Below are 922,746 nucleotides of genomic sequence, written 5' to 3' on the forward strand. Positions count from 1 at the left end.
TGACACTCATCAATCAGAACACAGTGGCGCTTTTCTTCTTCGTTCAGTGCCATGATAGCTTGGAATAGATCCGTATCCGCTTTGAACAGTTGCGCTTCCGATTGTAGCCCGATACGTGAGCTCACTTTTCCAACACCATAACGGTCATCTAACGCCGCAGTGAAGATTACGGGAGTCATTCCACGCTCTTGGTAATTAAAAGAAGACTGTAAGAGCGTTGTTGATTTACCCGCGTTCATCGCAGAGTAATAAAAATACATCTGAGCCACAGAAATATTCCTGTTTAATAAAGTTGAATATAGAAAAGATGAAATTAGAGAATTTTTGCTAGAAAAAAGGGCTGAAAATCAGCCCTTTTTATAAGATTACTTACGACGCCAAGTTGTGCCTTCTGGGCCGTCTTCTAAGATAATACCTAATTCGTTTAATTTATCACGAGCAAGGTCGGCATTAGCCCAATCTTTCGAAGCACGAGAATCGTTACGCAGTTTAATCAGAGCTTCGATTTCAGCAACTTCGTCATCATCGCCAGTACCACCTTGAAGGAAAGACTCAGGCTCTTGGTGAAGGATACCGATCACATCAGCCAGTTCGCGCATCAGCGCACCAAGCTCGCTTGCTTTCTCTAGGTTTTCTGTCTTCAGGCGGTTAACTTCACGTGCCATGTCGAACAGTACTGAGTAAGCTTCTGGCGTATTGAAGTCGTCGTTCATCGCGGTTGTAAAGCGAGTCACATACTCTTCACCACCTGCAGGCGCAACGGTTAGGTCAAGACCACGCAGAGACGTGTATAAACGCTCTAGTGCTGAACGTGCTTGGTTAAGGTTATCTTCACTGTAGTTTAGCTGGCTGCGGTAGTGACCAGACATTAGGAAGTAACGTACTGTTTCTGCATCGTAGTGACCTAGAACGTCACGAATCGTAAAGAAGTTACCTAGAGATTTAGACATCTTCTCTTTGTCGACCATTACCATACCACTGTGCATCCATGTGTTTACATAGTCGGTGCCGTGTGCACAGCAAGATTGCGCAATTTCGTTCTCGTGGTGTGGGAACTGTAGATCCGAGCCACCACCGTGAATGTCGAAGTGATTGCCTAGAATGGAAGAGTTCATTGCAGAACACTCAATGTGCCAACCTGGTCGGCCTGGGCCCCATGGTGATTCCCATGTTGGTTCACCCGGCTTAGACATCTTCCAAAGAACAAAGTCTAGTGGGCTGCGTTTTGCTGACTCAATATCAACACGAGCACCCGCTTGCAGCTGATCAAGGTCTTGCTTAGATAGTTTGCCGTATTCGTCAAACTTCTTAACCTCAAACATTACGTCACCGTTGCTCGCTACGTACGCGAAACCACGAGCAATCAAGGTTTCAACCAACTCGATGATTTCAGTGATGAACTCTGTCGCACGAGGCTCAACATCAGGACGCTTCATATTTAGCGCATCAAAGTCTGCGTGCATTTCGCCGATTAGACGTTCTGTTAGCGAGTCACAAGATTCGCCATTTTCGTTTGCACGCTTGATGATTTTGTCATCGATATCTGTGATATTACGAACAAATGTTAGGTCATAACCAAGGTAACGTAAGTAACGAGACACAACGTCAAAAGAGACGAAGGTACGGCCATGACCGATGTGACAGAGATCGTAAATGGTTACCCCACAGACATACATGCCGACTTTGCCAGCTGTAATTGGTTTGAATTCCTCTTTCTGTCTTGTGAGTGTGTTATATATCTTCAACATGATCTCTATCTATATTGTGGATGAATCGAAATAAGACTCGCAGTATAACAAGTCATTAGTTATTAGGTAATACCTTTCACCGTCGAATCAACTAAACTCCTTGTTATCCATTGATGATTTCGTGTTTTGAAACTCAATCAAACTAGGCTAGAATCGCTTTTCATATTAAAAAAGACAGTAAGGTAACAATCATGATCATCCTTCACACAAATTTTGGTGACATCAAAGTTCAACTAAACGAAGAAAAAGCACCAGAAACAAGCGCAAACTTCCTACAGTATTGCCGTGACGGTTTCTACGACAACACACTATTCCACCGTGTTATCGATGGTTTCATGATTCAAGGCGGCGGCATGACTTCTGGCCTTAAAGAGAAAGCAACTCGCGCGACAATCAAGAACGAAGCAAATAACGGCCTAAGCAACAAAGTCGGTACGTTAGCAATGGCTCGTACAATGGAACCGCACTCTGCAAGCTCTCAGTTCTTCATCAACGTTAACGACAACAAATTCCTAGATTTCCGTAGCGAAAGCCTAGATGGTTGGGGTTACTGTGTATTCGCTGAAGTAGTTGAAGGCATGGACGTAGTAAACCAAATTAAAGGTGTTAGCACTGGCTCTATGGGTATGCACCAAGACGTACCACTAGAAGAAGTGATCATCACTGGTACAACAATCGAAGCTTAATTTAGCCTTCGATTCGTATTCACCATTGATACATCAATAATTAGGACAAGGGAGCACTCGCTCCCTTTTTTTAAAACTGTATGAAAACATATTTTATTTCAGACCTGCACCTTACCCCTTCTCGACCAGACATAACCGAGTGTTTTTTAACGTTCATGAAGAATGAAGCTGTAGAAGCCGATGCACTCTATGTGTTGGGAGACCTGTTTGAGTTTTGGATTGGAGATGATGATACCAGCGACTTTGCACAATCGATTCGTCAGGCGTTTGTCGACTTGGTTGCTCACGGTGTACCTTGCTACTTTACTCAGGGTAATCGCGACTTTTTAGTCGGCAAGCGTTTCGCCAAGCAAACAGGTGTACAACTTCTCGAAGAAGTCGAAGTGATAGATATTTATGGTCAAAAAGCGGTGGTTCTCCACGGCGACACACTTTGCACTGAGGATGTTAAATACCTCGCATTCAGAGAAAAAGTCCACCAGCCTTGGTTACAATGGATATTCAACCGAATTCCCTTCTTCATTAAAAAGAAGATTGTTGCCAAAGTGCAGTCAGATATCAAAGACGACAAACAGACGAAGTCACTCGATATCATGGATGTCACCCAATCCGAAGTCGAGAAAGTAATGAAAGATAATCAGGTAGACCTGATGATTCATGGCCACACTCACCGCCCGAATGTACATCGCTTTGAAAACGCTGATAATCAAGTTCAGACTCGAGTTGTGCTAGGTGATTGGTATACGCAAGGTTCTGTTTTGGTAATGAAACCAGATGGATTTGAGCTGCAATCGAGACAGTTTAGCAACCGATTTCATACATAATCTTATTATTTCATAAGCTTTACCATGATGGGTTGTACTTTCTATGATTGTGTATGGTAATTTCCTCAGAATTAGATATCATCACACTATCAAAACTAAACCGAACGCAATACTAAGTGAAATATTCATACGTAGCACGCCAGCCAATACTTGATATTGATAAAAAAACCTTAGGTTACGAGTTACTTTTTAGAGACGGCCCTAAGAATACCTTTCCAGAGGTCGAGCCTGAGCTTGCTACCAGTCGCTTACTGTCAGACCATTTTTTGTCTACCCACTACAATACGTTAGGGGATAAATTAGGTTTTGTTAATTTCCCATATACCAGCTTAATCAACCTTGTACCAACACTCTTTCCAAAAGAGAGTTTGGTCGTTGAGGTTCTTGAAGACTGTGAGCCGACAGATGAGCTGTTAGAAGCAATCAAAACCATCTATGACGCGGGCTATACCATCGCTTTGGATGACTTCGTACCGACCAAAGCGTGGAAGCGTTTTCTCCCTTACGTCTCAATCATTAAGTTTGATATCCGACTTGTCCCTATTGAGAAAGCTTCGATGTTCATGAGCACAATGCGCGATCTTGACATTAAATTTCTCGCTGAAAAAGTCGAAACACACGAAGAGTACGAACAAGCGAAAGCGGCCGGTTTCAGTTACTTCCAAGGTTACTTTTTTAGTAAACCTGAGATGATTCAAACGCGCGCATTGAACCCTGCATTTTTAACCACAATTCAATTGTGCAAAGAGATCGCTAATGAGCCGATCGATTTCAATGAGGTCGAACGTCTGATTACTTTAGATGTTACCTTGTCTTATAAGTTATTGACTTACGTTAACTCTGCCGGCAGTGCTGCGACAACCATTCGCTCCTTCCGACAAGCGCTGGTGTATCTAGGTGAACAAAAGCTGCGTAAGTTCGTCTCTTTAGTCGCGATAGCATCAGCTAAAGAAGATAAACCTGATTCGCTATACGGCTTGGCTGTCATTCGAGCTCGACAATGTGAGTTACTGATCGATAAGATGCGTGTTAAAGAAGAGCCTGGACAAGCTTTTCTAACCGGAATGTTTTCTCTTCTCGATTCCCTGCTCGACCAGCCTCTACAAGAAGTGCTGAATGCAGTTCCGATTGATGAGGAGATCAAGCAGGCGCTGATAAATCGCAAAGGCGTGCTTGGCGCGGTACTCGCTATGGTTGTTGCCTATGAACAAGCTCGCTGGGATGAAGCGACCCGCATTTGTAAATTATTAAAGCTAACAGAAGATCAACTAGGTCAAACTTATGACGAAGCAACTCAATGGGCACAAGAGCTGCTATCGCCAGCAACGACATAAGGGTATATCACCTCATTGAGTTTTGTTAAACTAACAACAATGTTCATGTAGACAAGATTAATGGCCTCTTCGTAGAGGCCATTTTTATAGGATAAGATAAATGTCTCAATGCCCTTGCGGTAGCAAACAGAGCTACGCTATGTGCTGTGAAGTAGCGCATAAAGACCATCACAATGTTGTAACCCCAGAACAGCTGATGCGTTCGCGATACAGCGCTCATGTACTCGGCTTAGTCGATTATGTAGTCCAAACCTACCACCCTAGTTGTAATGCTGAAGCACAACGTGAAGGCATTGCCGAATCTATTAACAGCGATTGGGCTGGACTTGAAGTGGTTAATGCGCAGCCGGGCGCTAATAGTGAGGAAGGTTTCGTTGAGTTTAAAGCTTATTTCAATGAGGAAGGTGCGCAGTATTGCATGCATGAACGCTCGCGCTTCGTTCGAGAAAATGGCCTTTGGTTCTATATCGATGGTGAGTTTCCAGAACAGAAGCAATCTGAGCCGGCGATTGACTCTCGCCTCAACCAAACCGTAGAAAGCTTTAAGATTGGCCGTAACGACCCGTGTATTTGCGGCAGTGGTAAGAAGTACAAGAAGTGCTGTGGCTAATACCTAGAAAAAGTGATTAGATTGCTGAAAGAGATTCCTGATGTCGCTTAGGCTCCTCGGAATAAAAAGATTTAACCACTTATAAAGCTAAGTAATAGACTAGAAACTTAAAAGCCCCGTAAACATTATGTTTAAGGGGCTTTTGTTTAGTTCGATATGTCAAACCATCGATTATTTATGACGTTCTTTTAGCTTGTTGACTACGTCATTCATCGATAGACCTTGATCTTGAAGCAGAACCATTAGGTGGTAAATCAAATCCGCCGATTCACAAACTAACTCCGCCTTATCGCCCGACGTCGCCGCAAGCGCGACTTCAACGCCCTCTTCGCCCACTTTTTGCGAAATACGCTTGGTGCCACGGGCATATAGGCTGGCAGTATAAGAAGATTCAGGGTCTGCGTCCTTGCGGGCAGCCAATAGCTGCTCAAGTTGATGAAGCCACACCATCTGTGTCTCTTCTTGCGGGTCCACATCCCAACAAGTGGTATTTCCAAGGTGGCAAGTTGGACCGATTGGGTTCACTTTGACTAACAAGGTATCGTTGTCGCAATCCAGTGACATGTTCACCAGTTGTAGAACATTGCCTGACGTCTCACCTTTAGTCCACAGACGCTCTTTCGTACGTGAGAAGAAGGTCACCTGACCCGTTTCACCCGTTTTAGCCAGAGCGTCTTGGTTCATGTAACCCATCATTAGCACTTGGCTTGACTGAAAATCTTGTACGATTGCAGGAACGAGACCGTCCACCTTATCCCAATTGATACGTTCAGCCAGCGTATTTACTTCCGTCGCTGCGAAACTCATAGACGCACCTCTACACCTTGTTGTTTTAGATATTGCTTCAGTTCACCAATATTGATGACTTGCTTGTGGAATACAGAAGCGGCAAGCGCTCCATCCACGTTGGTTCTGTTGTACGCTTCTGCAAAGTGCTCCATGGCACCAGCGCCACCCGACGCAATCAGCGGTACCTTACACACTTCACGAACCATATTCAGCTGCTCTAAATCGTAACCGTTGCGCACGCCGTCTTGGTTCATCATGTTAAGTACGATTTCACCTGCGCCACGCTTCTGCACTTCCTGCACCCAATCTTTGGTTTCCCACTGAGTTGCTTTAGTACGTGCTTCGTCGCCCGTGAATTGATAAACCTGGTACTTACCGGTTTCTTTATCGTAGTAAGAATCGATACCCACGACGATACATTGAACACCAAACTTATCGGCTAAGTCGGTAATCAGTTGTGGGTTCGCCAATGCAGGAGAGTTAATCGATACTTTGTCTGCACCAAACTCAAGAATGCGTGCTGCATCTTCTGCTGATTTGATCCCACCAGCAACACAGAAAGGAATATCAATCACTTCTGCTACACGCTTTACCCAACTTTTGTCGACGACACGCCCATCACTCGATGCAGTAATATCGTAAAAAACCAGTTCATCTGCACCCTCTTCCGCATAACGCTGTGCTAGAGGAACAATGTCTCCAATGATCTCGTGGTTACGGAATTGAACGCCTTTTACTACTTGTCCATCACGAACGTCTAAACAAGGGATTATTCGCTTTGCCAGCATGCAAACGCCTCCTCTGCAGTGAACTTGCCATCAAGAAGTGCGCGGCCAACAATGACGCCAGCGACTCCACTGCCTTTAAGAGCTTCGATATCAGCTAGACTGCCAATACCACCTGATGATTGGAACTGAACTTGTGGGTACTGTTTACAAAGATCAACATAAAGCTCAACGTTAGAACCTTCCAGCGTACCGTCACGTGATATATCAGTGCACAGAACGTGTTTCAAACCGACCGTCAGGTAGTCTTCAATCAGTGCTTCAATCGTTACACCTGAATCTTCTTGCCAGCCCGAAATCGCGACTTTACGAGTGCCGTTTTCATCAATGTTGATATCCAAAGCAAGTACGATTTTTTCGGCACCATACTTTTCCATCCAACCTTTAACAAGTTCAGGCTGTTTTACTGCTGTTGAGCCAACAACCACGCGTTGAGCACCAGCTTCCAGTAGATCGACAACGTCTTGTTCATTACGTACACCACCGCCAATCTGGATGTTGGCCGGTGTGCTAGCCAACAACTTAGCAATCAGGTCAAGTTGGCGTGCGGTTGTGTCTTTAGCGCCTGTAAGATCAACAAGGTGAAGCCAGTTAGCACCCGCTTGGTGATACAGATTGAACTGTTCTGCTGGATCAACTTTGTATTCTGTTACTTGGCCGTAGTCGCCTTGGAATAAGCGAACAACTTGGCCTTCAATTAAATCTAATGCGGGAATAATCATTTACATTCCTTTTATGGCAGCGTTAGACACTGCCTAATCCTTTATTACAATTCCAAGAAATTCTGAATCAGTTTAGAGCCTGCTTTTGAAGAACGCTCTGGGTGGAACTGAACACCGTAATAGTTACCGCTTTGAACCGCTGCGGTAAATGGGTTTCCATATTCGCACTGTGCGATGGTGTAATCACCAACCGGCATTGCAAAGCTGTGTACGAAGTAGAAGTACTCACCCTCTTCGATGCCTTTAAACAGTGGATGTTCCGGCGTTGATTTCACTGTATTCCAGCCCATGTGGGGAAGCGGTAAATCACCAGTATTCATTAGGCGAACTTCACCGTCACATAGACCTAGACACTCGACTAGCTCATCGGCTTTTTGGCCTTTCTCTTGCGAAAGTTTACCTAGCAACTGCATACCCAAACAGATACCAAGCAGTGGCTTTTCAACCTGTTTAACCAGAGAAATTAGATCGCGCTCAGCAAGGTTTTTCATCGCTTCACTTGCGGTGCCCACGCCCGGCAAAAACAGTTTATCTGCAGCCAGAACGACAGCAGGATCTTTCGAGATCTCTACGGCATAACCAAGGCGTTCAATGGCAAACTTTACCGACGAAACATTGGCACAACCAGTATCGATGATGACAACTTTCTGCTCTTTCATGTTCATTCCTTACAGTACGCCTTTGCTGCTCGGTAACTCGTTGCCTTCAACTTTAATCGCTTGGCGTAGAGTACGACCGAATGCTTTAAACAAGCTTTCAATGATGTGGTGATCGTTATCACCTGCTGAAGATAGGTGAAGCGTACACGCTAATGTATCGGTTAGTGAGCGGAAAAAGTGAACCACCATCTCAGTCGAAAGATCGCCTACTTGCTCACGGCTGAACTTCGCATCGAACTTTAGGTACGGACGACCGGATAGGTCTAACGCACACTGTGCCAGACACTCATCCATTGGTAGGCTAAAGCCAAATCGACCAATGCCACGCTTGTCACCCAGTGCATCTTTTAGAGCCTGACCAAGAGCCAGTGCTGTGTCTTCGACTGTGTGGTGATCATCAATGTGCAGGTCACCTTTCACCGAAAGGTTCATTTGGAAACCGCCGTGTGTCGCGATTTGATCCAGCATGTGGTCGAAGAAACCCATCCCTGTATCAATCTTATTACCGCCTGTCTCATCGAGATTTACAGCAACCTTAATGTCCGTCTCTTTGGTTGTACGAACCACTTCTGCAACACGCGCTTTTACCGTTAAATCTTTTAGGATTTGTGGCCAGTTCATCATACCTTCGGCATTAGGATCTGGATTGTACTGAATGCCACGAATAGCCATGTTTTCAGCTAACTGCAGGTCAGTCACACGGTCACCAATCACAACAGAATTTTGAAAATCGACTTTGCCCGCTTGTAGGTACTCTTTTACCAAACCTAGTTTTGGCTTGCGGCAAGAGCAGTTGTCTTCATCAAAGTGAGGGCAAATCAATACATCGTCAAACTTCACACCTTGAGATTCGAAAAACTCCATCATCATGTTGTGTGGCGCATCGAAGTCTTCTTGAGGGTAACTGTCCGTGCCAAGCCCATCTTGGTTAGTCACCATCACTAAGCGATAACCAGCATCTTGCAGCGCAAGTAAACTAGGAATCACTAACGGTTCAAACTTAAGTTTGTCTAAACGGTCGACTTGAAAATCGACAGGCGGCTCTACGATCAGAGTACCGTCACGGTCGATAAATAGAATTTTCTGTTGTTTACTCACTGGAACTTCCTTTTAATTTTAAATCTTGTCGCTTAGACAATAACATCTAAGCCAAATCAATCTGTTTACTTCGCGTAATCAATCGCTGTTTCTATTGGTAAAAGTTTCGAATAAAACCAAGTGTCTTTTCGCACTCTTCTCGATTACCAACGCTGATACGAACACAATCTTCGATCGGCGAATTACGTAAAATGATGCCGTTGTCCCACGCCGCTTTAAACAGTGCATCACCGTCAGGGAATTTAACGAGCAAGTAGTTACCCCAACCATCGAACACCGTCAGTTGTGGCATCCCCATTAAGCCAGCCTGTAGGTAAGCACGGTTTGCATTAAGGTCAAGCACTTGGAACTTCGCACGAGCTAGCCCTTCTTGAGAAAGCGCTTGAGTGGCAATCTCTGCTACTGGAACTGGTACTGGGTAAGGTGCGATAACTTTAAGAAGCACATCAATCAACTCTTTATTCGCTAGCGTGAAGCCGCAGCGCAAACCAGCCAGAGCAAACGCCTTAGAGAGCGTTCTTAAGATCGCAAGGTTTGGATACTGATCCAAAAGATCCACCGTCGAGGCTTCTGGGCAAAAGTCGATGTATGCTTCATCCATCACTACAATCGCTTTGTCTTGCGTCATTTCCAGCAGCTTAATGATGTCTTTACGATTAACCAGATTACCTGTTGGATTGTTTGGACTACATACAAATACAACTTTAACGTTATCAAGCTGCGCTTCGATCGCTGGGAGATCGAGTTGCCAATCGGTGGTTAACGGAACAACCTTTCGCTCAACACCGATAGTTTCCGCGCTAATCGCGTACATTCCATAGGTTGGTGGACAGTAAAGGATTGCATCTTCACCCGGCTCACAGAAAGCGCGAATCAGTAGCTCAATACCTTCGTCCGCACCACGAGTTGTGATGGTCTGTTCAGCGTTAACACCCGCGTATTGAGCGTACGCCTCAATCATCTCTTTTGGTTGACACTCACTATAACGATTTAGACGCGCAAGATTCAGCGTATATTCGTTATCAAATGGAGACTCATTGGCATTAAGCCACACATCGCCAGAACCACCGATTCGTCGTGCTGACAAATAAGGCGTTAGGGCTTGAACTTGTTTTCTTGCTAGCTTTTCCATGAACAACTTACTCTTTTTAATTCTATGCTTCAGCACGATTGAGTTTTTCAACTCGGATGGTTACGGCACGTTTGTGTGCATCAAGTCCTTCTGCTTCAGCCATGGTAACAACCGTTGGCGCGAGACCTTTCAAGCCATCTGCTGATAGCTCTTGAACGGTCATTCTCTTGGAGAAATCTGCCAAACCTAAGCTAGAGTAGGTTTTGGTATAACCATAAGTTGGAAGAACGTGGTTGGTACCCGATGCATAATCACCCGCTGATTCTGGTGACCAATCACCTAAGAAAATTGAACCTGCATTATCAAGCAGAGGCAGAAGTTCGCGCGGGCTCTTAGTCTGTACAATTAAGTGCTCAGGGCCGTAGAAGTTAGAAATTGCGACCGCTTGCGTAATCGATTCTGCAATAATGATTAGGCTCGATGCCAACGCCTGTTGCGCGATGTCCGCACGAGACAATTCTTTGAGTTGCTTCTGAACCGCTTCCGTTACTTGGTCTGCAATCACTGGTGATGGCGTTACTAATACCACTTGAGAGTCGGGGCCGTGTTCAGCTTGGCTCAACAAGTCCGCAGCAATGAAGTCGGCATCTGCTGTTTCGTCTGCGATAACAAGTACTTCAGAAGGACCTGCAGGCATATCAATCGCTGCACCACGGAAATCGTTACTCACTTGACGCTTCGCCTCGGTAACGTAAGCATTGCCAGGGCCAAATATTTTATCGACTTTGGACACGGTTTCAGTACCGTAAGCCATCGCGGCAACAGCCTGGCCGCCACCCACATTGTACACTTCATCAATTTTACAAAGCTTCGCTACGTACAGAATCTCGTCGGCAATCGGTGGTGGTGAACAAAGCACCACTTTACGACAACCTGCGATCTGAGCCGGAACACCAAGCATTAGAACCGTTGAGGGAAGCGGAGCACTACCACCCGGAATGTAAAGACCAACCGTATTGATAGCGCGAGTCACCTGCTCACATACAACGCCAGGTTGAGTCTCGACCTTAATAGGTTGCGGTTTTTGCGCTTCGTGAAACTTGGCAATGTTGCTGTAAGCTTGCTCTAGCGCTTGCTTCATTTCTGCTGTTAGACGAGCACTCGCTTGTTCAATCTCATCCGCTGAAACGCGGATCGATTTTGGCGTTACTCGATCAAACTTTTCAGTCAGTTCAGTCAGAGCAGCATCGCCCTCACTTCGCACTTTAGCGATAACTTCAGAAACAGCCGCGGTGATGTTTGCGCCCTCACTAATCGCAGGACGCTCTAGTACAGAATCTTGCTGAGATTCACTTAAAGATTGCCAAACAACGGTTCTCATGCGAATTACCCCATCATTTTTTCGATTGGTAATACTAGGATTGAACTCGCACCTAGCTCTTTTAGTTGTTCCATCGTTTCCCAGAATAAGTTTTCTGTACTTACTAGGTGAACTGCAACTTTATCTTTGTCCGTTGAAAGAGGCAGAACCGTTGGATCTTCAGCACCTGGTAGCAGCGCTTTGATTTGCTCAAGTTGAGAAGTTGGAGCGTGTAGCATGATGTACTTTGACTCTTTCGCTTGTTGAACACCCTGCATACGCGTCAGTAGCTTTTCAATCAGTGCTGTTTTGTCTGCGTCGAATTCACCAGTACGTTGAATCAGAGTCGCTTTAGATTGGAAAATGATTTCGGCTTCTTTTAGACCGTTCGCTTCTAGTGTTGCGCCTGTCGAAACTAGGTCAGCAATCGCATCGGCTAGTCCAGCACGAGGAGCCACTTCCACAGAGCCAGTCAGCATACAAGTGCTGAAATCAACACCTTGCTCGTCCATGTAAGCTTTTAGAAGCTGAGGGTAAGTTGTCGCGATACGCTTGCCCGCTAAGTCTTGCGGCCCGTTGTACTTTTCGTCTTTATTGATTGCGATAGATAAACGGCAGCCACCGAAATCAAGACGACGCAATGTTTGGAACTCCGCAGGCTCTTTAAGAGCGAGGCGATCGAGACGAACTTCTTCCAGTTCATTTTCACCGATGAAGCCAAGGTCAACAACACCGTCCATGATCAAACCTGGGATGTCATCATCACGAACCAATAATAGGTCGATTGGCATATTTAGTGAGTGTACAACTAGGCGCTCACCCATGATGTTGAATTTAACACCACATTTTTTTAGTAGGTCTTGGCACTCTTTACTTAGGCGACCTTTCTTTTGAATTGCGATTCTTAGGCGTTGTGTCTGCATTGCTGTATCCCTGTGCAAATATTTGAATTTATTAAATAATTTAAAGTGCTAAAACGAAAAAACCCTCGGAAGACTCTGTCATCCCGAGGGTTTAAATCTAAATTCTTTATGACTTAACCTCCGGGAGTAAACTTGCTCCCGGGTACGCGTATATCTCCCCGAAAGACTAGATAGGGTGATGATGGTGATGAATGTTCATTACTAATTTACGCATACTTATCAGCTCTTATGTTGTTTGCTGTCTTGTATCCACACTAACTAAGCTGGTGGTCTTTTTCAACCATTAATTCGAACTTTTTTCACTATTTTTAAAATTAATTTAACGCCAATTAAAAAGGGAAGCCGTGGCTTCCCTCTTAAGTGTTGTTATTTCACTGATTAGCTCTTACACGTTGCCATTTTACAACGCGAGAAGTAACCCAGTGCGAAGCACACACCAACGAATGTCAATGCTGCTGCTGAGAATGAGAGTGCTACAGAAGCCGTCATACCCAAAACGATGAAGCCTACACACGATACTAGAGCCACAGACAGTGCGTAAGGAAGCTGTGTTGCTACGTGGTCGATGTGGTTACAACGCGCACCAGTTGAAGAGAGAATCGTTGTGTCAGAGATCGGAGAACAGTGGTCACCAAATACTGAACCTGCCAGTACCGCACTTAACATTGGCAGCATAAGTGCAAGATCTGTCGCGCCAGCCATATCACCTGCAATTGGTAGCATAATACCGAAAGTACCCCATGATGTACCAGTAGAGAACGCCATTAGACCAGCAAGTAGGAATAGAATAACCGGTAGCCAATGGTAATCAATGTTGCCCGTCGCTAGTGAAGATAGGTAGGTACCTGTTTTCATGTCGCCAATAACAGAACCGATTGTCCATGCGAATACAAGGATCAGGATTGCGCCAAACATTGAGCGAGCACCAATCCACATAGTACGAACAATTTCCGCCACAGGCAGTTTTTGCTTAACCACAGTTGCTAAGGCAACAATTAGACCTAAGATACCACCGTAGACAAGAGACTTACCGACATCTGTGTTTTCAAACGCACCCAGTAGGTTGAACGCTTGGCCGTCAGCTGCCAGTGCTGCGCCGCCGGTGTATAGCATCGCTGCTACTGTCGCCACGATAAGAGATACGATAGGCATGATCAGATCAGACACAGAACCGTTTTGGCTCTCTTCAATGTCTAGCTCTTCATTTAGATCGTGAGCTTGTTGGCTGTCGTTGTCGCCTTCAAAGCCACGGCCTTGAGATGCTTCAATTTCGTGGTCACGCATTTTGCCTACGTCAAGACCAAACCACGCCACTGCAAATACCATAAGTAGTGCAAACACAGCGTAGAAGTTCATTGGGATAAGACGGATGTATGCGCCCAGTGCCGAGTACTCGGTCATACCATGAGTCACTAGAATGCCACCGATGATAGTCATGATGTATGCACCCCAGCTAGATGCCGGCATGATCACACACATTGGAGCAGCTGTTGAATCTAGAATATAAGCAAGCTTAGCGCGAGATACATAGAAACGGTCTGTTACAGGACGAGAGATCGCACCAACGGCTAGGCTGTTGAAGTAATCATCAACAAAGATGAATACACCCAAGAATGCAGCTAATAGTTTAGAACCACGTTTGCTTTTAACACGAGACTGTGCCCATTCAGCAAACGCACGAGTACCACCAGATAGCGTTAGCAACGCCGTCATCATACCTAATAAAAGAAGGAACCCGACAATACTCATGTTCCATGTGTTGATACCGCCGTCTTCAATGAAAACACCCGATACCTTAGTAACAACATAGTTCGCGGCATTACCAACTGAATAATCAGCCAGTAAAATAGCCCCCATTACAATACCGATACCAAGAGAAACTAAAACGCGACGAGTCACAATAGCGAGACTCAATGCCACAAGCGGCGGCAGCAATGATAAAGGTGATGTTGCAAAATCTATTAAATTCATGATCTTCAAAAACCAGTTTATTTTTATTTGGCTAGAGATCTACTGCAGACAAACTCGGTACAGACGACCAAGTTCATGTTGAACTAAGCGAAAGGGAAGTGAACACTTCACCCAACCCTACAGTAGCGCTCCATAGTTTAAAATTAAGACTATGGCAGTGTTGTACCTATTTAGCACAACCCCAGCAAATTGCTTAGATATACAATTTACTTCGGCAATTACACCTTTCGCTCTCATTCATTGGCATCACCCCAATGAGAGTTACTTTTTGCAATTGCGCCTCTACGTGCGATAACACTTTTAACTATTGTTCGTTTGATTTAACAACAATTTAACCAGCACATCGCATCAGGTAGCCGCAATTGTACTCAACAAAAGAGACAATGCAACATATCACTCCGATAAAACTAACTTTTTTGTTAGTAAAGTAATCAAGATGCTCACAACATCGCCACACCTACTCCACTAGTCACATATCACATTTATAGACTACCACTAGACATATTATATCTTAAACTTGGGACTTCATCGGTTTTTCTGAAAGTTCCCCTATTTTTTAATATTTAAATTAATTCTGAACAGAAATACTGTTTGTGTTCTTTAATACCTCTGTTTATTATTAAGAGGATTAATTAATTTATCTTGATGGGAAATATCATGTCTGAATTAACAAAAACTCTATTAAATATCCGTAGCCTTCGTGCATTCTCACGTGAATTAACTCTTGAGCAACTAGAAGAAGCACTAGACAAACTGACTATCGTTGTGCAAGAGCGTCAAGAAGCTGAAGCTGAAGAACGTGCTGCTCGTGCAGAACAAGAAGCAAAACTAGCGGCTATCGCTGATCAAATCGCTAAAGATGGCATCGACGTTGCAGATCTAATCGCGGCTCTTTCTGGTGAGTCAAAAGCTAAAGGCGCTAAATCTAAACGTGCACCACGTCCTGCTAAATACAAATATGTTGATGCAAACGGTCAAGAGAAAACTTGGACTGGTCAAGGTCGTACACCTTCAGCGATCCAACAACAACTTGATGCTGGTAAATCTCTAGAAGATTTCGCTATCTAATTATTAGCATTCAAACTCATATAATAAAGGCCTACTTAGATAGGCCTTTATTTTTATCTGTACTAACTATCAATCACACACTAGTCCAAAAAAACAGTAGCAACAATCCCCCCAACTCTTGCTACTCGCGCCTGAGCTCAGAATAAACAGAGTGACAACAACCAATTTCACTGGCTCAAATTCAGGCATTTATAGAATCTAATACCAAAGTATATACCTGTGAATGTTATTCCATTCAGAAACATTGAATAATAAGATCGTCAATAGCAATCGCTGCTGTGTAATAGTCTCATTATTTTTATGTATATACACGCACATGATAATCATCGCGGCTTTATGCATATAGTATATTGAAGTGTTCTTGTTAAGACCTGTATGACAGTGTCTACATAAATAATCACTATCAGCTGCTATTGCTATTAATCAATTGGGTTCCAACGTTTCGAAATCTTAATCTAACGTGCCATGATTAATAGAATAAAAAAACCTCAAACTGGATTTGAGGTTTTTAGAAAATTTGTTGTTCAACCGTGAGAGGTTAACGCTCCCAGTATGCTTCTTCTAAACTGTCTTCACGTTCAGGAAGACCGCGAGATAAACGTGGAGAGTGCTGAACTAACACCTCATAACTCGCACGGTTTGAATATTTACATACCTGTGAGAATGAAGAGTAAGTCAAAAATGAGTGCTGATGCTTACTTGAATTTGGTACGTTCTCTTTATGGTACTTATTTGCAGCCATATCGTGTAGCAACGCAGATAACGCAGCATCACCCGCACCATTGGTGTTCTTAATTTTCTCAGGACCACCCATGTAAGGGGCGATATGCGAGTAAACTTTAATAGGAGATTCACACAACGCTTTATGCGCAGGGCGACTGAATTCAAAACGGTTGAATTCAGCAATAGAACCCGGTAGCAACGGTAAGGTCGTTTCGCGCTTCGCAGACTCTTCTGTATAACCAGCCATAAACAGACCTACTGGACCTGCGGTACATAGAACCAAATCTACCCAATCCAAAGTTTTATCTGAAGCAGCGAGAGGATCGCTTTCACCTGTTAGGGCTTCGGCTTCATCTTCATTCATTGCAACAACCGTTACATGTTGCTCTAAGAAGTCTTTCCAAAACTCAGGGTCATCTTGAATAACGAACTTAGTACCTAGCGTCAGTACCACTGGCACATCGTATTTCTTCGCGTACTCAATCGCTTTCATTGTCGCTTCAGGCATAGGGTCGCCTGGCTTACAACGAACGAGGTATGCGGTAAGAACTAACGCAGAAGCACTTTTAAAAATCTTCTCTGGAATGCTGTCTGGATTTAACTGGTTCATTTGACCTTCGCTGATTGCAAAGGTGCGTTCCCCATCTTCAGTGATCAAAGCAAAGCAACGACCGATTGCGCCATCTACCCCTTGTAAATGGTTCAGATCCATTCTGCTTGATGTATTACATAGGTAACGGTAACCGTAGCTGCCGATTTTGATATCTTGGCTCATTACACCCAATAGCGTTGAGCGGTCATCCGCTAACACTGAGTAGTTGTGTAGCGTGTTACCAATGGTGCCACCAGCGTATTCATTAGTAATCAGACACTGCTCTTTTAGCTCTTGGTATAGAGACTCTGCTGCTTCGTCATTGATAACGAGAGAATGACCTTTACTTAAACCATACTTTTCAATTAATTCTGAACTCACTTTCGCTTCGATATCCACCAAAGTTTGGTCAATACCAATAATATGAGTGCGAGACATCTTCTTGCTGTTTTGAGATTGGCTCACTAATGGGTCACGAGCATGAACCGGAAAATAGTGCTTTGATTTACGTTGTCCAGGAAATTTCATAAGGCTAGTCTAAGTCAAGGGGAAATAGGGGGCGGATTCTACCGCGCTATATTTAGCGCGGCAATCACTCAAACTATAGCAAACGTTTGCATGAGTATTTTTTTATTCGCCTTCCATAAAGCTTAGATCTGGCAGCATATCCAGATGTTCTGCGTAACGCTTTTGGTTAAATTCAGCGTTGTTCTTCATGACATCAAATACTTCGATGGCAAGTGCACATGCCATCGCTGCAATCGCATCTTCACGAGAGTGCCCGGTCATCATCAAACGCATTAAAGTCTCTTTCACCTTAATCGGTTGTCCGTCTTCTAGCTGATTTTCAATAATCTCAATCAACTGCTCTTCTTGCATAAATTCATCTTGTTCAGACATTTTTTCATCTCAGGTCTTGGATTTTCAGCGACTATGCCACATATAGGTCTGACATCCTAGCGACTCGCTTCGCTTTCATCAGGTTCCTAACGAAATACAAGCGCACTTCTTGTACAAAAGAAACTGTGATTCCGGTCTCGGATCTGTCACGTTGTTTCTCTTTCTGTTAGAATCTGCGACCAAGTAATAGTAACGGTGTTTAGACATGTCAGATATCAGCTCTGGAAACAGCCAAAAGAAAGTAATTGTCGGTATGTCCGGCGGTGTAGATTCGTCAGTTTCGGCGTATCTTCTCCAGCAACAAGGCTATCAGGTAGAAGGCCTTTTCATGAAAAACTGGGAAGAAGACGATAACGAAGAGTACTGTACGGCAGCTGAAGATCTTGCGGATGCGCAAGCGGTTTGTGACAAGCTAGGTATCCACCTTCACACCATTAACTTTGCTGCAGAGTACTGGGACAACGTATTCGAATACTTCCTTGCAGAATACAAAGCAGGTCGTACGCCAAACCCAGACATTCTTTGTAACAAAGAGATCAAATTCAAAGCCTTCCTTGAATTTGCGGATGAAGTACTAGACGCAGACTACATCGCAATGGGTCACTATGTTCGTCGTACTTTCCCAACTCAAGAAGAGCTAGATGCAGGTAAAAAGCCTGAAATGCTTCGTGGTCTAGACAGCAACAAGGACCAAAGCTACTTCCTATATACGCTTAGCTCAGACCAAGTTGCGCGCAGCCTATTTCCTGTAGGTGAGTTAGAAAAGCCAGAAGTACGTAAGATCGCAGAAGAGCAAGGTCTTATTACTGCGAAGAAGAAAGATTCAACAGGTATCTGCTTCATCGGTGAACGTAAATTCACTGAGTTTCTAGGTAAATACCTACCAGCACAGCCAGGTGACATTGAAACACCAGAAGGCAAAGTGATTGGTAAGCACAACGGTCTGATGTACCACACACTAGGTCAGCGTAAAGGCCTGCATATCGGTGGCACTAAAGGCGGCGGCGGCAACGAAGCTCCATGGTTTGTTGGTGAGAAAGACCTTAAACGCAACGTATTGATTGCAGTACAAGGTAAAGACCACCCTCTTCTAAAATCGGAAGGTTTAATTGCGTCGCAACTGCACTGGGTAGACCGCGCACCAATTACTGATGTTTTGAAGTGCACAGTAAAAACTCGTTACCGCCAAACAGATATTCCTTGTACAATCATTCCAATTGACGATGAGAACATCAAGGTTATCTTCGACGAGCCTCAAATTGCAGTGACTCCAGGTCAGTCAGCAGTATTCTACCAAGGCGAAGTTTGTCTTGGTGGCGGCATCATCGAAAAACGCATCTAATAAAAAGAACTAGGAGTTACTACGTGGCCAACACACTTTATGACCGTACAATCGCTTTCGCTGGAATCTGCCAAGCAGTCGCTTTGGTTCAACAGGTAGCAAAAGACGGCTATTGTGATAAAGATGCCTTTGAAGCTTCACTCAGTGCGATTTTAAATACTAATCCAGCGAATACTGTGGGCGTATTTGGTCGCGAATCCAACTTAAAGCTTGGTCTAGAGTGCCTAGTAAAAGGTATCGATAGTACTCCTGCAGGCAGCGACATCACGCGTTACATCATTAGTTTGATGGCACTAGAGCGTAAGCTGTCAGGTCGCAATGACGCAATGTCTCAACTGGGTGACCGCATTCAAACCGCGGAACGCCAAGCTGAGCACTTTGATCTTTTTGATGATCAGATGATAAGCAACCTAGCGAGTATCTATCTTGATGTGGTGAGCCCTATTGGTCCACGCATTCAGGTTTCAGGTACACCTTCAGTCCTTCAACAGACATCAAATCAACACAAAGTACGTGCCCTGCTTCTTTCTGGGATCCGCAGTGCCGTTCTTTGGCGTCAAGTAGGAGGCAAGCGTCGCCACCTAATCTTCGGACGCAAGAAGATGGTTGAGCAAGCTCAAATCCTCTTAGCAAGAATGTAATACACCAGCTCGCGCACTGTCGCGAGCTTATTCTTTGTACCAAAACAATTCTCACGCAAACGTTTGCGCAATGTGCGTGACAAACTGCAAAGTTACTGGTATAAAGCTCACAAAATTTAGAAACTCAATTCAGGAGAACACCATGGAACTGTCAGCATTGACTGCTGTTTCACCAGTAGACGGCCGTTACGGAAGCAAGACAACTGCACTTCGCAGCATCTTTAGTGAGTTTGGTCTACTAAAGTACCGCTCTATCGTTGAAATTCGTTGGCTACAAAAGCTTGCGGCAACAGACGCAATCGCAGAAGTACCGGCATTCAGTGCAGAAGCAAACAAGTTTCTAGATGAACTAGCAGCAAACTTCTCTGAAGAAGATGCAGCTCGCATCAAAGAGATCGAGCGTACAACTAACCACGACGTTAAAGCGGTTGAGTACTTCCTTAAAGAGAAAGTAGCTGGTGTTCCTGAGCTTCACGCTGTAAACGAGTTCATCCACTTCGCTTGTACTTCAGAAGACATCAACAACACGTCTCATGCTCTAATGCTAAAAGAAGCTCGTGATGAAGTGATTCTTCCTGAAATCCAAAACATCATCGATGCTATCAAAGCACTTGCTGTTGAATACCGCGACATCCCTCTTCTATCTCGTACACACGGCCAACCAGCTTCTCCATCAACAATGGGTAAAGAGATGGCAAACGTGGCGTACCGTATGGAGCGTCAATACAAGCAAATCGCGAACGTTGAAATCCTTGGTAAGATCAACGGTGCTGTAGGTAACTACAACGCTCACCTTTCTGCTTACCCAGAAGTTGATTGGCACCAGTTCTCTGAAGAGTTCATCACTGAGTCTCTAGGCGTAACTTGGAACCCATACACAACTCAAATCGAACCACACGATTACATCGCTGAGCTATTCGATGCAGTTGCACGTTTCAACACAATCCTAATCGACTTCGATCGTGACGTTTGGGGCTACATCGCTCTAGGTCACTTCAAGCAGAAGACAATTGCTGGTGAGATCGGTTCTTCAACTATGCCTCACAAAGTTAACCCAATCGACTTTGAAAACTCTGAAGGTAACCTAGGTCTAGCTAACGCTGTATTCGGCCACCTAGCACAAAAACTGCCTATCTCTCGCTGGCAGCGTGACCTAACTGACTCTACGGTTCTTCGTAACCTAGGTGTGGGTGTTGGCTACGCGATCATCGCATACACTTCTACTCTGAAAGGTATCAGCAAACTAGAAGTTAACCGTGAAGCACTACTTGCAGAGCTAGACCAAAACTGGGAAGTTCTTGCAGAACCAGTACAAACAGTAATGCGTCGCTACGGTATCGAGAAGCCATACGAGAAGCTAAAAGAGCTAACTCGTGGTAAGCGTGTAGATGGCGAAGCAATGCGTAACTTCATCGACGGTCTTGAGCTTCCAGAGCACGAGAAAGCACGTCTGAAAGAGATGACGCCAGCGAACTACATCGGTCAAGCAATCGAGCTGACTGACAAGCTGTAATTCGAGATTCGAATAAGATGATATGAGAAGGCTTCCCTAGTGGAAGCCTTTTTTGTATCTGTTAGCAGTTGCTAACGACGTGAGTGGCAAACCTAAACTGAATTAATCTATTAATACAGACGTAAGCCTAAACAACCATCAACCGGGCACGTTAAAGCAGTAGATTCATCAATGAAAAGCTATTACTTCCGTAATAAAAAGGCTTCCCGAAGGAAGCCTTTCAATCTTGAATCCAATTAAGATTACATGTTACGCAGAGACGCGATACGCTTGTCTAGCGGTGGGTGGCTCATTAGCAGCTCACTCAGAGACTTCTTACCATTGATACCAAACGCCATCATCGAACCTTCAAGCTGTGGTTCATGACTTACTTTTAGACGCTCTAGAGCAGCGATCATCTTCTCTTTACCCACTAGGCGCGCTGCGCCTGCATCTGCGTGGAACTCACGGTGACGGCTGTACCACATTGTGATGAAGCTCGCTAGGAAACCAAAGATTAGCTCAAGAACAATAGACACACCGAAGTACACCATCATGTTGCTGCCACCCTCTTCTTCGTTGTCATTAGAAGCAACGATGTTCGCGATGAAGCGAGACAGGAAGATAACGAATGTGTTCACAACGCCTTGCATCAAAGTCATTGTTACCATATCACCGTTTGCGATGTGGCTAACTTCGTGAGCAAGTACCGCTTCAGCTTCGTCACGAGTCATGCTGTGCAGTAGACCCGTTGAAACTGCAACCAATGAATCATCGCGTTTAGCGCCTGTAGCAAATGCGTTGATATCTGGTGAATCATAGATAGCGACGGTTGGCATACCGATACCTACTTGTTGAGCTTGGCGGCTTACCGTTTCCATCAGCCAATGTTCTGTTTCATTGCGAGGGCTTTCAATCACCATACCGCCAACAGAACGTAGAGCCATCCCTTTTGACATCATCAAAGAAATAAAAGAACCACCGAAACCGAATACGGCAGCCATTACGAGCAATCCAGACAGGCTGCCAGGCTGCATCCCCGTTACAGCGTATACAATATTAAGAACAACACTTAGTACCAATACAACCGCTAAGTTGGTTGCAAGGAACAACATTACTCGCTTCATTACTTATCTCCGCATGAAAGCTGCTTTATAAAAACTTATCATTATAGACAAAGCGAACAGGATGAATGTCGCGCTTTGAACACTTCTATTTACTTATACATATAGTCTAAGAATTAGAAAACAAGGTTAAGCATTAAATTGCAACATTTAATTACTAGACCGTGTTCGACTTAGACTTGGGCATTAGACCTAAGTCGTATAGAGAACATCGACTGATCCGTTTACAGTGTGCCTAGATAATTTATTGGCTAGTCCGAGTAACAAAAGGAAAGGATCATGGTTGAAGGTACTAACACTCAAATGGCTATTGATTTACTGTGTTGTCACTTAGGTATCACTGAGGAAGAAGCAAAAAAACAGATTGGTATCGTGACGCCAGAGGCTGCACATAATAATATTACAGAAACACAACAAGCATTGATGGGTCTTACAAAAGACCACTAATACTGCTTGGCGGTCTTCTGGCTTAAGAGATCGACAGATAAAGGAAAGGGCTGCATATTTGCAGCCCTTTGTAATTTTTAATTGGTCACTAATTGCTCGTTACAGCATCATTAGAGGTTGTACATCAATATACTTACCAATGTTCTTAGATTTTGCTTTCGGTACATAAGGGATCTCACCCAATTTCGGAGCACCTAGCTTATCTTCTAACATTGCGATGATGTCTGCGTAATGCTCAGTACCTGGATTGATTCGGTTTGCAACCCAACCCACCAGATTAAGACCATCTGCACGAATGGCTTCTGCTGTTAACAGAGCATGGCTTAAACACCCCAGTTTGATCCCCACCGTCAATACAACGGGAAGCTGCTCTTTCTTCACCCAGTTAGACAAGCACACATCATCCGATACGGGTACGCGCCAGCCACCAGCACCCTCAACCAACACAAAGTCAGAATTCTGCTTATGTTGCTCCAGTTTTTGAGAAAGCACCGCTTCATCGATGACGACACCATCACGCTTAGCTGCAATGTGCGGAGAAGCCGGAAGCATTAACGCGTATGGATTAACATCATCGTATTCGATGTCTTGAGTTGCCGCTTCTTGAAGGTGAAGAGCGTCGCTATTACGCGCACCTTCTGGGTACTGTTCACAACCCGCAGCGACAGGCTTATAGCCAATCGTTGTTAGCTCTTTCGCGGCAAAAGCTTGTAAGATCGCTTTTGACACGACGGTTTTGCCCACTTCGGTATCCGTACCTGCAATAAATAATGCATCAATCATAATTGAATAACCCCTAAACAAACTTGATATGTTGCTGGTAAGAAACCTTGATGGTTTTGAAATGTTCGATACTCTTGCTCGACAAGCTGCAGCATTCTTCTACTGGTCAGACCTTGTGAGCGCCCACTTACGTGGTTGGCACCAATCCCCTTAAGGTCGCGCATTAATTCAAACGCTGAATCGTACCATACTGTGATGGAGGGCAAGTCTAGTAGATGGTGGACACAGCTAGATTGCGCTAACGCAATTTTTACCTGATTGGCGGTAATAAAGTGGTTGACGTGTTGATGTGAGTCAATTTTACTCCATGCCTTTTTCAACTCGATCAGAGAGCCATCTAACAAGGTAGAAAAAGCAATAGAGCCACCTTGGCGTGTCACTCTCTTCATTTCTCGCAACGGCATGGAGAGATCATCACACCACTGTAGAGCCAAGCTAGAGAACACCAAATCAAAACGGTCATCCTCAAACGGTAAGGCTTCAGCATCCGCTTGCTGATAAACAGCTACGCCATCTCCACATCTCTGTTTGGCTTGTTCTAACATTCCTAATGACAAATCTGCGCAAACAACCTTAGCTCCTCGCTCAATAAGTCGTTTGGAGAAATAGCCTGTCCCACACCCTAGATCTAATACCTGGTAACCAGTTAGATCGTTAGGTAACTTATCGAGAAGGCGCTGACCTACGTCACGCTGAAATTCAGCATGTTTATCGTAATTTTTAGCAGCTTTTCCGAAGGCATCTGCAATCGCCTTTTTATCTTGGACAGTGTAATTCTCTACAACGGCTTGCTGTGACATTTACTCTACCTCTCGTTGCGTTTCTAGCGCACTTTTTAACGAATGAGTCAGCTGGGACATTTGCTCTGGACTATGATTGGCCGTCAATGTAATTCTGAGACGAGCAGTCCCTGCGGGCACTGTCGGCGGACGAATTGCGGTCATCCAGATACCACTCTCTTTCATTCGATTTGCAATACTAATAGCATGCTCTGACTGGCCGACCATAAATGGCTTTATTGGTGTATTGGTTTCGATGTAGCCCGTTAGCCCTTTTACACCTTCATGATAAATCGCCTGCAGCTCATTCAATTTATCTCTGCGCCATTGCTGGGTCTGTATCATTTGACATGCGGTGCTTAACGCAAAAGCTTGAGCCGGTGGAATCGCCGTTGAGTAAACGTGATGCCTTGCGAACTGGGTCAAGTAATTCCCGACCTCTTTACTACAAAGAATCGCTGCACCAGACAAACCAAAAGCCTTACCAAATGTCACTACGAGTAACTCCGGTTTTACTCCTGCAGCTGCACAGCTCCCTGCACCGTATTCGCCCAATATGCCAATACCATGAGCATCATCGACGGCTAACCAAGCGTCGTTCTGCTTAGTCACTCTAGATATTTGATTCAATGGCGCTTGGTCACCATCCATACTAAAAACGCCTTCAGTGACCACTAATGCATTTTCTGAACCAGAAAGCTGCGACGCCAAATGAGCCACATCATTATGCTTGAAGCGCTTCATTTTCGCAGGAGATAACACCCCTGCTTCCATAAGCGACGCGTGATTCAAGCGGTCTTGAATGAGAGTGTCGTTTTTATCGAGAAGGGAAAACAACAACGCTTGATTTGCGCTAAAGCCCGAGCTGAACAGAATTGCACGCTCATAGCCTAACCATTCGCACAGCTGGGACTCTAGATTTTGGTGCGCTGCGCTAAAGCCTGTCACCAATGGTGAAGCACCACTACCAGCCCCATATCGACTCAACCCATCCTGCCAAGCAGAAACCAGCTCCGGATCATTCGCCAAGCCTAAATAATCGTTGCTAGAAAAGTTGCTGTATATCTTAGAGTCCAACTCAACTTCTGAGTGGCTCACCGGATTAAGGACATTAAGCTGGCGATTAAGCCCTTGCTGAACACGATCAGTAAGGGCTTTTTGAATACGAGAGTTAAACGCTGGCATCGTAGAACATGTCATCTTTCGTTGGACGAGCCGCAACGCGCTCAACCACTCGATCTAACAGTTCGTTTTCTTGAATTTCGTCTGGCTTTTGAGCCACTTCTTGGCTATTGATACCCAGTTTCTTGAATAGCTGCATATCGGTGTCTTCATCTGGGTTTGGTGTAGTCAGTAGCTTACAACCGTAGAAGATAGAGTTGGCTCCCGCCATAAAGCACATCGCTTGCATCTGTTCATTCATGTTTTCACGACCTGCAGACAGGCGAACCGCCGATTTCGGCATCATGATACGAGCAATTGCAATAAGCTTGATAAAGTCGAAAGGTTCTACGTCATCGACGTTTTCCATCGGCGTACCTTTCACTTTTACTAGCATGTTGATTGGCACACTTTCTGGATGAACAGGGAGGTTTGCAAGTTCAACAAGTAAGCCGGCACGGTCATTGGTGCTTTCACCCATACCGATGATACCGCCAGAACAGATCTTCATGCCTGCATCACGAACGTGAGATAAGGTATCTAGACGGTCTTGGTAAGTACGAGTCGTAATGATGCTACCGTAGAACTCAGGAGAGGTATCCAGGTTGTGGTTGTAGTAATCCAAGCCTGCGTCCGCTAATTCACCCGCCTGCTCCGGCGTTAACATGCCCAGCGTCATACAAGTTTCTAGACCCATACCTTTTACGCCTTTGATCATTTCTGTTAGATGAGGCATATCACGCTCTTTCGGATTCTTCCACGCAGCACCCATACAGAAACGCGTAGAGCCTGCGTTTTTCGCTTTTTGAGCCGCATCGAGCACGCGTTCAACTTCCATCAAACGCTCTTTATCAACATCAGTGCGGTAGTGAGCACTTTGTGGACAGTATTTACAGTCTTCTGGACAAGCACCAGTTTTAATAGAAAGAAGTGTACTCACCTGCACGTGGTTGTGCAGTTGGTACTGTCTATGAACAAGTTGAGCTTCAAACATCAAATCCATAAACGGTTTTTCAAGCAGAGCCTTTACTTCAGCTACTGTCCAGTTATGACGAACTTCCACGTGTCGATCCTTTTCTTTTATCTTATTTTTGCGCAAATCCAGTTTGAGGTTTTGCATTTATGCTTGGCTAGTCTACCGACAAGCTTTAGACTGTCAACACATTGATAAAAACAAAAGTTTACAACTGGTTAATATTTAATCAAACCAAATATGGAAATCGCTATGGATCTCGCCTTTGATCGCCAGCACATCTGGCATCCCTACACTTCGACCCTCACACCTCTGACCTGCTATCCGGTTGTGGGAGCCAAAGGGGTTTTACTCGAAATGGAAGATGGGAAGCGAGTCATTGATGGTATGTCTTCTTGGTGGTCCACCATTCATGGATACAACCACCCGGTGTTAAATGACGCTGCGCACAGTCAAATCGATAAAGTCTCACATGTTATGTTCGGTGGTATTACTCACCAGCCGGCAATCGACCTATGTAAGAAGCTGCTAAAGCTCGCACCTAGTAATTTGGAACATGTATTTTTGGCAGACTCGGGCTCAGTCGCTGTTGAGGTGAGTTTAAAGATGGCGTTGCAGTACTGGCATGCAAAAGGACAACCGCGCTCCAAATTCTTAACACTAAGAGATGGCTACCATGGTGACACCTTCGCTGCGATGTCCGTGACAGACCCAGAAAATTCCATGCATAGCCTGTACAAAGGGTTCCTGCCGGAACATCTCTTTGCAGCTTCTCCAACAACGGGCTTCTGGGATGAGTGGAACCCGGACGACATCAGCAACTTCAGAGAAAAACTCAGCACCCATCATCAAGAAATTGCAGCAGTGATCTTGGAGCCCATCGTGCAGGGCGCCGGCGGGATGCGTATCTATCATCCAGAGTTTCTAAAACAGGTGAGAGGACTGTGTGATGAATTCGGTGTGCTGTTAATTCTTGACGAAATTGCCACAGGCTTTGGCCGCACGGGTAAGCTGTTTGCCTGTGAGCATGCCGATATTCAACCGGACATTCTATGTGTCGGCAAAGCACTGACTGGGGGGTATATGACCCTTTCCGCAACGCTTGCAAGCAAAGAGGTTGCTGATACTGTGTGTGGCGGTGAAGCCGGATGTTTTATGCACGGTCCTACCTTCATGGGCAACCCACTCGCGTGTGCCGTTGGTGCCGCAAGTCTTGGGTTAATCGAACAAGGTGATTGGCAGTTACAGACGAAACAGATCGAATCACTTTTCTCAGAGCTGCTTCCAAAACTCAAACAACATGAGTTGGTCAAAGACGTTCGTTGGTTGGGCGCGATCGGTGTCGTGGAGACTCACACACCCGTTGATATGGAAGCAATACAAGCCCACTTTGTTGAACAAGGGGTGTGGATCCGACCTTTCGGGAAACTGATTTATATGATGCCTCCATTTATCAGCGAATCGCATCATATCGAGAAATTAGTCACCGCCATTGATAGTGCACTCCAACGACCAGAGTGTTTTCAATAACCTAACAACTTTTAACAATGGTTAGATTCAGGCAATAAAAAACCCAGCGCGCAGGCTGGGTTTCAATTCAAAGGTTAAATCATTAACCGATATGCGTTACGCCGCCCATGTACTTCTGAAGCACTGTTGGGATTGCGATACGGCCATCTGCTTCTTGGTTGTTCTCTAGAATCGCAACCATTGTACGACCTACAGCAAGACCAGAACCGTTTAGTGTGTGTACAAGCTCAGGTTTCTTCTCGCCTTTACGACGGAAACGTGCCTGCATACGGCGAGCTTGGAAGTCCCACATGTTTGAACAAGATGAGATTTCACGGTAAGTCTCTTGAGCTGGAACCCAAACTTCTAAGTCGTAAGTTTTCGCAGCGCCGAAGCCCATGTCACCGGTACATAGAACCACTTTGCGGTAAGGAAGCTCTAGAAGTTGTAGAACTTTCTCAGCGTGACCTGTTAGTTCTTCTAGTGCAGCCATTGAATCTTCAGGCTTAGTGATCTGTACAAGTTCAACTTTGTCGAACTGGTGCATACGGATAAGACCACGAGTATCACGACCGTAAGAACCTGCTTCAGAACGGAAACAAGGCGTGTGAGCTGTCATCTTAAGTGGCAGTTCAGCTTCTTCCGTAATGGTATCGCGCACTAGGTTCGTTACTGGAACTTCTGCAGTAGGGATAAGCGATAGTTTCTTAAGAGGAACGTCACTTACTTGCTCAGTTAGCGGGCTTGTGTGGAACAGGTCTTCACCGAACTTAGGTAGCTGACCAGTGCCGTATAGGCTGTCGTGGTTCACTAGGTACGGTACGTACATCTCTGTATAGCCGTGCTCATCAGTGTGAAGGTCTAGCATGAACTGAGCAATTGCACGGTGTAGACGCGCAAATTTACCCTTCATTACGATGAAGCGAGAACCAGAAATCTTAACCGCGCTTGCGAAATCAAGACCACCAGAAAGCTCACCAAGATCAACGTGATCTTTTACTTCAAAGTCGTAAGTCTTTGGCTCACCCCAACGAGAGATCTCTACGTTGTCGTCTTCGTCTTTACCTGCTGGTACTGAATCGTCTGGCAGGTTAGGAATTGCCATTGTGATCGCTTCAAGCTCACCTTGAAGATCGGCTAGTGCAACTTTAGCTGCGTCTAGTTCAGAACCTAGGTTACCTACTTCTGCAAGGATGCGCTCAGCTTCTTCGTGATCGCCTTTCGCTTTTGCTTGGCCAATGGACTTCGAGCGAGAGTTACGTAACGCTTGCAGTTCTTCAGTTTTCATTTGAAGGGACTTACGTTTTTCTTCAAGTTCACGAATTGTCTCTACATCAAGGTCAAAGCCTCGACGTGCTAATTTTGCCGCTGTTTCATCCAGCTCAGCTCGAAGTAATTTAGAATCCAGCATTGCTAATCCTATGCTTTAGTTATTTGAATATTCAGTAGCTTGACCACTGAAACACCACTAAACCGCCAAAACTGATGATTATTTCATCATTTTTTAACGATTTAATCTGAATTTTATGACTAGGTTAAGATATCCAAAAAAGGCTACTTTTCATAGCGTTTTTGTGGGCTTTTTGCGTCCAAATCCGCCAGATAATCTAGCTTCTCACCAATCTTGGTCTCTAAGCCTCGTTTTGTTGGGAAATAGTACTGACGCTCACCCATTTCTGGTGGCAGATACTTTTCCCCTGCTGCGTAGGCCCCAGGTTCGTCATGAGCATAACGGTATTCTTGCCCATAGCCCATGTCCTTCATCAAACTTGTTGGCGCATTTCTTAAGTGATGAGGCACTTCGTACTCAGGTAAGTTATGTGCATCGGTAAGTGCTTGCTTCCAGGCAGTGTAGACAGCGTTACTCTTTGGTGCACAAGCAAGGTAGACAACCGCTTGAGCAATCGCTCGTTCGCCTTCTGCAGGACCAATACGAGTAAAGCAATCCCAAGCCGAGATCGCAACCTGCATGGCTCTTGGGTCAGCGTTACCGATATCTTCAGATGCAATCGCCAACAGACGTCTCACGATGTACAAAGGGTCACAGCCAGCAGCAATCATACGAGCCGACCAATACAACGCAGCATCTGGGTTTGAACCACGAATGGACTTATGCACTGCTGAAATCAAGTCGTACCAAATGTCGCCTTTGTTATCAAAGCGAGCCACCTTCTCACCAGCGACTTCTGCTAGCAATTGAAGCGTAATTGACTTGCGGCCTTGCTCATCATCCTCAGCCATATCGTAAAGTAGCTCAAGATAGTTGAGTGACATGCGCGCATCGCCATTCACTAACTCAGCTAAACGATCTAATACGTTGTCTGCAAAGTGGGCACTTACATCACCTAGACCACGCTGTTTATCTTCAATGGCTTGGCGAATGACAAGAGAGATATCATCAGTATTGAGAGAAGTCAGTTTGTAGACACGCGCACGTGATAACAGTGCATTGTTGAGCTCAAAAGACGGGTTTTCGGTTGTCGCTCCAATAAAGGTAACGGTGCCATCTTCGATATGTGGTAAAAACGCATCTTGTTGGCTTTTGTTGAACCTGTGCACCTCATCCACAAACAAAATAGTTCGACGACCCGCTTGCTTGTTCTCACGAGCTTTATCAATCGCTACGCGAATGTCTTTCACACCCGAAGTCACCGCTGACACTCGCTCGACTTCAGCATTGGCATAATTCGCCGCCACCTCAGCTAACGTCGTCTTTCCGGTACCCGGTGGCCCCCATAAGATCATGGAGTGAATATGCCCAGCTTCGAGCGCTCGACGCAGAGGTTTACCGGGTCCCAGAATATGCTGTTGACCGATGTATTGCTCGACGGTTTCTGGTCTCATACGAGCAGCAAGGGGACGAAAATCTTCGTCCCCCGAAAAGTCTAAACTGTAGTTACTCAATGGCTATCTCTTGATTCGCGATTAAATGGACGACACTAAAGAATCAGTTTCTTTGGTCGTCAACTTCGACACCCTCTGGGGCGACGAAAGTAAAACGATCACTGCTTGGCTTACCAAGTTCAACATTACTGAATGTGAACTCACCTTTTTGACCGTCCTGCTCAATGACATTAAAGCCTTGAACGATGCCTTTGTCGTTGATCTGAATTTGGAAATCTCCTTGATTCGAATCAACAGCCGTTGGCTTGAGTGTAAATTGGTTACCTGATTGGGTTACATCGTAGTTATCCCAATCGCTCTGCTGGTTACGAGTCAGCAATACAAATGGCGTTTGCGCGGTTGCTTGTTCTTGCCAATAGATACTGACTTGCTCAATAAATGGGCTGTAGTACCAAAGGCTTTGACCATCAGAGACCAATAGGTTTTCATCTGGGAAGGTGGTTTCCCAGCGGAATAGGCTTGGGCGTGCAATTTCTACTGTACCCTCTCCTTCCATGACAACATCGCCATCAGGGCTTGTGACAACCTGTTTGAAATCGGCACTAAAACCTGCGTTTAGCGCGAGTCGGTTGCTCAGTTCTTCCTTCGGTGAAGCGAAAACGGAAAAACTCATAAATAGAAGTGCGAGTGCTTTTTTCATTAATTATCCTGTTACAAGGTAAATCGGCCATAAAGCTATGACCGATCATTAAGGGTTGAGTTCCTATCTACGCAATTAAGCGATTACTCTTTCGGCGGCGCTGGCGCTAATACTTCACGGTTACCATTGTGCCCTGGTGGGCTCACAATACCTTGAGCTTCTAACTGCTCAACAATACGAGCGGCACGGTTATAACCGATCTTAAATCGACGCTGAACACCCGACACCGAACCACGACGTGACTGAACCACATGCTCAACAACCTGATCAAACAGCGAGTCAACGTCTTCATCACCTTCCATCTTCTCGCCCGGAAGCAGAGTTTCTGGGGTCTGTTCGCCGTTGGTAATCTCATCGATGTAGTTTGGCTTACCACGCGCTTTCCAGTCGTTAACGACAGCATGTACATCATCATCCGATGCGAATGCACCGTGGACACGAATGGTATGACTTGAACCAGGTGGTAAGTAAAGCATATCACCCATACCCAGTAGTGATTCCGCACCACCTTGATCCAAGATAGTACGAGAGTCCGTTTTCGTCGATACGGTGAACGCAACACGAGTTGGGATATTCGCTTTAATCAAACCGGTGATTACATCAACCGAAGGGCGCTGTGTTGCAAGAATCAAGTGAATACCCGCTGCACGCGCTTTTTGTGCGAGACGTGCAATCAATTCTTCAACTTTCTTACCCACGACCATCATTAAGTCGGCAAATTCGTCAACAACGACAACGATATAAGGCAGTTTTTCAAGTAATGGAGGCTCAGGGTCCATACTATCGCCAGCTTGCCACAATGGATCATGAATTGGGTGCCCTGCTTCCGCCGCCATTTTCAGCTTATCGTTGTAGCCTTTAATGTTGCGTACGCCTAACGCTGACATTAGCTTATAACGTCGCTCCATCTCTCCCACACACCAGCGCAGTGCATTAGACGCATCTTTCATGTCGGTAACCACTTCTGACAATAGATGTGGGATACCTTCATAGATAGATAGCTCAAGCATTTTCGGGTCGATCATAATGAAGCGCAGATCTTCAGGCGTTGCCTTATACAACATACTCAAAATCATTACGTTTACACCCACAGACTTACCAGAACCAGTCGTACCTGCCACCAGCACGTGAGGCATTTTGGCGATATCAGCAATAACCGCTTCACCCGCGATGTCTTGACCCATCACGACCGTTGTTGGTGATTTAGCATCAATAAACTGCTGGCTACCCACCACGTCAGAGAAGAAGACGGTTTGGCGACTCATATTTGGCAGCTCCAGACCTACATAGGGTTTACCCGGAATAACTTCTACGACACGGACAGCCATCGCAGACAATGAACGTGCCAAGTCCATCGATAGACTTGAGATTCGACTCACTTTCACACCCGGTGCAAGGTCAAGCTCGAATCGAGTAATCACAGGGCCTGGGAAGATATCCACCACTTCAGCTTTGATTTTATAGTCAGCGAGCTTTGACTCAACCAGACGAGCAATATCTTCTAGAGCATCGCGATCAATAAAGTTGTCACGCTTTTCAGGGTGGTAAAGTAGCTCTAAAGTCGGCATCGGAGACGTTGGTTTAGGAAGATTCGGCTCTTTTTGAACCAAGAATGGATTCTGCGCTGCCGCCATATTCGCTTGCGCTTCAGAAACAATATTCTGGAACGCGGCGACATCTTGGTCTGGATGTGCAGGCTCTTCTTCCGTTACTTCTTCCCAAGGCAGGTCAATCGCCTGCTCTTCAACTTTCTCTACTTCAGTATCCGTTTCGTTCCAATGACTTTCGTCAATACTAGATTCTTGACGAGGTGTCTCTTCAAAAGCCGTTTCTTCAGCCATCTCATGATCAACAGCGGGTTGTTCAATGAACATAGGTTCTGGCACAACCTCTGGCTCTGGGTCCGAAGTAAATGAGACTGGTTCATTGTTCTGAACGGGCTCTACATCAAATCTTGATTCTTGTTCAACAACAGGCTCTGGCGCAACCTGAGGCTCCACTGGCTGCTCTTGCATATATTCTTGATAAGCCGCTTGTGAATGATGAGCTTCTGTTTGCACTTGCTCGGCTAGATCGTCTTCATCCATCGCTGCATGTTCTAGCTGCTCAATAGTCGCATTCAATTGCTTAGAACGTTCTACACCTTCTTCCAATGGTTCTTCCGGTGCGTGATAAGTTGGCTGAGGCTTTTCAGCAGGTTTTACAGCAGATGACTTAACCGCAGCTTCAGGTTCTTTTTCAGGCATATGGATATTGAAGTGGCGCTTAGGCTCTTCTGCCACTGGCATTTCAACTTCTGGCTCAGCGGTTGCCGAGAAGTGTAGACTCGGATCGCTCGTCAGTGGGTCATTGGTTTCTTCAATCTCTTCAGCAACACCCTCAACTGGCGAATTCGACGGCGCAGTGTGCAACTCATCGTGCTGTTCGGTTTCCTTAAGTTCTGGCTCCATCACCTCTTGGTCATGACCGCGCATTTTATTCACAAGAGCTGTAAATAGATGAATCGCAGTATTTCCGAGCCACTCAACAATACTGAGCCATGAGATCCCTGTAAGGAGGGTAAAACCAGCGCCCCACAGGAATAGCAGAACAAGCGTTGACCCTAGAATATTCAGAGTAGGTAACGCTAGACTGGTCATCACGTCACCAATCACACCACCTGATGAAAAGTACCAGATATCGTCAAAGTTGATATCTGCCAAGCCACAGCTGGTTAATAGAAGAATCGTGAGGCCAAGTAAACGCGTGCCCCACAACATAAAGTCGATGGTTTCATCTTCATCACGCTTACGGAACAGCACCCACGCCGCTAACGTAACAAGAATAGGCAAAGGATAAGCTAGAGAACCAAAGATAAAAAACAGTGTATCTGCCAACCAAGCACCAACATAGCCGCCTGCGTTTTGTATCTCTCCACCCCAAGCCGTTTGAGACCAAGATGGATCTGCAGGATTAAAAGTCAGCAGTGCGACGGCAAGGAGAATTGAAAACAGCACACCCAGAATCAGGCTGCACTCTTTTAAACGTTGGGTACCCGTCAAACGAGAAGACTGAGGCTCTTCACTCGTTTTGATGATTGTTTCGACTTTGTTGCCGCTCTCTTTGAACATAAACCAGCTTTATAAATATGTTTGATAAAAACTACTGTTGATTTAACCATATCAAACGGAAAAACCCAATTCCAGAAAGCAAGAAAGCGGAAACTAAGTTCCGCTTTCTTGCTGTTCGACCATTGATGACTAACGAGTTTTAATCACCAGCTGGTTGGTTTGTTTCACTTCTTCCATTACCACGTAGGTACGAGTGTCGTTCACGCCAGGTAAACGCAGCAGCGTATCACCTAGAAGTTTACGGTAAGCACCCATATCCGATACACGTGTTTTTAGAAGATAGTCAAAGTCACCCGACACTAAATGACACTCTTGGATGTCGTCTAGCTTTTGAACGGCAGTGTTAAATTGTTCAAATACATCTGGCGCACCCGCGGTTCAATGTAATTTCAACAAACACCAATAGTGATGCATCTAAGTACTGAGGATTAAGCAGCGCTGTATACCCTGTAATGTACCCTTGACGCTCCAAACGACGAACACGTTCCAAACACGGAGTCGGAGAAAGACCCACACGTTTTGAAAGTTCAACGTTCGAAATTCGACCGTCTTTTTGCAACTCATTAAGAATGTTGCGGTCGATACGGTCTAGTTCCTTGGACGGCTTCTTATAGTTGTCTGCCATTTTTTATTCCACCTTATTACTTCCTTGCAAAAAAATATACTACAACTTTTTAATATTCAGTATCAAATTTTATTTAAACATAACTATACTAGATATTAATTCGACAGAATTACCCTACAAACAGTTAATACAACTACTATAGATTATACAACCAAAATAAAATGAGGATTCAGGATGATTATTGGCGTACCTAAGGAAATCAAAAACCACGAGTACCGCGTTGGTATGATCCCAGCTAGCGTGAGAGAACTAATCTCACATGGTCACCAAGTTTTTGTTGAAACCAATGCCGGTAATGGTATCGGTTTTTCAGACGATGATTACATCGCTGTAGGCGCATCCATTCTTCCTACTGCTGCTGACGTATTCGCGAAAGCAGATATGATTGTAAAGGTTAAAGAACCTCAAGCTGTCGAGCGAGCTATGCTTCGCGAAGGGCAAATATTATTTACTTATTTACACCTTGCACCAGATTTTCCACAAACTGAAGAGCTTATCAAGAGCAAAGCTGTCTGCGTAGCCTATGAGACTGTAACAGATAATATGGGTCGCTTGCCACTATTAGCACCAATGTCTGAAGTTGCAGGTCGCATGTCTATTCAAGCGGGTGCACAAACTCTTGAGAAATCTCACGGCGGTCGTGGTCTTCTACTTGGCGGTGTTCCGGGTGTTGAGCCAGCAAAAGTTGTTGTTGTCGGCGGCGGCGTAGTGGGCGCTAACGCAGCTCGTATGGCTGTTGGCCTACGTGCAGACGTCACTATCCTAGACCGTAACGTTGATACACTTCGTCGCCTAGATGAAGAGTTCCAAGGTCGCGCTAAAGTGGTTTACTCTACTGAAGACGCTATCGAGAAGCACGTTCTAGAAGCTGACCTAGTTATCGGTGCCGTACTAATTCCAGGCGCAGCTGCTCCTAAACTAGTGACTAAAGAGCACATCGCTAAGATGAAGCCAGGCGCAGCAGTGGTAGACGTAGCAATCGACCAGGGCGGCTGTTTCGAGACTTCTCACGCAACAACACACGCAGAACCAACTTACATCGTTGACGACGTTGTTCACTACTGTGTTGCTAACATGCCAGGTGCCGTTGCTCGCACTTCAACATTCGCGCTAAACAATGCAACACTTCCTTACATTGTTAAACTAGCGAACAAAGGTTACCGTGAAGCACTTCTAGCGGACAAAGGTTTCCTAGAAGGTCTAAACGTTATCCACGGTAAAGTAACTTGCAAAGAAGTTGCAGAAAGCTTTGACCTAGAATACGTAGACCCAGCTGAAGCTATCGCAATGTTCAATTAAGAACCTGTATAGACAGTTTTGACTGACTAGCAATGTAAAAGCCAGCTTGATTCTTTTCAAGCTGGCTTTTTTATATCTTATAGCTTGCAGCGCTAGTTGGCGCCTACTTTACCTATCAGACTTCCAACCTCGAATCAGAATGTTACGTGGTGTGATGTGTCTTTCGCAAAACTGTTCAACCGACGTTTGGTAGCCCTGCTCTTCTAGGTAAAGCGCCCTATCCAAAGTTAACCACATCTCCAGTGGTCTTCTAAACACTTGCTGTACCAAGCTGAGTCGCTCCATATTACAGAAAAGCTGCTCACCTAACCTCCCATACAACTCAAAATCTAGCTCACTAGGTAAAGTGAGTTCTTTCTGCTTCGCTGCCCACCAGCAAAACGCTTCAAAGCCCTGAGACAACTCTGATTTTTTGATACTCGGAACTGGTAAATACTCTAGAACCCCAAGCTCACGCTTAATCAACTGGCTAAAGCCCAATCGAAAGCTCATCTCCAATTGACGATGCCTCTTAACACGTTCTCCGCCAGTGACGGTTTCCTGCAATGGTATTCGCAGGTCGGATTTTGATAGAGAAAGTGGTGAAGACTGTGCCACTTTTGACATGGCTTGATAGCGATCCGACTGAATCAGGTGGTAACAACACGGTGAGATCGTAACTGCAGGAAGCGAGTGGCTAACCACCTTATTGAGCAAAGTAACGTGAAGATCACCACAAGCGTGAAGCGCTACGGCATGTTGATTGTGGTTAAATACCTTATCGGAGTCCTCAGAGAAGGCGTTTCCTTGCACGAATTGCATCGGCAGCTGCTGCGCATCCGCAATCGCTTGGCCACTGTCACACAGCGATTGCTGCCATTCAAAGCTAGTCACTTGTTGCTTCGATTGTTGCGACAAAATCCGACCAAGGAACCCCTTACCAGAACACCACTCAAGCCACTCTTTTCCTTTGTGATGATTCAATACCGCTTCACTCATTAACAAGATCTGCTCAAGCTTTCGGCCTGGAATTCCAGTGTCTGCTCCTTTAGGGAGATCTAACCCTTTTCTCTTCAATGTCGATAACTCCACAGTCTCAACGATTTGAAGTAACTCAGGAAAAAATGCGTTCAACTCTTCAATTAGAGATGCTGGCTGTTCTTTAAACGCCAAGATCTGATCATGGTTAAGCGATTGTAGCCATGCAAATAAAGGTTGATTGTGGCTACGCCAAGGAAGCTCATCTTGTTGGCAAAGATGGAACGGCTCAGATCGCCAATAAACTTGGTGTTGATGAAGAAAGGAATCAAGAATTTGGAATTTGGATTGCATGCGGCCCCCTATAGTGGAGGGATTGTAGGTGGAAGCCATGCAAATAGAAAGTATTGGTGGACATCTGATAGTAATCAGGCCTACTCAAAAGCAGGCCTGAACAACATAGTATCTATCTTACCGGAAGCTCGATGTCTTTAAACATCTCTTCAATTTCTTCATTTGACTTCAATGAAATCGCTTGTTCAACGACAGGGCGTGTTAAGTGCGGTGCAAAACGCTCCATGAAGTCAAACATGTAAGAGCGTAAAAAAGTACCGCGGCGGAAGCCAATACTGGTTGTACTCGCTCCAAATAGATGGCTCGCATCGATCGCGACTAGGTCTTTGTCCTGCTCTGCATCAATCGCCATGCTCGCGATGACACCAACACCAATCCCCATGCGCACATAAGTCTTAATCACGTCGGCATCGGTTGCAGTAAATACAACACGTGGTGTTAAACCCACCTTATTAAACGCAGTATCAAGCTCTGAACGCCCAGTAAAACCAAATACATAAGTCACCAGCGAGTATGCCGCTAAGTCTTCGATGGTTACCTTCTGCTTTTGTGCCAACGGATGGTCTTTCGTCACCACAATTGAACGATTCCAGTGATAGCACGGCAACATAATGGCATCTTGATAGAGATGAAGCGCTTCAGTTGCAATTGCGAAGTTCGCCGTACCTTTAGCTACCGCTTCTGACATCTGGCTTGGTGTACCTTGGTGCATATGAAGCGATACTTTTGGATAACGAGCGGTAAAACCTTTAATCACATCAGGCAACGCATAGCGGGCTTGTGTATGAGTCGTAGAGATATTCAATGTCCCCATCTCAGGATGAGTGTGTTCACCCGCCACCGCTTTGATACTCTCTACGCGAGCAAGGATTTCCTGCGAGATTCGAACAATGTCTTCACCCGCTTGCGTAACTTGGGTCAAGTGTTTACCGCTACGCTCAAAAATCTGGATACCTAACTCATCTTCTAACAGACGAACTTGCTTACTGATACCCGGTTGAGACGTATAGAGGCTCTCGGCTGTCGCAGAGACATTCAGGTTGTGGTTGACTACTTCAACAATGTACTTCAGTTGTTGTAACTTCATCGGTGACCTCGTAATCCTTTACTCATTTCGGTGCTAACTTATTAAGAAAGTAAGCGAGTTAAACTTAGTGAATATAATTAATAGTTATAACGCCTTACTGAAGAAAATGATAGAAAAATTGAGTTTTTATCGAGTTCGATATGAAACGGTCGTCACTCGTTTGTAATCAACCCCTCATTCTCGGTAATTACTTTTCACTTTTTGATTACCTAACAACATGAACAGGAGATAATGAAAAATCAAAATTTACAAGGCAGATAAGCGATTTACGGGTGTAGATGCTCTATGGAATCGTGTATCCTCTGAAGTTAGCGATAGAACACAACAAGCAGACGCAATTATATGAATATTGGTTTAATTATTGCCTTAGTAGCCATTCTTTTGGTGTTGGTATTGGGCTACAACATCATGCTTCAGTACAAAGTTAAGGTCGAAACAGCGAAGAAACAGGAATCTTCTCGTTATTTAACCATTATCGATGGAACGGAAGAACTGATTGGTAACGCGCATCACATGCCGTTTAGCCAAGACCTATTAGTGTGCTTAAACACACGCATCCTAGATTCGCTTGAAAACATGTATGAGTTGGATCCTAAAAACAAGCAACTAGCCCAACGCATCGAGAGCGTGAAACAGCAGATCACTCAGCTTAAAGAGAACTATCAGGGTGGTGAAAGTACCGCTTTCCGCGTCCCAAGCAGCGACAAGCAAGCCATCATGATGCTTAAATTAGTCAAGCGTCTACGCGACACAATTCGCAGCGAACACAACAAGGGGCGTTTTGAAACTCAAGCGTACGTCGCAGAGAATGCTCGCCTCGAAACAATTCAAATTCGCATCAACATCGAAAACGTCATTAAACGTGCTAACGACTCCATTGCTCGCGGCCAACCTGGTACAGCAATTCAACTGCTGCGCAAAGGTATCGACGCACTGACCACGAAAAATGACCCATATTCAAATCAGGCTCGTGAGAAGTTACAAGAGATGCTGAATGAACTTGATCAGAAACGCCAAGATCGCAACGCTCAAGAACTTCAACAGATGGAGTCCAAAGAACGCGAAGACGATATGGATGCGCTATTTGGACAAAAGAAGAAGTGGTAATCCATCTCATCTAATACTGCTTCCCCTAAGGCTGCTTCACCGCGGCCTTTTTTACACCAAGAAAGCCTCTCCTAACCTTAATGTTCCTGTGGTAATATCTCGTTTTTCCAAAACTACTCAAGCTCTAGCATGTATCAAGAACTATTAGCTCCTATTCATTCCTTTCTAAAAGCCGAAACGCCAGACTCTTGGATTGATGAAGCCAAGAAACCAGAAAACCTGCATATCATTTTGCGTGATCACATGCTGTGTGAGCTGAAAGCCGCTCAGAGTGCCCTATTTCTGATTCGTAAGTATGCGGTTGATAAAGAGAGTGCTATCCAGCTAAATGAGTGGATTAAACCATATGAAGAGTTTGCTTATCGTCGTAAGGGAGATTTGGAATCGCTGCGTGGTAAGAGTAATGCATCAAAGCAGATCACAGCTAAAGAAGGGTGTGTTTATGGCGACGATCTTATCGACAAAATGGTACTACTTATCAAGGAGGAACTGCACCACTTTTATCAAGTGATGGAGCTCATGGAGAAGAAAGGCGTCACATATCAACCGATCGAAGCTGGCCGTTATGCCAAAGGGTTAATTAAGCATGTGAAAACCTATGAGCCCGATGCGTTGGTCGATAAGTTGATTATCGGTGCGTTTATTGAAGCGCGTTCGTGTGAACGATTCGCCAAGCTTGCGCCTTACCTAGAAGAAGATATGGAAAAGTTCTATGTTTCTCTACTTCGCTCAGAGGCTCGTCACTATCAAGATTATCTAGAACTTGCAGAACAAATTGCAGGTAAGGATATTTCCGAGCGTGTGGCTCATTTCGCACGTGTCGAAGCCGATCTCATTACATCAGAAGACAGCGACTTTAAATTCCATAGTGGTGCTCCAGCTATCGCTGCATAGTGTCCCTAACTGGCTGATATAGAAAAGGCTCGCAGATGCGAGCCTTTTGTTAACGATTCTCTATAGAGTTCCTTTTTTCCTAGCTTTGATATCAGCTACATCTGGTAACCTATCGAGTAATTCATAGTACTTACCCGCAACACTACTAATATCACCATCAACATAAGCTTTAATAAGATCAACATCTTTCAGCCATAGCTCTTTATCAGCATCAGATGCCGCAACATATCCCGCGTGAACGTTGTCTACAGCGAACATCATTGAATCATTAAAGTTATTTATAATCAGCAACATAGCGTCAACATAAGTACCGTATACTTTTACTACGTCGTGTACAGTTCCACCTTTATACTGAACAGTTCCAGCCTCCGAATCATAAACAAGATCACCTGAACTGATGTTTGCGTTAAGGAAGTTATTGAACGATCTCTCGAAAGTATCCACATTTGACGCCAAGTCTGCATCAATCGTTACTTTCATAGAGTGAATCAATGGAGCATCCAACAACAGAACTGGGCTGTGATAAGAAGCTGGTAGATCCGTTCTAAAACTTCCCCAAGCCGTGTCAATGTTATTCGCGACTTTCGCTAATTCAACGCGGTCATAGCCATCAAGGTATACTTTCAACGCATAACCATCTGTTGTTACAAGTTGACTCGCGTATTGATAAGCCAATTTGTTCGACTTAGTCGCCACATAAGTTTCGCCATCAATAACAAATTCAACTTTATCCCCGGCAATCAAACCATAACGATCCTGCTGCTTAGTGAACACATCTAACTGTGCTTTTCCAAGAGACTTCACCGTATAATCATCAGACTGCATTTGGCTAACACCCATATTAAGTATCAAATCACCAATACGTTGTCTGCTTCTGCTTGATATATCAAAGAACTCCTCAATGCCTCGCGGTAATGGTGACAATGACTCCATTCGCTCGGTTACATGCAATTGCACTTCAACGCCTTTCAGATTGTTATAAGCATCACCTTTGGCATCGACTAATGCGACAGGTGTGTTTAAGCCTTCGTTAGAAATAATGTTAGAAATGATATTCTCATACTGCTCCTGTACACCAGGAAGGTCTAATAGCGAAGCAAAACTCACTTCGTCAGTATCTCGAGTTGAGAAACGACGCGCCAAGAAGTAACTTGCAAGCGCTTTATCAGGCCAACTACCAAGTACTGAAACCGCATTAGACCAAGGGTAATCCGGATTAAAGCTACCAATAGAGTTCAAGAAGCGGCCGTGTTTGGTTTCGGCTACGGCTGAATAACCTTTATTCGAATCTTCGATAAACTCAGCCGTTTTTTCATCAAAACAGCTCGCGTCAATCAGATCGAAATTGGCAGGCAATAAGTGAGAATTATTGTTAAGTAGCTGACCAAATGAGATGACTTTTTGCGCACCGGTTTTGTTTTCAATAACACATTGATGCTCTGGAGTTGCTAATACATCCAAAAAGTAAGCTGCTGCTTTCATCCCGCCATCGGCATAATCGCAGAACCAATAGTTTCCTTCGGCACCCGGTTCTTTACAGTAGGTATCATTGGAAGCTATTCGCATTAAGAAGTCGCCCGGCTTATCCGTAGAAGAGGTTAAACCCAAGTTATTGTATAGATCATCAATGCGTTCTAGATCTTCCATCTTGTCACGAATTGATGTCATTTCGCGATAGCGACGGATAATGTAACTTGAATAATCCGACGTGAATAAACCGTTGGTGCTGTATTCTGCAAGGTTACGACGGTCATAGCTATCTAAGTAGCTCTGCCACTCGTATGCTACGATCTCATTAAGGCTAGTACCTTCATCAAAACGGTTACAGTCACTGTTAAGAGAGACGTTACCATCGGTACAGAAGCCGTAGCTCTTACGCTCGATATTATGAACATTATCTAAGTAATAAAGTACGCCATATCGAGTTTTTTCATAATCTTCAGGATCATCACTTAACGCAGCAATATCGAAGCGGCTAAAGTCACAGTTGTAAAGAGACTTACCGGCTTGATCACCTGATAACGTCATAATTTCACTACACACCATCAATGAGTCATTATCCACATTGTTGCCAAAACGGTTGGCAAAGCTTTGCTGATACGCCTGTAGTTCAGTTAGGTATTGTTGATAAGCGGCTTTCTCTTCATCAGTGCCTTCGTCACCTGGGTTTGCAACCGCTGCAGGCATTGGAGATGAAGAATCTTGAATGGTCTCCACTTTACGCCCATAGCCAAATTTGAACGCGGCAATATCATATAGACCCCATGTTGGCGTTTCATCCAACATACTTGGGGCGTAGTCCATCGTAGAGCTATATGCTGGAATGTTATTTAACCCAAGGGCGTGAGCCTGTTCCAAGGTGTAGTAATTTTCCTTGTCGTTAGAACCCTTAAAGTTATGACGTAGGCCAACGTTATGACCTAGTTCATGAACAAGTGTATTGCTGTAAGTCGCAACAGTTATTGCATCAGCAGCTTCTTGTTGAAGATCTTTTGGTAAGTATTTCCAGCGTCTAAGTTCGCGTGACGTTTCTATACCATTATCATCTACTTTAATGTTGAAATAACGATCATCATCGAACTTAAGATTATCAAGCATCGCTTTGCTCGTTGAAGAGACCCAAGATGCTTCAATTGGGTATACATTATTTTCAGACCAGAATGCCAAACGATTCTCTTCAGCGGCTACGACATCTTCAAAGTCCATATTGTCACTGAAGTTCTTAGTAAGAATGGTCGGCCCTTGTGACGGAGTTCGGTCACCGGTGAGTTCTTCTTTTGTTAAAGCTGGCGCAACATCATCAACTTGAGGTAGCTTCGACATTGCTGCCATGGTCGATAGCTGTTGAATACGGCTTTCTACTTCAGTAACCGCTGGCGCTGCACCCTCTTCAGTAGGCAATGCAGGTAAGCCGTTCATCGACAACTGGTTTCGGTTGTAAAAGCGCGCTAGATTATCCCAGTAATAAGGCACACCTGTTCTGGCCACACCTGCATATTGGTTAACATGTGCTTTAATGATTTCACCTGTCACTGGGTTAGCCACTGAAGGGCCATAGCCAAGAAGACCATTCGCTAGGGGCTCATCAACCAAGTTAATGATGTTATAGCGCAGATCGCCTGGGTGGATGCCTGCAGGTGCCGTTGAGTTGACGATTTCAATCGCTGGTTTACCGGCATCATTACCAAACAAAGACAGCGCCTTGTTCATTTTATTGATGGTTTGTATGGTCGAATCTAAGAAGAGCTTATTTTTTTCTTCGAAGAAGTTATCCGTCAGATAGTATTTGATGGTGCCGTTGTCTGGGTTAAATCGATTCAAATAAACGACGTCACGATCATACTTGTTGGTGATCGGGTTGAGCTTTTTCGTTTGTGTGGTAAAGAAACCAATATCATTTTCATCGCCAACCGGGTACATCACAGGTTGGTAGTTGTCTGAAGCAACAACGCTTTCATGAACCAGTGAATAGTAAAAACGCGCTTTGAATGCACCGTCAACTAAGGCTTCTTCTAAGCTAGATTTGGTTGAAAAATTAATGTAATCAGAAAGGTTCTCCAAATCAATTTGGAAAGTGCGTTCTAACTCAAAATTGAGAATACCATTCTCAGGATCGAAATCCCAAGAAGTGACCTTTGCGGTTCCTTGCTCGGTAATTCCATCCTTTAAACCATAAAGGTCTTCCCAGTTGAACTCAGATACAATCAACTCTTCCGGTTTCGGAGTGAAGTGAGTTTTCTTACGATAGTCTAAACTTTTATCTTCGTTGATCTCTTCTGTGTTAGTACAATCGTCATACGCATCTTCCTTACAGCGATAAGCCGCAAAATCACCCGGAATTTCTAGCACTTGAGCGAAGTTAACAAGATCATCACTGCCGACAATATCTTGCTCTGTACAGTAGTTGTTTTCATCTTTTGGTAATGAAGACTCGGGATAATTCTTATCAAACGCACGAACCTCTAAACCAGTCTTAGTGAAACAGAGCTCTACATAGCGTCCCATACCTTGTAGGAACGGAAATTGGTTTAAAGCGAATCGTGGAGCGGCACCTGTCGTAGGGACATAAAACCATCGACCATCCTTAAGGTCTTTTACTGCTATTTCCTTGGCATCTCGCTCTTGCAGCTCGTATGCTTGATCATCAGCACCACACCCAGCCAAAATAGCCGTGATTGCGGAACTTAATGCAATTTTTTTAAAGTCCATATTGAATCCTTTTATTATTTTTCTTTCCTTAGAAGGAGAATGTTATATCTGCTGTGTAAGAGGCTTTGTCTGCATCGAATAGATCGATATTGCCCAAAGTACCTCGCTCTGCATCTGCATATGCGCCTGACGTTGCGGCTGTAAGCGTAAATGACCAATTGTCGTTAAAGTCATACGCTCCATAGATAGAACCTCCATAATCAACCGAGTCACGTCTAGTCCCTTGGTAACTGATGGTATTTCCGCCTAAGGCGTCAACTCCCAAAGTTAATTGTTCCCAGCTATAACTCGCACCCGTAAATAGTGAGTACGTCCATTCAGTCAGAGACTTCCCACCATAAGTTTCATATCGATGAAAATTCTTTCTCAGGCGAGGTGATATATTGAAACTCACTCCCCAATGTTCGAAGCTGACTGGAATAGCTATTCTGAATGCAGTTTGTAATTTATCCTTACGCGACGCTTCAGAGGTGGGAATAGTAAATTGCCCACTTGCACCTATCTTTCCACTTTCCCCAAACTCATATAACTTCGAATGGCTTAGCCCTATTACCGAATCCGTAGCGTAGGTCCCTACTTCATCGTCTAGTGCTCGATATCCACCTGAAGATATATATGCTTTTGTGTTTTCGGAGAGTGTATATTTCAGTGTGCCATCCCATGAAAAGCTTCGTGCTGCACGATAGTCATCTTTGTTGTATATATTCGTTGAATAACCAGCGGTAACGGAGCCGCTAATATTACAAGTTATACAAGATGCATCGTTTTCATTTTGTGTTGATTCAGCTTTATCGTTAATATTATCAACACTATTAACTTCTTCTGCGTAAACAGATAAAGTAAACATTGTGCCTAACAATATTGCGATCGGCTTCACCTTCCACTTAATTGTGTTATGCATGCTTTTTAACTTCCATGAATGTTAAGTTCAATCATTGAACTTTTTAAAATAATCCATCAAATTTTAGGTGAATAAATACCTCAATATTTATCACTAAATATCGATAGACTTTTTAGCAACAGAAATCTTGCTGCCAAATTACTTTACAATTGAATTACAAATTTTCTTTGTATTATTTTGTACAGAATTGTATTAATGCTATTTTCCCTTTATGCGCTTCCTGCGACTAGGGTGTGTTATTGGTATGGCTGACAGTAGTTTCTTCGTATACTCATTTTTAGGATTGCTATACAGTTCGATAGCAGAACCATATTCCACAATTTTTCCGAAATACATAACAGCAACTTCATCAGATACCTGTTTAACCACAGAGAGATCATGGGAAATAAAGATAATTGCAAGGTTCATCTCTTTTTGTAAGCTCAAAAGCAAATTAATAATTTGTGCTTGAACCGACACATCGAGTGCTGAGACAGACTCATCACAAATAAGTAACTTTGGTTTTAATGCGATCGCCCTAGCGATTCCGATACGTTGACGCTGCCCGCCAGAAAACTCATGAGGGTAACGGTCGACCGATTCTCTGGCTAATCCGACTTTATCCAACAATTCTAATACCCACTGCTTACGCTCGTTGTGAGTACCTACATTATGGATAATATAGGGCTCCTCCAAAATCATCCCTATCGTATGCCGTTGATTAAGCGACTCCATTGGATCTTGAAAGACAATCTGCATCTCTTTACGAAGTGATCTCATCTGTTTGGTGTTCCAACGCGTGATATCCTTCCCTTCAAAAAAAATGCGCCCGGATGTTGGCTCAAACAATTTTAATATTGTTCGTCCCAATGTACTTTTTCCGCACCCAGATTCCCCAACCAGTCCCAAAGTTTGCCCTTGGTGCAAAGAAAAAGAGACACCATCTACAGCTTTGATCACATAACCTTTTGAGAACAGCCTTTTTCCGGAGATAAAGTGCTGCGTGAGATTCTCAATTCGTAATACTTCTGACATTTAGCTACCCCTTAAACTCTGGGAACAACGAAGCATCAATAGGTTTGATCTCTATTTGTTGTTTGGGTGGATGATCTAAGCTTGGCATCAAGCCCAGCAAGCGCTTTGTATAAGGGTGTTTCGGGTAGTCAAACAGGTCGAATACATCTGCATACTCAACAATTCGTCCACCGTACATGACTGCCACGTCATCACATACCTCTGCAACAACACCTAAATCGTGAGTTATAAACAGCATTGCCATGCCAGTTTCTTGTTGCAGCTCTCTCATCAACTCCAAAATAGAGGCTTGAACCGTTACGTCTAAAGCGGTAGTTGGTTCATCACAAATCAACACGTCTGGCTTACATGCGAGAGCCATGGCTATCATTACGCGCTGTCTCATACCTCCAGATAGGTTATGAGGGTATTCATCAATACGTTTCTCCGGCATTGGAATCTTGACCTTTTCCAACATCTTGATCGCATATTCTCGTCTATCCGCTTTTTTCAACTCAGGCCGATGAAGTGACAACACCTCCATTAGCTGTTTACCGATACTATGTACCGGATTCAGTGCCGTCATAGGATCTTGAAAAATAATAGAGATCGAGTTACCACGCATTTCATACATAGAGTCTGGTGGTAAGGTGACGAGGTTCTGATTGTTATAAAGGATCTCTCCACCAACAACCTGACCATAAGGCTTAGGAAGCAGTCCCATAATCGACATCGATGTAACACTTTTACCACAACCAGACTCCCCAACCAGGCCTAGAGTTTTGCCTTTTTTTACTTTAAAGCTAACACCATGAAGTACCTGTACCACTCCTGAGTCAGTATCGAAAGTGACTTCTAGATCTTTGACTTCCAACACGACATCGCAATTGGGGGCTTGTTTATATTCCTGATTCATAGAAACTTCCGTCACAATTTAAAACGGTCATCAACAAATGAAACCGGAGTATAGGTTTTATCTGACTTCATCGACGCTTGCGTCTCTTTCTTCAGTGAAGGATCAATCCAGAAGCTACCAATATCCATTGGGTGGAATATAGACTCTGTCTGCTTAGTCATTGGATTTTCCGGATATTGGACCCAACGCCAATGCGCAGCGCGTGAGTACGGCACCATATAACCCGGAACAATGATATTTGCTTGCGTAACGTAATCTTGGATCTGATGAGAGAGTTGATAACGTTTGTCTTGGTCGAACTCAGCATCATAAGCTTCTATCAATTTATCCAACTCAGGGCTGCTGTAGTTAGTATGTGCATTGGTCTGCGGTTTGTTGGCATTGTCTGAGTGTAAATACTCCCAGTAAGACGGGATTTCACCCGAGCCCATATTTTGGAAAGCCAATTGATGTTTTTTCTCTAGGATGTATTTAAACGCCGATGATCCATCGACCAAATTAAGCGTAAAGTCCAGACCTGCTAACTTGGCTTGCTCTCGAAGAAAGGCAATTCTTGGTGTCCATGCGTTGTACCCATAAGTGATGGCAAATGAAAGTCTCTGCCCCTGTTTATTAATACGGATACCATCAGGACCTAGGGTATCAAAGCCCGCTTTTGCAAAGTGCTCAGCCGCTAACTGAGGGTCAAACTCAGGCGCTTTATTAGTCGGCTTATCGTATTGCCCATGCCCGAATCCCAGCCCGTGTGGTTTACGAGAGTAGTCACCGCGCATGATATTTTTAATCATTCCATCATAATCGGTAGCATGCATAATGCCCTTGCGAACATTAATGTCATCAAGTAATGGCTGCGCAGTGTTGATCCACAAGCCACCGGCTCCTTGCGGCACTTGATTGAATCCCCAAAACTTTTGAATATAACCGTCTTTAAAAGCTTGTGAATCAGATTTTCCATGCCAATACTCTGGGAGGACTAAGTCAAAATAATCTAATTTACCTTTTTCAAAATGCTTCAGAGCGATATCAAAATCACGAATAACCGTAATACGCACCTTATCGACATTGTAGCGATTCTGATAATAACGATTTGAGTAGCCCCACCACTTTTCGCCGACGTGTTTGAAGGTAACGCTCTTACCTTTTTTAACTTTATCTAGGTAATACGGTCCCGCTGTTGGTTCGCTCTTGAAGTTATATTTGCGAACAAAATTGTCGACCATACCGTCATTGTTTGTATCTTTTTCACCCGCAAAGTAGTGTTGTGGTCTTGGTTGAAATCCATTACTTGGCATGTTGATCAACACCATTAGAGCGTCTTGGCTCTGCTCTACAGCGGTTTCTACGGCAATGGTATATTCATCTACTTTGATCACATCAACAATGGATGTTGAGAAAAAATCGTTGTACCAAGGGTCGACGATATCTTTAGAGCGATAATAAGTAAGCATGAAAAGATAGTCGTCTGCCGTTATTTTCTCTCCATCAGACCATGTAGCATTAGGGTCAAGTTTAAAATAGACCGTTTTGTTATCTTCAGAAAATGCCCAATCAGTCGCCAACTGCGGGATCCACTTGCCCGTATTTGGGTGTCTCTGGGCGAGCTTTGGCACGCCGTCCATAAAGTAATGACGTAACCCTGAATTTGCGTCAGGTCCAACACTGCGCAAAGTTTGGGGGAAACTGGCCATGAATGTACGTAAGGTGCCGCCACGTATCGCGTCTTGTGAGGCGAAAAGTGGTTCGTTGTTATTGGACAACCACTCCAAACCCTGTGGCAGAGAAGTGGTTTGTGATAGAGCCGACGTTGATAAAGCCGCCATCAAAGTCGAAATACATATTGAGACTGTTCTATTCATAATTACATCCTGTTAATTGGATACTTCCTGTAAATATCTGAATTATGCTTATACGTAGCGCGTGAACTTTTTGGGGTCAAATGCCGAGCGTATCGCTTCACCTATAAATGTCACCATGACCAGAACCGCAACGATGGCCCCAACAACTGAAGTCACAATCCAAGGGGCGTCTAAGTTTGATTTCCCCTGCTGTAGCAATTCTCCCCAACTCGGTGTAGGTGGCATTAAGCCAAGCCCCAGGTAGTCAAGCGCCGTTAATGCGGTAATGTTAGCGGCAATCGTAAATGGCGCTAAAGTCACTATCATAACCATAGTATTGGGTAAGATATGATGCACTAGAATACGTGTTGTAGAAGCGCCTAGTGCTCGTGCTGCCATCACATATTCACGAGCAGACTCTTTATAAGTCATTGTTCTCATATACCAAGTGATGCCCATCCAGCCGAACAAAACATTAATTGCGACAAACAAGGTAAACGTTGGCTGGGTTATCGAGACTAAAATCATAATTACGTACAGAAACGGTATCATTGACCAAATCTCTATAAGTCTTTGAACAAACAAATCAAACTTGCCACCAAAGAAGCCCATACAACAACCTACCACAGTACCAATCGCATAAGAGATAGCCATGGTCATCAAGGCAAATCCCATCGCTATACGAAAGCCATAAACTAAACGCGCCAGAATATCTCGCCCTATCGCGTCAGTACCTAAATAATGTTGGCTATCAATACTTGGAGCTAATGGTGGGAAGTCCCCAGAAAAGTCCTGCTCATATGGGTTCCAAGGTACGATAGGCATGATGACAAAGTTACCCTCTCCTTCATCCGCAAAAACCTGTTTTAGATCTCTATAATTTACCTCACTCGTATAACTCAACCCGAAATCTGTCCCTAGTCGTACATCTGAAACAACCGGGAACGACCACTCACCTTTGTAGTGAACGAATAGTGCTTTGCTGTTAATAAAAAACTCAGCGAAGATAGAAAAAACAAGTAGTAAACTCAAAATCAATAGAGACCAATAACCACGCTTTATCTCTTTAAAATGTTTAATTTTTTTCTGTGTCAGTGGGGTTAGCCTAATCATGCTCCAAACCTCACTCTTGGGTCGACTACGGCAACACAAAGATCAGATACAATATTGCCAATCATTAACATCGCAGCATTTATAGCGACGATACCCATTACAACAGGATAATCACGTTCCATTATGGATTCGTAGCCTAGCAAACCGATACCATCGATATTAAAAATAACTTCAATCAAGAAAGAGCCTGACATAAAGAACAACAATGAGTTACCAAAATGACTCGCTATCGGAATTAAGCTGTTTTGTAATGCATGTTTTTTAACCGCTTGCTTGAATGGTAAACCCTTCGCTATAGCTGTTCTAATATAGTCAGCAGATAGATTTTCCATAAGGTTATTTTTCATTGTCATCGTGAGAGTTGCAAAGTCACCAATCAAATAACAAATAAGCGGTAGTACAGCATGCCACATGATGTCTTTAACTTGATCTAGCCAACTTTCATAGTCCTCAAAATCGTCCCCGACGAATCCTCCCATTGGAAACCAATCAAGGTTATAGGCGAACAGTGTAATTAGAAAAACGCCAACAACATACCCGGGTAAAGCGTAACCAATAAATATTAAAATCGAAGACGTAGAATCAAATACTGAGCCATGTTTGATCGCTTTATAATAGCCAAGCGGAATTGATATAAAGTAACTAATAAAGAATGTCATGCCTCCATAAAACAACGAGATTGGTAAACGTTCAGCAATCATGTCACTCACAGGTTCGTAATATCGAGTTGATTCACCAAAATCTAATACGACTATCTTAGATAGCCAATCAACATAAGACTCTAATATAGGCTTGTCTAATCCATAGAACGCATTGAGTTCTGCAATCTGGTCATCTGATAATGATGAATTATTACCCGCAACACTGACCGCCGCACTGTCTGTTCCTGAATGCATCTTTGACAACATTCTTTCCACCGGACCACCTGGGACGAATCGAGTGATGGCAAATATTAAGATTGTTATTCCTATAAATGTTGGAATAATAAGTAAAAAACGCCTCAATATATAAGTTAACAATTGGAAATACTCCGTACCAATTTTTTACATTTAAACCGCATCTTGTAAGTCTTTACCAACTCATACACTGATCCGATGAGATTTCAGTTCCGTAAACTCTAATCCATAAGAATATTGAATTGAACAGTGACATCCAATTAACGTTAAAAATAATCGACTCAAATCATATTATTATAGTTAATTTAAGAAAATAGTTGTGTAAAACCCAAATATGTGCCGGTTTACTTGTTCAACAATGAGGCTAAGTGAATATAAAATAGAAGGGGAGTGCTAATAACTATATATTTTAAAAGGAGATTTATAGATTGGAGTTTTTTAGTGATTACTACTAACAGGTACACAGTTTAAACGTTTGCTAATTTAATTAAACAAGAAAACTGTGTACCTACAAAATAATTAGTTGTTCTTCAAATGTAACAATTCATTATTAATGTTCTTTAACACTTCAGCAGGATCAGCAGCTTGTGTGATTGGACGACCAATAACTAAGTAGTCAGAACCTGATTGAATTGCTTTAGTCGGCGTCATAATACGTTTTTGATCACCAACTTCTGCGCCTACAGGACGAATACCAGGAGTAACGAGTTTAAACTCCTGACCTAATTCACTCTTCAGTAAAGACGCTTCTTGTGCAGAACAAACAACGCCGTCTAAACCTGCATTTTTAGTTAAGTTAGCCAGTCGCCTAACCTGCATCTGAGGCTCAATATCAAGACCAATACCCGCTAGATCTTGCTGTTCCATGCTTGTCAGTACAGTGACTCCAATCAGCAATGGACGGTCTTTACCATAGGGCTCAAGGATCTCGCGTGATGCCGTCATCATTCGCTCGCCACCACCAGCATGAACGTTCACCATCCAAACTCCCATTTCCGCAGCTGCTCGTACAGCCTTAGAACATGTGTTTGGAATGTCGTGGAATTTCAAATCTAAGAAAACCGAAAAACCGCGCTTGTGCAGCTCACGTACAAACTCTGGTCCAAATAGAGTAAACATCTCTTTACCTACTTTTAGGCAACAAGATGCCGGATCAATTCGGTCGACGAAGGCCAAAGCATCAGCTTGGTTGTCGTAATCCAGGGCTACAATGATTTTTTGATCGTTCATTTCATCTCCTAACGCAGTTTATTGTTTTAAATTTTTCTCGTAAAAATGCAGCCCGAAAGCTGCACTATATAATTTGGTCTAACATTGACCATTAATTTACTCACCATCAAGGCCACGGATCGGCTTGATCGTCCCCCATCCCTTACACGAAGGGCAATGCCAATATAGAGAGTGGGTAGAAAAGCCACACTTCCTACAACGATAATGAGGCTTCATTTTTAGTTGTTCACCAACCATAGACTGTAAAGTGGTCAAGCTATTTTTAGCCCGGCCCTCTTCTGCTTCTGCAATATGATAATCAATCAATCGATGGAAGCCCTTCATCGTTGGGTTTTTAAGAAGTTGTTTGGTCAAAAGCTCTTGTGCTGAGCCGATATCTTCATGTTGTGCAACTAACTGTGCCAACATTAACTCCGCAGACACGCCTGCTTTTTTCTGTATACAAACTTTAAGGAATTCGACAAGCTGAGCTTCCTGTCCCAAGTGGTGATAACAGTCAGCTAAAGTTGGTAATACTTCGCTGATAAAGTCGATATCCTGGTCAATAACAGACTCAAGGTACTCTATTGCTTTATTGTACTCTTCGCTTGCGAGATGAATTTTCGACAGCGCAATACTGGCTCTGACGCATTTCGGGTCTTCAGTGAGTGCTTTCTTAAAATGTTGTATCGCTTTGGATTGATTGCCTTCCGCTTGCTCTTGCATTGCTAGCTCACACCAAAAATGAGCAACTGTTGCACGCATCTTAAGCTTCTTGCTGCTGATTTTGATTAGCACATTACCGTGTTGAATGGCTTTGTTCCATTCGCGGGTTTGTTGATAGATAGAAACCAGTTGTTGAAGTGCACTCTCTTTATGGTCTGGCTCATCGACGAGTTGCTCAAAGATTTTTTCTGCTCGGTCTAAAAAGCCCGATACCATATAGTCTTTTGCGAGTTGCTGAAGTGCGAGATTTTTTTGGTCGATTGTAAGACCAGAACGAGAGATAAGATTTTGGTGGATACGAATAGCGCGATCCACTTCGCCTCGAGAACGAAACAGATTGCCTAACGCGAGATGTGTATCAATCGTTTCGTTATCAACTTGAAGCAGTTCAATAAAGTGGTCAACCGCTTTATCCGACTGATCTGACAAAAGTAGGTTCAGACCTGTCACATACTGACGAGATATCTGATGAGATTGCTTTTGCTTTTCTTGCTGAGCATTACGATTACCCATGTACCAGCCGTAAGCGGCGGCAATGGGTAACAGTAAGAACAGTAACTCTAACATTAAGTATTAGCCTTTCTCAGCTATCAAGCTTTTGATTCTACAGCGACTTGCTTTGATTGCTTGTTTAGCTTTTTCTTTAAACGGTGGATCTGTAGCTGAGATTTCATGTGCATGCTACCAAACACAATCCATGCTAGAACAAAACCCGATACAAACACTACACCAAGTAATGTTGATAGGTGGAAGTCACCTTGGGCAAGCAGGTAATTGAAATTCACGATAGTTTGGTTTTGAGAGCCTAAAGCCAGTGCAATTAGGAAAAGTGCAATAACAGCGACTATTTTTATAATTTTCATATTCATCACTCATTGGTTAATTAGCAGTACGATTATGCAGGAAAATTACTTATCAGACCACCATATTATGGTCATAAAAAAGCGGCATACATTGTAGTATGCCGCTTTTTAAAATTCCGATAAGTAATCTACATTCCTGTATTTACTCGTTCGCGTAGCTCTTTACCAGGTTTGAAGTGAGGAACGTATTTGCCGTCTAACTCAACTTTATCACCGGTTTTTGGATTACGGCCAACGCGAGGCTCACGGTAGTGTAGCGAAAAGCTACCAAAACCACGAATTTCGATTCGATCACCACTTTCCAATGTTGAAGCCATGTGCTCTAAAATGTCTTTTACAGCGTCTTCAATTTCTTTTGCAGAAAGATGCGTTTGCTCAGCGCATAGTCTTTCAATTAATTCAGACTTAGTCATAGTTTCCCTCGTTGGTTTTCTTTTTAGAAATTATAGACCTATCGGAAAAATAAGCAAAAAAAAAGGGACCCTAAGGCCCCTTTCTTAGCGAAAAATTAAATTATTCGCCTTTAGCAGCTTTGAATGCATCTGCCATTGCGTTACCGAACGCGCCTTCGTCAGACTTGTTCAGTGAAGCCATTGCTTCTTGCTCTTCAGCTTCATCTTTAGCTTTGATAGATAGGTTGATTACGCGGTTCTTACGGTCAACACCTGTGAACTTCGCTTCAACGCTGTCACCAACGCTTAGGATTAGAGACGCATCTTCAACGCGGTCACGAGAAACTTCAGAAGCACGGATGTAACCTTCTACGCCTTCAACAAGCTCGATAGTTGCACCTTTCGCGTCTACTGCAGTTACAGTACCGTTTACTAGAACGCCTTTCTTGTTGTCAGCAACGTATGCGTTGAACGGGTCGTTTTCCATTTGCTTAACGCCAAGAGAAATACGCTCACGCTCTGCATCTACTGCAAGAACAACTGCTGAGATTTCGTCGCCTTTCTTGTACTCACGTACAGCTTCTTCACCAGCAACATTCCAAGAAATGTCAGATAGGTGTACTAGACCGTCGATACCGCCTTCAAGACCGATGAAGATACCAAAGTCAGTGATAGACTTGATCTTACCAGTAACTTTGTCGCCCTTAGCTTGCATTTCTGCAAATGACTGCCATGGGTTAGCTTTACACTGTTTCAGACCTAGAGAGATACGACGACGTTCTTCGTCGATATCAAGAACCATAACCTCAACTTCGTCGCCAACATTAACAACTTTAGATGGGTGGATGTTCTTGTTAGTCCAATCCATTTCAGAAACGTGTACTAGACCTTCAACGCCTTCTTCGATTTCAACGAAGCAGCCGTAGTCAGTTAGGTTAGTAACACGACCAGAAAGCTTGTGACCTTCTGGGTAACGCTTAGCGATTGCTACCCATGGATCTTCGCCTAGTTGCTTAAGACCTAGTGATACGCGAGTACGCTCACGGTCGAACTTAAGAACTTTAACTAGGATTTCGTCACCAACGTTAACGATCTCAGATGGGTGCTTAACGCGCTTCCAAGCCATATCTGTGATATGTAGAAGACCGTCAACACCGCCAAGGTCAACGAATGCACCGTAGTCAGTAAGGTTCTTAACGATACCTTTAACTTCAGTACCTTCTTGTAGAGTTTCAAGAAGTTCGTCACGCTCAACGCTGTTCTCAGATTCGATAACAGCACGACGAGAAACAACAACGTTGTTACGCTTCTGGTCTAGCTTGATTACTTTGAACTCTAGCTCTTTGTTTTCTAGGTGAGCAGTGTCACGGATAGGACGTACGTCTACTAGAGAACCTGGAAGGAAAGCACGGATACCGTTTAGTTCAACAGTGAAACCGCCTTTAACTTTACCGTTGATGATACCAACAACAGTTTCAGCTTCTTCGCAAGCTTTCTCAAGAACGATCCAAGCTTCGTGACGCTTAGCTTTCTCACGAGAAAGTTGAGTCTCACCGAAACCGTCTTCAACAGCGTCTAGAGCTACGTCTACTTCAGCGCCAACTTCAACTTCAAGTTCGCCAGCAGCGTTCTTGAACTGTTCAGCAGGGATAGCAGATTCAGACTTAAGACCAGCGTCAACAAGAACGAAACCGTTCTCGATAGCTACTACAGTACCTTTAACGATGCTGCCTTGTTGGAATTCTGTTTCGTTTAGAAACTCTTCAAAGAGTTGAGCAAAAGATTCAGTCATTATTTAATCTTCAATAATTAAACGTCCATGGGTATCCTACCGCATGGGGTTGATAAATTCGCCGGTTATCATCCTTGCAACCAACGTTCTTGCCGGCTCGGTAAAAACTACCCAGCCAGTTTCGATTCAATATAGTGTAGTGCTTTTTCTACGACCTGCTCAATGTTCATTGAGGTGGAGTCAAGCACAAGCGCATCCTCAGCAGGGCGCAGTGGCGCTACTGGGCGATTACGATCTCGGTCGTCTCGCTCTTGGATCTCGCTCAAAAGGTCGTCAAATTTAACATCTAAGCCCTTGCCTTGCAACTGTTTAAGACGGCGATTCGCACGCTCTTCAGCACTCGCATCAAGGAAAATTTTCGCTTCAGCATTTGGGAATACAACAGTCCCCATATCACGACCGTCCGCAACAAGCCCCGGCGCTGCACTGAATGCACGTTGACGACGCAGCAGTGCTTCTCGTACGCGAGGCAGTGCTGCAACTTTTGAAGCCGCCATGCCTGTCTCCTCTTTACGCAGTTCGCCAGACACATCTTCGCCTTCAAGAATCACTTTTACCAATTCACCCTCAGCAACAAACTGAACGTCTAAATGCGTTGCTAGAGGAACTAAAGCGTCTTCAGACTCTGTGTCCACACCGTGATGGATTGCAGCTAATGCAAGCACGCGATAGATAGCACCCGAGTCTAGTAAGTGAAAACCTAACTTTTCAGCTAGTAACATACATAGGGTACCTTTACCTGCACCGCTTGGTCCATCAACTGTAATCACTGGGCTTTGAGAAGGCATGTTTTACTCCACGTTTCTTCGTAAGTTTTATTCCGCACTCGCATAATACAACTGCGTTAACAGGCGGCATATTATAGAGAAAAATCAGTTTAGGAGCGAGGTAAATCTCACATTAATCCCAGTGCTACCGATATGAAGAAGTATTTATGAGTTTCTTTGATTTGTAGGTAGGTTTGTGGCTATAAAAATGAAAAAGCCTCGCGAATCTGCGAGGCGATAATAAGGCTTAGAGTTGCGTTTTAGAGAGAATACGTTATCCGATGATCGCTCTGACTGTCTCGAGGTCCTCAGGCGTGTCTACACCGGCAGCAGGTGCTTCTGCTGCAATATCTACATGGATTTTCTCTCCATACCACAGCACACGTAGTTGTTCTAGACACTCTATGCGCTCAAGTGTGCTTGGCGCCCAGTTTATGTAGGTGTTAATAAACCCTGCGCGGTATGCATAAATGCCTATGTGCCTTAACAATGGAGATTCTGCACTTGTTCCATTATTAGCGTACGCATCGCGATCCCAAGGAATAGTGGCACGGCTAAAGTAGAGTGCATAACCCTCTTTATCCGTTACCACTTTTACAGCATTAGGATTAAACACTTCATCAACGTGAGTGATCTCTACCCCTAACGTTGCCATTGGCGCTTCACTACCCGCAAGGTTGTTTGCCACTTGGTTGATAATACTCGGTGGGATAAGAGGTTCATCGCCCTGCACGTTGACAATGATGTGATCATCCGGGATGTTCATCACTTCAATTACTTCAGCCAAGCGCTCTGTTCCAGACTCGTGTTTAGGAGAAGTCATACAAACATCTGCACCAAATGCTTTCGCGGCCTTTTCAACTCGAACATCGTCAGTCGCAATAATGACTTTATCTGCACCAGCTTTCACTGATTGTTCATAAACCCATTGAATCATTGGTTTGCCGCCTATATCAGCTAACGGCTTTCCGGGTAATCGGCTCGATTGATAACGAGCTGGGATGACAACCGTAAATGACATTATTTGCCCTCGTCCATTGAGATTGTGCGAGCCTCAGGCTCAAGAAGCACAGGAATACCCTCTTTAATTGGGTATGCAAGGCGATCAAGTTTACAAATCAGTTCTTGCTTATCTTTATCAAAAGTTAATTTACCTTTACACACAGGGCAAGCAACGATTTCAAGTAGACGGTGATCCATAGTATTCCATAACCTCTTTAATTTTTTGCATAACTTTGTTTTGTGATGCTTGGTCAAATTGCGCAGAAACAGGCAGATACCACCAATTATCTTGCGCGTAACCTTCACATTTCACTGCATCTTTTTCTGTCATTATGATGTTCTCGCCCTTTTCAGCAAGGGCGAACAGCTCATCTCTGTCGAAATCTTTATGATCGGCGAAACCTTGAGTATGAATCACGTCAGCACCAAGATCTTCTAACGTTTTGAAAAAGCGTGGTGGATGGCCAATTCCTGCAAATGCGACCAGTTTTGTCAGCACTTCTAGTGAAGCCCTTTGTCCCGTCTTCAGATTAACAGCTTGGCTAGGCACCAAAGACATCGCCATTTCATTACATTCCGGCTGCCCACCATTGGTCACTATAAAATCGACTTCGCTTAAACGCGATACGGGTTCGCGTAATGGCCCTAGTGGAATCGCTTGTTCGCTACCAAAGCGACGAACACCATCAACCACTACAAATTCGATATCTCTTTCCAAAGCGTAATGCTGAAGACCATCATCTGTGACAATAACGTCGACCTGAGATTCTAACAATGCTTTAACCGCATTGGCTCGAATTGGGTCGACAGCGACAGGTGCACCCGTTCTTTTCATAATCAAACGAGGTTCATCGCCACAATAAGCTGCAGGTGTATCTTTAGATAACACCAGTGGGTAACTCGGCGCTTTTGCGCCATAACCGCGTGAAACAACACCCGGTTTATGCCCTTGAGATTGCAGCATCTCAACGAGCCAAACAACCACTGGCGTTTTGCCATTACCACCCGCTGTAATGTTTCCTACAACAATCACTGGTACAGGCGCTCGATAACTCGCTTTCGAGCCTTGTTGATACGCTTGACGACGTCTTTTGCTGATAAGACTAAAGATCAGACTCAATGGCCACAGCAGCGGCCACAGCAGATATTTTAAAGGATGATTCTCAAACCAAATCTTTTCGATCACGGTCAACTCGTCCCTTATTCACCAAATTGAATGCGGTGAAGTTGAGCATAGGCGCCGTCATGTTCAATCAGCTCAGCATGAGCACCACGCTCGACGATATGACCATCGTCTATAACCAGAATCTCATCTGCTTGCTCAATGGTTGATAGTCGGTGCGCAATCACAAGAACAGTTTTATTTTTCTGGAGCTCATCTAGAGCAGATTGAATTGCACGCTCAGACTCTGTATCTAGAGCAGAAGTTGCTTCATCTAAGATAAGTACAGGCGCATCTCTCAACAGTGCTCGAGCAATAGCTAAACGCTGGCGCTGACCACCTGACAAGCTTGCGCCGTTTTCACCAATAACAGTATCGAAACCATTTTCCATACCTTCGATAAATTCAGTCGCATGAGCCAGTTTTGCCGCATGTTCGACCTGTTCACGGGTGTATTCTTCTTCTGCAGCATAAGCGATGTTGTTCGCCACTGTATCATTGAACAAATGAACATTTTGCGAAACCAATGCAAAGTGCTGACGAAGGTTTTTCAGTTCGTAGTCACGAATGTCATGACCATCAAGCTCGATAGTACCGGAGTCGACATCGTAGAAACGGGTAAAAAGGTTAGCAATGGTACTTTTACCCGAGCCAGAGCGCCCAACAAGCGCAACCGTGTTACCTCTAGGTATGGTAAAGCTGACATTTTCAAGGGCTGCCTTTTCTGCGCCTTGGTAAGTAAAGGTAATGTCTTTGACTTCAACATCCCCTTTCACAGATTGAGGCTTCAGAGTGCCTGTGTTCTTCTCTGTTTCCAAATCAATCAAACTGAACAATGTTTGACTCGCTGCCATACCGCGTTGGAATTCTGCTGTCACACCTGTAAGTGCCTTTAAAGGGCGCATTAGACCAAACATTGCCGAGAATACAACGGTAAAAGTACCAGGGGTAAGCTCCGCTTTAATTGAGTCAACACTTGCCAAGAATAGAACAACTACAATCGCTACCGATGCAATCATTTGAATAATTGGGTTAGCCGCAGCTTGTGCTGTTACCAACTTCATCGTTTGTTGACGCATTTGGTTGCTCACTTTGTCAAAACGCTCTTTTTCCACGTTTTGACCACCGTAAGTTAAAACAACTTTGTGACCTTTAAGCATCTGTTCAGAAGATGATGCGACATGCCCCATACTGGTCTGCATGTTTTTCGATATTTTTCTAAATCGCTTAGAAACAATACTGATCGCCCATGCGACCACAGGAGCGACAGCAAATAACACTAATGAAAGCTGCCAACTGTTCCAGAACATCAACACTAATAAGCCAATAATACTCGCACCCTCACGTACGATACTAACTAGAGCTCTACTGGTTGCAGCAGAGACTTGTTCCGAATCATAAGTAATGCGCGACAACAGCGACCCCGTTTGCTCTTTATCAAAAAAAGAGACGGGCATGTGCATAAAGTGATTGAATATCTTGCGTCGAATTTGCATCACTACATTGCCCGAAACCCAACTCAAACAATAAGTAGAGACAAACCCACTCGTACCACGAATGAACATCATGGCGAAAATAATAAACGGAAGAGTTCGTAAAAAGTCTGATTCTGCGCTGCCGAAACCTTCATCAAGCAAAGGCTTCAATAGAGAGATCATGTATGTGTCAGAAACCGCGTTAATAATTAGAGCAACAACCGCAACCGCTAACCCTGATTTGTATAATCGAATATAAGTCCAAAGTCGCTTGAAGGTAGCCCAAGTATTTTCATCTTTTTCTATAGACATGGAATCGCTTAATTTTTCTCACAATAATCTTACTATTCTACTCCCTTCCTGAGCATCTGCCTATACCACGGCTGTGCTCTATCTTGTCTAATCGAATGATAATTCCAGCCTTCAGTGTCAATCATGATGGTAATTTGACCACTTTCACCAGTATCTAACCATTTCGCATTGATCGACTGATATCTTTCAACAACATCTTTATTGGGCATTCCCCATCGATTACCTTTTGATAATGACGCCAACGCCAGTGTCGGTGAAACAGTCTCAACAAAACGACGACTCGATGAGGTTTTGCTTCCATGATGAGGGACAAGCATAACGTCACTTTTTAAGGCTAGACCTTTTCTCGACAACATCCATTCGCTAACCAATTCGATATCACCTGTCAGTAGCATTGAAAATTGACTACGCGGGTCGAACAAACGTACAACACAAGAGTGTGGGTTATATGCGCGTTTTGTCATTTTTGGAGGCCAAAGAACCTCAAACTTCAAACCTTGCCAATGCCAAACGTCTCCCTCGATACAGGTATATATTTGAGACCCAGTTTGTTGCGCAATACCTTGGCTACTTCGCACCCAAAATTTCGATCTCGATGCCATGAGATCATCTAAGCCTCCTGCATGATCTGAGTCTAAGTGGCTAAGAATGACACCATCGATAGTTGGGTTCGCTCTTTGGTGTAGTATTGGCAATAACGTTGAAGTAACAACAGAGCCCTCTTGCCAATGGTTACCCAAATCATAGAGCAGTGTTCGCCCCTCTTTTTCGATAATAACAGCAAGACCATGCCCAACATCCAGTACATCTACTCTCCACGCTTGCGCGATATTTTGTGGTGCTGTTTCACGAATACTTATTAGTACAAGCAACAATATACTCACCCAAGGTCTAAAATAGCGATAAATGAACAAACTGATAAGTACAGCTAAACTCAACCATTGAGCTACCTGTACGTCGAACGCCCACCAAAAAGGTTCCGCCCAAGAAGACGATATAGAGATAACCTCGAGTAGAACATCAACGCATTTCCATAGAATCTGCATACGCTCTGATACAAAAATATGGACAAATAACGCTAGAAAAAGCATCGGCATGACTAAAAAAGTGACCCAAGGCAACATCAGTAAGTTATAGAAAATTGAAACAGCACTTAAGCCTTGGTAGTAATAAAGAGTCATGGGCAGTAACAAGAGTGTGAGCACACACTGAACTTTGACGGCCAAGACTAGCTTTCTGACAAAGCGAGTATGAGAGTGTTCAGAACTCGATATCGCAACTGCATATAAAACGGCTGCTAATGAGCCAAAAGAGAGCCAAAAACTCCCAGTCAGTATCGAATATGGCCAGATAACGAGAACAATACAGATGCTCAACAGAATAAAGTTTAGACTACTGATGCTTCTCCCCTGCCAAACAAAGTAACTCCCCAAACAACACATCACTAACGCCCTAACGGTTGGTAATGTGAAACCTGAAAACCAACTGTAGATCAGCGCCGTTGTTAAGCCTGCGATAAAAGGAGCCCAAATCATTGTCGGTGTGATACATCGTATGCAACGCCCTAGCTGATAACCGATGCCAAAAGCCATACCAATGTGTAAGCCTGAAATCGCGACCAGATGAATCAAGCCGCTGCTTTTAAGCTCTAACCACCTTTGTTGTGGGATGAAGTCACGATAGCCAAAGGTTAACGCGACAATGAGATCTCGGTTCGATAATGAACTCAGGTTTCGAGTAATTTGATCAAACCAAATCGCGCGCCAAGAGGAAGTTGATTGAATACGATAGCGCGTGCCTGGTAGATAAGAGGCATGAGCCACTATTTTTTGACTAAAAGAGTAGGTCTCTAGATCGAAGCCCGCTTCGTTGAGCTTACCTAAAATAGGTTTCATCCTAACGCTCAACTCAATTTTTTCGCCCTGAGTGACCCGAAACGGCGTAAACAACCTAACCTTTACCTGTTGCCACCTGTCTAATTTATCACCGTTAATTGATCTAACTACAATAACGCTTTCATAACTCCGGCTATTTTCACTAAAAAGGCTAACAACCGATGCATTTATGGTAATATCCGCTCCGGAATTAAAGAGTACAGTTGTTTGCTGTTTTACCAAACCACTGACGATTAAAACCACCATCACCCCACAGAGAACACCTCTTAAAGGTCGGGAAGCGCTATACTTGGTTGAAGCTAGTAAAAGTAGCAATATCACCCAAGCCCAGTTCCAACGGGGCATAACAGGCCATAGGCTTGCTGACATTAATGTCAAAGAAAAAGACAATAAAAACCAAGTATTCAACAAAAGAGTTACTTCCCATATGCCAAGAAAGTTTATTAAGCGTTTTATGCCTGACCATGAACTCATCAAGCGTCAGAAAGCATTAAAAGTTTTTGGCAACGTGCTATATAACCCAAATTTATGGTGCTTAAATCGACGCTCTGCCGCAGGTGCATTTGCCGTGGGTCTATTTATGGCTTTTGTTCCACTACCAAGCCAGATGATCATGTCCGCAGGTCTTGCTGTTATGTGTGGTGTTAACTTGCCATTGGCGGTTGCTTTAGTTTGGGTAAGTAACCCAGTAACCATGCCGGTTCTGTTTTATTTCGCCTATAAAGTTGGTGCATTCGTTATGCATGTCCCGCCTCAACCGTTCCACTTTGAGCTTTCTTGGGACTTCATTCTTGCCCAAATGAGCACTATTGGCCCTCCATTCCTACTTGGTTGCTTAATCTGTGGCATCGTTTCTGCGATTATCGGCTACTTCGGAATTCGTGGGTTGTGGCGATATTCTGTAGTAAGAAGCTGGAAGAAAAGACAAGTAAGATAGAGATAAGGTTGTCACAACATCTTCAACTTCGCGGTTAGTAAAACAGTGAAAACCGAGCTGCAAAGCAAGAATTAAAACTCTGTTGCATGTGATTTTCAGTCATAGCGCTAGACTGCAAGGGCAAGAAAACCAAAAAAGGATCCCAATTGGGATCCTTTTTTAATACCGTCAGTAGATTGTTATTTTGAGCTTAATACTGCCGCAGGATTTAATTTTGCAGCGCGAGAGGCCGGATACAATGTCGCCAGTAAGCTTAAGACTATCGCGGTACCAGACACCACCAGCACATCCATCATATCTAGTTGCGAAGGTAAGAAGTCCACAAAGTAGATATTTCCAGACAAGAACTGGTGATCAATTAACGACTCTAACCCTTTTATCAAGTGAGTGAGATTGAGAGCCACTAATATACCAACCACACTACCAACTAGACTACCCAACACACCAGAAAACGCACCCTGCCATACAAAAATACGCTTCACTAACCCATCAGAAGCGCCCATTGTTCTTAAAATGGCGATCTCGGAGGCTCTGTCTTTCACAGCCATCATCAGTGTTGATACGATATTGAAACAAGCCACACCAATAACCAAGACCATAACCAAATACATGATGGTACGTACTAGCTGTATATCTCGGTACAGGAAACCATATTTTTGCTGCCAACTTCTTAGATATACATACACATCCAACTGGTTACCGACTTCGCGCACAATGTTATTCGCGTTGAGAACGTCATTCACCTTAAGTGAAACGCCAGTCACAGCATTGCCTAACTTGGCGTAGCTTTGGGCATCCTTTAACGGTACAAGCGCTAAGTTATGGTCTATCTGCCCATTCAGGGTCAATAACCCCGCTACTTTTACCCGTACACGCTTTGGCGCTTGAACCTTAACGGAACCGTTCGCCGTTGGAATCATCAAGGTTAAGTAGTCCCCTACTTTAGCGTCAATAGAGTCCGCTACACCTGAACCAAGAATGACTTTTTGTTCACCACTGTGAAATGATTGCCAAACCGATTCGTCGATATAATTGCCCAGGCTCGATACCTGCGATTCAAGCTCTGGATCAATACCACGCACTTCGATCGCCTTAAGTTCTTTACCACGTTCTGCTAGAGCCGTAATTTTTACATAAGGTGCTGCAGCCAACACTTTTTCATGACTCACGGATTCGTCAATCACATGTTGCCAACGCTCAATCGGTTCATTGACGCCCTCAAATTCACCGTGCGAGATAACCGAAAGCACTCGAGATTCTAGCTCACGCTCAAAGCCATTCATCGCCGATAAACCAATAATGATCACCGCGACCCCAACCGCAATTCCCACAGTTGAAGAGAGTGAAATAAAGGAGACCATTTTGTCGCGCTGTTTAGCACGGCTAAATCGTCCACCAATCAAAAGGGATAAAGAGGCAAACACTAATTCACCTCCTCATTTACATCCACCAGCAGTCCATCTTGCATATGTAGCTGACGATCCATTTTTGCTGCTAGTTCACCATCGTGAGTGACAACCAAAAAAGCCGTATTGTATTCACGATTTAGCTCGCGCATTAGATCGTAGATAGAGAGTGCCGTCGCATGATCGAGGTTACCGGTAGGTTCATCTGCCAATACCAGCGAAGGTTTGTTTACTAAAGCTCGAGCAATCGCAACACGCTGTCTTTCACCACCAGACAGCTCCGACGGGCGATGATCGACTCGATGACTCAGCCCCACCTTATCCAACAAGGCTGCCGCCTCTTTTTTGGCTTGGCTCGGTTTTACACCACCGATTAGAAGAGGCATAGCGACGTTTTCTAGAGCAGAGAAATCCGCAAGCAAGTGGTGAAATTGATAAACGAAACCTAGATGCTGATTACGTAACTTCGCTTGCTTATTCGAGCTCAGCGCCGCGAGATCTTGGTCTAGAAAGTGGACACTTCCCGATGACGCATCATCCAGTGCACCCAAAATGTGTAGCAAGGTACTTTTACCCGAGCCCGACGTCCCGATAATTGACACCAGTTCACCCTGCTCAATATCAAAGCTCACGCCTTTTAGCACTTCCGTATCCAGTGAACCTTCACGATATGTTTTACGGATGTCACGACATTTAAGGAAATTACTCATAACGAAGAGCCTCAGCAGGTTTAACAGAAGATGCGCGATAAGAAGGGAATACCGTCGCTATTAGACTAAGTGCAATCGCTAAAACAACGACCACGACAATTTGAATAGGGTTAATCAAGATTGGCAAACTGCCACCAAACGAAAACAGGGCTACACCCATAACTTCTAGAACCGTATTAAGATTCATCGCCAATATAACGCCCAAGATACCACCAGAGAGAGCACCAATCACGCCACTGCTCGCCCCTTGAACCATGAATATCCCCATCACTTGTCCATCAGACATACCCTGTGTTTTCAGAATCGCCACTTCAGACTGCTTCTCCATGACCACCATAATCAAAGCGGAGATAATGTTGAAAGCCGCCACTCCGATGATCAAGCCAAGCATCAGGCCCATCATATTTTTTTCCATGCGCACAGCTTGGAACAACTCACCACGCTGGTCACGCCAGTCACTCCACTCCCAACCTTGAGGTAGCGGCTGTTCAGCCAAATCTGCGACGACAAATGGGTCTTCGAAAAACAGTCTCCAGCCCGAGATGGTATCCGATTTAAAGCGCATTAAGCGGCCAGCATCCTCAATATGAGTCACCATTAATTGAGCATCGATATCCGAGCCTGTATTAAAAATACCAGCGACGGTAAAATTGCGTTGACTTGGAATTCGACCTAATGGCGTATATTGACTGGCAGAGGTCACCATTAGCCGCACTTTGTCACCCAGTGAGACTTTGAGGTTTCGCGCTAATGTATGCCCTAGGAATAACTGATACTCACCCGCCTTCAATGAGGACAAACGCCCGGCAATAAGATGGTTTTGTAATGGGTCGTCAGAAGCAGGTTCAATACCAATCAGCAAACCCGCCGCCAATTGAGCTGGACTTTGAATCACAGCCTCGCTTCGGACTAAAGGTTCAACATGCCCGTTTAGTGACATTTGTTGAGCGAAGGCTGGGGGCGTGTCTGTAAGCTGTGTCTTCGCATCACTTTCATAGACGACCGCTTGAGGTAAAACACCAAGGATACGGTCTTTAAGCTGCGCTTCGAATCCATTCATTACTGATAAAACAGTAACTAACGACAACACACCTATGGTGATTCCTGCCGTTGACATATAAGAGACAAAACGGCTAAAGCGATCCCCAGAACGGCCTTTTAGGTAACGCAGGCCGATAAACATTGAAATAGGATGAAACATACTTTGAACCATCGAGTAGAGTTGCGGGTTAATGTAACGGGAATTACTTTCAGTGTGTAGGGGTCAACTGCAAATATAGAGTGAATTCACCGAATTAGTCGGCCATGACGCACGGCAGAGCACCATTTTCGCTTCAAAAACAAACTATTTGCTACTTTGCCAATACCAACCTTGATTACTGTAGCCACATAGCGATAATCAATAGATCACTTCAAGGAACTAAAGCATGACAGAGCAAGAATTTTTCACCGTCCACCATAGCCTTAACGCCAACATAGAGCCGATGGCTGAAGATTTTGTTCTCCCATCGCAAATCCAGTTCGAATCAGAGATTCCGGCTCCGTTTGTGGTCGCGAGTGAATTTAGTCAACTTGATCTCATGGCAGACAGTGCGCGTAAAGAGTTGAAAAGCAGCGACCTCAAAAACGTCATCAGCTTGCTTGATGCGCAAAATTCTAAGCTTAACTTACTGCTCAGTTTTATGCTCTCTCAACAAGACCAAGCAGAATATCGCACTCATACATACAGTTTTGGTGCAAGTCAGTTCTCTTGCTTCACTCAGTTGGATATAGCTCAAGGAAGGTATGTAAAAGCGAAGTTGTTCCTTGAACACCCAGCCGCAGCGGTATATTGCTATGCTCAAGTAAGCAATTCAGTACCAAGAGACGGCGGGTTTGAAGTTTTATTTAAATATGCGCACCTGCGCGACACAGACCAAGATCTATTGATCAAAGCAGCCTTACATCAGCAACAGAAACTGCTTCGTCAACGCTCACTCGATCGAGATAACAAGTAAATCCCATGACCGATACATCTATTTTTACGTTACCGACGCCAAATGGCGCAGGGGACAAAAAACATTTAGGTAATTTAATTGGCTCTTCACTGGCAGCTTCCATCGCAGGACTCGCTGAGCAACATAACAGCCACACCTTACTCGCGGTGCCCGACCCACAAATTGCTCTCAAATTACAGTCAGAAATCGAGCAATTTACCCAGCATTCGGTGAACCTATTCCCTGATTGGGAAACGCTACCGTACGATAGCTTCTCTCCGCACCAGGAGATCATTTCTGACCGTATTGCTCACCTGTATGCGTTGCCGACTCTAAAAACCGGAATCACGATTGTACCGATCAGCACATTATTGCAACGCCAGTCACCAAGAGAGTTCCTTCTTCAACACACTCTAATGGTTAAAACGGGCGATCTTTACTCTCTAGAGAAACTGCGTCTGCAACTTGAAAAGTCTGGCTATCGTTATGTTGATCAGGTATTTGGTCCAGGTGAATACGCCAGTCGCGGCTCGATCTTAGATCTGTTCCCAATGGGCAGCAAAGACCCATATCGTATCGACTTTTTTGATGATGAGATCGATACCATTCGCACCTTTGATCCGGAAAATCAGCGGTCAATCGACGATATTGATGAGATTCGTCTTCTTCCTGCTCACGAATTTCCAACATCAGATTCGGCTATCGAAGACTTTCGCATTCGCTGGCGTCAACAATTCGAAGCGCGCCGCGAACCTGAATCTGTTTATATGCAGGTCTCCAAAGGTACATGGCCTGCGGGTATTGAATATTGGCAGCCGCTTTTCTTTGATCAAACCGAAACCTTGTTTGACTATGTCGCCGACGACACACAAATCTTGGCACTGGGTGATATCGAACAGGCCGTCGACACCTTCCTATCTGATGTAGAACACCGCTACGAGCAGCACGGTGTCGATCCATTGCGCCCATTGCTGTCGCCAGAACAACTTTGGCTGAAAAAAGATGAGTTGTTCAGTCACTTTAAGCAAAAAGCGCAAGTAGTACTTAGCATTGAGAGCTTAGAAGAGAAAGCAGGACGCACTAACCTGCCCGTTTCAGCCCTGCCAGATCTTAGTGTTCAGCATCAGAACAAAGAACCACTTGCTAACCTACGTAAATTCACAGAATCATTCTCTGGCAAGATCGTATTCTCGGTAGAGTCTCAAGGTCGACGCGAGGCTTTATGTGAATTATTGCAAGGCATCAAGATTCGCCCTGTAGAAGTCGAAACTCTCCTACAATCATTGTCAGAGAAAAATAAGTTTAACCTCGTTCTCGGTGCTGCTGAGCATGGTTTTATCGACAACCAACGTGAACTGGCCTTCATTTGCGAAAGTGACCTCCTAGGTGACCGAGTAATCCAGCGTCGCAAGAAAGACAAAAAGAGCGTTAACAGCGACACCGTTATTCGCCACCTTGCAGAGCTAAAACCTGGGCAACCTGTGGTTCACATCGACCACGGTATTGGCCGCTATATTGGCTTACAAACTCTCGAAGCCGGTGGCATGAAAACCGAATATGTCACACTTGAGTATCAAAACGATGCCAAACTTTACGTACCGGTTGCTTCGCTCAATCTCATTGGCCGCTACTCAGGTGGCGCTGAAGAGACTGCCCCTCTACACAAACTCGGGGGCGAAGCGTGGCAGAAAGCGCGTAAACGTGCCGCAGAGAAAGTGCGAGATGTGGCTGCAGAGCTTCTTGATGTATACGCTAAACGTGAGCTAAAACCGGGCTATAAATTTGTATTAGACCGCGGTCAATACGCCACCTTTAAAGCGGGTTTCCCATTCGAAGAGACCGATGACCAAGCAATGGCTATTAATGCCGTGATGTCTGACATGTGCCAACCAAAGGCTATGGATAGACTGGTGTGTGGTGATGTGGGCTTTGGTAAAACAGAAGTAGCAATGCGCGCCGCATTTGTCTGTACTGATAACGAAAAGCAAGTTGCCGTACTGGTACCCACTACCCTGCTGGCGCAGCAGCATTTCGAGAACTTTAGAGATCGCTTCGCTAACCTGCCGATTCGTGTCGAAGTACTGTCGCGCTTCAAATCAGCGAAAGAGCAGAAACAAATCTTGGCCGACGTTGCAGAAGGTAAAGTCGATATTGTGGTTGGTACGCACAAACTGCTTTCAAGTGATATCAAATTCCACGACCTTGGCTTGCTGATTGTCGACGAAGAACACCGTTTCGGCGTTCGACAAAAAGAGAAAGTTAAAGCGATGCGTGCTGATGTAGATATCCTCACCCTAACTGCAACGCCAATTCCAAGAACATTGAATATGGCGATGAGTGGCATGCGTGACCTTTCGATCATCGCGACGCCACCGGCTCGACGATTGGCTATTAAAACCTTTGTCCGTCAAAGTGATGATGCAGTGATAAGGGAAGCGGTACTGCGTGAAATCATGCGTGGTGGTCAGGTCTACTTCTTACATAATCAAGTCGACACCATAGAAAAGACCGCAGAGTCGCTACAAAAACTGATTCCAGAAGCCCGCGTCACGGTCGCTCATGGTCAGATGCGTGAACGCGAGCTAGAACGTATCATGAATGATTTCTACCACCAGCGCTTTAATCTACTGGTGTGTACGACCATCATTGAAACGGGCATCGACGTACCAACGGCTAACACCATTCTCATGGATAGAGCGGACAATCTCGGTTTGGCGCAACTGCACCAACTGCGTGGCCGTGTAGGTCGTTCACACCACCAAGCGTATGCATACCTACTCACGCCGCATCCAAAAGCGATGACCAAAGATGCGATTAAGCGACTCGATGCCATTGCTTCACTCGAAGATCTTGGCGCTGGTTTCACGCTAGCGACTCATGATTTAGAGATCCGTGGTGCCGGTGAACTACTTGGTGATGAGCAGAGTGGTCAAATCCAATCGGTTGGCTTTAGCTTGTACATGGAGATGTTAGAGCAAGCGGTTGAAGCACTTAAGGAAGGTAAAGAGCCGTCGCTTGATGATCTGCTTCGTGAGCAAACAGAGATTGAGATGCGTCTCCCTGCACTTCTGCCAGACGACTACATCCCAGACATCAACACTCGCTTGTCGACATACAAACGCATCGCTAGTGTGACCAACAATGATGAATTGGCGGAACTGAAGGTAGAGCTTATCGATCGCTTTGGTGTACTGCCTGATGCGACCAAGAACTTACTGTCAGTCTCTGAACTGAAACTGGCGGCGGCGGCAATCAAAGCTAAAAAGATTGAAGCTCACGATAAAGGCGGTTTCTTAGAATTCTACCCAGACGCTGACATAAACCCAGCGTACCTTGTTAAACTGTTGCAATCTCAACCGCAAAAGTTTTCAATGGAAGGGCCAACTAAGTTCAAGTTTACGGTACCATTGGTAGACAGACGGAAGCGAATTCAATTTGTCGGTGATCTTTTGAGCGAATTTAGACAAAACTTGCTACCAGCAAGCTAACTTCACTCTTTTTCACTGAGCATTTAATTTATCCAGCCGGAGATCCGGCTGGGATACGGAGTAAAAATGAAACGACTGATCCCACTACTACTATTGTTAGTCTCTATGCCGAGTTTGGCACAAAGACAATTTGATATAGAAGTGATCATTTTCAAGCGTGCTGTTGATGCTGAACAGGTCAATGAATCATGGCCAAACAGCCTTCCTGAAATCTCTCTTGAGCGTGCCGGCTCTTTCCAGAACTCTCAGTTTCGTGCAAAAAAAGGCGTACAGATGCTGCCTTACTCTGAATATGAGCTGAATGGTGAGAAAGAAAAGCTGCGCAAGCACGCAGGCTTTGAAGTCTTAATGCATACCGCTTGGCGCCAGGGCGATGAAGGTCGTAATGCTGCACCGGTGTTCCATATTCAAGCAGGTAAAGATTACTCTCAATCTTTTAACGCTGATGGATCAGAAAAGAGTGCCGTTGTTACAACCAGTGCAGAAGGTATTAAAGAAGAGACTATCGATAAGCCTCTTTATGAGCTAGATGGTAAGCTGCAAATCTACGTTCAACACTATCTATACGCAGAGGCAACTCTAGATCTGAAAGCGCCAAGTGTTCGTGAAGTCACGCTCCAAGAGCAGCAAATCGAGCTAGACTCGCCAGTCAGTGGTGGCGACAGCACTGTCCAGGTAGGTAATTTGACTGAGATCTCTCCAACTGTAAAAGTTGAAGAGTTTCTAAAGAGCTACCGTATGGATCAAAAACGTCGTATGCGCAGTACTGAAACACACTACCTCGATCACCCTCTACTGGGCATGATCATTCAGGTTCGCCGTGTTGCACAGTAGCCAAAGCTGTCAATAAGCTATACTTTATACGTTATCGATACGCCCTCCTAGTGAGGGCGTTTTGTTATTAGGAGGGCAATATGAGTCCAGATTTTCACATAGTGACCCGCAACTTAGTCCTCAGAATCATAGAAGCATCTGATGCGCCAGAGTTTGCTCAATGTATTCAACAATCTCCGAGTCTATCTCGCTGGATTGATTGGTGCCATGCTGAGTACTCACAACAAGAAGCAGAAAAATTCATCCTTGCCACTCGACTCAACTGGGTCAAAGCAGACGCGTTCGGTTTTGGAATATTTGACCGAGAGAGTGACAAATTAATGGGGATGGTGGCAATCAACGAGCTTTATCACACCTTCAATATGGCAAGCTTAGGGTACTGGGTCGCAGATCAATACCAAAAACGCGGCATCGCAAAAGAGGCCATGTTAGCACTGTTTGAGTTTTGTTTTGCCCAACTCAAACTCACACGTCTAGAAATTGTATGTGATCTCGACAATTTGCCAAGCCAACATCTGATTGAAGCATGTGGTGCAAAGCGAGAAACCATTGCCCGAAACCGGTTTATTTTTAATGGTGAGCCCAAAGACGGTGTGGTGTACGCCGTGCTACCTCCTGGGTACTAGAGTTTCCCCACCAAGTCTCTTTCTAATCAAGTCGCATTAAATGCGGCTTTTTTTATTTTGAAAACAACCAACTAAGAGCGAGCTTTCCTTCTTTTGCTCATTTTTCTTTTCATAATTCTCAGAGTTAAATATACTGTATGTATATACAGGTATTTAGCTATGCATGAACTGATCAAAAATCTACAAGACCGCCAACTTATCTGGAAAGGTCTGCAGCCTAGTACACAAGGGCAAACTCACTCTACAGGATACCCTGAGCTCGACAATCAGCTTAATGGGGGCTTTCCTACGCACGGCGTCATAGAAGTCGAATCTCAATCAGGTTTAGGAGAGATCCGTTTACTGACACCTTACCTAGTGCAACAGAGCGCTCAGCGTCTTGCTGTGTTTATTAACCCTCCAGGTCATGTCTGTGGTGAGTTCTTTGATGCTCAAGGAGTGCCTCTTCATAACATTCTTGTGATCACACCAAGTAGCGATATCGAAGCGTTATGGGCCGCTGAGCAGTGTCTGAAAAGTGGGGCTTGTCACTCCGTGCTTTTATGGGGAACGGAACTTGAGATTCATCAAACCAAGCGCTTACAAGCAGCGAGCGAAACGGGTCGCTGCCTGCAATTTCACTTCAAGAGCAGCAGTCATAATCAACTCTCTTTGCCCGTGTCACTGAGCATGAAATTATCACCGCACCAACTTGGTTTAAGGGTGGAAGTTATCAAACGCAAAGGCAGTTGGTCGTACGGCAGCTTGGTTATAAACATGCAGCAACATTGGCCGCTTTTAATAGAACCAACATCTGCAGAACTGCACGACGATTCAACTATTATCCCCTTCCCAATTGCGAAACAAGGGTGATCTATGTTGTGGCTCTATCTGCATTTTCCATCATTACAACTGGATAGCTTATTCAGTGGTGATAAGCAAAACCAACACCCGCTGATTATTGTTGATGAAAAGACGCATAAGGTAATTCAAGCCAATAGCTTGGCTTTGGATTCTGGAATAACACTGGGTATGGGGATTGGTTCAGCTGCCGCTCTCAATCATGAGCTCCAAGTGCTGCCTTATCGCGCAGAACTTGAAGAGAATCGCCTCAAGGAGATCGCACATTGGGCCTATCTAGTCACTTCTGATATGGCCCTACTGCCACCGAATGGGCTTTTAATTAAAACTTCAAACATGTTGTCGCTCTATGATGGGCTCGACAATTACTGGAGCACATTAAAACAGCATCTTTCTACATTAAATGTCCAATTCCATTTCGCCACTGGCTACTCACCACTAGCAGCTATTTTGCTCGGGAAAAAGTCACTTAACTTAATCACGAGTGACACCGAGACAATGAAACACCGTGTTCAGCAACAGTGCTTAACCAGCACCGAACTACCATGTAAACAAGTCGAGCGTTTACAGCGTGTCGGTATGGATACGGTTGGGGACTTATTAAAACTGCCGATTCAAGATGTTGCACGCCGATTTGATATTGATCTGGTGAACTATGTTGGACGCCTAAACGGGCAATTTAAGCACCCTATTGATTTTTATCATCCACCTGAAAAGTTCGAACAGTATCTAGAGTTATTGTTTGATATCGAGAACCTGCAGTTTATTGAGAAACCACTGACCAAATTACTCACACAGCTCGAAGCCTTTTTGACACTCCGTGACCGTGTCGCTTTTGAAATCAAACTCACTTTGCATCTGCGAGACTGTGAGGATCACAGCGTGCCTTTTTTCTCCGCACAGGGAGACTACCTTGCCACTAAATGGGCACAGCTTACTCACCTTAGCCTAGAGTCTGTCACGATTAATGCTCCAGTTCAGGGGTTAACCTTAACCTTAGTTCGTCATGGAGAGCCTCAGGCGGCTTACCACGATCTGTTTGATGGCGACACAGGAACCCTAGCATCACTAGACTTGCTTTCACTCCTGCAAGCTAAGCTGGGGCAAGCAGCGATTCACTCACCTTTCACGCACCAGGACCCAAGGCCAGAGAAAGCCAATCAATACTCATTGCCTAAGTTAGCGTCTCAGGCTCAGAGTCGAAAACCTTCAGCAATGAATCGTGTTTCTTCATCACCACACAAGCGTTTAAGGCCAAGTATCTTATTACCAACACCAGAGCCATTAACGACACCTGTTACGCTATCTCAAGGCCCTGAGCGTATTGTTTCTGGCTGGTGGGATGGCGAGAAAGTGATTCGAGACTATTTCATTGCTCGTTGCGAAACCGGACGTTGGCTATGGGTGTTCCGCACCCCAAACAAAGCGTGGTTTATCCATGGGTTATTTAGTTAAGCAGATTCAGCAATCGAATCCGTTTCAGTAGCACCGACTATTAATTATCGAAGCTGACCAACGACTGTTTACACATTTTCATTAGGATCTTAATACGCTATGGCACAGCACTACTCTGAACTCTTTTGTCAAAGCAATTACTCTTTCCTAGAAGGAGCATCTCATGCTGAAGAGCTGGTTCTCCAAGCGGATTTTCTGCGTTACTACGCTTTAGCTGTCACTGACGAGTGCTCTGTTGCCGGTATCGTGAAAGTACATGCTGCAATAAAACAGCACCAGTTAGCGCTCAAGCAGATTGTTGGCAGTATGTTTTGGCTTAATGAAGAGTGCCAGCTCTTGTTGCTATGCCCGGATCGACAAGCTTATGCGGAGCTATGCCGAATCATTACCAACGCTCGTAGACGCAGTGAAAAAGGGCATTACCAACTCTCTGAGTGGGATATCATGTCGGCCAAACACTGTTTAGTGATATGGCTCCCTCAACAAACTACTCAAGATAATCATTGGGGAAGCTGGCTCAATCAGCATCACTCAGGCCGACTTTGGATAGGGGTTCAGCGTCATCTTAAGCAGGATGATAAAGAGTATGTATCTCATTGTTCAACACTTTCTCAGCACCTCCAGCTTCCGATCACGGCCTGTGGTGGCGTACTGATGCATAATGCTAATCGCCTACCATTACAACACTCTCTTACGGCAGTAAAGCATCAATGCTCCGTGCCCGAAGTGGGCAGTCACTTACTGGCTAATACAGAACGGTGTTTACGTAGCATCAATAAGCTCAGTCATATATTCCAAAAATCGTGGTTGGATGAGAGCAACCACATCGCAAGCTTATGCCAGTTTGACCTTGATAGCTTACGTTACGAGTACCCAAGCGAGCTGATTCCTGCGGGGCAAACGCCAAACCAATACCTCAGAAACTTGGTCGAACAAGGCAAGAAAAGCCGCTTCCCTGACGGGATACCCCTTGATATTGAGCAGATCATTGAGAAGGAGCTGAACTTAATTGAAGAGCTCGATTACCCTTTCTTCTTCTTAACCATTCACGACATCGTAATGTTTGCCAAACAACAAGGCATTCTTTACCAAGGCAGAGGCTCTGCAGCCAACTCTGTTGTATGCTACTGCCTTGAGATAACGTCAGTCGACCCACGTCAGATATCAGTACTCTTTGAACGCTTCATCAGTAAAGAGCGCAATGAGCCACCTGATATCGATGTGGATTTTGAGCATGAGCGTCGCGAAGAGGTTATCCAGTATATCTACCAAAAGTACGGTCGAGAGCGTGCAGCATTAGCGGCTACTGTTATCTCCTATCGCTTTAAGAGTGCGGTACGAGATGTAGGGAAAGCGCTAGGGCTGCAAGAGACACAGCTGGATTACTTCATTAAAAACACCAACCGCCGAGATAAGCATCAAGGTTGGCAGACGCAACTGACACTGCTTGGATTACAGCCAGACTCTCTCAAAGGGAAACAGTTTATCCATCTGGTCGATGAGATCATCGGATTTCCACGCCACTTATCTCAACATGTGGGCGGTTTTGTGATCTCTTCAGGCCCGCTTTATGAGCTCGTTCCTGTAGAAAATGCCGCCATGCAGGAACGCACGATCATTCAATGGGATAAGGATGATTTAGAAGCACTTGGCCTACTCAAAGTCGATGTATTAGCACTTGGTATGCTATCTGCAATCCGTAAGTGCTTCACCATGATCCAGCAGCATTATGGGCGATCACTGTCGATTGCAGAGATCACTCGTTTACAAGACGATCCCAATGTCTATGGCATGATTCAGAGAGCCGATACGGTAGGCATTTTCCAGATCGAATCTCGGGCACAAATGAGTATGCTGCCACGTCTAAAGCCAAGGAGCTATTACGACTTAGTGATTCAAATCGCCATCGTACGACCGGGACCAATCCAAGGTGACATGGTACACCCCTTTTTGAAGCGAAGAGATGGACAAGAGCCCATCGACTACCCCTCCTCTGAGGTTGAATCCGTACTCTCTCGCACATTGGGCGTCCCTATTTTTCAAGAACAGGTCATTAAGCTCGCCATGGTTGCTGCTGGCTTTACGGGAGGTGAAGCCGACCAGTTACGACGAGCAATGGCAGCTTGGAAAAAGAATGGCAACGTATTTAAGTTTAAATCTAAGCTCATCGATGGGATGCAAAGCCGCGGCTACGATATCGCCTTTGCCGAGCAAATCTTTAAACAGATTTGTGGCTTTGGTGAGTATGGATTTCCCGAGAGCCACTCCGCTTCTTTTGCTGTGCTAGCGTACTGCTCTGCATGGCTAAAATACTATTATCCTGAATGCTTCTATGCATCGTTACTGAATAGCCAACCTATGGGTTTCTACAGCCCATCACAACTGGTGCAAGATGCGCAGAGGCACGGTGTGAAAGTCCTGCCAGTGTGTGTTAATGCTTCACAGCGAGACCACATCGTCGTTAACCAAGAACAGAAATTGGCTATTCGACTTGGCTTAAGGCAAGTGAAAGGCTTGAGTGAACAAGCAATGGAGAGTTTAGTCGCCAACCGCCCTTACCACGGCTATCGCCATCCGAATCAAATCACTCAACTCTCCATCAATCGTAGGGATATTGAGCTATTGGCTTCAGCGAATGCGATGCACAGTGTATCCGGTGATCGATTTCAAACTCGCTGGGTCTTAATGGATTCAGCCTCTGAACTGCCACTGTTTAGAGACATACACGAATCGCCTCAGCCACTTCGTCAACCCAATGCGACACAAGATTTATTAGAAGACTTTACCAGTACGGGGATCTCTCTCAATCAGCATCCAATAAGCCTGCTTGAGCAAGCAAACAAGCTCGGGCGTTTTACTCACATGCAAGATCTTAAGCATCGAAGAGATAAGTCTATGGTCACCGTTGTGGGTGTCGTGACGGGGAAACAGTCTCCGGGAACAGCAGCGGGCGTGACCTTTTTTACCTTAGAAGACAATACCGGCAATATTAATGTGGTGGTATGGAAGGCAACTGCTCGCTGTCAGCAACAAGCCTACCTCACTGCGAAAATTTTAAAAGTGAAGGGAATCATAGAGAAAGAAGGTGATGTCGTTCATGTGATTGCAGGTCAACTTATCGATCTAACAGATGAGTTAACCGGGCTAAAAACTCAATCGCGAGAGTTTCATTAGTGTGAGTGACAATCCAGAAGATAATGAATGGTTTAAATGTCATTATCATAGAAATCCCCCTCCAATACAGAAAAGGGAGGCATCTCGCCTCCCTCAAATCTCATACGTAAAATCAAACGTCAACATCCGTTTCCGCACATCTGTGCTTATAAAATCTGGCGCATTCTCTCTTGAGTCACTTCCACCAGCAAATCTGGCTGGAACTTAGAAATGAAGCGGTTACAACCGACTTTCTCAACCATTGCTTCATTAAAGCTACCACTAAGCGAAGTGTTGAGTGTGATAAACAGGTCTTGCATACGAGGGTCGCTACGCACTTCATGAGTAAGTTTGTAACCATCCATCTCTGGCATTTCTGCATCCGTTATCATCAACAGCAGCTCTTCATTAATATCCTTACCTGCATCACACCAAGACTTCAATAAGTTAAGTGCCTCAAGGCCATCGCAGCATTCAATAATGTTCAAACCAAGTTGCGATAACGTCCCTTTAATTTGGTTACGCGCTGTAGACGAGTCATCAACAATAAGTACATTACGTCCAACCAATTGAGTGGCTAACTCTGCATCGAGTACGCCTTCAGAGATCGAGACGTCGTAGTCAATGATCTCAGCAAGCACTTTTTCTACATCAATGATCTCTACAATCTTCTGTTGTTTATCTTCTTCAATGTGGGTAATTGCTGTCAGGTAGTTTGCTCTGCCTGTTGTCTTTGGTGGCGGCTGAATTTCAGTCCACATCGTATTCACGATATTACGAACCTGCCCCACTAAGAAGCCTTGAACGGTACGATTATACTCGGTAATGATAAGGTTACTTTCTTGAGATTCTTGACGAGATGGCGGGAAACCAATCGCACTGCGTAGATCAATCACAGGTACTGACTCACCACGCAAGGAAGCAACACCAGTGATATTGTGATGCGAACCCGGCAGTTTAGTTAACGCAGGTACTTTGAGCACCTCTTTTACTTTGAATACGTTAATCGCGAATAATTGGCGGCTATTCAAACTGAAAAGCAACAGCTCTAAACGGTTTTCACCGACTAACTTGGTTCTTTGATCAACCGAATTCAAAACGCCAGACATACAACACCTTAGTGATAAAAATAACTGCAGATACAATAGCCTAAATCAATAAGCTACTGTAAAACTACATAGGAAGGTTCTTAAACGAATGGCTTATTGTAAGCAATATACCATTGAAGTAAATGGGCGGTGTCCAGATATGAGTGGCAGATAAGTTAATTTGACCAATTAGCCCTCAATCACTCTCATTAGCAATTGACCGTCGTACAGCGCCTGTTTGATCAGCGCTGCACCTGGCATGGTTGCTTGTTTGTAGAAACGAGACTCCATCAATTCAAGGTCTTGATGATAAACTTTTAAGCTTTGTTCCTCGATGCACTTTTGAATGGCTGGATAAAGAACACTTTTCGCTTGGTTGACGACACCACCAATCAAGATCTTTTCAGGATTGAAAAGGTTAATCACGATAGAAATCGCCGAACCTAGATAGTGCCCTAGCTGCTCAATGACCTCCACAGCCATAGGATCGCCTTCGGCAGCGGCGGCACAAATTTGCTCAATGGTAACGTCTTCAATCCCTTCCAGAGACGAACGTTCACCTTGAGCGAGACGTTCTTTTACTTGTTCACGAATGGCTTGAGAACTAGCAACCGTTTCCAAGCATCCTCGATTACCACAGTGACAAAGTTTACCCTGTTTATCGATCTGAATATGTCCGAGCTCGCCGATGTTTCCGTGACGACCTTGTAAGACACGACCATCGAGGATAATACCCGCCCCTAAACCGTGGTGAATAGAGATAAGTACAGAGTTATCATTATCTTGAGAGTTACCAAACAATTTTTCCGCTAGGGCCCACGCACGCGTGTCATTGGCAATAAAAACGGGCAGCCCTGTCTCTTTGTGGATCTCAGGTCCTAGAGCAAGGTTTTCGACATTATAGTGCGGCATCTGAAGAACAATGCCCTGCTCCGAATTCACCAGACCCGGTAGCGTTACAGCAATACTAGTAACCCTATCAAGTTGCTCGGCGTAAGTTTGAAAAAATTCATCGATTTCATGGAGTAGGCGGGCCAACACATCCTCTTGGTCGCGTTCGTGAATATCAATCTTAGTATCGATAAGCACATCACCACCCAACTCGTGCAAAGCGATGGTGAGATAACCACGACCCAGTCGCATCGAAAGAAACTGCCAGCCTTCATTATTCGTTTGCAAGCCAACAGCAGGACGCCCACGAGTAGTGGCTTCTTGTACCGTCGTTTCATGAATAAGGTGAGCTTCCATGAGTTCACGAGTAATTTTGGTAATACTCGCCGGAGCCAACTCACTTTGTTTGGACAGATCGATACGAGAAATAGGACCTTTAAGGTCAATTAGTTTATATACACGACCAGCATTGACCTGTTTGATATGATCAATATGGCCCGGTTGAGCCATGTACATTTTACGCTCCAGAAATCATCAACGGGGTAATTTTTTTACTTTGCGAAGTAATTGTGAAGTCCCTTGGTATATTGCCGTGACAAGCATCACGTATATACATGAATCTTTGTGTTTCGAGTCAAATACTTTGACAGAAATTCATACATCTCCCTTTACAGTTTGGCTTATTAAAGCCGGCCTTAATTTTCATCAAAAAATATTATATTTGCGTCTGAACACGGATCATTTTATGTAATTGGAAAAATATCTCGTTGGCTCCCAATAAATTGTCAGTTAATGCATATACTTAATTTTATCTTACACAAGTTACTTGGTCTCACAGTAGGAGCATTCATGACAGCACAAGTAAGAAAAACAAAAATCGTTACCACCTTGGGCCCATCCACAGACAAAGACAACATTCTCGAAGAGATCATCAAAGCCGGGGCTAACGTCGTTCGCATGAACTTTTCTCATGGTAGCAGCGAAGATCATATTCAACGAGCTGCCAATGTTCGCGCTATTGCCAAAAAGCTCGGTACTCAAATCGCTATTCTCGGAGACCTTCAAGGGCCAAAGATTCGAGTCTCCACCTTTAGAGAAGGAAAGATTCAACTCGCCGTTGGTGACAGATTTACGCTCGATAGTAGCCTAGGGTTAGGTGAAGGTAATCAAGAATCAGTGGGACTGGATTACAAAGAACTCCCCAATGATGTCGATACAGGCGATATCCTGTTGCTTGATGACGGTCGTGTTCAGCTCAAAGTCACTTCAGTAGAGGGTTGCCGAGTACATACCGAAGTCATCATCGGTGGCCCTTTATCTAACAATAAAGGGATCAATAAAAAAGGCGGTGGTCTCTCTGCAGAAGCGCTAACGGAAAAAGATAAACGCGACATTATTACTGCTGCAGAGATCCAAGTTGACTACCTTGCAGTTTCATTCCCTCGCAACGGTGAAGACATAAGCTACGCCAGACAACTCGCCCGAGACGCAGGCTTAGAGGCGCATTTAGTCGCTAAAGTAGAACGAGCTGAGACAGTGTCTAGCATTGAGAACATGGATGACATCATCTTAGCTTCAGATGTAGTCATGGTAGCCCGTGGAGACCTCGGAGTTGAAATTGGTGACCCTGAACTCGTTGGTGTACAAAAACAGCTTATACGTCGAGCTAGAGCGCTTAACCGTACCATCATCACTGCGACTCAGATGATGGAGTCGATGATATCAGCACCAATGCCAACACGTGCTGAGGTGATGGATGTCGCCAACGCCGTTCTTGATGGTACTGATGCAGTGATGCTATCTGGAGAAACAGCAGCGGGCGCTTACCCTGTCGAGACAGTTAAATCGATGGCTGAAGTGTGCATCGGTGCTGAGAAGATGGCCGATGTAAACCAATCTAACTACCGCATAGACCGTACTTTCTCGACGGCAGAAGAGACCATCTCGATGGCCACTATCTACTCGGCAAACCACTTGGAAGGCATTAAAGGCGTTGTCGCTCTGACCGAGTCTGGTCGCACGGCATTAATGATGTCTCGCCTCAGTGCAGACATGCCGATTTTCGCTTTGTCACGCAATGAGGGAACGCTCAACCGTTGTTCCTTGTATCGAGGTGTTACGCCTATCTATTTTGAAACGGATAAAGAGGACAGCTTTGATATCGCCCTTTCTACACTGACCTGTTTAAAAGAAAAAGGAATGCTCAAGCCTGGCGACCTGGTAATCACAACGCAAGGTGACATTATGGATGTCGCGGGCTCAACAAACTGCATGCGTGTTCTCCCTGTTACCTAATTATTAGCTATTGCATCATTCATAATCATGGCTGTGAGGTTAAACTTCGCAGCCATTTAGTGACTGAAAAAGGAAGTGAGTAGGTTGAAATGAAGCTAAGTGTTACGCAAACTGAATGACGTGAGAATCTTTGGCGTTTTGTATTGAGCAATACAACTCGACAAACTTAAATCCAGCTTCCATCCCAAGCTGATAATCATGCAAAAGATCTTCTTTATTGCTCATCAATGAGCTCGATCTAAGAGGCTCGCTCGGTGCAATTTGAATGACAAAGGTATCGTCAGGTGGTGACTGCAAGAAATCCAGAGTCAATGAGTAGGTTTGGTAGTGTACCATCAACATATCCGCTAAACCTGAATCAAACTTATCACCAACTAAGTGGCTAAGGCGATAGATATCATCAGCGCCAAACAGCCAACGTCCACCATTAAGTAAGTTTAAATGCCGTCTCTCAAGCTTCTGTTGCTTAGATCTAAAGATCTGTTGTTGGAAAAACGTTCTCCAGTCAATCTTCCATTGTGCTACTTTCTGCTGCCAATGCTCCTGTACACTCGTGAAAGAGTTGCGAAACCACTCTAGCTCTTCCGCAGAAATAGGTTTCGGAGGCTGAGGTCCTTGCACCAACTCACTCTCTAAATGCCACCCGGAAGCCGGCTCAGTACGTATTACAACGATCGAGCGTGCATGCCTTCTCCAAGCCTCCTGAACCGGAATCGAAGCCGATACCCCACCATCAACATAATGCTCACCAGCAATCTCAATTTCACCGTTATAAAGGCGCGGAATCGCACAGGTCGCGAGCATCACCTTGTACCAATCTTCAGTGAATAGCGGGAAGTAGTGATCTTTAAGATCTTTCACATCGGTTACTGCCGCATAGATATTACGGCCGCCTAAAACTTGTCGCCCTAAATCGAGGTCGAGTTTGTAAGGATAAGCCAGAACTTTTTCAAGCGCCCACTCCATTCCCAGACCTTTGCGGTGTCGAATATAAGAGAACAGGTTAAAAAATTCAGGGTCCGTAGTGAGTTCCATAATAAAAGACTTACCCAGGCCTTTGTCTCGACAAGCAAAAGCACACAGATTCAACGCACCAGCAGAGGTGCCAAAGAAGTCATCGAATGGATCAAAATTAGAAAGGAGGAAGGCGTCTAACACGCCAGATGTAAATACACCTCTTTGGCCACCCCCCTGAGCAACCAAAGCTGTTTTACCCGCAATAAACTTGTCGTAGTGATCCAAGTCTATTGCGATATCGATATTGGTTATTACGCCACTGTTCATTGTTAGCCAAAGCGAACTGAGTAACTTCGCTTTTCTACTGTAGTTAGTTGGTTATTGCAATAAAACCGAACGTAAGCAGTACAATGAAGATAAAAGCGGTAATTTGTAGAGCGTTTTTCAGATCATGTTCCATAGACACCTCTGGTTATTATAAATTTACGTTACCTTATTTAAGTGATATCAGGTGTGTGAAGTATGTTCAAGATTCGTCGAAATTAGTCGCACAATATTGACGTAAGCATCACAATTAGTGGGTGTATGGATAAGGATAGGCTCATGAATAACAAAGTAAATACTCTCGCACTTGTTGCACTCCTGAGCTATTCAGGAGTATCTCTATCTGCAGAGATTCAAATCACGCCCATGATAGGCTTCACTGGCGGTGGTGCTGTCGAAGATGAAAATGGCAACACCTATGATATGGAAAATTCAGCAAGCTACGCTCTTGCGATTGAAACACCACTCGAAAAAGGCCGAGTTGGACTGTTCTACTCAAACCAAAAATCCGAACTAGAATCCCTAAAACTAGACTCTTCAATTCAATATTTGCACTTCCAGAGTAGCATCTACTACCCTGCAACCAATCAATTTTCTGGTTACTTAGGGTTGGGATTAGGCGCTTCCTATGTTGATGTTGATTGGGTAAAAGATAAGTATGGGTTCTCGGCATCCTTGTTTGGGGGCGTGGAGTATAAGCTCTCTGATAACCTCGCATTAACCACTCAACTGCGCTGGTTAGGTACGGTTGTTGACAACGATACCAGCGGAGCCTGTACCGTCCCTACGACTGGGCAAAACTGCGTGATCCGCTTTGACACTGATTGGATGAACCAATTTCAAGCTAATGTCGGCCTGACATTTACTTTCTAGTGATAGACAGCCAGATACATGAGATGACCCGAAACGGCACAAATGTTATCTAATGAAAAAAGGCGCGAATAGAGTCGCGCCTGTTTCTGATCTTAAAACTTGTAAGTGATACCCACTGCGCCACCAAGCTGTAATTCGGGTCCCGCATACAGGTCTAATTCAGGATGAACTTGCGCGTAAGCGTTCCACCCATCATAGAAGTTCACTTTCACACCCAGCGGTACTCGTACACCGAAATCGTCTTCCCATTCAGCCCATGCACCGACACCTACATACCAGTCTAATGGTGTTTCTGAATCAAACTTGCCACGTTTAAGCACGTAATCGAAAGCTGCGCCGTCATTACCAACTGTCACGCGGTAAGTGTTGTCCATTTCAATTACAGCACTCAAACCTTGGTCTAACGCTAAGCCCACTTCAAGGTCTGTATTGTCTGCCGCATATACACTAAAAGCACTGCTCGCAATCAGAAAGCCAAATAATCCATATTGTTTCATAATCACACCTTATTAATACATCTGCGATGAAGCATAGTTATCTATTAAAGATAGATGTCATCGTAGAGTTAGGGAAAGATGGATATTCGGTCAACTTGACCACATTGGTGAAGAGACTACACAAATGAAAAAAGGAGGCTTAAAGCCTCCTTCTGTTCGATTGAATCAGTGATTAACCGTTGTTACGGATCCACTCATCCATGTCTGTTTTCAGGTTGTCAGACTTAGTACCGAAGATAGCTTGAACACCACCAGCTACTACTACTACACCAGCAGCACCTAGTTTCTTCAGTTTATCTTGGTCGACAACTTCAGTATCAGCAACCGCTACACGTAGACGAGTGATACAAGCGTCAAGACCTGTGATGTTAGTCTTACCGCCGAATGCAGCAACAAGTTCGCCAGCTAGCTCAGAGCCAGTCGCTACAGCTTGGTCTTCAGACTCGTCTTCACGACCAGGAGTCTTAAGGTCTAGGGCTTTGATTACTGTGCGGAATACGAAGTAGTAAAGCGCTGCGTAACCTAGGCCACAAACAATCATTAGACCCATCTTAGACGCGTTGCCAGATAGAACTAGGAAGTCGATTAGACCGTGAGAGAAAGATGTACCGTGTACAAAACCCAGAGTGTTCGATAGTACGTATGCAGAACCCGCTAGTAGAGCGTGGATTGCGTACAGCACTGGAGCAACGAATAGGAATGAGAATTCGATTGGCTCAGTAATACCTGTTAGGAATGAAGTCAGAGCAGCAGATGCCATGATACCCATTACTTTAACGCGGTTTTCAGGCTTAGCAGAGTGTGCAATTGCGATTGCAGCAGCTGGTAGACCGAACATCTTGAACATGTAACCACCCGCTAGCTGACCGAAGCCGTTGCCCGCAGCACGAGATGCTTCATCAGCAACTAGGTAACAAGTAAGAACACCGTTTTGAGTTTCGCCAGCAGCGTTTACACAAGTACCAGCTTCAAAGAAGAAAGGTACGTTCCAAACGTGGTGAAGACCGAATGGGATCAGAGAACGCTCAATGATGCCGTAGATACCAAACGCCACTTGTGGGTTTTGGTGTGCAGCCCAATCAGAGAATGCAGCGATTGCGCCGCCAACTGGTGGCCATACGATTGACAGTACGATTGCAAGGCCGATCGCAGAGAAACCAGTGATGATTGGCACAGCGCGCTTACCAGCGAAGAAGCCAAGGTACTCTGGAAGTTGGATACGGAAGAAACGGTTGAATGCCCAAGCAGCAACACCACCGACTAGGATACCACCTAGTACACCAGTGTCGATTTTCTCGACGCCCATAACACCAGCCATTACGCCAAGTGTTGCTGTCATGATACCGTAACCAACGATTGCAGCTAGACCCGCTACACCGTCATTGTTTGTAAAGCCAAGTGCCACACCTACAGCAAATAGCAGCGCCATTTGACCAAATACAGAGCCGCCCGCTTGTTCCATTAGGTTAGAAACGATTTCTGGAATGAAAGGAAGGTCCGCGGCACCAACACCAAGCAAAATACCCGCAACTGGTAAAACTGATACTGGTAGCATCAGAGACTTACCAACTTTTTGCAGGCTAGCAAAAAGGTTCTTAAACATGTTTATGCTCCTGATAAAGATAAAAATAATTATATGGGTTCTAACGGCACACCCCCGTAGCCTAAATGTTAGCACCCAGTGAAAATGTAACCATGTATTGCATTATATTTTCTGCCGCTAAATATATATTGATGGGTAACAAACTTTCTAGTGACTTACGAAATTTAGTTTCAAAACACGTCTTGGATCACATGTCAAACCCCAAAATGCAATGGTTTACAATGGTGTAAATCATTGTTTTTTATTGAGTTTTATTTTTCACCCTATTATTTTACGGGGTAAATAAAATAATAGGTAATGTTATTTTTAGTAACAAAATTACAGGTGTTATATTTTTTGCTCTCAAGTTCAACAGAATTAGTAAACATCAAAAAAGTTGAGCGTTTTGGTGATCTAATACACAAAAAAGGGAGCTTACGCTCCCTTTTGTTTATCAATTTAATTTTTTAACGCAAAAAAAGTTTTCGGTAATTTTCCGTTGTTTTTTGTGCAACTTCTCTCATTGAAACTCCCTTGAGCTGGGCGATGTACGCAGCCACTTCAACGACATATGCAGGCTGATTCTGTTTACCGCGATATGGCACCGGAGCAAGATATGGAGAGTCAGTTTCGATCAGTAGCCTGTCGAGTGGAATATTTTTAACCACTTCTTTTAACTCTGTCGCTTGCCTAAAGGTCACGATGCCAGAAATGGATATGTAAAAACCCAACTCCATAGCTGCATCAGCAAACGCCTGATCCTCAGTAAAACAGTGAATAACACCACCGCATTTCTCAGCGCCACCATCACGCAAAATAGCGAGGGTATCTTCACGTGCATTGCGTGTATGAATGATCAAAGGCTTGTTAAGCTCAACGGCAAGTTCAACATGCTGCTTAAAACGTTCTTGTTGCAGCTCCGCTGTCTCCGGCTGATAGTGATAATCCAACCCTGTCTCACCAATAGCAACAACCTTATCGTCGCTGGCGTAACGACGCATACGTTCAAAATCGAAGTCACTCTCAACATCAAGTGGATGAACACCACACGATGCATGAACATTATCGAAAGGCGATATCATTTCGAGCATATTTTCGAAAGAATCTAATGTCACACCAACGGAAAGTAGCTGCTCAACGTTAGCCTCTTTAGCCTTATTGATGACATCTTCTACGCCAGTATGTAAATCTTGATAGTCCAATTTGTCTAAATGACAGTGGGAATCTACGAACATGTTTCCTCACAAGTGGCAATAAGCCAATTCATTATCAGAAGCTCTGTATTGAGCCCTGGGTGTTGCTTTAATTGTTCAAGAAGAACCAGCAGCTGACTCGACGATTTATGAGCCGCTTGATACGACAGAGTGATCGATAAAGCTTGTGCATTCGGCAGAATAGATTGACTTTGAATACCAAAATGTACCTTCTGCACGTCTGAGAGCAGATGCCACAACCAACTTAGCTGAACAATTGAATCTTTCGCTATTTCAGATGCCAATTGCATCAAATTGAAGTCTTTGCGCTGAACAATCTTCAAAAAACGGTCGAACAGTTGCTGAGAACTCTCTAAGCCGCCCTCTTCGACCATAGCCTTTGCCAGTAGCGGTGCATTGTCATTCAGAGCAAGCACGTAATCTGGAACATCTTTGCCTAGCTCTTGCTTCAACCATTGACCACCGACTTCTAAGCTTGGAGTAGTGACGCTGAATTGCTGACAACGACTCACAATCGTCGGCATTAAACGATGGCTGTTCTGGCTAACTAGTACAAAAATACAGTCGCTGGAGGGTTCTTCTAAGGTTTTAAGCAGTGCATTCGATGCCGATTCATTCATCGCCTCGGCTGGACTAATCACGATAACACGCAAGCCGTTCAACTGAGATGACTCTTGCGCCCAACGATTGCTCGAACGTATCTGGTCAACCGTAATTGCTTTGCCCTCTTTCTCTGGAGAGATAATATGAAAGTCTGGATGACTGCCTGATTTCATTAGTTCACAGCTGTGGCAAAAGCCACACGCCTCACTCTCGTAGTTGATACACATCAACGACGCGGTGAGTTGATCCACGACTTTATCAACCCCCAAACCCAAGGGTGCATTCACAATTGATGAATTAGGAAATCGCCCGGCTTCTAAGCTCTTTTTCCACTCGTTCCAAAGTGGTGATAGCCAAGGGTATAACTCGGTCATATTTAACCTACTGCTGCTCAAGCCAAGTTGTTAGTGCTTGTTTGATATCTGCCGCCACTTGCTCGATCTCTTGCTCAGCATTAATGACCAATACAGAGTCATCTTGCTCGGCGATCTCTAAGTAACGTTCTCGTGTACGATCGAAAAATGAGATATCCATTTTTTCAATACGATCTAGCTCACCACGACCACGCGCACGCTCTAACCCGACACGCGGGTCCAAATCTAAATATAGGGTTAAATCGGGTTTAAAGTCGCCCAAAGTCGTCTCTTTCAAAGAGGTCATGACCTTACGGTCAATCTGACGACCACCACCTTGATAAGCTTGTGACGACATATCATGACGGTCACCTAAAACCCATTTACCTTCAGCAAGCGCTGGTTTAATCACATTCTCAACCAACTGCACACGTGCCGCATACATCAATAACAGCTCGGTCATATCTTGCAGCTTTTCGCCTTCATGCTCTTCTTTGACTAAAGAGCGCATCTTTTCGGCAAGAACAGTGCCACCGGGTTCACGAGTATTCACAACCTCAGCAACGCCTGACTCTTTGAGTGTCGCTAAGATTGCATTAATCGCAGTGCTTTTACCTGCACCTTCTAGACCTTCTACCGTAATAAACTTCGACTGATTCATAGCTTTGTTCTTTATTTGTTCTTTCTTAATTGCTTTAAGTAAGCTCGTACTGCACGGTTGTGCTCAGCCAAACTCTTTGAAAATACGTGACCACCTGTGCCGCTTGCCACAAAGTAAAGGTAATTACTCTGCTCTGGATTCAAAGCTGCATTGATCGACGCTCTACCAGCCATTGCAATCGGCGTAGGTGGTAGACCATTGATTGTGTAAGTGTTGTATGGTGTTGGCGTTCTTAAATCTTTCTTACGAATGTTGCCATCATAGCTGTCACCCATTCCGTAGATAACCGTTGGGTCAGTTTGTAGACGCATACGCTTATTTAGGCGATTGACAAATACCGATGAAACACGTTCACGCTCAGAAGCAACGGCGGTCTCTTTTTCGATGATAGACGCAAGGATAAGCGCTTCGTAAGGTGATTTTAGAGGTAGCTTATCGGCGCGACTCTCCCACTCTTGATTCACCACATCCATGAGATCTTTATGAGCACGTTTCAATAAGTCTAAATCGCTAGTGCCATAAGTGTAGTGATAAGTTTCAGCGAGGAACAAGCCTTCGAGCTTCTTATGCTCTATGCCCAGCAGCTCTGCGATCTCTTCTTCAGAGACGCCTTGTAGTGTCTGCTCAATAAATTCGTTCTGTTCTAACTGCTGACGCCACTCATCAAAGCGGCTACCTTCAACAAACGTTATCGTAAACTGATGCTCTTTACCTTCAACCAATACTTGAAGCGCTTGGTTAAGTGTTAGTTCCGGCTCAAGCAAGAAAGTACCCGCTTTCACATCGACCAATTCGGGATGAAGCTTACGAATTAGTTTGCTGTATGGCGACGCCGTAAACAAACCTTCATCAACCAGTTGATTCAATACCCGATGAAAACTCGCACCAGGAGCGACAGTGATCACCAGTGGCTCTTCGAGCTGAATCACTTGTTTTAGGTGCGCTTCAGCTTGATTGTAAATATAGAATGCTGCTGATGCTGCGATCACCAGGCATAAGACGACAAAAATAGATAACTTCTTAATCACGAGTTTAATAGTCCTTGAAGGGTACGTGTGACATGTCCAATTTCGAATTGTGTTTCTTTAATCTTGGTAACAGGCGCAACACCAAGGAGCGAGTTAGTCATAAAGACCTCATCGCTAGAGAGCAGGTGTTTTAGATCGAAGCCGCCGACGACGACCTCTGTTTGTTTTCCTAATTCATGCAATACCTGTTTACGCATCACCCCAGCAACACCGCTCGCATTCAGCTCAGGAGTGTAAAGCGTTGAACCTTTACGCCAAAACAGGTTTGCCATGGTAGTTTCAACCACCTGATCATTGATATCTAATGCAATACCATCAATCAAGCCTAATTCATCTAACTCTGCTTTCATGAGAATCTGTTCAAGGCGATTGTTATGTTTGTGGCCCGCTAAGAATGGAGATAGCCCCAGTTTTTGCTCACAAACACCAAGTCTAACGCCAGATTGCTGCCATTGATGGTAATGCGCTGGATAAGCGAACGTGCTAATAGTCACGACAGGTGAACACGCACCGGATGGGCTGTAACCTCGACCACCGGAACCACGACTCACATGCAGCTTGACGCCTCCTAGCCCTTTTTCAGGCATAGAGCAAAGCGCTTTCTCCAACCATAAGTTGACTTGCTCCCAATCGAGAGGCGTAATACGCAAAGCAACGAGGCAAGCATCTACTCGCTGTTGGTGATCACTGTAATATTGAATTTCACCATCGAGTGTCAGCATCGTGGTAAAACAACCATCGCCATACTGAAACGAACGATCGGTTAAGGCGACCGTTTGCTGGCTTTCTCCATCAACCCAAAACATGCTTTTCTCCAAAAAAGAAACGGCTCAATGCTAAGCATCAAGCCGTTTAAAAACAAGTCTAATTACTGACTATCTACGATGTTTGAGTCTTTTATAAGATGATTAAATCTTTTTGAAGATCAAACAGCCGTTTGTACCACCAAAGCCGAATGAGTTACACGCAGCATATTCCATGCCGCTAACTTCACGCGCTGTGTGTGGAACCAGATCAATGTCTAGACCCTCTTCAGGATCGTCTAGGTTGATTGTTGGTGGAACAACTTGGTCAACCAGAGACATTGCTGTAATGATAGCTTCAGCAGAACCCGCAGCACCGAGTAAGTGACCAGTCATCGACTTAGTCGAAGAAACCAGTACTTGCTTGTAACCAGCTTCGCCAAGTGCACGCTTGATGCCTTTGATCTCTGCTACGTCACCAGCTGGAGTCGATGTACCGTGCGCATTGACATAACCAATTTGTTCACCAGTAATGCCAGCATCACGCATCGCCGCTTCCATCGCTAGTGCGCCACCTGAACCATCTTCACTTGGTGAAGTCATGTGGTAAGCGTCACCCGACATACCGAAGCCAACGAGCTCACAGTAGATCTTAGCGCCACGAGATTTAGCGTGCTCATACTCTTCAAGAACCATCATGCCAGCACCATCGCCAAGAACGAAACCATCACGGCCTTTGTCCCATGGGCGAGAAGCTTTCTGAGGCTCGTCGTTGCGTGTTGATAGTGCTTTAGCGGCACCGAAACCACCCATACCTAGCGGTGTCGATGCTTTCTCAGCACCACCCGCTAGCATCGCATCAGCATCACCGTATGCAATCATACGAGCCGCGTGACCGATGTTGTGTAGGCCGGTCGTACATGCGGTAGAAATAGCGATGTTAGGACCGCGTAGACCACGCATGATAGACATGTGACCAGCAATCATGTTCACAATTGTTGACGGAACAAAGAATGGGCTAATTTTACGAGGGCCTTTTTCAGTAAGCGCTTGGTGACCAGCTTCGATCAAACCAAGGCCGCCGATACCAGAACCGATAGCCACACCGATACGTGGTGCGTTCTCATCAGTTACGGTTAGACCAGAATCATCAAGTGCCTGAACACCTGCTGCGACGCCGTATTGGATGAATAGATCCATTTTACGAGCATCTTTTTTAGACATGTACTCTTCGCAGTTAAAGTCTTTAACTAGACCTGCAAAACGAGTTGAGAAATTGGTTGCATCAAAGTGCTCGATATTCACGATACCACTTTGACCAGCTAGCAGGGCTTTCCAAGAAGATTCTACAGTGTTGCCTACCGGTGACAACATACCCATGCCAGTGACAACTACACGACGCTTGGACACGATTTTACACTCCGGGGATTGAAATGATTTAGGATGAGGATAGATGAGTTAGATAAAACACAGGCGGTCGAGGTGACCGCCTGGGAGAGATTATTACTGAGCGCTAGTTACGTAATCGATAGCAGCTTGAACAGTAGTAATTTTCTCAGCTTCTTCATCTGGGATTTCAGTGTCGAATTCTTCTTCTAGAGCCATTACTAGCTCAACTGTGTCCAGAGAATCAGCACCTAGGTCATCAACGAAAGAAGCTTCGTTTTTAACTTCTGCTTCGTCTACACCTAGTTGTTCAACAATGATTTTCTTTACGCGTTCTTCGAGGTTGCTCATTTTTTCTTTTCCTTTACAGAGTTCGCTTTATGCGATGTTTTCCGTAGTTTATTCAATCTATTAAAAGTTGCAAGGCCAACTTTTCTGGTCAAACCACAATTTTAGCGATTTTAACCGAAATTACGTATGATTTTGACTTAAATCATGCACAAATGTTGCACACAATTTACACCATGTACATACCGCCATTGACGTGAAGTGTTTCACCTGTGATATAAGCTGCCGCAGGTGACGCCAAAAATACCACAGCTTCAGCGATTTCGCGAGGGTCACCTAGACGACCTGCTGGTACATTCGCCAAAGTTGCTGCACGTTGGTCATCATTTAGCGCTTTTGTCATGTCTGTTTCAATAAAACCAGGTGCAACTGTGTTCACTGTCACACCACGAGAAGCTACTTCACGTGCCATAGACTTAGTGAAACCGATAACACCAGCTTTAGCTGCAGCGTAGTTTGCTTGGCCAGCGTTACCCATAGTACCCACAACAGAACCTACGTTGATGATACGGCCTTCACGCTTCTTCATCATGCCACGCAGTACAGCTTTAGACATACGGTAGATAGGTGTTAGGTTAGTATCGATGATATCGTTCCACTCGTCATCTTTCATACGCATAAGTAGGTTATCGCGTGTGATACCAGCATTGTTCACTAGGATATCAATCGCACCAAACTCATCGTTGATCGTTTTTAGTGTTGCAGCTATAGAATCAACATCTGTTACGTTCAGAGCAAGACCTTTACCGTTCTCACCAAGATACTCGCTGATCGCAGCAGCACCGTTTTCTGACGTTGCAGTACCGATAACTTTAGCACCGCGCTCAACTAAAAGTTCAGCGATAGCACGACCGATACCACGGCTTGCACCTGTAACTAGTGCAACTTTGCCTTCTAAATTCATCATAACTTCTCTTTATGTCGTTATTTAGCAGCTTCTAGTGATGCAGCATCGTTTACTGCAGCAGCTGTCATTGTTTTAACAATACGCTTAGTTAGACCTGTTAGTACTTTACCTGGGCCTAATTCTAGTAGTTTTTCTACACCTTGCTCATTCATAGCCTGAACACCCTCAGTCCAACGTACTGGGCTGTAAAGTTGACGAACAAGCGCATCTTTAATCTTCGCAGGGTCTGTTTCAGCAGCCACATCAACGTTGTTGATTACAGGCAGTGCTGGCGCGTTGAACTCTAGTGCGTCCAGAGCAACTGCTAGCTTCTCAGCAGCTGGCTTCATTAGTGCACAGTGAGACGGTACAGATACTGGTAGAGGAAGTGCACGCTTAGCGCCCGCTTCTTTACATAGTGCACCAGCACGCTCTACCGCTGCTTTATTACCCGCGATAACAACTTGGCCTGGAGAGTTGAAGTTCACTGGGGATACCACTTCATCTTGCGCCGCTTCTTCACACGCTTTAGCGATTGATTCGTCATCTAGACCAATGATTGCGTACATTGCACCAACGCCGGCAGGAACCGCTTCTTGCATCAATTGACCACGTAGTTCAACTAGCTTAATCGCTTCTTTAAAGTCGATAACACCAGCACATACTAATGCAGAGTACTCACCTAGGCTGTGGCCTGCTAGGTTTGCAGGCTGCTCTAGGCCAAGCTCTTGCCATACACGCCAGATAGCAACAGATGCTGCAAGTAGAGCTGGTTGAGTACGGAAAGTTTCGTTTAAGTTTTCTACTGGACCTTCTTGAACTAGGGCCCATAGGTCGTAACCAAGCGCTTCAGAAGCTTCAGCGAATGTTTGTTTTACAACATCATACTGCTCGCCTAGTTCAGCAAGCATACCAACAGCTTGAGAGCCTTGGCCTGGGAATACGATAGCAAACTTGCTCATTGTGATTATCCTTTAAGCAATGCAAAAAATTGAATAAGGCACATAATTATGTGCCTTGATTGTTCTATCGACTTAGGGTTAGAACTTGACCAGTGCTGAGCCCCAAGTGAAACCGCCACCAAACGCTTCAAGAAGAAGAGTTTGACCACGTTTAATTCGTCCATCACGAACCGCTTCGTCTAACGCAGTCGGAACCGTTGCTGCCGACGTGTTGCCGTGCTTATCAAGTGTAATCACCACCTGATCAAGTGACATGGTTAGCTTTTTAGCCGTTGCAGAGATAATGCGGTAGTTAGCTTGGTGTGGTACCAACCAATCTAGTTCCGACTTATCCATGTTGTTAGCGGCCAGTGTGTCTTTTACTAGCTTAGAAAGCTGAGTCACTGCCACCTTGAAAACTTCGTTGCCTGCCATGTGAAGCCATTTGTCAGCGTCGCCGCCGCGCTCTGGAACTTCAAGGCTAAGTAGTTCACCGTATTTACCGTCAGAGTAAATGTGAGTAGACAAAATACCTGGCTCTTCACTCGCGCCCACAACAACCGCACCTGCACCATCACCAAATAGGATGATAGTAGAACGATCAGTTGGGTCACAAGTTTTAGACAGTGCATCAGCACCGATAACCAAAACGTTCTTACACATGCCTGATTTGATGTGTTGGTCAGCCACTGATAGTGCGTAAACAAAACCAGAACATGCCGCCGCTAAGTCGAACGATGGGCAACCTTTAATACCGAGCTTACCTTGTACCTGACATGCAGAAGAAGGGAACGTATGGCTACTGCTCGTCGTTGCAACAATGATCAAGTCGATATCATGCTTATCGATACCCGCCATATCAATTGCGTTTTCAGCAGCGTAAAACGCCATATCCGCTACAGTTTCATTTTCTGCAGCAATACGACGCTCTTTAATTCCTGTTCTAGCAACAATCCACTCATCGCTAGTCTCTACCATTTTCTCTAGATCTGCGTTAGTACGCACCTGAGATGGCAAGTAGCTGCCAGTACCTAATATTTTGCTATACATGAAGACTAATAATGCCTCTCGAGTAAAACCGCTTCCAAACGATCGCTAATGCGGCTAGGGACTTGTCGTTTGACCTCGTGTACTGCCTCGCCAATCGCGTTGACAACCGCAGTTACATCAGCACTTCCATGACTTTTAATGACAATGCCGCGCAATCCTAACAAACTTGCGCCGTTATACTGGTCGGGGTTCAAGGTTTTTAATTCAGTAAATAGCTCAGAAAACAATATTCTGGCGATCCAACCCTTTATTGTTGACGCCATGATGCGCGTTTTTAGCTTATCAATAAAGAGTTGTGCAGTGCCTTCGCACGTTTTTAGGCACACATTGCCTACAAAACCATCACAAACAACCACATCTGCTGCATCTTGCAGCAATTGATTTCCTTCAATATAGCCGATGAAGTTCACAGACTGGGTGTTGGACAACATTTCCGCGCATCGTTTTACAAGGTCATTGCCTTTTATTTCTTCTGCGCCGATATTCAAAATCGCGACACGTGGTGGGCGGTTTAAATGTTGTTCTGCAAGTGCGCTTCCCATAACAGCAAATTGAAAAAGAGAGTCTGCATCACTGGATACATTGGCACCTAGGTCCAGCATCCACGTTCGACCACCGGATGCTGTTGGCAACGCTGAGACGAGAGCTGGTCTATCAATGACGGGAAGAAGTTTCAAACGAAAACGAGACAAAGCCATTAATGCACCGGTATTTCCACCGCTGACACATGCGTCTGCTTGAGATTCCGCAACCAGATCGATTGCTTCACGCATAGAGCTGCCCTGACTGTTTCGTAAGGCAAGAGAAGGCTTTTCTGAGTTTGAAATAACTCGGTCACAGTGCTGAATACTCAAACGAGAATCAGGCTGTCGACCTAATGAGGATAGTTGAGATGTGATCGCATTTCGATCACCTATGAGAATGACTTTTAGCTCTGGGAAATACGACAGTGCCTGCACGGCGGCAGGCACTGTTACACGAGGACCGAAATCCCCGCCCATTGCATCAAGCGCAACGGTTATATTTTGCAAAAGGTCAACCTTACTTGTTGATAACCTTTTTGCCGCGGTAGTAACCTTCCGCAGTCACGTTGTGACGTAGGTGAGTTTCACCTGAAGTTGCGTCTACAGAAAGTGCAGCTGTAGTTAGCGCATCGTGTGAACGACGCATGCCACGCATTGAACGTGATTTCTTGCTCTTTTGTACGGCCATTGACCCTACTCCTATGTAAATTCTTAAAGAAGCAGTTACTTCTTTAAGCTTTTTAAAACATCAAATGGATTCGGCTTCTTGTCTTCCTCAATTTCTTCAGGAAGTTCACCAAACACCAAGTTATTTGAGTTAACGCTACAGTCCGCTTCGTCGTGCATTGCTACTTGAGGCAATCCAAGGATGAACTCGTCTTCAACTAATTGAATCAGGTCTAATTCACCGTACTCGTTCAGATCTACCAAATCGTACTCTTCCGGTGCTTCTTCTTCACTTTTCTCATTGTAGTAAGGAGTATAAGTGAATTCGACATCGCACTCATGTGCGAAAACCTCATTACAACGTTGACACTCTAAATCGACTTCGACGTTAGCTTTACCAGAGATAACGACTAATCGTTGTTCATCAAGCCCAAATGACAATGAGACTTGCGCGTCACGTTTTACGCCTTCAGTTGCTTCGCTTAAGCGCTTGAAAAGACTAGTTTGGATGATGCCATCTAAATCAAGTCGTTTTTGAGCGGTTCTAGCCGGATCAACTGTACGCGGTATTTTTACCTTTTGCATAGGGCGCGAATATTATCTTCCAAATCGAGTTTAGTCAAAGGAAATGGCAAAAAAAGTACACTTTTTTCCCTTTCCCATACAGAGCATTATGAATATCAAGATAAGTTACTATATCCTGCATTAAATGCTTCTATGAATTGTAAATTAAAATGAAAAATTACCAACTAGTTTTGGCCTCTACTTCACCATTTAGGCAAGAGATCCTTAAAAAACTGCATTTAGACTTTGTGACTGCTAAGCCTGACTGCGACGAAACACCAATTACCGGAGAGTCGCCGCAGCAACTGGTCATGCGTTTAGCAGAAGAGAAAGCCAAGTCTTGTCAGGTAACCTCACCAAGCTTAATCATAGGTTCAGACCAAGTGTGTGTGATTGATGGGGAAATCATCGGTAAACCACACACCCGCGAAAAAGCCATTGAACAGTTATCACGTCAAAGCAGCAAAAGCATTACCTTTTACACCGGCCTGTCCGTTTGGAACTCTGTTACTCAAAAAGCTGACACACGTCTCGACACCTTCGTGGTTCATTTTCGCGACTTAACCAGGACACAAATCGAAAGCTATGTCGACAAAGAGCAGCCTCTCTATTGTGCAGGCAGTTTTAAGAGTGAAGGACTGGGTATTGCTCTCTTTGAACGCCTTGAAGGTAAAGACCCGAATACGCTGATTGGACTACCGCTTATCGACCTGATTGATATGTTGGAAGCGCAAGGTTTGGATGTGCTTTAGGTTGGTCTCGATCACCTCATAGAGATTCCCTACTCCTTCCTTCGTCAGTCTAGGGAATGGCTAGGTCTATCACTAAAAACCAAAGTTCGTCATCCCCAAAAGTGAGGGACGAGCGAGTTTGGGGGCCTCTGATAACGAGCACAAACAAAAAAGGTTGACGAAATTCGTCAACCTTTCTCGTTTATGGATACTGAAGAACAAATTGAGGGAACACTCTATACCTTCGTATCTCGTATCTCGTATCTCGTATCTTAAAGAATTAAAGCTTACGCAGACCTGCGATTGCCTTCTCTAGCTTAGCTTCCATTGGAGCCGAGATATCCATCTTCTCTTCACTGCCTGGGTGTGTGAACTTGATATTCGCGGCATGCAGGAACAGACGGTCTAAACCAACTTTACTGGTGTAAGCATCAAAACGGCGATCGCCATAGCGATCATCCCATGCAATCGGGTGACCTGTGTACTGTGTGTGCACGCGGATTTGGTGAGTACGACCAGTAATCGGGCTTGCTTGAATCAAGGTCGCATCTTTGAACTTCTCGAGCACCTTGAAGCGGGTTTCAGAAGCCTTACCGTTTGGGTTGACTCGAACAATACTGTTGACTTCATTTTTAAGCAGCGGTGCATTCACCACTTTGCAGCTGTTTTTCCATTCACCCATAACAAGAGCGAAATAATACTTCTGGACTGTCTTTTCTCGGAACTGAGCTTGCAAGTGGCGCAGCGCCGAACGCTTTTTTGCGACCAAAAGGATGCCGGAAGTATCTCTATCAATTCGGTGCACTAACTCCAAGAAGCGCGCTTCTGGTCGCAATGCGCGTAGAGCTTCAATCGCGCCGAACTTAAGGCCACTACCACCGTGCACGGCTGTACCTGAAGGCTTATTCAAGATAAGCATGTGATCATCTTCATAAATGATGCAATGCTCTAGCTCGGACACCTTATTCAACTTAGTGCTTGGTACGTTCTCTTCAACTTTCTCTTCCACGGTCACAGGTGGAATACGCACGAGGTCACCGGCTTTCAACTTGTATTCGGCTTTGATGCGCTTTTTGTTCACACGCACTTCGCCCTTACGTACGATTCGATAAATCATACTTTTCGGGATGTTTTTTAATTGGTTACGTAAGAAGTTATCAATACGTTGACCAGCCATATCTTCATCGATGTCGATAAATTGGACTTTGGTTCTAATTTCGCTCATGCGGTTAGTGTATCACTGTCAAATTTGATAATTGAGAGTTAATTGCATTTTTCGGCGCGATTATACCTAAAAGGAGGAGCGAAACTTCTATATTTGTTTGATTCTTCGAACAAAAAACGACCAAGATTGCCGCAAAATTAAATATCATTTGATAAATTATTGATAGACAGTGAGTTAGAGCTATCAAAACCCAAACAAAAACCGTTTTTTTTCGCGCATTCTGATAAAGCAGATTGCTGTGATTAGCGACCACTGCTATAGTTCACAGCTGCTATCTATGGTTTGGTTACTATTTAAACAATCAACCATTCACCAGCAAGTAAATGAGTAGATGACTCAGTCAAAACCGTGCTGCATTGGCGTAAGACACCGTTAACTGAGTTCCTTGTCGCTCTACTCACGTACGCTCATGTTGAGTATTCACCGCCACATCGCGGATCATAGTTCACTATCTATGATGACTGACGTGCCCCAAGAGCATCCCTTCCAGCCGGGAGGCTGCACCGATAAAGCCATGGGATCAGGCACCATGAGAAACGAAATCAAGCGACAAGAACAATGATGAAAATAAGAAAAGACAATGAGTATTTCTAAATGAAAAGAATGTTAATTAACGCAACTCAAAAAGAAGAGTTGCGTGTCGCTTTGGTTGATGGCCAGCGACTTTTCGATCTTGATATCGAAAGTCCCGGTCACGAATCAAAAAAAGCGAATATCTACAAAGGACGTATCACTCGTATTGAACCAAGCCTAGAAGCGGCATTTGTTGACTACGGCGCAGAACGTCACGGTTTCCTCCCTCTTAAAGAAATAGCCCGCGAATACTTCCCTGAAGGTTACACATACCAAGGTCGTCCAAGCATCAAAGAAGTGCTAAAGGAAGGCCAGGAAGTTATCGTACAAGTTGAGAAAGAAGAACGTGGTAGCAAAGGTGCTGCACTGACTACTTTCATCTCTTTGGCGGGTAGCTACTTAGTTCTTATGCCAAACAACCCTCGTGCAGGCGGTATCTCTCGCCGTATCGAAGGTGACGAGCGTACTCAACTAAAAGCCGCTTTAAGCACGCTTGAGCTTCCTCAAGGCATGGGTTTAATCGTTCGTACTGCTGGCGTTGGCAAAAGCGCAGAAGAGCTTGAGTGGGACTTAAACGTACTACTTAATCACTGGGCTGCTATCAAGCAGGCTTCGGATTCAAACGCAGCACCTTTCCTTATCCACCAAGAAAGTAACGTAATTGTTCGTGCAATTCGCGACTACTTGCGTCGTGATATTGGTGAAATTCTTATCGACAGCAACACTATTTTTGAGCGTGCACAAGCGCACATTCAACTAGTGCGCCCAGACTTTATCAGTCGCGTTAAGAAGTACGACGGTGAAGTTCCTCTATTTAGCCACTACCAGATCGAGAGCCAAATTGAATCTGCTTTCCAACGTGAAGTTCGCCTTCCGTCAGGTGGTTCAATCGTTATCGACCCAACAGAAGCGCTAACTTCTATCGATATCAACTCTGCTCGTGCAACGAAAGGCGGTGATATTGAAGAGACCGCTCTGAACACCAACCTAGAAGCTGCAGATGAAATTGCTCGTCAACTTCGTCTACGTGACCTAGGTGGTCTAGTCGTTATCGACTTCATCGATATGACGCCTGTTCGTCATCAACGCGAAGTAGAGAGCCGTCTACGTGATGCAGTTCGTCTAGATCGTGCACGTGTTCAAATCGGTCGTATTTCTCGATTCGGTCTTCTTGAGATGTCTCGTCAGCGTCTAAGCCCTTCTCTAGCAGAAGCAAGCCACCACATCTGTCCTCGCTGTACAGGTACTGGTGTTGTACGTGATAACGAATCTCTAGCACTTTCTGTTCTTCGTTTAATCGAAGAGGAAGCGCTAAAAGACAACACAGCACAAGTGCTTGCCGTTGTACCAGTGCCAATCGCTTCTTACCTACTGAACGAGAAGCGTCGCTCTGTAAACCACATTGAGCGTACTCAAGAAGTTAAGATCACTGTTGTTCCTAACTCTGACATGGAAACTCCGCACTTCGAAGTTATCCGTGTTCGTGAAGGTGAAGAGTTCGATCTACTTTCTTACCTACTGCCTAAGAAGCTAGACGCTCTGAAAGAAGCAGAAAGCAAAGAACCAGCAGAACAGACGATTCGTCCTAAGAAGATTGAAGAACCTGCACTGAAAGGTTTTGCTGCTCCAGCTCAATCTGCACCAGCTCCAGCGCCAAAAGCGGCAGCTGCAAAAGTAGAAGAGAAGAAAGAAGAGCCTAAAGCACAAGAATCAGGCCTAATCAGCCGCTTCTTCAAAGCTATTGGCAGCTTCCTATTCGGTGGATCTTCATCTCAAGAAGAGAAACAGGAAGAGAAGCAAGAAGAGAAACCTAAGAACAATCGCAACAATCGCAACAATGGCAACCGTCAACGTCGCGATCGCAATGACAATCGTCGTCGCAACCAGCGTGGTGACCGTAACGAAAACCGCGACAACAAGCGCCGTCGTAAGCCAGCTCGTGATGAGAAGCCTGAAGAGCAAAAAGAAAATGCCACTCAGCAGCCTCGTCAAAACCGTAAGCCGAAGCAAGATCGCCGTAATAAGCAGCGTGACGAGCAGAAGCAACAACGCGAAGAGCAAGTACCATCTAAGGTTGCAGAACAAGGTCAACAGCTAGCAGCTGATGCTCAAACTTCTAAACCAGAAGGTCAAAAGCAGAAGTCTGAAGCGAAAGCTGCAAAAGTTAAAGAGCGTCGTCAACGTCGTAAACTGAACAAGCAGATCCGCGTTAAAGACCAGCAAGCTCAAGCAGAAAACAACTCTGCGAAAGAGCAGGTTGCAGCTAAAGATAAGTCTGTTGCTCAAGAGCAAAAGGTAGCGGAACAAGTAGAAGCTAACCAAGCGAATGCTGAACAAACAGAACAGGAAGAGCCGAAGCAACGTCGTAACCGTCGTTCTCCACGTCACCTACGTGCAAGTGGTCAACGTCGTCGTCGCGGTCGTGATCGTCGCCCTAACCCATTCCGTCTACGTAAAGGTGGTGTAGCCTCTCCTGAGATGGCGATGGGTAAAGTGATGCCTCGTTTCGTGCCTAAGCCGCACCACAAACAAGCTAAGCCTGAAGCTGCGAAAGCAGAAGCGCAAGCACAACAATCAACTGAACTAGAAGCTGTTCAAAACAATGTTGTGATTGCTGGTGGTTTTGCATGTCCTGAAATGGCAATGGGTAAAGTAATTATCCGCCGTGAAGAGCCTGTGGTTGAAGCTGTTGTAGAAGCGAAAGCTGAAGAAGCTGTGGCACAGCCCGCAGTTGAAGCTCCTGTTGTTGAGAAATCTGTAGCTGAGGCGCCTGCAGCAGCACCCGTTGCTGAAGAAGCACCAGTCGCAGACACGCCTGCAATTGAGGAATCAGTTGAAGTTGAAGAAACGGTTGAAGCAAAAACTGAAGAGACTGTCACTGAAGATCCAGTTGTTGAAGCTCCAATTGCTGCGGCTAAGCCAGTTGAAGCTGCACCTGTGACTGAAGAGAAACCTTCAGTAGAAGCGAAGAAACAAGCTAGCTCGCCAATGACGAAAGCTCCAGGTCCTCAAGAGATCAAAGAGATTGAAGTTGTGGCAGCACCATTCCGTAGCGAACGTTACGTATCGAAAGGTGCAGGCAGTCAAGTTGCTTCGAACCAAGCAGGTTCTGGTATGACGAAACCAAACTACTAAGCATTTACTGTTGTAAATTCTCGAGTAAATAGACTCAAAGGCTGCTTTCATAAGCAGCCTTTTTTACATGCGTCAACGGAATAACGATTAACATATATATTACTCAAAGTTAGGTTCAACCTTGAACTTAATCACATTTTTGGGTAGGATTCGCGCACTTATCTTTTTCGACACTTAGCTATTGCCGCTCTTTCTTACACCTGTTTAGCTCCGCAATATGTTCGTGTCGGTAAATCCATTTAAAGCATAGCTGAGCACACATGTTCGAATTTCCACAATTTTCAAAGCACTCTGTAAAGAATGACGTTCTTTCAGGTCTTACTGTAGCACTTGCTCTAGTACCTGAAGCCGTTGCATTCGCCTTTGTTGCTGGTGTTGACCCAATGGTCGGCCTATATGCAGCATTCATCGTCGGCCTTATCACATCTATCTTCGGCGGTCGCCCAGGTATGATCTCTGGTGCAACGGGCGCAATGGCCGTTGTAATGGTTAGTCTTGTTGCGACTCACGGCGTTCAATACCTGTTTGCCGCAATCATGCTAGCAGGCCTTCTGCAGATCGCAGCAGGTATCTTTAAGCTTGGTAAATTTATTCGAATCGTTCCACATCCAGTAATGATCGGCTTTGTGAACGGTTTGGCGATTGTTATCTTCCTTGCTCAGCTTGGTCAATTTAAAGCTCCAGACCTCACTGGCGCACTCACTTGGCTTCCAACAGACCAAATGACACTTATGCTTGGTCTGGTAGCACTGACTATGGCAATCATCCACTTCCTGCCTAAGTTTACAACTGCAGTGCCTTCTTCACTGGTTGCTATTGTGACGGTGACAGCGCTAGTGGTTGGTTTAGATCTAGAAACTCGTACAGTAGTTGACTTCCTACGTACTATGTCTGGTGACGATGCAGCAACGCTTGCAGGCTCTCTACCAACATTCTCGATTCCAGCAGTGCCATTTAACCTAGAAACGCTCTACATCATCTTGCCTTACGCAGTCATTCTTGCGGCAATTGGTTTGATTGAATCGCTACTGACTTTGACTGTGCTTGATGAAATGACAAACACTCGTGGCCAATCAAACCGTGAATGTGTAGGTCAAGGCATGGCGAACGTAACGTGTTCAGTATTTGGCGCGATGGGTGGTTGTGCGATGATTGGTCAATCGATGATCAACGTAAACTCTGGTGGCCGTGGTCGTCTATCAGGTATCGTTGCTGCGGTTGCACTATTGATGTTCATTCTATTTGCATCGTCGCTAATTGAAATGATTCCTCTAGCAGCACTTGTGGGCGTAATGTTCATGGTTGTTATCGGTACATTCGAATGGGCAACGTTCAAGCTTGCGCGCCGCGTACCAAAACAAGACTTCTTTGTTATCGTTCTAGTAACAGTTGTTACTGTAATGACTGACCTTGCAGTCGCCGTATTTGTGGGTGTTATCGCATCTGCGCTAATGTTCGCTTGGCAGCACGCTAAACACATCTACGCAGATACTTGCATCAATGAAGAAGGCTCAAAAGAGTACAAAGTTAACGGCCCGATCTTCTTCGGCTCGACAGCAAACTTCCTTGAGCTATTTGATGCTAAAGAAGATCCACAAGATGTAATCGTCGATTTCGCAAACTCTCGTGTAACTGACCACTCAGCAATCGAAGCGATCGATACTATTGCCGAACGTTACGCAGCACAAGGTAAAACACTGCACCTACGTCACCTGAGCCAAGACTGTGTCGCTATGCTGCACAAAGCCGGTAGCTTAGTTGAAGCTAACGTTGCAGAAGATCCTATCTACAAGGTTATGTCTAAGTAATAGCTAATGGCTTTACATAGATAAGAATAGAAAATGCCGACGATAAACGTCGGCATTTTTGTATCGGCTTACTAAACTGGAATGTCCAATTTTTACAGTGATTTCAATATCGCTTCACTCGACTCTTCAATTAAATCGAGCACCAATTCGAAGCCATCTCCCTCTCCATAGTAAGGATCAGGAATTTCCTCATAACTCGATTCACCAAAGCTTAGAAATAGAGCCAATTTATGCTGTAAGTGATCTAGACATTGAGATTCTAAGTCAGCTAAGTTCGCTCTATCTGCAGCTAAAATTAGGTCGAACTCATCAAAGTCTTGTGCCACCACTTTACGAGAACGAATTCCTTTAAAGCTGTAGCCCCTAGCCTCACCAGCCGCTTTAGAACGGGGATCTGGTGGGTTTCCTTGGTGGAAACCGATTGTACCAGCGGAGTCTACCTCAACCTCGATCCCCATAGACTTGGCTTTAGCACGCAATATCGCTTCCCCTGTTGGTGAGCGACAGATATTCCCCATACAGACTACCAGTATCTTTTTCATCCCTAATCACCTGTTCTTTCGATGGTTTTTGATAGTGTTAACTTAAGCTATGATAGTGCTAATCACAAATTATAAGGAAGAGTTATGTCGACTGAAGACAACAAAGAACAGCGCCATAAGGCCCGCCAACAGAAAGTGAAAGAACAAGTTGATGCTCGTGTTGCCGCTGCTCAGGAAGTTAAAGGCCTACTGCTTGTCATTACAGGTAATGGTAAAGGCAAGTCAACTTCTGGCTTTGGTACCATTACTCGTGCTGTTGGTCACGGCAAGAAATGTGCTGTAGCTCAATTCGTCAAAGGAACATGGGACAACGGCGAAAAGAATGTGCTTGAGAAGCTCGATGTTGAATTTCAAGTGATGGGCACAGGCTTCACTTGGGAAACGCAAAACAAAGCCAAAGATATTGAAGCAGCACAACGTGTTTGGACAGAGTGTAAGCGCATGCTCGCTGACGAGTCATTGGATGTGATTCTATTTGATGAGCTAACCTACATGGTTAGTTACGGTTACATTCAACTTGATGAAGTTGTTGAAGCACTAAACAATCGACCGAAGATGCAATCAGTGATCATTACAGGTCGTGGCGCTCACCGCACACTTACTGAGATGGCAGACACTGTTTCAGAGGTGCGCAATGTTAAACACGCTTTCGAATCAGGGGTTAAAGCGCTACAAGGCGTCGATTGGTAATAACCTTCGAACTGAAATCCTCGACTCGGGAAGATGACGGCTTTGTCCGTGTTACTTCCTATAACAAAGGCGATGTCTTAGAAAACCTCTGTTTTTGACGTTCAAATAAAAAAGCGCCACTCTTCATTAAAGAGTGGCGCTTCATTTGTATCAGACTTAAAGCAGATTAATTAAACAGACCTTTCAACAATCCATCTACCGCTTCCTTGGTTTTCTCATCTTTGATCTTATCCGTGAGTTTCTCTACACCACGATCGATCTCTTTCTGTGCTTTCTGTTTCAATACATCATCGAACACTAAGCTAAACTTAGGGTCTGCCCAAGCACCCGTAACCTTAATTGGAATAGTCACATCTTTAAGGTCATCGATACTCTTACCACCCTGTCCTTCCAATGAGCCCACAATTGAGGTACGAACTAGGAAGTCGACAGTCTCATTGATGAAATTAGCTTTACCAGAACCCGTTACACGTAGCAGAGGCGATTGTGCTGAAAGATCATTAGTCGATACCCAACCTTTGTCGACTTTTAGTGTCGCCTTCATCGCACTGAAGTCAGTTTTTTGAACACCTTCAGCCTTATCATACTTCTCGCCTTTGATCTTGGCGTAATTTTCGCGAATCAGTTGTGCTACGTTAATACCGTTCACGGCACCATCGGCAAAGTTGATAGCAATAGTACCCACGAGATTCTGCTTGATACCCGTTGGAGTTAGGCTCTTACCAGAAACATTTACGTTAATGTTGCCAGTACCTTCGAGCATATCGTTATCCGCAACATCCATCAGCAATGGTTGAACCTTTACGCCCTTGATTGCTTTCTTAGCTGTAAATGACGCAGGTGACTTACGAGCATCCAGAGTCGCTGTCGCTGAGATTGAGCCTTCATAGAGATTAGACGTGAATGACTCAAGTTTCGCCACACCGCGGTTAACCGAAAATGCCGCTTTTACGTTCTGCATGTGAGCATTGTTGGCTTTAAACTTATCAATCGTAATATCGCCTTTAACATCAAGTGTCTTCAAAGCCGTGAGGTCAGGTTCAACCTCTTCCGTGGGCGCTGAAGATTCAGCTTCTTTAGCCGGCTGTGAAGCGGCTGACGAATCAGAAGCGCTCCCCAAGCCTAAGAATTCATCCAAATCGATGTTAGGGCTATGTAGAGAGAAGCGCACCTTGGGAATTTCAGATAACGTCACATCCGCCTTACCGTCGAGTGCGATACTGTCCGCTTGAAGCTTTTTCAATACAAAGCTCAAGTGGCTCTTAGTGAGGTCGAAGCTAAGATCAGAGAGCATATCGACTTTCATTGGCGATTGAGGAAGCGCATCACCTTCAAGCGTAGAATCCAAAGTTAGCTTATTAAGAATGACTTTTGAAATCGCGCTATCAACCGTCAGTTCACCTGCACCTTTGAGATCAAGCGTCATATCTGCAGCATTACCTACAACGCTGTATGTTAAGTTATTGACTTTGTCGAACTCGAACGTATCTAGACCAATCTTAGCCGACTCGATTTGAGTACTCGGATCGCTGAAGGTCGCATTCAAGTCGATATTACGCAGTGCGTAACTTGTGAAGCCTTTTGCAAGCTTTAATTCCGCACGGCCTTGCGCAGAGAACTTCTGCTGATTGTTCTCACCCGATGCCGAAAAAGTAGCCGTAGTCCACGTATCAGCCGCGAATTCAGATAGGTTAAACGCCACATCGTATAGCTTGATAAACGAACCAGCTTGTTTGTCATCCATCTCGAACAATGCATTCGATACAGTCACACCAGCGAGGTTAATCGTCCAGTTTGAGGCCGCACTTTCTTGTGGTGAAGTGGACGCTTCTTCTGGTTGAGTCGTTGCCTCTTCTGCTGGCGTAGCAGTAGTTTGAGCCTGTGTTAGCGTATCAATATTCTTACTGCCATCTTTTAGAGTTTCTAAATAAAATTGAGCACCATCCAGCGTAACATTACCGATCTCTAGTTGATTGCTAAAAAGAGGCATCACGGAGATATCAACGCCGACAGTTTCGACTTTGAATAAGTTAGGTTGGGTAAAGCCCTGCGGATTACGCAGCTCTGTCTTTCCTAATTCAAAACCAATCGATGGGAAAAATTGCCAACTGATATCCCCTTCAATCACAAGCTCTAAGCCTGTGTGTTTTTGGGCTTGTTCAACGATCAGTGGTTTAAATTGATTGGGATTGACTAACAGTACTAGCGCCAGAATCGCCGCGATAACGACAACAACTGGGATAGCTATGAAAATGAGTAGTTTCTTCATCCGCATATTCCTTGCTTAGATTCCAAAAGAAAGTGGCACTACAAAAGTGCCACTTATTCGATAAAAAATAAAGCTAAGTTAAGAACTTATAACTAAATTCTTACTTTTGTCAGATGGTACCGACTACGCCTTTAACAGCTTAGCGATATGAGCTTTCAAAACATCGATTGCGATACGGTTCTTGCCGCCACGAGGAACGATAATATCGGCATGTTGCTTTGATGGCTCAATAAACTGCATAAACATAGGACGCACTGTCTTTTGATATTGCTTCAGTACAGATTCCATCGTACGGCCACGCTCTTCAACATCACGCTTAACACGACGTAGTAGACAGATGTCTAGTGGTGTATCCATGAAAACACTCGCGTGCATCAGTTCACGTAGACGTGGGTCTGTTAGCAGTAGGATACCTTCTAAAATGATCACTTTCTTTGGAGTAAGTGTAGTCGTTTCAGAAGTACGTGTGTGCTCAGAGTAGCTGTATTCTGGAACTTCAACTGCGTTGCCGTTCATTAACTCTTTCAAGTGCTCACACAGTAGGTCATGATCTAGTGCGTTTGGGTGGTCGTAGTTTGTTTTAACACGCTCTTCCATACTCAAGTGGCTTTGGTCGCTGTAGTAGCAATCTTCCGTGATAACACCAATTTGATGGTCGCCTACTTTTTCGCGCAACTCATTATAAATAGTACTAGCAATCAGACTTTTTCCTGAAGCCGAAGCGCCAGCGATACCTACGATGACACATTGATTATTATCAGACATTATTTTGCACCCGATATGGTTTTGGTGATGGGAATAGATAAACCGCCTGATTATAGGGGCTAAGCTCTGTAGATTCTAGTCGCCATTTCAGCAAAATACCGTCAAATTGATGATCGAAATGGATTAAATCAAGATAAACGTTTGCTTAATGTCCAGAGCCCATCAACCACTTGCACACTCTGTATGAATTATAAACTACTCAACCATTGAAAAGTTAATTGCCTCTGGTTTGACTTTACCTGTCCAGTACATCTTACAGGCCACATTTTCAGCCAAATCGAGATAATGACGCGTGTGCTCACTGTCTGGTCGACGCACTACGGTTGGCATTCCCGCATCAATATCTTCGCGAACATCGATGTGCAGAGGGATCTGAGCAAGAATATCGAGGCTAAACTCAACAGCCATCGCTTCAGCGCCGCCAGAGCCAAAGATATGCTCTTTTTCACCACAATGGCTACAAATATGATAGCTCATGTTCTCTACCAGCCCCGCCACTGGCACGCCTACCTTGTCAAACATCGCCACACCTTTGCGTGCGTCCGCTAAAGCGAGATCTTGTGGTGTAGTTACAACAATCGCACCTGTCACAGGGATTTGCTGAGACAAAGTCAGTTGGATGTCACCTGTACCCGGCGGCATATCAATGACCAGATAGTCAAGATCCGGCCATACCGTTTCATTCATGATCTGGCCAAGCGCTTTCGCTGCCATTGGACCACGCCAGATAGCGGCATCGTCTTTTGAAACCAAGTAACCGATTGAGTGAGTGAAGATCCCATGCGCTTCAATTGGAATCATCCATTTGTTGTCACGCACTTCCGGTTTCGCTTGCATTTGCCCGAGCATCATAGGCACAGAAGGACCATAAATATCGGCATCCAATAGACCAACTTTGGCACCCGATTTGGATAGTGCCAATGCTAAGTTAACTGAAGTCGTGGATTTACCAACTCCCCCTTTTGCAGAGGTCACTGCGATGATATTTTTCACGCCTTTGACCGGGCTTGAGACGGTTGTTTCGAGTGCAGCAGGCTTAATTCGAACTTCAAAGTCGAATCCAGCCACTTTTTGTTCCGCGATTTGATGTGATATCCAGTGTGATAGCTCTTCTACTAAGCTATTGGCCGCAAATGGAAGCGTAATGATGAATGAACCCTTTGGATCAACCGTCACCATATTTGGTTGAGATGCCCATTCTGGGATTAGAAGTACAGATTCAAACTCATTCAGCCAAGAACAAAAATCTTGCTTTGATGTGAAGTTACGCATTGGGGCTCCTTTTTTTAATTAATGCTATCACCCGCTGACGAAAGACTGAACCCTTAAAAAACTAAGGGATTCGTCAATTTGATACCTTGGCGTGACACACGTTATAAAGTAGTATTACACATCAAATTTATACCCATCAAAAAGAAGCGAAATTTAAGTATGGCAAACGATCCAAGAACTCTTGATTCAAGGAAACTACTGGTCACTTGTGCCCTTCCGTATGCTAATGGTTCGATTCACCTAGGTCACATGCTTGAGCACATTCAAGCTGACATTTGGGTGCGCTACCAACGCCTACGCGGCAACACTGTAAACTTCATCTGTGCTGACGATGCTCACGGCACGCCAATCATGCTAAAAGCACAACAGATGGGTATTACACCAGAAGAGATGATCGCTGCTGTAAGTGAAGAGCACCAAAAGGACTTCGCTGGCTTCGATATTAGCTTTGATAACTACCACAGCACACACTCAGAAGAGAACCGTGAGCTGGCTTCACACATCTACCTAGAGCTTAAGAAGAACGGCTTTATCTCTAGCCGCACTATCTCTCAGCTATTCGACCCTGAGAAAGAGATGTTCCTACCGGATCGTTTCGTAAAGGGTACATGTCCTAAGTGTAAGTCAGAAGACCAATACGGTGACAACTGTGATAACTGTGGCGAAACATACAGTCCAACAGAACTGATTGATCCTAAGTCAGCCGTATCTGGCGCAACACCAGTGATGAAAGACTCTGAGCACTTCTTCTTCGACCTACCTCAGTTCGAAAGCATGCTACAAGAGTGGACTCGCTCTGGTTCTCTTCAAGCTGAAACAGCGAACAAAATGCAAGAGTGGTTTGAGTCTGGCCTACAACAGTGGGATATCTCACGTGACGCGCCATACTTCGGCTTTGAAATCCCAGGCGAGAAAGACAAGTTCTTCTACGTATGGCTAGACGCTCCTATCGGTTACATGGGTTCATTCAAAAACCTGTGTGACAAGCGTGATGACCTAGATTTCGATGAGTATTGGAAGAAAGACAGCTCAACAGAACTTTACCACTTCATCGGTAAAGACATTGTTTACTTCCACTCTCTATTCTGGCCAGCAATGCTAGAAGGCAGCGGTTTCCGTAAACCAGACAACGTGTTTGTCCACGGCTACGTCACCGTAAACGGTGCCAAGATGTCTAAGTCAAAAGGCACCTTCATCAAAGCAGCGACTTACCTAGATCATTTAGATCCAGAATGTCTACGCTACTACTACGCAGCGAAACTAAACAGCCGTATTGACGACCTAGACCTTAACCTTGAAGACTTCACGCAGCGCGTTAACGCTGATGTAGTAAACAAGATTGTTAACCTAGCATCTCGTAACGCAGGCTTCATCACTAAGCGTTTTGAAGGCAAGCTATCTGACCACTTCGCAGAGCCAGAGCTGTACAACGAATTCGTTGCAGCTGCTGATCGTATTGCTGAGCTTTACGAAACTCGCGAATTTGGTCGTGCAATCCGTGAAATCACAGCACTAGCAGACAAAGCAAACCAATACGTTGACGAAAAAGCACCGTGGGTTGTAGCGAAAGAAGAAGGTAAAGACCAAGAACTGCAAGACATCTGTTCTGTTGGTATTAACCTATTCCGCGTTCTGATCACGTACCTAAAACCTGTGATGCCTGAGCTAGCAGCACGCACTGAAGCATTCCTAAACCAAGAACTGACTTGGGAAGGTATGGCTGCACCACTGACAGGTCACGAGATCACTAAATTCAAGGCGCTATTCAGCCGTATCGACCCTAAGAAGGTTGAAGCGATGATTGAAGCTTCTAAAGAAGACGCAGCAGCAGAAGTTGCAGCGAAAGAAGCGGCAGAAGCAGCTAAGAACAAAGCAAGCCAAACCGAGCTTGACAAAGATCCAATCGCAGAAGAGATTGAATTTGACGCTTTCGCAGCAGTAGACATGCGTATTGCTCGCATCATCTCTTGTGAAGAAGTGCCAAAAGCAAACAAACTGCTTAAGTTCCAATTGGACATCGGTGGCGAAACTCGTCAGGTATTCTCTGGCATCAAGTCAGCATACAAACCTGAAGAGCTAGAAGGCAAGCTAACAGTCATGGTAGCAAACCTTAAGCCGCGTAAGATGAAGTTTGGTATGTCTGAAGGCATGATCCTAGCAGCAGGCCCGGGGGGTAGCGACCTATGGATCCTTGAGCCGCACGAAGGTGCACAGCCAGGTATGCGCGTAATGTAACGCCAACCACTGAATTGAAAATCCCCATCGCAGTAATGCATGGGGATTTTTTATTTCTGTTGATATCCCACATTCTCTGATACATTCCCTCCTCAACTTTTCAGTCGATAATACGCTTAATACTCGCGACACTCGACTCACTGCCGAATTAGGATTCCTGTGACTAACAATGAAATCTTGCGCCGTATCCAACACGCGCTAAACCTGAAGAACGCCCAAATCATCAAAGCCTTTGAGCAAGCAGACTCTACCGTTGCGCATGACCAAGTAAACAACTGGCTAAAAGCTGAAAGTGAAAAGTCATTCTCGAAAATGAAAGATAAAGAGCTGGCAATCTTCCTAAATGGTTTCATCAATCTTAAGCGCGGCAAGAAAGAGGGTGAACAGCCAAAGCCAGAAGTATCACTGACTAACAACATGATTTTCATGAAACTGCGTATTGCATTAAACATGAAGGCTGAAGATGTACTGGATGCATTAGAAGTGATGGGAATTAGCCTAAGTAAGTACGAAATTGGCGCCTACTTCCGCAAACCAAACAACAAGAACTACAAGACTTGTGAAGACCAACTATTGTGCGACTTCTTAAGCGGTGTTCAGTTCTCTCACCGTCCAGATTCAGAAGAATTTGCTGGGTAGGCTTGCCTCTGTATCAAAACGCTAAACAAGAATAAAAAACGGCGAGCTATCAGATAGCTCGCCGTTTTTGTTTGTTCGCTGAACTCACTTATTAGCTGTCGTCTTCAGTAAAGTTCGTTGGCAGCGTCGTTTTCATTTCGTTCCAAACCTGTCCACTTGCAACACCGTAGTTACGGATCAGTAATGGCAAGTTTTCACGTTCGCCGCTCTCACAAATGGCTAACAGCTCTTTATAGAAATCCATCGCTAGGCGACGTGCTTCGGGGTTAGAGAAGTAGTAACTGCCGATGCGATCGTAAAGCTTACGAACACCATTAAAGATCAAACCATAGATTTGGTTGCCTGAATGAAACGCAAGGCGTTGGAACAGCATGTAGTCATAAAAGTTGAAAGTTTTAGCAACAAGAATCGCTTGGCGTTTCTCTTCATCTTTTTCGTTGTCTTCTTTTACTGCATGCTTAATTTTTTCTGCGTATGGAGAAGACTCGACAAACTCATCCCACGTTTTAGACGCGAGCAGTGCTTCACACGATTCAATCACATTGATAATCGTGCGCTCTGAACTCTCTTTGTTCACCTTAAATGCGTAACGCATAAAGATAGGGCTGATGTTTGTACGTGCTGCAAGCAAGTCTTCTACGATATTTGTCGCGTTATCTACGTCTAATGTCATTAGCGTATCAAGAATGTGCAGACCCGATGTCTCCATGAACTGGTTCACCTTAGTTGGCTTACCATGTTGAATTGTCAGCCAACCGTCGCGGGCTAGACGTTGCAATACTTCACGTAGTGTGGTTCGAGTAACACCAATTAATTCAGACAGCTCACGCTCAGCTGGTAGGATTGAGCCAGGGGGGAAACGGCCGTTCCAAATACTTTCAATAATATACTTCTCTGCAAATCCTGCCGGGCTCTTCGCCTTAATGACCATCTACACTTCAATCCAATTTAATTATTTTGCTTTAATTGACTCATCATACCACTAGTTAGCGCCTCTCGGAAACACCTCGAAAAGTTTACAGACGCCAAACTCACAATAGAGCTAAAACTCTAAATTGCAGCACACGTTTGCACCTTTAGTCTAATATCGCTGCATGGTATAACATCAATTTAAACAAATTTTTAACACAACATTTTTTCATTTAAATCAGAGAGATAGGTCATAATTTTAGATCTATTAAAATGCAATATTAAGTTGTAATAATCGCACATAAGCTTAGATTATTATGTAAATTTCAATCATTTCACGCAAATATTGATTCTAGTCGATTTTTCTCACAATTTTGGTGTTATGCTTGCGCTACTTTGATCGCGTTTTTCAACAAAAAAGTGGTATTTTTAGGGCAACAGAGCATTTCCTGTTGACTAAATGTTATCTAAGAGTAGAGTTGCGCTCAAAAATGAGCAGTGCACGAGTTTCTAAGGGAGTGACTTGGCAAGGCCACAGAACATTACATGGAATGTAGTTTTTCTAAGTCACTGTTAGTTATGATTTTAAAAGAATTTTTATAGCTCGAAACTCAAATGTTGTATTGCTTGCCAATTCATAATCAACATAAAAGAGTATTAACATGCCGATGTCTCTCGGAAACGCTTTTATCAAGAACTTTCTTGGTAAGGCTCCTGATTGGTATAAAGTTGCCATCATTTCGTTTTTAATCATCAACCCATTTGTTTTTTTCCTCGTTGATCCATTTGTTGCGGGCTGGCTATTAGTCGTAGAATTTATTTTTACGTTGGCAATGGCGCTTAAATGTTACCCTCTTCAACCGGGTGGTCTGTTAGCGATTCAAGCTATCGCAATCGGTATGACCAAACCGGAAATGGTTTACCACGAAATCCAAGCTAACCTACCAGTGCTGCTCTTACTGGTGTTCATGGTTGCTGGTATCTATTTTATGAAAGAGCTACTGCTCTTTATCTTCACTAAAATACTGCTTGGCATCCGCTCTAAAATCCTACTTTCTGTTGCATTCTGTGTTGCAGCGGCATTCTTATCAGCATTCCTAGACGCACTAACGGTTATCGCGGTAGTGATCAGTGTGGCTGTCGGCTTCTACTCTATCTACCATAAAGTAGCGTCAGGCAAAGGCTCGAACTCAGCACACGACCACACTCATGATGAAGAAATTTCAGAACTGACTCGCGAAGATCTTGAAGACTACCGTGCGTTCCTTCGCTCACTGCTTATGCACGCAGGTGTAGGTACAGCCCTAGGTGGTGTAATGACCATGGTAGGCGAGCCGCAAAACTTGGTTATCGCTAAACAAGCGGGTTGGGAGTTCGGTGAATTCATCATTCGTATGCTGCCAGTAACATTGCCTGTATTCATCTGCGGTATCATCACTTGTGCCCTTGTGGAAAAACTAAAAATCTTTGGCTACGGTGCAAAACTGCCTGCTAACGTTCGTCAAATCCTTGTTGAGTTTGATAACACGCAGAAAGCAAGCCGCACTAAACAAGACATCGCAAAGCTTTGGGTTCAAGGTGCAATTGCGGTATGGCTAATCGTCGGCCTTGCGCTACACGTTGCTGAAGTAGGATTGATTGGTCTTTCTGTTATCATCCTAGCGACAGCCTTCACCGGTGTCATCGAAGAACACTCGATGGGTAAGGCGTTTGAAGAGGCTCTACCCTTTACCGCGCTACTTGCCGTATTCTTCTCGATTGTCGCGGTAATCATCGACCAAGGTCTGTTCAAGCCTGTAATCGATGCTGTACTTCACGTAGAAGACAAAGGTGCGCAACTTGCACTGTTCTACGTCGCGAATGGTATCTTGTCCATGGTATCGGATAACGTATTCGTGGGTACGGTTTACATCAACGAAGTGAAAACTGCACTCGTTGAAGGCATCATCAACCGCGACCAGTTCGACTTACTCGCTGTAGCAATCAACACAGGTACTAACCTACCTTCAGTTGCAACTCCAAATGGTCAAGCAGCCTTCCTATTCCTACTGACTTCGGCTCTAGCACCACTCATCCGCCTCTCTTATGGCCGTATGGTGCTGATGGCGCTGCCGTACACTATCGTACTGGCTCTTGTTGGTCTGGCTGGTATCGTGTTCTTTGTTGAGCCTATGACAGCCTGGTTCTACGATGCAGGTTGGATTGTACAACGCACTGGCGAAGTAACATCTGTGATTTCAAGTGGTCACTAATTCCCATAACGCGTCGTAAAGTGAATAAGTGAATCTAAGTAATGAAAAATAATCATTGATTAAGAAACTTATCCAAGATAAAAAGCTCTGAGTAATCAGGGCTTTTTTAATTTTATTGAAGGACTAAATTCGTGAACTTTCTTTTATTGCTCAAAGATTTCTCTAAAGGCCGACTCTCGTGGCTATTATTACTTGGTTTCGTAATCTTCTTTGAAGCATGTGCGTTGTTCTTCCAACACGTTATGATGCTTGGCCCATGCGTAATGTGCATCTATGAGCGAATCGCGATGCTCGCTATAGGTATTGCTGCAATGATTGGTGCGATTGCACCTAACAATCCTGTCGGACGTTGGCTTGGTTTAGCTGGCTGGGGGTTCGGTGCTTACAAAGGTTTAATGCTATCGCTGGAGCACGTTAATTACCAATTCAACCCCTCTCCTTTCGCAACTTGTGACCTATTTGTCACCTTTCCAAGTTGGGCACCATTGAACGAATGGGCGCCTTGGATGTTTGAGGCTTACGGCGATTGCGCTAAGGTTGTTTGGCAGTTTATCGGTTTATCAATGCCACAATGGCTGGTGGTGATTTTCGCAGGCAACCTGATTGCATTGGGTCTTATTGTGATTTCTCAGTTCGCGAAATCTAAATAAGCGAACCTTAAATACCAATAAAAAAGTCGACCGAGGAGGTCGACTTTTTAGTTTTTCTGTTTAGCGAGCCGTCAGTTTAAAACTAAGCTTGCGCTCGACCGCAGCACTGCTTGAACTTCTTGCCGCTTTCACATGGGCAAGGATCATTTCGGCCAATATTTTTAAACGGGTTTACGCTTTGAGCTTTGTTACCTAACATGGCTTCATCGGCAGCTAATGCTACTTCGTTGACCATTAAATCCACTTGACCAACAAGTTCCGCAAGCGCTGGAGGGTTTTCCAAACCCGCAGCCACCATCTGTTGCTGAGTCTGCTCTTCGTCAATTGCCAACATCAGCGTTGTGAGGAGTGCTTGAAGCATTCTCAGTGTGCCGTCAGCCATATTCGCTTGTTGCCACTGCTCTTCTACCGTCGGCCAAACCATCATGAAACCTTCGGCGAAATCCGCGAATTGCTCATTGAAATCGCCCTCAGCAAGAACCTCTGTAGGCATGTATTCACTGCGCTGAATGAGGTTATGTTGACGGTTAATCTGTTCCGTCACCAAGCCGATGAAACGCTCTTCTGCTTCTGGTGAGATCACAGCCAGCCACTCTTGAGGATCTAGCGGCTTGGTCGCAAGGTTAGATGCTAAAATCGCTCCCTCAATAAATTGTGGCGTACACTCTTGAGGCAAGCCGTCTTGATTTAATAGTTGATATGTCATTAATACTTCATTGTTCATATGAGATTTGCGCTAAGTATACTCGTTATCGTCCATCTGCGCAGTTTGCCTTTGGCTGAATTTACCTACATGAGATAAATTTCCCTTAAACGTACCAATAGTGACAATCAGCAAGGGACACCGTACAATCACGCCTCTTTATTTTCAGGACAGAGATGTTTCGGTAGTTCGATATGCGAGTAATACTAGGCCCGATGGAAGGTGTGTTAGACCACCTTATGCGAGAGATCCTTACAGAGATCAATGACTACGATCTTTGTGTGACTGAATTCGTTCGCGTCACCGATCAGCTATTGCCACCGCATGTCTTCCATCGACTGTGTCCGGAGCTGCACCAAGGCTCTCAAACTTTGGCAGGAGTTCCTGTTCACGTCCAACTGCTTGGTCAACATCCAGAATGGATGGCACAAAATGCCATTCAGGCAGCAAACCTTGGTGCGAAAGGTATTGACCTTAACTTCGGCTGTCCAGCTAAAGCAGTGAATAAAAGCAATGGCGGAGCTTCCCTACTCAAAGAGCCCGAACTTATCTATAAGGTAGTGAAAGCATGTCGTGAGGCAGTGCCTAAACACATTCCGGTTTCAGCCAAAATTCGGCTTGGTTGGGAAGATCCTGAAGAGTGTTTTGAGATTGTGGATGCCATTGAGCAAGCCAAAGCTGATGAGCTCACAGTCCATGCTCGTACCAAAACCGGTGGCTACAAAGCCTCTGAGATTAAGTGGGATTATATCAACCAGATCCGTCAGAAGACGACGCTACCACTCATTGCTAATGGTGAGATTTGGAACTACCAAGATGGTCAAAACTGCATAAAAGCGACAGGCATTGACTCCCTCATGGTATGCCGTGGCGCGTTTAACGTTCCCAATCTAGGAAACGTGGTAAAACACAACCACCAGCCGATGCCTTGGAAAGAGGTGCTAGCGCTACTATTACGCTACTCTGAGTTTGAGATTGAGGGTGACAAAGGGCTTTACTACCCTAATCGTGTGAAACAGTGGTTTGTTTATCTGCGTAAAGAGTACCCAGAAGCGGAAGAGATCTTCCGTGAGATCCGTACTTTCAAAAAGGCAGCGCCAATCGTAGAGCACATTCAGCGCTACCAAGATAAGCTATTAGCAACTCCGATAGCCTAGCTCCTCAAAACAATGTATTCGTCGACAGAGCGACATTCAACGTCGCTCTGAACATTAGAATACAATCTTGTTCTTACCCGTCGTTTTCGCAATATAAAGCTTCTCGTCCGCACACTTAAACACTTCATCAAAGCTCAACTGAGTGCTCTCAGACTCAACAATGCAAGCACCACCTGAAACTGTAAAGCCTCCCTCGATAACATTGGTCGACTGTTCACAAATCGCAGTCTTAACGCGATGGAGAATGTTCTTTAGGGTTTGACGCTCTTCCCCTCTTAGATAGACAACAAACTCTTCTCCCCCAAAGCGTGCACCAACATCACTGCTACGAACGCCATTGTGGATCTGACGCGCCATATAGCGAATCACTTCGTCGCCTTTATCGTGGCCGAAAGTATCGTTAATGCTTTTAAAATTATCGATATCAAACACCACTAACACGAACAGATCGTCATGTTGAACATTACGCCAAAATACCTCTAATCCACGTCGATTGAGTAACCCCGTCATCGGATCTTTGGCCGCAAGTTCTTTAAAGTAGCCCTTTTCAATTGTGCTGTTGATGTAGAAAAAAATCGTGACCATAAACAGGTACACTATGAGTGCAACAAAGAGACTGTGCGTTTCTGTTTTAACAAAAGCTTTCAGCTCTTTCATCACGTCGAGTTGATAAAAGATCCTATGATGGGCTGCAACACCATTTAACTCTAAAGGCTGTATCCATACAGCGTCATCCGGCAACAATTGATGGGTCAGGTCGACAATATTTATTTGACCAGCGAGTAAGGGACTTTGTGATGTCAGTAACTTTGCTGAGTCGATATCCACCGACAACATTCCTTGATGACTGCCCCGATAAAACACGGGTATCGCCATACTAATCACCCTGTCTAGTGTATCAGTGCGATAAGTTGGACCAGCTAACGTCAGCTTCTCTGGATTATTTGCCGTTCTTTGCCAGTAAGGGCGGCTCTTAATTGTTGACAAGAGTTCTTTCCCTAGACCTTTGGCAAAGTCCTCCGGTGAAGAGATCACATACCCCTTAGCATCAATAAAATGAACACCAAAATAGTAGTCATCCAGTTGTGCCAAGAAAGAGAGAATAGGAGCAAGTGCTACTTTTTCACTAGCACTTCGATAAGCATCAGTCGATTCAGAGCACAAGGACTCATTGCCAACCAACATATAGTTAATATCAACGGAAGGAATATCCACCGTCTTACCGTCGGCGAGCAGCATTCCATCAATCGGCCATATACGACACACGCCATCCACCACAGTCTTATTGTGATCTAAGAAGAGCGGGTTACTCGATTTGTAGTAATTTGAGAAGCTGTAGTCTAAAGCCGTAACCACGGTTGTCGTACGTTCAAAAGCATCAATGATTCTTTGATATTCGTATGTGACTTCTTTCTCTACCGCATCTAAGTGATTTTTGGCAATAAGCGCAAGTAACATACTGATAATAATGGCAGGGAAACCAAAAACAAAGGTTAGGCTAAAGTGCCTATTAAGTTTCATAAACTGGATGCTCTTTCGCTTATCTATTTCTCGTCAATATTATTACATCAGCAACGGCATTCAACCCGATAAAATTATGTAATTTGTTATTTCACAAATAGAAATGACTCAAAAACTTAGCCCCTCGTCGCAAATAAGTCGAACAAGGGGCTACTTAATGGTAAGGAGTGAGTAAGCAATAATGATTAGTTCACAAGCACTAAAGAAGAGATAGGATCTATTGATAACTGCAACTGTCCATCATTCATATTCAACACCGAGTTTTCGCAAAATGGAACGCTCAAATCACCAGATTCAAGACCCAGTTTCCATACTGGAAGTGTCACCTCAGAGGCATATGTGCCAAGGTTTATGGCAACTAACGTGTGTTCTTGATCCAAGCTTCGAGCATAAACCAACACGTTGTCGTCACAGTAAAGCTCTTGGTAAGCACCTGTTTGCAAACTTTGGCGATCATGTCTCAACTGAATGAGTCTCTGAGTAAAGGCAAACCAGTTCGACGTCTGTTCTTCTCCCCACGGGAAACAACGTCGGTTATCTGGGTCTTGACCACCTTCTAGTCCCACTTCAGTACCGTAGTAAAGGCAAGGTGTTCCGACGTAGGTCATCAGTAACGTCAGAGCAATAGCTTGTTTCTGTGCATCACCGTCAAGCAATGAGATAAAACGCGCAGTATCATGACTGTCTAGTTGATTCAATTGAGACAGTTGATTCTGCCAAGGCACTTTTGCACGAGCTTCAGCTAACCAATCAGAGAAATCTCGCATACTGATATCAATTGGATCATAAGCAATGTCTTGCTTAGCCAAAAGAGCGCGAACGGGATGAGCAAAGCCGTAGTAGTTCATCGAGCCATCTTCTTGGTCTCCCTGTAGCCACGAGGTCGCTTCAAAGAAATGCTCTCCGAGTATGTAGGCATCAGGGTTTTGGCTTTTTGCCGCGTTACGAAACTCTCTCACGTAGTGAGCATTGTTGTATGCACCCTCGCCTTCGCCAAGCATATGGATCACATCAAAACGCCATCCATCAATGCCATAGGGTGCTTTAAGCCAGTGTTTAATCACCGAATCTTCTGATTGATAGATGTAGTCTCGAACCGAATCATTGGAGAAGTTCAATACGGGCAGAGAGTTGATACCTTTCCAACCGACGTAACTTTTTGCGTCATCGCCATTGAAAAAGTAATAGTCACGATATTCAGAGTTCGGCTGCCCAAAAGCCCCGGCACCACTTTTGCCTGATTTATCAAACCATGGATGCTCTACCGACGTGTGGTTAAACACCGCATCTAATACCACTCTCATTCCTCGTGAATGCAAATCAGCTGACAGAGCCGCAAACTCTTGATTGGTGCCAAAATGAGAATCGACTTTGTAATAATCGGTAGTGTCGTATTTATGATTGCTCGGCGATTCGAAGATTGGATTCAAGTACAGTGCCGTAATACCTAAGTCTTGCAAGTAGTTGAGTTTGCTATGTATACCTGCTAAATCTCCACCGAAGAACTCCGCAGCACCTGTGCCATTGTGACCTTCGACCTCGGTACCCCATTCTTTTACTACTACATCAAGAGTGCCCTCTTTTAATCGGTACTCGCCAGGCTGAACACTAATCTCGGAGTTCCCGTTACAAAAACGTTCTGGGAAAATCTGGTAAAACACTTGCTCAGCAACCCAGCTTGGCGGTTGATGATCAGCATTGTACTTAAAGTGATGCGCACGGCTTGGCATCCGCAAGTGAACGCCTTGTGAGTCCAACCAAAATTGGCCTGTGTTACTCAATAGCTTAAAAGTATAGTGAGTAATAGACTGATCAGAGTTAAGTGGGATCTTCGCTTCCCAGACAAAGAGCCGTCCTTGTTTCCCGACCAATAACATATCCACCAAGTACTCTTCATTATCTGGCTCATGACGCACTTGCACTTTAGTCCAGTCTTCACGATCGGTGTGGAGTTTTAAAGTAAGCACTCTTTGATCAAGTCGAACATAGTCGCAAGTTTGAGCATGGAATAGATAAGGATGCATAACGAATCTCGAACGTTGATTGATTCGCTAAAGATATGAAAAATCGTCTAGATCACAATGTGAAAACTATCAGCACTCAGAGCGGATCACGCTTTGTAGCCCTACAATGTTCAAATAAAGTTCACTGCTTTGTATTTTGTAGGGCTTAGTTTATTGCACGACTGTCGCTTGGCCTAAAATTGACGAAGGCAGAGTGATTTGGAACTTTTTCAAGGCTTCCAAATTCACTTTCAACGCCGCTCGATTCGGAGTTTTGACGTCCAAATTACCTGGCTCTTCCCCTTCAAGAATTGCAGCAACATACTCCGCAGTTTCCAGACCAATTTGGTAGTAATCAAGACCAGCGCCGATGACGGCACCATTTTTGACATACGCGGTAGTCCCAGCAACAACTGGTGTGTTCTGACTGTCGGATGCTCGGATCAAGTCATCAATGGCGCTCGCTACTGTGTTATCCGTCATCGCATAGACCACATCAGATTTAGCGGCCACGATACGCGTTTTCTCTTCTACTTCGTCAACGGTAAATACTGGCTCGATATGCAGTACTAAACCGTGCTGTTTAGCAGCCGCTTTCAATATAGAGATCAAAGCAACCGCGTTAGACTCCCCAGGATTATAAACAACACCGATAGAGTCAACATCAGGCATCAGCTGCTTAATAAGATTGATATGTTGATGTACAGGGGAGAGATCGGACAACCCCGTTACATTACGACCCGGATTTTCCAAACGTCTCACTAATCGAGCACCAACCGGGTCTGTTACCGCAGTAAACACAACGGGGATAGTGCGCGTTGCTGAAACCAGCGCTTGAGAAGATGGCGTCGCAATCCCGACTAACACGTGTGGGTTTTTACTCACTAACTCTCTGGCAATTTTAGCCGCTTGTGCTGGCCTGCCGTCTGCGACTTGTGATGTCAGCTCTAAATTTTTTCCATTTTCATAGCCATGTACCTTTAGGCCATCAATCAGACCTTTATGTGCGGCATTCAGATCAGGGTGATCAATAATCTGAGAGATAGAAACTTTCGCACTACTAGCCAGTGAGACACTAGAATAGATAAGCACAGCCATACTCAATAAGACGACACTCGACCAATTCGACCCTGTTTTCATCGACACTCCTTGTGATGTGCTCTCTTTCCTACTGCCATATATCCTCTGTTTCATATATGGGATGGCGTATTATTTCGTTATTGATATTACTACCAGTAAGAGTGAAATAACAGAAGTTAAAAACGGCAAAAGTGCAACAAGTGTCTAATTTCAGTTCTCGCTTAAAAAAGTAAGCGTGAACAGACTGAAAAAACGATGAAACCGTGCTCACTGCACCTAAGAGATGAGAACTAAGGAGATGAAAAACGCCCCAAAAAAATTTTAGGGCGCAGTGTTTTAGAAAGGGGTTAAGACCAGATATGGCCAGATAAGAGCTAGAACCAACGTTCCATAGAAGACTTGTCCAGTTGTCGGAAAGCGCGATTCAAAATAATGGCTAACTCTTTGTAGCGCGGACGTGATTTCATAGGCTCTAGCGCAAAGCCAGTTTCTATAATCTTTTCGTGCAGTTCACGATACCAAGATACGAGTGCCGGTGGCAGTTGAGTGTTGGAGCGGTTGCCTAACCACCACATACCTTGAAGTGGCAAACTAATCGCGAATAACGCCATAACGACAGCTTGCGGCATCGCTTGATAATTGTTGAAGACCATCTGTGTTAAAATGCTGATCGCAGCGATCGCTGGCATTACTTTAATGCCAAAACGAGTTGCCTTAATGATACGTTGCTCGGGAAAGATCGCATTTAACTCTTTTCTGACAGGCCAGAGATCCATGTACTTTTGGCCATCTTTTAGACTACTGGCTAACCCAACTCTATTGCTCATATGAGTCTCCCGTTAAAAAAAAGTTGAAACCATCAACTAAAAACGCAAAAAATTGACAAAAAATAATATTCTTTCAAATTTTTTTGTTATATTTGCACAATATCGCTATTATTTGCAGACCTCAATCTCATTGTTGCCCTTATTTACAATTTAAGCAACTTTGAGAAGACTTCTGCAAGGAATGCACAAGCCTCTTTTGGTTAAAAAGTGCGCTTTCACTTTAATACGGAAATTAACGTTTTTTTGACCAAGGTTAGTACGCAAGCCACCGTGCTTCGTCTATTCTTGAGATTAATTTTCATCTTTAACTGATTTCGATCAGAAAAATTAACAGGTAGTCATTAATGTCTAAGCTAGTTTTAGTTTTAAACTGTGGTAGTTCTTCTCTTAAATTCGCAGTTGTTGATGCAGAAACAGGTGCAGAGCATCTAACTGGTCTTGCTGAGTGTCTAGGTCTTCCAGAAGCTCGTATGAAGTGGAAACTTGACGGCAAACACGAAGCACAACTAGGCGCGGGCGCAGCTCACGTAGAAGCACTATCTTTCATGGTAGAAACTATTCTTGCTTCTAAGCCAGAGCTTAAAGCTAACCTTGGCGCTATTGGTCACCGTATCGTACACGGTGGCGAGCAGTTCACTCAATCTGCACTGATCACAGATGACGTTCTTAAGGGTATTGAAGACGCTGCGACTTTTGCACCTCTTCACAACCCAGCTCACCTAATCGGTATCGAAGCGGCTAAACAGAACTTCCCAGGCCTTAAAAACGTTGCTGTATTTGACACAGCGTTCCACCAAACAATGCCTTCTGAGTCTTACCTATACGCTCTACCGTACAACCTATACAAAGAGCACGGCATCCGTCGTTACGGCATGCACGGTACTTCTCACCTATTCATCACTCGCGAAGTTGCAAGCCTATTAAACAAGCCAGTTGAAGAAGTTAACATCATCAACTGCCACCTAGGTAACGGCGCTTCTGTATGTGCAATCAAGAACGGTAAATCTGTAGACACTTCTATGGGTCTTACTCCTCTTGAAGGCCTTGTAATGGGTACTCGTTGTGGTGACCTAGACCCTGCAATCATCTTCCACCTGCACGACGCACTAGGTTACTCTGTTGAAGAAATCAACAACATGCTAACTAAAGAGTCTGGTCTTGCTGGTCTAACTGAAGTGACTTCTGACTGTCGTTTCGTTGAAGACAACTACGGTGAGAAAGAAGAAGCAACTCGTGCAATGGACGTGTTCTGTCACCGTCTAGCTAAGTACGTAGCTGGTTACACTGCAACTCTAGAGGGTCGTCTAGACGCAATCACTTTCACTGGCGGCATCGGCGAAAACTCTGGCCCAATCCGTGAAATGGTTCTAAACCGCCTAGGCATCTTCGGCATCGAAGTTGACGGTGAAGCTAACCTTAAAGCTCGTTTCGGCGGCGAAGGTACTATCACTACAGCTAACAGCCGTATCCCTGCAATGGTTATCTCTACTAACGAAGAGCTAGTGATTGCTGAAGACACTGCACGTCTAGCAGGTCTTTAATCGGAATTTGTACCGCTGGCTTTAACGAGCCGGCGGTCTTTTGATGAAAATGGGGCTCAGCTTCTATTCCTATTCCTACCTTTAAATAGGAATATGAAGTTGAGCTTTTTTAATCCAATAGCAAAAGGTACTCATACGAATGTCTCGTACTATTATGCTTATCCCTACTAGTGCTGGTGTTGGTCTAACTAGCGCAAGCATGGGTGTTCTTCGCGCAATGGAGCGCAAGGGCGTTAAGGTTTCTTTCTACAAACCAATCTCTCAACCACGTTCTGGTGGTGACCAACCTGATCTAACTTCAACTATCGTTGGTAAAAACAGCGATGTTAAGATCGGTCAACCTCTAGCGATGTCTGTTGCTGAAAACCTAATCGGTAACGACAACATGGACGAACTGCTAGAAACTGTTGTTGAGCGTTACAATCAGATCAACAACGATGCTGACGTAACACTTATCGAAGGTCTAGTACCAACGCGTAAGCACCCATTCGCTAACCAAGTGAACGCAGAAATTGCTGCAACACTTGGCGCAGAGATTGTACTTGTTGCAACTCCGGGTACTGACAACCCAGCGCAACTTAAAGAGCGTATCGAAGTAGCATGTTCTAACTTCGGCGGCACTAAGAACAAAAACATCTCTGGTGTTATCATCAACAAGCTTAACGCTCCAGTTGATGAAGCAGGCCGTACTCGCCCTGACCTATCTGAAATCTTCGACGATTCAGACAGCGCAAAACAGAGCGAATTAAAAGTGATGGAGATCTTCAACACTTCTCCTATTCGTGTTCTTGGTTGTGTGCCTTGGAGCATCGAACTAATTGCAACTCGTGCTGCAGATATGGCTTCTCACCTAAACGCAGAAATCGTTAACGAAGGTGAACTGAATACTCGTCGTATCAAGAGCATCACGTTCTGTGCGCGTTCACTGCCTCACATGATTGAGCACTTCAAGCCAGGTTCACTACTAGTAACTTCGGCTGACCGTCCTGACGTAATCGTTGCAGCAGCGCTTGCAGCAATGAACGGCGTTGAGATCGGTGCAGTACTTCTAACTGGCGGTTACGATATCCCTGCGGAAATCCAAGACCTAATCAAACCAGCTCTAGAAAGCGGCCTACCAATCTTCAAAGCACAAGGTAACACTTGGCAGACTTCTCTGAACCTACAAAGCTTCAGCCTAGAAGTTCCAGCTGACGATAAAGAGCGTATCGAGTTCATCAATGAACACGTTGCAGGCCACATCGACGGCAACTGGATCGAGTCTATGACTGAAGGTACTCAGAAGTCTCGTCGTCTAAGCCCACCTGCATTCCGTTACCAGCTAACTGAATTTGCTCGTAAAGCGGCTAAGCGTATCGTTCTTCCTGAAGGTGACGAACCACGTACAGTGAAAGCTGCGGCTATCTGTGCTGAGCGCGGTATCGCGGAATGTGTACTTCTAGGTAACCCTGAAGAGATCAAACGTGTTGCTGCACAGCAAGGCGTTGAGCTAGGTGCTGGCGTTAAGATCATCAACTCTGACGAAGTACGTGAAAACTACGTTGCTCGTCTAGTTGAACTACGTGGCGCGAAAGGTATGACTGAAGTTGTTGCTCGTGAGAAGCTACAAGATTCAGTATTCCTAGGCACAATGATGCTTGAGAACGACGAAGTTGACGGCCTAGTTTCTGGTGCTGTTCACACGACGGCGAACACTATCGTTCCTCCGTTCCAAATCATCAAGACTGCCCCTGATGCGTCTATCGTATCTTCTGTATTCTTCATGCTCCTACCTGACCAAGTACTGGTTTACGGTGACTGTGCGATCAACCCAGATCCAACAGCTGAGCAGCTTGCTGAAATCGCTATCCAATCTGCTGACTCTGCAGCGGCATTTGGTATCGAACCACGCGTTGCTATGATCTCTTACTCTACTGGTGAATCTGGTAAGGGTGCAGACGTAGATAAAGTACGTGAAGCGACGAAACTGGCTAAAGAGAAGCGTCCAGATCTAATCATCGACGGTCCTCTACAGTACGACGCAGCTATCATGGAAAACGTTGCCGCTTCTAAAGCGCCAAACTCTCCAGTAGCAGGTAAAGCGACAGTATTCGTATTCCCTGACCTAAACACGGGTAACACAACTTACAAAGCGGTACAACGTTCAGCAGACCTAGTATCTATCGGTCCAATGCTTCAAGGTATGCGCAAGCCAGTAAATGACCTGTCTCGCGGTGCTCTAGTTGACGATATCGTGTACACAGTTGCTCTAACGGCTATCCAAGCTGCCCAAGCAGATCAAGCTAAAGAAAAAGTGGTTAACTAATTTTCTTTTATAGAAAGCAAAAACCCTAGATGTTTATCTAGGGTTTTTTTATGTCTGGACTAAAGGGAATAATAGGTAATCCTAGCCTCGGCCATGTGGCGAATCTAAATCTAGCGCGGGTCCTTTGGGAACAACTTGAGTAGGATTGATACCGGTGTGACTGTAATAGTAGTGACGCTTGATATGGTAAAAATCCGTCGTCTCTTTGATGCCTTCGATCTGATACAACTCTTTTAGGTAACCCTGAATATTTTCGTAGTCCGCTATTCGCTGCTTATTACACTTGAAGTGACCCACATACACGGCATCAAATCGAATCAAAGTCGTGAACAGACGCCAATCCGCTTCCGTAATGGTATCCCCAGCCAAATAACGACTTTTTGATAGGTGTGCATCCACTTTATCTAGTGCGCTAAATAGCCCTTCATACGCTTCTTCATAAGCCTCTTGGGTCGTTGCAAAACCACAACGATAAACACCATTATTGATGTTAGGATAAATAAAATCGTTCCACTCATCGATCGCATGGCGAAGCGCAGGTGAGTAGTAATCATCGTTATTGCCTGTTAAGTCATTAAACGCAGAGTTGAACATGCGAATGATCTCAGATGATTCGTTGCTAACGATGGTATTGGTTTTTTTATCCCACAAAACTGGCACTGTAACGCGACCAGTATAATCCGGCTTAGCTTGTGTGTAGATTTGATGCATTCGAGTATGGCCAAACAATGGTTCAGGCAACCCCATTTGCCACCCTTCGCTCATCATGTCAGGGCACACAACGGTGACATCGATGTGTTCAGATAAGCCTTTAAGCTCACGGAAAATAAGCGTTCTATGTGCCCAAGGGCAAGCCAGTGAAACATACAGATGATAACGTCCACTTTCAGGTTGAAACGGCGCGTCTGTACGGTTCTCTACCCAGTGACGAAAACCTGCATCTTCACGAACGAACTTTCCATTGCTTGACTTAGTGTCATACCAGACATCGTGCCAAACACCTTCAACTAATTTGCCCATATCCAAACCTCTTTCATCCAAACTTTTATATACCAATCACAGTAAGTAAATGTTCAGAAATAGCGCAGAAAAAATGCTTGAGAACAAGGAAGAATTTTTCTGTTAGTGGTTATTCTACAATCAAAAATTCTAACGCCGTTATCGAGCACTTTAGCAAGCTAGAATGAGCAGTTATCTACTACGATTGGTATTAGTATAAAAAAAGCCAACGTCTTCAAAACTAGAAGAAGTTGGCTTAGTTGTTCGAATTATTTGAATAAGCGTGAGATACAAAAAAGCGTGACCGATTGAGCGGCCACGCTGAAGCCTGTCACAGGCTGAATTACGATTTGTTAAACCTGAACATGAAGACAAGATACCGCGTGAACGTCGTTACCTTGAATCTTAGGTTTTGTTTCTGCACACGCCTCTGTTGCTTGAGGGCAACGAGTACGGAACACACAACCAGATGGTGGGTTGATAGGCGATGGTAGATCACCTTCCAGCATCTGGATAGTTTTGCTGCGTTCAATTCGCGGATCTGGGATTGGAACCGCAGACATCAGAGCTTTGGTGTATGGGTGTTTAGGATCAGAAAACAGTGCATCTGATTCACCCAACTCAACCGCATTACCTAAGTACATTACCAATACTCGGTCAGAGATGTGCTTAACCACTGATAAGTCGTGCGCGATAAATACCAACGAAAGACCTAGCTCTTTTTGTAGCTCTTTCAGAAGGTTAACAACTTGCGCTTGAATAGATACGTCAAGTGCCGAAACCGGTTCGTCACAGATGATCATCTTAGGCTTCAAGATAAGCGCACGCGCGATACCGATACGCTGACACTGACCGCCTGAGAACTCGTGTGGGTAACGGTTGATTACGTTTGGTAGTAGACCTACTTTCGCCATCATCTCTTTAACACGGTCTTTGACTTCCTGCTTAGAAAGCTCTGGGTAGAACGTCTCTAGCGGCTCAGCAATGATGTCACCAACCGACATACGCGGGTTAAGCGATGCAAGTGGATCTTGGAAAATCATCTGAATCTCTTTACGAGTTTCGCGACGTTGAATCTCTTCCATTTTCGTTAGGTCTTGACCTAACCACATCACTTCACCGTCCGTTGCTTCAACCAAACCTATGATTGCACGAGCAAATGTTGACTTACCACAACCTGACTCACCTACTACGCCCAGCGTCTCACCTTCGTAAAGGTGGATATCAACGCCATCAACCGCTTTCAGATTAGCAGGTTTAGCCCAAGGCCATGCAGATTTAGCAGCAATGCTAAAGTGAACCTTAAGATCTTTAATGTCTAACAGTAATTGCTTATCTACACTCATTTTTTCCAAGCCTCCCAATCAGAAAAACAGGCACGTTGACGGTCATTTCCAAATGGCGTCAAAATCGGCGCTTCTTGCTTACAACGGTCCATCACACGGTGACAGCGGTCTTGGTAAGGACAGCCTGGTGGTAGACGAAGTAAGTTTGGCGGGTTGCCTGGGATGGTAGGAAGAATCTCACCTTCAGTATCAAGACGAGGGATCGCTTTCAACAGACCTTCCGCGTATGGGTGGCTTGGGTTGTAGAAGATTTCATCTACTGTGCCGTATTCCATTGTACGACCTGCGTACATAACAAGTACTTTGTCACAAGAACCCGCAACAACACCCAAGTCGTGGGTAATCATGATGATTGCCGTGTTGAACTCATCCTTCAGCTCGTTCAGCAGCTCCATGATTTGTGCTTGAATGGTTACGTCTAATGCTGTTGTCGGTTCATCGGCGATCAGCAGCTTAGGACGACAAAGTAGCGCCATTGCGATCATTACACGCTGACGCATACCGCCAGAAAACTCGTGCGGATACATGGTGATACGCTTACGCGCTTCTGGAATTTTAACAGCTTCAAGCATTCGTACAGATTCTTCAAACGCTTCTGCTTTGCCCATGCCTTTATGCAGCATCAGCACTTCCATCAACTGATCGCTCACCTTCATATAAGGGTTAAGCGACGTCATTGGATCTTGGAAGATCATCGCGATCTGTTCAGCTCGAACCTTATTTAGCTCTTTTTCTGGAAGGTTAAGAATCTCTTTACCTTCGAATTTTGCACTACCAGAGATGATGCCGTTTTTTGCCAGCAACCCCATGATAGAGAATACAGTCTGTGATTTACCTGAACCTGACTCACCCACAATACCCAGCGTTTCGCCTTGGTTAAGTGAGAAGTTCAAGTCATTTACTGCGGTTACGATACCATCTTGAGTGGTAAATTCGACGCGCAGGTCTTTGACATCTAATAAGCTCATCATTGCTTCCTTAATCTTTTATAGCTTTTATATTTTTATTTGCTATTTAGTTTATCTGTCTTTTGGATCAAGCGCGTCGCGCAGGCCGTCACCTACATAGTTAAAGCAGAACAGCGTGACTACCATGAATGCTGCAGGGAATGCCAGTTGCCAGATAGCAACTTCCATCGTCTGCGAACCTTCTTGAAGTAGTGCGCCCCAGCTTGTCATAGGCTCTTGAACACCAAGACCAAGGAAAGATAGGGATGATTCCGTCAGGATCATGCTTGGGATAAGTAGAGTTGAGTAAACCGCTACGATACCCAGTACGTTTGGAACAATGTGACGTGTAATGATCTTCCATTTGCTTACACCACATACGTGTGCAGCTTCAATGAACTCTTTACTGCGTAGGCTCAACGTTTGACCACGTACAATACGCGCCATATCTAGCCAAGCAATAGCACCGATTGCAACGAAGATAAGTACAATATTACGACCAAAGAAGGTTACTAGTACGATAACTAGGAACATGAATGGAACCGCGTACAAGATCTCAAGGATACGCATCATCACTCGGTCAGTACGACCGCCAATGAAGCCTGAAGCAGCACCGTAAAGCGTACCAATCAATACCGCTACGAAGGCACCCATCACACCAACCATCAACGAGATACGTCCGCCAATGAGAGTACGTACGTAAAGGTCACGACCTAAGCTATCGGTACCAAACCAGTGATCAGCATTAGGACCAACATGCATTGCGTACCAGTCAGTATCGTCATAAGTGTATTGAGCCAGCATTGGTAGGAAGATAACCGCCAATACCATCAGTGTTAGGATAAACAGGCTCACCATCGCAGCTTTGTTACGCATAAAACGAATACGCGCATCTTGCCACAAACTACGACCTTCAATTTCTAAGTTCTCAGAGAACTTTTCGATCGCTTCTAAATTTTCTTTTTTCTTCAACATAACCATGCGTCCCTGTTAGTAGCGAATTTTCGGGTCAATAACCGCTAGCAAAATATCAACAATTGCGTTGAATAAGATGAATAGAAAACCAATCAAGATGGTTACACCCATTACTAACGAGTAGTCACGGTTAAACGCAGCGTTCACGAACAGCTTACCGATACCTGGTAGGCCGAAGATGGTTTCAACAACCACCGAACCTGTGATGATACCTACGAATGCCGGGCCCATGTACGAAACAACAGGCAGCATCGCTGGCTTAAGCGCATGTTTAAGAATGATGTAACGGTAACTTAGACCCTTAGCACGAGCTGTACGGATAAAGTTACTGTTAAGAGTTTCAATCATGCTACCACGAGTAATACGAGCGAACGTTGCAACGTATAGAAGCGACATTGCGATTACAGGCAGAACGAGGTAAATAAAGGTACCACCATGCCAGCCACCTGCTGGGAAGATGTTCCAGTGAAGCGAGAATAGGTAAATCAGAGCGGGTGCCAATACAAAGGATGGCATTACAACCCCGAGCATGGCGGTCGACATTATGGTGTAGTCGATCCAGGTATTATGCTTCAAGGCGGCAATGGTTCCGACCGATACCCCCATAATCAACGTAAAGATGAAGGCAATAAAGCCAACTTTAGCCGACACAGGTAGTGCTACTGCGATCAGCTCATTTACTGTGTAATCTTGGTACTTAAACGAAGGACCGAAGTCGCCTTGCAGAATGTTCGTTAAGTAGGTTGTGTATTGCTCAAATACTGGTTTATCTAAACCGTATTTAGCTTCGATATTCGCCATAACTTCTGGCGGTAATGGTCGCTCGCTTGAAAACGGGTTACCCGGTGCGAAACGCATAAGAAAGAAAGATATAGTGATCAACACCAACATGGTTGGGATCGCTTCAAATATCCTTTTCATAATGAATTTAAGCATAAACTCACTCTTTCAGTCTGTGACAATTAAAATTAGAGCGACGCTACATGCGCGCCCTGCGCATGTAGTGTCTATATCGTTATATTTTTATATTAACTTTCTAGAATCGAAGCGCAGATTACTGAGCTTTGATGTAGAGGTCTTTCGAGAAGATCTTGTCTTCCGCGTTGTTCAGTGGGAAGCCACCAACGTGCGGGTTAAGCAGACGTGATTTCACGTATTGATAGATAGGAGCGATTGGCATATCTTTTGCCATTAACGCCTCAGCTTCTAGGTAAAGAGCTTCACGCTCTTTTTCTGAAGTTGAGTTAAGTGCTTTGTCGATGATTTGGTCGTAAGCTTTGCTATCGTAGTGAACACCACCGGTAGTGTTGTTACTCTTCATCAGTGTTAGGAACGAAGACGCTTCGTTATAGTCACCACACCAACCTGCACGTGCTACTTCAAAATCACCAGAATCTTTAGAAGATAGGTAAGTTTTCCACTCTTGGTTTTCAAGCGTTACAGAAAGACCTAGTGTTTTCTTCCACATAGAGCCTAGTGCTACAGCAATCTTCTTGTGGTTTTCAGAAGTGTTGTAAAGAAGGTTGAAGTTCAGTGGATTGTCTTTACCGTAACCCGCTTCTTCAAGAAGACGCGCCGCTTCTGCGTTACGCTCTTTTTGAGTCATCTTACCGTAAGCAGGAAGCTCAGGATTGAAGCCAGCAGTGATTTCAGGCGTTAGGAAGTATGCAGGTTTTTGACCTTGCGCTAGGATAGCGCCTGTTACGATATCACGGTCAATTGCATAAGAGATTGCCTTACGAACACGAACATCATCAAATGGTGCTTTCTTGGTGTTGAAGATGTAGTAGTAAGTACATAGGTTACCCGCTACAGATACATCTTCCGCGTGCTCTTTCTTAAGACGCTTGAAGTGCTCAGTTGGTAGTTCGTTTGTGAAGTCAATTTCACCAGATAGGAAACGGTTCATTTCCGCTACTTGGTTTTCGATTGGTAGGAACGTTACTTTGTTCAGAACCGTTTTATCGTTGTCCCAGTATTGTTCGTTACGCTTAAGCACTAGGCGCTCGTTAACAATCCATTTATCAACAGAGAACGCGCCATTACCAACAAAGTGCTCTGGCTTAGTCCACTGGTCACCGTACTTTTCAACCGTAGCCTGGTGAACTGGTTTCATTGTTGTGTGGCCCATCATCATTACGAAGTATGGCACTGCTGTTTCCAACTCAACAACAAGCGTGTTTGCGTCTACCGCTTTAACACCTAGCTCACTCTTATCCTTTTTACCCGCGACGATATCCTTTGCATTCGCCATCTTGGTGTATTCCATGTACCAAGCGTATGGAGAAGCCGTTGCAGGATCAACTGCACGTTGCCAGCTGTATACGAAATCTTGAGCTGTTACCGGATCGCCGTTAGACCATTTTGCATCTTTACGTAGGTGGAAAGTGAAAGTTTTGTTGTCTGTTGTTTCCCAGCTTTCTGCAACACCAGGGATAGTATTACCGTCGCCGTCTTGGTTCACTAGACCTTCTAGAAGATCACGAATTACGTGAGACTCTGGTACACCTTGAGATTTGTGTGGGTCAATAGTTGCAACTTCAGTACCGTTACCACGAACAAGTTCCTGAACCTTTGCCAATTTTGTACCCGCTGGAACGTCCGCAGCGATTGATGTAGTAGAAGTGGCAGCCACTGCCAAACCAGCACCTAGAAGAAGGGCCTGAGTGATTTTATTCTTGTACATTTAATAAACTCCAAGTTTTATGTATTGCATCCATGACTTCTTTGCTTGGTTCACTGAACGGCAGTGATTTAGATTTATTTAGCTCAATTTTTGAGCATAAAAATCTAAAACCTTACAAAGATTGCGGCACACACTATCAATCATTGAATTAATTTGCCATAAAGAACTGGCAAAAAATCGGATAATTCTCCGAAATACTCTATGATTCAGCGATAAACTCTAATAAAAACGTAATTTCTAGCTATTTAAATACGATGTATTATTAAAATTTAGCCGTAAATGTTGATATATCTGTTTTGATACTTATTTTTAGCATCTTATGCTAGAACAACCCTGACAAATTAACATTATTGCCACATGAAAGCTAATCCGGCATCACATATCCCCTAATTTGCTTACGTTAATTGTGAGGATTATCACTCTATAAAAAGCAGAACAAATAGCTGTTTAGTGAAATATATTGGTGTAACAAATTGTTTTAGTCGCTTTATATGCGTATTTATTCACACAAACCCTGTTCACTTTTTTGGTTAATTATTCTTCGGTCGAAAAAAAACCGACTCAAAGAGTCGGTTTTAGAATATCAAAATAGGTGTTTACTTCTGCCAACGTTCGGCGGCTTTCGCGTCTGAATCACGAGATTCTACCCAACGGGTTGCTTCAGTTGTGCGCTCTTTTTTCCAGAACGGTGCTTTTGTTTTCAGGTAGTCCATCACAAACTCGCACGCTTCAAACGCCGCACCTCGGTGAGCACTAGACACACCGACGTAAACAATCTGGTCGCCAATATCAAGGTCACCCACTCGATGGATAACACGCATCTTTTGAATTGGCCAACGCGCTTCAGCTTGATCACAAATCTCGCTTAGCGACTTTTCCGTCATTCCTGGGTAGTGCTCCAGAGATAAGCCAATAACGTTATCCCCTAAATTCATGTCGCGCACCTTACCCACGAAAGTAACCACTGCGCCTGCTGAAGTACCTTGAGCCAAAAAGTTGTATTCATCTGCAACTGAAAAGTCTTCAGCTGTCACCAATACTCTTGAGTCCATCTCTAGCCTCCAGTCACTGGCGGGAAGAATGCTACTTCATCCCCCTCTTTCACTTCAGTGCTCAATGGAACAATCGACTGGTTTAGAGCTGCCAAAAGCTTGCCCTCTTCCAAAGCGATGTCCCATTTACCTTCTTGCTGAGCAAGGTGGCTGCGAATCGCTTCGATAGTGTTAAAGCTTGCATCGACTTCTACGCTATCTACACCAACCAATTCACGTGTTTGTGCAAAAAAGAGAACTGTAATCATGATTCCGCCTTAAAGTGACCTGATTTGCCACCCGTTTTTTCTAGCAAGCGTACCTGATCAATCACCATATCTTTCTGTACAGCTTTGCACATATCGTAAATGGTTAGAGCTGCGACAGAGGCAGCTGTTAGAGCTTCCATTTCAACACCGGTTTTACCCGCCAGTTTACAAACTGACTCGATACGTACCTTGTTTTCTTCAACAATAGGTTCCAGTTGAACTTCAACCTTTGACAGCAGCAACGGATGACAAAGTGGAATCAAGTCCCAAGTTTTCTTTGCGGCTTGGATACCTGCAATACGTGCAGTCGCGAACACATCACCTTTATGATGGCTACCCGACATGATCAGCTCAAGCGTCTCTGGCGCCATATGAACAAAAGCTTCTGCACGTGCTTCTCGCACGGTTTCTGCTTTTGCCGATACATCAACCATGTTCGCTTCGCCAGATGCGTTAATGTGTGTAAATTGGCTCATGAATACCTACCTTAAACAGAAAGGTGTGGCATGAAATTACATGGGCGGTGACTAGCATCAAGTTGTTGTTTGATGATCTTTGTCCAACCCGTGCGACATGCACCGGTTGAGCCAGGCATTGCAAAAATAACGGTGTGGTTAGCAAAACCCGCGATCGCACGTGATTGAATGGTCGATGTTCCGATCTCTTCGTATGACACCTGACGGAATAGCTCGCCAAAGCCTTCAACTTCTTTATCGAAAAGCGGTTTCAGTGCTTCTGGAGTACTATCTCGAGAAGTAAAACCAGTACCGCCAGTGATCATAATGGCTTGTACCGTTTCGTCTGCAATCCACTTAGATACGATTGCACGGATCTTGTACATGTCATCAATTACGATCTGCTTGTCGACAACGTTATGACCTGCTTCTTGAGCATTTTCAGCCAAGTAACGACCTGACGTGTCGTTCTCTTCTGTACGAGTATCTGAAACGGTTAGGACTGCAATATTTGCAGGTTGGAATTTACTCTCTGCGTGACCCATTTGTTCACCTATTCTATCTATTTCAATGATTATACTGACTCACCCAGCTTATCTAAGCTAGGTGATTAAATGTTTGTTGATTTGGGAGCCTAGCCGCCAATGGAAGCAAGGTGCGGCGTCATACCGCTGTTGCCGTCGTGGAGAAAGTGACTCACTGACTTGGTTTGAAGCTCAGACTGAATGCGTGCGATAAGCGCATCTTCCTGCTCATCCTCTTGGAGAAGATCACGTAGCTCAACACCATGATCGCCAAAAAGACACAGATGAAGTTTACCTGTTGCAGATACACGCAGGCGGTTACAGCTTTCGCAGAAATCTTTCTCATAAGGCATGATCAAACCAATCTCACCTTTGTAGTCAGGATGAACAAATACCTGTGCAGGGCCATCATTCACCGCTTTGACTTTCAAAAGCCAACCGTTAGCGATCAGATGGTTTCTGATCGCTACGCCTGATACATGGTGTTTATCAAACAGATCGTCCATTTCACCGGTTTGCATCAGCTCAATAAACCGCAGTTGGATAGGTTTGTCTTTGATCCAGTTAAGGAATGAAGGCAGCTCTTGGCTATTAAGATCTTTCATCAACACAACGTTGACTTTGATCTGCTCATATCCGACTTCGAACGCTTTATCGATACCGCGCATCACCTCAGTGAACTTATTCTCACCTGTGATTTGGTGAAACATGCGCGAATCTAAACTATCAACGCTGACGTTGATGTTCGTTAGACCAGCTTCGCGCCACTGCGCTACCTGCTTCTCCATGCGATAACCGTTAGTGGTGGTTGCCACTTTTTGGATACCCGGAGTGCTGGCTACTGTATTAATAATTTCAGTAAAATCTTTACGTAGGCTTGGCTCGCCACCAGTAATACGAATCTTGGAGGTACCACAATCAGCAAACGCTCTCACGATGCGTTTGATCTCGGGAACACTGAGAAAAGACGAGTTTTTTTGCCCCGAAGGCTTGTAGCCATCAGGTAAGCAATACGTACATTTAAAGTTACAAACGTCTGTAACTGACAAGCGCAAGTAATAAAACTTGCGATGGAATCTATCTTCGAATTGTTGCGCCACGGAACACCTTTCCAAACACGGGAGGCATAATCATTTCCAATTAAGCCCTTGTGACAACATGTCACTGGCTCTCAACGCTTATCAATACAGCAAAACACCACTGTGCGACTTAGCATGTAAGAGCTCGGAGTTATGGCAACTACGGTACACTGAGGCACGCGTAGCAGCTGCGTATAAAATACTTAATAATTGTGTGTGAATCTAGTTCTGTTGCCAAAAAAACGAACCTTAACAGCAAAAAAACCGCACCAGACCCTCAAAATAACTCTTGTTGAGTATCTGCCTATAAGCATTTACCCTAAATTATAGTTGGTAATAATCTAATAAGAACTAAAAAATGAATTTGTACTCTTCAAAGAAAGTCGTCGCGATCGGCGGCGGCCACGGCTTAGGTCGCATGTTAGCGGCACTGAAACAATTCGGCAGTAATGCGACGGGAATTGTCGCCACTACCGATAATGGCGGCTCAACAGGCCGAATTCGAGATTGCCAAGGTGGTATCGCATGGGGCGATACTCGCAACTGTATCAACCAGTTGATTACCGAGCCTTCTATCAGTTCGATGATGTTTGAGTATCGTTTCCGAGGTCAAGGTGAACTCGATGGTCATAATCTTGGTAACTTGATGCTCACTGCTTTAGATAACCTTTCTGTTCGACCATTAGAAGCGATCAACCTAATCCGCAGTATGCTTAAAGTCGATGTCAACATTGTTCCGATGACTGAGCACCCCTCTGACCTAACGGCACTTTCGATGGAGGGTCGCTGGGTAACAGGGGAAACCAATGTCGATGACATGAACGAGCGTCTGCGCCGCCTTGATCTTTCGCCAGAAGTACCGGCAACCAAAGAAGCGGTACACGCAATTGCAGCCGCTGATTGTATCGTATTGGGACCGGGCAGTTTCTTAACCAGTATTATGCCGCCCTTATTGTTACCGGAAATTGGTAAAGCGATTGCTGATAATAGCAAGGCTAAGGTGATTTTAGTCGAAAACCTCTCGCCTGAGGCTGGTCCTGCGGGGATGATGACGCTAAGAGAGAAAATAGAATGGTGTGAACGCGCATGTAAAGCGCGTAAAATTGATGTGATTATCGGTGATACAGCGCACCCAGAGCTTGATGGTCTTTGGCATTGCGTTACAACTGACCTCGCCTCTACGAACCGCGATTGGCGCCATGACAGACTCAAACTTCAGCAAGCAATTGAGGCTCAATTGGCTTAAGCGGGTAACTTGCCTCTCCGAAGTGACAAAAAGGAGCATTGCGCTCCTTTTTATTAACTCATCAATTGTTGGTATTCAGTGTGTGTGGTTACCAGCAATGCTTTCATGTCTAGATAATCTTCGTCAGTAATTGATTTATTTTGTTTTACTTTAGCGTCCAAACCTATCGCAAAATCACACAATGAGTCAGCACCAAAGCTCGCAGCACTGCTCTTAAGTGCATGGCTAATATCAGCCAAATATTTGGCTGAGTCCACGGCATTACTTTGTTCTAAATGTTCGTGATACCCCTTGAGCTCACCTAAGAAAATCTCCAATAAAACGGGGACATTTTCCTGGCCAATTTCCATAGCAAGTTCATCAATTTTTTCTTGGTTTAGTATTTTCATCGTTATTCTTGTGCACTAATTATTCTGAGGACGACTGTTTTGCGTTCCATGCCTGCAGTTTTCGATAAATGGTCGATGGGCTAACATCTAAGAAGCCTGCTGCCCTTGGGATATTACCATCGCATGCTTTAATTGCCTGTTCTATCGCTGTTTTTTCGGTCAACCACAGTGGGAAAATGTCCTTAACCGAGATGTCTTCGCTCTGTTTCTCTTTCAATCGCAGGCTATTTTCTAACGGTTGGTTAAGAGGGGGTGGCAACATATTCAAGGTGATCTCTTTGCCGTTATTTAGTACTACGACATTTCGTAAAACGTTTTGCAATTGACGTACATTCCCGGGCCACTCGTACTGGTTGAATCGATCGATCACTTCCTGAGAGAAACGAACAAACGCTTTGCCCTCTTCCACCGACATATAGCCCAACAACGAATAAGCAATCTCAATAACGTCTTCACCGCGTTCGCGCAAGGGTGGAAGATGCAATGGGATAACGTACAAGCGATAATACAAATCTTCGCGGAAACGACCTTCTTGAACCTCTTTCCAAGGGTCTCGGTTGGTCGCACAAACAAAACGCACATCCACACTCTTCATTTTTGAAGAGCCTACTTTTTGGAAAGTACCTGTTTGGATAAAACGAAGCAATTTGGTTTGTAGCTCAAGATCCATTTCACACAACTCATCAAGGAACAAAGTTCCTCCATCGGCTAGCTCGGCTGCACCTTGTCGATCGGTAGCTGCGCCCGTGAACGCACCTTTAACGTGACCAAACAACTCACTCTCAATCAAATCTTTTGGAATAGCAGCACAGTTAATGGCAATAAACGGTTTGTCCCCACGTTTACTTGCAGCATGAATAGCTTCAGCACACACTTCTTTACCTGTACCACTCTCACCGGTGATAAAAATGCTCGCCTTACTCGAAGCCGCGGAGTCGATCGTGCGATACACCTGCTGCATGGTTAAGCTACTGCCGATGAAACCTTGATAGTTCTGGCTGCCCGGGTGTTCAGCGCTATTCTTCAGCTTAGTTGCTTTACGAATGGCATTGTTGACTGTAATTCGTAGACGATCTGCCTCACATGGCTTGATCAAAAAGTCTTGAGATCCGTGACGCATCGCTTCAACGGCGGTATCAATCGAGCCGTGGGCTGTCATGAAAATGACCGGAACTTCAGGGAAGTTTTGCTTTACCGCAAATAGAACATCCATCCCCGTCATATCTGGAAGACGAAGATCAAGGAGAATGAGGTCCGGGATTCTATGGTTAAGGCTCTCTATTGCCTCTTTGCCTGTACCCACAATATTGATATCTATCTCTAAAGGGGTCAGGTAAGATCGATACAACGCCGCTACGGACGCCGTATCCTCTACCATTAACAAATATTTCGATTTATTATCAAATGTTTTTGATTGCATATCCTAGCCGATATTATTTTGCATTTATTGTAATAATCGCATTCCGCTTTGCATTATGCAAATTACTAAGCTGTTTTTGTCGTATCATTTTCTATAAAGACTAAAGATCATACAGTTAAACATTTGGCATGAAGGATGCAGTCAAATAATTGACCTTCGGGTCACCTAGCCAACTGACGTTGTTAGTGGATGACATTTCCACAAATGTGAGCCAGTAGATGAGTTACTACTGGCTTTTTTTTGTTCAGAAGAATATTTTTTTGTAGAAAATAGTAGTTGCTACAGATTAGCTATTGGTTATGAATTGCTGCCTCATCTGTTCAATTTCATCACGCTTCTGCGCGGCAAGCTCAAACTCCAAGTTTTGGGCATGTTGATACATTTCCGCTTCTAGTTTGCTGATCGCTTTATCAAGTTCTTGTGGACTCAACGTGGCGTAGTTGGCCGCCTCTTCAGCCACTTTCGAGAGTGGAACTTGTTTAGACTGGCGCTGTTTCTTGGACTTGGTGATATCTCCAAGCTCCATAATATCTTTAACATTGCGCTTCAATGCTTGCGGGGTAATCCCCTGCTCCTCATTGTATTGCATCTGTTTGATTCGTCGACGCTCTGTCTCATCAATCGCTTTTTTCATCGACTTGGTGATCGAGTCGCCGTACAAAATCGCCTTACCATGTAGGTTACGCGCAGCACGACCAATCGTCTGAATCAAGGAACGCTCAGAGCGTAAAAAGCCCTCTTTATCCGCATCCAAGATCGCCACCAGCGAAACCTCGGGCATATCTAACCCCTCTCGCAACAAGTTGATACCAACTAACACATCAAATTCACCCAGCCTCAAATCTCGGATGATCTCTACACGTTCCACTGTATCGATATCTGAGTGTAAGTAACGAACTTTCACACCATGTTCTGTAAGGTACTCAGTGAGATCTTCCGCCATGCGTTTCGTTAATGTTGTCACGAGAACCCGCTCCTCTTTTTGTGAACGGATACGAATCTCAGAAAGAAGGTCATCGACTTGAGTAGCAACAGGACGAACTTCAATTTCAGGATCGAGAAGCCCCGTCGGGCGAACCACTTGATCAGCGATATCACCATCAGACTTCTCGAGTTCATAGTTGCCCGGCGTCGCAGAGACAAAGATAGTCTGCGGCGCAATCGCCTCAAACTCATCAAACTTCATTGGTCTATTGTCTAGTGCTGAAGGCAGACGGAAACCAAACTCCACCAGCGTCTCTTTACGCGAGCGGTCACCTTTATACATAGCACCAATTTGCGGCACCGTTACGTGTGACTCATCAATAACCAAAAGCCCATCAGCAGGTAAGTAATCAAATAAAGTCGGTGGCGCTTCACCTTCCGCACGTCCACTTAAATATCGAGAGTAGTTCTCGATGCCCGAACAAAAGCCAAGCTCCGTCATCATCTCAATATCAAACTGTGTACGTTGAGAAATACGTTGCTCTTCCAAGAGTTTATTATTGTCTTTTAGGTATTGTGCTCGCTCACGCAATTCCTCTTTGATGTTCTCAATCGCATCTAATATCGTTTCTCGCGGCGTCACATAGTGCGTTTTCGGGTAGACAGTAAAACGGGGCAAATCTCGCTGCTTCACCACACCAGTTAATGGGTCGAAAATACTGATACAGTCGACTTCGTCATCAAACATCTCGATTCGAACGGCATCTTGATCTGATTCAGCAGGGAAAATGTCTATAACTTCCCCACGCACACGGAACTGACCCCGTTCAAAAGCAACGTCGTTTCTTGAGTATTGCAGTTCAGCAAGACGGCGCAGAATATCTCGCTGGTCAATAACATCCCCGCGACAGACATGCAGCATCATTTTTAGGTAAGACTTGGGATCACCCAGACCATATATCGCGGAGACTGACGCGACGATAATGGCATCCTTGCGTTCAAGCAGCGCCTTGGTTGCGGAGAGACGCATTTGTTCAATATGTGCGTTAACCGACGCGTCTTTCTCAATGAAGGTATCAGTGGTTGGTACGTAAGCTTCCGGCTGATAGTAGTCATAGTAAGAAACGAAATACTCAACTGCATTGTTCGGGAAGAAGGCTTTCATCTCTCCGTACAGTTGCGCGGCCAGGGTTTTGTTTGGTGCCAATAAAATAGCTGGTCGCTGAGCTTCAGAAATGACATTGGCCAAGGTAAAGGTCTTTCCTGACCCTGTCACACCTAGCAGCGTCTGGTGCGCTAAGCCAGAATCCAAACCGTCTAACAGTTTCGCAATAGCGGTAGGTTGGTCACCTGAAGGTTTATAGTCAGAAACCAAGTCAAAGAGCTTACTCATAGGTTGTCATTTCCATACTGTTTATTTAATCAGGGTATTGTCTCCTTAGGTTGACCGTAGATGCAACCTTTATCAAGATAATCGCCTCATATTATTGTTATTAAGTTATAGCTTTTATTCAGATTAATTGATATTATCCGTCGCCCTGCCCAAGCTTATCAGCTTAATTTCGATTTTTTTTCATCCACGACTTTTCCCCAAAAATTCGAAAATAACCACGTTTTATGCTGTTCACGTAATAACCTTCAAAAGTTATACACGCATCATAATCAAGATAAAACCAATACTTTACATACACTTAAAGTAAAACCTTGTTTCTTCGTTAAACTGACAAGTCACTTTGTCAAAGTTTCACTCACATACTTATCCACAATTTTGGTGGATAACTAAAGCAAAGCCAAATTCTACAAGGGATACAGAAAAGTAAAGTAATTTATCTATTTTTTTGTCGCCATTTTCTGTTGACAGGTATCGACGGTATTATTAATATTCGCGTCGCTGACAAGCAATTCCCCCTTAGTTCAGTTGGTAGAACGGCGGACTGTTAATCCGTATGTCGCAGGTTCGAGTCCCGCAGGGGGAGCCAAATTTAAAGAAGCCGCATCACTCGATGCGGCTTTTTGCGTTTTAAAGCGACTGGTTTGTACCAAACCAATGTCTCAGAACTGGCCGTCCGCGTTCGAGACCCGACATGGAAAGTCCAAACTCTAGAAAAAAGCTCAATCGAAGGATTGAGCTTTTTTCGTTTTTAACTGCGACTAACTTGTTCCAAGTTAATGTCTCAGCCGAAACGTCGGACCGCCCTAGCCGCCCGCGTTCTAGTCCCGCAGGGGGAGCCAAATCTAGAGAAGCCGCATCACTCGATGCGGCTTTTTGCGTTTTTATTGACCTGAAATCCTCGAAACGTCGTATCACTCTACTCTTAATATCTGCATTCTTAGTCTTACATTTTGCAACGATCCTTGGGATTGAGAGCGTCTATACTTGCTACAACCAAGTGAATCAAACGATTAGGCGTAGATTTTTTCATCAACTGCCTAAATCCCTAACGATCCTCGGTTGTTATTAGGTGAGCAAAGCAGGATAATATTGGGATCGGAATTTCAAGAATTAATCCATTATGACCGAATACCTTTTGTTGTTGGTTGGCACAGTGCTGGTCAACAACTTTGTGCTAGTTAAATTTTTAGGGCTGTGTCCTTTCATGGGCGTTTCCAAAAAACTGGAGACGGCTATCGGCATGGGCCTTGCCACGACGTTTGTGTTAACACTGGCGTCCGTTTGCTCGTACCTTGTAGAAAACTACATCCTTGCACCACTGGGCATTGAATATCTGAGAACTATGAGCTTCATTTTAGTGATTGCAGTTGTGGTTCAATTTACTGAGATGGTCGTGCACAAAACCAGCCCGACGCTCTATCGGCTTCTGGGGATCTTCCTACCGTTGATCACAACCAACTGTGCGGTGTTAGGTGTGGCACTTCTTAACATCAATGAGAACCACAACTTTATTCAATCGATCGTTTACGGTTTCGGTGCATCCATTGGTTTCTCTTTGGTACTGATCCTATTTGCCGCTATGCGTGAGCGTATTACCGTGGCTGATGTGCCAATGCCATTTAAAGGTGCATCTATTGCGATGATCACTGCCGGACTAATGTCTCTCGCATTCATGGGCTTTACAGGATTGGTGAAGTAACCATGAGTACCATTTTAATTGCAATCATCGCCTTAGCTGTATTGGCCGCTGTATTCGGCGCCATTCTTGGTTTTGCATCTATTCGATTTAAAGTAGAGGCAGATCCGATCGTCGATCAGATCGACACTATTTTGCCTCAAACACAATGTGGTCAATGTGGTTACCCTGGCTGTAGACCGTATGCGGAAGCTATTGCCAATGGAGACAGCATCAATAAATGTCCTCCTGGCGGTCAGGCAACAATAGAAAAGCTTGCCGATTTAATGGGCGTAGAAGTTGAAGAGTCAGCGCATGACCTCGACGACAAAGTTAAGACCGTCGCCTTTATTCACGAAGATATGTGTATCGGCTGTACCAAATGCATTCAGGCGTGTCCGGTCGATGCAATTGTTGGCGGAACCAAAGCCCTACACACAGTTATCAAAGATGAATGTACTGGATGTGATCTTTGTGTGGCTCCATGCCCTACAGACTGTATTGAGATGATTCCAGTAGCAACAACAACTGAAAATTGGAAATGGCAGATGAACATGATTCCGGTTACTGATATTACTAACCAAGCTGCAGACGCAGACAAACAGGCGTAGGGTTAGTATGAACTCATTAATTGAACAAATTCGTACCGGCTCTGTTTGGACATTTCCAGGCGGTGTTCACCCTGCTGAAAACAAAAAGCAATCTAACGGCTTAGCTATCGCGCATGCGTCGATCCCGCAAGAAATTGTCCTGCCTGTAAAGCAGCACATAGGTAAGGCAGGTAACCTTCTGGTCGCCATTGGCGATGATGTATTGAAAGGCCAGCAGCTGACGGCTCTCGACACAGGTTTCACGCTTCCTGTTCATGCTCCAACCTCAGGTACGGTTGTCGCAATCGAACCAAGAACGACAGCTCACCCTTCTGGCTTGTCTGAACTTAGCATCGTGATCAAACCAGATGGCAAAGATCAATGGATTGAGCGCCGAGGTACTCAAAATTACACCGAAAAAACCTCAGACGAGCTACTTGATATCATTCGTCAGGCTGGTATTTCGGGTATGGGTGGCGCTGGCTTCCCGACTGCAAAAAAACTGCAATCAGGCTTAGGTCGCACAGATATTCTGATCGTTAATGCAGCCGAGTGTGAACCTTACATCACCTCAGATGACAAATTACTTCAAGAGCACGCTGACGAAGTGCTCAAAGGCATTGAAGTGGTCGAGCACCTGCTGCAACCAAAGCTGACTGTCATTGGTATCGAAGATAACAAGCCAGAGGCGATCAAAGCTCTTGAACTTGCGGCGAAAGACAAAGATATTGTCATCCGCGTTATTCCTACCAAATACCCATCTGGTGGTGAAAAGCAGCTGATTAAGATCCTGACCAACAAAGAAGTACCTGCCGGCGGCATTCCAGCCGATATCGGGGTCTTAGTCCAAAACGTTGGCTCACTGTACTCAATCAAGCGTGCTGTTATTGATGGCGAGCCTGTTGTGAATCGCGTAGTCACACTGACCGGTAAAACCTTTAAGCAACCACGTAACGTGTGGGCGCTACTGGGTACTCCGGTTAGCGCACTGCTTGCTGAGTTTGGTTACAAAGCCGATAAAAAGCTACCAAGACTTATCTTAGGTGGGCCTATGATGGGCTTTACCCTGCCACATGAAAATGTGCCAATCACTAAAACGTCGAACTGTATTCTAGCACCGACACGTCGCGAGATTTCTCCAAATAGCTATGAAATGGAGTGTATCCGTTGTAGTCAATGTGCAGAGGCCTGCCCAGCTTCTCTATTGCCGCAACAACTGCAATGGCATGCTAAGGCGAATGAGCTCGACAAGTGTGAAGAGCTGAACATTAAAGATTGTATTGAATGTGGAGCTTGTGCGTTTGTCTGCCCGAGTGAGATCCCATTGGTTCAGTATTACCGCCAAGCGAAAGCTGAGATCAAAACTCGCCGCGATGAATCTGCCGCAGCCGAGCGAGCCAAACAGCGTTTTGAAGAGAAAAACGCTCGTATGGAGCGCGATAAAGCAGAACGCGAAAACCGCTTTAAGAAAGCGGCAGATAACCGTCGTAAAGAGATGAAGACATCTGATGGTGATGATGCCATCGCTGCAGCTATCGCACGAGTAAAAGCACAGAAAGCGGCTGCGGACACAACTAATAAAGAGCCGGCTGTGAAGCCAGCGGTTGCCGCTGCCATTGCGAAAGCAAAGGCGAAACAAGCTGCAGCTCAACAAAGCAACAGTGCAGAGCCAGATAATTCTGAAATGTCCAAACTGCGTGAGGAACGTAAAAAACTAGCAAGAGAGCGTAAAGCTCAACAAGCTAATGCGGAAAGCCAAACGCCAGGCGAAGACAAAAAAGATGCGGTCGCTGCTGCTATTGCGCGTGCCAAGGCGAAAAAAGCCCAACAAGCTGAAACAAACTCAGAAGCAAGCAGTGACAGCAAGAAAGATGCCGTAGCTGCCGCAATAGCTCGAGCTAAAGCCAAAAAAGCCCAGCAATCAGAGACAGACCCTGATACCAGCTCGGACAGGAAAAAAGACGCCGTAGCCGCTGCCATTGCACGCGCCAAAGCTAAAAAGGCGCAGCAATCTCAACCACAAGTTGAAGAGGTCGAAGCTGAATCTGCAGACGAAGCGGTTGACCCGAAGAAAGCTGCCGTAGCAGCTGCTATTGCACGCGCCAAAGCGAAAAAGGCGCAGCAAGCTCAACCGCAAGTTGAAGAGGTCGAAGCGGAGTCAGCAGACGAAGCGATTGATCCGAAGAAAGCTGCCGTAGCTGCTGCTATCGCACGTGCGAAAGCGAAAAAGGCGCAGCAAGCTCAACCGCAAGTTGAAGAGGTCGAAGCGGAGTCAGCAGACGAAGCGATTGATCCGAAGAAAGCTGCCGTAGCTGCTGCTATCGCACGTGCGAAAGCGAAAAAGGTGCAACAAGCTCAACCGCAAGTTGAAGAGGTCGAAGCGGAGTCAGCAGACGAAGCGATTGATCCGAAGAAAGCTGCCGTAGCTGCTGCTATCGCACGTGCGAAAGCGAAAAAGGCGCAACAAGCTCAACCGCAAGTTGAACAGGTCGAAGCGGAATCAGCAGACGAAGCGGTTGACCCGAAGAAAGCTGCCGTTGCTGCTGCCATTGCACGCGCTAAAGCGAAAAAAGCTCAGCAAGAGCAAAATAAAAAGAATATTGAGGAGAAAGAGTAGTGGCCTTTTTTATTGCCAGCTCACCGCACGCGCATAGCCGCAGAAGTACACCAGATCTAATGAAATGGGTGGCGATTGCGGCATTACCTGGATTACTAGCTCAAACCTACTTCTTTGGGTGGGGCACAATTATCCAGCTCGTTTTGGCTATCTTGCTCGCCGTTACTTTTGAAGCTGGAGTTATGCTGCTTCGCAAGCGTCCACCAGTTATGGCTCTGCGTGATTACAGTGCTATTGTCACAGCTTGGTTGCTAAGTGTCGCTATCCCGCCACATTCCCAATGGTGGATGATGGTTATCGGTCTATTCTTTGCGATTGTTATTGCTAAGCACCTCTATGGGGGATTAGGACAAAACCCATTCAACCCAGCTATGGTCGCTTATGTGGTATTGCTGATTTCATTCCCAGTGCAAATGACTAGCTGGAATGCTCCTATCAGTCTCAGTGCTGAACCTACAAGCTTTGTTGATTCATTCTTAATGATCTTTACTGGCTTCAACAATGAAGGTCTATCATTGCAGCAAGCTCGTATCGGTATTGATGGCACCACAATGGCAACACCACTGGACGCCTTTAAGACAGCATTAGCTGCAGGTAACACAGCGTCCGAGGCGCTTTCACAGCCACAATTTAGTTGGTTAGCGGGTATTGGTTGGGAGTGGGTAAACATCGCTTACCTACTCGGGGGTTTAGTACTGATCAAGCAACGAGTGATTCAATGGTATATCCCGGTTTCGTTCTTAGCGAGTTTGACGCTATTTAGTCTGGTATTCAGTGTGTTTACTCCTGGAGAGACAGCGTCACCAATGGTCCACCTACTCTCGGGTGCAACGATGTTAGGCGCATTTTTCATTGCGACCGACCCCGTTTCAGCCTCAACTACGGTTAAAGGACGACTCGTGTTCGGTGCCATGATTGGTGGTTTAGTCTTTATTATTCGTAGCTGGGGTGGTTTCCCAGATGGTGTCGCATTTGCAGTATTGTTGGCAAACATGTGCGTTCCTTTGATTGACTACTACACCAAACCACGTACATACGGCCATTAAGGAAACATAAACAATGCTAAATGCGATTAGAAAAAATGGTCTAACTCTTGCGATTTTTGCCTGTGCGTCTACTGGTTTGGTGGCTGTAACCCACTACCTAACCAAAGATCAGATCAAGCTTCAAGAACAAGCTCAACTGCTGTCGGTTTTGAATCAAGTGATTCCTCACGAGAAGCACGACAATGAACTCTTTTCCTCCTGTACCTTGGTTGAATCTGAGGCACTTGGTAGCAAACAGGCGATGCCCGCTTATATCGCAACTCTCAATGGTGAGCCGAGCGCAATTGCTATTGAGGCTATTGCTCCCGACGGCTATAACGGCGCGATTAAAGTGATCGTAGGGCTAGATGTCGAAGGTACTGTATTGGGTACTCGAGTACTTGCACATCAAGAAACCCCGGGGCTGGGAGATAAAATCGATCTTCGCGTCACCGACTGGATCACTTCATTTACCGGTAAGCAAGTAACTGAATCGAATCAAGACAAATGGAAAGTGCGTAAAGATGGCGGTGACTTTGACCAATTCACAGGCGCGACGATCACACCTCGAGCTGTTGTTAAAGCAGTCAAAAACGCCGTTGTTTTCGTTAACGAAAATCAACAAACACTATTGTCTCAGCCTAAAAATTGCGGAGGAGCGTAATGAGTGAACATAAAACGCTAATCAAGAATGGCATGTGGGCGAATAACCCTGCCCTTGTCCAACTGCTTGGTCTTTGTCCTTTACTGGCGGTGTCATCGACAGTGACTAACGCGCTAGGCTTAGGCATTGCCACCCTGTTAGTGCTAGTTGGCTCGAATGTTTGCGTATCTCTGGTTCGTAACCATGTTCCAAAAGAGGTGCGTATTCCGGTATTTGTCATGATCATCGCGTCATTAGTAACTTGTGTTCAGCTATTAATGAATGCTTACGCTTATGGCCTATACCTGTCTCTAGGTATCTTTATTCCACTTATCGTTACCAACTGTATCATCATCGGTCGCGCAGAGGCATTCGCTTCAAAAAACACCCTACTCCCAGCAGCACAAGACGGCTTCTGGATGGGCATGGGCATGACCGCTGTATTGGTTGTACTGGGCGCGATGCGTGAAATCATTGGCAACGGCACTCTATTTGATGGTGCAGATCTTCTGCTCGGTGATTGGGCATCAGCCCTAAGAATCGAAATCTTCCATTTCGACAATAGCTTCTTGCTGGCGCTACTGCCGCCAGGCGCATTTATTGGGGTCGGTTTCTTGATTGCATTGAAAAACCTAATCGACCATCAAGCGAGAGCAAGACAGCCAAAACAAGAAAAACCAACCATCGAACGTGCCCGTGTGACTAACGCATAGTTCAAACTATTCAAAGGGGCTAATTTTGCCCCTTTCGCAAATATAACTAGAGACACTCATAAGAGTGCAAAAATGAGCAAGCTTGACGCTTGAGCGACTCCAAGCTTTAAAACTGGAAAGTAATGTCACTATGAATAATGTCAAACGCGTTCAGATCTTAGAGCGTTTACGGGAGAACAACCCGAATCCTCAAACCGAACTTAATTGGAGTTCACCGTTTGAGCTGTTAATCGCAGTTTTACTATCAGCCCAAGCGACTGATGTGAGTGTGAATAAAGCAACCGACAAGCTTTACCCTGTTGCTAACACTCCTCAAGCAATCTACGACCTAGGTGTTGAAGGACTGAAAGAGTACATCAAGACGATCGGCCTGTTTAACTCTAAAGCCGAGAACACCATCAAAACCTGTCGCATGCTGCTCGACCTGCACAACGGCGAAGTGCCTGAAGACCGTGCCGCTCTTGAAGCTTTGCCTGGTGTGGGCCGAAAAACAGCAAATGTGGTGCTCAACACTGCATTTGGCTGGCCGACCATTGCCGTCGATACTCACATTTATCGCGTCTCGAATCGCAGTAAGTTTGCGATGGGTAAAACCGTCGATGACGTTGAGCAAAAACTGCTTAAAGTCGTACCAAAAGAGTTTAAGCTAGATGTACACCATTGGCTGATTTTGCACGGCCGCTATACTTGTGTCGCGCGCAAACCACGCTGTGGTAACTGCATCATTGAAGACTTATGCGAATTCAAAGAGAAGACCGAAGTCTAAACACTTATCGGTTTTCTATAAAAACATCTAAGCTAGGAGCAAAACACTATGTCAAATGGCCGTATTTTACACACCATGCTGCGCGTTGGTGATCTGGACCGTTCAATCGAGTTCTATACAAACGTTATGGGCATGAATGTACTTCGTCGTAACGAAAACAAAGAGTACGAGTACACATTAGTATTCGTGGGCTATGGTGATGAATCACAAGGGTCTGTCATCGAGCTCACTTACAACTGGGGAACTTCTGAATACGACCTTGGTAACGCGTTTGGACACGTTGCTATTGGCGTTGACGACATCTATAGCACTTGTGACGCTATCAAAGCGGCAGGTGGTAACGTCACTCGAGAGCCAGGCCCAGTGAAAGGTGGTTCAACTCACATTGCCTTTGTCAAAGACCCTGACGGCTACATGATCGAGCTGATTCAAAACAAACAAGCAAGTGCAGGTCTAGAAGGTTAATCCCTGTTCTAGACATGGCGAAATACCTTCAATCACAAAGCGAGCACCATGCTCGCTTTTTGTTTGCCTCTATTTTGTAGCAGCGCGTCTCAGAAAACACTATATCTTGCCTACTTCTCAATTATCAGGCTTTACTTGATAATAATTATCGTTTAGATTAATGCCAGTTTTAATTAGGGAGCTATCATCATGATAAACGAATGGGAAAAACACACATTACTTGCCGATACTGCACTGCAACTCGACGATCCTATTCGAAGTATCCTTCACTATCAGCAAGCTTTGACTCTCAGTGAACGAATCACTGAGCGCACTGATATTGAAGCTGACGAGCGATTGCTGATTTCAGTGATCTCTTGCCACAATTTGGCGCAGTTCTGGCGTTGGGCTGGCGATACCGATTATGAATTGAAGTATCTTCAACTGGCTTCTGAAAAGGTATTGACCCTGATTCCCCAGTGCCCTAACACTCAGTGTTCAAGCTTCATTGATTCTATTGGCTGCTGCAAAAAAGCATTGATTGATTTCATGAAGCGCCACCCAAATCCACAGATAGCTTCAATGGTTGAGAAAATTGATACAGCGACCAATTGTGAAATTATTGCTAAGTTCCGCTTGAATTAATTCCTGTCCAGAAACAAAAAAATGCCAGTCTCGACAGACTGGCATTTTTTATCGTTTAACTCATTAAAACTGCAAAATCTAGACCTGAGTTCGTCCGAGCGAAATCACCACACGTCGGTTTTTGTCTTTGCCGATTGGAGACGCATTATCAGCTATCGGACGGCGCTTACCATAGCCTTGTACTTGGATTCGCTCTTCTGAAAGGCCAAGCGATTTAAAGTACTCACGCAGCGACTCTGCTCGGCGATCAGACAGGTTTTGGCTGACACGTTTGCTGTCGGCTGAATCTGTGTATGTTGCCACCAATACAAGATCGATATCTTGGTTATGGCGAATGTATTCGGCAATCTGACTCAAGCGCTTTTGCGATGCTTTGCTCAGTTGATCGCTATTTCGGTCATAGTGCAGAATCGTAAATGAGATATCTTCAAAGCTGTAAGGTAATAAATTCGCTATGCAGTCGCTAAACACATTGTATTTCTGTTGGAACAATACCGAAGAGAGTGCCACTTCAATTCGTTGATCTCGGCTTTGCCACTCTTGGTAACTAAACGTTGGATAGCGCCCCTTCTCTAACTCGCTCAGAATACCCCAAGCAGTTTGACCACCAACATACCCGTCAAACTGTTGGAAAAATTTGATGGTTGTCATTCGGTCTGCACTTTCACCAGGACGCCATGGAGGCGGCATAGAGATCAAACTAACATTACGTGTTGCTCCCATCGGGCGACGCATTTTAAGTTCGAAATCCAATATGATCTTTTTGCTAGCTCTGGATGAAAACTCCGCATCACCAAAGTTTGGAATCGGGTGAACCAATCGACATTCCAATGGGGTATTTGCCACCATTTCCCAAGTCGACTGTTGAGGAGATGCCCCATATCGCTTCTGTTGCGCAAGCGCCGTCGACGACATCAGTAACGAAAACAGAATTGAACCTGTAATTAGTCGTTTATTCATAAAGGGGAGTATCTCTTAAGCAATTCGTTTAACAATGCAGCCGATTGCCGCATATTCTCTCTAATCAAGTTGATGCAAATATCGCGCCGAATATGGGTGGCTAATTTATCAATTAATCACTTTCCGGAGTTTTTATCACTGCTATTATCTGCAATAATGCAGGCTCAATCACACTTATTTGGGCTAACATGACTGTAGAAAACGAAGCTCTGACCCTCAAAAAACGTTTCCGTGGCTATTTTCCAGTAGTCATTGACGTGGAAACCGCAGGGTTCAACGCGAAAACCGATGCATTATTAGAAATCTGTGCCATTACCCTAAAAATGGATGAAAATGGAGATCTCCATCCAGCATCGACGCTTCATTTTCATATCGAGCCCTTTGAAGGTGCCAACATCGAGCAAGAAGCTCTAGATTTCAACGGTATCAAAGACCCGTTTAGCCCCTTGCGTGGCGCGGTCTCTGAGCAAGAAGCGCTCAAAGAGATCTACAAGCTTGTGAGAAAAGAACAAAAAGCTTCCAATTGCAGCCGTGCCATCATGGTGGCGCACAACGCAACATTCGACTTAAACTTTGTCAATGCAGCCAGTGAACGTTGTAAGCTTAAACGCGTCCCTTTCCATCCTTTTGCAACTTTTGATACTGCTGCCTTAAGTGGACTTGCCTACGGCCAAACCGTTCTGGCTAAAGCTTGCCGTACTGCAGGAATGGAATTCGACAACAAAGAAGCACACTCTGCTTTATACGATACTCAGAAAACGGCTGAACTGTTTTGCGGTATCGTCAACAAATGGAAAGCGCTTGGCGGCTGGCCACTTGTTGAACCAGAATAAAAATAAATCGACACGCGACTTTGCGTAATGTCATCAATTGAAAACAATTAAACACAACACTCCGAGAAAATTATGAACCCTGTTGTTATATCAGTTTGCATCATGCTAGTACTAGCCTTGATGCGTGTTAACGTTGTCGTTGCTCTCACGTTCAGTGCGATCATCGGTGGCGTTGTGTCGGGCATGACTCTTAACGATGCCGTTGCTGCTTTTGAAAGTGGCTTAGGTGGCGGTGCGACTATCGCTCTAAGCTATGCCATGTTAGGTACCTTTGCCGTTGCTATCTCACGTTCAGGTATTACTGACCTGCTTGCTCAAAGCGTTATCAAGCGCATTCACGGCAAAGAGAACAGCACAGCTTCGACTGGTTTGAAATACGGCATTCTTGCATCTCTTATTCTTGTAACGATGTCTTCTCAAAACGTTATCCCTGTGCATATCGCCTTCATCCCAATTTTGATTCCACCTCTACTAGGCGTGTTTGCAAAAATGAACCTTGATCGTCGTTTGATCGCGTGTGTGCTGACTTTCGGTCTGATCACACCATATATGGTTCTTCCAATCGGTTTCGGTGGTATCTTCCTAAACAACATCCTGCTCAAGAATCTTCATGACAACGGTCTTGAAAATGTTGTGGCTAGCCAAGTTCCGGTGGCGATGCTACTGCCAGCAGCAGGTATGATCTTTGGTCTACTGACTGCCGTATTTTTTACTTACCGCAAACCTCGTCAATACAAAGAAACTGAGCTTACAACGGTTTCTACAGAAACGAAGCAGATCAACAAGAAGCACATCATTGTTGCAGCGGTTGGTATTGTTGCGGCACTGACTGTACAGCTTTCTACCGGCTCTATGATCATTGGTGCTTTGGCTGGTTTCATGGTGTTCACGTTTGGTGGCGTGATTGCATGGAAAGAGACACAAGATGTGTTCACGAAAGGCGTTCATATGATGGCGATGATCGGCTTCATCATGATCGCTGCAGCAGGTTTTGCGGCGGTAATGAAACAAACTGGTGGCGTTGAGTCTCTGGTTGAAGCGCTATCAACATCAATCGGCGACAACAAACCGCTTGCTGCACTGCTAATGCTGGTTGTAGGCCTACTGGTCACTATGGGTATTGGTTCTTCGTTCTCGACAATTCCAATTCTTGCAACGATTTACGTTCCACTGGCGGCAGCGTTTGGTTTCTCTCCAATGGCGACTATCGCACTAGTGGGTACTGCTGCTGCATTGGGTGACGCAGGTTCACCAGCATCTGACTCTACGTTAGGTCCAACATCTGGTCTTAACGCAGACGGTCAACACGAGCACGTTTGGGAGACGGTGGTACCTACTTTCATTCACTACAATATCCCACTGATCGTATTCGGTTGGATTGCAGCAATGGTTCTATAAATTGAAACTGTAATATGTCTCCTTTAAAGAAGCCATGTTGAGAACCTAAAACGACCGCCTAGTGCGGTCGTTTTCGTATCAAAAATTTCTTTCGTCTTATCGCTGACATCAATTAAGTAGCAGTGCGATTGACTAGAATTTCTCGAATTGATTTAAGTGTCGTTTCTGATGAGTGATAGTCGAGCTCAACTTCAGTGAAGATGCCATCCACTTCAAGCATTAAGGTTGGGTAAGAGTAAACACCCATCGCCTCTTTGAAGCCCAATTGGTCGTCTAACTCACCTTCTAACAGCTTGCCCGATAGATCGTTTTCGAACTGTTGAACGTTCATACCTAACTCTTCCGCTAACTGGAGATGTGTTTCCACGCTGTGTGGCAGCATTGCTCGTAAGTAATAAGCATGTTGAATCGCTTGTAGCATCTCTTCGTAATGATCTTGGAACCCTGCGGCAATGACGGCACGGCAAGCTGGGTAAGTACTACGTACGGGTTCGCACTCGCTCCAAAATTCATGGTTAAACTCAGTTCCGAGTTTCGCTTCAATCTGCTTCCAAATCGCTTGCAACTTTTGTTTCATCTCATCAGACATCGGCTCATCAGAATCAGGGGCGAGGCCACCCACCACATAATTAAACTCGATGCTCGCAGGCAATTGCTGCTTAAGAAGTTTTAATACTGGCTTGTATCCCCAACACCAACTGCACATTGGATCGTGGACATAGTGAAGTTTTACATTCATTGCATTTCCCTTATACCAATAAAAAAGGAGCCCAACGGCCCCTTTTCTCATTGAGTGTCGCTAAAAAGCTCAGCTCTTACTCTTCGTCGCCCGCAACTTTCGCCGCTGCTTCTTTGATAAGCGGCTGAAGTTCGCCTTTTTGGAACATCTCAAGGATGATATCACAACCACCGATCAACTCACCTTCAACCCAAAGTTGTGGGAATGTTGGCCACTGTGCGTAAGCTGGTAGCTCAGCACGAATATCAGGGTTTTGTAGGATGTCTACGTAAGCAAACTTTTCACCACATGCCATTAGCGCTTGAGATGCTTGAGAAGAAAAACCACAGCTTGGTAGTTTAGGAGAACCTTTCATGTAAAGTAGAATGGTATTTTCTTCAATTTGCTGCTTGATTTTATCGATAGTTTCCATTGCTTCCTCGTTAATGGATTACGGCTTTATTGCCTTTATTCTACCCCAAACCCCAAGAATAAAAACCATATAAAAAAAATGGTTAAAGAGTTAGAGTAAGATTTCATAGAAAATCACACAAATGTGCTTTTAATAAAGTAAAAACTTGCTAAACTATATCGCAAGTCAGCAAATTGACCGTAGCCTGCAAAATGTAAGCTATGAATAATAAATATCACTGGAAGCAATCGAAAGAGGTAACTCTTTCATATCAATGGAGAATTGAGTAATGGCATTTGAACTACCAGCTCTACCTTACGCGAAAGACGCACTAGAACCACACATCTCTGCAGAGACTCTAGATTTCCACCACGGTAAGCACCACAACACTTACGTTGTTAAGCTAAACGGTCTTATCCCTGGTACTGAGTTCGAAGGTAAAACACTAGAAGAGATCATCAAGACTTCAACTGGTGGCGTATTCAACAACGCAGCTCAAATCTGGAACCACACTTTCTACTGGCACTGTCTAGCTCCTAAAGCTGGCGGAGAACCAACAGGTGCAGTTGCAGACGCAATCAACGCTTCATTTGGCTCTTTCGAAGAGTTCAAAGCAAAATTCACTGATTCAGCAATCAACAACTTCGGTTCTTCTTGGACTTGGCTTGTGAAGAACGCTGACGGTTCTCTAGAGATCGTTAACACGTCTAACGCTGCGACTCCTCTAACAGAAGAAGGTGTGACTCCACTTCTAACTGTTGACCTATGGGAACACGCATACTACATCGATTTCCGTAACGTACGTCCAGACTACATGAACGCTTTCTGGGCTCTAGTTAACTGGGAATTCGTTGCAGCGAACCTAGCTAAATAATTAGCATTTCGCTGATTCCGACAAAGCTCACGCATGCGTGAGCTTTTTTGTTTTTGGCTCTTCCTACCCCTCTTGATTAAAATAAAACCAATCAATCAGTTAATCGATCTAAACACTAAAGTTTGAACCAAGCTTGCCGTTAAAGGTGTATCCAAAGAGAGGCACCATGCAAGTAAACACACTCGACAGCAACGTCATTATTAACGAACTCAAGTTCGGGACTGGAATCAACCAAGCGGTTGAGCAAGGTCGCCGTGCCGATTTCGCGTTGCTGATGTCTATGTTTTCCGATGACGTTCGAGACAACACACCTTTGGATATCCTGCCCGTCGAAGAGACAACCGAGAGTAAACTGCGCCAACAGTTTGGTGTCGCGGAGCCGCAGCCTTTACGTTCAAACCAATCTTCATACGAAATCTCGGCAAAACAGTCACAAGGTTTTCACCAAGCGGGGCTTTCAAGCGCAAAGTTGAATCACTATCTAACCCCTGAAGCCTTGACTTTCATGCCTGAAAGGACGCATGATTTTCCGGAAGAGGTTTACCATAACCTTTCTACGCATGAACGCCGTAAGCTCGCTAAACAACCACCAGCAGAGTTGCCAAATGCAACTTTATACAACGAGCTCACCACAGCTCAGCGTCAATTCCATATTCAGGCGCAAGCTTAATCACTCAAACCCATAAATAAAGGTGATACATTTCACACGTGTACCTACAAAGTGTGAGCTGTCGCCAAGTTCATATAAAGTTCTGTTTTTTCGCTGCTTACTTTGAACTAATTCACACCGATTGCACACTTTTTAACCCATTCTTAGCTAACCACTACTACTCATTTAGGTCTAGGAATGGAAATTAAAAGCTCTATCATATTGGTGACATCTGCTGGGTCACAACTTGGAGGCACCATCGCAAACCATCTTGTGAATTTGGGTGCGACTGTGATTCTTTGCGATATTGACAGCGCTAGCCTAGATGAAACCTACCAAGTTTGTTCTCGCTATTCGACATCTGTTTACAGCTATCCGATAGAACGCTACGACAGCCAAACCATCGTTAAAGTTTTTGACTTCATTCAGCTTACATTTGGTACGACTCCAGATGTATTAGTCAACAACTGGGTCAGCACCCCAATGCCAACGCTCACCGGAACACAACCCGTTAGCTGCTTTATCGATAACTTGTCAGCTATGGCCTCTACCCTTTTTTCATTTGGGCAAGCGAGTGTCGATAGACTGCGCCAAGCGAACAAACAAGGAGTGATTGTGAATGTAATATCTCACGATGACTTTAAAGACATGTCAGGCTTAGAGAGCGCCAACTCAATGATCACAGGCTTCACCCATAGTTGGGCCAAAGAACTGACTCCTTTCAACATTCGTGTTGGTGGTGTGATTCCTGCCATCCATAATGCCGACGGCAAACTCAACAAGTGTCACTGGGCTCAACTTCAAGATGAACTGACCCGAACAGCGGAATACATCATATCCAACGATTACTTTAGCGGTCGAGTAGTCGCGGCTGAGGTCTAAGAGGTCAATCGCTGTTGTGTTTAAATGCAGCGGTTCGAAATACGGTATTTTGAGCTATTGTTTATATAAACACATTTGGGTTGTATGTGATTAACTTTGCTTGAGAGTACGTTTAGAAAACCTGTGTACAACAACTAAGGAAAGTTACATATCCCGTTAAGAAACAGACTTATTTAGCGTAAGAAAACCCCTACAAATCCAGAATTATACTTTATATTCATATAGTTAAAAACAAATTCGGTAAGTGCGTGGTTTTACACACTCCTACATATTTTTTATCTTTGCTACGACATTATTTACCACAGCCAAAGATTTGATCTTATGTTCAACCGTATAAAAAAAATATCCCATAAGTTTTTACTTTTAATCGCTATTAACTCCCTTGCTGCCATTACTATCGCTATTGTTTCGTTCAATTCGATGGATGATATACAAGAGAGCTTCTATTCATTTAATGACCTCAACCATCACGCTATTAACGCATCTGAGATCCAAGAAACCCTTTTGACAGCACGAGTCAATGCTCTTACCTACAGAGTGTCACAAGAAGATACTCATATTGATAAGGCAATCTTACTCATCAATTCGACTCAATTAGAGATGACCAATGCACTTGGACAAATGACAGATCCTAAGGAGAGTGCGCAATCACTAGCTATCATTGAGAACCTTGACCAATACAAACAGTTACTGATGCGCGCCAATGAGCTCTCCGAAATACAAGGGGAATTAGCCGACAATTTAACGATGATTGATCGTGAAACTCGCCAAGTGATTAATGTATTGAAGAAAAATTCTGAACATGACTTAGAATTGTTCAAAGCAACCACTCGCATAGAAAGCCATTACAGAGAAACCATTCAACAATCGACCGAATATTTATTGAGCCACGATTTAGAAGATTACGACAGCTACAAGAATTCCCATTCAAACCTACTAGACGAACTTGACGATTTTAATAAAAACTTTCCAGACATCGAGATGCCTCGTTTAGCGGCATTGTATGGCAGCATGTTTGAGAAGATGACCGAAGTCAAAGATATTCAACGTGAAAACAATGATGTTTGGAATAAAGGGCTTAACGTTACTGGAGCGAAAATAGCTGAACAACTCGAGTTGATCAGCTCTCATGCTTTCTCTTTGCAAAAGAACCATGCTTTGCAAATTCAAGATGAAATTGACAACGCGATTTTATGGTTAGTTGCCATTATCAGTGTCTCAATGCCAGTGGTATTTGTATTAGCTCACTTCATCTCCAAGAGCATCACCCGCCCGGTTGAGTTTGCACGAAATCATACGCATAGAATGGCGTCTGGCGAACTTATCCAATGGTATGAAATTGAAGGTTCAGATGAAATATCGCAAATGAGTGCCTCTTTGCGCGACATGGAAGCTAAGTTTTACAACATCGTACGTGAAATAACTCAGTGTTCTGAATTATTAGCATCAGCTTCCGAAGAACTTTCATCAATCAATCAACAAGTTTTAATCGGCTCACAAGAGCAGCAATTAGAAACTGAGCAAGTTGCTACTGCAATTAATGAAATGTCTGCCGCAATCAATGAAGTCGCTAGTGGTGCAAGTATGGCTTCTACAGAAGCAGAATCAGCAACACAACAAGCTGATATTGGTCACGATATAATGGTCAATGCCATGAGTAAAATTTCTAGTCTTGTCCTTCAAATGGGTGAGCTTAGCCATGAAGTCAGTACACTTCGTGTCGGGACAGAAGAAGTCAGTGACGTAATGGAAGTCATTCAAACCATTGCCGAACAAACCAACTTGCTCGCGCTAAATGCGGCGATTGAAGCGGCAAGAGCTGGTGATCAAGGCAGAGGGTTTGCAGTCGTAGCTGATGAAGTCAGACAATTGGCTCAACAGACTCAAAAAGCGGTTGAGAAAATCGGAGAGCAAATCTCAACATTGCAGAAGAACACACATCAAGTCGTGAGTTCCATTGATGAGAATCAAGCAATGCTGGCTGATACTGTCACTCAAGCTGAATTAGCCAATGATGCATTCTCTACAATCAAAGACCAGATTAGCCAAACCAACAACCTAAATACACAGATTGCAACGGCAACCGAAGAACAGAGTACGACGGCAGAGATGATTAACCAAAGCATTATTATGGTTAAAGACCGCGTAGAACAAACTGTATCTATGACCAATGATAATAACCAAGCTTCCAGTGAACTGGCTAAAATGTCTGTCACTTTAGCGGACAATATCAGCTTCTTTAAACTCAAGTAGTTCTTTAATGTCAGTTCTAGTCGTTACCAATCCGATAGGTTTTCAATAGACAAAAGCATATGGAGATAGAGTGAGTGAGCCACCCACTTTCACTCTATCTTTATCTCTAGAAAAACGGTCACTCGTGATCTTTCCATTTCGTCAAGTGAGGTCTTCCAAACATTCCTTTATAAATTCGATATATTCACCATTTCCTGCATCCACAGAGATTAAAAATGTTAAACACTCAACCTAAACGTTGCTTAGTTATTGACAGTTTTCCACTCATAAGAGAGACACTAACCCAACAATTACTTAGCCTAGAAAATGTCGCTGAAGTGAAAGAATCTAGCTCCATTGCAGACTCTTTATCGCTACTTAAAAAGGAACGCTTCGACCTGTTAACAGTGGATGTGGAATTAGGTCAAGACAGTGGATTTGAGTTGATGAAAAGGGCAAAACAAACAGGCTACCAAGGTAAGATTCTGTTTATCTCAAAGTTTGATTACAACCTACATTCCGCTTTAGCGAAAAAGAATGGGGCTAATGGCTATGTGAGTAAAACAGAGCCAACCTTTATTGTTCGCGATGCAATGTTACATGTTTTACGTGGCTATAATTTATTCAAGCAAAGCGAATCAGATTTCAACATCAGCCCTGATGATCTTTCAAGTAGGGAACTGACCGTTTTTCAGTACCTCGTCAAAGGTTACAGCAATAAGCAGATAGCTGAAATACTCTTCTTAAGTGAAAAAACCATCAGCACATATAAGTCTCGCGTGCTCGCGAAGTTTTCAGCTTCAACGGTAGTTGAACTCATCAAAATTAATGAGATTATCTCACTGAATAGTACCCACTAAACGATAACTTCCTTGATAATACGAATCAAAGCATCGTGTAATGGGTTAGTTCGGTTTACTAAACGACAGCAAGTAACAATAGGAACCTCAAATGCAAATTTACTGGGAACCTCAATACGCTTAAAGTCAGAATTTTCCATGACGCTTTCTAGGCTCATCACGGCCATGCCATTTTGATTCACTAACTGACACGCCACCGCGATATCATCGGTTTTTGCTTGATAATCAAAGAAAATCCCTTTTTTTGCACACTCATCGGTAAATCGGTGATGCTCGTCATTCCAACCAGGGACACGAAAAAAAATAAACGGAAGTTTGACTGCTTCTTCCCATGAATTCACATCGCTAGTCGCGGAAACAACGACAATGGCTTTTGTTGCAACGACACGAGCTTGATAAAGAGACTTTCTACGCGCTTCATTGAAAAAGTTAATACCTACTTGTACACGGTTATCCAAAATGTCATTTTCAGTTTGAGATGACCAAGTTTCAATAGAGATCATGGGGTTGGGAAACTTTGCTCTTATCGCATTGTAGATCTCTAAGCCATACCGCTCCATAGTTAAAGAGTGAATGGCGATACGGATAGTTTCGTTATGCTCAGTAGTAACAAATGATTTCGTCTGGTTTAGTGATTGATTAAGTAACTCTAAGCCTTGATTCACCCCAGGCATAATACTATCGAGAAAATGGGTTGGTTCTAGTACCCCCGCAACTCTCACAAATAATGGGTCGTCAAAATGAGCTCTTAAATGAGCTAAGCGCTTACTTACAGCACTTTCGGTTACCCCCAGTGTATTCGCGACGGCTTTCATACTTCTGTATCGGTAAAGTAAAGAAAGTTCTCGTAGAAAGTTGTAATTCAAGTCGTTGATCATTATTAATTCCAATAACGAAATCGATTACGTATAGCTTAACTTAACTGAGTACTCTTCTCCATAGGTGCGTCGTTCTCTTCATAGTTGTTTTTTTCCTTATATAACTCTGAATCTGCTCGGCTAATTGCAGACTCCAATGATTCACCAATATGCTGCTCTACAACACCTATGCTAATACTGATGTTAATGTGACGAAAAGCTACCTGTGAAGAAGCGACCGAATTATTGAGTTTTTCCGCAAGAATATAGGCCATATCCACATTACAGTTGGGCAACAGAGCCAAAAACTCATCTCCTCCGGTTCGAATAAGGTAGTCACTTTCCCTAAAAATGCGTTTCATACATGAAGATATATGCTTGATCGCCTCATCACCTACAGCATGACCATAGGTGTCATTGATTTTTTTTATTCTGTTTCCATCAATAGCAAGTATAGATAGAGAATATTTATCGGTCAGCTGCTTAAAAGATTCATCTCTGAAAATAGCTCTATTATATAAACCTGTTAACTCATCCCTAGTTGCTACCCTTTCTGCATCTTTCAATTTCTCTCGTTTTATTCCAAGTTCACTCACTTTCCAAAGTAAAGTAAAGACAAAGCAGAAAATTATGCCATTAATCCAAAGTGTATCAACAACCAGTTTTGTGAAGGGGATTTTGTAGATTAACAGAGAGCGATTATCTGTAACGAACTCCAATACATAAGAAAAATCAGAGAATGGGTAATCGCGCTCTTCAATAACTGTCGCATTATAAATTCCTTTTTCAAGAGTTGAGATCTCTTTACCTTCTAAAATTTCTTTACCGTCTACGTATATATCAACCAGATACTCACCAATAATTTCTCCAGAATAGTATACTGGCGTTGTAATACTCAGCGTCGCACGGTTTGATAGCAAGTCTCGATAAATAGGCGAGACAATCACGCGGTCAATGAGTTGATTCTCAGTCGCATTCAGCGTGCAAGTTCCGGTGACTTCGCATCTTTCGAGCGAAAAAGCGTCCTCTTTTACAACTAAATCATCGAAGGATCGGGTAGAAAAGAGCTTTCTGGTCTTAAAAGAGCGATAGAGTATCGTTATGTTCGATTCAATGCTCTGAGGATCAAGGTTTACCATGTGATTCATGGTGTCATAAATAATGGCTTCTTGCGCTGATAATTCAGAGTTAGTTGCACCATATTGATATATAGCAGATGAACCTTTTATCGATATTCCGCTTTGTTCTTTTTGAGTATTCGAGGAACTTATTGCCTCCTCAGTCAACATCCCTAAAAGTATAAGTTTTGATTTGTTGCCAATGAATGAATTTTTGATTGATTGAAACTTTACTGATTCCTTTTCAATAAAATCATTTACTGTATAAAAATTCACAAATACAGATATGAATAGTGATAGCAAAAGAGAGTTAACTAAGTTATCCCTCAGTCTTTTCAACAAGGGCCTCATTTAACATTCGCTCGCTTTGATCAATTCAACAATACTATTTACTTTATATTTATCCAATATTCTTCGTTTATAGGTACTAACCGTTTTAGCACTCAATGACAATACATCCGCTATATATTTGTTTGATTTACCTTGAACTAAGTAGTTAAATACTACTATCTCCCTTTTCGAAAGTTCGGCCTTACCTGAATTATTGTTATTATTTCTAAACTTAAAAATAGAATATCCTTTTGCAATACTATCTATTGCATCCGCGATTAGGTGAAAGTTTTCTGATTTACATAGGTAGCCATCGGCACCCATTTTAAATGCAGTGTTGATGTGAATGGCGTTATCGCTCGACGAGATAAACAATACTTTACCCTTATAGCCATGAGCTTTGGCTCTTCTCAAGAAGTCGAAACCATCAGAATCACCTAAATTCACATCTAAAATTAACAAGTTAATGGGTTTGTTTTTTAATATTTTATGTGCTGTTATTCCATCGTTAACACTTGTTACGGACTCAATATAATCAATACTGTTTAATAATGTTTCAATGGCCACACATACTAATGGATGGTCGTCTACCACCAAGCAGTTCACTAACTCTTTATGTATCACAACTTTCATTCCCCGATTACTGAACATAAAGGTGTTAATTCCTCTATCGGAACAGGTTTACCCGTGAAATACCCTTGACAAATGTCTACACCGAACTGGTGAACCAGATTCCAAGTGTTTTGATCTTCTATACCTTCGGCAACAGTCTGAATATGTAATTTTCTTGCTAGATTGGCGGTTGCTTCTATTATGGTTTTTTTAGTTTCATCATTAATACAATCAGTAACAAAACCTCTATCAATTTTCATCTCAGTAAAAGGCAAATGTGCCAGTTTAATGAGCGATGAATAACCCGTGCCAAAGTCGTCAATCGATACCCCTACTCGATGTAACCGTAGCCTAGCTAAGTTTTTGAGTATATTAATACTATCGTTGTAAACGTCTGTTTCAGTTAATTCAATGATTAAGCTTGCAGGATCTACATTGAATTTCTTACAAGAGCCGAGTAAATGGTCAGAAAAGTGACAGCTGTCTATGTTGGCTTGTCCAACATTGATGGATACAGAACAAGTTATGTAGCCTAAAGAAATATCCGTAAGGGCTTTAGTTAGCACGACATCAAACAATTCATTATCCATTCCAAATTTTTCTATTTGCGTAAGAAACACATACGGAGGAATTAAACCTTTCTGTGGATGGTCCCAACGAACTAAGGCTTCTACACCAACAAGTTTCTTACTATTGAAATCAAATTGAGGTTGATAGTAGTTAATCAATTGTCCTTCACTAATTGCCTCTTTCAACTCCAACTGACTAGGTAAATATAAGTCTTCCATACTCCCTTTCTTTGGTCGGCTATTGACAAAGTCATTGAGTAACTTCTCCAAATCATCACTTTGGCAAGGCTTGCTTAGCTCTCGAACAAAGTCAAATTTCAATTGTTGGCAAAGGTAACCAACCGTATTTAAAACCGAAGCATCAACCGCACTTAATACGACTATCCCTCCGCTATATCCAATTTCACTTAATTCAACAAGCAGTTCAACTCCGTCAATATCTGGCATGTTAAGATCAACAAATATCAAGTCGTACTTATTTTTCTTACCAAGTTGAATCGCTTCTCTCCCTGATAAGCAACTATTGACATCAGTTATTCCTACATCACGTAAAACCCACTCCAAAACATGAAGTTGCAATGGCTGGTCGTCGACTATGAGTATTTTTATGTTATCCATTTTTCTTACACCACGATTTAACTCTAGTAATTTCAATATTCATTTGTCTCTTTAATTCTTGCCTGCGAGTACCGATTTCTGAGGTAACCGCTGTTTCTAATTCGCTAGCGCATTTTCCCAAGTCCTCAACACCAACAGCGAAACAGCCACCTTTAATTCTATGAGCGATTGAGCGTATTTCTTTTTCTGATTCGGCCAAGGTTAACGCCTTAAGATCTTCTTCCATGGAGGCCTCAAATATGTTGGCGATGGTGATCGCTTTCTGCTTGGAGAACGAGTCCAGCCATCCAGTCTCCTGTCGCAATCCTTTCAATTTTTGGTTTTTTATGTTTTGTACATGACTCAAAGGCTGATATAGCTCATCAACTCCATAAGGTTTATGAAGAAGGATATCGAAGGAATTCTGTCCATTTTTCTTTTCAGTTAATCTCGGGTCTTCCGCCGTACAACCGATAATGAAGAGATCAGCTAACTTTTCATTTGAACGAATAATAAACGCCAATTCATATCCATTAAGTATTGGCATATGGCAATCCGTAATCAGTGCATCAAAGTTATTTTCAGGCTGAGTCAATAGCGCGTATGCTTCTTGCCCATTGACACAAACAACAGGAGTAATACCCATTTCTTGCAACTGAATTTTCATTAAATGACGATTGATCGCGTTGTCTTCCGCAACCAGAACCTTCAAATTCAGTGCTTTGAACTCTAGCTGCTCGGCTGTTGGCGTAACTGGTTTTACATTAGAAGCTTCATCTGATTCACGCTTAGTTACGACTGTAATAGGTATTGTTACTTTGATGGAAGTACCGTGGTTTAACGCGCTCTCAGCCATTATTTTTCCTCCCATATTAGTGACAAGTTGTTCGACAATACTTAAACCCAGCCCTGTTCCTCCATAGCTGCGTTCAATTGAATTATCGGCCTGTGTGAATGGCTTAAATGCATCATTGAGTTGAGATGTAGACATGCCGATCCCAGTATCTTTGACAATGAGGTGCAACGCGCTTTCGGAAATGTAACTGCGTACATTGATACTTCCCACTTGAGTAAACTTAATAGCATTCGAAAGTAAGTTGTTTACGATTTGCGTTAACCTAACACCATCAATCATGATGAGATCTGAATCATTCGAAGACACATCGACATCAAACTGCAGGTCTTTTTCCAAGGCCCGAGATTCAAATGGCTTAGTCGTTTCATTCATCAGTTGAACAAAATTCAGCTCTGTAGGCTCAATTGAAAGCTCATTGGCATTAAGCTTTGAGAAATCCAGTATTTCATCGACCAAGCGGTTCAAGTGCACACAGGATTGCTTTGCCAGCGGGGTGACAAGCGCGATGCTCTCATCTTGGTTATAACGCTCAATCATCTCTAGAGAACTACTTAAGGCAGCGATTGGGGTTCTTAACTCATGGCTCATTGTTGCGAGAAATTGCTCTCGCATTTGCGTTGCAAGCTCTGAAGCTTTTTTAGCTTCTATCAATTGCTCTTCATACTGCTTTTGTTCTGTCACATCATTAAGAATAGAAAGCACATAACCTTTACCACTCACCGGAGAGCTAAGGTTTTTCCTCGTCCTTTCAAACTGTTCGATACCAATTGCACAACTCTGGGCTTGGCAACTGTCTGTTACTGACCCACTACTTTCGATGAGTTGTTGAGTACTACACACAGCATGATTGTCATTACTTTTTTGAGATAATAACGAGCAGCCTAAACACTCGTTATCTAAGTATGATTTACAGTTACTTTGCGCAATTTCATCCTGTTCATCTTGAATGAAAATCGTGCTTGGTAGCTCTTCTATGATGCTTCTCAACCACTCTTTTTCTGATTCAGCTGATTCTGCCAGTTGTTGTGTGACTCGCATTTTCAACTTCAAGTTTGCGATTGCAAAATAGATTAACGTGCCCACAAAAAGAATAAACGACAACACGCCACCAGCGATGATATAAACATCATGCTTATCAAACCCGTGCACAACTTTAAATTGGCGATACCCATGCTTTAGTTTCTCTACTTCATTATTATCAATAGTATTGAGTACACTGTTTATTAACGCTTGTAGTAATACGTCGTTTTTCTTCATAGCAAAAACAAGATCAAGCTCAATCGCATTCTCTGGCTCAAGCAAGAATTGATCGTTTCTATCTTGTACTACTAATGATTGCGTTATGTCCTGTGGTAAGTAGGCAATATCTATCTTGTTGTCAGTGAGATCTTTCATAAGATCTTGCACGTCGTTATAGGGAACGACTTCACCCTTCACAACCATTTTTATATATGAAAATTTCTTGGAACTTGAGTTAGTTAATACCCCAGCTTTTGACTTGTTATTTTTCGGTTCAAGCATCCTAGCCACGAACCCAGGGTTTTTAATAACAGGCCAATATACTTGAGTAAAAAAAGGCTCTGACGTAATGTATTTTCCATTATCAATCTTCATACCTTTCACGATAGGAGCAACTTTGATATCTCCCCTCTCTAGCATTTGTAATGCGGTGTAATGATCTGATTGCTTGAATGAAAACTGTATGCCTGATCTTGCTTGTAATAATTCCATAAAATCATGGAAATAGCCGTCTACCTCACCTTTTGAGTTTTTAAATGACAGTGGGTATAGATCAAACTGCATTGAATATTCAATATCGCTCTTGTGGACTTGCTTATAAGTACGTGCTAATTGCTCACTCAAGTGATAAGGGTTCAATGAACGTATAGAAGGTTGATTTAGGCCTTTACTTTCTTTTTTAAGCACTCTATCTATCAATGCAATCAGCTGTTTTTGATTTTTATTTCCAATGGCATGAAGTGTATCTGTCTCTAACCAGTCTAGAGTTTCGACAACGCCTCGAATAACATCATGATTATTGAGGTAGGAGTTGATAGAGACAAAATTGGCAGCAATTGCATCAACAGCTCCGCTATTTACTAATGTGATAGCTTGGTCAAAATTCTGGACTGATATAATGTTCGGTATTTTTTTCTCTTCGAGAATTTCACAATAAAAAGAGCCTTTAACACAGCTCCAATTCAATAACTGTGGAGAGATGAACTGTGCTTTTTTATTGCGGTACCAGATTGCTACGCTGCCATTAAAAAAAGGTTCTGAAAATAGGAACACATTGCTCCTTTCATTTGTATATCGAACACCTAATGCAATATCTACATTGCCTGCTTCTACCGCATCCAATAAAGCATCGACTGATGGGTAAGGCTGATATTCAAGCTCAAAACCTAGTATTTGAGCGATATTCTTCATATAGTCATTGTTGATCCCAAAAGAAGTGCCTGATTCGTAACTTGTGGAATATGGCGCCCATGTATTTGGTAGCAAACCAACAGATATAACACGGTGCTCTGCAATAAACTCACGCTCTTGAGAGTTGAAGGTTAGATTTTCTGTTTGAGAATAAGAAAAAAAAGAGACAACAATAAGGGATGCTAAGAGAATTAACGAACGCATAAAAATACCAAACTTAACTAAGAAAGGTAGATTACCGCCTAGCCAAAGCAAGTCAATTTGGCCGCATTGAAGCGGGATTTATAAGATGTTGATTTTTATTAATTTTATTGAGTTGTGTAGGGGGATTCCTACAACCAAACCATCCTCTCCCTACAACGATTACACACTCAAAACCTCAAACTTGTACATTAAAAAAAAGCCCCAGTCTCTCGACTGGGGCTTTGCTCTTTTCCCGATTGTAGATTAACGTGCTAGCGAAAATCTATCTCAAAACTGAATCTAATTAAGCGTCAGCTTTTTCTTTTTTAGCTTTTGGCGCTTTAGCTTCTGCTGGTTTTTGGTCAGCTTTCTTAAGGATTACAGTAGTACCTTCGAAAGTTTCGCCTTCAACGTAAGCTTGGCCGTGGTAAGACGCTAGTAGTACGTCTTTAAGCTCAGTGATTAGTGGGTAACGTGGGTTCGCACCAGTACATTGGTCATCGAACGCTTCTACCGCTAGCTCATCAAGCTTAGCGACGAAGTCAGCTTCAGAAACACCCGCTTCTTTGATTGACTTAGGAATGTCTAGGTCGCCTTTCAGCTCGTCTAGCCATGCTAGTAGACGTTCAATCTTCTGAGCAGTACGGTCACCAGCTTGGCTTAGGCCTAGGTGGTCAGCAACTTCAGCGTAACGACGACGTGCTTGTGGACGGTCGTACTGAGAGAATGCAGTCTGCTTAGTTGGGTTATCGTTCGCGTTGTAACGTACCACGTTTGAGATTAGTAGTGCGTTCGCCAGACCGTGTGGTAGGTGGAACTCAGCACCAATCTTGTGCGCCATAGAGTGACAAACACCTAGGAATGCGTTCGCAAATGCGATACCAGCGATAGTTGCCGCGTTGTGTACTTTCTCACGAGCGATTGGGTCGTTTGCACCGTTCGCGTAGCTTGAAGGTAGGTACTCTTTAAGCATCTTAAGTGCTTGTAGAGCTTGACCGTCTGAGTACTCGTTCGCAAGAACAGATACGTAAGCTTCCAGAGCGTGAGTTACTGCATCGTAACCACCGAATGCTGTTAGAGACTTAGGCATGTTCATTACTAGGTTAGCATCAACGATAGCCATGTTTGGCGTGATTTCGTAGTCAGCTAGTGGGTACTTCGCACCAGTCTTGTCGTCTGTAACAACCGCGAATGGCGTAACTTCTGAACCCGTACCTGAAGTTGTAGTGATACATACAAGCTCAGCTTTCTTACCCATTTTAGGGAACTTGTAGATACGTTTACGGATGTCCATAAAGCGCATTGCTAGTTCTTCGAAGTGAGTTTCTGGGTGCTCGTACATTACCCACATGATCTTCGCAGCATCCATTGGTGAACCACCACCTAGAGCTAGGATTACGTCAGGTTGGAAGCTCTTCATTGCTTCTGCACCTTTCTCAACAACAGATAGTGTTGGATCCGCTTCTACGTCGAAGAATGTTTGAACTTCGATACCTTGCTCTTTAAGCAGTTTAACTACTTCGTCAGCGTAACCGTTGTTGAATAGGAAACGGTCAGTTACTAGGAATGCGCGTTTCTTACCTTCTAGGTCGCTCATTGCGATTGGAAGGCTACCACGACGGAAGTAGATAGACTTAGGTAGTTTGTGCCACAACATGTTTTCAGCTCGCTTAGCTACAGTTTTCTTGTTGATAAGGTGCTTAGGACCTACGTTCTCAGAGATAGAGTTACCACCCCAAGAACCACAACCAAGAGTTAGAGACGGTGCTACGTTAAAGTTGTAAAGATCACCGATACCACCGTGAGTAGTTGGGATATTTACAAGGATACGTGCAGTCTTCATCTTGTCACCGAAGTAACGGATGCGGTCTGCGTTAACGTCTTGGTTAGTGTAAAGACCAGATGTGTGACCGATACCACCGATTTCAACCATTGTTTCCGCTTGGGCAACTGCGTCTTCGAAGTTGTCAGCACGGAATAGACCTAGAGTTGGAGACAGTTTCTCGTGAGCGAATTCGTCATCGTAAGAAACTTTACCTAGACCTTCACCTACAAGAACTTTAGTGTCAGCAGGAACTTTAACACCAGCCATTTCAGCGATTGCTGGAGCAGGTTGGCCTACGATTTTCGCGTTCAGGTTACCGTCGATTAGAAGTACTTTACGTACTTTGTCAGCGTCAGCTTTAGATAGAACGTGAGCTTTGTGAGAAGCGAAACGCTCTTTTACTTCGTCGTATACTTCGCTAACTACGATAGCAGCTTGCTCAGAAGCACATACTACGCCGTTATCGAAAGTCTTAGACATAAGGATTGAAGCAACAGCACGTTTGATGTCAGCTGTTTCATCGATAACTACAGGAACGTTACCTGCACCTACACCGATAGCTGGCTTACCAGAAGAGTATGCGGCTTTAACCATGCCTGGACCACCAGTTGCAAGGATAAGTGCGATACCGTCGTGCTTCATAAGAGCGTTAGAAAGCTCTACAGATGGTTGGTCGATCCAACCGATGATGTCTTTTGGAGCACCTGCTGCTACTGCTGCGTCTAGTACAAGTTTCGCTGCATCGTTTGTAGAGTTCTTCGCACGTGGGTGTGGCGAGAAGATGATGCCGTTACGAGTTTTAAGTGAGATAAGAGACTTAAAGATCGCAGTAGAAGTTGGGTTAGTGGTTGGTACGATACCACAGATGATACCTACAGGTTCTGCGATAGTCATTGTACCTAGGTTGTCATCTTCTTCTAAGATGCCACACGTTTTTTCGTCTTTGTATTTGTTGTAGATGAATTCTGACGCGAAGTGGTTTTTGATTACCTTATCTTCAACAATACCCATTCCAGATTCTGCTACCGCTTGTTGAGCTAGCGGGATACGAGCATGGTTAGCTGCAAGAGAAGCTGCGCGGAAGATAGCATCTACTTTTTCTTGAGAGAAAGTTGCGAACTCTTCTTGTGCTGCTTTAACGCGTGCTACTAGAGCATCTAGTTCAGCTAAGTTAGTTACAGGCATGGTGGATCTCCTAAAATAATAAATATTAAAAACTTTTTATTAATTTCACTGTGTCGTCACTCGGTTGCCAACAGCGTTCTTAGTAAATTGCTTTCGGAACTGAGTATATTATTTCAGTGTGTGAAAAAAATTGACCCAGATCAGTTACCCAAAAAGAATTAACCAATAAGTGGTAAGGCAATCGCAAAAATATCCATAAACTCATGATTTATATAGACTAATATCACAATTCACACTCGTATAAAAAACAAGCACATAGATATTTTTTTTCTAATTAATGTCATATTCTGTAAAAAAGTTTCATTTTTAATCAGCTCAATTACATGTACACGGCAAAAATTGTGCTACTGAGAGTATATCCATCCCATTGCAACGGATGACAAACTGTCATAATTTTTATTAAAAGCGTGCGCGAGCTAACATTTGGTTCAAATCAAATTACAATACGAAACACCAAATACCACCTTGCAACATTCAAACTACAGATCTATCACTCAATTAGTTTTTCTAAAAACCAGCCCCCTTTTCAGGTTAGTTTTTTTCATTCGCACTCTTTGAATTTGTCCCTTACATTACGCACTCTGATATAAGTCAGATCAACGTCACTTTACTATTCACGCTAACTGGAGATCGCTCTCATGCAAGGTTTAGAACTCGCAATCTTTCTGCAATTCTTCCTTGGGCTTGTCGCTGCTGTAAACCCTATCGGTATCATGCCTGTTTTCGTTTCTCTCACGGCTCATATGCCACCTGAAGAGAAAAATCGAACAGCGCTACAGGCTAACGTCGCAGTAGCGGTTATATTGATTGTGTCATTAATAGCAGGACAAATGCTGTTGGACATGTTCAGCATATCTTTGGACTCGTTCCGAGTTGCCGGTGGTTTACTGCTTCTTAGCATTGCGTTTTCAATGATGAGCGGCAAGTTGGGTGAAGATAAGCAGAACAAGCAAGAAAAATCGGAATACGTTAGCCGCGAGCAAATCGGTGTTGTCCCTCTTGCAATGCCTCTGATGGCAGGGCCAGGTGCGATCAGTTCAACTATTGTTTACGGTTCTCGCTACCCAGCAGCCATTGACACCATAGGTATCGGTATCAGTATCGTCGCTTTTGCAATTTGCTCATGGTTACTGTTCCGCTCCGCACCCGTGATTGTAAGGTTCCTAGGTCAAACTGGAATCAACGTGATCACACGTATCATGGGTCTGATCCTTGGTGCTCTGGGTATTGAGTTCATCGCCAATGGCCTTCGTAACCTATTCCCTGGTTTAGCGTAATCAAGAATACGTTTAACCAGCGCTGATACCCATATCGAGGCGAGTAAAGTATAGGCTTTCACTCGCCTCATTTATGTCAACCAAGTATGATATTGAGTAGGTCATTATAAAAAGTACTCTTTACCATCATGTCTCGACACTCTCTTAAACATCACCTATATATCATCATTTTTGGTACACACACCCGAGCAGGGCGTATCTTTGATATCTCATTGCTCGTAGCGATCATTGCTTCTTTAGTAGTTTTGATTCTTGAATCACTGCCTATGATGAAAAATTGGTCACAAGAACTGCGTTATATTGAATACACATTTACCGCGCTGTTTACCATTGAGTATCTATTGAGACTGTATTGCTCACCCAATCCTAAATCTTATGCCACTAGCTTCTATGGCGTTGTTGACCTCCTTGCGATTTTGCCCACCTATTTAGCGATACTCATCCCTAGTGCATCGTTCATGGGCGTGGTCAGGCTGCTGCGGGTAATGCGTATATTCCGCATCCTAAAGCTCGTTCGCTACCTGCAAGACTCCAACATCCTTTTGCGTTCGCTGCTGATGGCTAGGCGTAAAATCCTGATATTCTTCAGTACAGTTGGAATTTTGGTTACCATTTTTGGGTCGCTCATCTTTGTTATCGAAGGGCCTGAGAATGGATTTACTAGCATTCCCCAAAGTATTTATTGGGCCATTGTTACAATTACAACGGTTGGATACGGCGATATCATTCCACAAACCGTGCTCGGCAAAGCCATTGCATCGCTAACCATGCTATTAGGTTACTCAATCCTAGCTGTACCGACTGGTATTATTACCGCTGAATTGAGCAATGAAATGAATGCACATAAGCAGCTAGTGAAATGTCCCAACTGCAGTCGCTCAGGTCACGACTCAGATGCCCTTTATTGCAAATATTGCGGTGGTGAATTGGCTGATCCAGATAAACGAGTTGTGGTTGAGGATTGAGTAGGAGCGGATTCGGGATTCGAACGGCGAGATGCGAAAAGATTTAGAAGCAGATACGAGATTCGGGTAGCGAGATCCGAATAACGAGATTCCCGACTACGCTCCTTCGTCGCTATCGGGAATGACGTAGGTTTGGAGGTAATCTCTCGTCATCCTCAAGAGTGAGGAACGAACGAGTTGGGGATCTTTGTTCTTTTTAGTGTGAAGGACAAGTTTCAATATCTAAACAGATTGAGCCTTAGATAAACTGGCCTCCAGTGGTCAAAAAAGCCGATGTATAAACACCGGCTTTAGACTTTCATTAAGCGACGAGTTTAAAAAGGGCAACGCCCCTCTCACCTCAAAACAGAGAACTCTTTATACTACGCCTTCTCAGCAAGGATGATGCGTAGAGTACGACGTAGAGGTTCTGCAGCACCCCATAGTAGTTGGTCACCGACTGTGAATGCGTTTAGGAAGTCGTTACCCATAGACATCTTACGTAGACGGCCTACTGGTACAGACATAGTACCTGTTACTTTCGCTGGTGTTAGCTCTTGAGCCGTAATATCACGCTCGTTTGGAATCACTTTAACCCAGTCATTGTGCGTTGCGATGATCTCTTCGATCTCGTCCATTGGAACGTCTTGCTTAAGCTTGATGGTCAGCGCTTGTGCGTGACAACGCATCGCACCGATACGTACACAAGTCCCATCGATTGGAATCGGTTGACCGTCTAGACCGAGGATCTTATTCGCCTCAACGCCCGCTTTCCACTCTTCTTTGCTCTGGCCATTTTCGCGCTTCACATCAATCCAAGGGATTAATGAACCTGCAAGAGGCGCACCAAATTGATCTGTCGGGAAAGATTCTGAGCGGATGGTGTCTGCAACCTTCTTATCGATATCAAGAATAGAACTCGCAGGGTTCGCAAGCTCAGAGCTTACGCTGTCGTTGATAACACCCATTTGTGAGATCAGCTCACGCATGTTCTTAGCACCCGCGCCAGAAGCTGCCTGGTACGTCATTGCGCTCATCCACTCAACCATGCCTTTTTCGTAAAGACCACCTAGCGCCATAAGCATTAAGCTGACCGTACAGTTGCCGCCAACAAACGTATTGGTGCCACTGTGAATGCCTTGTTGGATTTGCGCCAAGTTCACTGGGTCAAGAGTAATAATAGAATCGGCATCCATACGTAAAGTAGATGCTGCGTCGATCCAGTAACCTTTCCAACCTGCTTGTCGCAATGCCGGGTAAACTTTTGATGTGTAGTCACCGCCTTGACATGTAATCACAGCATCAAGTTGCTTTAGGCTATCAATATCGAATGCATCTTGCAGTAGACCCGCATCTTTACCACCAAGAACAGGGGCTGGGATACCGATTTGAGATGTACTGTAATAAACAGGTTCAATCAGGTCGAAGTCTCGTTCTTCCACCATACGTTGCATTAGTACAGAACCAACCATACCACGCCAACCAACTAGACCTACTCTCATCTCGAACTCTCCATGTTTAAAAATTAATTTACTCCCCCATCTTTAGTTTTTCAGTAACAGAACTCAAGTGCTTTTTGTCAAAAAGTGTAACTTTTTCGTTTCTTTTCGGTGAACGTAATGAATATACGAGTTATCTAGGATCAGATTCACTCAGCTAAAGTACAGAAAGCACACACCAAATGTCTTTTCTCAGGTTTTCGAACGACCATTTAGCTCAAACTAAAATCAATACGCACAAATTCCAGTCAGAAGTTATCTCTACAAAAAGCCAAAACACGAAATAATCGTTCACATGACGAAAATAACGTGCAACAAAAATCAACATTATTAAATCATTAATTTAACAAATAACCAGTTTTTGATACTAAAAACGAGATATTAATTAGTTAAATATCACAACTTTAATGTTATTTTTCGATATAATCATCTTATTAATGTAGTGTCCAATTCGTACCCCCACACTATAACGAAGCACTATAATGCTCGAAATAATAAGAGGCTTTTATGCAGCAGAGTAAAACTCGCCTACCGAACTTGATGCAGGTTTTCATTTCGTTAGGGCTATTTTTATCCCTCGCGTTTTCTTTTACAGCGAAGCTTGATCTTCCTATCCAACTCGCGCTGTACATCGGTTGGTTTATCATCATGGTTTTAGGTATTCGACTAGGCCATCAATACAAAGACTTAGAAAAAGCCGCACTCAATGGGATCTCTAATGGCTTAGGCGCTGTTTTAATACTTTTAGCGGTAGGTGCGTTAGTGGGTACATGGATCTCTGGCGGTATTGTTCCGACCATTATCTACTACGGTTTGAAAGCAATTCACCCGTCAATTTTCCTACTCGCGACAATGATCATCTGTTCATTGACAGCACTCGCGACGGGCACTTCGTGGGGCGCTGCAGGTACAGCAGGTATTGCGATGATGGGTATTGGACAAGGTTTAGGTGTTCCAGCCCCAATAACTGCAGGTGCTGTACTTTCGGGTTGTTACTTTGGTGACAAGATGTCTCCACTGTCTGACTCAGTCATCCTTGCTTCTTCAATGTCTAACGTAGAAGTGGTCGAGCATATTAAAGGTATGCTGCCAGTTGCGCTCATCAGTTACATCATCACTGGCGTTATGTTTACAGCGTTTGGCTTCCACTACGCAGGCAACGTTGACATGAGCCAAGTTGAGTCTGTGATCAAGGCGATGGAAGTACAATTTTACATCACCCCTTACTCTTTCGTTCCTGTTCTAATTGTATTGGGGCTGCTTGCATTCCGTATGCCTTCATTCCCAGTGATTAGCTTCGGTTCTCTGCTTGGTATTATTTGGGCAGTGATGATTCAAGAGATCGACTTCCTGACGGCATTTAATACAGCTTGGGCTCCGTTCTCTATCTCTTCCGGTGTCGAATTTATCGATTCAATCTTGAACCGCGGTGGCATGTCTTCAATGCTAGGTTCAGTAGCCGTGATTGTGTTTGGTTTAGGCTTTGGTGGTTTGCTCGATAAAGTGGGCGTACTAGAGACAATTGCAAAAGTGTTCGAGCGCCGCGTAAAAAGCGCAGGCTCATTAGCCACCAGCACCATTGGTACGGCTTTTATGGGTAATGTATTTGGTTCTGCAATGTACGTATCTCTAATTCTTACTCCAAAAATCTGTGCGAAGAACTACGACCGTTTAGGTTACCAACGTAAGAACCTATCACGTAACGCAGAGTTTGGTGGCACCCTTACCTCTGGTATGGTTCCTTGGAGTGATAACGGTATCTACATGGCGAGTATTCTGGGCGTTGCCACTCTGTCTTACGCTCCGTTCATGTGGTTGAGTTTCATCTGTATTATCGTAACTATCGTGACCTCTTACATGGGCTGGTTTGTAGATAAATGTGAACCTACAGCATCCACAGTGGAAACTGAAGAAACGCTAGAGTTGAACAAACAACAAGCTTAACCTCGCTCTCCCTCAAATGAAAAAAGAGCAACCACACTTGGTTTATTCCTTAAAAAGAAACCAGTGTCGTTGCTCTTTTATTTGCGCGGTTCTTTATGCGTGTTGGGATATATGATCTTTAGCCGCTTCTACCGTCGCATCAATGGCGAACTCCAATTCTTGCAATTCGCTTTCCTCTATCGGCTCAGACTTTTTCATCTTAGCTTCAACACGGGTCGAAACTTTAGCCAATCTTGATGCTTTGATACTACCAGCGACACCTTTTAAGCTATGCACAACACGGGCTGCTGCCACTGTATCGTCGGTTTTTAGCTCCATGAACTTGTTGAAATCATTGGCATGGTCTTCCACAAACACGCTCAAAAGTAATATCACCGATTCATGATCACCATCTAGAGTCTCAAGCATCTCCTCTATTTCAATCACTGGATTGTCATTGTCTGTATCAATAAATACAGCGCTCTGTTCTTTCTGTTGCAGTGGAATCACGTTTTCCAACGCTACTGAATCAGCAGCCGGTGTCGATATTGGATGATTAGACACTGACCCACCCGCCTCAACCACAGTACGCTCACTTGTCCTTTCTTCAAAAGTTGAGGTCTCAATCGTCGGCTTGTGCTCACTTTCAGCGGAGGTTGAATCACTTTCCACATAGCCTTTGAGTTCTTGCGGTTCTGAATTCTGTGTGGATGAGGTATCAATCGACTGGTTGTCATCAGACAGTGGTTGTTTATACTCATATGCTGTAGATGTGACCGATGTAAGGCGCACAAAAGCCAAACAGCCGAAGGCAAGAACACTTAAAACAGCCAGTGAGGTCAATATATAAAATTGACCTGAGTAGTATTGATTTTCCAGTACGATAATCTGCTCATTGACAGAGTTCTTTTTGATTCTATCAACCAAGTAATTGAGTTGAGCGTAATTTCCCAATAGTGAAGCAGCATCCGCGAGCAGTTGTTGCATCGCGTCTTGTTCCCCCTCACCCAACTGATAGGAGCGGTCTAAGATTGAATCGAATGCGCGGTAGATAGAAGAAGAGGTATGATTTTCTGAATACATGGCTTGGAACACGACAGTACCGAACTGATTCAACAGTGACTGCATTTGCTCAGAAGTATTTGAATCACTTCTCAACGCCTTAATATCTTCGACCAGATACTGAACCTGACTCTCTATCGGTATAAATTCATTAAACTTTTCTAAGAACTGGTCAACAACGTAAAGCAGTTGGTTTACATCTGGGCGAAGCCACGCGTTTTTGTAATCGGATTCAACTTGTAATCTTAGTGAATAAACGAGTTGAGCATCAAGTGCCATGTCGTTGATTCTTGAGACACGAAGTGGCTCTGAAAAATAGAGTGACTGCCTAAGTTCAGTCACACGGATGCCTAGCTCTTCAATCTGTTCGAGTGACTGGTTATAGGCACGACTTAAGTTCAGTAGCATCAGGGCTGGGATAAGCCAAGCAATAAAAACAACCGCGATGATTTTTGTTGTTCTTTTCACTGCAGACTGTGGTCTCATAGATAATTCCATCGACATTCCTTGTTGTGGTTCAATGATTCGACGAGACAGGCATCGACAGGGGCAACAGAGCCCCAAAACAAGTGAAGTAGCAGCGTCCTGCTGCCACTCATGTTTAACTTAACTCTATGACTTATTTCTAGTCAACTGATCACGTAAGTTCGGTGGTGTGCCTTTAATCGTCAGTGTATCTGTTTCCGGATCGTAAAAAATACGCTCTCCAAGCAGCAAACTATCAAAACTTACGTTCAAACCACCACCTGCGCCAACAAACTTGGTCAGCTTGCGCATTGTGGCGCGGTCAGCAGGGAAACTCTCTTCAAGCTCATAACCCTGTTCACTGGTGTAATCTAAAAAGCTAGTACCGTCTGTGCTTGGAGGAAGCTCTCCAGAAAGCTCACGTACCTGAACCTCATCACCCGCTTTTAGTTGTTCATTGCAGTAATCAGCTACCTGTTTTTTGTAGCTGATCGCTTCTTCTTTCTCTAATTTAGAGTCAGAAACGAAATCTTCTACTGCCTGCATCAGCACTTGGTTCTGTTGCTTAGCATCCAAACCGACTTCAGCTTGCAAAAAGTCGAGGAAGAAGTCTGCCACTTTACGGCCAACACGACCTTTAATGTAGGCAAGGTAGCGGTTCGACTCTTTATCCGTTTCATACGTCGACAGATCAAGGCGAGCCGCAATGTCCATTTTTGAGATATCTAGGTAGTCTGTCGCGCTGATATCAAGGCCTTCGGTCACTTTGAGGCTCTGGTTTGATGGCAGTAGGCCGATGAATAGGTAGTCTGTCGCAAGCGACTGATATTCTGCTAAAACCAGTGTCCCTTCATCAGCAAATGGGTATTTTGAGAGCTCTTCTTTCAGGCGTTGAGCACTTTTTTGTGAGAAATCGTAGAAATTTGTCTCGCCCTTACGAAGTTCATGCAACCACTGTTGAAATTCGCTGTCGGACTTAAATGAACCAAACCCTTTACCAGGTTTAGAGTTGAAAACGCGATGCAGTTCAGCCACTAAGCTTTCAGATGAAGCGTCGTTGTCGAGAGACTCAGCACGGAAGTTAACAATCAGTTCATCCTGATCGTTCTTGCTCAGCTGGTGTAAAATTACGTTGGAAAGATGAAGGCTCATAATGAAAATATTATCGTTCAGGTTTCAGTTGTCGTGAATTGTAGGTTATCATAAGCCGCTTTTACTATCATTATTAGAGTCCTTATGCCGATTATATCTAAATACACAGATGAACAAGTTGAAAACATCCTAGCTGAAGTAGGTGCTGTACTGTCTAAGCACAAAGCTTCACCAGAACTTTCACTGATGATCGCCGGAAATATCGCAACCAATGTCTTAAATCAGAACGTTGCTGCTTCACAACGCAAAGGAATTGCTGAAAAATTTGCCGAGGCACTAATCTCTTCGCTTGACGAAAAGAAGTCTCACTAAGATAGACTGACGGATAAAAGAATAATAAATGGTAGACAGCGCAAACTCATATAGCGATCGTGTATCTCGACTGGTTGGTTGGGGTCATTGGTTTGCATTTTTCAACATCATTGCTGCGATGTTGATCGGTACTCGTTATATCACTCAATCAGCTTGGCCAGAAACTCTACTGGGACAGTTCTATCTCGCCGTTTCTTGGGTTGGTCATTTCGGTTTTTTGGTGTTCGCGCTCTACCTATTGGTGCTGTTTCCCCTCACCTTTATATTGCCGTCAAGAAAGTTACTCCGACTTGTTGCCGTCTGCTTCGCAACAATCGGATTAACTGTCCTATTAATAGATACGCAAACCTATCAAAGCATTAACCTTCACCTGACACCTGTTGTTTGGGAGGTGCTATTTAGCGAAGAAGAGACTGCATTTAGCTCAGACTTACAGCACCTTTTCATCGTTATGCCGCTGATATTCATGCTTCAACTTGCTCTCTCTGAGTGGGTATGGCGTAAACAGCGCAAACTGTCACACAAACATGTCGGCCGTCCTATCGCCGCTGTGTTTTTCTTAAGCTTTATCAGTAGCCATCTGACCTACATCTGGGCGGATGCATACTTCTATAACCCGATTACCAGTCAAAAGGCCAACTTTCCGCTCTCCTACCCTATGACAGCCAAGAGCTTCATGGAGAAGCATGGACTTCTTGATCGTGAAGAGTACCTAGAGCGACGTGAAGCAAGTGCAGACAATGTCGATCTTGTTAGCTACCCACTGGAAAAAATTCAATACAACCGCCGCAGTGCTGACCTTAATATTCTGTTAGTCAGCGTCAACAACTTGCGTGCCGATGCCTTGAACAGCGAAGTGATGCCAAACAGCTTTGCATATGCCCAAGAAGGGATTAACTTCACCAATCATTACAGTTCAAGTAATGATATGTTCGGTATTTTTGGCTTGTTCTATGGGCTACCAAGCAGCTACTCAAGCAGTATTAAGTCACAAGGCTCTAACGCAGTCTTGCTCGATGTTCTAGAGCACCACAACTACAGCATTTCTGCCTTTAGTGGTGATCATTTCGAAGATGCGATGTTCTCAGAAATCATCTTCCGAGGTAGAAATGTCGAAGAGGGTAAAGCGACCCACGATGATCAAAGTGCCATCAACGCATGGGCGGAATGGGTGCAATCCCCTGAAGCTAACGCACCTTGGTTTAGCTTTATTGAACTGACGACACTCGACTATTTCACTAACTACGAGAGTGACAGCAATGAAACGCTGAGTGCTGTTGAGCGCTTCAGAGCAGACTATCAAAAGTCCGCAATGGCAGCCGACAATGAGCTACAAACGATTTACCAAACACTGGAAGAGTTATCACTGACTGAAAATACTGTTGTGATCATCACTTCCAACCACGGTACTGAGTTTAACGAGACGAAAACGAACAGTTGGGGTGCAAACTCAAACTACAGTCGTTATCAACTTCAAGTACCAATGTTTATGCACTGGCCAGGAAAATCAGCATCAGAGTATACTCACCGTTCTAGCCATTTAGACTTATCAGTGACTCTATTGCAGGATTTATTGGGCGTTTCGTCGAATCCAAACGATTTCAGTAGTGGTCGCAACCTATTTGACGAGAGAAAGCGTAAGTGGATTTTAGCTGGTGATTCTCGTGAACTTGCACTCATTACGACACAACAAACTACGGTTATCGACAAATTTGGTAACTACAAGCTTTACGACAAAGATTACAAGCGCCTGAAAGACGCTAGTCCTCGCTTGCCTGTGTTGATGCAAGGTTTGACTGAGCTACAACGTTTCTACACCAAGAACGACTAAAATGCCGTCAAATATAGGTTGACCAATGAAAGGGAAGCGAGCGCTTCCTTTTTTATTATCATTAACGTTTATAAAACGAGCATTCAAACAAAATAATGAAAATTAAGGGTTTACAAGCCCAAGGATGCCTTATATTATTCACCGCACTGGAGAGATGGCTGAGTGGTCGAAAGCACCGGTCTTGAAAACCGGCAACCGTTAATAGCGGTTCTAGGGTTCAAATCCCTATCTCTCCACCACATTCTAGAAGCCGCTGAGAAATCAGCGGCTTTTTTCGTTTCTACGCTATGAAACTCTCTTATCTATGACTCCCTACCCTCTTTCTACATTTAGAGACTCAGTGAGCTCGTGGAAAAAAATATTCACTCACCATTCACCACTCTTCAAGCCGACAAACTCATTTGGCCACGTTTTCAACAGTCAAACAAAAAAACAAGTATAAACGCTCATAAAGAAAGCAAACGCTCTTTGTAGGGGTTTACAACCGTCAATGTGCTTTATATTATACGCGCCATCGGAGGGATGGCTGAGTGGTCGAAAGCACCGGTCTTGAAAACCGGCAACCGTTAATAGCGGTTCTAGGGTTCAAATCCCTATCCCTCCACCACATTTGAATAAGCCGCTGAGAAATCAGCGGCTTTTTTCGTTTCTTTTGCAAGAGAATCTAGCTCATAACCTTGTATGCGGCGTTCAGCAGCTGCATGTGAATCGGCACTAAGTCTTGGTGCTGTGAACGATACCCGCCCCCGACAACACACGCGATAGGAATATCGTTACTTTTCGCCATTTCAAACATCAAACAATCGCGTTGATAGATACCGTCAGTCGATACGTTAAGATAGCCAAGTTCGTCATCGATATGAATATCAACGCCCGCATCGTAAATAATCAAATCTGGCTGATAGTGCATCAAAGCCATTTGCGTCACTTGTTCAAAACTTGCTAAAAACTCTGCGTCTTCGGTTTCGCGCGATAGAGGGACGTCAAAATCAGAGGATGGCTTGCGCGCTGGGAAGTTCTTATCGCAGTGAAAAGAGAGTGTCGCGATATCGGGCTCATTCTGACATAGAGTTGCAGTACCATCACCATGATGGACATCGCTGTCAACGATCAAAACTGTTTCGATATGTTCAAAGCTCAGCGCATGTTTCGCCGCTAAGACCAAATCGTTAAACAGACAAAAACCACTCCCAAAATCATGATGAGCATGATGATAACCACCGCTTAAATGAATGGCTATTCCGTGCTCAATCGCCATTTCCGCAGATAGAGATGTTCCACCAGCAGAACAGAGCGTTCGCTCAATAAGCTGCTCACTCCAAGGAAAACCTATACGACGCATCTTAGGAGCGGCTAGCTGACCACTAGTGAGCAAATCAACATACTCTGCACTATGAACGTGTTTTACCTGCTCTATTGATACAGGTTGCGGTTCAAACAGCTCAAAGGCTTGATGCCAATTAGAAAATTCTGCTCGTTTGGCCTCGACAGCCTGATAGAGAAGTCGATATTTATTAATTGGATAGCGATGCCCTTCAGGCAAAGGGAGCTGTGAATAGATTGGATGATAAATTAACGGGATCATAAAACGCTTCATTTTGATGGAGTCTCAAGATCATAACAGCCTCAGTCTTGGCGACAACCTCAATAAATGATACAACCGCAACAAATGATAATGGTTATCATTAATTTAATGAGGTGCTATTTTGAAAAACTTAATGTTATTAAGTGGAGTGATCTGTGGCTCTCTGGTCGCAGTAATGATATTCGCGACTATGTTGCTAACGAGTTGGTGGGTCGTTGATTTTCTACTGGGAAGCCATCAAACTTAATTTAACCTCTCTACAAGGACTTCTCATGAGCACCATCTTCATCACTAGCGCAAACCGCGACATCAAACTCAGCCTAACGAAACAATATTTATACCCTTTACACGACTTGTCGCTTGGTAAGCCGTTCTAGGAGCTAAGATGAGATTTCCTTCAACCCTCTATAAATCCGCTCTTTTAGGATCTTTGTGCCTGTTTCTCAGTGGGTGTTGGGATGAACAAGGCGATTTGTTTGACGAGTACCATAGTCGTGTCGCACGGGTTCAAGATGAAGACCGACTCTCAGAAGAGTGGGAATTTGAAGCTCTTCCAAGAAAACGCGAGCTGAATATCGACATTGAGCCGATTTCGATGGGGCTCTTGGATAGCTATCAACTCAGAGAGTGCGGGCTATTCAACTTGATCGCAGAACGTAACTCTGTACTAGGTAAAGTCGCTGACCAGTTTCGTAACTTTGACTATCAAGTTGCATTTCTCGACGGGCTATCCGAGTGCTTGAATCATCAAGGTATCTCGTCTGACGTCCACCAGCAGCTTGTCAAAATTGAGCAACAAAAGCGTGACCAACTCGCACTGCATCAATGGAATCTTCTCTATGCCAGTGATGCAATGCAGTCACAACTGCGTGGGAGCCAGTGGCTTAGCGAAGATGTTGGCCTAAAAGTTCAACGAGTCAGTGACGCGTTGGACTACCTCGACCAATTCTTCAATACGAGACTCACTTTAGGGTCAGTAACCGAAGTGCAAGAGACATTAGAGAAACAAGTTGTACTTGGCGATCTTCACTACTCTTTGAGCGCCGCGACATTCGAGCTCAATCAGATCACTCAACAACTCAAGGCATACGATCACAAAATCATATGTGGAAAGCAGCGAGATACTACCAAGTTTCGCCATCTCAATAACGTTTTCGAGCAGCAATTCATTGGGCTGGTTCAGCCCTACATGGCGCAGTTAGACGGTTACTACCAACAACTAAACCCGCATCTTTCATTGTTCGAGGCGCAACCACAGTTGCACTCTTACATATTTCCGTTAGTAGAAACTCACCGAGCATTCAGAGCCGCCACCCGTGAGCACGTAGATTACTGGAAAGCTCTGTTTGAGCGCTGCGGCCGCAAAGTAGGACGCTAGCTCGATGATCGCTTCTTGGTAAACTTCTTACGCCCACTAGCCTTACGCTTTTTGTAGGCCGGTCTTTCGACTTTCGGCAGGTGGCGCAGTGATTCTGGTACTTCAGATGTTTTCACATGATGCATAAGCCCAGATATTTTGTTTTCAAGATCAGACATGAAAGGCTGATACGCTTGATTTCGTTCCGCCATCCCTTGCAGTTGGTGTTCCCAGTGTGCGGTCATATCAGGGAAAGTCGACTCTTCCGGCAGAGCATGAATCAAACCTCGACCAGCAGCGCTGCTATGAATGCTCTTACCCTGGCGCGTCAATAATTGTCTTTTGAATAGCGTATCAAGGATGCCTGCGCGAGTTGCTTCAGTGCCCAGTCCATCGGTCTCTTTTAAGATCGATTTCAGATCTTTATTGGCAACGAAACGCGCAATACCTGTCATCGCCTGGAGAAGTGTTGCTTCTGTGAAGTGTTTGGGTGGTTCTGTTTTCTTGTCCCCAATCACGCCCTCTCGACAGGTCAATACGGTTCCTTCAGGCAACGGAGGTACGGTATCCGCAGTGTCACTCTTATCAGCCGAATCTGTTTTACCCATCAGTACTTTCCAGCCAGGGGTCACAAGCTGTCGACCTTTCGCGATAAACACGCCTCCGGCGATATCAAACACCAGCTTAGCCTCTGCATAAACGGCGTGTGGGTAAAACTGCATTAGATATTGACGAGCAATCTGTTGGTAGATCTTCATCTCATTACCAGAAAGGCCATTCACTGAAGATTTTTTCGGCGTTGGAATAATCGCATGGTGCGCATCAACCTTGCTGTCATTCCACGCTTTAGAACGCAGTGACAAATCAGCCCCCTGAGCACCTTGCTCAAGCTCTTTAGCGTTATTGGCGATTGCATCGACGACTGACTGCCTTTGTGAGTAGTGATCTTTTGGCAAATAGCGGCTATCTGAGCGCGGGTACGTGATCAGCTTGTGTTTCTCATACAGAGACTGACAAGTATCCAACACTTGTTGCGCACTCATGCCAAAACGTTTCGCAGCGTCAATCTGCAGTGCAGAGAGCGAATATGGAAGCGGGGCGGCTTGTTTGGTCTGTTTCTGCTCAGACTCCACCACTTTAGCGGGTTGATTCTGAATGCGACTGGCGACGTTCTCCACCAGTTTGCGATTGAGTACGCGCCCCTCTTCATCCTGCCAAGGTTTGCACGCTTCGCTCGGCTTCCAGCGAGCACGAATATCGAAGCTATCGCCGCCATTTTGATAAGGAATCAAGGCGTGCAGCGTGAAATAGTCTTTAGGGACGAAATTTTCAATCTCTTCATCGCGTCTTACCACCAATCCAAGTACCGGTGTCTGCACTCGCCCTACCGATAACACACCTTGGTATCCCGCTTTTTGTCCAAGTAACGTATAGGCACGAGTCATGTTCATGCCATATAGCCAGTCTGCTCGTGAACGTGCCAAAGCAGACACAGATAGAGGGATAAACTCTTTATTACTGCGCATCTGCCCTAACGCACGTTTGACAGCTGGCAAATTTAAGTCACTGATTAACAATCGCTGAATCGACTCTTTACGAGTTTTTGAAACTTTACAGTGGTCGATCACCTCATCGACTAGCAGCTGCCCTTCTCTATCAGGGTCTCCTGCGTGAACAATCTGTTTGGCATCTTTAAGTAGCTTGCGGATGACAGTTAACTGCTTGCTGGCGCTCTTTCTTGGTCTAAGTTGCCACTGTTCAGGCACGATCGGTAGGTCGACTAAGCTCCATTTCTTATATCGCTCTTCATAAGCATCAGGCTCAACTTGCTCCAAGAGGTGGCCTATACACCATGTCACTACATCGCCATTTCCACATTGAATGAAACCCTCACCTTTTTTTTGTGGGTTAGGCAAAGCAGCGGCGATAGCACGACCTAAGCTAGGTTTTTCAGCAATGATTAAGCGAGACATGATTTTCCAGAGATGACAAACAATTAGAGCCACATTATCTAATGTGGCTCTAATAAATCAAGATAAACTGTTTTTTTATACAGTAAAGAGTGGTTATAGATACTCAATAAATTGAGATAGGTTACGCTCTGGCACTTTCATTGGCGTGCAGCCTGGCGTGCCTAGATACAAGAAGCCAACAATTTCGTCTTCTCCTTCGAGGCCAAACGCCTGATGTACCTCAGGGTGGAACATCCATTTACCTGAGCGCCAGAAACCTTGAAAACCCTGCGCAACCGCAGCCATTTGCATCGCTTGAACAGCACAACCTGCAGAGAGATGCTGCTCTAATGCCGGTACTTTTTCGTGCTCAGTCACTTTTGCGATAACGGTAATCACCATAGGTGCACGAAAAGGGGCTTTTTTCACTTTTTCTATCACAGCTTCTTCGCTGTTATCGGCTTCTGCAGCTCGTACTAAAATATCAGAGAGCTTCTTCAGTCCTGATCCTTGAGCGATCACAAAGCGCCACGGGGTTAAAGCAGCATGGTCCGGTGCACGCAATCCCGCTTTAATGATGTTTTCTAGAGCAACACCTTCCGGGGCTGGCTCAGATAGCTTGGCGATAGAGCGTCTATTGAGCAACAGTTCCAAAGCATCCATTTGAAGTCCTTACTATTTTCTTATTTGTATCTTTGAACTGTAGCATAGATTACAAACGATAATAAGTCGCAACATCTGTAATAGAAAAGCCCTTAGAAGAACGCTCTAAGGGCTTTAAAAATTATTTAAGCGAGTCGACGAGTGCAACTTTGATGTTATACCAATCACAGTAAGTAAGTGATCAAAAATTCTAACGCAGTTATCGAGCGTTTTAACAAGCTAGGGTGAGCAATTATTTGCTACGATTGGTATTAAAGCTTAGTTGCGAGCTCAACACCTTGACGAATCGCTCGAACCGCATCCAATTCACCGGCGTAATCCGCACCACCAATCACATGTAATTTGTTGCCAAACTCTTGCCACATGTCTTCAAATGGTCGCACAGACACTTGACCCGCACAGATCACGACGGAATCTGCATCCAGTACTTTCGGCTCTTTGTTGACGGTAATATGCAGACCTTGGTCATCAATTTTTTCGTAGCTTACGCCGCCCAATAGATTCACACCACGCTTCTCAAGGGTACGCTTATGAATCCAACCGGTTGTCTTACCCGGACCTTTACCCACACGGCCTGCTTTACGCTGCATAACCCAAACGGTTTTCTCACTCATTGCATCTGGGTACGGGAATAAGCCTCCTGGGTGTTCCATGTTTTTATCAATGCCCCATTCATGTAGCCAATCATCTAAGCTGTGTGAAGCGGGTTCAGTGAGCATGGTCGCGACATCGACACCAATCCCACCAGCCCCAACGATCGCAACCTTTTCGCCTACCGGTGTCTTGTCACGAATCAAGGTCTGATAATCGACAACATTCTCGTGATCAATACCCTCAAGGTTCAGCTTTCTCGGCTCTACACCTGCCGCCATAACAACTTCATCGTACTTAAGCAGCATCTCGAACGTCGCTTCGGTGTCGAGTTTAAGGTTTACACCAGATGCGTCAACTTGATTGGCAAAGTAACGAATCGTCTCTCTAAACTCCTCTTTGCCTGGGATCTGCATCGCCAATCTGAACTGACCACCAATTCGGTCATTCTTCTCAATCAAATCAACTTTATGACCGCGCTGAGCCAGCGTCGTCGCACACGCCAAACCAGCAGGGCCGGCTCCTACTACGGCGATAGTTTTACTCACTTCAGTCGGTTGAACGACAAGCTCTGTCTCGTAACAGGCTCTCGGGTTGACCAGACAACTTGCTCGTTTACCCTTAAACACATTGTCCAAACACGCTTGGTTACAACCGATACAGGTATTAATGAACTGCGCTTGGTCTTGAGCAGCTTTATTGACAAAGTCTGGATCGGCTAAGAATGGTCGCGCCATCGACACCATATCCGCTTGTCCAGAACTTAAAATACGCTCTGCTTCTTCAGGCGTGTTGATGCGGTTACAAGTCACAACAGGGATAGAGACATAAGGTTTTACTTTTTCTGTTACCCAAGAGAACGCGCCGCGTGGTACTTGAGTTGCGATGGTTGGTACACGCGCTTCGTGCCAGCCGATCCCCGTGTTAATGATGGTGACGCCCGCCTCTTCAAGTTTTTGAGCCAATAGCACAACATCTTCGAAGGTACTGCCCTGCTCGACCAGATCCAGCATTGATAGGCGGAAGATAATGATGAATTCTTTGCCAACAGCTTCACGAATCGATTTCACAATCTCAAGCGGGAAACGCATGCGTTTTTCGTACGATCCCCCCCATTCGTCGTAACGCATGTTGGTGCGCTTACAGATAAATTGGTTAATCAAGTAGCCTTCAGATCCCATAATTTCAATGCCATCGTAGCCTGCTACTTGCGCAAGCTCCGCGCTATTAGCAAAGGCATTAATCGTCTTCTTGATTTGACGAGGGCTCATTTCGCTCGGTGCGAACTTAGAGATAGGCGCCTTGATTCCTGAAGCACTTTGCGCGAATGGGTGCATAGCGTAACGACCCGCGTGCAGAAGTTGCAGAGCAATCTTACCGCCGTGTTTGTGTACGGCTTGCGTGACGACTTGGTGTGCCTTCGCATGTTTTACTTTGCTGAATTCAGCACTGAAGGGATGCAGTCTGCCACGCAAATTTGGAGAAAAGCCGCCCGTGACGATAAGACCGACGCCGCCTCGCGCTCGCTCTTCATAAAACGCAGCCAACTTGTGCAGCCCTTCTTTATTTTCTTCAAGGCCTGTATGCATTGATCCCATCAATACACGATTTCGTAACTGAGTAAATCCAAGATCTAGAGGTTCTAATAAATGTGGGTACATGGCAGACATCACTTCTGTTATTTATCCTTGTGGTCTGACCACAGTATAGTGCACAAACCAAAATTTCAAACAACCGTTTACATTTTTGTAACACCGATCATAGTGCAGAGTGTATTAATCACTCAACAGTTCCTAATATGACTACACTTAATGAGAATATGTATCGATTAACAAATAGTTCATCTAGTTTGGAACTTTGAATTAACGTAGGATACTAACCAGTTAATATTATTGAGATAAATAGTCCTACTGCTTATTTAAGTGTGGTGTTCTCGCCGTGGAGAAATAATGAAAAAAATAGCCAAATTTATCGGTATGATCTTTAAAGGGGTATGGAAGCTGATCACCTTTGTACGTGTTGCAGTGATCAATCTGTTCTTTTTATTGAGTATCGCCCTCATCTACTTTGTGTATTTCCAGACGGACAACACACAGCCTACGGTTCCACAACAATCGGCACTAGTGCTTAACCTATCTGGTCCGATTGTCGAACAGAGCCGTTACATCAATCCAATGGACTCAGTGACTGGCTCTTTGCTGGGTAAAGATTTGCCAAAAGAGAACGTGCTTTTTGATATCGTTGATACCATTCGTTATGCAAAAGATGACGAGAACATTACCGGAATCGTATTAGCACTGGGTGAGTTACCGGAAACCAATCTCACTAAGCTTCGCTACATTGCAAAAGCGCTGAATGAGTTTAAAGCGACTGGAAAGCCCATCTACGCCATTGGTGATTTCTACAATCAAAGTCAATACTACCTAGCAAGCTACGCCAATAAGATCTTCATGTCACCGGACGGTGGCGTGTTACTGAAAGGCTATAGCGCGTACTCGCTGTACTACAAAACACTATTAGAAAAACTCGATGTGAACACACATGTCTTCCGAGTGGGCACTTATAAATCGGCAATTGAGCCGTTTATACGTGACGATATGTCCAAAGAAGCAAAACAGTCAGTGTCTCGTTGGTTGGGGCAACTTTGGGGAGCTTATGTCGATGATGTTTCAAATAATCGCCAGATTGAGTCTGCAACTCTAAATCCGAGCATGGAAACTTTCTTGTCCGAGCTTGAGTCTGTAGACGGTGACATCGCTCAGCTTGCGAAAAAACTCGGTTTAGTTGACCAATTATCGACTCGTCAAGAGGTTCGCTTGGAACTAGCCGACACCTTCGGTAGCGATGGTAAAGACAGCTACAATGCGCTGAGCTACTATGATTACCGAGCAACCATGCAACCAGATTTACCAACCTCAACGGATGACATTGCTGTTGTTATCGCAAGTGGCGCGATCATGGATGGTAAGCAACCTCGCGGCACAGTCGGTGGGGACACTACTGCCGCACTACTTCGCCAAGCTCGTAACGATGACCAAGTCAAAGCGGTTGTTCTGCGTGTGGATAGCCCAGGTGGCAGTGCGTTCGCTTCTGAAGTGATTCGCAATGAAATCGTTGCTTTGAAAGAAGTAGGCAAGCCTGTAGTAGTGTCGATGTCTAGCCTAGCAGCCTCTGGCGGTTACTGGATCTCGATGAGTGCCGACAAAATCATGGCACAACCCACAACTCTCACGGGTTCTATCGGAATTTTCAGCGTGATCACGACCTTTGAAAAAGGCTTGAATGACATGGGTGTTTACACCGATGGTGTCGGTACTACTCCCTTCTCTGGTCTAGGCATAACCACCGGGCTAACGGAGGGTGCCAAAGATGCGTTTCAAATGGGCATCGAACACGGTTATCAACGCTTTATAGGCTTGGTTGGCTCAAACCGTGGCATGGATATAGAGAGCGTAGATAAGGTTGCTCAAGGTCGAGTGTGGACTGGCCAAGATGCTCTACAGTACGGTTTGATCGATGAAATCGGTGATTTCGACGACGCTATCGCCGCCGCTGGAACACTTGCAGAACTTGAAGAGTACAACGTTTACTGGGTTGAAGAGCCGCTTTCAGCAACTGAGCAGTTTATTCAGGAGTTCATGAACCAAGTTCAGATCTCTTTAGGACTTGATATCCAGAGTCTTATCCCAAGTGGTTTAAAGCCAGTTACTCAACAATTGGCGCAAGATAGCCAACTTTTAAGTCACTTTAATGATCCTCAAGGCCGCTATGCATTCTGCTTGAATTGCCAAGTACAGTAAGCGTCTCTTCTTGCTTTGACCCGTCCTGATATGGGTTGACACTTTTCTGTAAAGAGGCACCTCTGTGTGGGGTGCCTCTTTTTATTGCCAGATTATCCGCTATAATCGCGTCCCTGTTCCCTACAAACAAAAAGTAACAATCGCTATGGAAAGAAAACATATCTATATTGCGTACACTGGTGGCACCATCGGTATGCAGAAATCGCATGACCACGGCTATGTTCCAGTGGCGGGTTTTATGGACAAGCAGCTAGCAAGCATGCCTGAGTTCCACCGCCCAGAGATGCCTGAGTATACGATTCATGAATACTCTCCGCTGATGGACTCTTCAGACATGACGCCACTAGATTGGCAGACCATTGCTGATGACATCCGCGCTAACTACGATAAGTACGACGGCTTTGTTATTTTGCACGGCACAGACACCATGGCTTACACGGCCTCGGCACTCTCTTTCATGCTAGAGAACCTTGGCAAGCCCGTGATTGTCACAGGCTCGCAGATTCCTCTTGCCGAGCTACGTTCAGATGGTCAAGCAAACCTACTGAACGCACTGCACATTGCGGCTAACTATCCGATCAATGAAGTGACACTGTTCTTCAATAACAAATTGATGCGTGGTAACCGTAGTACCAAATCACACGCTGATGGTTTCAATGCATTTACCTCACCAAACCTAAATCCACTGCTTGAAGCGGGTATCAATATCCAACTAAGCAACAATGTAGTGGTTGATCAGAAGCCAAAGGGCGAATTCAAGGTACACAACATTACACCTCAACCAATTGGTGTGATTACTATGTACCCAGGAATTTCTCACGAAGTGATTCGAAACACCCTGCTTCAACCTGTAAATGCGATGATCTTGCTGACATTTGGTGTCGGTAATGCGCCACAAAACCCAGAACTGCTGCAACATCTCAAAGATGCCTCTGAACGTGGTGTCATTGTCGTTAACCTGACTCAATGTCTTGCAGGTAAAGTGAACATGGGTGGTTACGCAACTGGCTGCGCCCTTGCAGATGCCGGTGTAGTGAGTGGTTACGACATGACCCCTGAAGCAGCGTTAGCGAAACTGCACTTTTTACTCAGCCAAGACCTAAGCTACGAGCAAGTAAAAGAAAAAATGCAGCAAATTCTGCGTGGTGAAATGAGTCTGTAACCGAAGATGTCTTTGGATAGATAACACGCTGAAAATCAAAATGAGGACAACAAAAAGGGGCGGCTCAATACCACCCCTTTTTTTACTTTAGATGACCCGTCCTAAATAAGGTTGACACTCCCCAAGCAGAAAATTGGAGAGTGTTATGAAATCAATAACTAGACGAACTCAATGTGATTACTCCCTCGCTTTTAAATTGGATGTTGTTGATCAAGTCGAGCGAGGTGAACTGACTTACAAACAAGCACAAGACAAGTACGGCATACAAGGTTGTTCTACAGTATTAGTGTGGCTCCGAAAGCACGGTCGACTTGATTGGTCTGGGGGCACACCTCGATTCATGAAGAAAGGTTTACCTATGTCTGAATTCAATTCACCACCTACACCAGAGCAACGTATCAAAGAGTTAGAAAAGAAACTCGAGGATACCAAACTGAGGGCCGACTTCTTTGAAGAAGTAGTAAAAGTTATGGAACGAGACCATGGTGTCCGCGTCGTAAAAAAGCACAAAGGTGCGTCGTCCAAGAGCAAAACATAGCTCAGCTCACGGTGACTAGATTTTGCCAAATCATCAATATATCTAGGCAAGCATATTATAAACAGTGTCTTATTGACGATCGTAACAGGCAGCGTGACAAAGCTCTTCTGAGCTTTGTTCGTGAAACTCGCATCAAACAGGCTCGAATAGGAACGAGAAAGCTTAAGTACATGATGGAAAAAGCTGGAATGAAAGTAGGTCGGGATTATCTATTTTCTCTGCTTAAACATCATCGGCTGCTTGTGAAGGTTAAACGTGCTTACCATCGAACAACGGATAGCCATCATAGGTTTTACTGCCACCCAAATAAAATAAAGGATGGCTTTAAGCCCGAAAGACCGGAACAGTTGTGGGTTGCTGATATTACTTACCTTCCAACCTATGAGGGAAACAGTTACGTCAGTCTTATCACTGATGCCTATTCCAGAAAGATCGTCGGATACAGCGTGGATGACAACATGCAGACGAAGGCCGTAAAACAAGCTTTTATAAGAGCTTTGAGAGAACGTCGAAATCAGGAAAGCTTAATCCATCACTCAGATAGAGGCTCACAGTACTGTTCAAAGGAGTACCAAGACTTACACTCTAGGCACAAGATCGTGTGTTCCATGACTGATGGATATGACTGCTATCAAAATGCCTTGGCAGAGAGAGTAAATGGTATTTTGAAAATGGAATACTTGTTGAAGAAACCTAAAGATGTTGCTCAGGCGAGAAAAATGGTCGCCGAGTCAGTAGAAATCTATAATCAGATGAGGCCACATACGGCCTTAAAATACAAAACGCCCGATGAAGTACATCGAGCGTTTTGACTAAAAAGTGTCAACCCATATCAGGACGGGTCAAGATCTTGAACTATGTGATATTGTCACAACAATGGCTTAGTGATTAGGATTTACCCTAACAATATCTTCTTGATCTGAAGTAAATTGTTTCTTAAGTTCCGCTTTCGACTTAAAGCTAATGTCACCACCAGCAGCAACTGTCATATGCTGGGCGTCAACATTATGCTTTGACTGGTAAAGCATAACAGCTTGCATACAAGAATCACGCTGCTCTTGCGTTAATGCCGTACCCTCGGGCCACTTTCCCGTCTCTACTGCATACGTTAGGCGCTCATAGACCTCTGGGGTCATTGCGTTAAGAAGTTGTTCTGCATCCATGATAAAGCCTTAGTATTAACAATTTTCACCAGAAAATAACCTGTCGTGAAATGGAGTCAAGCGGAGCACTGAAAATAAGTGTATTCGATCACAAGTGAAGGTATATGAGAATTTTTAAATGGCTACTCGCCACTGCCCCTCTGGCCCTAACGGGGTGCTTCGAGGGAAACAAAAATACAGAGCAGCTATGTGAAGCTCACTCAGAACTGCGTTGCGCTGACCTGAATATGAACGACGGCCAGTGCAGAGTGGCACGTACCGACCTCATCTGGCACCGCTTCGAAATATTGAAACAACCTACCGAGCACAATAAGATCACAGAGTATGGTCTGGTTGCCGAGTACAAGAAGTGTCTTGAACTGGCTTCTCAAATTGAAACCATAGATCAAACCTTACTCAAGCAGCGACGCTTCTCAGCACTGATGCACAGCATCGAAGAAGAAGAGCGAATCCTTGGGGAGCTTTTGGGCTCCAATGAACCTGAAACTCTCTACTTCCTATGGTCACAAACTGGCAATATCAACGCACGTCGTAGCTTCCTGCAGTTAGAAGGCAGTGACGCACTCAACACAGCGGAAATGCAATACGCATTAGCAACCTTCTACACTACACGTGATCACAAGAAAACCATCAAACTACTCAATAACGCACTCACACTCTCAAACGGTGCAACCGTCAATACCGAAATATTTAAATCCCTAGCGAGTATCAATCACAGCTTAGGTAATATGGAAAAAGCGTATCTATGGGCGATGGTTGCCAAACAATTCGATGTTCCAATTGCCTCGGAGCCAGAGTTGAGAGTCCTGTATCCCTTCTCAAATGATGTTTACAACAAGCTACAAGATGATGCTGACTATATCGTAGAGGCCATTGAAGATGGACGATACCAAGCGTCACTCGTCTCTCACCGATAGCGATACTTTTAAAATAGCCAAACAAAAACAGCTACCCTTTTCGGTAGCTGTTTTTTATTCCTTTGAGAGAAGCAACTCGCAATTCGTTACTTTACTTTGTCGCGGCATCACTACATATGAAAGCTTTTGACAATAGATGTCGATTATTCTGTAGTTTTGTCATTTTTGTTGAAAATTAACGACACAGAATTTACACAAAAACGTTCTCCAGTGGTTTTAGGACCATCCGGAAAAACGTGACCTAGGTGGCTATCACAAGCCGCACAACGAATCTCAATACGTTTCATTCCGTGACTTAGATCTTCTAAATAACGGATTACCTTATCATTAATAGGGGCATCGAAACTTGGCCAACCACAGCCAGAATCATATTTGTTCTCAGACACAAACAGTGGGGCTTCACAACAAGTACAACTGTAAACCCCAGTATCATGATTGTGTAACAGCTTACCGGTAAAAGGAGGCTCTGTTCCACGTAGACGACACACCTGGTACTCTTCATCAGTTAGGTGTTCACGCCAGTATTCATCGGGCTTCGTCATATTTTCTCCCCCTTCATTCACGTTAATATCTCTCCACATTCTCTTTTATTATATTTACTTTTTTCCATAAATACTTGCATCTAGCAGGATTTGTAGCACATACTTTCTCACCGAGATACATTGTACATATACACTCATAAGTGAATCGTCATTTAGAGGTATTTTACCCAACTGGAAGGGTACAGAACCACTAGCAATGGTCAAATTTCAACCACTTACACCCAATTGTTAAGAAAAGCGTCGCTTTTTTTTGACATTAAACAAGTTAAGTCGGATTATCTATTGCAGATTTAGACTGGATTCTGTAATTTTACTACCAGTTATCTTTAATCAGAAATTAAGTTGTGGAGCAACTACAATGACTATCAAAGTAGGTATTAACGGTTTTGGCCGTATCGGTCGTTTCGTATTTCGTGCATCTGTTGAGCGCGCTGACATCGAAGTAGTAGGTATTAACGACCTTATCGACGTAGAGTACATGGCATACATGCTTAAGTACGACTCAACTCACGGTCGTTTCAACGGTACTGTTGAAGTTAAAGACGGTAACCTAATCGTTAACGGTAAAACAGTTCGCGTAACTGCTGAGCGTAACCCAGCTGACCTTAAGTGGGACGAAATCGGTGTTGACGTTGTAGCTGAAGCAACTGGTATCTTCCTAACTGACGAAACTGCTCGTCAGCACATCACTGCTGGTGCGAAGAAAGTTGTTCTAACTGGTCCTTCTAAAGACGCAACTCCAATGTTCGTTATGGGCGTTAACCAAGACACTTACGCTGGTCAAGACATCGTTTCTAACGCTTCTTGTACTACTAACTGTCTTGCTCCAATCGCTAAAGTTCTTAACGACAAGTGGGGCATCGAGTCTGGTCTAATGACTACAGTTCACGCTACTACAGCAACTCAAAAAACTGTAGATGGTCCTTCTGCTAAAGACTGGCGCGGTGGCCGTGGTGCTTCTCAAAACATCATCCCATCTTCAACTGGTGCTGCTAAAGCTGTAGGCGTTGTTCTTCCAGAACTAAACGGCCTTCTAACTGGTATGGCTTTCCGTGTACCAACTGCTAACGTTTCTGTAGTTGACCTAACTGTTAACCTAAAAGAAGCTGCATCTTACGAAGCAATCTGTGCTGCGATGAAAGAAGCTTCTGAAGGCGAAATGGCTGGCGTTCTAGGTTACACTGAAGACCAAGTTGTTTCTCAAGACTTCATCGGTGAAGTTAACACTTCAGTATTCGACGCTAAAGCTGGTGTTGCTCTAACTGACAAATTCGTTAAAGTTGTATCTTGGTACGACAACGAAATCGGTTACTCAAACAAAGTTCTAGACCTAATCGCTCACATCTCTAAGTAATTATTACTTAGATAGCGTTTAGCTAGACTGTCTTTGAGAAAAGACTGAAAAGAAAAGGCGGCTCTAGAGTCGCCTTTTTTGTACCCGCGATTTATCAAACGCCGCAGCCCCGATAAAATGAAAGGTAACAAGCGGCACGAGATTCAATTCAAATACGTGAGCTCCCCAACCCTCTGTTTCATGCTCATCTCGAATTTGAATTCAATTATCCCTTAAGAAGGATTATGTAATGGATTTATCAACTCTCCCTGCTTTAGCCGTGCTTTCAGACAACGTAACAATTGTTGAATATCAAGACGTAAAACTGGTGCGCGTTATTCACGAGAAAGCGAACGCTGCGATCTCTCTGTTTGGTGGGCATGTTGTTTCTTATCAACCACAAGGGCAACAAGATCTCATTTGGATGAGTCAACAGGCGAAATTTGATGGTAAAACGGCTCTGCGTGGCGGCATTCCAGTATGTTGGCCTTGGTTTGGTCGTATTGCCGCACCTGCACATGGTTTCGCTCGCAACAGTGAATGGCAACTCATTGAGCACCGTGAAAGCGAAGTAGGTGTTATCGTAAGCCTAGGCTTGAGCGCTAATGACGACACGCTTGCCGTATGGCCACACCGCTTTGATGCACGCCTTAATGTCGAGATCGGTGATGAGTTGAAAGTAACACTAGAGGTGACAAACACTGATTCTCAGCCTTGGAAGTGCTCTGGTGCGCTACATACATACCTTAACATTGGCGATATTCACCAAGCTAAAACAACCGGGATGGGCTCTGAGTACATTGATAGCCTACAAGATGGCAAAGTATGCCAAGGTGGTGATGAGCTTGTACTCACTGATACTATTGACCGTGTTTACACGCAGCCAGAAACCGTTATTTCTGTCGCTGATGCGAAACTTGCGCGCACACTGACTGTTGAAAACCAAGGCCATAACTCTGCGGTATTATGGAACCCGTGGGCAGAAGGCGCTGCAGCTATGGGCGACATGCAAGACGACGGCTATCTAACCATGCTATGTGTTGAGTCGACCCTACATGCTCCGAGCATCGAACAAGGCAAAGAGCTTCAGCCCGGTGAGAGCCACCAATTGATGACAATTATCGCAGCAAAATAATTCCCCTATATGGGCTTACTGGCTATCTCTCTGTTATACACAGCTCACGAGCTAAATAGTAGCTCGACTTATTCCATAAGCCCTATCAAGAGCCGTACTGCACGGCTCTTTTTATTTCGCCTAATGCGACATTTTTGATAAACTCGCTGCCCACTTTACTAGCCGCACAGAGAGCGTCATGAACTACCAGTGCCCTTTATGTCACCAATCTCTCACTCAAGTTGATCGAACTTTCAAGTGTGAGAACAACCACCAATTTGATCTTGCCAAAGAGGGTTACGTCAACTTGATGCCAGCCCACCACAAGCGCTCAAAAGATCCAGGTGACAATAAAGAGATGATGCAAGCTCGTCGCCGATTCTTAGAAGGTGACCACTACAACCCAATGCGCCAAGCTGTGGTTGCTCTGTGTGAAAATGTATTACCAGTGGAAAACCCAAATCTATTGGATATTGGCTGTGGTGAAGGCTACTACACCAATGAAATCGCTCTTAAACTCGCGCAGCGTGATCCAAGCATTTACGGCTTAGACATCTCTAAGATTGCTATCCGTTATGCCGCTAAGCGCTACCCAGCGGTTAACTTTTCAGTAGCATCGAGCCATAGACTACCTTTCGCTAACAACTGCTTAGACGCCGTTCTACGCATCTATGCGCCTTGCAAGGCAGAAGAGTTACAACGAACATTGAAAGAGCAAGGTGTGGTAATTACAGTGACGCCTGCTGGCCGCCACCTGTATCAACTGCGTGATGCGATCTATGATGGCGTACGACTGCATGACGAAACACCAGAAATCATCGAAGGATTTACCCTAGAGAGCCAACAGCACCTAAACTACATGATGGAGCTTTCAGGTTCGGATGCCTTTGACCTGCTTCAAATGACCCCGTTCGCTTGGAAGGCAACAGAATCATTTAAGCAAGAGTTGATGCAAAGTGATAGCTACCTGTGCGAGGCCGATTTCATGCTAAGAGTTTATCGTAAACAGAGCTAGTTGATATTAATTATCGTTTGCATTGAATTCTCTGTGAGCCTCATTTAGTATGCTTACTCTTCAAGGAGTTATTCAATGCAACGTATTTTTCTTATTGGCCTAACCGCCCTTCTCACCGCTTGTGCAAATCCGCCTTCCGAGCAGGCTCAAGGCGACAACAAAGCCGTTTTATCCCCAGTGACTACCTATTACGACTACCAATTCGCTTCTGCAGAAGGGGAGCCGATTGCACTTAACCAACTCCCGAGTGCATTGATTGATGCCGATGTGGTTCTAATTGGTGAATGGCATACACACTCTGCTGTACACAGATTCCAGACCGACTTTCTTAAGGCACGTTTAGCTGACAGCAAAGACGTTGCACTATCCATGGAACAGTTCACACGACAGCACCAAAATGTTATCGACGACTATCTTGCGGGAGAGATCGGTGAACAAGTTCTCATGTCAGACGCCGCGGCATGGCCAAATTATCAAAGTGACTACCGCCCATTGGTGGAACTTGCGAAGTCGCAAGGTATCGATATCATCGCCGCCAATGCTCCAAAGCCAGTTGTTCAGTGTATCGGACGTAACGGAATTGATTACCTAGAAAAATTGACTCCTGAAGAACGCCAATGGATAGCTGACGACGTCAATACTAGTGACAGCCCTTATAAAGAAAAATTCATGGCTTCTATGCACCACGGCACACCTGAACAAACCGAAAAACAATTTGCCGCTCAAGTGACCTGGGATGAAACCATGGCAGATTCGATTGTAAAATACCTAAATGAAAATCCAGATAAACAAGTCATTCACGTCGCGGGCAAATTTCATATAGAACAAGGCTTAGGTACTGCCGCCTCTATTTTACGTCGCAATGCCGATCTGAATGTGGTGGTCATAACTCCGGTCGAATCATTGAGTGATGCTAGCGAAGACTACCAACTGCAAGTTTTGTCTCCACCAACGCGCTACGTTAAACAAGAAAATCGTATGAAAGCGTACAAGAAACTTTCTCATCGAGGCAAAGGCTTAGAGTGCAAATAGCCCACGAATAACACGGCCACGTAGTTCAACCTAACTGAGTATCGGCACAACTATTGCTTATTAATTGGGCAAGCCTAGGTAGAGTAGTAAAACATCACCTCGGTGATTAATTACACAAGTTTTTCACTGCTCGGCCGATACTCTATATAAGGTGCAACTACGGAGAGTGTTATGACGCCTGTTACCAACAATGCCGCTCAAGCTTATAGTCCGGTGAAGAATCAGCCCACAAAAGGTACGCCCGTATCTTCAGAGCCCGCGCCACTTAAGGTTGAGCACAATACCGTTAATCTGTCTGATGAAGGAAAAGCGCTTCTGGTCGCCCTACAACAGATAGATAAAGAAGCCAAGAAAATCGAAGCTGAAAACGAAACCGTTGGCGACAAAGTTGAATCTTTTGCGCATGGCGCACTGGGTATGGATCATCCAGACAAAATTGAAGAAGAGGAAGATGGTTCATACTCGGCGGGGCAATATCTGTCCGCAGCGGTAACCATTGGCGGCATACTGCTGGCCTTGGTCTAGCGCTCTCACCGAACTACCAGCTTTTACTAGAATCACTTTACAGATTTGTCGTTACGACAACATTCCTGATTTGCTCTGAAAAACGACTTCACACCATAATTCTGACCTCATTATTATGGAATAAGTCTCGTGAAAAACGCCTTTTCGCTTATTGATAAGCCTACTTTTTTCGGTGCCATTGCACTACTACTTACGATAGTGTTTCCTTTGATAATGTTCCCTGCACAAGGGGCAGAATGGATTGCTATCGCGAAAACCTTCATGACCGACAAACTCGGTTTCCTCTATCTAACACTTGGCTTAACGGCCTGTGCTTTCATGGTTTATGTTGTATTCAGTGACATGGGCCAGATCAAGCTAGGTGAAGCCGATGAAGAGCCCGAGTTTGCCACAGCTTCTTGGGCTGCGATGCTATTTTGTGGTGGCATCGGTGCCAGTATTCTTTACTGGGGCTGTATCGAATGGGCCTATTACTACCAATCACCACCTTTTCAACTTGAACCTGGCAGTGAAGAGGCGGTTCGCTGGGCTGCGACCTATGGACTGTTCCACTGGGGACCAATCGCGTGGTCTATTTACTTGATCCCAGCTTTGCCAATCGCTTACTTTTTCTATGTGCGTAAACAGCCTGTACTAAAAATTTCCAGTGCGCTAATGCCAGTACTTGGAGAGCACCGCAGTAAAGGTACTCCAGGCAAGATTGTTGATGTGCTATTCATCTTTGGTCTTTTAGGTGGCGCGGCAACCACACTTGGTCTAGCCGCTCCTCTTATCACCGAAGGTTTGAATCACCTATTCGGTTTGCCAAAGAACACCCTAACTCAAGCAGGCGTATTACTGATCTGTACCGCAATTTTTGCCTACTCTTCCTACGCTGGCCTTGAAAAAGGCATCAAGATCCTCAGCAACATCAACTTCTGGGGTGCAATGGGTCTATTGGCATTTGTGCTTGTTGCAGGTCCAACCATCTTTATGTTGGAAACTGGGTTGGATTCGATTGGTCGCTTGCTCTCTAACTTCTTCGTTATGGCGACTTGGGCTGAACCTTTTGGTGGCTACGGCACATTTGAAAATACCCATTTTCCACAAGATTGGACCATCTTCTACTGGGCATGGTGGTTAGTATTCGCCCCGAGCATGGGTTTGTTCGTTGCGCGTATCTCTCGTGGTCGCACAATTAAACAGATGGTAACCGGTTCGATCTTTTTTGGATCTTTGGGCTGTTTCTTGTTCTTCATGATTTTGGGTAACTACGGCCTGTCATTACAACTGTCTGGAGACTTAGACGTGGTCGCGGTACTCAACGAGCATGGCGCAACCAAAGCGATATTCTCGATGCTTGACCAACTGCCAATGAGCACACTGGTTATCGCGGTATTTACGCTGTTGTGCATTATCTTCACGGCAACGACTTTTGACTCGATCTCATACATCTTGGCGTCGGTAGTACAAAACAACTTAACAGAAGAGCCTATGCGTTGGAACCGTCTGTTTTGGGCATTTACACTATCATTCCTGCCAACGATTTTAATGTTCTTAGGTGGACTAAGTACCTTACAGACCGCGGCTATCGTGGGTGGCCTACCGCTACTAGGGATTTCAGTGATGTTGATGGTTTCTGCCGTTCGTGCGACCAGTCTTGACCTACGCCATCAAGATGACTACATCGAGCCAACAATCAACATCGAAGAGCTGCCCGATATCGACCCTTGGTCTGCAGAGGGGATGGCACTGGCTCAGTTTGAGAAAGTGAAAGATGCTGCTCAAGACGCGGCTGAGCTAGAACGCTCCGCCTACAAAGCGCTGGCAGATGTGAAGAAAAAGATTCGAGCATATGTTCTTGAACAAGGCTCTCAGATGGAAACGCATGAATTGCCAGAAGAGTTGCAGCAAGCACTGGAGCTTGCTGAGAGCAACCTAACTGCCGCACAAGCGAAGAAACTTGAGTTGTCCGAACAAGCACAGAAAGCTCGTAGTGCGTTCAATCAAGTGGTTGCAGAACTACCACTTAATTGACCTTAGCCATGACGATGTCCACTTGCTTGGACCCTCCTAACTAAGCAAAAGGCTCACAGAGATGTGAGCCTTTTTTTCATTCTTTTTCGCGAGTAATCAAGACTAAGCGCGATTTGGGTGGTTGATGATGTGGTCTTCCCAATCAACAACATCAATCTCATACACTACTTTATTACGTACACTTTCACCCGCAGCGTGCATTGCAGATTTAGAGCCAGTGATCAGTGGGTGCCATTCTGGAAGCGACTTCTCTTCTGATAATAGGCGATACGCACATGTGTCAGGAAGCCAGTGAAACTCATCAATCTTGTCACGAGTTAACTTCAAACACTCTTCACCCGAGCTAAAGCGATTTGGGTAATCTTTACAAGAACACGTCTTACTGTTTAACCAACTACACGCGACGTTGGTGTAGTACACTTCGTCGCTATCTTCATCCATTAGTTTGTGCAGGCAACATTTGCCGCAGCCATCACAAAGCGATTCCCACTCTTGTTCGGTCATCTGTTCTAGTGATTTTTCTTGCCAAAATGGACTGGTCATAATAGGACTTCTTACTCTTTTACTGGGGTGCGTGTTATACCGCTAGCCCACAAAAAGTTCAAGGATAAAAAGTGTTCAGGGGTTAATCACAGACAAAAGCTGTCACAAGCGATAATTTTTGCTACTATCGCGCCCCCTGTTTTGACTGAGTATAAATTGATGGAATGTCGTCTAGGTTGTGGTGCCTGCTGTATTGCACCCAGTATTACATCTGCTATTCCTGGTATGCCAAATGGCAAGCCTGCTGGCGTTCGTTGTATTCAGCTCAATGAACAGAATCTCTGCAAACTATTCGGGCAACCTGAACGCCCAAAAGTGTGTCACCAATTTAAGGCGTGCCCAATCATTTGTGGCAAAACAAATCAAGAAGCGCTCGACAATATCACCGAACTCGAAGCCATCACATAGCCTCTGTCTCAATAAAATTGTTAGCTCATGAACAAAAAAGCCGCTGACTTTCTAGATAAGAGAGCAAGCGGCTGAGATTAGATTTTGTGTCGACCTAATAGTGAGTGAGACAGTGTGGTGCCATCCACCAACTCTAACTCACCACCGACGGGAACACCGTGAGCAATTCGACTAGCGTTCACTTCATGAGCGCTACACAACTCAGCGATATAGTGGGCGGTTGCCTCACCTTCTACTGTTGGGTTAGTCGCAAGAATCACTTCTGCAATATCGCCACGGCGCAGACGGTAGTCCAAAACATCGAGACCGATATCGCTAGGGCCAATACCATCAAGCGGCGATAAGTGCCCCATCAACACGAAGTAACGACCAGAGTACTGACCTGTCGCCTCGATTGCTGCGATGTCTGCAGGGCTTTCAACCACACATATTTGACCATTTTCTTGACGCTTAGGGTTGGTACAAATATGACAAACATCTTCTTCTGTAAAAGTACGACACTCACTACAGTGGCCAATTTCTGTCATCGCTTGACCAAGCGCCTCAGCCAATTGCAGGCCGCCTTTTCTATCGCGCTGTAACAAATGAAAGGCCATACGCTGCGCCGACTTGGGACCAACCCCAGGTAGACAACGTAAGGCCTCCATCAAATGCTCCAGCATATGACTGGTACGCATTATTCAACCATTTCAGTTTTTAATTCACGATGCACCTAGCACATCACTGAGAAAAACGAATTAGAAAGGCATCTTCATACCTGGTGGAAGTTGCATACCACCAGTTACGCCAGCCATTTTCTCTTTTTGAGTCTCTTCAACACGACGAGCTGCATCGTTGAATGCCGCAGCGATGAGATCTTCAAGCATCTCTTTATCGTCTTCCATTAGGCTTTCATCGATATCAACGCGACGTACACTGTGGCTACCAGTGATCGTTACTTTTACTAGGCCAGCACCAGATTCACCGGTTACTTCCATATTTGCGATTTCTTCTTGAAGCTTTTGCATGCGATCTTGCATTTGCTGGGCTTGCTTCATTAGGTTGCCCATACCACCTTTACCAAACATGATAATCTCTCTGGTCTAATTGGTTATAAAATACATTAAGCAATAACTGACTTAATGGGGGCTGAACCGTTCTGATTCAACCCTATGATACTGTTAATGTGACAAAGGACATATCGCCAATTTTCACACTCGTGATGACTAAATTGGACGAACACTGTCTCTGTCCAGTTCAGCGGCAAAGCGCTTTTCAATGAACTGAACATTGGGATCATTCTCAAGGCTAGTGAACGCATCTTTCAGCTTACCTTGATACAGCCTCTCACGTAATTCTAGTGGCGTTTCGCCTGATTCGCCGATCTCGACACTTAAATGGCACTCTTCACCGAATACGCTGTTCAGAGCTTGCAATAATTCACTCTGCGCTTTATCAGTATTCAAGTGTGCTTGTGTTGGTCGTAGCATCAGACTGATTGAAGTGCCGTTTTTACTGAACACGGAGTTCAGTGCCAACTGCTCGACAAGTTTCGCCGTTTCAAGCTTCTGTATGGTTGCCGACCATTCATCTTGAGCGATCGACTCATGCAATAGCTTTTCAGTCATTTCCGGCGTTTTAACGTGCTCTAAAGCGCGTCTTATCTGAGTAGGTGTTAACTCTTTCGAGACCTCTTTCACTGCAGGTTTAGACGGTTTCCAACGATAAGGTTCATTATCATCGGTTATATTTTGTGTCGATGCTGCAGGGAGAGAAGTTGGCGACACCCGCTCAGAACCACCGTGTTGCTGAGCAACTCGGTCGAGCACTGAAGTTTTAGCTGGTGTCGCTTTAGCCTTTTTTGGAGCACTGCCTCTTGCGTCTGGCGTTGCTCCTCTACGCTGAGAACGTAACTGGTGACGTAATCCACTCACAGGTGATGCAGGGCGCTCAGAAGCCGGTACAGACTGATTTTGTGCCGCTGGTTGGCTTGGAGCAGGTGCCACAGGCTTTTGCTTCGCTGGCGCAGCAGGCGCGCCATACGGCCCATGATCATCATACGCCGGAGGCATATCCTGTGGGCCGCCCATATAACCAGAGTCAGGATACCCTTGAGGCTCTGAATATTGTGGCGCGTTCGGTTGCACGTAACCTTGCTGGGGCGGCACAGAGTTTGGCGCTGGCTGAGCCTGATTCATAGGCTGCACCGAGTTAACTGATTGCGTACCTTGTGTAGGTGTGACTGTTGGGGGCTTTGTTGCTTTAGACTCCGCAGGTGCGGTGGATATAGTGCTTGACGACAGCTCTGCAGCAGGACGGAATGCCAACATTCTCAGCACAACCATCTCAATACCAACGCGAGCCGTTGGCGAAAGAGGTAGGTCTTCACGCCCTTTAAGCACAATCTGATAATAGAGTTGTACGTCTTGCGGGCTGAGTGCTTGTGAAAGAAGCTCTATTTTCTCAGCGTCTGGCTGAGCTTGATCTAACGAAGCTGGGAGAGCCTGATACATAGCGAGTCGATGCAGTTGAGTCGCCAACTGATTCAGCAAGCCATCCCACTCGACACCATTCTCCGCTAGTGCTTGGATGCACGCCATCGCAGTTTGTGGCTGCTTGCTACTGATAGCCTCAAGCAAGTGAATAGCTTGGTCAGTATCTAGCGTACCCAGCATATGGGAGACAATGTCAGTGGCTACATTACCGTTGCCCAATGCAATCGCTTGATCGGTTAAGCTCAACGCATCACGCATACTGCCGTCAGCAGCGTGCGCTATCATTCCCAGAGCGCGAGACTCAGACGTCACCTTCTCTTCTGCAAGAATATGGTCGAGCTGCTCGTGGATGTTATCAACACTGATAGGCTTCAAATGGAACTGCAGACAGCGAGACAAAATGGTCACAGGCAGTTTCTGAGGATCCGTTGTTGCCAATAAGAATTTCACATACTCAGGCGGCTCTTCTAACGTTTTTAGAAGAGCATTGAAACTGTGCCTAGAAAGCATGTGAACTTCATCGATAAGGTAAACCTTAAAGCGACCACGAGCTGGCTTGTATTGAACGTTGTCCAATAGCTCACGAGTGTCTTCAACCTTGGTTCGAGACGCCGCATCTATTTCTAGGAGATCAACAAAACGACCTTCGTCGATCTCTTTACAGGTTGCACACTCACCGCAAGGTGTAGAAGTAATGCCTGTTTCACAGTTTAGGCCTTTAGCAAACAAGCGGCCAATGGTCGTTTTACCGACACCTCGAGTACCGCTAAACAGGTACGCATGGTGCAACCTGTTTTGGCTAAGTGCATTCTCTAAAGCTGTTAAAACATGGGCTTGACCAACGACTTCTTTGAACTTCGTTGGTCGCCATTTTCGCGCTAACGCTAGATAGCTCATGAATAATTCCGAAAGGATTAATGACCGTCAAATTCGCAGATACTAAACACTTCAAGGCCTAGGCCCTCTAAGCGCTTGTCACCGCCAATTTCAGGAAGATTAATAACAAAGGCTGCGTGGTCTACAACACCACCAAGCTGACGAATCAGTTTAGTTGTCGCTTCAATAGTACCACCTGTTGCCAATAGGTCATCGACCATCAGCACTTTATCGCCTTCAGAGATCGCGTCAGTGTGGATCTCAAGCGTATCTGTACCGTACTCAAGCTCGTACGACTGTGCCACAGTTTGACGTGGTAGCTTGCCCGGCTTACGAACAGGAACAAAACCAACACCCAACTCAAGCGCTAGTGGCGCACCAAATAGGAAGCCGCGCGCTTCCGTACCAACAACTTTAGTGAAGCCCATGTCTTTGTAAGTATCCACTAGCAGTTCGATCGTCGCTTTGTACGCTGCCGGATCTTCCATAAGGCTAGTTACGTCGCGAAATAGAATGCCCGCTTTTGGGTAATCAGGAATGCTTTTGATGCTTGATTTGATCAGAGCGATTTTTTCTGTGTTCATAATAGTGATGCACTTCATTAGGCCGCTTTCCCAACATCAATCAACGCCATCGTCGTTACTATTTTTGCTTGAGAAAGGCTTGGTTGGCTTTCATTGCAATCAGAGTCATAACTCTGATGCTGAAAAAATAAACGCCCGCTATAAGTTAGCAGGCACACTGGCTTAATGTTAGTGATTTTCTTTGCTGTCAGCAACTAACTCGTGGGTGGGAAGGCGAATAAACCATGTGAGAAGAATAACAAGTACGGCAATTAGGAACACTTTTACCCATACAATAGGTGCAAAGTAGATAGAGAGTGAAAAGCTAAGAAGAATAAACAGTACACCACGACTTTTCACGCGTTTTGTGACCGCACCATGTTCATACCAGTTGGTAAGCAGAGGGCCTAATGTTGGGTGTTGGTGCATCCAACGATGCAAGCGCGGGCTACTGCGCATGAAACAAGCACTTGCTAGTAGCAAAAAAGGTGTTGTTGGTAGTAAAGGTAAAACAATGCCTAGAAAAGCGAGGATAATGCAGAGGCCACCAGCGAGGTTCAGGCTAAGAACTTTAATGCTAATAGTGACCTCCGGAAGTCTTTAAAATGTCGCGTAACCATTGAAAACACGGTAAAGCGTTAGAGTTGCAGGTAGTAGCGGAATCGCTGCAAATGCTAATAAAAATCCTAAAAAGTAGAATACATTAAACGGGTCTTTAAAATCTTGATTATCTGCCATGATTATTTCTTTCTTACAATATTAACGCTAACCCACATAGTTTCTGTTAAATGACACTCAACAAAAAAGGTATAGCCACACAATTTTGCAACTATACCTTAATAAAACATCTACAAATACCGAGCAACTGTAGGGTTAATCGCCACCGCCTTGATGCAGGTCGAGACTAAAACTGGCTGAACCTAAAAGACTCAAAGAGAGCTGACAACCTGTCTCAATCGGAAGCCTGTCAGTAATGAAATTCTTCTTGCAGTTTTCACCTAACCTCTGCCCTGCGGCAATGTGTTGATTGACTAGGCCATTTGACCACTGACCATCCAAACCCGCTGGTAATATAGAAACTGTACCCTCAGCTAGGTTGGCAACACCAAACAGTGCATTCACCGGAGTCGCGCACTGTGAGCATTGAATGCCCTTCTCTAAAATCTCCGCCATATCTTTCAGATCTGCACTGAAACTTTGTAGATTTCTAACGTAATCGTGGAACAAGGCTCGCACTAACAAGGTGGTGGCCGCCCCGCCCTCAGATGACGACGAAGAGTCCACAAGATAAAACACAAACTGCCCATTCATCAGCCAGGCATAATCAAACACCAAAGGCATCATCTCTGTCGACTGCAGCAAACGATAACTGCTGCGCCAAGTACCTTGGCTGGTATCTTTATCGGGTAACAGTGCGTGCAGTAAATCTCTTGCAGCGCTTGGGTTATTCTGAAGATAATTCAAATGCCAATGCAGCTCTTGGTCTTCCGGTATCTCACCACCATCGTCGACACTGAACCATTGGCTCGAAAAGTCCCTTTGGCTATTCATGTTATCAAAGGAATCTTTCAAAGTGTTTTCTATAGCACTACCTAAGTGGTTTGGATCTTCCAGTGGCTTAGGTAGGAAGTCCTTAATACCAAAACGCAGCGCTTTAGCAACGTCTGACATTTCATCAGTGGCAGAAACCACAATCATAGGCAGTGATGGGTATTCGAGACTTAACTCTTCTACGAGCTCGATACCATCGAGTATCGGCATAGAGAGATCACACACGATGAGATCGGGTGCTGCGTCGCGTAATTTTTGAAGTGCGTCTAAGCCGTTTTCAGCTTCAACCACACGATAACCGACAGCATCCAGGTATGCTGACGTTATGCGGCGAAAGATGGGGTCATCATCAACCAACATTATGCATTTTTGGTTGAGCGCTTCCTGTGCCGAGGTAGTAACGGGCTGACTGTGAGTTTTATACATACTCATTAACCTCACAAAAAAGTCGATTTATTATTGTTATCTATTCTAAGAACTCTCTATCAAACTTAGTAATAAATTGGTGAATACACAAATTTGCTAACTTTACTGGTAATTACCATCAGGGATTGGAATACTTGTAAATAGTGCAACAAGTTGACGTGACGCAAACTTTGTTCTCGGTGTTACGTATAAATTAAGTAAGTTTGTAAATAAATGTATCTGGATTTATGAAATTAGATGATTTAAACCTGTTTCGATTAGTCGTCGAAAATGGGAGCTACACCGCAACCTCGCGCAAAACTATGATTCCGGTTGCGACGATCACACGACGTATTCAAGCTTTGGAAGACTCTCTAAATCTGAGGCTCCTAAACAGACATGCGCGTAAACTTTCATTGACAGAGGCTGGCGAGCGTTTTTTCAATGAGTGCTCACCGTTACTACAGCGTTTGGCATCAACGGCTGAAGAATTAACTGATGTCTGCAAGGGCGCATCAGGTAAGATCCGTATTTCCGCACCATCAAACCTAACCAAGCGTATGATGATGCCAATGTTCAGCGACTTCATGAGCCAATACCCAGATATCAACATTGAGCTTATGATGAACAACCAAGCTGACCAACTCGACCCGACCGAATGGGACGTTATTTTTCGTGTTGGCCCACAGCGAGACTCTAGCCTTATTGCTCGCAAGATCAGCGAAGTTAAGGACATACTCGTAGCAAGCCCTGATTATTTAGCGAAAAACCCAGCCCCTACCCATGCAGAAGAGCTGGCTAATCACTCACTTCTCAAAGGTTACCCTTTAATCAAATGGCAGCTAAGCAACTCCAACGACGAAAGTGTGGTAAACACAGAAAAAGGTCGTTTCAATGCTAATGCGTTAAACGTGGTAAGACAGGCATGTTCAGAAGGCTTAGGCATCACTCTAATGCCAGATGTTATGATCCGTGAGTACATTGAAGATGGCAGTTTAGTGCGGGTGTTAGATGATTGGAGTGCTAACCCGAGAGACATCTACATGCTCTACAATCACAAAGATCACCTGCCAGAAAAAGTGCGCCTATTTATCGATTTTGTGATCGCGTACCACATTCACTAAGCAAGACATTCTGCTTACCCCATAAAAAACCAGAGCCTCAGTGCTCTGGTTTTCGTCTTTGGTTTGTAGAGAAAGCGATAAATCAGCTAACTAAGCGGTAAATAAAGGTTAAGCACCTTCGTTGTGTAGCTCGAGGTTGGCTAAATCCTGCTGAATCTCACGCTGAATCTTTGAATCATCGTTACGCAGTGCATCTAGGAAATCTAGGTACTTCTGGTCGATGTCACCTGTCACGTACTCACCGTTGAATACCGAGGTATCAAACTGAGTAATGTCTTGGTTGCCTTGACCTACCGCTTCAATCAGATCATCCAGTTTTTGGAAGATAAGCGCGTCTGCACCGATTTGGTCACAGATGGTTTGATTGTCACGACCGTGAGCAATCAACTCGTTTGCACTTGGCATATCGATGCCGTAAACATTCGGGAAACGAACTTCTGGTGCAGCTGAAACCATGTAAACTTTATTAGCACCTGAGTCTCGAGCCATCTCAATGATCTGCTCTGAAGTTGTACCACGAACAATAGAGTCATCTACTAGAAGTACGTTCTTGCCTTTGAACTCAGAACGAATCGCATTGAGTTTACGACGAACAGACTTCTTACGCTGTTGTTGACCCGGCATGATGAAAGTACGACCTACGTAACGGTTCTTCACGAAGCCTTGGCGGTATGGCTTATCGATCGCCTGAGCAATGCGTAGAGCAATGTCATTCGATGTTTCAGGGATCGGGATAACCACGTCGATATCAAGATCTGAGTATTCGTCTTTGATACGACGACCCAGTGCTTCACCCATCTCAACACGCGCACTGTAGACAGAGATCTTGTCGATAAAAGAGTCTGGGCGTGCAAAGTAAACAAATTCGAAAATACAAGGGTTCAGTTTTGGATTGTCAGCACACTGCTTAGTAAACAGCTCACCTTCAAACGTAGCGTAGATAGCCTCGCCCGGCGCAACGTCACGCACAAAATCGAAACCAACCGCATCTAGCGCGACCGACTCAGACGCGACCATGTACTCAGTGCGACCATTGACTTCACGCTTACCAAGACACAGTGGGCGAATACCGTTTGGATCGCGGAACGCAATCATACCGTGGCCGATGATCATGGCTGTTACTGCGTAAGCGCCACGAATGGTGCGGTGTACATTAGCCACTGCGCGGAATACATCGTCAGACGTTACGTTGCCTTTCACAGTATCGATCTCGTGAGCCAGTACGTTTAGTAGTACTTCAGAATCTGATGTTGTGTTTACGTGACGACGGTCTTTTTCAAACAGCTTCTCACGAACTTCGTTTGCGTTCGTTAGGTTACCGTTGTGAGCTAGGGTAATGCCAAATGGCGAGTTTACGTAGAAAGGTTGAGCTTCAGAAGCGCTAGAGCTACCTGCTGTTGGGTAACGAACATGACCGATACCAACATCACCTTGGAGGCGTTGCATGTGTTTAGCTTCGAAAACATCTTTAACTAAACCGTTCGCCTTACGCAGACGAAAACGATTGCTTTCTATGGTACAAATACCAGCGGCATCTTGGCCACGATGCTGCAATACCGTTAAAGCGTCATAAATTGACTGGTTTACAGGTGTTGAACCCACGATTCCAACAATACCACACATGTCCTAATCCTCGATTTTCGACATTAACTGGCGCTAAAGCGCGCCAGATAAGAAACTTGATGTTGCTTGTAAATGCTCGAAGAACGGTGCAATGATTCGACTAAATTCAGGAACCAACTGCGAGTTCTTCCACCACTCAGAACTTGGGAATGCAGTAAAAGCATCCATAAAAAACAGCACTGCTGACACAATCAGAACACCTCGTAAACCGCCGAAGACGATACCCAGGATTCTATCTGTACCAGACAAGCCCGTTTTCTGTACTAGCTGCCCAATCACGTAATTGATTAACGCACCGACAACCAGAGTCGAAACAAACAGTGCTGCTATCGCGGCGCCATTTCGAAACATGTCATCTTCGATATTTGTAAAGTAAACCGCCAATTTGGCGTAATACTGGCTGGCGATAAAAAACGCACCAAACCAAATAACGAGTGACAGTGCTTCCTTAGCAAAACCACGAACTAAACTGATCAAAGCTGAAAAGCCGATCACCCCTAAAATGATAAAATCTAACCAATTCATGAATTCTTCATCTTAAGTTGGCGCGCATTTTAACAGAAAAAATGCTGACGCAAACGTTTTCTTATGGATTTAACGGTTTAAATTTGAGCAACTGGCCTTTTGAACCAGTAATTTTTTCTAATTCCTTAATTTGACGCTCAAGTTTGGATTTAGAGATATCTGGGCCAATGATGACTCGCGTAAATGTGTTTTCTTGCTTGGTATGCGCTTGATAACCACGCTTTTGCAGATCCTTCACAACGTTCTTAGCGTTGTCTGCATTCTTCAATGCCATCAGTTGGATGATCCAAGCGCTATCTTGATACTCATTCTTTTCAGTCACCGGCTTGATCGCAATCTCGACATTATCATCGACATCACTCTCTTTGGTAGCTGTGACAGATTCTGGTTGCGATGACTCTTGAACAACCGCTTCTACCGGTGAATCTGGCAGTGCAATTTGGTCTTCGACAGGATCGAGTACCTCGAACACTTCAACATCACCTTCTAATTCAGGCTTAATTGGAATGCTTGCAAACTCCTCTTTATAGTGAAGCTTTTTGCCATCCAGTACGTCCGGAAGAACAATAACGCCAACGGCCACCAAAATAATAGTGCCCACCAAGCGGCTTTGGAATTTACTTGCCATTTAGTTTCCTTTTGTTTGCCAGTGCTCCAGTACTTCACCCACGGTATGGAATGAACCTACAACAAGAATCACTTCGTCTTCGCGTACAGTAGATAGCGCCGCCTCAAATGCCTCTACAGGCGAAGAATACTCTGTTGTGCCACTTGGTAAGCTTTCACACAACTCTGCCGCTTTCGCTGCTCTCGGGCCTTGTAGCGACGCTGGATACCAATGCTGAGCGATTGGAGTTAGCACCTCTAACGTGGCAGGAATGTCTTTATCGTGCAGCATAGCGACCACCACATGCAGTGTTTTACCTGCATACTGTTGGCCAACTTGCTTAACAAAGTATTCAGCCGAATGTGGATTGTGTGCCACATCTAGGACGATTGTTGGTTTGTCACTGATCTTCTGCATACGACCTGGAAGCTGAGCATTCTTAAGACCATTGACAACATTAACGTCACTGATGTTGAGTTCTGAGGTCCCAAGAGCCATTAACGCTGTTGCAGCATTCGGTAGTGGTAGGCTTGGAATAGGTAGCTGTTCAAGGTGGAATGCACCACTGTGCCAGTCCCAAGTATCACCCGTCACTTCATAAGTGTATTGAATGCCAACTTGATAGAAGTCCGCTCGAATATCGTCTGCATGTGCTGCGACCGTTGCTGGCGGCTTAGGTTGACCACAAATTGCAGGTTTACCACTGCGGTAGATGCCCGCTTTCTCAAAGCCAATTACGTTAATATCATCGCCTAGCCAGTCAACATGGTCGACCGCTAAACTGGTGATAACAGAAACGTCATGGTCAACGACATTAGTTGCATCGAGACGCCCACCGAGACCCACTTCTAGAAGCACCACATCGACATTTTCAACTTGGAAAGCGCGCAGGGCGGCTAAAGTGCCGTACTCGAAAAAGCTTAGACTAATTTCGCCTCGTTCTTTCTCAATAAAATCGAAAGAGTCGACCAATTGTTGGTCTGAGAGATCTTGGCCATTTATACGAACACGTTCGTTGTAACGAATCAGGTGTGGAGAGCTGTATACGCCAACTGAGTAGCCAGCATCGAGAAGGATCGCTTCCATCAACGCACATGTTGAGCCTTTGCCGTTCGTCCCGGCAACCGTGATCACATGCTTAGCAGGTTTAGTAAGGTTGGATTTCTGTGCGACAGCTTGAACACGGTCTAATCCGAGGTCGATCGCACTGGTGTGAATGTTTGTTAAATAATCAAGCCACATCTCGAGAGAGGATGTGGCTTGAGGAATAGGTTGTTGACTCATCTAACTCATAACCATATGTAAGTAGGTTTGTTAGATGGTACTTTACCCTTTTTCTGGCGCTTCTGGTACTTCATAAGTAGCTTCATTCGGTGAATCATTCACAGAAACTACTAATGGTGAAGGCTGGTTAGTCATTTTCGCGATTAGGCTACCTACACGCTGACGCATGTCACGACGATCTACGATCATATCGATAGCACCATGCTCTAGTAGGAACTCACTGCGTTGGAAACCTTCAGGTAGATCTTCACGTACCGTTTGCTCGATAACACGACGACCAGCAAAACCGATAAGTGCTTTCGGCTCACCGATGTTCACATCACCTAGCATCGCTAGACTTGCTGAAACACCACCCATTGTTGGGTCAGTCATCACAGAGATAAATGGTAGACCTTTCGCAGAAAGACGCTCTAGAGCCGCACTGGTTTTTGCCATCTGCATAAGAGACATCAGTGCTTCTTGCATACGAGCACCGCCACTAGCAGAGAAACATACAAGACCGCAGTTGTTCTCGATAGCTGCGTCAACCGCACGAACGAAACGAGCACCCACAACCGAACCCATTGATCCGCCCATGAATGAGAATTCAAATGCGCAAGCAACGATAGGTAGACCTAAAAGTTCACCTTTCATTGCAACAAGTGCGTCTGTTTCGCCACTGCTCTTTTGAGCAGAAGAGATACGCTCTTTATAGCGCTTTGAATCTTTGAATTTTAGTTTATCTTGTGGCTCTAAGTCAGAACCTAGCTCGACGCGCTCACCTTCATCTAAGAAAGTTTCTAAACGGCGACGCGCTTTCATGCGCATGTGATGGTCACATTTTGGACATACTTCTAAGTTACGCTCTAGCTCAGCATGGTAAAGAACCTGCTCACAAGAGGTACATTTAGTCCAAACACCCTCAGGGATAGACGCTTTACGAGAAGTTACGATGTTGCTTTTTTCTAAAATCTTTTCAAGCCAACTCATGGAAGACCTTTTCTTTCGATTCTTCCGCCTAATTGCGAAAGAAATAAATTTGGGAATTATGCGAGGAGATTAAAACACATAAAACAGCAAGTGTAGATAAAAAACTGGTTGTACCTATTTTTACGAGCTATTTTACGCACGATTTCGTAATATTTTTTGAACCTAAGTCCCACATTTAGTTCAAATTATCAGGCAAAAATAGTGGGCCGATCGGCTCTCTTGGAAGCTCAAAGTGTGCAGGATAATCCACATCAATCAAATAGAGCCCCTCCGCCTTAGCCGTCGCACCAGCCAACTTTCTATCTTTAGCTTCAAGTAACCACTTAATCCATTGCGGTTCTTGCTCTCCTTTACCGACAGCGATCAAGCTACCCGTGATATTACGCACCATGTGATGCACAAAGGCATTGGCTTTAATATCAATCACAATATAGTGACCATGACGGGTAACGTTTAAGTGCATCAGGTTACGCCAAGGGCTATGAGACTGACAATGCGTCGCTCGGAACGAGGTGAAATCATTCTCGCCCAGTAAGTACTGCCCTGCTTCATGCATTTTCTTCTCATCAAGCTGACCATGATAATGACTCACACCTGAGTTCAAAATCCCCGGGCGAAGTGCATGATTGAATATCACGTAACGGTAGCGACGCGCCGTTGCTGAGAAACGAGCGTGAAAATCTTCAGGCACCTCTTTTGCCCAACGAACCGCAATATCTTTGGGCATGTTTGCATTGGCACCCATTGTCCATGCCACCATTTTGCGGTTTACATTGGTTTCAAAGTGAACAACCTGCCCTGTACCATGTACTCCAGCGTCTGTTCGACCTGCACATTGCACTTCAACTGGGTGGTTTGCGACAACCGAAAGCGCCTTTTCCAAAGATTCTTGGACACTCTTTACGTCACGTTGGCGCTGCCAACCAAAATAGTGGGTACCGTCATATTCAATACCTAAAGCAATTTTCATGTTTTTGATCTCTTTGAAAATGGGGCTCGAAGTATATACGTAAAAGGAGCGTATCCCAAACCGCTTAGCAGAAAACTACCGATAAAAAAAGAGAGCCATATATCTGGCTCTCTTTTGACTTTCTTGGCTTAGCGCCCGTTTAATGTATCTATTAAGTTCTTCGCTTCTCGGCGAATGTCATCCGAACCATCAACAATGGCCTCTTCCAACAACTTAATTGCGCCTTGCGGATCGCTCATTTCGATGTAGATCTTAGCAAGGTCTAGCTTACCCGCTGCTTCAGCATTGCTATCGACATCATAATTACCGATATCGCCAATTACGTCAGGGAACTCATTCAGACCAACGTCTAGCTTCAGTTCTTCTTCATCGGGATTCACCGCCTCACCATTTTCTTGCTCCACCTGCGCCATCAGTTCATCAATCGTCATAAACTGTTGCTCTTTTTCAGCCGTGGCTTCGAGCAGTTGGTCTTGCGCCCCCCAGTTCTCCTCTTGAATTTGAGGTTCTACTTGACGCTGCGCAGATTCCCAGATCTCTTGCTGATCATCCGGTACATCATGAGATAAGCTCGATTGCTGTTCAGGCTCTAAGCTGAAACCTTTCCAATCTTCGCCACCCACTTCCAACATGGCATCAATATCAAGACCAGCACTGTCAATGGCGGTGTCGTCCATTGGTTGCTCGAACATCGAGTCAACCGAGTCTTGTACATCTTCAGATAGCAGCTCTGCTAATGCTGACTCATCGAATTCGTCAAAACCCTCTAATGGTTCATCTTGTGTAACTGGCGATGATGGTTGTTCGGCTTCAGGCTGATGCGACGTAATCTCATCACTCACAAAGCTATTCGCACCGGAGAAAAGGTCATGCAGTGCATCTTGCTCTTCCGCTTGCGCGCCGTATGTATTGAGTGGCTCGCCAATTTCAGAGAAGGCGTCGCTCAGCGCCTCATCTTCGCCATACTCAGGTAGCTTACTTTCATCAAGCTCTACCCCCGGCTCAAGAGGGACTGGTTCAGGCTGCTGCAATTCGATGTCATCTAACACCGCATCGGCTTTTGCACTCTCTTCGTCGTATTCAGGTAACTCACTCTCTTCAAGCTCAAGCGCATTATCATCAATCGTAAGATCTTGCTCCAATTGGGCATCATCTTCACCACTTAGAATCTCAGCTAAAGCGTCCTCTTCTTCAAAGTCTGGTAGTTCTAAATCGTCAAACGAGAGTTCGTCTTCAGCAGTTTGTTCAGGGGCTGACGACTCTGTTTCTGACTGTGGCTCATTTTGAACGGCATCGAGTGCATCGTCTTCATCAAACTCTGGCAGCTCTAAATCATCGAACGAGAACTCTTCCTCTGCTGTTTGCTCTTGAACAGGGGCTTCTGATTCTATTTGCGGCTCATTTTGAACGGCATCGAATGCGTCGTCTTCATCAAACTCCGGCAGCTCTAGATCATCGAACGAGAACTCTTCCTCTGCTGTTTGCTCTTGAACAGGGGTTTCTGATTCTATTTGCGGCTCATTTTGAACGGCGTCGAGTGCATCGTCTTCATCAAACTCTGGTAGCTCTAAATCATCGAACGAAAACACTTCATCAGCGACTTGCTCTGGAGATGGTGCTTCTGGAGCTACTGGCTCTTGAATTGGAGCTTCTGTTTCGAATTCAGGTGCTTCTTGAGCTGGTAATTCAGACGCTGGTGATTCATCAACCTGCGCCTCTTCCGTTAAAGGCTCAGAACTCGCATCATCTTCGAACAACCAATCATCATCTTCTGGAACGCCAAACTCATTTGGAATGATCTCAGGCATATTCGCAGCACGAACTGGCTCTGGCTCTGGCTCTGGCTCTGGCTCTGGCTCTGGCTCTGGCTCTGGCTCTGGCTCTGGCTCTGGCTCTGGCTCTGGCTCTGGCTCTGGCTCTGGCTCTGGCTCTGGCAAGGAGTCTTCCATATCTAGCTGAGGCTCGCTAGCTTCAATTTTCGGCGCGAAATCGAAATCCGACTCTACAGCTTGCGGTGACTCAACATCATCGATTGCTGCAGAGAGCCAATCATCTTCAAGCTCCGTCGAATCTTCTAGCGCTTGTTCATCTGTCAGTTGAGTGGGTGTCTGTTGCTCTACATCCGCAGCCAAGACATCCTCGAGATCATTTGGAGTCGATTTCACTTCTGGCTCAGGTTGAGACAGTAACTCTTCGACACTCTCTTGCAAATCTTCAGATGGTAACGATTCATCAAACGCTTCTAGCTCAGGCTCTGACGCTTGTGACTGAGACTCTTCAACCGATGCGATATCCTGCTCTAAGTTGTCAACGTTTGGAGAAGCCTGCTTATCCTCATCAATAATTGCGCTTTCGTCCGTCTCTTCAGTAACTGAGGCGGTTTCTAGAGTCGCATCATCAGACGCAGCAGTGTCTGAGTGCTGAGTAGACTCATCAAACAAGGCGTCTGCTTGAGGTGCAATATCGTGCATGTCACCGATGAAATCGTTGCGGTTGAAATCTTTGCTTTCTTGTTCAAACGGAACTGTTGGCTCATCATTCACTTCGGCATCATCAAGTGAGCTCTCCGTTTCTAACGCTTCAGATTGACGTTCCGCCGCACTCTCTTGATCAGCATCTTCTTTCCGCTCAGGTACTTCTGTCGTTTCGGAGTGCTCAAGTTCACCTAAGCTCGCTTCTGAAGTTTCAGCCGTCTCTTCAAGCGCTGAAGAGAGTGATTGCTCAAAACTTGATTCTTCAGGCTGGACATCTTGTCCAAGATCTAAATCGTCAATACCGCTGGTTAATAGTTCATCAAACGGGTCGAGTGATTCCGACGTTTCTTCCGCCTCTGGCTCTAACAGTGATGACTCAGATAAATCATTACCCAGCAGCTCATCGAGTGTTTCATCCTCTTCAAGTGTTAACGGTGTATCATCGTCATCTAAAAAGTCATCGAGTAGATCCGTGCTGCTTTCATCTAGTTTAAAGTCATCTTCACTTTCTTCAGATAATCCAGACAGCTCTTCAAGTTCCGTAAGTGGATCTAAGTCTAGATGCTCTTGTTGGTCGGTATCATCGTCATCTCCGATCATCTCATCAAGAAGATCGGTTGAATTGCTAAGATCTACATCGTCACCATCTAGCAACTCATCGAGCAAATCCGTGCTTTCGTTAGGAGCCAATTCTGGGCTATTGGAGAGTAGATCGTCTCCAATCAGCGCTTCCTCTTCAGGTTCTGGCTGATCAAATTGAGAAAGGATATTCTCGATATCATCATCAGAAGCGAGTTCACTTGTGAACTGAGATGTCAGGTCTTCTTGTTCATCAAGATTGAAATCATTATCAGAACCCGCTGGCGACTGCTCCGCAACTTGAGCGAAAATATCGTCAATATCATCGTTGCTTGCAGGCTCAGCTGGCGATTGTTGCTCTGAGATAAGAGCATCAATATCGAATTCGTCACCTAAGTCAGGCGTTTCGGTAGAAGCTGACGACTCATCCGAAGACGGCTGCTGCTCTGAAATAAGCGCATCGATGTCAAAGTCATCACTCACACCCGGCGTCGTTGAACTATCGTCTTCTGACATCAAGGTATCAAGATCGAAGCTATCATCGTCATCACTTGATGCAAACAGATCATCCAACATCGACTGATCTAACTCATTAGAGCCAAGATCTTCAGTTTGTGCATCCTGAGACAACAGTGCTTCAATATCATCGGCAGACATTGGGTTATCATCTGAGAGGTCGAAGTCACTTTCATCAGAATCAAGTGCACTCTCTACTGTTTCGTCGAGGGCGCGCTCCATCTCTTCTAAACCAAGGGCTTTTTCTTCGCCGTTAACACTGATGCCGTTATTGCTATCAAGCTCATTACTATCTAGATCGATATCTTCGAAGTTACCATCTAGGTCACCGTCGTCCCCGATACCGGCAAATGGGTCGTCATCTTCACCGTCAAGGTTAAAGTCTAGGTCAGCGTCGTCCAGCCCAGCAAAGACATCTTCTTGCGCACTGCTACCTTCGTCTTCAAACAGCTTCTCTGTGTCATTATCTGTACCGAACAGCTCATCATCTAGGGAAAGCTCGGTGTCAAGATCCGCCAGCTCTTCATCGAGAGGCATTGGAACCATATTACTTTGTTCAGGTAAATTGTTTGTTCCTTGCTCAGCTTGTTGGGGCTCGTCTTGTTTCGACTTTCTACCCAAAAGCATAATAATGAAAAGACCAATCAGAAGACCTGGAATAATAGCCAAAGCTGCAACGAGCCAACCGTTAGATAGCAGTTGATCTAAGGTGCTCGGAGCCATTTTTTCAATGTCTGCGTTCTTCTGACGCTCTTCCTCGAGCAGCTTCTCTACTTCGTTACGAATACGGTCTTCATCGCTCAGCTCACTTTTAAGTAATTCGACTTCAGACTGAACATTCGACAGCATCAAACGTAACTGATGGTTTTTCTCTTCAAGAGACAACAGTTCAGATTCTGACATCTCCAACTGCTTCTCGAGTTGGTTCACTTCATGTTCTTGAGATGAAGTCAGCGGCTTTGATGGCGCTGCAGGTTTAATCTCAACTTCTGACTTAGGTTCAACCGTTTCTGGTTTTACGACTGGAGCAGGTTTTGCTGTCGCAGGTCTCGTTACTTCTGGTTTAGCAGGAGCGATGGGCTGACGAGACGGTGCATTCAGCTTAGCTTGGTGCGAGTCCATAATTTGGATAGCTTGCTGCGTTGAGCTTGCTCGAGCCTGCTCTAAAGATGGTACACGTAGGTAGCTCGATGGCACTAAACTGTGGATGTTTTGATTTTCAAAAGCCTGAGGGTTTAATCGATAGATCGCCAAAAGCGTTTGTTGCACGGAAACTGAGTTATCAGGGCGCAGTCGAGACGCAATAGACCACAAGGTTTCATTGCCATTGGTTGGCCCATAAAATCGAGAAGGCTCACTCGCTTGATTGAGTGATTGAGCGCGAACGGGCTCTGAGAATGTTGGCGAGGATTTAATCTGTCCATCAGGGCCAACGACTCGAATAGTATCTGCACGAACTACGGAAATCTGAGTCGCAATGATAAACGCTAAAGGCATCCACCACTGCTTGAAAATTTGAAACATAAAAGGCTCAGTTAGGTGCTTAAATTCGGAAAAATAATGATCTACTAAATATATCGGATATCAGGAGCAAAACTATAGGGATGAAAACAAAAAATGTGTTACGACGACAATATTCGCAGCAATTTCACACAATTTATGAGGATGTATTTTTGATTGATTAAAAAAGCCCCACTAATGAGTGAGGCTTCAGTAAACAGTGAGGGGGTTCGATTATAGGTAATCGCGAATCAATACTTCACCGATTTGTACTGCGTTGGTCGCTGCGCCTTTACGAACGTTATCCGCAACAACCCACATGTTCACGCCACTGTAGTGACTGATATCACCGCGGATACGACCAACCATGACATGGTCTTTACCGCCCGCATCACGAACCTGAGTTGGGAACTCTGCACCGTGGAACACTTCAATACCTTCTGTGTTCTCTAGCAGTTGAACAACATGCTCAGCTCCGATTGGAGAGCGTGTTTCAATGTGTAGAGATTCAGCGTGGCCGTAAAATACTGGTACACGAACACAGGTTGGGTTTACTGTGATTGAAGAGTCAGCGAAGATTTTTTGAGTTTCCCAAACCATCTTCATTTCTTCACGGGTATAGCCATTTTCTGTGAACTCATCAATCTGTGGGATACAGTTGAACGCGATCTGTTGAGGGAACGCTGAGTTCTCTGCTGGCATACCGTTGAGCAGTTTCGCTGTTTGGCCTGCTAACTCATCAATACCCGGCTTACCTGCACCAGAAACCGATTGATAGGTAGAAACGTTAATACGCTCTAGACCCACTTCATCGTGAATCGGTTTTAGTGCCACAACCATTTGGATAGTTGAGCAGTTCGGGTTTGCAATGATGTTACGGTTACGGAACTCTGCGATCGCTTCTGGGTTCACTTCTGGAACAACCAGAGGAACATCGTACTCGTAACGGAACTTAGAGGTGTTGTCGATAACAACGACGCCTTCGTCTGCTGCAATCGGAGCCCACTTCTTAGATAGGTCACCACCAGCAGAGAAAAATGCGATGTGTACTTGAGACCAATCAAAGTCTTCTACATTCTGCACTTTTACCGTTTTACCATTGAAACGGTAGGTTTTGCCTTCACTACGTTCACTTGCTAGTAAGTGCAGTTCACCGACAGGGAATTTACGCTCTTCTAGTACTTCGATAATGGTTTCGCCAACCGCACCCGTCGCACCTAAAATAGCAATATTAAATTCTTGGCTCATTGTTTCTCTCTTTTATAAAGTTGGCTTTACCATAAAACCGAGTTTCGCTAACGGTGCTAAGTTACAAGTCTCATCACCCGTTAGTTCGACTGCACTGTATTCTCTGCGGTCCCAATATTCTTTACGCATGCGGTCAAAAGAACCTGGCGTAGCGATATTGCGACGGAATAAGGCGTCGTCTTTGCGCACATCATAGATCAACTGAGTCAAATTGTGCAGTGTTGCTTCGTCCCATGCTCTATCTAATTTCATTTGCGGCACTGGTGCCGTCGGCAATAAGTCACTGGCATAAGCACGCTGCTCTTTACCTAAGAACTCACAATAACTATTGAAAATCATGGTTGTACCGCGCGCCTTGCCCTCTAAACCATAACCAGCAACATGCGGTGTTGCGAAGGCAAGCAGTGGCAATAGCTCCATGTCCACTTCTGGTTCGAATTCAAATACATCCAATACCGCTGTGAAACCATCCGCTTTTTGTAGGCGAGCCTTCAGTGCTTGGTTGTCCACCACAGGACCGCGAGCTGCGTTAATCAAGATTTGATCAGCACGGAAGTTGTTCAGTACCGTTTCGTTGATCAAGTGATGCGTTGGGTAGTCACCCGTTTTGGTGATCGGCGTGTGCGTGGTGATAATGTCCGCTTGCTCTAGGAGAGTGTCAAGCTCAGTGAACTCACGCGCGTCTCCCTCTTGCTGTTTTAGAGGATCATTCAAAAGCACGTTTATGCCGATACCTTCCAAACATTTTGCTAGGTAGCTGCCCACTTGACCACAACCGATAATGCCGACCGTTTTGTCGAATACTGAAAAGCCTTGCTGCTGAGCCAGCACCATCATTGCGCTAAACACGTACTCAGCGACACCGACTTTGTTGCAACCCGGAGCGGCTGTGAAAAAAATCCCACGCTCTTTCATCAAGTCTTGATCAACATGATCCATACCTGCGGTTGCTGTACCAACGAATTTCAATTTGTTCGCTTTGCTGATCAGTGACTCATTCACTTTAGTTACAGAGCGAATCATTAGAGCATCAACATCTACAAGGTTGTCAGCTGTTAGGGTTCGACCTGACTTTAAAATCACTTCGCCCAGTTGACTGAATAGTTCTTCAGCATAAGGCATATTTTCATCGATTAAGATTTTCATTACGCGGGTACTTTAGTTATGGTCCATCGACCTAAAATGAGGATTGAAATGATTGTGCAAAATTAGACAGCAACTGTCGAGGGCAAATAGAAAAACGCCTCACTTTGGTGTATTTACTTGGTGATAAAAAGAAAAATGCCCGATTGAATAAACAATCGGGCAAATACCCAGAACAAAAGGATCCTGTCTCGCTCTCCAGGAGACAGAGTCTGCGTCTGTTCGATCAGTGACTAACCAAAGCCAGTACTGATCAAGCTCTGGAAACCTATAAATCTAATAATCTATATGCCTGTCGTCAGACTTATTCTGTTTATTGGTGACGAAAGTACAGACTTAGTCTTGGTACTTTTTGATCACTAGTGTTGCGTTAGTACCGCCGAAGCCGAAGCTGTTCGACATAACTGTTGTTAGCTCTTGCTCGCGAGCTTCAGTTACGATGTCTAGACCCGCTGCTGCCTCGTCTAGATTTGCAACGTTGATGCTTGGCGCAATGAATCCATTGTCTAGCATTAGCGTTGAGTAAATCGCTTCATGTACACCTGCAGCACCTAGAGCGTGACCTGTCATCGCTTTAGTTGCAGAGATAGCTGGGCTGTTGCCGCCGAAGACTTCTTGGATAGCACCAAGTTCTTTAACGTCACCAACTGGCGTTGAAGTACCGTGAGTGTTCACGTAATCAACACCTTCAACGTTTTGCATTGCCATCTTCATACAGCGAACTGCGCCTTCACCAGACGGAGCTACCATGTCGTAACCGTCGGATGTTGCACCGTAGCCTACGATCTCACCGTAAATTTTCGCGCCACGTGCTTTCGCGTGCTCAAGCTCTTCGATAACAAGCATGCCGCCGCCACCAGAGATTACGAAACCGTCACGGTCTGCATCGTATGTACGAGATGCTTGTTCTGGAGTGTCGTTGTACTTAGTCGATAGTGCGCCCATCGCGTCGAACATCATAGTCAGAGACCAATCTAGTTCTTCACCGCCACCAGCAAATACTACGTCTTGTTTACCCAGTTGGATAAGTTCCATTGCGTGACCAATACAGTGTGCAGATGTCGCACACGCAGAGCTCATTGAGTAGTTCACACCACGGATTTTGAAAGGAGTCGCTAGACAAGCAGAAACCGTTGACGCCATTGTACGTGGAACCATGTATGGACCAACGCGCTTAACGCCTTTTTCACGCAGGATATCAACCGCGTTAACTTGGTTTAGAGATGAAGCACCACCAGAACCCGCAACAATACCTGTGCGATCGTTTGATACTTGCTCTTCTGTTAGACCAGAGTCAGCGATTGCTTGCTCCATTGAAAGGTATGCAAATGCCGCTGCATCACCCATAAAGCGCATTTTTTTGCGATCGATATGGTCAGCTGGGTTCATTTTTAGGTTACCCCAAACTTGCGAGCGGAGGCCTTGTTCCTTGAACTGTTCTGAAGCGGTAATACCTGATTTACCCGCTTTTAATGATGCTAAAACTTCTTCGACGTTGTTACCGATACTTGAAACAATACCCATACCGGTGATTACGACTCGTTTCATGTGACATTCCTATAATTCAAAATTCAGCTAGATGATAACTAAGAAGACCAACAAAAGTGGTCAGCTTTCCTAGAAATTCGTACAATCCCTCCAAACATATCGCTTCAAATCACAAAATGATAGATTTTATGACTTCAATTACTAATGCTGAACTGGATTGGAACGAGTCTGGTACGCCAGTTTCCGACCAATTCGACGACGTTTACTTCTCAAACGTGAATGGTTTGGAAGAGACTCGTTACGTGTTCTTAAAACAAAACCACCTTCCAGAGCGCTGGCTAGAACATGAACAACGCCGCTTTGTAATTGCAGAAACGGGCTTCGGAACGGGCCTAAACTTCCTTGCCGTCTGGCAGTGGTTTGATGCGTTTCTAAAAGATAACCCACAAGCTGTGACCAAAGCGTTACATTTCATCAGTTTTGAGAAATACCCGTTAAACAAAGACGACCTCATCAAAGCACACGAGGCATGGCCAGAACTTGCTGAGTATGCAGCTCAGCTCCAAGAGCACTACCCGATTGCGCTGCCTGAATGTCATCGTATTGTACTAGGCGATGGCAAAATCACCCTAGATCTGTGGTTTGGTGATATCAAAGACTGCATGCCACTTGTCCCTAATCCAGAACAAGGGCTAGTCGACGCTTGGTTCCTCGATGGTTTCGCACCGAGTAAAAACCCTGAGATGTGGAATCAGAACCTGTTCAACGGTATGGCTAAACTGGCTAAGCAAAACTGTAGCTGCGCGACCTTCACGGCTGCAGGCTTTGTGCGCCGCGGTCTGATTGAAGCCGGCTTTGAGATGAAAAAGGTTAAAGGCTTTGGTACGAAACGTGAAATGATTGCGGGACGCCTGAATCACAAACAAGCCGATTCCAACATCAAGCCTTGGTTTGGTTTAGCGCCTCATAGTGACACTGATGATATCGCGGTCATTGGAGGCGGTGTGGCGAGCGCAGCTCTGGCCAAAACGCTCACCCGTCGCGGTAAACACGTATCACTCTACTGCGAGCACACACAGCCAGCAGAAAATGCATCTGGTAACAACCAAGGAGCGATCTATCCGTTACTGAGCGAAACCCGTTCAAACGTATCGCGTATATTTGGTCCGGGGTTACTCTTTGCGCGCCAGTTCCTTGAGCAAGCCTCTCAATCTGTCGAGTTTGATCACGACTGGTGCGGCGTAAATATTCTGATGTGGGATGAAGGCTCGACCAAAAAGCTCAATCGTATGCTTGAAGGTAACTTCCATCCTGATTTGATTCAACGCCTGTCTCCAGAGCAGGCTAATGAAAAGATCGGCCTGCCTGTCGATAAAGAGAGTGTCTACTTCCCATTAGGAGGATGGTTGAGCCCCCGCCAGCTCACTCAAGGCTTGATATCTCAACTTGAGGCATCTGGGTTACTGCAAGCTCACTACCAGAACCAAGTGACCAATCTGGAGTGGCTTGATACCGACCAGAAGTGGAAGCTCACCATCGATACTCCGCAAGGCGAAATCACCAAGTTACATAAACAAGTGGTGGTTGCTAACGGGCACAAATTTACTCAGTTTGAGCAAACCGCTCCAGTACCACTAACTCCGGTAAAAGGTCAGGTTAGTCATATCCCAACCACTGAGAATCTGAGCAAGCTTAAAACCGTGCTCTGCTTCGATGGCTACATGACACCGCAAAACCCGAACAATGGTCACCACTGTATTGGGGCAAACTACGACAAGAGTAATATCAACCAAGAGTTTGATGCTGAGGTTCAAAAGCACAATGGTGAGCGCCTACATGGTTCGCTGCCAAACCAAACTTGGACTCAAGATATCGACACCACTGGCAACCTATCACGCCAAGGCATCCGCAGTGTTAGCCGTGATCACTTGCCATTTGTTGGTAATGTCGGCGATTTTGAAACGATTAAAACTCAGTATCAAAACCTGCATAACTTCAACCCGCAGCGTGATGAAGCTAGCAGCATTCAGACAGTTGCCAGCTACCCTAACCTCTACTGCTTTATTGGTTTAGGCTCGCGCGGGCTAAGCTCAGCGCCCTTGCTGGCAGAGGTGTTAGCCTCACAGATCTGCGGCGACCCAATACCACTGCCGGTTGATGTATTGGAGGCGATTCACCCAAGTCGCATGTGGGTAAGACGATTACGTAAAGGCAAAGCGCTCACCGCTGGCTGGGTGGCAGACAAACAGGCAGGACGTAATCAATAACCTCAAACTGTTATCTTGTGAGTTAGGCAGACGCTCTAATTTCTAAAACAGACATCGCAAAAAGCCCAAGCTTGATTAAAAGCTTGGGCTTTTTTAATTTTGGGTAAGTATGACTTACAGCTTGGCTACCGCATCCTTAATTTGAGTTGCGATATCTTCATTGCTAATCGAACCCGTCTCAAAATCGAAGTTATCGTAGAAGCTTGGTACCGACACCGACGCTTTTACATTGCCACCAAAATAAGGTGCCGAACCGGTTGCTGCACCTAGGACACTCTGTGCTCCACCTGGGCCGGGAGAGGTTGCTAAGTACACCGCTGGTTTGTCGCCATACACTGAACGCTCAATTCGTGTCGTCCAGTCAAACAGATTCTTAAATGCTGCTGGGTGGTGACCGTTGTGCTCAGCGAAAGAGATAACAAAGGCGTCGGCTTCAGCTAAGTCGCGTAAGAACGCTTTCGCCCCTTCTGCTTGACCAATCTCTTTTTCAGTATCTTCACTGAACATTGGAACATGGTAATCGTTTATGTCTAAAACTTTCACTTCGGCCCCTTCAATCAAGTTAGCCGCGTAAGTTGCTAGAGCTTTATTGATAGAAGTAGAGCTGGTGCTTGCGCCAAATGCGATAACTTTCATGATGATGTCCTTTCGTTTATCTCGGTAAGTGGTATTAGATTAACCCAAGTACGAAATGGAACCATCACAAGATTTGTACAAACTCATTCAAATTTTTCGAATAAACGGTAAGAGGAGGAGAGACGCGCCACGAGGAGGGCAAAATCAGCGCGCCATAAACGAACACGTTAAGATAAATAAGTTAAGCGAGATTTTGTAGCTCAACCCAAAGGTCATTAACGATAGTACGGTCTGCTGGGGTCAGTTCGGAACGAGCTTCTTCTAGGCTCTGCTCAATACGAACTTTTACTTCAGCAATATCTTCGATGCCTTCTTCTTCACATGCAGCAACAGACAGTGAAATATGACCACGCAGATAGCCACCCGCAAACAGCTCATCATCAGAAGCATTCTCAATACGAGCGTCAATTACTTCAAGTAGCTTTTCTTCAAATTCGATAATCATAGTTTTCTCTTATTTCACAATAAATTGGTTGGCCGTCAATGGAGCAATATTATAGAAATCTCGCAACGCCTCTGACAGCATTTTTACACGAGGTGGTAAACCCGCTTCTAAAATCCCCATGACTTCGTTGTGCACTTTTTGCATAAAGGCCAAACGATCTGGCTCAAAATCGCCGTGTAGATTGTCACAGCTGACATTAAAAGGAAAGCCCGCGCTCAATGCTAAGATCCATTCGTATGCTTGAGGTCGAATTTCTACTTTCTCAAACTCTGCTTGTACAGCCTCAGTACGACCATCAGGTTCGTACCAGTAACCAAAGTCTTCCAATAAACGACGCTCTGGGCCAGCCACACACCAGTGGGCAATCTCGTGTAAAGCTGATGCGTAAAACCCACGAGCAAAGATGATGCGATGGTAAGCAACTTGCTCATCCGCTGGAAGATAAATCGGCTCATCTTCTCCTAGCTCTAGCTTGGTATTGAAGCTCTCGAAAAAGGTTTGATTGAAGATATTGATGATGTCTGGATATTGATGCGTCATAAGATTAAAACTAAATAAGAACAACGAGGGCATTCTGCGTTTTTTTAAGCGCTTGGTAAAGCCCTATTCCATGTAATGTCATTGAGTTATTGTGCTTATAAGGCCATGATAATCGATTGCTCACCCCAGGTTAACCCAGCTGAAGTTGCATGATTAGTTTAGCTAATCTGAAACGCTAATTCACGGTACAAATATTCATTCGTAAAATGTGACTTTTCGCACTAAACTCGCGCTTCTTTTTTACATCGCACGGCTCATAAATCACGGTTTTATAGGGCGAAATTATAGAGTTACAGCAATGCTACTAAGTGTTTTATATATCATTGGTATCACGGCAGAAGCCATGACTGGCGCACTCAGCGCTGGTAAACAAAAAATGGATTGGTTTGGGGTAATGCTGGTTGCCAGCGCAACGGCAATTGGTGGTGGTACAGTTCGAGATATTTTGCTCGGTCACTACCCGCTAGGCTGGGTGGAAAACCCAGAGTTTCTGGCGATTACGTGCATTGCGGGCGTCATCACGACCGGCCTAGCCAAGTGGGTGATTAAGCTTAAAGGCTTATTTATCCGCTTAGATGCTCTAGGTTTGATTGTATTTAGCATCATTGGTACAAAAGTGGCGATGAACATGGGTCTACACCCAATGATCTGTATGGTGTCGGCACTGGTCACTGGTGTCTTTGGTGGCCTGCTGCGCGATCTAATCTGTCGTCAAACACCGCTAGTACTGCATGAGGAGCTTTACGCATCGATCGCACTTATCGCATCAGGCCTATACCTTGCCCTGCTAGAGTTTGGTATTAACGATGTAACCGCAACTATCACAACCTTGGTTGTTGGCTACCTATTGCGAATGGCAGCCGTGCGCTTTAAGTGGCGTCTTCCATCATTCCACTTAGATCCAGAAAGCTCAGTGCATTAATCTTTGGGCTAATCAGAGACACTGCATTCACTAGAAAACAAAAAGGGTTGCTCCCACAGGAAGCAACCCTTTTTTAATCCATTACCCTATACACTCAGTCGTTAGATTTGAGGTGTATTGGTTGTCACGCCGTGGTTTTGACCACGATGACGTAATAGGTGATCCAGAAGAACAATCGCCAGCATCGCTTCTGCAATTGGCACAGCACGAATACCCACACATGGGTCGTGACGACCTTTAGTGATCAGCTGTGTAGGCTCGCCATCTTTAGTAATGGTATCGCCCGGCACTGTGATGCTTGAAGTTGGCTTAAGCGCGATGCTTGCTACGATATCCTGCCCCGTTGAAATACCACCCAAGATGCCACCAGCGTGGTTACTTGTAAAACCTTCCGGTGTTAGTGGGTCACGGTGCTCGCTGCCCTTTTGATTAACAACATCAAAGCCGTCACCAATCTCAACACCTTTAACCGCATTAATGCTCATGAGTGCGTGTGCGATGTCAGCATCTAGGCGATCAAAGATTGGCTCACCAAGACCGACTGGCACTTGTTTTGCCACAACTTGGATCTTAGCACCGATAGAGTTACCTTCTTTAAGTAGATCACGAATCATCTGATCGAACTCTGGCACTTTATCTGCGTCAGGGCAGAAGAATGCGTTGTTCTCGATTTCGTTCCAATCTACTTTCTCGATAGCGATATCGCCCATCTGAGATAGGTATGCCTGAATCTCAACACCGAACTCTTGCTTCAGGTATTTCTTCGCAATGGCACCGGCTGCGACACGCATTGCTGTTTCACGAGCTGAAGAGCGACCGCCGCCACGGTAATCACGTACACCATATTTCTGATGGTATGTGTAATCGGCGTGACCCGGACGGAACTTGTCTTTAATTTCTGAATAGTCTTTAGAGCGTTGGTCTGTGTTTTCAATCAGTAGACCAATAGACGTACCCGTAGTTTGACCTTCAAAAACACCCGATAAAATCTTGACTGCGTCCGCTTCACGACGTGCCGTGGTATAGCGAGAAGTACCCGGACGACGACGGTCCAGATCTTTCTGCAGATCTTCTTCGGTGATTTGTAATCCTGGTGGGCACCCGTCTACGATACATCCTAGTGCGATACCGTGACTCTCTCCGAATGTGGTCACTCGAAAGTGTTGTCCGATACTGTTTCCTGCCATTGCTTCCTCTAAATTAGCAGCTAGTGAGGCGGTTTGAATAAGTAAACCTTCTTCCTAGCGGCTTTACTTGTCTATTCTTCGTGGATTCATAGTGGCTTTATTACCAAATGATGTAAAGCCCCAATAGAGAACAATTGTTAGATTATCGAGAAATAAAAAAGGAAACCTATCGCTAGGCTTCCTTGTTTCAATTATTAAAGTCACTTGTCATTCAGTGCATGTCTGAATAACAAGTTTTCTATTAGTCGTCGTTCGACGAACCATCCCACACCATATTGAAGTTCACATCAGTGATGTACTCGCTCCAGTCATCACTGATTTGGCCAATGATGCTGTAAGTCTCGTCTAACTCAAGTGAGTAGCTGTTATCTAATCCAAACAGGAATGAAAGCACCGCATTTGGCGTGTCGCCTTCGAATACATCGTCACAGAATTGTGGATGTAAGCTATTACCATTGCTTGCCGAAATGGTTTCAGACGTCACAGTGAATCGTTCAAAAATAGCCGCATCGCCATTGTGCGACGCCAACAATCCATCACAGCTAATACCATTCATCCACACCTTGATGTAGTCGTATGAATTATCCGAAGAAGGTTCTGCTGTATTCATCTGTAATGAAGTCGAAATCAACTGGTATTGGTGTGCTTGTTCGCCAGGCCAGTACAAATAAGCATCACGCAACTCTGGACCATCACTGGATTTCACTTGAATACGCTTTTCTGCATCCGCTTGGCTGCTAAATCCAACGTAACGACTCGAACGCCCCTCTTCAGTCCAAAGCATGGTCACGGCACCTGGTGAGATTACGTTGCTATCGTAGTCATTAGTGATGTCGTAGCGCATGGTCATTGTCTCATCGTCTTCCGTGTATGAGCCAACTAGGGTGTCACCCTCAATAACATAGGTTCCCACTTTCATGGTCGCTTCAGTGGTACATTCAGATTTGTTGCTTTGCTCACGCTCGTTGTAGAAGATCTCACCATTTTCAAAACGCACTGTGTCACACCATACTTGAGCGTAACTCGTTCCGTTAGAGCCTCGCTCCAAGAAATACCAAGTGTTCTCTTCAAGCGGATGTGTATCGCCAGGTGGTAACGGTGCTTCTTCAATGATTGGGAAACTCAAGGTTGCCGAAACCCAATCACTGTTCACGCCATCATTCACTGAAACCGTCACTGTTTCAGTATCTGCCGCAGCTGAACGCGGAATCAGACCAGTGAAGCTCACTATGCCGTCATCACTCACTAAAGCATTAAAGCCTGTGCGAGTGACTGTTGATAATGTTGTTTCTACTTTGTAGTCAAGGTCGTCACCGTCGCTGTCTGTGAACAATGCACTGACATCTAACGTATCGTCTAACGTCTCACCTTCTGTCATCACCCATGCATTCATTGTCGACTGTAGGTTTGCCAGTTCGCCTTCATCCAAAACAGGTGGCTTGTTTTCCGTTAACACGGTTACTTCAAACGTCAGTGGGTATGAACGAGCATTGTGCTCATCAGTAGCGAAAATATGATAAGTGAAACCGCCAGCACTCTCAGGTTCACCCGTGATCAAGCCCGTTTGCTCATCGATAGACAGGCCATTACTGCCTTCACCATTAACAACAACCATAGTGAAGGTCATGTCATTACCTTCAGCATCTTGGAATTTGTCGCTTACATCGTACGGAAGCCAAGCATCACCTAGCGTCAATTCAACAGGGTTAGTCGTACCAACAACTTTTGGTCGAGTGTTCGGCGTCAAGGTGATATCGCCACCGCCTGGTGGAATATTAATAATTGGCGAGTAGCCATCAAGAGACTTGCCAGTTTCAATGATCTCTTGCGTTGCCTCTGCCATCGCCTGTGCTAGTTTTAGCTTGGTTTCAATATTTTCATCAGAATAGTCCACCAGCTTTTCACCAATCAGGTTCAGTGCTTCTGCTTGCTCTGAAGTATCGGCAATGTAGTCACCAAAGATAAGAGCTTGTGACACCTCAAGACCTGCGTCACCCGTGATAGCAGCGACCACTTGCTCTTCTGCCTCTGCCAAAGTAAGTTCGGTGTCTGCGGCCAGCAGTTTTTGCACCATGTTAGTCATCGGGTTGATGATTGTGCCACTGCCCGCATTTGCTAAAGTAAAGTCGTGTTGTACAAGACCACGGTTGCTGTCGATTGTTTGACCTGCAACTGCATCTACACAGACTGTGGAATTTCGATACTCTACGCTGAGATTTGCTTGACCTTTATTATCCGTTTTACCCTGAGACAGATCACAAACACCATCTTGAGTACTATCTACCGAAACATTGGCATTAGCTAAGTAGCCATCAATTGCGGTAATAGAAAATGTTGTTGGGGCGCTGGATTCGTTGTCCGAACCACACCCGACTAAAGCCACTGCAATTGACGCTGCCAGTAAACCTTGCTTTTTCATTGATATTCCCTTTATAAGCCTTTTATTGTTTGAGCCATGACTGAATACTGAGAATCAGTGGCTTCAAGTCGACGTTATTTTTAGAGATATCAGTACTGCTTAACAAGACACAGGGAATACAGGAAAAAGCGTAAATTTTTTTATGAATTCATCAAAAAATTGAGACATTTTCATTAACTTAGGCCGCCAACCTGTTGTGGAGCCAGCTCTTAGCAAATTTAAGATCTTTTTCGACCAGACTAGAGCTGCACTCTAGAAGTTGGCAGATCTCGGTATGCTTCAGCCCAATGTAGTACTTTAGCTTCAATACATTAGATTGACGTGGATAGTGTCGGGTAAACTCAACCAAAGATTGTTCTAATGCAATCCTGCGTTCTAAAGGCAGGCCTTCAATCGACAATGTCTGTTCTATGACAAGCGATTGATCAGGTTGACGCTTATCCGCTTGTGCTGCCCACGCTTGATTGATCAGAATGTGTTGCATTGCTTTGGCAGCCATCAAATAAAAATCTCGAGTTTTCCCTATTGCTCCTTTATCCAATGCAGTTACCTTCAAATATGACTCATGAATCAGAGCGGTAGTGTTAGTGGACTCTTTGTTAAAACGAGCGCCCGACTTTTGACGACGCTGTTGAGCCAACTCTTTTAGCCTACGGTAGGCAAAATGAAATATCTGTTCCTCAGACTTCTTACAACCAATCTGCCACTGTGAAATCAACGCTGTCAGGTGATCGCTATCGACCCTAGCGTCCTCAGTTTCAATCATTATTGATCACCCCAAAGATTCTTTTGAAGCAAGAGCCTCATCGGTTGGTTGAATCTCATCATGCTCTTCATCTCCTATAGGCACAAACTGTATATTCATAAGCTCAATAGAGCTGTGTTCAACCTCATCAGCCGCTCGACTACGGACAACTCGAATTGGATCATTCAATTCCTCCCGACTTTGCGGCCAATAGGGGGCTGAAGGACTATCCAATAAAAGTTTAGGTCGGTTTTCTCGACTCTCGATACCCACTTCCCAATCCGTCAAATTGTTATTCATGGGGTAGACGCTGGCCGTGACATCATTAAGCACCGAATCCAGTGTCAATTTTTGACGATTAAGGTCTTGAGTCGCTGTCGACAAAGCCATAATGACAACAACCATGATCAACATCAGAGCTGTACTGCACAGAGTAAAAACTGGAGAGCGAACAATTGACTTTTTTATCACTTCGACCCTTACTGTCGACTCTTGAGTTAAAGGGAAACAGCAGCGAACGTTTTCGATATCTTTGGCAAGATCTATCGCTCTGGCATATCTATGGTTAAGTGAACAGTGAGTCGCTAACGCCACAACCTTAGTCATGTCACCTCTCGGCTGAGCCCTAAGGATGTCCAAATACAGAATCCGACCTAAGGCATAAACATCCGTGCGACAATCTATCGTATCTCCATCAAGCTGTTCTGGACTTGCATAGCTTCGAGTGAGTGCGACTACACTTGAGATGTGGACGCCCCTGTCTCCAATATTGAGCGGTTGTACTTTTAGGGCAATATTAAAGTCGATGATTTTCGGCGTACCATCGCTACAAATCAGTATGTTTTGTGGCTTGAGATCTCCATGCACCACTTGATGTTGATGAGCATGCTCGACGGCCAAACAAATATCTCGGAACATCATCAATTTCTGTCCAAAACTCAACTTTTGCGAGCTTAGATACGTTTTTAAGTTCACCCCATCCACGAACTCCATCACGATATACACCACTCCGTTATAGACACCTGCATCGTAAACTTTGGCAATATTGGAGTGGCTAACATCAGCAAGAAGCTGTGCTTCTGAAAAGAGCGCCTCTTGACCTAACAGTCCTAAAATCTCGGGATGAAAAAACTTGATTGCGTACTGCTGATGAAAAAGCGAATCGCAGCGAGTCGCGTAGTAAACCGAAGCAAAGCCCCCTCTGCCCAACTCATGACCAATAACATATCGATCAATGTGAAGGTTTTCGTAGCAGATAGTTGCTTGACTGGTTGTCGATAAGTGCGCCTCTAGTGCTTCAATCACAGAATCATTATTGGCTTGTTTCAATAAGGCATCGACTTCATGAGCAAGTTGGGGCGAGCTTCGACGAACGTCAGAGAGGATAAGATCGCGTTCGCTGGATTCCTTATCAATCAGATGATAAAAAAGTTGAGTGCTACTGAGGCTAAAGTCCATTTTACGTATCAGTTATTATAGCTACTGGTTTTATATCCCAGAACTTTCACCCCTATCAATTGCGAAGAAATGAATTGATACATTTTGTAAGCTATTGAAAAGAAATGCTGTTTTTATCATTGATCAAAAAAATGATTGTCCAAAAATCACTATTCAAGAACAATCACTTCAACGTCATACCTTATGTTCGAAGACTAGATCTAAAGATGGATTATTGGATAAATTCATTGCTCGCAATGTTATTTTTTACCCAAATTAACGCCTGTAATCGATTTTTCACTTTGATTTTTTTAAAGGTATTGTGAAGATGCGCTTTAACCGTGTTTTCACTTACGTAAAGTGCATCCGCAATTTGTGTGTTAGACGCACCATCGCCAAGGAGCTTGATGATCTGCTGCTCACGTTTGGTGAGTTTCAGGTAGTAAGGGCTGGTTTTCGCACACTGTCTCTCTCTGTAAAAGCGAATGTACTGGGAGATGAGCTTTCTACTCATCCACATTTCATCTTGCATAATACACTTAAAGCCCGTCACGAGCTTATCAAGTGTGTCAGATGCATAAAAAATGCCAACCAAATACTGCCATTTGAGCATCTCATGGTGAGGGAAATCGTTAGGGGTATTTAACAATACTTCATGAACATCACTCTTGATATCATCCCTAATCTCTTGATATTTTTCGATGTACTGGTTACTCATCGTTGGGTAATCAATAATCACCAGATCTAAGTTAGGTACTTGCAATGATTTAGTGGATAGCTTTTCTGGTGATACTAACTTAATGTCTAATTTCACCTTTTGTTCTATGGATTCTTTGAGCAGCGTTGATTGCAAATTATTCTCTGCTATTAAAATGGCCTGATGAACTTCCGGAATAGCCATATGTAAACTCCTTTTTACGGATTTACCACTCATTAATTAGAATGTTAAGTTTATAGCACGGACCACTATAGTGCTAATCCGATCATTAAATATTTGAGCCATTTCCCTTCTGATTAATAGAACAGGTGAAGGTATATCTTATTATTTATTGGAAGTGCATGTTTATACTGAATTTGTTTTGGTTATTTTACAATATCTAAAAATTTTCCATACTTCGCTATTATCATGAATTTCTAATATTGCAGGTAATTGTTCTAATCCTAATATAATCGTTGTCCTCCCGCTATTAACTCTCTGATTGTACTCCGAATTGGTACGTGTTTTTAACGTTAATGAGAATGGTGAACTGTTTTCAATTATCAATATGGTATCTTGTTTTTTTATTAAACATTGAACTGTACTTGACGTTCCAGAGTAAGTAGTTAAAGAAGTAAGGTAAAATAAAGCGGCGATGAACGCCGCCTTATAATATGTAAAATGTTTCATATTAATTTTGATAAATCAGACCGACATTTCCGTTTGCACCATTACCTAACACAGCAGCATTATCGTGAGAAGTTTGCTCAATCATAAATTGGTTCATATTACTGCTAACTAGGTCAACTGTTACATTTGAATGAGAACCTGTTTGAAGAGTGAACACGCGGTTATCGTTACTGTTCATTAAGTCGATATCAACATCGTTCCAATCACCACCACCAACATCAGTGTTCACAATTGTTTCTACGTAGTTTCCATCACCCAAGACATCGATAGCCACATCGTTTCTGTCTACACTGCCGTTACTAAACTCAGTGTAAGTCGTATTTGAGTTACCGTTAATGTATACGTCCGCTTCATTTCGGTCAGCACCACCTTTAGCTTTTACTACCGAAATGTTCTCGTCACCCATTTGAGTGACGCGTAGATCATTAAGACGGCCAGATCCATTCACTTTTACTCTAGCTTGGTTATGTAAACCGTCTTGATCTATCAGAGCGTTGTTTCTTCTGTAGCGCAGTTTCACGTGGGCTTCGTTGAGGTTACCTGATTGTTCAACAACAACATCCGATTTGTAACTAGCATGTGTATCAACAAGAGCTACATGCCCATCCGTAGTACCTGATGTGTTTTGGTTGATAGTCACATTCGCCATGTCACCACTACCCATTTGCCATACAGCTGTGTTGTCCATCGCCAACGGCTCGATAGCTGCTACTTTCCCTTTAATGCCGAGGTCCGTTGTGCCTTCTTTAACACCAATTGCTGGCTCTGGTGCTGGATAAGGTGCAGGAAGTGGATCTGCTTGAGCTGCGTTAAAGCCAATAACGGCACCGACTATCATTCCAATTTGTGTAAGTTTCATAGGTTGTATCCTTCTGCTTTTCCATGTCGACTATGTATCACTTCATGTGAAGTGGCTGTGAATCAAGCTTTCTATACTGCGCACTAATTTGCTTGATTGATAAAGATCCTCATCGAGCTCGATGCGTTAACGATCGCTAAATCGTGCCCATCTTGAGAAATTCCTAAGTTGTCACCTCCCGAACCAGCCATAAACGCGACATTATGATTACCTTTTTGGTCGATGCTTAATTGGCTTCTTTGTCCAGAGAAGTTTGCTTGTCCTAGTACTGCCAAATTGTGGTTTCCATCTTGGGAAATCAGCGCTTCACTATTCCCACCGATCTGCCCAACTACAGCGGTATTACCTGTGCCTTCTTGATTTATATATGCGACATTATTCCTCCCTACTTGAGAAATATCAGCGGAATTAGAATATCCGCTCTGTTTTATTTTCGCTCTATTATTTGCTTTAATTCCTGGGCTATATTGAACAATGGTAGCATTTGAATCAGAGCTATTAGTTATGTCGATCTCTGAATAGTTGTCTAAGTCTGTAGAGTACATATTATAAAGTTCTCTGTACTCATTAACTATGTCTCGATCCACATTGTATAAAAAGTCTCCTTCAACATCAGAAGCCATTGAAACATTGACATTACCTATTGATAAATATAAACAAGCCACGCTTGCAAGAGACGCTATCTTACTTATCATCATGTCTACCTTAAAATATCTAATGTTCACCTGATCAACAAAGAATACATATTAACGACGAGCTTATATTTGAGGAAAACTCTCTACTCGCGATCATCTATATATTCCTGCTGAACGCCATGTAACTCACTAGCATGAGGGAATAATAGGTTTGCAGATGAATATCATCTATAAACTTAGAGGTAAAAATATTTAATTGCATATGATAAATTTAATTAGTAATTGTTGCGCCTACCTCTACATTAGTTAACTAAATCCTATTTAAAATTAACCCGAAAGTTTATATATGCCACTGTGAGCATCAGTTAGGCTTAATTGTGTTTCGATGAATCATATTTTTATTTCGTAAATGGAAGCCCATATGACAATGAAACTGTATATCGTTGCGTTGCTGTCTTGCACTGTTAGTGCAGGAGAAAAGAGTCACAGACTTGAAAATGGTGCGCCTTTAGAAAATGGGACAAACTTTGAGGATTCGACAAAAAGCTTGAAGGAACAATTTAACGACTTTAGTGAAGTGAATGGGATAATAGTTGACAGAACAATTACGCGCTTAGGTGATGATTTTTATTTCTTCTTCTCGCAATCGATCAATGAAAATTATCCCAACCTGAAGGAAAATTTGACGGTAAAAGAGAGACCAACAGCATTGTCTGGAAGCATCATAGAGGTTCAGCACTCTAGAAAACCCATCTTCCGCACAGCATTGTCTCCCGGTCGTCGACAAGCAAAAGAGCGAGCTGCTGATGCAACGCGAGTTGTTGGGAATTACATCATAAGATGGCAAGCGGAAAGGCTCTTTCAGGACACTTACGATCTCGATCATGATGAATTTTAAGGAGCCAAGGATGTCGACAATTTTAAGAAAAATCACGCTTATTGCACTGCTAACTTCCCCTACTATTTGCGCGAGCGAATTGGTCTATACGCCCGTAAACCCAAGTTTTGGTGGAAATGCTTTAAATAGCTCTCATCTGTTTAACCATGCTAATGCAATCAATGATTTTGAAGACCCAAATGCTAGGGACTTTTTCGGAGAACAAGAATCCGCACTAGATCGCCTAGCATCCAGCTTAGAGTCTCGTTTGATAAGTCAGTTGCTTGCTGATGTGGGGAACGGTAACACTGGACAATTAGAAACGGACGACTTTTTCCTCAATATTGTTGATGATTCTGGATCTTTACTCGTTCAGATAGTGGATAAAGCGACCGGCGAATCAACAGAAATTAGCGTATCGGGACTAAACCCAGACCTCTAATCACAAGGGTTATGTTATGAAATCGATGATTATCGTCTTCCTAACCTTTGTGTTAGGAGGATGCTCTTACTCTATGCAAATCCCAGAGACTTCTGAATCACCTAAGCTGATGCCGAGGGGAACAACGTATGTCGACCTCATTTCGTTGCCACTACCACGCGGTAAAATTTTGGTCTCAGTGTATGATTTCAGAGATCAAACCGGGCAATACAAACCTCAACCCAACAGTAACTTCTCAACAGCGGTGCCACAGGGAGGAACATCACTGCTCACAACGGCACTGATTGATTCACGATGGTTTATCCCACTTGAGCGTGAAGGGCTTCAGAATTTATTAACGGAACGTAAGATCATTCGAGCAGCTCAGAAAAAAGATAAGGTTGTGAATAATCATGGCGCAGACTTATCGTCTTTGAGCTCCGCAAACATTGTTATCGAAGGCGGGATCGTCGCTTACGATTCGAACATTGTTACCGGAGGCGCAGGTGCAAAGTATTTAGGTATTGGTGGCTCAGGGCAATACAGAACGGATCAAGTCACGGTTAACCTAAGAGCAGTTGATGTTCGAACTGGACAGGTTCTTTTGAGCGTAACCACAACCAAAACCATTTCTTCACATGAGATCGGCTTCGGGGCTTTTCGCTTTGTTGACTACAAAGAGTTACTAGAAGTTGAGATGGGCTATAGTCAAAATGAACCCGTGAATATTGCTGTGATGTCAGCAATAGATGCAGCCGTGATCCACTTAATCGTTCAAGGAATGAAACGTGGTATGTGGTCGCCTGGTGACCCTAGTGCAATGCAGAACCCAATCATCTCTCGTTATTCTGACGCAAGCACAGACATACTTTAAGTAATCCATATTACTGTTTTATACCGCCCCTAAAACGACAAAGGCCTGACAACTTAATAAGCTGTCAGGCCTTTTAAAATAATGGCACGCCCTGTAGGATTCGAACCTACGACCACATCCTTAGAAGGGACGTGCTCTATCCAGCTGAGCTAAGGGCGCGCTACAGGAAAGAATTATACGAATTCGAATCAGTAAAGCAACGGCTTTATCTAACATTCTGATCTAAGTGGGTAAAAAAAGGGCAAAGACATTATAAGTGTTGAAAATTAGAGCAAAGCAAACGTTTGCTTGATGGAAATCAAAAACGTTTTCTGGAATAATGCGCCAAAACATCAGCCACTAACTTGAATATCACTACTAAGGAAATTCATGACTGCTCAAAATATTGATGGAAAGCTAATATCTCAAACCGTTCGTTCTGAAGTTGCTGCACGTGTAAAAGCACGTACTGAAGCAGGCTTGCGAGCTCCGGGCCTAGCGGTAGTTTTAGTGGGTGAAGACCCAGCTTCTCAGGTTTATGTGGGAAGCAAGCGCAAAGCGTGTGAAGAAGTCGGTTTTGTATCAAAGTCTTTTGACTTACCAGCAACAGCAACCGAAGAAGAGCTACTCACTCTAGTTGACCAACTGAACGAAGATCCAGAGATCGACGGTATTCTTGTTCAGTTACCTCTTCCTGCCGGTATCGATAGCACACACGTGCTAGAGCGTATAACGCCAGAAAAAGACGTTGATGGTTTCCACCCATACAATGTTGGCCGTCTGGCACAACGTATCCCTAAGCTACGTTCTTGTACGCCAAAAGGCATCATCACTCTGCTTGATCGCTACAACATCGACCTACGTGGTAAGCACGCGGTTGTTGTCGGCGCATCAAACATCGTGGGTCGCCCTATGACTCTAGAGCTACTTCTAGCGGGTTGTACGACCACGACTTGTCACCGTTTCACCAAAGACTTGGAAGGTCACGTTCGTCAAGCAGACGTTGTTGTGGTTGCGGTAGGTAAACCTAACTTCATTCCGGGAGCGTGGATCAAGAAGGGTGCCGTGGTGGTCGATGTGGGTATCAATCGCCTAGAGTCAGGCAAATTGGTGGGTGACGTGGAATATGATGTCGCAAAAGAGAGCGCAAGCTTTATCACTCCAGTTCCGGGTGGTGTTGGCCCGATGACGGTTGCAAGCCTTATCGAGAACACAATGATCGCTTGCGAGCAGTTCCACTCTAACAAGTAACCACTGCCTCAAATCGCTATTATCTCATGTAGCCATTGCTTCAAATAATGAAAAGCCGCGATAATCCGTCGCGGCTTTTTTTGTTAGCTATTCACTCAAGTCCCCATCACTTGGAAGTGATTATAACGACAGTGCTACACCTGCAATCGAAGCACTCATCAAGTTCGCTAACACACCTGCACAAATCGCGCGGAAGCCGTACTTAGAGATGAATGAGCGACGCTCTGGTACTAGGCTACCCAAACCACCGATCAGAATCGCCATGGTTGAGATGTTAGCAAAACCACACAACGCAAAAGTAACGATAGCTTGAGAGTGTTCGCTCAACACTTCCTTCGCTTCCATCAGCTGGATGAAGGCTACAAACTCATTCACAACAATCTTGTTACCGATCAGTGAGCCCGCAACAATCGCTTCGTTCCATGGCACACCAATCAGCCATGCAACGGGTGCAAACACATAACCTAGGATAAGCTCGAAGCTTAGGTCCACGCCGAACCAACCTCCAACTGCACCTAGCATGCCGTTCAGCATTGCAATCACACTGACAAAGGCAAGAAGTGTTGCACCCACTGCGACTGCAATACGAAGTCCAGACATAGCCCCATCTGCCATTGCCTCAACTACGTTGGTTGCTCGTGGAATTTCTACATCTGACTCAATGCTCTCTTGAATCTCATTGGCACTACCTGGAACCAAAATCTTCGCCATCAGTAAGCCTGCAGGCGCAGACATGAATGCCGCTGCAATTAGGTAGTTCAGATCTACGCCCAGAGACGCATAGCCTACTAATGTACCGCCAGCTACCGATGCCAAGCCACAAGTCATTACCGCAAACAGCTGAGAATCAGTCATATGCTTCAGGTAAGGCTTAACCACCAGTGGTGCCTCAATCATGCCAACGAAGATGTTCGCCGTAGCAGAAAGAGACTCCGCTCGGCCTGTACCCAGCAGCTTCTGCAATGCGCCGCCAATTAGGTTGATCACTTTTGGCATGAAACCAATATGGTACAGACCCGAAATCAAAGCTGAGAAGAAGATAATGATACCAAGAACATTGATAGCAAATACAAAACCACTATTGGTTAGGCCACCAAATAGGAAGCCGATACCTTCTTGACCATAATTGATTAAGCTCGACACTGCTCCTGTAACACCATTAAGCACTTCTTTGCCCATAGGCACGTAAAGTACAAGCAGTGCAAAAGAAACTTGTAGTAGGAAAGCAAGAGACACCGTTCTCAGCTGAATATTTTTTCTGTCCGTAGATAGTAACCAAGCGATTACTAAAAGAGTAATGATTCCAATTAGGGATGCCATGTGCGTCAAACCTGAAAAAGTTGTAGTAGGAAAGGCGACGCATTGTATAGAGGAAATCGTTTGCGGCAAGTTGCGGTTGTTACATGGATGTTGGTTCAACAGGCGATTTTAACCCGAAATATCTAACCTATTGAATTAATTGAAACTATATTGATTGTTTTTAATACTTTTTCCATATGGAAATTATATTTTCAAAAACAGCGACAGTTAGCGGTGTAATTCAACACAAGTTTTCAGATTTTGATCCCAATAAGTTGGAGAGCCAATATGCTGTTTAAGAAACTCAATCACGGTCGATAGTTTTTTCGGCATGTTCTTGCGGCTCGGATACACGGCAAAAAATGGCATGATTTGGCTCGCTTTCCATTCCGGCAAGACTTGAATCAATTGCCCACTACGAAACTCCTCTTTGACGAGGTAAGTCGCAAGATAAGCAATTCCCCACCCTGCCACAGCCGCGTCTCTTACCGCCTCTGCGAGATCGACAGAGTAATCACCACTTACGGTGACACATAAACTTTCTTGTCCGTTATCGAACGCCCAAGAGGTGTAATCACGCTCACGGCTACGATAGATAAGACAGTTGTGGTCGCTCAGCTCCGAAGGGCAACTTGGTGTGCCGGCTTTGATCAAATAATCCGGTGATGCCGCCACCACAAACTGGCTGTCTGCTAATCGCTGGGCAATATACCCTTCTGGCAATTCTTCATTATTGGTGATCCACAGATCCAAACGCTCTTCAATCATATCCACTTTATAATCGAACAGGTGAATCTCGACTTTGAGCTGTGGATAGAGCTGACGCAACTGATCGATAGCGGGAATGACATGCAAAGTACCAAACGATTGAGAGATCCCAACTCGCAACTTACCGGAGACATCATCGCGCTGACTCTCCATATCCATTTGCGCAGCTTTAAGCGTGCCAAATAACTGCTCACAGTGCTGATAAAACACTTCGCCTGCTCCGGTCAGCGTTAGGCTACGTGTCGTACGCTGAACCAGTTTAATCCCAATGTTGTCTTCCAACAGTGCAATCTGCTTACTGATGTGTGATACCGATACATTGAGACTCTTCGCTGCATTAGTGAAACCACCGTGTTTGATCAAGGCGTGAAAGATCACCATTTGCGCCGCTCTGTCTGTTAACACTCCGCTTGCCCTCTATCTATCTTTAAGAAACGGCCTATTCTAAAAAGACCATTTATCTGAAAACACCAAAACAAAAGGACTCCGAAGAGTCCTTTTTAATCTGTTGGCTTGCGCCACTTTGCCTTGGCCAATGTGTTTAAACTTGAGCTATTTAAACTTAATTCGATCAGCGAGGTGACTCACTGCCAGTGCAAAGTAGTACGAACGATTCCACTTCATCAGTACATTGTAGTTGTTGTAAACCAAATAAGAGCGCCCGGTTTGGTCGTCTGGCATGATCAGCCAAGCTTTAATATCTTCATCAAGCTTGGGCAGTGGGCTGCCATCAAAGCGCGTAATACCCAGTTTTGACCACTCTTGAAGGTACTTACCTTTCTCTTCCGAGCGGCCCTGTATATCTAAAGAGATATTCGCAGGCACTTTAACCTGCCTTCCCCATGTGTACTTATCATCCCAACCAGACTGGCTCAGATAATTCGCTGCTGAAGCAAAAACATCGGCTTCGGTATTCCAGATATCTTTCTTACCGTCACCATTACCATCCGCCGCATAAGCTAGAAAAGAGCTTGGCATAAACTGAGGTTGCCCCATCGCTCCAGCCCATGACCCTTTCATGTCTTGAGGCTCAATATGTCCCTCTTCAAGAATGGTCAGTGCTGCCATCGCTTCTTTGGTAAAGAACGCCTCGCGACGACCTTCGTAAGCCAGGGTTGTTAGCGCGTCAATAACACGATAATTGCCCGTAAAAGTACCAAAGTTACTCTCGACGCCCCATAATGCAACGATAAAGCGAGGTTGAACACCATACTCGTCACCGATGCGTTTCAACTCCGTATAGTGCTTATCGTAAAGCGACTGCGCTTGTTTCACCTTCCAAGCAGGAACCGCTCTTGGGATGTACTCGTCGAGCGTCAGTTTTTTCTCTGGCTGATTTTTATCCGCCTTCACTGCACGCGGTTTAAATGTCACGCCATCAAAAGCTTGGTCGATGATCGATTGAGAGATGCCTTGCTCTGAGCCCTGCTGTTTTAGCTTTTCAACAAACTGCTCAAAACTCAACTCGTTAGCGTGTAACGGAGCCACTGCACTGCCAGCCAACAACGCCGACACGGTAATTAGGGTTTGCGATAATTTACTCAACGATCATTCCTCCCTGAATAAGGTGAGTACGACTACTCTTCATCTTGAGTGTTTTGTTGAGCTTTACGCTCCTTGTACAACTCAAGTTCATTCACTGGTGGTGGCGGCAATTGTAAAAAGAAGCCGTCGGTTTCTAAAGACTCACGAACTTTATCGATGTTCACTTGCGCCAGTTTACGACCATCCATCTTGATGACCATTACGAAGGTAGGTTTACCAAACATTTCCATCAATGCGTCAGGAACTTGTGAAAAATCATCCTTTTTAGGGATATAAAGGTATGTTCCTTCTTTTTTTGAGCTTTTATATATAGAACACAGCATGACAAACCTTTTTTAACTGTTTATGACTACAAAACTCTCACATGCGAGATCAATAGTTTATGTTGGTGAAATATTGGGAACAAAACGTCCATTTGACAACAAGATCACTTGCTGTGCTTGGTCTGGGAATATAACATGATAAACCTAGTTTCAGGCAATGCCCTTTATCGTAAAGATGAAAGAAATTGTAGCCAACCGTTATTGAGGTCCTGTAGTTTTCGATGTCTAGTAACCCAGATTTAAAAGGTAGCAGCTTTACGCTATCTGTTTTGCACTTATCCGATGATAACGTCGAAAATGCAGCGTCATTCCTTCAAGAAAAAGTCGACCAAGCACCAAACTTTTTTGCTGCAGCTCCTGTGGTCATTAACATCAGTCAAGTTGCTAGTGATATAGACTTCCTTCAACTTAAAAACGGCATCTCTCAAGCAGGTATGATCCCTGTCGGCGTGACGGGTTGTTCTGATAAGCGCATGCAAAACCTAGCAAAAGAAGCTGGTTTCGCTGTGATGACGGCGAGCAAGTCCCCTTCACAGGCTCCAGCTAAGATGGCGCCCACAAAAGTGGTAAGAACTCCGATTCGTTCTGGACAACAGGTCTATGCTAAAGATGGTGACCTATTAATTTTGAGTCACGTCAGTGCTGGAGCGGAAGTGATTGCGGATGGCAGTATTCATATTCATGGCACATTACGCGGCCGCGCAATTGCAGGCGCAAGCGGTCAAACTGAAGCAAAGATTATCTGTAACGATTTACAAGCCGAGCTGGTTTCCATTGCAGGCAACTACTGGCTCAGCGATCAAATTGAAAGCGAGTACTGGCAGAAGAAGACCATGTTCAGCATGGACAACGACGTACTACGTGTTGACGTACTCGCACTATAAAGAAATAAAAGGAAAAAATAATGGCACGCATTATCGTTGTAACGTCAGGTAAAGGCGGTGTAGGTAAAACGACCTCCAGTGCAGCTATTGCCTCAGGTTTAGCGTTGAAAGGAAAGAAAACAGCGGTTATCGACTTTGATATTGGTCTGCGTAACCTCGATCTTATCATGGGCTGTGAGCGTCGTGTCGTTTACGATTTCGTCAACGTTATCAATGGTGAAGCGACTCTGAATCAAGCGATGATCAAAGACAAGCGCACCGACAATCTATACATTCTTCCAGCCTCTCAAACTCGCGATAAAGATGCGCTCACTAAAGACGGTGTTCGTCGTGTATTTGATGAGCTAGATGACATGGGCTTCGACTTCATCATCTGTGACTCTCCAGCAGGTATTGAGCAAGGCGCTCTGATGGCACTTTACTTTGCAGATGAAGCGATTGTGACGACTAACCCAGAGGTTTCTTCGGTACGAGATTCAGACCGTATTCTAGGTATTTTGGATTCCAAGTCTCGCCGCTCTGAAGAAGGCTTAGAGCCAGTAAAAACTCACCTACTTCTTACTCGTTACAACCCAGCACGCGTTACCCAAGGTGAAATGCTGAGTGTGGAAGATGTGGAAGAGATCCTGCACATTTCTCTGCTGGGTGTTATTCCAGAGAGCCAAGCAGTACTTAACGCATCCAACAAAGGTGTACCTGTTATCTTTGATGAAGCGACCGACGCAGGCATGGCTTACAGCGATACTGTAGACCGTCTACTCGGCAGCCAAGTGGACTTCCGCTTCTTGACGGAAGAAAAGAAAGGCATCTTCAAACGACTATTCGGAGGCTAATCAACTATGTCATTACTGGAGTTTTTTCGACCACAGAAGAAAACCACAGCCAACCTAGCGAAAGAGCGTTTGCAGATCATTGTTGCAGAACGTCGTAGCCATGACGATCCTGCGCCTTCGTACCTTCCGCAGCTTAAAGAAGACATCTTAAAGTGCATTGCCAAATACGTTGAGGTTGATCCATCAATGGTTGACCTTACGTTCGAACACAAAGATGACGACATCTCTGTATTGGAACTGAACGTGAAACTGCCAGAAGACGATAAGTAATCATCGCTATCTGCAAAAAAGGTGGAATAAAAAAGAGAACCGAAGTTCTCTTTTTTTACGTCTGTGTGTTCAATAGTCGTGCTATTTAATAGCTTTGTTCAACTTCTCGCCAACCACATCTAAGCGCCAGCCTTGCATCACATCTGGCAATTTTTCTGGGTTGCGATCGTGCTTCCAAACCCAGCTTAATACTTGATTAAGCTGTTTTTTAGACGCGATAAACTCAGTCGCCAAACCACTGTGTTGAGATGCTTTCTTCACTTCATCTTTGAGGACTTTAAACATCTGCTTGTAACCAGGGAAGTCCATCAAACGTTCGACAACCGCTGGATACTCTTCTTCTGGTGTGTGTTCTGCCAGCTTTACGATAGAGCTAATTTTCGCGCCGTGGCGACGCACCGAGCGGAAATCAAAACCTTCCTCTTCCATGCGCTTTGGATTCTTAATAGCAAAACGTGCTACCGCCCAAAGATCTTGCTCTTTGAAAATGAAATTTAACGCTAGGTCGCGCTTAATCGCCTCTTTGAGTCGCCAAGTTGCCAAAGGTTTCAAAATAGCCAGTTGCTTAGGTTTTAACTGCCAAGCCCCTTTAATGTCTAGGTAAGCGTTCTCTGGTTCAATTGAACGAATACGCTTACTAACTTGCAGCTCAGACTCTTGCTGCGCAGCGTCCCACCAGCCAGCTTGCATCACTTTTTCTAGCAGCTTGTTGTACATTGGCAACAAGTAGTAAACATCCGCTGCTGCATAATCAAGCTGCTTTTGAGATAGCGGGCGCGCTAACCAATCGGTGCGTGATTCGCTCTTATCAAGGTCAATGCCAACAAATTCGGACACCAGGGCTGCAAACCCCGTCGATAAACCGTGCCCCAAGAAAGCAGCCATGATTTGCGTATCCACCATTGGTGTTGGCGTACAACCAAACGCATTTTGGAACACTTCTAGATCTTCACCACAAGCATGTAACACCTTCATTACCGAAGCATCTTTCAGTAATGATACAAACGGAGTCATCTCATCCAAGGCGATTGGGTCAATCAAAGACAGAGTTTCACCATCAAATAATTGAATCAAACCTAACTGCGGGTAGTAAGTTCTGGTGCGGACAAACTCGGTGTCAAGCATCACAACATCGGCTTCACGGGCTTGCTGACATACACGTTCAAGGTCTTTCAATTGGGTAATGATTTGATAGTTCACAAAAACTCTCACTGATTTAATTATTCCGCCGGATACAAAAATGCCGACATTCACTGTCGGCATTCTATCACTAATTTACATTAACCGCTTAGATTAAGCGGTAAGACCATCAGTTATGCACTTGCACGTTTAGCAAGCTCCGCATCGTTCTCTTCGCGCAGCACGCGGCGCAAGATCTTACCTACGTTGGTCTTTGGTAGATCATCACGGAACTCAACCAGTTTTGGCACTTTGTAGCCTGTTAGGTGTTCACGACAGTGCGCAATCACATCTTCCTTAGTCAGGCTTGGATCACGCTTAACCACGTAAACCTTCACAAGCTCACCGGAAACTTCGTGTGGTTGACCAATTGCCGCGACTTCCAGCACCTTACCGTGCAGAGCAACGACGTCTTCAATTTCGTTAGGGTAAACGTTAAAGCCAGATACCAGAATCATATCTTTCTTACGATCAACGATGTGCAGTAAACCTTCATCATCAAACTTAACGATATCACCTGTCGACAACCAGCCATCATGATCGATCACTTCTTTGGTCGCTTCAGGACGCTGCCAGTAGCCTTGCATCACTTGAGGGCCACGTACTTGCAGCTCACCCACTTGATCATTCGCAACAACATTACCTTCGTCATCAATGATGCGAACATCTGTCGACGGCACAGGTAGGCCAATAGCGCCGGTGTAATCTTTAAGATCGTAAGGGTTACCCGTAACCAGTGGAGAACATTCCGTTAGACCGTAACCTTCCAGTAGGTGAATACCTGTTACCTTTTTCCATTGCTCAGCCACAGCGCGTTGAACAGCCATGCCGCCCCCTACAGATAGACGTAAGTTGCTGAAGTCCAGTTCATGGAAATCTTCGTTATTCACAAGCGCATTAAACAGTGTGTTTACACCGGTAATCGCCGTGAATGGTACTTTCTGTAGCTCTTTGATGAAGCCCGGGATATCACGAGGGTTAGTAATTAGTAGGTTACGACCACCCATTTCAACGAACAGTAAACAGTTTACTGTCAGTGCAAACACGTGGTAAAGAGGCAGTGCCGTTACCACCAACTCACGCCCTTCATTCAATACAGGGCCGTATGCGCCTTTCGCCTGCAGAACATTCGCGATCATATTGCGATGCGTCAGGATTGCGCCTTTCGCGACACCCGTAGTACCACCGGTGTACTGCAAGAACGCGATGTCATCACCAGACATGAATGGTTTTACGTATTGTAGGCGGCGACCTTTATGCAGTGCCTTACGGAATGAGATTGCACCCGGAAGATCGTATTTAGGAACCATGCCTTTTACGTACTTCACTACGAAATCGACAACTGTACCCTTCGCGCGCGGTAGCATTTGACCAAGACTAGTCAGTACTACGTGCTTCACAGGAGTGTTATCGACCACTTTCTCGAGCGTACTCGCGAAGTTCGAAACGATAACAATCGCTTTTGCGCCCGAGTCGTTTAGCTGATGCTCAAGTTCACGTGGTGTGTACAAAGGGTTTACGTTAACGGCAATCATACCAGCACGCAGTACACCAAATAGTGCAATTGGGTATTGCAGTAGGTTTGGCATCATTAGAGCGACGCGATCGCCCTTTTGCAGTTTCAGATCGTTCTGTAAGTAAGCGGCGAAAGCACGGCTACGCTCTTCGAGCTTACGGAATGTCATGACCGAGCCCATGTTTTCGAATGCAGGTTGATCGGCGTACTTCTGTACAGACTGCTCAAACATCTCAACTAAAGATTGGTACTGATCTGGGTTGATCTGCTCTGGTACGTCACTTGGATAACGTGAAAGCCAAGGTTTATCCACGATGTTACTCCTCGTTTATCAGCTGACGACTGTTTCGCCGCTATTTATCATGGCGATATTACAGCACAGCTTTAGTGCATGAGCACTAAAAGGCTCAAACACTTGTTTAAATTTTGTTAACTACACCAAGAATTAGCTCTGAAACTGACTCTGGGTTCTCTAAATGACAGTGGTGTCCGCCTGAAATCATCTCGATAATTGGGGGATTTTGAGTGGATTTGTAGCGATTATGCTGTAAATCCTTAAATCCTTCATTTCCCAAAATTATCAGTTGAGGGCATTCTATCGCCTCGTTAATCGCATCAGCGTGTGCTTGAGACATTCGATAGACAGAATCACACTTCAATTTTGGATCGCTACGCCACTGCCAAACGCCCTCAATTTGGGCAATGCCTCGAACAACGACGGGAGCGATCAAATCTGGTGCAATTTGATTAGCATGAGATCTCAGCTTAATGACGTCCTCTAGACTGACTAATGGACGTGAAGGCTTTCTTCGCTGTCGTTGACGACTGAGTACCCCATCTCGCAACCGAGAGACCGCTGCTTGGGGAGCTTCAGAAAGAGGTCCGTGACCTTCAATTTGGATTAATCCAGACACCATTTCAGGAAAGGCGGCACTATAACAACTTGCGATCAATGCACCAAGCGAATGTCCTACTAGTACCAGTCTGTTTGGCGATAATTTACCCACCAACTGATGTAAATCATCGATATAGTCATGAAAAGGGTAATAACTGCCGGGTTTGTGCGAGGAGTGTCCGTGCCCAAACAGATCGATCGCCACCATGTGATAGTGGTTCGACTGGGTATGCATTGCCTGCATCACAGAGGTAAAACTGGCCGAATTATCTAACCAGCCATGAACAAAAACGACCGTCAAAGCGGCCGTTTCTGGATTTCCAAGCTCTTGGCACACCATGGTGCCACTTGGGAGTGAATAGGATTTTTCAATCATCCGTTATGATCATTCCTTAATCTTGTCTATTCAAGCGAGAGACATAGTCGCTCACTCCAATGACTACTCTAAGTCTTGTACCACTCGACCTTGTCTAGGCATGGTGTGGAAACTACGGCAATGTAGGCTACGACACGAGTAGTACGTTGGAGCAAAGTCATTCACAATTACACGCTCGGTGATTTGCCATAGGCGCTGGTTATCAACATTCATCACTGGGAATGTATACGGGAACTCGCCAATTTTACCATTTTCCGAACCTGCCGATTGACCCACAAATGTCACCAAGCGACCTTCTGCAAAGCTTAGAGGCTCAATATAACCATCAACATAAGCGACGAAGCGACCACTTGGTTCAGCATCAAGATCTGGCTTACCACTGCTTGAAATAGGCATATTTACCACTTCAACGCGTGATTTATCTTTAAGATTAGTGACTTTAGCTATCACACCGCCTAGACGGACATCCTTAGCATCAGGCAGTTGATTTACCCACTCTTGGTAGTCAGTAATCACGGTTTCAGATGAGGTTTCAAGTTCTGTAGGTAGGGATGAACACCCGACCATCAACACAGAGAATAAGCCAAGGGCAAAGAGGCGCAACTTTGCAGGGGAAATCGACATGGTTTTAACCCTTAAAGTAGAAGATAAATTGATGTTTTTATATATAAATATCGACACCGATGAGTCTTGTAAGTTCCTCTTTTTTCGCCTGATTCATAACATCCATATACTCTTCCATCGCTTTTCGTCCTCGCCCTTCAGGAAGGTCGTACTGAACTTGAGCTCGATGAATATCTGATTCTTGAACATGACGAATAGAGTGCGAGACAGCATTGGCTACCTTAGTGGGTTGTGCCACTGAGGTCTTTGCATCGGTTTTCTTTACCTGATTCTTCTTATTGGTACGATTGGCTTTAGATGTATTGCCTATCGAAGAAGGAGGTAAACCATTAATTGATACCATTCACTCAATCTCTGCCTCGGTATGACTCTAAATATGCGCTATCTAGAGTCATGGGTTATCAGAACCTTGTAAAAGTTATGACGTTTTTATTTGTTCGTGACTCAGTCGCTTATTTGCGACCAAGAAACTGTTCGCACCCAAGAAGTTACTTTCAACCCAGAAGCTATTTTCAGCCTAGAAGCTAATCACAAACAGAAAGCTAATCACGAACAGAAAGCTATTCACGACCAGGAAGTTTTTTCCACGCCACCTTGTCACGTAGATAAACAGGCTCAGACTCTTCAACTGGAACCGCTTTACCCGCCACAAATGCAAACTGTGCGATAAACGCCATGTCTTGCGCCTCTGGGTAAAGAACATCACTTGGCTTCGTCGTTAATGATAGCGTATCCATGTACTCTGCGTACGCAGCCCAACCTGTACCAACCTTTGCCCAAGTGTTTTGGTCTGCTTCAATTTGGTTCACAAGCTCTTGCGGTGGGATAACGCACTCTTCATCAACCAGAGACCAACGACCGTCTTGTTCACGACTGTAACGAGCCCAGTAAACTTCGCTCATACGTGCGTCAATGGCACTTGCAACATGGGTATCACCAAACTGACGGTAGCTTGATTGCGCCATAGCTTCCAGTGTCGATACACCAATCATTGGCAGGTCAGCACCAAATGCTAAACCTTGTGCGATACCAATACCAATACGCACGCCAGTAAAGCTACCAGGGCCTTGACCAAATGCAATCGCATCAAGCTCAGCTAAAGTCAATCCGGCTTCTTTCAGTACTTCATCAACCATAGGCAGTACTTTCTTGGTATGGTCACGTGGTGCTACTTCACTGCGGGCGAACACTTGCTCTCCCACCATCAATGCTACTGAACAGTTTTCCGTTGCTGTATCTACTGCAAGAATTTTTGCGCTCATTTATGTCTCAAATATTCGTTATCTAAATCTAAAAACAGTGGCCAAAGCGTCACTTATGATTCGTCGGCTTTGGCTAGAAATTCTTTAATTACCCCTAAATCTCGGGTACGTGGAATAGGAGGTAAACTCCCCAGGAAAATGCCGCCATAATCCCGAGTCACTAAACGATTATCGCAAATGATCAGTGCGCCACTGTCGCTCTTATCACGGATCAATCGCCCGACACCTTGCTTAAGGGTGATCACCGCATCAGGCAGTTGAACCTGAGCAAATGGATCGCCTCCTTTAAGCTTACAATCTTCCATCCGCGCTTTGAGCAAGGGATCATCCGGTGCCGTAAAGGGTAATTTGTCGATGATAACACAGCTTAACGCATCGCCCCTAACATCTATCCCCTCCCAAAATGCGCCAGTCGCCACCAGCAACGCGTTACCTAACTCCATAAACTCAGCCAAGGTTTTTTGCTTACTGGTTTCCCCTTGTAGCAATACTGGGACGCTCAACGTTTCTCTAAAGCGTTCGCCAAGTTCGCGCATCATGCTGTGTGAGGTACAAAGAAAAAAGCAGCGTCCTTGGTTCTGTTCAATCACAGGGGAAAGCATACGCACCAGTTTATCCGCCAGCCCCGGACTGTTTGGTTCCGGCAAATAGCGAGGTACGCATAAACGCGCCTGTTTCGGGTATTCAAACGGGCTTGGTAGCGAGAACTGCTGGCTCGGTTTTAAGCCAAGACGAGAGGTAAAATGGTCAAAATCATCCGATACCGCGAGCGTTGCCGATGTAAAGATCCATGCTCCCGGTTTGAGCTCGATCTGTTCATGGAACTTATCCGCCACAGACAGCGGCGTAATATGCAGAGCAAAATGACGTGGCGTGGTGTCATACCAATACGAATAACCAGTAATTGAGACATCGCAAACGCGCTCAATGCGAGCCTTAATCATAGTGGCACGCTCAAACGCGGTGTCTAATAATTGGCTTCGCCCAAGAGCAAGCTTCAAAACATCAACCGCCAACTCAAGCGCATCTTGCATACGCACCAATTCACGGGCAATCGACTCAGATTTCAGTGCTTCACGCCAGTTGCCCCGAAAACCGGTATCACCCAGTACAATTCTGAGATCTGCGGCAGACTGAACCAGCCTATCACCCACTTTTTGTAGCTGGCGCATATCCTTGGCTTCGGTGCGATAGCCAATCTCAATGTCTTTCGCGAGTTCATGTATCTGGCGGCTCGACACCGATTGACCAAAATACTCACTCGCAATATCTGGCAGTTGATGGGCTTCATCGAAGATAAAGACATCCGCATCGGGGATCAGCTCACCAAAGCCGGTTTCTCTGATCGCCAAATCCGCCAAGAATAGATGGTGGTTCACCACAACCACATCCGAATCCATCGCTTTCTTTCGAGCCTTAAGAACAAAGCAATCTGTATAGCTTGGACACTCTTTACCTAAACAATTGTCATTCGTGGAGGTAATTGTCGGGATAATTGGGCTATCTTCCGCGATATCGTCACAGTCACCAAGGTCGCCCGTTTGCGTCGATGACGACCAGCTGCGCACCTTGACTAACTGTGCAAGCAGTGTTGGGTCTGTGTGTGTACCGTGGCTCTCAACCATCTGACGACTGAGTCTATCCAAGCACAAATAGTTAGAACGCCCTTTTAGCAGTGCCGCTTGTCCATAAAAGCCGAGCGCGTCGGTCATTAGCGGAAGGTCGCGGTGGAAAAGCTGCTCTTGAAGGTTTTTGGAACCCGTACTTATGATGGTCTTCTTACCACTCAACAAAGCGGGAACTAAGTAAGCAAAAGTTTTACCTGTACCAGTCCCAGCTTCAACCACCAACTGACTTGAATCTTTGATTGCATTAGAAACCGCTTCGGCCATATCAAGCTGAGCTTGTCGCGGCTGAAAACCGGGAATTGCTTTACCTAGCGCGCCATCAGCAGAAAACGTTTTGGATATCATAATTTACGAACTTGGAGAAAACCGTGTACAGGTTGAGGAATCTGACCGTGAAGTATGGCAGGTTTGAGGAGACAGTGGAATGCCGAGTGCATCTGTATGATAGAAAGATTAAGCACATGAATAAGTGGTAAAACAGACACCTCTAGTCGATTCCTATTAGGATATCCATGAAAGCAAACCATCTTCCAACTATTTTGTTGAAAGTCGTCAGATAATAGATTAATTATAACGGTCATATTACAGCAAAGTTCACCGTTCGACTGACTGTATAAATTTTTAAAGAATAAAAATATTTCATGGAAGTAAGATGGAAATGGAAAAGAAAACACTGCTGACGCATTGTACCGATGCGCCGGGACTAATCTCTAAAATCACCAACATTTGTTACAAGCATCAACTCAACATCATCCACAACAACGAGTTTGTAGATAACACCAGCGGCCACTTCTTTATGCGCACTGAGCTTGAAGGGTATTTCAATGACGAGACCTTTCTTGCCGATTTAGATCAAGCGCTACCAGACAATGCTAAGCGCAAGCTAGTGGGCTCCTCACGCAAACGTATTGTAGTGCTAGTGACCAAAGAAGCGCACTGTCTAGGTGACATTCTGATGAAGACTTTCGATGGTAGCCTTGACGTTGAAATTGCCGCTGTTGTTGGCAACTACGATATTCTACAGAGCCTGACTGAGCGCTTCGACATCCCTTATCACCACGTTTCTCATGAAGGGCTCAACCGTGAAGAGCACGAGCAAAAAATGCTAGAAGTGATTGACCAATACGAAGCTGATTACCTTGTTTTGGCTAAATATATGCGTGTATTAACTCCGGGCTTTGTCGAGAAATATAACCACAAGATCATTAACATCCACCACAGCTTCCTACCTGCGTTTATTGGTGCTAAGCCATATCAGCAAGCGTATGAGCGCGGTGTGAAGATCATTGGTGCTACGGCTCACTTTGTAACCAATGACTTGGATGAAGGTCCAATCATCAAGCAAGACGTGATCCCTGTTGATCACAACTTCAGTGCCAAAGATATGGCTCAGGCTGGTCGTGACGTAGAGAAGAACGTATTGAGTAAGGCGCTAAACAAGGTGATCAACGATCATGTATTTGTTTACGGCAATAAGACTGTGATTCTGTAACTCGCAACCTTCGTTTCAAGTACAAATAAAAAACGCGTAATAGATTTCTCTAGTACGCGTTTTTTGTATCTATTTTCCGAACTCGTCGTTACAGATTCCCGACTACGCTCCTTCGTCGCTATCGGGAATGACGAGCCACCTACTCCTAGCCGTCATTCCGACGAGCCTAAGCGAGATCAGGAATCTCTATCTTCGAAAACTAAATTTAATCCTGCTCTGATTCCACAATCGTCTTCAATGAGTGTGGGTGCAGTTTAATGCAAACTCCTTGATGCTTAAACGCAACGGTTGGGTTATTCAAACGCTCGCCTTCACCTTTCGGACTAGAGAGTTTGATCTTAACGCCTTGCTCTGCCAACGTTGCAAAGTTAGCAGCGAACTGCGGGTAAGTGTCTTTAAGGTCCGCTAAGTACTCATCAGCCGTTTGTGCATGAGATGGAATAACAAACTCAACATGTTCCCAATCTTGGCTTGGGTAAATCTTACCTTCTGCCGGATATGGCAATTCTAGACACTCAATCGACCAACCTCGGCTCTTTAATGGTTCGTCAAAAGCAATCACAACAATTGGGCGACCATTGATTATCGCCTGAGAAATGGTTTCACCATAACCCGACCACGCCTCATGCGCTGCTTTTGCTAAAGCGGTCTCGTTAACCCTCATTGCAATATGGTCTGCTTGAGCAAAGCTTAGATCTAACCCTAGCTTACTACCAAACTCTTCGATTCTGCCCATAAAATCATCTAGGCGTTCAATCATCTGTCGCGGTTCTAATTGTGCTTGCGTGAGCGTCATAATCTACTTTCTCCAAATCTGATGCGCGCATGGTAGCAGCTCTATTTTTTGCAACAAGCCTTCTATTGAGCGTTGTTTTGAAATCTCTACGGTAATTGCGTTTATTGGGTTAAAGGAAATGTAAATTTTCTATCAATCCGCCCTATAAGAAGGCCAACAAAATTGGTATCATTACCGCCATTTTTGTGAACTCAAACAGAGTCTGTTGTTCATTTCGTCACTAAAGCGTTAAGTAAATTGCACCTTAACCTTAGCTGACTCCGAAGTAACGACCACTCTTATCATCCTTGAATTGAAGGAAACGCGTGTGAATATCCAAGCACTGATTAATGACAAAGTATCTCAGGCTCTAGAAGCCGCTGGCGCACCTGCAGGCTCTCCTGCGGCTGTTCGCCAATCTGCAAAACCACAATTTGGTGACTACCAAGCAAACGGCGTAATGGGCGTTGCAAAGCGACTAGGCACTAACCCACGAGAATTTGCTCAGAAAGTATTGGACGTTCTAAACCTAGACGGTATCGCTTCTAAAGTTGAAATCGCAGGCCCTGGTTTCCTAAACATCTTTCTAGATGAAGCTTTCCTTGCACAACAAGCAGACGCAGCCTTGGCTGATTCTCGTCTAGGCGTTGCAGCGGCTGAAGCTCAAACTATCGTTGCTGACTACTCTGCACCAAACGTTGCTAAAGAGATGCACGTTGGTCACCTACGTTCTACCATCATCGGTGATGCCGTTGTTCGTACTCTAGAATTCCTAGGCCACAACGTTATCCGTGCAAACCACATTGGTGACTGGGGTACTCAGTTCGGTATGCTTATCGCAAACCTTGAGCGTGTACAACAAGAGTCTGGCGAAGTTTCTATGGAGCTTTCTGACCTTGAAGCTTTCTACCGTGAGTCTAAGAAGCTATACGACGAAGACGAAGAGTTTGCAGTTAAAGCACGTAATTACGTAGTGAAACTACAAAGCGGCGACGAGTTCTGCGCAGAGATGTGGAAGAAACTGGTTGATATCACAATGATTCAAAACCAGCGTAACTACGACCGTCTAAACGTATCTCTAACTCGTGATGATGTGATGGGTGAAAGTAAGTACAACGACATGCTTCCTGCAATCGTTGAAGACCTGAAAGCTCAAGGTATTGCTCAAGAAGATGATGGCGCACAAGTTGTTTTCCTAGATGAGTACAAGAACAAAGATGGCGACCCAATGGGCGTTATTATCCAGAAACGCGACGGCGGTTTCCTATACACGACAACCGATATCGCATGTGCTAAGTACCGTTACGAAGAGCTAGGTGCAGACCGTGTTCTTTACTTCATCGACTCTCGTCAACACCAGCATCTAATGCAAGCTTGGACTATCGTTCGTAAAGCGGGCTACATCCCTGAGTCTGTATCTCTTGAGCACCACGCATTCGGCATGATGCTAGGTAAAGATGGTAAGCCATTCAAGACTCGTGCAGGTGGTACGGTTCGTCTTGCTGATCTTCTTGATGAAGCAGAAGTTCGTGCAGCACAACTGATCGAATCTAAGAACCCTGAGCTAGCGGAAGACGAAAAGAAAACTATCGCAAACACAGTTGCTATGGCAGCGGTTAAATACGCGGATCTTTCTAAGCACCGTACTACTGACTACGTGTTCGACTGGGACAACATGCTTGCGTTTGAAGGTAACACTGCACCATACATGCAGTACGCTTACACTCGTGTTGCTTCTGTATTCGCAAAAGCCGGCATTTCTATGGACTCGCTTGAAGGTGAAATCAAGATCACTGAAGAGAAAGAGAAAGCACTTATCGCAAAACTTCTACAATTTGAAGAAGCGGTTCAGTCTGTTGCTCGTGAAGGTCAGCCGCACATCATGTGTACTTACCTATTCGAACTTGCTGGTCAATTCTCTAGCTTCTACGAAGCGTGCCCTATCCTAGTTGCTGAAGACGAAGCTATTAAACAAAGCCGTCTTAAGCTTGCTGCACTGACAGCGAAGACAATCAAGCAAGGTCTGTCTCTACTGGGTATCGATACTCTAGAGCGTATGTAAGCGATTCGAGATTCGAGATTCGAGATTCAAGATTCGAGATTCGAGATTCGAGATTCGAGATAATTAGAAAGGTTGGCGTGAAAGCGTCAACCTTTTGTTTTATTTGGAGGTCTGGTTTCTGCCCAAGCGCTGGTACACACTGGCGTTCATAGTAAGAGATCTCCTACTACGCTCCTTCGTCGCTTTAGGAGATGACAGGAATAAGAGCGGTGATTCCAAAGCGGCACCAATGATGCGCCATCACTCTCCCTAATCGTCATTCCCTACAGTGAGGAACGAACGTGATAGGGAATCTGCTTATTAAGAACGTAAGCGCTAGCCACATTCTCATTCCAACTTTATACTCAACTAAAACAATTAATTGGAAAGATCATGAGCTTCGAACTTCATCCTCAATTAGCAAAAGACACCACTGTTATTGGTGAGTTTCCACTAAGCCTTGCCTTGCTACATAAAGACAATGCCGTGCCTTGGGTTATCCTTGTACCAAAACGTGCCAACCTAAAAGAACTTCATCACCTGCCGATGAAAGAGCAACAACAATTCTTGCATGAGTCACAAGCGGTAAGCCAAGCTCTAGAAGCGACTTTTCAGCCAGACAAACTTAACTTAGGTGCACTAGGTAATATGGTGCCGCAGCTACACATCCATCATATTGCTCGTTTTAAGGACGACATCGCTTGGCCGGGCCCAGTATGGGGCAACACCAAGGGTGAACAGCGCAGTGAAGAATTACAAGCTGCACTGCTGACACGTATCCAGAATGTTCTATCTTTGAGCTCTATATTTCAAAAGCTATAAAAACAAAAACCGCAGTCATTTCATTCTATGACTGCGGTTTTTTCATTTTCATCTTAAGAACTACATCATCACGTTGAGTGATAAACCGTTTTGTTGATTAATGGTGTACCGAATGCGGGTGGTGTGGCCATGTTGATTAGTATCCACCAGTCGACTCACTTTCCCTTTTTTTATCCAGACATGGAGCATCGCATCAACGCCATCTTCACTCATGCCAAACTTAGCCGCAAGCTCCTTACGAGCCGCACTACCTTGCTCGGTAATGTATTGATGTAACTCTCTTAAAATCATGCGAATTGAACCTCTAGTGCGCGCTGTTTTTTACCCAGCTTTTTAAAGCCGATGTAAGTGACAACAAAGCCAACCACAATCACTACCATCCAAACTGCACTTGAGATTGGGTGAGCAGCGAAATTAGCTGCTTGGTAATAGAAAGCCGCACCAAAGTAGCCTAGCGCCATTGTCCAAACAGCAATAAAGCGAGCAAACATTTGGCCAAACTCTCTTACGTATGCGCCCATCGCAGCCACACAAGGAGTGTATAGTAAGATAAGAATTAGGTACGCAAATGCTGCGTGGCTAGAGGCAAACTTCTCTTTCAAGTTGCCGAAGATAGATGTATTAACTTCTTGCTCTTCGGCTACAGCGCTTGAATCTGAAAGATCACCGACTTCGATACCTAGAGGATCTGAATAGCTTAGACCTGCTAGGTTATCTGGAATTGTCATTACCGCCTCATACAGGCTGCCCGCTAAATCAAACTCCGCAACTTCTTCATCTGAAGGGGTTGTGTACAAACTGTTCAATGTACCCACTACCGCCTCTTTAGCGAAGATACCTGTAATGATACCTACCGTCGCTGGCCAGTTCTCTTCTTGAATACCGATTGGCGCAAACACAGGCGTGACCACTTGAGCCGCTTTTGAAAGAACTGAGTTTTCGCTGTCTTCGTTACCGAATGAGCCATCAGTACCCAGAGAGTTAAGGAAGCTTAGTACTGCAACGACCATAACAATGGTTTTACCTGCACCCAGAACAAAACGCTTCAGCTTTTGCCATGTTTTCAGCATTACGTTTTGCATGGTTGGCAATTCGTAGTCTGGCATCTCCATAACTAGACTGTCGCTGCTGCCTGGGTAAAGCGTATTCTTCAGGAATAAGCCAGTAAAGATAGACGCTACAATACCCAGTAAGTAGAGAGCAAATACGATGTTCTGACCCGCACCCGGAAAGAACGCTGCTGCAAATAGAGCGTACACAGGTAGACGTGCACCACATGACATAAATGGAGCCATTGCAGCGGCAAGTTTACGCTCGCGTTCTTGGTCAAGAGTACGTGTCGCCATAATAGAAGGAACGTTACAACCGAAACCCAACACTAGAGGTACAAAAGCTTTCCCCGGCAGACCAATTTTCTGCATCACTTTATCAAGAACAAACGCGGCGCGAGCCATGTAACCTGAACTCTCTAAAACAGCAAGGAACAAGTACAAGCAAGCAATCACAGGGATAAAGGTGGCGACCGTTTGAATACCACCACCGATACCATCCGCTAAGATAGTCACTAGCCAAACCGGTACATGATCATCCAATAAGTAGTGACCACCATCGACCAACAGTGCACCAACGCCAATGTCAAAGAAGTCGATGAATGCACTACCGATGTTAATGGAGAACATGAACATCAGATACATCACTAAGAAGAAGAACGGAATGCCTACCCACTTATTCAGAATCAGTTGGTCAGCTTTTTCTGTGAAATTTCGGCTCAACTTACCTTCGCTACGGCGCACGCGCTTACAAAGCTCATGCAGCATAGTGTATTTTGCATCTGCCACTGCTAAGTCGATATCGAGAAGGGTACCGGCTCTTATGGCATCAATCTGCTGACGGTCATTTGGCGCTAAGCTATTCAAAACTAGGTAATCATTTTCAAGGGCACGAATAGCAAGCGCACGATGCGATACATCTGTATCATCAAATTTTGTTTCGACTTGTGGTATTAACGCTTCAAACGCTTCTTCATAGTCAATCGTGATAGGCTCTAGGCTGACACCTTGAACCAACAATCTATGCAACTTCTCTTTGAAGCGAGCAACTTGTGATTTGTCGTTTGCTGATAGGCTTAAAACAGGGCAACCTAATGCTTTTTCTAGAGCTTTCTGATCGAGAACCTGACGCTCACGCTTAAGCACATCCATCTTGTTGAGTACAACAATCATTGGACGTCCCATCTCACGCAATTGGAGTGTCATGTATAAGCTGCGCTCTAAGCTACTCGCATCGACAACATTGATGATCACATCAGCAGGATGAGTAAGTACAGCACGAGAAGCGATAGATTCATCAATACTGTTACTGTCATTACCACTATCTAAAGCGTAGATACCTGGAAGATCAGTCAGTTTAAACTGATCGCCTGCATGACTGTATGTACCTGTCTTTTTCTCTACAGTCACACCAGCCCAGTTACCCACATGCTGCTTAGCACCGGTTAAAGCATTAAACAGTGTTGTTTTACCACTGTTCGGGTTACCAACCGTCAATACTTGATAACTCATTGGCTCACCTCGATCTGCTGGGCAATGTTTTGACGAATAGCAATAGAGACACCTCTAACTTCAACCTGCAATGGGTCCCCCATTGGTGCACGACGAACCAGAGTGACTTGGGTTTTCGGAAGAACCCCCATGACCATAAGTTTTTTTCTGACATCGGGAGATAATCCAGTGAGCGCTACAACAGTAGCCGCTTTACCTTGCTCAAGCTGTGACAGTTTCATAAGCATCCAGTAGAGATATTGATAATGAGAAATATTGTTATTAACGCGATAATACACATCAATAACCATAATAATAATGTGTGAAATCAAAGTTTTCGAAAATAGACACTCGTAAATTTCGTCAAAACACGCTACGTCAATTCCGTTATTTTCAACACTCACAGAAAACTACCGTAAGAGTATGAAATCAACCAAACACAAATAAATAATCAAAAATCAATAACTTAAGAATATGTCGGATTTGTTACATCATGATGTCGTTAATTTTATAAGGAAAATAAGTGCTACCCCGTATAGTTAATTCCAACGAAGAGAAACTCCTTCTCTTTAACTTTATTCCAGAGGTGATATAGCTTTCGCTGTATCACTCCGGCAGCAAGCGAAGGTGTCTTTGACACCCGTGGTATAGTCCCCCCGGCTATACCACGATATTTTTTTTCTTATCTTCTCTACCTCTCTCCTCGTTAATCAATCGTCTATTCTTTCGTATCTCGTATCTCGTATCTCGTATCTCAGAAGCATAAAAAAGCCCCGATATATATCGAGGCTCATTAGTATTTCTATTAGTCGTCACTATTTTCAGCAAACTTCGAAGGTGACATACCAAAGTGGTGTTTAAATCTCTGGCTGAAATACGACGGGTCATTGAATCCGGAATTGAAAGCCACGTCAGACACTTTCTCACCAGCTAACAGTCTTTCACAAGCATGCTCCAAACGTACTTGGTTCAAGTGCTCTTTAAACGTCTTGTCGAAAGCAGACTTAAAGCGACGCTGTAAACTGCGCTCGGACATGTATAGCAAGCGTGCAGCAGAAGCCGTGCCAAACTCTGCATCAGAGTAATGCTCACCAACTAATAGAGTGACACGGTTCTTCCACTCTTGTTCAGCGCTCATTTTCTGCTGCTCTTGCGTAAGCACAGGATGTTTAATCGTTTCTATCTGCTCTAAAGTGCTTTCGGTGACTTTCTGAGAGGCTTGGTACTCAATTGGCCAAAGCAGCTGCACAACATTTTGCGAATCCGATATGAATGCCTTCAGCTCACCACCACTCTGTTGTACAAGGATTGGTAGTTTCTCAATGTTTAGATCTGTCGACTGAGTTACACCGGTATCAGGATTGGCTACTGCCCACTTAGGGAACGGCATCCCAAAATCACGCAATGTGACCACAAGTTGCTGTTGAACCTCCTCAACTAAAATAAGCATACGTTGAGACTTAAAATTCCGTTTGATTGCACTGGCCACCAAGCTATTAAAGACAATATCGAGATTGAAGTAATTCAGTGTGATATATCGCTGCTTAGTGTTTAAGCTGACCTCGAGCTCAATACCTGCCTTGGCAAGATCATCTTTCCATGCGGTTAACACTGACTCTAAAACGAGAACCAAATCGTAATATGTCGCTTGGCTATTCTCATGACCCTGAGCAAGTTGCTCTAGCCCTTGACGAAGCTCTACGATGGGCGATATTTCATCACTCTCTTGCCAATTAGGGATCAGTGCAGCGGCGCGATTTACCTCTTCAACTAACCCGCTAGCTGTATGGGTTACGAGAACATTTTTTACCGCCAGCTGCTTTTTAAGTTGTTGGTTAGTTGCCAATAAAATTCGACTTTGATGCCGCAACTGATCGGTCTTCAATGCCACTTGAGCCTTAAGCTTGCGGTTGGCGAAAGTAACAAAACGGGAACGCCAAAATACCAACGCAATCACAAACCCTGCCAACAAGACAATAAAGCTTGCTGCAGCCCAATTACTCAAATACCAAGGCTCTAGAATAGAAAACGGCTGCTTAGTCGAGACGAAACGATAATGTGAGTCTTTAACTGGCTTCACTTCGAGTACATAGTCACCGGGCAAAATGTGCTCAAGAGTCAGTAAGCCGCCTTCGAACTCTATCCAGGGCTCATCTTCACTCAACCGATACTCCATTGCTTGGACAAAACCAAACGGCAAAACTCCAAACTTAAAACTCAATGAGCTGCCATAAGGTACTTCCAATGAATCTATATACTTTCCGCCCAAAGCAACTGTGTCTTGATCGACCGTGACTTTGCTTACTAACGCACGCCTTTGCGGTGTCACAGACACCAAAAGCTCATTAGACATCGCCCCCACGAGACCATACTTAGATCCCATAACAAGCAAACCCGATTGCAATGGTTCAGCGACTGCTAAACTGCACGCTCCAGGTGAGAACTCGTTAAGAATCAAACCGAATGGTGAGCCAATATGTTTATTGAGATTGCCACTAAGCCCATAAAAGCTAATCCCTTTTGAAGACCCCAGCCAAACTCCATGTTTATCACTGACCAAACACACCGGACTGATGTTGTCTTCAACCAGCTCGACATCTTCAATGAATTCACTGCCTTTCGCCATTCGATAAATGCCATAGCGCCCAGCAAACCAGTGAGAGCCATCACTAGAGTGGGTAATATCAACGACCTTACCAAACCTCAAGCTGTCTTTTTTAAAGCCAATTTTGCCATTCACCAATGAGTAGTAACCATGGTCCGTACCAATGTAGACCTCACCTTGTTCGTCTACCGAAAGATCGGTAATCTTTGCAGGTAAGTACTTACTGACTAGCCAATCCGCACCATAGGAGACCGCTTTATTTGTGGTTATATCGAGTGAATAAAGGCTTTGTTCAGATGTCAGCCAAAGCAGTCCTTCTTTACTCAGAGCAAGAGTATCGACTTGCCGTTGAAGTAAGCTTCTAGGTAAATTCAACGATTTGAGCTGACGAGTATACTGATCAACAGCGACTAAGCCGGTTGGCGTCGCAAGGTAAACTAAACCTTGATACGCAACAATATCGCTCGTTGGTTCAGAGTAGATTCGCTTGGGAAGTACTCTAGAATCTGTTCTGGCTACATATAACCCTTCCGACGTCGCTACCCAAAATTCGGATTCACTGATAGACAGTATTTTATTGACGGAAAAGCTCACCGAATGCATACCTAATCCAGAGATTGAGGTTCTTTGAAAGGTGCTGCTGTACAAAGAAAAGTAGCGTATACCATTGTTAGTCGCGACCCACAAACCGCCAGCAGAGTCGTTGACTAAAGAGTATATTTTTTCACCCGGGAGCGAAAAATCTTGGTTATCAGCCCCTTGGAAACGCGTAATCTTACCTGTGATAAAGTTATAGCTCATCAGGCCATGTTCGGTTCCAATCCAGTATTGGTCTGAGGTCTCAGCAAGCGACAAGACGTGAGAACCAGGAATTCTATTCACCACATCCGGTGATGATAAGTTAATGATCGCTAACCCATTCCTTGAGCCGACAAGTAACTCACGTCGAGCATCAGAAAAGTAGACCTCTTCGATATAGAATTTACCTGAAGCAGTTATGTGCTCAAACTCCCTCTCTTCTGAGCGATATACCCCAGCCGATGTTGCGAGTACCCACTTCGACAGTACACGTTCAGCATCATTTATTTGGATATCGCCTCGTTTATTATGGCGATAGAGCTTAAGTAATGAGTAAGTCTCAAACTCGCTGGTGAGAGTGTTGAAGGTATAGAAGTTGTTTCGATCGGTCACCCAGATATAGTCGCCTGAAGCGCCGATATTAAGAATGTCTGATCCAGGGCTTAAACTGAACGCGAGAAAGCTCTCTATACCAGGAACATGACGATAGACCTCATTATCAAAGTAAGTCCAAAACTCATCGTTTAAGAAAGCCACTTCGTCGAAAGAAAACTCAAGTAGGCTACCCTTTCTTGGTAAGAGGGTTCCACCGTCATAAAACATGACTTTACCGTGCACATCATGGATCCATAAGCCTCCGCCTTCACCTAAGTAAAGGTTTTTAGCCGCAAGAAAGTTCCCTTGCCCTTGAACAGGTAAAGGATAGAAAACCGATGATGCGACACTCAGTGTAGAAACACTCAGCGAAAGACTCATGAAGATGAGTAATCTAAGGAGCACTGAATACAAGCTTTTTCCTAACAACAGCAAATAGTACCGGCCCATACAACTTTGAGAGTGCAACAGCCGTCGATGAGTTATTTTGTGATTATAATTATCTCACTATTTTAGCGGAAATTAGCTTGGGAAAAAGGCAGATTGCAAATTTGAGGTAGGATTTATCTTGTAGATCACGAAAATGCCGCAAAACGCGGCATTATTCATAAGCGTCTGATTACTAACTCTATAGAAACTATACTCAGATGCGATTTATTGTGCAGATAAACAACTTGAGTAACTATCAGTCAATTGCTGGAGGAACTCGAAGTAACTCCCTTTACCGACTTCAATTGTTGAACCGATTGGATCTAATTGACCTTTCTGAGTAGAGCTACCGCGAACGACTGATTCAATCACCGCTGGCGTAAATTGAGGCTCAGAGAAAACACATTGTACATCTTGTTTCGCCAATGTCTTTTTAATCGAGATCAGTGTCTTAGCACCAGGCTTACGCTCAGGACTTACTGTAAAGTGACCAAGCTTGTTGAGGCCGAATTCATCTTCATAGTAGCTGTATGCATCATGGAATACGTAGTAACCCTTGTCTTTTACCGGTGCTAGTTGTGCTTCAATCGAGCTCTTTTTCTCAGCAAGCTGTTTCAAGAAGTTCTCAAGGTTTTTGTTGTATGCATTCGCATTCTGAGGGTCAACTTCAATCAGCTTGCCAGTGATATAAGTTGAAGCGACTTTCACCTGATCAATACCTAACCAGAAATGCGGATCATGACTACCGTGATCATGTCCATCATGATGGTGGTCATGTGAATCGTCACCAAACTCTTTTAGGTTTATGTTGGGGATTTCACTAATAGTCACCACGTTATCATTCGATTTAACGACTTTGGTTAGAAAGGCTTCTAGGTCTGGACCAAACCAAATTACCATGTCAGCCTGCTGAACTTTCTTTACATCAGACGGTTTTAAAGCGTAGTCATGAGGTGAGGCATTACTGTTCATTATCGCATCTGGTTCACTGACACCTTGCGTTAATTCCGTAACAATCATTTGAATAGGTTTAAAACTTGTTAGAATAGTGCTGGCACTGGCAACGCTTGGGATCAATAGCAAGCTTGTCAGTATAAAAGATGAACGTAACATATTACCTCTATAATAGAAAAGTAGCTTAGGCCTGCTGTAGATGTTACATTATAACATTAGCTAATTGCAAATGAGTTCTATTCATGGATAACTTAATCCAATTGGATTCCGTCAGTGTTGAGTTCGACGGTAGAAAAGTTTTAGATAATATCTCTCTAAATATAGAGCGCGGCCAAATCACAACTCTAATAGGCCCAAATGGTGCAGGTAAATCGACCCTAGTCAAAGTGCTACTTGGGCTTCAAAACCGATACTCTGGCACCATTACCAAAAACAAAAAACTAAAAATTGGCTATGTTCCTCAAAAACTGAAGCTTAACGACTCTCTACCTCTAAATGTAGAACGTTTTCTCAAGCTTACCGGTAAGTTCAGCCAACAAGAGATTCTTGAATCATTAAAACTGGTTGGCGCAGAGCACCTTATTAAGAACAATATGCATCAGCTATCTGGTGGTGAGAACCAACGTGTACTTATCGCTCGTTCGCTGCTCCGTCGCCCAGATTTACTGGTACTCGACGAGCCAGCACAAGGTGTTGATGTTCAAGGTCAAATTGATCTTTACGAACTTATCGACTCAATCCGGCACCGTTTCAGGTGCGCAGTATTCATGGTATCTCATGATTTGCACCTCGTGATGGCGAAAACCGATGATGTGATTTGTCTTAATCACCATGTTTGCTGTTCAGGTGCACCGGCTGATATCAAGCATCACCCTTCTTACATCGCCTTATTCGGTACTGCGGTTCAAGAGAGCTTGGCTTTCTACCATCATCAACATGATCATCACCACCATGATTTAGCAGGTCAACCTGTATCAGGTGAAGCTCATAGTTGTAAAAATCACAATCACGGACACCACTAATGCTTGAGTTCCTTTTACCTTCTATTCTTGCTGGCCTTGGCATTGCTTTGATTGCTGGCCCACTCGGCTCTTTTGTTGTGTGGCGTAAAATGGCCTACTTTGGTGATACGTTAGCGCACGCGTCATTGATGGGGCTGGCGCTTGGCTTCCTATTAGAGATTAACCTCTACTTAGCGCTGCTAATCTGCTGTTTAATGCTCGCGGTACTGCTAGTTACCTTACAGAAACAGAAATTGGTTGCGACCGATACATTGCTGGGCATCCTTGCACACAGCGCCCTTTCGCTTGGCTTAGTGGCCGTTAGCTTTCTCGATAACGTTCGTGTTGACTTAATGAGCTACCTATTCGGTGATCTGCTTGCTGTATCGCCGACCGACCTCGTATTTATTTATAGTGGTGCTGCCGCTGTAGCACTCGTTTTGGCTATTTTCTGGCGCCCTTTACTATCGACAACGGTTAATGAAGACCTCGCCGCGGTAGAGGGTATCAACATAGACCTGATGCGTTTGGTATTGATGTTAATGGTCGGTATCGTTATTGCGGTAGGTATGAAGTTTGTTGGTGCTCTGATCATGACATCATTACTGATTATCCCCGCCGCGACAGCACGCAAGTTTGCTCAAACCCCTGAACAGATGGCCTTCATTGCATCTGGTATTGGTTCTCTGGCGGTGCTTGGTGGACTGAGTCTTTCTTGGTTCTACGATACCCCAGCGGGTCCTTCTGTCGTCATCACTGCAACCGCAATGTTTATGTTGTCACAGATGGTAAAAAATAGAGCTTAGAGTTACTTTTTGTATCTCGTATCTTAGAAAACATACAAAAAAGGCTTGGTCATCGACCAAGCCTTTTTATTATCTATCACTGTAAAGCGCTGATTACCAACCAGTAATCTCGCGTAGACCTTTACCGATGTCAGCAAGAGACTTAACTGTCTTAACGCCTGCTGCTTCAAGTGCTGCGAATTTGTCTTCAGCAGTACCTTTACCGCCAGAGATGATTGCGCCAGCGTGGCCCATACGTTTACCTGGAGGAGCAGTAACACCTGCGATGTAAGAAACAACTGGCTTAGTTACGTTCTCTTTAATGAACGCTGCTGCTTCTTCTTCCGCTGTACCACCGATTTCACCAATCATTACGATTGCTTCTGTTTCAGGGTCTTCTTGGAACAGTTTTAGGATATCAATGAAGTTTGAACCTGGGATTGGGTCACCACCGATACCAACACACGTAGACTGGCCGAAGCCTTCGTCTGTTGTTTGTTTAACAGCTTCGTAAGTAAGAGTACCTGAACGAGATACGATACCTACTTTACCTTTCTTGTGGATGTGACCAGGCATGATACCAATCTTGCACTCGTCTGGAGTGATAAGACCTGGACAGTTAGGACCGATCATGCGAACGCCAGTTTCTTCTAGCTTAACTTTAACGTCGATCATATCTGTCGTTGGGATACCTTCAGTGATCGTTACGATCAGTTCGATACCTGCGTCGATCGCTTCAAGAATTGCATCTTTACAGAAAGGAGCTGGTACGTAGATAACTGTTGCTGTTGCGCCAGTTACTTCTACTGCTTCACGGACAGTGTTGAATACAGGAAGACCAAGGTGAGTTTGACCACCTTTACCTGGAGATACACCACCAACCATTTGCGTACCGTATGCGATAGCTTGCTCTGAGTGGAATGTACCTTGACCGCCAGTGAAACCCTGACAGATTACTTTAGTGTCTTTGTTAATTAGTACAGACATTATTTCGCCTCCGCAGCAGCAACAACTTTCTGAGCAGCATCTGTTAGAGATTCAGCTGCAATGATATCAACATCAGAATTAGCAAGTACTTCACGACCTAGGTCTGCGTTTGTACCTTCTAGACGAACAACAACTGGTACTGTTACGCCTACTTCTTTAACCGCACCGATAATACCTTCAGCGATCATGTCACAACGAACGATACCACCGAAGATGTTTACTAGTACTGCACTAACATTGTCATCAGAAAGGATGATCTTGAATGCTTCAGCTACACGCTCTTTTGTTGCGCCGCCGCCTACATCTAGGAAGTTTGCTGGTTTGCCGCCGTGTAGGTTAACGATATCCATCGTACCCATTGCTAGACCTGCACCGTTAACCATACAACCAACGTTACCGTCTAGTGCTACGTAGTTCAGTTCCCACTGTGCTGCGTGTGCTTCGCGCTCATCTTCTTGAGATGGATCGTGCATTTCACGTAGTTTTGGCTGACGGTACATCGCGTTTGAGTCGATGTTGATCTTGCCGTCTAGACAAAGAAGGTTGCCTTCGCCAGTGATAACAAGTGGGTTAATCTCTAGTAGAGCTAGGTCGTACTGAGAGAACATTTGGCCAAGACCCATGAAGATCTTAACGAACTGTTTGATTTGGTCGCCAACTAGACCAAGTTTGAACGCAAGTTCACGGCCTTGGTAAGCTTGAGGGCCTACTAGAGGATCAATCGCAGATTGGTGAATCAACTCAGGAGTCTCTTCAGCGATTTTCTCAATGTCCACACCGCCTTCAGTAGACGCCATGAATACAATTTTACGAGTTGCACGATCGACAACTGCGCCTAGGTAAAGTTCGTTAGCGATGTTAGACGCTTCTTCAACTAGGATTTTAGTTACAGGCTGACCATTTGCATCTGTTTGGTAAGTCACTAGGTGTTTACCTAGCCACTTTTGAGCAAACTCTTTCACGCCTTCTTTTGTGTCATGTAGTTCTACACCGCCCGCTTTACCGCGACCGCCAGCGTGTACTTGACACTTAACAACTTTCTTTTCAGTAGAGATACGACCCGCAGCTTCGAAAGCTTCTTGAGCTGTATCACATGCGAAACCTTCTGGTACAGGCAAACCGAATTCTGCAAACAGCTGTTTGGCTTGGTATTCATGCAAATTCATTTTGATATTCCGTTTATTTTCCCTTAAGGGATTATTATTTCCATAACGACACAGTTATCTGTGTTACGTCTGTAGGGTCTTCTCAAATCAGCCAAGACAACTCAAGATAAATAGCTAATATTTAACAAGTAATCCTTAGCTCAAGTGAAGGCCAGACGTTGAGCTAGCCTAGCCTTTGAAACTATCAACGTCTAGCTGTTGAGCACAACTAGACGTTTTAGCGATATTAAACGTCTAATAGGAGACGTGCTGGATCTTCTAGTAGCTCTTTAATGGTTACTAGGAAACCAACTGACTCACGACCATCGATTAGACGGTGGTCGTAAGATAGCGCTAGGTACATCATCGGTAGGATTTCAACCTTACCGTCAACCGCCATTGGACGCTCTTGGATCTTATGCATACCCAAGATAGCCGCTTGTGGTGGGTTGATGATTGGCGTTGACATCAGTGAACCAAATACACCACCGTTTGTGATAGTGAAGTTACCACCCATCAGCTCATCAACCGTTAGCTTGCCGTCACGGCCTTTGATCGCTAGCTCTTTGATGCCTTTTTCGATATCAGCGAAACCTAGAGTGTCACAGTCTTTAAGTACTGGAGTGACTAGACCACGTGGCGTAGATACCGCCATGCTAATGTCGAAGTAGTTGTGGTAAACGATATCATCACCGTCGATAGACGCGTTGACTTCTGGGTAACGCTTCAATGCTTCAGTTACTGCTTTCACGTAGAAAGACATAAAGCCTAGACGCGTGTCGTGGCGCTTCTCGAACTGGTCTTTGTACTGCTTACGAAGGTCCATGATTGGCTTCATGTTTACTTCGTTGAACGTCGTTAGCATTGCAGTGCTGTTCTTCGCTTCAAGAAGACGGTTAGCAACTGTCTTACGTAGACGAGTCATAGGTACACGCTTCTGGCTACGAGCTGCTGCTGGTGCTTCTACCGCTGCAGGAGCTTCTGCTTTAGGTGCAGATTTCGCTGCCGCTAGGTGTGCATCGATGTCTTCACGAGTGATACGACCGCCTACGCCAGTGCCTTTAACATCAGCTGGTTGTAGGTTGTGTTCAGCAAGAAGACGACGAACTGCTGGGCTTAGCGCGTCGTTGCTCTCTTCAGAAAGCGTCGCTTTGTGGCGCTTGTCTGGAGATGCTTCAGTATCTTCCGTTGTATCAGTCGTTGGTTCACCAGCAACCGCGCCAGGCTTAAGCTTAGCGATAAGTTGCTTAGAAAGTACTGTTGCACCTTCTTCTTCGATGATAGCCTCTAGAACACCGGCTTCTGGAGCTGGTACTTCTAGAACCACTTTGTCAGTTTCAATATCTACGATGACTTCATCGCGCTCAACCGCTTCGCCCGGTTGTTTGTGCCAAGTTGCGACTGTTGCGTCAGCCACCGATTCAGGTAAATCTGGAACCAGAATTTCAATTGTCATATCTGTGTTTTCCTTTTACTTCTAGTTCGAAAGTAGGGTCAGAGCGTCTTCAATTAACGCTTTTTGTTGTTTCAAGTGTACTGACATGTAGCCAACCGCTGGTGATGCTGAAGCAGGACGGCCTGCATATTTAAGATCAGCACCCGCTGGAATCGCAGCACGGAAGTTGTGTTGACTGCTGTACCAAGCACCTTGGTTTTGTGGCTCTTCTTGACACCAAACGTAATCTTCAACATTTGTGTACTGTGCAATTGCAGCTTGAACTTCCTCAAGAGGGAATGGGTATAGCTGCTCGATACGCACAATAGCAACATCGTCTTGTTCGTTCTTACGGCGCTGCTCTAGTAGGTCAAAGTAAACCTTACCTGAACAGAACACTACGCGTTTCACGTTCTCTGGTTTGATGTCATCAATCTCAGCGATTGCTGGCTGGAATGTACCCTCTGCGAGTTCTTCAAGTGAAGAGGTACACAGTGGGTGACGCAGCAATGACTTAGGAGACATTACAATCAGAGGACGACGCATTGGACGCACAACCTGACGACGAATCATGTGGTAAACCTGAGCGGGTGTTGATGGCACAACAACCTGCATGTTCTGTTCAGCACATAGCTGTAGGTAACGCTCAAGACGTGCCGAAGAGTGCTCTGGACCTTGACCTTCGTAACCGTGTGGAAGCAGCATTGTTAGACCACATAGACGTGCCCATTTTTGCTCACCCGACGAGATGAATTGGTCAATAACCACTTGAGCACCGTTAGCAAAGTCACCGAACTGCGCTTCCCAAAGGGTTAAACCGCTAGGCTCGGCTGTTGCATAGCCGTATTCAAATGCCAAAACTGCTTCTTCAGATAGCACTGAGTCAAACACTTGGAAAGGACCCTGCTTATCATGAATGTTCGCAAGTGGAACGTAAGTGCTCGCATCTGTTTGGTTATGTAGAACAGAGTGACGGTGGAAGAAAGTACCACGGCCGGAATCTTGGCCAGAAATACGGATACGTTTACCATCATCTACCAGAGTCGCATACGCAAGTGTCTCCGCCATACCCCAATCGACTTGTTTCTCACCATTAATCATGGCAGTACGATCGTTGTACAGTTTGTTTACTCGGCTTTGTAGCTTGTGGCTATCTGGGTATTGGCACAGCTTAGTACCAAGCTCTTTTAGACGCTCGATATCAACTTGGCTGTTCCAATCGATGTTCCAATCGTGACCAATGTATGGGCTCCAGTCTACAGAGTGTAGTGCCATTGGGCGCCACTCTTTAACAACAACTTCACCATGGTCTAGAGCATCACGGTATTCGTTCACCAGCTGAGTTGCTGTGTCGATACCAAACTCACCGCGCTCCATTAGGATGTCAGCGTATAGCTTACGTGGTGTTGGATGCTTTTTGATTTTTTGGTACATCAGCGGTTGAGTTGCATTCGGCTCATCGGCTTCGTTGTGACCGTGACGACGGTAACAAACAAGGTCGATAACCACATCGCGCTTGAACGTATTACGGTAATCCAGTGCCAGACGCGCAACAAAAGCTACTGCTTCTGGGTCATCTGCATTAACGTGGAAAATCGGTGCCTGTACCATCTTAGCGATATCAGTACAGTACATAGTAGAACGCGTGTCACGTGGGTTTGATGTTGTGAAGCCAACTTGGTTGTTAACAACGATACGAACGGTACCGCCAACACAGAAGCCACGTGCTTGAGACATGTTGAATGTCTCTTGAACGACACCTTGACCTGCAATTGCAGAGTCACCGTGAATAGTAATAGGGAGCACGCTGCTACCATCTTTATCGTCTAGACGATCTTGACGAGCACGAACTGAACCAATAACTACTGGGTTCACAATCTCAAGGTGAGACGGGTTAAATGCCAACGCTAGGTGAACATCGCCACCTGGAGTTGCGAAGTCAGCAGAGAAACCTTGGTGATATTTCACATCACCTGTACCCCATGTTTCGTCGTGTTTGCCAGCAAACTCGTCGAATAGGTCTTGTGGTTTCTTACCAAGTACGTTCACCAACATGTTCAAACGACCACGGTGAGCCATACCAATAACAACTTCACGCATACCTTGACCACCAGCATGACGAATGATCTCTTTCGTCATTGGGATCAAAGCATCACCACCCTCCAGAGAGAAACGCTTCGCACCAGGGAACTTAGCACCAAGATAGCGCTCAAGACCTTCAGCAGCCGTTAGCTCTTCTAGGAAAGCTCGCTTCTCTTCTTTGTTGAATGATGGTTGACCAGAAACAGACTCTAGACGCTGTTGAATCCAACGTTTTTGTTCTGTGTTAGTCATGTGCATGTATTCTGCACCGATAGAGCCACAATACGTCTGCTTCAAAGATTTGTAGAGATCTTTAAGAACCATCGTCTCTTGACCAATCGCGTAAGAGCCGACGTTAAACGTCTCGTTGAGGTCTTCTTCGGTGAGAGTGTGGAAAGAGGGATCCAGTTCAGCGACTGTATCTCTTTTCCATAAACCTAGTGGATCTAGGTTTGCTGCTTGATGCCCACGGAATCGATAAGCATTAATAAGTTGCAGAACCTTTACTTGTTTCGCATCGACATCTGGATCACTAACTTGGACACTGTAATGCTTTGTTTCTTGAGCGAGTCGTCGGAAGTATTCGCGAACACGAGAGTGTGGTTGTTCCACCGTTTCTGAAGCTTGCACAGGCAACTCTTCAAAAACACTTCTCCATTCGTCACTTACCGAGTCGGGGTCACTTAGATACAGTTCGTAGAGTTCCTCTACGTATGTTGCATTGGCGCCAGCCAAGTGTGAAGACTCGAGCCATGCCTTCATCACGCCGTTGTGCATATTTTCCCTTAACCAGTAGTTTTCACGTTTGCTGCGGTCTATGCCGAGCTATTAAAAGGCCGCCCAAAACAGCTAGGGCGGCAATTTTTATCCATTTCTAAACCGAACGATTTACGAGCATGGTCTTGATGTGACCAATCGCTTTCGTCGGATTTAATCCCTTAGGACAAACACTTACACAATTCATGATGCCGTGGCAACGAAAAACGCTAAATGCATCATCAAGATCAGACAAACGTTCATCTGTCGCTGTATCTCGGCTATCAATTAACCAACGGTAAGCAGCTAGTAGGCCTGCAGGACCGATGAACTTGTCTGGGTTCCACCAGAAAGAAGGACAAGACGTTGTACAACATGCACACATGATACATTCATACAACCCATCCAAATGTGCTCGTTCATCAGGGGTTTGTAGGTTTTCGCGTGACGGTGGCACATTGCCATCAGACACTAAGAATGGCTTCACTTTTTCGTAGTTATTGTAGAACTGAGTCATGTCCACAATAAGGTCACGAACAACCGGTAGACCCGGTAGTGGGCGAATCACAATCTTGTCTTGGCCTGATAGCGCAGACAATGGAGTGATACATGCCAGTCCATTTTTACCATTCATATTAAGACCGTCGGAACCACATACACCTTCACGGCATGAACGACGGAATGAAATTGTTGGATCTTGCTCTTTTAATAGAATAAGAGCGTCCAAAAGCATCATGTCTGACCCTTCGTCTACTTCAAGGACGTAGTCCTTCATGTAAGGTTTTTGGTCAACATCTGGATTGTAGCGGTATAAAGAGAAATTCAGTTTCATGGTTAGATCTCCTTAGTACGTACGTGCTTTTGGTGGGAACGCTTCACGGTGGATAGGTTCCATGTTTACGTTACGCTTAGACATCTCTTCCGTATCTGGATTGTAAAGCGTGTGGCATAGCCATTGCTCATCATCACGATCAGGGAAGTCAAAACGAGCGTGTGCACCACGGCTTTCTGTACGGTAATTAGCCGCTACAGCAGTCGCGTAAGCTGTTTCCATTAGGTTTTCAAGCTCTAGACATTCAATACGCTGCGTATTGAACTCTGTAGACTTGTCAGAAAGGTGTGCATTCTTCAGACGCTCACGAATCGCTTTAAGCTCTTCTAGACCCTCTGCCATTGCTTTACCTTCACGGAATACAGAGAAGTTGTTCTGCATACATTGCTGTAGATCTTTACGGATCTGCGCTGGATCTTCACCGTCTGTACTGTTTTCCCAACGGTTGTAGCGCTCCAGTGAACGGGCAATGTCTTCTTCAGTTGCTGGCTTCGCATCCGCTTGCTTCTTCAGTGTCTCACCTAGGTGTAGACCGGTCGCACGACCAAATACCACCAAATCAAGTAGCGAGTTACCACCCAAGCGGTTTGCGCCGTGTACAGATACAGAAGCAATCTCACCACAAGCGAATAGACCTTGTACTTCGACATCGCTACCATCGGCAGCTTGCTTGATCGCTTGACCAGAAACTTGCGTCGGCACACCACCCATCATGTAGTGACATGTTGGAATTACTGGAATTGGCTCTTTTACTGGGTCAACGTGTGCGAAAGTACGAGACAGTTCACAAACGCCAGGTAGACGAGATTCAAGCGTCTCTTTACCTAGGTGATCCAGTTTCAGTTTGATGTGTGGACCCCAAGGGCCGTCACAACCACGGCCTTCACGGATTTCAACCATCATTGAACGAGCAACAACGTCACGACCCGCTAAGTCTTTCGCGTTTGGTGCGTAACGTTCCATGAAGCGCTCACCGTCTTTATTTAGAAGGTAACCACCTTCACCACGACAACCTTCCGTTACCAAAACACCTGCACCAGCGATACCCGTTGGGTGGAACTGCCACATTTCGATGTCTTGCATTGGAACGCCAGCACGGATCGCCATACCAACACCGTCACCAGTATTGATGTGCGCGTTTGTAGTTGACGCGTAAATACGACCAGCACCACCCGTCGCTAGGATAGTTGCTTTTGCTTTGAAGTAGCATACTTCGCCTGTTTCCATGCAAAGAGCTGTTGTACCAAGGATGGCACCGTCTTCATTCTTCACAAGATCAAGCGCATACCACTCAGAGAATACGGTTGTTTTGTGCTTGATGTTTTGTTGGTAAAGCGTGTGTAGCAATGCGTGACCAGTACGGTCAGCTGCTGCTGCAGTACGAGCTGCTTGCTCACCACCAAAGTTTTTCGATTGACCACCAAAAGGACGTTGGTAGATAGTACCGTTGTCAAAACGAGAGAATGGAAGACCCATCTTCTCTAGTTCGATAACGGATTCTGGGCCATTTTTACACATGTATTCGATAGCGTCTTGGTCACCGATGTAATCAGAACCTTTAACCGTATCGTACATGTGTTGTTCCCAGTGGTCCTCATGCGCATTACCTAGCGCAACCGTAATACCACCTTGAGCAGAAACGGTATGAGAACGAGTTGGAAATACTTTAGAAAGCAATGCACATGAAAGGCCTTGCTCTGAAATTTGTAGTGCGGCACGCATACCAGCACCACCAGCGCCGATTACTACGGCATCAAACTCACGAACAGGAATAGTCACTTACGCACCCCACAAAACAAACAGACCAGAGAAGAAATATCCTAGAAGAACCGCAACTACACCTACTTGAAGACCAACACGCAGTTTAGCGCATTTGATGTAGTCGGTTAGCACTTGCCATAGACCGATCCAAGCGTGAACAAGAACCGAGGTAAGCGCTAACATGGTAAAGACTTTAGTGAAAGTTCCACCAAAGAACTGAGTCCATGATACGTAAGAGATGTCGGTGAAGGCACAAAAGCTCACCAAATAAATTGTGTAAAGCGTCATAATGATTGCAGTTGCACGAATCAGTAGGAAATCGTGAACGCCATTACGACCAAATGTAGAAACGTTGTTTACCATACTAAGATCCCCGCTAGTAGAGACAATACCGCTGTCGCTGCGAATGCAACCTTAGCGCTCTTAGCGCCAGATTCCAGCTCTTCAAAGTGACCTAGGTCCATAAGAAGGTGACGAATACCACCAGCAATGTGGTATGCCAGAGCGGTTAAAATGCCCCACAGAATAAACTTAACGAAAAAGCCATCGACGATGTCGCTTGCTTCCGCGAAGCCTTCCGGGGAAGAGAGGGAAATATTTAATAGATAAAGTAAAATTCCAATCGCAACAAAAGTAATCACCCCAGACACGCGGTGTAGGATGGAAGCTATTGCTGTGATAGGAAAGTGGATAGTCTGCAAATCTAAATTAACAGGTCTTGTCTTTCTTTCTTTCACGGGCTTGCTCACTCAGCTCCATTGAGCATTACGGTCATTAAATAACCTTTGATATTGTTATGGACAAAATTTGGTCGCAAACCTGCAAAATTTAACATTAACTTAACAAATAACTGAAGTTGAGCCTGAGTTAATTGTAAAATATTTGTTAACAACAAGATTAACGAAGACACCTCACATTTCTTCTTAGCCTTGCATTTATAAGGTTTTAACCAAACTTTTCAGCGCCACTATACGGACGGCAACATTCTAATACAATTGATGTAACAAATAATGCTACACAGCACAGATTTTTAACGAATTTAATGTAAAAAACACTAACAAGTGCACACAAAGCTGCAGAAAAATTGACTTTCCCACGTAAGACCAGTAAAAAAATGGCACATAAACATCCTGGACGGATTAAATAATAAACAAAGGAGATTGTTATGGCGGATAAGAAAGCTACCCTTCATATTGAAGGTCAAGCGCCAATCGAGCTGCCGATTACGGAAGGTGTACTTGGTACGCCAGTGATCGATGTTCGTACACTAGGTTCTAATGGTTTTTTCACTTTTGACCCTGGTTTTCTTGCCACTGCATCCTGTGAGTCTCAAATCACTTTTATTGACGGCGGCAAAGGTATCCTTTTGCACCGTGGATACCCAATTGACCAACTAGCCAATAACGCTGATTACTTGGAAGTATGTTACATCCTTCTCTATGGTGAAGCCCCATCTCGCGACGAATACGAGAAATTCAAAACGACCGTTACTCGTCACACCATGGTTCATGAACAAATCGCAAGCTTCTTCCACGGCTTCCGTCGTGACGCCCACCCAATGGCTGTTATGTGTGGCGTGGTTGGTGCTCTTGCTGCGTTTTATCATGACTCACTTGATATCAATAACGACACGCACCGTGAGATCGCGGCTTACCGCCTGATCTCGAAAATGCCAACGTTAGCCGCAATGTGTTACAAGTACTCGATCGGCCAACCGTTCATCTACCCTCGTAACGACCTGAACTACGCAGAAAACTTCCTTCACATGATGTTCGCAAACCCATGTGAAGAGTACGAAGTGAACCCTATCGTTGCTCGTGCAATGGATAAGATCTTCACTCTGCACGCAGACCATGAGCAAAATGCTTCTACTTCAACTGTACGTCTATCTGGTTCTTCAGGTGCTAACCCGTTCGCGTGTATCGCGGCAGGTATCGCGTCTCTTTGGGGTCCAGCTCACGGTGGTGCAAACGAAGCGTGTCTACGTATGCTGGAAGAAATCGGCAGCGTTGATAACATCGAAGAGTATGTTGCAAAAGCGAAAGACAAAGACGACCCATTCCGTCTAATGGGCTTCGGTCACCGCGTTTACAAAAACTACGACCCACGCGCGACAGTAATGCGTGAAGCATGTCACGAAGTACTGAAAGAGCTGAACATCAAAGATCCACTGCTAGACGTTGCTATGGAACTTGAGCGTATCGCCCTTTCTGACGAGTACTTCGTATCTAAGAAACTGTACCCGAACGTAGACTTCTACTCAGGTATCATCCTGAAAGCGATCGGTATCCCTGTTTCAATGTTCACAGTAATCTTCGCGATGTCTCGTACTATCGGTTGGATTGCACACTGGAACGAAATGCACAGCGACCCAACGAACCGTATCGGTCGTCCACGTCAACTTTACACGGGTAAAGAGCAGCGTGACTTTAAAGCACTTCACGAACGTGAATAATCGTTTTTAAAGTATGATTGTTAAAAAGGGTTGATGCGAAAGCACCAACCCTTTTCTTTTTATACGAGATACGAGATACGAGATACGAGATACGAGATACGAGATACGAGATACGAGATACGAGATATTTTGAATATCCGTGACGGCCTGTCAAAGAGATTCCCTACTCCTTCCTTCGTCAGTCTAGGGAATGACAGATTCAGATATAACCCTTTAGCGTTCTGACTGGCGCATCACATCGGCGGATACAAATTTATAGTTGCCCGTCATCCCCAAGAGCAAGGGACGAGCGAGTTGGGGATCTCATGAAGCGTATAGCGAACCTTACGAAGTTCCTCAAAGGTTTAAGGGATACTCTCTACTCATACCCCTCATCCCGTACTTGCTCTTATACCGGATTATCGATATCGATAAACTCAACATCCAAACCATGCTCTTTTGCAAGCCATTCACCGAGCGCTTTAATACCGTAGCGCTCTGTTGCATGGTGACCTGCAGCAAAATAATGGATGTCTTGCTCACGCGCTGAATACGTTGTGCGTTCTGAGATCTCACCCGAGATAAATGCATCTAAGCCGTTTGACGCAGCAAGCTCAATGTAGTCTTGACCACCACCCGTACACCAACCGACTGTTTCAATCATTTTATCGGCGTTTTCCGGAGCAATATGCAAAGGAGCACGATTCAACACCTGATTGATCTTCTGCGCAAATTCAGCACCTGTCATTGGCTTGCTCAACTTACCAAACATAGCGACTGATTGCGGGTGCCCTTCTAAACCACCTTCTACCTCGATTTCAAGCAGTCGAGCCAGCTCTGCGTTGTTACCTAATTCCGGATGAATATCCAAAGGCAGGTGATAACCCATCAGGTTGATGTCATTCTTAATCAAAGTGCGGATGCGTTTACCTTTCATTCCGCGAATCGGTTCAGGCTCACCTTTCCAGAAGTAACCATGATGAACAAGCAGTGCATCTGCGTTTAGCTCAACCGCCTTATCAATCAAAGCTTGTGAAGCAGTAACTCCTGTTACAACGCGTTTGACTTCAGGCGTACCCTCGACTTGTAGACCATTCGGACTGTAATCTTTAATCTGTTGAGGTTGCAGCTTCTCATTAAGAATTTTTTCTAACTGTAGGTTATTCATTGCTTGTTCCAGCTTACATTTTTGATAACGTGGTTATATCAATTTACGGGTAGAATGTCGAAAGCATACTTGGGTCGGACGACCTTGACCAATCAGTGAGGAAGAGATGGCGTCATTACAACGATTTTTTCAATGGATCATAGATTCACCGCCAATATTAGAGTGCAAGGACCCCGTCAGTGATTTAACACTATTTGCATCGTCACAATCACTTCCAAATGACCACCAATATCAAGGCAATCCAAGATTAGGCTTTGTTTATCAGCATTTGTGCCAGACTCTGTTCGAAAACTCACCAAATTACGTCATTGCTCATGATGAGATCCAAATCAATGTAAATGGTCGAACATTGGGTGCCATAGACTTTATTCTAGAAGATAAGCGCAACGCTCAATTGGAGCATTGGGAAGTGGCCATTAAGTTTTATCTGCTTCATGAAGATACTTGGTATGGCCCAAATGCGCATGACCAACTCGACAAGAAGCTTGATCGTATGCTTAGCCACCAATTGCAAATGTCTTGTTCTGAAGCATTTCGCGCTCAATACCCAGACCTCGATATTCAATCGCAACATCTGTTAATGCAAGGCCGCTTGTATACTAACCCATTTCTTGAACAAAAAGTTCCAACTCATTGTTTAGGTTATAAAATTAATTCCACGCAAGTAAACGGCTACTGGTGTTATCAAAATCAAGCTCACCTTATTGAAGAAGCGCTGTACCCACTTACCAAGAATCAATGGGCGTCAGGTACTGAAGATTTCGAGCAGTCACCCATTACAGAGTTTGGCGATCGCTTTATACATGGCCAAACAAAGTCTGGGCAGTTCTGGTTCGTGATGCCAGAACGTTGGCCACATGGATAGGGCTATTTTCAAAGTGGCACAAAAAAGGGTTGATGCTTTCACATCAACCCTTCTTATTATCTAGCTAAAATCGATTACCGATTATAAACCTGCCGCAGCAAACACTTGGTTAACGATCTCTTGAGCTTCTTCTTCGATTTGCTTCAGGTGCTCTTCGCCTTTAAAGCTTTCGCAGTAGATCTTGTAGATATCTTCAGTGCCTGACGGACGAGCTGCAAACCAACCGTTTTCAGTTGTTACTTTAAGACCACCGATAGCTGCGCCATTACCTGGAGCGTGCGTTAGACGAGCAGTGATTGCATCACCCGCCAATGTTTCCGCTGCAACCATCTCTGGTGATAGCTTTTTAAGTACGTCTTTTTGCTGGCCGTTAGCAACGGCTTGAATACGGTTGTATTTAGACTCTCCGTGTTTTGCCGCTAGCTCTTCGTAGTAGTCTTGTGGGTTCTTGCCCGTTACCGCGGTAATCTCAGCAGCAAGAAGACACAGAATGATGCCATCTTTATCTGTTGACCATGGTGTACCGTCTTTACGTAGGAATGATGCACCCGCAGACTCTTCACCACCAAAGCCGAACGTACCCTTGTATAGACCATCTACAAACCACTTAAAGCCTACCGGAACTTCACATAGTTCACGACCAAGGTCTGCAACTACGCGGTCAATCAATGCACTTGATACCAGTGTCTTACCAACCGCGACATCTTTGCCCCAACCTTCACGATGACGGTATAGGTAATCGATACATACCGCTAGGAAGTGGTTCGGGTTCATTAGACCTTTTGGCGTTACGATACCGTGGCGGTCGTAATCGGGGTCATTACCAAATGCTAGGTCGTATTCGTCTTTAAGCGCTAGCAGACCTGCCATTGCGTAAGGAGAAGAACAGTCCATACGAACCACGCCGTCTTTATCTAGAGACATAAACTGGAACGATGGATCAATCGCTTCACTTACCAGTGTTAGGTCAAGGTTGTATGCCTTACCGATTTGACGCCAGTAGTCGATGCCGCTACCACCAAGTGGATCAACACCAATTTTTAGGTTTGCTTTTTGGATTGCTTCCATATCGATCACATTCACTAGGTCATCGATGTATGGCTTAACAAGATCCATCTCTACAAACAGCTCAGATGCTTTCGCTTCTACAAGAGACATGCGTTTCACACCTTGCAAGCCTTCTGCGATCAGAACGTTTGCACGATCTTCGATAGCTTGAGTCAACTCAGCTTCCGCAGGGCCACCGTGTACTGGATTGTACTTGATACCGCCATCTTGTGGTGGGTTGTGAGATGGCGTAATAACGATACCGTCAGCCTTATCTTCGTGCTTAAGGTTGTACGTTAGAATCGCGTGAGAAACGCCAGGTGTTGGAGTATAGCCATTGTCTTGTTGAGTGATAACTTGAACGCCATTGGCAACAAGTACTTCAACAACACTGGAAAATGCTGGTTCCGAAAGCGCGTGTGTATCTTTACCTACAAACAGAGGACCAGTCGTGCCCTGCTCTGCACGCACTTCAGCTACTGCTTGAGCAATAGCGAGAATGTGGTTTTCATTAAATGTTGATTTGTCTGCTGTACCGCGATGACCTGAAGTACCAAACTGTACTTTGTGGTCTGGGTTTGAAGCATCCGGTTGCTGTAAGAAGTAGTTTGCAACTAAAGCCGGGATATTATGAAGATCTTCCTGCTGAGCTTTCTGCCCAGCACGAGGGTGCATAGCCATTTTGACATCCTTATATACAAAATTAAAAAACAAAAAAACCTCATAATATCTTCTTTAGCATGGATATTATGAGGTTTAAATCAGATTTCCTTAGATTGAACCTGTTACTTTTTCTATTAGTTCAGCTTGGAAATTCATGCGACTCATCAACTGTTCAACCATCTGTCTTTTGCGACTGGTGTTGTTATTGGTGATTACCCAAAACGGGCTGTTTGGAATCGCTTTTGGCTTAGTCGTATTACCGTTAGCCAGCAGTGTCGCTTCATTGTCTGCGAAGTAGACACGTTTGCGACCTTTTACTTGAGTCGCTTCTGAAAAGCTCGCTGGGTCAATTTTATGCAGTGTTGATAGCACCAGCATGAAACGATCAATGGCTTTCTTTAAAGAGGCAAATTCATCTGAAATAAGCAGCGAGCGCATCTCTTTAACGCCATCTAGCTTCTCTGGAGTAAAGCCTACTTCCTTACTCACAACGATACCTTTCGGCTCCACGATCTCTTCAGCCGGAGCCAAGCCTTGATTATCCACCTGCAATAAGCGGCGCAGAATATCTGAAGCACTTTCGCCGATACGTTCTGTCTGACCCGCGATATAACGGTACAGGTCCTCATCAACCTCAATTGTTTTCATTCGCTTTTCACAATCTCAATGTTTAAACTCTGGGGGATTATAGCGAGATCCGCGCGGATACTCTACGTCAAACCCACCATGAATAAGATAAAAATGTCAGTACAGCTCAACTATAAATTGGAAGGTGAGGGTCACACCATCGTTTTGATCCACGGATTATTCGGCAACTTGGATAATTTAGGCCTACTTGCTCGTGATCTTAAAACCGATCATCAAGTACTCAGTATTGATCTACGTAACCATGGTATTTCCCCGCACAGCGATATACACGATTACCACTCGATGGCTGGTGATGTGGCGCAGCTTTTGACGTCACTCAATATCTCTAAACCAACCGTTATTGGTCACTCAATGGGTGGTAAGGTTGCGATGGCGCTGACTGAATTAGTGAGCATCGAGAAACTTATTGTACTCGACATGGCACCTGTCGCTTATACGCAAAACCGCCACGACAATGTTTTTGCAGGTTTAAACGCCGTCATCGAAAAGCAACCAACTTCTCGTTCAGAAGCGCTCAAGGTATTAGCCCGCCATATTGAAATTGACGGCGTACGCCAGTTTTTAACCAAGTCACTGTACAAAAACGAAAGCGGGATAATGGTGTGGCGATTTAATGTTGCATCGTTAGAAGCAAATTACGCCAATATTATTGGTTGGGAACCAATCGAAAAAACCAGCGTCAAAACACTACTGATTAAGGGTGGCGACTCTGACTACTTGATGCCAGAACATCAACCTCTGGTTCAGCAGCAGTTTTCTAATGTGAAAGCGCATGTCATTGCCAATACTGGGCACTGGCTACATGCAGAGAAACCCAAGGAAGTTCTCAGAGCTATTCGCAAGTTTTTGAGCTAACAGCCTCGTTTTTTAAAGCATAATCTCGATATCAATAGATAAATGAGAAGTCAGCGATTTCTGCCGATTAACTTTATCTCACAACAGTGATATAGTGCGCCCAAGCAAAATTGGTATATAAGGTTCCCATGCTTTACGACTACATGAACATCATTGAATCTATTGGTTTAGATCTTCTATTTGCATCGATTTTCTTTCTAATCGGTATGGCAATTAAAGACGTTCTGAAACAGGGTAATGTTCCGGCGTTTGGTCGTCGCATTGTGTGGTTAGTGTTGTTCCTTGGCTGCGCGGGTTTTATCGCCAAGGGAATTATTCAAGTGAGCTGGGAAGGTTCAGGAATCGGTTGATTCTCGTCCAAACTTATTACACCGACAACAGACAAAATGAAAGGTAATGATTCTATGGCAAGTGTAGGTCTCTTCTTCGGTAGCGATACAGGTAACACTGAAGCTGTTGCAAAGATGATTCAAAAACAATTGAGCAAGCAGCTCGTTCATGTTCAAGACATTGCAAAAAGCAGCAAAGAAGATATCGATAACTTCGACCTGCTTCTTCTAGGTATCCCAACTTGGTACTACGGCGAAGCACAATGTGATTGGGACGACTTTTTCCCAGAGCTAGAAGCCATCGACTTCTCAACTAAGCTAGTGGCTATCTTTGGTTGTGGTGACCAAGAAGACTACGCTGAATACTTCTGTGATGCTATGGGTACAATCCGCGACATCGTTGAAGCGAAAGGCGGGACTATTCTAGGTTACACTTCAACTGAAGGTTACGAATTCGAAGCGTCTAAAGCCCTTGTTGAAGGCGACGACAGTCAATTTGTGGGTCTATGTATCGATGAAGATCGTCAACCAGAGCTAACTGACGAGCGCGTATCTAACTGGGTTAAGCAAATCCACGAAGAGATGTGCCTAGCAGAGCTAGAAGACTAATCATCTCTCTGCTCGTTGAAGATATTGAAAAACCTCCACGCGGAGGTTTTTTTGTATCTATTACTTGCCAATTTCAGCTAATCAAGCCTCTACAGGCTCATCGTCTTCTCTAAATTGTGGTTTCTTCCTTACATAGAGCGTGCGTTGGATTTCAGACACCACCTGCCCTTCTTTGTCTTTGACATAAATAATAAACTCCGGAAAGCACTTTTCACCCAGTTGGGTTTGACGATAAATGTCATCCAATTGATTTTGAGTAATTTCAAACTCGGCATACAGATCCGACTGACCAGGTTTGATAAAATTAATGCTCGCTTCTTTATCCCAAACATAATAACGCTCACCAAGAATACCCATTAACATCAGTGAGTAAACTGGATCAGTGAGAGAAAAGATACTGCCTCCGTATTGGGTACGATTGGCATTTTTATTCCACCAGCGTAACTTCAACACCGTCTTTACAACTCGAAAATCATGGCTAATGTGGTCGATTTTGATACCTGCTCCCCAAAAAGGCGGCCAGATGTTGAGCGCAAATTTAACGATACCGGGTTTGTAGATTCTAGCGAGTTGCTTGTTCATTACGATCTTCCATGTTCTGCTTCTATTCAGCACCATAATAACTGGTCTAACCTCTAATATAAGAGAGATATTTAGATTTTACAAAACAGATTGTGATACAAGTGATTAACCCTTTGAAGTTCGTGGTTTATTGTTGTGGTCGAGTATCCTATAATAACGGGAATATTGAATTCTGTTAATTGCTGCAGATCATCAACAGGAAAGTATATGTCAGACAACAATCAAGCGCTAAAAGATGCTGGTCTTAAAGTGACCCTCCCAAGGCTCAAAATTCTAGAAGTATTACAACAGCCAGACTGCCAACACATTAGTGCTGAAGACTTGTATAAAAAGCTAATCGACTTAGGTGAAGAGATTGGCCTTGCGACCGTTTATCGAGTTCTTAACCAATTCGATGACGCTGGCATTGTAACTCGTCACCACTTCGAAGGCGGCAAGTCTGTATTCGAACTATCAACGCAGCATCATCACGATCACCTTGTATGTTTAGACTGTGGTGAAGTGATTGAATTCTCAGACGACATCATCGAAGAGAGACAAAAAGAGATCGCTAAGCGTTATAACGTTCAGCTAACGAACCATAGCTTGTACCTTTACGGTAAGAGCATATCGGGTGACTGCAAAGGCAACCCGGACGCGCATAAAGCGAAGAAATAAAACAAACGCTGACCTCGGTCAGCGTTTTTTATTTGGAAGGCAACGAAACGTACCGAAGCAGACATTTAAGAACACAGTTAAACTCAAGATACAAAAAAGCCAGCTTCTGAAGCGGCTCCCAGTCATCGGGAGCCCATTCAAATCGCTGGCTTTTTCCTTTATCTAACCGAAGAGGTTATTAAGCTTCTGTTTTACCCCAAGTATCACGTAGACCAACCGTACGGTTGAATACTAGCGCGTCTGCTTTCGAGTCTTTTGAATCAACACAGAAGTAACCTGTACGCTCGAACTGGAAGCCTTGCTCTGGAGCTGCTTCAGCTAAGCTAGGTTCAACAAAGCCGTTCAGTTTAACCAGAGAGTCTGGGTTGATTGTTGCAGCGAAGTCATCCGCAGCCGCTGGGTTAGCGACTGTGAAAAGGCGATCGTACAGACGAATCTCTGCTGGTAGTGCTTTATCAGCCGATACCCAGTGGATAACACCTTTTACTTTACGACCATCAGCTGGATTCTTACCTAGCGTTTCATCATCGTAAGAACAGAAAATCGTTGTAATGTTACCTTCTGCATCTTTCTCAATGCGCTCAGCTTTAATCACGTAAGCACCACGTAGACGAACTTCTTTACCTAGAACCAAACGCTTGTACTTCTTGTTTGCTTCTTCACGGAAGTCATCACGCTCAATCCAAACTTCACGAGTAAATGGTACTTCACGAGTGCCCATTTCAGGTTTGTTCGGGTGGTTGGCTACCGTAAGTGTTTCCACTTTATCTGCATCGTAGTTTTCGATCACGATCTTAACTGGATCCAGAACTGCCATTGCACGCGGTGCGTTCTCGTTCAGGTCATCACGAATACAAGACTCAAGCGAACCGAATTCAATCATATTCTCTTGCTTCGTTACACCGATACGCTTACAGAACTCACGAATAGACGCAGGCGTGAAACCACGACGACGCAGACCAGAGATTGTTGGCATACGTGGGTCATCCCAACCGTTAACTAGGTTTTCAGTCACCAGTGTATTCAGCTTACGCTTAGACATCACCGTGTACTCTAGATTAAGACGGCTGAATTCATACTGACGTGGCTGACAATCAATTGTGATGTTATCGAGTACCCAATCGTACAGACGACGGTTATCTTGGAATTCTAGTGTGCAGATAGAGTGCGTAATGCCCTCTAGCGCATCAGAAATACAGTGCGTGAAGTCGTACATTGGGTAAATGCACCACTTGTCACCCGTTTGGTGGTGATGAGCAAAACGCACACGGTAAATAACGGGATCGCGCATTACCATGAACGACGAGCTCATGTCGATCTTAGCACGCAGACACGCTTTACCTTCTTCAAAGCCACCGTCACGCATCTTTTCAAATAGCGCTAGGTTCTCTTCAGGGCTACGATCGCGGTATGGACTCGCTTTACCAGGCTCTTTTAGCGTGCCACGGTATTCACGGATCTGCTCAGGACTTAGCTCGTCAACGTACGCTAAGCCTTTATTAATTAATTCGACAGCGTAAGCGTAAAGCGTATCGAAGTAGTTTGATGAGTAACAGATGTCACCAGACCACTCGAAGCCTAACCAGCTTACATCATTCTTAATTGACTCAACGTATTCAACGTCTTCTTTTTCAGGGTTTGTATCATCAAAACGAAGATTACATTGTCCCTGGTAGTCCTGAGCAATACCAAAGTTCAAGCAGATAGATTTAGCGTGACCGATATGCAGGTAACCATTCGGCTCCGGCGGGAAACGAGTATGCACGCTAGTGTGTGTACCATCCGCTAAATCTTTATCAATAATTTGGCGAATGAAATTCGATGGACGAGCCTCAGCTTCACTCATCTATAGCACCTCTATGTATTTAGTATTGTCAGAGAAAAATTCTTCTTTCCATTCCAGAAATAGCGCTTTTAACTTAAGCCTAGGATAGAAAGATCATTGTTGCTAATCATCCACAATTCTAAGGCTTTACACAATAAGAACCATCAGTTTATTGCGAATATTTCTGCTATTCGATGAAGAATAGAACGCTGAATGATTCAAGCGCCAAAGCCAGATACGAAAAAGCCTCCCATAGGGAGGCTTCAATTTCGACTTACTCAGCTCTTTAGGCTGTTGCGTGAGTGATTTGCTCTACGCGAAAGCGACTAAGGAAGTTTAACATCTGATAGGTCTTCACCTGCACCGATTGCTTTCATTTCGCCAGCAACGATTTCAGCTAGTGGGCCTAGGATAACCTGTAGGTTGTTTTCACCTAGTTTAACCACACCTTTCGCACCTAGTTTCTTAAGAACAGCTTCGTCAGCTACTGAGCGGTCTTTAAGAGTTAGACGTAGACGAGTAATACAAGCGTCGATTGAAGTTAGGTTCTCGTGACCACCTAGAGCTTTCAGGTATTGACGAGCTAGGTCACCTTTTGGCGCTTCACCGTCAGTTGCTGCAGCACCTTCTTCGTCATCTTCACGACCTGGCGACTTCAGGTTGAAAGCGCGGATTGCGAAGCTGAATGTGAAGAAGTATAGAGCACCGAAGCCTAGACCGATGAATAGTAGCGTCATTGGCTTAGTCGCTAGACCGAAGTTCAATACGAAGTCGATTAGACCAGCAGAGAAACCGAAGCCGTGAAGCGTACCGAACATGTTAGCGATAACTAGAGATAGACCAGTAAATACAGCGTGCATTGCGTATAGAGCAGGAGCTAGGAATACGAACATGAATTCTAGTGGCTCTGTGATACCTGTTAGGAATGAACAGAATGCTACTGAGAATAGTGCGCCACCAACTTGACCGCGTTTTTCAGCTGGAGCTGCTAGGTACATTGCTAGTGCTGCACCTGGTAGACCAAACATCATTACAGGGAAGAAGCCGTTCATGAATACGCCAGCGCCTTTGTCGCCGCCGAAGAAGCGGTGTAGGTCACCAGACTTAACTGTTTCAGTTACTTCTTTAACAACTGCAGTGATTTCTGGGTTTACAGAGTTCGCGAAGTTGAATGTGTACTCTTGACCAACAACTAGAGTTTTCGCTAGAGCTGGGTCAACACAAAGTTGTTTGAAGCTTTCGAAGCCAGCAGAACCAGCTACTACGATCTCTTGACAAGTACCCATACCGAACCAGAAGTAAGAGTTCAATACGTGGTGTAGACCTACAGGGATAAGTGCACGGTTAAGAGTACCGTATACAAACTGACCGATAGCACCAGACGTTGATACTGCGTGAGCTAATGCATCTAGACCAGATTGAACACCAGGCCATACCACACCAGAGATTGCACCAGCAACTAATGCAAATAGACCGGCCATGATTGGCACAAGACGTTTACCTGCGAAGAATGCTAGCCACTCAGGAAGGCGTGTTGCATGGAAAGCGTTGTATGAGTGACCTGCAATAATACCTGCGAAGATACCGCCAAAGAAAGACATGTTTACGTCAGCATTAATTGTTGTTGCTGTCGCTGTAAGTACGAAGTAAGCAACCGCACCAGCAAGACCTGCTGCACCATTGCCGTCTTTAGAAAGACCAATTGCGATACCTAGACCAAATAACAGCGGTAGGTTACCGAAGATAGCACCACCAGCTTGCGCCATAAATGGAATATCAAGTAGATCGCCTTGACCTAAACGTAGTAGAAGCGCCGCAATCGGAAGCGTTGCGATAGGAAGCATTAACGCTTTACCTAGCTTCTGTGCATATCCTAGAATATTCACCTGTTGTTTCCCCCTATAGGATTTTGAGTATTCGTTTGAGAAACTTATTTTAGTCACTCAATTTAGTCCTAATCAGTGTATTCAATTAATTTTGCCCCGCAAATTAAAACCTTACCATTTGTGATCATAATCACCAGTTTTTGCCAAATCACAAGGTTTTTGCTAGCGAGATCATAAAACTTATTTTATCATTCAAAAAAATGAAGATTTACAGATAAAATTCAAGAGTAATTATTAGGCCAATACATGGGGGCAACCTGCTTTCTTTACCCCACTAATAATCAATAATCAGGCCACGTAATGAAAGACCAAAACGTATTTGTTTACTGTATTTTCAAAAACTTAATTCGCACTTCACCTTGAAGTTTGCCAGTTTCAAAAAGTTAAATCGTTACGTAAATGATGTTCGCAAAGTAAGTCGAAATTTTAGGTAACGAACAAAATTTAAAGTTCTCACGAAATAAGGATTAGCTGACTATGTACGCGCTAAGTAACTGTAAAATCTACACTGGTAGTGATGTTTTGACCGATCACGCAGTTGTTATTGAAAACGGACTGATTAAGCAAGTCTGCCCTGTTGCTGAACTGCCAAACGGCATTGAAGTTCGTGACCTAGAAGGTGCTAACCTGAGTCCGGGCTTTATTGACCTACAGCTTAATGGTTGCGGCGGTGTTATGCTTAACGATGAAATCACTGCTGATACGATGCAGATTATGCATCGAGCTAACTTAAAGTCTGGTTGCACGAGCTTCCTACCAACGCTGATCACCTCTTCAGACGAAGACATGCGCGCAGTGATCACAGCAGCTCGTGAATACCACAACCAATATCAAAACCAATCTCTTGGTTTGCATCTGGAAGGCCCATACCTTAACGTCGCGAAAAAAGGGATTCACAGCGTCGACCATATTCGTAAATCAGACAACGACATGATCGACCTCATCTGTGAGAACAGCGATTTGGTCGCTAAAGTTACTTTGGCTCCTGAACTAAATGACCCTGAGCATATCGAACGTCTACACAAAGCTGGCGTCGTTGTTTCTATCGGTCATACCAATGCGACTTATGCTGAAGCGCGCAAAGGCTTTGAGTCTGGTATCACCTTCGCAACACACCTTTTCAATGCGATGACACCAATGGTTGGCCGTGAACCAGGTGTTGTAGGCGCAATCTACGATACACCTGAAGTCTATGCGGGTATCATCGCTGACGGCTTCCACGTTGATTACGCAAACATCCGTATTGCGCATAAAATCAAGGGAGAAAAGCTTGTATTAGTGACGGATGCCACAGCTCCTGCAGGTGCTGACATGGAATACTTTATTTTTGTCGGTAAGAAAGTATATTACCGAGATGGTAAGTGTGTTGATGAGAACGGCACACTGGGCGGCTCAGCTCTGACTATGATTGAAGCAGTACAGAACACAGTTGAGCACGCTGGAATCGCTTTAGACGAAGCTCTACGCATGGCGACTCTGTACCCAGCAACTGCGATGGGTGTAGAAAGTAAACTAGGTCGAATTAAGAAAGGCATGGTAGCTAACCTGGCTGTGTTCGATAGAGACTTCAATGTAAAAGCGACTGTTGTTAACGGACAATACGAGCACAATTAAGTATGAATGGCGGACAAATAGGTAACGTAGACTTAGTTAAACAACTAAACAGTGCGGCGGTATACAGGCTCATAGACCAACAAGGTCCTATCAGTCGCATACAAGTGGCTGACGTAAGCCAACTCGCACCAGCAAGTGTTACAAAGATTACCCGCCAATTATTAGAGCGCGGCCTCATCAAAGAGGTGGCTCAGCAAGCGTCTACTGGCGGTAGACGCGCTATCTCCCTAACGACAGAGGTGGAGCCTTTTCACTCCATCGCTGTTCGTTTGGGGCGAGATTATATTCAACTTAGCCTTCATGACCTCGGTGGTCGTGAGCTGGCTTTCGTTCAAGAAGACCTAAACTACTCAGATCAATCCGATTTGATGGAAGGTTTATTGACCACCCTTAAATCATTTGTTGCTGAACAGCAGTATCAAATCGACCAATTGATTGCGATCGGCATTACCTTACCTGGCCTTGTAAACCCGACAACAGGTGTGGTCGAGTACATGCCAAATACGGATATCGATAATTTAGCCCTCAGTGACATTATTCGCGACACATTCCACGTGGCTTGTTTCGTCGGAAATGACGTTCGCGGTATGGCTTTAGCAGAGCATTACTTCGGCGCAAGCCAAGACAGCCAAGACTCAATCCTAGTCAGCGTTCATCGTGGTACAGGTGCGGGTATCATAGTAAACGGCCAAGTGTTCTTAGGGCATAACCGTAACGTTGGAGAGATCGGGCATATTCAAATTGATCCACTAGGTGAACAGTGCCAATGCGGTAACTTTGGTTGCTTAGAAACCGTTGCTGCAAACCCAGCTATTATCGACCGTGTTCAAAAGCTAATTAAGCAAGGTTACGAATCTTCTCTAACTGAGCTTGAGTGCATCACAATTCAAGATGTTTGTGACCACGCAATGAATGGTGATGAGCTGGCAAAACAGAGCTTGGTTCGCGTTGGTAACCAATTAGGTAAAGCCATAGCAATGACGATCAACTTGTTTAACCCACAAAAAGTGATCATTGCTGGTGACATTACCAAGGCTCAAGACATTGTTTTCCCGGCAATTAAGCGTAATGTAGAGAATCAATCGTTAACGACTTTCCATAGCGGCTTGCCTATTGTAGCATCTGAGATCGACAAACATCCGACAATGGGTGCCTTCGCGATGATCAAACGTGCCATGCTCAACGGCGTGTTATTGCAGAAGCTACTCGAAGACTAAAGAAAAGCAATATTGATTTTCAGCGGGCCGTGTTTGGATAAAACACGGCCCGTTTTTATAAGCTAGGGAACAACAACTACAAGTTATGGAACTTATATTATTATCCGCTGCATTTATTGCAGGCTTTATCTCTTTGAAGTGTCAATTACCCCCACTCGTTGGCTTTCTCATTGCAGGCTTTGCGCTTAACGCGTTTGGCTTTGAAAGCAATGACACCATCGTTACTCTTGCCGATCTCGGCGTCACTCTACTGTTATTTACGATAGGTCTTAAGCTGGATATCAAAACCTTGTTATCCAAGGAAATCTGGGCCGGCGCAACCGTACATAACCTGATCTCTACCCTCTTTTTTGCAGTGGCTCTGTTTGGCTTTAAATTGCTTGGGATCTCCTCCCTTGCTGCAATGTCAAATGAACAGCTCATCTTACTAGGCTTTGCTCTTTCCTTTTCAAGTACGGTTTTTGCGGTCAAAACGCTACAAGAGAAAGGTGAGATGAATGCCACCTACGGCACCCTAGCGATCGGTATTTTGGTAATGCAAGATATCTTCGCAGTCGTGTTTCTAACCGCTTCTACCGGTAAGCTCCCTGAATGGTATGCTATTGCCTTGTTCGCACTCCCTCTTCTAAGGCCACTCTTCTACAAAATACTTGATTGGGTAGGACACGGCGAAATGTTGGTGTTGTTTGGTATCTTCTTTGCTCTCGTTGTCGGTGCCGGTCTGTTTGAGTTTGTTGGGGTAAAACCAGACCTTGGCGCACTGATTTTAGGTATGTTGCTGGCAGGTCACGCTAAAGCATCGGAACTGTCAAAATCACTCTTTAACCTAAAAGAGTTGTTCCTTGTGTGCTTCTTCTTAAATATTGGCTTGTCTGAACAGCCGACTATTCAGGGCTTTATGCTGGCAATCTTGTTCTTACTGTTATTGCCAGTCAAAGGCTTCCTCTACTTCTGGGTGCTTAATTTCTTCAAATTCCGAGTTCGTACCTCGCTGCTAGCATCACTTTCTCTATTCAACTTCAGTGAGTTTGGTCTGATTGTTGGTGGCCTTGCATTTAAAATGGGATGGATGTCTGGCGATATCTTGGTTGCCGTCGCGATTGCTGTCTCATTATCTTTCTTGATTGCCGCTCCACTCAATCGCGCTGGGCACAAACTGTATCAACACTCCGGTAGATGGCTAAAAGAGCACGCAGCAGAAAAGCTCAACCAGCGTGATAAACGGATTGATCCAGGCCATGCTCAAGTATTGATCCTTGGTATGGGCAGAATTGGTACTGGTGCTTATGACGAACTTCTCACTCGCTATGGAAAAGTCTGCTTAGGCGTCGAAGTACGAGAGGATGCCGCAGACAGCCATCGCAGTCATGGACGTAACGTTATCTCTGGCGACGCAACCGACCCGGATTTTTGGGAGCGTATTTTAGATACGGCTAATGTTAAGCTCGTTATTCTTGCGATGCCTCACCACCAAGGTAACCAGACCGCGCTTGACCAGCTCAAAGCTCGTAACTTTAAAGGTCAAATTGCTGCTATCGCAGAGTATTCGGATCAACTAGAGACACTGAAAGAAAACGGCGTTGACGCTGCATTCAACATTTACAGTGAAGCGGGTAGCGGTTTTGCACGCCACGTGTGCGAACAACTTAGCCCTAACATTATGAAAATGTAGTATTTCACCCTAGCCACTCCCCCTTGTTTTCGTTCAAATATTGTCGGCAATGAGGGATGAGTGGCTAAAAATCACACCGCATTTAAATAAAATCAATCAAAAATACACTTTAAATAGAAAATCTCTAATAGAACCCTCTTTATATAATTTTTTTCATCATACCCAGTTGCATTTTTTAACCAAAATGGCAAATTGAATACAGTTGATTTGGAAATGATTTGAAAGGAAGTTCTATGTGTTCAGTATTTGGCATTCTTGATATTAAAAGTGATGCTGCAGCACTTCGCCCTGTTGCCCTAGAAATGTCTAAAAAACTCCGCCACCGTGGTCCAGACTGGTCTGGTATTTACGCAAGCGACAAAGCTATTCTTGCTCACGAACGTCTTGCTATTGTTGGCCTAAATAGTGGTGCACAGCCTCTTTACAGCCAAGATAAAAAACACATTCTGGCGGTAAACGGCGAAATTTATAACCACAAAGAACTTCGCGCTCGTTACCAAGATAAATACGAGTTTCAGACGGATTCTGACTGTGAAGTTATCCTTGCCCTATATCAAGAGCTTGGTGCGGATCTGCTTGAAGAGCTAAACGGTATTTTTGCATTCGTACTGTACGATGAAGAGAAAGACGAATACCTAGTTGGCCGCGACCACATTGGTATTATCCCTCTATACCAAGGTTACGATGAACACGGTAACTACTACGTCGCGTCAGAAATGAAAGCACTAGTACCAGTATGTAAAACAGTGAGCGAATTCCCTCCTGGCTGTTCATACGGTTCAAAAGATTCAGAGCCTCAGCGCTACTACATTCGTGACTGGAACGAATACGCAGCTGTACAAGGTAACTCAACCAGCAAAGAAGAGCTGACAGAAGCGTTAGAAGCTGCGGTTAAACGCCAGCTCATGACTGACGTTCCTTACGGTGTACTTCTATCAGGTGGTTTGGATTCATCCATCACATCTGCAGTAGCAAAACGCTTTGCGGCAATGCGTATCGAAGACGACGAACAGTCTGAAGCATGGTGGCCACAACTGCACTCTTTCGCTGTTGGTCTTGAAGGCGCGCCTGACTTAGTCGCTGCTCGTGAAGTGGCTGACAAGATTGGTACTGTTCACCACGAAATGACCTACACAATCCAAGAAGGTTTGGATGCGATTCGCGATGTTATCTACCACATTGAAACTTACGATGTGACCACCATACGTGCATCGACTCCGATGTACCTGCTTGCTCGTAAGATCAAAGCGATGGGTATCAAGATGGTACTCTCTGGTGAAGGTGCAGATGAAATCTTCGGTGGCTACCTGTACTTCCACAAAGCGCCAAATGCGAAAGAGTTCCATGAAGAAACGGTGCGTAAACTTCTAGCGTTGAACATGTTTGACTGTGCTCGTGCTAACAAATCTCTGGCAGCCTGGGGCGTTGAAGGTCGCGTACCTTTCTTAGACAAAGAGTTTATTGATGTGGCAATGCGTCTAAACCCTGAAGATAAGATGTGTGGTAACGGTAAAATGGAAAAACACATCCTACGTGAGTGTTTCGAGCACTACCTGCCAGACTCTATCGCATGGCGTCAAAAAGAACAGTTCTCAGACGGTGTGGGCTATGACTGGATCGATACACTGAAGGCAACTGCAGAAGCGAAAGTAACCGACCAGCAAATGGAAACAGCGAAATTTCGCTTCCCATACAACACGCCTACAACCAAAGAAGGTTACGCTTACCGTGAGATCTTTGAAGAGTTGTTCCCACTAGAGTCTGCAGCAGAGTGTGTACCAGGTGGTCCTTCTGTAGCATGTTCATCTGCGAAAGCGATTGAGTGGGATGAGTCATTCAAGAACAACGCCGATCCTTCAGGCCGCGCTGTTAAAGCGGTTCACAACGACGCATACTAGAACCTGACTCTTCTAGAAAATCAGATCAAAAAAGGCGCTCTTAGCGCCTTTTTTATTATCCAAAGATCCGAAAGTCAGATTAAATGCGTGCTGCCAGAGCTGCGTTCTCAATGCTTACCGGAACCACCTGGCTAATCATCTGTACCAGCATAATCGATCGCGCTTCACCATCTTTTTCATGATAAACCGCTTTAATGCCTGCAAACTGGCCGCTACAGATCTCAACGACATCGCCCGCTTGATAGTCTGAACATAACTGCGGACAATCATCCACGGGATACCCCTGACACTCGTGTTCAATCTGCTTCAGTTCGTAAATCAGATCACCTTGCACTTCATGTGGCATCGCACCAAACTTAATGAAGTCCACCACACCTCTTGTTGACCGCAACGTAGTAAAACTCGGGCCTTGTTCATAATCAAATCGAACAAAAATGTAAGAAGGAAACAACGGCTCTTTGACACGCTTCTTTTTTCCTCTGACGATTTTTTCGACTTCAAGTTGAGGATAGAAACACTCTACCCCCTGATTTTCCATATGCTGTTTCGCTCGGATTTGCTCTCCTCGCTTACAGTAAAGTAGATACCAACGTTTCATTTTCCTAGCCATTTTGTATTTTTTTTACATCTTAACATAGCCAAATTCGGATTAATTCAGGTTGATGAGATGAATTAACCCTCGTTAGCCAATATTGCGGAACAGACCAATTATTCAACAAAAACAATTTCATCAAAAGCCACACCCGAACTATACAGTGGAGCACCTCAAAAATGAGAACAAAATACATACGCTTACAAACCGCAAATGCTACTTACAAGCCAATAAACCATTAATAAGCGCTTATTCAATAATGGAAAATTAGTTTGCAGCACACAAACCCCACTCCACATTAGCAATAAAAACAAATCAAATCATAGGTTTAACAAAACATTGTCATCGTCACTATAAAAAGACCCTATTGCAGTTTTTTATCTGGGTATGTATACATGATTGACTATAAAATCTTTTAATATTTAAAATTAGTAAAACTTATGCCAAAAACACACAACATCTTCGGCCACCCACGAGGGCTGTTTCTACTCTTTAGTACCGAGTTGTGGGAGCGATTCTCCTACTACGCAATGCGCGCCATTCTCGTTCTATTTTTAACAGATACCACCATCAATGGCGGCCTTGGTTGGTCAACCAAAGACGCGCTCGACCTTTACGGTATCTACACAGGTCTTGTTTACATCACCCCTCTTATCGGCGGTTGGATTGCGGATAACTACCTAGGTCAACGTAAATCCATTCTGATTGGTGGCCTGTTAATGGCTCTGGGTCAGTTCACTTTAGCATTACCTAACGGCTTTATGGGATTAGACCAGGTGAGCGCTTTATATCTAGGTTTAGCTCTACTGATCAGTGGTAACGGTATGTTCAAGCCAAACATCTCTACTATGGTGGGTGACCTTTACCAAGAAGGTGACAACCGTCGTGATGGTGCATTTACTATTTTCTACATGGGCATCAACCTGGGCGCACTGCTGGGTGGTCTTATTTCCGGTGCAGCTGTGGATTCATACGGCTGGAAAGCCGGTTTCCTTGCAGCTGGTATCGGTATGGTCATCAGCCTTGTGATGCAAATGACAATGGCTCAATCTTGGCTAGGTGATATCGGCTCAGTGCCAGCGGCTGCTCGTGCAAAGGCGCTAAGCAAATCGAAAGAGAAAGCACCATTAACCAAAGAAGAGTACGATCGACTCAAAGTTATCCTTATTATGGGTCTATTCGTTATCGTATTTTGGGCGGGCTTTGAACAAGCAGGTGGCCTAATGAACATCTACACTCAGCAGTACACTGACCGTATGATTGGCGATTTTGAAGTACCAGCAGCTTGGTTCCAATCTCTAAACCCATTCTTCATTATTACGCTAGCACCAATTATCGCGGCATTTTGGGTGAAGTTAGGCAAACGTGAACCAAATTCTCCGGTCAAATTTGCTATGGCTCTATTCTTTTTGGCTCTTGGTTTCGTTTGTATGATCGGTGCGGTTATGGAACAAGGTGGCGACCTAAGCGTGAAGACTTCTATGCTATGGTTAGTTGGCGCATTCTTCTTCCATACTCTTGGTGAGTTGTGCCTATCGCCGATTGGTCTATCACTGGTAACGAAACTGGCTCCTCTTCGCCTAGCTTCTTTGATGATGGGTGCATGGTTCGGTTTCAATGCGATCGCAAACTATGTTGCTGGTCTGGTGGGTTCTCATGTCGGTGAGCTAGGTGCAATGGCTATCTTTAGTGGTATTGCTATCTCAGCAACGATTAGTGGTGTGATTCTACTCCTTTGCGCAAACAAGCTAGTTGCTTGGATGCATGGTGTCGAAGGCAACCCTGTGAATACCGAGTCAGAAGAGACTAGCGCACAAACTTCGCTAGCTTAATACCAATCACAGTAAATAGGTGATCAAAAATAGCGCAGGAAAAAGGCTTGAGAACAAGGCAGCATTTTTCGGTAAGTAGTTATTCTACAATCAAAAATTCTAACGCAGTTATCGAGCCTTTTAACAAGCTAGGATGAGCAATTATTTACTACGATTGGTATAATACTAGACTCAACAAACAGTAGATAAATAAAAAGGAGTGGCTCTGTGAGTCACTCCTTTTCTGTTTTCTATGACGCTCTTTAACTAGCGATGCATCTCGACGAGTTCTGCCATCATTTGGATGTGTTCATCATTGTCGTTGAGGCACTTAATATAACTGAAGGCTTCGCCACCCGCTTCAATGAAGGTCTCTTTACATTGATCAGAGATCTCTTCCAGTGTTTCTAAGCAGTCTACAGAGAACGCTGGGGCCATGATATCGAGCTTCTTAATGCCTTGCTTTGGCAACTCTTCTAACGTTTCGTCCGTATATGGCTTAAGCCACTCTTCACGACCAAAGCGCGACTGATACGTCATGGTAATCTTGTCTGCAGACAAACCAAGCTCTTGAGCTAACAACTCGGTCGTTTGCTCACAATGTTGAGGATAAATGTCACCTTGGTCAGCCAAACGCTTCGGAATACCGTGGAAAGAACAAACAAGATGGTCACCTTGCCCATTTTCACGCCAATGCTTTCTCACACTCTCAGCCAGAGCTTTAACGTAGCTTGGGTGGCTATAGTAATCACGGATAAAGCGGTAGCCCGGTATCACCGGCAGCTGTTTGAACGCTTTGGTGAGTCCGTCAGATACCGCAGCGGTCGTAGTTCCAGAATATTGAGGGTAAAGTGGCAGTACAATAATCTCTTCGACACCTTGTGCCATCAGGGCTTCAATACCTGATTTGAGACTTGGATTGCCATAAGTCATACCAAGCGCAACAGGCATCTGCAACTTATCTTGTAGCTTAGCGACCTGACGCTGAGAGTAAACCAACAGAGGCGAACCTTGGTCCATCCACACAGATTGGTAGAGCTTTGCAACTTTAGGTGAGCGGATTGGTAAGATCACGCCATGAAGAATCGGACACCAAAGCCAACGAGTGAGACTCACCACTCGTTTGTCATGCAGAAATTCGCTTAAAAAACGGCGCACAGCTGCAGGAGTTGCTGCATCAGGTGTCCCTAAGTTCACCAACAACACACCCTGCTTTTTTTTATTTTCCATAGATACCTGAGACCATTAATGAAATTTGGAAAGCTTTATACTCAGCCAGTTACTCTAGGGATCACCTTGATATACCTATTCAAATTCTCAGCTCGTTTTGTGTAATCTAACAACCACTTTAGCGATTACATAATCGAACCTGACTGAGCATCAATATAAAAAAAGCGACCTAACCGGTCGCTTCCAATATATCAAATTATAAAACTGGCTGTTAGCCAATTATGCTAGTGCTTTCTCAAGTTCTGCACTAACTTCAGCAACTTGCTTAGTACCGTCGAATTTAAGGTACTTAGTGTTACCCGCTTCAGCTTCTTTACCGTAGTAAGCGATAAGTGGTGCTGTTTGCTCATGGTAAACACCTAGACGAGCACGAACTGTTTCTTCTTTGTCGTCATCACGTACAACTAGCTCTTCACCAGTTACGTCATCTTTACCTTCTTCTTTAGGCGGGTTGTACACAACGTGGTATGTACGGCCAGAAGGAAGGTGAGCACGACGACCAGCCATACGCTCAACAATCACATCATCAGCTACGTCAAATTCAATAACGTAATCTACAGCGATACCCATCTCTTTTAGGCCATCAGCTTGTGGGATTGTGCGTGGAAAACCGTCAAGTAGGAAACCTTTTTCGCAGTCATCTTGAGCGATACGCTCTTTGATTAGACCAAGGATAATTTCATCAGAAACTAGCTGACCAGCGTCGATTACTGATTTAGCTTGCTTACCAAGCTCAGTACCCGCTTTGATAGCAGCACGTAGCATGTCACCAGTTGAAATTTGAGGAATACCAAATTTGTTCATGATGAAGTTTGCTTGAGTGCCTTTACCCGCGCCAGGAGCACCTAGAAGAATGATGCGCATGTTTAATCCTCTTATAAAATTATGATTTATACCGAAGCTCACTATTTGATTGATTCCGCATTTGACGAATAGAGTTCGAAAACTGCAAAAATAAGCACAACGGTAAGTTTCGGTATAACGTTTAAAAATCATACAGGTAGAGACCAATTTAACGATTGCTACCCGATTAGGTCGAGCATTCTACCACATTAATATTCATTGTGGCTGAATTTAAGACTAAAGAATGTAAGGTTGAAGAACAGTGCTACACTCCTTGCCATTTTTCAACCAAATTACAGAAGTTCAACGACATTCATAAAAAAAGCCCGCATTTGCGAGCTTTTTAAAGAAATTAGGCTTTTAGCCCAAAGTCGAAAGCTTAGCGTTTCGACAGCAGTTCATTGATTGCACCCAAGAACTGTGATGGATCTTCCATTGAACCTTTCTCGGCCAACATTGCTTGACCTAATAGAAGTTCAACCCAGCGACCAAACGCTTGCTCGTCCGCTTCGTCGGCCATTTGCTTAACAAGTGCATGTTCTGGGTTAATCTCAAAGATGTATTTCACTTCAGGAGCCGCCTGACCAGCAGCTTCAAGAAGCTTCGCCATTTGCGTACCCATCTCGAAATCATCGGTAACAACAACTGCAGGAGTGTTTGCCAACTTGAATGTTGTACGAACCTCTTTAACACGATCACCTAGGTAAGACTGAGTGCGTTCAATAACAGACTTGAATTCCTCTTCTGTCTCTTTCTGCTTCTCTTTCTCTTCTTCACCTTCAAACTGACTTAAATCTAGGCCAGCTTTAGTAATAGATTGGAACTGCTTACCATCAAACTCAGTTAAGTAGTTCATCAAGAATTCGTCGATACGATCAAACATCAATACAACCTCAATCCCTTTCGCTCTAAATTGCTCGAGGTGAGGGCTGTTTTTAGCGGCTGTGTAGCTGTCTGCTGTCAAGTAGTAGATCTTATCTTGACCTTCTTTCATGCGCTCTACATAAGAAGCAAGGCTGATTGTCTGTTCAGAAGAGTCCACTTCCGTTGAAGCAAAACGCAGTAGACCGGCAATCTTCTCTTTGTTTGCCATATCTTCTGCTGGGCCTTCCTTCATCACTAAGCCAAACTCTTTCCAGAACTCTAGGTACTTGTCGTTATCGTTGTTCGCCATACGCTCTAGCATCGTCAGTACGCGCTTCGTACATGCGCCACGTAGCGATTGAGTCACCTTATTGTCTTGCAGAATTTCACGAGAGACATTCAAAGGTAGATCATTCGAATCAATCAAGCCACGTACAAAACGCATGTAAGATGGCATGAACTGTTCTGCATCATCCATGATGAACACACGCTGTACGTATAGCTTTAAGCCACTCTTATGGTCGCGGTTCATCATATCCCAAGGAGCTTTAGACGGGATGTAAAGCAAGCTTGTGTAGTCGTTCTTACCTTCAACTTTGTTATGGCTCCAAGTTAGAGCGTCTGCAAAGTCGTGAGAAACGTGCTTGTAGAATTCTTGGTACTCTTCTTTAGTAATGTCAGACTTGTTGCGAGTCCAAAGAGCTTGAGCTTTGTTGATTTGCTCCCATTTCTTCTCTTCGGTGTCTTTCCCTTCGTCATCTTTTACTGCCGTAAGAATAGAAACTGGAATGCCAATGTGGTCTGAGTATTTACTGATAACATCGCGCAGACGCCACTCGTCCAGGAACTCTTTACCTTCGTCACGCATGTGAAGAATGATGTCAGTACCACGAGACTCTTTTGAAATCGTCTCAATCGTGTACTCACCTTCACCAGCAGAGTGCCATTGAACCGCTTCGTCGCTTGCTAGACCAGCAGCGCGAGTACGGACAGTTACAGCGTCCGCAACAATGAATGCTGAGTAAAAGCCAACACCGAATTGACCAATCAGTTGAGAATCTTTGCTTTGGTCTTCAGAGAGCTTAGAGAAGAAGTCAGCCGTGCCCGATTTTGCGATCGTACCTAAGTGCTCGATCACATCATCACGACTCATACCAATACCATTGTCTGAAATGGTTAGGGTGTTTGCGTCGGCGTCAAAAGAGAGTTTAACGCCAAGGTCAGCGTCACCTTGGTATAAATCACCGTTTGATAATGCTTGGAAACGCAGCTTATCAGCAGCGTCAGATGCATTTGAGATCAATTCACGAAGGAAGATCTCTTTATTTGAATATAGTGAGTGAATCATCAAGTGAAGCAACTGCTTAACTTCTGATTGAAAGCCACGAGTCTCTTTATTTTGCGTTGCTGTTTCGCTCATTTTTACTCCAAAACATCTATACTTGAAACGTCAAAATCGGAAGGATGTTCTGTTTCTCCCCCCTAGTATGTTCAATAACATGAGGATGACAATTGTAAATTCAAGGTCAAAAATCATAAAAACACTGTTTTTTTTATCTGTTTTTATTATGCTAAGGCTCATAAATATAAAAGAACATAAAAGAATCATGATTTAGATGGAATTGAAGCTGAATTCCTTCGCAATTTGTCTATTTCGCATCCAAAAACAATTAAAAACATAGAAGAGTTCAATGAGCAATATCGGCACAAAGTTTATTCTCGCGCAGCGATTTGTATTTGACCCTAATAGTAACTCCCTTGTTGATCAGGCCAACGAAGGTGAAATCGTCCGTTTGGGCAGTAATGAAAGCCGCATTCTCCTCATGCTTTCAGAAAGACCAAATGAAGTGATTACCCGAAATGAACTGCATGAATACGTATGGCGAGACCAAGGCTTTGAAGTCGATGACTCAAGCTTAACGCAAGCGATCTCTACGTTACGTAAAATGCTTAAAGACTCAACTAAATCTCCCGAGTTCGTTAAGACCGTGCCAAAGCGCGGTTATCAGTTTATTGCAACGGTTGAGCGTTCAGCACCATTTTCATCAAGCGATCAAACCACTTCAATTGAAAAACAAGAGGTGACTCTAGAAGCGGTAAACTCAGCACCAGTTACCACTGAGGAAAGTATTGAAACCTCAACTTTTGAGCCAGTGGTATCTACAACACCAGTGGCGAAGCCTGAGCTTTCGAGCCAGAGCACTGGCACTACATCACCTCAAGAAAACAAATGGCTATATCGCGCTATTGGTTTGCTGGCGATTTTAATACCTATATTGGTTGTGACTTTCACGAACCCTGCCGAGTCTGAGTTCAGAACGTTAGCGGAAGTGGATGGCGTCCAAATCCTATCTCCGAAGAATCACCCTGATTTATCAGGCTGGATTCCTGCAATTGAAAAGTGTGTCACACACTACATTGCTGAGCATGATGGGCAACTTAAGCCAACACAAATTATTGCGACTGGCGGCCAAACTAATAACTTGGCACTCAACTACATCCATGCACAAGAGTACTCAAGTGAGAACATCACATTGAGGCTATACGCTAACCAAACCGACCTAAGTGAAATTTGTAAGGGTGGCCAGTAATATGAAATTAAAAATCTCACTCGCGTTACTCGTCGCTTCTGCACTGTTCAGCGGCTGGCTATACTGGGGCAGCGATGCCAAGGTTGCGCGCCTACTAACAGCACATGAATGGCAGTCAAAGATGGTCACGCTAATTACAGAAAGTAAGCAAGAAGACACAATTGGACCACTGCGTAAGGTAGAGTTATCTTCAAATGCCAAGTACCTGCCAAATGGCACTTATCTGAGAATGTCGATTGTTCGGCTATACGGAACAGAAACTGCACCAGCCAATGTGATCAACATTTCAGAGACGGGTCAGTGGGACATCAACGACAACTATTTGTTAGTGTCACCTACGGAGTTTAAAGACGTGACGTCAGCACAGACCCAAGACTTCTCCCAACAACAGTTGGATTTGATCACTCAAGTAATCAAAATGGATGCGGAACAAAGCAGAAGAATCGATATCGTAAACCCAAAGGCACTGCTGCTAACTAGCTTGAATCACGGTTCTACAGTATTGTTTTCTAACTAAGTCACTCAATATTTGCGATAGAAAAGGGGCATGATGCCCCTTTTTTGTTGTCAATAACTCATAATACCAACTTATACGATGAGAGAATACGACATGGAGCAACCCACTCTTAATCAAGCTGCTGATAGACCAACGGTCACTATTTATTACTGTCGCCAGTGCAATTGGATGTTACGCGCTAGCTGGTTATCTCAAGAGCTTCTGCACACTTTTAGTGAAGAGCTTAGTGCTGTCACACTCTGTCCAGACACGGGAGGTCGATTCGAGATTTTTTGTAACGGAGTACAAATTTGGGAAAGAAAAGCCGAAGGTGGGTTCCCTGAAGCAAAAATACTCAAACAGAGAGTTCGTAATATTATTGCTCCAGAGCGCGATTTGGGCCACGTCGATTCAAAATAAACTCAGACCCTATGTTTCAAACAGGTTTGTAAAGTAGTTTAAGAGCGGTTTCTGTTATAGAGCACCGCTCTTCAAAACTTCCCCATCGAAACTCACGACTGATAACAGTCCATCTTCATAGAGACCATAACTGGCCGGGTAACCATCGCGAGGAAAGGTGACAGAGCTTGGATTAAAGATAAAAATTTCATCTTGATACTCTGCAACTGGAATATGAGTATGACCGTGAGCAATCACGTCACCTGGGTTCAATGGTGGGCGCTTATTGGTGTTATATAGATGGCCATGAGTCAAAAATATGCGCTGTCCCGTCGGCAACAGTACCCATGAATAATCCATCATCATAGGGAACGAAAGCAGCATCTGATCCACTTCGCTATCACAGTTACCTCTCACCGCAATAATCTGCGAAGCAAACTCATTCAATTTATCCGCTACAACTGGAGGGTTGTAACCTTCAGGGATCGGATTTCTTGGCCCATGATTTAGAGTATCACCCAGCAGCACCAAATACTGAGCTCCGGATGCCTTGTATAGCTCTAGCACTTTTTCAGTCGCAGGTAGCGATCCATGTAAGTCTGAAGCAAAAAATAATTTCACGCGTACATCTCCATAAAAACTATGGGCCTATTGTACGGTTACACTCACTTTACGTCATCCTTTGCCATACCATTTATCACAATATTATTGTAACTGACCATGCCGATAATCTTTCCCTCTTGAATCACCGGCGCTCTACTCACACCGAAACGTTCAAACAACCGAGCGCAGTACTTAACGTTCATGTCCGCTGAGACACTCAATGCTGGCTTGGTCATAATTTCATAGATGTTAGTCCGTTGTGGAGCCCTATTTTTCGCCAAAACCTGTTTAGCAATATCATTCATCAACACAATACCGTACTCATCACCATCATGACGTTTATCAACGATAAGTGCCTTCACTTGATGTTGCCTAGCCAATCTGATTGCCTCATCAACGGTGATCAATCCATCCACAATAATGTAAGTATTCGCCATCACGTCCGCGACGCACATGGTTTGTTGTTTGCTCATAGTTTCTCCTCAACAACCTTGGTTAATGTTTCAACTTGGTGTGCGACACCGACGGCATCTTCGACGTCGATTTGTACTGCAATCCCCTGTCCCGACTCTTGATCGAATTCCCCCACCTCACTGATGGTTTCTAGAATATGGCGGGATAGGTGCTCCTCGACAACAAACAAGAGGACATCCTTTTGAACCTCTAACGTTAACCCAAAAAATGTCCGCTTTTGATTAAGGCCTTCTCCACGAGCGTTGCTGATCACTGTTGCGCCTGTTGCCCCAGCACCGCGCGCCGCATCAAGAACGATGTCCGTTTTGCTGTCTTCAACAAAAGCTAGAATGAGTTTGAAACGCATCTACTGCTCCTTATATTCTTGTGATTGAACTTCTTGTGGCTGAGCTTTCTGTGGTTCTGGCTGCTGTAACTGATTGAGCCATTGAGTGACTTGTGCGTAACTCATGACAGAAATAATGGGAAAGAGGCTGGCAAAGGCGATCAAGCCAAAACCATCAATAACTGGGTTTCGACCAGGGACTGTCGAAGCCAGACCGAGCCCTAATGCAGTGACCAAAGGCACCGTAACCGTCGATGTCGTCACTCCGCCTGAGTCGTATGCCAATGGTATGATCAATTTCGGGGCATAAAATGTCTGAACGACCACCACCACATAACCACAAATAATGTAGTAATGAATAGGGTCGCCCGCGACAATCCGATAGCTCCCTAAAGAGATACCAATAGCGACCCCTAGCGCGACAGCAATTCGTAATCCATTAACGCTAATGCTGCCACCCGAAACCTGATTCGCCTTGAGAGCAACGGCGATAAGTGAAGGCTCGGCAATCGTGGTACTAAAGCCGATAAAGAAAGCGAACAGATAGACCCAATAATAGTCGAACCAGCCAAGCTGATGACCATGACTGAATTTAAAGTTACTCAAAAAATCTGGAGCCGTCAGCTGCATCGCCATCGTCTCCCCCAATGGAAACAGAGCGAGTTCTAGCCCCATCAAGAAGAGAGTTAAACCCAGTATGACGTAGAAAAAACCAAGAATGACTCTCATCAGATTAGTAACAGGCTTACGAAGAACGGCCAGTTGGAAGCCAAAAATGATGGCAGCAATCGGGATCACATCTGTCACTGTGCCTAAAAAGGTATCGAAAAATAGATTCAGGCTCATCATGCAATCACCATCCCGTATACCATCACAAACATCATGGGCAATAAGGAAGCAAAGGCAATCAAACCAAAGCCATCAATCATAGGGTTGCGGCCCTTTATTGACGAAGCCAGCCCAACCCCTAAAGCGGTGACAAGAGGAACAGTAATGGTCGATGTCGTTACCCCACCCGAGTCATAAGCAATACCGATAATGTTTTCTGGAGCAAATGCCGTCAGAATAACAACACCCACATAGCCGCCAATGATCATGAAATGAATAGGCCAACCTTTAAGGATACGCAGCACGCCAAGCACTATCGCTAACCCAACAGAGAGCGCTACTGTGACACGAAGGCCGTTAGCGTACTCTTCCATCTCTTGCTCAGAGTTAGGAATCACACCACCTTCTGCGGCGACTTCTGCGGCTTCATCGGCGACGGCGGTCAGTGCCGGTTCAGCTATGGTTGTACCAAAGCCCAAACAGAACGCAAAGATCAATAGCCACATGATGCTACCTTTACGAGCAAAAGCCTGCGCCATCGACTCACCTATGGGGAAAAGTCCCATTTCCAGCCCAAAGATAAAAAAGGTCAACCCCAGTACAACGAGCAACAGACCACTTAAGATTGAAAATAGGTTTGGGAGTGGCTCTTGCAGTACCACCAGCTGAAAAAACGCGATAACAACGACAATAGGCAGCAAATCTCTTAGGCTACCGAGCATGGCTTTCATCAAAGCAAGTATCGCTGTCATCAAATCTCCTTAGCTATCGAGTTAGGGCGGGCAAATTAACCACACAGTGAGTGTCACTTCTCAAATAAGCATGACAAATTATCCTTCGCTGTTATGTGACTCTCATTGAGCACTCAGTAACATATTGAAACATTTTCGCTAAACTGTGAGCACAACCACTAACCAGAGTGAACGCGTTATCACATGAATGAAACCTTATGATCGTTATATAGTTTTCTGCGTAATGGTTGGCAGACTAAAACAAGCCGGGTCTATAATTAACAAATTAAGAGGAGGTAGGTATGAAGATTCTATTGACGGGTGGCACTGGGTTTATTGGCTCAGAATTAATCAAAAGCTGGCAAACAGATGAAGTAACACTGCTGACACGGGATCCGTCAAAAGCGAAGATGACACTTAACCACCTCAATCAAAACAATCTTCACTACATCAAATCGTTGGATGACCTTTCTGATCTCAACCGCTTTGACGCTGTTATCAATTTAGCGGGTGAGCCTATCGCCGATAAGCGTTGGAGCGCAAAACAGAAAGAACGTATCTGTCAAAGCCGCTGGCACATTACCGAGAAAATCGTTGAGCTGATTCACGCAAGCACTAACCCACCAAGCGTGTTTATTAGCGGCTCCGCCGTCGGTTACTATGGTGATCAACAAGCTCACCCTTTTGATGAAGCGCTGCACGTTTCAGACGAGAGCTTTGCGCATAAAGTTTGTGCACACTGGGAAGAGATAGCTAAACGAGCACAATCCGAAAACACCAGAGTCGTGCTGCTTAGAACTGGCATTGTCTTAGGAGAGCATGGTGGCGCACTCAGAAAGATGCTTTTACCCTATAAGCTAGGCTTGGGTGGACCACTAGGTTCAGGTGATCAGTACATGCCATGGATCCACCTCCTCGATATGATCCGAGCAATCAATCACCTACTCAATACTCCCCATGCGCAAGGGGAGTTCAATATGTGCGCCCCTCACCCTGCGACCAATAAACAGTTCAGTCGCACCTTAGCCAAACAGCTTGGGCGTCCCCATATACTGTTCACGCCCAAATGGGCGATGTCGCTGATGATGGGTGAATCCTCCTGTCTACTATTTGATAGCATTCGCGCTAAACCAAAGAAACTGACAGAAACGGGCTTTATATTCAGTTACTCAAGAATTGAACCGGCATTGAAAAACTTGTTACAACATCGAGACTAATTCCTTTAACCTAGGGAAAGGTAACAGCCCCTAGGAAAGGAACCCCCGTGACGAAATCAATATTGATTACTGGATGCTCAACCGGCATTGGTTACACCTGTGCTCATGCTCTCAAACAACGAGGCTTTCATGTGATTGCGTCGTGCCGCAACGAGCACGATGTGAAGAAACTCCGACAAGAAGGGTTAGATTGCGTTCAACTCGACCTCAATAATGAGCAGAGTATTGAACGAGGTGTAGAACAAGCATTTACATTAGCTCCAAATGGCCTTTATGCGGTATTTAATAATGGCGCTTATGGCCAACCGGGCGCGTTAGAAGATCTACCAACGCAAGGGTTACGCGACCAATTCCAAACCAATTTTTTCGGCTGGCATCATCTGATTCGCTTAGTGCTTCCTAGTATGCGTGAACGTGGTGAAGGACGAATCATTCAAAACAGCTCAGTACTTGGTTTCGCAGCGATGAAATATCGGGGTGCTTACAATGCTTCTAAGTTTGCGATTGAGGGGTGGACAGATACCCTAAGGCTTGAGCTGCATGGTAGCGGTATCCACATTTCCCTGCTTCAACCAGGTCCGATTGAGACGGAGTTTCGACGCAACGCTCTGGTCGCATTCAATCGTTGGATTAATCCAACCAGTAGTGTTCACAGTCAGTACTATCAACAGCAACAGCAGCGACTAGAAAACGAAGCCTCCGGCAACCGTTTCGTACTTCCTCCAGAAAGCTGTATTGAGCCCGTCTATCATGCACTCACTGCCGAAAAGCCTAGATTGCGTTATCGAGTGACAACACCAACAAAGATCTTTGCGATCCTAAAACGCCTGCTACCCAACCGCTGGCTGGATCCGATTTTACGTAAAGCAGCCTAACAACAAATAATCGAATAAATCGCAAAAATAATGTAACGATGTAATTTGTTCGTAACAATAAGATGTCATGATTCACATCGTAGCATCAAGCGCTCCTGCTTGGTGTATCAATTGAAGGTACATTCATGACTCTTAACACCTTAAACTGGGTTGGTGTGAGTGTTGCCATCACCCTGTTTTTACTGTTTTGAGTACTAACCGGGATTGCACCTCCAACCTAATTGGTAAATGACGCTATGCTTTCACGCCCTGACAATCGGCGCAGAAATCGTAGCGTTTTTTTATGGCCTAATCCCCTATCTTGCTCTCTCTTCACTGTAACCTTGAAGTTACGTTAGCTGCCCCCATATCACTGTTAGCACTCAACTAAACTCAAGGAACGCTGATGCAATCGCCGCATATTGTTGAACTCAATGAACAGAACTTTCGTCAGGTATTAGAAGGTTCAATGCAGACTCCTGTTCTGATCCATTTTTGGGCACCGATGAGCCAAGAGAGCGCTCAGATCATCCCTGATCTTCAAACGCTTACCCAGCAGTACAATGGTGCATTTACCTTGGCACTATTAAACTGCGAGCAAGAACAAGCGATTGCGAGCCAATTTGGTGTACAAGCACTACCGACCATTGCTCTATTCGTTAATGGGCAGCCTGTAGACGGCCTAGGTGGTCCACAAACTATCGAAGCAATTGTTGACATGCTAAGCAAGCATCTTCCTAGCCAAGATGAATTAGCGCTTCGTCAAGCTCTAGAGCAAATGCAAGCTGGAGAACATCTACAAGCGCTTACTGCAATGCAGCAGTTACCAGAAGAACTCACCAATAAAGGTGAAGTGAAACTCGCCATTGCAGAGTGTCTTCTAGAAACGCAACAGTTTGAGTTGGCGGAAGCACAACTCGCTGCTATCCCACTAGAGTATCAAGACAACTATTTCAAAGGCTTAGTGGCAAAACTCGAACTGCATAAGCAAGCTGCTGATAGCCCTGAGATTCAAGCATTAGAAGCAAACCTGCAAGCCAATCCTAGCGATGCGAAAATCGCTGCGGAGCTCGCACTGCAGTATCACCAAGTCAACCGAAGTGAAGAGGCGCTTGAATTGCTGTGGTCATTTCTAGTGAAAGACCTAAACGCACTAGACGGCGACATGAAGAAAAGCTTCATGGATATTCTAAGTGCACTGGGACAAGGCAACGCCAATGCGAGCAAGTACCGTCGACAACTCTACTCGCTGCTCTACTAGTCTCAGCTACTGTGTAAGCACCCAATAAGCTCGCTCTTCCCCAGATAATAGAAATTAAAAATGGGCTATAAAATCAATATTTTATAGCCCATTTCTCATTTATAAATTTGCTCAGAGTACAAAATTAAGCCACTATCTTTAAAGTAAAATCGAAGACTCGTTTAAACAAGGATTTTGTATGGCTATTGATACTCTAATTACTATCGGCGGTTTTACCGTTGTTGCCCTTCTATTTATTTTCGCAGGTGTAAAAACCGTCCCTCAGGGGAACAACTGGACCGTTGAACGTTTCGGTCGCTACACCCATACCCTCAAACCGGGTTTGAATTTGATCATTCCGTTTATTGATAGCATTGGTCAAAAAATCAACATGATGGAGCGTGTATTAGATATTCCAGCACAAGAAGTTATCTCTAAAGATAACGCGAATGTTGTTATCGATGCAGTCTGTTTCGTGCAGGTGATCGATGCAGCAAGAGCGGCCTATGAGGTTAACGATCTTGAGCACGCAATTCGCAATCTAACGCTCACCAACATTCGTACTGTCCTTGGCTCTATGGAACTGGATGAGATGCTAAGTCAGCGTGACATGATCAACAGCAAGTTGTTAAATATTGTTGATGAAGCCACCAACCCTTGGGGCGTCAAAGTCACTCGTATCGAAATTAAAGACGTGCAACCACCCGCTGACCTTACCGCTGCAATGAACGCACAAATGAAAGCTGAGCGTAACAAACGTGCTGACATCCTAGAAGCAGAAGGTGTGCGACAAGCTGAGATCCTAAAGGCTGAAGGCCACAAGCAGTCAGAAATCTTAAAAGCAGAAGGTGAAAAGCAAGCGGCTATCCTTCAAGCAGAGGCGCGCGAGCGTGCTGCAGAAGCAGAAGCGAAAGCAACGGAAATGGTATCTACAGCGATAGCTCAAGGTGACATGCAAGCAGTAAACTACTTCATCGCTCAAGGTTATACCGATGCGCTTAAATCGATTGGTCAAGCGGAAAATGGTAAGATCATCATGCTGCCACTAGAAGCATCGGGGCTCATGGGCTCAGTTGCGGGTATTGCAGAGATGTTTTCTCACAAAGGAACAAATAACAAGGAGTAGCTGATGATTGAACTATTGGATCAGGTAAACCACTGGCACTGGCTTGCTTTTGGGTTACTCCTACTTGGATTAGAGCTATTGGGCACTGCAGGGTACTTTCTCTGGATTGGCATTTCAGCAATGATTGTCGGTGCGCTGCTTGGCATTTTACCACTGAGCTGGCAAATGCAATGGCTCTCGTTCGCCAGTTTTTCGCTAATCACAACTTGGTTATGGTGGCGCAGACAACTAAAAAGTGATCGTAAGTCAGATAAAGCTCGAGTACTCAATCAGCGCGATAAGCAGTTGATAGGAAAAACCACTCGATTGGAAGACGCTATCCAGAAAGGTCAATGTCGTATCCGACTCGGTGACACCACTTGGTCAGCCATTGCCGAGACTGACATCGCCGCAGGCTCCGAAGTCGTAGTAACAGCGGTTGATGGTATTGTTCTCACGATCGCACCAGTCAACAAATAATCACAAGGCCATTAGGTTATGCGTTAACACTTCGTACTATGCTAATGGCCTGATCGATTACTCATCGACAAGATCATTAATGATCGGACAATGACTATTGGTATCGCCCGGGCACTTTTCAACCCAACCCTCTAATGTTGTCTTTATCGCCATCAAATCCGCAATTTTTCGATTCACTTCATCAAGCTTGCTCTGAGCTTTTGCTTTAACATCGGCGCTTTCTCGGCAAGGATTGTCCGCTAAAGCAACCAACTCCTTACACTCTTCTAAAGAAAAACCAGCGCTTCTTGCCTTAGCAACCACACTTAACTCTTTTAATTGCTTCTGAGTGTAGGTTCGATAACCATTTTCTGAGCGCATCGGCTCAGAAATCACGCCTTTGTCTTCATAGAGACGAATCGATTTCGTAGATAAATTCGTTAGCTTGGCGACTTCACTTATATTCATGATATTACTCAAATCATTAGCAGAACAAGGTTTCCAACCTCACTCATAAACCATCACATTACGTCCAAATCATACACTCAAATACGCTTAATGCGTAGCAAAGATAATAAGAGAAAATAAAGCTCGCGAATTATGCTCAGTTTCACTGACTTTTTAAATAAACGAACAAGTTTCAACAAATTCACATTACGTAATTTCAATAAGTTACTGATTAAAATATTGAAATATTCCACTGTTATTTTTTATTTAAAATTTATATATTATTTTGATCTTTTATTGACCATGTACATACTGTGATATTAAGCATGACGTTTGAATGCTATTTATTTCATTTTTGGTAAGTAACAAAGGATCGCGATCATGAAACCTACAATGCTGTTAATTGTTCTGTGTGCTTCTTTTGCATCAGTTCCCGTAGCTGCAAACTACACAAATGGAGGTGCTAGTGGAGGTCAAACCCTTGGCCCTGAAATTAAATGTCTTTTACCTAATGGTAACACTCAGCAACTTCCACCTTTGTACTGTGAGATTTTTGATGGGAAAGAGCAGTAAATCAAAAACGCCCAATAATGACATTGGGCGTTTGAACTTAGGATTTCGCTTGTAGATTAGTGGAAGCTATATGGAATGATAACTTGGAAACGTAGATCTGTTTCGTCAGCATCACTAGCCCCTTCGAACTCATCACGCTCTAGAATAGTACCGTGTAAGCGTACAGTTGTACCTTTCAAAGAACCTTGTTGTACTGTGTAAGCAACCGTTGCGTTAACTGCCATTTCGCTTTCGTAATCCCAGTCACCAGATGCACCGCTTGCTGCAGAATCAGCACCAGTACCGTAACCAAAGCCTAGGTAGTAGTTCCAGCCATTACCTTGAGCATAAGACAGGCGGTTGTACCAAGCTAGTTCACCAGCTTTGTTCCAATCCGATAGAGCATCCCACCATTGTGACCAAGTACCATTGTTCATACCGTAAGTATGGATTGTACGAGGAACAAAGTCAGACTTGTTGTCTGTATCTGTATAGCGTAGCTCAGACATCCATGAAATTTTGCCAAATGATTGATTAAGCGACAAGCCAGCATGGTAACCAAGGCCATCGTACTTAACGTCATCATTAACACCATAGAAATCAAATGCTAAAGTTGTAGACTCTGATGCCGTATACTTTAAGTAAGCTTTATACGACGTGTTATCAGTTTTATCGTGGTAACTAGTTACTACACCTTGACCCCAGTCGATCCCGTTAGCGTATTTAACGCCTGTAGCTTGACCTAGACCAAGTTGGAAGAAAAGATTATCTGAAAGGTTTCCGTTTAACCCTAAAGAGTGCAAGTAGCTCCAAGAAGTATCAGACCAAAGCGCTGGTGCGTAATCATCTTCATGTAGTAACCAAGGTGCTGTAAATTGGTCTGCACCAAAGTAGCTCAGGTTAAAGTCACCGATTTTACCATTTAGTTCGAAACCACGGTAAGTACCTGGAACAAAGCTCCAAACGTTACCAATTGTACCGTTACCACCTGCTTGTAACATACCAAAACGGCCGTTAAAGTTCTCGTTAGCTTTAAACTTTAATGCAGCTTTGTAGATCTTTAGTTGCTCGCCGTCGCCAGCACCCCAGTCTAAGTTAGAACATGTTGAAATCTCATTACAAAGATATCCGTCTGCACCCTTTAAACTATCATTGTACAGATCACCAGAATAGTAACCTGCAATATCTGCACCCAACCAATCGTCATGGTAACCTGAGCTGAAGTCCAAGATAGCATTGTAAGAAGAGTAGTTTAGACGACTCCAACGATCGCCATTTTCTCCACCAGGTTTACCTGTTGTTCTCGTGCGAGAACGAGTGTCAACAACAAACATTGCGTTCAACGTTGAATCTTGCATGAATTCATTAACGGCTTCTACATATTGATCGCCAGCTGAACTCTCCGTCGAAGCAAATGCAGGCGCAGCAACTACTGCTCCAAACATCGCTGCTGTTAGCGCAGATATTTTGAAAAATTTGTCCATGGAATAAAACTCCTAAAAATGGATATAGCTGTTTGATTATTTCTCACCTAAAGTTGGCCGCCGTAGAGAGAAATACCTTTTCTTGTTTAGAACCTCTAACCACATGAGGCTCTTTTCCTTACTGGGTATACACTGCGTGCATCCATGACAATAAGACTAACTTCGCCTCTAAAAAGATCAATGAGAACTTAATTCTCATCTAAAAAAATATGAGTTGGTGCAAATTTATCTATGACTTAGTGATCCCGATCGACAAATATTATAGCAATCTCAATAAGACCAACAAAACAAAATAAAAACAACAACTTAAAATTAAAACAACTTTATAAATAGTGATATCACTCGCAAATAAAAGAGTGACAGAACGGTATTTCATTATTGTTGAGCAAGCTCACAGTCCTAAATTTAGACTTAATATAACAACAAATTTTTCCAAAAATAAAAAGAGTGATACTTAATGCTCACATACAAAAAAGGCACTCCAACATGGGAGTGCCTTTTTGCTTTTTTTAGAGCGGCTTATTTATGAAATAAGATCTATTAGGTCTTGCTCATTTCTTATTTCGATACCCAAATCTTGCGCCTTAGTCAGTTTAGAACCCGCGGCTTCACCAGCAAATAGGATATCTGTTTTCTTGGAAACACTGCCCGTTACTTTTGCACCTAGTGCTTGCAGAGCGGCTTTGGCTTCGCTGCGCCCTAATTGAGAGAGAGAACCGGTCAAAACCACAGTCTTGCCTTCAAGTGGTAGTGACTGCCCTTCTACAGGTGCTTCTATCGCAGGCCAAGTTACTCCAAGCTCTAGTAGCTTCTCAACCACTTCACGGTTATTCTCTTGGGAGAAGAAGCTGGTAATATGACTCGCGACAATATCACCAATATCTTGTACTTCTACAAGTTGTTCGTGCGTTGCAGCCTGAACCAAATCGAGCGACTTAAAGTGCTGAGCAAGGTTCATAGCTGTCGCTTCACCCACTTCTCGAATGCCCAAAGAGTATAAAAAGCGAGCGAGTGTCGTTTCTTTGGCTTTGTTCAGCGCATTCACCACGTTCTGAGCGGATTTAGGTCCCATGCGGTCCAGCACTGTTAAGACACCAGCACTTAGCTTAAACAGATCAGCAGGGGTCTCAACCATTTCACGGTCAACCAATTGCTCAATCACTTTCACACCTAAACCATCAACATCCAGTGCTTTACGCGAGACAAAATGCTTGAGCGCTTCTTTACGTTGCGCCTGACATACTAGGCCTCCGGTGCAACGCGCTACCGCTTCGCCTTCAACACGTTCGACATCAGAGCCACATACAGGACAAGCTTCAGGGAAAACTATCTCTTTTGCAGTATCAGGGCGACGCTCCATTACCACAGCAACGATCTGTGGGATAACATCACCCGCACGACGGATTATCACGCTATCCCCAACCATAACGCCCAAACGTTCTATTTCATCTGCATTATGTAGAGTCGCATTACTTACCGTTACTCCTCCAACAAACACCGGCTCTAACTTCGCTACCGGTGTAATGGCACCCGTTCGGCCAACTTGGAACTCGACATCGTTGAGTAAGGTGATCTCTTCCTGCGCTGGGAATTTATACGCTATCGCCCAACGTGGAGCGCGAGCAACAAAGCCTAGAACCTCTTGCGCTGCGATATTGTCGACTTTGATCACCACGCCATCGATCTCATAGGCCAATGCATCCCGACGAGCCATGATGTCTTGGTAGTACGCTTTAACGTCACCCAATGAACTTAGCTGTTTGGTCTCTGGACACATTGGCAAGCCCCAACTCTTCAACTGAAGAAAACGTTGGTAATGACTGCCTGAAAGCTCTGCACCTTCAACAACGCCAACACTGTAAGCATAAAACGCTAATGGACGCTTAGCCGTAATACGAGAGTCTAACTGACGCAAGCTACCAGCTGCCGCATTACGCGGATTCACAAACACTTTCTCGCCTTTCTTTAGTGCTTGTTCGTTAAGTTTTTCGAAACCCGCCTTAGGCATGAAGACTTCGCCACGCACTTCAATACGTGTCGGCCAACCTTGACCTTGAAGCTTGAGTGGAATTGAACTGATAGTACGCACATTTTCAGTGATGTTCTCACCGGTTGTACCATCACCTCGAGTCGCAGCTTGAACAAGCATGCCGTTTTCGTAAAGCAGACTCACCGCTAATCCATCCAGCTTGGGTTCACAACAAAATGTGCTTAAGTCAGCCAATGGAGCACGATCAGACATACGCTTGTTAAATGCGTCTAAATCTTCATCAGAGAAAGCATTGTCTAAAGAGAGCATTGGAATTTCATGTGTCACTTGTGTAAAGCCATCTAATGGCGCACCGCCGACACGTTGACTTGGTGAGTCTACTGTGACCAAATCTGGATTTTCTTGCTCAATCTTCAGCAGTTGCTGCATTAATCGGTCATATTCTGCGTCAGGGATCTCTGGGCTATCCTCAACGTAATAGCGAACGGCATGATAGTGCAGAGTCTCTTTTAACTGCTCTAAAGTACTTTGAATGGATTCTTTCATATCATTCTCTGTCAGATTGAAGTATCAAAAAGGGCCCCATCAGGAGCCCTTTCTATCATTATAGATTAACTGTAAGGCTTACATTGTCTACTAAGCGCTTTGATTAGCCATAAAGTCTCGAATTTGTTTGCGGTATTCAGACAAGCGATTTGGTGTCATCAGGTTTCGTGACTCATCCAATACGTTACCACCTAGATCATCGGCAATTTGTTGCGCAGCATTCAGCATCACATTGAAGTTTTGATCGGCTTGACCACAACAAGGTAAGGTCATGAAAAATGAAATACCTTTAGTTGTAAAGTCTGCTGGGTTGTCATGCTCTAACGTTCCCGGCTGCATCATATTAGCGACACTAAAAATCACTTTCGGAGTTTCTGCTGCTTCTGCGAAACAGTGATAGATAGACATCTCACCATAGGTTAAACCATTGTTTTCCATGCTACGGAAAAGTTCAGTGCCGACAAATGGTGTCTCACCTGCACAGTGTACATTCAGTACAATCACTTCCAAGCCCAAATCGTCGTCTTGTGTCTCTTCAGGCGCTTCTACGATGGGTGAGGTGTCTTGCTGCTGCAAATTCTGTTGCACAGGTTGTGTGTCAAACTCAGACTCTTGTGGCATAGCACCGTAGTGCTCTTTAAAGTCAGCGTGGCTCTCTTTTTGTGCTTCGGTTAATTCAAAACTTGGAACAGCGAGATCAGCAGGTGACTCAGTTTGTAACTCTGACTCTTCTTTAACCGATGCCTCAACGCTAAAAGATGGCAGATCGTTTAATTCAAGATCTTCTTGCTCATTCTTGCTCGATGGGCTTGAAGTCAGTGGATCAGAATCAATCAATGGGTCTGCATTTGTCGGTGATACAGCAAAATCCGGCTCTTTGCGCTCTTTACGAATGATTTCAAAGTCGTCTTCTGGCGCAAAAGAGCGCTCTGGCGTCGAGCTCACGTCATCTAAGCTGTCGTTGTCGAGCTTACCAAGTGGTTTATCACCAAATTTGGCTTTCCCTTCTTTTTTACTCGTCCACAATCCGTGGAACAATAATGCGGCGATCGCTAACGCGCCAACAATAATGAGTACAAATCGCAATTCCTGCATTTTTCGCTCTCAGCTTTCATAGTCACCCTGAATTTTCAGGTCGCTATATCAGTTAGGTTAATTTGACCAATCTCACTACTGTATCAAAAGTAGCTACTGTTTTAGAACAACTTAATACAATAAGTTCCTCAGTTGATGTGATTTTCACCACGCTTTTTTTCTTAATATCGGTCGAGTACACTATAGGTGTTTGCTATTTAACCAACTCCCCCTTATGTGAGCTGATATTCCAATATGACTAATTTATCGATTCCTCGCTCTGGCTTCGGCTATTTCATTTTCGGCGCTAAAATCGCTCTTTCTCCAAGCATCCGTAAATTCGTACTCATGCCTTTGTTGGCAAATGTTTTGCTGGTTGGTGGTGCGCTGTTTTACATCTTTTCTAACCTCAACACTTGGATTGATGGATGGTTAGAAGGTCTTCCTAGTTTTCTCACTTGGTTGAGCTATGTTTTGTGGCCGTTGTTGGCGTTAACCATCCTCGCAACCTTCTCATACTTCTTTAGTACATTAGCAAATTTCATCGCGGCTCCGTTCAACGGTTTACTTTCAGAAAAAGTAGAAGAGCTGTTAACGGGTAAAAAAGTAAATGACGATGGCTTAATGGACGTGCTTAAAGATACGCCACGTATTTTAGCTCGTGAATGGCGAAAGCTGGTTTACACGTTACCAAAAGCGATTGGGCTTTTCTTACTGCTGCTCATTCCCGCTCTTGGCCAAACTGTCGCACCGTTTTTATGGTTCATTTTTACAGCGTGGATGTTAGCTATTCAATACGCAGATTACCCGTTTGATAACCATAAAATCAGCTTTGATGATATGAGAAGCTCATTGAAACAAAAGCAAGGTAAAAGCTATGGATTCGGAGCACTGGTGTCTATTTTTACGACCATTCCAATCCTTAACCTAATTGTTGTACCTGTAGCAGTATGTGGCGCAACGGCCATGTGGGTATCAGAGCACAAAGGACAATTTACTCACCTTCGCTAACCTCTTTTATTATTCATAAAACGCACGCCCATTTTGTTGAATCACTGATTTCTATCAAAATGGGCGTGCATTCTGCTACATATCTATATGATATAACTTTTTAATCCTTTTACCTTTTTTTCAACTTGTTTAATCTAAATTCAACTTAAACAAACATTGAAATAAACGGGATGACTAAGTCATTGATATGCCGCGTTTAGTTCTGTCATCAAATGAAGGAATATTCCATGAGCAAGATTTACGAAGATAACTCCCTTACGATCGGTAATACACCACTGGTTCGTTTGAACAAAGTAAGTAAAGGCAATGTACTAGCGAAAGTGGAGGCTCGTAACCCTAGCTTCAGCGTTAAGTGTCGTATCGGCGCGAACATGATCTGGGAAGCTGAAAAAGCTGGCACTCTTAAGCCTGGCGTAGAGCTTGTAGAGCCAACAAGTGGTAACACTGGTGTAGCACTTGCCTTCGTTGCAGCAGCTCGTGGTTACAAACTAACGCTAACTATGCCTGAGTCAATGAGCCTGGAGCGTCGTAAGCTACTTAAAGCGCTCGGCGCTAACCTTGAGCTAACAGAAGCGGCGAAAGGTATGAAAGGCGCGATCGCAAAAGCAGAAGAAATTGTTGCAAGCGATCCTGAGAAGTACCTACTTCTTCAACAATTCAACAACCCTGCAAACCCAGAAATCCACGAGAAGACAACAGGTCCTGAAATCTGGGAAGCAACTGACGGTGAGATTGATGTATTCGTAGCCGGTGTGGGTACGGGTGGTACAATTACGGGTACAAGCCGTTACATTAAAGGTGAAAAAGGCAAAGCAATCACTTCTGTAGCGGTTGAACCAGCAGAGTCTCCAGTAATTGCACAAGCACTTGCTGGCGATGAAATTCAACCAGCACCACACAAAATCCAAGGTATCGGCGCAGGATTTATCCCAGGTAACCTTGATTTAGAGCTTGTAGACCGTGTTGAATCGGTGACTTCAGAAGAAGCCATTGAAATGGCACAACGCCTAATGGCCGAAGAAGGTATCCTAGCTGGTATCTCTTCTGGTGCAGCCGTCGTTGCAGCAAACCGCATCGCGGAACTACCTGAATTTGCTGGGAAAACAATTGTTACAGTTTTACCAAGCTCAGGTGAACGTTACCTCAGCACAGCCCTATTTGCCGGTATTTTTACCGACAAAGAGAACCAACAGTAATATGTGGTCAAATCAATATTTGGTCTAAAAAAGCCCCTAAATGGGGCTTTTTTGTTGATCCCTGCCCCACCTTTGGTAATATCACCCTTGTTTTATTTTTCGCTTCAAAATAAAAGAAGCAATAAAACAGATTCTGAAAGTCGTGAGTTCTCACAAAAGAGCACCAAGGCTGGATAAAATTTTAACCAAACTGTTCAAACACGAACATAGCGCACTACACTCTGGCGAATGCATGTCAGAGAAGTTAAGCTAAACTTGGTTATAATCTTTACAAATAATAAATTAATTGGGGTATATAAAATGTACGAGAAGCAAGTAGAAATCACAGCAGAAAACGGTCTTCACACTCGTCCAGCTGCACAGTTCGTTAAAGAAGCAAAATCTTTCGACGCAGACATCACTGTGACTTCTAACGGTAAAAGCGCTAGCGCTAAGAGCCTATTCAAACTACAAACTCTAGGCCTAGTTAAAGGCACTGTAGTTTCTATTTCTGCTGAAGGCCCACAAGCTCAGCAAGCTGTAGACCACCTAGTTGCTCTAATGGACCAACTACACTAATTCGGTCTTCTTCTTTCAAAGCCATTTTGCCCCGCAAAGTGGCTTTGTTCGAAATAGAACAGAATAAGCTCGGCATAACGCCAAGCGGTAAAAGTCACACACTCTCCCGTTTACAGTTGACCAACTTAAGGTAAAGCTATGATTTCAGGTATCCTAGCATCTCCTGGTATTGCTATCGGTAAAGCACTACTACTTCAAGAAGATGAAATCGTTCTAAACACTAACACTATCACTGATGACCAAGTTGAAGCAGAAGTTCAGCGTTTCTTTGACGCACGTAACAAATCTGCAGCTCAACTGGAAGTTGTTAAGCAAAAAGCGCTTGAAACTTTCGGTGAAGAAAAAGAGGCGATCTTTGAAGGTCATATCATGCTTCTTGAAGATGAAGAGCTAGAGGAAGAAATCCTAGCACTCATCAAGAACGACAAGATGCACGCTGATAACGCAATCCACACGGTTATCGAAGAGCAAGCATCTGCGCTTGAGTCACTAGACGACGAATACCTAAAAGAACGTGCAACTGATATCCGTGATATCGGTACTCGTTTTGTTAAAAATGCACTAGGCATCAATATCGTATCTCTAAGCGATATCAATGAAGAAGTTATCCTAGCAGCATACGACCTAACGCCATCTGAAACTGCACAAATCAACCTAGACTACGTACTAGGCTTCGCTTGTGACATCGGCGGTCGTACATCTCACACATCTATCATGGCGCGTTCACTAGAACTTCCAGCTATCGTTGGTACGAACGATATCACTAAGAAAGTGAAGAACGGCGACATGCTTATTCTTGATGCGATGAACAACAAGATTGTTATCAACCCATCAGAAGCTGAGCTTGAAGAAGCAAAAGCAGTGAAAGCTGCGTTCCTAGCGGAAAAAGAAGAGCTAGCAAAACTTAAAGATCTACACGCAGAAACGCTAGACGGTCACCGTGTAGAAGTTTGCGGTAACATCGGTACGGTTAAAGACTGTGACGGTATCATCCGTAACGGTGGTGAAGGCGTTGGTCTGTACCGTACTGAATTCCTATTCATGGACCGTGATGCACTTCCTACTGAAGAAGAGCAGTACCAAGCTTACAAAGAAGTTGCAGAAGCAATGAACGGTGAGTCAGTGATCATCCGTACTATGGATATCGGTGGCGACAAAGATCTACCATACATGGATCTTCCAGAAGAGATGAACCCGTTCCTAGGATGGCGTGCAGTACGTATCAGCTTAGATCGTCGCGAAATCCTACGCGACCAACTACGTGGCATCCTTCGTGCGTCTGCGCACGGTAAGCTTCGCATCATGTTCCCAATGATCATCTCTGTTGAAGAGATCCGTGAACTGAAGAAAGCTATCGAAGAATACAAAGCTGAGCTTCGCGCTGAAGGCCTAGCATTCGACGAAGAGATCGAGATCGGTGTAATGGTTGAGACGCCGGCTGCTGCCGCTATCGCACACCACCTAGCGAAGGAAGTTGCTTTCTTCTCTATCGGTACCAACGACCTTACTCAGTACACACTTGCGGTAGACCGTGGTAACGAGATGATTTCTCACCTTTACAACCCACTATCTCCTGCTGTGCTAACTGTAATCAAGCAGGTTATCGATGCGTCTCACGCTGAAGGTAAATGGACAGGTATGTGTGGTGAGCTTGCAGGCGATGAGCGTGCAACACTGCTTCTACTAGGTATGGGTCTAGATGAGTTCTCTATGAGCGGTATCTCTATCCCTAAAGTGAAGAAAGTTATTCGTAACTCTAACTTCGCAGAAGTTAAAGCAATGGCTGACGAAGCACTTTCTCTACCAACAGCTGAAGAAATCCAAGCAGTAGTAGAAAAGTTCATCGCAGAGAAAACTCAGTAATCACCAATGGCTTAATATGATTAGACGACTTAAAAAAAGTCGTCTAATTTGCTAGATTGGTATAGTATATTCTACAGAATAAAACTAAACGTTAGGAGCATGACACAATGGGTCTGTTTGACAAACTTAAGAAGCTAGTATCTGATGACAGTGCTGACGCAGGTGCAATCGAAATCATCGCACCTCTATCTGGTGAAATCGTAAATATCGAAGACGTGCCAGATGTTGTTTTCGCTGAAAAAATCGTTGGTGACGGCATCGCGATCAAACCAGCTGGCGACAAAATGGTAGCTCCAGTTAACGGTACTATCGGTAAGATCTTCGAAACGAACCACGCATTCTCTATCGAGTCTGACGACGGTGTTGAGCTATTCGTTCACTTCGGTATCGATACTGTTGAACTTAAAGGCGAAGGCTTCACTCGCGTAGCAGAAGAAGGCCAAACTGTTAAAGCTGGTGACACTATCATCACTTTCGACCTAGCGCTTCTAGAAGAAAAAGCAAAATCAACTCTTACTCCAGTTGTTATCTCTAACATGGACGAAATCAAAGAGCTGAACAAACTTGCTGGTTCTGTAACTGTAGGTGAAACTCCAGTTCTGAAAGTGACTAAGTAATCTCTACTTAGCATTTCAAAAGTTCAAAAAGCGCAGCCTCAGGGCTGCGTTTTTTGTTGTCTAGAAAAACTACCCTAACAAAGACAGAGCAGTGCTAGTATTTTGATTTGCCTGTGCAAACAGTGTTGACGTAGCACGTTCAAGCATCTGAGATTTGGTTAGCTCTGTAGTAAGCTTGGCGTAATCGGTATCTTTGATTTGCCCTTCTGAATCCGCAATACGATGAAAAGTGTTGTTAAGACTATTCATCGTACGGCTAACCCCGTTCTGAAAACCACCGATTTCACTACGATGCCCGTCTACATAATTCAATGAGGCATCAATTACCGCTACACCAACTTGTGCCCCACCTACGGTCGTCATGTCCACATCATCTAACGATATCGCTTCAGTATCACCAAAATTAAAGGTGTTCGCTGCGCTTCCCGAAATGCCAAAACCTTGAGGTGCATCAGCATGAGCCGTAAACAACTGCAACTGATGATCTTCGTTTACCGAGGCTCTGACCACATCCTGTTGCCCATTAATGTACGTAGCAACCTGATAGATATCATCCCCTTCTTTAAGCCGAACATCGAGCGCCTGAGCCTCGTCATTGCTATCTTGATAGCGAATAGTTAACCCTTGATTATGAGAAGAGACTCGCCAATTCTTGTCGACGTCACTGTTTGCTTCTGCAAACTGCCCGCCCATCTGTGGAATGTTGGTGTACATACTCTTAAGCGTGAGCGAGACTGCGTTCGAATCAGGGCCAAGGTTGAAATTACGCTTTCCAAAAGAGCCATCAAATAACTCATCCCCTGCAAACGTCGTTGACGATGCGATACGATCGAGGTCGTTAATCAGCATTTTTGATTCAATCTGAATACTTTCGCGTTCGTCTCGACTCAACGCACCATTGGAAGCCTGTAATCCAAGGTCGCGGAGTTTTTGAAGCATATTCGTGCTTTCATGCAAAGCACCTTCAGCCGTTTGTGCAATAGAATCCGCATTGGTCGCATTCGACAAAGCAGCATCAATCCCTCGGGTTTGAGCTTTAAGTCGATTGGCTATTTGCAGGCCCGCTGCATCATCGCTACCTGCATTGATACGAGAACCCGATTGCAATTTTGATTGCGCCTCAACGGATTGGCTTTGAGCATCACCAAGATGCCGTTGAGCGATTGAGGAAGATATGTTTGTGTGTATCGAAACCATTTAGTTGTATTCCGTTTAACTAGGTTCACCCCAGCTCACCGCTTGTGTCGTTCTTTCAACATCCATTGCATACAGCTGAATGATACAACTCATAACATCAATACAATTTATCATTCGGTAAGTTTTACTCATAAAAAGAAAGCTAGGTGTTTTACCACCTAGCTTTCAGTCTTAACTTTATTTTGTATTAGCCAAGTAGACTCAGTGCTGCGTTCGGTGCTTGCTTCGCTTGCGCAAGAATCGAGCTAGACGCTTGAGAAAGAATTTGCGACTTAGTCATTTGCGTCGTCTCTTTCGCGAAGTCTGTGTCTTTAATTCGGCTCTTAGATGCATTTACGTTTTCGTTGATGTTATCTAAGTTGTTGATAGCGTGGTCGAAGCGGTTTTGGAATGCACCCAATTCTGCACGGTGGCTATCTACGTATTTTAGTGCTGCATCAATGATAGCTACTGATTCTTGAGCGCCACCTACCGATGTTACGTCGATGGTATCAACCGTTACTTCTTTACCACCTTGAATACCAAGCTCACCCGCAAGACCACCAGAGAAGTCTACCTTGCCTTCTACTTTGTTGTTACCTGCGAACATTTGTAGCTTGCCATCTTCCATTACAGACGCTTTCACAGAGTCTTGTTGACCGTTGATGTAAGTCGCTAGCTCTTCGATGTCATCACCCGCTTTTGCATTGATGTTGATCTCTTGAGCTTGACCAAAGTTATCTGTGAACGTCATTTTCAGGTCGTTAGAGCCCTCTTGAACGTTCCAGTTTTTGTCTTTTGCGTTCTCAGTTTGGTAGCTCTGACCACCCATTTGGTCGTTGTCTGAACGCATGTCTTTCAACTCAAGCATCACGGCTTCACCGTTGTCTGCGCCGATTTGGAAAGACTGAGTACCGTATGTACCGTTCAGAAGTTTGTTACCACCGAAAGAGGTCGTTTCTGCGATACGGTTCAGCTCGTCGTTCAGTGCTGTTACTTCTTCTTGAATTGCTACACGCTCAGCTTTGGAGTTTGAGCCATTCGCCGATTGTAGAGAAAGATCACGCATACGTTGCAGGATGTTTGTCGTCTCGTTCATTGCACCTTCAGCGGTTTGAGCAATCGAGATACCGTCATTCGCGTTACGTACCGCTACGTCTAGACCGCGGCTTTGTACGTTCAAACGGTTAGAAATTTGTAGACCTGCTGCGTCATCTTTTGCACTGTTGATTTTAGAGCCAGAAGATAGACGCTCCATAGAGGTCTGCTGAGCGCTGTTTGCGTTGTTTAGGTAACGTTGCGCAGTCATCGCTGAAACGTTGGTATTTACATTCACTGCCATGGTGATTTCTCCAATTGATTTTCCGGTGTTGCGGTTTCCGACGTCTCGGAAAACCAAGTAGTTCTCTCAAAGTTACTTTTAATAACGGCGCTTAGTCTGAAACCTTTAGAGAAAAAACGAGAAAATTCAGAAATAAATTCGGTTGAATGAAGAAACGTGACCAGAGGTGTAAATATAAGAAAAAACAGAAAAAAATACTAAAGTTGTAAAATGTGTGGCCGATGAGCGTAACAATTTATCCCAATAGCGTTAACGCTAAATTGGGCGCCTGTTTAGCTTGAGCCAAAATAGTGGTACTTACCTGCTGCAAGATTTGCTGCTTGATCATCTGCGTAGTCTCTTTGGCATAATCGGTATCTTTAATACGACTGTTTGAGGTCGCCAAGTTCTCGTGTACATTTTGTAGATTATTAATCGCGTGATCAAAGCGGTTTTGCATCGCCCCCAACTCAGAGCGATGACTGTCTACGTACTTCATCGCTGTATCAAGAATAGATACTGCTCGCTGAGCACCACCAGCACTGGTTACATCAATATCATTGACCGACTCATAGCGACCTGAAGACATGGATAACTCATCCGCTAAAGCACCCGAAAAGGAGATTGTTCCTGACGTTTGCTCGCCCGCCATGTAGATTTGTAGCTGCCCATCTTCATTGACCGATGCAGACACTTGGTCTGTTTGGCCGTTGATGTAAGTCGCAAGCTGCTCAATATCATCTCCCGCCTTGGCATTGATCGAGATGGATTGAGATTGCCCAAAGCGATCGGTAAACGACATATTGAACTCAGTATTACCTGAACTCACCGCCCAACGCTTATCAGCCATACCATTGGCAACATAGCTAAATCCGCCCATGTCGATACCATCTGTTCGCATACTTTTTAGGCCAACTTGTACCGCCTCACCAGAACTACCGCCTATTTGGAAGGCGGTGTTACCAAAACTGCCATTCAACAGCTTCTTACCACCAAATGAGGTGGTTTCGGCAATTCGGTTCAGCTCGTCATTAAGAGCAGTAATCTCTTCCTGGATAGCAATTCGTTCCGATTTACTGTTCGAACCATTCGCTGACTGCAAAGAAAGATCACGCATGCGTTGCATGATATTGGTGGTCTCATTCATCGCACCCTCTGCGGTCTGCATAATAGAGATACCGTCGTTAGCGTTTCTAACCGCAACGTCAATACCGCTCATTTGCGCTTCAAGTCGATTTGATATTTGTAGACCAGCGGCATCATCCTTGGCGCTATTAATACGGTTACCAGAAGCCAATCTCTCCAAAGATTGGTTCAACATGTTGCTGGCATTAGAGAGATTTCTCTGTGCCACCAGTGCTGAAACATTGGTATTTACCGTAATCGCCATAGATATTCGCTCAACCGTTGGGAGGTAATAAAGTCAATCGTTGCTTCTGTATCGACCAAGTATGCTAACTCTTTAATCAAAAAAGAGGCTGAACGCCCCTTTTTGTATTTATTTAATTGTCGCTACGGCTATCGCTACTTAATCGACAGTTCAGCCAACATCTGCTGTGACGGTGCGAAGTAGTAAGCGCCAGTCACTGCACGGGTGAAACGCAGCAGTTGGTCTGTCTTCCCGTCAGTCACGCCGTACATGCTTTCAAGCATCGCATCAAAGTTATGGCGAACATTACAGTAAGCGATGAAAAGTAAGCCATGATCGCCTGTCGCGCTGCCATAAGGCAGGCTGTGACGAACAATTTTCAGACCTTTGCCTTCTTCTTTGATATCGACACGGCCAACGTGCGATGCCGCAGGCACATCGTCTAGTTCAATCGAATCAGGCTTGGTACGACCGACTACTTTCTCTTGCGCCTTAATATTTAATCGATTCCAAGCAGGTAGGTTATGGATAAAACGTTGCACCATTACGTAACTGCCGCCTGCAAATTCACCTTCAGGAATTAATGCAACTTCAGCGCGCTGTGCATCTTTCGGGTTTTCGGTGCCATCCACAAAATCCGTCATGTCACGAGAATCTAAGTAGCGGTAGCCGTAGGTTTCATCAACCACTTCGACATCTTCCGAAACCTGCTCTAGCAACTTACGAATGACGTAAAAATGCAAATCGTGACGGTTCGAGTGGCAGTGAAGTAGCACGTCTGAATCTGTGCTTGGCGCAGTAATATCACCCTTGCCAAGTTCTGGAAATGCGATCAAGTCAGCTGGCGCTACTTGTTCAAACTTGTCCCAGAATGTCTTAGAAAAAGCCAATGAAAGAGTCAGGTTTGACTCTGGTTGCGACTCGTTCAGTTCCGCAACTAGAGAAGGCAACTGCTTTAATTGTTCTAAAACTTGTGGGGCATTGTCCACGACTTTTAGCTGCACATACAGAGCGAAAGGCCCAGCTTCAGGTAAAATAGCACCTTGTGCTTGAGGCAGCTCATTTGAAGAGTTAAGCATAGTTCGATCCTTTCAATTTTTAGCTTCTAGTATAAATATGACTATATTAATTATTTTTGACTATTATCAGTTTCAACGCTGGTAAAACAATCTCGTACCGCGTTGCTCTTAATGAGGTAGATCAAAAGCCACAACAACAGCGTTAGTGTGACGCCATGTAACCAATGAAACACACCGCGATCGAGATAGACAAGATAAACGGTATGTACAAACTGACTTAAAACAGCGAAAAGGGTAACCCATCGTCCCCAAGAGACAATCGTATTAATATAGGGGCGTTCAGGCGATCTCAGACCAAACAACCACATCAATAAAACGCTCGGCACACTTAGAGTAATCCCCACATAAAACATTTGATGGTCAGGGTAAACTATCTCTAGTATTTTAGCGCCTGATTCTCGGCTGGCACCGGCCACAACAAACACGACCAAAGCCTTGGCTAAAAATAGCCAGCCAAGCCACAGTAAAGCTGGTGCTTTAAGAAAGCCATGTTTGTCATATTGTTCTAAAGAATACCGCACAACGTTCACTTCGACATATTAAAAAAACGGACACTTTAACGCAAATCATTCATACTTCTCTAGGTTTACGTTATCTTATTTACATATTGGAATTAACGATTATCTCGACATGAAAAAGAAGACACTAACACCTTCTATTGAATCCCAACAAGAAGCACTCAAAATAGCCAGAGCAACTCAAAAGCCTGGACAAACCAAAGAGCAGACTAAACTGATCGCTCAAGGTATCGAAAAAGGCATCGCGCAATACAAGAAACAGCAAAAAGAGCGAAACCGTCAGGCCGATAAAGCGAAAAAGAAGCAACAAAAAGAGAAGCAACAAAACCTTAATCAAACCAATGAGGTTGTCTCTGATCACGCTGCAGTACCAACACAAAAGCCAAGCATGCTGCCGTGGGCACTATTGATTGCCAGCTGGCTTGGTTTCGCTGCCTACATTACTCAACTGTGAGATGATGAAATGAAACGACTACCATTGGCGCTAATAGCTCTTAGCCTGCTAGCAGGATGTACGAGCCCAACAAAAGCGCCGCATGAAAACGCACATCGAGTAAAGATGGATTATCATGGCATTGTTGATATCAGTGATTGCCAATACAAAGGTGAAATAACCGGGAGCGAAGGGCATTGGTATAGCTACCTATTCTTTCCGAATGACACCATGGTTCAAGGAGCGATGAACGAACTCAAGTCCAATGCTATCGCACTAGGTGCAAACACCGTCGTTTTCTCACTACCACAAGATTTCGCCACCTCAGTAACCATGCTTGGCACTGCCTATCAATGCCCATAACCTTATCGCGCTTTCGATAATACACCTTGGAAAACAGGGCAACAAAAAAAGAAAAGCCAGCTTTCGCTGGCTTATGCACTAAATCCAAGACTGGACGCTATATCACTCTTACGTTCCAGAACCCATTGGCTGTCGAATGGTCCCCAATCAGACAACTGATAGTAACCATCATTATGACGCCGCCCATCTTGAATAAACATGAGTTCGATACCGATCCCCGGTAACGCCTTAAGTACATCTTGAATCGTACGACGAGGCCAACCCGTTTTTTCGATGAGTTTAGGCACATTCGGCCTTTCAAGGCTTTCGACGAGTAACGCTAAATATAGCCGCCTTGCAAAAACAGGACTCAACTCCATTGACACCTCCTATATCTGTGCCTGTTAATTATTTCTTTTTTCTCATCCGACATGTTGAGGTTGATCAATAAGTCTCCATTCGTGACATTTTCTTACCGTTTTTTTTCGTTCTTTGAAATATTCCTCACTCTGTTTTGTCTGAATTCCGAGTTCCTGATAGGATTCCATACATAACAATGAAAGAAGATCACCAAAAGGAAGAATAATGACTATCACAATGTTTGGTATCCCGAACTGCGACACAATCAAAAAAGCTAAGAAGTGGCTACAAGCTGAAGAGATCGGCTTCGAATTTCACGATTATCGTAAACAAGGCGTCGATGAAGCGCTAGTTCGCGGTTTCTGTGAAGAACTCGGTTGGGAACAGGTGCTGAACAAGCGTGGCACGACTTATCGCCAGCTCACTCAAGAACAAAAAGATGGCCTAAATGAAGAAAATGCTATCGCTCTTTTGGTTGAACAACCTGCAATGATTAAGCGCCCAATCCTAAAAGTTGAAGATAGGCTGCATATTGGCTTCAAAGCTGATCAATATTCCGCTATTTTTGCGTAATCCCCATTTGCACTAGCACTAAACAAGCACAACTTCAGAAATGTGGTACCCAAGTGCCACGTTTCTCACAAAATAAACGACAAGTAGAACAAGGAACTCAAGGATGACAGACAGCCCAACTTTGGCTCTGGCAAAAGATCTCATTAGCCGTCAATCAGTCACGCCAGAAGACGCTGGCTGCCAAGAAGTAATGATCGATCGCCTCAAAGCTCTCGGCTTTGAAATTGAGGTGATGGTATTCGAAGACACAACTAACTTTTGGGCCCGCCGTGGCACAGAAGCACCACTGTTCGCTTTCGCAGGCCACACAGATGTCGTTCCTTCTGGCCCAGCGGAGCTTTGGGATACGCCACCATTCGAACCAACGATTGTTGATGGTTATCTTCACGGTCGTGGTGCAGCAGACATGAAAGGTTCACTGGCTTCAATGATTGTGGCGGTTGAACAGTTCATCGCTGAAAATCCGGATCACAAAGGTTCAATCGGATTTTTGATCACTTCAGATGAAGAAGGGCCGTTCATTAACGGTACTGTACGCGTTGTGGAAACACTGATGGCTCGTGGCGAGAATATCGATATGTGCATCGTGGGTGAACCTTCAAGTACAGAGTTCGTCGGAGATGTGGTGAAAAATGGTCGCCGAGGCTCAATCACGGGCGACCTTACTGTAAAAGGGACACAAGGCCACGTGGCCTACCCTCACCTGGCGAATAACCCTGTACACAGCTCTCTGCTTGCAATTCATGAGCTTGCAACAACGGAATGGGACAAAGGGAATGATTACTTCCCACCAACCAGCTTCCAAATTCCAAACGTCAGTGCGGGCACAGGTGCATCAAACGTTATTCCTGGCGAGTTCAATGTTCAGTTTAACCTCCGTTTTAGTACTGAACTGAGCAACGACATTATCGTAGAGCGCATCACTAGCACCCTAGATAAGTACGACTTTGAGTACGACCTAAAGTGGACATTCAATGGCGACCCGTTCCTAACAGACACTGGCGCTCTTCTGGATGCAATCGTTGATGCCGTTGACCACGTAAACGATGTAAAACCAGCACTGCTAACCACAGGTGGAACATCTGACGGTCGCTTCATTGCACGTATGGGTGGACAAGTTGTAGAGCTAGGCCCTGTCAATGCCACCATTCATAAAGTGAACGAGTGTGTGAAAGTCGCTGATCTAGAAAAACTGACCGACATGTACCAACGTACGTTGGTGAATCTACTCGCAAACTCATAGTCTTTAAAAACACATAGTCTTTGAGAACGAAAAGACAGCAAAAAAATTGGGCAACCTCATGACACCAAAAGAGTTAACCGGACAAGTAGAGTCTCATTTAATTGAGACATTAATTGGAAGCAAAACCTTTCTTGTGCACCATGAAGTTGCCCAAGATCTTCAACGTTTAATCGCTTCTGCTGAACAAGCAGGCTACAAAATGGAGATCGCCAGTGGTTTTCGTAGCTATCAGCGTCAGTCGTTGATTTGGAATCGAAAATTCGCAGGGGAAACTGCAATTTTAGACAGTGATAGTCAGCCTTTAGACACCGCTCAGTTAACTGACACTGAGAAGCTGTGGGCTATCTTGCGCTGGTCTGCCCTACCCGGGGCTAGTCGACATCACTGGGGCACTGATTTTGATGTCTTTGCACGTAATCACCTTCCGGAAGACACCCAACTTCAGTTAGAGCCTTGGGAATATTTCACAGGCCACCAGCATAGCTTTTACCAATGGCTAGAGGCCAACGCTGATGAATGTGGTTTTTTCTTCCCATATCGCAAAGACTTAGGAGGCGTGGCTGTTGAGCCGTGGCATATTAGTCATAAACGCACAGCGCAGCTTTGTCTATCACAGTTATCGTGTCCCCGACTTGGCAATCAACTTCAGTCTGAGCCAATATTAGGGTATGAGATCGTTATGGAGCACCTTGAATCCATTTATGATCGTTTCATAACGAATATCAGTAACTAGGAGCTTATATGCTTGAATGGCTAACCAACCCTTGGGTGATCATTATTATCGTGGTTAGTGTTGTCGTAGGTAACATTGCAGCACTCAAGTACACGGCAAACATGAACGTCGGCAAGGCAGATAAACAGAAAAAAGAGAGTGATCTCGATAAGCTCAACCGTTTAGACAAACTCAATCGAGAAAACCTCGACGATAAATAACAGCTAAGTGACTAGGCGCTATCGAGCCATCATTCTCAAGCCAATAGACACAAAAAAGAGGACATCGCGTCCTCTTTTTTCATTGATGTCATTGACCCGTCCTAAATAAGGTTGACACTCCCCAAGCAGAAAATTGGAGAGTGTTATGAAATCAATAACTAGACGAACTCAATGTGATTACTCCCTCGCTTTTAAATTGGATGTTGTTGATCAAGTCGAGCGAGGTGAACTGACTTACAAACAAGCACAAGACAAGTACGGCATACAAGGTTGTTCTACAGTATTAGTGTGGCTCCGAAAGCACGGTCGACTTGATTGGTCTGGGGGCACACCTCGATTCATGAAGAAAGGTTTACCTATGTCTGAATTCAATTCACCACCTACACCAGAGCAACGTATCAAAGAGTTAGAAAAGAAACTCGAGGATACCAAACTGAGGGCCGACTTCTTTGAAGAAGTAGTAAAAGTTATGGAACGAGACCATGGTGTCCGCGTCGTAAAAAAGCACAAAGGTGCGTCGTCCAAGAGCAAAACATAGCTCAGCTCACGGTGACTAGATTTTGCCAAATCATCAATATATCTAGGCAAGCATATTATAAACAGTGTCTTATTGACGATCGTAACAGGCAGCGTGACAAAGCTCTTCTGAGCTTTGTTCGTGAAACTCGCATCAAACAGGCTCGAATAGGAACGAGAAAGCTTAAGTACATGATGGAAAAAGCTGGAATGAAAGTAGGTCGGGATTATCTATTTTCTCTGCTTAAACATCATCGGCTGCTTGTGAAGGTTAAACGTGCTTACCATCGAACAACGGATAGCCATCATAGGTTTTACTGCCACCCAAATAAAATAAAGGATGGCTTTAAGCCCGAAAGACCGGAACAGTTGTGGGTTGCTGATATTACTTACCTTCCAACCTATGAGGGAAACAGTTACGTCAGTCTTATCACTGATGCCTATTCCAGAAAGATCGTCGGATACAGCGTGGATGACAACATGCAGACGAAGGCCGTAAAACAAGCTTTTATAAGAGCTTTGAGAGAACGTCGAAATCAGGAAAGCTTAATCCATCACTCAGATAGAGGCTCACAGTACTGTTCAAAGGAGTACCAAGACTTACACTCTAGGCACAAGATCGTGTGTTCCATGACTGATGGATATGACTGCTATCAAAATGCCTTGGCAGAGAGAGTAAATGGTATTTTGAAAATGGAATACTTGTTGAAGAAACCTAAAGATGTTGCTCAGGCGAGAAAAATGGTCGCCGAGTCAGTAGAAATCTATAATCAGATGAGGCCACATACGGCCTTAAAATACAAAACGCCCGATGAAGTACATCGAGCGTTTTGACTAAAAAGTGTCAACCCATATCAGGACGGGTCACATTGAGACAGTAACCTACCTACTGAGTTACTTCTCTTTGGTTTCTTTTGTCTGGTCTGCAACGTGCGCCAAGATAGGAACCAGAGACTTTAATAGCTCTTCTTCCACTGGCTTACCTGAAGCATCAGTTACATTGATAGAGGTACGGTTACCCAAATCACCAAATAGGAAGGTGTAAGTACCTGGACTTAGGTCGATCGGCTTAAGGCCAACCTCATCCCAAAACTCATCATCTGGAGAGGCATATTTCGCTTTCACTGTACCTTGTGACTGGTTACGCTCTTCTAGATCAAAGCCCATTTGAGGCAGAAGCTTAGGCAGACGCTGCCACAATACGTTGTAAGGTGTACGCGCGATGATCACCGGGAATCCGCTGCGGTCTGACCCCATTGAAATAGGGATCTTCTTAACCAGCTCTTGCGCTTTCAACGCCGCTTCCGCACGCAAGTTCTCATCGTACTTCGCCATAACCAAGTTGGTCATGAAGGCGTTGTAACGCTCTTTATTGGTCGCTGAAACAGGCTTCTCTTCAGAACCCTCACGCCAATCAATCAAGTTAAGCTTGAAGCCGTGTCGATTATTCGCCTCAAAGCGAGAGATAGTGTAACGACTGCCAATCTCAACTTCTTCGTCTTCAGAGACCCAAGTAACCCAATCAGTCTCAATCTCTTTATCAGACTGCTCACGAATACCGATGTTACGCTCTGTCAGCATGTCCACGGCGGTTTGCCATACACGATCAGCTTCTTCAGCACGCAATAACCAAAGAGTGACTTCACCGTTTTGACGTTCAGCACGCGCACCTGGAATAAGCTCCAACACCTGCTGTGGTGGACGAATATCAACATCGCGGCCAATACCACCAGCAAACTCTCCCTTAGGGATATCGTAGTTTGGGTAGAATTGAGGGGTAGCGTCTTCAGGCAGTTGCCATTGAGTCAACGCTGGGGTTTCTAAGTATTCGAAGTCATCCTTGGCTTGACGACGTTGAGTCGGGCTGCCAGAGCATGCTGTAAGAACGAAAACAGCCAGTGAGCCGATCACTAGCTGGTGAGAATACTTCATTTATACTCCTAAATGCCGAAGACAAGCTTCGGCACTGTTTCAAACATTTAGTAAATACACGCTTCTGTCATTGCTTGAGCAACGATAGGTTGAGCCGGCTCTGACAGTTCTGTCAGTGGAAGTCGAAGACTGCCCTCAGCGATCAAACCCATTTTATGAACCGCCCATTTTACTGGAATTGGATTAGATTCAATGAACAAATGTTTGTGAAGTGGCATTAAACGTTCGTTGATCGCCTCTGCCTCTTCGAATTTGCCCTCTTTCGCCAGCTTAAACATGGTCGCCATGTCAGCTGCTGCAACGTTATTCGTTACTGAGATAACACCGTCACCGCCACGTTTTACGAATTCTAGGCCTGTGAGGTCATCACCACTTAGTAAGATAAAATCTTCGCCACAAAGTTCACGATGAATTGCAATTCTGTCTAGATCACCCGTCGCATCTTTAAGTGCAACGATGTTATCAATCTTTGAAAGACGAGCCACAGTCTCTGGCAATAGGTCTACTGCCGTACGACCAGGTACGTTGTACAAGATTTGAGGAACGTCGCTCACTTCCGCGATCGCTTTATAGTGCTGGTACAAACCTTCTTGTGTTGGTTTGTTGTAATAAGGTGTCACACTTAGACAACCTGCAATACCAGAACCATTGAGCAGACGACTGAACAGTACCGACTCATGAGTTGCATTTGCACCCGTACCCGCAATCACAGGAATACGGCCATCAGCAAACTCAACCATCTTGGTAACGACTTTGACATGCTCTTCAATAGTCAATGTAGAAGATTCACCCGTAGTGCCTACTGCTACTAGACCATCACTACCTGCAGTAATGTGGTGCTCGACCAGTTTTTTAAGGCTTTCGAAATCCACTTCACCGTCAGAATTGAATGGTGTAACCAGCGCAACGATACTTCCTGAAAACATGTCTATCTCCCTTAATTTGTTCTTTCTGCATGTTACTGTAAGCCGATTAATAAACACAAGCGATTAAAGTCGCTTCGCGGCCACAACTGTATGAAATATTGTCGTATGTTAGAGGTCAGACGACTTATAAGCAGGTTCAATACCAGAAATGATTTGCTTACACCCAATGTAACCGATTTAGCTCCTCACGTGTCAGCGCTCGGTTAGTGGTAAGCTTTTATCACTGTGCTCGTAAACTGAAATGTCATACTAAACTCAAACTCCGCTCATTGAGTACCCACTTAAGTCTAAGTGACGCATAAAAACGCCCCGACCTTCACTCATTAGTCCCTGTATATGTGCTAACATGCTCTCATCAATGGAATATAAAGAGACGTGATTTATGACTCAACATCTAGTAATCACTGCAGTGGGCACAGATCGCCCGGGTATTTGTAACCAAGTGGTTCAGTTAGTCACCCAATCAGGCTGTAACATTATCGACAGCCGCATCGCGATGTTTGGTGAAGAGTTTACTCTCATCATGCTGTTATCAGGCAAAGCCAACAACATTACGCGCGTGGAGACAACCCTACCTTTGCTTGGTCAGGAGCATGACCTGATTACTATCATGAAACGAACGTCCCCGCATGATCATATCGAGAACTCCTATACGCTCGAAGTATTTATCGAATCTGACGATAGACTGGGTCTTACCGAAAAGTTCACCCAATTCTTCGCCGATAGAGAGATTGGTTTGGACTCGCTCAGCGCGCAGACCATTAACAAGTCGAAGGTACAACTCGATAACGATCAATTCCATATTTCAATTACTGCTTCTGTTCAATCAGAATGTAACCTGATGCAGCTACAAGAAGAATTTAACGCGCTGTGTCAGAGCCTATCAGTCCAAGGCTCGCTCAACTTTATCAAAAACAGTCTTTAAAAAGGAAATGTCATGAATACGCTGACAGCTGGCACTCCAGCACCTGCATTCTCTCTTCCAGATCAAGATGGCAACATCGTGTCTCTTGATGACTTCAAAGGCAAGAAAGTCCTTTTCTACTTCTACCCTAAAGCGATGACGCCGGGTTGTATTGTACAAGCAGAAGGCCTGCGCGACATCAAAGCTGAGCTAGATGCACTAAACGTTGTGGTGCTTGGTGTTAGTATCGACCCAGTGAAACGTCTACCAAACTTCATTACCAAGAAATCACTGAACTTCTCACTGCTTTCTGATGAAGACCACGCCGTTGCTGAACAGTTTGGTGTTTGGGGTGAGAAAAAATTTACCCTTACAAATTTTTTATGACAGAAAATCTTGATGTTTTTTTATGACAAATCTATCTTTGATATGTGGGTAACATATCGAGGATTGTTTTGTGATAGAAACGCATGAAGAAAAATGTTCCGATGTTTATGATGACTACCGACTGCTGTCCATAGAGGTCGATACATTAGCAAAGCTACGAATTTCTACGAATATAAATACTGAATCTGGAGAGGTGACATACTCTCCCTACCTTTCCCCTTCCTATCTGGAATCCCGCCTAAAGAAAACCGATATCATTATTGCGCCTGATGGGACGGTTGTTTACCCACAATCCCTATACCTCGTATCTAAATTACGTGGTGAAGAGAAAGTCAAAGACACCGGGCCTATAGCAAAAGGCTTATTGGCTTTTACTCGTTACTTGGATTCCACTCACCATTACCAAGTTGATGAAAATGGTGTGGAAATACCACCTGAATACCTAACCTATAAAACGTTGTCCAAGTATGAAGAAGAAGGGGCACCTTGGCGGTTTGCTGAGTTTCTGCTTGCGAACTGCAATAATATTGAAGGAGCTAATGGCAATGAAGCTTTTAGTTTATCTACCGCTAGAAGTTATATGAGTGCCGTGATTGGATTCTATAAGTGGATGCAAAAATACGGCTACATCAAAAATAACGATCAGAATGTTGTTACCCACTACACAACTGGAACTGTGCATCAGGAGTTAAACCAACACGATATGTTGGCTCACACAAAATCAGGCTCTAAACGTACTTATGAAACCTCCAATATCATGAGGATGTTTCCTAAAAAAGAGAACACACCCGCCCATAAAAAGCTCAAGCCCATTCCCCCTGAGCACAAGGCTTTATTTAATGAACATGCAACGTCACTCCCAAAGTCGACAGAATTAATCTATCGGCTATGCACCGACGCGGGGCTTAGAATTGATGAAGCCATCCACTTCCCTGCTCACGACATAGGAAAGGCTGACTACAGTGATTTGGACACAGTTCCAATCAAAATCACTCGCACAAAAGGCAGTAAGGAACGCACCGTCGACATTCCTATTACACTGTACGAAGAGCTAGAGATATACAAAGAAAGTTACGCACGACTTAAAAACCTAAACAAACGCAATGAGCTTGTTCCGTCAGGAGAGAAGTTAGATACCGTAGATTACCTATTTCTTTCAAATAAAGGGACGCCTTACTCGGTCAATACTTTAGAAACGCACTTTTCCAACCTTCGAAAACAGATACGCGAAGTGAACTCTTCTTGGTATTACCGTATTCATGATTTTCGTTCTACCTTTGCCACTCATTGGCTTTGGAAGGAGTCAAAAGAGCGTGATGTTGGCTATGACTACCTTATGGGTGAATTGGCTCAATTAATGGGACACGCCAGCACGTCAACCACTGAAAAGTACATTAAGTACATGAATAAGCTGGACGACCAGATCAGCATGGCTAAGTCCAAAAACCGCAAAATAAACGGAGGTTGGTCGTAATGGCGAAAAGTAAAATAGCAAGACAGTCCGAAGCTATTAAGCATGTGCGCAACAATCAAAATGTCATTCCTTTGAACCTGACGATCCCTTATAAAGATGCGCAATCAAGCAAACCAAAGCAGTTCGATGTTTCTCATTTATTGCACTTAGGGTGCAACAAAGAAAGCGAAAAAGTAGACAGCCGAACCGTATTTATCAGGTACTTTTGCGAGAAAGCTAACCAATATGTCAGTAATGGTAACTCAGCAAGAACCATTAAAGGACTCTACGAAAGGTTACGCGCCTATCTTACTTTTTGTGATGCGGTAAATGTTAACCCATTTACGGAAAGTGGGTACTTAAAGTATGCAGGCAACGATGGCGAATTAAGACATCGTATCAAGATGTTTAGACCTTCAAAACGCCTTTGGGAGTACACTCATGGTGAGGAGTTAGGCGTTAAAGAATCGACGGCTACATCTACGCTGTCACTTCTTCGTAATGCGCTCGATTGGTGTGGTTTGCCTGTTTCCAGTTGGGTATTGCTTCACCGAGTGTTTGCAAGAGAAAATACGCCATATAAGGGGTACTCCGATGAGGAAGAAAAGCTCCTTGTGACACGGTTAGAGGCGTTATTCTTCACTCTTGCAGCACAGCTTATTGCTGCAAAAGAAAACAACACCCCCTTACCAGAAACGCTTCCGATTATCATTGGTCTTGGTTCACATGAGGAAATAATTCAAATCCCGACATCATTGGAAACGCAATTTACACAGCTAAGTAAAACTGGCACCGCTGTTAATGCTGGCGCAGCCTTTAACCTTACAATGGGCGCTGCCTATCATTTGATGTGCTTTTTCACTTCACTCAATGACAGCAACATTCGAGATATTGCTCACCCAATTAAGGTTCATACAGAAGAAAGAGATAAGAGCCTACAAGTGGTAAAAGTCTCAAGCCATAAGCCTCGCGCAAACAAAGAGGTCGATGCCCTATTGGTGGGTGAGCAATTTGACGTTGATAAGCGTGGTGGGGTGAAGTTTATCAAGTTACTAGAGCGACTATCCAAATTGTACGGCAATGATGAAGATGGCTCTGTGTTAACTTTCACCCTCAATAGCCACGCTGAGGTGAGTGATACCTTTAATTTGAATGAAATTAATAAGAAGCTCGTTAACCAACTACACCTGTTATCTCCGTATCGGACTGGCAGCCTACCTTGGTTCAAAGAGCTGTTTTACACCTACAGAAACCAACAAACCATCACGTTAAAGAAAGCCATTAGTCATCTGGGTCGCTCTGTTGTTCATAAAGAAGTCAAGGCAACGTCCAAATGCAGAGCAGGAGAAGGGGCGACCAATAGCGCCTACTGTATTTTATCTTGCTACACCGACTTACCGCTAAAAGGGATTTTGCTTCCGCTCACATACTCCGACAAAGACAGCAATGGCAATATTACCGTTTCTTTTAACTATAGAAATGGCATCGGTGGCTTCTTTAAAGTCCCCGCTTCTGATTTGGCTGTAATCAGAGATATTGAGCAATACGCTAATGAGAAGGCAGACAAGCAGCCCAAGAAACATGAGCGGCTACTGTTGACGAGAAGTAGCAGGTACGTCCCTAGAGATTGGGAGGGCTTCAGCCCTCTTTCAGGAGAGCTAATGAAAACTTGGTCTGTTGAAACAAACCATTACTACCTCTCTCTTCAATCGAGTCGCTGGCGAGAAATGACCAGTAACCAAGCCTACGCCGAAGGGGGGATTCAAGCGGCTCAAAGCTTACTCCAAAACGCAAAGGAAACGTTAGACAGAAGTTATCTGAACGGGCTTTCATCACTGAATAAGGTCATCATATCTCAGGGTGTGGAGGTCATAGAAAACCTCGATGATGATACAAGCCTAGAGCAAGCAAAAGACATAGTAGCTAAAAGGCGTGGGATTCCGATGTTGTCACACGATGAAGCGAAGAAAAAGCGTGAAGAAGGCAATATTAAAACTAATCCCAACGGGCTGACTTGTAATGGGCAGCAAGTCATTAATGATGGTAAGAATACGCAACGTGAAACGAACTATGCGATAGGCATAAACTTACCTTGTGCCGAATTTGATATGTGTCATAAGTGTCAATCGGCCAAAGCGGTAGATGACGTTGAGGCAATTTATAAACTCGTGTCATACATCGATGTTCTTAAAGAGGCCCTTGATATGTACCCTGATTCGAAAGGGGATATTCATGAAAAAATTGAACAGTATGAGTATACGCTAGATGGGGCGAGTGATGGTGTATTCGATGAGGCTATGACGCGATTTAATACCCAAGGTCGTCACCCAAGAATTTCCATCGACCACGCGCTTTTATCCCTATAGTTACGGAGGCTCACATGATAAAGCTCACTGACCTAGAACATCAAAACAAGCTTCTTAAAGCACAAGAAAATGTCGGCGCTCATGCAAATTACTTAATGGATGTATTAAAGCCAGCTATTGAGCGTGGCGATTGGAATGAACTCGAAAGCCTTGACATTGGCTTTACTGTTACGGGTGAATCATTAGGCAAAATTGGCGACGATGACACTTGGAGAAAACTACAGCCTTATTTTGAGCCAAGAGCAAAGAAAACACTTACCATTGATTTTACACTCGATGGCAAAGTCATTGAGCGCAATCTAAAGAACCAGCTTAAAATCCTCCTGCTTAAAATGATGTGGCTATCACCTCATGACCATTCATTTGGCACTCTTAGGGATTCATTAAATGACCTAAAAAAAGTCATCGCCCCACTGTTAAATGAAGGGGTTAACACGCTGTCCGCTTTAGACTTTGACCGACTCGAAGTCTGGGCTCTAACCGGCTTTACCGATATTGATTTTGAAAGAGCGTCAATTTACAACGGGTTAAATCGCCTTTACAAAGAGGCGAGAGGTTTACCGTTTGAGGTTAACTTAATCAAAAAGCTCAACGCGTCTGATTTTGGTTTAACAATCAAAGAAGCTGAGCAGTATGCCGTTATTCCACAGAGGCTTTACTATCTGGGCCTTCAACAGTCAGAAACTCTGATTAATGAAGCTTATGCCCTTCGTGATGAGCTAGAGCAACTGGCAGAATACATCGCCACCTACTTTGATAAGGCATATGAAGGTTATGCTAAGTATCTGGTCAGTGATGAAGCCCGATTTAAAAACGGTAAGATTCAATGGTATTTAGGTAAACAGAAATCAAGTGAAAAGCGCACCCTGGCTTTTCAAGACACCTTTGCAGCCCTTCATTCTCCAAGTGAAGAAGAGACTCTGGATCTCATACGCCTTCTTAAACCAGAAATAAGGAGCGACTACATTGATAAGTTACACACAGAACGTAACCTAACGATTGGACAGTGGACAATCACCAAACTAATGGAGGCTCAATCGCTTTTCAAAACGCTCAATGGTGGCTGCCTATGGGGCTTAATGGCTCGAACAGGAATGAGAGCCGATGAAATGTATGATCTAAACACCGCTCAGGGCTGCACAACTGAAACAATAGACCGCCAGAAGATACACATTATCCACGCCAACCTATCAAAGACTGCCAAAGGCTCTCAATCAAAACAAGATGAGTTTGTCACAACCGAAATCGGCATGAAAGCGTATGAGGTGCTTCAAGCACTGCACACGCCACTCAGAAAGCGACACCCTAGCTCACAATCGTTTTTCCATAAAATAAAAGAGGATTTCAGAGAAATAAGAAAAAAACAATTAGGAATACATTCTCAAGCTTGGTTTGAAAATGCGATGGGTGAAGAGCTTGCGCTTACCAATGAAGACGTTGTTGACCTAAAAACATCGGACCCCAACTTATCGTTTGAAGTGGGTAAGAATTATGAATTTACAGGCCATCAACTTCGCCGCTCTTTTGCTTACTACCTTATTGGATATGAACTTTGCAGTTTTCCGCAACTCAAACAGCAGTTTAGTCATGTCTCTATGGCAATGACGCGGCACTACGCTAAAAACGCCAGTAAATTCCAAAAAATCCGACAAAAGAAAAAGACGCTAGCACACGAAATTGATGAGGAAAGAATCGACCAGAAAGCCCGCATCTACTTGAATATCTATCAGAAACTGGCAAACAAAGAGCGAGTTGCCGGAGGAAAAGGCAAAGAGTTTGCTAAGAACATGATGAAAACAGACCGAAATTTATTCAAGGATAAAGTAGATAACGAGATGTTATCTCTAAACTATTGGAAAAAGCAAATTCGAACTCAAAGTCGCCACATTCATGCCGTTGCGCCAGGGATATACTGTACTTCGACGACTTGTGGTTTAAGAACGCTAGTTAACCTAATGGAATGTGTGGACTGCAAGAATGATTACATCGTTGATGCCGTATTTGCTGAAGCAAAGCGTAAAGAAGCCGAAATTCACATGCTTTATGATATTGAAAACAACGAGCTCACTCCTCAAACCGCCTCTGAATCTTACATAAAAGTTCAAGCTGCTGAGCGCATTATGGATGATTTAGGTATCGACTTTGAGCCTGTGATTTTTCCTGATGAAGTTAAGAACTTACTCATCCCATACGGAGCGATTTCATAATGTCACAGATAACCAAAAATAAGCTAATCAAAGCATTGGAAAGGCTGCTGGATGGTGATGTAGCCAAGTTAACATCGAAAGAGCTGCGTAATAAAGCACGAAAGGGCAAACTTAAAATCAACAATAGCAATGTTGAAAAAGAAGCGGGCCTTTCCGCTGGCGCACTCAGAAGGCATAACGACGTCGTTTTAATGATAAAAAATAAATCATTAGAAGTACAAGTTGCTCAGGATGAAACCGCTGACTCCCCTATTGCAGTGCTTCAAAAAGAAATAAAGTCACTTAAAGGTGAAAGAGCACAAGCGAATAAAAAGAAAAAAGAATATTACGACGAAGCGAAAAGCCACAAAGAAGCGTTAGCTGTTCAAGCTGCCACTCACATAAAAGTAGTTCAAGAACTGATGGGCATGTTGCATGAGAGTCAGCGAGAAAAGGCAATGGATAAAATCGTATCGGCTCGTTCAGATAATATTATTACTCCCCTATTTAGAAAACCAAAGTAGCTTTTAGCACTATAACCCCAAAGGTCGTCCTGTTTAGTGTAATCACTAGACAGGACACTTAGTTATCGATAAAAATGTACACTCTAACGTAATAAAAGTGCTCTAAAAAGGACGTAACGAATAACGCTACGCCACACTCCACTAATTGAGAAAGTAAGGATTAAACCGATGGCAATAGAAGTTGGACAAACTGCACCAGATTTTACCCTGAACGACCAAAACAATAACCCAGTGACGCTATCTGAGCTTCAAGGAAAGAAGGTGCTGTTGTACTTCTACCCACGAGCTTCAACACCCGGCTGTACCGTTCAGGCTCAAGGTCTGCGTGATACGAAAGCTGAACTAGATGCTCACAATGTTGTTGTGCTTGGTATTAGCCCTGACACCCCAAAAAAGCTGACGAACTTTATCAACAAGCAAGAGCTTAACTTCACTCTACTAGCTGATGAAGAACACGAAGTTTGTGAGAAGTACGGTGTTTGGCAACTCAAGAAGTTCATGGGCCGTGAAAATATGGGCGTTGTAAGAACAAGCTTCCTGATTGATGAGTCTGGTAACCTCGAACATGTATTCAACAAGTTCAAGACCAAAGATCATCATGAAGTTGTATTGGACTACCTAAAAAACAAATAATCGTCTAGGAACAATTAACTCTTCAACTTGGGGGCAGGCGTGATTGGTTACATTCGAGTATCAGATTCACAGAGAGCCGATGGTGAATCTCAAAGAGAAGCTATCAAGGCGTACGCCACTAAACATGGTATCCAAATATCAGATTGGATCGAAGAACATGTGCCTGCCACCAAGACAGAACTGAGTGAGCGGAAGTTATATTCCCTCATCTCCTCTCAACAAAGCATCATTGTATCGGATATAACTCGTCTGGGTCGCCACAAGGTTATGGAGTTAGTAGGTGCTATAGGCCAAATCGCCTCATATGGTGAGCTACACTTAGCATATAACGACACCATCATAAGTTCAAAAAACGTTGATAACGCTGAGATCATTTTTACCGTGATTGGGCAGTCGTTTGCCAGCGCAGTAGAGGCTCAGAAACGCTCTGAGCGAACTAAAGCGGGTCATGCCAAACGCAAGGCCAAAGGCCTATCATCTGGCCGCCAAAAGGGGCAGAAGGTTAAATCCAAGCTTGATGAGCATACAGCGTTCATATTGAATATGCTTGATTCTGACAAGTCAAAAACTGAGGTTTTAAGAAAGCTTAGTGACAAAGGGGTACAAGTGTCTCGAAGTCGTTTCTACTCTTGGCTGGAAGACCGTGGCCTGCATAACAAGAAAGCAGAGTTTCAGGCGGACATGTTCACTAAGCAGCCGACTCAGTGCTGATTATCCCTTAATCATAATCACCCTTAATCATAATTGGCTAGCTTATTTATGCCCCATTCTTTGCCAGCGGCCCTCAGCGTCACAATTCACAGTGAGGTTGTTTGGCCTACTTTTGCTAATGTCATCACGTCTGCTTGATTGGCCTATGTGTATAATAACCAACGGGAATGAACATGTAAGTTCTCCCGTTATTTAGAAGTGCCCACCTTTAAGCGAGAGTGTCTATTGATTTGTAATCGTATCGGGTGTTTTAGTCTGTCAATTCTTTCGGGGGGACTGTTAAGAAAATGAGGTTAGATACTTTACGCATATGATGCGTTGCTTCTGATAATTAAGCTTTGGTATGCTCAATGCCAGTAATTATGTCTGAGTGATATTAAGTTTTTGAGTTGTCATGTTTTTGGGTGTTTAAGGTCGATGGATTAGAGTTGATAGATGAAACAGAATTTTTTATTAAATGTAGTTATCGACAAAGTAAATAAAGGTCTACCGATTGGATTCACTGGGTTAGGTATTGTATTAATAGATGAAGAAATAGGGTCGCTGCCAGTTTCGCCTCTCTTAAGTGAAATTGGCTTCCAAAGCAAACTATTAGATGCTACAAAAATCGTGGATTTTTTATTTTCAATATCCAATGTTACTGATGAAAGACATGATGGGTTTCATATCGTTAGTCAAAAGAAGGGGTTATCAAAAATATCTCAGTACTTTAGTCCAATAATCCCCCAAGACTTCAATGGGACTGTGTTTGATGTAGGAGCAAGGTATAGAACTGCTCAATATGGGTCGCTATATGAAAGCGTTGTATCTGTTATTGTTGTTAGTCAAAAGGGGCAGATTTCGGTTGCTAAAGATGGGGTTGTGGAGTTGATAGTCGAATGAATCAAACAGAAGTGAAAGTATTTTCGGCGGGTTCAATTTTTATAGGTGCTACTTTTTGGGTTGTTCCTTTTTTTTTAAACGGGTTTGAAGTTTTATCCCTTGATAGCCTTAAGTATCTCAATCTGGGAGTTACTATGGCAGGATTGTTTTGGTTTTTCTATTTTAAATGGGCTTGGAAGTGGAACTTCCTTAGAAAGATTTTATATCGTCCCAATCTAAATGGAACATGGCTTGGTGAGTTTGAGTCTGATTGGACAAATGAGCTAGGAGAAGTAAATCCACCAAAAAGATTTGTTCTCGTCATTCGGCAGCATTGGTTTACGATATCTGTACGAGCATTTACGTCATTACAAAAAACAGAGTCATATGTTGAAACCCTAATGATTGATGATAATAAAGGAGCAAAGCTTCTTGCTTATCTTTTCTCTGAAAAGCGTGCTGGAGTAGGAGAGCATGGCCCGAGGCAAGGGGCTGCAGAGTTGGATTTAGTGGAAGCTTCAGCTAAGAAAATATTGGAAGGACACTTTTGGACTCAAGCTGGTACGCGTGGTTACATACGCGTAAAACAAATCTCTGATAGTGTTCATATGGATTCTTTCGAGCAAGCAGAAAGTAAATGGTCAGATAACGATCACTGGAAATCGGTCCAATAGCGTAGGGACAAGCTTTGTTCTTGGCTAGCTCTATATAAAGCGGATACAGTGGGCTGTTTTTCTATAGTGATATAGAAACTAACTTGTTAGATCGCCAGAGGGCTAACCAGTCACTCTGTATACCCAGTATTACAACAAGCATTGGAGAGCCAGTTAGCACCCGTTGCCACTCAATTATATCCAACCCTGAAGGCTGTGGTGTATGTTGAGCGTGCGTGTGCCAATCACCAATATATGACTGAGATCCAGATGACCGCTTCCAGTAGTTCATAGCGAAGTCTTGATGACTATGGTCACGGCGACCAAAGAAGCACCTACGTTGAATGTCTTTATTCCCAGGCGTAGATACATCAACAATTCTAAGATCATTCCCTCGGTACTCACCAATGATTATTCCCCCTGATTCAACAGAATCTGACATACATTGACGGTAAGGGGCTAACTTACTGAAAACACCTGCTTCAATTAAGATCCGAGTTCCATCTTCTGCAAGCAGCACCTGTTCTATATCCCACATGCAGGACAATCCTCTCTCTTTTTTATCCGCTTATCTTTAATGTTAGTTGCTTTGTCAGTGATCCTTCGTATTAGGAGCTTGGGAGATCGTTCACTTCGGTTGTTGAGTAATTCTAGGGCTAATCCAGCTGCGCTCATACTCGCCTCATTGCCAAACGGCAATACGTTCTCACCACAGGCCTTACGGAAGCTTTGAGTGGCTTCCTCTATATCAGATGATTTAAGACCAGGGTATATCTCCGTTTTACTTCCATTGCTTCCATAAACGAACTGACAGGCATAGCAAGCGGAGTTTGAGTTATCATTCAGAAGGGCTTTGGCTACATGTCCAAAGGCGCTTATCCAGCTATGTACTAGAGATATTCGGTTTCCATTTGAGCGATGCTGATTCACAGCTTTCGCCAACTGAAGAGAAAAGGCATGATCACCTGTGGCATCTATTAGTATATCAAATTCATTTAAATTCTCGTTAGCAAAGAAGCGTCGACGAGGAATAGCTTTGAGTTGAGGAAAACTCTTTTTTAATTGATGACAAAGTGCTTCGGCTTTATTCTCGCCATAGTAAGGTATTCCTAGTATATGTCTCGTGGTGTTTCCCGGCTTGAAGGTATCATCATCGAACAAGCTAAATTGAAACTTGCTCCCTGCCCCTAGGCTTGCTAATGATTTGGTGAGATGCCCGCCAATTGTCCCACAACCTATAAGAGCTACTCGTTTTGAGCTAAGTGGTAGTGTAGGTGTTCGTGAATTCCTAGCTGTTAAAAAATCGTGGTATGCCGGAATTGCTTTAATTCGGCTCACTTTGCTTCTAGAGTTGAGCAAACGTTCTTTTAACTTATCCCTAGATTGTTTGCCTCTAGCTCGTTTTTGCTTGGGCCCGTAGTACTTTCGGATACACTTTTGATCTTCGAGTAGTAGCTGATATTCAAAACCAAAAGCATAGTCTTCAAACCCCAAGGTTATTACTACTTTTCTGCTTGTGCTACCCTTGGCCAAGGGTAACTGAGAAATTTTCTCAAATAGCTGCTCCAGCAAAACCTCTCCTTCCGTACCTTCAAAGATCCACCTTTTAAACTCTGCTGTTGACTCTGGGGGCCAAGAACGAGTGAATGGAACAAAAGGAGCGTGTGTCATTTCTAGGTAAACCACATCACCGACATAATCAATGTCCCCCTTTGTGTTGCGTAGCTTGCTCCATTGCTCTGCAACTTCATCAGAGTGACAAATAAGGTATTCAGCAACAGTGTCTCCACTAATAGGACTTATCCTGTTATATCGGTACAGTGTAAGGTCATTATGCTGACGCGGATCCGAAATTAAGTAGTACTCCTTACCTGTCCAGTACACAAAGAACTCATTGTAGAAGTCTTTGTTAAAGTCACCAGACTCCCACAGTTCGATGATTTCTTCGAGTTTAGTAATCCATGCTGCAACTAGTGAACGAGGATTCATTGGATCGAGTACAGAAGTATCAGAGAACAAACAGCAACGATACCCGTTAAACCACAGTAAATGAGGAAGCTTCCTCCCTTGAAGCTGCTTAGGGAGCTCTAATAAGTAAGGAAATTGAACATGGTGCAGATAGTTGGGGTACACTTTAAACTGCACCACGTAGCGGCCAAGAGGCTTATTATAAGTCTTGGTAAAGCTGCGTGCTTCTTGATCGAAAGAGGGGGTAAAGGTATACCCCCGGAAGTTAAATTCTTCATAGACCTCTAGCACTAAGTATTACCCCGCATCTTGATTGGCAACATTCGGTTGAGGCTGAGCGATTGCCGGTTGACTTCGGATAGCTTCAGCGACCGTGATAGTAACTACTAGGCCAGGAATATTTGGGATGCGATCACCAAAGACGGCTTGTAAGTTTGTTATAGCTTCAGAAGCGGTAGAAGCATTTAGTCCTGCTGTAACATGGCTATTAAGCAACTCAGCTTTTTGATAAATATCTTCTAACTCTTGTTCCAACATGTTTGATTTAGGGAACAGTTTTTCATTTTTATTAGGTTCAGCATCATTCGGTACACCGTTACGTAACTGTGATGCTAGCCTCTTAACACACTCATCAAGAGCAACAGAATCAGTTAGCTTACGTAAACGGTCTTGCGCTGCAAGCTCCTGAAAAGTTAAGACAACACAGGTCATCAGAGCTACTGATGATGGCCCCCCTGTTTTGAACGCTTTGTCTCGCCAAGCTTTCAAATAACGGCACACACGGCGACAAACATGCGTACCACTCATGTCTTTGTAGTAAGAGAAGTTCTGACTAAAGTACTCATTCAAAAGCTTAGGGTCACTTACCGTCCATGATTCAGTATTTCTTAGAGCCAGATTAACTTCATTTGGTTCTAAGCGCACATATTCAGGAGCTGCGTCCATAGACGCATTAGCTGATTCGAGTGCGAGTGACTCCGTTTTCATAGATAAGTAGCGCTTTCTTGGAATTGCATATAGTGGAACATCCACATGGAGGTCTGTGCCAAGAATTACACGTGAACATGTATTTTTTTTATCAGAGAACTTCCAGCCCTTTCTTCTCGCGAGATCATTCAAAGTACCATCAACAAACTTAAAGAATAAGTCCTTGTTCAGCACAGGTTTGTCCTCAAACATATCGATCGGCAGGTAAATACCATCATCAAGATCCATTTGTTGAGGAGGCTGGCAGGGTTTATTCATCGTTTTGTAAACAATCGAGCCTTGTGGTGCAAATTTGGGAGTAAGGTTGGCTAACACTTCATAAGCATCCTGATCTAAGGCTCGCAGCTTGGTTTCTATAAAACTGACATTCGGCTTTATATCTAGCACCCATTTATCCCCATTTTTACGAAAGCTATTGGATAGATCCTGAAAGCGTATCCGTAACTCTTTTCTAACTTCTCTCCTTGCTTCGTAAAGCAGCTCCATTTTTGATTGATGAGGCTCGATGTTACCCATGAAGCCATGTTTAGAATCATTTAGTAGACGACTTACATCCTGCCTCATACTCATCTCCTCTTGCAGTGTAGAATGTCACTTTTTGTCGTTGGTGTTCGAAGAAAGCTCGAACATTTTCCTTACCTAGTGCGTACTGGGCGCTATTGGCAGCCTGAAATTGCATATACTCTGCTGACTTGTCGTTTGAATCATCAAGCTCAATGTTGTGGGCACCACGGTCATCGAGTTGAACAAATCTGTCACCAAGATTATGTTGGGTCATAAAGGTTTGCCAGCGCTCAGTGGTATCCATCATCATTGCTGTTAGCTTTTTTCCTAGTCCCCAGCTACCAATGTAACCGAAGGAACCTGAAGATTTAGCCGGTATAGCTACATCTGTTCCCATTGTGCCAACAGCTAACATGTGAACCTCTTGAGGATCCACATTAAGGAATCGGTCATTGCATAGTTCGTGGTAGATACTGAAAGCTGGTAGGTTGGCCCAAAGCCCACCATCAAGCATTAGCCCATCTTCCATTTTATGAGGGGGAAAGTAAGTCGGGGCAGCACTGGTGGCAAGTGCAACATCAATAACATTGCGCTCACCATCTAGCGTAAACTTTGGGTGGTGAGGAGTCTTGAATGTTTTTGGGGCACCAGTTGAACCGTTAAGCGCTGGTATAAGTACCCGAGTATGAAGATCCTTGACTTTTAAGTCGCCTACAGCAGAATAGATGCATTTTTTCAATGGCTTAGGTGAGAACTTGCTTCCAAAAAGTTGCCTAAATAAACGATAAGCAGAACCCAACAGCCACAGGTTTTGAGGGAAAATATCTTTACGGTTTTTGTCGAGCACTTTCTTGAGTGCTCTGGCGTTAACCCCGCTTGCTAACCCTAGAGCTAGAATGCCTCCAATAGATGTTCCACCGATGATGTCAAAGTGATCCGCGATATTGTAATCTGGATCTCCATTAGAGTAATTATTTTCAAGTGTGGCCAACAAAGATATTGTGTAGAGTCCACGAGTGCCACCACCACTTAAAACTAGAGCCTGGACACGGCCACTTAGTTGATTCACCGTTATTACCTATGAATAGATATACATATGACCATTATTCAAGGTAACAGGCAGTTTACGCAAGGAAAACGATGAAGAAATAGCGTATTGGACAAGTAAAAGTGGCGGACAGCCTGCAATAGTGGTATTTCGCTAGTTTAAGCTTTGTGTAGTTAATTCGTCGACATGCCGAGTAATTTAAGCAGCTCAATTTCTATATCTTTAGCCCAAATGTAGTGGCATAGTGAATCTGGCCACTACATTAGAGGTTTTGCCATACCTCAAGTAATCCGCTAAATGCTAATTTAGCAGTGCATATAACACGGAAATGTCCAAAGGTGTTCTGACGCCGAACGCTGCAAAACACATTTTTGCCCCAAAACGTGTTTCGTTGTTCTTTAGCTACCATTAGATGATCTTATGACCGGCAAAGTTATTTTGCACAAACAATGGCAATGAAGCACAGAACAAACGAGTATGATTTGACATGAACCACCTCAATTCAACATCAATAGACCATCTCCCAATCCCTACTTAGATACTCAAATTATTTCTTTGTAATGCAAGCATGGACATAGCCTAATGAAAACCTAGAAGGTAGACTATGGCGTATTATAACTCTCTGTTTTATAAACTTTTTGGGAGGCATTTAATATCTGTAGGTTCCAAGTGGTATAAATTCGATTTCCATAATCACACTCCTGCTTCAAATGATTATCAAGATTCTGCGCTATCCGATCGAGATTGGTTGTTTGCTTACATGAAGCAGGAAGTAGATGCTGTAGTAATCAGTGACCATAACACTGGGGCACGAATTGACAGCTTAAAAACAGAACTGCTTCAGATGAAAGTCGAAGCTGATAGTGGAGGCTTAGACGGTTTTAGGCCACTCACATTGTTTCCTGGTGTAGAGTTAACGGCTACAGGGAATGTGCATGTTTTAGCTATCTTTGATGAACTAAGTACAGGCGCTGATATTGAGCGTTTGATTGGACAGTGCAACGGAAATGCTCCTGTTCCTAGAGAGCCTAATCATCAATTAGTACTTCGAGATGGAGTTGCAAGTATAGTTAGCTCAATCAAACAGTATGAAAATGCGGTTTCTGTTCTGGCGCATATTGATGCAGCTAAAGGTGTTTTAAGTGTTACTAACCAAACTGAACTTACAGATGCTTTTGAAGCAAAACCAGATGCTTTAGAAATTCGTTTTGATCTCACCGATATAACGGATGGTACCCACAAACGCTTGATCGAAGATTTACCTAAACTGAGAGGCTCTGATGCCCATCACCCAGACAATGCAGGCTTACGCACTTGTTGGTTAAAAATGTCAGATTTAAACTTTGATGGATTAAAAAGCGCACTACTAGACCATAAGAACTGTGTTCTGCTTGACTCATCACCTCCTTCAGAGCCAAGTTTGCAACTTAGAAAGCTAAAATTAAAAACTAGAATTTGTAGCTCAGAAGATGGTCAGCCTGCGGAGTTAGAGTTCAATCCTTTCTACAATGCGATCATTGGTTCTCGTGGTAGCGGTAAGTCTACAATTATCGAAAGTATTCGTCTTGGAATGCGAAAGGTTAACGAACTGTCTCCGAAATTAGATAAAACTCTTGAAAGGTTTAAGTCTATTGGAAAAGGTATGAGTGAAGACTATGAGATAGAGTGCATATATCGTAAAGATGGTAGTGACTTCAAACTAACTTGGAAACCGGACAATACTACGACGCTTCATTCAATTATTGATGGAGAGTTGGTTGAAGACTTGAATTGGTCTACTGAACGATTTGGAATTTCAATATACAGCCAAAAAATGCTATTTGAATTAGCATCTGACAACGATGCTTTTTTAAAAGTATGTGATGAAAGCAAATTTGTAAACAAGCGTCAATGGAAGGAAAAGAAAGAAGAGCTTGAACGTAACTTCAAAAATGAACAGATTAATTTAAGGGATTTACTAGCAAAACAAAGTACTAGCTCAGCATTAAGTGGACAGCTTTCAGATGTGTCTCGTTCAATAGAAAAGTTGAGTGAAAGCCCTTACTACACAGTAAAAACAAATCTTAGTCGACTGGAGTCAGAACATTTTCTAATTCATGAAGTTCTTGATTCTGAAATGGCTTTTCTAGATGACATCGATAGTAAGGTGCCGGCACAAACGTTACACACAGAGCCAACAGACCGCTCAGAGCAGTATCATAAAGTGGTACAACAATTCCAAGTTATTCAAGCTCAAGGTAATCGGAACATCAGATCTGCGTTAGAGAGTGCCAGACAACAATATGCTGCTTTGTATAGAAGTGCTCAAATAACAGAACTAGCTGACCTGATTGCTGCTGAAAAAGAAAATGTGGATCGCGAGGCAAACTCCTTGAGAGCTCAAGGCTTGGATCCGGATAAGTTAGACAGCTTAGTCGAACAGCAGACGAATTTATCGGTTGAGCTGCGAGAGTACAATGATTTAGATGTAAAAATAACTCAAGCAAAACAGAACATTACACAGATACTTACCGAAATAAAAGAGCATAGAAAGGTCTTAACAGAGAGGAGAAAAGAATTTATTGCCTCTTTGAACTTAGATGGTCTTGAAATCAAAGTCTTGCCTTTAAATGCACCACCTAAATCAATAGTAGAGAGCTATCAAGAGGTTACAGGTATTCAAGCCTTCTCTGATCGCATATATGACCAAGAATCAGGCTCGGGTTTTATAAAGCAGTTCATTGAACATCAAACATATGCCCCCATCGATCGTATGATTGAACAAAAATACGCATACCTAGAGGCGCTGAAGGAGCGTCATCTGAAAATTGTTGATGGCACTCTAACTGAACAAATCGATATTCATGGTTCGTATAGAAATCGTATTGCTTCTCTCTCAGATGACTCACTTGATAATCTCATGTGTTGGTTTCCAGATGATGGGATACACATTCGCTATCGAGCATTGAATAGTAGGATGGAAGACATTGAATCAGCGTCACCAGGACAGAAAGCCGCTAGTATGCTGCAATTCCTGTTGTCTTACGGTACGGACCCTCTGTTGTTGGATCAACCAGAAGATGACTTAGATTGCATGATGTTGAGTCAAAGTGTAATTCCAGCTATTGCTGCAAATAAGCAAAGAAGGCAACTAATCATTGTCTCTCACTCCGCACCTATTGTTGTCAATGGTGATGCAGAGTATGTGATAAGCATGATTCATGACAAAAATGGTCTAAGGCCTAATATCTGTGGGGCACTGCAAACACAAAATGTCAAAGAATTGATTTGTAATCAGATGGAAGGTGGTGAAAAAGCATTCCGTTCACGGTTTAGTCGTATCTTGAGTTAGGCTAACTATACGCAGAACTTACTTACAATTATTTATCCGAAGCAACCAAGTTGAGTATCTCGCCTAACTTGGTTTTGTCCAGAGGTGTGCTAAAGCTAATCGTGGCAAACACACCTTTGCCCCATTCCAAGCTAGCGATGTTAAACCTCACAACTCATAGTAACGTGGTTTGACCTACTTTTTCTTACCTGAATGATGTCCAGTAAGCTGGGGGCGTACCACATAGCCTTGAGCTAAAAGGTAACAATGAATTCTTTCTTGATATCAAAGCTGCGTGTCGAGAGAACGGAAAATACGATTACACAAAAGTGGCGACCAAGCTTGAGCAATAGTTCAACAAGATCTTAGGTGAAGATAGAAACGGAAAGTTTAAAGAGATTAACGATGTTTTCTATTAAGAGATGGAAAGTGAGAACTGTTTCAGCCGTTTTAAAATCTATATTTCTGAGTTGGTTAAACAACTTGATTATAGAGTGGAAATGCGAGAAGAGCTCAGTGAGCTAAAGAAGATTCGCAAGAACATCGGTTCTGCAATCACAACCAACTATGACAAGCACAATAACGAGACTAGAACAAAATAGCTAATGATTACTGCTAATTACATCTCACGGCCGAACACAACTGATTGAATATGAAGTATAGTATCCTCACGTTTGTTACGGACAATGACATGAGGTAATTAATTTGCACGACTATGCAATCTTTGGTCACAGCAGAACGACTATTGGTCGATGGCTTGGTGTGGCATCCATTACTTTGAGTGGAGGTGCATCAAGCCTTTTTGCTTGGGCACAAACCGCAAGCGGGTGGACGGTGTTTGCTGGTGCATCATTGACGGCAGCATTCATTTATTTTGTTCTCCATTTGCTGTTTGATAAATACGCTTGGAAATTGCCGTTTTTTAAAATCCCAGATTTAAATGGCGTTTGGGAGGTTCGGGGTGAGACCCTCGAGGAAGATGGGAAAGTTCGTTTTCCTTGGACTGCCCAGATAGATATTGAGCAAACATGGGAAAAAATAGCGATTTGCCTTAAAACGTCGCAGAGCTCAAGCGAAAGTTACACTGCCACTATAAGCAAAAAGGCGGGAACAAACGGCGGCTGGGTACTTCATTATAGTTATGCGAACACTCCAGAGGCAGGACAGTACCATGAGCTTAATGCTCACAAAGGATATTGCGAGGTGATTATCGACAAAGCACTAACGAGTGGAGAGGCGAATTACTTCAATAGCAATGGACGCCGTACTTTCGGCAAAATGTATCTAACGAGAGAGGGATTGAATGATTAACTTTGAGAATAGATTAACAAAGCTGAAAGACCGACGCCAAGGAACACGAGAATTAGACCTTATTGAGAAAGGTTATGCGACAAACGCGACCTTTGACTCACGTCCGATTGAATACTACGAAAGCCTCACAGAGAGTGCAGGTGTCAAGTATGTTATAGGAGCTATGGCTGCGGTGAGTCCTGAATCTACAGCGGTCTCGATTAATGAGGGAGAGCGAGTAGCTGATACGCTAATTTCGATGTTAGGAACGGATAACATTCATACTGTTAAGAGAATGCAAGGTTCTGTTGCTTTGGATATTCACATTGAAGGTCATTCGGACGTAGACATGCTCATAATCTATCGTGATTTGGTTACCGTCCAAGTCCCCAAATTGGATGGGCAGCCTCTAGCTCCATGTGATGACACACGCCCCATGAAAGATATCATTCGTGAGGTAAGAACAGAATCTGAGGATAAGCTGACCACTAGGTATTACGCTGCTAATGTTGATTGCACTGGGAACAAATCAATCGCGTTGAGCGGAGGAAGTCTTAAACGAAAAGTCGATATAGTTCCCGCATGTTGGCACAATTGTCACGACTATCAACGTTCTTATCTTGAACACGACAGAACCATAAAAGTGTACCACAAAGGTGATCACGAACTTATAGCAAACAAACCATTTCTGCATATCAAGAATGTTAATGATCGTGATTCAATCTATGATGGCAACCTCAAGAAGGTTGTACGTTTGATGAAGAATATAGTTGCTGATTTACCAGCGAATAAACATAGAGTAGCTAAAAGGCTTTCGAGTTATGACATAACAGGTATTGCCTTTAACATGGATAGTAGGTTACGGGTACCAAGTTTTTTTCCGCTAGCACTTTTGCAAGAACTGAATGGTTATCTTTGGGAATTATCTCTAGATGCTAATGCCCGCAGTTCAATCGAAGTCCCAGATAAAACACGCAAGGTTTTTGATAGTGAAGAAAAAGAAGAAGCCCTAGAGTTGCTAAGGGAGGAAGTGAGCGCGTTATGTTACGCTGTACATAAAGAAATCGCTCCTTTCGCAACAGAGTACTCTCCTCAAAATCTTAAGGATAAAATAATTGCTGTTTAGAACAGACATTCTCGTCTGTGGTCAAAATGTGGATCTTTGTGAGAAGCTCAACTCTGTTATTGTATTAAGGTTCTGATTTTTATTGTTTTTTTATTCGCTATTGAAATCAAAAAAACCACCTTTGGGTGGTTTTTTCTGACTTGTTGAGCTGATAGAACTTCTAACTTGTTGTCGTTGCATAGAGAAATTCGCTACCTTGACGCCTGCACAGCACATGGTTGCAATACCTCAAGTAATCCGAATAGTCCGAGTATGTTTGCACTATTACCTCGTTTTTGCCCAAAGGTGTGCTGACGGGACATGAAACATGAAAATGGCGTATTCCCTCTCAGCGCGAAAGTCTCTAGTCACAATCTGTAGTTGTACGTCTGTCTTACTAGTAAAAAGCCGTATAGAGACCGCTATATCAATGAGTCTGGGGTATCATTAAGATGTTAGTCAGAGAAAACTATAAATATAATCAGCTAAAGTGGCTCTATTCTGCGTTGAGTGGGTTTTGTGCAGCATATTTCTTAGCACTTTTTAGTGGGTCAAGTAGCATTGATGACTCGACATGCTTATTTATATCAACACTACTTTTTTCGATATGTTTTCCTGTGTTTACTGCTTTTGCAATAGTACATGTGCATATAGCGGAGATTGACCTGTCAGTTGAGCAGTGTGAAAAGGTATTAGGAGCTAGGATCGTAAGTACAATCGCAACTTCGAGCTTTTTTCTTCTTTTCTTTGCTGTAGCTTTCTTGATGGCTTTCTTCTCACCATGGTTCATGTTTATGTTCGTTATTACTGCAATATTTTGCTTTGTCGCATTTGGAGTCTTGATTTTAAAACTACGTAAAGCATAAGCGCATAATCATTGATATAACAAACTCTTTAAGAGTGATTCGCAACGCTTGGCAGTTTCGCTTCGCTCAAGTATAGCCAAGCGCCGCTCACCTTGATGCGGCATTATAAATATTGGAAAGTTTACCGTATGAATCCTGATTTAAAAAATGTGGCTTCACATATGTTCCACCTTGGAACTGGTGCGTTACAGCATGCTAATTGGCACTCACATTATGGAAGCTATGAAAATCCGTTTTGGCCTGAGTTGTCAGTTCTACAAGCTGCACATTCTGCTGAAATTTTGATCAAGGCACGAATCGCCGAAGAACATCCATTATTGATCTTTGATCAAATCCCCAAATCAACACAAATTAATGATGATTTGCTCGACTTTGAACATCTCTTATCAAAAGCGAAGACAATTCAATATAGCGAACTTCCTGAAAGGCTTTGGGCGGCAACGGGAATAAAAATAAAGAATCTCGATACTTTCAAGAAGTTTGGTAATTTAAGAAATAATGTTCAGCATTTTGCAGCGCCTAAAGGCATAGACTGCAGTTTGGAAACGGTAAAGTTTATATTTGAGGTTATAGACCCATTTATCAACGAATGTTGGAACTTATTTGCAATTGATTTTAACGAAGACAGTGAACCCTATGAGTACCTGTTTAGCTACTTAGTTAGGAATAAAGTTCTCTTTATCGTTTCCCCTCAATGCCTTGAGGATTTTGAAAATATCGACTGTTGGGGTGACAACAGTGCTTACAATAATGAAATGAAAAGGCGTTTTGTAAAAGCTAAAGAAAAATATTTATAACAAGCGCTAAAAGACAGGTTCGCAACGCGTAGCATTTTTACCATGCTTTGATTTTAGTGCTTATGGTGGTGTGCAGAAACATTGCATTGCGTTGACCACAACTTAATCGGTCGTTAATGCAGTCAGTAGGTAGGTTTATGTTAGAGAAAAAATGGTCACAAGTAGACAAGGCGTATACATTCTTCCTTGAGAGTTTTAAGTCTGGACAAGAGTTTACGTTAGATGAGTTGGCTGAAAAGACAGGTTGGAGTGTATCTACAGTAAAAACGTATTTACGTAAAAAATGGGCCTCATTGCTGGAGCGAACGAACAATGGTTATAAGGTCACAGAAGTTATCACAACTTTTAACTCAACTACTTTTCGCCAACACCAAAGCCAAAAAGACGAGGTAGACAAGTACCTTCACCAGATCATGTTAGAAAAGGCTATCTCGGCGTGTATCTCAGCGATAGAAATATATAACAAACCTAATTTCCAGCATCGAGAAGAGACTTTTTCAATTCTAATGACAAATGCATGGGAACTTCTTCTAAAGTCTAAGTTGGTAAAGGATGGTGGTGACAATCCTGAGTCCATTCATATTTTTAATAAGGGGCAAGCAGTAATATCCCCAAGCGGTAACCCGAAAACGATTTCCTTGGGCGCAGCCCTGAATCGTTTACTAGCTAATGGTGCTATCCCAAAGGTGGTCGGAGATAACATTCGATTGTTAATGAATATCCGAGATGATTCGGTGCATTTTGTCTGTGGTGACCTTGAGTTGAGCACTAGTATCCAAGAAATTGGCACAGCATCACTTAAAAACTTCATGACTCTCGCGATGAACTGGTTCCACCATGACTTTAGTCGTTACAACTTCTACCTCATGCCAGTATCATTTTTCCATCTTTCAGATGTTGCTAGTTTTAGCGTGGATAGTGAGGTTAAGTCAAATCTCTTGAAGTATCTGAAAGACATTGAGAAAGACCATGAGCACGCCAAAGATGCGAACTATGCAATATCGTTGAAACTTCATACTAAGTTGGTAAAAACGACAAATGATGAAGCCTTACAAGTACGTCTAACTAATGATCCTGATGCGCCGGAAATTGTTCTTTCCGAAGAAGATGCTCTGAAAAACTATCCACACGATTACTACGAGCTGCTAGAAATACTCAAGACACGCTATACGAACTTTAAGCAAAATAAAGTCTTTCATGACCAAATGAGAACGTTAAAAACTGAAGGTGAGAGATACTGTAAACTGCGTCGATTAGATCCTGACAATCCTAAAAGTATTAGTAAAACTTTCTATCACAACAGGGTCATCGACCAGTTTGACCAGTGGTACGAAAGGGTTCGGGTGAAATAAGCACATATAAGATAAGAGACTCTGGCGTCAATAGCTAATTTTTGACGCCACCTTCAGTCCACATCACACCGTCCCTTAGCATCGAATTAAGTATCATAACCATTCAAGGTTTCAAGATACTTTTTCTAATCTAGAAGGGCTGTGTTAGTGCAATAGCGCTAAAACATTTATGTCCAGTTTCGTGCTGACGGGGCAGATAATCGTTAGGGCAGATAATCGTTACGCAGATTTGCGGCCTTTCCTTGTCAAAGGGGGCCAGTAAACCAAAAAACGCCTATTAAACTACGGTAGCTGGAAAAACTCCGCTTAAGAACTATCAGTGGCCATATACTGCCTAGTTGGAACTGGAATGCCCTAAGATTAAGTATTTAAAGGGCTAGGGCTGCTCTGATGGCCTTCAAATTATCATTATTTTCGGTTTAAAGCGCCCCTTCAAAGTCCATCGAAGGCTAGCAAGTTGCCAATCAATCATGGTTCAACCTTGTTCGTTTCCTAATGGTAGGTAAATTGGGATTTGAGGCGTTTTTTGAACGGTTCGTCAGGTTATAGTAGGGAAAATCCATTTAATGGCGGTTTTATAGTTATGTCGATTGCAATATGGTAGGGAAAACTCGATTCACTGCGGTTTTTGCAAGGTCTGTCATTATCTGGTCAGGAATCTCGGTTTTTAGGTTCGGTATTGATATTGAGTTTAAACAGGTAGTCCTATGACTTGTAAAAAGGGGCCGGCCCAAAGTTATGTTGATGCTCAGAGAAAATCGAAAACGTAAATACTATAAGAATAATGAAGTCTGACTATTCGTAACCTCCCTCAATCTTCATATCAATGTACTGCAGTAATGCTGAAGCACCATATTTGTTGATAATGTCTTGAGGTGTTATATGTCCATAGCTGGCCACCAAGTAGGAGGTATACCAACTTACATAATCTTCACCTAGAAGATCCAACCTATCCATAATTAACTCAGTATCAACGCTAGAAACAACCTGTCTAATGTTTTCCAATGGGTTTTCAATGTTCTGCCCTTTAGATTCATTACATTTCATAGTAAAAGACCTTCTTTAGTGATTTGGTGGGTGTCACCCTAATTCATCTATACTCAACTTCGAGTTTGCGTAGCAATACTATGAAAAGTCAAATCTAAAAATGTCCAACTAACCATCTAATTTAATGTCTCGGATTTTTTGAACATCTCGGAATGACTGCTTCTGTGATATCAGACACTCTCGTTAGCAACTTTTGTTATCCTTTAATAATTCACGCTTCGCCAAATCAGCGATCACCAAATCAGCGATCTTTCTAAAACGGAATTGTCCAAAAGTGAGTTGGGTGACGAGTGTATATGTGATCAGCAAGCGTCCTCTTCGTAATGCTATCAACTTATAGCAACGCCTTAGTTTTTATGACAAATTTGCGCTTGGAAAAGCGTCAAAATTAGCCCGATTTACAAAAAATTATGACAACTGCTATAATTGAGGTTCAAACAGAGAAATTACTAACCTAACTCACTGTTAAAAATAGAGTTTATTAGAAGTCGTCAGAAGTTGAGTCTGAAAAGTTTTCCAAGGGTAATATGCCATGGGTAAAGTTTACGATGGCCTGCACCGCATCAGCTTCTTAATCAACGAAGAAGGTGTCATTGAACATGTATTCAACAAGTTCAAGACAAAGACGCACCATGAAGTGGTTCTAGATTACTTCAAGCAGCAAGACTAAACCGCGCTCTGAACAACTTAAACCCAATAAATTGAAAGGCCGAATATCTTAAATATTCGGCCTTTCTTTCTTATCATGTTTTGAATCAAGCAAGCTACGCTTCTTCTATATCATCTTCCAATGCATGGCTTGGTAATGCGTTCCACACAGCCTTCACAAGTGTGGCGAGAGGAATCGCAAAGAAGACCCCCCAGAAGCCCCATAGACCACCAAAGACCAATACCGCGACAATGATAGCAACTGGATGCAAGTTTACCGCCTCTGAGAACAACACTGGAACTAACACATTACCGTCGAGCGCTTGAATAATACCGTACGCTAAAAGCAGCCAGTAAAACGGTGGCGCAAGTCCCCACTGGAACAAACCAACGATAGCAACCGGTACGGTGACCGCAGCAGCACCGATGTACGGGATCAACACCGAGAAGCCAACCGCGACAGCCAGCAGTGCAGAATAACGCAAGTCCAAGATAGCGAAGGTCACATAACTGACACCGCCCACAATCAAGATCTCAAGTACCTTACCGCGAATGTAGTTTGAGATTTGCTGGTTCATCTCAACCCATACTTTAGTTGCCAAACGACGATTCTGAGGCAGCAGTCCGCTTGCCATTCTGATCATCTCTTCTTTGTCTTTCAGTAAGAAGAAAATAAGCAGTGGCACCAGAATTAAGTAGACCGCAAGTGTGGCAATACTCACCAATGAGGCAAAAGAGCCTTTTACAACGCTCTCGCCCATACCTAAGACTTTGTTTTTCGCATTCGACATCACTGACTCTACAATTTGCAGATTAGCCAGTTCTGGGTAACGTTCAGGAATTGTCGAGATGAATTTTTGCAGCCCGATATACATATTCGGGATATCATTAAGCAAATTACCCACTTGATTCCAAATGGTTGGGACCAAACCAAATAGAGCTATTAGCATCACACTAAAGAACATCAAGATGACCAGCATCACTGAAGGCGTTCTCGGTAAACCAAGACGCTGTAATTGTGTTACAGGCCACTCTAGTAGGTAGGCAAGCACAATCGCCACCAGCAATGGTGCGATCAAATGACCGAAAAAATAAATGGTAATAAAACCAAATAAAATGATGGCCACCAAACTGACTGCATGTGGATCAGAAAAACGTCGTCTGTACCAGCGATTCATCATTTCAAGCATTTGATTGCAATTCCTTTTTTGTAACTTGGATTTGGTGATGACCAGAGCAAGCTTCAACTTCTACATCAAAAGCATGCTTGGATAAAAAGCTTACAATATCGGTCATTGAGCTCTGATCAGCAATATGTATCAGCAAAGACTGACCGTTTTCTAATTTAACACTGTGACGCTTGGCTAATAATAACGCCATTGGGCAGCGCTCTTGGCGTAAATCTAGAATATTAGGTTTCATTATCTAGCTCGATGCTTATTATAAGGGTCGTATTGTAATCTGTTTTTAAAAACGTGCCATCTTTCATTCTACAACCTTTAGTTTGACGCACGTAACGAAACAAAGGTGAGAACAGATAAAGAACCATTTCGTGTTGTCCTTGTCTTACTGTCAGAAGAAACGGAGTATTACTGACTAATATGTTTAAACGCGCTCGCTCAATAGCTTGCTTATGCATCGCTACAACACTCGGCACCCCATTACTGGCTCAAGCCAACAGCTTGGATCTTCCCGATATAGGCACAGCTGCCGGCGGCACCCTGACCATAGACCAAGAGTTGATCTATGGTGATGCTTACATGCGCATCATTCGTAGTAGTCAGCCTGTAATCAATGACCCGGTACTCAATCAATACATTGACAGCTTGGGTCACCAACTCGTTGCCAACGCCAACGATGTAAAAACGCCGTTCAACTTTTTCATGATTCGCGACAGGAATATCAATGCATTCGCCTTCTTTGGTGGCTATGTCGCATTACACTCTGGACTGTTTCTACACGCTCAATCAGAGAGTGAACTGGCTTCAGTACTGGCTCACGAGATTGCACACGTAACTCAACGCCACTTAGCGCGAAGCATGGAAGACCAAGCGCGCCGCTCTCCTGCAACCATTGCTGCACTCGCTGCATCAGTGTTATTGGCAATCGCAGCGCCAGAAGCGGGTATCGCAGCGCTAACCGCAACAACGGCTGGCAACATGCAGAGCCAAATTAACTACACGCGCAGCAATGAGAAAGAAGCAGACCGCTTTGGTATCAGCACTATGGCTAAGGCTGGATTTGATGTGAATGCGATGCCACGCTTCTTTGGTCGTCTTGCCGACGAGTACCGCTATGCAAGTACACCTCCACCTATGTTGCTGACTCACCCATTGCCAGAAGATCGTATTACCGATTCGCGCGCACGTGCCCGCAGCTATCCACCTCTAAAGCTCGCGCCATCACTTGATTACCACTTAGCAAGAGCGCGTATTGTGGCTCGTTATGCGGGGATTGATGGTGATGCGGCATTGGACTGGTTTGAACGTAAATTGAAGAAAGCACCAGCATCGATAATACCGTCTCTAGAATATGGGCAGGCGCTAGTGTACCTAGATACCAAGAAGCTCGATAAGGCCGAACCGATTCTAAACAAGCTGATCACCAATGACCCAACCAACCTTTTCTATCTCGATGCGATCTCGGATCTGCACATCGAACAGAAGAAACCTCAAATGGCGATCAAAGAGCTCAAAGCGGCATTGGTACGTCAACCCAACAACCCCGTACTGACCATCAATTACGCTAATGCGCTACTTGAGAACGAAGAGCTGCAAGAAGCGATTCGAGTGCTACAACGTTACACTCACGATAACCCAAATGACACCAATGGTTGGCACTTACTGTCAAAGGCGAATATCGATTTGGGGAACAGTGACGAAGACTTAGCGGCACGAGCAGAAATTTTAGCTCTACAAGCGAACTGGAACAAAGCCATTCAGTACTACACTCAAGCCAGCCAGATAGCCGAGCTAGGAAGTCTAAAACAAGCGCGTTACGACGCACGTATTGACCAATTAATGATTCAACGTGAACGCTTCTTAGCACTACAATAGCGATTATCTAAAACAAGACTCAACCTGTGAGAGTAGCAACTACGTGGCTCTCACAGCAATAAACCAAAAAATAATACCGAGGAAGCACCATGTCTGTCGTAATTTATCATAACCCTCGCTGCTCAAAGAGCCGTCAAACTCTAGCGATTCTTGAAGAAAATGGGGTTCAACCTGAAATCATCAAATACCTAGAGACACCACTGTCTGTTGAGCAGATCAAGGTTCTGTTTTCTCAATTAGGTTTTGAAAGCGTTCGTGAGATGATGAGAACGAAAGAAGCGGATTACAAAGAAGCGAACCTAGGCGATAGTTCAGTAACCGATGAGCAGCTGTTCGCGGCGATGGCGGATAACCCAAAACTATTTGAACGCCCTGTTGTTGTTGCTAATAACCGCGCAAAAATCGGCCGTCCACCAGAGCAAGTACTAGAGATCCTATAAAGCTTTATGAGCGTTTCAATACTGGTCTTATATTACAGTCGCCACGGCAACACACTCGCGTTGGCTCGACAAATCGCACGTGGCGTTGAGTCCGTCTCTGGCTGTGAAGCTGTGTTACGAACAGTGCAAGAGATCCACACCAACGATACTTCGCCACGTGATGACATTACAACGAGCGACCCATGCGCTAGCCTTGACGATTTAAAAAAATGCGATGGTTTAGCGCTAGGCAGCCCGGTATGGTTTGGCAATATGGCAGGGGCGATGAAGCACTTCTGGGATAGCACGACCCCGTTATGGGTCAATGGTGACCTCATCGATAAGCCCGCCAGTGTCTTTACCTCTTCTTCCTCTTTGCATGGTGGTCAAGAGACCACTCTACAAACGATGATGCTGCCCTTGCTGCATCATGGCATGCTTGTGATGGGTATCCCTTACTCTGAGCCGGCTCTGCACACCACTCAAACGGGTGGCACACCTTACGGAGCAAGCAGTGCCGGTGAAAACAGCACGTTGAGCAAAGAAGAGATTGAACTGGCAAAAAACCTTGGAAAACGCTTGGCGAGAACGGCAATAAACCAGAAAGGAATATCTTGATTATGTATATGTCTGAGAAAGCGATGTCTCCCAAGACTAAGCTATTTCGTTACTTTGCTTTGGTGGGGAACTTATTGCTTTTGGGCTGGGTAGTTGCATGGCAGATGACCCTTTCCCCACACCCTCATTTAGACAACGTCACACTGGCGATTGTATGGGCGGTACCGCTGCTTTTGCCACTACCGGGTATTTTGTCGGCTAAGCCATACACCCATGCGTGGGCGAATTTCATTTTAATGCTCTACTTTCTTCATGCATTAACGATTTTGTATGTCGATGGTGGGGAGCGCATGCTCGCGGCAGTTGAGCTTCTGCTCACGACCTTAGGTTTCGCAGGCAACATTCTGTTTGCTCGTTTCCGAGCGAGAGAACTGGGCATTAAGCTTAAACGCCTATCTGAAGTCGAAAAGAGAGAGAAAGCCAAGTTTGAACAGTAATACCAATCGTAGTAAATAACTGATTATCCTAGCTTGTTAAAACGCTTGATAACTGCGTTAGAATTTTTGATTGTAGAATAACTACTTACCAAAAAATTCTGCCTTGTTCTTAAGCCTTTTCCCGGCGCTATTTTTGACCACCTATTTACTGTGATTGGTATAATTGGTAGGAGCGCTCTTCGTTAGCACCGCTATCGATTACAACACCCAACAGCTATAAAAAAGCCCTGCATTGCAGGGCTTTCCTCATTTTAAAGCTCGATTATCGAATCCACTCGTAAACCAGGCTTGGCTTTAGCTGTTTTGGAGCTCTGGTCGTCTCAACAACTTCACTGCCTGCCACTTCTCCGGCTGCTTCTTCACTGACATTCGTTTCTGACTTGACGTCCGATGCTTTGACTTCCGCAGATAAGTTACTTGGAGTGACCACTTGAGGCGCATTCTCAGCTTCCGGTTGTGGTTCAACGCCACCCACCGACAAGGTGTTGTCTTGTGCTTCAAATTCAGGCGCTTGCTCTGGCTCTAAGTAAGAAGCTTCAATCTTCGCCACTGAGCGTAGTCTCTCAACCTCATTCTCAAATTCATCTTGAGTCGATAGCAGATGGATTCTGAACGTCACTCCATGATTCTGAATTTTAAGAATATCTAGGCTTGCTACCGAGTTGAGCGCTTTTAACGCATTCTCTAGCTCGAAGAAGTCTTGCGCACTATTCAAGCTAATGAACTGTGCCAGAATTGACTCCGACGACTCGCTTGCGACCGTGACCGCACTTTTCGCTGCATAGTAGTTACTGATCTCGTTAACCAATGATTGAGACGCCGAAGCACCACTGCCTGAAATAGAGCCTGTGACCGGTGACTTCGGTGAACTGGTTATTTGGTTGGGTTGTTGATCGTAAAGCGTCCAGCGTAGACCTGAAGGCTGAGCACGCACAACCAACACCGCATCCACGGGGTAACGCTGGCTTGCTTGACTGATAGGTGAAACAAAGCCGCCCCACAGATCAGAGGTTGCAATGCCTGTAATGTCGTCGAAGTCACCCACTGGTAACGTAATCGGTAGGCCACGCAATTTTGCATTCTGTTGAATGCCTGCCGCTAATTCAGAATTCGAGTGCTCCCAAACGATATTCTTGTCGTAGTTCTGCTCTTCAACTAGCCACACTAAGACGTTGGAACGTGTTTCAGGCCAGTATGGTAATTGCGCTTGAGTCAGTAGGTTGCGAATCTGAGCGCCATTAAAGCGCATGCGCAGCGTAGTTTGCTCGCTTTCTTCCCCAAAACCCATTTGTGACAGGTACTGAGCGCTTTGGCGCATCGCCTTCTGTACTGTCTTGTTCTCGGCAACGTCTGTTTGACCAGTTGCCCGAACCAGCACCTGTTGCATACCTTCATTTCTAGCCGCTCTTTCTGGCTCGTTCTGTTCTGAGTTGATAGCAACTTCGGCACTAAAAATATCCACCTGAGTCAGTGCATAACTCGGTGCAACCAAAAGCCCCATCAACAATGCTAAATAACGCATATCGATCCTAGTCTTTAAATCTTGTGCTCTGATGATAAGCAACTATAAGTAACTGGGCAAGGAAGATAGCGGATACTCGATTGAATATCCGAGAATTGGTAGGGTGTTAGATAGCTTTCAAAGAAAAATAGCGAACACTTAAGTGATAATGCACATATTTCCGGCAAATGAGAGAGAAATTTGACATAACCTATACAGCAATCGATTGCTAAGTGATAGAATCCCGCGAATTTGTTTTTTACTTCACGATTAGCTCAAGGACTTATCATGAAAAATGCTTTACAAGGCGCGCAGATGCTCTTTGTCGCCTTTGGTGCACTGGTATTAGTTCCCCTACTTACCGGTCTAGATCCCAATGTCGCGCTTTTCGGTGCTGGTATTGGTACCCTTCTCTTCCAAGTCATTACTCGCCGTTCGGTTCCAATTTTTTTAGCCTCCTCTTTCGCGTTTATCGCACCGATCATGTTTGGCGTACAAACTTGGGGCATAGGTGCCACAATGGGCGGCCTAATGGCAGCGGGTGTGGTTTATGTGCTAATGGGTGGCTTAATTAAAGTTCGCGGCGTTGGTTTTATCCATAAGCTATTACCACCAGTGGTAGTGGGCCCGGTTATCATGGTTATCGGTCTTGGCCTAGCACCGGTAGCCGTTAACATGGCACTAGGTAAAACTGGAGACGGCGCAGTACAGTTGGTGGATGCCGATGCCGCTCTTTGGATCTCAGCAATCTCACTGGTTGTGACTATCATTATTAGCGTATTCGCTAAAGGCTTTTTGAAACTACTGCCAATCTTTGGTGGTATCGTCGCAGGTTACATCACAAGCTTGGTGTACGGTGCGGTCGACTTTACTCCGGTAGCTCAAGCCTCTTGGTTGGCTATGCCTAACTTTGTTGCGCCTGAATTTAACATCAATGCCATCTTCTTCATGGTGTTTGTTGCGATCGCACCTGCCGTTGAGCACGTTGGCGACATGCTTGCCATTTCGAACGTAACGGGTAAAGACTACCTTAAAAAGCCAGGCCTGCACCGCACCATCACAGGTGACGGTGTGGCAACGATTGCGGCTTCGATGCTGGGCGCGCCACCAAACACAACTTACAGCGAAGTAACGGGGGCAGTAATGCTAACCAAAGCGTTCAACCCAGTGATCATGACTTGGGCTGCAGTCACAGCTATCGTGCTTGCGCTTGTTGGTAAGCTAGGTGCATTACTGCAAACCATCCCGGTTCCAGTAATGGGCGGTATTATGATTCTACTGTTTGGTTCTATTGCAACAGTTGGCCTAAATACGCTCATCAAAAACCAAGTTGACCTACACAAATCACGTAACCTAGTGATCGTTGGTGTAACACTGGTATTTGGTATCGGCGGCATGGCTTTTGGTATCGGTGATTTCAGTCTTCAGGGTGTGAGCTTGTGTGGTATCGTCGCAATCCTACTAAACCTTGTACTGCCGGAAGAGCTAGGTGAGAACCAGTCGGTAGACACTGCACAGATCAAGTAGTCGAACAAATCGAGAACAAATAAAAAGGGAGCGTATCAAATGATACGCTCCCTTTTTTACTGTAGGCCGTAACAAATATCGCTACGACCAACCGAATTACTTAGTACCGAAGATCTTATCGCCAGCATCACCTAGACCAGGAACAATGTAGCCCTTGTCGTTTAGCTTCTCATCGATTGCCGCAGTGTAAAGCTCTACATCTGGGTGTGCTTTCTCAAGCGCTGCAATGCCTTCTGGAGCAGCAACAAGAACAAGAATCTTAAAGTGCTTACAACCTTTCTCTTTCATAAGGTCGATAGTTGCGATCATTGAGCCACCCGTTGCTAGCATTGGGTCAACAACAAGAGCAATACGCTCCTCGATATTAGACGCTAGCTTGTTGAAGTATGGTACAGGCTCAAGTGTTTCTTCATCACGGTAGATACCTACCACACTGATACGTGCACTTGGAATATGCTCTAAAACGCCATCCATCATACCAAGACCAGCACGTAGGATTGGCACAACGGTTACTTTCTTACCTTTAATTTGGTCAACTTCTACTGGACCATTCCAGCCGTTGATCTCTACACGCTCAGTTTCGAAATCTGCTGTCGCTTCATATGTTAGAAGGCTACCCACCTCTGTTGCTAGTTCACGAAAACGCTTCGTGCTGATTTCGCCTTCACGCATCAGGCCAATCTTGTGCTTAACTAGCGGGTGTTTTACTTCAACAACTTTCATTTCCAACTCCGGCAATATTTAAATAAACCCACAGATTATACATCGTTTTTATCACATTTTCAGTATGTTTATTTGGCAAAAAATTCACGCAAACGTTTGCTCTTGTTTGGTAAGCCCTGTTAGAATAGCGCCGTTTTCACATCCAACTTAAGACCGAGGACTATCCCGTGAGCGGTAATAATTCTTCTCTAAGCTACAAAGACGCTGGTGTTGATATCGATGCAGGTAACGCACTAGTAGATCGTATTAAAGGTGCTGTAAAACGCACTCGTCGCCCAGAAGTAATGGGTGGCATTGGTGGCTTTGGCGCCCTATGTGAACTACCAACTAAATACAAAGAGCCTGTACTGGTTTCAGGTACAGATGGTGTAGGTACTAAGCTTCGCCTTGCTTTGGATATGAAAAAACACGACACCATAGGTATCGACCTAGTGGCAATGTGTGTGAACGACCTAATCGTTCAAGGTGCAGAACCTCTATTCTTCCTAGACTACTACGCGACAGGCAAGCTAGATGTTGATACAGCAGCAGATGTTGTATCTGGTATCGCTGAAGGTTGTGTTCAATCAGGCTGTGCACTGATTGGCGGTGAGACCGCTGAAATGCCGGGCATGTATGAAGGCGAAGACTACGACGTAGCTGGCTTCTGTGTTGGTGTTGTTGAAAAAGCAGACATCATCGACGGCACTAAAGTAGCAGCGGGCGATGCACTTATCGCTGTTGGCTCAAGCGGCCCACACTCAAATGGCTACTCACTGATTCGTAAAGTACTAGAAGTATCTGGTGCAGATAAGAACGAAGAGCTAGAAGGTCGCACCATTGGTGAACACCTACTAGAACCAACTAAGATTTACATCAAGTCAGCACTTAAGATGATTGCAGAGCATGATATTCATGCTATCTCGCACATCACTGGTGGTGGCTTCTGGGAGAACATCCCACGCGTACTTCCTGAAGGTACAAAAGCTGTCATCGATGGCAACAGCTGGGAATGGCCTGCTATCTTCAACTGGCTACAAGAGAAAGGTAACGTGGAGACATTTGAAATGTACCGCACTTTCAACTGTGGTGTTGGCCTAGTCGTTGCGCTTCCAAAAGAGCAAGCTGAAGCGGCTGTTGAACTACTAAAAGCTGAAGGCGAAAACGCTTGGGTGATTGGTGAAATCGCACAAGCCGCTGAAGGTGAAGAGCAAGTTGAAATCAACTAAGCTAAATTGCTAGCTCGCACGATTAAGAATGAGGACTTTAGGTCCTCATTCTGCTATTCACGCCCCAGAAAACCTTAAAATATGTAGGTAAATTGTTATTTACTTTCACTTATCGCGTTTTGATATCTCTATGAAAAATAATGCTCCTCAGAAAAACATCGTTGTTTTGATCTCCGGCAGCGGAAGCAACCTCCAAGCAATCCTAGATGCTTGCCAGAACCAGTACATTAATGCTTCTGTTAAAGCGGTTTTCTCAAATAAAGCAGAGGCATATGGCCTAGAGCGTGCTCGTATCACAGAAGTCCCGGCGCACTCTCTTGACCCAAAATCATTTGAATCACGAGAAGCTTTCGATCGCGAGTTAATGCAACAGATCGATGCCTATCAACCAGACTTAATTGTTCTTGCTGGTTACATGCGTATTCTGAGTGCTGACTTTGTTCGTCATTACTTGGGGAGAATGATTAATATCCACCCTTCACTACTGCCGAAATACCCAGGTCTACATACACACCAAAGAGCCATTGATGCCAAAGACAAAGAGCACGGAACCAGTGTCCACTTTGTCACGGAAGAGCTAGACGGTGGACCAGTGATCTTACAAGCTAAGGTGCCTGTTTTTGCAGAGGACGATGCAGACGAATTAGCAAGCCGAGTATTAACACAAGAGCACCAAATCTATCCATTGGTGTGTCAATGGTTCTGTGATGATAGATTAGTGATGAAAGAGGGTTGTGCCAAGCTCGATGGGAACACGCTTGGCAAGCATGGCTACGCACAAGACTAGACGAAGAAAACATATCAGTTCGAACAATAAAGGCCGCATTGCGGCCTTTTTAATGTTTTGAGCTTGGTGTTACTCTAAAGGTTCGGTTGGAGCTTGGCTTGCCACCTTTTTAGGAGCGTACGCCACATCAGCTAAAGCTTGATGATTAGACTCAATCAATTCACCGAAATGGAACAGCGCAAACTCGCCAGGCTTCATGCGCGCCCACTCTTCATTATCCGTTAATGGTTGTGTAGCAACGACACTCACCACATCATTCGGCGTGGTCTCTTCCTGAAAATTGATCTCAACATCTTCATCAATCAGGCTCGCTTTACCAAACGGAGCGCGTCGCGTAATCCAGTAAAGATGGTTAGTGCAATATGTCATCACGTACTCGCCATCGCTCAACAGCATATTAAATACACCTTTTTCTCGCAGTTTGTCACAACACTCAGCAACAAAGCGGAACATCCCCATCATATCTTGAGGAGGCTCTGGAAAACGGTCTTCTAACTGCTTAATAAGCCAGCAAAACGACAACTCACTGTCTGTTTGACCAACTGGACGAAAGCGGCCGCTTTCAAGGTCATCATAGCCGGTTAACTGACCATTGTGAGCAAAGGTCCAATACTGACCCCATAACTCGCGCGTAAAAGGATGAGTATTTTCTAGGTTAACACCACCACGATTTGCTTGACGGATATGACTGACTACAGCACAGCTTTTAATTGGATAGTTTTGAACCAACTCTGCGATCTTGGACTCACAGCTTGGAGTCGGGTCCTTAAAAGTGCGAAAGCCTTTTCCTTCATAGAAGGTAATACCCCAACCATCTCGGTGCGGGCCAGTCTTACCACCACGTTGCATCAGGCCAGTAAAACTGAAACAAATATCCGTTGGCACATTAGCGCTCATGCCGAGCAATTCACACATGGTTAAGCCTACTCCCTCTTCAACCAAACATGGAGCTCAAATCAAAGAGCTCCAATCTGCTACTACGTTTTTATTCCATCTCTTTTTCAACAAGTTGAATGATGATGTGAATGATCTTGATATGAATTTCTTGGATACGATCGGCGTAACCGAAATGCGGAACACGGATTTCAATATCCGCACAACCAGCCATTTTACCACCATCCTTACCCGTCAAAGCGATGGTCTTCATACCTTTCGCCTGAGCGGATTCAATCGCCTTCAGGATGTTACCTGAATTACCAGACGTTGATAGGCCGAACAACACATCACCCTTGCGGCCAACCGCTTCAACGTAACGAGAGAAAACGTAGTCGTAGCCAAAGTCGTTACTCACACAAGAAAGGTGGCTCGGATCAGAAATAGCGATACCGGCATAACCAGGGCGGTTTTCACGGTAGCGACCAGTTAGCTCTTCCGCAAAGTGCATCGCGTCACAGTGTGAGCCACCGTTACCACAAGAAAGTACTTTACCCTCTTGTTTAAAAGAATCAGCAATCATCTTAGCTGCTGCTTCAATTTGCGCGATGTTGTGATCATCACTTAAAAACTTGTTCAGAACCTCAGCAGCTTCGTTTAATTCACTTTTGATTAGGTCTTGGTACATAAGGCTTATCTCTTATATGTATGTGCGTCACTTAAGCATACGCGAAATGAGAATGGAGGTTGTTTCCCCCTTTTACTTGAGTTTACCCACAAACATTTAAGAGTGTCGACAGTTAAGCCAAAAGATTGCCACCTTTATTGTTGTTCTGGTTTCAATTCGCACATTTATTCACCACACACCTCTCACAATTAGAACTTTAACTCTACAGAGATCACTTTTTACTCAAATTAGAGTTTTACAAATATTTAATACTTTGTTTACACTTGACTGGTTAGACCTCTTAAATAAACCAAAACAATAAGTGATCTCTGAAAAGGAAATCGATCATGAACATACTGCTCTCTCTACTGTGCATGACCATCGTACTAAGTGTCTGCCTGTACCATCGAGTCACCCTCACTCGCGCACTCGTGGCATTAACGGCCACTATGTTTGCTCTGACCTTCGCCGCGGATGTCGGCATGACGGGTTGGCTGAGCTACCTACTTGCTGTCGCTATTTTTGCTATCCCAGCAATTAGACAAACACTGATTAGCCAAAAAGCACTAACCGTCTTTAAGAAAGTGCTGCCTGCGATGTCTCAAACAGAAAAAGAGGCACTGGAAGCAGGTACAGTTTGGTGGGAAGCAGAGCTGTTTAAAGGCAAGCCAGATTGGAAGAAGCTGCAGAATATCGCAGACCCTAAACTGTCTAAAGAAGAGCAAGCTTTCTTAGACGGCCCAGTCAATACTGTGTGCGAGATGGTGAGTGATTATCAAGTTACTCATGAGCTTGCAGATCTGCCACCGGAAGTTTGGCAGTATCTGAAAGATGAAAAATTCTTCGCGATGATCATTAAGAAGAAATACGGCGGTCTTGAGTTTTCTGCTTACGCACAATCACTGGTACTACAAAAACTGACTGGTGTTTCTAGCGTTCTGTCATCAACCGTAGGTGTACCTAACTCTTTAGGTCCGGGTGAATTGCTACAGCACTACGGTACTGAAGAGCAAAAGAATCACTACTTACCTCGCCTCGCGGAAGGTAAAGAGATCCCTTGTTTCGCCCTAACTAGTCCAGAGGCAGGCTCAGACGCTGGCTCAATTCCTGACTACGGCATCGTATGTAAAGGGGAATGGCAAGGTGAAGAAGTGCTGGGTATGCGCCTTACATGGAACAAGCGCTACATCACTCTAGCACCTGTGGCGACAGTGCTTGGCTTAGCATTCAAACTGCGTGACCCTGACGGCTTGCTCGGCGACACACAAGACCTTGGCATTACCTGTGCACTTATCCCAACCGACCTTCCGGGTGTTGAGATTGGTAATCGTCACTTCCCACTAAATGTCCCATTCCAAAATGGTCCAACTCAAGCTAAAGACCTGTTCGTTCCAATGGATTTCATCATTGGTGGACAAAAAATGGCGGGGCAAGGTTGGCGCATGCTAGTTGAGTGCCTTTCAGTAGGACGTGGTATCACATTGCCATCAAACTCAACCGGTGGCCTGAAAACGGCAGCTCTCGCAACCGGCGCTTACGCACGTATCCGTCGCCAATTCAAACAGCCGATCGGTCGAATGGAAGGTGTCGAAGAGCCATTAGCGCGTTTGGCGGGTAACGCCTACGTCATGGATGCGGCAAGCAACCTCACTGTTGCTGGTATCGACCTAGGTGAAAAGCCTTCAGTAATTTCAGCTATCGTGAAGTACCACTGTACTCACCGTGGCCAGCGCAGCATCATTGATGCGATGGACATTGTAGGCGGTAAAGGCATCTGCTTAGGCCCATCAAACTTCCTCGCGCGTGGCTACCAAGGTTCACCAATTGCCATCACAGTAGAAGGTGCCAACATCCTAACTCGTTCAATGATCATCTATGGTCAAGGTGCTATCCGTTGTCATCCTTATGTACTGGAAGAGATGAATGCGGCCTACTCTGAAAGCAGTGATGCACTTGAAAAGTTCGATAACGCTCTCGCAGGGCACGTTAGCTTCACCATGAGCAACCTAGTACGTAGCTTATGGTTCGGTTTGACTGACGGTCGTGGTTCAAGCACTCCTTCAGATAAAGAGACTAAGCGCTACTACCAACAACTGAATCGCTACAGTGCGAACTTAGCGCTACTGTCTGATATCTCGATGGCGGTACTGGGTGGTTCTCTGAAACGTAGAGAGCGTTTATCTGCTCGCCTAGGTGATATCTTGAGTCAGCTATACCTTGGTTCAGCGACTCTAAAACGCTTTGAGAGCGAAGGAAGCCATAAAGAGGATTTAGTTTTGGTTCACTGGGGGATGCAAGACAGCCTTCGTCAAACAGAAGTTGCGATTGATGAGTTCCTAGCAAACTTCCCTAACCCAGTTGTCGGTCGTCTACTGCGCGTTATCTTGTTGCCATTTGGCCGTATTCGCCGCGCACCAAGTGACAAGCTAGATAGCCAAGTGGCGCAAATCATCCAAACGCCAAGCGCAACCCGCTCTCGCCTTGGCCGCGGACAGTTCTTGGCACCAACGGAACACAACGCAGTCGGTAAGATTGAACGTGCGCTAGAGGTGATTCTAGAGGCAGAGCCGCTATTTGATAAGGTGTGTAAAGAGACGAGTCAGCGACGTCCTTTCCTACGCTTAGATCTAGTGGCTGAGATTGGTTTGGATAAAGGCATCTTAACCAACGAAGAGGCGGCACTGCTGAAGAGTGCTGAAGAGCATCGTCTATACACCATTAACGTTGATGACTTCGCACCAGAGGAACTGGCAGCAAAGCCACAGTACCCAGAGACATCGATTGATAATGTTGCATAGGGTTAAGAACCGTTAATATTAGAAGCAAAACGGGACTCAGTGAGTCCCGTTTTTTTATACTTCATCTTAGCCGTTCAAACATCAAGGTAAAGCTGTTTAATCGCTTCTTCACCCCCACTACGCCTTACTAGCAAGTAGCAATCACCCTATAGCCAATATCAACAATTCACATCATGGCCTTACTGCCGTCACACCAAAAAACAATGTTAAGTGTTAATCGACTAAGACTTAGGTACAGATAGCTGCATCTCTGGTTGCGCTTGCTTCTTGGCTCTGATTTTACGAACAACAAACCAAATCAACAGACCTAAAAGAATCGCCACAACATTCCCAACACCAATAATGATCATGCTGCGTTGTCGCTCTTCTTCACGCTGCTTCAGCAGCAACTGCTCAGCGGCAATACGTTTTTGCTCAGCTAAAGCCTCTTCCTGTAGGCGACGAGACTCGGCCAAGTCAATATCTTGAACCACGCTGTAGGTCTGCTGTTTAATTGGAAACATCAGTGGACGTTGATTCGAAGCGTCCGTTGCAAATACCTTTCCAGACCAAGAATAGATCCCCACCTCACCAGTGTAAGGGATCTCCATCGAGACCTTCATACCATCCGTCGCTGCTTGTCCTTGCTGATAAGAGACGTATTCATCTGGCGCTGTATGCTCGACATGAGTGGCCAACGAGCTTGGCGCAATCATGCCCTGCTCACCCGATACAATAATTGTATGTGGAGAACCCTCTTTGCGAGACTGGATAAAGGTGGTTGATATCGGTGACGGATAAACAAGGACTTGCTGCTCTTGGGCACGTAGGAAAACCCCGTTTCCAGATGTGATTCGAGCACGATACTTACCCGGCTCAATATCAATCGGTAACGCAACCGTGAACACGCCATCACCCGCTTTCTCATCAAGATCTTCACCGTTATCGGCAAATTCACCCATGATAACAGGTACAGGGCGAGCTTCTCGAACCAAGGCATCTTCGTTTTCTATGTATTTAGTAAAGGTCACCTTGAGGTTAACCCTATCCAGAAAATCTCGAAGTACCAGAGGTTTACCATCGGAAGTCAAACGCGCCGTGAATTTCAAAACTTCTGTTTGATAAAGTTTGTCTGGGAACTGCTTTGCATCAAGCACCAAGTGAGAAAGCAGCTTGATCTTGTTCTTAGGAGAGACCTTCCCTACCGCCTGCCAAGGCCCCGGCATCGGGTGTTCAATCGAGACAATGTCCATCGATGACTCTTGATACCAACGAACATTGTCTGCGTTACGCCACGAATAGTATTTTTTACCATCCGGGCGAACCAGTACTACAGGTTGAGAGTTGTCGGCTCGGTAGATAACAAATGTAATCTGTTCAATACTTGGATCCACTCTAAAGCGGTTATCCAAGAGTCGAATTGAAGACTCTGTTGCCGCCTGAACACCGATGCTGATAAGTAACAAGCAACTCCAAGCCAATGCCTTAAACATACTCTCTCCCTACTGACGCCAAAGGCAGCTTCCACTCTCCTCGACGAGATCTAAACGATTTTGATGCGCTTCTAATTCATCGGCCGTTGCACGCAAAACCTTTAGCGATTTTCGTCCACTTTCGACACGACGGATCCCTTCAACTGCACCTTCTTGCTGACCCGCATTGAACTGCAGTGAGGTTTGTCCACCCGTCATTAGTAGGTAAACGTCGGCTAGGATCTCGGCATCGAGCAAAGCCCCGTGGAGCGTTCGGTGAGAGTTATCAATACCGTATCGCTCACAGAGAATATCGAGGTTGTTGCGCTTGCCTGGGAAGATCTTCTTCGCCATAGCTAGGGTGTCGGTGACCTTACAGTAATCGTCGGTCTTACCTATACTTGGGTCGAGTCTCTCAAACTCGTAGTCCATAAAGCCGGTATCGAAGGGGGCATTGTGCGCGACAAGTTCCGCGCCTTTGATGAATTCGAGAAACTCTTTATGAACATCTTGGTATTCAGGTTTATCCACCAAGAACTCATCGGTAATACCGTGAACGCCAATCGCCTCTTCTTGAATCGCACGATCGGGCTTGATGTAAACGTGGAAGTGACGCCCCGTTAGTTTTCGGTTAATGATCTCTACAGCACCGATCTCGACAATGCGGTGCCCTAGGTAGTGCGGTCCACCCTCGGTATTCATACCCGTGGTTTCGGTATCGAGTACAACTATACGCCTGTTTTCAGCGTTTGAGTGGTGTTCAGAATTGTTACTGGTATTCATAAGGATAACTGTGTCAGACTATGCCGATAATGTGCTTGAGGTAATAATATCAAATCATGACGAAACAAGTTGAAATTTTCACTGATGGTTCGTGTCTTGGAAATCCAGGGCCTGGTGGCTATGGGATTGTACTCCGTTATAAACAGACTGAAAAAACTCTGGCAAAGGGCTACTCGTTAACGACGAATAACCGTATGGAGATGATGGCTGCAGTAGTCGCTCTGCAAACCTTGAAAGAGCCTTGTGCTGTTATCCTGACAACCGATAGCCAATACGTTCGCCAAGGCATCACTCAGTGGATCCACAACTGGAAAAAACGCGGCTGGAAAACAGCTGACAAAAAACCAGTAAAAAATGCCGACCTCTGGCAGTTACTGGATAAAGAGACGGCACGTCATCAAGTAGAGTGGCGTTGGGTAAAAGGCCATGCGGGTCATCGCGAAAATGAGATGTGTGATGAGTTAGCGCGCACCGCTGCAGAGAATCCGACTGAAGAAGATACAGGTTACCAAGCGAGCTAAGCTTTTCTAAACAAGCTCGTTAACTTGATCAGTAGTGCATTCTGAAACACAGACTGACAACAACAAGAGCCAATAAAACATCAACGTGACGAGCCGACCATCAGTCGGCTTTTTTATTGCGGTTGGATAGTGAAGAGGGCTCAAGAGCAGTACTGCGAACACCAGCCCTGAAGCTTGCACCAACCGGAGAAAAACGTCGTTTAAGATGCCAGTGAGGTTTAATCGGCTTAAGTGGGTATGTGCGTTTGCGCGCCACAATAAAGTACTGGCTACCCGCGACCGAAGCGCAACTGCCGAGGCTGTTTTCAAGCCATGTCCAAAATGCGCGATAGCGACTCATTGGGAATAACGCATAGGTATCACAATGAATCACCTGATAGTTAAGTACACCCAACCAATCTTTAACTCGGTTCGGTGTGTACATTCTGCCACTCCAAGGTAGACTGTTCTTACGCCAAGGCAATAAGCTGGCGAGCCCAGTGAAACTGAACGGATTGAACCCCGTGACGATCAGATAACCGTCGTCCATCATCACTCTATCGACCTCTCGCAATATCCTGTGAGGGTCATTGCTATAATCTAATTGATGACTGAGGACGACAACATCGAAGCTCTTCTCTAAAAAGGGCAAATTATAGTCATCTGCAATCACATTGTGTAAAGGGTTCTGGATATCTAGATTTACTTGATGTTGAATATTGCATGTGCAGCTGGATATCTCGCAACTGAGACCACCGAGCTTGAGCATATGATAGCCAAACAGCTTAGGGCACCATTCATCCAGACGAGTTTGAATAGATTCGCGGAGCCAAGGGCCATTGTGTAATTGTTCCCAAGTATAAGGTCGCTCAAACTTCTTGCGGCTGCGTGCTGGCTTCATCAATAATCTGTCTCACTTATTCTGTCGCACTAAAAGTGACTGGAGAACCAATAATGTTACATATCAAAAGCATACCTGCATTCAATGACAATTACATCTGGCTGATTGAAAATAGCGATCGTCGTTGTGCTGTTGTCGATCCTGGTGATGCGGCTCCAGTACTTGAGTACCTAGAGCGTCATGAGCTAACTTTAGATGCAATCTTGATTACGCACCACCACAACGATCACATTGGTGGCGTTCCGGAGTTAGTAAGACAATTTCCAACCATTGATGTTGTCGGTCCTAAAAACGAGCCTATTCCAACCCTAACTCACCCTGTTAATGATGGTGATCAGTTAGAACTGTTCGATGAAGTATTCTTAGTGCTTGGTTTGAGCGGCCATACCGCAGGTCACATCGGTTACGTTGGCGACGGTAAGTTATTCTGCGGAGATGTGCTGTTCTCTGCTGGCTGTGGCCGTATCATGGAGGGCACCCCGCAACAGATGTTTGATGCCCTCAATAAAATCACCGCTCTGCCGCAAGAAACTGAGGTCTACTGCGCCCACGAATATACAGCTGCCAATATTGCGTTTGCCCTTGCTGTTGAACCTGATAATATGCAACTTCAACAATATAGAGACGACGTAAACCGTTTACGAGCACAAAATAAGTCGACCATTCCAACAAATTTACGTTTAGAGAAGTGGATCAACCCATTTCTTCGCTACAGCGAACCAAGTGTAATTAAATCAGTATCTAACCGAACTGAGCACACAGACCCCCTTTCAGTGTTTACAGCGCTTCGTGCGTGGAAGAACGAATTTTAACAATTAGAGACTTGTCACTCATAGGGAGTGGCAAGTATTATCAGCAGCCGTTTAAAAAAAAGGCTGTAACATGCGAGTTAAGTACAGCTGGGCTTTGGTATTACTACTTTCTGGTTGCCAATTAACTCAGCCAGATAATCAAGACCAAGCTTCCGAGCAAACCAACATTTCCCCTGCGAAAGAGATTTCTCAACCAGAAGTTTCAATATCAAAAGCAGAAAAAGAACAACCTAAAGTTGAAGCACCCGTCGTTACCCCACAAACACAACAAGATGTTTGGAAACGTATTGCAATGCAACTTGAAATGGATGTACCCAATCACAAAAAAGTCGACTATTACCGCACTTGGTATTTGAAGCATCCTAACCATCTAAAAACCGTATCAAAACGAGCAGAACCTTTCCTTTATTTGATCACTGAGAAGATCGAAGAGAAGGGTCTACCGCTTGAGCTCGCTTTACTCCCTGTCGTAGAGAGCTCATTTGATGCGTTTGCCTACTCCCATGGTAGTGCTGCAGGTTTGTGGCAATTCATCCCAGGTACTGGCAAATACTATGGTCTTGAACAGAACTTCTGGTACGACGGACGTCGTGATGTTGCAGCGTCAACCGATGCTGCTCTTGAGTACCTTGAGTCACTAAATAAGCGCTTTGACGGTGATTGGAGTCACGCTATCGCGGCTTACAATAGTGGTGGTGGCCGCGTAAACAGCGCGATTCGTAAGAACAAAAAGTTGGGTAAGCCGATAGACTTTTTCTCTCTTGACCTCCCAAAAGAGACCAGCAGCTATGTCCCAAAACTGCTGGCTCTAGCGGACGTGATCGCTAACCAAGAAAAGTACGGCATCGAGATTCCGCCTATTGCCAACAAACCCGTTCTTAAACTGGTGAACCCTGAAGAGCAGCTTGACCTAGCGATTGCGGCTAATTACGCAGGTATCCCAGTAAAAGAGCTACAAAGCTACAACCCAGCTTACAACCAGTGGGCCACTGCGCCAGAGAAGCACCAACAGCTCCTTCTTCCAATCCATTCGGTTGAACAGTTCAATAAAAAAGTGGCTGCGAACAAAGGCAAAGGCATGAAGCTGGTGCGCTATAAGGTGAAATCTGGTGATAGCATCAGCGTACTTGCTCAGCGTTACAACACCACCAGCAAAGTCATTCGCAACGCTAATGGTATGTCCAACAACAACATTCGCGTTGGTCAGCATCTGATGATTCCTTCATCAACTAAAGATGATAAAGCGTACGCTCTGAGTGCCTCTAACCGTTTAGCGAGCACACAGTCGAAAAGTCGCGGTCAGTATAAGCTGACCCACACAGTAAAAAGTGGCGAAAGTCTATGGACAATTGCACGTGCCAATAAGGTCTCTCATCAGTCTCTTGCTAAATGGAACGGCATGGGGCCTCGAGACACGCTGCGAGTTGGTCAAAATCTGGTCGTTTGGAAAAACAGCGCCGATGGTGCAATCATCCGAGCCGTCTACTACAATGTAAAATCAGGTGACACAGTCAGCGGTATTGCATCAAAGTTCAAAGTAAAAACTTCGGATGTTGTAAAATGGAACACTTTACAAAACAAGAAGTACTTACAGCCAGGTCAGAAGCTTAAGCTGTATGTTGATGTAACTAAGGTAAGTGTATGAACCCGTCAAGTAACCCACTCGTAATGCTGTTGGATATTTTCCGTTCTCCAACCGCGTGTTTCCTCGCACTGTATCAGCGAGGAGCCTGGGGGTGGCAACCCTACGTTGTCTTAATGCTCAGCCCATTTCTATTTTGGGGTGCCTATTTTTCTAACGTAGATTTCACCTGGTTGAGTGCAGAGTTGACTCGCCAACTTGCTCAAACCAACCCAGCTCAATTGGAGTTACTTGATAGCAACACACTGCTCGCCAGTGAAATCATCAGCGATGTCTTTGGCCGTACGCTAACAATAGCGATGCTGGCATTCTGGTTCAACCTTGCAACCAAACCGAGCCAACACCAACATGGCTACTGGAAATGGTTTGCTGCGTCTGCGGTGATTACCTTCCCAGCCGTGATAGGCGATATTGCGAGCTACGCAAGCCTGCTGCTTAAGCATGGTCAGGTCATGAACTACGCCGCTGATCTGAACAGTATTAATGGTCTTATTAAGCTGCCACTAACCAATGATTGGTCGCAATTTGCTAGTTCATTCCCACTGTTACTGCCTTGGTACATCGTACTCGGTTACGCAGCAGTGCTCACTTGGACCGAGTTTGAACGTGGTCAAGCACTGGTAATCTCGGCACTGCCATGGGTTGGGTACTACCTAATCTGGGCACTGTATATTTTGGTGTCTTAATCTAGCCAGACTACTGAACATCAAACGTAACCTGCATAGGGTTATGATCAGAAGCGTCCGATTCGGGCGCTTTTGCGTTTCTCACAATCAGTCCGCGATAGAAGATATGATCCAGCACTAACCCAGTCACGAACTGAGTTCGATGATCTGGTGAAAAGGTAACCTCAACTAAACCAATCTCACTCAAAGCTTTCTGCAGCGCCCCAAAGCGAGCTTCACTCCAACTGTTAAAGTCTCCAGCAAAGATAATTGGACCACGGTACTCTCTCAGTACTGATGTCAGTGCAGACAGCTGTTGTACATAGTCTTCGGTGCCCAAAGTAAAGTTGACCGCATGAATGTTCACCACAGCAAGCTGCTCACCATTACTCAATTGGTAACGCGACCACAACGCCGATTTCGGTAACTGTATCCAAGGCTCTTCGTGAGTATAAGCACAGGCCTCAATAGGAAGATGAGATGCAAGATTCAGCACCCCAGCACTTTTATTAAACGCTTCAAAAGCATTAACACGACTACTCCCCCACAAACCACTGGTGATCCATGATTGCATCTCTTCAGTCATACTCGCCTCTTGAAGCAGCACCAACTGGCTTTCATTGGTCAATGCGTTAAGGGCTGTGCGCCAGTTATCACGATTCTGTTTGTAGATATTCCACACCGTCACATTCAACCCATTAGTGACATCTAGCGCTTTGGGTTCTGAGTTTTGATAGCAGCTATAAACGTCATTACTGATAGTGGGAGAGTGAGTAACAAGATGAGGTTGAGTAGGAATTTTGAAAATCAGTTTAAAGCTTCCAAAAACAAGCGCAGAGCCAACAACAAAACCAAACAGCACTTTCTTCAACATACACCACGCCCTAGAAAATAAAAAAGGAGCGATAATCGCTCCTTTTAGGGTAAATGTTTTTTTAAACCGCGTCTTCGTCTTCTTCACCTGTGCGGATACGAACCACACGTTCAACGTCGGTAATGAATATTTTACCATCGCCGATTTTACCCGTTTGCGCTGTTTCGATGATGGTATCAACACATTGATCCGCCACTTCATCAGTCACAACGATTTCTAGTTTCACTTTTGGAAGAAAATCAACCATGTACTCTGCACCACGGTAAAGCTCAGTGTGACCTTTTTGACGTCCAAAGCCTTTTACTTCAGATACCGTCATGCCCGTAATACCTACTTCAGCCAGTGCTTCACGTACATCATCAAGTTTGAACGGCTTGATAATGGCTTCAATCTTTTTCATGTTCATCCCTTAAACTCTACGAATAGCCCATTATCGAATAGCTATCATAAACATTCAATGAAAAAAGCCAGCGCTAACAAGCACTGGCTTAGAAATCACGTTCGGATGTAAAACTATTTTAGGCTTGCATAGTAAGCCGCAAGGTTCGCGATATCTGCATCGCTTAACATTGCAGCCTGAGCCTGCATTACAGCAGCAAGACCGCCATTACGCTGCTTGTTTTTGTAAGCATTAATTGATGTAACAAGGTACTGCTCGTTTTGACCTTTCAGGTTTGGGTAACCTGGGATCACCGCGATACCGTCAGCACCGTGACAAGCTGCACACACTGCTGCTTTAGCCTGACCTGCTGCAACATCACCCGCTAGAGCATTGCCACTCAATAGTCCCAGTCCAAGGACAAATCCTACTGCTATCTTCTTCATTGCTTATTCCATTGATTATTATTGATATAAGTGCCTTTAAATTGTGCCACAAAGTTCTATTACTTGCTCCAGACAGCTTCACAATCTTGGCCTTGGTAGCGCCTATCAACAAAAAGTCCCATTACGGCAACAACATGATCCCCATCGATAAGTATCGGTGTTCTTCGACGTAACCAACTCGGAACCTTATACTCTTGGAATAACTTTTTCATTTTTCGGCTATGCCCGCGCCCCACAGGGTGAGCAGTTAATCCTTCCGGGTTAAACATCACTGTTATTGGACCTGAAGCATTAGATAATGAGAATTTGACCATACTCTGAGCCTCTTGGGATACTGCACTACCATTGATATTTAGAGAGAGAGAACCCAGATTATCGGGTAATTCCAAAGATTGCCCTACTTTTAACTCAGCTTGCCAAGATTCTAATGAAGGTCGAGACTCGACGATAAACAGCTTGTTGTCAAAGCGTCGCACTTCGGTGTCGCCTAACACCAAGACCGGATTCGCATCTTGCTGTGCACAAGCGACCTCACTCCACAACAGTTCTAATTGCTTCTGGCTTGGCATAACTAGACCATTTTCAGCCAACCACATTCTTAATAACCGAGCGCGCATCACATTTGAACAATCTAACAAGCTCTCTATTTTCAAGCTTTGGTACAGCCCAAGAGCTTGGTTCAACTTAGGAACCAACAGTTCATCAAGTAGTAACTCTTGCTCTGCGCACAATTGGGCACTGCGAGCCACTGAGTCCGGAAAAGAGGGCCAGCGCGCGACCAGCTTAGGTGTCACTTCGTGACGAATAAAGTTTCTGTCAAAGCGCTGGTCTTGGTTACTTTCATCTTCAACCCATTCAAGTCCGCTTTGGTCAGCAAACGCTTCTATCTCTTGGCGAGAAACCCCGAGTAAAGGACGCACTAAAACCGCTTCACCAAACGACATCACTTTTGCCATTGAAGACAAACCTTTAGGTCCGCTGCCTCGCTTCAAGGCAAGCAAAAACGTCTCTAGCTGATCATCTTGATGTTGCCCGGTAAGCAGAATGTCTCCTTTGCTCAGGTGTGCTTTTAAAGCGCCATAACGCGCATCTCGAGCAAGCTTTTCTAGGCTTTCACTGCTTGAGGTATCCAAAGAGACTCGTTCGACATATAGCTTAACAGCTGACTCCAAACACCATTGTTGGCATTTTTTTACCCAAACATCGGCGTTGGTGCTCAAGCCATGATGAATATGAACGGCAATGCACTCAATGCCTTGCGCTTTACCATAACGAGCAGCCAACTCTAGCAACACTCGTGAATCAACACCGCCACTGAATGCGATAACAATCCGATTGATGGAAGGTGAATAAGGTTCGAGTACAGATGAGAACACTTGATATAGCTGGGACATTAGAATTTGGCAGTTAAGAGGAATGTCATAATAATAAAAAAGGGTTGGCACTGAGTCCAACCCTTTCATTGTCGCTTATCCAATCTAAAAAGATTGTCGTCGCCAAATTAGCAGTAACCGTAGCTCATTAGGCGCTGGTAACGACGCTCTAATAGCGTATCGTTATCAAATTGCTCTAGCTCTTCTAGTTGTTTAACGAGTGTTGCTTTCATGTTCTCAGCCATTTGGATCGGATCACGGTGAGCGCCGCCTAGTGGCTCAGGAATGATCTCATCAATCAGCTCAAGCTCTTTTAGGCGAGGAGCAATAAGACCCATCGCTTCTGCAGCTTGTGGAGCTTTGTCTGAGTCGCGCCATAGGATTGATGCACAACCTTCTGGAGAGATAACTGAGTACGTAGAGTACTGAAGCATGTTCACGTAATCGCCAACACCGATAGCCAGAGCACCGCCTGAACCACCTTCACCAACAACGTTACAGATAACAGGAACCGTTAGACCCGCCATTACCTTTAGGTTCTTTGCGATCGCTTCAGATTGACCACGCTCTTCTGCACCAACACCTGGGTATGCACCAGCAGTATCGATGAAGGTAATGATTGGCATGTTGAAACGCTCAGCCGTTTCCATTAGACGAAGCGCCTTACGGTAACCTTCTGGCTTTGGCATACCAAAGTTACGGATTACTTTTTCTTTCGTCTCACGACCTTTTTGGTGACCAATAACCATAACTGGACGACCGTTTAGACGAGCCATACCACCAACGATCGCTTTGTCGTCAGCGTAAGCACGGTCACCCGCTAGCTCTTCAAATTCAGTGAATACGTTCTCTAGGTAATCTAGCGTGTAAGGACGCTGTGGGTGACGAGCAAGTTGAGCCACTTGCCATGCACCTAAGTCACTAAAGATTTTCTGTTTAAGCTCTAAGCTCTTTTTCTCTAGTTGTTCAATTTCTTTGTCTAGATCTACCGCAGCATCACCACCGTGACGAGAAACGTCACGTAATGCTTCAATTTTTGCTTCAAGTTCAGCGATAGGCTTTTCAAATTCTAGAAAGTTCAGGCTCATCTATGAATCCTTGTTGACTCAGCTCCCATTAGCAAGAGCTGAATTTTAGTTAAATTCGAGTTCTACTTGGCTATTTCCAAGTAGCTGTTTTAATTCATCTAGTAATGTATCACTTGGCGTTACGCGCCATTCTGTGCCCAATGTTAACCGCGCTCTAGCGTCGGCACGCTGGTAGTATACATTGACTGGGACCGTTCCGGCTCTATATGGTTCTAAGATTTGGCTAAAACGCTCAAAAAATTGACCATTAATTTGTGATTGATCGATAGAAATCGATAATCCGCGAGCATATTTTTCTCGGGCACTTCCTAAGTCCATGACCTCGCGCGCGGACATTTTAAGTCCACCATTGAAGTCATCAAAGCTGACCTGTCCGGAAACGACCACAATTTTGTCTTTTTCGAGCAATTCTGCATAGCGTTCGAGCGCATCTGAGAACAACATCACTTCCATTCGACCCGATCGATCGTCGATCGTCATCAAACCGATTCGTGTACCGCGTTTAGTGGTCATCACTCGAGCTGCAATCACTAAGCCCGCAATCGTCAGTGACTGATCACGACGAGTCGGCGTCGCATCTTTTAAACGGCAACTGGTGTATTTCGCAAGCTCTTTAATATACGCATTAACCGGGTGACCTGTTAGGTATAGGCCTAGAGTTTCTCTTTCCCCTTCTAGCCATACCTTCTCAGGCCACTTAGGTACTTGAGTATACTTCTGTTCAACCTCTTCTGGCGCATCAGTCAACACACCAAACATATCCGATTGACCAAACGATTCTGCATGGTGATGTTGGCTCGCCGCTTTCACCGCATCGTTAAGTGAAGCCATCATTGCTGCACGGTGTGGACCTAAGCGATCGAGTGCACCCGACATGATGAGCTTTTCAATCACACGCTTATTGACCTTTTTAAGGTCGATACGAGCACAGAAATCAAATAGGTCTTTAAAATACCCGCCCTTGTTTCTGGCTTCGATGATCGCTTCAATCGGGCCTTCACCGACCCCTTTAATCGCACCGATGCCGTAAACAATCGCACCATCTTCATCCACATTAAAGCGGTATAAGCCGGAGTTGATATCTGGCGGCAACAGCTTCAGCTTCATACGGAAACACTCATCCACCAAGCCGATGACCTTTTCAGTGTTATCCATATCCGCCGTCATTACCGCAGCCATAAACTCCGCCGGATAGTGCGTTTTCAGCCATAGAGTTTGATAAGAAACCAGAGCGTAGGCAGCAGAGTGAGATTTGTTAAAGCCGTAACCCGCAAACTTCTCTACCAAGTCGAAGATTTTCATGGCCAGTTCGCCATCCACTCCGTTGGCTTCTGCACCCTCTTTAAAAATACTACGCTGCTTTGCCATCTCTTCTGGCTTTTTCTTACCCATTGCACGACGCAGCATATCTGCGCCACCGAGCGTGTAACCCGCTAGGATTTGGGCAATCTGCATTACTTGCTCTTGGTACAAGATAATGCCGTAAGTCGGCTCAAGCGTCTCTTTTAACGATTCGTGTTGCCATGTTTCATCTGGGTATGAGATCGCTTCTCGGCCATGCTTACGGTCGATAAAGTTATCTACCATGCCCGATTGCAGTGGACCAGGACGGAATAGAGCTACCAATGCGATGATATCTTCAAAACAGTCCGGTTGAAGACGTTTGATGAGATCTTTCATACCACGCGATTCCAGCTGGAATACCGCAGTAGTTTCTGAGTTTTGTAACAGGTTGAACGACGCTTGATCATCTAACGGAATCGATTCGATACGTACTGGATCTTTGCCTTCACGCTCAAGTCTTGGGTTGACGAGCCCCAATGCCCAGTCAATGATCGTCAGAGTACGCAAGCCCAAGAAGTCAAACTTAACCAGACCCGCGGTTTCTACGTCGTTCTTATCAAACTGAGTTACTGGGAAGTTACCCTCGGCATCAGCATAGATAGGTGCAAAATCCGTGATGGTGGTTGGTGAGATTACAACACCACCCGCGTGCTTACCGGCGTTACGAGTACAACCTTCGAGGATACGACATTTGTCGATCAGCTCACGTACCTCTTCATCACCATCATACAATTCTGGTAATGCAGGCTCAGCTTTGAAGGCTTTTTCGAGGGTCATCCCTGGATCAGGCGGGACGAGTTTTGAGATTCGATCAACGAAACCAAATGGGTGACCAAGTACACGACCTACATCGCGGATAACCGCTTTTGCCGCCATAGTACCGAATGTGATGATCTGAGATACCGCATCACGACCATACATTTCTGCTACGTGATCAATAACTTGGTCACGCTTATCCATGCAGAAGTCGATATCGAAATCAGGCATGGAGACACGTTCTGGGTTCAAGAAACGTTCAAAGAGCAAATCATATTCAAGCGGATCAAGATCGGTGATATCTAACGCATAGGCTACCAATGAACCCGCACCTGAACCACGTCCTGGACCAACCGGTACGTCGTTATCTTTAGACCACTGGATGAACTCCATTACGATCAAGAAGTAACCTGGAAAACCCATGTTGTTGATTACTTCAAGTTCAACTTTCAAACGCTCATCATACTCTGGTCTGCGCTCGGCACGTACTTGTTCATCAGGGAAAAGAAACGCAAGACGGCGCTCTAAGCCCTCTTCAGACTTCTTAATCAAGAAGTCTTCAATCGCCAGACCTTCTGTCGGAAAGTTTGGCAGGAAGTACTCACCTAAACGAACCGTAACGTTACAACGCTTAGCGATCTCAACACTGTTTTCTAGAGCTTCTGGAATGTCAGCAAAGAGCTCGCACATCTCTTCTTCACTACGAAGGTATTGCTGCTCACTGTAGTTTTTAGGGCGTCGAGGGTCTTCTAAAGTGTAACCATCATGAATCGCGACTCGAATCTCATGCGCTTCAAACAAGTCTTCTGAGATGAAGACTACTTCGTTGGTCGCAACCACCGGCAATTCTACTCGTTCTGCAAGATCCAGAGCAAAGTGCAGGTATGACTCTTCGTCAGGACGACCAGTACGAATCAATTCAAGATAAAAGCGATCGGAAAAGTGTTCTTTGTAAAAAGCAACACAGCTATCGACAAGAGCTTGATTGCCCTTCAATAGTGCTTTACCAATCTCGCCGTCTTTCGCACCGGACAGAATGATTAAGCCTTCCGCATTCTCAATCAGCCACTCCTTATCAATAACAGGGTGGTGTTGAACATGCCCACGAAGATAGGCCTTCGATATCAACAGAGTTAGGTTGTTGTAACCCTTGTTGTCCGTCGCTAGCACGGTTAAACGCGTAAGCTCTTCACCAAACTCTGGAGACTGCATCAGGAAGTCTGCACCAATGATAGGCTTCACACCACAACCATGAGCTGTGCCATAAAACTTCACCAGACCACATAAGTTGGTAAAGTCGGTGAGCGCCATCGCAGGCATGCCCATCTCAGCAACTTTTTTCACCAACGGCGGTACTTTGGAGAGTCCATCGACCATTGAAAAGTCACTATGAACACGAAGGTGGACGAATTTAGGATCTGACATTCTTCTTCCTGATTTCTAGGCGAAGCCTAGGGGGGTAACAACGTTTTGTTAATTCTATGAGTTTCTGTTGGCCAACGCGACTGCTAATCAAGCCCTAAAATGCGTTTTACAGGCTTAAAGCTCTTACGATAATGCTCAGTCACACCATATTTTTCAATAGCTTCAAAGTGTGCTTTGGTTGGATAGCCCTTGTGTTTTGCAAAACCAAATTCTGGATGCAGCTTATCCAGCTCTTCCATCTCTTGGTCTCTCACCACCTTGGCAATGATCGAAGCCGCACTGATCTCTGCAACTCGAAGATCCCCTTTGACAACGGCTTGACCTGCCATTGGTAAATCAGGTACTCGGTTACCATCAATCAATGCCATATCAGGTTGTACATCTAACCCGGCAATCGCACGCTGCATCGCTACCATGGTCGCTTGAAGGATATTTAACTCATCGATTTCTTGAGGTGAGCAGCGTCCTACAGACCATGCTAGCGCTTTCTCTTTTATCTCAGGCAATAGAGCTAGGCGCTTCTTTTCTGATAGCTTCTTTGAATCATTAAGCCCTTCAATTGGGTTATTGGGGTCAAGAATCACCGCGGCGGTCACTACATCGCCGACCAAAGGCCCACGGCCCACTTCATCAACGCCAGCAAACAACTGGTAACCTGCTGGGTACTCGAAAGGAGGAAGTTCTTTTTTATCTTTTACTGCCATAGTGTTCTCTGGGCATTTAGTAATCTGTTATTAGTCTTGCGTTGGCCAGCCAATCAGCTTCAGCACTTGGTTGGCAGCTTGTTTATCCGCATCTTTACGAATCCAGTGGTGCATCTCGGTAAAGCGCTCGATTAAAGCGGTGTTATCACGAGAAAGCATGGCATCTACCGACGGGAATAAAAAGTCAGGGTGGCACTCTTCAAGGATGTGCTCTTTGACGATCTCTTCGCCAGCAAGAATGTTTGGCAAAGAAACAAACTCGGTAATCGCTAGCTTTTTAACAATGTAGCCCGTCAGTTTATTCACCTTATAACCAACCACCATAGGGCGTTTCAGTAGCATACATTCCAGTGCAACGGTGCCAGAAGCGAGCAGGACTGAATCGGAAGCCGTAATGACATTGCGCGCAGTATCTTGCACTATCACAAAATCGAGCTCAGGTGCCGTTGCCTTCCAGATCTCGGTAAACTGCTGTTTTCGGGTCTCATTCACCGCTGCGACAACAAAGCCGATATCCGGGTACTTTTGATGAATGCGTTGACAGGTCTCAATAAATGGTTGAGCAATCAGCTTCATCTCACCACCACGGCTGCCAGGAAGAACCGCTAACCACCTCTTGTCTTGCTCTAAACCGAGCAATTCACGCGCTTGTGCTTGATTTGGCTCTAATGGAATCGCATCCGCTAATGTATGCCCAACGAACTCACAGGCAACGTTATACTTATCGTAAAACGCCTTTTCGAATGGAAGGAATGCCAATACCAAGTCGGTCGCTTTATCGATTTTAAAAATGCGTTTAGGACGCCATGCCCACACAGATGGACTCACATAGTGAACCGTTTTAATCCCAGCATTTTTTAGGTCTAACTCAAGGCGTAAATTGAAATCTGGCGCATCAATACCAATAAAAACGTCAGGTGGGTTACTGGTGAAATACTTCACCAACTCCGCCTTAACCTTCAGCAATCGTGGCAGTCTTCCAAGCACTTCCACCAACCCCATTACAGCAAGCTCTTCCATTTCGAACAGAGACTCACAACCCAAGGCTTTCATTTTTGGACCACCAATACCAACAAACTCCGCATTAGGATACTGCGCTTGAATCGCTTTCATGAAGCCTTCACCCAGGGTATCACCAGAGAGTTCACCAACCACAATCCCCACTCTTAATGGGCGTTCAGAAGGTGCTTGATTATGGTTTGATTGCATCGTTTCTACTGACATAAACCTTTCCTGATTCCTTACGGCTTAAAACAAAAAAGATCGCTAATGTGAGAGCGATCTTTTTGTTAATGGGTAAATGAAACTATGAATACACATAGACGACATCTACCCTGTCATTTTCTATCGGATAATTCCGCGCTCTGAGCGTTCAAGCATCTCAAGCATTGGATTAATTGATGGGAATTCATTCGCCATCTCTACCAATGTCTCTTTGGCTTCGTCCAGTGTTTTTCCTGAACGGTAGATTTCTTTATACGCTTTTTGTAGCGCACGAATCTCAGGCTTCTCGAAACCATTTCGCTTCAGACCTACAAGGTTGAGGCCAAATGGTGCTGCATGGTTACCTTGTGCAAGGACGTACGGAAGTACATCTTGAACAACAGCGGAGCAACCACCAATGTATGCGTAAGCACCGATTGAACAGAACGGGTGAATTGCAGAAAGCGCCATAACACCGGCGTAATCGCCAACCGTTACGTGACCACCCAAGATAGCATTGTTACCAATGTGAGTGTGGTTACCAACAATAACGTCGTGCGCTACGTGGGCGTTAACACACAGTAGGTTATCATCACCAATCACTGTGGTTGCTTTATCTTGAACCGTACCACGGTGGATTTGAACCGCTTCACGAATCACATTGCGATCACCGATAACTACTGTTGTGTCTTCACCACCGTACTTTTTATCTTGGTTCTCTTCACCAATCACAGCATGCGGGAAGATTCGGTTATCTTTACCGATTGTCGTGTGACCTTTAATCACAACATGCGACATAACTTCAGTGCCTTCACCAATAGTTACGTTGCCAGAAATGTAAGTGAATGGCCCCACAGATACATTTGCACCAATGGTCACCTCACCTTCTATTACCGCTGCTGGGTGAATGTTTGCTGTTTCATGGATCATATTAAAACTCTCTACGAGCACATTTTAGTTCAGCTGAACATACTACTTCACCGTCCACTTTTGCTACACCATTGAATGATGCGATGCCACGGCGTTCTTTAAGGAATTCCACTTCAATAACAAGCTGATCACCAGGGACTACTGGCTTGCGGAACTTCGCTTTATCAACACTTGCAAAGTAGTACAACTCATTCTCTGATGGCGCACCAAAAGATTTAAATGCAAGCAGACCGGTCGCTTGAGCCATTGCTTCAAGAATCAACACACCTGGGAATACAGGAAGTTGTGGGAAGTGGCCAGTAAACTGAGGCTCGTTCACAGAGACATTCTTGATCGCTGTCAGTGTTTTCTCTTCTTCAAAATGAGTAACACGGTCGATCATTAGGAATGGGTAGCGATGAGGTAGTAGTTCCTGAATTTCAGTAATGTTCATCGTTTTCTGTTCAGTAGTCAAAGTCGTATTCCTATTTGTGTTCTTTAGTCAATTAAAGGGATTATAAACGAAAAAGACCCGCATGACGCGAGCCTTTTAATTAGAAATGCCGGAATTATGATTCCGAGCCCTTCTCGATAAGTTTTTCAACAGTTTTCAGACGTTTGTTCATCTCATCAATACGGTGAACACGCGCTGCCGTTTTACGCCACTCTCTATTTGGCTGTAAAGGAATACCTGAAGAGTACATGCCTTTCTCAGTGATGCTACGCATAACCATCGACATACCGGTGATTGTCACGCCGTCTACGATCTCAATATGACCATTGATAACGCTACCACCACCAATAATACAGTACTTACCTATCGTTGTGCTGCCGGCTACGATAGTACCACCCGCCAATGCCGAACCATATCCGATGTGAACGTTATGAGCGATTTGCAACTGGTTATCAATGATTACGTTATCTTCGATAACCGTGTCATCAAGAGCGCCACGATCAATTGTGGTACATGCACCGATCTCAACACGGTTGCCAATGCGAACCGTTCCGACTTGAGGAATCTTGATCCACTCACCTTTGTCATTCGCATAACCAAAGCCATCAGAACCAATTACTGTACCGGATTGAACCAAACAAGCTTCACCTAGCACAACTTCATGGTAGATGCTCACATTCGCCCACAGCTTCGTGCCTGAGCCAATCTTCGCATTTTTACCGATGAAACAACCGGCACCAATAACAACGTTATCACCTAGCTCAGCGCCAGACTCAATCACTGCATTAGCACCGATAGATACATTCGTTCCTAAAACCGCTGACTCAGCAATTACTGCAGAATCTGCAATAGCCGAAGCCGGTTCAGGAGTAGTATCAAGAGCTTGTGCGACTTTCGCAAACGCAATATAGGGGTCATCAACCACGATTACGTGAGTTGTACACAGTTCGCGTTCACTCTCTTTTACCATCACAGCAGACGCTTTACATTCAGCTAAGTGCTTGCTGTACTTTGCATTTGAAAGGAATGTCACGTCCCCTTCTTGTGCCTTGTCCATTGGAGCTACTGCAGTGACAACAACGCTGCCTTCGCCATGTAACTCGCCCCCGGTAATTTCTGCCAATTCGGCTAAAGTCAGATTCTTCATAGAGCTCTTATTTTAGTGATTTGATTACTTTCTCAGAGATATTGTATTCAGGTTTCGCGTATTGAAGCGTAGAGATATCGACAATCATGTCGTAGCCTTCTTTCTCAGCTACTTTTTCTACTGCTTCTTGAATCACTTTAAATAGCTTCTGTTTCTCTTGAGCTTCGCGACGTTGGCTCGCTTTCTCAAGAGCTTGTGCTTTAATCTTGTATTTGCTGTCTAGTTGACCCACTTCAATACGTAGTTTTTCTACTTCTTCAGGGCCAAGAAGCTCGCCATCACGCTTTAGCTTTTCGATCTTGGTTTGAGCTTCCGCTTGAATGCTCTGCAGTTCAGCGGCTTTATCTTTAAACTCTTCCTGCATTTTTTGAAGAACAACTTCACGCTGAGGCAGAGCTTGGAATACTTGTGCAGTGTTCACGTAGCCGATTTTCTGTGCCGCTTCTGCAGCTGTTGCAAAGAAAGAAGAGCTAAGAACGATTAGGCCTAGGCCTGCTGCTTTCATCATTTTTTTCAAAATATTGTCCTTTAAGTATTAGAAAGTTCTACCAATGGTAAATGTGAAGAACTCTTCATCATCACCTTCGTAAATTTTAATTGGTTTCGCTAGAGAGAAAACCAGTGGTCCCATTGGCGACATCCACTGTAGGGCTGCACCATATGAAGATCGGTAATGTGTTGGGTCAGAGTAGTCATAGTAGTACTGAGAGCCGTTGCTTGGTGCGCCACGGTCTACGAACTCTGTATCCCATACACTTGCCATATCAAAGAACACACTGGTTCGGATCTGGCTACGCGCTTCGTCAGAGGCAAATGGTGTCGGAACAATCAACTCTAGGCTTGCGAGTGCGATTGCGTTACCACCAATTGAGTCGTCCGTTGCTGTGTCGTAAGTTGGGTTGTTACCCGTGCTATTTGAGTAAACGGCCTTTGGACCTGCTGAGTTAGAGCCAAAGCCACGCAATGTGGTGAAACCACCAGCGTAGTAGTTCTCATAAAATGGGAACAAGTTATCATTACCATCGGTCTGACCATAACCATTACCATAGCCCAAACGACCGCGCATCAGTAGCGTAAACTCATGCTTTTTAGTCAGTGGAATGTAATGTTTTACGTCGTACTGCATTTTGAAATACTTAACATCAGAACCCGGTACTGTCATTTTAGCGAAAGCACGTTGGTGGTTACCTTCTGTTGGGAAGAAACCTCGGTTCAGATTGTTACGCGTCCAAGAGATATTGATATCAAAATCATCGGTAAGGATATTTTCATCACCATACTGGTTGATACTGCGAGCAAACTGTTCAACCTGAATATAAGTTGGGACATTACCGATCTTGTTGTGAGTGTAACCTACACCAAACTCAAGACGGTTCAGTTCATCCATTGGGAAACCCCATGTCAGACTAGTACCATAACTTTGGTTGGTATAGTCAACAATACCCGCTTCAGACGCTTCAAATTCGTTGTAGAAGATCTTGCCACCCAAACTCACACCATCAAGGTTCCAGTATGGGTCACGGTAGTCCAAGCTAACGTTCTTTTGGTAATCGTTCATCATGGCGCTTACACCAACACGGTTACCTGAACCTGCGAAGTTATCTTGCTGTAGACCAACTTGGAAACTCACCCCAGATTCAGTACCGTAACCGACACCGAAGTTGATGCTACCCGAGTTTGCTTCTTTCACGTTGTATACCAAATCGACTTGGTCTTCGGTTCCCGGAACACGTACCGTCTGAACATCAACGGTTTCGAAGAAGCCCAAACGATTCAAGCGGCTCTTACCCGTATCGATAGATTTCGAGTTGAGCCAACTGCCTTCCATTTGACGCATTTCACGACGTAATACTTCGTCTTTAGTTGAATTGTTACCCGTAAAACGGATATCACGTACGTAGATACGACTGCCCGCTTCTACATTAATCACCAAAGAAACTTCTTGAGTCTCATCGTCAAACTCAGGAATAGTACGCACTTGTGGGTACGCATAGCCCGACTCACCTAGGATACGCTTAACGCCCTCTTCTAGAGAGGTCACAGCCGAACCGTTATAAGTCTCACCCTCTTCAAACGGGACTAACGCTTCAAAGTCAGCTTCGCGACCAATAAGTTCACCACGGAACTTAACGTCTTTCACCTTGTATGGTTTACCTTCATCGAGGCCAAGCGTAATGTACACGCCCTTCTTGTCTGGTGAGATAGAGACTTGAGTAGAATCAACCTGGAATTTTAAGTAACCACGATCAAGATAGTATGATTTCAAGGCTTCAATATCGCCCGCTAAAACTTGCTTCTGATACTTTTCGTCAGCTAAGAAGTTCCACCATGCAACATCGACATTTAGATTGAAGCGGCTTAGCAGCTCTTCATCACTGTATACTTCGTTCCCGATAAAGTTGATCTGTTGGATCTTCGCAGATACACCTTCGGTGAATACAAACTTAAGATCTGAACGGTTACGAGGAAGAGGGGTTACCACCGCTTTTACGGTCGCATTGTATTTACCCACGCTGTAGTAAAAGTCTTCTAGACCTTTCTCAATATTGCTCAAGGTCGTACGATCTAGCGCTTCACCTTCACGTACACCTGATGCATCTAGGTTCTGCTGAAGCTGTTCTTCCTTGATCGCTTTGTTGCCAGAAAAAGAGATACTAGCGATGGTTGGACGCTCTTTAACTTGAACAATCAAGACACCTTCATCACGTAATACTTTCACGTTCTCAAAGTTGCCTGATGCGTAAAGCGCACGAATGATCTCAGATACATCGCTTTCGTCTACTTGGTCGCCAATACGCACTGGCATTTTCAAGAGAGCCGCACCTAAGGCGACGCGTTGTAAGCCTTCAATATTAATATCTTGAACTACGAAGTTTTCTGCTCCATTCGCAGCCACGCTGGTGGCTAATAGACTTGCGAATAGAATTTGCTTAATCGCCATACTTATTCTAATTATTCCTTGCTACTACCAAAGCCTGTGAGGAACCATTCACAGACGAGTAAAGTCGTTAAATATTGCTAGGGCCATCAGTGAGAAGATAATCGCACTGCCCACTCGGTAACCCATCTCTTGTACCTTTTCTGGTACAGGTTTACGAGTAATTGCCTCAATAGCGAAAAAGAGCAAATGACCGCCATCTAACATCGGCAGCGGTACTAAATTAATGATGCCTAAGTTCACACTAATTAGAGCTAAGAAACCTAAAAAGTAAACCAAACCATAATCTGCGGTGGTGCCTGCACCTTTTGCGATCGAGATTGGTCCACTAAGGTTGTTTAGTCCTACATCACCCACGATAAGCTTCTTAAGCATCGTCAGCGTTAGGTCGATGATTTGACCCGTTTTATCAATCGCCTTCCCTACTGCTTCAAATACACCAAATTGCAGTTCAAAGCGATAATCTTCCGGCCATTCTGCGACTTCTGGAGCAATACCAGCATAACCAATTGAACTACCGTCAGACAGATCACGGGATTTCGGTGTTAAAGTCAGCTCAGTTTGATAGCCATTACGTTCAATACCGACACTCAGCGCTTGTTCAGGATTAGAACGAATAGCTTCGACCACACTCGGCCAGCCATTAATCGCTACGCCGTCAATACTGACAATCTGATCACCAACTTCAAAACCTGCGGAGTACGCCGCACCATCTTCCATAACCTGAGCAAGCGTTGTTGAGATCTCAGGAGAAAATGGTTTAAAGCCCAAAGTGGACATCGCCGATTCTGTTTCTGGGTCAAAAGACCACTGCGTCAGATCAAGAGTCAACTTCTGTTCTAAACCAATATTGTCTTGAGAAGCTACGGTCACCGTCATACTGTCGTCACCAATATGTGAGATCAGACCAATGTTCACAGATTCCCAATCAGCGGTTTTGATTCCTGAAATAGATTTAAGTTCCATTCCAGATTCAATTCCCGCTTGAGCAGCGATAGATTGTGGAGCCACCTCACCAATTACAGGCTTAACAGCAGGCACACCAATCAAAAAAACTAACCAATAAGCAAAGATGGCGAACAGAAAGTTAAATGCGGGGCCAGCACCCACAATCGCAGTTCGTTTCCATAGAGGTTTCTTGTCAAAAGCATACTGTTGCTGCTCTTCAGTAACGTCATCAACTCGACCGTCGAGCATTTTAACGTAGCCACCAAGAGGAATGATCGACAAGCTGTATTCAGTGCCATCTTTTCCTACTTTACTCCAGATTGATTTACCAAAACCAATCGAGAACTTTTCAACTTTTACACCACAACGACGAGCAACCCAGAAATGGCCAAACTCGTGAACGGCGACCAGTATCCCTAATGCGACGATGAAGGATACAAAGTTCCATAAAATTCCACTCATAACAACTGCTCTTCAATAAACTGAACGGCAAGATCTCGTGACATAGTATCTAGCTCTAGCAAGCTTTCCAAGCTATCTAGACTTTCAGACGTATGCTGTTCACAGACTTTGTTCATAACGTGTTCGTTAATCAAGGCAATGTCGGTAAATTTCACTTTTTCATTTAGGAATGCGTCCACCGCCACTTCATTGGCCGCATTAATTGCCGTTGTCGCGTGCTGCCCAAGGTAACAAGCCTCGATAGCTAATTTTAAGCATGGGTAGCGTGCGTAATCGGGCTCTAAGAAAGTCAGTTCACCGACTCGGGTAAAGTCGAGAGGCTTGACACCAGCATCGATACGCTCTGGATAAGACATCGTCAGTGCAATGGGTGTGGCCATATCAGGTTCGCCCATTTGCGCTAACACCGAGCCATCTTTATATTGCACCATAGAGTGAATCACGGACTGTGGATGAATAATCACTTTCAGCTGATCTTGAGATGCATTAAAAAGCCACTTTGCTTCAATGTACTCAAGACCTTTATTCATCATAGTCGCGGAGTCGACTGAAATCTTAGGCCCCATAGACCAGTTAGGATGCGCTATCGCTTTCTGAGGAGTCACCGATTCCAGCTCAGATACGTCTGTGTAACGGAATGGACCGCCAGAACCCGTTAAAAGGATATGGTTGATGCCACTTTCGGCAAGATCGCAACGCCCGAGCTGCGTTTGAACTTGCTCAGGCAGACATTGAAAAATCGCGTTATGCTCACTATCGACCGGAAGCAGCTCCGCGCCGTACTTTTCAACAGCATCGATAAACAACTGCCCTGACATAACCAAGGCTTCTTTGTTGGCAAGCAAAATGCGTTTACCGGCCTTTACCGCAGACATCGTCGGCAACAAACCTGCTGCACCAACGATAGCAGCCATCACTGTATCGACATGCTCCAATGACGCAACCTGACACATGCCATCATTGCCACTTAGCACTAATGTTGAAACAGAGTCTTGTTGAAGCTGACGCTCTAGCTCTTTAGCCGCTTGAGAACAAGCCATTGCTACGTATTCTGGCTGCCACTTATTTACTAGCGCTCGCATTTTTTCTACATTAGAACCCGCCGCTAGCGCCACAATATTGTATTGAGTAGGATTCTGTTCAACGACTCTTAGGGTACTCGCACCGATTGAGCCTGTTGCGCCAAGGATAGTTAGATTTCGCATCTCAGTAAGACCGTAGGAATAAAACAAAGGGCAGATGGTCTGCCCTTATAATTTAGAATGCTAAGTAAAGCAGAGCAAAGACAGGGAAGGCAGCAGTTAAGCTATCAATTCGGTCCAGTATTCCACCGTGACCAGGAATCAAGTTGCTGCTGTCTTTAATGCCAGAAACTCGCTTGAACATACTTTCAACGAGGTCACCCAATACAGAGATCACGACCGTAATTAGGGTAATCGCTATCATTTGAATCGAGCTTGCAAATTGAATATCAAATAGTCCCGCGAAAATCCACGCGACAATCAGAGCAGTAATGATACCGCCAATCAAACCTTCAATGGTTTTATTTGGACTCACTGCCGGCGCCATTTTACGTTTTCCAAAACTCTTTCCAGCAAAGTAAGCACCGCTGTCCGCTGCCCATACAAGCAAGCAAACAAACATCACCAACTTAGCTCCATGATAAGGATCTTGGTCAATACCATTGGCTCTTAAAATCACTACGCTCCAAAAAAACGGGAGTAGTGTCAAAATACCGAAACAATGTCTCAGTAGACTGGAACCTTGCCACGCAGGTGTAGACTTGGGATAAGTTACCGCTAAACCACTTGCAATAACCCACCATACCGAACCGATCGCTAACACCGCGAAGTGCGCGCTTGAAAGGTGGTTTAAACTAAACGCATCAAATGGAATCAAAGCGAAGCTGGCAACACTGATCGCCACCGTCGGCACAAGAGCCAAGTAGCGCGATTTACTCTCTACAAACTGAGTCCACTCCCAGTAACCTAAAAGGGTAATCACGAATAGTGATAAAATGAAGGTTGCTAGTGATAACTCGAAGATGCCCAGAATAACTAGAGGAGCTAAGATCAGCGCAGTTATAATTCGTTGTTTCAAACTAAAAAATCCTTATTAACTGTCCATCATTGCTTTGATTTGCTCACCAGTACAGCCAAATCGACGCTCTCGATTTACAAACCAAGTTACCGCTTCAACCAAGCTATCTTCGTTAAAGTCAGGCCAGTACTGTTCTGTGAAATACATTTCTGCATAAGCAAGTTGCCACAACATGAAATTGCTGATTCGGCATTCACCGCTAGTGCGAATAAGCAGATCGACTTCTGGAATATCAGACATAGTAAGATGCGAAGTGATCAGTGGCTCATCGATCTCATCAATGCTGAGTTCGCCCTCTTTCACTTGAGCCGCAATTGACTTCACTGCCTGTTGAATATCCCATTTACCACCATAGTTGGCAGCAATGTTAACCACCATACCCGTGTTATTGCTGGTTAAAGCTTCCGCTTCTTCGATTTTCTTTTGTAATCGCTCGTTAAAACGACTTTTGTCACCAATAACACGTAACTGTAGATTGTTCTTATGCAGCTTTTTAACCTCGCTAGCGAGAACGGTAATAAAAAGCTCCATAAGGACACCCACCTCTTCTTCTGGGCGGCGCCAATTTTCACTACTGAACGCAAACAAGGTGACGGCTTTGATACCGAGTCTTGCAGAAGATGATATGGTTTTACGAACCGCTTGAACGCCATTTTTATGGCCAAATACGCGAGGTTTACCCTGAGCCTTAGCCCAGCGGCCATTACCATCCATGATGATAGCAATGTGCTTTGGGAGAGAGTCTGTGAACGCTTGAGAATTATGCATAAAAGAGTGAATCAAATTCTAATAGTCGGACAGAGTAGCATAAAAAAACGCTGAACGGTGAGAACAGCGTTTTTCCAACAGAGAAGAATGTGGAAAATTAAACTTCCATCAACTCTTTTTCTTTAGCAGCTAGAACTTCGTCTACGTTCTTAACCGCAGCGTCAGTTAGCTTTTGAATTTCGTCTTGAGCTTTGCGATCTTCGTCTTCAGAGATTTCTTTGTCTTTAAGAAGCGCTTTTAGGTCGCTGTTTGCGTCACGACGGATGTTACGGATAGCAACACGGCCACCTTCAGCTTCGCCACGAACGATTTTAACTAGGTCTTTACGACGCTCTTCCGTTAGCGGAGGAAGTGGAACACGGATAACCGTACCTGCAGACATCGGGTTTAGACCTAGGTCAGATGTCATGATCGCTTTTTCAACAAGCGGTGTCAGTGTTTTATCAAACACTGTGATTGCTAGAGTACGAGCGTCTTCAGCAATAACGTTAGCAACTTGAGTTAGAGGCGTTGGTGCACCGTAGTACTCTACAGAGATACCAGATAGTAGGCTTGGGTGCGCACGACCTGTACGGATTTTTTGCAGGCTATTTCTTAGTGCTTCAACACTTTTTTCCATGCGCTCTTGAGCGTCTTTTTTGATTTCGTTAATCACAATTTCACCTTGATTATGTTCTTTCTTCAAGAAAGCTTTTAGGAGTGATGAAAATAAACTCGCCAAGGCGATACCTTGGCGAGAGGGTCATTATTCAGTTTCGCTGATTAATGTACCTTCAGTCTCACCCATAACCACGCGACGTAGTGCGCCTGGCTTGTTCATGTTAAATACGCGGATTGGCATCTTGTGATCACGTGCTAGCGTAAATGCAGCCAAGTCCATTACTTTTAGCTCTTTCTCAAGAACTGTGTTGTAAGACAAAGTATCATACAGCTCTGCGTCTGGGTTTGCTACTGGGTCAGCCGTAAATACACCATCTACTTTAGTTGCTTTTAACACAACATCAGCTTCAATCTCGATACCACGTAGACATGCAGCAGAATCTGTAGTGAAGAATGGGTTACCTGTACCCGCAGAGAAGATCACAACACGACCCTGACGAAGTTGAGAAATCGCATCAGCCCAGTTGTAATCGTCACATACACCTTTAAGAGGGATTGCAGACATTACACGTGCATTTACGTAAGCACGGTGTAGAGCGTCACGCATAGCAAGGCCGTTCATTACTGTTGCAAGCATACCCATGTGGTCACCCACAACGCGGTTCATACCAGCTTCAGCAAGACCTGCGCCACGGAAAAGGTTACCGCCACCAATTACAACACCTACTTGAACACCTAGTTCAACCAATTCTTTTACTTCTTGAGCCATACGATCAAGGATCGTTGGGTCAATACCAAAACCTTCTTCGCCTTGTAGCGCTTCACCGCTAAGTTTTAACAGAATACGTTGATACGCTGGTTTAGGGTTCGTAGTCATGGAGTTTACCTTCCAAAGAGTTGATGATTAACAGTCATGAATAGACAAAAATGTGTCGAGATTTTTATCCATTCATCACGGCTAATTTTCCATATGCTATTCATAAAAAGACCGTAGCATGGGCCACGGTCTTTTTTCGAACAATACGCTAAGGATTAACCTTTTTGTACCGCTGCAACTTCTTCAGCGAAGCTCATTTCTGCAGCTTTCTCGATACCTTCACCAACTTCTAGACGTACGAAGTTAGTTACTGCAGCGCCTTTTTCTTTAAGGATTTCGCCAACAGTTTTCTTAGGTTCCATGATGAAAGCTTGACCTGTTAGAGAGATTTCGCCCGTGAATTTCTTCATACGGCCGATAACCATTTTCTCAGCGATCTCTTGAGGCTTGCCTTCGTTCATAGCGATTTCAACTTGAACAGCTTTCTCTTTAGCTACTACGTCTGCAGGTACGTCTTCTGGGTTAACGAACTCAGGACGAGATGCAGCAACGTGCATTGCAACGTGCTTAAGAGTTTCAGCTTCGCCTTCACCAGCTACAACAACACCGATTTTCTCACCGTGACGGTAAGAAGCTAGTGCAGCACCTTCAACGTAAGATACGCGACGGATGTTGATGTTTTCGCCGATTTTTGCAACTAGAGCAACGCGAGTTTCTTCGAACTGTGCTTGTAGCTCTTCAACAGAAGCTTTAGAAGCTACTGCTGCAGCTGCAACTTCTTCTGCGAACGCAGTGAAGCTAGCATCTTTTGCTACGAAGTCAGTTTGACAGTTAACTTCAAGAAGAGCAGCTACGCCGTTCTCTTCTTTGATGATGATTGCGCCTTCAGCAGCAACGTTACCAGCTTTCTTAGCTGCTTTCGCTGCGCCAGATTTACGCATGTTTTCAATTGCTAGTTCGATGTCAGCGTTTGCTTCTACAAGCGCTTTCTTACATTCCATCATGCCAGCGCCAGTGCGCTCGCGAAGTTCTTTAACTAGAGCAGCAGTTACAGTTGCCATTCTCTATTCCTCGGTTGATTCGAAAATAAGGTAAAAATCAGGGGCCAAAATGAGGCCCCCGATCTAACTATAACTTAGCTTACATTTAATAAAGATTTCAAAATCTAGATTAGTAAGCCAAGCGTGATTCAGAGCCGCTATTATTCAGCTTCTACAAAACCATCTTTTTCAGCAGCTACAGCAGCAACGTCTTTGTTACGACCTTCTTTAACCGCGTCTGCAGCAGCATTTAGGTAAAGCTGTACTGCACGGATTGCATCGTCGTTACCTGGGATAACGAAGTCAACGCCGTCTGGGTTAGAGTTAGTATCAACTACAGCGTAAACTGGGATACCTAGGTTGTTTGCTTCTTTAACTGCGATGTGTTCGTGATCAGCATCGATTACGAATAGAGCGTCTGGTAGGCCGCCCATGTTCTTGATACCACCAAGAGACTTCTCTAGCTTCTCCATTTCACGAGTGCGCATTAGAGCTTCTTTCTTAGTTAGCTTGTCGAAAGTACCGTCTTGAGCTTGAGCTTCTAGGTCTTTTAGACGCTTGATAGACTGACGAACAGTTTTGTAGTTCGTTAGCATACCGCCTAACCAGCGGTTGTTAACGTAGAACTGATTGCTGTTTACAGCAGCTTCTTTAACAGCTTCAGATGCAGCGCGCTTAGTACCAACAAAAAGAACTTTACCTTTCTTCTCGCCAACTTTAGCTAGTTCAGCTAGAGCGTCGTTGAACATTGGTACAGTTTTTTCTAGGTTGATGATATGAACCTTGTTACGAGCACCAAAGATGAATGGCTTCATTTTTGGGTTCCAGTAACGAGTTTGGTGACCGAAGTGAACACCAGCTTTTAGCATATCGCGCATTGATACAGTTGCCATTTTAAAATCCTCTATGGGGTTAGGCCTCCACATCCCCCATGAATCCGACCCCTAACAACTAACAGCTTAAAGCAGCGGTTATCTTTGTTGTTGAAGCACCCCGGAACATGTGTCGGAATGTGTGTGATTTAAAGATATAGTAAGTGAACACAAAGGCTGTTTCGCCAAGAGGGAGAAAACAGTCCTGATGTCCGGCGCGCTTTATACCATATTTTGTCTATCTTTGGCTAGAAAAAATTCTGTTTTAGGGCTTAACAACAGCGACTGATAAAGTGCATTTTTACGTCGCTGTGATGGAATAAGTTGTCGCCTCTCCATCAGCACCAAGAGTAACCACCCTTTTCGTATGGATATGGCAGTGTTGCGCTAAACTGCTGCACTGCTAGAATAGCCCCATACGCACACTTAGGTGCGACCTAATTAAGAGATATGCAATGGCTGTAAAAATTAAAACTGCTGAAGAAATCGAAAAAATGCGCGTTGCCGGTAAACTGGCTGCGGAGATGCTAGAGATGATCGAACCTCACATTCAAGTGGGTACGACAACGGAAGAGCTTAACAAGCTTTGCCACGAGTACGCTCTAGAGAAAGGCGCATATTCAGCTCCCCTTGATTACCATGGTTTCCCTAAGTCGATCTGTACTTCTATCAACCACATCGTTTGTCACGGTATCCCGGCAGAGCAAGATGAAGTGGGCAGCACTGGTCAACACAAGCCAGCTGTACTGAAAGACGGTGACATTCTAAACGTCGACATCACGGTTATTATCCCTGATGACAAAGATGCAGACTTAAGCGTACGTCCTCAAGGTTACCATGGTGACACCTCTAAAATGTTCCTTGTAGGTGACGTTTCACCTGCCAACAAGCGCCTATGTATGGTGGCACAAGAAGCTCTATACGAAGGTATGCGCCAAGTGAAACCAGGTGTTCAACTGGGTCAAATCGGTACTGCGATTGAGAAGTACATCAAGACCAACAACAAGAATAACCCGCGTGCTAAGTTCTCTATTGTGAAAGATTACTGTGGCCACGGCATCGGTTCTGAGTTCCACGAAGACCCACAAGTCGTACACTACAAAAACAATGACCGTACAGTGCTAAAAGCGGGCATGTGTTTCACTATCGAGCCAATGATCAACGCAGGTAAGTTCGGTTGCCGTCTTGATGACGAAGATAGCTGGACAGTGTACACAGCAGACAGCAAGAACTCGGCTCAGTGGGAACACACTCTTGTTGTGACGGACACTGGTTGTGAAGTTCTAACACTGCGTAGTGATGATACTATTCCTCGTATCATGAAGAACGCTTAGTTCATCGAAATCACTAACTTAAACAGATGAAAATATCCTCGCTTAGTTGAGGATATTTTTTTACCTGTCGATCTTCTTACCTCTTAGCAAAAGCGTTTGAACAACCATTTCGGTTTCCAGGCAACCTCTGGTAAATTGTCTGTTATTACTATTTTGCTTGCACGGATAGCAGACTATGCCATACCAATGTCCTCTCACGTTCAAAGAAGAACAGATAGAAATCAGTGAACTCAAACAGAAACTCGAACAGTTCACCGAGTATCAGAAAAACGAGTTTCTCAGCCACCACCCCGTTACAGACCTTGTCCTCTCCCGCTCCGAATATATGGATCGTATTTTAACTCGATTGTGGCAACATTTTGGGTTTAGTGACTTGCCCCACATTAGCCTGGTTGCTGTTGGCGGCTATGGGCGTGGCGAACTCCACCCACTTTCAGACATCGATATTCTTGTCGTCTCCCAGAAAACCCTGCCAAAAGCGTTAGGTGACAAAGTCAGTGAATTCATCACACTCCTGTGGGATCTAAGATTAGAAGTCGGCCACGCTGTGAGAACCGTGACTGAATGTTTGGACATCGGCAGTGCTGATCTCACTGTAGCCACGAACCTGCAAGAGTCTCGTCTGTTATGTGGCAGTGAAGATACCTTCCAGCAACTTAAACTGAAGATTCATTCTGACTCATTTTGGCCTAGCGAGACCTTCTACAAAGCCAAGATCCAAGAACAGAGAGAGCGTCATGCACGCTATCACGACACCACCTACAACTTAGAGCCAGACATCAAGTCAACCCCAGGCGGACTGCGTGATATTCACACTCTGAGTTGGGTTGCTCGTCGTCACTTTGGCGCGACGTCCCTGCTTGAAATGAGCAAATATGGCTTCCTTACCGATGCGGAGTATCGTGAACTGGTTGAGTGTCAGGATTTCTTATGGCGTGTACGTTTTGCACTGCACATCGAACTGAGGCGCTACGACAACCGCCTCACTTTTGCCCATCAAGCTCAGGTTGCCGAGCACCTCGGCTACTCAGGTGAAGGTAATCGCGGTGTTGAAATGATGATGAAGGAGTTCTATCGAACCCTACGTCGAGTCGCTGAGCTCAACAAGATGTTACTTAAGCTGTTTGATCAAGCGATCATTAACGGTGGAGAAACCGAAGACGCTCAAATCCTTGATGACGACTTTCAACGACGCGGCTCTCTGATTGAAGCGCGCAAACCAGCCTTGTTCCAAGCGCGCCCAGAGACTATTCTCGATATGTTTATACATATCGCTAATGACTCCTCTATTGAAGGAGTGAGCCCCCCAACGTTAAGACAGCTACGTACTGCACGACGCAGGCTTAACCGCTTTCTGCATACGATCCCTGAAGCTCGTGAAAAATTCATGGCCTTGGTACGTCATCCTAATGCGCTGCATAAAGCCTTTAGCCTGATGCATAAACTGGGGGTACTTTCGGCGTATCTACCACAATGGAGCCAAATTGTCGGCCAGATGCAGTTTGATCTTTTCCATGTCTATACCGTAGATGAACACAGTATTCGACTGCTGAAGCACATTAACAGCTTTAGCTATGCCGCTAACCATGACAAGCACCCAATCTGTTGTGAAGTGTACCCACGCATACAGAAAAAAGAGCTGCTGATTCTTGCCGCAATCTTTCATGATATCGGAAAAGGACGCGGTGGTGATCACTCTGAGATTGGCGCTGTGGAAGCGTACTCTTTCTGTATCGAACATGGATTGTCTAAACCTGAAGCGAAACTTGTCTCTTGGTTGGTTCAGAACCACTTACTCATGTCCGTGACTGCTCAGCGTCGTGACATTTACGACCCGGACGTGATCACCGAGTTCGCCAAAAAAGTACGTGATGAAGAGTCACTGGAGTACTTAGTTTGTCTGACTGTTGCTGATATATGTGCAACCAACCCTGAGCTCTGGAACAGCTGGAAACGAACTCTATTAGCTGAACTCTTCCACTCTACTCAGCGAGCTCTGCGCCGCGGGTTAGAGAACCCTGTTGATGTTCGCGACCGTATTCGTCACAACCAGCAAATGGCATCAGCCCTACTGCGCAAAGAAGGGTTTACTGCGCGCGAGATAGAGGTGTTGTGGCAACGCTTCAAAGCCGACTACTTTCTGCGTCACAGTCACAAGCAGATCGCTTGGCACTGTGAAAATTTGCTGCGTCTTGAAGACTCTAACCAATCACTGGTACTGATCAGCAAAAGGCCAACACGTGGCGGCACAGAAGTATTTGTTTATTCAAAAGACCAACCTGCACTGTTTGCAACTGTGGTCGCAGAGCTGGATAGACGCAACTTCAACGTCCATGATGCTCAAGTGATGGTAAGTAAAGATGGTCACGTTCTCGATACCTTTATGGTACTCGATCAACACGGCGAAGCGATCGACGAGGCGCGACATAAAGCGGTTATTAAACATCTAACCCATGTATTGGAAGACGGTCGACCAACCAAGATCAGAACTCGTCGTACACCACGTAATTTGCAGCACTTTAAGGTAAAGACCTCCGTAGAGTTTTTACCAACCAAGAGTAAGAAGCGTACCTTGATGGAGCTAAGAGCACTCGACACGCCAGGATTATTGGCGCAAGTTGGTGCAACCTTTGCCGAGCTCAATATCAACTTACATGCGGCCAAAATTACTACCATAGGTGAGCGTGCCGAAGACTTGTTTATCTTGACTAGCGATATTGGAGGACGCTTAACTGAAGAGCAGCAACAAGCTCTACGTGAACGTCTCACTGAGCACGTATCGGAGCTTGCGCCATAGTTAGACCACCTCTAGCAGGTAGTTGAATATTCTGCTTTTAGTGTGGGCAAGGTCGAGAGAGCGATCTTGCCCACAACTTAGTATCAATTCATTCACCAGCGCTATCTAGCTCATGATTAGGCTGCTACATTAACCTATGTAATCCGTCTTCCATTCAGATACTAGAGGTCGCTTATGTATCCAAACCTCACTGGTTTAGGCATCCATGAACCTAAACAGATTGAACGTTACTCACTTCGTCAAGAAGCTCACAAAGACATCCTAAAGATCTACTTCCGCAAGCAAAAAGGCGAGCTGTTCGCTAAAAGCGTCAAATTCAAATACCCACGCCAAGTAAAAAGCGTGTTGGTCAGCGGCGGTAACAACCAATATAAAGAAGTTACTGAGATCAACCGCAATCTAACGCTAGTGATTGATGAGCTGAATAAGATCACCAAGCCATCTCCAAGCAGTGACGTCGATGTGAAACAGAAGATACTGACCGACTTACGTCACCTAGAAAAAGTGGTTTCAAGCAAGATCGCAGAGATCGAAGCGGATCTAGAAAAACTGAAGTGATCCCTTTCTTAAGTTAATAAAAAGGGCTGGTAGTCTTCTACTATCAGCCCTTTACTTTATTTTGTAGTCAGCGATTTACTTCTGCGCAACTAACGCAGTATCCCACTCAAACTGTCTAAACAGGTTCAGCCAAGTCTCGTCTAAACTCGCTCTCATCACCACCTCTTGCTGAGTAAACGGATGAATGAAGCGTAATTCTGAAGCGTGTAGCAGCAAACGGTGTGAATCGAGATTCTCTCTAAATAGTCGATTGTGCTTTCCATCACCATGAGAGGTATCCCCGACAATTGGATGTCTTAAGTGGGCCATATGGCGACGCAATTGATGTTTTCGCCCCGTCTTTGGCAACATTTCAACTAAGCAGTAGCGACTGGTTGGGAAGCGACCTGTCGAATAAGGGACTTCAACCTTAGCTAACGGTTCATACACAGTGACAGCCTCTTGAGCTTCCTTATCTTCTTTTGCGAACTTGTCAGCGATCTTATCCAGTTCAACCTTAAGCGCGTAATCTAGAGTGTCCCCCTCTTCTATCCACCCACGTACAATCGCATGATAGGTTTTCTGCATCTCATGGTTCGCAAACATCGGCATTACCTCAGAGGCAACTTCGCTCGACAGAGCAAAAACGAGCACACCCGATGTCGGCCTATCTAAACGGTGCAGTGGGAAAACATGTTGACCGATTTGATCACGCAGCGTCTGCATAACAAATTGTGTTTCATGTTTATCAAGCCACGAGCGGTGAACCAACATACCTGCAGGCTTATTGACCGCGACAAAGTATTCGTCTTGATAGATGATCTCTAACATTATGCGCACACCTCATCAATCTGCTTTATGAGCATCAATAGTTCACTCTTGGACGCATCGTTTTTCCACACTTCAACAAAGTAAGGAGCCATTGAAAAACCTTTGGGCAATGCAGCACCTGATGCGATCATCGCCTTGATTCGAACAATGAATATCCACTGGAGCCACTGTTCAGGCTCTAGGGTATCAATAGCAAAAGGCTGCGTGCTCGTCAGTGCTTCATCGCTAGGTGGCATCTCACTCCATAGCTGTGCGTGTTGTAATTGCAGCTCCAACTGCTGAAGCAAAGAGAATAACTGTGTGGTTGACGTCATTTTTCACCAAGTAATTTATCGCATGACCTTGAAATTGAGCCATAGAGTACCATCTATTGGGGAAAGAAAGTTAGGAGCTTATTACTGATGGAAACAATTCACACGCTCACCCAGCTGTTGAAAAATAGCGGCTGCCAATATGAAATCTATGATCTTGGCCGTCGAATTCAAAAAGTCGACAACGATCTATTTGCCGATGTTGAACAAGGCATGCAGCCCTACCCGTTCCCATTACAAAAACAGGCACACCTAGCAATCAGCTACTGGAACGAACAGAAACAGCCTTGGATCTGGTTCTTGAAGTTTAAACTCGATGAGCGTGGTCTACTGAGCCAAGCAGATATCGGAAACTTCCTAAAGTTCGTCTTAGAGGCAATGGGCACTCGTCTGAGCGGCGATATGAGTGAAGAGCAGCAGCAGAAGCTCTCTAACAACCCATACACCTTTAAGCCATCAGAAGACAAAATGGCGGTATTCCATAGCCAAGTTCGCGCTGAGCTATCACTGCCAACGAGCCAGTACTATGAGCATGCACAGCACTACTTTACCGGCGATCTTGGTTGGGAGAACTGGCAGACCGTCGGCTTGCAAGGTATCACAGATATGTGTGCTCGCTTAGGCGACAAGCAAAACGGCGTTGCCATTCGCAAAGCCCTTCGTAAACTGCCTTCTGAACCACTTTATGCCACCCTAGGTGCACTGGAACACGCCACTCTTAGCGATAAGCTTGCAGAACGTATTCAAGAGATGGCTAACGACCAGATCAATAGCCAAGACCCAGATCTGTTCTTACTGTCTGCACTGGTCCGCGCGCTGTCAGGCGCTGACTCTTCAATCACAAAACAAGTCGTCACTAGCGTACTGGCTAGCCCAAGACTGAGTCACCAAGAGGTATTGATTGGTCTAGCAGGACGAGGCTGGCACACATTACAAGGCGCTACAATCGCCGAGCAGTTCTTGCTTCGCCTTGCCCAAACAGGCAACCAGAACCTGTTCAATCAGCTGTTTGCTGACCTTGTGATGATTCCAAGCTTACGAATGGTATTCTTACCACTCTTAAACTCGAACCCATCACCAGAACTGGCTAACGCTTTGATTAAGTTACAACAAGCCGCAAAAGCGTAATGCTGCAAGCACCATAACGATCGAGTTTAAAAATTAAGAGTTGGTACAAAAGGACGTGTCGAAGAATGATAGATAATTTATTGGGGATTCTGTTTCTTTGTCTCTTTTGCTTTCTGTTTTGGCAGCAACGCCGACAGTCAGAGCTTGCTAAGGCGGCGATTGCGAGAAAATGCAAAGAACTCGATCTTCAGTTGCTAAGCGTGGCATTCAGTGGTCATAAATTGAAAATGCGTCATGAGTTAACCACAATTTGGCGTTGGCACACCGTATATCAATTCGAATTCTCTGCTCTAGGTGATGACTGCTACAAAGGCAGTCTTACCATGGTTGGCTTTCGCGCGATGCGTTTTGAGCTGCAGCCTCATAGAATGTGATTTTCTTCTCGCTAAGCTCCGAGTAACGATACTCGTGGTAGGGGCCAAATTCATCTTGTTTGGTCCCAGCAAACTCAAAACCTAGCTTGTCTAGCAGTTTAATCGATGGGTTGTGAGTGACATTCACTGTTGCCACTATCTCATTCAGATCCGCTTCAAACCTCGCCATATTAAAGAAGGGTTTCACCACTTCGCTGGCGATACCTTGATTCCAAAAGCGCTTGTCTAGAATAAATCCCAGCACATCACGACCTTCACTGTGAGAGATAAAGATATGCCCCATGTATTCGCGAGTTTGGTTATTAAGAATGGCGCGGGCAAAGCCTTCTTGATCAGATAAAATATGCTGAAACAGACGCTTTGCTGATGAGATGGTATGAGGTCCATTCATTTCTGCTCGATTTACCGGACAACAGTTAAGCTTGATAAAATCAAGTTCTAGCTGCTCGGTATACGGCACGATTAAAGTTCTTGCAGTCGCAATCGTCATATCACACTCCTTGTGTGGACAATATTGAATTTGAATAGATAAAGAAAAGCCCCGACACCGAAGTGTCAGGGCTAGGGTCTTACTCGCAGCAGTCCGGCTACTAATTAATGCTCCATGCATCGTCCATAATAGTGGCTGTAATCCTTCAGCTCTTTCCTTTACTTCGCCGTCCTAGCGGTGTCCTATCGTCCTGAAAGCTAACAATCCTCGTTAGCGCACATCACTTGTTCCGTGAGCGGTGTCCTTTACATCATCCTGATGTTGTTCCTAACCTTTATCCTAAAGGTGTCCATTGCCAATCCGTTGCAGTTAATGTCCTATCAACTGTCGTATCCCTACAATGTCCTTACGCTCCATGCTTGATCACTCATCCTAAGTAACCAAATCTTCATCCTGAAGATAACCAAATCCTTGGTGCTTTCCTGTTCCGTGTCAGACTCCTTCCGACAAGGTTTAATTTACGCTTTTTCAGATTCTGAACAATAGATTGATATCACACTTTAAGCTCAGCTATATTGTTAACAAAATAAAACCATTAAAAATCAACACCATGGAACAAGATGAAGTTATCAGCTCGATATCGAAATCGCTTTATCTTACAGCCTTTGTAAGAGATCTCGCACAAACGAATGTCGCTTTTAGGATTCGCTATCCACAGCTTGAGCGAGTAACATACAAAGAGATGACGTTATGGAGGTTAATATGCTAACGAAAGATGTCTCAGACGAGCTAAAAAGTGTCTTGGAAGGACTGCAAGCTCAAGGAAAAGAGCCGACGGTTGCACTGGTCAAGGCACGTATGAGTACACCGGTGCCAATGCCGGCACTGATAACGACGATTAAAAGCTGGAAGAGTGCCAACCGAGTTCCAAAAGTCGAAGTCGCGGCTCCGCAAGACAATGCCACCGACAAACTTGCACAACTCGAGCAACAGGTTATCGCTCTTACCGAGCGCGTAACTCAGCTTGAAGCAAAATTAGCAGAGAAAGAGTAAATGATGAAAATTTGGGTTGATGCCGACGCCTGCCCTAAGGTAATTCGAGAAACCATCGTACGTGCCGCAGAACGTACAGGCGTTGAGTGTACCTTTATTGCCAACCACGTAGTGCCTGTTCCAAAACGCAATAATATCCACTCGGTTCAAGTACCTAGTGGCTTCGATATTGCTGACAATGAGATCGTAAAACGTACCGAAGCGGGTGATCTTGTAATTACATCCGATATTCCACTCGCTGATGAAGTCATTACCAAAGGTGCATTAGCACTCAGTTCTCGTGGTGAGCTATATACTAAGGAAACCATCAAAGCACGCCTTAATATTCGTGATTTTATGGAAACCATGCGCTCTAGTGGAGTACAAACCGGTGGTCCTGCATCTCTGTCACAGACGGATCGACGAGAGTTTGCCAATCACCTCGACCGTATTCTTGCTAAACGCTAAGAACCCTAGAATCCCCCTCTGAAATAAAATAGGCACTGCTCCGTTCTTATCTAAAACGACAATAACGGAGTATTGCTTATGATGTCTCGCATTGCCTTATCATTGACTCTCGCTATCACGGCCAGTCCCACCACTTTTGCCAGTGAAGAGTACGGTATTGTAGGAGGTAGCCTCACCGTAGGTGAAAGCGTCTTTTCGACCAAAGACTCAGCTCAAGTAGGTGTAACGCCCAACCTTTTCTACTCAGGTCCCATTGGGTTTGTTGACGGTAGCTTAGCCAATTGGCAAGTCTTACCCTATGTTGGCCTTTCAGGTCAGTGGCGTTTTGCTGAAGTGTCCGACACCTTTACCGATTTACCCAACGGTATCGAAGACAGAGACGGGAGTGGTGAACTCGGTCTAACACTCGGCACTGTAGGTGCGCGCGTGACCTTTCTGCACGATGTAACCTCTGAACATAAAGGCTATGAAATTCAGCTACACCTAGGACGTACCCTTGAGACCTGGGACTCTGCATTTACTCTAACCCCCTACTTTGAAATCGACTATCGTGACGAAAAACTCTCAAATCATCTTTATGGCATAAGCGCAGCAGAATCGACCGCATCTGGCTTAGCCGTCTTTGATGCAGACGGGACATTTGTTTATGAGGCTGGTGTGATAGGACTCTATGAGTTTACTCCTCACTGGATTGGTATCAGTAAGGCGGAGTTTATTCACCATGATACCAATAGCCCGCTTATCCAAAGAGACGTAGGTTGGTCGTTAGAAGTAGGTTTAACCTATCGTTTTGCAGGCCTGTAATCTTTTAATATTCGCTATTAGCTCTTCTATTAGTTGTTGTAGTTAACTGGTGTATGAACAAAAAAAACCTGCACACTGTGCAGGCTTTTACATTGATCATGAATTCACAATTCAGTACTAAGGCGTGTAGTAAGTTGCAGCGCCAGGACCGACAGGTAGACCGAATACGAATACCCATACGTAGAACATTAAGCTCCAACCAACGATGAATACGATCGAGTATGGAAGCATAGTTGCAATCAGAGTACCAATACCTAGATTCTTCATGTAACGCGTTGCTACTGCAAGGATAAGACCGAAGTAGCTCATCATTGGAGTAATAATGTTCGTTGTTGAATCACCGATACGGTAAGCCGCTTGAATCGTTTCTGGAGCGTAACCAACAAGCATTAGCATTGGAACGAAGATAGGAGCTGTTACTGCCCACTGTGCAGAAGCAGAGCCAATCATCAGGTTAATGAAACCACACATTAAGATGAATGCGAAGAACAGCATTGGACCTGTTAGACCGATTTCCTGTAGGAAGGTTGCGCCTCCTACTGCGAATACTTGACCGAAGTTAGTCCACTTGAAGAAAGCAACAAACTGAGCAGCGAAGAATACAAGTACAATGTACATGCCCATAGAAGACATAGACTTAGACATTGCATCGATAACGTCGCGGTCGGTCTTCATTGAACCAGTCACTTTACCATAAACAAAACCAGGAACAGCGAAGAATACGAAGATAAACGCTACGATACTCTTAAGGAACGGAGAGCCTGCTACCGTGCCTGCTGCAGAGCGTAGTACACCGTCTTCAGGAACAATCGTCCAAGCAAGAAGTGCTGATACTGCTAGCACAGCGATACCTGCTAGCTTAAGACCTTTTTTCTCAATGTCGGTTAGCTTGCCCATTGAGTCATTTGATAGGTCTTCAGACGCTTCTTCATCGTTGTATTTACCCAGTTTCGGCTCAACAATCTTCTCGGTTACAAATGCACCTGTAATTGCGATAAAGAAAGTAGAAACAAACATGAAGTACCAGTTTGATTCTGGACCAACTGTGTACGTTGGGTCGATCATTTGTGCTGCTGTTTCTGTAATACCAGAAAGCAGCGGATCAACCGTACCGATTAGAAGGTTTGCAGAGTAACCACCGGATACACCAGCGAATGCTGCCGCTAGACCAGCAAGAGGATGACGACCCAGAGAGTGGAAAAGCATTGCTGCTAGTGGGATAAGTACCACATAACCTAGCTCAGAAGCCGTGTTAGAGATGATACCTGCGAATACCACAGTTACAGTAACCATGCGCTTAGATGCGCCCATTACCATGCCACGCATCGCAGCAGATAGTAGACCAGAGTGCTCAGCAATAGCTACACCTAGCATTGCAACAAGCACAGTACCTAATGGCGCAAAGCCAACAAAGTTCTTAACGAGATTCGTTACGATAAGTTGTAAGCCTTCAGCATTTAGCAAGCTTACAACGTGGATCATGCCGTCAGCAGCACGCCCTGGAGCGCCTTCTGGACGAGGATCCATAACAGACACTTCAAAGTACCCTGCGATACCTGAAGTAACTAGAATTGCGACACAGAAGATTGCAAAAAGAGTGATCGGGTGGGGTAATAGATTCCCCAAATACTCAACACCATCGAGAAAACGGGTAAAAATAGGTTTCTTTGGCGAGTTGTTTTTTATTGAAGCTGATGAACTCATCAGTTCCCTCCTTGTAGTGATTCCTATGCAAATGTGACAAAAATGTTCAAATTGCAGGCGCAGAGTACTCGACAAAATAGTCAATTAGAAATGTAAAATGTTACAAAGTGTGTATTAAATCATATAAATTAACGCCATTTGAACAAAAAATTAGCAAATAACACCAAATAAAACAAAAAATACAGTCTTATAATTCATATAAATACATTCATTCTGTTTATATACCGCACCCTAACTACTTGATTCAACGTCGCCTAAAATTCCCTCTATACAATAAAAACAGTCTATCGCCGATGAAGAGCTCATCAGAGAAAGAGATCACAACTCAACAAAGAAAAATGTGACCTCGTCTCCTAGATTGTTACATGTTCTTCACATGCCAGTGACGCTTACTTTTGCACCGCTTTGAATCTTGGGTTGGTTTTGCAGATCACATAAAGGCGCCCTCTTCGCTTCACGATTTGGCAGTCAGGGTGACGACTTTTCGCACTTTTTAGAGATTTAACGACTTTCATTTACTTCTCTCCTTTGCTGAATTGACCAAAGCGACGTGTAAAGTTCGCCACGCGACCCTCTTTATGGATCACACGCTGCTTACCGGTATAGAAAGGATGTGATTTCGAGGACACTTCAATCGTGAAATATGGGTAGGTGTTACCGTCTTCCCATTCGATAGTACGATCAGTTTTTAGGGTCGAACCAATTAGAAAATACTCATCAACACTCGTATCGTGAAAGACAACTGTACGGTACTCTGGGTGAATATTCGGCTTCATTTCTTTACTCCATCATTTAAAGCGTTATGATATAACATATCAAATGATAATCATTATCAAAAGAAACACAAGCGGTTTTATGCTATTTTTGCCACAAATCGTAAGTTGAGACGCCTCAAACATGTACACAATTGAGCCTATTGGTTTTATCGAATCGCCATATAAAGAGAAGTTTGCCGTACCTAGACAACCAAGGTTAGTGCCTTCAGCGCGTGCTCGCGTCAAACTATCGGGAGCCGCGAATTGCTTGGAGTCTGTGCGGGAAATAGAACAATTCAGTCATGTATGGTTGCTATTTCTATTCGACCAAAACTTACAAGCGGGCTGGAAGCCTACAGTTCGCCCTCCACGTTTGGGCGGCAACGATAGAGTTGGCGTATTTGCTTCTCGAGCCACTTTTAGACCAAACGGTATTGGCATGTCAGCAATAGAGCTAAAAGGTGTCACACAAGAAAAAAGCCAAACTTACCTAGAATTAGGCAGCGTTGATTTGGTTGATGGCACACCAATTATCGACATCAAACCCTACATCCCCTACTCAGATTCTATTCCGGATGCTCTGGGAGGGTTTGCAGCCGAAGAGCCAGAAGTGTTGGAGGTTAATTTTTCGCAGCAGGCCCAAAGCAAGCTGGCACAACACCCGCAAGCGCGTCATATTATTCAGGTGATCAAAGAGGTATTAGGCCAAGATCCTCGTCCCGCCTATAAGAAAGGTAAGCCCGATACCAAGGAATATGCAGTAAATTTGTTCGATCTGAACGTCAAATTCACTGTAGAGGCACTTTTCATCAATGTTACTGACATTGAACGCTTTTGAGATCCTAAATAGGCTGATATTATATGCGGCTAAATCGGATTTATTGTGGCAAAAGCTACAGTGAATTTTCTTTAATTTATGATGAAACGGATACCATAGAATGCGTACCAGTAACTATCTTCTTTCTACTCTGAAAGAGACTCCAAACGACGCAGAAGTTATCAGCCACCAGCTGATGCTACGTGCAGGTATGATCCGTAAGCTAGCTTCAGGTTTATACACTTGGCTACCTACCGGTCTGCGTGTACTGCGTAAAGTCGAAAACATCGTTCGCCAAGAGATCGACAATGCAGGTGCAGTTGAGACTTTAATGCCCGTAGTGCAGCCGTTTGAACTATGGGAAGAGACTGGTCGCAGCGAAAAAATGGGCCCAGAACTGCTGCGCTTTACTGACCGTCATTCTCGTCCGTTTGTTCTTAGTCCAACCGCTGAAGAAGTGATCACAAGCCTAGTTCGTAACGAAGTAAACTCGTACAAGCAGCTTCCTCTGAACCTATACCAGATTCAAACTAAGTTCCGTGATGAGCGTCGCCCTCGTTTCGGCGTAATGCGTGCACGTGAATTCAGCATGATGGATGCGTACAGTTTCGATATCGACAAAGAAGGCCTAGAGAAATCCTACCAAGCGATGCACGATGCTTACTGTAAAGCATTCGACCGCATGGGCCTTGAGTACCGTCCAGTACTGGCTGACTCTGGCGCTATCGGTGGTAGTGGCTCTCAAGAGTTCCACGTACTCGCAGAAAGCGGCGAAGACCTAATTGCATTCTCTACAGAATCTGATTACGCAGCAAACATCGAGAAAGCTGAAGCACTAGCTCCTACTGAAGAAGCTGCGGCTCCAACTCAAGAGATGGAACTGGTTGACACTCCAAACGCGAAAACTATCGCTGAATTAGTGGACCAGCACGGTCTAGCAATCGAGAAAACGGTTAAGACTCTATTCGTAAAAGCTTCTGATGAAGTAGACGCAGACATCATTGCTCTAATCATCCGTGGCGACCACGAACTGAACGAAGTAAAAGCGGAAAACCTTCCACAAGTGGCATCTCCACTAGAGATGGCTTCTGAAGAAGAGATCCGTGCACTAGTAGGCGCAGGCCCTGGTTCACTTGGTCCTGTGGGCCTAGAGCTACCGTTCATCGTTGACCGCTCTGTTGCAGTAATGAGTGACTTTGGCGCAGGTGCAAACATCGACGGTAAGCACTACTTCGGTATCAACTGGGGTCGTGACGTTGAGCTTGCTCAAGTAGAAGACCTACGTAACGTAATTGAAGGTGACCTAAGCCCATGTGGTAAAGGTACACTTCAGCTTAAACGTGGTATCGAAGTGGGTCATATCTTCCAACTAGGTAACGTTTACTCACAAGCGATGAACTGTGGCGTGCTTGGTCCTGACGGTAAGAACGTTATTCTTGAGATGGGTTGTTACGGTATCGGTGTATCACGTGTTGTTGCTTCTGCAATCGAGCAGAACCACGACAAATACGGCATCATCTGGCCAGACGCACTAGCACCTTTCCAAGTGGCTATCGTTCCTATGAACATGCACAAGTCCGAAGAAGTTAAAGAAGCGGCTGAGAAGCTATACGCTGAACTAACAGCTATGGGTATCGAAGTACTATTCGATGACCGTAAAGAGCGTCCAGGCGTCATGTTCTCTGACATCGAGCTAATTGGTATCCCTCACACTATCGTGATCGGCGACCGCTCAATGAAAGAAGGTAACTTCGAATACAAGAACCGTCGCGAAGGCACTAAAGAAGCAATCACAATGGATTCAATCGTTGAGCACGTAACTGCTCAGTTTGCTAAGTAAGCAGACCGTCATCGATTGAAACTCTAAAAGGCTGCCACACGGTAGCCTTTTTTGTATCTCTTCTTTTTACCTTTCTTAATTCATGATAAAAACTGTATGAAAAAGCGTACCTCAACGAGCTCGCTCGCCAGTTATACCAATCACAGTAAATAAGAGATCAAAAATAGCGCAGGAAAAAGGCTTGAGAACAAGGCAGCTTTTCTGCAACAGAGAGTTTCGATAAGTAGTTATTCTACAATCAAAAATTCTAACGCAGTTATCGAGCATTTTAACAAGCTAGGATGAGCAATTATTTACTACGATTGGTATTAAACCTAGCCGACGAAGTGAAACTACAGCGAGAACAACAGGTCACCATTTAACCTCGTAAAATGAGATCTTGAGCAAGAACAAACTTAAATGAATATTCGTTGAATGCGCTTTGTTTTTGCTTTTCTCTGTGTGTATATTGAGAGAAGTTATCATTTAGTTAGGTATAGAAATGAAAGTATACGATTGTTGTGATTTAGTTCGTGAGCTTTATTCTCAAATCGGCAGTGGCGATCAAGGCTACATCCCTCAAGCTATTACATGTGCAGTGAAAACACTCAACGATTTAGCCGCCGATGAATCTCTGCCACGCGAAGCGCGCGAACGTGCCGCTTTTGCTGCCGCAAACTTGTTGATCTCTGATTTCGAGGACTAGACATGAACTTAGCGAATTTTGAAACCATGGATCCTGTGATGCTAATGAGCATCGTAAACATGAAGCTACGTGACGACTTCTCTGGCGACCTCGATAAACTCGCTAACTTCTTCGATATTGATAAGGCTGCACTCGAGGCAAAACTTGCGACTGCAGGCTTTGAATTCCTACCTGAAGCGAAACAATTTCGATAAGTCTAGACAGATTGACAAAGGCCAACCTCGTGTTGGTCTTTTTTATTGGCGCGAGTTAAAGCAAAAAACTCATTATAAATTATCTCTTTACACCTATACTTTTATATCTCAGCCTTAGAGCAATCGCTCCAGCAGTGGAGCTTGTCGCAATAAAGGGTTTTCAAAAACTAAAAAGGCTCCTATAGAAGGAGCCTCTAGTATCATCGTTTTTCAAAGTAGATGAGCGAAGTTCAAGGAGCTCACACGGAGTTTGCGCTAGCAAATGAGTATGTGCGACACAGAAATTCGTTCACTCTCTAAGCATTTCTATGCCAATAAAAAGGCTCCCAACAGGAGCCTTTCAAATCGTATTTTTCAATCAAATAGCTTTAGTTCAAGGAAAAGGCGCGGAGTTTACGAATGTAAATGAGCACCTTTGACACAGAAATTAAGCTATTTGAGCCAGAAAAATTAAGCGTAAACCGGTAGACGCTTACAGATCTCTAGCACTTTTGCTTTAGTTGCTTCGATAACAGACTCATCACCCATGTTATCTAGGATGTCACAGATCCAACCTGCTAGCTCTTTTGCGTCTGCTTCTGTGAAACCGCGACGAGTAATAGAAGGAGAACCGATACGGATACCTGACGTTACAAACGGGCTGCGTGGATCGTTTGGTACTGAGTTCTTGTTTACTGTGATGTTTGCTGCACCGAGTGCTGCATCGGCTTCTTTACCCGTGATGTCTTTGTCGATTAGGTCGACTAGGAACAGGTGGTTCTCTGTTGAACCTGAAACGATGTTGTAACCACGAGCGATAAACTCTGCAACCATTGCTTTTGCGTTGGCAACTACGCGTGCTTGGTACTCTTTAAACTCTGGCTCTAGAGCTTCTTTAAACGCTACTGCTTTACCAGCGATAACGTGCATTAGAGGACCACCTTGGCCGCCTGGGAATACTGCTGAGTTCAGCTTCTTGTATAGATCTTCGCCTTCGTTAGAAAGGATAAGACCACCACGTGGACCTGCTAGCGTTTTGTGCGTTGTTGTTGTCACAACGTGCGCGTGTGGTACTGGGTTCGGGTAAACGCCTGCCGCGATTAGACCTGCTACGTGCGCCATATCTACGAATAGGTAAGCACCGACTTTGTCCGCGATTTCACGCATGCGTTTCCAGTCACAGATTTGAGAGTAAGCAGAGAAACCACCGATGATCATCTTAGGCTTGTTCTCGATAGCTAGCTTTTCCATCTCTTCGTAATCGATTTGACCTGCTTCGTCGATACCGTAAGGGATGATGTTGTAAAGCTTACCAGAGAAGTTTACTGGAGAACCGTGAGTTAGGTGACCACCGTGCGCTAGGCTCATACCTAGAACAGTGTCGCCTGCGTTCAGTAGCGCCATGTATACAGCGTTATTCGCTTGAGAACCTGAGTGAGGCTGTACGTTCGCGTACTCAGCACCAAAAAGCTCACATGCGCGCTCGATCGCTAGAGTTTCAACTTTATCTACGTACTCACAACCACCGTAGTAACGCTTGCCTGGGTAGCCTTCAGCGTATTTGTTTGTTAGCTGAGAACCTTGAGCTTCCATTACACGTGGGCTTGTGTAGTTTTCTGAAGCGATTAGTTCGATGTGTTCTTCCTGGCGAAGAGTTTCTTCTTGGATAGCTGCGAATAGATCCGCATCGTAATCAGCGATGTTCATGTCACGCTTAAGCATCTGTATCTCCTGACTCAGATTGTACTGAAAGTTTCAAAAAAACCACATAACGACCGAAAGCAAACGTTTTCGTCACCGTTTTAATGGGACGCATCATACATAATTTGATCTAGGTCATAAAGAGCTAATTGCAATTTTATCATGCAGTTTCTTCATAATGACATATAAGCTTCATCATACTTATGCGACACATCGCATCAGCACGCGACTTACTGTCAATTTTTCGCTTTACACCCTGTAAAACGAACATTACATAGGTTTACCTTAATTTTGAGTCTCAAGCTACCGAAAATCCATGTTTTTATCTACTATGCACGCCTTTATTGGCTAGGTAATTATAAAAACGATGGAAAAACACTCACGTAAAGAAGATTGGGTTGCCATTCTTACAGGAACCTTCTTAGTCGCACAAGGCGTCTTCTTTTTACAGTCTGCTCAACTACTTACTGGCGGGACCACGGGCTTGGCTCTACTATTGAGTCAATTTCTACCTATCACCTTCGGTGTACTTTACTTTATCGCAAACTGTCCATTCTATGTATTGGCGTGGAGACGTTTTGGGCGTAATTTTGCCATTAGCAGTGCTTTTTCCGGTGCTTTAGTGTCTGTTTTTGCAGATCATCTGTATTTAGTCATCTCGCTTGATGCCTACAATGAGATTTATTGTGCGATCGCTGGCGGCTTGCTCATGGGGCTTGGCATGTTGATTCTATTTCGCCATCACTCCAGTTTGGGGGGCTTCAATGTTTTGTGCCTCTACATCCAAGACCGCTATGGTATTTCAGTGGGTAAAACTCAAATGGCGATTGATGTCTGTATCCTATTTGCGTCGTTCTTCTTTGTATCACCTTGGATTATCGCCGTTTCAGTACTTGGGACTGCGGTATTGAACGTTGTGCTCGCTATGAACCACAAACCGACACGATACTCGGTTAGCTACAGCTCATAAGCTTGCAGGTTAGCCCTCGCTTTCTCGATTTTGAGTCAAAATAAAGTTAGTGCTTTTGTTTGGGATACTTAGCTGCTTTTTATAAACAAAGCAGCTAAAATCGTTTACTTTTATGACACGCGGTTTCCTATGCAAGACTTCCTCTCTGCTGCTCAGGCGAACAATACCTCTATCGTTATTGCCGATTTGGTGTACAACCCTAGTACCCGAGAGTTAAGCACACCTCAAGAAGTCATCAATTTGGAACCACGCTCAATCGAGTTGCTGGAACTTCTGCTACGCCATGTTGGAGAACCACTTTCCGCAGAGTTCATCATCCAAGAGATTTGGCAAAGTAGCTTTATCTCCAAGAATGTCCTAACCAACCGAGTAAGCACGCTGCGTTCGCTATTACAGAAACACCTTCCTGACAGCGACGCCACTAAGATACTGGTGACTTACCCGCGCAAGGGCTATTTTCTCAACCCGAGCTCTGTTCATCTAGAGAGCGTTGAAAGCGAGCAGCCTGCTGAACCAGAGACTGAGTACAGTAAAACATCAGCAAGCCCACGCTGGCTATGGCTAGTGACACTTATGCTACTCACAAGTACAATCACATTGGGCTATCTGTGGTGGCAATCTCCAAACCACAGCTCTGAACTCACTCGACAGCAACGTCTAATTCCTAAGGTTGAGCTATTGCTCAGTCGCATTGATGTCGTCGGTGACAACGCTAGACAATACCGAGCAGCGATTAAGGCTCTGTTATTACAACAACAGATCGAATACTCCTATACTGATCTCGCGAATCAGGATGCTCCGAGCTACTTTGTCGACCCGTTAGATAACTCTCCTTTCTTTCCGGGCGCAAAAAACATGCGTACCAGCGATTATCTGTTAAATATCCAATTGAAAGACCAAGAAACGGACGATCACCTTGCAGCTCAGGTCAGTCTAATCTACCCAAGCTCCGGTAAACTGGCCTTTCGTGGCGTCTATAGCATTGATGTCAATGATCTGATTGATAGTCTCATGGCGATCAATCGAGAACTGGCTGACTACTTCGCGTTACCTCAGCCAGAAATGCCGCATTGGTCTATCGATAACAGCCAGCTTGGTGCATTGCTGACTAAGCAATTTGTTGATTTGGAGTCGATCAAGCTGAACTGCATGAACTCGACCCTAATGGCTCGTCAGTTGGCACTATACGAAACTGACCATCAACGCCTGATTCGTTTTACTAACCGAGTACAAACACACTTTAAGTTGCTTCCAGACGAACTCAAGCTGTGGCTTGGTGTGATTCACTTTAAGCTGCGCGATCTGCCAACAGCCAAAGCGCTGCTCACCAATCCATCAGGGCACTCTAGCATTGAGAATGCACTTATCTACATGATGATCTCATACATCAGTTTTCAACAAGGCAACCTCGACAACTTTCGTTTGAACTACATGGAATCTTTAGTCGCCCTGTTAAGGGTTATTCCTTCCGAAGCACTGTTTTCTAGACTGTCGCAACCGGAGTCAAAAGAGACCTGCTTGCAGCCTTGGAGAAGCTTAAAACTGAGTATCAAGGAGCCTTTAATCATTAAACCTTGGGAAGACCTGATGATTAATTACTGTACTTCAGTAGGTGAAGAGTTTGCTGACAAATAAAGATAAAACAATAAAAATCAAAGACCTAAATATAAATTAAGAACTCATGTGACTTCGTTTTTTGCCCTATAAACGATTTAAAACCTAGTATTCCGAGCAATTTCGGCAAGCCTTGCCCATTCACTTTCGGAATACTCAACATGAATAAAACTTTGACTCTCCTTACCGCTTCATTGGTTGCTCTGTACGGCTGTGGTGGCGGTGGTTCTTCTTCAGGCTCCACCAGCAATCAGAAAGGTCCAAGCAACCAAGCAGACTTTCCAATCAAGAATGCGCTGTTTGCCCCTAAGCCGAGTACTATCTTGAACTATGTATTCGAGGCTGATAGTCAACCAGACGGCAATATGTCTATGCTCTACTCTTCATTGAGTGCAGACGAACTCATCGAGCGATTACAGCAAGATCCAGAGAGTGAGGCATTGCAAGACGTTGTCAACCTTCTGAGTAATTTTGGCGTCGATCAGTTCTACCAATCGGAAGCCGTCTTCAATGAAGACCAGACGCAACCGGAATATACATTTTACTTTGCAGGCACCGATAACGCTCTTCATGAAATCACCGATCTTTATTTCATGAAATCTCTTCCTACGGCCATGCTAATGGGCAGCAGCCCACAATTTTTAGTCAAAGGCTCTCTTGTTGAAGACGAAGATCCGAACATTGATATAAGTTCAAACCCTGTGTCTGTAATCGTAGATCTGTCAGGAGAGGAAGTGAAGCGCATGCTTGACTCCTTTGATTACGATGTTTGGGTGGAAACATTAGAAGATACCGCTCAGTGTCGAACGACCTGGAGTCAACAAATCGGTAAAACAGGTGCTCGCAAAACGTTAAATGTATCAGGCCAATCGGTTGAAGCAGCATACCTAACAGAGAAAAACACTTACAACCTTGTATGTGGAGATATGGAATTGAACGATTCTAAGGAGTTTGAGAGCACGATTGAACGCTGGTTTAACCCAACTCTCGGATTGATTGAGCAAACGGAAAAATTAAAGAGTGAAGAGAGTCCGCTAGTGAACGTAAAAGCGTCTCTCAACAAAATCGAAACAGCCTCGCTCTGAGAGCCGATTGTTTGAAGGTACCGCAACGCCTTTCTTCTATATTAAGCCCCTATCCTACTGAGGTAGGGGCCTATTTAGAACAAGCCTATGGCTCAATATTAGGCTTGGTTATCAATCAACAAAATACGCGTCTCATATGGGCGCAGTACTTGATGATGCGATGTTACTGAGTCGTCTGTCTCTTGGTAGTTAGAAAGCAAGCACTTGGCATTCGTCATCTCAAAACGCTCAGGTAAAGCACACTCCGTCTCTTCACCATAATAGTTATTTATACACAACAGAGCTTGCCTTTCGCTCTCGCGAGAATACGCAAATACCGATGGATGCTCGGGTAGCAAGTCTTGATAATCACCATCAGTGATCACTGGCACTTGTTTGCGTAACTCAATCAATTTTTTGTAGAAATAGAACACGGAATCAGCATCTTCAACCGCTTGTTTTGCATTCACTTCACGGTAGTTACTGGCCACTTCTAGCCAAGGCTCAGCCTTTGAGAAACCAGCATAATCAGAAGCATCCCACTGCATTGGTGTACGAGAGTTATCACGCGATTTCTGCGCCAGAATTGCCATCATATCTTGGTGTGAAACGCCTTGCTCGTTAACCATTAGTTGGTAGATGTTGGTGCTCTCTACATCACGATACTGGGCAATATCTTGGTAGCTCGGATTCGTCATGCCAATCTCTTCGCCTTGATAGATGTATGGCGTGCCTTGCATCATATGTACTGACGCCGCCAACATCTTCGCAGACTCAACGCGGTAGTTTTGATCGTCACCCAAACGGCTCACCACACGAGGTTGGTCATGATTACACCAGAAAAGTGCGCCCCAACCTTTACCGTTGAGTCCACTCTGCCAGTGGTTAAAGATCGACTTCAGCTGTAAGAAGTCAAACGGCGCTTTGGTCCACTTTTCACCATTCGGATAATCCACTTTCAAATGGTGAAAATTGAACACCATTGATAGCTCTTTATTATCTAGGCTCGAGTATTGCTGACAGTGCTCAAGGGTGGTCGATGACATCTCACCAACCGTTACGCTGCCGTACTTTTGGAAAACCGCTTCGCTGATCTCTTGTAAGTATTCGTGAACTCGTGGGCCATCTGTGTAGAAACGGCGACCATCGCCAATCTCATCGTTAGGGAAATCTTGCTGCTTAGAAATCAGGTTAATAACATCTAAACGGAATCCATCGACGCCTTTCTCCGCCCAGTAACTGATGATCTGTTTAACTTCACCACGAACCTTAGGGTTTTCCCAATTAAGGTCGGCTTGTTCTTTTGCAAATAGGTGCAAGTAGTATTGACCAGTTGCTTCATCTAGCTCCCAAGCATTGCCACCAAATTTGGATTGCCAGTTGGTTGGTGCCTTACCATCAACCGGATCTCTCCAAATGTAATAGTCACGATATTGGCTCTCTTTATCGCCCAAAGCCGATTGGAACCAAGCGTGGTGAGTCGAGGTATGGTTAACAACAATATCCATGATGATGCGAATACCACGTTGGTGAGCCTCTACCAACAATTGGTCAAAGTCCGCCATAGTGCCGAACTCTGGGTTTATCGCGTAGTAATCAGAAATATCGTAGCCATTATCCACCATCGGTGATTGATACACTGGTGTTAACCAAATGGCGTCTACACCCAGTGTTTTTAAGTAATCTAGTTTGGATATCACTCCTTGAATGTCACCAGTTCCTTTGGCGCCACTATCACAAAAACTCTTCGGATAAATTTGATAGATGGTTGCGGTCTTCCACCACATCGCATCACGATTCTGATTGGTCATCTCTACTCACTTACAAAAATAAAAATGGAGCAACAGTGACTCAAAACACTATTGCTCCTTATAAAATTAAGCGCTTGCCGCTGTTAACTCACCCTTAGCCTGTGCTCGCTTGTAGAAGAACAGTGTTAAGATGATTGGAACTGCAATCGCCACCGCCAATGCCAACAGATAAACCGTCCAGTATTGCGGCTGAATCGATAGAATGCCTGGCAAGCCACCAACACCGATACCATTTGCCATCACCCCGGCACCACCACAAATTGCAGCCGCAGCAGCACTGCCTAACATTGCGCTCAGCATTGGGAACTTGTATTTCAAGTTAATGCCATACATCGCAGGCTCTGTTACACCCAAGTAAGCTGAGATCGCTGCAGGCACAGAAATATCACGTTCACCTTCGCGCTTGCTTAAAATAATGATGCCGACAACGGCAGATGCTTGAGCCACATTTGAGAGAGCAATGAGCGGCCAGATGGGTGTGCCGCCAAGCTCTTGCATTAATTGCAAATCAACGGCGTTGGTTGTGTGGTGAATACCGGTAATCACAAGTGGCGCGTATAGGAAGCCAAAGATTGTGGAACCTAGAATCGCGAAGTCACCCGTCATAGCCGCTTTCGCAGCAAAGGCAACACCATCGCCAAGCACTCGACCAAATGGACCGATGAAAGCATGCGCCAAAATCACAGACAAAATGATAGAGACGAATGGCACAACCACAAGATATAGGTAAGCCGGAACAATACGCTTGAGGTTGGTTTCTATGAAGGCCAAAGCAACGCCGGCTAACATGGCTGGAATCACTTGCGCTTGGTAGCCCACTTTTTCAATGACAAACAGGCCGAAGTTCCATACCTCAGGCACGGCTTTACCTATCATGTAGGCGTTCATCAGTTGTGGTGAAACCAAGGTGACACCAAGCGTGATACCCAAGATCGGTGTTCCGCCCAGTTTCTTCACTGTAGACCAACACACCCCAACCGGGAGGAAGAAGAAGATAGCTTCACCAATCAACCATAGGAAAGAGTGGACCGTAGCCCAAAACTGGCTGAGCTCAACCAGAGTCTTACCATCGAACATACGAATGTCGCCGATGACATTACGAAAGCCAAGAATAAGACCACCAGTAATAATGGCAGGCAGCAGCGGTACAAAAATTTCGGCAAGGTGTGAAATACCGCGCTCTAACACATTCATGTTTTGACGAGCAGCCAACTTGGCCTCATCTTTCGACGACTCTTGTTTGCCAGTCTGTTCAATCAGTAACTTGTAGACCTCATCGACCTCAGTACCAACCACGACTTGAAATTGACCCGCGTTGGTAAAACACCCCTTTACTAAGCTCAGTTTCTCTAACTCAGTTTTGTCCGCTTTGTCTGTGTCATTCAATACGAAACGTAAACGAGTTAAGCAGTGACTAACACTCGCTATATTGTCACTTCCACCCACTAACTCAATAAGACGCGTAATGTCTTGCTTCGCCATCTTACCCATACTACCCCACCCTGGTTCTCTTCGTTCTACACTCAAATTCAGTTGAATTCATCACCAATGGGAACATTCCCATAACTTGGTAAATATAGTGCCTGCATGATAATAGAATTAAAATGGGAACAGTCCCATTAATTGAATGAGATCACACTCTTCAGTTTAGTAAATAGACCGAGCTCACCCTAGAAATGAGGACTTAAACGATGGGCTTTTGGGTATGATGAGAGATAGGAGTTTGACCAAGTAATTGAGATATCAGCAACTTAGCAGCCAAAGTACCCGCAGATTGATAACCAGGATCAATACTAAATACACGTGGGAATAAAAATGAAAGCAGATCACTGCCACCGACCCCAGTTACCATCACATCTTCACGTTGCAACTCTTGCAGACGTTTTATCACGCCCAGTGCTAATGTATCACTCGCACAAGCGATCGCTTGAGTCGTCGATCTAAGCACTAGGTCAACCAGTTGGTAGGCACTCTCATGGTGCAAAGCACCAGTCTGGTAGTTTGGCTTAATGTTGTTGTCACTACACCAATTCAGATAGGCGTTCAGACGTAATTCACCCGTCGATTTGTCACTAGGATCAACACCGATAAAGCCGATCTCGGATAAGCCCTGCTCTTGCAAGTAAGCAAGGGCACTGCCAATCACCTGTTGGTTATCGTAGTTAATCGAGGTGACGTTCTCAGTATCTAATGCAATCACAACTGCGCGGTGTTCCCACGATTCGATGGCTTCGATATCACAATCGGTAAAGCCAAATACAATAATGCCATCAACATTACGCTGCTTAAGAACTTGAAGATGCTCATTGGCTTTCTCACGATCGAACAGACTCTCCATGATCACCACATCATAACCAGCGCGATACAGCTCTTCGAGCATCGTACTTACGGCTTTGTTCTCAGACGGAGAATCCAGACGAGAGATGATCACACCAACCACTTTTTGGCTGCCGCCACGCATCGATTGCGCTGATTTAGAGGGAGTGTAACCCGACTCCTGAATCACTCTTTCTACTCTTTCACGTGTTTCTGGCTTCACTTTAGGATCATTAGTGAGAACACGGGAAACCGTTGATTTTCCAACACCTGAGAGCTTTGCGATATCAAGAATAGTGAGTTTTTTTTGCATCGAGTCTTATAAAGTTATTGATAGAAAAACGACAAGTAACGGATTTTCCGTGACTTGTCGTTATTGATTGATTATTGGATACGGCAGTTGCGGTAAGTCACTCTTCCAAGTTCCAATCGAGCATGTTCGCCTTTGGTAAACAGGGTGATGGCGTCCATCTGTTCCGTGGTTTCGGCATCACTAATATACTTAGCACCAGAAGCAGACACCACGTGTTTAAGGCGATATTGGTTATCAGGCAGTCGAAGAACCGCTTGCCCGTCACCGTAAGCAACATCAAATGTTTGGTCAGATTCGCACTGGTAAGTCATGTATTCACCACTGGAGATATCTTTCTCTACCACCTCAGATTGAGAACATCCCATCAGTGCTGCCAATGTAAATAGGCAAACGGTATACTGTCTCTTCATAAACATCCCTTTCGATTAAAAAACAACCCAACTGCTGTTGTTGTTGAATTAACGCTTCAGGTAAGCAGGCACGTCTGCAATGCTATCGAGGACTACGCTCGCTAAGGCTTCACCTTTTTCTGTAACCGGTTTACCCGTTCTGACGAGCACCTTAGTGCCAACACCTGCAGCTTCTGCTGCCATCATGTCTTCCGCTTTGTCGCCGATCATGACTGACTTCGCCATATCAATCTTCAAGAAGTCACGCGCCGAAATGAACATTCCAGGCTTGGGCTTGCGACAATCGCAATCTTGCTTATATTCGCCAATACCGTGCTCTGCATGATGTGGACAGTAGTAAATACCATCTAACTCTACGCCATTGTCGACGAAATTCCAGTCCATCCATTGAGTTAAAGATAGAAAGCGGTCTTCGCTAAACATACCACGAGCGATACCTGACTGGTTGGTGACCAATACTAAAAGGTATCCCATGTCTTTGAAGGCTTTTGCTGCTTCAAAGACGCCGTCGATATACTCGAAATCATGCTCATCATGCACGTAGCCGTGGTCAACGTTAATTACGCCATCACGATCTAAAAATACAGCCGGTTTTGACAAAATTTGGTTCTCAATCAACTCTCTATTAATCACTAATTATTGCACGCTTTAGTAGCTTCATCACCTGCTAATTGTAGTACTTGATATAGATATTTTTACGTTTAGACGTCTAGACGTAAAAATATCTATTGACTTAGATCACGTAACGCCATAGCATCGTCTGTAAATCGAACAAACTATCAACATATTATTCTGTTCACCGTTACAGGTTTATTTATGATTAAAGTGAATCAAGTCAACAAGGTTTTCTATCAAGGCGCGAAAGAGATCAACGCCTTAATAGACATCAATCTTCACATCCCTCAAGGTCAGATCTTTGGCGTTATCGGCTCATCAGGTGCAGGTAAAAGTACGCTGATCCGCTGCGTGAACATGCTAGAGGCACCTACCTCAGGTGAAGTGATTGTTGATGGCGTCGACCTCACAAAGCTAAGCAAGTCAGAGTTGAGTGAAGCACGACGTAACATCGGTATGATTTTCCAACACTTTAACCTGCTCTCTTCTCGTACCGTATTCAATAATGTGGCACTGCCGCTAGAGCTTGCTGGTACAGACAAGGCAATCATCGAAGAGAAAGTGAGCCAACTGCTTGAGCTTGTTGGCCTCGCAGATAAGCGCGACAGCTACCCATCAAACCTAAGTGGTGGTCAAAAGCAGCGTGTCGCGATTGCTCGTGCACTGGCGTCTGATCCTAAAGTCCTGCTGTGTGATGAAGCGACCAGCGCACTAGATCCGGCAACGACTCAATCTATCCTTGAGCTACTTAAAGAGATCAACCGCAAGCTAAACATCACTATGCTATTGATTACTCACGAGATGGATGTCGTGAAAAGCATTTGTCATGAAGTGGCAATCATCGGAGGTGGTGAGCTGGTAGAAAAAGGCACTGTTGGCGACATTTTTGCTCACCCTAAAACAGAACTGGCGCATCAATTCATTCGCTCAACGCTCGATCTTTCTATTCCAGAAGACTACGAAGTAAGACTGCAAACAACGCGCGTTGAAGGTAGCTACCCTCTGGTCCGTCTTGAGTTTACTGGCGCCACCGTTGATGCTCCGCTAATGACTCAAATCGCACGCAAGTTCAACATCGACGTTAGCATTTTAAGCTCCGACCTCGATTACGCCGGTGGCGTGAAGTTCGGCATGATGGTCGCTGAACTTTTCGGTACAGAAGCAGACGACAACGCAGCAATCGAATTCCTACGTGAACACAATGTAAAAGTAGAGGTACTTGGCTATGTCCTTTAATGAAATCACAGATTGGTTAAGTCTTAACGGAAACCTACTACTTGGCGCGACTTGGGAAACGCTCTACATGGTCGCAGTAGCTGGCATCGTCGGTTTCGCTGTAGGTATTCCACTTGGCGTTATTCTGCACACCACTAAAAAAGGGGGTTTGTTAGAAAACACCAAGCTAAACAAAATTCTTGGCGCAATAGTGAACGTCGGGCGTTCTGTACCTTTCCTAGTATTGATGGTTGCTATCATCCCACTGACTAAACTACTGATCGGTACGTTTATTGGTACAACAGCAGCGATTGTTCCTCTGACTATTGGCGCAATCCCATTCGTGGCTCGCCTTATTGAGGGAGCGCTATTAGAAGTACCAACCGGGCTTGTTGAAGCAGCACAATCTATGGGCGCAACACCAACGCAGATCATCACAAAAGTTCTGCTACCTGAAGCGTTACCCACTATTATCAATTCAGTAACCATCACACTAGTCACTCTAGTGAGCTACTCTGCAATGGCTGGTACCGTGGGCGGTGGTGGTCTCGGTGACGTAGCGATTCGTTATGGCTTCCACCGCTATGATGTAACGATTATGGCTGTCACTGTGGTGATGCTGATCGTTCTAGTTCAAATCATTCAATCCATTGGTGACTCGATTGTTCGCCGTGTTGATCACAGATAAAAAGATGTATTAAAAGGAGATTATTATGAAATTCAGTCTAAAAAGCTTACTTGCTATCGCAGCCGCGGCATCAGCGCTCGTGCTATCTGGTTGTGGCGAAAAAGAGATCGACACATCAAAAGTTAAAGTCGGTGTTATGGCAGGCGCAGAAGCTCAAGTAGCAGAAGTTGCGGCTAAAGTTGCAAAAGAGAAGTTCGGTCTAGACGTTGAACTTGTCACCTTTACTGACTACGTGACACCAAACGCAGCATTAGATGACGGTTCAATCGACATCAACGCGTTCCAGCACAAGCCATACCTAGACCAGCAAGTTGCTGACCGTGGCTACAAGCTTACTATCGCGGGCAACACATTTGTTTACCCAATTGCAGGTTACTCTAAGCAAGTGACTTCTGTTGACGAGATTCAAGACGGTGCACGTATCGCGGTACCAAACGATCCAACAAACCTAGGTCGTTCTCTACTGCTTCTTGAGCAACAAGGTCTACTAGAACTTCGCGACGGTGTTGGCCTTCTTGCAACCGTGCGTGACATCGTAGGTAACCCAAAGAACCTAACTATCGTTGAACTAGACGCAGCACAACTTCCACGTTCACTGGATGACGTAGCGCTATCTATCATCAACACCACTTACGCAAGCTCTATCAACCTAACTCCACAAAAAGATGGTGTTTTCGTTGAAGGTAAAGAGTCTCCATACGTAAACCTAATTGTGTCACGTGAAGAGAACCTAAACGCAGAGAACGTTCAAAACTTCGTAAAAGCGTACCAAACTGAAGAAGTGTACAACGCAGCATCTGACATATTCCAAGGCGGCGTAGTAAAAGGCTGGTAATCCACGCTTTGAGCTTACCTCAATTAAGAAGGGCTGACATGATGTCAGCCCTTTTTTATAGGTAGCTTTGATTAACCTTTACTACGATTGGCGTTCCACCCCCAGCCAATTGAAAAAGTTACTTAATATGATCCCATGACATATTAGAAACGATACGACAGTCGTCGCATTTGAAATGGAAGATATCGTGAAGCGGTTCATCAAGCAGCCATTCACCACCACACTTCGGGCACTTTCTGGCTTGTTCATCTGCGAGACTTTTACCACCGACTCGATACTGATAGTAATATGTCGGTACTTTTGACAAGTACTCTAAACGGCCTCGCAGATCCCAACCGCGCTTGAACAGCACACTGTCAGCATCGCAAATTTCATGCAGTGCTGCATGTTCAGCACGACAGCCACCAGCCATCTGAATTTCATCACACGCCTGCCACTCCGTTTGCCATTTCACCACCGCTTTATGGTCACCATTGGAGGTCGGCGGATTGCGATAAAGCGGGATTGGCAATAATGTCTCACCGCTTCGCAATGGCGAGCAAGTATGGACATAAGTGGTGTAAAGCACCTGCCAGCTTGGTTTTTCATCTTCGGCAGCCTCTTCAGAATTGAGATCACGGCCAAGCATACGCATTTTCGGCGCGAGTAAGCTCGCTTCAGACAGACGGTTAAAGCAAACCTTCACAAAATCTGAGTGGTTTCTTGGGTGCAAGCTATCTTGTTCAGGGCAAACAACACGGACAAAGAATTCGCCTTCACCCATCACAACCGGAAACTCACGCCCCAATACCTGCCCGTTATAACGCAGTGCATCCATCAAACCGTTAATGGCCTTATCGACCGCGCTAATCGTGGTGTTATCAAAACACTCGAATTGAAGTTCTACAACGTACATCTTAAACAGCCGGTTCCAGTTTCTCTAAAAACTCAGCCAGCGTCGCTGCGAGTACATCACGATTGCCGGTGCCAAGGCGCTCAAGAATGACATTACCTGTCAGATTACAGATAGAGATCACGTCCATATCGGCATCGGTTGCGGCAATAAATACGGTCGGCTTAAGCTTCAGACGGCGCTGAGTCACTAAGTGCCCAAGAATGTTTTCTTGAAGGCGAACAAAGTCTTCATCGCTCCAAACTTGCAGCAGTGTCAAAGGGTTGCCATCAAAGGTCGCATCCATATCTGCACTGTATTGCGCGCCGTAGAATGTCTTAATATCTTCATGCAGTGATAACTCAATACCATTTTCAACGTTGGTAAAATCTGCATGCTGCTCACGAGGATAGTTTTTCCACAACACAGCACCCGACAACTTTTCTTCAACGCACGGAGAAACGAGGTCTGCTAGCTCTTCACTACGAGGTAAAGATTGATGTTGCTGCTGCCAAGCATCGACATACTGCTGACTGAATGAAAGTAGTGCGTCTTGGGCACGTTGAGTCATGAAAATCTCCTAAAGCGAAAATAATAAATAGAATCGGGCACCTTTCCACGTCGATTAAGCGATGACCTAATGACACAGTAATGGGGATTCAGTAAAATCGCCCCCATTCTAATCGAATTTGAAACGAAAGTATGAGCAAATATTCTGACGCTAAAGAGCTTGCGGGTTTAACCCTAGGTCAAAAAACTGAGTACGCTAACCAATACGATGCCAGCCTACTACAGCCTGTTCCACGTAGCTTGAACCGTGATGACCTCGCTTTAGGCGACGAACTGCCATTCATTGGTCACGATATCTGGACCATGTATGAGCTGTCATGGCTAAATGACAAAGGTTTACCTCAAGTGGCGGTGGGTGAAGTTTTCATTCCAGCAACAAGTCCGAATCTCATTGAATCAAAATCTTTCAAGCTGTACCTAAACAGCTACAACCAGACTCGTTTCTCTGATTGGGAAGCGGTAACCGAGCGCCTAACTCAAGATTTGTCAGTATGTGCAGGTGAAGCAGTACTAGTTAACGTAAACAAAGTGACTGATTACACCAATCAACCGATTGTTACTATGCAAGGCGATTGCATTGATGATCAAGATATAGAGATCACCAGCTACGACTTCGAAGCATCAATCTTGGAAGGTGCAACTGAGCAGGAGCAAGTTGAAGAGACTCTTCATAGCCATCTGTTAAAATCTAACTGCCTGATCACCAATCAGCCAGACTGGGGCAGCGTTGAAATTGCTTACACCGGTTCGAAAATCAACCGCGAAGCACTGCTGCGTTATCTCGTCTCTTTCCGCGAGCACAACGAATTTCATGAACAGTGTGTTGAGCGTATTTTCACCGACATCATGAAGTACTGCGCACCAACAAAACTAACTGTTTTTGCTCGTTATACTCGTCGTGGTGGCTTAGACATCAACCCATACCGTTCCACAGAACAGGATAAGCCTGCTCACAATATGCGTATGGCTCGTCAGTAAGTCATTGAAAAATTTCGACTCTAACTCTGTATTTCGTCTCTATATCTGCAGTTCGACTGAAAGGAAAATAAAATGCGTTGGTTAACTTTTATTGGCCTGCTGCTTGTTAGCTTAAGTGCTTCTGTTAGCGCCTCGATATATTCATCGGCTTTGCTTAACGAGGCCAATAACTTGGTTGAGATAGAACCAAGCCGAGCCAAACAGATGGCCAACAGTTATCTAACGCTTCGCGTCCTATCAGATCAAAGCGAGAAAAGCCCATCAGCCATTTCTCGCGAAGAGACGGACTCCTCCATTCGCACTCCAAATAGCAGTATTGATGCCTATAAGATTCTCGCTAAGGCAGAGTTCAACTTGGGGCACACGCGCACCGCGATTCAGCATATCGAAACTGCAAGCGAACTGGCGAAGACCTACAAACTTCAATACTTAGAGCTTGACCTTCAGATCTTAAGAACTCGCTTACTGTGGCTCAGCAACCGCAAATCAGCAGAAGCAAAAGAGGTTCTCGCCACCATTGAAGCCAACCTGCAATCGATCAACAAGACGCTACGTCTCACTGAAGGCATTAGCTACCGCTTAATTATGCTTAAAGCTGAAATCGCTTCTTATGAGAATCAAATCGATGAAGCCGAAAGCCTATATAAACGTGCTAAAGATTTCCTAGACCAGCGCTACTCTGAGAAAGTGACCATCGACTACCATATTGCAGTAGGTGAGTTCTATTTGACGCACAAAGAGTACAACCATGCACTGTCTGAACTGCTCTACGGCTATTGGAAATCGGTTGAAGGTAACCTGAGTGCGCGCTTGGCGAAGGTCAACCGCTTGTTAGCACAACTCTTTTTTGAGAGACAGGTTTTAGACAAAGCGGTTGAACACCTTTCTCAAGCCGCTGACTTTTATGATAACTTCGAGACATCCCCTATTCTTGCTCAAGTATTGAAAAAGATGGGTGACGTGTACTACTTCCAAGGTAAGTACAACCTCGCTTTAGTGCATTTCTTTAATGTTTTGGATCACGAAAGTACCGACCGCGATATTAATCAAGTCATTGATATTCGCTTGAGTCTATCAGCGACATACCTACGTCTATATAACTATCCATTGGCGGAGCAATACCTATCGCGAGCACTGGAACTTCTGGAATACACAGACAACCTGAAACTCGAAGGTCGTGCAGCGCTGTTGTCAGCGGGGCTTGCCTACCACCTTCAAGACAGCGACCAAGTGATTAGATATGCAGAGCGCGCACTGGATATCTCTCGTCAAATTGAAAATATGCGCCTTTCACAGCGTTCGTACCACCTACTCTCTTTGGGTTACGAACAGGCGCAACAGCCGCAAAAAGCATTAGAGAATCTCAAGCAGTACACCTCTCTGATTTCACTAGAGCAACAAAACCTCAACCGAATCAGTGAAGATGCCTTTCGCCAACAGAAAGAGTTCGCTGAGCGTACGCTGCACTACGCGGGTCAGGCTGAAGAGCTAGAGCTGTATAAAGAAGAGCACCGCAAGTTCCAAAAGATCTCTTTTGCCCTGTTCCTATTCAGTATTATCTTGTTCTTCTTTGTATTACGTCGTGGCTACGTCATTCAAAGCCAAGCGAGAGAGAATGAACGCCTGAGTACCGATCTCTTCACTCACTCGCGCTCTAAACTGCCAAACCTGAGAATGCTCAACGCTAAGCTGTCTAACTCGCTTGAACAGACCAGCCAGACTTTCGAGCAGTGGCAACTTGGTGAGCTCATTCATGAGCCGCTGAATGACCGCCTACGTTTTGTGATGATTGACTTACCATTTCTGCGCAACATGTATACACAAAACGGTTACAAAGCCGGTCTTGAGCTCGAAGATGCCTTTGGGGAATACCTGAAAACCAAGCTTGATGAACCATCACGTATCTACCACTTCTCTGATGCTAACTTGCTATACATTGAGCCAAATTCGGATCGTAATGCGTCTCCAGAGGCCATGTTCCGCAAAATTCAATCTTGGATCTCTGACTTTGAGCCCGCTCGTAATATGAATCGCACTATTCGTATTGGTATCGCCGACTACCCATTCTTGCCACGCGCTTATACCGCGATTAATGACCAAGAACTACTCGATGTACTGCTGATGGCAACCAATATTGCGCGTGAAGTGAGCCTCAAAGAGCGCAACAGTCAGTGGGTCTATTTGAAAGCCATCGATAATGCTCCAGCAGCGAGCCTTGCAACTGATAACATAAGAGAAGCGTGTAAAGTCGCTATTAATCAAGGGTTAATAAAAATACAATCCTCTTATCAGAATGAGGACAATATCAAAAAAATGCTAAAAGATGAGTGATTTGCGAGCGGTTAGTCACTCAAAGCAGTGACCTTATTTTTAGTTTTGTTATTATCGATAGATTGGCATTTCATCAAAGCGATCGTCAACGATCTATGTGGCACTAATTTATTGACCTATGGGCATTCTCGAACAAGACATACAGGCTCAGCTGCATCAACTGAAAACTCAGTTAGATCAAGCTCGTCTGAATCAGAGAGACACCTCGTTCAAGTTCATACGTGAACAAAAGGTCCTGAAACGTATTGTCACATCTTTAAGCGATGCTTGTGTCGGCACCAATGAGCATCTTGATGAAAACTTAATCGCCCTTAGGGAAGCGCTGCAAAAACAGAAAGATGTCAGCTCAATGATTCCGAAGCTGGCCGTTTTGGAGCGTATGCTAAAACAAAAAACGGTGGCTATGGAAAAACAGAACGGGTATCTAGACGAAAGCATTAAGCACAGTGGTGAAACACTGCAACGTGTAACAGGCTTACCAGCTCAGATTAAACGCGACTTGCGTAATCTACTGAGTTTTTCTGAAGCCAATGGTAGCCAAAAAATCGACCATGCAATGAAACTGCTCAGCATCTACGAGCGCGCAGTGAAAATTATGGCGACAAATTCCCGTTCTCATTTTTCCGATGCCGATTGCTCTCCAGAGCAAAGCCTACTCTCTGAACTATCAACCGAGCTGCAACACCTGATCACCGAACTCGACTTCGAGGGGGAATCAGGAGATTTATTGATCGACATCCGAGCGAAGCTTCTGCTTGGCGTTTCTACTCAAAATCTATTTGAACTGACACTGCAAGTGTTGAAGTTGGTGATTGAAGGAACAAACCTAGAGCGCAAGAAGTCTGAACAGTTCCTTGAGCAACTTAATGCCTCTCTCTCGTCAAGCATTAAAACGGCAGACCAGAACAGTGACCAGAGCCAAACCTACTTTGAACATCGCCAAAGCCTCAATAACGAGCTCGGCAACTTAGTGGGAAAAAGCCAGCAATCCGTAGAGAAAGCTACCGATATCCATGTTTTGAAGCAGTCGATCACACCGCTACTTAACGAAATCGCCTCGCTATCAGAAAGACTTAGCCACGCAGAGCAAAAAGAACAAGCTCTGATCGAGCGCATGAACTACGGCAAAACTCAGCTCGATTCTTTGTATGAAACCACCCAAGAGTACCGCCGACGCCTTGAAGATCAAGCGCAGCGTATGTTGCTCGATCCTCTCACTAAGGTGTACAACCGCACTGCATTTACCGACCGCCTAGAGTTAGAGTACCGTCGTTGGATTCGAGCTCAGCACCCGCTACGTGTAGTGCTGCTTGATATTGATAACTTTAAAGCTATCAATGATAGTTTTGGTTACACCGCTGGTGACAAAGCTCTGAAGATCATTGCGCGCACTATGAGTAAGGAGCTGTCCAAAACTGACACTGTGGCTCGTTTTTCTGGTGAAGAATTTATTCTACTGCTGCCAGAGCAGAATGATGAATACTGCCATCAAGTGATTCAGAGCATTCAGACACAAGTGAGCCGACTGCCCTTTAAGTTCCGCGATCAGCAGATCACCATCACTCTATGTGCAGCAAGTACTCAATTTGGCCAATCGGATACACCTGAAGAGGTACTTGAGCGCCTAAATCGTATCCTAAATAAGGCAAAGCAGCGTGGAACCAACCAGCTGGTTTGGCAATAACGAGCTCTTTTCAAGAAATTATTTCTCTTTTTCAAATACTTATCACATACCAAATAGCAAATTATTTGCTAAGCTAATGATTAACATTTGCTTAACAAGCCTTTTCTGGCGATAAAGCCTGTGCCAAGACCATTTAGCAAGGCATAAAATTACGTGATTATCACCCAATGCCCTCTGGCTTTGTATACCTTGCTTCACTACTCCCGAGTTTGAGGGTGACGTCACATCTTGTCTCTCCGACTCTTATTCAACAAGGAGGCACTATGATCACTCATATCAGTCCTACCGGTAGCATGGATTTACTCTCTCAACTGGAAGTTGAGCGCCTTAAAAAAACCGCATCCAGTGATCTCTATCAGTTGTATCGCAACTGTACCCTCGCGGTACTTAACTCAGGCAGCCACACCGACAACTCAAAAGAGCTGCTGGATAAATACCTCTCTTTCGATGTTGAGGTGATACGACGCGAGCGCGGCATAAAGCTCGAGCTTCACAATCCACCTGAGCACGCCTTTGTTGATGGCGAAATCATCAAAGGTATTCAAGAGCACCTGTTTTCTGTGTTGCGCGACATTGTGTACGTCAACATGCACCTTGCCGATAACCAAAAGCTCAACCTAACCAATACGACGCATATCACCAACTTAGTATTTGGCATTTTGAGAAACGCCGGTGCATTAACACCGGGCATAGAACCTAACTTAGTTGTTTGTTGGGGTGGTCACTCGATCAATGCCAGCGAATACCAGTACACTCGCGAAGTGGGCAATGAACTTGGCCTACGTGAACTCAATATCTGTACCGGCTGTGGCCCTGGCGCGATGGAAGGGCCTATGAAGGGAGCGGCCATTGGTCATGCGAAGCAGCGTTATACTGAACACCGCTACTTGGGCTTAACCGAGCCATCGATCATTGCCGCAGAGCCACCAAACCCAATTGTGAATGAGTTAGTGATCATGCCGGACATCGAGAAACGTCTCGAAGCCTTTGTGCGTATGGCACATGGCATCATCATCTTCCCAGGGGGACCGGGTACGGCGGAAGAGCTGCTCTATATCCTAGGTATCATGATGCATCCGAACAATGCAGATCAACCAATGCCGATTGTGTTAACAGGCTCAAAAGAGAGTGAAGAGTATTTCCGCTCTATTGACCGTTTTATCGGAGCGACACTGGGTAAAGAAGCTCAAAAACACTATGAGATCGTAATCGATGATCCTGCTAAAGCAGCGAAAATTATGAAGCAAGCGATGCCTGCGGTACGTTCACACCGTAAAGAGACCGGCGACGCGTACAGCTTTAACTGGTCACTGCATATTGAACCTGAGTTCCAACTGCCATTTGAACCAACTCATGAATCTATGGCAGCACTCGACTTACACATGGATCAGAAGGCTGAGAGCTTAGCGGCCAATCTGCGTAAAGCTTTCTCGGGCGTTGTAGCGGGTAATGTTAAGGCAGAGGGCATTCTCGAAATTGAAAAACACGGCCCATTCATCATTGACGGGGATAAGGCGCTAATGGCGAAAATGGACAGATTGCTCAACGACTTTGTCGAGCAGCACCGTATGAAGTTGCCGGGTGGCAGCGATTACGTGCCGTGTTATAAGATTGCTCAAAACAATGACTGACCATTCTGATCAGAGCATTTCAACTACTTAAGTGATACGTTACTATAAGGGGCGAGTTCATCCGCCCCTTTATTTATTGTTTATACCAATCACAGTAAGTAAGTGATCAAAAATAGCGCAGGAAAAAGGCTTGAGAACAAGGCAGAATTTTCTGATAAGTAGTTATTCTACAATCAAAAATTCTAACGCAGTTATCGAGCATTTTAACAAGCTAGGGTGAGCAATTATTTACTACGATTGGTATTAGTTATTGGAAACTTATGTCTATCCATCTTGTTATTATCGATGCCCTTAACCTCATCCGCCGTGTTCACTCTGCACAGCCGGACCCAAGCGATATTGCAAGAACCATCACCACCACGACGCGAACGCTAAACAACATCACCAAAGAATCGAAACCAAGTCATATCATAGCGGTGTTTGATCATCATCTACAAGATCGTGGCTGGCGCGCGGAGCTCTTACCAAGCTACAAGGAGAACCGTAAACCCATGCCTGAACCATTAATGGCTGGATTAGATGCTATTCAACAAGCTTGGTGGGATCTAGGTATCGATTCTCTGTTATCCGATGGGGATGAAGCGGATGATTTAGTCGCAACGCTTGCCAAAAAAGTGGCAGACCGCGGTCAGAAGGTCACGATTATCTCAACGGATAAAGGCTACTGTCAGTTGCTCTCTCCCACTCTGCAAATTCGTGATTACTTCCAGCAACGCTGGTTAGATACACCTTTTATCGAAGCGGAGTTTGGCGTTAAACCGAGTCAACTTGCCGACTATTGGGGCTTAACCGGCGTAAGCTCTAGTCAAGTACCCGGAATCCCAGGGATTGGACCTAAAGCAGCTAAAGAGATCTTAACCAATTATCCAGATATAGAAGCGGCCTACCAAGCTGAAGACCTGCCGAAAAAATATCGCAAAAAGTTCGATGAACATATTGAATCGGCACGTGTCTGTAAACAGGTTTCGGCACTTAAGACAGACATCGACCTTGGCTTCAATTTACAAGACCTGCGCTACGACCCTCAGCCATAGGCTAGGAAAGGCAAATAGCGCCGGTATCTGACGCGCATAAAAAATGCTCCCAATTAGGAGCATTTTTTCAACACGACTATCGATTTCGATTAGTGCGGAGAGATGTTAGAAAGCGACTGAATATGTACTGTGATCTCTTCACGGTCATGGTACAAGTGCTTCGCCTGCATCTTAAACTTCACTTTATTTTCGATTAGGAACTGCTTTAGGTTCTCGATATCTTGAAGAACCTCATCGTAACGGCCTTTCATCGGCAGCTTGAGGTTAAACAGCGCTTCTTTCGCCCAACCTTTAATGATCCACTCGCCCATCAGGTGTGCAACACGCGCTGGCTTCTCAACCATGTCACAGATGATCCAAGTAACGTTCTTACGGTCTGGTTCAAATTTGAAACCATCGACCATGTGGTGTTTGATCTGACCTGTTTCCATCAGGCTATCCGCCATCATGCCGTTATCGACACAGTGAACGAACATAGAGCGCTTCACCAGTTGGTAAGTCCAACCGCCCGGACACGCACCTAAATCTACCCCCCACATACCTGGCGCAAGACGCTCATCCCACTCATCACGCGGGATGAAAACATGGAATGCTTCTTCAAGTTTCAGCGTTGAACGGCTTGGCGCGTCTGCTGGGAACTTAAGACGTGGGATACCCATGAAAAACTGAGAGTTGTTGTTCGGGTAAGAGTAGCCAACAAAGCAGTGACCCGGTGCGATGAAACATAGATGAAGTACTGGCTTCTTCGGATTATCTTTCGCGGTCATCAAGCCCTTGCCACGCATCGCTTGACGCATCGGCACGGTAAACTTACGACAGAACTTCAGTAGCTCCTTCGCTTCGTTAGTATCTGGCGTTTCGATACGAATGTCGCCACAGCGTGGGAAACCTTCTTTGTCTGCCAGCTCATCAAGGATTGGAGAGATGCGATCATCTTTTGGCAGATCTTTGATTTCAACGGCTACTGCTAGCATTTGACGAGCAAAGATCAGCGACTGGAAATCAATTTCTTTGATCAAACGATCCGCTTCGCCATCTTGATAACACTCAAACAATACAAAGCCCGTATTGTTTTTTAAGCGAGGAAAACCAAACACTTCCAGCTGTGTTGCTTTGTCTTGAATTTCGCCAGCACATTCTTTTTCAAAACCAGAGCGACAATAAAGTAGTACGTGTTTCACTGAGTTACCTCTTTTAAATTCAAAGCAGCGAAGGAGAAGACTCCCCAACCAATGATAAATAGTAGTCCACCTAACGGCGTTATTGGACCAAACCATTTAATTCCGGTCAGCGCCAGCGCATAGAGGCTGCCACTAAAACAAAGGATGCCGATGATAAAGCAAATTGCCGCAATGAAAAAATATTTTTGTGATTTAACACCAAGTTTCAATTGCAGCAAGATAGCACACGCCACAATCGCAAAGGTATGGATAAACTGATACAAGACACCGGTTTCGAACACACCCAATAGATATGGGGCTAGCTGAGATTTAAGTCCATGCGCTGCAAATGCCCCAAGCATCACCGCAATCGCGCCAGAGGCGCCCGCAAAGGTAAGTAACCCCTTACTTTTCATCGATGGCTCCTTTAATGAACTTAGCCAGTTTCTCAACCGCTAGTGCAATGTTTTGCTGTTCAGTATGCCCTGAGCTCTTACGCGGCTTGAAACTATGGTCACCATCCGGAATAAACTCAACAGACACCGAGTCAGAGAGGTTAAACGCAGGAAACTCTTCACGCTTACCAAAGGTATCGCGTTCCCCTTGTAGGATAAGGCACGCTTTACTCAGCTCAGCTAAGTGCTCACCTTTATACTTATCCGGCTTACCCGGCGGATGGAAAGGAAAGCCCAAACACGCCACACCAGCCACTTTGTCGTGATCAGATAAGTGACTGGCCATGCGCCCACCCATCGACTTACCGCCAATAACCAGTGTCTGGGCATCGACTTGCTCAATCACCTCTTGGTACGCCTCTAATAGCTTAGGCGCGCGATCTGGCGGTCGACGCTTACCATCTTCAGCGCGTTTGATCATGTAAGGGAAGTTGAATCGAATCACGCGAATCCCCTTAAACGCCAGGCCCTTAGCGACTGACTGCATGAATTCATGATCCATACCTGCGCCAGCACCGTGAGCAAACACAAAGGTATACTGGCTATGCTCTTCACCATCAATCAGCCAATTATTCATCGAGTAGTTCCTCTTGTTCACTCTGTGCTTTCGCCAACATCCAATCACGGAATGTCGCAATACGTCCCATGTCTGCCTGTTTGTCATGACACACGACATAAAAAGCGTTCTTACTAATTAACACTTCATCAAACGGGGCGATCAGACGCCCAGCTTCAATTTCTGGCTGCGCTAATACGTTGTTACCCAATGCGATACCTTGGCCATGAGCGGCAGCCTGCAGCACCATGGTTGAGTGGCTGAAGATAGGACCGTGATTAACGTTAACCCCATCAATACCATTTTGTTTTGCGAACTGTTTCCAATCTTTACGAGAGGTATCATGCAATAACGTATGACATGCCAAATCACTCAATGACTCTAATGGTTTATTGCCCAATAGAATTGAAGGTGCACACAGTGGGATCAGATATTCTTGGTAAAGTTTGTCCGCACGTAAACCCGGCCAATTACCTCGCCCGTAGTAAATCGCGACATCAACATCGTCTGTCAGTGAACCCTCATCCATATCAACCGCTTTGATACGAACGTCAATATCAGGCTCTTGTTGATTAAAATCGGCCAAACGAGGCACCAGCCACTGGATAGCAAAGCTAGGCGGCAAGCTGATGGTCAACGCACCTTTCTCACTGCGCTCAAGTACCTTATCGGTCGCCTCAGCAAGCGATGTGAAGATATCTTTGATGTCTAAGAAGTAGCTCTGCCCCTCTTCGGTAAGCAGTAAAGAGCGATTCCTGCGGCGAAAGAGCTTCAAGGAGAGGAACTCTTCCAATGATTTTATCTGGTGACTCACCGCAGCTTGAGTAACAAACAACTCTTCTGCTGCACGCGTAAAACTCAAGTGTCTAGCCGCAGCTTCAAACACTCGTAAGGAGTTTAGTGGGGGTAATCGACGAGACATAGTTACTCTCTAAAATGGCATTAGTTTTTTTTATCTGAAACATTATAATTTGTCCATTGCTTAGCGGCTAGAGAAATTCTATATTTCCTCCCGCAGTCACTAGCCTGAACGGCTTGATTCTCTCTGAATCAATTGGCTTAGTCACTGCGATGTTGTGTTTGCAAACTCGTACTTTTCGAGTTGGGTAGAGTTCTACCAAATGTTTTGTTTTAGTAATCCCCTAAAACGAGGCATCTACTTCCTGTATTTATTTTGACCTGTCTGTCAAATTTCTTTACACCGCCTTTATGGCGGTGTTTTTTTATCTACCGTTTAATAATACCAATCGTAGTAAATAACTGCTCACCCTAGCTTGCTAAAATGCTCGATAACTGCGTTAGAATTTTTGATTGTAGAGTAACTACTTATCGAAATTCTCTGTTGCAGAAAAGCTGCCTTGTTCTCAAGCTTTTTTCTGCGCTATTTCTAATCACTTACTTACTGTGATTGGTATAACAATACGTTTATCAATAGCTCACCTTATTGAAACACTCTTAGTCTGAGTCATTTATGCTTAAACTGACAAATTAAATTTGAACGACCGTTCATGTTGAATTATAGTCAATGCACAAGCACGGACGTGCCGACGACAAATAACGAACTAGGAGTTCACTGATGATTAAGTTCTACTTCCACCGTACCCCAAACCCTATGAAAGTTGCACTCTACCTTGCAGAGACAGGTCTAGCCTACGAGCTTGTCCCAGTCGACACGCTCAAAGGTGAGCAACATACTCCGGAATTTCGCCTAGTTAACCCAAATGGCAAAACCCCGGCGATTGAGGATGACGGCACCCGCATTTTCGACTCCAACGCGATCCTTCTTTATCTATCAGAGAAAACCGGCCTGTTTGCAGGTCAGCCACAAACGCGCGGTGAGTTGCTCTCTTGGTTGATGTTTATCGCATCAGGACTGGGGCCTTTCTCGGGTCAATCGGTTCACTTTCATAAGGCGGCGCCAGAAGATCTTCCTTACGCAAAGAATCGCTACCGTCGTGAAGCAGAAAGGCACTATGAGGTACTAGACAATCATCTGGCCGATAAAACATACATGGTGGGTGAAGAATACACCATCGTCGATATGGCGGCTTGGGGCTGGATAGACAAAGCACCATTTGTGCTCGGAGAGGATGCACTCAATGATTATCCAAACCTAAAGCGCTGGTTTGAACAGATCAATGCGCGCCCAGCCGTTGCCAAAGCACGCGAGATCGAAAGTGGGATAGACTTTAAATCAACAATCGATGAAGAAGCAGCAAGAGCCCTGCTCCCGCAGAACTTTCCTAAAGCCTAGAGCTCCGTTACTTGGAACACTCTGTTTTCAACGACCGATAAAAAAGCCGCTGTTATAGCGGCTTTTAAGATAACTTTTGGAGAGTGACCTAAGGACGGTACACTTTCACGTTAGAAAAACCTTGCTCTTGCAAGTAAAGCGCTTGCAGACGGCTCATAACACCACGGTCACAGTACAGTAGGTACTCTTTACTCTGGTCAAGATCACCGAACTGCGTTGCTAGCTTGTAGAAAGGTAGGTGCTTCACGTCAACGCCCTCAATCTCTAGTGGGTTTTCGTCTTCTTCATCAGGGCTACGGATATCCAGTACGATTGCGTGCTCAGCAACAGCTTGAACCTGCTCAACTTCAGGTGCTTGCTCCTGGCTCTCTTTCTCGATGTCACGAATGTCCATCACGCGAGCGTTCTCAATCACTTGCTCAAGCACTTCAAAGTTAAACTTCGCTTCTTCCGCTTCTAGCTTACCTTTCTTCGCTTTTACTGTTGGCTTCTTAGAGATAACACCACAGTATTCAGGCATCACTTTTGCGAAATCTTCCGTACCGATGTTACGCGCAAGGTCGATGATGTCTTCTTTGTCCCAGTTGATCAGTGGGCGAAGGATCAGAGTGTCCGTTACGTTATCGATGTGACGTAGGTTAGTCAGCGTTTGGCTTGATACCTGACCTAGTGCTTCACCTGTAACCAGTGCTTCGATCTTGAACTTCTCTGCCACCATGCCACCAGCACGCATAAACATACGCTTAAGAACAACGCCCATTTGACCATCTTCCACGTTCTCAAGAATTTCAGCCACAACTGGTTCGAAGTCGATAGAGATGAATTTCACTTTTGCAGAAGAACCAAACTTGTTCCACAGGTAGTGAGCGACTTGCTTAACACCGATTTCGTGTGCAGGACCGCCTAGGTTGAAGAAGCAGTAATGTACTTTAGAACCACGTTTGATGTGTAGGTAGCTTGAAACGCCAGAGTCAAAACCACCAGAAATCAGGCTCAGCACGTCTTCTTGCGTACCTAGAGGGAAACCACCTAGGCCCTTGTGACGAGCGATGATCTGGTTAAGCTTGTCGTTTGCGATTTCGACTTTAACCGTCACTTCTGGATCTTTCAGCTTAACGCTTGCCGATTCTACCGCTTGGTTTAGACCACCACCAACGTAACGCTCTAGTTCAATAGACGTGAACTCGTGTTTACCACGACGCTTAGCACGAACAGAGAAAGTCTTACCTTCGATGTCACCACGGCTACGCTCTAATACCTGCTCGAAAATATCGTGTAGGTCTTTGAATTCAGACTGCTGAACCTCCAAAGAGTGGTGAATACCTGGAGTTTGAGTCAGGATCTCAAGCACTTCTGGGTAGTACTTATCGCTCTCAGATGTCACTTCGATATGATCACGACGGTTGAATACCGCAACACTTTCACAGCGACGCTGGATAACGTTGCGAATGTTGCACTCTAGAATCCTTGTGAAGCGCTTACGCACCGATTCACTTTTTACAAAAATTTCCGGATGGGGCTTAACAATAAATTTCATAGTACTTTCACAACATTAAACAAGTTTAAGGGGCTCGGCGCTAAGCAAAAAACTGAGATTTTACCGAGCACTTGAAGCAAGAATAGATCATATCTAAATCTAAGGGCGCGAATTATACATGAGAAAGTCATACAAGGAAAAGAATGCTTGCTCTAACCCTATCGTCAACAGGGAATAAGCACTCAACCTCCAGAATTTGTACTGCTAAACACAGTGAAAGGTTTAGTTTTTCCCACAAAAAAGCCCGAGTCTCGATAACTCGGGCTTTCGATTTAAGCTTGATTATTGAAGTAATTCTATTCAGTCACGACCGGAACTTCATCACTGTAGAGCGGTTCACCCTGCATGATACTTATCTCAACTCGGCGGTTAAGACTTCTTTGCCAGTCAGTATCATTCGGCTCCAGAGGCTCAGTATCTGCCATGCCGCGAACTCGTAGTCGCTGGTGAGAGAAACCTCTGACCTTCTCCATCTCTTGGGCAACCGATACCGCTCGCTGAGATGAGAGATCCCAATTTGAACGATATAACTCTGAATCCAAGCGCTGGTTATCGGTATGCCCTGATATACGAACAATACCCGGTACGTCTTTCACCAATTCAGCCACCTGTCTCACCAAAGGACGGAACTTGGGTTGCAAGAACGCCGAACCTTGAGGGAACGCCCCTTTTTCTCGAATTCGAATCACAATCTGCTGACCAAGGTTTTCTACCTCAATCGCCCCCTGATCAATCTCACGCTCCAAGGCTTTCTTAATGCTCTCCATTAAGGTTTCCATCTCTTGCGATTGCGCTTCAGACTGCTGCTGTTGATTATCTGACTCAGAATTTTGGTTATCATGAGTCGAAATCTCTGGCGACTTGCCGCCGGTCATCTTACCTTGATCACGCATGGTGCCACCTGCACGATCAGATTCACCCTCATGAAATTCAAGCGTTTGCTGAGTAACATCTATGGTCTGCTGCATAATCACGTCAATCGGTGTCGGCTCCGGACGACCCGGGCGAAACTCTTGCGCGATGATACTGGTCCCTTTTGGAATGTCTTTCACTTCCAAACGGTTTTGTACACCAAAGGCAAACTTCATTGAGCCGGCGATCTGTTTAAACTTCAGTACGTCCATCTCTGAGAAAGAGAGCAGCAGTACGAAGAAACACATCAGCAGCGACATCAAGTCAGCAAAGGTACCCATCCATAAAGGTAAGCCGGGGGGCGGACATTTACAGGGCGTTTCTTCTTCCATTACCGAGCTCCTTAATCAGCTTCGCCATCAAGAAGACGTTTACTCTCATTGAGGTAGTTCTTCAGGTAGCCATCGATAACACGTGGGTTTTGACCATCTTGAATCGCTAATACACCATCCATAACTAAGCGGCGGTTTAGCGTCTCTTGTTCACGGCGCAGTGCCAGTTTGTCGGCAATTGGGAAAAACACCATGTTGGACAGAATCGCACCGTAAAGTGTGGTTAAGAGTGCCACCGCCATCGCAGGACCGATCGCTTTTGGATCATCCATGTTCGAAAGCATCGCAACCAGACCAACAAGAGTACCAATCATACCCATCGCTGGTGCAACGTCACCGAAGGCGCTGAATACTTTGCCACCACGCTCATGTCGCTCATCGGTTAGAGCGATATCTTTTTGTAATGCCGCCCTTACTACGTCAGCATCGTGACCATCGACAAGCAAATCGATGCCCTTCTGCATAAAGCTATTATTGATTTCCATCTCTTCCAGAGCAAGAAAACCGCCTTTACGAGCCGCATCAGCCATCTCAACCACTTTCGCGATCAAGTCTTCGGGCTCGTCAGCTTTAAACATAAAGGCCTTACCTGCAATCTTTGCCGCGCCAAAGAACTGGCCCATTGTGAACTTCATCAAGACCACAAAGGTTGAACCACCAACCACGATCAAGATCGAAGTCGTGTCATAGAACATCCCAAGGCTTCCGCCTAAGATCATTGCCATGATCACGAAGGCAAATCCACCAATCAAACCTATTAGGGTTGCTAAATCCACTGAGCACTCCTCATGCTTTTTCTTGTTCTACCTCGAGAATAATCTTCTTATCGGCAAGACTATAAGATCTTTTAGAAAATTCTTGGCCTAAGTATCACACTTTTGAGTAGCAATAACATTAAGACTCATGAATAACTGCACATCACGAACAAACGCATCAAATGTCAGCCCTCTCCAACGAGACACTTCTCAAGTCACACAGTTATGACTGCCAAGCGTCCGATAAAACAAACTTTCTAGCAAATTTTATTGGTTACATTTGACCATCTTCACGCCCTAGGGTAACGTTCGCTCATCTTTCCAAACGCAGAACTATTATGGCTACTAAGAAACCGGAGAATATGAGCTTTGAAGCAGCAATTGAAGAGCTTGATGGCTTAGTTGATCAACTTGAAAATGGTGATCTAGCTTTAGATGATGCGCTGAAGAAATTCGAGCGTGGAATTGCACTAGCTCGTGCAGGTCAAAGCAGACTCAACGACGCAGAGCAGCGCGTGAGTATTCTTTTGCAAAACAGCGAAGATGCTGAGCTGAGTGACTTCAACCCACAACCAGAATAACGAATAGTATGAGATCCCCTATGATTGAGACTTTAACGTCTTATCAAGCACGTAATAACGAGCAGTTAAACCAATGGCTTGACCGCCTTCCACATCAAAACCAAAACCTAATCAAGGCTATGCGTTATGGCTTATTGCTGGGTGGAAAACGCGCGCGTCCATTTCTTGTCTACATCACAGGGGAAATGCTCGGCTGCAGCGCTGAAGAGCTAGACACTCCAGCATCAGCGATTGAGTGTATCCATGCCTACTCACTCATCCATGATGATCTGCCTGCAATGGATGACGACGAACTGCGTCGCGGTCATCAAACCTGTCATATTAAATTTGACGAAGCTACGGCTATTCTTACCGGCGATGCACTCCAAACCCTAGCCTTTACTATACTTGCAGAAGGCTCACTAAGTGCAGTTGGCGAGAGTAACCGTGTCCGCATGATTCAAAGCTTAGCTCAAGCCTCTGGTGCTCAAGGTATGTGCATTGGACAAGCACTTGATCTGGAAGCGGAGAACCGCACTATTTCCCTGCAAGAGCTGGAAGAGGTTCATCGCAACAAAACAGGGGCATTGATGAAGTGTGCCATTCGTTTAGGTGCGCTCTCTGCTGGTGAGAAAGCCTTCGAGGTGCTACCACAACTTGATAAATTTGCCGATGCGGTTGGTTTAGCGTTTCAAGTTCAAGATGACATTCTCGATATCGTTAGTGATACGGAAACTCTTGGTAAACCACAGGGTTCTGATGAAGAACTTAACAAAAGCACCTATCCTTCTTTATTAGGATTGGACGGCGCTCAAGAAAAAGCTCAAACTCTATTGAACGAAGCGCTTCAAGCTTTAGATGCAATCCCATACAATACCCAGTCACTCGAAGAGTTCGCCCGATATGTCATCGAGCGCAAGAACTAAGACAATAAGCGCGCATTACCTATGACTCTTGATATTTCAAAGTACCCAACTCTTGCCTTGGCTGATAAGCCAGAGGACTTGCGTCTTTTACCAAAAGAGACGCTTCCACAGCTCTGCGATGAGCTTCGTACCTACCTCTTGAACTCCGTGAGCCAATCAAGCGGTCACTTAGCATCAGGCCTAGGTACAGTGGAACTGACGGTCGCTTTACATTATGTATATAACACTCCTTTCGATCAGTTGGTTTGGGATGTGGGCCATCAGGCTTACCCACATAAAATTTTAACGGGTCGTCGTGATCGCCTATCAACTATCCGCCAGAAAGACGGCTTACACCCTTTCCCTTGGCGAGAAGAGAGCGAATACGACACCCTATCTGTTGGTCACTCATCGACGTCTATTAGTGCCGCTCTTGGTATGGCAATCAGTGCCAAAAAAGAGGGTAAAGATCGTAAAGTCGTGAGCGTAATCGGTGATGGTGCGATCACTGCTGGTATGGCATTTGAGGCTATGAACCACGCCGGTGACGTTCACAACGATATGCTGGTTATCCTTAACGATAACGAAATGTCGATCTCTGAAAACGTGGGTGCGCTTAACAATCACTTAGCTCAGGTTCTTTCTGGCAATCTTTACACGTCAATTCGTGAAGGTGGCAAGAAAGTGCTCTCTGGCGTTCCACCGATCAAAGAGCTAGTGCGTCGTACTGAAGAACACCTAAAAGGCATGGTCATTCCTGGCACCATGTTTGAAGAACTTGGCTTTAACTACATCGGCCCAGTGGATGGCCATGATGTTAACGAGCTAATCAAAACGCTTAAGAACATGAGAGATCTAAAAGGCCCTCAGTTCCTGCACATCATGACCAAAAAAGGTAAGGGCTACGAGCCGGCTGAGAAAGATCCGATTGGCTACCACGGTGTACCTAAGTTCGATCCTGCACACTCTAGCCTGCCAAAGAGCACCAGTGCTAAGCCGACTTTCTCTAAGATCTTCGGTGACTTCCTGTGTGATATGGCCGCGCAAGATCCCAAGCTGATGGCGATTACTCCAGCGATGCGTGAAGGCTCAGGTATGGTTCGATTCTCGAAAGAGTACCCAGAACAGTACTTCGATGTTGCGATTGCAGAGCAGCACGCGGTAACACTAGCAACAGGCATGGCGATTGCAGGTAATAAGCCAATTGTGGCTATCTACTCGACCTTCCTCCAACGTGGCTACGACCAGTTGATCCACGATGTCGCTATCATGGATTTACCTGTGATGTTCGCCATTGACCGTGCAGGTCTTGTGGGTGCCGATGGTCAGACTCATCAAGGTGCGTTCGACTTAAGCTTTATGCGCTGCATTCCTAACATGGTGATCATGGCACCAAGCGACGAGAACGAATGTCGTCAAATGCTCTACACGGGCCACCAACACAATGGTCCAAGTGCGGTTCGCTACCCTCGCGGTAACGGCATGGGCACAGAAATTCAAAGCGAGTTCACTGCGCTTGAGATTGGTAAAGGCCGTATCGTTCGCAGCAGTGAGCAGCAGAAAGAGGGGTCGAAAATAGCAATCCTAAGCTTCGGTACCTTCCTTGAGAATGCACTACAAGCCGCTGATGCTCTCGATGCCACCGTTGCAGACATGCGCTTTGTGAAACCTCTCGATGAAGCACTTATCAAACAATTGGCCGCTGAGCACGACGTTCTAGTAACGATTGAAGAGAATGCGATTGCCGGCGGTGCTGGTGCAGGTGTAGTAGAGTTCTTAATGCAAGAGAAACTGCCAATGCCAGTATTGAACCTTGGCCTACCAGACAAGTTCATCGCTCAAGGCACACAAGGTGAGCTACACGAAGAACTTGGCTTAGATGCGAAAGGGATTGAGAAAGCGATCAAGGACTACCTCGCTAAATAAGCAGCGAATGCTTCAGGTACAAAAAAGGTTGGCCATATGGTCAACCTTTTTTATTACCGATTTGATAGCAAGCATTCGATTATTTCAGAACAGGTGCGTCGTAGTTCTCTGGTTCATCAGTGTAGATACACACATTAAACTTCTCAACTAGTCCAGTCTCTTCAACGCATTGTTGCTGGAAGAACTGTTGAATTTCACGACGTTGGCAGTGCGCTTCAAACGCTTCATTGTCTGCCCAGATCTCGTTGAATGCGATAGGGTAGCTCTCACCTTCAGCAAATGGGCTCTGCAAGTGGCGCGTCACCGTGTATTGAATACAACCATCTTCACGCATTGTATTTGGCTCAAGCGCTTTTAGTACTTCGAATAGCTCGTTCAGTTTGCCCTCTTTTGGCAGAAACTGAGCAATACAATAAACCTTCTTAGACATTATTATTCCTTGTTTTCTATTGTGTTACTAACCAACTAAGACGCTCCAACTCAATACAAGCCTGCTAGAGCGCCGTAAACAGTTTATGCTAACCAACCTGCAAAATGCCCCACGGCGTAAAGCGCAATGCCAGCCATCACGCCCGCGACGATATCATCAATCATGATGCCTAAACCGCCATGAATGCGTTTGTCTAACCAGCCGATCGGCCATGGCTTCACCATATCAAAGAAGCGGAACAGGACGAAGCCTGTCAACAGCCACTTCCACTCATCGATTGGTATCTGCAGTAAAGGCACTAGACTCATGGTGATCCAAAAGCCTGCAAACTCATCCCAGACAATTGAGCCATGATCGTGTACACCCATGTCGTCAGAAGTGACCTGACAAATTTTGACACCAATAACGCAGCTAATAACTACAGCCACCACATACAGCGGAAACGGCAACTGCACCAACAGTAGGTATAGCGGAATCGAGGCTAAAGTCCCCATAGTGCCAGGCACGACTGGTGACAGTCCGCTACCAAATCCAGTAGCCAACAAGTGCCAAGGGTTCTTTAGTGAAATAAGAGAGAGAGGGTTTGTCATCCGTTTACCTTAAAATGATCGTATCCACTTAAGTCCCAACTTAGTGGTTGACCGTTGTTATGCAATTCAAAGAATTCTACAGGTCTTATCTGACCAATGCAGGTAACTTTTGTTCCAGTGTGCGACAATGCACTTTCCAATGAACCTTTATTTTCTTCCGGCACGGTAAAGCAAAGCTCATACTCTTCACCACTGGCCAGCGCATAATTCTGGGCTGCTGAAATATCAGATGTGAACTGGCGTAGCTCTTGAGAAATAGGCAATGCACTCACATCGATGCTCGCGCCCACTTGTGAACGCTTAAGGATATGTTTCAAGTCCGCAATTACGCCATCTGAGATATCAATAGCGGATGAAGCGAGGTTCACAAGAGCCTGACCAGCAAGCACTCGCGGAGAGCTAATGTAGTGTCTCTCTTCAAGCTCTCTAGCATAGGGTCTAGATTGGTTTTCTTCTGGATTCAGTAACACCTCTAGGCCTGCCTTACTGTCGCCTAGGTTACCTGTCACATAAATCCAATCCCCGACCTTAGCACCGTCACGACGCAGCGCTTTACCTTCAGGCACAAAGCCTTGCACTGTCAACGTCAGGCTCAAAGGGCCCTTAGTGGTATCACCACCGATCAGTTGAATACCAAAATAGTCCGCAAGCTTAAAAAAGGAGTCACAGAAAGGAGCCAGCCACTGCTCATCAACTTCAGGCATGGTCAGCGCGAACGAAACCCAAGCAGGGGTTGCGCCCATAGCAGCCAAATCGCTGATGTTCGATGCGAGAGCCTTATGCGCCACCCAAGCCGGATTCGCTTCGGCTAAAAAGTGTGTCCCCGCAACTAAGGTGTCAGTGCTGATAGCAATTTCTACATTACTTGGTGGCTTGACCAAGGCGCAGTCATCACCTGCGGCAAGATGTACATCCTTACGTTGAGGCTGTCGGTTTACGAAGTATTTATCAATCAGGTTAAACTCACCAGACATGTGATTACCTTTCTTTTATACCAATCACAGTAAGTAAGTGTTCAAAAATAGCGCAGGAAAAAGGCTTGAGAACAAGGCAGCTTTTTTGCAAAAGAGAGTTTCGATAAGTAGTTATTCTACAATCAAAAATTCTAACGCTGTTATCGAGCATTTTAACAAGCTAGGGTGAGCAGTTATTTACTACGATTGATATTACCGTCATCAGTTACAAAAAAGGCCAGCATATTTGCTGACCTTTCGATTCTATGTCGAACGTATTATTTCTTACGAACGTGCGGTGCTGCTTTATCAAGTACACCGTTAACAAACTTGTGGCTGTCTTCTGCTGCAAATACTTTTGCAAGTTCGATAGCTTCGTTGATAACCACTTTGTATGGTACATCTTCGCGACGAGTCATCTCGTACATAGCTAGGCGAAGAAGAGCAAGCTCCATTAAGTCCAGATCTTGCATCGGGCGAGATACGAATGGACGAAGTTTGCTGTCTAGTTCCATGTGGCTTAGAGCAACACCAGTTAGCAGGTCGCGGAAGTATGCAACGTCTGTTTCTGGCATAGCAAGCGCAGGCTCAGCTGCGTGATGCTCTTCTTCATCATACTTACCACCAGATAAGAACTGTTCTTCAACTGTGGCAATATTTTCTTTAGTAATTTGCCAAGAATAAATTGCTTGTAGAGCAAATTGACGTGCGTTACGACGTGCGGCTGGTTTCACACTGGCCCCCATTAGGAATCGATTTCAGAAAGAACGTTGATCATCTCAAGTGCGCTTAGTGCAGCTTCTGCACCTTTATTACCAGCCTTGGTTCCTGCGCGTTCAATAGCTTGATCGATCGTATCAACAGTTAGCACACCGAATGCTACTGGAAGAGAGTATTCCAGAGACACTTGCGCCAAACCTTTATTACATTCACTACAAACATAGTCAAAATGAGGCGTACCGCCACGAATTACTGTACCTAGAGATACAATCGCGTCGAACTTACCTGTTTTTGCAACGCGCTGCGCTACAAGTGGAAGTTCAACTGCACCTGGACAACGAACAACAGTGATGTTGTCTTCGCTAACTTGTCCGTGACGTTTTAAAGTATCGATTGCACCAGAAAGTAAACTTTCGTTAATAAAACTGTTGAAACGAGCAATAACGATAGCAATTTTTGCATTTGGCGCTGGGAAGCCACCCTCGATCACTTTCATAAGCCTTCCTTTAACTATTTTCATCAAGTGAGAATCGCCGGATTCTAGCACAAAACTGTGAGCAATATCTAATGCTAATTTTATTGAGCTGATACCGGAGAAACAAAGTGGTAACGACAGCGTGATTCCTTTGTCGATAAGGCTCAAAACGCAGAGAGCGGACTATGCAATCTTGTGCTCTCTGCTTGATACTTATCGTTTAATCGAGACTGTATTACCTAAAAAGTTTGCTGATTGTTCTGTTTTGAATCAGCGTTATTCGCACACATACTCAACAACGTTTAAACCAAAACCACCCAGTGCGTGGTAGCGTTTCGTGCTTGAAGAGAGTAGACGCATGTCCTGAACACCAAGGTCTTGCAGGATCTGAGAACCGACACCAACACGACGTGACGTACCTTGCTTTTTAGCCATAGTTGGCTGCTCGTTCTTGTCTTGAGCTTCGAAAGTCTTCACTTTGTGGATTAGAGAATCAGACGACTCTTCATTGCCAAGAATCACTAGAACACCACCTTCTTCGCCGACACGCTTCATCGCTTTATCTAGCGACCAGCTGCGCTCAGTACCACGATCAGAATGCAGCAGATCGGTGAATGTGTCATGCAGGTGAACACGAACCAATGGCGCTTCACCCGTTAGGTCACCCTTTTGCATCGCGTAGTGGATTTGGTTATCAATCGTGTCACGGTATGTCACGAGTTCGAAATCACCGAACTCAGTTGGCAAATGACACTGCGCGACGCGCTCAATCGTTGTCTCGGTGTTGTTGCGGTATTCGATAAGGTCTGCAATCGTACCTAGTTTGATGTCATGCTTTTCAGCAAACACTTCAAGGTCTGGACGACGTGCCATAGTGCCATCGTCATTCAGGATTTCAACAATCACAGATGCTGGTTCACAGCCTGCCAAGCGAGCCAAATCACACCCCGCTTCAGTGTGACCTGCACGTGTTAATACACCGCCCTCTTGAGCCGTCAATGGGAAGATATGGCCCGGTTGAACTAGGTCTGCCGCTTTCGCCTCTTTCGCTACAGCCGCCTGAACAGTCACGGCACGATCCGATGCAGAAATGCCCGTCGTTACGCCTTGCGCAGCTTCAATAGAAACAGTGAAGTTAGTGGTGTATTGCGCGTTGTTGTCTTGAACCATTGGCGCGAGACCTAAACGGCTCGAGCGCTCTTTGGTTAGCGTCAGACAGATCAAGCCACGACCGAACATCGCCATAAAATTGATTGCTTCTGGCGTTACATGCTCTGCCGCCATGATCAGATCGCCTTCATTCTCGCGATCTTCATCGTCCATCAGGATAACCATCTTTCCTAGGCGGATGTCTTCAATAATTTCTTGAGGAGTACTAATTGGCATTATTTTATATCCTTTGAAATGGTTCTGCTTCCAAGAACCGACACTGTTTAAACCTGATTGGAATTGCTCAACTCCACTGCCCTTCGCTGTCGCGCACAAGGAGTCGTTGATTAAGCAAAACCGTTTTGTTGTAAGAATTCCATTGTTAGACGAGACTCTGGCTTAGACTCTTCTTGCTGGCCTTGCAGTAGTCGCTCCATGTAACGAGCAAGTACGTCGACTTCAAGGTTCACCTTACGACCGACATTAAATTGATCAATCGTCGTCTCTGATGAGGTGTGGGGAACAATAGTCAGCTTAAACGCGTTCTTACGTAAATCGTTCACTGTGAGGCTGATACCGTCGACAGTAATAGAGCCTTTTTGAGCGACGTACTTTGAGATCTCCGCTGGCATCTCTACCCAGAATTCAATTGCACGACCAACTTGGTTGCGCTCAACGATCTCGCCCACACCATCAACGTGACCAGAAACAATGTGGCCGCCAAAACGAGTGGTCGGCAGCATTGCTTTCTCAAGGTTTACCTTATCGCCCGCTTGATAGTCGATAAAGCCGGTCTTTTTCAGAGTTTCCAGTGATAAGTCAGCGCTGTAGCTGTTGTCATCGAATTCAACCACAGTCAAACACACACCATTGGTGGCGATGCTGTCGCCGAGCTGTACATCAGACATATCCAGCTTACCGACATTCACGGTGACCGTAATATCTTCACCGCGAGGTGTGATAGCACTTAAGGTACCTACGGCTTCTACAATTCCTGTAAACATTCTAAAACTCTTGTTCTTACTGCTTTTGCATCAAGCAGTTAAATTACTATAGATATAACTATCGCGGATTAAGATTTCCATACTGGCTGAGCGACAATGCGAATATCAGGCCCTACCATACGTACATCTATGATCGACAAATCGATCACGGCATCCATTGAGCTTAAGCCCAACGCACCCATCAAACCGCGGCCATCGCTGCCCATTAGTTTAGGTGCTAAGTATAAGATTAGCTCGTCAACCAGTTGATTCTCAATAAAGCTTTTTGCCAATGTTGCACCCGCTTCCACCCAAATATGGTCGATATGATGACTAGGAAGATCTTGAACCAGTTGGGTAATATCAAGCTGCCCCTCACTGTCGAGAGCAACCATAATGTCAGCTTCAGATTCAGCAACACGCAACACTGGCGCTTGAGATTGATACAACTTGAGATCTTGATTATCAGCTTGAAGCAGCTGTGCCTGTCGATCGAGAATCACGCGCGTAGGTTGGCGCAGTGAAGATGGCGGATAAAGAGCTTGTACCGCTTGCGGTAATTCATCCCAACGCACATTAAGTGACGCATTATCTTCAATCACGGTTTGACTGGTCGATAATACCGCTCCCGCCTTGGCACGGAAATGCTGCACATCACGACGAGCATGCGGCGAAGTAATCCATTGGCTCTGACCATTACTCAAAGCGGTTTGACCGTCTAAGCTTGCTGCCATCTTCAATTGAACAAACGGCCTACCTGTTTGCATGCGTTTGATAAAGGCTGGGTTTAACGCCAATGCATCTTGCTCTAGCAGCCCGACTTGCACCTCAATACCCGCATCACGCAGCATTTTGATGCCACGGCCTGCAACTTTCGGGTTTGGGTCTTCCATTGCGCAAATCACTTTGGCAACTTGAGCCTTAATCAACCCTTCAGCACATGGCGGTGTACGACCGTAATGAGAGCACGGCTCTAGCGTGACATAAGCAGTCGCGCCTTTGGCTTTATCGCCAGCCATTCTCATGGCATGAACTTCTGCGTGTGCTTCACCCGCTTTGGCATGAAAACCTTCACCAACAATGTTGTCGCCGTGCGCGATAACGCAGCCCACATTTGGATTTGGTGCAGTGGTATAAATGCCGCGCTTAGCCAGTTGCATGGCACGCGACATCATTTGAAAATCTAACGGAGAAAATTTTGACATGAGTGGGAGTTAGTCCTCTAGCTTGGCAATCTCTTCGCCAAACTCTCGGATGTCTTCAAAACTGCGGTAAACAGAGGCAAAACGAATGTAAGCCACCTTATCGAGCTCTTTCAGTTGGTCCATGACAAGATTCCCAATCATCTCTGTTGGTACTTCACGCTCGCCAGTTGCTCGCAGTTGAGACTTGATGGTACTGATCGCAAGTTCAATGGCATCTGCGCTCACTGGGCGCTTCTCTAATGCACGTTGAATTCCGCCGACCATTTTGTCTTCGTTAAAGGGTTCACGGTTGCCATTCGACTTGATCACTTTTGGCATAACAAGCTCAGCCGATTCGAATGTCGTAAAACGCTCACTACAGGCCAGGCATTGACGGCGACGACGAACTTGATGCCCGTCTGCGACTAGCCTTGAGTCGATTACTTTAGTGTCGTTCTCTGAACAAAAAGGACAATGCATATCACCTCCAAATAATTGATTGTCAGTGTAACGGAATTGCCAAACGTAGGGAAAGAAAAAGGGCCAATTAAGGCCCTTTTATGTGGTTATTGGTTGATTATGACCAACCGAGCTTCACATTCATCCTAGCTACGAATTAGGTAGTTCGCTTTACCAACCCACTTGTAGCTGGTCAGCTCTTCCAATCCCATAGGGCCACGAGCATGAAGCTTCTGTGTTGATACCGCCACTTCTGCTCCCAGACCAAACTGCGCGCCATCCGTAAAGCGAGTTGATGCGTTGACATAAACCGCCGCAGAACCGACTGAGTTAATGAAGCGTTCAGAGCTCTCTAGGCTGTTTGTCATGATCGCATCTGAATGACTCGCATTGTGTACGCGCATGTGGTCAATTGCCTGAGCTACGTCAGCAACCACTTTGACACCTAAGGTGTAGCTTAGCCACTCAGTATCGAAATCATCCTCACCCGCATCACGCACGTCAGCGAAATCAGCAAGCAGCGCTTTAGCACTTGCATCAGCCACTAATGTCACTTTACCCGCTAGGCGTGTTTTAAGCTTACCAAGGAACTCCTCAGCGACCGCTTCATGAACAAGCAGAGTATCTAGTGAGTTACATGCTGATGGACGTTGAACCTTTGAGTTCTCAACCACATTCACTGACTTTTCTAGGTCAGCCGACTCATCAACGAAGATGTGACTAATACCAAAGCCACCGATGATTACTGGGATGGTGCTGTTCTCTTTACACATTTTGTGTAGACCTGCACCACCACGTGGGATGATCATATCAACGTACTCATCTAGCTTAAGTAGCTGAGACACAAGTTCGCGATCTGGCTTCTCAATGTATTGTACCGATGCCGCTGGTAGCTCTGCTTTTTCTAGTGCAGATTGGATAACCTTAACCAGCTCCATGTTTGAGAAAAACGTCTCTTTACCACCACGTAGGATGCTTGCGTTACCTGTTTTCAGGCACAGTGCAGCAATGTCGATGGTTACGTTCGGGCGTGCTTCATAAATAACACCAACAACACCAAGCGGTACGCGACGACGAGAAAGCGACATGCCGTTTTCTAGCACTTTGCTGTCAATTTCGCTGCCTACAGGGTCATTCAGGCTGATAACGTTGCGCACATCGTTAGCAATACCCGTTAGACGCTCTTCGTTAAGAAGTAGGCGGTCAAGCAGCGCTTCTGTTAAACCAGCTTCACGACCCAATTCAATATCTTTTGCGTTCGCTTCAAGAATGGTCGCTGCATTAGCTTCTAGCTCATCTGCAATAATAGAGAGCGCTTTATTCTTCTGCGCTGTTGATGCTGTTGCTAGGTGAAAGGCAGCCTCTTTTGCTGCGATACCCATGTTAGTTAAATCCACGTTTAACTCTCCCTTAATTCTGTCTGTCTATCTGAAATTCTGGGTACGCTAGTTAATGAAATAGCCACCTTCTATCGGCAGCTATTCATTGGTCTCTCATTTTCTGAGTAAGCGTACTAAGTTTAGCTCGTCTGTTACTCTTGGATCACTACCATGTCATCACGGTGAATAACCTCTGAGCCGTAGTCATAACCCAGAATTTCTCCAATATCTTTACTGTGTTTGCCCGCAATCTTCGCCAAGTCTTGGCTTGAGTAGCTTGCGATACCACGCGCAATCACTTTACCTTTTTTATCAGTCACTTGAGTCACCTCGCCACGAGAGAACTCACCGCGAACTTGAATCACACCTTTAGCCAATAAGCTGCTGCCTTTAGTGTTCACAGCATTCACTGCACCGTCATCAACCACGATATCACCAGCCGATGCAGGGCCAGCTAGGATCCAACGCTTACGGTTTTCAAGCGCCTCTTCTAATGGCAAGAAACGTGTGCCTTGTGGTTCTGCGCTGAGTGAGTCGAAGACCACATTCTCTGCGCTGCCTGCTGCGATGATCACTTCAATACCAGCACGACGCGCAATGTCCGCCGCTTGCAGCTTAGTTGCCATGCCGCCAGTACCCAAAGTCGTGCCACTGCCACCAGCGATCTTACGTAAAGTATCATCGATGGTCTTAACCTCTTTGATCAACTCAGCATTTGGGTCTTTGCGAGGATCAGCGGTAAATAGACCTTTTTGGTCAGTCAGGAGCAGAAGCTTATCAGCACCACACAAAATACCGACTAAAGCCGACAAGTTATCATTGTCGCCCACTTTAATCTCGTTGGTCGCTACTGCATCGTTCTCATTAACGATTGGAATAATGTCGTTATCCACCAATGCATTAATGGTGTCACGTGCATTTAGGAAGCGCTCACGGTCATCGAGGTCAGCACGCGTTAGCAGCATTTGGCCAATCTTGATGCCGTAGATAGCAAACAAAGACTCCCAAACCTGAATCAGCTGACTCTGTCCTACTGCAGCAAGCAACTGTTTGCTCGCCATTGAGTTGGGCAGTGCGGGGTAACCAAGGTGCTCACGTCCAGCTGCGATAGCGCCAGACGAAACCATAACCACAGAGTGGCCTTGCTTTTTCAGTTCTGCACACTGTCGTACAAGCTCTACCATGTGAGCTCGATCTAACGCTAATGTGCCACCAGTTAAGACACTGGTACCCAGTTTAACAACCACAGTTTTACGCTGTGTTGCTGTCCCGCTTTGATGATTAGTTGTCATGAAGTCTTTATATGAATAAAACAAATAAGAGGTGATGTTTTAACAATCAAAACAGGAATTCACAAGTAGAAAAGGTGCGAAATCGCACCTTTTTACCTTATAGAGAGGAGTAACCTTTAAAATTAAACAAATTCGACAGAAGCTGCGTCTAGCCCAACCTCCAGCTCGAACTTAGATTTCAGCTCGTCAGAGAGCTTTTGATGAAAGGCCTCCTGAGTGCGAGTTACCTCAGAAATAGCTTTTTTAGGAAGTTCCAACACTTCCCATTCACCTTCAACATTATATTTTCCAATGTTGTATTTGGCAGTAAAGCCTTGTTCAGATTTTGCCAATTCTAGCCACCACCCCCAGAACTCACGCTCTTCTGGTGACTTCTTATCGTTTACGCACACCGAAAGGCAATCGAAGATATAGTGACCCTCTTCCGATTGTGGCTCTCTCAGATATGGGCCAATGGCCTTTAAAACATTCAGCAGACGATAATGCGTAGGTTGTTGTGTCACTTCTGACATATTGAATCTCCATTTTCAATGTTAAGAATGACGTTACTCAGATGGCAATACGTAAAAACGCTGCAATTGGATTTTATAAATTCTATCTGAGCATCAAGTACTTAATCTGTACATTTTTTATGCTTAACTAATTTAGGAGAAATGTCATCTAAATAATTCATCCTCGAGCCATTTTATCGCCAATTCGAGGGATTGCTCATAACCCTGTGTAATTGATTTGGATTTAATTTTCTTCGCTTTACCGTAATCGCTGTAAATAGCAACTAATTGATTATCAGATGGCGGTGATACCGGATCACCTTCTAGAGCCAATGCTAGGATAGGAACTTGTGTTTTACTGTTGGCTAGTAGCCCTTGAACTTTTAGAGACCAAGCCATCAGTTGGCCCGACAAGCTATTGATATCAACGACACCCTTGCCCAGACGTGAGGCAAGTACGTCGAGGTGCATTTTGGGCATCTGTTTCAGTTTATCCGCATGGACAAAGATATCGTGAATCGGTGCACCGAGTGCCACACAAGCTTTGATTTTCTGCTGCTCTAGGAAAGACAGACGAACCATTGCGTTGCCGCCAAAACGGAAACCAAACAGACCAACCTTGTAGTGATCAACCCAAGGGATATTCGGTAGCTCATTCAGAACCGCTTGGTGCAAACAAGAAGAGTCTTCAGTGAGCGGCCAGTGAGAGCTGTGGCCAATTGATGGCATATCTACAGTCAACATCGCGATATTCTTCGGTGCAAGATAATCTCGGAATAGACGCCACATATCCGTTTGCAAACTATCTAGCCCCGCACTGACAATCACCACAGGTTGAGGTTTATCTGTGTTCGATAGGTGCAGGTGCGCTTTGATCTTGCGGTTTTGATACGGAATCTCAAGCTGCTTTACCACCAGTTTAGTGTGCTTAATCGCTTCTGCATAAGCTGTGTTGGCCAACACCTGAGCTTGAGTCGCTAGGTTGTCGTTTTTCAAGTGAGGGTAGCCAGCAATACTAAAGCAAAGTGACGCAGAAAACAGTTCCTCTGCAACCTCTTCGCCGCTCTTATCGTTAGCACGGTTTTGGTGTTGCATACCGAGCTTGGTCCACTCATAAGCCCAGTTACCACTGCGGTAGCCCATGACGGTATCCAACCAATCATCTGTCGTACGTGAATGGGTCGATGATGCAATGCGTGACAATACCGCTTCTTGTTCAATCGGGTTTACCCCTTGCCAGACCCACTGCATGCGGCGCAGGTTTCGATACCACGCGCTATCTTGTTGTTCATGCTTCTGTTCAAGCATGTCGACAGAGCTCGGCATATATTGCGTCAGCATTGAGGTCTCTTTCGCCTGTTTATGTTTGACAAATAGAGTTTCAGATAGGTTTTTACTGGTTTCTTCAGATAACGACATGGGGATTCTCAGTCGAGGATGATGACTGTAATAATATAAAAAAAAATGACCCTATAAAGGGTCATTTCTCAAAAAACACAGATTATGCTTATTTTGACTTGCGATTTACTGGCTCAATGTAACCTAGGCTTAGATCCCACGGCTGTTCAATCCATGTGTCTTGAGCGATATCAACAATGTAATCGTCGAGTAGCGCTGCACCTGAAGGCTTAGCACATACCGCGATTAGCTTCGCTTTAGGGTACATTTCACGTAGTTTACGTGCAGTGTCACCGCTGTCTACTAGGTCTTCAACGATTAGGAAACCTTCACCGTCACCCTCTGGCGCTTTAACGACAGTCATATCACGTTGGTGATCGTGGTCGTAGCTAGAAATACAAATTGTATCAACGTAACGAATACCTAACTCACGAGCCAAGATTGCACCTGGTACTAAGCCACCACGACTTACTGCCCAGATACCCTTCCACTGTTCTGCAGGCATTTGCTTAGCAGCCAGTTCACGGCAGTAAGATTGCATGTTGTCCCATGTGATGATGAATTTGTTACTCATAGTAATTAAACCTAATAAATTGTCATGTTGTTAGAGGCCATATCAACTTGGCCTCTGCAAGCGATTAAGCGAAGATGTACTTAAGGATAAAGATCAATGACATTACCCAAACGGCAATAGAAACGTCGCGACCTTTACCACTTAGCAGCTTAATTGCAGCGTAAGCGATGAAGCCTAGAGAGATACCCTCTGCGATAGAGTACGTCAACGGCATAAGCAGACATGTTACCACGACTGGAGCTGCTTCTGTAAGATCACGCCAATCAATACCAACCAGACCAGACATCATCAGAATGGCTACATAGAATAGTGCACCTGACGTTGCGTACGCTGGAATCATACCCGCTAGAGGTGAGAAGAATAGAGCAAGAAGGAAAAGTACGCCTACAACAACAGCCGTTAGACCGGTACGACCACCCTCTGCAACACCTGAAACACTCTCCACGTAAGAGGTGGTGTTTGATGTACCTAGAAGAGCACCAATTGACGTTGCGGTTGAGTCAGCAAGCAGTGCTTTGTTCAGACGAGGAAGCTTACCGTCTTCTTTAATTAGGTTTGCTTTTGTTGCAACACCAACTAACGTACCCGCCGTGTCAAATAGGTCGACGAATAGGAAAGCAAACACAACCGAGATCATACCGATTTCAAATACAGCAGAGAAATCAAGTTGCATGAATGTTGGCGCTAGGCTTGGTGGCGTAGAAATAATACCACCGTATTGCACATCACCAACAATGATTGCAATCGCTGTGATGGCAAGAATCGCGATCATTACAGCACCTTTCACACCACGGTGAACCAATGCAACCGTTAAGAAGAAGCCAAGTGCACCCAGAATAGGGCCAATCGCTGTAATATCACCCAGTGATACTTTAGTTGCTGGATTAGAAACCACAATACCTGCGTTGCTTAGAGCGATAAATGCAAGGAAAAGACCGATACCCGCAGAGATACCCACGCGCAGTGACATAGGAATCGAGTTAATGATCCATTCGCGAACTTTAAAAATACTTAGAAAAATGAAGATAACGCCCGATACGAATACCGCAGCCAAAGCCACCTGCCACGTGTAACCCATGCCCATTACAACGGCGTAAGTAAAGAACGCATTCAGACCCATACCTGGTGCTTGAGCGATTGGGTAATTGGCGACAAAGCCCATGATGAAACAGCCAATAGCCGCAGCTAAACAGGTTGCTACAAATACAGCGCCGTGATCCATACCAGCATCAGCTAAGATCATTGGGTTTACAAAAATGATGTAAGCCATCGTAAGGAAGGTCGTTAGACCGGCGATGATTTCAGTGCGCACATTGGTGCCATTTTCACTGAGTTTAAATAGCTTTTCGAACATTATCGAATCCTATAAGGGTAAAAAGTAAACGGTTGCGTAATCGATTGGCTCAGGATTATAAAGTTATCAAATAACAAATTCCAGATAGAATTAAGACTCTAACTAATATTAATGGTGAAAACGTATGAAACAGATCGATTAAAAAGCGCCATTGAAAGCATAAAAAACATTATTTAACAGATACTTAAAATAAACAAAAAACTAAAAGCAAGTGGTGTTTTTTTTGAACTATGCAAAAAGTTCACATGGAAGGTTAGGCAAGTAGCGTACGATAAAAGTCATAAAATTGCCCCATTTTTCAACAGATCCAGTAATAATGAAAATTCCGAACAGTTACAGTTCAAAATTCAACCAAACATTATGCTACCAATTACATTAAATAAGTGATCAAAAATAGCGCAGAAAGAGAGCCTGAGGACACAATATTAAGGTCACAAATCGAGCATTGGAACGGTGATGGAAAACAGCAGGCAAAAAAAACGCCACTCAACTATGAGTGGCGGTAGAATCAGTCAACCAGAGGGTTGTAAAAAAATTCCAATATATAGGGGTGAACAAACTGTTCAAGTCACACGCTCAGGTTACTTGTAACCAAAGCTAGTTGGGTATGCAAAGTTGCTAGTGTAAACAGAGCTGTTAAGCCAGAACGTTGCAGATGGTAAACCTTTCATAACTATCACCTTAATAAATCAATTAAAAACACTTTTGATTTCTCGGTTCCTTGGAGGCGATAAACGGACTCATCCTTTGAGCATTTACTCTTCATCTCAGAAGTTGGTTATTAATATACCGCAAAGAAAAAAGATTACAAGCAAATCTTGCACTAAATCACACTTATCAACAAAAGAGACTAAATAACAAACTCAAAATGTAATTAAATTACAAAAAAAGACCGATAAAAACGTTTGCATGGAAACTTATTAAGCAACTGAGCGCCTATTTTTGATCAGAGCAACAAATCTCTTTTCAAACTTTGAAACAATTGCCCGCGACTACCGCTACTCGTCTACCCGCTCAAATGGTATGCTGTCGGCATCAAAACAGACCTATATTTCTAGATAATTGTCCTTTATACAAAGCAACTTTTACCTAAAGATATGGTTATTCAATAAAAAAGGAGTTATCCGTGTCTGAATTCCATTCTGAGATCAGTAAATTATCCCCTGCCCCACTTTGGCAGTTTTTCGATAAAATTTGCTCAATCCCACACCCATCAAAACACGAAGAAGAGCTTGCTCAATACATTATTGCCTGGGCAACAGAACAAGGCCTAGATGTTCGTCGAGACCCAACGGGCAACGTGTTCATCAAGAAGCCTGCAACACCGGGTATGGAAAACAAAAAAGGTGTGGTACTGCAAGCTCACATCGATATGGTTCCTCAAAAGAACGAAGACACGATTCACGACTTCACTAAAGATCCTATCCAACCGTACATCGACGGTGAATGGGTAACGGCAAAAGGCACAACGCTTGGCGCAGACAACGGTATGGGTATGGCATCATGCTTAGCGGTTCTAGCATCAAACGACATTAAACATGGCCCAATCGAGGTTCTACTAACAGTAGACGAAGAAGCGGGTATGACCGGTGCATTCGGTCTTGAAGCGGGCTGGTTAGAGGGTGAAATCCTTCTTAATACCGATTCAGAGCAAGAAGGTGAAGTGTACATGGGTTGCGCTGGCGGTATCGACGGTGCGATGACATTTAACGTTGCCCGTACTGCAATCCCAGCAGATTTCGTAACTCGCAAGCTAACGCTAAAAGGCCTGAAAGGCGGCCACTCAGGTTGTGATATTCACACAGGTCGTGCAAACGCGAACAAACTGCTTGCTCGTTTCCTAGCCGGTCACGCAAAAGAGCTGGACTTACGCATCGTCGAATTCAAAGGCGGTAGCCTACGTAACGCAATTCCTCGTGAAGGATTCGTAACAGTTGCAGTACCCGCTGCAAACCAAGAAAAACTGGCTTCGCTATACAACTACTACACGGAGCTTCTTTCAACAGAGCTAGGTAAAGTAGAAGACAGCATTGTGACTTTCAACGAAGAAGCTTCAGTTGAAATGGGTGCACTTGCCGCGGCTGACCAAGCTCGATTCATTGCAGCACTAAACGCAGCGCCAAATGGCGTGATCCGTATGAGTGATGAGATCGAAGGTGTGGTAGAGACATCTCTAAACGTGGGTGTTATCACAACTGAAGAGAACTCAATCACTGTACTGTGCTTGATCCGCTCTCTTATCGATTCTGGCCGTAGCCAAGTTGAAAGCATGCTTCACTCTATAGCGGAGCTTGCGGGTGCAACTATCGAATTCTCTGGTGCTTACCCTGGTTGGAAGCCAGATGCGGATTCTGAAATCATGCACATCTTCCGCGACATGTACGAAGGCATCTACGGCCACAAGCCAAACATTATGGTTATCCACGCGGGTCTTGAGTGTGGTCTATTCAAAGAACCATACCCGAACATGGACATGGTTTCTTTCGGCCCTACGATCAAGTTCCCTCACTCTCCAGATGAGAAAGTGAAAATCGATACGGTTGAGCTATTCTGGAACCAAATGGTTGCACTACTTGAAGCCATCCCAGAAAAAGCATAATTCGCTTTTCTTGCAGAAACTAAAACAGGTGCTCATCGAGCACCTGTTTTTTATAACGAGTTTGTTGCGTTCTTTACAACAAATCTTAGGCGCGCTCTGCCGCGTAAGCCGCTAGTTCATCCATTGACGTTTGAGCCACAATCTCACCATCAATAAAATACGTTACTACTTCACCGTCACGCACACCAATCAAAGTCGCTTCGTCACCGTTTTGGTAGGTGATGCTCATTTGAATCGTATTTTCATCCAACTGCGTCATTTCACCACGCTCAATCACACGGTTCTGTGTTAACGGAGCGATTGGCGCTTCGGTTAGAGACTCATCTAATTTGTGATTGATATCGATGTAAGTATCGGTTTTGCTATCGAAAATATGTGGTGTACCTGTAATCGGGTTTTTGCCCGTCCAGAACTCCAGCGAGTTGAATACCAAGTAGTCAGCCGCAACGGTTAAACCGTAAACAGGCGCGAGCAGCATATTCAATCCACCCCGCGCATAACGGTTGTCCACCGCTTTGAGGTTAAATTGCATTAAGTAACCGGTAACAGCATTACTACCCACACAGCCAGAAAGAGCGGCCGACGCCACTGCCAATGCTACGATCTTTGTGATTGTTTTTTTCATAACGATCTCAGTTGATTAATTTACTCCCCCAAAGAGGGGGCTGGATAGTACTAACCTCAGACGCAATAAATATCAGAGTAAAATCAATAAATTGTCAGGACTACTACAGTCAAAAGACTTCTTGATCAAAGTCAAATCAACACTGACTCCATTCGCAGAACCCACCAATTAAAAATTTTTGTCGTCACCGTAAAGTGATTGATTCGTACTAAAAATCAACGATTGCTACATTTCGACTTAACCCATTATCTATTCGTTGAGAAACCTAAATGGCAAGACTAAAACCTAACCAACCATTCGAACTCCTTGATCAAACTGTACAGCCAGGCCAACGGATGGAAATTGAGCTGCAAGCGGCTCAACTGTATACCCACTCGCCGCTATCGATCCCTATTGAGGTGATTCATGGCCGCCAAGCGGGACCAACGTTGATGGTAAACGCAGCGATTCATGGGGATGAACTCAATGGTGTTGAAATTGCGCGTCAACTGACGAATGCTATCGATCCGAAAAAACTCAAAGGTACTTTGATTGTGGTACCTATCGTCAACGTGTTTGGTTTTATTCATAAGTCTCGTTACCTGCCCGATCGTCGCGACTTAAACCGCTGCTTTCCGGGAAGTGAAAAGGGTTCACTCACTTCGCGTATCGCACATACTTTCTTCGAGAACGTAGCAACACGTTGTGACTACATTTTGGATTTACATACCGGTGCTATTCACCGCACTAATTTACCTCAGATTCGCGCAAACTTATCGAATCCTGAGACATTAAGAATAGCGAACGCATTTGCAACACCAGTGATCATCGACTCGCCACTACGTGAAGGCTCACTGCGTAGCGAAGCCGAGAAACTCGGTATTCCAGTGCTGACGTACGAAGGCGGTGAAGCACTGCGCTTTGATCATTTAGCCATCCGTGCTGGTTACTTAGGTATTCACCAAGTGATGAAAGCCATCGGTATGCTAAGACCAAACCGTAAGAAATTACCAGAACCTGTGATCAGCCGCTCCACCAGCTGGATCCGTGCAGAATCAGACGGCATCTTACGTGTCATGGTAAGACTTGGCGAAAAAGTCGAAGCAGGACAAACTCTGGCTTACGTTAGTTCACCACTGGGTCATCAAGAGGGTCAAATCATCACTAAGAAAGGCGGTATTGTGATTGGACAACAAACACTGCCACTAGTGAATGAAGGAGATGCTGTGTTCCACATTGCTTACTTCAAGCAAGATAATGAAGATGTTGAACAATCAGTAGAAAACTACATTGAAGAGGTCGCTGAAGAGGTTTGGTCAACGACTCTGAATAACTGATCACTGGCTGAACGAGAAACTAAACTCCACAAAAAAGGCCCCAGTCGCTCAATACGATTGGGGCCTTTTCTTTACTGGGCGAGTAAACTCAACCTCATAGAATCTGAATCTTATTCAGCATCAAGCTCAGCAGCTGCTGCGCGAGCTTTTGCACGTGCTTCACGCGCTTGTGCTGCTTTTAGCTCTTTAGCGTGGCGCAGTTCATCACGCTCTTTACGCTGCTCTGCTTTACGCTCGTTGCGCTCAGCTTGGTTAGCAACGAAAGAAGCTAGCTCTTTCTCTGCCCATTCTTGTGCTTGAGCTTCTGTTTCAAAACCCGTTTCACGCTTAGAAACGCGAGTTGAGCGAGAAGTTACTTGACGAGTAATCTCTGCACACCAGCCATTGCGTTTTTCTGAAAGGCGGATATCAAATTTTTTGGTCTTAGACATGTTCTGTATTTTCCTAAGGGAGATCATTAAGGGATCGGTCAACTTTGATAACTCCATCTATGTGAGCATCTTTTAACACCATCCCTTGGTAAGCGCGGTATTAGAGCACAAATCCATAAACATTGCTGCAAATATTTGCAGCGGATCACACTCCAATTGTGCAAATCGTTTGCGACTCGGTGCCCTCAATTTCATTCCACCTTTCTTCCCCTCCACTTTGCAGAGAACAGAGCGTTAATGATGAAATGAACTATGCTCAAACATAGGCAAGTGAACCACTAATCGACTCGATTACCCATCAATGTTCAATGTCTTAACTACTCCGCCCATAATTAAAATAGCTAAGGAGTCGCTATGGATAGCTTCATCAAAAATCTACCAAAAGTTGAGCTGCACCTACATATAGAAGGCACACTCGAACCAGAACTGATGTTTGAATTAGCAAAACGCAACAACATCGACATCCCATTCGACACTCCAGATCAAGTGCGTCAAGCGTATCAATTTCACAACCTACAATCGTTTCTCGATATCTATTATCAAGGTGCCAATGTTCTTGTTCACGAGCAAGACTTCTACGACCTGACATGGGCTTACTTGCTTAAATGCCAACAAGATAACGTGATTCATACCGAGATATTTTTTGACCCTCAAACCCACACTGAGCGAGGGATTGAGTTTAAAACAGTGATCACAGGTATCACCCGCGCTCTAAAAAACGCCGAACAGGAGTTAGGGATCAGCAGTCAGTTGATCATGTGTTTCTTACGTCACCTTGATGAAGAGAGCGCCTTCGCTACTCTGAGTCACGCCCTTCCCTACAAAGAATACATTATTGGCGTCGGACTCGACTCTTCTGAGATGGGCCATCCTCCAGAAAAGTTTCAGCGCGTATTTCAAGAGGCGCTCAATCACGGTTTCCTCACCGTCGCTCACGCGGGTGAAGAAGGTCCTGCTCAAAACATTCGAGATGCCATTGAGATGTTAGGGGTTACTCGGATCGACCATGGTGTACGCTGCAGTGACGATCCAGAACTCATAGCGGAGTTGGCCGCACAGCGTATACCTTTAACGGTTTGCCCGCTGTCGAACACCAAATTGAAAGTGTTTGAGACTATGCAGCAGCACAACATCGTTGAGCTGCTGAGAAAAGGGCTATGTGTAACCATAAACTCGGATGACCCTGCCTACTTCGGTGGCTACATGAACGATAACTTCTTAGCCGTTGCCCATGCTCACGAAGTTACAGCCCAAGAGCTGGCGCAGTTTAGTATCAACGCTATCGAAGCGAGTTTCATCTCCCCTCATGCTAAGGAAGATATGATTACCCAAGTTCGACACTATCTCGCCAACCACTAAACCTGGACACTCAAGTTAAAACGAAAAAGGAAGCACATCGCTTCCTTTTTCGTTATTCATATATCTAATCACTTAACCCGGATGACCATCAACTCTAGGCGTTAGCAACATCATGCCAAATTTAAGCACATACATACCAAACGCGAGTACCCATAAACCCGCACTGATATTGACGATAGGCATCATATAAACCGGGAACAAACTAACACCGACACTGCGCAGTAACGCTGCGAGAATCAAGGCTGAAAAGGCTACGGCCATATTCGGCCCTTTGTAGATAGCGCGCCCTGTATGGCCCATAGTGACACGAGCAATCATCGCCAAGATCAAACCGCTCAAGCCACCTATTGCAAATAGGTGAATCATGTTATGCCCTGCAAACGGATTATCCAGTAAGCCACGTAATAGCAAGCTCAACGGAATACATAGGTATGCCGCGTGCAGTGACCACACCAACGGCTCAGACAGCGTCGCCCAAGGTTTCCAACGAATCACACGTATTAACTGAGCAATACCCGCAAACAGCATCAAAGGCTTACCGACTTCGACAAAAGTCAGTGGGAAGAAACTCAATACAAACAACCCAACCAACGGCAGATTGGCTAACCACTCGAGCCATAGTAGAGGTTGCGGCTTATCAAAGTTAAAACGACGTGCGGTGAAGAATGGGATGACTCTCCCTCCCATCACAGATAACAGCAGCGTAAACCACCACAGCATCGCATGCCAAACCGCTGAAGCAGGGAATGGCGGCATCCCCTTAATGGTTGCATAGCTGGCAAAGTTCGCCACGATCGCCAACACAAACAGTGGAACAAAAAATAGGTTTTTCCACCCTTTCGCATGTACTACTCGAAAGCCAATTTCGTAAGCAGCAAGAGCCAAAAACAGCGCTTCAATCGATGAAATTAGCCACAAGGGTGTGGGTGTCCAAAACAGAATTCGAGGCGCAAGCCACAAGCCGACCAAAGCCGCGAGACGATAATGTTTAGTACCATTGACGCCCGTCCATGTCTGTACCGCGGTCAACACAAATCCCACAACAATCGCCATCGAGAAACCAAACAACATCTCATGAACATGCCACCATAGAGCCGGCACTTGTAGGATCTCAGGTTGACCGTTCTGGAACATGTATACCCAAAGAACAATGGCGAGCACCGCATAGATGCTACCGAGGAAGAAAAAGGGTCTAAAGCCCAAACGTAGATAAGCGGGAATCGCATCCTCGACACTTTTGTCTGTGATATTTAACAAAGTCGCTCCTAAATTAATAAGCGTATCGCCAACTTGGATTCGAGAGTGGCTTGGCGATAGATTCACATATAACTAGGTCAATGCATGAAGCATTCCAACATACTAAATCACTGTATTTATTAATTTTAGTGGTATTCACTCTTCGATATAGAGTCAAATAAACACGCCCAACAGTGTCAATATGACACTTACAAGTCTTTCAGTTATATACTGACTTTTATTTGCATCCCTCATATAGTAGGAGGGTTTTCAACAATAAACAGACAAGGATAGCGATGTATATTTTTGGCTACGGCAGTTTAATCAACTCCTCTTCACGACAACTCACCGGTCAGACTGGAAAAGCGATCCCAGCGATCGTCGATGGTTTAGTGCGCCACTGGAGTAAAATCGATGACAGTTACGTATTATCTCCACTGATTGTTAACCTTGGCGAAGGGCAAGTGAATGGCGTTTTACTCGAAGTGGATGAGGTAGCACTGGCTGAGTTTGATCGTCGCGAGCGCGGCTATCACCGAATTGAATTAGATCCTGAACAGATCGAAGCGCATCAGGGCTTTGACCCTTCTCAAACGATCTGGGTTTACATTAAAGATGAGATTGAAGCGCCCTGCAGCAATAGTCCAATTGTTCAGACTTATGTCGATACTGTCATTGCTGGCTGTTTAGAAATATCAGAAAGTTTCGCTTCTCACTTTGTGCAACATACGCAGGGTTGGCAACACCCAATGATTAACGATCGCCACCAGCCTAAATATGGCAACTTAGCGGGAGTGTCTGAGCATCACCACAGCATTATTGATGACCTACTTCTAGTGGTTCGTAACTCTTAAGTCGCTAAACGATACTTACCCAAATCCACCTCGACAATGTTGATCGCTTAACTTTAGTAGAATGTAAACATTTACACCAACGATAAAGCTAATAATTACAAGCAGTAAAGGTCTCAATATTGGAAGTAAAAGATAAGTTTGATTGCCATGCTATCGACGACGGTGTTAAATAGGAGCGGTACTGAGTAGAGGTTAAAAATGGCAACAATTAAAGATGTGGCGAAGGAAGCGGGCGTATCTGTCGCAACCGTTTCTCGTGTAATTAACAAGTCCCCCAAGGCAAGCTCAAGCTCTATCGAGTCGGTCACACAAGCCATGGAAAAACTCGGTTACCGCCCCAATGCTAATGCTCGCGCGTTAGTCAGCCAAAGCACCAATACCATTGGTGTTTTGGTTGGTGATATATCAGATCCCTTTTTCGGTACACTAGTAAAATCAGTCGACAATGTAGCGCGAGAAAACGGTAAACACATACTGGTTGGTAATGGCTCTCACAATCGCGAAGAAGAGAAGCAAGCGATTGAACTCCTGATTAACAACCGCTGCGAGTCTTTAGTCATTCACTCCAAAGGCCTTACCGATGAAGAGCTGATCGCGTACGCGAAAGAAGTGAAAGGCTTGGTGGTGATCAACCGTTATATCGAAGAGATCAGGGAGCGCTGTATCTTTCTCGATAACCAAAAAGGCGCTTACCTAGCCACCGAATACCTTATCCGCCATGGTCACCGCAATATCGCCTGCATCGCCTCATCCATTAATATTGAAGATGCCGACGAGCGTGTTCAAGGCTATCGAGCAGCATTGAATGATTACAACATCAAGTTGCCAGAAAGCTACATCGAAAGCTCACAACCAAGCAGCGAAGGCGGTGAATACGCCATGACTAACCTGCTCACCAAATCACTACCGATCACAGGCATCGTCGCCTACAACGATTACATGGCAGCAGGTGCGCTTTCAGTCCTCGATGAAAATGGTATTCAAGCCCCCGATCATATGTCGATTGTTGGCTTTGATGACGGCTTGATCGCTCGTTACATCTCCCCCAAACTGACCACCATTCGCTACCCAATTCAGATCATGGCTGAGAAAGCGACACATCTTGCTTTGCAGCTTGCCAAACAGGAAGTGACCAGTTCAGAAACAATGAAGTTCTCGCCGACTCTGGTGCGCCGAAACTCAGTATCTAAAGTGAGTTAAAAAGATAAAAAAAAGCCCTAGCGAAAACCGTTCGCTAGGGCTTTGTTACCATACTCTCACTAATGTATCTTTAGTCATTCCCTCGTCAGTAATCTCCCCATAACGAGGTTCACCAAATCCTTTGAGCTGAGTGGTTCAGTCTGATTAATCCCCCGAAAATTCAAACTGATAGCAAGTTTGGTAGCGATACTCTTGTTCAGGTCTAAGAACACAGCTTTCTTGCTTCCACTCTGGATGGTTTGGCGAGTCTGGTAAAAACTGAGTTTCCAACGCGACACCTGCGTAGTCTTGGTAGCTTGTACCAGAGCGGTTTGGCGTTCCTGCTAACCAGTTTCCGGTGTAAAGCTGCATTGCAGGCTTAGTCGTAAACACTTTTAAAGTGACAAGTGCGTCAGGCGAAGTCACCGTCGCTGCACATTTTCCGGCGCGGCACTCTTCTGCTAACAAAAACGAATGGTCATAACCTTTGGCATTTTTCTGCTGTTCATCGCCCATCAAACGCTCTGAGATCATCGTAGGCCGATTGAAGTCAAAACTGGTCGACTTCACCGACTTAAGCCCGCTCAAAGGAATGCCAGATTTGTCGGTTGGTAAGAATTGAGACGCGTTAATACTGACAATGTGCGACAAGCAATCTTGCTCTAGCTCAGCACCTAACAGGTTAAAGTAGGCATGATTGGTGAGGTTAATCACCGTCTCTTTATCGGTTGTTGCAAAATAGTCGATGGACACACGGTTGTCTTCCGTCAGTTGGTAACGCACCGATACTTTGAGTGTGCCTGGGAACCCTTGATCGCCATCTTGAGACGTTAACGCATAGGTGACAGAGCTATCGGTTTGCTCCTGAACCTGCCAGCGCCTCTTATCAAAACCGTTAGGGCCTCCATGCAGAGTATTCCCAGCTTGATTCACATCGACCTTGTGGTTGGCTCCATCGATCTTAAAGCGCCCTTTCGCAATACGGTTAGCGTAACGACCGACTATGGTGCCCATATAACTGGCTTGTTTGTTGAAGTTTTCCATTGAGTTGACACCCAATAATACTTCTCTCTTATTCCCTTTCAGTGGCAGGATACAGCTCAACCATGTCGCGCCAATATCCATCAGTGTCACTTCCATGCCGTGTTGGTTGGTCAGTGTCACCAACTTGGCAGGTTGCCCATCATAGGCTGCCGTTTGAGTCATTGACTGATGCAAACTTTGCGCTTGTGTCATCCTACATTCCTTCCTAGTGCCGACAAAAAGCCTCTACAAAAGTGCAAAGGCTTTACTATTTGGCCTACCATGATCTTTTTGCTTCAGTAGGCCTATAATCAGAGGGTTAGATTACTTCAACTAAGCCCGCACCGTCTTTCGCTTGGCACACATAAATGGATTCTTTTAAGCCCGTTGCCGATTGATACTTCTGTTCTACCGTCGCTTTGATATCGTCAACCAAGGTTGGTGGAACCAAAGCGACGATACAGCCACCAAAACCACCACCTGTCATACGTACGCCACCTTTATCGCCAATCACCTCTTTAACCATCTCAACCAAAACGTCGATCTCGTTCACTGTGATTTCAAAGTCATCGCGCATTGAAGCATGAGATTCAGCCATCAACTCACCCATGCGTTTCATGTCGTGGTTGCGCAGTGCGACCGCTGCTTCTTCAGTACGATCGTTCTCAGTGATTACGTGGCGAGCGCGCTTAGCCACCACCTCATCCAACTCATCGACTTTGACATTGAATTGTTCAATGGAGACATCACGCAGTGCAGGTACGCCAAAAATACGCGCCGCTTCTTCACACTGTTCGCGACGAGTGTTGTATTCACTGTCGACCAAACCACGCTTCTTGTTGGAGTTGATGATCACTACTGCCATATCTTCTGGCATCGAAACCGGTGTCGTTTCTAGACTGCGGCAATCCAAAAGCATCGCGTGGTTCGCTTGGGCTTCTGCAGATATCATTTGGTCCATGATGCCGCAATTACAACCAACAAACTCGTTCTCGGCTTGTTGACCGTTCAGTGCGATCTCCGCTTGGGTGATCTCTAAGTTGTAAAGCACCTTGAAGGTTTGACCGATAACCACTTCTAGAGCTGCCGAAGAGCTTAACCCTGCGCCTTGAGGTACGTTACCCGTTACCGAAAGATCGACACCGTTGAAATCATAGCCACGCGCTTTCAGGCATTTCACCACGCCACGAATGTAGTTCGCCCACATCTTGTCTTGTTGAAAAGTGATCTCTTGAGTCAAGTCGAACTCATCCACTGCATCACCGTAATCGACCGATACGACTCGTACGATATTGTCGTCACGTTTTGCTGCCGCCACTACGGTTTGATAGTTAATGGCACACGGCAGGACAAAACCATCATTGTAGTCGGTATGTTCACCAATTAGGTTTACACGACCCGGAGCTTGGATGATGTGAGTCGGAGCGTAATTGAGTACCGCATTGAAAGACGCTTTTGCGTTTTGGATTAGATCAGACATAGGAGACTCTCTGGTTAAACTTTTCTTCAATTGATTGTGGCCCCTTATTGGCACCACTTTAATTCTGTTCGATTCCCTATCACCTTCATCCCTCTCAATTGGGAATGACAACATCAGCTTCTTAGCTTGTAGACTACTAGGCATTTCACTTCCTAGGCATCTCACCAGTTGTCATTCCAGAATCGAGGAACGAGATATCTGGAATCTCTTTATATGGATGTAACGACTGACTACTGTTCTTTGTAATGCACGTCACTCAAATCACGTAGACGCTGCGCCGCTTGCTCTGCCGTCAGGTCACGTTGCGATTCTGCGAGCATTTCGTAACCCACCATGAATTTACGTACTGACGCACTACGCAGCAATGGTGGGTAGAACAGCGCGTGTAGCTGCCAATGATCAATGTCGGTCCCCTCTTCGAAGAATGGCGCATAGTGCCAGCCCATCGAGTATGGGAATGAACATTGGAACAGATTGTCGTAGCGGCTTGTTAGCTTCTTAATCGCAACCGCTAAATCATCACGTTGCTCGTCAGTCAGTTCACTCATACGACGAATGTGTGTTTTTGGCAGCAACATGGTTTCGAACGGCCACGCTGCCCAGTAAGGTACAACGGCAATCCAATGTTCCGTTTCAACTACAGTGCGAGAGCCGTCTTTCATTTCAGCTTCTACGTAATCGACAAGTAAGTTTGAGCCTTGTTGTTCGAAGTACTCTTTTAGAAGTTTCTCTTTGCGCTCAATCTCGTTTGGCAGAAAGCTGTTCGCCCAAATCTGACCGTGCGGGTGAGGTTGAGAACATCCCATGGTCTCGCCTTTATTTTCAAACGCTTGAACCCATAGATAATCTTTACCTAGCTCTTCAATCTGCTCATTCCAGGTATCAATCACACCACGGATTTTATTAATCGGTAACTCTGGCAACGTTTTGCTGTGATCCGGCGAGAAGCAGATCACGCGGCTCAACCCTCGAACACCTTGAGTCTTAAATAGAGGGTTTTCCGACTCTGGAGCGTCAGGTGAGTCAGGCATCAACGCCGCGAAATCGTTACTGAACACGTAAGTTCCGTCGTAGTCTGGGTTTACATCACCCGAGATGCGCGTGTTGGTTGGACAAAGAAAACACTCTTTATCGTACGCTGGCAGTTGCTCGGTTGATGGCTTCTCGTCCTGACCACTCCACGGACGTTTCGCACGGTGTGGTGAAACCAAAACCCACTGACCCGTTAGTGGGTTATAGCGACGATGCGGGTGATCGACTGGATTAAATTCAACTTTTGACATACTTACATTACTCTTAATTTTTGTGTTCTTGGCACATCCACCAAGACAAATAATTCTTCTATGAGGAGGTTCCCTATCACGCTCGCTCCTCGCTGTAGGGAATGACGTAAAGGTCCATAGCGTTAGGAACCAAGTACTCACTCGTCATTCCAGAATCGAGGCACGAGGTATCTGGAATCTCTCTTTTCTCATCTCTTACTTATCATTCCCCAATGAAATTGGAGTTGCAGCTAGGCAGCAAGCTTTCCAATATCCATGAGCATAGATCTTCTATGTGATTGGAATTGGTGAGCGCAGCTAACAACGCTGCGGCTTCAATTACGAAAGGGAATAACCATTAGGGTTATTCGACTGCCAGTTCCACGTATCCGCCGTCATTTCATCAACGCTGCGAGTCGCCTTCCAACCTAGATCTCGCTCTGCTTTTTCTGTACTTGCCCAGCACTCGGCAATATCACCAGGACGACGTGGACAAATCTCATAAGGGACAGGTTTACCAGAAGCATTAGCGAAGGCTTCAACCATCTCTAGAACACTTGAGCCTGTACCTGTGCCTAGGTTGTAGATATGCAAACCCGCTTTCTCGCCGACCGCTTTTAGGGCAGCAACATGACCATCGGCTAAGTCCATTACATGGATGTAATCGCGAACGCCTGTACCATCTGGAGTTGTGTAATCGTTACCAAACACCGCTAGCTTCTCACGACGACCGACGGCCACTTGAGCGATAAATGGCATTAAGTTGTTTGGAATACCTTGTGGATCTTCGCCCATAGTGCCTGATGGGTGCGCACCAACTGGGTTGAAGTAGCGAAGCAGTGTTACGCTCCAATCATTTTCAGCGCTAAACAGGTCGCTCAAACACTCTTCGACCATGTATTTACTGCGTCCGTAAGGGTTAGTTGTTGCCCCCGTAGGCGAATCTTCAGTAATTGGTACAACCTCTGGGTCGCCATAAACCGTTGCTGAAGAGCTAAACACGATGCTTTTAACGCCCGCTTTTCTCATACAGCGAGCCAAAACCAAAGAGCCGTTTACGTTGTTGTCGTAGTATTCAAGCGGCTTAGCTACCGATTCACCGACAGCTTTTAAACCGGCAAAGTGAATTACAGCCTGAATGTTGTTTTCTGCAAACACGCTATCGAGGAAAGACTCGTCGCGAATATCGCCAAGGTAAAAAGTTGGGCGCTGACCCGTTAATGCTTCGATTCTCTCAAGCACCAACTCTTTGCTGTTACACAAGTTATCAACGATGATCGGCTCCATACCTGCCTGCATCATTTGAATGCAAGTATGACTTCCGATGTACCCTATGCCGCCTGTAACCAGTACTTTCACAATCAACCTCTCTCTTAATCTTGATGACACTCAAGTGGAATATCCAAACTCAATAGCGTCGCGTTAATTAAATACTAGCAGTCAATTTGGAACTAATTCTGTGATCAAAACCACGAAGTGTAAACGTTTACACAAAGTTTCATAGCGAAGCCACAAAGAGAAGAGTTCTAAACTCAACAAATATCAACTTAATCCATTGGATTGTAATAAGATAATTATAAGTAGTGACTTTTTAGATAAGTATTAAGAGGCTGAGGTTATTTTAGTCAAAGTGAATACTATGACTTGTTGTTTCGAATCAAAAAGAAAAGCGCTAGGGGGAGCTAGCGCCAACCAACTACATCCGTTTAGTTTGGTAGAACGTCCAACCATATCAAACCACTACAGTCGATACAAAAACTTAGATAAACGAAAGTTTCTATTAATTGCAGCTATAAAAAGCTGTAATTTAAGTATAGTCAAATCCTGAAAATTGGCGTGACTTTTTACGGAAAAGCACAGGTATTTTAACCTCGTTGGTCCATCATATTGTCTTCACTAATAATTGTCGAAACCGCTCTAGAAACCAGAGAGCGCAAGTGTTTGTTTTTGTCTTCGTCGAGCTTGCCTCTACGATATAGCAATTGAATATCAAAATCGGGAACATCAATAGGTGGGTTAACGGCAACGAGACTGTCCTTTGATACCTCAGGCTCACTTCGAGCCACTAGCTTCGGCACAATACACAGTAATTTTCGACCTCGAATCAATCGCTTCACGGTTAAGAAGTTACTTGAAGAGAGAGTGACCTTACGTGTTAAACCCACTTCGGCCAACTGATCATCTACCCTTGTTTGCAATGATCCATTCGGAGAAACTAAAGCATGCTCAACTTCAACAAACTCTTCAACCGATATGGGGTTGCTCACGTGCAGCATTTGACTGTCATAAAGACAAACATGCCGCTCAGTATAAAGGTGTTTAGTTCTATACAACGAAGACACCTTTCCAAAACTACCGATGGCAAGGTCTAACTTAGCTTCTTCGAAGATCTGTTGATAATTGGATCGGTTTACATTGAAGAACACAACTTGAGAGCTGGGAGACTGAGTTTTGATGTAATCGAAGATGCTTGGACCGAACATCTGCTCTGCGTAGTCGGTAAGGCCAATTTTCCAAGTTCCCTGATAGGTATCGACCTCAAACAGTTTAGACATCAACACTTCTGATTGAATCGTACTCAACAGTGTATCAACCGTCATTGACAATTCTATTGCACGCTCAGTCGCTTCCATTCGGCTTCCCACTCGCTCAAACAGCGGATCATCAAATAGTCGTCTAAGCCTTTGTAAGCTATGACTCATTGCAGATTGACTAACGAAACAACGCTCAGCAGCTTTGCTAACACTGTTCGTTTTGTACAACGCTTGCAGCGCTATCAATAAGTTAAGATCAATACCTTTCCAGTTAAAATCAGCCACCCGGTAAACCCATTTCATTAATAGTTAAAATTAAAACAATTAATTTGAATCATAGTGCAAGTCACCATAAATTACGCTAAACATTTATCTGGAATCAATCATGCTTTCAATTTTTAAAACCTTTTTCTGGCTTGGCTGGATTAGCTTTGGCGGACCAGCGGCTCACATTGGCTACTTTCGTAAAACCTTCGTAGAAAAGCTCAACTGGCTTTCTGATGAAGAGTACGGACAAATTGTGGCACTTAGCCAGTTCTTACCAGGTCCAGGTTCAAGTCAGGTCGGTTTTGCTCTAGGTTACAAAAAAGGTGGCTTAGCTGGCGCTATTGCCGCATTTGTCGGCTTTACCTCACCATCTGTCATCTTGATGCTTGTATTGGCAATGGTTAGTGGTCAGTTCTTAGAAAGTTCTTTATTTAACTCGATCATTCATGGACTAAAACTACTGGCTGTAGTTGTGGTTGCTGACGCGACATTTGGTATGTATAAAAACTTCTGCCAATCCAAGACAGCAACAACTCTGTGCGTTATCACCACAATCGTATTACTGCTGATGCCGGGAATTTGGCCTCAAATCTTAGTTCTGCTGCTCGCTGCATTTATCGGTAGCAAGTACCTACTCCCAAAACAAACTCAGACAGTTCAAAATACCAATAAAATTTCTGGCACGCCTCTGGTTGTATTTTCAGCCCTATTAATCGGCCTACCATTAGCAAGCTCACTTTCTCAAAGCGTTGAAGTATTTGGGATCTTCTATCAGGCCGGTAGCTTGGTATTCGGTGGCGGGCACGTTGTTTTACCACTGCTGCAAAATGGTATAGGTGACCAACTATCTCAGGATGCGTTCTTAACCGGCTACGCAGCGGCTCAAGCTGTACCAGGTCCAATGTTCACCTTAGCGACCTATCTAGGCTTTGTATTGTTACCTTCCGCACCTATTGTTGGCGCTCTACTTGCAACCATCGCGGTCTTCCTACCAGGCTTTTTACTTCTACTTGGCGTACTTAAAAACTGGCAAGCTCTAGCTAGCAAACCGAAAGTTGCAGGCGCTTTAACAGGGGTTAACGCTGCGGTCGTTGGCCTGCTTCTGGCGGCTTTATATCAACCTATCTTTAGCAGCGCAGTAAACAGCGGCTTAGATTTTGCCCTAATCGTTGCTGGTGTTTGGTTATTAAAGTCCATCAAGATGCCAATCGTAGGCCTTGTCGGTGTTTTCATTGCTGCTGGCATCACGTTGAATTTTATTTAATGTGCCACAGTTGCTAAAAAGAAAAGCGTCATACCAAATCGTGACGCTTTTCTTTGAGTCGTATTACTTTAGGACCATGTCGACTCGTCGATTTTGTTGTCTACCTTGTGAGGTGTCATTACTTGCAATTGGTACTAGCTCGCCTTTTGATACCCCCTCAAGGGAGGCTCTATCAGCCCCTTTCTGCACAAGATAATTCTCAACTGAAGTCGCTCGTCTCAACCCCAAAGAGAAATTGTACTCCTTGGTTCCGATATTATCGGTATGCCCTTCAACAAACAGATCAGGATTATCACGAGTAATCTTCTTAGATAGCTCATCCAGTACATAAATGGACTCTGGTGTTAAGCGATACTTGTCGAACTCAAAATAGACACGTGCAACCACATCACCACTTTCGAAACCTTCGAAATTTCCTTGAGTGATCAAAAACTCAATACATTTCGGGCTAACCCCCTGCCTTAACAGCTCTCGGCGGAGTTGGTCTTGTGGAAAAACGTAATCACTCTTTTGCTCAATCAGCGAAAATGGCCCTTGATTAAGCATCATAGAGCGACCTTTATGGGCTGAAATAGAGTGTTGAAAATTGACATCATCCTGCGAGCAGTAATATTCCAACTTAGTAATTTGGTCTTCAGAGGCATAACCGGCTTGAGAATAACTAACCAAAAGCAACAGCGGTAATCCTACCCAGTAATTTGACTTTTTCATGTTTTCTCCTTGTTATCAGCACATTAAGACAACCACTATTTCAAATGACCGATCTCTTCACTAATTAACTCAAGTATTTTGGCAAGTATCTGACTTTTATTTTCTGCCTTAAATACATTATCCTCACCAGCGCAGACCTTCAGGCCTACATTCGAATTCAGATCGTAGTCAAACCCGATGACTGCAATTCGTGACAATACATCATCTTTATCTTTGTTATCAGCTTTTTGAGCGTTCAGGTCGTTTCTAATTTTGTTGCACAGGCCATGGTTGTCATACAATTTTTCTGAAATGGATTTATGGGAAAGAGTACCTTTATTTGCCACCTTATTATTCCCTTTGTCTGCCCCATCGGACAAAATTATAATAAGACGGCGAGGATTCTTACCCTGCATTGCCAATTGCGCACCTCGAATGATCCCTTGATGAGAAGCTGTATAACCATCAGGCCTAAATGTTTTTACATCACTATTGAATTTGGTAAAGTCTGTGGTTGGCTCAATATCGTAAAAGATAGCATCCTTGTAAATATTGGTTGTTCGACAATTAGAGTTAACTTTCTCTTTAAATACATTCGCGACCGTCTTAGAAAAGTCAACTTCAACCTCGGGCTCTGGAACACCATTATCCAATTTAATTTCGACTTTATAATCAAGCTGATCTAAATAACAATTGTGGTCTGAAACTCGGACATAATTATTGAAACCAACAAAAGAAATAGTATTATCATCAAGTTGGACAATATCATTAAACTTCTGAAGCTCAACAGTTACGGCAGAAATAACATCTCTCAAGTCTTGATATTTCTTCTGTTTTCCTCCTTTCCAGTTATTATCCATTGAACCTGAAAAATCAGACACAAATACGACATCAACTGGGTGATCTTGATACTTTCTAGATGTACCTGTACTTGATACATTAAAATCATTTCCAAAGTTTTTGTCGCTAGAAAACCAGCTGTCATGCTTGGTGGTTGCCGAGACATGATATTGGAAGAAACGAGAGTCGCCATTTTTTAAACCAGAAACGCAATCAGGAATGCTTTGACAATCCAATTTTTGAATTTTGACGGCAGTTATGCTCTCCTTGTCGGTCACATACGCATCCACGTACGCCTTTACTATATCTTGATTAACTTTACTCCCGCTTCCCGAGCCATCATCAATATTGTCATCGTTGTGCGCTGAAACCGCTAATGCAGCAGCTTCAAGGGCATCATCTAAGCGAGCTCTATCTTGAAGCCCTCTAGCTCCATCGGTCCCCAAACTAAATAAAACCCATAATGCTGGTAAAATTAATACGGCAAGTATCCCAGCGTGTCCTTTCTGTTTATTCAAAAGAAAAGGACCTCTTTTTGATAGTAAGATATTCATGCTACCTCCCTACTATCACGGACGAAGATTGTACCGTGCTAAAACTTGAATCAATCAAGTTAGCCAATAGATTCTCCGTTTCATAACATAGTGTGACTCTATATAGAGTGGCTTGTCTCCCCCATGAAGTCACCACGCTTAAGTCCCCTTCAATAGCAGATAGGACTTGGGCTGGTTGGCAATTTATTCCATCTCGATACGTTACTACCGCGTTAGGAGTACCGTTCGATTGGTAGGTCTGCTCTTCTATCAAAACCCCGAACTTAGAACTATCAAAACTCGCGATGGTTCTACCAAAAGAATTCTCTACCACATCCACGACGAGATCAGCATCAGCTTGCGATGTTGTGTAGTTCTCGCCATAAAGTTGTGTTCTCTCTTTCAACAGGTTCACCGATGAAAAAGATAAGCGATCGAGCTTTCCTTTGGTCGAGATTTTAATCGTCGAATCAATTGCAACCATGAGTAGCAATCCTAAAAATAATCCGACAAGTGCAAACTCAATTGCGAACGCGCCTCTTTGTTTAGATTTCGAATTTATCGCGTTCATATTCTTGCACCACTATTACTTCACGTGACAAAAGAGTTGTATTATCAAAGAAATAGGTAAATACACCACCAACCTCATAACGCAAATGATAAATGGCAATGCTACTGTCTTGCTCAACCCCACAAGTTGCCCCAGCCCCGACACTGGGAGTACATACATCAGCTACTGAATGAAGTTCTGCCATCGTTTTGACGTAGTGGACCGAAGAGCTTACCTTGCTTGAGTCGACAAAATTTGACCAAACACTATCACTAGTGTCCAAAACCTTCTTGAACGATGCTAAGTAAGTACTATTGTCTTTTTTTGCTTCCCTTGAAGCATTAGCAATAGCTAGATCTGTAGTTGCTGATACGTAAGACAAAAAACAGACTTCTACCCAAGCTGCTATGAATAGCCAAAAGGCAAAAAAACCCAAAGCAAACTCAATAGACACAACGCCGTTTTGTCTTCGCCGTTTCTTAAACATCAACTTACTCAATGTGTAATTAGCCATACTCACCTCCTAGTAAGTAAAGCTGCTCTGTTAGAATTGTGTTCTAACAGACGCGTTCAGAGATACATCCTTTAATCCTGTATAGATATGATGTAGCTCTTCAGCCGAGTACATCCCACCTAACAGGGCTTTGACCTGAACGAAGTCACCCACCTTTGCATAGGCTAAAACCAAATTTGATACGACTTGTTTATCTGCTTGTCCATTTTTATAAACTGGCTCTAAGCGTGTTATTGCTCGTTGATAGTCCGCTTCTAAAATATCCATAACAGCTAAGTTATTACTGATTACAACGTCTTCATAAAGCAACTCTCGAGCTTTCAAGAAGTGCTCTCTGGCACTCTCAAATTGCCCCAACCTTACATAAACTAAACCCAATAAATTTTCTGCTTCAGCGAAGTCTCCCCTTTTCTGCAAAGAACGCTTTGCATACACCAATGCTTGTTGGGGATCGTCCTGCTCGAATTTCACTCTCGCTTTTAAGAAATCTAACTCCGCACTTTGATCTTGCGGGGCTGTCATTCTTTCCAAATGGAAGTCCGCAGAATCTATGTCCCCTACATTCAAGTACGTATTTACGAGTTTTAAACGCACCTCATAGGAATCGACGGACTGTAATTGTTTCTTATAAAGTGCTATTAATTTATTATTGTCACCAGAGTTTTGTAACAGTGCTTCTTTAGACTTAAACTCCTGATTATCATCCGGCACCGTTTTGGAAGCACACCCAACTATAAAGCTAAGTGCAATTATCAATAGCATTGAATATTGGTACTTTTTATTCATCTTACCCACCTAACATTCTCATTATCCCTGGCGCCGTAATCAAAATCACAATAGGAAACATAATAAAAAGTATTAATGGCACCGACATCTTGGCAGCAAGTCGACCGATTTTTTCTTCTAACTCAAGCATATGAACTTCCCTAATATCCTTAGCTAAATTAGATAAGACATCATATATAGAAGAACCGTATTGTAAGCTCTGATTGAGTGTCATCACAAAACTTCTTACTTCGTTGGTGGGTACACGGCTATATAACTCTTCCAGTGCACGTTCTAAACCCACTAACTTTGCTCTCTCGCTCGTTTTATGAAGCATATGAGATATGTCGAGATCAAATCCCTGCATTTCATGAGCCAGATATGCAATAGATGCTTCGATAGTCATCCCAGTCCTGACACACACACCCATTAGGTCAAGTAAGTAAGGTAATCTATCAGATAGCTTCCGTTGTAATTTCCTCTTCTTCAACTCTAAGTATAGGTCAGGAGCGACAACAACGACACTCAACCAAATCGCTATTAATATGATGGTCGTTGTTAATTCCATATGCATATTCGCTGTATAAAATAGAATGAATACTATACCTAATACCATTGATATGTATTTTATTGGAAGTAACCATTTGAACCATTTACTATTATAGAAACCAGCTGCAACAAACTTTTTCTCAACATCCCTTTCAGATATAGAAAAAAGCTGACCGAACCAACGACTGACTGATTCCACTTTTGACGTATTGGAAGACTCTGAGTTATCGTCAAGTAAAACGCCGACTTTATTCAAAGTCTTCTTTCTCGACTGACTTACAAAAAAAGAATAGAATAATATTCCTAAACCAAGAGCAATCAACCACATAAATATGATTGCTTGCACTTTCCCGTCAGATAGAAATGAAATGATATCATTCATTAGCTAACTCTCTTCATCAATAACCAGACAATCAATATTCCGATCAACTCGCTTACTAACACATAATAAAGTATTGGCTTACCCCGCTCATTAAACATAACGAAGTCATAATTTTCCGGACTGATGTACTGCAGTAAAAATAGAAAAGCAAATGGTATCGCCGCCACTATTTTAGCTGACATTCTTGCTTCAGAAGTTAAAGCATACTTCTTCTTGTTAATCGCCCTAGCATCAAACATGAGACGATTGATACGTGTCATTACTTCTTTTAATTGACCACCTCTATCTAGGTTTGCACGCAAGGTAATAATGAAGAAATAAAACGAAGGATATGGGAATCGTAAGCATGCTTTACGAAACACGTCATCTGGACTTTCACCAATTTTCATACGCTCAGCCATTAAGCGAAACTCATTACCGAGATCGTTATCTTGAGAACGTCCGACATACGCTATCGCATGCATTATGCTTTCTCCAGCAGACACTGAACTAGCAATCATGTTTAGTACATCAGGAAAGTTCTCTTCAAATAATCGAGCCTCCCTTCGTTTCAACCAAATACACATCCAAAAAGAAACAATGAAAACTAGAGGTAAAGTAATAAGCAGACTGTCATTTTTAAAAAAGTATGATATTAAATTCGAAATCAAAAAATATGCAACCACTTCAAAAACAATAATTTTTAGTAGGGGGTATTTACCTATTCGATTAGTAAAGTTATTCCAACTGGTTACTATTTTTTGTAGAAAGGTTTGCTCAGTTAATGACTTAAGATTGACGGCTTGCTGCTCCGTAGCTACAACATGATCCAAAACGACCGTCTGCCTGCTTGGCTTTAGATAAGATATTGTTTTTTTCTTTTGTAGTGCGGGTAGAAATAATAAGGTGACACCTCCTACCACCAATAGTAAATAATAGATCATGCTACCCTCCCGGCTGATGAAAAGACCGAATCAAGCTGCTGATGTAGACCAAAGAACCGAGCCTTTTCTACCAAAACCGACCGCTGCATCAATCCAGTAGTAACGTAATTACCACGTATTACTTTGACTTCATTTTGTTGTGGGTCAGGTTGGAATCTAAAGATCTCTTCCATTACAACATTGTCACCCTCCATCCCGATGACTTCTGAAATACTCATTACTTTTCGACTACCATCATGCAAACGGCTAACTTGAACAATAATATCGATAGCACTAACGATAGTTTTTCTAATCGCCTCAAGAGGTAAATTCTTAGTTGCCATCATAACCATTGACTCTACGCGACCTAGAGCATCTCTCGGAGTATTAGCATGAAGTGTCGACATTGATCCATCATGCCCTGTGTTCATAGCCTGAAGCATCTCAAACGCCTCTCCACCACGACACTCACCCACGATGATTCGGTCTGGTCTCATACGAAGAGCATTAATCACCAACGCTCTTTGATCTATTTCTCCTGTATTTTCAATACCTGCCTTTCGTGTTTCCAATCGAACCACGTGAGGTTGAAGTAGGCTTAATTCGGCGGCATCCTCTATGGTCACAATACGTTCTGACTCTGATATGTGTTGAGATAGAGCATTGAGCAACGTCGTTTTGCCAGATCCTGTACCTCCTGAGATCAAAATATTTAAACGACAACGTGAGGCGATCATCAGGACTTGCGCCATCTCTTGGCTCATTGACCCGTACTCAAGTAATCTCGAAAAATCAATCGCTTGTTTTTTGAACTTTCGGATTGAAATACTCGTACCATCAAGTGCGATAGGGGGAATAACAATATTGACACGGCTACCATCTTGTAAACGCGCATCACATAAAGGAGAGGAGTCATCGACACGTCGGCCAACTCGACTCGCGATACGCTTAGCAATATCAATCAATTGGCGCTCATCAACAAAAGTGACGTTAGATTTTTCAACCAAGCCGTTGCGCTCAATGAATATATTGTCATAACCATTAATCATCACATCAGTGATAGAGTCGTCATCCATTAATGGCTGTAAAGGACCTAAACCATGTAACTCATCCACTAAATTTTGCACATATTGCTGGCGAGTTACAGCAGAGACTGATAATTGGTCTTTATCAATAAGAAGATCGACAGCTTGCTTGAGTTGTTTAGCTAATTGTTCACTAGACATAGCATTGATAGCATCCGGTTCCAATGCTTCAAATATCTGACTACGAATCTCTTTATATGCTTCTACTGGGTTTTTCATAGGCTAATCCTCAGCGAAACCAACCGTTACTCGATTTACGCTCTTCCCCTAGAATCAAAGCTCCTAAATCTTCTAACGCTCGAGCTGGTTTTCCTCCATGAGAAATGATCGATTTACCTTCGAGTAGCTTGTGGTCCAACTTTTTAATATGAGGAATAACAATATCAACAGGGCATTTTAAGAATTTTTCAGCCTCCTCCTGAGATACGGTTGCATCCCCATTAGGTAGCAGACAATTCATCACCATGATGATTCTGACACTGCTATCCAAACCCAAACCATCATCCAGTTTTCGTTTGAATTTTCCTGCTTCTCTGAGTGACGATACGCTTGGTGAAAAAGTCAAAACAATGCAGTTTGATAACTCAATTAACTCTCTGACGTTGTATATGAGGTTGTTGGTATTTAACAAATCTTCTAGGAGGAAATTGTTTGTTTGAGACAAATGACCAGCCGCGGCTTTAGTGAACTGCTTTATCTCCTCAATTTCAAGCTCAGGCGAAGTCAGCGAGAGCACCGACAAGGAACTGCTTTGCTTTTTAAGTAAACTTTGAGAAGCGGCATCATCTAAGTTAAGGACTTGACTGCCGGGTCTAACTTCACGTTTCTCAAAACCCTCTATTCCCATCATTATATCGATATTGCCACCATGATAGGCGTTGTCGACAACGACGCACGAGCTATGTTTCTCCTTCGAAAAATAACGGCTAATTTCAGCGCACACAAACGTATTTCCGACCCCACCTTTACAACCTAGAAAGCTAATTTGTTTAGCTTTTCTCACTAAACCAATGCCGCTATTCGCTTCTCTGTTACGGTAAACACCGAGTGTGAAGTCAATGAATTCATCTTTAGTAACGGGCCAGAAAAGGTAATATAGAACTAAGCTTCTGAGGCGGCGAATTGTAGAGATTGAGTCCTCTTTACCAACAATGATTACCGACGCACTATTGGGCAAAAGATGACAAATGCGTTCAGCATCTACGACAAGATCTCTACTTTCATTGAGTTCAACAACAATAATTTCAATACCTTCTTGTTGGCCGTAAGCTGTGACATTATCATCGGACAGAGGTTGAAATTCCGGCAAACTAAAGCCTTCGAAATTACAAGCTTCTCGAATTAAATTTTTACATTCATCTGTCTGATAAAAAACCACGCTACGAATACCGTTTGTTGCTTGACTCGCATGAGGTATTTTTTTGTTCAAGATATCGATCAAGTCCATTTTCCACCCCTACTTAAAAGTTACTCTTATCGAACATACGTTCGGGATGGGTTATGGCTTTCCATCGCATCCCTTCAGGAGCACAACCATTCGTAATTTCGCCATAATGGCCAATCTCTACATACTCACAAATAGGTGTCACTACCTTGTGCACTGTGGTAGAAAAGCTGAAATCAAAAGCCTCATTTAAAGTCTTATCGTGATGAATCGATAGCTGTTTTGATTCCATACCACGGCTTTTTAAATACTCAGTATATTTATTGACGAAGCGTTTCCCTTCTTTAGTGTTCCAAACAAAGAAAAACTCTTGATTTGCAAAATCATTCCAATTCTCAGAAATATATCCGTCAATATAATCCCAAGCTTTTTGTTGCTTATTTTTCTCAATTTTGACCGATAATTGATACTCAATCGGCACAACTTCTATTGCTGGCCCAGATTGTTCTCCTATGTGCTCAGCGCACCCAAAAACTGCAAGAAGGGGAATAAATATTAGGTTTCGAAGACTCATTTTTTAAACCCTCCAGCTGACAATATTTGATTAACAAACTCTTCTGATGCTTTAGGATAATCATCACTCAGCCCTAGCCAGCGATTTAAATTGTAAGTTCGATGTATCGTAGGAAGCTGAATTTGACTCGGATGAATTGGTTGCACAAGATTCACGGTTGCGACAATTATCAACTCCGTTTTAGTTCTTTCGGTTGCTGTTTTTCTAAACAGAGCACCTAAAACCGGAATATCGCCAATATATGGTATACGTCTTAGCTCCTCTCGCTCTTCAGTACTCAATAATCCAGCCAGAACAAAACTCTGACCGTCGCCTAGCTCAACAGTCGTTCGAGCTCTACGAGTTTTAAGGGCAGGTAAATCAAAATTTTCATTTTGATATTGATTATCCAACGCACTTACTTCGGGAAGCATTGACAGCTTGATCTTATCGTCATTTAAAACCTTCGCCATCAACTCCAGGCGAATACCATACTCACGGTATTCAACATCAGTACTGCCGTCGATTACCGTAACTACTGGTATTTCCCCACCCGCCAAGAAGCTTGCGGTCTCGCCAGATATAACAGAAAGATTTGGCTCGGCAAGTACTTGCCCGACTCGATCGTCACCTATTGCAGTGATGACAGAAATGATGTCGTCAGCGCTAAATGATGTTAGTTGATCGACGAAAACACCAGGGGAAACCGTACCAATCTCAATCCCAAACTCCTCCAAGAACGTATGCGACACTTCCGCAATTGATATTTTCACGTTAACTTGCTTGGTTGTTTTGACCTCAATGTTGTCTACAACACCGGGGTAGCGATAACGGCGCATAAATGCCATTTCATATTCTTCATCACCAATCTGCCAATTTACGTTGGTGATTTCCGCTTCTTTACCTAACAGTTCGCCAGTTAATCGATAGATTTCTTCTTTGGTTTTCTCTGAAGCAACAGTGCCGCTCAAAACTGCTTGTTCACCCAAATTGTAAACACTTACATCTGCATCTGGATAACGAAGTGCTATCTGTTGCTCAATATGAACAAGGCTTTTATTCACAACCAATTTATTAGAAATAATTGTGTTACCTTCTTTGTCAAATACCATAAACGAAGCGTTTCCGGTTTGACGCCCAAAGAACACAACTTTGTTTTCATCAATAACTTGATAATCTGCAACCTCAGGATCTGAAATGAACACTGAGCCAATCTCTTGCTTCGTTGTTATATTACGAGCATCACCTTCAGATAAATTAATCACGCGAGCTTGTGCAGCTTGAACAAAAATCATCAGGCATATTATTGAAAACCAATGAGGAACATTTATTATTTTCATATTGTTACCCTCTAAATTCTTATCGAATTCTCGCACTGTCACCACGATATTCGACTATAGCTCTATATTCAGGTAGCACATCCCCCGAATTCGCCTGTAACTGCTCCGCAAATTCAGGGCCAATTGATTTATGTATTTCTATTTTCGCGATATTTTTCGCAATCGAAAGTGTAGCCACTTGCTTTCGTGAAAGCTCAAGTATTAAAACCACCCCAGCAAGCTGCTCTTGACCCGCTTCTTCTGAACTAAAATTCTCAATTTTTAAGACTTTCACCGCTAATAAAATGGGTGATACTGATACACTTTGAAATTCATTAACTTCGTCCTCAATAGCCAAATTTTGTTGCTGAGAACTCAACGCGATAACATCCACTTTTGTGCCGTGGTCAATAACACCACCAACTATAGATTCACGGTTCACAATGATCGGATAGGGAACCATTTGGTCAGAGATGGTTGCGTCAATGTAACCTTGCTGATCTGGCGTGACATACATACTTGTTTGGAGCCACTCTCCCGACGATACAGCTTTTCTAGCAACAGCGCCGTTAGGAATAATTTCGGCGATATCACCTTGCGAGACAGGAATCTGACTTTCGGGAATCTGTTTAATTGAGAATTGAACAGGAGATAAGACTTGGCCACGATCCAGATGCTCATTCAGGACCAACACTTTGACACGCTTCTCTTGCTCTACAGGTGCAGCTGTTACTTCTTCTACGTTGCTCTGATTAAGGTATTGCTGGGAAATGCCAAACAAACCAGCCCCAATTGCAATCAGGCCAACAGGAACAATAATCTTGATGCTCATGTCGTCTCCTTACTAAGTGATGGATGCCAAAACTCCTACGCACCCTCCCACGCTAATTGCCACCCCATAAGGAACACCTTGAGACTTCCGAGAAGGTAAAACCTTACACATGGTTAATTCACACAACGCTACTCCACCACCAACAACGAGAATAACCAAAACAGAGGTGAACAAGAAATTTGGGGAGATAAACATAGATAGGACGGATATTAACTTTACGTCGCCAGCTCCCCATACTCCAAACTTCCACAACAACAAACCGATGATAAAAATAGACAGTAAAGATTCAAAGTAAAACTCTAAGTAACCGTAGTAACTAGAAAAAAAAAGAAAGAAGAGCAATACTATCACTGAAGTATTGGGGATAATTCTCTTATGAATATCGAAGTAACAAATCAATATTAAACAGATAAAAAATCCCCAAAGAAATATTTTGAATGGTAATAAACTCTCGATCATTACTAAATATTACTTACCATCCATTGCATTCTTGATGTTTTTCACTCCTTCGGTTAACGCATCATCTAACGTACCACTACCGGTACCGTTAAATACAGCAATAACCACTGCCGCTACTGCCACACCCAATACGGCATACTCAATTGCGGTCACACCGCGTTCGTCATTTTTGAACTCTTCAAGTAGTAGTTTCGCTTTGATATAAGTTGATAAAAACATAATGAACTCCATGTCACTCTTTTGGTTTGCACTCACATGAGCGCCTCTCCCCTAAAACGCAGATAAAACAATGCCCTAGGAGGAATCTAAAATGAGTACGCTTTAATGTGATCTTTTATTTCATCACTTACGTATGTACCTCGTTTTTTATTTCAGTACATTTCAGATCAAGCCGTTAGTATTTTCTTACTAAGAATTTGACCTTTCTTATTATTCTTCTAGTATTTAACAAACCAATAATAAACTGGATTCATAAGGTAAACTCCTTATCAAATAGTTAGAGTTATGGAGAAAGCAAATTTTTTTGGCGATGAATTAAATTATTTAGATTCTTGCTTGGTGAAAGTAATCCAGTCTAATTTTATTATTCGTCATGCCGGATGGGACATATCTGTACTTAGTGAACCAAATCAGTCATTTAACTTTCTCTACCTCAATAGTAGTAAGAATATACAACTCGCTACTATTGCAGAGAAAATAGCGATTAATTTAAATCGGGATATGATTGTCATCCACAATAATATCTATCAACACTCCAAAAATATATGCAACTTGATCCATATAAATGAAAGAAGTGTCCAAGCCTCTAATCACCTCTCAACAATATTGGAAAAGCACAAACAGTTAAATAACAACACTAATGCTCATCATTTATCGCATCGATTCAACATAGAAGGCACAATTTCTTATATCGATGAACATTTGAATGACGCTTTGACTGAAAAGGACGTAGCTGATCACTGCCATCTATCGGTCAACTATTTTTCGAAAGTCTTTCACACCAACGTGGGGGTAAGTTTTCAAGAGTACGTAATGACTGCACGTATTGAACAAGCCAAGCTAACATTGATACAGAAAAGGGATCACACTATCGCCAACGTGGCGTATATGTTGGGCTTCAAAGATGTCTCATACTTTAGTCGTTTGTTTAAAAAAAAGACCGGGCTCACACCTGGACAATTTAGGAAGTTTGGAAACCACTAATTTTACTCCCTAAAAGATAAGTTACGTGCTATGTTTAACATAATTTTAACAATAATAACTTAGCGAAAAACATGGAGTTAGACAATGATTCAGCCTAACGAGTTTAGCCAAGACCAAAACCAAGCTCTCCCTACACCAAATGAAATGATTTTAAAATGGGCAGAGGAGCGCCCAAATGAGGTCTATCTAAAACAGATCATCAACCGTCAGTTTGTCGAGTACACTTATAAAGAGGTGGCAGATAAAGCACTCAAATTGGTTACTGCACTTGAGGAGCTCGGTGCCAAGCCGGGCGATAGAATTGCCCTGGTATCAAAAAACTGTGCCGAGTGGTTCATTACCGATTTAGCCATGATGCTAGGCGATTTTGTCAGTGTTCCGATCTTTCCCACCGCTGGAGCAGACACAATCGCTTACTGCATCGAGCACAGTGAAAGTAAAATCGTTATAGCAGGTAAACTCGATGATCCTGCCGCTACTCAGCAGGTGCTCGATGATAATCCGGACCTGATTAGTATCGCTCTGCCTTATGACACCGCAGCAAAGTGTCAATACGCATTTAATGATCTCATCGACAACAGCACCCCCTCTTCAAAACGCCCAGTGCATCACGACGACAAACTTATGTCACTGGTCTATACATCAGGGACGTCGGGGCAACCAAAGGGCGCGATGTTGACTTATGGCGCTTTCACTTGGTCGGTTCAGCGTCTGATCGACCATATTGGGATTGAGAGAAACGACCGCCTGTTTTCTTATCTACCTTTGGCTCACATTACTGAGCGTGTATACATTTTTGGCTCGTCTATCATGGGTGGCGTACCAACCGCTTTCCCAGAATCACTCGATACTTTCATCGAAGACGTTAAGATGCACAGACCGACTCTATTCATCTCCGTGCCAAGACTCTGGACTCTATTCCAGCAGCGTATTCAAGACAAATTGCCTCAGAAGAAGCTAAATATTCTTCTTAAGATTCCGTTTGTTAACTCACTCATCAAGAAAAAACTGGCTGATGGTCTCGGATTAGATCAAGCCCGCGTTCTCGGATGTGGCTCTGCTCCCGTGTCTCCCGCTCTACTGGATTGGTACGAAAGCGTTGGTCTGCACATCACTGAAGCCTGGGGAATGACAGAATCTTTCGCCTACAGCACTCTTAACTACCCATTCAGAGCGGACAAAATTGGGTCTGTAGGTAATGCGGGACCAGGTGTTGAGCTCAAGATTGCTGAAGATGACGAGATCTTAGTGCGCAGTAAAGGCCTTTTCTCTGGTTACTACAAAAATGATATCGCTACACAAGAGTCATTCAATGAAGAGGGCTGGCTACACACCGGTGATATCGGAGCAATTGATAGCGAAGGTTATCTGACGATCCAAGGTCGTAAAAAAGATACCTTCAAAACCGCGAAAGGGAAGTTTGTTGCTCCTGTACCTATTGAGAAAAAGCTCTTTGAATACAGCCGTGTTGAGATGATGTGTCTAATCGGTCTAGGCTTGCCAGGCCCTATCCTACTGGTTGTTCCTCATGACTTCCCTAACTTCGATCGTGCACGCTATGAGAGAACCACAAAACGAGTGATCGATAAGATGAACGCGCAATTAGGCTCTCATGAAAAGATCAAAGGTGTACTTATGATTAAGGAGCCATGGAGTATTGAAAACGGGATCTTAACTCCAACACTCAAGATCAAACGTCATGTTCTCGAGCAGAAGTACCACGAAATAGGCCACAACTGGCCGAGCGACAAACTTGTCGTTTGGGAAGAGTAATCGGCCCTAAGCCAAACTCTTTTTGATCAAAAGCGCTTTTGAATAGACAAGCGTAACTCAGGTAACCACTTGAGTTACGCTTTCTAACTCCCTTATTCCCAAAACGCTTTCCTCGCCTCTTGCTGTGCTTGGGTCTGCGTTAGCCCAATATCTCTTAATAAATGTTCGGGTAAATCAGCCAAGTGCTTTCTTGTTTTTCTATTTTGTCTAAACTGCTGAACTTTGAAATAGAATTTCTTAATCAAAGAAGTGTTTTTTGAGCACTCATCTAATTCCACTCTAACTGTGCCAGAATTCATAACTTACTCCCTGTGTACTTTTATTCTCTTTGTTTATCTGTTTACATGGCTAATATTCGATCAAAGACAGTCAACCGACAAACGATAGATATTGGCATTCAGTTAAGGAAAACTAATGTGAATGAACGAACTCCTCCTTTTCAAGGCATTTACTACTTCTATATCGCAGCCGACAAAGGCAGCTTTAAGCTCGCAGCAGAAACCTTGTTTGTGACTGCAGCAGCGGTAAGCCAACAGATTAGGCAACTTGAAGACTGGCTCGGAGCCGAACTCTTCATCAGACAACACCGAAAAATTGTACTCACTCATGAGGGAGAGGTTCTGTATCTTCAAGCGAAGAAAGGCTTTGCCCACCTTCAAGACGGCGTAAGAAGAATCAACCAAGATCCCAATCCAAATCAGCTCTCGATTTCTACCGTTCCATCCTTTGCCCAACATTGGTTAGTGCCAAGAATTGGTGATTTCAGAGAAAGGCATCCAGACCTATCCATGCTGATTGAGCCAACCAACAAGCTGATCACCTTTGAGGACTCAAGTATTGATATCTGTATACGCTACGGGCACGGTAACTACCCAAATCTAGAGTCGCGCTGGCTAATGGATGAGGTGTTATACCCTGTTTGCCATCCTCTCTATCAAGAAAAACATGAAATATACAGTGTCGACGACCTGCATAAAGCGGAGCTAATTGAAGACCGATGGCCTGACATGGATTGGTCTATTTGGCTTAATGAAGTGGGCGTTGAAGGTGGTCACACAACATTACAGTTTGACGGTTCTCACTTTGTCCTAGAGGGAGCGCTCTCTGTTCAAGGCGTTGCTTTGGTGAAACACAGTTTGGTGTATCGGTACTTACAAGAAGGCAAACTGGTTCGAATTGGGAATACAGCGCTCAGGCCAAAATACAATTACTTCTTATGTGCCCCATTGGGGTACTTTCATCGCGACAAGATTCAACGTTTCTCTAAATGGATAGAAACGCAGATAAATGAGTTTGGCAACAAAGGAAGAGAAGAGCTCAACATCATTGATACCGACTTCTCATTGAAATGGCCCGGAAACTCGGATGACTAAGCTGCTATACTGACGAAAAATACTTATCGGACGTATCATGACACAAGCAAACAACCCACTACATGGCATTACTTTACAAAAGCTACTCACTGAACTAGTGGACCACTATGGGTGGGAAGAGTTGAGTTACATGGTTAACATTAACTGCTTCAAAAAAGACCCAAGCATCAAGTCGAGCTTAAAGTTTCTGCGCAAAACGGAATGGGCTCGAACTAAAGTAGAGCAAATCTATATCGATTTAAAATGCTAATGTTCACTACCTAAATCACTCTAATTCCCCGTAGTTACTTCGCGGGGATTAACCCCTGTGTCTACTTTTTAGGGGCCACATCAATCTCGCATCTCGCATCTCGCATCTCGCATCTCGCATCTCGCATCTCGCATCTCGCATCTCGCATCTCGCATAATAAACCCCAAAAACAAAAGCCCCGCAAGCTTTCACTTGCGGGGCTTTAAAACTAATTAGATTCTAAAAACAATTACTTGTTTTCTTTGTCTTCTTTAGCTTTTGCGATTACTTCTTCTGCCACGTTAGCTGGACATGGAGAGTACTGTAGGAATTCCATAGAGAATTGACCACGGCCTGAAGTAATAGTACGTAGGTGACCGATGTAACCGAACATTTCTGATAGTGGTACGTCAGCTTTAATACGTACGCCAGTAGCGCCAGCTTGTTGGTCTTTGATCATACCACGACGACGGTTAAGGTCACCGATTACATCACCAACGTGATCTTCTGGAGTGAATACGTCAACGTTCATGATTGGCTCAAGAAGTTGTGCACCCGCTTTAGGCATAGATTGACGGAATGCGCCTTTCGCTGCGATTTCAAATGCGATTGCAGATGAGTCAACTGCGTGGAAGCCACCGTCGAATAGTTCTACTTCAACATCTAGAGTTGGGAAGCCAGCAAGAACACCGTTTTCCATCATAGATTCGAAACCTTTCTCAACTGCAGGCCAGAATTCCTTAGGAACGTTACCACCAACAACAGTTGAAGAGAAAGTGAAGCCAGAACCAGCTTCGCCTGGTTTGATACGGTAATCGATCTTACCGAATTGACCAGAACCACCAGATTGCTTCTTGTGAGTGTAGCTATCTTCAACAGCTTTCGTGATTGTTTCACGGTAAGCTACTTGAGGAGCACCTACTACAAGGTCAACACCGTATGTACGCTTAAGGATATCTACCTTGATGTCTAGGTGAAGTTCACCCATACCTTTCAGGATAGTTTCGCCAGTTTCTTCGTCAGTCTCAACTTGGAAAGATGGATCTTCTGCAACCATTTTACCGATCGCGATACCCATTTTCTCAGAACCGCCTTTATCTTTTGGAGATACAGCGATAGAGATTACTGGTGTTGGGAAGATCATTGGCTCTAGAGTACATTCGTGCTTAACATCACATAGAGTGTGACCAGTTTGAACGTTCTTCATACCAACAACAGCGATGATGTCACCAGCTTGTGCTTCAGTTAGCTCGTTACGCTCATCAGCTTGCATCTCAACCATACGGCCGATACGCTCAGTTTTACCAGTTGCAGAGTTAAGGATTGTATCACCCTTCTTCATGCGACCAGAGTAGATACGGATGAACGTTAGTGCACCGAAACGGTCGTCCATGATCTTAAATGCAAGAGCACGTAGCGGCTCATCAGCAGATACTGTAGCAACTTCACCAGTTGGCTCACCAGTTTCTTTGTCTGTTAGAGGCTGAGGATCAACTTCAGTTGGAGCTGGTAGGTAATCTACTACAGCATCAAGGACAAGTTGCATACCTTTGTTCTTGAATGCAGAACCACAGAACGTAGGGAAGAATGCGATATCACGAGTACCTTTACGGATACAACGCTTGATGTCTTCGATAGAAGGCTCTTCACCTTCCATGTACGCTTCCAGTAGGTCATCGTCTTGCTCTACAGCAGTTTCGATTAGCTCTTCACGGTATTGCTCAACGTCATCAACCATGTCCGCAGGAACATCAGTGATTTCGTAGTTTTCAGGAAGACCTGTGTCATCCCAAACGTATGCTTTACGGCTTAGTAGGTCTACAACACCAACGAATTCATCTTCGCGGCCGATTGGTAGAACCATTACTAGAGGAGTTGCGCCTAGAACGTTCTTAACTTGGTCAACAACGCGGTAGAAGTCAGCACCCATACGGTCTAGTTTGTTAACGAAGATCAGACGAGATACTTCTGATTCGTTAGCGTAGCGCCAGTTAGTTTCTGATTGAGGTTCAACACCACCAGAACCACAGAATACACCGATACCGCCATCAAGTACTTTAAGAGAACGGTATACTTCAACTGTGAAGTCAACGTGTCCAGGAGTATCGATAACGTTTAGACGGTGACCGTTCCAGAAACAGCTTACAGCTGCTGATTGGATAGTAATACCGCGCTCAGCTTCCTGTTCCATGAAGTCAGTCGTTGATTCGCCGTCATGTACTTCACCAGTCTTGTGGATTTGACCAGTTAGCTTAAGGATACGCTCAGTGGTAGTTGTTTTACCCGCATCAACGTGCGCGAAAATACCAATGTTTCTGTATTTCGATAAATCTGCCATTGTCTTACTCTGTTAATAGGATATAAAATGCGCGCAGAGTATATCACAATCTGTGAAGACTGATAGCTTTGCATGCATTTGAGACTAAAAAACTTTTGTCTTTCCACAATCAGAAAGGAAAAGTGCTCTGTAGAAACAACCTAAACGGTTGTCAATTTTAATATTGGGCTCGCAGAAAGACGATTCGCAAACCCAATTTGATTTGCTGCTGTATAGATTAGCCTAACTTAGCTTTATTACAACTCATCAAAAGCACTAATTGCTTCTGACAATTTTTTCACCCCGTGGATTTGCATCCCTGGAATACCACCCTTGGGCATATTGGCCGCCGGCACGATCGCTTTTTTAAAGCCATGCTTGAAGGCTTCGTTTAGACGCTCTTGCCCACTTGGAACCGGCCTAATCTCCCCGGCCAAACCGACTTCACCAAACACGACCACATCTTTAGGCAGTGCTCTGTCTCTAAAACTAGACAACAGTGCCATCACTAATGCTAGGTCAGCACTGGTTTCGGTTACTTTAACACCACCGACGACGTTCACAAACACATCTTGGTCAGCCATTTGCAGTCCGCCATGTTTATGCAGCACGGCGAGTAATAAAGAGAGGCGGTTTTGCTCTAAGCCTACAGCGACACGACGAGGGTTCGCCAACTGTGAATAATCCACCAGCGCTTGAATCTCGACGAGAAGTGGACGCGTACCTTCCCAAACCACCATCACTGAGCTTCCCGAGGTTTCTTCTTCACCACGAGAAAGGAAAATAGCCGAAGGGTTCGAGACTTCTTTAAGCCCCTGCCCCGTCATTGCAAAAACACCAAGCTCATTCACCGCACCAAAACGGTTTTTATGGCTGCGCAGCGTTCTAAAACGACTATCCGTACCGCCATCAAGCAGCACCGAGCAGTCAATAATATGCTCTAGCACTTTAGGGCCTGCCAGCGTGCCATCTTTAGTTACGTGACCAACAAGGAAAATAGCGACATTATTCTGCTTGGCAAAGCGAGTCAGTGCGGTTGCTGACTCACGTACCTGAGCCACACTGCCCGGCGATGACTGAACATCGGCGACATGCATAACTTGAATCGAGTCTATAACCATGATCTTCGGTTGCTCTTTTTCTGCTACCTGACAGATCTTATCGACATTGGTTTCAGACAACATTTTGAGATGATCTTTCGGCAAGCCTAAACGCGAGGCGCGCATCGCCACCTGCTGCAACGATTCCTCACCTGTCACATATAAAGTGGGAAGCTGTGAAGAGAGTAGACACATCGTCTGTAACAGTAGCGTCGACTTACCAGCTCCTGGGTTACCACCGATAAGAATCGCAGCACCAGGAACCACACCGCCGCCAAGAACGCGATCGAGCTCTTTAAAGCCACTACTAAATCTCGGTACTTCTTGCAGATCGATCTCTGAAAGGGTTTGAACACTCGATTCCGTTGCGCTGCCTGCGTAACCGGTGAGTCTCTCATTACGTGCAACTTGAGGTGATGCAGCGAGCCTTACCTCTGTGATTGTGTTCCAAGCTCCGCATGCATTACATTGCCCCTGCCAGCGCGGAAAGTCTGCACCACAGTCATTACATACATAAGCTCGTTTTGCCTTAGCCATAAAACCTCAATAATTTACCTTGTTACACGATGATGTTGTCAAATTACGGTGTTGTTGACCGTGCGGATTAAAATAATCGTTGCAGTCGTACCAGTTATACTTAAAGATCGATTAAAACTAGTCGATAACATAAGTGCACTATCCATTCTAACAATAAAAGTATGCAGCAATCTGAAATTCTATCTATAGCAGAGCGACTCATCCCAGCCTATCACGCTGAGGATTTCGATTTCCTTCTATCACAAATGACAGAGGGTGAATCCCCGTCTCTGAAATTGCTCGTTAAAATGGAACTAAATCGTATCATGGCGCCATGCACCAAGAGTATCGATTTACGAGGCCGTATCGACAATGAGTGTCACCAGTTTACCCTAGACGGACGTAAACACTGGCTTGACGATATCGCGCTCAACGCCTATCAGCGAGGTACTAAAAAGTTTCGCGGCTATACTGAGGGAGTTTGGGAGATGGTGATGTCTCCGCGAACTCAACCCGTCAATAATCAAATCAATACCGCTCAGCAAGAAGATAACGGCATTACCAGTGCCAATAGCCCCTATGAAGCGGAAGCTATTAATCTGGGTTACGATTTGAAACGTCAAGAGAACCGTCTAAAAGTTGCGTCTCAAGTTGAAATAACAACCTCAAAGGGCCAAGTGCTGTATGGTGTGACAGTGGATATATCGCCATCAGGCGGAAAGTTTAAAGTGCCGAGCGCCTTCAAATATAATCTTGGTGAAGTCATTGGCGTCAAATTCACTGAGTTGGTTGAAAAGTCAAAAGAACCTGAAGTTGATAAAACCATTGAGTATCGTATTCTTGGTATCGACGACTCTTTTGAGAACAATGCGGTTAAGTTTTTACGAACAATACGTGTATGTGATAGTAATGTTGTCAGTCGCTTAATCGAAGAGTCATTAAACAGCAACAGCAAGAAGACTCAGCACGAGAACCAAGATCGCATTATTCGCACCCGAACTCGCGGGATCGAGCATACATACCTCAAGCACACCTGTAACCTGCCCCTCTTTTTTAGCGGCAGTGAACTCAAACTGGCTCTGCTGACTGATAACAATCTCCCTCTTTGGCAGTACTGGCATGATGAGCGGAACCAACAAGCTTTAGGGACGCTATTTAATGAACAGCGTATGAGCCAATTAGCTAAGCCTGGTGTAAAAGGGACGAGCAATGTTATCTACTCGTTTACTCACGAGCACCAAAATAAGACGCTGTTCTACTCAATGATGCTGCCAGAGGCAACCAGAGAACAACGTCAGCTGTTCTGGCACATTGGTGCTAAAAGAGTGAGCTGGAAAACCTTTAAATTCTCTGTTTTTGAACTGACCGAAGAAGAACGTAAATCGCTAGCGCAGCACTCGAAAGATCTCGCAAGAAGCTCTGAGCAATTAACACACTGTGGCATCTTGCAAGAGATAGGTGCGGATGACAGTGCAGACGACTACCTACTTACAGAAAAACCACGTATTGCCAGCAGTGAGCTGAATAAGTTCCGCCATGCACGCGCCGTTGTGGGTAATATTCAGAGCATCTACTTTGATTCTCAATCTCGCCGCAAAGAGCCACGCTATCAGTTTAAGTCACCACTGCAGATCACAGCAGGCGATGGTGCAGCAGCTAACGGTCATACTCTGGATCTTTCCAAGCGTGGCTTAAGCGTCGCATTAGAGCAGCCACTGATACTGAAGATCGACGATCCTGTTACCATCAACTTCAATGAGCTTCAACTCTATGATAAGAAGCTGCCTCTGAGTGCAGTACCTTACCGAGTAATCCGCGTTAGCCCAAATGGAAAAAATGTTCAGTTGGCGATCGATGAAACGGGCAAAACCATGCGCACTGTGGCTTTCCTTAATGGTCTCATCGAGCATAACCAAAATAAACTGATCAAAAAGCAAGAGATACTGCCCACTCACTCACTGTTGGAGTCTCTCCATAATGTTTTGTTGAGTAAAATAGTCAGTAATCCGATCTTTATCGATAAGCCAAGCTCAAAGCTACGTTGCAAGATTATTGGGGTTAACTTCCCTCTTAATGGCTACTTAAGCTTATTGGCAAAACTTGGACACAACCATAAGTTATCTTTAGAGCCGATTTTTAAAGGACACAGTAATACCCTGCTAGCAGATCCACTGAAAAAAATAAAAGGGGCAGGTCCGAAGCATCATGATGTGTACGTGGCCGCCATTAAGTTTGGTGACAAGGTTCAGTCGGTACACACTAAGCTAAGTCGAGAGTTCAAATCGGTTAAAGAACGGATTATGTTTATCAAAAAGGCTCAGCACATGGGTGAGCTCTACGTTTTACGAGTATCAACAGCACCGATTTTCGATCCACTGACCAGCCTGTTCCAATCTGATTTAGAGGCGATTGCTCGTATAAGCATGTATCAAGCGAAGAAACTCGAAAATGAAGTGACGGCCTTTATTGGCTACGGCGAAATGTGTGATATCACAGATGAAGTATTAGTCAGACTTGAGCTCACCAAGTAATCCATCTCGCTCAGCTAATCACCAACACCATGAAAAAAGCAGGCTTTGAAACCTGCTTTTTCTATCTATAAACAAGGATACTATGGTTTCACTTGCCAGCTGATTTTTTGATGCTTAGCCAATACACCTGAAAGAATACATAGCACGCCACCCAAACCTGAGTAACGAACAGCCGATTGAGCCTGCTGTTCCACTTTCGGTTTCGCATGATAGGCAATACCCAAGCCTGCCGCTTTCATCATCACTAAGTCGTTGGCACCATCCCCAACAGCCACTGTATTGTGCAGCTCAATCTCATGCTCTTCAGCCAATTCAATAAGAATGTCAGCCTTGGTTTGTGCTGATACAACATCGCCCAACACTTGCCCTGTCAACTTACCATCGACGATTTCCAAGGTGTTAGATTGCGCGTAATCGAGATTTAAGGTGTCTTTAAGATAGTCTGAGAAGTAGGTAAAGCCGCCCGATGCAATGGCCGTTTTCCAACCTAGCTTATTCAGTGTGTTCACTAACTCTACCAAATCTGGCATAAATGGTAGTGTACTGCGCACTTGCTCTAAGATAGCTTCATCGGCATCTTTCAGTGCACCGACGCGCTGACGAAGGCTCTGTTCAAAGTCGAGTTCACCCTGCATTGCGCGCTCTGTAATGTCAGATACCAGTTCACCCACACCCGCCAATTTTGCAATCTCGTCGATGCATTCGATTTGAATCGCCGTGGAGTCCATATCCATCACAATCAAACCCGGCTTCGACAAATCTGGAACCTCACTTAAGCAAGCGTAATCCAGTTTTAATCCTTGTAAGATCTCTTCATGCGCTGGGGTAAGCTGCCCAGACATAAGAGCAACTTCGTATTTGCCTACTTTCCAAGTGTCTAGAATGGTGTTGTAGAAGCCTGTAAAAAAATCGATGTCGTCGAAGGCTTGGGGAGAAAGGTACTCACCAAATACGATCCAGTTTGCCTTTGACTTAGCCAGTTGAGAAGCGAATCGCGTCTCTGGAAGTCGAGTGAGCAGCGTAGTATGCCTTTTGATAGGCAAGAGTTTCTGTGCGTCCATGTGTATGATTCCTAATTAACTTAGCTAGACGTTAACCTATTGCAATTTACATGTGCAAGTCTCAATATACCTTAATCATAACATTTGTTTATTTCAGACGAGATGAATCATGAATGAATCGCTGTTCTCATTACGTAATGCACTGCGTATCTTAGCGCTGATTTTATTAGCCGCTATGTTGGTGGTCACCATCAAAAACACCGTGGTGATCAGTAAAGGCAATGAGAAAATTCAAGCCAAGCAGCTCGAGACTCTAACCAAGGTTCTAATCTCACAAGCATCGCTATCTGCAAGCAAAATGATCATCCAGCAAGATCAAGAGCGCCTGTTAGATCTCGCCAATCAGCTATCTCAAGACCGATTGGTTTTTGATACCACAATCTACAACGCTGAAGGCATTCGTTTGGCATCGAGTGAAAAGGCACTGACGGTCCGTGAAGTACTTGGGTTAGACACACCACTTTCCACGGCCAGTATCGGCAAACAGCAGTTAGTTGAACCTATCTACTCACCAGAAAACACCATCATTGGTTTTATCCGAGTAACGTTTGAGACAGGTCGAGTAACGGCTATCTCAGATCACCATTACCGCAAGAGTGACCGCTATATGATTGGAATGGTAGTGATGGGATTTGTCAGTGGCGTGCTGTTTATTCTGTTGATCCTTAGACGTGGTAAATCCAAATCAGGCGAGAACCTGCTTCTTAAGAATGTTAGCTCTTAGTAAGCAAACGCCAATACAACCACACAATAAAAAGCCCCAAAAGTCGAGACTGTGGGGGCTTTTTTTCATTCAGCTCAAAGCATACTGAGGCTTTCGATTACTCGTCGTCACCCAGTAGAACAGAGTCTAGTGCAATCACCATCATGTCGTTGAAAGTCGTTTGACGCTCATCAGATGTGGTTTGCTCACCTGTTTTAATGTGGTCTGAAACAGTACAGATAGTTAGTGCTTTCGCGCCGTATTCAGCACACACACCGTAGATACCAGCCGCTTCCATCTCAACACCAACGATGCCGTACTTGTCCATCACATCGAACATTTCTGGATCTGGTGTGTAGAACAGCTCAGCTGAGAATAGGTTGCCGACTTTTACGTCAACACCGCGCGCTTTTGCCGCGTCTTCAGCTGCACGAACCATTTTGTAGTCAGCAATGGCAGCAAAGTCATGACCTTTAAAGCGAATACGGTTCACTTTTGAATCTGTACAAGCGCCCATGCCGATAACAACGTCGCGCACTTTAATATCTTCGCTAACCGCACCACAGCTGCCAACACGGATGATTTTCTTCACGCCGAAGTCTTTAATAAGCTCTGTCGCGTAGATAGAGCACGATGGAATGCCCATGCCGTGGCCCATAACAGAGATCTTACGACCTTTGTAAGTACCTGTGTAACCAAACATGTTGCGAACATCACACACCTGAACAACATCATCTAGGAATGTTTCTGCGATGTATTTAGCACGTAGCGGGTCACCCGGCATAAGAACAACGTCTGCGAATGCGCCCATTTCAGCATTAATATGTGGAGTTGCCATTGAAAATATCCTTTATCTCAAAACAAAAAAGAAGAGAGAGGCTACCCTCTCTCCTCAGTATACTTAAAAATTACAAAAAGCTTGTGCCATAACCCATTGGCGACGTACCAAAGTATGTAGCTAGCGTTTGGCCGATATCAGCGAACGTATCACGACGACCTAATGAGCCAGCAGGAACATTCTTACCGTAAACGATCACTGGAATGTGCTCACGAGTGTGGTCAGAACCCGGCCATGTTGGATCACAACCGTGGTCAGCGGTTAGGATCAAGATGTCATCTTCTTGCATCATATCCATCACTTCGTGAATACGACCATCGAAGTACTCAAGCGCCGCCGCGTAACCCGCTACGTCACGACGGTGACCGTAAGCAGAGTCAAAATCTACAAAGTTAGTGAACACAATCGTGTTGTCACCCGCTTCTTTGATTGCGTCTTTAGTGGCTTCAAATAGATCAGGGATACCTGTCGCTTTGGTTTTCTTAGTGATACCACAGCCTGCGTAAATATCAGAGATCTTACCGATTGAGTGAACCTCACCGTTTTTCTCTTCAACCAGTTTTTGCAGGATCGTTGCTGATGGCGGCTCAACAGATAGATCGCGACGGTTACCGGTACGCTCAAACTGACCTTTACCCGCACCAACGAAAGGACGCGCGATAACACGGCCGATGTTGTAATCTTCCAGCTCTTCACGCGCGATCTGACAAAGGTCTAGCAGATTTTGCAGACCAAAGGTCTCTTCATGACATGCGATTTGGAATACTGAATCTGCCGATGTGTAGAAGATGGGTAGACCCGTCTTCATGTGCTCTTCACCTAGATCATCCAGTACTTGAGTACCCGATGCGTGACAGTTACCTAGGAAACCAGATAGACCAGCACGCTCTAGAATGCGATCAGTCAGCTCTTTAGGGAAGCTGTTCTCTTTATCAGTGAAGTAGCCCCAATCGAAAAGAACAGGAACGCCCGCAATTTCCCAGTGACCTGAAGGTGTATCTTTACCAGAAGACAGCTCAGCTGCGTGGCCGTAAGCACCGATGATTTCAGCGTCTGCATCCATACCTGGAGCAAAACGACCTGTTGACTCTTTATGAGCCATCGCAAGACCCAGCTTAGATAGGTTTGGCAGAGTCAGTGGGCCTTTACGGTCAGCGTTATCCGCTAAACCTTTGTCACACTGATCAGCGATGTGACCCATAGTGTCTGAACCTACATCACCAAATTTCTCAGCATCAGCCGTTGCGCCAATACCAAATGAGTCTAAGACTAAAATAAATGCTCTTTTCATTGCTATTTCCTTTAGCCCGCTCATTATCGAATAATGTTGGTGTGAGCAGGCTTTGTGTAATTTTTTAATTAAACGTCTTCTGAACGAATTTGACGGTAAACGTCTGGCGTTGCTGTGTATTCACCACCAACAGTAATCGCATTTTGAAGGGCTGTTGCCGCTTCTTGCCATTGCTCTTCATTACGTGCGTGAATGACCGCAAGAGGCTTGTCTTCGCTTGCTACTTCACCTAGACGGATGAAGTTATCGAAGCCGACTGCGTAGTCGATGCTGTCAGTTGCAACGCGGCGACCGCCACCCATGCCAACAACGGCCATACCGATTGCGCGCGTATCCATTGCTGATACAACGCCACTTTCAAGTGCGTATACTGGCTTGATGATTTCCGCTTTCTCTAGGTAGTTGTCGTAGTTTTCTACGAAGTCAGCTGGACCGCCTAGACCTGCAACCATCTTGCCAAAGCACTCTGCCGCTTTACCGTTATCCAGTACCGCCATTAGCTTCTCACGAGCCTCTTCAGAGTCTTTCGCAAGGTTGCCAAGCACGAGCATTTCAGCACATGAAGCGAGCGTGATTTCGAGAAGACGAGGGTTACGGTATTCACCTGTCAGGAATTGAACCGCTTCACGTACCTCAACGGCATTACCTGCAGAAGAAGCCAGAACTTGGTTCATGTCAGTTAGAATCGCTGTTGTCTTAGTACCTGCACCGTTTGCTACCGCAACGATAGATTTCGCCAACTCTTCAGACGCTTCGTAAGTTGGCATGAACGCGCCAGAACCTACTTTTACATCCATGACTAGAGAATCTAGGCCAGCAGCCAGTTTCTTAGAAAGAATTGAAGCGGTGATTAGCGAGATGTTGTCTACAGTCGCTGTGATATCGCGCGTCGCGTATACGCGCTTGTCCGCAGGAGCTAGATCACCTGTTTGACCGATAATTGCAACACCTGCGTCTTTGGTTACTTCACCAAACACTTCATTTGTCGGTGTGATGTTGTAGCCAGGGATAGACTCAAGTTTATCGAGCGTACCACCTGTGTGGCCAAGACCACGACCAGAGATCATAGGAACGAAACCACCACATGCTGCCACCATTGGGCCAAGCATCAGTGAAGTTACGTCACCTACACCACCTGTAGAGTGTTTATCAACGATAGGACCATCAAAGTTCATGTGGCTCCAATCGATAACCATACCTGAATCACGCATTGCACACGTTAGCGCAATGCGTTCTGGCATTGTCATTTCGTTGAAGAAGATCGCCATTGCAAATGCCGCGATTTGGCCTTCAGAAACCGTGTTCTTAGCAACGCCCTGAATGAAGAAGTTGATCTCTTCTGCAGTTAGCACTTCGCCGTCACGTTTTCTGCGAATAATTTCTTGAGGTAGAAAAGTTGGAGTTTTGGTATTCGATACTTCAGACATTAGATTCCTCCCAACACTCATGATGAGTATGGTATGTAAGGTAAAGAGGTAATATGGAGCGGAAAAATCACCGCTCCATCAAACAGACAATTTAAGAATTAGTAAGCTGCTGGATCAGCTGTCTCGTCTGTTACTTCTAATGTGTTTAGTAGGTTAGTCAGTAGACTTGATGCACCAAAACGGTAGTGCATGTTGTCAGCCCAATCTGCGCCTAGGATGTCATCAGCCATTGCTAGGTATTGTGCTGCATCTTCAGCAGTACGAACACCACCTGCTGGTTTGAAACCAACCGTCTTAGCTACGCCCATGTCACGGATCACTTCAAGCATCATGCGCGCGTACTCTGGAGTCGCGTTTACTGGCACTTTACCTGTTGAAGTTTTAATGAAGTCAGCGCCTGCTTTGATACAAATTTCAGATGCTTTCTTGATTAGAGCTTCTTCTTTAAGCTCACCAGTTTCGATGATTACTTTCAGTGTGATGTCGCCACATGCTTCTTTACACTGTTTAACTAGCTCGAAACCAACCTCTTCGTTGCCAGCGATTAGAGCGCGGTATGGGAATACTACGTCTACTTCGTCTGCACCGTAAGCGACTGCTGCTTTAGTTTCAGCCACTGCGATTTCGATGTCATCGTTACCATGAGGGAAGTTAGTTACAGTCGCAATACGTACTTCTGGAGTACCTTGCTCACGCAGTGCCTTCTTAGCAGCTGGGATAAAGCGAGGGTAAATACAGATTGCAGCTGTGTTGCCCACTGCAGTCTTCGCGTCGTGACAAAGCGCTACAACTTTTTCCGTTGTGTCGTCGTCATTTAGCGTAGTTAGGTCCATAAGTTTAAGTGCACGTAGAGCTGCTGCTTTTAAATCGCTCATTTCTATCTCCGATCAATATATTCAAATAGTTAACTACTTTGCCCTCCATCCAGTATAGATGGATATTTTAGTAATGCTCTGTAGTCACCAATGAACGGACTTGGTTCCCTGAAGACTTGTTGGCCTTACGCCGTCAATTGCTATCCTTGTCACCGCACAGTACCAGTTTGGTCTATGGCACAACAAAGTTACCTTGTTGTGTCTAACATCTATAGCGTATCGCTATGTTTGGCTTAATCCCAGAAGAATCGCGATTGCTGTTGAACAAGCGGTCATTTTCTTGCCAAAAAGAGAAATCCTATCTCTATAGCTTATACATTATAGGTATCCTTCGATAATTTGTAGTGCTCCTTAGAACGCAAACGGTTTGTATCTCAAAATAATTCAGTTTCCGAGTTATTGATGACAGCAATCGTTGTGAATAACACATCCTGTGTATCAACACTTCCTGCGTTTGTCGTTCAATAATCCGGTTCCTAAAACAAAAAAGCCCCGCAGCAATCTCTTGCTACGGGGCGATATTAAAGTGGCGTCTATATAATCTAATCTACTTAATTAGAAAGATAAGAAGAAGCCAGCAATTGTCGCTGCCATCAGGTTAGATAGAGTACCAGCAATAACCGCTTTAACACCCATACGAGCGATGTCGTGACGACGGTTTGGAGCTAGACCACCTAGACCACCTAGTAGAATCGCGATAGAAGAAAGGTTTGCGAAACCACATAGTGCGAACGAGATAATTGCTTGAGTCTTAACAGACATTACTTGACCCGTTGCTTCAACGATTTGCGCGTTTTCACCAACGAAAGGTACGAAGTTTAGGTATGCAACGAATTCGTTAACTACGATCTTCTGACCGATGAATGAACCAGCGATATCTGCTTCAGCCCATGGCACACCAATAATGAATGCTAGTGGAGAGAATAGTTTACCAAGAATCCACTCAAGAGTTAGGCCTTCAAAACCAATCCAACCACCGATACCACCTAGGATACCGTTGATTAGAGCGATTAGACCGATGAACGCTAGTAGCATTGCACCAACGTTTAGAGCAAGTTGAAGACCAACAGATGCACCACCAGCGGCTGCGTCGATTACGTTAGCTGGCTTGTCGTCGCCACCGTCCATTTCGTCAGCGATGTCATCAGCAGGTGTATCAGTCTCTGGCTTGATGATCTTAGCGAATAGTAGACCACCTGGTGCTGCCATGAATGATGCAGCAACTAGGTACTCTAGAGGTACACCCATAGAAGCGTAACCTGCTAGTACACCACCAGCAACAGAAGCTAGACCACCACACATTACAGCGAATAGTTCAGACTGAGTCATTTTTGGTACGAAAGGACGTACAACTAGAGGAGCTTCAGTTTGACCAACGAAGATGTTTGCTGCAGCAGACATAGACTCCGCACGAGATGTGCCAAGAGCTTTCTGTAGGCCACCACCAAGAATCTTGATAACCCATTGCATTACACCAATGTAGTAAAGTACAGAGATAAGTGCAGAGAAGAAGATTAGAGTTGGTAGTACTTGGAATGCAAAGATGAAACCGATACCGTCAACTGAGAAGTTAACTAGGCTGCCGAATAGGAAACCAGTACCGTCTTTACCGTAGTCGATCACGTTTGCTACACCTGCAGAGAAACCTGCAAGAAGATCACGACCCCAAGGGATGTAAAGTACGAATGCACCAAGTGCGAATTGGATAGCGAATGCGCCACCCACCGTTCTAAAGTTAATAGCTTTGCGGTTGTCAGACAGTAATACTGCGATTGCAATCAGTACTACCATACCGACTAGGCTCATAAACAGGCTCATAGTTTATGACTTCCTTATTGGTTATTTATTGGCGTGTTACAAAATGGGGCTATAAAGCGGAGGCAATTATACTCATGCGACCACTAATAAAGTAATGCCGTCCTCACACTTTGGTATAAGATTCATGTATCATTCATTTACATCTGTGAGCCAAGTCACGATACAGTTGTAAAACACGCAAACGATAAACAAAAACTTTAGATTTTATTCACATATACCGAATAGCCGATGGCTATTTTGCCAAATTTGAGTTGCAATCGATTGCTTTGGCTCTTTTCTAAGCGAAACAAGTTCATTTAATATCGTAACTAAATATTTGGAATGATTAATGTTTCCTTGCTGACCACTGATCGGCATATCCGGTGCATCTGTCTCTAAAACAACCCATTCAAGAGGAAGACGAGCAACTGTGGTGCGCGTTTTCTGCGCTCTTGGGTAAGTTATCGTTCCACCGACACCAATATAGAATCCTAAGCGAATCCACTCTAAAGCTTGCTGTTCGCTGCCCGAAAAACCATGAATCACTCCACCATTGGTGAATTTTTGCTGCTTAATAAGCTGAATAAGGCGGTTATGTGATTTCCGTTCGTGGATAATCAGAGGCAGTTCAAAAGCGGTCGCGAGCTGTATCTGATGAATCAAAAAGCGCTCTTGCTTCTCGATACCCACATCCGCAAAGAAGTCTAAGCCGCACTCCCCGATCGCAACACACCGTTCAGAAGCGCCACTTAAGTGCTGTTCAAGTTGAGCAAATTCGCTCTCATTCACTGTCGCTAGAAAGTAAGGATGAAAACCCAACGCATAGTAAAGGTTGGCGTGTTCCAAGCTCAGTCGATCGAGCTTTTCCCAGTTGGTTTGACCAATTGACGGTACAACAACCTTCTCAACACCTCTCTCTCGAGCGGTTGAGAGATAATCTAGAGCAGCCGTAGAACTGTCTTGTTCACCAAGTGAAAAGACGTCGAAGTCTAGATGACAGTGGGTATCGAATAGCGGTATCGACATTACGGCTTATCTTTGGGTTCAGGTTGAGGATCGCTACGATAAGGGGTGCAGCTGCGCTTATTTTCTGGAGTTAACCCTAACTCTTTACACCATTTATCGTACTGCTTAATCCATCGTTTAATGACTTGAAACATCCATTCTCCTTAAGGCCAACATAAAAAAACGCCTATTGCAGAACAATAGACGTTTTTAATCACTTCGACTAGCACCAGCTCAGTGAGTTGGCACCGTCATCAATAGATTAGTGCTCGCGAGTTGCACGGAACTCAACATCAGGGAAACGCTCTGATGCTAGGTTCAAGTTAACCATAGTTGGTGCGATGTAAGTTAGGTTATCGCCACCATCCAACGCTAGGTTAGTCTGGTTCTTACGCTTGAACTCTTCGAACTTCTTCGCATCACCACACTCAACCCAACGTGCTGTCGCAACGTTCACGCTCTCGTAGATCGCTTCAACGTTGTATTCCGCTTTCAGACGAGCTACAACCACATCAAACTGAAGCACACCAACCGCACCTACAATCAGATCGTTGTTCTGTAGTGGACGGAATACCTGAACCGCACCCTCTTCAGAAAGTTGAACTAGACCTTTAAGTAGCTGCTTCTGTTTTAGTGGATCGCGCAGACGAATACGACGGAACAGTTCTGGTGCAAAGTTAGGAATACCAGAGAACTTCAGTGACTCACCTTGAGTGAAGGTATCACCAATCTGGATTGTACCGTGGTTATGCAGACCAATGATGTCACCCGCGTATGCTTTCTCAGCACGTGCACGGTCGCCCGCCATGAAAGTTACCGCATCAGAGATACTTACATTCTTACCAGTACGAACATGGTTCATCTTCATACCTTGAGAGTAAGTACCCGATACGATACGCATGAATGCGATACGGTCACGGTGTTTTGGATCCATGTTTGCTTGGATCTTAAATACGAAGCCAGAGAACTTCTCTTCTGTCGCTTCAACATCACGCTCAACTGCTTGACGAGTTTTCGGCATTGGCGCCCATTCCGTCAGGCCATCTAGCATGTGGTCCACACCAAAGTTACCCAATGCAGTACCAAAGAAAACCGGTGTTAGTTCGCCCGCTAGGAATAGGTCATGGTCAAACTCAGGGCACGCGCCCATGACAAGTTCAAGCTCTTCACGAACACTTTCCGCTAGATCTGCGCCAACTTCTGCATCCAGTTCCGGGTTATCTAGACCTTTGATGATACGAACTTCTTGGATCTCATGGCCGTGGCCAGATTCGTACAAGATCGTCTCATCGCGGTGAATGTGGTAAACACCTTTAAACTCTTTACCACAACCGATTGGCCAAGAGATTGGTGCGCACGCCATGCTCAGCTCGCTTTCAACTTCATCTAGAACTTCCATTGGATCACGCACATCACGGTCCAATTTGTTCATGAAGGTTACGATTGGAGTATCACGTAGACGTGTTACTTCCATTAGCTTACGTGTACGGTCTTCGACACCTTTTGCAGCATCGATAACCATTAGACATGAGTCAACAGCCGTTAGTGTACGGTAGGTATCCTCCGAGAAGTCTTCGTGTCCCGGAGTATCTAGTAGGTTTACTAGGCAATCATTGTACGGGAACTGCATCACAGACGTGGTTACCGAGATACCACGTTCTTTTTCCATCTCCATCCAGTCAGATTTAGCATGCTGGTTAGAGCCACGGCCTTTTACGGTACCCGCTTTTTGAATCGCGTTTCCGAATAAAAGAACCTTTTCAGTAATCGTGGTTTTACCCGCATCCGGGTGAGAGATAATCGCAAACGTTCTACGTTTGCTCACTTCTTGTTGGAAAGACATAGTCGCCCTTTGCTGATCTAAAGCGTAAAAAGGGCAAGTTGTTGAGACTTGCCCTTGAATTTTGTGTGCGGATTATACAGAAGTCGCCCAGCTTTCTAAAGCCTGAGCTAGAAAAAGTTAGGGTGTGGGAAGGTGCGCTACCCTAGAGAGCTAGACATAGGTACCACATTAGAAACAGAGTTCAGCCTAAGATTCTCTATTAATTTATCAGCCGTTTGAGGAGAAGTAAGATAGAAACCCTGTCCTATTTCACACCCCATCACCATTAGATCACGTTGTTGTTGCAACGTCTCTACCCCCTCCGCGACGACCGCAACACCAAGTTCATTGCCTATCTGAATCATGCTTTTGAGAAGCACTAATGAGGTTGAATTGGTGACATAGTCCATCACAAAACTACGATCGATCTTCAGAGTATCGAATTCAAAATCTTTGAGATAAGAGAGAGATGAAAAGCCAGTACCAAAATCATCAAGCGCGATACGAACACCAAGTTGATGAAGCTCTTTAAAGATTATCTGTGCAAACTGATCATTCTCTATCATCACGGTTTCGGTGATCTCCACTTCAATTCTGTGTGTTGCCACACCACTGGAGATGATCACACGCTTCAACGCATCAAAGAACTGAGGATGTTTCAAGCTGCGAGCTGAGATGTTAAAGCTCATCACACCAATATCAATACCGCGAGTAAGCCAGTTTTTGTGTTGTGCCAACGCCATTTCTGCTACCAACAGATCTATCTGACGAATTTGCCCGGTCGCTTCTGCTACAGGAATAAAATCATTCGGACCCATCAAACCTTTAGTCGGGTGATTCCAGCGTACAAGTGCTTCAACCCCTTCCACATCCCTCGATTTTAATGCCCATTTGGGTAAGTAGTGAATTTCAAACTGCTGCTTATCGACCGCTTGTCTTAACTCGCGTTCCAACTCTTTCTGCGACATCGCAATATAGTTGAGCTCTCTTGAGTAGAACTGAAAATTGTTTTTCCCTGATGACTTAGCATGATACATCGCGTCGTCAGCATAACGGATCAGTGAGTGCTGAGAGGTACTATCATCCGGGTAAATCGAAATACCAATACTCGCTGTAACTTCTGCAGTGCCATGTTTCAGTGTGAAAGGCTCTCTTAGACGCTTAATCAACTTCGAGGCGATCTTGTTCGCTACACTCACCGCCATATCGACGTCGCGCAAGTGTTCCAAAACGATGACAAATTCATCACCGCTAAATCTCGCTGATAGATCCGTTACTCGAATCGACTGTGTTATGCGCTGCGCGACCTGCTTTAATAGTTCATCACCCGCAGCATGACCATAGAGATCGTTAACCTCTTTAAAATGATCAAGGTCGAGGAATAACAGCGCGAATGGGCGTTGAGTCTGCTGAGCATTGAGTATCGACTGTCCAAGCCTATCGAGAAACAGAGTACGATTGGGTAATTCGGTCAAAGGGTCGAAATAGGCTTGAGTATGTAACTGCTTGTTCTTGAGCTCAATCGATGACTTGGCATCCGTAAGCGATTTCAATAGCAAATCTCGGCTCTGCTCATATTTAAACTGAACACGAAGTGAGTACACAGCGATAAAAACGGCGGCAATAATTAGAGTAATACTGGTTTTGGTGTAGCTCGCAATGCCGGATTCATAGCTGGTTTTGATTACGCGTTGAATCTCATCTGCCTGACTAGCGAAATCGAGATAATACTCGTCAGTTTTTAACCCCAATGACGGTGTCTCTAAAACCGATTGCTGATAATGCGAACCCGCATATTGACGAAACTCAGCCAGCGTTTGACGCAGCATCATCAATCGCTCTCGAAGTTCGGGATCGCTGATCGCTTGGTAACTGCCCATGATGCTCTCTCCCCCATCGAGCAACGCCCCTACATGCCAATCCGCAATCTCTAGGTAGTACCAGACCTCTTGGATCGATTGGGTTGTATCGCCGGAAACAATCTCATCGAACCATAAGTAAGCCAGAGAGCCGTTGATCTTTATCTCAGCTGCGGCTTCTGCAAGGGGGGATTTTTTAACCAAAAGATGGGTCGATTGCATCACGAGAACCGTGGTTGACGCGACCACCAGCAACGCCAATAGAGAGGTGAACAAGAACTTTCGCTTATTTAGCACTTTGGGGAACAACATAATCAGGACAAAAAGATTGGGAATAAATCGACCTTAATCCATCAATGTTTCAAATTAATGAACAACCAAGCATTTCAATTAGTTATGAAGTTTTGATGAATATTGATAAGTGCACATTGTATAACCAAGTTCAACACCGTATATTTCAGTGGCTTGATTAAATCTGACAATGCTGGCCGATAGAAGCGTAACGTACACTATGATGGAAAGGTTCTTACACAAAGCAATCACCACTGTTATCTGTTTGTCTCTATGGCCAACGATGGGCATGACAAAAGATCTGATCAAGATCGAAGGTTCAAGCACGGTTTACCCCATCACTCATCAATTCGCTCAGCAGTTTATGGCCCAGCAGAAAGAAGTCGCCCAGATAGTGGTTGGTGTCACTGGAACAGGGGGCGGATTTCGCAAGTTTTGTCGTGGTAAGACGGATATCTCTAACGCCTCTCGCCCTATCAAAACGCAAGAAAAAGCCCTGTGTCGAGAAAACGGCATTGAGTTTTTAGAACTGCCTATCGCACTTGATGCGGTCACTCTCGTGGTCAGTAAAGACAACCATTGGTTAAAACGCCTATCTCTAGAAGAGTTGGCAACCTTATGGCATTCCTCTTCAGAAAAAACCATTACTCATTGGAATCAGCTCAATTCAAACTTCCCAGCAGAGCCGGTTAAGCTCTACGCCCCGGGGAGTGACTCTGGAACATACGACTACTTTACCAATGTTGTTCTCAATGGCGACGAGTTGCGCGGTGACTATATCGCCAATGAAGACGATTATCTATTAGCCTCAAAAGTCGCGACTGATCCCAATGCCCTCGCCTTCTTAGGCTTTGCTTATTACCAAAACAATCAAACCCAACTCAAGGCGGTCTCTATCACCAATCACAAGCAGCAGGCCATTGCTCCAAGTATCAATAGTGTCACCAGTGGCCAGTACAGCTCACTGTCTCGGCCACTGTTTATCTACGTCAACAAAGCAGCCGTTAACCGACATTCCGTCAATCAGTTCATCGAACACTACTTGAATCAAAAACATTTATCGTATGTCGTGAGCACGGCTGGCTATATTCCACTTTCCCCGAAAATGCAGAGTGCAGCCCAATCAATTTTTGAAGATCAAACCATTGGCTCGGTATTTAATAGTAAAGAGCTGAGTACCAATTTCGAACACTTTATGGAACGTAAGTAAACGTCTGTCTTAGTTTCAGAAACATCAGACAGTAAAAAGCCCAACCGAAGTTGAGCTCTACTGATTTCGATATTGTCGAGTAAATCATTAAAAGAAGATGTAGCTCATGATAATAGCGTCTTCTTTACCTGTTGTTGTTGGGTAATAGTTACGGCGACGATCCACCTCATTAAAACCAACCCACTCGTACAAACCAAATGCGTTAGTGTTACTTTCGCGAACTTCTAGCCATGCACTCTCTGCTTTCGCTTTTTCGCACACCAACAGAAAGTGCTCAATCAGTGCTTTGCCATATCCCTTACCTTGGTGATGAGGGGCAACCGCAATATTCAGTAACGTTACTTCGCCAACAATGTTTTGTGCGTAGAAGTACCCGACAACTTCGTCATCGACCAGCATTACATGATGGCAACCACCTCGACTGTCGAGATCGCGAATCATGTTTTGTGACCAAGGATGAGTATGAGCTTGCTGCTCAATCTGCCAGATCGCGTTGAGGTGCGAGTCTGACATACTAATAAATTGACTATTCATAAGAACAAATTTGCTGCCATAGAGCGCGACGTTGCTGGTTATTACCATCAATCTGAGATAGTAAAGGGGATTGCAGCGTTTTAGCCGCGATATCAGTATCGGATTCACACCCAGCAAACCACACCCACTGCGGTGAAGTTAAATCAAAATGGTTCAGTTCACTTGGATGGATATACTGCGCTTGTGATAGATCCAATTTAATGCTTTTTAGCACTCGCTCAAACATCTCAGCTAGCGCGCCTTGCGGCTTTTCTGGTGAAACCAATAGTAACTGGCATATTTCAGGCAGTTTAACGAGCTCAGTCTGATAACCGGCCAAGCGTTCAGGGTGGCTCAGTTCCCACTGAGTAATTCCCATTTCCTGTAAATACTGCGCATGAATCTGTGACATGTCTGTGCCTATCTGACGGAGCTCAAGGTTGAATCGAGCTGATACTAACAAAAAATAAAGGAGCATCAAGCTCCTTTATCTCTATTGGTCACGTTTCTTCTATCCGCATCTTATGTGCTGGCGAAGTCGATGAGGGTTACGTTCGCCTAGAGCTCATTAAACTCAGGGCTGAACTCAATGGTACCACTGTGTCCAGAAAACGCACCTTCCACCAGCTCAATCGCTTGAAAGGCGCCTTCAGGCACATCCCAAGGGCACTGAAAACCAAACTCACTGGCAGCCTTAAAACCGGCCTTACTGTAAAAGCTTGGGTCGCCCAGAACCACACAGGCTGGATAACCAAAATCGCGCAGTGACGAAAAAGCCTCTTCCATCAAAGAGTGAGCAATGCCTTGACCACGAAAGTCCTCGCGCACAGCTAATGGCGCTAAGCCCTGCCAGTTATGATCTTCGCCTTTTAGTGTCAGTGGGCTAAACATCACATGGCCAACCACTTCACCTTCATCAGAGCACGCCACCAAAGAGAGTGTCAGATGACTGTTTTCACGTAGGCTCATCACTAGGTTCGCTTCTGCATCGGTTTCAAAAACAGATTTCAGCAAGCGGTCAATTGCAAGTATATCTGCAGGTGCCTCAGTTCGAATAAGCATTCATTACCTCATTTTGTGTCTGAGGCGATTGTACCCCCTTCTGCACAAAATCAGCTAATTGATTCAATAACATTTTCATTGGAGCCGGAAGTAGGTCTAAATCTACACTGTCCATCAGGTTCTTCACCTCTAGGCCCAGCTCGGTATCCCCTTCAATAGAAAGGCGGCGTTGAAAGAACAAAGTATCTGGGTCTTCTTTGCGTCCAGCGATCAATACAAGGTCGTTCAGATTACCGCTAAAGCTGACATCTTCTATCACTTCTTTATCTGCAACAATGAGTTGCTCATCTCTATAGCTGATACACCAACTCAACCCCATATCTTTAATCGACACTTTTAACCACTTCTCTTCAAGAAATTCAAAGTCGCCATCTTCCAGCGCTTCCTTAAACACATTTTTTAGCGCTTCTAACAAGGCTCTTTTTTGTACTGTTTTTGGCAATAACTGGACTGGAGATCGCAAAATTGATGCGGCATTTTGAACTAGTTGAGTGCGAATCTTGTTTATCACGTGACTTATCCGTAACTTTATCAATAATATGGCACTTATCATAAGTGATGTTGAAAGCTCAATTCCTGTTATGTATCAAATTAATTTCGGTTTGATACTTGGGCTTTAACATCCCCGGAATCGCGGTTATAGTAACTCAGACCTTAAGGACAGTCGCAAGATCGCTGCTATTTTGACTAAATAGCAAAAATTACATCATTCAGTAATAAACATTCATCGATAATGAATGCTCAAGCTCTTGGAGAATTGGTAGTACTTTGATGCCTCCCCAGCAACTACAACATTGGTTTTCACAGCTCACAGCAAATAGCCCTTTCTTTTTTGCTATTCTTGATGCTCAGCATAACTATTTTATAGTTAATGAGCGTTACTGTGATATTGCGGGGTTAGACCAATCAGAGTTAACAGGGATGAACGACCGCCAAACCCTTGGTGAACAGTTCTACCAACACCTTAAACCATATTACGAACGCGCCTTTAAGGGTGAGTCCATTGAGGCTGAAATTACGCTCAACGAAACCGACCTCGATACCAGCCTTCACTTTAGCCTAGCACCTCTGTCTAACGGAAAAGACACCGATTACATTGTTTTTCACGCCTTTGATACATCAGAAAATCAAGTACTTGTCCGTTCACTCGAAGAGTCTGAAGCCAAGTTCCATAAGCTAACCCATTTGTTGCCTGACGGTCTTCTTCTTGTCGAAGATGATTTCATTCTCTCTTCTAACCCAGCGGCTGCTCGCTTACTCGGCTTTAACTCTCCATCAGAGCTGCTCGGCGAAGAGCTAGGACGCCTATTCATTGATGAGCAAACCAAAACAGTCTTCAACAATAAGCTGAGCTCTATTGTTTCTGAGTCTGGTTTGGTGTGCTTAACTGGCGCGCGCTGTGGGTTTGAACGCAAGGTTCAGTTGCATATTGATTCAACTGCGCTATTGGGCAGTACTACCCAATTGGTCTTGATTCAAGATGCGCAAGAAGCACCGAAGACGCTCACTACCAACATGAATGAAGATGCCTACATTGACGGACTGACTAAGTTGTATAACCGTGTTGGTTTCACTAAACGATTAGAGCAGTTTATTCATAATGAGACGCCAGCGGTGATGTTGTACTTAGACATTGATAACTTTAAAAATATCAATGACTCACTCGGTCATCACATCGGTGATAAGGTGATAAAAGAGGTCGCCTCTCGACTTAAACGCCTGCTGCCAAGACGCGCTGTTGTCGGCCATTTAGGGGGGGATGAATTTGGTATCATTCTGCCGGAGCCAGAACACAAAAAGACCGTTGAAACTCTAGCCGAAAAGATCATTGCTCTGATCAACCAACCGTTCGATCTTCACCATTTTAGCAAACGCTTAGCTTGCTCTATCGGCAGCGTCAACTTCCCTCAAGATGGGACCGATGCGCGTATCTTGCTACAAAATGCTGATACCGCAATGTATGAAGCCAAAGACCGAGGTCGTAATCGCCTGATTAAGTTCAATGAGCAGATGAACAAAGAGGCTCGTATGCGTCTCTGGCTTGAAATCGAACTTCAGAAAGCACTGCAGCAAAACGGTCTGGAGGTTTGGTATCAACCTAAGGTCAATGCCCGTGACTTTACCATCAATGGTGCAGAAGCCTTGGTACGTTGGAAGCACCCCGTCGAAGGCTACATCAGTCCTGCCGCGTTTATCCCTGTGGCTGAGCGTGCTGGCTTGATTGAACAACTAGGCCGAGTGGTGATGCGCGAGGTGTTTGCAACAGTTAAGCGTTGGAAGATCCAAGGGATCTTACCAGGACGTGTTGCGATCAACCTTTCGCCGGAGCAATTTGGTAATCCTAAACTGATCGACTACATGGAAAAGCTGCTGCGAACGACAGAGCTAGACCCAAGCGCCATCACCTTTGAGCTGACCGAAAGTGCGGTGATGAGTGACAGCGAACACACACTTCAAATGCTCAACGCCATAAAAAAACTTGGCTTTGCTCTCTCGATTGATGACTTTGGAACAGGTTACTCTTCACTTTCGTATTTGGCTCGCTTCCCTATCGACGAGTTGAAAATAGACCGTGCCTTTATCACCGACATTGACACTCTACCAAAGCAAGTCACAGTGATAGAGAACATCATCAACCTCGGTAAGTCTCTCAACCTAACAGTGGTTGCTGAAGGTGTTGAAACTAGCGAGCAAGCGACACTCCTATCAAACCTCAACTGTAGCTCAATTCAGGGCTTCCACTTCTACCGACCTCAGCCAAAACAGGAAGTTGAAGAGCTGTTTGCCCAGAACCGCCGCCATAAAAATTAACCCACCAATTTTAAGTTTTTCTCTACCTCAAACGGAGTAAAAACAGATTTATCAGACTAAACCTGCCTTACATCAATTCTGACGTTCACATTTCTTCATAAAATGCTCGCTTCAAATTTATCTACTGGTAGTGAGCAAATGGAACTCTTATGCCCAGCAGGAAACTTACCTGCTTTGAAAACAGCCATTGACTGTGGTGCGGATGCTGTCTACATCGGATTCAAAGACGATACCAACGCACGTCACTTTGCTGGCTTGAACTTCTCTGGCAAAAAGCTAGATCGTGCCGTTGAATACGTCCACGACCGCAAGAAAAAAATTCATATCGCACTCAACACATTCGCTCACCCTAATGGCTTTGAACGCTGGACCAATGCTGTTGACCAAGCCGCTGCGCTAGGTGTGGATGCGCTGATCGTCGCAGATATTGCTGTTCTTGAATACGCAGCGAATAAATACCCGCATATGGAGTTACATCTATCAGTACAAGCGTCAGCGACCAACGCTGCAGCGATTGATTTCTACCACAAAAACTTCAACGTCAAGCGAGTGGTACTGCCACGCGTGCTCTCTATTCACCAAGTAAAACAGCTCTCTCGCAATATCTCTTCAGATGTTGACCTCGAAGTGTTTGCCTTCGGTAGTCTGTGCATCATGGCAGAGGGGCGCTGCTACCTTTCGTCTTACATGACAGGGGAATCCCCAAATACCGTAGGCGCTTGCTCTCCAGCAAAATACGTTCGCTGGCAAGAGACCGAAACCGGGCTTGAGTCCCGCCTTAATGAAATCTTGATCGATAAGTATGCGCAAGGTGAAAACGCTGGCTACCCGACTCTGTGTAAGGGTCGCTTTGAAGCTGAAATTGAAGGCGAACGTAAACGTTATCACGCACTGGAAGAGCCAACTAGCCTCAACACCTTATCGATGCTGCCAGAGCTATTTGCCGCCAACGTAGCGTCAGTCAAAATTGAAGGCCGTCAACGTAGCCCTGCTTACGTAGAACAAGTGACTCGTACTTGGCGTGCTGCCATTGATCGTTACCAAGCAAACCCAGAAGCTTACCAAGTTGAAGCCGCTTGGAACGCTGCTCTAGCGAACGTATCTGAAGGTACACAAACCACGCTTGGTGCTTACCACCGTAAATGGCAATAGGATTGATGGAGAACACAATGAAATACGCATTAGGCCCACTGCTCTATTTTTGGCCAAAACAAGACGTAGAGAGCTTCTACGAACAAGCTAAGACAAGCTCGGCTGACATCATCTACCTTGGTGAAGCGGTCTGTTCGAAACGCCGTGAGATGAAAGCAAAGCACTGGTTGGATATCGCCAAAGAGCTGTCATCGTCAGGCAAGCAAGTCGTACTATCGACGATGGCGCTGTTGGAAGCACCAAGTGAAGTGAACATCATGAAGAAGTACGTCGACAATGGCGACTTTGCGATTGAAGCCAATGATGTATCGGCAATCCAGCTGGCAAGTGAAAGTAAGGTTCCATTTGTGGTTGGCCCAGCGGTCAACACCTATAACGCGCACACGCTGAACCTATTTCTTAAGCAAGGTATGACTCGTTGGTGTATGCCGGTTGAGTTATCTCGAGAGTGGTTATCAAACGTGATGACTCAATGTGAAGAGCTCAACATTCGCAACAAGTTTGAAGTGGAAGTTTTCAGCCACGGCTACCTGCCTTTGGCCTACTCTGCACGCTGCTTTACAGCTCGCGCAGAAAACAAAGCGAAGGACGATTGCGAGACCTGCTGCATTAAGTACCCAACCGGTCTTCAAGTAGAGAGCCAAGAAGGACAATCCGTCTTCAACCTAAACGGTATTCAAACCCAGTCAGGTTACTGCTACAACCTGATCAATGATTTGCCAAATATGCATGACTTGGTTGATGTGGTTCGTTTAAGCCCATTGGGCATTGATACCTTCTCTGAGCTCAATAACTTTAGAGCCAATGAAAAGGGTGAGAACCCAATTCAGATTGCTGACCGCCAATGTAACGGTTACTGGCATCAGTTAGCGGGTTTAGAAGTCAAAAACATTTAAGCGCTATTTTCAAAACGAAGCGATTTTCAAAACGAAAAAGGTCTAGCACTCACTAGACCTTTTCTTTATCGATCATTCTGAATGAACTACGCAGTTGCTGTCTGCAGCGGCTGCGCATTGAGCTTCTTTACATCTTTCACCAACATCAGAATCACTACCACACTCAACGCGATGTTCGACAGTGGGTAAGCAATCCAGATCCCCGGCACACCAAACAGCTTCGGCATAATGTACAAGAACGGCAGTTGAATCAACATATTGCCGACCGTTACAAACATCGCTTTGCTGCCTTTGTTTACGGCTTGATAGTAAGCACCTGCGACGACTAAGAAGCCATCCAGTGCCAAGGCGAACATATGCAGTCTAATCCCCAAAACTGTGTATTCGACTAGCTGCGGATCTTGTGAGTTAAACACCGATACAAACTCTCTCGGGAAGATGTTCAACAGAACGATAAAGACCATACCCACAGAGACTGAGCTTACCATCGCAATCTTAAGCAGTTGGCGAATATTGTCGTGACGCTTAGCACCGTGGTTGTAGCTTACGAGTGGTTGCATGCCATTGGCGATCCCCTCTGCTGTGAGGTAGTAAACCGTCACGATGTAGCCAAGAATCGCATACGCACCAATCATCAGTTGATTACCATATTGTGCAAACAACGCGTTATGTAGCGCCACCATCATTGAGCCATAAGCGTACATAAAGAAGCTCGACGTACCGATAGCGAAGATCTTTGGAATCACATCAAGCTTGAGTCTCAGTTCACTCCAACGCAGACGCAGGTTCGCTCTGCGTGAGAAGAAGTAAGCTAAACCTAGTCCTGTTACCACTAGCTGTGCGATTGCCGTTGCTAAAGCGGCACCTGTCAGTTCCCAGTTCAACCATGCGATAAACAGATAGTCGAGTACGATGTTAATCACGGCACCAACTACCATCAAAATAGTCGCTAAGTTGGGGCTATCGTCATTGCGCAGCAAAAACGGCATTGCTATCGAGCCCAAGGTAAAGACACTGCCCACAATCAAGATCTGTAGATATTGCAAACCCAGCTCAAAGACGCGCCCTTCCGCACCCTGCCAACGCAAAAAGTCGTCGGCAAAGAAGAAAAGAACACCCGCGACTAACGGCGTCAACGCCAATAATAGAGTAAGACCAGTGGCGAGGATCTGTTTCGCTCCTTGGGTATCTTTTTCCCCTTGGCGAATCGATACTAAAGCCCCGGTACCCACACCAACAAGCATGCCTAGACCGAGGATTGAACCTATCACCGGCCAAGCCACGTTGATACCGGCAAGGCCATCGGCGCCCACAAAACGACCAATGAAAATACCATCAACCACTTGGTATAAACCATTGACCAACATCGCAGCCACGGTTGGGATTGTGTAGCGCCAAAATTGACGACTGATTGACTGACTCATCTTCTACTCTTACTTTCTACTGTTATCTCACTATAACCAGTGAGTGATGACGTTTCTGTTGTCCCTGAAACCTATGCTCATCCTACTGACCATTTAGTTAACTAAGCTAACTAAATGGTCAAATTTTTACTTGAGGGCCTTATTCAACAATAAGTTCAGCTGCTCTATTTCTTGCTCGCTTAACTGGCTCTCTAATGTGTTCGCCATAACCTGATAGATCTTACTCTCTTCCTCTAAGCCCGTTTCAGCTTTTGCTGTGAGTACAACTAGCTTCGAACGTGCATCTTCAGGGCTCGGCAGTCGCTCGACTAACCCTTTTCGCTCTAAGCGCTGCACCATAGTGGTCGCAGAGGGTTTGGTCACTTGCATCTCTTCTGCAAGATCAGTCAATCGAATCGGCTCTTTCGCCGCCTCAATGACCTTGAGGTAGTCATACTCATTAAAGCTAAGCTGACCAATTGGATCCTCTTTCGATTGCGTTCGCCATATTTTCGATGCAAATCGCTCGATCTTTTCTAGGTTCTCATTCAACACAGTTTTTCGAATAATCCACATTTAATTAGCAATGCTAACTATTTTAATCCAAGTTGATTAAATTGCAATCAGAAAAAGTGTGCCGCATAAAAAAACCGCTCATCAGAGCGGCTTTATTGAGATCTATTGAAAGGACTAGTTCTCTTCAGCTTTTGCCTGTTCTAGCTTAGCCTGAGCAAGACGCTCTTCCTTAAGGTCCATAAAGATTCGACCAAGCTCAAGGAAAGAGTAACGGTGCTCTACATACTCATAGACATTAAATGAAACCGCTAACTTATAAAGAGAGATCGCATTCGCGTAGTCACCACGTAAATGATAACGCTTACCTAAGTAGAAGTAGGTCTCGGTTAAGCGCTGCGCCAACAGTGTGTTGTCACGAGTGCCACTCAAGATCGCTTTGAATGCCTGCTCTTCTGAAATCTCATCGAGCATAATCGCAACCAGTACCCAGCCCCACTGCTCATCACGATCTTGGTAGCGTGACTGCAGATCTTTTAGTGCTTGTTCTGGCGCCAGTTCAGTTTGAACAATGTAAAGCCATAGTGCTCGAAATGGATCACTTGGGTCATCATTATAATGCTTAAGCATCTCTTCGTTTGACAACTCGTAGCGCTCGCCATAGTAGAGAGCAATGGCACGGTTACGCTCTGCGTATGAGTTGCTTGGATCAAGCTCTAATGTTGAGTCGAAAGATTCATAAGCCGCATCAAACTCACCCACTTGGGTAAAGTAAACACCCAATAGATTAAAGATGTCAGGTTGTGCCGGATTCAAAGATAAAGACTGATTAAAATCGAGTCGAGCGAGATCACGCAAGCCGACGCTGTCGTAATAGTTGCCGCGTTCAAATAGCATCTTAGCTCGAACGTCATCACCAAGGTCAGGTCTTTGTAACAGTTGAGATAAACGAGCTATCTGAACTTCTTGCTGCACACTCGGCTGCAGTGGCACTGCCATAGGTGGGTAGACCCAGCGCTGAGCTGAACTGTCCATTGTCGATGCACAACCTGTTAAAACAAGCAGCAGAGACAGACTCGCGGTTTGAAACCATTTCACAAATACTTACTCCTGTTATGACCGCAATAAAAAAGGGAGCGATATGCTCCCTTTATAACATGCTTTGTTAATGATGGGTTAGAAATCACTAAAAAGCGATAGTTCCATCATTTTACTGAGAATTACTCAGCAGCAGGTGCTTCGCCTTCAGCTGGCGTTTCAACTGCTTCTTTCATGCTTAGACGTACACGGCCTTGACGGTCGATTTCAAGAACCTTAACAGGAACTTCTTGACCTTCAGTTAGGTAGTCAGACACTTTCTCAACACGCTTGTCAGCGATTTGAGAGATGTGTACTAGACCATCTTTACCTGGAAGGATAGTAACGAATGCACCGAAGTCTGCAAGACGCGCAACCTTACCTTGGTAGATGCGGCCAACTTCAACTTCTGCTGTGATCTCTTCAATACGGCGGATTGCTTCTTTCGCAGCTGTACCTTCAGTTGCAGCAATCTTAATTGTACCGTCGTCATCGATTTCGATAGTTGTACCTGTCTCTTCAGTTAGAGCACGGATAACTGCACCACCTTTACCGATAACGTCTTTGATCTTCTCAGCGCTGATCTTCATTGTGTGAATACGCGGAGCAAACTCAGAGATATCTTCACGAGCACCAGAGATAGCTTCATCCATTACAGAAAGGATGTGCTTACGTGCACCTTGCGCTTGGTTAAGAGCAATTTGCATGATCTCTTTAGTGATACCTTCGATCTTGATGTCCATTTGAAGTGCAGTGATACCAGTGTTAGTACCCGCTACTTTAAAGTCCATGTCGCCTAGGTGGTCTTCATCACCAAGGATGTCAGAAAGAACAACGAAATCGTCGCCTTCTTTAACAAGACCCATTGCGATACCCGCAACAGAAGACTTGATTGGAACACCAGCATCCATAAGTGCTAGAGACGTACCACATACAGAAGCCATTGAAGAAGAACCGTTAGATTCTGTGATTTCTGATACTACACGTACTGTGTATGGGAACTCGTCTACAGATGGCATTACTGCAGCAATACCACGCTTAGCCAGTTTACCGTGGCCGATTTCACGACGCTTAGGAGACCCTACAAAACCAGTCTCACCTACACAGTATGGAGGGAAGTTGTAGTGTAGTAGGAAGTGATCTTTACGCTCACCAGTTAGCTCGTCGATGATTTGAGCATCTCGCTGCGTACCCAGAGTCGCAGTTACTAGAGCCTGAGTTTCACCACGAGTGAACAGTGATGAACCGTGAGTACGTGGAAGAACACCAGTACGTACGTCTAGTGCACGAACCATGTCTTTTTCACGACCATCGATACGTGGGTTACCCGCAATGATGCTGCGACGTACCACTGTCTTCTCTAGATCGTGGAAGATAGTGTGAACTTCTTTTAGATTCACTTCTTCGTTTTCTGAAACTAGTACTTCGTTAACTTCTGCTGCGATCTCATGGATGCGGTCGTAACGAGCCATCTTCTCAGTGATTTGGTAAGCTTCAACAAGCTTAGCTTCTGCTAGTTCAGCGATCTTGTTTACAAGCGCTGTGTTCTCTTCTGGAGCAACCCAATCCCAAGCAGGAGTCGCAACTTCAGCTTTGAACTCGTTGATAGCATTGATAACAACTTGCTGTTGGTCGTGACCGTAAACAACCGCAGATAGCATCTCTTCTTCAGTTAGGTTGTCAGCTTCTGACTCAACCATAAGAACAGCGCCTTCAGTACCCGCTACAACTAGGTCTAGCTTAGACGTTTCTAGTTCAGTGTTGCTTGGGTTAAGAACAAGTTGACCGTCGATGTGACCAACACGTGCTGCACCGATAGGACCGTTGAACGGAATACCAGAGATAGCAAGTGCTGCTGACGTACCAATCATTGTTGGGATGTCTGGTTGAACGTTCGGGTTCACAGATACTACAGTTGCAATAACTTGTACTTCATTTTTGAATGCATCTGGGAATAGAGGACGAATTGGACGGTCGATTAGACGAGCCGTTAGTGTTTCGCCTTCAGAAGGACGACCTTCACGCTTGAAGAAGCCACCAGGGATTTTACCAGCAGCGTATGTACGCTCTTGGTAGTTTACTGTTAGTGGGAAGAAGTCTTGACCTTCTACCGCTTCTTTTTTACCTACTACAGAAACGAATACTGCTGTATCGTCCATAGTTACCATTACTGCAGCCGTAGCTTGACGTGCAATAACACCGGTTTCTAGAGTTACGGTGTGGTTACCGTACTGAAACGTTTTTACAACTGGTTTTTCAAACATTGTATTTCCTTCATCTAAAGATTGCTCTTTAGAATAAGTGAATGGGTACTCCGCAATGACTAATCGCGACTAGTAAAAAAAGACGAAAAACAACCACGTTTTACACTCATCTGTTTTTAATAGTCGCGACCTATTGGCCGACATCTGTGACTGTCATTGTTGAGTAAAGTGAAGTGCCAGAGTTTCATAGAATTACTGGCGTGCAAGAGTATAAACTATTTTTCTGACAAGAGACATTTTCAGAGCCAAAAAACGAGTTTACAGCACACATAGCAGGTGCTTTTCTCTGCGTTGTGACGATATTTCAAATATAAAAAAAGCCCCAGCAGTTGCTGAGGCTCTTTCATCAAATTCGAGATTTGATTAGCGACGTAGACCTAGACGCTTGATAAGCTCTTGGTAACGACCAAGATCTTTACCTTTTAGGTAGTCTAGAAGCTTACGACGGCTAGAAACCATACGTAGAAGACCACGACGGCTGTGGTGATCGCCTTTGTGAGCTTTGAAGTGACCTTGTAGGTGGTTGATAGAAGCAGTAAGTAGAGCTACTTGTACTTCTGGTGAACCTGTGTCGCCTTCAGAGCGCGCGTATTCTGCAACGATTGCTGCTTTAGTTTCTGCATTCAGAGACATAATTCTCTCCTGATAAGAGTAGTTTGATATTTGTAGCAGCCAATCTCTGATTCAGCCGCTACGCGAGCCGTGGATTATAGGGAAGTTTGCCTAGTGGTGCAATAACAATCTATCGCGATCTCACTGAACGAAAAACAAAAAAGCAGAAGACCTAAATGGGACTTCTGCTTTTCGCAGCATATAAACGAAGATTGCACTTAATCTTGTTTACGCTTGCGGCTCTTCTTCACGGAAAACCACCAAGCGTTTTGGGGCTACACGACCATCATTATCGATCTGAGCCACACCGACAAACAGTTTCTCTTCACCACTTGTCATACGCACTGTGCCTTCTGCTGGTGCACCAGCAACTTGTACTGGCATACCGTGCTGAACTAAATCTGTCAGCTCCGCATTCAGGTTCACTTCTGGTAGATCTTCTACTGCGGTGTCCATTGGCATCAACAGGGGATCAAGCAACTCTTTAGGTGCAATATCTTGCTGTTGAGCTTGCTCTAGGATCTCGTTCAACTGCTCTAGCGTTACCATACGCTCGTATGGGTACTTTGCAACACCGGTACGACGCAGCATGGTTACGTGCGCGCCACAGCCTAGCATTTCGCCCAGATCGTCAGTGATGGTACGGATGTAAGTGCCTTTTGAACAGTGCACTTCCATCTCCACTTCATCACCTTCAAAGCGAAGCAAGTCGATAGAGTAAACCGTGATCTTACGAGATTCACGTGGTACTTCGATGCCTGCACGCGCGTATTCATACAAAGGCTTACCTTGGTACTTTAACGCCGAGAACATGGATGGAACTTGGTCGGTTTCACCCTTGAAGCTCTCAATGCAGCGCTCAAGCTGCTCGCGAGTGACATTCACTTCGCGAGTTTCAACAACTTCGCCATCAGAATCGGAAGTGTTGGTACGCTCACCTAGCTTAGCGATCACAACATAACGTTTATCAGAATCTAATAGAAACTGAGAAAACTTGGTTGCTTCACCTAAACAGATTGGTAGCATGCCTGTCGCAAGAGGATCCAAAGCACCGGTGTGCCCTGCTTTCTCTGCAAAGTAAATACGCTTTACTTTCTGCAGTGCGTCATTCGATGAGATGCCTGTCGGCTTATCTAATAAAATAACCCCGTTAATCGGGCGACCTTTACGACGGCGAGCCATTACTCTTCACCTTCCGATGTTGATTCATCACGGCCAGCAGCCTGTTGCTTACGCTTGTCTTCGCTTACCACTTCAGACACTAGGTTAGACATACGCATACCTTCAACCAAAGTGTTGTCGTAAGTGAAACGAATTTCTGGTGTTAGGCGTAGGCGGATACGCTTACCTAGCATCATACGTAGTTGAGGCTCGTGCTCTTTCAGTGCAGCTAGGCTCGACTCTGGTGTTTGCTCGCCCACACATAGGAAAGTAACGAATACTTTTGCGTAAGCAAGGTCACGAGAAACCTCTACATCAGAGATAGTAACCATACCGATACGTGAATCACGAACTTCACGTTGCAGCATGATGGCTAGCTCTTTTTGTAGTTGCTGAGACACGCGCTGCGTGCGGCTAAATTCTTTTGACATTTTCTTTTCTCACTTAGAAAGATGGGGGGCTTGGTAATAACCAGCCCCCCATGGTGTATTCAACAACCGATTACCACTTACCTATACCAGTAATGTTAGTAACCTTAGTCAATATGTCGAGTCAGCGGACTGATTAGTCTAGAGTACGCTTAACTTCAACGATTTCGAATACTTCGATTTGGTCACCAACGCGAACATCATTGTAGTTCTTAACGCCGATACCACACTCGTAGCCATTCTTAACTTCTTGTACGTCATCTTTAAAGCGACGTAGTGACTCTAGTTCACCTTCGTAGATAACAACGTTGTCGCGTAGTACGCGGATTGGGTTGTTACGCTTGATCGTACCTTCAGTAACCATACAACCTGCGATTGCACCAAGCTTAGGCGACTTGAACACGTCACGTACTTGAGCAAGACCGATGATCTCTTGTTTGAACTCAGGAGCAAGCATACCGCCCATCGCCTGTTTCACTTCGTCGATCAGTTGGTAGATGATTGAGTAGTAACGTAGATCTAGGTTTTCGTTCTCAACAGTACGACGAGCTGTCGCGTCTGCACGAACGTTGAAGCCTAGGATGATAGCGTTAGATGCTGCTGCAAGTACTGCATCAGTTTCTGTAATACCACCAACACCAGAACCTACGATGTTCACTTTAACTTCGTCAGTAGACAGTTTCAGTAGAGAGTCTGCAATAGCTTCTACAGAACCTTGTACGTCAGCCTTAAGAACAACGTTAAGCTCAGCAACTTCACCAGCTGCCATGTTAGAGAACATGTTCTCTAGTTTCGCTTTCTGTTGACGTGCTAGTTTCACGTCACGGAATTTACCTTGACGGTAGTTCGCTACTTCACGTGCTTTACGCTCATCACGTACAACTGTTGCTTCATCACCAGATGCTGGTACACCAGAAAGACCTAGGATCTCTACTGGGATAGATGGGCCTGCAGATGTTACTTCTTGACCGTTCTCATCGCGCATTGCACGAACACGGCCGTACTCTTGACCACAAAGAACGATGTCGCCCTTGTTTAGAGTACCAGACTGTACAAGTACAGTAGCAACTGGACCACGGCCTTTATCTAGGCGAGATTCTACAACCACACCAGATGCCATGCCTTCTTCTACTGCTGTTAGTTCTAGAACTTCAGATTGTAGAAGGATAGTCTCTAGAAGACCTTCGATGTTAGTACCTTGTTTCGCAGAGATGTGAACGAACATGTTCTCACCGCCCCACTCTTCAGGGATAACGTCGTACTGTGCCAGCTCGTTCTTAACGTTGTCTGGGTTAGCATCTTCTTTATCGATCTTGTTTACAGCAACGATTAGCGGTACTTCAGCAGCTTTCGCGTGCTGGATCGCTTCGATCGTTTGTGGCATTACGCCATCGTCTGCTGCTACTACTAGAACAACGATATCTGTCGCTTGAGCACCACGAGCACGCATTGCTGTAAATGCCGCGTGTCCAGGAGTATCAAGGAAAGTGATCATGCCGTTGTCAGTTTCAACGTGGTATGCACCGATGTGCTGCGTGATACCGCCCGCTTCGCCTGAAGCAACGTGAGCTTTACGGATGTAGTCAAGTGTAGACGTTTTACCGTGGTCAACGTGACCCATGATAGTTACAACAGGAGCACGTGGAACCGCTTCAGCGTTGTTGTCACGGTCGTTTAGTACCGCTTCTTCTAGCTCGTTCTCTTTACGTAGGATTACCTTGTGACCCATCTCTTCAGCAACAAGTTGTGCTGTCTCTTGGTCGATCACTTGGTTGATAGTCGCCATAGCGCCCATCTTCATCATTACTTTGATAACTTCAGTTGCTTTAACCGCCATTTTGCTAGCCAGTTCAGAAACAACGATAGTTTCACCGATAACAACATCAGCTTTCGCTACAGATGCTGTCTTATCGAAGCCCTGTTGCATTGAAGTTGGTTTAGCCAGTTTACCTTTACCGCCACGACCACGTTGGTTACGACCACCACGGTTGTTAGTAGCTTGCTTGTCAGCTGGCTTCTTCTTACGACGACGAGGCGCCTTCTCTTCTTTCTGGTCAGCTGCATCTTCCGCTTCACGAGCGTACGTAGAAGTTGTCACATGGTAGTCCGCAGACTTCTCTTGCTCTTGCTTCTTCTGCTCTTCTTCAGACCAGCGCGCTTCGTTCTCTTCTGCTAGTTTACGTGCTTCTTCAACTAGCTTCGCCGCTTCAGCTTCAGCTTTACGCTGTGCTTCTTGCTCTTGACGAGCTTTTAGCTCATCCGCTTCTTTTTTCGCTTGTGCGTTAGCGTCTGCATTTTTTGCATTCATGTCTTTTTTAGCCTTATCAGCTTGTGCGCGTTTTGCTTTTTCTTCAGCTTCACGTTTTGCGTCCGCTTCACGTTTTGCCTTCTCTTCAGCTTCGCGCTGTGCTTTCTCTGCAGCTTCACGTTTCGCTTGCTCTTCAGCTTCACGACGTGCTTTCTCTTCAGCTTCACGCTTCGCTGCTTCCTCAGCTTCACGTTTCGCTTCATCTTCAATAGCGCTGCGCTTCACGTAAGTACGCTTCTTGCGTACTTCTACTTGAACATCCTTACTCTTACCGCCTCCAGCGGCAACACTTAGCGTGCTGCGGGTCTTGCGTTGAAGAGTTAAACGAGTCGGTTCTGCTTCACCAGATGTATCACCATGCTCTTTCTTAAGATGCGTCAGTAATGCTTGTTTTTCTGAATCAGTAACTTGATCCGACCCTGTTTTCTTCATGCCTGCATCAGCAAGTTGTTCAATTAAGCGGTCAACTGGCGTACCAATCTCTTCACTCAGTGCTTTAACTGTTAATTGTGTCATACCGCTTTCTCTCCTTGCTGAATTATTCTTCGTCGCCGAACCAACAGATGTTACGTGCAGCCATAATTAGCTCGCCCGCACGCTCTGCAGTTAGGTCTTCAATGCCTTCTAGTTCATCAACGCCTTGGTCAGCTAGGTCTTCTAGTGTTGCTACACCTTTCGCTGCCAGTTTGTACGCCATTTCACGCTCTAGGCCTTCAAGTGCTAGAAGGTCTTCTGCTGGCTCAACACCGTCAAATGTCTCTTCTTTCGCTAGTGCTAGCGTTGTTAGAGCATCTTTAGCACGGCTACGTAGCTCTTCTACGATGTCTTCGTCTAGACCATCAATTTCTAGAAGCTCGTTTACTGGTACGTAAGCAACTTCTTCTAGCGTAGAGAAACCTTCTTCAACAAGCATTTGAGCGAAGTCTTCTTCGATGTCTAGGTGCTTCATGAAGTTTTCAATAGAAGCAACGGCTTCTTCTTGGTGTTTCTTCTGAAGGTCTTCAACTGTCATCACGTTCAGTTCCCAACCAGTCAGTTGAGACGCTAGACGAACGTTTTGACCGCTACGGCCGATAGCTTGCGCTAGGTTGTCAGCTTCAACAGCGATGTCCATAGAGTGTGCATCTTCATCAACGATGATAGAAGCAACGTCTGCTGGAGCCATTGCGTTGATAACAAATTGTGCTGGGTTATCGTCCCAAAGCACGATATCGATACGCTCACCGCCAAGTTCGCTTGATACCGCTTGTACACGTGCACCACGCATACCAACACACGCACCTACTGGGTCAATGCGCTTGTCGTTTGTTTTCACAGCGATTTTAGCACGAGAACCAGCGTCACGTGCAGCACCTTTTAGTTCAATCAGCTCTTCACCGATCTCTGGTACTTCTACGCGGAATAGCTCAGCAAGCATTTCTGGCTTAGAACGAGTGATGAACAGTTGGAAACCACGCGCTTCAGGTGCAACTTTGTAAAGAAGACCACGTACACGGTCGCCTGGACGGAAGTTTTCACGAGGAAGTTGGTCATCACGTAAGATAACTGCTTCAGCGTTGTTACCTAGGTCTAGGATAATAGTATCGCGGTTAACTTTCTTAACGACGCCTGTTACTAGCTCGCCTTCGTTGTCGATGAACTGCTCAACGATTTGTGCGCGCTCAGCTTCACGAACTTTCTGTACGATAACTTGCTTAGCCGTTTGAGTCGTAATACGGTCGAATGTTACAGACTCAATCTCGTCTTCGATGAAACCACCAAGTTCGATTGTTTCGTCTTCGAACTGTGCTGCTTCTAATGAGATCTCTTTTGTTGGATTCTCAACTTCTTCAACCGCTTCCCAACGACGGAAAGTTTCGAAATCACCAGTCTTACGGTCGATCTCTACGCGAACTTCGATTTCGAATTCGCTTTTCTTTTTCGTTGCTGTAGCAAGCGCGATTTCAAGCGCTTCAAAAATACGCTCACGAGGAACTGCTTTCTCGTTAGAAACAGCTTCTACTACCGCCAAAATTTCTTTGTTCATTAATCTAGCCTCTTAAGCTCTTCTCTCAGGGAGAACTAAAATTTAGGGATCAGGTTCGCTTTTGAAATATTGCTGAGGGCGAATTCTTCTTGTTGCCCTTCAACCAATACTGTTACGGTTTCGCCTTCAATAGATTGGATATCACCTTTCCATTTACGACGGTTGCCGACAGCCATTTTCAAAACGATGCTTACCTCGTGACCAATAAATTGTTGGTAATGCTCTGCTTTGAACAGTGGTCTTTCTAAACCTGGTGAAGACACTTCAAGGTTATAAGCCACTGAAATTGGATCTTCAACGTCCATTACGGCACTTACTTGGTGACTTACTTCTGCACAGTCATCCACATTGATACCGTTTGGTGAATCGATGTAAATACGTAGCGTTGAGTGCTCACCCGCACGAATAAATTCTAATCCAACTAACTCATAACCTGATGCTGCTACTGGAGCTTCAAGCATTTCAGTAAGTTGTCTTTCTAAACCAGTCATTTAACCACTCCAGAAACAAAAAAAGGGCTCAAAGCCCAATTTAAATTCCAAGCAAACATATCTATTAGCATTTACAAATGCTTAGATAACAAAAAACCCCGTATAAGCCGGGGTTTTTGTTGCTGGACCCTTATATACTAAGCGCCTTCATAAAATGAGTTACTGCACTTAGTTCACAGTGAGGTTCACACTGTGCAAACTTGCTACCAATCAAGACTAAATATAGCACTAAAAATTGGTTGCGGGAGCCGGATTTGAACCGACGACCTTCGGGTTATGAGCCCGACGAGCTACCAAGCTGCTCCATCCCGCGTCCGACTTGCGAGCATTATACGCCCAACAAGATGTTTTACAAGTTTGTAAATAATGGTGCCGAGAGAGGGACTCGAACCCTCACACCATAGGCACCAGCACCTCATGCTGGCGTGTCTACCAATTTCACCATCTCGGCATCAATTCTTTCAGATTATTGTGGAATTTCGTCGCCTTGCGCCGGAACTTCACTCACTGCATCTTCAGCTTGTTGGATAACTTGACCTTGTGTAGGATCTACCCATTGTGACTCAGTTTTATGTGTAGACATATTACCAAGCACTAAGCTAAGGATAAAAAATGTAGTTGCAAAAATTGCAGTCATTCGGGTTAGGAAATTTCCTGAGCCACTAGCACCAAACACAGTGTTTGAAGCGCCAGCACCGAAAGAGGCTCCCATATCTGCGCCTTTACCTTGTTGAATTAACACTAGGCCAATTACACCAAGCGCTGCCAACAGGTAAATCACAAGTAGAACTGTAAACATTTTTCCACCTATGTTCCAAATTGTTGAGCCAGCGCCGTTAAGTATTAACATAAAGTCATGTTATACAGAACAAGGCTAGCGACCTCCTTACTGAAGGCCGAGCAATACTAGCGAATGCGACGTACGCTGACAAGTGGAATTTACCAAAAAATAAGCCTTTGACTAACGAACGCTCAAAAAAAGGGCAAAACGCTATAAAACCCAGTCGAAAGATAGGTAAAGCGCCGCCCTTTTTACAATTTTCGCTAGCTAGGTAAGCCACTTTAGTTAATTAGCTAGAGGCAACTTAGCAGCTTGCTTTCACAGCTTCAGCAATCTTAAGTGCTGAGTTTTGCACGAGTTCAGCGTCTTCACCTTCCACCATTACACGTAATAGAGGCTCAGTACCCGACTTACGCAGCAATACTCGACCTTTTTCACCAAGTTCAGCTTCAACTTCAGCAACAGACTGTTTCACAGCTTCAGCTTCAAGTGGATTTGAATCACCACTAAAGCGTACGTTCTCAAGTACTTGTGGGTAAAGCGTCATACCTTGAGACAATTCATTCAATGACATTTCGCTACCAACAACTGATGCCAGAACTTGCAGCGCCGCAACAATAGCATCACCCGTTGTGACTTTATCTAGTAGGATGACGTGACCAGAGTTTTCAGCACCGATCTTCCAGTCTTTAGCAAGAAGCTGCTCCATGACATAACGGTCACCCACAGCCGCACGAACAAACGGAATACCTAGTTGTTTTAGGCCATTTTCCATGCCAAGGTTTGTCATTAGCGTACCAACAACACCGCCTTTTAGCTCGCCACGACGCAGTGCATCACGTGCAATAATGTAAGCGATTTGGTCACCATCGACTTTGTTGCCTAGCTCATCAACCATGATGATACGGTCACCATCACCATCAAACGCTAGGCCAAGATCTGCTTTCTCTTCAACAACGCGAGCTTGCAGAGCTCGTACATCTGTTGCACCAACTTCGTGGTTGATGTTAGTGCCGTTTGGCTCAACACCCATCGCGATTACGTCAGCACCCAACTCACTGAATACAGCAGGCGCAATGTGGTAAGTCGCACCGTGTGCACAGTCGACAACGATTTTCTTACCCGCAAGGCTCAACTCTGATGGGAAAGTGCTCTTACAAAACTCAATATAACGACCCGCAGCATCATTCAGACGAGTTGCTTTACCAAGTTCTGCTGATTCTACACACTCGATCTCTTTGTCTAACTCAGCTTCAATCGCCAGTTCGATATCGTCAGGCAGCTTTGTACCTTCAGAAGAGAAGAACTTAATACCATTGTCATAGTAAGGGTTGTGTGAAGCCGAAATGACGATGCCCGCTTCAGCACGGAAAGTTTGCGTCAAGTATGCTACTGCCGGTGTTGGCATTGGCCCCGTAAAGGTCGCTTTCAGACCAGCCGCAGCCAGACCAGCTTCTAGTGCTGATTCCAGCATGTAACCAGAGATACGTGTATCTTTACCTATGATGACTTTCTTTGTGCCTTGTTTTGCAAGTACACGACCAGCAGCCCAGCCAAGCTTTAGAACAAAATCAGGTGTGATTGGGTACTGACCAACCTTACCGCGTACACCATCTGTACCAAAGTAACGTCTTTCGTTAGACATGTTGTTTTCCTTAATTATATTTCTATCTTTTTTAATGATTGTTATTCATCATTTTAATAATTTGCATTGCTTCCAATGTATCTTCTACATCGTGAACTCGAATGATCTGAGCGCCTTTTATGGCGGCAATCGTAGCACAAGTTACACTACCAACCATACAATCGGCAGGTTTCTTATCCAACAACTTAAAGATCATTGACTTGCGAGACATCCCAGCAAGTATTGGCAAACCAAATGCGTGGAACTTATCAAGGTGCGCTAACAGCTGATAGTTATGCTCGAGCGTCTTACCAAACCCAAAGCCAGGGTCCAGAATCAGCTTATCTTTTGATATTCCCACAGCTTCACACGCTGCGATACGCTCTTGAAGAAAATCAGAGACATCTTGCAACAAGTCATCATAAGTTGGACTGGTTTGCATTGTACGTGGCTGCCCCTGCATATGCATTAGACAGATCGGCACACCTGTTTCGGCTGCCACTTCAAGTGCGCCTGGTTCTTGCAATGCACGAACATCGTTGATCAGATCAGCGCCTGCAGCAACGGCTTGTCGCATGACCTCGGCTTTACTGGTATCGATAGAAATCCACACATCGTGACGTGCGCGAATGGCTTTAATAACCGGTATCACTCGTTCGAGCTCTTCCTCAAGGGACACATCTGGCGCGCCCGGTCGAGTCGACTCACCACCGATATCAATAATAGATACACCAGCATCTATCATCTTTTGAGCTTGAGCCAATGCGTTATCTATGGAGTTGTATTTACCACCATCCGAGAAAGAGTCTGGTGTTACATTTAGGATACCCATCACATGTGGATGGTTGAGAGTAAGGGTTTTGTTGTTTGCTGTTAAGTTCATGAATTCCATTCTTTACTGGTCATTAGCCTAAAAACAGAAAAACCCTGAGCGAACACTCAGGGTTTTTATTAACGATTTAGATATTAAGAATCTTTATTCGTGTTATCTTCAGAATCTGTTTTTGCTTCTTCAGCTTTCACTTCTTCTTTAGCTTCTGGTTTTGCTTCCGCTTGTGGCTCTTCCTTTGCAGGTTCCGCTTTTACTTGGTCGCCCCAACCAGCAGGCTCACGAATTGTGTCTTTGCGGGCCATCAGGTCATCAATTTGACCAGCATCGATCGTTTCGTATTTCATCAGAGCATCTTTCATTGCGTGCATGATATCCATGTTCTCTTCAAGGATCTTCTGCGCGCGTGCGTAGTTGCGGTCAATCAAGATACGAATCTCTTCGTCGATAAGCTTAGTGGTATCGTCAGAAACGTGTTTAGTCTGACTTACACTGCGACCTAAGAAAACCTCACCTTCTTCTTCAGCGTAAAGAAGAGGACCAAGCTTCTCAGAGAAGCCCCACTGAGTCACCATCTTACGCGCAATATCAGTTGCACGTTCGATATCGTTAGATGCACCAGTCGACACTTTGTCTTTACCGTAGATAAGTTCTTCAGCAAGACGACCGCCGTACAAACTAGAGATCATCGATTCTAGGTGTTGACGAGACATACTTACGCGATCTTGCTCTGGTAGGTACATCGTCACACCAAGTGCGCGACCACGTGGAATGATAGAGACTTTGTACACTGGATCATGCTCAGGTACTAAGCGACCAACAATCGCGTGACCCGCTTCATGGTATGCAGTTGACTCTTTCGTCTCTTCCGACATCACCATAGAGCGACGTTCTGCACCCATCATGATTTTGTCTTTTGCTAGTTCAAACTCAACCATAGATACGTTGCGTTTGTTACCACGAGCAGCGAACAGTGCTGCTTCATTAACTAGGTTCGCTAGGTCAGCACCAGAGAAGCCTGGTGTACCACGAGCAATCAACGAAGGCTCTACATCACCCGCTAGAGGCACTTTGCGCATGTGAACTTTAAGAATCTGTTCACGGCCACGTACGTCTGGTAAGCCAACCACAACTTGGCGGTCAAAACGACCTGGACGAAGTAGTGCTGGGTCCAGTACGTCTGGACGGTTAGTCGCAGCGATAACGATAATACCTTCGTTACCCTCGAAACCATCCATCTCTACAAGCATTTGGTTCAATGTTTGTTCACGCTCATCGTGACCACCACCAACACCAGCGCCACGTTGACGACCTACTGCATCGATCTCATCGATAAAGATGATACAAGGTGCCGCTTTCTTCGCTTGTTCGAACATGTCACGCACACGAGATGCACCAACACCAACAAACATTTCTACGAAGTCAGAACCAGAAATAGTGAAGAATGGTACTTTCGCCTCACCTGCAATCGCTTTTGCAAGTAGCGTTTTACCTGTACCCGGAGGACCAACAAGTAGGATACCTGTAGGGATCTTACCGCCCAGCTTCTGGAATCGGCTTGGATCACGCAGGTAATCAACTAGCTCTTTCACGTCTTCTTTTGCTTCGTCACAACCAGCAACATCGGCAAATAACGTTTTGATCTGCTCTTCGCTCATCATACGAGCTTTGCTCTTACCGAAAGACATCGCGCCTTTACCGCCGCCACCGCCTTGCATTTGACGCATGAAGAAAATCCACACACCAATCAGTAAGATCATTGGGAACCAAGAGATGAAGATAGTGCCAAGCAGGCTCTGCTCTTCAGGTGGTGTACCTTGAACTTTTACATTTTGATTAATTAAGTCATCAAGCAGCTTCTGATCATAAACAGGCATGTACGTAACGTACTTAGCACCACCGCCACGACGTGTGAAAGTGATTTCGCTGTTATTGAACTGCGCCTCTTGAATCTGGCCTTGGCCAACTTCCTGTACAAACGTGGTGTAGTCTACTGCTCTGCCGTTACTTTCACCAGGGCCAAAGCTCTGGAATACCGACATTAACACTACAGCGATAACAAGCCACAGAATTAAATTTTTTGCCATGTCACTCAAGGTGTCAGCCTCGCGATAACTAATTGTAATTAAAGGTAGGGTACTACAGTTTGTAACCTGTAGCTATATTGTTAACGCACACTATTTAAGAGAATCGTTAACCTTTGTAACCAGTGGCTACAATAAACACTTCACGGGAACGAGCTCGCGAAGAATCGGGTTTTCTCACTTTTACCGTTTTGAACATCTCACGAACGTCCTTAACGTATTGGTCGAACCCTTCGCCTTGGAATACTTTAACAACAAAACTACCATTGGTAGCTAGAACTTGTCGACACATATCCAACGCTAATTCAACTAAATACATAGCTCTTGGTTGATCTACAGAGTTGTTACCTGCGATATTCGGAGCCATATCAGACATTACTACGTCCACCATGTCCGGTTGGATCCTATCTAATAGTGCTTCTAGTACTGCATCCTCTCTGAAGTCCCCTTGCAAGAAGCTCACACCTGCGATTGGGTCCATAGGTAATAAGTCACATGCAATGATTTGACCACTGTCACCTACAATCTTAGCAGCATATTGAGACCACCCGCCAGGTGCAGCCCCTAAATCGACAACTGTCATGCCTGGAGACAGCAATTTGTCTTTCGTTTGAATCTCTTCCATTTTGAAGTAAGCGCGTGAACGGTAGCCTTTCTTACGGGCTTCGTTCGCGTACTTGTCGTCGAAGTGTTCCTTCAACCAACGGCCTGAACTGGCCGAATGTTTCTGTTTGCTCATTGGGTACCTAAACTGGAGGAAAGTACTAATTGCTGAATAAATTATAGTCTTCAGCTTTAGATGGCGTTAAAATAGGTTTTTTCAACCCTAATAGTAAAGAAAATTGGCCGCGTAATGAACCTAAGTACCAAACAAAAGCAGCATCTAAAGGGCCTAGCTCACAGTTTAAAACCTGTTGTGCTAATGGGCGCAAATGGACTTACTGAAGCTGTTCTAGCGGAAATCGAAATCGCTCTAGACCACCACGAACTGATCAAGATTAAAGTTGCATCAGAAGACCGTGAGACTAAGCAACTGATTATCGACGCCATTGTACGTGAGACTAAAGCAGAAAAAGTACAAACTATCGGTAAAGTACTTGTGCTATTCCGCCAGTCTGAAGAGCGTAAAATCGAGATTCCACGTAAGTAATTTAAACACGAGAGGCAATCTCAAACATCAGAGATTATCTTGTTGTTGAATCACTAGGTGAGAAAAGAAAAAGGTCGCAATTGCGACCTTTTTTTCCATCTAGAGATTGATAAATTAGATGTATTCTACTTTATCAATTTCAAAGTCTTTCTCGCCGCCCGGCGTTGAAATAATGACTTCATCACCTTCCATTTTACCGATAAGGCCACGAGCGATTGGTGATTTCACAGAGATACGGCCAGTTTTGATGTCCGCTTCATCTTCAGAAACGATTTGGTAGCGAACTTCTTCATCGGTATCGACATCGATTAGCGTTACGGTCGTACCGAAGATGATCTTACCCGTATTTTCCATCTGTGTAACGTCGATGATTTGAGCGACAGATAGCTTATATTCGATATCACGAATCTGCGCTTCACAAATACCTTGCTCTTCACGTGCAGCATGGTATTCCGCGTTCTCTTTTAAGTCACCTAGCTCACGAGCTTCACCGATCGCTGCTGAAATGATTGGACGCTGTTTTAGTAAGCGCTCTAATTCTTCACGTAGCTGCTGTGCGCCACGAACTGTCATTGGAACCTTTTCCATTTTCTACCTCTATGCTGAAAGTTTTCTTCAGCCAAAATAAAACCACCCAACCGCGCGGGTTAGGTAGTTAGAACAAAACGATTTAGCTTAGTGTAAACAAACTTAGTGGCTAAATCACCTTTATTCAGCGTTGTATTATAAAACCGCTATCTAGGTCTAAATTACACATATCACAAAAATGAATATTAACCTTACAATCAATAACTATCGAAATAAAAACCTAAAAAAAACAAAAACAAGCAAAAATCCACAGTTGAGATTAAAAACAAAAACCAAATAAAAACAACAATTTGAGTTATAAAAACAAGAAAAAAACACTGTTCATTATTTTTATTGATATCATTTTACTATCTTGCGGCGGAACTTTAAGGGTAAAAAGTACCCCATGGATTGCTCTGGCAAGTTTCTCGCTTATGTTCTAAGCCTGATTATGAAGCTTGATTTATACGAGCAATACAAAAAAGGATTCAAATCCTTGATAACAACCTTTATGGACAGTAATTAGGAATTAATAACATGAACAAGACTATGATCGCGCTTGCTGTATCGGCTGCAGCTCTTGCAACTGGTGCTAACGCTTCTGAGCTATACAACCAAGATGGTACTTCTCTAGAAATGGGCGGCCGTGCTGAAGCTCGTCTATCTATGAAAGATGGCAAAGTTGAAGACAAAACACGTGTTCGTCTTAACTTCCTAGGTAAAGTAGAAATCCAAGACGGCCTATACGGTGTTGGCTTCTACGAAGGTGAGTTCACAACTAACGAAGATGGCGGCGCAACTGATAACAGCGATAGCAGCGACCTAACAAACCGTTACACGTACGCAGGTCTAGGCGGTACATTCGGTGAAGTGACTTACGGTAAGAACGAAGGTGCACTAGGTGTAATCACAGACTTCACAGATATCATGGCTTACCACGGTAACTCTGCAGCAGACAAACTAGCTGTTGCTGACCGTTCTGATAACATGCTGTCTTACAAAGGCGAATTCCAAGCTCTAAACGTAAAAGCAAGCTACCGCTTCGCTGATCGTTCAGAAAATACTAACGGCGAATTCGTTGACAACGGTAAAGATGGTTACTCTCTATCTGGTATCTACGCAATCGGCGAGACTGGCATTAAAGTAGGTGCAGGTTACGCAGACCAAGATAAGAGCAACGAATACATGCTTGCTGGCTCTTACGCTATGGGCGACCTATACTTCGCGGGTGTATTCACTGACGGTGAGAAGCAAACAACTGGCGCTGTTACAAACAAAGCGGTTGACTACACAGGTTACGAACTAGCTGGTGCTTACACTCTAGGTCAAACAGTATTCTCAACTACGTACAACAACGCTGAAACTGACGGCAAGACTTCTGCTGACAACATCGCTATTGACGCAACGTACTACTTCAAGCCTAACTTCCGTGGCTACGTATCGTACAACTTCAACCTAATTAGCAAAGGCGACACAATCGGTACTACTGTATACGCAGCTAACGGTGTTGCAACTTCAGCAGACGCTGAAGACGAGCTAGCTCTAGGTCTACGTTACGACTTCTAATTCTGATTATCTAATTGATTAATTAGTTAATTTCGAATCAAAGCGCCCGCTGACTAGCGGGCGTTTTTTATATCTGTATACTGAAATTATCACCCACGACTCAGCACTCTTATGCGTCTATTGTCTTCTTTGCTGGCTATCAGCTTCACTTACACAGCATCAGCTTATGCTCCACTCGACAAACTCCCTGACGGCAGCTCTGGCAGCCTAATCTTACAATCTTTAAGCGAGAATAAAGTTCAGCTTAATACCAATACTCAAGGCTACTATCCACCAGCAAGCACACTCAAGCTAGTAACAGCACTGGCAGCTAAACTAGAACTCGGTGATAACTTTCACTACACCACCAGCATCGCTCAGTCTGGGAAGGATGCCATCATCCAGTTCAGTGGTGACCCCACCCTGCAACGTGACGACCTAAAAAAGCTATTAAATCAATACGCGAAAAAGCAAAGCAAAACGATTCAAGGAAATCTCTATTTAGACAACTCCGCTTTCACTGGTTATCAGCGTGCCGTCGGTTGGCCGTGGGACATTCTTGGCGTCTGCTACAGTGCACCGTCCACAGCTATCACACTAGACAGCAATTGTGCGCAAGCGTCTATCTACACTCAGGACAACGGCAAAACGCGTGTCTACATCCCTGTTCACTACCCTGTGATTGTCTCAACCATTGCTGATACCGTGACTAAATCTGGCCAGAAAGCAACACAGTGCGAGTTAGAACTTCTAACCACACCAGACAATCATTATCAGCTATCGGGGTGTTTGATTGAACGTAAGAAGCCATTGCCGCTTAAGTTTGCGATTCAAAACCCGGAGCTTTATACCCAAAAGGTAACGCAATCGCTGCTCAAAGAGTCAGGAATAGCCGTCAAAGGCAAAGTTATCATTGGGTCTAAGCCTTCATCTGATCAGCATAAAGCAATCGCAAGCCATCTATCACAGAAGCTCCCCGCTCTGCTCGATACCATGCTTAAGAAATCAGATAACTTGATCGCTGATAACCTGACTAAGACTCTTGGTTCTAAGTTTTACGTACAACCGGGCAGCTTTAATAACGGTACTGAGGCGATAAAACAGATTTTACTCACTAAAGCAGGTATCGACTTATCCCAAGCGCACCTTGCAGACGGCTCAGGGCTCTCTCGCAACAATCGAATGACATCGCAAAGTATGGCTGAGGTATTGCGTTACATATGGCAGAACGATACAGAGCTTCAACTTATCAAAGCGATGCCAACCTCTGGGGTCGATGGCACACTGCGTTACCGCCAGAGCATGCGCAAAGCCCCTATCAAAGAGAACATTATCGCCAAGAGTGGTTCGGTGTATGGGAGCTACAATATGGCAGGTTATGGTCTTGATAAGTCAGGTATACCTAACTCTCTGTTTGTACAGTTTGTACGTGATTACTTCCCAAACAAACAAGACCAAGATAAGCCTGTAGAAGCGCCTATAGTGACCTTCGAAAAGGCGTTTTATCGTGATGTGATTGAATTTAGTCAGGATAAATAAACATAAAAAACGGCGCAGTAAGTCAACACTTACTGCGCCGTTTACTGTTTGGAGCCAGTTAAAACGTGAAATCAAGCGATACCAAGAAACGTATTCACCACTGTAAAATAGATCCACATCCCTGAAATATCGACAATAGAGGCGAGCACAGGGCTCACTAATACCGCAGGGTCGAGCTTGAGCAGACAAGCAACAATTGGCAAACCGCCACCAAGTACCGTAGAAATCGTCACCTGAATAAACAGAGCAACCGCAATCGCAAATGCGATCATGTTAATGTCATAACCGCCCGTTGACTGGTTTTCGCTAAACAGCAGAATACGGCCAACCATCACTACAGCAATCGCTCCAGCTAAGCAGATAGCCACTCGCAACTCTTTCCAAACTACGCTTAGCCATTGACGTTTTTTGAGTTCGCCCGTTGCCAAGGCTCGAATTACCAGAGTCGCAGCTTGTGTGCCCGTATTTCCCCCAGCAGCCGCAATTACAGGCATGTAAATCGCAAGTAAGACCAACTGGCTGAGAATATCCTCGTACTGGGCGATAATCAGGCCAGAAACGATCCCTAGCAGGGCTAGCGCGACAATCCAACCGATACGTTGCCTTACGTGGCTCATTACTCCAGTTGTGAGATACCCCTGTTGAGGTTCAACTTCAGAATAGATAAGTCCTAACTGGTGAGCTAAATGGCGAGAGCGTTTTTCATGCCCCTGTTCTTCTAACTCACTAAGTAGAGCTTGGATAACACTGAGAGAACACTGACCCAGTACCAAGACTGCGTCTTCCAATGGCATACGATTAAGCAGGTCAACTTGCTGCTCACGCGTGTGCTGTTGAAAGGCTCTCGATACGGCCTGAATGTCTCGTTCAGTGTATAGAGCTTCAATAGATAAAAAAGTGTTGTTCATTACCGTCATGGCGAATCTCCCGATTGGCAAAGGTAACGACCATCAAAACAAGTAGCCTGCAGTGAGTACCTCACAAACATAAAGCGGTATACATCAAGAGCGTATAACTCGATACATAAAGCATATAACTGAGCGCACCAAGAGCTGAAAGCACTGATGTGTCTACTTGTAGAGTCTAGAGTATGGAAAAGAATGAGGGGAAAACAAAGATACCCTACCTGAACGGCAGGACATGAGATCAATACCGAGACAGGTTATTCTTCTCCCTTCAAACTAGGAGGATGGTCGGTATTGTTCATAAAAATCTCCAAAATTACTGCCAATTTGACAGCGTGCGTAGTGTAGCAAGTCCTTACAAAATACTTGGTCAAATTCCTGTCAATAAATAGGGGTCAATAAAAAAGGCATCCGTAGATGCCTTTTTACTAACTCATTGAGATTGAATATTACTTGATAGTAATACGAGCAAACTTACGCTTACCTACTTGGTAAACTGCTGTACCTGCTGCAGGTACTAGTTTGCTGTCTTCAATTTTTTCGCCTTCGATCTTAGCCGCGCCCTGCTTGATCATACGCATTGCATCAGAAGTTGAGTTTACTAGACCTGCTTCTTTTAGAACGTTAGCGATTGGTAGGCCTGCTTCGAATTCGAACTCTGGCATTTCATCTGGCACTTGGTTCTTAGCAAAACGGTTTACGAACTCTTGCTCTGCTGCGTCAGCATCTGCTTCACTGTGGAAACGAGCAATGATCTCTTTCGCTAGCAGAACTTTAACGTCGCGTGGGTTTTTACCCGCTTCAACGCCAGCTTTCAGCTCAGCCACTTCCTCAAGAGGACGGAAAGACAGCAGTTCGTAGTAGCTCCACATTAGATCGTCAGAGATAGACATGATCTTACCAAACATTTCGCTTGGTGCTTCGCTGATACCGATGTAGTTGTGTGCAGACTTAGACATTTTCTTAACGCCGTCTAGACCTACAAGTAGTGGCATCATTAGCACTGCTTGTGGCTTCTGACCTGCCGCTTTTTGCAGTTCACGGCCCATTAGCAGGTTAAACTTCTGGTCTGTACCGCCAAGCTCAACATCGCTCTCTAGTGCAACAGAGTCGTGACCTTGTAGAAGTGGGTACATGAATTCGTGGATAGCGATAGGTTGGCCGCCAGCGTAACGCTTTTTAAAGTCATCACGCTCAAGCATACGAGCAACAGTTTGGTTAGAAGCAAGGCGAATCATACCTTCAGCACCAAGGTCTGATAGCCACTCAGAGTTGAAACGAATTTGTGTTTTCTCTGGGTCTAGAATTTTGAATACTTGCTCTTTGTATGTTTCAGCATTCTTTAAAACATCTTCACGGCTTAGTGGTGGACGTGTTGAGTTCTTACCAGACGGATCACCAACCATTGCAGTGAAATCACCGATCAGGAATGTCACTTCATGACCAAGCTCTTGGAAAGCACGAAGCTTGTTAAAGATAACCGTATGGCCTAAGTGGATATCTGGTGCTGTTGGATCGGCACCCAGCTTAATACGTAGAGGACGACCCTCTTTCAGTTTTGCAATCAGTTCGTCTTCTGGAATCAGTTCTTCAACGCCACGTTTGATCTCGGCTAGTGCAGCTTCAATACTCGCCATTCTTGTTCACTCCCACAGATTTGGCAAAAATATAATAGTTAGACATCTTACTTGAATAGCGATGTATTTTGAAACCAGTTACACTATTCAGCCGTCTATTTTATTAATTTTTACTATACGAACCGGAACATGTTGTCTATTTTTGCACGCCTTCCTATATTGCACCGGGTCTTTATTGCATTTTTTAGTGCTGTAATCTTCGTTGCCCTTTTTCTTCTGCCCGATGTCAGTTCTCTGCGTGATAAAAGTGACTCTCTCGTTATTGGCAAACATTACCCCCTCACCATCAACGCTGCTGCACTGGTCAGCAATGAAGAACATGTACCTACAGCGGTACTCAACTGGGAGAAGTACACGGTTCGTTCTGGAGAAAGCACCTCAGTGCTGTTCGAGCGTATTGGTCTCTCCTATCGACTCTTAATTACACTGCTGAACACCAACAAAGACATCAACAAACAACTCTCGAATCTTAAGCCTGGCGATGTTTTGCAGTTTGGTTTTGATGAAAACAACGACCTAATCCAACTAAAAAGGCAGCTCAGTGCCTTCGAGAGCTTTAAGATCACCAAATCTGGCGACAGTTACACCTCAAACTTTGACAAAAAAGAAGTCGCTTACCAATACAACTATGCGGAAGCAGACATCACCTCTAACTTCTGGAACGCAGGCATGAGCGCGGGCTTAACCGCCAACCAAATCATGGAGCTTGCGGGTATTTTTGGTTGGGATATCGATTTTGCATTAGACATTCGCAAAAACGACAGCTTTAAAATCCTGTACCAAGAAAAAGTGGTTGAGGGTGAAGTGATTGGTCGCGGCAAGATCACCGCTGCGATTTTCAAGAACCAAGGCGACACCTTTACCGCGATTCTTGATGACAAGACGGGAAACTACTATGACGATCAAGGGCGAGCGATGAAAAAAGCCTTTCTCCGCTCTCCAGTCGATTTTAGACGCGTAACATCGAACTTTAACCCTCGTCGTAAGCACCCAGTCACCGGTAAAGTACGCCCACACAGAGGCACCGACTATGCCGCGCCTGTGGGTACACCGATTTGGGCTGCCGGCGATGGTATTGTTCAAAAATCTGGCTACAACCAATTCAACGGTAACTATGTCTTTATTCGACACAGTAATACTTACCTAACCAAGTACCTGCACCTTAAGAAACGCTTAGTGAAAACAGGGCAGCGAGTGAAACAAGGCCAAACTATCGGTACCTTGGGTGGTACAGGTCGAGTTACCGGCCCACACCTTCACTACGAGTTTTTAGTTAATGGCGTGCACAAGAACGCACGTACTGTGAAGCTACCGCAGTCTAAATCGCTGACTGGTAAAGCGAAAGCAACCTTCATTGCTAACTCGAAGCGACGCCTGGAAAAGTTAGACCGGTATAGCCAACTACTGGCCACTAACTAACGTTTTCATTTATCACTTCGAACTCTGTGTAAGCAAAAACGTTGAACAACATAAAAAGACAAAGAGCACCACTTTGGGGTACTCTTTGTTTTATCTATCGTACCTAGCTTTTGCTATTGAACTTATTCATCTGCGCTGGTGCTCTGTCTGTTTTTATCTCTACCTAGCATTAACAAACAAGGTGTAAGCACCAAGGTTAAAACCGTCGCAAATGCCAAACCTCCAGCAATCGCGGTTGCCAGTTGCGACCACCACTGGGTACTCGGTGCGCCGAACTCGATCTTCTGATTGATTAAGTCGATGTTCATCTCAAGCACCATCGGCATCAAGCCCAAAATGGTTGTTACAGTTGTTAGCATTACCGGCCTTAGACGCTGAACACCGGTTCTTAAAATCGCGTCTCGCTTGTCTAGCCCCCGCTTGACCAGCTGATTATAGGTATCAATCAGTACAATATTATTGTTCACCACGATACCCGCCAATGCGATCACCCCAATGCCGGACATCACCACTCCAAAAGGACGCTGGAATATCAGTAATCCCATAAACACACCCACAGTCGAGAATAGCACCGCACTGAGGATAAGGAAGGCTTGATAGAAGCTATTGAACTGAGTGATGAGAATCAAGGCCATTGCCGCCAACGCGACCATGAACGCACTTTGCAAAAATGCTGATGAGTTCTCTTGCTCCTCATTCTGACCACGAATACGAAACTCAACGCCATTGGGCAAGCCCAACTCACTTAACGCTTGTTCAATCTTAGGTAGCTCTAGCGCAAGGTTGAACCCTTCTTTCATATCAGCCAACACGTTGACCACTCGTTTCCCATCTAGGCGCTTAATGGTGTCTTGCTTATGGTCGGGTACAATCTGAGCGAAATTGGTGATAGGGACCAGACCTGCAGGCGTTTTGACTCTGAGTTGATCGAAGCGACCAATATCTCTCTTATCATTTGGATAACGAACTAAGATATCGACCTCTTCCGAAGAGTCATCAGGTAAGTAGTCCCCAATCTTTAGCCCATTGGTGACAAACTGAACCGTATTTCCGACAAGAGTGGCGTCGGCAGAAAAGCGCGCCGCATCATCACGCCTGATATCCACTTTCCAATCAATACCATCTTTACTGCTAGTGTCGCTAATGTTGGTCAAAGCAGGACTGGCATCTGCCCACGACCGAACCATTTTAGCAGCTTGATTTAACTGCTGTGGTGTTTTGGCCGAGAGCTCAATCACCAAGTCATTCTCTACTGGAGGACCTGCATCCGGAAACTTAAGCTCAATTTCGACACCTGGGTATTGGTCAGTTTGAACTTTTAGCTCTTCAATGATCGCTTTAACACTGCGACGATACTGCCAATCGACAGGCGTAATCGAAATAAGACCGATCTGATCATCTCCTCCTGTTCTCGTATAAACACTGTCGAACTCTTCATGGCCAAGCATCATCTGCTCAATATCTCTCATGATGACGTCTTTTTCTTGAATCGAGAGATCACCATGCGATCGCACTTTAACGTTGAAAAACGGAGGATCAACCTCAGGGAAGAACTCGGCCCCAAGTCCAGCTTTGGCATAAGAGAAGCCAACTGCGATCGAGAGCAATATCGCACTCAACAAGATTTTGAGTGGATGTTGAATCGCTACAGAGAGGGTGTGGTAATAGAGTTTGGTAATCCCTGTCGCTTGTGAGAAGTCCCCATTATGTAGAGCGACCATTCGAGATTGATTAGAAGCAGAGACATACTGCGGTTTACCAATCAACCCTCCCAACACAGGAACAAACAACAGTGCCATCAACAGAGAAGCAAACAAGGTTGCTATCAAAGTTAGTGGTAAGTACTTCATGAACTCGCCAGTCACGTCTGGCCAGAACAGCAATGGGGCAAACGCCGCTAAGGTCGTCGCGGTAGATGCCGTGATTGGCCATGCCATACGCTTCGCTGCCGCTTGGTAAGCCGTTTTCTTTGCTTCACCCTCTTGCATCCTTCTGTCAGCAAACTCGGTGACAACAATCGCACCATCCACCAGCAAACCGACGGCCATGATTAATGAGAACAACACCACGATATTGACGGTTAAACCAAACACCGATAACACCAGTAACCCAGTCAAGAACGATCCGGGGATAGAGATACCGACCAACAACGCAGTGCGAACACCCAAGATCGCGATGATTACGATCACCACCAAAATAATGGCGGAGAGGATGTTGTTTTGCAGATCATTAAGCATGATCTTGACGTCTTTCGACTCATCCCAAGTGAACTTAACCAATAAGTTATTTGGCCATTCTGCTCTTTGTTGAGCAACACCAACAACGGACTTAACCAGCTCTACCGTCTCAATAATATTCTCGCCAGCACGCTTTTTAATATCTAATACTACGGCAGATTTACCATCTAAACGGGCAAAGCTTTCAGGATCGCGAAAGGCACGCCTTACCGTGGCTACATCGCCAAAAGTGACAACCTGTTTACCGTCAACTTTGATGGGCAGCTCAAGCACATCTTTCAAAGAATTAAACACCGAAGGAACTTTGACCGAGAACCGACCATAACCGGTATCCACAAACCCAGCGGCTACGACGCGGTTATTCAGTGCGATCAAGTTATAGATATCCGCTTGATCTAAGCTGTAACTCTCCATAAGCAGGGGATCAACAATGATTTCGACGATATCTTCTCTGTCACCAGCAATATCCACTTCGAGTATTTGGCGATAGCTCTCTAGCTTGTCTCCCAATTCACGAGCAATCTGAACGATAGTGCGCTCGGGCACCGTGCCATACAAAACCACGGAAAGTACGGGTTGCTCTGAGGCTAAAGTCACCTCATTAACGGTTGGTTCATCACTGTCTTCTGGCAACTTAGGTTTGGCAAGATCGACCGCATCTCGCACGTCTGCCATTGCCTTGGTGAGATCAACCCCAACATTAAATTCCAACACCACTGAGGCATGGCCTTCAGAAGCAGTGGCTGTCATCTCTTTTACCCCCTCAATTGAGCGCAGCTCTTGCTCGATTGGTCGAACTAACAAGCGTTCGGCATCGGTTGGGGAAATACCTTGGTGGCCGACAGAAACATAGATGATTGGGATGGTAATATCTGGGCTCGACTCCTTGGGAATCGTAATATAAGTCCCGATGCCCGCGACCAGAATAAACAGCAGCAGTGACAGCATGGTTCGCGAACGAGACATCGCAGCATCAATCAATGAATACATGACGTTATCTCCTAGTTCGCTGCTGTTGGTTGCTCTGTGGCAATCACGTTATCACCATCACGAACAAAACCTTGTCCAACGGTAATGATATCCACTGTCTCACCAAGCCCAGCAAGCCAAACACCATCTTGCTCAGCTTTCACTAACTGAATTGGAACAAACTTGACGACCTTGGCATCATCAGACGCTACTAAGGTTTTCACACCTAGGTTGCCCGCATCATCGAGAGCCAACATCGCAGGTGTCACTTTGATCGCTAGCTGGCTTTCTAGATTCAGAGAAACCTCTGCACTGACGCCAGCTGGCAAACTGCGCTGCGGGTTTGGGATTTCAATCTCAATTGGGAATGTATTGGTCGACGCTGTCGATATGCGTGAGATATAGCGAAGCTTGCCTTCAACACTTTGATGCCCTAATAAGCGAACCTTAGCCGCTTGGCCTAATTGCAGTTGTTGAATGTGACGTTCACTCACATCGGCTTCAATCACCAGTGGGTCGAGGTCAATAACACCAGCAACCGGATCGCCAACCCCAACGAAGTCGCCAACTTCAACGTGTAACTCCTGCACAATGCCAGAGAAAGGTGAACGAATCACCGTATTGCGCAGGGCTAACTCAGCATTACTCTTCATGGCTTTTGCTTCGGTCAGTGCAGCTTCTGCGGTGGTGTAGGCAATCTCACCTTGTAGGCCACGCTTTTTCAAAGATTGCGCAGCCTTAAACTCTTTCTGCTTCAAGCGATACAGTGCTGAAGCTCGCTCTAATTGAATACCTAAGTCAGCTTTGTCTATCTGCGCGATCGCTTGACCCGCTTCGACCACATCACCTTTCGTAATATTGAGTGTAACGATTTTTCCTGGGATCTCTGCGCCTAAACGAGCATGTCGATCTGGGGCTGTTCTACCATACAAATCAATCGTTTTGTAAGTGGGTGAGGCATCAAAGGTTTGAAAGGAGACTTTGGCGAGTGGAACCTCTGTGTTCGCTGAGGACGTTGGCTCTTCAGCTTGCCCAACACCTAATCCTAACCATGCAGATAGTAGCAGCACCAAAAACAGAGATACCAACCAAGGTTGCTTTGACCAAAAGGAGAACCCAATACGGGAGAATCGGCTAGGCATAACACGTCCTTTTACTATTTATAACCTGATGATTGAGAGAGAAACTGAGTTCACTTAAGCATGTGCAACTTCCTGATACACACCTACAACCATAACAGACCCGAAAAAGGTAAAATTCGATGAGACCGACACTTTATTCAACATGTCGTTCAATAGAAAACAAAGCTAGTTCTTTTAAAGACAACAACTTAGCTAGAAACCCGAGTATCTCCTCTCTCAGAATTCATTGGTAAATGTGCCAACGACTAAGATAAAAATATAAAAAAACGCCGAACCTAAGTTCAGCGTTTCTATAAAACAATACGTTTTTGTCAGCTTTTACACGCTGAACGACGCACCACAACCACAAGTTGTTGTTGCATTTGGGTTGTTTACAAAAAAGCGTGCACCTTCAAGCCCTTCTGTGTAATCCACAACACCGCCAATCAGGTACTGAAGGCTCATTGGGTCAACCACTAGCGTTACACCACTATTTTCAATAGTCATGTCACCATCATTTACTTTTTCATCGAATGTGAAGCCGTATTGGAAACCGCTACAACCACCACCGGTAATGTATACACGCAGTTTTAGATCTGGGTTTTCTTCTTCAGCAATCAGCGTTTGTACGCGGGTAGCTGCTGCATCAGAAAAAGACAATGGGATATTTGCTTCGCTCACGACAACCTCTCTTACCTGTGTCAAAAACAACATGATACAAATCGAGTTCGAGATCATAGTTGTTGAATTTATTTTTCTACTGCGTTGATTATCCAATACCTGACTGAAACGTTCAAGTATTCACCATCTGATCGCCGCTTTTCCTGCTAAAAACTCATCAAATAAAAATAAATTGGCCGCTTCACCCCTCAAAACCACCAGATTCGGGCGATTATCTCAGCGAAACCATTCCTAGTTGGTTTACGGATAGGTACAATGCGAGCCAATTGGTCCCGACAGTCAAAAGAGGATATATCAATGACCAAATCAGCAGAGCTGTACCAAAAAGCACAGCAAACTATTCCGGGTGGCGTTAACTCTCCTGTACGTGCATTCAACGGTGTAGGTGGTTCTCCAATCTTCATCGAGCGCGCTGATGGCCCGCTAATTTTTGATGCTGATGGTAAAGCATATATCGACTACGTTGGCTCTTGGGGTCCAATGATCCTTGGTCACAACCACGCGGTTATCCGTGATGCAGTTATCGAAGCGGCTCAACGCGGTCTTAGCTTTGGTGCCCCAACGGAAACTGAAATCAAAATGGCTGAACTGGTATCTGAAATGGTTCCTTCAATGGAACAGCTACGTATGGTGAGCTCTGGTACTGAAGCAACAATGAGCGCGATTCGTCTTGCTCGTGGCTTTACTGGTCGTGACAAAATTCTTAAGTTTGAAGGCTGCTACCACGGCCACGCAGACAGCCTTCTTGTAAAAGCAGGTTCTGGCGCTCTGACTCTAGGTCAACCAAGCTCTCCAGGCGTGCCTGCAGATTTCGCTAAGCACACACTAACGGCAACATTCAACAACCTAGACTCTGTACGTGAGCTATTCGAAGCAAACAAAGGTGAGATCGCTTGTATCATCGTTGAACCTGTAGCGGGCAACATGAACTGTATTCCACCAGTAGAAGGCTTCCACGAAGGTTTACGTGAGATCTGTGACCAAGAAGGCGCACTACTTATCTTTGATGAAGTGATGACAGGTTTCCGTGTTGCTGAAGGCTGTGCGCAGGCTTACTACAACATCAAACCAGACCTAACGTGTCTTGGTAAAGTGATTGGTGGCGGTATGCCTGTAGGTGCTTTTGGTGGTCGTAAAGACGTGATGCAATACATCGCACCAACGGGCCCAGTTTACCAAGCGGGTACTCTTTCAGGTAACCCTGTAGCAATGGCTGCGGGCTATGCATGTCTGAACCTTCTACGTGAAGAAGGTAATGAGAAACGTCTAGCGTCGAAAACTAAGCAACTAGCGAATGGCTTCAAGCAGCTTGCTGACAAGCACGGTATTCCTCTACTGGTTCACCAAGTTGGTGGTATGTTTGGTTTCTTCTTCACTGAACAAGAAACGGTGACCTGCTACGAAGATGTAACTAAGTGTGATGTAGAACGCTTCAAGCGCTTCTTCCACCTAATGCTAGATCACGGTGTATACCTTGCACCTTCAGCGTTCGAAGCAAGCTTCACATCGCTAGCTCACGGTTCAAAAGAGATCGACGCAACACTAGAAGCGGCTGACCGCTGTTTTGCAATCCTTGCTGCAGAGTAAAGCGATGTAGCTTTAACACATTGTTTTATAAAGGCTGCATTGTGCAGCCTTTTCTTTTTCAAGCAAACCTAGAGTGACAAAAAACTTCTCACCTTTTGCGACTTCCAATCAACGCTCCCAAAATAGAAACACCAGTAGCATTAAGGTGCCAAGCAACATTCGAAACCACGGGATCGCTTTTTTAGCTTGCTGTTCATTCTCTTGGCATTTGTTGTCGTTATTGCAACACCCCATAATGAAAACTCCTGATTGCTAACTCTCTGTTTTGCAGCCATTATAAACTGAGTTAGCAAACATAGAGACCATTACCGTGTCAGAAAAGATCAAAATTAACTCAAGTCATTGGGTGATTATTGTTGCCCTACTTGCGGCGGCGTATGCCTGTTATCTGTTGATTGAACCTTACGTCAATTCGATCGTGATGGCGTTCATCATCTCGCTACTCATGTTTCCTATCCACGAATGGCTTGAGAAAAAACTTCCCAATAAAGCCAACCTAGTCTCTCTACTCTCGTGCATTATTCTCACGTTCATCATTGTGATCCCTTTGCTTGCTGTCTTTGCTGCGATTGTTCAGCAAGGTTCGTTGTTCTCGCAAAACACTTATCAGTGGGTCACGCACGGTGGTATCCAAACTCTGTTTGAACATCCATTGGTGATTAAAGCACTGGCTTTTATCAATGACTACCTGCCATTCGATAAGATTGAACCACAAGCTATTGCGAAGAAAGTCGGCGAGTTCGCCACCAGCTTTGGCTCTAAACTGGTTGGTATCAGTGCCAAGATTTTAGGCGATGCGACCAATTTCCTAATGGACTTCTTCTTAATGTTATTTGTGCTGTTCTTCCTACTGCGCGACCACGACAAGATCATCACTGTGGTTCGCCACATATTGCCTCTGTCTCGCAGTCAAGAAGACAAGTTGCTTGAAGAGATCGAACAGGTTTCTAAATCCGCTGTTATGGGCTCATTTTTAACTGCGATTGCGCAAGGTTTTGCCGGTGGTTTAGGCATGTGGATTGCAGGATTCCCTGGGCTATTTTGGGGCACCATGATGGGCTTTGCCTCATTCATTCCGGTCGTTGGTACTGCACTGATTTGGGTTCCGGCCGCAGTTTACTTATTCCTAACCGGTGATACTACATGGGCTATTTTCCTTACGGTTTACTGTGTCGCAGTTGTGGGTTCGATTGACAATCTGCTTCGTCCACTCTTGATGCAAGGCAGCGCAGGTATGAATACGTTGATGATCTTTTTCTCACTATTAGGTGGTATTCAACTGTTCGGTCTTATCGGTCTGATTTACGGTCCACTGATCTTTGCGATTACTATCGTGTTGTTCAACATCTACGATGAAGAGTTTAAAGACTTCCTCGATCGACAAGACAATAGATAATCAGCTTAGCGACGATTAAAACTTCAAGCTTAGGGCGGATTATGCGAAAATCCGCCCCTATTTTTGCTAACGATTCAACAGAGAGCCCCTATGTCTGCCTATATCGCCCCAAGCCAAATCGCTCAACGCCAACTCGCCTACTTTGAAGGCAAACATGTTCTGGTTGCTGGTGAAGCGGAGGACCTCTTCCCTGTTGAATTGGCTAAGCACTGTGAGTCGGTATCGGTATTTACCTCAAACTACAGCTATTACCGTCAGTTAGAAAACTGTCACACCATTCAACGTTTCTACGGTGCCGAGTTCACTGAAGAGACTCAGGCAGACCTAGTTCTACTGTACTGGCCGAAGGCCAAAGCGGAAGCAGAGTTCTTATTGGCTATGTTGATGGCGAAGCTAGGTAAAGATACTGAAATTGTAGTTGTCGGTGAAAACCGCTCTGGTGTGAAGAGTATCGAGAAGATGTTCAAGACATACGGCAATGTCGTTAAATATGATTCCGCGCGCCGCTGTTCATTCTATTGGGGTCAATGTCTAGAGCAAGCACCAGCATTCAATCTTCAAGACTGGTTTAAAACCTACTCGGTAAACATTGGTGAGCAATCACTTACCGTTAAGAGCTTGCCCGGCGTATTCAGCCACGGTGAGTTTGATATCGGCAGCCAATTACTGCTGGATACACTACCAAGCCTAAACGGTAAGGTGCTTGATTTTGGTTGTGGTGCAGGTGTGCTTGGCGCTGTAATGGCTTCGCGTAACCCAGAGATCGAGCTAGAGATGTGTGACATCAGTGCTTTTGCTGTGGAATCAAGCAAAGCAACATTGGCAGCCAATGGGCTAAACGGCAGAGTATTCGCTTCAGATGTCTACTCTGACACATCAAAGGACTACCGCTTCATTATCAGTAACCCGCCTTTCCATTCAGGTCTAGACACAAGCTACAGCGCAACAGAAACACTATTGGCCGATGCGCCAAGCTATCTGAACGCTCAAGGTGAAATAATCATTGTGGCTAACAGCTTCCTCAAATATCCACCCATTATTGAGCAAGCCTTTGGTAAATGCGCGACTCTAAATAAGACTACAAAATTCGCTATCTATCACGCAGCGAAATAACCGACCTCTTCCAAGTGCAGGATAATGCCTGCACTTTCCGCTCAAATTACTCGCAAATTTTAGTAAATTTGCGCGACTGCACACGCTTTAAATAGCACTTACTTGTCAAAGTAAAAAAACTCGTTAATTTCGTTAAATTAGAAACCACTCAACCTATTCTTTGTACTCAATTTTCAAGTGATTTCAGAAGTACATTCAAGGAAGTAGTCCCTAATTTATGTTTAGATTCTATCGAAAGCAGAAGTTTAAGCGCCTTCAAAGCACGCTCATGCTAGCGTTTCTCGTGTTAAGTCTGACTCCTGTTACTCTTATCGCAGTCTTTTTCCTCCAATCTCATAGTCAAGATCTGCAAGAGCAGAGTACCTCCTATTTAGTCTCAGTTCGTGATACCAAACAACAACAGATCATTGATTACCTAGAAGCTCAAGAGTCTCAAGTGATTGGTTTTGTCCGTTCAGAGTTGGCTATCGCCAGTGGTGGGCGTTTCTATGGCCTTATTAATGCTTTTCAACGCCTCGGCTTAGACATCGAAGAAGCACGTAGCAATGCGCAACAACGCTATATTCAAGGTTCGGGTAATGAGGTAAAAACGTCAATTTTACCGGAGTCGAGTAGCTACGTTGGCAGTGAGCGTTATCGCCTACTTCATAAACGCTACCACAATGCCTATCTAGAGCTGATCAAACGTGCCGATTTTGACGATATTCTTCTAGTCGATATCAACGGCAATGTGGCCTATTCGGTATTTAAGCATGATAACTACGGTACTAATCTACTCACTGGCAAATACAAAGATTCAAACCTTGGGCTCACTTTCCAAAAATTGGCTAAAGACGTAACAGAAAAGCGCAAAATTAACGAAGATTACACTCCAGTGATCGTTTCTGATTTCTTAGACGAAAACGGCAAACAGAGCGCTTGGCTAGGTGCCCCTATTGTTCAGCAAGGTTACCTACACAGCTACGCAATGTTCCGACTGCCAATCAACGGCATCACTAAGCTGATTGCGGATCTCAACAAGAGCTCAAACATGCAGACTCTTCTTGTGGGTAGTGACCACCTCCCGAGAAGCCTGGCGCATTCTCAACAAGCCATCGACCTTAGCTTGGATGTGATAGATAAAGCGTTAGCAGGTGAGACGGCAGTTGGTACTTTCAACAACAGTTTGAATCAGGCCATTATTGCAGCATACGCGCCAATCAAGTTGGATTACGCAAACTGGGCGCTGGTGGTTGAACTGCCAGAAAAAGAAGCCTTTGCTCGAATCCATCAGCTTGAAAAAATCTTCGTCATCGTGATGTTAACCGCTATCATACTGGTGTTTGCTGCGTCTCATTACCTGTCTAATTTCATTACTTCTCCCCTGCTTAAGCTCACTTGGGCTGCCGAAAAAGTCTCAGCAGGCGATCTTGATGAAGCGATGATCAACACCGAACGAAAAGATGAAATAGGACGCCTAGCGGTAAGCTTTGAGCGTATGCAGCGCTCCATTCGTGAAAAGATGCGCTTAATCAAATCACAAAATGAAGAGCTTGAAGATAACCTCAAGACCATCCAAAAGCAGAACGAGGAGTTACAACTCGCCAACAAGCTCAAAGATGAATTCCTCGCTACGACCTCGCATGAACTGCGCACTCCTTTGCACGGCATGGTAGGTATTGCGGAGGCATTAATCTCTGGCGCGAATGGTCCTATCCCAGCAAACCAGAAATACCAACTGGATATCATCATCAACAGTGGTCAGCGCCTCGCTACACTGGTCGATGACCTTCTTGATTATCACAAAATGCGTTATGGCAGTTTAGACATTAAAAAGTCTGCTGTTGACCTCTCTGCTGCGACCAGCTTGGTACTTGAGCTATCACATCATCTACTTGGCAGTAAACCCATTCGTATCATCAACCAAGTTCCAACGGACTTAGGTCTTGTATCATCTGACCCGCAACGCCTAGAGCAGGTGATGTATAACTTGGTTGGTAATGCCATTAAGTACACCTCAGAGGGCAAAATCGTCATCTCTGCGAGTGTCATTGACGACAATATTCGCGTTCAGGTAGTCGATACTGGCCAAGGTATCCCAGCAGAGCATTTAGAACATATTTTTGAACCGTTAATTCAAGCAGGGCAAGAAGCAAGTTCATATCGACAAGGCGCGGGGCTTGGGCTATCGATCAGCCGTCAATTGATTGAATTAATGGGTGGTTCACTCTATGTCAGCAGCCAGCCGATGGTGGGAACAACATTCAGTTTCACCTTACCACTCGCCACACCGGAAGAGCTTGAACACTACAGTGAATCTAGCAGTTACTCACACTTCCAAGCTCCAGAAGTACTAGAGAGTAGCCAACAAGATAACAGTGAGATCCACGAAGACCCAGACGGCCCGCTATTAGTGATTGCCGATGATGAACCGGTTAACCTGCGCGTACTTGATAGCTTCTTAAAGCTGGAAGGCTACCGTGTTCGTACCGCTTGCGATGGTCCGGATACCATTGAGTTAATCGAAAAAGAGAAACCAGAGCTGTTACTGCTCGACATCATGATGCCAGGTATGAGCGGCTACCAAGTATGTGAAACACTAAGAAAGCAGTATGACCACGCACAATTGCCAATCATTATGCTGACCGCATTGAACCAACCCGAAGACCGCGTACGAGGCTTTGAGGTTGGCGCTAATGATTACCTATCAAAACCATTTAATAAACAGGAACTAGCGGCGCGAATCACGGCGCATTTATCAGCAAGTAAAGCGGAGCAAAGACGCATCGAGAACGATCAACTGCAACAAGAGTTGAAACATCGCGCAATGGTAGAAGCCAACCTGCTTGAAACCCAAGGTCGACTGCTTGAGCAATTAGAATCAGCGCCTGAAGCGATCATATGCATTCGTGATGACCAACGTATTCGCTTTGCGAATGACGCTGCCGCAAAACTCTTTAAACGCAGCCAAGAGCAACTCAAACGCTCAATGGCTGATGAGATCATCGCCCCTAAGTACTTACGCATAGACCAAGCGCACTACTGTGGCGAGATTGATGTCTACATCAGTGATACTCGCCAACGAGTGTCAAGTGACATTCTCAAGCTCCCAGAAGGCTCAGGGTTAGATACCATGTATATTTTCAACGTCGGTGGTGCAGTAAACTCAAATCGTATCAATGACCTAGAAACAGCCATAGAAGCGCTATCAAGCTATGCGTTTGAAGGCGACAAGGACAAACTGCAGCAACTAAAAGAGCTGGGGGGCGAGTTTACTCGCCTTGCTGACAAGGCTGCCGGTGAAGGCAAGAATAAACAAGAGTTAATGCGAGAGGTGCTTGTTGAAGCCATGACCAACGCCCTTACCTATTGGGAGTCGGTTACCGGAGAAAGTAAATTTGCCTTCGCTGAAAAGAGTGGCTTATGGCGTGTCTACCTCGACAGAAGTACATTGCAAACCCGAACACTAGATAAGTACTTGCGCGTAGAAACTCTGCCTAAGACACCTCGCTGGCGCACCGTATTGAGCTCTCTTGAATTTATTCTGGATCACTGTAAAGAACAAACGCCGGAAAGAACTCATATTGAGATGCTCCGAGATAAGCTACAAAAGCTCCTCACAAGCTAGTGTTAACTTCACTCTTCTAGCCCGCTTACATCAGCGGGCTTTTTAATGCCTATAGCACCTACAACCTACTCATTAACCTTAATTCACTTCTCCAAGTCTTAATTCCCTTAGGAATCATTTCTATCGTCATATTGTGTGCTCAGGCGATTCACAATAGCCGCTTTAAGAGGTTTTAATACACTAAACATCTATCCCTTCTGCAGCGCTTAAACCACTTCACAAAGCACTTATTTAAAGATATAAAACAAGCCCTAAATCACGTTATACAAACGGTTGAAAGTGGCTAATTATCGGGCGCATTTCTTCGCTACTGATACATTACTAGGTGTTGGCTTGACTATTTGTTGGACTTTGAGAAGCGAGTCACAACAGAACGGCAGATTTAATTTTTTGTGGAAATTTAACGTTATTTGGCTAAGTGATGGAGATCTACAAATATGAAAACAGGCTATAAAACTCCGTCAACAATGACATTAAAAGTAAGTGACCACTTACAAAATTTATCTACCTGTTATTAACTGCGACTCATATCACCCAAGCATTAATTGTACACTTATCCATCAAAAGTGCATTTTTTAACGTTAATGACGTGTCGATTTGTAGTTTTAACGTTTTTAACGGGAAACGAGTTTGATTAATTCATGAATAAGGTGTTTTCTTACTCGTGCCAAAGGTCTACAGGCCACTCTTTCCACTTCATAGAAGCAGCGATGATTCTTGGAACAATGACAAAGAGGTAGACCTTGAACAGAGTGTGTATCTACGAATAGCAAAAGATGACATTCAATCCATTAGTGAAATGAAAGCAAATAGTAAGGAACAGCTATGCTTGCCAATATAAAAAAAACAGCACTAGCAACAGCAATTATTGCGACTGCTACGACAGGTTTTGCATCGGTAGCAACAGCTGCAGAACGCAGCGAACTGACTATCCACCCGAAAGAGTACACAACGTTTGTACGTAACTTTAACCCGTACCTAGGTGCGACGAACTTACATACAACGACGGACTTCTTATACGAACCACTTGTTGTTTTCAACGAAATGCACGGTAACACACCTGTATTCCGTCTAGCTGAAAACTTCAAAATGGCTGACGACCTAATGAGCGTAACGTTCGACATCCGTAAAGGTGTTAAATGGTCTGACGGTGAAACCTTCTCAGCAGATGATGTTGTTTTTTCTTTCAACCTTGTAAAAGAGAAGCCAGAGCTTGACCAATCTGGTATCAACTCTTGGGTAACTTCAGTAGAGAAACTTAACGATTACCAAGTTAAGTTCCGCCTAACAGAAGCAAACTCAAACGTGCCTTATGAGATTGCTAAAGTACCTGTAGTACCTAAGCACATCTGGAAAGACATCAAAGATCCTGCAACGTTCACCAATGAGAACCCTGTAGGTTCTGGTCCATTTACTGAGATCGATACTTTCACAGCTCAACTTTACATTCAGTGTGAAAACCCGAACTACTGGGATGCTGACAACCTAGACGTTGACTGTCTGCGTGTTCCACAAATCGCAAACAACGACCAATTCCTAGGTAAAGTGGTTAACGGTGAAATGGACTGGACATCTTCTTTCGTACCAGACATCGACCGTACGTACGCAGCAGCAAGTCCTAAGCACCACTACTGGTACCCGCCAGCAGGTACTCAAGCATTTGTTGTGAACTTCAAGCACCCAGATGCTGCGAAGAACGAAGCACTAAACAACGTTGAATTCCGTCGTGCATTCTCTATGGCTCTTGATCGTCAAACTATCATCGATATCGCATTCTACGGTGGCGGTACAGTGAATGACTTCGCATCAGGTCTTGGCTACGCATTTGAAGCTTGGTCTGACGAAAAGACTCACAACAAGTACAAAGCGTACAACACGTACAACGTAGAAGGCGCGAAGAAGCTTCTTGCTGACGCTGGTTTCAAAGATGTAAATAACGACGGCTTTGTTGATACACCATCAGGCAAATCTTTCGAGCTACTGATCCAATCGCCAAACGGCTGGACTGACTTCAACAACACAGTACAACTTGCTGTTGAGCAACTGAACGAAGTTGGCATCAAAGCAAAAGCTCGTACACCAGATTTCTCTGTGTACAACCAAGCAATGCTTGAAGGTACGTACGACGTAGCTTACACAAACTACTTCCACGGTGCGGATCCATACACTTACTGGAACAGCGCGTATAACTCTTCACTGCAATCTGGTGACGGTATGCCTCGTTTCGCGATGCACTTCTACAAGAACGACAAGCTAGACGGTCTTCTAAACAGCTTCTACAAAACGGCTGATAAGAACGAACAGCTAGACATCGCTCACGGTATCCAGAAGATCATCGCAGCTGACCAAGTAACGATTCCTGTAATGTCTGGTGCTTACATGTACCAATACAACACCACTCGCTTCACTGGTTGGTGGAATGAAGAGAATCCAAAAGGTCGTCCAAACATCTGGGCTGGTATTCCAGAGCGTCTACTTCACGTACTGGACCTAAAACCAGTTCAATAAGCAGTCGTTCAATCCTTGCGGCGTAACTCCTTACGCCGCTTATAAAAATCCCCACACTATCAATTGAAAGTATGGCGCTCGTCGTCAGGGGGTTTCTCGTTCCAAATTTTCGCTAGGAGCGACCTGAATCCAGAAACAGGGAAACAATCTGGGTGAGTAAGGTGTGAGTTATGGGTTATTTTTTAAGACGTTTGTCATTTTATTTTGTCGCGCTATTAGTTGCTGCGACGTTAAACTTTGCAATTCCTCGAGCAATGCCGGGCGACCCGGTGACGATGATGTTCGCTAATGCTTCTGTTCAGGTAACCCCTGAGCGTATCGCAGCAATGAAAGAGCTACTCGGCTTTGTCGATGGCGGTCTGTTAGTACAATACATTGCTTACATGAAGAACATCCTTAGCTGGGAGCTAGGCACTTCAATTCAATTCTACCCACTGTCTGTAAACTCGCTACTCGGCGGCGCATTCGGTTGGTCTCTATTCCTAGCAGGTACTGCGGTTGTTCTATCGTTCTCGCTAGGTTCTATTCTAGGCATCTTCGCAGCTTGGAAGCGTGGCAGTAAATACGATGCATTCGTGACCCCAGGTATGCTGATTCTACAAGCGGTACCTCAAGTGGTTATCGCAATGATTGCCCTGTTCACCTTCGCAATCGGCCTTAAGTGGTTCCCGACTGGCTATGCATATACTGCAGGTACAGTGCCAGATTGGACAAGCTGGGCATTTATTAAAGACATGGCTTATCACGCTGTTCTTCCTCTATTTTGTGCATCTGTGGTTCAGATCGGTGGCTTCCTAGTCAACATGCGTAACAACATGATCAACCTTCTTGCAGAAGACTACATCACTATGGCTAAAGGTAAGGGCCTGAGTGAAAACCGAGTCGTTTTTAACTACGCGGCACGTAACGCACTATTACCGAGTGTAACCGCACTTTCAATGTCCCTTGGTATGGCTATCGGTGGTCAGCTCATCATCGAAATCATTTTCAACTACCCAGGTCTTGGTACGGTTCTGTTCAATGCGATTAACGCGCGTGACTACCAAGTTCTTCAAGGTCAGCTGCTTATCATGACGCTATTCATGCTGTTCTTTAACCTTGTCGCTGACATGCTTTACGTTGTTCTTGACCCTCGTCTACGTAAGGGTGGTAAATAATCATGAAAGACTTTCTAAAACTCATTTGGCGCAACCCGATGGCACTCACTGGTGTCATTATCCTTGGTGTCTTCATCTTAGCAGCGCTGTTTGCACCATTAATTGCAAAACACGCTCCAGACAAACGTACGGGTAATCCACACGAATACCCAAGCTTCGTAGTGAAGTCAGCTCAATCTAACCCTGATGGCTGGGTAGCAACCAACCTAGCTGATGATCGCCGTACACTGATCATGTCTAAAAAGGCAGACCACGCACTGGGAACCACTCGTATGGGTCGAGATGTTTGGTCTCAAGTAGTCCACGGTGCTCGCGTATCACTAGCAGTAGGCTTCGGTGCAGGTATCACGGTATGTCTACTTGCTACTGTAATCGGTGTATCGGCAGGTTACTTCGGCGGTCGTGTTGACGACATTCTTACCGCAGCGATGAACATCATGCTGGTTATTCCACAATACCCATTGCTCTTTGTAGTCGCAGCATTCATTGGTGAGGCCGGCCCATTAACCATCACCTTAGTGATCGGCTTTATGTCCTGGGCTTGGGGCGCGAGGGTTATCCGCTCACAAACGCTGGCTCTGCGTGAAAAAGAGTTTGTTAAAGCTGCTGAGGTATTGGGTGAGTCTTCTTTCCGAATCATCTTCGTTGAGATTCTACCTAACCTAATCTCTATCGTTGGCGCGAGCTTCATCGGCTCAGTGATGTACGCAATCATGATGGAAGCGACGCTCTCTTTCCTTGGTCTTGGCGACCCGAATACCGTGAGCTGGGGCATCATGCTTTACAACGTACAAGCCTCTTCTTCAATGCTGATTGGCGCTTGGTGGGAACTACTAGCTCCATGTATTGCGCTAACGCTACTTGTCACCGGCCTGGCATTACTGAACTTTGCTGTTGATGAGATTGCTAACCCACAACTGCGTTCACACAAAGGCATGAAGCGCTGGAAGAAACTTGCAGCGCAAGACAAACAAGAGCGTGAGCCTGAACTACCACCACAAAATGCACTTTGGAGCGGAGATAAATAATCATGACAGCACCACTCATTTCTATCCGCAACCTTTGCGTAGATTACATCACAGACGCGGGCGATGTCCGCGCCTGTAACAACGTAAGCTTTGACATTGCGCCCGGAGAAGTCTTCGGTCTAGCTGGAGAGTCTGGCTGTGGCAAGTCAACGGTCGCGTTCTCATTGATGCGCCTTCACAAGCCGCCAGCGTTTATCACAGGTGGTGAAGTTATCTTCAATGGTGAGAACATCTTAGATTATAGCGACGAACGTATGCAGGCATTCCGCTGGAGCGAGATGTCGATGGTATTCCAGAGTGCGATGAACGCGTTGAACCCTGTATTACCAATGGAAGAGCAATTCTGTGACGTGATTATGCGTCACACTAACATGACTCGTGAACAAGCAAAACAACGCGCTGAAGGCCTGCTGGAGATCGTTGATATCCACCCTAGCCGTCTTAGCGATTACCCGCACCAATTTTCTGGCGGTATGCGTCAGCGCTTGGTGATTGCGATTGCATTAGCTCTGAATCCGAAATTGATCATCATGGATGAGCCAACAACGGCTCTCGATGTGGTAGTACAACGCGAGATCCTACAGAAGATCCATGCGCTAAAAGAGGAGTTCGGTTTCTCTATCTTGTTCATTACCCATGACTTGTCGCTGATGGTCGAGTTCTCTGACCGTATCGGCATCATGTACTCAGGTGAACTGATCGAGGTGGCGAACTCACAAGATATTCTAGAAAACCCTTATCACCCGTACACCAAAGGACTGGGAAGTTCCTTCCCTCCTTTAACGGGTCCAAAAACGAAATTGGCAGGCATCCCTGGTAACCCTCTGAACTTATTAGAAATACCAGAAGGTTGTCGCTTCCAAGCTCGTTGTGACCGTGTACATGAAACTTGTACGAAAGTGCCAACCAAACTGCGCTCAATTGAACCAGGGCATCTTTCAAACTGCCACCTTTATGGTGAGCCAATAGTACATACCAAGCTCTAGCTTGCCTGCTCTTAGAGCATCAATACAACAAGGCGGACAAACCGCCATGCAAGCAAAAAGCGATAAAGGATTCTGGAGACAATTATGAGCAAAAATTACGGTCAACTATTGGTAGAAGGTAAGAACGTCGTCAAAGACTTCCCAATAAGCAGTACCACAATTCAAACTCCAATGATGCGTGCGATCAACGACGTGTCATTCAAGATGTATAAAAGCCGTGGTCTCGCCGTTGTAGGTGAATCAGGCTCAGGTAAATCAACCACAGCGAAGATGATCGCTAAGATGTACGCGCCAACTGATGGTGTTATCGAATACAAAGGTCGCGATATCCAAACTATCGCGTCTAAGCGTGATTTGATGACCTACCGTGAAGGCGTACAGATGGTATGGCAAGACCCGTTTGGTTCACTCAACCCAACTCACAACATCTTCCACCATATTTTGCGCCCACTGCTGATTCACAAAAAAGTGGACCCTCGCAATAAGCGTGAGCAAGAAGAGCGCGTATACGATCTTCTTGAGCAAGTTGGTTTGATCCCACCAAAAGAGACAGCTCAGAAGTACCCACACCAACTGTCTGGCGGCCAGCGTCAGCGTGTCAACCTGGCGCGTAATATCGCAGTAGGTGCTGAAGTGGTTCTTGCTGATGAGCCAACTTCAATGCTCGACGTATCAATCCGTGCTGGTGTTCTCAACCTGATGGAAGAGATGAAGTTTGAGAAAGAGATGTCGCTACTTTACATCACCCACGATATCGCGACAGCTCGCTACATCGCGGAAGACCTTTCAGTGATGTATGTCGGACACATGGTGGAATGGGGAGATACCGATGAGGTCATCGCCAACCCACAACACCCATATACCCAGCTTTTGGTGTCAGCAGTTCCGGATCCAAAGAAATCAATCCATGAAAAATTGGCTGGCAACAAAGGGGAAATTCCACTGTGGACTCCTGAGTCTGCAGGTTGTCCTTTTGCTGGTCGCTGCACGCACGCAACCGACAAGTGTAAAGAGCAACTGCCGGGTGTGACTCAGTTGGATGAAAACCACTTCGTACGTTGTTACCTGCACGAGAGTTAATCATTGGGGTTGGGGGCAGCACTGTCCCTAACCTTTTCACTCTGGTCATTTAACGTCGACCATTTTTAACCAAAGATTTATACCAATCACAGTAAGTAAGTGATCAAAAATAGCGCAGGAAAAAGGCTTGAGAACAAGACAGAATTTTTCGATAAGTAGTTATTCTACAATCAAAAATTCTAACGCAGTTATCGAGCATTTTAACAAGCTAGGGTGAGCAATTATTTACTACGATTGATATTAGTACCTAGCCAATAGAAATTAGGACTGTCGGAGACATTTGATGCTGTTACTCACCAATCACATCGGCTATGAAGCCAACGCGCCAAAGCAAGCGATACTGCAAACTCGTAAGGCTCGTCTTTCCTCTACCTCCGTACTGTTGGTGTGTGCAGATAATCATGTCACCGTTGATAGTTTTGATGTGGTTAAGCACGGCCAAGTTGCAAACTGGCACACAGGAAACTACTTCACGATTGATTTCAGTGAAGTGACCAAACCGGGGCGTTACTATCTGCGCTTTGAAAATCTGCGTTCGGAAATTTTCGAGATTGGTGAAAAGCTACTGATGCAGAGAACCTTCTCTGACGTTCTGCACTACTTCAAATCACAGCGCTGTGGTGGCATTTTCGATAAGAAGGACAAACAGGCTCAATTGCTGGGCACTGATCGTTATGTTGATGTCCACGGTGGTTGGTACGACGCATCGGGGGACGTCAGTAAGTACTTTAGTCATCTCTCTTATGCAAACTACCTAAATCCACAACAGATTCCGATGGTGGTTTGGAATATGCTCAAAGGGCTGCGTTTAGCTCTGGATCATGAAGCATTCCAAAAGTTCACTCAAACTCGCCTTACTGAAGAGGCACTGTTTGGCGCCGACTTCTTAGTGCGTATGCAAGATGCAGCCGGATACTTCTACATGACTGTATTTGATAAGTGGAGCAAAGATATCAACCAACGTGATATCTGTGCCTATGCGACGCAGGAAGGTATCAAATCTGACGATTTTCAAGCTGGTTTCCGTCAAGGCGCAGGAGTTGCTATCGCTGCACTAGCCAGCGCTTCTGCTCTAGAAGTTTCTGGAGAGTTCTCTAATCAAACCTATTTAGAGACAGCTGAAAAAGGCTACTGGCACCTAAAAGAGTACAACCACCTCTATCTCAACGATGGTGAAGAGAACATCATCGATGAGTACTGCGCACTATTAGCGGCAAGCGAACTCTATCGCGTAACTAAAGACTCTAAATACCTTGCTGAGGCAAGAATCTGGACTAAACGCCTTAGCCAGCGCCAACAGTCAGATCAAACCGTTGAGTATTTCTGGTCTACAACTGCTGACGGCTCGCGCCCCTATTTCCATGCTGCAGAAGCAGGATTGCCTGTTATCGCTCTATGCGAATACTTAGCTATAGAACCGGATGAGCAGCAGCATCAAGCTGCACGTCTCGTGGTCGAGCAAGCCTGCCAATTTGAAGTCAATATTACCGACAAAGTCACGAACCCATTTGGCTACCCTCGACAATATGTCAAACCAGTCGACGGCGATAAGCGAGACGCCTTCTTCGTCGCTCACAACAACGAAACGGGCTATTGGTGGCAGGGGGAGAATGCGCGCCTAGGTTCTTTGGCGACTATGGCATTACTCGCTCAACCGTATATTCATAACGAAGCACTTAAAGCTCGTCTGATTACCCTATCTCAAAACTGTTTAGACTGGATTTTAGGTCTCAACCCTTACCACATGTGCATGCTAGACGGTCACGGCCACAACAACCCAGACTACCTGCCACAACTTGGTTTTTTCAATGCCAAGGGCGGTATTTGTAATGGCATTACTGCGGGTTTTGAAGACGAGGAAGATATCGCCTTTAATCCACCCGCTCAGAAAGACGACATGCTGCAAAACTGGCGTTGGGGGGAGCAGTGGATCCCTCATGCTGCTTGGTATCTGTTAGCAACAGCCGCCCAGTTTAACTTCAGCGTTAATCAAGGGGAGCAATAACATGTACTACGTTGGTATTGATGGCGGCGGCACCTCTTGCCGAGCTCGAATCCGTGACACTGAAGGCCAATTTATTGGTGAAGCCAAAAGCGGCAGCGCCAATATTCTTCTTGGTACTGATATTGCGATGGCGTCCATCGTAGCTGCTATTCGTGATGCCGCTCTACAAGGCGGTTTAACGGAGTCTGACTTTTCTAAGATGCATGTCGGACTAGCACTTGCGGGAGCTGAACAAAAAGCGGCTTGGTTGAGCTTTATGCAAATTGACCACCCTTTTGCCTCTATCACCCTAAATACCGATGCCTATGGTGCTTGTGTTGGCGCGCACAACGGGCAAGACGGCGCGATCATGATTGGTGGTACAGGCTCATGTGGCATCTTGCTCAAAGATGGGGATCAACACGTCGTTGGTGGTCGTGAGTTCCCAATCTCAGACCAAGGCGGTGGTGCCGTGATGGGACTGAGACTTATCCAGCAAGTGCTGCTTGCAGAAGACGGTATTCGCCCAAAAACATCACTGTGCCAACACGTCATGAACCACTTCGATAATGACGTCGACAATATTGTTGAATGGTCAAAGACCGCCATACCAAAAGACTACGGTCAGTTTTCCCCGGTGATTTTTCAACTCGCTAACGAAGGGGATGAGCTCGCGATTGAGATGCTCAAACAAACTGCAGCTGACATCGAGATGTTTATCAATGCCCTCCACCGAAAAGGAGCCAATCAAGTGTGCCTAATGGGCAGTATCGCTGAACGTATTCTGCCTTGGCTCTCTCCCGTTGTTCAGCAATGGGTTGTACAGCCTCAATTCGACGCCATCGAAGGTGCGTTGATGTTTGCTGGCAAGCCCGAACACAACTTGTACTAATAGACTTAACAGGGAAGTGATATGAATTACCGCATTGACTTAGCCGTTCTCTCAGAACAGAAGCAAAACTGCCGCTTTGGTCTAACCGTACACAACTTAAGTGATGCCGACATCAAAACATGGTCGCTACACTTTGCCTTTGATCGTTTTATTGTTCCAGAGAGCTTATCGCAAGGCACTCTGACTCAGGTAGGTAGCTACTGCACGTACACGCCGAATGACTGCGAACTTAAAGCCAATAATCACTACTACTTTGAATTCAGTATTCAGAGTGCTCCGTTCCGTTTTCTTTCGGACGGTTTAAACGATGCGTTTGTCCAAACTCACACTAATAATGAAACGCAAATCTTACCCGTAGATATTTCCCCAATTGTTCTGGCCTCTCCTTACCGCGAACGCACTGAAGTTCCTCAGGTTGATGCCGCGCCATTGGCGCTGATCCCACAACCAAACTCAGTCACAATACAAAACGGGCTCTTCCCTCTAAACCCAAACACAGCGCTCGCTATCACCTCTGCACTGGCAAGCGATGGTGGAGAGTGGCTGAAAGAAGAATTGCGCACCCATTTCGAGCTATCACTGCCTGAGCAAGAGGTGGGTGCCATTACATTTAGAGCCAACCCAACACTCGATGATGCTGAATATAAACTCACGGTAACAGAGGAAGCCATAACAGCAGAAGCCGGTAGTCAAAGTGGTTTTATCCATGCAGCCGCAACCCTGATTCAACTTATTGATCAGCAAGGTGTGGAGTCTTTCTCAGTTCCATGCTGCAAAATCGTCGACAAACCAAGATTTAAATACCGCGGGATGATGCTCGACTGTGCACGCCACTTTCACTCACTAGAGGATGTGAAGCGTTTAATCAACCAGCTCGCCCTATACAAGTTTAATGTTTTCCACTGGCACCTCACTGACGATGAAGGTTGGCGCATAGAGATAAAACAGCTGCCTAAACTGACCGACATTGGCGCATGGCGCGGTCTTAATGAAGCACTGGAACCTCAATATACCCATCTGGCACAGCGCTACGGTGGCTATTACACCCAACAAGAGATTCGTGAAGTGATCGCCTACGCCGAAAAGCGCGGCATTACAGTGATTCCAGAAATTGATATCCCGGGTCACTGCCGAGCAGCAATCAAATCTCTACCACAGATGTTGGTTGAGCAGGAAGATACAACCGCATACAAGAGTATTCAGCACTATACCGATAACGTACTTAACCCAGGGCTTAAAGGCACCTATCAGTTCCTAGATATTGTTATCGAAGAAGTCGCTGCTCTCTTTCCAAACAAGCTTATCCACATGGGCGCCGATGAAGTGCCACATGGCGTTTGGACAAACAGTCCTGCAGCTCAAGCAGTAATGAAAGAACACGGTTATCAAGACAGTAAAGAGCTGCAAGGTCACCTATTCCGCTATGCCGAAAACAAGCTCAAACAGCTTGGTAAAAAAATGGTCGGCTGGGAAGAAGCACAACACGGCGACAAGGTCAGCAAAGAGACCATCATCTACTCATGGCTAAGTGAAGAAGCCGCTGTCAATTGTGCTAGACAAGGCTTTGACGTGGTGCTGCAACCAGCTCAATTCACTTACCTCGACATGACACAAGATTTTGCACCAGAAGAACCTGGTGTCGACTGGGCTTCAGTGATTCCACTGGAACAAGCCTACAACTATGAGCCACTCGCGGAGATCTCTGACACTGACCCGATTCGAAAACGAATTCGCGGCATTCAGTGTGCGCTTTGGTGTGAAATTGTTACCCACCAACAGCGTATGGATTACATGGTATTCCCTCGGATCAGCGCACTAGCGGAAGGATGCTGGACCCACAAGAACAATCGTAACTGGCTGGATTACCTATCCCGCTTAAAAGGTCACTTACCTCTGCTTGAACGGTTAGATATTCACTACCGCTCACCTTGGTAAGAACACTAGAAAACCCATTAATTTCGGATACATAGCCACGAGGCTCTGAATCAATATTTGTAAGATTAACTGCCGGAGTGCAGTTTGTTAAAAAGGAAATAACAATGAAATACGGCTATTTCGACAACGAGAATCGCGAATACGTCATCACTCGCCCAGACGTACCGGCACCTTGGACTAACTACTTAGGTACCGAGAAGTTCTGTACGGTCATATCACACAACGCTGGCGGTTACTCGTTCTACAACTCACCAGAATATAACCGTGTTACTAAATTCCGTCCCAACGGCACCTTTGATCGTCCGGGACACTATGTCTACCTGCGTGATGATGAGACAGGTGATTACTGGTCTATCTCTTGGCAGCCAGTGGCTAAAAGCCTCGACGAAGCCAACTACGAGGTTCGTCACGGCCTGTCATACTCAAAGTTCAAATGTGAATACAGCGGCATTACCGCAACCAAAACGCTATTCGTTCCAAAGGGCGAAGATGCAGAAGTTTGGGACGTTGTACTAAAGAACAACACTGATAAGCCACGTACTATCAGCACATTCTCATTTGTAGAGTTCTCGTTCAGCCACATCCAATCAGACAACCAAAACCACCAGATGTCTCTGTACTCTGCGGGCACGTCTTACCAAGAAGGTGTAATTGAATACGATCTCTACTACAACACTAACGACTTTGAAGGCTTCTACTACCTAGCATCCACCTTCTCACCAGACAGCTACGACGGTCAGCGTGACACCTTCCTTGGCATGTACCGCGATGAAGCGAACCCAATTGCGGTTGAAAATGGTAAATGTTCGAACAGCGCGCAAACCTGTTACAACCACTGTGGTTCTCTGCATAAGCAATTTACCATTCAGCCAGGCGAAGAAGTTCGCTTTGCTTACGTACTAGGTATCGGCAAAGGCAACGGTGAGCGCCTACGTGAGAAATATCAAGACACTGCAAACGTAGATGCTGCGTTCCAAGGAATCAAAGATCACTGGGACGAGCGTTGCAACAAGTTCCAAGTTAAGTCTCCAAACGAAGGCTTAGATACCATGATCAACACCTGGACACTATACCAAGCAGAGACTTGTGTAGTGTGGTCGCGCTTTGCATCATTCATTGAAGTGGGCGGCCGTACTGGTCTTGGCTACCGTGATACCGCTCAGGACGCTATCTCTGTACCTCACGCAAACCCTAAGATGACACGTAAGCGCATTGTCGACCTACTACGCGGCCAAGTTAAAGCGGGCTACGGCCTACACCTATTCGATCCTGACTGGTTTGATCCAGAGAAAGCGGATGTTAAGCCTTCGAAATCACCAACGGTAGTGCCGACGCCATCAGACGACGACAAGATCCACGGCATTGAAGACACCTGTTCTGATGATCATTTATGGATCGTACCAACCATCATCAAATACGTGATGGAAACCGGTGAACATGAGTTCTTTGATGAAGTAATTCCTTACGCAGACGGCGGTGAAGCGACTGTCTACGAACACATGAAAGCAGCACTGAACTTCTCGGCAGAATACGTTGGTCAAACCGGTATCTGTAAAGGTCTACGTGCTGACTGGAATGACTGTCTGAACCTAGGTGGCGGTGAGTCATCTATGGTGTCGTTCCTACACTTCTGGGCTCTACAAGAGTTCCTAGATCTCGCTAAATTCCGCAATAACGACGCTGATGTTGAGAAATACACTGAAATGGCCGCGAACGTTCGTGAAGCGTGTGAAACACACCTGTGGGATGACGAAGGTGGCTGGTACATCCGTGGTCTAACAAAAGATGGCGATAAGATCGGTACTGCGCAACAAGCTGAAGGTCGTGTACACCTAGAGTCAAACACACTGGCAGTTCTATCTGGCGCAGTTTCTCAAGAGCGTGGCGAGAAGGCGATGGATGCTGTTGATGAGAATCTATTCTCTGAATACGGCCTGCACCTAAACTCTCCATCATTTGCGACACCAAACGATGATATCGGCTTCGTCACTCGCGTTTACCAAGGCGTAAAAGAGAATGGCGCAATCTTCTCTCACCCGAACCCATGGGCTTGGGTAGCAGAAGCGAAACTTGGTCGTGGTGACCGTGCAATGAAATTCTACGATGCACTTAACCCATACAACCAAAACGACATGATTGAAACACGCTACGCAGAACCGTACTCGTACGTGCAGTTCATCATGGGTAAAGACCACCAAGACCATGGCCGTGCTAACCACCCTTGGTTAACCGGTACCTCTGGTTGGGCATACTTTGCGGTAACCAACTTCATTCTTGGCGTTCGTACTGGCTTTGAAGGCTTAACCGTAGATCCTTGTATCCCAACAGATTGGCCAGAGTTTGAAGTGACTCGCCAATGGCGTGGTGCGACATACAACATCACGGTACAGAACCCGAATGCAGTAAGCAAAGGGGTGGCGTCTATCACCATCAATGGCGAAGCAGTCGAAGGTGCTATCCCAGTTCAGGCAGAAGGCAGCGTGAACGATGTTGTCGTCGTTCTAGGCTAATCGCGTAATTTAACCAATCGCTCTTGCCTCAGGTCATAAGTGACTTGAGGCAATGAAACTCAAAGGATTTTCACATGATTAAATTTGGTACGGGTGGCTGGCGCGCTTTCATAGGTGAAGAGTTCACTCGCGATAACGTCCGCTTGGTCGCTCAAGCACTGGCTAACATCATCAATGATGAAGATGCGGCACAAAATGGCTTTGTAATTGGCTACGATCGTCGCTTCTTATCTGATAAAGCAGCCTGCTGGTTTGCTGAAGTACTTGCTGCCAACAACATCAAAGTCAGCTTCATCGACAAGTTTGTTCCAACACCGATCGTGATGTTCCAAGCGAAAGAAATGGGCTGTACCTATTCGGCATGTATCACTGCCTCTCACAACCCGGCAGATTACAACGGCATTAAAGTATTCATCGAGGGTGGCCGCGATGCTGATGAGGTCATCACCGAAAAAATCGAACAGCAGATTGCTACGCTAACTAGCGAAGACGTTGTGCGCGTCGATTTCGAACAGGCGTTAAATGACAAAGAGATCGAAATCATCAACCCGATGAACGACTTTGTTGATTCGATCATCAACTTCATCGATATCGACGCGATCAAGAAAGCCAACCTTCGTGTTCTGATTGATCCTATGTTTGGTGTAGCTAAAAATGCGCTTCAAACTGTTCTTATCAACGGCCGTTGTGATGTGGACGTGATCAACGACGGTAAAAACCCAGACTTTGGCGGTTTGATGCCTTCACCGAGCGCAGCAACATTGTATCGCTTGAAACACTTGGTTGCGGCTGAAGGCTATGACATCGGTATTGGCACCGATGGCGATGCTGACCGCCTAGGTATTATCGATGAGAAAGGTAACTTCATTCACCCTAACGAAGTGCTACTGCTGCTTTACTACTACTTACTGGAATACAAGGGCTGGAAAGGCTCGGTAGTGCGGAACATTGCAACTACTCACCTACTCGATAAAGTCGCCGCTGACCACGGTGAAAAGAGCTTTGAGGTTCCAGTAGGCTTTAAGCACATTAGTTCTCAAATGGAAGCGGATGACTCTCTGATTGGTGGCGAAAGCTCAGGCGGCCTGACCATTCGTGGGCACATCAAGGGTAAAGATGGCGTATTCGCTTCAAGCTTGTTGGTTGAGATGATCAGTGTAACAGGCAAGAAGCTCTCAGAGCTGCTGGATGAGATCTACTCAAAGTACGGTTATGCATACACAGCCGAGGGGGATTGCACGTTCAAACCTTCTCAAAAAGAGGCGCTATACACCAAGATTTATGTAGAGAAACAGCTACCAGAGTTTGAATATGAGATTGAAAAAGTCAGCTACGAAGATGGAGCAAAAGTCTACTTCAAGAATGGTGGCTGGGTGATTGCTCGCTTCTCAGGAACCGAACCGTTGCTGCGTATATTTGCAGAAATGGAAGATAAAGACACTGCTGAACGTGTTCTTCAAAACATGAAAGCCTTCCTATCTTTGTAACTCCTTAAGGAAGGGTTTTATACCTAGATTTAACCCTATAGGTGAAGAACGCTTGCCCAGTATCCTACTTAGTCAGTTTGATACTGGGCTTTTTTATTCACATGAGATTGTTTGTTAAACGAACAGCTTAGAAAGCAAGAACGCCCTTGGTATCGACTTTCACTGTCACTGGCATGCCGACTTCCAGTGCTTCAGAAGAGGTCGCCAGCAGTTTCTGACCATGCGCTTCAATCACATAACGGCAATGGTCTCCCATAAACTGCTGCTCCAATACAGAGATAGCGCTGTCTTGCTCATAGCTAGCCAAGATATGCTGAGGTCTCAACAACAACTCACAGTCATTGCCCAACTCGATGTCCGTTTGAGATTTTGCCTCAACCACACCTAAGCTAGTTTCAAATTCATGTTCAGAGATACGCTGCGCATTCAGGTAGCTACCGCCACCTAAGAAGTCAGCAACAAACTTGCTCGAAGGGTGGAAATACAACTCCGAAGCAGAACCGTATTGTTCGATAACACCGTTGTTCATCACGGCCATTTTGTCAGCAAAAGCAAAAGCTTCTTCACGACTGTGCGTTACAAAGATCGCGGTAACACCCTGCTTCTTAAAGATCTTTCTGATCTGAGAAATCAGCTCATGTCGAACCTGAGTATCGATATTTGAAAACGGCTCATCAAGTAGCAGCAGATCAGGCTTATAAGCTAATGAGCGTGCGATAGCGACGCGTTGTTGTTGACCGCCTGATAGTTGGTGAGGGTAGCGCTCGCCGTACTCATCAAGGTGAACCAGCTCAAGCATCTCTCTAACCTTAGCCTGCTTCTCCTTCTCAGAAAGATCTCGCAAGCCAAAAGCCACGTTTTGATTTACCGTTAGGTGCGGGAAGAGCGCATAATCTTGAAAAATCATGCCAATGTTACGTTGCTCTGGTGGTAACCAATTTTTACCATCATCAATGGTTTGGCAATTAAGGTTCATGACACCACTGCTCAGCGGAAGCAGACCAGCAATCGCCTTTAGCAAGGTTGTTTTGCCACAACCACTGGCACCAAGCAGACATACAATCTCACCGTGCTCAACCTCTAAAGAGAGAGACTCTAAAACCGTCTGAGACTCATACTTACAAGTCAGGTCTTTAATTGATAATGCACAACTCATTAGTTTTTTTGCTCCAAAGAACGGTTAACGATGATAAGCGGAATCAATCCCACAAGAACCAGTAATACCGCAGGCATTGCGGCCAGTTCAAGGTGCTCATCCGAGGCGTAGTTATAAACATAGGTCGCAAGCGTTTCAAAGTTGAATGGACGCAGTAACAGTGCTGCATTCAGTTCTTTCATTGATTCAATAAACACCAGCAAACCAGCGATTAAGGCCCCACGCTTAATCAAAGGAAGGTGTACTCGGCGTAACATCTGGTTGGTGTTACAGCCCATAGTTTTCGACGCCATATCCAATGATGGAGAAACCTTACTCAGGCTACTTTCAATACTGCCGATGGCGACGGCCGAAAAACGCACCACCATCGCAAAAATAAGTGCGAACATTGAGCCAGAGAAGATAAGGCCTGGACGGCCCCATTCCATCGCTTTGGCAATATCATTCACCAAGTGATCCATAAACAGAACTGGAACCATAACACCGATAGCCAGCACCGTTCCTGGTACCGCGTAGCCCATAGAAGAGAGACGCATATAAGCAAGGTTACGCTTGCCCGGATTCACTCGCTGGTTGAAGTTAACAGTCAATGCCACCAGCACACCAATCACAGCGGCGAGAACGGAGACATTTAAACTGTTCATCGCATACTCTCTAAACTCGGCAGTCCAACTTTGAGCGAAGTATTTGTACGCGTAGATAAGTAGTTGACCTAACGGGAATAAGAAAGCGACACAAACCAATCCCCAACACCAGAACAGTGCTAACCACTTTTTCCAACCGTTCAACTGATAACGGAAATCTTCTCGGCTATTGAATTGGTTTTGAAATAGCTTCTGCTTGCGGCGGCTGTAGCGCTCTGAACTCAATAACAAGATCACGATAACTAGCATGATAGCCGAGATCTTGGCAGCAGCCGTGAGGCTAGAGTAACCAAGCCAAGTATCGTAAACCGCAGTAGTTAGCGTATTAACCGCAAAGTAGCTTACTGTACCGAAATCACCTACGGTTTCCATTGCAACAAGGGATAGGCCAACCGCCATCGACGGGCGAACCAAAGGCAGAGAAATACGACGGAAACTTTCCCATGGAGAACACTTCAGGAGTCGAGCAGATTGCAACAAAGAAACATTCTGCTCCATAAATGCAGCACGGCATAGCAGGTACACATAAGGATATAGAACCAAAGAAAGTACAATAATCGCACCGCTTAGGGTTCGGATATCTGGGAACCAATACTCACCCGGCCCCCACCCTGTGATATCACGCAGCAGAATCTGCACTGGTCCAGCGAAATCAAACCAATCGGTAAAGATATAACCTACGATGTAACCAGGCATCGCTAGAGGAAGTACTAGCGCCCATTGAAGGACCCGCTCGCCAGGGATACGGCACATTGCCATGATCCACGCTGAGGGAATACCAAAAATCAACGACAAACACATGGTACCGAACACTAAAACCACTGTGTTGTAGGCGTAGGTAGGCATCACTGTAGACATAAGATGAGAGAAGAGCTCATCCGTTTCACCAACAGCGGTTGTGAATATCGCTAAGATCGGAAAAACCAGCAGCAAAGCAATCACTCCACTACTGGTGTTCCATATATAATTCTTTTGTTTCATCGCTTAATTACAACGGAGAGGGATAACTCGAAAATGCGTTTGAAAATACATCTCATATCCTTTTAAAAACTAAGGGTAGTTATACCGATATCGCACTGTGACTGCAAGGCGCGAAGCTCAGAACTCACCAGTTCTAGGCGTTGCTTTGTATCAAAAAGTGACTTGCTTAAAAACAAAACAACCTCAAGTCCATAAAGTAGGAACTTGAGGTTGTTAATCAATCTAGGCCGCAGCCTACATCAATGAAATTAAAGGTCGAATTTAACTTCATCTAGAAGTTTGATTGCCGCTTCGTGGTGGTTAGCAATCTCGTCTAGAGAAATTGTATCTGCTTTGAACTCACCCCAAGATGCTACAAGCTCAGATGGTTTAACATCCGCTTTTACTGGGTATTCGTAGTTCACTTCAGCGTACATACCTTGTGCAGTGTTACCTGCTAGGAATTCCATTAGCTTAACAGCGTTCTCTTTGTTTGGAGAGTATTTCGCCATTGCCATACCAGAGATGTTTACGTGAGTGCCAGTCGTCTCTTGGTTAGGGAAGTTGATGTAAACAGCATCAGCCCAAGCTTTTTGCTCTTTATCGTTAACCATCTTACCTAGGTAGTAGCTGTTACCAAGAGAAACGTCACATAGACCTTCTTTGATAGCTTTAACTTGTGCACGGTCGTTACCTTGAGGCTTACGAGCTAGGTTTGCTTTAACGCCTTCTAGCCACTCTTTAGTTTCAGCTTCGCCTTTATGAGCAATCATAGAAGAAACTAGAGATACGTTGTATGGGTGCTTACCGCTACGAGTACAGATTTTACCTTTGAATTCTGGCTTAGCTAGATCTGCGTAAGTGAAGTCTTCACCTAGACGACCAACGCGGTCACGTGAAGAGTAAACGCTACGTGTACGAGTTGTAAGTGCAAACCATTCGTTGTCAGTATCTTGGTACTGAGCAGGAATGTTCTTCTCTAGTACATCACTCTCAACAGATTGAACAAGACCTTGCTTAGTTAGCTCAGAAAGACGGCTGATATCAACAGTTAAGATAACGTCAGCTGGGCTGTACTCGCCTTCTTGTGCTAGCTTTTCTGCTAGACCTTTCTTCGCGAACTTAACGTTTACTTTAATGCCCGTTTCTTTTGTGAACTCATTGAACATTGGCTCAACAAGGAAAGGTTGACGGTAAGAGTATACGTTCACTTCTTCTGCCGCAATTGCAGCTGTAGGTGCGATTGTTGCACAAGCTAAAGCAGAAAGAGTTAGCAGTTTTTTCATTGGTTCAATCCTTTTATGACATACAAATGATAATATTTATCAGTTTCATTATTATATTTAACGACTAGTGAAACACAACGTTAAAGATCAAAAAAACCTGCTCATCCGAGCAGGTTTCAAGTAGGTTAAATGTAAATCTTTGTAAATATTACTTCACAGATACGAACTCTGGGTAAGCACCAACACCACAGTCGTGCATATCCATACCTTCTAGCTCTTCGTCTTCGCTTACACGGATACCGATTGTTGCTTTTAGGATTGCCCACACTGCTAGACTTGCACCGAATACCCAAGCAAAGATTACTGCAGCACCGAATAGTTGAGCACCAAATGTTGCGTCAGCGTTGCTTAGTGGCACAGCCATTAGACCGAAGAAACCACACACACCGTGTACTGAGATAGCACCTACTGGATCATCAATCTTAGCTTTATCTAGAGCGATGATGCTGAATACCACTAGCGCACCAGAAACTGAACCGATAGCAACTGCGAATAGAGGTGATGGCGATAGTGGATCCGCTGTGATAGCCACTAGACCAGCCAACGCACCGTTCAATACCATGGTTAGGTCTGCTTTACCCCAAGTTGTCTTACACACGAGTAGTGCTGCGATTGCACCTGCGGCTGCTGCTGCGTTTGTGTTTAGGAAGATTTGACCCACTGCTGTTGCGTTTTCGAAGTCCGATACCATTAGCTGAGAACCGCCGTTAAAGCCGAACCAACCGAACCACAGGATGAATGTACCTAATGTTGCTAGTGGCATGTTTGAACCAGGAATTGGGTAGATTTCACCGTTTTTACCGTATTTACCTTTACGAGCACCTAGTAGAAGTACGCCAGCTAGAGCTGCTGCTGCACCTGCCATATGTACGATACCTGAACCTGCAAAGTCACTAAAGCCAGCTTCAGATAGGAAACCGCCACCCCATGTCCAGTAACCTTCCATTGGGTAGATGAACGCTGTCAGAACTACAGAGAAGATTAGGAATGACCATAGTTTCATGCGTTCAGCAACCGCACCAGATACGACTGACATTGCTGTTGCAACGAATACAACTTGGAAGAAGAAGTCAGACTCTAAAGAGTGATCCGCACCTTCACCTTGTGTACCAATCAGTGCACCAAAAGATGGCAACCAACCGCCTTCACCATTGTCGACATACATGATGTTGTAACCAACCACTAGGTAAGTAGTACATGCAATTGCATACAAACAAATGTTTTTGGTTAGGATTTCAGTCGTGTTCTTTGAACGTACAAGCCCTGCCTCAAGCATTGCAAAACCTGCCGCCATCCACATTACCAACGCACCTGAAATGAGGAAGAAAAAAGTGTCTAGTGCGTAACGTAACTCCGTTACTGTTGTTAAAAGTTCCATATTAAATTCTCCAGTCCTTGAATTCTTAAAGTGCTTCTGCGTCCATTTCACCTGTACGAATACGTACTGCTTGGCTCAGGTCGTACACAAAAATCTTACCGTCACCAATTTTCCCTGTGTGAGCCGCTTGGCTAATCGCTTCAACAACGCGATCTACATTTTCTGCTTGCGTAGCGATTTCTATTTTTACTTTTGGAAGGAAATCAACTTGATATTCCGCACCACGATACAGCTCCGTGTGGCCTTTTTGACGACCAAAACCTTTGACCTCTGATACAGTCATACCTTCGATACCGACATCAGATAGCGCTTCTCTTACATCGTCTAATTTGAATGGTTTCACTATGGCATTGATGAGTTTCATAATCGTTCCTTAGATTTTTCACTTAGTCCGTTAATACTCTTTCTATAATCCAAGTAGCGTGCCAAAAAGTTAAACTATTGATATTAAACACTTTGATGTTCACGCAACGCCAATAACGAAAAAGGCCGCACCATAATGGTGCGGCCTTTTCACTATCTTAATGCGCTGGTATCAAATTGCTCTATATTTGGGCAATGCGTTTGTTTTAATACTCTACAACCCTAAGAAATCGACCCAGCGTTCTATTAAAAGCTCGAAGTCATCAATTCCACAAACTGATAAGCTTTCACTGTTGTAAAAATCGAACTCGCTGCCCTCTTCCATTTCATAGTCGTGACCAAGTACATTCTCTTGAATTGTTACTTCATCTTCATTAATCGATAAAGTGATCTCTTTGCCGACCATAGAGCGTTCATCACTAAAGTTAGTGCGTGACGCTTCAATAAGTGCTAACACCTGATCGATTTTGCTTTTGTCTTTGCCAATCTCTTCCTGGAGCCAACGTCCAACGATCTCGTGCCCCATACTGCATTTCACGTAGTACTCGCCCATCAAAGTGTTTCTTGTAAATTCGAATTCCATAGTGGCTCCACGCAGTAACTGAGACAGGGTAAAAATGAGGCGAGAGTATATAGTGAAGTGATCAATAGATCGAGGGGCTCGTCACCCAGCATTCAGACATAAAAAAACGCCCTCTGCAAATAGAGGGCGTTCTGTCAGTGACTCAATCAGTCAGCGATTATGCTGGCTGCTGAAAAATAACCGTATCGGCTTTTTCTGTGTACTGACCCATTTTATGGAAGTTCAGGTAACGGTACGTATCAGCTGCCGTTGCGTTAATCTTCTCTGCGTACTCTAGGTACTCTTCTTTCGTTGGAATGCGACCTAGAATGGCACCAACAGCAGACAGCTCCGCAGACGCTAGGTATACGTTCGCACCTGTACCCAAACGGTTCGGGAAGTTACGCGTAGACGTAGACATTACGGTCGACTTGTCTGCAACTCGAGCTTGGTTACCCATACATAGTGAACAACCCGGAGTTTCGATACGAACCCCTGCACGACCGAAGATACCGTAGTAGCCTTCTTCTGTTAGCTGATCTCTATCCATCTTAGTTGGCGGAGCCACCCATAGACGTGTGCTTAAAGAACCGTTGAACTCTTCAAGCATCTTACCAGCGGCGCGGAAGTGGCCAATGTTGGTCATACAAGAACCGATGAACACTTCTTGAATCTCAGTGCCTTGAACGTCAGAAAGAAGACGAGCATCATCTGGATCATTTGGTGCACATAGAATTGGCTGATCGATATCAGCAAGGTCGATTTCGATAACGTGAGCGTATTCAGCATCTGGATCTGCAGACAGCAACTCTGGATTTGCTAGCCACTCTTCCATTGCTGTAATACGACGCTCGATAGTACGAACATCACCGTAGCCTTCAGCGATCATCCACTTAAGCATAACGATGTTTGAGTTTAGGTACTCTTCGATAGATTCTTTAGACAGTTTAACAGTACAACCCGCCGCTGAACGCTCAGCAGACGCATCAGAAAGTTCGAACGCTTGCTCAACAGAGAGGTGTTCAACACCTTCGATTTCTAGTACACGACCAGAGAATTCGTTGATCTTACCTGCTTTCTCTACGGTTAGGAGACCTTGCTTGATGCCGTATAGAGGAATGGCATGTACTAGGTCACGTAGCGTGATACCCGGCTGCATTTCACCTTTAAAACGAACCAAGATAGATTCTGGCATATCAAGAGGCATCACACCTGTCGCAGCCGCGAATGCAACCAGACCAGAACCCGCAGGGAATGAAATACCTAGAGGGAAACGAGTATGCGAGTCACCACCTGTACCTACAGTATCAGGAAGAAGCATACGGTTTAGCCATGAGTGGATAACACCATCACCTGGGCGTAATGAAACACCACCACGGTTCATGATGAAATCAGGTAGCGTGTGGTGCGTGTTTACGTCAACTGGTTTCGGGTATGCCGATGTGTGACAGAAAGACTGCATCACTAGATCCGCTGAGAAGCCAAGACATGCAAGGTCTTTAAGCTCATCACGCGTCATAGGGCCTGTCGTATCTTGAGAACCAACTGTGGTCATTTTAGGCTCACAGTATTGACCGGCGCGAACACCTTCAACACCACATGCTTTACCAACCATCTTCTGAGCGAGCGTGTAGCCCTTATCAGATGCAGATGGATCGACTGGCTTAGCAAACAGATCAGTCTCTTCTAGACCAAGAGAAGTACGAGCGCGGCTAGTTAGACCACGACCGATGATAAGTGGAATACGACCACCAGCACGAACTTCATCAAGCAGCACTTTGCTCAGTTCAAAGCTAGAGATCACTTCACCGTTTTTACGTACAACGCCTTCGTATGGGAAGATATCGATCACATCGCCCATGTTCATTTTCTGTACGTCTAGTTCGATTGGCAGTGCGCCTGAATCTTCCATTGTGTTGTAGAAGATTGGAGCGATCTTACCACCCAGACAAACACCACCAGTACGCTTGTTCGGCACGTATGGGATATCTTCCCCCATAAACCAAAGTACTGAGTTCGTCGCAGACTTACGTGAAGAACCCGTACCAACGACATCACCTACGTACGCAAGTGGGATACCGTCTTTTTGCAGCTCTTCAATCTGAGCGATTGGGCCAACAGTGCCTGGTTGATCAGGGTTAATGCCGTCACGTTCCATTTTCAGCATCGCTTTTGCGTGTACTGGAATATCTGGACGAGACCATGCATCAGGTGCTGGAGATAGGTCATCGGTGTTGGTTTCACCAGTGACTTTAAAGACTTTTACTGTGATTTTTTCAGCAACTTTCTCTTTCGAAGTAAACCAATCTGCGTCTGCCCAAGATTGAAGTACTTGTTGTGCTGAAGCATTACCTGCCTTGGCCTTCTCTTCTACATCATAGAAAGCATCAAACATCAGTAATGTGTGCGATAGTGCTTTAACAGCAATAGGAGCAAGTTCAGTATCATCAAGAAGTGAAACTAACGACTCGATGTTGTAACCACCTTGCATAGTACCTAGCAGCTCTGCTGCTTTCTCTTTGCTAACAAGTGGTGATGTTACTTCACCTTTGGTGATAGCTGTTAAAAAGCCCGCTTTTACATAAGCAGCTTCATCTACACCTGGTGGAATGCGGTTTTCTAGTAGGTCAAGAATGAACTCTTCTTCACCTTGAGGTGGGTTCTTTAGAAGTTCAACTAGGCCAGCAACCTGCTCGGCATCTAGTGGTTTTGGAACAACTCCTTCGGCAGCACGTTCTTCGACGTGTTTACGGTAGGCTTCAAGCACGACTTTTTTCCTCTCATTGCGGTCCACCACCTTCCTTCATAATTGTTAGTAAAATAAAGCGGTGAACATCCTTGGAAACTTGGCTCTCCATTGCCATTTTCGTCATTCAATTTGTATTGATGATCGGCATCAGAGAGGCCAAACTGTGGGCGGTATAGTAGCAAATTTAACGATTAATTAAAATCTTATCATTTTGACCAACATAGCAAGTTAAGACGAAAGTCCCATTATTTTTGCCTAATTAGTCACCAGTATCGTTATTTTTCGCATGGTTATTTATAAGACGTTCCAACAATAAGGTAAACCGAATTGTAGTTATCTTCTGTCATACCATACGCCAAAATAATCGGCCCAATCGGAGAGTCGATACCAGCAAACAGCGAACCTGCGGTGTACATCGGAGCTTCGCTAATTTTTAAATCACTGTTCGACCAAACTCCACCATGCTCAATGGACGCGCCTAGGTAGAATGGGGATTCAAACAAACCGAAATCGTTGTCAAACCATTTATAGCGGTACACCAAACTGGTAAACGCCAGGTTTTGCCCCAGTAGACTGTTACGTGGAATGCCGGAGAGGTTTAAAAAGCCTCCGAGCTGTTTAGGGTCAATCGGGAATAGAGAATTTTTACTCTCTACGATGCCATAATCCATCTTTGCGACTAAAGTATGGCGTTTGTAGCTTTGTGCCGCCCTCAAATTCGCTGAGAACTCATAAACAGTGTCACTGTCCTCAATATAAGTAGGATCAGAAGCTATAGGGTCGGAGTCAAACTCATCATGAGAAACAAGGTATTCTAAATCAACGAAATAGCCTTCCGTCGGTAAACTGAAGTTATCTAGTGTATCCAAACGGTAACGAACAAAAGCACCCATTCGCTGATAAGAGCCACCACCGAATGAAGGTAGTGACGACACTTCAACTTCACCGTCAGTGTATCGGCCTCCAAATTTCAGCTCTTGCCACAGGGTTGGTTGGTAACCAAACGCCAACTCACCGATGCTCTCTTTATAGGTCATCGAGACAAAGTCTTGAGTCGCATCTAATGACGGCTCTTCTATTTCACCGTTAAATGGTAAATTACGTTTTTGATTCGCATAGACCAACGACGCTGAGGTAAATAGCTTCTGCTGAGAGAAGAAAGGAGAAAACAGCTCCGCCTCAATGCGCTTGTCAGTGCCCATTTCTAAATTGGTTCTAAGCTCTGCACCGTGTTGATTGATATCTGTAAAGTTTGCAGACACACCAATTGAATACTGACTATCGGTAGCAAAATCATCTTCTAAAAAGAAACGGAAATTTAGGTAGTTTGGTCCCCACTCTTTCTCATTTACATCGACAACCAATTGATCTTTGCCGTCAACGTTATCAAATTCATAGGTAATCAATTCAAAACGATCGAGTGCGTAGAGGTTTTGCACGCTGGTTTCAATGTGGCTAGTTTTTAACACTTCTCCAGCTTCAAGGTTAAGGCGGTTTTCAATTAATTTGTCGGAATAGTGGCTATTGTTATTAATCACCACCTCATCAACCACTGTTTGGTCGCCATGTTTTAATTTCCGGCGAGCCTGCTGTTTGCCTTCAAGGTAGCCTTGATACTTAGCAGCCCCTATTGAAAGGCTACGAAGCTTGTCTTCAAACTGGTAAGCCACTTGATAACCCGCTTCATAGGCGCTCGGCATCTTATCAAACTCAGTGGTCTCCATTTGGCCAACATCTGGCTTAAGAAAGACATCTTCTTCCGTTAAGGCTTCCGCTTGTTGTTGAGTACTACGACGTACTAAATAGTTAGACAGTTGGTCAGCCACAGTAAAAAGGTTGGTAAACTCCTCTTCGCCTTTATAGTTGGTACTAATATCAACCGCGATAACAATGTCAGCTCCCATTGCACGGGCGACATCTACCGGCATGTTGTTGACGACGCCACCATCGACCAACATACGACCGTCTACCTCATAAGGCGGCAAAGCGCCCGGTACTGACATACTTGACATCATTGCATCGACAATCTGCCCTTTGTCGATGATCACCTCTTCAAGTTTAATGATATCTGTTGCGACAGAACGGTACGGGATAGCAAGATCATCAAAGGATTCAAATGGTGCCAGATTACCGGTTGTCTCACGCAGTATGCGCAGCATGTTCTGACCTTGAACGACTCCGGTTGGCGCACGCATCTCTCCCCAGCCTAAACCTAAATCCGTGATTAGCTGGTAACGGTCCTCATACTCTTTGTCACGCACGCGTCGATCGCTACGGTTTACACGATCGCGATAACCTTTGTTCCAATCCACTGAATAGATGAAACTTTCAATTTCATCAGCACTCATGCCCGTTGCGTACAAGCCACCTACATAAGCGCCCATACTGGTACCTGTGACGTAATCGACGGGGATGTGCATCTCTTCAAGAGCTTTTAGAACACCAATATGAGCTGCACCTTTGGCTCCGCCCCCCGCAAGAACCACGGCGATACTTGGGCGCGTTTTTTGCTCAACTTTCATTTTGTCAGCAGGTACAACGACGTTGTCAGCCAAAATCTGCGAACAAAACATAACGCCAACGACGCCTAAACCTCGACTCAGCCAACGAGAAATCACCATTAAAACTCTATCCTTGTCATCTATTGCTTGTGCAACTTTACCACTCAAAAAGCTTCTTTAGCCACTGCTTTGGTTGGCTTTCACACCCCTTTTTAATATCACCACGTTCATCCCAAATAGGTAACTGCACGGGGCCATCGCAATCAAACTCTAGTGCTCCTGAGCTCGTATTTCTAAAATGAGCAGTGGTTATGCCATTTGGCCAAGGTAAACGCAGCACTTCTGGGCCGCGTTGTTTTAGATAATCAGCATAGACACGCAGGGCGCCACTCGAACCTGTTAATTTCGTTGGTTTATTGTCATCGCGCCCTAACCAAATGGTGGTGACCTCGCGACCATCAACACCAACAAACCAACTGTCGCGGCTGTCGTTACTGGTACCGGTTTTACCTGCGAGTCCAGCCCAAGAGAACTGGTTTTGCAAGAATCGTCCCGTACCTTCCGAAACACCCCGCTTCATCGCATAAGTGGTAAGCCACGCGGCTTGTTGCTCGACACTTTGTGACACACGAGGTATCGATTGATAGAGCACCTCACCATTACTATCCACCACTGAGCGCAGCGCTGACAGAGTTGCTTTCTTACCGGAGTTGGTCACCGTTTGATACATCTGTGCCACTTGGAAAGGCGTCAGAGAAAATGCACCTAGGAACATCGATGGCACAGGACGAATCTCACTCTTATTCACCCCCAGCTGTTCGATGGTATTCGATACGGATTCAATACCAAGTTGCATTCCCAAGCGAACCGTCGGCACATTGTAAGACTTAGATAGCGCCACATATAAAGGCACCTCTCCTCGGAATTTACGGTCGAAGTTTCTCGGGCTCCACATGCTCCCCTTACTGCCTTTCAAGCTCAGCGGTGTATCCATCAACGTGGTCGCCAGTGTGTACTTTTCAGGCTGCTGTAGTGCGGTCAGGTACACCGCAGGCTTGACTAAAGAGCCGATTGGACGACTTGCATTGAGTGCACGGTTAAAGCCGTCGTAATCCGTGCGTTTGCCGCCGACCATCGCTCTTATCTCACCAGTATTACGGTCAACCGCAACCGCAGCGGCTTCAAGCTTATTGCCTGCTGTTTGAGCTAGTTGAGGCACCTTACGTGCGATAGAGCGTTCTAGCTCTTGCTGTGAAACAGGGTCTAGTGAGGTGAATACCCGCAAGCCCTTTTGCGCCTCGAATCGGTCGCCAACAAACTGCTTAAGCTCGATATTTACTTGTTGGAAATAAGCGGGCTGACGGCTCGCAATACGCGGGTTATCTTGAATATCAAGATCTCGACCGGCAGCCGCTTCATATTGACTCGCACTTAAAATATCTTGCTGCATCATCAAACGTAATACCAAGTCACGCCGTGCCTTTGCACGCTCCGGATAACGAACAGGGTTATAATATGACGGCCCTTTCACCATTCCCACCAGCAGTGCCAGTTGATCGATTCTCAGCTCTTGGATTGGTTGGCCAAAGTAGAGACGCGATGCCAAACCAAAACCGTGGATCGCTTCACCACCATTCTGACCTAGATATACTTCATTTAGGTAAGCTTCTAAGATCTGATCTTTGCTATAACGGTAATCCAAAATCAGTGCGATATAAGCTTCACGAATCTTACGCCACAGAGTGCGCTCACTAGAGAGAAATAGGTTTTTAGCTAATTGCTGCGTCAACGTACTGCCGCCCTGAACGGTGCGCCCAGCCTTGACGTTAACCACCATCGCTCGCGCTATCGCTAATGGCGATACACCATCATGCTGATAAAAATCTCTATCTTCGGTCACGAGCAGCGCATCGACCATCACTTCAGGGAACTGGTTGCGCTTTAAAAAAAGACGTTGTTCGTCGTTACTTTTCTCAAGCATACCCAGCATCTTAGGTTCGATACGCAGGTAACCCATATCGCCCTTCTTCTCGAGCGACTGAATGCGGGTTAACTCATTGCTATCGAAATGAAGCATCACATGGCGGTCTGCTTCTGGGCCATCCACAAATTCGAATGGGCGACGGATCAGCTCAATCTTAGTGGAAGACGAGGAGTACTCACCAGGATGACGAGGGGCACTGACCTTGCGGTAATTGAGCACATCAAGCTCATTACGCACTTGCTGAATACTGATTGGCGTACCCGGTGATAAATCTAATACTCGCGCATAAACCACAGTCGGTAAGTCAAAGAGCTGCCCTTCAAAGCGCTGTTTGACGACCGTATCGAGATAAATGCCGACAAAGAGTAAGATCGCAGCGACGGCAAGGCCTGCTTTCCAAGCAAAGCCCCATAACATCTTCAACCAACCACGATTGGTTTTGCCTCCCTTACTCGGCGCGCGTTTTTTTGCAGCGGCTCTCGGCTTTCTGGCTTTGGTTGACTTAGCTCGAGGCGACTTAGCTGTCGGTGACTTTTTCGTAGGTGCCTTTTTCGCTGGCCCCTTTTGGGGTGTAAACATCTTTATCATCATCGATTCAACTGTCGTTTAGTTTTGGTCGTTGCTACATGGTTAGCCGGATCATCTGGCCAAGGGTGTTTAGGGTATCGACCTTTCATCTCTTTCTGCACTTCTTTATAAGCCCCAGCCCAAAAACCGGCTAAGTCTTGAGTGATTTGCAGTGGCCTTTGTGCCGGTGAGAGTAACTCAAGTACAACCTTTTTACGTCCTTGAGCAATCAAAGGAGAGTCTTGCTCACCAAACACTTCTTGCATTCGAACCGATATCACAGGTTCTGCATTTTCTTGATAGCGAATAGATTTGTTACTACCCGTAGGCATTACATAATGCGTAGGTAACCAATGGTCAATCTCTTGATTCAATGGCCATCCTAGATACGCCATCAAAGCCTGCTCGAGATTGACACTGTGCAGCCCTTTTACTGATTTCACGCCATTCAGGTACGGCGTTAACCAAGCATCTAAGTTCGTCAACAAACTTTGCTCATCCACCGCTGGCCACTCTTGCTCAGGTAGCCACTGCGCCGCACACAGTATGCGAGCTTGGAGCTGCTTTGCAGCCGGTGTCCAGTTCAATATATCTAGACCTTTTCGCCCTACATAATTGAGCAGTGCCTCACTAATTTTCTCACTATCCGGTTCAGGTAAGGCTTTGGTATTAATGACGAGCTGGCCCAGACAAACTCGCTGCTCAGCCACTAAGCGCCCGCGTGCATCATCCCAATCGACATAGTCACGAACAGTAAACATATCCGAAAAATGCGCTTCTAGATTCACGATATCGACTGCTGTCGCTAAGAATACTTGGCTGGAACGGCCTGCACTTCTCATTAGGTCGATCACCACTATGTACTCACTATCAGCGAGTGGGTCATCATCACGTACTTCTGCACCGTGACCATTCGCGAGCAGAAATTGATGATTCTGCTTACCTCGTGATTGAGCGATACGATCAGGAAATGCAAGACACAATGCCAAAGACAGCAGTGATTCATCAACACTTTGTAGGTCAAATTTGTGTTCTAATTTCGCCGAGAGCACTTTCACTCTCTGAGTCATGAAATGGTTGCGTGTGTGTTTTCCTTGCTGCAAACGGTATAAAGAGTGCTGGACATCAGAGACGTTACGCTCAGGCTCCTCAACCAACGCCGCAGCAGCAATCGCAGCGTTCAACAACTGACTACTGTGCTGCTTAGCTTTGGTCAGCATACTCGCAATCCGAGGTTCTAACCCGAGTTGCTGGGCTTGCTTACCTTGCGCAGTAAATTGCCTACTATGATCCAAAAGCCCTAATTGCTGTAGCAAGCTGCTCGCCTGCGCTAATGCCGCTTGAGGTGGAGTATCAAGCCAATGAAGCTCATCAGCACTTGTCGCTCCCCATTGAATCAACTCAGCAAGCAAAGAGGAGAGATCAGAATGAAGAATTTCAGGAACAGGAACCAAGGGCTGTTGTTGCAATTGAGCTTCGCTGTATAAACGAACGCATAAGCCTTCTTCAATACGCCCTGCGCGGCCCGCCCTTTGTTCAGCCGAAGATTGAGATATTTTGACCTGTTCTAGCTTAGTAACACCGATTTTCAAATCAAACTTTGCCACTCGTTCCAACCCAGAGTCGACCACCAAGCGGATCCCTTCAATCGTCAGTGAGGTCTCGGCGATATTGGTCGCCAACACCACTTTACGCTTGCCTTTTTCAGCTGGCGAAATTGCTTTCTGTTGCTCAGAAAAACTCAACTGACCATACAGAGCAAATACATCCACGTCATTACTCAAATGTTGCAATCGCTCTTGCACCTGCTTAATCGCCGAAACTCCGGGCAAAAACGCTAACAGTGACCCCTGCTCTCTCTCCATCAAAGATTCGATTGTTGCGGCCATTTTAGCGGGTAAGTAATCATTGGTTACCAACGGTTGGTAGCGGTATGCGACAGGAAATGAGCGCCCCTGTGATTCAATGTATCGGGCCTCTGGTAACAGAGTTTGCAGGGTCGTTTGATCGAGCGTCGCTGACATCACCACTATTTTGAGATCGTCTCTGAGCGCTTCTTGGATCTCTAGGCTGAAAGCTAAAGAGGTATCAGCATGAATACTGCGTTCATGAAATTCATCGAAGATCACCATATCGACTCCCGTGAGCTCAGGATCACTCTGAATCATACGGGTCATGATCCCTTCAGTGACAATCTCCAGACGAGTATTACTACTGGTTTTATTCTCCCCACGAACCCTAAAGCCAATCGTCTCCCCAACCTTTTCCCCCAATTGCTCAGCGAGATAACTGGCAATATTTCGTGCCGCAAGGCGTCTTGGTTCAAGCATAACTATCTTGCCACTCACCGCCTGAGACTTAACCAGTTGCAGTGGGAAGAACGTCGATTTACCCGCACCGGGGGCCGCTTTAAGAATGACTTGGGAGTGAGAACGAACGCCGGAGAGCAACTCGGGCATCACAGCTTCAATGGGCAGTTGTGACAATGGAAAGACCTTGTGGTGTAATGTTGCCAATATTGTACATAAAAACAGTTCTCTCTAAATAAGTAAAATGCACTTCGATCCTCCTTTAGAGTCTGCGACTCTTATAAAACGCTATAAACGTTTCCTTACAGACATCAAACTTCCTGACGGCAGTGAACGTACTATCCATTGTGCCAATACTGGTGCGATGACAGGTTGCGCTGAACCGGGAAACACCGTGTGGTACTCGACCTCCGACAACCCTAAGAGAAAATACCCAAACAGTTGGGAGATCTCAGAAACAGCACAAGGCGATCGAATTTGTGTGAACACTGCCCGCGCTAACCAATTGGCAGTGGAAGCGATTCAAAATGGCGCTATAGTTGAACTTTCGGATTATCAATCACTGCGTACCGAAGTGAAATATGGCAGTGAGAATAGCCGGATAGATATTTTGCTCGAGGATGAAACCAAGGCCGATTGCTATATCGAAGTGAAAAGCGTCACGCTACTAGCAGATGACCCATGTGTTGAAAAGGGACAAGGCTACTTTCCAGACGCCGTTACTACGCGTGGTCAAAAGCATCTGCGTGAACTCACAGAAATGGCAGAATCTGGTCAAAGAGCAGTACTTTTATTCACTGTTTTACATTCAGGTATTGAAAAAGTCTCAGCGGCACACCATATAGACGCCAAATATTCATTATTACTAAAACAAGCACAAGACGCGGGTGTTGAAGTTATCTGTTACAAAGCGGAGCTCAACAATACTCAAATGGCATTGAATCAAGCGGTTGAATTCATCGCTTGATTCACAAAATGCAGAACTCTGCACATTGATAGCAAGTTTACATTTGAGTGTTTGCCACCACTCGTTCTTTCTGCTATAGATACCCGCCTTAAAATTAGCTGCTTTGCAGTTGACTAGGTGTAAATAGGAGATGCTGTATGCCAGAATCTAAGAAAAAAGCGCTAGGCATCCTAGCAATCGCAGGTGTTGAACCATATCAAGAAAAGCCAGGTGAAGAGTACATGTCACCTGAGCAAATGGCTCATTTTACAAAGATTTTAGAAGCTTGGCGCAACCAGCTCAGGGAAGAAGTTGATCGTACTGTTCACCACATGCAGGACGAGGCAGCAAATTTCCCAGACCCAGTTGACCGCGCTTCTCAAGAAGAAGAGTTCAGCTTAGAGCTACGTAACCGTGACCGTGAACGTCGTCTAATCAAGAAGATTGAGAAGACACTAGACAAGATCGAAGAAGACGATTTCGGCTTCTGTGACTCTTGTGGTATCGAAATCGGTATTCGTCGTCTTGAAGCTCGCCCGACTGCTGATCTTTGTATTGACTGTAAAACACTTGCAGAAATCAAAGAAAAACAGATGCAAGGTTAATCCTTGTTGATGTGAAGAAAGGGAGCACTCGCTCCCTTTTTTATTTGGTCTTTTATTCCCCATACAACCATTACTTAGGCTTTTACTATGAGTTATATCGGGCGCTTTGCACCTTCTCCTTCTGGCCCTCTTCATTTTGGCTCACTTGTGGCTGCACTCGGTAGCTACTTCCAAGCAAAATCACAAAAGGGACAATGGCTAGTGCGCATGGAGGATCTTGATCCACCGCGCGAAATGCCAGGAGCCGCCGATCTTATATTAAAAACCTTAGAGACCTATCAGTTGCATTGGGATGGCGAAGTCGTATACCAGAGTCATCGACACGCGGCTTACCAAGCTCAGATTGAACAGTGGCTTACCGAACAGCAAGCTTACTACTGCGAATGTACCCGCAAGCAGATAAAAGCCCTAGGTGGCTTCTACAACGGTCACTGTCGTCACGCAGCGCTAAACGATAATGGTGAACGTGCGGTACGCCTAGTGATGAATCACCCTATTGAGTCATTTGAGGATATTCGCCACGGCACCATGAGCATCCCTGCCGAACTCGCTAAAGAAGACTTTATTATCAAGCGCCGCGACGGTTTATTCGCCTACAACCTAGCGGTAGTACTGGATGATATCGCTCAAGGCGTGACAGAGGTCGTGAGAGGAGCTGACTTAATCGAGCCTACAGGCCGTCAAATCAGTCTCTATAAAGCGCTCAATCGGCCACAAGTCAGTTATCTTCATTTGCCTTTAGCGACCGATGCTACAGGTAACAAGCTCTCAAAGCAGAATCATGCACAAGGCATCGATTTAGATAACCCTAAACCGGCCCTTTTGAGCGCCATGCGCTTTCTCGGTTTCACTTTACCTTTCGACATTGAGCAGGGCTCTTTAAGCGAGATTTTGGCTTGGGGCTGTCAGCATTGGCGTATCAATCAGCTACCCGATACACTGCATAAAGAGCACCGTGATTGACACGTTCGCGGCATGAAATCGTATAAACGACACATAAAAATGCCATAACCCTTAGGTGTGTATAAGCGGACAATGTTCTCAAATGGCTTCCGCTAGGCTATTATTAGCCGCAATTAAACTCTGCACTACCACTTTGGACTAAGAGAAAAGCAAAGTTGGCGATACCTACTTTGTTGTAAACTAATGAATACAAACGACAATACCCCTAGCGAACAACGTGGATTCCACGATTTAGCTCTGAATATTTACACTCGACAAGAGCACAATATTTCACGCAAGCAGATCAGTGATAACGCACTCAAAGTGTTATATCGCCTGAATGGTGCGGGTTTTGACGCATTCCTAGTCGGTGGTGGTGTGCGAGATTTACTGCTCGGCTCACAACCGAAAGATTTCGACATCGCGACTAACGCGACGCCAGAGCAGATCAAAAACCTATTCAGAAACTGCCGTCTTATCGGTCGTCGCTTCCGCCTTGCGCACATCATGTTTGGTCGTGACATCATCGAAGTCGCCACCTTCCGTGGTCACCACCAAGAACCATCGAAAAACGTATCAGCTCAGTCTAAAGAAGGCATGTTGCTGCGTGATAACGTCTACGGCAGCGTAGATGAAGATGCAGAGCGTCGTGACTTCACCATCAATGCGATGTACTACAACATTGCAGACTACAGCATCCACGATTACGCTGGTGGTGTAGAAGACTTAGAAGATCGATTGATCCGCCTGATTGGTGATCCAGAAACTCGCTACCGTGAAGACCCGGTGCGTATGCTTCGTGCAATGCGCTTCTCTGCGAAACTAGACTTTGACATCGAAGAAGACACGGCTGATCCAATTGAAGAGTTGGCACACCTGCTAAAAGATATCCCAGCGGCTCGTCTCTATGAAGAGTCACTAAAGCTTCTTCAATCAGGCTACGGCCTTGAGACTTACCACCTAATGCGCGAGTACAATCTGTTCCAACAGATGTTCCCAGCGGTGGCTGAGTTCTTTACTGAAGACTACTCTTCTCAGACAGAACAGATGCTAGACTTGGTGCTCGATTCCACTGACCTACGTATCGAAGATGGAAAACGCGTTAACCCAGCCTTTATGTTTGCGGCCATCTTGTGGTACCCGATGAACAAACTGGCAGAGAAGCTGGCCGATGAGCTTGGTCTTTCTCAATATGACGCTATCATGGAAGCGAGCAATGTTATTCTTGATCAACAAGTTAAGAGCATCGCTATTCCACGTCGTCACACAGCGACGATTCGTGAAGTATGGCAACTGCAACTTCGCCTACCTCGTCGCAACGGCAAGCGCGCTCAACGCCTAATGGAGCTCAACAAGTTCCGTGCTGGCTTTGACTTCCTTGAGATGCGCGGCGAGATCGAAGGTGGTGAAACCCAAGAGCTTGCTAAATGGTGGGAGCGCTACCAAAGCGCAGGACGCAACATGCGTCAAGCGATGGCAAACGATGTAGCGCCACCATCAAAATCAGGTCATCGACGCCGTAAGACTTACCGCAACAAGAAAAGTAAGCCGTCATCATGATCACAGCGTATATCGCGGTCGGCAGTAATCTGGCCGACCCTGTAAGCCAAGCTAATTTGGCTATCGAAACATTAAAAAGCCTACCGCAATCAAAGTTTATTGCGACCTCTAAGCTATATAGTAGCACTCCAATGGGGCCGCAAAATCAACCCGATTACATCAACGCGGTGGTCGCTATTGAGACCGAATTAACGCCAATTGAACTGCTCAACTGCACCCAAGCGATTGAGCAAGAGCAAGGGCGTGTCCGTAAAGATGAGCGTTGGGGGCCAAGAACCCTGGACCTAGACATCATCTTATACGGCAATGAGGTGATCGATTCAGAGCGCTTAACTGTTCCTCACTACGGAATGAAAGAGCGAGAGTTTGTTCTTTACCCGCTAGCTGAAATCGCACCAAGTTTACAACTCCCTGATGGGACTGAGCTCAGCGAACTGCTGAAAGTAGTCGATAAAAACGGGCTCAATGTTTGGCAAAAATAAGCCAGACGCATTAAGGAAAACCAATGAAAAAAGTAACCATTAACGACCTGATCAAGTGCAAACGTGAAGGCCGCAAATTTGCAACGTCAACGGCTTACGATGCCAGCTTCAGTCAGCTATTCGAAAGCCAAGAGATCCCAGTCCTTTTAGTCGGTGATTCGCTTGGTATGGTACTGCAAGGCCAAACCGACACACTGCCAGTTACCGTTGAAGACATTGCGTACCACACTCGTTCAGTACGCGCAGGCAGCCCTAACTGCCTGTTGATGGCTGACATGCCATTCATGAGCTACGCAACACCTGAACAAGCTTGTGAAAACGCAGCAAAGATCATTCGCGCTGGTGCCAACATGGTTAAGATTGAAGGTGGCAGCTGGCTGGTAGATACAGTGAAAATGCTAACAGAGCGCGCTGTACCAGTTTGTGCGCACCTAGGTTTAACGCCTCAGTCGGTAAACATCTTTGGTGGTTACAAAGTACAAGGTCGCGATGACGAGCAAGCCGATAAAATGGTGGCAGACGCATTGGCTCTACAAGAAGCTGGCGCGCAAATCGTTCTTCTTGAATGTGTACCGGCTTCATTGGCAAAACGTATTACTGAAGCCTGTGATTTACCAGTAATCGGTATTGGTGCGGGCAATGTGACCGACGGTCAAATCCTAGTTATGCACGACATGTTCGGTATTTCTGCGAACTATATGCCTAAATTCTCTAAGAATTTCTTAGCGGAAACAGGGGATATGCGTAAAGCCGTGGCTAAATATAAAGAAGATGTTGAGAGCGCACGTTTCCCTGATGACGCTCACACAATCGCTTAGGAGTTAGAGTATGCAATCTTTCGCTGAAGTAGCGGCTCTTCGTGAGCAGATTAAGCAATATAAACGTGATGGACGCACTGTTGCTTTCGTTCCTACTATGGGCAACCTTCATGAGGGTCACCTTACTCTAGTAAGAAAAGCGCGTGAATTGGCTGATATCGTTGTGGTTAGTATCTTCGTCAACCCAATGCAGTTTGATCGCGCAGACGATCTTAACAACTACCCTCGTACTCTAGAAGCTGACTTGAGCAAATTGACTGGTGAAGGCGTTGAGTTGGTATTTACACCAACGCCAGAGATCATGTACCCAGCAGGCCTTGATAAACAGACGTTTGTTGAAGTACCAGGCCTCTCTCACATGCTAGAGGGGGCTTCTCGTCCAGGTCACTTCCGTGGTGTAGCAACGATCGTAACCAAGTTGTTCAACATCGTTCAGCCTGATGTTGCCTGCTTCGGTGAAAAAGATTTCCAACAGCTTGCAGTCATTCGTCAAATGACAGCCGATCTGGCACTCGATATCGACATTGTGGGTGTACCTACGGTACGTGAGATGGACGGCTTAGCAATGAGCTCTCGTAACGGCAACCTTACGATAGATGAGCGTCAACGTGCTCCAGTACTGGCTCGTACTATGCGTTGGATCAGCAGTGCTATCCGTGGTGGTCGTGACGACTATGCGTCAGTAATTGAAGATGCTACTGATCAGCTTCGCGCTGCAGACATACAACCGGATGAGATCTTCATCTGCGATGCTAAAACTCTGCAATCCATCACTTCTGAATCCACGCAAGCAGTCATTCTTATGTCAGCCTTCTTAGGCAAGACTCGTCTTATCGACAACCAAGTTCTTGATTTGGTGACGGAAACAAAAGATGAAGTGAAAGAAGAACCCGCTGAGTAATTAACGGTTTCTTAAAAGCAAAATACGAAAAAGGTCGATGTTAAATCGACCTTTTTGTTTATCTGTTAGTTCGGTTGTGCAAAGACTAGCTACGTAAACCTATGCCCTTTGTCACCAAGTAATGGGCAACGCCATAAAGCACTACAATAAATACACCCAGTACGCCAAACGAGGTCACAATACCGACATCCGACACGCCCAAGAAGCCATATCTGAACGCATTAACCATATACACAATCGGGTTCAACTTAGAGACACCTTGCCAGAATTCAGGCAGTAGACTGATTGAGTAGAACACTCCGCCAAGGTAAGTCAGAGGCGTTAGGATAAACGTTGGAATAATTGAGATATCATCAAAGGTACGCGCAAATACCGCATTAATAAGACCACCCAACGCAAATACTACTGACGTTAAAAATACCGTTGCAATGATCACGCCCCAATGATCAACTTGCAGATCAACGAAGAACAGCGACACAAAAGTTACAATAGCACCAACCAATAAACCACGAACAACTCCGCCCATCACGAAACCCGCAATGATTACGTAATTCGGTACAGGCGCGACCAATAGCTCTTCAATGTTCTTTTGGAACTTCGCACTAAAGAACGACGACGCCACATTCGAATAAGAGTTAGTAATTACCGACATCATAATCAAGCCAGGTACTATGTATTCCATATAGCTAAAACCGTTCATTTCACCAATTCGCGCACCAATCAGGTTACCGAAAATAATAAAATAGAGCGTCATAGTGATCGCTGGCGGCACAAGTGTTTGCACCCAAATACGAGTAAAACGGTTGATTTCTTTGTTCAATAAGCTGCGAAAAGCGGTCCAATATAAGCTGTACATATTATTTACTCCCCTCTCGCACGATGCTCACAAATAGCTCTTCCAAACGGTTCGCTTTGTTACGCATCGACAATACATTAATACCTTGCTCTGTAAGTTGGCTAAAGATGGTGTTCAAACCTAAGGCTTTATCAATCTCGATCTCTAGAGAGCCATTCACCATCGCTTGGCTATTGACCCCTTGTAATGTCGGCTCAGGTGCCCCCTCTTCTAAATCGAGAATGAAGGTTTCAACGCTAAGCTTATTCAGTAGTGACTTCATGGTCGTGTTCTCTATCAACTCACCACGATGAATGATGCCGATATTACGACACAGCATCTCCGCTTCTTCCAAATAGTGAGTCGTTAGGATGATAGTGATACCCTGTTTCTCGTTGATCTCTTGTAGGAATTCCCACATTGAACGACGTAGTTCAATATCAACACCGGCTGTAGGTTCATCTAAGATCAGTAATTGAGGTTCATGCATCAGTGCGCGAGCGATCATCAAACGACGTTTCATACCACCAGATAGGTTTCTTGCTCGTTCGCTGCGTTTTTCCCACAGATCGAGCTTAGATAGATACTTTTTAGCACGCTCTTTAGCTAGAGACTTAGACACCCCGTAGTAGCCTGCCTGTTGAAGTACGATCTGCTCAACGGTTTCAAACGGGTTAAAATTAAACTCTTGAGGTACTAGACCAAGGTTCTGTTTAGCCAGTTCAAGATCTTGGTCGATGTCGAAACCAAACACTTTTACCTTGCCCGAAGTTTTGTTTACCAGCGAGGAGATAACCCCAATCGTTGTCGATTTACCCGCACCATTGGGTCCAAGTAGTGCGTAAAAGTCGCCTTTTTTCACCTGCAGGCTGATGCCTTTTAGAGCCTCAAACCCACCGGTGTAGGTCTTTCTAAGTTGTTCTATTTCTAATGCGTACATGAAGATAACTTGCCATTTGCGATTAGTGAGTAGGCATGAGAGAAAAAATGACCTTATTCTCAAACACGTCCAATATACCAACAAGTCTATCGTCAAATAACGATGAAAACAAACTGATATTTCCAAAATTATAGAAATATAGAAAGACCAGCCTCAAACAAGATAAAAAAATACCGTTAAGTCATAAACTTAACGGTACTTATCATCTAACTATTCATTTTTACTAAGCGGAGCCGAGTTCATGCTCATCACGTGCCACGTAGTTAGTTGCAGCTCGTAGTGCTTCATAACGGAAGCGATAGGTATTCGACTCTGGTACGAGGTCAAGCACATGGAACTTTTCAAGCTGTTGACGAGTATTGTCATTCGGACACAATAAGTACACTTCACAGTTGGCGTCCAGAGCATCCTTAATCGCATTCTCCAGAGCAAGACCAACCGTTACATCAATCATAGGTACATCCGTGAGATCGAGAATCATCGCCTCATAATCGGAGATGCTGGTGTGCTGACGAGAAATCGCCTTAGAGACACTGAAGATCATTGGCCCAGATAGATAGAAGAACAACACTTTGCCATTGGCCATATCCAGCAAGCCACGCTCACTGTCCGATAAAGGTACATCATCTTCATCGGCATCACTGATCGCCTTCACTTGACGCGCTTGCTCACGGCTCAATCGCTCAATGATGATGATGTTAGAAATAAAGACACCAAGGCCAACCGCCACAATTAGATCAACGAATACAGTTAGCAACATAACGCCATACATGATCGCCATACCCGCAAAGCTCACACGGTGTGCACGCTGTATGAAACTCCAGTCAAGGATATTGAAACCCACATACACCGCAATGCCCGCCAGTACCGCCATTGGGATAGGTTCAGTCAAACCACCAGCCACCAGAACAACTAGTGCAAGTACTAATGCACGAATCACACCCGATAATGGAGAGCGCGCACCAACCTGAATGTTGGTTACGGTTCCCATGGTTGCACCCGCACCCGGAAGGGCACCGAACAGACCAGAGATCATATTTGCTAAACCTTGACCACGCAGCTCTTTATCCGAATCGTGCTCTTTACGAGTCAAAGAGTCCCCAATAACAGCGGTCAAAAGTGTATCAATACAGCCTAAAGTACCTAACACCAATGCATCAATGACCATCTCGGTAAACATAGAAGCATCAATATGTGGCACAACCAGCGATGGCAAACCAGCAGGGATTTCACCAATGCGGCGAATCGCATCAGTATCAAACAAAATAACCGAAAGCAGTGTTACAGCAACCAAGGCTACCAATTGCGCGGGAACATATTTTCGATACTGCTTAGGGAAGAAAAATAGAATGCCCAGCGTCAGTAAACCAAGAAACAACTCACTGAACTTCATATTTGCCACTGTGTCAGGCAGTGCTGACAAGGTCCCCATAACACCACCTGCAGGTGCTGCATGACCGAGAAGTGGAGAAAGCTGTAGGATGATTAGAATAACTCCGATACCCGACATAAAACCGGAGATCACGCTATATGGCATCAAAGTTATGTATTTTCCTAACTTTAACGTTCCGAGTAACACCTGAAATGCACCCGCCATCATCACCACGGTAAAGGTCATTGCCAATCCCGTTTCAGGGTACTTAGCCATCATACTGGTCAATACCGCTGTCATGATCACCGTCATTGGGCCTGTTGGCTCAGAGATCAGTGTATTGGAACCACCAAATAGTGCGGCAAATAGGCCGACCATGATCGCTCCCCATAGACCTGCTTCAGCGCCTGCACCAGAAGCAACACCAAATGCCAACGCCAAAGGTAATGAGATAATGGCTGTAGTGACACCGCCGAACATATCCCCTTTGAGATTGATATCTGCAAAACGACTTCCAAACAAAATACATCTCCATGTGATGAACTGACAAACCTTATTACTTTAACAAATGTATCAACTGCTCAGAAAGTGTTAATTCAATCACAATATTTATGTCTTATAACCAGATGATACATTTATTCCTAAGTTTATGATTTTACGAACTAGAACACGTCAGATGAGTACTTTTTGACGCACTTTTTACAAGATTGAATTTGTAACATTGTGTATAGTTAAGCATCTTAATTGAGGGATGTATGAAGCAAGATGCCAGAAATAAAACAGCTTTTTGAAAACAATTCCAAATGGTCTGATGAAATTCGTTCAGAACGACCTGAATATTTTACCACGCTTGAAGAGGGTCAAAACCCGGGGTTTCTTTGGATCGGCTGTTCAGATAGTCGCGTACCGGCTGAGCGCTTAACAGGGCTCTATTCTGGTGAGCTGTTTGTCCACCGCAATGTGGCAAACCAAGTCATTCATACCGACCTTAACTGCCTATCCGTTGTGCAATATGCGGTTGATGTTTTGAAAGTGAAACACATCATCATCTGCGGTCACTACGGCTGTGGCGGTGTGAATGCAGCGATTGATAACCCTAAACTGGGTCTTATCAATAACTGGCTACTGCACATCCGTGATAACTATTTAAAGTATCGCAAACAAATTGAAGCGCTACCTCGTGAACAATGGGGTGATAAGCTCTGTGAAATCAACGTTGCTGAGCAGGTCTACAACTTAGGTAATTCCACTATTATGCAGAGTGCTTGGGAGCGCGGCCAAGAGGTTGAAATCCACGGCGTTGTGTATGGTATCGGTGATGGCAAACTGAAAGATCTTGGTGTGCGTTGTTCAAGCAACGATACCCTAGAGAACAGTCATTTAGAGGCATTGAACAAGATTCTAACCACGCCTCTTCTAGGGCAGCAAGGCTAACAAATACAACAAAGCCCGCATCATGCGGGCTTTTTGATCACTCGTTAACATCCAATCGACGCGGCACTCATTACTCTTGAGGTACAACCTTGCCGATGTATGGTAGGTGACGGTATTTCTGAGCGTAGTCGATACCTACACCCACAACAAACTCGTCAGGGATCTCAAAACCGATCCAGTTTACTTCTACGTCTACTTCACGACGAGATGGCTTATCTAATAGTGTACAGATTCGTACCGACTTAGGCTCACGCAGGCTTAGGATCTCTTTTACCTTGTTCAGCGTATTGCCAGTATCGATGATATCTTCAACTAGCAGTACATCTTTACCTTTGATGTCATCATCTAGGTCTTTAAGGATACGCACATCACGCGAGCTTTCCATTGTGTTGCCGTAGCTAGAAGCTGTCATGAAATCAACGCAGTGAGTAATATCGATTGCACGTGCTAAATCTGCCATGAATACAAATGATCCACGTAATAGGCCTACCAACACAAGATCTTCACTACCTTGATAGTGCTCGGTGATCTGTTTGCCTAGCTCTTGCACTCGATCTTGAACTTCTTGCTCAGAGATCATGACTTCAACTGTATGTTTCATACTGCTCTCATTTTGTTTAGTGACTGCGACAAGTGTAGATCGTTTCATCAATAGTGCCGCGGATTTTCGAGCGTAAGTCTAGCACTGCTCAAATACCCACACCACCTCGCGTATCAATTTAAATCACAGTTCTCGTATCAAGAGTCGTATTCTCGGCTTCCGAGTTAAATCGCATTACAACGCCCTGTGCGGATCACGATTTATGTATCAAGTTTGATGCAATTGTCCATAAAACAAGCACAAATGATTGACCATTTGCATATGCACCATTACACTCATTCTGGCTTAAATAATAATAAAATCATTAATATAATATTTTGTTGGCAAGGAAAACATTATGGACTCAATATCTAAGAGACCTAGAACTAGGCTTTCACCCCTAAAAAGAAAACTTCAATTGATGGAGATTGCACTTGAAGTATTCGCCCGCCGCGGCATTGGCCGAGGTGGACACGCAGATATCGCAGACATTGCTCAAGTATCTGTCGCAACTGTATTTAACTACTTCCCAACGCGTGAAGATCTGGTCGACGAGGTTCTAAACCATGTTGTTCGTCAGTTCTCAAACTTTCTTTCAGACAATATTGACCTCGATATTCACGCTAAGCAGAACTTAACAAACATCACCAATGAGATGCTTACTCTTGTTGAGCAAGATTGTCACTGGCTCAATGTTTGGTTCGAGTGGAGCGCGTCAACTCGTGATGAAGTATGGCCACTGTTCGTAACAACCAACCGCACTAACCAGATGCTGGTACAGAACATGTTTGTTAAAGCGATCGAGCGTGGTGAAGTTTGCGACCAACATGAACCGAAACACTTGGCGAACCTATTCCACGGTATTTGCTACTCGCTGTTCATCCAAGCGAAGCGTGCAAACTCAACTGAAGAATTGCACTCATTGACTGACAGCTACTTAAATATGCTGTGTATTTATAAGTAGATTCGAGATTCGAGATTCGAGATTCGAGATTCGAGATTCGAGATTCGAGATTCGAGATTCGAGTAAAACTATTGAAAGGGTTGGTGTTTGCGCCAACCCTTTTTTGTTACCAACAGATAGCTATTGGTTGAAAGAGATTCCCTACTCCTTCCTTCGTCAGTCTAGGGAATGACGGATATAAAGAACTCCTACACTTCACCATCGAAGAAATAAATCAACCGTTCAAGCCAGAGATTACCTCTTCCCTCCCTCATCCAAGGGATAGTGAGCTGCAGCTCTTTCACACTAAAGAATCACTAAAGCACAAACTCCAACATCTCACTCCGTCATCTTCAAGAGCGAGGGACGAGCGAGTTGGGGATCTCTTGCGGCCAAACGACTCGCTTACTCTAACGCACAAAAAAGCCGCTGACGAATCAGCGGCTTTCAAAAACATTAGCGAGTGGCTAAAGACGAATTACTTCTTCTTTTTCACTGCTTTTTTGTTTGGAAGGTCAGTGATTGAGCCTTCAAATACTTCCGCAGCTAGACCAACAGACTCGTGTAGAGTTGGGTGAGCGTGGATAGTAAGAGCGATGTCTTCTGCGTCACAACCCATCTCGATTGCTAGGCCGATTTCACCAAGAAGTTCACCACCGTTAGTACCTACGATAGCACCACCGATTACACGATGCGTATCTTTGTCGAAGATCATCTTCGTCATACCGTCTGCACAGTCAGATGCGATTGCACGACCAGAAGCTGCCCAAGGGAAAGTAGCAACTTCGTAGTTGATGCCTTCAGCTTTCGCTTCTTTCTCAGTCTTACCAACCCATGCTACTTCTGGCTCAGTGTACGCAATTGATGGGATTACTTTAGGGTCGAAGTAGTGCTTCTTACCAGAGATAACTTCAGCCGCTACGTGACCTTCATGCACACCTTTGTGAGCAAGCATTGGTTGACCAACAACGTCACCGATCGCGTGGATGTGAGGAACGTTTGTACGCATTTGCTTATCAACGTTGATGAAACCACGTTCGTCAACTTCGATACCAGCTTTTTCAGCGTCGATAAGTGCGCCGTTTGGAACACGACCGATAGCAACAAGAACTGCATCGTAACGCTCAGCTTCAGCTGGTGCTTTCTTGCCTTCCATTGAAACGTAGATACCGTCTTCTTTCGCTTCAACTGCAGTCACTTTAGTTTCAAGCATTAGCTTGAACTTGTTCTTAATGCGCTTAGTGAATACTTTAACGATGTCTTTATCCGCAGCTGGGATAACTTGGTCGAACATCTCCACTACGTCTACTTTAGAACCTAGAGAGTGGTAAACCGTACCCATTTCTAGACCGATGATACCACCACCCATGATAAGCAGTTTTTCTGGTACTTCTTTCAGCTCTAGCGCGTCAGTTGAATCCCAAATACGTGGGTCTTCATGCGGGATGAATGGCAGTTTGATTGGGCGAGAACCCGCTGCAATGATAGCGTTGTCGAAGTTAACCGTTGTTGACTCGCCTTCACCTTCTACAAGGATAGAGTTAGGACCAGTGAACTTACCGTAGCCGTTAACTACAGTCACGTTACGCATCTTAGCCATACCGCCAAGACCGCCAGTCAGTTGGTTTACAACTTTCTCTTTCCAGATGCGGATCTTGCTGATGTCAGTTTGTGGCTCACCGAATACAACGCCGTGCTCAGCCATCGCTTTCGCTTCTTCAATTACTTTTGAAACGTGAAGAAGTGCTTTTGATGGAATACAACCAACGTTTAGACATACACCGCCAAGAGTGCTGTAACGTTCAACTAGTACTGTTTCTAGACCTAAATCCGCACAACGGAATGCAGCTGAGTAACCAGCAGGACCTGAACCAAGTACAACAACTTGGGCTTTAATTTCTTTGCTCATTGTGACCTCTTGTAGTCATTATCCCTAACAGGCTTGAGAAGATGTTCTTAAATTATTGGGCTTTCAAACAGCCAACATTTTACAGAGATGTTAACAGTGTGAAAGTAGCTTTAAGTTAGCCTGTGAGCTAGACAACACTTCCCTTTCGCTTTATGAGAAAAGCGGGAACTGTTCTCTAAAAAATACTTTGTATAAAGAATTAAGGTGACCCGAAAGCCACCTTAATATTCACTTTCTAAATTACAGTACTAGACGACGAATGTCAGATAGTGCGCTGTTTAGGAAAGTAATGAAGCGTGCACCTTCAGCACCATCGATCACACGGTGGTCGTATGATAGAGATAGTGGAAGTTGTAGGCGTGGTTCGAACTCTTTGCCGTTCCACACAGGCTTCATTTCAGACTTAGATACACCAAGGATACCTACTTCTGGAGCGTTTACGATTGGCGTAAATGCAGTACCGCCGATGCCGCCAAGGCTAGAGATTGTGAAACAACCGCCTTGCATGTCAGCTGCAGTTAGCTTACCAGCACGTGCTTTCTTAGACACAGCCATTAGCTCTTCAGATAGCTCGTAGATGCCTTTCTTGTTCACGTCTTTGAATACAGGAACAACTAGACCGTTAGGCGTATCTACTGCGATACCTACGTTTACGTACTTCTTAAGAATGATGCTTTCGCCATCTTCAGAAAGAGAAGAGTTAAACGCTGGGAACGCTTCTAGCGCTTTAGCAACAGCTTTCATGATGAACACAAGTGGAGTGATCTTCATGCCAGTGTCTTTCTTAGCTTCGATTGCGTTCTGCTCTTTACGGAATGCTTCTAGCTCAGTGATGTCTGCGTTGTCCCACTGTGTAACGTGAGGGATCATTACCCAGTTACGGTGTAGGTTTGCACCAGAGATCTTCTTGATCTTAGAAAGCTTCTGAACTTCAGTTTCGCCGAACTTGCTGAAGTCAACTTTTGGCCAAGGTAGAAGACCAAGAGCAGAGCCGTCACCGCCTTTGCCAGATGCCGCAGCACCAGACTCAAGACGCTTAAGTGCATCTTTAACGTAAGACTGAACGTCTTCTTTAAGGATACGGCTCTTACGACCAGTACCTTTAACCTTAGATAGGTTAACGCCAAATTCACGAGCAAGACGACGAACAACAGGAGACGCGTGTGCGTAATCGTTGTTTTCTTGGAAGTCGTTCGCTGCAGGTGCCGCTTCAGCTTTTGCTGCTGGAGCAGGAGCCGCCGCAGGTGCTGGAACTGCTGCTTGTGCAGGTGCTGCAACAGGAGCAGGCGCTGCGCCTTCAACAACGAAAGTCATGATTAGAGAACCAGTCGTTACTTTGTCGCCAGCTGCAATCTTGATCTCTTTTACCGTACCAGCAAATGGAGCCGGAACTTCCATTGAAGCTTTGTCGCCTTCGACAGTGATTAGAGATTGCTCTTCTTCTACTGTGTCGCCAACCGCTACCATTACTTCAGTAACTTCTACTTCGTCACCGCCGATATCAGGAACGTTTACTTCTTTTTCGGCTGCGGCCGGCGCTCCGGATGCCGCAGGAGCTGCTGCAGGAGCCGCTTCAACTGCAGGAGCAGCTGCTACTGGAGCGCCAGAACCTGCTACTTCGAATACCATCACTAGAGAACCAGTTGATACTGAGTCTCCAGAAGCGATCTTGATTTCTTTAACTGTACCAGCGAATGGTGCCGGAACTTCCATTGATGCTTTGTCGCCTTCAACAGTTAGAAGAGATTGCTCTTCTTCTACTGCATCGCCAACTGCAACCATGATTTCAGTCACTTCTACTTCGTCGCCACCGATATCTGGAACATGAACTTCTTTAAGCTCTGCTGCTGCAGGAGCTGCAACTGGTGCTGCTTCAACTGCTGGAGCTGCCGTAGGAGCCGCTTCTACAGCGGCACCTTCAGCTTCGAAAATCATGATTAGAGAACCAGTTGTTACTGAATCACCTTCAGAAACTTTGATCTCTTTTACGATACCCGCTTGAGACGCAGGAACTTCCATTGAAGCCTTGTCGCCTTCAACAGTGATCAGTGACTGTTCTTCTTCAACCTTGTCGCCAACGTTTACTAGAATCTCAGTTACTTCAACCTCATCAGCACCGATGTCAGGTACGTTAATTTCGATTGCCATTGTTTTTCTACCTTATGCGTATTGCGGGTTTGTTTTTTCTGTATCGATGTTGAACTTAGCAATTGCTTCTGTAACAACAGACTTCTCAACATCACCACGTTTAGCTAGCTCAGTTAGGGCAGCAACTACTACGTAGCCTGCGTTAACTTCGAAGTGACGACGTAGGTTTTCACGGCTGTCAGAGCGGCCGTAACCGTCTGTACCAAGTACTTTGTAAGACTCAGTTGGCATGAACGCACGTACTTGCTCAGCGTAGTTCTTCATGTAGTCAGTCGCAGCGATTGCTGGTTCGTTACCAAGAACTTGAGCGATGTAAGGTACTTTCGCTTCGCCTTCTGGGTGAAGCATGTTATAGCGCTCTACATCTTGACCGTTACGAGTTAGTTCGTTGAACGATGTTACAGAGAACACATCAGACGCGATACCGTACTCTTCGCTTAGGATAGTCGCAGCTTTACGTACTTCGTTCATGATAGTACCAGAGCTCATTAGTTGAACTTTAGACTTGTCACCAGCGTAAGACTCAAGCTTGTAGATACCTTTACGGATGCCTTCTTCAGCACCTTCTGGCATTGCTGGCATTGCGTAGTTTTCGTTCATTACTGTTAGGTAGTAGAACACGTTCTCTTGCTCAGAACCGTACATGCGACGGATACCGTCTTGCATGATAACTGCAACTTCGTAAGCGAATGTTGGGTCGTAAGAGATACAGTTAGGAACAGTGTTCGCTAGTACGTGCGAGTGACCATCTTCGTGCTGTAGACCTTCACCGTTAAGCGTAGTACGACCAGCAGTAGCACCTAGTAGGAAACCACGAGCTTGTTGGTCACCAGCCATCCATGCCATATCGCCAACACGTTGGAAACCGAACATAGAGTAGTAGATGTAGAACGGGATCATTGGCAGATCGTTTGTGCTGTAAGAAGTCGCAGCAGCAACCCAAGATGCCATTGAACCTAGTTCGTTGATACCTTCTTGCAGTACCTGACCTGAAGTCGCTTCTTTGTAGTAAGAAACGATGTCGCGATCTTGAGGCGTGTAGTTCTGACCGTGCGGGTTGTAGATACCGATTTGACGGAACAGACCTTCCATACCGAACGTACGTGCTTCGTCACAGATAATAGGAACAACGTTTTTACCGATGCCTTTATTCTTCAGAAGGATGTTTAGTGTACGTACGTATGCCATCGTAGTAGAGATTTCACGCTTCTGTTCGCTTAGTAGCGGTGCAAACTCTTCTAGTTCTGGGATTTGTAGTTCTTGAGTGAACTTAGGTAGACGCTGTGGCGTGTAACCTTTTAGTTCTTTACGACGAGCGTGTAGGTATTCGTACTCCGCTGAACCTTCTTCAAGTTTCAGGTACGGAAGCTCTTTCACTGCTTCGTCAGTTAGGATGTCTTGAAGACCTAGACGATCACGTAGGTGTAGAACGTGAGTCATATCCATCTTCTTAACTTGGTGCGCGATGTTCTTACCTTCAGCCGCTTCACCCATGCCGTAACCTTTAACAGTCTTAGCTAGGATTACTGTTGGACGACCTTTAGTTTCTGCCGCGTTTTTGTAAGCTGCGTATAGCTTAGAAGACTCGTGACCACCACGCTTAAGAGCGAAGATTTCGTCGTCAGTCATGTCTGCAACTAGTGCAGCTGTCTCTGGGTACTTACCAAAGAAGTGCTCACGTACGTACGCGCCATCTTTAGATTTGAATGTTTGGTAGTCGCCATCTACAGTTTCGTTCATTAGCTGTAGTAGTTTACCAGACGTATCTTTAGCAAGTAGTGAATCCCAGTTGCTACCCCAGATAACTTTAACAACGTTCCAACCAGCACCTTTGAATAGGCCTTCTAGTTCTTGGATGATGCTACCGTTACCCATTACAGGGCCGTCTAGACGCTGTAGGTTACAGTTGATTAGGAATGTTAGGTTGTCTAGCTTTTCACGTGCTGCGAAAGATAGAGAACCACGTGATTCTGGCTCATCCATCTCACCGTCGCCTAGGAAAGCGTATACACGTTGAGCAGAAGTATCTTTAAGACCACGACCTTCTAGGTACTTAAGGAAACGCGCTTGGTAGATCGCAGAGATTGGACCAAGACCCATAGATACCGTTGGGAACTGCCAGAACTCAGGCATTAGTTTAGGGTGCGGGTATGAAGGGATACCTTTACCATCAACTTCTTGACGGAAGTTATCTAGCTGCTCTTCAGTTAGACGACCTTCAACGAATGCACGAGAGTAGATACCTGGAGAGATGTGACCTTGGTAGTAAACTAGATCGCCACCGTCCGTCTCGTTTGGAGCACGGAAGAAGTGGTTGAAACATACTTCGTAGAAAGCAGCCGCTGATTGGTAAGAAGCCATGTGACCACCTAGGTCTAGGTCTTTCTTAGAAGCGCGCAATACGATCATGATTGCGTTCCAGCGAATAATCGAACGAATACGACGCTCAAGAGTTACGTCACCAGGGTAAGCCGGCTCTTGTGCTGCTGGAATGGTGTTGATGTAGTTAGTGTTGATACCCGTTGGCATATCAACGCCGTCTAAACGTGCCTTTTCTAGAACTGTTTCTAGTAAGAACTGTGCACGTTCTACACCTTCTTCACGTACTACTGACTCAAGAGCTTGTAACCAATCTTGAGTTTCCAGAGCATCAACGTCATGCTTCATGTCAGACATGGCGATCTATCCTTTTTGTTAGTTGGATTCTACTAAACACGTAAAAAGCCGTAGGATTACGACTCTTTACCCTGTTGAATTCGACGCAGTGAACGTTCGCGACGCGACTCTTCTCTGGTCAAATCCAGCAATGTTTCTTCGATGTAAGCTAAATGAGAATGTGACATTTCACGCGCCTTTTCAGGCTGACCAGAAACAATCGCATCCACGATGTTAGCTCGATGTATACTCACTTTTTCCACAACGTCTTTTCGACGATGCAACAGCTTTAGATTTTCTAAGACATTTTGCTCAAGTAACGGAGCTAAACTGCGAACGATATGCAAAAGCACGACGTTATGAGCCGCTTCCGTTAAAGCGATAAGGAAAGCCATCACAGCTGCAGATTCAGCTTCAATATCGGTCTTTTCTTGCGCACCTCGAATGTTATCTAGGCATGCTTGAATTCGAGCAAAGTCTTCTTCAGTACCACGCAACGCAGCAAAATAAGCAGAAATTCCCTCCATCGCATGACGCGATTCCAACAAGTCTAGTTGGGTTTCGGAGTGAGTGGACAACAAATTCAGGAGCGGATCTGAAAAGCTTTTCCAGATATTTTCACTGACGAACGTTCCCCCACCTTGACGGCGAGTAAGCAAGCGCTTGGCTTCTAAACGTTGTATCGCTTCTCGGATCGAAGGACGAGACACATCGAACTGTTTAGCCAGTTCACGCTCTGGCGGCAGTTGCTGCCCGGGCGCCAGTGTTCCTTCCACAATCAACCTTTCTAACTCTTTTTCAATGACATCTGAGAGTTTTGGCTGACGAATCCTTTGATAAGCCATAGTTTGCTGTTCTTCTTTTTATGTGCTGGTAATTGGTAATACCAATTTTGATTGGTGCAGAAATTAACATAATTAAAACGCCACTGTCCAGCTCAAAATTGACCTGAATCATAGAACGCAGCATGAATTAACCATGATTTAACAAATGAAATTTAAAACAGCAACTAAATTGGTCTTACCATTTACAGCGTTAATACTATTGGGGAGTGCCCGTGCTAGAAAGTTTCAGGATAAAAATGAAATATTTCAGATTGATTAGGCTCTCTTGGTTAAAATTCAAACCAAGCGCACAGATTGAGAATAAATCCTATTAATAATTGTTCACATCTGGCCTTTTGAAAGATCCATCACACTCTTGAGGCGATAAAAAGGGCCTGCACCCAGAACAGTTACAAGCCCTTAACATCGGTGTAAAACCAATATGCCAATATAGGATTATCAGAATAGCTACAGAGTTAGGCGTTGACGGTACTTCACCCAATCAAAGGAGAGCCCCGGATCCGTTTTTCTTAATGGAGCGATGTATTGATGTCCTGTAATACGTTCTGCCGTGATCTGCGGAAAACGTTGGGTAATCGCATCGGTCAACTCTGCTAGTGCACGGTATTGCGATTCGCTGTAGGCGACAAAATCCGTCCCCTCTAGCTCAATGCCAATAGAATAATCATTGCAACGCTCTCGCCCAGCAAAGCTCGACTTCCCCGCATGCCAAGCACGGTCAAGGAAAGAGACAAACTGCACAATCTCCCCGCTTCTACGAATCAAACAGTGCGCAGACACGCCCATATTGTGAATGACTTTAAAAAAGGGGTGCTCCTCTGGATTGAGCTGACCAGTAAAAAACTGCTCAATATAAGGACCACCAAACTGTCCAGGTGGCAGGCTGATGTTATGTACCACCAGCAAAGAGACATCGTCTTGCTGAGGGCGAGCGTCATAGAAAGGGGACGGTAGATGTTTCGCGGCGCTATACCACCCAGTTTCGCTGATCATCATAAACGCCATACTCCTTACTCTTATTGCTCAATATATAATGACTATTCGTGTGAGCTCGACCTAACTCAAGGCGGGCTCAACTCTTTAATTTGCAGTGAAGCAAGAGTATCATTCCTACCCCACTCCCTTTCAAGATTAGATTTGCGATGAAAAACACACATAACAGCCACCAACGCCTTGACTACTTAAAAGAGCAGCTTCCATTAGAGATCTCTCGTGCAGTTGCAGAAACCATTAAAGAAGATCTAGGCGGCACACTGGATCCAGCGGCTGATATAACGGCAAGTCTAATCCCAGCTGACGCAATCAACAGCGCAACCATCATCACTCGCGAACATGGCGTATTCTGTGGTAAAGCATGGGCTGATGAGGTTTTTAAACAACTTGGCGGTGAAGTAACTATCGAGTGGAACGTAGAAGATGGTGACAAGGTTGAACCTAACCAAACGCTTTGCACCCTAACCGGTCCTGCTCGCGCTCTACTGACGGGTGAGCGCAATGCGATGAATTTCATTCAAACGCTATCTGGCTGTGCGACGGCAACAGCTATCTATGCAGACAAAATTAAGCACACAGAGTGCCGTCTGCTTGATACTCGTAAAACTATCCCAGGTCTGCGTAGCGCACTCAAGTACGCTGTAGCATGTGGCGGCGGTTTCAACCACCGTATCGGCGTGTTCGACGCTTATCTTATTAAAGAGAACCACATCATTGCTTGTGGTGGTATCGAAAAAGCCATCGCAACAGCAAAAGAGCTCAACCCTGGTAAACCGGTTGAAGTTGAAACGGAGAGTTTGGAAGAGCTTGAGCAAGCAATCAGCGCAGGGGCAGATATCATCATGCTAGACAACTTCACCACAGACATGATGCGTGAAGCGGTTAAGATCAACGCAGGTCGTGCAGCGTTAGAAAATTCAGGTAACGTGACACTAGACACCATTGCAGAATTTGCAGAAACCGGTGTTGATTACATTTCAGTAGGCGCATTGACTAAGCACCTTAAAGCGATGGATCTTTCGATGCGTTTCAAAGCGTAATCTATTGATTAAAAACACATTTGATATCAAAGGCACCCTTTCCTACGGTGCCTTTTTCATGTCTAGAACGTCACTAATGAGACATCTTATCTAACTTGATCGCATAATGTTATGCAGTATATGAAACAGGTTACTAATAAATTCAAAGCGACTCGCGCCCTTATCTGAACACCATTCCACACAAGATTACCGACTCTTATTCTAAATCCACCAAGTGCTTGCACTGTAACCAACAACAAATGGATTAGAACAATGAAAACAAGACAAACAAAGCAAAAAGGCTTTACGTTAATTGAATTGATGATTGTAGTGGCGATTATTGGGATTCTATCGGCTTTTGCTGTACCTGCTTATCAAAACTATACAATGAGAGCCCACGCCAGTGATATGTTGAATGCATCATCAGCCATGAAAACAGCTGTTGGCCTTTGTCTATCGGACAGCATTTCAGCAGGAAGTTGCACATCCGGGAAAAGCGGCGTACCAAATAAACAAATATTCTCAGGCTTTGAGGTTTTAGCAAAATTAAGTGGTGCTGCAACTGTCGTTGAATCTGCAGTGTCGGGAAGCAAAGGGTCGTTGCCAACATCAGCCAAAATAACGTTAACCTCCAGCAAAGATACAAGTGGAATTAGTTGGACTGTCAAATGTTCAGATACCGACAATAACGTGAATGCGTCCGACTGGTGTCCAGTTAAACAATGATAACCAACCTACCCACCGTTCTGCGTCAGGCTAACTTACTTAGCCTGGCTCAAGAACAAATCGTAGTGGAACACTTACAAGCTTCTGGTGGGTCAACACCGGAAGCTTTAATCACACATGGCTTGTTCAGTGCCGATAGCCTTGCCGAACAGACCGCACACCTCTTTGGCTTACCGTTAATATCACTCACTGATTACGACTATGAACCTCTGTGTGAACAGCTTGGGCTACGCGAACTCATCACTCAACACCGAGTCATACCGATCGCTAAATCAGCCTCTACGCTTACCTTGGCTTCTTCTGACCCAACCGACCTGTATGCTGAAGATGATTTTCGTTTTGCCACTGGACTGCAAATTGACTCAGTAGTTGCAAACTATCGTACTCTTGAAAGCGCAATTCGGCGACTTTATGGCAAAGCAATTACCAATGGTGATAGCAATCGCAAAGAGATAACCCAAGACGAACTCGCCCATTTGGTGGAGGTTTCTGATGATGAAGTCAGTACCGTCGAAGATCTTAGCCAAGATGACTCGCCCGTCAGCCGCTTCATCAATCAAATCCTAGTCGATGCGGTACGTAAAGGCGCATCAGATATCCATTTCGAACCTTATGAGGAGTACTACCGAGTCCGCCTACGTTGCGATGGCATCTTAATCGAAACCCAACAACCGGCAGCACATCTTAGTCGGAGACTATCAGCACGTTTAAAGATCATTGCTAAGCTTGATATTGCGGAGCGCCGTTTGCCTCAAGATGGTCGAATTAAGCTGAGGCTCAATCAAGAGATCGCCATCGATATGCGTGTCTCTACTCTGCCGACACTTTGGGGAGAGAAGATTGTATTGCGTCTGCTCGATAGCAGTGCAGCCAACCTTGATATTGACACTCTTGGCTACAGTGAACAGCAGAAATTACTTTATCTCAACGCGCTAAAACGTCCACAAGGCATGATTCTTATGACGGGCCCAACCGGTAGCGGTAAAACCGTCTCTCTTTATACAGGGCTTCGCATCCTCAACACCTCAGAAAGAAACATCTCTACCGCTGAAGATCCTGTAGAGATTAACCTTTGTGGCGTCAATCAAGTCCAGGTTCAACCCAAAATAGGCTTTGGCTTTGCTGAAGCGCTGCGATCTTTTCTGCGCCAAGATCCAGATATCGTGATGGTCGGTGAAATACGCGATATTGAAACCGCTGAAATTGCGATAAAAGCCTCCCAAACCGGCCACTTGGTACTCTCGACACTGCACACTAACTCAGCTGCAGAAACAGTCACACGCCTTGCACATATGGGGATTGAACCTTTTAACTTGGCTTCATCATTGAGCCTCATCATTGCTCAACGTCTCGCAAGGCGACTATGCCCACATTGCAAAATTAGAGACGATGACCAAACCATTTATCACCGTCATGCCATTGATGCTAACCACACGTTTTTTAAAGCGAATCCGAACGGCTGCAATGAGTGCAATCAAGGTTATGCCGGCCGTGTGGGTATCTATGAAGTGATGCCGTTTACTGACAAGCTCAAAGCCAGTCTCATCTCCCGCCCAAACGCGATCGAGATAGAAACTCTCGCTAAACAAGAAGGTATGCAGACTCTCCGAGACTCTGGTTTAGAGAAGCTGCTATTGGGTGTAACAAGCTACCAAGAGCTACAGCGTGTCCTTTATATCTAGATGCGCCTTTTATTATCTCCCCCTCGACCAACAACGGTGTGAAATTTATGGCAATCAAACCTAAACAATCACAACTCAAGAATTATCACTGGAGAGGCATTAACAGCTCGGGAAAGAGAGTGTCAGGGCAAACCTTGGCTCTTACTGAGCTAGAAGTCAGAGACAAGCTTCGCGAACAGCATATTCAGATCAAGAAGATAAAGAAAAAAAGTATCTCCGCGCTCACTCGCCTAACGAATCAGGTCAAAGCAAAAGACATCACCCTGTTAACACGCCAGTTAGCAACCATGTTAGGAACCGGAGTCCCAATCATCCAAGCGATAAAACTGGTGTCAGATAACCATAGAAAAGCTGAGATGAAATCGATTTTGTCGCAGATACGCAAAGGCGTTGAAGCTGGAACCCCTTTATCAAAAGCGATGAGAACCGCAAGCCGCCATTTTGATGACTTGTATACCGACCTTGTCGCAACCGGAGAGCTGTCTGGAAACCTCGCAGAAGTATTTGAACGACTGGCGACCTACCGAGAAAAGAGCGCGCAGCTCAAATCAAAAGTGGTTAAAGCGCTGATTTACCCTGTGATGGTAGTCATGACAGCCTTATTGGTTTCCTATTTGATGCTAACTAAAGTGATCCCAGAGTTCGAGTCCATGTTTTCAGGATTTGGTGCTGACTTGCCTTGGTTTACAGCTAAAGTCATGGAACTGTCTCACTGGATGCAGGCCTACGGCTTCTATACCTTTGTTGGTTTGGGTGCAGCAACTCTACTCTTCATCCAGGCCCGTAAACGCTCTTATGCCATTCGGCTTGCCACTAGCCGCATTGGCTTACGCATGCCCATTATCGGAGGTGTAGTCGCCAAGGCTTCAATAGCCAAATTCAGCCGCACGTTGTCAACCAGCTTCAGTTCTGGGATACCGATCCTGACAAGTCTTAGAACGACAGCCAAAACGACAGGTAACGTACACTTTGAATCCGCGATTACGGAAGTCCACAAAGAGACAGCGGCAGGAATGCCAATGTATATTGCGATGCGCAATAGCCAAGCCTTCCCTGAAATGGTACTGCAGATGGTGATGATAGGCGAAGAGTCTGGCAACCTTGATGATATGCTCAATAAAGTGGCGACGATCTATGAATTTGAGGTCGACAACACCGTCGATAATCTGGGCAAGATCTTAGAACCACTGATCATCCTTTTTCTGGGATCTGTTGTAGGGAGCTTAGTGGTTGCGATGTACTTACCGATCTTTAACTTAATGAGTGTGTTAGGATAGGCGACAATCAATGACAACACACTCATGGCTCTCGCCAGTTAGACCCCAGTGGACAGGACACTATGGAAGTATTTCACTACTATCCTTGGCTATTCCCCGTATTAGCTTTTATCTTCAGCCTACTTATCGGTAGTTTTCTCAACGTCGTTATCCATCGTTTGCCAATTATGATGCAACGAGAATGGCAGCAAGAGTGCTCTGAAAGCTTCCCTGATTACAAGATTCCGATGCCAAAGGGGACATACAACCTCAGCGTACCCCGTTCAACCTGCCCGAAATGTGAAACGCAGATTCGAGTCATCGATAATATTCCAGTATTCAGTTGGTTGGTTTTGAAAGGCAAATGTCGACAGTGTTCGAATCCTATCAGCCCTCGCTACCCTTTGGTTGAGCTACTCACTGCGGTGATGTGTAGCTTCGTTGCGGCGCATTTTGGTTTCGGTTACTACACAATCGCACTGATCTTTTTTACCTTTGCCTTAATATCAGCGACCTTCATCGACCTCGATACCATGCTACTGCCCGATCAAATCACGCTACCATTGGTCTGGTCAGGTATTGCGCTTGCGCTGTTTGGCATCAGCCCTATCACCCTTCAAGACTCAGTCATAGGAGCAATGGCTGGCTACTTAGCGCTATGGTCAGTCTACTGGCTATTCAAACTCCTAACGGGCAAAGAGGGCATGGGCTATGGTGATTTCAAACTTCTTGCCGCATTAGGGGCTTGGCTTGGTTGGCAACACCTACCCATGATCATCTTGCTCTCTTCGCTGGTTGGCCTCGTGTTTGGCTTAATTCAGCTGCGATTGAAACAGCAAGGCATCGACAAAGCCTTCCCTTTTGGTCCTTATCTCGCCATTGCCGGTTGGATCAGTCTAATTTGGGGCGAGAACATTATGGCTTGGTATTTTACTTCGGTTTTAGGAATTTAATTTTATGGCTACCATTATTGGTCTCACTGGCGGTATTGCTAGCGGAAAGACCACCGTTGCTGACCTGTTTCAAAAGCACTTCAACATCGATATTGTCGATGCCGATATCGTAGCACGTGAAGTCGTTGCGCTAGGCAGCGACGGATTACGTCAGATCACTGAACATTTTGGCGAAGCAATCCTTTTAGAAGACGGGACCCTCAACCGAGCGAAACTTCGTAAGCAGATCTTCAGTCACCCAGAAGACAAAGCTTGGTTGAATGCGCTGCTTCATCCAATGATTCGTAATAAGATTGAACAAGAGCTGACAAACATTCGCTCTCCCTATGGTTTACTCGTTGCACCTTTACTGATTGAAAACCAGATGCAAGGTATGGCAGATCGCGTTTTAGTTATTGATGTTCCTAAAGAAGTTCAGATTCAACGCACCATGAACCGAGACAATGTCTCTGAAGAACAGGTCAACGCGATCCTCAAATCACAAGCTTCACGAGAACAGCGTTTAGCGGTTGCGGACGACGTGATTAAAAACCATACTAAAAACCAAGATCTTTTGCCTCAAATCACAGATTTACATCAAAAGTATCTAGCAATAAGCACGCAAGATCGGTAAAAATAGTCTTATGTTGAATGAAGGTTTGCTTGATGATCACTCATAAATTTGAACATCCTCTAAATGAGAAAACACGTATCTACTTAAGAGTGGAATCCCTCTTGAGGCAGCTGCACCTGTCTTCAACATTTTCAGATGCTCAACAGTACCAATTGTTCTTTCGTTCAATCTTCGATCTGATTGAGATCTTTGAACAAATTCAACTAAAGAGTGAACTGGCAAAAGACATTGAGAAGCAGCGTGTCACGTACAAGAGCTGGCTCAATGTCGAAGGCGTCGATCAGGAGATGCTCACTTCACTGCTAGAAGACATCAGCAACATCTACCGTGAGCTAATGCTGGCTGAACGCTTTGGTCAGTCTCTGAAAGAAGATCGCTTCCTAAGTGCTATTCGTCAGCGTTTCAACCTACCCGGTGGCTCATGTTGCTTTGATCTACCGGCTCTGCACTATTGGCTGCATCTTCCTCTTGATAAGAGAATGAATGATGCTAAAGCTTGGATGGATAGCTTACAACCTCTGTATGACGCCCTAAACCTATGGTTAAAGTTAACTCGCGAAACGGGGCACTTCCAACCGCAAATCGCTCGTGCGGGCTTCTTTCAAAGCGATGCGGAAGAGGCGAACATCTTACGCCTCTCAATTCCAATGCAGTATGGCGCTTACCCAATGATTTCAGGACACAAAAACCGCTTTGCCGTGAAGTTTATGTGCTTTGAAAGCGGTCAGGCGTGCACTCAAGATATCGAATTTGAATTAGCTGTCTGCAGCTAGCTTATTTGTCGCTAAATACCTTATTAAAGTTGGCTTGAGCCATGCTCAGGCCTACAATTCTAGAACCACACCCAACTAAGAACCATTATGTCTAAGAAAATCACCATCGTTAAATGCCCACAATGTCAGACTGATGTTGAGTGGGGTGAGCAGAGTCCACATCGCCCTTTCTGTAGCAAACAGTGTCAGATGATTGATTTTGGTGAGTGGGCCGACGAAGAGAACAGTATCGCGGGTGCTCCCGATATGTCGGACAGTGATGGTTGGTCGGAAGATCAGTACTAAGTTCGAGATTCGAGATTCGAGATTCGAGATTCGAGATTCGAGATTCGAGATTCGAGATTCGAGATTCGAGATTCGAGATTCGAGATTCGAGATTCGAGATTCGAGATTCGAGATTCGAGAAGAATTATTAAAGGGTTGGCGTTTGCGTCAATCCTTTTTTATTGCCGATTGTTTGGTGTTTGCCAAAAGAGATTCCCTACTCCTTCCTTCGTCAGTCTAGGGAATGACGGTTATTCCGGGCTTTAAAATTAAGTTCATCACTGCCGCCTTAAGCGTAGCCTATTTACAATAAACACCCACCATCCTACTACGTAATGTTATCTATTCGTCATCCCCAAGAGTGAGGAACGAGCGAGTTGGGGATCTCTTGCTTTCGAAACTCTAAATAACGCGCACAAAAAAGCGGAGCCAAATGGCTCCGCTTTTATCGATAGAATGCAAAAAGAATTACTTCTTAGCAAGCTTCTCTTTAATACGAGCAGACTTACCAGAACGCTCACGTAGGTAGTACAGCTTGGCACGACGTACTGCACCGCGGCGTTTAACTTCAATGCTATCAACCATTGGAGAGTGAGTTTGGAACGTACGCTCAACACCTTCACCGTTCGAGATCTTACGAACTGTGAATGCAGAGTGAAGACCACGGTTACGAATAGCGATTACAACGCCTTCGAAAGCCTGTAGACGCTCACGGTCACCTTCTTTTACCTTAACCTGAACTACAACAGTGTCACCTGGTGCGAATTTAGGAAGGTCTGATTTTAGTTGCTCTTCTTCAAGAGCTTTAATGATGTTGCTCATTTGTATAAATTCCTAGAATAAACTGATACTAAATTTAATAGGTTACTGCTTGCTTTTCGTTAAGAGCGTTGCTCTTTAATGAATTCAGCCAGTAATTGTTCCTGTTCGTCAGTCAGAGCTAGGTTTTCCAGGAGTTCTGGTCTTCTTAGCCAAGTACGGCCCAGCGATTGTTTTAATCGCCAGCGACGAATGTCCTTATGGTTTCCAGACTTGAGTACCGAAGGCACCTCTTTATCGTCTAGCACCTCAGGGCGCGTATAGTGAGGGCAATCTAACAAACCATTTGCAAAAGAGTCCTCTTCTGCTGACGCGAAATCACCTAGGACTCCCGGAATAAACCGTGAGACCGAGTCAATTAGCGTCATGGCCGGCAGTTCGCCACCCGTCATCACAAAATCACCAATCGACCATTCTTCGTCCACTTCAGATTGTATGATGCGCTCATCTACCCCTTCGTAGCGACCACAGATAAGAAGTAAATTCTCATTTGTTGCCAGCTCTTCAACACCTTTCTGGTCGAGCTTGCGACCTTGAGGTGAAAGATAGATAACTTTCGTTTTCCCCGGTGATGCTTGCTTGGCAGTGTGAATAGCGTCGCGCAAAGGCTGCACCATCATCAACATGCCAGGACCACCACCGTAAGGTCTATCATCAACAGTGCGATGTTTATCGTGAGTGAAATCGCGAGGATTCCATGTCTCAATCGATAAAAGACCTTTTTTAACCGCTTGACCTGTTACTCCAAAATCAGTAACAGAACGGAACATTTCAGGAAAAAGGCTAATTACGCCAACCCACATGTGTTCTCTCGCTCTGTAATTTTGGAATTAGAATCCAGGATCCCAGTCAACTTCGATCCGTTGAGCTTCGCGATCAACTTTTTTGATCACTTGCTCTTCAAGGTACGGTATTAACCGTTCCTTTTGGCCAAAAGCATCTTTAAGATTTGCTTTCACCACGAGAACATCGTTTGAGCCAGTTTCTAATAGGTCAGTGACCTCACCAAGGGAATAGCCCTTAGTGGTAACAACTTGCATACCAAACAATTCACGCCAGTAGAATTCATCTTCTGACAATTCAGGTAGTGATGCCGGGTCTACAGCGATTTCAAAGTTAGTCAGAGTATGAGCTTCTTCACGAACCTCAAGCCCTTCAAGCTTACACACCATACCTTTGTTATGGCGCTTCCAGCTTTCAACATTGAACTCAACCCACTTACCCTTTTGGTTAATGTACCAAGGGGTGTAATCGAATATGCTTTCAGCATTGTCTGTGTAGGAAAAAACTTTCAGCCAGCCGCGAATGCCATAGGTAGCACCAAACTTGCCCATAACAATTTTTTCGTCTTGCTTGCTCATCGTTTCTTTATCCTTCATCGACATAAGCTATGTCTTCTACTTAAAGTAAAATTAAGCCGCTTTTTGAGCGTCTTTAACTAGCTTAGCTACGCGGTCAGATAGAGATGCGCCTTGACCAACCCAGTGGTTAACGCGATCTAGGTCTAGACGTAGACCTTCTTCTTGACCTTGAGCAGTAGGGTTAAAGAAACCTACTTTCTCGATGAAACGGCCAGTTGCTGCATTGCGGCTGTCCGCTACTACGATTTGATAGAATGGACGCTTCTTAGCGCCGTGACGTGCCAAACGAATGGTTACCATGTCGTCCTCTTTGCTTTCTTAATAAATAAATTAACCCCAGAAGCTACTTATCAATAAATAACTTGGGGTCTCGTGCCAAATTAAAGCCCCGGAATTTTACTCTTATTCCGGGGCAATGCAAGGGGTTTAGCTATTTTTTCGCCAACAGAGTCTCTGTACACTTTCTGTGACAGAGCTAACACTCTGAAAAGTAACGCAGCAAGCATTTCACTGACTACGCAAACTTAGGCGGTGATAGCTCAAACTTAATAGGAAGAAGGACTTAACGACCGAATGGGTTGAAACCACCACCCATGCCGCCACCGCCCATGCCACCCATCATACCTTGCATGTTACGCATCATGCCTTTCATGCCACCTTTCTGCATTTTCTTCATCATCTTCTGCATCTGGGTGAACTGCTTAAGCAGACGGTTAACATCTTGTACCTGAGTACCAGAACCTGCCGCAATACGTTTCTTGCGTGAGCCTTTAATAAGCTCTGGGCGCTGACGCTCTTTCATAGTCATAGAGTTGATGATCGCTTCCATTTGCTTGAACATCTTGTCATCAACTTTATCTTTTACGTTGTCTGGTAGCTGAGACATACCTGGAAGCTTATCCATCATGCCCATCATGCCGCCCATGTTTTGCATCTGACCTAGCTGCTCACGGAAGTCTTCAAGGTCGAAGCCTTTCTTCTCTTTGAACTTCTTAGCCAGCTTCTCTGCTTTCTCTTGGTCTACGTTCTTCTGTAGGTCTTCGATAAGAGACAGAACGTCACCCATACCTAAGATACGAGAAGCTACGCGATCTGGGTGGAATGGTTCTAGTGCGTCGGTTTTCTCGCCCACACCTAAGAACTTGATTGGCTTACCTGTGATATGACGAACAGAAAGCGCCGCACCACCACGTGCATCACCATCAACCTTAGTTAGGATCACACCTGTTAGCGGTAGTGCATCACCAAAGGCTTTCGCTGTATTCGCCGCATCTTGACCTGTCATTGCATCAACAACGAACAGAGTTTCAACTGGGTTAATCGCCGTATGAAGCTCTTGGATCTCACCCATCATCTCTTCATCGATGGCTAAGCGACCTGCGGTATCGACAAGTAGCACGTCGTAGAATTTCTTCTTCGCGTGGTCAATGGCTGCATTTGCAATGTCGATAGGCTTTTGGTCGGCAGACGATGGGAAGAAATCCACGCCGACATCCGCAGCCAATGTTTCAAGCTGTTTGATCGCCGCCGGGCGATAAACGTCGGCAGAAACAACCAGTACTTTCTTTTTGTCACGCTCAGTTAGGAGCTTAGATAGCTTACCTACCGATGTGGTTTTACCCGCACCTTGTAGACCGGCCATCAAGATCACTGCTGGCGGCTGCGCAGCTAGGTTAAGAGCCTCATTCGACTCACCCATTACCGCTTCAAGCTCAGCCTGAACGATCTTAATAAATTCTTGGCCCGGTGTTAGAGATTTAGAAACCTCAACACCTACCGCGCCTTCTTTAACGCGCTTTACGAAATCACGGACAACCGGCAGTGCAACGTCGGCTTCCAGTAACGCCATACGTACTTCACGTAGCGTATCCTTGATGTTGTCTTCGGTCAGACGACCTTTACCGCTGATATTCTTCAGCGTTTTGGATAGACGATCCGTTAAATTATCAAACATAGTTTTCTCTTCGCTCAATCCTGCGACTATTACCGAGAGTATACATTAGCGTGGAATAGAGTCACACCCGTTGTCAGCGGTTAATACTGACGGTGTGTGATATAGGGCGCTGTTCACTAATAAATGAGTGAGGTTCACCATAGCCCAAAAGGGCGATGCAGGGTATAATTCGCGAATTAGTAATCATTTAAATGGATACCATGGACAGTCTAATTGCGATCGCAGCAGCCTTTCTATACACAATGGCTATATCCACGATCATCCCAGGTCTTGTACACCAAACAGGAATCCGTGCCAAAACGGTACTGGTGAGTGCGTTTCTTGCTATCGCTTTTCATGCGTGGTTGCTGGGCGACTTAATCTTTAACGCCGGCGGTCAAAACCTCAGTATTCTCAATGTTGCCTCATTGATAAGCTTCATTATCTCGCTGGTCATGAGCGGGGCAATGCTTAAAAACCGCCTCTGGTTTATTCTCCCTGTTGTGTACAGTTTTGCAGCTCTAAACTTGTTAGCCGCTGCGTTTCTTCCAAGCACCTTCATTAAGCATTTAGAGAACGATCCTAAACTGCTGATGCACATTTCATTGGCGCTGTTCTCGTACGCAACTCTGACCATCGGTGCTCTGTATGCGATGCAACTGGCATGGCTCGATTATAAACTTAAGAAGAAAAAGGCACTGGTCATCAACCCGAACCTGCCGCCATTGATGATGGTTGAAAGGCAACTGTTCAAGATTATTCTTATCGGTAACGGTCTGCTTACCGGTACGCTTCTTACTGGTTTTATTTTTGTTCAAGACATGTTCGCTCAAGGTAAAGCACACAAAGCGGTGCTCTCTTTTGTCGCTTGGGTAATCTACTCAATTCTACTTTGGGGACATTACCAAAAAGGTTGGCGTGGCCAGAAAGTGACTTGGTTTGCGCTAGCGGGTGCCACCTTACTGACGCTGGCCTACTTCGGTAGTCGCTTTGTTCAAGAAATTATCCTGAATTAATCGTTCAATATGAAAGGCAAGGTTCACACCTTGCCTTTTATGTATGGCATACTTTACATTCAGTTGACATCCCGACTTGCATCGGTCATAAATTAATCAAGATACAAATTTAGGAAAGTAATAGTTTTGGACGACATATCTACGGGTATCTTATTTGCGCTACTCGCGTGTCTCATTGTAATTTCTGGTTATTTCTCTGGTTCTGAAACGGGCATGATGTCCCTGAACCGCTACCGCTTGAAACACCTCTCCCAGTCGGGACATAAGGGTGCGCGTCGTGTAGAAAAACTTCTCAGTCGACCTGACCGTCTGATCGGTCTTATCCTTATCGGCAACAACCTCGTTAATATTCTCGCTTCAGCCATTGCTACCATCTTAGGTATGCGTATTTATGGCGACCTAGGTGTGGCTATTGCAACCGGTGCCTTAACCTTAGTGGTGCTGGTTTTTGCTGAAGTGACTCCAAAAACCATCGCCTCGCTTTACCCCGAACGTGTCTCTTACGCCAGCAGTATTGTATTGACGATATTGATGAAGGTGCTATCACCACTCGTACTCTTGGTCAACTTCATCACTAACGGTTTTATTCGCATCATAGGCGTGAAAGCGGATCATGATGCAACCGACCACCTAAGCTCTGAAGAGCTAAGAACGGTCGTGAATGAAGCAGGAACTCTGATTCCACAACGCCACCAAGATATGCTGGTCTCTATCTTAGATTTAGAGAACGTCACGGTGAACGACATCATGGTGCCTCGCAATGAGATCACGGGTATCGACATCAATGACGATTGGAAATCTATCGTTCGACAACTGACCCACTCTCCTCATGGCCGCATCGTGCTGTACCGCGATCAGATCGATGAAGTAGTTGGGATGTTGAGATTACGTGAAGCGTACCGCTTGATGTTAGAAAAAAACGAATTCAACAAAGAGACACTGCTGCGCGCCGCTGATGAGGTGTACTTCATTCCAGAAGCGACACCACTCAATATTCAGCTACTAAAATTCCAGCGCAATAAACAGCGTATCGGTCTGATTGTGGATGAGTATGGTGATATCAACGGCCTAGTCACGCTAGAAGACATCTTGGAAGAGATTGTTGGTGAGTTCACAACCTCGATTGCGCCAAGCCTCTCGGAAGAGATTACGCCGCAAAGCGACGGCAGCTTCCTCATTGAAGGCAGCGCCAATATTCGAGATATCAATAAAGGCCTTCAGTGGAGCTTGCCAACTGACGGCCCAAGAACTCTCAACGGTTTAATCCTAGAGCATCTCGAAGACATTCCAGAGAGCCACTTAAGTGTTCAAGTGGCGCATCACCCAATGGAGATTGTGGAACTGGAAGAGAATCGCATTAAACTGGTTCGTGTTTTCCCTCAGATACTGCAAGAGACCACCAGCTTCAATACATAGTGTCACTCGACAGACACAATGTATCAGACAAACAAAAAGCCCTGTTCAACTTTATCCTTACGGGATCAGTTTAGAACAGGGCTTTTCTATTTCATTCACGCACGATAAACGTGTTAACGAACGAAAAAGCTTGTTGAAAATGAAAAGAGGAACTTAGTCTACTTTCAATTCTTTAAGCATAGATTCTGGCAGCGCCAGTTCATCATTCTTATTCACTGAGATACCTGCCTCAATAATCGCCTTAGCAATCTCTTTTGCTTCTTCTAGAGAGTGCATCGCTGCTGTACCACATTGGTATTCATTCAGCTCAGGAATCTTGTTTTGACTCTCAACTTTCAGCACGTCAGCCATTGCTGCCAACCAAGCGTCAGCCACTTGCTGCTCTGAAGGTGTACCGATCAGGCTCATGTAGAAACCCGTACGACAACCCATTGGTGAGATATCGATGATTTCAACTTGCTCGCCATTTAAGTGTGCACGCATAAAGCCAGCGTAAAGGTGCTCAAGAGTGTGAATTCCTTTCTCTGACAGGATATCTTTATTCGGTGCAGTAAAACGTAAATCGAATACTGTGATCGTATCTCCCTTAGGAGTCTGCATGGTTTTTGCCACACGTACCGCAGGTGCATTCATGCGTGTGTGATCTACAGTAAAACTATCTAATAAAGGCATTCTTCTTCTCCATGACGGTCGATTTAAAAAAACCAACTCCGATTGTCTTCCAATTCTTGGCGGCACTGCTTCAGCTGCCAGCCATAATCTTTCGCTTGCTGCTCAACTCTGCGAGCCACCTTAATTAACGACGGCTTGCTGTTATAGGTTTTACGCTTGTAACCACCACGACCTTCGTGGTAAGCCAAATACTGATTGTACGGGTCCCACAAAGAGAGCCCTAACTGACGACGTGTTTCACTGGTGTACCAACCGATGAACATCAATGAATCATCAAAATTCGTTCGAGAGCCACCATGCCCTGTCGATTTTTGAAAGTCTTGCCAAGCAGGGTCTTGCGCCTGCGCATAACCATAAGCACTGCTAACATGTCCCCACGGGATAAAACCTAGCAGGTAATCTTTCGGTGGACGCGCATCGTGACGAAAGCTGCTCTCTTGTTTCACAAACGCCATCGCCACATTAATTGGTGTACCCCACTCTTCTTGCATATCGACAGCATCATCATACCAAGAAGGGTTCTCTCGAAAGATACTACACAGGTTATCTTGCTTCTTAGGTGGAGGCGTTGCACAACCAGCTAAGAGGCTAACAGCAACGCCCGTAGTGACCCAAGATAACCGTTGGCGACGCTTGTTTATTAATACGGCTTGAATCCTTTCCACCACAAACTCGCTATGCTTTAAGATAAGAGAAGTAATCAGCCAAGAAGCTATCAAAGTCTTGAGTGCTTGCCTCTTCCACCTGCTTCTGCGCCATTACTGAACGCGCAACCTCAGATTCCATCAGCTCTGCTGAGTAGACTTGGTATTGGTGATCGCGGTGCTTCTGAGCGTACTCTTTACCTAGCTCACAGCCAACCTTGCCTAAACCGCCGTGCTTCTTAGTCTCTTCTAGTAGTTGGCCAGAAATCGTCAGTTCTGGGTTATCAATCCAAGCTTCTAGAGTATCGCATGTCTCTTGGTAAGCTCTACCATCCTGCTCAGCATCCATCAATTCTGCAATCACGCGAAGATCTTTAAAGACGCGCTTCGCCCAATCTTGCAGCGACAGTTTCTCGCCGTGGCAACCGATTTGCAGCTCAAGCCCGACTTGACGACCTTCAAGGATCACCTTGTTCCAGTTGTCGCGCCAGCACTCAAGTTCACAGTTGTCCATTTCAGCCGACTCAGATAGAACACTCCAAGTTAGGAATAGGTCTAGGAAGCGAACCTGCTGCTCAGTGATACCAATCGAGCTGAACGGGTTAACATCCAATGAACGAACTTCAATGTACTCAACACCGCCGCGCGCGAGCGCTTCAGACGGCTTCTCACCACTTTTCGCCACACGTTTAGGGCGAATTGGTGCGTACAGTTCATTCTCGATCTGCAGAACATTACTGTTCAATTGACGGTACTCATCATCAACCTTAATACCGATTTGAGCAAACTCTTGTGATGGTGTACGAATCGCTTTGTTCAACCCTTCAAGATATTGCTCTAGGCTGTTGAAACCAATCTTAAGCGCACTTTGCGCGCTGTTGGTGTAGCCAAGGTCACTTAAGCGCAGTGCCGTTGCGTTTGGCAGATACAAGGTGCCACCTAGCTGTTCAAACGGTAGCTTGGTTTCGCGGCCTTTGATGAATGAAGAGCATAGAGCAGGTGATGCACCAAAGAAGTACGGGATCAACCACCCAAAGCGGTAGTAGTTACGAATCAAACCGAAGTACGCATCCGATTTAGCATCGCTACGTTCTTGTTCAGTTTGCTCACCAAACAAGCTATCCCAGAAGCTTTCCGGGAACGAGAAGTTAAAGTGAACTCCTGAAATGATCTGCATTAGGCTACCGTAACGGCGCTTGAGACCTTCACGATATAGAGTCTTCATTTTACCCGTGTTCGACGTGCCATATTGAGCCAGCTGAATGTCATCTTCGCTACCTACGTAACAAGGCATTGACAGGGGCCATAGCTTTTCACCATTTAACTTGGTTTGAGTAAAGTGGTGAATGTCTGATAACTGGTTTAGAAGTGTCGGAACATCATTCGAGACCGGCGTAATGAATTCGAGTAACGATTCAGAAAAGTCTGTTGTTACCCACTCGTTGGTTAACGCAGAACCTAAAGCTTCAGGGTGAGGACCAGTCGCTAAGCGACCATCTTCCTTGTAGCGGAGCGTTTCCCTCTCAACACCACGACCAAATTGAGAAAAGGTCTTTGGGTTGGTTGCAACTTGCTTCAGTCGCGCAGCAAAATCAGTCAAAATTCAGTTCACTTATCTTATATCGTTCTGATTAGAACTATCATAATTGGTGGGGAGAGAAAAACAGCTTCTCTCTTTTCTCCCCCTTTAATGTGTACTCTAACGAATGATTTCAAGCTCTTCTATGGGAATATCTAACTTTTCTAGTTGTGGACGCAGTGAAGCTGCATCACCCACGACAATAATTTGATAATCATTCGGATCAAACCAGCGTTTAGCAAGCGCATTAAGTTGCTCTTTCGAGACGTTGTTGACTATCTCATTGCGCTGCTTGAGATAGTCTTCATCAAGACCTAAGGTCACAATGTTACTTAACAGTCCCGCTTTCTGGCTTGGGGTTTCGTATTTGAGTGCATCTTGTTGACCGACTGCGAGGCGCATAAATTTCACCTCTTCATCAGTTAATCCACTCTGGCTAAACTCATTCAGCTCATTGATAAACTCTTGAATAGAGGCAACGGTCGCATTAGCACGAACTTGAGCACTGAATACCACCGCCCCGGTTTCACGATTACTTGCGAAGTAGCCGCTTGCCCCATAGGTATAGCCTTTGTCTTCACGTAGGTTCTGGTTCACTCGGCTATTAAAGTTACCTGCAAGGTTGAAGTTCGCCAATTGAGCTAAGTACTGCTCACCAGTCGCGTCAAAAGGCAGACCTTTACGTACCAAGCGAACAATGCTTTGTGGCGCATTTGGCTTGTCGACTAGGTACAGATGTTGACCTTCTAATGGTGTAATGATCTGTGGTCGCGTCAATGGTGCCGCATCACCCTGCCACTCTTTAAAGAAGTTTAGCTGCTTTTCAGCCTCTCTTTTCGAGATATCGCCTACAATCACAATATTTGCCCCTTCAGGAGTATAGTGCTGATTGTAAAACTGTTTTACATCATCCAGTGTTAATGACTTCAGAGACTCTTCAGTACCATCACTTGAGCGGGCAAACAGGCTATCACCAAACAACACTTCACGTGTGGCCTGCGATGCCATCCAGCTCGGTTGTTGATGTTGATACACCACACCCTCTAGCATCTGTTTTTTTACTCGTTCGAAGTCTTGTTCGTCGAACTTAGGAGAGAACAACACCTCTTCTACAATCGCCAATGTCTGCGCTAGGTTTTTCTCAAGCGATGACACTGAGATATCGGTGGTATAACTACCCGCGCTAATACTGACACTGCTGCCAAGCTTATCGAGCGTTGCCTGCAACTCTTCAACCGAACGCTGCGTTGAGCCCTCTTCCATCATAGCTGCGGTTAGGTTCGCTAAACCTTCTTGACCTTTTGCCACGTAACGCTCACCGGCCGGTAGCTGGAATTGAAGTTGCACCGTTGGTGTTTCTGTCGTCACGGTACCAATCAACTCACCACCATTGGCGTAGTGGACACGATACAATTCAGGCATGGTAGCGGTAACACCAAAAGTGACCTCTGGCATGACACTGCGATCAAAGGTATTCGGTGCCTTTCTAAACTCCAACTGGTCTTCTGTTACCTTGGTATATTCAGGTAGCGTGCGAGGTGGCGTCACAAAAGTCGCTTCACGCACAGCTAAATCAAGCTGACGACGAGGAACAACGCTTAACGTCACTTTGTGCTTATCTTGGACAAAGTCTTTATAGGCTTGAGCTACGCTCTCTGGGGTTACTGCTCGAATCTGCTCTAACTGGGATTCAATACGATCTGGCTGGCCGTAGAAGGTTTCGTTTGAGGCAAGCTGAGACACTTTACCGCGCACACTCTGCAGTGCAAAGACTGCATTGGCCTCTGCCATGCCAGTAATCTGGTCAAGGCGCTCTTGAGCCACGCCCTCTTTAGAGAACTTATCTAGCGTATCCAATAGTGCTTGGTTCAATACCGTTAGGTCGCCTTTCTTACCCGAGTCGCCCATCGCATAGACATAAAGCGTACATGCAAGCTCACCACAATCATGGAACGAACCGGCACTAACGGCTTTCTGTGTCTTGACTAGGTCTTGATACAGGTAACTGTTCGTTCCTTTACCAAGAACATCAGACAAGGCATTCAATGTCGCTTGTGTTTCTTCACCACGGTAAGTCGTTGGCCAACCAACTAAAACCATTGGCTGGCGAATGTTATCTTCAAGCGTAATATATTTGTCTTCCGTTAAGACTGCTGGTTGCTTCTCAGCTTTCTCGACTTCTGGTCCTCTAGGGATCGGTCCAAAGTATTTGTTCACCCACTCAAGTGTGTCTTCTACATCAATGTCACCACCGATAGTCAGTACCGCATTGTTTGGGCCGTACCAACGAAGGAAAAAGGCTTTAAGATCATTAACATCAACGCGATCGAGATCTTCAACATAACCGATTGGCTGCCACGAATATGGGTGACCTTCAGGATAGAGTGCCTCCCCCATGCGTTCCCACATTAAACCATAAGGACGGTTTTCGTAGGTTTGAGCACGCTCGTTTTTCACCGTGTCTCGCTGAATCTCAAATTTTCGTTGAGAAACTGCATCCAACAAGAACCCCATACGATCAGACTCCAACCACAGCATTTTCTCTAGCTGATTTGATGGCACGGTTTCAAAATAGTTGGTTCGGTCTCGATTGGTGGTGCCGTTTAAAGTACCACCCGCTTCGGTGATGATCTTAAAGTGCTCTTGATCACCTACGTTCTCAGAGCCTTGAAACATCATATGCTCAAAGAAATGAGCAAAGCCAGATTTACCAATCTCTTCTCGCGCAGAGCCGACATGGTAAGTCACGTCAACATGTACCAAGGGATCAGAATCATCCGGTGAAAGGATGACGGTTAAACCATTCTCCAACTGATACTTTTTGTATGGAATCACAACTTTATCGCTAGAAGGTTTCACCTCATCAACAAGCGTGATGCCTTCTGGCAAGGAAGAAAATAGGGAAGTTGAGCTAGGTACTTGATGAGAACACCCTGCAAGGGCAATAAGAGAAAATGTACCCAGTAAAACCTTCTTCATAGGTTCTCCTTAGAAAAAACCAAAATAGATGCCAGCCAATAAGCTGTAGCGCAGTGCTTTGCCGATCGCAATCAATATCAAACTTGGTAGGAACTTCATTCGAAGCCAACCCGCAGCGAGACATAAAGGATCACCAATCACGGGCAACCAGCTAAACAATAAGGTCCAATAACCATAGCGGCGCAGCCAAGATATAGCTTTATGACCATGCTTCTCGGATTGAGTTCGATTCGGTAACCATAAACCTATCCAATAGTTGGTTAATCCACCTAGGGTATTACCCACAGTGGAGACCAAAATAATCGAGAACGTTGAAAATTGGTTGAGGCTCAAAGCGGCAATAAGACTGGCTTCTGAACCTCCGGGTAACAGTGTGGCACTGAGAAAACCACTAATGAACAGTACCCATAACGCGGAATCAGAGAACCACAGCGCTATGGCTTCAAACAATGAATTAAATGATTCTAACACTTCATATCCAGTAGAACTTTACCTCGAGTATGACCCGTTTCAACCTGTAAGTGTGCCGCTTGTGCTTCCTCCATTGGGAAGATACGTTGCACTTCTGTCTTCAAGAGACCAACACTCACCATGTATAGCATGGTATCCATCTGCTCTGGTTGTGGCTCAACCAACATACCGCTTGCTGTAAAGCCTAACAGCTGAGCCTTTTCACAGATAAGCTCTGCCGATAGTGTTGGCACTGTGACTACGCGTGCACCATCTTTAAGACACTTAAGTGCATCAAGCGCCGTGTCGCCACCAACGAGATCAATCAGAACATCAACGTCAGACACTCGCTCAGACGCAGGTGCAAACTGATAGTTGATAGCATGAGCCCCCAATGTAGCAAGGTAGTCGAGGTTCGCTTCGCTGCACGTCGTGTAAACTTCGGCTTTTGCGGCGACGGCAATCTGTACCGCTAAGTGACCAACACCACCTGCGCCAGCCAATATGAGAACACGATCGCCCTCTTTCACTTCAGCTTTGTTTAGTGCCTGTGCAGCAGTTTGGCTGGCCAGTGGCAGTGCTGCCGCAGCTTCTAGAGTCACAGAATCAGGTACCGCACTCAGAGCACTCTCAGGTACAGCAACGTATTGGCTATAGCCGCCACCTTGCAGCGGAAAACCAATGAAACCCGCAACATTAGCGCCAATAGAGAAGCGCTCTGCCGACTCACCACAAGCAATCACTTGACCCGAAATGTCGTAGCCAGGAACCCAAGGTAGGTTATCTTTATTCTGTGCAGCCGCCCAACCTAATCCCGCACGGGTTTTAACATCAATTGGGTTAACGCCAGAGAACGCAACCTTAACCACTACCTCACCCTCTTGAGGTTCTGGTATCGCACTGGTCTGAAGTACAAGGTTTTCTACCCCGCCAAACTCGGTAATCGCTATCTGTTTGTTTTCCATTTAAACATGTCCCTAATTAGTTAAAACCTAACGAATAAAAGAAAGGGATGCACAAGCATCCCTTCGACTATAAACCATTTTGTTGGGCTAAGTTAACCACTGGTTTGAAAATTAACCACCAATTAACTCAACCGCTTGGCAAGATGTAACCTGCTTAACCCACGAGAGCTAACAAGATACCTGCCGCTACCGCACTTCCCAGTACGCCCGCAACGTTTGGACCCATAGCATGCATCAGTAGGAAGTTTTGTGGGTTAGCCTCTAGGCCAACCTTGTTCACTACACGTGCCGCCATTGGTACAGCAGATACACCCGCCGCACCAATAAGAGGGTTGATGTCTTCTTTGGAGAACTTATTCAATAGCTTCGCCATTAACACACCGCCCGCAGTACCGATACTGAATGCAACAGCACCTAGGCCAAGAATACCAAGCGTCTCTAAGTTCAAGAAGGTGTCCGCTTGCAGCTTAGAACCAACACCTAGACCAAGGAAGATAGTCACCACGTTGATCAACTCGTTTTGAGCTGTCTTCGATAGACGATCAACCACACCCGCTTCGCGCATCAAGTTACCTAGACAGAACATACCGACTAGCGGAGTTGCCGATGGCAGGAACAGAATCGTCATCAGCAGCACAGCAAGCGGGAAAAGGATCTTCTCACCCTTACTTACGTGACGCAGTTGAGCCATCTGAATTTTACGCTCTTCTGGAGATGTCAGTGCCTTCATGATTGGCGGCTGGATAATGGGTACAAGCGCCATGTAGCTGTATGCTGCAACCGCAATCGCACCCAATAGATCCGGAGACAACTGGCTGGCTAAGAAGATTGCCGTTGGGCCATCTGCACCACCAATGATCGCGATAGACGAAGCATCCGCCATCGAGAACTCCATACCAGGGATGTAGTTCAGCAAGATCGCACCAAATAGCGTTGCAAAAATACCAAACTGCGCTGCCGCGCCAAGCCACAATGTTTTCGGGTTAGCGATCAACGCACCGAAGTCAGTCATGGCGCCCACGCCCATAAAGATCAGAAGCGGGAAGATGCCCGTCTCAATCCCGATGTAGTAAACGTAGTACAGCAGACCACCCGGCTCCGTAAAGCCAGCATTGGGAATGTTCGCCAATACTGCACCGAAACCAATCGGTAGCAGTAGTAGGGGTTCAAATCCTTTACGAATTGCCAAGAACAACAGTAAGCAGCCGACCAGCATCATGCAGATCTGGCCAAACTCAAAGTTAGCAATACCCGTTTCAGACCATAAGGTCATCAATCCTTCCATGGTACTCCCTTACGCCAAGCTTAGTAGTGGAGCGCCTACAGTAACTGCATCGCCTTCTTTAACATTCAGTTCTTGTACGATACCACCACGTGCTGCACGAACTTCTGTCTCCATCTTCATCGCTTCTAGAATCAGTAGCACATCACCTTCTTCTACCTGAGCACCAGGCTGTACGTTGACTTTAAAGATGTTGCCAGCCAATGGTGCTGGTACAGATTCCGCGTTCGATGCCGCAGGCGCTGCTGGTGCGCTTTGCTGAGCAGGTTGTGCTGCAGGTGATACTGACGTCAGTTGACCTTGAGGGCCGACTTCAACATCGTATACTTGACCATCCACTTTCACGCTGTAGCTTTCAATACCACCCGCGACTGGCGCAGGAGCAGCAGCTGCTGGAGCTTCAACTTCAGCACCTGGTGCAGGTTCAAAGGCTTCAGGGTTGTGGCGATTCTTCAGGAACTTAAGACCAACTTGTGGGAAAAGCGCGTACGTCAGCACGTCATCGACGGTATCTTCAGCCAGAGAAATACCTTCTGCTTTCGCTTTTTCTAACAAATCAGTAGTTAGATCATCCATTTCTGACTTAAGCAGATCAGCAGGACGACATGTAATTGGCTCTGCACCGTCTAGTACTTTTGCTTGCAGTTCAGCATCCAGCTCAGCAGGCGCTTGACCGTACTCGCCTTTCAAAAGACCCGCTGTTTCTTTGGTGATGCTCTTATAGCGCTCACCCGTTAGAACGTTGATGACCGCTTGTGTACCGACAATTTGAGAAGTTGGCGTTACCAGTGGGATGTAACCTAGCTCTTTACGTACACGTGGGATCTCTTCCAGAACTTCATCCATGCGATCCACAGCGCCTTGCTCTTTGAGCTGACCTTCCATGTTCGTCAACATACCACCTGGGACTTGAGCAATCAGGATACGTGAGTCGACACCCTTCAATTGACCTTCCCACTTTGCGTACTTCTTGCGAACTTCACGGAAGTAAGCAGCGATCGGTTCAATTTGGTCAAGCTTAAGACCGGTTGCACGCTCAGTGCCTTCCAGCATAGCTACAACCGTTTCTGTTGGTGTGTGGCCGTACGTACAGCTCATTGAAGAGATAGCGGTATCTAGAATATCGATACCCGCTTCAACCGCTTTCACGGCTGTTGCTGTTGATAGACCCGTTGTCGCGTGGCTGTGCAGTGCCAGAGGAACATCACACGACGCCTTAATACGCGTGATCAGCTCTTCTGCTTCATAAGGCTTCAGTAAGCCCGACATATCTTTGATACAAAGCGAGTGACAGCCTAGATCTTCTAATCGCTTAGCAAGATCAACCCAAGTATCTGCGTTGTGCACTGGGCTTGTGGTGTACGACAGAGTACCTTGAGCGTGTGCGCCAACATCAACCGTTGCTTTTACCGCTTTCTCAAAGTTACGTACATCATTCATTGCATCAAAAATACGGAATACATCCATCCCGTTCTTATGTGCACGCTCTACAAATTTCTCTACCACGTCGTCTGCATAATGACGGTAGCCTAAAAGGTTTTGACCACGAAGTAGCATTTGCATTGGGGTATTTGGCATCGCTTTTTTCAGCTCACGTAGACGCTCCCAAGGGTCTTCTCCCAAGAAACGAATACATGAATCGAAGGTTGCTCCGCCCCATGTTTCAAGTGACCAGTATCCGACTTTATCCAGTTCAGCTGCGATTGGCAGCATATCCTCGATACGCATTCTTGTAGCAAATAGTGACTGATGGGCGTCACGAAGTACCACGTCTGTGATAGCTAGTGGTTTAGACATGCTCATTAACTCCTTTTAATCCTTTTAATTGCTACTTAGCAGTCGATACACGGTATTGATGAACCGCGGACGATATTGCTGCCACAACCTGTGGACTAACAGCAGAAGGGGTTGATTGTGATTTTTGAATTGTTTTTGGTGCAGCGATCGGCTCGGGTACTTCTTCTGGTACCAGTTTCGACATTAACCGAACGAGATAAACGAGAATAGTTAAGAATATAAAGACGACAGACATACCTGTCACCATTAGGGTTGCCGCATCTCCTAGCAGGCTTCCTATATTAGTCATGTTGCTTCCTTTCTTTGTCATCCTGACATGTGTGCAGGATTTCAGCGAATAATGATCCCGACCCTTGGATTATCTCGATTGGTAAAAGTTTGTCAATTTTGTTTAAGGTAGTGTTACGGATAACACACAGATCAGGTTAATTATTCGCCATACAGATCACATAAATCTGATAAATTAGTGATTTTCAGGTGAATAAACTGCGACTTAATTAGGTGTTTTTCTGGAAGTGATATGAGCAAGGTGGAATAGATAGTTAGATATGACTAATTATAATAAATACAACAAGTTACCTAAAACCAAATGTTAACATTTAATTAACAATAAAAGCTCAAGACGAAAAAAAACCTCGTATAAACGAGGCTTTTTTTGAATAGTGGCGCGCTCTGGAGGATTCGAACCTCCGACCGCCTGGTTCGTAGCCAGGTACTCTATCCAGCTGAGCTAAGAGCGCGCGGTTTTGTATCAACCTAAGTCAATACTCGGATTCCATACTCATTCGAGAGAAAACCGTTAAATAGTGGCGCGTCCTGGAGGATTCGAACCTCCGACCGCCTGGTTCGTAGCCAGGTACTCTATCCAGCTGAGCTAAGGACGCACGGTTTTCGATATCGGTGTACCAATATCAGGAGTTCAATAAGAAACCCTAAATAGTGGCGCGCTCTGGAGGATTCGAACCTCCGACCGCCTGGTTCGTAGCCAGGTACTCTATCCAGCTGAGCTAAGAGCGCACGGTTTTGTATCAACCTAAGTTAATAGTTAATACTCAATTTCATACTCATTCGAGAGGAAACCGTTAAATAGTGGCGCGTCCTGGAGGATTCGAACCTCCGACCGCCTGGTTCGTAGCCAGGTACTCTATCCAGCTGAGCTAAGGACGCACAGTTTTTGATATCGGTGTTACCAACATCAGGAGTTCACTAGGAAACCCTAAATAGTGGCGCGCTCTGGAGGATTCGAACCTCCGACCGCCTGGTTCGTAGCCAGGTACTCTATCCAGCTGAGCTAAGAGCGCACGGTTTCGATATTAATTGCCAAAGGCATAATAATCAATATCAGGGTTCTCATTCTCTTGAGAAAGAGAGCCCTTGAATAAGTGGCGCGTCCTGGAGGATTCGAACCTCCGACCGCCTGGTTCGTAGCCAGGTACTCTATCCAGCTGAGCTAAGGACGCACGGTTTTCGATATCGGTGTTCCAATATCAGGAGTTCAATAAGAAACCCTAAATAGTGGCGCGCTCTGGAGGATTCGAACCTCCGACCGCCTGGTTCGTAGCCAGGTACTCTATCCAGCTGAGCTAAGAGCGCACGGTGTTTCACTCTTTCGAATGAAGTTGTGAAATATATCACACTTTGCTTACAACGAAACAAAAAAAAGGCCATCGGCCTGTAATGAATGGCGGTGAGGGAGGGATTCGAACCCTCGATGCAGCTACAAACCACATACTCCCTTAGCAGGGGAGCGCCTTCGGCCACTCGGCCACCTCACCTAATTCATTATTATCACGCCTATCTTATGATAAGAGAGATAATGGCGCGCTCTGGAGGATTCGAACCTCCGACCGCCTGGTTCGTAGCCAGGTACTCTATCCAGCTGAGCTAAGAGCGCACATATTGTTGTCTAACTTGCTACGTTTAGACTCGCAAGAAATGGCGGTGAGGGAGGGATTCGAACCCTCGATGCAGCTACAAACCACATACTCCCTTAGCAGGGGAGCGCCTTCGGCCTCTCGGCCACCTCACCGTCTTGCGGAGGCACATATTACGTTTTACCGAAAATATGTCAAACACTTTATTGAAAAAAAATGGATAAAAACACTCAACCGTTTGCAATTTAATCAAAGCGCTTGCTATTTGAACTTATTCGTATCAAAAGGCTCTTTTTCCCTTAAAAATTAAGGCGAAAGATTAGCGAGATTACGTGCTGAATTAAGTTATCTCATTTTCAACAATGACATTGTCAGTGCATAAGCAACCATACTACGAGCCTAAAAATTTCGCTACATGTGAATGCAAGAAAAAAGACAAACTCGTGACACAGCTATAGTGTTTAGCGGTGAAAGTGGAATTGCAGTAAATGCTTCCCCCCCCTATCACTCTTACCTATTCTTGGTTCAAAACACCAAGATCAAAAAAGGCTAGCAACCGTGCTAGCCCTTTTTCTACGCGAAAGTATTAGTAATTGCCAGATGCAACGTTACCATTACCTTTTTCAGCTTGAATGCGCATGTAGATCTCTTCACGGTGAACAGATACTTCTTTAGGTGCATTAACACCAATACGTACTTGGTTACCTTTAACGCCTAGTACAGTCACTGTTACTTCGTCACCAATCATCAGTGTTTCGCCAACGCGGCGAGTCAAAATTAGCATTCTTTGCTCCTTGAATAATCTCTAAATTTATCTAGCTACGAGAGCATTATCCACCAAAAGTTATATTTTCGTAAACTATCGAATGAGTTTATTTAACTAAAATGCACTTCTTTTTTCAGATAACCCTGTGCTTCACGCGCTACGATGTATGCTGTGTGTAGTATGTTAGCAGCTGTATCGACCTGATCGGGAGAAACCACCAGGGTTAAAGACTGCTGCTGTAATAAGTGATGCTGTACATCAACCTCGCCTTCAGACAACAATCCATGTGAACTGACCACAATATCTTGTGTTCGACTACCTACTACAGTTAACAAACTAACTTGTTCACTATTACGGATTTTTTCAGCAAAAACTAGTTTTAATTTCGTACTTGCGTCGCGTTTAATCACCACCGCTGCGCGTTCTGTTTCCTCGATCACACTACACACTTCTATACCAAGCAGTTGTGCTTGTGATATGAGAGACGATAACTCTTCTACTGCGCACTCTATTAACACCATATCTTTCTGAATGGCGATGCCAGATATGTCATTCAAACACTCTTCGCCGCAGATCAATGTCCCCTCACCTTTCTCAAAGCTTGATAACACGCGCAGTGGCACTTGATGCTTCCATGCAAATTGAACGCATGGCAGGTGCAAAACCTTAGCTCCGCAGCGCGCCATTTCTTCCATCGAAGGGAAATCCAGTTGAGGTAGGCGTTTGGAATCCGTAACCACTCTTGGGTCACAAGAGTAGACGCCATCAACATCAGTATAGATCTGACACTCTTGGGCATCGAGTGCACCCGCAAGTGCAACAGCGCTGGTATCTGAACCACCGCGGCCAAGGGTTGTGATATCGCCTTTACTATTAACGCCCTGAAAGCCCGCCACAATCACGATCTGTCCTTGTTCGAGCAAAGCCTTGATCGGCGCGGTATCAATATGAGTGATGGCTGCGTTGTTGTGGTTTGAGTCGGTATGAATCTTGGCTTGATAACCTGTCATCGATGTCGCTTCATAGCCCAATTTGTGTAACGTCATTGCTAATAGAGCCATCGAGACCTGTTCACCGGCTGTCAGTAAGACATCCAACTCCCTCGCGTTAGGTACGCAATCTATCTGATTGGCTAAATCAACTAATCGGTTTGTTTCTCCTGACATTGCAGAGACCACCACCACGACTTGATTACCGTCGTTCTTTGCTTCAATGATTTTCTCTGCAACTGAGTGGATTCTCTCGATAGAGCCCACTGACGTTCCACCAAATTTCTGCACGATAAGAGGCATTTTCACCCGTCCTCACCTTCCCAAGACCAATGTCTATATATGACAAAACAACACACTTCGCGTCATAGCGAAGTCATAAAAATTACCCAAAAGGTCGGAATAGGCTCTCGACCTCTTGGCTAATTTCAATGCATTCGACAAGTTCGAGCAATTAACGACGATGCAAAACAAAAGATGCCCAATCAACGGATTGGGCATCTTTGAATCAAGAGATAAATTTTATAGGCGCTCTTCTAGCCATGGTTGAACTGACTTCATCGCTTCAGGTAGAGCGGATACATCAGTACCACCTGCTTGTGCCATGTCAGGACGACCTCCACCTTTACCGCCAACTTGCTCAGCAACCATCTTCACTAGGTCACCCGCTTTTACTTTGCCGATAAGATCTTTAGTTACACCAGCGATAAGACCAATCTTGTCACCGTTGATGTTAGCTAGCATCACGACACCACTACCCATTTGGTTCTTAGCGTTATCAACCATAGTACGTAGGTTCTTAGGATCCGCACCTTCCATACCAGCGATCAAAACTTTCACGCCGTTGATTTCTTGTGCTTTACCCATGATGTTTGCACTTTCAGATGCAGCCATCTTCTCTTTTAGCTTTTGAATCTCTTTCTCTAGAGCTTTCGCCTTAGAAGCTGATTCAGCAATCTTCTCTTCGTACTTCGCTTGTTGCTCTTCGATAGCATCAAGTGCTGCTTCACCCGTTACCGCTTCGATACGACGGATACCCGCTGCGATACCACCTTCAGAAGTGATCTTGAACAGGCCAATGTCACCTGTGTTTGAAGCGTGGATACCACCACAAAGCTCAGTCGAGAACTCACCCATAGACAATACGCGAACTTCGTCATCGTACTTCTCACCGAACAGTGCCATTGCACCTTTCGCTTTCGCTGATTCGATATCCATGATATTGGTTTCAATCACATGGTTCTTACGAATTTGTGCGTTAACTAGACGCTCAACTTCTTTTAGTTGTGCTGGTGTTACCGCTTCAAGGTTAGAGAAGTCAAAACGTAGGTTGTCAGGCTTAACCAAAGAACCTTTTTGAGCCACGTGCTCACCAAGAACTTCGCGCAGTGCCGCGTGAAGTAAGTGAGTTGCAGAGTGGTTCAGAGAGATAGCAGCACGACGCTCAGCGTCTACTGTTGCTTCTACTTTATCGCCTTTCGCGAACACGCCTTCAACTAGCTCACCGTGGTGTGCAAATGCATTACCTAGCTTTTGAGTGTCTTCAACTTTGAACAGACCAGATGCAGTTTTTAGCGTACCTGTATCACCACATTGACCACCTGATTCCGCGTAGAATGGTGTCTCTTCAAGGATGATGATAGCTTTATCGCCCGCAGACAGAGAAGCAACCTCTTCGCCTTCAACGAACAGTGCAGAGATTTCGCCAGCACCTTCTGTACCAGTGTAACCACAGAATTCAGTGTTGGTTTCGACTTTAATCGTCGCGTTGTAGTCAGTACCGAATTGGCCCGCTTCACGTGCACGCTGACGCTGAACTTCCATCGCTTTCTCGAAGCCTTCTTCATCAATAGTGAAGTCGCGCTCACGAGCTACGTCGTTAGTTAAGTCAGCTGGGAAGCCGTAGGTATCGTAAAGTTTGAATACTGTTTCACCGTCTAGCTCTTTGCCTTCAAGTGCGTCTAGTGCTTCGTTCAGGATAACCATGCCGCGCTCTAGTGTGCGACCAAAGTTTTCTTCTTCGATACGAAGTACTTTTTCAACAAGCTCTTGTTGCTTCTTCAGTTCGTCTGCCGCAGAACCCATCACTTCAGCCAGTACACCCACAAGTTTGTGGAAGAATACGCCTTGTGCACCAAGTTTGTTACCGTGACGAACTGCACGACGAATAATACGACGTAGCACATAACCACGACCTTCGTTTGAAGGCATAACGCCATCCGCGATCAGGAATGAACAAGAACGGATGTGGTCAGCGATAACGCGTAGCGACTGGTTTGATAGGTCTTCGTAACCGATCGTTTCAGCCGTTGCTTTGATTAGCTTTTGGAATACATCGATTTCGTAGTTTGAGTGTACGCCTTGCATGATTGCAGAGATACGCTCAATACCCATACCTGTATCTACAGCTGGCTTAGGTAGCGGTTCCATTGTGCCGTCTGCGTGACGGTTGAACTGCATGAATACGTTGTTCCAGATCTCGATGAAACGGTCACCATCTTCTTCAGGTGTACCAGGACGGCCACCCCAAATGTGCTCACCGTGATCGTAGAAAATTTCAGTACATGGACCACAAGGACCTGTGTCACCCATTGTCCAGAAGTTATCAGACTCGAACTGTTTACCACCTTCTTTATCGCCGATGCGAACGATACGGTCAGCAGGTACACCTACTTTCTTGTTCCAGATATCGAATGCTTCGTCGTCTGTCTCGTATACCGTTACCAATAGACGATCTTTAGGCAGTTGAAGAGTTTCGGTTAGAAATTCCCAAGCAAACGCAATCGCGTCTTCTTTGAAGTAGTCACCAAAGCTGAAGTTACCAAGCATTTCAAAGAATGTGTGGTGACGAGCCGTGAAACCTACATTTTCAAGGTCATTGTGTTTACCACCAGCACGTACACAACGTTGAGCCGTAGTCGCTCGAGTGTAGGCACGCTTTTCGGCGCCTAAGAAACAATCTTTGAATTGGTTCATACCTGCGTTAGTAAATAGCAGGGTTGGATCGTTATGTGGAACTAACGATGAACTGTCTACGATTTGGTGTCCTTTGCTCTCAAAGAACTTAAGGAACGCGTTGCGAACCTCATCAGTGCTCATGTACATGCAGCTCTTCCTGAAAATAGTCGAGTTAGAATTTTGCGCTATTGTAGACCAAGCAAACGCTGACGACTAGTTTTCTAGCGTAAAAGAGTCCTTATAGGGTTAGTTCAACCTAAAGAAACCGCAAAGCATCGATTTTTGCAAAATTACCTTGAGGACAACAACACACTAAAACACCTTCTATACTCAAAGAATGCAACCGCACTTTAGGTGACGATATGAGCTTAAAAGCACTACTATTTTCTTTCAAAGGACGAATTTCTCGACGACCTTATTGGTTGGTCAGTATTGCATTGTTGCTTTGGGGGAGTGTATTAAATCAGGTCTACTTCTCTCAATTTAATGAGCAGAACCTGATGCAGATTAGTGATGTCATTCTCACCCTGACTAACATGGTGATTGTGATTTGGATTAATTTTGCCGTTCAAGTGAAGCGTTGGCATGATCGAGACAAAGTGGGATGGTGGGCGCTACTCTGGCTGATCCCAATCATAGGTCAAATATGGGTGATCATCGAATGCGGATTTTTCAAAGGAACACCGGGACAAAACCGCTTCGGATCATCACCAACCGGAGAACTATAATTTTCCAGTATTTATGGCCTCGGCTTCAGAAAAACCAAAGCCTCGCAAGTGCGAGGCTTTTATTGTTAATCAAGAGAATTAAAACTCTTCTTCTGGCATCTCACCAGTTTCTGGTGCTTCAGGCTGAGCTGGAGTCAGTAGCATTTCACGAAGTTTAGCATCGATAGTTTTCGCTGCTTCTGGGTTCTCACGAAGGAACTTACCAGCGTTCGCTTTACCTTGACCAATCTTATCGCCGTTGTAGCTGTACCAAGCACCTGCTTTTTCAATCAGCTTGTGCTTAACACCTAGGTCGATGAGCTCACCTTCACGGTTGAAGCCTTGGCCGTATAGAATTTGAGTTTCTGCTTGCTTAAATGGTGCAGCAATCTTGTTCTTAACAACCTTGATACGCGTTTCGTTACCAACAATCTCGTCGCCCTCTTTGATAGAGCCAGTACGACGAATATCAAGACGAACAGATGCGTAGAACTTAAGTGCGTTACCACCCGTCGTCGTCTCTGGGTTACCAAACATCACACCGATCTTCATACGGATTTGGTTGATGAAGATACACATACAGTTAGATTGCTTAAGGTTACCTGTTAGCTTACGCATTGCTTGAGATAGCATACGTGCTTGAAGACCCATGTGGCTATCGCCCATTTCGCCTTCGATTTCCGCTTTCGGTGTCAATGCTGCTACTGAGTCGACAACAAGAACGTCAATCGCACCTGAACGCGCTAGCGCATCACAGATTTCTAGTGCTTGCTCACCAGTATCTGGTTGAGAAACAAGAAGTGCATCGATATCAACACCCAGTTTTTGAGCGTAGATAGGGTCTAGTGCGTGCTCCGCGTCGACGAATGCACACGTTTTACCTTCACGCTGAGCTGCTGCAATAAGCTCTAGTGTTAGTGTTGTTTTACCTGATGATTCTGGACCGTAGATCTCAACGATACGACCCATTGGTAGACCACCAGCACCTAGTGCGATATCTAGAGATAGCGAGCCAGTAGAAATCGTTTCTACATCCATTGTGCGGTTGTCACCAAGACGCATGATAGAGCCTTTACCAAACTGCTTTTCAATCTGACCAAGGGCTGCGGCTAACGCTTTTTGTTTATTCTCGTCCATTACTATCTCCACATAATCGGTTGTCTATAACAAGCGATCTAGAATCTGTTTCTAACCCACATAGGGGTGACTAATTGGTGCTTATTATACTGTTGATTCATACAGTGTCCATACCTGTATGAAAATTATTTGTACAATTGTTACTTCTCTTCCAACAGATAATCATAAATAACCTCTAACGCACAGGCGGTCGCTTGTTGTCGTACTTGTGATCGATCACCCGCAAATACATGCGTTTCTACTTTTTGCCAGCCATTGTTTGCAGCCCAAGCAAAACAAACGGTGCCAACTGGCTTCTCTTCACTGCCACCTCCAGGGCCCGCAATACCGCTGATCGACACTGCGATCGTACCATTAGAGTGTGCCAACGCGCCTTGCACCATTTCAACCACCACAGCCTCACTGACAGCACCATTAGCTTCTAGCGTTGCAGCTTGCACGTCAATCATCTCTTGTTTGGCTTCATTACTGTAAGTAATAAAAGCACGGTCAAACCACGCTGAGCTACCGGCAATATCCGTGATTGCACTTGCAACGCCACCACCAGTACACGACTCTGCCGTCACTAAAACGTGCTGATTTTTTAATAAAAGCTGGCCGAGTTTTTCGCTGAGTTGTTGAATCGATGACATGGTGACAAACTCCATTGTTTCTGCATGGTTTCTACATGAGTGAATTTGAATCTTTATCGCTTGCGCCGCTTTTCGCAGGTATCGCTTTCACGTATCCTAAGCCGCAATAGAAATAAACGAAAGAAGTTAACAGTGAAAGCCGATCAAAAACATACTCCCATGATGCAGCAGTACCTAAAACTCAAAGCAGAGAATCCAGAGATCCTGCTTTTCTATCGCATGGGAGATTTCTACGAGCTTTTCTATGATGATGCCAAAAGAGCCTCTCAACTCCTTGATATTTCCCTAACCAAACGTGGCTCATCTGCTGGCGAACCTATCCCAATGGCAGGCGTACCGTTTCATGCCGTAGAGGGCTACCTCGCTAAACTGGTTCAACTCGGTGAATCTGTGGCGATCTGCGAACAAATCGGTAACCCTGCAACATCGAAAGGTCCAGTAGAGCGTGCCGTTGTTCGTATCGTGACACCGGGTACCGTCACTGACGAAGCCCTTCTTTCTGAGCGCGTTGATAATCTGATTGCTGCGATTTATCACCACAACGGCAAGTTTGGTTACGCAACTTTAGATATTACTTCAGGTCGATTCCAACTTTCGGAGCCAGAGACCGAAGAGTCAATGGCCGCTGAACTGCAACGGACTTCACCAAGAGAACTGCTCTTCCCAGAAGACTTCGAACCTGTAGAACTAATGGCGAACCGTAACGGTAACCGCCGTCGTCCAGTATGGGAATTTGAATTAGACACGGCCAAGCAGCAACTCAACAAACAGTTCGGTACTCGCGACCTCATCGGCTTCGGTGTGGAACATGCCAAGCTCGGTCTATGTGCTGCAGGTTGTTTGATCCAATATGTCAAAGATACCCAGCGTACTGCTCTGCCGCATATTCGCTCACTGACTTATGATCGCCAAGATCACTCTGTGATCTTAGATGCAGCGACTCGTCGCAACCTAGAGATCACTCATAACCTTGCAGGTGGCACCGACAACACGCTGGCAGAGGTACTCGATCATACAGCAACACCAATGGGTAGTCGTATGCTCAAGCGTTGGTTACATCAGCCAATGCGTAATATCTCCGCTCTCGACCAACGCTTAGATGCCATTGGTGAGATGAAAGATTTGGCATTATTTACAGAGCTACAACCAACACTGAAACAGATTGGTGATATTGAACGTATCCTTGCTCGATTAGCTCTTCGCTCAGCTCGCCCACGCGATATGGCGCGCCTACGCCAAGCGATGGACTACCTTCCAGAACTTGCAGATACCCTAGAGCAAGTCTCTCATCCATATCTTACTCAGCTTGCACAATATGCGGCACCTTTTGAAGAAGTGTCTGAGCTGCTTACTCGTGCGATCAAAGAGAACCCACCGGTTGTGATTCGCGATGGCGGCGTGATTGCTGCAGGATACAGCGCAGAGCTAGATGAGTGGCGTGACCTTGCAGATGGTGCAACAGAGTACTTAGACAAACTCGAAGCGGAAGAGCGTGAACGTCACGGGATTGATACGCTAAAGGTTGGCTACAACAACGTACACGGCTTTTTTATTCAGGTAAGCCGAGGTCAAAGCCACTTGGTCCCACCTCATTATGTACGCCGCCAAACGTTAAAGAACGCTGAGCGCTACATTATTCCTGAGTTAAAAGAGCACGAAGACAAGGTACTGAACTCAAAATCCAAAGCACTAGCGATTGAAAAGCAGCTTTGGGAAGAGCTGTTCGACCTGTTACTGCCACACTTAGAGCAACTGCAGAACATCGCCTCTTCAGTATCACAATTAGACGTTCTTCAAAACCTAGCTGAGCGCGCTGATACCTTAGATTACTGTCGCCCAACTCTAACTAAAGAGCCTGGGGTACACATTCAAGCGGGTCGTCACCCTGTGGTTGAACAGGTAATGGACGAGCCTTTCATTGCCAACCCGATTGACTTGAATGATCAACGTAAGATGCTGATCATCACAGGTCCAAATATGGGCGGTAAATCGACCTATATGCGTCAAACTGCGCTCATCGCACTAATGGCTCATATTGGTTGTTACGTTCCTGCAGAGAGTGCAACCATTGGCTCAATCGACCGTATCTTCACTCGAATCGGTGCATCAGATGATCTTGCGTCTGGCCGTTCAACCTTCATGGTAGAGATGACAGAAACAGCCAACATTCTCCATAACGCAACGCCAAGCAGTTTGGTTCTGATGGATGAGATCGGTCGTGGTACAAGCACCTACGATGGCCTATCACTGGCTTGGGCAAGTGCGGAGTGGCTGGCAAATCAAATTAATGCGATGACACTGTTTGCCACTCACTACTTCGAACTGACTGAACTCCCAAACCAAATCCCAACCTTGGCGAATGTTCACTTGGATGCTGTTGAGCATGGCGACAGCATTGCCTTCATGCACGCCGTTCAAGAAGGAGCAGCAAGTAAATCTTACGGTCTTGCAGTCGCTGGGCTGGCAGGAGTTCCAAAAGCCGTGATTAAGAATGCACGAGCTAAGCTCACCCAATTGGAAGCGCTAAGCACAGAGACACCAACCGCGAATAAGCCAAGTGGTGTCGATATTGCTAACCAGTTGAGCTTGATCCCAGAACCGAGTGAAGTGGAGCAAGCACTAGCAAACGTCGATCCAGATGATCTAACGCCGCGCCAAGCGCTAGAAGAGCTGTATCGCCTAAAGAAACTGCTCTAGTCAAAGACAGATTCATTAACCTCGATAAAAACAGAAACGCTGACATTGAGTCAGCGTTTTTTATTGGCCATTTCGAAATCTAGACTAATCGTTTTCAACGTTGAATAGGTTCTCCATATTCAAGCCTTGCTTGATAAGAATTTCTCTTAAACGACGTAGACCTTCTACTTGAATCTGGCGTACACGCTCACGAGTTAGGCTGATCTCACGACCAACTTCTTCAAGAGTCGATGGCTCATAACCAAGAAGACCAAAGCGACGTGCAAGCACTTCTTTCTGCTTAGGATTCAGTTCATCTAACCAGTCGATCAGTGATGTTTTGATATCGCTGTCTTGGGTTGAAACCTCAGGGTCGGAATTGTTTACATCAGGAATGATGTCGAGTAGTGCTTTCTCACCGTCACCACCGATAGGCACCGATAGGCGTGTCTACTGAGCTCACGCGCTCGTTAAGACGTAGCATTTTGCTTACGTCACTTACCGGCTTATCTAGCTTAGTCGCAATCTCTTCTGCGGTTGGCTCATGATCCAACTTTTGTGATAACTCACGAGCAGTACGTAGGTAGATGTTTAGCTCTTTCACAACATGTATTGGCAGACGAATAGTACGCGTTTGGTTCATCAACGCGCGTTCGATCGTTTGACGGATCCACCATGTCGCGTAAGTAGAAAAGCGGAAACCTCGTTCTGGATCGAACTTCTCAACAGCGCGGATCAAACCTAGGTTACCCTCTTCGATAAGATCGAGCAGAGCTAAACCACGGTTGCTGTAACGACGTGAGATTTTAACCACAAGACGTAGGTTACTTTCGATCATGCGTTTGCGGGCTGCTTCGTCTCCGCGTAATGCGCGACGAGCATAAAGCACTTCTTCTTCTGCGGTTAAGAGTGGAGAGAAGCCAATTTCACCCAAATACAACTGAGTTGCATCTAGGCTTTTCGAAGTCACTTCGACTTCTTCTTTCGCTTCTGTTTTTTTAGTGACGGTTTGCTCGCCTTGATCAACGTTTGCCAACTCCGTGGTCTCTTGGTCAAGTTCGAACTCTTCTTTAATAACTGCATTGCTGATACTCATAACGCCTCCCCCTGGCGATATTAGCAAGACATTACAACTTAAAATGTCGCTAAATGACTATGTCACTTCATACAAGTACCGTTGCGGCACTCATATTAAGGTAAATAACGTTTAGGATTAACGGATTTACCTTGGTAACGAATCTCAAAGTGCAGCCTAACGCTTTTGGCTCCAGAACTGCCCATTGTGGCAATTTTCTGTCCTGGTTTAACACTTTGCCCTTCAGATACTAATAGTCGATCATTATGCGCGTATGCACTTAAGTAGTTGTCATTATGCTTTACAATCACGAGATTGCCGTAGCCTCTGAGTGCATTACCCGAATAAACAACCGTTCCCCCTGCAGTAGATACGATAGGCTGACCACGCTGTCCTGCTATGTCTATGCCTTTGTTTCCTTGTTCACCTACAGAGAAATTCTTGATCACTCTCCCTTTGGTTGGCCATAACCATTTCGATACTTTATCGTTAGTTGGCTTGCTGGCGGTTGTAACATTCTGTTTACCTTTAGAACCAACATACTCCTTTGGCTTCGATTGTTCAACCTTCTTTGGTGGATCTTTTTTAACCGTTTTCGCTGTTGACTGCACAGGTGCTGGTTTAGAGTTTTTACTCTTTACTGGCTCAGCCTTGGCGGTAACAGGCTTAGAAGATTTCGAGCTGGAGGAGCTCGGTGCGCTCACAACAGGAACAACCGGTGCAGGTTTAGGATCAGGGGTAACACTTGCAATGGCTGTCGACTTACCATAAGCGGGCGCCTTGTATGACGGACGCCATAACTTAAGCTTCTGCCCTGGGTGAATGGTATAAGGCGCAGAAAGGTCATTGTAGTGAATCAGGTCATTGACATCTTTATTGGTCAAATAAGCGATAAAGTAGAGGGTATCGCCCTTTTGAACCTCATAATAACTACCACGATAGCTGCCACGCTCAATGGCGGAGTAATCTTTATTCAGACTTGATACCGGTGCAGGGGAGTGAGCTGCGCACCCTGCCAGTACGCAACACAACAATATGGTTATCCCGTTTGAAAACTGTGAACGCATTCAGTTGTTATCCATCTACACCAATAGTTTTATTACGCCAACTCACCCGGCACCAAAGGGACAAACCGCACCATCTCAATCGTTTCTGATAGGTACTCATCACCTTGACGGGTAATTTTTAACAGTTGTTGTTCGTTGTCGCCAACAGGGATCAGTAAACGACCACTATCACTCAGTTGCTCTAAGAGCGCTTGAGGGATGGATTCTGCTGCTGCCGTTACAATGATGGCATCAAATGGGCCTTTCGCAGACCAACCTTGCCAACCGTCACCATGTTTAGTGGAAATGTTATAAAAATCAAGCTGCTTGAGCCGTCTTTTGGCATCCCACTGTAATGACTTGATACGCTCAACAGAATAAACATGATCGACTAGCTGAGCCAATACCGCCGTTTGGTATCCCGAGCCTGTTCCAATTTCTAAGACGCGACTACTTTGCTGAAGTTCCAGTAACTCCGTCATTTTTGCCACAATGTAAGGCTGAGAAATTGTCTGGCCTTGACCAATAGGCAGAGCATTGTTGTCATAAGCTTGGTGATGCATCGCCTGTGATAGAAAACGCTCTCTTGGCAAACGGAAAATTGCATCGAGAACCTTTTGGTCTCGAATACCACTCTCAATCAGGAAGCTAATTAAACGGTGTGCGTGAGGATTGCTCATTTGCGCTCTCCTAACCACTCCGACATTGCGCCCAAAGATTCATGAGCAGTTAGATCAACCTGCAGTGGCGTCACAGAAACGAAGCCATGCTCTATCGCATAGAAATCTGTTCCCTGCCCTGCATCTTGCTCCTTACCTGGAGGACCTAACCAGTAGATATCATGACCTCTTGGATCTTTCTGCTTAATCATGTCTTCAGAGTGGTGACGAGCCCCAAGACGCGTCACCTGCGTACCCTTAAGATCACCAAAAGCAACATCTGGAACATTGACGTTCAATAAACGATTGGTTGGGATCGGTCGAGCTAAGTGTTGTTCAACGATTTGGCGTGCAATAAGAGCGGCGGTTTTAAAGTGTTGTTTGCCTACCAAAGAGAACGCAACTGACTGTACACCTAAAAAGTGCCCTTCCATCGCTGCGGCAACAGTACCTGAATAGAGCACATCATCACCCAGATTTGCTCCATGATTAATGCCGGTCAGCACTAAATCCGGCATGTCATCCTTGAGCAGTTCATTCAATGCAAAGTGCACACAATCGGTTGGTGTACCTTGTACAGAGTAGGTGTTAGCTGCGATTTCTTGAACACGCAGAGGCTGTTCAAGCGTTAATGAATTCGACGCACCTGAGCGATTACGATCAGGTGCAACGATAATAACGTCAGCAAGATCGCGTAGCTCATCAGCTAGGGCATGAATACCCTGAGCATGAACACCATCATCATTGCTGAGTAGAATCTTCATTCTGTATCCTTTCTTAATATCCGTTTCAGTTTACGTCTTTACTGCGCGTATTGTCGCTCAACCACAACTTCTTCCACTAGTTCACGAACAATCGCTGTCGCAAAGCAACCTGCATCCAATGAAAACTTAAGTGTGATATTGTCGCCTTCCACTTCCCATGAAAGCTGTTGTGGCTTAAGAGAAGCTTCGCGACGGTCATGACGCATACGGTTGCCGCGAATGAGCGCCATTAAATCAGGCTCATCATCAAGGTGCTTCTGCTCAAGAGCGAGTGCGTTGTCTTGTGTCGGTAGTGCATTGTCTCCAGCCATCGCTACTGAAACCTGCGCTTCGCCTTTCTCAACCGCTAGATTCAACGCTTCAAGATTATCAGTTGTGGCCAACAGTTGCTCACCAGCACTGAAAACGACATCACCAAGAATTGCTGAGTTAAACACGTTCTGTTCGATACGCTCTGACAAAATGCGATTGAAGATCCAAGAGCGAGCTGCAGATAGATATAAACTGCGTTTGTTCTGGTTACGTGTTCGCACGTTATCACGACCCCAGCGACGAGCTTCAGATAAATTATTACCTTCATTACCAAAACGCTGAGCACCAAAATAGTTCGGTACACCTAGCTTCGCCACTTGTTCGAGACGGTTTACCACATCAGCCGTGTCAGTCACTTCAGACAGCGTCAGTTCAAATTGGTTACCAACTAGGTCGCCTGGGCGTAGCTTTTTGTTGTGACGCGCCGTTGCCAAAATCTCAATGCTTGGGTATTGAGTCAAGAAAGCGGTAAAGTCTGGGGTATCACCCTTTGCTAGATGAACACTCAACCATTGCTCAGTTACTGCATGACGGTCTTTCAGTCCCGCCCAGCTCACGTCTTTTGATTTAACACCACAGGCTTTTGCCAGCTCGTTAGCAACAAAGCTGGTGTTCTCACCGGTTTTGCGGATGCGCACCATTAGGTGTTCACCCTCTCCAGTGAATTCGAAACCTAAGTCTTCGATAACCACAAAATGCTCGGCTTTCGCTTTTAGTTTAGCTTGTGCCGTCGGCTTGCCATTTAAATAGGCAAATGAAGATAAAATATCTGACATGCTGTTCTTTTCGTTGTGGTGCTTATGCACTTTTAGTAATTAGGACGACTGCTTCGCTTGCAATGCCCTCTTTTCGTCCGGTAAAACCAAGGCGCTCAGTCGTTGTCGCTTTTACGTTTACGTTACCAATATCGGTTTCAAGATCCTCAGCAATCGCTTGGCACATCGCATCAATATGCGGAGCCATTTTTGGCGCTTGTGCCATAATAGTCACATCCACATTACCTATTTGGTAGCCTTGTTCTTTAACGCGGCGGTAAACATCTTTGAGCAGCTCGCGGCTATCTGCACCCTTCCACTCATCATCAGTGTCAGGGAAGTGACGACCAATATCGCCCGCGGCAATCGAGCCTAATAGCGCGTCGCATAATGCGTGCAGAGCCACATCACCATCTGAGTGCGCAACCAGTCCTTGCTCATAAGGTACGCTCACGCCACCAATAATTACTGGGCCTTCGCCACCAAACTTATGAACATCAAAACCGTGGCCAATACGAATCATCATTATTCCTTATTCTGACTTAAATAGAACTCAGCCAATGCTAAATCTTCTGGCTGAGTAACCTTAAAATTATCTGAGCGCCCAGCAACCAGAGCTGGCGATGCACCTTTCCACTCAAACGCAGACGCTTCGTCGGTAATCGATACGCCTTGTTCAAGAGCCTCTGTTAGAGCCTGCTGCAGCGGTAAAGTTCGAAACATTTGCGGCGTCAATGCGTGCCATAAATTAGCACGCTCTACGGTGTGATCAATCTGCCCATCAACACCTCGTTTCATGGTATCTCGAACAGGAGCAGCTAGAATGCCACCTACCGGATGAGACAGTGACACTTCAATCAGCTTATCGATGTCATCCTGCTGAATGCATGGTCGAGCAGCATCGTGAACCATAACCCACTCACCCAAATCGCTCTCTTGAATATAGTTCAGAGCAGACAGAACCGAGTCGGCTCGCTCATTACCACCTTTAACACGCACAACATCTGGGTGTTGGCTCAAGCTCAATTCAGGGAAATATGGGTCACTTTCACTGACGGCTACCACGACCTTACTCACTTGAGGGTGAGAGAGCAGCTTGTTAACGGTGTGTTCCAGGATGGTGATCGCGTGAATCGTCAGATACTGTTTCGGGCGATCGGCCTTCATTCTACTGCCGACACCCGCCGCAGGTACAACCGCAACAATACCCTGTTTATTCGTCGGCATTAGTGCGACTCCTCACCAATCATGCGATAAAACGTTTCCCCTTCCTTCACCATACCGAGTTCATGTCGAGCACGCTCTTCGATGGCATCTAACCCTTGACGAAGGTCGTCGATTTCCGCAAACATTTCTGCATTGCGAATGTGAAGCTTCTCGTTCACTTGCCTTTGAACGTCGATTTCATTGTTCACTGTGTAGTAGTCCGAAATACCATTTTTACCGAGCCACAACGTGTGTTGCAGCCAGCCAAGTAAGATCAGCAAGACAAGAGCAAAGATTCGCATAACACCTTTCGCTGGTTAGAAAAGAAGGAACTAGAATAAGGCACATATATACCATAATGCGCTTATTGGTGCGAGATATGTGGTGTAAGGGAATCTATAAGTAGAAGATTTATCGGACAGAATCGTTATTGGTAACAAAGAGGTTCTCGATTCGTTCACCTATCACTCTCGTGACTCCCAAGAATGAGGGACGACCGAGTTGGGAATCCATTGAAATGATCATTGGGTGAGATTCCCTACTCCTTCTTTCGTCAGTCTAGGGAAAGACGAATTTTAGGCAAAAAAATGCCCCGCTATTGCGAGGCATTCAAAGCTTAGACTAACAATTCCTTTGGTTTATAAAACCAGAGAGATTATTGACCCTTAACTTCTTTAAGGCCGCTTTCGTTGTAAAAAGGAGGAGCTTTAGAACCTAGAGCTTCTTCTCGCTATTTTCTACAAACATAAAAAAACGCCCTACCGAAGTAGAGCGTTTCAAAAGCTTTAAGCTAACAATTCAATGTATGAATTATTGACCTTTAACTTCTTTAAGACCGTTGTAAGGAGCTTTAGAACCTAGAGCTTCTTCGATACGGATTAATTGGTTGTACTTAGCAACACGGTCAGAACGGCTCATAGAACCAGTCTTGATTTGACCTGCAGCAGTACCTACCGCTAGGTCAGCGATAGTTGCGTCTTCAGTTTCGCCAGAACGGTGAGAGATTACTGCTGTGTAACCTGCGTCTTTAGCCATCTTGATTGCAGCTAGAGTCTCAGTTAGAGAACCGATTTGGTTGAACTTGATAAGGATAGAGTTAGCTACGCCTTTCTCGATACCTTCAGCAAGGATCTTAGTGTTAGTAACGAATAGATCGTCACCTACTAGTTGAAGCTTGTCACCTAGTAGTTCAGTTTGGTGCTTGAAGCCATCCCAGTCAGACTCGTCTAGACCGTCTTCGATAGAAACGATTGGGAATTGGTTAGCTAGCTCAGCTAGGTAGTGGTTGAACTCTTCAGAAGAGAAAGTCTTACCTTCGCCTTTCATGTTGTAGATACCAGCTTCTTTGTCGAAGAACTCAGATGCAGCACAGTCCATAGCTAGAGTCACGTCTTTACCTAGTTCGTAACCAGCAGCTGCAACAGCTTCTGCGATTACTTCTAGAGCTTCAGCGTTAGACTTAAGGTTAGGAGCAAAACCACCTTCGTCACCAACTGCAGTGCTGTAGCCTTTAGACTTAAGAACTTTAGCTAGGTTGTGGAATACTTCAGCACCGATACGTAGACCTTCTTTAAGAGTCTTAGCGCCAACTGGTTGGATCATGAACTCTTGGATGTCAACGTTGTTATCTGCGTGCTCACCACCGTTGATGATGTTCATCATTGGTAGAGGCATAGAGAACTGACCAGCAGTACCGTTTAGCTCAGCGATGTGCTCGTATAGAGGCATGCCTTTAGCCGCTGCAGCAGCTTTAGCGTTCGCTAGAGAAACAGCTAGGATTGCGTTAGCACCGAACTTAGATTTGTTTTCAGTACCGTCTAGCTCGATCATTACTGCGTCGATTGCAGCTTGGTCTTTAGCATCTTTACCAGTTAGAGCTGTAGCGATTTCGCCGTTTACAGCTTCAACAGCTTTAAGAACACCTTTACCTAGGAAACGTGCTTTGTCGCCGTCACGTAGCTCAAGAGCTTCGCGAGAACCCGTTGATGCGCCAGATGGAGCAGCAGCCATACCTACGAAACCGCCTTCTAGGTGTACTTCAGCTTCTACAGTTGGGTTACCACGTGAATCGATGATTTCACGACCTAGAACTTTAACGATCTTAGACATTGAATGTTTCCTTCTCGTTGAATATATAATGTCAAATTAAAGGCAGCAGCACTGCAAACGCTACTGCCGGTATCCTTTACTTCTCTAATTCGTCACGCTGGTGTTGACCAGCTGCTTTAACGAAGCCTTCGAATAGTGGGTGACCATCGCGAGGCGTAGAAGTGAACTCTGGGTGGAACTGAGCTGCAACAAACCACGGGTGGTTTGGAATCTCGATAACTTCTACCAGCTTCTTGTCCGCAGACAGACCCGATACTTTTAGGCCCGCTTTTTCAATTTGTGGACGAAGGTTGTTGTTCACTTCGTAACGGTGACGGTGGCGTTCATGGATCGTCGCGCTACCGTATAGTTCACGAGCTTTCGTACCTTTCTCAAGGTGACACAGCTGTGAACCTAGACGCATAGTACCACCTAGGTCAGATTTTTCAGTACGTTCTTCAACATTACCTTCACCATCTACCCACTCAGTGATTAGACCCACTACTGGGTACTTCGTGTCTTTGCTAAATTCTGAAGAGTGTGCACCTTCCATGCCCGCAACGTTACGTGCGTATTCGATAAGTGCCACTTGCATACCAAGACAGATACCTAGGTAAGGTACTTTGTTCTCACGAGCGTATTTCGCTGCGAAAATCTTACCTTCAACACCGCGGTCACCAAAGCCACCAGGTACTAGGATTGCGTCTAGGCCGTGAAGTGCTTCTTCACCTTTGCTCTCTACGTCTTGAGAATCAACGTACTTGATCTTAACGCTTAGACGATTCTTCAGACCCGCGTGCTTAAGTGCTTCGTTCACTGACTTGTATGCGTCTGGTAATTCAATGTATTTACCAACCATACCGATGGTTACTTCACCAGTTGGGTTCGCTTCTTCATAGATTACCTGTTCCCATTCTGATAGGTCTGCTTCTGGAGCGTTGATACCAAAACGAGTACACACTAGGTCATCAAGACCTTGTGATTTAATGAGTTGAGGGATCTTGTAGATTGAGTCTACATCCTTCATTGAGATTACTGCTTTCTCTTGAACGTTACAGAAAAGTGCAATCTTCTTACGTTCGTTCGCAGGGATCATGCGATCAGAACGACAAACTAGGATATCTGGCTGGATACCGATAGACAGTAGCTCTTTTACAGAGTGCTGAGTCGGTTTAGTTTTCACTTCACCAGCAGCCGCTAGGTAAGGAACTAATGTTAGGTGCATGAACATTGCACGCTCACGGCCTAGTTCTACTGCTAGCTGACGAATCGCTTCCATGAATGGTAGAGACTCGATATCACCAACCGTACCACCAACTTCAACGATCGCAACGTCGTGGCCTTCTGCACCAGCGATTACACGGTCTTTGATAGAGTTAGTGATGTGAGGGATTACTTGGATAGTTGCACCTAGGTAATCACCGCGACGCTCTTTCGCTAGAACGTCTGAGTAAACACGACCCGCTGTGAAGTTGTTACGCTTAGTCATCTTGGTGCGAATGAATCGCTCGTAGTGACCAAGGTCAAGGTCAGTTTCAGCGCCATCTTCCGTAACGAACACCTCACCGTGTTGAGTTGGGCTCATAGTGCCCGGATCAACGTTGATGTAAGGGTCAAGCTTCATCATAGTCACTTTAAGACCACGAGCTTCTAAAATAGCTGCAAGCGATGCCGCTGCAATACCTTTACCTAGAGAGGATACAACCCCGCCAGTAACAAAAATGTAATTTGTCGTCATGTTTAACCTGAAATTGGTTGAATGAGGGAAAATGGATTTCTTCTGGACGGGATGAAAATATACCAGAAGCCCCTTATCGCCACAACGTGAAATCTATCACACTGCTATTTTTTATTTTTTGCTTCAAATCAAATCAGCACCAAAGCTTTGTTTAACTTTTCTCCGCCAACTTAACCTCATCCCACATAGAATCGAGCTCTGAGAGGGAGAAATCGTTCAAAGTTTTGCCTTTTTGACGAACTTTTCCTTCTACACCTTTAAAGCGACGCTCAAACTTTACATTCGCTTTGCTCAATGCCGATTCTGGGTTTTTCCCTAGATGCCTGACTAGATTCACGGTCGTAAACAGTAAGTCACCCAATTCTTCTTCAACTAAATCCTCGTTTGGCGTGACTTGCAGTGCCTCTTCAAGCACCTCGTCGACCTCTTCTCGTACCTTATCGACAACAGGGCCAATGGATTCCCAATCAAAACCGTATTTTGCTACCTGCTTTTGCACCTTTGTGGCACGCAAAAGTGCAGGTAGAGAGTTTGGTATTGAGTCTAGAATACTTTCCTGAGTTTTGCCTGCTTGAACTTTTTCTTTGGCTTTTTCTGCCTCCCAGTTGGCATTGATGGCCTCTTCATCATCAAACTCAACATCAGAAAACACATGTGGATGACGACGAGTGAGCTTTTCATTCACACCGTCAACCACATCGGCAAACTCGAACAACCCTTGCTCTTTCGCGAGCTGGCTGTAAAAAATCACCTGAAACAGTAGATCGCCCAACTCTTCTTGCAAATTCGACCAGTCTTTATTGTGGATTGCGTCCACCACTTCATATGTTTCTTCGATAGTATACGGGACAATTGTTTCAAAATTTTGTTTTAGATCCCAAGGGCAGCCACCTTCTGGGTCGCGCAGCTTCGCCATAATTTGTTCTAATTGTTCAATCGGGTGGCTCATGGTGCTTTCCTATTATTCTGTTTGATTGTTTTAATCTAATTCTTTTCTTAAAACTAAAAAAGGTGAGCAGTTAAAACCACTCACCTTTCTATTTATCCGTCATCCCCAAAAGTGAAGAATGAGCGAGTTGGGGATCTCAAACCGCTTGGCGAGATTCCCTATCACGTTCGCTCCTCACTGTAGGGAATGACGAGGATGATACCAAGTATCAACCCAACCTTTTGACTGACATAACATCTTTAATCTGCTCGACACGACTGGTCACGCGGCTGAGGATTTCAATGTTGGTCACCTCTAGGTCAAAGTCCATCACTGATAGCTGACGCTTATAATCGGTGCGGCTTTTCATGGTCGTTACACTGATCTTCTCATTGGCAAACAACGAGGTGATGTCTTTCAATAATCCACTACGCTCTAACGCTTCAACACGCAGAGTTAGGATATAAGAACCAACAAAGCCATTACCCCAAACCGTATCTATAATACGCTCTGGTGCGTGGATTTTTAGTTCGCTCAGCTGTTCACAGTCGCTACGGTGAACCGAGATACCACGACCTTGTGTGATGTAACCTTTGATGCTGTCACCTGGAATTGGTTGGCAACAGCGTGCAAGATGCGTCATTAGATTATCGACACCTTCCACGACAACGGCATCTTTCTTTGGGCGACTCTGCTGAGCTGGCTTATGTTCTGACTCTAGTAGCTTCTCTAGCGCCTTCTGATCTTCCTCTTCTGCCGTTGGCTTATTCACCAATGCGTTGATGTGGTTGATCACTTGGTTGATACGCAAATCACCGCTACCGATACCCGCATACAGCTCGTCTGGCGTATTCACGTTGAAACGCTTCAGGGCATATTGATCTGCATCTTTGAGTGTCGCGCCAATTTTATGCAGCTCAGCCTCTAGGATGTCACGACCTGCTTCAAGGTTTTTCTCACGACTTTGCGCACGGAACCAAGCATTAATTTTAGCGCGAGCGCGCCCAGAGTGAACGAAACCTGTGGCTGGGTTTAACCAATCACGTGAAGGGTTTGGCTCTTTCTGAGTAATGATTTCAACCTGATCCCCCATAGAGAGTTTATGAGTAAATGGAACGATACGTCCACCTACTTTGGCGCCGATACAGCGGTGGCCTACCATCGAGTGAATGTGATAAGCGAAGTCCAACGGAGTTGCTCCCATTGGTAAGTCGACCACATCACCGCGTGGTGTAAATGCGTAGACACGGTCATCAAAAACTTGGCTACGAACTTCATCCAGCATCTCGCCAGAATCCGACATCTCTTCTTGCCAATCGATCAGTTTACGCAGCCACGTGATCTTCTCATCGTAACCGCTGCGACCACCCGATGAACCCTCTTTGTACTTCCAGTGCGCGGCAACACCCAGTTCTGAGTCTTCGTGCATCTGTTTAGTACGGATCTGGATTTCGATGGTTTTGCCTTCAGGCCCAAGTACCACGGTATGGATAGATTGATACCCATTCGGTTTCGGGTTTGCTACATAGTCATCGAATTCGCTTGGTAGATGTTTGTATTTGGTATGAACAACCCCGAGCGCTGCGTAACAGTCTTGCAATTGGTCTGCGATGATACGTACTGCGCGCACGTCAAACAGTTCATCGAAGGCCAAGCCTTTCTTCTGCATTTTGCGCCAGATGCTGTAGATGTGTTTCGGGCGGCCACTGACTTCAGCGTTGATACTAGAGCGTTCCATTTCAGACGTAAGGTCATCAACGAAGTCAGTAATGTACTGTTCGCGAACAATACGACGCTCCGACAACTGCTTAGCAATCTGTTTATAGGTATCGGGTTGTTGGTAACGAAAAGCGTAGTCTTCGATTTCCCATTTAAGCTGACCAATACCGAGGCGGTTAGCCAGTGGCGCATAGATGTTGGCACACTCTTTCGCTGCCGCTCTACGCACCTCGTCAGGAGCTTTCTTCACCTCGATAAGGTTACAGATACGCTCAGCAAGCTTGATGACCACGCAACGGAAATCATCAACCATGGCCAATAACATGCGGCGCACGTTATCGACCTGACCTGACGCTGCGCTACCCTCAAGGGTAACGTTAAGTTGGCCTAGTGCCGCCATCTCTTCCACGCCATCAATCAGCTTAACGATCTCTTTGCCGTAGCTCTCTTCAAAAGCTTCTCGTTCAAACACGCCACTGGAGACAACTGGGAAAAGCTGAGCCGCAACGAGTGTCGCGCGATCCATTGATAACGTCACCAAGATTTCAATCATCTCTCGGCCACGCCACAATAGCAGTGAGGCTTGCTCATGCTCTTTTAGCAGCTCTTCACAATGACGATAAACCTTGATCAGCTTATTCGACGTTTTGGCATCCTGATTTAAAGATGCAATCCAGCTCTCTAGCTCAAACTGTTCGCTTGGGTTTAAATGTGCGCTTCGTACCGCAACCATCATGCCTTCCTAGTTATTATGTTTTATACCCAACTCAATATGACTAACCGGGTCCAAGTTAGTTCGACTCATACTGGTAACAAGACGTTTCTTATACGCCTTTTCGTTCTATGATTTCTCTTTAACGAATAGTGCCATAGATTCCAAGTGACTGGTATGCGGAAACATGTCTAACATACCCATTTTGACCATTTGATAACCTTGATTTTGCAAGCTTGCCGTATCTCTAGCTAGAGTAGCAGGATTACATGAAACATAAACCACGCTCTTCGCGCCCAGCGCTGAAAGTTGATCGACAATCCCACTTGCCCCAGCGCGTGCAGGATCAAGGAGCACCTTGTCGAACTTCTCTTTTGCCCACGGCTGAGAAGAGAGCTCTTCTTCGAGGTTCGCTTGGTAGAAAGTCGCGTTGTCGAGCTGGTTTACTTCAGCATTGCTCGTTGCCTGTTTCACCATTTCATCCACACCTTCAACGCCAACCACCAATGCGGACTGTTTTGCGATAGGTAAACTGAAATTACCTAAGCCACAAAACAGGTCGAGAACTCGCTCATCCGCTTGTGGATTCAACCACTCCAGCGCTTGTGCCACCATTTTTTGGTTCACTTGTTGATTAACTTGAATAAAGTGATTCGGCTCAAACGGTAGAGTAACGCCGGTTTCACTGTATGTCGGCGCATCACCAACCAAACGAACCAGTTGATCCGTTTCTGGCATTGAATACAAGATTGCCCCCTGCTCCGTCGCTAAATCGATAAGCGCTTGCTGATCTTTGTCTGCCAACGGTTTAAGGTGACGAAGGACAATCACTGGCCCTTTATCAGAAAGAACCAGTTCTACGTGACCAAGGTTCATCGGTTGGCTAAAAGTCTCCAGTAGCGCTTTCATCTTTGGCAGCAACGCATTTAAGCTTGGCTCCAACACCGCACAGTCCGTCACATTCTCTATGTGCTTGCTCTGTTTCTTGCGAAAGCCAAACTGCAGCTGTTGATTCTTTCTGTCCATAAACAAGCTCACGCGAGCACGACGACGATAGCCAACCTGCGGACCAGTAATTGGATCGGCAATTTCAGTGCGGGGAGTTTGGTATTGACTCATTAAGTGGCTCAGTGACTGCCCCTTATGCTCGACTTGCGATGTGTAATCCATATGTTGTAGATGACAACCACCACACTGATTAAAGTGTTTGCAGAAAGGCTTTAGTCGCTGTTCGCTTGGCTTTAATAGTTTAATCAGTTTCGCACGCGCAAACTTACTTTTGCTTTCCGTTAATTGAATCACCACTTGCTCACCCGGCAACGCACCATCAATAAACACAGGTTTATTTTTCTGATAAGCGATGCCTGCGCCATTGTGATCCATTCGTTCAACCAAAACCGATTGATGCTTGGTCTCGAATTGAGTTTTCTTTTTTGGTTGAAAAAAACGTGCCATTGCTTGTGCCTAAACTATCTTTTAATCATTTATTTGTATCCAGGACTCACTATTATGCCTTGGAATCATTGTCGAACGTGGCGGCTTTGATTAAGCTTACCGTTCACTTAGCCACCATTGTGTGCGTTATTTTCCCATATCCAGACCTCGATGTAATTAAAGAACATGACCAGATATGGCTTGAGAGCCCGTGTAATTACCCTAACTCTTGCTCCGACCCTGATTATAGGGTTGTTATTGAGTGCATTCTTCTCATTTAACCGCTATCAAGACCTCGAAGGACAAGTTGTCAATACAGGTACTAGCATTATAGAACCCCTTGCGATTGCGAGTGAGTCTGGCATGCAATTAGAGAGTCGAGAGTCGGTTCGTCAATTGATCAGCTACGCACACCGTAAAAACTCAAAATTGGTGCGCAGTATTGCGGTGTTTGATGAGCGTCATGAACTGTTTGTAACCTCGAACTTCCATCCCGACTTCGAGAGTCTCACTTACCCGAAAGACAAACCGATTCCACATCTGAGTTCGTCTAAGTTGCTCGATAATACGCTGATTTTAAGAACTCCAATTATTGCTGAAGGTCAGTTCATCAATTCCGCTAACGGCCAATCTCAAGCGAATCAAGCCGTGGGTTATATTGCTATCGAATTGGATCTCTCTTCTCTACGGTTACAACAATACCAAGAGATCTTCTCTGCGTTCTTGGTTCTTATCTTAGGACTCGGCCTGTCTGGTGTGTTTGCATTCCGCTTAATGCACGACGTCACTCAACCGATCACACACATGAAGAACATGGTTGACCGCATACGTCGCGGTCATCTTGATGTGCGTATCGAAGGCAAGATGCATGGCGAGTTAGACTCACTGAAGAATGGTATCAACGCGATGGCGGTCTCCTTGTCGGAGTATCATGTTGAGATGCAGCACAGTATCGACCAAGCGACGTCCGATCTACGTGAAACACTCGAGCAGTTAGAAATTCAGAACGTTGAATTGGATATCGCGAAGAAGCGTGCTCAAGAAGCGGCGCGCGTCAAGTCAGAGTTCTTAGCCAACATGTCACACGAACTCAGAACACCACTGAATGGTGTGATAGGCTTTACTCGTCAGATGCTAAAAACTCAACTCTCCACCAGCCAAACTGATTATCTACAAACCATTGAACGTTCGGCCAATAACTTACTAAGCATCATCAATGACATCCTCGATTTCTCGAAGCTAGAAGCGGGTAAACTGGCACTTGAGAATATTCCTTTTGAGTTCCAAGCCAGCCTTGAAGAGGTAGTCAACCTGCAAGCCACCAATGCCCACGAGAAAGGGCTTGAGCTAACACTGAAAGTCGATCCGAAAGTACCAGCTGGTATTGTTGGTGACCCACTGCGTATTCAACAGATTCTTACTAACCTAGTGGGTAACTCAATCAAATTTACCGAGCGCGGCAACATCGATATTAGTGTTGAGCTGCGCTCTCAATCAGAAGATAACATCGAGCTACAGTTCATGGTGCACGACACGGGTATCGGTATATCTGAACGTCAGCAAGCTCAGCTGTTCCAAGCCTTCAGCCAAGCTGATGCGAGTATTTCACGTCGCTATGGTGGTACTGGTTTGGGTCTGGTTATTACCCAAAAACTGGTCAGCCAAATGGGTGGTGAGATAAGCCTAACCAGTCGCTTGCACCAAGGCTCAACTTTCTGGTTTACGCTAAGGCTATCGACCACCGACATGCCGATGACTGATCTAATCGACACCCAATGCCTACAACAAAAGCAGTTGTTATTGATTGAACCAAACATGCAAGCGGCATCGATTACTCAGCAAGTTCTGACTCAAGAAGGGTTGATAGTAACCTATCGCTCAGTAATGCCAAAAGAGTCGACCAACTACGATTATGTTCTTCTCAACCTTGCGGCTAACCAAGCCTACGAACTAGAAGTCGTTCAACAGTGGGCAAAACGTGCTAGAGAGATCTCGCAAAACGTCATCATTGGCACCCCAAGTACAGAATTGGCTTTGGGTGAGCAGCTAATGAAAAATGTTGATGTACAGTGCATTACCAAACCCCTGTCTCGCAAGAAATTGCTGCAAACCCTAGTTTCGAACCAAGCACCACTTCTCAACGCGCCGGTGATTGCGACGCACAGTGACGAAAAGTTACCTCTGACAGTTTTGGCTGTTGATGATAACCCAGCCAACTTGAAACTTATCACCGCCCTACTTCAAGAGCGCGTCGAAACGGTGCTGAGCTGTACAAGTGGCCAACAAGCGATTGACCGAGCGACAGAGCAGACGTTCGATATCATCTTCATGGACATCCAAATGCCGCAGATGGATGGCGTGACCGCGTGTAAACACATCAAAGAGTTAGAAAATAACGCCAATACACCTGTAATAGCGGTAACAGCTCATGCAATGAGTGGCGAGCGCGATCGTCTACTCGCAGCCGGAATGGACGACTACCTGACCAAGCCAATTGAAGAACACGTACTGCAACAAGTGCTGATCCACTGGAGTCCAGAATCAGCAGTAGATAATTTTGAAAAGATCGATCCTGAACACCCAGCGGTGGGTGGAGAGATTGAGAGCCACACCATCGAAACAGAGAGCAACCAGCACAAAAACATCATCATTGACTGGCAGGCCGCACTCAAGCAAGCCGCCAACAAAGAAGATCTTGCACGAGATATGCTACAGATGCTGGTCGACTTTATTCCTGAGGTGTACGACGCTACAGAGAAAGCGATTGAAGAGCCAGATTATCCAGTTGATGAGCTAATACACATTATCCATAAAATGCACGGCAGCAGCTCATACAGTGGTGTGCCGAGGCTCAAAGCGGTATGTGCCACAATTGAAAAAGAGCTGCGCTCTGGCACTCAGATAGAGGATATCGAACCAGAGCTGTTCGAACTTCAGGATGAGCTAGATAAGGTACAAGCCACAGCAATTCACTATCTAACCCCTATTCAGCCGAGTTAGCTCTCGGCACAGGTAAGTAATGGGGACCATAGAAACAAAAAGCAGAGCCAAACGCTCTGCTTTTTATTTGATTATCACCGAAACATTAAGACTCGAACAGAACCGTTGCTACTGCGTAGTGACGTTCATCTGAGATCGTAATGTGGACAGAGTTAACACCAAGGCTTGCGGCTAACTCTTTCGCTTTATTGTGCAAAGTAAGAACTGGTTTCCCATGTTCATCGTTCGCAACCTGAAAGTCATGAAAGGTAACGCCCATTGCGATGCCCGTACCGAGAGCTTTAGAAGCGGCCTCTTTAGCGGCAAATCGCTTGGCTAAAAAGCGCCCTTTCTGCTTCAAAGAGTGGAACTGTTCAAGCTCCACCTCACTCAAGATACGCTCCGCAAAGGCTGAGCCACTGCGTGCTAATGCCTTTTCAACTCGCTCAATCTCTGCGATGTCTGTACCAAGGCCAACCACTGCCATGACTCTTTAACCTTTCAATTCTTATCAATTAAGCGTTGTTACGCGCGTTTTCCATTACCGCTTTCATATCTGATACCGCTTTCGCTAGGCCATCAAATACGGCACGGCCAATCACAGAGTGACCAATGTTCAGCTCGTAGATCTCTGGTAGAGCGGCGATTGGCGCAACGTTGTGGTAAGTCAGACCGTGACCGGCATTCACTGTGATACCTAGGTCGTCTGCGTAGCTTGCGCCTGCAGCAATCTTCTTCAGCTCATCTTGTTGGTCTTCTTCGGTTTTCGCTTCTGCGTAGTGACCTGTGTGTAGCTCGATAAATGGTGCACCACACGCTTTCGCTGCATCAATTTGCTCGCGGTCCGCATCAATGAACAGAGATACTTTGATACCCGCTTCAGTAAGCTTTTGCGTTGCTGCTTTTACTTTTTCAAGCTGGCCAACTACGTCCAAGCCACCTTCCGTCGTTAGCTCTTCACGTTTTTCAGGAACTAGGCAAACAAATTCAGGCTTAGTATCTAATGCAATCTGTACCATCTCGTCCGTTACCGCCATCTCTAGGTTCATGCGAGTCTGGATAGTTTCAGCCAAAATGCGAACGTCGCGGTCAAGGATATGACGACGGTCTTCACGCAGGTGAATAGTGATACCGTCCGCGCCGGCACGCTCAGCAATCTCTGCTGCGTGAACTGGATCTGGGTATTGAGTTCCACGCGCATTACGTAGGGTTGCAACGTGGTCGATATTAATGCCTAAAAGGATTGAGCTCATTTTCCAATACTCCGTGCTCTAGAGAGACCTATTTGTGGCATAAACAGCTCTCTACTTTTTAATGGTTTGCCGCCAAGATACGGCTTTAAGGCTATGCGTGTAAAGCGTTTTGCCGCTTTTAACTGCTCTTTCGTTATAAATCTACGTTCACTGATCGCTATCAGTTCATCACCCATAAAGGTCAAGTTGTCACGGCGCACTGAGGCGATAAAACCCTTCTGCTCGCGATAGCGATAAGTCATTGTCGGATCAATAGGTTCTCCGGTACCTGCACAGTGCAGAAAATCAACGCCGTAGCCCATTGCCGATAACAGAGCGAGTTCAAAGCGTCGCAATGCAGGCTCTGGGTTCTCATTATGCGCCAGTTCCGTTAAAGCATTAAGGTAATCATGAAAAAGTGCGGGCATCGGCACTTCTGCCATCAAAACTCGCCCAATTAATTCATTCACATACATGGCAGAGTAGAGGTTAATCCCAGTTAGCGGTAATCCAAGACTGATCGGTTCCGCTTGGCGCAATGTTTTCATTGAACTATTACCAGACCATTTCAGCAGCAGTGGTGTAAACGGCTGCAACGCGCCCTTAAGATTAGAACGTTTACTGCGAGCCCCTTTAGACATCAGTGTCATTCGTCCGAACTCTTCACTGAACACATCTAAAATCAGGCTCGATTCACTGTACGGTCTGCGATGTAATACAAAGCAGCGCTGTAACCCTTCTGAAGACATATCACCTTCTAAATAGAAAAAAGGAGCCTACTGGCTCCTTTTAAAATGGTTTCGACCCGGAGCGAAGCGCTTGCGCCTCTTGCGGGTTATAAGTCGTCGATGTAGCCCAATGAACGCAGTGCACGCTCATCGTCAGCCCAACCCGACTTCACTTTAACCCAAGTTTCTAGGAATACTTTACGACCGAATAGCTCTTCCATATCGAGACGAGCTTCGCGACCGATGGTCTTGATTTTCTCGCCGCCTTTACCAATCACCATCTTCTTCTGGCCACTACGCTCAACTAAGATAAGTGCGTTAATGTGGAAGCCATCGTTGTCTGGGTTGTAGTCAAAGCGCTCGATCTCAACCGTCACTGAGTAAGGCAACTCATCACCCGTAAAACGCATCAGCTTTTCGCGAATGATCTCTGACGCCATGAAGCGCTGAGAACGATCTGTTACATACTCTTCTGGGAAGTGGTGTGTCGCTTTCGGAAGATGCTCGCGAACGTGCTTACGCAGTACATCAGTGTTCTTACCGTGTTTTGCCGAAATTGGCACAACATCGATGAAGTCCATCTTCTTAGACACTTCCATCATGTGCAGCATCACGTCATTGCGGTCTTGCACGTTGTCGACTTTGTTCACACAAAGAACGACTGGGAAGTTCGCTTTCTTAAGCTTGGTCAGCACCATCTCATCGTCTTCAGTCCAGTGCGTACCGTCAACAAGGAAAAGTACCAAGTTCACATCACTCAAAGAGCTGTTTGCTGCACGGTTCATCAGACGGTTGATAGCACGCTTCTCTTCGATGTGAAGTCCTGGAGTATCAACGTAAATCGCTTGGTAATCCCCTTCGGTCTCTACACCCATAATACGGTGACGAGTCGTTTGAGGTTTACGCGATGTGATCGAGATCTTTTGACCCAAAATATGGTTCAGAAGTGTCGACTTACCTACGTTCGGACGACCGACGATAGCGATGAAACCACAGTGCTGGTTTTCCGGTAGGCTAGGTTCTTTGTTATCAGATGCAAAGAATGCATCGATATCGAATTCTTGGTTGTTATCAGACATTGCTTAGTTGCTCTAATGCTGTTTCAGCAGCCGCTTGTTCTGCCTTGCGGCGGCTAGTGCCTTTACCGATAACAGGTTTATCCACACCTGCCACTTTACACTCAACCGTAAACTCTTGGTTGTGTGCTTCACCTTTAATATTAGTCACTGTGTAGACAGGTAGCGGATTTCTTCGGCCCTGTAGGAACTCTTGCAAACGCGTTTTCGGGTCTTTTTGAGAAACACCAGGCTGAATCGCTTCTAGGCGAGTTTTGTACCAGCTTAAAATAATACCGCGAATGGTTTCAGTGTCGCTATCTAGGTAGATAGCACCAATGATTGCTTCGACAGCATCTGCCAGAATAGAGTCACGACGGAATCCGCCACTCTTTAACTCACCTGGACCTAATTTTAAGTAATCTCCTAGGGCGAATTCACGACCTAGTTCAGCCAATGTATGTCCACGTACCAAAGTAGCACGCATACGGCTCATATCACCCTCGTTTACTTTCGGGAAACGGTGGTAGAGATCATCAGCGATGACAAAACTTAAAATTGAATCGCCCAGAAACTCAAGACGTTCGTTGTGCTTACCTGCAGCGCTGCGGTGAGTCAGCGCCAGGTGAATGAGATCGGTATCTTTGAACTGATAGCCGATCTTTCTCTCTAGTTTATCAATTGGAGAATTCATGCTCTCTCGATGTATTTAGTGATCGATTAATTAATGCCACCGATGCGGTTGAAACGCACACCAGTTGGGATCCAAGAAGGTAAAACACTGTCTGAGCTGCGCTCAAATTCAAAGCTGATCCAAATCGCAACCGCTTTACCTACTAGGTTTTCTTCAGGGACAAAGCCCCAGTAACGGCTATCTGCACTGTTGTCACGGTTATCACCCATTACAAAGTACTGGCCTTCTGGAACGACCCACTCGTTAACACCTGGACGAGGTTGGTACGATTGCACACGGTCACGACGCAGTGGGTTAACTAAAACTTGGTGCTCAACGTCACCCAACTTCTCATTGAGTTGGATAAGTGGCACACCGTCTTGAATAAATTGGCTCTCTTCAACGTTACTCAGCTTCACAGGTTTACATCCTTGCGTGCCTTTGGTTTGAATACATAGCTCTTTATTACTGTTGTAACGGATCATATCTCCCGGCAGGCCAACCACACGTTTAATGTAGTCAATGTTTGGCTGTGGCGGGTATTTGAATACGATTGAGTCACCACGCTCAGGCTTGCCTGTTTCTACCAGTTGAGTGCGCCATACTGGGTCTTTTAGACCGTAAGCGTATTTCTCAACTAGGATAAAGTCACCTACAAGTAAGGTTGGCATCATTGAGCCTGATGGGATTTGGAACGGTTCATAGATAAATGAACGCAGCACCAAAACAAATGCAATTACAGGGAAAATGGATACGCTATTTTCAACCCACCAAGGCTGAGCCGTCACTTTTGCACTGGTTTCAGCATCTAAACCGTTAGTTTGAGCGGTAACGCTAGCCAGTTTCAGTTGGCGCTTCTTAGCCCAAACAAACTTCTCTAACGCCCATATAACGCCAGTCACTAAGGTTACGATCACTAAAATAAGCGAAAATGTATTAGCCATTTATATCCCTTAAATTTCATTTCTTTAAAAATAACGAAAGTGAAAGAATAGCGAGCTACCCTTTCACTTTCAATTATTCGTTTATCGTTGGATAAGCCTAGTCTTTGCCAACGTGAAGGATGGCAAGGAAAGCTTCTTGAGGCAGCTCTACGTTACCGATCTGCTTCATACGCTTCTTACCTTCTTTCTGTTTCTTCAGAAGCTTCTTCTTACGACTCACGTCACCACCGTAACACTTCGCGATAACGTTCTTACGCAGTTGCTTAACGGTTGAACGAGCGATGATGTGGTTACCGATAGCCGCTTGAATTGCGATATCAAACATCTGACGAGGGATGAACTCTTTCATCTTCTCAACTAGCTGACGACCACGAGTCTGAGACTGATCTTTGTGAGTAATCATTGCTAGTGCATCAACAGTGTCACCGTTTAGAAGAACGTCTACGCGAACCATGTTAGACGCTTCAAAGCGTTGGAAGTTGTAATCCAGTGACGCGTAGCCACGAGATGTTGATTTCAGACGGTCAAAGAAGTCCAGTACCACTTCAGCCATAGGAATATCGTAAACAACCGCTACTTGGTTACCGTGATAGATCATATCAACCTGCACACCACGCTTCTCAACACACAGTGTAATTACGTTACCTAGGTAATCCGATGGTACTAGGATATTACAACGTGCAATTGGCTCACGAATCTCATCGATATCGTTAATAGCTGGAAGCTTCGCTGGGCTATCTACGTAAAGTAGCGTGCCGTCAGTTTTCTCAACTTCGTAAACTACCGTTGGTGCGGTTGTAATCAGGTCTAGGTCGTATTCACGCTCTAGACGCTCTTGGATGATCTCCATGTGAAGCATACCAAGGAAGCCACAACGGAAACCGAAACCTAGAGCTGCAGAGTTTTCTGGCTCGTAAAACAGTGACGCATCGTTCAGGCTTAGCTTACCTAGTGCATCTCGGAAGTTTTCGTAGTCGTCAGATGATACTGGGAATAGACCTGCGTATACCTGTGGTTTTACTTTCTTAAAGCCCGGTAGCGCTTTTTCACAGCCGTTCTTAGCCAGTGTCAGCGTATCACCAACTGGTGCACCAAGGATGTCTTTAATACCACATACAACCCAGCCTACTTCGCCAGTTTGCAGAACTTCAGTATCAACCTGTTTTGGTGTGAAGATACCTAGACGGTCTACACCCCAAACTTGACCAGTACTCATTACTTTGATCTTGTCGTTCTTTCTTAGAGAACCGTTCTTGATACGTACCAGCGATACAACGCCAAGGTAGTTATCGAACCAAGAGTCAATAATAAGTGCTTGTAGCGGCGCATCTGGATCGCCTTCTGGCGCAGGGATCGCTGAAACAATGTTTTCTAGTACATCGTCAACACCGATACCGGTTTTCGCAGAACAGCGAGTCGCTTCCATCGCGTCGATACCAACGATCTCTTCGATCTCTTCAGAAACGCGCTCTGGATCTGCCGCAGGAAGATCAATCTTATTTAAGATTGGCACAACTTCCAGATCCATTTCGATCGCTGTGTAACAGTTTGCTAGTGTCTGAGCTTCTACACCCTGACCCGCATCGACAACCAGTAGCGCACCTTCACAAGCGGCTAGAGAACGAGATACTTCGTATGCGAAGTCAACGTGTCCTGGAGTATCGATGAAGTTTAATTGATAAGTTTCACCATCTTTAGCAGTGTAGTTAAGAGTCACACTCTGAGATTTGATAGTGATGCCACGTTCACGCTCCAGATCCATCGAATCAAGGACTTGCGCAGCCATTTCACGATCGCTTAATCCTCCACAAACTTGGATTAGACGGTCAGATAGGGTCGACTTACCATGGTCGATGTGGGCGATAATCGAAAAGTTACGAATGTGCTTCATAATTTGGTGTGACAAACTCTTTAAATTAGGACGGTAAGAAAGCCGCGCATCGACCGCGTTTCATAGACTGCGGTGGCGGCATTTCAATCAAGTTGGCAGATTCTACCCAATTTAACCGCAATACGCATCATAAATTAGACAAGCGGCTCACCAAGGATTCGAATCAACACCACTTGCTGCTTCGATTTATCTTCCATTGGTTTAGCTAAACGTTTTGCAAGGGCAATACCACCAGCAGTAAATATAGCAGCAGACAGAATAACTGCGCCCTCTCCTACGCCAAGTAAAGGCGCTAATAACAGCTGACCAAAAGCAGCACCTAGCATCATCATAAACAGTGGAACTAGATAAACCAAAGCCGCCGATTCCAGCAGACTTCTCTCAGGAAAACCTATCTCGACGATTTGCCCAGCTTTCACAAGGTTTTTAGTGGTTAGTTGCCAGAAAAGGGATTTGTTGCCAACGGCCTTTGTCACAATACCAGTGCCGCAACTCTTTTGTGACGAACAGCTGTTACAACTGGTCTGTTGCTCGCAGCTTAATTGCACGTGATAGTGAGCGCCTTGTTTCTCTACAGCGCTCACGGTAGCCAATGCAGTCATCATTGGCCTGTACCTTGATTGGCAGCAAACTTCACAGACTGTGCGATACGCTGCGCGGTTGCAGGAGGAATATCTCCGACTACAGATATTTCGTTATCACCATTCACTAAGCTATGCAAAGTACGACGGCCTTGACGCACAAGCTGACCTTTCAGAGAGTGTTCATCTCTGTCTGAGATATAAACCGAGAAACTAAATAGCCCATCACTAAACATCTGGCTTTCAACCATCTTATTGGTTGTCGCCATTGAATAGCGGTTGAGCTCTTTCGCTTCAAAACCATCAGGAATCCAAGAGACGCACCAATCGCTTTCTCCAACCGCGCCATCAGGCAATGAGAGCACTTTCGGCAGCTGGGCGTTGTTCAACCCTGCCATCGCTTCTGCAATTTTGTCGTTAACCACATAAGAAATCGTACGGTACTGCTCTAGGATTTCACCATCTCGGTCGAGCAAATCCGCTCGTAGAGGCAGATTAGTGTTCTCATCGACCCAAAGAACATAGGAGTAACGCAGGCCATCTTTTGGCACGACACGCAACACTTGCGTTGTTGTACCGGCTTCACGCGCACGCCCTACCTTCACAAAGTCGTAATACTCGTTCAGGATATCAATGTCGTTATTCAACATCGGAATCACTGGCGCAACCATGTTGCCAGACTCAATCGTAAAAGGTTCAGTACCTGGTTCGATGTAGCTGACTTCGTTGCCGCGACGAATTACTTCACGTACAGGGCCACTTAGATAGACAAGATGAGCAAGTTGCTTCTCATTACTTACGGCATGACGATACAAGAGCGGTTCAATACTGCTCTTTTTGATCAGTATGTAGGAAAGTTCGTAATTTAAATGCTGACTGGCCTCGTTCATTTGATGCAGCAAGGCCTTTGCAGAAGGCTCTTCTGCAAAGGCGCTTGGAGAGATCAAGCTGAACAGTGTCAGTGCACTGACCAGGAATTTCTTCATTCAATATCCGATTCTAGACGCGATTCGCTTTCAGCTGACGCGTCGTTGTTTAATCTCAATTGCAACTCGTAATCTTGCAACATAGCGTGTACGCGTTTGCGCTGCTCTTGCAAGTGGGCATCTGCCACGGGTTTCTCAACAGACTCACGAGTTAGGCTTACTGGCTCTACCGAACCGGCAAACGGGATAGTTTGTAACACAGGCAGCTGTTCTACTTCTGGTGCGGCAGGATCGCTGCCACCATACTGTTGAACCCCCAAAATGACCGCCAGCGACACACAAGCTGCAACGGCAACTTGACCAAATTGCTGCAACCAAGCTGGCATCTGGCGTTTTGCTTGTTGTGGTTTAGGTTGTTCTTCTTGCACTTGTGGAGCAACAGTTTGTGTCTGCTCTGGGCGCAATGAATGTACATTGTTGAGTTTGTTGTGTGCAGGCTCATTCTCAAGCGCCGCAGCAACACTATCCGCAATGTTCCACTCTAGCGTTTCTGGCGCATCGCCTCGCATGACATCACCGATTAAATGGTAACTCTGCCAGGTATCCTTGCTTTCTTGATCGGACTCCAACTCTGCAATCAGAGCTTTGTCGATCGTTTCACCATCCATGAGTGCCGAAAGCTTTTCTTTATCAGCCATTATTTTCACCATAATAATTACAAGTTTTAGCGCTGTAAAAGAGGTTTTATTTTCTTTTCCACCGCTTCACGAGCACGGAAAATACGCGAACGTACGGTTCCTACAGGGCAATCCATTACTTCTGCAATCTCTTCGTAACTTAAGCCTTCAAGTTCGCGTAAGGTCATTGCAGTTTTCAAGTCTTCCGGTAGCGCTTCAATCGCTCCGAAAACCACTTCTTTCAATTCTTTCGACAGCGTTAAGTTCTCAGGGTTCGAAATTTCTTTCAGTGCGCTGCCAGTTTCAAAATATTCTGCATCATCTGCATCGACATCGGTTGCGGGTGGCCTACGGCTCTGTGCAACTATGTGATTTTTTGCTGTGTTCACGGCAATTCGGTACAACCATGTGTAGAAGGCACTCTCGCCTCTAAAATTTGGTATCGCGCGGTAAGCCTTTATAAACGCTTCCTGTGCCACATCAGCCACATCACCGGAATTATTCACGTAGCGAGAGATAAGGTTGCAAACTTTGTTTTGATACTTAACCACTAACAGGTTAAATGCTTGCTTATCTCCACTCTGAACTCGCTCAATCAACACTTGATCGGTTAGCTGCTCGTTCATTCGAGCGGGTACTCCTATTGTTATCCCCCTTACCTTCTCAGATATGGGTACTAATTATGCGAAATGTAGTATTGACACCACTGTCTACATGAGCACTATTGTGACTAGGTCAAAAAAGGAAAGTTCAAACTTTCTTAAAATTATTTGCCATTATTGTTTCACAATGTGATGTAATAAAAATAGCTACCCCTATCAATTTGGGGAAACTTAAGCAAAAGCAATGGTATTGAGCAATTAAATATTTCTAGATAGCTGTCTATATCTTGATTCTGCATTGTCTTTCAGGACTCATTGAGACTGAGTATAACAGTCGTTAAAGCCCTCCTAAAACAAGACAACGTCAATTTAGAGTGGACAACTCGACTATAGCCCGGGATTTAAAAAGTTTTATGAACGCAAACCGTGAACATCAGTGTGATGTATTAGTGGTGGGGAGTGGTGCTGCTGGCTTGTCATTAGCCTTACGCGTCGCTGAACATGCAAAAGTAATCGTATTAAGCAAAGGACCACGTAGTGAAGGATCGACGTACTACGCACAAGGTGGTATCGCGGCAGTATTTGACGAATCGGACAGCATTGAGTCGCACGTTGAAGATACGCAAATTGCTGGAGCTGGGTTATGTGAAGAAGACACTGTTCAATTCATTGCTGAGAATGCTAAAGAGTGCGTGCAGTGGCTAATTGATGGCGGTGTGCCTTTCGACAAAGACGAAAACAGCACTGAAGGTCAGCCTAAATATCACCTGACTCGTGAAGGCGGCCACAGCCACCGACGTATCCTTCACGCGGCAGATGCAACCGGCATGGCAATGCAAACTTCTCTGCAGGACAATGTTAACAACCACCCGAACATTGAGATCTTCGAGCGCCATAATGCTCTCGACTTGATCACTGAAGATAAAATCGGTGGCTCGAAAGATAAAGTTATCGGAGCCTACATATGGAACCGTAACCAAGAGCAAGTGGAAACCGTTCGCGCGAAATTCGTGGTACTTGCTACTGGTGGTGCCTCTAAAGTTTACCAATACACATCCAACCCAGACGTCTCTTCTGGTGACGGTATTGCGATCGCTTGGCGTGCCGGTTGTCGCGTTGCGAACCTTGAGTTCAACCAGTTTCACCCGACTTGCCTATTTCATCCTGAAGCGCGTAACTTCCTGTTAACTGAAGCACTTCGTGGTGAGGGTGCATACCTGCGCCGCCCTGACGGCACTCGCTTTATGAAAGACTTCGACGAACGTGGTGAATTAGCCCCTCGTGATGTGGTGGCTCGCGCTATCGACTTTGAGATGAAGCGTCTTGGTGCTGACTGCATGTACGTGGACATCAGCCACAAGCCTGAAGAGTTCATTACTGCGCACTTCCCAATGATTCACACGCGCTTGATGGATCTGGGTATCGACATGACCAAAGAGCCGATTCCAATTGTTCCTGCCGCGCATTACACCTGCGGTGGAGTGATGGTGAACAAGAATGGTCAAACCGACCTGCAAAACCTCTACGCGATTGGTGAAGTAAGCTACACCGGCCTTCACGGAGCGAACCGCATGGCATCAAACTCACTGCTAGAGTGTGTCGTTTACGCTTGGTCCGCAGCGAAACATATTGTAGAGAACCTCGACCAATCTCAATTGTGTGCAGCACTACCTGCTTGGGATGAGAGCCAAGTGACCAACAGTGACGAAGAGGTAATTATTCAACACAACTGGCATGAACTGCGTCTGTTTATGTGGGACTACATGGGTATCGTGCGCACTGATAAGCGTCTTGAACGTGCTATGCGCCGTATTCAGATGTTGCAACAAGAGACTCACGAGTACTACAGCCACTTTAAGGTATCAAATAACCTGCTAGAGCTGCGTAACTTGTTGCAAGTTGCTGAGCTAATGGTGCGCTGTGCGATGCAACGTAAAGAGAGTCGCGGCCTGCACTATACACTGGACTACCCAGAACTGGCTGAAGACAGCGGTCCAACGATTCTGACACCGAACAAAAACTAAAGCGTAAAAGCAATACAATTTATACAAGCAATACGACTTAAAGGGAGCATGATGCTCCCTTTTTACTTTTGAGCCACACCAATAAGTAACGATAATCCGCTTCAAGACAGCTGTCGCGCCATAGGATGACAGGCTCACCTTCACTGAACTTCAGCATCACGAACAGAGAACGGAAAATAGTATCGCTCGATTGAAAAACGCGTTTCTCCCCATTAACTATGATTTCGTGGTTAGGTCGAAGCTCGATCTCACCTGTCGCTATTGGCCAGCCAATTTTATTATCGCGTATCAACAAGTACAGAAGAACAAAAAGGTAAAGAGTGGCTACAAGAGGGATATTTGATGTGATAATAAAAACCAAAAGGCACCACAGAGTGGCGCCTTTTGCGAATAATGCGTAATACGAAGGGCTAAGCTTGAGCTTAACGAACCTTGCTGAGGTTGTGTGCAACAATTTTGTCGACCATTGACGCGTGACCTAGGTTTTCACTGCGACCGTGCCCCATCACCCATGTAAACAGATCGGGATCATCACACTCTAGTAGTGAAACAAAATCACGTTGCTCCTGCTCTTGCAATGAGTCAAAACATTCCTCAAAAAAGGGCATGATGACTACATCAAGCTCTAACATACCGCGACGGCAGCCCCATTTAATTCGTGCTTTCTGCTCTGCAGTGTACATTGGTTATCCTCACCTATTATTTTTCTCTCTTCGAGTGTAACAACTCATAAGCGCTGCAACTAGCACAGTCGTCTCAGTCCCTATCTCAGCTCACAAAAAAACCTAAGCTGACAAAAAAAACGAACCGGATTAACATAGACACAAATCAAATTTCTCAGGAAAGGCAAAATGGATTGGAAAAACACGTTTCAACCACTTAATCACACGCACAACGACACACTTCCAGGCGTGATGATGACACACATCTCTGACTGGGGTGCGATTACTATGGTGGGCGATGACAAAAAGTCGTACCTGCAAGGCCAAGTAACGTGCGATGTCGTACAGCTAGCGAGTGACGAGTCAACGCTAGGCGCACACTGTGATGCGAAGGGTAAAGTGTGGAGCATTTTCCGCCTATTCCACCACAATGATGGCTACGCCCTACTCCAACCTCAATCAGCGATTGAAGTTGAGCTACAGGAAATCAAGAAATACGCGGTATTCTCAAAAGTAACTATTGAGCAGACTGAAGATGTTGTCCTTGGCATCATGGGTGCGCAAGCCGATAGCTTTATCGATACTCTTTCTGAAGATCGTGGCAATGTACGTGCGATCGAGGGCGGCAGCGCAGTAAAAGTAGCGGATTCTCGCTGGGCGCTACTTGTGACTCCAGATGCGGCACAAGCTTTAGTTGAAGGTAGCTCTATTGAAAAAGTGTCCGAAACGCTGTGGCAATACTTTGAGATCATGGATGCTCAACCAAAGCTGTCAGCAGCAGAGCAGAATGAACACATCCCGCAGGCATTGAACCTACAAGCGATTGGCGGTATCAGCTTTAGCAAAGGCTGTTACACAGGCCAAGAGACCGTGGCACGCGCGAAATACCGTGGCATGAACAAGCGAGAAATGCGCATTGTTTCTGGTACAACCGAACAACCACTTACGTTAGATTCAGCGATTGAACTCGAGCGCAGTGTGGGTGAAAACTGGCGTGGTGCCGGCCGTCTTCTGAACGTCTACCAATTCTCTGACAACACAGCCATTGGTCTCATTGTTCTGCCAAATAACTTAGATGATGATGTTGAACTGCGCCTTGCCGAACAACCAGATCACAAATGGACCATCCAACCGCTACCTTATAGCTTGGAAGAAGAGTAATTCCCTTTGAAAACGGTAATTACAGATTGGTTAGATCAACAGCAGGTGGCGTACCGCCTGCTATTGCAAGACAAAGAAACCACTTCCATTGAAGAGACAGCGCAGGCTCGAGGTATTGAGCCTTCACAAATGGTCAAATGTATTCTGCTACGAGACATGGGCAACCAATACGCGTTGGCATGTGCACCGGGTGATAAATCGATTGACCCAAAAAAAGTTCGAGCCGTGCTTAACTGCCGCCGAATGACTTGTGTATCTCAACAAGATGTTGAATCGGTTACAGGCTTTAAAGTCGGCTGTGTTGGCCCATTAGCACTCAAGCGCTATATGCCGATCATTTTTGATCGTTCTCTTCAACAGAATAAAATTGTGACAATCAGCTCTGGTGAGCGAATGGCTGGGATCGCCCTTGATCTCAACGATCTTATGAGTCTATGTGCGCCGATTGAAGCCGAGATCTGCAAGTAACCTCTATATCAATTCGATCTTCCTCACAATTTCACTAGGTTTGATGTGAGAGTTTTCATAATAATTGAGGCTTTTATCATATTTACCAGACCGACCAGAAAATATATTTAGTCAAAATAAAAGCATAACTAGTCACAGGAGCTTTTCTAGGGTAGTCTACATTCACTGGTTGGGTTTTAATCAAAGCGATAACTAACCAGTCAAAGTGAATCCACTGAGTAATGTCAGTCATCCACTTTTGTGTAATGCATCTGTGACTATTCGCCCGTTTATGAACGGGCTTTTTTTTATTCAGAAAAATTTACACTTTTATTACACAAATAAAAAATTTACGCCTATTCTTAACCTTGCCTACGGTGAGCAGCCTAAAGCCCAGACAGCAAAGTCAGAAGGCCGTTCACTAAACTCACCAATTTTGAGGAGAAGCTCACGATAAAAACGATATTTGCTAGTAAATCTGATTAGTGCAGCACAAATATCTATTAAGAGACAACTCTACTGCATATTACTCCATGCTTATCACAATTATTCCCTCGGAGATTTTCTATAATATGCAGGCTAGGTAAAGATAAGGATAAGAAAAAATGAGACTGTTTAAGCGCTATACACCCGGTATGATTGCTAAACATGTAAGTCGACTTTTTAAAGGACGAATCTACATTTACGGCGTCGGGAAATTTGAGTTTGATAACGGTAAGCTGGTTCTGCCAGAGAGGGCTGAAAAGCGCCATTTTGATACCGTCAAAGAGATAAACAATGAAATTATGAAGCTAAGGTGCGCTTACGCTTGATCACTATAGTTATCGACTGAATACAGAAAAGGGTTGGCACTGCCAACCCTTTTGCGTTTCTCAAAGCCTAAATCATTAATTAGTACTGACTGGTCGTTTAGCAAGCTCCGGTAGATTACCGGTTAAACCTAGCGCACGTTTCATGATTTCATCTTTCGCACCTGGTAGCTGTCCAGCAAGTTTCATCCCTAAACCACGAATTAGTTTCTTAGCTGGGTTGTCACCTTCAAACAGGTCTTTAAAGCCCTGCATAGAAGCAATCATTTTGGCCGCTTCAGCTTTACGCCAGCGTTCGTAACTGCGCAGATTACGCTTGGTTCCGATGTCTTCACCCGCTTGCCATAGCTTGAGCAACTCTTGTGCTAGACTCGCAGCGTCAAGCAAACCAAGATTCACGCCTTGACCTGCCAATGGATGAATCGTGTGGGCGGCATCACCAACTAAAGCCACACGCTCAACGGCAAAATCACGCGCATAACGCATGCGTAATGGGAAGGCAAAGCGCTCACCGACTACGCTGCATAGACCAAGCTTGGCATCAAACTCTGTTGTCAGGTGCTTGTTGAACTCTTGTTCAGACATCGATACCAACTTCTCAGCACGATTTGGCTCGGTTGACCATACGATTGAGCTCATATTCGGTGACTGCATTGGCAAAAATGCCAAGGGGCCTTGCGGTGTAAAGATCTGACGCGCAACACTGTCATGCGCAGATTCAGTGTGAATGTTTGCCACTATCGCGCTGTGCCCATAGTCCCAATGTGTGAGTGGGATATCTTGCTGTCTGCGAACCCATGAGTTTGCACCATCAGCGCCAACAACCAGCTTGGCCGTCAATGCCTGACCATTATCTAGAGTCAGCCAAGCTTCACTTTCACCAATTGCCAAAGATTGGCATGTAGCTGGCATATACAAGCTCACATTGTCCTGCTTCTTCACTTGTTCAAGCAGTGCCAGTTGTATCACTCGGTTCTCGACAATATGACCAAGGTTTGGCTGCGCCAGACGAGTAGAATCAAACTCGATGCGTGCGAAGCTGTCTTGCTCCCACACTTCCATCGCTTGATAAGGTGCAGCACGTCGCTGTTCAATACCGCGCCATGCGCCTAGATTACGCAAGATCACTTCACTTGAACGGCTCAATGCCGACACACGAACATCCGGCAGTTCATTCAATCCTTCGCTCGGCGCTTTGCCTTCAATCACAGCAATTCTTAGATCACTGTCTTTAAGGGCTGCGGCTAATGCCAATCCAACCATGCCACCGCCAACAATAGCGATATCAACACTTTGCATCATTATTTTCTACCTTATCTCTCAACCAAACCTAACGTATGACGCAATAAAGGGCCTTTAAGGGGTGAGATGTTATCCATTGCTGCCAATCCGAGATTACGACCTAAGCGTGTAGCTGGCCAGTCATTTGAAAACAGGTGAACCAGACCTGAAGTGAGCGAAATCGTGGTTTCACGATCCGACTCTCGACGTTTTCTAAAGCGTGTTAATCCTGCGTAGTGACCTGCGTCATCCAGCTGCTCACATACCTCTTCCGCGAGCGACGCAACATCGCGAATGCCAAGGTTAAATCCTTGCCCCGCAATCGGGTGTAAGGTTTGTGCGGCGTTGCCAACAATCGCAAATCGATGGGAGATGTTCTGTTGTCGATGACGTAAAATCAGTGGGTAACTCGCTCTCTGCCCCACTTTTTCCAACTTGCCTAGGCGCCAACCAAAGGCGTCTTGCAGTTGCTCAAGAAAGGCCGTTTCATCTAACGCCATGACTTTCTCAGCTTGTTCTGGTGGCAGACACCAAACTAAAGACAAACGGTTATTAGTCATCGGTAATAACGCGACTGGGCCATGCTCAGTAAAGCGCTCAAATGCACGTCCAGCATGCGGTTCGTTCGCGACAATATTTGCGATAACGGCAACCTGACCAAAATCGTGCTCATTCAGAGTAATACCTAAACGCTCACAGCAAGTCGAGATGGCACCATCAGCTGCCACCAACAACTTAGTGGAAATCGTCTCGCCGCAACTCAGTTCAATATCCGTATGCTCAAGATGGCGAGTAATCTCACTCGCCGAGGATGGACAAAACAGAGTGATATTGCTTTCAGCCTCAAGTTTCTCTTGGTAGATACGCCCAACATCAGCAAGTTCCACCACGTAGCCTAGGGCATCCACTGCGAGCTGTTCGCTGAAGATATCTGTCATCCCTGCATGACCGCGGTCTGAGACATGAATATCTTTGATCGCCGTCGCTACCGGTAAGATCGATGACCACAGTTGGAGAGACTCTAAAATCTGCACCGTTCCGTAAGAGAGTGCGATAGAGCGAGAATCAAACCCAGGGTGAGCACTATGGTCAACCTGATACGGTTCAACCACAGCTATCGATAAAGAGCGTTGACTTAACTGGTTGAGGGCTAAAGCAAGTGTTGCGCCTGCCATTGCTCCACCAGCAATTACCACATCAAATTGAGCCATGGTGACCTCTAAACTCGAAACAATTAATGAATGGTTGGTGCGCTATCTTCTGATGGGCGAGCACCGAACTCCGCATGAATGGTTAATGCACATGCCTTAACATGTTCAATAACCTGCTCAAGTAGCTGTGCTTGCTCGTCTAGGTCGTCGTCTTCATCGATGCCTAACTTTGCCATCTCTTCTAGATCAGCCAATGCTTCTTTAGTCTCATCTGACGCTTTGTTCAGTTGTGCACCGACCAAGCCTAAACCTGAGATAAAGTGATTAATCCAATCTGATACACCATCCGCCAGATCAAACAGGCTAGCACTCGCGTCTTCGTCCGGAAGCAGCATAGAAAGCTCCATGCCTGAGCCCGTAATCTCACTGGTTGTTACTTTCAACGTTGCTTCTGCCAATGTCAGTGCACGATCCGGCCAACCCATTCCGTCGTTGGTGTAATCGAAGATCAATGGCTGCCAGCTTTTATCTGCAAGGCTTAACCCACCGCTCAGCATCCCTGTTAATAGGCCATGCATTTCTGCAGGCGTTACAGCAAGGCTTGCTGATTGCAATTCAGTTGCAACCGTTAGGTAGTCAGGTAAAGTAGTTTCGCTCATCAGATAACTCGCTCAGTTGTTCTTTATATCAATCTATTAATCGTACCACTTCACCCCAATTCTAGTAAGCGAAGATCCTTAGCAATTGCAGCAAGAGTGACTACCAAATGTTCAATTTGCTGAATTACTGTGTGCTCAAGCTCTCATTTACAAACAGTCACCCTGAAAAGCTTGAATCTTAATAGCGGTTTACCTATAGTTTCCTCCTCAGAGGAGTTAGCTTCCTCATCGGTGCTGGCACTTTTTCTTTCTCATAATGACAAAGGGCAACGGCCTTAGAATAGCGCGTTAAAGAGTTCATCCATCATGAGTAATCAAGCGGTAGACGTTGAAATATTAGGTAAATTGACTCGAGTTAATTGTCCTGCAGGGCAAGAAGAGTCATTAATTGCAGCGGCGGCCGATCTTGATAATCGATTGAAAGAGATGGCTGAACGTACTAAGGTAACCAATGAAGTTAAGCTACTAACGATCGCTGCTCTTAACATATGTTATGAGCTACAGACGAAAAAGTTCGAAGCTAACGACGAACAAAACGCACTGACCGAGCGCATGGAAAAGCTCACTGCATCGCTTTCAGATGTACTCAGTAAGGTTAAGCACGGACAGCAATAGCGTACACAAATTTACCCTGGAGTGTTTGTCAGAGGATTCACGTCCCCGAGCCGATAAGCAATCCCTAAGGGTTAGTACTTGAGTACTATTGAGCATGCTCGGCCCGTACCGAGAAGCCTACGGTAATCATTGCTGATCCGCCTTGAACTCGCTGGTTCAAGGGCCATCTATTCTCAACGGCACTTTGGGGTATCCCTTCTTATGAAGACGCTCACTCGTAACGAGTTTCGCACTCTCATCCGACAGAAACGCAAAGCACTCTCTACTCTTGAACAGCAGCAAGCTGGCTTAGATCTCGTTGAACGTTGTTCAACCTTAGAGGACATCCATAGAGCACAACATATCGCCCTCTATATATCTACCGACGGTGAGCTTGATACACAGCCGCTGATCGAATGGCTATGGTCACAGGGAAAAGAAGTCTACCTTCCAGTACTGCACCCTTTTTCAGACGGACATCTCCTGTTCTTACGCTACGCGAAAGATACACCAACGGTGCACAATAAATATGGCATTGTGGAACCCAAGCTCGACCAAACTCAGGTTAAACCCGTGCGTGAGCTCGATATTATCTTTACACCACTGGTTGGCTTTGATTCCTATGGCCACCGCTTAGGCATGGGCGGTGGCTACTACGACCGCACGTTAGCACCTTGGTTCAAAACTGGCGTTGGAGCAACACCCATCGGGCTTGCTCATGATTGTCAGAACGTTGAGCAGCTACCTACCGAAAACTGGGACATCCCGTTGCCTAAAATCGTGACTCCGAGTAAAACTTGGCAATGGGAAATTGGTGACTAAAGCGCTATAATCCGCCCCGCAAACGTTAACTTACACGTACGCTCTATTTATCCAAAAAAAGCACGACCTATTCAGGAGATTGGCATGACTCAAGATGAAATGAAAAAAGCGGCTGGTTGGGCAGCACTTCAGTATGTTGAAGAAGGCAGCATTGTGGGTGTTGGTACTGGCTCTACAGTAAATCACTTCATCGACGCACTAGGCACAATGAAAGACAAGATTAAAGGTGCCGTTTCTAGCTCTGTAGCATCTACACAACGTCTAGAAGAACTAGAAATCAAAGTGTATGAGTGTAACGACGTTGCGAAACTCGACATCTACGTTGATGGCGCGGACGAAATCAACCCAACTCGTGACATGATTAAAGGCGGCGGCGCGGCTCTTACTCGTGAAAAGATTGTTGCTGCAATCTCTGACAAATTTGTTTGTATTGTTGATGGTACTAAAGCCGTTGACGTACTTGGCAAATTCCCACTGCCAGTAGAAGTAATCCCAATGGCTCGCTCTTATGTAGCGCGCGAGCTTGTAAAACTAGGTGGTGACCCGGTTTACCGTGAAGGCTGTATCACAGATAACGGCAACGTGATCTTAGACGTGCACGGCATGGCGATTGAAAATCCAAAACAGATGGAAGACATCATTAACGGTATTGCTGGTGTGGTAACTGTTGGTCTATTTGCTCACCGTGGTGCGGATGTTGTCATTACAGGTACCCCTGAAGGCGCAAAAATCGAAGAATAACAAACCAGTAATAGTGCTACTTTCTGTTACTTCATTACATACGGTGCCTAAGGGCACCGTTTTTTTTGCTTAGCGTCTGTAAAATTATGGCTTATTCCGTAATTTTCTTACCCAAATCATTTTTTTTTTGTTACTTTATTGTTCAGAAGACGCACAGGGAAAACGTTTGTCTCCTAACAAAATGGTTAGTTTTATCCCCTTAAGCCATTTTGTAGCACGTGCGCCGCATTTGCCCAACCTTTCCATTTTAAAGGACGAGAACAATGGCCAAAGTTTCACTGGAAAAAGATAAGATTAAAATTCTGCTGTTAGAGGGACTTCACCCTTCTTCAGTTGAAGTACTACAAGCCGCCGGTTATACCAATATTGAATACCATAAAGGCTCCTTACCTGAAGAAGAGCTACTAGAAGCAGTTAAAGATGCGCACTTTATCGGTATCCGTTCTCGTACAAATCTATCCCAAGAAGTGATCGACGCTGCAGAAAAGCTGGTTGCAATCGGCTGTTTCTGTATCGGTACTAACCAAGTTGACCTAGACGCAGCAGCTAAGCGCGGCGTTCCTGTGTTTAACGCACCTTTCTCAAACACGCGTAGTGTTGCTGAGCTGGTATTAGGTCAGGTACTTCTACTTCTTCGTGGCATTCCAGAGAAGAACGCACTTGCACACCGTGGTATTTGGAAAAAGAGTGCAGACAACTCTTACGAAGCGCGTGGTAAACGCTTAGGCATCATAGGTTACGGTCACATCGGTACTCAGTTGGGTATCATTGCTGAAAACTTAGGTATGCGCGTTTATTTCTACGACATCGAGAACAAGCTGTCGCTAGGTAACGCAACGCAAGTTCATACCATGACTGAGCTTTTAAATAAGTGTGATGTAATTTCTCTGCATGTTCCTGAAACCAACGAAACCAAGAACATGATGGGTAAAGAAGAGTTTGACCGCATGAAGCCGGGCGCTATCTTCATCAACGCGGCGCGTGGCACGGTTGTAGATATCCCAGCACTATGCGGTGCGCTTGATTCTGGTCACTTAGGTGGTGCAGCGATTGATGTATTCCCAACAGAACCGAAAACCAATGCTGACCCATTTGAGTCACCATTAATGCAGTTCGACAATGTTATCCTAACACCGCACGTAGGTGGTTCTACACAGGAAGCGCAAGAGAACATCGGTGTAGAAGTAGCGGGTAAACTGGCGAAGTACTCAGATAACGGTTCAACACTATCAAGTGTTAACTTCCCAGAGGTATCTCTACCGCTGCATACAGGTACATCACGCCTACTGCACATCCACGAGAACCGTCCAGGTATCCTGACTCAAATCAACACCATCTTCGCTGAAGAAGGCATTAACATTGCAGGTCAGTACCTACAAACGGCAGCCGACATGGGTTACGTAGTGATTGATGTCGAAGCGGATCGCTCTGAAGAAGCACTGCTGAAGCTCAAAGAGATTGAAGGCACGATTCGTGCTCGTCTACTTCACTAATCTCTCCGTTTAGCTGATGTAAAAAAGGCTCTCATTACGAGAGCCTTTTTAGTATTTGGCCTACTGTAGGCAATTAGATCATAATGATCCAATTACTCTTCAAGCTGATAGATCACATCAACACGATCGCGAATCGTGATTGTAGAATCTTGATATGAGTTAGATTCTGTTCTTGAATCCATAGCCATAGAGCGCATCAAAACCGGTTGTGCGTACTGTGCGTTGTAATCAATACGCCACACATTACCGAGTTCTTTATCGAAACCATCAGCTAAAGACTTAGCCTTACTCTGCGCATCTTTAATCGCTTTGAGGCGAGCCATCTCTTGATACTTGGCTTGGTCTCGCACCTGTAGCTGAATGTTGTCTACCTGATTGATTCCTTCGCTTAACGCAATGTCCAAATAACGATTTAAGTTTGCTAAATCTTCAACCTGCACCGTGATATTACGCGATGCTCGATAACCCACGAGTTCTGGCTTGCCCTCTTTCGGATAGTGATACTGAGGCGCAAGATATAGGTTAGAACTTTGAATACTGGTTTTATCGATGCCCGCTTCTTCTAGCTTATTCAGAAACCCGCTAACCACTCTGTCCACCGTGCCTTTTGCTTGCTCAGCTGTCATGGTTGATTCAACTACCTTGACAGAGAAAGTCGCCATATCTGGCTTGGCAACGACTTCACCATAACCGGTCGTTGAAAGATGAGGAAAGCTGGTCACTTCAGCCCATGATGGAAAACTGATAACACTCAGAGCTGCAGTCAGAGTAAGAGATGTCGCTAACATATTTGGAACTAACTTCATTAGGAAAACCCATGCTAAGCAAATGTCCTTTCATCATATGAGTAATTTATCGCGATACCAACGTGATATTGAACTTCTTACATAACTTTTACGCTGTAAAAACCGTCAGCTTACTGAGGAAGGTGTTGATGCGCATAGTTGAGAATGGCCTGTGAAATCTCTTTGAGAACCCCACTCTCCAGCTGCCAGTGATGCCAATAGATTCGATAGGAGAGCAAGAAACCCGGTGTGATATCAATCAGAGAGCCTGATTCTAGCTCCTCAACGATCTGTAAGCGCGGAATCAAACAATACGCAACACTGGACATTGCAATACGAACAAATGCCTCTGAGCTACCCACCGTATGATTAATCACGGCATCTCTTGGCACATTAAAGTGATCATGAAGAAACTTCTTATGTAAATCATCATACTGATCGTAAGAGACAGCCGGGGCACGCTTGAGGGTTGCGTAGTTAACACCTTCTGAGAAGTAGCGCTGATAAAATTCAGGACTTGCGACGCACACATAATCCATTCGACCTAAATAATCTGCGCGACATCCTGGAATCGCTTGAGACTCTAAACTGATCGCGCCAGCAACTTCCCCATTTTTCAGTTTAGCGATGGTCCTCGCCTCACCATGAATGGCCATATTTAACTCAACTTGTCTCGTTTTCATTACATCCGACAGTGCTGGCAATAACCAAGTCGCGAGACTATCTGCATTGGTCGCAATTGAAACTGACAGCGCTTGGCTACTCTCTTCGTTCATCAACTCGGGGACGAGCTCATGTTCAAGCAGGCGCACTCTTCGATATAACCCCAACAGCTTTTTACCGGCAGGCGTTGGCCGAGGCGGTGTTTCACGAATTAATACTGGCTGCGCAAGCCACTTCTCGAGCTGTTTAATCCGTTGTGACACTGCAGATTGAGAGATATAGAGATGCTCTGCAGCTCGCTCAAAACTTCGCTGATTCACCACAGAATCAAGAGCCTCTAACCATTTGTAGTCTAATCCACGCACACTTCTCTTCCTCTCAACTCAACAGCCACTCACAGCATAAGCATCTCTAATATTACATTAAAATCATTAATTATACTTATTAAAAATCTAAGCGTATCTTCTCTCTAACATTAAGGTTTCAACAGATTATGCGGAGGTAAAAATGAGTTTTTGGGTTTTATTGCAAGGGTTTGGATTGGGTGCGAGCATGATTATTCCTATTGGTGCACAGAACGCCTATGTCTTGAATCAGGGTATTAAGCGCAATCACCACCTCACCACTGCAACCATCTGTAGCCTTTTGGATACACTGTTTATTTCACTCGGCATTTTTGGGGGCGGTGCTATCCTATCTCAAAACGAGATTCTACTGACCTCAGTGACACTGGGTGGTATTGCCTTCTTAAGCGTATATGGTTTGCTATCTCTGAAAAGTGCTTTTAAAACAGAAGCAGAACATGAATCAAAGGGGGAAGTGTTAGCACGTGGCAAGCGTACTGTGATCCTAGGGGCATTAGCAGTGACCATACTAAACCCTCATTTGTATCTGGACACTGTGGTTATATTAGGCTCGATTGGCGGTCAATTTGAAGGCAATGATCGTCTTGCTTTCGCTTTAGGGACTATCCTTGCCTCTTTTGTTTGGTTCTATTCACTCTCGCTAGGTGCAGCAAAGCTAGGCCCAACATTATCAAAGCCAAAAGTGAAAAAAGGCATTGATATCGCAGTCGCGACCATGATGTTCACTATTGCAGCAGTGCTTGCCAATGGATTAATCGAGCAATACTGGTAACGACGAGAAGAGCAAGTACTATAGACCAAGCCTGAACAGCCGTAAGTAACCTGATGACACAATGCGTTACGCTAGAATGATTCGAATTTTTTTATTCAGTTCATTCAACGCAGCTTCAAGGCTTGGTTCTGGTTGGCTCAAGTGTCTAATCAAAGTCATGAAATAGCTATCCATAATCAACGGCATTTTTTCAGACATTGACGGACTGACATTAACCGCCTGAATCAGTGCTTGATCAAACGTACGGTAGTAGTCCAAATCCCAAATGACCTCTTTGAGCAACACTCGACTTAATTCAACATTATCAAAATAATAGCGATAGTAGTGTTCAATCAGCGAAGTACCAATGCTCAACGCGCTCTTATCTTGGTCAAACGTTAAGACTTCCCGACCAACTTTCTCCAACTGCGCTAGCATCCCTTCTCGAAGGATCGTCAGCTTGGTTTCAAAATGACTAAATACTGTGCCATCTGCCACGCCCGCGTGACGAGCAATCTGTCGGGTTGTTGTGTTGTCGTAACCATTCTCTCCAAACAGTTCCCAAGCAGACACTAAGATCTTCTGTTTCGTTGCCTCTCTCTTACTCACAAAAATGCACCCTTGTTAAATCAATCTTGATCATACTCTTAGCGCTCACATTTGACAAATTGAGCGCGCTCAATTATAAAAAATGAGCACGCTCAATTACTCTTGGAGTTTCGGATATGATGAATATATTAAACAAACTTGGACAAGTACTGATTTTTCTACCCACGATCTTTTGCTTCTCTTACCTACTTCGACCTTTGCTCATGATGGTTCTGATTCCTGGTGGTTTATGTCTATTGGCTATTTTGGGAGGACAAGAGGTAAGAAAGCCCTTGTATGCGATGCTAAAAGCCTCGTTGTGGCCTAGGTTCGATAGAGAGAAAAATCAAAATATACAAAGAGAAGAAGTGAAACAGCAATAAGAAGAATGAGTCTAAATTGAAAAAAGGCGGATAACCAAAGTTACCCGCCTCTATCAAAAGCTTATCGCTACCAAAGTCAATTTAAAGCTTATGCTTCAACTTTGTTTACGTGAACATCCATTTGTGGGAATGGGATTTCGATACCTTCTTTATCCAAGCCTTCTTTAATTGCTTGCATTAGATCGAAATAAACGTTCCAGTAGTCTGCAGTCTTTACCCACGGGCGAACCACGAAGTTAACTGAAGAATCCGCCAGAGTATGAACACCCACTTTAATACCTGGTTCTTTTAATATGCGCTCATCTGACTCACAGATTCGCGTTAATAGTTCTTTCGTCTTTTGCAGATCAGATCCATAGGAAACACCAATCATCAGATCGATACGGCGAGTTGCATGACGTGAGTAGTTCGTGATTGGGCTACCGATAACGCTGCCGTTTGGTACGACAATCATTTTGTTATCTGGCGTTGTCAGAACCGTTTGAAAAATCTGAATAGAATCAACAGAACCCGCTACACCACCAATCTCAACATAGTCACCAGACTTAAATGGACGGAATGCAACAATCAATACACCTGCAGCAAAGTTAGATAATGAACCTTGTAGCGCAAGACCTACCGCTAAACCTGCCGCACCAATTACAGCAACAACCGAGGCAGTTTGAACCCCTAAGCGACCAAGAGCAGCAATCAGAACAATAACGAACAACAGGTAACGTACTAAGCCGTGGATAAACTCTACGACTGCACGGTCCATATTTTTCTTCTGAAGCACTTTAGAGACACTGTTCGCGACCGCTTTAACGATAATGTTACCGATAAATAGGATAACCAGTGCTGAAATAATATTTACACCGTATTGAATAAAGAGATCTGAGTTATTCGTTAACCACTGTTCTGCATTCGAGAGGCCATCCACAATTGGGGTCTCAAATTCGCTAGAGCTTTCAGCCATAATATGCATCCTCTATGTAATATGCTACGAGCTAAACTGTCTTAAACCAACCACTGCAATTAAAGCGCGAACAATTTCATTTTATATAAAGAAATCATTATCTTAAAAAAATATTGGCTAAGTCCTTCTTACTAAACAGGGGGGGCTACCTCCTGTTTTTCGGCACGATATCCTATCTTTGACAGATTGCAAAGTCATATTTATGTAAGTTCTTGAATAAAGGAAACTTACGCATAAAGACAAATACCGATAGCTAAAAGACTACGAAATTTATTCACCGCACGCTAGGAATTTCACATATTTCCTACAAGTTTTTATCAGATATAAAAAAACCCGCTCATAGAGCGGGTTTACAAAACTTTAGAGTGACCTAATTCGAAAGAATTATAGTACGTCTACAGCGTTAAGGTCAGCGAATGCTTTCTCAAGACGAGCAACCATAGAAGTTTGACCAGCACGTAGCCATACGCGTGGATCGTAGTACTTCTTGTTTGGCGCGTCTTCGCCAGTTGGGTTACCGATTTGACCTTGTAGGTAGTCACGGTTGTCAGCTTCGTACTGACGGATACCATCCCATGTAGCCCACTGAGTATCAGTATCGATGTTCATTTTGATAACACCGTAGCCGATAGACTCTTGGATTTCTGCTTCAGTAGAACCAGAACCACCGTGGAATACGAAGTTTAGAGCGTTAGGTGCGATACCGAACTTCTCTGCACAGTATGCTTGAGAGTCACGTAGGATAGTTGGAGTTAGAACAACGTTACCTGGCTTGTATACACCGTGTACGTTACCGAAAGATGCAGCGATAGTGAAACGGTGTGAAACAGCGCTTAGTTTCTCGTATGCGTAAGCAACGTCTTCTGGAGAAGTGTAAAGCTCAGATGCGTCCATATCAGAGTTATCAACGCCGTCTTCTTCACCACCAGTACAACCAAGTTCGATCTCGATTGTCATGTTCATTTTAGCCATGCGCTCTAGGTACTTAGCACATGTTTCGATGTTCTCTTCTAGAGACTCTTCAGAAAGGTCTAGCATGTGAGAAGAGAATAGAGGCTTACCAGTTTGAGCGAAGAACTCTTCACCAGCGTCTAGTAGACCGTCGATCCAAGGAAGAAGTTTCTTAGCAGCGTGGTCAGTGTGAAGAATAACTGGAACACCGTAAGCTTCAGCTACAGCGTGTACGTATTTAGCACCAGCTACAGCACCAAGGATTTGAGCGCCTTGACCTTCAAGTTTCACGCCTTTACCTGCGAAGAAAGCAGCACCGCCGTTAGAGAATTGAACAACAACTGGAGACTTAACTTTTGCAGCTGCTTCTAGTACTGCGTTTACAGAGTCTGTACCTACAACGTTTACTGCTGGAAGAGCAAACTTGTTCTCTTTTGCTACTTCAAATACTTTCTGTACGTCATCGCCAGAAATCACACCAGGTTTTACAAAATCGAAGATCTTAGACATGGAAATAGTCCTATTTATTCTATCGTTTTAAGATTAAAAAACTTAAGTTTAAAAACTTGCAAACGTTTGCTCACAACTTGTGCCATTCTAGCAAAAAAGTGTGACATGCAGCAAACGTTAAAGGCGGGTATAGTCACCCGCCTTCATATTCATTACGCCTTAGCGCGCTCTTCTAGCATAGCAACTGCTGGAAGTACTTTACCTTCAACGAACTCAAGGAAAGCACCGCCGCCAGTAGAGATGTAAGAAACGTCAGCTTTGATACCGAACTTGTCGATAGCTGCTAGCGTGTCACCACCACCTGCTACAGAGAAACCTGCAGACTCAGCGATTGCTTTAGAGATACCTGCTGTACCCGCTTCGAAGTTCTTGAACTCGAATACGCCTACAGGACCGTTCCAAAGGATAGTTTTAGCGTTGCCGATGATTTCAGCTAGAGCCGCTGTTGATTCTGGACCTAGGTCAAAGATCATGTCGTCGTCTGCAACTTCAGAAACGTGCTTGATTTCAGCTTCTGCGTTCTCATCGAATGCTTTTGCACATGCTACGTCAGTTGCAACTGGGATAGCACACTCTTTCATTAGCTTTTGAGCGGTTTCAACTAGGTCTGCTTCGTATAGAGACTTACCTACGTTATGGCCTTCCGCAGCGATGAAGGTGTTCGCGATACCACCACCAACAACAAGTTGGTCAGCAACTTTAGATAGAGACTCAAGAACCGTCAGTTTAGTAGAAACTTTAGAACCACCAACGATAGCCACAAGTGGACGCTCTGGGTTGTCCATTGCTTTACCTAGTGCTTCTAGCTCAGCAGCAAGAAGAGGACCAGCACACGCTACAGGAGCGTAAGTACCAACGCCGTGAGTAGATGCTTGTGCACGGTGAGCCGTACCGAATGCATCCATTACGAAGATGTCACATAGAGATGCGTATGCTTTAGATAGCTCTTCTTCGTTCTTCTTCTCGCCTTTGTTGAAGCGAACGTTTTCTAGAACAACGAGCTCACCAGCGTTTAGCTCTAGGCCGTTTAGGTAGTCTTTAGCTAGTTTAACTTCGCAGTCTAGTGCGTCGTTTAGGTAGTTAACTACAGGTTGTAGAGAGAACTCTTCGTTGTACTCGCCTTCCGTTGGGCGACCAAGGTGTGAAGTAACCATTACTTTTGCACCAGCTTCTAGACAAAGCTTGATAGTTGGTAGAGATGCAAGGATACGAGCATCTGAAGTTACTTTACCGTCTTTTACTGGTACGTTTAGGTCAGCACGGATAAATACGCGTTTACCTGCTAGTTCCAGGTCAGTCATCTTGATCACAGACATGATTTGTCCTCTCAAATTTAAATAAATATAAAGTTTTGGAAACTCAGCAACCCTGCTAAGCCTATAAATTCTTCAACTGGTCATAATATGTGGATACTTGGGATTTATTTCAAGCTTAAAAATAAATAATCCGCATATTTGCGTCCGGGCTCTACTTCTCGCCTTCGGAAGCCTGCATTGCAAGTACCGTATCCAGCATTCGGTTTGCAAAGCCCCATTCATTATCACACCACACTAGCATTTTTACTAAGTGGCCGTTGCTCACTCTGGTTTGAGTACCATCCACAATCGCGCTATGAGGATCGTGATTAAAGTCGATGGATACAAGCGGTGCTTCAGTATAGTCAACGATGTTGTGTAATGTACACTGAGATGCCTTAACAATGGTTTGATTTACGTCATTAACTTTCACATTCGTATTAATTGTGACACTTAGATCCATTGCTGTAACGTTAACCGTCGGTACTCGCACAGAAATCGCTTCAAACTTGTTAGAAAATTTCGGAAAGATTCGTTCAATACCTTTATGAAGCTTGGTATCGACCGGAATAATAGATTGGCTTGCCGCTCGAGTACGACGCAAGTCCGAGTGGTAAGCGTCAATCACCTGTTGGTCATTCATCGACGAGTGAATCGTAGTGATAGTGCCAGAATCAATACCAAACGCCTCATCAAGAACCTTGATGATAGGTACGATACAGTTGGTGGTACAAGAACCATTGGAAACAATGCGGTCGCTGGCTTTAATAGAATCGTGGTTAACACCGTAGATAATGGTGTTGTCGAGGTCGTTCGCACCTGGGTGTGAGAACAGCACCTTTTTAGCGCCAGCTTCGATATGAGCGAGGCCATCGGCACGACAACCATACACGCCGGTACAATCCAGCACGATATCCACTTCAAGATCGCGCCAAGGGAGTAGGTCAATTTCAGCTAAATGGAGAATACGAACACTGTCGATTTCACCACTTTCATGATGAATATAAATATGCTCTTGATCGTTCGAGATTTTCTTGCCGAAACGGCCGTGACTGGTGTCGTATTGAAGCAGATGAGCCATAGCATCAGGTTGTGCTAACTCATTAACTGCGACGACTTTGATTTGTTGGCTTTTGCCACTTTCATAAAGCGCTCTTAGAACATTGCGCCCTATTCTTCCAAATCCGTTGATTGCGACTTTTAGCATAGTTCCATACATCTAACCAAAATTTCGTGCAACAGATGATAACCGAATCCTACCTAAAAGGCATTAGTTGAGTGATCTAACTCGCTAAAAATAATTCATGACAACCAATAAAAAACCGAGCTACTCAGAGCTCGGTTCTCTATTTTCACTTCAGCACTCAGGCCTTCGTGGATAACTCACATTAAGCTAGAAGCTCTTGAGCTGTGCTTACTACGTTCTCAGTAGTAAAGCCAAACATCTTGAATAGTTCGCCAGCTGGTGCAGATTCACCGAATGTTGTCATACCGATGATGCGACCGTCGAAGCCAACGTACTTGTACCAGAAGTCAGCAATACCCGCTTCAATAGCGATACGTGCTGTTACGTCTGACGGTAGAACTTCTTCGCGGTAAGCCGCGTCTTGCTTGTCGAATGCATCAGTAGATGGCATTGAAACAACGCGTACTTTTTTGCCTTCGGCCGTCAGTTGCGCCGCCGCTTCTACTGCTAGCTCAACCTCAGAACCCGTTGCGATAAGGATAAGCTCTGGCTTACCTTCACAATCTTTCAGGATGTAAGCACCTTTTGCGATGTTCGCTACTTGCTCTGCATCACGAGGTTGTTGTGCAAGGTTTTGACGAGAGAAGATTAGAGACGTTGGTGCGTCTTTACGCTCGATAGCCAGTTTCCAAGCCACTGCAGACTCAACCTGGTCACATGGACGCCATGTGCTCATGTTCGGTGTTAGACGAAGTGATGCCATTTGCTCAACAGGTTGGTGAGTTGGGCCATCTTCGCCAAGACCGATAGAATCGTGCGTGTAAACTTGGATGTTCTGAACTTTCATCAGAGCAGCCATGCGCATTGCGTTACGTGCGTATTCCATGAACATTAGGAATGTTGCGCCGTAAGGAACGAAACCACCATGTAGTGCGATACCGTTCATGATCGCCGTCATACCGAATTCACGTACACCGTAGTGGATGTAGTTACCAGAGAAGTCATTTGCTTCTAGAGACTTAGAACCAGACCACATAGTTAGGTTCGAAGGTGCTAGGTCAGCAGAGCCGCCCATAAATTCTGGAAGCATTTGACCAAACGCTTCTAGTGCGTTTTGAGATGCTTTACGTGATGCGATATCAGCAGGGTTTGCTTGAAGATCAGCAATGATTTGGTTTGCTTTCTCTTCCCACTCTGCTGGTAGTTCGCCATTCAGACGACGCTTAAGCTCTGCTGCTTCTGCTGGGTAAGCCGCCGCGTACGCGTCAAATTTCGCGTTCCAAGCCGCTTCTTTCTCAGCACCTGCTTCTTTTGCATCCCACTCAGCGTAGATGTCTGCTGGAACTTCAAATGGACCGTGAGCCCAGCCTAGTGCTTCTTTCGTTGCTGCGATTTCGTCGTGACCTAGTGGTGCGCCGTGACAGTCGTGAGAGCCTGATTTGTTTGGAGAACCAAAACCGATGATCGTTTTAGTACAGATAAGCGTTGGACGCGGGTCTGCTTTAGCAGCAACGATTGCAGCGTTGATTGCTTCGATATCGTGACCGTCTACCGCTGGGATTACGTGCCAGCCGTATGCTTCAAAACGCTTAGGCGTGTCGTCAGAGAACCAACCTTCAACTTCACCATCGATAGAGATGCCGTTGTCATCCCAGAAAGCGATAAGCTTACCAAGACCTAGCGTACCAGCTAGAGAACATGCTTCGTGAGAGATACCTTCCATCAGACAGCCATCACCCATGAATGCATAAGTGAAGTGGTCAACGATGTCGTGGCCTTCTTTGTTGAACTGAGCAGCCAATGCTTTCTCAGCCATCGCCATACCAACTGCGTTAGTGATACCTTGGCCTAGAGGACCTGTTGTCGTTTCGATACCCGGTGCGTAGCCATACTCTGGGTGACCTGGCGTCTTAGAGTGAAGTTGACGGAAGTTCTTAAGATCTTCAATAGATAGCTCATAACCGCTTAGGTGAAGCAGAGAGTAAATTAGCATTGAACCGTGGCCGTTTGACAGTACAAAACGGTCGCGGTCTGCCCACTCTGGATTTGCTGGGTTGTGGTTCAAGTGACCACGCCAAAGAACTTCAGCGATGTCAGCCATACCCATAGGTGCGCCTGGGTGGCCTGAATTAGCTTGTTGAACACCGTCCATACTAAGTGCGCGGATTGCATTTGCGAGATCTTTACGAGAAGGCATGTCTGCTCCTGAGTGCATAAGCGATTTGAAAAATGAGAAATAATTGCTAGTTGTTAGCGCGGTTATTCTCTCAAACGCCTATGGTGACTGCAAACGTTTTGCTGAGGTTTTCAAGGTCAGTTTTCGCACTTTTACAACATTTCCCTAGTTTTTAACGGACTAGCATAAGTGAGAAAGCAATCGTTTGGTTATGACATATCATAAAAAAGAGCTTGTAATTCGACCGTTGGAATTTAGAATAGACGTCTAGATGTAGAAACACCTACAGAAATTATTGAATTTGATCTCGGCGCAACCCTCTGCGACGCAGATAGAAACTTTGCACCTAATACTAAAAGTGGAGCTCTCATGGCTAAGCACCTTTTCACTTCTGAATCTGTTTCAGAAGGCCATCCAGATAAAATTGCAGACCAAATCTCTGATGCTGTTCTTGATGCCATCTTAGAACAGGATCCTAAAGCACGTGTTGCTTGTGAGACATACGTGAAAACGGGCATGGTTATGGTTGGCGGTGAAGTAACAACGTCTGCATGGGTTGATATCGAAGAGATCACTCGTGAAACCGTTCGTGAAATTGGTTACGTTCACTCTGACATGGGCTTTGATGCTGACTCTTGTGCTGTACTAAATACAATTGGTAAGCAGTCTCCAGACATCAACCAAGGTGTTGATAAAGCTGACCCTAAAGAGCAAGGTGCAGGTGACCAAGGCATCATGTTCGGTTACGCAACAAACGAAACTGAAATCCTAATGCCAGCACCAATTACTTACTCTCACCTACTTGTTAAAAAACAAGCTGAAGTGCGTAAGAGCGGCAAGCTAGATTTCCTTCGTCCAGATGCGAAATCACAAGTTACTTTCCAATACGACCAAGGCAAGATCGTTGGTATAGACGCTGTTGTTCTTTCAACTCAGCACTGTGATTCAGTAACAACACCTGACCTACGTGAAGCAGTAATGGAAGAGATCATCAAGCCAGTACTACCTTCAGAGTGGATTACTAAAGACACTAACTTCTTCATCAACCCAACCGGCCGTTTCGTTATCGGTGGTCCAATGGGTGACTGTGGTCTAACGGGTCGTAAAATCATCGTAGATACGTACGGCGGTGCAGCTCGTCACGGTGGTGGCGCATTCTCTGGTAAAGATCCATCAAAGGTTGACCGCAGCGCAGCTTACGCAGCTCGTTACGTTGCTAAAAACATCGTTGCGGCTGGCATGGCAGACCGTTGTGAAATCCAACTTTCTTACGCTATCGGTGTTGCTGATCCAACATCTATCATGGTTGAGACTTTCGGTACTGAAAAAGTATCTCACGACATCATCATTGAAGCCGTTCGTCAAAACTTCGACCTACGTCCATACGGCCTGCAAGAGATGCTGAACCTTCTTCAACCGATCTATAAGCAGACAGCAGCTTACGGCCACTTCGGTCGCGAAGAGTTCCCTTGGGAAGCAACCGACAAAGCAGCAATCCTAGCTGACTTTGCTGGCCTAAAATAATTTCGCGCCAAGCAAAAAATTTCCAAAAGCCCTTACCCGCCAGTAAGGGCTTTATTTTTATGCAGTTACCTCTAACTCCCTGCCATATTTCGTCAATTTCTCTAATAAAATTCCACTCAAAAACATCTCGGATAATTTGTGTTTTTTAGCAGTAGTGACAATAGTTAAAGTACTCCTAGGCGATCAAGCTCACATTTGGTGCAACAACTGGTTAAATTACACCCCGTTAGGCAACGCGAGACGGCTCTCTAGGACATGATATTTCAATAACAGCTCAACCAAGATGACTCGCTGCCAGCCGCTGTGAGGACAAATGAGGTTGAATCCAGGACGTTATGTTAACTAAGGGGAAGTTATGCCTCGTACCGCAAATCCATCCGATTTTAAAAAAGACAAAAATAGGGTGAGTGACAGTGAATACGCTCGCACTATTCCATGCAACCAAGTCAGTATTTCTGCGCCCTTTCATTGGCTCTCACTCGCGCTTCACGATCTAGTGCGAATGCCGATGATCAGCGCATTCTATGGCTTATGTTTTATGGCCGCTGCCGTTGCGATTGTTCAGCTGGTGCAATGGCAAGGCACATACCTAGTGGTTATGCCGAGCCTGATTGTCTACATGCTGATTGGGCCGTTTTTGGCTCTCGGCTTATATGACGCTAGTTGGGAGAGAGAGAAAGGCCACAACGCCAGTTTATTCCATTCAATGAAGGCCATCACTCGCAACTCAACCCACCAATGGGCATTTGCGATTGTATTGATGGTTGCGATGATTTTCTGGATGAGAATCGCTGCTCTACTGCATGCTCTATACCCGTCAGTGCAAGGAGCACCGCTGGCTGAATTTGCTCCTTTCTTAATCACGGGCTCTGTCGTCGGCTTCGTTATCGCTAGCCTGATTTTCAGTATCTCAGCCTTCTCTATTCCACTTATGATGGAGCGCCGAGTTGACGTGATGAGTGCGATATTCACTAGTTTCAACGCAGTGAAATCGAACCTGCCGGCGATGGTGGTCTGGGCGGCTATCATTTGCGGCGGTATCTTAATCGGGTTTGCCACTTATGGTGTCGGTATGATCGTAACCATGCCACTACTCGGCTACGGTACATGGCACGCCTACCGTGAGACGATCAAGAAAAATCACCATATGTAGTACCTGATCTCGATCAGAACCAATGATAGGATAAGGCCTTAGCATCTAGCTAAGGCCTTTTGTTTGGAGTCTCATCTTTGTCGTCTTACAACCCATTGCATCATCGAGCCAATAAGAAGTTGGCGGAATGTATTTATATTGCAAACTCGCACTTCTCTCGCCAATTTCCAATACCAAAGCTAACTTACCAAGTACGAGGAAAAGCAGCAGGCAAAGCTTATCTTCAACTCAATGAGATACGTCTAAATTCGGTGCTGTTCAATGAAAATCAAGACGCCTTTATTGCAGAGGTGATCCCTCATGAAATAGCTCACCTTATTACCCACCAAGTCTTTGGCCGTGTTAAGCCTCATGGTAAAGAGTGGCGGTATGTGATGGAGCAGGTATTCAAGGTGCCAGCAAAGACCACGCATAGCTTTTCGGTGAACTCAGTTCAAGGGAAAACATTTGAATACAACTGCGGCTGTACCCTCTACCCCCTGACCATCCGCCGTCACAATAAAGTGCAGCGCAATCAAGCAAGCTACCGCTGTCAGCAATGCAACCAGCTACTCACTTTCACCGGTAAACAGCTCAGCTAGACACAATAGAGCTAGCAACAAAATGTAATAGAGAAAAATGTCATTTGAGTGCTAGACTGATAATTATCATACTTTTATCAGTCTTTTTACATGAGAAAATCACCTTCAAAAGCATTTGGCCTATCGGTGTCTTTTTACCTCTCAGCACTATTTGGCCTACTGGTGACCCAAAGCGTTTTCGCCGCACCACCAAGCTCTTTTTCCAAAGCCAAACGCGAAGCCGTAAAAATCTACCTTGACCATCCAACCTCTTTTTATTGTGGTTGTGACATTACTTGGAAGGATAAAAAGAAAGGGATTCCTGACCTTGAAGGATGCGGCTATGAAGTCAGAAAGCAGCAGAGGCGAGCTTCTCGCATCGAGTGGGAGCATGTGGTGCCGGCATGGCAATTCGGCCACCAGCGCCAGTGTTGGCAGAATGGCGGTCGTAAGAACTGCACCCGCAATGACAAGGTTTTTAAATCAATGGAAGCCGACCTCCATAACCTAACTCCTGCAATCGGAGAAGTGAATGGTGATCGCTCTAACTACAACTTCAGCCAATGGAATGGTGTTGATGGCGTTAGCTATGGCCAATGTGAGATGCAGGTCAACTTCAAACAGCGCAAGGTAATGCCACCCGATCGCGCCAAAGGTTCGATTGCGCGTACCTATCTGTACATGAGCAAAGAATACGGCTTCAAGCTATCGAAACAACAAACTAACTTGATGATGGCATGGAATAAGCAATTCCCTGTCGATGAGTGGGAATGTACTCGTGATGAACGTATTTTCCGCATTCAAGGCAACCATAACCCGTTTGTTTACGAGAATTGTAAGTAACCCACCTTGCCTCCTTAAATCTCTGTTTTGGATACCAGAGTTTCAAATTACTTTGAAACTCTGGCGCTGCCCTTGTTTTTTCTTCATCGCGCATCCATGTTAGGCTGAGATATTAAACCCCAGATTAACAATTTACAGGTCAACCAACATGAGAATCCCTCGAATTCACCACCCTGAACCCATTCAACAATTAGGTTCTCTTGCACTTGGCGAGGATGCTGCAGGGCATGTTGGACGCGTATTGCGCATGAAAGAGGGCCAAGAGGTTCTGCTTTTTGATGGTAGCGGAGCTGAGTTTCCGGCTGAGATCACCGAAGTATCGAAGAAAAATGTGACGGTTAACGTGACAGAGCGTATCGAGCGCAGCAGTGAGTCACCGCTCGACCTGCATCTTGGTCAAGTTATCTCTCGCGGCGATAAGATGGAATTCACCATCCAAAAATCGGTAGAGCTTGGCGTCAACACCATTACCCCACTCATCTCTGAACGCTGCGGCGTGAAGCTTGATGCAAAACGCTTCGAGAAAAAGCTAGCTCAATGGCAGAAGATTGCGATTGCCGCCTGTGAGCAGTGTGGTCGTAACACCGTACCTGTAATTCGCCCTATCATGCAGCTCGAAGAGTGGTGCAGTGAGCCAAGCGAAGCGCTTAAGTTAAACCTACACCCTAGAGCTAAGTACTCAATCAACACTCTGCCAGAGCCTATTAGCAAGGTTCGACTGCTGATTGGTCCAGAGGGTGGTTTGTCAGCTGAAGAGATCAGCATGACAGAACAATATAAATTTGAAGAGACGCTACTTGGTCCACGTGTTCTACGCACGGAGACTGCGGCTCTAACTGCAATTACAGCTTTACAAGTTCGTTTCGGCGATCTTGGTTAAACGGAGAAAAATAATGATCAAACTCGGTATTGTGATGGACCCTATTTCGTCCATCAACATCAAAAAAGACTCTAGCTTTGCCATGATGCTTGAAGCGCAACGTCGCGGCTACGAAATCCATTACATGGAGATGAACGATCTTCACCTAGATCAAGGTGTTGCGATTGCGGATACTAAGGTTGTTGAACTTCAAGAAGATCCAAACGGCTGGTATGAATTCAAGTCAGAGCAAACTATCGCACTGTCTGACCTCGATGCTGTTCTAATGCGTAAAGATCCTCCGTTTGATACTGAGTACATCTATGCGACTTACATCCTAGAGCGTGCAGAAGAGAACGGTGCACTCATCGTAAACAAACCACAAAGCCTTCGTGATTGTAACGAAAAACTGTTCACAGCGTGGTTCCCAGAGCTAACGCCAACCACTATCGTTACACGTAAAGCGGAAAAGATTAAAGAGTTCCGTGAGAAGCATGGTGATGTGATTCTTAAGCCTCTTGATGGCATGGGTGGCGCTTCTATCTTCCGAGTAAAAGAAGGTGATCCAAACGTATCTGTGATCATTGAGACACTAACTAATCACGGCCAGAACTACGCAATGGCTCAAACTTTCGTTCCAGACATCAGCAATGGTGACAAGCGTATTCTTGTGGTGGATGGGGAGCCAATGCCTTACTGCCTAGCACGAATCCCAGCAAAAGGCGAAACGCGTGGCAACCTAGCAGCGGGCGGAACAGGGGAAGCACGTCCTCTTAGCGAAACTGACTGGGCAATCGCCAAAGCAGTTGCTCCAACTCTAAAAGAGAAAGGACTGATTTTTGTTGGTCTTGATGTGATTGGTGATAAGCTAACAGAGATCAACGTAACTAGCCCAACTTGTATTCGTGAAATTGAAGGCGCCTTTGATATCTCGATTACCGGTAAACTAATGGATGCGATTGAACGCCGTATCAGCGCAAAATAACCTAAGCTTATCATTAGACAATAATATTAGCTGACTGAGTTAGCATGAGAGCGGCGACCCAGCCGCTCCTTTTCCTTTAGAGCAGGAGGTACTATGAATCTCACTAACCATTTTCTGGTCGCAATGCCTGGAATGAAAGATCCTTACTTCCAAAACTCAGTGATCTACCTTTGTGAACACAACGACGAAGGAGCAATGGGGCTGATGATTAACGCTCCCATTAACGTCACTGTAGGCAATATGCTCAAACAGGTTGAAATCGATGCCACCCAGCCTAAGTTGAATCAAGCCAGTTTAGACAAACCCGTCTTAAGTGGCGGCCCTGTTGCTGAAGACAGAGGCTTTATTCTGCATAAGCCTAACGGCAATTACCAATCCAGTATCAGCATGACGGATCAGCTCTCTGTCACGACATCGCGTGACATTCTTACGGTTCTAGGCACCGAGGATGAGCCTCAACACTACGTTGTCGCTTTAGGCTACGCAGGTTGGGAACCCGGACAGCTAGAAACAGAACTGACTGAGAACTCTTGGCTCACTGTTGAGGCCGACCCTAAAGTCATCTTTGACACCCCTATCGCAGAGCGTTGGAAAGTCGCCGTTCAGATGCTCGGAATCAACGCGGCGCAGCTGTCGGCAGAATCTGGTCACGCATAACCTTTATCCATCTCATCAATTTGGAAACACTATGTCACGTACAATTATGGCATTCGATTACGGTACAAAAAGTATCGGTAGCGCTATTGGTCAAGAAATCACAGGCACAGCGAGCCCATTAAAAGCCTTTAAAGCAAAAGATGGCATCCCCAATTGGGACGATATTGAAAAGCAGATCAAAGAGTGGCAACCCGATCTCATTGTTGTTGGATATCCAACAGATCTTCACGGAAAAGAGCTAGAGACTATTACCCCACGAGCAAAAAAGTTTGCTAACCGCCTAAAGGGACGTTTTGGTGTTGATGTTGAACTGCACGATGAGAGACTCTCTACGGCTGAAGCGCGCGCTGAGCTGTTTGACATGGGCGGCTATAAAGCCTTGAGTAAAGGTAATGTTGATAACCAATCTGCTGTGGTGATCCTAGAAAGCTGGTTTGAAGCACAATATTCATAGAAAAAATTAAGTGGTCAATAGTTCGACTTTTTTGTGATCTCGCTCTTCAGTTATGACGTACCACTGATGCACCCATAATCAAAATGGACGTTCTTATGAAAATTATTCTAGTTGTGTTTGCCGTTCTCGCCATATCCGCTTGTAGCTCATTAAACAGCTCTTCAGGCTACAGTGGTAATCAGTACCCTGAGAAAATAAAGCTTGAAAAAGAGAGAGGTTACTACTCTGACAACCGCGGTTTTTCACACAATTAAGCTTCATTAAACTCAAAGATTTAAAAGCCCTGAACTCTTTCAGGGCTTTTGTTATTTAGCCCATATCAATTTTCACGCCGGCCAGAGAACCACTGCCGTAATCACCGTCACCGCGCTGCGTTTTTAACATTAACCTGAGATCGTTCGCCGAGTCAGCACTGTGGAATGCATCCTCTTCACTGATTTTCCCTGCAACAACTAAGTCATACAATGCTTGATCGAAAGTCTGCATTCCAATCTCTTTCGACTTTGCCATCGTTGCTTTGAGCTCATGTAAATCACCACGACGAATAAGATCTGACACACGTGGGCTGTTGAGTAAGATCTCAAACACACCATGACGACCATTGCCATTTTTGTCTCGTATGAGCTGCTGCGCCACAACGCCACGTAGGTTCATCGACAGGTCAAACAAGAACTGCTCTTTCTGCTCTTTCGGCACCAAATGAAGAATACGTTCTAACGCTTGGTTGGCATTATTTGCATGTAGCGTTGCCATACATAGATGCCCCGTTTCAGCAAAGGTCATCGCGTATTCCATGGTTTCACGGCTTCGAATCTCACCAATCAAGATCATATCGGGTGCTTGGCGTAACGAATTCTTAAGCGCAATTTCGTAGCTCTCTGTATCTAAACCCACTTCACGCTGGGTGACAATGCACTTCTTGTGCTCATGCACAAACTCAATCGGGTCTTCCACCGTAAGAATATGACCTGAGCGATTATGGTTGCGATACCCCGTCATCGCTGCCATCGACGTCGACTTACCAGAACCTGTTGCACCAACCACCAGCACAAGGCCGCGCTTAGCGATTGAGAGGTCTTGTAAAACATCCGGGAGCTTTAACTGCTCAAAGGTTGGGATATTAGTTTCAATACGACGAATAACTGCACCAGGGAGCTCCCTCTGGAAGAAGGCACTGACACGAAAGCGACCACTATCTCGAACGATCGCAAAGTTCGCCTCGCGTGTTTGACGGTACTCGTCACGTCGCTCTTGATCCATCATTGCGTCTAGCAGCTGTGACACTTGATCTTCATTGAGAACTTCACCTTGCGGACGCAGCTCTCCATCCACGCGAAACAACACTGGCGCGTCAACCGTGATATAAAGATCGGACGCCTTTTGCGACAGCATTCCCTCGAGGATCTGGTTCAATTCCATTATCAATACCTTTGATTAAAACAGTGCTGTTTCGATTTCAATTTTGTTTTGGACTTCATCTGAGTCCACCACGCCTTGAGCAATCAACTGTTTGGCATTTTGCTCCATTGTTTGCATGCCATGTGCAGCCCCTGTTTGAATGATGGAATACATCTGAGCGACTTTATCCTCACGAATCAAGTTACGAATAGCTGGTGTTGCCATCATAATCTCATGACAAGCGACACGACCTCCGCCTACTCGCTTCAGTAGCTTCTGAGCAATCACCGAGCGCAATGACTCAGACAGCATTGAGCGCACCATGTCCTTATCACTGCCTGGAAACACATCAATAATACGGTCAACGGTTTTAGCCGCAGAGCTAGTATGTAGCGTACCAAACACCAGGTGGCCGGTTTCAGCTGCAGTTAAAGCTAAGCTGATCGTCTCTTGGTCACGTAACTCTCCCACTAAAATAACGTCTGGGTCTTCACGCAGTGCACTGCGCAGCGCCGCTTTAAAGCTGTGAGTATCACGATGAACCTCACGCTGGTTCACTAGGCACTTATTGTTGGTATGAACAAATTCGATAGGGTCTTCAATAGTAAGGATGTGTTTGTTGTGGTTACGGTTTACATAATCAACCATCGCCGCCAGTGTCGTCGATTTACCTGAACCCGTTGGGCCAGTGACTAAAACCAAGCCTTTCTCAAAGTTAGCAATCTTTTCAAAGATATCAGGAGCACCTAACTGCTCGAGTGTTGGGATCTCAACTGGGATAGTTCGAAACACCGCAGAACAACCACGCGACTGGTTAAATGCATTCACACGAAAACGTCCAACATTCGGCAACTCAAATGAAAAGTCGACTTCCAGCTTCTCTTCAAACTCACTGCGCTGTGAATCGTTCATGATCTCAAAAACCAAACGATGGACATCAGCATGGCTCAAAGCCGGTATTCCGAGCTTCCTAACTTCACCATCTATACGTACCATTGGAGATACACCCGCAGAAAGATGTAGATCTGACGCGTTATGCTTTACACTAAAATCCAGTAACTCAGTGATATCCATTTATTTTCCTTTAAGTAAAGTCAGCTATGAGTAGTATTCAACAAAATATCGAGCAAATCACCTCGCAGATTCGAACTGCAGAGAAAAAATGTGGCCGAACTCCAGAGTCGGTGCAACTTTTAGCCGTTAGTAAAACAAAACCGAATGACGCGATTCTTGAAGCGGCACTCGGAGGACAGGTTGCCTTTGGTGAAAACTACGTTCAAGAAGGTGTTGATAAAGTAAAACACTTTTCAGAACAACATTCTAACCTTAATTTGGAATGGCATTTTATTGGGCCAATCCAATCTAATAAAACGCGACCGATTGCAGAAAACTTCCAGTGGGTGCACTCCATTGAGCGCGATAAAATAGCTCAACGCTTAAATGATCAGCGTCCTGCAGGGTTAGAACCACTTCAAGTTCTCATTCAGGTTAATACCAGTGGTGAAGATTCAAAATCAGGGACTGATGAAGAATCAGTTTTTGCACTGGCGGAGTTGATTTCGTCACTTCCCAACCTCACTTTAAGAGGATTGATGTCAATTCCTGCTAACGTGTCGGATTATGAATCGCAACTCGCTGCATTCAATCAACTCTCAAGCTTGCAGCAAAAGCTCAGCTCAAAATACGACAACATAGATACACTATCTATGGGTATGAGCGGAGACATGGAAGCTGCAGTTGAAGCAGGAAGTACTATGGTACGTATCGGTACAGCGATATTTGGTGCACGTAATTACGCAAAATAGTTTTAATCGTATTATCTCATCAGCTTTTAACTGGTGATGAAGCTCAGGATTGTATATATGGAACATAAGAACATCGCCTTTATCGGTGCAGGCAACATGGTACGCTCTATCGTGGCGGGTTTAGTTGCGAGTGGTTACCCTGCTGACAAAATTACCGCGACAGCACCATCAGAAACACGCAGAATACCGCTTGAAAAAGAGTACGGTATCAATACAAGCAGTAACAATATCGACGCCGCTACACAGGCTGACGTAGTGGTACTCTCTGTAAAACCACAAATGATGGAAGAGGTGTGCAAGCCACTCCAACAGGTCGATTTTAGCAACAAACTCGTGATCTCAATTGCAGCAGGCATCAACGCATCTCGATTTGATGAGATGCTAGACTCTTCACTGAGCCTTGTTCGAGTGATGCCAAATACACCATCGCTGGTTGGCAAAGGCATGAGCGGTTTGTTTGCCAATGCCAAAGCAACTGAAGGTGATAAAACCTTCGCGGCACAGCTGATGCAAGCCGTAGGCAAAGTCACTTGGGTTGAACAAGAATCTGGGATTAACAACATCATTGCTGCCGCAGGTAGTGCTCCAGCTTACTTCTTCCTATTTATGGAAGCGATGCAAGCGGAAGCCATCAAACAAGGTTTTACGCCTGAAACGGCACGCCAATTAGTGCAGCAATCTGCACTCGGTGCCGCAGAGATGGTTGTCGCAACCCCTGACACAGAGCTTTCGACATTGCGTGAACAAGTGACATCTAAGGGCGGCACAACCGCTGAAGCTCTGCGCACCTTTAATGAGAATCACCTATCAGAGATTGTCGCCAAAGCGATGCAAGCTGCGGTTGCAAGAGCTGAAGAGATGGAAAAACTATTTTAAGAACAGCATAGTGGTCACTGAACCGCTATAAATCACTCCGAAGAAGGAACCCATATGAACTCGATGAGCTTTTTGATCTCGACCATTTTTGATCTCTATATCATGGTGGTGATCTTACGTATTTGGTTGCAGGCGTCACGTGCTGACTTCTACAACCCGTTCTCACAATTCATCGTAAAAGCCACTCAACCGGTTGTAGCCCCACTGCGTCGTGTCATTCCATCAATCGGTAGCATTGATATGGCGACAGTATTGTTTGCCTACGCATTGTGCGTACTGAAGTTTGTTGCCCTCAATCTGATCATCTCAGGTGGCGCTGCCGTATTTGACATCAGCTTCCTAATATTTGGGGCTCTTTCACTACTGAAAGCGGCAGGTGGCCTACTGTTCTGGGTACTATTGATCCGCGCAATCCTAAGCTGGGTTAGCCAAGGTCGTAGCCCAATCGAGTATGTATTCCATCAACTTACAGAACCAATGCTAATCCCAATCCGCCGAATTCTTCCTGATATGGGTGGTTTCGACCTTAGTGTATTAGTGCTGTTTATTGTTCTGCAGTTTGCTAACTTCTTGATGGGTGATCTGGTTGGCCCGATCTGGTTCCAACTATAATGTCTGTGGCCGTTTGGAGAGAGGAAGATGACATTCTTCTACGGCTTTACATCCAACCTAAAGCAAGCCGAGACAAAATCATCGGCTTGCATGGTGAAGAGTTAAAAATCGCCATCACAGCACCTCCTGTTGATGGCAAAGCAAATGCCCATTTAACCAAGTATCTATCGAAGCAATTTAAAGTCGCGAAAGGACTGGTTATGATCGAAAAGGGCGAGCTAGGTCGACATAAACAAGTTCGAATATGTTCCCCTAGCCAAATACCGAACGAAATTAAAGCCATCTTGTGATGGCTTTTTGCTATTTATTGGAGTCACTATGCGTTTATGGATTACAGCACTACTTACAAGCTTGATTGCGCTGCCAACTTGGGCGGGGCAATTTAAAAACATCAAAGACGTTGAGGTGCACTACTCTGCATTCAACTCAACATTCCTCACCGCTCAGGTGGCTAAGCAGTACCAGTTAAAAAGAAACAACTACTCAGCCATCTTAAACATCAGCATTCTAGATACTTCTGCACTAGGCAAACCCGCTACGACTGCTAAAATCTCTGGAACTGCAAGAAACTTAGTCGGCAATACTCGGACTCTGGAGTTTCGTGAGATCAAAGAAGGCGATGCGATCTATTACCTCGCCGAGTTCCCAATCACACACGAAGAGAACATCACATTTGATATCGATGTTAACTCTGGCTTAAAAGGTGCAGGCCCGCTTCGTTTTACCCAAAAATTTTATGTTGAAGAGTAACCTCTTCACTTCCACTATTTAAATGTAGAGTTACCCATGAATAAGATCGTTCTAGCTACCGGCAATCAAGGCAAAGTTCGCGAAATGGCAGATCTTCTGTCTGACTTTGGCTTTGAAGTTTTAGCACAAAGTGAATTCAACGTGTCTGAGGTTGCAGAAACCGGAACTACTTTCATCGAAAATGCGATCATTAAAGCGCGTCATGCAGCCAAAGAAACAGGGCTTGCAGCCATTGCGGATGACTCTGGTCTAGAAGTTGACTACCTAAAAGGCGCACCAGGCATCTACTCAGCACGCTACGCTGGCGAAGATGCATCAGATCAAGAGAACTTAGAAAAGCTTCTAAAGGCGATGGAAGGTGTGCCAGAAGCCGAGCGTACCGCCCGCTTCCACTGTGTTTTAGTATTAATGCGTCACGAGAACGATCCAACACCTATCGTCTGTCATGGTAAATGGGAAGGCCGAATCCTAACTGAAGCGCATGGCGACAACGGCTTCGGTTACGACCCTATCTTCTTCGTACCTGAAGATAACTGCGCCTCAGCGGAGCTTGAACCAACACGTAAAAAGCAGCTATCTCACCGTGGTAAAGCACTGGCTACGTTGTTCAAAACGCTAAAAGAGCAAGCTCAGTAATGAGTCAAGCGACACTGATTCCACCAGCTCTGAGCCTGTATGTTCACATCCCGTGGTGTGTCCAGAAATGCCCATACTGCGACTTTAACTCACATGCTCTAAAAGCCGACATACCGGAGAACGAGTATATTGATGCCCTGCTTGAGGATCTTGATACTGATATTGAAAGATATCACCTCAACCAGTCGCCGAGACCTCTACACTCGATCTTTATTGGCGGTGGAACACCGAGCTTATTCTCCCCTAAAGGTATCGAGCGAATGCTTAAAGGGATTGAGCAACGTATCCCGTTTAAGGCTGATATCGAGATCACCATGGAGGCAAACCCTGGCACCATCGAGGCGGAACGCTTTGCCGGTTATCGAGGGGCAGGAGTCACACGTATCTCGGTCGGCGTGCAAAGCTTTGAGCAAGAAAAATTAGAACGGCTAGGACGCATTCACGGCCAAGATGAAGCGGTCAACGCGGCTCATCTTGCACATAAGATCGGCCTAAACAGCTTTAACCTCGATCTTATGCATGGTTTGCCGGATCAAAGCATTGATCAAGCTCTGGCAGATCTAGATAAGGCGATCGAGCTCGATCCACCACATCTGTCTTGGTATCAGCTCACTATTGAGCCTAATACCATGTTCTACTACAAGCCACCTACGCTGCCGGACGATGATGACCTATGGGATATTTTTGAGCTGGGGCATAAAAAACTGGCTGATGCAGGTTATGTGCAATATGAGATCTCTGGCTACAGTAAGCCTGGCTATCAATGTCAGCACAACCTCAACTACTGGCGCTTTGGTGACTACCTCGGCATCGGTTGTGGCTCTCACGGTAAACTGAGCTTTAGCGATGGTAGAATCGTACGCACCACTAAGGTTAAACACCCTAGAGGCTATCTCGCTGCGTATCAAAACCTTGCTAAACCTTATCTTTCGGATGAGTTTGAAGTGGGCAATGAAGATAGGCCATTTGAATTCTTCATGAACCGCTTCCGCTTAATGGAGGCCTGTCCAAAGCAAGACTTCTTAGATGCGACAGGGCTGGGCTTTGAAGCGGTTCAGCCAACAATTGAATGGGCAAAAGAGCTAGGTTACTTGAGCGAAACCGATACTCACTGGCAAATCACCGAAAAAGGAAAGCTGTTCCTCAATGACCTGTTAGAAGCCTTTATGGCGGAAGAGGACGATTAGTTCGAGATTCGAGATTCGAGATTCGAGATTCGAGATTCGAGATTCGAGATTCGAGATTCGAGATTCGAGATTCGAGATTCGAGATTCGAGAAAAATGATGAAAGGGTTGGCTTTAGGGTCAACCCTTTTTTAGCTTGCGCGAAGAAAAAAACAGATTCCCGACTACGCTCCTTCGTCGCTATCGGGAATGACGGTAAATACTGTCATTTGTAATTGAAACACTAGCTTAACTTCGTCATCCTCAAGAACGAGGAACGAGTGAGTTGGGGATCTCTAACCTACACCACAGCGAAGCGCTCTATAGGACGAAGTCCGTGCTCGCATCTCGCATCTTTCTTCTAAAAAATCGAGCGACCAATACGCTCTGAAAGCAGTTCGAGAGCCTTGGTGCCAGCCAATGAGTTGCCAGAAGGATCAAGCTCTGGAGACCACACAGCAATCGTCATCTCTCCCGGTACGATAGCGATGATGCCACCGCCGACACCAGATTTACCCGGCATACCAACGCGATATGCAAATTCACCAGCACCATCATACAAACCACAAGTCGCAAGCAATGCATTTAACTGTTTCGTTTGAGTTGGAGTAATCACCTGCTTCTTAGTCTGTACTGAAGTGCCTTTATTCGCTAGGTAACTAAAGGTCTTCGCTAAATCGACACAAGTCATTTTAAGCGCACAAGCATGGAAGTAATTATTCAATACCGGAATCACTTCATTGTCGAAGTTACCAAATGAGCGCATCAAATAAGCAATCGCCGCATTGCGATCACTGTGCATCATCTCAGAGGCGGCCACTATCTTGTCGTAAACAATATGCGTATCACCAGAGAGCTGACGTACAAACTCCAACAAACGCTGTCTTGGTGCAGATAGGCGACTGTGCAATAAATCTGAAACCACGATCGCACCCGCATTGATAAACGGATTACGTGGAATACCGTGTTCCATCTCTAACTGAATCATCGAGTTAAACGCTTGGCCGGAAGGCTCTTTGCCCACACGTTGCCAAATCTCTTCTGGCTTATAGAGCACCATAGCCAGTGTCAAACTAAGCGCCTTAGAGATTGACTGAATAGAGAACGCTTCTTCTGCATCACCTGCTTGGATCACCTCACCTTCATTGGTGTAAACGGCAATAGCAAGCTTTTGATTCGAAACTTTGGCCAGAGCCGGAATGTAATCAGCCACTTTTCCTTGGCCAATCAAAGGGCGAACTTCTTCTAGAATCTCCGCCAAAATAGCTTGTGTCGGTTTCATGCTTGTGTACTTCTGTATTGTTATTCTTGTAAGGCTGGCGTGTCACACCATTGATTTATACCAATCACAGTAAGTAAGTGATCAAAAATAGCGCAGGAAAAAGGCTTGAGAACAAGGCAGCATTTTTCGATAAGTAGTTATTCTACAATCAAAAATTCTAACGCAGTTATCGAGCATTTTAACAATCTAGGGTGAGCAATTATTTACTACGATTGGTATTATTCATCAGCTAAGGACAAAAAAGCCAACATTACAATAATGTTGGCTTTAATCAATACTACAAAGTGTAGGGACAATTGCTCAGTAATTGAACTGACTCACTTTATTTTAAATTACTTAGTACGTTTGTACTTAATATCCCATACGCCGTGGCCTAAACGGTGACCACGAGCTTCAAACTTAGTTAGTGGGCGATCATCTGGGCGAGGAATGAAATCACCCTCTTCTGCGATATTCTCGAAGCCAGGAGCCGCGTTCATCACTTCGATCATGTGCTCTGCGTAGTTTTCCCAGTCAGTCGCCATGTGGAAGATACCTGTTTCAAGGTGTAGCTTCGCACGAACCATCTCAGCAAACTCAGCTTTAACAATACGACGCTTGTGGTGACGCGCTTTGTGCCACGGGTCTGGGAAGAATAGCTGTAGCGTATGAAGGCTGCTATCTGGGATCATGTGCTCGAACACTTCAACCGCATCGTGACACATCACGCGTAGGTTAGTTACGCCAGCATCGCGTGCAGTACCAAGACATGCACCAACACCTGGACTGTGAACTTCGATACCTAAAAAGTTTTTCTCTGGCGCATTCTTTGCCATTTCAACCAGTGATGCACCCATACCAAAGCCGATCTCTAGTACTACAGGGTTATCGTTACCGAAAACTTCTTTCCAATCTAGAAGTTCTGGGTTGTAGTCGATACCCATAGTTGGCCAACACTCGTTCATCGCGTTCTCTTGGCCTTTGGTTAAGCGGCCTTCGCGGCGAACAAAGCTGCGGATCTTACGAACCAGTTTGCCGTCTTCAGTATATTCGTTAGTGGTCACTTCACTCATTGATTTTTGCCTGCACATTGATTAATCAAAGCGGGGATTATCCAAAGAATTGCCGTCTGTGCAAGTCTTTCTGCTGATAAATTCCCACACAATTTGTCTGTTTTACATCCAACCACAAGTGTGGTGCAATTTCGTTTCTAATAATAGCAAAGCAATGAGCAAGTCGTGACTCCTTTCGCATCCGCCATATTAAAGTGGTATGACGCCTATGGGCGCAAAGAACTCCCATGGCAACAAAACAAAACCGCCTACTCCGTTTGGCTCTCTGAGATCATGCTCCAGCAGACGCAAGTCGCTACTGTGATCCCATATTACCAACGGTTTCTGGAGCGCTTTCCAACCGTTATCGATCTTGCCAATGCAGAGCAAGATGAAGTGTTACACCTTTGGACAGGCCTTGGTTACTACGCAAGAGCGCGTAACCTACACAAAGCCGCAAAGATTGTTGCCACTGAGTATGGTGGAGAGTTTCCAACCGACATTGAAGAGATGAACGCCCTACCCGGCATTGGACGCTCAACCGCTGCAGCCGTGCTGTCATCTGTCTATAAGCAGCCTCATGCGATTTTAGACGGCAACGTAAAGCGAACCCTAGCTAGAAGCTTTGCCGTCGAAGGTTGGCCAGGACAGAAAAAGGTCGAAAATCAGCTTTGGGAACATGCTGAGTCAAATACTCCCAAACAAGATGTCGATAAGTACAACCAAGCTATGATGGATATGGGCGCTATGGTGTGTACTCGAAGCAAGCCGAAGTGCACCTTGTGTCCAATTGAATCGATGTGTGAGGCAAATAAGCTCGGCCGTCAGCTCGATTTTCCGGGTAAGAAGCCCAAGAAAGAGAAGCCTGTAAAAGAGACTTGGTTTGTGATTCTTTATCACGACAATCAGGTTTGGTTGGAACAACGACCGCAATCCGGCATCTGGGGAGGGCTATTCTGCTTCCCTCAACATGAAAATCAGGAGATTGAACACCAACTCGACATCCGCTCGATTGGTTCAGCTTCCATAGAAAACCAAGAGACTCTGATTGCGTTTAGGCATACCTTTAGCCATTACCACTTAGATATCACCCCTGTCTTAGTAAAATTAGACAAACAACCAGATTTGATAATGGAAGGGACAAAGGGTCTCTGGTATAACTTATCAAAACCTGAAGAGATAGGCCTAGCTGCTCCTGTTAAACAGCTATTGGAAAGCCTAACCTTTGAATTAAACGATGACGTTTAAACAGACGAATACGACAAGAGGAACCATTATGAGCCGCACTGTATTTTGTGCTCGCCTACAGAAAGATGCTGAAGGCTTAGATTTTCAACTTTACCCAGGTGACTTAGGTAAGCGTATTTTCGACAATATTTCTAAAGAAGCATGGGCACAATGGCAAAGCAAACAGACCATGCTTATCAATGAGAAGAAGCTAAACATGATGGATCCTGAGCATAGAAAACTGCTTGAGACAGAAATGGTTAACTTCCTTTTCGAAGGTAAAGATGTCGTGATTGATGGCTACACACCACCAAGCGAATAAGGCATTTATTTACACCAAGTTTAATGACATCATAGCTCGCGCTGTGATGTCATTTTTGTATGAGGATCTATGAAAAAGCTGAGTTACTTCCTAGCGGTAATGCTACTTACCGGTTGTAGCCGAGAGTTCATTGAGAGCATTTATGACGTCAACTATGAACCGACCAACCGTTTTGCAAGCAACCTAGCCGAGCTACCAGGTCAATTTGAGAAAGATACTGGTGCACTCGATGCTCTGATCAACAGCTTCTCGGGTAACATTCAAAAACGTTGGGGTAGCAGTGAAGTAAAGATTGCAGGTAAAAGTAACTATGTGAAATACATAGACAATTACTTGAGCCGTTCAGAAGTAAACTTCTCTAAAGGTCTAATTACCGTCGAGACAGTTGCATCGACGGAGCCCAAAAAACACCTAAAAGATGCCATCATGACAACCTTGCTGACACCCGATGATCCAGCAAGTGTCGATCTCTTCTCCTCCAAAAGCATCAAGCTAGAGGGCCAACCGTTCCTCTATAACCAAGTTGTTGATCAAGACAAAAAGCCCATTCAGTGGACTTGGCGCGCCAATCGATTTGCTGATTACTTAATAGCAAACAACCTAAAAACCAAGAACGTTGACTTCAAAAAAGCCTACTACGTTGAGATCCCGATGGTGGCTGATCACGCGAGTATGCGTAGCTATAAATACGCAGACATCGTTCAACGCGCATCAAAGCGCTATGACATCCCAGAAGATCTTATCTACGCCATCATCAAAACTGAGAGTAGCTTTAACCCCTACGCCGTCAGTTGGGCTAACGCCTATGGTTTGATGCAGGTCGTGCCTAAGACGGCTGGCCGCGATGTCTTTCAACTGGTGAAAAATAAATCGGGTGAGCCTAGCCCTGAATATTTATTTAATCCAGAAAACAACATTGATGCAGGTACTGCGTATTTCTACATTCTTAAAAATCGCTACTTAAAAGACATCCGACACCCAACCACTTTGGAGTACAGCATGATCTCTGCATACAACGGAGGCACGGGAGGAGTGTTAAATACCTTTAGTCGTGATAGAAAACGCGCCATGAATGACCTTAACTCCCTGCAACCTAATCAAGTTTATTGGGCATTAACCAAAAAGCATCCCAACAAAGAGTCGCGTAGATACTTAGAAAAAGTAACAAAATTCAAAAAAGAGTTTAACCAAGGCAAAACCTAACCCTCACTTTTGAATAAAAAAACAACTAACGAACGTTTTTTTTAATTATTTTGAAAAAAGGTGTTGACGGTTATGCAGAAAATCCGTTTAATAGCGCTCCGTTGCCCGGATAGCTCAGTCGGTAGAGCAGAGGATTGAAAATCCTCGTGTCGGTGGTTCGATTCCGCCTCCGGGCACCACAATTTGATTTGTTGGTGTCAACGCTTTTTAACAGGAAGCATTAGCACGGACAAAAGCACAAAGAATATTAGTGTGCCGACTTAGCTCAGTAGGTAGAGCAACTGACTTGTAATCAGTAGGTCACCAGTTCGATTCCGGTAGTCGGCACCATTCTTTTGCCTCGATAGCTCAGTCGGTAGAGCAGAGGATTGAAAATCCTCGTGTCGGTGGTTCGATTCCGCCTCGAGGCACCATTATTTGGTGCTTAACAGATAATGGTCTTTAAGACCTGATGTTGACACAAATAATTCCCCCTTAGTTCAGTTGGTAGAACGGCGGACTGTTAATCCGTATGTCGCAGGTTCGAGTCCCGCAGGGGGAGCCATATACAATTGAAATGATTGATATCATTTCATATAAAATGAAGAGTAACGTCTTCAGTAAAAGATATAGTGTGCCGACTTAGCTCAGTAGGTAGAGCAACTGACTTGTAATCAGTAGGTCACCAGTTCGATTCCGGTAGTCGGCACCATTCTTTTGCCTCGATAGCTCAGTCGGTAGAGCAGAGGATTGAAAATCCTCGTGTCGGTGGTTCGATTCCGCCTCGAGGCACCATTATTTGGTGGTTAACAAACAGTGGTCTTTAAGACCTGATGTTGACACAAATAATTCCCCCTTAGTTCAGTTGGTAGAACGGCGGACTGTTAATCCGTATGTCGCAGGTTCGAGTCCCGCAGGGGGAGCCATTTTAGAGAAAGCCTCATCACATGATGAGGCTTTTTCGTATCTAACGCTCCTGCTTTGTGCCAAAGCAATGTCTCAGTCGAACCGTCCTAGTTTGAGCTTTTTTAATAGCCCTCTTTTTGATACAAGCTATCAAGCACATCTTTTTTGCCACTCAGAGATTCACCCTTTCAAACGAAAACCTATACAACACATCAATACAACCGTTCTTTAGCACTACTGACAAGCTTCATCCTTGCTCACAAAACAATCAGCCGCTTACATTTACGATACAAAACGACACATCATTACTTTTTTTGCGTCGTAAATTTAATCTCTATCATACTTTCATATTTTTCCGATATCTGCCCTACACCACTTAGATTACTATCCGGTGAAACAGCTCGATTATTTTTATGCTGTGTGAGGAAACGTGAAATTAAAAACGCAAGCTTACATCTTATCTGCAATCATTTTGGTTGCCCTGTTAGCACTAACAGCCACTGGCCTTTGGACACTAAGAGTCGCCAGTAATATTGACAATAAAGCTCGTGTTACAGAGCTATTTAAGAGTGCCTACAGCATTCTCACAGAAGTGGAGAAAATGGCGATTGATGGCACCCTAGAAGAAGAGCAAGCTAAACAACTAGCAACACGCCTGTTACGCAGCAACATATATAAAAACAACGAATATGTGTATGTTGCAGACGAGAACATGACCTTTTTGGCAACGCCACTTGATCCCCAGCTACATGGAACCAGCTTTAATGACTTTAAAGATGGTGATGGCAATAGCGTTGGTCAACTTATCCAAAGAGTTATTGGCGATCGCACCGGACAGATTGTTGAATACACTTGGACTCAAAAACAGCCCGATGGAACCATTGAAGAGAAGCTGTCTATCGCAGAAAAGACACCACACTGGGGGTGGATTGTCGGTACAGGCATCGGTTTCAACGAGGTTAATGCTCGTTTCTGGTCAACAGCTCAATGGCAACTATTGCTCTGCTTGGCTATCGCAGGGGCAATCCTGTCCAGTTTAGTCTTCTCAATCAAACGTATGCTTGCCCTGCTAGGCGGTGAACCTAAAGATGTAAGAGCCGCTGTACAAGCTGTAGCGCAAGGTAAGATCCAAACATCATTCGATACCAAGCCAGAAGACGGCAGCATCTATCACGCAGTGCAGCAGATGAGTCAGTCACTGGCTGAGTTGGTTTCAAACTTGAATGCCTCTATGCTAGCGCTCCGTGGTGAGCTTCAGCACGTAGAAGACCGTGCAGGCTCGATAGCTCAGCTGACTGAAACTCAGCAGCAATCAACAGAAATGATCGCAACAGCAATGACTGAAATGGCGTCGTCTGCAAACAACGTCGCTGATTCAGCAGGCGATACAGCGCGTAACACCGACGAAGCGGACAAACAGAGTCAACATACCCAACGCCTCATCCATAACACGGTAGACAACATCCAGGGGCTTGCTGGCCAGCTCAATACAGCTAGCGAAGCGGTTGCTAATTTGGACAACGATGTAAACAACATCGTTAAAGTACTAGACGTAATTGGTGACATCGCAGAGCAAACTAACCTACTCGCTCTCAATGCTGCGATTGAAGCCGCACGTGCTGGTGAACAAGGCCGAGGATTTGCTGTTGTCGCAGACGAAGTTCGCAACCTAGCTGGCCGAACGCAAGACAGCACCAAAGAGATTCAGTTGATGATTAACAATCTTCAAGAAGGCTCTCGCAATGCCATTCAGACAATGGAAGTCTGTGCTGAAACAAGTCAAAGCACAGTAACAGAGTCTCAGAACGCATCAGAAGCCTTACAACAGATTGTGATTGCACTTGAGTCTATCTCTTCAATGAGTCATCAAATTGCGACAGCTGCAGCCGAGCAGACTCAAGTGAGCGACGACATATCTAAGCGCATCAATATGATCGAAGAGAGTGGCAATCAATTGAGTAGCGTGGTGACTGAAAGCCATAACAGCACTCAAACTCTAGCCTCACTTTCTAATGAACTTGAAGCCTGGGTTAATCGTTTTGAAGTAAAACACTAACTCACCATTCATTTGACTGACTAAAAAAGCACGTTTTCATACGTGCTTTTTTTTATTTAACCACTTTTTACGAGAGTTTAGACTCATACTGCATCTGGTTTAGCGCATGCTAGGCCTAGGTTTTTCGTACAAAATGGATAAAAACACCCCACTAAGTATAGAAAAACATCAAACAATACTTTTTTTGCAATTTAGTGTTGACCCAGAACCGGAAAACACGTTTAATACACCTCGTCGCCCGGATAGCTCAGTCGGTAGAGCAGAGGATTGAAAATCCTCGTGTCGGTGGTTCGATTCCGCCTCCGGGCACCACAATTTATTTGTTGGTGTCTATAAGACAACAGCAGTAAAGCACGAAGAAATTATCAGTGCCGACTTAGCTCAGTAGGTAGAGCAACTGACTTGTAATCAGTAGGTCACCAGTTCGATTCCGGTAGTCGGCACCATTTCTTTCAAGCTTTAAGAATAATTCCCCCTTAGTTCAGTTGGTAGAACGGCGGACTGTTAATCCGTATGTCGCAGGTTCGAGTCCCGCAGGGGGAGCCACATTTAGTGTGCCGACTTAGCTCAGTAGGTAGAGCAACTGACTTGTAATCAGTAGGTCACCAGTTCGATTCCGGTAGTCGGCACCATTTATATTATTGAGAAGATTTGTCTTCTTAAATAATTCCCCCTTAGTTCAGTTGGTAGAACGGCGGACTGTTAATCCGTATGTCGCAGGTTCGAGTCCCGCAGGGGGAGCCATTTTAGAGAAAGCCTCATCACACGATGAGGCTTTTTCGTATCTAATGCTCCTGCTTTATGCCAAAGCAATTCCACCGTTCAGTTACCGAATAGCCTAACCTGTCACACTCTCCATAGTATTAAATATCTCACAAACTCAGCCTGTTGCTTTCGTTATCTACTGCCTTCGTATATATTGGTCAAAGCGTTACCTGCGCTTCCTACTCGCGGAAAGAGTTAAACTCAAGGCCATCAAACTTCTCCCTCTTGGGAAACTACAATTTGATTTACCTTCTCTTCTGATCAGCGAGTGCAGAAGTTACGAGATGGTGAATATATGAATGCTTTTTCTCTCAACCTGACATACCTAAAAAAACACGCGAAATCTCGACTAAAACGAATCAGGTCGGGCTCAGTCGAAGACTTACGTTGGTTAGTCGCTCTACATCCTCAGCCTCTCCTATCTGCTGATAGCGTTAAGTTGGCAGACGTACATTTAGCATTAGCACGAGAGCTAGGGGTAAGTAGCTGGAGTAAGTTGTTATCTCATATTGATAGCCTGGACCGAAATAAAAGTTCAGATGGCGCTCCTCTACCTGCTTTAGACAATGACTTACAAACCCTACATGTACGTTGCGGTCATGATATACAGCCAACATTAGAACAAGCAGGATTCAATGGAGAGTTCCTCCCATACATAGAACCACTATGTATCGGCCCTTTATTTTTGGATGAGGAGACGCTTTCAGAGAACAGAGCAGAATATGTCTCTGATCGACTCCTATCTGAGATGAAAGAGGTAGAAAAGTCGCTTGAGCAAATAAAGTCTGAAGCGAAACAAGCGACGAGTAAACTCTTAGATAATGACTATCAACGTATTGTTTTATGGGTTGAACACGACAACTACGATCAATTGATGCTGATTAGATCTTTGTATCTACTTTCATACCAAAATATTACTAAGGTAGAGATTATCGAGGTGAGTACCTTCCCTGGTAGAGAAAGGTTCATCGGTTTAGGTCAACTACCTCCTGAAGCACTGCGTGCACTCTGGAATAGTAGAAAAAAAGTATCTGTAGAGCATATAACGGTAGCAACAGAATTATGGCAAGCTTTCTGTTCAAAGAGCCCTTTAAAGCTAGTCGAGTACTACCACAAAGTAGACCAAGGCCTTTTCCCTAATATTAGAGCAGTAATATTTAGACACTTACAGGAACTCCCCCACATAGACTCAAAGCATGGGTTAGTGGAACGCCTGACTATAGATATCTTAAAAAATGAAGAAGAGGGCCTAGAATTCAATGAACTGTTTAAACGCTATATGAAGCTAGAGCCTTTAGTATATTTAGGGGACCTCATGTTTTGGGCTCTCATTAAACCGTTAACTGAGGGCCCTGAGCCCATCTTGCAAGCCCAAAAGTCAGAGAGCAGAGATTGGTATAACAACCACATATCCCTCTCTAGCCCTGCCTACAATAGACGTAGTGAGATTGCAGACAAGTGGGTTGGCGGCATTCACCTTACCCCTAACAACTTTTGGAGTTGGGATCATCATGACTTAGCGACGCTCTCGCATCGGATTAAATAAGCGCCCGAATAGCTGGGGTCGCAGGCGACCGGGACTCGTTGGTCGAAGACCAAAATACCTACCCCTGAAACGACGAAAGCCTAGTCATGAGACTAGGCTTTCTGATAAGTGGCGGAATGGCCGGGGTTGCGGGCAACCGGGACTCGCCTCCCTTGTAAAGGGAGCTTTCTTGCAGACATAAAAAAACCCGACGCTTTCGCATCGGGTTAAATTAAGTGGCGGAGTGGACGGGACTCGAACCCGCGACCCCCGGCGTGACAGGCCGGTATTCTAACCAACTGAACTACCACTCCGCAGTGTCTATTCAGCTTAAAGCAATTTGAGCCTGACGATGTCCTACTCTCACATGGGGAAACCCCACACTACCATCGGCGCTATTGCGTTTCACTTCTGAGTTCGGCATGGAATCAGGTGGGTCCACAATGCTATGGTCGTCAAACAAATTCTGTAGTTAATTTGAAGTATCAAATCAACAAAATAAATGGTGCTAGTACCCAGATTTGAACTGGGGACCTCACCCTTACCAAGGGTGCGCTCTACCAACTGAGCCATACCAGCACAAAATTTGGAGCCTGGCGATGTCCTACTCTCACATGGGGAAGCCCCACACTACCATCGGCGCTATTGCGTTTCACTTCTGAGTTCGGCATGGAATCAGGTGGGTCCACAACGCTATGGTCGCCAAGCAAATTCTTTCTTCTCTGATTTTCTTTCAGAAAAGTAATCTGGAAAGCTGTTTCTTGTTCTCTTCAAACTCATTCAAGCGTTTGTATGTCTTGAGTCCATCAAAACCCCTTGGGTGTTGTATGGTTAAGCCTCACGGGCAATTAGTACAGGTTAGCTCAACGCCTCACAGCGCTTACACACCCTGCCTATCAACGTTCTAGTCTTGAACAACCCTTTAGGACGCTTAAAGCGCCAGGGAAGACTCATCTCAGGGCTCGCTTCCCGCTTAGATGCTTTCAGCGGTTATCGATTCCGAACTTAGCTACCGGGCAATGCCATTGGCATGACAACCCGAACACCAGAGGTTCGTCCACTCCGGTCCTCTCGTACTAGGAGCAGCCCCCTTCAATCTTCCAACGCCCACGGCAGATAGGGACCGAACTGTCTCACGACGTTCTAAACCCAGCTCGCGTACCACTTTAAATGGCGAACAGCCATACCCTTGGGACCGACTTCAGCCCCAGGATGTGATGAGCCGACATCGAGGTGCCAAACACCGCCGTCGATATGAACTCTTGGGCGGTATCAGCCTGTTATCCCCGGAGTACCTTTTATCCGTTGAGCGATGGCCCTTCCATTCAGAACCACCGGATCACTATGACCTGCTTTCGCACCTGCTCGAATTGTCATTCTCGCAGTCAAGCGGGCTTATGCCATTGCACTAACCTCACGATGTCCAACCGTGATTAGCCCACCTTCGTGCTCCTCCGTTACTCTTTGGGAGGAGACCGCCCCAGTCAAACTACCCACCAGGCACTGTCCGTAATCCCGATTCAGGGACCAACGTTAGAACATCAACACTACAAGGGTGGTATTTCAAGGACGACTCCACCACATCTAGCGACGCGGTTTCAAAGTCTCCCACCTATCCTACACATGTAGGGTCAATGTTCAGTGCCAAGCTGTAGTAAAGGTTCACGGGGTCTTTCCGTCTAGCCGCGGGTACACTGCATCTTCACAGCGATTTCAATTTCACTGAGTCTCGGGTGGAGACAGCGTGGCCATCATTACGCCATTCGTGCAGGTCGGAACTTACCCGACAAGGAATTTCGCTACCTTAGGACCGTTATAGTTACGGCCGCCGTTTACCGGGGCTTCGATCAAGAGCTTCGACCGAAGTCTAACCCCATCAATTAACCTTCCGGCACCGGGCAGGCGTCACACCGTATACGTCATCTTACGATTTTGCACAGTGCTGTGTTTTTAATAAACAGTTGCAGCCACCTGGTATCTGCGACTCTCGTCAGCTCCATCCGCGAGGGACTTCACCGATAAGAGCGTACCTTCTCCCGAAGTTACGGTACCATTTTGCCTAGTTCCTTCACCCGAGTTCTCTCAAGCGCCTTGGTATTCTCTACCCGACCACCTGTGTCGGTTTGGGGTACGATTCCTTACAATCTGAAGCTTAGAGGCTTTTCCTGGAAGCATGGCATCAATGACTTCACCACCGTAGTGGCTCGACATCGTATCTCAGCGTTAAGAAAGTCCGGATTTACCTAAACCTTCCGCCTACGTACTTGAACCTGGACAACCGTCGCCAGGCCCACCTAGCCTTCTCCGTCCCCCCATCGCAATTGTAAGAAGTACGGGAATATTAACCCGTTTCCCATCGACTACGCCTTTCGGCCTCGCCTTAGGGGTCGACTTACCCTGCCCCGATTAACGTTGGACAGGAACCCTTGGTCTTCCGGCGAGGGAGTTTTTCACTCCCTTTATCGTTACTCATGTCAGCATTCGCACTTCTGATACCTCCAGCAGCCCTTACAGACCACCTTCAACGGCTTACAGAACGCTCCCCTACCCCGCACACTAAAGTGTGCAGCCGCAGCTTCGGTGTATAGCTTAGCCCCGTTACATCTTCCGCGCAGGCCGACTCGACCAGTGAGCTATTACGCTTTCTTTAAATGATGGCTGCTTCTAAGCCAACATCCTGGCTGTCTGAGCCTTCCCACATCGTTTCCCACTTAGCTATACTTTGGGACCTTAGCTGGCGGTCTGGGTTGTTTCCCTCTCCACGACGGACGTTAGCACCCGCCGTGTGTCTCCCGGATAGTACTTACTGGTATTCGGAGTTTGCAAAGGGTTGGTAAGTCGGGATGACCCCCTAGCCTTAACAGTGCTCTACCCCCAGTAGTATTCGTCCGAGGCGCTACCTAAATAGCTTTCGGGGAGAACCAGCTATCTCCAGGTTTGATTGGCCTTTCACCCCTAGCCACAAGTCATCCGCTAATTTTTCAACATTAGTCGGTTCGGTCCTCCAGTTGATGTTACTCAACCTTCAACCTGCCCATGGCTAGATCACCTGGTTTCGGGTCTATATCCAGAGACTGAACGCCCAGTTAAGACTCGGTTTCCCTACGGCTCCCCTAAACGGTTAACCTTGCCACTGAATATAAGTCGCTGACCCATTATACAAAAGGTACGCAGTCACACCACGAAGGTGCTCCTACTGCTTGTACGTACACGGTTTCAGGTTCTATTTCACTCCCCTCACAGGGGTTCTTTTCGCCTTTCCCTCACGGTACTGGTTCACTATCGGTCAGTCAGTAGTATTTAGCCTTGGAGGATGGTCCCCCCATATTCAGACAGGATATCACGTGTCCCGCCCTACTCGATTTCACTGATTATGATGTGTCGGTTACGGGGCTATCACCCTTTATTGCGGCACTTTCCAGAGCCTTCACCTGCATCATTAAAAGCTTAAGGGCTAATCCAATTTCGCTCGCCGCTACTTTCGGAATCTCGGTTGATTTCTCTTCCTCGGGGTACTTAGATGTTTCAGTTCCCCCGGTTTGCCTCTTGTTGCTATGTATTCACAACAAGATACTTACTTATGTAAGTGGGTTTCCCCATTCGGAAATCCCAGACTCAAAAGGTTTTTACTACCTAATCTGGGCTTATCGCAAGTTAATACGTCCTTCGTCGCCTCTGACTGCCAAGGCATCCACCGTGTACGCTTAGTCACTTAACCATACAACCCGAAGAGGTTTCGAGTTGATGACTGTTTGCTTTCACTTTTCAAAGTGAAGACAAAATAGCAACCAAGGTTTTTGGTTGTAACAAGAAGGGTTAGTTCTTATTACGTGTTTGCCGGACTCAATTTTTAATACAAGACACTTGAATGTGTTTGTGTTGTGTTTACTGTTCTTAATAAATAAGAGCAGATAAACATTGAGAACTTTTAATTTGATTTAAATAACTCTGTTATTTAAATCAGTCAGCTTTCCAAATTGTTAAAGAGCAGATTTCTTAATGAAACCATTTTTAAAAGCACTATTAAAAATGCACTTAAAGATGGTATCCCGTAGGGGAGTCGAACCCCTGTTACCGCCGTGAAAGGGCGGTGTCCTAGGCCTCTAGACGAACGGGACACTAAGATATCTCTTAACTTTCTAAACCGTATCAATCTGTGTGGACACTTATCGTGAATATCTTCGTATAAGGAGGTGATCCAGCCCCAGGTTCCCCTAGGGCTACCTTGTTACGACTTCACCCCAGTCATGAACCACAAAGTGGTGAGCGTCCTCCCGAAGGTTAAACTACCCACTTCTTTTGCAGCCCACTCCCATGGTGTGACGGGCGGTGTGTACAAGGCCCGGGAACGTATTCACCGTAGCATTCTGATCTACGATTACTAGCGATTCCGACTTCATGGAGTCGAGTTGCAGACTCCAATCCGGACTACGACGCACTTTTTGGGATTCGCTCACTCTCGCGAGTTGGCTGCCCTCTGTATGCGCCATTGTAGCACGTGTGTAGCCCTACTCGTAAGGGCCATGATGACTTGACGTCGTCCCCACCTTCCTCCGGTTTATCACCGGCAGTCTCCCTGGAGTTCCCGACATGACTCGCTGGCAAACAAGGATAAGGGTTGCGCTCGTTGCGGGACTTAACCCAACATTTCACAACACGAGCTGACGACAGCCATGCAGCACCTGTCTCAGAGTTCCCGAAGGCACCAATCCATCTCTGGAAAGTTCTCTGGATGTCAAGAGTAGGTAAGGTTCTTCGCGTTGCATCGAATTAAACCACATGCTCCACCGCTTGTGCGGGCCCCCGTCAATTCATTTGAGTTTTAATCTTGCGACCGTACTCCCCAGGCGGTCTACTTAACGCGTTAGCTCCGAAAGCCACGGCTCAAGGCCACAACCTCCAAGTAGACATCGTTTACGGCGTGGACTACCAGGGTATCTAATCCTGTTTGCTCCCCACGCTTTCGCATCTGAGTGTCAGTATCTGTCCAGGGGGCCGCCTTCGCCACTGGTATTCCTTCAGATCTCTACGCATTTCACCGCTACACCTGAAATTCTACCCCCCTCTACAGTACTCTAGTTTGCCAGTTTCAAATGCAGTTCCGAGGTTGAGCCCCGGGCTTTCACATCTGACTTAACAAACCACCTGCATGCGCTTTACGCCCAGTAATTCCGATTAACGCTCGCACCCTCCGTATTACCGCGGCTGCTGGCACGGAGTTAGCCGGTGCTTCTTCTGCAGCTAACGTCAAGAAATGCCGCTATTAACGACACCCCCTTCCTCACTGCTGAAAGTACTTTACAACCCGAAGGCCTTCTTCATACACGCGGCATGGCTGCATCAGGCTTGCGCCCATTGTGCAATATTCCCCACTGCTGCCTCCCGTAGGAGTCTGGACCGTGTCTCAGTTCCAGTGTGGCTGATCATCCTCTCAGACCAGCTAGGGATCGTCGCCTTGGTGAGCCATTACCTCACCAACTAGCTAATCCCACCTAGGCATATCTTGACGCGAGAGGCCCGAAGGTCCCCCTCTTTGGCCCGTAGGCATCATGCGGTATTAGCCATCGTTTCCAATGGTTATCCCCCACATCAAGGCAATTTCCTAGGCATTACTCACCCGTCCGCCGCTCGACGCCGTTATCGTTCCCCGAAGGTTCAGATAACTCGTTTCCGCTCGACTTGCATGTGTTAGGCCTGCCGCCAGCGTTCAATCTGAGCCATGATCAAACTCTTCAATTTAAGATTTTGTTGACTCAATGAATACTGATTCTATCTAACGATAGTGAATTGACTGTGCTCTTATTGGTTTTCACTTTAAAAAGTGAAATCAAACAGCTCAAGGCTGTACCAATTCGAATTGGTCACTCAGTTCATTGAAATCATTTTGATTCCGAAGAATCTGTTTGCCTTTACTTTTAAAAGCGAAAACAAACTTAGTGATATTCATCAACGAGTGCCCACACAGATTGATAGGTTTAAATTGTTAAAGAGCTTTTCTTCGTTGTGACTTGCATCACTTCGGAAGAGGCGGCCATTCTAGCGACTCAATTCTCAGTGTCAAACACTTTTTGAAAATTAATTTCTACTTTCTAAAAGTAGAAGCGAAATATCGCTTTAGGCTAGTTGCCGAACTAACATTCTTCGCTGAAGCCTTGTGGCGTCTGCCGTGTCAGTGAGGCGGCATTATAGAGATGTTCCTTACATTGGCAAGCTTTTATTGAAGAAAAACAGAAAAATAGAGACTAAGCGACCAAATAGCATCCAAAGGCTCATTTGTACAAAAATATACGCACTTTTATACAAAATACCCACAACACTCTGTGGATAAGTTAGGCGTTATTATCAAAAAAGTACCTAATCCTAGCTCTTGGGTTTAAGTAGTCTTGTACTTGTTGCGGTAATTTACTCGGATGAACAGCACTAGAGATCTTTATATCTTTACTTGCTAGGTCGATGATCGGCGCTTGAGTACTAGGCACACTCGGATCATAAATCAAAACATTAGGGTAAAGGATATGGTCTGCATTTACTGAGATAACAATACCGATAGAGTCATTGGATAACTGGACTATCGTTCCTGGAGGGTAAACCCCCATTAACTTAACCAAGTGATTCAAGTTTTCGTGGCTATATAGATGCTTACAACTCTTATACAGATGAGACAACGCTAAGTATGGAATTTTTTGTTCCGCAGGGATCCTATTATGACACAGAGAATCAAAAGCATTCGCCACAGCTACGACTTTGGCAAACTCATCGATCTCATTTTCTTTGAGCCCTTCAGGGTATCCAGAACCATCATTCATTTCGTGATGCTGAGCAATCACTTTATGAACGCTTTCAGGCATACCTTCTATAGCACCTACTATATCTACACCGTATTTGGTATGCAGCTTTAAGTAGTTTGCTTCTGGTACAGTTAGAGCGGTTTGCTTTCGAAGAATAGCCACTGGGATTTTTACCTTTCCGATATCATGGAAAAGTGAACCCAACGCCAGCTCTTTTAATTGCTCACTACTGTACCCTTTGGCTTTGCCAATCATCAAAGCAATAACCGAGACATTAAGTGAATGAAAATAGAGGTCTTCAAATTCACCATTACCCGTCATTAAGTGTAGTGACACATTATCATCACTCAAAAATTTATCGACGATATCATCAACTAAAGACTTTACCTCTTCGGCAGCATCTAAAGGGCGATTTCTAATCTTAGTCATGATTGCGCGCATGCGAGCGAGAGAGCGTTCAAACTCTTTTTCACAATGGCTTACTTTACGGCGATAAGAACTCAAAGTTTCTATTCTCTCGCGTTTGTGTTTCCACATAGCCTCAACTTCTAATGAGGCATCTGACATTTCATCTGAAGAACCTAAACTCACTTGTTCCACAGGGAGTGGGGGCGTATCACTCTGACTGGGGTTTATGTAGACGTGCTTAATGCCAAGGTGACGGATAACTCGGACTTGTTCTTCATCTTTGATTTTGAAGCTATTGAATAAAAATGGGTGTTCATTCCACTTAACCGGTAATCGTATATGCAGACCCGGCTGAATACGGTCCACTGTAATCTTTATGCTGCCCATTTTATATATAACTTTGATTATACAACTCAATTTATAATTCTAATCAAATAGGGCAGCAATTTCACTATGCAACTTTACGCATCTATTTCATTAAGTCGCAATGTATCATCCAGCGAATACCAAACTTGTCTTCGACTTTGCCAAACCGCGCTCCCCAAAAGGTGTCTGCTAATGGCATCATCACTCTACCCCCTTGCTCAAGCTTCTCAAAGATCTGCTCCTGGGTGGCAACATCTTCTGTAACTAATGAGAGCGCGAGGTTATTGCCTTGTAACTCCTTGGCATGAACGCCATCCGACATCATTAACTTCATACCAAAGGCTTCAAATTCTGAGTGCATAATCCCATCGGGTTCAGCCCCTTCTACCACTTGTGGTGCATCTTTGAAATATTGCTTAGATAAGATGACGCCACCAAAACATTGTCTATAAAACTCTAAAGCTTCGTCGCAGCGTCCATCAAAAAATAGGTAAGGGGTCAGTTTCAGCATAGATATCTCCTTGTTGTCTACTTAAAACATAGACAACAGGAGATAAATTGAAAGGTAATCTTATGATTTATTTAGGATAAATCTGTATTTACTTAAGGAGAAGCTCATTAAATGGGAACAAGGTTGTTTGATTACGCCCAGATTGCTTCGACTGATAAAGAGCTTTGTCTGCAGATTCAAGCCACTCCAGATGACTTGCGGTACAAGAGGAAAGTTCACATACGCCAATACTAATGGTGAAGTTAATTGAGCCAGATGAGGTATCAACCGCGTACTTTTCGACTCTTTTACGCAGCCGTTCAGCAAAGTAATGTGCCTGATCGGCGGTTGTTCCTGGGAGGATAACCGTGAACTCTTCTCCGCCATAACGACCACATAGATCCGAGTTTCTTGCGGTTTTTTTCAATAACCGAGCGGTTTGTCGGATAACTTCATCTCCTGCACTATGACCATAGGTATCATTAACATTCTTAAAATGGTCAATATCAAATATCACTAACGCAGATGCTTGGGATTGCAACTTTGCACTTTCGAACTCTCGAGCGAGGCAAGACTCCCAAAACGCTCGATTAAACAACCCGGTTAATCCATCCGTACGGCTCATTGTTGATAAGCGTTCATTTGAGTCACGTAAATACAATTTGCTGCTAGCCACATCCGACACGTCTTGTACCATCAAGCAGACATGAGATACTCGCCCATTTAATGACGTTAATGGCGTCATTACTATGTTTTGATACATATTAATACGTTGATGTGACAGCGGTGAGTAATTTTTGAAATCAAAGATGTGAGGTCTGTCTTCCCAATTTGAAAAGATTCGACTTTTTAGTTCACTACAGGCAGATATTTGAGCTTTAAGCCACTCTTGAGGAAGATTAGGTACAACATCAAACAAGTTTTGATGAAGGATTCTATCACCATTAATGCCACTATAGCTCTGCATGAAGCTATTCCATAGACACACATTATGCTCGAGGTCTAGAACCACCAGCCCAACGTCAATAGTATCCATGACTTGTAAAGCCCAATGCAATTCGTCCATTTCGAAGGTGATCTGACTCATTACAACACCTCCATTAAACGGTATAAAGTCTCAACCGACTCACCATCTAAAAGCAGTAGCACTTCACATTCAAAATCCAAATTCTCAGCAAGGTAGGTAAACTCGACCGTGAATGCACTCTGTTCTACATGATGGACCGACAAGAACTCATCTCGTTCGTTTTTAGAGACAGTAACTGGCTGACGCAGAGAAAAATCGACCACCAGCTGGCTTGCTAAAGAGTTCAAATAGGTCGAAACCAATAAGTTAGCAATGTTGAGAATCATCTCATTATGGTTTGATTCACTCGTTGGAAAGCCTAACGCATGGCCTAACCCACCAATGTCCAGTCCTCGCATACATACTAAGGACTCACCATGAATACCATTCCCTACAAACCGTTGAGTCACCGCATGTATCGAGTCTCTATGTAAAGCGTCTGCAATGATCATATTCAGCTCACTCGCTTCAACAATCCCGACATTCGGTACTGGTAGATCGATAAACTTACCAATACGATCAGAAATCACTGCAGCACCTCGACCAAGCGCAATGTTGGTGATCTCTCGGAACTTACTGAGCGGATCGATATCAGGTTCTTCTTGAACCGAATGTTGCAATTGATCAGTGGTAGGATTTTTAAAAACGTAACTTTGAATAAGGCGAGTTATTTCGTCTTGATTAAATGGCTTGGCGATAAATGAAGAGGCACCCAGCTCCATGCACCGTCTTTTAGCTGCTTGCTGAACATCCCCTGAAATCACTACTACATCGGTACTTATCCCGTATTCTTGCAAATACTGAAGCACCTCATAACCATCCATCTCTGGCATAGTTAGGTCAAGAAACATCAGATCGATACTATTTTCAATGACTGTTGCGATCGCTTCACGCCCATTTGAACACATGAAGGTAACGATGCCGAAAGCTGCTGGAGAGATACAACGCTGAAGAGACTTTCTTGCTAGTGAGGAGTCGTCACAAATGACTATGTTCATGCCAATACTCGTATTTACGCGTAAAATTGAGAGCTTGCAGCTGAACAAGACTCACGATTGGATCTATCTGTTATTCAAGACAATGCTAATGTCGACTTCAAAACCTATGCTTTATACAAACGCTAGATTTTCGCTCATCATTTAAAGAAGTTATGACAGCATCATTATGATACAAAGCAGAAATGATACCAGTTTCTGATGTCCCCTTCTAAAGCGAACCTCTTAGTTTTTCGCCTTATTAATTATAAAACAATCAATAATTAATAAAATCTTACTTCCATTTATTAAACAAAATAGAGGGACGATGAAGCGACTTCACATGAAAAACCTAAGCAAGCAATTCTTAGGCTTGCTACCTTTTACTAGCGCTGAAAAACCGTACCCCACACTCCAAAAACGACAAAGGGTCGCTATAAAAGCGACCTTTCTATATATGGTACCGGTTAGGCGGACTGATTGGACAGGCATTCCTACCGCCACCACGAAGGCAACGCTTTCCAAGCTCCAGATACAACAAAGCCCCAACTTTCGTTGAGGCTCTGTCTTAAAATATGGTACCGGTAGGCGGACTGATTGGACAAGCATTCCTGCCGCCACCGCGAAGGTAACGCTTTCCAAGCTCCAGATACAACAAAGCCCCAACTTTCGTTGAGGCTCTGTCTTAAAATATGGTACCGGTAGGCGGACTGATTGGACAGGCATTCCTGCCGCCACCGCGAAGGTAACGCTTTCCAAGCTCCAGATACAACAAAGCCCCAACTTTCGTTGAGGCTCTGTCTTAAAATATGGTACCGGTAGGCGGACTTGAACCGCCACGCCCGAAGGCAACGGATTTTGAATCCGTCGTGTATACCAATTTCACCATACCGGCATTATCTGGGGGCTATTGCCCTTTCGATGTTTGGCATTATACGTATGCGTATGAATGTCGCAAGTATAAAAACTTGAAATTACGTGTGTTTGCCGATAATTTCGCCACCAGGCCATAAGCTGTGCCCTATGTCGCTTCCAACTGTTGGTGTTAACCCAGCGTCTTACGCGAGATTTTTAACGAAGTCTGAGCTATTCATGATGAAGAAACGACGGTGATACGCTCTCAGAGATAGATTTTAGATGAAGAAAATGGGCACTCTCTTTCACTACAAGGCAGGTAGTGCTGTCAACGGCATGAGAGGTATCAATGGTCTACAGCTCATGAAACTCCTGAAGATAATCGAATGCAATGTGATATGCTTCGCAAATAAAAGATTAGTCAAATTAAAAGGTCATAACTGTCTGATCGCAATAATTATACAAATGTCAGTAACCATTCCCCCTCTTATTAAGTAAGGTCAATTCATGTTTTTTTCTAAGAAGAAAGAGCTAGTGATAGAGTCCAGTCATTCGGATAATGTATACGATTCCTTAAAAAATCATATTGCATGGATCGAGTTCAACCTAGAAGGAATCATTCAAGACGCAAGCCCGTTGTTTTTGAGTGTGGTTGGATACTCGTTACACGAAGTTATTGGCAAACACCACAAAATTTTCTGTTCAGATAGCCATGTTTACTCATCTGTTTATAAGAGCTTTTGGAGAGATCTTGCTAATGGAACGACTAAAAAGGGAACCTTTGAAAGGATTAATAAGAAAGGTGAAATTGTCATTCTTGAAGCAACATATTTTCCGATTAAGAACTCCCAAGGCAGTGTTACTGGTATAGGAAAAATTGCTTCCGATATCACTGATTTTTACTATGAAAAACAGAGAAACGAAGCGCTTTTTTCAGCTTTAGATAAATCTCAAGCCATTATTGAATTTGACCCACAAGGAACCGTTCTTAAGGCAAATTCTAATTTCTTAAATACACTGGGCTATAGTGCCCATCAAGTAGAAGGCCAACATCATCGCATGTTCTGTTTTGATGATTTCTACAATGAAAACCCGCGCTTCTGGCAAGAGTTACAAAGTGGGCAGATTAAATCAGGGCTTTTCCAACGTCGTAGCTCTCATGGATCAAGAGTCTGGATCGAAGCGACATACAATCCAGTCATTGACGAGTCTGGGAATGTTGTAAAAATAGTAAAATTTTCAAGTGATATTACCGAGCGTATTGAACGAAATCGAGCTATCACCGAAGCGTCTGAGATAGCTTACTCAACATCAATAGAAACAGCGCAAATCGCTGAAGAGGGGTTGAGGCTTTTGGCCGATTCTGTGAAATCGTCATTGAATGTATCTCAGAAAGCAGTAGAAACGGCGCAAAAAGTCCAACAACTGAAAGATAGTTCGCAAAACATTCAAAACATCGTAGCAACCATACAGGGAATAGCTGATCAAACTAACCTTTTGGCACTGAACGCAGCCATCGAAGCAGCTAGAGCCGGTGAACATGGTAGAGGTTTTGCTGTTGTAGCAGACGAAGTACGCCAACTCGCTTCACGCACTTCAGATTCCACTGACGAGATTGTAAAAGTTGTTGAAGAGAATCAGGGATTAATCAATGAAGTCACGACTAGAATGACCGAAATGTCATTAATTTCAGAAGAAGGAAATGCCAAAATTACCGAAGTTTCTACGGTGATGGATGAAATCCACAAAGGGGCTGAAAATGTTTCAAGTACAGTAATGAGGCTGTCTGAGAGCTAACCATAATTATCGCTATAAACTAACCTCATTACATGTTGTGGTTAGTTTTTCGTTTTTGGTGAGAGCGAATGGCTTGGCAGAAAGGTAAATAAACATATTGAGCAAATCAAAAACCTGACGATGGGTATGTTTATCCAAAATTTTGCCACTAAGTTATAAGCTGTGCGCAATGTCTCTTTCCACTTTTGGGCTTAGCCTATATTCTGACGCCAAATTTTTAAAAGAAGTACTGTCATGACCTCTACTAATACACTACCACCCGCTGGTATGTTTCGCCGTTTAGGTGCTCTGTTCTATGATGCGCTGATTGTCCTTGCTATCGAAATGATGGCTGCGGGCGTAGTTGTTGCTCTGCTCCACGCCCTTATGGCAATGGGACTGTTTACCCATTCAGGTTACGCAGATGTGAGCGACTTCCTGACGAATCACCCTATCTGGAGCCCAGCTTACACTTTCTACCTTGTGGTAGTTTGGTGTTACTTCTTTGTGTTTTTCTGGACTCGCGCAGGACAAACTCTAGGTATGCGAGCTTGGAAACTTCGTGTACAAAACAGTGATGGCTCTGCAATTAGCGTCACTCAGGCTCTAATTCGTTTAGGTACATCTGGATTTGGATTAGCCAATTTGTGTGTTCCGTTTGATCCTAAAAAACGTGGCTTCCATGATATCTGGGCTAAAACCCAAGTGGTGGTACTACCGAAAGCACAATAGTCGCTAAAGAAATGGTTTCAAATATAAAAAAGGGAAGGCACTCGCCTTCCCTTTTCTCATCAATAGCTTTTATAGCTTTCGTCTTAGCAGCATCAAAGCGATACCAAAGAACACAATACTTGGCGCGACTGCCCCAAATACGGGAGGTATCTGGTACACCAAGCTGACTGGCCCAAAGAACTCACTCGATATATAGAAAGTAAAGCCCGCAATCACCCCCGACAAGATCCGCGCGCCCATAGTCACACTTCTTAGTGGCCCAAAGATAAACGAGAGTGCCATCAGCATCATCACAGCAATCGACAGAGGCTGAGTTACCTTACGCCAGAAAGCGAGCTCATAACGAGACGCATCTTGTTCAGAAGCTTGCAGGTAAGAGACATAATCATATAAACCGCTTAACGAAAGCTCCTCAGGTTTCACGGTTACGATGGCCAGTTTGTCGGGAGCCAGAGATGTTTCCCAAGAATAAGCCGGTAAGCTCTCCTTGGTAATTTGAACATCATCCTCAAATGATGTGATCTGCACGTCCGACATTGTCCAAGTGTTGTTACCATCATAATCAACCTGCTCAGCGAATATGGTCGACTGGAGCTTTTTATCTTGGTCAAAACGCCACATATTTATGCCATACAGCCTTTCATCATCGACCTTGGCAATAAAAATAAAGTCATTGGCGTCACGAGCCCAAACACCACTTCGCGTCGAAACAATACTGCCGCCTGAGATAGAGATAGCTCTTAGATCACGAGCCATCTTCTGCGCTTGCGGTGCACCCCATTGACCAAGCAAGGTTACTATGATCATCAGAGGGACTGCTGTTTTAAGTACCGATAGGCCGATATCTAACTTAGAGAACCCTGCCGCTTGCATAACCACCAGCTCAGAACTTGCAGCTAACATACCTAAACCGATCAATGCCCCTAATAGCGCTGCCATCGGGAAGAACATTTCGATATCACGAGGAATACTCAGAAGAACAAAATATAAAGCCTGAAGCAGATCATAAGTACCGCGACCAACCTTTCTTAACTGCTCAACATATTTGATGATCCCAGACAGGCCAACAAACGTCACAAGCACCAAAGCAGTGGTAGAGATAATGGTTCTGCCAATATATAAATCGAGAATCTTAAACACGGTTTAGGCCAACCTTTTCTTCTTGAATTTTTCTTTCATGCGCCTTACTGGCACGCTATCCATAAAGTTTGCAGAGACAGCCACAATCAACAACACGGCATTGATTGGCCACATACCAATAGCGGCTGGGATGCTGCCCTCCTCTATTGACGACTTCGTTGCACTGATCGCTAAGAAGTATGTTAGGTAGATCAAAATCGCAGGTCCCATTTTGGCAAAGCGACCTTGCCTTGGGTTTACCGCTGACAATGGAACAACCAACATAGTTAGAAGCGGAATACAGATGACCAAAGAGATACGCCATTGCAGCTCTGCCTTGGCATTATTGTCTGGGTGGTTAATTAGATCCAGAGTCGGGATTGCTTCCCAGTCACGCCCTTTCTTTTTAACGTCTCGCTGACCAATTAGTCCTTCGTACTCGTCGAAGTGCGTCATCATATAATCAACACGCGTCGGAACTCCCTCATAGCGCGTGCCATCGTACATAGCGATCACTTGTCTGCCATCACTTAACTCTTTTACATCACCGGAGGAAGAGAACATCACACTTGGTAGAATTGAGTCACGAGGCGCAATCTGAGCCACGAAAACATTTTCCAGCTTATTGCCCTTGATATCATCAATAAAAACAACAGAAGAACCATCAGGAGTGCTTTCGAATTTGCCTTTAGGTAATAGATCAACACTGTTCTCAGCTGCCACTTTTTCATAGAGCTGTTCAACTTTATCTTGCGACCATGGCGATAGCCATAGCGAGTTGAATGCCGCAACGCTCGCTGTAATCAAGGCTAGGTAGAGTGCAGCCTGAATTAAAAATTTGTTGCCGATGCCAGTGGCGTTCATCACCACGATTTCACTTTCAGCGTAGAGTCGGCCAAATGTCAGCAGGATACCGATATAAATACTCAGCGGTAACATCAACAGCCCCATCGCCGGCATGTTCAGGCCAACAATCGATAAAATGAGACTTGCGGGAATATCACCGTCCGAGGCGTCAGCCAAAACACTAATAAATTTTTGGCTGAGAAAGACAAGAAAAAGGACAAAAAAGATCGCAAATTGACTCTTGATTGTCTCGCGGATCAAATATCTAACAATAATCACGCTCAAATTACCTATACAAAACTTGTTTTTTTGATTGAATCACTATAATTTCCCGTTGAACCTTTTATTTTTAAATTTTTAGCTAAGTGTTAGCGCTCTTCTGTAAGGTTAGTTCCATTGTAGGATCCAACAAGTAAGAACGCATTATCTAACATTTAGTTCTATTTGTCTTCAGGATGTAGGAGTACGCATGGAGTTCAGTGTAAAAAGTGGCAGTCCAGAAAAACAACGCAGCGCATGTATCGTTGTCGGTGTATTCGAACCACGCCGCCTTTCTCCAGTAGCCGAACAGCTAGATAAGATCAGTGATGGCTATATCAGTTCACTACTTCGACGTGGTGACCTAGAAGGTAAACCTGGCCAGATGCTACTACTGCATCAAGTACCAGGTGTACTTTCAGAACGAGTTCTATTAGTAGGCTGTGGCAAAGAGCGTGAACTAGGTGAGCGCCAATACAAAGAAATTATCCAAAAAACCATCAGCACGCTTAACGAAACAGGTTCTATGGAAGCAGTATGTTTCCTAACTGAACTGCACGTCAAAGGCCGCGATACTTACTGGAAAGTTCGCCAAGCGGTTGAAGCAACTAAAGATGGCCTATACACATTTGATCAATTCAAGAGCAACAAGCCTGAGACTCGTCGCCCACTACGTAAGCTGGTATTTAACGTACCAACGCGTCGTGAGCTAAGCCTAGGTGAAAAAGCGATCTCTCACGGTCTAGCTATTGCTTCAGGTGTAAAAGCGTCGAAAGATCTTGGCAACATGCCACCAAACATCGCGAACCCAGCATACCTTGCATCTCAAGCTCGTCGCCTTGCTGACGACTTCGACACAGTGACGACTAAGATCATTGGTGAAGAAGAGATGGAAAAACTGGGCATGACTTCTTACCTAGCGGTAGGTCGTGGCTCTAAGAACGAATCTATGATGTCTATCATGGAGTACAAGGGCGCACCAGACTCTGATGCAAAACCAATTGTACTGGTTGGTAAAGGCCTAACATTCGATTCAGGCGGTATCTCACTGAAGCCGGGCGAAGGCATGGATGAGATGAAGTACGACATGTGTGGTGCGGCATCTGTATTCGGTACGATGAAAGCGCTCGCTAAACTGAACCTACCGATCAACGTTGTTGGTATTCTTGCTGGTTGTGAAAACATGCCAGGTAGCAATGCTTATCGTCCAGGTGACATCCTAACAACGATGTCTGGTCAAACTGTTGAAGTACTAAACACTGATGCGGAAGGCCGTTTAGTTCTGTGTGATGCACTGACTTACGTTGAGCGTTTCGAACCAGACTGTGTGGTTGACGTTGCAACGCTAACAGGCGCATGTGTCATTGCTCTAGGTCACCACATCAGTGGCGTTCTATCGAACCACAACCCGCTATCTCACGAGCTAGTTAACGCATCTGAGCAAGCAAGTGACCGTGCATGGCGTCTACCAATGGCAGACGAGTACCACGAACAACTAAACAGCCCGTTTGCTGACATGGCAAACATTGGTGGCCGCCCTGGTGGTACTATCACTGCAGGTTGTTTCTTGTCTAAGTTCACTAAGAAATACAACTGGGCACACATCGACATCGCAGGTACTGCGTGGAAGTCTGGTGCAGCGAAAGGCTCTACTGGTCGTCCAGTCTCAATGCTAGTCCAATTCTTATTGAACCGCAGCGGCCATGAGACTGAAGAGTAATCTTCAAATATAATAAAAAGGGCCTACGGGCCCTTTTTTAGTAACTTATGATGGGAAACTTATCCCTCGCTTTTATCGAGTTTGAGTAGCGTTATGCAGACAGCCACTTTTTACATCGTGTCGCCAGACAGCCCTCAAGCAGAGCCACAAGGTTTTGCCGAGTACGTGTTGTTTCTCGCTCACCACTTTACTAAGCAAGGCGCAAAACTCTACCTAAACTGCAACGACAAAGCGCATGCCGAGAGCCTTGCTGAAATCTTCTGGCAAGTCGAACCCGAGCAGTTTATGGCACACAACTTGGTTGGTGAAGGTCCAAAGTATGCCACCAATATTGAAATAGGTTACGAGGGCGTTAAGCCCAATTGGAACCGTCAATTGGTAATAAATGTGGCCGATAATCATACAACCTTTGCGAACGCCTTTGCTCAGGTGATAGACTTCGTGCCTTGCGAAGAAAAAGCGAAGCAACTCGCGCGCGAAAGGTATAAAATTTACCGTCAAGCTGGGTATCAGTTACAAACGATTGAGATTCAGCATCCATAGTCAAACCTCATAGTTAAAGCTATCTTTGAATTAAGGTTCAAGAAGCTTCACTTATGAAGTTTGACCAAGATTAACCATTCACAGTATCCGTAAAAGAGCACTATGGAAAAGACATATAACCCAACATCAATCGAACAAGCCCTGTATCAGGCTTGGGAAGAGAAAGGCTACTTCAAGCCACACGGTGACACATCAAAAGAAGCTTACAGCATCATGATCCCGCCACCGAACGTCACTGGTAGCCTACACATGGGTCACGCGTTCCAAGACACTATCATGGATACTCTGATCCGTGCTGAGCGTATGAAGGGCAAAAACACCCTTTGGCAAGTGGGTACGGACCACGCTGGTATCGCAACTCAAATGGTTGTTGAGCGTAAAATCGCAGCTGAAGAAGGCAAAACTAAGCACGACTACGGTCGTGACGCTTTCATCGACAAAATCTGGGAATGGAAAAACGAATCTGGTGGCACAATCACTAAGCAGCTTCGTCGCCTAGGCGCTTCTGTAGACTGGGACCGCGAGCGTTTCACAATGGATGACGGCCTATCTAACGCTGTTCAAGAAGTGTTTGTTCGTCTATATGAAGAAGACTTAATCTACCGTGGTAAGCGTCTAGTAAACTGGGATCCTAAACTGCACACCGCAATTTCTGATCTTGAAGTTGAAAACAAAGACAAAAAAGGCCACATGTGGCACTTCCGCTACCCGCTAGCAAATGGCGCGAAAACAGCGGAAGGCAAAGACTACATTGTTGTTGCGACCACTCGTCCAGAAACCGTGCTAGGTGATACGGGTGTTGCGGTAAACCCAGAAGATCCACGTTACAAAGATCTTATCGGTAAAGAGATCCTGCTTCCTATCGTTAACCGTCTGATCCCTATCGTAGGCGATGAGCACGCAGATATGGAAAAAGGTACAGGTTGTGTGAAGATCACGCCTGCGCACGATTTCAATGACTACGAAGTTGGTAAGCGTAACAACCTGCCAATGATCAACATCCTAACTTTCAACGCAGACATTCGTGATACGGCTGAAGTCTTCACTACTAACGGTGAAGTTAGCGATGTTTACTCAACTGAGCTACCAGCTAAATACCACGGTATGGAGCGTTTTGCTGCTCGTAAAGCGATCGTTGCTGAATTTGAAGAGCTTGGTCTTCTTGATGAAATCAAAGATCATGATCTAACGGTACCTTACGGCGACCGTGGTGGCGTAGTTATCGAACCAATGCTAACTGACCAATGGTACGTACGCGCTGCACCTCTTGCAGAGCCTGCTGTTAAAGCGGTTGAAGATGGTGAAATCCAGTTCGTTCCTAAACAGTACGAAAACATGTACTTCTCTTGGATGCGTGACATTCAAGATTGGTGTATCTCTCGTCAGCTTTGGTGGGGTCACCGTATCCCGGCATGGTACGACAACGATGGCAACGTATACGTAGGCCGTACTGAAGAAGAAGTACGTGCAAACAACAACCTTGCTCCAGTCGTTGTACTGCGCCAAGACGACGACGTACTAGATACATGGTTCTCTTCTGCACTATGGACGTTCGGTACTCAAGGCTGGCCTGAGCAAACTGAAGACCTTAAGACGTTCCACCCTTCAGACGTTCTAGTAACAGGCTTCGACATCATCTTCTTCTGGGTTGCACGTATGATCATGATGACCATGCACTTCAACAAAGATGAAAATGGTAAGTCACAAGTACCATTCAAGACAGTTTACGTAACGGGTCTAATCCGTGACGAAAACGGCGACAAGATGTCTAAGTCTAAAGGTAACGTTCTTGACCCTATCGACATGATCGATGGTATCGACCTTGAGTCTCTAGTAGAGAAGCGTTGTGGCAACATGATGCAGCCTCAGCTAGCAAAGAAGATCGAGAAGAACACGCGTAAGACTTTCGAAAACGGTATCGAACCATACGGTACTGACGCGCTACGTTTCACTCTTGCTGCTATGGCTTCTACTGGCCGTGACATCAACTGGGATATGAAGCGTCTTGAAGGTTACCGTAACTTCTGTAACAAGCTATGGAACGCGAGCCGTTACGTACTGATGAACACAGAAGAGCACGATTGTGGCATGTCACTGTCGGCTGAAGACCGTGCAAACATGGAATTCTCTCTAGCAGATAAGTGGATTGAATCTCAGTTTGAACTAGCAGCGAAAGAGTTTAACGCTCACCTAGACAACTTCCGTCTAGACATGGCTGCGAACACGCTTTACGAATTCATCTGGAACCAATTCTGTGACTGGTACCTAGAGCTAACTAAACCTGTTCTTTGGAAAGGTACAGAAGCTCAGCAACAAGCAACTCGCTACATGCTGATCACTGTTCTAGAGAAGACGCTACGTCTTGCGCACCCAGTACTTCCTTACATCACTGAATCTATCTGGCAGAGCGTTAAACCGCTAGTAGACGGTGTTGAAGGCGACACTATCATGACTCAAGCGCTTCCTCAGTTTAACGAAGAGAACTTCAACGCTGAGATCGTAGAAGACATCGAATGGGTTAAAACTTTCATCACGGCTATCCGTAACTTACGTGCGGAATACGACATTGCACCTAGCAAAGGTCTAGAGGTAATGATCAAGGTGGCTAACGAGAAAGATGCGGCACGTATCGAAGCGAATAAGGTCGTTCTAAACTCTCTCGCGAAGCTAGATAGCCTAACGGTTCTTGCAGACGACGCTGAGACGCCAGCATGTGCGACTAAGCTAGTGGGTCAATCTGAGCTGATGATCCCAATGGCAGGTCTGATCGACAAAGATGCAGAGCTTGCTCGTCTTGATAAAGAAGTGAAGAAAACGCACGGCGAAATCAAGCGTATCGAAGGCAAGCTAGGTAACGAAGGTTTCGTTGCTAAAGCACCTGAAGCGGTTATCGCAAAAGAGCGTGAGAAGCTAGTTGGCTACCAAGAGACACTAGCTAAGCTTGAAGAGCAGAAAGCGACTATCGCAGCTCTTTAACCCTCGCTCAATGAGAAGCCTTTGAACTTCTCGCTTAAAATAGAAAGGTTGGCCTTGTGGTCAACCTTTTTTTATACCGCTAGGTTCTGTCACGACGAACCTCAGCATTTCCAAACTCCACACTCTTTTTGATAGTTTTTGCCTATCGAATTAATCTCCAATACCCATTTTATTTAATGATAATAATTATCAATAATAGCTTTATCGAAACAACACAACGATGAGTAATTATCATGAAAAAGACACTAACCTTTGCAGCACTTCATTTTACTATCGCATTTAGTGTCGCTTACGTACTCACTGGCGACATCTTAATTGGTAGTTTAATTGCCATGATCGAACCTTCAGTGAATACCGTCGCTTTCTATTTTCATGAAAAGGCGTGGGCTCAGGTTCCAGCGCTAAAAGCTCGTCAATGGATGACCAAATTAAAAACGGCTAGTTTCGCAACCATTCATTTCAGCGTCGCATTTACCGTGGTTTACTTATTGACAGGTGATGCCTTTGTGGGTGGAGTAATGGCGATGTTAGAGCCAACATTGAATACAGTTGCTTACTACTTTCATGAGAAAGTTTGGCAGCGCAAATCAGAAGCCAATGTTTCTCGATTCTGTTACCACCAACACGCTTAAACTAGAGAGCTATCTCTAAAAATAGAGCGTCTACTGGTGAATCAATGGCTGCCCTTGACAAAGTTGCGCACCGCAATTAATTTAATTGCGGTGCGCAACTTTATTTTGAGAGGTTAATAATAGTGAATGCTCGTCAACTAAGACATTATTCTCGCCAAGCGGTACGTTTGCTGGGGATGCTTGATAAACAGTGTGGCGAGATAGCGCTCACTCCGGTACAGGCACATGCACTTGGAGAGATCCAGCTGCAACCATTAACCATCAATCAACTGGCACAACGACTGAATGTCGACAAATCGAATGCAAGTCGCACTGTGACTGGGTTAAGCAAGCTTGGCCTCGTAGTAAGTATTGAAAATCCGCGCGACAAGCGCAGCCAAAATATCACGCTGACTGATATTGGTGCATCTACCTTATCTCAACTCGATCAACAGCAAGATAGCTTCTTTGATGACCTGTTAAAGGTGATCGATGAGAACGAACAGCAACAGCTCAAACAAGGCTTAGAGGCATACCTCAAAGGCCTAACAAAAGTCTGCCAAGCGGATGAATTTGTGCTCCGCCCGATGACACAAGCCGATAACTCGCAAGTCGCTAAGGTTATTCGACAGGTGTCGGCTGAGCATGGCTTAACGGCTGATAAAGGATATGGCGTTGCCGATCCAACTCTGGATGATATGTATTCTGTCTACGCCCAAGACAATGCGATGTATTGGGTCATCGAGTACCAATGTCAGATTGTTGGTGGTGGCGGCTTTGCACCATTAGCAGGTAAGCCTGAAGTGTGTGAACTACAAAAGATGTACTTCTTAGAGCAGACGCGTGGTCAAGGTCTGGCCAAACGTATTGTTGCCCTAAGTCTTCAGCTAGCGAAGCAACAAGGGTACAAGCAGATGTATCTAGAGACAACGGAGTGTTTGGGAGCAGCTATTAAGCTGTATGAGTCTTTAGGTTTTGAGCACTTAGACGGCGCTTGGGGAGAGACCGGCCATGACGCATGCGAAATTGTTATGGCCAAAGCGCTTTAATTTAGGAGATAACCAAGTTACCTCCTATCGAGATTAGCGCAGAAAGTTGCTCACACAAGAAGCTGGGTTAAGAGCAACAAAAGAGCTCTCTTTTTGTCCATCAAGCTCAACCTCTAACTCATACAAGTGCTTAGGGTTGGGCTTATTGATGTCAAATATCACTGGTGCTTCAACCTGAAAAACCACACCGGTGTGGTCAGCCCGCACATCAATCGGCATCACTAATGTCATCCCATTGAATTTGATCGATGCTGACACTAACCCAGATTTGAGAGTCTGGTAAATCACATCGACCTTGAACTCACAGCCACCACCATGGTGCCAGATCTGCTCTGTAACCACCTGTTCTAGTTTGGTATGGCGAACAAACTGTAGGTAAGGAGCCTGCCAAATCCCAATACGTGAATCAGATTTAGCAACAGGCGTTGTTAGCGCGACCTCTTCCATGTCCTCTTCCAACAATAACCCTTCTTCTTCCTCAAGGAATAAGATCTCAAAGCGATTACGGCCTGATTGCATATATGGGCGGATATCTTTGCGGTACTCTTCCTGACTGCCGTCACAATCGAACACGGCCACACCATTAAGGCGAACCTCGGCAAAGTAGTCGACACCAGCCATCACTAGCTCAACCAAGAGACACGCCAACATGGCGTCATCGACTTCGATGTCGTGCATTAAGTGCCACTCTTGAGCCGCAATCTCTTCTTCACTTAGCGTGTCTGGGAGTTTTGCGCTCAGCGGTGCTGGGAAAGTAATGTCGTCTTGGGGAATAGAGAGATCGGTAAGTGGCGATATTTGCCAAAGACCATCAAGTAGCAACCGCATATCATTCCTTGAGCTAGATCAATTTTGACCGCATTATAATGAATACACGCACATAAAGACATTGATTTTTATACGGACAAAAAAATACCAGCAATTATATGCTGGTATTTTTCAATTCAGTAACGAGATTACTCTTCGTCTTCATCATCTTGTGGGTAGATAGCATCTTCGCCTTCGTAGTAAGTGCCCCAACCGTCGTAAATGATGTCAAATTTTTCTGCTAGATTAACCAGCTTCTCAACTTGCTCGTCAATCGCTTCTGCATTAAGAGCCGACTGCATAGTCGCATCGCAGCAAAGCAGCTTGTTGCCATCTTCGTCTTCTGTCTCTTCTGCTTCTAATACTTCAAAGCCCATCTTGAACGCTTCAACAACCGCTTTCTCAAGTACATCGAAATCTTCAGCAAATAGGTGGTGCTCAATTTCGTAAAGTGCATCAGGATCGCTACCGTCTTCGATCAATGCTGCAATGATATCGCGAGTCTCTTCCTTTTGAATCTCAATTAATTCTTCTACTGATAGATATTCATCTTCGTGAGACATGTTTCTGCTCCAGAGTGTTGACTATGAAAGGATCAAATTTGATTGCCACGAAATATGGCATGGATCGCGCAGAAAAGCCACCTAGATCATCGGGCAACAGCAAACTTTATCCCTTATTAAAGACACTCAAACAGAGCCAAAAGTAAAATCGCAATCACAGAAACAAATATTCAACATATTATTAACCAAAAGCGCTTTTAGCATTTCATTTCATCTGCTGATCAGGTTGTGTTTGATTTGAAATGCCTGATTAATCACTGTGAATGCATACATACAATTTCCGTGACTTGCATAAGATTTCGCTCTATTCAATTAAAGTGCATATTAGTGAATAAAAAGTCACTATACAGCTGATTTTAATTTCTATTCCCTAGTTCAATAGCAGCATAGAAACGCAGAAATCGATGATTTGCCTCTCAGCGTGGAAAATAGCCAAAAAACAACAAATGCAGATAAATATCAGAATTTTCATCCAAATATAACCAAATAACCTATTTTTTCTATCTTTCACTGAGCTTGCATAATGCGATCAAGCTTGTCATAAATAGACGCTGGATTAAAAGTAAGGATGCAAAATGAGTAAGCTGTACGTTGGCTCCGAAGTCGGTCAATTAAGACGAGTTCTATTAAATCGACCAGAAAGAGCACTCACCCACCTCACCCCTTCAAACTGTCACGAACTTCTTTTTGATGATGTACTAGCGGTTGAAGCTGCGGGTGAAGAACACGATGCCTTCGCATCAACACTTCGCAACCAAGGTGTCGAGGTGTTATTGCTGCACGACCTATTGGTCGAAACACTGGATGTTTCTGAAGCTCGTGAGTGGCTACTCAATACCCAAATTTCAGATTTCCGCTATGGCCCAACCTTTGCGCGCGACCTAAGAAATTACTTAGCACAAATGGATAACGAACACCTCGCCACCATCTTGCTTGGCGGTTTGGCTTATTCAGAGTTGCCCATTGCTTCATCGTCGATGCTGCCAAAGATGCACCGCCCGTTAGATTTTGTGATTGAGCCGTTACCAAACCACCTATTTACCCGTGACACCTCTTGCTGGGTATATGGTGGTGTGTCACTTAACCCAATGATGAAACCAGCGCGTCAGCGTGAAACTAACCACCTGCGTGCAATCTACCGTTGGCACCCAGTGTTCGCAGGCCAAGATTTCATTAAGTACTTTGGCGATGAAGACCTTCACTACGACAACGCGAATATTGAAGGCGGTGACGTATTGGTGATTGGTAAAGGTGCGGTTCTTATCGGTATCTCCGAGCGAACTAAGCCGCAAGGCGTAGAAAACCTTGCCGCGAGCCTATTCAAATCAGGCCAAGCAAAAGAAGTCATCGCGATCGACCTACCTAAACACCGTTCGTGCATGCACTTAGATACCGTAATGACGCACATGGATATTGATACCTTCTCTGTGTACCCAGAGATCGTACGCAAAGATCTTGATACATGGCGCCTCACACCAAAAGAGAATGGTGAGATGCGAGTTGAAAAAGCGGATAACTACTTATCAGCCATCGAAGGCGCACTGGGACTGGATCAGCTGAAGATCATCACCACAGGCGGTGACAACTACGAAGCAGAGCGTGAGCAGTGGAACGACGCGAACAACGTTTTAACTGTAAAACCAGGTACAGTAATTGGCTACGAGCGCAATGTTTATACCAATGAGAAGTATGACAAAGCGGGTATCGAGGTTCTAACAATACCAGGCAATGAACTGGGGCGTGGACGTGGTGGTGCTCGTTGTATGAGTTGCCCAATCGAGCGTGACGGCATCTAATTTCAACTTCCTCCCTTCCCCTCTTAAAAGGTCAGCCAATATGTGCTTGGCCTTTTTTATTAAATTAACAAAATAAATATTCACAAATATAGCATTTTTATGTTTAACTAAAGCCTTCATTGATTCTATTTGCTCAAGGAGCGGGATATGGCTTTTAATCTTCGCAATCGTAACTTTCTAAAATTGCTCGACTTTACTCCAAAAGAAATTCAATTCTTACTGGATCTGTCAGCAGATCTAAAGAAAGCTAAGTATGCAGGCACTGAACAGAAAAAACTGCTCGGTAAAAACATCGCACTGATCTTTGAAAAAGCCTCTACTCGTACTCGATGTGCCTTTGAAGTTGCCGCATTTGATCAAGGAGCTCAAGTCTCTTACATCGGGCCATCTGGCTCCCAAATCGGTCAAAAGGAATCAATGAAAGATACGGCTCGCGTACTGGGCCGTATGTACGATGGTATTGAATATCGTGGCTTTGGTCAGAGTATTGTTGAAGATTTAGGTGCCTACGCGGGTGTTCCTGTTTGGAATGGCCTCACTGATGAGTTCCACCCAACTCAGATCTTGGCTGACTTCCTGACCATGCTAGAACATGGCCGTGGAAAACAGCTGCACCAGATCAGCTTTGCTTACCTAGGTGATGCACGTAACAACATGGGTAATTCACTATTAGTTGGCGCGGCAAAAATGGGGATGGACATTCGTCTCGTGGCTCCGAAAGCCTTCTGGCCTGAAGAGCAGCTAGTTGAGGAGTGCCAAACTATCGCACAGACAACAGGCGCGAAAATCACCTTAACAGAAGACGTGCCTGAGGGCGTGAAAGGCTGTGACTACTTATATACTGATGTATGGGTTTCTATGGGTGAGTCTCCTGAAGCTTGGGATGAGCGTGTTGCGGTGATGAAACCTTACCAAGTTAATATGGATGTGATTAAGCTTACTGGAAACCCACAAGTGAAGTTTATGCACTGCTTACCTGCATTCCACAACAACGAAACTGTAATTGGTCAGCAAGTCGCTGATAAGTACGGTATGAATGGACTGGAAGTGACCGATGAAGTCTTTGAGTCAGATTACTCGATTGTCTTTGATGAAGCAGAGAACCGCATGCACACCATCAAAGCGGTGATGGTTGCTACGCTTGGATAGGCCATTAATATCATAACAATAAAAGGTTGATGTAATCGCTTGCGCTCACAAATTGAAAGCGTATAATTCTCGGCAATTTGTCTGAGAGTAGTGAAAATGACACCTATCAATATTATGACATCGTTGAATATTGCACGTAAGCTGGCTGGCTTACAAGGTCGTCTATTCTGCTCAGAAACCTCTTTTTAAAGCCTCCCATTATGGGGGGCTTTTTTATGGTCATTACATTATTGTGGGGAAGAAGATCATGGCGAACTCGCTCTATAAAAAGCACATCATCTCAATTCCAGAGCTTTCTCGTGAAGAGCTAGAATTGATTGTTCAAACAGCTGGTCAGCTAAAAGCGGAGCCGAATCCTGAGCTGATAAAAAACAAAGTTGTCGCGAGTTGTTTCTTTGAACCTTCAACACGAACTCGTCTCTCTTTCGAAACGGCGATCCAACGTATCGGTGGCGACGTGATCGGTTTTGATAGCGGCGGTAACACCTCTCTAGCGAAGAAAGGTGAAACCCTAGCTGACTCTGTACAAGTTATCTCTTCATATGTAGACGCTTATGTGATGCGCCATCCTCAAGAAGGTGCAGCACGACTGGCTTCTGAGTTCTCTAACGGCGTGCCGGTAATTAACGCAGGTGACGGTGCTAACCAACATCCAACGCAAACGCTTTTAGACCTATTCTCTATCGCCGAAACACAAGGCCGTCTTGATAACCTTAACGTCGCGTTCGTCGGCGACCTAAAGTACGGCCGTACCGTTCACTCTCTGACTCAAGCTTTAGCTAAGTTCAATAACATCCGTTTCTACTTCATCGCTCCTGAAGCTCTAGCCATGCCAGACTACATCTGTGAAGAGTTAGACGAGGCTGGCATTGAGTACCAACTTCTGACTGATATGGACTCTGTGATTCCAGAACTGGATGTCTTGTACATGACGCGTGTACAAAAAGAGCGTTTCGATGAGTCTGAATATGCGCATATTAAATCTGCTTATATCTTAACGGCTGCGCTACTTGAAGGGGCAAGAGAAAACCTTAAGGTCCTTCACCCGCTACCACGCGTCGATGAAATCACTATCGACGTCGATAAAACGCCACACGCTTACTACTTCCAGCAAGCTGAGAATGGTGTTTACGCACGTGAAGCACTGCTCGCCCTTGTTCTTAACGAAACGCTGTAATAGGAGAGATATCATGTCTAAAGGAACTCAGTTAAAAGTTGAAGCGATCAAAAACGGCACGGTAATCGACCATATTCCAGCAAACGTGGGTATCAAGGTATTAAAGCTGTTTGATCTGCATAACTCTCACCAGCGCGTGACTATCGGCCTTAACCTTCCTTCTTCTGCTCTAGGTGGCAAAGACCTACTGAAGATTGAGAATGTGTTCGTGACAGAAGAGCAAGCGAACAAGCTAGCACTTTACGCGCCGCACGCAACCGTGAACCAGATTGAAGAATACGAAGTAGTAAAGAAGCTGGCTCTAGAGCTACCAGACCAGATCAACGATGTATTTGAATGCCCAAATACCAACTGCATTACTCATAATGAGCCGGTCGAAAGCAGCTTTAAGATCTTTGAAAAAAATGACGATATTCGCTTAAAGTGCAAATACTGTGAAAAGGTCTTCTCTCGCGAGATCGTTACAGAGAGATAACACCTCCTTGTAGCACGTAAAGAATATGAAAACTATGAAATACCTCGCCTGAGCGGGGTATTTTATTCTTTACCTCATGCCGCTTTGAAGGCACACTGAATTTCGCTTTTTATCTAATAAAATGATGGAACCTATAATGACTAAAGTACTTCACACAGAATCAGCTCCAGCAGCAATCGGCCCATACGTACAAGGCGTTGACCTAGGCAACATGGTACTGACTTCAGGTCAGATCCCAGTAAACCCAGCTACTGGTGAAGTGTCTTCTGACATCGCAGAACAAGCTCGTCAATCTCTAGAAAACGTTAAAGCCGTTGTTGAAGCGTCTGGTCTAACAGTAAAAGACATTGTTAAGCTAACGGTATTCGTTAAAGACCTTAACGACTTCGGCACAGTAAACGAAGTTTACGGTAAGTTCTTCGACGAGCACGACGTTGCAAACTACCCTGCACGTTCATGTGTTGAAGTAGCACGTCTTCCTAAAGATGTTGGTATCGAAATCGAAGCTATCGCTGTTCGCAAATAGTTTCGACCAGATACAAAAAAGGTTGCCACTGCGGCAACCTTTTTTAGTATCTGTGACCCGTCCTAAATAAGGTTGACACTCCCCAAGCAGAAAATTGGAGAGTGTTATGAAATCAATAACTAGACGAACTCAATGTGATTACTCCCTCGCTTTTAAATTGGATGTTGTTGATCAAGTCGAGCGAGGTGAACTGACTTACAAACAAGCACAAGACAAGTACGGCATACAAGGTTGTTCTACAGTATTAGTGTGGCTCCGAAAGCACGGTCGACTTGATTGGTCTGGGGGCACACCTCGATTCATGAAGAAAGGTTTACCTATGTCTGAATTCAATTCACCACCTACACCAGAGCAACGTATCAAAGAGTTAGAAAAGAAACTCGAGGATACCAAACTGAGGGCCGACTTCTTTGAAGAAGTAGTAAAAGTTATGGAACGAGACCATGGTGTCCGCGTCGTAAAAAAGCACAAAGGTGCGTCGTCCAAGAGCAAAACATAGCTCAGCTCACGGTGACTAGATTTTGCCAAATCATCAATATATCTAGGCAAGCATATTATAAACAGTGTCTTATTGACGATCGTAACAGGCAGCGTGACAAAGCTCTTCTGAGCTTTGTTCGTGAAACTCGCATCAAACAGGCTCGAATAGGAACGAGAAAGCTTAAGTACATGATGGAAAAAGCTGGAATGAAAGTAGGTCGGGATTATCTATTTTCTCTGCTTAAACATCATCGGCTGCTTGTGAAGGTTAAACGTGCTTACCATCGAACAACGGATAGCCATCATAGGTTTTACTGCCACCCAAATAAAATAAAGGATGGCTTTAAGCCCGAAAGACCGGAACAGTTGTGGGTTGCTGATATTACTTACCTTCCAACCTATGAGGGAAACAGTTACGTCAGTCTTATCACTGATGCCTATTCCAGAAAGATCGTCGGATACAGCGTGGATGACAACATGCAGACGAAGGCCGTAAAACAAGCTTTTATAAGAGCTTTGAGAGAACGTCGAAATCAGGAAAGCTTAATCCATCACTCAGATAGAGGCTCACAGTACTGTTCAAAGGAGTACCAAGACTTACACTCTAGGCACAAGATCGTGTGTTCCATGACTGATGGATATGACTGCTATCAAAATGCCTTGGCAGAGAGAGTAAATGGTATTTTGAAAATGGAATACTTGTTGAAGAAACCTAAAGATGTTGCTCAGGCGAGAAAAATGGTCGCCGAGTCAGTAGAAATCTATAATCAGATGAGGCCACATACGGCCTTAAAATACAAAACGCCCGATGAAGTACATCGAGCGTTTTGACTAAAAAGTGTCAACCCATATCAGGACGGGTCACTGAAAAACGCTAAAGCGATTTACTTGCTGTTGAGAGCTTTCACTTCTTCATCAAGCTCTGCCAGTTTTGCTTTCATCTGCTCGCGGCACTCATTTGCTAGCTCACGCACATTCGACTTATCAAAACCTTCGATGCTGACTGGTGGCAGCATCTCTACGATAACGTGACCATTATTCCAACGGTTCAGTTTGATTCCGCCTGTAGAACTACATACGATTGGGATAATTGGTAAGCCAGCACCAATTGCGGCATGGAACGCACCGGTTTTAAATGGTAATAGGCCACGACCACGAGAGCGAGTTCCTTCAGGGAACATCCACACCGATACATCGCTACCTTTAAGGTTATTTACAACTTGATCGATAGTACCAACGGCTTTGCTACGGTTGGCACGGTCAATTAGGATGTTACCCGTTAGCCAGTAGAGCTGACCAAACAGTGGCATCCAAGCTAAGCTCTTCTTACCAACCGTAACCACTTTAGGTGTAACGGCAGAAGAAACTGTGAATAGATCCCAGTTGTTTTGGTGATTGGCAATATAGACGTGTTGACCACGAGAGTACGCGTCTTCTGGAATACGTAAGTCCAGAGTGATACCGAAAATCTTTGACATACGGCCAAAGTAACGGCCGAAAGTAAATACGTGCTTTGGATTGCGTGGGCTTAACAAGCAGTAACCACAACCAAACACAAACATCAAAATCGCAAATATTGCTACAGCGAAAATACGTAATATTGCTATCATTTTGTTCCTCAACAACCGCTTAACTAGGTCTGTTTTTATTACGCATGATGGTAACAGAGTCGTAAGCGGCAAAATACAATAAAAAAGCCGAAACCAAAGTTTCGACTTTCTTTTTTATTATCTCGTCATACGTCGTGGTATCGAGGCTTAGCTCGATTCACGAAAACGCGTGATGTTAGCACCAAGGGCCGATAACTTATCTTCAATCTTATCGTAGCCACGATCGATGTGATAAATACGGTCAACAATGGTTTCCCCTTGCGCGATACAGCCAGCAATCACTAAGCTTGCTGACGCACGCAGGTCAGTTGCCATCACTTGAGCACCGCTCAGTTTTTCAGTCTCACCACAAATCGCAGTATTACCTTCAATCTCAGCTTTTGCGCCCATACGCTGTAGTTCAGGGATGTGCATGAAACGGTTTTCGAAAATCGTTTCAGTGATCACGCCACTGCCCTTCGCCATCATGTTTAGCAGCGTAAACTGAGCCTGCATATCAGTTGGGAAGCCCGGGTGTGGAGCCGTTACAATCTTAACTGCTTTCAGCTCACGGTCAGTCATATCAAGGCTGATCCAATCTTCGCCGGTTTCAATCTTAGCACCCGCTTCTTCAAGCTTAGCAAGAGCCGCTTCAAGTAGATGCGCGCTAGTATTGCGACAAACCACTTTACCGCCCGACACAGCCGCTGCTACTAGGAAAGTGCCCGTCTCGATACGGTCGGCAACTACAGCATGCTTACCACCGCCAAGGCGTTCAACACCTTCGATTGTGATGGTATCTGTACCTGCGCCAGAAATCTTCGCACCTAGCTTGTTTAGGAATTCCGCAGTATCGACAATCTCAGGCTCACGCGCTGAGTTATCAAGTACAGTCGTGCCTTCTGCCAATGTTGCTGCACACATAATGGTAATGGTCGCACCAACGCTCACCTTATCCATTACGATGTGCGCGCCCTTTAGACGACCATCAACATTCGCTTTTACATAGCCGTCTTCTAGAGTGATCTCGGCACCTAGCTGCTCCAAACCGTGAATATGGAGATCCACCGGACGAGCACCAATCGCACAACCACCAGGCAGTGATACTTGGCCTTGACCAAAACGCGCCACTAGTGGCCCTAAAGCCCAAATCGAAGCTCGCATTGTTTTTACTAGATCATACGGTGCGCAAAATTCGTTAATTTCGCTACCATCGACATGTACGCTCCCGTTACGAGACACTTTTGCACCTAGGCGCTTAAGTAGCTCCATTGTGGTGTCGATATCACGTAGGTGAGGAACATTACTTACTTCAACGGGCTCTTCTGCCAAAATTGAAGCAAACAAAATAGGTAGTGCAGCATTTTTTGCACCAGAGATCTTCACTTCACCGTTTAACGGCTGATCCGATCCAATAACTCGAAACTTTTCCATCATAAACCTTAAAGTGACATCAGTTTCTTATCACGTTCCCACTCTTCTGGCGTGTATGCCTTGATAGAAAGAGCATGGATGTCATTGCGTTGAATGTACTCCATTAGTGGGCCGTAGATCAGTTGCTGCTTCTTAACGCGGTTCATGCCGTCAAAACATGCATCCACTGCAACAACTTCGTAATGGCTGCCTTCGCCCTTCACGATAATCTCTTGAAGGTTAAGTGCCTCTGCTAATAATTCTTGTACTTTTGTGCTGTCCACAAATAGCTCCTGCCTAATCTTTTAAGTGTTCTGCCATCATTGGCTGGATATTGCTCAATTGGAACAACGTTCGTAATTGTTCTGGCACGAAACTGAGCATTATATGACAGTTTTGATTTTTTGCATGCTCTATTAAGTGAATTAGCATCACCATTCCTGATGAATCGATACGCTCAACCGTGTTGAGGTTCACTTGCACGCGAGATTCTGTCGTTTTCCATGCCTTTAATGTGCGCCAAATTGCAGGCACGCTGTCGCGGTCTAAATCACCACTTAGCTGAAATTCGGCCGAGCTAAGCTCGCTCCATTGCGTTTGACTCATTTTTTCGAGCTCTCAAAACGAATAGGTTGCGCCGCTAACTGCTCTAATTCTTTAGCCACAGAAAGAATCCCTTGTTGGCGAATCTTAGTGTTCCACTCTGATTGTTTACTCGAGAGTAGACTGATCCCTTCAGCCACCATATCAAAGGCTTTCCACTCACCGGTTTTCTTATCTTTACGCAGCTTAAACTCAAGTTTGATGTTCGGTCTTGGCGAATCAATGATGTCGACTTTGATGCTGGTAATACGGCTATCAGGTTTGATATTTGGCTCTGGGCCAAACTGAATAGTTTGGTCCGTGTATTGTGTCAGCACTTGAGCATAAGAAGAAACAAGGTATTCACGGAACGCGTCAATGAAGACGAGTACGTCATCTTTCTTGGCACCTTTCAGATTTGGTCCCAATAGTTTTAGTGCTGCGTACTGTGCGTTGACATAAGGCATCAGCTCTTCTTCAACAATCACCTTCAACAACTCTGGGTCTTGTTTGATGCTCTCTTGCTCTACCTTGAGACGGTTAAATGCCACCTCAGAAACCTGGGTCATCATTTGATAAGGCTGTGTTTGGTCAATATTCTCTTTGGCTACAACATTAGTCGCAAAGATCACAGCCACGACCATCATAAACACTCTTTTTAACATGAATTTATTCCTCAGTTGTCGCTTCGTCAGAGCCGCCAACGCTGTAAAGCACTTGGCCAATTAGATCTTCTAATACTAATGCAGATTTGGTGTCTTCGATAACATCACCGTCAACCAACATCTCTTCATCTTCAAAGACAAAGCCGGGCACTAGGCTGATGTACTGCTCACCAATCAAACCTGATGTCAAAATCTGTGCACTTGAGGTTTCTGAAAACTGGTCATATTTCGCATCAATCGATAGCTCGACGACAGGTAGATAACTTTCTGTATCTAGCTGAATGCTGTTCACGCGGCCAACGACAACGCCACCAACCTTCACCGGAGAGCGAACTTTCAAGCTACCGATATTATCGAACGTCGCTTTTAGTGTGTAAGTATGGTTGGAACCTAGCCCTTTCACGTCAGCGACTTGAAAGATCATGATTAAGATTGCGCAAATTCCCGCGATAACAAAGCTACCGACCCATAATTCTAATTTTCGAGTTTGTTGCATGATTAATTCCCGAACATCAATGCTGTAAGAACAAAATCTAGCCCTAATACTGCTAGAGAAGAGTGCACCACGGTGCGAGTGGTTGCACGGCTAATACCTTCCGAGGTTGGTATTGCGTCATAGCCATTAAACAGAGCAATCCAAGTGACGGTAATTGCGAACACCATGCATTTGATCATGCTGTTGCCAATATCTCGTCCTAGCTCAACTGAAGACTGCATCGCCGACCAGAAGCTGCCGTGATCAATGCCTTTCCAATCCACACCAACCAGTTGACCGCCCCAGATACCAACCGCCATAAAAATCATAGCCAACAGTGGCATTGAAATAAGGCCAGCCCAAAGCCGCGGTGCGATCACGCGCTTTAGTGGGTCTACTGCCATCATTTCGAGGCTAGATATCTGCTCGGTTGCCTTCATTAAGCCAATCTCAGCCGTTAAAGCAGAACCTGCTCGCCCTGCAAAAAGCAGCGCTGTCACTACCGGACCCAATTCACGCAGCAGTGACAAAGCGACCATCTGGCCGAGGTTACCTTCTGCACCATAATCAATCAGTACCACGTAGCCTTGTAAGCTGAGTACCATACCGATAAACAGTCCAGAGACGACGATGATCGCCAGTGACTGAACTCCTACGCTATATAACTGCTTCACCAATAGCGGGAAGTTTTTTAAGCGCGGAATACCGAAAAAAGCGCCCGACAACATCAAACTTGCGCGACCAAATGCTTCGCACATCGCTAATGTTCGGCGACCGACTCCAGCGATATAATTTACAAACATCTAGAATAGATCCTTCTCTAAACTTTGGGCTGGGAAACGAAACGGAACTGGGCCATCCGCTTCACCATTCAAGAATTGCTGTACTCGTGGATCGGCATTTTGTCGCAGCTCTTCAGGCGTCCCTTTCGCAATAATTTTGCCATCGGCGAGTAGGTAAACCCAATCAGCAATGCTCATCACCTCTGGCACATCGTGCGATACCACAATTGAGGTGAGACCTAACGCTTGATTAAGATTACGAATAAGCTCAACCAATACACCCATAGTGATAGGGTCCTGACCAACAAAGGGTTCATCGTACATAATGAGGTCGGGATCGAGAGCGATTGCTCTTGCTAGCGCCGCACGCCTTGCCATACCGCCAGACAACTCACTCGGCATTAACTGCGCTGCACCACGCAGTCCAACAGCCTCAAGTTTAAGCAGCACAACGGTGCGAATCAGAGACTCATCTAATTCAGTGTGTTCACGCAGCGGAAAAGCAACGTTATCGAAGACATTAAGATCAGTAAAAAGTGCCCCTGACTGGAACAACATGCTCATTTTTTTACGAGCTTGGTAAAGCTTACGTCGCGATAAACTCGGAATGTTGTCACCATCAAACCAAATTTCACCTTGATCTGGAGGGAGCTGCCCACCAATTAAGCGCAACAACGTCGTTTTACCGATGCCCGATGGTCCCATGATGGCCGTTACTTTTCCTTGAGGAACTTCGAGATCGATATTATCGAAAATCACTCGTTCCCCTCGAGAAAAGCTGAGGTTCTTAACTTTCACAAGCTCATTCTTTAGCATGCTTTTGTTATGTCCTTGCTCTAAAAAACGCCAATAATTGTGCTCATGATAAGTAGTCTGAATGAGAATTAAAAGCACTGTTCAATTAATTATAGTAAATCAAAACATCAAGCAGAGAATTGAAACTATTGAGAAATATCTCTACAAATGCACTTTCTTTACAACTTAGTCAGAATTAATTGTATCCGTGACTTCCCTTTTATCTAGCAACACGTCAAAATTAGCGGTTAATTGTCCATTTTTTATTAATTTTTAGGAATCATCATGCTTGAAGCGATTGCGTTTCTTATTATCGGCCTAGGTTTTTTGGTGTGGAGTGCAGATAAACTGGTTTACGGTGCTGCGGCATTGGCTCGCAACTTCGGAATCTCTCCCCTAGTTATCGGTATGACGATTCTTGCAATGGGCTCTTCTGCCCCTGAAATGATGGTTTCTGCAACCGCAGCACTTGACGGAAAAACGGACACTGCCGTAGGTAACGTGCTTGGTTCAAACATCGCCAACATCGCGCTAATTCTGGGCATTACAGCGCTGATTAAGCCGCTCTCTATTAGCTCTGCAGTAATCCGCCGTGAACTGCCTTTGATGATTGGTGTCACATTGCTGGCCGGTGCACTTCTGTGGGATAGCTACCTGGGCTTCTATGAAGGTATTCTGCTGTTCGTACTGTTTGCAGCATTCTTATTTGCAATGTTGCAGATCAGCCGCCGCGAAAAAAGCAACGGCGATGCCTTTATCGAAGAACAAGAGTCTGAAATTCCTCAAGGTGTTAGTAACATCAAAGCCGTTATGTGGGTGATTGTTGGTCTGATTGTTTTGCCTATTTCTGCAGATATGTTGGTCAACAACGCGGTCATTATCGCGAAATACTTCGGCATGAGTGACCTTGTTATCGGTCTAACCATTATCGCTGTCGGCACTAGCCTTCCTGAATTAGCAGCTTCACTTGCAGGCGTAATGAAGGGCGAAGATGACATGGCTGTCGGTAACATTATCGGTTCTAACGTATTTAACATCCTTGCGGTTATGGGTATCCCTGGCATCCTAAACCCTTCTATTCTAAGCGAGTTAGCAATGGGTCGTGACTTCTGGGTCATGCTCGGTGTTTCTTTGCTGTTGGTTGTTATGGCGCTTGGCAAATCACGCAGCGTCAACCGCATTGAAGGTGGCGCACTTGTGGTTTGCTTCTTGGCATACCAAGGCTACCTGCTGATGAACATGTCAGCGTAATCACAAACCAAGCATTCCTTTTATAAGACTCTGGAGTATCTGATGTCTCAATCATTCGATTACCGTAGTGTTGCTAAACAAGTATTAGAGATTGAAGTTGCTGGCCTCAATCAACTTGATCAGTACTTTAATGACGACTTTTGTCGCGCTTGTGATCTCATCCTCAACAACCAGGGCAAAGTGGTTGTAATGGGAATGGGTAAATCAGGACACATCGGCAATAAGATTGCTGCGACACTGGCGAGCACTGGCACCTCCGCGTTTTTTGTTCATCCAGGTGAAGCCGCACATGGTGATTTGGGCATGGTCGAATCGGGCGATATCGTAATAGCGATCTCCAACTCTGGCGAATCAGATGAGATTCTTAGCCTATTTCCGGTGCTAAAACGCTTAAACATCAAAATCATCAGTATGACAGGCAAACCAAAGTCGAACATGGCGACCCTGTCAGATATCCATCTTCAAATAACTGTACCTGAAGAGGCGTGCCCGCTTGGTTTGGCACCAACCAGCAGTACAACCGCTACACTAGTAATGGGTGATGCTCTGGCTGTCGCACTACTGCAAGCGCGTGGCTTTACAGCGGAAGACTTTGCGCTGTCGCATCCAGGTGGAGCACTCGGTCGCCAGCTGTTATTGAAGCTGGAAGATATTATGCATACCGGTGATGAACTGCCTAAAGTAGCTCCCAATGCACTTGTTCGTGATGCTCTACTTGAGATCTCCCAGAAAGGTTTAGGTATGACCGCAGTTGTCGATGAACAAGATAAAATGCTCGGTATATTTACCGATGGGGATTTACGCAGAATCTTAGACAAACGCATCGATATACATACGACTCAAATTGGTGATGTGATGACGCAAAACCCAACCGTGGCCGATCCAAACATCTTGGCAGTCGAAGGTCTTAACTTGATGCAAGAGAAGAGCATCAACGGTTTGATGCTTTGCCAAAATGGAATGCTGGTTGGCGCGCTTAACATGCACGACCTACTGAAAGCAGGAGTAATGTAATGACTCAAACTGTTGCCACACTTTACGGTTCTGTCGATGCTGACGTTTTTCAGATCGCGAAAGAGATAAAGCTGCTAATCTGTGATGTAGACGGCGTGTTTTCTGATGGTCTTGTTTACATGGGTAACCAAGGTGAAGAGCTTAAGACCTTCCATACCCGCGATGGCTACGGCATTAAGTCTTTAATGAATGCAGGGATTGAAATCGCCATCATTACCGGGCGTCAATCACAAATCGTCGAAAACCGCATGACAGCTCTCGGTATTAAGCTGATCTATCAAGGTCAAGACGACAAGGTTAAAGCTTATCAAGATATCTGCGATAAACTGAATATAGCTCCAGAGCATACTGGCTACATTGGTGATGACCTGATTGACTGGCCAGTGATGGAAAAAGTGGCATTGAAAGTGTGTGTCGCGGATGGTCACCCGCTACTCGTGCAACGAGCAAACTACGTAACCAATATTAAAGGTGGTCACGGAGCCGTGCGTGAAGTTTGCGACCTTATTTTACAAGCAAGGGATGAGCTAGACGTGCACAAAGGTCTAAGCATATGAGTTTAACCCGTATTATCTATTTAATACTGTTGTTTATTGCATCTTGGTCAGCTTATTACCTGTATGACAAAGAGCAAAGCACCGCAATTCAGGTTGCTCCTAATCTGGAATTGCCTATATTCAGCGGCAGGAATCTAGATAATATCAGCTACGACCAAGCAGGCATTCGTAGCTATCAAATAGAATCAAGTCATCTTGAGCACTACTCCAAAAGTGGCGACACCCTTTTTGAAAACCCGGTGCTCTCGGTATTTCGTGATGGTCACACAATCGAGTGGCAGATGACCGCAAGGCGTGCGGTACTCGACGACGACCAAACGTTGACACTTTATGATAATGTAATAGTGAAAAACCTATTACCAGAAGCCAGCTTCGACAACATGACTATGGATAAGTTAGTTGTTGAGCTCACTAGCCGAGACTTTCACTCCGAAAGCACAGTTCGTCTGATCGGCCCATTATTCGAAACTGAGGGACAAGCTATGAAGGGCAACTTCGATAGCAACACTGCAACCCTCTTTGAAAATGTTCAAGGTAGATATGAAACTCTTACACCTTAGTTTACTTGCTTTTGCGTTTGCGGCGCCAAACGCCCTTGCTCTGTCATCAGATACAGAGCAACCTGTTTATATCGATTCAGACAGCCAACAACTCGACATGAAGAGCAACAAGGTTACGTTTGAAGGCGATGTAAAATTAAAGCAAGGCAGCATTAATATTAACGCTGACAAAATCATCGTTACGCGTAATGCAAGCAGCGGTGAAATCGAGGCGATTCAAGGTTTTGGTAAACCAGCGCTTTTCTCACAGCTTACTGACGATGGTAAAACGCTAAGCGGACAGGCGTTTGAGCTGAATTATCAGTTGAGTACAGACAAGCTCATCATGACCAAAGAAGCACAACTGTCTCAAGACGGTAACCTAATTCGTGGTTCCAAGATCACCTATCAGATCTCCTCACAAAAACTGGTTGCTGACAGCGATGAAAATGAGCGTGTTTCAACCGTTCTTCAACCAGCACAAGTGAACAATTAACTATGGCAGTCTTAAAAGCGCAAAACCTGGCGAAGACCTACAGCAAACGTAAGGTCGTAACAGACGTGAGCCTGCAAGTCGAGTCTGGACAAATCGTTGGCTTACTGGGCCCTAACGGTGCTGGCAAAACCACCTCTTTCTACATGATCGTTGGTCTGGTTGCGCGTGATGAAGGCACCATCAGCATCGATGATAACGACATCAGTATCCTACCGATGCATAGCCGTTCACGTTTGGGGATCGGTTATCTACCGCAAGAAGCGTCTATCTTCCGCAAGCTTTCCGTTGAAGACAACATCATGTCGGTACTGCAAACACGTAAGGAATTAACGCCAGAAGAGCGCCAAGATAAACTCGAAGACCTGCTTGAAGAGTTCCATATTCAACACATTCGCACCAGTAACGGTATGGCACTGTCTGGTGGTGAGCGACGTCGTGTTGAAATTGCTCGCGCTCTGGCTGCGAATCCTCAGTTTATTCTGCTCGATGAACCGTTCGCGGGTGTTGACCCGATCTCAGTTATTGATATCAAGAAAATCATCGAGCACTTGCGTGATCGCGGTCTTGGCGTTTTGATCACTGACCACAACGTTCGTGAAACATTAGACGTGTGCGAAAAGGCTTATATTGTGAGCCAAGGGCACTTGATCGCCGAAGGTTCACCGGAGGATGTTCTCAATAACGAACAAGTGAAACAAGTTTATCTAGGCGAACAATTCCGTCTATGATTATATAGAGCGTATCGAGAATTCTAAGAATAATAACTAGGTAAGTAATACTGAATGAAACCCTCATTACAACTTAAGCTAGGCCAGCAATTAGCAATGACCCCACAGCTACAACAAGCGATCCGTTTGTTGCAGTTGTCTACGTTGGATTTGCAACAAGAGATTCAAGAGGCTTTGGAATCAAACCCACTTCTCGACGTAGAAGAGGGGAATGATGACGCCCCTACAAACTCTGAAGAAAAACCTAGCCGTGACGAGAAAGAAACAGCAGAGGCCACTGCTGAACCAGACTTACCTGACAGTTCCGATCTGATTGAAAAGTCAGAAATTGGCAACGACTTAGAAATCGATACTACTTGGGAAGATGTGTACAGTGCTAACACTGGTAATACTGGTATTGCGATCGACGATGATATGCCGGTTTACCAAGGTGAGACAACACAAAGCCTGCAAGATTACCTATTGTGGCAATTAGACCTTACGCCATTTTCAGAAACTGACCGTACTATTGCATTAGCGTTGATTGATGCAATTGACGACTACGGCTACCTGACTGTTTCGAGTGAAGAGATCCTTGAAAGCTTCGACAACGAAGAGATTGAACTCGACGAGATTGAAGCCGTTCGAAAACGTATTCAACAGTTCGATCCGCTCGGCGTGGGCTCGCTGAACTTGCAAGACTGTTTGCTACTGCAACTGGCGACATTCCCTGAAGATACTCCGTGGCTGACAGAGGCAAAGTTAGTACTTACTAGCCACATCGACCAGTTAGGCAATCGTGATTACAAACTGATCATCAAAGAGACTAAGTTAAAAGAAGCAGAGCTACGTGAAGTTCTGCAGCTTATACAGCAACTAGACCCGCGACCAGGCAGCAAAATTACCCCGGATGAAACCGAGTATGTTGTCCCTGATGTATCGGTGTTTAAAGATCTAGGTAAGTGGTTAGTCACCATCAACCCAGATAGCGTACCAAAGCTGAAAGTGAACCAGCAGTACGCCGACTTAGGCAGTAAAGGCAATAGTGCTGACAACCAATACATTCGCTCCAACTTGCAAGAGGCAAAATGGCTAATTAAAAGCCTAGAGAGCCGAAATGAGACCCTACTCAAAGTTGCGCGATGCATTGTTGAACATCAGCACGATTTCTTCGAACATGGTGAAGAAGCCATGAAGCCTATGGTGTTGAATGACGTCGCTCTTGCAGTCGACATGCATGAATCCACAATTTCTCGTGTTACGACACAGAAGTTCATGCACACACCACGAGGCATCTTTGAGCTGAAATACTTCTTCTCTAGTCATGTCAGCACAGACAACGGCGGAGAGTGTTCATCAACAGCAATTCGTGCGCTGATTAAGAAACTGGTGGCTGCTGAAAACACAGCGAAACCACTCAGCGACAGCAAGATTGCTGCTTTACTGGCTGACCAAGGAATTCAGGTAGCTAGAAGAACCATAGCAAAATACCGTGAATCTTTAGGCATTGCCCCTTCGAGTCAGCGTAAACGCCTGCTATAGGGCACTAACTGAAAAGGAAAGTCTATGCAAATCAATATTCAAGGCCATCACGTTGATCTTACCGATTCAATGCAAGACTATGTTCACACCAAATTTGAAAAGCTTGAACGCTTTTTTGAGCACATTAATAACGTTCAAGTCGTATTGAAAGTTGAGAAAATCAATCAGATTGCGGAAGCAACGCTTCATGTCAATCAAGGCGATATTCATGCGACAGCTACCGATGAAAATATGTATGCTGCAATTGATTCATTAGTTGATAAACTCGTTCGCCAACTCAACAAGCACAAAGAAAAGCTAAGTAGTCACTAACATGCAATTAAGCGAAGTACTTTCATTGGACTGCACCAAAAGTGCAGTTCAATGCACAAGCAAGAAAAGAGCTCTAGAAATCATCAGCCAAATCGCAGCCGAGAGCTGTGGTCAAGACTCAACAGAGTTGTTCGAGTGCATGCTGAGTCGAGAGAAAATGGGCAGTACTGGCATCGGAAATGGTATCGCTATTCCCCATGCTCGTATGAATGTCAGCGACAAAGCGATCGCTGTTCTATTACAGTGCCAAGACCCTATCGAGTTTGATGCGATCGATAACCGCCCTGTTGATCTGCTATTTGCACTTTTGGTTCCTAGCGAGCAATGCAAAGAGCATCTTAAAACGCTTTCTTGCATGGCAGAACGACTCAACGATAAGCAAACGCTGAAACAACTGCGCAATGCACAAAGCGATCAAGAGCTTTACGACATTATGATCCAAGTGCCGACTTGCGAGCAATAACATGCGCCTTATCGTAGTTAGTGGTCAATCAGGCGCTGGCAAAAGCGTTGCATTGCGAGTTCTTGAAGATCTCGGGTATTACTGTGTTGATAACTTACCTGTTAACCTGCTCGGTAACTTCGTTGAGTCAGTCAAAGAGATCAATCAAAACGTTGCAGTAAGCATCGATATACGCAACCTGCCTAAAGAACCTCATCTTGTCACAGAGACACTGGCTCAATTAGAAGATGCCGCCAATATTGATGTTAGCGTGCTGTTTTTAGATGCAAACAAACAAACACTGCTCAAGCGCTATAGCGAAACGCGCCGCATCCACCCACTTTCTCTGGGTGACGATAAGCTCTCTCTAGAACAAGCCATCAACCTCGAGAAGCAGCTGCTTTCTCCACTGGCTGACCAAGCCGATATTTTGATTGATAGTAGTAATTGCAACCTCTACGAATTGAGTGAGCAGGTACGCCTTAAAGTTGAAGGCAAAGAGAAGCAAGAGCTGATTATTGTTTTTCAATCCTTTGGTTTTAAATACGGTTTACCTAGCGATGCAGACTATGTGTTTGATGTTCGTTTCCTGCCAAACCCTCACTGGGAGCCAGATCTCAGACCGCTAACTGGACTTGATGCTCCGATTCACTCTTTCCTAGAAAAACACCAGGAAGTGATCGAACTGAAGCAGCAGATTCAAGGTTTTGTCGAGCAATGGTTGCCAATGTTAGAAAAGAACAATCGCAGTTACCTAACGGTAGCAATTGGTTGTACTGGTGGTAAACACCGCTCTGTCTACCTGACTCAAAAGATCGGTGAATACTTTGACCAACTGGGCCACCAAGTACAGATTCGACACGCTTCATTAGAAAAAAACCAACAGGCCTAAATCATGGAATTGACCCGCACTGTACTCATTCAAAACCGTTTGGGGCTTCATGCTCGCGCAGCAGTAAAACTGGTCGAGCTTGCCCAGAGCTTCAATGCCACTTTGACCATTCATAGTGAAGATGAGAAAAGCGCGACAGCAGACAGTGTTATGGGATTACTCATGCTTGAATCTGCACAAGGTCAGCACATTCGCATTCAAGCTGAAGGCGACGATGCTCAACAGGCACTTGATGCTGTCTGCCACCTAATCGAAGATAAATTTGACGAAGGCGAGTAACTGAAACCGGGCAATGCCCCACCACAGCCTCGCCTTCCAACGCCTACCAAGCCTAAATCTTAGTTCTCCATAAGTTAATGATTTAACTACGTCGTAGAATTAAGTTACTATTCCTAACATCCATAGAATAATGAGAAGAGGAGGAAAACATGGCAGAGCAATTTGAATTTGACCAAGCTCACCAAACCCTCCAAGAAGTCAGCGAAGCCCTTGAAAACGGCCGATTTGTTCACGTACGTCGACAACTTCAGGACATGGAGCCTGAAGATATTGCACACCTTTTAGAAGCCTCCCCTCGCAAGAGTCGTGATGTACTTTGGCAACTTACCGATCCTGAAGACTACGGTGAAATTCTTGATGAGCTGAACGAAGACGTTAAGGATGCGTTGGTGTCGAAGATGGCACCAGAGATGCTCGCAGAGGCAACCGAAGGGATGGAGACCGATGACGTCGCCTACGTACTTCGAAGCCTGCCCGATGATGTTTCTCGTGAAGTTCTATCACAGATGGACTCAGCAGACCGAGCCTTGGTCGAGACTGCGCTGTCTTATCCAGAGGACTCTGCTGGTGCATTGATGAACACCGACGTAATCACCATTCGTGGTGATGTCGACGTCGATGTCGTTCTGCGCTATCTACGCATACGCGGTGAGCTGCCGGATGCGACGGACACGCTATACGTGATTGATGAAGATGAGCGTTTAATCGGTAATCTATCTCTAACTACACTGATTACCACTCAACCAGAAACCCTTGTTTCTGAAGTGATGGATGACGCTGATGAAGCGATCGCTGTTGAAACCAGCGCTTCCGATATCGCGAGCCTATTTGAGCGTCGTAACTGGGTATCGGCTCCAGTTGTTGATGAAAACCAACATCTTGTCGGTCGTATCACCATCGATGACGTGGTTGACGTGATTCGTGAAGATGCCGAGCACTCAATGATGAGTATGGCGGGTATGGACGATGACGAAGATACCTTCGCGCCTGTCGTAAAGTCTGCACGTCGTCGTAGTGTCTGGCTTGGTGCAAACGTGTTAGCCGCCCTTGCAGCCGCTTCGGTTTCGAATATGTTTGAAGCAACCCTCGACCAAATGGCAGCCATTGCGGTACTGATGACCATCGTACCTTCAATGGGTGGTGTAGCAGGTAACCAAACCGTCGCTCTGGTTATTCGTGGTCTAGCACTTGGTCACATTGGTGACAGTAACAAGCGAGAGCTATTGCTAAAAGAAGCCGCGATCGGTTTCCTCAATGGTGTCTTATGGGCATGCATCATCGGCGGTATCGTTGTGGCTTGGAAAGGCAACTGGATACTTGGCGGGATCATTTCTGCGGCAATGCTGACCAATTTAATCGTGGCAGGTATTGCTGGGGTAACCATCCCTGTGATGCTGAAGAAGATGAATATCGACCCAGCACTGGCTGGAGGTATGGCGTTGACTACCGTGACCGACGTGATTGGACTATCGGTATTCTTGGGCTTAGCAACAATACTCATCTAGTCTGAATGAGTGGCAGCTTTGAGCGAGAAGCTTAAGTCTAGACACTAAATAACCAAAGGGAGCCAGCGGCTCCCTTTTTAATTGTTCAGATTTGCGAAATGTGATTGGTATTACTCGCCTGCTACTTTCATCGACTCAAGCAAGATCGAGCCGGTTTGAATCTGTGAGCGTGTCTCTACATCGCTACCAACCGCAACAATCTGATTGAACATATCTTTCAGATTACCTGCAATCGTCACCTCAGACACTGGGTATTGAATCTCACCATTTTTAACCCAGAAGCCTGCGGCTCCACGAGAGTAATCCCCCGTTACTGTGTTTACGCCTTGCCCCATCACTTCGGTCACAAGCAAACCCGTGCCTAGCTCTTTTAGCATTTGCTCGAAGTTCTGACCCGTCGATTGAACAAACCAGTTGTGAATACCACCAGCATGGCCCGTTGGCGTCATATCCATCTTACGTGCCGCGTAGCTAGTCAGCAGGTAAGTCGCTAATACACCATCAGTAATAATCTCTCGGTCTTGTGTATAGACACCTTCACTATCAAATGGGCTCGACGCTAAGCCGCGTAAGATATGGGGACGTTCAGAGATATTGAACCATTCTGGTAAGATTTTCTCGCCTAGGTGATCCAATAAAAATGACGCTTTACGGTAAAGGTTGCCGCCACTGATCGCCATAACGAGGTGTCCGATGAGGCCCGTTGCTACATCGGCTGCAAACATGATCGGGTATTGACCGGTTGGTAGCTTCTTAGCATCCAAACGACTAATGGTCTTTTCTGCTGCTTCTTGACCCACACGCTCAGGCGTCCACAGCTCGTCACGGTGACGTGCAACGGTGTAGCTGTAGTCTCGTTCCATTTCTCCATTAATGCCCTGTCCAATCACACAACAACTCGTGCTGTGGCGGCTTGAAGCATAACTTGCAAGCAGACCGTGGCTATTGCCGTATACCTTTACGCCGTAGTGACTATCGTAGCTAGCACCATCGCTTTGCTTGATCTTATCGCTGTACGCGAGTGCTTGCTTCTCAGCCGCAATCGCGATTTCAGCCGCATAGTCAGGGTTTGGCTCATCAGGGTGGAACAGATCTAAGTCTGGAATCTCTTTAACCATGAACTCTTTAGGAGCCGGCCCTGCATAAGGATCTTCAGAGGTGTATTGAGCGATATCTAAAGCCGCCGCCACGGTTTGGGCGATCGCCTTTTCGCTCAAATCAGATGTAGATGCACTGCCTTTTTGTTGGCCGCGATAAACAGTAATACCAAGGGCACCATCACTATTAAATTCAACGTTTTCAACCTCACACATGCGTGTAGAGACACTCAAACCTGTTGATTTAGTAATAGCCACCTCTGCAGCATCGGCACTGACTGAAGCCATATCTAACGCTTTTGCTACTGCTGCTTCTAGCTCAACACGTTGCTGAGCGACTTGCTGTTTTACATCCATATCTATTCTATTTTTGAAGGTCTATATTACGTAGGATAACAAGAATTTCGCTTTCTCCCCAAGATTCTTGCTAAAATAGCGGATATATTCGATTGAGATAGTGATATAGGCAAATAAGATGGCTCGCAAAAACCAAAAAGCCCCGTGGGAACCAGAAGAAGAAATCATCTGGGTAAGTAAGACGGAAATGAAAGAGGACATGGAAGCGCTGCAAAAGTTGGGCGAGGAACTCGTGGAGCTTAAGCCTTCTGTACTAGAGAAGTTCCCTCTGTCTGAAGATTTGGCGGAAGCGATTAAAGATGCACAACGCTTTAAAAATGAAGCGAAACGTCGTCAACTGCAGTACATCGGTAAAGTGATGCGCAACGAAGATCCAGAGCCAATTCAAGCGGCTCTAGATAAAGTTCGTAACAAACACTCTCAAGCAACCGCTGAGCTGCACAAGCTTGAGCAATTACGCGACCGTATTGTTGAAGACGGTGATACAGCTATCTCTGAAGTGGTTGAAGCGCACCCTGAAGCAGACCGTCAGCGTCTACGTCAATTAGCGCGTCAGGCAAACAAAGAGAAAAAAGCGGGTAAGCCGGCAAAAGCGTACCGCGAGATCTTCCAAGTTCTAAAAGAACTTAAGCAAGACGAGCTATAAGACTCATCACGCGATCAACAAAGCCTAGCTTCTGCTAGGCTTTTTCATATCTGCGTACTTGCTACTAAGCTCCATATAAATTATAAGCTCAATATTTTAGGTCGAAAGATCACTCGCCAGCACGGACAAAAGAGGCCAATTCAGGCTGTGGGTGTTGCGCTGTGAGTGCATCTATCGCCTCCGCCACCAACACCTGCCCTTTAGCCACAAAGGCAAACTTGTTAGCAATACTGCGAGCATCTCCTAGGTGGTGAGTCACCATGATTACCGTAACATTTCGTTCCGCGGCTAGTTGTTTCACCAAGGCTAACATCTCTTCTCGCAACAAAGGGTCCAGCGCAGAGAATGGTTCGTCTAACAACCAAATAGGGTGTGGCTGCACAAAACACCGAGCTAATGCGACACGCTGACGCTGTCCACCAGAAAGATGCTCCGGTAATCGATCAAGATACTGTTCGACACCGACTTGCTCTGCCGCTTGTTGTACTTGCTGTTGCTGCGCTTTGGTTAGTTTAAGGCCTGGGTGCAGCCCTAAGCCGATATTTTCTCTAACCGTAAGGTGCGCAAACAAATTGTGCTCTTGAAATAACATAGCAAGTGGACGCTGGTAAGCATCCAAACCAACAAGCGATTGACCGGAAACCGAAATAGCGCCTGATGACGGTTCTATGAATCCCGCAATCAATGCCAGCAAGGTCGACTTACCCGCACCACTCGGCCCCATCAAGGCAACAACATCACCTTGTTCAGCCATAAAATCAAAATGAAACAGCTCCTGATGATAGTGGTAATCAACCTCTTGCATCACTAACATTAGGCACCTCTCTGGTTAGATGTTCGAGTAAATAAGAATTCAATTAAACTAAAGCTGCCAACGCTCAGCATCAGCAAGCTCACTGAAACCACAGCAGCAGCCTCCATCTGATAACTGCCTAGTAACTGGAATAGATACAGAGGGAGAGTTCTAAAATCGGCACTGCCAAACAGTGCAATGGCACTCAAGTCCCCCATCGACAACATGAAACTAATCGAGAAGGCTTGCGCCATAGGTTTACGCAGCGCTCGCCACTCCACCAGCTTAAACCGGTGCCAACCTTTCATACCTAAACTCGCGCACAAATACTGATATTGCTGAGCAACGTGCAGCATCGGCTGAGCTAAGTTTTTGATCACATACGGGAGCGCCATTAAGCTATTAACGGCAATCACAACAAAAAAGGCCAAGCTAAACACGTCGGTTATCGAACGTAACAGCAGGAAGATACCAGTACTCACCACTAAGCCGGGGGTCACCAATATAATAGTACCTATCAATTCGATCTTATCGGCGCGAAATGACTTGTTTTGCAAGCGCCATGCTCGACTGGTCATCAAAATGGCCACTCCAACCAAAAGCGCAATCACACTCGCACTGAGCGCTACTTTCAATGAATTAAACAAAGCTAACCAAAACGGTTCACTGGTTAACACCGCCATCGCTTCACTGTTTAAGCCACCCACAATGACCATCAACAGTGGCGGTAAAACCAGTAATGAGGCTACGATGATCCAAAAGCTGTCCCAAGCTTTTGAGCTATAGGTGTCCTTAACCAAAAACTTCGCTTCAGACAGTTGACCAACGCTGACAGAAACAGGCTTAGAAAGGCGTTGAATACTCACCGCTAGTACACCACAGAGTAGCATCTGCCATATCGCTAGTAGAGCACCGGCTTGCAGATCAAAATCAAATTTAATCGCTTGATAGATAGCAAGCTCGATGGTTGTCGACTTAGGACCACCGCCCAATGCCATCACAGTTGCAAAACTGGTAAAGCAGAGCATAAAGACTAAACCACACACATGCGGCAGCTGCTGCTTAAGGCGCGGCCATTCAACCCACTTAAATTTATCCCAGTGACTCATTCCAAGGTGTGCACATAACTTGTGTTGCTCAACCGGAACCGTATCTAAAGCTTGTAACAACAATCGACTTGCATAAGGCAGATTGAAAAAGACATGCGCAAGCAAAATGCCATTCAACCCATAGATAGAAAATGGCAAGTCCATATCAATAGCTTGAAGCAGTTTCGCCAGCCAACCACTATTACCATAGATGGCCAAAATACCAAATACGCCGACCAATACTGGCAGAACCAAAGTGGAAGCAAACAGCCTTAGCAGTAGGGAACGACCTGGGAATTGGCGGCGAGATAAGGCATGTGCCACAGGAACCGCAAATACAACGCTCAATAACATGGATAGCGTTGCTTGATAAAAACTGAATTTGGTAACGTGCCAGTAATATGGATCAGACCATACTTGGCTGATATCAAGAGAAGGGGCATTGCTTAGCAATGCCCCTACTGATGAAACCACAAAGGCGGTAATGGTCAACGCGACCCAAATACCCACCTTAGGTGTATTCTTTAACATAAAGAGTGATTATCTCGATGTTGAGCCTCTAATGGGAATAGAGGCTCAATGCCCAACATCGGGCTCTTAATTAAAAAGTCAGGGCGTTTTGCCACTCACGAATCCACGGCTTGCGCTTCTCAGCCACTTCTTCAGAAGTGAAGCTTAGGGATTTATTAGGCATCGTCAGCTGTTCAAACCCTTTTGGTAGCTCGACATCCGTCACTGGGTACATCCAGTTGCCCGTTGGCATCGCCGATTGGAATTCGTCACTCAGAATGAACGCCATGAACTCATCAGCTAGCTTCTCATTATCGCTGCCTTTCACTTTTGCAGCCACTTCAACTTGCGTGTAATGACCTTCCGCAAAATCAGCAGACGCATATTTCGTGTCACTCTCAGCGATGATGTGGTAAGCCGGAGAAGTCGTGTATGAGAGCACCATATCTGACTCACCCTCAAGGAACATAGAGTAAGCTTCAGACCAGCCTTTAGTCACAGTAACGGTTTTCTTGGAAAGCTGTTTCCACGCTTGAGTTGCATCGTCGCCATAAACCGACTTCATCCACAGCATCAGACCTTGGCCTGGCGTTGAAGTACGCGGATCTTGGTAAATCACCTTGAGATCGTCACGCTGTTCAACCAACTCTTTCAAGCTCTTAGGTGGGTTTGATAGCTTTTCTGTGTTGTAGATAAATGAGAAGTAACCGAAGTCATAAGGAACAAAGGTGCTGTCATCCCAGCCATTAGGTAGCACTACCGAAGAGGTATCGACACTATGCTCGGCAAGTAGACCCGTTTTCTTCGCTTCCGCCATTAGGTTTTGATCAAGGCCAAGCACCACATCGGCTTTGCTATTGCCACCCTCTAGACGCAAGCGGTTTAGAATTGATACTCCGTCTTCCAGCGCAACAAAGTTCACATCACAGCCACATTTCTCTTCAAATGCTTTCTCTACAGCAGGACGCGGGCCCCAGTCTGCAGCGAAAGAATCATAAGTATATACCGTAAGAGTATTATCGGACGCTAGTGCGGAAAAAGAAGCCGCTGTAGTAACAGCAAGAGTGGTTAATGCAAATTTCACTGGACGCTCTCCGTGGTCTGAGCGGCACAGGCTTGAGGGAGGACAATGGAAACGTACTGCCTAACTCAATTCCTACGCCAGCATTATCTGGTTCAGGTTTACGGGTCCCAAGTTGACACTTGATCTCAGCCACCATTCATTATTTGAATGGTTAGCTCCCCGATGAGTAAGCAGAATTGTAATTGTATTTTAACCAATAAGCTACAAAGTTCGCCTTAATGACGCTGATCGTAGCCCCATCTTGGTACTAAACCCTGCTCTATCCCTAGGTGGTCAAGAATGCGAGCTACCATGAAATCGACAAGGTCATCGATCGATTTTGGCTGATGATAGAAACCCGGAGCCGCTGGCATGATGGTCACTCCCATCGTCGAGAGTTTGTGCATATTTTCCAAGTGTAGCGTCGAGAATGGCGTCTCTCGAACCACTAACAACAACTGACCGCGCTCTTTCATAACGACATCGGCAGCGCGTTCAATCAAGTTATCAGACATGCCGTGAGCTATCGATGCAACGCTTCCTGCTGAACATGGGCAAACCACCATCTGCTTAGGCGCGGCAGAGCCTGAAGCAACAGGAGAGAACCAATCGTCTTTACCGCACACCACCAAACGGTCAGGATCGCAGTTCAGGTATTTGACCAACACTGCTTTGGCCGCATCAGGGCCTGAAGGCAGCTTGAGATCATGTTCGGTCGCTAGCACTACTCTCGCAGCCGACGATATTAACAGGTATACCTTATAATCAGCGGCAAGTAGGCACTCTAATAAGCGCAAGCCGTATGGGGCACCAGAAGCGCCGGTGAATGCGAGGGTAATCGCTTTACTCTGTTTGGTCATGATCTCTTGTACTTCTTAAATCGATTAGAACGCGTGTATTTAACCTTTGGCCGCCAATCCATCAAGCAATTTCTGATGTATACCACCAAAACCACCATTGCTCATCACTAAGATTTGGTCACCCGGTTGCGCTTGCTCAATAATGCTCGTGACTAAAGAATCTAGATCGTCACTGACAATAGCGGGCTGATGACAAGCGTCTGCGACCTCTTGAACCGACCAATCGATGTTATCTGGTTGGAACAAGAAAGTGCGGTCCGCTTGCTTCAACGAATCGGCAAGGGTTTCTTTATGCACGCCTCGCTTCATCGTAGCAGAGCGAGGCTCCAATACGGCGATAATTTTACTGTTGCCTACCTTATTACGTAGGCCACCTAGAGTGAGTTCAATTGCCGTTGGGTGATGCGCAAAATCGTCGTATACCGTAACTCCAGCCACTTCCCCTTTTAGCTCTAAACGACGCTTGGTATTGATAAACTTGGCCAAAGACTCACACGCCAGGTCGGGAGTCACGCCGACATGTCTAGCGGCAGCGATCGCCATCAAAGCATTATTGACGTTGTGATCCCCCACCAACGGCCATTCAACCTGGCCGACACATTCACCTTGGAACAACACGTTGAACTGCGAGCCATCTTTGACTCGCTTTTCAGCACGCCAATCCGCCTCTTCACCCGCAAATTCCGTTTCACTCCAACACCCGCGAGACAATACATCCTCAAGAGCACGATCCTGTTGAGGAGCAAAAATTCGCCCATTGCCCGGAACAGTACGAATCAAGTGATGGAATTGACGTTTAATCGCCTCCAAATCGTCGAAAATATCCGCATGGTCAAACTCAAGATTGTTCATTACCAAGGTTCTCGGGTGGTAATGAACAAACTTAGAACGCTTATCAAAAAAAGCACTGTCGTACTCATCGGCCTCAACCACAAAGAACATGCTTTCACCCAGTCGAGCAGAGATACCAAAGTTACCCAACACTCCTCCAACTAAGAAGCCAGGCGCATAACCACAATCTTCTAAAATCCACGCTAGCATACTGGCTGTTGTGGTTTTTCCATGAGTGCCCGAAACCGCCAGAACCCAGCGGTCATGCAGCAGGAACTCTTGTAACCACTGTGGACCCGAGGTGTATTTCAGGTTGTTATCTAGTACATATTCAACACAAGGATTACCGCGACTCATCGCATTGCCAATCACCACTAGATCGGGTCTTGGCTCCAGTTGGCTCGGGTCAAAACCTTCAATAATATCGATGCCTTGTGACTCTAATAGTGTGCTCATTGGTGGGTAAACATTGGCATCACAACCTGTCACTTTGTGACCTAATTGACGGGCTAATACCGCTGCACCACCCATAAAGGTGCCGCAAATTCCTAAGATATGAATATGCATATATCGCTTCCAAAAACGGGCAAAAAGACTGCTTTATTAATCAAGATTATGTGCATTTCTTATCATGAATCGCCCAATAAAAGCGAGCCTCAATGCAAAACAAATCCAGTCGACATTCTAAGTGAGATCTGTGTCGCTTACTTCATTACCATTAAAAAGATCTTAAGTTTAAAATCTGGGTAAGCGACTAGATGAATAATGCCCGCTCAAGAGGCAACCCAATAGCGCTTGAATCCCCCAATTATTCAGAGAAGTTTAAGGAAATAACATGTCTGAGATGCGCACCCTTGGTGAGTTCATTGTTGAGAAACAAAGTGACTTTCCCCATGCAAGTGGTGATCTATCATCCCTTTTATCGTCGATCCGTCTTGCTGCGAAAATCGTTAACCGAGAAATCAATAAAGCGGGTCTTGTCGACATTACAGGTGCTGTCGGCACCGACAACGTACAAGGTGAAGCACAACAGAAGCTTGATCTGTACGCAAATGACAAATTCAAAGCAGCTCTGGAAGCGCGTGACCAAGTATGTGGTGTAGCGAGCGAAGAGGAAGACGAAGCGGTAGCTTTCAACAAAGAGTTGAACAAAAACGCTAAATACGTAGTGCTAATGGACCCTCTAGATGGTTCATCAAATATCGATGTAAACGTGTCTGTAGGTACGATCTTCTCGATCTACCGTCGCGTATCGCCTATCGGTACACCACCAACTCAAGAAGACTTCCTTCAGCCTGGCAACAAACAAGTTGCAGCGGGCTACGTAATCTATGGCTCTTCAACCATGCTGGTTTACACAACCGGTAATGGCGTGAACGGCTTCACTTACGACCCATCGCTGGGCACTTTCTGTCTTTCTCACGAAAACATGATGATCCCTGATGAAGGTAAAATCTACTCAATCAATGAAGGCAACTACATTCGTTTCCCAACGGGTGTGAAGAAGTACATCAAGTACTGCCAAGAGAATGAGCCAAGTGACAACCGCCCATACACATCCCGTTATATTGGTTCTTTGGTATCAGATTTCCACCGTAACCTTCTGAAAGGCGGCATTTATCTGTACCCAAGTACGCAAAGCCACCCGAACGGTAAACTGCGTCTTCTATATGAGTGCAACCCAATTGCTTTCATCATGGAACAAGCAGGCGGCGTAGCTTCTGATGGTGTTCAGCGCATTATGGACATCAAGCCAACCGAACTACACCAACGTGTGCCATTCTTTGTTGGCTCAAAGAATATGGTAAACAAAGTTGAAGAGTTCCTTGAGCTAAACCGAGACGAAGCTTAAAGCTTAATTTTCTCAGATACTAAAAAGCCAGTACTCGTGCGTACTGGCTTTGTTGTATTTAAACTTTGGTAAGATTTAGCGAAGGTCAATTTTAGACTGCGCGCCACCTTCAAACTTAATACGGAACCACTTGTCGATATCATCACAGATACCAAAGTACTGCTCACCTTTGCGGCCTAAGGATCTTGGATTCTGAGAGCAATATTCAATTCGACCAGCCTCGTACCCTTTATCATAAGCAGCATAAAGATCAGGACCAACTGCTGACTCTGCCGACTTTGACAATGTCGCTTGATCTTTTTTCGTGTACCCCTTCATCGCAGTTTGCTCACCAAACAGCTGCCAATCGTCAACATTCGACGTAGATGGTGGAGATTGCGCACAACCGAAAAGTACAACAGAAAACACCAACACTAAATATTTCATAATTTCCTCCTACTAGAGAGACTCATTGAGATTCTTACTACTACGTCGGAACTTTACTCCTAGTTCATACTTCAAACGCTTATTCTCGTTTACACCAGTCACCCGTAAGAATCTCTCGCTGCTCAGATAAATCATACTGATACAAATAAACCCACGCTAATCCAAATATAGTCTCAATTTGTTCACGACGATACTCAGTAGGTACATCTTCGAGTCGATCGAGCGAAGCCAAAACATAGTCGCTCACTATATAGACCTCCCCAAGCACTTTTTTCTTTCCGAATATCATGCCCGGATATGAGCCCAAATCGTACAGCGCAAATTGAGGTGGAGTTACCCAATCGCCTAGCTTCTCACTCTGTTTTAAAAAATGATGGTTATGCTGCCCTTTTCTCAGCGTCCCATAAACAAACACAAGGTGTGACATGGTCAGTTCCAGCCTATCCACTCATTACTCAAACTCGAATTGATAAAGCAGGTCTACCGCGCTGTCAACGCCAGAAACTGCCTCTAAATACAGGTCTTGCATCAAACGGTAACGCACAGTGAACTCTCCCAAAGAGTCGAAAATGCCAACACCATACTTCACTTGCAGACCCGGAAGAATATAACCACTTACGGTTACTTGTGAGTCATCCCCTGAGCCCGCGGTGTCAAGTTGAAGGTCTTGGACACCAAAAGCCTCACCTATCTCGCCCACCACTTTACCACTCTTGGCCAAGCTTAAACCGATTAAGGTTGTGGTCATCGAACCGCTGCCCGCTTCACCATCAATATCTTGCCCACGAAGTAAGTATGACAAAGCATTGGCTTGTGGCATCGACGGTTCTGAGTAGATATCAATTTTTGGCTCAGTTGCTGGCCCTGTCACTCTCACACCTGCGGTCACGTCATCTTGTGTATTGTCAGGATTTCGAATGGCATTGATCGCAACATAGGGTTGGTCTGGTGGGCCATTCATTAAGATCTTGCCCTCTTCAATGATCAAATCCTGTCCAAATGATCGATACGTACCATCAACAATGTTGACTTCACCTGTAATGAAAGGCCCTTGGTCTCTTTGAGCAACATTCAGTTTACCTACCAGGCCACCTTCAAGACCAAATGCAGACAGTTTAAAATCATCACCGATGGAGATATTAATATTGGTTTCGACATTAAACGGTACTTGAGTTTCACCCTCAGGTTGCAGATCTTTGTTAAGAATCACCTGATCTGAAGATACGCCAACGGCACTTGGAGGAAGCTCTTCAACAACAATACGTCCCCACGGCAGTGCAACATCACCAGTAATACGCGCAAGCTTTGGCGAAACATCAATTGTCATGTCCGGCACAACTTTGACTTTGACCATCGGTGGTACATCCACCATCAAAGAGTCGGCAAACACTCGTACCTGAGTACTCCACGCCTCAAGATCTTGCCATTGCCCGTTGCCTTCAACGTCCAATTGACCATCAGAAGTAACAATCGCTGCATCTAGGTTGGCACTGTAACCATCGAAGTCGAGCCCGATGCGGCCATCTGTAATATCCACAGGTGTCACATCGCCCTTCATTTGCATACCATCTACGGTAAACGAGCCAAACACTTGAGGGTGCATTAGAGAGCCTTTCACTTTAAGGTCACTCAATAGGTTTGCTTGTAACAAGCTGTATTCACCTAACAATGGTGCTAGAAAATCAAGATGGAAAGTACTGAGCTGCAGCGCGGCGTCTACCTGTTTATCTTCTACTACAACGTCTGGCAAGACCAACGAACCGGTTAGGTCACCATTGTCAGTGACATCAAGAAGCCAATCTGCCTCAAGTCGATTGTCTTTCAGCTTGGCATTCACTTGAATGTTCTCCCAACCTAATTTAATCGACTCTCCCACATCTTGAACGACTTGTCCTTTCGGCAGTGATACTTGAGCGCTTACTTGAGGCGCCAGTTTCGCATCCCACTTAGCCTCAGCTAGTACATTAACTGAACCTGTGAGCTGGGTTGTATTGGGAATAAACTGCTTAACCTGCTCAAAATCGAAGTCAGTTATCGTAAGCTTTGCAGCACCAGACTTACCTGCTCGAATATCTTCAGCTAAACAAACACTTGAGCCTGCTTGCAACCAGCAGTGCGCCGCGACATCCGCAAACTGCTTATCAATATCCGCAGTGATAGCCACTGGCTTCTCAAGTCGCCATGGTCCCTGCTCCGTTGAAAGCGTCATACGCTCAAGTGCACCTTTCCAAACCATTGATGGCTCTTGAATCAGTTCACCTGAGATAGCGAGACTGGTTGAGACAATGTCCGATACAACATCGAGAGTGAGCTCATGTTCTTTCTCACCACCGTCTACTCGCAGTTCAACGCTCTCAACTTTCTGATCTTGATAACTGATCCCATTCGCTTTAAGCACGATATCAGCTTGAGGCGCAGGCAGTGGTGTAACAGAACCATTCAAAGCTAAGCTATTAAGGGTCGCTTCGGCCTTCCATTTAACGCTATTGATGTTCAGACTTAAATCAACATTAGGCTCTTTCATTGGCCCAGATAACGCGATATCACCAACCAATTTACCCCTTAAGTCAGGAACACTTTTCGACAATTTAGGGAAGTTAAGAGCAACATTCATATCCCATTGCTTATCAAGCTTACCTATTACATTGATGGCGTTAACGCCGTGCGATAGACGCAGTCCTGATGTTTGAACGCTCGGCTCACCAGAGGCTGTTTTATCTGATGCCGACAGCTCGCCTTTGATGTTGAGTGGGTACTCTCTTAAGATGCCATCAATATCTACAATTGGTAGCTCTACTTGCCATCCACCCGCTTCCGTTAGGCTACCCGATGTCTCGAGGGCGCCGCTGATATCCCCTTCAGCTTCTGGCCATTGCAAACCGGGCTGAATATGCTGCAAACCGATATCCGCTTGCCAATTCACAAGGTCTTTCCAGCTGGCTTTCACCGCCCCCGTGACATGCCCACCCAGTGTCGCAATATCAAGGCGCTGCAAGTCAATATGCTCAGTGCTACCTGCACCTTCAACATCAAGGCTGATATCTGGGATATCTTTACCCTTGGCATTCGCATCTAGATTGAGCTGGAAACCTTCCAGTGAGCCGTTGGTTTTTAATTGTTTGATCGCAACCTGATAATCGCTATTGCCCTTCAAGGGCCATTGCGCCTGAGCATCATTCAATTCTAGGTCAAAAGGCAGTGTCGGCTCTAAAGGTTTAAGTTCGCCAGATAGCTTCGCTTCAATCAGCTCAGTTAAGGTGGCATCCAGAGTGAGCTCTTCCACACTACCTCTTGCTGATAGTTGGAGCTGTTGCCCCGCCGCATCGGTCTCTTTAACCAAGGCTGAGAGATCAAGATCAAGAGGGTAGCCACCTTTCAATTGTACTTTTGCCTTTAGGTCAGCCTCTGCCTGTGGCATATCCAACTCAAGAGTTTGTACATCGACAGTATGCTTACCCGCTTTCACTTTGAGCCCTAGGTGATTGACGATGACTGGCGTCTCTTGCTCAAGCTTAAAGCGATTTAAATCAAAGCGTTTAAGTACGACATTCAACGGAATCCATACTTCTGGTAACACTATCGCTTCGGCTTCTTTGACTGTTTCCGATTTTACTTCTTCTTCAAGAGAAGGCTCAGTTTCAGCGAGCTTGACGGTGAGATCATCGAACACAGTAGGAGAGATGGTCAGCACATCTCCCTTCATATTCATCGCCGTGGAAAAACGTTGCCAATCGATCTTGTTTCCTAGGATATCTAGAGAGATATCCTCAAAATTGACTCGATTCAATGTGATCGGTAATGGCGTTGAGATAGAGGTTAATGGCGCTGTAGGCTGTGGCTCTTCTTCCGCTGGCGGCAATTCAGTAAAGGTAAAATCTAGGCCTTGTAAAGTCAGATCCTCAACGCAGACTTGAGGATCCAATAGACATCTTGGGTTGATCGCCAGCTCAATCTTTTCAAGCTGGGTATTGATGTGCAGGCTTTCATCGACAAATTGAACGTTGTAAAGGCTAAAACGGGGAAAAAGCGCCCCTTTAGTACTCTCGACTTTCAGTTGTGGTAAAGCCTTCTCCGCCCCCCAAAGCGCCACATTTAAGCCCGGATTGGTAAAAAGAGCGAGACCCACTAAGGTCAATATAAGCAGCAAAATAGAGACGATTGAAATCGAAGTCCATTTGAAAATTCTGCCAATCACTTTAATCATAACTCAGGCCCTAAAGTGAAGTGTATTTGGAATTCATCACCAGGTTTAGCATCAAGCCCCCACGCAAAATCGAGACTCACGGGTCCGACGGGTGAAGCCCAACGGATACCGACACCAGTACCCGCTTTTAGATCGGGTGTGTCATTAAAGGCGTCACCAATATCATAGAACATGGCCCCCCACCAGTTGCCAAATAGACGATATTGATATTCAAAGCTTGCTGTGGTCATAAATTTTGCGCCCGTCAAAGCACCGCTCTCATCTCTGGGAGAGACAGATTCGAAGCCATAACCACGCAGGCTATTATCACCACCGACGAAGAATCGCAGAGATGGCGATAGCTTTTCAAACTCATCCGCAAAGTTGGCGCCATACTCTAAACGGGTTAAACCACGATGGTTTTCGCCAAGGCTGCGAATCCAAGCTGTACTGCCCTGGAAACGAATCACCTTAGTTTCAGAAAGCAGCGAATCATCCCCCGCTTCCAACATAATGGTCTGCTTGTCACCCCACATCGGCATCGCACCACCGCGAGTGCGTGTACGAGAAAAGGAGATTCCCGGCAGCACAAATTGCGCGATATCATCTTGAAGACCTTGCTCATAGTTCTCTAGTAGGTAGCGGACAAAAACCGTGCGCTGCCAACCGTTGTCGAGACGCCAAAAACGCTCAAGTTTCAGGTTGGACTCCAAGCTCTTAGTGTCGCGATTGTCAACGTTCTTCATACCATATGTGACTTGGTAATAGTCATTAAGCACATCATCAAGCGGTATTCTGTAGCTCGCGGTAACCGTCTGTTCTGGTTTAGAGATAGATAGGCTGCTATTGAAGCTGTGCCCACTGGTATTCACCCACGGTTTTTTCCACTTCAGGCTGCCTTTAAGCCCTAAGTCGGTAGAAACACCGATACCGGTTTCGAGCTGATTTCGAGCTTGAGGCGCTAGGCTCACCTTCATTGGTATTTCACGACCACTCCCCAAATCATCGAGGTCCGGTTCAACAAATACGGAGGAGAACCAGTCGGTGTTAGACAAATTTTGGTTGTACTCTCCCACCTTCGCGATGTCATAAGGCTGACCTTGTTCGAACGGCTTCAATGAGTGGACTTTGTCCTCTTCGATCTGGCTGCCTGTGATGGTTGTTTCACCAAAGTGATAACGAATGCCACTGTCGTAGTGTAAACGCACATAAGCGCGATTAAGCTCAGGTGCAACTTCCAGACGGCTCAATCCGTAGCTACCATCAAAGTACCCCTTTGCTAAACCTAAGTTACGCATTGATGATTTAAGTGAATCGTAACGACTATGATTCAGTATCTCGCCTTCTTGAAGGTTACTTTTAGCAACTAATGCTAGGAAATCAGGGTCGTTCCCCGCTTCTCCTGAGATAACGATATCCGAGGTGTCGATAACTACAGGTTCACCAGGCTTGACGTTTACTAAGAGTTCGCTTTCATCTTCAGAAGGCGTAAAAGTGATCTCTGGATGGTAATAACCCAAAGCACTCACCGCTTCTTTGATCATCGATTCTAAACGAGATTGAAAACGCAGAGATACCGAATACTCTTCTTCCGGAATAGCGCTCAGATAGGCATCAACATTGTCTTCAAGCGCCCCATCCAGCCCCTCTATTTCGAGAGAGACATCGGCAAAGGCAAGGCTTGAAGAGAGCACTGCGCCAATCAGAACTGGTAAAGTTTTTCTTATCATGTTTAATTGGGGGAAGTTATCAATACGTTAAGAATCAAAGGGAAATCATACCGCTAATTCAATAGCGCGTCTGTAATAATTCAAGCAATAAAACGGTCTAATTTAAAGGGTTAGTCGTATATTTAAAGACGGTTAAAGCGTATAGATACCTCTACAAGGAACTCAATCATGCTCAACAAACAACAAATGGTTTCAGAAGCAACAGCTTTGCCTGGGAACCCACATCCCATCACAATCTCAGAACCACATTTCGTTAATCAGAGTGATCTGCTTGCTCCACCCACCTCAGGGCAGCAAGAGATACTCCTTGGTCTTGGGTGTTTTTGGGGTGCTGAGCGCCTGTTTTGGCAACTTGAAGGCGTTGTGTCGACCTCAGTGGGGTATGCAGGCGGCTTCACTCACAATCCGACCTATCAACAAGTTTGTACGGGTCAGACAGGCCACACGGAAGTTGTGCGCGTGGTCTTTGAGCCCACTATTTTGCCGCTTGAAAAACTGCTTAAAACTTTCTGGGAAAGTCATGACCCAACCCAAGGCATGCGCCAAGGGAATGATCTAGGCACTCAGTATCGCTCTGCGATCTACACTTTTAGCGACCAACAGCAAGCTATTGCTGAGTCTTCAAAAATGAGCTATCAACAAGCGATGCAAGCCGCGCGAGGTTCAGAGATCACAACTGAAGTGCAGCCAGCCGGTGAGTACTTTTATGCTGAGGATTACCACCAGCAATACCTTGCTAAAAATCCAAACGGTTATTGCGGATTAGGCGGAACAGGGGTTTGCTTCCCGCCTCAGTAACCGTTAGAAACAAAAAAGGGCTTTGATATATCAAGCCCTTTCATTTCAGCGTGACCCGTCCTAAATAAGGTTGACACTCCCCAAGCAGAAAATTGGAGAGTGTTATGAAATCAATAACTAGACGAACTCAATGTGATTACTCCCTCGCTTTTAAATTGGATGTTGTTGATCAAGTCGAGCGAGGTGAACTGACTTACAAACAAGCACAAGACAAGTACGGCATACAAGGTTGTTCTACAGTATTAGTGTGGCTCCGAAAGCACGGTCGACTTGATTGGTCTGGGGGCACACCTCGATTCATGAAGAAAGGTTTACCTATGTCTGAATTCAATTCACCACCTACACCAGAGCAACGTATCAAAGAGTTAGAAAAGAAACTCGAGGATACCAAACTGAGGGCCGACTTCTTTGAAGAAGTAGTAAAAGTTATGGAACGAGACCATGGTGTCCGCGTCGTAAAAAAGCACAAAGGTGCGTCGTCCAAGAGCAAAACATAGCTCAGCTCACGGTGACTAGATTTTGCCAAATCATCAATATATCTAGGCAAGCATATTATAAACAGTGTCTTATTGACGATCGTAACAGGCAGCGTGACAAAGCTCTTCTGAGCTTTGTTCGTGAAACTCGCATCAAACAGGCTCGAATAGGAACGAGAAAGCTTAAGTACATGATGGAAAAAGCTGGAATGAAAGTAGGTCGGGATTATCTATTTTCTCTGCTTAAACATCATCGGCTGCTTGTGAAGGTTAAACGTGCTTACCATCGAACAACGGATAGCCATCATAGGTTTTACTGCCACCCAAATAAAATAAAGGATGGCTTTAAGCCCGAAAGACCGGAACAGTTGTGGGTTGCTGATATTACTTACCTTCCAACCTATGAGGGAAACAGTTACGTCAGTCTTATCACTGATGCCTATTCCAGAAAGATCGTCGGATACAGCGTGGATGACAACATGCAGACGAAGGCCGTAAAACAAGCTTTTATAAGAGCTTTGAGAGAACGTCGAAATCAGGAAAGCTTAATCCATCACTCAGATAGAGGCTCACAGTACTGTTCAAAGGAGTACCAAGACTTACACTCTAGGCACAAGATCGTGTGTTCCATGACTGATGGATATGACTGCTATCAAAATGCCTTGGCAGAGAGAGTAAATGGTATTTTGAAAATGGAATACTTGTTGAAGAAACCTAAAGATGTTGCTCAGGCGAGAAAAATGGTCGCCGAGTCAGTAGAAATCTATAATCAGATGAGGCCACATACGGCCTTAAAATACAAAACGCCCGATGAAGTACATCGAGCGTTTTGACTAAAAAGTGTCAACCCATATCAGGACGGGTCAGCGATTAAAAAACAATGCGTACTACATCGACATGCACGCAATGGTGCCATTCACTTCTTTAAATACATGGAGCTTTTTTTGGTCTGTCACTTCAGGAAGAAGGACTTTTCCTTGGTCGAATCTAAATTCACCGATACCTTCGATGCTAAATTGACCTTTGAATAGGACTTTAACGAAACGCGCCACTTGACGAGGGCGGTAAGTAGAAAATTCACGCAGCATAAACAACCTCAATTCCGTCTGAGTACAACAGTTTGTGATCAGCTCTTCACTTTTGAGCAAAGCACAAATAACAGCCATATCCGTTGGCTGATAGCAAAAAAATCTGTCGATTCCCTTGATATAGTTGCATTATACCCTTTAGTAACAACTCCGCAACACCTTTCAACGACGCACGATAAAAAAGTAAGCGAGGCATTTTATTTATTTCATATTATACTTCGAGAGCAAACCAACAAGCGGAACAAAAATATAATGAAAAACAAAACTCTACTGGCTTTATTAGCCGCAGCCTCTCCAATATTCGCCAATGCTCACAACCTATCGGTTGGCGATCCCCTACCACCAGTCAGCGTCACAGCTCATGGTGAAATCACCTTAAACAACGGCTCAACTGGCTACCAAGCTTGGGCAACCACAGACATGCTAGGCAAAGTACGTGTTGTTCAAGCGATTGCTGGACGCAGCAGCTCTAAAGAGCTTAACGCGCCTCTAATGGCAGCCATTACCGCGTCTAAATTCCCCGAAGATGCTTACCAAACCACAACCATCATCAATCAAGATGATGCGATTTGGGGCACAGGCTCTTTTGTGAAATCATCAGCAGAGAGCAGCAAAGAGGAGTTTCCTTGGTCTTCAATGGTACTGGATGAAGAAGGTGCCGCAGCATCCGCCTGGGAGCTGAAAGAAGAGAGCTCTGCAATTATCGTCCAAGACAAACAAGGTAAAATCCTATTTGTGAAAGAAGGGGCGTTAAGCGAAACTGAAGTCTCTGAAGTTATTCAACTTATTAAAGCTAATCTTTAATAATTATTACTTTCTTTTACAAGATTTATTGATAGGACGTTGTTATATTATAACAACGTCCTTTTTCTTTTTGGTTCAACTTATCATGATCTGGTGCGCCCACTCACTCACAACTAGACGCTCTGTCCTGTGCATGCTCGGGTTAATGATCATGTTGTCGTGGTGCGTGGCACACCACATCGTTGATGCCAATCCAGAGCACCACACTCATCACCAATGTGAACTGTTTTCCGTCAATCAGTTGGGGTTTGCGCACGATTTACCACAACTTCCTGAATTAAATATCGATTTCATTGTCCTATCCAATGAACCAGCTCGTAAGCCACAAAGACTCCACTTTGCTTATCTCGCTCGTTCACCACCCGTGAAGATGACTTAATTAATTTAATCTGCTTTTAATTTATCTTTTTATTTAGGAATACCCAATGAAACCTTCTATTTTAGCCGTTGTTATCGGCATGACAGTATCTACTACCGCTATCGCTGATGATCATTTTCGCTCCCATGATGCTCACGTTCATGGTGCGGTTGAGGTCAATATCGCTCAAGACGGCAAAGAACTTTTGGTTGAAGTCACCGCTCCGGGTGCAGACGTGGTTGGTTTTGAACATGCTCCTCAGACACCTGAGCAAGTCGCGACACTAGAAAAAGCGACAGCACTGCTGAACCAACCGAATAAGTTATTCGCGTTTGAAGGCGCAGATTGTACGCTTGAGTACAAGTCTGTGACTCATACCTTGGGTGAAGATGACCATGAAGGTCACGATCACGACAAACATGATCATGGGCACCACGAAGACCATGACCATGATAAGCACGATCATGAGCACCACGAAGGTCATGACCATGATAAGCACGATCATGAGCACCACGAAGGTCACGACCATGATAAGCACGATCATGAAAACCACGAAGGTCACGATCATGATAAGCACGATCATGAAAACCACGAAGGTCATGACCACGATCAGCACGAACATCACGACCATGCTGCAGGTGGCCACGGTGAGTTCACAATCGAATACCACTACCAGTGTTCAAACGTGGCTAAGCTAGATACCGTTGAAACACAATGGTTCTCGAACTTTGCCAATACAGAGTCAATGACTGTGAATCTATTAACGGATCGCGCACAGACTCAACAGAAGCTAACGCCAAGCAACACTAGCTTCCGTTTCTAATCGTACATTAATTTAGAAACACAACGAACAGCAGCCAAGTGATCTCTCACTTGGCTGTCTTGCTCTGATACGAACAGAGTCGCTCAAATGGTGATTCATAGAGCAATCCCCTAGAATATCGATTTAAGCAAAACCGCTAAGTGAGTAGGAGCTTATATGTCCTTTGACCAATCATCGCTTGTCGTTAAATTGGAAAACGTCAGTTTCCGTTGGAAGCCTGATCTCCCACCGACACTCGAAATACCCTCTCTTCATATCCACGCCAAAGAGCACCTTTTTATTAAAGGGCCAAGTGGCTGTGGTAAGTCGACACTACTGGGGTTGTTAACGGGAATAAACCAAGCACAACAAGGTGAAGTTTCCATCTTGGGTCAAGATCTTAACCAACTATCGCCTCGCCAGCGCGACAAGTTTAGAGCGGACCACATAGGCTATATTTTCCAGCAATTCAATCTATTGCCATACTTATCAGTGACAGACAACGTGACACTACCTTGTCAGTTTTCGAGCATCAGAAAACAGAATGTCACTCAGGGGAACAACGAATTAAAAGCCACGGCTGAAACTCTTTTACAGAGACTCAAACTACCGGAAGCATTGATGAATAAGCCGGTAACCGAGCTCAGTATCGGACAACAACAGCGTGTAGCAGCGGCACGAGCGTTAATGGGTCAGCCACAAATCATTATTGCAGATGAACCCACATCAGCACTCGACCATGACAACAGAGAAGCCTTCATTGAGTTGCTGCTTGAACAAGCTAACCAAGCCAACTCCACACTCATTTTTGTCAGCCATGATCCAACACTCGAAAAGCTGTTCACTCGTAGCATCGATCTCACGACCGTTAATCAAGCGAGGGCTGTCGTATGAAAGTAATCACTCACTTAGCACTCAAAAGTGTACTCAACCGTAAGGCCACTGCCATTCTCACGATTCTAACCGTCGCGGTTTCCGTCATTCTGCTGCTTGGTGTAGAACGTGTGCGCACAGAGGCAAAAAGCAGTTTCGCCAATACCATTTCTGGAACCGACCTAATTGTCGGTGGTCGTTCTGGACAGGTAAACCTACTGCTCTATTCTGTGTTCAGAATCGGTAACGCAACCAATAACATCGACTGGAAAAGCTACCAAGAGTTCAAGCAGCATAAAGCGGTAAAATGGGCGATTCCAATTTCATTAGGCGATTCGCACAAAGGCTTTCGCGTAATGGGCACCAACCACAGCTACTTTGAGCACTATCGCTACGGAAGTAAGCAACCACTTACTTTCCAACAAGGTCGTGAGTTTAATGAACTGTTTGATGTTGTGATCGGTGCGGATGTGGCGAAACAACTCGACTATAAGATTGGCGATAAAATTATCCTAGCGCACGGTATCAGTGATGTGGCATTCAGCCGCCACGATAACCTGCCATTTACTATCGTAGGTATCATTGCGCCAACAGGAACACCGGTAGATAAAACCGTACACGTATCGCTCGAGGCTATTGAAGCTATTCACGTGGGTTGGGAATCTGGAGCCAATCTTGGTCATACGCCAGACGCTGAGACACTAAAAACCTACGACTTTCAGCCAAAACAGATCACCGCAATGATGCTTGGCCTGAACTCTAAGATTCAAACATTCGCACTACAACGCGAAATCAACACTTACCGACAAGAGCCATTAAGCGCAATCATGCCCGGTATTGCACTGCATGAATTATGGGGCATGATGGCCGTCGCTGAGCAGGCACTGCTTGTTGTATCCGGTTTTGTCGTAGTCGCAGGTCTACTTGGCATGCTCAGTAGCCTATTGACTAGCTTACAAGAACGTCGCAGAGAGATGGCTATCTTACGAGCGATGGGCGCGAGGCCAAGACACGTATTCGGGTTACTGATCAGTGAAGCCAGCGCGCTTACCTTCCTTGGTATTACTCTAGGTGTTGGATTGCTCTTTGGTCTCATTGCAGTAGTTGCTCCTATCGTGCAACAAAGTTATGGTATCAACATATCAATATCCGCAATCACCCCACATGAGTGGAAACTCATTATGATGGTTCAAATTGCTGGAGTTATCATTGGCTTTATTCCCGCTTTCCGCGCGTATCGTCAATCACTTGCTGATGGCATGACCATTCGAATTTAATATAGGGACACACTATGCAACACAAACTCTTGCTGATCCTTGGGTTGCTTCTGTTTCCGTTTGCGACAGCCGCACACGCAGAAGCACCATCAACAGAAGAATCGGTTCTTACTTTGGAATGGATTGACCTAATTCCAGAATCAGAACGCGCTCAGCTCGATCCTTTTGGCATGCCAACCGTCGATCACAGTCAAGAGAACCCTCAGCAATCAAAATTGGGGGCTGTTCGCCCAGAGCTGAATGGAAGCAAGGTAAAGATTCCTGGTTTTGTTATCCCTCTTGAAGGGGATGAGAATATGATCACTGAGTTTCTACTGGTGCCATATTTCGGGGCGTGTATTCACGTACCGCCGCCGCCACCAAACCAGATCATCTATGTGAAGTTTCCAAAAGGTGCTCCAATCCAACAGTTGTGGGATGTTATCTATTTAGTGGGGACACTGAAAACAGAAACCATTACGCATGACTTGGCGCAAACTGGGTATCTTATTGAAGGGGTAGCAATCGAAGAGTACGACGATATGTAGGGATATCGTTTTAATGATGATGAAGATGGTAGCTCACTTGGGCTGCCATTTTTTATCGGCAACGGTTTATAAGCAACTAGTGTTATAACAATTTAATAACGATGAAATATCGCTAGTTTACGCAATATATTTAGACAAATACGCTAGGATAGCAACGTAACTAACGAGCAATAGCCCAATTACCAGCTGTTTTTTCAGCTTATTATTATTCACTTGATTCATAACTCCTCCTTGGATTACACAACAAATTTAACATTTTATTATCATCATAAAAAGTAAAATTTTGTTTAATCCTTCAACTTTACTCGCAATCTCTAGTCACAAGTTCAATTAAGAGTTACATTTTAATCAGTTACATTTCTGTCTTAAGGTTTGTAGGTATCTCTATGTCTGACTCTCAACAACCCATGATCATTGAACATGTGAATGACACCGCTCCAAAGCAAGAGAAAAAGCCCCATATTGCCGATAGTGCCAGTCGAATGCTCAATATCGCCCAGAACTTCGGTTTAGATGCGCTACTTAGTCCAGAAGGTAAAACATCGGACAAAGATGAAAAATCACTGATAGAGCGAGCCCTGTTGCGAGAGAAAAAACGCAAAGAACTGCGTCAGAAGAACCTTGAACAGATCCTAAAATTGGCACACATGTCCTGCAAAGATGAAGCGGCTGGCGATCCTGACCAAGACTGGTTGTACCGATTCTTCGATATGGCTCAAGAGATCCACAATAGTTCGATGCAGAGGCTGTGGGCTCAAGTATTAAAGAGAGAAGTGACCAATCCGGGGTCAACCTCCATGAAAGCACTGCAGATCCTACAAGATATGACGCCTAAAGAGGCATTAACTTTACAACGTGCCGCTTCATTGGCGTCTAGCTTTGGTAGTGACAATAGCCGCAAACTACTGCTTGGCTTCAAAATTCAGGCAGGCTTATTCAGTTTTGGGAAAAGAGCGGGGACGAGCACCATCAACTTAGGCAGTCATAACCTACCCTACTCAAGTTTGCTGCACTTGATTGAACTGGGAATCCTACATGGTACAGAGTTGGAGTCGGGAGAGATCGATTTCGACCCGGCACTCAACCTAAGCTACCAAGGAAAACAGATGGCAGTAACACCACTCTCAAAAGGGGTGAAACTGGTCTACTACCGCTTCACTCCAACCGGTAATGAGCTATGTCTGCTGCTCGGGAATAAGCCGAATAACGCCTATTACGAACAACTCATTACACTATTAAGTCAGAAGTTTACGGTACAGGCCGAAGCTAAACCTGGCAGCGTAAACCACACCGTATAAAATGACATAGGCTTATAAAACTATATAGTCTTATAAAGCTATATAGTCTTATAAAACAACATAGCCTTGATGATAAACCAAGGCTATATAGTGTGAGTTGGCAATATCATTGTGTTAGTTAGCAATAATATTGCGAGCTTCTAACGCTTCAATACACTGCTCAACCAGTTCATCCAATGTCTTATCACCAGCTGGCAGATCGATTTCTGGCGTTTCAGGCGCCTCATACACTGAGCTAATACCAGTAAAATTCGGGATCTCACCTGCTCGCGCTTTTTTGTAAAGCCCTTTAGGATCGCGCTGCTCACACACCTCGATTGGCGTGTTCACGTAAACCTCTAAAAACTCACCATCTGGTAGTAGATTTCGTACCAACTCACGCTCCGCTTTATGAGGAGAGATAAAAGCAGAAAGTACGATGAGTCCAGCATCGGCCATCAGCTTAGCAAGCTCACCAATACGACGGATGTTCTCTCGGCGATCTTGCTCGGAAAAGCCTAGATCGCTACACAATCCATGACGAACGTTGTCACCATCCAGAAGGTAAGTATGGTAACCCAATTGCGCTAAGCGAGTTTCTAACGCGCCAGCAACTGTCGATTTACCTGAACCCGATAACCCCGTAAACCACAATACCGCCGGTTTTTGTGACTTGAGTTGAGAGCGAAAGGCTTTATCAACAGAGTGCTCATGCCATACGATATTCTCGTCTTTCGGTTTCACTGCAGTGGTCATAATTAGTCCTTCAAATAAACAGCATTAAAATGGGAAAAAGTAAGGGATTAGCGTAAGTACAAGCCCTGAGTAAACAATAGAGATCGGGATACCGATACGCAGATAATCTTTCAGGTGGTAGTTGCCCACACTGTACACCAATAGGTTAGTTTGATAACCATAAGGAGAGATGAAACTCGCACTCGCTCCAAACAGTACCGCCATGATAAACGGCATAGGGTCAACACCATAGCCCACAGCCATGCTGTAACCGATAGGAAAAGAGAGTGCGGCCGCAGCATTATTGGTCACTAACTCAGTTAAAACTAAGGTCATCAAATAGGTCGCCACCAGCGCGCCAAACACGCCCCAGCCATTAAAAGCTTCAATAAACATCAGCCCCATCTGCTCTGACAACCCGGATGAGATCATCAATTGTGCAATCGACAGCGCAGAACCAACGATCACCACAATATCAACAGGGAAGCGACGTCTTAGCTCGCTCAGTTGTACCACTCCAAACGCCACCAATAAGAGTAGAAAGCCCGCTAATCCTTTGATGATCGGTAGCATGTTAGTAAGTGCTAGGCCGATCACTGCAGCAAACCCTAATAGAACCAAGGCTGATTTATCCGCATCCAGTTTGGCACTTGAGTCTAAATCATTCATCAACACAAATTCTTTACTGTGTTGCTGACGCTGCTCTTCAAAGCGTTTACCCGGAACCAACACCAACGTATCACCCGCCGTTAACGTGATATTTCCTAACCCACCCTCAAGGCGTTCATGACCACGACGAATCGCGACAACCACCGCATCAAAACGGTCACGGAACTGGCTAGTTTTCAATGTCTTATTACATATACTTGCTGAAGAGCTCACAACAACTTCGACAAAACCTTGACCATTGAGGTGGTGCTGTCCAAACAGCGTCAAGCCTCGAATTTCTTGCAGAGTTGCAACACTCTCGACATCGCCACAAAACAACAATCGGTCGCGTGCTTGTAGCACGAAATCGGGGTCGATTGATGCGGTTGTCTTACCATCACGAATCACTTCTGCAAGAAAAAGTTTACGCAGTGCTCTCAGGTTATTTTCGCTTACGCTACGCCCCACCAGCGGAGATCCGGGTTCAACGCGAGCCTCCAAGAAATAAGGCAGTTCATCTTGCGAACCGTCATCGTAACTTGGTAGGAAATAACTCAGCGGGATCAAGATCAACACACCACCGACTAACACCGCCAAACCGATCAATGTCGGTGTAAAGAAGTTCAAACTCGGCAGCCCTGCATCTTCAACAAAGCTATTAATGATCAAGTTAGTTGAGGTGCCGATCAAAGTTAAAGTGCCACCCAAAATCGCCGCATACGAAAGTGGAATAAGTAGCTTAGAAGGAGCATGTTGCTGATTGCGTTTGATCGCACCGATCAACGAAACCACAACAGCCGTATTGTTAGTAAATGAAGAAAGTAACGCTGTGGAAACACCCAACTTTGCCACCACTGTACCAAGTCGACCTTCTGAAATGTTTCGACTTACCCAGCTGATTAAGCGAGTTTTCTCCAACGCACTTGAAGCGAGAATGAGCAACACTAAAGTGAGTAGTGAAGAGTTAGTAAAGTTACTAGCCAGACTGGATACATCAATCATTCCAGCCATAAACGCAATGAAAGCCGAGCCAGCAAAAATAAAGCTCGGCTTAATACGCGTCGTTAGAAGGCAAGTTACGATGCCAAGCAATAGCGCTAATACAAATCCTTGTTGCCACATATACCTGTCCTTGTATAGCGAGAGCCGAAGCTCCCGCCTATTGCTTTACATCGTTAATTACTTAAGTAATTGACTGATATCTTTGGCATTCCAGTGTGGGAAGTGCTTACGAACCAGAGCGTTAAATTCGATTTCAAACGCTGAGAAGTCACCGACTTTTTGCTCAACAGAATCCAAACGTTCACGGATAAGGCCCGCACCAACGGTGACATTGGTTAGACGATCAATCACAATGAAGCCACCGGTGTCTGCACTATCACGGTACTTATCCAGTGCAACAGTCTCATTCAATGACCACTCACACAGACCGATACCATTGAGAGGCAGCTCTGATGCTTCATGAGTCGCAAGATTGTTGATGTCATATTGATGACGAATGGCCGTCACTTGACCTACCGTCTTCTTGCCAGCGATTTTGATATCGTACTCACGACCTGGTTGCAGAGCTTGCTCCGTCATCCATACCACGTCCGCCAGAATGTGGTTAGTCGATGCCACTTCAGCACTCTCAAGTACAATTAAGTCACCACGGCTAATATCGATCTCATCCTCAAGCGTCAAAGTCACAGCAAGACCAGCCTGCGCCGACTCTAAATCGCCATCAAAGGTAACAATGCGTGCCACTTTCGAAGTTTTACCTGAAGGAAGCGCCTTGATTTCATCGCCTACTTTTACGCTGCCAGAAGCGATCGTGCCGGCAAAACCGCGAAAATCTAAGTTTGGACGATTCACGTATTGAACAGGGAAACGGAACTCACCAGCTGAGCGTTTCTGGTCGATATCAACGTTCTCAAGCACTTCAAGTAGCGATGGGCCTTCAAACCAAGCCAGCTCTTTACTTGCCGCTGCAACGTTGGCACCTTCTAACGCTGAAACCGGTAGGATCTGAATATTAGTCTCACCTTCTAGGTTTTCCGCAAACTCAAGATATTCATCACGAATCTCTTCAAAGCGATCTTGTGAGTAGTCCACAAGATCCATCTTGTTAACTGCAACCACAAAGTGCTTCAAGCCCAGTAGGTTTGAGATGAACGAGTGACGACGAGTTTGATCCAATACGCCTTTACGCGCATCAATCAAGATCACCGCCAGATCACACGTCGATGCACCGGTTGCCATGTTACGTGTGTACTGCTCATGCCCTGGGGTATCCGCAATAATAAACTTACGTTTTTGAGTCGAAAAATAACGGTATGCCACATCAATGGTAATGCCTTGCTCACGCTCTGCCTGCAGACCATCAACAAGTAGCGCGAGGTCAGGCTTCTCACCCGTTGTACCGACACGTTGGCTATCGTTATGAACCGCTGCCAGTTGATCTTCATAGATCTGCTGGGTGTCATGAAGTAAGCGACCGATCAAAGTACTCTTACCATCATCAACCGAACCACAGGTCAGAAATCTAAGCATCGATTTATGTTGGTGCTGACTCAGGTAACCTTCGATCCCAAGTTCAGCCAATTCAGCTTCTACTGCACTATTCATTTTTCTTTCCTTAGATCCTAGAAATAACCTTGACGCTTTTTCAGCTCCATTGAGCCCGATTGATCGTGGTCGATCGCTCGCCCTTGACGCTCACTGGATGTCGCCACCAGCATCTCTTCAATGATGCCTGTTAATGTATTGGCTTCAGATTCAATTGCCCCTGTCAGTGGGTAGCAACCAAGAGTACGGAAACGCACGCTCTTCTCTTCAATCACCTCACCCTCTTGCAGCTCCATACGGTCGTCATCGACCATAATCAGCATACCGTCACGCTCAACAACTGGGCGCTTCTCTGAAAGGTAAAGCGGTACAATCTCGATGTTTTCTAGGTAGATGTATTGCCAGATATCTAACTCAGTCCAGTTTGAAAGCGGGAATACACGTATGCTCTCGCCTTTGTTTACCTGACCGTTGTAGGTTTTCCATAACTCTGGACGTTGGTTTTTAGGATCCCATGTATGATTTTTGTCACGGAAAGAGTAAACACGCTCTTTCGCACGCGACTTCTCTTCGTCACGACGAGCACCACCAAAGGCTGCATCAAACCCATACTTGTTTAACGCCTGCTTCAAGCCTTGAGTCTTCATGATATCGGTATGCTTTGATGAGCCGTGTACAAACGGGCTACACCCCATCGCTAAGCCTTCTGGGTTCTTGTGAACCAAAAGATCAAAGCCGTACTTCTTAGCAGTACGATCACGAAACTCAATCATTTCGCGGAATTTCCAATCGGTGTCCACGTGTAGAAGAGGGAAAGGGATTTTGCCCGGATAAAACGCTTTGCGAGCTAGGTGAAGCATCACAGAAGAGTCTTTACCGATGGAGTACATCATCACTGGGTTATCAAACTCAGCCGCTACTTCACGGATGATATGTATACTCTCCGCTTCAAGCTGTTTTAGGTGGGTTAAACGTTCTTGGTCCATTTCAGTGCTTCCTTTAAGGCTCGTATCACAAGCGATGCCGTACTTGGTTCAACCAAGCATGAGAGTTAACTCATTCACCGTGATGTGAATTGACGTATTGGCTGGCAACACAAATACTTTGCGATGTACTCAAGCTCAATGCGCCCTCAATGAAAGCATTATGACGAGCCTCTCATATTACTGGAAATTCTAAAATTTCATTTTTTATTCGAAAAGCTGATAAGGAATCGTTGTCACCTTTATTCCTTATCAAAATGAATGGACTACCTTTAATAAACGCTTGTTGCGTATGGATTAATCGGTTTGAGACAAGAGTGGCAGAACAGCATAAAGTAATAAGATCAACATCACGAATTAACACATGTTGTACTCATTGTTGCACTCCACTTTGTTACATTACGCAACAAATTCTCTCCCCATCCAATCTTGGAGCTCCATAATGAAAGTTGCAATGAAACCTTTATCGCTAGCGGTACTGGCCGGACTAGGTTTAACTCTAGCTGGCTGTACAACCACCCCAGACACAGATGAAGTAATCAAGCTGCGCGTCGTAGAAACGACTGACATTCATACTAACCTAATGGATTACGACTACTACAAAGATAAGCCATCGCAAAAGATCGGTTTGGCGCGTACTGCAACTCTTGTTAAAGAAGCTCAAAGCGAAGTAACGAATAGCATTCTTGTTGATAACGGTGACTTGCTGCAAGGTAGCCCTATGGGTGACTACATGGCAGATAAAGGCATCGTTGCAGGCGAAGTTCACCCTGCATACAAAGCAATGAACCAGCTAGATTACGATGCAGCCAACATCGGTAACCACGAATTCAACTACGGCCTTGAGTTCCTAGAAGAGTCAATCAACGACGCGGATTTCCCATACATCAGCGCTAACGTTTACGACGCAAAAACGAAAGAGCACTACTTCACGCCATACATTATCAAAACGCACAAATTTGCAGATACTGCAGGCGTAGAACATGAAGTAAAAGTGGGTTACATCGGTTTTGTTCCACCACAAATCATGACTTGGGATAAGAAGAACCTTGAAGGCAAAGTTATCGCTCGCGACATCCTAGAGACGGCGAATGAACTGGTTCCTCAAATGAAGGCTGAAGGCGCAGAAGTTATCGTTGCGATCCCTCACTCTGGCGTTTCTCAAGACCCATACAAAGCAGGCGAAGAGAACTCAACGCTTTACCTATCTGAAGTAGAAGGCATCGATGCGATTGCATTTGGTCACTCTCATGCCGTATTCCCAGGCAAAGGTTTTGACAATATCCAAGGCGTTGATAACCAAGCCGGCACAATGAACGGTGTTGCTGCGGTGATGCCAGGTCGTTGGGGTAGCCACGTCGGTATTATGGATCTAACGCTGGCACAAAAAGACGGTAAGTGGGAAGTCGTAAAAGGCCAATCTGAAGCGCGCCCTATCTACGACAAAGTAGAGCAGAAATCACTGGCTGCCGCTGATGAAGGCATCGTAACGGCACTAGAAAAAGATCACGCAGGTACTCGTGACTTTGTAAACCAGCCAATTGGCCAAGCTGATGACGTGATGTACAGCTTCCTATCACTGGTACAAGACGATCCTACGGTTCAAATCGTTAACCTTGCACAAAAAGATTACGTTGAACGCTTTATTCAAGGTGATCCAGACCTAGACGGCACACCAGTACTTTCTGCAGCTGCACCATTTAAAGCAGGCGGTCGTAAGAATGACCCAGCAAACTTTACTGAAGTAGAAGCGGGCCAACTGACTTTCCGTAACGCAGCGGATCTATACCTATACCCGAACACCCTTGTTGCGATGAAGGTAAAAGGTAAAGAAGTGAAAGAGTGGTTGGAGTGTTCGGCAGGTCAGTTCAACCAAATCGACGCAAACTCGACAGCTCCACAATCATTGATCGAGTGGGATAACTTCCGTACTTACAACTTCGATGTTATCGATGGTGTCAACTACCAGATCGATGTGACACAGCCAGCTAAATACGACGCGAACTGTAAAGTGGTTAACCCAGAATCTGAGCGTATCGTAGGTCTGACTTACCAAGGTCAACCAATCGATATGGAACAAGACTTCTTAATTGCAACCAACAACTACCGTGCATACAGCGCGAAGTTCCCGGGCACAGGCGTTGAGTACATCGCTTTTGATGCACCAGACGAAAACCGTACGGTTCTAGCAAACTACATCTCTCGCGTAAGCAAAGAGCAAGGAAAAGTAAGCCCAACAGCGGACAATAACTGGTCTTTTGCTCCTATCGAAACGAGCAAGAAGCTAGACATCCGTTTTGAAACATCACCAAGCGAGAAAGCGGCACAGTTCATCAAAGAGAAAGGCCAATACCCGATGAAACGCGTTGCGACTGATGATGTTGGCTTCGGTGTTTACCAAATCGACCTCACTAAATAAGATTTTCAATATTCTTTAGTTTATGTTTCAAAAGGCTGAATTTAACGATTCAGCCTTTTTTCATATAGGTAAACCGCTCCTTTAAAATCTTTATTTTGCCGTACGTAAATCACCAATAGAGTTAAGTTTCAAGCCCATCCTTGGCTGTAAACGCCACAACCAAACCTCTCTATTTCAGCGCTAGTGTGCGAGTGAGCACCACATTTCGCGACCTACTGTAAACCTTTATCACTGCCCTTATCTATTTCATGCCCAGCAACCCGTCGCACGAAGTAAGACATTCCACATCGAATACAAAGCACCTCTCTTGTGAAAAGAATCTGACTTTAATTGTTAATAATCCTGAAAAGTATGCACCTCAGTATGGTGGTTATTGCGTGTGAGCAGCCTTCGTCAAAGACGACTTTGTCTCTGGCCGCACGCAACACATTCAACAAGCCGATACAGCTTGGCCACAGCGAATTAAGTAAGGTAGCTACACTATGATTGATAGTCCGTTTCGTTTACCACGTTATACACCTTTTGGTTTGGGTGAGTCTGTTGTCGAGTGGGCAACGGGACTCTCAAAATTGGATCGACTCTATCAAGACCGACAAAATGAGTTATCGAGCTTCGAATTCATGAATTACACGCTCTCGGCGCTTAATATCGACTACTCAATTGCATCAGGAAGCACGGAAAACATACCAAAACAAGGGCCGGTCGTGATTGTAGCGAACCACCCACTTGGTGCGATTGAAGGAGTGATCCTTGCCGATCTCGTAGGATCAGTGAGGAAAGATGTCAAAGTGTTGGCCAATGAACTGCTCAAGCGACTCCCTGAATTAGACGATCTTTTCATCGGTGTCGATGTCTTTAACAGCAAAGAATCAAAGCGTACCAATGCCAAGGCGATTCGAGACGCTAATCGCCACCTAGCTGACGGAGGATTGTTGATTGTGTTCCCTGCGGGCGAAGTGTCCAGCTATCGTAAAGGGGGGAAAACACTCACTGACATCGAATGGAGCAAATCGATCGCGAAGTTTGTTAAACGCCACCAAGCGGCAACCGTGCCTATCTTCATCAATGGTAAGAATAGCGAACTTTTCTACCAAGCTGGTCGCATCCACCCAATACTTAGAACTGCATTGCTGGGACGCGAGCTTCTTAATAAGCAAGCAACCACTATCTCCATCTCCATTGGCTCTTCGATTCCTTATTCAGAGATAACATCGCTTGAACAAGAGGTGGATATCGTCAACTACCTGAGACTCAACACCTACCTAATGAGTCAACAACAGACTTCAGAGACCACAACCAAGCCATCCTCTTTTGATACGCAAGTGATCGCCCCCATATCGTCACAAGTTTTGACGACTGAGATCGATTCACTCCCAGCTGAGATGAAACTCCTTGAGCAAGGGGAGTTTGAGGTCTACTGTACACCCAGCCAATCGATTCCTAATCTGATGCGTGAAATTGGCCGAGTCAGAGAAGAAAGTTTTAGAGATGTAGGCGAAGGTAGTGGGCTTGCCTGTGATTTAGATGAATATGATCTTTACTACCATCAACTGTTTATATGGAACAAAGCGAAGTCAGAGCTGGTTGGCGCCTATCGACTGGGTATGGTAGATCAATTAATAACAGAGCACGGCCTTGATAAACTCTACTCTCGTAGCCTGTTCAACTACAATCAAGAATTTATCGATACCCTAGAACACAGTATTGAACTCGGACGATCCGTGGTGAGTAAGCCTTATCAGAAGAGCCTCAATTCACTGTTACTACTATGGAAAGGTATCGCGACTTTCGTATCTCGCCATCCTCAATACACACACCTCTTTGGCCCAGTTAGTATTAGTAATGATTACAGTCACAGTGCACGACTGCTAATAGCCACCACTTTATCGATTCACCACTACGACAAAGAGAAGGCTAGCTTAGTTTCACCTTCATCACCTTTGACCAACAGCAATCATGTGTTCTGGCAAAACCACCTGCTCTCTTCTTTGGCAAGTGTGCCGCTACTTTCTAAAGTTCTCGCACGCATGGAACAAGGAAAAGGCCTGCCTGTCTTACTTCGTCAATACCTAGGAATGAACGGTAAACTGGTGTGCTTCAACGTTGATCCCTCGTTTAATAACGCCTTAGATGGCTTGATCGTCGTAAATCTTAAGAAGGTATCAGTAAAGACTCTAGGTAAATACATGGGAAAAGAACAGGCTCAAAATTACTTGGATCGCCATAGCAACTCACAAACCCAATAACTCGACCTAAGCTTGCGCTATACCTAGGCCATAGAAAGTGCGATCATCTTCGCATTGAAATGGCTTAGGTAGTGACCATGCACCGCGCATTAACAGAACAATTAGAAAGCTTTGGCTTTACCCCACCCCAGATAGAATCTCTGCTTGAGATAGCAAAACCGCTCGAGTTACCAACACGACACATTCTTACCAATCAAGGAGAGATGCCTGATTCGTTTTACTTCATCGTTGAAGGGTTATGCCATGCGTGTTACCTAACGGAAGAAGGCAAACAGTACAGCAAAGAGTTCTACTGGGAGCATGACTGGGTGATTGGCTTTGAGAGTTTAATAAAGCAGCAACCTTCTCCTTATCTACTCGAAACGCTCACTCCTATCTCACTGTTTGAGCTGCCAATGCAAGCTCTGACAGAGTGGCGCGAGACAAATAATCCTCTGTACCTCAAGTTACTTGAAACTCAACTGATGTACAAAGAGAACAAAGAACGTTTCATGCTGCTTTACACGCCAGAGCAGCGCTACCAACTGTTCTGCGAGCACTACCCAGATCTGCTGCAACGCTTAAATGACAATCAAATCGCAGCCTATCTTGGTATTACGGCGATCAGCCTAAGCAGAATCAAGAGCCGAATTAACAATGGTTAATGCATAGCCTCCAAGGTGCTGCTAGATTAGCGCCAAGTACAGATATAGGAAGATATTATGATCACTTGGTCGACCCCAACCTTTGCCGAATTAACCACAACTGAGCTGTATGAACTGCTGAAACTGCGAGTAGACGTGTTTGTTGTCGAACAAACCTGCCCGTACTCAGAGCTTGATGGTAAAGATACCCAACCCGGTGTGCACCACCTTTTGGGATATGAGGACGGTCAACTGATCGCTTGCGCTCGTTTGCTGCCTGCAGGCACCACTTATGACAACGTCAGTATTGGTAGAATTGCCACCAAAGCCGAGGCGCGAGGGGCTGGTTTAGGTCACAAACTCTTAGCACAAGCCATCAAACGCAGTCATGAGTTGTGGCCAAATAGCACCATTGATATCGGTGCTCAACAACATTTAGAAGCTTTTTACCAAAGTCATGGATTTGTGACGATCTCAGAGATGTACCTTGAGGACGATATTCCGCATATCGATATGAGATTACAGGGCTGATGTCCAACATCACGCTTGGGATCTTGCTGCTTGTTGCGGGCAACTTTTTTGCCTCACTCTCTGACGTGGCGGTGAAACTGCTCAATGGTGAAGTGCCACCACTGCAGTACATCTTCTTTCGCCAACTATTGTCACTGCTTTTGATTACGCCATTATGGTTAAAGCAAAACAGAGTACAACGCCGACTCAAGCAGGCAAAAATCACCTTTGCTCGAGGCCAGCTGATCTTAATCGGTAGTGGGTGTATGGTCGTGGCGATTACCCACTTACCACTGGCGACAGCCAATGCCGTATTTTACGTCGCACCATTATTGATGTTGCCATTGTCGATACTGCTGTTGGGAGAACGCCCTGCACTTGGAAAAGTCGTCGCCACCACCATCGGATTTATCGGTGCGCTCATCGTACTGAGGCCATCGCAGTTTCATTGGGCGGCGGTATTTGCGCTTGGTACAGCATGTACCCTGGCGCTGTTCAATGTCTTGGTTCGCAAACTTCCGAGTGAGCAATCGGTAGTGACGACACTTTGGTGGACAACCCTATTCTCGCTGCCTGCTGCGTTAATACTTTGCGTACTATTTTGGTCACCGATATCTTGGGGGCACCTTGGTTATATCGCCTTAAGCGCCACCCTGATATTGGCTTACAATGGACTAGCTGTATCTGCATATCAAAAAGCACACTCTAGCCAGATTGCACTGGCAGAATATTCAGGCCTCGTCTTTGTCGCACTCATCGGTATGATTTGGTTTAACGAAATCCCCGATATTCTCACCTTTATCGGCATCTTACTGATTGTGTTACCGCTGGCTCCGATTCCGCGCATAAAAAAAGGAGCGAGATAATCGCTCCTAATATACCAGTTCAGTATTTATTTGCTGCGACCAAAACCACCGTCAGATAGGCGGAAGAACATCACCGAACTTCCACCTTTCTCAAGCTGAAGAATGTCCAACTGACCATTCTCTGCTAGCTTAAATCGAACCAACTGCCCTTTTCTTATCTGACTCAGAGGTTTATCGTCCCCCTCAATCCGCACAAGTGCATTAAGGTCTGATAGTGGCAGTTGGTTGTTACGAAATACCTGCGCTAAAGTATCGCCTTGTTGTACCAAATACTCTTTCCAGTGACTTGATTTTAGAGATTGCTGTTGTTCACTCTGTTGTTCACTTAAACCGACAGTATTTATCTCAAGCTCAACACGACTGGCTGCCGGTGCGCTTTTCGTCTTTTCTGCTTTTGGAAAAGGAATGATCAGTAACAACAAAACGACAGGCGTAAGCACCATCAATGCGCGTTGATGTAATTTAGGCAAGCGCTGCCATAGGTCACGGATCTTATCTTTGGCATCACCAAATTCGATAGCACTGAATTTATCTTTGCACAGCTGCAAATAATCTACTTGTTGTTTCTTCTTATGACGACGATTCATACTACTGCGCCCTAACTGTTAATTAACTACAGTATAAAAACCAAAACTAGAACAGTATAGATTTTTCCTTCATTACGGGAGCAATGCAATAAAAATAGTGCCATTGTGATTTGAGTACATGAAAGCTAGAGCGAATCAGGGTCTAGCCGTTTCTTCGAGCAGTTAATACTGGTATTCTTACGTTTTTCGTACTGACACAAAAAGAGTAACTTTCATGTCTGAAGTAAAATTTGAAACTGTAGAGCAAAAAGCTAGCTACGGTATCGGTCTACAAATGGGCCAACAACTAGCTGGTTCTGGTCTTGAAGGCCTAAACGTTGACGCAATCGCTGCGGGTATCGCAACTGCACTAACTGGCGACATGCCAGCTATCGAAGTTGACGAAATCAACAAAGCACTTCAAGAGCTTCACACTCGTGCTGAAGCAATCCGTCAAGAAGCAGCTAAAGCAGCAGCAGCTGACGGCGAAGCGTTCCTAACTGACAACGCTCTACGTCCAGAAGTCACTGTTCTTGAGTCTGGCCTACAGTACGAAGTAATCACTGAAGGTACTGGTGAAATCCCAACGGCTGACAAGCAAGTTCGTGTTCACTACCACGGTGAGCTAACAGACGGTACTGTATTCGACAGCTCTGTATCTCGTGGTCAACCAGCTGAGTTCCCAGTAACTGGCGTTATCCAAGGTTGGGTTCAAGCTCTACAAATGATGCCTGTAGGTTCTAAGTGGAAACTATACATCCCACAAGATCTTGCATACGGTGAGCGTGGCGCAGGTGCTGCTATCCCTCCATTTGCAGCTCTAGTATTCGAAGTAGAACTTCTAGCTATCCTTTAATTTTAAACGCCTTGGTAAACCATCTGCTGGGCGTAAACTAAAGTTAAATTAATCCAACGGCGATGTAACAACATCGCCGTTTTTCGTTTATAGTGAAAGTGACGATTACTTTATTACTTAAGGAAGAATAATGAAGAAAGCACTCATCACTGTATTCAGCGCATTAGCTGTAGCCTCTTGCGCAAGCACCTCTGACCAAGCCTCAACAACCGCTGCCGCAACGACCGACTACTCTCAACTGACTCAGACAGCACTAATGGGTGCGGTTAACTTATGGTCACAACAAAATGAATCGACGCCTCTGGCCGACACAGTCGCCGAAAAAGCATCAGTAACTAACGACCAAGCGCTAGGTGGTATTGGTTCTATGTTAGCACTGGCCCAAAATTCACTCGGTAGTGCTGACAACAAAGAGTTGTCGTCACTTATCCCTGGCATGTCAACGCTTGAATCGACAGGCCTTACATCTATGCTAAATTCACAAAGTGCCGTGGAAAGTGCATTCTCAGGCCTAGGTATGGACTCTTCAATGATCACAACTTTTGCACCTATCATTCTGCAAGCGCTTCAATCTCAAGGTGCAACCTCAAGCCTACTTGATTCATTATCAGCGATTTGGAGTTAATCCTTCAAATAACCACAAGTTAAGATAGTTTGAATTAAGGGCACTTCGGTGCTCTTTTTTTGTGGGTGTTACAAACTTTGATACGAGATGCGAGATATTTTGAGAAAGGAGCGTTATCGAGGTAAGAGAAAGTGCCAAGTATTATGATGCAGGATTGAAAAACAACAGATACAAAAAAGCCGAGCTAGGCTCGGCTTTTTGGATTAACAATCTAGTATAGATTACTCAGCAGCTTCTTCAGCAGCTGGGCGGTCTACAAGCTCAATGTATGCCATTGGAGCTTTATCACCAGTACGGAAACCACATTTAAGAATGCGAGTGTAACCACCTTGGCGAGCCGCGAAACGCGGGCCTAGTTCATTAAATAGTTTTGCAACAACTTCGTTATCACGAGTGCGTGCGAATGCAAGACGACGGTTAGCAACACTGTCTGTCTTAGCTAGGGTAATCAACGGCTCAATTACGCGACGTAGTTCTTTTGCTTTTGGCACGGTAGTTTTGATAACTTCGTGACGAACAAGAGAGCTAGCCATGTTGCTGAACATCGCTTTGCGATGACTGCTGTTGCGGTTGAGTTGACGACCACTCTTACGATGGCGCATGACCTAATCCTTCTAACTTTTTCGATTAATCTTCAGCGATTGACGCTGGTGGCCAGTTTTCTAGACGCATGCCTAGAGATAGACCACGTGAAGCAAGCACATCTTTAATCTCTGTAAGAGATTTCTTACCAAGGTTTGGCGTTTTAAGTAGCTCAACCTCAGTGCGCTGTACAAGATCACCGATGTAGTGAATCGCTTCTGCTTTCAAACAGTTAGCAGAGCGAACTGTTAGTTCAAGATCGTCTACAGGACGTAGTAGGATAGGATCGAATTCTGGCTTCTCTTCCTTCTCCTCAGGTACACGTACATCACGTAGATCTACGAACGCATCCAGTTGTTCAGCTAGGATAGTAGCTGCACGACGGATTGCTTCCTCAGGTTCTAGAGTACCGTTCGTTTCCATATCGATAACAAGCTTGTCTAAGTCAGTACGTTGCTCTACACGTGCCGCTTCTACAGCGTAAGCGATTTTATCAACCGGGCTGTAAGTAGCGTCAACTAGTAGACGACCGATTGGACGCTCATCTTCTTCAGTATGGATACGAGCTGAAGCTGGAACGTAACCACGACCACGTTCTACTTTGATACGCATAGCGATCTCAGCGTTGTCATCCGTTAGGTGACAAATTACGTGCTCAGGGTTAGCGATCTCTACATCACCATCGTGGGTGATGTCACCTGCAACAACAGGGCCTGAGCCTGATTTGTTCAGTGTAATAAACACTTCATCTTTGCCTTCAGCAACGCGTACAGCCAAACCTTTTAGGTTTAGAAGGATTTCAAGGATATCTTCCTGAACGCCTTCTTTAGTGCTGTATTCGTGTAGCACACCTTCGATTTCAACTTCTGTTACGGCACAACCCGGCATAGAAGATAGAAGAATGCGGCGAAGAGCATTACCTAGAGTGTGGCCGAAACCGCGCTCTAATGGCTCAAGAGTTACTTTTGCGTGTGTCGTATTGATCTGTTCAATGTCAACAAGACGCGGCTTAAGAAATTCTGTTACAGAACCCTGCATTGTGTCCTCTCTTTTTTTAACCTTACTTAGAGTAAAGTTCGACGATCAAGTGTTCGTTGATGTCAGCTGATAGGTCAGAACGCTCAGGCATACGCTTGAATGTACCTTCCATTTTGCCAGCATCTACTTCAATCCAAGTTGGTTTTTCACGTTGTTCAGCAACTTCTAGAGCCGCTTTAATACGAGATTGCTGTTTAGCTTTCTCGCGGATAGAAACAACGTCATTAGCCGCTACTTTGAAAGAAGGAACGTTTACAACTTTACCGTTAACTAGGATAGCTTTGTGGCTAACTAGCTGACGAGATTCAGCGCGAGTTGCACCAAAGCCCATGCGGTAAACTACGTTATCAAGACGACCTTCAAGAAGCTGAAGTAGGTTTTCACCTGTGTTGCCTTTAAGACGTGCAGCTTCTTTGTAGTAGTTACGGAATTGTTTTTCTAGAACGCCGTAGATACGACGAACTTTTTGCTTCTCACGAAGCTGAACGCCATACTCAGATAGACGACCGCGACGAGCGCCGTGTACACCTGGTGCGTTATCAATTTTACACTTGGTATCGATCGCGCGAACACCAGACTTAAGAAATAAGTCAGTGCCTTCACGACGGCTAAGCTTCAGCTTAGGACCCAAATATCTTGCCATGATCTTTCTCCAATTATCCTAGAAACGAATTAAACGCGACGTTTCTTAGGTGGACGACAACCGTTATGAGGGATTGGAGTCGCATCAACAATGTTTGTGATACGGAAACCAGCAGCGTTCAGTGCGCGAACAGTAGATTCACGACCTGGACCTGGACCCTTAACCATAACTTCCAAGTTCTTTAGGCCATATTCTTTAGCCATTTCACCACAACGCTCAGCTGCAACTTGTGCTGCGAACGGAGTAGATTTACGAGAACCACGGAAACCTGAACCACCTGCTGTAGCCCATGCAAGAGCGTTGCCTTGACGGTCAGTGATAGTTACGATTGTGTTGTTGAAAGAAGCATGGATGTGCGCTACGCCATCAGCTACTTGCTTGCGTACGCGCTTACGAGCGCGAGTTGGTTGTTTTGCCATTGTACTCTACCTTATCCGATTATTTCTTGATCGGCTTGCGCGGACCCTTACGGGTGCGAGCGTTGGTTTTAGTACGCTGTCCACGTAGTGGTAGACTGCGACGATGACGAAGACCGCGGTAACAGCCAAGGTCCATAAGACGCTTGATGTTCATCGATACTTCACGACGTAGATCACCTTCTACAGTGTACTTAGCTACACCATCACGCAGTTGATCGATCTGCTCTTCAGTTAGTTCACTGATCTTAGCATCTTCAGCAATACCCACTTCAGCTAGGATAGCTTGAGAACGAGTTTTACCGATACCGTAGATTGCAGTAAGTGCAATCACAGAATGCTTGTGATCAGGAATGTTAATGCCTGCTATACGGGCCATTATTCACTCCAATGTTTCATAAAAGAATTATCCGCAGCAAAGCCCGTTATGGATACGCTGCGGCATACTACTTCTTTTGCACGCAAAAGGTAGGCCGAGAAATATACTCGACTCTACCTTGTATTTCAAGTAAAAATTTCTGCTAATTAGCCTTGGCGTTGCTTATGCTTTGGCTCACTGCAAATCACGCGAACGACACCGTTACGCTTGATAACTTTACAGTTACGGCAGATTTTTTTAACGGAAGCACGAACTTTCATTGCTAAACTCCGTAAATGGAACTGAACGTTACCGCCGGATTAACGGCCGTAACCTTTCAGATTCGCTTTCTTTAACACAGAATCATACTGTTGAGACATCAGATGAGTCTGTACCTGTGCCATGAAATCCATGATAACAACAACTACGATTAGTAGTGATGTACCGCCGAAGTAGAAACGTACGTTCCACGCGACCATCATGAATTCAGGAATCAGACAGATAAAGGTAATGTATAGAGCGCCCGCTAGGGTCAATCTTGTCATCACTTTATCGATATACTTCGCTGTCTGCTCACCTGGGCGGATACCGGGTACGAATGCACCAGACTTCTTCAAGTTATCAGCTGTTTCACGTGGGTTAAACACCAACGCTGTATAGAAGAAACAGAAGAAGATTATAGCTGCAGCATATAGCATTACATACAGAGGTTGACCTGGGCTAAGAGCCAATGACACGTCAGTTAACCAACCGAACGCGCTGCTCTCACCATTCTGACCAAACCACTGAGCCAATGTTCCTGGGAACAAGATAATGCTCGATGCAAAGATTGCTGGAATAACACCTGCCATGTTGATTTTCAACGGTAGGTGCGAGCTTTGTGCTGCAAATACTTTACGACCTTGTTGACGCTTAGCGTAGTTAACGACGATTCGGCGTTGACCACGTTCCATGAAAACAACGAAGTAAATTACAGCAAAAGACAGTACAGCAATTAACAGCAGAAGAAGCACATGCAATTCACCTTGACGCGCTTGCTCGATTGTTTGACCGATTGCAGAAGGCAATCCAGCAACAATACCTGCAAAAATCAGAATGGAAATACCATTACCGATTCCTCGCTCAGTGATTTGTTCACCTAACCACATTAAGAACATGGTACCAGTTACTAAACTCACGGTAGCAATAAGCGTAAACATGGTTTGGTTGATAACAACCAGATTATCGACCATGTTTGGTAAGCCCGTTGCAATACCAATAGCTTGGAATGTTGCAAGTACAAGCGTGCCGTAGCGTGTATATTGGCTGATCTTACGACGGCCTGCTTCACCCTCTTTCTTGAGTTCCGCTAACGCTGGATGAACTACAGTTAACAATTGGACTACGATCGATGCCGAAATATACGGCATGATACCCAATGCTAATATAGATGCACGCTCAAGAGCACCACCGGAGAACATGTTAAACATTTCAACGATGGTACCTTTTTGCTGTTCGAACAAATCGGCAAGTACAGCAGCGTCAATACCAGGGATCGGCACAAAAGAGCCTGCTCGGAATACTAAAAGTGCACCAATTACGAATAATAAGCGCGACTTTAGTTCACTTAAGCCGCTCTGAGCACTACGAAAATCTTGTCCTGGTTTCTTAGCCATCTGTACCTCGTTCCTCGAGATTATTCCTCGATTTTACCGCCTGCAGCTTCGATTGCAGCTTTAGCGCCTTTAGTCACGCGTAGACCTTTAACAGTCACAGCTTTGCTAAGTTCACCAGAAAGAACGATCTTAACGAATTCGATGTTCTTAGTGATTACGTTAGCAGCTTTTAGGCTGTTCAGATCAACTACGTCACCAGTTACTTTCGCTAGCTCAGCTAGACGAACTTCAGCAGACACTAGGCTCTTACGAGAAGTGAAACCGAATTTTGGTAGACGCTGTTTCAGAGGCATTTGACCGCCTTCGAAACCTGGACGAACTGAACCGCCAGAGCGTGATTTTTGACCTTTGTGACCACGGCCACCTGTTTTACCAAGGCCAGAACCGATACCACGACCTACACGCTTCTTAGAAGGTTTAGAGCCAGCAGCCGGTGATAGAGTATTCAAACGCATTCTGATTACTCCTCAATCTTAACCATGTAGTAAACCTTGTTGATCATACCGCGTACGCACGGAGTATCTTCAAGTTCTACTGTATGGTTGATGCGACGAAGACCTAGACCTTTAAGACACGCTTTGTGCTTAGGTAGGCGACCAATTGAGCTTTTAGTTTGAGTTACTTTAATAGTTGCCATCGTGTGCTTACTCCGAAATAGATTCAACAGTTAGACCACGTTTAGCAGCAACCATTTCTGGTGACTTAACGTCTACTAGAGCACCAATCGTTGCACGAACGATGTTGATTGGGTTCGTAGAACCGTATGCTTTAGAAAGTACGTTGTGTACACCTGCAACTTCAAGTACAGCACGCATTGCACCACCGGCAATTACACCTGTACCTTCTGCAGCTGGCTGCATGTAAACTTTAGAGCCCGAATGACGACCTTTCACCGGGTGGTGAAGTGTGCCTTCGTTCAGCGCAACAGTAACCATGTTACGACGCGCTTTTTCCATTGCTTTTTGGATCGCTGCAGGTACTTCACGAGCTTTGCCGTAACCGAAACCTACACGACCGTTACCGTCACCAACTACTGTTAGTGCAGTGAAGCTCATGATTCGACCACCTTTAACCGTCTTAGAAACACGGTTAACTGCGATCAGCTTTTCTTGCAAATCATTAGCTTGTTGTTGTTCTTTAGCCATCTTCCAACCCTACCTTAGAATTTCAGACCAGCTTCGCGAGCAGAATCTGCTAGCGCCGCTACTCGACCGTGGTATTGGAAACCAGAACGATCAAATGCAACAGCAGTTACGCCTTTTTCAAGAGCGCGCTCAGCAACAGCTTTACCTACTGCTTTAGCTGCATCGATGTTACCAGTGTTCTTAACTTGCTCACGGATCGCTTTTTCTACAGTAGAAGCAGCTGCGATAACCTCAGAGCCGTTTGCCGCGATAACTTGTGCGTATACGTGACGAGGAGTACGGTGTACTACTAGACGCTCAACGCGAAGTTCTGCAATCTTACGACGTGCACGTGTAGCACGACGGATGCGAGATGCTTTCTTATCCATAGTGATACCTTACTTCTTCTTAGCTTCTTTAGTACGCACATTTTCATCTGCGTAACGTACACCTTTGCCTTTGTATGGCTCAGGTTCACGGTAAGAACGAATGTCAGCCGCAACTTGACCAACTAGTTGCTTGTCACAACCAGTTACAACGATCTCAGTTTGGCTAGGGCACTCAGCTTTAATACCTTCAGGTAGAGCGTGCTCTACTGGGTGAGAAAAACCAAGAGTTAGAGCTACAGAGTTGCCTTTCATAGCAGCACGGTAACCAACACCCTTTAGAGTTAGCTTCTTAGTGAAGCCCTCAGTAACACCCACAACCATGTTGTTAACTAGAGCGCGAGCTGTACCAGCTTGTGCCCATGCGTTAACAACACCTTCTTTCGGACCGAAAGTTAGGTTGTTTTCTTCCTGTGCGATAACTACGGCGTCGTTAAGAACGCGAGTAAGCTCACCTTTACCACCTTTTACAGTGATTTCTTGGCCGTTTAGTTTCACCTCTACGCCAGCTGGAATAGCGACAGGTGCTTTAGCAACACGAGACATAATCTACTCCTTATTAAGCTACGTAACAGATGATTTCACCGCCAAGACCTGCTTTGCGAGCAGCACGGTCAGTCATAAGACCCTTGGAAGTAGAAACAACTGCAATACCAAGACCACCCATCACTGTTGGTAGCGAGTCTTTATTTTTATAAACTCGTAGACCAGGGCGTGATACGCGCTTGATTTGCTCGATTACAGGTTTAGCTTGGAAGTACTTAAGAGTAACTTCTAGCTCAGGTTTTGCTTCGCCTTCTACAGCGAAGTCAGTGATGTAACCTTCAGCTTTTAGTAGTGCAGCAATTGCAACTTTAAGCTTTGAAGAAGGCATTTTAACAGCAACTTTGTTTGCTGCCTGACCGTTACGAACGCGGGTCAGCATATCCGAAATCGGATCTTGCATGCTCATAAGATTTACTCCAAATGATTAAGTGGCAATTACCAGCTAGCCTTACGAAGTCCAGGAATCTCGCCTTTCATGCAAGCTTCACGAACTTTGATACGGCTTAGACCGAACTTACGTAGGTAACCGTGTGGACGACCAGTTTGGTTACAACGGTTGCGCTGACGTGATGCACTTGAATCACGTGGAAGAGCTTGCAGTTTAAGTACTGCGTTCCAACGATCTTCTTCAGATGCGTTTACATCGCTGATTAGAGCTTTTAGTGCTGCACGCTTTTCAGCGAATTTAGCAACTAGCTTCGCACGCTTAGCTTCACGTGCTTTCATTGATTGTTTAGCCATAACAGTAACCCTTCACCTTACTTACGGAATGGGAAGTTAAAGGCAGCCAGCAGAGCACGGCCTTCCGAATCAGTGCCAGCAGACGTCGTGATAGTAATATCAAGACCGCGTACACGATCGACTTTATCGTAGTCGATTTCCGGGAAGATGATTTGCTCGCGAACGCCCATGCTGTAGTTACCGCGACCGTCAAAAGACTTAGCGCTAACACCACGGAAATCACGTACACGTGGAAGAGCGATAGAGATAAGACGCTCTAGGAACTCCCACATACGTTCGCCACGTAAGGTTACTTTACAACCAATTGGGTAGCCTTCACGAATTTTGAAACCTGCAACAGATTTACGCGCTTTAGTGATAAGTGGCTTTTGACCAGAGATCGTTGCCATATCAGCTGCTGCGTTTTCTAGCAGTTTCTTATCGTTGATTGCTTCACCAACGCCCATGTTTAGGGTGATTTTCTCAATCCTAGGGACTTGCATGACGCTTGTGTAGCCGAACTCTTTGGTAAGCTCAGCGACTACAGACGACTTGTAGTAATCATGCAGTTTCGCCATAGTAGAACTCCAAATTACTTCTAATTAGTTAGAAACAGTTTCGCCGTTAGACTTAAAGAAACGAACTTTCTTACCATCTTCGATACGGAAACCGATGCGGTCTGCTTTACCAGTAGCCGCGTTAAAGATTGCAACGTTAGAAGCATCGATTGCTGCTTCTTGTTCAACGATGCCACCTTGCTGACCTAGAGCCGGTTGAGGCTTTTGGTGCTTCTTCACAAGGTTGATACCTTCAACGATAACTTTACCAGTTGTCAGAACCTTAGTTACTTTACCTTTCTTGCCTTTATCTTTACCAGCAAGAATGATTACTTCGTCATTACGACGGATTTTAGCTGCCATGTTGCCGCTCCTTACAGAACTTCAGGTGCTAGTGACACAATTTTCATGAATTTCGCGTTACGAAGTTCACGAGTCACAGGACCAAAGATACGTGTGCCGACTGGTTGCTCAGTAGTGTCGTTTAACAATACACAAGCATTACTGTCGAAGCGAATGACAGAACCGTCTGGGCGACGAACGCCTTTACGGGTGCGCACTACAACCGCCTTCAGAACATCACCTTTTTTTACTTTACCGCGAGGAATTGCTTCCTTAACTGTAACTTTGATGATGTCACCGATATGTGCATAACGACGGTGAGAGCCACCCAGAACCTTAATACACATTACCTTGCGCGCGCCAGAGTTATCTGCTGCGTCAAGTGTACTTTGCATCTGGATCATTGTTAGTGCTCCGCTAAATATTAAAACTAGACCCTCTCGGGTCGGGCTGCCTCTTTAAAAGGGACGCGAATTGTACCACCCTTTTTTAGAATTGGGTAGACAAAAAACAAGCGGCCCCAAAAAATATTTTGGAGCCGCTTATAAGTTATAGAATTACAAAGATTAAATCTTCGCTTTTTCTAGAACTTTAACCAATGTCCAAGACTTAGTCTTAGACAGTGGACGACACTCAGCGATTTCAACTTTGTCGCCTAGGCCACAAGTGTTGTCTTCATCGTGTGCGTGTACTTTAGTCGTGCGCTTAACGTATTTACCGTAAATTGGGTGTTTTACAGTACGTTCGATAGCAACAACGATAGACTTGTCCATCTTGTCACTAATTACACGACCTTGCTGGATGCGGTTAGTTTCGCTCATTATGCGCCTGCCTTTTCAGTCAAAACAGTTTTCACACGTGCGATATCACGGCGTACAGCTTTTAGAGTATGAGTTTGCTGAAGCTGACCAGTAGCAGCCTGCATGCGCAGGTTGAACTGTTCGCGTAGCAAATTCAATAGCTCAGCGTTAAGCTCTTCAACGTTCTTTTCGCGTAGATCTTGTGCTTTCATTACATCACCTGCTTAGTTACAAAAGTAGTTTTAACAGGCAGTTTACGTGCCGCTAGGCGGAACGCTTCACGTGCCAACTCTTCTGGTACGCCATTCATTTCGTACATAACCTTACCAGGTTGGATTTGTGCTACCCAGTACTCAACGTTACCTTTACCTTTACCTTGACGAACTTCAAGAGGTTTTTCAGTAATCGGTTTGTCTGGGAAGATACGAATCCAGATTTGACCTTGACGCTTAATGTGACGTGTCATAGCACGACGAGCCGCTTCGATTTGACGAGCAGTAATACGTCCGCGACCAACAGCTTTAAGACCGAATTCGCCGAAGCTTACTTCAGTACCTTTAGCTAGACCACGGTTACGACCAGTCTGAACCTTGCGGAACTTAGTACGTTTTGGTTGTAGCATCGTTCGACTCCTTACTTACGGCCTTTACGCTGCTTCTTAGGCTTATCGCCTTTAGGCTCTACTGCGTTAGCAGCTGGCATACCGCCTAGAATCTCACCTTTGAAGATCCAAACTTTAATGCCGATCACACCGTATTGAGTGTGAGCCGAAGAAGTTGCGTAATCAATGTCTGCACGTAGAGTGTGTAGAGGCACACGGCCTTCACGGTACCACTCAGAACGTGCGATTTCAGCGCCGCCTAGACGACCGCTTACTTCCACTTTGATACCTTTAGCGCCTAGACGCATTGCGTTTTGTACTGCGCGCTTCATAGCACGACGGAACATAACACGACGCTCTAGTTGAGACGCGATGCTATCAGCTACTAGCTGACCATCTAGCTCAGGCTTACGTACTTCAGCGATGTTAATCTGCGCTGGTACACCTGCGATTTTAGCTACAGCTGCGCGTAGCTTCTCAACGTCTTCACCTTTCTTACCGATAACAACGCCAGGACGAGCAGTGTGAATTGTCACACGGATGCTCTTAGCTGGACGCTCGATAACGATACGAGATAGTGATGCTTTTTGTAGTTCCTTAGTAAGGAACTGACGTACCTTGAAGTCGCCGTCTAGGTTGTCAGCGAAATCTTTGGTGTTAGCAAACCATGTAGCATTCCAAGGCTTAACGATGCCAAGACGAATACCATTAGGATGTACTTTCTGACCCATTGCTTACTCTCCTAGTCTCTAGCGATCTGCTACAACAACAGTGATGTGGCTTGAACGCTTCAAGATACGATCCGCACGGCCTTTAGCACGAGGCATAATACGCTTCATGATAGGGCCCTCATCTACGAAGATTTTAGCGACATTTAGATCGTCGATATCTGCACCTTCGTTATGCTCCGCGTTTGCGATAGCTGACTCTAGAACTTTCTTAACTAGAACAGCAGCTTTTTTGTTGCTGAAAGTTAGAATTTCTAGAGCTTGGTCTACCGACTTACCGCGAATTTGGTCTGCAACTAAGCGAGCTTTCTGTGGAGAAATACGAGCAAAGTTATGTTTAGCTAAAGCTTCCATCATCTACTCCTTACTTCTTCTTAGCTTTCTTATCTGCAGCGTGACCGCGATAAGTACGAGTTGGTGCAAATTCACCCAGTTTGTGACCGATCATTTCTTCGGTAACGAAAACTGGAACGTGCTGACGACCATTATGGACAGCGATGGTCAAACCAATCATTGTTGGGATGATCATTGAGCGACGGGACCAAGTCTTAATAGGCTTTTTGTCTCCGCTTTCCACCGCTTTCTCTACCTTCTTCAGCAAGTGTAGGTCAATAAAAGGACCTTTCTTGAGAGAACGTGGCATGGCGATTCCTCTTTATATAGATTACTTGTTACGACGACGTACGATGTACTTGTCAGTGCGCTTGTTCTTACGAGTCTTGAAGCCCTTAGTAGGAACGCCCCAAGGAGAAACTGGGTGACGACCACCAGATGTGCGGCCTTCACCACCACCGTGTGGGTGATCAACCGGGTTCATTACTACACCACGTACGGTTGGACGTACGCCGCGCCAGCGTGAAGCACCAGCTTTACCAAGTTCACGTAGCATATGCTCAGAGTTACCAACTTCACCGATCGTTGCACGACCTTCAGAAAGTACTTTGCGCATTTCACCAGAACGTAGACGGATAGTTACGTATGCACCGTCGCGAGCAACGATTTGAGCATAAGCACCAGCCGAACGAGCTAGTTGAGCACCTTTACCAGGCTTAAGTTCAACACAGTGTACAGTAGAACCTACTGGGATGTTGCGCATCGGCAGAGTGTTACCTGCTTTGATTGGCGCATCTACACCAGATTGGATCTGATCACCTGCGTTAACACCTTTTGGTGCAATGATGTAACGACGCTCACCGTCTGCGTACAGAACTAGAGCGATGTTAGCGCTACGGTTTGGATCGTATTCTAGACGCTCAACTTTCGCTGGGATACCGTCTTTAGTACGTTTGAAGTCAATTACACGGTAGTGGTGCTTGTGACCACCGCCGATGTGACGTACTGTGATACGACCGTTGTTGTTACGACCACCGTTCTTAGAGTTTTTCTCTAGAAGTGGTGCGTATGGCTTACCCTTGTGTAGGTCAGCGTTAACAACTTTAACGACGTGACGACGACCAGGGGAAGTCGGCTTACATTTAACAATAGCCATTTTTAACTACTCCTGTTATTCCGCGCCGCCAACGAAGTCAAGATCTTGACCTTCTTTCAAAGTAACGTAGGCTTTCTTAACGTCTGAACGACGGCCTTCACGCATACCTTGACGTTTGGTCTTACCCTTAAGAACAAGAGTATTTACAGACTTAACTTCAACTTCAAATAGCTTTTCTACAGCTGCTTTGATCTCTTTTTTAGTCGCATCTTTAGCTACTTTGAAAACGATAGTGTTCGCTTTCTCAGCTGCCATAGTTGCTTTTTCAGAGATGTGCGGAGCACGTAGAACTTTTAAGATACGCTCTTCAGTGATCATGCTAGCGACTCCTCAACTTGCTTAACTGCGTCAGCAGTCATTAGAACCTTGTCAAACGCAATTAGAGATACTGGGTCGATACCAGCAACGTCACGCGCGTCAACTTTGTAAAGGTTACGAGCAGCTAAGAATAGATTTTCATCTACTTCGCCAGTAACAATCAGAACGTCGCTTAGCTCAAGCTCTTTAAGCTTAGCTACAAGTTCTTTTGTTTTTGGTGCTTCTACTGAGAAGTTATCAACAACGATTAGACGTTCTTGACGAACAAGCTCAGAAAGAATGCTCTTCATAGCACCGCGGTACATTTTCTTGTTTACTTTTTGGCTGTGATCTTGAGGTTTCGCAGCAAAAGTAACACCACCTGTACGCCAGATTGGGCTACGAATTGTACCAGCACGTGCGCGGCCAGTACCTTTTTGACGCCATGGCTTAGCGCCACCGCCAGATACTTCAGAACGAGTCTTTTGAGCACGAGTACCTTGACGAGCACCTGCTGCGTATGCAACAACTACTTGGTGTACAAGAGCTTCGTTGAAGTCACGTCCGAAAGTAGTCTCGGAAACAGTTAGTGCATCAGCACCTTTAACCATCAATTCCATTACTTACTCCTAGACGTTATGCTTTAACAGCAGGTTTTACGATCACGTTGCCGCCTGTTGAGCCTGGTACTGCACCTTTAATAAGAAGCAGATTGCGCTCAGCGTCAACACGTACGATCTCTAGGTTTTGAGTCGTTACACGCTCAGCACCCATGTGACCTGCCATTTTCTTGCCTTTAAACACGCGACCTGGAGTTTGACATTGGCCAATTGAACCCGGTGCACGGTGAGACAAAGAGTTACCGTGAGTCATATCTTGAGTAGAGAAGTTCCAACGCTTAACTGCGCCTTGGAAGCCTTTACCTTTAGATGTACCAGTAACGTCTACTTTTTTAATTTCGTTGAAAAGTTCTACGTTTAGCTCAGCGCCAACTTCAAACTCTTCGCCGTTTTCTAAACGGAATTCCCAAAGACCGCGGCCTGCTTCAACACCCGCTTTCGCGAAGTGACCAGCTTCAGGCTTAGTTACACGGTTAGCTTTCTTAGCACCAGTAGTTACTTGGATTGCTGCGTAGCCGTCGTTCTCTAGAGTTTTAACTTGAGAAATACGGTTCGCTTCAACCTCAACAACAGTTACTGGGATAGAAACGCCTTCTTCAGTAAATACGCGGGTCATACCCACTTTACGTCCGACTAGACCAATCATTATTCTTATCTCCCTTAACCTAGGCTGATTTGAACATCAACGCCAGCAGCAAGATCAAGACGCATTAGAGCATCAACAGTTTTATCTGTTGGCTCAACGATGTCGATCAAACGCTTGTGAGTACGGATTTCGTACTGGTCACGTGCATCTTTGTTGACGTGTGGAGAGATAAGAACAGTGAAACGCTCTTTACGAGTAGGTAGTGGGATAGGACCACGAACCTGTGCGCCAGTACGTTTTGCTGTTTCAACGATTTCCGCAGTAGAAGCGTCGATTAGCTTGTAATCGAAAGCTTTTAGGCGGATACGAATACGTTGGTTCTGCATGAGACAGAGCTCCAATTATTAAAAATTACACAAACAATATCGCCACTCAAACTCGAAAAGACGAGAGAATGCCGATTGATTTATGTGAAACCGTAGTATCCAAAATCAGGACACATTGTCAGTTAACTTTTGAAGTAAGATAAACTCACTATTTTTATTAACCGCGAACATAAGCTGAGTATACATTACTAGGCAAAGCCTACTCCTCAGTGCTCATTGGTTCACAACCAGCTTAAGCCAGTGCGGTGCATTATACAGATCACACTTTAACTTGCAAGCTGTGTTTGAAAAATAATCGCAGAATCTATTGAGAGGGGTGATTGGAGGATTTCTAGTCCTTGGTAGTGCCCTACCGCCTGAAAAAGAAATGCAAGGTAGCCACTAGGATGCGTCTGAGCAGCTACCCTTGTTATCGATATTTTTTAGCCTTCGTCTTCATCGACATATTGTGCTTGAAGGTAATTTTGGATTCCTGTCATTTTGATAAGGCCGAGTTGAGTTTCTAACCAATCGACATGCTCTTCTTCATCTTCCAATATCTCGAGAAACAGATCCCGTGATACATAATCATGGATATCTTCCGCATAAGCGATGGCATTTTTCAGATCGGGAATTGCCTCCATCTCCAACGCAAGATCGCACTCTAGCATCTCTTGTGTATCTTCCCCTATTTTGAGTTTGCCTAGATCTTGCAGATTGGGTAGCCCTTCAAGAAATAAGATCCGTTCTATCAGGTGGTCGGCATGTTTCATCTCATCGATAGATTCATGGTACTCCTTATCAGCCAAATGCTTTAGACCCCAGTCCTTATACATTCGCGCATGAAGGAAATATTGATTAATGGCAACCAACTCGTTACCAAGGATTTTATTGAGATGTTGAATTATGATTGGATCGCCTTTCATGAGCACACTCTCCTCTTCGGTTCATTTAACTGTAGAACCAAATCGAGAAGTGTCAAAAAGCTTGGTTGAGTTTTAAGTAACTAACCAACTTGCTTAAACAGTGTAGCGGCGCTTTCGTTGATGATTTCTTTTGCTGAACGTACACACTTTCCGCATTGACTGCCGAGTGCCGTACATTTCTTAATTCCTTTTATATCGGTAATGCCCTCTTCGACAACGAGTTTTCGGATTTTTTTATCCGATACCCCATGGCATAAACAGACGTACATATTCAAACCTAAACTTATAACTTGAGATTAAATATAAAGAGGAATCATTCTTATTACCAGTCTTATCTTTTACTACTGTTAGACCGTTTTGTTATAGAAAAATCGTGCTTTTCATAGGTGGGAACACTTAGCGAAACAGCGTTGAGACTACACTGTGCTAAGTAATTGTATTACTGGATATTAGAGGTATACGTTAAGTGCGCATTTCAAAGTTTTCTTATAACCACTCGTATTTTACTGAAAATAAAAAAGGGAAGCCGAAGCCTCCCTTTTTATGATGCGCCTCTTCTAATGAAGAGAGAGCAAAATCATTCGTTATTAAGCGAAGATTTTAGCTACAACACCAGCACCTACAGTACGGCCACCTTCACGGATAGCGAAACGTAGGCCTTCGTCCATTGCGATTGGAGCGATTAGCTCAACAGTCATTTGAACGTTGTCACCTGGCATTACCATTTCTACGCCTTCTGGTAGAGTGATGTCGCCTGTTACGTCAGTTGTACGGAAGTAGAACTGTGGACGGTAACCTTTGAAGAAAGGTGTGTGACGGCCGCCTTCGTCTTTAGAAAGTACGTATACTTCAGACTCGAACTTAGTGTGTGGGTTGATAGTGCCTTTAGCTGCTAGTACTTGACCACGTTCAACTTCGTCACGCTTAGTACCACGTAGAAGTGCACCAACGTTCTCACCTGCACGACCTTCGTCAAGAAGCTTACGGAACATCTCAACACCAGTACAAGTAGTCATTGTTGTTTCTTTGATACCAACGATTTCTACTTCGTCACCTACACGTAGGATACCACGCTCGATACGACCAGTTACAACAGTACCACGACCTTGGATCGAGAATACGTCTTCGATTGGTAGTAGGAACGGTTGGTCTACTGCACGCTCTGGCTCTGGGATGTAAGAATCTAGAGCTTCTGCTAGCTCAACGATCTTGTCTTCCCATTGCTTCTCGCCGTTTAGTGCGCCAAGAGCTGAACCTTGGATTACTGGTAGGTCATCACCTGGGAATTCGTACTCAGAAAGAAGTTCACGAACTTCCATTTCTACTAGTTCTAGTAGCTCTTCGTCATCTACCATGTCACATTTGTTCATGAATACGATGATGTAAGGGATACCAACTTGACGACCAAGTAGGATGTGCTCACGAGTTTGAGGCATTGGGCCGTCAGTCGCAGCAACAACTAGGATACCGCCGTCCATTTGTGCAGCACCAGTGATCATGTTTTTAACATAATCCGCGTGTCCTGGACAGTCTACGTGTGCGTAGTGACGTGTTGGAGTGTCGTACTCAACGTGAGAAGTTGCGATTGTGATACCGCGCTCACGCTCTTCTGGAGCGTTATCGATAGATGCGAAGTCTTTCGCTTCACCACCGTACACTTTTGCAAGTGTAGTACAGATAGCAGCAGTTAGAGTTGTTTTACCGTGGTCAACGTGGCCGATAGTACCAACGTTTACGTGCGGTTTCGTACGTTCAAATTTTTCTTTAGACACGATCGTGTTCCTTCCTAGTTATGATTCGCCACGACCATTATTGGTCGAGACGCGCCAGAAATTGCTATTTTATGCGCCAACTCTCGTTAGCGCAATATTTGGACGCATTAGATCTTTCAAAAAATGAAAAAAATGCGTCCCTTTTGTTTAACCACGCTCTGCAATGATTGCTTTTGCAACATTGTTTGGCACTTCAGCGTACTCACTAAACTCCATAGAGTAAGAAGCACGACCTTGTGTCGCAGAACGTAAATCAGTTGAGTAACCGAACATGACAGACAACGGAACTTGTGCACGAATTATCTTCAGGCCAGCTGTACCCTCGTCCATACCTTCGATGATGCCGCGACGACGGTTAATATCGCCAACAACGTCACCCATCCAGTCTTCTGGAGTAGTTACTTCAACTTTCATCATAGGCTCAAGCAAAACTGGTTGCGCTTCAAGTGCACCCGTTCTGAAAGCCATAGAGGCAGCGATTGTAAACGCCATCTCACTTGAATCTGTTTCATGGTAAGAACCATCGTATAGTGTAGCTTTGATATCCAAAACAGGATAGCCAGCAAGCACACCATTGTTCATCTGCTCTTCAACGCCTTTAGCAACTGAAGCGATAAACTCTTTAGGCACTGTACCATCGGCAATTTCATCCACGAAGACAAAGCCTTCGCCAACTTCTGATGGTTCAAGTTTCAGCCATACGTGACCGTACTGACCTTTACCACCGTGTTCACGGATAAATTTACCTTCCGCTTTCGCTGTACCACGAATTGTTTCACGGTAAGCCACTTGCGGGTTACCAACGTTGCAGTTCACGCTAAATTCGCGCTTCATACGATCAACGATGATATCTAAGTGTAGTTCACCCATACCAGAAATCAGTGTCTGGCCTGTTTCGTCGTCCATATCAACGCGGAACGATGGGTCTTCTGCTGCTAGTTTAGCTAGAGCGATCGTCATTTTATCTTGATCAGCTTGTGAGCTTGGCTCTACAACGATCTGGATAACTGGGTCTGGGAACTCCATGCGCTCAAGAATAATCTTATGGTTCTGGTCACACAGGGTTTCACCCGTCGTCACTTCTTTTAGGCCGATGATCGCTGCGATGTCACCAGCTCGAACTTCTTTTACTTCTTCACGCTTGTTTGAGTGCATTTGTACAATGCGCCCTAGGCGTTCACGTTGTTTCTTCACTGAGTTGTAAGCCGTTTTACCGCTTTCAACTACACCCGAATAAACACGAATGAAAGTCAAAGTGCCAACGAATGGGTCGCTTGCGATCTTGAAGGCAAGTGCAGAGAACGGTTCGTTATCATCTGCGTGGCGCTCTACTTCGTTCTCGTCTTCATCGATACCTTTGATTGCCGGTACATCGACTGGAGAAGGAAGGAAATCAACCACAGCATCAAGAACAGCTTGTACACCTTTGTTTTTGAATGCACTACCACAAGTTGCTAGTACGATTTCATTGTTAAGGGTACGAGTACGAAGACCTTGTTTGATCTCTTCTTCTGATAGCTCACCTTCTTCAAGGTATTTGTCCATCAGTTCTTCAGAGGCTTCAGCCGCAGCTTCAATAAGTTCTGTACGGTACTCTTCAGCCATTTCTTGCATGTCTGCAGGAATGTCTTCGTATGTGAACGTCATGCCTTGGTCAGCTTCGTTCCAGTTGATTGCCTTCATCTTGATAAGATCGACAACGCCTTGGAAGTTCTCTTCAGCACCAATGTTCAATTGAATTGGAACAGGTGTCGCGCCTAGGCGATCCTTGATCTGTTCAATGACACGCAGGAAGTCTGCGCCTGTACGGTCCATTTTGTTAACGAAAACCATACGTGGAACTTGGTACTTGTCAGCTTGACGCCATACTGTCTCTGATTGAGGTTCAACACCAGATGAACCACAGAACACAACAACTGCACCATCAAGTACACGTAGAGAACGTTCTACTTCAATCGTGAAGTCAACGTGTCCAGGGGTGTCGATGATGTTGATACGGTGATCTGGGAATTGAGCTTCCATACCACGCCAAAACGTAGTAGTTGCTGCTGAAGTGATTGTGATACCACGTTCTTGCTCTTGCTCCATCCAGTCCATGGTTGCTGCACCATCGTGAACTTCGCCGATTTTATGGGAAAGACCGGTATAGAACAGAATACGTTCACTTGTGGTTGTTTTACCTGCATCTACGTGAGCAACAATACCGATATTGCGGTAGCGCTCAATAGGAGTTTTACGAGCCACGGTTGAATCCTCTTTACTTAGAGACTTAGGGACTATTGCTATGCCCAAATGAGTTACTAAAAAAGCATCCCTCTAGAAATAGCAATAGTTCCTAGCATACGCATAGGAACTAAAGAAGTGCTGCAAGGAACCTTGCAGCACTGAAAAGGTATTACCAACGGTAATGTGCGAACGCTTTGTTTGCGTCAGCCATGCGGTGAACGTCTTCACGTTTCTTAACCGCAGTACCTTTGTTCTCAGACGCGTCTAGCATTTCAGCTGCTAGGCGTTGAGCCATAGATTTTTCACCACGCTTACGCGCAGCTTCAACTACCCAACGCATAGCAAGTGCGTTACGGCGAACCGGACGAACTTCTACAGGTACTTGGTAAGTTGAACCACCTACACGGCGAGATTTAACCTCTACCGCTGGGCGAACATTTTCAAGAGCTTCTTCAAATACAGCTAAGTGATCTTTACCAGATTTCTCAGCCATTGCATCTAGTGCAGTGTAAACGATTTTTTCTGCAGTAGATTTCTTACCGTCAACCATAAGGATGTTAACGAATTTTGCCAGCAGTTCAGATTTGAACTTTGGATCTGGAAGGATCTTACGCTGACCGATGACGCGACGACGTGGCATGGATTTTCTCCGTTGTCTTCTTCAGGTTATCCAAAACTTTTCAGTTTCTTCAAAAATTAAAATTAATTTAGTGTTTGGCCTTACTTAACGGATACCATTAAGATTTTGGACGCTTAACACCGTACTTAGAACGACCTTGCTTACGGTCGTTAACGCCAGCACAGTCTAGTGCGCCGCGAACTGTGTGGTAACGAACACCCGGAAGGTCTTTTACACGACCGCCACGGATTAGAACAACACTGTGCTCTTGAAGGTTGTGACCTTCACCGCCGATGTACGAAGTTACTTCGAAACCGTTAGTTAGACGTACACGACATACTTTACGTAGTGCCGAGTTAGGTTTTTTAGGTGTAGTAGTGTAAACACGAGTACATACACCACGTTTTTGTGGACACGCTTCTAGTGCAGGCACGTTGCTTTTAACAACTTGCTTTGCACGAGGCTTACGTACCAACTGGTTAATAGTTGCCATTAACTAGCTCCTGAAATTTACTTGAAAGTAAGCTTTGTGAAAAATCTATCCCTAACTACACATGGCAATTAGGGACGCAAAATTCTATTCAGCAGTGGGATGTGTGTCAAGAAATATACAGATCTTTTTTAGCCATCTAGAGCTAAGGATGCTCTATTTGGTCAATGAAAGCGGTAAAGACTTACCAAGTGATAGATTGTTGGTGCTGTTCGGTGAGCGCAACGAAGCCCGAGTAATCCACTTTTGTTAGTGATTTCGACACCAGATTTTGCAAACCACGGCTGTTAAGATCGGGCTCGAGCACAGACATATCTTCGATATCCATTAACGTCTGCGTAAGCTCGTGGCTTGGCAATACTGCGTAAACCGCATCTTCCATTAACAGTAGGTGTTCACCCGGTTGGCGATAGGCGAGCGCGAGCTTGAGCTTTTCGATCGTCTTAATGATGTGCAGCATATTAAACCTTTAAAATGTGAGTATCTGGTCGCATTGGGCAAATTGCTGCGCCATAGCGCTTGGTGCCAGTGTTTGTGTATCGATAACGAGTTGCTCACTCGATAACCCAAAGCGCTGTAAGCTCTGTTCACACACGTAAACCTGCTCTATATCGTAGAGCTCCATCAACTTAAACGCCGCAATGTAATCGCGAGACAAAGACTCACCTGGCTGCTGTTGTTCAAGCAGTTGTGTGACGCCATTACCGACGAAGAACACCGAAATTTCTTCGGTATAAGCGGATGCCGCCAGCAGTGCGTCAAGGCCTTCTCTGCCCGATGCTGTGCTATGAGGAAAGCTGTTAAATACGTACCCTAACTTCTTCAAAACTGTACTACCCTATCTTGAGTCAACATCGCCTCTGCAAGACTGCCTAGCCCCGCTTGCTCAAAACCCTCTGCCAAATTGTGATTTTCAAGCTGATGTTGATTCGCTTCGTCTTGACTGACCACGCCTCGACGCAGCGCTGCTGCTACGCAAGTTTCTAGGCGAACTTCATGTTGTGATGCCAGTTTTTGCCATGCTCCAACAAGATCGAATTCATCATTCGCTGGTACAGTTAACGCTGAGCCATTGCTCACCCCATCTTGATAAAAGAAGACACTCTTTAGTTGGTGCCCTCTCTCTAGCAAAGCAAGCGCAAACTGGTAGGCATTTTTTGCAGATTGGGAGCCGTAGATTGGCCCATTAACTAACAAGGTATACGTTAGGCTTGAACTCAACTCTCATCATCCTCTGTTTTGCGCTGACGGATATACAGGTAAACCGTATGTTTGGAGATGTTTAGGCGCTCGGCAACGCGGTTAATCGCATCTTTAATATCAAAGATGCCTTTGTCGTAAAGCTCCATCACGATCTGACGGTTCTTAGTGTTGTTCGATACCGACTTGTCTGCATTGATCTCTTCGATTGTGCGCTCTACGGTTTGGTCTACCAGCTCTTCAACATCACTCGCGAAGTTCACTGAAGACGCCGCTTCATCTGCATCTTGCGTTGGCATGAAAGATTGCAGTACTTGTGAGAACGGAGCATCAAGATTGACGTTGATACAAAGCAGGCCGATAACTCGGTCGTCGCCATTACGGATAGCTACCGTAATCGACTTCATTAACACGCCACCCTTTGCGCGCGTAAAGTATGAACGCGAGAAGTTACGCTTGGAGCCTTCAATATCTTTGAGCATCTTCAACGCTAAATCGGTGATTGGAGAACCAACCTGACGCCCGGTATTCTCACCGTTGGCAATTTTTATCGCAGAAGTATTGAGATCTTCTAGCGAGTGCAAAACGATTTCACAAAACGGACCAATAAGACTTGCGATGCCATCCACAACGGCTTCATAAGATCTTAGAATGATTTTATCGTGTTCACTGAATGGCATGACATTGACTGATTCCATTTCAAGTAACACATCCGCATTGACTGTTTCTGTAGTAGTCACTTAATTCCTTACCTTCGTGTGAAAAATCAACAAATTTATGTAAGTTTATCAGAAATTTTTAATTGCACACCTAGCTAACATTACAACTAGTGATTTAGAACAAGTTAAAAAACAAATTACTCAAAATGACAGCATAAAAAAAGGCCTAACTGAGTTAGGCCTTAGAACGCTTTGTGAAACGATTATTGTGCAGCTGTTTCTTCTGCGTTATCAATCTTCAGTAGCTCAACTTCAAATACCAGCGTTGAGTTCGCAGGGATTGTTGGTGTGTCTTGCTCACCGTACGCTAGCTCTGGCGGAATAACGAATTTGTACTTAGAACCCACTTGCATTAGCTGTACGCCTTCAGTCCAGCCTGGGATTACGCGGTTTAGCGGGAATGTTGCTGGTTCGCCACGATCGTACGAACTATCAAACTGAGTACCGTCGGTTAGCGTGCCTTTGTAGTGGACTTGTACCGTGTCAGTATCTTTCGGAGACTCACCTTCCGCCGGTGTCATGACTTGGTATAGTAGACCAGAGTCAGTTTTTTGAACGCCTTCTGTTTTCTCAAACTCAGCACGGAAGTCATCACCGGCTTTCTTAGTTGCTGCTGATTTCTCTGCTGCTTGAGCTTGCATTGTTTCTGCGACGCGTTGATCAAGCGCTTCTAGTGCCGAGCGAGTCTCGTCTTCGTTTAGTGCAGTGTTGCCAGCAAATACATCTTCGATACCTTTCAGTACCATCTCTTTGTCTAGGTTGATGCCTAGTTCGCTTGGCTTATCAATGCTTGTGCTTAGGTAGTTTGCAAATGAAACACCGATCGCGTAAGCCGCTTTGTCGTCTTCTGTTTTAAAGTTTACTGCTTCAACTTTCACTTCTTCGACTTGAGGAGCTTCTGCCTTTGGTTCTTCTTTCTGACAACCAACTGCTAGCATAACCGTCGCGGCAAGCAGTGATACTTTTAAAACTGATTTCATTGAATACTCCAATTAATGGCCAAGCCATTGGTTATTGTGCACAAATCTAATGATTAGATTGGTGTGAATACGTTAGTTATAACAATATACTAGTTCTATGTCTTCTGACACAAACCGGATTATTGGACGTGATGCGAATATTTTTTCACTCGTTACTATATGCAATTGTCATCACTCTGTTAAATGGGTGTTTTTTCTTCCAACAGAATGATCAACGTTGGGATATTGAACCCAATGGTGCCACCAGCTTTGCGTTAAGTAGAGACGGTCGCTTTGCTCTGCTCTATTCTCAGAAGAAACACTTGCTACTGTGGGATCTCGCAGAGAATCAAGAACTCGCCCAACTTGGAGAACAAGACCAAGAGAGCTCGCCCGTTACACGCATCAAAATCTCGGACAATGGTCGCTATGCGGTGACAGCCAGTCAGATGAACTTTGCCGTTTGGGACCTAACTTGGACGCAAGCCGAAGGGCTTTGGTCTATCTCTGACGGATTGATCCGCGATGTCGACATCTCCAGTAACGGCGAGAAGGTCCTACTCGGATTATCAAACGGTAAAGCCATCTACGTGGACTTAGTCACTGGTCGCCGCTTAGAGTTCCTTGCCCATCGAGAAAAAGTCAATTCCGTCTCGCTCTCGTCCAATGGCCGCTATGCGCTCTCAGGTGGTAACGACTACAAAGCCTACCTTTGGGATACAGAAACAGGGCTGGTTTTACGTACCTTCGAGCACGAGCAGCGCGTGGTGCGAGTCGTACTCCAGCGGGATGGTGAACTGGCTTTTACCTCCGATGGTGGAAACCAGGCCATAGTGTGGGATCTTGAAACAGGTAAACCACAAGCGGAGCTACAAAGCTGGTCACGGCAACTGATCTTCTCAACCGCTCGCTTCTCTGATGATGGTCTGCAACTTGTCACGGGTACACCATCAAGCCAAGTCAGTATTTGGGATACGCAGACCGGCAAGCGTATCGCTCGCTACGAAGCGGAGCCGTTAAAAGATGCTCGCCCTCCTCGTGCGGTAGTGTATGATGCAGCCTTTGATAATCAGAGCCGTGTAATATCGGGAACATCAGCGGGCATCGCCCAAGCTTGGAACGTGGATTAAGAACGATGACAGAAAAGCTAGTTGAACAACTAGAGAGCCGAGTGAATGACCTTGAGTGTCAGCTGGCTTTCCAAGAACAGACCATTGAAGAACTCAATGAAGCACTGAGCCAACAACAATTGCTGATCACTAAGATGCAAGACCAAATGAAATATGTTGTCGGTAAGGTTAAGAATATCGACGGCTCAAATCTGGCTGACGCATCAGAAGAGACGCCACCGCCACACTACTGATATTCAGATATCGGCAGTGAGAGTTTCTGTGAATGCAAAAAGGGTGACTCATGGTCACCCTTTTTGTTTTATATAAATCAGTTAATGCTCAACCCTGCCGATAAGTCCGTTTAATCATCGGCGTAGATTTTCACTTCTACGGTACCATCTACATCAACACTCGCACGATACATACCTGAGCTGTTCATGCCGAAGTGAATCTCACCTTGGCTATCAATGGCGATTAAGCCACCTTCTCCGCCCATCTCTTTCAATTCACCCTGAATGATATGTTCACAAGCCGTATGTACATCTTCTTTCAAGTAACGCATACGCGCCGCCACATCACTGGCAACCATCTTACGCAGAAATAACTCACCCATTCCTGTGGTTGAAACGGCAACATTGCCATTCTCAGCAATGGTTCCTGCACCTATAATTGGTGAGTCGCCGACACGACCGTACTTCTTGTTCGTTACGCCACCGGTACTGGTCGCTGCAGCGAGGTTACCCGCTTGGTCTAATGCCACAGCACCTACCGTGCCGTACTTTTTATCGTCTGGATATTTGCCGTCTTGCTGTTCATCGTATTTCGCCTCAGACAACGCGAAGATACCTTTCTCTTTCATCGACTGCAGCTGGTCGTAGCGGCGCTCGGTGAAGAAGTAATCTTGCTCAGTAAAGGTATAGTCATGTTCAAAGGCAAACTTCTCTGCCCCTTCACCAATCAGTAATACGTGATCGCTTTTAAGCATCACATCGCGAGCCAGTTCGATCGGGTTTTTAATATGGCGCACGCCAGCAATGGCACCCGCATTCATCTCTTTACCATGCATAACGGACGCATCCATCTCAACAAACTCATCATGCGTAAGCACGGAGCCTTTACCCGCATTGAAGTGTGGACTGTCTTCCATCACTTTAACCGCAGCCACTACCGCACCTAGTGCATCACCACCCGACTGTAGAATTTGATGGCCTGCCAATACGGACTTTTCTAACGCTTCGACAATGCCAGCTTTTAGCTCATCACTCATCTGCTCTCGTAAAATCGTCCCCGCACCACCATGTATCGCGATAGAAAAAGGGTGTGACATAGATGCTCTCCATTTATCAGTCTGGGTATTTTGCTTACCAATACCATATTCACCCAGCTGTGTCTGGTAAAGGCGAATAATTTAGGCCAACCAAGCCCGAAGTGTCTGACCCAACAGTCACTACGTAAGACTGCTTCAACAAAGTAAGTCCGTATCGAAAACGCCCATACAGTCGATACGAAAAAGCCTCCACGAGGGAGGCTTTCTATATTCAGCTTGGGTTCACTGATTAGTGAGAACCGCAGCTACCGCCACCGCAGCAGCCTTCTTTTTTCTCTTCACCATGGTCGTGACCTTCGCCACCACAGCAACCGCCTTCGTGATCATGGTCGTGGCCGTGACCGCCACAGCCGCCTTCTTGGTGAACGTGACCGTGTTGAACCTCTTCTTCAGTCGCTTCACGAACCGCTACCACCTCAACATCGAACGTCAGAGTTTGGCCAGCTAGCATGTGGTTGCCGTCTACAACAACTTCGTCGCCGTCAACTTCAGTCACTTCTACTGGGATTGGACCTTGGTCTGTGTCAGCTAGGAAACGCATACCCACTTCGATCTGCTCAACACCTTGGAATACGTCTGCTGGTACACGTTGAACAAGTGCATCGTTATGTTCGCCGTAAGCTTCTTCTGGTGCAACTGTCGCAGAGAACTTGTCGCCTGCAACTTTACCTTCAAGCTCTTTTTCAAGACCTGTGATTAGGTTGTTATGACCGTGAAGGTAATCTAGTGGAGCTTCTGCAGTTGATTGGTCAACTACTACGCCATCTTCAAGTTTCACTTGATATGCAACACTAACTACTACGTTCTTTTCAATTTTCATGAGAGCTCCAAGGAGGTTTGGACTAAGCTCCAACAATTGAGCTTAGGAAAAATTCTGTACCGGGACATTATGGGGATCAATTAACGAAACACAATCATTCCGGCTTAAAAATACCGATCATTTCTTGATTCGCGTGTTCAGATTTCTCTACAGTTTTCGGTTTACGTTGCTCTGTAAAGTCGCAATCAACACACTCCACCAGCTCAATATTGTTCTCTACCCACCAGCGTAGGGTATCTTGAGCGTTACAGCTTGGGCAGCTAGCGCCAGCAATAAAGCGTTTTTTCTGTTTCACGTTATCTATCCTTTACAACTTGGATGCGTGCCATTTCATTATGGCTGTTATCTTATAATTTTGTCGGCAGCTTACTGCCAGTAATTTCGAGATTGGTGATCATTTTCCATTTCATGCCCAAAAATCTCTTCTAACTCTTTGCGAGCCTCTTTAGCCCTTTGTGCTAATTCAGCATCTTCACTGTGCTGAGGAAGCAGCTCTTTTAACATAGCGTTGTCGAGCTTGCGGAAATGCGCCTCAGCACGTTTCGCTTTATACGGATGCATCCCCAGCTCAGTCAGAGCTTGTCTACCTAAGTCTAACGCCCCTAAGAAGGTTTCACGAGAGTAGTTCGTCACACCGTGGTTCAATAGTTGGTACGCTTCGACACGACTTCGAGCACGTGCCAAGATTTTTAAGCGAGGAAAATGCTGACGACATAAATCGACGGTTTTCATGATTTCGTCTGGAGAGTCGGTACACAAGATAATGGCTTCAGCTCTGTCAGCACCCGCTGCACGTAAGAGTTCTAAATGCGTTGAGTCACCATAAAAGACTTTATAACCGAACTTACGCAAGATATGGATTTGGCTCGCATCGCTCTCAAGAATAGTCACACGAATCTTGTTGGCATACATCAAGCGACCAATGATCTGACCAAAACGACCAAAACCCGCGATGATCACGCGAGGGCTGCGATCCACCACGTCAGAAGAGATCGCATTCTCACTGATTTGATTCAATTGACGCGCAAAAAACTTATCTTGCAGCTTGAGCATCAGTGGCGTGGTAACCATCGATAGACTCACAACGACCAGCAGGAATGAGACCTGTTCTAGACTCAAGATGCCTTGAGCGCTCGCTGCCGTAAAAATAACAAAAGCAAACTCACCACCTTGACTCAAGATCATCGCCATACGGCTACGTGCCTTCGCTTGTGTGCCAAAAATACGGGCAAGTACATAAAGCACAAGGCCTTTCATCACAACCAGCGCAGATACCGCTATCAAAATTGCAAACGGACTTTCAGCAAGCAGGCCTAGATTTACTGCCATGCCCACAGAGATAAAGAACAGACCGAGAAGCAGTCCTTTAAACGGCTCAATTGCGATCTCCAACTCGTGTCGGTATTCACTCTCAGCCAGTAACACACCCGCTAAGAAGGTGCCAAGTGCCATCGACAATCCAATCTGCTGCATCATAACCGCAATACCAATCACCAGCAGCAGTGCTGCAACGGTAAACAGTTCACGTACACCACTCAAGACTACATAACGAAACAGAGGGCGCAGTAGGAAGTGACCACCGATCAACAACCCCACCACTCCAGCAAGCATCCACAACATATCGCCCCAACTACCACCGGTATTGCCCGCAAGCAATGGCAGCAGCGCCAACATTGGTATTACCGCAATATCTTGAAACAGCAATACAGCAAAACCCGATTGCCCCGCCTCTTTGCCGCTCAATTCACGCTCTTCAATAACGCGTAGCGCAATGGCGGTAGACGAGAGTGCTAGACCCATACCGATAACCAAGCTGGTTTGCCAGTTCAGACCAAAGAGACACGCTACCGCTGTGATAAGTAATGTTGTTATGACAACTTGGGCGCCACCTAGCCCTAATATTGGCCCCCGCATAGTCCAAAGTTTTTTGGGATTGAGTTCGAGGCCAATGAGAAACAGCAGCAGCACCACACCCAACTCGGAGAAATGAAGAATCGATTCAACGTCACTAATAAGTCCAAGCCCCCAAGGACCAATCGCCACACCCGCCAAAAGATAACCTAAAACCGAGCCTAAACCAGCACGCTGAGCAATCGGCACCGCGACGACAGCAGCCGACAAGAAGATCACGCTGCTTTGGAGGAATTCATTGGTTAATGCCATTACTGAGCCTCCTCTTGGTTCTCTTCAAGAAGTTGCAACGGGTCCCTTAACCAATTGCGGTATGACTCGGCATGTTGGTAACGCGTCAGGTCTGATACGTTTCGCGCCCAATGCAAAACCAGAGGCTCTAGCCAGTGCATTTGACATAGGGCCGCCGTTAGCTCAAAAGGTTGCAAGATCTCTTGTAGTGGATATCTATTATAGCCCGAAGCACCAAATGCCTCCTCTTTACCACCTGTCGTGATCACACTGCGCCAGTACTTGCCTTTCAATGCACTATGCTCACCAAACGCAAAACCTTTACTCAGTACGCGATCAAACCACTCTTTAAGTAAAGCAGGACAAGAGTACATAAACAGAGGGTGTTGGAAGACGATGATGTCATGTTCAAGAAGCAATTCATGTTCCGATGGAACATCAATAAAGAAGTCCGGATAGGCCGCATAGAGATCATGAATTTTAACATGACCGAGCGACTCAATTTTTTTCAACATGACTTGGTTAGCGATAGAGGTTTGAGGCTCTGGGTGCGCAAAAATCACCAAGACCTTGGGTACTGTGTTATTTGTAGATAACAAATCACTCATTCCTTTGAAACATTCCTTACAGGGCAAACGGTGGCAATGCCAAGAAAATTCTAACAAAAGTTATTAATATGTTATTGGCATCATAACCCAATTTGCATTGTGATCGACTTTTATCTGGTTTCCGCCTACTATGCAGGCGTCTGTTCACCTCTTAATTCATTGCGATTTCTATGATTACTTTCTCGGATATTCAACTACTGCGCGGCGGTAAACCTCTGCTTGACCAAGCATCTGCAACTCTACACCCTGGCGACAAGGTGGGTTTAGTCGGTAAAAACGGTTGTGGTAAGTCCACACTGTTCGCTCTCATTAAAGATGAGCTATCGATTGATGCCGGATCTTTCAGCAAACCCGCACACTGGGAACTGGCATGGGTTGCGCAAGAGACACCAGCACTCGAGAGAACCGCAATTGAGTATGTGATTGATGGTGATCGTGAGTATCGCGGTTTAGAAGAGCAACTGCTTAAAGCAGAGCAAGCCGATAACGGTACATTGGTGGCCGAGATTCACGGCAAGATAGAAACCATTGGTGGTTACAGCATCAAAGCAAGAGCGGCAGAACTACTGGACGGTTTAGGCTTCAGCCAAGACCAAATGAGTTGGAACCTAACTCAGTTTTCTGGTGGTTGGCGTATGCGCTTGAACTTAGCGCAGGCTCTATTGTGTCGCAGTGACCTACTGCTACTCGATGAACCGACCAACCACTTGGATTTAGATGCGGTGATGTGGCTAGAACGCTGGCTGCAAACCTACCCTGGCACACTTATCCTGATCTCGCACGATAGGGACTTCCTAGATCCAATCGTCAACCGAATCGTTCACGTTGAGAACCAGAAACTCAATGAGTACACAGGTAACTACTCCTCTTTCGAGAACCAACGTGCTCAGAAATTAGTCCTGCAACAAGCGATGTATCAGAAGCAACAGAAGCAGATGGCGCACATGCAGAGCTACATCGACCGCTTCCGCTACAAAGCATCGAAAGCACGCCAAGCACAGAGCCGTATCAAGGCACTCGAAAAGATGGAACAAGTACTGCCAGCTCAATTTGATAACCCATTCAGTTTCGAATTTAGAGAGCCTGACGCCCTGCCAAATCCTATTTTGATGATGGATGAAGTGTCCGCAGGCTACGGCGATAATCTGATCCTCGAGAAGATCCGCTTAAACCTTGTTCCTGGTAGCCGCATTGGTCTACTCGGTCGCAACGGTGCGGGTAAATCGACCTTGATCAAGCTACTTTCTGGTGAGCTGAAACAACAAGCCGGCGAGCTTAGCTACTCGCAAGGGGTCAAAATTGGTTACTTTGCACAGCATCAACTAGAAACCCTGCATCCAGAAGAGACGCCACTGCAACATATGATGCAGATTGCCCCAAAGCATACTGAGCAACAACTGCGTGATTACTTAGGCAGCTTTGGTTTCCAAGGAGATAAAGCGCTGGATAAGGTCGCACCTTTCTCTGGTGGAGAAAAAGCGCGCTTGGTGCTGGCTCTGCTGGTTTGGCAAAAACCGAATCTACTATTACTCGATGAACCAACCAACCACCTAGACTTAGACATGCGCCAAGCACTCACCATGGCATTGCAAACCTTCGAGGGTGCAATGGTGATTGTATCGCACGATAGATACCTGCTGCGTGCGACAACCGATGATTTATACCTAGTGCATGAACGTCAGGTCGCGCCTTTCGACGGTGATCTAAACGACTATTACAAATGGCTCACTGATCAGCAAAAAATCGAGCGTAAAGAGGCACAGGCGCAAGCACCAGTCAAAGATAGCACCAACAGTGCTGCCGCCAAAAAAGAGCAAAAACGCCGTGAGGCAGAATTCAGAAAACTGACCGCCCCGCTGCGCAAAAAACTGACTCAGTTCGAGAAGCAAATGGATAAGTTCACTGCGGATCTAGAGGAAGCTGAACAGCAATTGTCTGACACTTCTCTGTATGAAGCCGAAAATAAAGCTAAACTTAATCAAGTACTCGCACTACAAGCCACCAGTAAATCTCAACTGGAAGAGGTTGAAATGGAGTGGATGTCTGTTCAAGAAGAGCTTGAGCAGATGGAACAAGATATGGAAAACTTATGAGTTCAGAGCATGCACCGACAACGCTGACGCTAGAGAGACTGTGGCAATTTAGTCTCAGTTATTACAGTGCTCGCGGCGTTAAAGATGCATGTCTGACCCTACAAAACCAATATCATGGTAACGTCAATCTACTGCTGCTCCTTAAATGGTTAGACGAGCAGCAATTGACCTTCAAAGATACTGAGTGGCACAACATTCAACAGTGTTTAAGCCGCTCAGAATCCCTGCTACTCAGTTATCGAGAGCTACGTAAACACCTCAAACCTCACGTGGTCGACTCACTGTATCGAGAAGCACTGCAGTTCGAACTTCAACTCGAAAAACAACAACAATCGGATCTGGTCGACTGTATCAATCGCCTTCCTCTGACATTAAACCCAGATAGACCACTAGTGCTGCAGTACTGTCGCTTGCTTTCTGCCGAGTCTCTATATGAGTTCTTTTCAGAACCACTGTCACCCGAAACGCATAGCGTAAATAATTAGATACTTATTTTTCAATACATTAGCTGCGTCAATTCTTGGTCAACACTCATCACTCACCACTTGCACACCGAGTCAAGATAGACCAAGCTCAAAGAGAAACACGAGTGATATCTCACCCCCAGAGAATGATGGAACCTCTACTATGACAATTTTTACCGCTGCGACTGGCCTATCTAACCCCCACCTTCAGACTTTGGTCCCTAGGTTTATTCGTAAACAGGCACTGTTCCACCCTCACTGGCAAACACTTGAAACTCCAGACCATGACTTTCTCGATTTAGCCTGGAGTGAAGATCCGAATAAAGAAGGGCTCGATAGCAAACCAATTTTCGTGCTCTTTCATGGCCTTGAAGGCAGTTTTGAGAGTCCCTACGCTAACGGTCTTATGAACGCCTTCGCCGAAGATGGATGGTTATCGGTAATGATGCATTTTCGTGGCTGCAGCGGTAAGCCCAACCGCCTAGCTCGTGCGTATCACTCCGGAGAAGTGGAAGATGCCCGCTTTTTCCTAAGAAACTTACATGCTCAGTTCCCTAATAATCCTAAGGTGGCGGTCGGAATCTCCCTAGGCGGTAACATGTTGGCCAACTACCTCGTTGAGTACGCGGATGATCCGCTACTCTCTGCAGCAACGATCGTATCAGCGCCATTTGATCTTGCCAGTTGCTCAAGTCGAATTGAACAAGGATTCTCTAAGGTCTACAAACAGTATTTGCTGAACTCACTTAAATCTAACGCGCTCAAGAAAGAGAACCTACTTGCAGAAAAGTTAGGCATCACCGCAAACACGATCAAGAAAATCGAGAAGTTGTATGAGTTCGACGATTTGATCACTGCGCCTCTGCATGGCTTTAAGAATGCACAAGATTACTACGCGCAATGTTCTGCACTACCAAAGCTTAATCGTATTAAGTTACCTACGCAGATCATTCACGCTAAAGACGATCCTTTCATGACCGATGATGTGATTCCGAAATTCATTCTGCCGGATAACATTGATTACCGACTGTTCCAGAAAGGTGGGCACGTTGGCTTCATTACCGGTAGCACCTTCAACCCTAAATTTTGGTTGGAAGAAGCACTGCCGGCCTACTATGAAAGTATTCAGGATTCGGCATAATAGCGCCACATTGAGGTCAACATTCAAACACTGAACCTCAGTAACCTTTAAACATATCCATGAACATAAAAGAGAGATGTATTTATGATCATTCCATGGCAAGAGATCGCCCCTGAAACTTTAGAAAACCTCATCAAGGAGTTCGTGCTCAGAGAAGGCACCGACTACGGTGATGTTGAGATCTCACTGCAATCCAAAATCGACCAAGTAAAACAGCAATTGCAATCTGGGGAAGCGAGTATTGTTTTTTCTGAACTGCACGAAACCGTCGATATCCAACTCACAAAACGCTTCTAGGCTGCCATAAAAAAATAGCCGTGTTATAGTGGAAAACGATTGCTAACAAGTAAGTTATTCTAACGACAAGGGTTGTCATGTCCGCTAAACATCCAATTATTGCGGTTACGGGTTCTTCAGGAGCCGGTACCACCACTACCTCAGAAGCCTTCCGAAAAATGTTCAATATGATGGACGTGAAGGCTGCTTGGGTTGAAGGGGATAGTTTTCACCGCTTCACTCGACCAGAGATGGACGTCGAGATCCGCAAAGCGCGTGAGCAAGGGAAACACATCAGCTACTTCGGTCCGCAAGCCAACGATTTCGGCGCATTAGAAGAGTTTTTCCGCAAATACGGTAACGAAGGTACAGGACAAGTTAGACGCTACCTACACACCTTTGACGAAGCAGTACCTTACAATCAAATGCCAGGCACTTTTACTCCTTGGCAAGAGATCCCAGAAAACTCTGATGTGATGTTTTACGAAGGCCTACATGGTGGGGTTGTCGATGGTGATGTCAATGTATCGCAACACGTTGACCTGCTGATTGGCATGGTGCCCATCGTTAACCTAGAGTGGATTCAAAAATTCGTCCGAGATACACGTGATCGCGGGCACTCACGTGAAGCGGTGATGGATTCCATTGTTCGTTCAATGGACGACTATCTCAACTACATCACTCCACAGTTTTCGCGTACCCATATCAATTTTCAGCGAGTACCGACTGTTGATACTTCCAACCCACTTAACGCAAAAGGCATCCCTAGTCTTGACGAAAGTTTCGTTGTTATTCGTCTGCGTGGTATCAAAAACGTCGACTTCCCGTACCTGCTCGCTATGATTGATGGCTCATTTATGTCTCGTCACAATACACTCGTTGTGCCTGGCGGGAAAATGAGCTTTGCTATGGAGCTCATTGTAAGACCAATCTTACAACAGCTCATTGAAACGGGAAAAATCGGCTAACGGAATGGCGTTCTGGTTGATTACTTTTCATACCGTGATCATGTGCACAATTTTGCGTAAAAAATCGTAGCTAGGTCACGATTAAAATCAAGAAATAGTGACTGAAAAAGGATACTATTCTTAACCGAAACACAAGATAGCTTGCAGCACAGAACAAGTGCTCTTATCCTAAGAAGTCAAATTCAGGCTTAGCTAAAATATGGAAAGCGGCAAGCATACCCTGCAGAGGAAGTGAGATATTATGGTTCTAGGTAAACCTCAAACCGATCCAACATTAGAGTGGTTCCTTTCACACTGTCATATTCATAAGTACCCTTCAAAGAGTACTCTGATTCACGCTGGTGAAAAGGCAGAGACCCTGTACTACATCGTGAAAGGTTCTGTGGCAGTTCTTATCAAAGACGAAGAAGGTAAGGAGATGATTCTTTCTTACCTAAACCAAGGCGACTTTATCGGCGAGCTTGGCCTATTCGAAGAAGACCAAGAGCGTACTGCATGGGTTCGTGCAAAATCTCCTTGTGAAGTTGCGGAGATTTCTTTCAAGAAATTCCGTCAACTTATCCAAGTGAACCCAGACATCCTGATGCGTCTTTCTGCTCAAATGGCAAGCCGTCTACAAGTTACCAGCCAAAAAGTTGGTGACTTAGCGTTCCTTGACGTTACTGGCCGTATTGCACAAACGCTACTAAACCTAGCGAAACAACCTGATGCGATGACTCACCCAGATGGCATGCAAATCAAGATCACTCGTCAAGAGATCGGTCAGATTGTTGGCTGTTCGCGCGAGACAGTAGGTCGTATCTTGAAGATGCTAGAAGAGCAAAACCTAATTTCTGCTCACGGTAAAACTATCGTTGTTTACGGTACGCGTTAATCTCGATTAACCGATAAAAATTCAAAAGCCACCAAATGCGAATTTGGTGGCTTTTTCTTTATTGAGATACGAGATACGAGATACGAAAAGAACTCACAGAGTCCTATGTGGAAACTGTCCCGAAGCGAAACGTACCGCATCTCTATGGCTAACGTATCTTTCTTTAACCGTTAGTGCTCTCAAAGATTTTGTCAGCCGATGCTGCAACAAAACCGGTGTAGAGATCGCCATTCGCCATTGGGTAGCGCTTAGCAAACTCATAGAAGCCACCAGGCACCAATTCAGTCCCCTCAGAGAACTCTACCTTCACTTTATCTGCCATTGTTGATGACTGCTCTAACAGCACCTCTGGAGAGCCTTTCACTTGGCCGCCAACACTGTTGATTGTAAAGCCAGACTCACTCAGGTGATCATTCACGGCTTGCACCTCAGAGAACGCATTTAACTGGTTCACACTCACGGTAAAGTGGTTAGCACCATAACCATGCGCGGCTAACCAAGACGCGTATTCGCTCTCTGTCGCCAGTTGTTTGTAATCTTGGAAATCCAAGTCCCACAGACGACCGCCATATAGGAAATCCTGCCCCTCTAGCTTGCTTGCATCCACTTGCGCAACCAACTTAGCCACGATCGCTTGTAGCTCTGCAGAACACTCTTCCACTTTCAGCTCACTAATGAACACTTTGGGTTGGGTTGGATCTGGGTGTTCAAAGTGCTTAGCCACGAGTTTCTTGCTTTCAAACAGGTAGTCACCACACGCTTTGTAACCAAGTGCTAAGAAAGGTTTAGCCAGCGTCTCGATCCCCAAAGGCGCAACATTAAACGTACGCAACGCGATGTGATCATTGATAAGGTCTTCCTCTTCTTTCAACAGCTGATGTACCTTCTCAGCAGATGGGCAGAGGCGTTCGATGTAGTCATCCCAGAGGGATTTGAACAGTAGATCGGGTGTCATGGTGACTCCTTGTCGGGTTCTAGCAAGCTCAAGCTAGAGAGTTGGATTAGAAAGAGTGTGGCTGCGAGACAAAGTCAGCAGCCATCAGCTTGTGACATACTTATTTTATTGTTATATCTCGCTAGGTCAGACGCCCAGCGAGTAATCCAAAGGAGGTCAAACTTCCCTACCTCCAATTGTGATTTTTGTTGTAGGTGGCCGTTGTTGCTACAGCTCGATACCAGGGCTGAAAGTCGCTGGAAGCTGCGTTTCACGGCCTTCCATCGATGCCATTGGGTATGCACAGTAATCCGCTGCGTAGTAAGCACTCGGGCGTAGGTTGCCTGAAGCACCTGGGCCACCAAATGGTGCGTCACCACTTGCGCCTGTTAGCTGACGGTTACGGTTAACAATACCTGCACGGATATGATCAACGAAGTACTCCCACTCAGAGTCGTCTGTTGATACAAGGCCTGCAGACAAACCAAAACGGGTGTCGTTCGCCAATTCAACCGCTTGCTCTAATGAGTTGTAACGAATCACTTGTAGTAGTGGGCCGAAGTACTCTTCGTCTGGCAGCTCTGCAATGTTAGTTGCATCGATGATGCCCGGAGTGACGAATGCAGCTTCACCAGCTTTCGCTTCTACTAGGCTTACGCCACCTAAAGATTGCAGGTTTGCTTGCGCATCTAGAATGAACTTAGCCGCCGCTTCTGAGATTTGTGGCCCCATGAAAGGAGCAGGCTCAGCGAACGGTTGGTCTACACGAATCTTTTTGGTTGCTGCCACTAGGCTATCGAGCAGTTGATCACCTTTCTCACCCACAGGAACATACAGACGACGTGCACAAGTACAACGTTGACCCGCACTGATAAAGGCGGATTGGATAATGGTGTATACCGTAGCATCAACGTCACCAAAGTGTTCACTGATCACCATAGGGTTGTTACCCCCCATCTCTAGTGCCAGCATTTTACCCGGTTGACCCGCAAACTGACGGTGCAGTATGTGACCTGTGTTAGCGCTGCCCGTAAATAGCACGCCATCTATGCCTTTCGCATCCGCTAGCGCAATACCTGTCTCTTTAGCACCTTGAACAAGGTTAATGACACCTGCAGGTAGGCCAGCTTCTTGCCAAAGCTTCATCGCGAACTCACCTGTCCACGGTGTCTGCTCCGATGGTTTGAATACAATCGTATTACCCGATAGCAATGCAGGAACGATATGACCATTAGGTAGGTGCCCCGGGAAGTTGTAAGGCCCAAATACCGCCATGACACCTAGAGGGCGATGACGCAGAACGATCTGGTTACCCGCCGCTTCACGTGATGATTCACCAGTACGGTCGTGATATGCACGAATTGAGATAGCAATCTTACCGGCCATCGCACCCGCTTCAGTGCGAGTTTCCCAGATTGGTTTACCCGTTTCTTTAGCGATAATTTGTGCGATCTCTTCGCTGTTCTCTTTCACTTTTTCCGCAAACTTAAGCACAATCGCTTCACGCTCAGCAAAGCTAAGTTTCTTCCAAGTTAGAAATGCTTCGCGCGCCGCAGCTACCGCTGATTCAACTTGAGCAGGTGTTGCACTGTCGCCCTTCCACACTACTTGGTTGTCGTATGGGCTAACTGATGTCATCGCTTCGCCTTGACCGGCTACCCATTGCCCTGCAATCCACTGAGTCATACTTCTATCCTTCTTTGACTAACCATCGAGCTCTATTGAGCCAACATACGAACAAAATCGCCTTCTTTAACTTCCAACGCCTCGGCCACCTTCGGCGCAAGGATCACTTTACCGCTAGCTTGGTCATAAGCACCTTTGGCCGCAACCGCTCGGAAGTTTTCAAATGAGGTGTTACCAATCAGGTAATCTTGAGAGCTTGCATGCTCACTGATTTCCACCAGAGCACGAATTGAATGGCGCACCGATTCGATATTACGCAAATCACACTCAACCGTTGGGCCTGCATCGAAGATGTCGACGTAACCGCGGTTAGTAAAGCCTTCACGCTCAAGCAGTTTCAATGCTGGGCGTGTTTTCTCATGCACTTGACCAATTACGTCTTGCGCTTCTTGGCTCAATAAGTTGATGTAGATTGGCAGCTTAGGCATCAGGTCAGCAATAAAGCCTTTCTTACCAATACCCGTTAAATAGTCCGCCAACGTAAAGTCGATTGAGAAAAAGTGCTCTTGAAGCCACTTCCAGAATGGTGAATTACCCTCATCATCAGATACACCACGCATTTCAGCAAAAATGGTTTTTGAGAATCGCTCTGGGTGTTCTGCCATAAGTAGGAAGCGACACTTAGACATTAGGCGACCGTTTAATCCTTTACGGTAATCAGGGCGCAAGAACAGCGTACAAATCTCACTGCAACCTGTGTAGTTGTTACCAAAAGTCAGTAGCTTAACGACGTTATTTACTTTAAGTCGCTGAGAAGAGTGCACCACTTTACTGATGTGGTATGAGTAGAAAGGCACATCCCAGCCAATCGAGGCTTCAATGCCCGTCGTGCCAGCAACTTCACCCGTTTCAACGTCAAAACCAACCATTAGGTAACCTTCGTCACCCGGCTCAGTTACGTTTTCTTTGGCAAAGCTATATTCAGAGTGTGTAATTCGATTGGTTAACAGTTCTTCGTTAACCGGAAGAGATGTAAATCCATGTCCTGACTCGACCGCACAGGTGTGTAGCGCATCGTAATCAGATAATTTAATTGGGCGTACAACAAGCATCATTATTCCCTCCAGATGCAAAACAGGCCCAAAACATTAAGCTTGGGCCTTGAGCTGTGCGTCATGAGATCGCTCTTGTGGCGATCATTCCTATGACGCCGCTTGAGGCTTATACTAGCGAAGCAATTGCTTTATCTAGTTTTGCTAAGCCCTCTTCAATTTCTTCTTTAGTGATCACAAGTGAAGGTGTGAAACGAACAACGTTTGCACCGGCAACCAACACCATAAGACCTTCTTTGCCCGCAGCAACTAGTACGTCACGCGCACGGCCTTGCCATTCGTCATTCAGAGCCGCACCAAGTAGCAAGCCTTTACCACGAACTTCACTAAAGATTTGATATTTTTCATTAATCTTCTCTAAGCCTTCACGGAATAGAGCTTCACGTACCTTCACGCCTTCTAGAGTTTCAGGTTGACTAACAACATCAACAACCGCTTCTGCAACCGCACATGCCAGTGGGTTACCGCCGTAAGTTGAACCATGAGTGCCCACTTTTAGGTGTGGTGCTAGCTCGTTAGTTGTTAGCATCGCACCGATTGGGAAACCACCACCAAGTGATTTTGCAGTGCTCAAGATATCCGGAGTTACACCTAAACCTTGGTAAGCGTAGAAATTACCCGTACGACCGTTACCTGTTTGTACTTCATCGAAGATCAACAACGCATTGTGCTTATCACACAGTTCACGCACCGTGTTCACAAATTCTGATGTAGGAGAAATGATGCCGCCTTCGCCTTGCAGAGGCTCCATCATGATGGCACAAGTGCGATCAGAGATATGCGCTTTTAGTGCTTCGATATCATTGTACGGAAGATGTGTGACATCACCCGGCTTAGGACCAAAACCGTCTGAGTATGCAGCTTGACCGCCCACAGTAACCGTAAAGAAGGTACGACCGTGAAAACCCTGTTTGAATGCGATGATCTCAGATTTTTCTGGACCATGAACGTCGGCAGCCCAACGACGAGCAAGTTTCAATGCTGCTTCGTTCGCTTCTGCACCTGAGTTTGCAAAGAATACTTTTTCTGCAAAACATAAGTCTGTTAGCTTTTTAGCTAGGCGCAATGCTGGCTCATTGGTCATCACGTTACTTAAGTGCCACAGCTTATTTGCTTGTTCAGTCACAGCGTCAACCATAGCTGGGTGACAGTGACCCAAACAGCTCACCGCAATACCACCAGCGAAGTCGATGTATTCACGACCCTGCTGATCCCAAACGCGTGCCCCTTCCCCTTTTACTGGGATCATTTCCATAGGGTTGTAACAAGGCACCATGACCTCATCAAATAGACTACGTTCCACATTATTTTCCACTGTCATCACACATTCCTTCTCGATACTGCAAGCTTCGCAAAATAAGCGTAATGGTTCATATCCGAGGCAAAGGTATTTTGTCTCGCCATTATCCTGCTGCAGCATTATATTTACATTTAATTAACCTTTTCAATAGTAGATTATTCTTTCGCCATGCCAAACAGCTAGGCGAACGTTACTACCTATGACTATTTATGCATCAAGGTATCTATTTTATGAAGCTTTTTTTGCTTATACGTGCTTTAAGAATGGAGAAGTACAGGTAGAACAAGCTCTGAGAGAGGATCGAGAGGAAATAACGCGAATAACTTTGCATAGACAGAAAAAGCATGCTTCACGTCTACAAATGTTATAAAAGGTGATCGATGTCAGAAGGATTCAAACGCTCAGCGCGCTAGAAAATTAGCAAGCAGTTGGTGCCCTTGCTCTGTTTTAATCGATTCAGGGTGAAATTGTACTGCGTCGATCGGCAAAGTCTTATGCTGATATCCCATGATTTCGTCCATACGACCATCTTCAAACTCAGTCCAAGATGTCAGCTCAAAACAGTCCGGCAAAGTACCGTTTTTCACGACTAAAGAGTGGTAGCGAGTCACCGTTAACGGATTGTTCAGCCCTTGAAAAACACTCTTACCCGTATGACGAATAGGCGAGGTTTTACCATGCATCACTTGTCTGGCACGAACCACTTCGCCACCAAACACCTGTGCGATGGCTTGATGACCAAGACACACACCTAAGATAGGCAGCTTACCCGCAAAGTATTCAATCGCAGCAAGCGAAACACCCGCGTCATCAGGCGTACATGGCCCAGGGGAGATCACAAGGTGGCTTGGCTTGAGCGCTTCTATACCGGCAATATCAATCTCATCATTGCGCACAACCTTAACCTCTGCGCCCAACTCACAAAAGTATTGGTACAGGTTGTAGGTAAAAGAGTCGTAGTTGTCGATGATCAGTAACATGAGTGAAATCGTTTGCTAAATACTAAATGATTGGGAGGTATAGGGGCGGTATTGTGCAATACCCATAGCGAAAGGCAAGTGGAAACTGCATTTGAGCAACAATTAAGGCCAACCTAAATTGACCTTAATTGTTTACAGATAACGGTGAGTTCCCCCGAACTTGGTCACGGGCGTTCACTTTTTATCGTTTGCAATTAAACGAGGTGCTCACGACTTACGGCGACGCCATATCGCTAAGCCAAACAGTGACATCAATGCGCCAAGGCCAAATGAACCACCGACTTTTAGCTCAAGAACCGCTGGATCATGATCCGATGAGCGGAAATGGTCTTGGTACTTAGGCAGGTCGCCTTTGTACTCTTCGTTGTAATCAAACAGCGTCGATTCACCACCATTGATATGCCAATCGGTCGCGTCGACCACCATGTCTTTTAAGCTCTCGCTCACCAACAGGTGGTCTAACGCACCCACTTCATCATTGTATGAGTAGCTCCAGCTGTCTGGGTGCTTCTGCGAGACCGCATTAACATAGCCGTAGTTCTTAGTAATCACCGCACCGTTATCACCAAACTGCTCAACGCCATTAATGTAAGTGTTACGCGCTGCTTTGATCTGCTTACCGTACTTCTCTTCAGAGTAATCTGTCAGCACCAGCATTGGATCTTCCATGCCATACGAGTTCATATCACCCAGAATCACTTTGTGGCCTTTGATGCCATCGAGTGCTTCGCCCAGTGCAACCGCCGCTGCAACACGGAAGTTCTCACATGAGCCTTGCTTATCGGCATCGACACCACCTTGACCGCCTTGCTCAACAGGTGCCGCATCTTCCCAACACTTAGAACCTTTCGATTTAAAGTGGTTAATTGCAACAGTTAACCTCTCTTTAGTGCCCTTGACCTTAAAGGTTGGCGCCAGAGAGTCACGTTGGTAGTTCTTACCATCTTCAATCACCTTGCCAGAATCGTCTAACACCTCTGGTGCTTGCTGGCTTGGCATCGCGATTACGCGGCTGTCTTTAAGCTTAACCACCTTCTTACGGTAGATAACACCCGTAGTAATCACATCAGTGCCGATCGAGTCCATTTCGTCGGTAACACCATCTCCATTCGAGTCGACGGCAACAAAGGTGTAACGGTCTCTCTTATGCTCAATACGATCGTTCAGTTGATTCACAAGCTGTTGAATTGCCGAACCTTCACCAAAACCGTTGTTCTCGATTTCCATCAAGCCGATAATGTCAGCATCCAAGCGAAGAATCGCATTTACAATCTTCTCTTGTTGCACTTCAAACTCAGTGATGGTGTTTGCACCACGGTTATTACCATGCTGGTTCGCATCACCACCAAATGGGGAGTTGAAGTAGTTCAGTACATTGAAGGTCGCGATACGTAGGTCGCCTTCCTCCATATCTGGTTTGTCGGTACGCGGGTCGTTGCGAACGAAGTTTTCAGTGGTGATCTGGTTAGTCGTGATCAGGCGGTACTCACCATAGCTGTAGGTCAACACACCTTCTAAACCAACAATAGTGTCATCAATACGGATATAGTCTTCCGTTGATCCATCTTGGTCGATGTCGGTACGACCAAAATCTGGGTAGAAAGGAACTTGTCCATCACCCGCTTTTTGGTCAGTCTCAACGAAAAGACGACGGTCAGCATTGTCTTCCGTTTGCTGTTTCGCTTCATCAGAACCCGCTGCGAAAAGTTGGTTTGGTTGCATGTTGATACGCTCATGCGCCAAAACCATGTTGTTACGACGACCAGCATAGTCATAACCGAAGGTACGCGTTACACGCATATCTAGTGCTTCGGTTGTTTTCACCAACATGCCTTCGTAGCGCTCAAGTGTCGCAGCGAAGTTCTCATCGGTGTCTAATACTTCAATGGCTGTCGCTTCAGGCGCGTCCTGCTCGCCTTGTTTTAACCATTGATTGTTTTCAACTTTAAGCTGAGTGTGGTTGTAGTATTCTTGTACTTTACCTTTAACACACACCACATCACCTGCAGCTAATTCAGAGCTAGATTGATTGGTATGAACAAATAGACCTTCAGAAGTGCTTGAGTTGAAATCATCCTCAAGAGCTTGCAGGTAGAAACCTTTAGTTAGGCCGGTAGTAACTGCGCTTACCACTCCTTTTACGAAATACTCATCGTCGGTGATGTACGGGTAGCCATCGATGAACGGCGATGTTGCGCCCTCACCTTGGATTTCTTGAATGGTGGTGAATACTGGAGCAGCGCCGTCTTGCGTACAAGCAAAGGCGTCTGGCAACTCAACATTATCTAGAGAACCTAGACCTTCAATGCTGTCTTTCGGTAGCGATACCCATTGTGAAGCATCAAACGTCGCCGATGGGGTTTGTTCAGCACGAACCAAGGTAACATCTTTACCCCAGTCGACATCGCCCATCACGCCAACCATGTCCAGCACGCTTGAGTCTGCATTCAAGATAGCCAACGGGTCATCACCATTGTGATTAGCCAATGAAGCATTAAGAATGTCAGCGACCGCTTTAATCTCATCGCTTGCACTGCTATGCGCAACAACAAGTACCTCACCAGGCGCTAAAACGTGGCCATCTAAAGGTAAAGTGGCGCCCCATGATCCGTTGCCATTCGCTGATTTAGCCAGTGAATAACCATCTAAATTAATGCTGCTGTCGCCGTTATTGGCGATCTCAACCGCTTTGTTGTAGCTGCCGCCTTCCACGTATTGTGAAATAAACAAATCAGCGTGCGCGCTTGTGGTTAACAAGCTACCAATTGCCACTGCTAGCAATGAAGGTTTGTGTAAAAGAGCCATCCGTTTCACCTGAGTTCATCGATTTATAATTACTGCCATTTAAGGTCAGTCATGTATTTTGTGGTAACTATCAGGTTTATTTATGAAAGGAATAAGTCAATTGGCAAGAAAATGGGGAACTTATCACTTTGGAATCGTTAATTGTTTGGCACGCTATATATTTCCAACAAAAACAGAAATGAGTGAAATTTTATAGACCTCAAGCCTAATCAATAAGACCTTCTGCACAGTATAGAACTCGTAAATATGGCAGCCATTAATCAATTCAAACAGTACCATTGAGGGAGGCTTATATCGAACGAGCACTAAAAAGCCCAAAGTAAACACGGTCACTTTGGGCTTAGATTTATTGCAGAAGGTTTTCATTCACCCTATGGGCGAGTCACAAAACCCACCGCTTCGTACGCTTTCTTCAGCGTTACCGCAGCGCGCTCAGAGGCTTTTTCTGCACCCGCTTTCATTACGGCGTCCATGTAAGCACGATCTTCACGGATGCGACGGTATTCAGCTTGAATGGGTTCTAGCATCTCAACGATAGCTGCGCCAACGTCTTTCTTGAATGGACCGTACATCTCTACGCCTTGGTATTGCGCTTCAATCTCTTCAAACGTTTTACCTGTGGCTGCTGAATACAGACCCATCAGGTTAGAGATACCTGCTTTGTTTTCCCAATCATGAGCAATGCGTGGTGGCATCTCTGCATCAGTTTGAGCTTTATTGATCTTCTTGATGATCGACTTAGGCTCTTCCAGCAGAGTAATCACGTTCTTGCGGTTGTCATCAGACTTAGACATCTTCTTGGTTGCATCTTGTAGGCTCATGACACGTGCATTCACGGTTGGGATGTACGGCTCTGGCACTTCGAAGATTGGCTGCTCTGGAGAGTAGATGTTATTGAAGCGAGTTGCAATATCACGCGCTAGCTCCAGGTGCTGCTTCTGGTCGCTACCTACTGGTACTTGATGAGCACCGTAAAGCAGGATATCTGCAGCCATCAGTACTGGGTAATCAAACAGACCTACGTTTACATCGTTTGAGTGACGCGCAGATTTGTCTTTGAACTGAGTCATACGGCTTAGTTCACCCATCTGCGTGTAACAGTTAAGAAGCCAACCAAGTTGAGCATGCTCTGGTACGTGTGACTGAACAAATAGCGTGCTCTTCTTTGGGTCAACACCGACAGCAAGACAGATAGCTAGTGCGTCTAGAGTCGCTTCATGCAGCGCTTTAGGATCTTGACGAACCGTAACCGCGTGAAGGTCTACAACACAGTATTGGCAATCGTAGTCATCTTGCATCTGTTGCCATTGACGTAGAGCACCCAAGTAGTTACCGATACTTAGTTCACCTGATGGTTGAACACCACTCAATACAATGGGCTTGCTCATGGTTTTAATTCCTTTGCTTATTCGCTAAGTCAATTGATGGCTTAGCTTCTTAACTTAAATATAGAAAAGCCGCACAGCTCTTTCTGTACGGCTCATCCAGTGTACTCATTGACAAGTATTTTGCTAGTAGGTTAGCTAACTTTTGTCCGCATTATGCCGAAACGAGAACGACATCTAGTAATTGAGCAACGCTATCGGCCACATAGTCAGGGTTTGATGCTGAAATAGGCTCACCATGGTTGTAACCGTAAGTCAGACCAAACGAGTGACAACCTGCATTCTTCGCCGCTTTGATGTCATTGCTTGAGTCACCGACCATCAGCATTTCATCCGCTTTTACGTTGTGCTTTTCTAGCAGCCAGTTTAGCGCTACTGGGTTTGGTTTCTTTTCAGGGAACGAGTCGCCACCCAGCACATCAACAAAGTATTTATCGATACCGTGCTGCGCTAGCACATCTGGCACAAACTTCGATGGCTTGTTAGTTACCAATGCCATAGTGAAGCCCGCTTTATGCAGCTCAGCCAGTGTCTCTTTTACTGATGGGTAAAGATGACTCAGCTTATGGCCGCCCTGCTCGTAGAAATCATCAAACAAAATTCGTGCTTTTTTCAGAAGCTCTGGCTCTAAGCTTGGATCGACAGTTAGGTTGCGGCTCAGTGAACGCCCGATCAGTACGTCAGCACCATTCCCTACATAATCACGAACTTGTTCTTCACTCACTGAAGGGAAGCCTAGCTCCTGACAAGCTTGGTCAGCAGCTACTGCCAAATCAGGCACGCTGTCTAACAAGGTTCCATCCAAATCAAAGGCGATCAGTTTTATTGAGCTTAATGACATCTTACTTTCCTATTAATTATATTCGTCTCATGTGTTGATCAATAAGACGTAAAAAAGGGGCCAATCAGCCCCTTTATCTAAATTCATTAGTTTAGGTCAACAGACCCTAGTTCTACTTTTATGCGTTAACTTTTGCAAGCTCTGCACGCATCTCATCGATCACTTCTTTGTAATCTGGCTGGTTGAAAATTGCAGAACCTGCAACAAACATGTCTGCACCCGCTTCTGCAATTTCGCGAATGTTATCTACTTTTACACCACCATCAATCTCAAGGCGGATATCGCGGCCTGATTCATCGATCATCTTACGAACAGCGCGTAACTTATCTAAGGTGTGCGGAATGAAAGATTGACCACCAAAGCCTGGATTTACCGACATCAGTAGAATTAAGTCAACCTTGTCCATGATGTAGTCTAGGCAAGAAAGCGGTGTCGCTGGGTTTAGAACTACACCCGCTTTACAGCCGTGCTCTTTAATAAGCTGTAGTGTGCGGTCGATGTGCTCAGAAGCTTCAACGTGGAAAGTGATCATCGATGCGCCCGCTTTTGCGAAATCAGGTACGATGTTATCAACAGGCTTCACCATTAAGTGTACGTCGATTGGTGCGGTAATACCGTAATCTCGAAGCGCTTTACAGATAGGCGCACCAAAAGTCAGGTTTGGTACGTAGTGGTTATCCATCACATCAAAGTGCACAACGTCAGCACCCGCTGCAAGAACACGTTCTACGTCCTCACCAAGACGAGCAAAATCTGCAGACAAAATAGATGGAGCGATTAGAAAATCTTTCATACCAGACCTCTTAAGAGTGAGTAAAATACGCGAATACACCGCCTTGGTGGCATCTCATACACAAATACAAGACTCAATCCCAAGACTATCTGGTGCGCAATTCTACCTAACCGATGAAAGAGATCCTAGCAGTTCAAGGGAATTGTTTATCAAAGTGCCAAGTCAAAAGATCTACCAACCAAATGAGCATCTTGATTCATCAAAATACGACTATTGTGCTGCTTGTTGATTTTTCTCTGCATGAAACAGCGCCAGTAGCTCGTCGACTTTATTACGCCCTGCTCCGTTACGACTAATAGTACGTTTTACTTTCACAACGTTAAGGTCCGCACCGTGATACAGACGACGTGTCAAAGTGGTGTCGTGATTAGAGATCAACACTGGAATACCACGCTCGATTGCGGTTTTCTCAGCAATATCAGCGAGTGCAGCTTGATCATCCAGTGAAAAGCCATTCCCTGCATAAGAGGTAAAATTAGCCGTAGTAGAAAGCGGTGCATAAGGGGGGTCACAATACACCACACACCCTTTACGAGCGCGGCTAAAAGTTTCGCTGTAGCCTTCGCAAACAAATGTCGCTTTCTTGGCTTTTTCAGCAAAGAACTCTAGCTCTGCTTCTGGGAAGTAAGGCTTCTTGTAAGATCCGAACGGCACGTTAAAACCACCTTTTTTGTTGTAACGACATAAGCCATTAAAACCAAAGCGGTTCATGTACAAAAATGCCAACGAACGGTACATCACGTTATCCGTATTGTTGAATTGTGCACGAATATCTAAGTACGCTTCTTTGCGGTTATTTTCAGGACAAAACCAGCGTTTTGCTTCTGTAATGTAGGTCTCAGGATCGGTCTTGAGGAGATTGTATAAGTTGATCAGATCAGGATTGATGTCAGCCAGTAAATATTGGTCATAATCCGTGTTCAGAAACACTGAACCGGCACCAACAAATGGTTCCACCAATTTACGAGCAGGCGGCAAGTGGCGTTGGATATCTTCTACTAGGCCATATTTACCACCAGCCCATTTTAGAAAGGCACGCTGCTTTTTCATTTACTGCTCTATCTATCAACTCAAAAATAAGGCTGCGGAATGTAACATATTTTGAGGCGAAGCTCAGCGTTATTTCGCACGTTCTATCTCTCGATGCACTTGATTCATCGATTTTGCCCAAGGTTCCTGTGCTTGTAAGTCTTTTGATAGTGACTCTACCGCATCTCGCGCCATTTGAATGGTTGGATAATCTTGGTAGGTGACAATGAACCACTCGACATCATTACGAACCGTTGGGTAGATACGCACCTCATCCGCAATGTCATACTGCTCAATGAAAGACTGAACATCTTCAAGTTCGGTCATCGCACCTAGCTGCAGGGTATAGGCACGTGGTGATAAGGCTTTAAGTTCATCCCTCGCAAACGAGAAAGTGATGGTTTTCGCGGGAGCTTGTGCCGCTTCTTGGGCAGCCAGTTCCGCTTGTTCACGAGCAACACCTTCATCATCACTGGCAGCTTCAAGCGCTGCCTGAGACGGAGCAATGACTTCATCGCGAGTTTGAGAACTATTTGCCTCAACCGCATCATCGATGTTCTGGGTATCGACTGTCTCTGGCTTACCTTCTAGAAGCGCATCAACAACGTCCGAAGTAATAACAACACGTTGCTGAGTATCTTGCTCTGCTCCAACGCTGACAGTCTCTTCAACCACAACTGGAGGTAGAGAAGAGGTATCATCTTCCGCCCCAACATAACGAGCATCACTATCAGAATTTGGCGCAGTCACATCTTCCAAATTCTCGTCATTTTGGTTTTCTTTCGTTTCAAAGGTAGGAATCGCCGTCTGCTCAATTGGGGCGATCAGAGATTCGGCTTTATCGTCAGGGGTTGGCTGGCTAAGCATCCACCAGTAACCGCCACCAATCACAACCAATAACAAAGCCACCAAAATTGCGATGTTGGTTGGTGAACCAATAATTGAGCGAATAATAATCCTTTTTTCCACTTTTAACTCTCCTAGAGCCATTAATTCCCCCGGCAGAGGCGCAGCCTTCCTAAATGCGCTTCGTACCCGATTTTCCATATCGTCTTCCACATAACGCACCACCAGCGACTCAAAAAACTGCACTGCTTCTTGCTCTGATAGAGGCTCAATCTCAAGGTCAATAGGTTTATGATCTTGCCCATAACTCAAACGAGTTAAGAGAGAATCTAAATGCCCCACTTCTGAAAATAGAACGACATTAATCGTCCATTGAGGGTTATTTTGCGCTTCAAGCACCAACAACCACAGCTCCGATACTAATACTTCCGATAAGCGGTGGGCATTATCAACCACGATCACTACATCACACGAATTGCCATCGAGGATTCGCGTTAAGCTATCACTTAGGGTGTCATGTTGATTAAAAAGAGGATCAGATACAATTTGGCTTAGGATAAGCGCACGATGTTGTTGGTCGTCTTGATTGGGGTGGCAAAACAGTAGGCATTGGTTTTTGTCGGTCGCCCAAGCTTCAAGGTAGCGTTGCGCTAACCATGTTTTCCCTGAACCGGGCTTCCCCGCTACAGTCACTAAGTTTGAACCAAAATTGGTGAGCAGTTGCAACCGCTCTAGCAGCTCAACCTGAGACTCTAACTCCAATACTCTTAATTCATGAGCCAAACTCATTAGGCTTCCCTACTGACAAATCAACCAAACATCGAGATTGTCACTCTGAACCACAAAACGGTTCAGAGTAACGTGACTTCTTGCTTAAAGCGTACGACAGAAATCAATCGCTTGTTTGATGATGTCCTGAGGTACATCGGCAACCACCTCTGCTGTACCAATGCTGGTTGGTAGAACAAGGCGGAGCTGACCAGAGAGCACTTTTTTATCGCGCATCATGTGCTTCATGAAATCTTCAAAAGACATGCTTTCTGGAGTATGAATCGGCAACTTAGCACTCTTGAGTATAGAGATAATACGCTCAAGTTGTTGCTCAGTAATCAAGCCCTGCAGCTGCGCTGTTTTCGCCGCCATTACAGTGCCAGATGAAACCGCTTCACCGTGTAGCCAATTACCATAGCCTAGTTCTGCTTCAATCGCATGACCAAATGTATGACCTAGGTTCAATAACGCACGGATTCCTGACTCTTTCTCATCTTGCGCCACGACTTCAGCTTTAATCGCACAACAACGAGCAATCGCCGTGGTTAGTGCTTGTTCGTCGAGTTGATATAGCTTTTCTAGGTTCTCTTCAAGCCAGCTAAAGAAGACTTCGTCGTAGATGATGCCATACTTGATCACTTCAGCAATACCCGCCGCAAACTCACGCTCAGGTAGAGTCGATAGACAGTTGGTATCAATGATCACTGATTTCGGTTGATAGAAAGCACCGATCATGTTTTTACCCATAGGGTGGTTAACCGCAGTTTTCCCCCCTACCGACGAGTCAACTTGTGAAAGCAGAGTTGTTGGAATCTGAACGAAATCAATACCGCGCTGGTAACAAGCCGCTGCAAAGCCGACCAGGTCACCTATCACACCGCCACCTAAAGCAATCACGACCACATCGCGGCTGTAATTTCCTTCAAGCATGTAGCTCATTACGGTGTTAAAGGTCTCAAGCGTCTTGTATTGCTCGCCATCAGGCAGCTCTAGCAGAGACGCTTGACAGCCAACATCACTTAAAAGCGATAAAATTTTATCCGCATACAAAGGTGCAACTGTGACATTAGTGATCACAACGACTTTTTGTTTGCCTGATAAAAAAGAAAGGTACGCCGGGTCTTCAAATAACCCGGCGCCGATAGAGATTGGGTAGCTACGCTCAGCTAGATTGACCGTAATCCGTTCCATGGTTTGCTCTCCGAAAAATTGAACTTAACGTTCTTCTAGCATTTTTACGATCTGGTTGGCTACCACTTTTGCACTTTGATCGTCAGTACGAACTGTGTAGTCCGCCACTTCTTCGTAGAGTGCGTTGCGAGTCATTGCTAGATCTTCTAGCACATCACGCGGGTTATCCGTTTGAAGTAGAGGGCGCTTCTTGTCGCGGTTTGTGCGCGCAAGTTGCTTTTCAATTGTTGTTTCAAGGTAAACAACAATACCTCGTGCAGATAGACGGTTGCGATTTTCTTTGCTCATTACTGAACCACCGCCTGTCGCAAGAACAATACCTTGCTCTTCTGTCAGATCGTTGATTACAGATTCTTCGCGTTTACGGAAACCTTCTTCACCTTCTACATCAAATACCCAAGCGATGTCTGCGCCAGTGCGCTCTTCGATTACAGTATCAGAGTCCAGAAACTCCATGTGCAGTTGGGAAGCTAGGTGTCTACCAATTGTACTTTTGCCGGCACCCATTGGGCCAACAAGAAAAATATTGCGTTTCTCAGCCATGTTTAGCAGTAATTTACAACGTTAATTCAATGACATCGCCACAAGGTAGGTCAGTAGTAATACTGAAATTAAAAGGCCCGTGGCACCGATTCCTCACAGATAATTCGTGATAAGACCCGAAATTATCAAGGTTAGGTGCCACTAATGCAACTTTATTTTTAATCTAATTGTCCGTTACTGAATCACAACTTTAGGTGTAACAAAGATCAACAGCTCACTTTTCCCTACATTTTCATAGCTTCGACGAAATAATGCGCCTAAAAGCGGTAAATCCCCAAGAACTGGCACCTTATCTACGGTATTACTCACACTATGTTGAAAAATCCCTCCCAAGACGACGGTTTCTCCGTTGTTGACTAGAACCTGAGTACCAATTCTCTGAGTATCTATTGCCACCGCTTCACCCGTACCGGTTTTAACCACTTGTCCGGGTCTGTCTTGGGTCACGCTAAGATCCAACACCAAGCGATTATCTGGGGTTATCTGTGGCGTCACCTTGAGACTCAATACCGCCTTCTTAAATGCTACCGATGTTGCGCCGCTCGACGACGACTCTAAATAGGGGATTTCTGTCCCCTGCTCAATATAGGCAGGCTTCTTATTGGTTGTGATTAGACGAGGGCTAGAGATGATCTCCGCTTTTGACTCTTGTTGCAGTGCCGACAACTCCAAATCAAGCAGTGTATCAGAGCCTAGTTTGGCCACTTGAAAAGCAATACTCGATGCATTCGGAGAGGCAGCGCCGAGATTGACGTTGAGATAGTTATCAAGCGCACTAGAGTCATCACCGCTATCACCACTGTTATAGGGCTGGATTGTCGGATAGTTACTTTCAATCGAGCCTCCGACTTTAAAGCTGCCATTGGTTGATGACACGCCCCAACGTACACCAAGCTCATCTAGATTACCTTCAGTGACAGTGACGATTCTCGCTTCAATCTGAACCTGTTTTACTGGAATATCGAGAGACTCGATGATCTCTCGGATCACCGAAATGTTGTCAGCAAGCTCTCTAATCAATAACGAGTTGGTGCGTTCATCAATGGTAATGCTGCCTCTATCAGAGAGCATGCTAACGGTTCCATCACCACCAATCATATCGGCAATATCTGTGGCTTTGGCAAAGTTGATTTTAATGATCTCTGATTTCAACTCCCCTAGCTCTTGCTCTAGTTTCGATTTTTCAAGAACTTGTTGCTCTCTCAAATCGAGTTCGGCTCTCGGAGCTACCAGTATTACATTGCCATCAACTCGCTTATCAAGCCCTTTGACCTGGAGAATAATACCCAGAACTTGCTACCACGGCACGCCATCTAGACGCAAAGTCAGATTGCCAATTACAGAATCAGACACCACTAAGTTAAAGTCGTTATAGTCAGCGATAAGTTGCAACACATTGCGCACAGGGATATCTTGGAAGTTAATCGAAATCAGCTTACCCTCTCTGTCGAGAATGCTCTGCTTCGGCTCATCCTCACCTATTACGGGGGCGCTGATCACCACCTCAATTTCACGCCCGTTAATCTGATACTCATAGTCATAGTCAGCATTAATGCTTGCGAATAAGCGCGTGCTCGGCGTTTCTCTAAACACCTCAATTTCTTCCACTAAGGTTGAAAAGTCCCTCACATCTAAAAGGTAAAGTTTGTCGTCCGCCACTTGAGTATTGAGTAGCTCGATACTAAGACCCTCTTGCGCTTTCTGCACATCGACAACGGTACTACTGGAGGCCAACTGAATAACAATCACAGCTTCACGCGCTTGATTAACTCTAAAATCAATACTCCTTAGTTCATTAGGTTGCGTTTGTGCTTTGACCCCAACCGCGACGCAACATAGCAACACGACGAAAACAGCTTGCTGCATTCGGCTCAATAACCGACTTAATCCTTTAATCATATCTACATCTCTATCCACGCCATGTGGTTGGTTTATTTGAGAGCTAAGCGGACATTGCGTCGATGCCAACAACCTAGACCATCTGGAAGGGTTTCATTAATCAATACGTACTGACTGGTGACTTTCGCAATGCGCCCACTGTTCAAGCCGATAAATTGGCCTTTATGCACCTTAACGACGTTTCCTTTGGGAGTTTGAATAAGCCCAGAGATTTGACTGCCGCTGCCGATTACTCCCTTGAGCCGTAACTGTTCCAGCGGATATTTCTCTAACTTGCCCGTACGACTGCGTCGAGTTGGCTGCCAACAATCTTTTTTCGCTTTGGGCTGAGTCAGTACGAGCGCCTCTTTGGGCAGTTCAAAGGGTGGACGATGCGCCCTTTGCTGATATTTCGCGGCAATGAACTCGGAAGCAGGACTTAGCTGCTCGACGTCTTTGCGTGCTCTTGCCTCTACCTGTACAACAAACTCCTCTAAAGAGTCTTGGTTCGCTTTACACCCGACGACCGTAGAAAAAATCAGCAGTACTAGCAGCACTCTAACGAGACTCATCTTTCACCTCCGCCTTAAATTGATAGGTGTATGCGCGAACACGAAAATGCAGAGTACTACTCTCTTGACTGACTCTTTGCCAAGTCACGTCATCAAAGCTAATGATGCGAGGCAACTTGGCAATCGCCGCAGAAAATTCACCGATATCGTGGTAGTCACCCGTGAGTTCAATATTCAAAGGCAATCGATACAGAAACGCCTTGTTCTGTTTTTCACCCCAGTCAATGCGAGTAAAAGTGAGATGATTGTCTAAACCGAGCTCATTCACAGAGGCCAGCATGCTCGCCAACTCTTTTTGAACTGGCAGTTGTTCAAGCAAGTAGTCGTAGCGACTGGTCAATTCATCGAGTTGATTCTGAAGCGCGGGCAAAGTCGCCACTTTATTGGCTTTAATACGAAGGGTGGTCTTTAAAGTCTGCTCTTGCTGCTTCATCTGATCCAACTCATCATTGAGTGGCAGCACATAAAACCAAGTCCCAAAGCCTTGAACGATCAACATCAGTAAAGCAACCACCAACAACTGAGGCAGCAACGGCCATTCCGTAATTTCATCAACATCGAGATCTTGAAAATTAACCATGCGATCCCCCTTGTTCTCTGTTCAGTACTTGCGTCTGTTCTACAGCAGGAGAGACAAAGTCAAATGAGACTTTAAAGGTTTGAAATTCTTTATTGAAACGTTTGCGATTGTGCACAATGGAGTGCATTTCGACGTTCTCAAGTAAAGGAGAGCGCTCTAAGTTATCGAGCATGGTGGCAAGCCGTGCTGTGCTATCACTGATACCCGACATCTCTATCTCTTGTCCGTTCATTTTTATCTTATCGACGTACACCCCTTCAGGAATAAGTTCAGGCATCAGATTCATAAAGTGGATGGTTTTGTTGCGTCCAGACTGAAGTGACTCAACGACATCTAGGCGCGTTAAAATCGCTTTGTGCTCACGCTCTGCCACTTTCAAAGCTCGAATCTGTTTATCAAGCTGGTCGATATATTGATCAAGATAATTAAGACGCGCTTGCTGACGTGCTTTCTCTTGTTGGAAGTAATAGCCGATAGCCCACTGCCCCATCACCGCTATCAAGATGCCTAAGATCACCAGTTGAATGAAGCGTTTCTTGTGCTGTGCTCTCAACTCATCACGCCAGGGAAGGAGGTTAATTTGATGCAACATGTTTCACTCCTTGCCACTTCACCCCACTGACTGCAATACCAGCCGCGATGCCAAAAGCGTGACGGTCCATGCTCTTATAGCGTTTATTAGAGGCTCTATTTTCAAATAGCGCCAAAGGGTTGAGTGACTCACAAGGGATCTGAAAATGTCGCTCCAAATGCTCAGCCAATAACGGAGTTTCCGCCCCCTCACCTGTCAACCAAATGCCTTTCAGTGAGTGCATTGAATTGATTGAGGCATAAAGCTGCAACTGCCGTTTGAGTTTCTCAATTAAACTGATCGTAAAAGTTTGATTCTGTTCAACTGAGCCAAAGCTAATCGTCAACTCACTACGAGAGTCACTTTGATTGACGGTTTGCGTACCGAAGGCGATATCTTTAAAAAAAGGCACTCCGCTTTGAGAAATCAGCCCTAATGATGTTTGCGTCACCCCTATATCGACCAACATCCAGTTCTGCTTCTGAGGATAAAGTCGAGTAGCCAACTGCCAAATGTTAAGTAAACCATGAGCTTGGGTATCGACAACGATGGGTTGAAACCCTGCCTTAGATAAGGCTAAAGAGCGACTCTCCACTACCTCTCTACGCGTCGCGTAGACTTGATAGCTAGTGGTTAAGCCTTTACCAAATCGCTCATCGTCCAGTTTTATGAAATCCAAGCTCAGCTCTTCAATCGGAAAGGGTGATTGGTGGGCAAAAGTTTGGTAGATAGAAAACTCTTTTTCTCGGTCTTCTAGGTCACTTTCTATCTGCAAGACTTTGCTAATCACGGTATTATCTGGGACAGAGATAGCGGCATGACGACAGCCAAATGGTAAGCCTCTCCTAAGTTCTTTGAGTTTCTTTACAGTTTTCTGATACTCCAAGGTGTGGTTATCTGTGAAAATGTCGTCCGTAATAGGCAGTTCTTTGTACCCCACTAAGGCATATAACTCTCCAACGGGCTTTAAAACCACCGCTTTTATGCTGTGATTGTTTATATCTATACCTGTAACTAATGACGAACCCATACCAACTCCTGACATGCCAAGCATTTCGTTGCTTATATAAGGGTTGTGATTATTGGTTAAATAAGCGTTAATAAACGAAAGCTAAGTTTTTAGTCTAGAGTACAAGGGTTTGCTGCTTATCAGCCTTAACTAATCAGGGATTATCCGGTGAAGTTCATAAAGCGATTATTCATATTTACATTGGTTTGCATGATTCTTGGAGTCAGTACAATTTTTGGTTTTTATTACTACGTAAAACCAGAATTGCCAGACGTCGCGACGCTACGTGATGTTGAGCTTCAAACGCCAATGCAAGTCTTCAGTCAAGACGGCAAATTGATCTCTCAATTTGGTGAAAAGCGACGTAACCCTGTCAGCTACGACGAAATTCCCCGTCACCTAGTTGAAGCACTTATCGCTACCGAAGATAGCCGCTTCTACGACCACCCAGGCATCGACCCAATTGGCATCACTCGTGCCGCAATTGTTGTTGCTATGTCAGGTTCAGCAAAGCAAGGGGCGAGTACTATTACCCAGCAGCTTGCGCGTAACTTCTTTTTATCTAACGAGAAAAAGATCATGCGTAAGATTAAAGAGATCTTCATTGCGATCCACATTGAACAACTATTAAGCAAAGAAGAGATCATGGAGCTGTACGTAAACAAGATCTTCTTAGGTCACCGCTCTTATGGCTTCGGTGCAGCTGCTCGTGTTTACTTTGGTAAAGATCTTCAGGATTTGACTCTAAGTGAAATCGCAACGTTGGCTGGTATGCCAAAAGCTCCATCAACGATGAACCCTATCTACTCACTAGAGCGTGCGACCAATCGCCGCAATGTGGTTTTAAGTCGAATGCTGGATGAGAAATACATCACTCAAGAAGAGTACGATGAAGCGCGCGCAGAAGAGCTAGTATCAAAATACCACGGTGCAGAGATTGAATTGAGTGCACCTTATGTCGCAGAAGTCGCTCGTGCTTGGATGGTTGAGCACTACGGTGAGGACGCTTATACATCGGGTATGAAGGTCTACACGACCGTTGATTCAACCTTGCAAGATGCGGCAAACCGCGCCGCTATCACGAACCTTCTTAACTATGACGAGCGACACGGCTATCGTGGTGCAGAACAAGTGTTGTGGCAAACCGAACAAGCAGCTTGGGATCAAGCGCAGATCGTTAAACACCTAAAATCTCAACCAACCTATGGTGATCTAACGCCAGCGGTCGTCACCAAAGTGGATACTCAAAGCGCACATGTTTGGGTTAAGAACCAAGGTGAAGGTGTAATTGAATGGCAAGGCATGAACTGGGCGCGCAAATTCCTAACAGATAACCGCCAAGGGCCTGCGCCATCAAGTGCACAAGAGATCTTGGCTGTTGGTGAGCAAATCTGGGTGCGCAACGAAACCATCTCAGGCAAAGAAGCAACAACTGAAGAGGGTGAAGAAACCAGCGAAACAGAAAATATTGCACCGACTCACTGGCGCTTAAGTCAAGTGCCAAATGCAAACACCGCGTTTGTTGCAATGAACCCAGACAATGGCGCTGTGCTGTCTATGGTGGGTGGTTTTAACTTTGTTCATAGCAAGTTTAACCGTGCAACCCAATCAATTCGTCAAGTAGGTTCAGGTATCAAGCCTTTCATCTACTCAGCAGCCATCGACAAAGGCTTAACGCTCGCATCGTTGATTAACGACGCACCGATCAACCAATGGGATAAGAGCCAAGGCACTGCGTGGCGTCCAAAGAACTCTCCACCAACCTATGTGGGACCAACGCGTCTTCGCATTGGTTTGGCACAATCGAAAAACGTAATGGCGGTACGTGTACTGCGTGAAGTGGGCTTAGATGACACACGTAACTACTTAACTCGCTTTGGTTTTGATATTGATGAGGTACCTCGTTCTGAAACCATCGCATTGGGTGCTGGTAGCTTAACTCCAATGAAGGTAGCACAAGGTTACTCGGTATTTGCCAATGGCGGTTACTACGTTGAACCTTTCTATATCAGTCGCGTTGAAAGCCCGTTTGGCGATGTAGAGTTTGAAGCATCACCAAAAGTGGTATGTCACGAAGACTGTGAAACGAACTTAGAAGCAGACCCAATCGCTGATGAGTTCGCTGAGCAAGATGTTGATACAGAAACGCAATATGCGCCGCAAGTCATCTCGGAACAAACTGCATTCCTCGTTCGTGAAATGATGTACAGCAATATCTGGGGTGGCGGTAACTGGCGTGAAGGTACGGGTTGGAACGGTACGGGTTGGCGTGCTCAACCGTTAAAACGTCGCGATATCGGTGGCAAAACCGGTACCACCAATGACTCCAAAGATACCTGGTATAGCGGTTATGGTCCGGGCGTTGTAGCAACGGTTTGGGTCGGTTTTGATAACCACAACCGCAACTTAGGTCGCACAAAAAACAACAGCAACCTAGATAAGAACCCAATCACGGGGGCAGAAGCCGGCGCTAAAACGGCTCAGCCAGCTTGGGTCGATTTTATGGACTTAGCCCTGAAAGATGTGCCAGAACATCGTAAAGATATCCCAGAAGATATTGTGCGTGTGCGTATCGATAGAGATACTGGTCTCCTAACGAACAAGTCAGATAGCTCTTCGATGTTTGAGTACTTCGTAAAAGGCACCGAACCTACCGAGTACATCAGAGAACGTTTTAATGAGAACATCTACTCATCATCGGGTGAAGCGGAAGAAGAGCTGTTTTAAACCAGCTATAAGCAAGTAATGAAAGAGGGCTGATACTTAAATATCAGCCCTCTTTTTATTTATCTTTGGTTTTAAAGCGCTGAAATGTTTTAAAGCTCTAAAATCCTATTTTGCCAGTTGTGAGCGAATGGCCTCTGCGAGCTGTTCGAATCGACCTCGCAGTGGTGATCCCGGTCGGTATGCCACAACAATGCGACGAGAAGGCGTTGGGTTGACTGCTGGTACGTAACACACCCCATCCTTTTTCTTCTCAGCTGGCAACGAAAGTTCAGGCAGCAGTGTGATTCCCGCACCTGCCGCTACCATGTTACGTAGAGTCTCTAAGCTCGTCGCTTTAAAGCGCTCATCGTCTCTTGCGCCTGCTGCGAAACAGAAACCCAATGCTTGGTCACGCAGACAGTGGCCATCACCTAGTGCGAGCACGGTTTTTCCATTAAGCTGAAGCATATCTACGCTATCTTGTTCCGCCCATTCATGATCACATGGAACCGCAACACTCAATGGTTCATCGTAAACATCGATCTCTTTAAAAGCAGCGGTTTCATCGACTGCAGCTAACACCAGACAATCGAGCTTACCATCTTCTAATTGGCTCACAAGTTGGTGAGTTTGTGCTTCATGAAGAAACAACTCGAGCTCTGGAAACTGCTCTTTCAAGTGAGGAACTATTTTAGGCAAAATGTATGGACCTACCGTCGGAATGAAGCCGATGTGCATAGGCCCTGTCATCGCATCACCATGACCACTCGCCATATCTTTAAAGGTCTTCACCTCATTCAAGATACGCTTCGCCTGCTCCACTAACTGCAAGCCAGACTCAGTAAAAATCACCTTCCTTGGGCTACGTTCAGTCAGTTGTAATCCGATCTCTTCTTCAAGCTTACGGATCTGGCCGCTCAAAGTAGGCTGACTGACAAAGCACGCCTCTGCGGCTTTTCGAAAATGTTTATGCTCGGCTAAAGCCACCAAGTATTCAAAGTCACGAATGTTCATGATTGGTCTCTTACCTAGAGTGTTAAGAACACATTTTCTCTAAAGTAGAACTTCAATAGAAAACACCTATCAAAACCATAACATCAAACGATTAGATCTATCAAAGAATTTATCCAATAATGAGCTTAACAAGACGAAACTGAACGCAGAAAAGCGTTAAGCTTTATACGAACCAAATTAAAAATAATCTCTAAGGAAACCATTATGTTTGCATCTAAAGAAGGTCAATCAATTCCTCAAGTAACATTCCCTACTCGTCAAGGTGATGCCTGGGTAAACGTTACAACAGAAGAGCTATTCAAAGACAAAACGGTTATCGTATTCAGCTTACCGGGCGCGTTTACGCCAACCTGCTCTTCAAGCCACTTGCCTCGATACAACGAACTTTACTCGGTGTTTAAAGATCATGGCGTTGATGACATTCTATGTGTTTCAGTCAATGACACTTTCGTAATGAACGCTTGGAAAGCAGACCAAGAAGCGGAAAACATCACCTTCATCCCAGACGGCAACGGTGACTTCACAGACGGTATGGGCATGCTGGTTGAGAAGAACGACATTGGTTTTGGTAAACGTTCATGGCGCTACAGCATGCTGGTTAAAAACGGCGTGGTAGAGAAGATGTTCATCGAAGAAGACGTACCAGGCGACCCGTTCAAGGTTTCTGATGCGGACACTATGCTGAACTACATTGCGCCAGAGCACAAAGAACAACAGTCAATCACTGTATTCACAAAGCCAGGATGCCCATTTTGCATGAAAGCAAAACAGAACCTTATCGACAAGGGTTTAAACTACGAAGAAGTGGTGCTCGGTAAAGATGCAACAACAGTCAGCCTTCGTGCTATCTCTGGTCGCTCTACGGTTCCTCAAGTATTCATCGGTGGTAAGCACATCGGTGGTAGCGAAGAGCTAGAAGCTTTCCTAGGTTAATCATGACCCGCCAGCTAACCCACTCACTTGTGGGTTAGCTTAACCTATCACTCGTCATTCAGAATAGAGGATAGATCTCTGGAGTCTCTGTGTGACTTGCAAGATTAGCAGCTGCTGTTCTTCTCTGCGGCAATCACAGAGATCTCAACCAATAGCGCTTCACGAGCCATATCAGCCGTTACACATGCTCGAGCTGGTGCGTGACCTTCTGGAACCCATGCGTCCCATACTGCGTTCATCTCTTGAAAGTCATCCATTGTTTTCAAATAAATCGTTGCTGATAGCATGTGCTCTTTGTCACTGCCAGCTTGCTCAAGTAGCGTTTCTACCTTGTCTAGCATGGTCTGAGTTTGCTCTTTGATGCCCTGTGTTGCATCAGCACACACTTGACCACATAGATAAATCGTACCGTTGTGCTTTACGATGCGACTCATACGTTGTTTTGTTTCTTGACGTTCAATCATCACTTTCTCTCTCGCTGTCACCATGATTAATCCTAGGGTGACGTGTTATTATCAAAGACCATTAGCATAACGCGAATTCGACCTAAGATGACATGTAAGCACTGCAATAAAAGCGAAAAAATCCGTGATAAGCTCGGGCGATGTCAACGCTGCATGAACCAACTTATGGTGTTATCGCTTCTGAGTTGGGGAGCTTGGTGGCTGTTTTTCTCAGACCAACCTAAGAGCATAAATGCAATTGCACTTTTAATGGCCGCTAGCGCTTTTAGTGGTTTACTGATGATCCACTGGATCATGAAGTGGTTGATCTTACCGAGAAGAAGCAAGCGAAAAAGATCGTCGGCAAGATAAACAGAGTCGATACTAATCCAAATAAACCAATAATTAGAAAATAGCGCAGAGCAAATCGCAGGCATAAAAAAAGCCCTGAAGCCAATCGGTTTCAGGGCTTTCTTAGAAAATTCTAAGAAAAAGCAGTGGTACTTTAATAGACCGTGCTTCCCTTAATGACCCGTCCTGATATGGGTTGACACTTTTTAGTCAAAACGCTCGATGTACTTCATCGGGCGTTTTGTATTTTAAGGCCGTATGTGGCCTCATCTGATTATAGATTTCTACTGACTCGGCGACCATTTTTCTCGCCTGAGCAACATCTTTAGGTTTCTTCAACAAGTATTCCATTTTCAAAATACCATTTACTCTCTCTGCCAAGGCATTTTGATAGCAGTCATATCCATCAGTCATGGAACACACGATCTTGTGCCTAGAGTGTAAGTCTTGGTACTCCTTTGAACAGTACTGTGAGCCTCTATCTGAGTGATGGATTAAGCTTTCCTGATTTCGACGTTCTCTCAAAGCTCTTATAAAAGCTTGTTTTACGGCCTTCGTCTGCATGTTGTCATCCACGCTGTATCCGACGATCTTTCTGGAATAGGCATCAGTGATAAGACTGACGTAACTGTTTCCCTCATAGGTTGGAAGGTAAGTAATATCAGCAACCCACAACTGTTCCGGTCTTTCGGGCTTAAAGCCATCCTTTATTTTATTTGGGTGGCAGTAAAACCTATGATGGCTATCCGTTGTTCGATGGTAAGCACGTTTAACCTTCACAAGCAGCCGATGATGTTTAAGCAGAGAAAATAGATAATCCCGACCTACTTTCATTCCAGCTTTTTCCATCATGTACTTAAGCTTTCTCGTTCCTATTCGAGCCTGTTTGATGCGAGTTTCACGAACAAAGCTCAGAAGAGCTTTGTCACGCTGCCTGTTACGATCGTCAATAAGACACTGTTTATAATATGCTTGCCTAGATATATTGATGATTTGGCAAAATCTAGTCACCGTGAGCTGAGCTATGTTTTGCTCTTGGACGACGCACCTTTGTGCTTTTTTACGACGCGGACACCATGGTCTCGTTCCATAACTTTTACTACTTCTTCAAAGAAGTCGGCCCTCAGTTTGGTATCCTCGAGTTTCTTTTCTAACTCTTTGATACGTTGCTCTGGTGTAGGTGGTGAATTGAATTCAGACATAGGTAAACCTTTCTTCATGAATCGAGGTGTGCCCCCAGACCAATCAAGTCGACCGTGCTTTCGGAGCCACACTAATACTGTAGAACAACCTTGTATGCCGTACTTGTCTTGTGCTTGTTTGTAAGTCAGTTCACCTCGCTCGACTTGATCAACAACATCCAATTTAAAAGCGAGGGAGTAATCACATTGAGTTCGTCTAGTTATTGATTTCATAACACTCTCCAATTTTCTGCTTGGGGAGTGTCAACCTTATTTAGGACGGGTCATAATTTGTTCCCAAAAAAACGATCTTTTTTTATCTTTTTTCTAAGAACTTTAAAATCAACACGTTATGCAACGTTTGTCTTAGCAATCACTTGTTCGACTAGATTTACTTCCAATGCAACTTCATCACAAGCATGTTGACGAGGACACTGGTCACAATCTTTAAGCACTTTTTCTGGCAGTAGCGACTTCGACGTTGGCAAGAAGTCATGCTTCATAAAGAACTCTGGAGTACGTGTCAGAACAAAGACTTTCTTGATTGCCATTTGGCGCGCTTTCTCTACAAGATGTTGAACAATCGCAGAGCCTTGCCCCTGACCTTGCCAGCCCGCTTCAACACCCAGAGAGCGAATCTCTGCCAGACCGGAGTCATAGACATAAAGCGATGCACAGCCTGTCACTTCACCATGATGTTCCGCTACCGCAAACGAACCGATATCGCGCACGAGTTCATTGCGTGAGCGTGGTAGGTTTTCACCCAGGTTCGCCCAGTAAGCCACCATGCCTTCTAGCGCTTCAACATCGGTCAAACGTGCGGGACGCACCTTAACAATCGAGGTATCACGCTGCGCGAGACGTTTCTCAGCTTGGTCGACCGCGTAAGCCACCTGTTTCGGTGATACGCCCCCCAGAGCACTACGTTTCTCAAGACACGATTCAATGGTTAGAATGTCGTACACATCCTCTTCAATCACCTCTGAGAACTCTTTCAACTCTGCGATAGACAACTCTTCCAGAGCACAACCTTTCGCTATCGCTGCAACCACGGTTACACCGACGATATGGTGCGCTTCACGGAAAGGAATGCCCTTCGCTACTAAGTAATCAGCCAACTCTGTTGAGTTTGCGTAACCTTGCTTGGCCGCTTCTAGTGTACGCTCACCGTTAACCTTGATGCCGTCAAAACAAAGCGCCGCCATTTCCATGCAGTCGTTCCAAGTATCTAGAGCATCAAACAGACCCTCTTTATCTTCCTGCATGTCTTTGTTGTAAGCCAAAGGTAGAGCTTTCACCGTCATCATCATGCCAGCAAGTGAGCCGTATACACGGCCGGTTTTGCCACGGATAAGCTCTAGTGCATCCGGGTTTTTCTTCTGCGGCATCAGAGATGAACCAGATGTCACGGTGTCTGCTAACTCGATGAAGTTTGATTCACCAGAGTTGTAGAAAATCATATCTTCAGCAAGACGTGACAAATGAAGCATAGAGATAGAAGCAATCGACATCAGCTCCATCACATGGTCACGGTCAGATACTGAATCTAGAGAGTTACGTGTTGCACGACGGAAACCTAAGTTATGCGCCAGTGCTTCACGATCCATTGGGTATGCAGTACCCGCAAGCGCACCAGAACCTAAAGGACAAGTATCAAGACGCTTAATTGCATCATTCAAACGCGAATAATCACGTTCGAACATCTCAACGTATGCCAGACACCAGTGAGCGAAGGTGACAGGCTGTGCACGTTGCAGGTGGGTGTATCCCGGTAGCACGGTCCCTTGATGCTGAGCTGCCACATTCACCATTTGGCTTTGAAGGCGATCAAGCGCAATCAACAGTTGTTGGCCTTGCTGACGACACCAAAGTTTGAGGTCAGTCGCCACTTGGTCGTTACGAGAACGGCCAGTGTGCAGCTTCTTACCAAGGTCACCAACCTTACCGATCAGTTGCTGCTCAACCCAGCTATGAATATCTTCTGCATCCGAGCGTAGGATTTGCTCAGGATCTTCCATCACCTCTAACTTCAGCTCATTCAGCGCAAGCTCAAGCTTTTGCTGCTCTTCTGCAGTTAGAACGTTGACTGACAGTAGAGCTTTTGACCAGGCAATAGAGCCCACAATGTCTTGCTCAGCCAAGCGGTAGTCAAAACGAAGTGAATCGTTAAAATCTTTAAACCGTGTATCTGCTGCTTGGGTAAATCTCCCGCCCCATAGTGCCATTGCGTATCTCCTAATTGCCCAGTGCTCACTGTATTTTGCAAATAATAAGTCTGATAAAAATTCAGTCTTTTTCTAATGGTTTAAACTTACGGCAAATCAGATTAAAAATAAAGTATAAATTCATTATTTTTACATATTTATTCAAATATAACGAATGAAACGATTTTTCGTTACCGTAACAATGCGACTAATAGCCATAAGATGCGATTATATTCCATCCAAACGTAAAAACCGATGCTCAATCATTCAACAAAAAGCCCACTCGCTAAACCAATAGCGAGTGGGCTTTGAACAACTTTCTGGTATCTTAAGTAACTGTATTCGTTACTTTTGGCTGTTTAGAGCACGGATACGGCTTGATAGAGAGTAAAGGCGGATAAAGCCTTCAGCATGGCTTTGATCGTATACTTCATCTTCACCAAAGGTTGCAAACTCTTCTGAGTAAAGGCTGTTGTCAGAACGCTTCTGAGTCACCGTTGCCTGACCTTTGTACAGCTTAACAACCACTTCACCATTTACGTCTTGTGCAAGCTCTTCTGTTGCCGCTAGGATTGACTTACATAGCGGAGTGAACCAACGACCATCGTATACAAGATGAGAAGCTTTAACACCTAGCTCTTCACGGAATTCAAATGCTGCCTTGTCTAGCACTAGTTGTTCAACCGCACGCAGTGCTTCCATGATGATCGTGCCCCCTGGAGTTTCGTAACAACCACGAGACTTCATACCTACAAGACGGTTCTCTACGATATCGATACGACCAACACCGTGCTTCGCGCCTTTTTCATTTAGGTAAACCAGTGCGTTGTATGGCGTCATTGCTTCGCCGTCTACTGCGACCACTTCACCCTTTTCAACTTTAAGCGTTACTGTTTCAGATTCGTTTGGTGCTTGCTCTGGATCTACCGTCCACGCCCAGCAATCTTCGTTTGGCGCATTCCATGTATTTTCAAGTACACCACCCTCTGTAGAAATGTGCCAAGCGTTCGCGTCACGCGAGTAGATCTTAGTTAGAGAAGCAGTACAAGGGATGTTGCGCTCTGCTAGGTAATCTAAACACTCTTCACGGCTCACAAGATCCCACTCACGCCATGGTGCAATTACGTGTAGGTCTGGTGCTAGTGCAGCGAATGCGCCTTCGAAACGAACTTGGTCGTTACCTTTACCTGTACAGCCGTGACATAGCGCGTCAGCACCTACTTTACGTGCGACTTCAACCTGCGCTTTCGCAATAATTGGACGAGCCATTGATGTGCCTAGTAGGTATTTACCTTCGTAGTAAGCACCGGTTTTTAGCGTTGGGAAGATGTAGTCTGCAACCATCTCTTCTTTTAGGTCTGCGATGTAACACTCAGACGCACCAGACGCTTTCGCTTTCTCTTCAATGCCTTCTAGCTCTTCTGCGCCTTGACCAACATCGGCCACGAACGCCACAACCTCACAGTCGTAGTTCTCTTTTAACCACGGAATGATTACCGAAGTATCTAGACCGCCAGAATAGGCTACAACAACTTTATTAACTTTAACCTTGCTCATTTGAGTTTCTCCTAAATTCCCGGGCCTGCACTTTGGCGGTCAGCTCCTCGGGGTTTATCCATTCGACTTAATTAATTCTTTCACTTCACTTTCTGAGTTCAGAAGCTACTGAGATAAAAACATGTTACTGAGGTAAAAACTGAGTACCGATGCTCTTACCTGAAAATAGTTGTGCTAGCTTATCTGGGTAGCGCCAGGTCGCGACTTCAATCGGACGGCCAAGGTCATTGGCTGCTTCAAGTGCCGCTTGTACTTTAACGATCATGCCGTCGGTGATGACTTTGCCTTCAATTAGCTCATCCGCTTGTTGTTGGCTTAGGGTCGGAATAAGGTGACCTTTTCCATCAAGAACGCCGCTCACATCTGATAGCAGTACTAGTTCTGCATCCAATGCTCCCGCGACAGCAACAGCAGCTTGGTCTGCATTGACGTTCATTAGTTGGCCTTGGTCAGTCAAGCCGATCGAGCTAATAATTGGCAACGCCCCCGTATCAAGGATGGCCTGCAGAACCTGAGAATTACCCGGTGCTGCTTTTCCTACCGCACCCAATTCAGGGTCTAACTCGCTCACCTGACACAGGCCACCATCAGCAAGGCTTAGACCTACAGCATTGAGGCCATCTTTAATCGCTTGACCTTGGAGAAGCTTGTTCGCTGTTCCTGCTAGTGCACCAGCAATCACAGGAATCTGATCATAAGGCGTCACACGTAAGCCCTGCTTTTTTACAGTCTCAAGATTGAGCTTGCCCATCAGCTCATCAACCAGATAGCCACCGCCATGAACGATGACGATAGGTCGCTGCGCTTGCTGTTTGTACTGTGAAATAGCCCCGAAAAGCTTGCTCAACGTTTCGCTACAAGACAGTGCAGCGCCACCTAACTTTATGATTAATGCTTGATTATTCTGGCTCATTAGAGAATTCCTTACACTAGCGCAGTTAATGGCGCAAAGCCATATCGTAAATTTAAACACTGCATCGCTTGGCTAGATGCACCCTTCAACAAGTTATCAATCGCTGAAACAACGATGATGTGTTGACCCTGAACCTTCCATCCCAAATCACAGAAAGGAGTATGTTCAACGTCTTGGATTCTTGGCAATGTCTCTTCAAGCAGCCTCACTGCCGGCTTATCTTGGTAAGCAGAAGTAAACGCCTGCTGTATCTGCTCTTCAGTCACACCATCTGCCAACTTCATGGTGATGGTCGCTAAAATGCCACGTTTAAAGTTTCCTAGATGCGGCGTGAAGATAACGTCGCAACCCAAGTGCGCTGCAATTTCAGGTTGGTGACGGTGGTTAAATACACCGTAAGGCTGCAAGCTCACTTCACAAAAGCTATTGACCATACTCGCCTTGCGACCTGCGCCACTGACACCACTGGTTGCGTTAATCACAGGCCATTGGTTCTCATCTAACAGCTTGCTTTCTACCAAAGGCTTAATGGCTAGTTGAGACGCTGTTGGGTAACAACCTGCGACCGCCACCAATTGTGCTTCTTTAATTTCAGCTTCATTCCACTCAGCCAGTCCGTATGCTGCGCTATCAAGCCACTGTTCATGCTGATGCTCAAAGCCGTAAAAATCTTGATAGAAGTTTTCACCCTTAACTCTGAACGCGCCTGACAGGTCGAAAACTTGGCAACCATTCTCTAAAAAAATCGGCGCTAGGTCATGACTCACTTCATGTGCGGTCGCTAAGAAAACCACATCCGCCTCTTTCGCTACACTAACTGGGTCGACTAATGGCTCGACTGGCATATCGATTAGACCTGCTAACTTTCCATGCAGACTAGAAATCGGTTTACCCGCATCTACACTGTTGGCTGAAACATACAAACCTGATAGCGTTAACTCAGGGTGTCTGTTTACCATCAGAGCCAGTTCCGCTCCTGTGTAGCCGCTTGCGCCAATGATCGTGGTTTTCAACATTCTCACACATCCATTCTTGAGGTAAGTTACAGTTCAAATTTGACTAATCATACTTAATTTTTGGTTTTATTTGATTTTTTATTCACTAAATATGATTTAATATGTGTTTTACCGTCTTATGGTTTTTCTGTCAATAGTAGAAGTGAAGATATTATGCAATTACCCAGTTTTCTTGAGGTCTACCAGGGCCTAATTTCCACCGATTCCATCAGCTCAACCGATCCGAGTTGGGATCACGGTAATGAGAAAGTCATTGAGAAGATGGCTCAATGGTTTAAAGACTTAGGCTTTAGTGTTGAGGTCGTCGAGGTCGAGCCCGGCAAGCATAATATGGTGGCAAAGATGGGCTCTGGTGAAGGAGGCTTACTGCTCGCAGGCCACAGCGACACAGTTCCGTTTGATGAAGGGCGCTGGAACTTTAACCCTCATGCACTGACAGAACACAACAACCGTTTCTACGGTTTAGGCACAGCCGATATGAAAGGCTTCTTCGCTTTTATTTATGAAGCAGTAAAGAAAATTGACTGGAGTAAGCAGACTAAGCCTCTCTACGTACTGGCAACTTGTGATGAAGAGACCACCATGCTCGGTGCTCGTCACTTTACCGACAATGCCCCATTTAAGCCTGATTACTGCATCATTGGTGAACCAACCAGCCTAGTACCGATTCGTGGTCATAAAGGTCATGTGGCGAATGCGGTACGAGTCACCGGTAAATCAGGTCACTCTTCAGACCCGGCATTAGGCGTGAATGCCATTGAGATTATGCATGAAGTGCTGTTTGCTCTGATGCAGCTACGCGATAAGCTCATCAAAGAGTACCACCACCCAGGCTTCGCGATTCCTAGCCCAACACTCAACCTTGGTCACATCCACGGCGGAGACAGCGCCAACCGCATTTGTGGTTGTTGTGAACTGCACTACGATGTGCGCCCTCTTCCGGGCATTAGTTTGGATGGTCTAGACAATATGCTGCGCGCTGCGCTTAAAGAGGTCGAAGCTAAATGGCCGGGCAGAATTGAGATCACTCCGCTACACGAACCGATTCCGGGATATGAGTGTCAGCATGATCATCCATTTATTGGTGGCATGGAGTCGGTATGTGAAACCGAGTCACAAACCGTGAACTACTGTACTGAAGCGCCTTTCTTACAACAACTATGTCCAACATTGGTGCTAGGGCCGGGTTCGATTGATCAAGCGCACCAGCCGGATGAATTTTTAAGCTTCGATTTCATCGATCCAACCATCAACATCTTAAGTAAATCGATCCATAAATATTGTTTCTAGTTCTTGCGCGATAACTCAATATCGCTCGTGCTATCGAACAAAAGCGACCTCTCGAGGTCGCTTTTGTGCTGTTTTGATAGGTACATCGTAAATTTGTAATTAACTTTCACCTTCGTTCTCTCAGAAAAGAAAATTTCTAACTTCCCCATTTGTATAACCAATAATTGCAAACTTAGGATGCTTTATTTGACTAGATACAGCAGTTTTCGCTAGATTGTGTATCTAACAAGGAACAATGGATGTAATTTTTTTACGAGGCAGGATGACAATGAACGAGAAATACGCCGCTCTCAAGAGTAACGTGAGCATGCTAGGACGCTTGCTAGGTAACACTATTCAAGACGCGCATGGCGACGTAATACTAGAGAAAGTGGAAACTATCCGTAAACTTTCCAAGTCAGCTCGAGCAGGCAACCAAGCTGACCGCGACAGCCTAGTTGAAGAGATCAAAAATTTACCGAACGAGCAACTCACTCCTGTCGCTCGTGCTTTCAACCAATTTCTAAACCTCACCAACATGGCGGAGCAATACCACACCATTTCTCGCCACTGTGAAGAGCACGTGTGTGAACCAGACGTACTTCAATCTCTGTTCTCTAAGCTAAACCAAAATGACATCAGCAAACTCGATGCTGCTCAAGCCGTTCGCGACCTAAATATCGAGTTAGTACTGACCGCTCACCCAACTGAAATCACTCGTCGCACCATGATCAACAAGCTGGTTAAGATCAACGAGTGTCTATCAAAGCTTGAGCTGAGCGATCTATCAAACAAAGAGCGCGTGAAAACTGAACGTCGTCTAGAGCAACTGATTGCTCAAGGCTGGCACTCAGACGTGATTCGCCAGCAACGTCCAACTCCGCTTGATGAAGCGAAATGGGGCTTTGCCGTCGTTGAAAATTCACTATGGGAAGCCGTACCAGATTTCCTACGAGAAATGGATGGTCGCCTAAAAGGTTTCCTTGGTGAAGGCCTACCTATCGATGCTCGCCCGGTTCACTTCTCATCTTGGATGGGCGGTGACCGCGACGGTAACCCGTTTGTCACACACTCAGTCACTAAAGAAGTGCTGCGCCTATCTCGCTGGAAAGCCGCTGATCTTTACCTAGGTGACATCAACGAGCTGATCACTGAACTGTCGATGACGAAGTGCAACGACACAGTACGCGAACTGGCTGGTGACGAGCACGAAGCCTACCGCGCGATCCTGAAGAGCCTACGTACGCTACTTACGGATACGCTTGAAGTACTTGACGCGAAACTGCACGACGCCGAAGTACCGAAGAAAACCACGCTACAGAATATCGACCAACTGTGGACACCGCTTTACGCATGTTACCAATCGCTGCATGAGTGTGGTATGGGCGTCATCGCAGACGGTTCACTCTTGGATACACTGCGCCGTATCAAAGCCTTTGGTGTACACCTAGTTCGTCTTGATATCCGCCAAGAGAGCACACGTCACTCAGACGTTCTTTCTGAGCTCACTCGCTACCTAGGTATCGGTGACTACGACCAATGGAGCGAGCAAGACAAGATTGCTTTCCTAACCAACGAGCTAAGCTCTAAGCGCCCACTACTTCCGCGCGATTGGGAGCCATCTGAGCCCGTTAAAGAAGTTTTAGATACCTGTAAGGTCATTGCTGCACAACCTCGTGAAGCCTTTGGTGCCTACGTTATCTCAATGGCTCGCACAGCGTCAGACGTACTTGCTGTTCACCTACTACTTCAAGAATCAGGCTGTCCGTACCGCATGGATGTATGTCCATTGTTCGAAACGCTAGACGACTTGAACAACTCTGAAGCGGTAATGAAACAGCTAATGAGCATCGACCTATATCGTGGCTTTATCCAGAACCACCAAATGGTCATGATCGGTTACTCGGACTCAGCAAAAGATGCTGGCGTGATGTCTGCAGGTTGGGCGCAATACGATGCAATGGATAAGCTTGTCAAAGCGTGTGAAGAGGAAGGCATTGAGCTAACTCTATTCCACGGTCGTGGCGGTACAGTGGGTCGTGGTGGCGCGCCTGCACACGCAGCACTACTTTCTCAACCACCAAAGAGCTTGAAAGGCGGCTTACGTGTTACTGAGCAAGGCGAGATGATTCGCTTTAAGCTTGGCTTACCAGATGTCGCAGTGAACAGCTTCAACCTATACGCAAGCGCGATCTTAGAAGCGAACCTGCTTCCACCACCAGAGCCAAAACAAGAGTGGCGCGATCTAATGGAAGTACTCTCACAAGTTTCTTGTGAAGCCTACCGCAAAGTGGTTCGTGGCGAAGAGAAATTCGTTCCTTACTTCCGCCAGGCAACCCCTGAGCTAGAGCTTGGTAAACTGCCTCTAGGCTCTCGTCCAGCGAAGCGTAATCCAAACGGTGGCGTAGAGAGTTTACGTGCTATTCCTTGGATTTTCTCTTGGAGCCAAAACCGCCTCGTACTACCTGCGTGGTTGGGTGCCGGAGAAGCGATTCAATACTCGGTCGATCAAGGCCATCAAGCCCTACTTGAGGAGATGTGTCGCGAGTGGCCATTCTTCTCGACTCGCCTAGGTATGCTTGAGATGGTTTACTCGAAGTGTAATATAGAGATCGCTAAGTACTACGACCAACGTTTAGTAGACGAAGAGCTATTGCCATTAGGTGAGAAACTTCGCGAACAGCTACAAAAAGACATTAAAACCGTGCTAAATGTAGAGAACAACGAAAACCTAATGCAGAGCGACCCTTGGGGCCAAGAGTCTATCCGCTTACGTAACATCTACGTTGAGCCATTGAACATGCTTCAAGCTGAGCTACTATACCGTACTCGTCAGAGTGAAACGCCACCAGCAGAGCTAGAAGAAGCGCTTATGGTGACCATAGCTGGCATTGCAGCTGGCATGCGCAATACCGGTTAGGCAGGATAATATTCTAAAATAAGAACAAAAGGTCGCCCTTGGCGGCCTTTTTATTTCACTCAAAAAACACTATTGAGTCTTTTGTCAGTTTTTTGGGTTATTTTGTCCATGTATTCTACTTTATGCTTATTATTTAGATATACTACTCCCCCGCTGCGAAAACACTCCAATCAAAACATTTCGCAGCACTGGACTAGGCAATCTAGTCCGACTAGGTGATAAACGGCTTTATAAGGTGACACAACCAACAACAAAGAGTGTTGGTGCAACTTAAACATAAACCAATATATCGTGCCGCAAGAAGCACACTTGATGTTTAAGTTTTTGTTTACTGTTTATTGACCATTTGGATTGAAGACATGTCATTACCACACGTAATTCTAACCGTTTTAAGTACACGCGATGCTACTGGTTACGATATCACTAAAGAATTCTCAGCAAGCATTGGATACTTCTGGAAAGCTAGCCACCAACAAGTTTACCGCGAGCTAAACAAAATGGCTCAAAACGAGCAAGTAACTTGCGTACTAGAGCCTCAAGAAGGAAAACCTGACCGTAAAGTTTACTCAATCACAGACGCCGGCCGTCGTGCTCTTGGAGAATGGTTCGAACAACCAACAGCACACCCAACTGTACGTGATGAGTTCTCAGCAAAACTGATGGCTTGTGCTGTACAACCCTCAGCTGCATACCAAGTACAACTTTCTGAATTAGTTGAAGAGTCACGCAAGCTGGTTTCTCATTACAAAGAGATCGAAGCGGCTTACTACGCAACGCCATCAACACTAGATAAGCAAGCGCGTCTAGAGCGACTCACACTGCGTCGTAACCTGCTGATCCGTGAAGCGTGGATCATGTGGGCTGAAGAAGTTCTACTAGAGCTTGAAACACTAGCATAAGTCCGACCCTGGTGATGTCACCAGAGGCTAGATAAGCAAAAGGCTTGAATACTGAGTATTCAAGCCTTTTTGTATCTGCTAGGCAGGGTTTAAGCAACTTGAGGGCGTACACCTAGAGTGTGGCAAAGTGCGTAAGTCATCTCAGCACGGTTCAGTGTATAGAAGTGGAAATCTTTGACACCTTCACGGCTTAGCGTTCTCACCATATCAATCGCTTGACTCGCACCTACCAGTTGGCGCGTTGTTGGGTCATCGTCTAAGCCTTCAAACTGTTTTGCCATCCAACCCGGTACTTTGACATTATTCATCGCCGCAAAGCGAGACGCTTGTTTAAAATTAGATACCGGTAGAATACCCGGCACAATTTCAGCCTCAATACCAGCAGCAACACAACGATCACGAAAACGTAGGTAGCTCTCTACATCAAAAAAGAACTGAGTAATGGCACGGTTGGCGCCAGCGTCTACTTTGCGTTTTAGGTTGAGTAGATCAGCTTGTGCGCTCTTCGCTTCTGGGTGTACTTCAGGGAAAGCGGCCACTGAGATATCGAAGTCATGGCGAGCTTTAAGCAGTTTAACAAGATCTGATGCATACATCTCTGGCGCACCGCCACCTGGAGGAATATCGCCACGCAGTGCAACGATACTTTGAATTCCATTCGCCCAGTAATCGTCAGCGATCTGAATCAACTCTTCACGGCTTGCATCAATACACGTTAGGTGTGGTGCTGCAACAAGGCCAGTCTGATCTTTGATCTCTTTGATGATTGAGTGAGTACGATCACGTTCACCAGAGTTCGCACCATAAGTTACCGATACAAACTTAGGCTGTAGTGTTTTCAGACGGTGTACAGAGTTCCACAGTGTCTCTTCCATCTTCTCATTACTTGGCGGAAAAAACTCAAATGACACATTAATGTTGTCAGAAAGCTCAGCAATGTTCTGATTCAAAGCGTCTATGTGACTTGCGTGCGTGTATCCCATCTTACTCTCCCTGTGGCCAACTCAGCCACCAAAATCTCAAACCTTCAAACCGACGTTTAGACGTCTATATGTCCACAGGATGTATTGAATACGATTTAATGTCAACAGATCCATTATGAATTATTCTCAAGTTGATCGTGAGTAATCTTCAAGTCGATAAGTGGGTCGCAAACCAATAATAACGTACAAAAAAGGCTGAAAAACACATTGTGCTTTCAGCCTTATTTATCTTAGTGAATAGTATGCTATTTACGCTTTCAAACCATCGATCTGAGTTTTAGAACAAGCTCGACATTCTGTTCAAATCGGACTGAATCGCACCGGCCGTTACCTCACGTCCAGCGCCAGGACCACGAATCACCAATGGATTATCTTTGTACCATTTACTCTCAATCGCAAAGATGTTGTCACATGGTAGCAAGTTAGCAAGGGCGTGCTCTTTCGATAGCGCTTCAACCCCCACCGTTGCCTTGCCGTTCTTCTCAAGGCGTGCAACATAACGCAGTACTTTGTGCTGAGACTGAGCCTTCTCTAAACGCTCAGCCAACTCTTCACTTAATATCGATGCTTTATCAAAGAAGTCATCGAGAGAGAGGTCCTGTAGCTCTTGAGGGACGAGAGATTCCACTTTGACGTTCTCAGGTTCAATATCCAAACCTGATTCACGCGCCAGAATAACCAACTTACGCATCACATCTGAACCATCAAGATCTGAGCGAGGATCGGGTTCTGTTAAACCTTGTTGCCACGCTAAGTCCACCAACTCACTGAATGGTACTGAGCCATCAAATTGTTGGAACAGCCAAGATAGAGTGCCTGAGAAGATGCCTGACAGGGCAATGATGTCATCACCACTCTCACGCAAGTCACGCACTGTATGGTTAATTGGTAAGCCAGCTCCCACGGTCGCGTTGTACAACCAATGGCGACTGATCTTAGCGAACGCATCTTGTACCTTATGGTAATACTCACTCGATGCAGAACCTGCGACTTTGTTAGCCGAGATTAGGTGAATGCCTTGTTGAGCGATATCCAAATACTTGTCAGCTAACACTTTGCTCGCCGTCACATCCAGTACCACAACTTCATCGTAACCTTGGATTGAACCTAACTTGGTTAACCACTCACCATCCTTATACTCTACCGCCTCGTCATTAAAGCGATCCACAACTGTGCGAGCATCGATACCTTGTTCGTCATACCAATAAGTTTGACTGCCTACCACCGCAACCAACTCAAAGTTCATGCCACGGCGCTTTTCTAGCTCACTCTTTTGCTCAGCAAACAGTGATAGCCAGCTTGAGCCGATGTTTCCTTTGCCACACAAAGCAATCGCAACACGCTTCTGAGCTTGGAACAGCTGAGAGTGAATGCCTTTTACTAAGGTTTCCGTTTCCGACTTACGAATGACAGCCACCAAGCTCAAGCGAGATTGAGATTCTGAGATAAACTCAACCGGTACACTCTTAAGTTGTTGGTAGAAACCGTAGCAGTGGTTCGGATTCTTAGTGACACCAGCACCTACCGCAGCAACCAGTGAGTAACCCTCTCTGAGTTTGATTTCCGCTTCAATCGCGTGGTCTTGAAGATATTCAAGCGCTCCACCCGCGATCTCTTCAGTATAAGCAAGACGCAGACAATGTTTATCCGCTTGCAGCTCGTAAGCTAGTGGCTCAAGCTGAGCACGCTTAAGTCCCTCAAGCACCTCACTCTCAAGGCGCTCAAAGTCATGGCCGTGACCAAAGGTAAGCTGAATCAGTAGTACATCGTCCAGAGAGGTGATGATCTTAGCGCCGCGACCCGATGCTAAGACGCGCTCAATCTGAGTTGAACCCGATTCCGGTTGATAGCTGCAACGTAGGCTAAGATCCATTGCGCTCTGAGCAACAGGCTGCAGGGTTCGGCTGTGTAGCACTGGCGCTGCCAAACGTGCTAGCTCGCTTGCTTCATCAAGACGCAGCAAAGGCAGCAAACAAGCATCAGAGACCAATCTCGGGTCAGCACTATACACACCGGCCACATCACTCCAAATCGTCACGCGATCGACTTCCGCTAGTGCGCCAATCACCGTCGCTGAGTAATCCGAACCATTACGACCTAAAAGCACCGTTTCACCCGCGCTGTTTTGCGCCATAAAGCCGGTAATCACGACACGGCAATGAGCGTGTTGCGCAAGAGACTCTTTAATCAATGCGTATGAACGAGCGCGATCCACCTCTGGCTGAGCACCCGCTTCGGCACGCAGAAAATCTCGTGCATCTTGCGCTACAGCTTGGAGATCACTCTGACATAAAAGCGCCGCTAGTAAGCGAGACGACCACACTTCACCATGACCTAGCACAGCCGCTTTTTGTGCCTCATTTAATGGCGCGGTTAATTCACCTAAAGCCGTAAACTCTCTTTGTAGAGTTGTGGTTAACTGCTCTGCTACTTCGCCCTCTAACAGATCTGAAACCAACTCGAGTTGGAACTGACGCAGAGATTGCAGACACTCATGAGCCAAACGTCCATCTTTATCCAGCGCCTCTAAAAATTCGATCAATCGGTTCGTGGTTTTGCCTGCCGCAGACACCACTACCAAGTCTGTTTCGCTAGAGTACTCTTTGAGAATACTGACTACACGCTGATAGCACTCAGGGTTTGCCAAGCTGCTACCACCAAATTTATGCAATTGGCGAAAGTTAGCCATTACTTGTTCTCCCCGTTATCGATGAACTGCTGCGCTTTAGCAAAGGCTTGTTCAAGATCCGCAATCAAGTCTTCTGCATCTTCAAGGCCGACTGAGAGTCTCAGAAGCTGATGAGAAACACCCGCTTCCGCTAAAGCTTCTTCGCCCATTGCGCGGTGTGTCATTGAAGCGGGGTGACAGATCAAGCTCTCAACACCACCCAAAGACTCTGCCAATGAAAACAGCTCTAGTTCACCAACAAAGAGCTTAAGTGCCTCGAAAGAACCAGCAAATTCAAAGCTCAGCATAGACCCAAAACCGGACTGCTGCTTCTTCGCAATCTCATGACCTGGATGCTCAGGCAGGCTCGGGTGATAAATGGTATCAACCAAAGGTTGTTTCTGTAGCGCCGTTAGAATCTCACGAGAGCTCTCTTCATGCACACGCATACGCGCACCTAGTGTGCGAATACCACGTAGCGTCATGTAGCTATCAAATGGTGTCCCCGTAGCACCAATGCAGTTCCCCCACCAAGCCAGCTCTTCAGCGTGCTCTTCGGTCTTAGTAATCACTACGCCGCCGATCACATCTGAGTGTCCATTGATGTATTTAGTCGTTGAGTGGATAACGAAGTCAGCACCCAGCTCTAGAGGCTTTTGGAACACAGGAGTCAAGAAGGTATTATCCACCGCCACCAGCGCACCTACCTCTTTTGCCTTACGGCAGGTTTCTGCAATGTCGACGACACGCACCAGTGGGTTTGATGGCGTTTCCAACAAGATCAATTTAGGCTTGAGTGCGATCGCAGCATCGAATGCAGCTTGATCCGATTGATCGACAAACAGCACCTTAAAGTCACCCTTTTGTGAACGAGTATTGAAAAGGCGGTAAGTACCACCGTAGCAGTCGTGTGGCGCCACAATCAGATCATCACTACCAAGGAAAGCGGAAACCCAAAGGTTCAATGCAGAAGTACCACAGTTGGTCACAACGGCCCCCATACCAGACTCCAATTCAAACAGAGCAGTCTCCAATAAGCCACGGTTTGGGTTACCTGAGCGAGTGTAATCATACTTAGGCACTTCACCAAAAGCGGGAAAACCATAGTTAGTCGACAGATAAATAGGTGGAACAACGGCATGATGTTGAGTGTCTGACTCGATACCAGTACGTACGGCGATGGTTGCTGGTTTCCGGCTGCTCATAGGTGTTTCCTTACAGGTTTTGGCGTCTGAGAATCACAGCAGCTTGTCGGGGTTTGGCGGCTGTGTTAGATATATGTGATTCACTTTACTTTCATAAGAATGAGACGTCAACACTTCTAGACGTCTATATGTCTTTGCTTATGGCGGTAAATCCCGCTAAAATCCCCCCTATTAAATTAATCTAACAACTAAAGTGATGAAGGTACGCAATGGCCGACTGGAATGGTGAATACATAAGCCCATATGCTGAGCATGGAAAGAAAAGCGAACAAGTAAAGAAAATTACAGTTTCTATCCCTCTAAAGGTACTGAAAGTTCTAACTGACGAGCGTACCCGCCGCCAGATTAACAACCTGCGCCATGCAACAAACAGTGAGCTACTGTGTGAAGCCTTTCTGCATGCATATACTGGTCAGCCTCTACCAACAGATGAAGACCTACGTAAAGACCGCCCAGACGATATCCCAGCCGAAGTGAAAAAGCTGATGACAGAGATGGGTATTGAGTTCGAAGCGTTTGACGAAGAATAATCATAACTCAGTCACTACCTTCAACATTTGATTCGCTTTAGCTGAGCCATATTGATTGCCGAAATCATCCAGCATGAGTTTAAGGCATAAAAAAACCGACTCCAGATGAGTCGGTTTTTTATTATTCTCTTCGCTCTACTAAATGACGATTACGCCATCCAGTCTCTATGCCATATGCTTCTATGCCATATAGTTTGCTGGCATCTCGATACGAGCCACACCTGAATCAACCGCCGCCTGAGCCACAGCTTTTGCCACGCGAGGCAATAGACGTGGATCCATTGGCTTAGGAATGATGTAGCCTTTACCAAACTCAAGTGCATCAGCACCTGCTGCTTTTAGTACGTCTGCAGGTACTTCTTCTTTTGCAAGTTCACGAATCGCTTCCACTGCCGCTAGCTTCATTGCATCGTTGATTTCGCTTGCACGAACATCAAGAGCACCACGGAAGATGAATGGGAAACACAGAACGTTGTTGACTTGGTTCGGGTAATCACTACGGCCAGTACCCATGATAAGGTCGCTACGAACTTCGTGAGCAAGCTCAGGCTTGATTTCTGGATCTGGGTTAGAACAGGCGAATACGATCGGCTTGTCAGCCATTAGCTTCAATGATTCTGCTGGTAGCAGGTTAGGACCTGATACACCTAGGAATAGGTCTGCACCTTCAATCACATCTTCTAGAGTACGCTTGTCAGTGTTGTTCGCGAACAGTTGCTTGTATTCGTTCAGATCGTCACGACGAGTGTGAATCACACCTTTGCGGTCTAGCATGTAGATCTTCTCACGCTGCGCGCCACACTTGATCAGCAGTTCCATACATGCAACTGCCGCTGCACCTGCACCCAAACAAACAATCTTACACTCTTCCAGCTTCTTACCTTGAAGCTCAATCGCATTCAACATACCCGCAGCTGTTACGATCGCAGTACCGTGCTGGTCATCGTGGAATACAGGAACATCACAACGCTCGATTAGACGGCGTTCAATTTCAAAACAGTCTGGTGCTTTGATGTCTTCTAGGTTGATGCCACCGAATGTATCGGCAATGTTCGCTACTGTATCTACGAACTCATCGATTGTGCGGTGTTTTACTTCAATATCGATAGAATCTAAACCTGCAAAACGCTTAAACAGTAGCGCTTTACCTTCCATTACTGGTTTAGAAGCAATAGGACCTAGGTTACCTAGGCCAAGAATCGCCGTACCGTTAGAGATAACTGCAACCATGTTGCCTTTACCTGTGTACTTGTAAACGTTATCCACGTTCTGTGCGATTTCACGAACTGGCTCAGCCACACCTGGGCTGTAAGCAAGGGCCAGATCTTCTGCAGAATTTGCAGATTTTGTCAGTTCAACGGCAATTTTGCCAGGAATTGGGAACTCATGATAATCAAGAGCTTGCTGACGGAATTGTTCTTGAGGTGATAGTTCTTCAGATTGAGGTTGGAGAGTGTCATCAGACATGGGTGTAGGTTTCCTAGAGTATTATTATTGGGGGAATCCGTTTTATATTAATGGATGTACTTCAAAGTTCCTAGGTGGTAAAGCCCCCTGTCTCACTAAAAAACGAGAATTCACTACTAATAAGACCAGTGCCCAGTTGAAATTACTAAATGCCAGATAACAAAAAAGGACACCGAAGTGTCCTTTTTCATGTCTACTAAGCGAGAATTACTTCTTGCTAGATAGAGCACCGAAACGCTTGTTGAAGCGATCTACACGGCCGCCTGTATCAACGATACGTTGCTTACCAGTGTAGAATGGGTGACATTTGTCACATACGTCTAGGTGGATAGACTCTTTACCTAGAGTAGAGTTGAATTCAAATGTGTTGCCGCAAGAGCAAGTAGCTGCTACAGCTTTGTATTCTGGGTGGATTCCAGCTTTCATGGGATAACCTCAAGTAGGCCGTGTCGCTATACGATTCTAAGCCGCACACCACACGTAGTTTAAAAAGAAATAAAGACACCGCACCTCACGAAAACGTGATGAAGCCATACCTTTAAGGCGCAGTATAGTAATGAATCTGTTAGGTAGGATCAACCAGTTTGGATGATTTTTTCGCCACTATTGCAGGATTTCTTCTTATATTGCCTTTTTATGCTTTGCGTAGCGCCATCACCGACTTTAGCAAACAAACTGCTTCTCGAATTTAGTGCCCTTATCCTTTAGACTGGTTGCCCTGCACTCTCCAGAATTAACAAGCGAATTTATGCGTCCAACAATTGCCCGAGTGGCTCTGCCAGTCCCTTTAGATAAACAGTTTGACTACAAAATCCCAGGTCATTTGTTTCCTATTATTGGTGGACGCGTCTCGGTTCCGTTTGGTCGTCAAACTCTGACTGGTATTGTCACGGCTCTGGTCAATGAGTCTGAGTTTGAATTTGACAAACTTAAGTCGATTAAGTCTCTACTCGACAATCAACCTGTATGGCCTGACTCGGTCTATTCCTTGTTAGTATGGTGCAGCCAGTTCTATCAGTATCCATTAGGCGAAACCTTTGCTAACGCCCTGCCAAGCGCATTGCGTAAAGGTAAACCCGCAGACTTCGCGACACTGGTCGAGTGGCAAATCACACCACAAGGTAAAGATCAGTTGATGCAAGGCTTTGGACGCGCAGTCAAGCAAGCCAAAGTCATGCACTTGCTTGAAAATGGCCCTATTCCACATCAAGAGTTTATTGACCAAGAGATCTCAAGCTCGGTACTCAAAACCCTGGAAGAGAAAGGCTGGATAGAGTCTCGCGAGAAAAAGCCGACCCGTTATGCATGGCCAAGCGATCTTGAAAACGACCAAGACAAACCAAAGCTTAATGAAGAGCAGGCGATCGCGATTGCGACGGTGAATAGCCAAACCGAGTTCGGTTGTTTCCTATTAGAAGGTGTTACTGGTTCGGGCAAAACCGAAGTTTACTTAAATATGATTAAACCGGTGCTAGAACAAGGCAAACAAGCTCTGGTTCTGGTTCCAGAAATCGGTCTGACCCCGCAAACCATCAACCGCTTTAAAAAACGCTTTAACGTACCTATTGAAGTGGTGCACTCGGGGTTAAATGACTCTGAACGCCTAAACGCATGGCTATCTGCTCGAGATAAGATTGCGGGCATTGTGATTGGCACTCGTTCGGCTCTATTTACGCCGTTTGCTGACCTCGGCATCATTATTGTCGACGAAGAGCATGACGCGTCATATAAGCAACAAGACAGCCTGCGTTACCATGCGCGTGATGTTGCTATCATGCGCGCCCACAAAGCGCAGATTCCGATTGTGCTTGGCTCTGCAACGCCTGCATTTGAAACTCTACACAATGCACAAATTGGTAAGTATGGCCATCTAACGCTGAGCTCACGTGCAGGTGCAGCCGTTCCGACCACCAACAAGGTGCTCGATGTTAAGGGGGAGTATCTTGAGAGTGGCCTTTCAGCGCCTTTGATTGCTGAGATGCAAAAACATCTCAAATCTGGCAACCAAGTGATGCTGTTCTTAAATCGTCGTGGCTTCTCTCCAGCATTGATGTGTCATGACTGTGGCTGGACGGCAGAGTGTAAACGCTGTGACGCCTACTACACCTATCATCAATACAGTAATGAGATGCGCTGTCACCACTGTGGCTCTCAGCAACATATTATTCATCATTGCCAAGGGTGTGGCTCAGCCAATCTGGTTACCGTAGGTGTCGGCACCGAGCAGCTCGAAACACAACTTGGTCAACTGTTCCCTGAATACAAAACCATACGTATTGACCGTGATAGCACCCGTCGCAAGGGCAGCCTAGAGAGTGCCTTAGAGTCGATTCGCCGCGGAGAGTACCAGATTTTGATCGGCACTCAGATGCTGGCCAAGGGGCACCACTTTCCCGATGTCACTCTAGTCGCGCTGCTCGACGTCGATGGTTCGCTATATAGCAGTGACTTTCGGGCCTCAGAACGCCTAGCTCAACTGTTTATTCAAGTCGCAGGCCGTGCTGGACGAGCAAGTAAGCCTGGTGAAGTGATTCTGCAGACTCACCACCCAGAACATGGGTTACTGCAGGCGTTGCTACATAAAGATTACAACCACTTTGCTCAGACTGCTCTCGCCGAGCGTAAACAGGCGATGCTGCCGCCCTATACTTTTATGACGCTATTTCGTGCGGAAGCCAATGACCCACATCTTGTTGAAGAGTTCTTAAGGCAGGTGCGTCACACCTTAGAATCGCACCCACTGTTTGATCAGTTCTGTATGGTGCTTGGCCCTACTCCAGCGCCACTGGCTAAACGTGCAGGAAAATCTCGTTGGCAGTTGATTTTGCAAACCCAAACTCGCTCACTTATGCAGAAGTTACTCATGAGTGCGAAACCTGCCATAAATATGTTGCCACTCGCAAAAAAGGTACGTTGGTCGCTCGACATCGAGCCACAAGATCTCAGTTAAACCATACTCGCTTAAAATTACTGATAAGTTTATTCACGGAAATTTCATATTTATCGTGATCAGATTCACACTAGTCATGTGATTTTTGTTAATCTAGCCGTAACTTTGTATTGGCTAAACACATAAAATATTGCAATAAAAAAAGTGTTAGCAACACTTTCATAATATCAATCAATTATATAATTATTCACGCCTTAGTCAGAGGCAATAAAGGAATTAGAGAGGGTTTATTTTATGGCGACAATGAAGGATGTTGCCCAGTTGGCAGGTGTATCAACAGCGACAGTATCGCGAGCGCTGATGAACCCTGAAAAAGTATCGGTGACGACTCGAAAGCGAGTTGAAACAGCGGTACTCGAAGCTGGATACTCACCCAACACTTTAGCTAGAAACTTACGTCGCAACGAATCTAAAACCATCATCACCATCGTTCCTGATATCTGTGATCCCTACTTCGCTGAAATCATTCGCGGTATTGAAGACGCTGCCGTTGAAAACGACTACTTGGTGCTTCTAGGTGATAGCGGACAACAGAAAAAGCGTGAGAGCTCGTTCGTAAACTTGGTCTTCACCAAGCAAGCAGACGGTATGCTGCTACTGGGAACCGACCACCCATTTGACGTCAGCAAAGCCGAGCAGAAAAACCTGCCACCAATGGTTATGGCGTGTGAATTCGCTCCAGAGCTTGAGCTACCAACGGTACATATCGATAACCTGACCTCGGCATTTGAAGCGGTGAACTACCTAGCTCAGCTGGGTCATAAGCGTATCGCTCAGATCTCAGGCCCGACATCAGCAACTCTCTGCCAATTCCGCCAACAAGGCTATCAACAAGCACTGCGCCGCGCAGGGGTTACCATGAACCCAGCCTACAGCACGGTCGGTGACTTTACCTTTGAAGCGGGTGCACAAGCCGTTCGCCAACTGCTTGCACTGCCAGAGCAACCAACCGCTATTTTCTGTCACAATGACGCAATGGCAATTGGTGCGATTCAAGAGGCGAAGAAACTAGGTCTGCGCGTTCCACACGATCTATCGATTGTCGGCTTCGATGATATTCAGTTTGCCCAATACTGCGATCCACCGTTGACAACGATTTCCCAACCCCGTTACGAGATTGGACGTCAGGCGATGTTGATGATGCTTGATATGCTCAAAGGCAATGATGTTCAAGCTGGCTCTCGTCTGCTTGAAGCGAAACTGGTCGTTCGTGGGAGTACGGCACCACCGCGCATGTAATCCATGAAAATAGACTCATAAATCTGCGGCACATTTTGATGTGCCGCTTCCATTTCTGCACTATTATCCTCGCGCATTCTGGATTACCATGAGTGCAGAATCACTAACATTTGAAAGACTTGTGGCTAATAGAGATTATGTAAAGCGCGGCCGTGGAAATAAACGCACGGCTAAAAAACCTGCCCCTCGCCGAAAACCTTGGCGTAGCGGTCTTTTGGCGATCTTACTGGCTGGTGGCTTTGGCTACGGCTTGTATCTGTTAAGCAATGATCCTGAGCCGCCACCGCCAACTGTGGTGACTAAGCCCAAGCCGAAACCTAAGCCAGCCAAGGTTATCCCACCACCACCCGAGGAGAAGTGGGATTACGTAGAAACCTTGCCTAGCCGAGAGGTAGAAGTCAAAGCCAAAGAGCAGCAGATTTCTAAGATACCATACATCATGCAGTGTGGTGCGTACAAAACCTCAGCTCAAGCTGAAGCGCGTAAGCTCGACATTGCTTTCCAAGGCATATCAAGTGATATCCGCAAGAAAGAAGGCAGCAGCTGGTATCGTGTGGTACTTGGTCCTTACAAACTGAAGCGTGACGCTGAGCGTGATCGCCACAAATTACAAAGAGCCAAAATCGAGCCGTGTGCGATTTGGAAAGATCAATAAATCACACAATGAAAACCTCCACTTTTGGGGGTTTTCTGGTTTCTAAGCCAGCACCTCTTTCTACTGCCCTACCTGCATAAATTGCCCTGCATCCACCAAGGCAACTTGAATTCTTAGTAGGCCATCCTCATATTGTTTTTATACCCAAAGATAAAAAGATAAAGAGGCCCTACTCGTGACTACCATTGTATCTGTACGTCGTAATAATAAAGTCGTCATCGCGGGTGATGGACAAGTATCTCTAGGCAACACTGTAATGAAGGGCAATGCCCGTAAAGTACGTCGCCTATACAATAATAAAGTACTGGCAGGTTTCGCTGGCGGTACAGCAGATGCTTTCACGCTATTCGAAAAATTTGAAAGCAAGCTGCAAATGCACCAAGGTCACCTAACCAAAGCTGCCGTTGAGCTGGCGAAGGATTGGCGTAGTGATCGCGCTCTGCGCAAGCTAGAAGCCCTATTGGCCGTTGCCGATGAAACCGCCTCTCTGATCATCACTGGTAACGGTGACGTAGTACAGCCAGAGCACGACCTAATCGCAATTGGCTCAGGTGGCAACTTTGCACAGGCAGCGGCGACAGCCCTACTAGAAAATACCGATTTAGATGCTCGTGAAATCGCAGAGAAGGCGCTAACTATTGCAGGCGACATCTGTGTGTTCACCAACCATCACCACACTGTTGAAGAACTAGAAAGCACCGTTGAGCTACCGAAACCGGAATAAGACTCAAACCAATATTGCACCCAACAGTGATTCAAGAATTAAGGAATAGACATGTCTGAAATGACCCCTCGTGAAATTGTTCATGAACTGAACCGCCACATCATTGGCCAAGAAAACGCGAAGCGCTCTGTAGCTATCGCCCTTCGTAACCGCTGGCGTCGTATGCAGCTAGATGAGAGCCTGCGTGTTGAGGTTTCTCCTAAGAACATTCTGATGATCGGTCCAACCGGTGTGGGTAAAACGGAAATTGCTCGCCGCCTAGCGAAACTTGCAAACGCACCTTTCATCAAGGTCGAGGCAACGAAATTCACTGAAGTCGGCTACGTGGGTAAAGAAGTAGAGACCATTATCCGTGACCTAACCGACGTTGCGATCAAGATGACTCACCAACAAGCGATGGAAAAAGTAAAGTTCCGCGCTGAAGAGCAAGCTGAAGAGCGTATCCTTGATGCCCTTCTTCCACCAGCTCGCGATGCTTGGGGTCAAAACGAACAAGCAGAGGAAGGCTCGTCAAACACCCGTCAGATTTTCCGCAAAAAGCTGCGTGAAGGTAAGCTAGACGACAAAGAGATCGAAATCGATGTTGCAGCGCCACAGATGGGCGTTGAAATCATGGCACCTCCAGGCATGGAAGAGATGACAAACCAGCTACAAGGCATGTTCCAAAACCTTGCTGGTGATACCAAGAAGAAACGTAAGCTGAAAATCAAAGACGCGTTCAAGGCTTTGACTGAAGAAGAAGCGGCAAAACTGGTTAACCAAGAAGAGCTGAAAGAGAACGCAATCTTCAACGTTGAAAACAACGGTATCGTATTTATCGATGAGATCGACAAGATCTGTAAGCGTGGTGATAGCTCGGGTCCAGACGTCTCTCGTGAAGGTGTTCAGCGAGACCTACTACCACTTATTGAAGGTAGCACGGTATCGACTAAGCACGGCATGGTGAAAACAGACCATATCCTGTTTGTTACTTCGGGTGCATTCCAAGTGGCTAAGCCATCGGATCTGATCCCTGAGCTACAAGGCCGTCTACCAATCCGTGTTGAACTTGAAGCGCTATCAAGCCACGACTTCAAGCGCATCCTGACTGAGCCAAAAGCGTCTCTAACTGAGCAATACATCGCTCTAATGAAGACAGAAGAGGTAGATGTAGAGTTCACCGAAGATGGCATCACTCAGATCGCAGAAGCGGCATGGCAAGTCAACGAAACGACCGAAAACATCGGTGCACGTCGTCTACACACGGTAATGGAACGTCTAATGGATGAGATTTCATTCGAAGCGACCGACAAAGCCGGTAGCAAGTTAGTGATTGATGCTGGTTACGTGAAGTCTAAACTAGGCGAATTCGTTGAAGACGAAGACCTAAGCCGCTTCATTCTGTAGCACAAAAATATCCAACTTGTTGCTCTAACGCAAAGAAACAGCAAGCTGTTAACCAATTTCACGGCCCACTCTCGAGTGGGCTTTTTATTACCTAAAAAATGAGCGTATACTCGAAATACGGTATGACACAGTGTCCTTACAACGACAAATAGACCTACGATGAAACAATCTCTACTGATTTGGCTTGATGCCGCACGACCAAAAACTCTGCCTCTCGCACTCGTCTCTATTCTTACAGGAAGTAGTTTAGCGTTCGCTAGCGATCAGTTTTCTCTCTCCATTGCTTTGTTGGCTTTTCTCACTGCAACCTTGCTGCAGATCCTTTCCAACCTCGCTAACGACTATGGCGATGCGCTGAAAGGCACCGACAATGAAAAGCGCCTAGGTCCAATGCGTGCGATGCAGTCGGGCGCAGTCTCCGCCGCAACCATGAAGCAGGCCATCATCCTAAATATTGTGTTTACCATAATTGCTGGACTTATCTTAATTTTCCATGCCCTATCCTCTATTGAGAGCATTCTCTCTTTCATCGGTTTGGGTGTGCTGGCAATTGCAGCCGCGATCGCCTACACCGTCGGTAACAAACCTTATGGTTATATCGGTTTAGGTGACCTGTCGGTATTCATCTTCTTTGGCCTGCTTGGTGTATCTGGGACTTACTTCCTGCACACTGGTCACATCGAACCAAGTCTATTCTTACCCGCTTTGGGCTGTGGCTTGATGGCGGTGGCCGTACTTAACATCAACAACATGCGTGACATCGAAAACGACAGTGAGTGTGGTAAACGCACCATGGCGGTTCGACTAGGACAGCGCAGAGCTAAGCAGTATCACTTTGTGCTGCTGAGCGTGGCAGTGATTGCTTTCGCGAGCTACCTGCTTATTCAAGATAAACCTGTCTGGATTAGCCTGCCATTTTCACTGAGTATCATCACCGTTTATAAACACGGTAAGGCCGTTTGGGATACGGAAAAACCCGCGCAAATCGCACCTATGATGCCTGTTATCGTGAAATGTTCTCTGGTGACTAACTTATTGTTTGCTAGTGTTGTTGTAGCTCAAACTCTATTGACATAATTCAGACTAATCATTGCAAAGGGATCGAGCACCGATATACTCAAAGTAAGCTCATTGTTCAAAAGGTACGCGAATGGAATACAACACTTCAGCACTGTGCGACATCTATCTAGACCAAGTGGATGTCGTAGAGCCGATGTTCAGCAACTTTGGTGGAAGAGCCTCCTTTGCTGGACAGATCACTACACTCAAATGTTTCGAGGACAACGCGCTGATCCGTTCCGTTCTAGAGCAAGACGGCTTAGGTCGTGTTTTACTGATTGATGGTGGTGGCTCGCTACGTAAAGCGCTGATTGATGCCGAGTTAGCACTGTTAGCCGAAGACAATGAGTGGGAAGGTATTGTTGTGTATGGCTGCGTACGTGAAGTCGACGAACTAGAAGATATGAACCTGGGTATCCACGCGCTCGCCTCCATCCCGGTTGGCGCTGTGCAAGATGGCGTTGGTGAAGTTGATGTTCCCGTGAATTTTGGCAGCGTTAGCTTCCTACCTGAAGATTACCTCTATGCCGACAACACCGGCATCATTCTCTCGCCAGAGCCACTCGATGTAGAGTTCGAGCTTGATGATGAAGATGATGACAATCAATAGTTGATACAAAAATGCCCGCTAACCGAGTAGCGGGCATTTTTTCTTCAACGTTTATCGCAGCAAAAGTGGATTACTCAACTTCGTCCATCTTGCCTAGTAGGCTGCGAATGCGGTCTTGCCATGCTGCATGTTCTTGCTGCATTTGCTGAGTTTTTTGCTCTAGCTCTTCACGGCTTGCTTTTAGCTCACCAGCTTCTGCCGCTAGCTGCTGCTTCTCTTCTTTTAGCTCTTCTACTTCCATTTGCAGAAGTGCAATAGTATCAACTGCTGTTTGAATTTTTGCTTCTAGTTGCTCTAGTACTTCAAAAGACATTCTGGCCTACCTTTAAGTTATCCATTTGATGTTGAAGGTTCACTCCACTTATTGCCCCATTCTACTCAGCAGAGCACGGATAAACACTCTATATCTTCGATATTTTGCGCCATTCGATGAAAAAAACATCGCTTTTTACCGAATATTGACGTTAATTGTGTCAGCACGATTACTTAACTGATTATTTCGGTGAATATTTTAAAATTTCTGCTCGACTTTGATCGTAAACAAAGTCACAAAAGCAAAAAAGCAAACGTTTCCTTTGAACTATGGTAAAATCCGCCGCGAAATTTCTATTCCCCCTTTGAAAATTTTGGAGTCCGCATGAAACGCGATTTAGCAATGGCATTTTCTCGTGTCACTGAAGGTGCAGCACTAGCAGGTTATAAATGGCTTGGCCGTGGTGATAAAAACGCTGCCGATGGTGCCGCAGTAGAAGTCATGCGTAGCCTACTCAACAAAACCGAAATCAGTGGTGAGATCGTGATCGGTGAAGGCGAAATCGATGATGCTCCGATGCTATACATAGGCGAAAATGTCGGTGTTGGTGGTGATGCTGTTGATATCGCCGTCGATCCAATAGAAGGGACGCGTATGACGGCGATGGGCCAGTCAAACGCACTGGCTGTACTAGCTGCCGGTGAAAAAGGCAGCTTCCTCAAAGCGCCTGATATGTACATGGAAAAACTGGTTGTTGGCCCTGGAGCTAAAGGCGCTATCGACCTAGAAAAGCCACTAAAAGAGAACCTAGAGAACATTGCTAAAGCACTGGGTAAATCTTTAGATACGCTTGTAGTAACCACGCTAGCGAAACCTCGTCACGATCAAGTGATCGCAGAGATGCAAGCGATGGGCGTACGCGTATTTGCTGTACCAGATGGTGACGTAGCCGCTTCTATCCTAACTTGTATGCCAGACAGCGAAGTAGACGTGATGTACTGCATCGGTGGCGCACCAGAAGGTGTGGTATCAGCAGCAGTAATTCGTGCGCTAGATGGCGACATGCACGGTCGTTTGCTGCCACGTCATGAAGTGAAAGGCGACAACGAAGAGAACCGTAAGCACGGTGAACTGGAACTTGAGCGTTGTGCTGAAATGGGCGTAACTGCAGGTGTAGTTCTAAAAATGGAAGACATGGCGCGCAGTGACAACGTTGTATTCTCGGCAACAGGCATCACTAAAGGTGATCTGCTAGAGGGCATCACGCGTCAAGGCAACATCGCAACCACAGAGACTCTACTGATTCGTGGCCGCTGCCGTACCATTCGTCGTATCAAGTCGATTCACTACCTTGAGCGTAAAGACCCAGAAGTGATCGATCACATTCTTTAATAACGATCATCACCCCATTCTGTTTAAGGCTAGCATTTCGATGCTGGCCTTTTCTTTTTGTAGCGATGTTACAGGTTGGCTATAGTAAATGGTTTGCTTTATAAATACCTTGCCTCATAATAGTAAGGTTCATGAGGTAGGGATAGTATGAAAACAAGCGACAGAATTTTACACACCATTAAGCGCCACGGGGCCGTTACTGCTAAGCAGCTCGCACAAGAGTTTGGCATGACGACTATGGGTGCAAGGCAGCACCTCCAAAGCCTAGAAGATGATGGTATTCTGGCGTTTCATGACGTGAAAGTGAAAGTTGGCCGCCCAACGCGTCACTGGTCTCTAACCCAGCAGGGGCACAATCAGTTTTCTGACCGCCACGGTGAATTGACTATTCAAGTTATCGATGCGGTTGAGAATCTGTTTGGAAAAGAGGGCCTCGCTAAAGTCGCTGCCGAGCGAGAGCAATCGACTCTAAAGCAGTACCAACAAGCCTTGGTTAACTGCGATGACCTTCTTAGCAAGCTTCAAACCCTCACTCAGCTGCGTGAAGATGAAGGCTACATGGCAGAGCTGCACGATGAAGGTGATCACTACGTCTTGATTGAGAACCACTGCCCTATCTGTAAAGCCGCAACGCGCTGTCCAAGCTTATGCCAATCTGAGTTAAACGTGTTTACAGAGCTACTCAAAAATGACTGCAATATCAGTCGTTCCGAGCACATTATTGCGGGTGAGCGTCGCTGTACATATACAGTGATTCCGTTTTAGTGCTGTAGACAGCCACTGTCTCAAATTTGAGAAGAACACAAACTGAACAAAAAACAACCAAATTCTTTCTTAAGCTTAAAGTATCTCACTCACGATGCATTACTAAGGAAAGAAAGATGGGACATCCTCAACCCAATCTCAAACTGCCCCCTTTCGATGAATTGGTTGAACTTGCTCAGAGAGATCCGAATGCGTTCAACCAACTTAAACAAGAAATGTGTGAACAGATGATCTGCTCCGCCTCTCACATTATGCAAGACAGACTGCGCGCCCAACAAAGCCACATTGACTTAGTGGTCAGCCGCTGTAAAAACCCGCACCAAGCCAACGTTGTATTAATGCGAGAGCTACGTTGTCAAGTCTGCAAGTTTCAGGAAGCACTGCAGGGTAATAGCTTGAACTCAGAACCACCACAAGCGACCATCATTGCATTTAAACCAAGGAACACCGACTAATACCAATCGTAGTAAATAATTGCTCACACTAGCTTGTTAAAATGCTCGATAACTGCGTTAGAATTTTTAATTGTAGAATAACTACTTATCGAAAAATTCTGCCTTGTTCTCAAGCCTTTTTCCTGCGCTATTTTTGATCACTTACTTACTGTGATTGGTATAACCCTTAGGGAAGCGATACAAAAAAGGAGGCGACATACCTCCTTTTTCTTTCAAAACATTCTTAGCACAGTGCTTGTTTGCACCTTACTCCGGCTCATCACCGTAATCATTACGACCTTCTGTGCCCTTCAAAAAGCCACACTCAACCAGAATCCACAGGCCACACACCAATGCGGCAACCGTCGCCACCATGTGAACAGGTGAAACGGTTTCAGCGGTTGGTGTCGCCATTGGCGATGCTAGGCGCCCTAAAACTAAAGGCACATTCAGTAGCAGCCACATATTTGATTTATTACGGTCATGCCAGCGCTTTGCCGTCACTGCCAAATCAGGAATCACCAACATCAATAAGAAAATTGGCAATAAGATGTATGAGTATGCAGGGAACAACACAGAGATACCGGAGGCAAAGCCCGTAATCGCAACGTAGTAAAATACGTTCCAAATCCAGTAGGTTTTACGGCTGATTCTTCCTTGGAAGGAAAACAGTAACGCTTTCATCGACATCTTAAATACACTCTAATTTGGGATGCGGCCAAAATGGGCTGCAAAAATTTAATTAATCACTTTTTGAAAACTGTTGATGTCCATATCGCGAATGTTCACTGTCAAACTTCTTACATGGCTTGCTTGTTCTTGCAATACCACCATTAGTGCTCGTGACAGCTCCCTTTTCTGCTCATCTGTGCGACCAGAGAGTAACTCAAAACTGATATGAATAAAGTCCACACTGTCGTCTTCTTCCCCCACTAGCCAATTATGGCAACGCAGAGAACGAGATTTGACAGAGGATGCATCAAACAATCCACAGTGTAATGCAACTTGATGGAGATCTTCTAGCAAACCTTGTACATTCACTCGCTCATCCACCGAGTTTGAGTACTCAAGAACTAAATTTGGCATGGTTACTTCCTATTCTTCACGCAATCGTTTGTCCTTTAATATCAAGTAACCGTGAAAAATCCGAGAAGTTCACTATTATTCTGTCTGTTAGATCACTGATATCTGTTTATTATCTACTCTGACCAATCGATAAGATCCCATAAAGACATGACCACAATCATGATCTAACGCGTTTTATCTGTTATATTCTTACGAAGATTTTTTACATTAATTGATTAAATACGGAGATATTCCTATGCGTCGTCCTGTAGTGATGGGTAACTGGAAACTTAACGGTAGCAAAGCAATGGTAACTGAGCTGCTAACTGGTCTTAACGCTGAACTTGAAGGCGTTGAAGGTGTAGACGTAGCAGTAGCTCCACCAGCACTTTACATCGATCTAGCTGAGCGTCTTATCGCAGAAGGCGGTAACAAAATCATCCTAGGTGCACAAAACACTGACCTAAACAACAGCGGTGCTTTCACTGGCGACATGTCTCCAGAAATGCTGAAAGACTTCGGTGCTTCTCACATCATCATCGGTCACTCTGAGCGTCGTGAGTACCACAACGAATCAGACGAGTTCGTCGCTAAGAAATTCAAATTCCTACAAGAGAACGGCCTGAAGCCAGTTTTCTGTATCGGTGAATCTGAAGCGCAAAACGAAGCAGGCGAAACAGAAGCAGTATGTGCGCGTCAAATCAACGCAGTTATCGACGCTTACGGCGTTGAAGCTCTAAACGGCGCAATCATCGCTTACGAACCAATCTGGGCTATCGGTACTGGTAAAGCAGCAACAGCTGAAGATGCACAACGCATCCACGCTTCTATCCGTGCAATGATCGCTGAAAAAGACGCAGCAGTTGCTGAGCAAGTAATCATCCAATACGGTGGTTCTGTTAAGCCTGAAAACGCTGAAGCTTACTTCGCACAACCAGACATCGACGGTGCTCTAGTTGGCGGCGCAGCTCTAAACGCAGCTGGTTTCGCAGCTATCGCTAAAGCAGCAGCTAAAGCAAAAGCAAAAGCTTAATTTAGACTTCTCAGTTTAAATTGAAGGAAGGGTCAACTGCGGTTGGCCTTTTTATTACCTGTCACCCAAGCCTAACTTTCATATATTCAGGCATAAAAAAACCGCTGACACTGCAGCGGCTCTTTACACTTTTAAACTAAGACCGGCTTAGAATAACTCTTCGGCAACCTTGAATAGGTCTGAACGATCTGGGTTTTTCATGTTCTCGATACAGTCGATGATATCGTGATGAACAAGCTGCTCTTTCTCGATACCAACACAACGACCACCGTGACCATCTTTAAGTAGGTGAACTGCGTAGTTACCCATACGAGAAGCCAGTACACGGTCGAATGCTGTTGGGCGACCACCACGTTGGATGTGACCAAGAACCGTTGCACGAGTTTCGCGACCAGTCGCGGCTTCGATCTCTTTCGCTAGCTCATTTGCATCCATCATCAGCTCAGTCAGTGCGATAATTGCGTGCTTCTTACCTTTAGCAATACCGTCTTGGATATTTTGGATAAGCTGCTCTTTATCTAGACCTGTTTCAGGCGTGATGATGTACTCACAACCACCAGCAATCGCAGACATTAGGGTTAAGTCACCACAGTGACGACCCATGATCTCAACAATAGAGATACGTTGGTGTGAAGATGAAGTATCACGTAGGCGGTCGATGTTGTCGATCACAGTGTTCAGTGCGGTTAGATAACCGATTGTGTAGTCAGTACCGGCGATATCGTTATCGATTGTGCCTGGTAGACCGATACATGGGTAGCCCATTTCAGTTAGCTTCTTCGCACCCATGTAAGAACCGTCACCACCGACAACAACAAGTGCTTCAATGCCGTGTTTTTTCAGGTTTTCGATACCTTTTTGGCGAACTTCAACTTCTTTGAACTCAGGGAAACGTGCAGAGCCTAAGAAAGTACCACCACGGTTGATCACGTCAGATACGCTAGAGCGATCCAGTTTCTGAATGCGATCTTCAACCAGACCTAGGTAGCCATCGTAAATGCCGTAAACTTCGATACCAGAAGACAACGCTGTACGAACAACACCACGAACTGCTGCGTTCATACCAGGTGCGTCACCGCCACTTGTTAAAACACCGATTTTCTTAATCATGCTCACCCTCAATATTTGGGAATTTATTATTCAATTCTTGCTCTTGCTGATTGTATATCAACAAGATTTTAAATCTATATTTGTGCGCTATGTTACATTTACTCAACAGGAATACCACTCAAATCGCACAAATTTATGTAACTTTTCTACTTCTGTAGGAGTATTACAGTTTTGCTCAATAACTTTGTTGATTCACATCAGAATCAACATTAATTGTTATTGGCTGATTTTTTTATCACCAAAGTACTAGTGAATTTTACTCAATGTAGTCCAAAAATTCCCCACTTACCATTTAGGCTGAGCCGCGAGTCTCGCTACCAAGAGCGAAATTTTTGCTTCTTCTCTGGGCCAAACACCACCGAGTAAGGATCTTGATGGATCAGTACATCAGCATCAGGGAACACCGACAACAACTTGTCCTCAACATCATCGGAAATGCGATGCGCTTCAATAAGTGGCATCTCATCTTCTAGCTCTAAATGCAGCTGGATAAACCGCACTGGACCTGAGCGTCGAGTTCTGAGCTGATGAACCCCTAAAACACCTTCAATGCTTAACGCAACTTCCTTAATTTGAGCTAATTCCTTATCGGGTAGCTTTCTATCAAGCAGAGACTGAATCGCCTCCATCGCCATTTGATAAGCGCTATAAAGAATATAGCCACCAATCGCTATGGCAAAAATTGAGTCTGCTTGCGTGAAACCCAACCAGCTCAAGCCTAGAGCCAACATAATGGCAGCATTCATATACAGGTCAGACTGATAATGGAGAGAATCTGCAGCAATGGCTTGGCTGCCTGTTTTCTTCACCACGTGTTGTTGGAAACGGACCAGAGCAAAGGTCACCAAAATGGCAAACAGGCTAACATAGATACCCAGTTCTGGAGAGTTAAGCTCATGAGGTCTAAAGAAGCGTTCGACGCCGTTTAAGATAAGGAAACAGGCAGAACCAGAGATGAACATGGCTTGAGCCAACGCTGCCAATGATTCGGCTTTACCATGACCGAAAGTGTGTTCCCTATCGGCAGGCTGCAATGAATAACGCACCACCAATAGATTGACTAATGAAGCGGCGATATCGAGCAGTGAGTCGACCACGGAGGCTAAGAGACTCACCGAACCTGTCACCCACCAAACGGCAACTTTAACGACCAATAAGAGAGTCGCGACGATAGTGGCTGCCCAAGCCGCAAGTGTCACGAGACGAGCGTATTCTGCTTTCATATTCTGACTATTGTTGGATCTATTGCACAAAGTATAACCTGACAAAAACCGATTGAATATGACAGTCAATCACTTAAATTTTTGTAATCGCGATCAAAAAAAGCGACACATGGTCGCTTCTTTGGTTTTGCTCATCTAGCTCAGGCGTGGTGTCACGCTCAGTACTTAGCTGTCTTTATTTGCACGCTTTTCCATTTTCTCTACACACTTAGCCATACGCTCTTGTTGCAGTTCCGTTAGCTTTGTTTTCTGCGCAGGAGTTAAAACACTCATCATTTCGTGCTGCTTTTTCAACATAGCAACGCGGCGTTCTGTCTGTTTCTCTACCATTTGGCTAGCCAGTTCGTTGGCTGCGGCTTCATCGAAGGTGTCTGCCAGAACCAATGCTTGAACTTGTTCGCGATGCGCCTTCATCTCTGCCATTTTTTCAGCTTTGTTCGCAGAGCGCTTCTCTTTCATCGCCGCTCTGTCTGCTTCACGCATCTCTTTAAGCTGCTCTTTCTGCGCATCTGTTAGGTCTAGTTGACGCATGATCTTCTTATCGAAACCGCCACACTTACCGTGCATACCTTTGTGGTCACCTTTATCACCGCCACCATACGCATACGCACTTGCTGTACCAAACACTAGTGGAAGAGCTGCAGCTGCTAGTACAAGTTTCTTAGTCATTTTCATAATCTTTGCCTCAAATTGGTATAATCATTCGTGTGTCTGCGTCTGTTGGTCAGCGCTTGAGTATAGAATAGAAGCTCGCACGTAAAGCAACGTGTAGAAAGCGTAAAGAATCGTAAAGAGTGCAAATTGGCGAATAGTTAGCAGTTATTATTTAGGTGTAAACAACACAACAAGGTTCTCCCTATGGCAAATATCCTCCTTATTGATGACGACACGGAACTGACCAGTCTGTTAAAAGACATTTTGAGCTTTGAAGGCTTTACAGTCACCGAAGCCAATGATGGCTACGCTGGTCTCGAGGCCATCAATAACGACATCGACCTTATCTTATTAGATGTGATGATGCCTAAGCTCAATGGGATGGAGACTCTCAAAAAACTACGCGAGTCATGGGAAACCCCTGTATTAATGCTGACAGCAAAAGGCGAAGAGATCGATCGTGTGATCGGACTTGAGCTCGGCGCTGACGACTATCTACCTAAACCGTTCAGTGATCGTGAGCTTCTGGCTCGTATTCGTGCCATCTTGCGACGCACTCAATCAAACGGCAGCACAGAGAAAGCAACCAGCAGCGATTGTATCCGCTACCAAGACTTAGCGGTCTACCCCGGAAAACAAGAAGCTTACTGCAACGAGCAACTGCTGGATCTCACCACTACCGAGTTCGCCCTATTGAGCCATCTAATTCAAAATCCAGGACAAGTGATCACCAAGGAGTCACTCAGCTTAGATGTACTCGGAAAAAGATTGGCAGCCTTTGACCGTGCAATCGATATGCACATCTCTAACTTGAGAAAGAAAGTACCAGAACGTCCTGATGGCAAAGCACGCATTAAGACCCTGCGTGGCCGTGGCTATCTACTTGTTGAGGAAGATTAATGCGCTTACCTAAAATCACCAGTTTATATGGACGTATCTTTGCTATTTTTTGGTTCACCATGTTATTGGTGCTTTTATCAGTGCTCTCTTTACCACACCTAGACCCTCGCGTTGCACGAGATATTCCAACAGAACATTACGACAAACTCACTCGCATCGCTAAGGCGACCGAAAAGCGCTTCGCCGGAGAAGACAACCTTGGCAAGATTATTTTTCAACTTGAGGGACCACCTCGCAGCCGCAAAGACTCTCGCCCACGCATCTACTTGACCGATTTAGATGGTAGCGTCTTGACCACCAAGCGCCACTCTAACTATAAGGTCAAAGCAATCCGCAACTTTGTCACCACTATTGATAACCCAGACGTCCCTAAACAGAAGCTTTATGGGCATTACATGGTCGCAGGCCCAGTCCCTGTGGTACTGGCTAATGAAGACCTGATGATGTACGTCAGTGTTAAATGGAATCAACCACCACCTTTTCTATTAAGACTGTTTGATAAACCACTGCAGCTACTCCTCGCGGTAATGCTTGCCAGTACCCCGCTACTATTATGGCTTGCTTGGGCACTCAGCCAGCCGGCTCGACGACTAGAGCGTGCAGCTCAGCGAGTAGCGAAAGGCGAATTTGAGGTCGACCCTACCCTTGAAAAGGGCACATCAGAGTTCCGTCAAGCAGGGAAAAGCTTCAACCAAATGGTCGAGGCCGTCAATCAGATGATCTCAGGGCAACAGCGACTGCTCTCCGACATCTCACATGAACTGCGCTCCCCCTTAACGCGCCTGAGAATGGCTAATGCGCTGGCTATCCGCAAGCAGGGCGAAAGCCAAGAGTTGGAGCGTATTGATACTGAAGCGCAGCGATTAGAGCAGATGATCAGTGAACTTCTAACATTATCGCGTATGCAGGTTGATAGCCATATCACACGAGAGATTCAGCCACTGTCGAGCCTGTGGGAAGAGATCCTAAAAGATGCGGAATTTGAAGCAGAGCAGATGAATAAAAACCTCACCTTCTCTGCGATTCCAGATCGTTCGATTTCAGGTAACCCTAAGCTATTAATGAGCGCACTTGATAACATCATCCGCAATGCCATCTACTACGGTAAAGATAAGGTCGATGTACAGATGAACGTCAAGCAAGACCAGCTGACGATTCAGGTCAATGATAATGGCGATGGCGTTCCAGAAGCAGAGCTTGAATCGATATTCCGACCATTCTATCGAGTCTCAACAGCGCGCGATCGAAACTCTGGAGGCACAGGATTGGGTTTGACCATCACTGAAAGTGCGATTCGTCAACACAGTGGCACCATCACAGCCAGTCGCAGCTCATTGGGTGGATTACAGGTTGAAATTACCCTTCCGATCATACCTTTGTAATAACCCTACAAAGATCTAGTTGATAATGAGATCCATTATCATTAATGTAAATCCTCTAATTAAGGAGGATTTACTATGTCACACGCTTTTCCAGAACTGCCATACGCTTACGATGCTTTAGAGCCTTACATTGATGCTAAAACAATGGAGGTTCACTACAGTAAACACCACAGAACCTATTACGATAAGTTCATGGCAGCGATTTCAGGTACCGATTTAGAGACACAGCCTCTAACAGAAATTTTTGCCAACATCTCTAAGCATTCACCGGCAGTACGCAATAACGGTGGCGGCTACTATAACCACATCCTTTACTGGAACTGCATGTCGAAAGATGGTGGCGGTGAACCGAGTGGGGATCTAGCCAAAGACATTGTTGCAACGTTTGGTGACTTAGAGAGCTTTAAAGATCAATTCGCTCAAGCCGCTATCAACACCTTTGGCTCAGGCTTCGCTTGGCTTATCGTTAAAGATGGTGTGCTGAAAATCGTCTCTACGTCTAACCAAGATAACCCTTGGATGGACGCAGTAGATAGCCAAGGTGAGCCGATTCTAGCGCTCGACGTTTGGGAGCACGCTTACTACATCAGCTACCAGAACCGCCGCCCTGACTACATCAATGCATGGTGGAATGTCGTGAACTGGGATGCCGTTGCAGAAAACTACGCACAGGCGCTAGCAAACAAAGCGTAATCGTTCGGTGGCAACTGTACTCACTCAGCCTGCCACCGTATACTCAAGCTACTTTTTATCTAGCTAGTGAACCAGTATGTTTGATATCGCGCTTTACGAACCTGAAATTGCACCTAACACAGGTAACATCATTCGCCTATGTGCCAACTGTGGTGCCAACCTACACCTGATTGAACCACTCGGTTTTGATTTAGAAGAGAAAAAAGTACGCCGCGCAGGTTTGGATTACCACGACCTCGCTCGCGTAAAGCGTCACAAGAACCTTGAAGCGTTTCTAGAGTACCTAGAGAACGAACGCGAGGGTGAATTCCGTATCTTCGCCTGCACCACTAAAACCACAGGCCATCACGTAGATGCAAAGTTCCAACAAGGTGATGTTCTGATGTTTGGCCCAGAAACGCGTGGTCTGCCAGCAGAGTTAATTGAAAGCATGCCGATGGAGCAACGTATCCGCATTCCAATGATGCCAGACGCTCGCAGCCTAAACCTATCGAATGCAGTTGCGATCATTGCATTTGAAGCGTGGCGACAAATGGGCTTTGAAGGCGCTGTTTAGCCAACCTTACCCTTACAGACAATAAAAAAGGCTCTCTCCTTTTGTTCTGATAAAGAATCAAGGAGAGAGCCTTTTTTTGATGATGAGATAGAGACTAGTTCAAACGACTACGATCGTTGTCGTCGTCTTTCTTCTCAAACTCACCTTCGAAAGTATTGCCACCTTTCGATTGGTCAAAAGGATCTTGCTTGAACGAATCAGAGTTAAACGGGTCTTCACCAAATGGGCTGTGACCAAAACCTGCATGACCACCGGCGTGGAAGCCACCTGATACATTCTTCACGACCATTTTTTCCATCAGTTTTTTCGCGATGGCTGCGCGTGGTGCTGGCAGTAGTACCAACATACCTAGCGCATCGGTCATAAAGCCCGGCGTTAATAGCAGTACCCCAGCTACAGCGAGCATCACGCCTTCAAGGATTTGTTGTGCTGGCATCTCGCCTTGCTGCAAGCGACCTTGAACCGACATTAAAGTCTGAATCCCTTGGCTACGCACCAGTGATGCACCCACAAATGCTGTCACTAATACCAAGGCGATAGTTGGCCACAATCCTAAGAAGCCACCAACTTGAATAAATAAGCCGATCTCAATGATAGGCACAAAGATAAACAGTAATAATAAGATAGGAAACACAAGCCCTCCTTTGTTGTGTTCAGTGTACGTTGAAAGCTCTTGCGAACTCAAATTTATCCTGTAAATAAGCGTGTCTCATCCTCAAAAAATAGTTTGTGTAAGATTGACGAAACAAAAGCAAAAAAGGTGATCAACTTACTATTTTTATGCGCTAGGTACAGTATTATGTGCCACATAAGTCAGGACGGATTTATCAGCCCAAAATTCTAGTGAACGGAGTTTCGCATAAAGGATAGGCTAATAACTAACTATATTATCAGAATAATTCTCTAAGGATCCTGTTATGGCTACTCAATCTAAAGCTCCTGTTGAAGCTCCTCAAGCCACTCGTCTCGAAGAAGATCTATTAGGTCAACGTCATGTTCCTGCAGATGCTTACTACGGCATCCACACTCTACGCGCTATCGAAAACTTTAACATCTCAAATGTCACTATCTCAGACGTGCCTGAGTTTGTGCGCGGCATGGTGATGACCAAGAAAGCTGCGGCTTTAGCAAACAAAGAGTTAGGTGTAATTCCAAGTGAAATCGCGAAGCACATCATTGCGGCATGTGACCTTATCCTAGATACGGGTAAGTGCATGGACCAATTCCCGTCAGATGTGTTCCAAGGCGGTGCGGGTACTTCTGTAAACATGAACGCAAACGAAGTGGTTGCGAACGTGGCTCTTGAGCTTATGGGCAAAGAGAAAGGCCAATACGAGTTCATCAATCCAAATGACCACGTAAACAAGAGTCAATCAACCAACTGTGCATATCCAACAGGCTTCCGTATCTCTGTTTACAACAGCGTAC

Annotated in this window: 835 protein-coding genes, 32 tRNA genes, 4 rRNA genes, 1 other RNA gene, 8 pseudogenes, 3 riboswitches and 1 other annotated feature (2 of these 884 cut by a window edge); of the genes and pseudogenes, 347 read left to right on the top strand and 533 right to left on the bottom strand. The window is 45.1% G+C overall.

Translation table 11 applies throughout. The features are described 5' to 3' along the window. Both vsple_RS08715 and cysS read right to left on the bottom strand, forming a co-directional pair. Positions 1 to 269, bottom strand: the beginning of a protein-coding gene (locus tag vsple_RS08715; RefSeq protein WP_255230452.1) for a thymidine kinase. It extends 310 nt beyond the left edge of the window; the window shows 269 of its 579 coding nt (coding positions 1–269); the start codon lies at positions 267 to 269; its stop codon lies beyond the left edge, outside the window. Between the two features lie 96 nt (positions 270 to 365). Further along, positions 366 to 1,748, bottom strand: coding sequence for a cysteine--tRNA ligase (cysS, locus tag vsple_RS08720; protein ID WP_255230451.1), 1,383 nt, complete (start codon positions 1,746 to 1,748; stop codon positions 366 to 368). 191 nt (positions 1,749 to 1,939) lie between these two features. On the opposite strand from cysS, the gene vsple_RS08725 reads away from it, so the two are divergent. The 4 genes from vsple_RS08725 to vsple_RS08740 all read left to right on the top strand — a co-directional run bounded on the left by vsple_RS08725 (position 1,940) and on the right by vsple_RS08740 (position 5,202). Continuing rightward, positions 1,940 to 2,434, top strand: a complete 495-nt coding sequence (locus tag vsple_RS08725; RefSeq protein ID WP_032552110.1) for a peptidylprolyl isomerase — start codon at positions 1,940 to 1,942, stop codon at positions 2,432 to 2,434. Positions 2,435 to 2,514: 80 nt separating this feature from the next. Continuing rightward, positions 2,515 to 3,258, top strand: coding sequence for a UDP-2,3-diacylglucosamine diphosphatase (gene lpxH / locus vsple_RS08730; protein ID WP_261881769.1), 744 nt, complete (start codon positions 2,515 to 2,517; stop codon positions 3,256 to 3,258). 116 nt (positions 3,259 to 3,374) lie between these two features. Next, entirely contained in the window at positions 3,375 to 4,592 is a 1,218-nt protein-coding gene (locus tag vsple_RS08735; RefSeq protein ID WP_261881770.1) for an EAL and HDOD domain-containing protein, read from the top strand. A 100-nt stretch (positions 4,593 to 4,692) separates the two neighbouring features. Further along, positions 4,693 to 5,202 (top strand): YchJ family protein, encoded by a 510-nt coding sequence (locus tag vsple_RS08740; protein ID WP_261881771.1) that lies wholly within the window; start codon positions 4,693 to 4,695, stop codon positions 5,200 to 5,202. A gap of 171 nt (positions 5,203 to 5,373) precedes the next feature. Here vsple_RS08740 and hisIE read toward each other — a convergent pair whose 3' ends face one another. The 9 genes from hisIE to vsple_RS08785 form a co-directional block, all read right to left on the bottom strand. Next, positions 5,374 to 6,009 (bottom strand): bifunctional phosphoribosyl-AMP cyclohydrolase/phosphoribosyl-ATP diphosphatase HisIE, encoded by a 636-nt coding sequence (gene hisIE, locus vsple_RS08745; protein WP_255230447.1) that lies wholly within the window; start codon positions 6,007 to 6,009, stop codon positions 5,374 to 5,376. Next, positions 6,006 to 6,779, bottom strand: a complete 774-nt coding sequence (gene hisF, locus vsple_RS08750) for an imidazole glycerol phosphate synthase subunit HisF (protein ID WP_261881772.1) — start codon at positions 6,777 to 6,779, stop codon at positions 6,006 to 6,008. The genes hisIE and hisF overlap by 4 nt, the downstream gene beginning before the upstream one ends. Further along, complete coding sequence (hisA, locus tag vsple_RS08755) at positions 6,761 to 7,498, bottom strand: 1-(5-phosphoribosyl)-5-[(5-phosphoribosylamino)methylideneamino]imidazole-4-carboxamide isomerase (RefSeq protein ID WP_032552104.1); 738 nt, start codon at positions 7,496 to 7,498, stop codon at positions 6,761 to 6,763. The genes hisF and hisA overlap by 19 nt, the downstream gene beginning before the upstream one ends. Before the next feature lie 44 nt (positions 7,499 to 7,542). Further along, the gene (hisH, locus tag vsple_RS08760) at positions 7,543 to 8,157 is read right to left on the bottom strand and encodes an imidazole glycerol phosphate synthase subunit HisH (RefSeq protein WP_255230446.1); all 615 of its coding nucleotides are present in this window, start codon (positions 8,155 to 8,157) and stop codon (positions 7,543 to 7,545) included. 9 nt (positions 8,158 to 8,166) lie between these two features. Then, positions 8,167 to 9,255, bottom strand: a complete 1,089-nt coding sequence (hisB, locus tag vsple_RS08765; RefSeq protein WP_032552102.1) for a bifunctional histidinol-phosphatase/imidazoleglycerol-phosphate dehydratase HisB — start codon at positions 9,253 to 9,255, stop codon at positions 8,167 to 8,169. 91 nt (positions 9,256 to 9,346) lie between these two features. Next, entirely contained in the window at positions 9,347 to 10,387 is a 1,041-nt protein-coding gene (gene hisC / locus vsple_RS08770; RefSeq protein ID WP_261881773.1) for a histidinol-phosphate transaminase, read from the bottom strand. Positions 10,388 to 10,409: 22 nt separating this feature from the next. Beyond that, positions 10,410 to 11,714, bottom strand: a complete 1,305-nt coding sequence (gene hisD / locus vsple_RS08775; protein ID WP_261883157.1) for a histidinol dehydrogenase — start codon at positions 11,712 to 11,714, stop codon at positions 10,410 to 10,412. Continuing rightward, complete coding sequence (gene hisG / locus vsple_RS08780) at positions 11,714 to 12,610, bottom strand: ATP phosphoribosyltransferase (protein ID WP_255230443.1); 897 nt, start codon at positions 12,608 to 12,610, stop codon at positions 11,714 to 11,716. Before hisG ends, hisD begins: the two co-directional genes overlap by 1 nt. Before the next feature lie 53 nt (positions 12,611 to 12,663). Continuing rightward, positions 12,664 to 12,801 (bottom strand) — a sequence feature (His leader region). 187 nt (positions 12,802 to 12,988) lie between these two features. Beyond that, complete coding sequence (locus tag vsple_RS08785; RefSeq protein WP_261881774.1) at positions 12,989 to 14,581, bottom strand: Na+/H+ antiporter NhaC family protein; 1,593 nt, start codon at positions 14,579 to 14,581, stop codon at positions 12,989 to 12,991. 115 nt (positions 14,582 to 14,696) lie between these two features. Next, positions 14,697 to 14,874: riboswitch (Lysine riboswitch) on the bottom strand. A 364-nt stretch (positions 14,875 to 15,238) separates the two neighbouring features. On the opposite strand from vsple_RS08785, the gene vsple_RS08790 reads away from it, so the two are divergent. Next, complete coding sequence (locus tag vsple_RS08790; RefSeq protein WP_255230441.1) at positions 15,239 to 15,649, top strand: H-NS family histone-like protein; 411 nt, start codon at positions 15,239 to 15,241, stop codon at positions 15,647 to 15,649. A gap of 538 nt (positions 15,650 to 16,187) precedes the next feature. Here vsple_RS08790 and vsple_RS08795 read toward each other — a convergent pair. Together vsple_RS08795 and vsple_RS08800 are read right to left on the bottom strand one after the other, a co-directional pair. After that, positions 16,188 to 17,492 carry an inosine/guanosine kinase gene (locus vsple_RS08795; protein ID WP_255230440.1) on the bottom strand — a complete coding sequence of 435 codons (1,305 nt, stop codon included), beginning with the start codon at positions 17,490 to 17,492 and terminating at the stop codon, positions 16,188 to 16,190. A gap of 102 nt (positions 17,493 to 17,594) precedes the next feature. Further along, complete coding sequence (locus tag vsple_RS08800) at positions 17,595 to 17,864, bottom strand: hypothetical protein (protein WP_032552095.1); 270 nt, start codon at positions 17,862 to 17,864, stop codon at positions 17,595 to 17,597. 205 nt (positions 17,865 to 18,069) lie between these two features. On the opposite strand from vsple_RS08800, the gene mnmA reads away from it, so the two are divergent. The 3 genes from mnmA to purB all read left to right on the top strand — a co-directional run bounded on the left by mnmA (position 18,070) and on the right by purB (position 21,360). Beyond that, complete coding sequence (gene mnmA, locus vsple_RS08805; protein WP_261881775.1) at positions 18,070 to 19,206, top strand: tRNA 2-thiouridine(34) synthase MnmA; 1,137 nt, start codon at positions 18,070 to 18,072, stop codon at positions 19,204 to 19,206. A gap of 23 nt (positions 19,207 to 19,229) precedes the next feature. After that, complete coding sequence (gene hflD / locus vsple_RS08810; protein WP_261881776.1) at positions 19,230 to 19,847, top strand: high frequency lysogenization protein HflD; 618 nt, start codon at positions 19,230 to 19,232, stop codon at positions 19,845 to 19,847. Between the two features lie 142 nt (positions 19,848 to 19,989). Next, a complete protein-coding gene (purB, locus tag vsple_RS08815) occupies positions 19,990 to 21,360 on the top strand; it encodes an adenylosuccinate lyase (RefSeq protein WP_150894097.1) in 1,371 nt (456 codons plus the stop codon). A 242-nt stretch (positions 21,361 to 21,602) separates the two neighbouring features. On the opposite strand, the gene htpX is transcribed toward purB, so the two are convergent. After that, positions 21,603 to 22,466, bottom strand: coding sequence for a protease HtpX (gene htpX, locus vsple_RS08820; RefSeq protein WP_261881777.1), 864 nt, complete (start codon positions 22,464 to 22,466; stop codon positions 21,603 to 21,605). Between the two features lie 276 nt (positions 22,467 to 22,742). Between htpX and vsple_RS08825 the strand changes: the two genes are divergently transcribed. Continuing rightward, entirely contained in the window at positions 22,743 to 22,910 is a 168-nt protein-coding gene (locus tag vsple_RS08825) for a hypothetical protein (RefSeq protein WP_261881778.1), read from the top strand. Between the two features lie 99 nt (positions 22,911 to 23,009). Here vsple_RS08825 and bioD read toward each other — a convergent pair whose 3' ends face one another. Genes bioD through bioB form a run of 4 tightly spaced genes read right to left on the bottom strand, consistent with a single transcriptional unit; the run spans position 23,010 to position 26,696 of the window. Then, on the bottom strand, positions 23,010 to 23,693 hold the full coding sequence (bioD, locus tag vsple_RS08830) for a dethiobiotin synthase (protein WP_255230437.1): 684 nt from the start codon (positions 23,691 to 23,693) through the stop codon (positions 23,010 to 23,012). Next, on the bottom strand, positions 23,690 to 24,493 hold the full coding sequence (gene bioC / locus vsple_RS08835) for a malonyl-ACP O-methyltransferase BioC (protein ID WP_261881779.1): 804 nt from the start codon (positions 24,491 to 24,493) through the stop codon (positions 23,690 to 23,692). The genes bioD and bioC overlap by 4 nt, the downstream gene beginning before the upstream one ends. Next, positions 24,494 to 25,657, bottom strand: coding sequence for an 8-amino-7-oxononanoate synthase (gene bioF / locus vsple_RS08840; protein WP_261883158.1), 1,164 nt, complete (start codon positions 25,655 to 25,657; stop codon positions 24,494 to 24,496). After that, complete coding sequence (bioB, locus tag vsple_RS08845) at positions 25,644 to 26,696, bottom strand: biotin synthase BioB (protein ID WP_261881780.1); 1,053 nt, start codon at positions 26,694 to 26,696, stop codon at positions 25,644 to 25,646. The genes bioF and bioB overlap by 14 nt, the downstream gene beginning before the upstream one ends. Positions 26,697 to 26,858: 162 nt before the next feature. Here bioB and bioA point away from each other — a divergent pair, with 162 nt between their 5' ends. Then, positions 26,859 to 28,136 (top strand): adenosylmethionine--8-amino-7-oxononanoate transaminase, encoded by a 1,278-nt coding sequence (bioA, locus tag vsple_RS08850; protein WP_261881781.1) that lies wholly within the window; start codon positions 26,859 to 26,861, stop codon positions 28,134 to 28,136. 82 nt (positions 28,137 to 28,218) lie between these two features. Here the strand turns inward: bioA and serS are convergent, their stop codons facing one another. The 5 genes and pseudogenes from serS to lrp all read right to left on the bottom strand — a co-directional run bounded on the left by serS (position 28,219) and on the right by lrp (position 35,394). Further along, a complete protein-coding gene (serS, locus tag vsple_RS08855) occupies positions 28,219 to 29,526 on the bottom strand; it encodes a serine--tRNA ligase (RefSeq protein ID WP_255230433.1) in 1,308 nt (435 codons plus the stop codon). A gap of 143 nt (positions 29,527 to 29,669) precedes the next feature. Beyond that, entirely contained in the window at positions 29,670 to 31,019 is a 1,350-nt protein-coding gene (locus vsple_RS08860; protein WP_261881782.1) for a replication-associated recombination protein A, read from the bottom strand. A gap of 43 nt (positions 31,020 to 31,062) precedes the next feature. After that, on the bottom strand, positions 31,063 to 31,659 hold the full coding sequence (gene lolA / locus vsple_RS08865; protein WP_150894081.1) for an outer membrane lipoprotein periplasmic chaperone LolA: 597 nt from the start codon (positions 31,657 to 31,659) through the stop codon (positions 31,063 to 31,065). 83 nt (positions 31,660 to 31,742) lie between these two features. After that, the gene (locus tag vsple_RS08870) at positions 31,743 to 34,769 is read right to left on the bottom strand and encodes a DNA translocase FtsK 4TM domain-containing protein (protein ID WP_261881783.1); all 3,027 of its coding nucleotides are present in this window, start codon (positions 34,767 to 34,769) and stop codon (positions 31,743 to 31,745) included. Between the two features lie 129 nt (positions 34,770 to 34,898). After that, positions 34,899 to 35,394: pseudogene (gene lrp, locus vsple_RS08875) on the bottom strand (leucine-responsive transcriptional regulator Lrp). 174 nt (positions 35,395 to 35,568) lie between these two features. Here lrp and ald point away from each other — a divergent pair. Then, on the top strand, positions 35,569 to 36,693 hold the full coding sequence (gene ald, locus vsple_RS08880; protein WP_255230414.1) for an alanine dehydrogenase: 1,125 nt from the start codon (positions 35,569 to 35,571) through the stop codon (positions 36,691 to 36,693). Positions 36,694 to 36,801: 108 nt separating this feature from the next. Here ald and vsple_RS08885 read toward each other — a convergent pair whose 3' ends face one another. Both vsple_RS08885 and cysB read right to left on the bottom strand, forming a co-directional pair. After that, positions 36,802 to 38,004, bottom strand: coding sequence for an SAM-dependent methyltransferase (locus vsple_RS08885; RefSeq protein ID WP_261881784.1), 1,203 nt, complete (start codon positions 38,002 to 38,004; stop codon positions 36,802 to 36,804). A gap of 112 nt (positions 38,005 to 38,116) precedes the next feature. Beyond that, positions 38,117 to 39,091, bottom strand: coding sequence for an HTH-type transcriptional regulator CysB (gene cysB / locus vsple_RS08890; protein WP_255230412.1), 975 nt, complete (start codon positions 39,089 to 39,091; stop codon positions 38,117 to 38,119). 342 nt (positions 39,092 to 39,433) lie between these two features. Here cysB and vsple_RS08895 point away from each other — a divergent pair, with 342 nt between their 5' ends. Together vsple_RS08895 and miaE are read left to right on the top strand one after the other, a co-directional pair. Beyond that, complete coding sequence (locus vsple_RS08895; protein ID WP_150868945.1) at positions 39,434 to 40,198, top strand: DNA repair protein; 765 nt, start codon at positions 39,434 to 39,436, stop codon at positions 40,196 to 40,198. Between the two features lie 129 nt (positions 40,199 to 40,327). Beyond that, entirely contained in the window at positions 40,328 to 41,092 is a 765-nt protein-coding gene (gene miaE, locus vsple_RS08900) for a tRNA isopentenyl-2-thiomethyl-A-37 hydroxylase MiaE (RefSeq protein WP_255230410.1), read from the top strand. A gap of 60 nt (positions 41,093 to 41,152) precedes the next feature. On the opposite strand, the gene vsple_RS08905 is transcribed toward miaE, so the two are convergent. The 18 genes from vsple_RS08905 to vsple_RS08990 all read right to left on the bottom strand — a co-directional run bounded on the left by vsple_RS08905 (position 41,153) and on the right by vsple_RS08990 (position 63,961). After that, positions 41,153 to 45,301 (bottom strand): M66 family metalloprotease, encoded by a 4,149-nt coding sequence (locus vsple_RS08905; RefSeq protein ID WP_261881785.1) that lies wholly within the window; start codon positions 45,299 to 45,301, stop codon positions 41,153 to 41,155. 28 nt (positions 45,302 to 45,329) lie between these two features. Then, on the bottom strand, positions 45,330 to 46,202 hold the full coding sequence (locus vsple_RS08910) for a hypothetical protein (RefSeq protein ID WP_261881786.1): 873 nt from the start codon (positions 46,200 to 46,202) through the stop codon (positions 45,330 to 45,332). Between the two features lie 198 nt (positions 46,203 to 46,400). Beyond that, positions 46,401 to 47,216, bottom strand: a complete 816-nt coding sequence (locus tag vsple_RS08915; protein WP_261881787.1) for an ABC transporter ATP-binding protein — start codon at positions 47,214 to 47,216, stop codon at positions 46,401 to 46,403. A gap of 4 nt (positions 47,217 to 47,220) precedes the next feature. Continuing rightward, positions 47,221 to 48,111: an ABC transporter ATP-binding protein gene (locus tag vsple_RS08920; RefSeq protein ID WP_261881788.1), complete on the bottom strand. Its 891-nt coding sequence runs from the start codon at positions 48,109 to 48,111 to the stop codon at positions 47,221 to 47,223. 11 nt (positions 48,112 to 48,122) lie between these two features. Next, the gene (locus vsple_RS08925; RefSeq protein ID WP_261883159.1) at positions 48,123 to 49,931 is read right to left on the bottom strand and encodes an extracellular solute-binding protein; all 1,809 of its coding nucleotides are present in this window, start codon (positions 49,929 to 49,931) and stop codon (positions 48,123 to 48,125) included. Between the two features lie 84 nt (positions 49,932 to 50,015). Continuing rightward, positions 50,016 to 51,059, bottom strand: a complete 1,044-nt coding sequence (locus vsple_RS08930; protein WP_261881789.1) for an ABC transporter permease — start codon at positions 51,057 to 51,059, stop codon at positions 50,016 to 50,018. After that, on the bottom strand, positions 51,056 to 52,078 hold the full coding sequence (locus tag vsple_RS08935) for an ABC transporter permease subunit (RefSeq protein WP_261881790.1): 1,023 nt from the start codon (positions 52,076 to 52,078) through the stop codon (positions 51,056 to 51,058). The genes vsple_RS08930 and vsple_RS08935 overlap by 4 nt, the downstream gene beginning before the upstream one ends. Positions 52,079 to 52,474: 396 nt before the next feature. Continuing rightward, positions 52,475 to 53,185: an orotidine-5'-phosphate decarboxylase gene (gene pyrF / locus vsple_RS08940; protein ID WP_261881791.1), complete on the bottom strand. Its 711-nt coding sequence runs from the start codon at positions 53,183 to 53,185 to the stop codon at positions 52,475 to 52,477. A 96-nt stretch (positions 53,186 to 53,281) separates the two neighbouring features. Then, a complete protein-coding gene (gene lapB, locus vsple_RS08945; RefSeq protein WP_255230402.1) occupies positions 53,282 to 54,457 on the bottom strand; it encodes a lipopolysaccharide assembly protein LapB in 1,176 nt (391 codons plus the stop codon). A 23-nt stretch (positions 54,458 to 54,480) separates the two neighbouring features. Beyond that, positions 54,481 to 54,753, bottom strand: a complete 273-nt coding sequence (locus vsple_RS08950; protein ID WP_032552068.1) for a LapA family protein — start codon at positions 54,751 to 54,753, stop codon at positions 54,481 to 54,483. Between the two features lie 128 nt (positions 54,754 to 54,881). Next, the gene (gene ihfB / locus vsple_RS08955) at positions 54,882 to 55,166 is read right to left on the bottom strand and encodes an integration host factor subunit beta (RefSeq protein ID WP_032552067.1); all 285 of its coding nucleotides are present in this window, start codon (positions 55,164 to 55,166) and stop codon (positions 54,882 to 54,884) included. Between the two features lie 100 nt (positions 55,167 to 55,266). Beyond that, entirely contained in the window at positions 55,267 to 56,937 is a 1,671-nt protein-coding gene (gene rpsA, locus vsple_RS08960; protein ID WP_032552066.1) for a 30S ribosomal protein S1, read from the bottom strand. A 107-nt stretch (positions 56,938 to 57,044) separates the two neighbouring features. Continuing rightward, entirely contained in the window at positions 57,045 to 57,725 is a 681-nt protein-coding gene (cmk, locus tag vsple_RS08965; RefSeq protein ID WP_261881792.1) for a (d)CMP kinase, read from the bottom strand. A gap of 253 nt (positions 57,726 to 57,978) precedes the next feature. After that, a complete protein-coding gene (kdsB, locus tag vsple_RS08970; RefSeq protein WP_261881793.1) occupies positions 57,979 to 58,725 on the bottom strand; it encodes a 3-deoxy-manno-octulosonate cytidylyltransferase in 747 nt (248 codons plus the stop codon). Further along, a complete protein-coding gene (locus tag vsple_RS08975) occupies positions 58,725 to 58,904 on the bottom strand; it encodes a Trm112 family protein (RefSeq protein ID WP_032552063.1) in 180 nt (59 codons plus the stop codon). The genes kdsB and vsple_RS08975 overlap by 1 nt, the downstream gene beginning before the upstream one ends. After that, complete coding sequence (gene lpxK, locus vsple_RS08980) at positions 58,885 to 59,892, bottom strand: tetraacyldisaccharide 4'-kinase (RefSeq protein ID WP_261881794.1); 1,008 nt, start codon at positions 59,890 to 59,892, stop codon at positions 58,885 to 58,887. The genes vsple_RS08975 and lpxK overlap by 20 nt, the downstream gene beginning before the upstream one ends. Positions 59,893 to 59,906: 14 nt before the next feature. Further along, positions 59,907 to 61,655 (bottom strand): lipid A ABC transporter ATP-binding protein/permease MsbA, encoded by a 1,749-nt coding sequence (gene msbA, locus vsple_RS08985; protein WP_261881795.1) that lies wholly within the window; start codon positions 61,653 to 61,655, stop codon positions 59,907 to 59,909. Between the two features lie 32 nt (positions 61,656 to 61,687). After that, positions 61,688 to 63,961: a DNA internalization-related competence protein ComEC/Rec2 gene (locus tag vsple_RS08990; protein WP_261881796.1), complete on the bottom strand. Its 2,274-nt coding sequence runs from the start codon at positions 63,959 to 63,961 to the stop codon at positions 61,688 to 61,690. A 16-nt stretch (positions 63,962 to 63,977) separates the two neighbouring features. Here vsple_RS08990 and vsple_RS08995 point away from each other — a divergent pair, with 16 nt between their 5' ends. Further along, positions 63,978 to 64,487: a DUF2062 domain-containing protein gene (locus tag vsple_RS08995; protein WP_255230393.1), complete on the top strand. Its 510-nt coding sequence runs from the start codon at positions 63,978 to 63,980 to the stop codon at positions 64,485 to 64,487. Positions 64,488 to 64,666: 179 nt separating this feature from the next. On the opposite strand, the gene lolE is transcribed toward vsple_RS08995, so the two are convergent. The 3 genes from lolE to lolC are packed head-to-tail and all read right to left on the bottom strand — an operon-like array spanning position 64,667 to position 67,804. Further along, positions 64,667 to 65,911 carry a lipoprotein-releasing ABC transporter permease subunit LolE gene (lolE, locus tag vsple_RS09000; protein WP_261881797.1) on the bottom strand — a complete coding sequence of 415 codons (1,245 nt, stop codon included), beginning with the start codon at positions 65,909 to 65,911 and terminating at the stop codon, positions 64,667 to 64,669. Continuing rightward, positions 65,911 to 66,603, bottom strand: coding sequence for a lipoprotein-releasing ABC transporter ATP-binding protein LolD (lolD, locus tag vsple_RS09005; protein WP_261881798.1), 693 nt, complete (start codon positions 66,601 to 66,603; stop codon positions 65,911 to 65,913). Before lolD ends, lolE begins: the two co-directional genes overlap by 1 nt. Continuing rightward, a complete protein-coding gene (gene lolC, locus vsple_RS09010; protein ID WP_261881799.1) occupies positions 66,596 to 67,804 on the bottom strand; it encodes a lipoprotein-releasing ABC transporter permease subunit LolC in 1,209 nt (402 codons plus the stop codon). The genes lolD and lolC overlap by 8 nt, the downstream gene beginning before the upstream one ends. Before the next feature lie 226 nt (positions 67,805 to 68,030). Here lolC and vsple_RS09015 point away from each other — a divergent pair, with 226 nt between their 5' ends. The 7 genes from vsple_RS09015 to vsple_RS09045 all read left to right on the top strand — a co-directional run bounded on the left by vsple_RS09015 (position 68,031) and on the right by vsple_RS09045 (position 78,996). Further along, positions 68,031 to 68,600 carry a PilZ domain-containing protein gene (locus vsple_RS09015; protein ID WP_255230389.1) on the top strand — a complete coding sequence of 190 codons (570 nt, stop codon included), beginning with the start codon at positions 68,031 to 68,033 and terminating at the stop codon, positions 68,598 to 68,600. 5 nt (positions 68,601 to 68,605) lie between these two features. Next, positions 68,606 to 72,067, top strand: coding sequence for a transcription-repair coupling factor (gene mfd / locus vsple_RS09020; RefSeq protein ID WP_255230388.1), 3,462 nt, complete (start codon positions 68,606 to 68,608; stop codon positions 72,065 to 72,067). A 66-nt stretch (positions 72,068 to 72,133) separates the two neighbouring features. Further along, on the top strand, positions 72,134 to 72,901 hold the full coding sequence (locus vsple_RS09025) for a peptidoglycan binding protein CsiV (protein WP_261881800.1): 768 nt from the start codon (positions 72,134 to 72,136) through the stop codon (positions 72,899 to 72,901). 80 nt (positions 72,902 to 72,981) lie between these two features. Beyond that, positions 72,982 to 73,527 (top strand): GNAT family N-acetyltransferase, encoded by a 546-nt coding sequence (locus vsple_RS09030; protein WP_261881801.1) that lies wholly within the window; start codon positions 72,982 to 72,984, stop codon positions 73,525 to 73,527. A gap of 159 nt (positions 73,528 to 73,686) precedes the next feature. Next, on the top strand, positions 73,687 to 74,379 hold the full coding sequence (gene imuA / locus vsple_RS09035) for a translesion DNA synthesis-associated protein ImuA (protein ID WP_261881802.1): 693 nt from the start codon (positions 73,687 to 73,689) through the stop codon (positions 74,377 to 74,379). Between the two features lie 3 nt (positions 74,380 to 74,382). Continuing rightward, entirely contained in the window at positions 74,383 to 75,822 is a 1,440-nt protein-coding gene (locus tag vsple_RS09040; protein WP_261881803.1) for a Y-family DNA polymerase, read from the top strand. 99 nt (positions 75,823 to 75,921) lie between these two features. Further along, complete coding sequence (locus vsple_RS09045) at positions 75,922 to 78,996, top strand: error-prone DNA polymerase (RefSeq protein ID WP_261881804.1); 3,075 nt, start codon at positions 75,922 to 75,924, stop codon at positions 78,994 to 78,996. 146 nt (positions 78,997 to 79,142) lie between these two features. On the opposite strand, the gene vsple_RS09050 is transcribed toward vsple_RS09045, so the two are convergent. Together vsple_RS09050 and mlc are read right to left on the bottom strand one after the other, a co-directional pair. Next, entirely contained in the window at positions 79,143 to 80,084 is a 942-nt protein-coding gene (locus vsple_RS09050; RefSeq protein ID WP_261881805.1) for a chemotaxis protein CheV, read from the bottom strand. A gap of 168 nt (positions 80,085 to 80,252) precedes the next feature. Then, positions 80,253 to 81,470 carry a sugar metabolism global transcriptional regulator Mlc gene (gene mlc / locus vsple_RS09055; protein ID WP_261881806.1) on the bottom strand — a complete coding sequence of 406 codons (1,218 nt, stop codon included), beginning with the start codon at positions 81,468 to 81,470 and terminating at the stop codon, positions 80,253 to 80,255. Positions 81,471 to 81,803: 333 nt separating this feature from the next. On the opposite strand from mlc, the gene pyk reads away from it, so the two are divergent. Beyond that, positions 81,804 to 83,249 (top strand): pyruvate kinase, encoded by a 1,446-nt coding sequence (gene pyk / locus vsple_RS09060; protein ID WP_255230380.1) that lies wholly within the window; start codon positions 81,804 to 81,806, stop codon positions 83,247 to 83,249. 102 nt (positions 83,250 to 83,351) lie between these two features. On the opposite strand, the gene vsple_RS09065 is transcribed toward pyk, so the two are convergent. Together vsple_RS09065 and cydH are read right to left on the bottom strand one after the other, a co-directional pair. After that, complete coding sequence (locus vsple_RS09065; RefSeq protein WP_261881807.1) at positions 83,352 to 84,533, bottom strand: patatin-like phospholipase family protein; 1,182 nt, start codon at positions 84,531 to 84,533, stop codon at positions 83,352 to 83,354. 43 nt (positions 84,534 to 84,576) lie between these two features. Further along, the gene (gene cydH, locus vsple_RS22015) at positions 84,577 to 84,666 is read right to left on the bottom strand and encodes a cytochrome bd-I oxidase subunit CydH (RefSeq protein ID WP_150868968.1); all 90 of its coding nucleotides are present in this window, start codon (positions 84,664 to 84,666) and stop codon (positions 84,577 to 84,579) included. A 143-nt stretch (positions 84,667 to 84,809) separates the two neighbouring features. On the opposite strand from cydH, the gene vsple_RS09070 reads away from it, so the two are divergent. Further along, positions 84,810 to 85,403, top strand: a complete 594-nt coding sequence (locus tag vsple_RS09070; protein WP_261881808.1) for an outer membrane protein — start codon at positions 84,810 to 84,812, stop codon at positions 85,401 to 85,403. A 92-nt stretch (positions 85,404 to 85,495) separates the two neighbouring features. Here vsple_RS09070 and vsple_RS09075 read toward each other — a convergent pair whose 3' ends face one another. From vsple_RS09075 to yceD, 15 genes are all read right to left on the bottom strand, one after another. Then, on the bottom strand, positions 85,496 to 85,900 hold the full coding sequence (locus vsple_RS09075) for a hypothetical protein (protein WP_261881809.1): 405 nt from the start codon (positions 85,898 to 85,900) through the stop codon (positions 85,496 to 85,498). A gap of 172 nt (positions 85,901 to 86,072) precedes the next feature. Continuing rightward, positions 86,073 to 87,503, bottom strand: coding sequence for a PTS glucose transporter subunit IIBC (gene ptsG, locus vsple_RS09080; RefSeq protein ID WP_261881810.1), 1,431 nt, complete (start codon positions 87,501 to 87,503; stop codon positions 86,073 to 86,075). Positions 87,504 to 87,949: 446 nt separating this feature from the next. Then, a complete protein-coding gene (locus tag vsple_RS09085; RefSeq protein WP_261881811.1) occupies positions 87,950 to 88,717 on the bottom strand; it encodes a TatD family hydrolase in 768 nt (255 codons plus the stop codon). Then, entirely contained in the window at positions 88,708 to 89,673 is a 966-nt protein-coding gene (locus vsple_RS09090) for a DNA polymerase III subunit delta' (protein ID WP_261881812.1), read from the bottom strand. Before vsple_RS09090 ends, vsple_RS09085 begins: the two co-directional genes overlap by 10 nt. A 7-nt stretch (positions 89,674 to 89,680) precedes the next feature. After that, positions 89,681 to 90,313: a dTMP kinase gene (gene tmk, locus vsple_RS09095; RefSeq protein ID WP_261881813.1), complete on the bottom strand. Its 633-nt coding sequence runs from the start codon at positions 90,311 to 90,313 to the stop codon at positions 89,681 to 89,683. An 11-nt stretch (positions 90,314 to 90,324) separates the two neighbouring features. After that, positions 90,325 to 91,341, bottom strand: coding sequence for an endolytic transglycosylase MltG (gene mltG, locus vsple_RS09100; RefSeq protein WP_261881814.1), 1,017 nt, complete (start codon positions 91,339 to 91,341; stop codon positions 90,325 to 90,327). Then, on the bottom strand, positions 91,338 to 92,147 hold the full coding sequence (gene pabC, locus vsple_RS09105) for an aminodeoxychorismate lyase (protein WP_261881815.1): 810 nt from the start codon (positions 92,145 to 92,147) through the stop codon (positions 91,338 to 91,340). The genes mltG and pabC overlap by 4 nt, the downstream gene beginning before the upstream one ends. Before the next feature lie 102 nt (positions 92,148 to 92,249). After that, positions 92,250 to 93,494 (bottom strand): beta-ketoacyl-ACP synthase II, encoded by a 1,245-nt coding sequence (gene fabF, locus vsple_RS09110; protein ID WP_261881816.1) that lies wholly within the window; start codon positions 93,492 to 93,494, stop codon positions 92,250 to 92,252. 93 nt (positions 93,495 to 93,587) lie between these two features. Next, complete coding sequence (acpP, locus tag vsple_RS09115) at positions 93,588 to 93,821, bottom strand: acyl carrier protein (protein WP_004737381.1); 234 nt, start codon at positions 93,819 to 93,821, stop codon at positions 93,588 to 93,590. 166 nt (positions 93,822 to 93,987) lie between these two features. Next, a complete protein-coding gene (fabG, locus tag vsple_RS09120; protein WP_172974268.1) occupies positions 93,988 to 94,722 on the bottom strand; it encodes a 3-oxoacyl-ACP reductase FabG in 735 nt (244 codons plus the stop codon). Between the two features lie 20 nt (positions 94,723 to 94,742). Continuing rightward, a complete protein-coding gene (gene fabD / locus vsple_RS09125; RefSeq protein WP_261881817.1) occupies positions 94,743 to 95,666 on the bottom strand; it encodes an ACP S-malonyltransferase in 924 nt (307 codons plus the stop codon). 78 nt (positions 95,667 to 95,744) lie between these two features. After that, a complete protein-coding gene (locus vsple_RS09130; protein ID WP_261881818.1) occupies positions 95,745 to 96,695 on the bottom strand; it encodes a beta-ketoacyl-ACP synthase III in 951 nt (316 codons plus the stop codon). A gap of 5 nt (positions 96,696 to 96,700) precedes the next feature. Next, positions 96,701 to 97,726 carry a phosphate acyltransferase PlsX gene (plsX, locus tag vsple_RS09135; RefSeq protein ID WP_261881819.1) on the bottom strand — a complete coding sequence of 342 codons (1,026 nt, stop codon included), beginning with the start codon at positions 97,724 to 97,726 and terminating at the stop codon, positions 96,701 to 96,703. A gap of 10 nt (positions 97,727 to 97,736) precedes the next feature. After that, positions 97,737 to 97,907, bottom strand: coding sequence for a 50S ribosomal protein L32 (rpmF, locus tag vsple_RS09140; protein WP_004414666.1), 171 nt, complete (start codon positions 97,905 to 97,907; stop codon positions 97,737 to 97,739). Positions 97,908 to 97,942: 35 nt separating this feature from the next. Beyond that, on the bottom strand, positions 97,943 to 98,470 hold the full coding sequence (yceD, locus tag vsple_RS09145; protein WP_239841480.1) for a 23S rRNA accumulation protein YceD: 528 nt from the start codon (positions 98,468 to 98,470) through the stop codon (positions 97,943 to 97,945). 149 nt (positions 98,471 to 98,619) lie between these two features. Between yceD and vsple_RS09150 the strand changes: the two genes are divergently transcribed. Beyond that, a complete protein-coding gene (locus vsple_RS09150) occupies positions 98,620 to 99,201 on the top strand; it encodes a Maf family protein (protein ID WP_261881820.1) in 582 nt (193 codons plus the stop codon). Positions 99,202 to 99,460: 259 nt separating this feature from the next. On the opposite strand, the gene rluC is transcribed toward vsple_RS09150, so the two are convergent. Next, positions 99,461 to 100,405, bottom strand: coding sequence for a 23S rRNA pseudouridine(955/2504/2580) synthase RluC (rluC, locus tag vsple_RS09155; RefSeq protein WP_261881821.1), 945 nt, complete (start codon positions 100,403 to 100,405; stop codon positions 99,461 to 99,463). A gap of 594 nt (positions 100,406 to 100,999) precedes the next feature. On the opposite strand from rluC, the gene rne reads away from it, so the two are divergent. Both rne and vsple_RS09165 read left to right on the top strand, forming a co-directional pair. Beyond that, positions 101,000 to 104,113 (top strand): ribonuclease E, encoded by a 3,114-nt coding sequence (gene rne, locus vsple_RS09160; protein WP_261881822.1) that lies wholly within the window; start codon positions 101,000 to 101,002, stop codon positions 104,111 to 104,113. Between the two features lie 260 nt (positions 104,114 to 104,373). Beyond that, a complete protein-coding gene (locus vsple_RS09165; protein ID WP_261881823.1) occupies positions 104,374 to 105,921 on the top strand; it encodes a SulP family inorganic anion transporter in 1,548 nt (515 codons plus the stop codon). Positions 105,922 to 106,013: 92 nt separating this feature from the next. On the opposite strand, the gene vsple_RS09170 is transcribed toward vsple_RS09165, so the two are convergent. Beyond that, entirely contained in the window at positions 106,014 to 106,463 is a 450-nt protein-coding gene (locus vsple_RS09170; RefSeq protein WP_261881824.1) for a low molecular weight protein-tyrosine-phosphatase, read from the bottom strand. A gap of 84 nt (positions 106,464 to 106,547) precedes the next feature. On the opposite strand from vsple_RS09170, the gene cobO reads away from it, so the two are divergent. Further along, positions 106,548 to 107,153: a cob(I)yrinic acid a,c-diamide adenosyltransferase gene (gene cobO, locus vsple_RS09175; RefSeq protein WP_261881825.1), complete on the top strand. Its 606-nt coding sequence runs from the start codon at positions 106,548 to 106,550 to the stop codon at positions 107,151 to 107,153. Between the two features lie 166 nt (positions 107,154 to 107,319). Here the strand turns inward: cobO and vsple_RS09180 are convergent, their stop codons facing one another. The 3 genes from vsple_RS09180 to apbC all read right to left on the bottom strand — a co-directional run bounded on the left by vsple_RS09180 (position 107,320) and on the right by apbC (position 111,459). Further along, the gene (locus vsple_RS09180) at positions 107,320 to 109,422 is read right to left on the bottom strand and encodes an AsmA family protein (protein WP_261881826.1); all 2,103 of its coding nucleotides are present in this window, start codon (positions 109,420 to 109,422) and stop codon (positions 107,320 to 107,322) included. 123 nt (positions 109,423 to 109,545) lie between these two features. Beyond that, positions 109,546 to 110,187: a uridine kinase gene (gene udk, locus vsple_RS09185; protein ID WP_255230360.1), complete on the bottom strand. Its 642-nt coding sequence runs from the start codon at positions 110,185 to 110,187 to the stop codon at positions 109,546 to 109,548. A gap of 195 nt (positions 110,188 to 110,382) precedes the next feature. Continuing rightward, entirely contained in the window at positions 110,383 to 111,459 is a 1,077-nt protein-coding gene (gene apbC, locus vsple_RS09190; RefSeq protein WP_032552024.1) for an iron-sulfur cluster carrier protein ApbC, read from the bottom strand. Between the two features lie 159 nt (positions 111,460 to 111,618). On the opposite strand from apbC, the gene metG reads away from it, so the two are divergent. Further along, positions 111,619 to 113,694, top strand: a complete 2,076-nt coding sequence (gene metG, locus vsple_RS09195; protein ID WP_261881827.1) for a methionine--tRNA ligase — start codon at positions 111,619 to 111,621, stop codon at positions 113,692 to 113,694. A gap of 159 nt (positions 113,695 to 113,853) precedes the next feature. Further along, positions 113,854 to 114,333 (top strand): YehS family protein, encoded by a 480-nt coding sequence (locus vsple_RS09200; RefSeq protein WP_261881828.1) that lies wholly within the window; start codon positions 113,854 to 113,856, stop codon positions 114,331 to 114,333. A gap of 91 nt (positions 114,334 to 114,424) precedes the next feature. On the opposite strand, the gene fadR is transcribed toward vsple_RS09200, so the two are convergent. Next, a complete protein-coding gene (gene fadR, locus vsple_RS09205; protein WP_261881829.1) occupies positions 114,425 to 115,264 on the bottom strand; it encodes a fatty acid metabolism transcriptional regulator FadR in 840 nt (279 codons plus the stop codon). A 640-nt stretch (positions 115,265 to 115,904) separates the two neighbouring features. Between fadR and nhaB the strand changes: the two genes are divergently transcribed. Next, on the top strand, positions 115,905 to 117,494 hold the full coding sequence (gene nhaB, locus vsple_RS09210) for a Na(+)/H(+) antiporter NhaB (protein WP_255230356.1): 1,590 nt from the start codon (positions 115,905 to 115,907) through the stop codon (positions 117,492 to 117,494). Between the two features lie 131 nt (positions 117,495 to 117,625). Then, the gene (gene dsbB, locus vsple_RS09215) at positions 117,626 to 118,144 is read left to right on the top strand and encodes a disulfide bond formation protein DsbB (RefSeq protein ID WP_261881830.1); all 519 of its coding nucleotides are present in this window, start codon (positions 117,626 to 117,628) and stop codon (positions 118,142 to 118,144) included. A gap of 82 nt (positions 118,145 to 118,226) precedes the next feature. Here dsbB and vsple_RS09220 read toward each other — a convergent pair whose 3' ends face one another. Then, positions 118,227 to 118,850, bottom strand: a complete 624-nt coding sequence (locus vsple_RS09220) for a YecA/YgfB family protein (protein ID WP_261881831.1) — start codon at positions 118,848 to 118,850, stop codon at positions 118,227 to 118,229. Positions 118,851 to 119,041: 191 nt separating this feature from the next. On the opposite strand from vsple_RS09220, the gene dusC reads away from it, so the two are divergent. Next, positions 119,042 to 120,004 (top strand): tRNA dihydrouridine(16) synthase DusC, encoded by a 963-nt coding sequence (gene dusC / locus vsple_RS09225; RefSeq protein WP_261881832.1) that lies wholly within the window; start codon positions 119,042 to 119,044, stop codon positions 120,002 to 120,004. A 54-nt stretch (positions 120,005 to 120,058) separates the two neighbouring features. Here the strand turns inward: dusC and vsple_RS09230 are convergent, their stop codons facing one another. The 4 genes from vsple_RS09230 to yfbV form a co-directional block, all read right to left on the bottom strand. Next, the gene (locus tag vsple_RS09230) at positions 120,059 to 121,525 is read right to left on the bottom strand and encodes a sensor domain-containing diguanylate cyclase (protein ID WP_261881833.1); all 1,467 of its coding nucleotides are present in this window, start codon (positions 121,523 to 121,525) and stop codon (positions 120,059 to 120,061) included. 185 nt (positions 121,526 to 121,710) lie between these two features. Continuing rightward, entirely contained in the window at positions 121,711 to 123,549 is a 1,839-nt protein-coding gene (gene malZ / locus vsple_RS09235) for a maltodextrin glucosidase (RefSeq protein WP_261881834.1), read from the bottom strand. Between the two features lie 150 nt (positions 123,550 to 123,699). Then, on the bottom strand, positions 123,700 to 124,668 hold the full coding sequence (locus vsple_RS09240) for an ABC transporter substrate-binding protein (RefSeq protein WP_261881835.1): 969 nt from the start codon (positions 124,666 to 124,668) through the stop codon (positions 123,700 to 123,702). A gap of 314 nt (positions 124,669 to 124,982) precedes the next feature. Next, a complete protein-coding gene (gene yfbV / locus vsple_RS09245) occupies positions 124,983 to 125,435 on the bottom strand; it encodes a terminus macrodomain insulation protein YfbV (protein ID WP_261881836.1) in 453 nt (150 codons plus the stop codon). A 344-nt stretch (positions 125,436 to 125,779) separates the two neighbouring features. Here yfbV and vsple_RS09250 point away from each other — a divergent pair, with 344 nt between their 5' ends. Both vsple_RS09250 and pta read left to right on the top strand, forming a co-directional pair. Further along, entirely contained in the window at positions 125,780 to 126,976 is a 1,197-nt protein-coding gene (locus vsple_RS09250; protein ID WP_255230348.1) for an acetate kinase, read from the top strand. Positions 126,977 to 127,115: 139 nt separating this feature from the next. Continuing rightward, positions 127,116 to 129,281: a phosphate acetyltransferase gene (gene pta / locus vsple_RS09255; protein ID WP_261881837.1), complete on the top strand. Its 2,166-nt coding sequence runs from the start codon at positions 127,116 to 127,118 to the stop codon at positions 129,279 to 129,281. Positions 129,282 to 129,362: 81 nt separating this feature from the next. On the opposite strand, the gene vsple_RS09260 is transcribed toward pta, so the two are convergent. The 11 genes from vsple_RS09260 to moaA form a co-directional block, all read right to left on the bottom strand. Further along, the gene (locus vsple_RS09260; RefSeq protein ID WP_261881838.1) at positions 129,363 to 130,301 is read right to left on the bottom strand and encodes a glutathione S-transferase family protein; all 939 of its coding nucleotides are present in this window, start codon (positions 130,299 to 130,301) and stop codon (positions 129,363 to 129,365) included. Positions 130,302 to 130,633: 332 nt separating this feature from the next. Further along, on the bottom strand, positions 130,634 to 131,626 hold the full coding sequence (oppF, locus tag vsple_RS09265) for a murein tripeptide/oligopeptide ABC transporter ATP binding protein OppF (RefSeq protein ID WP_255230345.1): 993 nt from the start codon (positions 131,624 to 131,626) through the stop codon (positions 130,634 to 130,636). Next, positions 131,623 to 132,594 (bottom strand): ABC transporter ATP-binding protein, encoded by a 972-nt coding sequence (oppD, locus tag vsple_RS09270; protein ID WP_032552010.1) that lies wholly within the window; start codon positions 132,592 to 132,594, stop codon positions 131,623 to 131,625. The genes oppF and oppD overlap by 4 nt, the downstream gene beginning before the upstream one ends. Before the next feature lie 51 nt (positions 132,595 to 132,645). After that, complete coding sequence (gene oppC / locus vsple_RS09275; protein ID WP_261881839.1) at positions 132,646 to 133,548, bottom strand: oligopeptide ABC transporter permease OppC; 903 nt, start codon at positions 133,546 to 133,548, stop codon at positions 132,646 to 132,648. A 15-nt stretch (positions 133,549 to 133,563) separates the two neighbouring features. After that, positions 133,564 to 134,484, bottom strand: a complete 921-nt coding sequence (gene oppB, locus vsple_RS09280; protein ID WP_261881840.1) for an oligopeptide ABC transporter permease OppB — start codon at positions 134,482 to 134,484, stop codon at positions 133,564 to 133,566. A gap of 118 nt (positions 134,485 to 134,602) precedes the next feature. After that, the gene (locus tag vsple_RS09285) at positions 134,603 to 136,234 is read right to left on the bottom strand and encodes an ABC transporter substrate-binding protein (protein ID WP_255230342.1); all 1,632 of its coding nucleotides are present in this window, start codon (positions 136,232 to 136,234) and stop codon (positions 134,603 to 134,605) included. Positions 136,235 to 136,830: 596 nt separating this feature from the next. Then, positions 136,831 to 137,286: a molybdopterin synthase catalytic subunit MoaE gene (moaE, locus tag vsple_RS09290; protein WP_261881841.1), complete on the bottom strand. Its 456-nt coding sequence runs from the start codon at positions 137,284 to 137,286 to the stop codon at positions 136,831 to 136,833. A 2-nt stretch (positions 137,287 to 137,288) separates the two neighbouring features. After that, positions 137,289 to 137,534 (bottom strand): molybdopterin synthase sulfur carrier subunit, encoded by a 246-nt coding sequence (gene moaD / locus vsple_RS09295; RefSeq protein WP_261881842.1) that lies wholly within the window; start codon positions 137,532 to 137,534, stop codon positions 137,289 to 137,291. Next, the gene (gene moaC, locus vsple_RS09300; RefSeq protein ID WP_255230339.1) at positions 137,531 to 138,010 is read right to left on the bottom strand and encodes a cyclic pyranopterin monophosphate synthase MoaC; all 480 of its coding nucleotides are present in this window, start codon (positions 138,008 to 138,010) and stop codon (positions 137,531 to 137,533) included. The genes moaD and moaC overlap by 4 nt, the downstream gene beginning before the upstream one ends. An 11-nt stretch (positions 138,011 to 138,021) precedes the next feature. Next, positions 138,022 to 138,534 (bottom strand): molybdenum cofactor biosynthesis protein B, encoded by a 513-nt coding sequence (moaB, locus tag vsple_RS09305; protein ID WP_150868996.1) that lies wholly within the window; start codon positions 138,532 to 138,534, stop codon positions 138,022 to 138,024. 89 nt (positions 138,535 to 138,623) lie between these two features. Beyond that, positions 138,624 to 139,613 carry a GTP 3',8-cyclase MoaA gene (moaA, locus tag vsple_RS09310; protein WP_255230337.1) on the bottom strand — a complete coding sequence of 330 codons (990 nt, stop codon included), beginning with the start codon at positions 139,611 to 139,613 and terminating at the stop codon, positions 138,624 to 138,626. After that, a riboswitch (molybdenum cofactor riboswitch) is annotated at positions 139,602 to 139,755 on the bottom strand. (Overlaps the previous gene by 12 nt.) A 195-nt stretch (positions 139,756 to 139,950) precedes the next feature. Here moaA and vsple_RS09315 point away from each other — a divergent pair. Continuing rightward, a complete protein-coding gene (locus vsple_RS09315; RefSeq protein ID WP_261881843.1) occupies positions 139,951 to 140,838 on the top strand; it encodes a YvcK family protein in 888 nt (295 codons plus the stop codon). 53 nt (positions 140,839 to 140,891) lie between these two features. On the opposite strand, the gene luxU is transcribed toward vsple_RS09315, so the two are convergent. The 3 genes from luxU to uvrB all read right to left on the bottom strand — a co-directional run bounded on the left by luxU (position 140,892) and on the right by uvrB (position 144,964). Continuing rightward, positions 140,892 to 141,227, bottom strand: a complete 336-nt coding sequence (gene luxU, locus vsple_RS09320) for a quorum-sensing phosphorelay protein LuxU (RefSeq protein ID WP_261881844.1) — start codon at positions 141,225 to 141,227, stop codon at positions 140,892 to 140,894. A gap of 19 nt (positions 141,228 to 141,246) precedes the next feature. Continuing rightward, positions 141,247 to 142,647, bottom strand: a complete 1,401-nt coding sequence (gene luxO / locus vsple_RS09325; protein ID WP_255230334.1) for a quorum-sensing sigma-54 dependent transcriptional regulator LuxO — start codon at positions 142,645 to 142,647, stop codon at positions 141,247 to 141,249. 286 nt (positions 142,648 to 142,933) lie between these two features. Beyond that, positions 142,934 to 144,964, bottom strand: coding sequence for an excinuclease ABC subunit UvrB (gene uvrB, locus vsple_RS09330; RefSeq protein ID WP_032551998.1), 2,031 nt, complete (start codon positions 144,962 to 144,964; stop codon positions 142,934 to 142,936). 510 nt (positions 144,965 to 145,474) lie between these two features. On the opposite strand from uvrB, the gene vsple_RS09335 reads away from it, so the two are divergent. From vsple_RS09335 to vsple_RS09380, 10 genes are all read left to right on the top strand, one after another. Next, a tRNA-Asn gene (locus vsple_RS09335) sits at positions 145,475 to 145,550 on the top strand. A gap of 534 nt (positions 145,551 to 146,084) precedes the next feature. Continuing rightward, positions 146,085 to 146,663: an electron transport complex subunit RsxA gene (rsxA, locus tag vsple_RS09340; protein WP_032551997.1), complete on the top strand. Its 579-nt coding sequence runs from the start codon at positions 146,085 to 146,087 to the stop codon at positions 146,661 to 146,663. A 2-nt stretch (positions 146,664 to 146,665) separates the two neighbouring features. After that, the gene (rsxB, locus tag vsple_RS09345; protein ID WP_255230331.1) at positions 146,666 to 147,250 is read left to right on the top strand and encodes an electron transport complex subunit RsxB; all 585 of its coding nucleotides are present in this window, start codon (positions 146,666 to 146,668) and stop codon (positions 147,248 to 147,250) included. A gap of 7 nt (positions 147,251 to 147,257) precedes the next feature. Then, complete coding sequence (rsxC, locus tag vsple_RS09350; RefSeq protein ID WP_261881845.1) at positions 147,258 to 149,846, top strand: electron transport complex subunit RsxC; 2,589 nt, start codon at positions 147,258 to 147,260, stop codon at positions 149,844 to 149,846. Next, positions 149,846 to 150,892, top strand: a complete 1,047-nt coding sequence (gene rsxD / locus vsple_RS09355) for an electron transport complex subunit RsxD (protein ID WP_261881846.1) — start codon at positions 149,846 to 149,848, stop codon at positions 150,890 to 150,892. The genes rsxC and rsxD overlap by 1 nt, the downstream gene beginning before the upstream one ends. 13 nt (positions 150,893 to 150,905) lie before the next feature. After that, positions 150,906 to 151,535 carry an electron transport complex subunit RsxG gene (rsxG, locus tag vsple_RS09360; protein WP_261881847.1) on the top strand — a complete coding sequence of 210 codons (630 nt, stop codon included), beginning with the start codon at positions 150,906 to 150,908 and terminating at the stop codon, positions 151,533 to 151,535. Continuing rightward, entirely contained in the window at positions 151,535 to 152,227 is a 693-nt protein-coding gene (locus tag vsple_RS09365) for an electron transport complex subunit E (protein ID WP_255230327.1), read from the top strand. The genes rsxG and vsple_RS09365 overlap by 1 nt, the downstream gene beginning before the upstream one ends. Positions 152,228 to 152,357: 130 nt before the next feature. Beyond that, positions 152,358 to 152,993, top strand: coding sequence for an endonuclease III (nth, locus tag vsple_RS09370; RefSeq protein ID WP_261881848.1), 636 nt, complete (start codon positions 152,358 to 152,360; stop codon positions 152,991 to 152,993). 48 nt (positions 152,994 to 153,041) lie between these two features. After that, positions 153,042 to 153,458 carry a lactoylglutathione lyase gene (gloA, locus tag vsple_RS09375; RefSeq protein WP_150893931.1) on the top strand — a complete coding sequence of 139 codons (417 nt, stop codon included), beginning with the start codon at positions 153,042 to 153,044 and terminating at the stop codon, positions 153,456 to 153,458. Between the two features lie 189 nt (positions 153,459 to 153,647). Next, the gene (locus vsple_RS09380; protein WP_032551989.1) at positions 153,648 to 154,082 is read left to right on the top strand and encodes a DUF2753 domain-containing protein; all 435 of its coding nucleotides are present in this window, start codon (positions 153,648 to 153,650) and stop codon (positions 154,080 to 154,082) included. Between the two features lie 78 nt (positions 154,083 to 154,160). On the opposite strand, the gene motY is transcribed toward vsple_RS09380, so the two are convergent. Then, positions 154,161 to 155,042: a flagellar protein MotY gene (gene motY, locus vsple_RS09385; RefSeq protein ID WP_255230326.1), complete on the bottom strand. Its 882-nt coding sequence runs from the start codon at positions 155,040 to 155,042 to the stop codon at positions 154,161 to 154,163. 188 nt (positions 155,043 to 155,230) lie between these two features. On the opposite strand from motY, the gene rnt reads away from it, so the two are divergent. Both rnt and vsple_RS09395 read left to right on the top strand, forming a co-directional pair. Continuing rightward, a complete protein-coding gene (gene rnt, locus vsple_RS09390) occupies positions 155,231 to 155,875 on the top strand; it encodes a ribonuclease T (protein WP_032551987.1) in 645 nt (214 codons plus the stop codon). 72 nt (positions 155,876 to 155,947) lie between these two features. Then, the gene (locus tag vsple_RS09395) at positions 155,948 to 157,273 is read left to right on the top strand and encodes a Na+/H+ antiporter family protein (RefSeq protein ID WP_261881849.1); all 1,326 of its coding nucleotides are present in this window, start codon (positions 155,948 to 155,950) and stop codon (positions 157,271 to 157,273) included. A 112-nt stretch (positions 157,274 to 157,385) separates the two neighbouring features. On the opposite strand, the gene vsple_RS09400 is transcribed toward vsple_RS09395, so the two are convergent. Both vsple_RS09400 and vsple_RS09405 read right to left on the bottom strand, forming a co-directional pair. Further along, a complete protein-coding gene (locus tag vsple_RS09400) occupies positions 157,386 to 158,012 on the bottom strand; it encodes a DsbA family protein (RefSeq protein WP_261881850.1) in 627 nt (208 codons plus the stop codon). Positions 158,013 to 158,088: 76 nt separating this feature from the next. Next, a complete protein-coding gene (locus tag vsple_RS09405; protein ID WP_255230322.1) occupies positions 158,089 to 158,424 on the bottom strand; it encodes a Grx4 family monothiol glutaredoxin in 336 nt (111 codons plus the stop codon). Between the two features lie 268 nt (positions 158,425 to 158,692). Between vsple_RS09405 and sodB the strand changes: the two genes are divergently transcribed. The 5 genes from sodB to vsple_RS09430 all read left to right on the top strand — a co-directional run bounded on the left by sodB (position 158,693) and on the right by vsple_RS09430 (position 163,900). Next, entirely contained in the window at positions 158,693 to 159,277 is a 585-nt protein-coding gene (sodB, locus tag vsple_RS09410) for a superoxide dismutase [Fe] (protein WP_032551982.1), read from the top strand. Positions 159,278 to 159,443: 166 nt separating this feature from the next. Then, the gene (locus vsple_RS09415) at positions 159,444 to 159,947 is read left to right on the top strand and encodes a VC2046/SO_2500 family protein (RefSeq protein ID WP_261881851.1); all 504 of its coding nucleotides are present in this window, start codon (positions 159,444 to 159,446) and stop codon (positions 159,945 to 159,947) included. A gap of 177 nt (positions 159,948 to 160,124) precedes the next feature. After that, positions 160,125 to 160,808, top strand: a complete 684-nt coding sequence (locus vsple_RS09420) for an SDR family oxidoreductase (RefSeq protein WP_255230320.1) — start codon at positions 160,125 to 160,127, stop codon at positions 160,806 to 160,808. Between the two features lie 321 nt (positions 160,809 to 161,129). Beyond that, the gene (locus tag vsple_RS09425; protein WP_261881852.1) at positions 161,130 to 163,061 is read left to right on the top strand and encodes a methyl-accepting chemotaxis protein; all 1,932 of its coding nucleotides are present in this window, start codon (positions 161,130 to 161,132) and stop codon (positions 163,059 to 163,061) included. 215 nt (positions 163,062 to 163,276) lie between these two features. Next, on the top strand, positions 163,277 to 163,900 hold the full coding sequence (locus vsple_RS09430; protein ID WP_261881853.1) for a response regulator transcription factor: 624 nt from the start codon (positions 163,277 to 163,279) through the stop codon (positions 163,898 to 163,900). Here vsple_RS09430 and vsple_RS09435 read toward each other — a convergent pair. The 6 genes from vsple_RS09435 to adhE all read right to left on the bottom strand — a co-directional run bounded on the left by vsple_RS09435 (position 163,897) and on the right by adhE (position 174,462). Further along, positions 163,897 to 164,778 (bottom strand): LysR family transcriptional regulator, encoded by an 882-nt coding sequence (locus vsple_RS09435; RefSeq protein ID WP_261881854.1) that lies wholly within the window; start codon positions 164,776 to 164,778, stop codon positions 163,897 to 163,899. The two genes, vsple_RS09430 and vsple_RS09435, sit on opposite strands and share 4 nt — an antisense overlap. Positions 164,779 to 164,813: 35 nt before the next feature. Beyond that, positions 164,814 to 166,214, bottom strand: coding sequence for a GGDEF domain-containing protein (locus vsple_RS09440; RefSeq protein ID WP_261881855.1), 1,401 nt, complete (start codon positions 166,212 to 166,214; stop codon positions 164,814 to 164,816). Between the two features lie 12 nt (positions 166,215 to 166,226). Continuing rightward, positions 166,227 to 166,838, bottom strand: a complete 612-nt coding sequence (locus vsple_RS09445) for a response regulator transcription factor (RefSeq protein ID WP_261881856.1) — start codon at positions 166,836 to 166,838, stop codon at positions 166,227 to 166,229. Continuing rightward, on the bottom strand, positions 166,835 to 168,004 hold the full coding sequence (locus tag vsple_RS09450) for an EAL domain-containing response regulator (protein WP_261881857.1): 1,170 nt from the start codon (positions 168,002 to 168,004) through the stop codon (positions 166,835 to 166,837). Before vsple_RS09450 ends, vsple_RS09445 begins: the two co-directional genes overlap by 4 nt. Beyond that, positions 167,997 to 171,473, bottom strand: a complete 3,477-nt coding sequence (locus vsple_RS09455; protein WP_261881858.1) for a hybrid sensor histidine kinase/response regulator — start codon at positions 171,471 to 171,473, stop codon at positions 167,997 to 167,999. Before vsple_RS09455 ends, vsple_RS09450 begins: the two co-directional genes overlap by 8 nt. 283 nt (positions 171,474 to 171,756) lie before the next feature. Next, a complete protein-coding gene (adhE, locus tag vsple_RS09460; protein ID WP_261881859.1) occupies positions 171,757 to 174,462 on the bottom strand; it encodes a bifunctional acetaldehyde-CoA/alcohol dehydrogenase in 2,706 nt (901 codons plus the stop codon). A gap of 638 nt (positions 174,463 to 175,100) precedes the next feature. On the opposite strand from adhE, the gene vsple_RS09465 reads away from it, so the two are divergent. Beyond that, positions 175,101 to 175,739: a YchE family NAAT transporter gene (locus vsple_RS09465; RefSeq protein WP_255230309.1), complete on the top strand. Its 639-nt coding sequence runs from the start codon at positions 175,101 to 175,103 to the stop codon at positions 175,737 to 175,739. Between the two features lie 128 nt (positions 175,740 to 175,867). Further along, positions 175,868 to 176,704, top strand: a complete 837-nt coding sequence (locus tag vsple_RS09470; protein ID WP_261881860.1) for an ion transporter — start codon at positions 175,868 to 175,870, stop codon at positions 176,702 to 176,704. A gap of 362 nt (positions 176,705 to 177,066) precedes the next feature. Here vsple_RS09470 and asd read toward each other — a convergent pair whose 3' ends face one another. Beyond that, entirely contained in the window at positions 177,067 to 178,185 is a 1,119-nt protein-coding gene (gene asd, locus vsple_RS09475; protein WP_255230307.1) for an aspartate-semialdehyde dehydrogenase, read from the bottom strand. Positions 178,186 to 178,689: 504 nt separating this feature from the next. Between asd and nhaC the strand changes: the two genes are divergently transcribed. Continuing rightward, positions 178,690 to 180,126 carry a Na+/H+ antiporter NhaC gene (nhaC, locus tag vsple_RS09480; protein WP_255230306.1) on the top strand — a complete coding sequence of 479 codons (1,437 nt, stop codon included), beginning with the start codon at positions 178,690 to 178,692 and terminating at the stop codon, positions 180,124 to 180,126. 93 nt (positions 180,127 to 180,219) lie between these two features. On the opposite strand, the gene vsple_RS09485 is transcribed toward nhaC, so the two are convergent. Next, positions 180,220 to 181,665 carry an Hpt domain-containing protein gene (locus vsple_RS09485; protein ID WP_261881861.1) on the bottom strand — a complete coding sequence of 482 codons (1,446 nt, stop codon included), beginning with the start codon at positions 181,663 to 181,665 and terminating at the stop codon, positions 180,220 to 180,222. A gap of 114 nt (positions 181,666 to 181,779) precedes the next feature. Beyond that, positions 181,780 to 182,784, bottom strand: coding sequence for a nucleoid-associated protein YejK (gene yejK / locus vsple_RS09490; RefSeq protein WP_255230304.1), 1,005 nt, complete (start codon positions 182,782 to 182,784; stop codon positions 181,780 to 181,782). 84 nt (positions 182,785 to 182,868) lie between these two features. Between yejK and vsple_RS09495 the strand changes: the two genes are divergently transcribed. From vsple_RS09495 to vsple_RS09510, 4 genes are all read left to right on the top strand, one after another. Then, positions 182,869 to 183,096: a YejL family protein gene (locus vsple_RS09495; protein WP_032551972.1), complete on the top strand. Its 228-nt coding sequence runs from the start codon at positions 182,869 to 182,871 to the stop codon at positions 183,094 to 183,096. 28 nt (positions 183,097 to 183,124) lie between these two features. Next, positions 183,125 to 184,927: a DUF3413 domain-containing protein gene (locus vsple_RS09500; protein WP_255230303.1), complete on the top strand. Its 1,803-nt coding sequence runs from the start codon at positions 183,125 to 183,127 to the stop codon at positions 184,925 to 184,927. Between the two features lie 148 nt (positions 184,928 to 185,075). Continuing rightward, positions 185,076 to 185,166: transfer RNA gene (locus tag vsple_RS09505), tRNA-Ser, on the top strand. Between the two features lie 277 nt (positions 185,167 to 185,443). Next, a tRNA-Ser gene (locus vsple_RS09510) sits at positions 185,444 to 185,534 on the top strand. Positions 185,535 to 185,591: 57 nt separating this feature from the next. Here vsple_RS09510 and vsple_RS09515 read toward each other — a convergent pair. Continuing rightward, complete coding sequence (locus vsple_RS09515; protein WP_261881862.1) at positions 185,592 to 186,512, bottom strand: histone deacetylase family protein; 921 nt, start codon at positions 186,510 to 186,512, stop codon at positions 185,592 to 185,594. 385 nt (positions 186,513 to 186,897) lie between these two features. Here vsple_RS09515 and vsple_RS09520 point away from each other — a divergent pair, with 385 nt between their 5' ends. Further along, positions 186,898 to 187,890, top strand: a complete 993-nt coding sequence (locus vsple_RS09520; RefSeq protein WP_261881863.1) for a DUF3080 domain-containing protein — start codon at positions 186,898 to 186,900, stop codon at positions 187,888 to 187,890. On the opposite strand, the gene vsple_RS09525 is transcribed toward vsple_RS09520, so the two are convergent. The 3 genes from vsple_RS09525 to vsple_RS09535 all read right to left on the bottom strand — a co-directional run bounded on the left by vsple_RS09525 (position 187,887) and on the right by vsple_RS09535 (position 192,745). Continuing rightward, positions 187,887 to 189,842, bottom strand: coding sequence for a DNA topoisomerase III (locus vsple_RS09525; protein WP_261881864.1), 1,956 nt, complete (start codon positions 189,840 to 189,842; stop codon positions 187,887 to 187,889). The genes vsple_RS09520 and vsple_RS09525 overlap by 4 nt on opposite strands. 93 nt (positions 189,843 to 189,935) lie before the next feature. After that, entirely contained in the window at positions 189,936 to 190,484 is a 549-nt protein-coding gene (locus tag vsple_RS09530; protein WP_255230297.1) for an NAD(P)H nitroreductase, read from the bottom strand. 251 nt (positions 190,485 to 190,735) lie between these two features. Further along, a complete protein-coding gene (locus vsple_RS09535; RefSeq protein WP_261881865.1) occupies positions 190,736 to 192,745 on the bottom strand; it encodes an NADPH-dependent 2,4-dienoyl-CoA reductase in 2,010 nt (669 codons plus the stop codon). Between the two features lie 279 nt (positions 192,746 to 193,024). On the opposite strand from vsple_RS09535, the gene sppA reads away from it, so the two are divergent. The 3 genes from sppA (at position 193,025) to vsple_RS09550 (ending at position 197,387) form a co-directional block, all read left to right on the top strand. Further along, positions 193,025 to 194,875, top strand: a complete 1,851-nt coding sequence (gene sppA / locus vsple_RS09540) for a signal peptide peptidase SppA (RefSeq protein WP_261881866.1) — start codon at positions 193,025 to 193,027, stop codon at positions 194,873 to 194,875. Between the two features lie 145 nt (positions 194,876 to 195,020). Beyond that, positions 195,021 to 196,037, top strand: coding sequence for an asparaginase (gene ansA / locus vsple_RS09545; RefSeq protein WP_261881867.1), 1,017 nt, complete (start codon positions 195,021 to 195,023; stop codon positions 196,035 to 196,037). A gap of 145 nt (positions 196,038 to 196,182) precedes the next feature. Next, positions 196,183 to 197,387, top strand: a protein-coding gene (locus vsple_RS09550) for an IS3 family transposase (protein ID WP_261881532.1) whose coding sequence is annotated in 2 segments (ribosomal slippage) — positions 196,183 to 196,552 and positions 196,552 to 197,387 — 1,206 coding nt in all. Because the reading frame shifts where the segments join, the coding sequence is not laid out codon by codon here. A 69-nt stretch (positions 197,388 to 197,456) separates the two neighbouring features. On the opposite strand, the gene vsple_RS09555 is transcribed toward vsple_RS09550, so the two are convergent. Then, positions 197,457 to 197,738 (bottom strand): YeaC family protein, encoded by a 282-nt coding sequence (locus tag vsple_RS09555; protein WP_255230293.1) that lies wholly within the window; start codon positions 197,736 to 197,738, stop codon positions 197,457 to 197,459. Positions 197,739 to 197,842: 104 nt separating this feature from the next. On the opposite strand from vsple_RS09555, the gene vsple_RS09560 reads away from it, so the two are divergent. Then, complete coding sequence (locus vsple_RS09560; protein WP_255230292.1) at positions 197,843 to 198,655, top strand: DUF2989 domain-containing protein; 813 nt, start codon at positions 197,843 to 197,845, stop codon at positions 198,653 to 198,655. A 143-nt stretch (positions 198,656 to 198,798) separates the two neighbouring features. Here vsple_RS09560 and msrB read toward each other — a convergent pair whose 3' ends face one another. Next, a complete protein-coding gene (gene msrB / locus vsple_RS09565; protein WP_261881868.1) occupies positions 198,799 to 199,197 on the bottom strand; it encodes a peptide-methionine (R)-S-oxide reductase MsrB in 399 nt (132 codons plus the stop codon). Positions 199,198 to 199,555: 358 nt separating this feature from the next. Here msrB and gap point away from each other — a divergent pair, with 358 nt between their 5' ends. The 6 genes from gap to vsple_RS09595 all read left to right on the top strand — a co-directional run bounded on the left by gap (position 199,556) and on the right by vsple_RS09595 (position 206,232). Continuing rightward, entirely contained in the window at positions 199,556 to 200,551 is a 996-nt protein-coding gene (gene gap, locus vsple_RS09570; protein ID WP_261881869.1) for a type I glyceraldehyde-3-phosphate dehydrogenase, read from the top strand. 229 nt (positions 200,552 to 200,780) lie between these two features. After that, positions 200,781 to 201,665 (top strand): D-hexose-6-phosphate mutarotase, encoded by an 885-nt coding sequence (locus vsple_RS09575; RefSeq protein WP_261881870.1) that lies wholly within the window; start codon positions 200,781 to 200,783, stop codon positions 201,663 to 201,665. Between the two features lie 178 nt (positions 201,666 to 201,843). Continuing rightward, entirely contained in the window at positions 201,844 to 202,659 is an 816-nt protein-coding gene (rlmA, locus tag vsple_RS09580; protein ID WP_261881871.1) for a 23S rRNA (guanine(745)-N(1))-methyltransferase, read from the top strand. Positions 202,660 to 202,734: 75 nt separating this feature from the next. Next, positions 202,735 to 203,691: a ChaN family lipoprotein gene (locus vsple_RS09585; protein ID WP_261881872.1), complete on the top strand. Its 957-nt coding sequence runs from the start codon at positions 202,735 to 202,737 to the stop codon at positions 203,689 to 203,691. 171 nt (positions 203,692 to 203,862) lie between these two features. After that, a complete protein-coding gene (locus tag vsple_RS09590) occupies positions 203,863 to 204,216 on the top strand; it encodes a hypothetical protein (protein WP_261881873.1) in 354 nt (117 codons plus the stop codon). A gap of 129 nt (positions 204,217 to 204,345) precedes the next feature. Continuing rightward, positions 204,346 to 206,232, top strand: a complete 1,887-nt coding sequence (locus vsple_RS09595) for a BCCT family transporter (RefSeq protein WP_261881874.1) — start codon at positions 204,346 to 204,348, stop codon at positions 206,230 to 206,232. A gap of 102 nt (positions 206,233 to 206,334) precedes the next feature. On the opposite strand, the gene vsple_RS09600 is transcribed toward vsple_RS09595, so the two are convergent. Further along, entirely contained in the window at positions 206,335 to 206,775 is a 441-nt protein-coding gene (locus tag vsple_RS09600) for a YcgN family cysteine cluster protein (RefSeq protein WP_261881875.1), read from the bottom strand. Positions 206,776 to 206,934: 159 nt separating this feature from the next. Between vsple_RS09600 and vsple_RS09605 the strand changes: the two genes are divergently transcribed. After that, on the top strand, positions 206,935 to 207,183 hold the full coding sequence (locus vsple_RS09605) for a YkgJ family cysteine cluster protein (RefSeq protein WP_032551915.1): 249 nt from the start codon (positions 206,935 to 206,937) through the stop codon (positions 207,181 to 207,183). Positions 207,184 to 207,260: 77 nt separating this feature from the next. Here the strand turns inward: vsple_RS09605 and recR are convergent, their stop codons facing one another. The 7 genes from recR to vsple_RS09640 form a co-directional block, all read right to left on the bottom strand. Next, positions 207,261 to 207,860, bottom strand: coding sequence for a recombination mediator RecR (recR, locus tag vsple_RS09610; protein ID WP_032551914.1), 600 nt, complete (start codon positions 207,858 to 207,860; stop codon positions 207,261 to 207,263). A 60-nt stretch (positions 207,861 to 207,920) separates the two neighbouring features. Next, a complete protein-coding gene (locus tag vsple_RS09615) occupies positions 207,921 to 208,250 on the bottom strand; it encodes a YbaB/EbfC family nucleoid-associated protein (protein ID WP_004748326.1) in 330 nt (109 codons plus the stop codon). Positions 208,251 to 208,388: 138 nt separating this feature from the next. Then, entirely contained in the window at positions 208,389 to 210,554 is a 2,166-nt protein-coding gene (dnaX, locus tag vsple_RS09620; protein WP_261881876.1) for a DNA polymerase III subunit gamma/tau, read from the bottom strand. Positions 210,555 to 210,571: 17 nt separating this feature from the next. Next, a complete protein-coding gene (gene apt / locus vsple_RS09625; RefSeq protein ID WP_032552216.1) occupies positions 210,572 to 211,117 on the bottom strand; it encodes an adenine phosphoribosyltransferase in 546 nt (181 codons plus the stop codon). Between the two features lie 168 nt (positions 211,118 to 211,285). Further along, the gene (locus tag vsple_RS09630; RefSeq protein WP_255231810.1) at positions 211,286 to 211,678 is read right to left on the bottom strand and encodes a YbaN family protein; all 393 of its coding nucleotides are present in this window, start codon (positions 211,676 to 211,678) and stop codon (positions 211,286 to 211,288) included. 18 nt (positions 211,679 to 211,696) lie between these two features. Continuing rightward, positions 211,697 to 211,834 carry a hypothetical protein gene (locus vsple_RS09635; protein WP_239841369.1) on the bottom strand — a complete coding sequence of 46 codons (138 nt, stop codon included), beginning with the start codon at positions 211,832 to 211,834 and terminating at the stop codon, positions 211,697 to 211,699. 135 nt (positions 211,835 to 211,969) lie between these two features. Then, positions 211,970 to 213,073 (bottom strand): response regulator, encoded by a 1,104-nt coding sequence (locus tag vsple_RS09640; protein WP_261881877.1) that lies wholly within the window; start codon positions 213,071 to 213,073, stop codon positions 211,970 to 211,972. 227 nt (positions 213,074 to 213,300) lie between these two features. Between vsple_RS09640 and vsple_RS09645 the strand changes: the two genes are divergently transcribed. Further along, positions 213,301 to 214,176: a LysR family transcriptional regulator gene (locus tag vsple_RS09645; RefSeq protein ID WP_150893855.1), complete on the top strand. Its 876-nt coding sequence runs from the start codon at positions 213,301 to 213,303 to the stop codon at positions 214,174 to 214,176. 108 nt (positions 214,177 to 214,284) lie between these two features. On the opposite strand, the gene purF is transcribed toward vsple_RS09645, so the two are convergent. The 10 genes from purF to fabB all read right to left on the bottom strand — a co-directional run bounded on the left by purF (position 214,285) and on the right by fabB (position 229,162). After that, positions 214,285 to 215,799: an amidophosphoribosyltransferase gene (purF, locus tag vsple_RS09650; RefSeq protein WP_032551907.1), complete on the bottom strand. Its 1,515-nt coding sequence runs from the start codon at positions 215,797 to 215,799 to the stop codon at positions 214,285 to 214,287. A 33-nt stretch (positions 215,800 to 215,832) separates the two neighbouring features. After that, positions 215,833 to 216,324 (bottom strand): CvpA family protein, encoded by a 492-nt coding sequence (locus vsple_RS09655; RefSeq protein WP_255230248.1) that lies wholly within the window; start codon positions 216,322 to 216,324, stop codon positions 215,833 to 215,835. A 61-nt stretch (positions 216,325 to 216,385) separates the two neighbouring features. Next, positions 216,386 to 216,952: an SPOR domain-containing protein gene (locus tag vsple_RS09660; protein ID WP_255230247.1), complete on the bottom strand. Its 567-nt coding sequence runs from the start codon at positions 216,950 to 216,952 to the stop codon at positions 216,386 to 216,388. Beyond that, on the bottom strand, positions 216,953 to 218,215 hold the full coding sequence (gene folC / locus vsple_RS09665; RefSeq protein ID WP_261881878.1) for a bifunctional tetrahydrofolate synthase/dihydrofolate synthase: 1,263 nt from the start codon (positions 218,213 to 218,215) through the stop codon (positions 216,953 to 216,955). Between the two features lie 42 nt (positions 218,216 to 218,257). After that, entirely contained in the window at positions 218,258 to 219,184 is a 927-nt protein-coding gene (gene accD / locus vsple_RS09670; protein ID WP_261881879.1) for an acetyl-CoA carboxylase, carboxyltransferase subunit beta, read from the bottom strand. A gap of 175 nt (positions 219,185 to 219,359) precedes the next feature. Further along, complete coding sequence (gene truA, locus vsple_RS09675; protein WP_255230242.1) at positions 219,360 to 220,154, bottom strand: tRNA pseudouridine(38-40) synthase TruA; 795 nt, start codon at positions 220,152 to 220,154, stop codon at positions 219,360 to 219,362. Between the two features lie 128 nt (positions 220,155 to 220,282). Beyond that, on the bottom strand, positions 220,283 to 225,247 hold the full coding sequence (locus tag vsple_RS09680) for a FimV/HubP family polar landmark protein (RefSeq protein WP_261881880.1): 4,965 nt from the start codon (positions 225,245 to 225,247) through the stop codon (positions 220,283 to 220,285). Positions 225,248 to 225,457: 210 nt separating this feature from the next. After that, on the bottom strand, positions 225,458 to 226,471 hold the full coding sequence (locus vsple_RS09685) for an aspartate-semialdehyde dehydrogenase (RefSeq protein ID WP_261881881.1): 1,014 nt from the start codon (positions 226,469 to 226,471) through the stop codon (positions 225,458 to 225,460). A gap of 12 nt (positions 226,472 to 226,483) precedes the next feature. Next, on the bottom strand, positions 226,484 to 227,617 hold the full coding sequence (locus tag vsple_RS09690; protein WP_261881882.1) for a 4-phosphoerythronate dehydrogenase: 1,134 nt from the start codon (positions 227,615 to 227,617) through the stop codon (positions 226,484 to 226,486). 333 nt (positions 227,618 to 227,950) lie between these two features. Next, positions 227,951 to 229,162 (bottom strand): beta-ketoacyl-ACP synthase I, encoded by a 1,212-nt coding sequence (fabB, locus tag vsple_RS09695; RefSeq protein ID WP_032551898.1) that lies wholly within the window; start codon positions 229,160 to 229,162, stop codon positions 227,951 to 227,953. Positions 229,163 to 229,218: 56 nt separating this feature from the next. Between fabB and mnmC the strand changes: the two genes are divergently transcribed. Next, the gene (gene mnmC / locus vsple_RS09700) at positions 229,219 to 231,369 is read left to right on the top strand and encodes a bifunctional tRNA (5-methylaminomethyl-2-thiouridine)(34)-methyltransferase MnmC2/FAD-dependent 5-carboxymethylaminomethyl-2-thiouridine(34) oxidoreductase MnmC1 (protein ID WP_261881883.1); all 2,151 of its coding nucleotides are present in this window, start codon (positions 229,219 to 229,221) and stop codon (positions 231,367 to 231,369) included. Between the two features lie 114 nt (positions 231,370 to 231,483). On the opposite strand, the gene vsple_RS09705 is transcribed toward mnmC, so the two are convergent. From vsple_RS09705 to vsple_RS09715, 3 genes are all read right to left on the bottom strand, one after another. Next, positions 231,484 to 232,005, bottom strand: coding sequence for an NADPH-dependent FMN reductase (locus vsple_RS09705; RefSeq protein WP_261881884.1), 522 nt, complete (start codon positions 232,003 to 232,005; stop codon positions 231,484 to 231,486). Positions 232,006 to 232,186: 181 nt separating this feature from the next. Beyond that, positions 232,187 to 232,450 carry a YfcL family protein gene (locus tag vsple_RS09710; protein WP_255230234.1) on the bottom strand — a complete coding sequence of 88 codons (264 nt, stop codon included), beginning with the start codon at positions 232,448 to 232,450 and terminating at the stop codon, positions 232,187 to 232,189. A gap of 9 nt (positions 232,451 to 232,459) precedes the next feature. Next, complete coding sequence (locus vsple_RS09715; RefSeq protein WP_255230233.1) at positions 232,460 to 232,990, bottom strand: elongation factor P hydroxylase; 531 nt, start codon at positions 232,988 to 232,990, stop codon at positions 232,460 to 232,462. Positions 232,991 to 233,288: 298 nt separating this feature from the next. Between vsple_RS09715 and vsple_RS09720 the strand changes: the two genes are divergently transcribed. Continuing rightward, entirely contained in the window at positions 233,289 to 233,912 is a 624-nt protein-coding gene (locus vsple_RS09720; RefSeq protein ID WP_150869040.1) for a trimeric intracellular cation channel family protein, read from the top strand. 101 nt (positions 233,913 to 234,013) lie between these two features. Here vsple_RS09720 and aroC read toward each other — a convergent pair whose 3' ends face one another. The 7 genes from aroC to vsple_RS09755 form a co-directional block, all read right to left on the bottom strand. Further along, the gene (aroC, locus tag vsple_RS09725) at positions 234,014 to 235,099 is read right to left on the bottom strand and encodes a chorismate synthase (RefSeq protein ID WP_032551893.1); all 1,086 of its coding nucleotides are present in this window, start codon (positions 235,097 to 235,099) and stop codon (positions 234,014 to 234,016) included. Between the two features lie 241 nt (positions 235,100 to 235,340). Next, positions 235,341 to 237,518: a putative Ig domain-containing protein gene (locus vsple_RS09730; RefSeq protein ID WP_261881885.1), complete on the bottom strand. Its 2,178-nt coding sequence runs from the start codon at positions 237,516 to 237,518 to the stop codon at positions 235,341 to 235,343. A 178-nt stretch (positions 237,519 to 237,696) separates the two neighbouring features. After that, positions 237,697 to 238,284 (bottom strand): ECF-type sigma factor, encoded by a 588-nt coding sequence (locus tag vsple_RS09735; protein ID WP_261881886.1) that lies wholly within the window; start codon positions 238,282 to 238,284, stop codon positions 237,697 to 237,699. A 6-nt stretch (positions 238,285 to 238,290) separates the two neighbouring features. Then, positions 238,291 to 239,721 (bottom strand): serine/threonine protein kinase, encoded by a 1,431-nt coding sequence (locus tag vsple_RS09740; protein ID WP_261881887.1) that lies wholly within the window; start codon positions 239,719 to 239,721, stop codon positions 238,291 to 238,293. A 211-nt stretch (positions 239,722 to 239,932) separates the two neighbouring features. Further along, the gene (locus vsple_RS09745) at positions 239,933 to 240,601 is read right to left on the bottom strand and encodes a LuxR C-terminal-related transcriptional regulator (protein WP_261881888.1); all 669 of its coding nucleotides are present in this window, start codon (positions 240,599 to 240,601) and stop codon (positions 239,933 to 239,935) included. A 487-nt stretch (positions 240,602 to 241,088) separates the two neighbouring features. Further along, positions 241,089 to 241,946, bottom strand: a complete 858-nt coding sequence (locus vsple_RS09750) for a curlin (protein ID WP_261881889.1) — start codon at positions 241,944 to 241,946, stop codon at positions 241,089 to 241,091. Positions 241,947 to 242,029: 83 nt separating this feature from the next. Further along, on the bottom strand, positions 242,030 to 242,644 hold the full coding sequence (locus vsple_RS09755; protein ID WP_261881890.1) for a curlin subunit CsgB: 615 nt from the start codon (positions 242,642 to 242,644) through the stop codon (positions 242,030 to 242,032). 346 nt (positions 242,645 to 242,990) lie between these two features. Between vsple_RS09755 and vsple_RS09760 the strand changes: the two genes are divergently transcribed. From vsple_RS09760 to vsple_RS09770, 3 genes are read left to right on the top strand one after another with little or no spacing between them, the layout of a single operon-like run. Beyond that, positions 242,991 to 243,479 (top strand): curli production assembly/transport protein CsgE, encoded by a 489-nt coding sequence (locus vsple_RS09760; RefSeq protein ID WP_420833778.1) that lies wholly within the window; start codon positions 242,991 to 242,993, stop codon positions 243,477 to 243,479. A gap of 10 nt (positions 243,480 to 243,489) precedes the next feature. After that, the gene (locus vsple_RS09765) at positions 243,490 to 243,900 is read left to right on the top strand and encodes a curli assembly protein CsgF (RefSeq protein WP_255230224.1); all 411 of its coding nucleotides are present in this window, start codon (positions 243,490 to 243,492) and stop codon (positions 243,898 to 243,900) included. Positions 243,901 to 243,916: 16 nt separating this feature from the next. Next, positions 243,917 to 244,753, top strand: coding sequence for a CsgG/HfaB family protein (locus vsple_RS09770; protein ID WP_261881891.1), 837 nt, complete (start codon positions 243,917 to 243,919; stop codon positions 244,751 to 244,753). Positions 244,754 to 244,835: 82 nt separating this feature from the next. Here vsple_RS09770 and vsple_RS09775 read toward each other — a convergent pair. After that, positions 244,836 to 244,912, bottom strand: a tRNA-Arg gene (locus vsple_RS09775). Between the two features lie 210 nt (positions 244,913 to 245,122). Between vsple_RS09775 and folD the strand changes: the two genes are divergently transcribed. Continuing rightward, positions 245,123 to 245,983, top strand: a complete 861-nt coding sequence (gene folD / locus vsple_RS09780) for a bifunctional methylenetetrahydrofolate dehydrogenase/methenyltetrahydrofolate cyclohydrolase FolD (protein ID WP_032551891.1) — start codon at positions 245,123 to 245,125, stop codon at positions 245,981 to 245,983. 120 nt (positions 245,984 to 246,103) lie between these two features. On the opposite strand, the gene vsple_RS09785 is transcribed toward folD, so the two are convergent. The 4 genes from vsple_RS09785 to vsple_RS09800 form a co-directional block, all read right to left on the bottom strand. After that, positions 246,104 to 247,303 carry a NupC/NupG family nucleoside CNT transporter gene (locus tag vsple_RS09785; RefSeq protein ID WP_261881892.1) on the bottom strand — a complete coding sequence of 400 codons (1,200 nt, stop codon included), beginning with the start codon at positions 247,301 to 247,303 and terminating at the stop codon, positions 246,104 to 246,106. 207 nt (positions 247,304 to 247,510) lie between these two features. Continuing rightward, positions 247,511 to 248,455: a LysR family transcriptional regulator gene (locus vsple_RS09790; protein ID WP_338116299.1), complete on the bottom strand. Its 945-nt coding sequence runs from the start codon at positions 248,453 to 248,455 to the stop codon at positions 247,511 to 247,513. A 147-nt stretch (positions 248,456 to 248,602) separates the two neighbouring features. Then, entirely contained in the window at positions 248,603 to 249,595 is a 993-nt protein-coding gene (locus vsple_RS09795) for a lytic murein transglycosylase (protein ID WP_261881893.1), read from the bottom strand. A 32-nt stretch (positions 249,596 to 249,627) separates the two neighbouring features. Next, positions 249,628 to 249,918, bottom strand: coding sequence for a YcgL domain-containing protein (locus vsple_RS09800; RefSeq protein WP_255230218.1), 291 nt, complete (start codon positions 249,916 to 249,918; stop codon positions 249,628 to 249,630). A 221-nt stretch (positions 249,919 to 250,139) separates the two neighbouring features. Here vsple_RS09800 and minC point away from each other — a divergent pair, with 221 nt between their 5' ends. From minC to minE, 3 genes are read left to right on the top strand one after another with little or no spacing between them, the layout of a single operon-like run. Next, the gene (minC, locus tag vsple_RS09805) at positions 250,140 to 250,802 is read left to right on the top strand and encodes a septum site-determining protein MinC (RefSeq protein ID WP_255230217.1); all 663 of its coding nucleotides are present in this window, start codon (positions 250,140 to 250,142) and stop codon (positions 250,800 to 250,802) included. A gap of 20 nt (positions 250,803 to 250,822) precedes the next feature. Then, positions 250,823 to 251,635 carry a septum site-determining protein MinD gene (gene minD / locus vsple_RS09810; protein WP_255230216.1) on the top strand — a complete coding sequence of 271 codons (813 nt, stop codon included), beginning with the start codon at positions 250,823 to 250,825 and terminating at the stop codon, positions 251,633 to 251,635. A 6-nt stretch (positions 251,636 to 251,641) separates the two neighbouring features. Then, positions 251,642 to 251,905, top strand: a complete 264-nt coding sequence (gene minE, locus vsple_RS09815) for a cell division topological specificity factor MinE (RefSeq protein ID WP_004737949.1) — start codon at positions 251,642 to 251,644, stop codon at positions 251,903 to 251,905. Between the two features lie 81 nt (positions 251,906 to 251,986). Here minE and rnd read toward each other — a convergent pair whose 3' ends face one another. The 7 genes from rnd to vsple_RS09850 all read right to left on the bottom strand — a co-directional run bounded on the left by rnd (position 251,987) and on the right by vsple_RS09850 (position 259,730). Then, entirely contained in the window at positions 251,987 to 253,105 is a 1,119-nt protein-coding gene (gene rnd / locus vsple_RS09820; protein ID WP_255230210.1) for a ribonuclease D, read from the bottom strand. Positions 253,106 to 253,218: 113 nt separating this feature from the next. Then, positions 253,219 to 254,913, bottom strand: a complete 1,695-nt coding sequence (gene fadD, locus vsple_RS09825; RefSeq protein WP_261881894.1) for a long-chain-fatty-acid--CoA ligase FadD — start codon at positions 254,911 to 254,913, stop codon at positions 253,219 to 253,221. Between the two features lie 106 nt (positions 254,914 to 255,019). Then, positions 255,020 to 255,871, bottom strand: a complete 852-nt coding sequence (locus vsple_RS09830) for an alpha/beta fold hydrolase (RefSeq protein WP_261881895.1) — start codon at positions 255,869 to 255,871, stop codon at positions 255,020 to 255,022. A gap of 63 nt (positions 255,872 to 255,934) precedes the next feature. Next, positions 255,935 to 256,495: a Slp family lipoprotein gene (locus vsple_RS09835; RefSeq protein WP_261881896.1), complete on the bottom strand. Its 561-nt coding sequence runs from the start codon at positions 256,493 to 256,495 to the stop codon at positions 255,935 to 255,937. A gap of 37 nt (positions 256,496 to 256,532) precedes the next feature. Further along, positions 256,533 to 256,838 (bottom strand): chromosome partitioning protein ParA, encoded by a 306-nt coding sequence (locus vsple_RS09840; RefSeq protein ID WP_255230205.1) that lies wholly within the window; start codon positions 256,836 to 256,838, stop codon positions 256,533 to 256,535. A 217-nt stretch (positions 256,839 to 257,055) separates the two neighbouring features. Continuing rightward, the gene (tsaB, locus tag vsple_RS09845; RefSeq protein ID WP_261881897.1) at positions 257,056 to 257,757 is read right to left on the bottom strand and encodes a tRNA (adenosine(37)-N6)-threonylcarbamoyltransferase complex dimerization subunit type 1 TsaB; all 702 of its coding nucleotides are present in this window, start codon (positions 257,755 to 257,757) and stop codon (positions 257,056 to 257,058) included. A 53-nt stretch (positions 257,758 to 257,810) separates the two neighbouring features. Beyond that, on the bottom strand, positions 257,811 to 259,730 hold the full coding sequence (locus tag vsple_RS09850; RefSeq protein WP_261881898.1) for a DNA repair helicase YoaA: 1,920 nt from the start codon (positions 259,728 to 259,730) through the stop codon (positions 257,811 to 257,813). A gap of 313 nt (positions 259,731 to 260,043) precedes the next feature. On the opposite strand from vsple_RS09850, the gene purU reads away from it, so the two are divergent. Beyond that, the gene (gene purU / locus vsple_RS09855) at positions 260,044 to 260,877 is read left to right on the top strand and encodes a formyltetrahydrofolate deformylase (protein WP_261883161.1); all 834 of its coding nucleotides are present in this window, start codon (positions 260,044 to 260,046) and stop codon (positions 260,875 to 260,877) included. A gap of 205 nt (positions 260,878 to 261,082) precedes the next feature. On the opposite strand, the gene vsple_RS09860 is transcribed toward purU, so the two are convergent. Then, positions 261,083 to 261,673, bottom strand: coding sequence for a VOC family protein (locus vsple_RS09860; RefSeq protein WP_261881899.1), 591 nt, complete (start codon positions 261,671 to 261,673; stop codon positions 261,083 to 261,085). A 307-nt stretch (positions 261,674 to 261,980) separates the two neighbouring features. On the opposite strand from vsple_RS09860, the gene argS reads away from it, so the two are divergent. Both argS and vsple_RS09870 read left to right on the top strand, forming a co-directional pair. Then, positions 261,981 to 263,714: an arginine--tRNA ligase gene (argS, locus tag vsple_RS09865; RefSeq protein ID WP_261881900.1), complete on the top strand. Its 1,734-nt coding sequence runs from the start codon at positions 261,981 to 261,983 to the stop codon at positions 263,712 to 263,714. Positions 263,715 to 264,086: 372 nt separating this feature from the next. Then, entirely contained in the window at positions 264,087 to 264,515 is a 429-nt protein-coding gene (locus tag vsple_RS09870) for an HIT family protein (protein ID WP_261881901.1), read from the top strand. A 60-nt stretch (positions 264,516 to 264,575) separates the two neighbouring features. Here the strand turns inward: vsple_RS09870 and vsple_RS09875 are convergent, their stop codons facing one another. The 5 genes from vsple_RS09875 to znuA form a co-directional block, all read right to left on the bottom strand. Then, positions 264,576 to 264,806: a FeoC-like transcriptional regulator gene (locus tag vsple_RS09875; RefSeq protein ID WP_255230200.1), complete on the bottom strand. Its 231-nt coding sequence runs from the start codon at positions 264,804 to 264,806 to the stop codon at positions 264,576 to 264,578. Continuing rightward, positions 264,803 to 267,076, bottom strand: a complete 2,274-nt coding sequence (feoB, locus tag vsple_RS09880) for a Fe(2+) transporter permease subunit FeoB (RefSeq protein WP_261881902.1) — start codon at positions 267,074 to 267,076, stop codon at positions 264,803 to 264,805. The genes vsple_RS09875 and feoB overlap by 4 nt, the downstream gene beginning before the upstream one ends. After that, a complete protein-coding gene (locus vsple_RS09885; protein ID WP_255231806.1) occupies positions 267,073 to 267,297 on the bottom strand; it encodes a FeoA family protein in 225 nt (74 codons plus the stop codon). The genes feoB and vsple_RS09885 overlap by 4 nt, the downstream gene beginning before the upstream one ends. A 563-nt stretch (positions 267,298 to 267,860) precedes the next feature. Next, positions 267,861 to 271,214, bottom strand: coding sequence for an AraC family transcriptional regulator (locus vsple_RS09890; RefSeq protein ID WP_261881903.1), 3,354 nt, complete (start codon positions 271,212 to 271,214; stop codon positions 267,861 to 267,863). Positions 271,215 to 271,487: 273 nt separating this feature from the next. Then, positions 271,488 to 272,375, bottom strand: a complete 888-nt coding sequence (gene znuA, locus vsple_RS09895; protein ID WP_255230198.1) for a zinc ABC transporter substrate-binding protein ZnuA — start codon at positions 272,373 to 272,375, stop codon at positions 271,488 to 271,490. An 83-nt stretch (positions 272,376 to 272,458) separates the two neighbouring features. Here znuA and znuC point away from each other — a divergent pair, with 83 nt between their 5' ends. Both znuC and znuB read left to right on the top strand, forming a co-directional pair. Then, a complete protein-coding gene (gene znuC, locus vsple_RS09900) occupies positions 272,459 to 273,238 on the top strand; it encodes a zinc ABC transporter ATP-binding protein ZnuC (RefSeq protein ID WP_261881904.1) in 780 nt (259 codons plus the stop codon). Beyond that, positions 273,238 to 274,023 carry a zinc ABC transporter permease subunit ZnuB gene (znuB, locus tag vsple_RS09905; RefSeq protein ID WP_261881905.1) on the top strand — a complete coding sequence of 262 codons (786 nt, stop codon included), beginning with the start codon at positions 273,238 to 273,240 and terminating at the stop codon, positions 274,021 to 274,023. The genes znuC and znuB overlap by 1 nt, the downstream gene beginning before the upstream one ends. Positions 274,024 to 274,116: 93 nt before the next feature. Here znuB and sucD read toward each other — a convergent pair whose 3' ends face one another. From sucD to sdhC, 8 genes are all read right to left on the bottom strand, one after another. Further along, the gene (gene sucD, locus vsple_RS09910) at positions 274,117 to 274,989 is read right to left on the bottom strand and encodes a succinate--CoA ligase subunit alpha (RefSeq protein ID WP_004737919.1); all 873 of its coding nucleotides are present in this window, start codon (positions 274,987 to 274,989) and stop codon (positions 274,117 to 274,119) included. Next, complete coding sequence (gene sucC / locus vsple_RS09915) at positions 274,989 to 276,155, bottom strand: ADP-forming succinate--CoA ligase subunit beta (RefSeq protein WP_261881906.1); 1,167 nt, start codon at positions 276,153 to 276,155, stop codon at positions 274,989 to 274,991. The genes sucD and sucC overlap by 1 nt, the downstream gene beginning before the upstream one ends. Before the next feature lie 226 nt (positions 276,156 to 276,381). Further along, positions 276,382 to 277,590 carry a 2-oxoglutarate dehydrogenase complex dihydrolipoyllysine-residue succinyltransferase gene (gene odhB / locus vsple_RS09920; protein WP_032551864.1) on the bottom strand — a complete coding sequence of 403 codons (1,209 nt, stop codon included), beginning with the start codon at positions 277,588 to 277,590 and terminating at the stop codon, positions 276,382 to 276,384. Positions 277,591 to 277,611: 21 nt separating this feature from the next. Then, positions 277,612 to 280,428, bottom strand: a complete 2,817-nt coding sequence (sucA, locus tag vsple_RS09925) for a 2-oxoglutarate dehydrogenase E1 component (RefSeq protein WP_255230194.1) — start codon at positions 280,426 to 280,428, stop codon at positions 277,612 to 277,614. A 97-nt stretch (positions 280,429 to 280,525) separates the two neighbouring features. Further along, positions 280,526 to 281,239, bottom strand: a complete 714-nt coding sequence (locus tag vsple_RS09930; protein WP_150869062.1) for a succinate dehydrogenase iron-sulfur subunit — start codon at positions 281,237 to 281,239, stop codon at positions 280,526 to 280,528. A gap of 12 nt (positions 281,240 to 281,251) precedes the next feature. Further along, complete coding sequence (gene sdhA, locus vsple_RS09935) at positions 281,252 to 283,018, bottom strand: succinate dehydrogenase flavoprotein subunit (RefSeq protein WP_255230193.1); 1,767 nt, start codon at positions 283,016 to 283,018, stop codon at positions 281,252 to 281,254. After that, positions 283,019 to 283,363 carry a succinate dehydrogenase, hydrophobic membrane anchor protein gene (sdhD, locus tag vsple_RS09940; RefSeq protein WP_032551860.1) on the bottom strand — a complete coding sequence of 115 codons (345 nt, stop codon included), beginning with the start codon at positions 283,361 to 283,363 and terminating at the stop codon, positions 283,019 to 283,021. Then, complete coding sequence (gene sdhC / locus vsple_RS09945; RefSeq protein ID WP_150893808.1) at positions 283,357 to 283,749, bottom strand: succinate dehydrogenase cytochrome b556 subunit; 393 nt, start codon at positions 283,747 to 283,749, stop codon at positions 283,357 to 283,359. The genes sdhD and sdhC overlap by 7 nt, the downstream gene beginning before the upstream one ends. A gap of 416 nt (positions 283,750 to 284,165) precedes the next feature. On the opposite strand from sdhC, the gene vsple_RS09950 reads away from it, so the two are divergent. Beyond that, complete coding sequence (locus vsple_RS09950) at positions 284,166 to 285,455, top strand: citrate synthase (protein WP_255230192.1); 1,290 nt, start codon at positions 284,166 to 284,168, stop codon at positions 285,453 to 285,455. A 388-nt stretch (positions 285,456 to 285,843) separates the two neighbouring features. Here vsple_RS09950 and vsple_RS09955 read toward each other — a convergent pair whose 3' ends face one another. After that, a complete protein-coding gene (locus vsple_RS09955; protein WP_261881907.1) occupies positions 285,844 to 286,602 on the bottom strand; it encodes a Nif3-like dinuclear metal center hexameric protein in 759 nt (252 codons plus the stop codon). A gap of 106 nt (positions 286,603 to 286,708) precedes the next feature. Here vsple_RS09955 and vsple_RS09960 point away from each other — a divergent pair, with 106 nt between their 5' ends. Next, on the top strand, positions 286,709 to 287,467 hold the full coding sequence (locus tag vsple_RS09960; RefSeq protein ID WP_261881908.1) for a DUF1853 family protein: 759 nt from the start codon (positions 286,709 to 286,711) through the stop codon (positions 287,465 to 287,467). Positions 287,468 to 287,548: 81 nt separating this feature from the next. On the opposite strand, the gene pgm is transcribed toward vsple_RS09960, so the two are convergent. Beyond that, positions 287,549 to 289,195 (bottom strand): phosphoglucomutase (alpha-D-glucose-1,6-bisphosphate-dependent), encoded by a 1,647-nt coding sequence (gene pgm, locus vsple_RS09965; protein WP_261881909.1) that lies wholly within the window; start codon positions 289,193 to 289,195, stop codon positions 287,549 to 287,551. A 90-nt stretch (positions 289,196 to 289,285) separates the two neighbouring features. Further along, positions 289,286 to 289,825, bottom strand: coding sequence for a replication initiation negative regulator SeqA (gene seqA, locus vsple_RS09970; RefSeq protein WP_255230188.1), 540 nt, complete (start codon positions 289,823 to 289,825; stop codon positions 289,286 to 289,288). A gap of 93 nt (positions 289,826 to 289,918) precedes the next feature. Here seqA and vsple_RS09975 point away from each other — a divergent pair, with 93 nt between their 5' ends. The 3 genes from vsple_RS09975 to fldA all read left to right on the top strand — a co-directional run bounded on the left by vsple_RS09975 (position 289,919) and on the right by fldA (position 291,618). After that, positions 289,919 to 290,680, top strand: coding sequence for an alpha/beta fold hydrolase (locus vsple_RS09975; RefSeq protein WP_261883162.1), 762 nt, complete (start codon positions 289,919 to 289,921; stop codon positions 290,678 to 290,680). Positions 290,681 to 290,808: 128 nt separating this feature from the next. Next, on the top strand, positions 290,809 to 291,030 hold the full coding sequence (locus tag vsple_RS09980) for a DUF2788 domain-containing protein (protein ID WP_032551852.1): 222 nt from the start codon (positions 290,809 to 290,811) through the stop codon (positions 291,028 to 291,030). A 54-nt stretch (positions 291,031 to 291,084) separates the two neighbouring features. Next, positions 291,085 to 291,618 (top strand): flavodoxin FldA, encoded by a 534-nt coding sequence (gene fldA / locus vsple_RS09985; RefSeq protein ID WP_239841325.1) that lies wholly within the window; start codon positions 291,085 to 291,087, stop codon positions 291,616 to 291,618. A gap of 81 nt (positions 291,619 to 291,699) precedes the next feature. Here fldA and vsple_RS09990 read toward each other — a convergent pair whose 3' ends face one another. Then, on the bottom strand, positions 291,700 to 292,200 hold the full coding sequence (locus tag vsple_RS09990; RefSeq protein WP_261881910.1) for a DUF4442 domain-containing protein: 501 nt from the start codon (positions 292,198 to 292,200) through the stop codon (positions 291,700 to 291,702). 207 nt (positions 292,201 to 292,407) lie between these two features. On the opposite strand from vsple_RS09990, the gene fcrX reads away from it, so the two are divergent. Beyond that, on the top strand, positions 292,408 to 292,857 hold the full coding sequence (gene fcrX, locus vsple_RS09995; RefSeq protein ID WP_239833054.1) for a ferric iron uptake transcriptional regulator FcrX: 450 nt from the start codon (positions 292,408 to 292,410) through the stop codon (positions 292,855 to 292,857). Between the two features lie 178 nt (positions 292,858 to 293,035). Here fcrX and glnS read toward each other — a convergent pair whose 3' ends face one another. Together glnS and nagE are read right to left on the bottom strand one after the other, a co-directional pair. Next, on the bottom strand, positions 293,036 to 294,703 hold the full coding sequence (glnS, locus tag vsple_RS10000) for a glutamine--tRNA ligase (RefSeq protein ID WP_150893795.1): 1,668 nt from the start codon (positions 294,701 to 294,703) through the stop codon (positions 293,036 to 293,038). A 305-nt stretch (positions 294,704 to 295,008) separates the two neighbouring features. After that, positions 295,009 to 296,526, bottom strand: a complete 1,518-nt coding sequence (gene nagE / locus vsple_RS10005) for an N-acetylglucosamine-specific PTS transporter subunit IIBC (protein WP_235201740.1) — start codon at positions 296,524 to 296,526, stop codon at positions 295,009 to 295,011. A 519-nt stretch (positions 296,527 to 297,045) separates the two neighbouring features. Between nagE and nagA the strand changes: the two genes are divergently transcribed. The 4 genes from nagA to asnB all read left to right on the top strand — a co-directional run bounded on the left by nagA (position 297,046) and on the right by asnB (position 302,969). Beyond that, positions 297,046 to 298,182, top strand: a complete 1,137-nt coding sequence (gene nagA, locus vsple_RS10010) for an N-acetylglucosamine-6-phosphate deacetylase (protein WP_261881911.1) — start codon at positions 297,046 to 297,048, stop codon at positions 298,180 to 298,182. A 2-nt stretch (positions 298,183 to 298,184) separates the two neighbouring features. Next, positions 298,185 to 299,399: a DNA-binding transcriptional regulator NagC gene (gene nagC / locus vsple_RS10015; protein WP_255230183.1), complete on the top strand. Its 1,215-nt coding sequence runs from the start codon at positions 298,185 to 298,187 to the stop codon at positions 299,397 to 299,399. 85 nt (positions 299,400 to 299,484) lie between these two features. Further along, positions 299,485 to 301,071, top strand: coding sequence for a cation:proton antiporter family protein (locus vsple_RS10020; RefSeq protein ID WP_261881912.1), 1,587 nt, complete (start codon positions 299,485 to 299,487; stop codon positions 301,069 to 301,071). A gap of 233 nt (positions 301,072 to 301,304) precedes the next feature. Continuing rightward, entirely contained in the window at positions 301,305 to 302,969 is a 1,665-nt protein-coding gene (asnB, locus tag vsple_RS10025; protein WP_255230181.1) for an asparagine synthase B, read from the top strand. 79 nt (positions 302,970 to 303,048) lie between these two features. Here the strand turns inward: asnB and rfaH are convergent, their stop codons facing one another. Beyond that, a complete protein-coding gene (gene rfaH, locus vsple_RS10030; protein WP_261881913.1) occupies positions 303,049 to 303,567 on the bottom strand; it encodes a transcription/translation regulatory transformer protein RfaH in 519 nt (172 codons plus the stop codon). Between the two features lie 434 nt (positions 303,568 to 304,001). Here rfaH and vsple_RS10035 point away from each other — a divergent pair, with 434 nt between their 5' ends. Beyond that, complete coding sequence (locus vsple_RS10035) at positions 304,002 to 305,393, top strand: peptide MFS transporter (RefSeq protein ID WP_255230179.1); 1,392 nt, start codon at positions 304,002 to 304,004, stop codon at positions 305,391 to 305,393. Between the two features lie 246 nt (positions 305,394 to 305,639). On the opposite strand, the gene hemH is transcribed toward vsple_RS10035, so the two are convergent. The 3 genes from hemH to htpG form a co-directional block, all read right to left on the bottom strand. Further along, positions 305,640 to 306,602: a ferrochelatase gene (gene hemH, locus vsple_RS10040; RefSeq protein WP_261881914.1), complete on the bottom strand. Its 963-nt coding sequence runs from the start codon at positions 306,600 to 306,602 to the stop codon at positions 305,640 to 305,642. A 219-nt stretch (positions 306,603 to 306,821) separates the two neighbouring features. Beyond that, complete coding sequence (gene adk, locus vsple_RS10045; protein ID WP_255230177.1) at positions 306,822 to 307,466, bottom strand: adenylate kinase; 645 nt, start codon at positions 307,464 to 307,466, stop codon at positions 306,822 to 306,824. 358 nt (positions 307,467 to 307,824) lie between these two features. Beyond that, positions 307,825 to 309,729, bottom strand: coding sequence for a molecular chaperone HtpG (gene htpG / locus vsple_RS10050; RefSeq protein ID WP_261881915.1), 1,905 nt, complete (start codon positions 309,727 to 309,729; stop codon positions 307,825 to 307,827). Between the two features lie 271 nt (positions 309,730 to 310,000). Between htpG and vsple_RS10055 the strand changes: the two genes are divergently transcribed. The 3 genes from vsple_RS10055 to vsple_RS10065 all read left to right on the top strand — a co-directional run bounded on the left by vsple_RS10055 (position 310,001) and on the right by vsple_RS10065 (position 311,816). Continuing rightward, positions 310,001 to 310,900 carry a transcriptional regulator gene (locus vsple_RS10055; protein WP_261881916.1) on the top strand — a complete coding sequence of 300 codons (900 nt, stop codon included), beginning with the start codon at positions 310,001 to 310,003 and terminating at the stop codon, positions 310,898 to 310,900. 1 nt (position 310,901) lies between these two features. Further along, complete coding sequence (locus vsple_RS10060; protein WP_255230174.1) at positions 310,902 to 311,417, top strand: regulatory protein ToxS; 516 nt, start codon at positions 310,902 to 310,904, stop codon at positions 311,415 to 311,417. Between the two features lie 93 nt (positions 311,418 to 311,510). Continuing rightward, positions 311,511 to 311,816, top strand: a complete 306-nt coding sequence (locus tag vsple_RS10065) for an Rdx family protein (RefSeq protein WP_255230173.1) — start codon at positions 311,511 to 311,513, stop codon at positions 311,814 to 311,816. A gap of 54 nt (positions 311,817 to 311,870) precedes the next feature. Here the strand turns inward: vsple_RS10065 and yfcE are convergent, their stop codons facing one another. Genes yfcE through vsple_RS10090 form a run of 5 tightly spaced genes read right to left on the bottom strand, consistent with a single transcriptional unit; the run spans position 311,871 to position 314,777 of the window. Continuing rightward, positions 311,871 to 312,416: a phosphodiesterase gene (gene yfcE / locus vsple_RS10070; protein WP_261881917.1), complete on the bottom strand. Its 546-nt coding sequence runs from the start codon at positions 312,414 to 312,416 to the stop codon at positions 311,871 to 311,873. 44 nt (positions 312,417 to 312,460) lie between these two features. Then, the gene (locus vsple_RS10075; protein ID WP_255230171.1) at positions 312,461 to 312,871 is read right to left on the bottom strand and encodes a CBS domain-containing protein; all 411 of its coding nucleotides are present in this window, start codon (positions 312,869 to 312,871) and stop codon (positions 312,461 to 312,463) included. After that, positions 312,868 to 313,218, bottom strand: coding sequence for a P-II family nitrogen regulator (locus vsple_RS10080; protein WP_255230170.1), 351 nt, complete (start codon positions 313,216 to 313,218; stop codon positions 312,868 to 312,870). The genes vsple_RS10075 and vsple_RS10080 overlap by 4 nt, the downstream gene beginning before the upstream one ends. Next, positions 313,219 to 314,046 (bottom strand): DUF1538 domain-containing protein, encoded by an 828-nt coding sequence (locus vsple_RS10085; RefSeq protein ID WP_255230169.1) that lies wholly within the window; start codon positions 314,044 to 314,046, stop codon positions 313,219 to 313,221. Continuing rightward, complete coding sequence (locus vsple_RS10090) at positions 314,043 to 314,777, bottom strand: DUF1538 domain-containing protein (protein WP_261881918.1); 735 nt, start codon at positions 314,775 to 314,777, stop codon at positions 314,043 to 314,045. The genes vsple_RS10085 and vsple_RS10090 overlap by 4 nt, the downstream gene beginning before the upstream one ends. Before the next feature lie 281 nt (positions 314,778 to 315,058). Between vsple_RS10090 and vsple_RS10095 the strand changes: the two genes are divergently transcribed. The 5 genes from vsple_RS10095 to vsple_RS10115 all read left to right on the top strand — a co-directional run bounded on the left by vsple_RS10095 (position 315,059) and on the right by vsple_RS10115 (position 319,652). Further along, complete coding sequence (locus vsple_RS10095; RefSeq protein WP_261881919.1) at positions 315,059 to 315,973, top strand: TIGR01777 family oxidoreductase; 915 nt, start codon at positions 315,059 to 315,061, stop codon at positions 315,971 to 315,973. A gap of 47 nt (positions 315,974 to 316,020) precedes the next feature. Beyond that, positions 316,021 to 316,848, top strand: a complete 828-nt coding sequence (locus tag vsple_RS10100) for an SDR family oxidoreductase (protein ID WP_261881920.1) — start codon at positions 316,021 to 316,023, stop codon at positions 316,846 to 316,848. A gap of 385 nt (positions 316,849 to 317,233) precedes the next feature. Continuing rightward, entirely contained in the window at positions 317,234 to 318,088 is an 855-nt protein-coding gene (locus vsple_RS10105; RefSeq protein ID WP_261881921.1) for a co-chaperone YbbN, read from the top strand. 178 nt (positions 318,089 to 318,266) lie between these two features. Beyond that, entirely contained in the window at positions 318,267 to 319,193 is a 927-nt protein-coding gene (locus vsple_RS10110; protein WP_032551825.1) for an SPFH domain-containing protein, read from the top strand. Between the two features lie 3 nt (positions 319,194 to 319,196). After that, a complete protein-coding gene (locus vsple_RS10115) occupies positions 319,197 to 319,652 on the top strand; it encodes an NfeD family protein (RefSeq protein WP_261881922.1) in 456 nt (151 codons plus the stop codon). A gap of 57 nt (positions 319,653 to 319,709) precedes the next feature. Here the strand turns inward: vsple_RS10115 and cueR are convergent, their stop codons facing one another. Continuing rightward, entirely contained in the window at positions 319,710 to 320,099 is a 390-nt protein-coding gene (gene cueR / locus vsple_RS10120) for a Cu(I)-responsive transcriptional regulator (protein ID WP_255230163.1), read from the bottom strand. 360 nt (positions 320,100 to 320,459) lie between these two features. Here cueR and vsple_RS10125 point away from each other — a divergent pair, with 360 nt between their 5' ends. Next, positions 320,460 to 320,651, top strand: a complete 192-nt coding sequence (locus vsple_RS10125) for a hypothetical protein (RefSeq protein WP_261881923.1) — start codon at positions 320,460 to 320,462, stop codon at positions 320,649 to 320,651. A 56-nt stretch (positions 320,652 to 320,707) separates the two neighbouring features. Here vsple_RS10125 and vsple_RS10130 read toward each other — a convergent pair whose 3' ends face one another. From vsple_RS10130 to zipA, 3 genes are all read right to left on the bottom strand, one after another. Next, complete coding sequence (locus vsple_RS10130; protein WP_261881924.1) at positions 320,708 to 322,114, bottom strand: OprD family porin; 1,407 nt, start codon at positions 322,112 to 322,114, stop codon at positions 320,708 to 320,710. Positions 322,115 to 322,637: 523 nt separating this feature from the next. Next, positions 322,638 to 324,650, bottom strand: coding sequence for an NAD-dependent DNA ligase LigA (gene ligA, locus vsple_RS10140; protein WP_261881925.1), 2,013 nt, complete (start codon positions 324,648 to 324,650; stop codon positions 322,638 to 322,640). A gap of 90 nt (positions 324,651 to 324,740) precedes the next feature. Next, entirely contained in the window at positions 324,741 to 325,745 is a 1,005-nt protein-coding gene (gene zipA, locus vsple_RS10145) for a cell division protein ZipA (RefSeq protein ID WP_261881926.1), read from the bottom strand. A 234-nt stretch (positions 325,746 to 325,979) separates the two neighbouring features. On the opposite strand from zipA, the gene cysZ reads away from it, so the two are divergent. The 5 genes from cysZ (at position 325,980) to crr (ending at position 330,969) form a co-directional block, all read left to right on the top strand. Beyond that, on the top strand, positions 325,980 to 326,735 hold the full coding sequence (gene cysZ, locus vsple_RS10150) for a sulfate transporter CysZ (RefSeq protein WP_261881927.1): 756 nt from the start codon (positions 325,980 to 325,982) through the stop codon (positions 326,733 to 326,735). A gap of 227 nt (positions 326,736 to 326,962) precedes the next feature. After that, positions 326,963 to 327,931 (top strand): cysteine synthase A, encoded by a 969-nt coding sequence (gene cysK / locus vsple_RS10155; RefSeq protein WP_255230157.1) that lies wholly within the window; start codon positions 326,963 to 326,965, stop codon positions 327,929 to 327,931. Between the two features lie 300 nt (positions 327,932 to 328,231). Further along, on the top strand, positions 328,232 to 328,489 hold the full coding sequence (locus vsple_RS10160) for an HPr family phosphocarrier protein (RefSeq protein ID WP_032552209.1): 258 nt from the start codon (positions 328,232 to 328,234) through the stop codon (positions 328,487 to 328,489). Positions 328,490 to 328,627: 138 nt separating this feature from the next. Then, positions 328,628 to 330,352, top strand: coding sequence for a phosphoenolpyruvate-protein phosphotransferase PtsI (gene ptsI / locus vsple_RS10165; protein WP_032551816.1), 1,725 nt, complete (start codon positions 328,628 to 328,630; stop codon positions 330,350 to 330,352). 107 nt (positions 330,353 to 330,459) lie between these two features. Further along, the gene (gene crr, locus vsple_RS10170) at positions 330,460 to 330,969 is read left to right on the top strand and encodes a PTS glucose transporter subunit IIA (protein ID WP_032551815.1); all 510 of its coding nucleotides are present in this window, start codon (positions 330,460 to 330,462) and stop codon (positions 330,967 to 330,969) included. A 69-nt stretch (positions 330,970 to 331,038) separates the two neighbouring features. Here the strand turns inward: crr and vsple_RS10175 are convergent, their stop codons facing one another. The 5 genes from vsple_RS10175 to vsple_RS10195 all read right to left on the bottom strand — a co-directional run bounded on the left by vsple_RS10175 (position 331,039) and on the right by vsple_RS10195 (position 336,435). Beyond that, positions 331,039 to 332,166, bottom strand: coding sequence for a flagellin (locus vsple_RS10175; RefSeq protein WP_261881928.1), 1,128 nt, complete (start codon positions 332,164 to 332,166; stop codon positions 331,039 to 331,041). Between the two features lie 187 nt (positions 332,167 to 332,353). Continuing rightward, entirely contained in the window at positions 332,354 to 333,487 is a 1,134-nt protein-coding gene (locus tag vsple_RS10180) for a flagellin (RefSeq protein WP_261881929.1), read from the bottom strand. Between the two features lie 235 nt (positions 333,488 to 333,722). Further along, positions 333,723 to 334,856, bottom strand: coding sequence for a flagellin (locus vsple_RS10185; RefSeq protein WP_261881930.1), 1,134 nt, complete (start codon positions 334,854 to 334,856; stop codon positions 333,723 to 333,725). Positions 334,857 to 334,990: 134 nt separating this feature from the next. Next, positions 334,991 to 335,914, bottom strand: a complete 924-nt coding sequence (locus vsple_RS10190; RefSeq protein ID WP_261881931.1) for a Dyp-type peroxidase — start codon at positions 335,912 to 335,914, stop codon at positions 334,991 to 334,993. 50 nt (positions 335,915 to 335,964) lie between these two features. Further along, positions 335,965 to 336,435: a DUF2919 domain-containing protein gene (locus tag vsple_RS10195; protein WP_261881932.1), complete on the bottom strand. Its 471-nt coding sequence runs from the start codon at positions 336,433 to 336,435 to the stop codon at positions 335,965 to 335,967. 109 nt (positions 336,436 to 336,544) lie between these two features. Here vsple_RS10195 and vsple_RS10200 point away from each other — a divergent pair, with 109 nt between their 5' ends. Further along, a complete protein-coding gene (locus tag vsple_RS10200) occupies positions 336,545 to 336,886 on the top strand; it encodes a DUF2956 domain-containing protein (protein ID WP_255230148.1) in 342 nt (113 codons plus the stop codon). A 9-nt stretch (positions 336,887 to 336,895) separates the two neighbouring features. Continuing rightward, positions 336,896 to 337,228 (top strand): DUF4156 domain-containing protein, encoded by a 333-nt coding sequence (locus vsple_RS10205; RefSeq protein ID WP_255230147.1) that lies wholly within the window; start codon positions 336,896 to 336,898, stop codon positions 337,226 to 337,228. Positions 337,229 to 337,299: 71 nt separating this feature from the next. Here the strand turns inward: vsple_RS10205 and vsple_RS10210 are convergent, their stop codons facing one another. Continuing rightward, entirely contained in the window at positions 337,300 to 337,587 is a 288-nt protein-coding gene (locus tag vsple_RS10210) for a winged helix-turn-helix domain-containing protein (RefSeq protein ID WP_032551746.1), read from the bottom strand. A gap of 205 nt (positions 337,588 to 337,792) precedes the next feature. Here vsple_RS10210 and vsple_RS10215 point away from each other — a divergent pair, with 205 nt between their 5' ends. From vsple_RS10215 to vsple_RS10235, 5 genes are all read left to right on the top strand, one after another. Continuing rightward, the gene (locus vsple_RS10215; protein WP_255230146.1) at positions 337,793 to 338,140 is read left to right on the top strand and encodes an ArsC family reductase; all 348 of its coding nucleotides are present in this window, start codon (positions 337,793 to 337,795) and stop codon (positions 338,138 to 338,140) included. A 103-nt stretch (positions 338,141 to 338,243) separates the two neighbouring features. Beyond that, positions 338,244 to 339,383 carry a succinyl-diaminopimelate desuccinylase gene (dapE, locus tag vsple_RS10220; protein ID WP_261881933.1) on the top strand — a complete coding sequence of 380 codons (1,140 nt, stop codon included), beginning with the start codon at positions 338,244 to 338,246 and terminating at the stop codon, positions 339,381 to 339,383. Positions 339,384 to 339,441: 58 nt separating this feature from the next. Continuing rightward, positions 339,442 to 340,116 carry a M15 family metallopeptidase gene (locus tag vsple_RS10225; RefSeq protein WP_261881934.1) on the top strand — a complete coding sequence of 225 codons (675 nt, stop codon included), beginning with the start codon at positions 339,442 to 339,444 and terminating at the stop codon, positions 340,114 to 340,116. An 8-nt stretch (positions 340,117 to 340,124) separates the two neighbouring features. Next, on the top strand, positions 340,125 to 340,316 hold the full coding sequence (locus vsple_RS10230; RefSeq protein ID WP_261881935.1) for a DUF2897 family protein: 192 nt from the start codon (positions 340,125 to 340,127) through the stop codon (positions 340,314 to 340,316). 145 nt (positions 340,317 to 340,461) lie between these two features. Then, positions 340,462 to 341,666 (top strand): IS3 family transposase gene (locus tag vsple_RS10235; RefSeq protein ID WP_261881532.1). Its coding sequence is split into 2 segments (ribosomal slippage): positions 340,462 to 340,831 and positions 340,831 to 341,666, totalling 1,206 coding nucleotides; the frame shifts between segments, so codons are not numbered across the junction. A gap of 60 nt (positions 341,667 to 341,726) precedes the next feature. On the opposite strand, the gene bamC is transcribed toward vsple_RS10235, so the two are convergent. Both bamC and dapA read right to left on the bottom strand, forming a co-directional pair. Continuing rightward, positions 341,727 to 342,764 carry an outer membrane protein assembly factor BamC gene (bamC, locus tag vsple_RS10240; protein ID WP_261881936.1) on the bottom strand — a complete coding sequence of 346 codons (1,038 nt, stop codon included), beginning with the start codon at positions 342,762 to 342,764 and terminating at the stop codon, positions 341,727 to 341,729. Between the two features lie 47 nt (positions 342,765 to 342,811). Beyond that, positions 342,812 to 343,690, bottom strand: coding sequence for a 4-hydroxy-tetrahydrodipicolinate synthase (dapA, locus tag vsple_RS10245; RefSeq protein ID WP_255230141.1), 879 nt, complete (start codon positions 343,688 to 343,690; stop codon positions 342,812 to 342,814). Between the two features lie 382 nt (positions 343,691 to 344,072). Here dapA and vsple_RS10250 point away from each other — a divergent pair, with 382 nt between their 5' ends. The 10 genes and pseudogenes from vsple_RS10250 (at position 344,073) to vsple_RS10295 (ending at position 354,389) form a co-directional block, all read left to right on the top strand. Then, the gene (locus tag vsple_RS10250) at positions 344,073 to 344,615 is read left to right on the top strand and encodes a glycine cleavage system transcriptional repressor (RefSeq protein WP_032551739.1); all 543 of its coding nucleotides are present in this window, start codon (positions 344,073 to 344,075) and stop codon (positions 344,613 to 344,615) included. A 12-nt stretch (positions 344,616 to 344,627) separates the two neighbouring features. Beyond that, positions 344,628 to 344,960 (top strand): annotated as a pseudogene (gene bcp / locus vsple_RS10255) (thioredoxin-dependent thiol peroxidase); the annotation flags it as partial. Between the two features lie 91 nt (positions 344,961 to 345,051). Then, complete coding sequence (locus vsple_RS10260) at positions 345,052 to 346,455, top strand: tyrosine-type recombinase/integrase (protein ID WP_102458407.1); 1,404 nt, start codon at positions 345,052 to 345,054, stop codon at positions 346,453 to 346,455. Beyond that, positions 346,455 to 348,800, top strand: a complete 2,346-nt coding sequence (locus vsple_RS10265) for a hypothetical protein (protein WP_261881937.1) — start codon at positions 346,455 to 346,457, stop codon at positions 348,798 to 348,800. The genes vsple_RS10260 and vsple_RS10265 overlap by 1 nt, the downstream gene beginning before the upstream one ends. Positions 348,801 to 348,814: 14 nt before the next feature. Next, on the top strand, positions 348,815 to 351,007 hold the full coding sequence (locus tag vsple_RS10270) for a site-specific integrase (protein WP_076674275.1): 2,193 nt from the start codon (positions 348,815 to 348,817) through the stop codon (positions 351,005 to 351,007). Further along, positions 351,007 to 351,510, top strand: coding sequence for a bacterioferritin comigratory protein (locus vsple_RS10275; protein WP_102416486.1), 504 nt, complete (start codon positions 351,007 to 351,009; stop codon positions 351,508 to 351,510). Before vsple_RS10270 ends, vsple_RS10275 begins: the two co-directional genes overlap by 1 nt. Before the next feature lie 168 nt (positions 351,511 to 351,678). Next, positions 351,679 to 352,143 (top strand): thioredoxin-dependent thiol peroxidase, encoded by a 465-nt coding sequence (gene bcp, locus vsple_RS10280; protein ID WP_076674272.1) that lies wholly within the window; start codon positions 351,679 to 351,681, stop codon positions 352,141 to 352,143. A gap of 39 nt (positions 352,144 to 352,182) precedes the next feature. After that, on the top strand, positions 352,183 to 352,854 hold the full coding sequence (locus vsple_RS10285; protein WP_261881938.1) for a recombinase family protein: 672 nt from the start codon (positions 352,183 to 352,185) through the stop codon (positions 352,852 to 352,854). 435 nt (positions 352,855 to 353,289) lie between these two features. Next, a complete protein-coding gene (locus tag vsple_RS10290; RefSeq protein WP_261881939.1) occupies positions 353,290 to 353,736 on the top strand; it encodes a diadenylate cyclase in 447 nt (148 codons plus the stop codon). Then, positions 353,733 to 354,389: a Cap15 family cyclic dinucleotide receptor domain-containing protein gene (locus tag vsple_RS10295; RefSeq protein WP_261881940.1), complete on the top strand. Its 657-nt coding sequence runs from the start codon at positions 353,733 to 353,735 to the stop codon at positions 354,387 to 354,389. The genes vsple_RS10290 and vsple_RS10295 overlap by 4 nt, the downstream gene beginning before the upstream one ends. A gap of 61 nt (positions 354,390 to 354,450) precedes the next feature. On the opposite strand, the gene vsple_RS10300 is transcribed toward vsple_RS10295, so the two are convergent. The 4 genes from vsple_RS10300 to vsple_RS10315 are packed head-to-tail and all read right to left on the bottom strand — an operon-like array spanning position 354,451 to position 358,896. Beyond that, on the bottom strand, positions 354,451 to 354,906 hold the full coding sequence (locus vsple_RS10300) for a Mov34/MPN/PAD-1 family protein (protein ID WP_261881941.1): 456 nt from the start codon (positions 354,904 to 354,906) through the stop codon (positions 354,451 to 354,453). Then, positions 354,894 to 356,627 (bottom strand): ThiF family adenylyltransferase, encoded by a 1,734-nt coding sequence (locus vsple_RS10305; RefSeq protein ID WP_261881942.1) that lies wholly within the window; start codon positions 356,625 to 356,627, stop codon positions 354,894 to 354,896. The genes vsple_RS10300 and vsple_RS10305 overlap by 13 nt, the downstream gene beginning before the upstream one ends. A gap of 6 nt (positions 356,628 to 356,633) precedes the next feature. Next, positions 356,634 to 357,887: a CBASS cGAMP synthase gene (locus vsple_RS10310; RefSeq protein ID WP_261881943.1), complete on the bottom strand. Its 1,254-nt coding sequence runs from the start codon at positions 357,885 to 357,887 to the stop codon at positions 356,634 to 356,636. Next, positions 357,856 to 358,896, bottom strand: a complete 1,041-nt coding sequence (locus tag vsple_RS10315; RefSeq protein ID WP_261881944.1) for a CBASS cGAMP-activated phospholipase — start codon at positions 358,894 to 358,896, stop codon at positions 357,856 to 357,858. Before vsple_RS10315 ends, vsple_RS10310 begins: the two co-directional genes overlap by 32 nt. A gap of 583 nt (positions 358,897 to 359,479) precedes the next feature. Between vsple_RS10315 and ppl the strand changes: the two genes are divergently transcribed. The 3 genes from ppl to vsple_RS10330 all read left to right on the top strand — a co-directional run bounded on the left by ppl (position 359,480) and on the right by vsple_RS10330 (position 364,601). Beyond that, a complete protein-coding gene (ppl, locus tag vsple_RS10320) occupies positions 359,480 to 362,206 on the top strand; it encodes an anti-phage protein Ppl (protein ID WP_261881945.1) in 2,727 nt (908 codons plus the stop codon). 684 nt (positions 362,207 to 362,890) lie between these two features. Beyond that, a complete protein-coding gene (locus vsple_RS10325; RefSeq protein ID WP_261881946.1) occupies positions 362,891 to 363,496 on the top strand; it encodes a Cap15 family cyclic dinucleotide receptor domain-containing protein in 606 nt (201 codons plus the stop codon). Then, on the top strand, positions 363,489 to 364,601 hold the full coding sequence (locus vsple_RS10330) for a nucleotidyltransferase-like protein (protein WP_261881947.1): 1,113 nt from the start codon (positions 363,489 to 363,491) through the stop codon (positions 364,599 to 364,601). Before vsple_RS10325 ends, vsple_RS10330 begins: the two co-directional genes overlap by 8 nt. 475 nt (positions 364,602 to 365,076) lie before the next feature. On the opposite strand, the gene vsple_RS10335 is transcribed toward vsple_RS10330, so the two are convergent. Next, positions 365,077 to 365,370, bottom strand: coding sequence for a hypothetical protein (locus vsple_RS10335; RefSeq protein ID WP_261881948.1), 294 nt, complete (start codon positions 365,368 to 365,370; stop codon positions 365,077 to 365,079). A 204-nt stretch (positions 365,371 to 365,574) separates the two neighbouring features. On the opposite strand from vsple_RS10335, the gene vsple_RS10340 reads away from it, so the two are divergent. Next, a complete protein-coding gene (locus tag vsple_RS10340) occupies positions 365,575 to 366,243 on the top strand; it encodes a hypothetical protein (RefSeq protein WP_261881949.1) in 669 nt (222 codons plus the stop codon). Positions 366,244 to 366,380: 137 nt separating this feature from the next. Then, the gene (locus vsple_RS10345) at positions 366,381 to 367,595 is read left to right on the top strand and encodes a DUF3644 domain-containing protein (RefSeq protein WP_261881950.1); all 1,215 of its coding nucleotides are present in this window, start codon (positions 366,381 to 366,383) and stop codon (positions 367,593 to 367,595) included. Positions 367,596 to 368,390: 795 nt separating this feature from the next. On the opposite strand, the gene vsple_RS10350 is transcribed toward vsple_RS10345, so the two are convergent. Further along, on the bottom strand, positions 368,391 to 368,642 hold the full coding sequence (locus vsple_RS10350) for a hypothetical protein (protein ID WP_016791413.1): 252 nt from the start codon (positions 368,640 to 368,642) through the stop codon (positions 368,391 to 368,393). 532 nt (positions 368,643 to 369,174) lie between these two features. Here vsple_RS10350 and vsple_RS10355 point away from each other — a divergent pair. Further along, positions 369,175 to 369,312: pseudogene (locus vsple_RS10355) on the top strand (thioredoxin-dependent thiol peroxidase); the annotation flags it as partial. A gap of 94 nt (positions 369,313 to 369,406) precedes the next feature. Here vsple_RS10355 and vsple_RS10360 read toward each other — a convergent pair. Then, complete coding sequence (locus vsple_RS10360; protein WP_261881951.1) at positions 369,407 to 370,480, bottom strand: AI-2E family transporter; 1,074 nt, start codon at positions 370,478 to 370,480, stop codon at positions 369,407 to 369,409. Beyond that, complete coding sequence (locus vsple_RS10365; protein ID WP_255230138.1) at positions 370,473 to 370,712, bottom strand: sulfurtransferase TusA family protein; 240 nt, start codon at positions 370,710 to 370,712, stop codon at positions 370,473 to 370,475. Before vsple_RS10365 ends, vsple_RS10360 begins: the two co-directional genes overlap by 8 nt. 179 nt (positions 370,713 to 370,891) lie before the next feature. Here vsple_RS10365 and bepA point away from each other — a divergent pair, with 179 nt between their 5' ends. The 4 genes from bepA to vsple_RS10385 all read left to right on the top strand — a co-directional run bounded on the left by bepA (position 370,892) and on the right by vsple_RS10385 (position 373,820). After that, positions 370,892 to 372,346, top strand: a complete 1,455-nt coding sequence (bepA, locus tag vsple_RS10370) for a beta-barrel assembly-enhancing protease (RefSeq protein ID WP_255230137.1) — start codon at positions 370,892 to 370,894, stop codon at positions 372,344 to 372,346. Positions 372,347 to 372,435: 89 nt separating this feature from the next. After that, positions 372,436 to 372,786, top strand: a complete 351-nt coding sequence (gene arsC, locus vsple_RS10375; RefSeq protein ID WP_261881952.1) for an arsenate reductase (glutaredoxin) — start codon at positions 372,436 to 372,438, stop codon at positions 372,784 to 372,786. A 6-nt stretch (positions 372,787 to 372,792) separates the two neighbouring features. Next, complete coding sequence (gene wrbA, locus vsple_RS10380; RefSeq protein WP_261881953.1) at positions 372,793 to 373,383, top strand: NAD(P)H:quinone oxidoreductase; 591 nt, start codon at positions 372,793 to 372,795, stop codon at positions 373,381 to 373,383. Then, a complete protein-coding gene (locus vsple_RS10385; RefSeq protein WP_261883163.1) occupies positions 373,383 to 373,820 on the top strand; it encodes a DUF2069 domain-containing protein in 438 nt (145 codons plus the stop codon). Before wrbA ends, vsple_RS10385 begins: the two co-directional genes overlap by 1 nt. Positions 373,821 to 374,082: 262 nt before the next feature. On the opposite strand, the gene vsple_RS10390 is transcribed toward vsple_RS10385, so the two are convergent. Then, complete coding sequence (locus vsple_RS10390) at positions 374,083 to 375,342, bottom strand: DUF2066 domain-containing protein (RefSeq protein WP_261881954.1); 1,260 nt, start codon at positions 375,340 to 375,342, stop codon at positions 374,083 to 374,085. A 267-nt stretch (positions 375,343 to 375,609) separates the two neighbouring features. On the opposite strand from vsple_RS10390, the gene vsple_RS10395 reads away from it, so the two are divergent. Continuing rightward, positions 375,610 to 376,848: a uracil-xanthine permease family protein gene (locus vsple_RS10395; protein ID WP_261881955.1), complete on the top strand. Its 1,239-nt coding sequence runs from the start codon at positions 375,610 to 375,612 to the stop codon at positions 376,846 to 376,848. Positions 376,849 to 376,944: 96 nt separating this feature from the next. Here the strand turns inward: vsple_RS10395 and upp are convergent, their stop codons facing one another. Beyond that, entirely contained in the window at positions 376,945 to 377,571 is a 627-nt protein-coding gene (upp, locus tag vsple_RS10400) for a uracil phosphoribosyltransferase (RefSeq protein ID WP_255230131.1), read from the bottom strand. A gap of 167 nt (positions 377,572 to 377,738) precedes the next feature. Between upp and purM the strand changes: the two genes are divergently transcribed. Together purM and purN are read left to right on the top strand one after the other, a co-directional pair. Further along, positions 377,739 to 378,779 carry a phosphoribosylformylglycinamidine cyclo-ligase gene (gene purM, locus vsple_RS10405; RefSeq protein ID WP_032551727.1) on the top strand — a complete coding sequence of 347 codons (1,041 nt, stop codon included), beginning with the start codon at positions 377,739 to 377,741 and terminating at the stop codon, positions 378,777 to 378,779. A gap of 130 nt (positions 378,780 to 378,909) precedes the next feature. After that, complete coding sequence (purN, locus tag vsple_RS10410; protein WP_261881956.1) at positions 378,910 to 379,566, top strand: phosphoribosylglycinamide formyltransferase; 657 nt, start codon at positions 378,910 to 378,912, stop codon at positions 379,564 to 379,566. A 69-nt stretch (positions 379,567 to 379,635) separates the two neighbouring features. Here the strand turns inward: purN and vsple_RS10415 are convergent, their stop codons facing one another. Further along, complete coding sequence (locus vsple_RS10415; protein ID WP_261881957.1) at positions 379,636 to 380,481, bottom strand: class II glutamine amidotransferase; 846 nt, start codon at positions 380,479 to 380,481, stop codon at positions 379,636 to 379,638. Positions 380,482 to 380,551: 70 nt separating this feature from the next. Then, positions 380,552 to 381,127, bottom strand: a complete 576-nt coding sequence (lpcA, locus tag vsple_RS10420; RefSeq protein WP_255230128.1) for a D-sedoheptulose 7-phosphate isomerase — start codon at positions 381,125 to 381,127, stop codon at positions 380,552 to 380,554. A 326-nt stretch (positions 381,128 to 381,453) separates the two neighbouring features. Here lpcA and fadE point away from each other — a divergent pair, with 326 nt between their 5' ends. Next, positions 381,454 to 383,904, top strand: a complete 2,451-nt coding sequence (fadE, locus tag vsple_RS10425; RefSeq protein WP_261881958.1) for an acyl-CoA dehydrogenase FadE — start codon at positions 381,454 to 381,456, stop codon at positions 383,902 to 383,904. A 221-nt stretch (positions 383,905 to 384,125) separates the two neighbouring features. Here the strand turns inward: fadE and vsple_RS10430 are convergent, their stop codons facing one another. Continuing rightward, complete coding sequence (locus vsple_RS10430; protein ID WP_255230126.1) at positions 384,126 to 385,376, bottom strand: TIGR03503 family protein; 1,251 nt, start codon at positions 385,374 to 385,376, stop codon at positions 384,126 to 384,128. 9 nt (positions 385,377 to 385,385) lie between these two features. Continuing rightward, a complete protein-coding gene (gene dnaQ / locus vsple_RS10435; RefSeq protein ID WP_261881959.1) occupies positions 385,386 to 386,138 on the bottom strand; it encodes a DNA polymerase III subunit epsilon in 753 nt (250 codons plus the stop codon). Positions 386,139 to 386,194: 56 nt separating this feature from the next. Here dnaQ and rnhA point away from each other — a divergent pair, with 56 nt between their 5' ends. Beyond that, the gene (rnhA, locus tag vsple_RS10440) at positions 386,195 to 386,659 is read left to right on the top strand and encodes a ribonuclease HI (protein ID WP_255230124.1); all 465 of its coding nucleotides are present in this window, start codon (positions 386,195 to 386,197) and stop codon (positions 386,657 to 386,659) included. A gap of 100 nt (positions 386,660 to 386,759) precedes the next feature. Here rnhA and vsple_RS10445 read toward each other — a convergent pair whose 3' ends face one another. Further along, a complete protein-coding gene (locus tag vsple_RS10445; RefSeq protein ID WP_261881960.1) occupies positions 386,760 to 387,539 on the bottom strand; it encodes a class I SAM-dependent methyltransferase in 780 nt (259 codons plus the stop codon). A 53-nt stretch (positions 387,540 to 387,592) separates the two neighbouring features. Here vsple_RS10445 and gloB point away from each other — a divergent pair, with 53 nt between their 5' ends. The 3 genes from gloB (at position 387,593) to vsple_RS10460 (ending at position 390,679) form a co-directional block, all read left to right on the top strand. Next, on the top strand, positions 387,593 to 388,351 hold the full coding sequence (gene gloB, locus vsple_RS10450) for a hydroxyacylglutathione hydrolase (protein WP_261881961.1): 759 nt from the start codon (positions 387,593 to 387,595) through the stop codon (positions 388,349 to 388,351). Between the two features lie 70 nt (positions 388,352 to 388,421). Beyond that, a complete protein-coding gene (locus tag vsple_RS10455) occupies positions 388,422 to 389,996 on the top strand; it encodes a LysM peptidoglycan-binding domain-containing protein (protein WP_261881962.1) in 1,575 nt (524 codons plus the stop codon). After that, a complete protein-coding gene (locus vsple_RS10460; protein WP_255230120.1) occupies positions 389,993 to 390,679 on the top strand; it encodes a YIP1 family protein in 687 nt (228 codons plus the stop codon). Before vsple_RS10455 ends, vsple_RS10460 begins: the two co-directional genes overlap by 4 nt. Before the next feature lie 10 nt (positions 390,680 to 390,689). Here the strand turns inward: vsple_RS10460 and vsple_RS10465 are convergent, their stop codons facing one another. The 21 genes from vsple_RS10465 to rpsB all read right to left on the bottom strand — a co-directional run bounded on the left by vsple_RS10465 (position 390,690) and on the right by rpsB (position 413,326). Further along, positions 390,690 to 391,532 (bottom strand): endonuclease/exonuclease/phosphatase family protein, encoded by an 843-nt coding sequence (locus tag vsple_RS10465; RefSeq protein WP_261881963.1) that lies wholly within the window; start codon positions 391,530 to 391,532, stop codon positions 390,690 to 390,692. 61 nt (positions 391,533 to 391,593) lie between these two features. Further along, a complete protein-coding gene (gene glnB, locus vsple_RS10470; protein WP_004738609.1) occupies positions 391,594 to 391,932 on the bottom strand; it encodes a nitrogen regulatory protein P-II in 339 nt (112 codons plus the stop codon). A 113-nt stretch (positions 391,933 to 392,045) separates the two neighbouring features. Further along, a complete protein-coding gene (locus tag vsple_RS10475; RefSeq protein WP_032551714.1) occupies positions 392,046 to 392,357 on the bottom strand; it encodes a c-type cytochrome in 312 nt (103 codons plus the stop codon). A gap of 59 nt (positions 392,358 to 392,416) precedes the next feature. After that, the gene (gene tilS, locus vsple_RS10480; protein ID WP_261881964.1) at positions 392,417 to 393,751 is read right to left on the bottom strand and encodes a tRNA lysidine(34) synthetase TilS; all 1,335 of its coding nucleotides are present in this window, start codon (positions 393,749 to 393,751) and stop codon (positions 392,417 to 392,419) included. Positions 393,752 to 393,858: 107 nt separating this feature from the next. Continuing rightward, positions 393,859 to 394,818 (bottom strand): acetyl-CoA carboxylase carboxyl transferase subunit alpha, encoded by a 960-nt coding sequence (gene accA / locus vsple_RS10485; protein ID WP_032551713.1) that lies wholly within the window; start codon positions 394,816 to 394,818, stop codon positions 393,859 to 393,861. Between the two features lie 45 nt (positions 394,819 to 394,863). Beyond that, positions 394,864 to 398,343 carry a DNA polymerase III subunit alpha gene (gene dnaE, locus vsple_RS10490; RefSeq protein WP_261881965.1) on the bottom strand — a complete coding sequence of 1,160 codons (3,480 nt, stop codon included), beginning with the start codon at positions 398,341 to 398,343 and terminating at the stop codon, positions 394,864 to 394,866. Positions 398,344 to 398,426: 83 nt separating this feature from the next. Next, positions 398,427 to 399,047 (bottom strand): ribonuclease HII, encoded by a 621-nt coding sequence (gene rnhB, locus vsple_RS10495; RefSeq protein ID WP_261881966.1) that lies wholly within the window; start codon positions 399,045 to 399,047, stop codon positions 398,427 to 398,429. 30 nt (positions 399,048 to 399,077) lie between these two features. Then, positions 399,078 to 400,271 carry a lipid-A-disaccharide synthase gene (gene lpxB / locus vsple_RS10500; RefSeq protein WP_261881967.1) on the bottom strand — a complete coding sequence of 398 codons (1,194 nt, stop codon included), beginning with the start codon at positions 400,269 to 400,271 and terminating at the stop codon, positions 399,078 to 399,080. Positions 400,272 to 400,391: 120 nt separating this feature from the next. Further along, entirely contained in the window at positions 400,392 to 401,180 is a 789-nt protein-coding gene (gene lpxA, locus vsple_RS10505; RefSeq protein WP_255230112.1) for an acyl-ACP--UDP-N-acetylglucosamine O-acyltransferase, read from the bottom strand. A 1-nt stretch (position 401,181) separates the two neighbouring features. After that, positions 401,182 to 401,634: a 3-hydroxyacyl-ACP dehydratase FabZ gene (gene fabZ, locus vsple_RS10510; RefSeq protein WP_032551709.1), complete on the bottom strand. Its 453-nt coding sequence runs from the start codon at positions 401,632 to 401,634 to the stop codon at positions 401,182 to 401,184. Positions 401,635 to 401,728: 94 nt separating this feature from the next. Next, a complete protein-coding gene (lpxD, locus tag vsple_RS10515; protein ID WP_261881968.1) occupies positions 401,729 to 402,760 on the bottom strand; it encodes a UDP-3-O-(3-hydroxymyristoyl)glucosamine N-acyltransferase in 1,032 nt (343 codons plus the stop codon). Positions 402,761 to 402,767: 7 nt separating this feature from the next. Further along, positions 402,768 to 403,268 (bottom strand): OmpH family outer membrane protein, encoded by a 501-nt coding sequence (locus vsple_RS10520; RefSeq protein WP_032551707.1) that lies wholly within the window; start codon positions 403,266 to 403,268, stop codon positions 402,768 to 402,770. A 27-nt stretch (positions 403,269 to 403,295) separates the two neighbouring features. Further along, positions 403,296 to 405,701 (bottom strand): outer membrane protein assembly factor BamA, encoded by a 2,406-nt coding sequence (gene bamA / locus vsple_RS10525; protein ID WP_261881969.1) that lies wholly within the window; start codon positions 405,699 to 405,701, stop codon positions 403,296 to 403,298. 48 nt (positions 405,702 to 405,749) lie between these two features. Continuing rightward, positions 405,750 to 407,108, bottom strand: a complete 1,359-nt coding sequence (rseP, locus tag vsple_RS10530) for a sigma E protease regulator RseP (protein WP_255230109.1) — start codon at positions 407,106 to 407,108, stop codon at positions 405,750 to 405,752. Further along, the gene (gene ispC / locus vsple_RS10535; RefSeq protein WP_255230108.1) at positions 407,105 to 408,313 is read right to left on the bottom strand and encodes a 1-deoxy-D-xylulose-5-phosphate reductoisomerase; all 1,209 of its coding nucleotides are present in this window, start codon (positions 408,311 to 408,313) and stop codon (positions 407,105 to 407,107) included. The genes rseP and ispC overlap by 4 nt, the downstream gene beginning before the upstream one ends. 52 nt (positions 408,314 to 408,365) lie before the next feature. Then, on the bottom strand, positions 408,366 to 409,208 hold the full coding sequence (locus vsple_RS10540; protein WP_261881970.1) for a phosphatidate cytidylyltransferase: 843 nt from the start codon (positions 409,206 to 409,208) through the stop codon (positions 408,366 to 408,368). Positions 409,209 to 409,223: 15 nt separating this feature from the next. After that, the gene (locus vsple_RS10545; protein ID WP_255230105.1) at positions 409,224 to 409,976 is read right to left on the bottom strand and encodes an isoprenyl transferase; all 753 of its coding nucleotides are present in this window, start codon (positions 409,974 to 409,976) and stop codon (positions 409,224 to 409,226) included. A gap of 97 nt (positions 409,977 to 410,073) precedes the next feature. Beyond that, positions 410,074 to 410,631, bottom strand: a complete 558-nt coding sequence (frr, locus tag vsple_RS10550; protein WP_255230104.1) for a ribosome recycling factor — start codon at positions 410,629 to 410,631, stop codon at positions 410,074 to 410,076. Positions 410,632 to 410,721: 90 nt separating this feature from the next. Beyond that, a complete protein-coding gene (gene pyrH / locus vsple_RS10555) occupies positions 410,722 to 411,453 on the bottom strand; it encodes a UMP kinase (RefSeq protein ID WP_032551701.1) in 732 nt (243 codons plus the stop codon). Positions 411,454 to 411,608: 155 nt separating this feature from the next. Beyond that, positions 411,609 to 412,454 (bottom strand): translation elongation factor Ts, encoded by an 846-nt coding sequence (gene tsf / locus vsple_RS10560; protein ID WP_239841041.1) that lies wholly within the window; start codon positions 412,452 to 412,454, stop codon positions 411,609 to 411,611. Positions 412,455 to 412,594: 140 nt separating this feature from the next. Further along, positions 412,595 to 413,326: a 30S ribosomal protein S2 gene (rpsB, locus tag vsple_RS10565; RefSeq protein WP_032551700.1), complete on the bottom strand. Its 732-nt coding sequence runs from the start codon at positions 413,324 to 413,326 to the stop codon at positions 412,595 to 412,597. A gap of 434 nt (positions 413,327 to 413,760) precedes the next feature. Here rpsB and map point away from each other — a divergent pair, with 434 nt between their 5' ends. The 3 genes from map to vsple_RS10580 all read left to right on the top strand — a co-directional run bounded on the left by map (position 413,761) and on the right by vsple_RS10580 (position 417,994). Then, on the top strand, positions 413,761 to 414,639 hold the full coding sequence (gene map / locus vsple_RS10570) for a type I methionyl aminopeptidase (RefSeq protein WP_261881971.1): 879 nt from the start codon (positions 413,761 to 413,763) through the stop codon (positions 414,637 to 414,639). 175 nt (positions 414,640 to 414,814) lie between these two features. Further along, positions 414,815 to 417,436 (top strand): bifunctional uridylyltransferase/uridylyl-removing protein GlnD, encoded by a 2,622-nt coding sequence (glnD, locus tag vsple_RS10575; RefSeq protein ID WP_261881972.1) that lies wholly within the window; start codon positions 414,815 to 414,817, stop codon positions 417,434 to 417,436. Positions 417,437 to 417,610: 174 nt separating this feature from the next. Next, complete coding sequence (locus vsple_RS10580) at positions 417,611 to 417,994, top strand: DUF3461 family protein (protein WP_032551697.1); 384 nt, start codon at positions 417,611 to 417,613, stop codon at positions 417,992 to 417,994. 75 nt (positions 417,995 to 418,069) lie between these two features. Here the strand turns inward: vsple_RS10580 and truC are convergent, their stop codons facing one another. Next, positions 418,070 to 418,804 (bottom strand): tRNA pseudouridine(65) synthase TruC, encoded by a 735-nt coding sequence (gene truC, locus vsple_RS10585; protein ID WP_255230102.1) that lies wholly within the window; start codon positions 418,802 to 418,804, stop codon positions 418,070 to 418,072. Next, on the bottom strand, positions 418,804 to 419,118 hold the full coding sequence (locus vsple_RS10590) for a YqcC family protein (RefSeq protein WP_261881973.1): 315 nt from the start codon (positions 419,116 to 419,118) through the stop codon (positions 418,804 to 418,806). The genes truC and vsple_RS10590 overlap by 1 nt, the downstream gene beginning before the upstream one ends. An 87-nt stretch (positions 419,119 to 419,205) precedes the next feature. Between vsple_RS10590 and vsple_RS10595 the strand changes: the two genes are divergently transcribed. Next, positions 419,206 to 420,243 (top strand): DUF3549 family protein, encoded by a 1,038-nt coding sequence (locus vsple_RS10595; protein ID WP_261881974.1) that lies wholly within the window; start codon positions 419,206 to 419,208, stop codon positions 420,241 to 420,243. A gap of 65 nt (positions 420,244 to 420,308) precedes the next feature. Next, positions 420,309 to 420,617, top strand: coding sequence for a DUF3301 domain-containing protein (locus vsple_RS10600; RefSeq protein ID WP_084181877.1), 309 nt, complete (start codon positions 420,309 to 420,311; stop codon positions 420,615 to 420,617). On the opposite strand, the gene vsple_RS10605 is transcribed toward vsple_RS10600, so the two are convergent. After that, the gene (locus vsple_RS10605) at positions 420,562 to 421,107 is read right to left on the bottom strand and encodes a GNAT family N-acetyltransferase (RefSeq protein WP_261881975.1); all 546 of its coding nucleotides are present in this window, start codon (positions 421,105 to 421,107) and stop codon (positions 420,562 to 420,564) included. The two genes, vsple_RS10600 and vsple_RS10605, sit on opposite strands and share 56 nt — an antisense overlap. Positions 421,108 to 421,809: 702 nt before the next feature. Here vsple_RS10605 and vsple_RS10610 point away from each other — a divergent pair. The 3 genes from vsple_RS10610 to vsple_RS10620 all read left to right on the top strand — a co-directional run bounded on the left by vsple_RS10610 (position 421,810) and on the right by vsple_RS10620 (position 423,351). Further along, complete coding sequence (locus vsple_RS10610) at positions 421,810 to 422,100, top strand: hypothetical protein (RefSeq protein WP_032551692.1); 291 nt, start codon at positions 421,810 to 421,812, stop codon at positions 422,098 to 422,100. A 3-nt stretch (positions 422,101 to 422,103) separates the two neighbouring features. Next, positions 422,104 to 422,547 (top strand): YaiI/YqxD family protein, encoded by a 444-nt coding sequence (locus vsple_RS10615; RefSeq protein WP_150895918.1) that lies wholly within the window; start codon positions 422,104 to 422,106, stop codon positions 422,545 to 422,547. A gap of 78 nt (positions 422,548 to 422,625) precedes the next feature. Further along, positions 422,626 to 423,351: a MipA/OmpV family protein gene (locus vsple_RS10620; protein WP_261881976.1), complete on the top strand. Its 726-nt coding sequence runs from the start codon at positions 422,626 to 422,628 to the stop codon at positions 423,349 to 423,351. Positions 423,352 to 423,468: 117 nt separating this feature from the next. Here vsple_RS10620 and vsple_RS10625 read toward each other — a convergent pair whose 3' ends face one another. From vsple_RS10625 to vsple_RS10635, 3 genes are all read right to left on the bottom strand, one after another. Beyond that, positions 423,469 to 425,055 carry an AbgT family transporter gene (locus tag vsple_RS10625; protein ID WP_261881977.1) on the bottom strand — a complete coding sequence of 529 codons (1,587 nt, stop codon included), beginning with the start codon at positions 425,053 to 425,055 and terminating at the stop codon, positions 423,469 to 423,471. A gap of 389 nt (positions 425,056 to 425,444) precedes the next feature. After that, entirely contained in the window at positions 425,445 to 425,570 is a 126-nt protein-coding gene (gene ykgO, locus vsple_RS10630) for a type B 50S ribosomal protein L36 (protein WP_005380299.1), read from the bottom strand. Then, positions 425,571 to 425,831 (bottom strand): type B 50S ribosomal protein L31, encoded by a 261-nt coding sequence (locus tag vsple_RS10635; RefSeq protein WP_032551687.1) that lies wholly within the window; start codon positions 425,829 to 425,831, stop codon positions 425,571 to 425,573. 121 nt (positions 425,832 to 425,952) lie between these two features. Here vsple_RS10635 and tsaA point away from each other — a divergent pair, with 121 nt between their 5' ends. From tsaA to vsple_RS10655, 4 genes are all read left to right on the top strand, one after another. Then, positions 425,953 to 426,648: a tRNA (N6-threonylcarbamoyladenosine(37)-N6)-methyltransferase TrmO gene (gene tsaA / locus vsple_RS10640; RefSeq protein ID WP_261881978.1), complete on the top strand. Its 696-nt coding sequence runs from the start codon at positions 425,953 to 425,955 to the stop codon at positions 426,646 to 426,648. Positions 426,649 to 426,748: 100 nt separating this feature from the next. After that, entirely contained in the window at positions 426,749 to 428,467 is a 1,719-nt protein-coding gene (locus tag vsple_RS10645) for a proline--tRNA ligase (protein WP_261881979.1), read from the top strand. Positions 428,468 to 428,948: 481 nt separating this feature from the next. Next, entirely contained in the window at positions 428,949 to 429,152 is a 204-nt protein-coding gene (locus vsple_RS10650; protein WP_032551682.1) for a YaeP family protein, read from the top strand. A gap of 2 nt (positions 429,153 to 429,154) precedes the next feature. Next, a complete protein-coding gene (locus vsple_RS10655) occupies positions 429,155 to 429,346 on the top strand; it encodes a DUF4250 domain-containing protein (RefSeq protein ID WP_032551680.1) in 192 nt (63 codons plus the stop codon). 450 nt (positions 429,347 to 429,796) lie between these two features. Here vsple_RS10655 and glyA read toward each other — a convergent pair whose 3' ends face one another. Continuing rightward, positions 429,797 to 431,047 carry a serine hydroxymethyltransferase gene (glyA, locus tag vsple_RS10660; protein ID WP_150869141.1) on the bottom strand — a complete coding sequence of 417 codons (1,251 nt, stop codon included), beginning with the start codon at positions 431,045 to 431,047 and terminating at the stop codon, positions 429,797 to 429,799. A 346-nt stretch (positions 431,048 to 431,393) separates the two neighbouring features. Here glyA and vsple_RS10665 point away from each other — a divergent pair, with 346 nt between their 5' ends. The 3 genes and pseudogenes from vsple_RS10665 to vsple_RS10675 all read left to right on the top strand — a co-directional run bounded on the left by vsple_RS10665 (position 431,394) and on the right by vsple_RS10675 (position 434,695). Further along, positions 431,394 to 431,996, top strand: coding sequence for a YitT family protein (locus vsple_RS10665; RefSeq protein WP_255230088.1), 603 nt, complete (start codon positions 431,394 to 431,396; stop codon positions 431,994 to 431,996). 129 nt (positions 431,997 to 432,125) lie between these two features. Further along, positions 432,126 to 433,671, top strand: a pseudogene (locus tag vsple_RS10670) (winged helix-turn-helix domain-containing protein). Between the two features lie 100 nt (positions 433,672 to 433,771). After that, the gene (locus vsple_RS10675; protein ID WP_261881981.1) at positions 433,772 to 434,695 is read left to right on the top strand and encodes a hypothetical protein; all 924 of its coding nucleotides are present in this window, start codon (positions 433,772 to 433,774) and stop codon (positions 434,693 to 434,695) included. A gap of 98 nt (positions 434,696 to 434,793) precedes the next feature. Here the strand turns inward: vsple_RS10675 and treC are convergent, their stop codons facing one another. From treC to gmhB, 5 genes are all read right to left on the bottom strand, one after another. Then, entirely contained in the window at positions 434,794 to 436,485 is a 1,692-nt protein-coding gene (gene treC / locus vsple_RS10680; protein ID WP_261881982.1) for an alpha,alpha-phosphotrehalase, read from the bottom strand. A gap of 66 nt (positions 436,486 to 436,551) precedes the next feature. Next, the gene (gene treB / locus vsple_RS10685; RefSeq protein ID WP_261881983.1) at positions 436,552 to 437,976 is read right to left on the bottom strand and encodes a PTS trehalose transporter subunit IIBC; all 1,425 of its coding nucleotides are present in this window, start codon (positions 437,974 to 437,976) and stop codon (positions 436,552 to 436,554) included. Positions 437,977 to 438,169: 193 nt separating this feature from the next. Further along, entirely contained in the window at positions 438,170 to 439,114 is a 945-nt protein-coding gene (gene treR, locus vsple_RS10690; RefSeq protein ID WP_261881984.1) for a trehalose operon repressor TreR, read from the bottom strand. A 71-nt stretch (positions 439,115 to 439,185) separates the two neighbouring features. Continuing rightward, complete coding sequence (locus tag vsple_RS10695; protein ID WP_261881985.1) at positions 439,186 to 439,524, bottom strand: MliC family protein; 339 nt, start codon at positions 439,522 to 439,524, stop codon at positions 439,186 to 439,188. 48 nt (positions 439,525 to 439,572) lie between these two features. Beyond that, the gene (gene gmhB / locus vsple_RS10700) at positions 439,573 to 440,124 is read right to left on the bottom strand and encodes a D-glycero-beta-D-manno-heptose 1,7-bisphosphate 7-phosphatase (RefSeq protein ID WP_032551763.1); all 552 of its coding nucleotides are present in this window, start codon (positions 440,122 to 440,124) and stop codon (positions 439,573 to 439,575) included. A 216-nt stretch (positions 440,125 to 440,340) separates the two neighbouring features. Here gmhB and metN point away from each other — a divergent pair, with 216 nt between their 5' ends. From metN to metQ, 3 genes are read left to right on the top strand one after another with little or no spacing between them, the layout of a single operon-like run. After that, entirely contained in the window at positions 440,341 to 441,375 is a 1,035-nt protein-coding gene (metN, locus tag vsple_RS10705; RefSeq protein ID WP_261881986.1) for a methionine ABC transporter ATP-binding protein MetN, read from the top strand. Then, positions 441,365 to 442,042, top strand: a complete 678-nt coding sequence (locus vsple_RS10710; protein ID WP_032551667.1) for a methionine ABC transporter permease — start codon at positions 441,365 to 441,367, stop codon at positions 442,040 to 442,042. Before metN ends, vsple_RS10710 begins: the two co-directional genes overlap by 11 nt. A gap of 25 nt (positions 442,043 to 442,067) precedes the next feature. Continuing rightward, positions 442,068 to 442,877: a methionine ABC transporter substrate-binding lipoprotein MetQ gene (gene metQ / locus vsple_RS10715; protein ID WP_261881987.1), complete on the top strand. Its 810-nt coding sequence runs from the start codon at positions 442,068 to 442,070 to the stop codon at positions 442,875 to 442,877. A 118-nt stretch (positions 442,878 to 442,995) separates the two neighbouring features. Here the strand turns inward: metQ and vsple_RS10720 are convergent, their stop codons facing one another. Together vsple_RS10720 and syd are read right to left on the bottom strand one after the other, a co-directional pair. Then, complete coding sequence (locus vsple_RS10720) at positions 442,996 to 443,772, bottom strand: Zn-ribbon-containing protein (protein WP_255230077.1); 777 nt, start codon at positions 443,770 to 443,772, stop codon at positions 442,996 to 442,998. Between the two features lies 1 nt (position 443,773). Beyond that, positions 443,774 to 444,319, bottom strand: coding sequence for a SecY-interacting protein (gene syd / locus vsple_RS10725; protein WP_255230076.1), 546 nt, complete (start codon positions 444,317 to 444,319; stop codon positions 443,774 to 443,776). 131 nt (positions 444,320 to 444,450) lie between these two features. Here syd and queF point away from each other — a divergent pair, with 131 nt between their 5' ends. From queF to xni, 5 genes are all read left to right on the top strand, one after another. Then, the gene (gene queF, locus vsple_RS10730) at positions 444,451 to 445,296 is read left to right on the top strand and encodes an NADPH-dependent 7-cyano-7-deazaguanine reductase QueF (protein ID WP_255230075.1); all 846 of its coding nucleotides are present in this window, start codon (positions 444,451 to 444,453) and stop codon (positions 445,294 to 445,296) included. Positions 445,297 to 445,368: 72 nt separating this feature from the next. Then, entirely contained in the window at positions 445,369 to 447,627 is a 2,259-nt protein-coding gene (locus tag vsple_RS10735) for a tetratricopeptide repeat protein (RefSeq protein WP_261881988.1), read from the top strand. 118 nt (positions 447,628 to 447,745) lie between these two features. Further along, positions 447,746 to 449,311: a GGDEF domain-containing protein gene (locus tag vsple_RS10740; protein WP_255230073.1), complete on the top strand. Its 1,566-nt coding sequence runs from the start codon at positions 447,746 to 447,748 to the stop codon at positions 449,309 to 449,311. 263 nt (positions 449,312 to 449,574) lie between these two features. Further along, positions 449,575 to 450,942, top strand: coding sequence for a nucleotide 5'-monophosphate nucleosidase PpnN (gene ppnN, locus vsple_RS10745; protein WP_261881989.1), 1,368 nt, complete (start codon positions 449,575 to 449,577; stop codon positions 450,940 to 450,942). Between the two features lie 260 nt (positions 450,943 to 451,202). Next, positions 451,203 to 451,976, top strand: coding sequence for a flap endonuclease Xni (gene xni, locus vsple_RS10750; protein WP_255230071.1), 774 nt, complete (start codon positions 451,203 to 451,205; stop codon positions 451,974 to 451,976). 89 nt (positions 451,977 to 452,065) lie between these two features. Here the strand turns inward: xni and rlmM are convergent, their stop codons facing one another. From rlmM to vsple_RS10770, 4 genes are read right to left on the bottom strand one after another with little or no spacing between them, the layout of a single operon-like run. Then, positions 452,066 to 453,157 (bottom strand): 23S rRNA (cytidine(2498)-2'-O)-methyltransferase RlmM, encoded by a 1,092-nt coding sequence (gene rlmM, locus vsple_RS10755; protein WP_150869153.1) that lies wholly within the window; start codon positions 453,155 to 453,157, stop codon positions 452,066 to 452,068. Further along, on the bottom strand, positions 453,154 to 453,552 hold the full coding sequence (locus vsple_RS10760) for a DUF423 domain-containing protein (RefSeq protein WP_261881990.1): 399 nt from the start codon (positions 453,550 to 453,552) through the stop codon (positions 453,154 to 453,156). The genes rlmM and vsple_RS10760 overlap by 4 nt, the downstream gene beginning before the upstream one ends. Further along, entirely contained in the window at positions 453,542 to 454,168 is a 627-nt protein-coding gene (locus vsple_RS10765) for an alpha/beta fold hydrolase (protein WP_261881991.1), read from the bottom strand. Before vsple_RS10765 ends, vsple_RS10760 begins: the two co-directional genes overlap by 11 nt. Further along, positions 454,161 to 455,069: a transcriptional regulator GcvA gene (locus vsple_RS10770; protein ID WP_032551652.1), complete on the bottom strand. Its 909-nt coding sequence runs from the start codon at positions 455,067 to 455,069 to the stop codon at positions 454,161 to 454,163. Before vsple_RS10770 ends, vsple_RS10765 begins: the two co-directional genes overlap by 8 nt. Before the next feature lie 654 nt (positions 455,070 to 455,723). Here vsple_RS10770 and vsple_RS10775 point away from each other — a divergent pair. Continuing rightward, positions 455,724 to 456,401, top strand: coding sequence for a glutathione S-transferase family protein (locus tag vsple_RS10775; RefSeq protein ID WP_261881992.1), 678 nt, complete (start codon positions 455,724 to 455,726; stop codon positions 456,399 to 456,401). 88 nt (positions 456,402 to 456,489) lie between these two features. Here vsple_RS10775 and thiI read toward each other — a convergent pair whose 3' ends face one another. From thiI to pomA, 3 genes are all read right to left on the bottom strand, one after another. After that, on the bottom strand, positions 456,490 to 457,938 hold the full coding sequence (gene thiI, locus vsple_RS10780; RefSeq protein WP_255230066.1) for a tRNA uracil 4-sulfurtransferase ThiI: 1,449 nt from the start codon (positions 457,936 to 457,938) through the stop codon (positions 456,490 to 456,492). 296 nt (positions 457,939 to 458,234) lie between these two features. After that, a complete protein-coding gene (locus vsple_RS10785) occupies positions 458,235 to 459,182 on the bottom strand; it encodes a flagellar motor protein MotB (RefSeq protein ID WP_255230065.1) in 948 nt (315 codons plus the stop codon). An 11-nt stretch (positions 459,183 to 459,193) separates the two neighbouring features. Continuing rightward, the gene (pomA, locus tag vsple_RS10790) at positions 459,194 to 459,958 is read right to left on the bottom strand and encodes a flagellar motor protein PomA (RefSeq protein WP_255230064.1); all 765 of its coding nucleotides are present in this window, start codon (positions 459,956 to 459,958) and stop codon (positions 459,194 to 459,196) included. A 317-nt stretch (positions 459,959 to 460,275) separates the two neighbouring features. Between pomA and xseB the strand changes: the two genes are divergently transcribed. Genes xseB through dxs form a run of 3 tightly spaced genes read left to right on the top strand, consistent with a single transcriptional unit; the run spans position 460,276 to position 463,328 of the window. Continuing rightward, positions 460,276 to 460,518 (top strand): exodeoxyribonuclease VII small subunit, encoded by a 243-nt coding sequence (gene xseB, locus vsple_RS10795; RefSeq protein WP_255230062.1) that lies wholly within the window; start codon positions 460,276 to 460,278, stop codon positions 460,516 to 460,518. A gap of 20 nt (positions 460,519 to 460,538) precedes the next feature. After that, positions 460,539 to 461,423 carry a (2E,6E)-farnesyl diphosphate synthase gene (ispA, locus tag vsple_RS10800; protein WP_255230061.1) on the top strand — a complete coding sequence of 295 codons (885 nt, stop codon included), beginning with the start codon at positions 460,539 to 460,541 and terminating at the stop codon, positions 461,421 to 461,423. Between the two features lie 21 nt (positions 461,424 to 461,444). Then, entirely contained in the window at positions 461,445 to 463,328 is a 1,884-nt protein-coding gene (dxs, locus tag vsple_RS10805; protein ID WP_261881993.1) for a 1-deoxy-D-xylulose-5-phosphate synthase, read from the top strand. A gap of 79 nt (positions 463,329 to 463,407) precedes the next feature. Here the strand turns inward: dxs and vsple_RS10810 are convergent, their stop codons facing one another. The 15 genes from vsple_RS10810 to vsple_RS10880 form a co-directional block, all read right to left on the bottom strand. After that, positions 463,408 to 463,758 (bottom strand): putative quinol monooxygenase, encoded by a 351-nt coding sequence (locus vsple_RS10810; protein ID WP_261881994.1) that lies wholly within the window; start codon positions 463,756 to 463,758, stop codon positions 463,408 to 463,410. 83 nt (positions 463,759 to 463,841) lie between these two features. Beyond that, on the bottom strand, positions 463,842 to 464,348 hold the full coding sequence (pgpA, locus tag vsple_RS10815; RefSeq protein ID WP_261881995.1) for a phosphatidylglycerophosphatase A: 507 nt from the start codon (positions 464,346 to 464,348) through the stop codon (positions 463,842 to 463,844). Beyond that, a complete protein-coding gene (thiL, locus tag vsple_RS10820) occupies positions 464,345 to 465,322 on the bottom strand; it encodes a thiamine-phosphate kinase (protein WP_261881996.1) in 978 nt (325 codons plus the stop codon). The genes pgpA and thiL overlap by 4 nt, the downstream gene beginning before the upstream one ends. A 257-nt stretch (positions 465,323 to 465,579) precedes the next feature. Continuing rightward, complete coding sequence (gene nusB / locus vsple_RS10825) at positions 465,580 to 466,047, bottom strand: transcription antitermination factor NusB (protein WP_004734399.1); 468 nt, start codon at positions 466,045 to 466,047, stop codon at positions 465,580 to 465,582. After that, the gene (gene ribH, locus vsple_RS10830) at positions 466,047 to 466,517 is read right to left on the bottom strand and encodes a 6,7-dimethyl-8-ribityllumazine synthase (protein ID WP_004741508.1); all 471 of its coding nucleotides are present in this window, start codon (positions 466,515 to 466,517) and stop codon (positions 466,047 to 466,049) included. Before ribH ends, nusB begins: the two co-directional genes overlap by 1 nt. A gap of 255 nt (positions 466,518 to 466,772) precedes the next feature. Continuing rightward, complete coding sequence (gene ribBA, locus vsple_RS10835) at positions 466,773 to 467,882, bottom strand: bifunctional 3,4-dihydroxy-2-butanone-4-phosphate synthase/GTP cyclohydrolase II (RefSeq protein WP_261881997.1); 1,110 nt, start codon at positions 467,880 to 467,882, stop codon at positions 466,773 to 466,775. A gap of 110 nt (positions 467,883 to 467,992) precedes the next feature. Next, the gene (locus tag vsple_RS10840) at positions 467,993 to 468,649 is read right to left on the bottom strand and encodes a riboflavin synthase (protein ID WP_032551635.1); all 657 of its coding nucleotides are present in this window, start codon (positions 468,647 to 468,649) and stop codon (positions 467,993 to 467,995) included. A gap of 68 nt (positions 468,650 to 468,717) precedes the next feature. Next, the gene (gene ribD, locus vsple_RS10845; RefSeq protein WP_261881998.1) at positions 468,718 to 469,833 is read right to left on the bottom strand and encodes a bifunctional diaminohydroxyphosphoribosylaminopyrimidine deaminase/5-amino-6-(5-phosphoribosylamino)uracil reductase RibD; all 1,116 of its coding nucleotides are present in this window, start codon (positions 469,831 to 469,833) and stop codon (positions 468,718 to 468,720) included. A 9-nt stretch (positions 469,834 to 469,842) separates the two neighbouring features. Continuing rightward, positions 469,843 to 470,292 (bottom strand): transcriptional regulator NrdR, encoded by a 450-nt coding sequence (gene nrdR, locus vsple_RS10850; protein WP_255230043.1) that lies wholly within the window; start codon positions 470,290 to 470,292, stop codon positions 469,843 to 469,845. Between the two features lie 125 nt (positions 470,293 to 470,417). Continuing rightward, positions 470,418 to 471,668, bottom strand: coding sequence for a glutamate-5-semialdehyde dehydrogenase (locus vsple_RS10855; protein WP_261881999.1), 1,251 nt, complete (start codon positions 471,666 to 471,668; stop codon positions 470,418 to 470,420). A gap of 134 nt (positions 471,669 to 471,802) precedes the next feature. Further along, positions 471,803 to 472,942, bottom strand: a complete 1,140-nt coding sequence (proB, locus tag vsple_RS10860; protein ID WP_261882000.1) for a glutamate 5-kinase — start codon at positions 472,940 to 472,942, stop codon at positions 471,803 to 471,805. Between the two features lie 122 nt (positions 472,943 to 473,064). Beyond that, positions 473,065 to 473,454 (bottom strand): sigma factor-binding protein Crl, encoded by a 390-nt coding sequence (gene crl / locus vsple_RS10865; protein WP_255230041.1) that lies wholly within the window; start codon positions 473,452 to 473,454, stop codon positions 473,065 to 473,067. A 144-nt stretch (positions 473,455 to 473,598) separates the two neighbouring features. After that, on the bottom strand, positions 473,599 to 474,852 hold the full coding sequence (frsA, locus tag vsple_RS10870) for an esterase FrsA (protein ID WP_255230040.1): 1,254 nt from the start codon (positions 474,850 to 474,852) through the stop codon (positions 473,599 to 473,601). Positions 474,853 to 474,940: 88 nt separating this feature from the next. After that, the gene (gpt, locus tag vsple_RS10875) at positions 474,941 to 475,405 is read right to left on the bottom strand and encodes a xanthine phosphoribosyltransferase (protein WP_032551628.1); all 465 of its coding nucleotides are present in this window, start codon (positions 475,403 to 475,405) and stop codon (positions 474,941 to 474,943) included. Positions 475,406 to 475,469: 64 nt separating this feature from the next. Next, positions 475,470 to 476,759, bottom strand: a complete 1,290-nt coding sequence (locus vsple_RS10880) for an NCS2 family permease (RefSeq protein WP_255230039.1) — start codon at positions 476,757 to 476,759, stop codon at positions 475,470 to 475,472. Between the two features lie 1,126 nt (positions 476,760 to 477,885). Here vsple_RS10880 and vsple_RS10885 point away from each other — a divergent pair. After that, positions 477,886 to 479,358, top strand: coding sequence for an aminoacyl-histidine dipeptidase (locus vsple_RS10885; protein WP_261882001.1), 1,473 nt, complete (start codon positions 477,886 to 477,888; stop codon positions 479,356 to 479,358). Between the two features lie 85 nt (positions 479,359 to 479,443). Here vsple_RS10885 and vsple_RS10890 read toward each other — a convergent pair whose 3' ends face one another. Beyond that, positions 479,444 to 479,983, bottom strand: coding sequence for a DUF3332 domain-containing protein (locus vsple_RS10890; protein WP_261882002.1), 540 nt, complete (start codon positions 479,981 to 479,983; stop codon positions 479,444 to 479,446). Between the two features lie 269 nt (positions 479,984 to 480,252). Here vsple_RS10890 and vsple_RS10895 point away from each other — a divergent pair, with 269 nt between their 5' ends. Next, positions 480,253 to 481,299, top strand: coding sequence for a succinylglutamate desuccinylase/aspartoacylase family protein (locus vsple_RS10895; protein WP_255230035.1), 1,047 nt, complete (start codon positions 480,253 to 480,255; stop codon positions 481,297 to 481,299). Positions 481,300 to 481,409: 110 nt separating this feature from the next. Here vsple_RS10895 and vsple_RS10900 read toward each other — a convergent pair whose 3' ends face one another. Next, positions 481,410 to 481,730 carry a DUF3622 domain-containing protein gene (locus tag vsple_RS10900; protein ID WP_261882003.1) on the bottom strand — a complete coding sequence of 107 codons (321 nt, stop codon included), beginning with the start codon at positions 481,728 to 481,730 and terminating at the stop codon, positions 481,410 to 481,412. A 354-nt stretch (positions 481,731 to 482,084) separates the two neighbouring features. Here vsple_RS10900 and vsple_RS10905 point away from each other — a divergent pair, with 354 nt between their 5' ends. After that, a complete protein-coding gene (locus tag vsple_RS10905) occupies positions 482,085 to 483,089 on the top strand; it encodes an adenosine deaminase (protein WP_261882004.1) in 1,005 nt (334 codons plus the stop codon). A gap of 72 nt (positions 483,090 to 483,161) precedes the next feature. Here vsple_RS10905 and vsple_RS10910 read toward each other — a convergent pair whose 3' ends face one another. Next, a complete protein-coding gene (locus vsple_RS10910) occupies positions 483,162 to 484,346 on the bottom strand; it encodes an NnrS family protein (RefSeq protein ID WP_261882005.1) in 1,185 nt (394 codons plus the stop codon). A 275-nt stretch (positions 484,347 to 484,621) separates the two neighbouring features. Between vsple_RS10910 and vsple_RS10915 the strand changes: the two genes are divergently transcribed. Further along, positions 484,622 to 485,179, top strand: coding sequence for a gamma-glutamylcyclotransferase family protein (locus tag vsple_RS10915; protein WP_255230032.1), 558 nt, complete (start codon positions 484,622 to 484,624; stop codon positions 485,177 to 485,179). Between the two features lie 198 nt (positions 485,180 to 485,377). Further along, complete coding sequence (locus vsple_RS10920) at positions 485,378 to 486,379, top strand: substrate-binding domain-containing protein (RefSeq protein ID WP_261882006.1); 1,002 nt, start codon at positions 485,378 to 485,380, stop codon at positions 486,377 to 486,379. 144 nt (positions 486,380 to 486,523) lie between these two features. Here the strand turns inward: vsple_RS10920 and galM are convergent, their stop codons facing one another. The 5 genes from galM to vsple_RS10945 all read right to left on the bottom strand — a co-directional run bounded on the left by galM (position 486,524) and on the right by vsple_RS10945 (position 492,942). Beyond that, on the bottom strand, positions 486,524 to 487,594 hold the full coding sequence (gene galM / locus vsple_RS10925; RefSeq protein ID WP_261882007.1) for a galactose-1-epimerase: 1,071 nt from the start codon (positions 487,592 to 487,594) through the stop codon (positions 486,524 to 486,526). Positions 487,595 to 487,700: 106 nt separating this feature from the next. Then, on the bottom strand, positions 487,701 to 488,861 hold the full coding sequence (gene galK / locus vsple_RS10930) for a galactokinase (protein ID WP_261882008.1): 1,161 nt from the start codon (positions 488,859 to 488,861) through the stop codon (positions 487,701 to 487,703). A 230-nt stretch (positions 488,862 to 489,091) separates the two neighbouring features. After that, positions 489,092 to 490,144: a UDP-glucose--hexose-1-phosphate uridylyltransferase gene (locus tag vsple_RS10935; RefSeq protein WP_261882009.1), complete on the bottom strand. Its 1,053-nt coding sequence runs from the start codon at positions 490,142 to 490,144 to the stop codon at positions 489,092 to 489,094. Positions 490,145 to 490,462: 318 nt separating this feature from the next. Then, entirely contained in the window at positions 490,463 to 491,482 is a 1,020-nt protein-coding gene (gene galE / locus vsple_RS10940; protein ID WP_261882010.1) for a UDP-glucose 4-epimerase GalE, read from the bottom strand. A gap of 506 nt (positions 491,483 to 491,988) precedes the next feature. After that, positions 491,989 to 492,942, bottom strand: a complete 954-nt coding sequence (locus tag vsple_RS10945) for a LysR family transcriptional regulator (protein ID WP_261882011.1) — start codon at positions 492,940 to 492,942, stop codon at positions 491,989 to 491,991. Between the two features lie 100 nt (positions 492,943 to 493,042). Between vsple_RS10945 and chrA the strand changes: the two genes are divergently transcribed. After that, positions 493,043 to 494,188, top strand: a complete 1,146-nt coding sequence (gene chrA, locus vsple_RS10950) for a chromate efflux transporter (protein WP_261882012.1) — start codon at positions 493,043 to 493,045, stop codon at positions 494,186 to 494,188. A 63-nt stretch (positions 494,189 to 494,251) separates the two neighbouring features. On the opposite strand, the gene vsple_RS10955 is transcribed toward chrA, so the two are convergent. From vsple_RS10955 to vsple_RS11015, 14 genes are all read right to left on the bottom strand, one after another. Then, positions 494,252 to 494,899, bottom strand: coding sequence for an OmpA family protein (locus vsple_RS10955; protein ID WP_261882013.1), 648 nt, complete (start codon positions 494,897 to 494,899; stop codon positions 494,252 to 494,254). 35 nt (positions 494,900 to 494,934) lie between these two features. Then, entirely contained in the window at positions 494,935 to 496,272 is a 1,338-nt protein-coding gene (locus vsple_RS10960; protein ID WP_261882014.1) for a pilus assembly protein TadG-related protein, read from the bottom strand. A gap of 1 nt (position 496,273) precedes the next feature. Next, positions 496,274 to 496,822: a tight adherence pilus pseudopilin TadF gene (tadF, locus tag vsple_RS10965; protein ID WP_261882015.1), complete on the bottom strand. Its 549-nt coding sequence runs from the start codon at positions 496,820 to 496,822 to the stop codon at positions 496,274 to 496,276. Further along, positions 496,797 to 497,315 (bottom strand): TadE/TadG family type IV pilus assembly protein, encoded by a 519-nt coding sequence (locus vsple_RS10970; RefSeq protein WP_261882016.1) that lies wholly within the window; start codon positions 497,313 to 497,315, stop codon positions 496,797 to 496,799. Before vsple_RS10970 ends, tadF begins: the two co-directional genes overlap by 26 nt. Positions 497,316 to 497,345: 30 nt before the next feature. Further along, the gene (locus vsple_RS10975; protein ID WP_261882017.1) at positions 497,346 to 498,101 is read right to left on the bottom strand and encodes a tetratricopeptide repeat protein; all 756 of its coding nucleotides are present in this window, start codon (positions 498,099 to 498,101) and stop codon (positions 497,346 to 497,348) included. 1 nt (position 498,102) lies between these two features. After that, positions 498,103 to 499,011, bottom strand: coding sequence for a type II secretion system F family protein (locus tag vsple_RS10980; protein WP_261882018.1), 909 nt, complete (start codon positions 499,009 to 499,011; stop codon positions 498,103 to 498,105). Continuing rightward, positions 499,011 to 499,934, bottom strand: a complete 924-nt coding sequence (locus vsple_RS10985; protein WP_261882019.1) for a type II secretion system F family protein — start codon at positions 499,932 to 499,934, stop codon at positions 499,011 to 499,013. The genes vsple_RS10980 and vsple_RS10985 overlap by 1 nt, the downstream gene beginning before the upstream one ends. Then, a complete protein-coding gene (locus tag vsple_RS10990) occupies positions 499,931 to 501,217 on the bottom strand; it encodes a TadA family conjugal transfer-associated ATPase (RefSeq protein WP_261882020.1) in 1,287 nt (428 codons plus the stop codon). The genes vsple_RS10985 and vsple_RS10990 overlap by 4 nt, the downstream gene beginning before the upstream one ends. Positions 501,218 to 501,227: 10 nt before the next feature. Further along, the gene (locus vsple_RS10995) at positions 501,228 to 502,445 is read right to left on the bottom strand and encodes a CpaE/TadZ family protein (protein ID WP_261882021.1); all 1,218 of its coding nucleotides are present in this window, start codon (positions 502,443 to 502,445) and stop codon (positions 501,228 to 501,230) included. Between the two features lie 13 nt (positions 502,446 to 502,458). Continuing rightward, on the bottom strand, positions 502,459 to 502,956 hold the full coding sequence (locus tag vsple_RS11000) for a hypothetical protein (RefSeq protein WP_261882022.1): 498 nt from the start codon (positions 502,954 to 502,956) through the stop codon (positions 502,459 to 502,461). Beyond that, positions 502,953 to 504,230, bottom strand: coding sequence for a type II and III secretion system protein family protein (locus vsple_RS11005; protein ID WP_261883164.1), 1,278 nt, complete (start codon positions 504,228 to 504,230; stop codon positions 502,953 to 502,955). The genes vsple_RS11000 and vsple_RS11005 overlap by 4 nt, the downstream gene beginning before the upstream one ends. 64 nt (positions 504,231 to 504,294) lie before the next feature. After that, positions 504,295 to 505,086, bottom strand: a complete 792-nt coding sequence (gene cpaB, locus vsple_RS11010) for a Flp pilus assembly protein CpaB (RefSeq protein ID WP_261882023.1) — start codon at positions 505,084 to 505,086, stop codon at positions 504,295 to 504,297. 12 nt (positions 505,087 to 505,098) lie between these two features. Then, entirely contained in the window at positions 505,099 to 505,545 is a 447-nt protein-coding gene (locus tag vsple_RS22020) for an A24 family peptidase (protein WP_420833779.1), read from the bottom strand. A gap of 9 nt (positions 505,546 to 505,554) precedes the next feature. After that, positions 505,555 to 505,764 carry a Flp family type IVb pilin gene (locus vsple_RS11015; RefSeq protein WP_261882024.1) on the bottom strand — a complete coding sequence of 70 codons (210 nt, stop codon included), beginning with the start codon at positions 505,762 to 505,764 and terminating at the stop codon, positions 505,555 to 505,557. 285 nt (positions 505,765 to 506,049) lie between these two features. Between vsple_RS11015 and vsple_RS11020 the strand changes: the two genes are divergently transcribed. Continuing rightward, a complete protein-coding gene (locus vsple_RS11020; RefSeq protein ID WP_261882025.1) occupies positions 506,050 to 506,748 on the top strand; it encodes a helix-turn-helix transcriptional regulator in 699 nt (232 codons plus the stop codon). A gap of 84 nt (positions 506,749 to 506,832) precedes the next feature. Then, positions 506,833 to 508,521 carry an AMP-binding protein gene (locus vsple_RS11025; RefSeq protein WP_261882026.1) on the top strand — a complete coding sequence of 563 codons (1,689 nt, stop codon included), beginning with the start codon at positions 506,833 to 506,835 and terminating at the stop codon, positions 508,519 to 508,521. 92 nt (positions 508,522 to 508,613) lie between these two features. Here the strand turns inward: vsple_RS11025 and vsple_RS11030 are convergent, their stop codons facing one another. After that, a complete protein-coding gene (locus tag vsple_RS11030; protein WP_261882027.1) occupies positions 508,614 to 508,820 on the bottom strand; it encodes a DUF1127 domain-containing protein in 207 nt (68 codons plus the stop codon). A 117-nt stretch (positions 508,821 to 508,937) separates the two neighbouring features. On the opposite strand from vsple_RS11030, the gene vsple_RS11035 reads away from it, so the two are divergent. Together vsple_RS11035 and vsple_RS11040 are read left to right on the top strand one after the other, a co-directional pair. Continuing rightward, on the top strand, positions 508,938 to 509,894 hold the full coding sequence (locus vsple_RS11035; protein ID WP_261882028.1) for a LysR substrate-binding domain-containing protein: 957 nt from the start codon (positions 508,938 to 508,940) through the stop codon (positions 509,892 to 509,894). Positions 509,895 to 509,931: 37 nt separating this feature from the next. Beyond that, the gene (locus vsple_RS11040) at positions 509,932 to 510,144 is read left to right on the top strand and encodes a VF530 family protein (protein WP_261882029.1); all 213 of its coding nucleotides are present in this window, start codon (positions 509,932 to 509,934) and stop codon (positions 510,142 to 510,144) included. Positions 510,145 to 510,373: 229 nt separating this feature from the next. Here the strand turns inward: vsple_RS11040 and fusA (vsple_RS11045) are convergent, their stop codons facing one another. Together fusA (vsple_RS11045) and radA are read right to left on the bottom strand one after the other, a co-directional pair. Further along, complete coding sequence (gene fusA, locus vsple_RS11045) at positions 510,374 to 512,461, bottom strand: elongation factor G (protein ID WP_261882030.1); 2,088 nt, start codon at positions 512,459 to 512,461, stop codon at positions 510,374 to 510,376. Between the two features lie 236 nt (positions 512,462 to 512,697). Then, entirely contained in the window at positions 512,698 to 514,077 is a 1,380-nt protein-coding gene (gene radA / locus vsple_RS11050; protein WP_255230010.1) for a DNA repair protein RadA, read from the bottom strand. A gap of 161 nt (positions 514,078 to 514,238) precedes the next feature. Here radA and vsple_RS11055 point away from each other — a divergent pair, with 161 nt between their 5' ends. Beyond that, positions 514,239 to 516,587, top strand: coding sequence for a PilZ domain-containing protein (locus vsple_RS11055; RefSeq protein WP_261882031.1), 2,349 nt, complete (start codon positions 514,239 to 514,241; stop codon positions 516,585 to 516,587). A gap of 80 nt (positions 516,588 to 516,667) precedes the next feature. On the opposite strand, the gene serB is transcribed toward vsple_RS11055, so the two are convergent. Next, the gene (serB, locus tag vsple_RS11060; protein ID WP_255230008.1) at positions 516,668 to 517,648 is read right to left on the bottom strand and encodes a phosphoserine phosphatase; all 981 of its coding nucleotides are present in this window, start codon (positions 517,646 to 517,648) and stop codon (positions 516,668 to 516,670) included. A 109-nt stretch (positions 517,649 to 517,757) separates the two neighbouring features. Between serB and vsple_RS11065 the strand changes: the two genes are divergently transcribed. Next, positions 517,758 to 518,372 carry a YtjB family periplasmic protein gene (locus vsple_RS11065; protein ID WP_255230007.1) on the top strand — a complete coding sequence of 205 codons (615 nt, stop codon included), beginning with the start codon at positions 517,758 to 517,760 and terminating at the stop codon, positions 518,370 to 518,372. Positions 518,373 to 518,469: 97 nt separating this feature from the next. Here vsple_RS11065 and deoD read toward each other — a convergent pair whose 3' ends face one another. From deoD to vsple_RS11110, 9 genes and pseudogenes are all read right to left on the bottom strand, one after another. Next, a complete protein-coding gene (gene deoD, locus vsple_RS11070; RefSeq protein WP_255230006.1) occupies positions 518,470 to 519,189 on the bottom strand; it encodes a purine-nucleoside phosphorylase in 720 nt (239 codons plus the stop codon). 70 nt (positions 519,190 to 519,259) lie between these two features. Then, positions 519,260 to 520,480 (bottom strand): phosphopentomutase, encoded by a 1,221-nt coding sequence (locus vsple_RS11075; protein WP_255230005.1) that lies wholly within the window; start codon positions 520,478 to 520,480, stop codon positions 519,260 to 519,262. 68 nt (positions 520,481 to 520,548) lie between these two features. After that, complete coding sequence (gene deoA, locus vsple_RS11080; protein WP_032551568.1) at positions 520,549 to 521,907, bottom strand: thymidine phosphorylase; 1,359 nt, start codon at positions 521,905 to 521,907, stop codon at positions 520,549 to 520,551. Positions 521,908 to 522,005: 98 nt separating this feature from the next. After that, entirely contained in the window at positions 522,006 to 522,782 is a 777-nt protein-coding gene (gene deoC, locus vsple_RS11085) for a deoxyribose-phosphate aldolase (RefSeq protein WP_261882032.1), read from the bottom strand. Positions 522,783 to 523,337: 555 nt separating this feature from the next. Next, positions 523,338 to 524,600, bottom strand: a complete 1,263-nt coding sequence (locus vsple_RS11090) for a NupC/NupG family nucleoside CNT transporter (protein ID WP_261882033.1) — start codon at positions 524,598 to 524,600, stop codon at positions 523,338 to 523,340. 204 nt (positions 524,601 to 524,804) lie between these two features. After that, positions 524,805 to 525,605 carry a TatD family hydrolase gene (locus tag vsple_RS11095; protein WP_261882034.1) on the bottom strand — a complete coding sequence of 267 codons (801 nt, stop codon included), beginning with the start codon at positions 525,603 to 525,605 and terminating at the stop codon, positions 524,805 to 524,807. Further along, a pseudogene (locus vsple_RS11100) lies at positions 525,544 to 525,739 on the bottom strand (DUF5363 family protein). Before vsple_RS11100 ends, vsple_RS11095 begins: the two are co-directional and overlap by 62 nt. 107 nt (positions 525,740 to 525,846) lie before the next feature. Continuing rightward, positions 525,847 to 527,427, bottom strand: a complete 1,581-nt coding sequence (gene prfC, locus vsple_RS11105) for a peptide chain release factor 3 (protein WP_032551563.1) — start codon at positions 527,425 to 527,427, stop codon at positions 525,847 to 525,849. Positions 527,428 to 527,564: 137 nt separating this feature from the next. Then, positions 527,565 to 529,541 (bottom strand): putative bifunctional diguanylate cyclase/phosphodiesterase, encoded by a 1,977-nt coding sequence (locus tag vsple_RS11110; protein WP_261882035.1) that lies wholly within the window; start codon positions 529,539 to 529,541, stop codon positions 527,565 to 527,567. Between the two features lie 235 nt (positions 529,542 to 529,776). Between vsple_RS11110 and vsple_RS11115 the strand changes: the two genes are divergently transcribed. Further along, on the top strand, positions 529,777 to 530,766 hold the full coding sequence (locus vsple_RS11115; protein WP_261882036.1) for a phosphate ABC transporter substrate-binding protein PstS family protein: 990 nt from the start codon (positions 529,777 to 529,779) through the stop codon (positions 530,764 to 530,766). Positions 530,767 to 530,853: 87 nt separating this feature from the next. Here the strand turns inward: vsple_RS11115 and rimI are convergent, their stop codons facing one another. From rimI to ubiT, 4 genes are all read right to left on the bottom strand, one after another. Continuing rightward, positions 530,854 to 531,300: a ribosomal protein S18-alanine N-acetyltransferase gene (rimI, locus tag vsple_RS11120; protein ID WP_255229998.1), complete on the bottom strand. Its 447-nt coding sequence runs from the start codon at positions 531,298 to 531,300 to the stop codon at positions 530,854 to 530,856. Further along, complete coding sequence (locus tag vsple_RS11125) at positions 531,293 to 531,691, bottom strand: DNA polymerase III subunit psi (RefSeq protein WP_261882037.1); 399 nt, start codon at positions 531,689 to 531,691, stop codon at positions 531,293 to 531,295. The genes rimI and vsple_RS11125 overlap by 8 nt, the downstream gene beginning before the upstream one ends. 146 nt (positions 531,692 to 531,837) lie before the next feature. After that, complete coding sequence (locus vsple_RS11130; protein ID WP_261882038.1) at positions 531,838 to 532,341, bottom strand: GNAT family N-acetyltransferase; 504 nt, start codon at positions 532,339 to 532,341, stop codon at positions 531,838 to 531,840. Then, entirely contained in the window at positions 532,325 to 532,852 is a 528-nt protein-coding gene (ubiT, locus tag vsple_RS11135) for a ubiquinone anaerobic biosynthesis accessory factor UbiT (protein WP_261882039.1), read from the bottom strand. The genes vsple_RS11130 and ubiT overlap by 17 nt, the downstream gene beginning before the upstream one ends. Before the next feature lie 260 nt (positions 532,853 to 533,112). On the opposite strand from ubiT, the gene vsple_RS11140 reads away from it, so the two are divergent. From vsple_RS11140 to vsple_RS11150, 3 genes are all read left to right on the top strand, one after another. Continuing rightward, entirely contained in the window at positions 533,113 to 535,152 is a 2,040-nt protein-coding gene (locus vsple_RS11140) for a sensor domain-containing protein (protein WP_261882040.1), read from the top strand. Between the two features lie 138 nt (positions 535,153 to 535,290). Next, positions 535,291 to 536,304, top strand: a complete 1,014-nt coding sequence (ubiU, locus tag vsple_RS11145; RefSeq protein WP_152469240.1) for a ubiquinone anaerobic biosynthesis protein UbiU — start codon at positions 535,291 to 535,293, stop codon at positions 536,302 to 536,304. A 17-nt stretch (positions 536,305 to 536,321) separates the two neighbouring features. Continuing rightward, complete coding sequence (locus tag vsple_RS11150) at positions 536,322 to 537,200, top strand: U32 family peptidase (protein ID WP_261882041.1); 879 nt, start codon at positions 536,322 to 536,324, stop codon at positions 537,198 to 537,200. Positions 537,201 to 537,286: 86 nt separating this feature from the next. Here vsple_RS11150 and vsple_RS11155 read toward each other — a convergent pair whose 3' ends face one another. From vsple_RS11155 to rlmE, 17 genes are all read right to left on the bottom strand, one after another. Continuing rightward, positions 537,287 to 538,624 (bottom strand): MATE family efflux transporter, encoded by a 1,338-nt coding sequence (locus tag vsple_RS11155; RefSeq protein WP_261882042.1) that lies wholly within the window; start codon positions 538,622 to 538,624, stop codon positions 537,287 to 537,289. Positions 538,625 to 538,750: 126 nt separating this feature from the next. Continuing rightward, positions 538,751 to 539,158 carry a MarR family winged helix-turn-helix transcriptional regulator gene (locus tag vsple_RS11160; protein WP_255231800.1) on the bottom strand — a complete coding sequence of 136 codons (408 nt, stop codon included), beginning with the start codon at positions 539,156 to 539,158 and terminating at the stop codon, positions 538,751 to 538,753. 135 nt (positions 539,159 to 539,293) lie between these two features. Further along, positions 539,294 to 540,214, bottom strand: a complete 921-nt coding sequence (gene nlpI / locus vsple_RS11165) for a lipoprotein NlpI (RefSeq protein ID WP_261882043.1) — start codon at positions 540,212 to 540,214, stop codon at positions 539,294 to 539,296. 122 nt (positions 540,215 to 540,336) lie between these two features. Then, positions 540,337 to 542,457 carry a polyribonucleotide nucleotidyltransferase gene (gene pnp / locus vsple_RS11170; RefSeq protein WP_261882044.1) on the bottom strand — a complete coding sequence of 707 codons (2,121 nt, stop codon included), beginning with the start codon at positions 542,455 to 542,457 and terminating at the stop codon, positions 540,337 to 540,339. Positions 542,458 to 542,820: 363 nt separating this feature from the next. Further along, positions 542,821 to 543,090, bottom strand: coding sequence for a 30S ribosomal protein S15 (gene rpsO / locus vsple_RS11175; RefSeq protein WP_032551549.1), 270 nt, complete (start codon positions 543,088 to 543,090; stop codon positions 542,821 to 542,823). Between the two features lie 207 nt (positions 543,091 to 543,297). Further along, positions 543,298 to 544,251: a tRNA pseudouridine(55) synthase TruB gene (truB, locus tag vsple_RS11180; RefSeq protein WP_150869219.1), complete on the bottom strand. Its 954-nt coding sequence runs from the start codon at positions 544,249 to 544,251 to the stop codon at positions 543,298 to 543,300. Beyond that, positions 544,251 to 544,661: a 30S ribosome-binding factor RbfA gene (gene rbfA / locus vsple_RS11185; protein ID WP_032551547.1), complete on the bottom strand. Its 411-nt coding sequence runs from the start codon at positions 544,659 to 544,661 to the stop codon at positions 544,251 to 544,253. The genes truB and rbfA overlap by 1 nt, the downstream gene beginning before the upstream one ends. A 133-nt stretch (positions 544,662 to 544,794) precedes the next feature. Then, positions 544,795 to 547,482, bottom strand: coding sequence for a translation initiation factor IF-2 (infB, locus tag vsple_RS11190; RefSeq protein WP_261882045.1), 2,688 nt, complete (start codon positions 547,480 to 547,482; stop codon positions 544,795 to 544,797). Positions 547,483 to 547,504: 22 nt separating this feature from the next. Continuing rightward, positions 547,505 to 548,992, bottom strand: a complete 1,488-nt coding sequence (gene nusA, locus vsple_RS11195) for a transcription termination factor NusA (RefSeq protein WP_150869221.1) — start codon at positions 548,990 to 548,992, stop codon at positions 547,505 to 547,507. Between the two features lie 35 nt (positions 548,993 to 549,027). Then, positions 549,028 to 549,483, bottom strand: a complete 456-nt coding sequence (gene rimP / locus vsple_RS11200; RefSeq protein WP_032551544.1) for a ribosome maturation factor RimP — start codon at positions 549,481 to 549,483, stop codon at positions 549,028 to 549,030. Between the two features lie 236 nt (positions 549,484 to 549,719). Continuing rightward, positions 549,720 to 549,796: transfer RNA gene (locus vsple_RS11205), tRNA-Met, on the bottom strand. 54 nt (positions 549,797 to 549,850) lie between these two features. After that, positions 549,851 to 549,934: transfer RNA gene (locus tag vsple_RS11210), tRNA-Leu, on the bottom strand. A 15-nt stretch (positions 549,935 to 549,949) separates the two neighbouring features. Further along, the gene (gene secG / locus vsple_RS11215) at positions 549,950 to 550,282 is read right to left on the bottom strand and encodes a preprotein translocase subunit SecG (protein WP_032551755.1); all 333 of its coding nucleotides are present in this window, start codon (positions 550,280 to 550,282) and stop codon (positions 549,950 to 549,952) included. 286 nt (positions 550,283 to 550,568) lie between these two features. Beyond that, positions 550,569 to 551,909, bottom strand: coding sequence for a phosphoglucosamine mutase (gene glmM / locus vsple_RS11220; RefSeq protein ID WP_261882046.1), 1,341 nt, complete (start codon positions 551,907 to 551,909; stop codon positions 550,569 to 550,571). Positions 551,910 to 551,940: 31 nt separating this feature from the next. Then, the gene (gene folP, locus vsple_RS11225; RefSeq protein ID WP_261882047.1) at positions 551,941 to 552,771 is read right to left on the bottom strand and encodes a dihydropteroate synthase; all 831 of its coding nucleotides are present in this window, start codon (positions 552,769 to 552,771) and stop codon (positions 551,941 to 551,943) included. A gap of 83 nt (positions 552,772 to 552,854) precedes the next feature. After that, complete coding sequence (gene ftsH / locus vsple_RS11230) at positions 552,855 to 554,804, bottom strand: ATP-dependent zinc metalloprotease FtsH (RefSeq protein WP_255229985.1); 1,950 nt, start codon at positions 554,802 to 554,804, stop codon at positions 552,855 to 552,857. 106 nt (positions 554,805 to 554,910) lie between these two features. Continuing rightward, complete coding sequence (rlmE, locus tag vsple_RS11235; protein ID WP_032551539.1) at positions 554,911 to 555,540, bottom strand: 23S rRNA (uridine(2552)-2'-O)-methyltransferase RlmE; 630 nt, start codon at positions 555,538 to 555,540, stop codon at positions 554,911 to 554,913. 114 nt (positions 555,541 to 555,654) lie between these two features. Here rlmE and yhbY point away from each other — a divergent pair, with 114 nt between their 5' ends. Beyond that, positions 555,655 to 555,951, top strand: coding sequence for a ribosome assembly RNA-binding protein YhbY (gene yhbY / locus vsple_RS11240; RefSeq protein WP_032551538.1), 297 nt, complete (start codon positions 555,655 to 555,657; stop codon positions 555,949 to 555,951). Positions 555,952 to 556,065: 114 nt separating this feature from the next. Here yhbY and greA read toward each other — a convergent pair whose 3' ends face one another. Further along, a complete protein-coding gene (greA, locus tag vsple_RS11245) occupies positions 556,066 to 556,539 on the bottom strand; it encodes a transcription elongation factor GreA (protein WP_255229983.1) in 474 nt (157 codons plus the stop codon). A gap of 516 nt (positions 556,540 to 557,055) precedes the next feature. Here greA and vsple_RS11250 point away from each other — a divergent pair. Together vsple_RS11250 and dacB are read left to right on the top strand one after the other, a co-directional pair. Further along, on the top strand, positions 557,056 to 558,084 hold the full coding sequence (locus vsple_RS11250; RefSeq protein ID WP_261882048.1) for a porin: 1,029 nt from the start codon (positions 557,056 to 557,058) through the stop codon (positions 558,082 to 558,084). A gap of 111 nt (positions 558,085 to 558,195) precedes the next feature. Further along, positions 558,196 to 559,602: a serine-type D-Ala-D-Ala carboxypeptidase gene (dacB, locus tag vsple_RS11255; RefSeq protein WP_261882049.1), complete on the top strand. Its 1,407-nt coding sequence runs from the start codon at positions 558,196 to 558,198 to the stop codon at positions 559,600 to 559,602. A gap of 71 nt (positions 559,603 to 559,673) precedes the next feature. Here the strand turns inward: dacB and vsple_RS11260 are convergent, their stop codons facing one another. After that, complete coding sequence (locus tag vsple_RS11260) at positions 559,674 to 560,519, bottom strand: magnesium transporter (RefSeq protein WP_261882050.1); 846 nt, start codon at positions 560,517 to 560,519, stop codon at positions 559,674 to 559,676. A 437-nt stretch (positions 560,520 to 560,956) separates the two neighbouring features. Beyond that, positions 560,957 to 562,144, bottom strand: a complete 1,188-nt coding sequence (gene tyrS / locus vsple_RS11265; protein ID WP_032551533.1) for a tyrosine--tRNA ligase — start codon at positions 562,142 to 562,144, stop codon at positions 560,957 to 560,959. 129 nt (positions 562,145 to 562,273) lie between these two features. Between tyrS and vsple_RS11270 the strand changes: the two genes are divergently transcribed. Next, positions 562,274 to 563,563, top strand: a complete 1,290-nt coding sequence (locus tag vsple_RS11270) for a peptidoglycan DD-metalloendopeptidase family protein (RefSeq protein WP_261882051.1) — start codon at positions 562,274 to 562,276, stop codon at positions 563,561 to 563,563. 122 nt (positions 563,564 to 563,685) lie between these two features. Here vsple_RS11270 and vsple_RS11275 read toward each other — a convergent pair whose 3' ends face one another. From vsple_RS11275 to erpA, 3 genes are all read right to left on the bottom strand, one after another. After that, complete coding sequence (locus vsple_RS11275; protein WP_261882052.1) at positions 563,686 to 566,790, bottom strand: efflux RND transporter permease subunit; 3,105 nt, start codon at positions 566,788 to 566,790, stop codon at positions 563,686 to 563,688. Positions 566,791 to 566,801: 11 nt separating this feature from the next. Further along, positions 566,802 to 567,911 (bottom strand): efflux RND transporter periplasmic adaptor subunit, encoded by a 1,110-nt coding sequence (locus vsple_RS11280; RefSeq protein WP_261882053.1) that lies wholly within the window; start codon positions 567,909 to 567,911, stop codon positions 566,802 to 566,804. 318 nt (positions 567,912 to 568,229) lie between these two features. Then, positions 568,230 to 568,571 carry an iron-sulfur cluster insertion protein ErpA gene (erpA, locus tag vsple_RS11285; protein ID WP_032551754.1) on the bottom strand — a complete coding sequence of 114 codons (342 nt, stop codon included), beginning with the start codon at positions 568,569 to 568,571 and terminating at the stop codon, positions 568,230 to 568,232. A 297-nt stretch (positions 568,572 to 568,868) separates the two neighbouring features. Between erpA and hemL the strand changes: the two genes are divergently transcribed. From hemL to vsple_RS11355, 14 genes are all read left to right on the top strand, one after another. Continuing rightward, positions 568,869 to 570,158 carry a glutamate-1-semialdehyde 2,1-aminomutase gene (hemL, locus tag vsple_RS11290; RefSeq protein ID WP_255229973.1) on the top strand — a complete coding sequence of 430 codons (1,290 nt, stop codon included), beginning with the start codon at positions 568,869 to 568,871 and terminating at the stop codon, positions 570,156 to 570,158. Between the two features lie 310 nt (positions 570,159 to 570,468). After that, the gene (locus vsple_RS11295; protein WP_255229972.1) at positions 570,469 to 571,554 is read left to right on the top strand and encodes an AI-2E family transporter; all 1,086 of its coding nucleotides are present in this window, start codon (positions 570,469 to 570,471) and stop codon (positions 571,552 to 571,554) included. A gap of 90 nt (positions 571,555 to 571,644) precedes the next feature. Beyond that, positions 571,645 to 572,667 carry a 16S rRNA (guanine(1207)-N(2))-methyltransferase RsmC gene (gene rsmC / locus vsple_RS11300; protein WP_261882054.1) on the top strand — a complete coding sequence of 341 codons (1,023 nt, stop codon included), beginning with the start codon at positions 571,645 to 571,647 and terminating at the stop codon, positions 572,665 to 572,667. A gap of 217 nt (positions 572,668 to 572,884) precedes the next feature. Continuing rightward, positions 572,885 to 576,274, top strand: coding sequence for a response regulator (locus vsple_RS11305; RefSeq protein WP_261882055.1), 3,390 nt, complete (start codon positions 572,885 to 572,887; stop codon positions 576,272 to 576,274). Positions 576,275 to 577,099: 825 nt separating this feature from the next. Next, positions 577,100 to 578,782, top strand: a complete 1,683-nt coding sequence (locus vsple_RS11310; protein WP_255229968.1) for an ABC transporter substrate-binding protein — start codon at positions 577,100 to 577,102, stop codon at positions 578,780 to 578,782. Positions 578,783 to 578,952: 170 nt separating this feature from the next. Continuing rightward, on the top strand, positions 578,953 to 579,939 hold the full coding sequence (locus tag vsple_RS11315) for an ABC transporter permease (protein ID WP_255229967.1): 987 nt from the start codon (positions 578,953 to 578,955) through the stop codon (positions 579,937 to 579,939). 2 nt (positions 579,940 to 579,941) lie between these two features. After that, positions 579,942 to 580,967 carry an ABC transporter permease gene (locus vsple_RS11320; RefSeq protein WP_255229966.1) on the top strand — a complete coding sequence of 342 codons (1,026 nt, stop codon included), beginning with the start codon at positions 579,942 to 579,944 and terminating at the stop codon, positions 580,965 to 580,967. Between the two features lie 2 nt (positions 580,968 to 580,969). Next, positions 580,970 to 581,953 carry an ABC transporter ATP-binding protein gene (locus vsple_RS11325; RefSeq protein ID WP_261882056.1) on the top strand — a complete coding sequence of 328 codons (984 nt, stop codon included), beginning with the start codon at positions 580,970 to 580,972 and terminating at the stop codon, positions 581,951 to 581,953. Between the two features lie 84 nt (positions 581,954 to 582,037). Continuing rightward, on the top strand, positions 582,038 to 583,033 hold the full coding sequence (locus tag vsple_RS11330; RefSeq protein ID WP_261882057.1) for an ABC transporter ATP-binding protein: 996 nt from the start codon (positions 582,038 to 582,040) through the stop codon (positions 583,031 to 583,033). A gap of 283 nt (positions 583,034 to 583,316) precedes the next feature. Next, positions 583,317 to 585,038: a glycoside hydrolase family 9 protein gene (locus vsple_RS11335; protein WP_261882058.1), complete on the top strand. Its 1,722-nt coding sequence runs from the start codon at positions 583,317 to 583,319 to the stop codon at positions 585,036 to 585,038. A gap of 1 nt (position 585,039) precedes the next feature. Next, on the top strand, positions 585,040 to 585,909 hold the full coding sequence (locus tag vsple_RS11340; protein WP_255229962.1) for a glucosamine kinase nucleotide-binding domain-containing protein: 870 nt from the start codon (positions 585,040 to 585,042) through the stop codon (positions 585,907 to 585,909). Between the two features lie 21 nt (positions 585,910 to 585,930). Next, positions 585,931 to 587,844: a beta-N-acetylhexosaminidase gene (locus tag vsple_RS11345; RefSeq protein WP_261882059.1), complete on the top strand. Its 1,914-nt coding sequence runs from the start codon at positions 585,931 to 585,933 to the stop codon at positions 587,842 to 587,844. Positions 587,845 to 587,948: 104 nt separating this feature from the next. Next, positions 587,949 to 590,354, top strand: coding sequence for a glycoside hydrolase family 94 protein (locus vsple_RS11350; RefSeq protein ID WP_261882060.1), 2,406 nt, complete (start codon positions 587,949 to 587,951; stop codon positions 590,352 to 590,354). 74 nt (positions 590,355 to 590,428) lie between these two features. Next, entirely contained in the window at positions 590,429 to 591,841 is a 1,413-nt protein-coding gene (locus vsple_RS11355; RefSeq protein WP_261882061.1) for a phosphoglucomutase/phosphomannomutase family protein, read from the top strand. A gap of 127 nt (positions 591,842 to 591,968) precedes the next feature. On the opposite strand, the gene vsple_RS11360 is transcribed toward vsple_RS11355, so the two are convergent. The 10 genes and pseudogenes from vsple_RS11360 to hrpB form a co-directional block, all read right to left on the bottom strand. Then, positions 591,969 to 592,997, bottom strand: coding sequence for an ABC transporter ATP-binding protein (locus vsple_RS11360; protein ID WP_261882062.1), 1,029 nt, complete (start codon positions 592,995 to 592,997; stop codon positions 591,969 to 591,971). Then, complete coding sequence (locus vsple_RS11365) at positions 592,997 to 594,622, bottom strand: ABC transporter permease (RefSeq protein ID WP_261882063.1); 1,626 nt, start codon at positions 594,620 to 594,622, stop codon at positions 592,997 to 592,999. The genes vsple_RS11360 and vsple_RS11365 overlap by 1 nt, the downstream gene beginning before the upstream one ends. A 248-nt stretch (positions 594,623 to 594,870) precedes the next feature. Beyond that, positions 594,871 to 595,887 (bottom strand): Fe(3+) ABC transporter substrate-binding protein, encoded by a 1,017-nt coding sequence (locus vsple_RS11370; RefSeq protein WP_032551510.1) that lies wholly within the window; start codon positions 595,885 to 595,887, stop codon positions 594,871 to 594,873. Between the two features lie 148 nt (positions 595,888 to 596,035). Then, positions 596,036 to 597,265 carry an ammonium transporter gene (locus vsple_RS11375; RefSeq protein WP_255229956.1) on the bottom strand — a complete coding sequence of 410 codons (1,230 nt, stop codon included), beginning with the start codon at positions 597,263 to 597,265 and terminating at the stop codon, positions 596,036 to 596,038. Between the two features lie 25 nt (positions 597,266 to 597,290). Then, positions 597,291 to 597,629: a P-II family nitrogen regulator gene (glnK, locus tag vsple_RS11380; RefSeq protein WP_255229955.1), complete on the bottom strand. Its 339-nt coding sequence runs from the start codon at positions 597,627 to 597,629 to the stop codon at positions 597,291 to 597,293. A gap of 213 nt (positions 597,630 to 597,842) precedes the next feature. Continuing rightward, positions 597,843 to 598,211, bottom strand: coding sequence for a YacL family protein (locus vsple_RS11385; RefSeq protein WP_255229954.1), 369 nt, complete (start codon positions 598,209 to 598,211; stop codon positions 597,843 to 597,845). Positions 598,212 to 598,368: 157 nt separating this feature from the next. Beyond that, on the bottom strand, positions 598,369 to 600,957 hold the full coding sequence (gene acnB / locus vsple_RS11390) for a bifunctional aconitate hydratase 2/2-methylisocitrate dehydratase (RefSeq protein WP_261882064.1): 2,589 nt from the start codon (positions 600,955 to 600,957) through the stop codon (positions 598,369 to 598,371). Positions 600,958 to 601,229: 272 nt separating this feature from the next. Next, a pseudogene (locus tag vsple_RS11395) lies at positions 601,230 to 603,440 on the bottom strand (patatin-like phospholipase family protein); the annotation flags it as partial. A gap of 157 nt (positions 603,441 to 603,597) precedes the next feature. Next, entirely contained in the window at positions 603,598 to 606,015 is a 2,418-nt protein-coding gene (gene mrcB / locus vsple_RS11400; protein WP_261882065.1) for a penicillin-binding protein 1B, read from the bottom strand. Continuing rightward, on the bottom strand, positions 606,012 to 608,450 hold the full coding sequence (gene hrpB / locus vsple_RS11405; RefSeq protein WP_261883166.1) for an ATP-dependent helicase HrpB: 2,439 nt from the start codon (positions 608,448 to 608,450) through the stop codon (positions 606,012 to 606,014). Before hrpB ends, mrcB begins: the two co-directional genes overlap by 4 nt. A gap of 94 nt (positions 608,451 to 608,544) precedes the next feature. Between hrpB and sfsA the strand changes: the two genes are divergently transcribed. The 7 genes from sfsA (at position 608,545) to panC (ending at position 614,554) form a co-directional block, all read left to right on the top strand. Then, positions 608,545 to 609,267, top strand: a complete 723-nt coding sequence (gene sfsA, locus vsple_RS11410; RefSeq protein ID WP_261882066.1) for a DNA/RNA nuclease SfsA — start codon at positions 608,545 to 608,547, stop codon at positions 609,265 to 609,267. Between the two features lie 137 nt (positions 609,268 to 609,404). Beyond that, positions 609,405 to 609,851 (top strand): RNA polymerase-binding protein DksA, encoded by a 447-nt coding sequence (dksA, locus tag vsple_RS11415; protein ID WP_032551504.1) that lies wholly within the window; start codon positions 609,405 to 609,407, stop codon positions 609,849 to 609,851. 87 nt (positions 609,852 to 609,938) lie between these two features. Then, positions 609,939 to 610,814 (top strand): tRNA glutamyl-Q(34) synthetase GluQRS, encoded by an 876-nt coding sequence (gene gluQRS, locus vsple_RS11420; protein WP_261882067.1) that lies wholly within the window; start codon positions 609,939 to 609,941, stop codon positions 610,812 to 610,814. A 183-nt stretch (positions 610,815 to 610,997) separates the two neighbouring features. Continuing rightward, complete coding sequence (pcnB, locus tag vsple_RS11425) at positions 610,998 to 612,353, top strand: polynucleotide adenylyltransferase PcnB (protein WP_239841193.1); 1,356 nt, start codon at positions 610,998 to 611,000, stop codon at positions 612,351 to 612,353. Then, positions 612,350 to 612,835 (top strand): 2-amino-4-hydroxy-6-hydroxymethyldihydropteridine diphosphokinase, encoded by a 486-nt coding sequence (gene folK, locus vsple_RS11430; RefSeq protein WP_032551501.1) that lies wholly within the window; start codon positions 612,350 to 612,352, stop codon positions 612,833 to 612,835. Before pcnB ends, folK begins: the two co-directional genes overlap by 4 nt. A 23-nt stretch (positions 612,836 to 612,858) precedes the next feature. Continuing rightward, entirely contained in the window at positions 612,859 to 613,653 is a 795-nt protein-coding gene (panB, locus tag vsple_RS11435; protein WP_261882068.1) for a 3-methyl-2-oxobutanoate hydroxymethyltransferase, read from the top strand. A 10-nt stretch (positions 613,654 to 613,663) separates the two neighbouring features. After that, positions 613,664 to 614,554, top strand: coding sequence for a pantoate--beta-alanine ligase (panC, locus tag vsple_RS11440; RefSeq protein ID WP_261882069.1), 891 nt, complete (start codon positions 613,664 to 613,666; stop codon positions 614,552 to 614,554). A gap of 85 nt (positions 614,555 to 614,639) precedes the next feature. Here the strand turns inward: panC and vsple_RS11445 are convergent, their stop codons facing one another. The 3 genes from vsple_RS11445 to vsple_RS11455 all read right to left on the bottom strand — a co-directional run bounded on the left by vsple_RS11445 (position 614,640) and on the right by vsple_RS11455 (position 618,223). Further along, positions 614,640 to 615,410, bottom strand: a complete 771-nt coding sequence (locus tag vsple_RS11445) for an ABC transporter permease (protein WP_255229947.1) — start codon at positions 615,408 to 615,410, stop codon at positions 614,640 to 614,642. 1 nt (position 615,411) lies between these two features. Further along, a complete protein-coding gene (locus vsple_RS11450; protein WP_255229946.1) occupies positions 615,412 to 616,329 on the bottom strand; it encodes an ABC transporter ATP-binding protein in 918 nt (305 codons plus the stop codon). 223 nt (positions 616,330 to 616,552) lie between these two features. Further along, positions 616,553 to 618,223 carry a SulP family inorganic anion transporter gene (locus vsple_RS11455; RefSeq protein ID WP_261882070.1) on the bottom strand — a complete coding sequence of 557 codons (1,671 nt, stop codon included), beginning with the start codon at positions 618,221 to 618,223 and terminating at the stop codon, positions 616,553 to 616,555. A gap of 243 nt (positions 618,224 to 618,466) precedes the next feature. On the opposite strand from vsple_RS11455, the gene can reads away from it, so the two are divergent. Next, positions 618,467 to 619,135 (top strand): carbonate dehydratase, encoded by a 669-nt coding sequence (gene can, locus vsple_RS11460; protein WP_255229944.1) that lies wholly within the window; start codon positions 618,467 to 618,469, stop codon positions 619,133 to 619,135. 70 nt (positions 619,136 to 619,205) lie between these two features. On the opposite strand, the gene hpt is transcribed toward can, so the two are convergent. Beyond that, the gene (gene hpt, locus vsple_RS11465; protein ID WP_255229943.1) at positions 619,206 to 619,736 is read right to left on the bottom strand and encodes a hypoxanthine phosphoribosyltransferase; all 531 of its coding nucleotides are present in this window, start codon (positions 619,734 to 619,736) and stop codon (positions 619,206 to 619,208) included. 337 nt (positions 619,737 to 620,073) lie between these two features. On the opposite strand from hpt, the gene vsple_RS11470 reads away from it, so the two are divergent. Further along, positions 620,074 to 620,679: a LuxR/HapR/OpaR family quorum-sensing transcriptional regulator gene (locus tag vsple_RS11470; protein WP_255229942.1), complete on the top strand. Its 606-nt coding sequence runs from the start codon at positions 620,074 to 620,076 to the stop codon at positions 620,677 to 620,679. Positions 620,680 to 621,136: 457 nt separating this feature from the next. On the opposite strand, the gene lpdA is transcribed toward vsple_RS11470, so the two are convergent. From lpdA to ampD, 5 genes are all read right to left on the bottom strand, one after another. After that, complete coding sequence (lpdA, locus tag vsple_RS11475) at positions 621,137 to 622,567, bottom strand: dihydrolipoyl dehydrogenase (protein ID WP_032550144.1); 1,431 nt, start codon at positions 622,565 to 622,567, stop codon at positions 621,137 to 621,139. A gap of 240 nt (positions 622,568 to 622,807) precedes the next feature. After that, the gene (aceF, locus tag vsple_RS11480; RefSeq protein WP_261882071.1) at positions 622,808 to 624,715 is read right to left on the bottom strand and encodes a pyruvate dehydrogenase complex dihydrolipoyllysine-residue acetyltransferase; all 1,908 of its coding nucleotides are present in this window, start codon (positions 624,713 to 624,715) and stop codon (positions 622,808 to 622,810) included. Between the two features lie 12 nt (positions 624,716 to 624,727). Beyond that, positions 624,728 to 627,391 (bottom strand): pyruvate dehydrogenase (acetyl-transferring), homodimeric type, encoded by a 2,664-nt coding sequence (aceE, locus tag vsple_RS11485; RefSeq protein WP_255229939.1) that lies wholly within the window; start codon positions 627,389 to 627,391, stop codon positions 624,728 to 624,730. A gap of 56 nt (positions 627,392 to 627,447) precedes the next feature. Beyond that, entirely contained in the window at positions 627,448 to 628,215 is a 768-nt protein-coding gene (pdhR, locus tag vsple_RS11490; protein ID WP_255229938.1) for a pyruvate dehydrogenase complex transcriptional repressor PdhR, read from the bottom strand. A gap of 447 nt (positions 628,216 to 628,662) precedes the next feature. Beyond that, entirely contained in the window at positions 628,663 to 629,211 is a 549-nt protein-coding gene (gene ampD, locus vsple_RS11495; RefSeq protein WP_255229937.1) for a 1,6-anhydro-N-acetylmuramyl-L-alanine amidase AmpD, read from the bottom strand. A gap of 146 nt (positions 629,212 to 629,357) precedes the next feature. Between ampD and nadC the strand changes: the two genes are divergently transcribed. The 8 genes from nadC (at position 629,358) to yacG (ending at position 636,515) form a co-directional block, all read left to right on the top strand. Next, entirely contained in the window at positions 629,358 to 630,248 is an 891-nt protein-coding gene (nadC, locus tag vsple_RS11500) for a carboxylating nicotinate-nucleotide diphosphorylase (RefSeq protein WP_255229936.1), read from the top strand. 252 nt (positions 630,249 to 630,500) lie between these two features. Next, positions 630,501 to 630,953: a pilin gene (locus vsple_RS11505; protein ID WP_261882072.1), complete on the top strand. Its 453-nt coding sequence runs from the start codon at positions 630,501 to 630,503 to the stop codon at positions 630,951 to 630,953. Further along, on the top strand, positions 630,950 to 632,635 hold the full coding sequence (gene pilB, locus vsple_RS11510; protein WP_261882073.1) for a type IV-A pilus assembly ATPase PilB: 1,686 nt from the start codon (positions 630,950 to 630,952) through the stop codon (positions 632,633 to 632,635). The genes vsple_RS11505 and pilB overlap by 4 nt, the downstream gene beginning before the upstream one ends. A 47-nt stretch (positions 632,636 to 632,682) precedes the next feature. Further along, positions 632,683 to 633,912 carry a type II secretion system F family protein gene (locus vsple_RS11515; RefSeq protein WP_261882074.1) on the top strand — a complete coding sequence of 410 codons (1,230 nt, stop codon included), beginning with the start codon at positions 632,683 to 632,685 and terminating at the stop codon, positions 633,910 to 633,912. 62 nt (positions 633,913 to 633,974) lie between these two features. After that, complete coding sequence (locus tag vsple_RS11520; RefSeq protein ID WP_261882075.1) at positions 633,975 to 634,844, top strand: prepilin peptidase; 870 nt, start codon at positions 633,975 to 633,977, stop codon at positions 634,842 to 634,844. Positions 634,845 to 634,848: 4 nt separating this feature from the next. Further along, positions 634,849 to 635,457: a dephospho-CoA kinase gene (coaE, locus tag vsple_RS11525; protein ID WP_255229931.1), complete on the top strand. Its 609-nt coding sequence runs from the start codon at positions 634,849 to 634,851 to the stop codon at positions 635,455 to 635,457. Positions 635,458 to 635,489: 32 nt separating this feature from the next. Next, complete coding sequence (gene zapD / locus vsple_RS11530; protein WP_255229930.1) at positions 635,490 to 636,230, top strand: cell division protein ZapD; 741 nt, start codon at positions 635,490 to 635,492, stop codon at positions 636,228 to 636,230. An 87-nt stretch (positions 636,231 to 636,317) separates the two neighbouring features. Next, positions 636,318 to 636,515, top strand: a complete 198-nt coding sequence (gene yacG / locus vsple_RS11535; RefSeq protein ID WP_032550156.1) for a DNA gyrase inhibitor YacG — start codon at positions 636,318 to 636,320, stop codon at positions 636,513 to 636,515. A gap of 447 nt (positions 636,516 to 636,962) precedes the next feature. Here the strand turns inward: yacG and rplS are convergent, their stop codons facing one another. The 5 genes from rplS to ffh form a co-directional block, all read right to left on the bottom strand. Continuing rightward, entirely contained in the window at positions 636,963 to 637,316 is a 354-nt protein-coding gene (gene rplS, locus vsple_RS11540) for a 50S ribosomal protein L19 (protein ID WP_032549758.1), read from the bottom strand. Between the two features lie 59 nt (positions 637,317 to 637,375). Further along, complete coding sequence (trmD, locus tag vsple_RS11545) at positions 637,376 to 638,116, bottom strand: tRNA (guanosine(37)-N1)-methyltransferase TrmD (RefSeq protein ID WP_150869263.1); 741 nt, start codon at positions 638,114 to 638,116, stop codon at positions 637,376 to 637,378. Between the two features lie 27 nt (positions 638,117 to 638,143). After that, complete coding sequence (rimM, locus tag vsple_RS11550; protein ID WP_032549760.1) at positions 638,144 to 638,698, bottom strand: ribosome maturation factor RimM; 555 nt, start codon at positions 638,696 to 638,698, stop codon at positions 638,144 to 638,146. A 27-nt stretch (positions 638,699 to 638,725) separates the two neighbouring features. Continuing rightward, complete coding sequence (gene rpsP, locus vsple_RS11555) at positions 638,726 to 638,974, bottom strand: 30S ribosomal protein S16 (RefSeq protein ID WP_004410028.1); 249 nt, start codon at positions 638,972 to 638,974, stop codon at positions 638,726 to 638,728. 262 nt (positions 638,975 to 639,236) lie between these two features. After that, complete coding sequence (gene ffh, locus vsple_RS11560) at positions 639,237 to 640,628, bottom strand: signal recognition particle protein (protein ID WP_255229926.1); 1,392 nt, start codon at positions 640,626 to 640,628, stop codon at positions 639,237 to 639,239. A gap of 200 nt (positions 640,629 to 640,828) precedes the next feature. Here ffh and vsple_RS11565 point away from each other — a divergent pair, with 200 nt between their 5' ends. Together vsple_RS11565 and vsple_RS11570 are read left to right on the top strand one after the other, a co-directional pair. Further along, the gene (locus vsple_RS11565; RefSeq protein WP_255229925.1) at positions 640,829 to 641,623 is read left to right on the top strand and encodes a cytochrome C assembly family protein; all 795 of its coding nucleotides are present in this window, start codon (positions 640,829 to 640,831) and stop codon (positions 641,621 to 641,623) included. Between the two features lie 126 nt (positions 641,624 to 641,749). Further along, entirely contained in the window at positions 641,750 to 643,039 is a 1,290-nt protein-coding gene (locus tag vsple_RS11570; RefSeq protein ID WP_255229924.1) for an HlyC/CorC family transporter, read from the top strand. Between the two features lie 153 nt (positions 643,040 to 643,192). Here vsple_RS11570 and luxS read toward each other — a convergent pair whose 3' ends face one another. The 22 genes from luxS to alaS all read right to left on the bottom strand — a co-directional run bounded on the left by luxS (position 643,193) and on the right by alaS (position 660,141). After that, positions 643,193 to 643,711, bottom strand: a complete 519-nt coding sequence (gene luxS / locus vsple_RS11575) for an S-ribosylhomocysteine lyase (protein ID WP_255229923.1) — start codon at positions 643,709 to 643,711, stop codon at positions 643,193 to 643,195. A 23-nt stretch (positions 643,712 to 643,734) separates the two neighbouring features. Continuing rightward, positions 643,735 to 644,376, bottom strand: a complete 642-nt coding sequence (locus tag vsple_RS11580) for a transglycosylase SLT domain-containing protein (protein WP_420833780.1) — start codon at positions 644,374 to 644,376, stop codon at positions 643,735 to 643,737. Between the two features lie 10 nt (positions 644,377 to 644,386). Further along, on the bottom strand, positions 644,387 to 645,955 hold the full coding sequence (gene gshA / locus vsple_RS11585; protein WP_261882076.1) for a glutamate--cysteine ligase: 1,569 nt from the start codon (positions 645,953 to 645,955) through the stop codon (positions 644,387 to 644,389). A gap of 99 nt (positions 645,956 to 646,054) precedes the next feature. After that, positions 646,055 to 648,913 carry a M16 family metallopeptidase gene (locus vsple_RS11590; protein ID WP_261882077.1) on the bottom strand — a complete coding sequence of 953 codons (2,859 nt, stop codon included), beginning with the start codon at positions 648,911 to 648,913 and terminating at the stop codon, positions 646,055 to 646,057. A gap of 9 nt (positions 648,914 to 648,922) precedes the next feature. Further along, positions 648,923 to 649,384, bottom strand: coding sequence for a YqaA family protein (locus tag vsple_RS11595; RefSeq protein ID WP_032549771.1), 462 nt, complete (start codon positions 649,382 to 649,384; stop codon positions 648,923 to 648,925). Continuing rightward, positions 649,378 to 650,328 carry an NADP-dependent oxidoreductase gene (locus vsple_RS11600; protein ID WP_261882078.1) on the bottom strand — a complete coding sequence of 317 codons (951 nt, stop codon included), beginning with the start codon at positions 650,326 to 650,328 and terminating at the stop codon, positions 649,378 to 649,380. Before vsple_RS11600 ends, vsple_RS11595 begins: the two co-directional genes overlap by 7 nt. Positions 650,329 to 650,482: 154 nt before the next feature. After that, a complete protein-coding gene (locus vsple_RS11605; RefSeq protein WP_261882079.1) occupies positions 650,483 to 651,613 on the bottom strand; it encodes a sodium ion-translocating decarboxylase subunit beta in 1,131 nt (376 codons plus the stop codon). Positions 651,614 to 651,622: 9 nt separating this feature from the next. After that, positions 651,623 to 653,407 (bottom strand): sodium-extruding oxaloacetate decarboxylase subunit alpha, encoded by a 1,785-nt coding sequence (gene oadA, locus vsple_RS11610; protein ID WP_261882080.1) that lies wholly within the window; start codon positions 653,405 to 653,407, stop codon positions 651,623 to 651,625. Between the two features lie 31 nt (positions 653,408 to 653,438). Continuing rightward, positions 653,439 to 653,696: an oxaloacetate decarboxylase subunit gamma gene (locus vsple_RS11615; RefSeq protein ID WP_032549775.1), complete on the bottom strand. Its 258-nt coding sequence runs from the start codon at positions 653,694 to 653,696 to the stop codon at positions 653,439 to 653,441. Positions 653,697 to 654,070: 374 nt separating this feature from the next. Further along, positions 654,071 to 654,147, bottom strand: a tRNA-Arg gene (locus vsple_RS11620). A gap of 67 nt (positions 654,148 to 654,214) precedes the next feature. After that, a tRNA-Arg gene (locus tag vsple_RS11625) sits at positions 654,215 to 654,291 on the bottom strand. A 56-nt stretch (positions 654,292 to 654,347) separates the two neighbouring features. Beyond that, positions 654,348 to 654,424 (bottom strand) — tRNA-Arg (locus vsple_RS11630). A gap of 73 nt (positions 654,425 to 654,497) precedes the next feature. Then, positions 654,498 to 654,574, bottom strand: a tRNA-Arg gene (locus tag vsple_RS11635). 57 nt (positions 654,575 to 654,631) lie between these two features. After that, positions 654,632 to 654,708 (bottom strand) — tRNA-Arg (locus vsple_RS11640). An 82-nt stretch (positions 654,709 to 654,790) separates the two neighbouring features. Next, positions 654,791 to 654,867: transfer RNA gene (locus tag vsple_RS11645), tRNA-Arg, on the bottom strand. 56 nt (positions 654,868 to 654,923) lie between these two features. Further along, positions 654,924 to 655,000: transfer RNA gene (locus vsple_RS11650), tRNA-Arg, on the bottom strand. An 89-nt stretch (positions 655,001 to 655,089) separates the two neighbouring features. After that, positions 655,090 to 655,182, bottom strand: a tRNA-Ser gene (locus vsple_RS11655). Positions 655,183 to 655,224: 42 nt separating this feature from the next. Continuing rightward, positions 655,225 to 655,301 (bottom strand) — tRNA-Arg (locus vsple_RS11660). A 42-nt stretch (positions 655,302 to 655,343) separates the two neighbouring features. Beyond that, a tRNA-Ser gene (locus vsple_RS11665) sits at positions 655,344 to 655,436 on the bottom strand. 431 nt (positions 655,437 to 655,867) lie between these two features. Beyond that, entirely contained in the window at positions 655,868 to 656,065 is a 198-nt protein-coding gene (csrA, locus tag vsple_RS11670) for a carbon storage regulator CsrA (protein ID WP_004415691.1), read from the bottom strand. A 92-nt stretch (positions 656,066 to 656,157) separates the two neighbouring features. Next, positions 656,158 to 657,339, bottom strand: a complete 1,182-nt coding sequence (locus vsple_RS11675; RefSeq protein ID WP_261883167.1) for an aspartate kinase — start codon at positions 657,337 to 657,339, stop codon at positions 656,158 to 656,160. A gap of 219 nt (positions 657,340 to 657,558) precedes the next feature. Continuing rightward, positions 657,559 to 660,141 carry an alanine--tRNA ligase gene (alaS, locus tag vsple_RS11680; RefSeq protein ID WP_255229918.1) on the bottom strand — a complete coding sequence of 861 codons (2,583 nt, stop codon included), beginning with the start codon at positions 660,139 to 660,141 and terminating at the stop codon, positions 657,559 to 657,561. A 215-nt stretch (positions 660,142 to 660,356) separates the two neighbouring features. On the opposite strand from alaS, the gene vsple_RS11685 reads away from it, so the two are divergent. After that, a complete protein-coding gene (locus tag vsple_RS11685) occupies positions 660,357 to 660,722 on the top strand; it encodes a DUF805 domain-containing protein (RefSeq protein ID WP_261882081.1) in 366 nt (121 codons plus the stop codon). A 78-nt stretch (positions 660,723 to 660,800) separates the two neighbouring features. On the opposite strand, the gene recA is transcribed toward vsple_RS11685, so the two are convergent. Further along, positions 660,801 to 661,838, bottom strand: a complete 1,038-nt coding sequence (gene recA, locus vsple_RS11690) for a recombinase RecA (protein ID WP_255229916.1) — start codon at positions 661,836 to 661,838, stop codon at positions 660,801 to 660,803. 140 nt (positions 661,839 to 661,978) lie between these two features. After that, positions 661,979 to 662,470, bottom strand: a complete 492-nt coding sequence (gene pncC / locus vsple_RS11695) for a nicotinamide-nucleotide amidase (RefSeq protein WP_261882082.1) — start codon at positions 662,468 to 662,470, stop codon at positions 661,979 to 661,981. Between the two features lie 132 nt (positions 662,471 to 662,602). Here pncC and mutS point away from each other — a divergent pair, with 132 nt between their 5' ends. Beyond that, positions 662,603 to 665,167, top strand: coding sequence for a DNA mismatch repair protein MutS (mutS, locus tag vsple_RS11700; RefSeq protein ID WP_261882083.1), 2,565 nt, complete (start codon positions 662,603 to 662,605; stop codon positions 665,165 to 665,167). Between the two features lie 84 nt (positions 665,168 to 665,251). On the opposite strand, the pseudogene rpoS reads toward mutS, so the two are convergent. From rpoS to rlmD, 13 genes and pseudogenes are all read right to left on the bottom strand, one after another. Then, a pseudogene (gene rpoS / locus vsple_RS11705) lies at positions 665,252 to 666,242 on the bottom strand (RNA polymerase sigma factor RpoS). A 95-nt stretch (positions 666,243 to 666,337) separates the two neighbouring features. After that, complete coding sequence (locus vsple_RS11710; RefSeq protein WP_261882084.1) at positions 666,338 to 667,288, bottom strand: peptidoglycan DD-metalloendopeptidase family protein; 951 nt, start codon at positions 667,286 to 667,288, stop codon at positions 666,338 to 666,340. A 32-nt stretch (positions 667,289 to 667,320) separates the two neighbouring features. After that, entirely contained in the window at positions 667,321 to 667,947 is a 627-nt protein-coding gene (locus vsple_RS11715; protein WP_261882085.1) for a protein-L-isoaspartate(D-aspartate) O-methyltransferase, read from the bottom strand. Continuing rightward, on the bottom strand, positions 667,944 to 668,690 hold the full coding sequence (surE, locus tag vsple_RS11720; protein WP_255229910.1) for a 5'/3'-nucleotidase SurE: 747 nt from the start codon (positions 668,688 to 668,690) through the stop codon (positions 667,944 to 667,946). Before surE ends, vsple_RS11715 begins: the two co-directional genes overlap by 4 nt. 38 nt (positions 668,691 to 668,728) lie before the next feature. Next, positions 668,729 to 669,778 carry a tRNA pseudouridine(13) synthase TruD gene (gene truD, locus vsple_RS11725; RefSeq protein WP_261882086.1) on the bottom strand — a complete coding sequence of 350 codons (1,050 nt, stop codon included), beginning with the start codon at positions 669,776 to 669,778 and terminating at the stop codon, positions 668,729 to 668,731. A gap of 22 nt (positions 669,779 to 669,800) precedes the next feature. Next, positions 669,801 to 670,280 (bottom strand): 2-C-methyl-D-erythritol 2,4-cyclodiphosphate synthase, encoded by a 480-nt coding sequence (gene ispF, locus vsple_RS11730; RefSeq protein WP_032549792.1) that lies wholly within the window; start codon positions 670,278 to 670,280, stop codon positions 669,801 to 669,803. Positions 670,281 to 670,282: 2 nt separating this feature from the next. Further along, positions 670,283 to 670,984, bottom strand: a complete 702-nt coding sequence (gene ispD / locus vsple_RS11735) for a 2-C-methyl-D-erythritol 4-phosphate cytidylyltransferase (protein WP_255229908.1) — start codon at positions 670,982 to 670,984, stop codon at positions 670,283 to 670,285. After that, positions 670,984 to 671,265, bottom strand: coding sequence for a cell division protein FtsB (ftsB, locus tag vsple_RS11740; protein WP_255229907.1), 282 nt, complete (start codon positions 671,263 to 671,265; stop codon positions 670,984 to 670,986). The genes ispD and ftsB overlap by 1 nt, the downstream gene beginning before the upstream one ends. Positions 671,266 to 671,773: 508 nt before the next feature. Next, positions 671,774 to 673,072 (bottom strand): phosphopyruvate hydratase, encoded by a 1,299-nt coding sequence (gene eno, locus vsple_RS11745; RefSeq protein ID WP_032549795.1) that lies wholly within the window; start codon positions 673,070 to 673,072, stop codon positions 671,774 to 671,776. A gap of 76 nt (positions 673,073 to 673,148) precedes the next feature. Beyond that, positions 673,149 to 674,789 carry a CTP synthase gene (locus vsple_RS11750; RefSeq protein ID WP_255229905.1) on the bottom strand — a complete coding sequence of 547 codons (1,641 nt, stop codon included), beginning with the start codon at positions 674,787 to 674,789 and terminating at the stop codon, positions 673,149 to 673,151. 151 nt (positions 674,790 to 674,940) lie between these two features. Next, positions 674,941 to 675,738: a nucleoside triphosphate pyrophosphohydrolase gene (gene mazG / locus vsple_RS11755; protein WP_261882087.1), complete on the bottom strand. Its 798-nt coding sequence runs from the start codon at positions 675,736 to 675,738 to the stop codon at positions 674,941 to 674,943. Between the two features lie 208 nt (positions 675,739 to 675,946). After that, entirely contained in the window at positions 675,947 to 678,169 is a 2,223-nt protein-coding gene (gene relA / locus vsple_RS11760) for a GTP diphosphokinase (RefSeq protein WP_255231794.1), read from the bottom strand. Between the two features lie 108 nt (positions 678,170 to 678,277). Then, complete coding sequence (gene rlmD, locus vsple_RS11765) at positions 678,278 to 679,603, bottom strand: 23S rRNA (uracil(1939)-C(5))-methyltransferase RlmD (RefSeq protein ID WP_261882088.1); 1,326 nt, start codon at positions 679,601 to 679,603, stop codon at positions 678,278 to 678,280. A 165-nt stretch (positions 679,604 to 679,768) separates the two neighbouring features. Here rlmD and barA point away from each other — a divergent pair, with 165 nt between their 5' ends. Beyond that, a complete protein-coding gene (barA, locus tag vsple_RS11770) occupies positions 679,769 to 682,582 on the top strand; it encodes a two-component sensor histidine kinase BarA (protein ID WP_261882089.1) in 2,814 nt (937 codons plus the stop codon). 85 nt (positions 682,583 to 682,667) lie between these two features. Here the strand turns inward: barA and acpS are convergent, their stop codons facing one another. From acpS to rpoE, 11 genes are all read right to left on the bottom strand, one after another. Beyond that, on the bottom strand, positions 682,668 to 683,048 hold the full coding sequence (gene acpS, locus vsple_RS11775) for a holo-ACP synthase (RefSeq protein WP_255229901.1): 381 nt from the start codon (positions 683,046 to 683,048) through the stop codon (positions 682,668 to 682,670). A gap of 28 nt (positions 683,049 to 683,076) precedes the next feature. Continuing rightward, positions 683,077 to 683,814: a pyridoxine 5'-phosphate synthase gene (gene pdxJ / locus vsple_RS11780; RefSeq protein ID WP_239841240.1), complete on the bottom strand. Its 738-nt coding sequence runs from the start codon at positions 683,812 to 683,814 to the stop codon at positions 683,077 to 683,079. Beyond that, on the bottom strand, positions 683,811 to 684,542 hold the full coding sequence (gene recO / locus vsple_RS11785; protein WP_255229900.1) for a DNA repair protein RecO: 732 nt from the start codon (positions 684,540 to 684,542) through the stop codon (positions 683,811 to 683,813). The genes pdxJ and recO overlap by 4 nt, the downstream gene beginning before the upstream one ends. An 86-nt stretch (positions 684,543 to 684,628) precedes the next feature. Continuing rightward, a complete protein-coding gene (gene era / locus vsple_RS11790) occupies positions 684,629 to 685,600 on the bottom strand; it encodes a GTPase Era (protein ID WP_032549803.1) in 972 nt (323 codons plus the stop codon). Beyond that, positions 685,593 to 686,270, bottom strand: coding sequence for a ribonuclease III (gene rnc / locus vsple_RS11795; RefSeq protein ID WP_032549805.1), 678 nt, complete (start codon positions 686,268 to 686,270; stop codon positions 685,593 to 685,595). Before rnc ends, era begins: the two co-directional genes overlap by 8 nt. Before the next feature lie 26 nt (positions 686,271 to 686,296). Continuing rightward, entirely contained in the window at positions 686,297 to 687,193 is an 897-nt protein-coding gene (gene lepB, locus vsple_RS11800; RefSeq protein WP_150893431.1) for a signal peptidase I, read from the bottom strand. A 97-nt stretch (positions 687,194 to 687,290) separates the two neighbouring features. After that, entirely contained in the window at positions 687,291 to 689,084 is a 1,794-nt protein-coding gene (gene lepA / locus vsple_RS11805) for a translation elongation factor 4 (RefSeq protein WP_261882090.1), read from the bottom strand. A gap of 134 nt (positions 689,085 to 689,218) precedes the next feature. Further along, entirely contained in the window at positions 689,219 to 689,689 is a 471-nt protein-coding gene (locus vsple_RS11810) for a SoxR reducing system RseC family protein (RefSeq protein WP_261882091.1), read from the bottom strand. Further along, positions 689,686 to 690,651 (bottom strand): sigma-E factor regulatory protein RseB, encoded by a 966-nt coding sequence (gene rseB / locus vsple_RS11815; RefSeq protein WP_261882092.1) that lies wholly within the window; start codon positions 690,649 to 690,651, stop codon positions 689,686 to 689,688. The genes vsple_RS11810 and rseB overlap by 4 nt, the downstream gene beginning before the upstream one ends. Next, positions 690,648 to 691,289 carry an RseA family anti-sigma factor gene (locus vsple_RS11820; RefSeq protein WP_261882093.1) on the bottom strand — a complete coding sequence of 214 codons (642 nt, stop codon included), beginning with the start codon at positions 691,287 to 691,289 and terminating at the stop codon, positions 690,648 to 690,650. Before vsple_RS11820 ends, rseB begins: the two co-directional genes overlap by 4 nt. A 26-nt stretch (positions 691,290 to 691,315) precedes the next feature. Then, positions 691,316 to 691,894, bottom strand: coding sequence for an RNA polymerase sigma factor RpoE (rpoE, locus tag vsple_RS11825; RefSeq protein WP_032549813.1), 579 nt, complete (start codon positions 691,892 to 691,894; stop codon positions 691,316 to 691,318). Between the two features lie 389 nt (positions 691,895 to 692,283). Between rpoE and nadB the strand changes: the two genes are divergently transcribed. After that, positions 692,284 to 693,894, top strand: coding sequence for an L-aspartate oxidase (nadB, locus tag vsple_RS11830; RefSeq protein WP_255229897.1), 1,611 nt, complete (start codon positions 692,284 to 692,286; stop codon positions 693,892 to 693,894). Positions 693,895 to 693,931: 37 nt separating this feature from the next. On the opposite strand, the gene vsple_RS22025 is transcribed toward nadB, so the two are convergent. Further along, on the bottom strand, positions 693,932 to 694,348 hold the full coding sequence (locus tag vsple_RS22025) for a protein YgfX (RefSeq protein WP_420833781.1): 417 nt from the start codon (positions 694,346 to 694,348) through the stop codon (positions 693,932 to 693,934). Further along, positions 694,317 to 694,577 carry an FAD assembly factor SdhE gene (locus tag vsple_RS11835; RefSeq protein ID WP_032549815.1) on the bottom strand — a complete coding sequence of 87 codons (261 nt, stop codon included), beginning with the start codon at positions 694,575 to 694,577 and terminating at the stop codon, positions 694,317 to 694,319. Before vsple_RS11835 ends, vsple_RS22025 begins: the two co-directional genes overlap by 32 nt. A gap of 168 nt (positions 694,578 to 694,745) precedes the next feature. Between vsple_RS11835 and ygfZ the strand changes: the two genes are divergently transcribed. The 3 genes from ygfZ to vsple_RS11850 all read left to right on the top strand — a co-directional run bounded on the left by ygfZ (position 694,746) and on the right by vsple_RS11850 (position 696,976). Continuing rightward, positions 694,746 to 695,717 carry a tRNA-modifying protein YgfZ gene (gene ygfZ, locus vsple_RS11840; RefSeq protein ID WP_261882094.1) on the top strand — a complete coding sequence of 324 codons (972 nt, stop codon included), beginning with the start codon at positions 694,746 to 694,748 and terminating at the stop codon, positions 695,715 to 695,717. A 6-nt stretch (positions 695,718 to 695,723) separates the two neighbouring features. Then, entirely contained in the window at positions 695,724 to 696,185 is a 462-nt protein-coding gene (locus vsple_RS11845) for an aminoacyl-tRNA deacylase (RefSeq protein WP_255229895.1), read from the top strand. Between the two features lie 584 nt (positions 696,186 to 696,769). After that, the gene (locus vsple_RS11850) at positions 696,770 to 696,976 is read left to right on the top strand and encodes a DUF1107 domain-containing protein (RefSeq protein ID WP_032549819.1); all 207 of its coding nucleotides are present in this window, start codon (positions 696,770 to 696,772) and stop codon (positions 696,974 to 696,976) included. 75 nt (positions 696,977 to 697,051) lie between these two features. On the opposite strand, the gene vsple_RS11855 is transcribed toward vsple_RS11850, so the two are convergent. From vsple_RS11855 to vsple_RS11865, 3 genes are read right to left on the bottom strand one after another with little or no spacing between them, the layout of a single operon-like run. Then, positions 697,052 to 698,275, bottom strand: coding sequence for an FAD-dependent 2-octaprenylphenol hydroxylase (locus vsple_RS11855; protein WP_261882095.1), 1,224 nt, complete (start codon positions 698,273 to 698,275; stop codon positions 697,052 to 697,054). Between the two features lie 11 nt (positions 698,276 to 698,286). Beyond that, complete coding sequence (gene ubiH / locus vsple_RS11860) at positions 698,287 to 699,465, bottom strand: 2-octaprenyl-6-methoxyphenyl hydroxylase (protein WP_261882096.1); 1,179 nt, start codon at positions 699,463 to 699,465, stop codon at positions 698,287 to 698,289. Between the two features lie 23 nt (positions 699,466 to 699,488). Beyond that, entirely contained in the window at positions 699,489 to 700,064 is a 576-nt protein-coding gene (locus vsple_RS11865) for a YecA/YgfB family protein (protein WP_032549822.1), read from the bottom strand. Between the two features lie 306 nt (positions 700,065 to 700,370). On the opposite strand from vsple_RS11865, the gene zapA reads away from it, so the two are divergent. The 5 genes from zapA to serA all read left to right on the top strand — a co-directional run bounded on the left by zapA (position 700,371) and on the right by serA (position 703,714). Then, positions 700,371 to 700,679, top strand: coding sequence for a cell division protein ZapA (gene zapA / locus vsple_RS11870; RefSeq protein ID WP_032549823.1), 309 nt, complete (start codon positions 700,371 to 700,373; stop codon positions 700,677 to 700,679). Positions 700,680 to 700,689: 10 nt separating this feature from the next. Further along, positions 700,690 to 700,874: non-coding RNA, 6S RNA (gene ssrS, locus vsple_RS11875), on the top strand. A 6-nt stretch (positions 700,875 to 700,880) separates the two neighbouring features. Beyond that, entirely contained in the window at positions 700,881 to 701,480 is a 600-nt protein-coding gene (locus tag vsple_RS11880) for a 5-formyltetrahydrofolate cyclo-ligase (protein WP_261882097.1), read from the top strand. 84 nt (positions 701,481 to 701,564) lie between these two features. Beyond that, a complete protein-coding gene (rpiA, locus tag vsple_RS11885; protein ID WP_261882098.1) occupies positions 701,565 to 702,221 on the top strand; it encodes a ribose-5-phosphate isomerase RpiA in 657 nt (218 codons plus the stop codon). 263 nt (positions 702,222 to 702,484) lie between these two features. Continuing rightward, the gene (serA, locus tag vsple_RS11890) at positions 702,485 to 703,714 is read left to right on the top strand and encodes a phosphoglycerate dehydrogenase (RefSeq protein ID WP_032549826.1); all 1,230 of its coding nucleotides are present in this window, start codon (positions 702,485 to 702,487) and stop codon (positions 703,712 to 703,714) included. Between the two features lie 92 nt (positions 703,715 to 703,806). Here serA and vsple_RS11895 read toward each other — a convergent pair whose 3' ends face one another. Both vsple_RS11895 and vsple_RS11900 read right to left on the bottom strand, forming a co-directional pair. After that, a complete protein-coding gene (locus vsple_RS11895; RefSeq protein WP_255229890.1) occupies positions 703,807 to 704,520 on the bottom strand; it encodes an oxidative stress defense protein in 714 nt (237 codons plus the stop codon). Between the two features lie 110 nt (positions 704,521 to 704,630). Continuing rightward, a complete protein-coding gene (locus vsple_RS11900) occupies positions 704,631 to 705,527 on the bottom strand; it encodes a LysR family transcriptional regulator ArgP (protein WP_261882099.1) in 897 nt (298 codons plus the stop codon). 142 nt (positions 705,528 to 705,669) lie between these two features. Here vsple_RS11900 and vsple_RS11905 point away from each other — a divergent pair, with 142 nt between their 5' ends. Continuing rightward, on the top strand, positions 705,670 to 706,299 hold the full coding sequence (locus tag vsple_RS11905; RefSeq protein ID WP_261882100.1) for a LysE/ArgO family amino acid transporter: 630 nt from the start codon (positions 705,670 to 705,672) through the stop codon (positions 706,297 to 706,299). A gap of 66 nt (positions 706,300 to 706,365) precedes the next feature. Here the strand turns inward: vsple_RS11905 and vsple_RS11910 are convergent, their stop codons facing one another. Continuing rightward, complete coding sequence (locus vsple_RS11910) at positions 706,366 to 706,887, bottom strand: TetR/AcrR family transcriptional regulator (protein WP_255229887.1); 522 nt, start codon at positions 706,885 to 706,887, stop codon at positions 706,366 to 706,368. 116 nt (positions 706,888 to 707,003) lie between these two features. On the opposite strand from vsple_RS11910, the gene vsple_RS11915 reads away from it, so the two are divergent. Continuing rightward, positions 707,004 to 707,249 carry a hypothetical protein gene (locus tag vsple_RS11915; protein WP_261882101.1) on the top strand — a complete coding sequence of 82 codons (246 nt, stop codon included), beginning with the start codon at positions 707,004 to 707,006 and terminating at the stop codon, positions 707,247 to 707,249. Between the two features lie 88 nt (positions 707,250 to 707,337). On the opposite strand, the gene mscS is transcribed toward vsple_RS11915, so the two are convergent. From mscS to tkt, 5 genes are all read right to left on the bottom strand, one after another. Then, the gene (gene mscS, locus vsple_RS11920; RefSeq protein WP_261882102.1) at positions 707,338 to 708,204 is read right to left on the bottom strand and encodes a small-conductance mechanosensitive channel MscS; all 867 of its coding nucleotides are present in this window, start codon (positions 708,202 to 708,204) and stop codon (positions 707,338 to 707,340) included. Positions 708,205 to 708,588: 384 nt separating this feature from the next. After that, the gene (gene fbaA / locus vsple_RS11925) at positions 708,589 to 709,665 is read right to left on the bottom strand and encodes a class II fructose-bisphosphate aldolase (protein ID WP_255229885.1); all 1,077 of its coding nucleotides are present in this window, start codon (positions 709,663 to 709,665) and stop codon (positions 708,589 to 708,591) included. A 152-nt stretch (positions 709,666 to 709,817) separates the two neighbouring features. Continuing rightward, positions 709,818 to 710,981, bottom strand: coding sequence for a phosphoglycerate kinase (locus tag vsple_RS11930; RefSeq protein ID WP_255229884.1), 1,164 nt, complete (start codon positions 710,979 to 710,981; stop codon positions 709,818 to 709,820). Positions 710,982 to 711,132: 151 nt separating this feature from the next. Next, complete coding sequence (gene epd, locus vsple_RS11935) at positions 711,133 to 712,167, bottom strand: erythrose-4-phosphate dehydrogenase (protein ID WP_261882103.1); 1,035 nt, start codon at positions 712,165 to 712,167, stop codon at positions 711,133 to 711,135. 181 nt (positions 712,168 to 712,348) lie between these two features. After that, positions 712,349 to 714,343, bottom strand: coding sequence for a transketolase (gene tkt, locus vsple_RS11940; RefSeq protein ID WP_261882104.1), 1,995 nt, complete (start codon positions 714,341 to 714,343; stop codon positions 712,349 to 712,351). A 348-nt stretch (positions 714,344 to 714,691) separates the two neighbouring features. Between tkt and metK the strand changes: the two genes are divergently transcribed. From metK to vsple_RS11985, 9 genes are all read left to right on the top strand, one after another. Then, positions 714,692 to 715,846 (top strand): methionine adenosyltransferase, encoded by a 1,155-nt coding sequence (gene metK, locus vsple_RS11945; RefSeq protein ID WP_261882105.1) that lies wholly within the window; start codon positions 714,692 to 714,694, stop codon positions 715,844 to 715,846. 355 nt (positions 715,847 to 716,201) lie between these two features. Further along, entirely contained in the window at positions 716,202 to 716,999 is a 798-nt protein-coding gene (locus vsple_RS11950; RefSeq protein ID WP_261882106.1) for a DUF2189 domain-containing protein, read from the top strand. Positions 717,000 to 717,076: 77 nt separating this feature from the next. Continuing rightward, entirely contained in the window at positions 717,077 to 717,580 is a 504-nt protein-coding gene (locus vsple_RS11955) for a SprT family zinc-dependent metalloprotease (protein ID WP_261882107.1), read from the top strand. A gap of 90 nt (positions 717,581 to 717,670) precedes the next feature. After that, on the top strand, positions 717,671 to 718,402 hold the full coding sequence (locus tag vsple_RS11960) for an endonuclease (protein ID WP_261882108.1): 732 nt from the start codon (positions 717,671 to 717,673) through the stop codon (positions 718,400 to 718,402). Between the two features lie 148 nt (positions 718,403 to 718,550). Then, positions 718,551 to 719,282, top strand: a complete 732-nt coding sequence (gene rsmE, locus vsple_RS11965) for a 16S rRNA (uracil(1498)-N(3))-methyltransferase (protein WP_150869304.1) — start codon at positions 718,551 to 718,553, stop codon at positions 719,280 to 719,282. Positions 719,283 to 719,295: 13 nt separating this feature from the next. Then, positions 719,296 to 720,246 carry a glutathione synthase gene (gshB, locus tag vsple_RS11970; RefSeq protein WP_261882109.1) on the top strand — a complete coding sequence of 317 codons (951 nt, stop codon included), beginning with the start codon at positions 719,296 to 719,298 and terminating at the stop codon, positions 720,244 to 720,246. A gap of 93 nt (positions 720,247 to 720,339) precedes the next feature. Continuing rightward, a complete protein-coding gene (locus vsple_RS11975) occupies positions 720,340 to 720,903 on the top strand; it encodes a YqgE/AlgH family protein (protein WP_261882110.1) in 564 nt (187 codons plus the stop codon). A 31-nt stretch (positions 720,904 to 720,934) separates the two neighbouring features. Continuing rightward, entirely contained in the window at positions 720,935 to 721,357 is a 423-nt protein-coding gene (ruvX, locus tag vsple_RS11980; protein ID WP_032549845.1) for a Holliday junction resolvase RuvX, read from the top strand. A 95-nt stretch (positions 721,358 to 721,452) separates the two neighbouring features. Next, positions 721,453 to 721,611 carry a hypothetical protein gene (locus tag vsple_RS11985; RefSeq protein WP_261882111.1) on the top strand — a complete coding sequence of 53 codons (159 nt, stop codon included), beginning with the start codon at positions 721,453 to 721,455 and terminating at the stop codon, positions 721,609 to 721,611. A 55-nt stretch (positions 721,612 to 721,666) separates the two neighbouring features. On the opposite strand, the gene vsple_RS11990 is transcribed toward vsple_RS11985, so the two are convergent. Both vsple_RS11990 and vsple_RS11995 read right to left on the bottom strand, forming a co-directional pair. Next, on the bottom strand, positions 721,667 to 722,776 hold the full coding sequence (locus vsple_RS11990) for a PilT/PilU family type 4a pilus ATPase (protein WP_261882112.1): 1,110 nt from the start codon (positions 722,774 to 722,776) through the stop codon (positions 721,667 to 721,669). Between the two features lie 15 nt (positions 722,777 to 722,791). Continuing rightward, positions 722,792 to 723,829, bottom strand: a complete 1,038-nt coding sequence (locus vsple_RS11995; RefSeq protein ID WP_261882113.1) for a type IV pilus twitching motility protein PilT — start codon at positions 723,827 to 723,829, stop codon at positions 722,792 to 722,794. Between the two features lie 26 nt (positions 723,830 to 723,855). Here vsple_RS11995 and vsple_RS12000 point away from each other — a divergent pair, with 26 nt between their 5' ends. From vsple_RS12000 to hemW, 7 genes are read left to right on the top strand one after another with little or no spacing between them, the layout of a single operon-like run. Further along, on the top strand, positions 723,856 to 724,560 hold the full coding sequence (locus vsple_RS12000) for a YggS family pyridoxal phosphate-dependent enzyme (protein WP_255229873.1): 705 nt from the start codon (positions 723,856 to 723,858) through the stop codon (positions 724,558 to 724,560). Between the two features lie 57 nt (positions 724,561 to 724,617). Next, on the top strand, positions 724,618 to 725,436 hold the full coding sequence (gene proC, locus vsple_RS12005) for a pyrroline-5-carboxylate reductase (RefSeq protein ID WP_261882114.1): 819 nt from the start codon (positions 724,618 to 724,620) through the stop codon (positions 725,434 to 725,436). Positions 725,437 to 725,490: 54 nt separating this feature from the next. Next, positions 725,491 to 726,048: a YggT family protein gene (locus tag vsple_RS12010; RefSeq protein ID WP_255229871.1), complete on the top strand. Its 558-nt coding sequence runs from the start codon at positions 725,491 to 725,493 to the stop codon at positions 726,046 to 726,048. Further along, positions 726,048 to 726,338 (top strand): DUF167 family protein YggU, encoded by a 291-nt coding sequence (yggU, locus tag vsple_RS12015; protein ID WP_255229870.1) that lies wholly within the window; start codon positions 726,048 to 726,050, stop codon positions 726,336 to 726,338. The genes vsple_RS12010 and yggU overlap by 1 nt, the downstream gene beginning before the upstream one ends. Positions 726,339 to 726,366: 28 nt before the next feature. After that, positions 726,367 to 726,798: a DUF4426 domain-containing protein gene (locus vsple_RS12020; protein ID WP_255229869.1), complete on the top strand. Its 432-nt coding sequence runs from the start codon at positions 726,367 to 726,369 to the stop codon at positions 726,796 to 726,798. Between the two features lie 36 nt (positions 726,799 to 726,834). Next, a complete protein-coding gene (locus vsple_RS12025) occupies positions 726,835 to 727,434 on the top strand; it encodes an XTP/dITP diphosphatase (protein ID WP_239841281.1) in 600 nt (199 codons plus the stop codon). Beyond that, complete coding sequence (gene hemW, locus vsple_RS12030) at positions 727,434 to 728,621, top strand: radical SAM family heme chaperone HemW (RefSeq protein ID WP_261882115.1); 1,188 nt, start codon at positions 727,434 to 727,436, stop codon at positions 728,619 to 728,621. The genes vsple_RS12025 and hemW overlap by 1 nt, the downstream gene beginning before the upstream one ends. Positions 728,622 to 728,959: 338 nt before the next feature. Here the strand turns inward: hemW and glsB are convergent, their stop codons facing one another. Beyond that, positions 728,960 to 729,880: a glutaminase B gene (gene glsB, locus vsple_RS12035; protein WP_261882116.1), complete on the bottom strand. Its 921-nt coding sequence runs from the start codon at positions 729,878 to 729,880 to the stop codon at positions 728,960 to 728,962. 332 nt (positions 729,881 to 730,212) lie between these two features. Beyond that, on the bottom strand, positions 730,213 to 730,932 hold the full coding sequence (gene trmB, locus vsple_RS12040; protein WP_261882117.1) for a tRNA (guanosine(46)-N7)-methyltransferase TrmB: 720 nt from the start codon (positions 730,930 to 730,932) through the stop codon (positions 730,213 to 730,215). 165 nt (positions 730,933 to 731,097) lie between these two features. Here trmB and mutY point away from each other — a divergent pair, with 165 nt between their 5' ends. The 17 genes from mutY (at position 731,098) to vsple_RS12125 (ending at position 738,915) form a co-directional block, all read left to right on the top strand. Beyond that, positions 731,098 to 732,159 carry an A/G-specific adenine glycosylase gene (gene mutY, locus vsple_RS12045; RefSeq protein ID WP_261882118.1) on the top strand — a complete coding sequence of 354 codons (1,062 nt, stop codon included), beginning with the start codon at positions 731,098 to 731,100 and terminating at the stop codon, positions 732,157 to 732,159. A 28-nt stretch (positions 732,160 to 732,187) separates the two neighbouring features. Continuing rightward, positions 732,188 to 732,460, top strand: coding sequence for an oxidative damage protection protein (locus vsple_RS12050; protein WP_255229863.1), 273 nt, complete (start codon positions 732,188 to 732,190; stop codon positions 732,458 to 732,460). A 69-nt stretch (positions 732,461 to 732,529) separates the two neighbouring features. Beyond that, positions 732,530 to 733,663: a membrane-bound lytic murein transglycosylase MltC gene (gene mltC, locus vsple_RS12055; RefSeq protein ID WP_261882119.1), complete on the top strand. Its 1,134-nt coding sequence runs from the start codon at positions 732,530 to 732,532 to the stop codon at positions 733,661 to 733,663. A gap of 103 nt (positions 733,664 to 733,766) precedes the next feature. Continuing rightward, positions 733,767 to 733,842: transfer RNA gene (locus vsple_RS12060), tRNA-Phe, on the top strand. A 75-nt stretch (positions 733,843 to 733,917) separates the two neighbouring features. After that, positions 733,918 to 733,993, top strand: a tRNA-Thr gene (locus vsple_RS12065). Positions 733,994 to 734,000: 7 nt separating this feature from the next. Next, positions 734,001 to 734,076 (top strand) — tRNA-Phe (locus tag vsple_RS12070). A gap of 55 nt (positions 734,077 to 734,131) precedes the next feature. Continuing rightward, positions 734,132 to 734,207: transfer RNA gene (locus tag vsple_RS12075), tRNA-Asn, on the top strand. A gap of 71 nt (positions 734,208 to 734,278) precedes the next feature. Next, a tRNA-Thr gene (locus tag vsple_RS12080) sits at positions 734,279 to 734,354 on the top strand. A gap of 7 nt (positions 734,355 to 734,361) precedes the next feature. Further along, a tRNA-Phe gene (locus tag vsple_RS12085) sits at positions 734,362 to 734,437 on the top strand. A gap of 55 nt (positions 734,438 to 734,492) precedes the next feature. Next, positions 734,493 to 734,568 (top strand) — tRNA-Asn (locus vsple_RS12090). Positions 734,569 to 734,978: 410 nt separating this feature from the next. After that, complete coding sequence (locus vsple_RS12095; protein ID WP_261882120.1) at positions 734,979 to 736,604, top strand: methyl-accepting chemotaxis protein; 1,626 nt, start codon at positions 734,979 to 734,981, stop codon at positions 736,602 to 736,604. Between the two features lie 236 nt (positions 736,605 to 736,840). After that, positions 736,841 to 736,916: transfer RNA gene (locus tag vsple_RS12100), tRNA-Phe, on the top strand. Between the two features lie 58 nt (positions 736,917 to 736,974). Next, a tRNA-Thr gene (locus vsple_RS12105) sits at positions 736,975 to 737,050 on the top strand. Between the two features lie 24 nt (positions 737,051 to 737,074). After that, positions 737,075 to 737,150, top strand: a tRNA-Asn gene (locus tag vsple_RS12110). A gap of 10 nt (positions 737,151 to 737,160) precedes the next feature. After that, positions 737,161 to 737,236 (top strand) — tRNA-Thr (locus vsple_RS12115). A 36-nt stretch (positions 737,237 to 737,272) separates the two neighbouring features. Continuing rightward, positions 737,273 to 737,348, top strand: a tRNA-Asn gene (locus vsple_RS12120). A 316-nt stretch (positions 737,349 to 737,664) separates the two neighbouring features. Next, positions 737,665 to 738,915 (top strand): DUF1835 domain-containing protein, encoded by a 1,251-nt coding sequence (locus vsple_RS12125; protein ID WP_261882121.1) that lies wholly within the window; start codon positions 737,665 to 737,667, stop codon positions 738,913 to 738,915. Between the two features lie 216 nt (positions 738,916 to 739,131). Here the strand turns inward: vsple_RS12125 and vsple_RS12130 are convergent. From vsple_RS12130 to vsple_RS12185, 12 genes are all read right to left on the bottom strand, one after another. Next, positions 739,132 to 739,208 (bottom strand) — tRNA-Asp (locus tag vsple_RS12130). 30 nt (positions 739,209 to 739,238) lie between these two features. Beyond that, positions 739,239 to 739,354 (bottom strand): 5S ribosomal RNA (gene rrf, locus vsple_RS12135). A gap of 43 nt (positions 739,355 to 739,397) precedes the next feature. Next, positions 739,398 to 739,473, bottom strand: a tRNA-Thr gene (locus vsple_RS12140). Between the two features lie 12 nt (positions 739,474 to 739,485). Further along, positions 739,486 to 739,601 (bottom strand): 5S ribosomal RNA (gene rrf / locus vsple_RS12145). Positions 739,602 to 739,721: 120 nt separating this feature from the next. Then, positions 739,722 to 742,612, bottom strand: a 23S ribosomal RNA gene (locus vsple_RS12150). Between the two features lie 324 nt (positions 742,613 to 742,936). Continuing rightward, positions 742,937 to 743,012 (bottom strand) — tRNA-Glu (locus vsple_RS12155). A gap of 68 nt (positions 743,013 to 743,080) precedes the next feature. After that, a 16S ribosomal RNA gene (locus vsple_RS12160) occupies positions 743,081 to 744,633 on the bottom strand. The 16S, 23S and 5S rRNA genes sit together here with 3 tRNA genes alongside, the layout of an rRNA operon. A gap of 590 nt (positions 744,634 to 745,223) precedes the next feature. Then, positions 745,224 to 746,477, bottom strand: a complete 1,254-nt coding sequence (locus tag vsple_RS12165; RefSeq protein WP_261883168.1) for a cyclic di-GMP phosphodiesterase — start codon at positions 746,475 to 746,477, stop codon at positions 745,224 to 745,226. A gap of 82 nt (positions 746,478 to 746,559) precedes the next feature. Continuing rightward, on the bottom strand, positions 746,560 to 746,967 hold the full coding sequence (locus vsple_RS12170) for a VOC family protein (RefSeq protein ID WP_261882122.1): 408 nt from the start codon (positions 746,965 to 746,967) through the stop codon (positions 746,560 to 746,562). A gap of 88 nt (positions 746,968 to 747,055) precedes the next feature. Next, entirely contained in the window at positions 747,056 to 748,033 is a 978-nt protein-coding gene (locus vsple_RS12175; RefSeq protein ID WP_261882123.1) for a GGDEF domain-containing protein, read from the bottom strand. Further along, on the bottom strand, positions 748,033 to 749,010 hold the full coding sequence (locus vsple_RS12180; RefSeq protein WP_255229856.1) for a response regulator: 978 nt from the start codon (positions 749,008 to 749,010) through the stop codon (positions 748,033 to 748,035). The genes vsple_RS12175 and vsple_RS12180 overlap by 1 nt, the downstream gene beginning before the upstream one ends. A 786-nt stretch (positions 749,011 to 749,796) precedes the next feature. Beyond that, a tRNA-Leu gene (locus tag vsple_RS12185) sits at positions 749,797 to 749,881 on the bottom strand. Positions 749,882 to 750,348: 467 nt separating this feature from the next. Between vsple_RS12185 and vsple_RS21945 the strand changes: the two genes are divergently transcribed. After that, entirely contained in the window at positions 750,349 to 751,638 is a 1,290-nt protein-coding gene (locus vsple_RS21945; protein ID WP_276540049.1) for a methyl-accepting chemotaxis protein, read from the top strand. 234 nt (positions 751,639 to 751,872) lie between these two features. Continuing rightward, positions 751,873 to 752,349: an RDD family protein gene (locus vsple_RS12200; RefSeq protein ID WP_261882124.1), complete on the top strand. Its 477-nt coding sequence runs from the start codon at positions 751,873 to 751,875 to the stop codon at positions 752,347 to 752,349. A 69-nt stretch (positions 752,350 to 752,418) separates the two neighbouring features. Here the strand turns inward: vsple_RS12200 and lptG are convergent, their stop codons facing one another. Both lptG and lptF read right to left on the bottom strand, forming a co-directional pair. Then, entirely contained in the window at positions 752,419 to 753,489 is a 1,071-nt protein-coding gene (gene lptG / locus vsple_RS12205) for an LPS export ABC transporter permease LptG (protein ID WP_261882125.1), read from the bottom strand. 3 nt (positions 753,490 to 753,492) lie between these two features. Then, the gene (lptF, locus tag vsple_RS12210; RefSeq protein ID WP_261882126.1) at positions 753,493 to 754,593 is read right to left on the bottom strand and encodes an LPS export ABC transporter permease LptF; all 1,101 of its coding nucleotides are present in this window, start codon (positions 754,591 to 754,593) and stop codon (positions 753,493 to 753,495) included. Positions 754,594 to 754,783: 190 nt separating this feature from the next. Here lptF and pepA point away from each other — a divergent pair, with 190 nt between their 5' ends. The 5 genes from pepA to vsple_RS12235 all read left to right on the top strand — a co-directional run bounded on the left by pepA (position 754,784) and on the right by vsple_RS12235 (position 761,471). Further along, on the top strand, positions 754,784 to 756,292 hold the full coding sequence (gene pepA, locus vsple_RS12215; RefSeq protein WP_032553239.1) for a leucyl aminopeptidase: 1,509 nt from the start codon (positions 754,784 to 754,786) through the stop codon (positions 756,290 to 756,292). A gap of 93 nt (positions 756,293 to 756,385) precedes the next feature. Beyond that, positions 756,386 to 756,835, top strand: coding sequence for a DNA polymerase III subunit chi (locus tag vsple_RS12220; protein WP_261882127.1), 450 nt, complete (start codon positions 756,386 to 756,388; stop codon positions 756,833 to 756,835). A gap of 102 nt (positions 756,836 to 756,937) precedes the next feature. Continuing rightward, a complete protein-coding gene (locus tag vsple_RS12225; RefSeq protein ID WP_261882128.1) occupies positions 756,938 to 759,811 on the top strand; it encodes a valine--tRNA ligase in 2,874 nt (957 codons plus the stop codon). A 233-nt stretch (positions 759,812 to 760,044) separates the two neighbouring features. Beyond that, positions 760,045 to 760,443 (top strand): DUF2061 domain-containing protein, encoded by a 399-nt coding sequence (locus vsple_RS12230; protein ID WP_261882129.1) that lies wholly within the window; start codon positions 760,045 to 760,047, stop codon positions 760,441 to 760,443. Between the two features lie 122 nt (positions 760,444 to 760,565). After that, on the top strand, positions 760,566 to 761,471 hold the full coding sequence (locus vsple_RS12235) for a bifunctional helix-turn-helix transcriptional regulator/GNAT family N-acetyltransferase (RefSeq protein WP_261882130.1): 906 nt from the start codon (positions 760,566 to 760,568) through the stop codon (positions 761,469 to 761,471). Between the two features lie 33 nt (positions 761,472 to 761,504). Here the strand turns inward: vsple_RS12235 and vsple_RS12240 are convergent, their stop codons facing one another. Both vsple_RS12240 and rraB read right to left on the bottom strand, forming a co-directional pair. Next, positions 761,505 to 762,299, bottom strand: a complete 795-nt coding sequence (locus vsple_RS12240; protein ID WP_261882131.1) for a glycosyl hydrolase 2 galactose-binding domain-containing protein — start codon at positions 762,297 to 762,299, stop codon at positions 761,505 to 761,507. 128 nt (positions 762,300 to 762,427) lie between these two features. Continuing rightward, positions 762,428 to 762,841 carry a ribonuclease E inhibitor RraB gene (gene rraB / locus vsple_RS12245; protein WP_032553248.1) on the bottom strand — a complete coding sequence of 138 codons (414 nt, stop codon included), beginning with the start codon at positions 762,839 to 762,841 and terminating at the stop codon, positions 762,428 to 762,430. A gap of 575 nt (positions 762,842 to 763,416) precedes the next feature. Here rraB and arcA point away from each other — a divergent pair. The 6 genes from arcA (at position 763,417) to vsple_RS12275 (ending at position 769,275) form a co-directional block, all read left to right on the top strand. Next, complete coding sequence (arcA, locus tag vsple_RS12250; protein WP_032553249.1) at positions 763,417 to 764,637, top strand: arginine deiminase; 1,221 nt, start codon at positions 763,417 to 763,419, stop codon at positions 764,635 to 764,637. A gap of 147 nt (positions 764,638 to 764,784) precedes the next feature. Then, complete coding sequence (locus vsple_RS12255; protein ID WP_261882132.1) at positions 764,785 to 765,786, top strand: ornithine carbamoyltransferase; 1,002 nt, start codon at positions 764,785 to 764,787, stop codon at positions 765,784 to 765,786. Positions 765,787 to 766,033: 247 nt separating this feature from the next. After that, positions 766,034 to 766,963, top strand: a complete 930-nt coding sequence (gene pyrB / locus vsple_RS12260; RefSeq protein WP_032553253.1) for an aspartate carbamoyltransferase — start codon at positions 766,034 to 766,036, stop codon at positions 766,961 to 766,963. Positions 766,964 to 766,976: 13 nt separating this feature from the next. After that, positions 766,977 to 767,438 carry an aspartate carbamoyltransferase regulatory subunit gene (pyrI, locus tag vsple_RS12265; protein WP_032553254.1) on the top strand — a complete coding sequence of 154 codons (462 nt, stop codon included), beginning with the start codon at positions 766,977 to 766,979 and terminating at the stop codon, positions 767,436 to 767,438. A gap of 136 nt (positions 767,439 to 767,574) precedes the next feature. Continuing rightward, positions 767,575 to 767,964, top strand: a complete 390-nt coding sequence (locus tag vsple_RS12270) for a RidA family protein (RefSeq protein WP_032553255.1) — start codon at positions 767,575 to 767,577, stop codon at positions 767,962 to 767,964. Positions 767,965 to 768,070: 106 nt separating this feature from the next. Further along, positions 768,071 to 769,275 (top strand): IS3 family transposase gene (locus tag vsple_RS12275; RefSeq protein WP_261881532.1). Its coding sequence is split into 2 segments (ribosomal slippage): positions 768,071 to 768,440 and positions 768,440 to 769,275, totalling 1,206 coding nucleotides; the frame shifts between segments, so codons are not numbered across the junction. A gap of 53 nt (positions 769,276 to 769,328) precedes the next feature. Here vsple_RS12275 and vsple_RS12280 read toward each other — a convergent pair. From vsple_RS12280 to mlaF, 8 genes are all read right to left on the bottom strand, one after another. Continuing rightward, a complete protein-coding gene (locus vsple_RS12280; RefSeq protein WP_255229844.1) occupies positions 769,329 to 770,054 on the bottom strand; it encodes a 1-acylglycerol-3-phosphate O-acyltransferase in 726 nt (241 codons plus the stop codon). Positions 770,055 to 770,201: 147 nt separating this feature from the next. Further along, positions 770,202 to 771,467 (bottom strand): UDP-N-acetylglucosamine 1-carboxyvinyltransferase, encoded by a 1,266-nt coding sequence (murA, locus tag vsple_RS12285; protein ID WP_261883169.1) that lies wholly within the window; start codon positions 771,465 to 771,467, stop codon positions 770,202 to 770,204. Positions 771,468 to 771,475: 8 nt separating this feature from the next. Next, entirely contained in the window at positions 771,476 to 771,730 is a 255-nt protein-coding gene (gene ibaG, locus vsple_RS12290; protein WP_032553259.1) for a BolA family iron metabolism protein IbaG, read from the bottom strand. Positions 771,731 to 771,743: 13 nt separating this feature from the next. Next, entirely contained in the window at positions 771,744 to 772,052 is a 309-nt protein-coding gene (locus tag vsple_RS12295) for an STAS domain-containing protein (RefSeq protein ID WP_261882133.1), read from the bottom strand. Further along, entirely contained in the window at positions 772,049 to 772,675 is a 627-nt protein-coding gene (locus tag vsple_RS12300) for an ABC transporter substrate-binding protein (RefSeq protein WP_420833805.1), read from the bottom strand. Before vsple_RS12300 ends, vsple_RS12295 begins: the two co-directional genes overlap by 4 nt. A gap of 22 nt (positions 772,676 to 772,697) precedes the next feature. Further along, a complete protein-coding gene (mlaD, locus tag vsple_RS12305) occupies positions 772,698 to 773,189 on the bottom strand; it encodes an outer membrane lipid asymmetry maintenance protein MlaD (protein ID WP_255229838.1) in 492 nt (163 codons plus the stop codon). A 2-nt stretch (positions 773,190 to 773,191) separates the two neighbouring features. Next, positions 773,192 to 773,971 carry a lipid asymmetry maintenance ABC transporter permease subunit MlaE gene (gene mlaE / locus vsple_RS12310; protein ID WP_255229837.1) on the bottom strand — a complete coding sequence of 260 codons (780 nt, stop codon included), beginning with the start codon at positions 773,969 to 773,971 and terminating at the stop codon, positions 773,192 to 773,194. Continuing rightward, positions 773,972 to 774,766, bottom strand: coding sequence for a phospholipid ABC transporter ATP-binding protein MlaF (mlaF, locus tag vsple_RS12315; protein ID WP_261882135.1), 795 nt, complete (start codon positions 774,764 to 774,766; stop codon positions 773,972 to 773,974). It abuts the gene before it with no gap. Positions 774,767 to 775,030: 264 nt separating this feature from the next. Between mlaF and vsple_RS12320 the strand changes: the two genes are divergently transcribed. The 12 genes from vsple_RS12320 to mgtE all read left to right on the top strand — a co-directional run bounded on the left by vsple_RS12320 (position 775,031) and on the right by mgtE (position 784,281). After that, positions 775,031 to 775,996 carry a calcium/sodium antiporter gene (locus vsple_RS12320; protein WP_255229835.1) on the top strand — a complete coding sequence of 322 codons (966 nt, stop codon included), beginning with the start codon at positions 775,031 to 775,033 and terminating at the stop codon, positions 775,994 to 775,996. Between the two features lie 42 nt (positions 775,997 to 776,038). Beyond that, complete coding sequence (kdsD, locus tag vsple_RS12325) at positions 776,039 to 777,010, top strand: arabinose-5-phosphate isomerase KdsD (RefSeq protein WP_261882136.1); 972 nt, start codon at positions 776,039 to 776,041, stop codon at positions 777,008 to 777,010. Then, positions 777,010 to 777,567 (top strand): 3-deoxy-manno-octulosonate-8-phosphatase KdsC, encoded by a 558-nt coding sequence (gene kdsC, locus vsple_RS12330; RefSeq protein WP_255229833.1) that lies wholly within the window; start codon positions 777,010 to 777,012, stop codon positions 777,565 to 777,567. Before kdsD ends, kdsC begins: the two co-directional genes overlap by 1 nt. Next, positions 777,564 to 778,127 carry an LPS export ABC transporter periplasmic protein LptC gene (gene lptC, locus vsple_RS12335; protein WP_261882137.1) on the top strand — a complete coding sequence of 188 codons (564 nt, stop codon included), beginning with the start codon at positions 777,564 to 777,566 and terminating at the stop codon, positions 778,125 to 778,127. Before kdsC ends, lptC begins: the two co-directional genes overlap by 4 nt. Then, on the top strand, positions 778,108 to 778,602 hold the full coding sequence (lptA, locus tag vsple_RS12340; protein WP_261882138.1) for a lipopolysaccharide transport periplasmic protein LptA: 495 nt from the start codon (positions 778,108 to 778,110) through the stop codon (positions 778,600 to 778,602). Before lptC ends, lptA begins: the two co-directional genes overlap by 20 nt. A gap of 2 nt (positions 778,603 to 778,604) precedes the next feature. Continuing rightward, a complete protein-coding gene (gene lptB, locus vsple_RS12345) occupies positions 778,605 to 779,330 on the top strand; it encodes an LPS export ABC transporter ATP-binding protein (RefSeq protein ID WP_032553270.1) in 726 nt (241 codons plus the stop codon). Between the two features lie 54 nt (positions 779,331 to 779,384). Continuing rightward, positions 779,385 to 780,851: an RNA polymerase factor sigma-54 gene (locus tag vsple_RS12350; protein WP_255229829.1), complete on the top strand. Its 1,467-nt coding sequence runs from the start codon at positions 779,385 to 779,387 to the stop codon at positions 780,849 to 780,851. Positions 780,852 to 780,875: 24 nt separating this feature from the next. After that, the gene (hpf, locus tag vsple_RS12355) at positions 780,876 to 781,163 is read left to right on the top strand and encodes a ribosome hibernation promoting factor (RefSeq protein WP_032553272.1); all 288 of its coding nucleotides are present in this window, start codon (positions 780,876 to 780,878) and stop codon (positions 781,161 to 781,163) included. Between the two features lies 1 nt (position 781,164). Beyond that, complete coding sequence (gene ptsN / locus vsple_RS12360) at positions 781,165 to 781,626, top strand: PTS IIA-like nitrogen regulatory protein PtsN (protein ID WP_032553273.1); 462 nt, start codon at positions 781,165 to 781,167, stop codon at positions 781,624 to 781,626. Position 781,627: 1 nt separating this feature from the next. Further along, a complete protein-coding gene (gene rapZ / locus vsple_RS12365) occupies positions 781,628 to 782,497 on the top strand; it encodes an RNase adapter RapZ (protein WP_261882139.1) in 870 nt (289 codons plus the stop codon). Positions 782,498 to 782,500: 3 nt separating this feature from the next. Then, positions 782,501 to 782,776: an HPr family phosphocarrier protein gene (locus tag vsple_RS12370; protein ID WP_150893324.1), complete on the top strand. Its 276-nt coding sequence runs from the start codon at positions 782,501 to 782,503 to the stop codon at positions 782,774 to 782,776. A gap of 149 nt (positions 782,777 to 782,925) precedes the next feature. Further along, positions 782,926 to 784,281, top strand: coding sequence for a magnesium transporter (gene mgtE / locus vsple_RS12375; RefSeq protein ID WP_255229827.1), 1,356 nt, complete (start codon positions 782,926 to 782,928; stop codon positions 784,279 to 784,281). Positions 784,282 to 784,391: 110 nt separating this feature from the next. On the opposite strand, the gene pmbA is transcribed toward mgtE, so the two are convergent. Next, on the bottom strand, positions 784,392 to 785,735 hold the full coding sequence (gene pmbA, locus vsple_RS12380; protein ID WP_261882140.1) for a metalloprotease PmbA: 1,344 nt from the start codon (positions 785,733 to 785,735) through the stop codon (positions 784,392 to 784,394). 118 nt (positions 785,736 to 785,853) lie between these two features. Here pmbA and yjgA point away from each other — a divergent pair, with 118 nt between their 5' ends. Then, on the top strand, positions 785,854 to 786,381 hold the full coding sequence (gene yjgA, locus vsple_RS12385) for a ribosome biogenesis factor YjgA (RefSeq protein ID WP_255229824.1): 528 nt from the start codon (positions 785,854 to 785,856) through the stop codon (positions 786,379 to 786,381). A gap of 109 nt (positions 786,382 to 786,490) precedes the next feature. On the opposite strand, the gene thiQ is transcribed toward yjgA, so the two are convergent. From thiQ to mpl, 5 genes are all read right to left on the bottom strand, one after another. Continuing rightward, positions 786,491 to 787,195 carry a thiamine ABC transporter ATP-binding protein gene (gene thiQ / locus vsple_RS12390; RefSeq protein WP_261882141.1) on the bottom strand — a complete coding sequence of 235 codons (705 nt, stop codon included), beginning with the start codon at positions 787,193 to 787,195 and terminating at the stop codon, positions 786,491 to 786,493. Next, on the bottom strand, positions 787,195 to 788,793 hold the full coding sequence (gene thiP, locus vsple_RS12395) for a thiamine/thiamine pyrophosphate ABC transporter permease ThiP (RefSeq protein ID WP_261882142.1): 1,599 nt from the start codon (positions 788,791 to 788,793) through the stop codon (positions 787,195 to 787,197). Before thiP ends, thiQ begins: the two co-directional genes overlap by 1 nt. 70 nt (positions 788,794 to 788,863) lie before the next feature. Continuing rightward, complete coding sequence (gene thiB, locus vsple_RS12400) at positions 788,864 to 789,856, bottom strand: thiamine ABC transporter substrate binding subunit (protein WP_261882143.1); 993 nt, start codon at positions 789,854 to 789,856, stop codon at positions 788,864 to 788,866. A 52-nt stretch (positions 789,857 to 789,908) separates the two neighbouring features. After that, positions 789,909 to 790,028: riboswitch (TPP riboswitch) on the bottom strand. A gap of 43 nt (positions 790,029 to 790,071) precedes the next feature. Continuing rightward, on the bottom strand, positions 790,072 to 790,695 hold the full coding sequence (locus vsple_RS12405; RefSeq protein WP_261882144.1) for a flavin prenyltransferase UbiX: 624 nt from the start codon (positions 790,693 to 790,695) through the stop codon (positions 790,072 to 790,074). Between the two features lie 39 nt (positions 790,696 to 790,734). Beyond that, the gene (gene mpl, locus vsple_RS12410) at positions 790,735 to 792,093 is read right to left on the bottom strand and encodes a UDP-N-acetylmuramate:L-alanyl-gamma-D-glutamyl-meso-diaminopimelate ligase (protein WP_261882145.1); all 1,359 of its coding nucleotides are present in this window, start codon (positions 792,091 to 792,093) and stop codon (positions 790,735 to 790,737) included. A gap of 268 nt (positions 792,094 to 792,361) precedes the next feature. On the opposite strand from mpl, the gene fbp reads away from it, so the two are divergent. Continuing rightward, on the top strand, positions 792,362 to 793,378 hold the full coding sequence (fbp, locus tag vsple_RS12415; protein ID WP_032553284.1) for a class 1 fructose-bisphosphatase: 1,017 nt from the start codon (positions 792,362 to 792,364) through the stop codon (positions 793,376 to 793,378). Positions 793,379 to 793,453: 75 nt separating this feature from the next. Here fbp and vsple_RS12420 read toward each other — a convergent pair whose 3' ends face one another. From vsple_RS12420 to tamA, 4 genes are all read right to left on the bottom strand, one after another. Next, positions 793,454 to 793,804: a DUF2799 domain-containing protein gene (locus tag vsple_RS12420; protein WP_255229818.1), complete on the bottom strand. Its 351-nt coding sequence runs from the start codon at positions 793,802 to 793,804 to the stop codon at positions 793,454 to 793,456. A 79-nt stretch (positions 793,805 to 793,883) separates the two neighbouring features. After that, positions 793,884 to 794,231: a gamma-glutamylcyclotransferase family protein gene (locus tag vsple_RS12425; RefSeq protein WP_255229817.1), complete on the bottom strand. Its 348-nt coding sequence runs from the start codon at positions 794,229 to 794,231 to the stop codon at positions 793,884 to 793,886. Between the two features lie 24 nt (positions 794,232 to 794,255). After that, a complete protein-coding gene (gene tamB / locus vsple_RS12430) occupies positions 794,256 to 798,008 on the bottom strand; it encodes an autotransporter assembly complex protein TamB (protein ID WP_261882146.1) in 3,753 nt (1,250 codons plus the stop codon). Continuing rightward, complete coding sequence (tamA, locus tag vsple_RS12435; protein WP_261882147.1) at positions 798,005 to 799,717, bottom strand: autotransporter assembly complex protein TamA; 1,713 nt, start codon at positions 799,715 to 799,717, stop codon at positions 798,005 to 798,007. The genes tamB and tamA overlap by 4 nt, the downstream gene beginning before the upstream one ends. Positions 799,718 to 799,885: 168 nt before the next feature. Here tamA and msrA point away from each other — a divergent pair, with 168 nt between their 5' ends. Together msrA and vsple_RS12445 are read left to right on the top strand one after the other, a co-directional pair. After that, positions 799,886 to 800,515, top strand: coding sequence for a peptide-methionine (S)-S-oxide reductase MsrA (msrA, locus tag vsple_RS12440; protein ID WP_261882148.1), 630 nt, complete (start codon positions 799,886 to 799,888; stop codon positions 800,513 to 800,515). A 104-nt stretch (positions 800,516 to 800,619) separates the two neighbouring features. Next, positions 800,620 to 801,824, top strand: a protein-coding gene (locus vsple_RS12445) for an IS3 family transposase (RefSeq protein ID WP_261881532.1) whose coding sequence is annotated in 2 segments (ribosomal slippage) — positions 800,620 to 800,989 and positions 800,989 to 801,824 — 1,206 coding nt in all. Because the reading frame shifts where the segments join, the coding sequence is not laid out codon by codon here. Positions 801,825 to 801,878: 54 nt separating this feature from the next. Here the strand turns inward: vsple_RS12445 and vsple_RS12450 are convergent. Next, entirely contained in the window at positions 801,879 to 802,079 is a 201-nt protein-coding gene (locus vsple_RS12450; protein WP_255229813.1) for a DUF1107 family protein, read from the bottom strand. Between the two features lie 252 nt (positions 802,080 to 802,331). On the opposite strand from vsple_RS12450, the gene vsple_RS12455 reads away from it, so the two are divergent. The 7 genes from vsple_RS12455 (at position 802,332) to vsple_RS12485 (ending at position 808,018) form a co-directional block, all read left to right on the top strand. Next, positions 802,332 to 802,883: a YtfJ family protein gene (locus vsple_RS12455; RefSeq protein ID WP_255229812.1), complete on the top strand. Its 552-nt coding sequence runs from the start codon at positions 802,332 to 802,334 to the stop codon at positions 802,881 to 802,883. An 88-nt stretch (positions 802,884 to 802,971) separates the two neighbouring features. After that, entirely contained in the window at positions 802,972 to 803,262 is a 291-nt protein-coding gene (locus vsple_RS12460) for a DUF2607 family protein (protein ID WP_420833806.1), read from the top strand. Positions 803,263 to 803,308: 46 nt separating this feature from the next. Further along, positions 803,309 to 804,064, top strand: a complete 756-nt coding sequence (gene zrgA, locus vsple_RS12465) for a zinc uptake protein ZrgA (RefSeq protein ID WP_261882150.1) — start codon at positions 803,309 to 803,311, stop codon at positions 804,062 to 804,064. 156 nt (positions 804,065 to 804,220) lie between these two features. Beyond that, positions 804,221 to 804,937, top strand: coding sequence for an ABC transporter ATP-binding protein (locus vsple_RS12470; RefSeq protein ID WP_261882151.1), 717 nt, complete (start codon positions 804,221 to 804,223; stop codon positions 804,935 to 804,937). Further along, a complete protein-coding gene (locus tag vsple_RS12475; RefSeq protein WP_261882152.1) occupies positions 804,934 to 806,193 on the top strand; it encodes an ABC transporter permease in 1,260 nt (419 codons plus the stop codon). The genes vsple_RS12470 and vsple_RS12475 overlap by 4 nt, the downstream gene beginning before the upstream one ends. Positions 806,194 to 806,207: 14 nt before the next feature. Next, positions 806,208 to 806,720, top strand: a complete 513-nt coding sequence (locus vsple_RS12480; RefSeq protein ID WP_261882153.1) for a DUF3299 domain-containing protein — start codon at positions 806,208 to 806,210, stop codon at positions 806,718 to 806,720. Between the two features lie 386 nt (positions 806,721 to 807,106). Continuing rightward, positions 807,107 to 808,018, top strand: a complete 912-nt coding sequence (locus tag vsple_RS12485; RefSeq protein WP_261882154.1) for a TIGR03899 family protein — start codon at positions 807,107 to 807,109, stop codon at positions 808,016 to 808,018. A 114-nt stretch (positions 808,019 to 808,132) separates the two neighbouring features. Here the strand turns inward: vsple_RS12485 and cysC are convergent, their stop codons facing one another. From cysC to cysD, 4 genes are read right to left on the bottom strand one after another with little or no spacing between them, the layout of a single operon-like run. Then, positions 808,133 to 808,753, bottom strand: a complete 621-nt coding sequence (cysC, locus tag vsple_RS12490; RefSeq protein WP_255229805.1) for an adenylyl-sulfate kinase — start codon at positions 808,751 to 808,753, stop codon at positions 808,133 to 808,135. Positions 808,754 to 808,777: 24 nt separating this feature from the next. Next, entirely contained in the window at positions 808,778 to 810,502 is a 1,725-nt protein-coding gene (locus vsple_RS12495; RefSeq protein WP_261882155.1) for an SLC13 family permease, read from the bottom strand. 57 nt (positions 810,503 to 810,559) lie between these two features. Continuing rightward, on the bottom strand, positions 810,560 to 811,987 hold the full coding sequence (cysN, locus tag vsple_RS12500) for a sulfate adenylyltransferase subunit CysN (protein ID WP_261882156.1): 1,428 nt from the start codon (positions 811,985 to 811,987) through the stop codon (positions 810,560 to 810,562). 17 nt (positions 811,988 to 812,004) lie between these two features. Beyond that, positions 812,005 to 812,913, bottom strand: a complete 909-nt coding sequence (gene cysD / locus vsple_RS12505) for a sulfate adenylyltransferase subunit CysD (protein WP_261882157.1) — start codon at positions 812,911 to 812,913, stop codon at positions 812,005 to 812,007. A 439-nt stretch (positions 812,914 to 813,352) separates the two neighbouring features. Between cysD and vsple_RS12510 the strand changes: the two genes are divergently transcribed. The 5 genes from vsple_RS12510 (at position 813,353) to vsple_RS12535 (ending at position 819,574) form a co-directional block, all read left to right on the top strand. After that, entirely contained in the window at positions 813,353 to 815,329 is a 1,977-nt protein-coding gene (locus vsple_RS12510) for a bifunctional 2',3'-cyclic-nucleotide 2'-phosphodiesterase/3'-nucleotidase (RefSeq protein ID WP_261882158.1), read from the top strand. A gap of 482 nt (positions 815,330 to 815,811) precedes the next feature. Then, positions 815,812 to 817,575, top strand: coding sequence for a lysophospholipid acyltransferase family protein (locus tag vsple_RS12520; protein WP_261882159.1), 1,764 nt, complete (start codon positions 815,812 to 815,814; stop codon positions 817,573 to 817,575). A gap of 77 nt (positions 817,576 to 817,652) precedes the next feature. Then, positions 817,653 to 818,219, top strand: a complete 567-nt coding sequence (locus vsple_RS12525; protein WP_261882160.1) for a Crp/Fnr family transcriptional regulator — start codon at positions 817,653 to 817,655, stop codon at positions 818,217 to 818,219. Positions 818,220 to 818,276: 57 nt separating this feature from the next. Further along, entirely contained in the window at positions 818,277 to 818,729 is a 453-nt protein-coding gene (locus vsple_RS12530; protein ID WP_261882161.1) for a GNAT family N-acetyltransferase, read from the top strand. Further along, positions 818,729 to 819,574: a DMT family transporter gene (locus vsple_RS12535; protein WP_261882162.1), complete on the top strand. Its 846-nt coding sequence runs from the start codon at positions 818,729 to 818,731 to the stop codon at positions 819,572 to 819,574. The genes vsple_RS12530 and vsple_RS12535 overlap by 1 nt, the downstream gene beginning before the upstream one ends. A 26-nt stretch (positions 819,575 to 819,600) precedes the next feature. On the opposite strand, the gene vsple_RS12540 is transcribed toward vsple_RS12535, so the two are convergent. After that, positions 819,601 to 820,161, bottom strand: coding sequence for a LysM-like peptidoglycan-binding domain-containing protein (locus tag vsple_RS12540; RefSeq protein WP_261882163.1), 561 nt, complete (start codon positions 820,159 to 820,161; stop codon positions 819,601 to 819,603). Positions 820,162 to 820,375: 214 nt separating this feature from the next. Here vsple_RS12540 and vsple_RS12545 point away from each other — a divergent pair, with 214 nt between their 5' ends. Then, on the top strand, positions 820,376 to 820,996 hold the full coding sequence (locus vsple_RS12545; protein WP_032553319.1) for a BamJ family beta-barrel-assembly machinery protein: 621 nt from the start codon (positions 820,376 to 820,378) through the stop codon (positions 820,994 to 820,996). 130 nt (positions 820,997 to 821,126) lie between these two features. Continuing rightward, positions 821,127 to 821,621, top strand: a complete 495-nt coding sequence (locus vsple_RS12550; RefSeq protein WP_261882164.1) for a DUF2780 domain-containing protein — start codon at positions 821,127 to 821,129, stop codon at positions 821,619 to 821,621. Between the two features lie 221 nt (positions 821,622 to 821,842). Here vsple_RS12550 and rplQ read toward each other — a convergent pair whose 3' ends face one another. The 39 genes from rplQ to fkpA form a co-directional block, all read right to left on the bottom strand. Beyond that, a complete protein-coding gene (gene rplQ, locus vsple_RS12555; RefSeq protein WP_004729812.1) occupies positions 821,843 to 822,223 on the bottom strand; it encodes a 50S ribosomal protein L17 in 381 nt (126 codons plus the stop codon). A gap of 25 nt (positions 822,224 to 822,248) precedes the next feature. After that, positions 822,249 to 823,241, bottom strand: coding sequence for a DNA-directed RNA polymerase subunit alpha (locus vsple_RS12560; protein WP_004729813.1), 993 nt, complete (start codon positions 823,239 to 823,241; stop codon positions 822,249 to 822,251). A 22-nt stretch (positions 823,242 to 823,263) separates the two neighbouring features. After that, entirely contained in the window at positions 823,264 to 823,884 is a 621-nt protein-coding gene (gene rpsD, locus vsple_RS12565) for a 30S ribosomal protein S4 (RefSeq protein WP_032553321.1), read from the bottom strand. A 29-nt stretch (positions 823,885 to 823,913) separates the two neighbouring features. Continuing rightward, positions 823,914 to 824,303: a 30S ribosomal protein S11 gene (gene rpsK, locus vsple_RS12570; protein ID WP_004738778.1), complete on the bottom strand. Its 390-nt coding sequence runs from the start codon at positions 824,301 to 824,303 to the stop codon at positions 823,914 to 823,916. Positions 824,304 to 824,322: 19 nt separating this feature from the next. Beyond that, on the bottom strand, positions 824,323 to 824,679 hold the full coding sequence (gene rpsM / locus vsple_RS12575; RefSeq protein WP_004738779.1) for a 30S ribosomal protein S13: 357 nt from the start codon (positions 824,677 to 824,679) through the stop codon (positions 824,323 to 824,325). A gap of 146 nt (positions 824,680 to 824,825) precedes the next feature. Continuing rightward, positions 824,826 to 824,939, bottom strand: coding sequence for a 50S ribosomal protein L36 (gene rpmJ / locus vsple_RS12580; RefSeq protein WP_000868186.1), 114 nt, complete (start codon positions 824,937 to 824,939; stop codon positions 824,826 to 824,828). Between the two features lie 39 nt (positions 824,940 to 824,978). Beyond that, positions 824,979 to 826,313: a preprotein translocase subunit SecY gene (gene secY / locus vsple_RS12585; RefSeq protein WP_032553323.1), complete on the bottom strand. Its 1,335-nt coding sequence runs from the start codon at positions 826,311 to 826,313 to the stop codon at positions 824,979 to 824,981. A 20-nt stretch (positions 826,314 to 826,333) separates the two neighbouring features. Then, positions 826,334 to 826,768, bottom strand: a complete 435-nt coding sequence (gene rplO, locus vsple_RS12590; RefSeq protein WP_032553324.1) for a 50S ribosomal protein L15 — start codon at positions 826,766 to 826,768, stop codon at positions 826,334 to 826,336. A 5-nt stretch (positions 826,769 to 826,773) separates the two neighbouring features. Next, positions 826,774 to 826,950, bottom strand: coding sequence for a 50S ribosomal protein L30 (rpmD, locus tag vsple_RS12595; protein WP_004736756.1), 177 nt, complete (start codon positions 826,948 to 826,950; stop codon positions 826,774 to 826,776). Positions 826,951 to 826,957: 7 nt separating this feature from the next. Continuing rightward, positions 826,958 to 827,458, bottom strand: coding sequence for a 30S ribosomal protein S5 (gene rpsE, locus vsple_RS12600; protein ID WP_004738783.1), 501 nt, complete (start codon positions 827,456 to 827,458; stop codon positions 826,958 to 826,960). 14 nt (positions 827,459 to 827,472) lie between these two features. Further along, entirely contained in the window at positions 827,473 to 827,826 is a 354-nt protein-coding gene (rplR, locus tag vsple_RS12605) for a 50S ribosomal protein L18 (RefSeq protein ID WP_032553325.1), read from the bottom strand. 9 nt (positions 827,827 to 827,835) lie between these two features. Then, positions 827,836 to 828,369 carry a 50S ribosomal protein L6 gene (gene rplF / locus vsple_RS12610; RefSeq protein ID WP_261882165.1) on the bottom strand — a complete coding sequence of 178 codons (534 nt, stop codon included), beginning with the start codon at positions 828,367 to 828,369 and terminating at the stop codon, positions 827,836 to 827,838. A 13-nt stretch (positions 828,370 to 828,382) separates the two neighbouring features. Further along, positions 828,383 to 828,775, bottom strand: coding sequence for a 30S ribosomal protein S8 (gene rpsH / locus vsple_RS12615; protein WP_032553327.1), 393 nt, complete (start codon positions 828,773 to 828,775; stop codon positions 828,383 to 828,385). A gap of 29 nt (positions 828,776 to 828,804) precedes the next feature. Further along, entirely contained in the window at positions 828,805 to 829,110 is a 306-nt protein-coding gene (gene rpsN / locus vsple_RS12620; RefSeq protein ID WP_255229794.1) for a 30S ribosomal protein S14, read from the bottom strand. A gap of 17 nt (positions 829,111 to 829,127) precedes the next feature. Continuing rightward, positions 829,128 to 829,667 (bottom strand): 50S ribosomal protein L5, encoded by a 540-nt coding sequence (rplE, locus tag vsple_RS12625; protein WP_032553329.1) that lies wholly within the window; start codon positions 829,665 to 829,667, stop codon positions 829,128 to 829,130. 24 nt (positions 829,668 to 829,691) lie between these two features. Then, positions 829,692 to 830,009, bottom strand: coding sequence for a 50S ribosomal protein L24 (gene rplX, locus vsple_RS12630; RefSeq protein WP_032553330.1), 318 nt, complete (start codon positions 830,007 to 830,009; stop codon positions 829,692 to 829,694). A gap of 11 nt (positions 830,010 to 830,020) precedes the next feature. Continuing rightward, entirely contained in the window at positions 830,021 to 830,392 is a 372-nt protein-coding gene (gene rplN, locus vsple_RS12635) for a 50S ribosomal protein L14 (RefSeq protein ID WP_004738793.1), read from the bottom strand. Between the two features lie 162 nt (positions 830,393 to 830,554). Beyond that, positions 830,555 to 830,809 (bottom strand): 30S ribosomal protein S17, encoded by a 255-nt coding sequence (rpsQ, locus tag vsple_RS12640; RefSeq protein ID WP_032553331.1) that lies wholly within the window; start codon positions 830,807 to 830,809, stop codon positions 830,555 to 830,557. After that, the gene (rpmC, locus tag vsple_RS12645; protein WP_004736737.1) at positions 830,809 to 831,000 is read right to left on the bottom strand and encodes a 50S ribosomal protein L29; all 192 of its coding nucleotides are present in this window, start codon (positions 830,998 to 831,000) and stop codon (positions 830,809 to 830,811) included. Before rpmC ends, rpsQ begins: the two co-directional genes overlap by 1 nt. Beyond that, complete coding sequence (rplP, locus tag vsple_RS12650; protein WP_004398466.1) at positions 831,000 to 831,410, bottom strand: 50S ribosomal protein L16; 411 nt, start codon at positions 831,408 to 831,410, stop codon at positions 831,000 to 831,002. The genes rpmC and rplP overlap by 1 nt, the downstream gene beginning before the upstream one ends. An 11-nt stretch (positions 831,411 to 831,421) precedes the next feature. Further along, the gene (rpsC, locus tag vsple_RS12655) at positions 831,422 to 832,120 is read right to left on the bottom strand and encodes a 30S ribosomal protein S3 (RefSeq protein ID WP_004738797.1); all 699 of its coding nucleotides are present in this window, start codon (positions 832,118 to 832,120) and stop codon (positions 831,422 to 831,424) included. Positions 832,121 to 832,138: 18 nt separating this feature from the next. Beyond that, entirely contained in the window at positions 832,139 to 832,471 is a 333-nt protein-coding gene (rplV, locus tag vsple_RS12660; RefSeq protein WP_032553332.1) for a 50S ribosomal protein L22, read from the bottom strand. A gap of 10 nt (positions 832,472 to 832,481) precedes the next feature. Further along, positions 832,482 to 832,760: a 30S ribosomal protein S19 gene (rpsS, locus tag vsple_RS12665; RefSeq protein ID WP_004736729.1), complete on the bottom strand. Its 279-nt coding sequence runs from the start codon at positions 832,758 to 832,760 to the stop codon at positions 832,482 to 832,484. 21 nt (positions 832,761 to 832,781) lie between these two features. Continuing rightward, positions 832,782 to 833,606 carry a 50S ribosomal protein L2 gene (rplB, locus tag vsple_RS12670; protein ID WP_032553333.1) on the bottom strand — a complete coding sequence of 275 codons (825 nt, stop codon included), beginning with the start codon at positions 833,604 to 833,606 and terminating at the stop codon, positions 832,782 to 832,784. A 15-nt stretch (positions 833,607 to 833,621) separates the two neighbouring features. Next, on the bottom strand, positions 833,622 to 833,924 hold the full coding sequence (gene rplW / locus vsple_RS12675; protein ID WP_004736765.1) for a 50S ribosomal protein L23: 303 nt from the start codon (positions 833,922 to 833,924) through the stop codon (positions 833,622 to 833,624). Beyond that, positions 833,921 to 834,523: a 50S ribosomal protein L4 gene (gene rplD, locus vsple_RS12680; RefSeq protein WP_032553334.1), complete on the bottom strand. Its 603-nt coding sequence runs from the start codon at positions 834,521 to 834,523 to the stop codon at positions 833,921 to 833,923. The genes rplW and rplD overlap by 4 nt, the downstream gene beginning before the upstream one ends. A gap of 16 nt (positions 834,524 to 834,539) precedes the next feature. After that, positions 834,540 to 835,169: a 50S ribosomal protein L3 gene (gene rplC, locus vsple_RS12685; protein WP_004738804.1), complete on the bottom strand. Its 630-nt coding sequence runs from the start codon at positions 835,167 to 835,169 to the stop codon at positions 834,540 to 834,542. Between the two features lie 14 nt (positions 835,170 to 835,183). Then, positions 835,184 to 835,495 (bottom strand): 30S ribosomal protein S10, encoded by a 312-nt coding sequence (gene rpsJ / locus vsple_RS12690; RefSeq protein WP_001181007.1) that lies wholly within the window; start codon positions 835,493 to 835,495, stop codon positions 835,184 to 835,186. Between the two features lie 422 nt (positions 835,496 to 835,917). Beyond that, complete coding sequence (bfr, locus tag vsple_RS12695; RefSeq protein ID WP_255229793.1) at positions 835,918 to 836,400, bottom strand: bacterioferritin; 483 nt, start codon at positions 836,398 to 836,400, stop codon at positions 835,918 to 835,920. Positions 836,401 to 836,480: 80 nt separating this feature from the next. Then, complete coding sequence (locus vsple_RS12700) at positions 836,481 to 836,669, bottom strand: (2Fe-2S)-binding protein (protein WP_255229792.1); 189 nt, start codon at positions 836,667 to 836,669, stop codon at positions 836,481 to 836,483. A 318-nt stretch (positions 836,670 to 836,987) separates the two neighbouring features. After that, a complete protein-coding gene (gene tuf, locus vsple_RS12705) occupies positions 836,988 to 838,172 on the bottom strand; it encodes an elongation factor Tu (protein ID WP_261882166.1) in 1,185 nt (394 codons plus the stop codon). A gap of 147 nt (positions 838,173 to 838,319) precedes the next feature. Further along, complete coding sequence (gene fusA, locus vsple_RS12710) at positions 838,320 to 840,416, bottom strand: elongation factor G (protein ID WP_261882167.1); 2,097 nt, start codon at positions 840,414 to 840,416, stop codon at positions 838,320 to 838,322. A gap of 151 nt (positions 840,417 to 840,567) precedes the next feature. Then, entirely contained in the window at positions 840,568 to 841,038 is a 471-nt protein-coding gene (gene rpsG / locus vsple_RS12715; RefSeq protein ID WP_004737195.1) for a 30S ribosomal protein S7, read from the bottom strand. A 97-nt stretch (positions 841,039 to 841,135) separates the two neighbouring features. Beyond that, the gene (gene rpsL / locus vsple_RS12720; protein ID WP_004399892.1) at positions 841,136 to 841,510 is read right to left on the bottom strand and encodes a 30S ribosomal protein S12; all 375 of its coding nucleotides are present in this window, start codon (positions 841,508 to 841,510) and stop codon (positions 841,136 to 841,138) included. 181 nt (positions 841,511 to 841,691) lie between these two features. After that, the gene (gene tusB / locus vsple_RS12725) at positions 841,692 to 841,967 is read right to left on the bottom strand and encodes a sulfurtransferase complex subunit TusB (protein WP_261882168.1); all 276 of its coding nucleotides are present in this window, start codon (positions 841,965 to 841,967) and stop codon (positions 841,692 to 841,694) included. A 9-nt stretch (positions 841,968 to 841,976) separates the two neighbouring features. After that, a complete protein-coding gene (gene tusC / locus vsple_RS12730; protein ID WP_255229785.1) occupies positions 841,977 to 842,333 on the bottom strand; it encodes a sulfurtransferase complex subunit TusC in 357 nt (118 codons plus the stop codon). Beyond that, positions 842,330 to 842,728, bottom strand: a complete 399-nt coding sequence (tusD, locus tag vsple_RS12735; protein ID WP_261882169.1) for a sulfurtransferase complex subunit TusD — start codon at positions 842,726 to 842,728, stop codon at positions 842,330 to 842,332. The genes tusC and tusD overlap by 4 nt, the downstream gene beginning before the upstream one ends. Beyond that, positions 842,725 to 843,447 (bottom strand): helix-turn-helix transcriptional regulator, encoded by a 723-nt coding sequence (locus tag vsple_RS12740; RefSeq protein ID WP_032550043.1) that lies wholly within the window; start codon positions 843,445 to 843,447, stop codon positions 842,725 to 842,727. The genes tusD and vsple_RS12740 overlap by 4 nt, the downstream gene beginning before the upstream one ends. Positions 843,448 to 843,629: 182 nt before the next feature. Next, the gene (gene fkpA / locus vsple_RS12745) at positions 843,630 to 844,406 is read right to left on the bottom strand and encodes an FKBP-type peptidyl-prolyl cis-trans isomerase (protein WP_255229783.1); all 777 of its coding nucleotides are present in this window, start codon (positions 844,404 to 844,406) and stop codon (positions 843,630 to 843,632) included. A gap of 131 nt (positions 844,407 to 844,537) precedes the next feature. Here fkpA and vsple_RS12750 point away from each other — a divergent pair, with 131 nt between their 5' ends. Both vsple_RS12750 and vsple_RS12755 read left to right on the top strand, forming a co-directional pair. Beyond that, entirely contained in the window at positions 844,538 to 845,515 is a 978-nt protein-coding gene (locus vsple_RS12750; protein WP_261882170.1) for a WD40 repeat domain-containing protein, read from the top strand. Positions 845,516 to 845,520: 5 nt separating this feature from the next. Next, entirely contained in the window at positions 845,521 to 845,748 is a 228-nt protein-coding gene (locus vsple_RS12755; RefSeq protein ID WP_032550040.1) for a SlyX family protein, read from the top strand. A gap of 110 nt (positions 845,749 to 845,858) precedes the next feature. Here the strand turns inward: vsple_RS12755 and vsple_RS12760 are convergent, their stop codons facing one another. From vsple_RS12760 to kefG, 5 genes are all read right to left on the bottom strand, one after another. Further along, entirely contained in the window at positions 845,859 to 846,824 is a 966-nt protein-coding gene (locus tag vsple_RS12760) for an isoaspartyl peptidase/L-asparaginase family protein (protein WP_261882171.1), read from the bottom strand. A 229-nt stretch (positions 846,825 to 847,053) separates the two neighbouring features. After that, the gene (gene slyD / locus vsple_RS12765; protein ID WP_255229780.1) at positions 847,054 to 847,644 is read right to left on the bottom strand and encodes a peptidylprolyl isomerase; all 591 of its coding nucleotides are present in this window, start codon (positions 847,642 to 847,644) and stop codon (positions 847,054 to 847,056) included. Positions 847,645 to 847,738: 94 nt separating this feature from the next. Continuing rightward, on the bottom strand, positions 847,739 to 847,939 hold the full coding sequence (locus vsple_RS12770) for a YheV family putative zinc ribbon protein (RefSeq protein ID WP_255229779.1): 201 nt from the start codon (positions 847,937 to 847,939) through the stop codon (positions 847,739 to 847,741). A 71-nt stretch (positions 847,940 to 848,010) separates the two neighbouring features. Then, entirely contained in the window at positions 848,011 to 849,807 is a 1,797-nt protein-coding gene (gene kefB, locus vsple_RS12775) for a glutathione-regulated potassium-efflux system protein KefB (protein WP_261882172.1), read from the bottom strand. Continuing rightward, positions 849,807 to 850,394 (bottom strand): glutathione-regulated potassium-efflux system ancillary protein KefG, encoded by a 588-nt coding sequence (gene kefG, locus vsple_RS12780; protein WP_261882173.1) that lies wholly within the window; start codon positions 850,392 to 850,394, stop codon positions 849,807 to 849,809. The genes kefB and kefG overlap by 1 nt, the downstream gene beginning before the upstream one ends. A gap of 170 nt (positions 850,395 to 850,564) precedes the next feature. On the opposite strand from kefG, the gene vsple_RS12785 reads away from it, so the two are divergent. From vsple_RS12785 to crp, 6 genes are all read left to right on the top strand, one after another. Beyond that, positions 850,565 to 852,487, top strand: a complete 1,923-nt coding sequence (locus vsple_RS12785) for an ABC transporter ATP-binding protein (RefSeq protein ID WP_261882174.1) — start codon at positions 850,565 to 850,567, stop codon at positions 852,485 to 852,487. Beyond that, complete coding sequence (locus vsple_RS12790) at positions 852,484 to 852,972, top strand: TIGR02444 family protein (protein ID WP_261882175.1); 489 nt, start codon at positions 852,484 to 852,486, stop codon at positions 852,970 to 852,972. The genes vsple_RS12785 and vsple_RS12790 overlap by 4 nt, the downstream gene beginning before the upstream one ends. Before the next feature lie 142 nt (positions 852,973 to 853,114). Beyond that, a complete protein-coding gene (locus vsple_RS12795; protein WP_255229775.1) occupies positions 853,115 to 854,092 on the top strand; it encodes a hydrolase in 978 nt (325 codons plus the stop codon). A gap of 84 nt (positions 854,093 to 854,176) precedes the next feature. After that, positions 854,177 to 854,389, top strand: coding sequence for a YheU family protein (locus vsple_RS12800; RefSeq protein ID WP_255229774.1), 213 nt, complete (start codon positions 854,177 to 854,179; stop codon positions 854,387 to 854,389). Positions 854,390 to 854,466: 77 nt separating this feature from the next. Beyond that, a complete protein-coding gene (locus tag vsple_RS12805) occupies positions 854,467 to 855,336 on the top strand; it encodes a phosphoribulokinase (protein ID WP_255229773.1) in 870 nt (289 codons plus the stop codon). 241 nt (positions 855,337 to 855,577) lie between these two features. Continuing rightward, a complete protein-coding gene (crp, locus tag vsple_RS12810; protein WP_004410522.1) occupies positions 855,578 to 856,210 on the top strand; it encodes a cAMP-activated global transcriptional regulator CRP in 633 nt (210 codons plus the stop codon). A 163-nt stretch (positions 856,211 to 856,373) separates the two neighbouring features. Here the strand turns inward: crp and vsple_RS12815 are convergent, their stop codons facing one another. The 18 genes and pseudogenes from vsple_RS12815 to pilM all read right to left on the bottom strand — a co-directional run bounded on the left by vsple_RS12815 (position 856,374) and on the right by pilM (position 876,997). Then, the gene (locus vsple_RS12815) at positions 856,374 to 857,165 is read right to left on the bottom strand and encodes a DUF1338 domain-containing protein (protein WP_261882176.1); all 792 of its coding nucleotides are present in this window, start codon (positions 857,163 to 857,165) and stop codon (positions 856,374 to 856,376) included. A 207-nt stretch (positions 857,166 to 857,372) separates the two neighbouring features. Next, positions 857,373 to 858,830: a succinylglutamate-semialdehyde dehydrogenase gene (gene astD / locus vsple_RS12820; RefSeq protein WP_261882177.1), complete on the bottom strand. Its 1,458-nt coding sequence runs from the start codon at positions 858,828 to 858,830 to the stop codon at positions 857,373 to 857,375. A gap of 32 nt (positions 858,831 to 858,862) precedes the next feature. Further along, the gene (gene astA, locus vsple_RS12825; protein WP_261883170.1) at positions 858,863 to 859,882 is read right to left on the bottom strand and encodes an arginine N-succinyltransferase; all 1,020 of its coding nucleotides are present in this window, start codon (positions 859,880 to 859,882) and stop codon (positions 858,863 to 858,865) included. Between the two features lie 109 nt (positions 859,883 to 859,991). Then, positions 859,992 to 861,203 (bottom strand): aspartate aminotransferase family protein, encoded by a 1,212-nt coding sequence (locus vsple_RS12830; RefSeq protein WP_261882178.1) that lies wholly within the window; start codon positions 861,201 to 861,203, stop codon positions 859,992 to 859,994. 380 nt (positions 861,204 to 861,583) lie between these two features. After that, entirely contained in the window at positions 861,584 to 862,162 is a 579-nt protein-coding gene (locus vsple_RS12835; protein ID WP_255229768.1) for an aminodeoxychorismate/anthranilate synthase component II, read from the bottom strand. Positions 862,163 to 862,369: 207 nt separating this feature from the next. Continuing rightward, positions 862,370 to 864,967, bottom strand: coding sequence for an ExeM/NucH family extracellular endonuclease (locus tag vsple_RS12840; RefSeq protein WP_261882179.1), 2,598 nt, complete (start codon positions 864,965 to 864,967; stop codon positions 862,370 to 862,372). Positions 864,968 to 865,338: 371 nt separating this feature from the next. Continuing rightward, entirely contained in the window at positions 865,339 to 866,355 is a 1,017-nt protein-coding gene (gene trpS, locus vsple_RS12845; protein ID WP_032550015.1) for a tryptophan--tRNA ligase, read from the bottom strand. Positions 866,356 to 866,506: 151 nt separating this feature from the next. Continuing rightward, entirely contained in the window at positions 866,507 to 867,193 is a 687-nt protein-coding gene (locus vsple_RS12850) for a phosphoglycolate phosphatase (RefSeq protein WP_261882180.1), read from the bottom strand. 118 nt (positions 867,194 to 867,311) lie between these two features. Further along, positions 867,312 to 867,986 (bottom strand): ribulose-phosphate 3-epimerase, encoded by a 675-nt coding sequence (gene rpe, locus vsple_RS12855; RefSeq protein ID WP_032550011.1) that lies wholly within the window; start codon positions 867,984 to 867,986, stop codon positions 867,312 to 867,314. Positions 867,987 to 868,196: 210 nt separating this feature from the next. Then, positions 868,197 to 869,036: a Dam family site-specific DNA-(adenine-N6)-methyltransferase gene (locus vsple_RS12860; protein ID WP_255229762.1), complete on the bottom strand. Its 840-nt coding sequence runs from the start codon at positions 869,034 to 869,036 to the stop codon at positions 868,197 to 868,199. Positions 869,037 to 869,105: 69 nt separating this feature from the next. Continuing rightward, entirely contained in the window at positions 869,106 to 870,650 is a 1,545-nt protein-coding gene (locus vsple_RS12865; protein ID WP_261882181.1) for an SPOR domain-containing protein, read from the bottom strand. Positions 870,651 to 870,734: 84 nt separating this feature from the next. Beyond that, positions 870,735 to 871,823 carry a 3-dehydroquinate synthase gene (aroB, locus tag vsple_RS12870; RefSeq protein WP_261882182.1) on the bottom strand — a complete coding sequence of 363 codons (1,089 nt, stop codon included), beginning with the start codon at positions 871,821 to 871,823 and terminating at the stop codon, positions 870,735 to 870,737. Positions 871,824 to 871,847: 24 nt separating this feature from the next. Further along, the gene (gene aroK / locus vsple_RS12875; RefSeq protein ID WP_032550005.1) at positions 871,848 to 872,366 is read right to left on the bottom strand and encodes a shikimate kinase AroK; all 519 of its coding nucleotides are present in this window, start codon (positions 872,364 to 872,366) and stop codon (positions 871,848 to 871,850) included. A gap of 174 nt (positions 872,367 to 872,540) precedes the next feature. Beyond that, positions 872,541 to 874,232, bottom strand: a pseudogene (locus vsple_RS12880) (type IV pilus secretin PilQ). 65 nt (positions 874,233 to 874,297) lie between these two features. Then, positions 874,298 to 874,816 (bottom strand): pilus assembly protein PilP, encoded by a 519-nt coding sequence (locus tag vsple_RS12885; protein WP_261882183.1) that lies wholly within the window; start codon positions 874,814 to 874,816, stop codon positions 874,298 to 874,300. Then, positions 874,803 to 875,396, bottom strand: a complete 594-nt coding sequence (locus tag vsple_RS12890; RefSeq protein ID WP_261882184.1) for a type IV pilus inner membrane component PilO — start codon at positions 875,394 to 875,396, stop codon at positions 874,803 to 874,805. The genes vsple_RS12885 and vsple_RS12890 overlap by 14 nt, the downstream gene beginning before the upstream one ends. Further along, on the bottom strand, positions 875,389 to 875,988 hold the full coding sequence (locus vsple_RS12895) for a PilN domain-containing protein (protein ID WP_261882185.1): 600 nt from the start codon (positions 875,986 to 875,988) through the stop codon (positions 875,389 to 875,391). The genes vsple_RS12890 and vsple_RS12895 overlap by 8 nt, the downstream gene beginning before the upstream one ends. After that, complete coding sequence (pilM, locus tag vsple_RS12900; RefSeq protein WP_261882186.1) at positions 875,972 to 876,997, bottom strand: type IV pilus assembly protein PilM; 1,026 nt, start codon at positions 876,995 to 876,997, stop codon at positions 875,972 to 875,974. Before pilM ends, vsple_RS12895 begins: the two co-directional genes overlap by 17 nt. Before the next feature lie 147 nt (positions 876,998 to 877,144). On the opposite strand from pilM, the gene vsple_RS12905 reads away from it, so the two are divergent. Further along, positions 877,145 to 879,703: a penicillin-binding protein 1A gene (locus vsple_RS12905; RefSeq protein ID WP_261882187.1), complete on the top strand. Its 2,559-nt coding sequence runs from the start codon at positions 877,145 to 877,147 to the stop codon at positions 879,701 to 879,703. A 105-nt stretch (positions 879,704 to 879,808) separates the two neighbouring features. Here vsple_RS12905 and oxyR read toward each other — a convergent pair whose 3' ends face one another. Beyond that, the gene (oxyR, locus tag vsple_RS12910; RefSeq protein ID WP_255229749.1) at positions 879,809 to 880,696 is read right to left on the bottom strand and encodes a DNA-binding transcriptional regulator OxyR; all 888 of its coding nucleotides are present in this window, start codon (positions 880,694 to 880,696) and stop codon (positions 879,809 to 879,811) included. A 204-nt stretch (positions 880,697 to 880,900) separates the two neighbouring features. Here oxyR and vsple_RS12915 point away from each other — a divergent pair, with 204 nt between their 5' ends. Continuing rightward, positions 880,901 to 881,629 (top strand): glutathione peroxidase, encoded by a 729-nt coding sequence (locus tag vsple_RS12915; protein ID WP_255229748.1) that lies wholly within the window; start codon positions 880,901 to 880,903, stop codon positions 881,627 to 881,629. Between the two features lie 104 nt (positions 881,630 to 881,733). On the opposite strand, the gene vsple_RS12920 is transcribed toward vsple_RS12915, so the two are convergent. Continuing rightward, complete coding sequence (locus vsple_RS12920; protein WP_255231788.1) at positions 881,734 to 882,093, bottom strand: RidA family protein; 360 nt, start codon at positions 882,091 to 882,093, stop codon at positions 881,734 to 881,736. Positions 882,094 to 882,180: 87 nt separating this feature from the next. Here vsple_RS12920 and vsple_RS12925 point away from each other — a divergent pair, with 87 nt between their 5' ends. Then, complete coding sequence (locus vsple_RS12925) at positions 882,181 to 882,444, top strand: DUF3624 domain-containing protein (RefSeq protein ID WP_261882188.1); 264 nt, start codon at positions 882,181 to 882,183, stop codon at positions 882,442 to 882,444. A 189-nt stretch (positions 882,445 to 882,633) separates the two neighbouring features. On the opposite strand, the gene vsple_RS12930 is transcribed toward vsple_RS12925, so the two are convergent. From vsple_RS12930 to argC, 5 genes are all read right to left on the bottom strand, one after another. Then, a protein-coding gene (locus tag vsple_RS12930; RefSeq protein ID WP_261881532.1) for an IS3 family transposase occupies positions 882,634 to 883,838 on the bottom strand; the annotation gives its coding sequence in 2 pieces (ribosomal slippage) (positions 882,634 to 883,469 and positions 883,469 to 883,838; 1,206 coding nt in all). A 116-nt stretch (positions 883,839 to 883,954) separates the two neighbouring features. Continuing rightward, positions 883,955 to 885,829 carry an argininosuccinate lyase gene (gene argH / locus vsple_RS12935; RefSeq protein ID WP_255229745.1) on the bottom strand — a complete coding sequence of 625 codons (1,875 nt, stop codon included), beginning with the start codon at positions 885,827 to 885,829 and terminating at the stop codon, positions 883,955 to 883,957. A 324-nt stretch (positions 885,830 to 886,153) separates the two neighbouring features. Then, positions 886,154 to 887,365 (bottom strand): argininosuccinate synthase, encoded by a 1,212-nt coding sequence (locus vsple_RS12940; RefSeq protein WP_255229744.1) that lies wholly within the window; start codon positions 887,363 to 887,365, stop codon positions 886,154 to 886,156. A 124-nt stretch (positions 887,366 to 887,489) separates the two neighbouring features. Then, positions 887,490 to 888,278, bottom strand: a complete 789-nt coding sequence (gene argB, locus vsple_RS12945; protein ID WP_261882189.1) for an acetylglutamate kinase — start codon at positions 888,276 to 888,278, stop codon at positions 887,490 to 887,492. 11 nt (positions 888,279 to 888,289) lie between these two features. After that, positions 888,290 to 889,294 (bottom strand): N-acetyl-gamma-glutamyl-phosphate reductase, encoded by a 1,005-nt coding sequence (argC, locus tag vsple_RS12950; protein ID WP_261882190.1) that lies wholly within the window; start codon positions 889,292 to 889,294, stop codon positions 888,290 to 888,292. A gap of 153 nt (positions 889,295 to 889,447) precedes the next feature. Here argC and argE point away from each other — a divergent pair, with 153 nt between their 5' ends. From argE to vsple_RS12965, 3 genes are all read left to right on the top strand, one after another. After that, a complete protein-coding gene (gene argE / locus vsple_RS12955) occupies positions 889,448 to 890,584 on the top strand; it encodes an acetylornithine deacetylase (RefSeq protein ID WP_255229741.1) in 1,137 nt (378 codons plus the stop codon). A gap of 262 nt (positions 890,585 to 890,846) precedes the next feature. Then, positions 890,847 to 893,483, top strand: a complete 2,637-nt coding sequence (ppc, locus tag vsple_RS12960; RefSeq protein ID WP_255229740.1) for a phosphoenolpyruvate carboxylase — start codon at positions 890,847 to 890,849, stop codon at positions 893,481 to 893,483. Positions 893,484 to 893,842: 359 nt separating this feature from the next. Beyond that, positions 893,843 to 894,382, top strand: coding sequence for a PadR family transcriptional regulator (locus tag vsple_RS12965; protein WP_032549984.1), 540 nt, complete (start codon positions 893,843 to 893,845; stop codon positions 894,380 to 894,382). 89 nt (positions 894,383 to 894,471) lie between these two features. Here the strand turns inward: vsple_RS12965 and metF are convergent, their stop codons facing one another. The 3 genes from metF to vsple_RS12980 all read right to left on the bottom strand — a co-directional run bounded on the left by metF (position 894,472) and on the right by vsple_RS12980 (position 899,238). Then, complete coding sequence (gene metF / locus vsple_RS12970) at positions 894,472 to 895,365, bottom strand: methylenetetrahydrofolate reductase (RefSeq protein ID WP_261882191.1); 894 nt, start codon at positions 895,363 to 895,365, stop codon at positions 894,472 to 894,474. A 277-nt stretch (positions 895,366 to 895,642) separates the two neighbouring features. Then, complete coding sequence (locus vsple_RS12975; protein ID WP_261882192.1) at positions 895,643 to 898,054, bottom strand: bifunctional aspartate kinase/homoserine dehydrogenase II; 2,412 nt, start codon at positions 898,052 to 898,054, stop codon at positions 895,643 to 895,645. After that, a complete protein-coding gene (locus tag vsple_RS12980; protein WP_261882193.1) occupies positions 898,054 to 899,238 on the bottom strand; it encodes an O-succinylhomoserine (thiol)-lyase in 1,185 nt (394 codons plus the stop codon). The genes vsple_RS12975 and vsple_RS12980 overlap by 1 nt, the downstream gene beginning before the upstream one ends. A gap of 209 nt (positions 899,239 to 899,447) precedes the next feature. Here vsple_RS12980 and metJ point away from each other — a divergent pair, with 209 nt between their 5' ends. Continuing rightward, positions 899,448 to 899,768 carry a met regulon transcriptional regulator MetJ gene (metJ, locus tag vsple_RS12985; protein WP_004415993.1) on the top strand — a complete coding sequence of 107 codons (321 nt, stop codon included), beginning with the start codon at positions 899,448 to 899,450 and terminating at the stop codon, positions 899,766 to 899,768. Between the two features lie 180 nt (positions 899,769 to 899,948). Here metJ and vsple_RS12990 read toward each other — a convergent pair whose 3' ends face one another. Then, entirely contained in the window at positions 899,949 to 901,235 is a 1,287-nt protein-coding gene (locus tag vsple_RS12990) for a malic enzyme-like NAD(P)-binding protein (RefSeq protein ID WP_261882194.1), read from the bottom strand. 207 nt (positions 901,236 to 901,442) lie between these two features. Further along, positions 901,443 to 901,661, bottom strand: a complete 219-nt coding sequence (rpmE, locus tag vsple_RS12995) for a 50S ribosomal protein L31 (RefSeq protein WP_255229734.1) — start codon at positions 901,659 to 901,661, stop codon at positions 901,443 to 901,445. Positions 901,662 to 901,983: 322 nt separating this feature from the next. On the opposite strand from rpmE, the gene priA reads away from it, so the two are divergent. The 7 genes from priA to rraA all read left to right on the top strand — a co-directional run bounded on the left by priA (position 901,984) and on the right by rraA (position 909,858). Then, positions 901,984 to 904,185, top strand: a complete 2,202-nt coding sequence (gene priA, locus vsple_RS13000; protein WP_261882195.1) for a primosomal protein N' — start codon at positions 901,984 to 901,986, stop codon at positions 904,183 to 904,185. A gap of 234 nt (positions 904,186 to 904,419) precedes the next feature. Beyond that, positions 904,420 to 905,424 carry a DNA-binding transcriptional regulator CytR gene (cytR, locus tag vsple_RS13005; protein WP_261882196.1) on the top strand — a complete coding sequence of 335 codons (1,005 nt, stop codon included), beginning with the start codon at positions 904,420 to 904,422 and terminating at the stop codon, positions 905,422 to 905,424. 121 nt (positions 905,425 to 905,545) lie between these two features. Then, a complete protein-coding gene (locus vsple_RS13010; protein WP_261883171.1) occupies positions 905,546 to 906,079 on the top strand; it encodes an SPOR domain-containing protein in 534 nt (177 codons plus the stop codon). Between the two features lie 175 nt (positions 906,080 to 906,254). Further along, the gene (gene hslV, locus vsple_RS13015; protein ID WP_032549976.1) at positions 906,255 to 906,803 is read left to right on the top strand and encodes an ATP-dependent protease subunit HslV; all 549 of its coding nucleotides are present in this window, start codon (positions 906,255 to 906,257) and stop codon (positions 906,801 to 906,803) included. Positions 906,804 to 906,854: 51 nt separating this feature from the next. Further along, on the top strand, positions 906,855 to 908,189 hold the full coding sequence (gene hslU, locus vsple_RS13020; RefSeq protein ID WP_261882197.1) for an HslU--HslV peptidase ATPase subunit: 1,335 nt from the start codon (positions 906,855 to 906,857) through the stop codon (positions 908,187 to 908,189). A gap of 159 nt (positions 908,190 to 908,348) precedes the next feature. Beyond that, positions 908,349 to 909,266, top strand: a complete 918-nt coding sequence (locus vsple_RS13025) for a 1,4-dihydroxy-2-naphthoate polyprenyltransferase (RefSeq protein WP_261882198.1) — start codon at positions 908,349 to 908,351, stop codon at positions 909,264 to 909,266. A gap of 73 nt (positions 909,267 to 909,339) precedes the next feature. Further along, positions 909,340 to 909,858 carry a ribonuclease E activity regulator RraA gene (gene rraA / locus vsple_RS13030; RefSeq protein ID WP_255229729.1) on the top strand — a complete coding sequence of 173 codons (519 nt, stop codon included), beginning with the start codon at positions 909,340 to 909,342 and terminating at the stop codon, positions 909,856 to 909,858. A 70-nt stretch (positions 909,859 to 909,928) separates the two neighbouring features. Here the strand turns inward: rraA and zapB are convergent, their stop codons facing one another. Further along, on the bottom strand, positions 909,929 to 910,171 hold the full coding sequence (gene zapB / locus vsple_RS13035; protein ID WP_255229728.1) for a cell division protein ZapB: 243 nt from the start codon (positions 910,169 to 910,171) through the stop codon (positions 909,929 to 909,931). Between the two features lie 324 nt (positions 910,172 to 910,495). Here zapB and glpX point away from each other — a divergent pair, with 324 nt between their 5' ends. The 3 genes from glpX (at position 910,496) to vsple_RS13050 (ending at position 912,723) form a co-directional block, all read left to right on the top strand. Further along, positions 910,496 to 911,503: a class II fructose-bisphosphatase gene (gene glpX / locus vsple_RS13040; RefSeq protein ID WP_261882199.1), complete on the top strand. Its 1,008-nt coding sequence runs from the start codon at positions 910,496 to 910,498 to the stop codon at positions 911,501 to 911,503. 147 nt (positions 911,504 to 911,650) lie between these two features. Then, complete coding sequence (locus vsple_RS13045) at positions 911,651 to 912,268, top strand: helix-turn-helix transcriptional regulator (RefSeq protein ID WP_255229726.1); 618 nt, start codon at positions 911,651 to 911,653, stop codon at positions 912,266 to 912,268. Between the two features lie 116 nt (positions 912,269 to 912,384). Next, on the top strand, positions 912,385 to 912,723 hold the full coding sequence (locus tag vsple_RS13050) for a DUF3135 domain-containing protein (protein ID WP_261882200.1): 339 nt from the start codon (positions 912,385 to 912,387) through the stop codon (positions 912,721 to 912,723). Between the two features lie 246 nt (positions 912,724 to 912,969). Here vsple_RS13050 and vsple_RS13055 read toward each other — a convergent pair whose 3' ends face one another. Continuing rightward, on the bottom strand, positions 912,970 to 913,392 hold the full coding sequence (locus vsple_RS13055) for a DUF805 domain-containing protein (protein WP_255229723.1): 423 nt from the start codon (positions 913,390 to 913,392) through the stop codon (positions 912,970 to 912,972). A gap of 48 nt (positions 913,393 to 913,440) precedes the next feature. Then, positions 913,441 to 913,788 carry a 5-carboxymethyl-2-hydroxymuconate Delta-isomerase gene (locus tag vsple_RS13060; RefSeq protein ID WP_255229722.1) on the bottom strand — a complete coding sequence of 116 codons (348 nt, stop codon included), beginning with the start codon at positions 913,786 to 913,788 and terminating at the stop codon, positions 913,441 to 913,443. A 235-nt stretch (positions 913,789 to 914,023) separates the two neighbouring features. On the opposite strand from vsple_RS13060, the gene tpiA reads away from it, so the two are divergent. Then, complete coding sequence (gene tpiA / locus vsple_RS13065) at positions 914,024 to 914,800, top strand: triose-phosphate isomerase (protein WP_261882201.1); 777 nt, start codon at positions 914,024 to 914,026, stop codon at positions 914,798 to 914,800. A gap of 147 nt (positions 914,801 to 914,947) precedes the next feature. Here tpiA and pfkA read toward each other — a convergent pair whose 3' ends face one another. The 3 genes from pfkA to vsple_RS13080 all read right to left on the bottom strand — a co-directional run bounded on the left by pfkA (position 914,948) and on the right by vsple_RS13080 (position 917,808). Next, a complete protein-coding gene (gene pfkA, locus vsple_RS13070) occupies positions 914,948 to 915,910 on the bottom strand; it encodes a 6-phosphofructokinase (protein ID WP_255229721.1) in 963 nt (320 codons plus the stop codon). 314 nt (positions 915,911 to 916,224) lie between these two features. After that, entirely contained in the window at positions 916,225 to 917,133 is a 909-nt protein-coding gene (fieF, locus tag vsple_RS13075; RefSeq protein WP_255229720.1) for a CDF family cation-efflux transporter FieF, read from the bottom strand. A gap of 165 nt (positions 917,134 to 917,298) precedes the next feature. Continuing rightward, positions 917,299 to 917,808, bottom strand: coding sequence for a CpxP family protein (locus tag vsple_RS13080; protein ID WP_261882202.1), 510 nt, complete (start codon positions 917,806 to 917,808; stop codon positions 917,299 to 917,301). 183 nt (positions 917,809 to 917,991) lie between these two features. Here vsple_RS13080 and vsple_RS13085 point away from each other — a divergent pair, with 183 nt between their 5' ends. The 4 genes from vsple_RS13085 (at position 917,992) to trmL (ending at position 921,318) form a co-directional block, all read left to right on the top strand. Continuing rightward, positions 917,992 to 918,687, top strand: coding sequence for a response regulator (locus vsple_RS13085; protein ID WP_261882203.1), 696 nt, complete (start codon positions 917,992 to 917,994; stop codon positions 918,685 to 918,687). Then, positions 918,687 to 920,069 carry an envelope stress sensor histidine kinase CpxA gene (gene cpxA, locus vsple_RS13090; RefSeq protein WP_261882204.1) on the top strand — a complete coding sequence of 461 codons (1,383 nt, stop codon included), beginning with the start codon at positions 918,687 to 918,689 and terminating at the stop codon, positions 920,067 to 920,069. The genes vsple_RS13085 and cpxA overlap by 1 nt, the downstream gene beginning before the upstream one ends. A 75-nt stretch (positions 920,070 to 920,144) precedes the next feature. After that, a complete protein-coding gene (locus vsple_RS13095) occupies positions 920,145 to 920,762 on the top strand; it encodes a superoxide dismutase (protein WP_261882205.1) in 618 nt (205 codons plus the stop codon). A gap of 76 nt (positions 920,763 to 920,838) precedes the next feature. Beyond that, complete coding sequence (trmL, locus tag vsple_RS13100) at positions 920,839 to 921,318, top strand: tRNA (uridine(34)/cytosine(34)/5-carboxymethylaminomethyluridine(34)-2'-O)-methyltransferase TrmL (RefSeq protein WP_032549953.1); 480 nt, start codon at positions 920,839 to 920,841, stop codon at positions 921,316 to 921,318. Positions 921,319 to 921,412: 94 nt separating this feature from the next. On the opposite strand, the gene vsple_RS13105 is transcribed toward trmL, so the two are convergent. Beyond that, on the bottom strand, positions 921,413 to 921,952 hold the full coding sequence (locus vsple_RS13105) for an FxsA family protein (protein ID WP_261882206.1): 540 nt from the start codon (positions 921,950 to 921,952) through the stop codon (positions 921,413 to 921,415). Between the two features lie 283 nt (positions 921,953 to 922,235). Between vsple_RS13105 and aspA the strand changes: the two genes are divergently transcribed. Then, positions 922,236 to 922,746, top strand: partial view of an aspartate ammonia-lyase gene (aspA, locus tag vsple_RS13110; protein ID WP_261882207.1) — the beginning only. It continues 941 nt past the right edge of the window; 511 of the gene's 1,452 nt are visible here — the first part of the coding sequence; its start codon is at positions 922,236 to 922,238; its stop codon lies beyond the right edge, outside the window.

Origin of the sequence: Vibrio pelagius (genome assembly GCF_024347575.1) — a bacterium.
GTDB classification, from domain to species: Bacteria; Pseudomonadota; Gammaproteobacteria; order Enterobacterales; family Vibrionaceae; genus Vibrio; species Vibrio pelagius.

Excerpts from the sequence above, each read along its gene's own strand:
- cysS (WP_255230451.1), bottom strand. The coding sequence starts at position 1,748 with ATGTTGAAGATATATAACACACTCACAAGACAGAAAGAGGAATTCAAA.
- vsple_RS08725 (WP_032552110.1), top strand. The coding sequence starts at position 1,940 with ATGATCATCCTTCACACAAATTTTGGTGACATCAAAGTTCAACTAAAC.
- lpxH (WP_261881769.1), top strand. The coding sequence starts at position 2,515 with ATGAAAACATATTTTATTTCAGACCTGCACCTTACCCCTTCTCGACCA.
- vsple_RS08740 (WP_261881771.1), top strand. The coding sequence starts at position 4,693 with ATGTCTCAATGCCCTTGCGGTAGCAAACAGAGCTACGCTATGTGCTGT.
- hisIE (WP_255230447.1), bottom strand. The coding sequence starts at position 6,009 with ATGAGTTTCGCAGCGACGGAAGTAAATACGCTGGCTGAACGTATCAAT.
- hisF (WP_261881772.1), bottom strand. The coding sequence starts at position 6,779 with ATGCTGGCAAAGCGAATAATCCCTTGTTTAGACGTTCGTGATGGACAA.
- hisA (WP_032552104.1), bottom strand. The coding sequence starts at position 7,498 with ATGATTATTCCCGCATTAGATTTAATTGAAGGCCAAGTTGTTCGCTTA.
- hisH (WP_255230446.1), bottom strand. The coding sequence starts at position 8,157 with ATGAAAGAGCAGAAAGTTGTCATCATCGATACTGGTTGTGCCAATGTT.
- hisC (WP_261881773.1), bottom strand. The coding sequence starts at position 10,387 with ATGGAAAAGCTAGCAAGAAAACAAGTTCAAGCCCTAACGCCTTATTTG.
- hisG (WP_255230443.1), bottom strand. The coding sequence starts at position 12,610 with ATGCAGACACAACGCCTAAGAATCGCAATTCAAAAGAAAGGTCGCCTA.
- vsple_RS08785 (WP_261881774.1), bottom strand. The coding sequence starts at position 14,581 with ATGAATTTAATAGATTTTGCAACATCACCTTTATCATTGCTGCCGCCG.
- vsple_RS08790 (WP_255230441.1), top strand. The coding sequence starts at position 15,239 with ATGTCTGAATTAACAAAAACTCTATTAAATATCCGTAGCCTTCGTGCA.
- vsple_RS08795 (WP_255230440.1), bottom strand. The coding sequence starts at position 17,492 with ATGAAATTTCCTGGACAACGTAAATCAAAGCACTATTTTCCGGTTCAT.
- vsple_RS08800 (WP_032552095.1), bottom strand. The coding sequence starts at position 17,864 with ATGTCTGAACAAGATGAATTTATGCAAGAAGAGCAGTTGATTGAGATT.
- mnmA (WP_261881775.1), top strand. The coding sequence starts at position 18,070 with ATGTCAGATATCAGCTCTGGAAACAGCCAAAAGAAAGTAATTGTCGGT.
- purB (WP_150894097.1), top strand. The coding sequence starts at position 19,990 with ATGGAACTGTCAGCATTGACTGCTGTTTCACCAGTAGACGGCCGTTAC.
- htpX (WP_261881777.1), bottom strand. The coding sequence starts at position 22,466 with ATGAAGCGAGTAATGTTGTTCCTTGCAACCAACTTAGCGGTTGTATTG.
- vsple_RS08825 (WP_261881778.1), top strand. The coding sequence starts at position 22,743 with ATGGTTGAAGGTACTAACACTCAAATGGCTATTGATTTACTGTGTTGT.
- bioD (WP_255230437.1), bottom strand. The coding sequence starts at position 23,693 with ATGATTGATGCATTATTTATTGCAGGTACGGATACCGAAGTGGGCAAA.
- bioC (WP_261881779.1), bottom strand. The coding sequence starts at position 24,493 with ATGTCACAGCAAGCCGTTGTAGAGAATTACACTGTCCAAGATAAAAAG.
- bioF (WP_261883158.1), bottom strand. The coding sequence starts at position 25,657 with ATGCCAGCGTTTAACTCTCGTATTCAAAAAGCCCTTACTGATCGTGTT.
- bioA (WP_261881781.1), top strand. The coding sequence starts at position 26,859 with ATGGATCTCGCCTTTGATCGCCAGCACATCTGGCATCCCTACACTTCG.
- serS (WP_255230433.1), bottom strand. The coding sequence starts at position 29,526 with ATGCTGGATTCTAAATTACTTCGAGCTGAGCTGGATGAAACAGCGGCA.
- lolA (WP_150894081.1), bottom strand. The coding sequence starts at position 31,659 with ATGAAAAAAGCACTCGCACTTCTATTTATGAGTTTTTCCGTTTTCGCT.
- vsple_RS08870 (WP_261881783.1), bottom strand. The coding sequence starts at position 34,769 with ATGTTCAAAGAGAGCGGCAACAAAGTCGAAACAATCATCAAAACGAGT.
- ald (WP_255230414.1), top strand. The coding sequence starts at position 35,569 with ATGATTATTGGCGTACCTAAGGAAATCAAAAACCACGAGTACCGCGTT.
- vsple_RS08885 (WP_261881784.1), bottom strand. The coding sequence starts at position 38,004 with ATGCAATCCAAATTCCAAATTCTTGATTCCTTTCTTCATCAACACCAA.
- cysB (WP_255230412.1), bottom strand. The coding sequence starts at position 39,091 with ATGAAGTTACAACAACTGAAGTACATTGTTGAAGTAGTCAACCACAAC.
- vsple_RS08895 (WP_150868945.1), top strand. The coding sequence starts at position 39,434 with ATGAATATTGGTTTAATTATTGCCTTAGTAGCCATTCTTTTGGTGTTG.
- miaE (WP_255230410.1), top strand. The coding sequence starts at position 40,328 with ATGTATCAAGAACTATTAGCTCCTATTCATTCCTTTCTAAAAGCCGAA.
- vsple_RS08905 (WP_261881785.1), bottom strand. The coding sequence starts at position 45,301 with ATGGACTTTAAAAAAATTGCATTAAGTTCCGCAATCACGGCTATTTTG.
- vsple_RS08910 (WP_261881786.1), bottom strand. The coding sequence starts at position 46,202 with ATGCATAACACAATTAAGTGGAAGGTGAAGCCGATCGCAATATTGTTA.
- vsple_RS08915 (WP_261881787.1), bottom strand. The coding sequence starts at position 47,216 with ATGTCAGAAGTATTACGAATTGAGAATCTCACGCAGCACTTTATCTCC.
- vsple_RS08920 (WP_261881788.1), bottom strand. The coding sequence starts at position 48,111 with ATGAATCAGGAATATAAACAAGCCCCCAATTGCGATGTCGTGTTGGAA.
- vsple_RS08925 (WP_261883159.1), bottom strand. The coding sequence starts at position 49,931 with ATGGCGGCTTTATCAACGTCGGCTCTATCACAAACCACTTCTCTGCCA.
- vsple_RS08930 (WP_261881789.1), bottom strand. The coding sequence starts at position 51,059 with ATGATTAGGCTAACCCCACTGACACAGAAAAAAATTAAACATTTTAAA.
- pyrF (WP_261881791.1), bottom strand. The coding sequence starts at position 53,185 with ATGAACGATCAAAAAATCATTGTAGCCCTGGATTACGACAACCAAGCT.
- lapB (WP_255230402.1), bottom strand. The coding sequence starts at position 54,457 with ATGTTAGAGTTACTGTTCTTACTGTTACCCATTGCCGCCGCTTACGGC.
- vsple_RS08950 (WP_032552068.1), bottom strand. The coding sequence starts at position 54,753 with ATGAAAATTATAAAAATAGTCGCTGTTATTGCACTTTTCCTAATTGCA.
- ihfB (WP_032552067.1), bottom strand. The coding sequence starts at position 55,166 with ATGACTAAGTCTGAATTAATTGAAAGACTATGCGCTGAGCAAACGCAT.
- rpsA (WP_032552066.1), bottom strand. The coding sequence starts at position 56,937 with ATGACTGAATCTTTTGCTCAACTCTTTGAAGAGTTTCTAAACGAAACA.
- cmk (WP_261881792.1), bottom strand. The coding sequence starts at position 57,725 with ATGCCTTCTCAAAGCCCAGTGATTACAGTTGATGGACCAAGCGGTGCA.
- kdsB (WP_261881793.1), bottom strand. The coding sequence starts at position 58,725 with ATGTCATTTACGGTTGTCATCCCAGCTCGTTATCAATCGAGCCGATTA.
- vsple_RS08975 (WP_032552063.1), bottom strand. The coding sequence starts at position 58,904 with ATGGATCACCGTCTACTTGAAATCGTTGCTTGCCCTGTGTGTAAAGGT.
- msbA (WP_261881795.1), bottom strand. The coding sequence starts at position 61,655 with ATGTCTATAGAAAAAGATGAAAATACTTGGGCTACCTTCAAGCGACTT.
- vsple_RS08995 (WP_255230393.1), top strand. The coding sequence starts at position 63,978 with ATGCCAAGAAAGTTTATTAAGCGTTTTATGCCTGACCATGAACTCATC.
- lolD (WP_261881798.1), bottom strand. The coding sequence starts at position 66,603 with ATGAGTAATTTCCTTAAATGTCGTGACATCCGTAAAACATATCGTGAA.
- lolC (WP_261881799.1), bottom strand. The coding sequence starts at position 67,804 with ATGTTTCATCCTATTTCAATGTTTATCGGCCTGCGTTACCTAAAAGGC.
- vsple_RS09015 (WP_255230389.1), top strand. The coding sequence starts at position 68,031 with ATGACAGAGCAAGAATTTTTCACCGTCCACCATAGCCTTAACGCCAAC.
- mfd (WP_255230388.1), top strand. The coding sequence starts at position 68,606 with ATGACCGATACATCTATTTTTACGTTACCGACGCCAAATGGCGCAGGG.
- vsple_RS09025 (WP_261881800.1), top strand. The coding sequence starts at position 72,134 with ATGAAACGACTGATCCCACTACTACTATTGTTAGTCTCTATGCCGAGT.
- vsple_RS09030 (WP_261881801.1), top strand. The coding sequence starts at position 72,982 with ATGAGTCCAGATTTTCACATAGTGACCCGCAACTTAGTCCTCAGAATC.
- imuA (WP_261881802.1), top strand. The coding sequence starts at position 73,687 with ATGCATGAACTGATCAAAAATCTACAAGACCGCCAACTTATCTGGAAA.
- vsple_RS09040 (WP_261881803.1), top strand. The coding sequence starts at position 74,383 with ATGTTGTGGCTCTATCTGCATTTTCCATCATTACAACTGGATAGCTTA.
- vsple_RS09045 (WP_261881804.1), top strand. The coding sequence starts at position 75,922 with ATGGCACAGCACTACTCTGAACTCTTTTGTCAAAGCAATTACTCTTTC.
- vsple_RS09050 (WP_261881805.1), bottom strand. The coding sequence starts at position 80,084 with ATGTCTGGCGTTTTGAATTCGGTTGATCAAAGAACCAAGTTAGTCGGT.
- mlc (WP_261881806.1), bottom strand. The coding sequence starts at position 81,470 with ATGTACATGGCTCAACCGGGCCATATTGATCATATCAAACAGGTCAAT.
- pyk (WP_255230380.1), top strand. The coding sequence starts at position 81,804 with ATGACAGCACAAGTAAGAAAAACAAAAATCGTTACCACCTTGGGCCCA.
- vsple_RS09065 (WP_261881807.1), bottom strand. The coding sequence starts at position 84,533 with ATGAACAGTGGCGTAATAACCAATATCGATATCGCAATAGACTTGGAT.
- cydH (WP_150868968.1), bottom strand. The coding sequence starts at position 84,666 with ATGGAACATGATCTGAAAAACGCTCTACAAATTACCGCTTTTATCTTC.
- vsple_RS09070 (WP_261881808.1), top strand. The coding sequence starts at position 84,810 with ATGAATAACAAAGTAAATACTCTCGCACTTGTTGCACTCCTGAGCTAT.
- vsple_RS09075 (WP_261881809.1), bottom strand. The coding sequence starts at position 85,900 with ATGAAACAATATGGATTATTTGGCTTTCTGATTGCGAGCAGTGCTTTT.
- ptsG (WP_261881810.1), bottom strand. The coding sequence starts at position 87,503 with ATGTTTAAGAACCTTTTTGCTAGCCTGCAAAAAGTTGGTAAGTCTCTG.
- vsple_RS09085 (WP_261881811.1), bottom strand. The coding sequence starts at position 88,717 with ATGTTCGTAGATTCCCACTGTCATTTAGACAAATTGGACTATCAAGAT.
- vsple_RS09090 (WP_261881812.1), bottom strand. The coding sequence starts at position 89,673 with ATGACCGAGTTATACCCTTGGCTATCACCACTTTGGAACGAGTGGAAA.
- tmk (WP_261881813.1), bottom strand. The coding sequence starts at position 90,313 with ATGAATCAGTCGAAGTTTATTACGGTAGAAGGTCTAGAAGGTGCAGGT.
- pabC (WP_261881815.1), bottom strand. The coding sequence starts at position 92,147 with ATGTTTTGGGTTGATGGAGAAAGCCAGCAAACGGTCGCCTTAACCGAT.
- acpP (WP_004737381.1), bottom strand. The coding sequence starts at position 93,821 with ATGAGCAACCTCGAAGAACGCGTAAAGAAAATCATTGTTGAACAACTA.
- fabG (WP_172974268.1), bottom strand. The coding sequence starts at position 94,722 with ATGAATTTAGAAGGCAAAGTTGCACTAGTTACAGGTGCAAGCCGTGGT.
- fabD (WP_261881817.1), bottom strand. The coding sequence starts at position 95,666 with ATGAGCAAGTTTGCTATCGTATTCCCAGGCCAAGGCTCTCAAGCTGTT.
- vsple_RS09130 (WP_261881818.1), bottom strand. The coding sequence starts at position 96,695 with ATGTATAGCAAAATATTAGGTACTGGCAGCTACTTGCCATCTCAGGTG.
- rpmF (WP_004414666.1), bottom strand. The coding sequence starts at position 97,907 with ATGGCCGTACAAAAGAGCAAGAAATCACGTTCAATGCGTGGCATGCGT.
- yceD (WP_239841480.1), bottom strand. The coding sequence starts at position 98,470 with ATGCAAAAGGTAAAAATACCGCGTACAGTTGATCCGGCTAGAACCGCT.
- vsple_RS09150 (WP_261881820.1), top strand. The coding sequence starts at position 98,620 with ATGAAAAATTACCAACTAGTTTTGGCCTCTACTTCACCATTTAGGCAA.
- rluC (WP_261881821.1), bottom strand. The coding sequence starts at position 100,405 with ATGAGCGAAATTAGAACCAAAGTCCAATTTATCGACATCGATGAAGAT.
- rne (WP_261881822.1), top strand. The coding sequence starts at position 101,000 with ATGAAAAGAATGTTAATTAACGCAACTCAAAAAGAAGAGTTGCGTGTC.
- vsple_RS09165 (WP_261881823.1), top strand. The coding sequence starts at position 104,374 with ATGTTCGAATTTCCACAATTTTCAAAGCACTCTGTAAAGAATGACGTT.
- vsple_RS09170 (WP_261881824.1), bottom strand. The coding sequence starts at position 106,463 with ATGAAAAAGATACTGGTAGTCTGTATGGGGAATATCTGTCGCTCACCA.
- cobO (WP_261881825.1), top strand. The coding sequence starts at position 106,548 with ATGTCGACTGAAGACAACAAAGAACAGCGCCATAAGGCCCGCCAACAG.
- vsple_RS09180 (WP_261881826.1), bottom strand. The coding sequence starts at position 109,422 with ATGAAGAAACTACTCATTTTCATAGCTATCCCAGTTGTTGTCGTTATC.
- udk (WP_255230360.1), bottom strand. The coding sequence starts at position 110,187 with ATGTCTGATAATAATCAATGTGTCATCGTAGGTATCGCTGGCGCTTCG.
- apbC (WP_032552024.1), bottom strand. The coding sequence starts at position 111,459 with ATGCGTAACTTCACATCAAAGCAAGATTTTTGTTCTTGGCTGAATGAG.
- metG (WP_261881827.1), top strand. The coding sequence starts at position 111,619 with ATGGCAAACGATCCAAGAACTCTTGATTCAAGGAAACTACTGGTCACT.
- fadR (WP_261881829.1), bottom strand. The coding sequence starts at position 115,264 with ATGGTCATTAAGGCGAAGAGCCCGGCAGGATTTGCAGAGAAGTATATT.
- nhaB (WP_255230356.1), top strand. The coding sequence starts at position 115,905 with ATGCCGATGTCTCTCGGAAACGCTTTTATCAAGAACTTTCTTGGTAAG.
- vsple_RS09220 (WP_261881831.1), bottom strand. The coding sequence starts at position 118,850 with ATGACATATCAACTATTAAATCAAGACGGCTTGCCTCAAGAGTGTACG.
- dusC (WP_261881832.1), top strand. The coding sequence starts at position 119,042 with ATGCGAGTAATACTAGGCCCGATGGAAGGTGTGTTAGACCACCTTATG.
- vsple_RS09230 (WP_261881833.1), bottom strand. The coding sequence starts at position 121,525 with ATGAAACTTAATAGGCACTTTAGCCTAACCTTTGTTTTTGGTTTCCCT.
- malZ (WP_261881834.1), bottom strand. The coding sequence starts at position 123,549 with ATGCATCCTTATCTATTCCATGCTCAAACTTGCGACTATGTTCGACTT.
- vsple_RS09240 (WP_261881835.1), bottom strand. The coding sequence starts at position 124,668 with ATGAAAACAGGGTCGAATTGGTCGAGTGTCGTCTTATTGAGTATGGCT.
- yfbV (WP_261881836.1), bottom strand. The coding sequence starts at position 125,435 with ATGAGCAATAGAGTTGGGTTAGCCAGTAGTCTAAAAGATGGCCAAAAG.
- vsple_RS09250 (WP_255230348.1), top strand. The coding sequence starts at position 125,780 with ATGTCTAAGCTAGTTTTAGTTTTAAACTGTGGTAGTTCTTCTCTTAAA.
- pta (WP_261881837.1), top strand. The coding sequence starts at position 127,116 with ATGTCTCGTACTATTATGCTTATCCCTACTAGTGCTGGTGTTGGTCTA.
- vsple_RS09260 (WP_261881838.1), bottom strand. The coding sequence starts at position 130,301 with ATGGGCAAATTAGTTGAAGGTGTTTGGCACGATGTCTGGTATGACACT.
- oppF (WP_255230345.1), bottom strand. The coding sequence starts at position 131,626 with ATGAGTGTAGATAAGCAATTACTGTTAGACATTAAAGATCTTAAGGTT.
- oppD (WP_032552010.1), bottom strand. The coding sequence starts at position 132,594 with ATGAGCTTATTAGATGTCAAAGACCTGCGCGTCGAATTTACCACTCAA.
- oppC (WP_261881839.1), bottom strand. The coding sequence starts at position 133,548 with ATGTTGAAGAAAAAAGAAAATTTAGAAGCGATCGAAAAGTTCTCTGAG.
- oppB (WP_261881840.1), bottom strand. The coding sequence starts at position 134,484 with ATGCTTAAATTCATTATGAAAAGGATATTTGAAGCGATCCCAACCATG.
- vsple_RS09285 (WP_255230342.1), bottom strand. The coding sequence starts at position 136,234 with ATGTACAAGAATAAAATCACTCAGGCCCTTCTTCTAGGTGCTGGTTTG.
- moaE (WP_261881841.1), bottom strand. The coding sequence starts at position 137,286 with ATGGACTCAAGAGTATTGGTGACAGCTGAAGACTTTTCAGTTGCAGAT.
- moaD (WP_261881842.1), bottom strand. The coding sequence starts at position 137,534 with ATGATTACAGTTCTCTTTTTTGCACAAACACGTGAATTGGTTGGTGTA.
- moaC (WP_255230339.1), bottom strand. The coding sequence starts at position 138,010 with ATGAGCCAATTTACACACATTAACGCATCTGGCGAAGCGAACATGGTT.
- moaB (WP_150868996.1), bottom strand. The coding sequence starts at position 138,534 with ATGGGTCACGCAGAGAGTAAATTCCAACCTGCAAATATTGCAGTCCTA.
- vsple_RS09315 (WP_261881843.1), top strand. The coding sequence starts at position 139,951 with ATGAATTTGTACTCTTCAAAGAAAGTCGTCGCGATCGGCGGCGGCCAC.
- luxU (WP_261881844.1), bottom strand. The coding sequence starts at position 141,227 with ATGAAAATACTAAACCAAGAAAAAATTGATGAACTTGCTATGGAAATT.
- luxO (WP_255230334.1), bottom strand. The coding sequence starts at position 142,647 with ATGCAATCAAAAACATTTGATAATAAATCGAAATATTTGTTAATGGTA.
- uvrB (WP_032551998.1), bottom strand. The coding sequence starts at position 144,964 with ATGAGTAAGCTCTTTGACTTGGTTTCTGACTATAAACCTTCAGGTGAC.
- rsxA (WP_032551997.1), top strand. The coding sequence starts at position 146,085 with ATGACCGAATACCTTTTGTTGTTGGTTGGCACAGTGCTGGTCAACAAC.
- rsxB (WP_255230331.1), top strand. The coding sequence starts at position 146,666 with ATGAGTACCATTTTAATTGCAATCATCGCCTTAGCTGTATTGGCCGCT.
- rsxC (WP_261881845.1), top strand. The coding sequence starts at position 147,258 with ATGAACTCATTAATTGAACAAATTCGTACCGGCTCTGTTTGGACATTT.
- rsxG (WP_261881847.1), top strand. The coding sequence starts at position 150,906 with ATGCTAAATGCGATTAGAAAAAATGGTCTAACTCTTGCGATTTTTGCC.
- vsple_RS09365 (WP_255230327.1), top strand. The coding sequence starts at position 151,535 with ATGAGTGAACATAAAACGCTAATCAAGAATGGCATGTGGGCGAATAAC.
- nth (WP_261881848.1), top strand. The coding sequence starts at position 152,358 with ATGAATAATGTCAAACGCGTTCAGATCTTAGAGCGTTTACGGGAGAAC.
- gloA (WP_150893931.1), top strand. The coding sequence starts at position 153,042 with ATGTCAAATGGCCGTATTTTACACACCATGCTGCGCGTTGGTGATCTG.
- vsple_RS09380 (WP_032551989.1), top strand. The coding sequence starts at position 153,648 with ATGATAAACGAATGGGAAAAACACACATTACTTGCCGATACTGCACTG.
- motY (WP_255230326.1), bottom strand. The coding sequence starts at position 155,042 with ATGAATAAACGACTAATTACAGGTTCAATTCTGTTTTCGTTACTGATG.
- rnt (WP_032551987.1), top strand. The coding sequence starts at position 155,231 with ATGACTGTAGAAAACGAAGCTCTGACCCTCAAAAAACGTTTCCGTGGC.
- vsple_RS09395 (WP_261881849.1), top strand. The coding sequence starts at position 155,948 with ATGAACCCTGTTGTTATATCAGTTTGCATCATGCTAGTACTAGCCTTG.
- vsple_RS09400 (WP_261881850.1), bottom strand. The coding sequence starts at position 158,012 with ATGAATGTAAAACTTCACTATGTCCACGATCCAATGTGCAGTTGGTGT.
- vsple_RS09405 (WP_255230322.1), bottom strand. The coding sequence starts at position 158,424 with ATGGAAACTATCGATAAAATCAAGCAGCAAATTGAAGAAAATACCATT.
- sodB (WP_032551982.1), top strand. The coding sequence starts at position 158,693 with ATGGCATTTGAACTACCAGCTCTACCTTACGCGAAAGACGCACTAGAA.
- vsple_RS09415 (WP_261881851.1), top strand. The coding sequence starts at position 159,444 with ATGCAAGTAAACACACTCGACAGCAACGTCATTATTAACGAACTCAAG.
- vsple_RS09420 (WP_255230320.1), top strand. The coding sequence starts at position 160,125 with ATGGAAATTAAAAGCTCTATCATATTGGTGACATCTGCTGGGTCACAA.
- vsple_RS09425 (WP_261881852.1), top strand. The coding sequence starts at position 161,130 with ATGTTCAACCGTATAAAAAAAATATCCCATAAGTTTTTACTTTTAATC.
- vsple_RS09430 (WP_261881853.1), top strand. The coding sequence starts at position 163,277 with ATGTTAAACACTCAACCTAAACGTTGCTTAGTTATTGACAGTTTTCCA.
- vsple_RS09435 (WP_261881854.1), bottom strand. The coding sequence starts at position 164,778 with ATGATCAACGACTTGAATTACAACTTTCTACGAGAACTTTCTTTACTT.
- vsple_RS09445 (WP_261881856.1), bottom strand. The coding sequence starts at position 166,838 with ATGAAAGTTGTGATACATAAAGAGTTAGTGAACTGCTTGGTGGTAGAC.
- vsple_RS09450 (WP_261881857.1), bottom strand. The coding sequence starts at position 168,004 with ATGGATAACATAAAAATACTCATAGTCGACGACCAGCCATTGCAACTT.
- vsple_RS09455 (WP_261881858.1), bottom strand. The coding sequence starts at position 171,473 with ATGCGTTCGTTAATTCTCTTAGCATCCCTTATTGTTGTCTCTTTTTTT.
- adhE (WP_261881859.1), bottom strand. The coding sequence starts at position 174,462 with ATGCCTGTAACTAACTTAGCTGAACTAGATGCTCTAGTAGCACGCGTT.
- vsple_RS09465 (WP_255230309.1), top strand. The coding sequence starts at position 175,101 with ATGCAAGGTTTAGAACTCGCAATCTTTCTGCAATTCTTCCTTGGGCTT.
- vsple_RS09470 (WP_261881860.1), top strand. The coding sequence starts at position 175,868 with ATGTCTCGACACTCTCTTAAACATCACCTATATATCATCATTTTTGGT.
- asd (WP_255230307.1), bottom strand. The coding sequence starts at position 178,185 with ATGAGAGTAGGTCTAGTTGGTTGGCGTGGTATGGTTGGTTCTGTACTA.
- nhaC (WP_255230306.1), top strand. The coding sequence starts at position 178,690 with ATGCAGCAGAGTAAAACTCGCCTACCGAACTTGATGCAGGTTTTCATT.
- vsple_RS09485 (WP_261881861.1), bottom strand. The coding sequence starts at position 181,665 with ATGGAATTATCTATGAGACCACAGTCTGCAGTGAAAAGAACAACAAAA.
- yejK (WP_255230304.1), bottom strand. The coding sequence starts at position 182,784 with ATGAGCCTTCATCTTTCCAACGTAATTTTACACCAGCTGAGCAAGAAC.
- vsple_RS09495 (WP_032551972.1), top strand. The coding sequence starts at position 182,869 with ATGCCGATTATATCTAAATACACAGATGAACAAGTTGAAAACATCCTA.
- vsple_RS09500 (WP_255230303.1), top strand. The coding sequence starts at position 183,125 with ATGGTAGACAGCGCAAACTCATATAGCGATCGTGTATCTCGACTGGTT.
- vsple_RS09515 (WP_261881862.1), bottom strand. The coding sequence starts at position 186,512 with ATGATCCCGTTAATTTATCATCCAATCTATTCACAGCTCCCTTTGCCT.
- vsple_RS09520 (WP_261881863.1), top strand. The coding sequence starts at position 186,898 with ATGAGATTTCCTTCAACCCTCTATAAATCCGCTCTTTTAGGATCTTTG.
- vsple_RS09525 (WP_261881864.1), bottom strand. The coding sequence starts at position 189,842 with ATGTCTCGCTTAATCATTGCTGAAAAACCTAGCTTAGGTCGTGCTATC.
- vsple_RS09530 (WP_255230297.1), bottom strand. The coding sequence starts at position 190,484 with ATGGATGCTTTGGAACTGTTGCTCAATAGACGCTCTATCGCCAAGCTA.
- vsple_RS09535 (WP_261881865.1), bottom strand. The coding sequence starts at position 192,745 with ATGTCTGCCATGTACCCACATTTATTAGAACCTCTAGATCTTGGATTT.
- sppA (WP_261881866.1), top strand. The coding sequence starts at position 193,025 with ATGAAAAAAATAGCCAAATTTATCGGTATGATCTTTAAAGGGGTATGG.
- ansA (WP_261881867.1), top strand. The coding sequence starts at position 195,021 with ATGGAAAGAAAACATATCTATATTGCGTACACTGGTGGCACCATCGGT.
- vsple_RS09555 (WP_255230293.1), bottom strand. The coding sequence starts at position 197,738 with ATGGATGCAGAACAACTTCTTAACGCAATGACCCCAGAGGTCTATGAG.
- vsple_RS09560 (WP_255230292.1), top strand. The coding sequence starts at position 197,843 with ATGAGAATTTTTAAATGGCTACTCGCCACTGCCCCTCTGGCCCTAACG.
- msrB (WP_261881868.1), bottom strand. The coding sequence starts at position 199,197 with ATGACGAAGCCCGATGAATACTGGCGTGAACACCTAACTGATGAAGAG.
- gap (WP_261881869.1), top strand. The coding sequence starts at position 199,556 with ATGACTATCAAAGTAGGTATTAACGGTTTTGGCCGTATCGGTCGTTTC.
- vsple_RS09575 (WP_261881870.1), top strand. The coding sequence starts at position 200,781 with ATGGATTTATCAACTCTCCCTGCTTTAGCCGTGCTTTCAGACAACGTA.
- rlmA (WP_261881871.1), top strand. The coding sequence starts at position 201,844 with ATGAACTACCAGTGCCCTTTATGTCACCAATCTCTCACTCAAGTTGAT.
- vsple_RS09585 (WP_261881872.1), top strand. The coding sequence starts at position 202,735 with ATGCAACGTATTTTTCTTATTGGCCTAACCGCCCTTCTCACCGCTTGT.
- vsple_RS09590 (WP_261881873.1), top strand. The coding sequence starts at position 203,863 with ATGACGCCTGTTACCAACAATGCCGCTCAAGCTTATAGTCCGGTGAAG.
- vsple_RS09600 (WP_261881875.1), bottom strand. The coding sequence starts at position 206,775 with ATGACCAGTCCATTTTGGCAAGAAAAATCACTAGAACAGATGACCGAA.
- vsple_RS09605 (WP_032551915.1), top strand. The coding sequence starts at position 206,935 with ATGGAATGTCGTCTAGGTTGTGGTGCCTGCTGTATTGCACCCAGTATT.
- recR (WP_032551914.1), bottom strand. The coding sequence starts at position 207,860 with ATGCGTACCAGTCATATGCTGGAGCATTTGATGGAGGCCTTACGTTGT.
- vsple_RS09615 (WP_004748326.1), bottom strand. The coding sequence starts at position 208,250 with ATGTTTGGTAAAGGTGGTATGGGCAACCTAATGAAGCAAGCCCAGCAA.
- dnaX (WP_261881876.1), bottom strand. The coding sequence starts at position 210,554 with ATGAGCTATCTAGCGTTAGCGCGAAAATGGCGACCAACGAAGTTCAAA.
- apt (WP_032552216.1), bottom strand. The coding sequence starts at position 211,117 with ATGAACACAGAAAAAATCGCTCTGATCAAATCAAGCATCAAAAGCATT.
- vsple_RS09635 (WP_239841369.1), bottom strand. The coding sequence starts at position 211,834 with ATGGCAGATAATCAAGATTTTAAAGACCCGTTTAATGTATTCTACTTT.
- vsple_RS09640 (WP_261881877.1), bottom strand. The coding sequence starts at position 213,073 with ATGTATAAAACTCACAGTCAGCCCGTTACTACCTCGGCACAGGAAGCG.
- vsple_RS09645 (WP_150893855.1), top strand. The coding sequence starts at position 213,301 with ATGAAATTAGATGATTTAAACCTGTTTCGATTAGTCGTCGAAAATGGG.
- purF (WP_032551907.1), bottom strand. The coding sequence starts at position 215,799 with ATGTGTGGTATTGTTGGAATCGTGGGTTCAACACCTGTAAACCAGTCA.
- vsple_RS09655 (WP_255230248.1), bottom strand. The coding sequence starts at position 216,324 with ATGAATTGGTTAGATTTTATCATTTTAGGGGTGATCGGCTTTTCAGCT.
- vsple_RS09660 (WP_255230247.1), bottom strand. The coding sequence starts at position 216,952 with ATGGCAAGTAAATTCCAAAGCCGCTTGGTGGGCACTATTATTTTGGTG.
- folC (WP_261881878.1), bottom strand. The coding sequence starts at position 218,215 with ATGAGTCAACAACCTATTCCTCAAGCCACATCCTCTCTCGAGATGTGG.
- accD (WP_261881879.1), bottom strand. The coding sequence starts at position 219,184 with ATGAGTTGGCTTGAAAAGATTTTAGAAAAAAGCAACATCGTAACTTCT.
- truA (WP_255230242.1), bottom strand. The coding sequence starts at position 220,154 with ATGAAAATTGCTTTAGGTATTGAATATGACGGTACCCACTATTTTGGT.
- vsple_RS09680 (WP_261881880.1), bottom strand. The coding sequence starts at position 225,247 with ATGTTTCAAATTTTCAAGCAGTGGTGGATGCCTTTAGCGTTTATCATT.
- vsple_RS09685 (WP_261881881.1), bottom strand. The coding sequence starts at position 226,471 with ATGAGCCAAGAATTTAATATTGCTATTTTAGGTGCGACGGGTGCGGTT.
- vsple_RS09690 (WP_261881882.1), bottom strand. The coding sequence starts at position 227,617 with ATGAAAATCTTAATCGATGAAAATATGCCTTATGCTGAAGAACTATTC.
- fabB (WP_032551898.1), bottom strand. The coding sequence starts at position 229,162 with ATGAAACGAGTCGTAATCACCGGTATGGGTATTGTTTCAAGTATCGGT.
- vsple_RS09705 (WP_261881884.1), bottom strand. The coding sequence starts at position 232,005 with ATGAAAGTTATCGCATTTGGCGCAAGCACCAGCTCTACTTCTATCAAT.
- vsple_RS09710 (WP_255230234.1), bottom strand. The coding sequence starts at position 232,450 with ATGATTATCGAATTTGAAGAAAAGCTACTTGAAGTAATTGACGCTCGT.
- vsple_RS09715 (WP_255230233.1), bottom strand. The coding sequence starts at position 232,990 with ATGACGCATCAATATCCAGACATCATCAATATCTTCAATCAAACCTTT.
- vsple_RS09720 (WP_150869040.1), top strand. The coding sequence starts at position 233,289 with ATGCTACTAAGTGTTTTATATATCATTGGTATCACGGCAGAAGCCATG.
- aroC (WP_032551893.1), bottom strand. The coding sequence starts at position 235,099 with ATGGCAGGAAACAGTATCGGACAACACTTTCGAGTGACCACATTCGGA.
- vsple_RS09730 (WP_261881885.1), bottom strand. The coding sequence starts at position 237,518 with ATGAAAAAGCAAGGTTTACTGGCAGCGTCAATTGCAGTGGCTTTAGTC.
- vsple_RS09735 (WP_261881886.1), bottom strand. The coding sequence starts at position 238,284 with ATGATTGAAACTGAGGACGCTAGGGTCGATAGCGATCACCTGACAGCG.
- vsple_RS09740 (WP_261881887.1), bottom strand. The coding sequence starts at position 239,721 with ATGGACTTTAGCCTCAGTAGCACTCAACTTTTTTATCATCTGATTGAT.
- vsple_RS09745 (WP_261881888.1), bottom strand. The coding sequence starts at position 240,601 with ATGGCTATTCCGGAAGTTCATCAGGCCATTTTAATAGCAGAGAATAAT.
- vsple_RS09750 (WP_261881889.1), bottom strand. The coding sequence starts at position 241,946 with ATGAAACTTACACAAATTGGAATGATAGTCGGTGCCGTTATTGGCTTT.
- vsple_RS09755 (WP_261881890.1), bottom strand. The coding sequence starts at position 242,644 with ATGATGATAAGTAAGATAGCGTCTCTTGCAAGCGTGGCTTGTTTATAT.
- vsple_RS09760 (WP_420833778.1), top strand. The coding sequence starts at position 242,991 with ATGGAAGCCCATATGACAATGAAACTGTATATCGTTGCGTTGCTGTCT.
- vsple_RS09765 (WP_255230224.1), top strand. The coding sequence starts at position 243,490 with ATGTCGACAATTTTAAGAAAAATCACGCTTATTGCACTGCTAACTTCC.
- vsple_RS09770 (WP_261881891.1), top strand. The coding sequence starts at position 243,917 with ATGAAATCGATGATTATCGTCTTCCTAACCTTTGTGTTAGGAGGATGC.
- folD (WP_032551891.1), top strand. The coding sequence starts at position 245,123 with ATGACTGCTCAAAATATTGATGGAAAGCTAATATCTCAAACCGTTCGT.
- vsple_RS09785 (WP_261881892.1), bottom strand. The coding sequence starts at position 247,303 with ATGGCATCCCTAATTGGAATCATTACTCTTTTAGTAATCGCTTGGTTA.
- vsple_RS09800 (WP_255230218.1), bottom strand. The coding sequence starts at position 249,918 with ATGCTGTGTTCTATATATAAAAGCTCAAAAAAAGAAGGAACATACCTT.
- minC (WP_255230217.1), top strand. The coding sequence starts at position 250,140 with ATGTCTAGTAACCCAGATTTAAAAGGTAGCAGCTTTACGCTATCTGTT.
- minD (WP_255230216.1), top strand. The coding sequence starts at position 250,823 with ATGGCACGCATTATCGTTGTAACGTCAGGTAAAGGCGGTGTAGGTAAA.
- minE (WP_004737949.1), top strand. The coding sequence starts at position 251,642 with ATGTCATTACTGGAGTTTTTTCGACCACAGAAGAAAACCACAGCCAAC.
- vsple_RS09830 (WP_261881895.1), bottom strand. The coding sequence starts at position 255,871 with ATGATTGAAAAATCCTATTCACTCCCAAGTGGCACCATGGTGTGCCAA.
- vsple_RS09835 (WP_261881896.1), bottom strand. The coding sequence starts at position 256,495 with ATGTCGATTTCCCCTGCAAAGTTGCGCCTCTTTGCCCTTGGCTTATTC.
- vsple_RS09840 (WP_255230205.1), bottom strand. The coding sequence starts at position 256,838 with ATGGTATCAATTAATGGTTTACCTCCTTCTTCGATAGGCAATACATCT.
- tsaB (WP_261881897.1), bottom strand. The coding sequence starts at position 257,757 with ATGAGCGCAAAAATTCTTGCAGTAGATACAGCAACGGAAAACTGTTCA.
- vsple_RS09850 (WP_261881898.1), bottom strand. The coding sequence starts at position 259,730 with ATGATATCCAAAACGTTTTCTGCTGATGGCGCGCTAGGTAAAGCAATT.
- purU (WP_261883161.1), top strand. The coding sequence starts at position 260,044 with ATGGAAAAGAAAACACTGCTGACGCATTGTACCGATGCGCCGGGACTA.
- vsple_RS09860 (WP_261881899.1), bottom strand. The coding sequence starts at position 261,673 with ATGACGCTCACGCAAGCACAATTAGAACCGCGACAGATGATTGAACGC.
- vsple_RS09870 (WP_261881901.1), top strand. The coding sequence starts at position 264,087 with ATGAGCTTCGAACTTCATCCTCAATTAGCAAAAGACACCACTGTTATT.
- vsple_RS09875 (WP_255230200.1), bottom strand. The coding sequence starts at position 264,806 with ATGATTTTAAGAGAGTTACATCAATACATTACCGAGCAAGGTAGTGCG.
- feoB (WP_261881902.1), bottom strand. The coding sequence starts at position 267,076 with ATGAGTTATCAAGTATTGACGGTTGGTAACCCGAACAGTGGTAAAACA.
- vsple_RS09885 (WP_255231806.1), bottom strand. The coding sequence starts at position 267,297 with ATGAAACTGTCACAGCTTGAGCAAGGTAAAGCGGCTACTGTTGTAGCG.
- vsple_RS09890 (WP_261881903.1), bottom strand. The coding sequence starts at position 271,214 with ATGAGTCTTTCGCTGAGTGTTTCTACACTGAGTGTCGCATCATCGGTT.
- znuA (WP_255230198.1), bottom strand. The coding sequence starts at position 272,375 with ATGTTACGTTCATCTTTTATACTGACAAGCTTGCTATTGATCCCAAGC.
- znuC (WP_261881904.1), top strand. The coding sequence starts at position 272,459 with ATGGATAACTTAATCCAATTGGATTCCGTCAGTGTTGAGTTCGACGGT.
- znuB (WP_261881905.1), top strand. The coding sequence starts at position 273,238 with ATGCTTGAGTTCCTTTTACCTTCTATTCTTGCTGGCCTTGGCATTGCT.
- sucD (WP_004737919.1), bottom strand. The coding sequence starts at position 274,989 with ATGTCTGTACTAATTAACAAAGACACTAAAGTAATCTGTCAGGGTTTC.
- sucC (WP_261881906.1), bottom strand. The coding sequence starts at position 276,155 with ATGAATTTGCATGAATACCAAGCCAAACAGCTGTTTGCAGAATTCGGT.
- odhB (WP_032551864.1), bottom strand. The coding sequence starts at position 277,590 with ATGACAATTGAAATTCTGGTTCCAGATTTACCTGAATCGGTGGCTGAC.
- sucA (WP_255230194.1), bottom strand. The coding sequence starts at position 280,428 with ATGCACAACGGCGTGATGAAGGCATGGCTCGAGTCTTCACACTTGGCT.
- vsple_RS09930 (WP_150869062.1), bottom strand. The coding sequence starts at position 281,239 with ATGAAACTGAATTTCTCTTTATACCGCTACAATCCAGATGTTGACCAA.
- sdhD (WP_032551860.1), bottom strand. The coding sequence starts at position 283,363 with ATGGTAAACAACGTTTCTACATTTGGTCGTAATGGCGTTCACGATTTC.
- vsple_RS09950 (WP_255230192.1), top strand. The coding sequence starts at position 284,166 with ATGGCGGATAAGAAAGCTACCCTTCATATTGAAGGTCAAGCGCCAATC.
- vsple_RS09955 (WP_261881907.1), bottom strand. The coding sequence starts at position 286,602 with ATGAATAACCTACAGTTAGAAAAAATTCTTAATGAGAAGCTGCAACCT.
- vsple_RS09960 (WP_261881908.1), top strand. The coding sequence starts at position 286,709 with ATGGCGTCATTACAACGATTTTTTCAATGGATCATAGATTCACCGCCA.
- pgm (WP_261881909.1), bottom strand. The coding sequence starts at position 289,195 with ATGGCTATGCACCCTCGTGCTGGGCAGAAAGCTCAGCAGGAAGATCTT.
- seqA (WP_255230188.1), bottom strand. The coding sequence starts at position 289,825 with ATGAAAACAATTGAGGTTGATGAGGACCTGTACCGTTATATCGCGGGT.
- vsple_RS09975 (WP_261883162.1), top strand. The coding sequence starts at position 289,919 with ATGTCAGTACAGCTCAACTATAAATTGGAAGGTGAGGGTCACACCATC.
- vsple_RS09980 (WP_032551852.1), top strand. The coding sequence starts at position 290,809 with ATGCTTTACGACTACATGAACATCATTGAATCTATTGGTTTAGATCTT.
- fldA (WP_239841325.1), top strand. The coding sequence starts at position 291,085 with ATGGCAAGTGTAGGTCTCTTCTTCGGTAGCGATACAGGTAACACTGAA.
- vsple_RS09990 (WP_261881910.1), bottom strand. The coding sequence starts at position 292,200 with ATGAACAAGCAACTCGCTAGAATCTACAAACCCGGTATCGTTAAATTT.
- fcrX (WP_239833054.1), top strand. The coding sequence starts at position 292,408 with ATGTCAGACAACAATCAAGCGCTAAAAGATGCTGGTCTTAAAGTGACC.
- glnS (WP_150893795.1), bottom strand. The coding sequence starts at position 294,703 with ATGAGTGAAGCTGAGGCTCGTCCATCGAATTTCATTCGCCAAATTATT.
- nagE (WP_235201740.1), bottom strand. The coding sequence starts at position 296,526 with ATGCTTCCTATCGCAACGCTTCCGATTGCGGCGCTTCTACTACGTTTA.
- nagA (WP_261881911.1), top strand. The coding sequence starts at position 297,046 with ATGTACGCGCTAAGTAACTGTAAAATCTACACTGGTAGTGATGTTTTG.
- nagC (WP_255230183.1), top strand. The coding sequence starts at position 298,185 with ATGAATGGCGGACAAATAGGTAACGTAGACTTAGTTAAACAACTAAAC.
- vsple_RS10020 (WP_261881912.1), top strand. The coding sequence starts at position 299,485 with ATGGAACTTATATTATTATCCGCTGCATTTATTGCAGGCTTTATCTCT.
- asnB (WP_255230181.1), top strand. The coding sequence starts at position 301,305 with ATGTGTTCAGTATTTGGCATTCTTGATATTAAAAGTGATGCTGCAGCA.
- rfaH (WP_261881913.1), bottom strand. The coding sequence starts at position 303,567 with ATGAAACGTTGGTATCTACTTTACTGTAAGCGAGGAGAGCAAATCCGA.
- vsple_RS10035 (WP_255230179.1), top strand. The coding sequence starts at position 304,002 with ATGCCAAAAACACACAACATCTTCGGCCACCCACGAGGGCTGTTTCTA.
- hemH (WP_261881914.1), bottom strand. The coding sequence starts at position 306,602 with ATGGAAAATAAAAAAAAGCAGGGTGTGTTGTTGGTGAACTTAGGGACA.
- adk (WP_255230177.1), bottom strand. The coding sequence starts at position 307,466 with ATGCGCATCATTCTTCTAGGTGCTCCTGGCGCGGGTAAAGGCACTCAA.
- htpG (WP_261881915.1), bottom strand. The coding sequence starts at position 309,729 with ATGAGCGAAACAGCAACGCAAAATAAAGAGACTCGTGGCTTTCAATCA.
- vsple_RS10055 (WP_261881916.1), top strand. The coding sequence starts at position 310,001 with ATGAGCAATATCGGCACAAAGTTTATTCTCGCGCAGCGATTTGTATTT.
- vsple_RS10060 (WP_255230174.1), top strand. The coding sequence starts at position 310,902 with ATGAAATTAAAAATCTCACTCGCGTTACTCGTCGCTTCTGCACTGTTC.
- vsple_RS10065 (WP_255230173.1), top strand. The coding sequence starts at position 311,511 with ATGGAGCAACCCACTCTTAATCAAGCTGCTGATAGACCAACGGTCACT.
- vsple_RS10075 (WP_255230171.1), bottom strand. The coding sequence starts at position 312,871 with ATGAGCAAACAACAAACCATGTGCGTCGCGGACGTGATGGCGAATACT.
- vsple_RS10080 (WP_255230170.1), bottom strand. The coding sequence starts at position 313,218 with ATGCGTTTCAAACTCATTCTAGCTTTTGTTGAAGACAGCAAAACGGAC.
- vsple_RS10085 (WP_255230169.1), bottom strand. The coding sequence starts at position 314,046 with ATGATGAGCCTGAATCTATTTTTCGATACCTTTTTAGGCACAGTGACA.
- vsple_RS10090 (WP_261881918.1), bottom strand. The coding sequence starts at position 314,777 with ATGACAGCGATACTTGCTTTGATGAAAGCCATGCTCGGTAGCCTAAGA.
- vsple_RS10095 (WP_261881919.1), top strand. The coding sequence starts at position 315,059 with ATGAAGATTCTATTGACGGGTGGCACTGGGTTTATTGGCTCAGAATTA.
- vsple_RS10105 (WP_261881921.1), top strand. The coding sequence starts at position 317,234 with ATGCAATCGCCGCATATTGTTGAACTCAATGAACAGAACTTTCGTCAG.
- vsple_RS10110 (WP_032551825.1), top strand. The coding sequence starts at position 318,267 with ATGGCTATTGATACTCTAATTACTATCGGCGGTTTTACCGTTGTTGCC.
- vsple_RS10115 (WP_261881922.1), top strand. The coding sequence starts at position 319,197 with ATGATTGAACTATTGGATCAGGTAAACCACTGGCACTGGCTTGCTTTT.
- cueR (WP_255230163.1), bottom strand. The coding sequence starts at position 320,099 with ATGAATATAAGTGAAGTCGCCAAGCTAACGAATTTATCTACGAAATCG.
- vsple_RS10125 (WP_261881923.1), top strand. The coding sequence starts at position 320,460 with ATGAAACCTACAATGCTGTTAATTGTTCTGTGTGCTTCTTTTGCATCA.
- vsple_RS10130 (WP_261881924.1), bottom strand. The coding sequence starts at position 322,114 with ATGGACAAATTTTTCAAAATATCTGCGCTAACAGCAGCGATGTTTGGA.
- ligA (WP_261881925.1), bottom strand. The coding sequence starts at position 324,650 with ATGAAAGAATCCATTCAAAGTACTTTAGAGCAGTTAAAAGAGACTCTG.
- zipA (WP_261881926.1), bottom strand. The coding sequence starts at position 325,745 with ATGCAGGAATTGCGATTTGTACTCATTATTGTTGGCGCGTTAGCGATC.
- cysZ (WP_261881927.1), top strand. The coding sequence starts at position 325,980 with ATGACTAATTTATCGATTCCTCGCTCTGGCTTCGGCTATTTCATTTTC.
- cysK (WP_255230157.1), top strand. The coding sequence starts at position 326,963 with ATGAGCAAGATTTACGAAGATAACTCCCTTACGATCGGTAATACACCA.
- vsple_RS10160 (WP_032552209.1), top strand. The coding sequence starts at position 328,232 with ATGTACGAGAAGCAAGTAGAAATCACAGCAGAAAACGGTCTTCACACT.
- ptsI (WP_032551816.1), top strand. The coding sequence starts at position 328,628 with ATGATTTCAGGTATCCTAGCATCTCCTGGTATTGCTATCGGTAAAGCA.
- crr (WP_032551815.1), top strand. The coding sequence starts at position 330,460 with ATGGGTCTGTTTGACAAACTTAAGAAGCTAGTATCTGATGACAGTGCT.
- vsple_RS10175 (WP_261881928.1), bottom strand. The coding sequence starts at position 332,166 with ATGGTTTCGATACACACAAACATATCTTCCTCAATCGCTCAACGGCAT.
- vsple_RS10180 (WP_261881929.1), bottom strand. The coding sequence starts at position 333,487 with ATGGCAGTGAATGTAAATACCAACGTTTCAGCGATGACTGCGCAACGT.
- vsple_RS10185 (WP_261881930.1), bottom strand. The coding sequence starts at position 334,856 with ATGGCGATTACGGTAAATACCAATGTTTCAGCACTGGTGGCACAGAGA.
- vsple_RS10190 (WP_261881931.1), bottom strand. The coding sequence starts at position 335,914 with ATGCTTAACTCTTCAAATGAGCTGCCTCAAGCACAAGGTGCTATTTTA.
- vsple_RS10200 (WP_255230148.1), top strand. The coding sequence starts at position 336,545 with ATGAAAAAGAAGACACTAACACCTTCTATTGAATCCCAACAAGAAGCA.
- vsple_RS10205 (WP_255230147.1), top strand. The coding sequence starts at position 336,896 with ATGAAACGACTACCATTGGCGCTAATAGCTCTTAGCCTGCTAGCAGGA.
- vsple_RS10210 (WP_032551746.1), bottom strand. The coding sequence starts at position 337,587 with ATGGAGTTGAGTCCTGTTTTTGCAAGGCGGCTATATTTAGCGTTACTC.
- vsple_RS10215 (WP_255230146.1), top strand. The coding sequence starts at position 337,793 with ATGACTATCACAATGTTTGGTATCCCGAACTGCGACACAATCAAAAAA.
- dapE (WP_261881933.1), top strand. The coding sequence starts at position 338,244 with ATGACAGACAGCCCAACTTTGGCTCTGGCAAAAGATCTCATTAGCCGT.
- vsple_RS10225 (WP_261881934.1), top strand. The coding sequence starts at position 339,442 with ATGACACCAAAAGAGTTAACCGGACAAGTAGAGTCTCATTTAATTGAG.
- vsple_RS10230 (WP_261881935.1), top strand. The coding sequence starts at position 340,125 with ATGCTTGAATGGCTAACCAACCCTTGGGTGATCATTATTATCGTGGTT.
- bamC (WP_261881936.1), bottom strand. The coding sequence starts at position 342,764 with ATGAAGTATTCTCACCAGCTAGTGATCGGCTCACTGGCTGTTTTCGTT.
- dapA (WP_255230141.1), bottom strand. The coding sequence starts at position 343,690 with ATGTTTTCAGGAAGTATCGTTGCGCTGGTTACACCATTCAATTCTGAC.
- vsple_RS10250 (WP_032551739.1), top strand. The coding sequence starts at position 344,073 with ATGACTCAACATCTAGTAATCACTGCAGTGGGCACAGATCGCCCGGGT.
- vsple_RS10265 (WP_261881937.1), top strand. The coding sequence starts at position 346,455 with ATGGCGAAAAGTAAAATAGCAAGACAGTCCGAAGCTATTAAGCATGTG.
- vsple_RS10270 (WP_076674275.1), top strand. The coding sequence starts at position 348,815 with ATGATAAAGCTCACTGACCTAGAACATCAAAACAAGCTTCTTAAAGCA.
- vsple_RS10275 (WP_102416486.1), top strand. The coding sequence starts at position 351,007 with ATGTCACAGATAACCAAAAATAAGCTAATCAAAGCATTGGAAAGGCTG.
- bcp (WP_076674272.1), top strand. The coding sequence starts at position 351,679 with ATGGCAATAGAAGTTGGACAAACTGCACCAGATTTTACCCTGAACGAC.
- vsple_RS10290 (WP_261881939.1), top strand. The coding sequence starts at position 353,290 with ATGAAACAGAATTTTTTATTAAATGTAGTTATCGACAAAGTAAATAAA.
- vsple_RS10295 (WP_261881940.1), top strand. The coding sequence starts at position 353,733 with ATGAATCAAACAGAAGTGAAAGTATTTTCGGCGGGTTCAATTTTTATA.
- vsple_RS10300 (WP_261881941.1), bottom strand. The coding sequence starts at position 354,906 with ATGTGGGATATAGAACAGGTGCTGCTTGCAGAAGATGGAACTCGGATC.
- vsple_RS10310 (WP_261881943.1), bottom strand. The coding sequence starts at position 357,887 with ATGAGGCAGGATGTAAGTCGTCTACTAAATGATTCTAAACATGGCTTC.
- ppl (WP_261881945.1), top strand. The coding sequence starts at position 359,480 with ATGGCGTATTATAACTCTCTGTTTTATAAACTTTTTGGGAGGCATTTA.
- vsple_RS10330 (WP_261881947.1), top strand. The coding sequence starts at position 363,489 with ATGATTAACTTTGAGAATAGATTAACAAAGCTGAAAGACCGACGCCAA.
- vsple_RS10335 (WP_261881948.1), bottom strand. The coding sequence starts at position 365,370 with ATGAACCATGGTGAGAAGAAAGCCATCAAGAAAGCTACAGCAAAGAAA.
- vsple_RS10340 (WP_261881949.1), top strand. The coding sequence starts at position 365,575 with ATGAATCCTGATTTAAAAAATGTGGCTTCACATATGTTCCACCTTGGA.
- vsple_RS10345 (WP_261881950.1), top strand. The coding sequence starts at position 366,381 with ATGTTAGAGAAAAAATGGTCACAAGTAGACAAGGCGTATACATTCTTC.
- vsple_RS10350 (WP_016791413.1), bottom strand. The coding sequence starts at position 368,642 with ATGAAATGTAATGAATCTAAAGGGCAGAACATTGAAAACCCATTGGAA.
- vsple_RS10360 (WP_261881951.1), bottom strand. The coding sequence starts at position 370,480 with ATGCTTGAAATGATGAATCGCTGGTACAGACGACGTTTTTCTGATCCA.
- vsple_RS10365 (WP_255230138.1), bottom strand. The coding sequence starts at position 370,712 with ATGAAACCTAATATTCTAGATTTACGCCAAGAGCGCTGCCCAATGGCG.
- bepA (WP_255230137.1), top strand. The coding sequence starts at position 370,892 with ATGTTTAAACGCGCTCGCTCAATAGCTTGCTTATGCATCGCTACAACA.
- arsC (WP_261881952.1), top strand. The coding sequence starts at position 372,436 with ATGTCTGTCGTAATTTATCATAACCCTCGCTGCTCAAAGAGCCGTCAA.
- wrbA (WP_261881953.1), top strand. The coding sequence starts at position 372,793 with ATGAGCGTTTCAATACTGGTCTTATATTACAGTCGCCACGGCAACACA.
- vsple_RS10390 (WP_261881954.1), bottom strand. The coding sequence starts at position 375,342 with ATGCGTTATTTAGCATTGTTGATGGGGCTTTTGGTTGCACCGAGTTAT.
- vsple_RS10395 (WP_261881955.1), top strand. The coding sequence starts at position 375,610 with ATGAAAAATGCTTTACAAGGCGCGCAGATGCTCTTTGTCGCCTTTGGT.
- upp (WP_255230131.1), bottom strand. The coding sequence starts at position 377,571 with ATGAAAGTTGTTGAAGTAAAACACCCGCTAGTTAAGCACAAGATTGGC.
- purN (WP_261881956.1), top strand. The coding sequence starts at position 378,910 with ATGAAAAATAATGCTCCTCAGAAAAACATCGTTGTTTTGATCTCCGGC.
- vsple_RS10415 (WP_261881957.1), bottom strand. The coding sequence starts at position 380,481 with ATGTGTGAATTGCTCGGCATGAGCGCTAATGTGCCAACGGATATTTGT.
- lpcA (WP_255230128.1), bottom strand. The coding sequence starts at position 381,127 with ATGTACCAAGACCTAATCAAAAGTGAATTAAACGAAGCTGCTGAGGTT.
- fadE (WP_261881958.1), top strand. The coding sequence starts at position 381,454 with ATGAACATACTGCTCTCTCTACTGTGCATGACCATCGTACTAAGTGTC.
- vsple_RS10430 (WP_255230126.1), bottom strand. The coding sequence starts at position 385,376 with ATGTTTAAGGCATTGGCTTGGAGTTGCTTGTTACTTATCAGCATCGGT.
- dnaQ (WP_261881959.1), bottom strand. The coding sequence starts at position 386,138 with ATGAATACCAGTAACAATTCTGAACACCACTCAAACGCTGAAAACAGG.
- rnhA (WP_255230124.1), top strand. The coding sequence starts at position 386,195 with ATGACGAAACAAGTTGAAATTTTCACTGATGGTTCGTGTCTTGGAAAT.
- vsple_RS10445 (WP_261881960.1), bottom strand. The coding sequence starts at position 387,539 with ATGAAGCCAGCACGCAGCCGCAAGAAGTTTGAGCGACCTTATACTTGG.
- gloB (WP_261881961.1), top strand. The coding sequence starts at position 387,593 with ATGTTACATATCAAAAGCATACCTGCATTCAATGACAATTACATCTGG.
- vsple_RS10455 (WP_261881962.1), top strand. The coding sequence starts at position 388,422 with ATGCGAGTTAAGTACAGCTGGGCTTTGGTATTACTACTTTCTGGTTGC.
- vsple_RS10460 (WP_255230120.1), top strand. The coding sequence starts at position 389,993 with ATGAACCCGTCAAGTAACCCACTCGTAATGCTGTTGGATATTTTCCGT.
- vsple_RS10465 (WP_261881963.1), bottom strand. The coding sequence starts at position 391,532 with ATGTTGAAGAAAGTGCTGTTTGGTTTTGTTGTTGGCTCTGCGCTTGTT.
- glnB (WP_004738609.1), bottom strand. The coding sequence starts at position 391,932 with ATGAAAAAGATTGAAGCCATTATCAAGCCGTTCAAACTTGATGATGTA.
- vsple_RS10475 (WP_032551714.1), bottom strand. The coding sequence starts at position 392,357 with ATGAAGAAGATAGCAGTAGGATTTGTCCTTGGACTGGGACTATTGAGT.
- tilS (WP_261881964.1), bottom strand. The coding sequence starts at position 393,751 with ATGTCCCAGCTATATCAAGTGTTCTCATCTGTACTCGAACCTTATTCA.
- accA (WP_032551713.1), bottom strand. The coding sequence starts at position 394,818 with ATGAGCCTGAACTTTCTAGAATTTGAAAAGCCTATCGCTGAACTTGAA.
- dnaE (WP_261881965.1), bottom strand. The coding sequence starts at position 398,343 with ATGTCAGATCCTAAATTCGTCCACCTTCGTGTTCATAGTGACTTTTCA.
- rnhB (WP_261881966.1), bottom strand. The coding sequence starts at position 399,047 with ATGGCAGTAAAAGATAAAAAAGAACTTCCTCCTTTCGAGTACCCAGCA.
- lpxB (WP_261881967.1), bottom strand. The coding sequence starts at position 400,271 with ATGTCAGTAGAAACGATGCAATCAAACCATAATCAAGCACCTTCTGAA.
- lpxA (WP_255230112.1), bottom strand. The coding sequence starts at position 401,180 with ATGATCCATGAAACAGCAAACATTCACCCAGCAGCGGTAATAGAAGGT.
- lpxD (WP_261881968.1), bottom strand. The coding sequence starts at position 402,760 with ATGAAGAATCTGACTTTAGCCGAATTGGCAGAAATTACCGGGGGCGAG.
- vsple_RS10520 (WP_032551707.1), bottom strand. The coding sequence starts at position 403,268 with ATGATGAAAGCAGCAGGCCTAGGCCTAATCGTTCTTAGCTCTTCTTTC.
- bamA (WP_261881969.1), bottom strand. The coding sequence starts at position 405,701 with ATGGCGATTAAGCAAATTCTATTCGCAAGTCTATTAGCCACCAGCGTG.
- rseP (WP_255230109.1), bottom strand. The coding sequence starts at position 407,108 with ATGAGTGGAATTTTATGGAACTTTGTATCCTTCATCGTCGCATTAGGG.
- ispC (WP_255230108.1), bottom strand. The coding sequence starts at position 408,313 with ATGCGAAATCTAACTATCCTTGGCGCAACAGGCTCAATCGGTGCGAGT.
- vsple_RS10545 (WP_255230105.1), bottom strand. The coding sequence starts at position 409,976 with ATGCATAATTCTCAAGCGTTCACAGACTCTCTCCCAAAGCACATTGCT.
- pyrH (WP_032551701.1), bottom strand. The coding sequence starts at position 411,453 with ATGACTACGAACCCTAAACCAGCGTATCAACGTATTCTGTTAAAACTT.
- tsf (WP_239841041.1), bottom strand. The coding sequence starts at position 412,454 with ATGGCAACTGTAACTGCTGCTCTAGTTAAAGAACTTCGCGAGCGCACT.
- rpsB (WP_032551700.1), bottom strand. The coding sequence starts at position 413,326 with ATGGCAACTGTATCAATGCGCGATATGCTAAAAGCTGGTGTTCACTTC.
- map (WP_261881971.1), top strand. The coding sequence starts at position 413,761 with ATGGCTGTAAAAATTAAAACTGCTGAAGAAATCGAAAAAATGCGCGTT.
- glnD (WP_261881972.1), top strand. The coding sequence starts at position 414,815 with ATGCCATACCAATGTCCTCTCACGTTCAAAGAAGAACAGATAGAAATC.
- vsple_RS10580 (WP_032551697.1), top strand. The coding sequence starts at position 417,611 with ATGTATCCAAACCTCACTGGTTTAGGCATCCATGAACCTAAACAGATT.
- truC (WP_255230102.1), bottom strand. The coding sequence starts at position 418,804 with ATGTTAGAGATCATCTATCAAGACGAATACTTTGTCGCGGTCAATAAG.
- vsple_RS10590 (WP_261881973.1), bottom strand. The coding sequence starts at position 419,118 with ATGACGTCAACCACACAGTTATTCTCTTTGCTTCAGCAGTTGGAGCTG.
- vsple_RS10595 (WP_261881974.1), top strand. The coding sequence starts at position 419,206 with ATGGAAACAATTCACACGCTCACCCAGCTGTTGAAAAATAGCGGCTGC.
- vsple_RS10600 (WP_084181877.1), top strand. The coding sequence starts at position 420,309 with ATGATAGATAATTTATTGGGGATTCTGTTTCTTTGTCTCTTTTGCTTT.
- vsple_RS10605 (WP_261881975.1), bottom strand. The coding sequence starts at position 421,107 with ATGACGATTGCGACTGCAAGAACTTTAATCGTGCCGTATACCGAGCAG.
- vsple_RS10610 (WP_032551692.1), top strand. The coding sequence starts at position 421,810 with ATGCTAACGAAAGATGTCTCAGACGAGCTAAAAAGTGTCTTGGAAGGA.
- vsple_RS10615 (WP_150895918.1), top strand. The coding sequence starts at position 422,104 with ATGAAAATTTGGGTTGATGCCGACGCCTGCCCTAAGGTAATTCGAGAA.
- vsple_RS10620 (WP_261881976.1), top strand. The coding sequence starts at position 422,626 with ATGATGTCTCGCATTGCCTTATCATTGACTCTCGCTATCACGGCCAGT.
- vsple_RS10625 (WP_261881977.1), bottom strand. The coding sequence starts at position 425,055 with ATGAGTTCATCAGCTTCAATAAAAAACAACTCGCCAAAGAAACCTATT.
- ykgO (WP_005380299.1), bottom strand. The coding sequence starts at position 425,570 with ATGAAAGTCGTTAAATCTCTAAAAAGTGCGAAAAGTCGTCACCCTGAC.
- vsple_RS10635 (WP_032551687.1), bottom strand. The coding sequence starts at position 425,831 with ATGAAGCCGAATATTCACCCAGAGTACCGTACAGTTGTCTTTCACGAT.
- tsaA (WP_261881978.1), top strand. The coding sequence starts at position 425,953 with ATGTACACAATTGAGCCTATTGGTTTTATCGAATCGCCATATAAAGAG.
- vsple_RS10645 (WP_261881979.1), top strand. The coding sequence starts at position 426,749 with ATGCGTACCAGTAACTATCTTCTTTCTACTCTGAAAGAGACTCCAAAC.
- vsple_RS10650 (WP_032551682.1), top strand. The coding sequence starts at position 428,949 with ATGAAAGTATACGATTGTTGTGATTTAGTTCGTGAGCTTTATTCTCAA.
- vsple_RS10655 (WP_032551680.1), top strand. The coding sequence starts at position 429,155 with ATGAACTTAGCGAATTTTGAAACCATGGATCCTGTGATGCTAATGAGC.
- glyA (WP_150869141.1), bottom strand. The coding sequence starts at position 431,047 with ATGCTTAAGCGTGACATGAACATCGCTGATTACGATGCGGATCTATTC.
- vsple_RS10665 (WP_255230088.1), top strand. The coding sequence starts at position 431,394 with ATGGAAAAACACTCACGTAAAGAAGATTGGGTTGCCATTCTTACAGGA.
- vsple_RS10675 (WP_261881981.1), top strand. The coding sequence starts at position 433,772 with ATGAATAAAACTTTGACTCTCCTTACCGCTTCATTGGTTGCTCTGTAC.
- treC (WP_261881982.1), bottom strand. The coding sequence starts at position 436,485 with ATGACCAATCAGAATCGTGATGCGATGTGGTGGAAGACCGCAACCATC.
- treB (WP_261881983.1), bottom strand. The coding sequence starts at position 437,976 with ATGGGTAAGATGGCGAAGCAAGACATTACGCGTCTTATTGAGTTAGTG.
- treR (WP_261881984.1), bottom strand. The coding sequence starts at position 439,114 with ATGCAAAAAAAACTCACTATTCTTGATATCGCAAAGCTCTCAGGTGTT.
- vsple_RS10695 (WP_261881985.1), bottom strand. The coding sequence starts at position 439,524 with ATGAAGAGACAGTATACCGTTTGCCTATTTACATTGGCAGCACTGATG.
- metN (WP_261881986.1), top strand. The coding sequence starts at position 440,341 with ATGATTAAAGTGAATCAAGTCAACAAGGTTTTCTATCAAGGCGCGAAA.
- vsple_RS10710 (WP_032551667.1), top strand. The coding sequence starts at position 441,365 with ATGTCCTTTAATGAAATCACAGATTGGTTAAGTCTTAACGGAAACCTA.
- metQ (WP_261881987.1), top strand. The coding sequence starts at position 442,068 with ATGAAATTCAGTCTAAAAAGCTTACTTGCTATCGCAGCCGCGGCATCA.
- vsple_RS10720 (WP_255230077.1), bottom strand. The coding sequence starts at position 443,772 with ATGTACGTTGTAGAACTTCAATTCGAGTGTTTTGATAACACCACGATT.
- syd (WP_255230076.1), bottom strand. The coding sequence starts at position 444,319 with ATGACTCAACGTGCCCAAGACGCACTACTTTCATTCAGTCAGCAGTAT.
- queF (WP_255230075.1), top strand. The coding sequence starts at position 444,451 with ATGAGCAAATATTCTGACGCTAAAGAGCTTGCGGGTTTAACCCTAGGT.
- vsple_RS10735 (WP_261881988.1), top strand. The coding sequence starts at position 445,369 with ATGCGTTGGTTAACTTTTATTGGCCTGCTGCTTGTTAGCTTAAGTGCT.
- vsple_RS10740 (WP_255230073.1), top strand. The coding sequence starts at position 447,746 with ATGGGCATTCTCGAACAAGACATACAGGCTCAGCTGCATCAACTGAAA.
- ppnN (WP_261881989.1), top strand. The coding sequence starts at position 449,575 with ATGATCACTCATATCAGTCCTACCGGTAGCATGGATTTACTCTCTCAA.
- xni (WP_255230071.1), top strand. The coding sequence starts at position 451,203 with ATGTCTATCCATCTTGTTATTATCGATGCCCTTAACCTCATCCGCCGT.
- vsple_RS10760 (WP_261881990.1), bottom strand. The coding sequence starts at position 453,552 with ATGAAAAGTAAGGGGTTACTTACCTTTGCGGGCGCCTCTGGCGCGATT.
- vsple_RS10765 (WP_261881991.1), bottom strand. The coding sequence starts at position 454,168 with ATGAATAATTGGCTGATTGATGGTGAAGAGCATAGCCAGTATACCTTT.
- vsple_RS10770 (WP_032551652.1), bottom strand. The coding sequence starts at position 455,069 with ATGTCTCGTCGATTACCCCCACTAAACTCCTTACGAGTGTTTGAAGCT.
- vsple_RS10775 (WP_261881992.1), top strand. The coding sequence starts at position 455,724 with ATGATTAAGTTCTACTTCCACCGTACCCCAAACCCTATGAAAGTTGCA.
- thiI (WP_255230066.1), bottom strand. The coding sequence starts at position 457,938 with ATGAAATTTATTGTTAAGCCCCATCCGGAAATTTTTGTAAAAAGTGAA.
- vsple_RS10785 (WP_255230065.1), bottom strand. The coding sequence starts at position 459,182 with ATGGAAGAAGAAACGCCCTGTAAATGTCCGCCCCCCGGCTTACCTTTA.
- xseB (WP_255230062.1), top strand. The coding sequence starts at position 460,276 with ATGGCTACTAAGAAACCGGAGAATATGAGCTTTGAAGCAGCAATTGAA.
- ispA (WP_255230061.1), top strand. The coding sequence starts at position 460,539 with ATGATTGAGACTTTAACGTCTTATCAAGCACGTAATAACGAGCAGTTA.
- dxs (WP_261881993.1), top strand. The coding sequence starts at position 461,445 with ATGACTCTTGATATTTCAAAGTACCCAACTCTTGCCTTGGCTGATAAG.
- vsple_RS10810 (WP_261881994.1), bottom strand. The coding sequence starts at position 463,758 with ATGTCTAAGAAGGTTTATTGTATTGCTCAGTTTCTGCCAAAAGAGGGC.
- pgpA (WP_261881995.1), bottom strand. The coding sequence starts at position 464,348 with ATGACAAACCCTCTCTCTCTTATTTCACTAAAGAACCCTTGGCACTTG.
- thiL (WP_261881996.1), bottom strand. The coding sequence starts at position 465,322 with ATGTCTGGTGAGTTTAACCTGATTGATAAATACTTCGTAAACCGACAG.
- nusB (WP_004734399.1), bottom strand. The coding sequence starts at position 466,047 with ATGGGGGCCAGTGTGAAACCAGCCGCACGTCGTAACGCACGTCAATTT.
- ribH (WP_004741508.1), bottom strand. The coding sequence starts at position 466,517 with ATGAAAGTGATCGAGGGTGGCTTCCCAGCGCCAAATGCAAAAATTGCT.
- ribBA (WP_261881997.1), bottom strand. The coding sequence starts at position 467,882 with ATGCCAATTAGTACTCCTCAAGAAATTATTGAAGACATCCGCCTAGGA.
- vsple_RS10840 (WP_032551635.1), bottom strand. The coding sequence starts at position 468,649 with ATGTTTACAGGAATTGTAGAAGCCGTAGGTACCTTAAGTGCTATCACA.
- ribD (WP_261881998.1), bottom strand. The coding sequence starts at position 469,833 with ATGTCAAAATTTTCTCCGTTAGATTTTCAAATGATGTCGCGTGCCATG.
- nrdR (WP_255230043.1), bottom strand. The coding sequence starts at position 470,292 with ATGCATTGTCCTTTTTGTTCAGAGAACGACACTAAAGTAATCGACTCA.
- proB (WP_261882000.1), bottom strand. The coding sequence starts at position 472,942 with ATGACAACTAATCATCAAAGCGGGACAGCAACACAGCGTAAAACTGTG.
- crl (WP_255230041.1), bottom strand. The coding sequence starts at position 473,454 with ATGTCAGAAGTGACACAACAACCTACGCATTATCGTCTGCTGAATGTT.
- frsA (WP_255230040.1), bottom strand. The coding sequence starts at position 474,852 with ATGTCGTTATCTGAAGAAACCAGTAAAAACCTATCTGAAACTCTATTT.
- gpt (WP_032551628.1), bottom strand. The coding sequence starts at position 475,405 with ATGAGTAACAAATTCATCATCACATGGGACAACATGCAATCTTACTGC.
- vsple_RS10880 (WP_255230039.1), bottom strand. The coding sequence starts at position 476,759 with ATGTTCGAAAAGCTATTTAAACTCAGTGAAAATGGCACCAATGTGCGC.
- vsple_RS10890 (WP_261882002.1), bottom strand. The coding sequence starts at position 479,983 with ATGAAAAAAACAATCACAAAGATCGTAGCATTGGCAGTGGCGTCGGCC.
- vsple_RS10895 (WP_255230035.1), top strand. The coding sequence starts at position 480,253 with ATGGCAAGACTAAAACCTAACCAACCATTCGAACTCCTTGATCAAACT.
- vsple_RS10900 (WP_261882003.1), bottom strand. The coding sequence starts at position 481,730 with ATGTCTAAGACCAAAAAATTTGATATCCGCCTTTCAGAAAAACGCAAT.
- vsple_RS10905 (WP_261882004.1), top strand. The coding sequence starts at position 482,085 with ATGGATAGCTTCATCAAAAATCTACCAAAAGTTGAGCTGCACCTACAT.
- vsple_RS10915 (WP_255230032.1), top strand. The coding sequence starts at position 484,622 with ATGTATATTTTTGGCTACGGCAGTTTAATCAACTCCTCTTCACGACAA.
- vsple_RS10920 (WP_261882006.1), top strand. The coding sequence starts at position 485,378 with ATGGCAACAATTAAAGATGTGGCGAAGGAAGCGGGCGTATCTGTCGCA.
- galM (WP_261882007.1), bottom strand. The coding sequence starts at position 487,594 with ATGACACAAGCGCAAAGTTTGCATCAGTCAATGACTCAAACGGCAGCC.
- galK (WP_261882008.1), bottom strand. The coding sequence starts at position 488,861 with ATGTCTGATCTAATCCAAAACGCAAAAGCGTCTTTCAATGCGGTACTC.
- vsple_RS10935 (WP_261882009.1), bottom strand. The coding sequence starts at position 490,144 with ATGTCAAAAGTTGAATTTAATCCAGTCGATCACCCGCATCGTCGCTAT.
- chrA (WP_261882012.1), top strand. The coding sequence starts at position 493,043 with ATGCTTTCAATTTTTAAAACCTTTTTCTGGCTTGGCTGGATTAGCTTT.
- vsple_RS10955 (WP_261882013.1), bottom strand. The coding sequence starts at position 494,899 with ATGAAAAAGTCAAATTACTGGGTAGGATTACCGCTGTTGCTTTTGGTT.
- vsple_RS10960 (WP_261882014.1), bottom strand. The coding sequence starts at position 496,272 with ATGAATATCTTACTATCAAAAAGAGGTCCTTTTCTTTTGAATAAACAG.
- tadF (WP_261882015.1), bottom strand. The coding sequence starts at position 496,822 with ATGAACGCGATAAATTCGAAATCTAAACAAAGAGGCGCGTTCGCAATT.
- vsple_RS10970 (WP_261882016.1), bottom strand. The coding sequence starts at position 497,315 with ATGGCTAATTACACATTGAGTAAGTTGATGTTTAAGAAACGGCGAAGA.
- vsple_RS10975 (WP_261882017.1), bottom strand. The coding sequence starts at position 498,101 with ATGAATAAAAAGTACCAATATTCAATGCTATTGATAATTGCACTTAGC.
- vsple_RS10980 (WP_261882018.1), bottom strand. The coding sequence starts at position 499,011 with ATGAATGATATCATTTCATTTCTATCTGACGGGAAAGTGCAAGCAATC.
- vsple_RS10985 (WP_261882019.1), bottom strand. The coding sequence starts at position 499,934 with ATGATCTATTATTTACTATTGGTGGTAGGAGGTGTCACCTTATTATTT.
- vsple_RS10990 (WP_261882020.1), bottom strand. The coding sequence starts at position 501,217 with ATGAAAAACCCAGTAGAAGCATATAAAGAGATTCGTAGTCAGATATTT.
- vsple_RS10995 (WP_261882021.1), bottom strand. The coding sequence starts at position 502,445 with ATGGACTTGATCGATATCTTGAACAAAAAAATACCTCATGCGAGTCAA.
- vsple_RS11000 (WP_261882022.1), bottom strand. The coding sequence starts at position 502,956 with ATGAGTCTTCGAAACCTAATATTTATTCCCCTTCTTGCAGTTTTTGGG.
- vsple_RS11005 (WP_261883164.1), bottom strand. The coding sequence starts at position 504,230 with ATGATTTTTGTTCAAGCTGCACAAGCTCGCGTGATTAATTTATCTGAA.
- cpaB (WP_261882023.1), bottom strand. The coding sequence starts at position 505,086 with ATGAGCATCAAGATTATTGTTCCTGTTGGCCTGATTGCAATTGGGGCT.
- vsple_RS22020 (WP_420833779.1), bottom strand. The coding sequence starts at position 505,545 with ATGATCGAGAGTTTATTACCATTCAAAATATTTCTTTGGGGATTTTTT.
- vsple_RS11015 (WP_261882024.1), bottom strand. The coding sequence starts at position 505,764 with ATGTTTTTATCAACTTATATCAAAGCGAAACTACTACTTGAAGAGTTC.
- vsple_RS11020 (WP_261882025.1), top strand. The coding sequence starts at position 506,050 with ATGGAGAAAGCAAATTTTTTTGGCGATGAATTAAATTATTTAGATTCT.
- vsple_RS11025 (WP_261882026.1), top strand. The coding sequence starts at position 506,833 with ATGATTCAGCCTAACGAGTTTAGCCAAGACCAAAACCAAGCTCTCCCT.
- vsple_RS11030 (WP_261882027.1), bottom strand. The coding sequence starts at position 508,820 with ATGAATTCTGGCACAGTTAGAGTGGAATTAGATGAGTGCTCAAAAAAC.
- vsple_RS11040 (WP_261882029.1), top strand. The coding sequence starts at position 509,932 with ATGACACAAGCAAACAACCCACTACATGGCATTACTTTACAAAAGCTA.
- fusA (WP_261882030.1), bottom strand. The coding sequence starts at position 512,461 with ATGGCAGATTTATCGAAATACAGAAACATTGGTATTTTCGCGCACGTT.
- radA (WP_255230010.1), bottom strand. The coding sequence starts at position 514,077 with ATGGCTAAGGCAAAACGAGCTTATGTATGTAATGACTGTGGTGCAGAC.
- vsple_RS11055 (WP_261882031.1), top strand. The coding sequence starts at position 514,239 with ATGCAGCAATCTGAAATTCTATCTATAGCAGAGCGACTCATCCCAGCC.
- serB (WP_255230008.1), bottom strand. The coding sequence starts at position 517,648 with ATGGACGCACAGAAACTCTTGCCTATCAAAAGGCATACTACGCTGCTC.
- vsple_RS11065 (WP_255230007.1), top strand. The coding sequence starts at position 517,758 with ATGAATGAATCGCTGTTCTCATTACGTAATGCACTGCGTATCTTAGCG.
- deoD (WP_255230006.1), bottom strand. The coding sequence starts at position 519,189 with ATGGCAACTCCACATATTAATGCTGAAATGGGCGCATTCGCAGACGTT.
- vsple_RS11075 (WP_255230005.1), bottom strand. The coding sequence starts at position 520,480 with ATGAAAAGAGCATTTATTTTAGTCTTAGACTCATTTGGTATTGGCGCA.
- deoA (WP_032551568.1), bottom strand. The coding sequence starts at position 521,907 with ATGTCTGAAGTATCGAATACCAAAACTCCAACTTTTCTACCTCAAGAA.
- deoC (WP_261882032.1), bottom strand. The coding sequence starts at position 522,782 with ATGAGCGATTTAAAAGCAGCAGCTCTACGTGCACTTAAACTTATGGAC.
- vsple_RS11090 (WP_261882033.1), bottom strand. The coding sequence starts at position 524,600 with ATGAGCCTGTTTATGAGCCTAGTCGGTATGGTAGTACTGATTGCAATC.
- vsple_RS11095 (WP_261882034.1), bottom strand. The coding sequence starts at position 525,605 with ATGTCGATACCGCTATTCGATACCCACTGTCATCTAGACTTCGACGTC.
- prfC (WP_032551563.1), bottom strand. The coding sequence starts at position 527,427 with ATGTCTTTCCAACAAGAAGTGAGCAAACGTAGAACGTTTGCGATTATC.
- vsple_RS11115 (WP_261882036.1), top strand. The coding sequence starts at position 529,777 with ATGATGGAAAGGTTCTTACACAAAGCAATCACCACTGTTATCTGTTTG.
- rimI (WP_255229998.1), bottom strand. The coding sequence starts at position 531,300 with ATGAATAGTCAATTTATTAGTATGTCAGACTCGCACCTCAACGCGATC.
- vsple_RS11125 (WP_261882037.1), bottom strand. The coding sequence starts at position 531,691 with ATGTCACAGATTCATGCGCAGTATTTACAGGAAATGGGAATTACTCAG.
- vsple_RS11130 (WP_261882038.1), bottom strand. The coding sequence starts at position 532,341 with ATGCTTATTCGAACTGAGGCACCTGCAGATATACTTGCAATTGACCGC.
- vsple_RS11140 (WP_261882040.1), top strand. The coding sequence starts at position 533,113 with ATGCCTCCCCAGCAACTACAACATTGGTTTTCACAGCTCACAGCAAAT.
- ubiU (WP_152469240.1), top strand. The coding sequence starts at position 535,291 with ATGGAACTCTTATGCCCAGCAGGAAACTTACCTGCTTTGAAAACAGCC.
- vsple_RS11150 (WP_261882041.1), top strand. The coding sequence starts at position 536,322 with ATGAAATACGCATTAGGCCCACTGCTCTATTTTTGGCCAAAACAAGAC.
- vsple_RS11155 (WP_261882042.1), bottom strand. The coding sequence starts at position 538,624 with ATGAGTCAGTCAATCAGTCGTCAATTTTGGCGCTACACAATCCCAACC.
- pnp (WP_261882044.1), bottom strand. The coding sequence starts at position 542,457 with ATGTTTGAAAAACCAGTTGTAAAAACGTTTCAGTACGGTAACCACACC.
- rpsO (WP_032551549.1), bottom strand. The coding sequence starts at position 543,090 with ATGTCTCTGAATGCAGAAACTAAAGCAGCAATCGTTGCAGAATACGCG.
- truB (WP_150869219.1), bottom strand. The coding sequence starts at position 544,251 with ATGGCTCGCCGTCGTAAAGGTCGCCCGATTAACGGGGTTATTTTATTA.
- rbfA (WP_032551547.1), bottom strand. The coding sequence starts at position 544,661 with ATGTCAAAAGAATTTAGCCGCACGCAGCGCGTGTCTCAGCAACTACAA.
- infB (WP_261882045.1), bottom strand. The coding sequence starts at position 547,482 with ATGACACAATTAACAGTTAAAGCACTGAGTGAAGAGATTGGTACGCCA.
- nusA (WP_150869221.1), bottom strand. The coding sequence starts at position 548,992 with ATGAACAAAGAAATTTTGGCGGTAGTAGAAGCTGTTTCTAACGAGAAA.
- rimP (WP_032551544.1), bottom strand. The coding sequence starts at position 549,483 with ATGACTGGTTTAGAAAGACAACTTACTGAAATGCTTGAAGCTCCAGTA.
- secG (WP_032551755.1), bottom strand. The coding sequence starts at position 550,282 with ATGTTTACAGTTCTACTTGTGATTTACCTGTTGGCAGCGCTTGGTGTA.
- glmM (WP_261882046.1), bottom strand. The coding sequence starts at position 551,909 with ATGTCTAACGAAAGACGTTACTTTGGTACAGATGGTGTACGCGGTAAG.
- folP (WP_261882047.1), bottom strand. The coding sequence starts at position 552,771 with ATGAACTTAACAGCAAACAACAAAACCCTTACTCTCAACCATCCACAT.
- ftsH (WP_255229985.1), bottom strand. The coding sequence starts at position 554,804 with ATGGCAAAAAATTTAATTCTGTGGCTTGTTATCGCTGTAGTGTTAATG.
- rlmE (WP_032551539.1), bottom strand. The coding sequence starts at position 555,540 with ATGAGCAAACAGAAACATTCGGCCAGTTCAGGCCGTTGGTTGAAGGAA.
- yhbY (WP_032551538.1), top strand. The coding sequence starts at position 555,655 with ATGAACCTAAGTACCAAACAAAAGCAGCATCTAAAGGGCCTAGCTCAC.
- greA (WP_255229983.1), bottom strand. The coding sequence starts at position 556,539 with ATGGAAAAGGTTCCAATGACAGTTCGTGGCGCACAGCAGCTACGTGAA.
- vsple_RS11250 (WP_261882048.1), top strand. The coding sequence starts at position 557,056 with ATGAACAAGACTATGATCGCGCTTGCTGTATCGGCTGCAGCTCTTGCA.
- dacB (WP_261882049.1), top strand. The coding sequence starts at position 558,196 with ATGCGTCTATTGTCTTCTTTGCTGGCTATCAGCTTCACTTACACAGCA.
- vsple_RS11260 (WP_261882050.1), bottom strand. The coding sequence starts at position 560,519 with ATGACGGTAATGAACAACACTTTTTTATCTATTGAAGCTCTATACACT.
- tyrS (WP_032551533.1), bottom strand. The coding sequence starts at position 562,144 with ATGGCGAGTATTGAAGCTGCACTAGCCGAGATCAAACGTGGCGTTGAA.
- vsple_RS11270 (WP_261882051.1), top strand. The coding sequence starts at position 562,274 with ATGTTGTCTATTTTTGCACGCCTTCCTATATTGCACCGGGTCTTTATT.
- vsple_RS11275 (WP_261882052.1), bottom strand. The coding sequence starts at position 566,790 with ATGTATTCATTGATTGATGCTGCGATGTCTCGTTCGCGAACCATGCTG.
- vsple_RS11280 (WP_261882053.1), bottom strand. The coding sequence starts at position 567,911 with ATGCCTAGCCGATTCTCCCGTATTGGGTTCTCCTTTTGGTCAAAGCAA.
- hemL (WP_255229973.1), top strand. The coding sequence starts at position 568,869 with ATGACCAAATCAGCAGAGCTGTACCAAAAAGCACAGCAAACTATTCCG.
- rsmC (WP_261882054.1), top strand. The coding sequence starts at position 571,645 with ATGTCTGCCTATATCGCCCCAAGCCAAATCGCTCAACGCCAACTCGCC.
- vsple_RS11305 (WP_261882055.1), top strand. The coding sequence starts at position 572,885 with ATGTTTAGATTCTATCGAAAGCAGAAGTTTAAGCGCCTTCAAAGCACG.
- vsple_RS11310 (WP_255229968.1), top strand. The coding sequence starts at position 577,100 with ATGCTTGCCAATATAAAAAAAACAGCACTAGCAACAGCAATTATTGCG.
- vsple_RS11315 (WP_255229967.1), top strand. The coding sequence starts at position 578,953 with ATGGGTTATTTTTTAAGACGTTTGTCATTTTATTTTGTCGCGCTATTA.
- vsple_RS11320 (WP_255229966.1), top strand. The coding sequence starts at position 579,942 with ATGAAAGACTTTCTAAAACTCATTTGGCGCAACCCGATGGCACTCACT.
- vsple_RS11325 (WP_261882056.1), top strand. The coding sequence starts at position 580,970 with ATGACAGCACCACTCATTTCTATCCGCAACCTTTGCGTAGATTACATC.
- vsple_RS11330 (WP_261882057.1), top strand. The coding sequence starts at position 582,038 with ATGAGCAAAAATTACGGTCAACTATTGGTAGAAGGTAAGAACGTCGTC.
- vsple_RS11335 (WP_261882058.1), top strand. The coding sequence starts at position 583,317 with ATGCTGTTACTCACCAATCACATCGGCTATGAAGCCAACGCGCCAAAG.
- vsple_RS11340 (WP_255229962.1), top strand. The coding sequence starts at position 585,040 with ATGTACTACGTTGGTATTGATGGCGGCGGCACCTCTTGCCGAGCTCGA.
- vsple_RS11345 (WP_261882059.1), top strand. The coding sequence starts at position 585,931 with ATGAATTACCGCATTGACTTAGCCGTTCTCTCAGAACAGAAGCAAAAC.
- vsple_RS11350 (WP_261882060.1), top strand. The coding sequence starts at position 587,949 with ATGAAATACGGCTATTTCGACAACGAGAATCGCGAATACGTCATCACT.
- vsple_RS11355 (WP_261882061.1), top strand. The coding sequence starts at position 590,429 with ATGATTAAATTTGGTACGGGTGGCTGGCGCGCTTTCATAGGTGAAGAG.
- vsple_RS11360 (WP_261882062.1), bottom strand. The coding sequence starts at position 592,997 with ATGAGTTGTGCATTATCAATTAAAGACCTGACTTGTAAGTATGAGTCT.
- vsple_RS11365 (WP_261882063.1), bottom strand. The coding sequence starts at position 594,622 with ATGAAACAAAAGAATTATATATGGAACACCAGTAGTGGAGTGATTGCT.
- vsple_RS11370 (WP_032551510.1), bottom strand. The coding sequence starts at position 595,887 with ATGAAAAAACTGCTAACTCTTTCTGCTTTAGCTTGTGCAACAATCGCA.
- vsple_RS11375 (WP_255229956.1), bottom strand. The coding sequence starts at position 597,265 with ATGGAACTTTTAACAACAGTAACGGAGTTACGTTACGCACTAGACACT.
- glnK (WP_255229955.1), bottom strand. The coding sequence starts at position 597,629 with ATGAAACTCATCAATGCCATAGTGAAACCATTCAAATTAGACGATGTA.
- vsple_RS11385 (WP_255229954.1), bottom strand. The coding sequence starts at position 598,211 with ATGGAATTCGAATTTACAAGAAACACTTTGATGGGCGAGTACTACGTG.
- mrcB (WP_261882065.1), bottom strand. The coding sequence starts at position 606,015 with ATGATGATAAAGATGTTTACACCCCAAAAGGGGCCAGCGAAAAAGGCA.
- hrpB (WP_261883166.1), bottom strand. The coding sequence starts at position 608,450 with ATGCCCGAGTTGCTCTCCGGCGTTCGTTCTCACTCCCAAGTCATTCTT.
- sfsA (WP_261882066.1), top strand. The coding sequence starts at position 608,545 with ATGCACTTCGATCCTCCTTTAGAGTCTGCGACTCTTATAAAACGCTAT.
- dksA (WP_032551504.1), top strand. The coding sequence starts at position 609,405 with ATGCCAGAATCTAAGAAAAAAGCGCTAGGCATCCTAGCAATCGCAGGT.
- gluQRS (WP_261882067.1), top strand. The coding sequence starts at position 609,939 with ATGAGTTATATCGGGCGCTTTGCACCTTCTCCTTCTGGCCCTCTTCAT.
- pcnB (WP_239841193.1), top strand. The coding sequence starts at position 610,998 with ATGAATACAAACGACAATACCCCTAGCGAACAACGTGGATTCCACGAT.
- folK (WP_032551501.1), top strand. The coding sequence starts at position 612,350 with ATGATCACAGCGTATATCGCGGTCGGCAGTAATCTGGCCGACCCTGTA.
- panB (WP_261882068.1), top strand. The coding sequence starts at position 612,859 with ATGAAAAAAGTAACCATTAACGACCTGATCAAGTGCAAACGTGAAGGC.
- panC (WP_261882069.1), top strand. The coding sequence starts at position 613,664 with ATGCAATCTTTCGCTGAAGTAGCGGCTCTTCGTGAGCAGATTAAGCAA.
- vsple_RS11445 (WP_255229947.1), bottom strand. The coding sequence starts at position 615,410 with ATGTACAGCTTATATTGGACCGCTTTTCGCAGCTTATTGAACAAAGAA.
- vsple_RS11450 (WP_255229946.1), bottom strand. The coding sequence starts at position 616,329 with ATGTACGCATTAGAAATAGAACAACTTAGAAAGACCTACACCGGTGGG.
- can (WP_255229944.1), top strand. The coding sequence starts at position 618,467 with ATGCCAGAAATAAAACAGCTTTTTGAAAACAATTCCAAATGGTCTGAT.
- hpt (WP_255229943.1), bottom strand. The coding sequence starts at position 619,736 with ATGAAACATACAGTTGAAGTCATGATCTCTGAGCAAGAAGTTCAAGAT.
- vsple_RS11470 (WP_255229942.1), top strand. The coding sequence starts at position 620,074 with ATGGACTCAATATCTAAGAGACCTAGAACTAGGCTTTCACCCCTAAAA.
- lpdA (WP_032550144.1), bottom strand. The coding sequence starts at position 622,567 with ATGAGCAAAGAAATTAAAGCCCAAGTTGTTGTACTTGGTTCAGGTCCT.
- aceF (WP_261882071.1), bottom strand. The coding sequence starts at position 624,715 with ATGGCAATCGAAATTAACGTACCTGACATCGGTGCTGATGAGGTTGAA.
- aceE (WP_255229939.1), bottom strand. The coding sequence starts at position 627,391 with ATGTCTGACATGAAGCATGACGTTGATGCTCTGGAAACTCAAGATTGG.
- pdhR (WP_255229938.1), bottom strand. The coding sequence starts at position 628,215 with ATGGCTTATCAAAGGATTCGTCAGCCAAAACTCTCAGATGTCATTGAA.
- ampD (WP_255229937.1), bottom strand. The coding sequence starts at position 629,211 with ATGATGATCAGCGAAACTGGGTGGTATAGCGCCGCGAAACATCTACCG.
- nadC (WP_255229936.1), top strand. The coding sequence starts at position 629,358 with ATGAAAAACACACATAACAGCCACCAACGCCTTGACTACTTAAAAGAG.
- vsple_RS11505 (WP_261882072.1), top strand. The coding sequence starts at position 630,501 with ATGAAAACAAGACAAACAAAGCAAAAAGGCTTTACGTTAATTGAATTG.
- pilB (WP_261882073.1), top strand. The coding sequence starts at position 630,950 with ATGATAACCAACCTACCCACCGTTCTGCGTCAGGCTAACTTACTTAGC.
- vsple_RS11515 (WP_261882074.1), top strand. The coding sequence starts at position 632,683 with ATGGCAATCAAACCTAAACAATCACAACTCAAGAATTATCACTGGAGA.
- vsple_RS11520 (WP_261882075.1), top strand. The coding sequence starts at position 633,975 with ATGGAAGTATTTCACTACTATCCTTGGCTATTCCCCGTATTAGCTTTT.
- coaE (WP_255229931.1), top strand. The coding sequence starts at position 634,849 with ATGGCTACCATTATTGGTCTCACTGGCGGTATTGCTAGCGGAAAGACC.
- zapD (WP_255229930.1), top strand. The coding sequence starts at position 635,490 with ATGATCACTCATAAATTTGAACATCCTCTAAATGAGAAAACACGTATC.
- yacG (WP_032550156.1), top strand. The coding sequence starts at position 636,318 with ATGTCTAAGAAAATCACCATCGTTAAATGCCCACAATGTCAGACTGAT.
- rplS (WP_032549758.1), bottom strand. The coding sequence starts at position 637,316 with ATGAGCAACATCATTAAAGCTCTTGAAGAAGAGCAACTAAAATCAGAC.
- trmD (WP_150869263.1), bottom strand. The coding sequence starts at position 638,116 with ATGTGGGTTGGCGTAATTAGCCTTTTTCCTGAAATGTTCCGTTCTGTT.
- rimM (WP_032549760.1), bottom strand. The coding sequence starts at position 638,698 with ATGTCGATGAAGGATAAAGAAACGATGAGCAAGCAAGACGAAAAAATT.
- rpsP (WP_004410028.1), bottom strand. The coding sequence starts at position 638,974 with ATGGTAACCATTCGTTTGGCACGTCACGGCGCTAAGAAGCGTCCATTC.
- ffh (WP_255229926.1), bottom strand. The coding sequence starts at position 640,628 with ATGTTTGATAATTTAACGGATCGTCTATCCAAAACGCTGAAGAATATC.
- vsple_RS11565 (WP_255229925.1), top strand. The coding sequence starts at position 640,829 with ATGGACAGTCTAATTGCGATCGCAGCAGCCTTTCTATACACAATGGCT.
- luxS (WP_255229923.1), bottom strand. The coding sequence starts at position 643,711 with ATGCCTTTATTAGATAGTTTTACTGTAGATCACACACGCATGAATGCA.
- vsple_RS11590 (WP_261882077.1), bottom strand. The coding sequence starts at position 648,913 with ATGAAGAAGGTTTTACTGGGTACATTTTCTCTTATTGCCCTTGCAGGG.
- vsple_RS11600 (WP_261882078.1), bottom strand. The coding sequence starts at position 650,328 with ATGGAAAACAAACAGATAGCGATTACCGAGTTTGGCGGGGTAGAAAAC.
- vsple_RS11605 (WP_261882079.1), bottom strand. The coding sequence starts at position 651,613 with ATGGAAGGATTGATGACCTTATGGTCTGAAACGGGTATTGCTAACTTT.
- oadA (WP_261882080.1), bottom strand. The coding sequence starts at position 653,407 with ATGTCTAAACCACTAGCTATCACAGACGTGGTACTTCGTGACGCCCAT.
- vsple_RS11615 (WP_032549775.1), bottom strand. The coding sequence starts at position 653,696 with ATGACTAATATAGGAAGCCTGCTAGGAGATGCGGCAACCCTAATGGTG.
- csrA (WP_004415691.1), bottom strand. The coding sequence starts at position 656,065 with ATGCTAATTTTGACTCGCCGCGTTGGCGAAACACTGATGATTGGTGAC.
- vsple_RS11675 (WP_261883167.1), bottom strand. The coding sequence starts at position 657,339 with ATGCCTCTTATCGTGCAGAAATTTGGTGGAACGTCAGTGGGCTCTATC.
- alaS (WP_255229918.1), bottom strand. The coding sequence starts at position 660,141 with ATGTACATGAGCACTGATGAGGTTCGCAACGCGTTCCTTAAGTTCTTT.
- vsple_RS11685 (WP_261882081.1), top strand. The coding sequence starts at position 660,357 with ATGAGCTTAAAAGCACTACTATTTTCTTTCAAAGGACGAATTTCTCGA.
- recA (WP_255229916.1), bottom strand. The coding sequence starts at position 661,838 with ATGGACGAGAATAAACAAAAAGCGTTAGCCGCAGCCCTTGGTCAGATT.
- pncC (WP_261882082.1), bottom strand. The coding sequence starts at position 662,470 with ATGTCATCGATTCAACAACTCAGCGAAAAACTCGGCCAGCTTTTATTA.
- vsple_RS11710 (WP_261882084.1), bottom strand. The coding sequence starts at position 667,288 with ATGCGTTCACAGTTTTCAAACGGGATAACCATATTGTTGTGTTGCGTA.
- vsple_RS11715 (WP_261882085.1), bottom strand. The coding sequence starts at position 667,947 with ATGAGCAATCCTCACGCACACCGTTTAATTAGCTTCCTGATTGAGAGT.
- surE (WP_255229910.1), bottom strand. The coding sequence starts at position 668,690 with ATGAAGATTCTACTCAGCAATGATGATGGTGTTCATGCTCAGGGTATT.
- truD (WP_261882086.1), bottom strand. The coding sequence starts at position 669,778 with ATGTCAGATATTTTATCTTCATTTGCCTATTTAAATGGCAAGCCGACG.
- ispF (WP_032549792.1), bottom strand. The coding sequence starts at position 670,280 with ATGATTCGTATTGGCCACGGTTTTGATGTTCATAAGTTTGGTGGCGAA.
- ispD (WP_255229908.1), bottom strand. The coding sequence starts at position 670,984 with ATGCCGACGAATAAACAGGGTATTGTTGCGGTTGTACCTGCGGCGGGT.
- ftsB (WP_255229907.1), bottom strand. The coding sequence starts at position 671,265 with ATGCGAATCTTTGCTCTTGTCTTGCTGATCTTACTTGGCTGGCTGCAA.
- eno (WP_032549795.1), bottom strand. The coding sequence starts at position 673,072 with ATGTCTAAGATCGTTAAAGTTCTAGGTCGTGAAATCATCGATTCACGT.
- vsple_RS11750 (WP_255229905.1), bottom strand. The coding sequence starts at position 674,789 with ATGACGACAAATTACATTTTTGTTACTGGCGGGGTTGTATCCTCTCTA.
- mazG (WP_261882087.1), bottom strand. The coding sequence starts at position 675,738 with ATGAGCCACCCGATTGAACAATTAGAACAAATTATGGCGAAGCTGCGC.
- relA (WP_255231794.1), bottom strand. The coding sequence starts at position 678,169 with ATGGTTGCGGTACGAAGCGCACATTTAAACCCAAGCGAACAGTTTGAG.
- rlmD (WP_261882088.1), bottom strand. The coding sequence starts at position 679,603 with ATGGCACGTTTTTTTCAACCAAAAAAGAAAACTCAATTCGAGACCAAG.
- barA (WP_261882089.1), top strand. The coding sequence starts at position 679,769 with ATGACCAGATATGGCTTGAGAGCCCGTGTAATTACCCTAACTCTTGCT.
- acpS (WP_255229901.1), bottom strand. The coding sequence starts at position 683,048 with ATGGCAGTGGTTGGCCTTGGTACAGACATCGCAGAGATTGAGCGAGTT.
- pdxJ (WP_239841240.1), bottom strand. The coding sequence starts at position 683,814 with ATGAGCTCAATCCTTTTAGGCATTAATATCGACCACGTTGCAACCCTA.
- recO (WP_255229900.1), bottom strand. The coding sequence starts at position 684,542 with ATGTCTTCAGAAGGGTTACAGCGCTGCTTTGTATTACATCGCAGACCG.
- era (WP_032549803.1), bottom strand. The coding sequence starts at position 685,600 with ATGTCTGATAACAACCAAGAATTCGATATCGATGCATTCTTTGCATCT.
- rnc (WP_032549805.1), bottom strand. The coding sequence starts at position 686,270 with ATGAATTCTCCAATTGATAAACTAGAGAGAAAGATCGGCTATCAGTTC.
- lepB (WP_150893431.1), bottom strand. The coding sequence starts at position 687,193 with ATGGCTAATACATTTTCGCTTATTTTAGTGATCGTAACCTTAGTGACT.
- lepA (WP_261882090.1), bottom strand. The coding sequence starts at position 689,084 with ATGAAGCACATTCGTAACTTTTCGATTATCGCCCACATCGACCATGGT.
- vsple_RS11810 (WP_261882091.1), bottom strand. The coding sequence starts at position 689,689 with ATGATGACTGCATTGGCTACCGTGAGCGCTGTAGAGAAACAAGGCGCT.
- rseB (WP_261882092.1), bottom strand. The coding sequence starts at position 690,651 with ATGAAGAAATTCCTGGTCAGTGCACTGACACTGTTCAGCTTGATCTCT.
- vsple_RS11820 (WP_261882093.1), bottom strand. The coding sequence starts at position 691,289 with ATGGCTGATAAAGAAAAGCTTTCGGCACTCATGGATGGTGAAACGATC.
- rpoE (WP_032549813.1), bottom strand. The coding sequence starts at position 691,894 with ATGAACGAGCAGCTAACCGATCAAGTGTTGATTGAGCGAGTTCAGAGT.
- nadB (WP_255229897.1), top strand. The coding sequence starts at position 692,284 with ATGAACGCAAACCGTGAACATCAGTGTGATGTATTAGTGGTGGGGAGT.
- vsple_RS11835 (WP_032549815.1), bottom strand. The coding sequence starts at position 694,577 with ATGTACACTGCAGAGCAGAAAGCACGAATTAAATGGGGCTGCCGTCGC.
- ygfZ (WP_261882094.1), top strand. The coding sequence starts at position 694,746 with ATGGATTGGAAAAACACGTTTCAACCACTTAATCACACGCACAACGAC.
- vsple_RS11850 (WP_032549819.1), top strand. The coding sequence starts at position 696,770 with ATGAGACTGTTTAAGCGCTATACACCCGGTATGATTGCTAAACATGTA.
- vsple_RS11855 (WP_261882095.1), bottom strand. The coding sequence starts at position 698,275 with ATGATGCAAAGTGTTGATATCGCTATTGTTGGCGGTGGCATGGTTGGA.
- ubiH (WP_261882096.1), bottom strand. The coding sequence starts at position 699,465 with ATGGCTCAATTTGATGTGGTAATTGCTGGTGGAGCAATGGCAGGCGCA.
- vsple_RS11865 (WP_032549822.1), bottom strand. The coding sequence starts at position 700,064 with ATGAGCGAAACTACTTTACCTGACTACCTAACGGTTGCAACTGAATTG.
- zapA (WP_032549823.1), top strand. The coding sequence starts at position 700,371 with ATGAGTAATCAAGCGGTAGACGTTGAAATATTAGGTAAATTGACTCGA.
- vsple_RS11880 (WP_261882097.1), top strand. The coding sequence starts at position 700,881 with ATGAAGACGCTCACTCGTAACGAGTTTCGCACTCTCATCCGACAGAAA.
- rpiA (WP_261882098.1), top strand. The coding sequence starts at position 701,565 with ATGACTCAAGATGAAATGAAAAAAGCGGCTGGTTGGGCAGCACTTCAG.
- serA (WP_032549826.1), top strand. The coding sequence starts at position 702,485 with ATGGCCAAAGTTTCACTGGAAAAAGATAAGATTAAAATTCTGCTGTTA.
- vsple_RS11895 (WP_255229890.1), bottom strand. The coding sequence starts at position 704,520 with ATGAAGTTAGTTCCAAATATGTTAGCGACATCTCTTACTCTGACTGCA.
- vsple_RS11905 (WP_261882100.1), top strand. The coding sequence starts at position 705,670 with ATGAGTTTTTGGGTTTTATTGCAAGGGTTTGGATTGGGTGCGAGCATG.
- vsple_RS11915 (WP_261882101.1), top strand. The coding sequence starts at position 707,004 with ATGATGAATATATTAAACAAACTTGGACAAGTACTGATTTTTCTACCC.
- mscS (WP_261882102.1), bottom strand. The coding sequence starts at position 708,204 with ATGGCTGAAAGCTCTAGCGAATTTGAGACCCCAATTGTGGATGGCCTC.
- fbaA (WP_255229885.1), bottom strand. The coding sequence starts at position 709,665 with ATGTCTAAGATCTTCGATTTTGTAAAACCTGGTGTGATTTCTGGCGAT.
- vsple_RS11930 (WP_255229884.1), bottom strand. The coding sequence starts at position 710,981 with ATGTCTGTGATCAAGATGACTGACCTGGAACTAGCAGGTAAACGCGTA.
- epd (WP_261882103.1), bottom strand. The coding sequence starts at position 712,167 with ATGCTAAAAGTCGCAATCAACGGATTTGGAAGAATAGGGCGCAATGTT.
- tkt (WP_261882104.1), bottom strand. The coding sequence starts at position 714,343 with ATGCCTTCTCGTAAAGATCTCGCAAATGCAATCCGCGCACTTAGTATG.
- metK (WP_261882105.1), top strand. The coding sequence starts at position 714,692 with ATGGCTAAGCACCTTTTCACTTCTGAATCTGTTTCAGAAGGCCATCCA.
- vsple_RS11950 (WP_261882106.1), top strand. The coding sequence starts at position 716,202 with ATGCCTCGTACCGCAAATCCATCCGATTTTAAAAAAGACAAAAATAGG.
- vsple_RS11960 (WP_261882108.1), top strand. The coding sequence starts at position 717,671 with ATGAGAAAATCACCTTCAAAAGCATTTGGCCTATCGGTGTCTTTTTAC.
- rsmE (WP_150869304.1), top strand. The coding sequence starts at position 718,551 with ATGAGAATCCCTCGAATTCACCACCCTGAACCCATTCAACAATTAGGT.
- gshB (WP_261882109.1), top strand. The coding sequence starts at position 719,296 with ATGATCAAACTCGGTATTGTGATGGACCCTATTTCGTCCATCAACATC.
- vsple_RS11975 (WP_261882110.1), top strand. The coding sequence starts at position 720,340 with ATGAATCTCACTAACCATTTTCTGGTCGCAATGCCTGGAATGAAAGAT.
- ruvX (WP_032549845.1), top strand. The coding sequence starts at position 720,935 with ATGTCACGTACAATTATGGCATTCGATTACGGTACAAAAAGTATCGGT.
- vsple_RS11985 (WP_261882111.1), top strand. The coding sequence starts at position 721,453 with ATGAAAATTATTCTAGTTGTGTTTGCCGTTCTCGCCATATCCGCTTGT.
- vsple_RS11990 (WP_261882112.1), bottom strand. The coding sequence starts at position 722,776 with ATGGAATTGAACCAGATCCTCGAGGGAATGCTGTCGCAAAAGGCGTCC.
- vsple_RS11995 (WP_261882113.1), bottom strand. The coding sequence starts at position 723,829 with ATGGATATCACTGAGTTACTGGATTTTAGTGTAAAGCATAACGCGTCA.
- vsple_RS12000 (WP_255229873.1), top strand. The coding sequence starts at position 723,856 with ATGAGTAGTATTCAACAAAATATCGAGCAAATCACCTCGCAGATTCGA.
- proC (WP_261882114.1), top strand. The coding sequence starts at position 724,618 with ATGGAACATAAGAACATCGCCTTTATCGGTGCAGGCAACATGGTACGC.
- vsple_RS12010 (WP_255229871.1), top strand. The coding sequence starts at position 725,491 with ATGAACTCGATGAGCTTTTTGATCTCGACCATTTTTGATCTCTATATC.
- yggU (WP_255229870.1), top strand. The coding sequence starts at position 726,048 with ATGTCTGTGGCCGTTTGGAGAGAGGAAGATGACATTCTTCTACGGCTT.
- vsple_RS12020 (WP_255229869.1), top strand. The coding sequence starts at position 726,367 with ATGCGTTTATGGATTACAGCACTACTTACAAGCTTGATTGCGCTGCCA.
- vsple_RS12025 (WP_239841281.1), top strand. The coding sequence starts at position 726,835 with ATGAATAAGATCGTTCTAGCTACCGGCAATCAAGGCAAAGTTCGCGAA.
- hemW (WP_261882115.1), top strand. The coding sequence starts at position 727,434 with ATGAGTCAAGCGACACTGATTCCACCAGCTCTGAGCCTGTATGTTCAC.
- glsB (WP_261882116.1), bottom strand. The coding sequence starts at position 729,880 with ATGAAACCGACACAAGCTATTTTGGCGGAGATTCTAGAAGAAGTTCGC.
- trmB (WP_261882117.1), bottom strand. The coding sequence starts at position 730,932 with ATGAGTGAAGTGACCACTAACGAATATACTGAAGACGGCAAACTGGTT.
- vsple_RS12050 (WP_255229863.1), top strand. The coding sequence starts at position 732,188 with ATGAGCCGCACTGTATTTTGTGCTCGCCTACAGAAAGATGCTGAAGGC.
- mltC (WP_261882119.1), top strand. The coding sequence starts at position 732,530 with ATGAAAAAGCTGAGTTACTTCCTAGCGGTAATGCTACTTACCGGTTGT.
- vsple_RS12125 (WP_261882121.1), top strand. The coding sequence starts at position 737,665 with ATGAATGCTTTTTCTCTCAACCTGACATACCTAAAAAAACACGCGAAA.
- vsple_RS12165 (WP_261883168.1), bottom strand. The coding sequence starts at position 746,477 with ATGGGCAGCATAAAGATTACAGTGGACCGTATTCAGCCGGGTCTGCAT.
- vsple_RS12170 (WP_261882122.1), bottom strand. The coding sequence starts at position 746,967 with ATGCTGAAACTGACCCCTTACCTATTTTTTGATGGACGCTGCGACGAA.
- vsple_RS12175 (WP_261882123.1), bottom strand. The coding sequence starts at position 748,033 with ATGAGTCAGATCACCTTCGAAATGGACGAATTGCATTGGGCTTTACAA.
- vsple_RS12180 (WP_255229856.1), bottom strand. The coding sequence starts at position 749,010 with ATGAACATAGTCATTTGTGACGACTCCTCACTAGCAAGAAAGTCTCTT.
- vsple_RS21945 (WP_276540049.1), top strand. The coding sequence starts at position 750,349 with ATGTTTTTTTCTAAGAAGAAAGAGCTAGTGATAGAGTCCAGTCATTCG.
- vsple_RS12200 (WP_261882124.1), top strand. The coding sequence starts at position 751,873 with ATGACCTCTACTAATACACTACCACCCGCTGGTATGTTTCGCCGTTTA.
- pepA (WP_032553239.1), top strand. The coding sequence starts at position 754,784 with ATGGAGTTCAGTGTAAAAAGTGGCAGTCCAGAAAAACAACGCAGCGCA.
- vsple_RS12220 (WP_261882127.1), top strand. The coding sequence starts at position 756,386 with ATGCAGACAGCCACTTTTTACATCGTGTCGCCAGACAGCCCTCAAGCA.
- vsple_RS12225 (WP_261882128.1), top strand. The coding sequence starts at position 756,938 with ATGGAAAAGACATATAACCCAACATCAATCGAACAAGCCCTGTATCAG.
- vsple_RS12230 (WP_261882129.1), top strand. The coding sequence starts at position 760,045 with ATGAAAAAGACACTAACCTTTGCAGCACTTCATTTTACTATCGCATTT.
- vsple_RS12240 (WP_261882131.1), bottom strand. The coding sequence starts at position 762,299 with ATGCGGTTGCTACTTGATGGTCTTTGGCAAATATCGCCACTTACCGAT.
- rraB (WP_032553248.1), bottom strand. The coding sequence starts at position 762,841 with ATGTCTCACGAAGATGAATATCTATCAGTAGAAGAATTAATTGAGATT.
- arcA (WP_032553249.1), top strand. The coding sequence starts at position 763,417 with ATGAGTAAGCTGTACGTTGGCTCCGAAGTCGGTCAATTAAGACGAGTT.
- vsple_RS12255 (WP_261882132.1), top strand. The coding sequence starts at position 764,785 with ATGGCTTTTAATCTTCGCAATCGTAACTTTCTAAAATTGCTCGACTTT.
- pyrB (WP_032553253.1), top strand. The coding sequence starts at position 766,034 with ATGGCGAACTCGCTCTATAAAAAGCACATCATCTCAATTCCAGAGCTT.
- pyrI (WP_032553254.1), top strand. The coding sequence starts at position 766,977 with ATGTCTAAAGGAACTCAGTTAAAAGTTGAAGCGATCAAAAACGGCACG.
- vsple_RS12270 (WP_032553255.1), top strand. The coding sequence starts at position 767,575 with ATGACTAAAGTACTTCACACAGAATCAGCTCCAGCAGCAATCGGCCCA.
- vsple_RS12280 (WP_255229844.1), bottom strand. The coding sequence starts at position 770,054 with ATGATAGCAATATTACGTATTTTCGCTGTAGCAATATTTGCGATTTTG.
- murA (WP_261883169.1), bottom strand. The coding sequence starts at position 771,467 with ATGGAAAAGTTTCGAGTTATTGGATCGGATCAGCCGTTAAACGGTGAA.
- vsple_RS12295 (WP_261882133.1), bottom strand. The coding sequence starts at position 772,052 with ATGAGTCAAACGCAATGGAGCGAGCTTAGCTCGGCCGAATTTCAGCTA.
- vsple_RS12300 (WP_420833805.1), bottom strand. The coding sequence starts at position 772,675 with ATGATGGTCGTGGCTGTGATCTTTGCGACTAATGTTGTAGCCAAAGAG.
- mlaD (WP_255229838.1), bottom strand. The coding sequence starts at position 773,189 with ATGCAACAAACTCGAAAATTAGAATTATGGGTCGGTAGCTTTGTTATC.
- mlaE (WP_255229837.1), bottom strand. The coding sequence starts at position 773,971 with ATGTTTGTAAATTATATCGCTGGAGTCGGTCGCCGAACATTAGCGATG.
- mlaF (WP_261882135.1), bottom strand. The coding sequence starts at position 774,766 with ATGCTAAAGAATGAGCTTGTGAAAGTTAAGAACCTCAGCTTTTCTCGA.
- vsple_RS12320 (WP_255229835.1), top strand. The coding sequence starts at position 775,031 with ATGCTTGAAGCGATTGCGTTTCTTATTATCGGCCTAGGTTTTTTGGTG.
- kdsD (WP_261882136.1), top strand. The coding sequence starts at position 776,039 with ATGTCTCAATCATTCGATTACCGTAGTGTTGCTAAACAAGTATTAGAG.
- kdsC (WP_255229833.1), top strand. The coding sequence starts at position 777,010 with ATGACTCAAACTGTTGCCACACTTTACGGTTCTGTCGATGCTGACGTT.
- lptC (WP_261882137.1), top strand. The coding sequence starts at position 777,564 with ATGAGTTTAACCCGTATTATCTATTTAATACTGTTGTTTATTGCATCT.
- lptA (WP_261882138.1), top strand. The coding sequence starts at position 778,108 with ATGAAACTCTTACACCTTAGTTTACTTGCTTTTGCGTTTGCGGCGCCA.
- lptB (WP_032553270.1), top strand. The coding sequence starts at position 778,605 with ATGGCAGTCTTAAAAGCGCAAAACCTGGCGAAGACCTACAGCAAACGT.
- vsple_RS12350 (WP_255229829.1), top strand. The coding sequence starts at position 779,385 with ATGAAACCCTCATTACAACTTAAGCTAGGCCAGCAATTAGCAATGACC.
- hpf (WP_032553272.1), top strand. The coding sequence starts at position 780,876 with ATGCAAATCAATATTCAAGGCCATCACGTTGATCTTACCGATTCAATG.
- ptsN (WP_032553273.1), top strand. The coding sequence starts at position 781,165 with ATGCAATTAAGCGAAGTACTTTCATTGGACTGCACCAAAAGTGCAGTT.
- rapZ (WP_261882139.1), top strand. The coding sequence starts at position 781,628 with ATGCGCCTTATCGTAGTTAGTGGTCAATCAGGCGCTGGCAAAAGCGTT.
- vsple_RS12370 (WP_150893324.1), top strand. The coding sequence starts at position 782,501 with ATGGAATTGACCCGCACTGTACTCATTCAAAACCGTTTGGGGCTTCAT.
- mgtE (WP_255229827.1), top strand. The coding sequence starts at position 782,926 with ATGGCAGAGCAATTTGAATTTGACCAAGCTCACCAAACCCTCCAAGAA.
- pmbA (WP_261882140.1), bottom strand. The coding sequence starts at position 785,735 with ATGGATGTAAAACAGCAAGTCGCTCAGCAACGTGTTGAGCTAGAAGCA.
- yjgA (WP_255229824.1), top strand. The coding sequence starts at position 785,854 with ATGGCTCGCAAAAACCAAAAAGCCCCGTGGGAACCAGAAGAAGAAATC.
- thiQ (WP_261882141.1), bottom strand. The coding sequence starts at position 787,195 with ATGTTAGTGATGCAAGAGGTTGATTACCACTATCATCAGGAGCTGTTT.
- thiP (WP_261882142.1), bottom strand. The coding sequence starts at position 788,793 with ATGTTAAAGAATACACCTAAGGTGGGTATTTGGGTCGCGTTGACCATT.
- vsple_RS12405 (WP_261882144.1), bottom strand. The coding sequence starts at position 790,695 with ATGACCAAACAGAGTAAAGCGATTACCCTCGCATTCACCGGCGCTTCT.
- mpl (WP_261882145.1), bottom strand. The coding sequence starts at position 792,093 with ATGCATATTCATATCTTAGGAATTTGCGGCACCTTTATGGGTGGTGCA.
- fbp (WP_032553284.1), top strand. The coding sequence starts at position 792,362 with ATGTCTGAGATGCGCACCCTTGGTGAGTTCATTGTTGAGAAACAAAGT.
- vsple_RS12420 (WP_255229818.1), bottom strand. The coding sequence starts at position 793,804 with ATGAAATATTTAGTGTTGGTGTTTTCTGTTGTACTTTTCGGTTGTGCG.
- vsple_RS12425 (WP_255229817.1), bottom strand. The coding sequence starts at position 794,231 with ATGTCACACCTTGTGTTTGTTTATGGGACGCTGAGAAAAGGGCAGCAT.
- tamB (WP_261882146.1), bottom strand. The coding sequence starts at position 798,008 with ATGATTAAAGTGATTGGCAGAATTTTCAAATGGACTTCGATTTCAATC.
- tamA (WP_261882147.1), bottom strand. The coding sequence starts at position 799,717 with ATGATAAGAAAAACTTTACCAGTTCTGATTGGCGCAGTGCTCTCTTCA.
- msrA (WP_261882148.1), top strand. The coding sequence starts at position 799,886 with ATGCTCAACAAACAACAAATGGTTTCAGAAGCAACAGCTTTGCCTGGG.
- vsple_RS12450 (WP_255229813.1), bottom strand. The coding sequence starts at position 802,079 with ATGCTGCGTGAATTTTCTACTTACCGCCCTCGTCAAGTGGCGCGTTTC.
- vsple_RS12455 (WP_255229812.1), top strand. The coding sequence starts at position 802,332 with ATGAAAAACAAAACTCTACTGGCTTTATTAGCCGCAGCCTCTCCAATA.
- zrgA (WP_261882150.1), top strand. The coding sequence starts at position 803,309 with ATGAAACCTTCTATTTTAGCCGTTGTTATCGGCATGACAGTATCTACT.
- vsple_RS12470 (WP_261882151.1), top strand. The coding sequence starts at position 804,221 with ATGTCCTTTGACCAATCATCGCTTGTCGTTAAATTGGAAAACGTCAGT.
- vsple_RS12475 (WP_261882152.1), top strand. The coding sequence starts at position 804,934 with ATGAAAGTAATCACTCACTTAGCACTCAAAAGTGTACTCAACCGTAAG.
- vsple_RS12480 (WP_261882153.1), top strand. The coding sequence starts at position 806,208 with ATGCAACACAAACTCTTGCTGATCCTTGGGTTGCTTCTGTTTCCGTTT.
- vsple_RS12485 (WP_261882154.1), top strand. The coding sequence starts at position 807,107 with ATGTCTGACTCTCAACAACCCATGATCATTGAACATGTGAATGACACC.
- cysC (WP_255229805.1), bottom strand. The coding sequence starts at position 808,753 with ATGACCACTGCAGTGAAACCGAAAGACGAGAATATCGTATGGCATGAG.
- vsple_RS12495 (WP_261882155.1), bottom strand. The coding sequence starts at position 810,502 with ATGTGGCAACAAGGATTTGTATTAGCGCTATTGCTTGGCATCGTAACT.
- cysN (WP_261882156.1), bottom strand. The coding sequence starts at position 811,987 with ATGAATAGTGCAGTAGAAGCTGAATTGGCTGAACTTGGGATCGAAGGT.
- cysD (WP_261882157.1), bottom strand. The coding sequence starts at position 812,913 with ATGGACCAAGAACGTTTAACCCACCTAAAACAGCTTGAAGCGGAGAGT.
- vsple_RS12510 (WP_261882158.1), top strand. The coding sequence starts at position 813,353 with ATGAAAGTTGCAATGAAACCTTTATCGCTAGCGGTACTGGCCGGACTA.
- vsple_RS12520 (WP_261882159.1), top strand. The coding sequence starts at position 815,812 with ATGATTGATAGTCCGTTTCGTTTACCACGTTATACACCTTTTGGTTTG.
- vsple_RS12525 (WP_261882160.1), top strand. The coding sequence starts at position 817,653 with ATGCACCGCGCATTAACAGAACAATTAGAAAGCTTTGGCTTTACCCCA.
- vsple_RS12530 (WP_261882161.1), top strand. The coding sequence starts at position 818,277 with ATGATCACTTGGTCGACCCCAACCTTTGCCGAATTAACCACAACTGAG.
- vsple_RS12535 (WP_261882162.1), top strand. The coding sequence starts at position 818,729 with ATGTCCAACATCACGCTTGGGATCTTGCTGCTTGTTGCGGGCAACTTT.
- vsple_RS12540 (WP_261882163.1), bottom strand. The coding sequence starts at position 820,161 with ATGAATCGTCGTCATAAGAAGAAACAACAAGTAGATTATTTGCAGCTG.
- vsple_RS12545 (WP_032553319.1), top strand. The coding sequence starts at position 820,376 with ATGTCTGAAGTAAAATTTGAAACTGTAGAGCAAAAAGCTAGCTACGGT.
- vsple_RS12550 (WP_261882164.1), top strand. The coding sequence starts at position 821,127 with ATGAAGAAAGCACTCATCACTGTATTCAGCGCATTAGCTGTAGCCTCT.
- rplQ (WP_004729812.1), bottom strand. The coding sequence starts at position 822,223 with ATGCGCCATCGTAAGAGTGGTCGTCAACTCAACCGCAACAGCAGTCAT.
- vsple_RS12560 (WP_004729813.1), bottom strand. The coding sequence starts at position 823,241 with ATGCAGGGTTCTGTAACAGAATTTCTTAAGCCGCGTCTTGTTGACATT.
- rpsD (WP_032553321.1), bottom strand. The coding sequence starts at position 823,884 with ATGGCAAGATATTTGGGTCCTAAGCTGAAGCTTAGCCGTCGTGAAGGC.
- rpsK (WP_004738778.1), bottom strand. The coding sequence starts at position 824,303 with ATGGCAAAACAACCAACTCGCGCTCGTAAGCGCGTACGCAAGCAAGTA.
- rpsM (WP_004738779.1), bottom strand. The coding sequence starts at position 824,679 with ATGGCCCGTATAGCAGGCATTAACATTCCTGATCACAAGCATTCTGTG.
- rpmJ (WP_000868186.1), bottom strand. The coding sequence starts at position 824,939 with ATGAAAGTTCGTGCTTCCGTTAAAAAAATCTGCCGTAACTGTAAAGTT.
- secY (WP_032553323.1), bottom strand. The coding sequence starts at position 826,313 with ATGGCTAAGAAACCAGGACAAGATTTTCGTAGTGCTCAGAGCGGCTTA.
- rplO (WP_032553324.1), bottom strand. The coding sequence starts at position 826,768 with ATGCGTTTGAATACTCTATCACCGGCTGCTGGCTCTAAACCTTCTAAG.
- rpmD (WP_004736756.1), bottom strand. The coding sequence starts at position 826,950 with ATGGCAACTATTAAAGTAACTCAAACTAAAAGCTCAATTGGTCGCCTA.
- rpsE (WP_004738783.1), bottom strand. The coding sequence starts at position 827,458 with ATGGCTAAAGAACAACAACAAGCTAATGATTTGCAAGAAAAGCTGATC.
- rplR (WP_032553325.1), bottom strand. The coding sequence starts at position 827,826 with ATGGATAAGAAAGCATCTCGCATCCGTCGTGCTACACGTGCACGTCGT.
- rplF (WP_261882165.1), bottom strand. The coding sequence starts at position 828,369 with ATGTCTCGTGTTGCTAAAGCACCTGTCGCTATTCCAGCTGGCGTAGAG.
- rpsH (WP_032553327.1), bottom strand. The coding sequence starts at position 828,775 with ATGAGCATGCAAGATCCGATTTCGGATATGCTGACCCGCGTTCGTAAC.
- rpsN (WP_255229794.1), bottom strand. The coding sequence starts at position 829,110 with ATGGCTAAACAATCAATGAAAGCACGTGAAGCTAAGCGTGCGAAGCTA.
- rplE (WP_032553329.1), bottom strand. The coding sequence starts at position 829,667 with ATGGCGAAACTGCATGATTACTACAAGTCGTCTGTAGTCGCTGAGCTT.
- rplX (WP_032553330.1), bottom strand. The coding sequence starts at position 830,009 with ATGGCAGCTAAAATCCGTCGTAATGACGAAGTAATCATTCTTGCTGGT.
- rplN (WP_004738793.1), bottom strand. The coding sequence starts at position 830,392 with ATGATCCAGATGCAAAGTACACTTGACGCAGCAGATAACTCTGGCGCG.
- rpsQ (WP_032553331.1), bottom strand. The coding sequence starts at position 830,809 with ATGAGCGAAACTAACCGCATCCAGCAAGGTCGTGTAATTAGTGACAAG.
- rpmC (WP_004736737.1), bottom strand. The coding sequence starts at position 831,000 with ATGAAAGCACAAGATCTACGCGAAAAGAACGTTGAAGAGCTTAACGCT.
- rplP (WP_004398466.1), bottom strand. The coding sequence starts at position 831,410 with ATGCTACAACCAAAACGTACTAAGTTCCGCAAGGTTCAGACTGGTCGT.
- rpsC (WP_004738797.1), bottom strand. The coding sequence starts at position 832,120 with ATGGGTCAGAAAGTACATCCTAATGGTATTCGTCTTGGCATCGTTAAG.
- rplV (WP_032553332.1), bottom strand. The coding sequence starts at position 832,471 with ATGGAAGCTTTAGCTAAACATAACTTTGCTCGTATTTCTCCACAGAAA.
- rpsS (WP_004736729.1), bottom strand. The coding sequence starts at position 832,760 with ATGCCACGTTCTCTCAAGAAAGGTCCTTTTATTGACCTACACTTGCTG.
- rplB (WP_032553333.1), bottom strand. The coding sequence starts at position 833,606 with ATGGCTATTGTTAAATGTAAGCCGACTTCCCCTGGTCGTCGTCACGTC.
- rplW (WP_004736765.1), bottom strand. The coding sequence starts at position 833,924 with ATGATCACTGAAGAGCGTATCTTAAAAGTTCTACGTGCTCCGCACATC.
- rplD (WP_032553334.1), bottom strand. The coding sequence starts at position 834,523 with ATGGAATTGATGGTTAAAGGTGCTGATGCACTAACTGTTTCCGAGACT.
- rplC (WP_004738804.1), bottom strand. The coding sequence starts at position 835,169 with ATGATTGGTCTAGTCGGACGTAAAGTGGGTATGACCCGCGTATTTACT.
- rpsJ (WP_001181007.1), bottom strand. The coding sequence starts at position 835,495 with ATGCAGAACCAACGTATTCGTATCCGCCTAAAAGCTTTCGATTACAAG.
- bfr (WP_255229793.1), bottom strand. The coding sequence starts at position 836,400 with ATGAAAGGCGATCCAATCATAATTCAACATCTCAATAAAATCCTTGGT.
- vsple_RS12700 (WP_255229792.1), bottom strand. The coding sequence starts at position 836,669 with ATGTACGTCTGTTTATGCCATGGGGTATCGGATAAAAAAATCCGAAAA.
- rpsG (WP_004737195.1), bottom strand. The coding sequence starts at position 841,038 with ATGCCACGTCGTCGCGTCATCGGTCAGCGTAAGATCCTTCCAGATCCA.
- rpsL (WP_004399892.1), bottom strand. The coding sequence starts at position 841,510 with ATGGCAACTATTAACCAGTTGGTACGTAAGCCTCGTGCAAAGCAAGTT.
- tusB (WP_261882168.1), bottom strand. The coding sequence starts at position 841,967 with ATGCTGCACATCATTAAGACGATCGAAAAGCTCAAGCTCGCGCTCGCC.
- fkpA (WP_255229783.1), bottom strand. The coding sequence starts at position 844,406 with ATGAAATCAGTTTTAAAAGTATCACTGCTTGCCGCGACGGTTATGCTA.
- vsple_RS12750 (WP_261882170.1), top strand. The coding sequence starts at position 844,538 with ATGCGAATATTTTTTCACTCGTTACTATATGCAATTGTCATCACTCTG.
- vsple_RS12755 (WP_032550040.1), top strand. The coding sequence starts at position 845,521 with ATGACAGAAAAGCTAGTTGAACAACTAGAGAGCCGAGTGAATGACCTT.
- vsple_RS12760 (WP_261882171.1), bottom strand. The coding sequence starts at position 846,824 with ATGTCACACCCTTTTTCTATCGCGATACATGGTGGTGCGGGGACGATT.
- slyD (WP_255229780.1), bottom strand. The coding sequence starts at position 847,644 with ATGAAAATTGAAAAGAACGTAGTAGTTAGTGTTGCATATCAAGTGAAA.
- kefB (WP_261882172.1), bottom strand. The coding sequence starts at position 849,807 with ATGGCATTAACCAATGAATTCCTCCAAAGCAGCGTGATCTTCTTGTCG.
- kefG (WP_261882173.1), bottom strand. The coding sequence starts at position 850,394 with ATGAGTGATTTGTTATCTACAAATAACACAGTACCCAAGGTCTTGGTG.
- vsple_RS12785 (WP_261882174.1), top strand. The coding sequence starts at position 850,565 with ATGATTACTTTCTCGGATATTCAACTACTGCGCGGCGGTAAACCTCTG.
- vsple_RS12790 (WP_261882175.1), top strand. The coding sequence starts at position 852,484 with ATGAGTTCAGAGCATGCACCGACAACGCTGACGCTAGAGAGACTGTGG.
- vsple_RS12795 (WP_255229775.1), top strand. The coding sequence starts at position 853,115 with ATGACAATTTTTACCGCTGCGACTGGCCTATCTAACCCCCACCTTCAG.
- vsple_RS12800 (WP_255229774.1), top strand. The coding sequence starts at position 854,177 with ATGATCATTCCATGGCAAGAGATCGCCCCTGAAACTTTAGAAAACCTC.
- vsple_RS12805 (WP_255229773.1), top strand. The coding sequence starts at position 854,467 with ATGTCCGCTAAACATCCAATTATTGCGGTTACGGGTTCTTCAGGAGCC.
- crp (WP_004410522.1), top strand. The coding sequence starts at position 855,578 with ATGGTTCTAGGTAAACCTCAAACCGATCCAACATTAGAGTGGTTCCTT.
- vsple_RS12815 (WP_261882176.1), bottom strand. The coding sequence starts at position 857,165 with ATGACACCCGATCTACTGTTCAAATCCCTCTGGGATGACTACATCGAA.
- astD (WP_261882177.1), bottom strand. The coding sequence starts at position 858,830 with ATGACTCAGTGGATTGCAGGGCAATGGGTAGCCGGTCAAGGCGAAGCG.
- astA (WP_261883170.1), bottom strand. The coding sequence starts at position 859,882 with ATGCTTGTTGTACGCCCAATTAAATTATCTGATTACGATGCGCTACAC.
- vsple_RS12830 (WP_261882178.1), bottom strand. The coding sequence starts at position 861,203 with ATGACAGTGGAAAATAATGTGGAACGTAGTCTATTTGATGAGGTCATG.
- vsple_RS12835 (WP_255229768.1), bottom strand. The coding sequence starts at position 862,162 with ATGTTACTGATCATCGACAACTACGACTCTTTTACCTACAACCTGTAC.
- vsple_RS12840 (WP_261882179.1), bottom strand. The coding sequence starts at position 864,967 with ATGGCTCTTTTACACAAACCTTCATTGCTAGCAGTGGCAATTGGTAGC.
- trpS (WP_032550015.1), bottom strand. The coding sequence starts at position 866,355 with ATGAGCAAGCCCATTGTATTGAGTGGTGTTCAACCATCAGGTGAACTA.
- vsple_RS12850 (WP_261882180.1), bottom strand. The coding sequence starts at position 867,193 with ATGTCATTAAGCTCAATAAAACTGATCGCCTTTGATTTGGATGGAACC.
- rpe (WP_032550011.1), bottom strand. The coding sequence starts at position 867,986 with ATGAAAGATTTTCTAATCGCTCCATCTATTTTGTCTGCAGATTTTGCT.
- vsple_RS12860 (WP_255229762.1), bottom strand. The coding sequence starts at position 869,036 with ATGAAAAAGCAGCGTGCCTTTCTAAAATGGGCTGGTGGTAAATATGGC.
- vsple_RS12865 (WP_261882181.1), bottom strand. The coding sequence starts at position 870,650 with ATGAGTTTGGCTCATGAATTAAGAGTATTGGAGTTAGAGTCTCAGGTT.
- aroB (WP_261882182.1), bottom strand. The coding sequence starts at position 871,823 with ATGGAACGGATTACGGTCAATCTAGCTGAGCGTAGCTACCCAATCTCT.
- aroK (WP_032550005.1), bottom strand. The coding sequence starts at position 872,366 with ATGGCTGAGAAACGCAATATTTTTCTTGTTGGCCCAATGGGTGCCGGC.
- vsple_RS12885 (WP_261882183.1), bottom strand. The coding sequence starts at position 874,816 with ATGAGTCTCGTTAGAGTGCTGCTAGTACTGCTGATTTTTTCTACGGTC.
- vsple_RS12890 (WP_261882184.1), bottom strand. The coding sequence starts at position 875,396 with ATGGTTAATTTTCAAGATCTCGATGTTGATGAAATTACGGAATGGCCG.
- vsple_RS12895 (WP_261882185.1), bottom strand. The coding sequence starts at position 875,988 with ATGTTGCATCAAATTAACCTCCTTCCCTGGCGTGATGAGTTGAGAGCA.
- pilM (WP_261882186.1), bottom strand. The coding sequence starts at position 876,997 with ATGGGTTCGTCATTAGTTACAGGTATAGATATAAACAATCACAGCATA.
- oxyR (WP_255229749.1), bottom strand. The coding sequence starts at position 880,696 with ATGAACATTCGTGACTTTGAATACTTGGTGGCTTTAGCCGAGCATAAA.
- vsple_RS12915 (WP_255229748.1), top strand. The coding sequence starts at position 880,901 with ATGTTTGCATCTAAAGAAGGTCAATCAATTCCTCAAGTAACATTCCCT.
- vsple_RS12920 (WP_255231788.1), bottom strand. The coding sequence starts at position 882,093 with ATGATTGAACGTCAAGAAACAAAACAACGTATGAGTCGCATCGTAAAG.
- vsple_RS12925 (WP_261882188.1), top strand. The coding sequence starts at position 882,181 with ATGACATGTAAGCACTGCAATAAAAGCGAAAAAATCCGTGATAAGCTC.
- argH (WP_255229745.1), bottom strand. The coding sequence starts at position 885,829 with ATGGCACTATGGGGCGGGAGATTTACCCAAGCAGCAGATACACGGTTT.
- vsple_RS12940 (WP_255229744.1), bottom strand. The coding sequence starts at position 887,365 with ATGAGCAAGGTTAAAGTTAATAAAGTTGTTGTAGCCTATTCTGGCGGT.
- argB (WP_261882189.1), bottom strand. The coding sequence starts at position 888,278 with ATGAGCCAGAATAATCAAGCATTAATCATAAAGTTAGGTGGCGCTGCA.
- argC (WP_261882190.1), bottom strand. The coding sequence starts at position 889,294 with ATGTTGAAAACCACGATCATTGGCGCAAGCGGCTACACAGGAGCGGAA.
- argE (WP_255229741.1), top strand. The coding sequence starts at position 889,448 with ATGCAATTACCCAGTTTTCTTGAGGTCTACCAGGGCCTAATTTCCACC.
- ppc (WP_255229740.1), top strand. The coding sequence starts at position 890,847 with ATGACAATGAACGAGAAATACGCCGCTCTCAAGAGTAACGTGAGCATG.
- vsple_RS12965 (WP_032549984.1), top strand. The coding sequence starts at position 893,843 with ATGTCATTACCACACGTAATTCTAACCGTTTTAAGTACACGCGATGCT.
- metF (WP_261882191.1), bottom strand. The coding sequence starts at position 895,365 with ATGGGATACACGCACGCAAGTCACATAGACGCTTTGAATCAGAACATT.
- vsple_RS12975 (WP_261882192.1), bottom strand. The coding sequence starts at position 898,054 with ATGGCTAACTTTCGCCAATTGCATAAATTTGGTGGTAGCAGCTTGGCA.
- vsple_RS12980 (WP_261882193.1), bottom strand. The coding sequence starts at position 899,238 with ATGAGCAGCCGGAAACCAGCAACCATCGCCGTACGTACTGGTATCGAG.
- metJ (WP_004415993.1), top strand. The coding sequence starts at position 899,448 with ATGGCCGACTGGAATGGTGAATACATAAGCCCATATGCTGAGCATGGA.
- vsple_RS12990 (WP_261882194.1), bottom strand. The coding sequence starts at position 901,235 with ATGTCTGATGACACTCTCCAACCTCAATCTGAAGAACTATCACCTCAA.
- rpmE (WP_255229734.1), bottom strand. The coding sequence starts at position 901,661 with ATGAAAGCTGGAATCCACCCAGAATACAAAGCTGTAGCAGCTACTTGC.
- priA (WP_261882195.1), top strand. The coding sequence starts at position 901,984 with ATGCGTCCAACAATTGCCCGAGTGGCTCTGCCAGTCCCTTTAGATAAA.
- cytR (WP_261882196.1), top strand. The coding sequence starts at position 904,420 with ATGGCGACAATGAAGGATGTTGCCCAGTTGGCAGGTGTATCAACAGCG.
- hslU (WP_261882197.1), top strand. The coding sequence starts at position 906,855 with ATGTCTGAAATGACCCCTCGTGAAATTGTTCATGAACTGAACCGCCAC.
- vsple_RS13025 (WP_261882198.1), top strand. The coding sequence starts at position 908,349 with ATGAAACAATCTCTACTGATTTGGCTTGATGCCGCACGACCAAAAACT.
- rraA (WP_255229729.1), top strand. The coding sequence starts at position 909,340 with ATGGAATACAACACTTCAGCACTGTGCGACATCTATCTAGACCAAGTG.
- zapB (WP_255229728.1), bottom strand. The coding sequence starts at position 910,171 with ATGTCTTTTGAAGTACTAGAGCAACTAGAAGCAAAAATTCAAACAGCA.
- glpX (WP_261882199.1), top strand. The coding sequence starts at position 910,496 with ATGAAACGCGATTTAGCAATGGCATTTTCTCGTGTCACTGAAGGTGCA.
- vsple_RS13045 (WP_255229726.1), top strand. The coding sequence starts at position 911,651 with ATGAAAACAAGCGACAGAATTTTACACACCATTAAGCGCCACGGGGCC.
- vsple_RS13050 (WP_261882200.1), top strand. The coding sequence starts at position 912,385 with ATGGGACATCCTCAACCCAATCTCAAACTGCCCCCTTTCGATGAATTG.
- vsple_RS13055 (WP_255229723.1), bottom strand. The coding sequence starts at position 913,392 with ATGTCGATGAAAGCGTTACTGTTTTCCTTCCAAGGAAGAATCAGCCGT.
- vsple_RS13060 (WP_255229722.1), bottom strand. The coding sequence starts at position 913,788 with ATGCCAAATTTAGTTCTTGAGTACTCAAACTCGGTGGATGAGCGAGTG.
- tpiA (WP_261882201.1), top strand. The coding sequence starts at position 914,024 with ATGCGTCGTCCTGTAGTGATGGGTAACTGGAAACTTAACGGTAGCAAA.
- pfkA (WP_255229721.1), bottom strand. The coding sequence starts at position 915,910 with ATGATTAAGAAAATCGGTGTTTTAACAAGTGGCGGTGACGCACCTGGT.
- fieF (WP_255229720.1), bottom strand. The coding sequence starts at position 917,133 with ATGAAAGCAGAATACGCTCGTCTCGTGACACTTGCGGCTTGGGCAGCC.
- vsple_RS13080 (WP_261882202.1), bottom strand. The coding sequence starts at position 917,808 with ATGAAAATGACTAAGAAACTTGTACTAGCAGCTGCAGCTCTTCCACTA.
- vsple_RS13085 (WP_261882203.1), top strand. The coding sequence starts at position 917,992 with ATGGCAAATATCCTCCTTATTGATGACGACACGGAACTGACCAGTCTG.
- cpxA (WP_261882204.1), top strand. The coding sequence starts at position 918,687 with ATGCGCTTACCTAAAATCACCAGTTTATATGGACGTATCTTTGCTATT.
- vsple_RS13095 (WP_261882205.1), top strand. The coding sequence starts at position 920,145 with ATGTCACACGCTTTTCCAGAACTGCCATACGCTTACGATGCTTTAGAG.
- trmL (WP_032549953.1), top strand. The coding sequence starts at position 920,839 with ATGTTTGATATCGCGCTTTACGAACCTGAAATTGCACCTAACACAGGT.